Annotated in this window: 866 protein-coding genes, 6 tRNA genes, 1 other RNA gene, 1 pseudogene and 2 riboswitches (2 of these 876 running past the window's edge); of the genes and pseudogenes, 529 read left to right on the plus strand and 345 right to left on the minus strand. The window is 34.9% G+C overall.

Going from position 1 to position 922,746, the window contains the following annotated elements; all coding sequences use genetic code 11:
- The 19 genes from BM371_RS00270 to BM371_RS00360 all read left to right on the plus strand — a co-directional run.
- Window positions 1-564 carry the 3' portion of a sugar transferase gene (locus BM371_RS00270; RefSeq protein WP_081874561.1) on the plus strand. Its footprint begins 78 nt before the window's first position, so the window shows 564 of its 642 coding nt (coding positions 79-642); its start codon lies beyond the left edge, outside the window; the stop codon is at window positions 562-564.
- Window positions 565-566: 2 nt separating this feature from the next.
- Entirely contained in the window at window positions 567-1,133 is a 567-nt protein-coding gene (locus BM371_RS00275) for a GNAT family N-acetyltransferase (RefSeq protein WP_034674523.1), read from the plus strand.
- On the plus strand, window positions 1,123-2,184 hold the full coding sequence (locus BM371_RS00280; RefSeq protein WP_034674524.1) for a hypothetical protein: 1,062 nt from the start codon (window positions 1,123-1,125) through the stop codon (window positions 2,182-2,184). The genes BM371_RS00275 and BM371_RS00280 overlap by 11 nt, the downstream gene beginning before the upstream one ends.
- 32 nt (window positions 2,185-2,216) lie before the next feature.
- Window positions 2,217-3,260 (plus strand): GNAT family N-acetyltransferase, encoded by a 1,044-nt coding sequence (locus BM371_RS00285; RefSeq protein WP_165571769.1) that lies wholly within the window; start codon window positions 2,217-2,219, stop codon window positions 3,258-3,260.
- Between the two features lie 5 nt (window positions 3,261-3,265).
- A complete protein-coding gene (locus tag BM371_RS00290; RefSeq protein WP_074958518.1) occupies window positions 3,266-4,399 on the plus strand; it encodes an aminotransferase class I/II-fold pyridoxal phosphate-dependent enzyme in 1,134 nt (377 codons plus the stop codon).
- 214 nt (window positions 4,400-4,613) lie between these two features.
- On the plus strand, window positions 4,614-5,180 hold the full coding sequence (locus BM371_RS00295) for a sugar transferase (RefSeq protein WP_316931466.1): 567 nt from the start codon (window positions 4,614-4,616) through the stop codon (window positions 5,178-5,180).
- Window positions 5,181-5,209: 29 nt separating this feature from the next.
- On the plus strand, window positions 5,210-5,839 hold the full coding sequence (locus BM371_RS00300; RefSeq protein WP_051882649.1) for a DUF3575 domain-containing protein: 630 nt from the start codon (window positions 5,210-5,212) through the stop codon (window positions 5,837-5,839).
- Window positions 5,840-6,065: 226 nt separating this feature from the next.
- A complete protein-coding gene (locus BM371_RS00305) occupies window positions 6,066-8,423 on the plus strand; it encodes a GumC family protein (RefSeq protein WP_034674529.1) in 2,358 nt (785 codons plus the stop codon).
- Window positions 8,424-8,438: 15 nt separating this feature from the next.
- Window positions 8,439-9,890: an oligosaccharide flippase family protein gene (locus BM371_RS00310; RefSeq protein WP_034674531.1), complete on the plus strand. Its 1,452-nt coding sequence runs from the start codon at window positions 8,439-8,441 to the stop codon at window positions 9,888-9,890.
- A 7-nt stretch (window positions 9,891-9,897) separates the two neighbouring features.
- Window positions 9,898-10,437, plus strand: a complete 540-nt coding sequence (locus BM371_RS00315; RefSeq protein ID WP_034674533.1) for an acyltransferase — start codon at window positions 9,898-9,900, stop codon at window positions 10,435-10,437.
- Window positions 10,438-10,457: 20 nt separating this feature from the next.
- Complete coding sequence (locus BM371_RS00320; protein ID WP_034674534.1) at window positions 10,458-11,411, plus strand: glycosyltransferase family 2 protein; 954 nt, start codon at window positions 10,458-10,460, stop codon at window positions 11,409-11,411.
- A gap of 2 nt (window positions 11,412-11,413) precedes the next feature.
- On the plus strand, window positions 11,414-12,631 hold the full coding sequence (locus tag BM371_RS00325) for an EpsG family protein (protein ID WP_034674536.1): 1,218 nt from the start codon (window positions 11,414-11,416) through the stop codon (window positions 12,629-12,631).
- A 10-nt stretch (window positions 12,632-12,641) separates the two neighbouring features.
- Window positions 12,642-13,796, plus strand: a complete 1,155-nt coding sequence (locus BM371_RS00330; protein ID WP_034674537.1) for a glycosyltransferase family 4 protein — start codon at window positions 12,642-12,644, stop codon at window positions 13,794-13,796.
- A gap of 10 nt (window positions 13,797-13,806) precedes the next feature.
- Window positions 13,807-14,538 carry a glycosyltransferase gene (locus BM371_RS00335; RefSeq protein ID WP_074958520.1) on the plus strand — a complete coding sequence of 244 codons (732 nt, stop codon included), beginning with the start codon at window positions 13,807-13,809 and terminating at the stop codon, window positions 14,536-14,538.
- A 405-nt stretch (window positions 14,539-14,943) separates the two neighbouring features.
- Window positions 14,944-15,696, plus strand: coding sequence for a glycosyltransferase family 2 protein (locus BM371_RS00340; protein ID WP_034674539.1), 753 nt, complete (start codon window positions 14,944-14,946; stop codon window positions 15,694-15,696).
- A gap of 62 nt (window positions 15,697-15,758) precedes the next feature.
- Window positions 15,759-16,706 (plus strand): sugar transferase, encoded by a 948-nt coding sequence (locus BM371_RS00345; protein ID WP_051882654.1) that lies wholly within the window; start codon window positions 15,759-15,761, stop codon window positions 16,704-16,706.
- Between the two features lie 18 nt (window positions 16,707-16,724).
- Window positions 16,725-17,270, plus strand: coding sequence for a dTDP-4-dehydrorhamnose 3,5-epimerase (gene rfbC / locus BM371_RS00350; RefSeq protein ID WP_034674541.1), 546 nt, complete (start codon window positions 16,725-16,727; stop codon window positions 17,268-17,270).
- 111 nt (window positions 17,271-17,381) lie between these two features.
- Window positions 17,382-18,683, plus strand: coding sequence for a 30S ribosomal protein S12 methylthiotransferase RimO (rimO, locus tag BM371_RS00355; protein WP_034674543.1), 1,302 nt, complete (start codon window positions 17,382-17,384; stop codon window positions 18,681-18,683).
- Between the two features lie 514 nt (window positions 18,684-19,197).
- Window positions 19,198-19,569, plus strand: a complete 372-nt coding sequence (locus tag BM371_RS00360) for a septal ring lytic transglycosylase RlpA family protein (protein WP_034674544.1) — start codon at window positions 19,198-19,200, stop codon at window positions 19,567-19,569.
- A 57-nt stretch (window positions 19,570-19,626) separates the two neighbouring features.
- Here the strand turns inward: BM371_RS00360 and BM371_RS00365 are convergent, their stop codons facing one another.
- The 4 genes from BM371_RS00365 to porX form a co-directional block, all read right to left on the minus strand.
- Complete coding sequence (locus BM371_RS00365; protein ID WP_034674546.1) at window positions 19,627-20,391, minus strand: exodeoxyribonuclease III; 765 nt, start codon at window positions 20,389-20,391, stop codon at window positions 19,627-19,629.
- A 65-nt stretch (window positions 20,392-20,456) separates the two neighbouring features.
- A complete protein-coding gene (locus BM371_RS00370; protein ID WP_228423565.1) occupies window positions 20,457-20,828 on the minus strand; it encodes a hypothetical protein in 372 nt (123 codons plus the stop codon).
- Window positions 20,782-21,141 (minus strand): ribosomal protein L7/L12, encoded by a 360-nt coding sequence (locus tag BM371_RS00375; RefSeq protein WP_034674550.1) that lies wholly within the window; start codon window positions 21,139-21,141, stop codon window positions 20,782-20,784. Before BM371_RS00375 ends, BM371_RS00370 begins: the two co-directional genes overlap by 47 nt.
- A 116-nt stretch (window positions 21,142-21,257) precedes the next feature.
- Entirely contained in the window at window positions 21,258-22,802 is a 1,545-nt protein-coding gene (porX, locus tag BM371_RS00380; RefSeq protein WP_034674552.1) for a T9SS response regulator signal transducer PorX, read from the minus strand.
- Window positions 22,803-23,060: 258 nt separating this feature from the next.
- Between porX and BM371_RS00385 the strand changes: the two genes are divergently transcribed.
- The 8 genes from BM371_RS00385 (at window position 23,061) to BM371_RS00420 (ending at window position 31,090) form a co-directional block, all read left to right on the plus strand.
- Window positions 23,061-24,266 (plus strand): HD domain-containing protein, encoded by a 1,206-nt coding sequence (locus BM371_RS00385; protein ID WP_034674554.1) that lies wholly within the window; start codon window positions 23,061-23,063, stop codon window positions 24,264-24,266.
- Window positions 24,267-24,377: 111 nt separating this feature from the next.
- Window positions 24,378-25,409 carry a UDP-3-O-(3-hydroxymyristoyl)glucosamine N-acyltransferase gene (gene lpxD / locus BM371_RS00390; RefSeq protein WP_034674555.1) on the plus strand — a complete coding sequence of 344 codons (1,032 nt, stop codon included), beginning with the start codon at window positions 24,378-24,380 and terminating at the stop codon, window positions 25,407-25,409.
- Window positions 25,402-26,799 carry a bifunctional UDP-3-O-[3-hydroxymyristoyl] N-acetylglucosamine deacetylase/3-hydroxyacyl-ACP dehydratase gene (locus tag BM371_RS00395; RefSeq protein WP_034674557.1) on the plus strand — a complete coding sequence of 466 codons (1,398 nt, stop codon included), beginning with the start codon at window positions 25,402-25,404 and terminating at the stop codon, window positions 26,797-26,799. The genes lpxD and BM371_RS00395 overlap by 8 nt, the downstream gene beginning before the upstream one ends.
- Window positions 26,800-27,588, plus strand: a complete 789-nt coding sequence (gene lpxA, locus BM371_RS00400) for an acyl-ACP--UDP-N-acetylglucosamine O-acyltransferase (protein ID WP_034674559.1) — start codon at window positions 26,800-26,802, stop codon at window positions 27,586-27,588.
- Window positions 27,589-27,665: 77 nt separating this feature from the next.
- On the plus strand, window positions 27,666-28,229 hold the full coding sequence (efp, locus tag BM371_RS00405; protein WP_034674561.1) for an elongation factor P: 564 nt from the start codon (window positions 27,666-27,668) through the stop codon (window positions 28,227-28,229).
- A gap of 300 nt (window positions 28,230-28,529) precedes the next feature.
- Complete coding sequence (locus BM371_RS00410) at window positions 28,530-29,432, plus strand: UDP-3-O-(3-hydroxymyristoyl)glucosamine N-acyltransferase (protein ID WP_034674562.1); 903 nt, start codon at window positions 28,530-28,532, stop codon at window positions 29,430-29,432.
- A gap of 91 nt (window positions 29,433-29,523) precedes the next feature.
- Entirely contained in the window at window positions 29,524-30,396 is an 873-nt protein-coding gene (gene sucD, locus BM371_RS00415) for a succinate--CoA ligase subunit alpha (RefSeq protein ID WP_034674564.1), read from the plus strand.
- 16 nt (window positions 30,397-30,412) lie between these two features.
- Complete coding sequence (locus BM371_RS00420; protein ID WP_034674566.1) at window positions 30,413-31,090, plus strand: porin family protein; 678 nt, start codon at window positions 30,413-30,415, stop codon at window positions 31,088-31,090.
- A gap of 80 nt (window positions 31,091-31,170) precedes the next feature.
- On the opposite strand, the gene BM371_RS00425 is transcribed toward BM371_RS00420, so the two are convergent.
- From BM371_RS00425 to BM371_RS00435, 3 genes are all read right to left on the minus strand, one after another.
- On the minus strand, window positions 31,171-32,481 hold the full coding sequence (locus tag BM371_RS00425; RefSeq protein WP_034674568.1) for an ABC transporter permease: 1,311 nt from the start codon (window positions 32,479-32,481) through the stop codon (window positions 31,171-31,173).
- A 4-nt stretch (window positions 32,482-32,485) separates the two neighbouring features.
- Window positions 32,486-33,397, minus strand: a complete 912-nt coding sequence (locus tag BM371_RS00430) for an ABC transporter ATP-binding protein (RefSeq protein WP_034674570.1) — start codon at window positions 33,395-33,397, stop codon at window positions 32,486-32,488.
- A gap of 99 nt (window positions 33,398-33,496) precedes the next feature.
- On the minus strand, window positions 33,497-33,847 hold the full coding sequence (locus BM371_RS00435; RefSeq protein WP_034674571.1) for a T9SS type A sorting domain-containing protein: 351 nt from the start codon (window positions 33,845-33,847) through the stop codon (window positions 33,497-33,499).
- A 119-nt stretch (window positions 33,848-33,966) separates the two neighbouring features.
- Here BM371_RS00435 and hemB point away from each other — a divergent pair, with 119 nt between their 5' ends.
- Window positions 33,967-34,953, plus strand: a complete 987-nt coding sequence (gene hemB, locus BM371_RS00440; RefSeq protein ID WP_034674572.1) for a porphobilinogen synthase — start codon at window positions 33,967-33,969, stop codon at window positions 34,951-34,953.
- Between the two features lie 212 nt (window positions 34,954-35,165).
- Here hemB and BM371_RS00445 read toward each other — a convergent pair whose 3' ends face one another.
- Window positions 35,166-35,894 (minus strand): hypothetical protein, encoded by a 729-nt coding sequence (locus BM371_RS00445; RefSeq protein ID WP_034674573.1) that lies wholly within the window; start codon window positions 35,892-35,894, stop codon window positions 35,166-35,168.
- A gap of 174 nt (window positions 35,895-36,068) precedes the next feature.
- On the opposite strand from BM371_RS00445, the gene BM371_RS00450 reads away from it, so the two are divergent.
- The 4 genes from BM371_RS00450 to BM371_RS20310 all read left to right on the plus strand — a co-directional run bounded on the left by BM371_RS00450 (window position 36,069) and on the right by BM371_RS20310 (window position 39,541).
- Window positions 36,069-36,638: a cob(I)yrinic acid a,c-diamide adenosyltransferase gene (locus BM371_RS00450; protein WP_034674575.1), complete on the plus strand. Its 570-nt coding sequence runs from the start codon at window positions 36,069-36,071 to the stop codon at window positions 36,636-36,638.
- Window positions 36,628-37,257 (plus strand): thiamine diphosphokinase, encoded by a 630-nt coding sequence (locus BM371_RS00455; RefSeq protein ID WP_034674576.1) that lies wholly within the window; start codon window positions 36,628-36,630, stop codon window positions 37,255-37,257. Before BM371_RS00450 ends, BM371_RS00455 begins: the two co-directional genes overlap by 11 nt.
- 150 nt (window positions 37,258-37,407) lie before the next feature.
- On the plus strand, window positions 37,408-38,802 hold the full coding sequence (locus tag BM371_RS00460) for a type III PLP-dependent enzyme domain-containing protein (RefSeq protein WP_034674577.1): 1,395 nt from the start codon (window positions 37,408-37,410) through the stop codon (window positions 38,800-38,802).
- 502 nt (window positions 38,803-39,304) lie between these two features.
- Entirely contained in the window at window positions 39,305-39,541 is a 237-nt protein-coding gene (locus BM371_RS20310) for a hypothetical protein (RefSeq protein WP_143106480.1), read from the plus strand.
- A gap of 63 nt (window positions 39,542-39,604) precedes the next feature.
- Here the strand turns inward: BM371_RS20310 and BM371_RS00470 are convergent, their stop codons facing one another.
- Window positions 39,605-40,267 (minus strand): HAD family hydrolase, encoded by a 663-nt coding sequence (locus BM371_RS00470; RefSeq protein WP_034674581.1) that lies wholly within the window; start codon window positions 40,265-40,267, stop codon window positions 39,605-39,607.
- Window positions 40,268-40,513: 246 nt separating this feature from the next.
- On the opposite strand from BM371_RS00470, the gene speB reads away from it, so the two are divergent.
- From speB to BM371_RS00485, 3 genes are all read left to right on the plus strand, one after another.
- Entirely contained in the window at window positions 40,514-41,365 is an 852-nt protein-coding gene (speB, locus tag BM371_RS00475) for an agmatinase (RefSeq protein ID WP_034674583.1), read from the plus strand.
- Window positions 41,366-41,434: 69 nt separating this feature from the next.
- Window positions 41,435-42,295 (plus strand): bifunctional helix-turn-helix domain-containing protein/methylated-DNA--[protein]-cysteine S-methyltransferase, encoded by an 861-nt coding sequence (locus BM371_RS00480; protein ID WP_034674585.1) that lies wholly within the window; start codon window positions 41,435-41,437, stop codon window positions 42,293-42,295.
- 186 nt (window positions 42,296-42,481) lie between these two features.
- Complete coding sequence (locus tag BM371_RS00485; protein WP_034674587.1) at window positions 42,482-43,093, plus strand: alpha-ketoglutarate-dependent dioxygenase AlkB family protein; 612 nt, start codon at window positions 42,482-42,484, stop codon at window positions 43,091-43,093.
- A gap of 226 nt (window positions 43,094-43,319) precedes the next feature.
- On the opposite strand, the gene BM371_RS00490 is transcribed toward BM371_RS00485, so the two are convergent.
- The 3 genes from BM371_RS00490 to BM371_RS00500 all read right to left on the minus strand — a co-directional run bounded on the left by BM371_RS00490 (window position 43,320) and on the right by BM371_RS00500 (window position 46,230).
- Window positions 43,320-45,179, minus strand: a complete 1,860-nt coding sequence (locus tag BM371_RS00490) for a CocE/NonD family hydrolase (RefSeq protein WP_034674588.1) — start codon at window positions 45,177-45,179, stop codon at window positions 43,320-43,322.
- Window positions 45,180-45,315: 136 nt separating this feature from the next.
- Complete coding sequence (locus BM371_RS00495; RefSeq protein WP_034674590.1) at window positions 45,316-45,735, minus strand: SH3 domain-containing protein; 420 nt, start codon at window positions 45,733-45,735, stop codon at window positions 45,316-45,318.
- 6 nt (window positions 45,736-45,741) lie between these two features.
- Window positions 45,742-46,230, minus strand: coding sequence for a BON domain-containing protein (locus BM371_RS00500; protein ID WP_034674592.1), 489 nt, complete (start codon window positions 46,228-46,230; stop codon window positions 45,742-45,744).
- A gap of 220 nt (window positions 46,231-46,450) precedes the next feature.
- Here BM371_RS00500 and BM371_RS00505 point away from each other — a divergent pair, with 220 nt between their 5' ends.
- Together BM371_RS00505 and BM371_RS00510 are read left to right on the plus strand one after the other, a co-directional pair.
- Window positions 46,451-47,701 (plus strand): dicarboxylate/amino acid:cation symporter, encoded by a 1,251-nt coding sequence (locus BM371_RS00505; protein ID WP_034674594.1) that lies wholly within the window; start codon window positions 46,451-46,453, stop codon window positions 47,699-47,701.
- Window positions 47,702-48,145: 444 nt separating this feature from the next.
- Window positions 48,146-48,859: a phytanoyl-CoA dioxygenase family protein gene (locus BM371_RS00510; protein WP_034674596.1), complete on the plus strand. Its 714-nt coding sequence runs from the start codon at window positions 48,146-48,148 to the stop codon at window positions 48,857-48,859.
- A 188-nt stretch (window positions 48,860-49,047) separates the two neighbouring features.
- Here the strand turns inward: BM371_RS00510 and BM371_RS00515 are convergent, their stop codons facing one another.
- On the minus strand, window positions 49,048-51,861 hold the full coding sequence (locus BM371_RS00515) for a GH92 family glycosyl hydrolase (protein WP_034674598.1): 2,814 nt from the start codon (window positions 51,859-51,861) through the stop codon (window positions 49,048-49,050).
- 127 nt (window positions 51,862-51,988) lie between these two features.
- On the opposite strand from BM371_RS00515, the gene BM371_RS00520 reads away from it, so the two are divergent.
- Complete coding sequence (locus tag BM371_RS00520; RefSeq protein WP_034674599.1) at window positions 51,989-53,092, plus strand: Mrp/NBP35 family ATP-binding protein; 1,104 nt, start codon at window positions 51,989-51,991, stop codon at window positions 53,090-53,092.
- Between the two features lie 42 nt (window positions 53,093-53,134).
- On the plus strand, window positions 53,135-53,383 hold the full coding sequence (locus BM371_RS00525) for a NifU family protein (RefSeq protein ID WP_051882657.1): 249 nt from the start codon (window positions 53,135-53,137) through the stop codon (window positions 53,381-53,383).
- A 112-nt stretch (window positions 53,384-53,495) separates the two neighbouring features.
- On the opposite strand, the gene BM371_RS00530 is transcribed toward BM371_RS00525, so the two are convergent.
- The 4 genes from BM371_RS00530 to ppk1 all read right to left on the minus strand — a co-directional run bounded on the left by BM371_RS00530 (window position 53,496) and on the right by ppk1 (window position 61,553).
- Window positions 53,496-54,638, minus strand: coding sequence for a hypothetical protein (locus BM371_RS00530; RefSeq protein ID WP_131430907.1), 1,143 nt, complete (start codon window positions 54,636-54,638; stop codon window positions 53,496-53,498).
- A gap of 577 nt (window positions 54,639-55,215) precedes the next feature.
- Window positions 55,216-58,308 carry a choice-of-anchor I family protein gene (locus tag BM371_RS00535; protein WP_034674602.1) on the minus strand — a complete coding sequence of 1,031 codons (3,093 nt, stop codon included), beginning with the start codon at window positions 58,306-58,308 and terminating at the stop codon, window positions 55,216-55,218.
- 188 nt (window positions 58,309-58,496) lie between these two features.
- Window positions 58,497-59,381 carry a Ppx/GppA phosphatase family protein gene (locus BM371_RS00540; protein WP_034674604.1) on the minus strand — a complete coding sequence of 295 codons (885 nt, stop codon included), beginning with the start codon at window positions 59,379-59,381 and terminating at the stop codon, window positions 58,497-58,499.
- A 99-nt stretch (window positions 59,382-59,480) separates the two neighbouring features.
- Complete coding sequence (ppk1, locus tag BM371_RS00545; RefSeq protein WP_034674607.1) at window positions 59,481-61,553, minus strand: polyphosphate kinase 1; 2,073 nt, start codon at window positions 61,551-61,553, stop codon at window positions 59,481-59,483.
- A gap of 118 nt (window positions 61,554-61,671) precedes the next feature.
- Here ppk1 and BM371_RS00550 point away from each other — a divergent pair, with 118 nt between their 5' ends.
- The 6 genes from BM371_RS00550 to BM371_RS00575 all read left to right on the plus strand — a co-directional run bounded on the left by BM371_RS00550 (window position 61,672) and on the right by BM371_RS00575 (window position 71,019).
- Window positions 61,672-62,952 (plus strand): zinc-dependent metalloprotease, encoded by a 1,281-nt coding sequence (locus BM371_RS00550; RefSeq protein WP_051882658.1) that lies wholly within the window; start codon window positions 61,672-61,674, stop codon window positions 62,950-62,952.
- 156 nt (window positions 62,953-63,108) lie between these two features.
- Window positions 63,109-65,001 carry a molecular chaperone DnaK gene (dnaK, locus tag BM371_RS00555; protein WP_034674608.1) on the plus strand — a complete coding sequence of 631 codons (1,893 nt, stop codon included), beginning with the start codon at window positions 63,109-63,111 and terminating at the stop codon, window positions 64,999-65,001.
- A 279-nt stretch (window positions 65,002-65,280) separates the two neighbouring features.
- Window positions 65,281-66,507 carry an LGFP repeat-containing protein gene (locus BM371_RS00560; protein ID WP_051882661.1) on the plus strand — a complete coding sequence of 409 codons (1,227 nt, stop codon included), beginning with the start codon at window positions 65,281-65,283 and terminating at the stop codon, window positions 66,505-66,507.
- A 13-nt stretch (window positions 66,508-66,520) separates the two neighbouring features.
- The gene (locus BM371_RS00565; protein WP_034674610.1) at window positions 66,521-67,708 is read left to right on the plus strand and encodes an LGFP repeat-containing protein; all 1,188 of its coding nucleotides are present in this window, start codon (window positions 66,521-66,523) and stop codon (window positions 67,706-67,708) included.
- 77 nt (window positions 67,709-67,785) lie between these two features.
- On the plus strand, window positions 67,786-69,309 hold the full coding sequence (locus tag BM371_RS00570; RefSeq protein WP_034674612.1) for a hypothetical protein: 1,524 nt from the start codon (window positions 67,786-67,788) through the stop codon (window positions 69,307-69,309).
- A 15-nt stretch (window positions 69,310-69,324) separates the two neighbouring features.
- Window positions 69,325-71,019, plus strand: a complete 1,695-nt coding sequence (locus BM371_RS00575; RefSeq protein ID WP_034674614.1) for a carboxypeptidase-like regulatory domain-containing protein — start codon at window positions 69,325-69,327, stop codon at window positions 71,017-71,019.
- Between the two features lie 74 nt (window positions 71,020-71,093).
- Here the strand turns inward: BM371_RS00575 and BM371_RS00580 are convergent, their stop codons facing one another.
- The gene (locus tag BM371_RS00580) at window positions 71,094-71,492 is read right to left on the minus strand and encodes a DUF7674 family protein (protein WP_034674616.1); all 399 of its coding nucleotides are present in this window, start codon (window positions 71,490-71,492) and stop codon (window positions 71,094-71,096) included.
- Between the two features lie 360 nt (window positions 71,493-71,852).
- Here BM371_RS00580 and BM371_RS00585 point away from each other — a divergent pair, with 360 nt between their 5' ends.
- The 5 genes from BM371_RS00585 to BM371_RS00605 all read left to right on the plus strand — a co-directional run bounded on the left by BM371_RS00585 (window position 71,853) and on the right by BM371_RS00605 (window position 78,734).
- A complete protein-coding gene (locus BM371_RS00585) occupies window positions 71,853-72,866 on the plus strand; it encodes a nucleoid-associated protein (protein WP_034677159.1) in 1,014 nt (337 codons plus the stop codon).
- A gap of 30 nt (window positions 72,867-72,896) precedes the next feature.
- Entirely contained in the window at window positions 72,897-74,624 is a 1,728-nt protein-coding gene (locus BM371_RS00590) for an RDD family protein (protein ID WP_051882662.1), read from the plus strand.
- Window positions 74,625-74,933: 309 nt separating this feature from the next.
- Window positions 74,934-77,141, plus strand: coding sequence for an ATP-binding protein (locus tag BM371_RS00595; RefSeq protein ID WP_034674618.1), 2,208 nt, complete (start codon window positions 74,934-74,936; stop codon window positions 77,139-77,141).
- Window positions 77,142-77,149: 8 nt separating this feature from the next.
- Window positions 77,150-77,701 carry a biliverdin-producing heme oxygenase gene (locus BM371_RS00600; RefSeq protein ID WP_034674620.1) on the plus strand — a complete coding sequence of 184 codons (552 nt, stop codon included), beginning with the start codon at window positions 77,150-77,152 and terminating at the stop codon, window positions 77,699-77,701.
- A 106-nt stretch (window positions 77,702-77,807) separates the two neighbouring features.
- Window positions 77,808-78,734 (plus strand): malate dehydrogenase, encoded by a 927-nt coding sequence (locus tag BM371_RS00605; RefSeq protein WP_034674621.1) that lies wholly within the window; start codon window positions 77,808-77,810, stop codon window positions 78,732-78,734.
- Window positions 78,735-78,809: 75 nt separating this feature from the next.
- Here the strand turns inward: BM371_RS00605 and BM371_RS00610 are convergent, their stop codons facing one another.
- From BM371_RS00610 to BM371_RS00625, 4 genes are all read right to left on the minus strand, one after another.
- Window positions 78,810-79,199, minus strand: a complete 390-nt coding sequence (locus BM371_RS00610; RefSeq protein ID WP_034674622.1) for a RidA family protein — start codon at window positions 79,197-79,199, stop codon at window positions 78,810-78,812.
- Window positions 79,200-79,275: 76 nt separating this feature from the next.
- The gene (locus BM371_RS00615) at window positions 79,276-79,845 is read right to left on the minus strand and encodes a Crp/Fnr family transcriptional regulator (RefSeq protein WP_034674623.1); all 570 of its coding nucleotides are present in this window, start codon (window positions 79,843-79,845) and stop codon (window positions 79,276-79,278) included.
- A gap of 31 nt (window positions 79,846-79,876) precedes the next feature.
- Window positions 79,877-80,716, minus strand: coding sequence for a GLPGLI family protein (locus BM371_RS00620; RefSeq protein WP_051882664.1), 840 nt, complete (start codon window positions 80,714-80,716; stop codon window positions 79,877-79,879).
- Window positions 80,717-80,795: 79 nt separating this feature from the next.
- Window positions 80,796-81,701: an NAD(P)/FAD-dependent oxidoreductase gene (locus tag BM371_RS00625; RefSeq protein ID WP_034674625.1), complete on the minus strand. Its 906-nt coding sequence runs from the start codon at window positions 81,699-81,701 to the stop codon at window positions 80,796-80,798.
- A gap of 96 nt (window positions 81,702-81,797) precedes the next feature.
- On the opposite strand from BM371_RS00625, the gene BM371_RS00630 reads away from it, so the two are divergent.
- Complete coding sequence (locus tag BM371_RS00630; protein WP_034674627.1) at window positions 81,798-82,172, plus strand: Fur family transcriptional regulator; 375 nt, start codon at window positions 81,798-81,800, stop codon at window positions 82,170-82,172.
- A 4-nt stretch (window positions 82,173-82,176) separates the two neighbouring features.
- Here BM371_RS00630 and BM371_RS00635 read toward each other — a convergent pair whose 3' ends face one another.
- The 10 genes from BM371_RS00635 to BM371_RS00680 form a co-directional block, all read right to left on the minus strand.
- A complete protein-coding gene (locus tag BM371_RS00635) occupies window positions 82,177-82,968 on the minus strand; it encodes an SDR family NAD(P)-dependent oxidoreductase (protein WP_034674629.1) in 792 nt (263 codons plus the stop codon).
- A 51-nt stretch (window positions 82,969-83,019) separates the two neighbouring features.
- Window positions 83,020-83,601 (minus strand): TetR/AcrR family transcriptional regulator, encoded by a 582-nt coding sequence (locus tag BM371_RS00640; protein ID WP_034674632.1) that lies wholly within the window; start codon window positions 83,599-83,601, stop codon window positions 83,020-83,022.
- Between the two features lie 105 nt (window positions 83,602-83,706).
- On the minus strand, window positions 83,707-84,414 hold the full coding sequence (locus BM371_RS00645) for a hypothetical protein (protein WP_034674634.1): 708 nt from the start codon (window positions 84,412-84,414) through the stop codon (window positions 83,707-83,709).
- Between the two features lie 84 nt (window positions 84,415-84,498).
- Window positions 84,499-85,311 carry a helix-turn-helix transcriptional regulator gene (locus tag BM371_RS00650; RefSeq protein ID WP_034674636.1) on the minus strand — a complete coding sequence of 271 codons (813 nt, stop codon included), beginning with the start codon at window positions 85,309-85,311 and terminating at the stop codon, window positions 84,499-84,501.
- Window positions 85,312-85,607: 296 nt separating this feature from the next.
- Window positions 85,608-86,582 carry an SDR family oxidoreductase gene (locus BM371_RS00655; RefSeq protein WP_034674638.1) on the minus strand — a complete coding sequence of 325 codons (975 nt, stop codon included), beginning with the start codon at window positions 86,580-86,582 and terminating at the stop codon, window positions 85,608-85,610.
- Between the two features lie 498 nt (window positions 86,583-87,080).
- Window positions 87,081-87,818: an SDR family oxidoreductase gene (locus BM371_RS00660; RefSeq protein WP_034674640.1), complete on the minus strand. Its 738-nt coding sequence runs from the start codon at window positions 87,816-87,818 to the stop codon at window positions 87,081-87,083.
- 158 nt (window positions 87,819-87,976) lie between these two features.
- Complete coding sequence (locus BM371_RS00665) at window positions 87,977-88,582, minus strand: TetR/AcrR family transcriptional regulator (RefSeq protein ID WP_228423566.1); 606 nt, start codon at window positions 88,580-88,582, stop codon at window positions 87,977-87,979.
- 296 nt (window positions 88,583-88,878) lie between these two features.
- The gene (locus BM371_RS00670; RefSeq protein ID WP_034674644.1) at window positions 88,879-90,591 is read right to left on the minus strand and encodes a S41 family peptidase; all 1,713 of its coding nucleotides are present in this window, start codon (window positions 90,589-90,591) and stop codon (window positions 88,879-88,881) included.
- A gap of 75 nt (window positions 90,592-90,666) precedes the next feature.
- Window positions 90,667-91,206, minus strand: coding sequence for a GNAT family N-acetyltransferase (locus tag BM371_RS00675; RefSeq protein WP_034674646.1), 540 nt, complete (start codon window positions 91,204-91,206; stop codon window positions 90,667-90,669).
- A gap of 12 nt (window positions 91,207-91,218) precedes the next feature.
- Complete coding sequence (locus BM371_RS00680) at window positions 91,219-91,974, minus strand: hypothetical protein (RefSeq protein WP_131430909.1); 756 nt, start codon at window positions 91,972-91,974, stop codon at window positions 91,219-91,221.
- Window positions 91,975-92,089: 115 nt separating this feature from the next.
- On the opposite strand from BM371_RS00680, the gene pafA reads away from it, so the two are divergent.
- Window positions 92,090-93,736 carry an alkaline phosphatase PafA gene (pafA, locus tag BM371_RS00685; protein ID WP_034674650.1) on the plus strand — a complete coding sequence of 549 codons (1,647 nt, stop codon included), beginning with the start codon at window positions 92,090-92,092 and terminating at the stop codon, window positions 93,734-93,736.
- Between the two features lie 103 nt (window positions 93,737-93,839).
- On the opposite strand, the gene BM371_RS00690 is transcribed toward pafA, so the two are convergent.
- The 4 genes from BM371_RS00690 to BM371_RS00705 all read right to left on the minus strand — a co-directional run bounded on the left by BM371_RS00690 (window position 93,840) and on the right by BM371_RS00705 (window position 96,141).
- A complete protein-coding gene (locus BM371_RS00690) occupies window positions 93,840-94,145 on the minus strand; it encodes a barstar family protein (protein ID WP_034674652.1) in 306 nt (101 codons plus the stop codon).
- A gap of 70 nt (window positions 94,146-94,215) precedes the next feature.
- A complete protein-coding gene (locus tag BM371_RS00695) occupies window positions 94,216-94,698 on the minus strand; it encodes a ribonuclease domain-containing protein (protein ID WP_034674654.1) in 483 nt (160 codons plus the stop codon).
- A gap of 108 nt (window positions 94,699-94,806) precedes the next feature.
- The gene (gene nadE / locus BM371_RS00700; protein WP_034674656.1) at window positions 94,807-95,598 is read right to left on the minus strand and encodes an NAD(+) synthase; all 792 of its coding nucleotides are present in this window, start codon (window positions 95,596-95,598) and stop codon (window positions 94,807-94,809) included.
- A 9-nt stretch (window positions 95,599-95,607) separates the two neighbouring features.
- On the minus strand, window positions 95,608-96,141 hold the full coding sequence (locus BM371_RS00705; RefSeq protein ID WP_034674658.1) for a GNAT family N-acetyltransferase: 534 nt from the start codon (window positions 96,139-96,141) through the stop codon (window positions 95,608-95,610).
- Window positions 96,142-96,260: 119 nt separating this feature from the next.
- On the opposite strand from BM371_RS00705, the gene gldB reads away from it, so the two are divergent.
- From gldB to BM371_RS00745, 7 genes are all read left to right on the plus strand, one after another.
- Entirely contained in the window at window positions 96,261-97,247 is a 987-nt protein-coding gene (gldB, locus tag BM371_RS00710; protein ID WP_051882666.1) for a gliding motility lipoprotein GldB, read from the plus strand.
- An 84-nt stretch (window positions 97,248-97,331) separates the two neighbouring features.
- Window positions 97,332-97,658, plus strand: a complete 327-nt coding sequence (gene gldC / locus BM371_RS00715; protein WP_034674660.1) for a gliding motility protein GldC — start codon at window positions 97,332-97,334, stop codon at window positions 97,656-97,658.
- A 13-nt stretch (window positions 97,659-97,671) separates the two neighbouring features.
- A complete protein-coding gene (locus tag BM371_RS00720) occupies window positions 97,672-98,886 on the plus strand; it encodes a cystathionine gamma-synthase (protein WP_228376760.1) in 1,215 nt (404 codons plus the stop codon).
- Window positions 98,887-98,942: 56 nt separating this feature from the next.
- Window positions 98,943-99,395: a GNAT family N-acetyltransferase gene (locus tag BM371_RS00725; protein ID WP_034674662.1), complete on the plus strand. Its 453-nt coding sequence runs from the start codon at window positions 98,943-98,945 to the stop codon at window positions 99,393-99,395.
- 61 nt (window positions 99,396-99,456) lie between these two features.
- Window positions 99,457-99,960 (plus strand): DinB family protein, encoded by a 504-nt coding sequence (locus BM371_RS00730; RefSeq protein ID WP_034674664.1) that lies wholly within the window; start codon window positions 99,457-99,459, stop codon window positions 99,958-99,960.
- 287 nt (window positions 99,961-100,247) lie between these two features.
- Window positions 100,248-100,796, plus strand: coding sequence for an L-threonylcarbamoyladenylate synthase (locus BM371_RS00740; RefSeq protein ID WP_034674668.1), 549 nt, complete (start codon window positions 100,248-100,250; stop codon window positions 100,794-100,796).
- Window positions 100,797-100,954: 158 nt separating this feature from the next.
- Window positions 100,955-102,376: a CCA tRNA nucleotidyltransferase gene (locus tag BM371_RS00745; protein WP_034674670.1), complete on the plus strand. Its 1,422-nt coding sequence runs from the start codon at window positions 100,955-100,957 to the stop codon at window positions 102,374-102,376.
- A 71-nt stretch (window positions 102,377-102,447) separates the two neighbouring features.
- On the opposite strand, the gene BM371_RS00750 is transcribed toward BM371_RS00745, so the two are convergent.
- The 3 genes from BM371_RS00750 to BM371_RS00760 all read right to left on the minus strand — a co-directional run bounded on the left by BM371_RS00750 (window position 102,448) and on the right by BM371_RS00760 (window position 106,409).
- The gene (locus BM371_RS00750; RefSeq protein ID WP_034674672.1) at window positions 102,448-103,494 is read right to left on the minus strand and encodes a YncE family protein; all 1,047 of its coding nucleotides are present in this window, start codon (window positions 103,492-103,494) and stop codon (window positions 102,448-102,450) included.
- 12 nt (window positions 103,495-103,506) lie between these two features.
- A complete protein-coding gene (locus tag BM371_RS00755) occupies window positions 103,507-105,342 on the minus strand; it encodes a TonB-dependent receptor plug domain-containing protein (RefSeq protein ID WP_034674674.1) in 1,836 nt (611 codons plus the stop codon).
- A gap of 36 nt (window positions 105,343-105,378) precedes the next feature.
- A riboswitch (cobalamin riboswitch) is annotated at window positions 105,379-105,555 on the minus strand.
- Between the two features lie 371 nt (window positions 105,556-105,926).
- Window positions 105,927-106,409 (minus strand): cytidine deaminase, encoded by a 483-nt coding sequence (locus BM371_RS00760; protein WP_034677170.1) that lies wholly within the window; start codon window positions 106,407-106,409, stop codon window positions 105,927-105,929.
- A 107-nt stretch (window positions 106,410-106,516) separates the two neighbouring features.
- Between BM371_RS00760 and namA the strand changes: the two genes are divergently transcribed.
- The 11 genes from namA (at window position 106,517) to BM371_RS00815 (ending at window position 119,288) form a co-directional block, all read left to right on the plus strand.
- Window positions 106,517-107,569, plus strand: coding sequence for an NADPH dehydrogenase NamA (namA, locus tag BM371_RS00765; RefSeq protein WP_034674679.1), 1,053 nt, complete (start codon window positions 106,517-106,519; stop codon window positions 107,567-107,569).
- 27 nt (window positions 107,570-107,596) lie between these two features.
- Window positions 107,597-107,884, plus strand: a complete 288-nt coding sequence (locus BM371_RS00770) for a DUF2752 domain-containing protein (protein WP_034674681.1) — start codon at window positions 107,597-107,599, stop codon at window positions 107,882-107,884.
- 23 nt (window positions 107,885-107,907) lie between these two features.
- Window positions 107,908-108,240 carry a CCC motif membrane protein gene (locus BM371_RS00775; protein WP_034674684.1) on the plus strand — a complete coding sequence of 111 codons (333 nt, stop codon included), beginning with the start codon at window positions 107,908-107,910 and terminating at the stop codon, window positions 108,238-108,240.
- A gap of 215 nt (window positions 108,241-108,455) precedes the next feature.
- Window positions 108,456-108,860, plus strand: coding sequence for a type VI secretion system tube protein TssD (gene tssD / locus BM371_RS00780; RefSeq protein WP_034674687.1), 405 nt, complete (start codon window positions 108,456-108,458; stop codon window positions 108,858-108,860).
- A 175-nt stretch (window positions 108,861-109,035) separates the two neighbouring features.
- Entirely contained in the window at window positions 109,036-110,970 is a 1,935-nt protein-coding gene (locus BM371_RS00785) for a type VI secretion system Vgr family protein (RefSeq protein WP_034674690.1), read from the plus strand.
- Window positions 110,971-110,981: 11 nt separating this feature from the next.
- Entirely contained in the window at window positions 110,982-112,427 is a 1,446-nt protein-coding gene (locus tag BM371_RS00790; RefSeq protein ID WP_034674693.1) for a hypothetical protein, read from the plus strand.
- The gene (locus BM371_RS00795) at window positions 112,424-113,179 is read left to right on the plus strand and encodes a hypothetical protein (RefSeq protein ID WP_034674697.1); all 756 of its coding nucleotides are present in this window, start codon (window positions 112,424-112,426) and stop codon (window positions 113,177-113,179) included. Before BM371_RS00790 ends, BM371_RS00795 begins: the two co-directional genes overlap by 4 nt.
- 333 nt (window positions 113,180-113,512) lie before the next feature.
- Window positions 113,513-114,823, plus strand: coding sequence for a zinc metalloprotease (locus BM371_RS00800; protein ID WP_034674700.1), 1,311 nt, complete (start codon window positions 113,513-113,515; stop codon window positions 114,821-114,823).
- A complete protein-coding gene (locus tag BM371_RS00805) occupies window positions 114,820-115,632 on the plus strand; it encodes a hypothetical protein (protein ID WP_034674704.1) in 813 nt (270 codons plus the stop codon). Before BM371_RS00800 ends, BM371_RS00805 begins: the two co-directional genes overlap by 4 nt.
- 154 nt (window positions 115,633-115,786) lie before the next feature.
- Window positions 115,787-118,282, plus strand: coding sequence for an ATP-dependent Clp protease ATP-binding subunit (locus tag BM371_RS00810; protein ID WP_034674706.1), 2,496 nt, complete (start codon window positions 115,787-115,789; stop codon window positions 118,280-118,282).
- A 151-nt stretch (window positions 118,283-118,433) separates the two neighbouring features.
- Window positions 118,434-119,288 carry a lytic transglycosylase domain-containing protein gene (locus BM371_RS00815; protein WP_034674710.1) on the plus strand — a complete coding sequence of 285 codons (855 nt, stop codon included), beginning with the start codon at window positions 118,434-118,436 and terminating at the stop codon, window positions 119,286-119,288.
- A gap of 81 nt (window positions 119,289-119,369) precedes the next feature.
- Here BM371_RS00815 and BM371_RS00820 read toward each other — a convergent pair whose 3' ends face one another.
- Together BM371_RS00820 and BM371_RS00825 are read right to left on the minus strand one after the other, a co-directional pair.
- Window positions 119,370-121,652 (minus strand): cation:proton antiporter, encoded by a 2,283-nt coding sequence (locus BM371_RS00820; protein ID WP_034677172.1) that lies wholly within the window; start codon window positions 121,650-121,652, stop codon window positions 119,370-119,372.
- A gap of 186 nt (window positions 121,653-121,838) precedes the next feature.
- Window positions 121,839-122,801, minus strand: a complete 963-nt coding sequence (locus BM371_RS00825; protein WP_034674713.1) for a Gfo/Idh/MocA family protein — start codon at window positions 122,799-122,801, stop codon at window positions 121,839-121,841.
- A 339-nt stretch (window positions 122,802-123,140) separates the two neighbouring features.
- Between BM371_RS00825 and BM371_RS00830 the strand changes: the two genes are divergently transcribed.
- The 7 genes from BM371_RS00830 (at window position 123,141) to BM371_RS00860 (ending at window position 129,069) form a co-directional block, all read left to right on the plus strand.
- Window positions 123,141-123,791: a protein-L-isoaspartate(D-aspartate) O-methyltransferase gene (locus BM371_RS00830; protein WP_034674716.1), complete on the plus strand. Its 651-nt coding sequence runs from the start codon at window positions 123,141-123,143 to the stop codon at window positions 123,789-123,791.
- A 42-nt stretch (window positions 123,792-123,833) separates the two neighbouring features.
- Complete coding sequence (locus tag BM371_RS00835; RefSeq protein WP_034674719.1) at window positions 123,834-124,115, plus strand: hypothetical protein; 282 nt, start codon at window positions 123,834-123,836, stop codon at window positions 124,113-124,115.
- Window positions 124,116-124,188: 73 nt separating this feature from the next.
- Window positions 124,189-124,587 (plus strand): DUF1801 domain-containing protein, encoded by a 399-nt coding sequence (locus tag BM371_RS00840; protein WP_034674722.1) that lies wholly within the window; start codon window positions 124,189-124,191, stop codon window positions 124,585-124,587.
- Window positions 124,588-124,704: 117 nt separating this feature from the next.
- A complete protein-coding gene (locus BM371_RS00845; protein WP_034674724.1) occupies window positions 124,705-125,679 on the plus strand; it encodes a 2-hydroxyacid dehydrogenase in 975 nt (324 codons plus the stop codon).
- 221 nt (window positions 125,680-125,900) lie between these two features.
- Window positions 125,901-126,200 (plus strand): hypothetical protein, encoded by a 300-nt coding sequence (locus tag BM371_RS00850; protein WP_034674727.1) that lies wholly within the window; start codon window positions 125,901-125,903, stop codon window positions 126,198-126,200.
- 180 nt (window positions 126,201-126,380) lie between these two features.
- Window positions 126,381-128,375 (plus strand): S9 family peptidase, encoded by a 1,995-nt coding sequence (locus BM371_RS00855; protein WP_034674729.1) that lies wholly within the window; start codon window positions 126,381-126,383, stop codon window positions 128,373-128,375.
- Between the two features lie 202 nt (window positions 128,376-128,577).
- On the plus strand, window positions 128,578-129,069 hold the full coding sequence (locus BM371_RS00860; protein WP_034674732.1) for a DNA-deoxyinosine glycosylase: 492 nt from the start codon (window positions 128,578-128,580) through the stop codon (window positions 129,067-129,069).
- Window positions 129,070-129,110: 41 nt separating this feature from the next.
- Here BM371_RS00860 and BM371_RS00865 read toward each other — a convergent pair whose 3' ends face one another.
- Complete coding sequence (locus BM371_RS00865) at window positions 129,111-129,803, minus strand: AIM24 family protein (protein WP_034674735.1); 693 nt, start codon at window positions 129,801-129,803, stop codon at window positions 129,111-129,113.
- Window positions 129,804-130,000: 197 nt separating this feature from the next.
- Between BM371_RS00865 and queA the strand changes: the two genes are divergently transcribed.
- The 4 genes from queA (at window position 130,001) to BM371_RS00885 (ending at window position 134,309) form a co-directional block, all read left to right on the plus strand.
- Window positions 130,001-131,050, plus strand: coding sequence for a tRNA preQ1(34) S-adenosylmethionine ribosyltransferase-isomerase QueA (queA, locus tag BM371_RS00870; RefSeq protein ID WP_034674738.1), 1,050 nt, complete (start codon window positions 130,001-130,003; stop codon window positions 131,048-131,050).
- An 88-nt stretch (window positions 131,051-131,138) separates the two neighbouring features.
- Complete coding sequence (gene rlmN, locus BM371_RS00875) at window positions 131,139-132,173, plus strand: dual-specificity RNA methyltransferase RlmN (protein ID WP_034674740.1); 1,035 nt, start codon at window positions 131,139-131,141, stop codon at window positions 132,171-132,173.
- A 67-nt stretch (window positions 132,174-132,240) separates the two neighbouring features.
- Window positions 132,241-133,122: a hypothetical protein gene (locus BM371_RS00880; RefSeq protein ID WP_034674742.1), complete on the plus strand. Its 882-nt coding sequence runs from the start codon at window positions 132,241-132,243 to the stop codon at window positions 133,120-133,122.
- A gap of 209 nt (window positions 133,123-133,331) precedes the next feature.
- Window positions 133,332-134,309 carry a polyprenyl synthetase family protein gene (locus BM371_RS00885; RefSeq protein WP_034674745.1) on the plus strand — a complete coding sequence of 326 codons (978 nt, stop codon included), beginning with the start codon at window positions 133,332-133,334 and terminating at the stop codon, window positions 134,307-134,309.
- Between the two features lies 1 nt (window position 134,310).
- Here BM371_RS00885 and BM371_RS00890 read toward each other — a convergent pair whose 3' ends face one another.
- The gene (locus BM371_RS00890) at window positions 134,311-134,604 is read right to left on the minus strand and encodes a hypothetical protein (RefSeq protein WP_034674748.1); all 294 of its coding nucleotides are present in this window, start codon (window positions 134,602-134,604) and stop codon (window positions 134,311-134,313) included.
- A 137-nt stretch (window positions 134,605-134,741) separates the two neighbouring features.
- Between BM371_RS00890 and BM371_RS00895 the strand changes: the two genes are divergently transcribed.
- Window positions 134,742-137,174, plus strand: coding sequence for an alpha-ketoacid dehydrogenase subunit alpha/beta (locus tag BM371_RS00895; RefSeq protein WP_034674751.1), 2,433 nt, complete (start codon window positions 134,742-134,744; stop codon window positions 137,172-137,174).
- A 53-nt stretch (window positions 137,175-137,227) separates the two neighbouring features.
- Here BM371_RS00895 and BM371_RS00900 read toward each other — a convergent pair whose 3' ends face one another.
- Together BM371_RS00900 and BM371_RS00905 are read right to left on the minus strand one after the other, a co-directional pair.
- Window positions 137,228-138,355, minus strand: a complete 1,128-nt coding sequence (locus tag BM371_RS00900; protein ID WP_034674753.1) for a hypothetical protein — start codon at window positions 138,353-138,355, stop codon at window positions 137,228-137,230.
- Window positions 138,356-138,509: 154 nt separating this feature from the next.
- The gene (locus BM371_RS00905) at window positions 138,510-138,902 is read right to left on the minus strand and encodes a winged helix-turn-helix transcriptional regulator (protein WP_051882668.1); all 393 of its coding nucleotides are present in this window, start codon (window positions 138,900-138,902) and stop codon (window positions 138,510-138,512) included.
- Between the two features lie 130 nt (window positions 138,903-139,032).
- Between BM371_RS00905 and BM371_RS00910 the strand changes: the two genes are divergently transcribed.
- Window positions 139,033-140,094: an NADH:flavin oxidoreductase gene (locus BM371_RS00910; RefSeq protein WP_034674756.1), complete on the plus strand. Its 1,062-nt coding sequence runs from the start codon at window positions 139,033-139,035 to the stop codon at window positions 140,092-140,094.
- 590 nt (window positions 140,095-140,684) lie between these two features.
- Here the strand turns inward: BM371_RS00910 and BM371_RS00915 are convergent.
- Window positions 140,685-141,887, minus strand: coding sequence for a C1 family peptidase (locus BM371_RS00915; RefSeq protein ID WP_034674757.1), 1,203 nt, complete (start codon window positions 141,885-141,887; stop codon window positions 140,685-140,687).
- Window positions 141,888-142,335: 448 nt separating this feature from the next.
- Between BM371_RS00915 and BM371_RS00920 the strand changes: the two genes are divergently transcribed.
- The 18 genes from BM371_RS00920 (at window position 142,336) to BM371_RS01005 (ending at window position 166,001) form a co-directional block, all read left to right on the plus strand.
- Window positions 142,336-142,854, plus strand: a complete 519-nt coding sequence (locus BM371_RS00920; RefSeq protein WP_034674759.1) for an RNA polymerase sigma factor — start codon at window positions 142,336-142,338, stop codon at window positions 142,852-142,854.
- An 11-nt stretch (window positions 142,855-142,865) separates the two neighbouring features.
- Window positions 142,866-145,229, plus strand: coding sequence for a VWA domain-containing protein (locus BM371_RS00925; protein ID WP_051882670.1), 2,364 nt, complete (start codon window positions 142,866-142,868; stop codon window positions 145,227-145,229).
- 79 nt (window positions 145,230-145,308) lie between these two features.
- A complete protein-coding gene (locus tag BM371_RS00930; protein ID WP_034674761.1) occupies window positions 145,309-148,077 on the plus strand; it encodes a hypothetical protein in 2,769 nt (922 codons plus the stop codon).
- 4 nt (window positions 148,078-148,081) lie between these two features.
- Window positions 148,082-152,644 carry a TonB-dependent receptor plug domain-containing protein gene (locus BM371_RS00935; protein WP_165571770.1) on the plus strand — a complete coding sequence of 1,521 codons (4,563 nt, stop codon included), beginning with the start codon at window positions 148,082-148,084 and terminating at the stop codon, window positions 152,642-152,644.
- Window positions 152,645-152,807: 163 nt separating this feature from the next.
- Window positions 152,808-153,308, plus strand: a complete 501-nt coding sequence (locus tag BM371_RS00940; protein WP_034674767.1) for a GbsR/MarR family transcriptional regulator — start codon at window positions 152,808-152,810, stop codon at window positions 153,306-153,308.
- A 90-nt stretch (window positions 153,309-153,398) separates the two neighbouring features.
- Window positions 153,399-153,767 carry a hypothetical protein gene (locus BM371_RS00945; protein ID WP_034674770.1) on the plus strand — a complete coding sequence of 123 codons (369 nt, stop codon included), beginning with the start codon at window positions 153,399-153,401 and terminating at the stop codon, window positions 153,765-153,767.
- Window positions 153,768-153,835: 68 nt separating this feature from the next.
- The gene (locus tag BM371_RS00950; protein WP_034674772.1) at window positions 153,836-154,180 is read left to right on the plus strand and encodes a hypothetical protein; all 345 of its coding nucleotides are present in this window, start codon (window positions 153,836-153,838) and stop codon (window positions 154,178-154,180) included.
- Between the two features lie 7 nt (window positions 154,181-154,187).
- Complete coding sequence (locus BM371_RS00955; protein ID WP_034674775.1) at window positions 154,188-154,589, plus strand: hypothetical protein; 402 nt, start codon at window positions 154,188-154,190, stop codon at window positions 154,587-154,589.
- Between the two features lie 101 nt (window positions 154,590-154,690).
- Entirely contained in the window at window positions 154,691-155,068 is a 378-nt protein-coding gene (locus tag BM371_RS00960) for a hypothetical protein (RefSeq protein WP_034674778.1), read from the plus strand.
- 18 nt (window positions 155,069-155,086) lie between these two features.
- Window positions 155,087-155,899, plus strand: a complete 813-nt coding sequence (locus BM371_RS00965) for a DCC1-like thiol-disulfide oxidoreductase family protein (protein WP_034674781.1) — start codon at window positions 155,087-155,089, stop codon at window positions 155,897-155,899.
- A gap of 107 nt (window positions 155,900-156,006) precedes the next feature.
- Window positions 156,007-156,729, plus strand: a complete 723-nt coding sequence (locus BM371_RS00970) for a YqjF family protein (RefSeq protein WP_034674783.1) — start codon at window positions 156,007-156,009, stop codon at window positions 156,727-156,729.
- A gap of 168 nt (window positions 156,730-156,897) precedes the next feature.
- Complete coding sequence (locus BM371_RS00975; RefSeq protein ID WP_034674785.1) at window positions 156,898-157,791, plus strand: TIGR01777 family oxidoreductase; 894 nt, start codon at window positions 156,898-156,900, stop codon at window positions 157,789-157,791.
- 178 nt (window positions 157,792-157,969) lie between these two features.
- A complete protein-coding gene (locus BM371_RS00980; protein WP_034674787.1) occupies window positions 157,970-159,412 on the plus strand; it encodes an alpha-L-fucosidase in 1,443 nt (480 codons plus the stop codon).
- Between the two features lie 249 nt (window positions 159,413-159,661).
- The gene (locus BM371_RS00985; RefSeq protein ID WP_034674788.1) at window positions 159,662-162,325 is read left to right on the plus strand and encodes a glycoside hydrolase family 3 N-terminal domain-containing protein; all 2,664 of its coding nucleotides are present in this window, start codon (window positions 159,662-159,664) and stop codon (window positions 162,323-162,325) included.
- 106 nt (window positions 162,326-162,431) lie between these two features.
- Window positions 162,432-162,695, plus strand: coding sequence for a hypothetical protein (locus BM371_RS00990; protein ID WP_034677180.1), 264 nt, complete (start codon window positions 162,432-162,434; stop codon window positions 162,693-162,695).
- 217 nt (window positions 162,696-162,912) lie between these two features.
- Window positions 162,913-164,301, plus strand: coding sequence for a dihydrolipoyl dehydrogenase (lpdA, locus tag BM371_RS00995; protein ID WP_034674789.1), 1,389 nt, complete (start codon window positions 162,913-162,915; stop codon window positions 164,299-164,301).
- A gap of 164 nt (window positions 164,302-164,465) precedes the next feature.
- Complete coding sequence (locus tag BM371_RS01000) at window positions 164,466-165,080, plus strand: PH domain-containing protein (RefSeq protein ID WP_034674791.1); 615 nt, start codon at window positions 164,466-164,468, stop codon at window positions 165,078-165,080.
- Window positions 165,081-165,200: 120 nt separating this feature from the next.
- The gene (locus BM371_RS01005) at window positions 165,201-166,001 is read left to right on the plus strand and encodes a patatin-like phospholipase family protein (protein ID WP_034674793.1); all 801 of its coding nucleotides are present in this window, start codon (window positions 165,201-165,203) and stop codon (window positions 165,999-166,001) included.
- A 37-nt stretch (window positions 166,002-166,038) separates the two neighbouring features.
- On the opposite strand, the gene BM371_RS01010 is transcribed toward BM371_RS01005, so the two are convergent.
- The 3 genes from BM371_RS01010 to BM371_RS01020 form a co-directional block, all read right to left on the minus strand.
- Window positions 166,039-166,473 (minus strand): hypothetical protein, encoded by a 435-nt coding sequence (locus tag BM371_RS01010; RefSeq protein WP_051882676.1) that lies wholly within the window; start codon window positions 166,471-166,473, stop codon window positions 166,039-166,041.
- A gap of 88 nt (window positions 166,474-166,561) precedes the next feature.
- Window positions 166,562-167,293 carry an ABC transporter ATP-binding protein gene (locus BM371_RS01015; RefSeq protein ID WP_034674794.1) on the minus strand — a complete coding sequence of 244 codons (732 nt, stop codon included), beginning with the start codon at window positions 167,291-167,293 and terminating at the stop codon, window positions 166,562-166,564.
- Between the two features lie 81 nt (window positions 167,294-167,374).
- Window positions 167,375-167,959, minus strand: a complete 585-nt coding sequence (locus BM371_RS01020; RefSeq protein WP_034674796.1) for a hypothetical protein — start codon at window positions 167,957-167,959, stop codon at window positions 167,375-167,377.
- 455 nt (window positions 167,960-168,414) lie between these two features.
- Between BM371_RS01020 and BM371_RS01025 the strand changes: the two genes are divergently transcribed.
- The gene (locus tag BM371_RS01025) at window positions 168,415-168,945 is read left to right on the plus strand and encodes an integrin alpha (RefSeq protein WP_034674798.1); all 531 of its coding nucleotides are present in this window, start codon (window positions 168,415-168,417) and stop codon (window positions 168,943-168,945) included.
- A 27-nt stretch (window positions 168,946-168,972) separates the two neighbouring features.
- Window positions 168,973-170,136 (plus strand): hypothetical protein, encoded by a 1,164-nt coding sequence (locus BM371_RS01030; RefSeq protein WP_131430911.1) that lies wholly within the window; start codon window positions 168,973-168,975, stop codon window positions 170,134-170,136.
- 33 nt (window positions 170,137-170,169) lie between these two features.
- Here BM371_RS01030 and BM371_RS01035 read toward each other — a convergent pair whose 3' ends face one another.
- The 3 genes from BM371_RS01035 to BM371_RS01045 form a co-directional block, all read right to left on the minus strand.
- Window positions 170,170-171,486, minus strand: a complete 1,317-nt coding sequence (locus tag BM371_RS01035; RefSeq protein WP_034674801.1) for a sensor histidine kinase — start codon at window positions 171,484-171,486, stop codon at window positions 170,170-170,172.
- A gap of 78 nt (window positions 171,487-171,564) precedes the next feature.
- Window positions 171,565-172,908 carry a sigma-54-dependent transcriptional regulator gene (locus BM371_RS01040; RefSeq protein ID WP_034674803.1) on the minus strand — a complete coding sequence of 448 codons (1,344 nt, stop codon included), beginning with the start codon at window positions 172,906-172,908 and terminating at the stop codon, window positions 171,565-171,567.
- Window positions 172,909-172,926: 18 nt separating this feature from the next.
- Window positions 172,927-173,967, minus strand: coding sequence for a PDDEXK nuclease domain-containing protein (locus tag BM371_RS01045; RefSeq protein ID WP_051882679.1), 1,041 nt, complete (start codon window positions 173,965-173,967; stop codon window positions 172,927-172,929).
- Window positions 173,968-174,167: 200 nt separating this feature from the next.
- Here BM371_RS01045 and BM371_RS01050 point away from each other — a divergent pair, with 200 nt between their 5' ends.
- The 9 genes from BM371_RS01050 (at window position 174,168) to BM371_RS01090 (ending at window position 188,443) form a co-directional block, all read left to right on the plus strand.
- Window positions 174,168-175,409 (plus strand): efflux RND transporter periplasmic adaptor subunit, encoded by a 1,242-nt coding sequence (locus BM371_RS01050; protein WP_034674804.1) that lies wholly within the window; start codon window positions 174,168-174,170, stop codon window positions 175,407-175,409.
- A 56-nt stretch (window positions 175,410-175,465) separates the two neighbouring features.
- On the plus strand, window positions 175,466-176,188 hold the full coding sequence (locus BM371_RS01055) for an ABC transporter ATP-binding protein (protein ID WP_034674806.1): 723 nt from the start codon (window positions 175,466-175,468) through the stop codon (window positions 176,186-176,188).
- Between the two features lie 101 nt (window positions 176,189-176,289).
- Window positions 176,290-178,704 carry an ABC transporter permease gene (locus BM371_RS01060; RefSeq protein WP_034674807.1) on the plus strand — a complete coding sequence of 805 codons (2,415 nt, stop codon included), beginning with the start codon at window positions 176,290-176,292 and terminating at the stop codon, window positions 178,702-178,704.
- Between the two features lie 81 nt (window positions 178,705-178,785).
- The gene (locus BM371_RS01065; protein ID WP_034674808.1) at window positions 178,786-181,206 is read left to right on the plus strand and encodes an ABC transporter permease; all 2,421 of its coding nucleotides are present in this window, start codon (window positions 178,786-178,788) and stop codon (window positions 181,204-181,206) included.
- Between the two features lie 86 nt (window positions 181,207-181,292).
- Complete coding sequence (locus BM371_RS01070; RefSeq protein ID WP_034674810.1) at window positions 181,293-182,588, plus strand: TolC family protein; 1,296 nt, start codon at window positions 181,293-181,295, stop codon at window positions 182,586-182,588.
- A gap of 321 nt (window positions 182,589-182,909) precedes the next feature.
- Complete coding sequence (gene gndA, locus BM371_RS01075) at window positions 182,910-184,328, plus strand: NADP-dependent phosphogluconate dehydrogenase (protein WP_034674812.1); 1,419 nt, start codon at window positions 182,910-182,912, stop codon at window positions 184,326-184,328.
- Window positions 184,329-184,337: 9 nt separating this feature from the next.
- On the plus strand, window positions 184,338-185,819 hold the full coding sequence (gene zwf, locus BM371_RS01080; protein ID WP_034674814.1) for a glucose-6-phosphate dehydrogenase: 1,482 nt from the start codon (window positions 184,338-184,340) through the stop codon (window positions 185,817-185,819).
- A gap of 18 nt (window positions 185,820-185,837) precedes the next feature.
- Window positions 185,838-186,548 (plus strand): 6-phosphogluconolactonase, encoded by a 711-nt coding sequence (gene pgl, locus BM371_RS01085; RefSeq protein WP_034674816.1) that lies wholly within the window; start codon window positions 185,838-185,840, stop codon window positions 186,546-186,548.
- 317 nt (window positions 186,549-186,865) lie between these two features.
- Window positions 186,866-188,443, plus strand: a complete 1,578-nt coding sequence (locus BM371_RS01090; RefSeq protein WP_034674817.1) for a Na+/H+ antiporter — start codon at window positions 186,866-186,868, stop codon at window positions 188,441-188,443.
- A 120-nt stretch (window positions 188,444-188,563) separates the two neighbouring features.
- On the opposite strand, the gene BM371_RS01095 is transcribed toward BM371_RS01090, so the two are convergent.
- The 3 genes from BM371_RS01095 to BM371_RS01105 form a co-directional block, all read right to left on the minus strand.
- Window positions 188,564-189,427: an SDR family oxidoreductase gene (locus BM371_RS01095; protein ID WP_034674819.1), complete on the minus strand. Its 864-nt coding sequence runs from the start codon at window positions 189,425-189,427 to the stop codon at window positions 188,564-188,566.
- A gap of 79 nt (window positions 189,428-189,506) precedes the next feature.
- Window positions 189,507-190,076: a Crp/Fnr family transcriptional regulator gene (locus tag BM371_RS01100; protein WP_034674821.1), complete on the minus strand. Its 570-nt coding sequence runs from the start codon at window positions 190,074-190,076 to the stop codon at window positions 189,507-189,509.
- Between the two features lie 407 nt (window positions 190,077-190,483).
- Entirely contained in the window at window positions 190,484-193,204 is a 2,721-nt protein-coding gene (locus BM371_RS01105) for a fibronectin type III domain-containing protein (RefSeq protein WP_034674823.1), read from the minus strand.
- A gap of 254 nt (window positions 193,205-193,458) precedes the next feature.
- Here BM371_RS01105 and BM371_RS01110 point away from each other — a divergent pair, with 254 nt between their 5' ends.
- The 5 genes from BM371_RS01110 to BM371_RS01130 all read left to right on the plus strand — a co-directional run bounded on the left by BM371_RS01110 (window position 193,459) and on the right by BM371_RS01130 (window position 201,509).
- Window positions 193,459-194,130: a hypothetical protein gene (locus BM371_RS01110; protein WP_034674825.1), complete on the plus strand. Its 672-nt coding sequence runs from the start codon at window positions 193,459-193,461 to the stop codon at window positions 194,128-194,130.
- A gap of 301 nt (window positions 194,131-194,431) precedes the next feature.
- Window positions 194,432-196,933, plus strand: a complete 2,502-nt coding sequence (locus BM371_RS01115; protein WP_034674827.1) for a PIG-L family deacetylase — start codon at window positions 194,432-194,434, stop codon at window positions 196,931-196,933.
- Window positions 196,934-197,033: 100 nt separating this feature from the next.
- Window positions 197,034-198,725, plus strand: a complete 1,692-nt coding sequence (locus BM371_RS01120; protein ID WP_034674830.1) for a sodium:solute symporter family protein — start codon at window positions 197,034-197,036, stop codon at window positions 198,723-198,725.
- Window positions 198,726-198,752: 27 nt separating this feature from the next.
- A complete protein-coding gene (locus BM371_RS01125; RefSeq protein ID WP_034674833.1) occupies window positions 198,753-199,271 on the plus strand; it encodes a DUF2911 domain-containing protein in 519 nt (172 codons plus the stop codon).
- 240 nt (window positions 199,272-199,511) lie between these two features.
- Entirely contained in the window at window positions 199,512-201,509 is a 1,998-nt protein-coding gene (locus BM371_RS01130; RefSeq protein WP_051882683.1) for a PAS domain-containing sensor histidine kinase, read from the plus strand.
- Window positions 201,510-201,672: 163 nt separating this feature from the next.
- Here BM371_RS01130 and BM371_RS01135 read toward each other — a convergent pair whose 3' ends face one another.
- Entirely contained in the window at window positions 201,673-201,984 is a 312-nt protein-coding gene (locus BM371_RS01135) for a hypothetical protein (protein ID WP_034674835.1), read from the minus strand.
- Between the two features lie 312 nt (window positions 201,985-202,296).
- Between BM371_RS01135 and BM371_RS01140 the strand changes: the two genes are divergently transcribed.
- The 3 genes from BM371_RS01140 to BM371_RS01150 all read left to right on the plus strand — a co-directional run bounded on the left by BM371_RS01140 (window position 202,297) and on the right by BM371_RS01150 (window position 206,423).
- Complete coding sequence (locus BM371_RS01140) at window positions 202,297-204,417, plus strand: ATP-binding protein (protein WP_051882685.1); 2,121 nt, start codon at window positions 202,297-202,299, stop codon at window positions 204,415-204,417.
- A 141-nt stretch (window positions 204,418-204,558) separates the two neighbouring features.
- Entirely contained in the window at window positions 204,559-206,055 is a 1,497-nt protein-coding gene (locus BM371_RS01145) for a PAS domain-containing sensor histidine kinase (RefSeq protein WP_034674838.1), read from the plus strand.
- Window positions 206,056-206,066: 11 nt separating this feature from the next.
- The gene (locus BM371_RS01150; RefSeq protein WP_051882687.1) at window positions 206,067-206,423 is read left to right on the plus strand and encodes a response regulator transcription factor; all 357 of its coding nucleotides are present in this window, start codon (window positions 206,067-206,069) and stop codon (window positions 206,421-206,423) included.
- Between the two features lie 37 nt (window positions 206,424-206,460).
- Here the strand turns inward: BM371_RS01150 and BM371_RS01155 are convergent, their stop codons facing one another.
- Window positions 206,461-206,850 (minus strand): response regulator transcription factor, encoded by a 390-nt coding sequence (locus BM371_RS01155; protein ID WP_034674843.1) that lies wholly within the window; start codon window positions 206,848-206,850, stop codon window positions 206,461-206,463.
- A gap of 226 nt (window positions 206,851-207,076) precedes the next feature.
- Window positions 207,077-207,376, minus strand: coding sequence for a hypothetical protein (locus tag BM371_RS01160; RefSeq protein WP_034674846.1), 300 nt, complete (start codon window positions 207,374-207,376; stop codon window positions 207,077-207,079).
- 177 nt (window positions 207,377-207,553) lie between these two features.
- Here BM371_RS01160 and BM371_RS01165 point away from each other — a divergent pair, with 177 nt between their 5' ends.
- The gene (locus BM371_RS01165; protein WP_034674849.1) at window positions 207,554-207,841 is read left to right on the plus strand and encodes a hypothetical protein; all 288 of its coding nucleotides are present in this window, start codon (window positions 207,554-207,556) and stop codon (window positions 207,839-207,841) included.
- Window positions 207,842-208,023: 182 nt separating this feature from the next.
- On the opposite strand, the gene BM371_RS01170 is transcribed toward BM371_RS01165, so the two are convergent.
- The 4 genes from BM371_RS01170 to BM371_RS01185 all read right to left on the minus strand — a co-directional run bounded on the left by BM371_RS01170 (window position 208,024) and on the right by BM371_RS01185 (window position 209,746).
- Window positions 208,024-208,821, minus strand: a complete 798-nt coding sequence (locus BM371_RS01170) for a hypothetical protein (RefSeq protein ID WP_034674850.1) — start codon at window positions 208,819-208,821, stop codon at window positions 208,024-208,026.
- A gap of 7 nt (window positions 208,822-208,828) precedes the next feature.
- Entirely contained in the window at window positions 208,829-209,059 is a 231-nt protein-coding gene (locus BM371_RS01175; RefSeq protein WP_034674853.1) for a hypothetical protein, read from the minus strand.
- Window positions 209,052-209,393: a cupin domain-containing protein gene (locus tag BM371_RS01180; RefSeq protein WP_228423567.1), complete on the minus strand. Its 342-nt coding sequence runs from the start codon at window positions 209,391-209,393 to the stop codon at window positions 209,052-209,054. Before BM371_RS01180 ends, BM371_RS01175 begins: the two co-directional genes overlap by 8 nt.
- A 134-nt stretch (window positions 209,394-209,527) precedes the next feature.
- Window positions 209,528-209,746, minus strand: a complete 219-nt coding sequence (locus BM371_RS01185; RefSeq protein ID WP_034674855.1) for a hypothetical protein — start codon at window positions 209,744-209,746, stop codon at window positions 209,528-209,530.
- 462 nt (window positions 209,747-210,208) lie between these two features.
- Here BM371_RS01185 and BM371_RS01190 point away from each other — a divergent pair, with 462 nt between their 5' ends.
- Window positions 210,209-211,306, plus strand: a complete 1,098-nt coding sequence (locus BM371_RS01190; RefSeq protein WP_034674858.1) for a calcium:cation antiporter — start codon at window positions 210,209-210,211, stop codon at window positions 211,304-211,306.
- A 44-nt stretch (window positions 211,307-211,350) separates the two neighbouring features.
- Here the strand turns inward: BM371_RS01190 and BM371_RS01195 are convergent, their stop codons facing one another.
- From BM371_RS01195 to BM371_RS20865, 3 genes are read right to left on the minus strand one after another with little or no spacing between them, the layout of a single operon-like run.
- Window positions 211,351-213,618 (minus strand): glycosyltransferase, encoded by a 2,268-nt coding sequence (locus BM371_RS01195; RefSeq protein ID WP_228376719.1) that lies wholly within the window; start codon window positions 213,616-213,618, stop codon window positions 211,351-211,353.
- A 45-nt stretch (window positions 213,619-213,663) separates the two neighbouring features.
- Entirely contained in the window at window positions 213,664-214,692 is a 1,029-nt protein-coding gene (locus tag BM371_RS01200) for a glycoside hydrolase family 130 protein (protein ID WP_034674860.1), read from the minus strand.
- On the minus strand, window positions 214,693-214,824 hold the full coding sequence (locus BM371_RS20865) for a hypothetical protein (protein ID WP_262486408.1): 132 nt from the start codon (window positions 214,822-214,824) through the stop codon (window positions 214,693-214,695).
- 163 nt (window positions 214,825-214,987) lie between these two features.
- Here BM371_RS20865 and BM371_RS01205 point away from each other — a divergent pair, with 163 nt between their 5' ends.
- The 7 genes from BM371_RS01205 to BM371_RS01235 all read left to right on the plus strand — a co-directional run bounded on the left by BM371_RS01205 (window position 214,988) and on the right by BM371_RS01235 (window position 222,306).
- Window positions 214,988-215,548 carry a helix-turn-helix domain-containing protein gene (locus tag BM371_RS01205; protein WP_074958522.1) on the plus strand — a complete coding sequence of 187 codons (561 nt, stop codon included), beginning with the start codon at window positions 214,988-214,990 and terminating at the stop codon, window positions 215,546-215,548.
- A 482-nt stretch (window positions 215,549-216,030) separates the two neighbouring features.
- Window positions 216,031-216,300, plus strand: coding sequence for a hypothetical protein (locus tag BM371_RS01210; RefSeq protein WP_034674864.1), 270 nt, complete (start codon window positions 216,031-216,033; stop codon window positions 216,298-216,300).
- A gap of 55 nt (window positions 216,301-216,355) precedes the next feature.
- Window positions 216,356-216,850, plus strand: a complete 495-nt coding sequence (locus BM371_RS01215) for a CinA family protein (RefSeq protein WP_034674865.1) — start codon at window positions 216,356-216,358, stop codon at window positions 216,848-216,850.
- A gap of 674 nt (window positions 216,851-217,524) precedes the next feature.
- Window positions 217,525-218,955 (plus strand): TolC family protein, encoded by a 1,431-nt coding sequence (locus BM371_RS01220; RefSeq protein ID WP_051882691.1) that lies wholly within the window; start codon window positions 217,525-217,527, stop codon window positions 218,953-218,955.
- Between the two features lie 12 nt (window positions 218,956-218,967).
- The gene (locus tag BM371_RS01225; protein ID WP_034674867.1) at window positions 218,968-219,963 is read left to right on the plus strand and encodes an HlyD family secretion protein; all 996 of its coding nucleotides are present in this window, start codon (window positions 218,968-218,970) and stop codon (window positions 219,961-219,963) included.
- 34 nt (window positions 219,964-219,997) lie between these two features.
- The gene (locus tag BM371_RS01230; RefSeq protein WP_228376720.1) at window positions 219,998-221,164 is read left to right on the plus strand and encodes an ABC transporter permease; all 1,167 of its coding nucleotides are present in this window, start codon (window positions 219,998-220,000) and stop codon (window positions 221,162-221,164) included.
- Window positions 221,161-222,306 carry an ABC transporter permease gene (locus tag BM371_RS01235; RefSeq protein WP_034674870.1) on the plus strand — a complete coding sequence of 382 codons (1,146 nt, stop codon included), beginning with the start codon at window positions 221,161-221,163 and terminating at the stop codon, window positions 222,304-222,306. The genes BM371_RS01230 and BM371_RS01235 overlap by 4 nt, the downstream gene beginning before the upstream one ends.
- Window positions 222,307-222,321: 15 nt before the next feature.
- Here BM371_RS01235 and BM371_RS01240 read toward each other — a convergent pair whose 3' ends face one another.
- The 5 genes from BM371_RS01240 to BM371_RS01260 all read right to left on the minus strand — a co-directional run bounded on the left by BM371_RS01240 (window position 222,322) and on the right by BM371_RS01260 (window position 228,392).
- A complete protein-coding gene (locus tag BM371_RS01240) occupies window positions 222,322-223,071 on the minus strand; it encodes a succinate dehydrogenase/fumarate reductase iron-sulfur subunit (protein WP_034674872.1) in 750 nt (249 codons plus the stop codon).
- Between the two features lie 12 nt (window positions 223,072-223,083).
- Window positions 223,084-225,000 (minus strand): fumarate reductase/succinate dehydrogenase flavoprotein subunit, encoded by a 1,917-nt coding sequence (locus tag BM371_RS01245; RefSeq protein ID WP_034674875.1) that lies wholly within the window; start codon window positions 224,998-225,000, stop codon window positions 223,084-223,086.
- A gap of 11 nt (window positions 225,001-225,011) precedes the next feature.
- Window positions 225,012-225,668 (minus strand): succinate dehydrogenase cytochrome b subunit, encoded by a 657-nt coding sequence (locus BM371_RS01250; RefSeq protein ID WP_034674878.1) that lies wholly within the window; start codon window positions 225,666-225,668, stop codon window positions 225,012-225,014.
- Window positions 225,669-225,786: 118 nt separating this feature from the next.
- Window positions 225,787-227,217, minus strand: a complete 1,431-nt coding sequence (locus BM371_RS01255; protein WP_034674881.1) for an anion permease — start codon at window positions 227,215-227,217, stop codon at window positions 225,787-225,789.
- Between the two features lie 20 nt (window positions 227,218-227,237).
- On the minus strand, window positions 227,238-228,392 hold the full coding sequence (locus tag BM371_RS01260; RefSeq protein ID WP_034674883.1) for a porin: 1,155 nt from the start codon (window positions 228,390-228,392) through the stop codon (window positions 227,238-227,240).
- A gap of 813 nt (window positions 228,393-229,205) precedes the next feature.
- Between BM371_RS01260 and BM371_RS01265 the strand changes: the two genes are divergently transcribed.
- The 4 genes from BM371_RS01265 to BM371_RS20945 all read left to right on the plus strand — a co-directional run bounded on the left by BM371_RS01265 (window position 229,206) and on the right by BM371_RS20945 (window position 232,104).
- Window positions 229,206-230,534 carry a metal-dependent hydrolase family protein gene (locus tag BM371_RS01265; RefSeq protein WP_034674886.1) on the plus strand — a complete coding sequence of 443 codons (1,329 nt, stop codon included), beginning with the start codon at window positions 229,206-229,208 and terminating at the stop codon, window positions 230,532-230,534.
- 504 nt (window positions 230,535-231,038) lie between these two features.
- Entirely contained in the window at window positions 231,039-231,629 is a 591-nt protein-coding gene (locus tag BM371_RS01270) for a hypothetical protein (RefSeq protein WP_131430913.1), read from the plus strand.
- On the plus strand, window positions 231,626-231,817 hold the full coding sequence (locus tag BM371_RS01275) for a hypothetical protein (protein WP_034674891.1): 192 nt from the start codon (window positions 231,626-231,628) through the stop codon (window positions 231,815-231,817). Before BM371_RS01270 ends, BM371_RS01275 begins: the two co-directional genes overlap by 4 nt.
- Window positions 231,818-231,843: 26 nt before the next feature.
- Complete coding sequence (locus BM371_RS20945; RefSeq protein ID WP_034674893.1) at window positions 231,844-232,104, plus strand: helix-turn-helix domain-containing protein; 261 nt, start codon at window positions 231,844-231,846, stop codon at window positions 232,102-232,104.
- A 370-nt stretch (window positions 232,105-232,474) separates the two neighbouring features.
- On the opposite strand, the gene arsB (BM371_RS01285) is transcribed toward BM371_RS20945, so the two are convergent.
- The 8 genes from arsB (BM371_RS01285) to BM371_RS01315 all read right to left on the minus strand — a co-directional run bounded on the left by arsB (BM371_RS01285) (window position 232,475) and on the right by BM371_RS01315 (window position 237,515).
- Window positions 232,475-233,506 carry an ACR3 family arsenite efflux transporter gene (arsB, locus tag BM371_RS01285; RefSeq protein WP_034674895.1) on the minus strand — a complete coding sequence of 344 codons (1,032 nt, stop codon included), beginning with the start codon at window positions 233,504-233,506 and terminating at the stop codon, window positions 232,475-232,477.
- Window positions 233,507-233,512: 6 nt separating this feature from the next.
- Window positions 233,513-234,004 (minus strand): GNAT family N-acetyltransferase, encoded by a 492-nt coding sequence (locus tag BM371_RS01290; protein ID WP_034674898.1) that lies wholly within the window; start codon window positions 234,002-234,004, stop codon window positions 233,513-233,515.
- Window position 234,005: 1 nt separating this feature from the next.
- Complete coding sequence (locus BM371_RS01295; protein WP_034674902.1) at window positions 234,006-234,617, minus strand: arsenate-mycothiol transferase ArsC; 612 nt, start codon at window positions 234,615-234,617, stop codon at window positions 234,006-234,008.
- A gap of 39 nt (window positions 234,618-234,656) precedes the next feature.
- Window positions 234,657-235,805 carry a chromate efflux transporter gene (gene chrA, locus BM371_RS01300; protein WP_034674904.1) on the minus strand — a complete coding sequence of 383 codons (1,149 nt, stop codon included), beginning with the start codon at window positions 235,803-235,805 and terminating at the stop codon, window positions 234,657-234,659.
- A complete protein-coding gene (locus BM371_RS20315; protein ID WP_177225335.1) occupies window positions 235,795-235,965 on the minus strand; it encodes a hypothetical protein in 171 nt (56 codons plus the stop codon). The genes chrA and BM371_RS20315 overlap by 11 nt, the downstream gene beginning before the upstream one ends.
- Window positions 235,952-236,599 carry a class I SAM-dependent methyltransferase gene (locus BM371_RS01305; RefSeq protein WP_034674906.1) on the minus strand — a complete coding sequence of 216 codons (648 nt, stop codon included), beginning with the start codon at window positions 236,597-236,599 and terminating at the stop codon, window positions 235,952-235,954. The genes BM371_RS20315 and BM371_RS01305 overlap by 14 nt, the downstream gene beginning before the upstream one ends.
- 12 nt (window positions 236,600-236,611) lie before the next feature.
- Window positions 236,612-237,085: a DUF6428 family protein gene (locus BM371_RS01310; RefSeq protein ID WP_034674909.1), complete on the minus strand. Its 474-nt coding sequence runs from the start codon at window positions 237,083-237,085 to the stop codon at window positions 236,612-236,614.
- A 103-nt stretch (window positions 237,086-237,188) separates the two neighbouring features.
- Window positions 237,189-237,515, minus strand: a complete 327-nt coding sequence (locus tag BM371_RS01315) for an ArsR/SmtB family transcription factor (RefSeq protein WP_034674911.1) — start codon at window positions 237,513-237,515, stop codon at window positions 237,189-237,191.
- 109 nt (window positions 237,516-237,624) lie between these two features.
- Here BM371_RS01315 and BM371_RS01320 point away from each other — a divergent pair, with 109 nt between their 5' ends.
- The 6 genes from BM371_RS01320 (at window position 237,625) to BM371_RS01345 (ending at window position 242,124) form a co-directional block, all read left to right on the plus strand.
- Window positions 237,625-238,257 carry a Crp/Fnr family transcriptional regulator gene (locus tag BM371_RS01320; RefSeq protein ID WP_034674916.1) on the plus strand — a complete coding sequence of 211 codons (633 nt, stop codon included), beginning with the start codon at window positions 237,625-237,627 and terminating at the stop codon, window positions 238,255-238,257.
- Window positions 238,258-238,329: 72 nt separating this feature from the next.
- The gene (locus tag BM371_RS01325) at window positions 238,330-239,124 is read left to right on the plus strand and encodes a sulfite exporter TauE/SafE family protein (RefSeq protein WP_034674919.1); all 795 of its coding nucleotides are present in this window, start codon (window positions 238,330-238,332) and stop codon (window positions 239,122-239,124) included.
- A 213-nt stretch (window positions 239,125-239,337) separates the two neighbouring features.
- The gene (locus BM371_RS01330; RefSeq protein WP_034674922.1) at window positions 239,338-240,750 is read left to right on the plus strand and encodes an MBL fold metallo-hydrolase; all 1,413 of its coding nucleotides are present in this window, start codon (window positions 239,338-239,340) and stop codon (window positions 240,748-240,750) included.
- Window positions 240,751-240,773: 23 nt separating this feature from the next.
- Entirely contained in the window at window positions 240,774-241,337 is a 564-nt protein-coding gene (locus BM371_RS01335) for a YeeE/YedE family protein (protein WP_034674924.1), read from the plus strand.
- 13 nt (window positions 241,338-241,350) lie between these two features.
- Window positions 241,351-241,833 carry a DUF6691 family protein gene (locus BM371_RS01340; protein ID WP_034674926.1) on the plus strand — a complete coding sequence of 161 codons (483 nt, stop codon included), beginning with the start codon at window positions 241,351-241,353 and terminating at the stop codon, window positions 241,831-241,833.
- A 54-nt stretch (window positions 241,834-241,887) separates the two neighbouring features.
- Window positions 241,888-242,124, plus strand: a complete 237-nt coding sequence (locus tag BM371_RS01345) for a tetratricopeptide repeat protein (RefSeq protein WP_034674929.1) — start codon at window positions 241,888-241,890, stop codon at window positions 242,122-242,124.
- A gap of 169 nt (window positions 242,125-242,293) precedes the next feature.
- Here BM371_RS01345 and BM371_RS01350 read toward each other — a convergent pair whose 3' ends face one another.
- Window positions 242,294-243,466: a metallophosphoesterase gene (locus BM371_RS01350; RefSeq protein ID WP_034674932.1), complete on the minus strand. Its 1,173-nt coding sequence runs from the start codon at window positions 243,464-243,466 to the stop codon at window positions 242,294-242,296.
- 199 nt (window positions 243,467-243,665) lie between these two features.
- Between BM371_RS01350 and BM371_RS01355 the strand changes: the two genes are divergently transcribed.
- From BM371_RS01355 to BM371_RS01385, 7 genes are all read left to right on the plus strand, one after another.
- Window positions 243,666-244,472, plus strand: a complete 807-nt coding sequence (locus BM371_RS01355; RefSeq protein ID WP_034674935.1) for a sensor histidine kinase — start codon at window positions 243,666-243,668, stop codon at window positions 244,470-244,472.
- Complete coding sequence (locus BM371_RS01360) at window positions 244,469-245,161, plus strand: LytR/AlgR family response regulator transcription factor (protein WP_034674937.1); 693 nt, start codon at window positions 244,469-244,471, stop codon at window positions 245,159-245,161. Before BM371_RS01355 ends, BM371_RS01360 begins: the two co-directional genes overlap by 4 nt.
- 651 nt (window positions 245,162-245,812) lie before the next feature.
- Window positions 245,813-246,655, plus strand: coding sequence for a helix-turn-helix domain-containing protein (locus BM371_RS01365; protein ID WP_051882693.1), 843 nt, complete (start codon window positions 245,813-245,815; stop codon window positions 246,653-246,655).
- 122 nt (window positions 246,656-246,777) lie between these two features.
- Window positions 246,778-248,097, plus strand: coding sequence for a TolC family protein (locus BM371_RS01370; protein WP_034674940.1), 1,320 nt, complete (start codon window positions 246,778-246,780; stop codon window positions 248,095-248,097).
- A 24-nt stretch (window positions 248,098-248,121) separates the two neighbouring features.
- Entirely contained in the window at window positions 248,122-249,276 is a 1,155-nt protein-coding gene (locus tag BM371_RS01375; RefSeq protein WP_034674943.1) for an HlyD family secretion protein, read from the plus strand.
- Between the two features lie 6 nt (window positions 249,277-249,282).
- Window positions 249,283-250,827, plus strand: a complete 1,545-nt coding sequence (locus BM371_RS01380) for an MFS transporter (RefSeq protein WP_034674947.1) — start codon at window positions 249,283-249,285, stop codon at window positions 250,825-250,827.
- Between the two features lie 48 nt (window positions 250,828-250,875).
- A complete protein-coding gene (locus tag BM371_RS01385) occupies window positions 250,876-251,454 on the plus strand; it encodes a TetR/AcrR family transcriptional regulator (protein ID WP_051882695.1) in 579 nt (192 codons plus the stop codon).
- A 43-nt stretch (window positions 251,455-251,497) separates the two neighbouring features.
- Here BM371_RS01385 and BM371_RS01390 read toward each other — a convergent pair whose 3' ends face one another.
- Window positions 251,498-251,842 carry a winged helix-turn-helix transcriptional regulator gene (locus tag BM371_RS01390; protein ID WP_034674950.1) on the minus strand — a complete coding sequence of 115 codons (345 nt, stop codon included), beginning with the start codon at window positions 251,840-251,842 and terminating at the stop codon, window positions 251,498-251,500.
- 17 nt (window positions 251,843-251,859) lie between these two features.
- Window positions 251,860-252,882 carry an LLM class flavin-dependent oxidoreductase gene (locus BM371_RS01395; protein WP_034674953.1) on the minus strand — a complete coding sequence of 341 codons (1,023 nt, stop codon included), beginning with the start codon at window positions 252,880-252,882 and terminating at the stop codon, window positions 251,860-251,862.
- 226 nt (window positions 252,883-253,108) lie between these two features.
- Between BM371_RS01395 and BM371_RS01400 the strand changes: the two genes are divergently transcribed.
- The 13 genes from BM371_RS01400 to BM371_RS01460 all read left to right on the plus strand — a co-directional run bounded on the left by BM371_RS01400 (window position 253,109) and on the right by BM371_RS01460 (window position 268,313).
- A complete protein-coding gene (locus tag BM371_RS01400; protein WP_034674956.1) occupies window positions 253,109-254,083 on the plus strand; it encodes an NAD(P)H-dependent flavin oxidoreductase in 975 nt (324 codons plus the stop codon).
- 57 nt (window positions 254,084-254,140) lie between these two features.
- The gene (locus tag BM371_RS01405; protein WP_034674959.1) at window positions 254,141-255,271 is read left to right on the plus strand and encodes an LLM class flavin-dependent oxidoreductase; all 1,131 of its coding nucleotides are present in this window, start codon (window positions 254,141-254,143) and stop codon (window positions 255,269-255,271) included.
- 19 nt (window positions 255,272-255,290) lie between these two features.
- A complete protein-coding gene (locus BM371_RS01410; protein WP_034674962.1) occupies window positions 255,291-256,043 on the plus strand; it encodes an NADPH-dependent F420 reductase in 753 nt (250 codons plus the stop codon).
- A 192-nt stretch (window positions 256,044-256,235) separates the two neighbouring features.
- Complete coding sequence (locus tag BM371_RS01415; protein WP_034674966.1) at window positions 256,236-257,114, plus strand: AraC family transcriptional regulator; 879 nt, start codon at window positions 256,236-256,238, stop codon at window positions 257,112-257,114.
- Window positions 257,115-257,195: 81 nt separating this feature from the next.
- On the plus strand, window positions 257,196-257,951 hold the full coding sequence (locus tag BM371_RS01420; protein WP_034674969.1) for an SDR family NAD(P)-dependent oxidoreductase: 756 nt from the start codon (window positions 257,196-257,198) through the stop codon (window positions 257,949-257,951).
- Window positions 257,952-258,154: 203 nt separating this feature from the next.
- The gene (locus BM371_RS01425) at window positions 258,155-259,054 is read left to right on the plus strand and encodes a helix-turn-helix domain-containing protein (protein ID WP_034674972.1); all 900 of its coding nucleotides are present in this window, start codon (window positions 258,155-258,157) and stop codon (window positions 259,052-259,054) included.
- A 145-nt stretch (window positions 259,055-259,199) separates the two neighbouring features.
- Window positions 259,200-260,375, plus strand: a complete 1,176-nt coding sequence (locus BM371_RS01430) for an efflux RND transporter periplasmic adaptor subunit (protein ID WP_051882698.1) — start codon at window positions 259,200-259,202, stop codon at window positions 260,373-260,375.
- A gap of 36 nt (window positions 260,376-260,411) precedes the next feature.
- The gene (locus BM371_RS01435; RefSeq protein WP_034674975.1) at window positions 260,412-263,591 is read left to right on the plus strand and encodes an efflux RND transporter permease subunit; all 3,180 of its coding nucleotides are present in this window, start codon (window positions 260,412-260,414) and stop codon (window positions 263,589-263,591) included.
- An 84-nt stretch (window positions 263,592-263,675) separates the two neighbouring features.
- Window positions 263,676-265,115: a TolC family protein gene (locus BM371_RS01440; protein ID WP_034677211.1), complete on the plus strand. Its 1,440-nt coding sequence runs from the start codon at window positions 263,676-263,678 to the stop codon at window positions 265,113-265,115.
- Between the two features lie 88 nt (window positions 265,116-265,203).
- Entirely contained in the window at window positions 265,204-265,794 is a 591-nt protein-coding gene (locus BM371_RS01445) for a TetR/AcrR family transcriptional regulator (protein WP_034674978.1), read from the plus strand.
- Window positions 265,795-265,855: 61 nt separating this feature from the next.
- Window positions 265,856-266,446, plus strand: coding sequence for a TetR/AcrR family transcriptional regulator (locus BM371_RS01450; RefSeq protein ID WP_034674981.1), 591 nt, complete (start codon window positions 265,856-265,858; stop codon window positions 266,444-266,446).
- Window positions 266,447-266,575: 129 nt separating this feature from the next.
- A complete protein-coding gene (locus BM371_RS01455) occupies window positions 266,576-267,484 on the plus strand; it encodes a helix-turn-helix domain-containing protein (RefSeq protein ID WP_034674984.1) in 909 nt (302 codons plus the stop codon).
- An 82-nt stretch (window positions 267,485-267,566) separates the two neighbouring features.
- The gene (locus tag BM371_RS01460; protein ID WP_034674987.1) at window positions 267,567-268,313 is read left to right on the plus strand and encodes a glucose 1-dehydrogenase; all 747 of its coding nucleotides are present in this window, start codon (window positions 267,567-267,569) and stop codon (window positions 268,311-268,313) included.
- 427 nt (window positions 268,314-268,740) lie between these two features.
- On the opposite strand, the gene BM371_RS01465 is transcribed toward BM371_RS01460, so the two are convergent.
- The 18 genes from BM371_RS01465 to BM371_RS01555 form a co-directional block, all read right to left on the minus strand.
- A complete protein-coding gene (locus BM371_RS01465; RefSeq protein WP_034674989.1) occupies window positions 268,741-269,565 on the minus strand; it encodes an alpha/beta fold hydrolase in 825 nt (274 codons plus the stop codon).
- A gap of 362 nt (window positions 269,566-269,927) precedes the next feature.
- Window positions 269,928-270,446: a DsbA family protein gene (locus BM371_RS01470; protein ID WP_034674992.1), complete on the minus strand. Its 519-nt coding sequence runs from the start codon at window positions 270,444-270,446 to the stop codon at window positions 269,928-269,930.
- 3 nt (window positions 270,447-270,449) lie between these two features.
- The gene (locus BM371_RS01475) at window positions 270,450-270,911 is read right to left on the minus strand and encodes a redoxin domain-containing protein (RefSeq protein WP_034674995.1); all 462 of its coding nucleotides are present in this window, start codon (window positions 270,909-270,911) and stop codon (window positions 270,450-270,452) included.
- 4 nt (window positions 270,912-270,915) lie between these two features.
- A complete protein-coding gene (locus tag BM371_RS01480; protein WP_034674998.1) occupies window positions 270,916-271,617 on the minus strand; it encodes a YoaK family protein in 702 nt (233 codons plus the stop codon).
- A gap of 25 nt (window positions 271,618-271,642) precedes the next feature.
- The gene (locus BM371_RS01485; protein WP_034675001.1) at window positions 271,643-272,689 is read right to left on the minus strand and encodes a cupin domain-containing protein; all 1,047 of its coding nucleotides are present in this window, start codon (window positions 272,687-272,689) and stop codon (window positions 271,643-271,645) included.
- A gap of 299 nt (window positions 272,690-272,988) precedes the next feature.
- Window positions 272,989-273,957 (minus strand): NAD(P)H-quinone oxidoreductase, encoded by a 969-nt coding sequence (locus BM371_RS01490; protein WP_034675004.1) that lies wholly within the window; start codon window positions 273,955-273,957, stop codon window positions 272,989-272,991.
- Window positions 273,958-273,984: 27 nt separating this feature from the next.
- Complete coding sequence (locus tag BM371_RS01495; RefSeq protein WP_034675005.1) at window positions 273,985-274,428, minus strand: lipocalin-like domain-containing protein; 444 nt, start codon at window positions 274,426-274,428, stop codon at window positions 273,985-273,987.
- A 51-nt stretch (window positions 274,429-274,479) separates the two neighbouring features.
- On the minus strand, window positions 274,480-275,037 hold the full coding sequence (locus tag BM371_RS01500; protein ID WP_034675008.1) for a hypothetical protein: 558 nt from the start codon (window positions 275,035-275,037) through the stop codon (window positions 274,480-274,482).
- Between the two features lie 561 nt (window positions 275,038-275,598).
- Window positions 275,599-276,150 (minus strand): putative antibiotic biosynthesis monooxygenase, encoded by a 552-nt coding sequence (locus BM371_RS01505; RefSeq protein ID WP_034675011.1) that lies wholly within the window; start codon window positions 276,148-276,150, stop codon window positions 275,599-275,601.
- Between the two features lie 23 nt (window positions 276,151-276,173).
- Window positions 276,174-278,387, minus strand: coding sequence for a hybrid sensor histidine kinase/response regulator (locus BM371_RS01510; protein ID WP_034675013.1), 2,214 nt, complete (start codon window positions 278,385-278,387; stop codon window positions 276,174-276,176).
- A gap of 262 nt (window positions 278,388-278,649) precedes the next feature.
- The gene (locus BM371_RS01515) at window positions 278,650-279,345 is read right to left on the minus strand and encodes a LytR/AlgR family response regulator transcription factor (protein WP_034675016.1); all 696 of its coding nucleotides are present in this window, start codon (window positions 279,343-279,345) and stop codon (window positions 278,650-278,652) included.
- A 54-nt stretch (window positions 279,346-279,399) separates the two neighbouring features.
- Window positions 279,400-279,876 carry a Dps family protein gene (locus tag BM371_RS01520; protein WP_034675018.1) on the minus strand — a complete coding sequence of 159 codons (477 nt, stop codon included), beginning with the start codon at window positions 279,874-279,876 and terminating at the stop codon, window positions 279,400-279,402.
- Between the two features lie 1,066 nt (window positions 279,877-280,942).
- Window positions 280,943-281,914, minus strand: a complete 972-nt coding sequence (locus BM371_RS01530) for an alpha/beta fold hydrolase (RefSeq protein WP_228376721.1) — start codon at window positions 281,912-281,914, stop codon at window positions 280,943-280,945.
- A 58-nt stretch (window positions 281,915-281,972) separates the two neighbouring features.
- Window positions 281,973-282,533: a TetR/AcrR family transcriptional regulator gene (locus BM371_RS01535; RefSeq protein WP_034675022.1), complete on the minus strand. Its 561-nt coding sequence runs from the start codon at window positions 282,531-282,533 to the stop codon at window positions 281,973-281,975.
- Window positions 282,534-282,708: 175 nt separating this feature from the next.
- Window positions 282,709-283,038 (minus strand): nuclear transport factor 2 family protein, encoded by a 330-nt coding sequence (locus BM371_RS01540; RefSeq protein ID WP_034675024.1) that lies wholly within the window; start codon window positions 283,036-283,038, stop codon window positions 282,709-282,711.
- Window positions 283,039-283,062: 24 nt separating this feature from the next.
- Complete coding sequence (locus tag BM371_RS01545) at window positions 283,063-284,031, minus strand: zinc-dependent alcohol dehydrogenase family protein (RefSeq protein WP_034675027.1); 969 nt, start codon at window positions 284,029-284,031, stop codon at window positions 283,063-283,065.
- A 265-nt stretch (window positions 284,032-284,296) separates the two neighbouring features.
- The gene (locus BM371_RS01550; RefSeq protein WP_034675028.1) at window positions 284,297-284,602 is read right to left on the minus strand and encodes an ArsR/SmtB family transcription factor; all 306 of its coding nucleotides are present in this window, start codon (window positions 284,600-284,602) and stop codon (window positions 284,297-284,299) included.
- A gap of 108 nt (window positions 284,603-284,710) precedes the next feature.
- Complete coding sequence (locus BM371_RS01555; protein WP_051882699.1) at window positions 284,711-285,058, minus strand: winged helix-turn-helix transcriptional regulator; 348 nt, start codon at window positions 285,056-285,058, stop codon at window positions 284,711-284,713.
- Between the two features lie 302 nt (window positions 285,059-285,360).
- Here BM371_RS01555 and BM371_RS01560 point away from each other — a divergent pair, with 302 nt between their 5' ends.
- The 17 genes from BM371_RS01560 to BM371_RS01640 all read left to right on the plus strand — a co-directional run bounded on the left by BM371_RS01560 (window position 285,361) and on the right by BM371_RS01640 (window position 299,628).
- Entirely contained in the window at window positions 285,361-286,374 is a 1,014-nt protein-coding gene (locus tag BM371_RS01560) for a zinc-binding alcohol dehydrogenase family protein (protein WP_034675029.1), read from the plus strand.
- A gap of 148 nt (window positions 286,375-286,522) precedes the next feature.
- Window positions 286,523-287,395 carry a helix-turn-helix domain-containing protein gene (locus BM371_RS01565; protein WP_051882701.1) on the plus strand — a complete coding sequence of 291 codons (873 nt, stop codon included), beginning with the start codon at window positions 286,523-286,525 and terminating at the stop codon, window positions 287,393-287,395.
- Window positions 287,396-287,524: 129 nt separating this feature from the next.
- Window positions 287,525-288,469, plus strand: coding sequence for an aldo/keto reductase (locus BM371_RS01570; RefSeq protein ID WP_051882823.1), 945 nt, complete (start codon window positions 287,525-287,527; stop codon window positions 288,467-288,469).
- A 222-nt stretch (window positions 288,470-288,691) separates the two neighbouring features.
- A complete protein-coding gene (locus tag BM371_RS01575) occupies window positions 288,692-289,267 on the plus strand; it encodes a Crp/Fnr family transcriptional regulator (RefSeq protein WP_034675030.1) in 576 nt (191 codons plus the stop codon).
- Window positions 289,268-289,587: 320 nt separating this feature from the next.
- Window positions 289,588-290,241, plus strand: a complete 654-nt coding sequence (locus BM371_RS01580; protein ID WP_034675031.1) for a hydrolase — start codon at window positions 289,588-289,590, stop codon at window positions 290,239-290,241.
- 116 nt (window positions 290,242-290,357) lie between these two features.
- Entirely contained in the window at window positions 290,358-290,714 is a 357-nt protein-coding gene (locus BM371_RS01585) for a nuclear transport factor 2 family protein (protein WP_034675032.1), read from the plus strand.
- A gap of 10 nt (window positions 290,715-290,724) precedes the next feature.
- Window positions 290,725-291,093 (plus strand): nuclear transport factor 2 family protein, encoded by a 369-nt coding sequence (locus BM371_RS01590; protein ID WP_034677221.1) that lies wholly within the window; start codon window positions 290,725-290,727, stop codon window positions 291,091-291,093.
- Window positions 291,094-291,105: 12 nt separating this feature from the next.
- Window positions 291,106-291,438, plus strand: a complete 333-nt coding sequence (locus BM371_RS01595; RefSeq protein ID WP_034675033.1) for a MoaF-related domain-containing protein — start codon at window positions 291,106-291,108, stop codon at window positions 291,436-291,438.
- A 23-nt stretch (window positions 291,439-291,461) separates the two neighbouring features.
- On the plus strand, window positions 291,462-292,649 hold the full coding sequence (locus tag BM371_RS01600) for an amino acid ABC transporter substrate-binding protein (RefSeq protein WP_034675035.1): 1,188 nt from the start codon (window positions 291,462-291,464) through the stop codon (window positions 292,647-292,649).
- Between the two features lie 59 nt (window positions 292,650-292,708).
- Window positions 292,709-292,924, plus strand: coding sequence for a (4Fe-4S)-binding protein (locus BM371_RS01605; RefSeq protein ID WP_034675039.1), 216 nt, complete (start codon window positions 292,709-292,711; stop codon window positions 292,922-292,924).
- A gap of 9 nt (window positions 292,925-292,933) precedes the next feature.
- Complete coding sequence (locus tag BM371_RS01610; protein WP_051882703.1) at window positions 292,934-293,137, plus strand: GNAT family N-acetyltransferase; 204 nt, start codon at window positions 292,934-292,936, stop codon at window positions 293,135-293,137.
- Between the two features lie 23 nt (window positions 293,138-293,160).
- Window positions 293,161-294,180 carry an LLM class flavin-dependent oxidoreductase gene (locus BM371_RS01615; protein WP_034675042.1) on the plus strand — a complete coding sequence of 340 codons (1,020 nt, stop codon included), beginning with the start codon at window positions 293,161-293,163 and terminating at the stop codon, window positions 294,178-294,180.
- A gap of 221 nt (window positions 294,181-294,401) precedes the next feature.
- Window positions 294,402-295,769 carry an alginate export family protein gene (locus tag BM371_RS01620; RefSeq protein WP_034675045.1) on the plus strand — a complete coding sequence of 456 codons (1,368 nt, stop codon included), beginning with the start codon at window positions 294,402-294,404 and terminating at the stop codon, window positions 295,767-295,769.
- Between the two features lie 418 nt (window positions 295,770-296,187).
- Window positions 296,188-297,030 carry a sialate O-acetylesterase gene (locus tag BM371_RS01625; protein WP_034675048.1) on the plus strand — a complete coding sequence of 281 codons (843 nt, stop codon included), beginning with the start codon at window positions 296,188-296,190 and terminating at the stop codon, window positions 297,028-297,030.
- Window positions 297,031-297,349: 319 nt separating this feature from the next.
- Entirely contained in the window at window positions 297,350-298,255 is a 906-nt protein-coding gene (locus tag BM371_RS01630) for an alpha/beta hydrolase (RefSeq protein WP_034675051.1), read from the plus strand.
- Between the two features lie 67 nt (window positions 298,256-298,322).
- Window positions 298,323-298,679, plus strand: coding sequence for a hypothetical protein (locus BM371_RS01635; protein ID WP_034675052.1), 357 nt, complete (start codon window positions 298,323-298,325; stop codon window positions 298,677-298,679).
- A gap of 37 nt (window positions 298,680-298,716) precedes the next feature.
- A complete protein-coding gene (locus BM371_RS01640) occupies window positions 298,717-299,628 on the plus strand; it encodes a helix-turn-helix domain-containing protein (protein WP_034675054.1) in 912 nt (303 codons plus the stop codon).
- Between the two features lie 113 nt (window positions 299,629-299,741).
- Here BM371_RS01640 and BM371_RS01645 read toward each other — a convergent pair whose 3' ends face one another.
- Together BM371_RS01645 and BM371_RS01650 are read right to left on the minus strand one after the other, a co-directional pair.
- A complete protein-coding gene (locus tag BM371_RS01645; protein ID WP_034675056.1) occupies window positions 299,742-300,566 on the minus strand; it encodes a helix-turn-helix domain-containing protein in 825 nt (274 codons plus the stop codon).
- A gap of 20 nt (window positions 300,567-300,586) precedes the next feature.
- Entirely contained in the window at window positions 300,587-301,582 is a 996-nt protein-coding gene (locus BM371_RS01650) for an SDR family NAD(P)-dependent oxidoreductase (protein WP_034675058.1), read from the minus strand.
- 424 nt (window positions 301,583-302,006) lie between these two features.
- On the opposite strand from BM371_RS01650, the gene BM371_RS01655 reads away from it, so the two are divergent.
- The 7 genes from BM371_RS01655 to BM371_RS01685 all read left to right on the plus strand — a co-directional run bounded on the left by BM371_RS01655 (window position 302,007) and on the right by BM371_RS01685 (window position 307,734).
- Window positions 302,007-302,933, plus strand: a complete 927-nt coding sequence (locus BM371_RS01655; protein ID WP_165571771.1) for an SDR family oxidoreductase — start codon at window positions 302,007-302,009, stop codon at window positions 302,931-302,933.
- A gap of 61 nt (window positions 302,934-302,994) precedes the next feature.
- Window positions 302,995-303,351 (plus strand): hypothetical protein, encoded by a 357-nt coding sequence (locus tag BM371_RS01660; protein ID WP_034675060.1) that lies wholly within the window; start codon window positions 302,995-302,997, stop codon window positions 303,349-303,351.
- 13 nt (window positions 303,352-303,364) lie between these two features.
- Complete coding sequence (locus BM371_RS01665) at window positions 303,365-304,267, plus strand: helix-turn-helix domain-containing protein (protein WP_034675063.1); 903 nt, start codon at window positions 303,365-303,367, stop codon at window positions 304,265-304,267.
- A gap of 128 nt (window positions 304,268-304,395) precedes the next feature.
- On the plus strand, window positions 304,396-305,154 hold the full coding sequence (locus tag BM371_RS01670; RefSeq protein WP_034675065.1) for an SDR family oxidoreductase: 759 nt from the start codon (window positions 304,396-304,398) through the stop codon (window positions 305,152-305,154).
- 20 nt (window positions 305,155-305,174) lie between these two features.
- A complete protein-coding gene (locus tag BM371_RS01675) occupies window positions 305,175-306,092 on the plus strand; it encodes a helix-turn-helix domain-containing protein (protein WP_034675069.1) in 918 nt (305 codons plus the stop codon).
- A gap of 129 nt (window positions 306,093-306,221) precedes the next feature.
- Complete coding sequence (locus BM371_RS01680) at window positions 306,222-306,791, plus strand: Crp/Fnr family transcriptional regulator (protein WP_034675072.1); 570 nt, start codon at window positions 306,222-306,224, stop codon at window positions 306,789-306,791.
- 79 nt (window positions 306,792-306,870) lie between these two features.
- Window positions 306,871-307,734 (plus strand): SDR family oxidoreductase, encoded by an 864-nt coding sequence (locus BM371_RS01685; RefSeq protein WP_034675075.1) that lies wholly within the window; start codon window positions 306,871-306,873, stop codon window positions 307,732-307,734.
- A gap of 173 nt (window positions 307,735-307,907) precedes the next feature.
- On the opposite strand, the gene BM371_RS01690 is transcribed toward BM371_RS01685, so the two are convergent.
- Window positions 307,908-308,141, minus strand: a complete 234-nt coding sequence (locus BM371_RS01690) for a hypothetical protein (protein WP_051882704.1) — start codon at window positions 308,139-308,141, stop codon at window positions 307,908-307,910.
- A gap of 321 nt (window positions 308,142-308,462) precedes the next feature.
- On the opposite strand from BM371_RS01690, the gene BM371_RS01695 reads away from it, so the two are divergent.
- The 18 genes from BM371_RS01695 to BM371_RS01785 all read left to right on the plus strand — a co-directional run bounded on the left by BM371_RS01695 (window position 308,463) and on the right by BM371_RS01785 (window position 324,055).
- Window positions 308,463-308,762 carry a hypothetical protein gene (locus BM371_RS01695; protein WP_034675078.1) on the plus strand — a complete coding sequence of 100 codons (300 nt, stop codon included), beginning with the start codon at window positions 308,463-308,465 and terminating at the stop codon, window positions 308,760-308,762.
- 1,304 nt (window positions 308,763-310,066) lie between these two features.
- Window positions 310,067-310,462 carry a YybH family protein gene (locus BM371_RS01705; RefSeq protein ID WP_165571772.1) on the plus strand — a complete coding sequence of 132 codons (396 nt, stop codon included), beginning with the start codon at window positions 310,067-310,069 and terminating at the stop codon, window positions 310,460-310,462.
- Between the two features lie 9 nt (window positions 310,463-310,471).
- Window positions 310,472-311,437, plus strand: coding sequence for a zinc-binding alcohol dehydrogenase family protein (locus BM371_RS01710; protein WP_034675086.1), 966 nt, complete (start codon window positions 310,472-310,474; stop codon window positions 311,435-311,437).
- Window positions 311,438-311,456: 19 nt separating this feature from the next.
- A complete protein-coding gene (locus BM371_RS01715) occupies window positions 311,457-312,440 on the plus strand; it encodes an L-histidine N(alpha)-methyltransferase (RefSeq protein WP_034675089.1) in 984 nt (327 codons plus the stop codon).
- A gap of 17 nt (window positions 312,441-312,457) precedes the next feature.
- Window positions 312,458-313,648, plus strand: a complete 1,191-nt coding sequence (egtB, locus tag BM371_RS01720) for an ergothioneine biosynthesis protein EgtB (protein ID WP_051882825.1) — start codon at window positions 312,458-312,460, stop codon at window positions 313,646-313,648.
- A gap of 261 nt (window positions 313,649-313,909) precedes the next feature.
- Window positions 313,910-315,205 carry an NAD(P)/FAD-dependent oxidoreductase gene (locus BM371_RS01725; RefSeq protein ID WP_034675092.1) on the plus strand — a complete coding sequence of 432 codons (1,296 nt, stop codon included), beginning with the start codon at window positions 313,910-313,912 and terminating at the stop codon, window positions 315,203-315,205.
- Between the two features lie 22 nt (window positions 315,206-315,227).
- Entirely contained in the window at window positions 315,228-316,007 is a 780-nt protein-coding gene (locus BM371_RS01730; protein WP_034675095.1) for an SDR family NAD(P)-dependent oxidoreductase, read from the plus strand.
- A gap of 64 nt (window positions 316,008-316,071) precedes the next feature.
- On the plus strand, window positions 316,072-316,629 hold the full coding sequence (locus BM371_RS01735; protein ID WP_034675097.1) for an NADPH-dependent FMN reductase: 558 nt from the start codon (window positions 316,072-316,074) through the stop codon (window positions 316,627-316,629).
- Between the two features lie 120 nt (window positions 316,630-316,749).
- The gene (locus tag BM371_RS01740) at window positions 316,750-317,637 is read left to right on the plus strand and encodes an alpha/beta fold hydrolase (protein WP_034675099.1); all 888 of its coding nucleotides are present in this window, start codon (window positions 316,750-316,752) and stop codon (window positions 317,635-317,637) included.
- 20 nt (window positions 317,638-317,657) lie between these two features.
- The gene (locus BM371_RS01745; RefSeq protein ID WP_051882706.1) at window positions 317,658-318,005 is read left to right on the plus strand and encodes a nuclear transport factor 2 family protein; all 348 of its coding nucleotides are present in this window, start codon (window positions 317,658-317,660) and stop codon (window positions 318,003-318,005) included.
- A 38-nt stretch (window positions 318,006-318,043) separates the two neighbouring features.
- Window positions 318,044-318,604: a PPC domain-containing DNA-binding protein gene (locus BM371_RS01750; RefSeq protein ID WP_051882708.1), complete on the plus strand. Its 561-nt coding sequence runs from the start codon at window positions 318,044-318,046 to the stop codon at window positions 318,602-318,604.
- A 3-nt stretch (window positions 318,605-318,607) separates the two neighbouring features.
- Window positions 318,608-319,102 (plus strand): PPC domain-containing DNA-binding protein, encoded by a 495-nt coding sequence (locus tag BM371_RS01755; RefSeq protein ID WP_051882710.1) that lies wholly within the window; start codon window positions 318,608-318,610, stop codon window positions 319,100-319,102.
- A 32-nt stretch (window positions 319,103-319,134) separates the two neighbouring features.
- A complete protein-coding gene (locus BM371_RS01760; RefSeq protein WP_034675102.1) occupies window positions 319,135-320,247 on the plus strand; it encodes an NAD(P)-dependent alcohol dehydrogenase in 1,113 nt (370 codons plus the stop codon).
- An 82-nt stretch (window positions 320,248-320,329) separates the two neighbouring features.
- Complete coding sequence (locus BM371_RS01765) at window positions 320,330-321,193, plus strand: alpha/beta hydrolase (protein ID WP_051882712.1); 864 nt, start codon at window positions 320,330-320,332, stop codon at window positions 321,191-321,193.
- Window positions 321,193-321,423 (plus strand): DUF1275 family protein, encoded by a 231-nt coding sequence (locus BM371_RS20950; RefSeq protein ID WP_034675104.1) that lies wholly within the window; start codon window positions 321,193-321,195, stop codon window positions 321,421-321,423. The genes BM371_RS01765 and BM371_RS20950 overlap by 1 nt, the downstream gene beginning before the upstream one ends.
- Window positions 321,317-321,883, plus strand: coding sequence for a YoaK family protein (locus BM371_RS01775; protein ID WP_081874536.1), 567 nt, complete (start codon window positions 321,317-321,319; stop codon window positions 321,881-321,883). Before BM371_RS20950 ends, BM371_RS01775 begins: the two co-directional genes overlap by 107 nt.
- Before the next feature lie 16 nt (window positions 321,884-321,899).
- Window positions 321,900-322,940 (plus strand): aldo/keto reductase, encoded by a 1,041-nt coding sequence (locus BM371_RS01780; RefSeq protein ID WP_034675107.1) that lies wholly within the window; start codon window positions 321,900-321,902, stop codon window positions 322,938-322,940.
- 92 nt (window positions 322,941-323,032) lie between these two features.
- On the plus strand, window positions 323,033-324,055 hold the full coding sequence (locus tag BM371_RS01785; RefSeq protein WP_034675109.1) for a Gfo/Idh/MocA family oxidoreductase: 1,023 nt from the start codon (window positions 323,033-323,035) through the stop codon (window positions 324,053-324,055).
- Window positions 324,056-324,060: 5 nt separating this feature from the next.
- On the opposite strand, the gene BM371_RS01790 is transcribed toward BM371_RS01785, so the two are convergent.
- A complete protein-coding gene (locus tag BM371_RS01790; protein ID WP_051882716.1) occupies window positions 324,061-324,975 on the minus strand; it encodes a helix-turn-helix domain-containing protein in 915 nt (304 codons plus the stop codon).
- A 152-nt stretch (window positions 324,976-325,127) separates the two neighbouring features.
- Between BM371_RS01790 and panB the strand changes: the two genes are divergently transcribed.
- The 8 genes from panB (at window position 325,128) to BM371_RS01830 (ending at window position 331,962) form a co-directional block, all read left to right on the plus strand.
- The gene (gene panB, locus BM371_RS01795) at window positions 325,128-325,973 is read left to right on the plus strand and encodes a 3-methyl-2-oxobutanoate hydroxymethyltransferase (protein ID WP_034675112.1); all 846 of its coding nucleotides are present in this window, start codon (window positions 325,128-325,130) and stop codon (window positions 325,971-325,973) included.
- Between the two features lie 109 nt (window positions 325,974-326,082).
- Window positions 326,083-326,754: a YceI family protein gene (locus BM371_RS01800; RefSeq protein WP_034675115.1), complete on the plus strand. Its 672-nt coding sequence runs from the start codon at window positions 326,083-326,085 to the stop codon at window positions 326,752-326,754.
- Between the two features lie 134 nt (window positions 326,755-326,888).
- Window positions 326,889-327,683 carry an SDR family NAD(P)-dependent oxidoreductase gene (locus tag BM371_RS01805; protein ID WP_177225336.1) on the plus strand — a complete coding sequence of 265 codons (795 nt, stop codon included), beginning with the start codon at window positions 326,889-326,891 and terminating at the stop codon, window positions 327,681-327,683.
- 138 nt (window positions 327,684-327,821) lie between these two features.
- Window positions 327,822-328,430 (plus strand): Crp/Fnr family transcriptional regulator, encoded by a 609-nt coding sequence (locus BM371_RS01810; protein ID WP_228376722.1) that lies wholly within the window; start codon window positions 327,822-327,824, stop codon window positions 328,428-328,430.
- Window positions 328,431-328,463: 33 nt separating this feature from the next.
- Window positions 328,464-329,336, plus strand: coding sequence for a helix-turn-helix domain-containing protein (locus BM371_RS01815; protein WP_034675121.1), 873 nt, complete (start codon window positions 328,464-328,466; stop codon window positions 329,334-329,336).
- A 75-nt stretch (window positions 329,337-329,411) separates the two neighbouring features.
- Window positions 329,412-330,587, plus strand: coding sequence for an iron-containing alcohol dehydrogenase (locus BM371_RS01820; RefSeq protein ID WP_051882719.1), 1,176 nt, complete (start codon window positions 329,412-329,414; stop codon window positions 330,585-330,587).
- A gap of 129 nt (window positions 330,588-330,716) precedes the next feature.
- A complete protein-coding gene (locus BM371_RS01825) occupies window positions 330,717-331,205 on the plus strand; it encodes a YybH family protein (RefSeq protein WP_034675123.1) in 489 nt (162 codons plus the stop codon).
- Between the two features lie 43 nt (window positions 331,206-331,248).
- Window positions 331,249-331,962, plus strand: coding sequence for a DUF1080 domain-containing protein (locus tag BM371_RS01830; RefSeq protein ID WP_228376723.1), 714 nt, complete (start codon window positions 331,249-331,251; stop codon window positions 331,960-331,962).
- A gap of 70 nt (window positions 331,963-332,032) precedes the next feature.
- Here BM371_RS01830 and BM371_RS01835 read toward each other — a convergent pair whose 3' ends face one another.
- The 4 genes from BM371_RS01835 to BM371_RS01850 form a co-directional block, all read right to left on the minus strand.
- Window positions 332,033-332,698, minus strand: a complete 666-nt coding sequence (locus tag BM371_RS01835; protein ID WP_034675125.1) for an alpha/beta hydrolase — start codon at window positions 332,696-332,698, stop codon at window positions 332,033-332,035.
- A 68-nt stretch (window positions 332,699-332,766) separates the two neighbouring features.
- Window positions 332,767-333,600, minus strand: coding sequence for a 4,5-DOPA-extradiol-dioxygenase (gene ygiD, locus BM371_RS01840; protein ID WP_034677247.1), 834 nt, complete (start codon window positions 333,598-333,600; stop codon window positions 332,767-332,769).
- 79 nt (window positions 333,601-333,679) lie between these two features.
- Complete coding sequence (locus BM371_RS01845; RefSeq protein WP_034675128.1) at window positions 333,680-334,246, minus strand: ester cyclase; 567 nt, start codon at window positions 334,244-334,246, stop codon at window positions 333,680-333,682.
- A gap of 85 nt (window positions 334,247-334,331) precedes the next feature.
- Window positions 334,332-335,165 (minus strand): helix-turn-helix transcriptional regulator, encoded by an 834-nt coding sequence (locus tag BM371_RS01850; protein ID WP_228423568.1) that lies wholly within the window; start codon window positions 335,163-335,165, stop codon window positions 334,332-334,334.
- A 170-nt stretch (window positions 335,166-335,335) separates the two neighbouring features.
- On the opposite strand from BM371_RS01850, the gene BM371_RS01855 reads away from it, so the two are divergent.
- On the plus strand, window positions 335,336-336,124 hold the full coding sequence (locus BM371_RS01855) for an SDR family oxidoreductase (RefSeq protein ID WP_034675131.1): 789 nt from the start codon (window positions 335,336-335,338) through the stop codon (window positions 336,122-336,124).
- 24 nt (window positions 336,125-336,148) lie between these two features.
- Here BM371_RS01855 and BM371_RS01860 read toward each other — a convergent pair whose 3' ends face one another.
- The 3 genes from BM371_RS01860 to BM371_RS01870 form a co-directional block, all read right to left on the minus strand.
- Window positions 336,149-336,964, minus strand: coding sequence for an AraC family transcriptional regulator (locus BM371_RS01860; protein ID WP_034675134.1), 816 nt, complete (start codon window positions 336,962-336,964; stop codon window positions 336,149-336,151).
- A 101-nt stretch (window positions 336,965-337,065) separates the two neighbouring features.
- Window positions 337,066-338,100 (minus strand): SDR family NAD(P)-dependent oxidoreductase, encoded by a 1,035-nt coding sequence (locus BM371_RS01865; RefSeq protein WP_034675135.1) that lies wholly within the window; start codon window positions 338,098-338,100, stop codon window positions 337,066-337,068.
- Between the two features lie 290 nt (window positions 338,101-338,390).
- Window positions 338,391-340,856, minus strand: a complete 2,466-nt coding sequence (locus BM371_RS01870) for a glycoside hydrolase family 95 protein (RefSeq protein ID WP_034675138.1) — start codon at window positions 340,854-340,856, stop codon at window positions 338,391-338,393.
- Window positions 340,857-341,217: 361 nt separating this feature from the next.
- Between BM371_RS01870 and BM371_RS01875 the strand changes: the two genes are divergently transcribed.
- The 10 genes from BM371_RS01875 to BM371_RS01920 all read left to right on the plus strand — a co-directional run bounded on the left by BM371_RS01875 (window position 341,218) and on the right by BM371_RS01920 (window position 357,793).
- A complete protein-coding gene (locus BM371_RS01875; RefSeq protein WP_117601829.1) occupies window positions 341,218-341,544 on the plus strand; it encodes a DUF6660 family protein in 327 nt (108 codons plus the stop codon).
- A 137-nt stretch (window positions 341,545-341,681) separates the two neighbouring features.
- Entirely contained in the window at window positions 341,682-346,046 is a 4,365-nt protein-coding gene (locus BM371_RS01880) for a CusA/CzcA family heavy metal efflux RND transporter (RefSeq protein ID WP_074958596.1), read from the plus strand.
- A 1-nt stretch (window position 346,047) separates the two neighbouring features.
- On the plus strand, window positions 346,048-347,298 hold the full coding sequence (locus tag BM371_RS01885; protein ID WP_034675144.1) for an efflux RND transporter periplasmic adaptor subunit: 1,251 nt from the start codon (window positions 346,048-346,050) through the stop codon (window positions 347,296-347,298).
- A 19-nt stretch (window positions 347,299-347,317) separates the two neighbouring features.
- The gene (locus BM371_RS01890) at window positions 347,318-349,366 is read left to right on the plus strand and encodes a heavy metal translocating P-type ATPase (RefSeq protein ID WP_034675146.1); all 2,049 of its coding nucleotides are present in this window, start codon (window positions 347,318-347,320) and stop codon (window positions 349,364-349,366) included.
- Between the two features lie 116 nt (window positions 349,367-349,482).
- Window positions 349,483-350,364, plus strand: a complete 882-nt coding sequence (locus BM371_RS01895; protein ID WP_051882722.1) for an AraC family transcriptional regulator — start codon at window positions 349,483-349,485, stop codon at window positions 350,362-350,364.
- Between the two features lie 60 nt (window positions 350,365-350,424).
- Window positions 350,425-351,231, plus strand: coding sequence for an inositol monophosphatase family protein (locus BM371_RS01900; protein WP_034675149.1), 807 nt, complete (start codon window positions 350,425-350,427; stop codon window positions 351,229-351,231).
- A 1-nt stretch (window position 351,232) separates the two neighbouring features.
- Window positions 351,233-351,859 (plus strand): NAD(P)-dependent oxidoreductase, encoded by a 627-nt coding sequence (locus BM371_RS01905; protein ID WP_034677254.1) that lies wholly within the window; start codon window positions 351,233-351,235, stop codon window positions 351,857-351,859.
- A gap of 436 nt (window positions 351,860-352,295) precedes the next feature.
- Window positions 352,296-353,624 (plus strand): TolC family protein, encoded by a 1,329-nt coding sequence (locus BM371_RS01910; protein ID WP_034675151.1) that lies wholly within the window; start codon window positions 352,296-352,298, stop codon window positions 353,622-353,624.
- Between the two features lie 6 nt (window positions 353,625-353,630).
- Window positions 353,631-354,689, plus strand: a complete 1,059-nt coding sequence (locus BM371_RS01915) for an efflux RND transporter periplasmic adaptor subunit (protein ID WP_034675154.1) — start codon at window positions 353,631-353,633, stop codon at window positions 354,687-354,689.
- Window positions 354,690-354,700: 11 nt separating this feature from the next.
- Window positions 354,701-357,793: an efflux RND transporter permease subunit gene (locus BM371_RS01920; protein ID WP_034675158.1), complete on the plus strand. Its 3,093-nt coding sequence runs from the start codon at window positions 354,701-354,703 to the stop codon at window positions 357,791-357,793.
- 386 nt (window positions 357,794-358,179) lie between these two features.
- On the opposite strand, the gene BM371_RS01925 is transcribed toward BM371_RS01920, so the two are convergent.
- Entirely contained in the window at window positions 358,180-358,902 is a 723-nt protein-coding gene (locus tag BM371_RS01925; protein ID WP_034675160.1) for a LytR/AlgR family response regulator transcription factor, read from the minus strand.
- Entirely contained in the window at window positions 358,899-359,552 is a 654-nt protein-coding gene (locus tag BM371_RS20630) for a sensor histidine kinase (protein ID WP_228423569.1), read from the minus strand. The genes BM371_RS01925 and BM371_RS20630 overlap by 4 nt, the downstream gene beginning before the upstream one ends.
- A 620-nt stretch (window positions 359,553-360,172) precedes the next feature.
- On the opposite strand from BM371_RS20630, the gene BM371_RS01935 reads away from it, so the two are divergent.
- From BM371_RS01935 to BM371_RS01965, 7 genes are all read left to right on the plus strand, one after another.
- On the plus strand, window positions 360,173-360,622 hold the full coding sequence (locus tag BM371_RS01935; RefSeq protein WP_123984762.1) for a hypothetical protein: 450 nt from the start codon (window positions 360,173-360,175) through the stop codon (window positions 360,620-360,622).
- A gap of 3 nt (window positions 360,623-360,625) precedes the next feature.
- Window positions 360,626-361,651: a hypothetical protein gene (locus tag BM371_RS01940; protein ID WP_034675168.1), complete on the plus strand. Its 1,026-nt coding sequence runs from the start codon at window positions 360,626-360,628 to the stop codon at window positions 361,649-361,651.
- Between the two features lie 402 nt (window positions 361,652-362,053).
- The gene (locus BM371_RS01945; RefSeq protein WP_034675170.1) at window positions 362,054-362,686 is read left to right on the plus strand and encodes a Crp/Fnr family transcriptional regulator; all 633 of its coding nucleotides are present in this window, start codon (window positions 362,054-362,056) and stop codon (window positions 362,684-362,686) included.
- A 73-nt stretch (window positions 362,687-362,759) separates the two neighbouring features.
- A complete protein-coding gene (locus BM371_RS01950; protein WP_034675172.1) occupies window positions 362,760-363,554 on the plus strand; it encodes a sulfite exporter TauE/SafE family protein in 795 nt (264 codons plus the stop codon).
- 85 nt (window positions 363,555-363,639) lie between these two features.
- Window positions 363,640-365,052 carry an MBL fold metallo-hydrolase gene (locus tag BM371_RS01955; RefSeq protein ID WP_034675175.1) on the plus strand — a complete coding sequence of 471 codons (1,413 nt, stop codon included), beginning with the start codon at window positions 363,640-363,642 and terminating at the stop codon, window positions 365,050-365,052.
- Between the two features lie 23 nt (window positions 365,053-365,075).
- Window positions 365,076-365,639 (plus strand): YeeE/YedE family protein, encoded by a 564-nt coding sequence (locus BM371_RS01960; RefSeq protein WP_034675177.1) that lies wholly within the window; start codon window positions 365,076-365,078, stop codon window positions 365,637-365,639.
- Between the two features lie 12 nt (window positions 365,640-365,651).
- Window positions 365,652-366,134, plus strand: a complete 483-nt coding sequence (locus BM371_RS01965; RefSeq protein ID WP_228376725.1) for a YeeE/YedE family protein — start codon at window positions 365,652-365,654, stop codon at window positions 366,132-366,134.
- Window positions 366,135-366,264: 130 nt separating this feature from the next.
- On the opposite strand, the gene BM371_RS01970 is transcribed toward BM371_RS01965, so the two are convergent.
- The 5 genes from BM371_RS01970 to dinB all read right to left on the minus strand — a co-directional run bounded on the left by BM371_RS01970 (window position 366,265) and on the right by dinB (window position 373,718).
- Complete coding sequence (locus BM371_RS01970; protein ID WP_034677256.1) at window positions 366,265-367,515, minus strand: pectate lyase family protein; 1,251 nt, start codon at window positions 367,513-367,515, stop codon at window positions 366,265-366,267.
- A 276-nt stretch (window positions 367,516-367,791) separates the two neighbouring features.
- Window positions 367,792-368,505 (minus strand): YozE family protein, encoded by a 714-nt coding sequence (locus BM371_RS01975; RefSeq protein ID WP_051882724.1) that lies wholly within the window; start codon window positions 368,503-368,505, stop codon window positions 367,792-367,794.
- A gap of 211 nt (window positions 368,506-368,716) precedes the next feature.
- On the minus strand, window positions 368,717-369,370 hold the full coding sequence (locus BM371_RS01980) for a hypothetical protein (protein ID WP_131430915.1): 654 nt from the start codon (window positions 369,368-369,370) through the stop codon (window positions 368,717-368,719).
- Between the two features lie 120 nt (window positions 369,371-369,490).
- Entirely contained in the window at window positions 369,491-372,565 is a 3,075-nt protein-coding gene (locus tag BM371_RS01985; RefSeq protein WP_034675185.1) for a DNA polymerase III subunit alpha, read from the minus strand.
- A gap of 10 nt (window positions 372,566-372,575) precedes the next feature.
- Window positions 372,576-373,718 (minus strand): DNA polymerase IV, encoded by a 1,143-nt coding sequence (gene dinB, locus BM371_RS01990; RefSeq protein WP_034675187.1) that lies wholly within the window; start codon window positions 373,716-373,718, stop codon window positions 372,576-372,578.
- 61 nt (window positions 373,719-373,779) lie between these two features.
- On the opposite strand from dinB, the gene BM371_RS01995 reads away from it, so the two are divergent.
- From BM371_RS01995 to BM371_RS02005, 3 genes are all read left to right on the plus strand, one after another.
- Window positions 373,780-374,559, plus strand: coding sequence for a LexA family transcriptional regulator (locus BM371_RS01995; protein WP_034675190.1), 780 nt, complete (start codon window positions 373,780-373,782; stop codon window positions 374,557-374,559).
- 97 nt (window positions 374,560-374,656) lie between these two features.
- Entirely contained in the window at window positions 374,657-375,268 is a 612-nt protein-coding gene (locus BM371_RS02000; RefSeq protein ID WP_034675192.1) for an alpha-ketoglutarate-dependent dioxygenase AlkB family protein, read from the plus strand.
- A gap of 29 nt (window positions 375,269-375,297) precedes the next feature.
- The gene (locus BM371_RS02005) at window positions 375,298-375,516 is read left to right on the plus strand and encodes a hypothetical protein (RefSeq protein WP_034675195.1); all 219 of its coding nucleotides are present in this window, start codon (window positions 375,298-375,300) and stop codon (window positions 375,514-375,516) included.
- 73 nt (window positions 375,517-375,589) lie between these two features.
- Here the strand turns inward: BM371_RS02005 and BM371_RS02010 are convergent, their stop codons facing one another.
- Entirely contained in the window at window positions 375,590-377,812 is a 2,223-nt protein-coding gene (locus tag BM371_RS02010; protein WP_034675198.1) for an ATP-binding protein, read from the minus strand.
- A 435-nt stretch (window positions 377,813-378,247) separates the two neighbouring features.
- Here BM371_RS02010 and BM371_RS02015 point away from each other — a divergent pair, with 435 nt between their 5' ends.
- The 4 genes from BM371_RS02015 (at window position 378,248) to BM371_RS02030 (ending at window position 382,510) form a co-directional block, all read left to right on the plus strand.
- A complete protein-coding gene (locus BM371_RS02015; protein WP_074958525.1) occupies window positions 378,248-378,529 on the plus strand; it encodes a helix-turn-helix domain-containing protein in 282 nt (93 codons plus the stop codon).
- Window positions 378,530-378,628: 99 nt separating this feature from the next.
- Window positions 378,629-380,077, plus strand: a complete 1,449-nt coding sequence (locus BM371_RS02020; protein WP_034675202.1) for a DUF3945 domain-containing protein — start codon at window positions 378,629-378,631, stop codon at window positions 380,075-380,077.
- A gap of 57 nt (window positions 380,078-380,134) precedes the next feature.
- Window positions 380,135-382,255 (plus strand): type IA DNA topoisomerase, encoded by a 2,121-nt coding sequence (locus BM371_RS02025; RefSeq protein WP_034675203.1) that lies wholly within the window; start codon window positions 380,135-380,137, stop codon window positions 382,253-382,255.
- A gap of 36 nt (window positions 382,256-382,291) precedes the next feature.
- Window positions 382,292-382,510, plus strand: coding sequence for a hypothetical protein (locus tag BM371_RS02030; RefSeq protein ID WP_034675205.1), 219 nt, complete (start codon window positions 382,292-382,294; stop codon window positions 382,508-382,510).
- A gap of 158 nt (window positions 382,511-382,668) precedes the next feature.
- On the opposite strand, the gene BM371_RS02035 is transcribed toward BM371_RS02030, so the two are convergent.
- The 10 genes from BM371_RS02035 to BM371_RS02080 form a co-directional block, all read right to left on the minus strand.
- On the minus strand, window positions 382,669-383,961 hold the full coding sequence (locus BM371_RS02035) for a hypothetical protein (protein ID WP_034675207.1): 1,293 nt from the start codon (window positions 383,959-383,961) through the stop codon (window positions 382,669-382,671).
- Between the two features lie 9 nt (window positions 383,962-383,970).
- Window positions 383,971-384,945: a hypothetical protein gene (locus tag BM371_RS02040; RefSeq protein ID WP_051882728.1), complete on the minus strand. Its 975-nt coding sequence runs from the start codon at window positions 384,943-384,945 to the stop codon at window positions 383,971-383,973.
- A 100-nt stretch (window positions 384,946-385,045) separates the two neighbouring features.
- On the minus strand, window positions 385,046-385,300 hold the full coding sequence (locus tag BM371_RS02045; RefSeq protein ID WP_034675209.1) for a hypothetical protein: 255 nt from the start codon (window positions 385,298-385,300) through the stop codon (window positions 385,046-385,048).
- Complete coding sequence (locus tag BM371_RS02050; protein ID WP_034675212.1) at window positions 385,290-385,559, minus strand: hypothetical protein; 270 nt, start codon at window positions 385,557-385,559, stop codon at window positions 385,290-385,292. Before BM371_RS02050 ends, BM371_RS02045 begins: the two co-directional genes overlap by 11 nt.
- Before the next feature lie 154 nt (window positions 385,560-385,713).
- The gene (locus BM371_RS02055) at window positions 385,714-390,879 is read right to left on the minus strand and encodes a S1 family peptidase (protein ID WP_034675215.1); all 5,166 of its coding nucleotides are present in this window, start codon (window positions 390,877-390,879) and stop codon (window positions 385,714-385,716) included.
- On the minus strand, window positions 390,872-392,059 hold the full coding sequence (gene avs1a, locus BM371_RS02060; protein WP_034675218.1) for an AVAST type 1 anti-phage system MBL fold metallo-hydrolase Avs1a: 1,188 nt from the start codon (window positions 392,057-392,059) through the stop codon (window positions 390,872-390,874). Before avs1a ends, BM371_RS02055 begins: the two co-directional genes overlap by 8 nt.
- A gap of 181 nt (window positions 392,060-392,240) precedes the next feature.
- Window positions 392,241-393,074: an FRG domain-containing protein gene (locus BM371_RS02065; RefSeq protein ID WP_165571774.1), complete on the minus strand. Its 834-nt coding sequence runs from the start codon at window positions 393,072-393,074 to the stop codon at window positions 392,241-392,243.
- A gap of 178 nt (window positions 393,075-393,252) precedes the next feature.
- The gene (locus tag BM371_RS02070; protein WP_034675224.1) at window positions 393,253-393,990 is read right to left on the minus strand and encodes a hypothetical protein; all 738 of its coding nucleotides are present in this window, start codon (window positions 393,988-393,990) and stop codon (window positions 393,253-393,255) included.
- A 321-nt stretch (window positions 393,991-394,311) separates the two neighbouring features.
- Window positions 394,312-394,488 (minus strand): DUF3606 domain-containing protein, encoded by a 177-nt coding sequence (locus BM371_RS02075; RefSeq protein ID WP_074958526.1) that lies wholly within the window; start codon window positions 394,486-394,488, stop codon window positions 394,312-394,314.
- A 102-nt stretch (window positions 394,489-394,590) separates the two neighbouring features.
- Window positions 394,591-394,848 carry a hypothetical protein gene (locus BM371_RS02080; RefSeq protein ID WP_034675228.1) on the minus strand — a complete coding sequence of 86 codons (258 nt, stop codon included), beginning with the start codon at window positions 394,846-394,848 and terminating at the stop codon, window positions 394,591-394,593.
- 640 nt (window positions 394,849-395,488) lie between these two features.
- Between BM371_RS02080 and BM371_RS02085 the strand changes: the two genes are divergently transcribed.
- From BM371_RS02085 to BM371_RS02095, 3 genes are read left to right on the plus strand one after another with little or no spacing between them, the layout of a single operon-like run.
- Entirely contained in the window at window positions 395,489-398,497 is a 3,009-nt protein-coding gene (locus tag BM371_RS02085; protein ID WP_034675231.1) for a SusC/RagA family TonB-linked outer membrane protein, read from the plus strand.
- Window positions 398,498-398,508: 11 nt separating this feature from the next.
- Window positions 398,509-399,897 (plus strand): RagB/SusD family nutrient uptake outer membrane protein, encoded by a 1,389-nt coding sequence (locus BM371_RS02090; RefSeq protein WP_034675234.1) that lies wholly within the window; start codon window positions 398,509-398,511, stop codon window positions 399,895-399,897.
- A complete protein-coding gene (locus BM371_RS02095) occupies window positions 399,897-402,338 on the plus strand; it encodes an alpha/beta hydrolase family protein (protein WP_034675237.1) in 2,442 nt (813 codons plus the stop codon). Before BM371_RS02090 ends, BM371_RS02095 begins: the two co-directional genes overlap by 1 nt.
- Before the next feature lie 35 nt (window positions 402,339-402,373).
- On the opposite strand, the gene BM371_RS02100 is transcribed toward BM371_RS02095, so the two are convergent.
- The 3 genes from BM371_RS02100 to BM371_RS02110 form a co-directional block, all read right to left on the minus strand.
- Window positions 402,374-402,649, minus strand: coding sequence for a DUF6520 family protein (locus BM371_RS02100; protein WP_034675239.1), 276 nt, complete (start codon window positions 402,647-402,649; stop codon window positions 402,374-402,376).
- A gap of 47 nt (window positions 402,650-402,696) precedes the next feature.
- Entirely contained in the window at window positions 402,697-404,178 is a 1,482-nt protein-coding gene (locus BM371_RS02105) for a MauE/DoxX family redox-associated membrane protein (RefSeq protein WP_034675241.1), read from the minus strand.
- 203 nt (window positions 404,179-404,381) lie between these two features.
- Entirely contained in the window at window positions 404,382-404,603 is a 222-nt protein-coding gene (locus BM371_RS02110; RefSeq protein WP_034675244.1) for a hypothetical protein, read from the minus strand.
- Between the two features lie 276 nt (window positions 404,604-404,879).
- Here BM371_RS02110 and BM371_RS02115 point away from each other — a divergent pair, with 276 nt between their 5' ends.
- Both BM371_RS02115 and BM371_RS02120 read left to right on the plus strand, forming a co-directional pair.
- The gene (locus tag BM371_RS02115; RefSeq protein WP_034675247.1) at window positions 404,880-406,589 is read left to right on the plus strand and encodes a helix-turn-helix domain-containing protein; all 1,710 of its coding nucleotides are present in this window, start codon (window positions 404,880-404,882) and stop codon (window positions 406,587-406,589) included.
- 46 nt (window positions 406,590-406,635) lie between these two features.
- Complete coding sequence (locus BM371_RS02120) at window positions 406,636-407,481, plus strand: RteC domain-containing protein (RefSeq protein WP_034675250.1); 846 nt, start codon at window positions 406,636-406,638, stop codon at window positions 407,479-407,481.
- Between the two features lie 50 nt (window positions 407,482-407,531).
- Here the strand turns inward: BM371_RS02120 and mobC are convergent, their stop codons facing one another.
- The gene (gene mobC, locus BM371_RS02125) at window positions 407,532-409,532 is read right to left on the minus strand and encodes a conjugal transfer protein MobC (RefSeq protein WP_034675253.1); all 2,001 of its coding nucleotides are present in this window, start codon (window positions 409,530-409,532) and stop codon (window positions 407,532-407,534) included.
- A 183-nt stretch (window positions 409,533-409,715) separates the two neighbouring features.
- Between mobC and BM371_RS02130 the strand changes: the two genes are divergently transcribed.
- Entirely contained in the window at window positions 409,716-410,003 is a 288-nt protein-coding gene (locus BM371_RS02130; protein WP_034675256.1) for a hypothetical protein, read from the plus strand.
- 72 nt (window positions 410,004-410,075) lie between these two features.
- Here BM371_RS02130 and mobB read toward each other — a convergent pair whose 3' ends face one another.
- Together mobB and mobA are read right to left on the minus strand one after the other, a co-directional pair.
- Window positions 410,076-411,362, minus strand: coding sequence for a conjugal transfer protein MobB (mobB, locus tag BM371_RS02135; protein ID WP_034675258.1), 1,287 nt, complete (start codon window positions 411,360-411,362; stop codon window positions 410,076-410,078).
- 1 nt (window position 411,363) lies between these two features.
- Window positions 411,364-411,801 carry a conjugal transfer protein MobA gene (gene mobA, locus BM371_RS02140; protein ID WP_034677260.1) on the minus strand — a complete coding sequence of 146 codons (438 nt, stop codon included), beginning with the start codon at window positions 411,799-411,801 and terminating at the stop codon, window positions 411,364-411,366.
- 660 nt (window positions 411,802-412,461) lie between these two features.
- On the opposite strand from mobA, the gene BM371_RS02145 reads away from it, so the two are divergent.
- From BM371_RS02145 to BM371_RS02155, 3 genes are read left to right on the plus strand one after another with little or no spacing between them, the layout of a single operon-like run.
- Complete coding sequence (locus tag BM371_RS02145; protein ID WP_034675261.1) at window positions 412,462-413,229, plus strand: ParA family protein; 768 nt, start codon at window positions 412,462-412,464, stop codon at window positions 413,227-413,229.
- A gap of 4 nt (window positions 413,230-413,233) precedes the next feature.
- The gene (locus BM371_RS02150; protein WP_034675264.1) at window positions 413,234-413,629 is read left to right on the plus strand and encodes a DUF3408 domain-containing protein; all 396 of its coding nucleotides are present in this window, start codon (window positions 413,234-413,236) and stop codon (window positions 413,627-413,629) included.
- Window positions 413,630-413,641: 12 nt separating this feature from the next.
- Window positions 413,642-414,265, plus strand: a complete 624-nt coding sequence (locus tag BM371_RS02155; RefSeq protein WP_034675268.1) for a hypothetical protein — start codon at window positions 413,642-413,644, stop codon at window positions 414,263-414,265.
- A gap of 18 nt (window positions 414,266-414,283) precedes the next feature.
- On the opposite strand, the gene arsB (BM371_RS02160) is transcribed toward BM371_RS02155, so the two are convergent.
- From arsB (BM371_RS02160) to BM371_RS02180, 5 genes are read right to left on the minus strand one after another with little or no spacing between them, the layout of a single operon-like run.
- Window positions 414,284-415,339 carry an ACR3 family arsenite efflux transporter gene (gene arsB / locus BM371_RS02160; RefSeq protein ID WP_034675270.1) on the minus strand — a complete coding sequence of 352 codons (1,056 nt, stop codon included), beginning with the start codon at window positions 415,337-415,339 and terminating at the stop codon, window positions 414,284-414,286.
- 3 nt (window positions 415,340-415,342) lie between these two features.
- Window positions 415,343-415,954 carry a low molecular weight phosphatase family protein gene (locus BM371_RS02165; protein ID WP_034675272.1) on the minus strand — a complete coding sequence of 204 codons (612 nt, stop codon included), beginning with the start codon at window positions 415,952-415,954 and terminating at the stop codon, window positions 415,343-415,345.
- A gap of 10 nt (window positions 415,955-415,964) precedes the next feature.
- Window positions 415,965-416,456, minus strand: coding sequence for a GNAT family N-acetyltransferase (locus BM371_RS02170; RefSeq protein ID WP_034675274.1), 492 nt, complete (start codon window positions 416,454-416,456; stop codon window positions 415,965-415,967).
- A gap of 10 nt (window positions 416,457-416,466) precedes the next feature.
- The gene (locus tag BM371_RS02175; RefSeq protein ID WP_034675277.1) at window positions 416,467-416,940 is read right to left on the minus strand and encodes a DUF6428 family protein; all 474 of its coding nucleotides are present in this window, start codon (window positions 416,938-416,940) and stop codon (window positions 416,467-416,469) included.
- 56 nt (window positions 416,941-416,996) lie between these two features.
- Window positions 416,997-417,323: an ArsR/SmtB family transcription factor gene (locus BM371_RS02180; protein ID WP_034675280.1), complete on the minus strand. Its 327-nt coding sequence runs from the start codon at window positions 417,321-417,323 to the stop codon at window positions 416,997-416,999.
- A 183-nt stretch (window positions 417,324-417,506) separates the two neighbouring features.
- Between BM371_RS02180 and BM371_RS02185 the strand changes: the two genes are divergently transcribed.
- From BM371_RS02185 to BM371_RS02240, 12 genes are all read left to right on the plus strand, one after another.
- Window positions 417,507-417,812, plus strand: a complete 306-nt coding sequence (locus BM371_RS02185; protein ID WP_034675283.1) for a DUF4134 domain-containing protein — start codon at window positions 417,507-417,509, stop codon at window positions 417,810-417,812.
- Between the two features lie 11 nt (window positions 417,813-417,823).
- On the plus strand, window positions 417,824-418,156 hold the full coding sequence (locus tag BM371_RS02190) for a DUF4133 domain-containing protein (protein ID WP_074958528.1): 333 nt from the start codon (window positions 417,824-417,826) through the stop codon (window positions 418,154-418,156).
- The gene (locus tag BM371_RS02195; protein ID WP_034675286.1) at window positions 418,153-420,660 is read left to right on the plus strand and encodes a TraG family conjugative transposon ATPase; all 2,508 of its coding nucleotides are present in this window, start codon (window positions 418,153-418,155) and stop codon (window positions 420,658-420,660) included. The genes BM371_RS02190 and BM371_RS02195 overlap by 4 nt, the downstream gene beginning before the upstream one ends.
- Before the next feature lie 29 nt (window positions 420,661-420,689).
- Window positions 420,690-421,322 carry a DUF4141 domain-containing protein gene (locus tag BM371_RS02200; RefSeq protein ID WP_034675288.1) on the plus strand — a complete coding sequence of 211 codons (633 nt, stop codon included), beginning with the start codon at window positions 420,690-420,692 and terminating at the stop codon, window positions 421,320-421,322.
- Window position 421,323: 1 nt separating this feature from the next.
- On the plus strand, window positions 421,324-422,313 hold the full coding sequence (gene traJ / locus BM371_RS02205) for a conjugative transposon protein TraJ (protein ID WP_034675291.1): 990 nt from the start codon (window positions 421,324-421,326) through the stop codon (window positions 422,311-422,313).
- A 15-nt stretch (window positions 422,314-422,328) separates the two neighbouring features.
- Window positions 422,329-422,952 carry a conjugative transposon protein TraK gene (gene traK / locus BM371_RS02210; protein WP_034675293.1) on the plus strand — a complete coding sequence of 208 codons (624 nt, stop codon included), beginning with the start codon at window positions 422,329-422,331 and terminating at the stop codon, window positions 422,950-422,952.
- A gap of 11 nt (window positions 422,953-422,963) precedes the next feature.
- On the plus strand, window positions 422,964-423,233 hold the full coding sequence (locus tag BM371_RS02215) for a hypothetical protein (RefSeq protein WP_051882730.1): 270 nt from the start codon (window positions 422,964-422,966) through the stop codon (window positions 423,231-423,233).
- Window positions 423,234-423,237: 4 nt separating this feature from the next.
- Window positions 423,238-424,533, plus strand: coding sequence for a conjugative transposon protein TraM (gene traM / locus BM371_RS02220; RefSeq protein WP_034675297.1), 1,296 nt, complete (start codon window positions 423,238-423,240; stop codon window positions 424,531-424,533).
- A gap of 19 nt (window positions 424,534-424,552) precedes the next feature.
- On the plus strand, window positions 424,553-425,455 hold the full coding sequence (traN, locus tag BM371_RS02225; protein ID WP_034675299.1) for a conjugative transposon protein TraN: 903 nt from the start codon (window positions 424,553-424,555) through the stop codon (window positions 425,453-425,455).
- 1 nt (window position 425,456) lies between these two features.
- Entirely contained in the window at window positions 425,457-426,017 is a 561-nt protein-coding gene (locus tag BM371_RS02230) for a conjugal transfer protein TraO (RefSeq protein WP_034675302.1), read from the plus strand.
- Window positions 426,018-426,078: 61 nt separating this feature from the next.
- Complete coding sequence (locus BM371_RS02235; RefSeq protein ID WP_228376726.1) at window positions 426,079-426,471, plus strand: TraQ conjugal transfer family protein; 393 nt, start codon at window positions 426,079-426,081, stop codon at window positions 426,469-426,471.
- Between the two features lie 131 nt (window positions 426,472-426,602).
- Window positions 426,603-427,595, plus strand: coding sequence for a DNA adenine methylase (locus BM371_RS02240; protein WP_034675306.1), 993 nt, complete (start codon window positions 426,603-426,605; stop codon window positions 427,593-427,595).
- Between the two features lie 185 nt (window positions 427,596-427,780).
- Here the strand turns inward: BM371_RS02240 and BM371_RS02245 are convergent, their stop codons facing one another.
- The 3 genes from BM371_RS02245 to BM371_RS02255 all read right to left on the minus strand — a co-directional run bounded on the left by BM371_RS02245 (window position 427,781) and on the right by BM371_RS02255 (window position 429,805).
- A complete protein-coding gene (locus BM371_RS02245; protein ID WP_034675309.1) occupies window positions 427,781-428,224 on the minus strand; it encodes a JAB domain-containing protein in 444 nt (147 codons plus the stop codon).
- A 61-nt stretch (window positions 428,225-428,285) separates the two neighbouring features.
- A complete protein-coding gene (locus BM371_RS02250) occupies window positions 428,286-429,359 on the minus strand; it encodes a DUF932 domain-containing protein (protein ID WP_034675312.1) in 1,074 nt (357 codons plus the stop codon).
- Window positions 429,360-429,400: 41 nt separating this feature from the next.
- Entirely contained in the window at window positions 429,401-429,805 is a 405-nt protein-coding gene (locus tag BM371_RS02255) for a single-stranded DNA-binding protein (protein WP_034675316.1), read from the minus strand.
- A gap of 169 nt (window positions 429,806-429,974) precedes the next feature.
- On the opposite strand from BM371_RS02255, the gene BM371_RS20870 reads away from it, so the two are divergent.
- From BM371_RS20870 to BM371_RS02270, 4 genes are all read left to right on the plus strand, one after another.
- Window positions 429,975-430,097 (plus strand): hypothetical protein, encoded by a 123-nt coding sequence (locus BM371_RS20870; protein WP_262486411.1) that lies wholly within the window; start codon window positions 429,975-429,977, stop codon window positions 430,095-430,097.
- A gap of 108 nt (window positions 430,098-430,205) precedes the next feature.
- A complete protein-coding gene (locus tag BM371_RS02260) occupies window positions 430,206-430,880 on the plus strand; it encodes a DNA-processing protein DprA (protein ID WP_051882733.1) in 675 nt (224 codons plus the stop codon).
- Window positions 430,870-431,478, plus strand: a complete 609-nt coding sequence (locus tag BM371_RS02265) for a phosphoribosyltransferase (protein ID WP_051882734.1) — start codon at window positions 430,870-430,872, stop codon at window positions 431,476-431,478. The genes BM371_RS02260 and BM371_RS02265 overlap by 11 nt, the downstream gene beginning before the upstream one ends.
- Before the next feature lie 162 nt (window positions 431,479-431,640).
- The gene (locus BM371_RS02270; protein ID WP_034675319.1) at window positions 431,641-432,723 is read left to right on the plus strand and encodes a S1 family peptidase; all 1,083 of its coding nucleotides are present in this window, start codon (window positions 431,641-431,643) and stop codon (window positions 432,721-432,723) included.
- 153 nt (window positions 432,724-432,876) lie between these two features.
- Here the strand turns inward: BM371_RS02270 and BM371_RS02275 are convergent, their stop codons facing one another.
- From BM371_RS02275 to BM371_RS02285, 3 genes are all read right to left on the minus strand, one after another.
- Window positions 432,877-434,175 (minus strand): restriction endonuclease, encoded by a 1,299-nt coding sequence (locus tag BM371_RS02275; protein WP_034675322.1) that lies wholly within the window; start codon window positions 434,173-434,175, stop codon window positions 432,877-432,879.
- A 58-nt stretch (window positions 434,176-434,233) separates the two neighbouring features.
- A complete protein-coding gene (locus BM371_RS02280) occupies window positions 434,234-436,255 on the minus strand; it encodes an ATP-binding protein (RefSeq protein ID WP_034675326.1) in 2,022 nt (673 codons plus the stop codon).
- A gap of 98 nt (window positions 436,256-436,353) precedes the next feature.
- Window positions 436,354-436,953, minus strand: coding sequence for a hypothetical protein (locus tag BM371_RS02285; protein WP_034675331.1), 600 nt, complete (start codon window positions 436,951-436,953; stop codon window positions 436,354-436,356).
- 167 nt (window positions 436,954-437,120) lie between these two features.
- Between BM371_RS02285 and BM371_RS02290 the strand changes: the two genes are divergently transcribed.
- From BM371_RS02290 to BM371_RS02305, 4 genes are all read left to right on the plus strand, one after another.
- Window positions 437,121-438,767, plus strand: coding sequence for an ATP-dependent nuclease (locus BM371_RS02290; RefSeq protein ID WP_034675333.1), 1,647 nt, complete (start codon window positions 437,121-437,123; stop codon window positions 438,765-438,767).
- Entirely contained in the window at window positions 438,757-439,905 is a 1,149-nt protein-coding gene (locus BM371_RS02295) for a UvrD-helicase domain-containing protein (protein WP_228423570.1), read from the plus strand. The genes BM371_RS02290 and BM371_RS02295 overlap by 11 nt, the downstream gene beginning before the upstream one ends.
- Before the next feature lie 509 nt (window positions 439,906-440,414).
- Entirely contained in the window at window positions 440,415-440,630 is a 216-nt protein-coding gene (locus BM371_RS02300) for a hypothetical protein (RefSeq protein WP_034675339.1), read from the plus strand.
- A gap of 102 nt (window positions 440,631-440,732) precedes the next feature.
- Window positions 440,733-442,295: a recombinase family protein gene (locus tag BM371_RS02305; RefSeq protein ID WP_074958602.1), complete on the plus strand. Its 1,563-nt coding sequence runs from the start codon at window positions 440,733-440,735 to the stop codon at window positions 442,293-442,295.
- Here BM371_RS02305 and BM371_RS02310 read toward each other — a convergent pair.
- Window positions 442,261-442,334 (minus strand) — tRNA-Arg (locus BM371_RS02310). The genes BM371_RS02305 and BM371_RS02310 overlap by 35 nt on opposite strands.
- A 48-nt stretch (window positions 442,335-442,382) precedes the next feature.
- Here BM371_RS02310 and BM371_RS02315 point away from each other — a divergent pair.
- The 3 genes from BM371_RS02315 to BM371_RS02325 are packed head-to-tail and all read left to right on the plus strand — an operon-like array spanning window position 442,383 to window position 446,161.
- Window positions 442,383-443,429: an ABC transporter substrate-binding protein gene (locus BM371_RS02315; protein WP_034675341.1), complete on the plus strand. Its 1,047-nt coding sequence runs from the start codon at window positions 442,383-442,385 to the stop codon at window positions 443,427-443,429.
- A 40-nt stretch (window positions 443,430-443,469) separates the two neighbouring features.
- Entirely contained in the window at window positions 443,470-444,114 is a 645-nt protein-coding gene (mtgA, locus tag BM371_RS02320) for a monofunctional biosynthetic peptidoglycan transglycosylase (protein WP_034675344.1), read from the plus strand.
- A 13-nt stretch (window positions 444,115-444,127) separates the two neighbouring features.
- Window positions 444,128-446,161 carry a recombinase gene (locus BM371_RS02325; protein ID WP_034675348.1) on the plus strand — a complete coding sequence of 678 codons (2,034 nt, stop codon included), beginning with the start codon at window positions 444,128-444,130 and terminating at the stop codon, window positions 446,159-446,161.
- Here BM371_RS02325 and BM371_RS02330 read toward each other — a convergent pair.
- The 4 genes from BM371_RS02330 to BM371_RS02345 form a co-directional block, all read right to left on the minus strand.
- Window positions 446,139-446,435 (minus strand): hypothetical protein, encoded by a 297-nt coding sequence (locus tag BM371_RS02330; protein WP_034675351.1) that lies wholly within the window; start codon window positions 446,433-446,435, stop codon window positions 446,139-446,141. The two genes, BM371_RS02325 and BM371_RS02330, sit on opposite strands and share 23 nt — an antisense overlap.
- 54 nt (window positions 446,436-446,489) lie before the next feature.
- A complete protein-coding gene (locus BM371_RS02335; protein WP_034675354.1) occupies window positions 446,490-446,864 on the minus strand; it encodes a four helix bundle protein in 375 nt (124 codons plus the stop codon).
- A 106-nt stretch (window positions 446,865-446,970) separates the two neighbouring features.
- Complete coding sequence (recF, locus tag BM371_RS02340) at window positions 446,971-448,050, minus strand: DNA replication/repair protein RecF (protein ID WP_034675357.1); 1,080 nt, start codon at window positions 448,048-448,050, stop codon at window positions 446,971-446,973.
- Window positions 448,051-448,053: 3 nt separating this feature from the next.
- Window positions 448,054-448,809 (minus strand): UbiA prenyltransferase family protein, encoded by a 756-nt coding sequence (locus tag BM371_RS02345; protein ID WP_034675360.1) that lies wholly within the window; start codon window positions 448,807-448,809, stop codon window positions 448,054-448,056.
- Window positions 448,810-448,827: 18 nt separating this feature from the next.
- On the opposite strand from BM371_RS02345, the gene BM371_RS02350 reads away from it, so the two are divergent.
- The 14 genes from BM371_RS02350 to BM371_RS02415 all read left to right on the plus strand — a co-directional run bounded on the left by BM371_RS02350 (window position 448,828) and on the right by BM371_RS02415 (window position 464,249).
- Window positions 448,828-454,749: an alpha-2-macroglobulin family protein gene (locus tag BM371_RS02350; protein WP_034675363.1), complete on the plus strand. Its 5,922-nt coding sequence runs from the start codon at window positions 448,828-448,830 to the stop codon at window positions 454,747-454,749.
- 169 nt (window positions 454,750-454,918) lie between these two features.
- A complete protein-coding gene (locus BM371_RS02355) occupies window positions 454,919-455,404 on the plus strand; it encodes an ecotin (protein ID WP_051882737.1) in 486 nt (161 codons plus the stop codon).
- A gap of 172 nt (window positions 455,405-455,576) precedes the next feature.
- Window positions 455,577-456,032, plus strand: a complete 456-nt coding sequence (locus BM371_RS02360; protein ID WP_034675366.1) for a DUF1569 domain-containing protein — start codon at window positions 455,577-455,579, stop codon at window positions 456,030-456,032.
- Window positions 456,033-456,131: 99 nt separating this feature from the next.
- A complete protein-coding gene (locus tag BM371_RS02365) occupies window positions 456,132-456,602 on the plus strand; it encodes a hypothetical protein (protein ID WP_034675369.1) in 471 nt (156 codons plus the stop codon).
- A 2-nt stretch (window positions 456,603-456,604) separates the two neighbouring features.
- Window positions 456,605-457,003, plus strand: coding sequence for a hypothetical protein (locus BM371_RS02370; protein WP_034675372.1), 399 nt, complete (start codon window positions 456,605-456,607; stop codon window positions 457,001-457,003).
- Between the two features lie 95 nt (window positions 457,004-457,098).
- A complete protein-coding gene (locus tag BM371_RS02375; protein ID WP_034675374.1) occupies window positions 457,099-457,470 on the plus strand; it encodes a VOC family protein in 372 nt (123 codons plus the stop codon).
- A 74-nt stretch (window positions 457,471-457,544) separates the two neighbouring features.
- Complete coding sequence (locus BM371_RS02380; RefSeq protein WP_034675377.1) at window positions 457,545-457,994, plus strand: VOC family protein; 450 nt, start codon at window positions 457,545-457,547, stop codon at window positions 457,992-457,994.
- 196 nt (window positions 457,995-458,190) lie between these two features.
- Window positions 458,191-458,583 carry a DUF1398 domain-containing protein gene (locus BM371_RS02385; protein WP_034675380.1) on the plus strand — a complete coding sequence of 131 codons (393 nt, stop codon included), beginning with the start codon at window positions 458,191-458,193 and terminating at the stop codon, window positions 458,581-458,583.
- A gap of 90 nt (window positions 458,584-458,673) precedes the next feature.
- On the plus strand, window positions 458,674-459,348 hold the full coding sequence (locus BM371_RS02390) for a DUF2490 domain-containing protein (RefSeq protein ID WP_081874538.1): 675 nt from the start codon (window positions 458,674-458,676) through the stop codon (window positions 459,346-459,348).
- Window positions 459,349-459,445: 97 nt separating this feature from the next.
- Entirely contained in the window at window positions 459,446-461,056 is a 1,611-nt protein-coding gene (locus BM371_RS02395; protein ID WP_034675385.1) for a Na+/H+ antiporter, read from the plus strand.
- A gap of 107 nt (window positions 461,057-461,163) precedes the next feature.
- Window positions 461,164-462,186 carry a glutaminyl-peptide cyclotransferase gene (locus tag BM371_RS02400; RefSeq protein WP_034675388.1) on the plus strand — a complete coding sequence of 341 codons (1,023 nt, stop codon included), beginning with the start codon at window positions 461,164-461,166 and terminating at the stop codon, window positions 462,184-462,186.
- Between the two features lie 90 nt (window positions 462,187-462,276).
- The gene (locus BM371_RS02405; RefSeq protein ID WP_051882739.1) at window positions 462,277-463,182 is read left to right on the plus strand and encodes a hypothetical protein; all 906 of its coding nucleotides are present in this window, start codon (window positions 462,277-462,279) and stop codon (window positions 463,180-463,182) included.
- Window positions 463,183-463,209: 27 nt separating this feature from the next.
- Window positions 463,210-463,824 (plus strand): deoxynucleoside kinase, encoded by a 615-nt coding sequence (locus BM371_RS02410; RefSeq protein WP_034675390.1) that lies wholly within the window; start codon window positions 463,210-463,212, stop codon window positions 463,822-463,824.
- 74 nt (window positions 463,825-463,898) lie between these two features.
- Window positions 463,899-464,249: an ArsC/Spx/MgsR family protein gene (locus BM371_RS02415; RefSeq protein WP_034675394.1), complete on the plus strand. Its 351-nt coding sequence runs from the start codon at window positions 463,899-463,901 to the stop codon at window positions 464,247-464,249.
- An 81-nt stretch (window positions 464,250-464,330) separates the two neighbouring features.
- Here BM371_RS02415 and BM371_RS02420 read toward each other — a convergent pair whose 3' ends face one another.
- Both BM371_RS02420 and BM371_RS02425 read right to left on the minus strand, forming a co-directional pair.
- Window positions 464,331-464,636, minus strand: coding sequence for a DUF493 family protein (locus tag BM371_RS02420; RefSeq protein ID WP_034675397.1), 306 nt, complete (start codon window positions 464,634-464,636; stop codon window positions 464,331-464,333).
- Window positions 464,637-464,675: 39 nt separating this feature from the next.
- A complete protein-coding gene (locus BM371_RS02425) occupies window positions 464,676-465,353 on the minus strand; it encodes a DUF4197 family protein (RefSeq protein WP_034675399.1) in 678 nt (225 codons plus the stop codon).
- Between the two features lie 435 nt (window positions 465,354-465,788).
- On the opposite strand from BM371_RS02425, the gene BM371_RS02430 reads away from it, so the two are divergent.
- From BM371_RS02430 to BM371_RS02480, 11 genes are all read left to right on the plus strand, one after another.
- Complete coding sequence (locus BM371_RS02430; protein WP_034675404.1) at window positions 465,789-468,608, plus strand: SusC/RagA family TonB-linked outer membrane protein; 2,820 nt, start codon at window positions 465,789-465,791, stop codon at window positions 468,606-468,608.
- A 3-nt stretch (window positions 468,609-468,611) separates the two neighbouring features.
- Window positions 468,612-470,075, plus strand: coding sequence for a RagB/SusD family nutrient uptake outer membrane protein (locus tag BM371_RS02435; protein WP_034675406.1), 1,464 nt, complete (start codon window positions 468,612-468,614; stop codon window positions 470,073-470,075).
- Window positions 470,076-470,153: 78 nt separating this feature from the next.
- Window positions 470,154-471,542 (plus strand): glucoamylase family protein, encoded by a 1,389-nt coding sequence (locus tag BM371_RS02440; RefSeq protein WP_034675408.1) that lies wholly within the window; start codon window positions 470,154-470,156, stop codon window positions 471,540-471,542.
- A gap of 269 nt (window positions 471,543-471,811) precedes the next feature.
- Window positions 471,812-472,519 (plus strand): carboxylesterase family protein, encoded by a 708-nt coding sequence (locus BM371_RS02445; protein ID WP_034675411.1) that lies wholly within the window; start codon window positions 471,812-471,814, stop codon window positions 472,517-472,519.
- 33 nt (window positions 472,520-472,552) lie between these two features.
- Window positions 472,553-473,119: a hypothetical protein gene (locus BM371_RS02450; RefSeq protein WP_051882741.1), complete on the plus strand. Its 567-nt coding sequence runs from the start codon at window positions 472,553-472,555 to the stop codon at window positions 473,117-473,119.
- A 236-nt stretch (window positions 473,120-473,355) separates the two neighbouring features.
- Complete coding sequence (gene bglX / locus BM371_RS02455; RefSeq protein ID WP_034675414.1) at window positions 473,356-475,686, plus strand: beta-glucosidase BglX; 2,331 nt, start codon at window positions 473,356-473,358, stop codon at window positions 475,684-475,686.
- 182 nt (window positions 475,687-475,868) lie between these two features.
- Window positions 475,869-477,872, plus strand: a complete 2,004-nt coding sequence (locus BM371_RS02460; RefSeq protein ID WP_034675415.1) for a S9 family peptidase — start codon at window positions 475,869-475,871, stop codon at window positions 477,870-477,872.
- 277 nt (window positions 477,873-478,149) lie between these two features.
- Complete coding sequence (locus BM371_RS02465; RefSeq protein WP_228376727.1) at window positions 478,150-478,704, plus strand: RNA polymerase sigma factor; 555 nt, start codon at window positions 478,150-478,152, stop codon at window positions 478,702-478,704.
- Between the two features lie 11 nt (window positions 478,705-478,715).
- The gene (locus BM371_RS02470) at window positions 478,716-479,051 is read left to right on the plus strand and encodes a hypothetical protein (protein WP_034675418.1); all 336 of its coding nucleotides are present in this window, start codon (window positions 478,716-478,718) and stop codon (window positions 479,049-479,051) included.
- Window positions 479,052-479,167: 116 nt separating this feature from the next.
- Entirely contained in the window at window positions 479,168-479,443 is a 276-nt protein-coding gene (locus BM371_RS02475; RefSeq protein WP_034677273.1) for a hypothetical protein, read from the plus strand.
- 470 nt (window positions 479,444-479,913) lie between these two features.
- On the plus strand, window positions 479,914-480,561 hold the full coding sequence (locus tag BM371_RS02480; protein ID WP_034675420.1) for a J domain-containing protein: 648 nt from the start codon (window positions 479,914-479,916) through the stop codon (window positions 480,559-480,561).
- A gap of 116 nt (window positions 480,562-480,677) precedes the next feature.
- Here the strand turns inward: BM371_RS02480 and BM371_RS20475 are convergent, their stop codons facing one another.
- A complete protein-coding gene (locus BM371_RS20475) occupies window positions 480,678-480,833 on the minus strand; it encodes a hypothetical protein (RefSeq protein ID WP_165571775.1) in 156 nt (51 codons plus the stop codon).
- A gap of 239 nt (window positions 480,834-481,072) precedes the next feature.
- On the opposite strand from BM371_RS20475, the gene gcvP reads away from it, so the two are divergent.
- A complete protein-coding gene (gcvP, locus tag BM371_RS02485; protein ID WP_034675422.1) occupies window positions 481,073-483,931 on the plus strand; it encodes an aminomethyl-transferring glycine dehydrogenase in 2,859 nt (952 codons plus the stop codon).
- A 276-nt stretch (window positions 483,932-484,207) separates the two neighbouring features.
- On the opposite strand, the gene BM371_RS02490 is transcribed toward gcvP, so the two are convergent.
- The 15 genes from BM371_RS02490 to BM371_RS02560 form a co-directional block, all read right to left on the minus strand.
- On the minus strand, window positions 484,208-484,840 hold the full coding sequence (locus tag BM371_RS02490) for a hypothetical protein (RefSeq protein ID WP_034675424.1): 633 nt from the start codon (window positions 484,838-484,840) through the stop codon (window positions 484,208-484,210).
- A gap of 263 nt (window positions 484,841-485,103) precedes the next feature.
- Entirely contained in the window at window positions 485,104-485,526 is a 423-nt protein-coding gene (locus BM371_RS02495; RefSeq protein WP_034675426.1) for an organic hydroperoxide resistance protein, read from the minus strand.
- A complete protein-coding gene (locus BM371_RS02500) occupies window positions 485,527-485,961 on the minus strand; it encodes a MarR family winged helix-turn-helix transcriptional regulator (RefSeq protein ID WP_034675428.1) in 435 nt (144 codons plus the stop codon).
- Between the two features lie 184 nt (window positions 485,962-486,145).
- Window positions 486,146-486,778: an NAD(P)H-dependent oxidoreductase gene (locus tag BM371_RS02505; RefSeq protein ID WP_034675431.1), complete on the minus strand. Its 633-nt coding sequence runs from the start codon at window positions 486,776-486,778 to the stop codon at window positions 486,146-486,148.
- A gap of 272 nt (window positions 486,779-487,050) precedes the next feature.
- Window positions 487,051-487,764, minus strand: a complete 714-nt coding sequence (locus tag BM371_RS02510; protein WP_034675433.1) for an ankyrin repeat domain-containing protein — start codon at window positions 487,762-487,764, stop codon at window positions 487,051-487,053.
- 55 nt (window positions 487,765-487,819) lie between these two features.
- Window positions 487,820-488,548 (minus strand): hypothetical protein, encoded by a 729-nt coding sequence (locus tag BM371_RS02515; protein ID WP_034675447.1) that lies wholly within the window; start codon window positions 488,546-488,548, stop codon window positions 487,820-487,822.
- A 158-nt stretch (window positions 488,549-488,706) separates the two neighbouring features.
- Window positions 488,707-489,438 carry a lipoyl(octanoyl) transferase LipB gene (lipB, locus tag BM371_RS02520; protein WP_034675451.1) on the minus strand — a complete coding sequence of 244 codons (732 nt, stop codon included), beginning with the start codon at window positions 489,436-489,438 and terminating at the stop codon, window positions 488,707-488,709.
- A gap of 32 nt (window positions 489,439-489,470) precedes the next feature.
- Window positions 489,471-490,256 carry a tryptophan synthase subunit alpha gene (trpA, locus tag BM371_RS02525; protein ID WP_051882743.1) on the minus strand — a complete coding sequence of 262 codons (786 nt, stop codon included), beginning with the start codon at window positions 490,254-490,256 and terminating at the stop codon, window positions 489,471-489,473.
- Window positions 490,257-490,373: 117 nt separating this feature from the next.
- Window positions 490,374-491,567 (minus strand): tryptophan synthase subunit beta, encoded by a 1,194-nt coding sequence (gene trpB / locus BM371_RS02530; protein ID WP_034675455.1) that lies wholly within the window; start codon window positions 491,565-491,567, stop codon window positions 490,374-490,376.
- A 149-nt stretch (window positions 491,568-491,716) separates the two neighbouring features.
- A complete protein-coding gene (gene tnpA, locus BM371_RS02535; protein WP_034675456.1) occupies window positions 491,717-492,169 on the minus strand; it encodes an IS200/IS605 family transposase in 453 nt (150 codons plus the stop codon).
- A 42-nt stretch (window positions 492,170-492,211) separates the two neighbouring features.
- The gene (locus BM371_RS02540; protein ID WP_051882745.1) at window positions 492,212-492,910 is read right to left on the minus strand and encodes a phosphoribosylanthranilate isomerase; all 699 of its coding nucleotides are present in this window, start codon (window positions 492,908-492,910) and stop codon (window positions 492,212-492,214) included.
- A gap of 33 nt (window positions 492,911-492,943) precedes the next feature.
- Window positions 492,944-493,723, minus strand: a complete 780-nt coding sequence (trpC, locus tag BM371_RS02545) for an indole-3-glycerol phosphate synthase TrpC (RefSeq protein WP_034675457.1) — start codon at window positions 493,721-493,723, stop codon at window positions 492,944-492,946.
- Between the two features lie 54 nt (window positions 493,724-493,777).
- Window positions 493,778-494,767, minus strand: a complete 990-nt coding sequence (gene trpD / locus BM371_RS02550; RefSeq protein WP_034675458.1) for an anthranilate phosphoribosyltransferase — start codon at window positions 494,765-494,767, stop codon at window positions 493,778-493,780.
- An 84-nt stretch (window positions 494,768-494,851) separates the two neighbouring features.
- Window positions 494,852-495,418, minus strand: a complete 567-nt coding sequence (locus BM371_RS02555) for an anthranilate synthase component II (RefSeq protein ID WP_034677280.1) — start codon at window positions 495,416-495,418, stop codon at window positions 494,852-494,854.
- A 176-nt stretch (window positions 495,419-495,594) separates the two neighbouring features.
- On the minus strand, window positions 495,595-497,013 hold the full coding sequence (locus BM371_RS02560; protein ID WP_177225338.1) for an anthranilate synthase component I family protein: 1,419 nt from the start codon (window positions 497,011-497,013) through the stop codon (window positions 495,595-495,597).
- A 332-nt stretch (window positions 497,014-497,345) separates the two neighbouring features.
- Between BM371_RS02560 and BM371_RS02565 the strand changes: the two genes are divergently transcribed.
- The 5 genes from BM371_RS02565 to BM371_RS02585 all read left to right on the plus strand — a co-directional run bounded on the left by BM371_RS02565 (window position 497,346) and on the right by BM371_RS02585 (window position 501,738).
- A complete protein-coding gene (locus tag BM371_RS02565) occupies window positions 497,346-497,555 on the plus strand; it encodes a hypothetical protein (protein ID WP_034675459.1) in 210 nt (69 codons plus the stop codon).
- On the plus strand, window positions 497,555-497,923 hold the full coding sequence (locus BM371_RS02570; RefSeq protein WP_034675460.1) for a c-type cytochrome: 369 nt from the start codon (window positions 497,555-497,557) through the stop codon (window positions 497,921-497,923). Before BM371_RS02565 ends, BM371_RS02570 begins: the two co-directional genes overlap by 1 nt.
- The gene (gene rlmF / locus BM371_RS02575; protein WP_034675461.1) at window positions 497,924-498,853 is read left to right on the plus strand and encodes a 23S rRNA (adenine(1618)-N(6))-methyltransferase RlmF; all 930 of its coding nucleotides are present in this window, start codon (window positions 497,924-497,926) and stop codon (window positions 498,851-498,853) included.
- A gap of 248 nt (window positions 498,854-499,101) precedes the next feature.
- Window positions 499,102-500,799: a lysine--tRNA ligase gene (gene lysS / locus BM371_RS02580; RefSeq protein WP_034675463.1), complete on the plus strand. Its 1,698-nt coding sequence runs from the start codon at window positions 499,102-499,104 to the stop codon at window positions 500,797-500,799.
- A gap of 120 nt (window positions 500,800-500,919) precedes the next feature.
- Window positions 500,920-501,738: an OmpA family protein gene (locus BM371_RS02585; RefSeq protein WP_034675466.1), complete on the plus strand. Its 819-nt coding sequence runs from the start codon at window positions 500,920-500,922 to the stop codon at window positions 501,736-501,738.
- Between the two features lie 5 nt (window positions 501,739-501,743).
- Here BM371_RS02585 and BM371_RS02590 read toward each other — a convergent pair whose 3' ends face one another.
- From BM371_RS02590 to BM371_RS02600, 3 genes are read right to left on the minus strand one after another with little or no spacing between them, the layout of a single operon-like run.
- Entirely contained in the window at window positions 501,744-502,010 is a 267-nt protein-coding gene (locus tag BM371_RS02590; protein WP_034675469.1) for a hypothetical protein, read from the minus strand.
- 28 nt (window positions 502,011-502,038) lie between these two features.
- Window positions 502,039-503,043: a cytochrome d ubiquinol oxidase subunit II gene (locus tag BM371_RS02595; protein WP_034675472.1), complete on the minus strand. Its 1,005-nt coding sequence runs from the start codon at window positions 503,041-503,043 to the stop codon at window positions 502,039-502,041.
- On the minus strand, window positions 503,040-504,383 hold the full coding sequence (locus BM371_RS02600; RefSeq protein ID WP_034675475.1) for a cytochrome ubiquinol oxidase subunit I: 1,344 nt from the start codon (window positions 504,381-504,383) through the stop codon (window positions 503,040-503,042). The genes BM371_RS02595 and BM371_RS02600 overlap by 4 nt, the downstream gene beginning before the upstream one ends.
- 232 nt (window positions 504,384-504,615) lie before the next feature.
- Here BM371_RS02600 and gyrB point away from each other — a divergent pair, with 232 nt between their 5' ends.
- The 5 genes from gyrB to BM371_RS02625 all read left to right on the plus strand — a co-directional run bounded on the left by gyrB (window position 504,616) and on the right by BM371_RS02625 (window position 512,318).
- Window positions 504,616-506,550, plus strand: a complete 1,935-nt coding sequence (gyrB, locus tag BM371_RS02605) for a DNA topoisomerase (ATP-hydrolyzing) subunit B (RefSeq protein WP_034675483.1) — start codon at window positions 504,616-504,618, stop codon at window positions 506,548-506,550.
- A gap of 137 nt (window positions 506,551-506,687) precedes the next feature.
- Window positions 506,688-508,583 (plus strand): DUF3857 domain-containing protein, encoded by a 1,896-nt coding sequence (locus tag BM371_RS02610; protein ID WP_034675486.1) that lies wholly within the window; start codon window positions 506,688-506,690, stop codon window positions 508,581-508,583.
- Complete coding sequence (locus tag BM371_RS02615) at window positions 508,584-510,521, plus strand: DUF3857 domain-containing protein (protein ID WP_034675489.1); 1,938 nt, start codon at window positions 508,584-508,586, stop codon at window positions 510,519-510,521. It begins immediately after the preceding gene.
- Window positions 510,522-510,597: 76 nt separating this feature from the next.
- Window positions 510,598-511,422 carry a DUF3298 and DUF4163 domain-containing protein gene (locus BM371_RS02620; protein ID WP_034675492.1) on the plus strand — a complete coding sequence of 275 codons (825 nt, stop codon included), beginning with the start codon at window positions 510,598-510,600 and terminating at the stop codon, window positions 511,420-511,422.
- A 5-nt stretch (window positions 511,423-511,427) separates the two neighbouring features.
- The gene (locus BM371_RS02625; RefSeq protein ID WP_394334182.1) at window positions 511,428-512,318 is read left to right on the plus strand and encodes a diacylglycerol/lipid kinase family protein; all 891 of its coding nucleotides are present in this window, start codon (window positions 511,428-511,430) and stop codon (window positions 512,316-512,318) included.
- A gap of 213 nt (window positions 512,319-512,531) precedes the next feature.
- Here the strand turns inward: BM371_RS02625 and BM371_RS02630 are convergent, their stop codons facing one another.
- A complete protein-coding gene (locus BM371_RS02630; protein ID WP_034675502.1) occupies window positions 512,532-513,812 on the minus strand; it encodes a dicarboxylate/amino acid:cation symporter in 1,281 nt (426 codons plus the stop codon).
- 162 nt (window positions 513,813-513,974) lie between these two features.
- Entirely contained in the window at window positions 513,975-515,663 is a 1,689-nt protein-coding gene (gene ggt / locus BM371_RS02635) for a gamma-glutamyltransferase (protein ID WP_034675509.1), read from the minus strand.
- Between the two features lie 168 nt (window positions 515,664-515,831).
- Between ggt and BM371_RS02640 the strand changes: the two genes are divergently transcribed.
- The 3 genes from BM371_RS02640 to BM371_RS02650 all read left to right on the plus strand — a co-directional run bounded on the left by BM371_RS02640 (window position 515,832) and on the right by BM371_RS02650 (window position 520,543).
- Window positions 515,832-518,687: a TonB-dependent receptor plug domain-containing protein gene (locus BM371_RS02640; protein ID WP_034675511.1), complete on the plus strand. Its 2,856-nt coding sequence runs from the start codon at window positions 515,832-515,834 to the stop codon at window positions 518,685-518,687.
- A 112-nt stretch (window positions 518,688-518,799) separates the two neighbouring features.
- Entirely contained in the window at window positions 518,800-519,753 is a 954-nt protein-coding gene (locus BM371_RS02645; protein WP_034675513.1) for an NAD-dependent epimerase/dehydratase family protein, read from the plus strand.
- Between the two features lie 37 nt (window positions 519,754-519,790).
- Complete coding sequence (locus BM371_RS02650; protein ID WP_034675516.1) at window positions 519,791-520,543, plus strand: polysaccharide deacetylase family protein; 753 nt, start codon at window positions 519,791-519,793, stop codon at window positions 520,541-520,543.
- 88 nt (window positions 520,544-520,631) lie between these two features.
- Here the strand turns inward: BM371_RS02650 and BM371_RS02655 are convergent, their stop codons facing one another.
- Both BM371_RS02655 and BM371_RS02660 read right to left on the minus strand, forming a co-directional pair.
- On the minus strand, window positions 520,632-521,834 hold the full coding sequence (locus BM371_RS02655) for a metallophosphoesterase (protein ID WP_034675519.1): 1,203 nt from the start codon (window positions 521,832-521,834) through the stop codon (window positions 520,632-520,634).
- A gap of 75 nt (window positions 521,835-521,909) precedes the next feature.
- On the minus strand, window positions 521,910-522,977 hold the full coding sequence (locus tag BM371_RS02660) for a 3-oxoacyl-ACP synthase III family protein (RefSeq protein WP_034675521.1): 1,068 nt from the start codon (window positions 522,975-522,977) through the stop codon (window positions 521,910-521,912).
- Between the two features lie 100 nt (window positions 522,978-523,077).
- On the opposite strand from BM371_RS02660, the gene BM371_RS02665 reads away from it, so the two are divergent.
- The 6 genes from BM371_RS02665 (at window position 523,078) to rny (ending at window position 527,685) form a co-directional block, all read left to right on the plus strand.
- Window positions 523,078-523,647, plus strand: a complete 570-nt coding sequence (locus BM371_RS02665) for a hypothetical protein (RefSeq protein WP_034675523.1) — start codon at window positions 523,078-523,080, stop codon at window positions 523,645-523,647.
- 3 nt (window positions 523,648-523,650) lie between these two features.
- Window positions 523,651-524,382 (plus strand): bifunctional demethylmenaquinone methyltransferase/2-methoxy-6-polyprenyl-1,4-benzoquinol methylase UbiE, encoded by a 732-nt coding sequence (gene ubiE, locus BM371_RS02670; RefSeq protein ID WP_034675525.1) that lies wholly within the window; start codon window positions 523,651-523,653, stop codon window positions 524,380-524,382.
- A gap of 3 nt (window positions 524,383-524,385) precedes the next feature.
- Entirely contained in the window at window positions 524,386-525,168 is a 783-nt protein-coding gene (gene porT / locus BM371_RS02675) for a type IX secretion/gliding motility protein PorT/SprT (RefSeq protein ID WP_034675528.1), read from the plus strand.
- Window positions 525,169-525,303: 135 nt separating this feature from the next.
- Window positions 525,304-525,606: a hypothetical protein gene (locus BM371_RS02680; protein ID WP_034675531.1), complete on the plus strand. Its 303-nt coding sequence runs from the start codon at window positions 525,304-525,306 to the stop codon at window positions 525,604-525,606.
- On the plus strand, window positions 525,606-525,893 hold the full coding sequence (locus BM371_RS02685; protein WP_034675534.1) for a cell division protein ZapA: 288 nt from the start codon (window positions 525,606-525,608) through the stop codon (window positions 525,891-525,893). Before BM371_RS02680 ends, BM371_RS02685 begins: the two co-directional genes overlap by 1 nt.
- Window positions 525,894-526,113: 220 nt before the next feature.
- Window positions 526,114-527,685 (plus strand): ribonuclease Y, encoded by a 1,572-nt coding sequence (rny, locus tag BM371_RS02690; RefSeq protein WP_034675537.1) that lies wholly within the window; start codon window positions 526,114-526,116, stop codon window positions 527,683-527,685.
- A 120-nt stretch (window positions 527,686-527,805) separates the two neighbouring features.
- On the opposite strand, the gene BM371_RS02695 is transcribed toward rny, so the two are convergent.
- Both BM371_RS02695 and BM371_RS02700 read right to left on the minus strand, forming a co-directional pair.
- Window positions 527,806-528,678 carry a sugar phosphate isomerase/epimerase family protein gene (locus BM371_RS02695; RefSeq protein WP_034675540.1) on the minus strand — a complete coding sequence of 291 codons (873 nt, stop codon included), beginning with the start codon at window positions 528,676-528,678 and terminating at the stop codon, window positions 527,806-527,808.
- A 4-nt stretch (window positions 528,679-528,682) separates the two neighbouring features.
- Window positions 528,683-529,150: an acyl-CoA thioesterase gene (locus tag BM371_RS02700; protein WP_034675542.1), complete on the minus strand. Its 468-nt coding sequence runs from the start codon at window positions 529,148-529,150 to the stop codon at window positions 528,683-528,685.
- Between the two features lie 78 nt (window positions 529,151-529,228).
- On the opposite strand from BM371_RS02700, the gene BM371_RS02705 reads away from it, so the two are divergent.
- Window positions 529,229-529,582 (plus strand): arsenate reductase family protein, encoded by a 354-nt coding sequence (locus BM371_RS02705; protein WP_034675544.1) that lies wholly within the window; start codon window positions 529,229-529,231, stop codon window positions 529,580-529,582.
- 272 nt (window positions 529,583-529,854) lie between these two features.
- Here the strand turns inward: BM371_RS02705 and gcvT are convergent, their stop codons facing one another.
- From gcvT to BM371_RS02725, 4 genes are all read right to left on the minus strand, one after another.
- Complete coding sequence (gene gcvT / locus BM371_RS02710; protein WP_034675546.1) at window positions 529,855-530,931, minus strand: glycine cleavage system aminomethyltransferase GcvT; 1,077 nt, start codon at window positions 530,929-530,931, stop codon at window positions 529,855-529,857.
- 137 nt (window positions 530,932-531,068) lie between these two features.
- Window positions 531,069-531,545, minus strand: coding sequence for a hypothetical protein (locus BM371_RS02715; RefSeq protein WP_051882830.1), 477 nt, complete (start codon window positions 531,543-531,545; stop codon window positions 531,069-531,071).
- 8 nt (window positions 531,546-531,553) lie between these two features.
- Window positions 531,554-532,063 (minus strand): isopentenyl-diphosphate Delta-isomerase, encoded by a 510-nt coding sequence (idi, locus tag BM371_RS02720; protein WP_034675547.1) that lies wholly within the window; start codon window positions 532,061-532,063, stop codon window positions 531,554-531,556.
- A gap of 69 nt (window positions 532,064-532,132) precedes the next feature.
- Window positions 532,133-532,741: a Pr6Pr family membrane protein gene (locus tag BM371_RS02725; protein ID WP_034675553.1), complete on the minus strand. Its 609-nt coding sequence runs from the start codon at window positions 532,739-532,741 to the stop codon at window positions 532,133-532,135.
- Window positions 532,742-533,049: 308 nt separating this feature from the next.
- Here BM371_RS02725 and BM371_RS02730 point away from each other — a divergent pair, with 308 nt between their 5' ends.
- Together BM371_RS02730 and BM371_RS02735 are read left to right on the plus strand one after the other, a co-directional pair.
- Window positions 533,050-533,454 (plus strand): LNS2 domain-containing protein, encoded by a 405-nt coding sequence (locus tag BM371_RS02730; protein ID WP_034675556.1) that lies wholly within the window; start codon window positions 533,050-533,052, stop codon window positions 533,452-533,454.
- 99 nt (window positions 533,455-533,553) lie between these two features.
- Complete coding sequence (locus BM371_RS02735; protein WP_081874539.1) at window positions 533,554-534,513, plus strand: D-2-hydroxyacid dehydrogenase; 960 nt, start codon at window positions 533,554-533,556, stop codon at window positions 534,511-534,513.
- 51 nt (window positions 534,514-534,564) lie between these two features.
- On the opposite strand, the gene mscL is transcribed toward BM371_RS02735, so the two are convergent.
- Window positions 534,565-534,954 carry a large conductance mechanosensitive channel protein MscL gene (gene mscL, locus BM371_RS02740; protein WP_034675561.1) on the minus strand — a complete coding sequence of 130 codons (390 nt, stop codon included), beginning with the start codon at window positions 534,952-534,954 and terminating at the stop codon, window positions 534,565-534,567.
- A 134-nt stretch (window positions 534,955-535,088) separates the two neighbouring features.
- Between mscL and BM371_RS02745 the strand changes: the two genes are divergently transcribed.
- Window positions 535,089-536,603 carry a bifunctional ADP-dependent NAD(P)H-hydrate dehydratase/NAD(P)H-hydrate epimerase gene (locus tag BM371_RS02745; RefSeq protein ID WP_034675565.1) on the plus strand — a complete coding sequence of 505 codons (1,515 nt, stop codon included), beginning with the start codon at window positions 535,089-535,091 and terminating at the stop codon, window positions 536,601-536,603.
- A 59-nt stretch (window positions 536,604-536,662) separates the two neighbouring features.
- Here BM371_RS02745 and lgt read toward each other — a convergent pair whose 3' ends face one another.
- Window positions 536,663-537,529, minus strand: a complete 867-nt coding sequence (lgt, locus tag BM371_RS02750; protein WP_034677288.1) for a prolipoprotein diacylglyceryl transferase — start codon at window positions 537,527-537,529, stop codon at window positions 536,663-536,665.
- A gap of 429 nt (window positions 537,530-537,958) precedes the next feature.
- Complete coding sequence (gene yidD, locus BM371_RS02755; RefSeq protein WP_034675567.1) at window positions 537,959-538,201, minus strand: membrane protein insertion efficiency factor YidD; 243 nt, start codon at window positions 538,199-538,201, stop codon at window positions 537,959-537,961.
- A 177-nt stretch (window positions 538,202-538,378) separates the two neighbouring features.
- Between yidD and BM371_RS02760 the strand changes: the two genes are divergently transcribed.
- Window positions 538,379-539,656: a replication-associated recombination protein A gene (locus BM371_RS02760; protein WP_034675569.1), complete on the plus strand. Its 1,278-nt coding sequence runs from the start codon at window positions 538,379-538,381 to the stop codon at window positions 539,654-539,656.
- A 56-nt stretch (window positions 539,657-539,712) separates the two neighbouring features.
- Here the strand turns inward: BM371_RS02760 and BM371_RS02765 are convergent, their stop codons facing one another.
- Window positions 539,713-540,150 carry a hypothetical protein gene (locus BM371_RS02765; protein ID WP_034675571.1) on the minus strand — a complete coding sequence of 146 codons (438 nt, stop codon included), beginning with the start codon at window positions 540,148-540,150 and terminating at the stop codon, window positions 539,713-539,715.
- A gap of 190 nt (window positions 540,151-540,340) precedes the next feature.
- Window positions 540,341-540,760, minus strand: coding sequence for an acyl-CoA thioesterase (locus tag BM371_RS02770; protein ID WP_034675573.1), 420 nt, complete (start codon window positions 540,758-540,760; stop codon window positions 540,341-540,343).
- Window positions 540,761-540,895: 135 nt separating this feature from the next.
- Between BM371_RS02770 and dnaA the strand changes: the two genes are divergently transcribed.
- The 3 genes from dnaA (at window position 540,896) to BM371_RS02785 (ending at window position 543,635) form a co-directional block, all read left to right on the plus strand.
- Window positions 540,896-542,350 (plus strand): chromosomal replication initiator protein DnaA, encoded by a 1,455-nt coding sequence (gene dnaA, locus BM371_RS02775; RefSeq protein WP_034675574.1) that lies wholly within the window; start codon window positions 540,896-540,898, stop codon window positions 542,348-542,350.
- A gap of 100 nt (window positions 542,351-542,450) precedes the next feature.
- Window positions 542,451-542,927, plus strand: coding sequence for a low molecular weight protein-tyrosine-phosphatase (locus BM371_RS02780; protein WP_034675576.1), 477 nt, complete (start codon window positions 542,451-542,453; stop codon window positions 542,925-542,927).
- 9 nt (window positions 542,928-542,936) lie between these two features.
- Window positions 542,937-543,635: an SAM-dependent methyltransferase gene (locus tag BM371_RS02785; protein WP_034675579.1), complete on the plus strand. Its 699-nt coding sequence runs from the start codon at window positions 542,937-542,939 to the stop codon at window positions 543,633-543,635.
- A 77-nt stretch (window positions 543,636-543,712) separates the two neighbouring features.
- On the opposite strand, the gene BM371_RS02790 is transcribed toward BM371_RS02785, so the two are convergent.
- Window positions 543,713-544,090 carry a GxxExxY protein gene (locus BM371_RS02790; RefSeq protein ID WP_034675581.1) on the minus strand — a complete coding sequence of 126 codons (378 nt, stop codon included), beginning with the start codon at window positions 544,088-544,090 and terminating at the stop codon, window positions 543,713-543,715.
- Between the two features lie 117 nt (window positions 544,091-544,207).
- Window positions 544,208-545,107: a DUF4349 domain-containing protein gene (locus BM371_RS02795; RefSeq protein ID WP_034675584.1), complete on the minus strand. Its 900-nt coding sequence runs from the start codon at window positions 545,105-545,107 to the stop codon at window positions 544,208-544,210.
- A gap of 69 nt (window positions 545,108-545,176) precedes the next feature.
- Here BM371_RS02795 and BM371_RS02800 point away from each other — a divergent pair, with 69 nt between their 5' ends.
- Window positions 545,177-546,244 carry a DUF2891 domain-containing protein gene (locus BM371_RS02800; protein ID WP_034675587.1) on the plus strand — a complete coding sequence of 356 codons (1,068 nt, stop codon included), beginning with the start codon at window positions 545,177-545,179 and terminating at the stop codon, window positions 546,242-546,244.
- Window positions 546,245-546,316: 72 nt separating this feature from the next.
- Here the strand turns inward: BM371_RS02800 and BM371_RS02805 are convergent, their stop codons facing one another.
- Window positions 546,317-546,790, minus strand: a complete 474-nt coding sequence (locus tag BM371_RS02805) for an Mpo1 family 2-hydroxy fatty acid dioxygenase (protein ID WP_034675591.1) — start codon at window positions 546,788-546,790, stop codon at window positions 546,317-546,319.
- 68 nt (window positions 546,791-546,858) lie between these two features.
- Here BM371_RS02805 and BM371_RS02810 point away from each other — a divergent pair, with 68 nt between their 5' ends.
- The 5 genes from BM371_RS02810 (at window position 546,859) to BM371_RS02830 (ending at window position 554,380) form a co-directional block, all read left to right on the plus strand.
- Window positions 546,859-547,701 carry a helix-turn-helix domain-containing protein gene (locus tag BM371_RS02810; protein ID WP_034675593.1) on the plus strand — a complete coding sequence of 281 codons (843 nt, stop codon included), beginning with the start codon at window positions 546,859-546,861 and terminating at the stop codon, window positions 547,699-547,701.
- A 92-nt stretch (window positions 547,702-547,793) separates the two neighbouring features.
- Window positions 547,794-549,104, plus strand: a complete 1,311-nt coding sequence (locus BM371_RS02815) for a TolC family protein (RefSeq protein WP_034675595.1) — start codon at window positions 547,794-547,796, stop codon at window positions 549,102-549,104.
- Between the two features lie 18 nt (window positions 549,105-549,122).
- Window positions 549,123-550,241 (plus strand): HlyD family secretion protein, encoded by a 1,119-nt coding sequence (locus BM371_RS02820; RefSeq protein ID WP_034675597.1) that lies wholly within the window; start codon window positions 549,123-549,125, stop codon window positions 550,239-550,241.
- Window positions 550,242-550,461: 220 nt separating this feature from the next.
- Complete coding sequence (locus BM371_RS02825) at window positions 550,462-552,051, plus strand: hypothetical protein (protein WP_034675601.1); 1,590 nt, start codon at window positions 550,462-550,464, stop codon at window positions 552,049-552,051.
- 445 nt (window positions 552,052-552,496) lie between these two features.
- Window positions 552,497-554,380, plus strand: coding sequence for a PEP/pyruvate-binding domain-containing protein (locus BM371_RS02830; RefSeq protein WP_034675603.1), 1,884 nt, complete (start codon window positions 552,497-552,499; stop codon window positions 554,378-554,380).
- A gap of 190 nt (window positions 554,381-554,570) precedes the next feature.
- Here the strand turns inward: BM371_RS02830 and BM371_RS02835 are convergent, their stop codons facing one another.
- From BM371_RS02835 to BM371_RS02850, 5 genes are all read right to left on the minus strand, one after another.
- Window positions 554,571-555,128, minus strand: coding sequence for a DUF4956 domain-containing protein (locus BM371_RS02835; RefSeq protein ID WP_034675607.1), 558 nt, complete (start codon window positions 555,126-555,128; stop codon window positions 554,571-554,573).
- A gap of 151 nt (window positions 555,129-555,279) precedes the next feature.
- Entirely contained in the window at window positions 555,280-556,734 is a 1,455-nt protein-coding gene (locus BM371_RS02840) for a sigma 54-interacting transcriptional regulator (RefSeq protein ID WP_034677290.1), read from the minus strand.
- Window positions 556,735-556,918: 184 nt separating this feature from the next.
- Window positions 556,919-558,058 carry a vWA domain-containing protein gene (locus BM371_RS02845; protein ID WP_034675611.1) on the minus strand — a complete coding sequence of 380 codons (1,140 nt, stop codon included), beginning with the start codon at window positions 558,056-558,058 and terminating at the stop codon, window positions 556,919-556,921.
- A gap of 104 nt (window positions 558,059-558,162) precedes the next feature.
- A complete protein-coding gene (locus tag BM371_RS20320; RefSeq protein ID WP_131430918.1) occupies window positions 558,163-558,348 on the minus strand; it encodes a hypothetical protein in 186 nt (61 codons plus the stop codon).
- Window positions 558,345-558,668, minus strand: coding sequence for a DUF6438 domain-containing protein (locus tag BM371_RS02850; RefSeq protein WP_131430920.1), 324 nt, complete (start codon window positions 558,666-558,668; stop codon window positions 558,345-558,347). The genes BM371_RS20320 and BM371_RS02850 overlap by 4 nt, the downstream gene beginning before the upstream one ends.
- Window positions 558,669-558,782: 114 nt before the next feature.
- On the opposite strand from BM371_RS02850, the gene BM371_RS02860 reads away from it, so the two are divergent.
- From BM371_RS02860 to BM371_RS02885, 6 genes are all read left to right on the plus strand, one after another.
- Window positions 558,783-559,487 carry a class I SAM-dependent methyltransferase gene (locus BM371_RS02860; RefSeq protein WP_034675619.1) on the plus strand — a complete coding sequence of 235 codons (705 nt, stop codon included), beginning with the start codon at window positions 558,783-558,785 and terminating at the stop codon, window positions 559,485-559,487.
- 216 nt (window positions 559,488-559,703) lie between these two features.
- Window positions 559,704-560,255 (plus strand): ferritin, encoded by a 552-nt coding sequence (locus BM371_RS02865; protein WP_034675622.1) that lies wholly within the window; start codon window positions 559,704-559,706, stop codon window positions 560,253-560,255.
- 153 nt (window positions 560,256-560,408) lie between these two features.
- Window positions 560,409-561,500 (plus strand): redox-regulated ATPase YchF, encoded by a 1,092-nt coding sequence (gene ychF / locus BM371_RS02870; protein ID WP_034675624.1) that lies wholly within the window; start codon window positions 560,409-560,411, stop codon window positions 561,498-561,500.
- A gap of 86 nt (window positions 561,501-561,586) precedes the next feature.
- Window positions 561,587-562,654: a hypothetical protein gene (locus BM371_RS02875; protein WP_034675627.1), complete on the plus strand. Its 1,068-nt coding sequence runs from the start codon at window positions 561,587-561,589 to the stop codon at window positions 562,652-562,654.
- Window positions 562,655-562,701: 47 nt separating this feature from the next.
- Window positions 562,702-563,640 (plus strand): helix-turn-helix domain-containing protein, encoded by a 939-nt coding sequence (locus BM371_RS02880; protein WP_034675630.1) that lies wholly within the window; start codon window positions 562,702-562,704, stop codon window positions 563,638-563,640.
- A gap of 84 nt (window positions 563,641-563,724) precedes the next feature.
- Window positions 563,725-564,489, plus strand: coding sequence for an SDR family NAD(P)-dependent oxidoreductase (locus tag BM371_RS02885; protein WP_034677292.1), 765 nt, complete (start codon window positions 563,725-563,727; stop codon window positions 564,487-564,489).
- A 464-nt stretch (window positions 564,490-564,953) separates the two neighbouring features.
- Here the strand turns inward: BM371_RS02885 and BM371_RS02890 are convergent, their stop codons facing one another.
- Window positions 564,954-566,102 carry a methionine aminotransferase gene (locus BM371_RS02890; protein WP_034675633.1) on the minus strand — a complete coding sequence of 383 codons (1,149 nt, stop codon included), beginning with the start codon at window positions 566,100-566,102 and terminating at the stop codon, window positions 564,954-564,956.
- Window positions 566,103-566,274: 172 nt separating this feature from the next.
- Here BM371_RS02890 and BM371_RS02895 point away from each other — a divergent pair, with 172 nt between their 5' ends.
- The 4 genes from BM371_RS02895 to BM371_RS02910 are packed head-to-tail and all read left to right on the plus strand — an operon-like array spanning window position 566,275 to window position 571,928.
- Window positions 566,275-568,158, plus strand: a complete 1,884-nt coding sequence (locus BM371_RS02895; protein WP_034675636.1) for a DNA topoisomerase IV subunit B — start codon at window positions 566,275-566,277, stop codon at window positions 568,156-568,158.
- Window positions 568,159-568,201: 43 nt separating this feature from the next.
- Window positions 568,202-568,684 (plus strand): hypothetical protein, encoded by a 483-nt coding sequence (locus BM371_RS02900; RefSeq protein WP_034675638.1) that lies wholly within the window; start codon window positions 568,202-568,204, stop codon window positions 568,682-568,684.
- A gap of 2 nt (window positions 568,685-568,686) precedes the next feature.
- Window positions 568,687-571,269 carry a DNA gyrase/topoisomerase IV subunit A gene (locus BM371_RS02905; protein WP_394334183.1) on the plus strand — a complete coding sequence of 861 codons (2,583 nt, stop codon included), beginning with the start codon at window positions 568,687-568,689 and terminating at the stop codon, window positions 571,267-571,269.
- Between the two features lie 5 nt (window positions 571,270-571,274).
- Window positions 571,275-571,928, plus strand: coding sequence for a rhomboid family intramembrane serine protease (locus BM371_RS02910; protein ID WP_034675640.1), 654 nt, complete (start codon window positions 571,275-571,277; stop codon window positions 571,926-571,928).
- Window positions 571,929-571,999: 71 nt separating this feature from the next.
- Here BM371_RS02910 and BM371_RS02915 read toward each other — a convergent pair whose 3' ends face one another.
- From BM371_RS02915 to BM371_RS02935, 5 genes are all read right to left on the minus strand, one after another.
- A complete protein-coding gene (locus BM371_RS02915; RefSeq protein ID WP_034675642.1) occupies window positions 572,000-572,449 on the minus strand; it encodes a hypothetical protein in 450 nt (149 codons plus the stop codon).
- Window positions 572,450-572,544: 95 nt separating this feature from the next.
- Complete coding sequence (prmC, locus tag BM371_RS02920; RefSeq protein WP_034675644.1) at window positions 572,545-573,393, minus strand: peptide chain release factor N(5)-glutamine methyltransferase; 849 nt, start codon at window positions 573,391-573,393, stop codon at window positions 572,545-572,547.
- The gene (gene yaaA / locus BM371_RS02925) at window positions 573,393-574,151 is read right to left on the minus strand and encodes a peroxide stress protein YaaA (RefSeq protein ID WP_034675646.1); all 759 of its coding nucleotides are present in this window, start codon (window positions 574,149-574,151) and stop codon (window positions 573,393-573,395) included. The genes prmC and yaaA overlap by 1 nt, the downstream gene beginning before the upstream one ends.
- Complete coding sequence (locus BM371_RS02930) at window positions 574,148-574,855, minus strand: CPBP family intramembrane glutamic endopeptidase (protein WP_034675648.1); 708 nt, start codon at window positions 574,853-574,855, stop codon at window positions 574,148-574,150. The genes yaaA and BM371_RS02930 overlap by 4 nt, the downstream gene beginning before the upstream one ends.
- A gap of 13 nt (window positions 574,856-574,868) precedes the next feature.
- Window positions 574,869-575,480, minus strand: coding sequence for an L-threonylcarbamoyladenylate synthase (locus tag BM371_RS02935; protein WP_034675650.1), 612 nt, complete (start codon window positions 575,478-575,480; stop codon window positions 574,869-574,871).
- A 101-nt stretch (window positions 575,481-575,581) separates the two neighbouring features.
- Here BM371_RS02935 and BM371_RS02940 point away from each other — a divergent pair.
- The 5 genes from BM371_RS02940 to BM371_RS02960 all read left to right on the plus strand — a co-directional run bounded on the left by BM371_RS02940 (window position 575,582) and on the right by BM371_RS02960 (window position 576,397).
- A tRNA-Met gene (locus BM371_RS02940) sits at window positions 575,582-575,654 on the plus strand.
- 38 nt (window positions 575,655-575,692) lie between these two features.
- Window positions 575,693-575,765, plus strand: a tRNA-Met gene (locus tag BM371_RS02945).
- A 37-nt stretch (window positions 575,766-575,802) separates the two neighbouring features.
- Window positions 575,803-575,875: transfer RNA gene (locus tag BM371_RS02950), tRNA-Met, on the plus strand.
- Window positions 575,876-575,913: 38 nt separating this feature from the next.
- A tRNA-Met gene (locus BM371_RS02955) sits at window positions 575,914-575,989 on the plus strand.
- Between the two features lie 171 nt (window positions 575,990-576,160).
- Window positions 576,161-576,397, plus strand: coding sequence for a hypothetical protein (locus tag BM371_RS02960; protein ID WP_034675651.1), 237 nt, complete (start codon window positions 576,161-576,163; stop codon window positions 576,395-576,397).
- Window positions 576,398-576,447: 50 nt separating this feature from the next.
- Here the strand turns inward: BM371_RS02960 and BM371_RS02965 are convergent, their stop codons facing one another.
- Window positions 576,448-577,020 (minus strand): hypothetical protein, encoded by a 573-nt coding sequence (locus BM371_RS02965; RefSeq protein WP_034675654.1) that lies wholly within the window; start codon window positions 577,018-577,020, stop codon window positions 576,448-576,450.
- A gap of 333 nt (window positions 577,021-577,353) precedes the next feature.
- On the opposite strand from BM371_RS02965, the gene BM371_RS02970 reads away from it, so the two are divergent.
- Genes BM371_RS02970 through BM371_RS02990 form a run of 5 tightly spaced genes read left to right on the plus strand, consistent with a single transcriptional unit; the run spans window position 577,354 to window position 583,501 of the window.
- Window positions 577,354-577,719 carry a BlaI/MecI/CopY family transcriptional regulator gene (locus tag BM371_RS02970; protein WP_034675657.1) on the plus strand — a complete coding sequence of 122 codons (366 nt, stop codon included), beginning with the start codon at window positions 577,354-577,356 and terminating at the stop codon, window positions 577,717-577,719.
- A 3-nt stretch (window positions 577,720-577,722) separates the two neighbouring features.
- Window positions 577,723-579,702 (plus strand): M56 family metallopeptidase, encoded by a 1,980-nt coding sequence (locus BM371_RS02975; RefSeq protein WP_034675659.1) that lies wholly within the window; start codon window positions 577,723-577,725, stop codon window positions 579,700-579,702.
- A gap of 9 nt (window positions 579,703-579,711) precedes the next feature.
- On the plus strand, window positions 579,712-581,769 hold the full coding sequence (locus BM371_RS02980; RefSeq protein ID WP_081874542.1) for a M56 family metallopeptidase: 2,058 nt from the start codon (window positions 579,712-579,714) through the stop codon (window positions 581,767-581,769).
- 6 nt (window positions 581,770-581,775) lie between these two features.
- Window positions 581,776-582,603, plus strand: coding sequence for a GLPGLI family protein (locus tag BM371_RS02985; RefSeq protein WP_034675660.1), 828 nt, complete (start codon window positions 581,776-581,778; stop codon window positions 582,601-582,603).
- 1 nt (window position 582,604) lies between these two features.
- Complete coding sequence (locus BM371_RS02990) at window positions 582,605-583,501, plus strand: GLPGLI family protein (protein WP_034675662.1); 897 nt, start codon at window positions 582,605-582,607, stop codon at window positions 583,499-583,501.
- Window positions 583,502-583,727: 226 nt separating this feature from the next.
- On the opposite strand, the gene BM371_RS02995 is transcribed toward BM371_RS02990, so the two are convergent.
- The 5 genes from BM371_RS02995 to BM371_RS03015 form a co-directional block, all read right to left on the minus strand.
- Window positions 583,728-585,584, minus strand: a complete 1,857-nt coding sequence (locus BM371_RS02995; RefSeq protein ID WP_034675663.1) for a M61 family metallopeptidase — start codon at window positions 585,582-585,584, stop codon at window positions 583,728-583,730.
- 66 nt (window positions 585,585-585,650) lie between these two features.
- A complete protein-coding gene (locus BM371_RS03000) occupies window positions 585,651-586,205 on the minus strand; it encodes a hypothetical protein (protein WP_123947064.1) in 555 nt (184 codons plus the stop codon).
- A 7-nt stretch (window positions 586,206-586,212) separates the two neighbouring features.
- Entirely contained in the window at window positions 586,213-587,844 is a 1,632-nt protein-coding gene (locus BM371_RS03005; RefSeq protein WP_034675667.1) for a M1 family metallopeptidase, read from the minus strand.
- Window positions 587,845-587,983: 139 nt separating this feature from the next.
- Window positions 587,984-588,805 (minus strand): twin-arginine translocase subunit TatC, encoded by an 822-nt coding sequence (gene tatC, locus BM371_RS03010; RefSeq protein ID WP_177225339.1) that lies wholly within the window; start codon window positions 588,803-588,805, stop codon window positions 587,984-587,986.
- A 119-nt stretch (window positions 588,806-588,924) separates the two neighbouring features.
- Window positions 588,925-589,884 carry a KpsF/GutQ family sugar-phosphate isomerase gene (locus BM371_RS03015; RefSeq protein ID WP_034675670.1) on the minus strand — a complete coding sequence of 320 codons (960 nt, stop codon included), beginning with the start codon at window positions 589,882-589,884 and terminating at the stop codon, window positions 588,925-588,927.
- A 146-nt stretch (window positions 589,885-590,030) separates the two neighbouring features.
- On the opposite strand from BM371_RS03015, the gene recQ reads away from it, so the two are divergent.
- The 13 genes from recQ (at window position 590,031) to BM371_RS03080 (ending at window position 605,362) form a co-directional block, all read left to right on the plus strand.
- Entirely contained in the window at window positions 590,031-592,235 is a 2,205-nt protein-coding gene (recQ, locus tag BM371_RS03020) for a DNA helicase RecQ (protein WP_034675673.1), read from the plus strand.
- 18 nt (window positions 592,236-592,253) lie between these two features.
- Complete coding sequence (locus tag BM371_RS03025) at window positions 592,254-592,502, plus strand: hypothetical protein (protein WP_034675675.1); 249 nt, start codon at window positions 592,254-592,256, stop codon at window positions 592,500-592,502.
- The gene (locus BM371_RS03030) at window positions 592,490-592,813 is read left to right on the plus strand and encodes a hypothetical protein (protein ID WP_034675677.1); all 324 of its coding nucleotides are present in this window, start codon (window positions 592,490-592,492) and stop codon (window positions 592,811-592,813) included. The genes BM371_RS03025 and BM371_RS03030 overlap by 13 nt, the downstream gene beginning before the upstream one ends.
- Before the next feature lie 33 nt (window positions 592,814-592,846).
- Entirely contained in the window at window positions 592,847-593,932 is a 1,086-nt protein-coding gene (locus tag BM371_RS03035; protein ID WP_034675679.1) for a glycosyltransferase, read from the plus strand.
- A 59-nt stretch (window positions 593,933-593,991) separates the two neighbouring features.
- The gene (locus BM371_RS03040; protein WP_034675682.1) at window positions 593,992-594,342 is read left to right on the plus strand and encodes a hypothetical protein; all 351 of its coding nucleotides are present in this window, start codon (window positions 593,992-593,994) and stop codon (window positions 594,340-594,342) included.
- A gap of 203 nt (window positions 594,343-594,545) precedes the next feature.
- Window positions 594,546-595,949 (plus strand): dihydrolipoyl dehydrogenase, encoded by a 1,404-nt coding sequence (gene lpdA / locus BM371_RS03045; protein ID WP_034675685.1) that lies wholly within the window; start codon window positions 594,546-594,548, stop codon window positions 595,947-595,949.
- Window positions 595,950-596,087: 138 nt separating this feature from the next.
- Window positions 596,088-596,699 (plus strand): FEKKY domain-containing protein, encoded by a 612-nt coding sequence (locus tag BM371_RS20480; RefSeq protein ID WP_051882749.1) that lies wholly within the window; start codon window positions 596,088-596,090, stop codon window positions 596,697-596,699.
- Between the two features lie 143 nt (window positions 596,700-596,842).
- Window positions 596,843-597,715: a DUF4476 domain-containing protein gene (locus BM371_RS03055; protein ID WP_051882751.1), complete on the plus strand. Its 873-nt coding sequence runs from the start codon at window positions 596,843-596,845 to the stop codon at window positions 597,713-597,715.
- A 289-nt stretch (window positions 597,716-598,004) separates the two neighbouring features.
- Window positions 598,005-598,829, plus strand: coding sequence for a CvfB family protein (locus BM371_RS03060; protein ID WP_034675688.1), 825 nt, complete (start codon window positions 598,005-598,007; stop codon window positions 598,827-598,829).
- Window positions 598,830-598,978: 149 nt separating this feature from the next.
- Window positions 598,979-599,572: a TetR/AcrR family transcriptional regulator gene (locus tag BM371_RS03065; protein WP_034675691.1), complete on the plus strand. Its 594-nt coding sequence runs from the start codon at window positions 598,979-598,981 to the stop codon at window positions 599,570-599,572.
- 93 nt (window positions 599,573-599,665) lie between these two features.
- A complete protein-coding gene (locus BM371_RS03070) occupies window positions 599,666-601,018 on the plus strand; it encodes a TolC family protein (protein WP_034675694.1) in 1,353 nt (450 codons plus the stop codon).
- Window positions 601,019-601,105: 87 nt separating this feature from the next.
- Window positions 601,106-602,167, plus strand: coding sequence for an efflux RND transporter periplasmic adaptor subunit (locus tag BM371_RS03075; RefSeq protein WP_034675696.1), 1,062 nt, complete (start codon window positions 601,106-601,108; stop codon window positions 602,165-602,167).
- Window positions 602,168-602,173: 6 nt separating this feature from the next.
- Window positions 602,174-605,362 (plus strand): efflux RND transporter permease subunit, encoded by a 3,189-nt coding sequence (locus tag BM371_RS03080; RefSeq protein ID WP_034675698.1) that lies wholly within the window; start codon window positions 602,174-602,176, stop codon window positions 605,360-605,362.
- A 484-nt stretch (window positions 605,363-605,846) separates the two neighbouring features.
- On the opposite strand, the gene BM371_RS03085 is transcribed toward BM371_RS03080, so the two are convergent.
- The gene (locus BM371_RS03085) at window positions 605,847-606,443 is read right to left on the minus strand and encodes a hypothetical protein (protein ID WP_034675700.1); all 597 of its coding nucleotides are present in this window, start codon (window positions 606,441-606,443) and stop codon (window positions 605,847-605,849) included.
- 155 nt (window positions 606,444-606,598) lie between these two features.
- Between BM371_RS03085 and BM371_RS03090 the strand changes: the two genes are divergently transcribed.
- Complete coding sequence (locus BM371_RS03090) at window positions 606,599-607,471, plus strand: AraC family transcriptional regulator (protein WP_034675703.1); 873 nt, start codon at window positions 606,599-606,601, stop codon at window positions 607,469-607,471.
- A gap of 376 nt (window positions 607,472-607,847) precedes the next feature.
- Entirely contained in the window at window positions 607,848-608,648 is an 801-nt protein-coding gene (locus BM371_RS03095; RefSeq protein WP_034675705.1) for a Cof-type HAD-IIB family hydrolase, read from the plus strand.
- A 380-nt stretch (window positions 608,649-609,028) separates the two neighbouring features.
- Here the strand turns inward: BM371_RS03095 and BM371_RS03100 are convergent, their stop codons facing one another.
- The 8 genes from BM371_RS03100 to BM371_RS03135 all read right to left on the minus strand — a co-directional run bounded on the left by BM371_RS03100 (window position 609,029) and on the right by BM371_RS03135 (window position 613,980).
- On the minus strand, window positions 609,029-609,475 hold the full coding sequence (locus tag BM371_RS03100) for a KTSC domain-containing protein (protein ID WP_034675707.1): 447 nt from the start codon (window positions 609,473-609,475) through the stop codon (window positions 609,029-609,031).
- A gap of 84 nt (window positions 609,476-609,559) precedes the next feature.
- Window positions 609,560-610,315 (minus strand): hypothetical protein, encoded by a 756-nt coding sequence (locus tag BM371_RS03105; protein ID WP_034675710.1) that lies wholly within the window; start codon window positions 610,313-610,315, stop codon window positions 609,560-609,562.
- A gap of 9 nt (window positions 610,316-610,324) precedes the next feature.
- A complete protein-coding gene (locus tag BM371_RS03110; protein ID WP_131430925.1) occupies window positions 610,325-610,765 on the minus strand; it encodes a hypothetical protein in 441 nt (146 codons plus the stop codon).
- A gap of 25 nt (window positions 610,766-610,790) precedes the next feature.
- On the minus strand, window positions 610,791-611,366 hold the full coding sequence (locus BM371_RS03115; protein WP_034675716.1) for a hypothetical protein: 576 nt from the start codon (window positions 611,364-611,366) through the stop codon (window positions 610,791-610,793).
- A gap of 33 nt (window positions 611,367-611,399) precedes the next feature.
- A complete protein-coding gene (gene nudK / locus BM371_RS03120; protein WP_034675718.1) occupies window positions 611,400-611,981 on the minus strand; it encodes a GDP-mannose pyrophosphatase NudK in 582 nt (193 codons plus the stop codon).
- Between the two features lie 140 nt (window positions 611,982-612,121).
- On the minus strand, window positions 612,122-613,027 hold the full coding sequence (locus tag BM371_RS03125) for a TIGR01777 family oxidoreductase (RefSeq protein WP_034675721.1): 906 nt from the start codon (window positions 613,025-613,027) through the stop codon (window positions 612,122-612,124).
- 13 nt (window positions 613,028-613,040) lie between these two features.
- Window positions 613,041-613,379 (minus strand): hypothetical protein, encoded by a 339-nt coding sequence (locus BM371_RS03130; RefSeq protein ID WP_034675724.1) that lies wholly within the window; start codon window positions 613,377-613,379, stop codon window positions 613,041-613,043.
- 1 nt (window position 613,380) lies between these two features.
- On the minus strand, window positions 613,381-613,980 hold the full coding sequence (locus BM371_RS03135; protein ID WP_034675727.1) for an HPP family protein: 600 nt from the start codon (window positions 613,978-613,980) through the stop codon (window positions 613,381-613,383).
- A gap of 440 nt (window positions 613,981-614,420) precedes the next feature.
- On the opposite strand from BM371_RS03135, the gene pnuC reads away from it, so the two are divergent.
- Together pnuC and BM371_RS03145 are read left to right on the plus strand one after the other, a co-directional pair.
- The gene (gene pnuC, locus BM371_RS03140; protein WP_034675730.1) at window positions 614,421-615,023 is read left to right on the plus strand and encodes a nicotinamide riboside transporter PnuC; all 603 of its coding nucleotides are present in this window, start codon (window positions 614,421-614,423) and stop codon (window positions 615,021-615,023) included.
- Window positions 615,024-615,146: 123 nt separating this feature from the next.
- Window positions 615,147-616,166: an acyl-CoA dehydrogenase family protein gene (locus BM371_RS03145; protein ID WP_034675733.1), complete on the plus strand. Its 1,020-nt coding sequence runs from the start codon at window positions 615,147-615,149 to the stop codon at window positions 616,164-616,166.
- A 181-nt stretch (window positions 616,167-616,347) separates the two neighbouring features.
- Here BM371_RS03145 and BM371_RS03150 read toward each other — a convergent pair whose 3' ends face one another.
- Window positions 616,348-617,103, minus strand: a complete 756-nt coding sequence (locus BM371_RS03150; RefSeq protein ID WP_034675734.1) for a DUF6882 domain-containing protein — start codon at window positions 617,101-617,103, stop codon at window positions 616,348-616,350.
- Window positions 617,104-617,345: 242 nt separating this feature from the next.
- On the opposite strand from BM371_RS03150, the gene BM371_RS03155 reads away from it, so the two are divergent.
- From BM371_RS03155 to BM371_RS03170, 4 genes are all read left to right on the plus strand, one after another.
- Window positions 617,346-617,678 (plus strand): single-stranded DNA-binding protein, encoded by a 333-nt coding sequence (locus tag BM371_RS03155; protein WP_034675736.1) that lies wholly within the window; start codon window positions 617,346-617,348, stop codon window positions 617,676-617,678.
- Window positions 617,679-617,700: 22 nt separating this feature from the next.
- Entirely contained in the window at window positions 617,701-618,162 is a 462-nt protein-coding gene (locus BM371_RS03160) for an HRDC domain-containing protein (RefSeq protein ID WP_228423571.1), read from the plus strand.
- 146 nt (window positions 618,163-618,308) lie between these two features.
- Window positions 618,309-619,676: a histidine--tRNA ligase gene (gene hisS / locus BM371_RS03165; RefSeq protein ID WP_034675738.1), complete on the plus strand. Its 1,368-nt coding sequence runs from the start codon at window positions 618,309-618,311 to the stop codon at window positions 619,674-619,676.
- A 112-nt stretch (window positions 619,677-619,788) separates the two neighbouring features.
- A complete protein-coding gene (locus BM371_RS03170; protein WP_034675740.1) occupies window positions 619,789-620,586 on the plus strand; it encodes a class I SAM-dependent methyltransferase in 798 nt (265 codons plus the stop codon).
- A 31-nt stretch (window positions 620,587-620,617) separates the two neighbouring features.
- Here BM371_RS03170 and BM371_RS03175 read toward each other — a convergent pair whose 3' ends face one another.
- The 3 genes from BM371_RS03175 to BM371_RS03185 form a co-directional block, all read right to left on the minus strand.
- A complete protein-coding gene (locus BM371_RS03175; RefSeq protein ID WP_034675742.1) occupies window positions 620,618-620,860 on the minus strand; it encodes a YtxH domain-containing protein in 243 nt (80 codons plus the stop codon).
- Between the two features lie 100 nt (window positions 620,861-620,960).
- Entirely contained in the window at window positions 620,961-621,803 is an 843-nt protein-coding gene (locus BM371_RS03180; RefSeq protein ID WP_034675744.1) for an isoaspartyl peptidase/L-asparaginase, read from the minus strand.
- 57 nt (window positions 621,804-621,860) lie between these two features.
- Complete coding sequence (locus BM371_RS03185; protein WP_034675747.1) at window positions 621,861-622,745, minus strand: cyanophycinase; 885 nt, start codon at window positions 622,743-622,745, stop codon at window positions 621,861-621,863.
- 280 nt (window positions 622,746-623,025) lie between these two features.
- On the opposite strand from BM371_RS03185, the gene cphA reads away from it, so the two are divergent.
- Window positions 623,026-625,653, plus strand: a complete 2,628-nt coding sequence (gene cphA, locus BM371_RS03190) for a cyanophycin synthetase (protein WP_034675750.1) — start codon at window positions 623,026-623,028, stop codon at window positions 625,651-625,653.
- A gap of 194 nt (window positions 625,654-625,847) precedes the next feature.
- On the opposite strand, the gene BM371_RS03195 is transcribed toward cphA, so the two are convergent.
- The 8 genes from BM371_RS03195 to BM371_RS03230 form a co-directional block, all read right to left on the minus strand.
- Window positions 625,848-627,029, minus strand: coding sequence for a hypothetical protein (locus tag BM371_RS03195; protein WP_034675754.1), 1,182 nt, complete (start codon window positions 627,027-627,029; stop codon window positions 625,848-625,850).
- A 71-nt stretch (window positions 627,030-627,100) separates the two neighbouring features.
- On the minus strand, window positions 627,101-627,934 hold the full coding sequence (locus BM371_RS03200; RefSeq protein ID WP_034675757.1) for a type 1 glutamine amidotransferase: 834 nt from the start codon (window positions 627,932-627,934) through the stop codon (window positions 627,101-627,103).
- Window positions 627,935-627,966: 32 nt separating this feature from the next.
- Window positions 627,967-629,085, minus strand: coding sequence for a carboxylate-amine ligase (locus BM371_RS03205; protein WP_034675761.1), 1,119 nt, complete (start codon window positions 629,083-629,085; stop codon window positions 627,967-627,969).
- Between the two features lie 24 nt (window positions 629,086-629,109).
- Window positions 629,110-630,063 (minus strand): ATP-grasp domain-containing protein, encoded by a 954-nt coding sequence (locus BM371_RS03210; RefSeq protein ID WP_034675764.1) that lies wholly within the window; start codon window positions 630,061-630,063, stop codon window positions 629,110-629,112.
- 41 nt (window positions 630,064-630,104) lie between these two features.
- Window positions 630,105-630,815, minus strand: a complete 711-nt coding sequence (locus tag BM371_RS03215; protein ID WP_034675767.1) for an alpha/beta hydrolase-fold protein — start codon at window positions 630,813-630,815, stop codon at window positions 630,105-630,107.
- Between the two features lie 86 nt (window positions 630,816-630,901).
- Entirely contained in the window at window positions 630,902-632,113 is a 1,212-nt protein-coding gene (locus tag BM371_RS03220; protein WP_034675769.1) for an ATP-grasp domain-containing protein, read from the minus strand.
- Between the two features lie 140 nt (window positions 632,114-632,253).
- The gene (locus BM371_RS03225; RefSeq protein WP_034675771.1) at window positions 632,254-633,669 is read right to left on the minus strand and encodes a leucyl aminopeptidase family protein; all 1,416 of its coding nucleotides are present in this window, start codon (window positions 633,667-633,669) and stop codon (window positions 632,254-632,256) included.
- A gap of 12 nt (window positions 633,670-633,681) precedes the next feature.
- Window positions 633,682-634,803: an alpha/beta hydrolase-fold protein gene (locus BM371_RS03230; RefSeq protein WP_034675774.1), complete on the minus strand. Its 1,122-nt coding sequence runs from the start codon at window positions 634,801-634,803 to the stop codon at window positions 633,682-633,684.
- A 176-nt stretch (window positions 634,804-634,979) separates the two neighbouring features.
- Here BM371_RS03230 and glgB point away from each other — a divergent pair, with 176 nt between their 5' ends.
- The 7 genes from glgB (at window position 634,980) to apaG (ending at window position 645,579) form a co-directional block, all read left to right on the plus strand.
- A complete protein-coding gene (gene glgB, locus BM371_RS03235) occupies window positions 634,980-636,929 on the plus strand; it encodes a 1,4-alpha-glucan branching protein GlgB (RefSeq protein WP_177225343.1) in 1,950 nt (649 codons plus the stop codon).
- Window positions 636,926-638,332 carry a glycogen synthase gene (locus BM371_RS03240; protein WP_034675779.1) on the plus strand — a complete coding sequence of 469 codons (1,407 nt, stop codon included), beginning with the start codon at window positions 636,926-636,928 and terminating at the stop codon, window positions 638,330-638,332. Before glgB ends, BM371_RS03240 begins: the two co-directional genes overlap by 4 nt.
- A 68-nt stretch (window positions 638,333-638,400) precedes the next feature.
- Window positions 638,401-639,669, plus strand: coding sequence for a glucose-1-phosphate adenylyltransferase (locus BM371_RS03245; protein WP_034675780.1), 1,269 nt, complete (start codon window positions 638,401-638,403; stop codon window positions 639,667-639,669).
- Window positions 639,670-639,786: 117 nt separating this feature from the next.
- Window positions 639,787-640,875: an SRPBCC family protein gene (locus BM371_RS03250; protein ID WP_228376729.1), complete on the plus strand. Its 1,089-nt coding sequence runs from the start codon at window positions 639,787-639,789 to the stop codon at window positions 640,873-640,875.
- Window positions 640,876-640,998: 123 nt separating this feature from the next.
- Window positions 640,999-643,812 carry a 2-oxoglutarate dehydrogenase E1 component gene (locus BM371_RS03255; RefSeq protein ID WP_034675783.1) on the plus strand — a complete coding sequence of 938 codons (2,814 nt, stop codon included), beginning with the start codon at window positions 640,999-641,001 and terminating at the stop codon, window positions 643,810-643,812.
- A gap of 38 nt (window positions 643,813-643,850) precedes the next feature.
- Complete coding sequence (gene odhB, locus BM371_RS03260) at window positions 643,851-645,110, plus strand: 2-oxoglutarate dehydrogenase complex dihydrolipoyllysine-residue succinyltransferase (protein ID WP_034675784.1); 1,260 nt, start codon at window positions 643,851-643,853, stop codon at window positions 645,108-645,110.
- 82 nt (window positions 645,111-645,192) lie between these two features.
- The gene (gene apaG / locus BM371_RS03265; protein WP_034677309.1) at window positions 645,193-645,579 is read left to right on the plus strand and encodes a Co2+/Mg2+ efflux protein ApaG; all 387 of its coding nucleotides are present in this window, start codon (window positions 645,193-645,195) and stop codon (window positions 645,577-645,579) included.
- Window positions 645,580-645,641: 62 nt separating this feature from the next.
- Here the strand turns inward: apaG and BM371_RS03270 are convergent, their stop codons facing one another.
- From BM371_RS03270 to BM371_RS03280, 3 genes are read right to left on the minus strand one after another with little or no spacing between them, the layout of a single operon-like run.
- On the minus strand, window positions 645,642-646,196 hold the full coding sequence (locus BM371_RS03270; protein ID WP_034675785.1) for a 3'-5' exonuclease: 555 nt from the start codon (window positions 646,194-646,196) through the stop codon (window positions 645,642-645,644).
- Window positions 646,197-646,220: 24 nt separating this feature from the next.
- The gene (locus BM371_RS03275; RefSeq protein ID WP_034675787.1) at window positions 646,221-647,210 is read right to left on the minus strand and encodes a glycosyltransferase family 2 protein; all 990 of its coding nucleotides are present in this window, start codon (window positions 647,208-647,210) and stop codon (window positions 646,221-646,223) included.
- A complete protein-coding gene (locus BM371_RS03280) occupies window positions 647,211-648,086 on the minus strand; it encodes a lysophospholipid acyltransferase family protein (RefSeq protein WP_034675788.1) in 876 nt (291 codons plus the stop codon).
- Window positions 648,087-648,165: 79 nt separating this feature from the next.
- Between BM371_RS03280 and BM371_RS03285 the strand changes: the two genes are divergently transcribed.
- Window positions 648,166-648,738, plus strand: a complete 573-nt coding sequence (locus BM371_RS03285; protein ID WP_034675791.1) for a thioredoxin family protein — start codon at window positions 648,166-648,168, stop codon at window positions 648,736-648,738.
- 34 nt (window positions 648,739-648,772) lie between these two features.
- On the opposite strand, the gene BM371_RS03290 is transcribed toward BM371_RS03285, so the two are convergent.
- From BM371_RS03290 to BM371_RS03325, 8 genes are all read right to left on the minus strand, one after another.
- Window positions 648,773-650,176, minus strand: coding sequence for an aldehyde dehydrogenase (locus BM371_RS03290; protein WP_262486418.1), 1,404 nt, complete (start codon window positions 650,174-650,176; stop codon window positions 648,773-648,775).
- Window positions 650,177-650,470: 294 nt separating this feature from the next.
- Window positions 650,471-650,989, minus strand: a complete 519-nt coding sequence (gene rplI, locus BM371_RS03295) for a 50S ribosomal protein L9 (protein ID WP_034675793.1) — start codon at window positions 650,987-650,989, stop codon at window positions 650,471-650,473.
- A 127-nt stretch (window positions 650,990-651,116) separates the two neighbouring features.
- A complete protein-coding gene (rpsR, locus tag BM371_RS03300) occupies window positions 651,117-651,419 on the minus strand; it encodes a 30S ribosomal protein S18 (RefSeq protein ID WP_034675795.1) in 303 nt (100 codons plus the stop codon).
- Window positions 651,420-651,451: 32 nt separating this feature from the next.
- A complete protein-coding gene (gene rpsF, locus BM371_RS03305; protein WP_034675796.1) occupies window positions 651,452-651,793 on the minus strand; it encodes a 30S ribosomal protein S6 in 342 nt (113 codons plus the stop codon).
- 134 nt (window positions 651,794-651,927) lie between these two features.
- On the minus strand, window positions 651,928-653,244 hold the full coding sequence (locus tag BM371_RS03310; protein ID WP_034675799.1) for a T9SS-dependent choice-of-anchor J family protein: 1,317 nt from the start codon (window positions 653,242-653,244) through the stop codon (window positions 651,928-651,930).
- Window positions 653,245-653,337: 93 nt separating this feature from the next.
- Window positions 653,338-654,687 (minus strand): chloride channel protein, encoded by a 1,350-nt coding sequence (locus tag BM371_RS03315; protein ID WP_074958531.1) that lies wholly within the window; start codon window positions 654,685-654,687, stop codon window positions 653,338-653,340.
- A 162-nt stretch (window positions 654,688-654,849) separates the two neighbouring features.
- The gene (locus BM371_RS03320) at window positions 654,850-656,169 is read right to left on the minus strand and encodes a dihydrolipoamide acetyltransferase family protein (protein ID WP_034675802.1); all 1,320 of its coding nucleotides are present in this window, start codon (window positions 656,167-656,169) and stop codon (window positions 654,850-654,852) included.
- 63 nt (window positions 656,170-656,232) lie between these two features.
- Window positions 656,233-657,060, minus strand: a complete 828-nt coding sequence (locus BM371_RS03325; RefSeq protein ID WP_034675805.1) for an SAM hydrolase/SAM-dependent halogenase family protein — start codon at window positions 657,058-657,060, stop codon at window positions 656,233-656,235.
- Window positions 657,061-657,186: 126 nt separating this feature from the next.
- Here BM371_RS03325 and BM371_RS03330 point away from each other — a divergent pair, with 126 nt between their 5' ends.
- The 7 genes from BM371_RS03330 to BM371_RS03360 all read left to right on the plus strand — a co-directional run bounded on the left by BM371_RS03330 (window position 657,187) and on the right by BM371_RS03360 (window position 663,006).
- On the plus strand, window positions 657,187-658,143 hold the full coding sequence (locus BM371_RS03330; RefSeq protein ID WP_034675807.1) for a PhoH family protein: 957 nt from the start codon (window positions 657,187-657,189) through the stop codon (window positions 658,141-658,143).
- A gap of 98 nt (window positions 658,144-658,241) precedes the next feature.
- On the plus strand, window positions 658,242-658,907 hold the full coding sequence (locus BM371_RS03335) for a porin family protein (protein WP_034675810.1): 666 nt from the start codon (window positions 658,242-658,244) through the stop codon (window positions 658,905-658,907).
- A 132-nt stretch (window positions 658,908-659,039) separates the two neighbouring features.
- Window positions 659,040-659,552 carry a hypothetical protein gene (locus tag BM371_RS03340; RefSeq protein ID WP_034675813.1) on the plus strand — a complete coding sequence of 171 codons (513 nt, stop codon included), beginning with the start codon at window positions 659,040-659,042 and terminating at the stop codon, window positions 659,550-659,552.
- 212 nt (window positions 659,553-659,764) lie between these two features.
- Window positions 659,765-660,379: an outer membrane beta-barrel protein gene (locus BM371_RS03345; RefSeq protein WP_034675815.1), complete on the plus strand. Its 615-nt coding sequence runs from the start codon at window positions 659,765-659,767 to the stop codon at window positions 660,377-660,379.
- Between the two features lie 81 nt (window positions 660,380-660,460).
- On the plus strand, window positions 660,461-661,096 hold the full coding sequence (locus tag BM371_RS03350) for an OmpW family outer membrane protein (RefSeq protein ID WP_034675819.1): 636 nt from the start codon (window positions 660,461-660,463) through the stop codon (window positions 661,094-661,096).
- A gap of 166 nt (window positions 661,097-661,262) precedes the next feature.
- A complete protein-coding gene (locus tag BM371_RS03355; RefSeq protein WP_051882752.1) occupies window positions 661,263-662,333 on the plus strand; it encodes a sensor histidine kinase in 1,071 nt (356 codons plus the stop codon).
- Window positions 662,326-663,006: a response regulator gene (locus BM371_RS03360; protein WP_034675822.1), complete on the plus strand. Its 681-nt coding sequence runs from the start codon at window positions 662,326-662,328 to the stop codon at window positions 663,004-663,006. The genes BM371_RS03355 and BM371_RS03360 overlap by 8 nt, the downstream gene beginning before the upstream one ends.
- 70 nt (window positions 663,007-663,076) lie before the next feature.
- Here BM371_RS03360 and BM371_RS03365 read toward each other — a convergent pair whose 3' ends face one another.
- Entirely contained in the window at window positions 663,077-663,559 is a 483-nt protein-coding gene (locus tag BM371_RS03365) for a hypothetical protein (RefSeq protein WP_034675824.1), read from the minus strand.
- Window positions 663,560-663,961: 402 nt separating this feature from the next.
- Here BM371_RS03365 and BM371_RS03370 point away from each other — a divergent pair, with 402 nt between their 5' ends.
- Entirely contained in the window at window positions 663,962-665,905 is a 1,944-nt protein-coding gene (locus tag BM371_RS03370) for a KUP/HAK/KT family potassium transporter (RefSeq protein ID WP_034677315.1), read from the plus strand.
- Window positions 665,906-666,065: 160 nt separating this feature from the next.
- On the opposite strand, the gene ffh is transcribed toward BM371_RS03370, so the two are convergent.
- Window positions 666,066-667,427 (minus strand): signal recognition particle protein, encoded by a 1,362-nt coding sequence (ffh, locus tag BM371_RS03375; RefSeq protein ID WP_034675827.1) that lies wholly within the window; start codon window positions 667,425-667,427, stop codon window positions 666,066-666,068.
- A 183-nt stretch (window positions 667,428-667,610) separates the two neighbouring features.
- Between ffh and BM371_RS03380 the strand changes: the two genes are divergently transcribed.
- From BM371_RS03380 to BM371_RS03570, 38 genes and pseudogenes are all read left to right on the plus strand, one after another.
- Entirely contained in the window at window positions 667,611-667,979 is a 369-nt protein-coding gene (locus BM371_RS03380; RefSeq protein ID WP_034675830.1) for a hypothetical protein, read from the plus strand.
- A gap of 85 nt (window positions 667,980-668,064) precedes the next feature.
- The gene (atpB, locus tag BM371_RS03385; RefSeq protein ID WP_034675833.1) at window positions 668,065-669,141 is read left to right on the plus strand and encodes a F0F1 ATP synthase subunit A; all 1,077 of its coding nucleotides are present in this window, start codon (window positions 668,065-668,067) and stop codon (window positions 669,139-669,141) included.
- Window positions 669,142-669,182: 41 nt separating this feature from the next.
- Window positions 669,183-669,392 (plus strand): ATP synthase F0 subunit C, encoded by a 210-nt coding sequence (atpE, locus tag BM371_RS03390; RefSeq protein ID WP_034675836.1) that lies wholly within the window; start codon window positions 669,183-669,185, stop codon window positions 669,390-669,392.
- Window positions 669,393-669,476: 84 nt separating this feature from the next.
- Complete coding sequence (locus BM371_RS03395) at window positions 669,477-669,971, plus strand: F0F1 ATP synthase subunit B (protein WP_034675838.1); 495 nt, start codon at window positions 669,477-669,479, stop codon at window positions 669,969-669,971.
- 2 nt (window positions 669,972-669,973) lie between these two features.
- Window positions 669,974-670,513: an ATP synthase F1 subunit delta gene (gene atpH, locus BM371_RS03400; RefSeq protein WP_034675841.1), complete on the plus strand. Its 540-nt coding sequence runs from the start codon at window positions 669,974-669,976 to the stop codon at window positions 670,511-670,513.
- 13 nt (window positions 670,514-670,526) lie between these two features.
- Window positions 670,527-670,970, plus strand: a complete 444-nt coding sequence (locus BM371_RS03405) for a hypothetical protein (protein ID WP_131430927.1) — start codon at window positions 670,527-670,529, stop codon at window positions 670,968-670,970.
- Window positions 670,971-670,988: 18 nt separating this feature from the next.
- Complete coding sequence (gene atpA / locus BM371_RS03410; RefSeq protein WP_034675846.1) at window positions 670,989-672,566, plus strand: F0F1 ATP synthase subunit alpha; 1,578 nt, start codon at window positions 670,989-670,991, stop codon at window positions 672,564-672,566.
- A gap of 70 nt (window positions 672,567-672,636) precedes the next feature.
- A complete protein-coding gene (gene atpG / locus BM371_RS03415) occupies window positions 672,637-673,500 on the plus strand; it encodes an ATP synthase F1 subunit gamma (protein ID WP_034675849.1) in 864 nt (287 codons plus the stop codon).
- Between the two features lie 96 nt (window positions 673,501-673,596).
- Window positions 673,597-674,955, plus strand: coding sequence for a hemolysin family protein (locus BM371_RS03420; protein ID WP_034675852.1), 1,359 nt, complete (start codon window positions 673,597-673,599; stop codon window positions 674,953-674,955).
- A 10-nt stretch (window positions 674,956-674,965) separates the two neighbouring features.
- A complete protein-coding gene (locus BM371_RS03425) occupies window positions 674,966-675,271 on the plus strand; it encodes an ATP-dependent Clp protease adaptor ClpS (protein ID WP_034675854.1) in 306 nt (101 codons plus the stop codon).
- A gap of 292 nt (window positions 675,272-675,563) precedes the next feature.
- A complete protein-coding gene (udk, locus tag BM371_RS03430) occupies window positions 675,564-676,178 on the plus strand; it encodes a uridine kinase (RefSeq protein WP_034675856.1) in 615 nt (204 codons plus the stop codon).
- A 7-nt stretch (window positions 676,179-676,185) separates the two neighbouring features.
- Complete coding sequence (locus tag BM371_RS03435) at window positions 676,186-676,536, plus strand: FtsB family cell division protein (RefSeq protein WP_081874564.1); 351 nt, start codon at window positions 676,186-676,188, stop codon at window positions 676,534-676,536.
- A gap of 134 nt (window positions 676,537-676,670) precedes the next feature.
- Window positions 676,671-677,834 carry a methylmalonyl-CoA mutase family protein gene (locus tag BM371_RS03440; protein ID WP_034675861.1) on the plus strand — a complete coding sequence of 388 codons (1,164 nt, stop codon included), beginning with the start codon at window positions 676,671-676,673 and terminating at the stop codon, window positions 677,832-677,834.
- Window positions 677,835-677,909: 75 nt separating this feature from the next.
- Entirely contained in the window at window positions 677,910-678,293 is a 384-nt protein-coding gene (locus BM371_RS03445; RefSeq protein ID WP_034675863.1) for a GxxExxY protein, read from the plus strand.
- Window positions 678,294-678,411: 118 nt separating this feature from the next.
- Window positions 678,412-679,560 (plus strand): class I SAM-dependent methyltransferase, encoded by a 1,149-nt coding sequence (locus BM371_RS03450; protein WP_034675865.1) that lies wholly within the window; start codon window positions 678,412-678,414, stop codon window positions 679,558-679,560.
- Window positions 679,561-679,657: 97 nt separating this feature from the next.
- Complete coding sequence (locus BM371_RS03455; RefSeq protein WP_034675866.1) at window positions 679,658-679,936, plus strand: hypothetical protein; 279 nt, start codon at window positions 679,658-679,660, stop codon at window positions 679,934-679,936.
- Between the two features lie 143 nt (window positions 679,937-680,079).
- Window positions 680,080-681,459 carry a dipeptidase gene (locus BM371_RS03460; protein WP_034675869.1) on the plus strand — a complete coding sequence of 460 codons (1,380 nt, stop codon included), beginning with the start codon at window positions 680,080-680,082 and terminating at the stop codon, window positions 681,457-681,459.
- A gap of 133 nt (window positions 681,460-681,592) precedes the next feature.
- Window positions 681,593-682,597 (plus strand): T9SS type A sorting domain-containing protein, encoded by a 1,005-nt coding sequence (locus BM371_RS03465; protein ID WP_034675872.1) that lies wholly within the window; start codon window positions 681,593-681,595, stop codon window positions 682,595-682,597.
- 119 nt (window positions 682,598-682,716) lie between these two features.
- Window positions 682,717-683,469, plus strand: a complete 753-nt coding sequence (locus BM371_RS03470; protein WP_051882754.1) for a hypothetical protein — start codon at window positions 682,717-682,719, stop codon at window positions 683,467-683,469.
- 249 nt (window positions 683,470-683,718) lie between these two features.
- Window positions 683,719-684,501, plus strand: a complete 783-nt coding sequence (locus BM371_RS03475) for a hypothetical protein (protein WP_034675875.1) — start codon at window positions 683,719-683,721, stop codon at window positions 684,499-684,501.
- 7 nt (window positions 684,502-684,508) lie between these two features.
- Window positions 684,509-687,520 (plus strand): T9SS type A sorting domain-containing protein, encoded by a 3,012-nt coding sequence (locus tag BM371_RS03480; RefSeq protein WP_034675878.1) that lies wholly within the window; start codon window positions 684,509-684,511, stop codon window positions 687,518-687,520.
- 195 nt (window positions 687,521-687,715) lie between these two features.
- Window positions 687,716-688,681, plus strand: coding sequence for a T9SS type A sorting domain-containing protein (locus BM371_RS03485; protein ID WP_081874544.1), 966 nt, complete (start codon window positions 687,716-687,718; stop codon window positions 688,679-688,681).
- Window positions 688,682-688,758: 77 nt separating this feature from the next.
- A complete protein-coding gene (locus BM371_RS03490) occupies window positions 688,759-689,466 on the plus strand; it encodes an SDR family oxidoreductase (RefSeq protein ID WP_034675885.1) in 708 nt (235 codons plus the stop codon).
- 194 nt (window positions 689,467-689,660) lie between these two features.
- Window positions 689,661-690,407, plus strand: coding sequence for an electron transfer flavoprotein subunit beta/FixA family protein (locus tag BM371_RS03495; RefSeq protein WP_034675887.1), 747 nt, complete (start codon window positions 689,661-689,663; stop codon window positions 690,405-690,407).
- A gap of 78 nt (window positions 690,408-690,485) precedes the next feature.
- Window positions 690,486-691,433 (plus strand): electron transfer flavoprotein subunit alpha/FixB family protein, encoded by a 948-nt coding sequence (locus tag BM371_RS03500; protein WP_034675889.1) that lies wholly within the window; start codon window positions 690,486-690,488, stop codon window positions 691,431-691,433.
- 283 nt (window positions 691,434-691,716) lie between these two features.
- Complete coding sequence (locus tag BM371_RS03510; RefSeq protein WP_034675896.1) at window positions 691,717-692,316, plus strand: bifunctional nuclease family protein; 600 nt, start codon at window positions 691,717-691,719, stop codon at window positions 692,314-692,316.
- A gap of 18 nt (window positions 692,317-692,334) precedes the next feature.
- Window positions 692,335-693,717 carry a nucleoside permease gene (locus BM371_RS03515; RefSeq protein ID WP_034675899.1) on the plus strand — a complete coding sequence of 461 codons (1,383 nt, stop codon included), beginning with the start codon at window positions 692,335-692,337 and terminating at the stop codon, window positions 693,715-693,717.
- 210 nt (window positions 693,718-693,927) lie between these two features.
- A pseudogene (locus tag BM371_RS03520) lies at window positions 693,928-694,902 on the plus strand (zinc metalloprotease).
- Window positions 694,903-695,009: 107 nt separating this feature from the next.
- Complete coding sequence (locus BM371_RS03525; RefSeq protein ID WP_034675902.1) at window positions 695,010-695,564, plus strand: RNA polymerase sigma factor; 555 nt, start codon at window positions 695,010-695,012, stop codon at window positions 695,562-695,564.
- The gene (locus BM371_RS03530) at window positions 695,530-696,228 is read left to right on the plus strand and encodes a hypothetical protein (RefSeq protein ID WP_034675904.1); all 699 of its coding nucleotides are present in this window, start codon (window positions 695,530-695,532) and stop codon (window positions 696,226-696,228) included. The genes BM371_RS03525 and BM371_RS03530 overlap by 35 nt, the downstream gene beginning before the upstream one ends.
- Before the next feature lie 13 nt (window positions 696,229-696,241).
- Window positions 696,242-697,336, plus strand: a complete 1,095-nt coding sequence (locus BM371_RS03535) for a hypothetical protein (protein ID WP_034675907.1) — start codon at window positions 696,242-696,244, stop codon at window positions 697,334-697,336.
- A 291-nt stretch (window positions 697,337-697,627) separates the two neighbouring features.
- Window positions 697,628-698,014, plus strand: a complete 387-nt coding sequence (locus tag BM371_RS03540) for a hypothetical protein (RefSeq protein WP_034675910.1) — start codon at window positions 697,628-697,630, stop codon at window positions 698,012-698,014.
- 22 nt (window positions 698,015-698,036) lie between these two features.
- Window positions 698,037-699,215: an acetyl-CoA C-acyltransferase gene (locus tag BM371_RS03545; RefSeq protein WP_034675913.1), complete on the plus strand. Its 1,179-nt coding sequence runs from the start codon at window positions 698,037-698,039 to the stop codon at window positions 699,213-699,215.
- A 5-nt stretch (window positions 699,216-699,220) separates the two neighbouring features.
- Entirely contained in the window at window positions 699,221-699,430 is a 210-nt protein-coding gene (locus tag BM371_RS03550) for a hypothetical protein (RefSeq protein WP_034675916.1), read from the plus strand.
- A gap of 335 nt (window positions 699,431-699,765) precedes the next feature.
- The gene (locus BM371_RS03555) at window positions 699,766-701,307 is read left to right on the plus strand and encodes an MFS transporter (RefSeq protein ID WP_034675918.1); all 1,542 of its coding nucleotides are present in this window, start codon (window positions 699,766-699,768) and stop codon (window positions 701,305-701,307) included.
- Window positions 701,308-701,373: 66 nt separating this feature from the next.
- On the plus strand, window positions 701,374-702,300 hold the full coding sequence (locus tag BM371_RS03560) for a mevalonate kinase family protein (RefSeq protein WP_034675920.1): 927 nt from the start codon (window positions 701,374-701,376) through the stop codon (window positions 702,298-702,300).
- 10 nt (window positions 702,301-702,310) lie between these two features.
- Window positions 702,311-703,240, plus strand: a complete 930-nt coding sequence (locus tag BM371_RS03565; protein ID WP_051882756.1) for a UbiA family prenyltransferase — start codon at window positions 702,311-702,313, stop codon at window positions 703,238-703,240.
- Between the two features lie 64 nt (window positions 703,241-703,304).
- Window positions 703,305-704,471, plus strand: coding sequence for a proline dehydrogenase family protein (locus BM371_RS03570; RefSeq protein WP_034675922.1), 1,167 nt, complete (start codon window positions 703,305-703,307; stop codon window positions 704,469-704,471).
- A 74-nt stretch (window positions 704,472-704,545) separates the two neighbouring features.
- Here the strand turns inward: BM371_RS03570 and BM371_RS03575 are convergent, their stop codons facing one another.
- Window positions 704,546-705,073, minus strand: a complete 528-nt coding sequence (locus BM371_RS03575) for a helix-turn-helix domain-containing protein (protein ID WP_034675923.1) — start codon at window positions 705,071-705,073, stop codon at window positions 704,546-704,548.
- Window positions 705,074-705,924: 851 nt separating this feature from the next.
- On the opposite strand from BM371_RS03575, the gene BM371_RS03580 reads away from it, so the two are divergent.
- On the plus strand, window positions 705,925-707,031 hold the full coding sequence (locus BM371_RS03580) for a M14 family zinc carboxypeptidase (protein WP_034675925.1): 1,107 nt from the start codon (window positions 705,925-705,927) through the stop codon (window positions 707,029-707,031).
- Window positions 707,032-707,136: 105 nt separating this feature from the next.
- Here the strand turns inward: BM371_RS03580 and BM371_RS03585 are convergent, their stop codons facing one another.
- On the minus strand, window positions 707,137-707,649 hold the full coding sequence (locus BM371_RS03585) for a DUF4920 domain-containing protein (protein ID WP_034675927.1): 513 nt from the start codon (window positions 707,647-707,649) through the stop codon (window positions 707,137-707,139).
- Between the two features lie 144 nt (window positions 707,650-707,793).
- On the opposite strand from BM371_RS03585, the gene BM371_RS03590 reads away from it, so the two are divergent.
- From BM371_RS03590 to BM371_RS03605, 4 genes are all read left to right on the plus strand, one after another.
- Entirely contained in the window at window positions 707,794-709,209 is a 1,416-nt protein-coding gene (locus BM371_RS03590) for an APC family permease (protein ID WP_034675929.1), read from the plus strand.
- A 451-nt stretch (window positions 709,210-709,660) separates the two neighbouring features.
- On the plus strand, window positions 709,661-710,101 hold the full coding sequence (locus BM371_RS03595; protein WP_034675931.1) for a GPW/gp25 family protein: 441 nt from the start codon (window positions 709,661-709,663) through the stop codon (window positions 710,099-710,101).
- Window positions 710,102-710,125: 24 nt separating this feature from the next.
- A complete protein-coding gene (locus BM371_RS03600) occupies window positions 710,126-712,003 on the plus strand; it encodes a type VI secretion system baseplate subunit TssF (protein ID WP_034675933.1) in 1,878 nt (625 codons plus the stop codon).
- A 20-nt stretch (window positions 712,004-712,023) separates the two neighbouring features.
- Window positions 712,024-712,950, plus strand: coding sequence for a DUF3829 domain-containing protein (locus BM371_RS03605; RefSeq protein ID WP_034675934.1), 927 nt, complete (start codon window positions 712,024-712,026; stop codon window positions 712,948-712,950).
- A gap of 66 nt (window positions 712,951-713,016) precedes the next feature.
- Here BM371_RS03605 and BM371_RS03610 read toward each other — a convergent pair whose 3' ends face one another.
- From BM371_RS03610 to BM371_RS03620, 3 genes are all read right to left on the minus strand, one after another.
- On the minus strand, window positions 713,017-713,316 hold the full coding sequence (locus BM371_RS03610; RefSeq protein WP_034675936.1) for a putative quinol monooxygenase: 300 nt from the start codon (window positions 713,314-713,316) through the stop codon (window positions 713,017-713,019).
- Between the two features lie 21 nt (window positions 713,317-713,337).
- A complete protein-coding gene (locus tag BM371_RS03615; protein ID WP_034675939.1) occupies window positions 713,338-714,018 on the minus strand; it encodes a type 1 glutamine amidotransferase domain-containing protein in 681 nt (226 codons plus the stop codon).
- A gap of 144 nt (window positions 714,019-714,162) precedes the next feature.
- The gene (locus BM371_RS03620; RefSeq protein ID WP_034675940.1) at window positions 714,163-714,732 is read right to left on the minus strand and encodes a Crp/Fnr family transcriptional regulator; all 570 of its coding nucleotides are present in this window, start codon (window positions 714,730-714,732) and stop codon (window positions 714,163-714,165) included.
- Between the two features lie 197 nt (window positions 714,733-714,929).
- Here BM371_RS03620 and uvrA point away from each other — a divergent pair, with 197 nt between their 5' ends.
- The 8 genes from uvrA to BM371_RS03660 all read left to right on the plus strand — a co-directional run bounded on the left by uvrA (window position 714,930) and on the right by BM371_RS03660 (window position 720,839).
- Complete coding sequence (gene uvrA / locus BM371_RS03625) at window positions 714,930-717,758, plus strand: excinuclease ABC subunit UvrA (protein ID WP_034675942.1); 2,829 nt, start codon at window positions 714,930-714,932, stop codon at window positions 717,756-717,758.
- Between the two features lie 36 nt (window positions 717,759-717,794).
- Entirely contained in the window at window positions 717,795-717,974 is a 180-nt protein-coding gene (locus BM371_RS03630) for a hypothetical protein (protein ID WP_034675946.1), read from the plus strand.
- A 335-nt stretch (window positions 717,975-718,309) separates the two neighbouring features.
- The gene (locus BM371_RS03635; protein ID WP_034675950.1) at window positions 718,310-718,714 is read left to right on the plus strand and encodes a hypothetical protein; all 405 of its coding nucleotides are present in this window, start codon (window positions 718,310-718,312) and stop codon (window positions 718,712-718,714) included.
- A 103-nt stretch (window positions 718,715-718,817) separates the two neighbouring features.
- Window positions 718,818-719,330 carry a DUF421 domain-containing protein gene (locus BM371_RS03640; protein WP_034675952.1) on the plus strand — a complete coding sequence of 171 codons (513 nt, stop codon included), beginning with the start codon at window positions 718,818-718,820 and terminating at the stop codon, window positions 719,328-719,330.
- A gap of 2 nt (window positions 719,331-719,332) precedes the next feature.
- Window positions 719,333-719,827, plus strand: coding sequence for a GNAT family N-acetyltransferase (locus tag BM371_RS03645; protein ID WP_034675954.1), 495 nt, complete (start codon window positions 719,333-719,335; stop codon window positions 719,825-719,827).
- 61 nt (window positions 719,828-719,888) lie between these two features.
- Entirely contained in the window at window positions 719,889-720,035 is a 147-nt protein-coding gene (locus tag BM371_RS20485) for a hypothetical protein (protein ID WP_165571776.1), read from the plus strand.
- Between the two features lie 145 nt (window positions 720,036-720,180).
- Window positions 720,181-720,471 (plus strand): hypothetical protein, encoded by a 291-nt coding sequence (locus BM371_RS03655; protein WP_034675961.1) that lies wholly within the window; start codon window positions 720,181-720,183, stop codon window positions 720,469-720,471.
- 134 nt (window positions 720,472-720,605) lie between these two features.
- On the plus strand, window positions 720,606-720,839 hold the full coding sequence (locus BM371_RS03660; protein WP_034675964.1) for a hypothetical protein: 234 nt from the start codon (window positions 720,606-720,608) through the stop codon (window positions 720,837-720,839).
- A gap of 32 nt (window positions 720,840-720,871) precedes the next feature.
- On the opposite strand, the gene BM371_RS03665 is transcribed toward BM371_RS03660, so the two are convergent.
- Window positions 720,872-721,186: a DUF4286 family protein gene (locus BM371_RS03665; RefSeq protein WP_034675967.1), complete on the minus strand. Its 315-nt coding sequence runs from the start codon at window positions 721,184-721,186 to the stop codon at window positions 720,872-720,874.
- 148 nt (window positions 721,187-721,334) lie between these two features.
- Between BM371_RS03665 and gyrA the strand changes: the two genes are divergently transcribed.
- Both gyrA and BM371_RS03675 read left to right on the plus strand, forming a co-directional pair.
- Window positions 721,335-723,920 carry a DNA gyrase subunit A gene (gene gyrA / locus BM371_RS03670; protein ID WP_034675969.1) on the plus strand — a complete coding sequence of 862 codons (2,586 nt, stop codon included), beginning with the start codon at window positions 721,335-721,337 and terminating at the stop codon, window positions 723,918-723,920.
- 24 nt (window positions 723,921-723,944) lie between these two features.
- Window positions 723,945-724,988 carry a tetratricopeptide repeat protein gene (locus BM371_RS03675; protein WP_034675972.1) on the plus strand — a complete coding sequence of 348 codons (1,044 nt, stop codon included), beginning with the start codon at window positions 723,945-723,947 and terminating at the stop codon, window positions 724,986-724,988.
- A gap of 63 nt (window positions 724,989-725,051) precedes the next feature.
- Here the strand turns inward: BM371_RS03675 and BM371_RS03680 are convergent, their stop codons facing one another.
- Window positions 725,052-725,708: an NAD(P)H-binding protein gene (locus tag BM371_RS03680; RefSeq protein WP_034675975.1), complete on the minus strand. Its 657-nt coding sequence runs from the start codon at window positions 725,706-725,708 to the stop codon at window positions 725,052-725,054.
- Between the two features lie 185 nt (window positions 725,709-725,893).
- Here BM371_RS03680 and BM371_RS03685 point away from each other — a divergent pair, with 185 nt between their 5' ends.
- The gene (locus BM371_RS03685; protein WP_034675978.1) at window positions 725,894-726,247 is read left to right on the plus strand and encodes an MmcQ/YjbR family DNA-binding protein; all 354 of its coding nucleotides are present in this window, start codon (window positions 725,894-725,896) and stop codon (window positions 726,245-726,247) included.
- Here the strand turns inward: BM371_RS03685 and BM371_RS03690 are convergent.
- On the minus strand, window positions 726,244-727,164 hold the full coding sequence (locus BM371_RS03690; protein ID WP_034675980.1) for a bifunctional riboflavin kinase/FAD synthetase: 921 nt from the start codon (window positions 727,162-727,164) through the stop codon (window positions 726,244-726,246). The genes BM371_RS03685 and BM371_RS03690 overlap by 4 nt on opposite strands.
- 205 nt (window positions 727,165-727,369) lie before the next feature.
- On the opposite strand from BM371_RS03690, the gene atpD reads away from it, so the two are divergent.
- The 3 genes from atpD (at window position 727,370) to BM371_RS03705 (ending at window position 730,156) form a co-directional block, all read left to right on the plus strand.
- Complete coding sequence (gene atpD / locus BM371_RS03695) at window positions 727,370-728,878, plus strand: F0F1 ATP synthase subunit beta (protein ID WP_034675983.1); 1,509 nt, start codon at window positions 727,370-727,372, stop codon at window positions 728,876-728,878.
- An 83-nt stretch (window positions 728,879-728,961) separates the two neighbouring features.
- Window positions 728,962-729,246: a FoF1 ATP synthase subunit delta/epsilon gene (locus BM371_RS03700; protein WP_034675985.1), complete on the plus strand. Its 285-nt coding sequence runs from the start codon at window positions 728,962-728,964 to the stop codon at window positions 729,244-729,246.
- A gap of 79 nt (window positions 729,247-729,325) precedes the next feature.
- On the plus strand, window positions 729,326-730,156 hold the full coding sequence (locus BM371_RS03705) for a hypothetical protein (RefSeq protein ID WP_034675986.1): 831 nt from the start codon (window positions 729,326-729,328) through the stop codon (window positions 730,154-730,156).
- 345 nt (window positions 730,157-730,501) lie between these two features.
- Here BM371_RS03705 and BM371_RS03710 read toward each other — a convergent pair whose 3' ends face one another.
- The 3 genes from BM371_RS03710 to BM371_RS03720 form a co-directional block, all read right to left on the minus strand.
- Complete coding sequence (locus tag BM371_RS03710) at window positions 730,502-732,697, minus strand: B12-binding domain-containing radical SAM protein (protein WP_034675987.1); 2,196 nt, start codon at window positions 732,695-732,697, stop codon at window positions 730,502-730,504.
- 135 nt (window positions 732,698-732,832) lie between these two features.
- The gene (locus BM371_RS03715; RefSeq protein ID WP_177225344.1) at window positions 732,833-734,104 is read right to left on the minus strand and encodes an aminotransferase class I/II-fold pyridoxal phosphate-dependent enzyme; all 1,272 of its coding nucleotides are present in this window, start codon (window positions 734,102-734,104) and stop codon (window positions 732,833-732,835) included.
- Between the two features lie 77 nt (window positions 734,105-734,181).
- Window positions 734,182-735,219 carry a PLP-dependent cysteine synthase family protein gene (locus BM371_RS03720; RefSeq protein ID WP_034675990.1) on the minus strand — a complete coding sequence of 346 codons (1,038 nt, stop codon included), beginning with the start codon at window positions 735,217-735,219 and terminating at the stop codon, window positions 734,182-734,184.
- Between the two features lie 222 nt (window positions 735,220-735,441).
- On the opposite strand from BM371_RS03720, the gene BM371_RS03725 reads away from it, so the two are divergent.
- From BM371_RS03725 to BM371_RS03750, 6 genes are all read left to right on the plus strand, one after another.
- Window positions 735,442-738,927, plus strand: a complete 3,486-nt coding sequence (locus BM371_RS03725; RefSeq protein WP_034675991.1) for a glycosyltransferase family 117 protein — start codon at window positions 735,442-735,444, stop codon at window positions 738,925-738,927.
- Window positions 738,928-739,016: 89 nt separating this feature from the next.
- Window positions 739,017-740,507, plus strand: a complete 1,491-nt coding sequence (locus BM371_RS03730) for a hypothetical protein (protein ID WP_034675994.1) — start codon at window positions 739,017-739,019, stop codon at window positions 740,505-740,507.
- A 106-nt stretch (window positions 740,508-740,613) separates the two neighbouring features.
- Window positions 740,614-741,138, plus strand: coding sequence for a DUF1697 domain-containing protein (locus tag BM371_RS03735; protein ID WP_034675997.1), 525 nt, complete (start codon window positions 740,614-740,616; stop codon window positions 741,136-741,138).
- Between the two features lie 214 nt (window positions 741,139-741,352).
- Window positions 741,353-742,162 carry a 3-deoxy-8-phosphooctulonate synthase gene (kdsA, locus tag BM371_RS03740; protein ID WP_034676000.1) on the plus strand — a complete coding sequence of 270 codons (810 nt, stop codon included), beginning with the start codon at window positions 741,353-741,355 and terminating at the stop codon, window positions 742,160-742,162.
- A 43-nt stretch (window positions 742,163-742,205) separates the two neighbouring features.
- On the plus strand, window positions 742,206-744,434 hold the full coding sequence (locus tag BM371_RS03745; RefSeq protein ID WP_034676003.1) for a TonB-dependent receptor plug domain-containing protein: 2,229 nt from the start codon (window positions 742,206-742,208) through the stop codon (window positions 744,432-744,434).
- 98 nt (window positions 744,435-744,532) lie between these two features.
- Complete coding sequence (locus BM371_RS03750) at window positions 744,533-745,006, plus strand: DUF3347 domain-containing protein (protein ID WP_034676006.1); 474 nt, start codon at window positions 744,533-744,535, stop codon at window positions 745,004-745,006.
- 34 nt (window positions 745,007-745,040) lie between these two features.
- On the opposite strand, the gene BM371_RS03755 is transcribed toward BM371_RS03750, so the two are convergent.
- The 4 genes from BM371_RS03755 to BM371_RS03770 form a co-directional block, all read right to left on the minus strand.
- On the minus strand, window positions 745,041-746,159 hold the full coding sequence (locus BM371_RS03755; RefSeq protein WP_034676009.1) for an FAD-dependent monooxygenase: 1,119 nt from the start codon (window positions 746,157-746,159) through the stop codon (window positions 745,041-745,043).
- A gap of 76 nt (window positions 746,160-746,235) precedes the next feature.
- Window positions 746,236-746,823 (minus strand): hypothetical protein, encoded by a 588-nt coding sequence (locus BM371_RS03760; RefSeq protein ID WP_034676011.1) that lies wholly within the window; start codon window positions 746,821-746,823, stop codon window positions 746,236-746,238.
- A gap of 228 nt (window positions 746,824-747,051) precedes the next feature.
- Window positions 747,052-747,918 carry a sigma-70 family RNA polymerase sigma factor gene (locus tag BM371_RS03765; RefSeq protein ID WP_027385416.1) on the minus strand — a complete coding sequence of 289 codons (867 nt, stop codon included), beginning with the start codon at window positions 747,916-747,918 and terminating at the stop codon, window positions 747,052-747,054.
- Between the two features lie 589 nt (window positions 747,919-748,507).
- Window positions 748,508-749,299 carry a S1/P1 nuclease gene (locus BM371_RS03770; RefSeq protein WP_034676013.1) on the minus strand — a complete coding sequence of 264 codons (792 nt, stop codon included), beginning with the start codon at window positions 749,297-749,299 and terminating at the stop codon, window positions 748,508-748,510.
- A gap of 257 nt (window positions 749,300-749,556) precedes the next feature.
- Here BM371_RS03770 and BM371_RS03775 point away from each other — a divergent pair, with 257 nt between their 5' ends.
- The 7 genes from BM371_RS03775 (at window position 749,557) to BM371_RS03805 (ending at window position 757,899) form a co-directional block, all read left to right on the plus strand.
- The gene (locus tag BM371_RS03775; RefSeq protein ID WP_034676015.1) at window positions 749,557-750,498 is read left to right on the plus strand and encodes a type VI secretion system baseplate subunit TssG; all 942 of its coding nucleotides are present in this window, start codon (window positions 749,557-749,559) and stop codon (window positions 750,496-750,498) included.
- A gap of 55 nt (window positions 750,499-750,553) precedes the next feature.
- Window positions 750,554-751,447, plus strand: coding sequence for a TssN family type VI secretion system protein (locus BM371_RS03780; RefSeq protein ID WP_034676017.1), 894 nt, complete (start codon window positions 750,554-750,556; stop codon window positions 751,445-751,447).
- A 30-nt stretch (window positions 751,448-751,477) separates the two neighbouring features.
- Window positions 751,478-752,623, plus strand: coding sequence for a hypothetical protein (locus BM371_RS03785; RefSeq protein ID WP_034676019.1), 1,146 nt, complete (start codon window positions 751,478-751,480; stop codon window positions 752,621-752,623).
- A 204-nt stretch (window positions 752,624-752,827) separates the two neighbouring features.
- Window positions 752,828-754,006, plus strand: a complete 1,179-nt coding sequence (locus tag BM371_RS03790; protein ID WP_034676020.1) for an aminotransferase class V-fold PLP-dependent enzyme — start codon at window positions 752,828-752,830, stop codon at window positions 754,004-754,006.
- A 206-nt stretch (window positions 754,007-754,212) separates the two neighbouring features.
- Window positions 754,213-756,615: an alpha/beta hydrolase family protein gene (locus BM371_RS03795; RefSeq protein ID WP_034676023.1), complete on the plus strand. Its 2,403-nt coding sequence runs from the start codon at window positions 754,213-754,215 to the stop codon at window positions 756,613-756,615.
- A gap of 150 nt (window positions 756,616-756,765) precedes the next feature.
- Window positions 756,766-757,341, plus strand: coding sequence for a Crp/Fnr family transcriptional regulator (locus tag BM371_RS03800; RefSeq protein ID WP_034676027.1), 576 nt, complete (start codon window positions 756,766-756,768; stop codon window positions 757,339-757,341).
- A 54-nt stretch (window positions 757,342-757,395) separates the two neighbouring features.
- On the plus strand, window positions 757,396-757,899 hold the full coding sequence (locus BM371_RS03805) for a GNAT family N-acetyltransferase (protein WP_034676030.1): 504 nt from the start codon (window positions 757,396-757,398) through the stop codon (window positions 757,897-757,899).
- A 119-nt stretch (window positions 757,900-758,018) separates the two neighbouring features.
- Here the strand turns inward: BM371_RS03805 and BM371_RS03810 are convergent, their stop codons facing one another.
- The 11 genes from BM371_RS03810 to BM371_RS03860 form a co-directional block, all read right to left on the minus strand.
- Window positions 758,019-758,843, minus strand: coding sequence for a GLPGLI family protein (locus BM371_RS03810; protein WP_034676033.1), 825 nt, complete (start codon window positions 758,841-758,843; stop codon window positions 758,019-758,021).
- A gap of 66 nt (window positions 758,844-758,909) precedes the next feature.
- On the minus strand, window positions 758,910-759,428 hold the full coding sequence (locus tag BM371_RS03815) for a GNAT family N-acetyltransferase (RefSeq protein WP_034677322.1): 519 nt from the start codon (window positions 759,426-759,428) through the stop codon (window positions 758,910-758,912).
- A 4-nt stretch (window positions 759,429-759,432) separates the two neighbouring features.
- The gene (locus tag BM371_RS03820; RefSeq protein ID WP_034676036.1) at window positions 759,433-759,945 is read right to left on the minus strand and encodes a GNAT family N-acetyltransferase; all 513 of its coding nucleotides are present in this window, start codon (window positions 759,943-759,945) and stop codon (window positions 759,433-759,435) included.
- Window positions 759,946-760,009: 64 nt separating this feature from the next.
- Complete coding sequence (locus tag BM371_RS03825; protein ID WP_034677324.1) at window positions 760,010-761,374, minus strand: MATE family efflux transporter; 1,365 nt, start codon at window positions 761,372-761,374, stop codon at window positions 760,010-760,012.
- Between the two features lie 70 nt (window positions 761,375-761,444).
- Window positions 761,445-762,629, minus strand: coding sequence for a sigma-54-dependent transcriptional regulator (locus BM371_RS03830; protein WP_034676039.1), 1,185 nt, complete (start codon window positions 762,627-762,629; stop codon window positions 761,445-761,447).
- 56 nt (window positions 762,630-762,685) lie between these two features.
- Window positions 762,686-763,345 (minus strand): YggS family pyridoxal phosphate-dependent enzyme, encoded by a 660-nt coding sequence (locus tag BM371_RS03835; RefSeq protein WP_034676042.1) that lies wholly within the window; start codon window positions 763,343-763,345, stop codon window positions 762,686-762,688.
- 205 nt (window positions 763,346-763,550) lie between these two features.
- Window positions 763,551-764,414 carry a polysaccharide deacetylase family protein gene (locus BM371_RS03840; RefSeq protein WP_034676045.1) on the minus strand — a complete coding sequence of 288 codons (864 nt, stop codon included), beginning with the start codon at window positions 764,412-764,414 and terminating at the stop codon, window positions 763,551-763,553.
- Between the two features lie 114 nt (window positions 764,415-764,528).
- Complete coding sequence (locus tag BM371_RS03845) at window positions 764,529-765,260, minus strand: DUF72 domain-containing protein (protein ID WP_034676048.1); 732 nt, start codon at window positions 765,258-765,260, stop codon at window positions 764,529-764,531.
- A gap of 101 nt (window positions 765,261-765,361) precedes the next feature.
- Window positions 765,362-768,094 carry a heavy metal translocating P-type ATPase gene (locus tag BM371_RS03850; RefSeq protein WP_034676051.1) on the minus strand — a complete coding sequence of 911 codons (2,733 nt, stop codon included), beginning with the start codon at window positions 768,092-768,094 and terminating at the stop codon, window positions 765,362-765,364.
- 187 nt (window positions 768,095-768,281) lie between these two features.
- A complete protein-coding gene (locus BM371_RS03855; protein ID WP_034676053.1) occupies window positions 768,282-768,842 on the minus strand; it encodes a helix-turn-helix domain-containing protein in 561 nt (186 codons plus the stop codon).
- Window positions 768,839-769,240 (minus strand): acyl-CoA thioesterase, encoded by a 402-nt coding sequence (locus BM371_RS03860; RefSeq protein WP_034676055.1) that lies wholly within the window; start codon window positions 769,238-769,240, stop codon window positions 768,839-768,841. The genes BM371_RS03855 and BM371_RS03860 overlap by 4 nt, the downstream gene beginning before the upstream one ends.
- 259 nt (window positions 769,241-769,499) lie before the next feature.
- On the opposite strand from BM371_RS03860, the gene BM371_RS03865 reads away from it, so the two are divergent.
- The gene (locus tag BM371_RS03865; protein ID WP_034676057.1) at window positions 769,500-769,871 is read left to right on the plus strand and encodes an RNA recognition motif domain-containing protein; all 372 of its coding nucleotides are present in this window, start codon (window positions 769,500-769,502) and stop codon (window positions 769,869-769,871) included.
- 91 nt (window positions 769,872-769,962) lie between these two features.
- Here the strand turns inward: BM371_RS03865 and BM371_RS03870 are convergent, their stop codons facing one another.
- Both BM371_RS03870 and BM371_RS03875 read right to left on the minus strand, forming a co-directional pair.
- Entirely contained in the window at window positions 769,963-770,436 is a 474-nt protein-coding gene (locus BM371_RS03870; RefSeq protein ID WP_034676059.1) for a BlaI/MecI/CopY family transcriptional regulator, read from the minus strand.
- A 40-nt stretch (window positions 770,437-770,476) separates the two neighbouring features.
- Window positions 770,477-771,124, minus strand: coding sequence for a phosphatase PAP2 family protein (locus BM371_RS03875; protein ID WP_051882760.1), 648 nt, complete (start codon window positions 771,122-771,124; stop codon window positions 770,477-770,479).
- A gap of 126 nt (window positions 771,125-771,250) precedes the next feature.
- On the opposite strand from BM371_RS03875, the gene pdhA reads away from it, so the two are divergent.
- From pdhA to BM371_RS03890, 3 genes are all read left to right on the plus strand, one after another.
- A complete protein-coding gene (gene pdhA, locus BM371_RS03880; RefSeq protein WP_034676062.1) occupies window positions 771,251-772,252 on the plus strand; it encodes a pyruvate dehydrogenase (acetyl-transferring) E1 component subunit alpha in 1,002 nt (333 codons plus the stop codon).
- Window positions 772,253-772,341: 89 nt separating this feature from the next.
- The gene (locus BM371_RS03885; RefSeq protein ID WP_034676065.1) at window positions 772,342-773,949 is read left to right on the plus strand and encodes a pyruvate dehydrogenase complex dihydrolipoamide acetyltransferase; all 1,608 of its coding nucleotides are present in this window, start codon (window positions 772,342-772,344) and stop codon (window positions 773,947-773,949) included.
- 368 nt (window positions 773,950-774,317) lie between these two features.
- Window positions 774,318-775,163 (plus strand): GLPGLI family protein, encoded by an 846-nt coding sequence (locus BM371_RS03890; protein ID WP_034676068.1) that lies wholly within the window; start codon window positions 774,318-774,320, stop codon window positions 775,161-775,163.
- A 50-nt stretch (window positions 775,164-775,213) separates the two neighbouring features.
- Here the strand turns inward: BM371_RS03890 and BM371_RS03895 are convergent, their stop codons facing one another.
- The gene (locus BM371_RS03895) at window positions 775,214-775,555 is read right to left on the minus strand and encodes a hypothetical protein (protein WP_034676071.1); all 342 of its coding nucleotides are present in this window, start codon (window positions 775,553-775,555) and stop codon (window positions 775,214-775,216) included.
- A 231-nt stretch (window positions 775,556-775,786) separates the two neighbouring features.
- Here BM371_RS03895 and BM371_RS03900 point away from each other — a divergent pair, with 231 nt between their 5' ends.
- Entirely contained in the window at window positions 775,787-777,493 is a 1,707-nt protein-coding gene (locus BM371_RS03900) for a helix-turn-helix domain-containing protein (RefSeq protein WP_051882762.1), read from the plus strand.
- Between the two features lie 575 nt (window positions 777,494-778,068).
- On the opposite strand, the gene BM371_RS20335 is transcribed toward BM371_RS03900, so the two are convergent.
- Both BM371_RS20335 and BM371_RS03905 read right to left on the minus strand, forming a co-directional pair.
- Window positions 778,069-778,239 carry a lmo0937 family membrane protein gene (locus tag BM371_RS20335; protein WP_034676074.1) on the minus strand — a complete coding sequence of 57 codons (171 nt, stop codon included), beginning with the start codon at window positions 778,237-778,239 and terminating at the stop codon, window positions 778,069-778,071.
- A 129-nt stretch (window positions 778,240-778,368) separates the two neighbouring features.
- Window positions 778,369-779,139 carry a 4-hydroxy-tetrahydrodipicolinate reductase gene (locus tag BM371_RS03905; RefSeq protein WP_034676077.1) on the minus strand — a complete coding sequence of 257 codons (771 nt, stop codon included), beginning with the start codon at window positions 779,137-779,139 and terminating at the stop codon, window positions 778,369-778,371.
- Window positions 779,140-779,779: 640 nt separating this feature from the next.
- Here BM371_RS03905 and BM371_RS03910 point away from each other — a divergent pair.
- From BM371_RS03910 to BM371_RS03920, 3 genes are all read left to right on the plus strand, one after another.
- The gene (locus BM371_RS03910) at window positions 779,780-780,373 is read left to right on the plus strand and encodes a hypothetical protein (RefSeq protein WP_034676081.1); all 594 of its coding nucleotides are present in this window, start codon (window positions 779,780-779,782) and stop codon (window positions 780,371-780,373) included.
- Window positions 780,374-780,480: 107 nt separating this feature from the next.
- Window positions 780,481-780,738, plus strand: a complete 258-nt coding sequence (locus BM371_RS03915; protein WP_034676083.1) for a SemiSWEET transporter — start codon at window positions 780,481-780,483, stop codon at window positions 780,736-780,738.
- A 234-nt stretch (window positions 780,739-780,972) separates the two neighbouring features.
- Window positions 780,973-781,296, plus strand: coding sequence for a hypothetical protein (locus tag BM371_RS03920; protein WP_034676084.1), 324 nt, complete (start codon window positions 780,973-780,975; stop codon window positions 781,294-781,296).
- A gap of 4 nt (window positions 781,297-781,300) precedes the next feature.
- Here the strand turns inward: BM371_RS03920 and BM371_RS03925 are convergent, their stop codons facing one another.
- Window positions 781,301-781,738 (minus strand): hypothetical protein, encoded by a 438-nt coding sequence (locus tag BM371_RS03925; RefSeq protein WP_034676085.1) that lies wholly within the window; start codon window positions 781,736-781,738, stop codon window positions 781,301-781,303.
- Window positions 781,739-781,872: 134 nt separating this feature from the next.
- Here BM371_RS03925 and BM371_RS03930 point away from each other — a divergent pair, with 134 nt between their 5' ends.
- The gene (locus BM371_RS03930) at window positions 781,873-782,580 is read left to right on the plus strand and encodes a DUF421 domain-containing protein (RefSeq protein ID WP_034676087.1); all 708 of its coding nucleotides are present in this window, start codon (window positions 781,873-781,875) and stop codon (window positions 782,578-782,580) included.
- A 70-nt stretch (window positions 782,581-782,650) separates the two neighbouring features.
- Here BM371_RS03930 and BM371_RS03935 read toward each other — a convergent pair whose 3' ends face one another.
- The 10 genes from BM371_RS03935 to BM371_RS03980 form a co-directional block, all read right to left on the minus strand.
- Complete coding sequence (locus BM371_RS03935; protein ID WP_051882764.1) at window positions 782,651-783,067, minus strand: hypothetical protein; 417 nt, start codon at window positions 783,065-783,067, stop codon at window positions 782,651-782,653.
- A gap of 143 nt (window positions 783,068-783,210) precedes the next feature.
- Entirely contained in the window at window positions 783,211-784,500 is a 1,290-nt protein-coding gene (locus BM371_RS03940; RefSeq protein WP_034676089.1) for a cryptochrome/photolyase family protein, read from the minus strand.
- Entirely contained in the window at window positions 784,487-785,179 is a 693-nt protein-coding gene (locus tag BM371_RS03945; protein ID WP_034676091.1) for a lycopene cyclase domain-containing protein, read from the minus strand. The genes BM371_RS03940 and BM371_RS03945 overlap by 14 nt, the downstream gene beginning before the upstream one ends.
- On the minus strand, window positions 785,180-785,638 hold the full coding sequence (locus tag BM371_RS03950) for a sterol desaturase family protein (RefSeq protein ID WP_034676093.1): 459 nt from the start codon (window positions 785,636-785,638) through the stop codon (window positions 785,180-785,182).
- 1 nt (window position 785,639) lies between these two features.
- Window positions 785,640-786,101, minus strand: coding sequence for an SRPBCC family protein (locus BM371_RS03955; RefSeq protein ID WP_034676096.1), 462 nt, complete (start codon window positions 786,099-786,101; stop codon window positions 785,640-785,642).
- Between the two features lie 15 nt (window positions 786,102-786,116).
- A complete protein-coding gene (locus BM371_RS03960) occupies window positions 786,117-786,953 on the minus strand; it encodes a phytoene/squalene synthase family protein (protein ID WP_034676099.1) in 837 nt (278 codons plus the stop codon).
- Window positions 786,954-786,961: 8 nt separating this feature from the next.
- Window positions 786,962-788,425 carry a phytoene desaturase family protein gene (locus tag BM371_RS03965; protein WP_177225340.1) on the minus strand — a complete coding sequence of 488 codons (1,464 nt, stop codon included), beginning with the start codon at window positions 788,423-788,425 and terminating at the stop codon, window positions 786,962-786,964.
- Between the two features lie 2 nt (window positions 788,426-788,427).
- Window positions 788,428-789,096 carry a MarR family winged helix-turn-helix transcriptional regulator gene (locus BM371_RS03970; protein WP_034676102.1) on the minus strand — a complete coding sequence of 223 codons (669 nt, stop codon included), beginning with the start codon at window positions 789,094-789,096 and terminating at the stop codon, window positions 788,428-788,430.
- Between the two features lie 149 nt (window positions 789,097-789,245).
- A complete protein-coding gene (locus tag BM371_RS03975) occupies window positions 789,246-790,604 on the minus strand; it encodes a T9SS type A sorting domain-containing protein (protein ID WP_034676106.1) in 1,359 nt (452 codons plus the stop codon).
- A 208-nt stretch (window positions 790,605-790,812) separates the two neighbouring features.
- On the minus strand, window positions 790,813-792,234 hold the full coding sequence (locus tag BM371_RS03980; RefSeq protein ID WP_034676108.1) for a helix-turn-helix transcriptional regulator: 1,422 nt from the start codon (window positions 792,232-792,234) through the stop codon (window positions 790,813-790,815).
- A 287-nt stretch (window positions 792,235-792,521) separates the two neighbouring features.
- Here BM371_RS03980 and BM371_RS03985 point away from each other — a divergent pair, with 287 nt between their 5' ends.
- Window positions 792,522-794,318 (plus strand): hypothetical protein, encoded by a 1,797-nt coding sequence (locus tag BM371_RS03985; protein WP_034676110.1) that lies wholly within the window; start codon window positions 792,522-792,524, stop codon window positions 794,316-794,318.
- Between the two features lie 57 nt (window positions 794,319-794,375).
- Here the strand turns inward: BM371_RS03985 and BM371_RS03990 are convergent, their stop codons facing one another.
- Together BM371_RS03990 and BM371_RS03995 are read right to left on the minus strand one after the other, a co-directional pair.
- Window positions 794,376-795,683: a voltage-gated chloride channel family protein gene (locus BM371_RS03990; protein ID WP_081874545.1), complete on the minus strand. Its 1,308-nt coding sequence runs from the start codon at window positions 795,681-795,683 to the stop codon at window positions 794,376-794,378.
- A 28-nt stretch (window positions 795,684-795,711) separates the two neighbouring features.
- A riboswitch (Fluoride riboswitch) is annotated at window positions 795,712-795,777 on the minus strand.
- 54 nt (window positions 795,778-795,831) lie between these two features.
- Complete coding sequence (locus tag BM371_RS03995; protein ID WP_034676112.1) at window positions 795,832-796,557, minus strand: MBL fold metallo-hydrolase; 726 nt, start codon at window positions 796,555-796,557, stop codon at window positions 795,832-795,834.
- Between the two features lie 570 nt (window positions 796,558-797,127).
- Here BM371_RS03995 and BM371_RS04000 point away from each other — a divergent pair.
- Together BM371_RS04000 and dnaX are read left to right on the plus strand one after the other, a co-directional pair.
- Window positions 797,128-797,751 (plus strand): TetR/AcrR family transcriptional regulator, encoded by a 624-nt coding sequence (locus tag BM371_RS04000; RefSeq protein WP_034676114.1) that lies wholly within the window; start codon window positions 797,128-797,130, stop codon window positions 797,749-797,751.
- Between the two features lie 89 nt (window positions 797,752-797,840).
- Window positions 797,841-798,926 (plus strand): DNA polymerase III subunit gamma/tau, encoded by a 1,086-nt coding sequence (gene dnaX, locus BM371_RS04005; protein ID WP_034676116.1) that lies wholly within the window; start codon window positions 797,841-797,843, stop codon window positions 798,924-798,926.
- A 52-nt stretch (window positions 798,927-798,978) separates the two neighbouring features.
- Here dnaX and BM371_RS20875 read toward each other — a convergent pair whose 3' ends face one another.
- Window positions 798,979-799,104, minus strand: coding sequence for a hypothetical protein (locus tag BM371_RS20875; RefSeq protein WP_262486412.1), 126 nt, complete (start codon window positions 799,102-799,104; stop codon window positions 798,979-798,981).
- Between the two features lie 115 nt (window positions 799,105-799,219).
- Here BM371_RS20875 and BM371_RS04010 point away from each other — a divergent pair, with 115 nt between their 5' ends.
- From BM371_RS04010 to BM371_RS04030, 5 genes are all read left to right on the plus strand, one after another.
- Entirely contained in the window at window positions 799,220-799,546 is a 327-nt protein-coding gene (locus BM371_RS04010) for a hypothetical protein (RefSeq protein WP_034676118.1), read from the plus strand.
- Window positions 799,547-799,896: 350 nt separating this feature from the next.
- Window positions 799,897-800,976 carry a chorismate mutase gene (locus BM371_RS04015; protein WP_034676121.1) on the plus strand — a complete coding sequence of 360 codons (1,080 nt, stop codon included), beginning with the start codon at window positions 799,897-799,899 and terminating at the stop codon, window positions 800,974-800,976.
- Window positions 800,977-801,114: 138 nt separating this feature from the next.
- Entirely contained in the window at window positions 801,115-802,041 is a 927-nt protein-coding gene (rsgA, locus tag BM371_RS04020; RefSeq protein WP_034676124.1) for a ribosome small subunit-dependent GTPase A, read from the plus strand.
- A gap of 330 nt (window positions 802,042-802,371) precedes the next feature.
- Window positions 802,372-802,788, plus strand: a complete 417-nt coding sequence (locus BM371_RS04025) for a nucleoside-diphosphate kinase (protein ID WP_034676126.1) — start codon at window positions 802,372-802,374, stop codon at window positions 802,786-802,788.
- A 490-nt stretch (window positions 802,789-803,278) separates the two neighbouring features.
- A complete protein-coding gene (locus BM371_RS04030; protein ID WP_034676128.1) occupies window positions 803,279-803,887 on the plus strand; it encodes a DUF4082 domain-containing protein in 609 nt (202 codons plus the stop codon).
- A 67-nt stretch (window positions 803,888-803,954) separates the two neighbouring features.
- Here BM371_RS04030 and rpe read toward each other — a convergent pair whose 3' ends face one another.
- Both rpe and chrP read right to left on the minus strand, forming a co-directional pair.
- Window positions 803,955-804,605 (minus strand): ribulose-phosphate 3-epimerase, encoded by a 651-nt coding sequence (rpe, locus tag BM371_RS04035; RefSeq protein WP_034676130.1) that lies wholly within the window; start codon window positions 804,603-804,605, stop codon window positions 803,955-803,957.
- Between the two features lie 36 nt (window positions 804,606-804,641).
- Complete coding sequence (gene chrP / locus BM371_RS04040; protein ID WP_034676132.1) at window positions 804,642-805,718, minus strand: chryseobasin maturation metalloprotease ChrP; 1,077 nt, start codon at window positions 805,716-805,718, stop codon at window positions 804,642-804,644.
- A gap of 52 nt (window positions 805,719-805,770) precedes the next feature.
- Between chrP and BM371_RS04045 the strand changes: the two genes are divergently transcribed.
- Window positions 805,771-806,478, plus strand: coding sequence for a DUF4294 domain-containing protein (locus tag BM371_RS04045; protein WP_034676134.1), 708 nt, complete (start codon window positions 805,771-805,773; stop codon window positions 806,476-806,478).
- 18 nt (window positions 806,479-806,496) lie between these two features.
- Here BM371_RS04045 and BM371_RS04050 read toward each other — a convergent pair whose 3' ends face one another.
- Entirely contained in the window at window positions 806,497-806,913 is a 417-nt protein-coding gene (locus BM371_RS04050; RefSeq protein WP_034676136.1) for an NUDIX hydrolase, read from the minus strand.
- A gap of 104 nt (window positions 806,914-807,017) precedes the next feature.
- Window positions 807,018-807,692, minus strand: coding sequence for a tRNA (5-methylaminomethyl-2-thiouridine)(34)-methyltransferase MnmC2 (gene mnmD / locus BM371_RS04055; protein WP_034677335.1), 675 nt, complete (start codon window positions 807,690-807,692; stop codon window positions 807,018-807,020).
- 84 nt (window positions 807,693-807,776) lie between these two features.
- Here mnmD and BM371_RS04060 point away from each other — a divergent pair, with 84 nt between their 5' ends.
- The 4 genes from BM371_RS04060 to BM371_RS04075 all read left to right on the plus strand — a co-directional run bounded on the left by BM371_RS04060 (window position 807,777) and on the right by BM371_RS04075 (window position 811,433).
- On the plus strand, window positions 807,777-808,847 hold the full coding sequence (locus BM371_RS04060) for a branched-chain amino acid aminotransferase (RefSeq protein ID WP_034676139.1): 1,071 nt from the start codon (window positions 807,777-807,779) through the stop codon (window positions 808,845-808,847).
- Between the two features lie 294 nt (window positions 808,848-809,141).
- Window positions 809,142-809,651: an FKBP-type peptidyl-prolyl cis-trans isomerase gene (locus tag BM371_RS04065; protein ID WP_034677337.1), complete on the plus strand. Its 510-nt coding sequence runs from the start codon at window positions 809,142-809,144 to the stop codon at window positions 809,649-809,651.
- 79 nt (window positions 809,652-809,730) lie between these two features.
- The gene (locus BM371_RS04070; RefSeq protein ID WP_117601830.1) at window positions 809,731-810,735 is read left to right on the plus strand and encodes a peptidylprolyl isomerase; all 1,005 of its coding nucleotides are present in this window, start codon (window positions 809,731-809,733) and stop codon (window positions 810,733-810,735) included.
- A 122-nt stretch (window positions 810,736-810,857) separates the two neighbouring features.
- Window positions 810,858-811,433, plus strand: coding sequence for a hypothetical protein (locus tag BM371_RS04075; RefSeq protein WP_034676145.1), 576 nt, complete (start codon window positions 810,858-810,860; stop codon window positions 811,431-811,433).
- 88 nt (window positions 811,434-811,521) lie between these two features.
- On the opposite strand, the gene BM371_RS04080 is transcribed toward BM371_RS04075, so the two are convergent.
- Window positions 811,522-812,160 carry a hypothetical protein gene (locus tag BM371_RS04080; protein WP_034676147.1) on the minus strand — a complete coding sequence of 213 codons (639 nt, stop codon included), beginning with the start codon at window positions 812,158-812,160 and terminating at the stop codon, window positions 811,522-811,524.
- Between the two features lie 163 nt (window positions 812,161-812,323).
- Between BM371_RS04080 and BM371_RS04085 the strand changes: the two genes are divergently transcribed.
- The 6 genes from BM371_RS04085 to BM371_RS04110 all read left to right on the plus strand — a co-directional run bounded on the left by BM371_RS04085 (window position 812,324) and on the right by BM371_RS04110 (window position 817,790).
- The gene (locus BM371_RS04085; protein ID WP_034676149.1) at window positions 812,324-813,160 is read left to right on the plus strand and encodes a 1,4-dihydroxy-2-naphthoyl-CoA synthase; all 837 of its coding nucleotides are present in this window, start codon (window positions 812,324-812,326) and stop codon (window positions 813,158-813,160) included.
- A 310-nt stretch (window positions 813,161-813,470) separates the two neighbouring features.
- The gene (locus tag BM371_RS04090) at window positions 813,471-814,016 is read left to right on the plus strand and encodes a PH domain-containing protein (protein ID WP_051882765.1); all 546 of its coding nucleotides are present in this window, start codon (window positions 813,471-813,473) and stop codon (window positions 814,014-814,016) included.
- Window positions 814,000-815,496, plus strand: coding sequence for a PH domain-containing protein (locus tag BM371_RS04095; protein ID WP_034676151.1), 1,497 nt, complete (start codon window positions 814,000-814,002; stop codon window positions 815,494-815,496). Before BM371_RS04090 ends, BM371_RS04095 begins: the two co-directional genes overlap by 17 nt.
- Window positions 815,497-815,575: 79 nt before the next feature.
- Window positions 815,576-816,505 (plus strand): 1,4-dihydroxy-2-naphthoate octaprenyltransferase, encoded by a 930-nt coding sequence (gene menA / locus BM371_RS04100; RefSeq protein ID WP_034676153.1) that lies wholly within the window; start codon window positions 815,576-815,578, stop codon window positions 816,503-816,505.
- Window positions 816,506-816,515: 10 nt separating this feature from the next.
- On the plus strand, window positions 816,516-816,962 hold the full coding sequence (locus BM371_RS04105; RefSeq protein ID WP_034676156.1) for an SRPBCC family protein: 447 nt from the start codon (window positions 816,516-816,518) through the stop codon (window positions 816,960-816,962).
- Window positions 816,963-817,103: 141 nt separating this feature from the next.
- Window positions 817,104-817,790, plus strand: a complete 687-nt coding sequence (locus BM371_RS04110; RefSeq protein WP_034676158.1) for a metal-dependent hydrolase — start codon at window positions 817,104-817,106, stop codon at window positions 817,788-817,790.
- Between the two features lie 64 nt (window positions 817,791-817,854).
- Here the strand turns inward: BM371_RS04110 and ffs are convergent.
- Window positions 817,855-817,952, minus strand: an RNA gene (gene ffs, locus BM371_RS04115) — signal recognition particle sRNA small type.
- 132 nt (window positions 817,953-818,084) lie between these two features.
- On the opposite strand from ffs, the gene BM371_RS04120 reads away from it, so the two are divergent.
- From BM371_RS04120 to BM371_RS04170, 11 genes are all read left to right on the plus strand, one after another.
- The gene (locus tag BM371_RS04120; protein ID WP_034676160.1) at window positions 818,085-818,681 is read left to right on the plus strand and encodes a DUF4199 domain-containing protein; all 597 of its coding nucleotides are present in this window, start codon (window positions 818,085-818,087) and stop codon (window positions 818,679-818,681) included.
- A gap of 17 nt (window positions 818,682-818,698) precedes the next feature.
- Window positions 818,699-819,649 (plus strand): glycosyltransferase family 2 protein, encoded by a 951-nt coding sequence (locus BM371_RS04125; RefSeq protein WP_034676162.1) that lies wholly within the window; start codon window positions 818,699-818,701, stop codon window positions 819,647-819,649.
- A gap of 3 nt (window positions 819,650-819,652) precedes the next feature.
- Window positions 819,653-820,036 (plus strand): hypothetical protein, encoded by a 384-nt coding sequence (locus BM371_RS04130; RefSeq protein ID WP_123947139.1) that lies wholly within the window; start codon window positions 819,653-819,655, stop codon window positions 820,034-820,036.
- Complete coding sequence (locus tag BM371_RS04135; RefSeq protein WP_034676167.1) at window positions 820,036-820,737, plus strand: GIN domain-containing protein; 702 nt, start codon at window positions 820,036-820,038, stop codon at window positions 820,735-820,737. Before BM371_RS04130 ends, BM371_RS04135 begins: the two co-directional genes overlap by 1 nt.
- Window positions 820,738-820,859: 122 nt before the next feature.
- Window positions 820,860-822,575, plus strand: a complete 1,716-nt coding sequence (locus BM371_RS04140) for a phospho-sugar mutase (protein ID WP_034676170.1) — start codon at window positions 820,860-820,862, stop codon at window positions 822,573-822,575.
- 227 nt (window positions 822,576-822,802) lie between these two features.
- Window positions 822,803-824,056, plus strand: coding sequence for a pyridoxal phosphate-dependent aminotransferase (locus tag BM371_RS04145; protein WP_034676173.1), 1,254 nt, complete (start codon window positions 822,803-822,805; stop codon window positions 824,054-824,056).
- Between the two features lie 89 nt (window positions 824,057-824,145).
- A complete protein-coding gene (locus tag BM371_RS04150) occupies window positions 824,146-825,495 on the plus strand; it encodes a trypsin-like peptidase domain-containing protein (RefSeq protein WP_051882767.1) in 1,350 nt (449 codons plus the stop codon).
- A gap of 12 nt (window positions 825,496-825,507) precedes the next feature.
- Window positions 825,508-828,360, plus strand: a complete 2,853-nt coding sequence (locus tag BM371_RS04155; RefSeq protein WP_034676174.1) for a VIT domain-containing protein — start codon at window positions 825,508-825,510, stop codon at window positions 828,358-828,360.
- A gap of 212 nt (window positions 828,361-828,572) precedes the next feature.
- Window positions 828,573-829,295: a 3-deoxy-manno-octulosonate cytidylyltransferase gene (gene kdsB, locus BM371_RS04160; protein WP_034676176.1), complete on the plus strand. Its 723-nt coding sequence runs from the start codon at window positions 828,573-828,575 to the stop codon at window positions 829,293-829,295.
- A 142-nt stretch (window positions 829,296-829,437) separates the two neighbouring features.
- Entirely contained in the window at window positions 829,438-830,100 is a 663-nt protein-coding gene (locus BM371_RS04165; protein ID WP_034676178.1) for a hypothetical protein, read from the plus strand.
- Between the two features lie 17 nt (window positions 830,101-830,117).
- Window positions 830,118-830,696, plus strand: a complete 579-nt coding sequence (locus BM371_RS04170; protein ID WP_034676181.1) for a glutathione peroxidase — start codon at window positions 830,118-830,120, stop codon at window positions 830,694-830,696.
- A gap of 51 nt (window positions 830,697-830,747) precedes the next feature.
- Here the strand turns inward: BM371_RS04170 and BM371_RS04175 are convergent, their stop codons facing one another.
- A complete protein-coding gene (locus BM371_RS04175) occupies window positions 830,748-831,401 on the minus strand; it encodes a metal-dependent transcriptional regulator (protein ID WP_034676184.1) in 654 nt (217 codons plus the stop codon).
- An 85-nt stretch (window positions 831,402-831,486) separates the two neighbouring features.
- Between BM371_RS04175 and BM371_RS04180 the strand changes: the two genes are divergently transcribed.
- A complete protein-coding gene (locus BM371_RS04180) occupies window positions 831,487-832,518 on the plus strand; it encodes a threonine aldolase family protein (RefSeq protein WP_034676187.1) in 1,032 nt (343 codons plus the stop codon).
- 46 nt (window positions 832,519-832,564) lie between these two features.
- Here the strand turns inward: BM371_RS04180 and BM371_RS04185 are convergent, their stop codons facing one another.
- The 6 genes from BM371_RS04185 to BM371_RS04210 all read right to left on the minus strand — a co-directional run bounded on the left by BM371_RS04185 (window position 832,565) and on the right by BM371_RS04210 (window position 838,086).
- A complete protein-coding gene (locus BM371_RS04185) occupies window positions 832,565-833,068 on the minus strand; it encodes a hypothetical protein (RefSeq protein ID WP_034676190.1) in 504 nt (167 codons plus the stop codon).
- Window positions 833,069-833,501: 433 nt separating this feature from the next.
- Window positions 833,502-834,743, minus strand: a complete 1,242-nt coding sequence (locus BM371_RS04190) for a MutS-related protein (RefSeq protein WP_034676193.1) — start codon at window positions 834,741-834,743, stop codon at window positions 833,502-833,504.
- Window positions 834,744-834,845: 102 nt separating this feature from the next.
- Window positions 834,846-835,433, minus strand: coding sequence for a 5'-methylthioadenosine/S-adenosylhomocysteine nucleosidase family protein (locus tag BM371_RS04195; RefSeq protein WP_034676195.1), 588 nt, complete (start codon window positions 835,431-835,433; stop codon window positions 834,846-834,848).
- A gap of 13 nt (window positions 835,434-835,446) precedes the next feature.
- Window positions 835,447-836,145: a DsbA family oxidoreductase gene (locus BM371_RS04200; protein WP_034676197.1), complete on the minus strand. Its 699-nt coding sequence runs from the start codon at window positions 836,143-836,145 to the stop codon at window positions 835,447-835,449.
- A gap of 138 nt (window positions 836,146-836,283) precedes the next feature.
- Complete coding sequence (locus BM371_RS04205) at window positions 836,284-837,201, minus strand: helix-turn-helix domain-containing protein (protein WP_034677343.1); 918 nt, start codon at window positions 837,199-837,201, stop codon at window positions 836,284-836,286.
- 45 nt (window positions 837,202-837,246) lie between these two features.
- The gene (locus BM371_RS04210; protein WP_034676198.1) at window positions 837,247-838,086 is read right to left on the minus strand and encodes an SDR family oxidoreductase; all 840 of its coding nucleotides are present in this window, start codon (window positions 838,084-838,086) and stop codon (window positions 837,247-837,249) included.
- A 165-nt stretch (window positions 838,087-838,251) separates the two neighbouring features.
- Between BM371_RS04210 and BM371_RS04215 the strand changes: the two genes are divergently transcribed.
- From BM371_RS04215 to BM371_RS04230, 4 genes are all read left to right on the plus strand, one after another.
- The gene (locus BM371_RS04215; protein WP_051882769.1) at window positions 838,252-839,091 is read left to right on the plus strand and encodes a M23 family metallopeptidase; all 840 of its coding nucleotides are present in this window, start codon (window positions 838,252-838,254) and stop codon (window positions 839,089-839,091) included.
- Between the two features lie 119 nt (window positions 839,092-839,210).
- Window positions 839,211-839,561, plus strand: a complete 351-nt coding sequence (locus BM371_RS04220) for a hypothetical protein (protein WP_034676200.1) — start codon at window positions 839,211-839,213, stop codon at window positions 839,559-839,561.
- A gap of 13 nt (window positions 839,562-839,574) precedes the next feature.
- Entirely contained in the window at window positions 839,575-840,429 is an 855-nt protein-coding gene (locus BM371_RS04225; RefSeq protein ID WP_074958533.1) for a GLPGLI family protein, read from the plus strand.
- A gap of 161 nt (window positions 840,430-840,590) precedes the next feature.
- Window positions 840,591-841,604 carry an SDR family NAD(P)-dependent oxidoreductase gene (locus BM371_RS04230; protein ID WP_034676205.1) on the plus strand — a complete coding sequence of 338 codons (1,014 nt, stop codon included), beginning with the start codon at window positions 840,591-840,593 and terminating at the stop codon, window positions 841,602-841,604.
- A 48-nt stretch (window positions 841,605-841,652) separates the two neighbouring features.
- Here BM371_RS04230 and BM371_RS04235 read toward each other — a convergent pair whose 3' ends face one another.
- Together BM371_RS04235 and BM371_RS04240 are read right to left on the minus strand one after the other, a co-directional pair.
- A complete protein-coding gene (locus BM371_RS04235) occupies window positions 841,653-842,561 on the minus strand; it encodes a leucine-rich repeat domain-containing protein (RefSeq protein WP_034676206.1) in 909 nt (302 codons plus the stop codon).
- A 6-nt stretch (window positions 842,562-842,567) separates the two neighbouring features.
- Window positions 842,568-843,794, minus strand: coding sequence for a hypothetical protein (locus BM371_RS04240; protein ID WP_034676207.1), 1,227 nt, complete (start codon window positions 843,792-843,794; stop codon window positions 842,568-842,570).
- Window positions 843,795-844,254: 460 nt separating this feature from the next.
- Between BM371_RS04240 and BM371_RS04245 the strand changes: the two genes are divergently transcribed.
- Window positions 844,255-844,782 carry a hypothetical protein gene (locus tag BM371_RS04245; protein ID WP_034676209.1) on the plus strand — a complete coding sequence of 176 codons (528 nt, stop codon included), beginning with the start codon at window positions 844,255-844,257 and terminating at the stop codon, window positions 844,780-844,782.
- 99 nt (window positions 844,783-844,881) lie between these two features.
- Here the strand turns inward: BM371_RS04245 and BM371_RS04250 are convergent, their stop codons facing one another.
- The 5 genes from BM371_RS04250 to BM371_RS04270 all read right to left on the minus strand — a co-directional run bounded on the left by BM371_RS04250 (window position 844,882) and on the right by BM371_RS04270 (window position 855,224).
- Entirely contained in the window at window positions 844,882-846,303 is a 1,422-nt protein-coding gene (locus BM371_RS04250) for a sugar MFS transporter (RefSeq protein ID WP_074958535.1), read from the minus strand.
- Window positions 846,304-846,550: 247 nt separating this feature from the next.
- Window positions 846,551-849,010: a glycoside hydrolase family 3 N-terminal domain-containing protein gene (locus BM371_RS04255; RefSeq protein WP_034676214.1), complete on the minus strand. Its 2,460-nt coding sequence runs from the start codon at window positions 849,008-849,010 to the stop codon at window positions 846,551-846,553.
- Window positions 849,011-849,343: 333 nt separating this feature from the next.
- On the minus strand, window positions 849,344-850,222 hold the full coding sequence (locus BM371_RS04260) for an alpha/beta hydrolase (RefSeq protein ID WP_034676217.1): 879 nt from the start codon (window positions 850,220-850,222) through the stop codon (window positions 849,344-849,346).
- A 429-nt stretch (window positions 850,223-850,651) separates the two neighbouring features.
- Complete coding sequence (locus BM371_RS04265) at window positions 850,652-852,946, minus strand: glycoside hydrolase family 3 protein (RefSeq protein ID WP_034676220.1); 2,295 nt, start codon at window positions 852,944-852,946, stop codon at window positions 850,652-850,654.
- Between the two features lie 10 nt (window positions 852,947-852,956).
- A complete protein-coding gene (locus BM371_RS04270) occupies window positions 852,957-855,224 on the minus strand; it encodes a TonB-dependent receptor (protein WP_051882771.1) in 2,268 nt (755 codons plus the stop codon).
- Window positions 855,225-855,717: 493 nt separating this feature from the next.
- Here BM371_RS04270 and BM371_RS04275 point away from each other — a divergent pair, with 493 nt between their 5' ends.
- A complete protein-coding gene (locus tag BM371_RS04275) occupies window positions 855,718-856,467 on the plus strand; it encodes an NUDIX hydrolase (protein WP_034676221.1) in 750 nt (249 codons plus the stop codon).
- Window positions 856,468-856,501: 34 nt separating this feature from the next.
- Here the strand turns inward: BM371_RS04275 and BM371_RS04280 are convergent, their stop codons facing one another.
- Window positions 856,502-857,131 (minus strand): chloramphenicol acetyltransferase, encoded by a 630-nt coding sequence (locus BM371_RS04280; protein ID WP_034676223.1) that lies wholly within the window; start codon window positions 857,129-857,131, stop codon window positions 856,502-856,504.
- A 126-nt stretch (window positions 857,132-857,257) separates the two neighbouring features.
- Here BM371_RS04280 and BM371_RS04285 point away from each other — a divergent pair, with 126 nt between their 5' ends.
- The 4 genes from BM371_RS04285 to BM371_RS04300 all read left to right on the plus strand — a co-directional run bounded on the left by BM371_RS04285 (window position 857,258) and on the right by BM371_RS04300 (window position 859,057).
- Window positions 857,258-857,848, plus strand: coding sequence for a TetR/AcrR family transcriptional regulator (locus tag BM371_RS04285; RefSeq protein ID WP_034676226.1), 591 nt, complete (start codon window positions 857,258-857,260; stop codon window positions 857,846-857,848).
- 68 nt (window positions 857,849-857,916) lie between these two features.
- Window positions 857,917-858,378: a hypothetical protein gene (locus BM371_RS04290; protein ID WP_228423572.1), complete on the plus strand. Its 462-nt coding sequence runs from the start codon at window positions 857,917-857,919 to the stop codon at window positions 858,376-858,378.
- Between the two features lie 2 nt (window positions 858,379-858,380).
- Window positions 858,381-858,683 carry a DUF3817 domain-containing protein gene (locus BM371_RS04295; RefSeq protein WP_034676229.1) on the plus strand — a complete coding sequence of 101 codons (303 nt, stop codon included), beginning with the start codon at window positions 858,381-858,383 and terminating at the stop codon, window positions 858,681-858,683.
- Window positions 858,680-859,057: a rhodanese-like domain-containing protein gene (locus BM371_RS04300; RefSeq protein WP_034676231.1), complete on the plus strand. Its 378-nt coding sequence runs from the start codon at window positions 858,680-858,682 to the stop codon at window positions 859,055-859,057. Before BM371_RS04295 ends, BM371_RS04300 begins: the two co-directional genes overlap by 4 nt.
- Window positions 859,058-859,205: 148 nt before the next feature.
- Here BM371_RS04300 and BM371_RS04305 read toward each other — a convergent pair whose 3' ends face one another.
- Both BM371_RS04305 and BM371_RS04310 read right to left on the minus strand, forming a co-directional pair.
- On the minus strand, window positions 859,206-860,030 hold the full coding sequence (locus BM371_RS04305; RefSeq protein WP_051882773.1) for a tyrosine-protein phosphatase: 825 nt from the start codon (window positions 860,028-860,030) through the stop codon (window positions 859,206-859,208).
- 9 nt (window positions 860,031-860,039) lie between these two features.
- Window positions 860,040-862,958, minus strand: a complete 2,919-nt coding sequence (locus tag BM371_RS04310) for a TonB-dependent receptor (RefSeq protein WP_034676235.1) — start codon at window positions 862,956-862,958, stop codon at window positions 860,040-860,042.
- 260 nt (window positions 862,959-863,218) lie between these two features.
- Here BM371_RS04310 and BM371_RS04315 point away from each other — a divergent pair, with 260 nt between their 5' ends.
- The 5 genes from BM371_RS04315 to pdeM all read left to right on the plus strand — a co-directional run bounded on the left by BM371_RS04315 (window position 863,219) and on the right by pdeM (window position 870,717).
- Entirely contained in the window at window positions 863,219-864,376 is a 1,158-nt protein-coding gene (locus BM371_RS04315; RefSeq protein ID WP_034676238.1) for a helix-turn-helix domain-containing protein, read from the plus strand.
- A 48-nt stretch (window positions 864,377-864,424) separates the two neighbouring features.
- Window positions 864,425-865,441, plus strand: a complete 1,017-nt coding sequence (locus BM371_RS04320; protein WP_034676240.1) for a ligase-associated DNA damage response exonuclease — start codon at window positions 864,425-864,427, stop codon at window positions 865,439-865,441.
- A gap of 263 nt (window positions 865,442-865,704) precedes the next feature.
- The gene (locus BM371_RS04325) at window positions 865,705-867,285 is read left to right on the plus strand and encodes an ATP-dependent DNA ligase (RefSeq protein WP_034676244.1); all 1,581 of its coding nucleotides are present in this window, start codon (window positions 865,705-865,707) and stop codon (window positions 867,283-867,285) included.
- 192 nt (window positions 867,286-867,477) lie between these two features.
- The gene (locus BM371_RS04330; protein ID WP_034676247.1) at window positions 867,478-869,925 is read left to right on the plus strand and encodes a ligase-associated DNA damage response DEXH box helicase; all 2,448 of its coding nucleotides are present in this window, start codon (window positions 867,478-867,480) and stop codon (window positions 869,923-869,925) included.
- Between the two features lie 147 nt (window positions 869,926-870,072).
- Entirely contained in the window at window positions 870,073-870,717 is a 645-nt protein-coding gene (gene pdeM / locus BM371_RS04335) for a ligase-associated DNA damage response endonuclease PdeM (RefSeq protein ID WP_034676249.1), read from the plus strand.
- 3 nt (window positions 870,718-870,720) lie between these two features.
- Here pdeM and BM371_RS04340 read toward each other — a convergent pair whose 3' ends face one another.
- Window positions 870,721-871,071 (minus strand): helix-turn-helix transcriptional regulator, encoded by a 351-nt coding sequence (locus BM371_RS04340; RefSeq protein ID WP_051882774.1) that lies wholly within the window; start codon window positions 871,069-871,071, stop codon window positions 870,721-870,723.
- A 463-nt stretch (window positions 871,072-871,534) separates the two neighbouring features.
- Between BM371_RS04340 and BM371_RS04345 the strand changes: the two genes are divergently transcribed.
- A complete protein-coding gene (locus BM371_RS04345; RefSeq protein ID WP_034676251.1) occupies window positions 871,535-872,128 on the plus strand; it encodes a Crp/Fnr family transcriptional regulator in 594 nt (197 codons plus the stop codon).
- A gap of 95 nt (window positions 872,129-872,223) precedes the next feature.
- Here the strand turns inward: BM371_RS04345 and BM371_RS20880 are convergent, their stop codons facing one another.
- The 5 genes from BM371_RS20880 to BM371_RS20340 all read right to left on the minus strand — a co-directional run bounded on the left by BM371_RS20880 (window position 872,224) and on the right by BM371_RS20340 (window position 874,760).
- Window positions 872,224-872,355 carry a hypothetical protein gene (locus tag BM371_RS20880; RefSeq protein ID WP_262484179.1) on the minus strand — a complete coding sequence of 44 codons (132 nt, stop codon included), beginning with the start codon at window positions 872,353-872,355 and terminating at the stop codon, window positions 872,224-872,226.
- Window positions 872,356-872,362: 7 nt separating this feature from the next.
- Window positions 872,363-872,869 carry a CinA family protein gene (locus BM371_RS04350; RefSeq protein ID WP_034676254.1) on the minus strand — a complete coding sequence of 169 codons (507 nt, stop codon included), beginning with the start codon at window positions 872,867-872,869 and terminating at the stop codon, window positions 872,363-872,365.
- Window positions 872,870-872,880: 11 nt separating this feature from the next.
- Window positions 872,881-873,186 carry a hypothetical protein gene (locus BM371_RS04355; RefSeq protein ID WP_034676256.1) on the minus strand — a complete coding sequence of 102 codons (306 nt, stop codon included), beginning with the start codon at window positions 873,184-873,186 and terminating at the stop codon, window positions 872,881-872,883.
- Window positions 873,187-873,504: 318 nt separating this feature from the next.
- Window positions 873,505-874,119, minus strand: a complete 615-nt coding sequence (locus tag BM371_RS04360; RefSeq protein ID WP_228376734.1) for a Crp/Fnr family transcriptional regulator — start codon at window positions 874,117-874,119, stop codon at window positions 873,505-873,507.
- Window positions 874,120-874,541: 422 nt separating this feature from the next.
- Window positions 874,542-874,760 carry a hypothetical protein gene (locus tag BM371_RS20340; protein ID WP_131430929.1) on the minus strand — a complete coding sequence of 73 codons (219 nt, stop codon included), beginning with the start codon at window positions 874,758-874,760 and terminating at the stop codon, window positions 874,542-874,544.
- A gap of 273 nt (window positions 874,761-875,033) precedes the next feature.
- On the opposite strand from BM371_RS20340, the gene BM371_RS04370 reads away from it, so the two are divergent.
- Both BM371_RS04370 and BM371_RS04375 read left to right on the plus strand, forming a co-directional pair.
- Window positions 875,034-875,540 carry a pyridoxamine 5'-phosphate oxidase family protein gene (locus tag BM371_RS04370; protein WP_034676262.1) on the plus strand — a complete coding sequence of 169 codons (507 nt, stop codon included), beginning with the start codon at window positions 875,034-875,036 and terminating at the stop codon, window positions 875,538-875,540.
- Window positions 875,541-875,584: 44 nt separating this feature from the next.
- A complete protein-coding gene (locus tag BM371_RS04375) occupies window positions 875,585-875,935 on the plus strand; it encodes a hypothetical protein (protein WP_034676263.1) in 351 nt (116 codons plus the stop codon).
- A gap of 40 nt (window positions 875,936-875,975) precedes the next feature.
- On the opposite strand, the gene BM371_RS04380 is transcribed toward BM371_RS04375, so the two are convergent.
- From BM371_RS04380 to BM371_RS04405, 6 genes are all read right to left on the minus strand, one after another.
- Window positions 875,976-876,569, minus strand: a complete 594-nt coding sequence (locus tag BM371_RS04380; RefSeq protein ID WP_034676264.1) for a Crp/Fnr family transcriptional regulator — start codon at window positions 876,567-876,569, stop codon at window positions 875,976-875,978.
- Window positions 876,566-876,949: a bacillithiol system redox-active protein YtxJ gene (gene ytxJ / locus BM371_RS04385; RefSeq protein WP_034676266.1), complete on the minus strand. Its 384-nt coding sequence runs from the start codon at window positions 876,947-876,949 to the stop codon at window positions 876,566-876,568. The genes BM371_RS04380 and ytxJ overlap by 4 nt, the downstream gene beginning before the upstream one ends.
- Complete coding sequence (locus BM371_RS04390; protein WP_074958538.1) at window positions 876,946-877,401, minus strand: DUF1569 domain-containing protein; 456 nt, start codon at window positions 877,399-877,401, stop codon at window positions 876,946-876,948. Before BM371_RS04390 ends, ytxJ begins: the two co-directional genes overlap by 4 nt.
- Entirely contained in the window at window positions 877,398-877,937 is a 540-nt protein-coding gene (locus BM371_RS04395; RefSeq protein ID WP_034676267.1) for a YfiT family bacillithiol transferase, read from the minus strand. The genes BM371_RS04390 and BM371_RS04395 overlap by 4 nt, the downstream gene beginning before the upstream one ends.
- Window positions 877,894-878,517, minus strand: a complete 624-nt coding sequence (locus tag BM371_RS04400; protein ID WP_034676270.1) for a hypothetical protein — start codon at window positions 878,515-878,517, stop codon at window positions 877,894-877,896. The genes BM371_RS04395 and BM371_RS04400 overlap by 44 nt, the downstream gene beginning before the upstream one ends.
- 100 nt (window positions 878,518-878,617) lie before the next feature.
- Window positions 878,618-879,760, minus strand: a complete 1,143-nt coding sequence (locus BM371_RS04405) for a DEAD/DEAH box helicase (RefSeq protein WP_034676272.1) — start codon at window positions 879,758-879,760, stop codon at window positions 878,618-878,620.
- Between the two features lie 172 nt (window positions 879,761-879,932).
- Between BM371_RS04405 and pncA the strand changes: the two genes are divergently transcribed.
- Window positions 879,933-880,538, plus strand: a complete 606-nt coding sequence (gene pncA, locus BM371_RS04410; protein ID WP_034677361.1) for a bifunctional nicotinamidase/pyrazinamidase — start codon at window positions 879,933-879,935, stop codon at window positions 880,536-880,538.
- Between the two features lie 221 nt (window positions 880,539-880,759).
- Here the strand turns inward: pncA and BM371_RS04415 are convergent, their stop codons facing one another.
- The gene (locus BM371_RS04415) at window positions 880,760-881,902 is read right to left on the minus strand and encodes a pseudouridine synthase (RefSeq protein ID WP_228376735.1); all 1,143 of its coding nucleotides are present in this window, start codon (window positions 881,900-881,902) and stop codon (window positions 880,760-880,762) included.
- A 102-nt stretch (window positions 881,903-882,004) separates the two neighbouring features.
- Here BM371_RS04415 and aroB point away from each other — a divergent pair, with 102 nt between their 5' ends.
- From aroB to BM371_RS04430, 3 genes are all read left to right on the plus strand, one after another.
- Window positions 882,005-883,051 (plus strand): 3-dehydroquinate synthase, encoded by a 1,047-nt coding sequence (gene aroB / locus BM371_RS04420; RefSeq protein WP_034676274.1) that lies wholly within the window; start codon window positions 882,005-882,007, stop codon window positions 883,049-883,051.
- A 260-nt stretch (window positions 883,052-883,311) separates the two neighbouring features.
- The gene (locus BM371_RS04425) at window positions 883,312-883,953 is read left to right on the plus strand and encodes a porin family protein (RefSeq protein ID WP_034676276.1); all 642 of its coding nucleotides are present in this window, start codon (window positions 883,312-883,314) and stop codon (window positions 883,951-883,953) included.
- Between the two features lie 153 nt (window positions 883,954-884,106).
- On the plus strand, window positions 884,107-884,685 hold the full coding sequence (locus BM371_RS04430; protein ID WP_034676278.1) for a porin family protein: 579 nt from the start codon (window positions 884,107-884,109) through the stop codon (window positions 884,683-884,685).
- A 72-nt stretch (window positions 884,686-884,757) separates the two neighbouring features.
- Here BM371_RS04430 and purF read toward each other — a convergent pair whose 3' ends face one another.
- The 5 genes from purF to BM371_RS04455 all read right to left on the minus strand — a co-directional run bounded on the left by purF (window position 884,758) and on the right by BM371_RS04455 (window position 890,479).
- Window positions 884,758-886,257 (minus strand): amidophosphoribosyltransferase, encoded by a 1,500-nt coding sequence (gene purF / locus BM371_RS04435; RefSeq protein WP_034676280.1) that lies wholly within the window; start codon window positions 886,255-886,257, stop codon window positions 884,758-884,760.
- A 107-nt stretch (window positions 886,258-886,364) separates the two neighbouring features.
- Window positions 886,365-887,087, minus strand: a complete 723-nt coding sequence (gene purC, locus BM371_RS04440) for a phosphoribosylaminoimidazolesuccinocarboxamide synthase (protein WP_034676282.1) — start codon at window positions 887,085-887,087, stop codon at window positions 886,365-886,367.
- A 68-nt stretch (window positions 887,088-887,155) separates the two neighbouring features.
- Window positions 887,156-887,851: a DUF3307 domain-containing protein gene (locus BM371_RS04445; protein WP_034676285.1), complete on the minus strand. Its 696-nt coding sequence runs from the start codon at window positions 887,849-887,851 to the stop codon at window positions 887,156-887,158.
- Window position 887,852: 1 nt separating this feature from the next.
- Complete coding sequence (locus BM371_RS04450) at window positions 887,853-888,458, minus strand: SatD family protein (RefSeq protein WP_034676287.1); 606 nt, start codon at window positions 888,456-888,458, stop codon at window positions 887,853-887,855.
- A gap of 155 nt (window positions 888,459-888,613) precedes the next feature.
- Window positions 888,614-890,479: an endonuclease gene (locus tag BM371_RS04455; protein WP_034676289.1), complete on the minus strand. Its 1,866-nt coding sequence runs from the start codon at window positions 890,477-890,479 to the stop codon at window positions 888,614-888,616.
- Window positions 890,480-890,669: 190 nt separating this feature from the next.
- On the opposite strand from BM371_RS04455, the gene BM371_RS04460 reads away from it, so the two are divergent.
- The 12 genes from BM371_RS04460 (at window position 890,670) to BM371_RS04515 (ending at window position 902,564) form a co-directional block, all read left to right on the plus strand.
- Window positions 890,670-891,809, plus strand: a complete 1,140-nt coding sequence (locus BM371_RS04460) for an acyl-CoA dehydrogenase family protein (RefSeq protein WP_034677367.1) — start codon at window positions 890,670-890,672, stop codon at window positions 891,807-891,809.
- Between the two features lie 26 nt (window positions 891,810-891,835).
- Window positions 891,836-892,333 carry a DinB family protein gene (locus BM371_RS04465; protein ID WP_034676290.1) on the plus strand — a complete coding sequence of 166 codons (498 nt, stop codon included), beginning with the start codon at window positions 891,836-891,838 and terminating at the stop codon, window positions 892,331-892,333.
- A 201-nt stretch (window positions 892,334-892,534) separates the two neighbouring features.
- Complete coding sequence (locus BM371_RS04470; RefSeq protein WP_034676292.1) at window positions 892,535-895,465, plus strand: reprolysin-like metallopeptidase; 2,931 nt, start codon at window positions 892,535-892,537, stop codon at window positions 895,463-895,465.
- Between the two features lie 208 nt (window positions 895,466-895,673).
- Entirely contained in the window at window positions 895,674-896,141 is a 468-nt protein-coding gene (locus tag BM371_RS04475) for a pyrophosphohydrolase domain-containing protein (protein WP_034676294.1), read from the plus strand.
- 43 nt (window positions 896,142-896,184) lie between these two features.
- Entirely contained in the window at window positions 896,185-896,760 is a 576-nt protein-coding gene (locus BM371_RS04480; RefSeq protein WP_034677368.1) for a TlpA family protein disulfide reductase, read from the plus strand.
- Entirely contained in the window at window positions 896,757-897,362 is a 606-nt protein-coding gene (locus tag BM371_RS04485) for a DUF4230 domain-containing protein (protein ID WP_034676296.1), read from the plus strand. The genes BM371_RS04480 and BM371_RS04485 overlap by 4 nt, the downstream gene beginning before the upstream one ends.
- Before the next feature lie 12 nt (window positions 897,363-897,374).
- Entirely contained in the window at window positions 897,375-897,557 is a 183-nt protein-coding gene (locus tag BM371_RS04490; protein WP_034676297.1) for a hypothetical protein, read from the plus strand.
- A 166-nt stretch (window positions 897,558-897,723) separates the two neighbouring features.
- Window positions 897,724-899,661 carry a threonine--tRNA ligase gene (gene thrS / locus BM371_RS04495; protein ID WP_034676298.1) on the plus strand — a complete coding sequence of 646 codons (1,938 nt, stop codon included), beginning with the start codon at window positions 897,724-897,726 and terminating at the stop codon, window positions 899,659-899,661.
- A gap of 142 nt (window positions 899,662-899,803) precedes the next feature.
- Complete coding sequence (gene infC, locus BM371_RS04500) at window positions 899,804-900,304, plus strand: translation initiation factor IF-3 (protein ID WP_034676299.1); 501 nt, start codon at window positions 899,804-899,806, stop codon at window positions 900,302-900,304.
- Between the two features lie 330 nt (window positions 900,305-900,634).
- On the plus strand, window positions 900,635-900,832 hold the full coding sequence (gene rpmI, locus BM371_RS04505; protein ID WP_034676300.1) for a 50S ribosomal protein L35: 198 nt from the start codon (window positions 900,635-900,637) through the stop codon (window positions 900,830-900,832).
- A gap of 116 nt (window positions 900,833-900,948) precedes the next feature.
- A complete protein-coding gene (gene rplT / locus BM371_RS04510; protein ID WP_034676301.1) occupies window positions 900,949-901,293 on the plus strand; it encodes a 50S ribosomal protein L20 in 345 nt (114 codons plus the stop codon).
- 95 nt (window positions 901,294-901,388) lie between these two features.
- Entirely contained in the window at window positions 901,389-902,564 is a 1,176-nt protein-coding gene (locus BM371_RS04515) for a M28 family peptidase (protein WP_034676303.1), read from the plus strand.
- A gap of 20 nt (window positions 902,565-902,584) precedes the next feature.
- Here BM371_RS04515 and hisIE read toward each other — a convergent pair whose 3' ends face one another.
- The 15 genes from hisIE to BM371_RS04590 form a co-directional block, all read right to left on the minus strand.
- Window positions 902,585-903,175, minus strand: a complete 591-nt coding sequence (gene hisIE / locus BM371_RS04520) for a bifunctional phosphoribosyl-AMP cyclohydrolase/phosphoribosyl-ATP diphosphatase HisIE (RefSeq protein ID WP_034676305.1) — start codon at window positions 903,173-903,175, stop codon at window positions 902,585-902,587.
- Window positions 903,172-903,924 carry an imidazole glycerol phosphate synthase subunit HisF gene (gene hisF, locus BM371_RS04525; RefSeq protein WP_034677370.1) on the minus strand — a complete coding sequence of 251 codons (753 nt, stop codon included), beginning with the start codon at window positions 903,922-903,924 and terminating at the stop codon, window positions 903,172-903,174. The genes hisIE and hisF overlap by 4 nt, the downstream gene beginning before the upstream one ends.
- Window positions 903,925-904,078: 154 nt before the next feature.
- A complete protein-coding gene (gene hisA, locus BM371_RS04530; RefSeq protein WP_034676307.1) occupies window positions 904,079-904,792 on the minus strand; it encodes a 1-(5-phosphoribosyl)-5-[(5-phosphoribosylamino)methylideneamino]imidazole-4-carboxamide isomerase in 714 nt (237 codons plus the stop codon).
- A 2-nt stretch (window positions 904,793-904,794) separates the two neighbouring features.
- Window positions 904,795-905,373, minus strand: coding sequence for an imidazole glycerol phosphate synthase subunit HisH (gene hisH, locus BM371_RS04535; RefSeq protein WP_034676309.1), 579 nt, complete (start codon window positions 905,371-905,373; stop codon window positions 904,795-904,797).
- A gap of 1 nt (window position 905,374) precedes the next feature.
- Window positions 905,375-906,469 carry a bifunctional histidinol-phosphatase/imidazoleglycerol-phosphate dehydratase HisB gene (gene hisB, locus BM371_RS04540; protein ID WP_034676311.1) on the minus strand — a complete coding sequence of 365 codons (1,095 nt, stop codon included), beginning with the start codon at window positions 906,467-906,469 and terminating at the stop codon, window positions 905,375-905,377.
- Window positions 906,470-906,512: 43 nt separating this feature from the next.
- Window positions 906,513-907,547 carry a histidinol-phosphate transaminase gene (gene hisC / locus BM371_RS04545; protein WP_034676313.1) on the minus strand — a complete coding sequence of 345 codons (1,035 nt, stop codon included), beginning with the start codon at window positions 907,545-907,547 and terminating at the stop codon, window positions 906,513-906,515.
- Window positions 907,534-908,826: a histidinol dehydrogenase gene (hisD, locus tag BM371_RS04550; protein WP_034676315.1), complete on the minus strand. Its 1,293-nt coding sequence runs from the start codon at window positions 908,824-908,826 to the stop codon at window positions 907,534-907,536. The genes hisC and hisD overlap by 14 nt, the downstream gene beginning before the upstream one ends.
- Window position 908,827: 1 nt before the next feature.
- Entirely contained in the window at window positions 908,828-909,685 is an 858-nt protein-coding gene (hisG, locus tag BM371_RS04555) for an ATP phosphoribosyltransferase (RefSeq protein WP_034676317.1), read from the minus strand.
- A gap of 250 nt (window positions 909,686-909,935) precedes the next feature.
- A complete protein-coding gene (locus tag BM371_RS04560) occupies window positions 909,936-911,036 on the minus strand; it encodes a glycosyltransferase family 4 protein (RefSeq protein ID WP_034676320.1) in 1,101 nt (366 codons plus the stop codon).
- Complete coding sequence (locus BM371_RS04565) at window positions 911,033-911,809, minus strand: polysaccharide deacetylase family protein (RefSeq protein ID WP_034676322.1); 777 nt, start codon at window positions 911,807-911,809, stop codon at window positions 911,033-911,035. The genes BM371_RS04560 and BM371_RS04565 overlap by 4 nt, the downstream gene beginning before the upstream one ends.
- 3 nt (window positions 911,810-911,812) lie before the next feature.
- Complete coding sequence (locus BM371_RS04570) at window positions 911,813-912,742, minus strand: glycosyltransferase family 2 protein (protein WP_034676324.1); 930 nt, start codon at window positions 912,740-912,742, stop codon at window positions 911,813-911,815.
- A gap of 1 nt (window position 912,743) precedes the next feature.
- Complete coding sequence (locus tag BM371_RS04575) at window positions 912,744-913,916, minus strand: glycosyltransferase family 87 protein (RefSeq protein ID WP_081874548.1); 1,173 nt, start codon at window positions 913,914-913,916, stop codon at window positions 912,744-912,746.
- Window positions 913,917-913,947: 31 nt separating this feature from the next.
- Complete coding sequence (locus BM371_RS04580; RefSeq protein WP_034676329.1) at window positions 913,948-914,760, minus strand: 2,3,4,5-tetrahydropyridine-2,6-dicarboxylate N-succinyltransferase; 813 nt, start codon at window positions 914,758-914,760, stop codon at window positions 913,948-913,950.
- A 99-nt stretch (window positions 914,761-914,859) separates the two neighbouring features.
- Window positions 914,860-915,462: a methyltransferase family protein gene (locus tag BM371_RS04585; protein ID WP_034676331.1), complete on the minus strand. Its 603-nt coding sequence runs from the start codon at window positions 915,460-915,462 to the stop codon at window positions 914,860-914,862.
- Window positions 915,463-915,519: 57 nt separating this feature from the next.
- Window positions 915,520-916,095, minus strand: coding sequence for a C40 family peptidase (locus BM371_RS04590; RefSeq protein ID WP_051882776.1), 576 nt, complete (start codon window positions 916,093-916,095; stop codon window positions 915,520-915,522).
- Window positions 916,096-916,242: 147 nt separating this feature from the next.
- Here BM371_RS04590 and BM371_RS04595 point away from each other — a divergent pair, with 147 nt between their 5' ends.
- The gene (locus BM371_RS04595) at window positions 916,243-916,893 is read left to right on the plus strand and encodes a hypothetical protein (RefSeq protein WP_034676333.1); all 651 of its coding nucleotides are present in this window, start codon (window positions 916,243-916,245) and stop codon (window positions 916,891-916,893) included.
- 57 nt (window positions 916,894-916,950) lie between these two features.
- On the opposite strand, the gene BM371_RS04600 is transcribed toward BM371_RS04595, so the two are convergent.
- The gene (locus BM371_RS04600; protein ID WP_034676335.1) at window positions 916,951-917,328 is read right to left on the minus strand and encodes a hypothetical protein; all 378 of its coding nucleotides are present in this window, start codon (window positions 917,326-917,328) and stop codon (window positions 916,951-916,953) included.
- 443 nt (window positions 917,329-917,771) lie between these two features.
- Here BM371_RS04600 and BM371_RS04605 point away from each other — a divergent pair.
- Window positions 917,772-917,845: transfer RNA gene (locus tag BM371_RS04605), tRNA-Ala, on the plus strand.
- Between the two features lie 136 nt (window positions 917,846-917,981).
- Here the strand turns inward: BM371_RS04605 and BM371_RS04610 are convergent.
- The 3 genes in view from BM371_RS04610 to BM371_RS04620 are tightly spaced (at most 20 nt apart) and all read right to left on the minus strand, a layout consistent with a single transcriptional unit that may run on beyond the window.
- Window positions 917,982-919,394 (minus strand): efflux transporter outer membrane subunit, encoded by a 1,413-nt coding sequence (locus BM371_RS04610; RefSeq protein WP_034676337.1) that lies wholly within the window; start codon window positions 919,392-919,394, stop codon window positions 917,982-917,984.
- Between the two features lie 20 nt (window positions 919,395-919,414).
- The gene (locus BM371_RS04615; protein WP_034676339.1) at window positions 919,415-922,561 is read right to left on the minus strand and encodes an efflux RND transporter permease subunit; all 3,147 of its coding nucleotides are present in this window, start codon (window positions 922,559-922,561) and stop codon (window positions 919,415-919,417) included.
- A 1-nt stretch (window position 922,562) separates the two neighbouring features.
- Window positions 922,563-922,746, minus strand: partial view of an efflux RND transporter periplasmic adaptor subunit gene (locus BM371_RS04620; RefSeq protein ID WP_034676340.1) — the 3' end only. 1,001 nt of this gene lie beyond the right edge of the window; only the last 184 of its 1,185 coding nucleotides appear in the window; its start codon lies beyond the right edge, outside the window; its stop codon occupies window positions 922,563-922,565.

The following is a 922,746-nucleotide window of genomic DNA, read 5'->3' on the forward strand; positions in this document are numbered from 1 at the left end:
CTTATTATAACAATAATTTTGGCGGTATCTATTAAAGGAAATCCGTTTTTTACCCAACGAAGACCTGGGAAAAACGAAAAAATATTTACAGTTGTTAAATTCAAAACCATGTCTAATGAAAAAGACGCAGATGGGAACTTATTACCTGATGAAAAAAGACTTACATTCATTGGCAGAATTATAAGGCAGACTTCATTGGATGAGCTTCCCCAGCTTTTTAATGTTCTGATTGGAGATATGAGCTTAATTGGTCCAAGACCTTTAGTTCCTGAATATCTGCCTTTTTACACAGATCATCATAGAAAAAGACATAATGTAAGACCGGGAATTACCGGATTGGCGCAAATAAATGGGAGACAAGCTATAAAATTCAGTCAGAGATTCGAGTTGGATGTAAAATATGTACAAAGTATTTCATTAGGTCTTGATCTTGAGATTTTAATAAAAACTTTTCTTAAAGTCTTTAAAAAAGAAGATATCATCCACGGACAGACCGTTGATGATGTAGACGATTTAGGGATAACAAAAAATTTACCATCATATCATTTTCGCAAAAAAGAATAATTATGAATATACAAGGAAAATATGTTAAATTAAGAGCTATTGAAGCTGAAGATTTAAAATTATTACATAAGTGGTCTAACGATCCTGAAATAAATTATGTGCTTGGAGGATGGCATTTTCCTTCCAGTATGCAAGATCAGATGAAATGGTTTAGCAACCAGAGTCTTTCAAGTAATTCACAAAGATTTTCTATTGAAACAGAAGATTTAGGATTAATCGGTATGGCAAATATCACAGATATCAACTGGAAAGACCGAAATGCAATCCACGGAATGTTGCTTGGCGACAAAGAAACCAGAGGAAAAGGATATGGGGTTGATACTATTATGTCTGTGATGAGATATGCTTTCGAAGAATTGGGACTTGAGCGTTTGGATACAACCATTATAGAATACAATACTCCTTCAATTAATGTTTACACAAAAAAATGTGGCTGGACGATTGAAGGAATTAAAAAAAATTACTGCTTCAGAAAAAATAAATTCTGGAATATGTTAGTATTGGGAATTCATAAAGATGATTACTTTGAATTGGCTGAAACAACAAAATATTGGGAAAATGTTAAGTAGAGAATTTGGTTCAGATTTTTTCTATACCAACCAATTTCCACTCTCTCATGATGCATTATATCTTCAAGATTATATAAAACATGATTATTGCTTGCACTATTCAGGGAGAACAGCATTATATGCAGTTTTAGAGCACGGTATAAAAAACTTGGGTTGGAAGAATGTTTACATTCCTGAATATTTCTGCCATGAAGTGATCAACTATCAAAAGCAGCTTCCCATCAACATTATAATGTATAAAGATGGACCGTATGTTGAAAATTTTAATGTTGATGCATTTGACGAATTAGATCAGACGGAAAATGTTATTTTTATTGTAAACTATTTTGGAGTTCAGATTCCAAAGAAATTGTCTTTAAAGAATGCTCATGTTATTGAAGACCATACGCATAGCTTGACTTCTGACTGGGTAAAGACAAGTGATGCACACTTTTGTATTGCTTCACTAAGAAAATCTATGCCTATTCCTACAGGAGGTATTTATTGGTCTCCAAAAGGATTAGCTTTGCCGGAAAAAAATACGGGTAATAAGGACTTTATTTCTGCAAGTTTTTTCATGAAACTATCGGGAATGTTTTTGAAATCCGATTATATGAAAGGAGAAAACGTAGAGAAGTCTGATTTTAGAAAATTATATCTTGACTCCGAATCGATGTTTGGAGATCTTCATACACAAGGTGAACTTCCCGAATTTGGTGAAAAACTCATTCATTCAATCCCTTTAAGTAAAATAAATCGTATAAAAAGAGAAAACTATAAAATATTACAAGCAAAATTATCTAAGAAATTTAACCTGTTGAATGTATTAACAGATACTACTGAGACTCCTTTGGGATTCATATTGGTGATGAACAATAAGGAAGAAAGAGATGATTTTAAAAGCTATCTTATAGAAAAATCGATCTACCCTGCAGTATTATGGCCAAACCAGGTTGAAAAGGATGCCATAGATTTTTCAGAGAAATTTATTTTCCTGCATTGTGATTTCAGATATAGTGAAGAAGATATAGAATATCTGAGTACAATTCTTAATTCTTATTATTCAAATTAATTATGACGTTTGAAGTAGTTGAAATAAAATCGTTGGATCAGATCAATGAATATAAAGAAATGATTATTGATTTTGAAATCACCGATCCCTATGCACAATTTGACTTTATAGAGACTTTTGATATAGGAATAAATAATCTAATTTGTTTTAAGTTTTCTAAAAACGAAACTAAATTAGCAATGCCCGGTTATCTTAATCCAATAGTTATTAATGGAAAAGAAACAGGATATTTTGATTTTAAAAGCCCTTACGGATATAGTGGTCCTTTTTATTCAAAAAATATAGATGTTTCTGATTTAGAAATATTTTGGAAAGCTGTCGATCAATGGTACACAGAAAATAATGTTGTTACTGAATTCATCCGTTTTAATTTATTTGGAAATGAATCCTCTTATTCAGGCAAGATTGTTCCTACGATGTTGAATATTCGAGGAGAGATTCTTGAAGAAGAAGTTCAATGGAAATCTTTTGACCAAAAAGTCCGAAAAAATGTAAATAGAGCAAAACGAGAATTACTTACCAGTAAAGTGTTTTATCAGGATATAGAAGATGATATTATAAGTGAATTTCATGATATCTATATTCAGACGATGATCAGAACCAATGCAAACCAAAATTTTTTCTATAGTTTTGAACAATTTAAATCGTTTGTAAACAATAATAGAGAATATGCGGCTATTTGTACTATTTACTTTGAGGAAAAAGCAATATCTTCGGAACTTCTTTTAGTTTCAGATGATGCAATTTATTCGTTTCTCGGAGGAACCAATGACCTATATTTTGATAAAAGACCGAATGACTTTCTAAAGGTGGAAGCATTAAACTGGGCGAGAAATAATGATAAAAAATATTATGTTTTAGGTGGAGGATATGGCTTTGAAGATGGTATTTTTAAATATAAAAAATCTTTTTTCCCTAATGATGTAGTGCCTTTTTATACAGGAAGAAAAATTTTGAATCAAACAATTTATAATGACTTATTGAATCAAACCTCACAATACAGAAAAAATATAGGGCTTGAAGAAATAGATTCTACAGATGAATCATTCTTTCCACTATATAATAAGCAAAATTAAAAATTATGAACTCAAAAATATGGCTTTCCTCGCCACACATGGGCGGAGGTGAACAAAAATATGTGAATGAAGCATTTGATGCCAATTGGGTAGCTCCATTAGGACCAAATGTAGATGGTTTTGAAAAGGATTTGGAGACTTTTCTAAATGAAGATGTAAAAGTAGCGGCACTTTCTGCCGGAACGGCTGCACTACATTTAGCTTTAATTGAATGTGATGTAAAACACGGTGATGAGGTGATTTGCCAGTCGATGACATTTTCTGCCTCGGCCAACCCAATCGCGTATTGCGGTGCAACTCCCGTTTTCATAGACTCAGAAAAAGATACCTGGAATATGTGTCCGGTTGCTTTAAAGGAGGCGATTGAAGACAGAGCTTCTAAAGGAAAGAAACCGAAGGCAATTATCGTCGTTCATCTTTACGGGATGCCTGCAAAAATGACTGAAATTTTAGAAATTGCAGATAAATATGATATTCCTGTCATTGAAGATGCTGCAGAAGCTTTAGGATCAACGTATAACGGCAAAACTTGCGGAACATTCGGGCGTTTTGGCATTTTGTCTTTTAATGGTAATAAAATTATCACAACCTCCGGTGGGGGAGCTTTGGTTTGTCATAATCAGGAGGATAAAGATAAAGCCGTTTTTCTTTCGACGCAGGCAAGAGATAATGCACCACATTATCAGCATTCGCACATCGGCTACAATTACCGTATGAGTAATATTGTTGCCGGAATCGGACGTGGACAAATGGAAGTATTAAAAGACAGGGTTGAAGCACGCAGAAAAATGCATGATTTTTATGTTGAGCTTTTCAAAAATATTGATGGTGTTGAGGTTTTTTCTGAACCTTCAGAAGAATATTTTTCCAATCATTGGCTGTCTGCGATCGTAGTTGATGAAAAAGTAACGGGAAAAACCAGAGAGGGTTTACGGTTGGCTCTATTGGAGGACAATATAGAATCAAGACCTTTATGGAAACCGATGCACTTACAGCCGGTTTTTGCAGATGCTCCTTACTATGGTAAAAAAGTGGCAGAAGAATTATTTGATAATGGTTTATGTTTACCTTCAGGATCCAATCTTTCTGATAATGATAGAGAACGAATTGAAAAAAGAATCAAAGACTTTTTTTCTTAGGCTATTTTAATTAAAATTAATATTAAAAAAGCTTCTTACTTCAGCCAAAAGTAAGAAGCTTTTTATTTGTACAAAATTAAAACTTATAATAAGGTATTGATTTTGAGTGGAATATTTCTTTTTAATAATTCTCTTTTCAGTTATGGTTGTTAAACTTTCAAGTTTCTTTATAAATCAACATCTTTCCCTATCTTTACAGACCAATTTATTTTAAGTGAAAAAATATCCTTGGTGGAAAGCAATGATGGATTATGGGCTGAGTTTTTTAGCCTTTATTATTTTGTTCCCCATTTTTTTAATTCTTTTTATCGTTGCGTCTTTGGATACAGGATTTCCGGGTGTCTTCAAGCAACAACGGATAGGCAGGTTCGGGAAAATTTTTATCATCTATAAATTTAGAACATACCACTCAAAAAAGCATACTATATCTTTAGTTGGAAAATGGATGCGGAAATCAAAAGTGGATGAATTACCACAGATATTAAATATTCTTAAAGGTGATATGTCTTTGGTCGGTCCGCGTCCTGATATTCCGGGGTATTATGATCAGCTTAAAGGGGAAGATCGTTTAGTTCTTAATTTGAAACCGGGCTTAACCAGTGAAGCGGGAATTAAGTATCGAAATGAGGAAGAAATCCTTAATAAACAGCAAAATCCGTTACAATACAATGACGAGGTTCTTTTTCCAGAAAAAGTGAAAATGAATCTGGATTATTGTCACCATCTTTCTTTTAAAAATGATGTATATATACTATTCAAAACCTTTTCTATATTAAAATAATAAATGAAGTTGAATTTACAATGAAGTCTATGATAAGAAAATTTTCAATTAAAATAATAAGTACTGCTGCACTTTTTTCTGTGTGTAAAATATATGGACAGACCGAACTGAAACTTAATGCCGCATTTTTACCCCTAACAATGGCGAATGTCGCAATAGAAAAATCGTTAAATGATAAATTTTCTATACAGGCGGAAGCTTTTATCTCTCCATGGAAATCACTTTACGGAAAAAATATGCAGTTCTATATGGGAACTTTGGAAGGACGCTACTATTTTGATCAAGTAATGAAAAAATGGTATGTTGGAGCTTATGGCTCTCTCACGGCATTTAATATTCAAAAATGGAATTACCTAAGAGCATCACCAGTTTATGATTCTGAAGGTAACCCGCAGATTTTACCCGACGGAAGTGCACGTGTAACAGAACGTTACCAAAAAGGTTTCGGTCTGATTATAGGAATAAGCGGCGGATATCATTTTACAATTAGTGAAAAACTCGGAATAGATATTTATGCAGGGATAGGCACTGTACAGTCTTTTTACAAAGGCTATTATAAAGATACCGGAGCAAGATATGATGATGCAAAAGACTGGAATAAAAGTGGGGAGATCATTCCTACAAGAGGTGGAATTATGGTAACGTATAAGCTTAATTAAAATCTTTACCTAAAAAATCTTATATGTAACATTTTTTTTGTTATTATTATATTTTTTATAAAAATATCAATAAAGATTACAAACTAGCTATAATGATAAATGAAAAATTGTTCGAAAACTGTTATATTGATCATATTGCTGCTTCCAATTTATAAAATATAGATATATTTGCAGGGTTTAAAATAGAATAATTAAAAAGAATCTTAAATTTCAATATAATCCAAAAATGGATAATACTACTAATAAAGAAACTAATATCAAAGAATTAATAAGTCCATACCTTAAAAATTGGAAATATTTTGCAGGAATGGTCACCTTAATGGGAATGGTGGCTATTTTTTATATCAAATCAAAGCCAACTATTTTTAAGGCTCAAACATCTGTACTTATTAAAGATGCAAAAAAAATGTCTGCAGCATCAGGTGATATCGGAGTGCTTCAAAGTTTGAGCGGTATTAATGGCATGGGAACTAGTAGTATAGAAAATGAAGTAGGTGTTTTTGAATCTAAAGCTATTGTAGAAGATGTTTTGAAGGATCTTAATTTCCAAACTACTTTTTATGCAAAAGATGCACTTAAAAAAATTGAACTTTATGGAGAAACAAATCCTTATATAGTTAATGTTATTCTGGAAAAAGAGAATGTAGATTTACCCAAAAAGCCAATATCAATTTCTGCCAAAGGAAATACAATTACTCTTTCGTCAGATGAGTTTGAAAAAGATATTACTACATCATTTAATAAAACGACAAATCTCCCTTTTGCTGTCATTATGATTAGGAAAAATCCTTCGTATAAGGCACCTTATAAAGTGGATATGTCGGATGTTTGTTTTTATTATACAACTTTTGATAATTCCGTGATACTATATCAAAAAGCAATGAAGGTTGATCTGCTTGATAAAGACGGAACAATTATAACACTCTCTGTAGATTTTGAAAATATAAATAGAGCAAAAGACTTTTTAAATAGACTTGTAACACAATACAATATCTATGCGATCAATGATAAGAATATAGAATCAAAGAAAACTAAAGATTTTATTGACAAAAGAATTGGGTTGATTTCTAAAGAACTTGGAAGTGTTGAAACCGAAAAAGAAGGATTTAAATCAGGTAATAATATTGTTGATTTACCTACTGAAGGACGTATCAATCTTCAATTGAAAGAACAGAGTAAGTCTCAGTTGCTGGAATTAGGAACACAGATAGAGGTTAATAGTATTCTTCAAAGTACATTGAATAAAAAAAGTGCCGGAGATCTATTGCCTTATAATATTGGTTTAAATGATGAGACTGCTGCAAAATCTATTCAAGATTATAATGCACTTGTTTTACAAAGAAATAAGTATTTACAGCAGGCGACTCCAGATAACCCGCTTGTGAAAGATATCAATAAGCAAATTGATGAAATGAGATCTTCACTGTCTGAAACTTTACAAAAGAATGCAACTGCATTAGGATTGGCTAGAAGAAAAGTAGAAATACAATTAGGAGGATCAGAAAAATCGATTAGTAAAATACCAAGTCAAGAAAAACTCTTTAGAAGTATTGAAAGGCAACAACAGATTAAAGAAAGTTTATACTTATTGCTCCTACAAAAAAGAGAAGAAGCTGCAATCAGTATGGAAATAACCGCAGAGAAGGCAAGGGTAATTGATAAGGCATTTATCTTTAAGGATCCTGTAGCTCCAAGAAAAATGCTTATTTTAGGCATGTTTCTTTTAGCGGGTGCAGCGATACCTTTTACTATAATTTATCTAAGAAATCTGTTGCAAAGTAGCATTATTACTCGTTCAGATGTAGCTAAGCTTACAAAAGTTCCTATTATTGCAGAGATTCCAAAACTTAAAAATAAAGATACTCCTTTGGTAAGTTTTAATGATGTTTCTCCAATCGCTGAAGCATTCAGAATATTCGTTACTAATCTGAAGTTTTTAATTCAGTCCAAAGAAGAAGGGGCAAAAATAATTATGATTACCTCTTCCGTAAAAGGCGAGGGTAAAACTTTTGTCTCGACCAATTTGTCGATTGTTTTGGCTTCTTCTCGAAATAAGGTGCTTGTGGTAGGAGCAGATGTGCGAAACCCTCAGTTGCAGCGATATAATCCTGCAATGAAATTGGCTAAGGGATTAACTGAATTTTTGAGTGGTGAAGAAAATTCTATTGATGAAATTATTCATCCAAGCGGTTATAATGATAATTGCGATTTTATATATTCTGGGTCGATTCCTCCAAATCCTACAGATCTTTTAGAAAATGGGCGATTGGATGAACTTTTGAACTTGGTGAAAAATATGAATAAATACAAGTATATTGTCTTAGATACTGCACCATTATTACTTGTTACAGATTCTTTGTTGATTGCTGATAAAAGCGATGTTGTTGTATATGTGACGAGATCTGAGGTCACCGAAAAAGGGTATTTTGAATTTTTGAATGATGCAGTCGCTGATAAGAAAATAAATAATGTAGGAATTGTAGTGAATGGTGTCGCTGAATCAAATTTCGGATATGGAAATAAATTTGGCTACGGCTACCATGCAGATGAAAATAAGAAATGGTGGAATTTATTTTCACGTTAATCAGAATGCATTTAAATGTCAAGTTTAAAAACAAATTTTGCATATAATTTAATACTTACTTTAAGTGGGTACTTATTTACATTTATCACATTTCCATATGTTTCCAGAGTATTGGGGGTCGATAATATTGGAGCTGTAAATTTTGTAGATAGTATTATTAATTATTTTGTTTTATTCTCTATGTTGGGCGTAGGTTCAGTAGGTATAAGAGAGATTGCAAAATATAAAGATAATAAGGATGATCTTCAAGAATCTTTTCGTGATATATTTCTTATAAACTTTTTTTTTACAGGGATAGCAATACTCATTTTAGTTTGCCTCATTTTTTTTGTGCCAAAATTTCAGATACATTCGCATCTGCTTTTTATAGGAATTATAAAACTAATGTTTAATTTTTGTTTAGTTGAGTGGTTTTTTACTGGAATAGAAAATTTTAAATTTATTACCGTACGCTCAACAATTATAAAATTAGTATATGTTGTATCGGTTCTATTGCTGGTGAAAAATAGAGCTGATTTTGAAATTTATTATTTTCTCACTTGCTTAGTTGTTGTTGTTAATGCAATTTTAAACTGGAGTTATCTATTGCGAATTATCAAATTTAAGATAAAAGGCTTTAACCATAGAAGATATGTAAAATCTATTACGGTAATGGGTTCATATATGATTTTAACCTCAATGTATGTACATCTTAATGTAGCTTATTTAGGTTTTGTTTGGGATGAAAAAGAAGTAGGATACTACACGACAGCTACTAAACTGTATATGTTATTTTTATCTGTATTTACTGCTTTTACAGCAGTGATGCTTCCTAGAATGACAACGTTACTTGTTGATAGAAAAATAAAAGAATTTCAGGATAAAATTATCCAATCTTTTAATTTTTTAATATTGTTTTCTTTTCCCATTATAGTTTTTACAACGGTATTTGCATACGATATAATATTATTATTGGCAGGTAAAGAGTATTTGGGAGCTGTTGTTCCTATGCAGATTATAATGCCTTTATTGGTAATAATAGGTATAGAACAGATTTTGGTAATTCAGATATTGATGCCTTTAAAGAAAGATAAAACGATTATGTGGAATTCTCTATTTGGAGGTGTTTTGGGAGTGGTACTTAATATTGTTTTGGTGCATTATTTTAAAAGTATAGGATCGGCAGTTGTTTGGTTATTTTGTGAGACCTTGATATTAGCTTTGTCATTGTTTTACGCAAAAAAAAGTATAGAATTCACCTTTCCTTACAAAGAGTTACTTAAGCAAATAGCCTGCACATTACCTATTATTGCAGTAACATTTTATTTTTCTAAGTATTTCGGGATCAGTTCTGTTTTAAAACTTATTATAGGTTTTATAATAATTTATACTTATTATTTTGTCTTATGGTTTTTGGTTTTTAGAAATCCTTTACTCATTAACCTGTATCAAAAAATAACATCCATAGTTTCATTGAAAAATAATTGATTTTGAAATGATAAGATTATTTAAAGAATATGCAATCTCTATATTAGAATATGGAGCTCTGATTTTAGGGTATATTCCTATACATTGGCTTAGAATATTTTATTACAGAAATTTTTTACGAGTTAAAATCGGAAAAAATTCTACTATACATCGTTGTTGTCAGATAAGATGGGGCAAAATCGTAATTGGTGACAATGTGATTATTGGCGAAAATGCGTTGTTGGACGGCAGAGTAGGTTTATACATCGGAAATAATGTGAATTTTTCGTCGAATGTCTCTATATACAGTCTACAACATGATTACAATTCGCCTGATTTTGCTGCGGTAGGAAATCCTGTTTACATAAATGATAATGCGTGGATTAGCTGTAATACAGTTATACTTCCAGGAGTGACGGTACATGAAGGTGCTGTAGTTGCTGCTATGTGTCTCGTGAATAAGGATGTACCGGAATATACTGTGGTAGGGGGTATACCATTTAAAATAATCAGTACAAGAAATAGAGATATTCAGTATAAATTAAAATATCATAAACCTTTCTTTTAATTAAGTATATAGAAACAAGTATGAGATTTACAATTGCAATACCGGCTTATAAAAGGAAGTTTTTGTATGAATGTATTCATAGTATTTTAAATCAAGACTTCAAAAATTTTGAGCTGATCATTATAAACGATGCTTCTCCTGAAAATTTGGATGAAATTGTTCAACAGTTCAATGATGATCGTATTATTTATTATAAAAATAGTGTAAATATAGGTGCAGAAAATGTTGTGGATAATTGGAATCTTTGTTTGTCATATGCCAAAGGTGATTATTTTATGCTGATGGGTGATGATGATACTATGCAAAGTAATTACTTATCTGTATTTAATGATTTAATAAATAGCAACCCTGAAAATGAAGTATATCATTGCAGATCTTTTATTATTAATAGCAGCTCTGAAGTTATAGGTCTTACGCCTTCATGGCCAGATTGGGAATCAGTATATGAAAATATGTGGCATCGAATGAATAAATTTAGAAGTCAATATGTTTCAGACTTTGTTTATAAAAGAGAGTCTTTGATAAAAACAGGTGGCTATTATAAACTTCCTTTAGCATGGGCGTCAGATGATATCACATCATATACAGCAGCAGCTGATAAAGGAATAGTTCACACTCAAGAACCAGTATTTTGTTATCGGCAGTCAGAATTTACAATATCAAATTCAGGATCTATTGATTTAAAAATGAATGCAATCATTGAAGAAGAAAGATGGGTTGATTCCTTTTTGAAAAATAATCTTCCGGATAATTATCTTGATCAGTGCTTTTATAACATGATCAAATATGATAAAGACAAATTATTTTTAAAAAAGAGAATAGACACAATTGCTTATAATGGTTTTACAAAAGGGTATTACTTAAGAGATATGATTAAATTTGTTTCAAAAAAAAATAATTACAGATTAAGTTTACAGCATCTCATTTATGCATTGATTCTTACAGTAAAGAAAAATAGATCCAAAATCACTTAAAAATGGAACCTACTTTTAGTTTTACATATTCAATACCGTATGTTATTCTCTTTATTGTATTCTTTCTCCTTTTTTTATGGGAAAACAGATTACGAAGTAAAGGTGATGATATTAAAATTGTACGTTATGCTGCAATGCTTGTGTTTTTTGTATTTTTTGGCTTCAGGGGCTATATCGACACGGATTTTGCATTGTATTACTCCTTGTACGAAAACACTCCTTCGCTAGATAACGTTCGGGGAGTTACAGATTATTTCTGGAACCTTGATGAAGATTATCTTCTTAAAATCGAACCAGGGTTTAAAGTCTTTTTAGTTATTTTAAAAACAATTTCAAAAGATTATTTCTTTTTACAAATTGTTTCATCCCTGATAGACGTTTTATTTCTTAATTATTTTTTCAATAAATATTCGCCTCATTATATTTTGGCGTTTATCATGTTTCTTATTTTTGGAGGTATTTTATTGGAGGTTAATTTATTGAGAAATTCAAAAGCAATATTTTTGTTCATTTATTCTTTACAATTTATTCGCAACAGAGATCCTCTAAAATTTTATATTTGCAATCTGATAGGATTATTTTTTCATACCTCTGCGATTTTTTTCTTTCCGCTCTATTTTTTTCTTCACAAAAAAATACCCTCTTTTATTGTTTGGGGAATGTTTATATTAGGGTGTGTTTTGTACTTGGGACAGATAAAGTTCGTTACCCCAATCGTATTATTTTTAGGAAATATTTTGGGAGGGGCTTATTTCCTTATGGCTAAAGGATATTCAGGTGACAGTATGTACAACACAGGATATGGGATTACATTTGGTTTTGTTGAAAAAATTCTCTCATTTATACTTATATATGCCATGTATAATAAAATCGGAGAAAAAATGAAAAACGAAAAACTACAAAATATATTCTTTAATCTGTTTTTCATATATAGTATAATATATCTTTATCTTTCTGAATATTCTGTTTTAATTGATAGATTAACCACGCTTTTTGTGCTGAGTTATTGGATTTTATATCCTTTGCTTTACGTTGTTTTGAAGGAAGTTTTTAAGTTAGTATTTACAATTATATTGTTTTTTTTTGGTACTTATAAAATGTATTTTTCAAACTGTTTCATAACTAGGAAATATGAAAATATACTTTGGGATAATCCTTCCGTTAGTAGAGCCTACTATATTTTGGGTAAGCATTTAGATAAGATAATCGGTAATAAATAAACTATAAATAATGATGAAGGTTGCATTTTTATCAACTTTTGCTTTTGATGCAAATATTTCTTTGATTAATGCTTTAAAAAATAAATGTGATATCTATTTTTTTACTGAAGCATTATATGAAATAGATAATTATTTGGATAAAAATAAACTTTCTAAATTTATATCAAATGGAAACGAAGTAGAAGAAATAAAGCGTTTTTCGAAACTGATACCATTAGAAAAGACATATGTTATAAAGGGGACCAGGCAAAATAATATAGTAAAGAAAATTTATAATTCTTACAGAATTAATAAAAAAATTAAAGAAATAAATCCGGACATTATAATTCTTGATAGCCATCTCATAACCTATTTCTTGACAGCATTTAATTATAGGAAAAAAAGTTTACTCATCATCCATGATCCTTTTTTTCATAGCGGTGAAAATTTTAAAGTAGACATATTTCTTAGGAAATTATATTTTTCATTCTTAGGGTATAAGATGTTGCTCAATGAAAATCAAAAGAATGATTTTATCAAACATTACAGACAAAATCCGAATAAAGTTTTTACTTCATTTCTTAGTATTTATGAATATCTTACTTTATATGGTAAAAAAGAAGATAAGACAAATAAAGACTTTAATGTATTGTTTTTTGGAAGAATATCTCCATATAAAGGTGTTAAATTCTTCTTGGATGCTTGTGTAGAAATTATTCAATCAGAGAAATATCCGAATATTAGTTTTACAGTCGCAGGAAGTGGAAATTTTGATTTTGATGTCACAAAGTATTATAATTATCCTCAGATAAAAATATTAAATAAGTTTATTCAGCCTACAGAATTATCGCGGCTGATCTTAGATTCTGCTGTTGTAATCTGCCCTTATATTGATGCTACACAAAGTGGGGTAATTATGTCATGTTTTGCTTTTAAAAAGCCTGTAATAGCTACAAATGTAGGTGGATTGCCGGAAATGATAGAAAACAACAAAACAGGCTTGATTATAGAACCTAAAAGTACCGAACAAATTAAACAAGCAATATTTAAGTTATATGAAAATCCTCAAATACTGCAAGAAATGTCAGAAAACATTTCAATGAAATATTTTTATGGTGAAAAAAGCTGGATGAGATCTGCTGAATACTTTTTGGATGCAATGAAATCTATATTAAATAAAAGATAGAACAATAGTGATGGAAAGAGTTTCAATTTCTGTTTGTATGGCTTCATATAATGGAGAAAAGTATATAGAAAGACAAATAGACTCAATACTTAGTCAACTGATTACTGGTGATGAATTAATTATTGTTGATGACAGTTCTAAAGACAATACAGTAAGTTTAATAAAAAAATACAATAGTAATTTTATCAGACTTGTAGAAAACGAAAAAAATATAGGGCATGTAAAGACTTTTGAAAAAGCCTTAGCACTAGCAAAAAACAAATATATATGTCTAGCAGATCAAGATGATATATGGATAGAAGGAAGGTTACAAAAACTTGAAAAAAAAATAAGAAAAGAAAAAGTTCTTTTAGTCGCTTCAAACTTTAAGCCGAAATTTGAGAATAATTCTAATTATAGAGAATTTAAAAAATTGGAAACAGAAAAATCGTCGAAATACATTGTAAATATTCTGAGAATTTTTCAAGGTAAATCTACATATTACGGATGCACAATGATGATTGATGAAAATTTGCTAAAATTTATTTTGCCTTTTCCAGAATATATAGAAGCGCACGATTTATGGATTGCGATGAATGCTAATATGTTAAAATCAGTGTGTCATCTTAAAGATGATACTTTGTTATATACAGTGCATCAAAATAATGTGAGTTTAAAAAAAAGAAGTTTTGCAAAAAAAATAAGAGCTCGATTTTATTTTTGGCAAGCGATAGTTGATATTTTAAAAAGAATAAATAGTTAAATTTGTGATTTATTCTAATAAAAAACATGAAGTGAAATCTAATGCTATTTGATAGTAATCTATTGATAGTTATTTATGAATTAAAAAAAGGCATCAGGTAAGAATTTGTGATGTCGAAAAATATAATTATTTGGATTATTAAGAATATGTAGTGAGTTTGTCGTTGGCGATTTTAAAAATCAGACTAATGATATATCACAGAAGTAACTACTTACTGCAAGCCTAGAAGATGAAGATTTTAATTCAAAATGTGCTTTCAAATGTCATTTATGTGTAAAAGAAAAAAAAACATAAAGAAAAAATAGGCTGGGTTTTACAACCTTTGGAAGTAGGAATGAAAGAACATACCAATGGATTTCTGAGCAGATTTTAAATGAAAAAGCCACTCGGCCATATAATAATTTTATGAAAATAAGCATTATTACTGTTTGTTGGAACAGTGAGAAATATCTTAAAACAGCCATAGAATCTGTGCTGAATCAAACGTATCAAAATATTGAATATATAATTATTGATGGCGGATCGACAGATAGTACTTTAGAAATTATTAAAAATTACGAGCCTCTGTTTGAAGGAAGAATGAAATGGATAAGTGAAAAAGATGGTGGTATATATGACGCAATGAATAAAGGTATCAATCATACCTCAGGTGATATAGTAGGACTTCTGAATTCTGATGATTTTTATATTTCAAATAGTGTATTACAAAAGATTTCTAATGCATTCATTAGAGAAAATGTCGATTCAGTGTATGCAGATCTATACTATGTAAAAGAAAATGATACTGATAAGATTGTGCGAAGCTGGAAAATAGGCGAAAAATGCTCATTTATGTCAGGTTGGCATCCAGCTCATCCATCTTTTTTTGTGAAAAAAGAAGTGTATGATAAATTTGGCAATTTTAATACGGATTATAGAATTGCAGCTGATTTTGAGATTATGTTAAGATTTTTAGAAAAATATGCTATAAGTACATTTTATATTAAAGAATTTTTACTGAAGATGAGATTGGGAGGTGAATCTAATAAAAACTTTAAAAATATAAAAAGAGGCAAAAATGAAATACTTCAGGCTTTCAAGTCAAACAATATAAGTGTTCCTTTTTACTATCCATACAAACGCTGGATGTCTAAAATGTTTCAATATTTATTTAAATAGAAATATTTATTGAGAAATTATATATATTTGTACATATAGAATTTGAATGATGAAATCTAAACATGAAAAACTATTTAAATCTTTCCAGAAGTTCTGAAAGATATCTATTTATAAATGTAAGCAGTATCTCAGAAAAAATTTTTAAAGATTCTAATTTTACCAAGTCTTACAAATCAGTCTTTTTTAATTCCAGAACAGATAACAAAAATATATCAGAATATATTAATAAATTAAATGTAAAAACTATAGTGATTGAAACTTCAGATTTAAACCATCTCCCAGAAAAGATTACTAATGAAATTATTGAAGCAAAACTTCAAGGGATACAAGTTTTTGAGGTGCACGAATTTTATGAGAAGATAAATGGCAGAATTCCTTTAGTAAAACTTGAATCAGATGAATATTTAGCCGATGATGTGTTCTCAATTGGCTTGGATAATTTGGACTTTCTTTTTAAACGAGTAATTGATATCATTATTTCATTACTTTTGTTGCCTTTTGCCTTATTTATAATTTTATTAGGATGTATTTCTGTTTTTATAAATTCTCCGGGGAATGTTTTTTTTAGTCAGGAAAGAGTGGGTAAAAATTCTAAAAAATTTAAAATTTACAAACTCAGAACAATGACCAGAAAACATGATGGAGGATATACGAAAGATAAAGATGACAGACTTTTTGCAGTAGGTAAATTTTTAAGAAAAACCAAAATTGATGAACTTCCTCAATTGTTTAATGTTCTTAATGGTGATATGAGTATCATCGGACCTAGGCCTGAACGTCCAAAGTATGTGAAGGAATCAATTGCAGAAAACTCTTATTTTGATTTAAGACATCTTGTAAAACCAGGTATTACTGGTTGGGCACAAGTTAATCTTCCAAAGGCAACACCCAAGGATAATTTGAAAAAACTTGAATATGATTTATATTATATAAAAAGTTATACACCCTATTTGGATTTTAAAATTCTTATTAAAACAATTAAAGTAGTACTCACATTTAATAGTAACTAAAAGTTTAGCTTTTACGATATGAAAATAAAACAAACCCCCTTAAAAGACTGCTACATAATAGAACCCACTGTTTTTGAAGATGACAGAGGTTATTTTTTTGAAAAATTTAACGAACAGAAATTTGAAGAACTTACCGGAATGAATGGGCATTTCGTTCAGGATAATATTTCAAAATCTTCTTATGGTGTTTTAAGAGGATTACATTTGCAGAAAGGAGAGTATGCACAAGCAAAACTGGTTTCTTGTTTAGAAGGAAAGGTTTGGGATGTTGCTGTTGATCTTAGGGAAGATTCTCCAACATTTGGTAAATGGTTTGGCATTGAGCTTACACCTGAGAACAAATTACAGCTTTATGTACCGCGAGGCTTTGGTCATGGTTTTTCAGTAATTAGTGAAACGGCTGTTTTTTCTTATAAATGTGATAATTTTTATAATAAAGAATCTGAAGGAAGTGTGAAATTTGATGATTCTTATTTAGGGATAGACTGGAAATTGGATGAGAAAGATATGATTCTTTCAGAGAAAGATCAAAATGCGCCTTTATTTTCTGAAAAAAACTTTTAAATTGTTTATAATAAATCTAAATAGAGAACCGAATCTGTCGGTTCTTTTTTTATGCGTAAATTTGCAGCCACAAAAATTACTGATTACTAATTACTTATTATTCAATATAAAATGCGCACAAAATCTGTAGGTAAAAAGAAGATAAATATCGTAACATTAGGTTGTTCCAAAAACGTTTACGATTCTGAAGTGTTGATGAGCCAGCTGAAAGCCAACGGAAAAGAAGTTGTGCACGAAGACAGAGGTGATATTGTCGTGATTAATACTTGCGGATTCATCGATAATGCCAAAGAAGAATCAATTAATACGATTTTAGATTTCGTTGAGGCAAAAAACAGAGGCGAAGTTGAAAAAGTTTTCGTTACGGGATGTCTTTCCGAAAGATATAAGCCTGATTTAATTAAAGAAATTCCGGATGTCGACCAGTATTTCGGGACGAGAGATCTCCCGATTTTATTGAAGCATTTAGGAGCAGATTATAAACATGAATTGGTTGGAGAAAGATTAACGACTACTCCGAAACATTACGCATACCTAAAAATTTCTGAAGGTTGCGACAGACCTTGTTCATTTTGTGCAATTCCTTTGATGAGAGGAGGTCACGTTTCTACACCGATTGAAAAATTGGTTAAAGAAGCTCAGAAACTGGCAAAAGTTGGAGTAAAAGAATTAATTCTTATTGCTCAGGATTTAACCTATTACGGTTTAGATATATATAAGAAGAGAGCTTTAGGTGAACTTTTAAAAGAACTGGTAAAAGTAGAAGGTATCGAATGGATTCGTCTTCATTATGCTTTCCCAAGTGGTTTCCCTGAAGATGTTTTAGATATCATCCGCGAAGAGCCGAAAGTTTGTAATTATATTGATATTCCGCTTCAGCATATCAATTCAGATTTGTTGAAATCAATGAAGCGTGGAACAACTCACGAAAAAACAAATGCTTTATTAGATAAATTCAGAGAGAAAGTTCCGGATATGGCCATCAGAACGACATTAATTGTCGGTTATCCGGGAGAAACTGAAGAAAGATTCCAGGAATTGAAAGAGTGGGTAAGAGAGCAGAAATTCGACAGATTGGGATGTTTCACTTATTCTCATGAAGAAAATACCGGAGCCTATGTTTTGGAAGACGATATTCCGCAGGAAGCAAAAGAAGCGAGAGTTGAAGAAATCATGGAATTACAGTCACAGATTTCTTGGGATAAGAACCAGGCAAGAATCGGAGAGGTTTATAAATGTATCTTCGATAGAAAAGAAGGTAATTACTTCGTGGGTCGTACAGAATACGATTCTCCGGATGTAGACAATACCGTTTTGGTTTCAGCAGAGAATACTTACATTTCAATCGGAGATTTTGCTAATGTAAAAATTACTTCAGCAGAAGAATTCGATCTCTACGGAGAACTTGTATAGGTAAATTATAAGAGTAAAACCAATGATTTTTCATTGGTTTTTTTATTTTAGTTAAAATAGCAGGAAATTTTTTAGTTAAATCTTTGATAGAGATATTGCCCAAATTCTTTTCCTGCCGAAAATATTGAAGTTAAAACAACCATTAATACAAGTATAAGCAGGATTTTATTGTTTTTTAATTTTCCCATAACCTTTTCTGTTTTCTTAATAAGTTAATAGATATTTGAAGAAGTTCCAGTCAATTTGATAAATTTTGCATTTTGTTTAAATGTTTGATTTTCAGATTGTTTTACTTTTTTACATCTCTTAATTCTGCTGCGATTAGTTAATTCTGTTAACTTTTATAGTATTTTTTTAACGTTTTTTAACACTATGCTTTAAAATCCCTATTTATAGGAAGTTACAAGAGTAATTAAGTTTTATTTAAGTTTTATTTAACATTTGTTAACATTTAAAATAGGTAGCTAATAAGTTTCCGTATACTTTTGCCTCGTCAAACAAGTAAAAGTTCAACATGATGAAAAGATTCATTCTCGTAATCATAATGATGATTTCAACCTTTAGTGTTTATTCATTTTCGAATAACACTACAGATGCGAAGAAAACAAGTTATGCATCGTACTACCACGATAAATTTAACGGTAGAAAAACAGCCAGCGGAGAAGTTTTTGATAATTCAAAACTTACTGCGGCACACAGAACGCTTCCTTTTGGTACTGAAATTAGAGTAACCAATCTGAACAATGGAAAAGAGGTAATTGTAACGGTTAATGATAGAGGGCCTTTCCATTCATCAAGAGTTTTAGATATGTCTAAAGCCGCGTTCGATGAAATCGGGAATATCGATAGAGGTACTATCCCGGTGGAATATGAAATTGTCGATTAATTTATGATTTAAATTAAAGAAAAATCCAGTTGAGAAATCAACTGGATTTTTTGTTTTTTATAGATGAAATTCTAATAAAGCAGGACAATGATCAGAATGTACGGCTTCTTTTAAAATCACCGCTCTTGAAAGTTTATCTTTTAAAGTATAAGATGCAAAATTATAATCGAGTCTCCATCCTTTATTATTGGCTCTGGAATTTTGTCTGTAGCTCCACCATGTGTAATTGTCGGGTTCGTTATTAAAAAGTCTGAAGCTGTCAATCAATTCGCATTCTTCAATAAAATTAGTCATCCACTCTCTTTCCATCGGTAAAAAACCAGAAGTGTTCTTCAGACCAACCGGATTATGAATATCAATTGCCTGATGACAGATATTAAAGTCTCCCGAAATAATAAGGTTTGGAATTTCTTTCTTTAAATTTTTAATGTACTCTAAAAAGTCATGGCAAAACTGCATTTTAAAATCCAGTCTTTCAATGTTTGATGCAGAAGGAACATAAACTGAAATCACAGAAAATCCATCAAAATCTGCACGGATAATTCTTCCCTCATTGTCATAACTTTCAATTCCGCAACCGTATTCTACGTGATTCGGCTTTGTTTTAGATGCAATTCCGACACCGCTGTAGCCTTTTCTTACGGCAGAATGCCAATAACTGTGATAGCCGATTTTTTCAAGGCTTTCGATGTCAATCTGATCGTTTCCAGCTTTGCTTTCCTGAATGCAGATAATATCGGGGTCTGCAGTTTTCAGCCAGCCTAAAAAATCTTTTGTAAAAGCAGCTCTGATTCCGTTGACGTTGTAGGTAATTAGTTTCATATTTAAATTATACTCTTTATAATCTTTATAGTTTAAGAATTAAAATTAATATCAAGATTTATTGTTTAATTGTTAGAACTGAAAAAATAAATAACCAGCATGATAAGGCAAAACAAAACGAAAAATAAAATCCATTTTCCAAAAGAATTAGTTTCTACGAAGAGATTGCTTTTTTTCTGAGGGATAGGATGTTTCCCGTTAAGAAATTCTGTTTCATATTGAAGAAGTTCTGGTTTATTTCCAAGCATTTTTTTTGCTTTTTCCCAATTCGGATCATTCGGATAGATTATTTTTCCGGGATTGCTACCTTCTTTCATTTTTACGGTAATCTTTCCATTAATGTTGGTCATTTTTACGCTGATATTGGAAAAATTTATGAAGGTGGTTTCTTTATTTTGAATGCTTTCTACAAAGTTTTTCGCATTGAGTAAGCCCATTCCGGTGTTGTCGATAACCAGCTTTTATAGCTTCTAATTTTTTGTTTTGTTGTAAAAGTGTGTTGATTTCTTCTCCGATATTATTTTTCTGTAATATTTCATTTGTGGAAACGCTGGATACATGATTGAAATTTTGTGCTGAACTGAAAGGAAACTTGCTAATATTATCAACAAGATCTTTAGATTCTTTCAGGCCCAACCCTGTTTTATCCTTTACTAATTTTATGGCAGAGATCATTTCGTTTCTCTGTATTAATTCCTGTACAGAGGTAAGAATATTGTGTTTTTGCAAAAAGATTTCGTCATCGGTCATGGTTGGAAAATTATTTTCGGTAATTTACAAAATATAAAAAATTCCGGCGGGAAAAATCGAAGATTTTTCCCGCCGGAATTAAAGTTTCTAATAAACAATCAGCTAAAAGCAAAAAGTTATTTCGGTTCAAGAACACTAATAGGAATAATACATTCCTCCAAAGAAATTCCGCCGTGCTGATAGGTTTCTTTGTAATAATTTACAAAATGATTATAATTTTTAGGATACGCTAAAAAGATATTATTCTTTGCAAAAATATATTTGGAGCTTAAATTTCCTTTCGGTAAAAATAGTTTTTCAGGATTTGTAACTGCCCAAACGTCACCATCGTCATAAGTCAGGCTTTTTCCGGTTTTATAACGGATGTTGGTTGATGTTTCTCTGTCACCGACAACGCGGCTTGGTTTTTTCACATAAACCGTTCCATGATCGGTTGTAATAACTAATTTAAATCCGCTTTCTGCAGCTAATTTAATGATCTTTAGTATTGAAGAATTCTCAAACCAGTTCATTGTCAAAGATCTGAACGTTTTATCATCTCTGATTAGCTGATCAACAATATGATTATCGGTCTTAGCGTGAGAAAGAATATCGATAAAGTTGTAAACAATCACCAAAAGATCATTGTTTTTATGCTGATTGAAATCATCATAGATTTTTCTTTCAAAATCGGCATTCAGAACTTTAAGATACTTCATCGATTTTGAGCTTAAACCAACTCTTTTCATCTGATCTTCCAGGAAATCACGCTCAAATTCATTTTTATTCCCTTCTTCATTATCGTTAAACCATTTATCAGGGAAACGTTTTTCAATTTCTGAAGGTAAAAGTCCGGCAAAGAAAGAGTTTCTTGCGTATTGAGTCGCTGTTGGAAGAATACTGTAATAATAATCTTCAGATACCTTATTATAATGCTTGGTAAATAAAGGTTCGATTACTTTCCACTGATCGTATCGTAGGTTGTCGATCATTAAAAGCAAAACTTTTTCTTTTTCCATCTCCGGTTTTACTTTATCTTTAAATAAAGTATGGCTCATCATCGGTTTTTCTGAGCCATTTAGCCAGTCTTCGTAATTATTTTCAATAAATTTTGCAAACTGAATATTCGCTTCCTCTTTCTGCGATTGCAAAAGATCTGCAAATTCGTTATCGGTCACTTTATCAAATTTAAGTTCCCAGTTCACTATTTTTTTATAATATTCAGCCCAATCCTGATAGGTTCTTAAATAAGAAAGCTCCATCGAAAGATTTCTGAATTCCTGCTGATACTGAAGAATTGTTTTTTGCTCTACAAGATTATCTTCCTGAAGATTTTTCTTTAATGAAAGCAAAATCTGGTTCGGATTTACAGGCTTCAGAATATAATCTGAGATCTGTGACCCGATTGCTTCTTCCATGATATGCTCTTCTTCGCTTTTGGTAACCATCACGATTTTCAGAGAACTGTCTTTTTCTTTGATCATCGGAATGGCTTCAAGGCCGGAAATTCCCGGCATATTTTCGTCGATTAATGTTAAATCAAATTTTTCTGAGTCAATCAGTTCCAAAGCCTCATTCACATTGTTTACCGGAGTTACATGGTAACCTTTCTTTTCGAGGAAAACAATATGCGGTTTTAGTAAATCTATTTCATCATCAATCCATAATATTTTGTCTGACATACAAGTTTATTTTTTATGCGGATTATAGTATCAAAACTTTGACCAAAACTTGGTAAAATCTCCCAATTTAATGAGCTGAAAAGTTAAATCTTAGTTAAAGATTTTCGATAAATATTTAATCCTGAATTATTCTATGAAGATAAGATAAATACTGCGATTTTTAAACAAATTTTAATCTTTATATTTCAAATAATAATTGTCTGTTTTCTTTGAATTGACATTAAAAACTTAATTTTGCAATTGTCTCACAATACTTCCATGCAGAATAAGCTTAAAATTATCAACGATCCGGTACACGGTTTTATCAAAATTCCTCACGAAATCTTATTTGATGTTATCGAACATCCCTATTTTCAAAGATTAAGAAGAATTTCGCAGACCGGACTTTTAAATTTAATTTTTCCAGGTGCAACGCATACGAGATTTCACCATGCTATCGGTGCAATGCATCTGATGTTTACCGCTTTGGAAACATTAAAACAGAAAGGTGTTGAAATTTCTCCTGATGAAGAAAAAGGCGCCATGTTGGCAATTCTGATGCATGATATTGGTCACGGTCCGTTTTCGCACGCTTTAGAAAGTATGTTAATGGATGATTGGCATCATGAAAATCTTTCCTTATTATTAATGAACAGATTAAATGATGAGTTTAATGGTGAGTTATCAACGGCGATTGAGATGTTTCAGGGGAAATACCACAGAAAGTTTTTTAATCAGTTAATCAGTTCGCAACTGGATGTAGACCGCTTGGATTATTTGAACAGAGACAGCTTTTTTACGGGAGTTTCAGAAGGAAATATCAATACACAAAGAATTATTTCGATGATGAACGTTTGCAAAGAAGAATTGGTTATCGATGCGAAAGGTGTTTATTCGATTGAGAACTTCCTTACTGCAAGAATGTTTATGTATTGGCAGGTTTATTATCATAAAACTTCCGCTTTGGCAGAATTTATTTTGGTTAAAATTTTAGAAAGAGCAAAATATCTGGCTTCTGAAGGCGTCGATTTACCTGCAACCGAAAATTTAAAATATTTTTTACACAGAGGAAAAAGCGCTGCAACCGATGAAGATGTTGAACGTTTTACGCAACTTGATGATAATGATGTGATTCAGGCAATGAAATTGTGGCAGAAATCTGATGATTTTATCTTGTCTTATTGGTGTCAATGTGTCATTCAGCGAAATCTTCCTAAAACCATTATTTCGTCACATCCTTTTGATGAAAATTTTATTGATGAAAAAATAAGAAATACAAACGAATTTTTCGGAATCGATAACGGAAAAGAACTGGTGCACGAAATTACAAGAAGTCTTCTTCCTTATAATACAGAAAAACAGCCGATTTATCTGTTACAGAAAAGTGGTGAAGTTCTGAGACTGGACGAGTCGGAAGATCAGCTTTTGTCAGGATTGATCGTTCATAAAACCAAAAGATATATTCTTACTTTCCCAAGATTATAATAAGATTTTCTCTTACACTTTCAAGATTGATGTGTGATTTTTTCTTAAATAAATACTAAAATCTATATTCCAAATGTTTGCGAATAAGAGAATTTCTTATCTTTGCAGAATATGGAATTTACAGCTTCGCAAATTGCAAGTTTTATCAACGGAAAAATTATAGGCGACGAAAATGCGCTTATTACCGGCGTTTCACCGATCGAAAGCGGGGAATCCGGTCATCTTTCCTTTGTTGCGCAGGATCGTTTTGCGCATCATTTAGATACTTCAAAATGTTCGGTACTTATTGTTACCGAGACGCTTATCAATAAAGACCAATATAATCCTACCATTATTGCCGTAAAAGATGCTTATCTTTCTTTTCAGATTTTAATGAATCTTTATCAGGAAATGCAAGGCAGAAAAGAAGGCATTGAAGATGGCTCTTCGATTCACGAAACTGCCGTAATCGGAGATAAAGTATATATCGGAGCGTTTACTTATGTGTCAGAAAAAGCAAAAATTGGTGAAGGTTCACAGGTTTTTCCTCAGGTCTACATTGGTAAAGGAGTGAAAATTGGTAAAAACTGTAAGATCGACAGTGGTGCTAGAATTTATGATTATTGCATTATCGGAGATAATTGTGTGATACACTCCAACACCGTTATAGGTGGTGATGGATTTGGTTTTCAGCCGACTCCTGAAGGTTTTCAGAAGATTCCTCAGCTGGGAAATGTTATTATTGAAGATGATGTGGAAATCGGTTCAAACTGTAGCATCGACAGAGCGACAATTGGCTCTACGATGATTGGCAAAGGTACTAAAATAGATAATCTGATTCAGATTGCACACAACGTAAAAATCGGAGCTAACAACGTCATTGCTGCTCAGGCAGGAATTGCAGGTTCTACAACCATCGGCGACTGGAATCAAATTGGCGGTCAGGTCGGCATTGTAGGTCATATAAAAATAGGTAATCAGGTGAAAATTCAGGCGCAGAGTGGAGTAAACTCAAGCGTTAATGATAAAGAAACCGTGTATGGTTCACCTGCGATTAGTTACAACGACTATCTTAGAAGCTACGTGCATTTCAGGAACCTTCCTGAACTTGCGAAAAGAATAAATAATCTTGAGAATAACTCAAAAGATCATACTAATGAGTGATATGCAAAAAACCCTTCAGGAAGAAGTTACTCTTTCCGGAATTGGTCTTCATACTGGTAAAGAAGTAAAATTAACCATTAAACCTGCGAAAGAAAATACAGGTTTTGTTTTCGTAAGAACAGATTTGGAGGGGCATCCTCAGGTCGAAGCCGATGTTAATTATGTTGTAGCAACAGAAAGAGGAACGACATTAGAAAAATTAGGTGTTAAAATCAATACTTGTGAGCACCTTTTGGCTGCTTTGGTAGGTTGCGATATAGATAACGCAATTTTAGAGATGAATGCTTCTGAGCCACCAATCTTAGATGGTTCATCAAAATTTTTCGTAGAAGCTATCGAAAGTGTTGGTGTTGTAGAACAAACTGTTGCAAGAGAATATCTTGTTGTAAAAGAAGTGTTGAGCTACAGCGATCCCGCAACAGGCTCAGAAATTACAATCATCCCTTCAGATACGTATGAAGTGACTACAATGGTAGATTTTGGGACTAAAGTTTTAGGAACTCAAAATGCTACATTAAAAAATATTTCAGAATTTAAAGAAGAAATTTCTTCTGCAAGAACATTCAGCTTTTTGCACGAATTGGAAATGCTTCTTGACCACGGTTTGATAAAAGGTGGAGATATTTCTAATGCAATTGTATATGTTGATAAAGATTTAACTCCCGAAACAACCGAAAAATTAAAAACAGCCTTTGGTAAAGACCACGTGTCAATAAGACCAAATGGAATTTTAGATAATTTAACTCTAAACTTTCCGAACGAAGCTGCAAGACACAAATTATTGGATGTAATCGGTGATTTGGCTTTATGCGGAGTTAAAATTAAAGGTAAAATTATAGCCAACAAACCAGGACATTTTGTAAATACCCAGTTCGCTAAAAAGCTGAATCGTCAGTGGAAATTACAGAGAAAGAAAAACGTTCCTGATTTCGATTTAAACAAAGAACCGGTTTTTGATATCAACGGGATTATGAGATTAATGCCGCATCGTTATCCGTTTTTATTGATTGACAAAGTTCTTGAGCTTTCAGATACCCATGTTGTAGGTTTAAAAAATGTAACGTTCAACGAACCTTTTTTCGTAGGTCATTTTCCTAAAGAACCGGTTATGCCAGGAGTTTTACAGGTTGAAGCTTTAGCTCAGACAGGTGGGATTTTAGTTTTGGCGAGCGTTCCGGATCCTGAAAACTATTCGACTTACTTCATTAAAATTGACAAGGTTAAATTTAAAAGAAAAGTAATTCCTGGAGACACCTTAGTTTTCAAAATTGAATTGATAACACCAATCAGAAGAGGTATTGTTCACATGCAGGGTTACGGATATGTAGGAGATACTGTTGCTGTAGAAGCAGAACTAATGGCTCAAGTTGCAAAAAATAAAATTGATTAAATGATTCATCAATTAGCGGCCGTAGATAAACGTGCAAAAATTGGCAAAAATGTAGTGGTAGAACCTTTCACAACAATTGCTGCAGATGTAGAAATTGGTGAAGGTACATGGATAGGGTCTAACGTAACCATTATGGATGGTGCAAGAATCGGAAAAAATTGTAAAATTTTCCCGGGAACTGTAATTTCTGCGATTCCTCAGGATTTGAAGTTCGAAGGAGAAGATACACAGACGATCATTGGAGATAATACAACCTTGAGAGAATGTGTTACTGTAAATAAAGGGACAAAAGCTTTAGGATATACCAAAGTAGGAGAAAACTGTCTGATTATGGCAACTTCCCACGTAGCGCACGATTGCATTATCGGAAATAATGTGATTATTGCAAACGGCTGCGGTATTGCTGGTCACGTTGAAATCGGCGACTTTACAGTGATGGGAGGTCTTTCTGCCATTCAGCAATTCGGTAAAATCGGAAAACACGCAATGGTTTCAGGAGGATCACTGGTGAGAAAAGATATTCCGCCTTACATTAAAGTAGGTAGAGAGCCCATTTCTTATGCCGGAATTAATTCTGTAGGTTTAAGAAGAAGAGGTTTTACTAATGATAAGATTTTCGAAATTCAGAAAATTTACAGATATATCTTCCAGATGAAAATGAATGTTACCCAAGCATTAATTCATATCGAAAAAGAAATGCTTCCGACTGCTGAAAGAGATGAAATTTTAGAATTTATCAAAAACTCTCCTGGAGGTATTGTAAAGGGATACGGAACAGGAAAAGAATAATTTAGAATAAAAAATAACTATAAAAAAAATCGAGTTTATAGATTTAAACTTTAAACCCGAAACTTTAAACCAAAAGTATGGCAACAAGTAACGATATCAGAAAAGGCCTTTGCATTGAATACAGCAATGATATTTTTAAAGTAATCGAATTTCTTCACGTAAAACCAGGAAAAGGTCCTGCTTTCGTAAGAACAAAACTAAAATCGGTAACCAACGGTAAAGTGATCGACAATACTTTCTCTGCAGGTCACAAAATTGATGAAGTAAAGGTGATCACAAGAAAATTCCAGTATCTTTATGATGATGAGAACGGTTTCCACTTTATGAATAACGAAGATTTTTCTCAATTATATTTAAACAAAGACATGATTGAAAACTCAAACCTGATGAAAGCAGGTGAGGAAGTGACAATCATTCTTAAAGAAGTTGACGAAACTCCGCTTTCTGCAGAATTGCCGCAGTCAGTTTATCTTGAAGTTGTAGAAGCAGATCCTGGAGTAAAAGGAAATACAGCAACAAATGCTCTGAAAAATGCAATCGTTGAGACAGGAGCAAGAGTAATGGTTCCTTTGTTCATCGAGCCGGGAGACAAAATCAAAGTGAGCACAGAAGACGGTTCTTACCTTGAAAGAGTAAAATAAAATAGCAGGAAGCTGGAAGCATGAGGTTTCCAGCTTTCTTATTATAAAAGCTTTTCGATATTGTTCGTGAGCCTTTTTTATTTTTATGGCAGCAATTTCCGTCTTCCACTCCCGCTTTTTTGCTACACTTTGTTTCGCAAAAAGAGCTCCGTTCAAGCCGGGCTGCAATGTACACAGAAAAACAAATTTTGTCAAGTTTTCAGATCTTGGCAAAGTTGATTTAAGTAAAGCATCATTAGAAACCTTGTTAAGTTTTTAAACTTTGACAAGGTTGATTTAAAACAAACATCATTTAAAAATATGACGTTTCATCAGCCACAAAAACTTAAAACGATTGCTGATCTCATCGGAGCAAAATTTATCGGCTCTGAAGATTTCGAAGTTTTGGGAACCAACGAAATTCATCGTGTAAAAGCAGGAGAAATCGTTTTCGTCAATCATCCAAAATATTACGAAAAAGCACTGAATTCTGCTGCAACCATTATCTTAATCGATAAAGAAGTAGAATGCCCCGAAGGAAAAGCACTTTTGGTTTCTGAAGACCCTTTCAGAGATTTTAATAAAATCAACACGCACTTTACAAGAATTTACAACTTCACGGAGACCCTTCATGATGTTGAAATAGGAGAGGGTACAAAAATTCATCCTTCCGCGGTCATCGGAAATAATGTAACCATCGGAAAAAACACTTTAATTTTCCCAAATGTAGTTATAGGAGACAGAACGATTATTGGAGATAATGTGGTGATACAGTCCAATACCGTTTTAGGTGGTGATGCTTTCTATTACAGAAAACTGAACGGAAATTTCGACCGTTTGATTTCGGTGGGAAATGTCATTATTGAAAACAACGTAGAAATCGGAAACGGCTGTACCATCGACAGAGGAGTTACAGATTCTACAATTATCGGTGAAGGTTCGGTCTTAGATAATCAGATTCAGATTGGTCATGATACAGTTATCGGAAAAAAATGTCTCATCGCTTCTCAGGTTGGTGTTGCAGGGTGCTGTATCATCGGTGATGAGGTAACTTTATGGGGACAGGTGGGGATCGCTTCAGGAAATAATATTGAAAGCGGTTCTGTACTTTTAGGTAAAACAGGAGTCAACCGTGACCTTAAAAAAGGAACGTACATCGGAATGTTTGCCGAAGATTATAAAACTTACCTGAAAAAAGAGGTGAAATTGAGAAATCTTGAGTAAACAAATTGCTCTGATTTATTTAAAATCAAAGAAAAATAAGTAAATTTGTGAGCATTAATAAAATAAGAAAATAAATTTAAAAAACAATAAAATGTCAATTTTAGTAAACAAAGATTCTAAAGTAATTGTACAAGGATTTACTGGTAACGAAGGTACTTTCCACGCAGGTCAGATGATTGAGTACGGAACAAACGTAGTAGGTGGAGTTACTCCCGGAAAAGGAGGAAGCGAGCACTTAGGAAAGCCGGTATTCAACACTGTTGCTGATGCTGTATCTAAAGCTGGAGCAAACGTAAGTATTATTTTCGTACCACCTGCATTTGCTGCAGACGCTATCATGGAAGCTGCTGAAGCAGGTATTAAAGTGATCGTTTGTATTACTGAAGGTATTCCTGTTGCAGATATGGTAAAAGTAAAATCTTATATCGCAGACAGAGAGTGCAGATTAATCGGGCCAAACTGTCCTGGAATCATCACTTCTGAAGAAGCTAAAATTGGTATTATGCCAGGTTTCGTTTTCAAAAAAGGTAAAGTAGGTATTGTTTCAAAATCAGGAACTCTTACTTATGAAGCTGCTGATCAGGTGGTAAGAGCTGGTTACGGTATTTCTACTGCAATCGGAATCGGTGGTGACCCAATTATCGGAACTACAACTAAAGAAGCTTTAGAATTGTTCATCAACGACCCGGAAACTGAAGCGGTTGTAATGATCGGAGAAATCGGTGGTGGTCTTGAAGCTGAAGCTGCAAGATGGTATAAAGCTAGTGGTTCTACGAAGCCTGTTGTAGGTTTCATCGCTGGACAAACTGCTCCTAAAGGAAGAACAATGGGTCACGCTGGAGCAATTGTTGGTGGTGCAGAAGATACAGCTCAGGCAAAAATGGAAATCATGAGAGAAAACGGTATCAACGTAGTAGATTCCCCTGCTGACATCGGTGCTACCGTAGCAAAAATCTTAGGATAATTAAAACAAGCATAATATGAAAAAAATTTTATTAACATCCGCGTTGGCTTTTTCTGTTTTATCATTCGCCCAGATTGATTTAAGAAACACAAGATTTGGTCTTACAGCAGGTGGAAACTATTCCAGAGTAAAGAATGCGCATAATCCTTCGGGACCAAGATTTACTTTTCAGGCAGGTGTATTGGCATTAATTCCGATGGGAGGTGCAGATCAGTTTTATCTGCAGCCGGAGGTTACCTATTATGGAGCCGGTGAATCGGGAAAAGATAAAAATGCTAAAGGAGTAGATGGTTATGATGCTGTATATGCTAATGACTATCTAAGTGTGCCGATTTATTTCAAAGGGTATTTTTCTGAAGCAGAATCAGAATTCTTTGGATTAATTGGTCCGAGATTCAATTTCTTATTGAATCAGACTACAAAAAATGCTCCTGTAGGCAGACCTTATTACGATCCTGATGTAACTGATCCTGATTACCCGCAGATAAGTGGTAAGGCGAACAGCTTCAACTTTGCAGTAGGTGTTGGAATAGGATATAGCTATAAAAGACAGTTAGAACTAGCTTTAAAATATGATTTTGGTATATCCAATACATATCCGAAGCTTGTCGAAAGTTTTACTCAAGATCCTAATACGGTTAAGAAAAAATCTGAACAGGTTCTTAGTTTAACGTTAAGCTATATTTTCGAATAAAATTTTTTCGTTACAATAAAAAATTCCGGAACTCAGTTCCGGAATTTTTGTTTTTATTTTTGATGAAATATTATTTTGTTTTAACTTCTTATCCATTTCCAGATTTCTTTCATCGTCGCTTTATTTCCGTACATTAAAATTCCTACTCGGTAAATTTTTCCTGCTAAAAAAATCATAAAGAAAGTCGTTCCAGCCAGCAAAGCAATAGACAAAGCAATTTGCCAAGCAGGTACTCCGAAAGGAATTCTTGCCACCATCGCAACAGGTGAAGTGAAAGGAATTATAGACATCCAGAATCCGACAGGTCCGTCAGGATTGTTGATGACTGAAATACTTCCATACATCCCTAAAGTAAGCGGAAGAATCGCAAATAACGTAAATTGCTGCGTTTCCGTTTCATTATCAACTGCAGAGCCAATTGCAGCATAAACAGAGCTATAAAACATATATCCTAAAAGAAAAAATATAATGAATACAAAAATGATTAAAGGGAAATTCATTTCTAATAAACTGTGAGAAATCTGTGTCGCCATTTGTCCAATGTCAAGTTTGCTCATCAATTCTTCATTTCCTCCCGGAATATTTTTCTGAAGTGACGAAAATCCGGTATTCAAAATCAGAGCTCCGGCTACAGACATCGTAATCCAAACGATAAACTGAGTTAAAGCAACTAAAGTAACTCCCAAAATTTTTCCCATCATCAATTCAAAAGGTTTTACAGAAGAAATAATAATCTCAACCACACGGTTGTTTTTCTCTTCCAAAACGCTTCGCATTACACGAACACCATAAATTAAAATAAACATGAATGTTACATACATTAAGATCATGCTCATTGCACTTTTAATTCCGAATGCTAAATCAGAATCTTCTTTATTGTCTTCTGAAACGTTAATGGTTTTTAAAGTGAAACTTTTATCTAAATTTTCAAGCTGTGCCTGCTGAATTCCAAGTTGCTTGATCTTTTCTTTTTTGATAACATTGGTAATATCCGAAATAATCTGCTGTTTCGTATCAAAACCAATTTTGGTGTTGACAACCAGTCTTGAACCTTTCTCAATATTATCAAGATCATTACCGGATAAAGCAGGAAGTATCAGAATACCATCCAAATTCTCATTTCCTTTTAGATTTTTAACTTTAGACAGCTCTTCAACAGCCGGAATAAATACATAATTGATTTTTTCGTCAGATTTAAGCTGTCCTCTAAATAATCCGCTGTTATCAACCACTTCAATAATGTTGTGCGACTCATTAGCTTTAAACATAAAACCAATCACTGCCCCAAAAGCAATAATCATTAAAGGAGCCAGCAAAGTGAGTATAATGAAAGACTTTTTCTTAACCTGTGTAAGAAATTCTCTTTTTGTAATTAAAAAAATATTGTTCATAAAATTAAGAGTGATTGCTTACTGCATTAATAAATACTTCATTCATGCTCGGAATTCTTTCGTCGAATGATCTTACTTTTCCAACGTTCACCAGATCTAGAAGAATATTATTCTGATCTGCTTCGTTTTTAAGATCAAAAGAAATCAGATTATTTTCATTGGTAATATTAAAAATTCCATATTTATCTTTAAACTGATCAAACTGATAATCATTGATTTCAGATAAAGTAACTCCAAAAATATTCTTCTTGAATTTTTCACGAACGTCAAAAACTCTACCATCGATAATCTTTTTTGAATTGTTGATCAATGCAACATAATCACACATTTCTTCCACACTTTCCATTCTGTGGGTTGAAAGAATAATAGTGGTTCCGTTATTCTTAAGCTCAATGATCTGATCTTTAATTAAATTAGCATTTACAGGATCAAAACCAGAAAACGGTTCATCAAGAATTAAAAGATGAGGTCTGTGAAGCACCGTTACCACAAACTGTATTTTTTGAGCCATCCCTTTTGAAAGTTCAGACAGCTTTTTCTTCCACCATTGATCGATGTTTAGCTTGTCAAACCATTTTTTTGCTTCATTCAGGGCATCATTTTTTTTCATCCCTTTCAGCTCCCCGAAATATAGAATCTGGTCACCGACACTCATATTTTTATAAAGACCACGTTCTTCCGGCATATAACCGATGTCCTTAATATGATTGGGATTTAGTTTTTCTCCGTTGATTAAAACCTCCCCCGAATCGGCCTGTGTAATCTGATTGATAATTCTGATGAAAGAGGTCTTACCCGCTCCGTTGGGTCCCAGAAGACCGTAGATACTTCCTTTCGGAACGTGTATGCTAAAATCATCCAATGCAGTTTTTTTTCCTGCATTGTAGGTTTTAGTAATATGTTCAGCTTTTAGCATTAAAAATTGTTTTACAATTAGTATAAAAATATTCCGAAAGTTACGGAATTGAGAATTTAGCTAAAAGAAAAAATCCTGATGTTGATCAGGATTTTTATATTATTGTTTTACTATTTGAGTAACTTTTTGCGTGTTGTCACTTAGAATATATCTTATAAGATATTTTCCGGGTTTCAGTTTCTGAATATTGATTTCTACACTATTACTGTTTACCGCATAATTGGCAACCTGAGTTCCTAATATAGAATAGAACGAAACATTTTTTATTTTCAATGAAGAATCTTTAGCTTTCACCATCAGAAAGTCTTTTGCTGGATTAGGGTATGCAGTAAGCACACCATCATCTGACTTCTGAGAGTTCGAAGTTGGCTCTTTTATTTGCGCTTTTAAATTATCGGAAAGGCCGACAGAAGCTGCAATAAAGATAAATAAAAGTAAAAGTTTTCTCATCAACGTATAGTTTGCTTAAATATTACTAACAAAAATAATAAATTCTATAATTCTCTGCAATAGTTTTTTGTAGAACTTATATTAAATTTGCAATAAATTATTCAAAAAGTATTCCAAAGATGATATATTCTAGAAACAGAAGATTAAGAGTGAATGAATCGATGAGAGGTTTGGTAAGAGAATGCAGTCTTTCAGTCAATGATTTTGTAATGCCGATTTTCGTAATGGAAGGCGAAAACAAGCAGGAAGCCATTGCTTCTATGCCCGGAATTTTCAGGCGAAGCATTGATCTTACCGTAAAAGAATGTAAAGAATTATTTTCTTTAGGTGTAAAAGCGGTCAATCTTTACATGAAAGTTTCTGATCATTTAAAAGATAATACCGGAAAAGAAGCGTGGAATAAAGATGGCTTAATGCAAAATACCATTAAAGCAATCAAAGATGCAGTTCCAGAAATGGTAATTATGCCCGATGTAGCTTTAGATCCTTATTCAATCTACGGTCACGACGGAATCATAGAAAACGGAAAAATCATCAACGATGCAACTAATGACGCTTTGGCAAGAATGGCTGTATCACACGCAGAAGCCGGAGCTGACATTGTGGCGCCAAGTGATATGATGGATGGCAGAGTTTTGGCAATTCGTGAAGCTTTGGAAGAAAGCGGTTTTCATGATGTAGGAATTCTGAGTTATGCCGCAAAATACGCAAGTTCGTTTTACGGGCCTTTCAGAAGTGCTTTAGACAGTGCTCCAAAAGACAACATGGAAATTCCGAAAGATAAAAAAACATATCAGATGGACTTTCACAATTCCCGTGAAGCTTTGAATGAAGTTTTTAAAGACGTGAAAGAAGGCGCAGATATTATCATGATTAAACCGGGACTTCCTTACCTGGATATTGTTGCAAAGGTTCGTGAAGCGATCGATCTGCCTATTGCAATTTACAATGTGAGTGGCGAGTATGCCATGTTGAAAGCTGCGGCTCAAAACGGCTGGCTTGATAATGATAAAGCTATTATTGAAAGTTTAACGTGCTTCAAAAGAGCGGGAGCAGATATGATTTTTACATATGCTGCAAAAGAAGCTGCAATTCTTTTACAATAATAAATTCTTAGAAAGATTATTACTTATCAATAGAAACGGGCTTTAGCCCGTTTTTGTTTTACATTATTCATTAAGGCTTTAGCCGAAACCTATTTATTAGCATGATTAAAATTTTGGCTAAAGCCATTTAATTGAAGCTTTTTATTAACGGGCTAAAGCCAATTGCTATTGAATAAACCCTGGGTGGATATTGGTAGCATTAATCTTGAAAATTATTCTACATCAAAATCTTTTCCCTTTACAAATTTAGCGGCAAAAGGAGCCTGGTTTCCGGAATATTTTAATACGAAATGTTTTTTGGTATCGGTGTCAACTTTTGCTTCTACATTCACATTGGTTGTCTGGAAACTTACATCCAAACCGACTCCTGATTCTTTTTCAAGAAAAATCTCTACACTTTCAGCATAAAATAAAGAGGCGCTCAAGTAATTAAACTTTACATTTTTTCGATACGTTTTAGATTTCGATTGGGTGAAAGCAGAATAGCTCTGAAGAATTTCAATTCCGGGTGGATCGATGTTTGTAATCCTTGATTTTGTAACGCCGTTTACCCGAACAGAAAAATTTTTAGCCTGATTGATATTGCCATTAATGCCGATGTTAAATAAGGAAGGTAAAGCCAGACCATATTCAATCATACTGTCTTTTGTAAATTCAAAATCGGGTATCAATGCAGAATGTTTGGTGACACTCATCAGTTGATTTTTGATGTCAATAAGCTTTTGACCTGAAAAAAGATAGCCGATAAGATTATTATTGGTTGTGCGCCAGTTTCTGCCGTTCCATTCGTAGATTTCGCACAATAAAGTGTCTGCAGAAGAATGGGGAAGAAGATCGATATCCTGCCATTTGAAAACTTCCTTTGCGTAAGGTCTTCTGTTGACAAGGTTTATTCCTAAATCAAGCGCCATTAATTCGCTGAGCTGTTGATTGGTTGCCATATTTAATATTTAATGATTGGTGTTTTAAAATTATGAAATTATCCAGATTTCTAAGCATGAAATTTTAAGTTTAAATAAAAATAAATCTGCTGTATGTGTAAATTCCGGATATCATTAAATTTAAACTAACTAAAATCATTTGTCAGCATAATTTTAAAAAAGTAATTTAGACCTATGAAAATTTATACCAAAACAGGAGACAAAGGTCAGACCGCTTTGTATGGCGGAACAAGAGTGTCGAAAGCCAGTGCAAGAGTTGACAGCTATGGAAATATTGATGAATTGAATTCGTTTATAGGAATTTCAAAAAGTCATATTGAGGATGAAGAAGTTTTAAAACAGCTGAAAAAAATTCAGTTCGATTTGTTCACGGTAGGTTCTGAAGCCGCAACTCCTGTGGATAAATTGATGTTGGCCAACGGAAAATCTCGTCTTCCCTTAATTATTTCTGATACGGAAATTGAAGAATTGGAAAACTGGATGGATGCTTTTGAAGAAAAATTAGAACCGCTTCAATATTTTATTCTTCCCGGTGGTGGTAAATCGGCGACTTTTTTACATGCAGCCCGTACAATTTGCCGAAGAGCAGAGCGTTCTTTGGTTTTTTTGAACGAATCTGAAGAAGTGCGTCCTGAACTGATTAAATATTTGAATCGACTTTCAGATTACCTTTTCGTTCTGGCAAGATATATTTCGAAAATCAATAACGAGCCTGAAGAATACTGGAATCCGAATGAAAGATAAAGTATTACTCTTCATCAACGGAGATGCTCCGAAATCCTTTCCAGACTTAGAAAATTATAGCTTGATTGCCTGTACGGATGGCGCTTTTCACTATTTAAAAGACTTAGATTTTCCTTTAGATAAGCTTGATTTTATTTCTGGTGATTTTGATTCTCATTCAGGTTCGGATGAAAATATTTATCACGAAAAATTTATTTATACTCCGGATCAGGAACGAACAGATTTTCATAAAGCTTTAGAAATTATATTAAAAAAAGGTTTTAATAGTGTTGATGTTTTGGGCGCAAGCGGTGGTGAACAGGATCATTTTCTGGGAAATCTTACCGTTGCTTTTGGTTTTAAAGACCAGATGAATATTCAGTTTTATGATGAATTTTCAGAGTATTATTTCATTCCGAAATCGTTTTTGGCAAAGAAAATGAAAGGTAGAATTGTATCGTTATATCCTTTTCCTTTTGCGGAAAGTATTATCACAAAAGGTTTGCAATGGCCTCTTGATAATGTGAATGCAGATATGACAAAAGATATGATGATCAGAAATTTTGCGGTGGAAGATCATGTTTCTATAGAATATCAGAAAGGAGACCTGCTTTTTTTTGCAGGGAAGAAAAGGATGTAAATTCAACATACAGAATACGTTAAGAAAATGTGTTTTTCATAAATAAATACCTTTTTTATTTTTAGGTTTAAATATAAACTTTAAGAAAAATTTAAACTAAAAAATCAAACTTTTTTAGCAATTTTGCATTCTTAATTCACTTGTTAGAAAATGAAAATAAAATACTCGGAACTTATTGATCAGACATTGTATTTTCCAACGGAAGAATTCAATGTTTCTGAGAACAATTTGTTGTTTCACGATATTCCTTTGATGGAAGTTGTTGAAAAGTTTGGAACTCCTTTAAAGGTAAGTTACCTCCCGAAGATTTCTCAGAATATTCAGAAAGCAAAAGGCTGGTTTAAGGAAGCTTTTGAGAAAATTGATTATAAAAAAAGCTACAGATATTGCTACTGTACAAAATCCAGCCATTTCAAATTCGTTATTGAAGAAGCCCTGAAAAACGATATTTCTATCGAAACATCTTCTGCGTATGATATGGATATTGTAAAATCTCTTTTCGGTGAAGGAAAAGTTGATAAGAATATTGAAGTAATCTGTAACGGTTTTAAAACTGATGATTATCTGGCTAAAATTTCAGACATGATCAATAATGGTTTTGAAAATATTACGCCGATTCTGGATAATTACCGTGAATTGGATAAGCTTACAGAAAGCATCGATACCACTTTTGACATCGGAATCAGAATTGCTTCTGAGGAAGAACCGAAATTCGAATTTTATACCTCTAGATTAGGAATCGGTTACAAAGATATTATCCCTTATTACAGTCAGAAAATTGCAGAACATCCGAACGCAAGACTGAAAATGCTCCACTTTTTCATTAATACCGGAATCAAAGACACGGCGTATTATTGGAATGAATTGTACAAATGTCTTCGTGTTTATGCACGTTTGAAGAAAATTGCTCCCGAAGTTAATTCACTGAATATTGGTGGTGGTTTCCCAATCAAAACTTCGTTGAATTTTGATTACGATTACCAGTATATGGTGGAAGAAATTGTTTCTCAAATCAAAAAATTCTGCGAAGAAGAAGGGGTTGAAGAACCGAATATTTACACAGAATTTGGAAGTTTTACAGTAGGAGAGAGTGGTGCAAATCTATATAAAATTATTTCTCAGAAACGTCAGAACGACAGAGAAAAATGGAATATGATCGATTCATCTTTCATGACAACGCTTCCTGATACCTGGGCGATTTCAAGACACTTTATCATGCTTCCGCTAAACCGTTGGGAAGATTCTTACGAAAGAGTTTTCTTAGGAGGTTTAACCTGTGATTCTGATGATTACTACAATTCTGAACAGCATACCAACGCCATTTATCTGCCTGTTTTCAGTGATACAAAACCTTTGTACATAGGGTTTTTCCACACCGGGGCTTATCAGGAAACAATTGGCGGTTATGGCGGAGTTCATCACTGTCTGATGCCGCAACCAAGACATATTCTGATTCAGAAAGATGAAAACGGCGAGTTTCAATATGAAATTTTCAGAGAAAGACAGGAGCCGGATGATATTTTGAAGCTTCTTGGTTATAAATAATATCTGATGTTTCAATAGAAATGGGCTTTAGCCCGTTTTAAAATACAAATAAATTCAAATGGCTTTAGCCAAAATGTATAAAAATAGCTCTCATAATTTTGAGAGCTTTTTACATTTAAAAATTTATTAGAGAATGAATTTTATACTTTAAAATTTGTAAACATCTTTATATTTGCTAAAAATTGAATTGAGAAAAACAATAGCAATAATCTTAATCATACTTACTTTTATCTTAGGATATTTAAGTATCGGTATTATATCATTTTTTGGAATGAGATCCTACTATGGATATGATGGATATTGTTCTGACACGAAACTTTCAAATTTTGTTGCTATTGAGAGTTTTGAAATTCTTATCATTTGTACTCTTATTTCCTATGCTATCTTATTAGAATTTTTTCAAAACATTATAAAGAATGTAAAGTTTTATAAAGTTATAATAGTATTTCTTCTAATCAATTTAATCTTTTTCGTATATAAAATTGTTGAATATCCTATTATCATGGAAGCTACAGGAGGATGGTCTAATCCGAGAAGTAATCTTGAGATGATGTATAATCCATTGATTACATTTTTGGGTATTTATTCATCAATAATAATATGGATTAATTTTAGACTTCAAAAGAAAACTCAATCATTAAAAAAAATCCCGATAATATTTTTCCTTTTTGTGATTTTGGCTTTCATTGTAATAGCGATAGCAACTCAAAGTATAGAATATAAAGATTGTAGAGGATAAAGTATTTTCTAAAAAATGACATTAAATTAAAAAAGTAAAACTCTCCAGTTCGGAGAGTTTTTGTTATTTAAAATATTTTGAAATTTTATCTTTTTCAATCTCAGAATAATCGGTAATGACCATATTTGCCAAACTATAATCCTGATTATGTGTATGAAAACTTTTATAAGCCGCACAAAAAATATGAGCGTTGTGTGCTGCTAAAATTCCATTAGTGGAATCTTCAATAACCATACAGTTTTCAATCGGTTCGTTTGCCATTTTTGCGGCAAGCTGGAAAATTTCAGGATGAGGTTTTGATTCCTTTAAATCAGCACCACTGATTTTTCCGATAAAGTATTTTCCAAGACCGAATTTTTCAAAAACCATATTGATAGTGGTCATTGTTGCAGAAGAGGCTAAAATTAATTTGATATTGTTTTGATAATAATGTTCAATTAATTTTCTAACCCCCGGCATTAAATCAAAATCTAGATCATTGTAAAAATAATCCTTGAAATGTGCTCTTTTGATGGCTGCAATATCTTCGTATGATTGAGAAAGTCCGAAAGTCTGAATTAAAGTTTCGCAAACTTTTTTTGTAGAAGCACCGGTAAATGAAGTGTAGAGTTCTTCAGAAACATCAGCATTTAATTCTTCAAATGTTTTGAAATAAGCTTTTCTGTGCAGCGGCTCTGTGTCAACAATTACCCCATCCATATCGAAAAGCACAGCTTTTAAGGACATATTTTTTAAATTTTTGCAAAGTTAATAAATTTGGCTGGAAGCTTGAAGCTAGATGTTGGAAGCTTAGCTTCGGTGAAAAACAGATTTAGTTATTTTAATCTGCGTAATCTCCAAAATCTGCGAGAATTTTTAAATTTAATACTATCTAAAATCGAGAATTAATTTCACCATAAAAACTTCCAACTTCCGTCATCCATCATCCATCTTTCATTATCTTTGCAAAAATCATTTAATTCTAAATAAAACATGAAAACATACGCAGGAATTCCTGAAGAAAATGCTTCATTAGAAAATTCAAAGGTAGTTTTGGTAACAGTTCCTTATGACGGAACTTCAACTTGGGGAAAAGGTGCAGATAAAGGCCCTGAATTGTTTTTGGATGCTTCTGAAAACATGGAACTGTACGACATTGAAACAGGAACTGAACCTTATCTTGAAGGAGTTTATTTGGCTGGAGAAGTTTCTGAAAATTCAACACCTGAAGCAATGACGGAAGCGGTTTATCAGAAAACAAAAGAGCTTTTGGCAACAGATAAATTGTTTACCCTTTTTGGTGGTGAGCATTCGGTTTCTATCGGTTCTATTCGTGCGGTTGGAGAAAAATTTGAAAATTTGACGGTTCTTCAGTTAGACGCTCATACAGATTTACGTCCTGAATTCCATGGTTCTACTTCTAACCATGCTTGCGCGGTTTTTGAAGCGAATCAGAAACATAATTTGGTTCAGGTGGGAATCCGTTCTATGGATGTTGAGGAAGCTCAGTATTTACCTGAAGGGAGAGTGTTTTTTGCGCACGAAATTGCTCACAACGACAATTGGGTAAATGATGTTTTGGAAAAAGTTTCCGGTAATGTGTATATCACCATCGATTTGGATGCTTTTGATCCATCAATCGCACCATCTACAGGAACTCCGGAACCGGGAGGTTTACAATGGTATCCAACATTAGAGCTATTGAGAAAAGTTTTCGAAAAATGTAATGTGGTAGCTTTTGATATTGTTGAATTGATGGATTCTGCCTATTCAAAACCGAGTGCTTTCTTAGCTGCAAAATTGTATTACAAGATGTTAGCTTATTATCATATCAACAGAGATTAAAATTCCGCAGGAAACGGATTTTTTCTTCCAATTTTTCTTCTGACATTTGTGAGGTAAAAACAAATGAAAATGTCGAGACAAGAGCAAATAGATTATCAGAGAATTGCCAAAGCAATAGAATATATTCAGAGCAATTTTAAACTTCAGCCTAATTTGGATGAGGTTGCTGAAAAAGTAAACTTAAGTCCGGCTCATTTTCAGAAAATATTTACCGATTGGGCAGGAACGAGCCCAAAGAAATTTTTGCAGTTCATCAGTCTTGAGCATGCAAAAAGTTTATTGAAAGAAGAAAAAGCAAGTTTGTTTGATGCTGCTTTGGAAACCGGACTTTCAAGCACAAGCAGATTACATGATTTGTTTGTGAATATCGAAGGAATGTCTCCCGCAGAATACAAAAACGGTGGAAAAAATCTGAGAATAAATTATAATTTCTCTGAAAGTCCGTTTGGAAAAATCATTACCGCGTCTACCGAAAAAGGGATTTGCTATATGGCTTTCGAAGAAAATAAAGAAAATGCATTGAGAGATTTACACCATAAATTTCCCAATGCATCTTTTTTTGAGAAATACGATGAGTTTCAGAAAAATGCATTATCAATTTTTAACAAAGACTGGTCAAAACTCAATACCATAAAACTCCATTTAAAAGGAACTGATTTCCAGTTGAAAGTCTGGGAAAGTTTGCTTAAAATTCCTTTGGGAAAATTATCGACTTATGGAAATTTAGCTAACGAAATAGGAAGCCCAAAAGCTTCAAGAGCCGTAGGAACTGCGATCGGAAGCAATCCTGTTGCATTTTTAATTCCGTGTCATCGTGTGATACAATCTTCAGGCAAAATCGGTGGTTATATGTGGGGAAGTGATAGAAAACGGTTGATAATCGGCTGGGAAAGTGCAAAGATATATTCTGATGATTCTATTTTGCTGTAAATAATTTCTCTCACAAATTATACAGATTTTCACAGGTTCTCGTGTGCTTCGTGAAAGATCTTTGTGCGATTTGTAGTTAAAAAAAGCAATGTCGAAGAGATTTATCAGATGAAACGATTTCTTAGTGTTATTAGTGAAAAATGTTTGTGTAATTTGTGTTTTAATATTTAGCTTAAACCTTAAAAAATGCTTAACCTTTTCAACGAAATACAAAATTTCCCCATCAATGTTCTTCCCAAAGACGGAGTTGCAGAATATTACGGAAAGATTTTTTCTGATGCAGAATGCGAAAAATATTACCAGTATTTATTCAACGAAATTCCGTGGGAAAATGATGAAGCCTTAATTTTCGGTAAATTGATTTACACCAAAAGAAAAGTGGCTTGGTTTGGTGAAAAAGAATTTGAATACACTTATTCCAACCGAACGAAATATGCAAAACTCTGGACTCCCGAATTATTAGCTTTAAAACAAAAATGCGAAGAAGTGTCCGGAGAAACCTATAATTCTTGTCTTCTGAATTTATACCACGATGGAAGTGAAGGAATGGCGTATCACAGCGATGGTGAAAAAGATTTAAAAAAACACGGCGCAATTGCTTCTGTAACTTTTGGAGCGGAGCGAAAATTTTCTTTCAAACATAAAATTTCAAAAGAAAGAATCGACATTCAGCTTGAAAACGGAAGTTTATTAGTTATGAAAGGAACAACCCAGGAAAACTGGCTTCACCGACTTCCACCAACGACAAAAATAAAAACGCCGAGAGTGAATCTGACGTTCAGAACTATTGAAGAATAAATTTTTTCACAAAGATTTTATTATGCAGTTTGTCATTCCGACAAAGGAGTAATCTCTAAAATTTAAATTAGATTCTTCATTCCGTTGCACTTCATTCAGAATGACAATTGAGCTGTTGATTTTTACAGTTAAGCATAAATTTAAAAGAGATAATTTAAAAATCTGCGTCATCTGCAAAATCATCGAGAGCATAAAAAAGCCGTTCAAATCGAACAGCTTTTAAACTTTATTGTAAAACTTCAACCTCAATCGCTGAATCTTCAAAAACTTTGATGAATGCTTTGGTATAATCTTCCTTCGTAGCAAAATTAGGATTCTCCATAAATTTCTGAGGATTGATGGCAAACAAAGGAAACCAAGTCGAAGAAATCTGAATCTGAATTTTATGCCCTTTTTTAAAGGTATGAACAACATCCTGCAATCTGAAATTCACAGCAGTTTTCTGATTGGCAACCAAAGCTTCTCCTTTTTCTCTCGAATTTCTGAATCTTGCAGGCATAATTTCACTTCTTACCATCTGATGATAATTTCCGTAAATCACACCATCTTTCTTTTCAGTTGGTTTAAAATCTTCAGGGTAAACATCAATTAATTTCACTGCAAAATCTGCATCTGTAGAAGTCGAGGCAATATTTAATTTTGCTAAAATTTCTCCGGCAAAAGTCATATCTTCTGTTAAAACCTCAGTTGTGAAAGTCAGAACATCCGGTCTTCCGACAGCAAATCTCTGGTCTTCCGACATATAATTTCTTGGTGTAAATCCATTAAAATCCTTCAGATTATCAGAACTTAAAACCGGATTATTCGGATCGCTGTAATATTCTGAAAATCCTTGTCCTGCAGAATTTTTTAAAGTTCCATTAGCTAAATAAAAATTCATTTTCTTCGCTTCTTTTGGAGGATAAGTTGAAAATTCACGCCACTGTTTAGCGCCTGTATCGTACATCAATGCTTCCGGTAAGTCTGCGTCTTGTTTTGTATTTCCTTTTAAATAATGATTAAAAAATTTCGTTTCAATATTTTTCTGATAATAGGTTGCAATGCTGTCTCCGAAATAGATTTGATTATGAAAATGTTTTCCCTCTTCACGTCCCCATCCTCCGTGAGAAAATGGCCCCATCACGATCGTATTCTTAGCTTTCGGACTGGTTTTTTCAATAGTTTTGTAAATATTTAATGGTCCTGAAAGATCTTCCGCATCAAACCAGCCACCAACCGTCATTACCGCATGGTTAATATTTTTCAGATGTTGCAATAAACCTCTTTTCTGCCAGAATTCATCGTAGTTTGGGTGGTTCATAATTTCAGTCATAAAGAAATTGTTTTTATAGTATTTCTCGTAACCGTCTTTTAGTGTTCCCATGTCTCTGTAGAACTTTAGACCATCTTCTGAGGTTGATTTAATCATAGAACCAGAATACCAAGCTCTATTTTCCGGTTTTGTTTTCTGAACGCCGAAGACAGGGAAGGTTCTAAAATAACCCAGCATAAATCTTCCGTTGTGCAGGAAATCGTCATTCCAGAAATCTGAAATCGGAGCCTGTGGAGATGAAGCGACCAAAGCCGGATGTTGTGCTAAAGTTCCTACAGCAGTATAGAATCCGGGATAAGAAGTTCCGAATTGACCGACTTTTCCGTTGTTATGTTTGATGTTTTTAATTAAATATTCAATTGTGTCATAAGTATCGGTACTTTCATCAATATCTTTTTTGGTTTTTCTTTCAACCTGTGGCGTCATATTGGTAAAAACTCCTTCACTCATATATCTTCCGCGAACATCCTGATAGACGAAAATATATTTGTCGTTCATCAGATATTTATTCGGGCCAAGACTTCTGCGGTATTCATTCTCACCGTACGGCGCAATGCTGTAGCAGGTTCTCTGCATCAGAAAAGGATATTTATTTTTATTGGAAATATCTTTTGGTGTATAAACTGCCGTAAAAAGTTTTGTTCCGTCACGCATCGGAATATAAAATTCCTGTTTTGTGAAATTGTCTTTTACATAATTGTCTTGCTGTTGGGTATTTTGGGAATATCCGAAAATGAAAAAGCAAATAAGTAAAATTGAAAAATGAATCTTCATGAAAAAAATTTGATGCTAATTTATTAATAAAATGTGATTTATTTTAAGGTTTGAAATAGGTAAATCGTTTTCCTATTTAAACAACAAAAAACATCCCCTAAAAGGAGATGTTCTATATTTAAATTTAATTTTGAAATTAAGCTCTCAAATATCTTGCATAAGCGTAACCTTCCTGTCCGTCAGCAGTTTTTACTTTCCACCAATCGTCAGAAGTTTGTTCTACCAAAGTTACGGAAGATCCTTTTGATGCTTTTCCTACGACAGCAGCTTCAGTTGAAGGCTCTTGTCTGATATTCAGATTAGATTCTTCAGTTGCAACGGTAAGATTTGCACCTGCAGCTAAACCTGAAACCTGAACATCAAGGTTAATATCTGTTGCAGAATAGGTAGAGTCGATTGCTCCCAAAGCATTCCATACTGCATCTTTAGCGGCAGTGTTTGAAGCATTTCCGGAAACATAAAGAATTCCGTCTTGCTCCTGAACCTGAAGATTTGAAATCCCTGCAGACTGAGCAGCAGAAACTACACCTGAATATTTATCTTGTAATGTGCTCATCTTTAATTATTTTACGACTAAGTTATTGTTATATTTTCCAACTTTCAAAGCATCAACAGATTCTTTGATTTTTCTAGCCTGAGCTGAAGAAACGTTTCCTGTCAATGTAAGCTCTCCATTTACAACTTCTACTTTTACAGAAGGGAAATCTTTTACGGCATCCTGTACTTTTTGCTGAACTGCAGGGTCTACAGCTGATGTAGTTTCTACCGGTGGTGCAGTTGGAGCAACTTCTATCGTTGCCATATCATGTACATCTTTTACCCCTTTTATTTCTTTTAAAGATTTAATAGCAGCATCTTTTTCTGCCTGAGTAGCAAATGTTCCACCAAGATGTGCAACACCTTCTTTTATCTCAACAGTTGCTGTAGGATTTGCTGTAATTACTGTGGTAGCCTGAGTCTGAAGATCAGCATCAGATACCTTTTTTTTGCACGAAATAGCTCCAAATGAAACTGCCAAAGCTAAGGCAGACATTACGAATGTTTTTTTCATAGTTTGATTTAATTTAATTATTTAATGTTTTTGTTAGACTCAAATGTAATAATAAAATCTATACCAAAATACAAATGATAAAAATTTTAAATAAAGTTTTTTGAATAATTTATGATCAGGATCATGATGTTGTTTTTGTTAATAGCTTGTTATTATGTAGTTTAAACTAATGATTCATAATATTTGAAAAACATTATATTTGTGGCAATTGATAATAGATATGAAAGGACAAAACAAACTATTTTTTGCCATCATCATTGCACTTGTATTAGGTGTAGCGATTGGCGGCTTCGTTCATGTACAATATCCTGAAAGTGCCGAACCGTTTTCAAAAAACATAAAACTTCTCGGAACTGTTTTCATACGATTGGTACAAATGATTATTGCACCATTGGTTTTTACAACGTTGGTCGTGGGAATCGCCAAAATGAGCGACATTAAAATGATCGGAAGAGTAGGAACAAAAGCGATGCTTTGGTTTATTACTGCTTCACTCGTTTCTCTTTTCATCGGTTTGATTTTGGTAAACTGGCTCGAGCCGGGACACGTTACAAAACTTCCGATTCAGGATGCGGCTTCAGCAGAAGAGCTGATCAAGTCGAGCAAAGGTTTTTCAATGGAAGATTTTGTAAAGCATATTATTCCTAAAAGTATTTTTGAGGCTTTTGCAACGAATGAAGTGCTTCAGATTGTGGTTTTTTCCATTATGTTTGGAGTGGCTTTGGCAAATTTGGGAGACGAATATGCTCAACCGGTTATCAAATTATTCGATGTTATTGCTCACGGAATTCTGAAAATGGTCGGCTACATTATGTGGTTTGCTCCGTTTGGAGTTTTGGGTGCCATTGCAGCGGTTGTTGCGACAAACGGTTTTGAAATATTTAAAGTATATGCCATTTATTTAAGAGATTTCTTCTTTGCGATAGCAGTTTTGTGGCTGGTTTTATTAATAGTAGGATATCTAATCTTAGGAAACCGTCTTTTCGAATTATTAAGAAGAATAAAATCTCCTTTGCTGATTGCATTTTCTACGACAAGCTCAGAAGCAGTTTTTCCAAAGCTTGTTGAAGAATTAGAGAGATTTGGATGTAACAATAGAGTAGTATCCTTTATTTTACCTTTAGGATATTCATTTAATCTGGATGGGAGCATGATGTACATGACCTTTGCTTCTATTTTTATCGCTCAGATTTACGGAATCGAAATGTCGGTCGGACAACAGATTACCATGCTTTTGGTGTTGATGCTAACCTCAAAAGGAATTGCAGGAGTTCCGAGAGCTTCATTAGTAATCATCGTTGCTACCTGTTCTATGTTTGGAATTCCGCCGGAAGGAATTGCCTTGATTTTACCAATCGACCACTTCTGTGATATGGCGAGAAGTATGACGAATGTATTAGGAAATGCTCTAGCAACCTCAGCCGTTTCAAAATGGGAAGGGCAACTGGAGAATCATGGGGGAAAAATGTAAATTTTAATTTAGCCTAAACTAATAAAGTGGTCAATAATGAATGTTAATCTTCATTGTTGACCATTTTTTTAGGAGCTATTTCCCGCTTTCCGCACTCGCTATTTTATTTGTATTTGCGGCGCGGCGAAGCCGCGCCGCAAATACAAATAAAATGAGCTCAGACAATTGCTGCAATCGGGGCTATGGAAGTTGCCATCCATCAAAACATCTGAAATGTCTTCACAGTTTGTCATTCTGAAAGAATTCAGGATTCATTAAAAAATGACAAATTTTGTCTTACTTTGCTGAGTATAAACTGAAGGTTTACGAACGTAGTTCTGTCTTTGCGAACGAAAGATATCCTCAATCATTCAAAAGAAACTTTGCGAACTTTGCGTTTAAAATAGATTCTTCAATACGCTGCGCTTCTTTCAGAATGACAATGCAATAAAAAAACTTTAATTCATGAATTTACAGAATCATAAAAACTCAATAATAGAAGAAGGATTTACAGTAATCAACAATATTTTTTCAGACGAAGAAGTTAAAAAGATTTCAGAAGTCATTCAAGATATAGATACCTCAAAAGAAACGTTTCGAAAATCGGAAGACCTTTTCGCCATTCGTCAGTTTTTAAAAGAAATTCCAGAAGTAAAAGAGCTGATTTTTAATGAAAATTTAAAAAGAATCATTAAAGAAATTTTTGGCGAAAACTATTTTACAGTCAAAAGTATTTACTTTGATAAACCTGAAAAATCCAATTGGTATGTTGCCTATCATCAGGATTTAACAATTTCTGTAGATAAAAAAGTCGAGCTGGAAAATTTCGGACCTTGGACGACCAAACAGAATCAATTTGCGGTACAGCCACCTTTAGATATTCTTGAAAATATTTTTACCATAAGAATTCATCTTGACGATACTGATGAAAATAACGGAGCTTTGAAAGTTGTCCCAAAATCTCATGCAAAAGGAATTTATAGACCTGAAACCATTGACTGGAACGTAGAAACCGAGAATATCTGCAATGTAGAAAGAAGCGGAATTATGATTATGAAACCTTTGATTCTTCATGGTTCAAACCGTACAACCAACGGCAAGAAAAGGAGAGTGATTCATATCGAATTTTCAGATAGAGAATTGCCGGAAGTATTGAATTGGTCGGAAAGAATGAATTGAGATTGCTCATGATTAGTCATAAAAATGCAAGTTTTACAGTTTGTTTGTCATTCCGGAGGAATCTCTACACTATTTTTAAATATAAACGTTGTTGAGATTCTTTCAGAATGACAAACTGTATGTTGAATATCCATAAAACAAAACCTCTTCCAATCGAAAGAGGTTTTATTATTTAAAGTTTTGAATTACTATTTCACAGAAATTTCATCCACAAAAACATAAGCTTCTCCACCAGCTCCTTGATGCCACTCCGGAAGTTTACCGAAGTGATACGCTTTTACTTTTAAATATCTCGCTTCTGTAGGAAGAACCGCCGTTCTGAAATCTTTTATCTGAACATTTTCATCTTTCGGATCAATGTCGTTTTCTAAAGTTTTTAGAAGAATAAATGTTTTTCCGTCCATTGAGGCGTAATATTCTACTTTCTTCGGCATTAAAATCCATGCTCTGCTGTCTTGCAGATACGTTGAAGAAATTTTATTGATTTGCTGAGGCGATTTAAAATCGATGATCGCTTCCACAGTTTGTCCCTGATAACCTTGCCATTCGCCTTTTCTCCAGTTTACATCACCGTTGATTCCGTCGATGATGGCCAGTTTTCCGCCTGCTGTATATTGCGGATTTACCGTTGCATTAATGGCTACATCCCAATGGTTTGGTCTTCTGTTGAAATTGGCTGTAGTAATCGAGCTTTTTTCACCATTTCTTTCAGCATAAGTAGAAACTTGTGTTGTTTTATTGATGGTAAACGGTTCTTTGTAAACTTTAAACGTTTTTCTTACATTCTTATCGTCATCATCCAAAGTCATGTAATATACTTTATCTTTTTCGTTCAACGGAGTGATTTTTACCTGAGTGGTAAATTCAAAAAGTCGGTCTGCAGCAATTACGGGAGATGCAGTTTGTTCTGTATATTTTAAATCTTTAGCCGCTTTTACATTTTCAAAACCTAAATATTTAAGCTCGCTTTTCGGAGTGTTTTTGGTAATGATTTTTGTTGTTCCGTCTTCTAAATGCAATTTAATTTCATCAAAATAAGGTGTTACGGTTTCCCATTCAGGTTTTCCCGGAGTTACCGAATAAATACCCATTGAGCTCAAAATAAACCATGCACTCATCTGCCCGCAGTCTTCGTTTCCAATCAGACCGTCCGGAGCATTTTTGTAGAAATTATCAAGGATATATTTGATTTTTTCTTCTGTTTTCTGTGGCTTATCAACAAAATTATAGAGATAAGCGATGTGGTGGCTCGGCTCGTTTCCCTGAGCGTATTGTCCCATCAAACCGGTAATGTCAACCTGCTCTCTACCTGTTGTTTTGTCAGGAGCTGAGAAAATGGCATCAATAAACTGTTCAAATTTTTCTTTTCCGCCGTGCGCGTGAATCAATCCCGGAATATCTTGTGGAACGAAGTAAGAATAATGCCAAGAATTCCCTTCTGTATAATTGTTGTTGACTTCTCTCGGATCAAACGGTTCGTACCAATTCCCGTTCTTTCTTGCCTGCATAAAACCGTTATTCGGATTGTAAAGATTTTTCCAGTTCTGAGAACGCTTCATGAAATATTCGTAATCTTCTTTTTTATTTAAAATTTTCGCCATCTGAGCGATACACCAGTCATCGTATGCATATTCCAACGTTTTTGAAACACTTTCATGCTCATCATCAATGCTGATATAATTTTTCTGCTTATAAGCATTTAAACCAAAAATATCCTGCATCGCAGAGTTTTTTGAAGCTTCAAAAGCTTTTTCGTAATCAAAACCTGTAATTCCTTTTGCCATGGCATCTGCAATCACAGAAACGCCATGATAACCGATCATACATTCTGTTTCGTTAGATGCTAATTCCCAAACCGGAATTCTTCCGCCCTGTTCACGTTGTTTGATGAAGGTATTGACGAAATCTGCCGTTCTTTTCTTGTCAATTAATGCCATCAAAGGGTGTGCTCCTCTGAATGTGTCCCAAAGTGAGAAAACGGTGTAATAATCGAAACCGTTTGCCATATAAAATTTGTTGTCTCTTCCGCGGTATTTCCCGTCAACATCCATATTGATATTCGGTTGCGTGAAAACATGATACATTGCGGTGTAGAAAACCGTAAGTTTATCTTTGTCTGCAGATTTAACTTCAATTTTCGAAAGCTCTTTATTCCAGTCTGTAACGGCTTGGTTTTGAATTTCACTGAAATCATTTGATTTTCCTTCAGCCAACATATTTTTAGCTGCTCCTTCGTAACCTGTCGGAGAAATCGCCACTTTTACAAGAATTTTTTCACCTTTTTTAACTTTAGTTGAAAATGCAATTTGAATTTTTGTTCCAGAATATCCTGTTTTACTTGTACCAATTTTTAATTCACTTTCTTCATATGCTTTAGATTCAAACATCGGTTTTGAAAACTCAATCCTTGCATAAATCTGTTGATTGGTTGCCCAAGCTTCACTTCTTCTGAAAACTTCAATTGTTTTGCTGTCGATGATTTTAACCTCGCCTTCCAGCAATTTATCTCTGTGATTTAAATCTAAAATAATATTGGCTGTTCCGGCCTTGTTGAATTTGTATTCATGGTAGCCAACTCTTTTAGTGGTCGTCAAACGAACATCAATGTCATGTTTATCTAATTTCACCGAATAAAATCCGGCGGTTGCTTTTTCATTTTTATGAGAAAACTTTGATGAATATTCTTTTGGCGTTAAACCTGCTTTTCCCATTGTAGGCATCAACATGATGTCTCCGTAATCTGAAACTCCGGTTCCGTTCAAATGGGTATGAGAAAATCCGTAGATTACAGAGTCTGAATAATGATAACCGCTGCAGCCGTCCCAGCTTCCGTCGATTCTCGTGTCGGGAGAAAGCTGCACCATCCCGAAAGGTACGGTCGCACCCGGAAAAGTATGTCCGTGACCGCCCGTTCCAATAAAAGGACTTATATATTGCGAATAATTTTGTGAAAACGAATTATGAGCAATTAATCCTAAAAGAACGAATACTATTTTTTTCATGGAAATTAAAATTAAAATCGCCCTAAATTACGTAAAATTTCCTTCTGCAAAAGAATTTATCTATCAGTCCGTTTATTGATTCTAAATAGCTAAAAAATCCGTAAATTTGTAGACAATTTATATTTTTATGTTGACTAAAGAAAAAGTACAGAATTTCCTTAAAGAGATTGAAGTAGATGACCTTGTGTCGAACTTTCAGGTTATGGGAAATGATGTTTATATCGATATGACTGCCCATTCACCGGCAATGCACGAAAAGAAAAAGCTTGAGGCAGCAATGAAACAGGCGTTCGCAAGCGAATTTGGAGAAGAGATTAACCTTAAACTTAAAATTGTTTCTCCGGAACCAAGTGAAGTACAACTAAGCCAGATCAAAGGAAAACAAATTCCGGGAATTCAAAATATAATTGCCATCGCATCAGGAAAAGGTGGAGTTGGTAAGTCTACCGTTTCTGCAAACCTTGCGGTAACTTTAGCGAAAATGGGCTTTAAAGTAGGTTTATTGGATGCAGATATTTATGGGCCGTCTGTTCCTACGATGTTTGATACGGAAGGTCAGAAACCAATTTCTGTAGACGTAAACGGAAAAAGCTTAATGAAACCTATCGAAAATTATGGGGTGAAAATGCTTTCTATCGGATATTTCTCAGGAGCTAATCAGGCAGTAGTGTGGAGAGGACCGATGGCTTCAAAAGCTTTGAATCAAATGATCAGAGATGCAGCTTGGGGAGAACTTGATTTCTTATTAATCGACCTTCCTCCGGGAACAGGAGATATTCACTTATCAATAATCCAGGAAGTTCCGGTAACGGGAGCGGTGATTGTAAGTACACCTCAACACGTTGCTTTAGCAGACGTTAGAAAAGGGATTGCCATGTTCCAGATGGAAAGTATTAACATTCCTGTTCTTGGATTAGTGGAAAATATGGCGTATTTTACACCGGAAGAATTACCTGACAATAAATATTATATCTTTGGAAATCAGGGAGCGCAATATTTAGCAGAGGATTTAAACATTCCGGTTTTAGGGGAGATTCCTTTAATTCAGAGTATCAGAGAAGCAGGAGATGTAGGAAGACCGGCAGCTTTACAGGAAGGGTCTAAAATTGCTGAAATCTATACCGAAACTGCCAAAAAAATGGTAGAAAGTTTAGTGGAAAGAAACAAGTTTCTTCCTCCGACTGAAGCAGTAAAGATCACGACAATGGCTGGTTGCTCACCGAAAAAATAATTTTATTAATTTCAAATATATTTTTGAAAACCAAACCCAAATATGGAGACAAATATAACACACGAAGACACTGTAACCCGAGTAATGGAAGCTCTGGAAAGCATTCGTCCGTTTTTGAATAAAGACGGCGGTGATATCGAGCTTTTGGATGTAAAAGATAATACTGTTTTTGTAAAACTTTTAGGAAACTGTTCAGGTTGCTCTCTTAATTTCTCAACTTTGAAATTAGGTGTTGAAAATACCATCAAACAGCACGCTCCTGAAATTGAAAAGGTAGTAAATGTAGAGTAAAAAATAAGACAATATATTTTTTGAAGACAGACTTTAGAAGGTCTGTCTTTTTTTTGTAATTAGGTCAGAACTTTTTGTTGAATTTAAATTATTCATTTTTTGAATTATATCTTTATTCATCTTCATTAAAATCATCTTGTCTACAGATAAAGATGGTTGACCCATTGATATTTTCTTTTGATATTCCATATAAATTGAAACGCCATCCATTCAAAATCCATGCTTCGTACGTCGCTTTATCTTTTTTAATTTTCACATCAATTTTTTTTCCATTGTTGATTAAATAGTTCCGAATTTTATCATACTTTTCTTTGAATTTATTATCGTTTTCCGTAATATTTTCACTACTAATTGGAAAAAAACTTTTTCCTTCCGAATTAAAAAATTTTGTTCTATCATAATAGATAAATATTGATTTTACTTCATTATTATTTTTAGTAATTAAATATTCAATATCTTGTGTTACATATTCATTTTCTGATTTTACAAAAGCGATTGTTTCTATGTCAATTTTTGCAAACTTTCGAGGATAATATCCATTATGATTTATACTGTTTCTATATTTTTGGATATCAATTCCTTTTGTTATTTTCTCAAAATCTAATATTTTATCCTTGGTAATTTTATTCTTCTTTGAAAGATTGGCAATTAATTGTAAAATTTCATCAGACTTAATGTATTGAATCGTATCATATTTGTAATTTACCTTTGTAATATCAATTTTGTTATTTTCCACTTCAAAAAAACCAAACGAATTGTAACCGTTTCTGAATTTTATAAACTTCTGATCGTTTTTATTGCTTCTGAATTGATTATACCAATAAAAAAGATTATACTTTTCATCAAATTGATGAACTATTTTAATATTATTTTTTTTAACTTCTGTGATTGCGGTTTTATCTTTTAATTGGGTTATTTGATATAAATTGTTATTTGCAACAAAAGAGGTAATAAATGCATATTTTAAATCTTTATCAGTATTTCTAAAATCATCTGGATCGTATTGAATGGAATCTTTGTATATAGAATTTATTCCTTTGAAATAATCATAGGAATCAAACTTCCCAAATTTTCTTTTATTAATTACATCATAATACTGATTCGGGTTACATTTTGTTAAATTATTTGGGTTTAATATTTCCCAAATCACAGAAGTATTAGTAATATAAAATTTTCCATTTAGAAAATTAGTATTTTGTCCATTTAAGCTGGTGAAATATTCAGACTTATTTTCTTGATTGATAAACCATGTCACCTGTCCCCACTCGCCGAAGCTTTTATACATAACCTTGTAATGTTTATCCTCGTAAACCAAATCATCTCCTTTTTTGGTTTCAATGAATTTATTGCTTTTGAAATCAAAAATATATTTTAAATTATTTTGAAATTGAATATAGATATTATTTTCATGCACAAAAAAGTCGGTGTAATGCGATAGATTTTGTGGTAATTTTTCCGCAAATAATATTTTTCCAGAATCATCAAACTTTATCATATAGTTTTCTGTGTGTCCAAAATCGTACATCTGTTTTTCTTCAAAAATTGAATAATATTCATTTTTATACTTTAAAGAAGCTATCATTTCAATTTTTGAAATAGGTCTGAAAATAGAATTTGCATTAAAATTTATTGTTTTTTCTCTCACATTGAAGTTCTGAGCAAAAATTATTGAAAACAGAGAAACTTTTAAATAAAGTATTAAAATAAATATATTTTTCACGAGATTTTTTTATAATCAAATATACGATTTGAATTCTTTTTTCAAATTTTAGAATTAAAAAGCCCCGGAAAAAATTCCAGGGCTTCAAAAGTAAATTATTAAGTAAAAAAAATTATTTCACGATGAATCTCTTCACTTCGCCTTCTGAAGTTTTAATTAAGTAAACTCCGGTATTTAATTTTGAAGTGTCGATGGTAAGAGCGTTTTTCTCTTTACCAAGAAGTTTTCCGCTCATATCGTACAATTCGTAGCTTTGAGCTCGGTTGAAGTACAATGTATTTCCTTTGTTTACAGGATTCGGGAAGATGTTGAAAGTTGCTTTTTCAGGTTTTACTTCGCCTGTTCCTAATGTTGCAGAAGGCAGTACTTCATACATTGACAATGTTCCGCTGATTTCGTTGGCGATGATAACGTAACCTTTACCGTTGTTCATATTTTCAGGAGCGATGTAGATAATTCCTTCCGGACCGTTATCTCCAGCAAAAGCAGAAGTCGATCTTGAATGCTTGTAGTCTACAAATGTAACGTTGTTTGGATCTGTTACGTTATATACCATCACGCCACCTGTTCTTTCCAGAGTGATGAATGCGAAAGTCTGTCCGCTAATTGTTCCTAGAGTAACACCTTCCGGTTCGGGACCTTTTGCACGGCTTCTGTTTTTTGCTCCGTTGGCTTCGTTATCGGCATTGAAAATCAAAGGATGATTAGCTGCAATATAGCTTTCAAATCGGTCACCGCTATCATAAACCAGCTGTTTTGTATCTGTATTGAAAATCGAGAATGATCTTGCTCCCAAAGCATTGATTTCTTCAAAATCAGCATCTCCATCTGTATTTCCATTTACATTGGTCACTCGGAATCTTCCTAAATTATGCGAAGCTTTTAAAACGGAAGCATTCGGGAAAATTGTAGAGTCTAAAGCATATCCGTTTGCACCAACCGTTGTTCTTTCGCTGAATCCGCCCAAATCTTTTTCATCACCTTCGTTTGCGGTAACCAGATAAGTGGTGCTTCCCACTTTAAAAGAAGCCATTGCATCAGGATTGTAGTATGCTTTTACAGGCCAGTTTGCAATTAAAACTTCCCCGTTGTTATCTGAAGCATCAAAACCGTTTCCGGGAAGGCTCATGTCTTTTTTGCCCAATCCCCAAATGTTTCCTAAAGTATTTGTTGCTAAATTAACTTCAATGATTGCATTGTTTTCCTGACAAGAAACCCATGCTTTTTGGCTGTCTGAGCTGATGGTGACGTATTCCGGTTCAAGATCCTGAGCCAAAGTACTTGTTGCTTTCACTTTTCTTCCGCCTGAAGCGATTAATGCAGCTTCCTGTCCGTTAAATGTAGTCAGAGAAAGAGTGGTTACGTTCGATTGTGTCAAAGCCTGAATTCCAGCAACCGTTAAATTCGGAATGTTGATAATTGAAATTGAACCTTCAGGATCTACGGTATAAGCATCGTTTGGTTCACCTTCGTTTGCTGTCATTACTTTTGTTCCATCCGGAGTGAAAGTAATCATGTCCGGTAAAACTCCGACTTGCACCTGTTTTAAAAATGTTCCGTTTATATCAAAGAAAACAACCGAACCGTTACCTTGAGGATTGGTTCCGTTTGGAGAAGCAACAGCAATGATTCCGTTTTTTACAGCAATACTTGTTATTCCGCCATAAAGGGTCATATCTATTGTGCTGACAACAGTCGGAGCCAAAGGATTGGAAAAATTAATAATATCAAAAACATCTGTTAAAGAACTGATCGTAAACAATCTCTGGGTTGCAGGATCATGAACCACAATTTCCGTTGAGCTGTTGTTGTTTCCTGAGGGATCAAAACTTCCGATATAATTTAACGATATCTGATTGGAAGGAACCGGTGCAGCTTTATCATTATCAATAATATAAACGGTTGATGAAGTGTCTCCTGTAATGGTTGTTCCAGCAGGGTTTTCAAGACTTACTACAAAATATTCTGCCTGTTGTTCTTCCAAATTATCATCGAGGATCGGAATATTTACCGTTACACTTGTTGTAGAAGGTGTAATATTGATGGTCTGATTTGCCAAAGTAAAATCGCTGCTGTTTGCTGTGCTGAATGGGGCAGGTTTTACGACCAGATTTACAGTTGCATTTGAAGGATTGGCAACATTTATTTTAAATGCTAAAGTTCCGGCATTTTCATTGACTTTAATTAAAGTTTTATCTAAAGAAATGCTTGTTCCTGCCGTTGTAAAGGTGCTTGAAGTTGCCGTTGTAACTGCATTATCGCTTGCATCTTCAACCATATTTGGTTTTAAAGCTAAATAATAAGCCTGATTCGGAAGCAAACCTGCTGTAGGAATTATTGTAATCTGATTATTGCTGAAAGTAGTAGTAAATGGAACAGTGGTTCCTGTTGCGTTATTTAATTTTAATTCAATTAAATTCTGGGCATTTGCAGCAGTAATCGCAGAATTGTCAATTAATCTTACATTTTCATTAAAAGTAATCGTAGGATTTACCGTTGCAGAAGCGTTGTTTGCATTATTAGCGGGTAAATAAGTTACCGTTGGTGGAGTCGTGTCAACTCCGCTCATCGCAGTAGCATCAACCGTGAAATTGTCGAATCTATTGTTACCAACAGTTCCTCCCGGTCCCGCAGTAAATTCAACTTTCAGCATAAAATTTGGGTTATTGTTTGCGCTAAAGTTGTTTGAAAAATCAAGAGTTACCAACGTTGGATCTCCGTCAACCGGTAAAACGGCACCTTCGGGATCGTTGTTGGCAGTATAAGTGAAAGGTAAAAATGTAACCCCGTCAATCGAATAAGACCATTTTTGCTTTCCTGCTCCCGAACCTGATCTTCTGGTCGTAAATTTTACGACAACATTATTGTAACCTGTTGTAGGTAGAGCAAACTGAATATTTCCAGGGATTGGATTGTTGTAACGCAAGTGCGTACCTGCAGCATCTCCGTTTCTTCCGTTGATTGTCGAAAAACCGTTACCTGTAGCACTGGATAAATTAATAAAAGTATTAGGATCGGCTGTACCGTTTTGAAAAGCTGTAATGGTTCCGTTTTGTAATGCTGCAGCCGGCGAAGGCGCTGTAATCGCTGCAACGGAAGCATTATTATTAAAATTCCAGTAATGGATTAATGATTGTCCTGAAACTGCACCGTGAAATAACGCGGCAATCGGCAACAGACCTCTTAAAAGGTATTTGTTCTTCATTTTTATCAGATTTTAGATTGTTGCAAAAATGAAGATTGTACATTGTGAGGCTTTTAATTAAATTTTAAGAAATGATTAATAATTACTTCTTATTTAGTCTTGTTGTTTAAATATTTATTAAATAAAAAAAAGACAAACTGAATATTCACCAATTTGTCTTATATTTTGAAAATAACAATAATTATCGATTATTTTTTCTTTGTGACCTTATCATAAATATTGTGGATCAATCCATCCGCAACCGAAATTTTAGGGACAAAAATTCTTGTAATTTCAGACCAGGTCATGATATTGTTATAGATTTTTAACGCATGAGCCAATACATCTGCACGATCCTGTCTGAAATTATATTTAGTCATTCTTTCGTCTACGGTAAGTGCGCTGATTTCTTTGTAGATTTTTTTCAGATACGTTGCAGACATGGGTTTTCCGTCTTTGGTTTTGCTCATCGAAAAGGCTTTATTGATGTTTCCTCCTGAACCAATCGCAACAATAGGTTTTTTGCTGTTGATATTTTTTCGGATTTCTTCTTTCATTTCTTTCCAGTTGTCTTCGGTTACCAGATCATTAAGCAATCTGATGGTTCCGATATTGAAAGATCTTTCATAAAGCATTTTTCCGTTTTCGTAGAAAGTAAGCTCTGTAGAACCACCACCTACATCTACATAAAGGTAAGCGAAATCCTTGTCAAGCCCTTCTGCAACATGATTTTCATAAACCAGAGTAGCTTCTTCGTCACCGGAAATAATCTCGATGTCGATGTCTGATGATGCTTTTACGTTTTTAATGATTTCTTGTCCGTTTGCAGCGTCACGCATTGCACTGGTTGCACAGGCGCGATAATGTTCAACTTTATAAATTTTCATCAGATCACTGAATATTTTCATAGAGTCGAGCACCATTTTTTCTCTTTCTATACCTATTTTACCAAGGGTAAAAACATCCATACCCAATCTCAGAGGAATTCGTAAAAGATTAAGCTTAATAAACTCAGGTTCTCCGTTCTGGATTTTTACTTCGTTTATTAAAAGTCTGGCTGCATTACTTCCTATGTCTATCGCTGCAATGATCATTGTAAGTATGGTTTATTTATTCAGTAAAATATTTAAATTTCAATTCCGAAATTTACGAAAATTATTCTCCAATTAAAGTTTCGTTCTTTTTCTGATGTTCTATTTTTTGCTTGCCTTAGCTTTTAAATATCGGTAAGTTTCAATCTGTGAACGACATGTTTTCTGGTCATTACGGATGTATTCGTTGCTTAATTTTTTATCTAAAATTCTTGCCTTAACATTATCGCTAAGTTGAATATCCAAAATGTCTTTGATTTCTTTTTTTAAATTTTTATCGGTTATTTTTGCGGCAGCTTCAATTCGGTAATCAAGATTTCTGGTCATCCAGTCGGCTGAAGAGATGTAGATGTCTTCAGAACCTTTATTATAAAAATACATAACTCTGGCGTGTTCCAAATATTCATCGACAATACTTATTGCTTTTATTTTCTCCTTGAAATCTTTCTGGTTGACTGCGCAGTAAATTCCACGAACAATCATTCTGATAACAACGCCAGCTTCGGCCGCTTCGTATAATTTTGTGATTAAAGCACGATCACTTACAGAGTTGGCTTTTATAATCATTTCTGCTTTTCTTCCGGCTTTGGCTTCCTCAATCTCCTTATCGATATGATGTACAATTTTATCACGCATAAACTGTGGACAAACCACTAGATTCTTGCAGGTTTTTAAAACTGATATATAATCTTCTTTCGGTTTTCTAAGAACATTAAAAACTTTGTTGATGTCTGCCATAATTCCACGGTCAGAGGTCATAATGAGATGATCGCCGTAGATTCTTGCTGTTTTTTCGTTGAAATTTCCGGTACTCACAAAACCATATTGAAGGGTTTTGTTGTTCGCTCTTTTTTTTATGACACAGAGTTTCGCATGTACTTTTTTATCTGGAATTCCTGTAAGAACGGTAATTCCTTCAGGTTCAAACATTTCTTTCCACATCAGGTTTGATTCTTCATCAAATCTCGCCTGAAGCTCCAGCATGACGGTTACTTCTTTTCCGTTTCTGGCCGCATAGATTAATGCATTACTGATTTTCGAATTGCTTGCGAGACGATATGCAGTGATCTGAATAGATTTCACATCCGGATCCATTGCTGCTTCTCTCAAAAGATCGATCACAGGAGTATAGGTATGATAAGGGAATGTCAAAAGGACATCGTGTTTTAAAATAACATCGGTTACTCTCTCTCCATGCTCAAAAGCCTGGTGTGTAAAAGAAGTTCTTTCTACCGGTCTCTCATATTTTTCAAAAACATCAGGGAAATCCATAAAATGTTTGAAATTGTGAATTTTACCTCCGGGAATAATGCTGTCTTTTTTACTTAAATTTAACTTTCGGATAAGAAGTTCGAGCAAAGCTTTATCCATATCCTTATCGAATACGAATCGGGTAGGCTTTCCTTTTCTACGGTTTTTTAGTCCTTTTTCTATTTTTTCTGCCAGATTGGTTTTGATATCGTTATCAATATCCATTTCGGCATCTTTGGTTACTTTAAATGCATTTGCTGCAAATTCGTCATAGCCAAAATAAGAGAAAATATGTGGCAGATTGAAGGTGATCACATCTTCCAGAAGCATCACATTTTTTTCTTCTGGATCTTCTGTTGGTAAAAGAACGAATCTCCCTACAAAACGGGACGGGATTTCTATGATGGCGTAATTGCTGTGATAATTCCAGTCTTTTTTTCTCATGGCAACACCCAGATAAAGACTTTTGTCTCTCATGTAGGGCATGGGTGTGTTTTCATGCAAAAGGATCGGTATGACGTTGGCTTCTACTGTTTCATCAAAATATTGTCTTACAAATTCTTTTTGTTTTGAGCTTAAATTTTTAGAAGTTTTTATATAGACATTATGCTCTGCCATTTCACTCTGGATTTTTTTCCAGGTTCTGTCGAAATCATGCTGTTGCGTGATAACGGTGTCATTTATTTTCTGAAGAATTTTTGAAGGGGGTTGATAAAAAGATTCGGCAAGTACTTTTTCCTTAAAATCCATGGCACGCTTTAGACCTGCAACACGCACCCTGAAAAACTCGTCTAGATTATTGGAGAAAATCCCGAGAAAACGAATTCTGAGATGAAGCGGCACGTTTTCGTCCATTGCTTCCTGCAAAACTCTTTCGTTGAATGATAACCATGTGATATCTCTGGGATTGAAATGTAATGACATATTTGTGTAAAATTTATCAAAAATAGTAAATATTAGGCATGAACGATTTAAGCCAATGTTAATCTTTTTATTACTTACTCATATTCAACTTAAATTAATTAAATTTGGGAAAAAAATAATGAGAAAGTACTTTATCCTTTTAGCTGCAGCATTTGGCTTTGTAGCGAGTGCACAGCAAGTAAGATGTAATTTTGATGAGAAATGGAACGAGTTTGCAAAGAAGCACCCTGAAGCGGGGCTTAAGCACAAGCAAATGGCAGAATTTATTTCTAAATCTGAAAATATTGCTCCTTACTTTAAGAACGGACAGACCGTAGTTACTATTCCGGTAGTTGTTCACGTTCTTTACAAAACTCCAACGCAAAATATTTCTGATGCGCAGATTTTATCTCAATTGGCAGTGTTGAATAATGATTTCAGAAAACTTAATGCTGATTTTTCAACAGTGGTTCCTGCAGCATTTCAATCTGCTGCTGCTGATTTGGAGATCAACTTTTGTTTAGCTACTAAAGATGTTAACGGAAATCCTACCACAGGAATTATAAGAAAATCGGTAGGAAGTAATTTTCTTTTCGATGATAATTATTTTAGTGCAGCAAATGGTGGAGATGCTGCTTGGAATACAACAAAATATTTAAATATTTGGGTGGGTGCATTTACAGATACAGACCTATTAGGTTGGGCTTATCCTCCAGCTGCTGCTGGATACGCTAATGATGGTTTGTGTATTGCATATCAGGTTTTTGGTACAACTGGTACTGCAGGAGAGTTTCCTTATACAACATACAACAAAGGAAGAACGGCAACTCACGAAATTGGTCACTATTTTGGTTTAAACCATATTTGGGGTGAAGGAAATTTGCCAAGTATTCCTAATCCTGCAGTTTGTGGTACAGCAGGATGGAGTGATGGCTGTGCAGATACTCCGGCTACTTACTTTGCTTATTTTGGCACACCAACTTATCCGAATAATCAGTATACCTGTACAAACACGACTAATGGAGCTATGTTTATGAATTACATGGATTATGTGGATGACGTTGCAATGGCTATGTTTACAAATAATCAGAAAACAATTACGCAAAATGTATTGTCGTCACAAAGAGCAAGTCTTTTAAACTCAAATGCATGTACATTTTTATCAGTAAATGAAGTTGAAAAAGCGGGTTCTATAAATGTGTTTCCAAATCCTACAACTCAGTATATTTCTATAGCTTCACCATTTGTAGCTATCAATGAAGTAGAAATCTTCAATGCAGAAGGAAGATTGGTTAAAAAGTCTATTATCAAAAATGAAACCGATAAAATTAATGTAGCAGATTTTGCTTCAGGAGTATATTATGTAAGAACTTATAGTGGTAAAGATTTTATCAAGTCTATGAAGTTTATCAAAAAATAAGTGAAAATTTTTCTAAATATTTCAATTTAAAACCTCGATTTAATCGGGGTTTTATTTTTATTATGTCATTTTGTCACAAAAAAATAATTGGTACAAATATTGAGAAAATGAGATTGTACAATTAAAATTAAAAAATTAGAAAAAAATATAAAAATTATGAGTAAAATAATTGGAATCGACTTAGGAACAACAAACTCTTGCGTTGCAGTAATGGAAGGTAAAGATCCTGTTGTAATTCCTAACGCAGAAGGTAAAAGAACAACGCCATCTATTGTAGCGTTTACAGAAGATGGTGAAAGAAAAGTAGGTGATCCTGCAAAAAGACAGGCGGTAACGAACCCTACAAAAACAGTTTATTCAATTAAAAGATTTATCGGAACTCATTTTAAAGACGATGCTTCTGAAATCTCAAGAGTACCTTATAAAGTGGTATCTGGACCGAATGATACGGTAAAAGTAAAAATCGACGACAGAGAATACACTCCACAGGAAATCTCTGCAATGACGCTTCAGAAAATGAAGAAAACTGCTGAAGATTATCTTGGTCAGGAAGTAACGAGAGCGGTAATCACTGTTCCTGCATACTTTAACGATGCACAAAGACAAGCTACTAAAGAAGCTGGTGAAATTGCCGGTCTTAAAGTAGAAAGAATTATCAATGAACCTACTGCTGCTGCGCTAGCTTACGGTCTTGATAAAAATCATAAAGATCAGAAAATCGCTGTATATGACCTTGGTGGTGGTACTTTCGATATTTCTATTCTTGATTTAGGTGATGGTGTATTCGAAGTATTGTCTACAAACGGAGATACACACTTAGGAGGTGATGACTTTGATGATGTAATCATCAACTGGATGGCTGATGAATTCAAAGCTGAAGAAGGTGTTGAGTTGAAATCTGATGCAATTGCATTACAAAGATTGAAAGAAGCTGCTGAAAAAGCAAAAATCGAATTATCTTCTTCTCCACAAACTGAAATCAACCTTCCATATATTACCGCTACAGCTACAGGTCCAAAACACTTAGTGAAGACTTTAACGAAAGCTAAATTTGAGCAATTAGCTTCTGATTTAGTAAGAAGATCAATGGAGCCGGTTGCTAAAGCATTGAAAGATGCAGGTTTATCAACTTCAGATATCGACGAAGTAATCTTGGTAGGTGGTTCTACAAGAATTCCGATCATCCAGGAAGAAGTAGAAAAATTCTTCGGTAAAAAACCTTCAAAAGGAGTTAACCCGGATGAGGTTGTAGCAATTGGTGCTGCGATCCAGGGAGGTGTATTGACCGGTGATGTAAAAGACGTTCTTTTATTAGATGTTACGCCACTTTCTTTAGGTATCGAAACAATGGGTTCTGTTTTCACTAAATTAATTGAAGCGAACACGACGATTCCAACTAAAAAATCTGAAGTATTCTCTACAGCTTCTGACAATCAGCCGGCTGTAAGCATCAGAGTAGGGCAGGGTGAAAGATCAATGTTCAACGATAACAAAGAAATCGGTAGATTCGACCTTACAGATATTCCACCAGCGCCAAGAGGAGTTCCTCAGATCGAAGTTACTTTCGATATCGATGCAAACGGTATCCTAAGTGTTTCTGCTAAAGATAAAGGAACTGGTAAAGAGCAGTCTATCAAAATTCAGGCTTCTTCAGGTCTATCTGACGAAGAAATCGAAAGAATGAAGAAAGAAGCTCAGGAAAACTCTGCAGCAGATGCTAAGAGAAAAGAAGAAGTTGAAATTTTCAACAAAGCTGACGGATTGATCTTCCAGACTGAAAAACAATTGAAAGAATTCGGTGAGAAATTATCTGCTGACAAAAAAGCAGCGATCGAAGCAGCTCACGGAGAGTTAAAAACGGCTTTCGAAGGTAAAAATGCAGATGATGTAAAAGCCAAAACAGAAGCTTTAGATGCAGCTTGGATGGCGGCTTCAGAAGAATTGTATGCAGCTGGTCAACAACCGGGTGCTGATGCAGGAGCTCAAAATCAAGGGAATGCAAACGGAGCTGAAGACGTTCAGGATGCAGATTTTGAAGAAGTGAAGTAATTTTCAATACATTATAATTAGAAACCGCTGTAAATTAAATTTTACAGCGGTTTTTTTGTTTTAAATAAGAGCCATTCAAAAAATATCCCATTCAAAATTTTTTCTTATTACTAAAATAAAGGGGTAAACACCCGCAGTTATATAGTGGTTTTCCTTGTCACTCTTCTTTGTGTTTCAAATAATTTTACATCATAATCTTATCAGAAAATTAACGAGAAATTCAACTCAAATTATTTTTTTCTGAAAGTTTAAATCACAACCAATTATAAAATTATTACTATGAATCTAGAGGAGAAAAAACAATCACTCATCGATGCTGGCTGGAATCTTGAAAACCCTTTAACTGAGATTACACTGATTTTTGAAGGAAGATTTCAACGATTTCAGGATTTTTCTATTTATGAAAATCAACACGATAATCAGGCGTATGAAGTACACGGAGCAATTTATCAGAAGTATTTAGAATTTAATGAAGCTACAGGAGATTTAGGTTTTCCAACATCCGACGAAATGGATAATTCTGAAATGGACGGCGGAAAAATGAGCATATTCCAATACGGAATAATTTACTGGACATCATATGATGGTGCATACGTGCAACTTTACCCACATTATGAGGAAGCAGATCTGCTTGACTGGCAAAAAGTACTTTCAGACAAAAATAATTATACTTCAGATGATATTTCGGTCGTGATAAATAACATCCGGGAGAAAAGAGATGCTATTACAACTCATGTAAAATCTGTACCAAATGGGTTTGCTTTTTTTGGAAAATTTAATCCGAAACCTACAGCTATTGTCGCGGGAAGTATTGAAGAATGGATTTGGGAGGAAGTGAGCTCAGAAGGTTCTTTTGATTCGATAAACGCATATGATAATATGATTGTGACTTGGGGTAAAGGGATTTCAAAAATTCATATTCCGAAGATTCTAAAGTCTATTTTCACCCAAAATCCTAATTTGGAAGAAGCTTTTAAATCAATAGGTGTTGCTGTAGATGAAAATAAAACTTTACTCGTTGTAGACACCACAAATTCTGCAATTCTTACTAATGATGATGGTTTCAGACATATGAAATCGGATACTAAACTTATAGATTTTTTAGCAGATGTGGTTTCAAATCCCGATTTTCAGGATGTAATTTGTAATGAGCAATGGAAGTTTGTAATGAATTTTGCTCCGGGACTTACAGGTCATGTTTCTGCAAACAACTGGTCTAAAGATGCTACACAGCTAATGTTTCACTTCAGTTATTGGATGCCTGCAGCCGGTTGGATCGGAAATTCTTCGGCATATAAAGCAACCAATGGTGATCCCACAAAAATTATTCTCACTTTTTATAAAAATCAGAAAGTTGCGAAAAATGATCTGGTAAAAAAACTGAAAATATTTGCAGGAAATTCTTTCAAAAAATACATAGCATTCGATCAGTATCTCACCGAATTACCGGAAGACCAATGTGCAAAGTTTACAGATAATTCTACAACGTATTACGTTCCATTTTAAAAAAATATAAGTTATGGATTTTAACGAAAAAATAGACCAGCTAAATGCAGGAGGTTTTTATGTCGGTGCATCTCTCGGTGAGGCAGAACTTATAGGAGATGGGTACAAAATGAGATTTGAAAATGCAATTTTATATCAAAATTCGTTCTACGAAATTTTTGAAGTTCACGGCGCAATTTTGGGAAGATACATAGAACTTGGAGAAGCTATAAGTGAGTTGGGTTTTCCTACATCCGATGAGTTGGATAACTCTAATATTTCAGGTGGAAAATGGAATTCGTTTGATAACGGATACATTACATGGGATCCCAATTCCGGAGCACAGGAAACAATCAATTCCAATGGAAATTCATCTTCCAACAATACATCCGGTGATTTGATTTCAAAGCTTCAGTCTGTTGCCGATTTTGCTTATACATTACTTCAAATGCCTTTGGCAGATGCTAAAAATTTAATTTTTAAATCTGAAAACCCTTCTGATCCCAATAACTGGTGTGGCAATACTTTAGGGTATTTCTACAAAAAAGGAGGCGCATCGAAGAAGATTGTTAATACTTATTTTGCAGGGACATTAGGACTTTCTTCCTATGGCTCATACTATAAAATAGGTTTTGACGGAAATTCGGGAGAGCTCGTAAAGTTCAGTAAGCCTTTAAAAATTCCAAAAATAGTTGCAGACGGAATTCCTGTTTCACTTGAAGATTATCATCAGCAAAGAGGAATTGAGAGAAAAATAATTTTGTTTGATGAAATTCAGGCAGGAGGTTCATTAGATATTCTTCCCGGCGATATTGTCTTGTTTGATGGACGTAATAAAAGCGGTCCCGATCATATACAAATGGTCTATCAATGGGACGAAAACGATCGTACGCTCATTGTAATCGATGGTAACGGAGGAGGCTTTGCTTTGGACGGATATGGCACAAATGCAGCAGACCCGAATGCTTCCGGAAATAATCAATCTAAAGACAACACTCTTAAAACGGATAAAATAAAAATTCTGGAAGACAAATTAGGAATAGGTGTTATTTACACAAATGATGGTGCGGCAGGAAGAGTAGGAATTACCTGTCATATCCTTACAAATGATCATCAGGTGAATCCTCCCGCTGAAAACACTTCGCTCCCTCATGCACGTGTTTGGGCAGTTATAAGACCTTCTCTGGCAGATTTTGAAGATCATGAATACACTTCTTTATAAATCACAAATATTAATAGGAAACTAAGCTGAAAATCCGTAAAAGAGTAAGCGCAATAACAATTTTAAAACTTAATACAATGGCAGATTTATCAAACATTTTACCGGATCAACTTATGCAAGGAGTTCTTGGTAAGCTTTACGAAGTATTAACTGGCGGAGATGGAGATGTTCCACCGTCAAAGGATAATTTTTTCAGTTGGTGTTCTCCGGGGATACCAATAAGACCGGAAGATTTACGTTTTTTAACCATGGGTTTATCAGGTGTTTATACTCCCGAAAAAGATAGTGAAGGCAAAGTCGTTGAGCTTACCGATCAGGAAAAAGAAAAAATAAGAGCAACAAGTACAGGATGGCTTTACCAACAGGCAGAAAATCTAGCGCGCCTTGTAGATTTTATTCCGGATGTAAATGCGGCAGACAACAATCAATTATCAAAACTGAGCATTCAGCAAAATGAAGGAACTTTATCGGATGTGTATAAATATGCATTACAATTCAGTAAAGTTGCCAATACAGAACTATCTGAGGAAGAAAAAGCCAAAGTAGAAAAATTTAAACAGCTTCTACAGGTAAAAAGAATAAAAAAAGATCTTATCACCGATGAAGAATCTGAAGTGATAGAGCCAAGTCCGCTCGTAATTTTATACAATCAGAAAATGGCAGCTTATATAGATGCGGTTTTAGAATATAATACTTACAGAGTCGATGCGCTGGCTGCAGATAATTCTAAGGCAATTCACTTTTGGGCGATGAATGCTTCCAGCTTGCGCAAAAAAGTTCAGGCAGCAATGTCTGATTGGGTTACAAACGGATACAAAAATGAATACGAAGGAATTGCGGCAAGAATAGATCAGATCATGTCAAAAGATTTATCTTTATTAAAAGCAGAATATAAAGACACATTGGAAAGAGCCAAGCTCACTGGTCTTGCTTCCGGTTCAGATTTTTATTACACTTCTCTCGTTCCCGGAAATTTTGTTGAAGGTGGCTGGACGAAATTTAGCTTCGGATCTTCAGATTACGCAAGACATTCAGACAGCAAATATACTTCTTATGGAGTAAGCGGCTCAGCAGGATTTTTAGGTTTCGGTGCATCTGCAGGTTATCAGCATAAAGATTCCAGCAGCAACCGTACTATTAATGCATCCAATTTTAAACTGACTTTTGAAATGTGTCAGGTTCCTATTGTAAGACCTTGGCTGAAAACACCTTTTCTTACTTCAAAAGCCTGGAAATTAGATATGGGAAGTCCAGAAGTTCAGTCAAGAGGAGAATTTTTGAATGACGGAGCGATGCCGCCAAACGGAATTATGCCTGCATATCCTACATCTGTTTTATTTATCCGTAATCTGGTTTTAGATTTCGGACAATATAACTCAGAATATGCTTCGGCTTTTAAATCTGATAAAGCAGATGCATCTGCCGGTTGGGGACCTTTTAGTGTGGATGCCAATTATTCTTCCAGCAGTTACAAGTCTGACTTCAAATCACATTCAGATTCTCAGGGAATTCGTGTGGATGGAATGCAGATTATAGGTTTCAACTGTCATGTGTTGCCGAAAAGTCCGGATCCGCTTCCGAATATTACCAGTTGGATTTAACCAAAAACAAACAAAATGTTTTTAAATGCAATCATATTCGAAAAGCTGAAATCCGTATTTAATCAGTTAAATACAGTTTCGGGGCGTTATTTTCTTACATTTTCTCCCATCACGACAAGTTTTAATAATCAGGATTTTAATTTTTTAGATACTACAACTCCTGTTCAGTATTTATCTGATGCCTATGAAAACCAAATGGCGTTTGCACATCTCGCAAACGCCGTTATCAGAAGGCAGGATATTTATGAATTGAATCCTGATTCTTTTTTACCGGAAAATTATAAGAAAATATTTGATCATGCTAAACTGATAGAAAGCTCCCTTTCGGATGCAGATAAGCAAAAATACAGAGATGCAAAATCAGTTTTGTATCAGGACGATGGTCTTACAAAAGCAGCAGATTACGAAAAATACAGTAGTTACAAAGCTAAATATGAAGGTCTTGTACAAAATATTCAGGATCTCAGCGATAAGATTATGGCAAATCCTGACGATAAAGACAGTTTGTCTAAAAAGCAGGAACTTGAAACCCTTCAGAATATAGCTTTTAACGACTGGCTGATTGACGGCGAAAAAGACAAGATCGAAAACGCACTGAAAATCGTTTCAAGCATCAGTGAACGTTCTGCTTTTGTATCTCAATGGAATCAGGAATATCTAAAACTCCAAAGTGAAATCTCTAAAGTAACAACAGTCGGGTCAAATATTGATTTTCTGCCGGTTTCATGCCTTCCAAACGATTTGTACAAGTATGAATATTCCGGATGGAAAAAAATCGTAATGGAAGAAAAAGAAATCGCTGATTTGGAAAATTCTGCAAAAACTTCATTGACAGATGATTTTTATAATACTTACGACAGTTCAGGCTTAAGCTATTCAAAAGTAGAATTTGAATATATTTTTGTTACCGTTTTAAGAAACTGGTTTAAGCCTAATCTCGTCAACTCTCAATTTTGGAATTTTTCTGATCAACAGGTTGTTTCGGATGAATCTGATCTCAACAAAGGGCTTTTGCCATCATACATCGAAAAATTTCTGTTTATCAGACGGGTTTATGCCTATAATAAAAATGTAAATCCTGAAGAAAATGAGGTTACGGCTGAAGAAAAAATTCCGCAGACTTATATTTTCAGAAATATTGCAAAAAACCTGAAAACGATAGATCTGGTTCAGCCAAAAATCATCAGAACCTCTAAGTTTAAAATGATTTCACAAAATAAGTTATTTTCAACGCCTGTTTTGCGGAAAGTGAAGTTAGAGAATACGATCACAAATCAACCGATAATAAATAGATTCGATAAAAATCTGTTCAGAAGAAAAATATTATTTCCTATACCGGTCATAAATGTTGTTGAACAGAAAACCAAATTCCAGTTTAGTTTGATCTTTAAAGATGAGCTTGGAAATTATCTTACTGACATCAATATCTTATTGCAAAGTTCGGCAGACGGATCAACGTATTCTACAGAAACAGATAATGATGGCAAAGTTGTTTTCAACGATATGGAGAAAGGAGATTATACCATTTCCATTCAGAGAGAAGAGCTTTATGAGGATTCTTCATTCAGTTTAAATCTTAGTGAAGATGTTTCGAAAGAATTTATTATTAAGAAAAGACAAAATCCTTATTTTGATATGATTTTGCTGGGCGCTGTGAATTACAGGCTTCCGAATCTTCCCAATCCTTTGCCGGGATATGTTTTTTCGTAATGTTTAAAATTTCAAATTAATAGAAAATCCCGAAGCGTAATTGCCCCGGGATTTTTCGTGATATATAATGTGATTTAGTGTCTTTTGAATAATACTTCATCCATTTTAGTCTGCTTTACGTAAATTCTCTGAAAACTTAGAGGCATATACTGATATAAAAGATTCCATTGATTGATGTCGGTTTGTTTTTTAAAACTTCTGAAAGATCTCACAAAAAGGTTTTCAATCATCTGCTTTACGGTTTTTGTTCCGTTTCTGTAAAGCCAATCCATCATTTTGATGTTATGGTTCACAATATTGATCTTTGATTCTTTCAGCAGGTTTTTCATGTGATCAACTGTTGTCTGAATAATTCCGGCGAAATTGTTTTGTGCGGAAAGCTGCACGATTTCATTCTGTAACGAAGGATAGAATATTTTTAAATGTTCAATTGCTCCACTTTCATTAATTACTTTCTTCTCAATAATCTTCATTTTTAAATATTTTTCAAAACATTCTTGTTTCAGCCAAAACTGTACCAAAACAGATACTTTTTTAGATTAAATAATTTATTTGATGATTTCTACACACTGTTTGGTGAATTTTTGTATTTTCTTTATCCATCATGGTTTGGGTGATTTGTGTTCTGTTTTGAATTTTTCTAAAATGTTGATTACTAATGCTAATTGTTTTTAAAAATTTGAGTTTTTTTGTAATGAAATACTTTAAAAATGTAATGAAAGTTTACTGCCAGATTTTAGAGGTAATTTTTAATTCTTGTCATAAGAAAAAACATGATTTTAGCTTTTTTAACTTTCAGAATAAATATATTTGCAATCCATAAAAAATCAGCGATGTTTACAAAAATTGTAGTCCACAGAGTCGGAAATAAAATCAACGGAGAATCACTTATACTTTCACAGGAAGAGCTTCAACTGGATGAGGGAACTGTAGAAATGCTTGAAAATTATTTTTTGGGTTCATTTAAAACAGAAGAAACCTATCAGTTTTACAGCGATTCTTATTTGGTGAATAATCCGGTTTTCAGTTCGGTTTCTGAAATTTTTGATGACAAAGCAAAATTTCTTTGGGAAGCTGAAAATATTGCCAAACATCTTTTTGAAGCAGCAGAAAACCCAAGAGTTCAGGGTGGTGAATTGTTTATCGTTTTCTTTGAAGACGAAAGAGAAAGCGAAGAAAGAGTAGATAAAATCGGGATTTTTAAAACCGAAAAAAGAGAATCATTCTTAAAAATATTCCCTAAAAACGAATCTTTCGAGATCGAAAAAGATCAGGGAATCAGCCTTTCAAAAATTGATAAAGCGGCATTGATTTATAATAACAATAAAGAAAGTGGCTATGTACTTTCCGTGGTTGACAATAACAAAAACGGAGATATGTATTACTGGTTTGAAGATTTTCTAAAGGTAAAACAGCGTGATGATGAATATTTTCACACGCAGGAAGCTTTGATGGTCTACAAAGACTATATTGTAAAGCAGCTTCCACAGGAATTTGAGGTTTCAAAGGCAGATCAGGCAGATTTTTTAAATAAATCAATCAATTTCTTCAAAGAAAAAGAAGAATTCAAGTTGGATGAATTTGCAGCCGAAGTTTTGGGTGATGAGTATGTGATCGAAAGTTTTAATAATTTTAAAACCGATTATGAGCAGGATATGCAGATCAATATTGCCGAAGAATTCCCGATCAGTGAAGCGGCGGTGAAAAAAACGCAGCGTCATTTCAAAAGTATTATTAAATTAGACAAGAATTTTCATATTTACATCCACGGTGACCGAAAAATGCTAGAGCAGGGTCAGGATGAAAAAGGAAAATATTACATGCTTTATTTCGATAAAGAAGTGTAAAAAAACTAATAATAACCTTAAAAAACTAACATGGGAAAAAATTACAAACTTGTAGCCATCAGTGCGATGGCTATATCCGCTATCGGTATTTTTAGCTGCCTTTATTCTTTTTACGGAGTCTGGAAAGGGGCTTCGCAGTTTAATACAATTTCCGAAGCTTTTCAGATTTTATTTGCTTTTACCACGCTTAATCTTAGTTTTACAAACAGATTTGAGCATTCCGATATCTGGAATTTTGTTTTTTATGTGCTTCTATTTATCGGAGGATTGCAGTTTATAAAATCAAAAGGTAAAGAAACCCGTTTTGTAGGCTTTGTTTTTTCTGTGGTATTTTTGGAGGCTATTATTTTGTTGCTGCAAAGTACATTTTATAAAGTTTTCATTACGAACTGGGAAAATACAACTTCAAAGCAGATCTTTTATCTGATATTAGGCTATGTCATTCTTTTGGGTGTTTTGTATCTGAGTTTTCGTATTTTAAAAATTATTAAAAGCCAGAAAGAAATTGATATTATTGCGACCGAACAGAAAACTACAGTTACCGATACCGGAAAATGGCAGCGTTTTTTTCATTGGATTATAGATGTTACGATCATGTCTCTTATTCTCATTCCGTGTGTAATATCTTTAGGATATTGGCTGATGGAATCTGATGTTTTCAGGGAAAGCGAAGGTCTTAAAATGTTTTTCAGAAGCCGATGGTCTTTGTATGTCATTGTTTTTATTTTCTTTTTTATTTATTATCCGGTTTCAGAGATTCTTTTTGGTTCTACACCAGCAAAATTTTTAACGGAGTCAAGAGTCATTAATTCAAAAGCCGAATCCCCAAATTCCTCTACGATTTTTCTTAGAACTTTATGCAGAAATATTCCGTTTGATGCATTGTCTTTCTTTGCTAAAAGAGGGTGGCACGATTCTTTATCGGAAACATACGTCGTAAAAGAAAAAAGAACAGGTTTTAAAACCAATAAACTGCTTTGGATCTTGCCTGTATTGGTAATCTATCTTGCTGTAATGTATTTTGGCAAAAGATATTATTCTGAATATACAGCCAATCGTGAAATGGAAAATCAGATGTCGGAAAAGATTGAATTTCTGGAATCAGAAATTAAAAATCCGAATCCGAATCAGTTTTTTGTGGTGAATGATATTGATTATTACGGGAATATCGATAATTATGGTTTTAAGATCGAAAAGGTTGAAGGTAATGAAATAAGCATTAAAAGAATTACGGGTGAATTTCTATCCGAATCGAATTTTTCACAGGCAAAATACCTTTATCGTCAACAGAAAGATACGGCTAAAACGTTCGTTATCAGAAAGGATGAGTTTGTGAAAATTTTTCCGAAAAACCGAAGTGAATATTACCGGCCGACAATTACTATGGAATTTTTCGAACCAGGAATACGCTATAATATCGAGAATGTTTATAATTTTGATCTTCCATTTTTAGAAGCGCAGATCAGTAATGCTACAAATGATTATAATGACAAAAAGGCAACAGTATATTTTACAAATCACGGAGCAAGCGGAACAATTACCAACATCAAAAATACAAACGGTGATATCAAGTGGAGAACAGTTTTTCCCGTTGCTGTAAGTAATCAAGTAGGTTCACCTGCTATGATCGAAGTAGAAAATTTTGATTTATCGGGCGAAAATGAATCTCAGATAGAGGTTTTGGATTCTCTTAAAAGAAAGCATTTGTATGTATTTAAAAATAAAGGCTTTCAAACCGAGATCATTAAACTAAAATAAGTATATTTCCTTATGTATTTGCTGCAAATCTGTCTTTATTTTATTAAAAAAAGAGATTTCTTTCAATATTTGGAAAAGTGAATTGTTATACTTTTCCATAAAGTAAAAGTTGATTAATATTCTTTTATTTTAAATATATATTGTTTAATTTTTTAACATTATTCCTTGTTTTAAATTAGTAAATTATGATTTATTTTTTAATAAATCATAATTTTTGTTAATTATTAATGTGAAAGTAATATAACATACCACATTGTGTTTATTTAGGCTATTAATTTGTCTACCTTTGTTTACTTATTTTAGATAGTTATGAATTTTGTAGAATGTCATGATGAGCCCATTCATATTCCGGGTTACATACAAAGTTTTGGGTATTTGATTGGCATTGACGCAGCTTCTCTTACCATCTCTTTTTTCAGTGAAAATATTACTGATCTTTTTAATATCGAAAATCCTGAAGAATTATTTGGAAAAAAAATATCACAGTTTCCGGATATTTTTCAGAATGTCATAAGTTCGGAGATTTTTATTGATTCCGGTTTTCTTTCAAGAAGAGATAATGAAACTTATTTTGATAAAATTGTTCTGAACGACAACCAATATCATTTTTCTGTCTTCCGCACCAATAATTATATATTTTTGGAGTTTGAGGCGGTTTTAGAAAATCAGCGAAAACGTATTACCAACAAATACGACAATTTCTACATCATCGATAATGACCAGGAAATCTGGGATCAGCTTCTGAATACACTCTCTAATATCATCAATTATGACAGGATCATGGTTTATAAATTTATGAGCGATGGATCAGGTAAAGTAATTGCTGAAAAAACCAACAATCATCTGGAAAGCTATCTGGGACTTCACTATCCTGAACACGATATTCCGAGACAGGCCCGTGAATTATACAGAAAAAAGAGAAAAAGAATTTTTTCAAATGTTCATTCGGAGCCGATTCGTCTTTTAAGCCGTACCGAAACCAGTATTGATCTTACTTTTACTGCTTCACGAGCAATGTCGCCCATTCATGGGCAGTATATAAAGAATTCAGGAGCGTCTTCAAGTTTCAGTATTTCGATCATTATTGATGATCAGCTTTGGGGGTTGGTAACGTGTCAGAATTTGGAGCCGAAACATATTGATCTTGAAGATCGTGTACAGGCAGGAATTTTCACGGTTTTGGCATCCAATGCCTATTCTTCTTTTAAAGCTAAAAAAGAATTAGAATACAGATTAGATTTAAATGAAAAATTAAGTCATCTAAAATCTGAATTTCTGAAATATAACACACTTTTTGAATCTCTGGAAGCCAATAAGTCGGAACTAAGAGTAATGCCAAAAGCCGACGGATTAGTTATTATTTCCGATCATGAAGTGGTTACCGATGGCTTGACTCCGGATAGTGAAACGATTGATAAAATCGTAGACTGGGCATATCAGAATACAACAGAAAATGTATTTGTAAGCAACAGTTTTCTGAAAGATCATGGTACTGAATTAAACTTGAATTCAAATACAGCAGGAATTATTATCTACTTTGTCGAAAGAAGCAAAAAAGAAATCCTGATCTGGTTCAGAAAAGAGTTTGATGAACATATCAACTGGGCAGGAAACCCCGAAAAAAATATTGATGTAATTTCCAAAGACGGCATTGAGATCAAATATGTTTCTCCGCGTACTTCGTTCCAAGTTTTTACAGAAAACATCAGAGGAAATTCTAAAAGATGGGGTTCTAAAAATGTCATCGCTGTCGATTTAATCAGGGATCTTATTTTTGAGACCTCTCATAAACAATATATCACCATAAAGAAGCTGCATGATCAGCTGAAAAAGGTAAATGAAGAACTGGATAGTTTTTCTTACACGATTTCACACGATTTGGGAACTCCGCTTACCGTAATGAAGCTTAATGCTCAGATGTTGCTGAATAGTTTGGCAGACACTTCAGACAAGAACAAAAACAAAATCAATTCTATCATTGACGAGATCGACAATATGGCAGAAATGATGCAGAATGTCCTTCAGCTCAGTCGTGCGAAGCACAGCGAAATTCAGCTTGAAGATGTTGAAACCACACTCACTATTAAGAAAATTACAGAAAATGCAAAAATGACATATGATAGCCCTAAAAGCTTAGTAGTTATTAGAGAATGTCCTCATGTTTTAGCAGATAAGACCATGCTGCATCAGGTGTTTTTAAATATTATCAATAATGCCGTTAAGTATTCTTCAGATCAGGAAAATCCTGTTATTGAAATTGAAGGCACTGAAGAGGGTGATAAAATCATCTACAGAATTAAAGACAACGGTATAGGAATTCCTGAAGAGAATAAGCATAAAATGTTTAAGATTTTCAACAGGATGGATAATGCCAAAAAATTCAAAGGAAATGGAGTAGGATTGTCTATCGTTCACAGAATAATGAACAGACTGGGCGGAAATGTAGATTATGAAAGCAGTAAAGACGGAACATGCTTTATTTTAACCTTTCAAAAACCTAAATTTGCTGAAATTTAAACAAGAATATGGTATCTGAATATCTAAAACAAAATACGGCAGAGTATCACGATGCGGCCGAAAAACTTTTTAATTCTGAGAAAATTTTTAATAAAACATTTACTTTAGAAGATTACAGAAAAATTATTCACACCAATTATCTGATGCTTCTTCATAGTGAAAACAAAATATTCAGCAGTCTTTCTGATAAATTCAATGAAAAACTTCAGCTTAACGAAAGAAAAAAACTTCCGCTGATCGAGAAAGATCTTTCCGGTCTGGCTCTGGATAATCAAAAACCTTCTCTTCATCTTGAGTTTGAAAATGAGCATGAAGCTTTGGGAGCGATGTATGTGATTGAAGGTTCTACTTTGGGTGGGAATGTAATTGCCAAGCAACTTTCTAAAACGGAAGGCTTTGATCAGGTGACGTTCAATTTCTTCGGATGTTATCAGGAAAATACAGGATCGATGTGGAAGAATTTTAAAGAAATTTTAGATTCTGAAGTGAAAGAAGAGAATTACAACGAAGTGCTTTCAGGTGCGAAGAAACTGTATACGTTTTTATTAAGCGTTAACTAATATCTCTTAAATAATAATTAAAATTCCCGAAAAATTGCTCAATTTTTCGGGAATTTGTACATTTGGGAAGCAAAAAATTAAACTAATAAAAAATAAATAAAATATTATGAAAGTAACTGTAGTAGGTGCAGGCGCTGTAGGTGCAAGTTGTGCAGAATACATCGCTATGAAAAACTTCTGTTCAGAAGTAGTTTTAGTAGATATCAAAGAAGGTTTTGCAGAAGGAAAAGCAATGGATTTGATGCAGACTGCATCTCTGAACGGATTTGATACAAAAATCACTGGAACAACAGGAGACTATAGTAAAACAGCAGGTTCTCACATTGCAGTAATCACTTCAGGTATTCCTAGAAAACCGGGAATGACCAGAGAAGAATTAATCGGTATCAATGCAGGAATCGTAAAAGAAGTTACTGAAAACCTAGTAAAAAACTCTCCGGAAGTAATCATCATCGTGGTTTCTAACCCAATGGATACAATGGCTTATCTGGTACACAAAACTTCAGGTCTTCCTAAGCACAAAATCATCGGTATGGGTGGTGCTTTAGATTCTGCAAGATTCAAGTACAGATTGGCTGAAGCTTTAGAAGCTCCGATTTCTGATGTTGATGGGATGGTAATTGCTGCTCACAGTGATACAGGAATGCTTCCGTTATTAAGCAAGGCGACAAGAAACGGTGTTCCGGTAACTGAATTCCTTAATGACGAGCAACAAAACTACGTTATTGAAGAAACTAAAGTTGGTGGAGCTACATTGACTAAATTATTGGGAACTTCAGCTTGGTATGCACCGGGTGCAGCAGTTTCTGTAATGGTTCAGGCAATCGCTTGCGACCAGAAAAAAATGATTCCTTGTTCTTTGATGCTTGACGGTGAATACAACGAAACAGATATCTGTTTAGGTGTTCCTGCAATCATCGGTAAAAACGGAGTTGAAAAAATCGTAAACGTTACTTTAACAGCTGCTGAACAATTGAAGTTCGCTGAAGCTGCAAAAGCAGTAAGAGAAGTAAATGGTGATTTGAAGTTTTAATTCTTATTGAATCTGAATCTATCATAAAGAAAGCCTGAATAAATTTTCAGGCTTTTTTCATTAAAGGCGAAAAAATTACTTCACCACCGTCGCTTCCATTTCAACTTTGAGTGTTTCAAACAAAGTTTTTACTTCAATAACAGTAGCCGCCTGTTGAATTCCATGTTTTGTAATCCATGTTTGCCAGACATCAAAATTCTCAAAAAAAGCCGGATGATCTGTGGTGTATACCGTTAGGCGCACCATGTTTTTCAATTCAAAATCTGCCTGTAAAATTACTTTTTCAAGATTTTCAAAGGTTTTGATGATCTGCGTTCTCATATCGGCATCGCTCGATTTTCCATTGTCATCTATTGCGGTTTGTCCGGATACATACAGGGTGCTCTGAACATTTTTTACTTCTACGGCTTGTGCATAATTTCTTTCATTCTGCCATGTCCACGGGTTAATGATTCTTTTTTCCATGTTGAAATATTTTAAATAAATTAATGGAACAAAGTTCGGCAGAACTGAAAATTTTATACTGTGACCTGCGTCACAATTATTTTGATTCCAAAAAAAAGCGGCTCAAAGTTTCGCGCGACAGACCAAGGTAAGCGGCCAAAGTGATTTTTGGTATTCTCTGCAAAAGGGAAGGGTAGTATTTCAGAAACTGTTCGTACCGTTCTTTTGCATTCATCGTCATGAGCGAAAGAATTCTTCTTTGGTTTGAAATATGTCCACCAATGGCTTTTTTCAGAAAGAAATCGGTCATTTTAGGAACTTCAGTCAGGAGTTGCTGATAATCATTAAAAGAAAGTTTTAAAACTGAAGTATCTTCCAGACATTGCAGGGACTGAGTAGCTTTGGTTTGTGTATAGAATGCTGCATAATCGCTTTCCCACCAATCTTCCATTGAAAAAGAAATGATGTGTTCTTTAGCTTCAGCATCGGTATAAAAAAGTTTAAGAAGACCTGAAATAATGAAATAGACATGGTCAACCTGATCATTTTCGCTGATGATCATTTCACGTTTTTTGAAATGTTCCTCTGTGAAAAATGATTCAACAACCGAAAATTCTTCGTCGGTCAAGGAAATTGTTTTGTTAATATGTTCTTTGAGGACATTCATTTTAGTTTGAATTAATAATCAGTTTTCCAAATTATCTGTACAATTCAAGATCAAGAAAATTATTATTTCTTAGAATATTCTTTTTTGCTTGAATCCTTTCATTTTTCCTCAGTTCTTCCAGATTTATTGTATTACCTTTTTCATCCTGTATGCTGATCATTTTGATCTGAGGATTCATTAATAAAAATTGTTCATTATTACCGATCGGATTTCTTCTGTATTCATTCCATTTTTTGTTAAACTGTTTCCTGTTAACTTCGTAAGTCTTTAATAAGCTAAAAGATTTAACTTTATGTAGGTTGTCATTCGTCTCATAATTGGCAACCAACTGAAAAGAGTGATGCTTTTTTGTGTCTTCTATGGCAACAATTAATCCCGGAAGATTTTTAAATATATTTGGTCCGTCCTGAAAAGGCAGATCAGTTGTAAACCAGGCTGTCCATTCTCTGTTTCCGAATTTCACAGTTGCTTTCTGGCAATTATAATTCTGAATTTTTTTATTCTCATTCAACAATTTCCATTTCAGCTTTCTCTCATCATAGACTTTATAAGATTCCATCCCAATATATTCTAAAGAATAATCTTTGGCATCATGATAACTTTTCCAGATAAAGTTTCTGATATTTCCGGGAGAAAAATTTGCATCTCCGTTATTTTCTGATGATTTTAAATTTGATGAATCGCTTTTCGCTTTCATTTCGCTCAAAAATTCAGAATGATCTTTGAAAATCGTGAGTCGCATATTTTCAGCTAAAACGCTGTCAACTTTTGTAGAATCCGGAACATATTTATACTCGTAAATAAAACGATGATTTTGTGCGTTTAAGGATATATTCAAAACAAAAAAAAGAATCAGGTGAAGTTTATTCATTTGTGGTGTATCATTTGTTCAAATCTACAAAATTGAATTTGATGAATGTTTCTTGATTCTCTTTTAATTTGAAATTTATTTAAAAACAATCCGTCACCAATTCCATATTCACCATTGCTCCGGCTACATTTCCGGTCATGACAGCACTCGAAACAGATCGCATCATCGAAGAATTGTCACCACAAACAAAAACACCGGGAATATTTGTTTTCTGAAACTGATCGGTTTTTATGTGCCCGAAATCTGTAAACTCGCAACCCAGTTGTTCAGGAATTTCCGAATGTTGGTGAAACGGCAAAGCTGCGTAAACGGCTTCAAAATTTACATCTTTTCCATCTGAGAATATTACGCTTTCAATCATTCCGTTTTGATGTTTTAATTCAGAAATTTCAGATTCAATAATTTGAATATTATTTTTGGCTAATTTTTCTTTTTGTTCATCCGTAAAACTGGCTTCTCCTCTTGTTATTATTGTAACATCTTCTGTAAGATTTTTAACCAAGGAAGCAATATGAACGGCTTTGTCACCATTAGCTATAATTCCTGTTTTTCTGCCTTTATATTCATAGCCGTGACAATACGGACAATGAATCAGCGAAATTCCCCAACATTCCGCAAAACCTTTAACATTTGGGATTTCATCGGTAATTCCCGTTGCTATAATAATTTTTTTTGAACTGAAAGTTTCACCGTTTTCTGTATAGATCTCGAAACCATTTTCTGTTATTTTAGCATTAATTGCTTTTCCATGAAAAAAGCTTACTGTTTCGTATTCTTTCACCTGTTTTTTGGCAAGAAAAGCAATTTCTTTTGGCGTTTTTCCGTCTTGGGTCAGGAAATTATGAGAATGTGGAGTTTGCTCGTTGCAGGGTTTTCCGCTGTCGATCACCAGAGTTTTTCTTAATGATCTTCCCAATGCCATGGCTGCAGAAAGCCCGGAATAACTTCCGCCGATGATGATCACTTCGTATTGTACTTCGTTCATAATTTCAGATTTAAAGTTTATTAAGGTATTCTTAGTTGAAATATTTGTCAAAGTTAAAATAAATTTCTATTATTGCAACATAATCGCATTAATAAAATGATAAGAAGAAGTACACCTACGAAAGATGCTGTTTTGAATGTTTTAGCAGATTCAAAAAAAGCAATGAGCCAGGATGCAATTATGAAAAAAGTTTCTGTAAATATAGACAGAGCTACGGTTTATCGAGTTCTCAACCGCTTTTGTGAAGACGGAATCCTTCATAGAATTGTTGCGGAAGACGGGAAGCAGTATTTTGCAGTCTGCATTAAATGTGAAGAAAAAAAACTGGCAGATCATCATTTTCATTTCAGATGTACAAAATGTGAAACGATAGAATGCCTGCCGGTTGCCGTTCAGTTTTCTCTGGAAAAAGGATATTCTGTAGAAAGTGTAAATTGTATTCTGACCGGAGTTTGTAAAGATTGTGCTTGAAATTTTAAACCGTCTTTAAAACGCCGCCATCAGCTCTGAGGCAAGATCCATTCGTCGCAACAGAAAGCGGACTTGACAGATAAGTTGCAAGACTGGCAATTTCTTTAGGCTTAATAAATCTTTGTAATAAAGAATCTGGGTTGGTTTGCTGCACGATTGCTGCTTTCATTTGTTCGGCGGTTATATTTTGAAGTTTTGCGTAATGTTCAACTGTTGATGCAACGCCGTCAGAATATGTAGGCCCACCAAGAATGGTATTCACGGTTACTTCAGTTCCTTTTGTAAGCTTAGATAAACCGTTGCTGATTGCCATCATCGAAGCTTTTGTCATCCCATAATGGATCATATCTGCAGGAATATTCACACCCGATTCGCTGCTGATAAAAATAATTCTTCCTTGCTTTTTTTCAAGCATTGACGGCAATAAATGTCTTGATAATTTTACCGCACTCATCACATTGATTTCAAAGATTCTCTGCCACTCGTCATCAGTGATGAGCATAAAGTCTTTTAATTCGAAAATACCGACGTTGTTAATCAGAATGTCAATATCGCTAAGTTGTTTTAAAAGTTCATCGACTTGATTTTTATCTGAAAAATCAGCAGCAATTCCGGAAACTTTAGCACTTGGAAATTTTTGTTTTAAATCTAAAACTGCCTGCTGTGTTTTTTCGTTTTGTCTTCCATTGATGATTACTTCTGCACCTTCTTCTAATAATTGTTCTGCAATTGCAAAGCCAATTCCTTGCGTAGAACCACTGATGAAAACTTTTTTTGATGTTAATTGTAAATTCATTATAACTAAATTTTATTTTTGTAATGATTGATCCAAAATTTGATAAAAAAATTAGCTGAGTACAGCCAATTGTAGTTCAATTTGTTGGGAAAGTATTTTCTGATCAGGATATATTCTTCTCAAAGTATTCAATCCGCACCAGAATGTGATAAGGTTTCTTGCCAGAACGGAAGCATCTGCCTGATTTTTAATTTTTCCTGCATCCTGAGCTTTTTTAATGGCTTCAGAATACATTTCTTCAACTTCTTTTAAAATCTGAATGGCTTCCTTTTCTAATTCTTCATCAACAAAAGTCATTTCAACCACTGTGTTTGCGATAATACAGCCTTGTAAATGCCTTGTTTTATCAGAATTTGCTACGCTTCTGAAGAAATCTTTAATGAGCTCTATTGGATTTTCACTGTTTTTAAGCTCTTCTTTAAAATTTTCAAAATCTTTTCTTCTTTGGTTAATTGCTGCTTTGAAAACTTCCTTTTTTCCACCTTTGAAAGTATTATAAAAGCTTCCGCTTCCTGCACCTGTGATCTTCAGCAAATCATTTAATGAAGTTGCGGTATACCCTTTTTTCCAAAAGATGTCCTGCGCCTTCTGTATTAATTCTTCATTTTGGTGAATGTTTGGTCTGCCTCTCATTTTATTTTTGTAATGATCGATACAAAATTATGAAAAATAATTTTAATTATCAAAATAAATAAGACACATCGAAAATGTGTCTTATTTTAAAATATTCTATTAAAGTTATTTTTTATTGCTAATTGCTGAATCAGTTTTCGGCTTTTCACCTGCAATCGACATTTTATTTTCAAAAGGTTTGGCTTCTAAAACCGTTATGCTCGTTTGTTCTTTTCCTAGATTATACTGTACAAAAACAACTTTTTCGGCAGTTCTGATAATGTAGGTATTTACGTTTTTCCAGTTGTTGCAGGAGTGCATGTATCCCAGATTATAAGCTTCGGGATCTTTCTTCTTTAATCTTTCTTCTTCACCTTCACGCAGTGGTTCGCCGGTATTGATTTTTACTCCGCCCACATTTTTTATAAGTTCGTCAAAACTTTTCTGAATTTCGAGTGGTGAAAATTTCTTTTCTTTAAAATCATCAGAAACCCGGATTTCGGCTTTATAGGTTTTACCTTCCATTGAAGTATAAGTACCGTGATCATAAAAATATTCTTTATCAAAATCTTTAGTCTGCCCATTTCCCTGATAAGAATTCGGATCTGTGAAAGAATAACCTTCCGGTAATTGAAAATAAGGGAAAGTTCCTTGAAATTTATCGGTTTCAGGAATTTTACTGATATTATATCCGGTATCAGAAATCACTTCTGTAGAATCTGCAACATCAGAACGCGTATTTTCCGTCTGAGAGACAGCATGATCTTCATCTTTTTTATTGCACGACCATAAAATAAATGTTGCACAAACAGTTGTTAAAACGATTTTCTTCATATTTCATTGAGTTGAGAAACATCATTTGCGCTTCTGTCCGTGCAAAATTGGTGCTAAAAGCAATCTGAAAAGTTTAAAATTATGTTAAATTAATTTGGAATCTACTTTCTTCACATTTTTTAATTCCGAAGGTGAAATCCCAAATTCTTTTTTAAAAACATAAGAAAAGTGGGAGAGGTCTTCAAAACCAAGATCAATATAAATGTCTGTTGGTTTTTTGTTTTCTCTATTAAGTAGAAAATGGGCTTCCTGAAGTCTTCTGTTCATTAACCATTTCCCCGGACTTGTGTTAAAAATAGCCTTAAATTCTCTTTTGAAAGTTGATAAACTACGCCCTGTCATAAAAGCAAAACGTTCCATGCTGATGTTAAATTTATAATTGTGATTCATAAATTTTTCCAGATCAATTTTATGCGGGATATTGAAATTGAAGAAAATATTTTTCAGATCAGGATTATTTTTAAGTAAAATCATCAACAGTTCTTCACGTTTAATATCAACAAAAATATCATCCAACTTTTCTGTTCCGTTGTAATAAGGTTCTAATGATTGCACAAAATTGTTAATCAATTTATCTTCTTCGATAAATAAAAACGAATCTTTATGATCCGTTGGTTCTGCATGATAAGGATGACGCTCCAAAAATTTCTTCAAAAATATTTCGTCAAAAGCGATAATTACTTTTTCAAACTGCCCTTCATCTTTATATTTTGTATATCGAACGAGATGGTTTTTCCTTGCAATACAGTAATCACCGGGTTTCATATTGTAATGTTTATACCCATCGTACGAAGTCATGGAACCCTTAAGCAAAAACAAAAAGAAATGCTCAGGAATAAACTGTTCCGGTGATATTTCGGGACCGAGATGACAGGAATGGAGATTGTTGAATTTCATTTTTCATTAATTAATTTCGTTTGTCTTGAAAGAAAAAACAAGAATTCAAGATTTGGAAACTGTTGCAAAATTTTTTTTAATTCAAGATTTGCATGAATTTATAGTACTTTTATGAATAACCTGTTGCTTTTCAACGGATACTATTTACACAAATTTAGTAAAGGTTTTTGAATTCTAATCATTTCGAGTAGGTTTTGCAAAAACCGTATCGAGAAGCTTTTTATTATATGTTCTATACAAAATTATTTTCCACTTTGTTACAAATAATTTCACTCGAACTGACGGTATGTTTATATTTAAGACTTCATTAAACTATCTGCGCCTGCCAGTAAAGCTTCTTCACGACTTCTTGGATTCCAGTTGAGAAGGATTTTTGCTTTTTGGTTAGACATTTCTTTGTAGAATTCTTGTCCGATGGGTTCCAATTTTTGAATATTTTCGGTGTATTGTGGTCTTTCTTTTTTGAACAATTCGGCAACATCATAAAAGCTCATCACACCTTCTGAAGTAGCTATAAAACGTTGTCCGGAAGCTTTCGGATTCAACATTGCTTTGATGTGAATATCTGCAACATCTCTTACATCTACAACGCCCATTGTGAAAGCCGGAGTGTATTCTAAGATTCCATTTAAAATTCCAGAAACCGCAATATCCAGCGATGCAGAAGTGATTCCGCCAATGGCAGGACCAAAAATTCCGACAGGATTGATCACTGATAATTCCAAACCGTTACCTTCTTTTTCAATGAATTCCCAAGCGGTTTTTTCAGCCAGCGTTTTTGATTTGATGTAAGCGGGAAGTTCAACATTCACATCCGTCCAGTCTTCCTCGGTGAAAACATGGTCTTCAATGTCTTTGCTGTAACCAACTGCTGCAAAAGACGAGGTCAAAACCACTCTTTTCACACCCGCATCTCTTGATGCTTTCAAAACACGTAAAGCTCCGTCTTTCGCAGGAATGATAAGCTCGTTTTCATCCTTCGGATCTTGTGCAGGGAAGGGAGATGCAACATGAAGAACATAGTCGCAACCTTTTACTGCTTCGTCCCAATTGGTGTCGCTCGTAAGATCTGCTTCAATAAATGAAAGGTGTGAGAAATCTGTAATTCCGCCTTCTTCCAATGCTTTGATGATACTGTCTTTTTTTGCGAGTGAACGAAGTGTTGTTTTCACCTCATATCCTTGCTGTAATAGTTGCAGGACGGTATGAACTCCTAAAAATCCCGTTCCTCCCGTTACCAAAACTATTTTCTTTGTCTGTACGTTTTCCATTTTTATTTAAATTTTACAGGACAAAGTTGGGGTTTATTTGAGAGAGGGATTTTGTTGTGGGGTTCTTTTTTTGTTTGTTGTGAGGGTCACGAGTTTCTGTCATATTTTCATCATAACTTTTATGCTTGAAAACACTTCTATTGGTGATCGCTTTTTCAGAACTAATAATACTCGTTGTGCATTTGTTTTTTGTTTTTCGAAAATAAGTGAAATGGCTTCATTTATCTTTTATTTAAATATTATTGTTGTTCTTTGGTTGTCCTTGCGTGGTAATTATTGTAATGCTAAACGAAGCTTTTATAAAAACATTTGCTTTTTTAAGTTAAACAAAGCCATTCGTTTACATAAGAAATACAAGAAATAAATTGATTATCAATTAGTTATTTTTGTTTCAAAATGCACAGCAGATATGATAATTTAAGTATAAAAAATCTCCCACGAAAGACTCGCGAGAGATAAAATATATGGAATCAATTCCGATCAGGAACGACGGTATTTTTAGTTGTTGAAAGTAGCGAAAGCACCTTCTGTAGCGGCAAAGAAATTGTCGTACAACAGACCGGTATTTCCTACGCGAATTTCATAAATATCTTCCTGAAGAGCTTTCACCAAATCATTGGCAACATCTGAAGCCGGAATACCGTTTTCTCTGCCTCCGATTTCTACGGAAAAATCGGTGTTTACCAAAGGTGGCATCAATTCAAAAACTTTTACGTTGGTGTCTTTTGCCAGTTCGTATCTCAACAGTCTTGTGTGAGAATGTAGCGCGGCCTTAGAATCCGAATACGTCGGAAGGTGCGAACCGGGAACGAATCCTACGATAGACGAAACGTTCACGATGGCTGCTTCAGTTTGTTGTTTCAATAATGGAAGGAATTTTTCTGAAAGTCTGATCGGTGCAAAATAATTGGTTGTAAATTCTGAAACGGCTTTGCTGTATGCGTCTCCGTCATTTGCAACGTTGTAGATATAAGCACTTCCGGCATTGTTGATCAGAATATTCAGTCCTCCGAAATTCACTTTTACTTCTTCTACCAATCTGTCGATATCCGCTTCATTCGTAATATCCGCTTGAATCGTGAAGACATTATCTAAATCTTTCGCTGCAGCTTCTAATTTTTCTTTGTTTCTTCCAACGATGATAATTTTATTCGCAGGGCTTAATGCTTTTGCAATTTCTAATCCGATTCCTGATCCTCCGCCAGTAATTAAGATGGTGTTGTTTGTAATAGTCATAATAATTTGTTGTTGTTTAAGTTATATTTTAAAATTATAAATTGTACTATTTGGTACAAAATTGTGTAAAATTTTTTTTGGTGATGAAGCTTGATAATTGGAGCCCCATACTTCGCGCTAACGAACTTCAAGGTTCCATCATCCCACTTTCAGCCATATCATTCCAGCAATCCCAAATTCATTTCAATCATTGATCTGAGGATTTTCGAAGAGTTTTCCATACGTCTTGTGACATGGATCCCGTTCCATAAATTGGTTAAATGCCAAGCCAGAATTTCAGCATCTTCCAGCGTTTTCAATTGTCCGTTTTGTTGGGCATTTCTGATGGCTTTTGCGAAAATTTTCTGCAAACCTTTTAATAATTCAGCCGTGATTTTTTTTATATCTTCATCTTTTTCAGAAAGCTGAACCAATGCATTTCCAAGATAACAGCCTCTTTCGATATCGCAATTATCAGCATCGGAAAGCATTAAAAAAAACTGTCTGATAAATTCAATCTGATTGTCCGATTTTTCAATCGCATGCCCGATTTTTTGATTAAAACCTTCAGCAAACTGCTTGATAGAACGAACGTACAATTCTTGTTTTCCTCCTTTGAAAGCCAGATAAAAACTACCTTTTCCGATTCCCATGGCATTGAGTAATTCATCTGCAGAAGCCGTGTCGTAGCCTTTATTTCTAAATACTTCGGTCGCTTTTTGAATCGCTTCCTGCTCGTTGAATATTTTGGGTCTTCCCGCCATTTCTTTATTTTGATGAGACAAAGGTATATAATTGTACCAATTAGTACAAAATAAAATTTTAAATATGTTTTATTGATTTTGTCGATGAAGTTTTTGATTGTGAGGTTGGAGCGTAATTTGTTGGTTTTTCGCAAAGGCGCAAAGTTTTTTTAAGAATGCTGTTCTAAGGCGCAAGGATTTTATCGAAGATAAAATTTAATAGTGCAAAATTAATATTCTCATGGTAAATACCTTTGATGAAAATCTTTGATTTTCTTGCGTCTTAAAAACGTTACTATCATAAAAAACTTGCGTCTTTGCGTTTTTCCAACAAAAAATTATTTAATGGAGTTCAAAACCCTTTCAAATTCAAGATCGCGCTTGTCGAGAAAATCCTGATCTTTATAATGTACGATTTCATTAATTCGGATTCCGGTTTGTTGGGTTTGGGAATTATCAGGATAAAAAATTCCGTTTCCTGTAAATTCTAAAATGTAATCTCCCGGTAGATTAACTTTCACCACATCTCCATCTCCGCCTGAAGTTTGTTGACCAATTGTAAAAGATTGTGGAAAGATTTTCTGTAAACTCATAGAATACCATTCGCTTGCACTTCGGGTTTCTGGATTTACCAGAATGAAAACTTTTCCGGAGTAAGTATGCGTTGTTTTTTCTTTAATTTCAGGAAAATTTTGTATTGGTTTATCCAAATGATAGAATGTGCCTATGTTTTTTAAATTCGGAGCGTAATATTTGTGAAAATAATTTTCAACAGGGGAGAAGTATTTGTAAACATAATGAAATACAAAACCACCCCAATCAGGATATTCTCTCATGTCGAAAACGATTGCTTTTTTCTGTGCTGCATCTCCTAAAATTTTTTCCATCACATCATCTATCTTATCATCATCTACGTTGTCTATAAACTGTAAAGTCCTGTTAATATTGAAATAAGCAACATTTTTATCAACAAGATTATGATTTCTTTTGGCCATTATTTTTTTGCCGACGTATTCTGCAATTGCCGTATTTTGTGATTTATCTTTTGGATCTGCAAAGTCTATGCTTGTGATGAATTTTTTGTTCTGCTGAGATTTTACAGTCAGTTTTTTCTGTTTGTTATTATTCGGCCAAATCAGGTTTCCCTGATATTTTGAAAGTTCATAAATGAGTTTATTCCGATTAGAAACCGAAAGTAATTTAGATTTTTCATCAATAATCTGTTTGATACTTTTTCCGTCAATTTCTGTTATTTGGTCGCCAATATTAAGTTTTGCTTTAGAGCAAATCTCAGGGAAAATAATATCCGTAATCAATAAATGATCATCAACAATTTGATAATCAAAAGGTGCATAATACAATCCGTTAAAAATATCACCTCTGAAATTAAGCTGAGTATAAAAACTGAAAGCATGACTGTCCTTAAATTTTGAAACCAATTTTGCCAATATCACTTCAAAATCTTTTCTTGAATTGATTTTTGAATTTTCCTCCAAACAGTTTTTAAAATAGTCATCAAAACCTTTATCCATAATGTATTTGTGAGGAAAAAGATAATCAACAATTCCCTGAATTTTCGCTAAAGTCAGTAAACGGTATTCTGGGGGTAAATTTTCTGTTTTTGGGAAAGAATATTTTTTTTCATCACTCACCAATTTTTCTTTTAATAATTCGAAATTGAAACGGTGATTGTAGATCGTATTCAGCAGATTTTTATTTTCAGAAGAAATTTTTCCGTTTTTCCGGAACCAGTTGAAGTTTTGATTTTTAGCTAAAATGTCTTTTGACGTATCTGTTGGAGCAGGATTCGTTAAATTTTTATTTAAATTTTGAGATAATTTATTAATAACAGAATTAAAATTATCTTTTGAATTGATGTTTTTAACTGTAACTAAAAACAAGCTATCGGCGTTTACTTTTCCGCTGGCTACATCGGGGTGATAATATTTAATAAAATTCCAAGTTTTGATGAAATCGTAATATTGATTTTTCTGAGCGAAAATTATTTGATGAAGAAAGATAATAAATATAAACGTGATTGTTTTTTTCATGATAATTAGTAATTTTTAAAGATAATATATATCAGTCAATTAAAAATATTAATTATCAATCAATGAGTTTATATTTTAAATCAAGACTTCAAAACTCATGTATAAAGCCGTTTCTATGGAATCTTTATAGAGTTTTGTATTAATTCCTGTGATCGAAAAACCTACATTTTGAAAGAATTTGATAGCCGGATAATTGGTGTTTTGAGTTTCGAGTTCAACCAATCTGCATTGTAGTTCTCTTGCTTTTCGGTTGATATTTTTGATGAATAATTTTCCGATATTTTGTCCGCGAAACTTTTCATCAATTAAAATATTTTCAATAAAAAGACTGTTATTCCATTCCCTGAAATCACAGATTGCCCAACCGATTAATTCACCATTTTCAAAAGCTCCGAAGGAATTTCCCTGTTCAATAATTTCATTCAAATCATCAATATCTTCAGAAGTTGTTTCCCAGATTTTTTTATAAAGTTGATTTTTTTCTCTTAGATTAAATTCAAAAGTATTCCCGATTTCTATTGTTGAAATTGCAATGACTTTGTCGGTTTCATAACCGTTTAAGCCCCAGTCGATAGTTGTATTTTCATTTATTTTTTCTAGTTTTTTGATTTCCATAAAGTATTAGGATTATTCAATTTTAATGGTTGGTAAAGCTTCTTCTTTTTCGAAGTTTTCCCAGATATATTCCATGTTTGGATAAAAGCAACCGTCTTTTTGAAGATCAATATATTCGGATGAAATCTTGTGTATATCGAATGACTCTAAACTGTTTTCTTTTAGAATATTTAAAGCTTTATTAATCTCTTTTTCAATTTTTTGGCTTGATGTCCAAGGATAATAACTGATGAAAACTTTTAAGCGATCAATTGCAAATGCATATCTTTTAATTTTTGAGGTATAAAAAGGATCATACTTTTTATTTAATTTCTTTAATTTATCTGCATCTATTTTATTAATATCGTTTTCAAAAAGCTGTGGTTTATAGAAAACATTAATTTCAATATCGCCAAAACTCAGAAATCCTTCAGCAAATTTATTCCAATTGTAAAAAACCCGTACAGTTCTGCCTTCAATTGTTTTAATTAAGCCCTCATATTTATCAATACTTTCTTTTTGAAACCCTCTTTGTCTTAATTCTGTAAAAATTTTTCTTTCAAAGATTTTAGAATGGACTTTTTTCCCTATAGAATCACTTATCCAAATTAGGATTGATACAAAAATGGTAAAAAGGAGAGAGAGAATAAGACTAAACCAAAAATTTTTACTTGATAAAAAAAACGGAATAAAAATGATAAAAAAGATGAATAAATTTGCTACAAAAGTTGGATTTCCATCGATGAAATAACTTCCGTTCTCTCGTTTTTTTATGGTTAAAAGTTTCATTAAATTAAATTGACTGTAAGTAGTATAAGAACTATAATGACTTTCAAATTTAATCAAAATTTCACACACCCAACCTTTAAAACCCTTAAATTTGTGGTCACAAAAAAGTTATTCAATGCTTAGGAAAATTTCAATTGCGGCAGCAACGTTTCTGTCTGTGATTACAATCAATGCTCAGAAAAATAAGAATTCACAGGTCGAAAGACCAAAACTTGTTGTAGGTTTGGTCATTGATCAGATGAGGTGGGATTATTTGTATCGCTATTACAGTAAATATGGCAACGATGGTTTCAAAAGACTTTTAAATAAAGGATATTCTTTAAATAATGTGCATATTCCGTATGTTCCTACCGTTACGGCTTTGGGACATACTTCGATTTATACAGGTTCGGTTCCTGCCATTCACGGGATTGCAGGAAATGACTGGACCGATAAAGAAACCGGTAAAAATGTTTACTGTACAACTGACGAAAGCGTAAAACCGGTCGGAACAAGCAATGTGAAAGTAGGAAGCCATTCTCCAAAAAATCTTTGGTCGACAACAATTACCGATGAGCTGAAATTAGCAACCAATTTTCAGGGTAAAGTTATTGGGGTGTCTTTAAAAGACAGAGCTTCAATTCTTCCTGCCGGTCACACGCCAAACGGAGCTTTTTGGTTCGATGATTCTACAGGAGATTTCATTACAAGTACATGGTATATGAATGATCTTCCACAATGGGTAAAAGATTTTAACGCACAAAATCTTCCCGATCAGTTGGTCGCAAACGGTTGGAATACTTTATTACCCATCAATCAATATACCGAAAGTACACCAGATAATTCATCTTGGGAGGGACTTTTAGGAAGTTCAAAAATACCGACTTTCCCTTATTCTAATCTTGCGGCAGATTATAAAACTAAAAAAGATAACATCCGATACACCCCTTTCGGAAATACTTTAACCCTGAAATTGGCTGAAGCTTCTGTGGAAGGAGAAAAACTGGGAGCGGATAACGTAACTGATATTTTGGCCATCAATTTAGCTTCAACAGATTATGCGGGACATAAATTCGGACCCAATTCAATTGAAGTAGAAGATGTTTATCTGAGACTTGATCAAGATCTTGCACAATTTTTCGCATATCTTGATAAAAAAGTAGGGAAGAACCAGTACACCGTTTTTGTATCTGCAGATCATGGTGGAGCGCATTCAGTCGGATTTCTTCAGGAGCATAAGATTACAACAGGTTTCTTTGGAGAAGGAATGGAAAAGAATCTTAATGAAAAGCTTAAAACAAAGTTTGGCGTTGATAAATTGATCAACGGTGTCGACAATTACCAAATTTATTTCGACAGAAAATTAATTGCGGATAATAATCTTGATTTGGAAAGCATTAAAAAGTTCGCAGTTCAGGAATTGGAAAATGACCCTTCAGATTTGTATGCGGTTTCTACCACAGCAGTTCAGGAAGCGAGTATTCCGGAGCCTATTAAACAAAGAATTATTAACGGGATCAACAGACAGAGAAGTGGCGATATTCAGTTGATTTCTCATGATTCGATGCTTCCACCATATTCTAAAACCGGAACAACACACAGCGTCTGGAATTCTTATGACGCACACATTCCATTGATTTTTATGGGATGGGGTATTAAACATGGTGAAAGTAATAAAGCCTATCACATGACCGATATTGCACCGACAGTTTCTGCTTTGCTGCATATTCAGTTTCCAAGCGGAAATGTAGGAAATCCGATTACTGAAGTTTTAGGAAGATAAAATTTATTATATGTAAAAGACTCGGGCGCAGCAAAGCTGCGCCCGAGTCTTTTTGTGATTTTCGGCGAGGCGAAGCCTCGCCGAAAATCATTTAAACTTTATATTAATCTTCATTTTGATCGTCTTCTTCGTCTTCATATTGCTCAAGATAATAAGCAAAGGTGAACTCTTCATTTTCATCTTCAATATCTTCAAGCATAGTCAGTAAGTCCTCAAAAAGCTCAAGCTGATCAACACTCATATTCACAAATTCTAAATGCAAAGGCATTTCAAGTTCGCCTGTAATGACATCAGAAAGTGCATCAAGATTATCTCCGAAATATTCAGGAAGCTTTGCTTTTTCTTTAAGCTGAGTGTAAAAATCTTCGTAATCGCCGATTTCTGTAAAGTCGATATATGTTGTATTCATAGTTTACTTTTAATGGTGCAAATGTAGGAGTTTTCTTATGATTGTTAAAGAGCAACTCTTCGCAACGATTTTATTGTTTTTCAAAACTTTTATAATGATTTTTCGTTAAATAAACATCCCCATTTTTAGTAAAAACAATTCTGTCAGCATTTCTATTTCCGCAATTGTAATTCACATCGGCTTCAAAATACTTTTCTCCTTTCGGAAGTTTTCCTTCACGGTTTCCGAAATAATCTCCACCGATGGCTTTTCCGGGCAGAACTTCACAAAGATTTCCCTGAGAAGGACTCCAACCCAGTTTTTTGGCTTCATTTTTTGTAATATAATAATCAGGGAGCTGATAATTTTGTTTTACGTAATTAATGACTGTCTTTTCATTGGTCAGCTGATCGATTGATTTTTGATCATATTGTTTTTCAGATGTTTTGGAAATAGTCTCAGCTTGTTCCGGAGTTTTTTTATCATCAATAAAATGATTATACATATACATCACAGACATTCCAAGAATAAGTCCGAGGCAGGCGAAGGAAAGCGAACGGGTTTTAGAATTCATATTGTACGTCAATAGTTAATTTAACTTCGTTAGTAAATTGTCAATTTTAGCTTAAACAAATTGCAAAAATTCACAATTGACAATTCACCTGAGAAGAAAGATTCACTTTCAATCTCTCCATTCCTCCGGAATATCACAAACAGGAATAGGGTTAATCTTATGTTGAGCCGCTTTATGCATTCTGTCGAAAATTAAGAAGACTTCCTTGTCACGACCTTCATAATCTTCTGCGGTTTTTGTTCCGTATTCTTTCTGGATTTTCTCGAGTTCAGGATATGTAGCACCGATTTGTTGTTCGTCTGTTCTGTCTACATCCCAAAGTCCGTCTGTCGGAATTGCGTTTTTAATACTTTCAGGGAGATCCAAAACTCTTGCGATCTCGTAAACCTCAGTTTTATAAAGATCTGCGATCGGAGAAATGTCGACTCCGCCGTCGCCATATTTTGTATAGAAACCGATTCCGAAATCTTCTACTTTATTTCCCGTTCCGCAAACCAGAAGACCGTTGATTTGCCCGTAATAATATAAAGTCAGCATTCTGAGGCGTGATCTTGTATTGGCAAAAGCAAGTTTTTCATTCGGGAACTCATCATCTCTCACATCAAAAATATCATGTAAAGCCTCGAATGGCGCATTAAGATCTACAGAGAATCCGTCAACATTTGAAAAATTATTTTTTAGAAAATCAATTTGTTCCTGTGCTCTTGAGATCTGATCTTTTTGTTGTCTGATCGGCATTTCGAGAACTAAAGTTTTCAAACCTGTCATAGCACAAAGCGTCGATACCACACCGGAATCAACACCACCCGAAACTCCAATGACGTACCCTTTTACTCCTGCTTTTTGAGCATAATCTTTTAGCCAGCTTACAATATGATCTATTATTTGTTGTGTCTGCATTGTATATTTTTAATGTTTAAAATTTTCTTTTTTTAGCTCATACCAAAAACAAATTCCATCGGGCTCTGTAAATTCACCCTTATTTTCGAAGCCGAGTTTAGTGAGAGTTTTATTTGAAGCGATATTTTCTGAATGCGCATTGGCATAAATTGCATCTGCGTTCAAATCATTAAAGCCAAACTCAAGGGAAGCTTTTCCTGATTCAAAAGCATAACCTTTTCCCCATGTTTCCGGAAGAAATCGATAACCGAGATCATAAAAATTCTGATGTCCGTTGATTTCTGCAATGTGCAGTTTTAAACCGCTCCAGCCAACAAGAAGTCCGCTTTCTTTTTCGATAGCAGCAAGTCTTCCAAAACCATTATCTTCATATTGCTGCATGATCATTTTCACCACTTCTTTCGACTCTTCAGTTTTTGTAAGTGGTGCTATTCCGATATATTTCATTACTTCAGGATCAGAATCAAGCAGAAAAAGACGTTCATAGTCCTCTTCCACAAACTTCCTTAGAATCAGTCTTTCGGTTTCAATATAGATATTCATGTGTGGTTTGTGTTTTTAAAGATTTTAATATAACTTTCATAGCTACAAAAAAATCCTTTTTCAGTATAAGTTTATATTTATATCCTTATTTTTGTACACTTAAATTTCATGTAAAAATAATGAAGATTTTTAGAATTGCAGCACTTTCATGCTTTTTAGTTTTAAGTTTAAATTCTTGTAAAAAAGAAAAGGAAACAGATTGGAAAGTAGAAATAAAAAATCCGGCCGAAAAAGTAGAGCTTACCGATATTTCGAAAGAGTTTTATGATGTAAATGTTCCGTTAGAGCAGTTTAAGGCTAAATTTCCGTGGTTTCAGGGGACGGTTTCTGATGAAGATTTCGCAAAAAACAGAGTGAATCCGGATGAAGTGAAAATTTATAAAGAAGCAATTTCAAAAATTGACCAGAGGAAACTTAAAAAAGAACTCGAAGATCTGTTTACCCATATTAAATATTACTTTCCCAATTTTAAAACTCCAAAAGTATATTTGTTTTCATCTTCATTACAAATGGTTCAGGAACCATTTTTGTATGACGATAAAACCAAATTCCTTTTTATCGATATAAGCGGATTTATGGGAAACAATAATCCAAATTACAAAGGATTGGAAAATTATTTTCAAAAATCGATGAACCCGAACAATATTGTTCCTAAAGTTTCTAAGCTATTTGCTGAGCAGATTGTTCCCTTTTCTACAGATCATCAGAAATTTATTGATCTCTTGGTATACAACGGAAAAATGATGCTGTTGCAGGATGCTTTTCTACCGGAAACTCCGGATTACCTGAAAATGGATTACGATAAAAAGCAATACGATTGGGCGGTTGCAAACGAAGCCAATATTTATAATTATTTCGTTGAAAATAACTTGATTTTTGGAGACGATCACCGTTTGGTAGACCGTTTCATCAATCCGGGACCATTTTCAAAGTTTTATACTGAAATTGATAATGAATCTTCACCGATGGTTGGAGTTTTTACCGGATGGCAGATCTGCAAAGAATATTTTAAGAAAAACCCTGAAACCAAACTGACAGATTTCCTTAAAATGGACGCCACAGAAATTTTTAATAAAGCAGGATACAAACCGAAATTAGAAGAATAATAAAGCTGGATGTTTGATGATGGAAGCTGGAAGTTAGCCGAAGCTATTAAATATTGAGAATAAAAAAAAATAGAAAATAGAAAAATGAGAAAGACTCAGATAACGATAGATGTTGAGCTGGATGAAAATCATATCCCGGAAGTAATGACCTGGAATGCTCAGGATGGAGGAGTAGAAAAAGAAGAAACAAAAGCAGTAATGATCTCAGTGTGGGACGAAAAAGCAGCAGAAGCTTTAAGAATCGATCTTTGGACAAAAGATATGCCGGTAGATCAGATGAAAATGTTTATGCATCAGATTTTCGTTTCTATGGGAAATACCTATCAACGTGCAACCGGCGAAGAAGATGTTGCCGAATGGATCGAGCAGATGGCGGAAGAATTTGCCATTAAATCTGCAATAAAAATGTAAAAAATGCTGGATGATGGAAGTCAGATGTTGGAAGTTTACCAAGACATCCAGCATCCATAACCCAGCTTCGAACCAAAAATATAAAACAATGAATTTCAATACAAAAGTGATACACGGCGGACAGCATCACGAATCTGCGACAGGTTCTGTAAACGTTCCGGTTTTTTTAACATCTACATTCGCACAAAAATCTCCGGGAGTACATTCCGGTTACGAATATTCAAGAGCTGCAAACCCTACAAGACAGGCTTTAGAAGACTCTTTGGCAAGCATCGAAAACGGAGCAAGAGGCTTAGCTTTCGGTTCTGGTCTGGCTGCGATCGACTGTGTTTTAAAACTATTAAATCCAGGTGATGAGGTTGTTGCAGTGGACGATTTATATGGTGGAACATACAGAATGTTTACCAGACTTTTTGAAAAATATCAGTTGAAATTTACGTTCGTGAATTTTGATGATGCTTCTAAAATTGCCGATGTCATTACAGATAAAACAAAATTAATCTGGGTGGAAACGCCAACGAATCCATTGATGAAATTGGTGGATATTAAGGCAGTCGTAGAAATTGCAAAAGGAAAAGATATTTTGGTGGCAGTAGACAATACATTTGCAACACCATATCTTCAAAGACCAATCGATTTGGGAGCGGATATTGTTATGCATTCTGCTACGAAATATTTGGGAGGTCACTCCGATGTTATTGCGGGAGCTTTGGTGGCAAAAGATGCTGAGTTAGGAGAAAAACTTCACTTCATTCAGTTTGCAAGCGGTGGAATTTTAGGACCTCATGATTCTTATCTGGTGTTGAGAGGTATTAAAACTTTGGCTTTAAGAGTTCAGAGACATTCAGAAAACGGAATGGCCGTGGCAAAATATCTTGAATCTCATCCTGCGGTTGCTCAGGTAATTTACCCTGGATTGGAATCTCACCCGCAATATGAACTGGCAAAATCTCAGATGAAAGATTTTGGAGGAATGGTTTCTTTCACGTTTAAATCAGGTAAAAAAGAGGATGCAATTAAGTTTTTAGAGAAAGTAAGAGTATTTACTTTAGCGGAATCTTTGGGTGGAGTAGAGTCTTTGGCCAATCATCCTGCTTTGATGACTCACGCTTCAATTCCTGCTGAGAAGCGTGCAGAATTAGGAATTACAGATGACCTTGTTCGTCTAAGTGTTGGAATCGAGGATGCAGAAGATTTAATAGCAGATTTGGAAAAAGCTTTTTCCTAATAATAAATTTAAGCATCCGTTTTTATAGCGGATGTTTATTTTTTAATTTAGCCTTAATGAAAAATACAAGAAAAGTAACAATTGAAGATTTAAATCAATTATCTGAATTATTTGACCAATACAGAATTTTTTACCATAAAGATTCCGATATTCCTGCAGCTGAACAATTTTTGAAAGAGAGAATAGAAAACAAAGATTCTGAAATTTTTGTGGCTGAAAAGGATGATGAATTAGTTGGTTTCGTTCAGTTATATCCGTTATTTTCTTCAACAAGAATGAAGCGTTACTGGTTGCTGAATGATTTATTTGTGAATGATAATTTTCGCGGAAAAGGTTTTTCAAAAGAATTAATTGAAGAAGCTAAAGAATTGGCAAAATCTACCGATGCTTGTGGAGTTCTTCTTGAAACCGGGAAATCCAATGACATTGGAAATAAGCTGTATCCTAGTTGTGGATTCGAAATTTATGATGAAGTAAATTTCTATGAGTGGACGAATAAAATTCAGTGAAATGTCAATCGTCAATTGTGAATTTTCTCACAATTATAATTTATAACTTATAACTAAAAACATGACTGATTTTCAAAAATACATCCAAAGATATTTAGATTTAATTCCATCAGAAAAATGGTTGGAAGAGCTGAAAAAATCTGAAGAAAAAACGGTTCAGATTTATTCTAATCTTACTGAAGAACAGTCTCTTTTTGCTTATGCGGAAGCAAAATGGACTTTGAAAGAATTGCTTTTGCATTTGTCTGATACCGAAAGGATTTTTCAATACAGAATTTTGGCGATTGCAAGAGGAGAAGACAGGAATTTGCCGGGTTTTGATGAAGAAAATTACGCAAAAAACTCTTTTGCCAATGAAAGAAGTTTAGAATCTTTATTAGAGGAATTTCAATCAATTAGAAAATCTTCTCAAATTTTATTGGAAACAGCAAATTCTTCAGCTTTAAAAAATATTGGAATAGCCAACGGAAATCAAATCTCGCCCGAAACGATTGGAAAATTAATTGTTGGTCACAATATTCATCATTTGAATGTGATTGAAGAAAGATATTTGCCGAATTTGTAATGACTAAGATCTTAAAAATATTTGTGTTGTCAATTCTTATTTTTTCGACATTGTCGTTCTTCTCAATTTTTGATGATCTTGCTCAATCTATTTATAAGAATGATGCACCAAATTTGGATTTAGGTTTCCCTTTTACATATTATGAACTTTTTTTTGTTGAGCATCCCAATTTTAATTATGGATGGAAAGAGAATTTTATTTGGGATTATTTAATTGCTTTGATTTTAAGTCTTTCTTATTATAGATTGAAGAGCACGAATATTATTAAAAGTTATAAAAATTAAAATATGGAAAACATAATACAAATATTAAAATCCGGCGGAACAATACTTTACCCAACCGACACCATCTGGGGAATAGGTTGTGACGCAACAAATATAGACGCCATCAACAAAATTTTCGAGATTAAGAAACGCGAAAAAAACAAATCCATGATTATTTTGGTGGAAAATGAGAAACGATTACAGGATTTGGTTGACGTTCCGGAAATGGCTTGGGAAATAATCGATTTAAGCGAAAAACCGGTAACGATTGTTTATGAAAACCCGAGAGGCTTACCGAAAGAATTATTGGCAGAGGACGGAAGTATAGGAATTCGTCTGGTGAAAAATGATTTTTGTAAAAAATTAATTACCAAATTGAATAAGCCTTTGGTTTCAACTTCCGCTAATTTCAGTGGCGAAAAAAGTCCCTTGAAATTTTCAGATATTTCTCAGGAAATAATTGATTTAGTGGATTATGCAGTGGAAGAAAACAGGGAAGTGGTTTCAAAATATTCTGGTTCTTCAGTCATTAAAATTTGGAGTGATAACAGAATAAAAGTTCTTCGAGAATAAAAGAAAAGATTTTAATTATCTTTGCAAACTATTCAACCATTAAGAAGTCGGAAATTTAATTTTAAACTTAAAAAATCTGATTTCTTAATGGTTTTACGTTAGTTATGCTTGAATTTACATCATGCATCTGACATCCAACATCTAATAATTAAAAAGAAATGTTCATTAATTTAAATCAAAATAAAAATCTAAAACTTTTCAAAATAATTTCTGAAGTAGCAGCCGGAAATAATCAGTCTGTGTACATTGTGGGCGGTTATGTTCGGGATTTGTTGATGAAAAGAAAAGCTTCTACAGATATTGATTTTGTGACTGAACAAAGCGGAATCGAACTTGCACAAAACGTAGGAAAAGAAATCGATCCCAAAATGAAGGTTTCGGTTTTTAAAACATACGGAACAGCCATGATCAGATACAAAGATCTTGAGCTGGAATTTGTGGGTGCTAGAAAAGAAAGTTACACAGAAGACAGCCGCAAACCGGAAGTGGAAGGAGGAACGATTGAAGATGACCAAAAAAGAAGAGATTTCACAGTCAATGCGATGGCGATTTCTTTAAATAAAGATAATTTCGGAGAATTAATCGATCCTTTCAACGGAATTGATGATCTGGAAAAAGGAATTTTGAGAACACCTTTAGAACCGGCACAAACCTATTCCGACGATCCGTTGAGAATGATGAGAGCGGTACGTTTTGCATCGACTTTAAATTTTAAGATTGAAGACAATTCACTGGAGGCGATTAAACAGGAATCCGAAAGAATCAAGATTGTTTCAATGGAAAGAATTATGGTTGAATTTAATAAAATCATGCTTTCTCAAAAACCCTCAATAGGTTTGAAATTAATGGAACAGACAGGATTGATGAAATTAATTATTCCTGAATTAATCGATCTGAAAGGTGTAGAAGAAGTAGAAGGACAAACGCATAAAGATAATTTTTACCATACTTTGGAAGTGGTGGATAATATTTCTGAAAATACTGATAACCTTTGGCTTCGCTGGTCTGCATTGCTTCACGACATCGGAAAAGCTCCGACAAAAAAATTCGTGGAAGGAACAGGCTGGACTTTCCATGGACATGAGTTTTTAGGTTCAAAAATGGTAAAGACATTGTTTCAAAGGTTGAAATTGCCATTGGGGTCGGATATGAAGTATGTTCAGAAAATGGTGAAGCTTTCTTCCCGCCCAATTGCTCTGATTACCGATGATGCTTCGGATTCTGCATTGAGAAGACTGCTTTTTGATGCCGGAGAAGATATGGAAGACCTGTTCACTCTTTGTAAAGCCGATATTACCACCAAAAACTCAAGGAAACAGGAGAAATTCAAGAAGAATTTCGAATATGTTGCGGTGAAAATAAAAGAAGTTGAAGAAAAAGACCAGGTAAGAAATTTTCAGCCGCCGATTTCAGGGGAAGAAATTATGCAGATGTTTAATTTAAAACCGGGCAGAGAAATAGGAATTTTAAAGGAAAAAGTAAAAGAAGCTATTCTTGAAGGTGAGATTGGAAATGACAGTGAAGAAGCTAAAAAATTTGTGATCGCGGAAGCAGAAAAATTAGGTTTGACTTTAGTTTAAAACAAAATACATAACAAAAAATGCGGTTTCTTTTGAAGCCGCATTTTTATTTTGGATAAAAAATTCTGAGATTAATAATTTTTATAAACCGAAGTCGCTCCTATCCCGGCTGTAAACTTGCTGATTACTGTTCCTGCGGTTGTATAAACTGTGATTTCGCTTGGTGCAGTAAACTTCTTCACATCAGATACAAAAATCCTTCCTTCAATAACGCTAAATCCGTAAACCGCAAAGTTGGGATCGGTTTCAGCCGTAGTGAAAAGAGGACTAGGAACAGTAGTGGAGTTCATATCCATTGAGTAGATTTTGTTTAAAGAGCTGAAATAATATCTTCCGCCGTCAACTTGTATATTTCTACCCTTTGCGATACCTGTAAGCGTAGTCGTTTTTGTAATAGTTCCTGCAGGTGAAATTTGATAGATGTAAGAATCTGTAGCAGTTCCTGCAATTGTATAAACACTTCCGTTAGAAGAGATTGTTTTGCTGATATCTCCGTTCGGAACTGTAATAGGCGTTCCGTCAATTGTGTTGCTTGTTGTATTGATTTTAGTAATAGTGTTACCAAATCCGTAAGAAGCATTTTGTACAAAGATTGCTCCACCGGCTTCCACAACATTTTCTACAGTGCTTGTTGATGCAAAATCAATTTTCTTTACGAAAGAATTATCAGATAATTTATAGACACCTACATATTTAGCACCTCCGTACTGGTCGTTAGAAATATAAAGATTTCCGTTTGCTACAGCCATATAACGAGGATTGTTAATCTGCGCTGTAATTTCTCCCGTTTTTTTGAACGTTACTCGGTCTACAATTGTAATTTTATTTGAGTTGTTCAATAGAAGATAAGCTTTATCTCCATTGATAACCATTGTCTGAAGAACGTCTCCTAAATTTTCGTTATTTTTTACTTTATAGATTTCATTTTGCATCAGACTCAAATCTTTTGTAACAAAAGTAACATCTGCATTTGGTGTTTGAAATTTACCTTCATTGGTAATAAATAGTCCGTTGTTATACGTTATTTCCGGAATGATTTCTTCGTAATCTGACGTACAAGAAACCGAAAATAAAAGGACGAATCCGAAAATAATCTGTAATAGTCTGTTTAATTTCATAATATGATAATGTTAAAAATTTATTGTTGCATTGATACTGTAATTTCTTTTCGGAAGCGGATAATATTCTACCGTTTCATAAACCGTATCTGTAATATTGTTCACTTTAAAACCTAAAGTATATTTTTTTAAAACCGTAGCAGATAATCCCGCATTCATTATAAAATAAGGATAAATTGCATATTTTCTGCTCTCATCAGACGTGGTGTAAGTCAATCCGTTAAACATTCCCTGTGCAAAAACTCTCAAAAATTTGTACTGATAATCTATATTCGAAGAGAATTTATGCAATGGCACATACATCAGCTGTTTTTGAGTTTCCAAATCTACGGATTTTGTATAAACATATCCTGCAATAAGCTTTACAGAATGATTTTGATTGAAAGATTTTTCATAACTAAGCTGAGACTCCAAACCATAAGACTCTACTTTTTCGGTGTTAAAAGCTGCCCAATAACCCATTGCTGTCGGAAGCCAACGAATCATATTATCAATTTTAATATAATATGGAGTAAGGCTTAGTTTAAATCCAAGAACGCTAAATTCCTGATTCAAATCTGCCTGAGCCGAAGTTTCTGGTTTTAAATCTAAATTTCCTCCCGGTTCCCAGTACAAATCATTAAATGACGGGAATCTGAAGTTTTTTGATAGATTTAAATTAACCTGATACCAATTATTGGCCTTCCATTTTCCTGAAAAAGAGTAGAGAAGAGGCGAACTGATGTCTTCTACGAAATTTTGCTTGATTCCAGCCTCAAAACGAAGGTTTGATGTTGCGAAATATCTTAATAAACCTGCAGCCGAACCCACATTTCTACTGGCATTTCTCAATTCTGAAGTTCCTAAGCCTTCTGCCTGATTTTGCTGGAATTCTCCAATGACATTGATATTCAGTTTAGGGATTATAAAATAGTTGAAATCATTTTTAAAAATGTAATTCTTATTAATTCCCCCACTCGTAAAAGGCGCATTATAAACTCCGAAATACTGGAAGTTATCTTCCGTATAAGCTGCTTTTAAACTGTTTGAAAATTTAGATTTGTCGATGTCCCACGAAACAAGACTTCTGAAAGTCTGTGCTTCATAGCTTGTCCTATTTCCATTCTCTTCAAGAATTCTGTAGTTCTGTGTTGCATCATAAAACTGACTTTGCCAGGAAATTGTCTGGTTTTTTGCAATTTTATAAGCTGCACCTATATTGAATGTCGTGTTGTAAAACTTACCGTTTCGGTTGATATATTTTTTTTCAGGAACTTCATAATCATTTTCACTGATCGAATAATTTCCGGAAGCTTTAAAACTGAATCTATCGTTGCTGTAAGAAGCTTTCAGAAAATTATTATAAGTTCCGAACGAAGCAACTTCAGAATTGAATAATCCTTTAAAACCTTGATTAAAGCTCAGATCATTATTCAAATGAATGCTTCCTCCAATCGCTCCGCTTCCATAAATCACACTTCCGCCTCCGGCTTTTATTTCTACCTGATCATATCCGAAAAGTGCAATGTTGTTGATGTCGCCCTGTCCTAAAAACTGAGAATTAATGTTGATTCCGTTCCACACAAAAGCAGTGTGTTGCGCTGTTGTTCCTCTGAAAGATGGCGAAGAAACTGCTCCACGACCATTTTCTTTAATATAAACCGACGACTGAAAACGCAGAACCTCAGAAAGATTAGATGAGTTTTTTTGTATATCTGCAGGAGACAAAGTATTCAGCGAATGAAAAAGTTTTACTTTTTTCATCTGATTGTCGAAAACATATACCGTATCGATGGTTTTTTCCTGACCAAAATACAAGGCAAAACAGGAAGAAACAGAAACTAAAATGAACGTTTTTTTTAAAATCATAACCTATTTGCCTTTCCTCCGAAAGCAATCATTTTATTAATAATTAAAATTCTGGCAGGTCTCCTGACTTTCGCTTTTCTACACCTTCCCGCTTTGGCAGTGGTTTTTTGTAGGAATTTTATATGCGATTTACAGTTGCGGGGACAGTTTGGGATTTCCACCCAATTCCCTCTTCGTTCCAATCTCCTGGAAACCAAAATTTTTGCAAATATAGTTTTTTTGAAAAGAAAGATTAAATTTTAGAGCCTGTTTAAAAATTAATAATTAGGAATTTTATGATTGATTTTTCGCAAAGGCGCAAAAGTTGTTTAATTATAATATGTTTTTAAGGCGCAAGGATTTATCTTCGATAAAATTAATCATCAGCATTATAAAAGAAAATCTTTGATTTTCTCTTTGCGCCTTAAAAACAGAGAACTTTTATCGAATCTTGCGTCTTTGCGTTTTTCTAAAACTTAAATAGGTTCTTATTAAATTTAAAAATAAAATCTAAAATTCTATATTTAAATTAAATTTTTTTAAAGCAAAATAATATGAAAATATTTTCAATCATCTGTTGTAATCGAGAAATCTGTGGGAAACTTCTACAAAAACGTCCCATCAAAATAAAACGGAAGCAAATCTTTAATCGAGCTCACTTTAATTACTTCATCATTTAAATTGGAGAAATACAATTCAATATTTTCATTCTGCTTTGTTTCGTATTCAATAATGCTTTGGCGACAAGCTCCACAAGGCGGAATCGGAGGATTTTTCTCTGAAAATTCTTTAGGTCCGCCTACCACAAAAATCTTTTTTATTTTTTCGTGAGGAAAATTGGCGCCGATCCAGAATAAAGCAGTTCTTTCAGCACAAAGTCCGGAAGGAAAAGCGGCGTTTTCCTGATTGTTTCCTGTGAAAATTTCACCATTTTCTAAAAGAACAGCACATCCTACAAAAAAACTAGAATAAGGCGCATAAGCATTTTCTCTTGCCAGAATTGCTTTTTCAAAAAGGCTGTTTTCAACTTCGTTAAGTTCATTCCTGCCTTTGAAATGTTCGTAATTGATCTTTATATCTTTTTTCATTTTTTCTGCGTAAAAAAGGGGCATAAAAGTAAACTATTTTGGTGAAGCTGGCAATATCTTTGTTACGATAGTAAATTGTAATTTTAAACTTTAAAAAAATAAACTCAATGTTATATTCACCAATAAAATTCAGAAATGTAGAGCTGAAAAACCGTTGGGTAATGTCACCGATGTGTATGTACTCCTGCGAAAATGGTTTAGCTAATGATTTTCACTTTGTTCATTACGGAAGCCGTGCTCAAGGAGGAACAGGGCTTCTCATCGTAGAAGCAACGGGAGTAGAGCCCAAAGGAAGAATTACCAATCACTGCATGGGAATCTGGAATGACGAACAGGCAGAAAAACTGCAGAAAATTGTTGAATTTGTTCACCAGAATTCGGAAAGCAGAATAGGAATTCAATTGGCTCATGCGGGAAGAAAAGGTTCTACCTGGGAAAATAAACAAATATCCTTGGAAGAAGGCTGGGAAACTTTAGCGCCGAGCCCTATTCCTTATCATCCTTCCGAAAGAATTCCACATGAACTGACGGTAGAAGAAATTAGAGAACAGGTTCAGAATTTTAAGAATGCTGCAAGAAGAGCGGTAAAAGCGGGTTTTGATGTGATTGAAATTCATGCAGCTCATGGTTATCTCGTGCATCAGTTTTTGTCACCACTTTCCAATGTAAGAACAGACGAATATGGTGGAAGTTTTGAGAATAGAATTAAATTTTTAATTGAAATCGTAGATGCGGTAAATGAAGAACTGAACGAGAATGTTGCTTTATTTGTAAGAATTTCCGGAACGGAATATGCCGAAAACGGTTGGGATATTAATGAAAGTGTAGAACTTGCAAAAATTTTGAAAAATCATCAAGTTGATTTAGTGGATGTTTCCAGTGGCGGAAATATTCACGGAGCAAAGATTTCTGTTTTTGATGGTTATCAGGTTCCTTTCTCATCTGCAGTAAAAAATCAGGCGAACGTGAAAACAGGAGCTGTCGGTTTAATAAAAAGTAATAATCAGGCAGAAGAAATTTTACAGAATGGTGAAGCTGATCTGATATTTGTAGCAAGAGAAATTTTAAGAAATCCTTATCTGGCGGTACAGGGATCATTTGAGATGAACGAGGAATGTTTTTTTCCACATCAGTACCTGAGAGCGAAAATTTCTTCTTAATTTTAGGCTGATTTAAAAAAAGCAACAATGCAGATAGAAGATTTCATGCTTCCTTGTCCCAGTAAAAAGTTTTTGGGAATAGAATGTTTCGGCTGCGGAACCCAGAGAGCTATCGTTCTGGTATTTGAAGGGAAATTCGCTGAGGCTTTTCATATGTTCCCGGCGGTGTACACATTATTGCTGTTTTTTTGCTTTGTAGGACTCAATTTTATCGATAAAAAAAGAAATTATGGTCAGATTATGATTTTTTTAGCAATAATTAATTCACTGATTATGGTTTTTTCTTATTTTTATAAACATTTTTTCGCAATATAAACTAAACATTAAAAAAATAAATTATGAATCAACAAAAGTTACCTAATGCTACGGCGGTACTTGTTTTAGGAATTGTTTCAATCGTCGGATGCTGTTGTTACGGTATTTTAGGAGTAATTGCAGGGATTATCGGGCTTGTACTTTATAAGAAAGACAACCAGCTATACCAAAGCAATCCTACATTATACTCAGATTACAACAACCTGAATACAGGTAGAATTCTTTGTATCATCGGTTTGGTGATCAGTGTTCTTTATCTTATTCTGAATGTTGTATTGATTGCCGTTTTCGGTTGGGATACACTTTCAGACCAACAACTGATGCAGGAGCGTATGAGAGAATTGATGGGACAGTAAAATTTAAATTTACTATAATTAAAGATCGCAGAAATGCGGTCTTTTTTTTGTGCGTGAATAAATATAAGTATTTGGATCGTAGAATTACGACAATAAATCGTAGAATTACTACAAATTTTCAAATTTTGTAATTAAAATGAAAAATATGATTGAAGGTGTTTTATCTTTGAGTTATTAAATCAAACAAAATATTAACGAATTAAAATTTACGTATCATGGCAGCAAACTCAAGAGGAATTTTAAAATTCAACGGCGGCGAAGGACAGAAATTATTAAAGCTGAACTACAGCGTTTCAAGATCTACGGATGTTTCGGGACGTGTAGCATCAGATCCTTCCAATGCAATCATTAAATTAACGGTTGAGGCAACAGAGAAATCTGACATCCTAGAATCACTACTAAACGGAAAATACAAGCCTACAACAGGTGAAGTTACCTTCAACAAATCTCACGAAGAAGGAACACTGATTACTCTGAACTGGGAAAACGGTTACGTAATCCAGCACGAAGTAGATTTCGATGCGGTAGACGAAAACTCAATGCTGATCAGCTTTGTAGTGAGTGCAGAAAAAATCAACTACGGAGGTGGAGCTTACGAAGGGCTTTGGCCATCAAGCTAAAATCTTTAGCATCATAAAGGTTTATAAGAGATTCATGAGACTGTCTGAAAAAGACGGTCTTTTTGCCTTCAATATGAAGAAAAACATTATTTAAAGCATAAAACAATTTTAAAAGGAATAACTTCCTGACTGGATAAAATTTAATAACTTTAAGCCACCCAATAATCACAACAATATGAATACCTCAGCAAAAAACGGAGGTTCCACATTCCGACCATCGCAGAATGCAGCAGGAATCTCAGAAAATCATCATACCGGTATCAACCGTCTTGTAAAATTATCTTTGGTCATCGAAGGTAAAGTGATTAAATATTACAAGCATTTCAAACTTACGCAAAGTGCGAGAAAACATCACGAATTTACGCTGACTTTGGCTCACGATACTTTAGGCGACCGTCAAAACCATACTTTGGAAGAAGCGAACAAGTTTTTAGGCAAAAGATTAACGGCCGTTATTTCTTATAAAGATGTTGAAAACAGTCCTGAACGAACTTTCGTCGGAGTGATTACGGGAGTTGGTTTCAGCCAGGAAAGAATGAGTCTTGGGAATATTGTGTTGACAGGTTTCAGTCCGACTATTTTGCTGGACGGCGCACCGCATATTCAGAGTTTTGGTGGAAATCAGGCGGTGAACATGGGAATTATAGCCGAAGAAGTGATTAAACAGGGTTTAGACAAAAGTCGTTTTGATATAAGAATTGATACGAATGATTATTCTCAGATCATTTACAGCAGTCAGTACGACGAAACGCATTATAATTATCTGGCAAGAATGGCAGAAGCTTATGGTGAACAGTTTTATTATGACGGCGAAGTTTTGCATTTCGGTAAACTTCCGCCACAAAATACACCAATTAAGCTGGTTTATGGAAGCAGTGCAAACGATATTAAAGTAGAATTGAAAGCGGTTCATATAAAACCGCAATATTACGGTTATAACAGCAATAGAAATGAAGTTCTGAAATCGGGAGCAACCCCGATTCAGCATGTTGGAGATCTGGCAAAAACGGCTTACGATCATAATGATAAGATTTACAAAACTCCGTCATTAAGAGTGGCTCCCATAAAAGCGACTACACATCTTGATGTAGAATATTCGCAAAGAAGTACGGCGGGAAGTGAAGCGGTGAATGTTTTTAATCTTTCGGGCTCTACAACGGTTCCGTTTTTACATCCGGGATGTCTTGTTGATGTTGAGATGCGAAAAGTTGATACGAATGAAACTTCATATTTCACGAGAATCATGGTGACAGAAACCACTCATGAAATTGATACCATCGGTCATTACAGCGGAAGTTTTGAGGGTATCGCCTCCGATACAGGATTTTTACCAAAACCGGAATTCACGGTTCCAATTGCTCAACCCCAAATTGCGACGGTTATTTCCAACACCGATCCTGAAGGACAGGGAAGAGTTCAGGTAAGATTCGACTGGCAAACAAATGACACCACTCATTTCATCCGAATGATGAGTCCCGATGCGGGAGGGACGGATCAGATCACTCAGAACAGAGGTTATGTAGCAATTCCGGAAGTTGGCGATCAGGTGATGGTGAATTTTGTACACAATCATCCGGACCGACCTTTTGTGATGGGAGGGATGTTTCATGGGGGAACGGCATTGGGAGGATTTGCAGACAACAGAGTAAAATCTATTATGACCAGAAGTGGTCATAAAGTGGTTTTCACTGAAGACGAAAGCATTATCATTACGGATAAATCCGGAAATGAAATTCATCTTGATACGACAGGAAGTAATATCAATATCACAGCACCGGAGACGATGACGCTGAACTGTAAGAATATGTTTATTAATGTGGGAGAGAATATGACGACATCAGTGGGTATAAATAAATCTGATACAATTGGTATGAACAATACCCAAAGTGTCGGCGCAATGAAAATGACTTCCGTAATGGGAGATACGAGTATGTTTATTACAGGGAAGCTAACTGAAATGATTGAAGGGGATGTGCATAGTGAAACTACCAAAGGCAAAACTATTGTAAATAGTGAAGGCGGTATAGAGACATCAAGCAACGGTAAGATTGTAAAAAACGCTCAAAGTAATATTGAAAATAAAAGCGGAGAAAAAGGTCAGAATTTTTAATTTGAAACTTTATGAGCAGAATACGAATTGTAAAAGGGAAAATATTCGAAAGCACAGGAGAAGATTTCAGTTATTATTCTGAAACGACTATTCGTGAGAGTTCTGCAGAATATCATTCTGAGAAAAGTGAAACTGTTATTAAAAAAGATGGAAATCCTGCTTCTCCTCCTGTAGCTGAAATAAATATACTCGCTGATGCAATTGTGCATTTTCGTCCCAAAAAAAATTGGAAAGGTAATGATTACGGACTTGACTGGATGCGAATTAAAGATACCGGCTTGTTTGGAGATAAAAAAAAATATTCTGATGTAGCGGGAACATATGACAAATATCCCTCAAGTAACCCTTCTGCAATATTTACAAAATCGTCTACCTTATATAACAATCTCAAAAAAGAATATAGTAATCCTGTATATAAAATCCCATGGATATTGGAAGATAAAAAGGCAATAGATTATTTTGCTTCATGGCTTTGTGTGGAAAAAAATAAGGAAATAAAACTCTCTTTAAAAATTCATATAAAAGATAAAAAAAATCTTCCGAAAGAATTATTGATAGCATATGATAAGACTGTTTGTGAAATTTCAAGTTCACAAGGAAAAGGTGCTGAAAACGAAAAATTAGATCCTGCCAAAAATATACACTATGCTAAAATCCTTATAAAAAATAAAGAAGAATATAAATTGGAAGATGAAATAACTTTAAAAGTTTTATCAGATATTACTGCTACGCAAACTTTGAAAGTTTTATGCGATGAAAAAGAATCGGGTTTTCTGAAATTGTATTCCAACAAGGTTAAAAAATTAGATGTAGTTTGTGTTAAAGTTAAAACCAAAAATGGACTAGGAGTTATAAAAGGAAAAACAGAATTAGAAAATTATTTAAAGCAATCCTTGATTAAAATAAATTTAATGGAAGAAATTTTAGATATTGCTAAAAATGATGATGGAACACCAAATACAGATTTATCTCTTCCTACAATTAGCAACGGAACCGGTCTTAATGTATCCGGAAATATAAATGGCAAATCATTGTATGATTATTTAGACGAAAAATTGAAACAGATATTCTCTAATTTAGGTACAGATGGTAAACCGGATGGAACAGGAAAATATGATAAATATTTAAGACTTTATTTTTTTACCGAAACCGCTTATCTGGTTAGCGGGAGTATTACTTTAGGAGTTGGAGGTATTGGAACCCCGATTGGAGGAGGAAGAGGTGCAATGTTTTCTGGCATAACAGATGCGGATGTAGCTCATGAAGCAATGCATGCTATTGCTTTGGGGCACGCCTTTGGTACAAATTCAAATATTAACACGATCACACCCTATTTGTTTGAATATAAAAAGACAGAAAATGTTATGGATTATGCCCATTTAGATGGCAATGACAAATATTCTACATGGAAATGGCAATGGGATAAACTACGAAATTTTAATTTGCTCACAGAATGAAAAAAATATTTTTTTATTTAATCGTAATAGTTTTTTACCAATGCCAAGCGCAAAAAAAAACAACTCATACAAATAGTCCTATGAATATTATAGATTCTTCTTTTGAAAAACTAAATATTAATAATTCAACCTTATTAAAAACAAAAAAAAGGTATGGAACAACAGAGCCTCCAAAATATATTGTTAATCTAAATGAAACTTTACAAAGCGGAGCTTTGATTGAAACATATGGTTTATTGGACTCATACTACGATCAATGGATTACTCCCTCGCAAGGATGGTTTAAATATTATAAAGAATTTTATAGCGATGGTAATATTAAATTAAAAAGGATATATAATAAAACTTCTGACGGCAATTACGGGTTCTTGTATGAATTTGATAAGCAGGGCAAACTTGTGAAAACCACGAATTTTGAAAAAGACTGGAAAACTTTTTTTACAGGAATTACAGGAATTGCAAATAAAAACGCAAAAAAATTTAATTATAAAGTAGATACTTCAGACGATGGAGTAATCACTTCCAAAGATAACCAACAATGGGATAAAGAATATGTGAAAATATGGAGGAAAGATCAAGGAGGTAAAAAACTTTGGTTTATTGGATTCAATAAAGGGCACTATGAGAATTCAGATGATAAAAAAGTAGAAAGAGTAGTAATTGTAATAGATGATGTAACCGGCAAAGAAATAAAGAAACTCCATTATTTTGACTGGTATAACCGAAATTTTAAAGAGTTGGATGAAAATTAAATCACTTTTTTAATGCTTTTGTGTCTTTATTTAATATCGTGTAAAATAACATATGTAAAAAATGATATAATCGGTCTTTTGGTTGAAACTGAGAATTCTATTCCAAAAAATGATACATGAAGGATAAATTCTATCAATAAGAAAGAAATAATAATTTAATTCGGAAGGCTAGTTGGGTTGCTACCTTATTTGAGCCAAAATAATTATGTTCCAAAACAGATGTAAATAGTGAAGGCGGTATAGACATTGAGTAATGGCAAGATTGTAAAAAACGTTCAAAGTAATATTGAAAATAAAAGCGGAGAAAGATCAGAATTTTTAATTTGAAACTTTATGAGCAGAATACGAATTGTAAAAGGGAAAATATTCGAAAGCACAGGAGAAGATCTCAATTATTATTCTGAAACGAATATTAGTGAGAATTCTGCAGAATATCATTCTGAGAAAAGCGAAACTGTTATTAAAAAAGATGGAAATCCTGGAAAACCACCAGCTTCACCTACTTTATCAAAATGTGCAGTATTCTTTAGACCAACAAAAAATTGGAAAGGAGAATTCGGATTCGATTGGGTAAGAGTTGCAGACACTAAATTGGAAACCGACATCTCTTATAATGGAATAATTGGTAATTACGGCAAAGTTTACGCTACAAATACAAATGATCCGAAAAATCTTCCAAAATTTACTCCCGATACCAAAAAATATAATGGTATTCTAACCGAATATAATAATTTCGGCGTTTATAAAGGTAAATATTATGTTCCTAATATGACATTAATAGCCGGTGAAACAGCTGTATTAGATGCAATTGTTCACATTGAAGAAAAACCGGATAAATTACATTATGCTTATAATACTGATGTTTTTGAAATTATTATTTTAAAACAGTTTACAGTAGCGAAGGGTACTAACTTTGATGAAAGCTCGGTAAGTATAAAATGCAAAAAAATATTCACTTCGCCGGAAACGATTAGAATTATTGCTACAAAAAATAAATTGATGCAAAAAGTTGGAGAAATTAAAGTTTTACCTAATAACAAAATAAAAAATGTAAATATTATAATGATTCCTGTTACGGTAAAAAAAATGAATTCAACAGGATCAGTTAAAGGAAACGAAAAAGTTATTACACAAAATGCCTTTAATCAGTCTTATATTAAAGCAAATATTTTAGAAAAAACGAAGCCTATCATTGCTGATGGCTTTTTATTCAATCTGTTTTTTACAACAAAAGATAAAAATGGAAACATTGTAACGGATATTTCAAATTGGCGTTCTATTCATTCAACGCTGGATAAAATCTTTTTTGAAGATAAAAAAAATGAAATATATAAGAGCTATTACAGAGTATATATGCTTCCTACTTCATTGAATTTAAATGGTATCGCAGAAGATGTGGGTAATGTAAAAACAGTGGTGGCATTTCAAAATCGGAATGATTCGAGTACTGCTCATGAAATACTTCATGCAATGGGGCTTTATCATACTTTTGATAATAATTCTCCCTATACTTTTAAATTGTATAATACAGATAATATCATGGATTATACGCACCAGACAAGAAATCCTAAAACAAATAAGATGAAAAGCAGATTTTCTACTAATAAGTTTCAATGGAAAAAAATAAATGAAGGCATCAAATGAAAAAAATAATCACTTACATAGCGCTAATTATGATGGTATGTTCCTGTAATGGTCAGGAAAAAGAAAAAATCAGTTATCCAAAAGAGAAAGTTATGAACACAGAAAAATTCGATATAAAAAGGTTTGAAAACTACCCGGATGTAGTCAGTATGGAAGACGAAAAAAAACTTCCTGCAAAAAAAGATACATTATCAGACGGAACGATTATAGAATATTCACTTTGGGATAATAATGAAGATGGCAATAAAACCTATTATACAAAAATAGTTACTCCACCACCACCTGCTCTTTTTAAAAAAGTAAAAGACTTTTACCCGTCGGGTACAATTCAGAAAGAAACTGAGACTTTTGTAGGTCAAGTTGACATCGAGCCTTTTTATGGCAGCTTTATTACTAAAGATTATGATAAAAATGGTTATCTTCTAAAAACTACTGATCGTTCTGATTTTGATAAAGATTTAAAAATTAGATTTAATGATTTGTTGAAGATTTTAAAAACCGAACAGATGATTACGGATAATTTTATCACAAAAAACAAAGAAAATATAGGAATAGGTTTATTTCACGATCAGGAAAATACACAGCTTACTTCAGAAAAAATTATTGATAATCTTAAATCTGAAGACTGTAACGGGAAAATACTCAATGCTAACAGTGATTTTGAACGAAAAAATATAAAAGTTTCATTGAATAAAAATATTTGGATGGTCACCAAAGATATGTATCCGCAAGGATACTGGGATTATAAAATTGATGGGAACACCGGAAAAATTATTGATGTTAACTACAGACAAGAAAACAGGCCATAATTTTTAGACTGAAATTTCAATTCATATCTCATAGACAATCTCCAAATATTCCCCATCAATTGAAAATAACCGATTTTTAATTTTAATCATTGACAAAAAAAACTTATTTTAGTTACACCAAAAATAAAGTCAAAATATTAATATTAAAATATAAATGGGAGTACTTGTTACCAATGAAACGGTGAAACAGCTGTTTCATATTGCACAGTCGATTGCGAAAGAAAATTACAACGCTACATATAGCGGACCACATATTTTACAGGCATTAATGCATAAAGATATTGGGCTGAATGAATTTCTTAAATCTATAGACAAAGATCCGGGATATTTTTACGAATGGGCAGATGTCCGAATTGAAGATTATCCGAAAACTACTCATCTTCCCGCAGAAGTTGGTGAAGGCGAATTTGTGGATCAGATTCTTGAAGAGGCCGATGATATTCGCTTGAAATTAGGTTTAGACGAGATTACACCGGTCTGTATTTTAACCGCAATTGTAAAACCGCAGGTTGCATTTACTTTACAACAGCTCAAATCACTTCCTTTAAGAGAGCACGAAATTTTCAATTTATACAGAAAAGATACTCCTTTTGCAGCGACCCAGAATGGCGAAATTTCATCGTTGTTTGGCGGAAGCTCTGATTTTTCAGATTCTTCTTTTCCTTCTATTAAAGCCTATTGTGTTGATCGTACTGCACAGGCAAAAAACGGTGATTTGGAAAACATTATCGGTCGAGATAAAGAATTGAGAATGTTGGTCGAAATTCTTTGCCGAAGAAGCAAACCCAACGTAATTATCATCGGAGAGCCTGGAGTTGGTAAAACAGCATTGGTTGAAGGTTTTGCTACCGAAATTATCAAAGGTAACGTTCCTGAAATGTTGAAGAATGCAACATTATTAGAACTTGACACCGGGGCTTTGCTTGCCGGAACTTCTTATAAAGGCGAAATCGAAGACCGCCTGAAAAAAGTAATCAATGAATGTAAAAAAATTGAAAAAGCAGTTTTATTTATTGATGAAATTCATACCCTTTTAGATCCAAAAGGAAGCATCGGAAACGTTGCTAATTTATTGAAACCTGAATTGGCACGAGGAGAAATTACGGTAATCGGAGCAACAACTCAGGAAGAATACAGAAAAATTATAGAGCCTGAACAGGCATTCAACAGACGTTTTGAAGTTTTGACAGTCAACGAGCCGGATGAAAAAACATGCGTCAAAATGGTTGATGTTTTGCTGGATGGCTATAAAAAACACCATGGAATTGAAGTGGAAAAAACCGCAATCCCAGAATGTGTACGTTTGGCGAAGCGTTATGCAAAAGGTAAAAAACTTCCGGATGCCGCAATTGATCTTTTAGACCGAACAATGGCGGCAATAAAAATGCTCGACGAACTTTCTGAAAAAGAACTGGAAGGCTGGAAGGAAATCTATGAAAATATTTTAAAAGAAGAATATCTTGACGATAAAGACAAAGCCGACGAATTGATTTGGAATTACAATTTATTAAGAGATAAGATCAGTCCAATTTTGTGGGGTTCTCTGAGTGAGCAGCCACAAATCGACAACTCTATGCCGGTAGAATCAATTCAGAAAATAATAGAAGATACCTATACAGAACTTTTAGAACATGCATCTGTAAAAAGAGAAAAAGTAGGACGTCTTGAATTGGCGGCGGTAATGGCAGCTAAAACCAATATTCCGATCGGGAAAATTCAGGCTCAGGAAAAAGAGAAACTTTTGAATATGGAATCTCTCCTGATGAACAGAGTAGTGGGACAGGATCACGCCCTGAAAATTCTTTCTGATGCCATCGTTGAAAACCGAAGCGGATTGAATAAACCGGGACAGCCAATCGGTTCTTTCTTCCTTTTAGGTCCCACCGGAACCGGAAAAACTGAGTTGGCAAAATCGATGGCAGAATTGCTTTTCAATGACGAAAAGGCGATGGTTCGTTTTGATATGTCTGAATTTAAAGAAGAACATTCTGCAGCACTTTTATACGGTGCGCCTCCCGGATATGTAGGTTATGAAGAAGGTGGGATGTTGGTCAACAAAATCAGACAGCAGCCTTACACGGTTGTTTTATTTGATGAAATTGAAAAAGCGCATCATTCAGTTTTTGACGTGTTTTTACAGATTATGGATGAAGGTAAAGTTCATGATAAGCTTGGAAAAGAAGGAGATTTCAGCAATGCTTTAATTTTATTTACTTCAAACATCGGAAGCGAAGAAATTGTGAAACAGTTTGAAGAAGGAAAAATTCCGGAATCAAATTCGCTGATGCAGATTATGTCGAATTCAGGAAGATTCAGACCGGAATTTTTGGCAAGAATTACAGAAATTATTCCTTTTGCACCAATTACAGAATCGATTGCTGAAAGAATCTTTAATATTCAGTTAAAATCACTTCATACTTCATTAACGAGATTAGGAATGACTTTAAAAATTAGTGATGAAGCGGTGAAAAGCCTTGCATTAGGCGGATTTAGCAGCAAATACGGGGCAAGACAGATTTCCGGAGTTATCAGATCACAATTGGCAAGACCGATTTCTAAAATGATTGTAAGAGAAGAGGTAAAAACCGGACAGACGATTCATGTAGATTGGAATACAGAAGAAGATAAAATCAGTTGGAAAGTAGATTAATTTCACAATCTTATTAAATTTAAATTAATATAAAATCTCCCGCAGATTTTGCTAATCAGCTGATTTCAATCTGCAAAATCTGTTTAATCTGCGAGATATTGAAAATAATTGTGATTTTCAGGATAAATAAAAGCTTTGAAACACATTAAAAATGAAACCTAATCTTAAGAATATTATTTTAACGGCAACGTTTTTAAGCTGCTCTCATTTTGTGAGTGCACAGTTTCTCACTGCTTCAGATACTTCTGAAAACAGTGTGAGAAAATATAAGAATATTATTGAAGCCAATAAAGAGATTGTTAATTTTATCGAATATTCTATGGTTGAAAGAGGTTTGCCAAAGCATTTGAGGAATTTAGCTTTAATCGAATCTCATTTCAACAGAAATGTGACTTCAAGCGCAGGAGCAGTGGGAGTGTGGCAGTTTATGACTGCTCATGCCAATCAGTATGGATTAACGGAAGACCGTCGGAATGATTTATACAGAAGTACAAAAACAGCTGCAGTTTCATTAAAAAATCTTTATAAAAAATACAATAATTGGGTGACAGTAGTTGCGGCTTACAATTGTGGAGAAGGAAATATTGCCAAAGCGATGCAGGCAGCAAATTCTACGCAATATCATGTTTTTTCTAAATATTTGCCACAGGAAACGATCAACCATGTTAAAAAATATCTTAATGCATGTTACGCAACGGGAGAATTATCGTCGGTTTTGGCAAATTATAATGATTCGAGAACAATGACTCTTCTGAATTCAAGAACAACAGATTCTCGGGAAATTGCTTTGTCGGAAACCGAAATCAATGCTGGATTTAAGCTGAATGTAATTGCCGATGAATTGAAAATTCCGATGAATGACCTTCTTGCCTGGAATCCGGAGATTGTAAGTGCTTTAGAAGCTGATGGTGAAAGCAAACTCTTTCTTCCCACAGATTTAATGCCTGATTTTTTAATGAAGAAAACTTCAATTCTATCGAAATCTATAAAAGGAAGTAATAAATAAAATACCTATTACAATTAAAAGCCCGGACTCAAGATCCGGGCTTTTTTAGCAAATATCAAAAATCATTTTTTAGATGAAATTTTATGGATTTGAAACGATTAAAGTTGACGGAATGTCCGATAACCAAAGACTTTTTGAATCAATCAGTCCGCGCCAGCTTTTCTTGCTGATCAGCATCAGATCCTGAGCGTTTAAAAATTCTTTTTCAATCTTCTTCTCGTTATATAAAGTGATGTGGTTCGGAGCTACCTGTTCGATGCTTCGGATCAGTTCTTTCACTTCAATATTGTTTCTGATCTGTCCTGCGACATCCAGAATAATAATTTGCGAATTGTTGTTATTAATCAATCTTTTAGCATATTCAAGCAGATAAAAATCACTTAAATTAAAAATAGGAACGAAAACTTTGTCTGCAGATTTGAAATCTTTTTCAACTAAAACTCCTACCGGAATATGAGTGTTGTCCAAAATCTGTAATGTAAAATCATCGAAAGGCGAACTGTTAAAAATATTGCTTTTTCCTTTTACAGTATTCAAAAGTTTTTCAGGATTAATGATTTTTGTGGTAAAACCCAGAAGCCTTCCCAATAAACTTCCTTCGTACATTGATTTTCCAAGCATAATCAGAAGAAGATCATAATTTCCTTTATTTGAAATATTTGTCAGATCATTTTCAATATCCGTAGATGCTTTGAAAAGGGTTGTAATTTCAAGGTTTAGATCCTGTGAGGTTTCAATTACATTTTTAAACTGTTCTTTTTCGAAATTATCGATGTCGAAGGCGTGAAGTTCATCAACAGGCGCGATATTCATAGCTGTAATGCTCTTGTTGCCGTTCATTTTATGAGTAAGGTTATCTGCAAGTTTCAGCAATGTACTTCCGGATTCTGCAGTCTCAAATGACAAAAGAACTCTATACTTTGCATCGTTTTCATCTTGATCTTCATCTTCCAGAGATGATTTTTTTCCTTTAAAGAAATAATTGATGAGGTCAAGACATGGCCCGGTCATAAATGTGGTGAACAATGCCATAATGACCAACATTGCAAACAATTCAGGTCCTAAAACACCAAGATCGTAACCGATATTTAAAACAATCAATTCGGTCAAACCTCTTGTATTCATCAAAGCACCAATGGTGAGACTGTCTTTCCAGCTTAGTTTGAGGAATTTGGCCGTTAAAGCACTTCCAACGAATTTTCCGATAACGGCAGTCAGAATGATGAATCCTCCGATTTTCCAAAGATGAGGATCATTCAATAATCCTATTTGTGTTCTTAACCCTGTAAATACAAAGAATAATGGAAGTAATAAAACCAATGCAACATCTTCTACTTTTTCAATGAAAAGATTTCTGAATTTCACATTTTCAGGCATGATGGCTCCTGCCATAAATGCTCCGAATAATGCATGAATTCCGATCACTTCTGTTGCATAAGATGAAATAATAAGAATTAAGAAAAATACGGCAACCAATGCTTTACTAATGAAGCCTTTTCCTTTTTGTGCTTCAGCAATTCTTGTTAAAAATGGTCTTACCGCCTTAATCATAATGAAAACATATACAACCGCCATCAGAATTACAAAAACAGATCCTGAGAAAGATCCTGCTTTTACCACTGCAATTACGGCTGCCAAAATACACCATGCAGTGATGTCATCGGCTGCAGCACAGGTGATGACAACAGTTCCTATTTTAGTTTTATGAAGATTTCGTTCCTGAACAATTCTTGCCAAAACAGGAAATGCAGTGATACTCATCGCAATGGCTATAAATAAAGCAAAGGAACTGAACTGAATTCCTTCCGGTGCAAATTCTTTATAAATAAAATAAGAAAGCCCGACTCCTAAAGCAAAAGGAATAATAATACTTGCATGGCTGATGACTACGGCATCATGGGCTTTTTTTCTTAAAATGCTCAAATCAAGCTCCATTCCGACAATATACATGAAGAGAATCAAACCGATCTGACTTAAAAACTGTAAGTTGGGTAATGATTCTTTAGGAAAAATAAATGCTGAAAGTTCTGGAAAATACAAGCCAAAAAGTGAGGGTCCTAAAACAATTCCTGCAATCATTTCACCGATTACGGAAGGCTGTTTTAATTTAATACAAATCCAGCCAAATAATTTGGCGACCATAATAATAGTCACAATCTGGGCAAGTAAAAGTGCTAACGGATGGTGAAGATTGGTTAAAAAAGAATCCGTAAAATCCTCCCACATTGTTGCGCCTGTTGTTTTTGGCGGAGCAATGTTTTCGCCGATCTCCAAGGTTTGCCCTTCTGCGAAAAACCAATACATAAGGCACGAGAAAAAGATAATTGTTGCTACATAAAAAATAATATTTCTATATTTCCCCATAATCATTAATCATTTTATTTAAACGCAAATTTCATAAGAATAAACGGATGTAAAAAGTTGGTTTACTTTAAATGTAATAAGTGTATGGAATAATGTAATGAAATGAATGGGAATGTAATCTGATTGAAATGAAAAATCTCCTTTAGAAAACTAAAGGAGATTTAAATATTTTTATAATTAATTTTTTTAAGAAATCAATTCCATAATTTTCAAAGCAACTTTCAAAGCTTCTGTGCCATCTTCCAAAGAAACTTCTACATTTTTTTCTTCAAGAATGGCATCAGCAAATGAATTTAATTCATCCAGAATCGCATTATTCGGCTGAATATTCGGATATTCAAACAAAATCTGATTTTTTTCGCCTTCTGCATTTTCAATAATCATATCAAATGGAGTCGGGTTTTCAGGAGCATCCTGCATTCTGATCACTTCCGCTTTTTTCTCTAAAAAATCAACAGAAATATAAGCGTCTTTCTGGAAGAAACGGCTTTTTCTCATTGCTTTCATCGAAATTCTTGAGGTCGTTAAATTAGCGACACAACCATTTTCAAACTCAATTCTTGCATTGGTAATATCGGGAGTTTTACTCACTACACAAACACCGCTTGCATGAATGTTTTTTACAGGAGATTTTACAACACTCAATAAAATATCAAGATCGTGAATCATTAAATCTAAAACCACAGAAACATCTGTTCCACGAGGATTAAATTCCGCCAATCGGTGAATTTCTATAAACATAGGATTCTGAATATAATCTTTCGCTCCGATAAACGCAGGATTGTACCTTTCAACATGACCAACCTGTGCTTTGATGCCATTTTCACGACATTTTATTAAAATTTCTTCAGCCTGTTCAAGCGTTTGTGTAACAGGTTTTTCGATAAAAAAATGAAGCCCTTTTTCGATCGCTTTTAAAGCATAATCATAATGGTAAATGGTGGGAGTCACAATATCCAGCATTTCGATCTGATCTAATAATTCGTCGAAATTTTCAAAATATTTATATCCGAATTCGGCCTCTAGTTTTCTTCCGTTTTCTGGATCTTTATCGTGAAAACCTACAAACTCATATTTATCAGACTGATTCAGAAGTCTTAAATGTATTTTCCCCAAATGTCCGGCGCCTACCAAACCTGCTTTTAACATAGCGTATCAAATTTTTGTAAAGATAAATGTTTAATTTGAAATTAGGATTCGAGATTTGAAATTTGAAATTTGAGATTTGAGATTTGAAATTGAAATTTTAGCTTCAGGTCAAACTTATCATTGTTTAAAATTCAAGATTTTTAGCTCATGATTTTAATTTCAGAATCTACCATTCACAATTGACATTCAGTACTACCTTAAAAGCTCTGTTTTATATTTTTCTTTCAAACTGTAAAGGATCACTCAGCAAAGTTCGACGACACAATAAATGTCAAATTTCGAACCTCAAATTTCAAATCATACATTCCTTTTTTCAAATCAATTTCCTATTTTTGTGATATGGTAGATTCATTTGTACACAAGGGTAAAAGGAAGAATTTGGTTGAATATCTCAGGCACAGAATCGGGATTTCCGATGAGAATGTGCTTTCTGCCATCAATGAAGTTCCGAGGCATCTTTTTATTGAAAGTATTTTTGAGGATTATGCGTATGAAGACCGTGCTTTTCCTATCGCCGCACATCAGACGATCTCGCATCCTTCAACGGTTGCGGAGCAATCTGAGCTATTGCAGGTAAAAGAAGGCGAAAAAGTTCTTGAAATCGGAACAGGTTGTGGTTATCAGACGGCTGTTTTACTGGCGATGAAAGCTAATGTTTATACGGTCGAACGACAAAAAGATCTTTTTGATTTTTCTAAAAAAAAGCTGCGTGAAATGAATCTTTTTCCAAAATTTCAAAGTTTTGGAGACGGTTTTGCCGGATTGCCGACTTTTGCGCCTTTCGACAAAATTATCGTGACCTGTGGTGCGTCTGTTTTACCGACAGAATTATTAAAGCAGCTAAAAGTAGGTGGAAAAATGGTCATTCCTTTAGGTCCGACGGATCAGCAGGTTCTCTACAGATTTACCAAAATTTCTCCTACAGAAATAGAGAAAGAAGAGTTCGGAGCCTATAAATTTGTTCCGATGTTGAATAATACAAATCATTAAATTAACTTTGATTTATATTTTATAAAGGAACGTTTTAAACTTATGAATCACGAAAAGAAAAATGCTGTAAAATCAATACTTTTCTATATAATAGCAAGTTTGATAGTAATTGCAATAAATGTTTCGGGAAAATTTAAATCTGGTCAGTGTACACCAAACTTAGATTTTTTATCAATTTTGATTGTTGTGTTACTCAATGTTATTTTATTGATTGCTAATGTGGTAAAAGCTTTTGTGTTTAAAAAAGATACTCGATTATCAACTATTATTCATTCTATTACCTTAGTAATTTTACTTATATTTATTAATTCTAATATTGTGTAATTTTAATATTCAAAAGTTATTTATTTGAATTAAAAATATTATAATTAAACATAATTCATAAATTTTTGATAATATGATTAATCCCGATATTTTAGATTACAATGAAAATCAACCAGATTCAGATAAAGAAATCTTCACTTTGCTTTCTAAATTAATTGATTCAGGTCTAAATGATGCTGAAAACAAAATCTGGCATGCAAATCCCGTTTGGTTTCTGGATGGAAATCCGATTGTAGGTTACAGCAAACAGAAAAAAGGAATTCGCCTGATGTTTTGGAGCGGAAAATCTTTTGATGAAGAACAACTCAATGTAGAAGGTGAAAAATTTCAGGATGCATCAATATTTTATAATAGCGTCAGCGAAATTGATCAAAATGATGTTCAACGTTGGCTTAAAAAATCTGAAGAAATTCAGTGGGATTATAAAAATATTGTAAAAAGAAAAGGTGAACTGATCAAAATTAAAGGATAAAATTATAATCGGAACGAAAATTGAATTTCGATAGTAATGAATAAATTCAATCAATCAATATAAACCTCATTTGAAAAACAGTGAGGTTTTTTTATTTAAATTAAAAATATCAAAATAATGAAAGTTTTTATCAATAAAAGAATTCCTGAAATAGGAATCACCATGATGGAAGATGCCGGATTGGAAGTAATCATTCCGGAAAATACAAATATTTCTCAGGAAGAGTGGCTTAACTACTGCAAAGATGCGAATGCAATTTTAAATGTAGGACAAAATAAGTTTGATGCAGATTTTTTCGAAAAATTTTCCAATATCAAAGCAATTGCTTTATACAGCGTAGGTTTTGATCATGTTGATATTAAAGAAGCCAATAAAAGAAATATCCCGGTTGGAAATACACCCGATGTTTTAAGCCGTGCTACTTCAGATGTCGCATTCTTACTCATGCAATCGGTTGCGAGAAGAGCGAGTTTTTATTTTCAGAAAGTAAAAGATAACAATTGGGGAAACTTTGATCCTTTATCCGAACTGGGTCAGGAATTGTATGGTAAAACTTTGGGAGTTTTTGGTTTGGGAAGAATTGGTTTCGAAATGGCTGAAAAATGCAAGAAAGCTTTCGAAATGAATATTATTTATCACAATCGAAATCGTAATGAAGAAGCTGAAAATGAACTCGATGCAAAATACGTTTCTTTCGATGAGTTGGTTGAACAATCGGATGTTTTGAGCATTCATGCGAATTTTAAACCAGAGCAAAGCAATTTGTTTGATGGCCCCGTTTTCAAAAAGATGAAAAAGAATGCAATTTTTATCAATACAGCAAGAGGAGGTTTTCATAACCAAAAAGATTTATATGAAGCTTTGGTTTCAGGAGAAATTTGGGGCGCAGGTTTAGACGTTACCAATCCGGAACCTATGGAAGAGAATGATCCTATTTTAAAGCTTTCAAATGTTTGTGTTCTTCCACATATTGGTTCTGCAACCGTTGAAGCAAGAAACGGAATGGCAAGATTGGCAGCAGAAAACTTAATTGCTTTTTCAAAAGGAGAAAAAATGCCACACATCGCAAATCCGGAAGTGTATGAGGTTTGAGATTCGGGATGCGGGATGCGAGTTTTATTAGGGAATTTTAGACATTACATTTCATAGATTTTAAGTTTTCGGTTTACAGATAGAAAATCATAAGCTTAATCTCTTCAACTTGCCTCTTTTTACTTTTGACTTGGCTCTTTAAACTTTTCCTTGTCTCTTTTTAAAATTAAAAAATTGGACTCATTTTTGTCTTTTAAAACATCAACACTAAATACAATATTATGACACCAGAAGATAACAAAAACGAACAAGACAGAAAATTGGAGGAAATGGATTATAATCCGGGCGAAGATATTTTCAACAGAGAAGAGCATATTCCTTTAGATGGTGACGGTAATCCTATTACAAACCCATCACACATAAATGACGAAATGCCTTACGGACTGGATATTCCCGGAGCAGAAGACGACGACAATTTTGAGCAGATCACCGATCAGCTTCCGGATGAAGAGAATAGTTCTTATAGCCGTAGTGATAATGAAGATGATCACGAAGAAGAAAACGAAGATATTATTACTTAATATAATCCCGCAACTGAAGCGGGATTTTTTATGTCTGAGTTTTAAATATGAAAACGTATAAAACTAATTTCCTAATTCATTCGCTTATTTTTATATTAAATATTAACTTTGGCAATCTTTGAATTAAAATAAGAATTAACGAAATTTATTATTCTGAAATTCTTTTAAAAGTATTTACATATGAAATTGAAGCACAGTCTGCTCGCTTTGGCAGCTCCGTTGGTTATGAATGCACAACAACTCATGACGCCTGAAATTCTTTGGACTTTGAAAAAAGTTGGTGTACAGGCAGTTTCTCCCGATCATTCTTCACTGATTTATAAAATCGGACAAACCGATCTTAAAACCGAAAAAACAAAAAGTGAAAATTATTTTCTGAATATTGTTAATAATCAGTCTTCTAAAATAGATTTTGGTAAAAAAGCATTAATTCAGTGGGATAAAAACGGAATTTATGCTCAGGAAGGCGATAAGATTTTCCTTTCTAAAGACAACGGGAAAACCTGGTCAGAATTTTACAACATTGGTGAAGCGGATAATATCGTTATTTCTCCGGATGGTAAAAAAATAGCTTTCAGCAAACAGGTTTTGGTAGAAAAAGTGATGGGAAAAGACAAATTTTCCGACACTCCGAAAACTACAGCTCAGGTTTATACAGATTTGAATCACAGACATTGGGATTATTTTAATGAAGGAAAATACAATCATGTTTTTGTGGTAGAAACTGCTGCTAATGTGAGTACTGCAAAAGATTTATTGGAAGGCAAAACGTGGGATTCTCCGCAAAGACCTTTCGGTGGAGCGGAAGATTTTATTTTCAGCCCGGATTCTTCACAGCTTTTATACGTTACAAAACCTAAAAGTGGTAAGGAATATTCGACAAGTACAAACACCGATATTTTTGCTTACGATTTAGCTTCTGGAACAACAAAAAACTTAACGGAATCCAATAAAGGATATGATGTAAACCCAAAATTCAGTCCTGACGGAAAATCTTTGGTTTGGCAAAGTATGGAAAGAGACGGTTACGAAGCCGATAAAAACGACATCAAACTGATGGACTGGAAATCAGGAAAAACTTCAAACCTTACAAAAGCCTGGGACGAATCTGTTTCCGGAGATGTTTTCTGGAGCGGAGATTCAAAATCGATTTACTTTACAGCGGCTTTCAGAGGAACAAAGCAGTTATTTTCTTTAAATCCTAAAGATTCAAAAGTTCAGCAGATTACAAAAGGAGATTTTGATATCAATGAAATTTTTGCTGACCAAAAAACTTCACTTTTAGTTTCAAAAACAGACATCAATCATGCATCGGAAATATTCTCTGTTAATCTTAAAAATGGAGAATTAAAGCAGATCACAGATGCAAATAAAGACATTTATGCTAAACTTTCTCAGGGAAAATCTGAGCTTAAAATGGTGAAAACTTCAGACGGAAAAGAAATGGGAGTATGGTTCCATTATCCGCCTAATTTTGATCCGAATAAAAAATATCCGACTTTGGTATATTGTCAGGGTGGACCACAATCTGCATTAACACAATTTTTCAGCACAAGATGGAATTTCTCTTTAATGGCAGCCAACGGATACATTGTTGTAGCACCAAACAGAAGAGGAATGCCGGGTTGGGGAACAAAATGGAACGAAGAAATCTCAAGAGATTGGGGAGGACAACCGATGAGAGATTATTTGGCTGCGACCGATTATGCGAAAACTTTACCATATGTTGATGGAGATAGGGTTGCCGCTGTTGGTGCAAGTTACGGAGGTTACAGCGTATTTATGTTAGCCGGAATTCACGAAAACAGATTCAAAACTTTCATCGCTCACGATGGTTTGTTTGATATGAAATCCTGGTATTTAACGACGGAAGAACTTTGGTTTGCAAACTGGGATTTGGGTTCTCCTTGGGAAAAACCGCTTCCGAAAGCATATACGGAATTCAATCCGAGCAATTTTGTTGATAAATGGAATAAGCCAATCATGATCGTTCAGGGCGGAATTGATTTCAGAGTTCCTTACGAACAAGGTCAGGAAGCTTTCCAGGCTGCAAAACTGAAAGGTTTAAAATCTAAATTAGTCTATTTCCCGAACGAAAACCACTGGGTTCTTCATCCGCAAAATGGCTTGGTTTGGCAAAGAGAATTCTTTGACTGGCTGAAAGAAACTTTATAAATCTTAATTTTCCATTTCAAAATTCCCCTCCTTTGGAGGAGTGGATCAATTTTCATAGAAAATTGAGACGGGGTGGTCAAGATATTTATATAATTTAAAACATTTATATAATTAAAGATAAAATATCAATAGGAGCGGGCTTTAGCCCGCTTTTTGTTTCCAGAATGAAGAAGGCTTTAGCCAAAACTTACACATTTCAACTATGCAAAACAGAATTTTCTCATTTCCACCAATCATTGATAATAATTCTAAAATTTTAATTTTAGGTTCAATTCCCGGTGTAAAATCTTTAGAAAAACAGCAATATTACGGTCATCCTCAAAACAAATTCTGGAAAATTATTTTTGAATTATTTAATGAAAATTTTACGGAAGATTATACTGAAAGAATCAACGTTTTAAAAAATCACCACATTGCACTTTGGGACGTTATCGATTCCTGCGAGAGAAAAGGAAGCCTTGATTCAGAAATAAAAAATGAAGAAGCGAATCAAATTGAAGAGCTTTTGAAAAACCATCCAAACATTACAGCCATCTTTTGCAATGGTGGAAAGTCTTATAAAAACCTACAGAAATTATTAGGTAAAAGCTTTAAAATTCCCATTCATTTATTGCCATCAACCAGTCCGCTTCACACCATTTCTTTTGAAAGGAAATTTGAAGAATGGAAAAAGATATTGGAATATTTAAACTAAAAAAGCAACTCCTTGAAGTTGCTTTCGTACTAATTTTAAAACTATTTTTCTACCCTATAAACCTCTTCATACGGCTGTATCAAAACCCATCCGTTTCCGGAAAATTTCATCTGAAATTCCTCTCCGCTTCCCCTTCCGATAAGGCTTTTAAAAGAAACATTTGTTTTCAGTTCCGGACTTAAATTTCCTGACCAGGCGACTGTTGCATTAGGATCAGTAAAAACGGGCGCATCAGGAGTTACCAATAACGTCAGAGGTTCACCATGTGTCGTGATGGCAATATGTCCGGTTCCGGAAAGCTTTACCTGAAAGAGTCCGCCCGACATTACTCCTGCGATACTTTTTAACATGGTAATGTCACTTTTTATACTTTGTTCGTGTGCTAAAACATCATTTCCGTTTACACAGACCGTTTCATTGTTTAAATGCAGAATTCTTACCTTTTTTCCGTCATCTGCTACATATAATTTTCCTGTTCCTTCGGCTTTCATTAGTTTAGCACCTTCTCCGCTGATTGCTTTTTTTAATAGATTTCCCAGTCCGCCGGAAAGCATCCCTTGTCTTTCAAAGTTGATGTTACCAATGTAGCCAACCATGCTCCCTGTTTTTGTCCAGACTGCTTGGTTATTTAAATTGATTTCTAAAAGTGCCGGTTTTTCCAGTTCGAAATAATCTCTTTCTAATGGATTTTCTTTTGTTTCATTTACAAAAGATTCAATTGAATATTTGCTCATCGTTTAATATTTTGATAAGCCAAAATAGCGAAATTTTCTTTCAAATGAGATTAAAAATAATAAAATTACCATCTGTAATAACCATGAATAAAGAGGAGTGAAATAAATACTTGACAAAGGGGTATAGAATGTTGTATATTTGCACCTCGAAAATTACACCCTGTAATTTTTATAATTTTTAAACCGTAATTTAAAAAATGAAGACATCCGATTTTAATTTCGACCTTCCTGAAGAATTGTTGGCAGAACACCCTTCAGAGCATAGAGATGAAGCCAGATTAATGGTTTTAGACAGAAAAACGCAAACTATTGAGCATAAATTATTTAAAGACGTTGTAGACTATTTCGACGAGAAAGATCTTTTCATCTTTAATAATACAAAAGTTTTCCCTGCTCGTCTTTACGGAAATAAAGAAAAAACAGGAGCTAAGATCGAAGTTTTCTTGTTGAGAGAACTGGATAAAGAGACTCGTGTTTGGGATGTTTTGGTAGATCCTGCAAGAAAGATCAGAATTGGTAACAAACTTTTCTTTACTGAAGACGAATCTTTGGTTGCTGAAGTTATTGATAACACTACTTCAAGAGGTAGAACTTTAAGATTCTTATTCGACGGTTCTTACGAAGAATTCAGAGCTAAATTGAAAGAATTGGGAGAAACTCCGCTTCCGAAATACATCAAAAGAGATGTTGAACCTGAAGATGCAGAAAGATATCAGACCATCTATGCGAAAGTAGAAGGAGCGGTTGCAGCACCAACTGCAGGTCTTCATTTCTCAAAACATTTGATGAAAAGATTGGAGATCAAAGGAATCGACTTTGCTGAGGTAACCCTTCACGTTGGTTTGGGAACTTTCAACCCAATCGAAGTTGAAGATCTTTCTAAGCATAAAATGGAGTCCGAAGAAATCATCATTGATGAGAAAAATGCTCAGATTATCAACAATGCAGTACAGGAAAACAGAAGAGTTTGTGCTGTAGGAACAACTACAATGAGAGCTTTGGAAACTTCTGTTTCTTCAAATAAAAAAATCTCTGCATTTCAGGGTTGGACAAATAAATTCATTTATCCGCCACACGATTTCGGAGTTGCCAATACGATGATCACAAACTTCCACACGCCAAAATCTACATTGATTATGATGATTGCAGCGTTTGCAGGAAGAGATTTCGTAATGCATGCATACGAAGAAGCCGTAAAAGAGAAGTACAAATTCTACTCTTACGGAGATGCAATGCTAATTCTTTAAGATAGATGATGGAAGCTGGGTGCTGGATGTTTGCAATTCGGCGCTCAATCTTTCATCAAACACCCATCATCCCGCACCCAACAATTCTATGAAAGACATTCGAACATTATCCCTCGACCAGCTCAAAGATTATTTCGGCACCATTGGTGAAAAACCATTTCGTGCCAAGCAGGTCTATGACTGGATCTGGAGTAAAAATCTTCACTCGTTTGAAGAGATGACGAATCTTTCAAAAAACCTGAGAGAGCATCTTATCCGTGATTTTGTCATGAATCCTGCGGCGGTAGATCAGTTTCAGAAATCGACAGACGGAACGATCAAAAACGGTGTAAAACTGCACGACGGATTAATGGTGGAATCGGTTCTGATTCCTACAGAAACCAGAACAACAGCCTGCGTTTCTTCACAAGTTGGTTGCTCTTTAAATTGTGAATTTTGCGCTACTGCGAAACTGAAAAGAATGAGAAATCTTGAAGTTGCAGAAATCGTAGATCAGGTCGCGTTAATTGATAGACAAAGCAAAGAGTATTACAATCGCCCGCTTACCAACATTGTTTTTATGGGAATGGGAGAGCCGATGATGAACTACAAAAATGTAGTAGAAGCCATCAAAAAAATTACCCAGCCCGAAGGTTTGGGAATGTCTCCGAGAAGAATTACCGTTTCTACATCCGGAATTCCGAAGATGATCAAAATGTTGGCAGACGATGAATTGAGGGTGAAGCTTGCACTTTCTCTGCATTCAGCGATAGAATCGACGAGAAATGAAATTATGCCGTTTTCTGATAAATTTCCTCTAACGGATATTATGGAAGCGCTTCAATATTGGTACAAAAAAACAGGTTCTGTCATCACTTTTGAATATTGTGTCTGGAAAGGCATCAACGATAAAGATGAAGATATTAAAGCCTTAATTAAATATTGCCGACAAGTTCCTTCCAAAGTTAATTTAATCCAGTACAATCCGATTGGAGAAGGAAAGTTTGATCACCGGAGCGTCGCTGCGGAAGAAAAATATGTTCGTGAACTCGAAAAAGCCGGAGTTACTGTCATGGTAAGAAAAAGCCGAGGTGGTGATATTGATGCCGCTTGCGGACAGTTGGCAAACAAAACTGCCGAATAGATCTGAATGAACTTCTCAAAATAATTACTTAATAATCCATTCACATCAAAAACCCTATTTTTGTTAAATGAAGAAGGTTTTTCTGTTATTTATTGTCAGTTTTTCAATTGTTTTAAATGCGCAACAATCCGAAATTTTTAAGCTTAAAAAATTCCGTGTTGCAATTTTAAATGATTCTATTCAGGAAACTTCAGGATTGAATTTTTTCGATAATAAGTTATACACTTTCAATGATAGTGGAAATCCCGCAGAATTATACGAAATAGATAAAACGTCGGGAAAAATTCTCAATACTTTAAAAACAAACGTAGAAAATAAAGATTGGGAAGCTTTAACCAATGACGGAAAAAACTTTTACATCGGTGATTTTGGAAATAATGCAGGAACAAGAAAAGATTTAAAAATATTTAGAATTCCTTTTCAGAATAATCAGCTGGTCAATGATTCGCTTAAAACAATCTCTTTTTATTATGCCGAGCAAAAGGATTTTACTCCTAAAAATATCAATACTGATTTCGATCTGGAATCGATGATTTATTTAAATGGAAAAATCCACATTTTCACCAAAGAATGGGCTTCAAAATCAACAACGCATTACACAATTGATCCCGAAAATTTTGAAAATCAAACCGCACAAAAAATAGAAGCTTACAAAACAGGTTTTATGATTTCCGATGCGTCTTATTACGATAAAAAGTTGTTCGTTGTAGGATACACCAAAAAAACTGAAGTTTTTCTTATGATTTTCAATGAATCTGAACCCGGGATTTTCTTTAAGCACAATCCAAGAAAACTTTATTTGGGAAGTGCCTTATCAATTGGTCAGATCGAAGGAATTGCTGTAGATAAAGCAGGAGTTTATATTTCAGGAGAAAAATTCTATTCTCCGATCAAAAAAAACAAGCCATTTTTTTATTTTATTCCGATTGAAAAATTAAAAAAGAATTAAGTTTTTAAACATTAAGGCAAATTTTTTAAAAATAAAGTGATTTGGATTTTTTAAGATTCTGATGAATTATTTGGCATAAAGCTTCAATCAATTTATAACTTTTAACAACTCCTGATCTTTTCGTTTTCTTAATGGTTTAATTTTCCTTAAAATTGCCCGAAAAAAATTATCTTTGTGGGAATTAATAATTTATCCATCATTCGAAGACTGTGGCGAACACTGTAGAAGAAATCAAGCGACCAATCAATGAGGAAATGAAGCTTTTTGAACAAAAGTTTTACGAATCAATGCAGAGTAAAGTACCTTTATTAGATAAAGTCACACGTTTTATCGTTACTACAAAAGGGAAGCAGATGCGTCCTATGTTTGTATTTCTTTGTGCAAAACTTACCGGTGAAGTGAATGAAAAAACCTACCGTGGTGCGTCAATGATCGAACTGATTCATACCGCTACTTTGGTACATGATGATGTGGTGGATGAAAGTTTTAAGCGTCGTAATTTCTTTTCAATCAATGCTTTATGGAAGAATAAGATTGCGGTTTTGGTAGGTGATTTTCTGTTGTCAAAAGCAGTTTTACTTTCTACAGACCATAAAGATTACGATTTGTTGTCTGTAATTTCAAGAACAATCAGAGAAATGTCTGAGGGTGAGCTTCTTCAGTTGGAAAAAGCGCGAAAACTGGATATTACCGAAGATGTTTACTATGAAATTATCCGTCAGAAAACGGCAACTTTAATTGCTGCATGCTGTGAAATCGGCGCAGTATCAAACGGTGTTGATGATAATCTGGCAAAAAAAATGATGGATTTCGGAACATATACCGGAATGGCTTTTCAGATCAAGGATGATTTATTTGACTACTTAAGCTCAAATGTTATCGGAAAACCTGTTGGTATTGATATCAAAGAACAAAAGATGACGTTACCTCTGATTCATACTCTGAAAACAGCTAATGAAACCGACAGAAAATACTATTTCAATACGATAAAACGTTATAACAACGATCAGAAACGTGTAAAAGAACTGATTGCCTTTGTGAAAAGTTCTGGAGGATTAGATTACGCAATCGGTGTTATGAAAGATTTCCAGCAGAAAGCAAAAGATATTCTCAATGAATTTCCCGATTCTGAAGTACGAAGATCACTTCACACCATGTTGGATTACGTTATCGAGCGTAAATTCTGATTTAAATTATTCTCATCGTTACAATAATCACAGCAAGTACGATGCAAAATAATGCGCTTAAAAATAAATAATCCGCAATAGTCTCAAACTTATTTCCTGTCTTTTCTTTTTTGGAACGGATGGCGAGAAATGAGAAGAAACAACTGAATGCAAAGCAAAGACATGCTACACCTGCAAACTCATCTAAATGGGTGCTGTGACTTATTTTTGTGATTTTCAGTGAGGTAATAATGACCAGAGAGAATCCCAAAAGATTGCTCGAAGCATTAAGAATATGTGAAGACTTTTTTTCCATCAATACAAATTTATTTCAAGTTAATTACAATTTTTTTTATTATCAAATTTTTAAAAAAGATTATTAAAAATTAAAATTAATTTAAAAAGTGTATATTAGCAAAATACTTCAAAATAAAAAATATTTTATATTTGGCTATGCAGACAACCTATATTGAAACTCAGCAGATATCCTTTCAGGACTTTAAAAATCAGATACTTGAAGATTATAAATTAGGAAGAATTTCTCGTGAAATGTCTTATTTGGGCAGGAGAGAAGTGCTTACCGGAAAAGCCAAGTTCGGTATTTTCGGAGATGGAAAAGAGTTGCCACAATTGGCAATGGCGAAAGTTTTCAAAAACGGTGACTTCCGTTCAGGATATTACAGAGATCAGACTTTTGCTTTGGCTGCAGATGCTCTTACTGTTGAAAGTTTTTTTGCACAATTATACGCCGATACCAGTGTTGAAAGAGAACCTGCTTCTGCCGGAAGACAGATGAACGGTCACTTTGCAACAAGAAGTTTAAATGAAGACGGAAGCTGGAAAGATTTAACGGCTCAGAAAAATATTTCTTCGGATATTTCTCCTACTGCAGGGCAAATGCCAAGATTATTAGGATTAGCTCAGGCTTCAAAAATATATAAATCAGTAAAATTCGACGGTTCTGAAAAGTTTTCGAAAGACGGTAATGAGATCGCTTTCGGAACGATTGGCGACGCTTCTACGGCGGAAGGTCATTTTTGGGAAACGTTGAATGCAGCTTGTGCGCTTCAGGTTCCGATGATTGTTTCCATTTGGGATGACGGTTACGGAATTTCTGTGCCTACGATGAAGCAGAGAGCAAAAGCAGATATTGCTGAAATGTTGAGCGGTTTCCAAAGAAAAGAAGGAGAGTTTCAGGGATGTGAAATTATTCAGGTAAAAGCTTGGGATTATCCGGCATTATTGGATGCTTATGCAAGAGCTGAACAGTTTGCAAGAGTTGAGAGCATTCCGGTTGTAGTTCACGTTATTGAAGTAACCCAACCTCAAGGTCACTCTACTTCTGGGTCTCACGAAAGATATAAAAATGAGGAACGTCTGGCTTGGGAAGCACAGTTCGACGGATTGGTGAAATTCAGAGAATGGATTTCAAATTATTCAATCGAAATTGAAGGTAAAGAAGAGGTTTTGGCAACCAATGAAGAATTGAATGCTATTGATGAAGAAGCCAAAAAAACAGTGAAAGCCGGACAAAAACAGGCTTGGGAAAATTACCAGAAAACAATTACAGATTTAATCAGTTCAGTTTTACCTTTAGTTGAAAATCTTAAAGGGCAAAATATTGAAATTGAAAACTATATCAATCAATTCAATAAATTAGTTTCAAAAGCAAAGAAAGATGTTTTTCATTTGGTAAGAAAATCTTTGTTGGCAACAAGAGGAACAAATTCTGCGGAAAGAAACCAATTGATGCAAAAGTATAATGAGATTTTTGAGGTTGAAAAAGACAATTATTCTTCTCATTTATACTCTCAGTCGCAGTGGAAAGCTGAAAATGTAAAGGAAATCAAGCCAATCTATTCTGAAAGTTCCGAAGATGTAGACGGAAGAGTAGTGGTGAGAAATAATTTTGATAAAATTTTCGAAAAATATCCTGAAACTTTAGTATTTGGCGAAGATGCCGGAAATATCGGTGACGTAAACCAAGGTCTTGAAGGAATGCAGGAAAAATACGGTGACGTCCGTGTTGCCGATACAGGAATTCGTGAAGCTACAATTTTGGGTCAGGGAATTGGTATGGCGATGAGAGGTTTGAGACCAATCGCTGAAATCCAGTATTTAGACTATATTTTGTACTGTTTACAAGGGATGAGTGATGATTTGGCGACGGTTCAATACAGAACAAAAGGAGGTCAAAAATCACCTGTGATCATCAGAACGAGAGGTCACAGATTGGAAGGAGTTTGGCATTCAGGTTCTCCGATGGCGGGAATTCTGAACCTTTCAAAAGGTATTTTAGTTTTAGTTCCTAGAAACTTAACGAAAGCTGCCGGATTCTACAATACAATGCTTCAGAGTGATGAACCAGCGGTAATTGTTGAATGTCTTAACGGATACAGATTAAAGGAAAAGCAACCTGATAACTTAGGCGAATTCACTGTTCCTGTTGGGAAAATCGAGGTAACAAAAGAAGGAAAAGATGTTACTTTGGTAACGTACGGTTCAACCTGGAGAATTGTAATGGAAGCAGCAGAAGAACTTGAAAAATTAGGAATTTCTGCGGAAGTAATTGATGTTCAGTCATTAATTCCATTCGATTTAACGCACGAAATCGCTGAATCTGTAAAGAAAACGAACAGATTGGTCGTAATCGACGAAGATGTGGAAGGCGGAACTTCAGCGTTTATTCTTCAACAGATTTTAGAAAAGCAAAAAGCTTTCAGATTCTTGGATTCTGATCCGTTGACGATTGCTGCAAACGACCACAGACCGGCATATGCAAGTGATGGAGATTATTTCTCTAAGCCGTCTTCAGACGATATGGTTGAAAAAATCTATGCGATGTTTAATGAAACAAATCCTCAGAAATATCCTGCGATATTCTAATTAGGATTTAAATAAATTTTAAAACCGCTTTCTTCGGAGAGCGGTTTTTTTAATTATAAATGTAGCTTGGTTTTTATATAATTCATCAAATATTCTTCTGAATTCCCTGAAGTGTCATATTGAATATGAAGATAAAAAATGATGAAAAATAAAATGATTATCACAAACAAAGAAATATTGAATTTCCCGTCTACATAAAATCTTTTATCTGTATTGTTCGGTAAAGCAGAAATGATAAGGATAATCAGCGATAATGAATAAATATGATTCCAGCGGAACCAGTCTGCACCCAAATAGTAAAGAGGACTTACCCAAGCCAATGAAATAATGATAAATAATCTGAAGGCATTTTTATATTCCGGCAAATATTTTTTTATAAAAGAAAATGATAAAAAAATCATCAGGAAAAACTCTGCTGCAAAAAGAATATAAGATTTATAAGCAATAATCATATTCTCTCTTTCTTCTGCGGCGTTGTAAGTGAAAATATTCCATTTGTCGAGTTGAATTCCACGGGTTTTTAATAGTTCAATACTTTGCCCCTGATTGATTTCACCACCGAAAAAGAACAAAACAATCATAATAAGAGTTGATAGTAAAGTAAGGCTTCCTAAATATTTCAGATCAATTTTCTTGGTTTTAAGAATATAAAAAGCGATTACAAATGGTAAGTAGAAATAGAAGAGTTCATGAATAAACAAACCCAATAAAAAACCTGTAAATAACAGTATTTTCTTCATTCTTGTGATTTCACCTGAAGCAAAATACAACAACAAAGCGAGTAAAATGATCTCTTTTCTGCCGGAATTAAATATGTTTACAGGCAAATACAAAATGCAAAGTGGCGAACATACTAGAATCAAAATATCCCAGTTCAGTTTTTTTGATAAAATCAACCGGATCAAAAAATAAAAAACAAGAATAAAGAAAAGTGACTGAACTAAGAAAACCTGTGTATGAAGCGGAATTTTAAAATAATCATGAATAAAAAACATCATACTACCCAATAAACCACGTCTCTTAAATCCTCCGTCTTCGTAATTGATCAGCCAGTCAGAAATTGTCCATCCGACAGTCGGAAGATTCGATTTAATGTATAATTGAATAACAACATAGGCTAAAACAATTACAAGAAATCCTAAATAGGCATAAAGCTTTAGCTGTTTTGAAGTTTTTATCATCGGGTAAAATTCAATTCACAAAAAAAGAAATTTTTCTTGGAAAAAGCATCAATTTAATAAAATATTAATGGTGATGAATTTGTAAATTTTAATATTAAAATAGATTATGAATAACAAATAATCAGTTCAGAATTTCATATTAAACTTGAGATGTCTATCCGACAACCGCATTTTTCTTCTCTCTTTTTTCCAAAAGAGTCTTGCAGTCATTCGCTTTTTCAGGGTCATAAACATGATATTTCGTCTCCCATTCTTCCAGTTGATATAAAATCGGAAGAAGTGCCAAACCCTTCTCTGTCAACGAATATTCAACTCTTGGCGGAAGTTCTTTGAATTCTTCACGGATAACCAAGCCATCGGTTTCCATTTCTCTTAACTGGTCGGTAAGAACTTTTCTTGAAATTACATTAATTCGTACGGCAAGTTCGCCAAAACGCAATTTTCGGTCTTTGATTACCAATACAATAATCGGTTTCCATTTGCTTCCCAAGGCAGACATGGCTTTGCCAAGAGGACAGCTGTATTCCATTAATTCGTTTTTTTTCATAAAATTAATCCGTTACTTTCAGGTTACTAATGTAAGTTACTGCAAAGTTACCACTATTTTTCAATTGAAAGATACAAAAATGAACTATTATTAGTTACTTTGTGTAACAATTATAAAATAAAAGTTAAAAATGAGCACAGAATCATTATTTACACCTTTTCAATACAAGAATTTAGAACTAAAAAATAGAATCGTAATGGCTCCGATGACGAGAGCGCAATCTGATAACGGAGTTCCGACTCAGCAAATTGCAGATTATTATGCAAGAAGAGCAGCTTCAGAAGTAGGATTGATTCTTTCAGAAGGAACGGTAATCAACAGGCCGGGTTCGAAAAATATGCAGAATATCCCTGACTTCTACGGAACAGAAGCATTAAACGGCTGGAAAAACGTTATCGATGCAGTTCATCAGAACGGAGGAAAAATGGGACCTCAAATCTGGCATGTCGGTGACACGAGAAGCTCCCCGGATTATCCGTTAGTTGATATGGAGAAAGCTTCTACGATGACTTTGGAAGATATTCAGGATACGATTGCTCAGTTTGCTGCTTCAGCGAAATCGGCAAAAGATTTAGGATTTGATGTTTTGGAAGTGCACGGAGCTCACGGATATCTGATCGACCAGTTTTTCTGGGAAGTAACCAATACGAGAAACGATGAGTATGGCGGAAAAACACTTAAAGAAAGAAGCAGATTTGCAGTAGATGTTATAAAAGCAATAAGAGCAGCAGTTGGGGAAGATTTTACCATTATTCTGCGTCTTTCTCAATGGAAACAACAGGATTATAAATCAAGACTGGCCGCAAATCCTGCAGAAATGGAAGATTGGTTATTACCATTAAAAGAAGCGGGAGTTGATATTTTCCACTGTTCGCAAAGACGTTTCTGGGAACCGGAATTTGAAGGTTCCGATCTGAACTTTGCAGGTTGGGCAAAAAAACTGACGGGTCAACCAACAATTACAGTGGGTTCTGTAGGGCTGAACAGCGACTTTATGGCGGCTTTTGCAGGAGAAGGTTCGGAGAAAGCAGATCTTACAGAATTGGTAAGAAGATTGGATCGTCAGGATTTTGATTTGGTTGCAGTCGGGCGTGCTTTATTAAGCGATTATCAGTGGGCAAAGAAGATCAAAGACGGAAGAGTAGAAGAGCTTGCTAATTTCGAAGGCTCAAGCTTAGGAGTTCTTTACTAAGAACAGAGTGAATTGCTGGTTTGTTTCGTGGTCAATTTATTTAAACTTTATTTCCACTATTCACCTGCGAAGTAAAATGGGCAGTTCACTTTTTTATATTACACATAATTTTACCTATAATTTTTTTAATTTTAGAAGAACCGTTTTCAAATTTTTGAGAGCGGTTTTTTATTTGTTTTAAATAGCTTAAAATTTATTTTAAACGCAAAGACCGCAAAGTTTTTTTGAATGTATTGAAAACATTTTTCGTTCGCAAAGGCGTTTCACTCAGCAAAGCAAATCTAGCCTTAGCTGAACATTACTGCTATCTAGACAATAATAATCTCGCTTTACAAACCAGTGTTTTTCGCTGGCTTCTAATCATTATTTTCGAATTAGTAGGAGAGGAATTCAGCTAAAGCTTCTGCTGTCATTTGCTGAACGAAGTGCCCTTGCGAACAAAAAATATGCAGATGTTAGTGAAAAAACTTTGCATACTTTGCGTTAAAAAGATTAGCAAATTTCTAAAACAAAAACCGCCTGAATAAAATTCAGACGGTCATTAACAAGTTTAAATATCTAATTGTCACCTAGACAATAATGATTTCTTCTTACAAACCAATACTTTTCGTTGGTTTCAGTTGTTTTTTGATGTTTTTTGGGATTGCATTTTTATGAACCAGAATTGCAGTTGATTTATACTCAACATACGGTCTTGTCACATATAAATATCCATCAAAATCATTGGTTACACCCCAAGAATTTTTCACCATATAATATTCTTTACCAGATTGGTCTTTTGCCAAACCTACGATGTGCATTCCGTGGTCATCGGTTGTAGAAAGGTTGTTTAGCGCTTTCTGACGCATATCTTCAGTAATGGTTTTGTCTTTTTTCGGTTCTGTAAACAAAGTTCCGCTGTTGCTTTTCGTGATCTCATCTAAATCTGTATCCGGAACATAAGCGACACCATTTTTGTATGAAAAATAAGGCTCGGAAACATCGGTTGCCCAACCTACAGAATACCCTTTATTTACGGCATTATCGATAATTGCAGTAAGATCTTTCATCGGAACATTCCAGTCAGAATCATGGCTCCAGTTATCAGGAATCGGAACTACAAATTTCTGATAGTAAGGATAATCTTTGTATGATGAAATTTCAACATAATCTTCAGGATTAATTCCTACCACTTCTTTAGCGAAAGTTTTCGGAGTATAATTTTTTCCTTCATATGTAAAGTTTGCAGGAACTTTTCCTAAATATTCATCCAGAATAGCATCTACAGAATCCATCCAGTTATCAGACAATTTTCCTTTTGAAGAAGCTGCAACAAGACTATCCAATACAGGTTTTAATTTTTCCTGCATTTCTTTAAAGTTGTTCAATGTTTGTCCGGCTTTCAAACCAGTGTAAACATCCTGTGGAACAGCACCGTATTTTTTATACATGTTTACCACATCATGAAGCTCACCGCCGTCTCCCCAGCTGATTGCTCCGCTGTTCAAAACATACAATTTCGCTTTATCGTGATAAGAATTTCTAGCAGTAAAGATTTCTGCCAAATCAACGGGCTTTTTACCCATCCTCTGCATTTCAGACTCAAGGAAAGAATTTCCTGAATAGCTCCAGCAAGTTCCCGATGAACCCTGGTTTTTCACCGAAGTAGCACCGACATCTTTCAACGTAGTAAACTTGAAATTGGCATTTTGAGACTGGTTGTTCTTCAACTTGTTGATCAGGTCATCCTGAGCAAACATCATACTTCCTGCACATAAAACAAAAAGTAGTGACGCAAATCTTTTGTTTTTCATAAGTAACAATCTATTTGTTTTAAAGATGATATGAATTATTCAATTAAAAATTTAAATAAATAAAACTTTACCAGCTTTAAATTATATCGTAATAGTCGGCAATATTAAGAATATGTTACAAAAGGTACTGTTAAAAAAGGTTAAAATTGAGTTGGAGAGCTTTAGAGTTTGAGCGTTGTGGTGTTTGGAAATATTAATAAATATTATAATAATCTTTCATCAGATAAAAATTAGTAGCTTTTACAAGTGAACGGCCCTATTAAACCTGAAACAGTCAATCATTAAAGAAATCTTTGTGAACTCGTGTTCAATTTAGTTTATATAAATCTATCAACAATCAACTAAAAACAACCAACCGCTTAAAGTATTTCATTATTTTTAAAAAAAGTTTATCATGTTTCCAACCTGCGAGAAATTTCCTGCATCTATAAAAGTATAAAGCTTGACTATGGAAAAAGAATTACTGTTAGAATGTCAGCGGAACGACCGCAATGCACAGCGGAAAGTTTACGAAAAAATGGCTGGTAAACTGTACTCGGTCTGCAAACGTTACCTGAAAAACGACGAGGATATAGAAGAAGTATTGGCAGATACTTTTTATAAAATCTTCACAAAGCTTGACCAACTGCAAAACCATGATATTTTTGAAGCATGGGCAAAAAAAATTGCCGTGAATGAATGTCTGCAGAAACTAAGAAGTACAAAATCTCTGCATATTTCTTTGGATGAAAATTTCATAGAATCTCCTGATTCTAAAGTGGAAAACCTATCCTTTGAAAAAGATATTTTAAAACTTTTGAATTTTCTTCCTGAAGGTTGCAGAGCCATTTTCAATCTGTTTGCCATTGAAGGGTATCCGCACAAAGAGATTGCAACAATGCTTTCAATAAGTGAAGGGACTTCAAAATCCCAGCTGAATTTTGCAAGGAAAAAACTACAGGAACTTCTCGTAAATCACAACATCTAAACTTTACAAAAATGGAAAATAATCACGATATCGATAAAAAATTCAACGAGGCTTCTCAATCTGTGGAAGAACCTGCGACTTTTCCAGGTTTTGATAGAGTTTGGTCAAAAGTTGAAGAAAAATTAGATAAAGAAGAAAATAAAAAGAAAAACACACCAATTTGGTTTCCTTACGGAATTGCCGCCAGTTTAATCATTGGTTTGGGTGCATTTTATTTTATTAATAAAAACAATGCTTCAGAAATTACAAAACCTGAGCTTGTCCAAAATACAGTTTCGCCTAACTCTGTTTCAAATGTTCAGACAATTGACAGTACAGTAAAATCCAATATTGAAAAAGAGTTGGAGGGTGTAGAGAAGAAACAAAATCAGAAGATATTAGCTTATGAAGATGCAAAAATATTGTACGATCGTTACAATCATGAATCAGGTTTTATTTTTGAAGAAAAACCATTAATAAATCGTATTAAAAATTATAAAATAAAGCCAATAGCAATTCATAAAGAAGTTCCTTATATTCCTTTTGACAGTGGCTATAAAGAAAAAAACATCGAAGAGGTTGTCGTTCTCGGATATAATAAAACAGAAACAAGGGTTGCATCTGTTGCCTCATCAACTACTGTAAGCGGAAGACTTATTGCGAGTAATTCACCAAGTGCAGGATATTTAAATTCTTTAAAAGGAGAAGTTGCGGGATTGTCAATTAGTTCTTCTTTTGGAACTCCGGGCTCTTCCAAAAGTGCTGTTATTATTCGTGGAGCTGCTTCCATTAAAGAAGGTTCAGAACCTTTATATATTATTAATGGTGAAATTGCAAGCGGAGAAAAATTCAAAAAATTAAAACCTGAAAGCATTAAAGAAGTTTCTGTTATCAAAGATGCAGCCGCAACTTCTATATATGGAAGCAGAGCAGCAAACGGAGTTATTGTAGTTTCTACAAAAGATACTTCAAAAACTAAAAATAAAAAGTTTAATAAATTTCTGAAAAAACTTTTCCCCAAAACAAATACAGATGTTTTAGATAAAACAGAAGAAAAAAAAGAGGAACTTCCAAAGGCAGGGCAATTGACTGCCGGAGAAGCAAACGATTTTTCTAAATGGAATTATTGGATGGATATTGCTCTTCCGGCTTTAGACAGATATAAAAATGAATGGCAGTTTTTCCCTGAAAGAAGAGTTTCCGTACAGCTGGTTAATAAAAATAAAAAACCTGTTGTCGGAGAGAAGCTGAAATTGGTTAACGATAAAGATGAAATTGTTTGGGAAGCGGCAACAGACAATCTCGGGAATGCAGAATTATGGATTAATCCGCTGATTAGCTCTTATGAAAATACCGGAAAATATATTTTAAAAGATAAAGCAAACAATATTATCAGCAATCATCCTAAAGAATTCAAAAACGGACAAAATCTGATTGTTCTTGATAAACCCTGTGTTGAAAAAAGAGCTTTAGATCTTGCTTTTGTAGTCGATGCAACAGGTTCGATGGGAGACGAGATTGCTTATTTACAGTCTGAGCTTTTGGATGTTCTGAAAAAAGTTGAATCTAATCTGAAAAATACGGAAGTGAGATACGGATCCGTTTTTTACAGAGATCAGGGAGATGAATATGTGACCAGGAAGTTTGATTTTAACGACAATGCTGATCAGCTTTTGAAATTTATCAAAGAACAGAATGCTTTAGGCGGTGGCGATTTCCCTGAGGCAGTGGTGGAAGCGATGGATGTTTCGGTAAATGAGCTGAATTGGAGTAATGAGAATTCTACCAAAATTATGTTTTTGATTCTTGATGCACCGCCACATCAATCTCAGGAAAATATAGATAAGCTTTTTAAATATGTGAAAGCCGCCGCTCAGAAAGGTATTACCATTATTCCCTTATCTGCAAGCGATATAGATAAACAGACAGAATATCTGATGAGAACTTTTGCACTGATGACAAACGGAACTTACACTTTTCTTACCAACCACAGCGGAATCGGGAACAATCACATTGAACCTACAGTAGAATCTTATGAAGTAGAAAAATTGAATGATCTTTTGCTGAGACTGATTTTACAAAGAGCCACCCTTACAGAATGCGATAAAAACACTTCTCAAAATTACCTGAATAAAAAACTTGAAACCGAAGCAGGAAGTCAGGCTGAACATCAGATAAAAATATTTCCCAATCCTACGAAAGGTCCTGTAAATATTATTTCCGATCTTCCGATTGATGAATTGTTTGTCTATGACTTAGCCGGAAAAATCATTATGAAAAAAGAAAAGCTGTCCGGAAAGAGTGCTATTGATATATCATCTTATCCGCAAAGTGTTTATCTCATCAGAGCCAGAACAGAAAAAGGATGGGAAACGTTTAAAGTGATTAAAAACTAACAGAAAAAGTCTTATTCTAAAAAAGAAATTTCTTCGGAGATTTCTTTTTTTTTCTCTATTTTTAGAAATATTATTGAAGATGAAAAAAGTTTACCTGTTGTTGCCTGTATTTGCAGTGCAGTTTGCCTTTGCGCAGGACTCTCAGCGTTATTATTCGGGAACGTTTTTTAATGAAAAAAAGAAACCTCAGAATTTTCTGAAAATTTTTAATAAAAATAGCGGTGTTTATGAATTAACCGATGAAAAAGGCTTTGCCATTATCGCTGCAAAAGAATATGATACTCTGATTTGGAATAGCGGTAAAAATATTCAGGTTGTACATTATGTTCAGGAGCTGAAAAATATACTTGAAAGACAGGTTCCCCGACAGACAGTCGAAAATATTGCTTCCAAAGATTATGAAAATCTGATCATCAAAACTGAAACAGACGAATTCAGTATTGAAAAATCTTATGATTCTCTGAGAAAAAATTCAGATCATGATTTTTCTGTTATCAGAAAGCTAAAGCTAAAATCGGATTCTTTATATAAAATTAAAAGCCAACCCCAAAAATATCTTGTATTTAACGGGAATTTCAGCACTTCGTTAGACGTGAAAAACCGAAACAGGATTCCCAAAACGCAAAGCAGATATGTTCAGGGAAGATCAGAAAATGGTTCACTTGTTTGGAAAGGTCCGGATACAGGCGAAATGTTCAGCTTCGGACCGGATATTTCGACTCTGGGTTTTAACGGAATACCCTATGAATATGATAACAATGGTCAATTAGTTGGTTTAAATGACGGAATTTCTCTTGCAAAAATTTATGATAACAATCTTTTCAAAACAACGTTCGGGTACAGTAATCAGCTGAATCTGAATGCAATAATTAAGAGCGGAGGTTATAATGAAAATGCAAGACTTTCTCTGAATATCGGCCAGCAAAAAGATCAGATGTATTTTATAGATCAGTTTGATATTGCGAATACATTTAAAGCTAAATTCAGCACAGAAATTTTAAAATTTAAAATCAATGCAGGTTTTAATTACACCGGAAATAAAGCTACAAATACCAACAGAATAGGGCTTTTCAACCGGGTTTATCAGAATTCTCTCCTGACTCCGGTTTCCTTTTCGAATAAACAAAGTGCTTATCTGAGCAATGGTTTACAAAGAAGTTACAGTCTGTATGCAGACAACCCTGAATTTCTTTTCAGTCAACCGGAAAAATATAATTATTATGAAAATATCCGTCAGTTTAATTTTGATGTAAACAGACAGTGGAATGGTTTTAAGCTAAGCATCAGTCAGGCTTATGATAATCAGGATATGATGCATCGTGATGTTTATAAGATTTCTACAAATGGTTTTCCGGTCGGACTTTACAATATCAGAAACCAGAAAAATGAATTTTACAATTCTAATATTTTGGCGAGTTATGAATTGTACGATGGCGAACTCGATAACAAATTTAGTTTAAATCATATTTTAAATGACAGGAAAATCAATGTCAGTCATAGTATAGACAGAAACTATTTTTATCAGAGAACTTCACAGGATTATATTTTTAATTATAATCTGGATTACGAAAACTATAATGATTTTGAGTTTGGTGTGAATATCGGCAACTCATTTTATATTTCGAATACGTCGCTTAAAAATAAGTACTGGATACCAAAGGTAAACGGATATTTTACTTTTAAGGATATTTTCGGATGGAATAATTTTGATGTGCAATTCATGGGAGCTCATACCCAATTGGCTGCAGAACCCGAAATTGCAAAATCTTACTCATCTTATACTACAACACAGTTTTCTGCACAAAATGCATATCAGTATTTTCCTCTGAAAGAAGTTGAAACATTTAATAATCTTTCGAATATTAATATTAAAGAATCTAAAGCCGGCTTTAAAATTATTTTGTTTAATCCCAGAATTAATTTGACTGCAGAATACTTTAAACGAAAAATAAATAACGATGTATTTCCTGTTTTCGAAAATCAGGATTTAGTTTTGAAAAATCTCGCAGATCATACGTATGATGGGTATGAAGTCAATTTCAATTATGATAACATTTATCACAGTTATGATTTCTCTATCGGTAGTAAAGCTTCATTTTTTAAATATAGAGATATTGTCGATCGTGTGAATTCCGGGTACAATAATCTGATGATTTCAGGATTTAATGATATTTATAAAACATTATCCGAAGGTCAGATTTTAGGAGCTGTGATGGGAAGTTATTATGAAAGAAATGCAGAAGGTAAATTGATAATTGACGATTATGGTTATCCTGTAAAAGCTTCAGGAATGAAAATAATTGCAGATCCGACTCCGGATTTTGTGATGAAATTTTCTCATCAGATCAATTATAAGATGTTTGCGCTAAACATCAACTGGGAATGGAAAAAAGGCGGTCAAGTCTGGAACGGAACTCAGGCTGTTCTCGATTATTACGGTCGTTCTCAGACCTCCGGAGACGAAAGAATTATTAAAAATTATGTTTTTGAAGGGGTAAATTCCAACGGAAATGCCAATCAGATTCCTGTTGATTTTTACAATCCGAATCTTGCGGTTGGTGATAATCTATGGACAAGATATGGTTTTTTGGGAGTTGCCGAAAATTATGTTGAGAAATCAGATTATGTTAGAATTAATGATATTACGCTTTCAGCTTATTTCGACATCGGGAATTTTCGAAGAGCTTTAGGCGTTAGTTTTTATGTGAATAATATCTTTCTTTGGCAGGCAAACCGGGGAGTAGATTCTAACCAGAATTTTTATGATTTTGACAACAGCCGCGGTTTAGATTTTTTTAATCTTCCTTCTTTTAAAACCTATGGCTGCACCGTTTCTTTTAAATTTTAATACAATGAATTTTAAATTTCTACGCTCTATATTTTTTATTTTTTCTTTGTTTCTAAGTATTTTTTTTAATGCTCAGAATAATTTCAGTGATTTCAAAAAAGAAAAGACATACATCCATACCAATCATGTTTTTTATAAGCCTGGAGAAGAAATGTATTTCAAAATATATGTTCTTCAGGCACAAAATAATCTTCCGGCAGATCAAAGTAAAGTAGTAAATTTTGAACTGGTCGATCCGAGTGGCTCGGTTGTGAATAAATCGAAGTATGAAATAAAAAATGGTCATGCAGAAGGGTATTTTTATTTCGGAAATGATATGAAAGGCGGAATTTATAAAATAAGGGCTTTCACTGCATGGATGCAGAATGAGTCTGGCAAAAACGTCTTTGAAAAAGAGATTACTCTACAGAAAATTGTTTCTCCACGAATTTTAATGAAACTCGACTTTCCGAAAAAAGGTTATGGAGCAGGAGATGAGGTTTTGGCGGAGTTTTCGATGCGGAGTCTAAGCAATCTTCCGATTCCTTTTTATGAAGCTTATTTTACGGTGATGCATGAAGGCGAAAAAATAACCGAAGGCAATTTGATTACTGATAGAGAAGGAAAATATCTGCTGAAATTCAAACTTCCTGAAGTGTTGAAATCTTCCGATGCTTTGCTGAATGTAAAAGTTAATTTTGATGGTTTCACAGAATCTATTTCGAGAAATATTCCGATTGTTTTGAATAATCTGGATTTAAAATTTATGCCTGAAGGCGGAACTTTTATCAACGGGGTCGAACAGAATGTAGCATTTAAAGTTTTGGATGAATTTGAAAAACCAGTAGATGCGGTTTTAGGAATTTATAATCAGAATCATCAGAAGTTATTGGAAGTTTCTTCATATAATTTCGGTATGGGAAGCTTTTCTTTTAGTCCTAAAAATGGTGAAACATATTATGCAAAAGTTGTAAAACCGGAAAACATCAGTCAGGTTTATGATCTTCCTTTTGCAAAAAATGACGGAATTGTTTTAAATAGTATAAAAGAAAATCAAAACATACGATTAATCATAAACTCTACATCCGAAAGAAGTGTTTTGATTTCTGGAAATTTCCGTGAAAAAGAGGTTTATTCTAAATCATTAATTCTGAAAAAAGGATTCAATCATATTGAAATCCCAGAAGAGAAGCTTCCGACAGGAATTTGCAGATTTACGGTGACAGAAAATAATATTCCTTTAGCGGAACGAATTGTTTTTGCGAATGAAAATAAACAGATGAAAGTGAAAATTTCCCCGGTAAAGAAAAACTATTTGCCGAGAGAAAAAGTAATTGTGAATGTAGAGACAACGGACGAAAACAACAATCCCATTCCGGCAAATCTTTCGATGAGTGTTGTTGATGATAAATTGTGGACGTATGCCGATGACAAGCAAAACCATATTCTTTCATGGCTTCTGATGGATTCAGAATTGAAAGGGAAAATTGAAAAACCGCAGTTTTATTTTGATAAAAAGGAGGAGAAAGCTGCAAAGAGTTTAGATTTAGTCATGCTTACGAATGGTTACCGTTATTTTGAAATGAATGACGATACTAAGAAAAACGGAAACTACAAATACCTTCCGGAAAAGAAAAACCCGATATACGGAATTATTGAAGACTTAAATAAAAGACCTGTAAAAGCTGAAGTTTATCTGGTGAGTGGTCATTCCAAAATAAAAAAGCAGACAACTTCGGAGAATGGCTTGTTTTATTTTTCGGATTTGAACAGAAATGAATATTATTCTGTTATTGCTAAATCTGCAGATAAAAAACAGAAAGTGAAAGTGAGAATGCTTTCTTATACACTTAATATTAATCCTTTAGTGAAGCAATCTTTAGAAAATATTGATATTGATGAGATCATAAAAGAAGCAGAAATAAAGGAGAAAAATAATGATAAAGATAAGAAACCATCAATGTCGCAAGGAATTGGAGAGCTTTTAAAAAAACTACCATCAATTAATACTAAATCTGATACCCTAAAATCTCAACATATTGAAGAGGTTGTAGTTTTAGGATATAATAGTGTTTCAAAAAAGTCTTTGGCAACAAGTTCTATTACGACAGTTGAATCAAAAATGTTTGAAAATAGACCAAATGTTTCTTTTTTACAGTCACTACAAGGTCAAGCTCCGGGTTTATCCATAAATTCATCTTCAGGATCTCCCGGTTCTGCTAAAATAGATGTTGTCATACGAGGAGTATCTTCAATTACTTCACAATCTGAGCCTTTGTATGTGATCGACGGAATGATCTCAAATTCAACATTATTTAGAAATTTAAATCCGAATAGTATCGATGCCATTTCTGTTTTAAAAGATGCGGCAGCGACATCAATTTATGGCAATCGAGGAGCCAATGGAGTCATTATTATTAATTCCAAAAAAGTAAGAAATTCAAACATCAAATTCGACATCACTCCCGAAACTTATTTTGCGGTTAAGAATATTCCAAATGACAGCCTGACTCACTATGAATACTCACGTAAGTTCTCTTATCCTGTTTATGAGTCTACAAACACTGCTTATCGCCACGATTACCGTGAAACATTATATTGGAATCCTGTTGTAGAAACCGATAAAAAAGGAAAAGCTCAGATCGAATTTTATCAGTCTGATGCCAATTCAGCTTTCAGAATTATGACTGAAGGTATTTCTGCAACAGGATTGATAGGAAGAGACGAAACTACTTACGCTGCACAAAGCTTAATATCTATTGACGCAAAAATTCCACAGTATTTGACAAGAACAGACCAAATGATCATACCGGTTGTGATTAAAAATAATTCATCGGAAACCAGAACTTTAACGATGGATGTAATTGTTCCGAATCATATCAAATTGATGAAAGCTGACAGTTTGATCACCTTAAAACCTTTAGAATCCGGTAGATTGTTTGTAAAAATGCAGACAGATAAATTGATTAGTTCCAATATTCAGTTTGCTGTAAAATCAGGAGAATTCAGGGAAACGATGATTCTGCCTTTAAAAGTTGAAGAAAAAGGTTTTCCGCATCATTTTTCTATCGTAAACAATAAATCTGAACATTCAAAAATAAATATTCCAGAGTATATTAACGGAAGTTTGATGGCATCTTATTACGTCTACGAAAATTCGGCATTGCAGATGTTTGAAGATTTAGAACGCTTAAAAAGAGAACCTTACGGATGTTTTGAACAGCTGTCTTCAACCGTTTATCCCAATATTTTTATTCTGGATTATTTAAAATCAACAAAAAAGATAGATGCCAATACAGAATCCAATGCCATTCGTAATATGAAGAAAGGCTATCAGAAAATGTTATCTTATAAAAACAGCGATGGTGGTTTTTCTTATTTTGGAGGAAGTGAATCTGATGTCTCTGTTTCTGCTTTTGCTTTGCTGGAATTCAGAGATCTGAAAAAATATGTAAATGTTGATACAAAACTGATTCAGAAACTTACTTCATTTATTTTATCTAAAAAAAATGCAAACGGTCTTTTTGAGGTCAGAAAAAGCTACGAAATGCAAACCAGATATTCCGAATATTCTTGGGCAAGAAATATGTATGTTTTGTACGCTTTGTCTAAAATTGGTTTTAAAAATGAACTGATTAAAAATTATGAGTACAGCTTAAAAAGAATATTGGCAACAAAAGATTCTTATCAGTTGGCTTTGATGGCAAATACAGCCTTCAATCTTGGTAAAAATGAAGATTATGGCACTTTGATTTCTCTTTTAAACAAGCAATATTCAGATAAAAATGTAAAAACTGAAATTACTTTTACGGGTTCTGGAGGTATTTCAGCCAATGCAGAAACACTTTCTCTATATATGATGGCACTTCAGAAAAATGATAAAGCCAATCAGCTTGAGATTGCTGAAGTAGCAGATGATCTGATTAATTATAACGGCTATTACGGATTTGGCTCTACTCAGGCAACAGCTTTAGCATTAGAAACACTTTCCGGTTTTTTTGCTAAAAATGAAAAACTGTACGGAACAGATAAGCCTGTCATTAAAATTAATAATGTTGAAGTTTCCGGGAAAAACAACAGCTTTGCATCGGCTTTCAGAAAAGGAGAAAATGATTTAAATATTGACTATTCAAATAAAAAAGGCTTGCCTTTTAAACTCGATTATCAATATTACACTTTGGAAGCTCCGAAAAGTGAAAAGATTCCGGTAACATTAGAAACAAAACTAAAATCACAAACTTCAAAAGTAGGAGAGACAAACAGAATGACAATTACCGTGAAAAACAAAGTCAATGGGCAATTACCAATGACCACTGCGAAAATCGGAATTCCTGCAGGTCTTACGTTGCAAAATGCTTTATTGAAAGATATGGTTGATAAAAAACAAGTTTCTTATTACGAAATATTTGATAATTATCTTATCTTGTATTGGGAACATTTTGAAGCAAATGAAATAAAGACAATCAATTTAGATTTAAAAGTAGAGTTTGCAGGAGATTATACAGGAAAAGCGAGTAATGTTTACCTTTATTATATGCCTGAATCGAAGTTTTGGAATGAAGGAATAAAAGCGATAATTGAACCCTGACTCTAAGTTTACGAATAATTATTTGGCTGGTTTTGTATAAAAATCAGCCATTTTTATGTATTTCTGATAAGGAGAATATTTTTCAAAATTAAACTTTCAAAAATTATTGAAAGTTCAAAAAATTATTATTATATTTGTATTAGAAATTTAAAAGAAAACAAAAATGCAACTTTCAGAAGCAAAAGAAAAATACATTCAGACGTGGGGAACTTTGGCAACCAATTGGGGAATCAACCGTACGATGGCGCAAGTTCACGCATTACTTTTGGCTGAAGGAAAACCGCTCTCTACCGATGAGGTGATGGAAATGCTTGAAATTTCAAGAGGAAATGCCAATATGAATTTACGAAACCTGATGGAGTGGGGATTAGTAAGAAAAGAATTACTGAAAGGCGACCGAAAAGAATATTTTTTTGCCGAAAGAGATATGTGGTATCTGTTCAAGCAACTCGTCAAAGAACGTAAAAAAAGGGAAATCGAACCGGTTTTAAGCTCAATCTCTGAACTGAAAAATGTTGATGAAAATACGGAAGAAGCAAAACGATTCACAGATTTAATGATTGAAATGGAAAATGTTACCGGAAAAGTTTTCAACATTATGGATCTTGCCATTAAAAGTGATGATCACTGGCTGATCGGAAAGATCACCAATTTATTAAAATAGAAAGGACTCGAAAATCCTTTTTTATTTCAGCTTAAGTTTCAAAAATTATTGAAAGTATAGTAAGATATAATAATTAAAAAAATAAAACTCATGAAACTGAATATTTTAAAAGCAGAAGTGATTTTTCAAACAACTTTAAGTTTAGGAAGTCTTTTTTACATTCTCGTAGATTATAGTAAACAAGATCAGGCATCAGACTTTTTTATTGCCCTCTTTTTTATGGGTGTTGCTAATCTCTTAGGTTTTTTAATAAGAATCTGCACCGTCGCAAGTAAATTTCACCGATATTACTTCTTTGGAGTGATCTTATTTTTCATTTCATTGTATGCTATCTCTTCTTTATCTATCAATTTTAATATTGATTTTGAGATCTACTTTATGGGCATAGGAGGAATACTTTTTAATATGTACTATTTGATTTATGGATTCTATGTCATTAAAAATTATCCGGGAGAATAAAAAGAGATAGAAACTATTTTTATTTCGAACTAAATTTTAAAAATTATTGAAAATATAATACTTATAAAATGTTCAATATCATTTCATATCTGTTATTTCTTGGAATCAGTTCATATATAACGATTGATGTGGGTAGAAGATGCTTCAACTCAGGAAAAATTTATCTGGAATATCTCATCAAAGACAAAGATTTTTGTTTGACCGTCAATCGGATTCTCCTTGGAAGTTATTATCTCGTCAATCTCGGTTACATCGCCATCAATTTGAGTTTCTGGAATAGAATTTCAAATATTGAAGAACTTTTAACTACCGTTTCCACTCGCATTGGAATCATTGTTTTAATCCTTTGTGTATTGCATTTTACCAATATTACTGCTCTTTATCTATTAAGAAAAAAATTAACTATAAAATAAAATTATCATGACAGCAACCATCCTTACCCAAACGTACAACTTTTCAGCGTACATGATTTATCTGCCAATCGTCATCACTTTGACTGTGCTTGTTTCTCAGTTTTTGTTTAAAAATTCTAAAACTTTTATGATCGATATTTTTCATCAGAAACAAGACATTGCAATGGCAACCAATTCACTGTTTAAAATCGGCTTTTACCTTTTAAATATTGGTTTTGCCCTTTGTATCATTGAGTTTTTCCAAATTGAAACGGTCGAGAGATTAGTCGTTGCTTTAAGCAAAAAAATTGGCGGATTCTCCATTTACCTCGGAATTATGATGCTTCTGAATCTTTTATTGTTTTTAAAAGGCCGTAAACATGCGATGAATAAAGATAAAATCAAAGACGAAGAAAGCTTAGAATCTTAAAGTTTAAAAATCAACCGTTATGAAAAATTTAATCGTTTATTTATTCCTCATTTTCTACTTTGGAGGAAGATCGAAAAGTCAGATGTTTTAAAATTATTGCCATGAAAACTTTTTTAAAAATCGATTATTATCTTCAGTTGACTGTATTTTTTGGTTATTTGGTTATTGGAATTCTGTATCAATTAATTGAAAACAATTTATTCTCAGTTTGGTTTAATTTCTATTTTGTAGTGGGGGGAGTTCAGTTGGTAAGCTATTTACTGAAAGTAATGATAAGATTTTGTACGGATCTATTCATAAAAATCTATGGAATTCTGATTTTACCGATATGGATATATTTACTTTTAAACAAAATAAACTTCCCTCTCGATTTATTCTCTTTTATACCGGTCACCGGAATATTCTTGAGCCCAATAATGGCGGTTGCCTATTTATTTTACTGTAGAGAAAAATCTAAAGATTTTTTAACGACCCTATAATTTTTAAAATCAAATGTTATGAAAACCCTACAAAACCATACACTCATCTACGACAACGAATGCCCCATGTGCAACATCTATTCTAAAGGTTTCATCAAAGCCGGAATGTTGGATCAAAAAGGTAGAGAAGCCTTTACAGAACTGAGTTTGAAGAACAAAAACCTGATTGATTTTTATCGTGCAAAAAACGAAATTGCACTAGTCGATCATGAAAAGAATCAAGTGATTTACGGTTTAGATAGTTTATTACTAATCATCGGAAATTCCTTTCCAACATTAGAAAAAATTGCCAGAATACAACCTTTTTACTGGTTTTTTAAAAAGATCTATTCATTCGTTTCTTACAACAGAAAACAGATTATCCCTTCTGCAAAAGATCATTCGGACGAAGCTTGTGTCCCTGATTTTAATTTGAAATACAGGCTGACTTATATTGCTTTCGTCGTAATTTTTTCTTCTTATGTTTTGAGTATTTTCAGTTCAAAATTAGGTTTGAATTTAAATCAGAATTTCGGAAGAGAATTTGTAATTTGTTTAAGTCAAATCATTTGGCAAACTCTATTTTTAAGAAGATATTTAAAAGTAAAATTATGGGATTATCTGGGAAATATGATGACGGTTTCATTAATCGGAACGTTGCTTTTAATTCCGGCTTTATTTTTAAATCTAAATCCAACTTTATCGGTTGTTTATTTTGGAATTGCCGTCTTCATCATGTTTTTAGAACATATCCGAAGATGTAAAATATTAAAATTAAATTTTCTCCCAACGATTTCATGGATGATCTTTAGAATGACGGTTTTGATTATTTTAATCTTATCAAACAAATAATGTTGTAAAGAGTCCCGAAGGGACGATTTTCTAAAGGATAGGATGAAATCCTATCACCAACCACAACCACCAACAACCACCAACAATGAACCAAAAACCAAAACAAAATGAAATTCCTAAAAGCCGAATGGCGAAAATTGGCAATCATCAACTACGAAATAAATCCTGAAATCCTCATGAAATATCTTCCAACAGGAACAGAACTCGATTTTTATCGGGAGAAATGCTATGTGAGCCTTGTCGGATTCATGTTTTTGAATACCAAATTACTAGGACTGCCAATTCCTTTCCATCGCAATTTTGAAGAAGTAAATTTAAGATTTTATGTAAAGAAAAAAGAAGGCAATGATTGGAAGAGAGGAGTGGTTTTCATCAAAGAAATCGTTCCTAAATATGCCTTGAGTATCGTTGCAAATTCAATTTACCAGGAAAATTATAAAACCAGGAAAATGAAAAACGAAATGTATTACAGCGAGGATAATTTGATTATAAAATATTCATGGAAAGAAGATTACTGGAATTCCATACAGATAAATGCTGAAAGCAAATCCCGAAAAATGGAAAACGAATCTGAATTTGAATTTATCACCGAACATTATTGGGGCTTCACGAAACGCGGAAATAAAACCTCAGAATATGAGGTCTGCCATCCAAAATGGGATTGGTATCCGGTGAAAGATCATCATTTGGAAATAGATTTCAAAAAGGTTTATGGAAAAGATTTTGAATGTTTAAATCACCAAAAGCCTTTGTCCGTTATGCTTGCAGAAGGCTCTGAAATTGAAGTCAGAATGAAAAAATATTTGATAGAACAGCCAAGTAAAAAGTAAAAAGAGCCAAGTGGAAATGCTGAAAAGATATTTTTTATTCAAAAGAAAATCTTTGATTTTCAATCTCATGTGCTCTAAAATATTCTCAATATATTTAACTGAAACTAATGTGACTAATGTGTTTAAACTCTCAATCTTAGCCTTAACCTCAATCTTAACCTCAAAAAAATGAAAATCATCATCGCTGCCGGAACCGGATTTCTCGGTAAAAACCTTGAAAAATATTTTGCAGACAAAGGAAATGAAGTCTATATTTTAACCCGAAATCCAAAACGTAAAAATGAAATCCATTGGGATGCCAAAACTGTGGGTGAATGGAAAAATTGGGTTGAAAACTCTGATGTTTTAATCAATCTCACAGGAAAATCGGTCGATTGTCGTTACACAAAAAAAAATAAAAAAGAAATTCTCGCATCAAGAATTAACAGTACCAAAGTTCTTCAGGAAGCCATTGATTTATGTTTTAATAAACCAAAAATCTGGCTAAATTCAAGTTCGGCAACCATTTATACCCATTCCGAAACCCATTTAAATACAGAAGATAACGGAATCATCGGCGATGATTTTTCAATGAATATCTGCAAAAGCTGGGAAAAAGAATTTTTTAAATCAAAAACAGAAAATGTACGAAAAGTAGCTTTACGAACTTCCATCGTTTTAGGGAATAATGGAGGAGCTTTTCAAAAGTTAAAAATGATCACAAAACTCGGTTTGGGTGGAAAGCAGGGAAGAGGAAACCAAAACGTAAGCTGGATTCATATTGATGATTTTTGCAAAGCGATCCAACATATTATTGATAATGAAAATATGTCTGGAATAATCAACGTAACTGCTCCAAATCCTTTGTCAAACGAAGAATTTATGATGAAATTAAGAAAAGAAATGAAAGTTCCATTTGGATTAAATGCGCCTGTTTGGCAGTTAGAAATCGCTTCAATCTTCATGGGAACAGAGACCGAATTATTATTAAAAAGCCGAAATGTTTATCCTCAGAAATTAATAAAAAGTGGCTTTGAATTTACTTATTCAAATATTGAATCTGCATTTAACGATTTGGTTTAAAAATAAAAAATAAACGGGATTAGAAACCCACGTAATAGAAAATCTTCGATTTTCAAAACTAATGTGTTCTTTTATAAAGTGTGATAATAATCTTAAATTCTAATGTGTTTTAATCTTTTATGTCTTTTGTGGTTAAAAATTTCCGCTGAAATATTAAATTAGCAAAAACTAAACTTCGATGTTCATCAAACCAAAAACTAAAACCATATTTCTTTCCTCATTCCTCATATCATCCACTTTTTTTTCACAGGCTCACAATGTTTCGGAGGGCTACCAAAAACCAACTGATCCATTGGTTATTCAAAATCTTGAAAACTGGCAGGATTTAAAATTCGGATTGTTCATGCATTGGGGAACGTACAGCCAATGGGGAATTGTCGAAAGCTGGAGCTTATGTCCAGAAGATGAATCATGGACACAAAGAAAATCCGAACACGGAAAATCTTACAATAAATATGTAGAAAACTACGAAAATCTTCAGACGACTTTCAATCCGACTCAATTTAATCCTCAAAAATGGGCAGATGCAGCAAAAAAGGCAGGAATGAAATATGTGGTCTTTACAACAAAGCATCACGATGGTTTTGTAATGTTCGATACGCAACAGTCTGATTACAAAATAACTTCTTCAAAAACCCCTTTCTCCAAAAATCCAAAATCGGATGTAACAAAAGAGATTTTCAATACATTCCGAAAAGAAGGCTTCAAAATCGGAGCTTATTTTTCAAAACCCGATTGGCATTCTGACGATTATTGGTGGTCGTATTTTCCGCCAAAAGACCGAAATGTGAACTACGATCCCAAAAAATATCCTGAAAGATGGAACAATTTCAAAAAATTCACATTTAATCAATTAAATGAAATCACTTCAAATTACGGTAAAATCGATATTCTTTGGTTAGACGGAGGTTGGGTTCGTCCTTTCAACACCATCGATCCAAAAGTAGAATGGCAGAGAACCATCAAGGTGGAACAGGATATTGATATGGATAAAATAGGGATAATGGCTCGAAAAAATCAACCCGGAATTATCGTTGTAGACCGCACTGTTCCCGGAAAATGGGAAAATTATGTGACACCCGAACAAGCCGTTCCTGAGCACGCACTTTCTATCCCTTGGGAGAGCTGTATCACGATGGGTGATTCGTTTTCGTATGTTCCGAATGACAATTATAAATCCTCTCAAAAAATCATTGAAACTTTAGTTAAAATCATTTCCAGAGGTGGAAATTACCTAATGAATATTGCTCCCGGACCCAACGGAGATTACGATGCAATTGTTTATCAAAGATTAAACGAAATCTCAACTTGGATGGATCACAATCAATCAGCGGTTTTTGAAACGAGAGCTGTCGCACCTTATCATGATGGGAGTTTTTATTACACACAAAGCAAAGACGGAAAAACGCTGAATATTTTTCACATTGAAGAAAAAACGAATTATCAAGCTCCGTCTACTCTGAATTTTATAATTCCTGAAACTTTTAAACCAAAATCATTAATAGTTTTAGGCTTAAAGAATAGAATTAAATGGAAAAAATCGGGTGATCTAATTGAAATTCAATTACCTGAAGACCGTAAAAAATTAAAATACACAACTGTAATTCAAATTAGTGAATAGTTGTGAACCATTTCTTTTTAAAATGACTTAGGAAATCGAAGCGTTAAGAAATTTTGAAAAAATTCCGTTAAGAAATTTCTACTGTTTGAGTGTCGGCAAAAATTATTGTTTATTTGTTAAAACGTTGTTTCCGACCGAGTTTAGAAATTTTAGGAAGTTTTTCAAAATTTTAGCGGAGAGTTCCAAGTCTTGAACTTTTGGTTCTTTTGTTTCAAGACAAAAGAACAATTATTAACTCAAAATCATTTTATGAGCTATAAATTTAGATTTAAAATCACATTTATTTCATTGCTGAGTATGATATTTATTTCCGCTCAAAAACCTTTATACAAAAACCCGAAACAACCTATTGAAGCCAGAGTTCAGGATTTACTTAAACGCATGACGCCCGAAGAAAAATTCTGGCAATGCTTCATGATTCCCGGAGATTTGGATAATGTTCCAAACGGTCAATATTCCAAGGGAATATTCGGATTGCAGGTAAGTGCAGGAAATCAGGGCGGTGGAGCTGCCGGACAATTGCTGAAATATAATGCCAATGAAGATGCGGAAAGATTAGCCAAAAAAATCAATACCATTCAAAAATATTTTGTGGAAGAATCAAGATTAGGAATTCCGATTATCCCTTTTGATGAGGCTTTGCACGGATTGATGCGTGAAGGTGCGACGGCTTTTCCGCAGGCGATTGGTTTGTCGGCAACCTTCAATCCTGTGTTGATGAAAGAAGTTTCGACAGCTATTGCCAAAGAATCAAAATTGAGGGGAATTCGTCAAATCTTGACTCCTGTGGTGAATCTGGCGAGCGACGTTCGATGGGGAAGAACTGAGGAAACGTATGGTGAAGATCCGTTTCTGACTTCGGTGATGGGTGTAAATTTTGTAAGTTCATTTGAAAATCAGAGAATTATTACTACTCCAAAACATTTTTTAGCGAATGTCGGCGAAGGTGGAAGAGATTCATATCCAATTCATTGGAGCAAAAGATATTTGGAGGAAACACATTTAATTCCTTTTCAAAAAGCCTTTAATCAGGGAAAAAGTCGTTCGGTCATGACTTCTTATAATTTGTTGGATGGAAGACCTTCAACGGCAAATCAATGGTTATTAACCGAAAAATTAAAAAAAGATTGGAATTTCAAAGGTTTTGTGATCAGTGATGCAAGTGCGGTCGGTGGTGCAAATGTTCTCCATTTTACAGCAAAAGATTACGATGACGCTTCTGCACAGGCCATCAATGCAGGACTTGACGTGATTTTCCAGACAGAATATCAACATTATAAATTGTTTATTCCACCGTTTTTGGATGGAAGAATTTCGCAGGAAAGAATTGATGATGCGGTTTCGAGGGTTTTAAGAGCAAAATTTGAACTAGGTTTGTTTGAAAATCCTTACGTTTCTGATGCAGCTATTTCGGAATTAAAGAAATTAAATCACAAACCATTAGCCGAAAAAACAGCAATTGAATCTTTTGTTTTGCTTCAAAATAATAATCAAACGCTTCCGATTTCGGAAAATATTAAAAAGATTTTAGTGGTTGGAACAGATGCTGTTGATGCAAGATTAGGCGGTTATTCCGGACCAGGAAATAAGAAAGTGAGTATTTTGGATGGAATCAAAAATTTCACTAAAAATAAAAATATTGAAATCTATTATTCAAAAGGAATTGATTGGAATGTAAAGGAATTTACAACCGTTCCGAGTGAGTTTTTATCTTCTGAAAATCAAAAAGGTTTAAAAGGGAATTATTTTTCTAATTCAGATTTAAAAGGAAATCCCGCGTTTGAAAAACAGGACGGACAGTTGAATTTCAAATGGACTTTATATTCTCCAAATCCTGAAAAACTGCAACCCGACAATTACAGCGTTCGTTGGATGGGAAAATTAGAAGCTCCAAATTCTGGAAAATATCAGCTTGGATTACGTGGAAACGATGGTTTCAGATTATATTTAAATGGAAAATTAATGATTGACAATTGGGAAAAGTTGAGTTATTCAACCAAAACTGTTGACATAGATTTTGTGAAAGGTCAAAAATTTGATATTGTCATTGAATTTCATGAAAATAGAGGTGAAGCGAACATTGAACTGATTTGGAATTATGGCTTAAATGATTATCAGAAAGATTTTAATGATGCATTGAAATTAGCTAAAAATGCAGATTACATCATCGTCACAGCAGGAATTCATGAAGGTGAATTTCAGGATCGTTCTTCATTGAGCCTAGCCGGAAATCAGGAAGAATTTATTTACGAAGTTTCAAAATTAAATAAACCGACAACAGTTGTTTTGGTGGGTGGTTCTGCAATAAAAACTACGGATTGGAAAGATAAGGTCGGAGCCATTTTAGATATTTGGTATCCCGGAGAAGAAGGTGGAAATGCCGTTGCAAAAGTGCTTTTCGGAGCAGAAAATCCATCCGGGAAATTGCCAATTACGTTTCCGATTGAGGAAGGGCAATTGCCTTTGACGTACAATCATCACCCGACAGGACGCGGAAATGATTATTATGATTTGAGCGGAGAACCTTTATATCCTTTTGGTTTTGGATTGAGCTATACGACTTTTGAAATTTCAGATTTACAATTAAATCAAACAAAGTATTCTGAAAACGAAACGATTATTGCTAAAGTTAAAGTTAAAAATACAGGTTCAAAAGCGGGAAGTGAAGTTGTTCAATTATATGTAAAAGATTTGCTGGCTTCAGTTTCAAGACCGGTTATTGAGTTGAAAGATTTCCAAAAAGTAGTGTTAAAACCGGGAGAATCAAAGCAGATTTTGATTGAAGTTCCGGTTCAGGAATTGAAATTTTTAGATGAAAAAATGAATTGGATTGTAGAAAAAGGAACCTACAGAATCATGGTTGGAAATTCTTCAAAAAATCTTCCTTTAAAACAAAATATTGAAGTTCAGTAAATGTTGTTTAGAATGTTGGTATGATATATGTAATATTTATTTTAAATCTGAATGAATTTAATTGATAATGATTAATTCATTAAAGTCATTCAAAAAAGTAAAGGTCATGAAAAAGTTATTTATATCAACAGTTTTATTGATAGGTTTATCAGCAACGGCATACGCGCAACAACGCCCGCCTGCACCGCCACATCCTTCGAAAACGCAATTATACAACAGTAAACTGAGTGAATTAAATAAAAGGTATAATGCAGAAAAGAAAATGATTTTAAATCATCCTGTTGCAACCAAGAAAATGAAGCAGGATCAGCTTAGAGCATTAAATGAAAGATACCAGAATGAAAAACGTTTGCTGAGAACTGCTAAATAGATATTTAAAATATTATTAAAGTGAAAATTTCAATATCTGTTCAGTTTTATGAGATTTTTAAATTAAAATAAAATTTATTGAAAGAGAATGCTTTTTGTGTTCTCTTTTTTGTTTATAATTAAATAAAAATGGTGATTATTATGCATCACCTCACGAATTACCAGAAACGTGGTGCATCCAATATTTTTCCTTAAATTCGCATAAAAATTTTAAACTAATGAATTACGATATTATTGTTATCGGGAGTGGTCCTGGTGGATATGTTACTGCAATCAGAGCGGCACAGTTGGGTTTCAAAACTGCAATTATCGAGAAAGAAAATTTAGGTGGAATTTGCCTCAACTGGGGATGTATTCCAACTAAAGCTTTGTTGAAGTCGGCTCAGGTTTTTCATTATATTAATCATGCAGAAGATTACGGTTTGAATAAAGTGGAAGCTAGTTTTGAGTTTCCAAACGTAATTCAGAGAAGCCGTGGTGTTGCCTCTAAAATGAGCAAAGGGATTGAATTCTTGATGAAAAAGAATAAAATCGACGTTATTTTAGGAACTGCAAAAGTACAAAAAGGTAAAAAAGTTTCTGTTACAGATAAAGACGGGAAAGTAACTGAATATACAGGTACTCACATCATTATCGCAACTGGAGCTCGTTCAAGAGAATTACCAAACTTGCCACAAGATGGTAAAAAAGTAATCGGATACAGACAGGCATTATCTCTTCCTGAGCAACCAAAATCTATGATTGTTGTAGGTTCTGGAGCGATCGGAGTTGAGTTTGCTGATTTCTATAACACAATGGGCACAAAAGTAACTGTTGTTGAATTTATGCCAAACATCGTTCCTGTGGAGGATGAAGACGTTTCTAAGCACTTAGAAAAATCTTTGAAAAAATCAGGGATCGAAATTATGGTAAATGCTTCTGTAGAAAGCGTGGACACAAGCGGAGAAGGTGTAAAAGCTACTGTGAAAACAGCAAAAGGAAACATCGTTCTTGAAGCTGATATCTTATTATCTGCTGTTGGAATCGCTGCCAACATCGAGAACATCGGTCTTGAAGAAGTGGGAATTCAGACAGATAAAGGCAGAGTTTTGGTAAATGAATGGTACGAAACTTCAGTTCCGGGATATTACGCAATCGGAGATTTGATCCCGACTCAGGCTTTAGCTCACGTTGCTTCTGCTGAAGGGATTACTTGTGTTGAAAAAATCAAAGGAATGCACGTTGAGAAAATCGACTATGGCAATATTCCTGGATGTACGTATTGTCATCCTGAAGTTGCTTCTGTTGGTCTTACAGAAAAGCAGGCTAAAGAAAAAGGATACGAAATCAAAGTGGGTAAATTCCCTCTTTCTGCAAGTGGAAAAGCTACTGCAAACGGAAATACAGATGGTTTCGTTAAAGTAATTTTCGATGCTAAATATGGTGAGTGGTTAGGTTGCCACATGATCGGAGAAGGGGTTACCGATATGGTTGCAGAAGCTGTTGTTGCTAGAAAATTAGAAACGACTGGTCACGAGATCATCAAGTCAATTCACCCGCACCCAACGGTTTCTGAAGCGATTATGGAAGCTGCTGCTGCTGCTTATGGAGAAGTAATTCATATTTAATTTTTCACTTTGTCAAAGTTGAAAATCTTTGACAAAGTTTAACAATATCAAAACCACAGATTCTGTCTGTGGTTTTTTCTTTTTGTAAGATGATTTTTTTTGATTTTATTTCACTTATTTTCTTAATTTTATTCGCCTAATAAAAATACAAATTAAAATAAATTATGTTTAAGAAATTAGCTGCAGAAGCATTAGGATTGGGAGACATCGGTAAGATCATTCCTTCTCAGGATTATGATAAAGTAGACTCTGATGATTATATTTTGTCGGAAGACAATGAGAAAATTTTCTTCTTGATTAAATCTAAAAGAGACGAATATTGTTTTACCAACAGAGCTTTGATTCACATCGACGGAGCCAGTGCGATTGATAGGAAGAGAATTTTAAGAAGATACGAATATTATCAATTTCCTTTTTCAAACGTGACTTTACAAACTGCAGGAACGATTGATTTGGATGCTGAAATTTCATTCAATATCGGAAATGTTCCGTTGATGATCAGCGTTGCAAAAGCCCAAATCGATCAGTTGAAAGACTTGTACAAAGCACTTTTGGCAATTCAGCAGGAAGTTCATCATAATCATTCATTACTGAATTTTTCTAATGACAGCATCCAGAAAGCAATTGGCAGCGTAGCGTCGGGAAAGCAAGAAAATGTTTCGAAAAGTCAGGAACTAAAGGCCATCAACGAATATATTTTCGCCTGGAATACCAATAGTTTTGATCGATATACCCAAAAAGATTTCTCCAAAATTTTTGAAAAGTATATTAATAATTAAAAATTATATTGTAGATATGTAACCGCAGATTTTGTCTGTGGTTTTTTGTATTAAAACAATTAACAAAATATTTAGAATAATTAAATACCATATTATAGGAGGTTTTCTTACATTTATTCAATGAACTTTGAAAAAACAGGATTGGTTTTATCGGGCGGCGGAACCAAAGGTATTGCTCATGCAGGAGTATTAAAATTCCTAAACGAACAGAATATTGATATCGACATTCTGGCTTGTTGTAGTGCCGGTTCTATTGTAGGTTGTCTTTATGCAATTGGCAAAAAACCTGAAGAGATTTTAGATTTCTTTCAGTCAGTGTACTTTTTCAATTGGAAACATTTTGCATTCAATCAGCCTGGTTTGGTCTCTTCAGTTATTTTTAATAACTATCTGAAACCTATTTTTCATGATATGAAAATTGGGGATTTAGATAAGGAAGTGAAAATTGTTGCTACAGAATTGGTTGGGGGAACGGAGAAAATTTTTGATAAGGACTTCCTTGTTACTGATGCAATCATCGCTTCATGTTCCATTCCGGGAATTACGACACCTTATATTTTGGGCGAGGAAATGTATTGTGATGGAGGTGTTCTGAACAACTTTCCCGCAGATATTATCCGTGATGATTGTGATAAACTGATTGGCATTTTTGTTTCGCCTCCTCATGATATTAAAATCAACGATTTAAAATCGATTAAAGCCATTGTTTCAAGATCTTATGATCTGCTGTCATATCGCATCGAAAAGGTTAAATTTGAATATTGTGACTGGTTTATTTCGTCTCAGGATTTATCGAGCTACGGAACTTTTGAACGAAAAAAAGACCGGTTAGAACAAATTTTCAATATCGGATATCGTGCAGCTAAAGAAAGCTTTGCAGAAAGCAATTATTTTACACAACTGAAACAATTAGGCTCATAAAGAAAAAACTCTCACTTTTAAAGCGAGAGTTTGATATTTAATTTTTAACGATTTGCGCATCCTGATTGACGATTGTTTTACCGTTTTGATCGATAACAACTAATGTGTAAGGTGCTTTTTTCGCTGAGGCAGTAAGGTAATTTCTCCAAACCTGATAAATTGTTCCATTATTATTAAATTCAAAATAATAATTTCCTCCTGATCCGTCCGGAATCAATTCTCCGTTACTGATAATCATAGCTGGTTTTGCCGTAATTTTCGTATTTGCTCCCCAAGATTGATACAGGTAGTTTCCATTGGGTTGTTTATCAATTCTTACTTTAAATTTTTTAGTTTTAATAATAACCGATTTTGGAACGTTCTGAAAATATCCCGTTCCGTTATCTTTAATAGGATTGGGCGTAAAATCGTTCGCTGAAATCAGAGAAAACTGAGCAATGCATAGCGCTCCCAATAATAATTTCTTGATCATTTTATTTGTTTTAAAATTATAAAATGGGAATCAAATTTAGAGCCAATTAATATTGATTAGAATCTTTTTAGCTAAAAATAAATGTTTATTAAGCCTTAATTTCAGCCTCAGTCTTAACCTCAAAATTCTGGGTATAATGCGCAAAAGCTTCTTCCAGACTGCTAAATTTTCCTTTAAACTCATCGATATTGCAATCCTGAAGAATATTTCCTTTATGAATAAGAATCACGCGGGTACAAAGTGCTTCAACTTCCTGCATGATGTGTGTAGAAAGCAAAACCGTCTTTTCTTTACCGATCTCTTTCACCACATTTCTGATTTCAAGAATCTGATTCGGGTCTAATCCGTTTGTAGGCTCATCCAGGATCAACAAATCCGGATGATGAATAATTGCCTGCGCTAAACCAACCCTTTGCTTGTAACCTTTAGAAAGCTGTCCTATTTTTTTCGATTTTTCGGGAGTAATTCCGACCAGTTCGATAACTTCATCTACTCTGGCTTCAGAAATTTTGTGAATATTGGCTACAAACTGAAGGTATTCTTTCACATACATTTCAAGGTAAAGCGGATTGTTTTCAGGCAGGAAACCGATCTTTTTTTTGCTTTCAATCTCGTTTTCTGTAATGTTTTTTCCGTTAAAAATAATTTCACCTTCATCGATTTTCAATGCCCCAACAATAGATTTCATCAAAGTCGATTTCCCTGCTCCGTTCGGTCCCAAAAGCCCGATGATTTCACTTTTATCAATATTGATATTGATTGTATTAAGAGCAGTCTGCTCACCAAATTTCTTTGTTAAATTGATTACCTGAAGAGACATAAAATGAAATATTTTGGCAAAAATAGAAATAAAAAAACTCATTCGGTAAGAATGAGTTGATATATGTTTAAAAAACAGAATTTATTTTCTCTTTTTTGTCGTTTTAGCCGGAGTTTTTGATGAAGCCGGAGTTTGGTTTGTATTATTATACTGAGTCTGTGTTGCTGTATTGTTTACAGGATTTACAGGCACTTGCTTCACGGCAGCTTTATAAAGAGCAGCTTTCGGAGTTCCGATCCCAAAAATTTTGTCGATCTGCTTTTTATTCAAAAACTGAGATTTACCAACATATTTTTTATTCTTGTTGATGTACTGAATAAACTGTACTGTCGGTTGGCCGTAGTTTCTTTCATACTGAAGCTCGATGATGTCATTGGGAAGTTCTAAAGAAATATTTCCTGCAGGCTGATCGATAAAACCGTCGGTAATCATTTTATAAAGTTCCTGTACATCACCATTCATATCATTGAATGAGAATGACCTGAACGTATTGAGATTACTCGTATTAATATCCTGATAATTGAAAGTGAACTTATTATCTTTTTTATATAATCCGACAGAATTATCTTTTCCTATTTCGACTAAAGTTTCGTTTTTCAGGACTTTAATCTGCGAAAATACAGATATTCCGAAAAAACAGGTAAGAAGTAAAATTATCTTTCTCATGTGATTTTTTGTTTAATACTTTGGTTGGTAATGCTAATTTACAGATAAAAATAACAAACACCAATTTTTTTATTGAGGCAAAAATAACGTTTTTTTTCAATTTACCTTTTTGATTGTTATGCTGTTCGTAACATTATTATGATTAAAAACTATTATAGAAATGATTTAAAAAAAGGGTATATGTCAAAATTTTGTATTTATGTTTGTTACTTATTGAAAGATTATCAAAGGATTAGCGTTTTTTATTGTAAATAAATTTTTCAGAATTGGTATTTTCTTTATAAAGGTAATGTGGTACTGATTTTGCGCTGATTCTTCACTATAAATATAATTTGCTGAATAATAGTCGCTTGTTTATTTTTAGCTTTTGTATAATTTTAATGAAAATTTAATATTTAAAAAAATAATATTATGGTCTGATATTATTTAATTCAGGATAAAAATTCAAACATATCATGAAAAAAACAATTTTATTGATCATACTAATCGTACTTGGTGCATGCAATAAAGCCAATGAAAATCCGAAAGATTTGGCTTTAAACAAAAGCAAATTATTGCCAAAAGCAAACTCTGCAGAACCTGTAAGAAAAATTTCAACAGATGAAGCAAAAAGACTGGCTGAAAAACAATTTCAAAAATATCTGCCCAAAATACTCGATTCCCATAATGCATATTTGGATAGTCAGGATACATTTACAGGAGATTTTACCGGTGACGGAACTGATGATGTCTTGATTTATTTTTCTCTCGCTCCCAAAGAAGGCGGAAACACTATTGTTGGGCAAGGTTTGGTTTTATATAAGAATACCGGAACTAATATTAAAGTTATTGGAGGGTACGAACCTGATTATTTGTTTAATTTTAAAAAAATAAATAGCGGTAAAATCTACGTTGAAAAATTAGAATATGCCGAAACAGACGGAAGATGCTGCCCATCTATCAGAACAGAGCATCAGCTTACCATTTCCGGAACTAAAATTTATTAAGGAAATACCAAAAAACACCAATTACATATGAAAAATCTGATAGGAGCTTCTGTATCGCTAATAATCTTTATAAGCTGTGGAGGCAAACAAATGTCTTCAAAATATGAAAATATCGAAGTTCCAAATAATCAATCAGCTCTTGAAATAGAACATATAGATTCTGCTGAAGCAAAAAAAATTCTTGAAACTCCTGTTATCAGATATCAAAATTCAATAAATGGTTATCAATTCAACCTGCCATTCAATTACAGAATTAATTTTGTTGATTCAGGAAATGATTCGGGGAGCTATTATCAATTTCAATGGAAAATTAATGACAAATTTTCAATAGACAGTAATGCAAAAGGATTCAAGCGTTTTTCTGTTTCCAATTTTATACCTTATATTCCTTCAGGCACAGGTGAAGGCGATTTTTTTGTTGTACCCGATCTTCATTCGGCTCAATTAAAAATTTCTGATGTTCTCAAAACAGCTGATGAAACTTTTTTTACGGATAGTAACACTGCGATCATTAAACTGGATGGTAGAGTAAGAGCATTCTTTTTTGAATATCTTCCAAAATCAAAAGAATATCTGATCTATCTGAGCAATACACCTTTTTGGAACAAAAAGCCACAGCCAACATCCGAAGAAGAATTAAACCAATTGCTTCACCAATTGAGAATGGCTAAAAATATAATGAAACCTATTGGTAATCAAAATAAAGACTGGAATTCTTATAAAAATCAACTTTCAATTTTAGAAAAAGATTTTTTCAATACTATAAATACTGAAACGAAAAGTGCATTTTCTAAAGATACCAATTTAAAAGTTTATGCTCCTGCAGATCAGGGAAATTTTGAGTATTATACGGTTTTTAAAAATAATCAAGAACTTGAAGCGGTTTGGACAAAACTTCAGTCTGCCCCTAAAAACGGAGTAATTTCTATTACTGAAGCTGATAAAATGTTTCAATATCTGTCGGAAAACAATTTCAGATTTTTTTACAACTCCAAATATAAGGTGATAGATAAAAATATTTCGAGTGCAATATTTAAAAGAGACTCCGAAGATTCATTCTGTTTGGTAACCCAAACAAAGGATAAACAATTTTTCATTTTTAAAACATTCCCGGCTCTTACAACAATGAGTAAAGATTATTATAAAAATGAGATTGAATTTTACAAAGAACTATTCGAAAACTATAATTAAAAGGCGTTTACCTGAAAGAATAAAACGTGTTTTTTAGTTGATAAACCAAATTTCAAACCGGCTTCCTTGTTCCAAAGGTTTATAATTGAGATAACCTTTATGGGCTTCGATAATACTTTTACTCAGCGTCAAACCAATTCCGGAACCGCCACTTCTCGTCGTAAAAAACGGTAGAAAAATCTTATCCTGAATTTCCTTTTGAATTCCGATTCCATTGTCTTCTACACTTAGAATGACACGGTTATTTTGAGTTTTTATTTCTGTTTTAATCGTTCTTTCAACATTATCAGAAACGGCGTAAATGGCGTTGAGATAAAGATTGATCAGACAACGTTCAATCATTTTTTCATCTGCTAAAACCACTAGATTTTCTAATGAATTAATGATCTTAATTTGTTTTTTGTCAAATTCAGGTTTCAGAAAACTGAGTGCAGATTCTACAATTTTATGTAAAGGAACGGTTTGAAAAACGGGTTTTGGGAGCTCTGCAACTTGCCTGTAATCATCTACAAAATTCAATAATTGTTTCGATTTTGAATTGATAATCATCAGACTTTCTTTCATGTCTTGTTGATCTTCTTTTTCGATGGTTTCCTGATTGGCGATATATTCAAGGTTTTGAATTAAGCTGTTCACAGGAGTCAATGTATTCAAAAGTTCGTGAGAAATTACTTTCATCAGGTTGTTCCACGCCAGTTTTTCTTTTTGTTCAATAATTTTCTGAACCGATTCTAAACTGATGATGCAAAAACGATGTTTCGCATTCTGAACTTTTTTGGTTCTGAGAGAAAATGACTGTTTCGTATTTTCATTAATTGAAATATCAAAAAATTCCTGAGAGTTTTCGTAGCGGGTATGTTGGATAATTTTATAAAAATCCGGAGCTTTATTTTCATAAAGATTCCAGGAATTGTATTTCGGGATCTGCAAAATTTCCAGAAAGACAGGGTTCACATAAAAAATATCCCAATGATTATTTTTTTCGGTTAAAATCATCAAACCAATTTCCAGTTGATTTAAAATTTCTTCATACAGAAGTTTGTAGGAAGACTGCGAAAGATGTTCTTCTTTGCTTTGATAATAAAGTTTAACGGCATTATCGACCAAACTGTTTTCTTCAGATTTCGGAAATAATGAAAAATCCTTTTTCTGAATTGCCAAAAGCAGTTTTTCCGTTTTCTGAATATAAGACAAAGCTGAATTTTGAGCCAAAAAAATACAGAGCAAACTTATCAATGAAAACAAAATACAATTAATCCATTTGTTGTGAGAATAAAAATCAAACGCAAAAATCCCACTGACGATGGCCAAAAGAATAAATATGATCCAGAATATTTGTTGTTTTTTCATTTTGTACTCTTTCTTTAAAGCCTTTTCAAGGCTAATAATTCGATTTTAACATCCATCAACCAAAAACTATCAACCAATTTACAACTCAAACTTCTCCATTCTTCTGTACAACGCTGCTCTCGATAAGCCTAAATCTTCTGCAGCCGAAGAAATATTTCCTCGGTGTTTTTTCAAGGCTTTTTTAATCAATATTTCTTCCATTTCTTCAAGATTCAGATTGATCATTGTACTTTCAGATTCTTCAGGTTGTGGCATCAGCAATTTAAGATTTTTCTCATTGGAAAGAATCACGCTTCTTTCGATGCAATGGTCGAGTTCACGGATATTTCCCGGCCAGGAATAATGCGTTAATTCTGAAATTAAAACTTCATTTAAAGCCAAATCAGGTTTGTGATATTTCTGTTTGTATTTATCCAGAAAATATTCGGATAGATTCGAAATATCCTCTAAGCGTTCTTTCAAGCTCGGAATATTTAATTCTACCGTATTGATTCTATAATACAAATCTTTTCGGAAACGGTTTTCTGCAACGGCTTTTTTAAGATTCTCGTTGGTTGCAAAAATAAACCTCACATCCAATAGTCGCTCTTTGCTTTCTCCGATTCTCGACAGTTTTCTGTTTTGAATCAAACTCAATAATTTAGTCTGAAGATGAAGCGGAAGATTCCCGATTTCGTCAAGGAAAACGGTTCCGTTTTCGGCATTTTCAATTTTTCCGGCGTAATCCTGATGCGCATCGGTAAAGGCTCCTTTTTTATACCCGAATAATTCGGCCTCAAAAAGATTTTCCGAAAGACTTCCCAAATCGATATGAACAAAAGGCTGGTTTTTTCTTTCCGATAATTCATGAATATGCTCTGCCAAAACATATTTTCCGGTTCCGTTTTCGCCGAGAAGCAGAACATTCGCGTCAGTCGGAGCGACTCTTGTGATTTGTTCCATCACATCTTTCATCGCAAAAGACTGCGTTTCCAATTGATATTGATTGGTTTTGATGCTGATATTTTCCCACTGATTCAGTTTTTTATTTTTTCGGGAAATATCGACGGCGAGATTCACAGAAGCGTACAATTTTTCGTTATTCCAGGGTTTTAAAATAAAATCAGAAGCGCCATTTTTCAAAGCTTCAACCGCCAATTCCACTTCTCCATAAGCGGTCATCAGGATGATTGGAAGTTGAGGTTCCAAAGTTTTGATTTCCTGCATCCAATATAAGCCGTCTTGTCCGTTTTCAAAACCTTTTCGGAAATTCATATCGAGAAGAACTGTGTCAACTTGCTGTTCGGATAAAAATTTCAGAATATTTTTTGGCTGACTGAGGCAACTTACTTCTGTGAAAAACTTCTTGAGCCAGACTCTCGCCGAAAACAAAATATCCTCGTCATCATCAACAATTAAAATATGAGCTTCTTTTTTTCGCATTTTTTTATTTAATAGTTTTTACAGCAATTTTTTACATTCGAAACGTTCTTTTACTTCGATTAAGGCTAAATGTAGTTTCCGTTCAAGTTCTTTCTTAGGTGGTAATTCCGTCCAGTATTCGGCAACCATAATTCCATCTTTATGCATTTCCAAAAGCTCTACTTGCTCTTTACTGCTTTCTGCACAAAGTATTAGTCCAATTGGCATTTCTTCACCTTCCTGCCTTTCGTTTTTGTTGAGCCATTTCAGGTATAGTTCCATTTGACCTTTGTATTTTGCCTGGAATTTTCCTAATTTCAATTCGATTGCCACTAATCTTTTTAATGAACGATGATAAAACAAAAGATCAAGATAGAAATCTTCTCTATCGATAATTATTCTTTTTTGACGTTCTACAAAGGCAAATCCTTTTCCTAATTCTAAGATGAATTTTTCCAATTCATGAAGAATAGCTGTCTCAATATTTTTTTCTAAATATTCGTTCTGTAACCCAAGAAAATCTAATAGATATGGATCTTTGAAAGTATTGATAGGGAAGTTTTCGTTTTGAGATGATTGTAGATTCACAATTTCAGTTCTTTCAAAAGCTTTATTGGTAATTTGTTTTCGGAGTTCTCTTACACCAAATGTTTCACTTATGGCTAATTGTGCGTAAAATTGTTGAGCTTCGACTGATTTTAAAGGAATTAAAACCAAAAAATGAGACCACGTCAATTGTCGTGACAGTGTAACGACAATTTGCAAATCAGAATAGATTTCTGCAAATTGCATCATTCTTCGTACGTTTTTTTCTGCAAAATTTCTTCCGTAAGAAGTTTCCAAATGTGCCGACACTGTCGACACAATTTGTTTTCCATATTCTGCACGCTGGTTTTGCAGAATATCATCATTAATACGTTTTCCAACCTGCCAAAACAAAATTGTTAGGGTACTGTTAGCTTGCATCGCCACCTGCTGACGACTTTGCTCTATTAAATAAGATAAATCCGAGAACAATTTTTCGTTTGAAAAAATGATTTGATTATCTGAAGATTCTGTATTTTTTAATTTCTTAGCCATAATTTTTATTCATCATTCTGTAAAATATATTGAAGATATCAATAGTCAACTGTGTCCATTTTCGCACAAAAAGTGTCCGATAATGAACAGTTTTAAAATTAATTAAATTTCTTTAATCACATTTACAATGCGTTATAGATTCATAAACCTCTGGCAAGTGTATTGTGTAATTGTTTGTAAATAAATCGGTTATCTACAATATGGATACGAAAATAGTAAAAAAGAAATCTAAATTAAAATTTGTCCTAATTATATTTACCTCTGTTTTGGCAGTTTCAGTTTTTGGATGGTATTTTCTTAATCAGAAAAAAACATATAATGTAAAGTCAGAAGATATTACAGTTGAAGAAGTGACGAAAGGGAAATTCGAAGATATGCTGATGGTCACTGCACAGACGCAGTCGCTCAATTCTTCTTTGGTAAATGTTCTGGAAGGTGGTGCTGTAAAAGAAATTTTTGCAGAAGACGGTCAGATACTAATAAAAGGACAACCCATTGCAAGAGTTTACAACCCGAATACAGAATTCAATTACCTGAATCAGGAAACGGGAATTATGCAACAGATCAGCCAGATGAGAAGTTCGCTTTTGGAATTAAAAAATCAGGAATTCAATCAGGATAAAGAATTACTGCAGTCTCAGAATGACTATAATACGGCGTTGCAAACTTTTAATCTTCAAAAAAGATTGTATGATGCAGAAATCGGAAAGAAAACTGATTATGATATTGCATTTCAGAATTTGAATTATCAAAAAGACAGAAAACAAATCGTGGAAAAAGGCGCTTATAATGAGAAAATTTCGAGAAATTCCCAGTTTGCAGCAATAAACAGCTCAATTAACCAAATGGAAAAAAGTTTAAATATCCTCCGTTCCAACAAAAACAATTTCCTGATTATGTCGCCTGCTTCTGGGAGATTGTCATCATTTAATATTTCTTTAGGACAGAATTTAACGACAGGAGAAAGTGTCGGGAAAATTGATTTGATGGGCGGTTACAAACTGGTAGCAAAAGTAGACGAATATTATATTAATAAATTAACCAACGGCATCAAAGGAAGTTTAGATAATAACGGAAAAGAATATGAAGTCATTATCACCAAAATTCTTCCGGAAGTGAAAGACGGACAATTTTCTGTGGAACTGAATTTCATCGACGCAAAAATTTCAACTCTGAAAATAGGGATGACTTTCGGAGTGAAACTGAAATTATCTGCCGACACGCAAAGTATGATGATTCCGAAAGGAAATTTCTACAAAGACACGAACGGAAAATGGATCTTTGTCGTGAAAGGTAACAAGGCAGCAAAACGAAATATCAGTTTAGGAAGAGAAAATCCTCTTTATTATGAAGTAGTTTCAGGATTAAAGCAAGGCGAATCGGTAATTACTTCTGATTATACTGAACTGAAAAAATATGAGATATTAGATATTAAAAAATAAATTTTTAACAGTTAATTTTAAAACTAAATAATACACTTTAAATAAAAAATAGCAAAATGATCAATATTCAAAACCTTTCAAAAGTCTATAAAACTGAAGATGTTCAAACCAACGCACTTAATAATGTGAGCCTGCAAATCAAAGAAGGCGAATTTGTTGCGATAATGGGACCTTCCGGTTGTGGAAAATCGACTTTTCTTAATATTCTTGGACTTTTGGACAGTGCTTCCTCAGGTTCTTACCAATTTGAATCGACTGAAACAATCGGAACTTCTGAAAAGAAAAAATCTGACATCCGAAAGAGAAATATCGGTTTTATTTTTCAGAATTTTAATCTTATTGATGAACTTACAGTTTATGAAAATATCGAATTACCATTGATTTACAACGGTGTTTCTTCCTCAGAAAGAAAAAGAAGAGTAGAAGAGATTATGGAGAAAATTAATATTTCTCATAGAGCAAAGCATTATCCGCAACAGCTTTCCGGAGGTCAGCAACAAAGAGCGGCTGTTGCAAGAGCTTTGGTTACCCGTCCAAAATTAATTCTTGCCGATGAGCCAACCGGAAATCTGGACAGCTCAAACGGAAATGAGGTAATGAATCTTCTTGCGGAACTTCATAGAGAAGGTTCTACGATCGCAATGGTAACGCATTCTTCCTACGATGCAGGTTATGCTTCCAGAATTGTAAATATGAAAGATGGTGAAATCTTTTCCGAAGAACATTCTTCCCAAAGAAAAGATGTTTTCGAAAAGGCTGATTCTAAAAACTTTGAGTAAAAAAAGCGGGAAGCGGGGTGATCGGAGCAGGAAGTTATCGAACGCAATAATTTAAACATCCAGCTTCCATCATCCAGCTTCCAACCTAAAAAACCACAATTATGCTAAACAACTGGCTCAAAATTGCCTTCATCAATTATAAAAAGAACTGGCTTTCCACCATCATCAATTTGTTTGGATTAACCATCGGTCTTACAGGGTTTATGCTCATTCTCATGCATTGGAATGACGAAGAATCCTACGAAAAATGGAACCCGAAGAAGAACCAAATCTATGGAATTCAGAGTTATTATAAAAAAGATAAAGGGTACGGAAGCAATATCTCTATCCCTATGGCAGAACGCGCTGCAAAGCTGATTCCGGAAGTGAAAGATTTTGTTCTTTTTAATTCGTCCGGAATGGGTTTCAAGATGACAACAAAAAACAAAACGGTTTATCAACAAGACGGAATAGCAACATCCGAAAATTTCTTCAATTTTTTTCCATTTAAATTAATTTCAGGAAGTTTTAAAAATGCTCTTAAAAGCGAAAATGCAGTTGCTCTTTCTACAACTTCAGCCAAAAATGTTTTTGGAAGAACCAATGTTGCGGGAGAAAGCCTGAAATTTAATGGTAAAAATTATATCGTAACTGCCGTTTATGAATTACCGAAGGAAAACAGTCTCATAAAACCTGAATTTATTATTCTGGCTTATGAACAGATGAAAAATGATAAAGAAGCTTGGGGAAGTTTTAATTACGGATGTTTTTTTATGTTGAAAAAAGATGCCGATTTAGTTGCTGTGCAAAATAAATTGGTAAAAGAAGTTTTCGAATATAGAGCAAAAATCAATGAAGAAGGTTCTGGTGTTACCATTGAGAAATATATGGAATTGTATGGTCCGAATAGTTGTGAGCTGATACCATTAGACAAATTAAAACTTCATGCAAAAGCTTATTGGTTCGGAAATGGCGATTTACAAACAATGATGATTTTGCTAACGCTTTCTATTTTGATTGTTGTTCTGTCAGCTATAAATTTTATTAATCTAAAAACAGCGCAAGCTTCTCAGCGTGCCAAAGAAATCGGTGTAAGAAAAGCCATAGGAAGTACAAAATCGAGTTTGGTTTTTCAATTTTTATTGGAAGCGTTTATCATTTGTTTTGCATCATATCTTCTTTCTTTGGCTTTAGCAGAGCTTCTTCTGCCAAGTTTCAATAAGTTTTATGACAAAGAAATCGTGATGAATGACTGGCATATTTACTTTTATTCTTTCTCGATGGTTTTGGCGGTTACCTTGATTTCCGGATTAATTCCGGCAATGTATTTATCGAACTTCAAAGCTATTGAAACTTTAAAAGGAAATTTTGCAAGAAGCAAAAACGGGATTTGGTTGAGAAATGGAATCTTGACCTTGCAATTAATGATTTCTTCATTTTTCATTATTGGAGGTTTGGTTGTAAACTCACAAGTGAAACATATGATGGATAAAGACCTTGGTTTTAGTGGAAAGCAAATATTGTACGTTAATTTTAGTGAGAATGTAGAAAAACCCTGGCTGAAATATGAACGCTTGAAAAATGAGTTAAGTAAAATTGAAGGTATTGAAAGTGTTTCTTTCGGAGAAGCGGTTCCGGGAAGTGGCAGATTCAGTAATTCAAATGTAGATTTTAGAGATAAAAGCATCAATGCCCAGCACGGTTCTATGGATTTTGATTATCTCCAGTTTATGAATGTAAAATTGAAAAAAGGCCGCTGGCTGAATCCTAATTTAGCCTCCGATACAATTGCAAATGTTATAGTAAATGAAGCTTTTGTGAAAAAATTCGGATGGACAGATGATGAAGCTTTGAAAAATGAAATTCGTCCCGGTTTTGATAGCAAACCTTATCATATTGTAGGAATTGTGAACGATTTTAATATGTGGAGCCCGAAAACTGCAGTGGAACCCATCACATTTTTCCATTACAAAGAAACTACCTGGAAAAGATTTGGTGTGTATAATATTCAATTGAAATTGAAAGCAGATGATATTGATGCAACGGTAAAAAGAATCAAAAAATATTGGCAAGAAAAAGCAGAACCAGGTTATCCTTTTGATTCCTATTTTATTGATAAAAAATTTGCTGAAAATTTTGTTAAATACCAAAAACAGCAAATACTTTTCACAATTTTGAATGCAATGGTTTTGATGGTAGCCTTACTTGGGTTATTTGCATTATCATCATTAATGATCGAACAAAAACTGAAAGATGTTGCCATTAGGAAAACTTTAGGAGCATCAGACAAAGCTTTAATTATTGGATTAACAAAACAATTCCTTTGGATTACGCTGATTGCTGTTTTAATAAGCATTCCGATCAGTTATTATCTGATGAACGAGTGGCTGAAAGATTTTGCTTACCGAATTGATATGCCTGTTCTTCCTTTCGTTCTGAGTCTTATTTTATTATTAATTCTCACTTTCGCTGTTGTCAGTATAAAAGCGTATCAAGCATCAAAAGTGAATCTTGTGAAATATCTGAAATACGAATAAACTGTTGCTCATTGTTTGTTGATAGTTGATAGGAAATTCTTACAACTAACAACTGACAACCAAAAACCAACAACCAAAATTATGATTAAAAACTGGCTCAAAATAGCATTTATCAATTATAGAAAAAACTGGCTTTCTACCATTATCAATGTTTTGGGATTGAGTGTTGGCTTATGTGTTTTTCTGTTGATCTATATTCATTGGCAGGACGAGAAATCGTATGAACAATGGAACCCGAATAAAGAAAATATTTATCTTGTAGAGAACTGGAATTCGTCATTCGGAACAATGGCGGTTTCCAGCTATCCACAAATATTCGAATCGAAAGAAACATACCCGGAAATTGAAGATGCAACAATATTTAACGACTGGGGAAGAAAGAAAATTAGTTTCGGGAGCAATTCAGCTTATGTAACGGCGGGAGCAACAGTTAATTCTTTTTTTAACTTTTTCCCTTTTGAGAAAGTTGCAGGAGATTATAAAAATGCTTTGACGGATATAAATAAAGTGGCATTGTCTGAAGAAACGGCGAGACTACTTTTTGGTGACGATTATATAGAATCTATCGGAAAAACGGTCAGAGTTGAGGTTGATGATAAAAATTATATCGTTACCGCCATTTATAAAAAACCAACGGAAAATACTGTTTTTAAACCTGATTTCGTGTTTATGAATCCCTATATGGAAAACAGTAAAACCCAATGGACGAGTTACAGCTATTATGGATTTTTTAAAATGAAACCGGGTTCAGATATTAAAGCTATCGAAAATAAAATTTCAAAAAAAATACAAAAGGAAGATGAAATTTCAGCAAAAAAATGGGGTTATGAAATTGATAAGAAAAACCCGTTAAAAGTTTATCTGTCGCCACTTGCCAATATAAAGCTTGATGCAAAAAGTGAAGGCATTAATAAAGGCGACAAAAAATCGATCATGATTTTGTTAGGATTATCCGGGTTGATATTGCTTTTGTCTGGGATTAACCTAATAAATATTAAAACAGCTCAGGCTTCACAAAGAGCGAAAGAAGTCGGCGTAAGAAAAGCGGTAGGAAGTACAAAATCAAAACTGATTTTACAGTTTCTGCTGGAAACTTTTATAATTTGCTTTACGGCTTACATTCTTGCATTGGCAATGATTGAGCTTTTGCTGCCCTCTTACAATAAATTTCTTGGGAAGGAAATCGAGGTTAATAATTTAAGTCTGTTTCTTTACACAGGCTTGTTGCTGATTCTGTTTTCTCTGATCTCCGGGTTGATTCCTGCGATGTATCTTTCGAATTTTAAACCAATCAATACTTTAAAAGGAAATTTTGCAGGCAGCAAACACGGTGTCTGGCTGAGAAATTCTATTCTGACTGTACAATTGATCATCTCTTCGTTCTTTATTATTTGTTCGCTCATTATCCATGCTCAGGTAAAATATATGATGAGTAAAGATCTTGGTTTCAAAGGGGACCAGGTTGTTCAGATCGATTTTAAAGAGACCAAATGGGAGAATGATTACAATTTCAAAAAATATAAGCTGCTGAAAAATGAAATTTCTAAATTATCAGGCGTAACTGAAATTACAGGTTCTATTCAGTCGATAGGCAGAGGAATTACCAATAGTTCTGTAGCTAAAGATGCAAGAGACAGTACAAAAACAGTGGAAGGTACTGGTTTGGGAGCTATTGATGAAAATTATCTGCGTTTCTATAAAATAAAATTTTTGTCGGGAAGAGATCTGAACTGGAAAATAGCTTCGGATACCATCAATGGAGCTGTGGTAAATGAAACTTTTGCTAAAAAATTAGGCTTTAATCCTAAAACTGCTTTAGGTAAAGAAATTCTGACAGGCTGGGATGACAGGAAAAAATATAAAATTCTTGGCGTAGTACAGGACTTTTACTACAGTGGAGTCGACAAACAGATTACACCGGTCGTTTTCTTTAATTATGACAGAAACTGGGTGAAAAACAATATGTCTAATATTCAGATAAAAGTTTCCGGAAACGATATCGAAGGTACTTTGGAACGCATTAAAGAATTTTGGCTTACAAAAGCAGAACCGGGTTACCCATTTGAATATGAATTTGTAGATAAGCAGTTTGCAAAAACTTTCGAGAGATTCCAGAAACAACAAACATTGTTTACGACTCTGAATATTGTGGTTCTTGTCATCGCATTATTGGGATTATTTGCTTTATCCTCATTATTAATAGAGCAAAAACTAAAAGATGTAGCCATCAAAAAAACTTTAGGTGCCGACGAAAAAACAATTGTATGGGATTTAACCAAACGGTTTTTACTGATTTGTGTGATTGCCGTTATCATCAGTATGCCCTTTGGATATTATGCGATGAACGAATGGCTGAAAGATTTTCCTTACCGAATCGATATGCCGGTTTGGCCATATATTTTAAGCTTATTTTTATTGTTGATCCTAACCTTTACTGTGGTAAGTTTCAAAGCTTATCGCGCCACAAAAATTAGTCTCGTTAAATATCTGAAATACGAATAATGCCGGATGACAGATGCTGGAAGGTGGAAGTTTGATGTGTCTAAACCTCCTGCCTCCATCATCCATCTTCCTGCCAAATTTAAAACATGAAAAAAATACTCTTCATATTCATCATCAATCTATTTCCTGCTCAGGAAAGCTGGAATCTTCAGAAATGTCTGGATTATGCCTCTACAAATCATCCTTTGATTAAACAGGCAACCGTAAATATTCAGAAAAACGACCGGCAAATTGCAGCTTCAAAAGGAATGTTGTTACCATCAGTAAATGCGGGAGTGAATCACAGCTATAGTTTCGGTTCGTCTATTAATCAGTCAAACAACCAGCGAGAAGCGCTCAATACGCAATATGATCAGGTTTTTGCCCAGGCCAATGCTGAATTGTTTAACTGGAAAAATTATCTGAATATTTCTCTCTCAAAACTCAACAAAACAACGAGCACTTACAAACTGAAACAAGCTCAAAATGAAGTGAAATTGAATGTGATTCAGACTTTTTTCGCATATCAGAACAGTAAAAGCTGGCTTGATGTTTTAGAAACACAGATTTCAGGAATTGAAGAGCAGATCAAAAGAACTGAAAAAGAAGTTGAGATCGGAAACCGTTCTAAAAGTGATGTTTACGATATTAAAGCAAACCTTGGAACGTTGCAGGAGCAATGGGTTTCTGCAAAAAATCAACGTGATTTAGCCAAAATAAACCTTCTCAATGCTCTGAATTTGCAAGATGATTCGATAGATTTTGTGATGGCGGAAGAAGGTTTGTTGAGTGAAAATTTTTCGGATTCAGAATTTACGCAGAAATTGATAGAAAATAATCCTGCCTATAAAACCATACTTGCAGAAATTCAGGCTCAGGAAAAAAATATAAGTATCGAAAGATCGGGCTATTTACCAACTTTAACAGGAAATTACAGCTGGTCAACGTTTTATAATAAATTTTTAGGAAATAATCAATCTGTAAACATCAATTTTTCAGATCAGTTTAGCCAAAATAAAAATCAGTCGGTTTCATTTGGACTCAATATTCCTATTTTTAATAAGTTTCAAGTAAAAAACAATGTAGAAATTGCCAAACTGAACGTGATTAATTCTAATTACGATAAAGATTTAATTGTGAATGATCTCGCAAAATCGATCAATTCAATAAGAGCTCAGTTTCTGAATGCTCAGGAAAAATATAATCTTCTGGAATTAAATTTCGAAAACCAAAGACTCTCATTTCAAAAATCAGAAGAAAAATATAAAGAAGGTTTAATGGATGCCTACACGTTTTTTGTTGTCCGAAACAACTGGCTTCAGGCAAATTATAATCTTATCAACAGTAAAAATGACGTTATTCAGCAGACGGAACTGCTAAAGATTCTGAAGAATGGATTTTAAATAAAAATTCACTTTGAAATTTTATAGAAGATAACGCCACATACATCAAAGTAGGGTTATGGCTATTGATGTTTCATTAAAAATGAAGTGTTTATGCATTTATTTAAAAAGAAGTGCAGAAATTGAAAGACAGAAATTAAACCTCAAAGCAATCAGAAAATAAGAGATTTATTGATGGAAGTTCCGATGATGATGTAATTATTATATATTTTCAGTTGATTACAACTACTGCAATCATTGAAAGAAAGTTTCGCATAATTTTTTTACTGATTTGCATTTCCGTAAATTTGGCGTGTAAAAATAAATAAATCTTAAGTAAGAATGGAAAAGTATAATTACGGGGTCATTGGTCTCGGAGTCATGGGGAGAAATCTGCTTTATAATATTGCCGATAATGGTTTTTCTACAGCAGGATTCGATTTGGATGAAGAAAAAGTCATTGAGCTTCGAAATGGAGTGACTGAAGGTACAAAGGTAATCGGCTCTGTCTCTCTCGAAGAATTTGTAATCGGTCTAGACATTCCGAGAAAAATTATTTTGATGGTTCCTGCAGGCAAACCAGTGGATGCTGTTCTTGAAAGTATTACTCCGTTTCTCAGCCCGAAAGATGTTGTAATTGATGCTGGGAATTCTTATTTCAAAGATACTGAGAGACGTATTGCTGATTTGGCTTCTAAAAACCTGCATTTTATGGGAATGGGCGTTTCCGGAGGAGAGCAGGGTGCAAGAAGAGGCCCAAGTATTATGCCCGGTGGAGATTTGGAAGCTTTCAATTTAATAAAACCTATGCTGGAATTAATTTCAGCAAAAGTAAATGGTGAAGCTTGTACCGCTTACATGGGGAAAGGTTCAGCAGGAAATTATGTGAAAATGGTTCACAACGGAATCGAATATGCCATTATGCAATTAATCAGCGAGGCTTATGATTTGTTGAGAAAAGGAGCCGGTCTGAACAATGATCAGTTATACGAAGTTTTCAAAAACTGGAACGAAGGCGAAATGAATTCTTTCCTTATTGAAATCACAAGAGATATTTTCCAGCAAAAAGATGATTTGACAGACGGTTTTCTTGTTGATCAGATTTTAGATAAAGCCGGAGCAAAAGGAACCGGAAAATGGACTTCAGAACAGGCGATGGAAATTGGTGTTTCGATCCCGACCATTGATGTTGCCGTTACTTCAAGAATTATATCAGCTTATAAAGAGGAAAGAATAAAAGCTTCTCAATTATATGCTAAAGAAGAAATTTCAACACCCGAAAATGTAGAATTATTCATCCAGGAAGTTGGCGATGCATTGTATCTGGCTACTTTGATCAGCTATGCGCAAGGTTTGGCATTATTGGTAAAAGCTTCTGAAGAATATCAGTTTGAAATCCCATTGAAAGATGTTGTGAAAATATGGAGAGGCGGTTGTATAATCCGTTCTGTTTTATTAGAAAAATTCTATTTGGCTTATTCTAAAGATGAGAATTTATCGAATATTTTATTGGATCAGGAAATTTCAGAAATCGTAAAAACTAAAATTTCTTCATTAAGAAAAACGGCTTCTTTCGCTGCATCAAACGGAATCCCAAGTTTAGGAATTCAGGCAGCTTTAGGATATTTCGAAGCTTACACAACAGAATCTTTACCGGTAAATCTGCTTCAGGCTCAGCGTGATTATTTTGGAGCACATACATACCAAAGAACAGACAGAGAAGGAGTTTTTCATACTTCATGGCAAAACCTAAATAAATAAATCAGGAAAATGAGCGACAACACAATCCTGCATCCAACGACGGTCGTTATTTTTGGTGCAACGGGAGATTTGGCAAAAAGGAAGCTTTTTCCTGCGTTTTACAATTTATATATTGATGGCAGAATGCCAAAAGGCTTCAATATTTTAGCTTTAGGACGAGCCGAAAATACGGATGAAAAATTCAGAGCTTATATTAAAGAAAATCTGGAAAGTTTTTCAAGAAAGACGATAACGCCGGAAGACTGGGCTGGTTTTCAAGCACATATCAGTTATTTTCAGCATCAGCTGGATGAAGAAAGTTCTTATCAGAATTTATATCAGAAACTGGAAGATTTCGACAAAGTGTATGGAATGAGAGGAAACAGGCTTTTCTATCTTTCCATCGCGCCAAACTTCGTGTCGGTAATTTCAAATCATATTAAAAATACTTCAATAGCTTCAGACCCTGCAAAAGATCGAATTATCATCGAAAAACCTTTTGGTCATAATAAAGAGTCTGCTATTGAACTCAATGATCTTCTTTCACAAACCTTTCAGGAGGAACAGATCTATCGTATCGACCATTATTTAGGCAAAGAAACGGTTCAGAATATTTTAGCATTCAGATTCGGAAATTCTATTTTTGAACCTTTGTGGAATCACAGACATATAGAATCCGTGCAGATTACTGTTGCCGAAGAAGTAGGAGTAGAGACAAGAGCAAGCTTTTATGAACAGACCGGTGCTTTACGAGACATGATTCAGAATCACCTTTTGCAGATTCTTTGCATGGTTGCCATGGAACCGCCGGTTTCATTGGAATCAGGAGAAATCAGGGATCGTAAGGTAGATGTTTTAAAATCAATCCGCAGAATTTCGCCAGATAAGGTTGATCATTACGCTGTGAGAGGTCAGTACGGAAGAGGAAAAGTAAATGGTGTCAAAGTCAATGGTTATCGTCAGGAAGAAGGAATTGCTCCTGATTCGAATACGGAAACATTCGCTGCTATTAAGTTTTATCTGGATAACGAAAGATGGGAAAACGTTCCTTTCTACGTTCGTACCGGGAAGAAGATGAAGGAAAAACATTCTTATATTACGATTCAGTTTAAACCACTTCCGCATTCTACATTCTCCGAAAGTACATCACTTCTGTCGGCGAACCGATTGATTATTAATATTCAGCCACAAATGGACATCAGATTGCAGTTTATGTCTAAAAAGCCCGGACTTTCTTTAGAACTAAAACCTGTGGAAATGATTTTTGACAATTTTGCCTGTCAGACAGACACTCCTGAAGCGTATGAAACACTTTTATTGGAAGCACTATTAGGCGATCTTACTTTGTTTATGCGTTCGGATCAGGTGGAAGAAGCCTGGGATGTTGTAAAAACGATCCAGGAAACCTGGGAGAAAACCAAAGATTCTTCTTTCCCGAATTACGAAGCAGGAAGTTGGGGACCCGATGACAGCAATGCATTGGTGGAAAGACAAGGGCATCAATGGGTTTAAAATTTAATTAAAGACTAAATGAATATTACAATATTTAATGATCTAGATGTTTTATACAAAAAATCAGCAGATCTGTTTGTAGAACTTTCGGAAAAGGCAATTCAAAAGCGTGGAAAGTTTGTAGTGGCATTAAGTGGAGGTTCTTCTCCAAAGGCTATTTTCAGCTTATTGTCAACTTCAGAGTATGCAGATAAGATAGAATGGAATAAAGTTTACTTTTTCTGGGTAGATGAAAGATGGGTTTCTCTGGATAACGAAAAAAGTAATTTTAAAATGACTTTGGAGACGCTTTTGGATAAAGTTCCGGTTAATAAAGATCAGATTTTCCCGATGTATAAAGACGGAATCGAGCCAGAAGATTATGCGAAAGAATATGAAGCGCAAATCACAAATGTTTTGGGAGACGACGGTACTTTCGATTTTATTCTTTTAGGAATGGGTGATGATGGTCATACGGCATCTTTGTTTCCAGGTGAGAAAGTTTTACACGAAAAAGAAAAATGGGTGGATGCATATTATCTTAAACCGCAGGAAATGTACAGAATTACTTTGACTGAACCTATCATTAACAAAGCTGAAAATATTCTGATTGTCACATTTGGTCAATCTAAAAAACACGCTCTTAATGAAGTCTTAAACGGAGACTATAATCCGGAATTATATCCGCTTCAGCTAATTGAAAAGAAAGATGGAGTACAGATTTTTACCGATGAAGAGGCGGGAGCCTGATCTGATAAACGACACTAAATTAATATTGGAATAGTTAAGAAAAGTATATTCCTTTAATTATAATTGAGGCTGTCCCAAAAGTGGGATAGCCTCATTTTATCTGTGAATAATAACAGGAGCCTAACAAAATATTTGTTTGAAAATATAGATAATGTTTTGAAGATGTTGAATAATAATTAATTTATAATTGATTTAAAATCAAGGGATGTACGCATAAGTGTAAAAATTATATTTCCACATAAAACAATTTGTTTCAGTCAAGTAAATTATCACAAAAATTAAATATTTTTTTATATTTAAATATCTAAAATCACGATATGCTTGAAGACTTTGAATTTTATCTTTTTTTGGTTTTCTTAATTATAATGCTCATCATGTTGGCCAAAAAGATACGGGTTGCCTATCCGGTACTGCTGGTGTTAGCAGGACTTTTCATAAGTTTTATTCCTGGTGTACCGGCACTTAAGATTGATCCCGAATTATTATTTATTATTTTTTTACCTCCATTGCTGTATGAAGCTGCATGGTCAACATCGTGGAAAGAACTCTGGCGATGGCGTAGGATTATTTTTAGTTTTGCTTTTGTAGTCGTTTTTTTTACCGCATTCTCAGTTGCTGTTTTCGCCAATTATTTTATTCCGGGATTTTCTTTAGCTCTTGGTTTTTTATTGGGCGGTATAGTTTCTCCACCTGATGCAGTAAGCGCCGGAGCAATTTTAAAATTTGTAAAAGTGCCAAAAAGACTGGCTTCAATTCTTGAAGGTGAAAGTTTGCTGAACGATGCTTCTTCTCTGATCATTTTCAGATTTGCAATGATTGCTGCTGCAACCGGTCAATTTATCTGGCATGAAGCGGCTGGAAGTTTTGTTTGGATGTGCTTTGGTGGTGTGGGAATCGGGCTTGCTATTGCATACATCTTTATGAAACTACACAAAATTTTACCTACCGATTCAAACACCGATATTTTACTGACTTTTATTGCGCCATTCTCTATGTATTTGGTAGCAGAACAATTTCATGCATCAGGAGTTTTGGCGGTTGTGACCGGCGGATTATTTCTTTCTTATCGCAGTCATGATTTTTTGAGCAGTGCATCGCGAATACGTACGGTAACGGTTTGGGAAAGCTTTTGTTTTTTGTTGAATGGAATTGTTTTCATGCTTATAGGTTTAGACCTGCCAGAAATTGTTTCAGGTTTAGGTGATACAGATATTTACACTGCAATCGGTTATGGAGTTGCAGTTACTGTTGTTCTTATTATAGTAAGAATTTTAGCAGGGTATGCAGCAGTAATTACAACCTTGGTGATGAGAAATTTTATCACCGTTGCAGATGCACAATCGCCCGGTTGGCAAACCCCCATAATTATTGGATGGACCGGAATGAGAGGCGTAGTATCTCTTGCTGCCGCACTTTCCATCCCGTTGACGTTAGATGATGGAACTCCGTTTCCTCAAAGAAATATGATACTTTTCATCACATTTATAGTAATTCTGTTAACTTTACTCTTACAAGGACTTACGCTTCCTTTTTTGCTTAAAAGATTTCCACCGATAGACCGGGATTTTATTAAAAGTGAGAAAGAGATCGATTACGATATTCAGAATAGTTTGGCAAAAGTGGCAATTGATAAAATACGTAACGATTATGCTCATAAGGTAGACAGTTTCCCAACTTTGAAAGATCAGTTGCAGAAATATGAAAGGCAGGTAAACAGCTCTGAAATTATTCTTAATTATGAGGAATATAGAAAAATTTATATCGACATTCTTGAAACTCAAAGAAACTGGCTCATCAATAAAAACAGGGAAGAGCTGTTGTTAGATGAAGAAATAATCAGAAAACATCTTCGTCTGCTTGATCTTCAGGAAGAAAGATTGAATATGAAAAGCTAAATCTTTAATAATGAAAATAACTTTCAATTCTACGAAACCTTACCCGATTCTTTGATTTCTTTAAACTTGCAAAAAAATACTCCAAAGTAAGAGACTTTGGAGTATTTACAAATTAAATTTTTATGACAAAAGATCCTGCATTCCAAATGCGGTTAAAACTTTTGAATATTCAGTTGCTACAGCATCATTGGCAGCTCTTACAATTTCTCCTGTAGTAGGATCTGCAACAGTTCTCAACGGTCTTTGTCCTTTCGGTAAATTGATAAGCTTTACAACTGCATCAGCAACTTCCTGCGGATCAGGTTTTACTGTTTCAATCATTTTGCCAACGGCTCCAAATATTTTATCCGGAATATCAGCGATCAATTTATAATCATCATTTACGGATGTATCAGATCCGAATTGAACCTTTTGAGACATTTCGGTAGGAAACGAACCGGGTTGTATAATTGCTACATCAACTCCAAAAGGTCGCAACTCGTAATGTAAACTTTCGCTTAAACCTTCCAGAGCAAACTTTGAAGCACCATATGTTGCGAAAAAAGGAGCGGAGAATCTACCCCATCCACTTGAAACGTTGATAATCAATCCTTCCGACTGTTTACGCATAAAAGGCAATGCCAACTTCATCAATCTCCATGGGGCAATAACGTTGACATCAATCATTCGCTGCAAATCTTCCGGTGTTGAGCTTTCTGCCACACCAAACATGGAAATACCTGCATTGTTTACCAATACATCAATGGTTCCTTCTTTCGCAATAATGGTGTTGATTGCATTTTTTACACTGGTTTCATCAGTTAACGACACATCCAGAACAGTAATATTTTCCACTTGTGCTAAAGCTTTTGCCTTCTCCGCATTTTTTCCATCGAGATCTCTCATGGTAGCGTAGACTTTATGTCCCAATGCTGCAACGCTATTGGCAGTAAGCCATCCAAAACCACTATTTGTTCCTGTAATCAAGACTACTTTTTTATCCATTTTTTTTTGTTATTTAAATTATTAAAGCAAATTTCGGGTTCTGGCAAAAGAAAACATTTACCATATGGTAAAAAGTGATTTACCTGATGTTTTTTCTTATTCTGCTTAATGATTGCTGGGTAATCCCTAAATAGGAAGCTATGTAAGACAGCGGTATTCTGTTGGCAAGATTAGGAAATTTGTCAAGAAATGAGAGATATCTTGTGGTCGCATCTTCTGAAACCAACGGACTTCTTCTTTCAATGGTTTTTAATAAACAGTTTTTTAAGATCAGACCGGTTATATCATGCCAACCCACGATGGTATTTCCAATGTCATCCCAGTCTTTTTTCGAAAAAACAAGCAATTTACAATCGGTAACTGCCTCAATATAATCGGTAGCCACTATTTGTGCCTCAAAATTTTGTTGATCCGAAACAAAGTTAAACTCGTCTATAAAATGATGAGTGATTTCCTGACCTTTATTGTTGTAATAGCAAAAACGAACAACTCCCTCCAGAATAAACCCCACCTGCTTGGGAATTTTACCGGCTTCAGAAAAATATTCACCTTTTCGCAGGTCGATCTCCGTTGCTTTGTTTGTAATAAGGTCAATCTGCTGCTGATTCAGATGACCAAACTGCAGAATGTATTCAATAAACTCTTTCATAGATTAAAAATACTTTATTTTTTGTGCAATAGATTTACCATATGGTAAAAAGTATTTGTTAAATACGAATCGCTCTGAAAACTGATTTGAACAAGCATCATAAAATAGCTGGAGTTTTCTTCAGCCTATATTTCCTTTCAAATTTTTTATTTGATTAGATTTCGTTTTATAACAATAAATAATGTTCGAAATTTTTCTAAAATACCTTACCGACAAAATGGAACCCTCAAGTTAAGATCCAAATAATAGAATCTGTACACAAATTATTTGAAGAGTTTGTGACTTTTTCTTTAATAATCAATTTTAAATAAACTTAAAAGTAAATAGGAGCTATTTTCTGTTGATTATAAATAAAAATCCAATCTGCAGATTTTACAGATTGGATCTTTAGATTAAACTCAAATACTTTATTCTATAATAAGTTTTAAAGTAAATAACTTTCGGGTATGTACTTTTACGAAATAAACACCTTTTGGCAAGTTTTCATTCACCAAAGAGAATTTCTGATTATTTACATTTTTAGTTTCATATAACAGTTGTCCTGCAGCTGAAAGAAGTTGAATCTTCTCTATAGGATAATCACTTTTAATAAAAGTTGGCTGTCCTGGTTTTGCTGGGTTTGGATAAAGAATGACATTTTTCTCGGTAGCATTATGCGTTTCGTTTGTACCCAATGTACTTCCCACAACCTGAAAAGAAACTCTGTTCGAAACTTCTGTGTAAGAATCGTTGGTAAACATTACCATATAATAATTACCCGCTGTGGTAGGAACACCATTTACGTTTCCGGTGATTGTTTTTGTACCTTGGGTTACTCCATCAAAATAAGTATACGATGTAAACTGATCATTCGGTGTTTGTACACTTTGCGGATAAATTCCCAGCCAGTCTTTGATAATTCCGGGAGAATCTGTCCATGAGGCAGTGATATTTTCACCTAAAGTATAAACAGGTTTGTTTATCCAAAGGTCAGTTACGATATCGCCTACTTTAAAGAATACTTTTTCTCCGATTTGCGTATACCCGTCTTCCAAAAGGTAGGTTGCGTAATAATAGCCCTTTGGTAGTCCTGTAAAGTTTTTGGTTCCTGCAGCAGTTGTTACATAGCTCCACATTGCTGAAGGATTGGCAGATCCGGGAACCTGTCCCATTTTGTAAATTCCGATCCAATCGTTGGTAAGATTTGGCCCGTTTGTATAATTAATAACTACCGTTCCTCCTACAGGGTAGGTGTCTGATGTAGCTTGCAGAACAACTTTTGGTCCTACATAAAAGTTTTTTCTTCCGGTGATCTCAGTATATCCGTTATTGGCAAAGAAGCCAGCGAAATATTGACCTTTAGTGGCTAGTCCGCTATTGAAATCTGCTGTCCCGGAAGTCTGCCCATTTGTATATTTATAACCTTGTGAGGTTACAGCAGAAGGATTTTGTCCTTTTTTATAAATTCCAACCCAGTCTTGCTGATTTCCCGGCCCATCCGTGTATGTTGCAAGAATAGCTTCATTTTGAAGATACTCGGTTTTGTTTAAAACCAATGCTGGGTTTGAAACTACGCTTCCTGTTATTTCAAACTGTTTTGCATCGCTCCAGTCGCTCCATTCAAGGTTTCTGTCTCTATATCGTACTTTTACATAATAAACTCCGTTGGTTATAGAATTTGTAGCGATAGTGGCTTTGGTAATATCAACTCCTGCGTTTAAATTTTTTGTAACGTCAGGATTTCCATTACCTTCTTTGCCAAACCAGTTTTCGTAGTCACGGTAGAATTCTTTGTCGATAACCGAAAAATCTGCCGTTTTACTGATAAGAAACTGTGTTGTATTTAAAAGCTCCGAAGTTGTGGTTGAGAAATTGCTCCCGTTTATTGTTAAAGGTAAAGTTACAGGTGCTGTAAAAACATTAGTAATAACAGGTTTTGCAGGTTTAGCCAAATTTTTATACCTATGGAAACTGTCGACAACAATACTGTTCTTTTGGTTATAAATACTGCCGATGGAGTAGCTTTCTATATCGACCTTACCATTTGGTACATCAACTTCAACGATTTGATATGTCCAGTCTGTCAGTGTTTTTTGTACATCGTCAAAATCCTGTTCATTAGACATTCCCCAATACTGATCCCATGCGGTTCCACCTGAAATGATCTGGTAGTTTGGTGAATTTTTAAGCTGTCCTCTATGGTATAAGTGGTGATGAGCACCAATGTGCATAAGGTATTTTTCAGAAGAGGTAAGCAAAGGTACAGCCGTATTTCTTACCCATGTTGAAATATCTCCTACATATTGCTCTGCCTGATAAGGTCTGTGGCTTAAAGAGATAATCCAGTGTACAGTGTTGTCAGTAGCTGCGGCAGCTATAACCTGTTGAAGCCATGTTTGTTGTGCAGCTCCTGTGTGTTCTGAACTTAAACTTATAAAAAGAACATTACCTGCCTGCTGCGCATAATAATTCTCGTTTCCTGAACTAATATTTTTGTAGCTCAGCTCATCGATGAAGAAATGGGCATAATAAGAGCTCATACCCAAAGTACCATACGTCTCATGATTTCCTACAGTAGTTTGTATGGGAAGGTATGGCGAAAGTTTTTGATTTTTCTTAAAGTGAACATTTTCATAGTGGTCGAGTGTACCAACGTCGACCTGATCTCCCACCATAAAGGTTAAAGCAATATTGTCTGATGGATCCTGAGTCAAGCCAAATCTTTGTTTTATTTTTTTATAGGCATGAAGGTTAAGAGAATCGTACCTGGGTTCGTTTTTTAACTGGTTGTCACCCATAATCAGAAACCTGATTTTACCGTCTGCAGTTGATGGTTGTCCCGGAAGTGGAAGAGTGCGAAAATTATATACTAAAGACTCATTCGCTCCCGTTTTTACTTTATAATAATATTTTGTATTAGGCTGAAGATTGGTAATCTTCGCTGTATGATAATAATAGTTATTGCTGTATCCGGTATCGGAAAAAATATTGGTCGTTCCTGTAACCGTTACATTTAGGTTTGATGATGAAGTACCATAATAGACTGTTGTCTCATTGTCGGAAGAAGTTTTCCAGTTGACAATCATAGAATTGGGAGTAGGATTCTGTAGATACGGAACCGGTACCTGCGCAAAGCATAACTGTGCCATTAAACAGCACAATAGAAGTAAATAATGTTTCATTTGGTAGAAATAATGGATTAGATTTTTAACTGACCAAAGCTAAATCCTTTATATTACTGCGTTGTTACAAGTCTGTTAATTAATGCTTAATAAATTATCAGTACAACAATAAATTAAGACTTGCACTATTCTTTGACTTGTTCAATGTTAGATAATATTAAAAATTAGAGGTTTTTTTAATTTTTAACTATAGTTTTGCCTAAACAAATGCAAAATAGACAATGCCAATAAATCAATTACCTCCAGACGGAGGAATGTTATATAAAGAAACAGATATGGCTCAGTTTTTCCCTGAGCCGTTAAATGCAATAACTGCTGTATTATTTTTAGCCTTAGCTATTTTTTGGACAATCAAAATAAAGGGTAATTTTAAAGAATATCCCTTTTTAACTTATTGTTTAATCTTATTATATATTGGTGCCATTGGCGGAACTATTTATCATTCATTCAGACAATGGCCTGTATTTATTGTGATGGATTGGATGCCCATCATGTTACTTTGCTTGTCTGCCGGATTTTATTTTGTAGCTAAGAGCACCAGATGGTATTATGCTGTTGTAATGGTTCTGGTATATCTGATACTCATGTTTGCTCTGAAAAACTGGATTTTGATAGATAACACTTCTCTTTTTATCAACATAAATTATGCAATCATGGCTTCGTTTGTGCTTTTTTCCGTATTAAGTTATTTGATTTATACCAGGTGGAAAGCCGGCAAATGGGTAGCTTTTGCTTTATTATCGTTTACTTTAGCATTAACCTTTCGTATAGCAGATAAATGGGAATGGTTCAGTTTCGGAACACACTTTTTATGGCATAGTTTCGGGGCAGTAGCGACATTTTGTATGTTTAATTATATCAATCTTACGAAGAATACAATTAGAAAAACATAGATAGTTTTCATTTTCTTTGAAACAATAATTCATAAATAAACTCTGTTTAAATTTAACCATAAAAGTCACAAAAGTTTTTACTTTTTAAACACTTTAGTTGACTTTAGAAAGTTTAAAATAATACGGCATAATAGTACAGTAAAGTATATAACTTAAAATAGCTTTAGTGTTTAAAAAGCTTTAGTGTCTTTTGTGGTTTAATAAAAAAGTTTAAGCATTTTTTTTGTAAAATTTAGAATATAATTCTTTAAAGTCGAAAGAAAAACGATTTACTTATATTTGCCCCGCAAAGCAAATTCAAATGTTCAGAAAAGTAATCATTGTATTTATTCTTGGCTTTTATTCGGTTTTTTGTTCGGCCCAACAGGTTCGACCTTCAAAATCATCTGAAATTTATCGCGACCTTAAAACGCTCAAAAATATTCCTAAGGTTTTATACCTTGCGGCTCATCCCGATGATGAAAATACAGGATTACTATCCTGGTTAATCAACGACCAAAATGTAGAAACGGGCTATCTGTCTTTAACCAGAGGTGATGGTGGTCAGAATTTATTAGGCACAGAACAAGGTGCTGCATTGGGTTTGATCAGAACGCATGAGCTTTTGGAGGCAAGAAAGTTAGACGGCGCCCAACAGTTTTTTACCCGGGCGATTGATTTTGGGTTCTCTAAAAACACAACCGACACCTTTAAACAATGGGATGAAGACAGCATTATCGCTGATGTCGTTTGGGTCATCCGTAAATTCCGTCCTGATGTGATTATCTGTCGTTTTCCGCCTAATGCTGCGGCAGGTCACGGGCAACACGCGGCTTCGGCTGTCGTTGCAGAAAAAGCCTTTAAGTTAGCAGGAGATAAAAATGCTTTTCCAAACCAATTAAAATATGTAAATGTTTGGCAGCCAAAACGTGTATTGTGGAATACTTTCCGCTTTGGTGCGGTCAATACAACTGCCGAAAATCAACTGAAAATTACGGTTGGGCAATATGATGCGCAGTTGGGAATGGGCTATGGTGAACTGGCAGGATTAAGCAGAAGTTTGCATAAAAGCCAGGGTGCGGGAACACAGTCTGTAGCCGGGATCAAAACTGAATATTTTAGTCATGTTGCCGGTGAGCCTGCAAAAACAACACTTTTTGGCGGCGTACTTAAAACCTGGACGGCAAAAGGTAACGCTGATATTGACCATTCATTAGATAAAATTATTTCCGCTTTCAATTTTAATAAACCTGACCTGAGCTTGCCTGCTTTGCTTGCTTTACGAAAAAAGGTGATGGCGCTTAATGATTCAGACCTGAAAAAGGATAAAATTAAATCCCTCGACCAAATTATTTTAAGCTGTGCCGGATTTATGGGTGAAGTAGTAACCAATCAGGCTGAAGCTGTTGCCGGAGATAACTACAATTTTAGGTTAAATCTGATTTCAAGAGCTGAAAATCCTGTTATTTTAGAAAATGTAAAATGGCTGAGCCAGTCAGAAAGCTTTACCAGAAAATTATCAAAAGATTCTTTAATCACCATTGAACATAACATTCAGATTCCTGCTGATGCAGCACTCACAGAACCTTACTGGTTGGTAAAACTAGCCACAAACGCGGCAACTTTCTCTGTTCCGAATGATACTCTAATAGGTTTGCCCGAGGCAGAATCACCACTGAATGTTTTGCTTGATTTAAAAATCGGTTCGGAAAAGTTTCAGGTTAAACTTCCTTTGTCTTTCAAGAAATTAGATCCGGTGCGGGGGGATGTGGTCGAAGGCTTGCGCATTGTTCCTGCAGTGGAACTGAAATTTACACAACCACTTTATCTGGTCAAAGAAAATGAAGATTTACATTTGAGTTTAAATTTTAAGGTTAATTCCAGCAAAAAATTCACTAATGGTAAAATAAACCTGATGTATAACGGAGAACGATTAGGCGGTGCTGATGTAAGTTCGTTCAATGATAAAGATTTTACAATCGATTATATCATTCCAAAAGCTAAGCTTGCCTCAATCAATTCGAATCGTCTGCAATTGGATGCAAATTATGTTGCAGATGGAGTAACTTACAATAAAAAACAAATATTAATTCAATATCCGCATTTACCTTCCTTACAATATTTTGCACCTGCAACGGTAGCTGTAATGAAAGGTGATATCCAAACGAAGGTTAAAAAAGTAGGTTATGTACAAGGTGCGGGAGATTTCATTCCTGAGTTCCTACGTATTGCGGGTATTCAGGTAGACGTGTTAAAAGATGATGATTTTTATGGCAACTTAAATGAGTCTGGAAACGGTGGTCAAAACAAACTGTCACAGTATGATGCCATTGTTCTTGGTGTTCGAGCCAATAACACAGAGAAAAAGTTGGGTCGTTGGATGCCTTTTTTATGGTCTTATGTAAAAGCCGGAGGTAATTTGGTGATGCAGTATAACACCAACCAAGATACAACTGTTGGCCAATTGGGAATGTACAATTTCAGTATTGCCAATAAGCGCGTGACAGAAGAAAATGCTGAAGTTAAATTTTTAAATCCAAATCATAAACTCCTGAATTTTCCGAACAAAATTACGGCGAATGATTTTAATGGATGGGTTCAGGAACGTGGTGCTTATTTCCCGGACAAATGGGATTCTAATTATGAACCACTTTTTGAAATGAACGATACAGGTGAAGAGCCACTACAGGGATCAACTTTATATGCCAAATATGGGAAGGGTAATTTTATTTACACACCTTTGTCATTTTTCAGACAGTTACCTGCGGGGAATGTTGGAGCGGCGCGTTTATTTTTAAACTTTTTATCTGCACAGAAAAACTAATGAACAAGCAACTTAAAAATTGGAATACCTGGTACATACTATTAGCAGCTGCATTAGTATTCCAGATCGCATTTTATTATTTGTTTACTAAATTCTGGGCATGAGCAATATAGACTGGACCGTTCTCATTTTTACATTGGTTGCGGTGGTTGTTTACGGCGTATTCATCGGTCGTGGACAAAAAAGTAACGAATCTTACCTGAAAGCAGATAATAAAATGCCATGGTACATTGTGCTCATCGGTATTATGGCTACACAGGCGAGTGCCATTACATTTCTTTCAGCACCGGGACAGGCGTATACAGACGGAATGCGTTTCGTTCAGTATTATTTTGGTCTGCCTTTGGCGATGATTGTGATCTGCATTACTTTCATTCCGATTTTTCAACGTTTAAATGTCTACACGGCCTACGAATATCTGGAAAACCGATTTGATAAAAAAACAAGGGTGCTCACCTCGATGCTTTTTCTTTTTTCCAGAGGTTTATCGACAGGAATCAGTATCTACGCTCCAAGTATCATCCTTTCAAGTGTTTTGAACTGGAATATTTATTTGACGAATGTTTTGACAGGTGGAATTCTTTTAATTTATACTTATGTCGGCGGTGCCAAAGCGATTGCTCACACCCAGAAATTACAGTTTTTGATTATTCTCGGTACCATGGCTTTTGCGTGTTATCTCCTGATTCAAAATATGCCGAATGGAATTGGTTTCAAAGATGCGCTTTACCTTGCGGGAAAATCAGGAAAGCTCAATGTAATCACTACAGAATTTGACTGGAAAGATAAATACAATATCTGGAGCGGATTGATCGGCGGTTTCTTTCTGGCGCTTTCTTACTTCGGTACAGACCAGAGTCAGGTAGGAAGATATATCACTGCGAAAGATAATACGAACGCGAAGATGGGCTTGCTATTGAACGGTTTGGTTAAAATTCCGATGCAGTTTGCTATTCTACTGATCGGTGCTTTGCTTTTCGCTTTCTTTTCTTTAAAACCGGCTCCGATTTATTTTAACGAACGTTCTTATCAACATTTAAAGGAAACCAAACCTGAACAGGCTGCGGTTTTTGAAAAAGAACATCAGGATTTGCAAATAAAATTTAATGCAGAATCAAAAGAAATTTTGAAACTGAAAGAAACTCAATCTCCCCAACTTAAAAAAACAATTCAGGATTTTAAAAAGACACAAACACGGGTAAAAGCTCTTCACGGAAAGGTAGAAGAAGCAATCAATAACTCAAACTACAATGCGGAGAAAACGGACACCAATTATATTTTCCTGTATTTCGTAAAAAATACATTACCTGTAGGAATGATAGGTTTACTGTTTGCCGTCATTTTTCTCGCCAGCTGGGGTTCAATTTCGGCAGCACTGAATTCCTTGGCCTCCTGTTCATTAAAAGATGTTCATTTAATATTTAAAAAAGAAATTCCTGATGATGCAACTGAATTGAAATATAGTCGCCTTCATACTTTAGCTTGGGGTATATTCTCCATTGGCATAGCCATGTTTGCAACGCAGATGGGTTCTCTAATTGAAGCAGTCAATGTATTGGGTTCTCTTTTCTACGGTCCGATACTGGGGATTTTTCTTGTCGCATTTTACTATAAAAAAGTCGATGGAAAGAATGTGTTTATTTCTGCAATTTTATCGGAAATTACAGTCATTGCCGTTTATCAGTTTGATATCGTTTCTTTCCTTTGGCTTAATGTAATCGGGGCAGCGGCAGTCATTATATTTTCGGCAATAGGTTTACTGTTTTATAAGAAGAAAGCAGTAAATTCGTAAATAAATAAACAATCAAACAAAAATATTATGAAAGCAATGATTAAATCTGCTACCGTACTTTTTGCTGCAATGACAATTTCAGTAAATGCTTTTGCACAAGAAACTAAAAAACCTGCAAGTCCGGCGGCTACGGCTACAGGAAAAATTAAAGATGCAAACATTACAATAGCCTATAGCAGTCCTTCTGTTAAAGACCGTAAAATCTGGGGTGACTTAGTAGCTTATGATAAAGTTTGGCGTGCGGGTGCCAATGAAGCAACTACTTTCGAAACTGATAAAGATATTACCGTTCAGGGTAAAAAACTGGCTAAAGGTAAATATAGCTTTTTCTTAATTCCAAAGGCTTCCGGAACCTGGACTGCAATTTTTAACAAAGAAGCAAAACAATGGGGTTCTTATGATTACAAAGAAGCACAGGATGCCTTAAGAGTTGATGTTAAAACAAAGGCTTTACCCACCAAACAGGAAACTTTAGTATATAAAGTAAACAGCAGCGGATTCACAATGGATTGGGATAAAATTTCAGTTCCTGTAGAAATAAAATAAATTTTAAAATATAAGTGATTAAAATCCCGTTAGTGCGGGATTTTTTGTTTAAAATTTGATGCTTTATCAAAGATTACTATTGAAGGAATTTTAAACTGTTTATCTCAAACAGCGTCTTTCAAGAACCCTGACGAGCGCAGCATCAAAGACATTTATCGATGATTTAGTTCGATTGAGTCAGACTAAACAAGAAGTGAAAAGCGTATTAAAATTAAATTTCTTTCCATAAATTTGCTGTTTATGAATTCCGAAAAACGCCCTATTAATTTTAGCTCTGATCTGATTATTCAGGCACTCGCTACCTCTCCTGCACCGACGTCAATTTACTCCGGCGAAAATATGATCATACAGTTTGCGAACGCAGGAATGTTAGCGCTTTGGGGCAAAGATTCTTCGGTTATAGGAAAACCTTTGATTGAAGCTATTCCGGAACTGCACGGGCAACCGTTTTTAGATATATTGAAGGAAGTCTGGCGTACCGGTAAAACGTATTCAGTATCTGATGCTCCTGCCACGTTGATAAAAAACGGGATTGAAACGCTTGATTATTTCGATTATGAATATAAAGCGCTTGTTGATCATAATAACAAAACATGGTGTATACTAAATACAGCCCTTGAAGTGACCTCGAGACGTGAGTTCTTGCAACAAATTCATGAAAAAGAAGAAAAAGAGCAGGTTCTGAAAGAGCAAATGGCAGCAACACTTGAAGAATTAACCGCAACAAATGAAGAGCTCAACTACTCAATAAAGCAGCTTGCCTACAGCAGGGAATATATTCGGACAATCATTGAACAGGCTCCGGTTGGTATTGCCATGCTGAAAGGACGTGAACATATTATTGAAATCGCCAATCCGGAAATCCTTAAAATTTGGGGACGTAAAGAATCGGAAGTAATAGGATATTCCCATGAAGATGCCCGCCCGGAACTAAAAGGGCAGCCTGTGAATGCTTGGCTAAAAGAAGTCTATGAAAGCGGAAAACCAAGAATTAATTCTGAATTTACCGTTAAATTACGTAATAATGACGGATTACGGGAAGCGATCGTCAATTCAATTTATCAACCTATTTTTTCTGATGACGGAGATATTGAAGGGGTGCTTGTCATTTTAGAAGAAATCACCAAGCAAGTTTTGGAACGCAGGAAAAATGAGAATGACCAGCAAATGTTGGCACTTGCTATAGACGCAGGCGAACTTGCCACTTTCTATTATCAGCCGGCAACAAATCTCTTTTCCGGAAACAACCTCCTCAAAACTTGGTTTGGGCTTTCATCTCATGAAAATATTGACCTTTCTCTAGCACTAGCAGTCATCTTACCAGAAGATAGAGACAGGGTGAGTGCTGCAATCACGCAATCTCTTAGTAAAGATTCTGATGGGCATTATTTCATAGAATACAGAATTCAAAACAGTACTGATAAAAAGGTAAGACTGCTTCAGGCAAACGGAAGAGTCTTCTACGATAAACAGGGAAATCCGCTTAGTCTTAACGGTACTTTAAGAGATATTACGGAACAAAAGAAAGAGGAACAGCGAAAAGATGATTTTATGGGAATGGTAAGCCATGAACTGAAAACTCCGCTTACTTCTTTAAAGGCATATCTTCAGATTTTGCAGCAGATGGGAGTGAATATAGAAACTTCAAAGCAACAAGGAATGCTTGAAAAATCGTTAAAACAGGTAGATTATATGAACAATATGATCAATGGTTTTCTCAACGTATCCAGACTTGATTCTGCGCAGATGTACATTGATAAAACAGTTTTTGATTTCCACTCTTTACTGTCGGAAATTGAGGATGAGGTTCTCTCAACAACACGTACACATCAATTCTTATTTAAATCGTCCACAAAAACATTATTATCAGGAGACCGTGAAAAAATAGCACAGGTACTTCACAACCTTATTGGTAATGCAATTAAATATTCGCCTTTAGACTCACTGATTACAGTTGAGTATGTAAAAATCGGAGAAAGTTTAAAAGTAAGTGTTAAAGATGAGGGTAAAGGTATTTCGTCCGAAGACCAGGAACGAATTTTTGAACGTTATTATCGTGTAAAAGAAATTAAAAAAGGATCTGTAGCAGGTTTTGGTATCGGTCTTTATCTTTGTAAAGAGATCATCGAACTGCATAACGGAACTATTGAAGTGCAAAGTTCAGAAACAGACGGTAGCGTATTCTCGTTTTATCTGCCATTGAACGATTCTGAAAAAACTGTTCAGCAAATAAAATAGAAAGGTTTAAATAATGAACCCAAACTTTTGAAATTTTAAGCAGAAAATTATTCTGCGTAATGATTTTTTGGCATTTTTATTGTTAAAGTGGTATTAACCAAAAACCACTCATTTATAAATTTACTTTTTTAAACCTCCTTATCACAAGGAGGTTTTGTTGTATTCAGCCTTTGTATACTTCGGTGACAATTCCATCTGCAATAATTCCTGAATTGTCAGAAAGTTGAAAATCCATGCCTTTGTATAATTTTTCAAGAAATGGCTCGGCATTCATTAAAGTGATATTTACAGACGCCAGATCTCCCGGAAAAATTAAATCTGTATCTGCAAAGTTCTGTATTGCTATATAAGAATTCAATTCAAAAGGAAATTTAATTTCCGAGCGGTATCCTGTTGAAACAGGCGTAATAAGACCACCTCTTTCTGTAGAAAAATAATTAATTTGAGCTTTAAAGTGTAAAAGATGTTTCTCCATGGCAAAATAATCTGGCAAATATATGAGTTTACTGATCTTAGCAGAGTCTCATAATTATTTATTTCATCAAATTTATAATAAATAAAACGGCATATCTATAAATCAGATTCTGATTCTACAACAATGGTATAATCTTGGATGATCAGTTCGTCATTTAAATTGATTACATTACAAAAATCATCCAGAATAATTTAATGAAAAATAGCATGGTAACAATCTTTGAGTATGTTGATATTTTACTTAAATTTTTCAAAAAATTACTCAATAATACCATATATTTACCTTAAGAATTAATTTTTTTCTACAATCAATATGATTGAAAACAGTTTCAACAAAAATATTTTGCCCGATAATGAGGCAGATCGTCTACAAGCTTTAGAGCACTACAAAATTACAGATACACCGTCTGAAAAAAGTTTTGACAGCATATGCAGACTTGCCGCAAAGACTTTTGGTGTACCCATTTCCCTTTTGTCAATTGTTGATGCGGAATCGGTATTTTTTAAGTCCAACATCGGCATGGGCACGAAAAAAAAAGCTTACCGGGGAGATAGTTTATGTGCGCTTGCAATTCTTGATGATCAGGTTACCGTATTTGAAGATGCATTAAAAGAACCTTGCCTTTTAACTAATCCTAATGTAGTTGGTGATTTCGGACTGAGGTTTTATGCTGGTGCGCCATTGATAACCCATGACGGATACCTGATTGGAAGCTTGTGTATCATTGATAAACAAAAAAGAACATTTTCCCAGAAAGACAGAATGATTTTGGAAGGTTTTGCAGAGATTGCGATGGATCAAATTGAACTAAGGCGCTCATCAATCGAAACTATCGAAAAACTCGCAGGAGCTCAAATAAACATCAAAAATGCGGTCAATGAGCTTGCTGCTGTTAATAGTAAATTAGAGTTGAAAAATGAAGAACTCAAAACAGTTAATAACAAGCTTCAAAAATCTTTCGACCTTACAAAAACCCTCAATTCCGATCTTGAAATAAGCGAACAGAGGCTGAAGTCTTTCATTAGCAAAGCACCCATAGCCTTCGGTATTCTTAAAGGTGAAAATATGATCATTGAACTTGCCAATGATATGATTCTGAAGATTTGGGGCAAAACTTCTTCCGTCATAGGAGTTCCGCTTGTAGAAGCAATGCCCGAACTGAAAGATCAGCCATATCCTAAGCTTTTGGAAAATGTTTACAAAAGTGGTGAAACTTTTATTGGAGACACTGCCTACGTAAAAATGGAATCAGATGGAGTAATGCGAGATTGCTATTTTGATTTTGTTTATGAACCTTTAAAAGATCATCAGAATAAAACATTTGCCATCATTGTAATTGCCAATGAGGTGACAGAGAGAATCAGCAATAAGCTGGAGCTTGAAGAACTTAATCGTCAGTTTGAAATAGCACTTCATGCAGGGCAGTTGGGTTCATATAATTTAAACATTAAAACAGGCGAGATGACCTGTTCAGAAATTTGTAAGAGCAATTACGGTCGGCTTGCAAATGAAAAATTTGACTTTGCGGATCTTATAGAATGTATCGAACCTGAGTTTAAAGACATGGTTGCAGAAAAAGTTTCGGAGTCAATAGCCAACAAAACGCAATACAATGCAGAATACCTGATAAAATGGCCCGACGGATCGCTCCACTGGATGAGTGCTTCCGGTCTTCCAGGTTGTGATGCAGAAGGAAATGTTACAAACATGATTGGTGTAACTGTAGACATCACAAAAAGAAAAAATTATGAAGTTCAAAAAGATGACTTTTTAAGTATTGCAAGTCATGAACTCAAAACTCCGATCACCAGTCTTAAAGCTACTGTGCAGTTATTATCAAAACTTAAATCAAATCCGGAGCATCCCATCATTCCTAAACTAATCGATCAGGCTGATAAAAGTACAGATAAGCTGAGTACACTCGTCGACGATCTTCTGAATATGCATAGGATAAGCGAAGGAAAACTGAAACTTGAAGAAAGCCATTTCGATTTAGCAACAATGATTGAAAATTGCTGTAATGAAGTTGGTATGACAGGCAATCATTATTTTAAAATAATATCTGATGGTGTTGCAACAGCTTATGGAGATGAACAAAAGCTGGAGCAGGTGGTTCTTAATTTTATTAACAATGCGATAAAGTATGCACCACAGTCTGATGAAATTGTAATCTCTATTGAATGTGAAACAGACAATTTTAAAATCAGTGTAACAGATCAGGGAGAAGGGATCGATCCTGCTATTCAGCCTAAATTATTTGATCGTTATTTCAGAGCCAGTCATGACGGAAGAAAGTATAGTGGTTTGGGATTGGGACTTTACATTTCATCAGAAATTGTTACAAGGCATGGCGGAGAGATAGGTGTTATAAGTAAAGTAGGTGAAGGAAGCACCTTTTGGTTTAGCATTCCTGCAAAAAAAGAATTATTATAAAATATCAATCATTTGTGAATTTTTAATTTTGTATAGTAAAGGCATACAATTTGTGTAAATAAAATCAGGTTTTACAGGTCTATTAATATCCCAGGAATGATAGAATGTAATTAAATCTTATTTTAAGCGTGAAAAACAATTATGAGCGATTTATTAAACATATATATCCAGGCATTGGATTCCGCAAATTCAGGAATTATCATAACCGATAATACCCAACGGGATAATCCAATCATCTATTGTAATAAAGCATTTGAAAAAATAACAGGCTACAGTCATGACCAGATTATAGGTCACAATTGTCGCTTTTTACAGGCTCAGGATCGTTCACAGGATGAAAGGTTTTTGATTAAAAGCTGTATCGAGCAAGGAAAAGACTGTCGTGTTGAAATCAGAAATTATAAAAAAAACGGTAAATTATTCTGGAATGAACTGTATATATCACCGGTGAAAAATGAAAAAGGTGAAATCACAAATTTTATAGGTGTACAAAACGATATTACTGATAGGAAAAAGTCAGAACACGAATTAAGAGAAGAAAAATCGTCCATCGAAAAGAAAATACTGGAAAGAACTAAAGAACTGGTAGAAAGTGAAGCCTTCCTTTCAAGTATTATTCAGACAGTAAGAGAAAGCTTGTTGGTGTTGGATACGAACTATATTGTCCTCAGTGCAAACAATCATTTCCTGAATTCTTTCAAGGTTTCAAAGGAAGAAACTGTGGGCAAGCTTTTATTTGAATTGGGAAATCATCAGTGGAATATTGAAACATTAAAAGAGCTTCTTACAAAGATACTTCCAACCAATAATCCTGTCATTGATTATGAAGTTGAACACGTTTTCCCACATATCGGAAAAAAGGTGATGCTTCTTAATGCATATCGCATCGAATTTGAAGGACAGTATAAGGACAGAATACTCATTGCGATTGAAGATATTACTGAAAAAAAGGAAACCGATAGAAGAAAAGATGATTTTCTGTCTATTGCAAGTCACGAACTCAAGACACCATTAACTACGATAAAAGGTCTCATTCAGATATTGCAGCGTATGGTTCCGCCTGACAGTAGTGATAAGTTTGAAAACACCTTAGATAAGGTTGCTATGTATGTAGATCGGCTTAATGATTTAATATCTGATCTTTTGGATACTTCCAAAATACAATCAGGAAATATAGAACTGCATAAAGAGGAATTTGATATAGATTCTGCAATCGCTGAAACGATAGATAATCTTTCTTTAGCTGCACCTAATCATACCATAACTTTAAATGGTAAAACCGGAGTGGCGATTATGGGAGACGAACTACAGATTTCGCAGGTACTGAATAATCTAATCTCAAATGCCATTAAATATTCTCCTGGTTCAGATAAAGTAGATGTCTACATTAGTAAAGTAGGAAATTTTGTTAAAGTTTCTGTTCGTGATTACGGAATGGGAATCAGTGCGCAGGATAAAAGTAAAATTTTTGAACGTTTTTTCAGGGTTAGAGATATTCAGAAAAAATTTCCAGGTTTAGGAATTGGTTTATATATTTCGCACGAGATTATTGCAAACCACAACGGAACTTTGTGGGTAGAAAGTGAAATAGGCGAGGGTTCTACATTTAGTTTTACACTTCCAATACTCAATAAGTAAATAAAATGAGCATGAAAACAATTATGGTTTGTGATGACGATCAGGGTATTGTCGATGTATTAGAAATACTTCTTGATGCGGAGGGGTTTAATGTTATTACAGAAATTAACAGTACAAATCTGCTCAAAAAGATTGAGGTTCATAAGCCCGATCTGCTTCTTCTGGATCTGTGGATGCCTTTGCTGTCCGGAGATCAGGTTCTTAAAACAATTCGAAATACTGAATCTATAAAAAAACTGCCCGTTATTGTATTGTCTGCAAGTGTTGACGGCTCAGATATCGCCGAAGATGCGGGAGCGAATGATTTTGTTGCCAAGCCATTCAACTTAGACGATATCATCAATAAAATTAAGGTTTTCTTATATTAGTTTATGTTTTGTACCATAAGCCTACTGTGATTTATAATTACGCTAACGTTTTTCTTTGAGAAGATTTGTCTAAAAGCAGGTTTATTTTAGAAACAATTTCGTTCATATCAAAAGGTTTGGCGATGAAAGAGTCTGCACCGGCTTCAAATGCAATGTCATCACCCTCTACGCTCGCTGAAAAAACAATGACAGGTATATCTTTAATCTCTTCAATAGATCTGATTGATCTTAATATCTGTTCGCCGGAAAGAAGAGGCATCCATAAATCTAATAATATCAGATCTGGTTTATTTTCACATATTCTGGTAATAACCTTCGTGCTGTCGATCTCAGTAATGGCAGTGAATTCCTGCATTTCCAGCATGATCTCCAAAACATCGAGTATTCCCTGATCATCATCGCAAACTAGGATTTTCTTATTCTTCATTATATCAGTTTTTAGGTTGGGAATGCCAACAATTTAATTGATTTCAATAGCAAAAATAATTCCATTTTATCACATAAGAGTTAAAAAGATTGTATTGATGTGTTTTTATTAATAAAATTAATATTTTAATGCAGTGAAATCTTTCACAATATCAAACAAGATGTTAACTTTAAGCATTAATCTTGTAATTCAAAAATTATCAAACACGAATAACCATTTATGAATTCTATAAAATTTCAATATTTCTCCGATCTTTTGCGGCTTTAACGACCTCTTCAATCTTTTCGAAATCGGTATTGATCGAAATTTCATAACTGTTTGCCAAAAAGAGCGTTACAAATCCTTTTGTATTATGACTTACAAAAGCAATCTGATCAACATTTACAACAATTGGCTCTGCAATTTCCGATAGGTGCAGAGTATAATTTATTTTAAAAATGCTATGAATTATAGTATGATTGATGTGTATCAATCCTGAACTTGTCGTGTATATTTTGGGTGACTGCAATAATAAATCTTTGATCAAATATAGAATAAAAATTTTCTCTGAAAAGATGGTGTGGTATTAATAATATTTTTAAAATTTAAATAAATTGAAAAAAAGATTTTAGATTAACTTAAATCTTTTTAAACATTAATCAAAAAAAGATGATTAAATTATCAGTATCTTTATCTACTTGTGCATTTTTTAAAAATTTATGGCATGGATAAACAGATGCTGAGACTGAAAAACCTGATTGATCAATATCTCTATAAATCAAAAGAAGATATAGCGAAAGTTTTTGCAAAACCTTTAAAAAAATCTGACGGTTATGCATGGTCTTATAGGGAATTCTCATTAGGTCTTTTTACTTATGAAACCATTTTTATATTTGATGAGGACATTGTAGTTGACATTGTAATCTGTAAATATTTTCTGTGGATCGAAGTCAGAAATACCTTTTATTTTGAAGGACAAAAACCCGAATATCGAAGAATCGATCTTTGGTAGCAGATTCGTGATGTATTTGTGAATTGAATTTGAAATAAACTTAATAGGATGCGGTAATACTTTTGAAGATTGTTCATGCTAAAATAGCTTCTGATTGCCAGCATTACTAACTGAACCTTTTTCGTAATATGCCCATTTATGCAGTACAAAATCAATGCTTGCAGCGGGTTACAACGGTGTACTTAAGAATGCTTTTCTTTCATTTTTCTGTTGATCCATCTTTTGGATGAGGTATATTCTGATCGTAGTGGATACATACCGCCTGAAAATATATATAGTAAGTTGTTCCAGAAATTATTTTTCCTGTAGAATTCATGACTGTAGCTGGCTAATATTTTTAAGTATTCTTGTTCATATTCCTTTGCTTCCTGTAATGTGTAGTTTTCCGGAATATCTTTAATGATATCCATAGCAGTTTGGTTAAAGATTTTAGGCGAAGATTTTTGTATAAAGTCCAATTCAATCCTGCACATTCCGATAAGTGGAGCGAGTAAAGAAAAAATTTCATCATAAAAGTTACAAATATTTACCTTCAATGATAATCTTTCTTCTTCTGGTAAAATCTGGGTAGCTAACTGAATGAGTTTTTTGTGGCTTTTTTCCAATTCATCTGTATAGGTTTTGTTTTGCTGCCAGAATATAGGTGTATTGATTTTATATTTCTTGATAATAGTTTCCAGTATATATTCAAACTGTATTCTGACATATTTTATATTTTCGCTCAGGTCTTCTAAAACAGACTGCCACAGATTATGTTGGCTTAGTCTACAGTATGTACTAAATACCAATCTTGATCTGTTGTTAAGTTTCTGTAATTCTTTTAGCATTCTAAGAATTTCCTTTGCATCCCTTTCCAGGGTGATATTGGCGTTTCTAATATAGAATAAAGCAACAAACTGTGAATAATAGGCTCTTCTTGAAATATTTTTTTTATTTCTGAGTCCCAATTTGCTTTTTGGATGCTTAGTTAATTTTTTCATCAGAGTTTTATTGTAAATCTTTTTTATTAATGATCCCTTTTTCAAAGGATTTTTGCTGTATTTTAAGAGAAATAAGATATTGTCTTAAATCTTTGCTCGTGATATTTTTCTCTTTCGCAGAAAAAAAGAGTGGAGTTTCATCTAGAAGTTTATACAGTTCAGGAAATTCTTTTTGAATTTCAACGGTTTTTTTTAATATCTTTTTTGTTAAAATCGATATGATATTTACATTATTCATAGCCGCTTTTTATTATCGTTATTATCATCTTAAAGCGTTTATTTCCTTTTATAGAATGAGATTTGTGGGCAGGAATGATGATGAATTCACCTTCTTCCATAAAATAAGAATCTCCGTCTATAATGATTTCTGTTTTACCGTCAATAATTTGTACAAGAATGTCAAAAGGAGAAGTTTTTTTAGACAATCCCTCTTTTTCATCAAACGATAAAACACTGATATTGCCTGTCGGTTTTTCCAGTATCGTCCTACTGATTACAGAATTCGTTATGTATTCTATAATTTGATGGATATGATATACTTTTGATTTATCAAGTTCTTGATGATTCATCATAGTTTGTTTAAATATGAAAGATTAGAATCTATTGTAAATAAAAGGGACAGAACTTTCTATATCCCATCCCTTTTTACAGTTAAGCCTTGATAAATATATCTTTATCATAAGTTTTAGCTGTTCTTGAAAACAATTTATGAAAGATTGATTTCTTTGATAATATTGAGAACTTCTTCACGGTTTTTTCTTAATCTGTTTCCGATTCTTTCAAGCATTTCCTTTTCTTTACCTGCTTCAAATTTCAGATCATGATCCGTTAATGTTGAGAATTTTTCTTTCAGTTGTTTTGACTGTTCCTTCCAGTCTCCTGGAATTTTAAAAGATTTTTCGCTTTTATTGTGGTTTGTGTCCATAAGGAGGATTTTAGTGTAGCTTCATTGCTACAATACAAAGTTGGGTGTTTAATAATCTATTGCATTATAGATTGTTTCTTTTATGTTGCAGATATCACACTTTTACAAAAATTACAGATTGTTTTGAATATCTGAGATAGGGTGTTCATCAGCAGGAAAAGTTGGTGATTGCGACGAAGTAACGAAAGTTATTGAGCTTTAGGAAATAATTACAAATTTAAAATACAACTGTATAATTCTAAATAAGTGATTGATTATTCGTACCTTGCTGAATAACTATATTGAACTGATGATCCGGACTCTCAGTTCCTGTCATATTCTCTTCTTTTCATTATTTAATATTTCCGGTATTTTTATCTCTAGCCTGTTTCAAATCATCAATAAAACTGTTTTGAAAAGGAAAATATAAAGCTCTTGATTTCCTCCAAAGGACAATTCAATTGTAATTTATTAAGGTTTTTTATGAATATAAAAAAATATTTATGGATGTGGACGTTTTTGGTTCCTATCCTGGCGTGGCTCTCTTATGCAGGAAACTCTGTTTTTTCTTCAGGGTATTACTCTGTGATTCTTACTTTATTTTTGATAGGAAGTGTTTTGGCTTCAGTGTATCATTCCGAAGTCATTGCCCATCGTTTAGGAGAGCCATTCGGAACTTTACTTCTGGCATTTGCCATCACGGTTATAGAAGTAGGACTTATTATTTCCATCATGATGGGAGCAAAAGGTTTAGAAACCATTACACTTGCCAGAGATACGGTTTTTGCTGCAGTGATGATAATCCTTACCGGAATCATTGGTAGCTGTATTGTGATAGGTTCCTTAAGATATAGAGAACAAAGCTTTACACTACAGGGTGTGAGTACGGCACTGATTACGCTTACCTCTGTTATTATTTTTGTGCTTATTCTGCCCAATTATACGGTAAGTCATCTTGGAGGCGAATATACATCCTTCCAACTGCTTTTTATCGCCTTGATTTCTTTAGGACTTTATCTCGGATTTACCATGATCCAAACGTTTAGACACCGAAGTTTTTTCATTTCTCCACAAAATAAAATATCCAAGAATCTGTCTGTACAAAGTAATAATGAAATGATTTCCCGGAAACAACTGTATATAAGCTGTATATTGTTAATATTATCCCTGGGAATAGTCGTTTTTCTGGCAAAGCTTCTTTCAAAGGATGTAGAACATATCGTTGTTTCGGTTGGAGCTCCAAGGTCGCTTGTAGGTATCATTATTGCAGGTATTGTTCTCCTTCCGGAAGGACTTGCTGCATTTAGAGCAGCAAAAAGTGATGAAATTCAAACCTCATTAAATCTGGCTTTTGGTTCAGCTTTGGCAAGTATCGGACTGAGTATTCCGGCGATTGCCATTATATCTGTAATAACCGGTATAAGAATGACCCTGGGAATAGATATCAAATCAACAATACTTTTAGGGCTATCGCTTTTTATAATCACCGTTTCACTGGCAACAGGCAGAACCAACATCATGCAGGGAATTGTATTGATCGCTATTTTTTTAATTTACCTTTTTATTACGATAGTTCCATAAACGACTGTATATCAATATCTAAATATAGCGGTAATTAATGGCGGTTATTTTGAAAAACAAAGCCTTGCCATGAGATAGCTTACTGTTGATTCCGCTCCCTGATTGAGATTCACATTTTTCTCTTCAAGCCCGTCATAACATCCACCTGTTGCAGGGTTATAAATAATCTGATGCAAATGATTTTTTCCTAAAAACCAACTGAAAGCATTTACCATCATCTGCGAATATTTTTCATCCTTAAAGACTTTGTAAAATGTAGATAAGGTTAGTATGGTATAAGCAACATCAATAGGCTGTTCACCACCAATTGATTCTGTACTTTTAACCGTTTCTTTCTGCAGCCATCCTTTGTTGGATATTACTTTGATGCCTCCTTTAATAAATATTTTAGAAAGCAAAAACTTGAATGATTCATTGGCAACCTGTTTATACATTTCGTCTTGGGTTGTGATCCATGCACACAATAGAGCTTCAGGGAGTACACTGTTTCCATAAGTCAGGTAGCTTTCAAACCAATGCCAGTCTTTATGTTTTTCATGCTGATACATTTTTACCAGCCGATTGGCCAGTTTTTTCAATAATGGAATATTGCTTTCAGAGTTTTGATAATGCAAGCCCTTTATGATAAAAGCCATTGCTCGGGTAGAATGAATGCTCTCAATAGATGAAAGACTTTTTTCAATGATAGAGTCTGCTTCATCCGAAAACTGTTGTGGTAAGATTGTTTTTATTGAAAGAAGATATCCCAGTGCCCAGATAGCCCTTCCATTGGAATCTTCAAGATTGGTCTCATAATTCTGCTTTGCAAATTCCTTGTGTTGGTTTATATAATTGAGGAAACTTCCATCCGGCTGTTGGCAAAACTTAATAAGCTCCAGGTACGTTGAGATTAAATCAAGGTCAGATTCATCTCTGTTCAGTTCATAATGTCTGCAGGCTACAATCATAGCACGGGCATTATCGTCCAAAGTATACCCGGAATCTATATCAGGTTTGTTGATTTTAGAAAACTGGATCATCCCGAAATCTGTTGTCATATTTTTGATATGGCTTAGATTGATCATGGGGAATGTATAATGTAATGTCATTTTATCTTTGCTGAATTGTTGAAATAATAGGGCGTGTGAAATAGATGAATTCTCCCAAGCCGTGGGAGCCATTTTTTCCAAACTATTTGATCGTAATTTTTCCTGTACGATTTCATTTTCAAGTAGTCTATTCACGGCAGCAGCGAGCTGTTTAGGAGCTTCAAAATCAATAATGATTCCCAGATCTTCATTTAATATTTCCAAGGCATGGGGAATAGGAGTGGAAACGATAGGACACCCACAACTGATAGCATAAGAGAAGGTGCCGCTTACTGCCTGGTTTCTGTCTTTTGAAGTGAAAAGATAGATATTGGTCAATTGAAGATAGTCTAATAACTCATCCAATGGCAGGTATTTGTTGATAAAGTAAGTATGCTTTTCCAGATGGAGTCTCTTAACAGTATCATGCAAAAAAACACGGTACTTTTCACCTTCATATTTAATGATACCGGGATGCGTCTTTCCAATAATCAGAAACATGACATCCGGATTTTCGGAAATAATTTCAGGCAGAGCTTCTAAGGTAGTTTCAATATTTTTCCCCGAGCCCAGCAAACCAAATGTTGAAAGAACTTTTTTATCTTTAAATCCGTATTTCGCTTTCAGTGAAATTTTATCGATAAATGGCAATAAATGGGTACCGTGGGGTATCATTGTAATTTTATCAGATGAAATATCATAATCATTGACCAGAATATCCGCAGAAATACCAGTCATCACAATAATAGATTTTACCAAACGGCTTATTTCTTTTACCTTTTCTTTTAATTCCCGATCCGGTTTTGGCAAAACGGTGTGAAAAGTAATGATAATATCTTTTTCTATATTTTGAAGAAAAAGCAGTAATCCGTTTTTAGCTTCAGTGAAAAATCCGAACTCATGCTGAAGCATAACCATTTGAATATTGTCATTTTTGTTGATTTTATCAGCCAGCTCCAAATAAGAAATTGCATCAGATGTATTTAAGCGATATTCTGGATTTTCTTCATATTGAAAGCTTTCATCTTCAGTTTCCATTGGGCAGATAATGATGCTAAATGAATCTCTGAATTTTAACTTAAGGGATTGTATCAAATCATGACAATACGTTGCAATACCACACACCTTAGGAGGAAAAGTACTTATAAAGATAATTTCAGGTTTATAATTAATTGTGCTTTTGTTATTTTGGACAGATTGTCTTTTTGTCTTTTCCTCCACGTCTGAGTTTATATTTTTATTCATATTGATATCTGTTTTGAAGTCTGACATTCTGTATGGAACAGTCTATTATAATTTGTACTGTAGTAATTCTTTCAGTAATTCACGGATACTTAAAGAAGCAACAGCAATTCTTTTATCTGCAGCTCCATAATAAATATGGAGTATATCTTCTTCTACGATAGCTCCTGTAGGGAAGCAGACATTGTTCACTTCTCCTTTCTGTTCCCATTCTTCTTCGGGTTTAAAAAGAGGATAAGGAAGTCTTGAAATTTCTTTTTCAGGATTGTCAAGATCCAGTAAAGCAGCACATGCGCTGTAAACATATCCATCGATGGTATCATGTACGCCATGGTATATCAAAAGCCATCCATGTTCGGTTTCTATTGGAGGACATCCTCCGCCAATATAGCTTACTTCATGCTCATATTGGGGAGATAATACAATATGTTCTTTAAAGTGAAGGAAATAATCTTTCCAGAAATCAGGATTCAGATCTTCCATATTTTCTATACCTGCAATTTGGATATCAGGTCTTATGCGATGAAGAAAATACAGCTTACCATTAATTCTTCTTGGGAAAAATATCACATTTTTATCCCATAGAAAGACCTCTTTATCCTTTTTATGAGTAGGCGGGAGTTTGTTGAAACGTCTGTACTTTTCTCCTATTTCACCTTGAGATTCTGATAAAAATCTAAACTTGTTGTACGGAATTTTGGGAACAATTATGCCCAATTTTTTCCATGATATAAGATCCTCTGATACGGCAAGGGCTCCCAGTGCATTAATCCCGTCATAACTGGTATAAGTAAGATAAAATAGATGATCGATTTTTACGATCCTTGGATCTTCAGCCCCATGTTTTTCATATTCAAACTCGGGAATGATCACCGGATTGCTCAGCCGGGTTTCTATAGTCTTATAATCTGATAATATACAGTACCCGATACTGGAGAAATTATTCTTGGCAAGGGCTCTGTAAAATAAATGTATTTTTCCGTCATCCTGAATGACTGCAGGATTTAAAACACCCTCACTCTCAAAGTCTAATGCTGTTTTTCTGAGTATAATTCCGTCTTTTTTCAGGGATACCATTTAGTTACCTGTATTTTGGGCTTCGTTTTCCCGATCTCTTCGTTTATTCATCTTATCTTCCCGCTTCTCTTTTGCTGATTTTGCGGGTGGAGTTTTACCTGATTTCTTTTTTCCGTCTTTTTCTTTTGACATTTTGAAATATTTTTTGTTAACTGTAAATTTCATTCATTAAAAAAGGAAAGCTTTGTAATAGTATTTTAATTTGTTGTATAAATCATAGATATTTCGGGTTTAATAGACTAACTTTGGGTAAATAGCTGTTAATGAAATAATTGGCGGTATAAACAGTAAGGAGATGAAGTTGTATATAAAATATATGGTAAGTTTGCGCTGCAAAATGGTTGTCCATCAGGAACTGGAAGTCTTGGGTATTAAAAATGCTGTTGTCGATTTGGGTACTGTAGAATTATTGGACGATATCACCGTCGAACAAAGACAAATTCTGAAAGAAAATTTACTTAAAACAGGACTTGAGGTATTAGACGATAAAAAAAGTATTCTGATAGAAAAAATAAAGAACGTAGTCATAGAAATGATTCATTATTCAGATGAACTTCCAAAAGAAAATTTCTCAGATTATATAAGTGAAAAATTAGGATATGATTATACCTATCTTGCGAATACTTTTTCGGAAGTGAAAGGAATGACGCTGCAGCATTTTATCATTATCAATAAAGTAGAAAAGGTAAAAGAATTGCTGTTGTATGATGAGCTCAATCTTACAGAAATCTCTTATAAACTTAATTACAGCAGTGTGGCCCATCTCTCCAACCAGTTTAAAAAGATCACAGGGCTTTCCCCCTCATTTTATAAGCAGTTAAAACAAAGACGTCTTGGAAATCTGGAAGACCTATAAAAGGTGGGATATATGTAAGATTATCCCGGATATATGTAGCTTAGTCTATACCGAAACGGCCATCTTTGTAGTGTAATAATCAGGGATTTATCGGATCCACTACAGTTTATGTGCAATTTAAGAAGGAAAATATAGTGAGTATTGGAAATATTCATCATACAACAATGTTGTTTTCCGGTTTTTGCAAACACTGTAATAGTAAATAAAGACTGAAAAAGCGAATATATACCATGATAAATAAATAGATTTAAGGATTCTCAACTTTAATAATGAGTATATTAAAATCTCTGTGAAATGGTAATCTTTTTTCAGAAGGTTTTAATTATTTAAGGATAGGAACCTATGGTTTCTGTCCTTTTTAACCATAAATGTGCAATAAATTTCAACTGAATCCATAAAAAGAAATCTGTTTGAATATGAATGAGTAAACAAAATTTTCACCTATAAAACAGACTTATCTTATTATCCTAAAACCAGAAGTAATGAAAACGATACAGCTTTTTCAGTTTAAGAATTCCATTTCCCGGAAGCTTCCTTTTTTTAAGGAAGAATGCAGATTAGATAATTTAAATGATTTAATGACCTATGATCTGATGAACACCGAAAAAGTGACTGAATTCATTATTGAGGTTCATGATGATTTTATTTTTGAAGAGATGACCAAAAAAGATCTTTTTTCAATGTGCGAAAATGCAAAGGAAATGATTGAGCATTATTTTGTAACAACAATGAATGATTATGACGTTATCTGAACATTGATTCAGCAGTGTAAAAAGCTTTTTAGATTAACATTAAATATTAGATGCAATGAAATTTCAGCAAAGTTTACTTGATTATATCAGTACTTCACTCATTACAATGAATGAAAAAGTATCTATAGCAGAAAGCATAACTTCGGGATTAATACAGCTGGCTTTTTCCCAGATGCCTAATGCGAAGCTGTTTTACAAAGGAGGAATAACAACTTTTACAGTACCTGAAAAAGTTAATTTTTTAAATATCAACAGGATTGAAGTTGAAGAAAATGGCTTTGAAACCCAGAAAATGGCCGATACAATGGCTGTAAAGGTTGCTGAATCATTTGCAACAGATTGGGGAATTGCTTCTACGGGATATGCTGCGTCGGTAAGAAATTCGGGATTTAAAGTGTATTCATTCTGCTCATTTAGTTACAAAGGCGAGATCGTTCTTTCAAAACGCATAGAGCTTCCTAATAAGACTCAGGCATTAGATTCGCAGTTATATTATACTGAATTTATTTTAGGGTGTTATAAAAGTGCACTTAATCAAATATTAATTTAAAAATATATTCATTTATTCTCGGTTCAAAGAAATGTATTTTCAATCTTTTATCTTCATCAATTATTTTGTAGATCTCTATGACATTCCAACTCTGTAAAATTCCTTGTCAACCATTTATTTGGTTTTACATACTTTAAAGATTATGAGATTCTAAATTTTTAAAAATTATCTCTATAAATCTAATTTATTTTTGATAAGAATAAAAACGGCGCCACTTGAAGACAAGTGGCGCCGTTTGGCTATAGGTGAACTTGATAGAATTCTATTCAACTATTTAATATTAGATATAGAGAATATTTTGAAAATATTAAATGACATCTGAGTTATACTTTGGTATAAACAAATCAATCAAAAATTCTGTAGTTGTATTTAAAATTTTTCTTATAAATAAAATGATAACGTAATTAATTTTGAACATATAATCTTCTATATATTCTAAAAAGTCTATTAAAATTAGACTTGATACATTCAAGTACATTGTACTATTTTTAAATTATGAATATCATATCAAAATGTAATTATTATTTATATTCTGATGATTTTTAATTATCTTTAAAGAAATGAAAATTCATAAAATTTAATGATATCAATTGGGTTTTTATTTTTATTATTTTCATTTATAGAAATTTGATTATTAATTATTTGAGGTTTTTTTCACGGAAAATTTTAAAATTATGAAATTCAGGAAAATTCTACTTGCTTCACTTCTGATTTTTTTTTCCAAAATGCTTTGTCAGCAATATACATTGAAACAATGTATAGAAAAAGGAAAACAAAATAATGTCATTATAAAACTGGCGGAGCAATCTTTGGAAACCCGGGAAAAGCTTCTGCAATCCAACAAAAACAACAGTCTTCCGAAAGTAGATTTTCTTGGGGGTTATAATTATATCGGAGAACCTATCAAAGTAAATCTCCAACAGGTAAAAGACGGAATTGTAGAAGGTTCAGCAAATCAGAGTGTGTATTCTGCCAATGCAGCGTATCAACAGATTACGGGAAACCAGCTTTCACAACAGGTTCAGGATGTGATTTATCAGACTTCGAAAGACATTATCAGTGCAGTTTATCCCAACTATAATCCTGCAATTACAAAGCAAAGTTATTTTTTAGCCGGAATTTTATTGCGTCAACCCATTTATTTAGGTGGAAAATTAAATGCCACAAAAGAGCTTTCAAAACAACAGGTAGAAAGCGGGAAAGCAAATCTGGAGTCTTCTCAGGATCTTACAGCTTATAATATTTCTTTAAATTACATTCAGGTGATGTATCTGAATTCGATGATTAAAAAGCAAGAAAAGATTGTAGAATCACTTGAAAATAATGAAAAATATGCACAAAGCCTTTTAAAAGCAGAAATTATTCCACCTTATCTGAAAAACTGGTCAAACATTACAAAACTTCAGGGTGAAACTAATCTTAAAAACCTTAAGCTAGAAAAAGAAAATGCACTGTTAACATTGAAAGACTTGATGGGAGTTTCTCTTGATGAGCCACTGGAAATCAGCGAAGAGTTGAATGAAAATGTTGATGTTCCTAATTTTTCTTCGTCAGAACAAAATGCAGACTTAAAACTATTATTAAGCAAAAAGAAAGAAGCCGAAACTACTCACAATATTACAAAATCGCTTTCAAGACCCAATATTTTTGCGATTGGTAATTATCAGTTTTTCAGAAATGATCTTCCGTTGATTACTCCGCCCTGGTTGGTTGGGATAGAAATGCAATGGACGCTTTTTGACCCTGAAAGAAAATCCAGAAACCTGGCTTCACAATCTTTAATAAAAGAAGCCGATCTTTTAATCAATCAAAAGCAAAAATCGGTGAATTTGGCGACCAAAATTTCTGAGAATAAATTAATAAGCTTTAAAGAGCAGAACGAAACATTCGATGCTGCAAGAAAACAGACGTATACCACGACTGAAATGGTAAGGAAAAGAATGGAAAACAGTTTGTCTTCTGTAAAAGATGTGAACGATGCTTTGCAACTTCAGTACGAAGCCGAAAAACTATATTATACTTCTTTAGTTGCCTATCAAACGGTGATTGCGACTTATTTTTACATTACCGGAAACGTCGAAAATATTACCAACTACATCCCTTAAACTGATAACAAAATGAAAAACTTTATAAAAAATTACTGGGCGGTTTTCATTCCAATTATTGTACTGGTTATTGCTCTGATTTACCTTCTCCAAAATAAATCCTCCGAAAACAACAAAGAAACGGTGATAGGAATGGTAGATGCCGAATTTGTAGATGTTTCTGCTTCTTTGCCGGGAAGAGTGATTGAATTATTGGTAAAAGAAGGAGACAATGTAAAAGAAGGAGAAGTGGTAGCTCAAATGAAAACTTCTGAAATCGAAACAATTCAGGCTCAGGTTTCAGAAGCTGTAACGGTTGCCCAAAATCAATTGGATAAAATCAATCGTGGAGTAGAACCTGAAGTTTTAAAGTCTGCAGAAAATCTACAGCAGATCGCTAAACAGCAGATGGATTTGATGAATAAAACCTACACCCGTTTTCAGAATCTCTATTCAGAAGGTGTAATTTCAGGTCAGGAAAGAGATGTTATTTATTTTAAATATAAAGCAGCACAAAAAGAACTGGAAACAGCAAATCTGAATGTTCAACTTCTACAACGTGGAAATAATCAGGAACTTAAAAATTCGGCTCAAGCTATTCTAAATCAGGCAAAAGGTGCCGATCAACTTGCTCAGGAAATAAAAGATAACGCATCAATAAAAGCACCCGCTTCTGGAAAAATTTCTACAATGATTTCTAATAAAGGCGAAATGGTAAATGCAGGTTATCCGATGATGACAATTCAGAAAGACAATTCTTTTTTTGTGAAATTTAATCTCCGCCAAAATCAAATGACCAAAATTGATAAAGGAAGTATAGTAAAAATGAAAATCCCGGGTTGTTTGCCGGAAGAAATAAAAGGTACTGTTGTAGAACTAGCTCCGGCTTTAGGTTATGCAGACTGGGTTCCTGAAAAACAAAATGGCGAATTTGAACTAAGAACTTTTCAGATAAAAGTAAAACCGGAAAATATGAATTCAATAAAAGGGCTTCGATCAGGAATGACTGCACAGCTGGTTTTTGATTAAAAAGTATTCTTTTAATTCAGAAAAATTAAAACAATTGAAAACCATCAGCCAAATCATGATACGTGAATGGAAACGAATTTTTTCGATTCCTAATTTTTATGTGGTTTTGTTAGTTATTCCACCTATTATTTTTCTTTTTTACGGATTTATTTATCAGAAACAATTTGCGAAAGAGCTTCCGATGGCAGTTTGGGACGAAGATCAATCTTCTGTTTCTCGAACGTTGACCGATATGATGGAACACAATGAATTTATTCAGTTTACTCAAACGGTTTACAGTAATGCGGAAATTGAGAAGTTAATGCAGGAAGGAAAGATTTTCGGAGCCGTACATTTTCCAAAAAACCTGGAATCGGATGCTAAGAAAAATCATCAATCCAATATCACGCTTTACACCAACGGTGCTTATCTGGTTCCTGCAAAAATGATTTATAAAGGTGCGGCTGAAGTTATTATCAAAGGCGGTCTTGCTGTTGTTCTTCAGAAAGCTGAAAAGCAAGGAATGCCCGCTGAGAAAGCAAACACTTTGGTACAGCCTATCAAACTCAATACGACAACATTATACAATCCTGATTTTAACTATCAAATGTATCTTACACCGGGGTTAATAACTGTTGGACTTCAAATGGCGCTGATTGTTGCAGCGGTTTTAATTTTAAATCTGGAATTTAAACGAAACACCATTGATGAACTTTTACAGATTTCGACATCATCTTCGCAGATTGTGATTGGAAAAATGCTCGCTCATCTTTGTATTTCGTGGATTCTTTTTGTGTTGGTCGCTTACGTTGTTTTTCCTGTTTATGAATTGGGGAAACCACAAACCGATTTTAATTTTTTCCTGATTTATACATTGATGTCTTTGGCGTGTATAGGAATTGGAATTATGCTTTCTGCAATTTCCAATAATCTTCTTTTTGTGACGGATGTTGCTTTGTTTTTCACATCGCCTGCGTTTGTTTTCAGCGGTTTTACATTTCCGCGATGGGCAATGCCTTGGTACGACCAGTTTTATGCGGATATAATGCCTTATACTCACTTTTTAGACGGATTCATAAAGCTTTACTTTATGGAACTTCCGTTATCTTATGCAACTCCGGAAATCGTCAAACTATTGGTTTTTATTGGAGTTACGTTTCCTTTGAGTATTCTGCTTTTTCAGAAGAAAATCAATCAATATCTTAAAGAAAATCGGGCATGAAAGAAGTTTTGCAAATATTGAAAAGAGAACTTAGAAACGTTTCAAAAGATTCGAGTCTGTTTCTGATTTTACTTTTGGCGCCGATTTTTTATGCGTTTATGTACGGAAGTATTTATCTGAATAAAGGTGAAGAAAAAGTAAAACTAGCATTGATTGATAACGACGGAACTGCGATTTCCAGAACATTGACCCAACAATTAAACTCGACTCCGATGATAGAAATTGTACCAAGTTCAAATATTTCTGAAGCTCAGGAAAAGATGTTTCGAGGAGAAGTTCAAGGTTATTTTTATATTCAGTCAGGTTTTGAAAAGAATATTTTTTCGCAGAAACAGGCAAATGTGAATTTAGTTCTTAATGCCTCAAGATTTTTACCTTCGAGCGATTTGTTGAGTACTGCTACAAAAGTTTGTCTTACCGTTGGAGCCGGCGTCAGAAAAACGTATTTTAACAAACAGGGAATGGGAGAGGATGAGTCTATGAAAATGACCAATCCGATTAATATGGATTATCGTCCGTTGTACAATTCCAGTATGACCTATGGTTCGTTTCTTTTGCCCGGTTTATTGGCGATTATTTTACAACAGACTCTTTTGATAGGTGTTGCAGCAGCATTTACTTCGGAAAGAGAAGAGAATAAATTGTTGAATCTTTATCAGGTTTCAAAGCAGAGCATTTCTAAAATGATTTTTGGGAAAAGTTTGCTTTACTTCATTGTGTTTATGATTTTCGGATTCTTCTTTTCGGTAGTGAATTTTTCAGTTTTTGATGTTGAAATTAGAGGAAACTATTTAGATCTTGCTGTCATTTCGGCATTATTTATTGCAACAATTATTGTTTTTGGAATTTTGATTGGCAGCTTCTTTAAAACTAAACTTTTTGCTTTTCAGGTGTTAGTATTTTCATCGTATCCCATCTTTTTGATCACAGGATATTCTATGCCTTATCAAGCGTTGCCAAGATTTGTTCAGATTTTATCCGATGCGTTGCCAACTTCTCCGTTTCTCAAAACTTATATTTCGATTGTACAATCCGGAGGTTCGCTTTCTGATAATCTCAGTTCCGTAATCCATTTGGTGGTTTTGTGGATTGTTTTTGAACTTCTTTTAATTCTCAGAATAAAATATTTGATTAAAATATAATTGTTTTAAACGGTTCTATTTCTTCCTAAAAAACAATGCTCTGCTGTATTCGTAATTCATTCTGGCAATATTTAAAACAGAAATTCCTTGTGGACATTCTACTTCACAAGCTTCAGTGTTGGAGCAGTGGCCGAAGTGTTCAGCATCCATTTGTTTGACCATATTTAAAACTCTTTCGCTTCGTTCTTCTTTTCCCTGAGGAAGCAAAACCATATGCGTGATTTTTGCTGAAGTAAATAAAGCGGCACTTGCATTTTTACAGGTTGCCACACAAGCTCCGCAACCAATACAAGCCGCAGAATCAAACGCTTCTTCTGCAGTTTGGTGAGTCACAGTAATTGCCGTTGCATCGGGAGCTTGACCGGTATTAATTGACACAAATCCACCAGAAGAAATAACCCTATCGAATGCAGAACGATCTACTTTTAAATCTTTTTTTACCGGAAAAGCTTCAGCTCGGAAAGGTTCAATCAAAACAGTTTCTCCATCTTTAAAGGAACGTAAATGAAGCTGACAGGTTGTGGTGTTTTTTAAAGGTCCGTGAGCCAAACCATTGATCATCATTCCGCATTGCCCGCAGATTCCTTCACGGCAATCGTGGTCAAATTCTACGGGTTCGTCTCCTTCAACGATTAATTTTTCATTTAAGGTATCAAGCATTTCAAGGAAAGACATATGAGGATTCAGTTCTTTTAAATCATAATTGACCAGTTTCCCTTCACTCTGATGATCTTTCTGTCTCCATATTTTAAGGTGCAAATTCATAATTTCTGTGTTTTATTTATAACTTCTTACGGTTGGCTGTATTTCTTCGAAAACCAAGGGTTCTTTAATGAGTTCGGGTTCATTGTTTTCACCTTTCCAAGCCCAGGCTGAAATGAATTGAAATTCAGAATCATTTCTTAAAGCTTCTCCATCTGAAGTTTGATATTCTTCCCTGAAATGAGCCCCGCAAGATTCGTTTCGAGTTAGAGCATCGTAGCACATCAGTTCACCGATTTCAAAATAATCAGCAACACGACCAGCTTTTTCGAGCTCGCTATTCATTGTATCACCTTGTCCTGAAACTTTTACGTCTTTGTAAAATTCCTGTTTTAATTTTTGGATTTCTTCAATAGCGAATTTTAAACCTTCTTCATTTCTTGCTAAACCACAATAATCGTAGAGCAGTTTACCTAAGGTTTTATGAAAATGATCAACGGTTTTTGTTCCATTAATGCTGATAAAACTTTCAATTTGTTGCTTCACATGATTTTCAGCTTTTTCAAATTCAATATTTTCTGTTGAAATTTTTCCGGTATGAATTTCTTGAGATAAATAATTGGCAATCGTGTAAGGAGCAATGAAATATCCATCAACAGAAGCCTGAAGTAACGAATTGGCTCCCAGTCGATTGGCTCCGTGATCTGCAAAATTAGCTTCTCCCAATGCAAATAATCCCGGAATGGTGGTCATTAATTCATAATCTACCCAAAGTCCGCCCATCGAAAAATGTGCGGAAGGAGAAATCATCATTGGTTCTTCGTAAGCATTGTAACCTGTTATTTTAAGGTACATATCGAATAAGTTCCCGTATTTTTCCTGGATTTTTTCTTTTCCCTGCTCTTTTATGGCTTTAGAAAAATCAAGATACACCGCATTTTTCAACGGTCCGATTCCAAAGCCTGCATCAATTCTTTCCTTGGCAGCTCTTGAAGAGATATCTCTTGGTGCTAAATTTCCAAAAGCAGGATATCTTCTTTCTAGATAGTAATCTCTTTCGCTTTCGGGAATGTCATTGCCTTTTCTGGTTTCATTTTCTTTTAGAGGAACCCAGATTCTGCCGTCATTTCTTAAAGATTCAGACATTAAGGTTAATTTCGACTGATAATCTCCGGACTGTGGCAAAGAAGTAGGGTGTACCTGAATCCAGCTTGGTGAAGCCATTAACGCACCTTTTTTATGCGCCCGCCAAATTGCAGAGCCGTTGCAACCCATCGCCAAAGTCGATAGATAATAAATTTTCCCATAGCCGCCCGTTGCCAAAACAACTGCGTGTGCAGCATGTCTTTCAATTTCTCCGGTGTCTAAATTTCTAACGATAATTCCGCTTGCTTTTCCATTTATAACAACCAAATCAAGCATTTCGTGTCTTGAAAATAATTCAACACTTTTCTTGCCGACCTGTCGCATTAAAGCCTGATAAGCTCCTAAAAGCAACTGTTGTCCGGTTTGTCCTCTTGCATAAAATGTTCGGCTCACCTGAACACCTCCGAAAGAACGGTTGTTCAAGTAACCGCTATATTCTCTCCCGAAAGGAACACCTTGCGCAACGGCTTGGTCGATAAGACTTAAAGAACATTCTGCCATTCGGTAAACATTGGCTTCACGCGCTCTGAAATCCCCACCTTTTAAAGTATCAACAAACATTCTGTAAACACTGTCGCCATCATTTTTATAGTTTTTGGCAGCATTGACTCCTCCTTGTGCAGCAACGGAATGTGCTCTTCTTGGACTATCCTGGAAGCAAAACGATTTTACATTATATCCCATTTCACCTAAAGAAGCAGCAATAGAACTTCCTGCTAATCCTGTTCCGACAACAATAACATCCAGTTTTTTTCGGTTAGCCGGATTGACGAGCTTGGCCGTTTTTTTATAGTTTTCCCATTTTTTTTCTAATGGTCCTTCCGGTATTTTTGAATCTAAAATCATAATATTTCAATTTAACGGTAAGTGAAAAATACATAAATTGGCATCAAAGCAAATCCGACACTGATAATGATTGAATAAGCAATTCCGGCAACTTTGAACCATTTTACATATTTCGGATGAAATAATCCCAGGGTTCTGATTGCACTGTAAATTCCTTGAATCAGGTGATAACATAAAGCAATCATTGAAAGGATATAAATAATGACATACCACCATTCTTTAAAGACATTCACGACAAGAATATACAAATCTTTATTTCCATTCTTATCCAAAGGCAGATTTCCGAATTTGTAGACATACCAGAAATTCTGAAAGTGAATGACAAGGAAAATTAATAGCAATGTTCCTAAAATTCCCATATTTCTGGAATACCATTTACTGGCTCTTCCGCGTCGGTCAGATTGGTAATTTCCGCCCGATTTTTTATTTTTTAAAGTAATAATCAATCCATCCAAAGCATGAAGGATGATACTTGCATACAACACATAAGAAACTATTTTAATGACAATATTTCCCGAAAGAAAATGTGAGTAAGCATTAAACTGAAGGTGCGCCTGCTCTTGTGGTAAAAACAGCTGAAGATTTCCCAAGAAGTGAATCAAAAGAAAGAAACTCAGGAAAAGCCCTGTAAGACACATCAGTATTTTTCTTGATAATGTAGACAGCATATTTTTTTCATTTTTTTTGTTAATGACGATGGATGCTTGAAAAGGGAGGATGGAGGTTGTATTAGCGCATATTAATTATTTCTTAAACATCTCGCTTTCATCTTCCAGCCCCAAACTTTTAATAATATCCTAATATTTTCATCCAAAGTCCGCCGACTCCCATGTAGATAATCAACAAAATAATTCCTATTTCGAGACCTCGAAGCCACCAAGATTTCAGATCAACATATCCGCTTCCGAAAAATACAGGAGCCGGACCGTGACCGTAATGGGTCAATACACCATAAATTGACCCTAAAAAACCAAGCATCATAGCCAATAACATAGGAGGAATCCCTACTGCAATACCAACACTTAATAAAGCGGCATACATTGCAGCAACATGAGCGGTTGCACTCGCAAAAATATAATGACTAAAGAAATAGACGAGAATAATTACCGGAAAAGCAACTGTCCAAGTCATTCCTCCGATTTTTAATTTAATCAAATCACTGAACCAACCGATAAATCCTAATTCATTAAGAGAACTTGCCATCATCACCAGAACGGCAAACCAGACAATCGTGTCCCAGGCTCCTTTTTCGGATTTTACATCTTCCCAGGTCAATACTGATGTTAATAAAAGTAATGTCAAACCTATAAAAGCTGTTGTTGTAGCATCAATGGATAAAGCTCCACCAAAAATCCAGAGACCTAATAAAATGAAAAATGCCAATAACATCAACCATTCATTTTTAGAAATTGGTCCCATTTCTTTTAATTTTTGAGCTGCCATTTTTGGAGCATCGCCTGTTTTCTTTAATTCAGGCGGATATAATTTGTATAAAACCAAAGGAACGACAAAGAATGCGACCAATCCAGGAACGAAACCTGCAGCAGCCCATGACATCCAAGTGATATTGATTCCTAAATTAGCTGCAAATTTCTGACACATCGGGTTACTTGCAGTTCCTGTCAAAAACATGGAAGAAGCGATGAGATTCATATAATAACTATTCAACGTTAAATAAGAACCTAACTTTCTGTGCGTTTCAGGCTTTTCAGGAACCGAATCAAAACTTATCGCCATCGATTTCATAATGGGATAAATAATTCCGCCACCTCTTGCAGTATTACTAGGAATTGCAGGAGCTAAACAAACATCTGCCAAACCCAATCCGTACGCTAAACCCAAAGAACTTTTTCCGAAAACTCTGATGAATAAAAAAGCGATTCTGTTTCCTAAGCCTGTTTTAATAAACCCTCTTGCGATAAAGAATGAAATACCAATCAGCCATATTACTTTGTCTCCAAAACCTGAAAGTGCTTTTGTGATTGATTTTCCGGCATCTCCCGGAGCGACAACCTGTGTCAAAGCAGTAAATCCAATAGCCATCATACACATGGTTCCCATTGGAGCGGCTTTAAGAATAATGCCTAAAATGGTAGCTGCAAAAATTGCGAACAGATGCCACGCATTTTCAGCAACGCCTTCCGGAGCGGGAATAAACCAGATAATGAGCGCAACCGCAAATGTGATAGCGACAGCTTTAATGTTAATTTCTTTCATAATAGTTAGTTTTTTACGGATTAAAATCTACTTTGGACTTGAACTATGAATAAATTATTATTGTATTGAGACGTATTTTCTACCTGATGTTTGTAACGGTCGAACTGGATTCCGAGTTGAATTCTGGCGCCATAATTTTTCAGAAATTCAAGACCAAACATTGGTGTAACTGTTTGTCTAGGATTTGAATTTAATCTAAAATTGGTATCTAAATACTCGTAACGGCAAGACAATTCGAAAGCACTTAAGTTTTTATGATTGATTTCGTATCTTAAATTCGGAAGAAAATAAGCTCCACGAATTAAATATTCATCAGGATTTGAAGATCTTAATTCTGGAGTAACAGCAAAATATAAAGGATGATTGGTTGCCTGTTTTCCTTCCAGTTGCATATCAAGACTCCATTTAGAATCGAAATTAATTAATGAGCTTAAATCTACACCTACAGCATAAATCTTTTTTCCAAAAATCTCTCCGATACCCCCATTTAGTCCAAAATTTAAATTATATTTTTTATTTAAAACAAAAACTAATCGGGTAGAGTATTGTTTTCCATTATCATTGTCGTTAACCTGATTTTTACCGTTTCCATTAACAACAGAGACCGCATATTGAAAAGGAATTTCACCAAACTCCAATTGTCCGGTTGCGGAAAGTCCGATTTGAAAACTTGTCCAGCCTAATTTTCCGAATTCCGTATATTGATTGGACCAGTCCAGTGATTTGATAATATCAATAGGGTAGGTTTCTTCAATCCCGAACCAAGGTCTGAACTGCCCTACTGTAAAGGCTAATTTTGGGTTGAAGGTGTATTTTAAATAGGCATTTTCGAGAACCCTGCTTTTGGGGTCATTTTTAAAGTCTGCTAAGTTGGCGAGTGCAACAACTTCAGTACGTTTGCTGATCTGTGCCCGCATCTGAACTCTCATGTATTTCACCATGAAATTGTTGTCAGTTCCACTATGATCGGAATGATGAAGTCCGTTAACATCGACGTCTTTAGACATCCCAACAAGATAACGTGCTTGGAATAGTCCTTTGAATTGTAATTGAGGATATTGTACTATTTCTTCCGAATTTTTTTTAAGTGTATCGGGTAGCTGTGCTGTAAATATTAAGCTTAAGAGTGTGAAATAAAAAAGCATTTGCTTTTTTATTATTAAAGAAGTATTCATTTATATCATGTTTTTTGGTGTATTAGCTTTTATCAAACATAGAATAATATGTTTGTTAAACTGTCTAAAATTAATAAAATAAATAGTAATAATCACTATATTATGATTAATTTATAATTAATATGTGTTTAAAAATTATTTTTAATAAGAATGAGGTTGGAGCATTCAAGTATTTTAGAATAAGATACTTACAATAAAATTCAGGTTATTCAGCTTACATTATTTTTAATTTTTATACACTTCACCACGATATAGGAAAGGTGTTGCGATATCACATGTTGCATCTATGGTCATTAATGTCTGGTGAAAGATCAAATTACCAGCTGTTTACCACTTTTACATAAAACTTTCATCATCTTTTCCATTCATCATCGAATTGAACTCCTGTTTTTTTTGAATTCTGACTTACTTTTTGAACATTTTTAAACAAAATCAGTTTCGTTGATCTCGGGTATTTTAATGTCCAAAAAAACAAATCAATTTCTCCATTTTTATTCAAAAACGTTATTGCGTATATTTTCTAGCTGCAAAATTTCAAATTTGAAATATGATGAACCAAAACTTTCTGGGCTAGTTTCTCATCATCTTCTGCTAAGCATTTTATTTTTCTCATACTTTACAACTTTATTTCAAGGTTGGCGCTGAAAATATTTTTGTCTTTTTTTATTATAAATATCGTGACGGATAAAGTGATGTAAGGCGTTTTTGCATATTTACAATACCTATCCCTACAAAATTAATTAACAGTTGACTTCTCTGGTACTTTTATTAATTTATATTATATTAGTGGTAAGTATAAATAATTCATATCTTATGATGTTCAGATCATTATTTTTGTCATTTTTTATCGGCACAACTATAACAATTGCTCAATCCAAGCAAATTCTAATAGAGAATGTGAGAATATTGGATCATCAAAAATCTGATTTGACTGCTCCAATGAATGTTTTGATTTCTGATGGCTTCATTCAGAAAATAAGTAATCGAAATATCAGCGTTAAAGGTAAGGACCTGATAACGATTAATGGTAAAGGAAAAACTTTGATGCCGGGGCTTATCGACGCTCATGTACATATGGTATTTGGAGCCTTAACGATGGCGCAAATGACTTCTCCGGATATGTCGGAAGAAACTCTGTTCAATGATGTGATATTGTCTTCACAAAAGATGCTGATGCGTGGTTTTACAAGTGTTAGGGATGCGGGAGGTCCTATTTTTCCGTTGAAGGCGGCTATTGACAAAGGAAAAGCAGTTGGACCTCGTATATGGCCTTCGGGAGCCACAATCAGCCAGACAGCGGGACATGGTGATTTCAGGACACCTGATGAACGTTCGCGTCGCTTTTTTGGTAAAGCTTCCCGTGCAGAACAGTTGGGAGCTACCTTTATTGCTGATGGACGCGATGATGTTTTAACTGCTACTAGAGAAAATCTTCGCTTTGGTGCCAGTCAGATCAAATTGATGGCAGGCGGTGGTACTTCTTCTGCCTACGACCCCATCGATGTAACGCAATATACTTTGGAGGAGATGAAGGCGGCTGTAGATGCTGCAGAAGACTGGGGTACTTATGTGATGGTACATGCTTATACGCCAAGAGCTGTAAAACGTGCTGTAGAAGCAGGTGTAAAGTGCATTGAACATGGTCAGATGCTTGACGAAGAAACTCTGAAGCTGCTTGCAGAGAAAAAAGTTTGGTTAAGTCTTCAAAATCTGATGGACAATAACGACAATATGGATGAGCAAAGAAAAGAAAAGCGTATACCAGTATTGGAAGGTCAGAATAAAGTGTGGCCACTGGCTAAAAAATTAGGTGTAAGATTAGCTTGGGGAACAGATTTTCTTTTCGAGCCAGAACTTAACGAATATCAAAATAGTTATATACTACGGCTTCAGAAATGGTTTTCTAATGCCGAAATTCTAAAAATGATTACACAGGATAATGCAGAGTTGCTGCAACTTTCAGGATTGCGCAGTCCTTATCCGGGCAAGCTTGGTGTAGTGGAAGAAAAAGCTTTGGCAGACTTGTTATTAATTGATGGTAATCCTTTAAAGAATCTATCATTAGTGGCCGATCCTGAAAAGAATTTTTTGCTGATTATAAAAGACGGGCAGATCTATAAGAATATGATTAAGATCAAATAATCATAATATTTAATGTGAGGTAAGTATTTCAATATTTGTGGCAAAACAAATGTCTTACGTCGCGATCACCAATTTTAATAAAGATTAACAGTGACTTTGTTAGGTCTAAAAATATTCAAAATATACACCTGCGGCAAGGGGTATTTCTTTTGGGTAGATGCTATGAATAAAACCATTGAAGTATTTGGGTCGACACAACAACTATTATAAAATTGCAGGGGAATAGGAAATAATCTTAATGAAAATTTTAAAATTGATATATATGCCAAATACATAAGAACATTATTGGTCCATAAATAGTCTATCGATCTAAATAATCGCATTTTGTTAAGTGATGAAATAAAACAGATTTGTATTGTTGAACACGATCATATATTATTAAATTTGTGACTTATTTTTTGCAAAAGGAGTGAATTTGGCAACAAAAAAATCAATTTAAAATGGGTTTTAAGTTTAATTTAAAATTTAAGTAACTAACTTCAAGCAAAAATTTCATGTGTTTGTTTGAAAAAAATTAAGATGGTAAGCAGTATAGAATTTATAAATATGTCTGTGGATGCACTGAAAAGAAAATTAATTTCTCAATATGTGTATTTAATGTTCGGTATTTTACTTGGATACTCTTTGGTATTTTATTTTATAATTAAAGATTCATTTTTTGCAGCCTGTACATTTGCTTATAGTGTTTTGTTATTTTATACATTTATGATCATTCGCAAAAGTTATAATATAAAATTACTTGTACATCTTTATATGACCTATGCTCCATTATTTGCGGGATTTATCATGTTGGATTTTTGGAAATACTCGGCGGCTACTGCCATGTGGCTTTTACCGGTTCCGCTTGGAGCACATATTTTACTTGGAAAAAAATACGTTTACATATACTCAGTATATATATTCCTCATCATTGTTACGGTAAGTATTCTTACTAAATTATTCAAGTTTGATTATTTCAGTCTCACCAATGTAAATGTAATGGTGATCTCTGATACATTTGTTGGATTAGCGAATCTTGCTGTTTTCAGTATTTTACTGTATTACAATGAAAAAATAAGAAAAGCAGAAATAGAAGAGAATTTTTTAATAAATTGAATCTTGCTGAAAATAATCAGCGTCAAATACAAAGTAATTTTCTTGATGATACTAAGGTTTTTACACCTGTAGAATCTACTGAAAAAGATAAATTTGCTTTCTCCGAAAATGAAAATATAGAAAAGTATATTGCTTTATTTAAAAAGGTGAAAAAGATTTTAGAAGAGAGGCATATTTTAAAGATGTAGATTTTACAATTTCTCAACTATCAATCATGTTAAAATCCAATAATTTATATATTTCTAAATCAATTAAAGCGAATGATTTTTCAAACTTTAATCATTATTTGAATACTTGCAGAATTAACAATGTAAAAAAACTGCTTTCCGAAAATGATATTAGCAGAGTTACACTGATGTACATTTACACAGAATCTGGATTTTCGAATCAATCTACTTTTAACAGAGTTTTTAAGCAAATTGAAGGTATAACTCCGACAGAATATATATCTAACTTGCAAAAAGATATAAATTAGATTTTCTCAATTACATAAACTTCGGGTGCATCATTTTGCATTGTACGGAAATCAAGATTGGGAATGATGTATTTTTCGGATCAAATTTCGGATTGTATGCCACCAATCGCGCTCTTGCCACTGAAAGACGAACAGTGTGAGATTGTCAGAGCAAATTTCAATTTAATTTCGAAAATTAAAAAGAGGTAAGTTTGGAATAGTTGGCCTTTAGTTGGCTTTGCCTGTCTTGTAACCATAACCGAAGAAATATCGAAACATTTGGAAAGAATTTTAATAATATTCGAAGCTAAATTCTTTTCATTTTTTGTAATGATTTGTTTGAAAGTTTCATTTATATAGACCTATTTTTCCGATCTGTCAATCTAAATTATCATATATAATATTTTTTCTTCAGCCAAAGACTTGCTCTTACTAACAAAATCAGAACCGGAACTTCTACCAATGGGCCGATAACCCCTACAAAAGCCTGAGCAGAGTTGATTCCAAACACAGAGATCGCCACTGCGATTGCCAGTTCAAAATTGTTTCCGGTGGCCGTAAATGCGATGGATGCATTTTTGTCATAAGGTATTTTCATCGATCTATTGATAAAGAAGCTGACAAAAAACATGAGTACGAAATACACTACGAGTGGTATCGCAACTTTTATAACATCTATCGGTAGTTCCACTATTTTTTCGCCTTTCAGGCTGAACATCAGAACGATGGTAAATAATAAAGCATATAAGGTTATGGGAGAGATTGCCGGTACAAATTTTCTGTTGTACCAATCCAGACCTTTTAATTTAACCAAAAAATAGCGACTCAAGAAACCAGCCAGAAACGGGATGCCCAAGTAGATGAGAACACTTTCTGTTACGTCCTTCATTGATACACTTACATTGAAATTGGCCAGCCCCAATTTTCCTGGTAAAACATTGATGAATAACCAGACAAAAAAACTGTAGGTGAATATCTGAAATATACTGTTTAAAGCGACTAATAGGGCAGCATATTCTCTGTTTCCTTTGGCCAGATCGTTCCAGACGATGACCATTGCAATACATCTTGCCAATCCGATGAGGATCAATCCTATCATATAGTCCGGCTCGTTTTTTAAGAAAATAATGGCAAGCACAAACATTAATATCGGACCGATGATCCAGTTTAGTAGCAATGATATACTGATGACTTTTTTATTTTTAAATGCTATCGGTAATAGTGAATAATCCACTTTTGCGAGGGGGGGATACATCATTAAAATCAATCCAATTGCCAGTGGAATGTTGGTTGCCCCAACAGAAAGTGAATTTGTGATGTTTGTTATTTCCGGAAATATATATCCTAAACCTACTCCGACTGCCATGGCAAGAAATATCCATAGTGTTAAGAATCTGTCCAGAAATTTTAATTTTGGTTGCATACTGTTTTAATTTATTCCTGCTGTTTTACTTCTTCTTTCCATAATGACCGTGTCACGCCAAGTATCTCTTAGCTTTCCGATCTTTTCGCGATAACCTATCATTCTGAAGCCCGAACTTTGATGAAGAGCCACTGTTGCTTCATTCTCAGGAAACATACCACTTTGCAATGTCCATATGTCGTTCCCTTCACTTTCTTCTATCAGTTTTTGCATTAATGCTTTTCCTATGCCTTTTCCTTGATGATTATTGGAAATGTAGATGCTTACTTCTGCAACACCACCATAGACACATCGGTCGCTTACTGCAGAGAGTGCCGCCCAGCCAACAACCGTGTTGTCAATTATAGCAACCAGTCGGCTGTGTTTTAGTTTACTTTTGTCCCAATCTTCCCAAGTCGGAACAGTTGTTTCGAATGTGGCATTGCCTATTTCAAGCCCTTGACAGTATATTTCAGCGATTTCGGGAAAATGATCCTTTCGTAATGGTATTATTTCCATTTTATTTTTTTACCTGTGAGAAAATATAAAACATCTCTGTGGCGATCTGAAGGCTTCTTTCAGCATAGACTTTTGTTTGTTCCGGCGTGTTGTCTGAGGCTTTGGGATCATCATATTTGATAGGAAATCTTGCTTCTGCTCCGATTACTAAAGGACAACCTTCATCGGCATTGTTGCAGGTCATAATCGCACCAAATTCTTTTTTGGGATTAAATTCATTGCTGTATTCTTTCGAAAAACAGATGATAGGAACTTCATTTTCTGCATACTTTACTGCATAGACAGGATTCGCATTTTCACTCAGCATCTGAATCTGAAATCCTTGGTTTTCCAATGTTTCAGCCACTTTTGGGAACATTGCGGTCGCCTCTGTACCTCCGGAATAACAATACACGCTCTTAATATCAAAATGGAAAGCCATGGTCTGCGCCCAGATCTGGGACAGGTGACTTCTTCGGCTGTTGTGGGTACAGATAAAGTTCAGCCTGATGGTTTGGTTCGCTTCAGCTTTATTTTGTAAATAATCTATCAATGGTTGCAAAACAGTTTTTCTTTCTTCTGTAATAGAGTCTATAGAAATTGATTCTATCATCTTTGAAATGGTCTGGATCATTTTTATTTATTTTATTAGTATTGTTAAACGGACTTCTTTTTAATTATAATTTTTATAAATGATATTTAAAATATAACCTAATAATGCACCTCCTAAAACGATGAACGCACTATTGATTTTTTTGTATTTGAAAATAACAAAAGCACTGATCAATGCAATAGTAATCGTTCGCCAATCCGTAACGGTTTCTTTACCCATTGTAAAGCAGACGGCAGCTATGATTGCTACAGAAGCTACATTGACGGCATCAAGAAAAGCCGATAAGCTTTTATATCTGCGTATCCTTTTCATCAGCGGATTGATGAATGCGACGAAAATAAATGACGGAAGGAAGATAGCAATGGTAGAAAGGATGACACCTGATAATCCATTGATCTGATAACCGATAAAGGTCACAGAAGAAAAGACTGGTCCGGGTGTAAACTGACCCACCGCGATCGAATCCATCAACTGTTGTCTTGTGAGCAATCCCTTTGCTACCAATTCTGTATCAAGGAAAGCAAAGAGTACATACCCGCTCCCATACAGTATCGAACCGATTTTAAGGAAGATCCAGAACAATTTGACATTTGTTTCTGAAAGAAATTCACTTTGACTAACCTTAAAAAATAATAAAGGAACAAAACCCTGCATAGTGTTACCATTATTCCTATTTTGAAACGAGAATACAACTATGGCCAATAAGCCCGCACCAAACATCAGATAGATCTCGCTGATTCCTGATAAGGAACTTAATAATACAGCCATACCGACCAAAGCCAGGAATGCAGATTTGATTGATTTCTTTGCTAATGGATACACTGCGCCGATGATTACCGCAATAATTGCAGGCTTGATACCGTAAATGAACGGTTGAACTTGTGGCAATTGTCCGTATTGGTGGTATAAAAAAGCAAAAACTCCCGTGATCAGCACGGCCGGTACAATAAAGCATAAACCGGCTGCCAGGAGACCTTTCCATCCTGCTTTTTCATAGCCGATGTGTATGGCCATTTCCGTACTGTTGGGACCGGGAATGAGGTTGGTTGCTCCCAAAAGATCGAGAAAATGCTGTTCGCTCATCCATTTCCTTTTGACCACTACTTCGTTCTGCATCATTGCGATGTGAGCGGCTGGACCTCCAAATCCTATTATGCCCAATTTGAGAAAAAGAAGAATGATCTCTTTGATGCTGACCTTATTTTCCATTTGGGATCAGTTTTTTATCGAATGACCAACAACCTGTCCCTTCGATCAGCAAAAAAAAACTTCCCAAAAGCCTCGCCCAGTCGGTTCGGCTTCCGTGCGGAAGTTCCATACGGATTAAAATGGTAGTTTTGCTGTTGTCAGTAATTTTAAGATTTAGCATTATCAGAAATGGTGTTTCTTCTTTTGAAACTGCAGAATACAAAATTCTGAATGGTTTCAAAAGGTGTTTTGTGATCAACAGAAAAACACTCGATCGCTTCAAAATATTTTTTAAACCGATCTGTCATTGTCTGTTCTGAATATTGTTTAATATTGATACCGCTGCATTTTTTTGGTCCCAGCTTTGAAAAGGTACCGATCACCATCATTCCATTTCTGGAGATCGCATTTCCTGTAGTTTCGATATAATGATCGACGTCATTTTCTTCGGTCAAAAAATGAAAGGCGGCTCTGTCGTGCCAAAAATCGTATTGCTCTGTTGGTCTGAAATCCAAAATATCTGTAATGATCCACTGCACTTTGTCGGCTTTGCTTCCTAGCCTTGCTTTTGCGCGTTCTATGGATGTATGGGAAATGTCGAGCACTGTAATATCTTCATACCCTAACTCAAGCAGATGATCCACAAGAAGGCTGTCTCCACCACCAATATCAATAATCTTGGCAGACTTTGGCAGATTAAACTGATGAATAAGTTTTAGGGACGTTTCGGGAGTTGGCTGATACCAGCTTACCATTTCCAAAGGCTTGTTCTGGTAAATATTTTCCCAGTGTGATTTTCTATCGTGTGCTTCCATATAGACATTGATTTAGCAGCAGCCATTTCCCGGTGTGCAGGTATTGGCAGTGGCAACAGGCAGCTTTGCCAGATTCTTTTTAAGCTTTTCCGAAGGTATTCCACAAGCGTCCTGAGCGAGACAAGCGGTGGTTTTGCTCTTCAAAATAAAAACTTTTCCATTAAACTCCAGATCATATTTGCCGATGGTATTGCTTTGATATTCCACTTCGATCTCATTATTTTCAATTCCTAATTTTTCTTCAGAAAGTTTAATGATATTGAGCAGCTTTCCGGGTTTTAGCCGATGCTCGTAGTCGTCTGCATTCCACAGCTGGAAATTGACCACTGATTCTTCACGAATCACTCCGCCACAATCGATAAATCTTTTATTGATCTGTCCGACTTCCGTCACGTGGAAATGCTCAGGCACAAAAGCCCCGTCTTCCAATTGAAACTCTACATTCTCCAATGTTGGCAAGATCTCTTTTATTTGTTCTAGTGTCATATTATTTTGTTTTAACTGATTAAGATAAACATCGTTGAAAAAAATCTGAAATATTTAAATTGTACTAATGCAATATTGCGATATTAAAAGTTAAAAAAATGCATCAACAGCATTTCTGATCGGTAACCGTATTGATAATTTTTGAAAAGTAATCTTTCAGGATCTCAAAAGTATTTTCATCGATGCAGTAGCACACCGAATTTCCTTCAATGCTGCCTTTTATCAAACCCGCGTTTTTCAATTCTTTCAAATGCTGCGATATAGTAGGTTGTGCCAAGGGTAATTCGCTGACGATGTCTCCCGTGATACACGTATTTACCTTGAGCAGGTATTCTATAATAGCAACTCTGGCAGGGTGTCCCAATGCTTTTGCTATCACTGCTATTTTATTTTGTTGATCTGTAAAGTGATCCGTCTTTGTAGCTCCCATAATTATTTAATATTGCAATATTACGATATATTTTATTGATAAGAAAAATTAATTGATGTAAAATCGAAAATTTATAAATTAATGTAAATTCGTAGCATATTTTCACATAATGAACCCAACTATATTTTCTTCCAAATTCAGTTCTTCTCCGCAATTAACTGATAAGCTTTATCAAAACGGTATCCTGAAAACATACCACGAAGGTGATATCATTCTGGATGAAAATGCTTCCATACGCTCGATACCGATTGTGATGAAAGGATTGTTAAAAGTCGTTCGGACGGAAGAAGACGGTCGCGAGATCTTACTCTATTACATCAAAGCCGGTGAAAGCTGCATTATGTCATTTCTCGGGGGGATGCACAATGAAAAAAGCATTGTAAAGGCCGAAGTGGAGGAAGAATCCGAAATTCTTTTTTTACCCATGGATAAAGTTACATTATTCATCAAAGAATATCCGGAATGGCTGGATTATATTTTCAGGCTGTATCACAAGCGTTTTGAAGAATTGCTCGATATTATCAATGCGATTGCATTCAAAAAAGTAGATGAAAGATTACTCAATCTGCTCAATAAAAAATCAGAAATCTCCCAATCTAAAACCATCGTAATCACTCACGAACAGCTTGCCAATGAACTTGGAACAGTTAGAGTAGTTGTATCCAGACTTCTGAAACAGCTGGAAGATTCCGGTAAACTAAAACTGGGTAGAAACAAAATTATCCTTTCAGATTCTATCTAAATTTCCCTATGTAACAAAAGTAGCTGTACAGCTTCACAGATATTTCCATTTTTGCTTCATAAAAGTTGAGGAATGGAAATTTTCGGATATGTAGCATCGATTTTTATCGGTATTTCTTTAGGATTAATCGGCGGTGGCGGAAGTATTCTTACCGTTCCTGTTTTGGTTTATCTCTTCGGGATTGATGCTTTTCTGGCGACAGAATATTCACTTTTCATTGTCGGAGTCAGCAGTTTGGTTGGCTCGTTTTCGTACTTTAAAAAAGGATTGGTCGATTTCAAAACGGCATTTATTTTTGGCGTTCCATCCATCGTTTCCATTTTCCTTACCCGAAATTTTCTTCTTCCATTAATTCCTGATGAAGTCTTTAGAATAGGGAATTTCATTGTGACTAAAGACATTTTTCTTCTGTTACTATTTGCAGGGTTAATGATTACCGCTTCTTATAAAATGATTCAGAAAAGTGTTGTTCTAAAATCTGAAACGATAAATTCAGAAAAAAACAATACACTTTTGGCGGCAGGTGAAGGTTCTGTAGTTGGTATTCTTACAAGTTTGGTAGGAGCAGGAGGCGGATTTATGATTATTCCTGCTTTGGTTAATCTTCTGAAAACGCCAATGAAAGTCGCCATAGGAACTTCTTTGGTCATCATTTCTTTAAATTCTCTGATCGGATTTTTTTCATCAATGAATCACGTTAAAATCGAATGGAATTTATTATCAACCATCACCGCAATTGCCATCGTTGGAATTATCATTGGTTCGCAATTATCAAAGAAAATTGATGGCAAAAAACTGAAACCTGCATTTGGATGGTTTATTCTGGTGATGGGAATTTACATTATTATTAAAGAACTTTTCTTCTAATATTATTTGGGCAGCTTTATCCGCCTTCCACTCCCGCTTTTTTGCTCGTCGTTCCTCCTCATAAAAAGAGCTCCGTTCAAGTCGGGCTGCAATCATTCGGTGTTTCAAAATAGGAGATAATTAATTAAAACTCTTATGTAACAAAAGTAGCTGTACAACAGAATTCAAACCCGGAAATTTGTATCAAATTAAAATTAAATAAAAAATATCAAAATGCAAATAGAACAGATTTATACAGGATGTCTCGCTCAGGGAGCATACTACATCGTTTCTGAAGGTGAAGCGGCAATCATTGATCCTTTAAGAGAAACTCAACCTTACATTGACAGATTGGAAAAAGACAATGTAAAACTCAAATACATTTTTGAAACCCATTTTCACGCAGATTTTGTGAGTGGCCACGTTGATTTAAGTAAAAAAACAAGTGCACCAATCGTTTATGGCTCAACGGCAAACCCAGAATTTAATGCGATTATTGCCGAAGACAATCAGATTTTTGAAGTTGGGAAAATCAAAATCAAAGTTCTGCACACGCCGGGACATACAATGGAAAGCTCTTCTTTTTTATTAATCGATGAAAATGGTAAGGAAAAAGCACTTTTCACTGGAGATACTTTGTTTCTCGGCGATGTCGGTCGTCCGGATCTGGCTCAGAAAGCAGCGAATATGACTCAGGAAGAACTGGCAGGACTGCTTTACGAGAGTTTATATCAAAAAATACTGCCTTTGAATGACGAAATTATCGTTTATCCTACGCACGGAGCGGGTTCTGCCTGCGGAAAAAATATGCAGAAAGAAACCGTTGATTCGTTGGGAAATCAAAAGAAAACCAATTATGCACTGAACCAAAAAGATAAAGAAAGCTTTATAAAAGCCGTTACAGAAGGGCTTCTTCCTTCACCATCCTATTTCGGGATGAATGTAGCGATGAATAAAAAAGGCTACGACAGTTTTGATGAGGTTTTGTCAAAAGGTCTTCACGCTCTTTCTCCTGAAGAATTTGAGGACATGGCAGAACATTCAGGAGCTTTGATTTTGGATGTCAGAAATAATAATGATTTTGCGAAAGGTTTTGTTCCTCAATCGATTAATATCGGGTTAGACGGAGATTTTGCACCTTGGGTCGGAGCTCTGATTGTAGATGTAAAACAACCGATTTTATTAATTACCGATGAAAATAATGAGGAGGAAACGGTCACAAGACTCAGCAGAGTAGGGTTTGACAATGTTTTAGGTTTTCTAAAAGGTAGTTTTGAAGCCTGGAAAAACAGCGGAAAAGAAATTGACAAAGTTCATCGAATTTCTGCGATAGATTTTGAAAAGGAAATTGAAAATAAAGAGGTGAAAATTATTGATGTACGAAAAGAAAGTGAGTATGAAGCAGAACACGTCGATGAAGCCTATAACAAACCTTTGGCTTACATCAATGAGTGGATTAACCATATTGAACCGACCGAACATTTTTATCTTCACTGTGCAGGTGGTTACCGAAGTATGATGGCAGCAAGCATTCTTCTGGCAAGAGGTTACAGAAATTTCACCGAAATTGAAGGGGGATTTAATGCAATCGCACAAAGTGATGTTCCCAAAAGTGATTTCGTTTGTCAAAGTAAAGTTTTGAAGTAATTTTGAATTAAATAAGTAGATTAATGTTAGATATCATAAAAGAACCTTGGCCGTGGTATATTGCAGGTCCGCTGATTGGTCTTACCGTTCCGGCTTTGCTGATTTTAGGCAATAAATCTTTCGGGATCAGTTCGTCATTGCGGCATATTTGCGCAGCTTGTATTCCGGCAAATGTGAGTTTTTTCAAATACGACTGGAAAAAAGAATCCTGGAATTTATTCTTTGTCCTCGGAATTTTCTTCGGAGGAATGATTGCCGCCAATTTCCTGATGAATCCCGGAGAAATTACAGTCAATCCAAACCTTAAAGCGGAACTGGCAACGTATGGAATCACAGATTACAGCAATCTTGTACCGACACAACTGATGAATTTTGAAAGTTTATTAACGTTAAAAGGATTCATTCTGATGGTTGTCGGCGGATTTCTCGTAGGATTCGGAACCCGATATGCAGGAGGTTGCACCAGCGGACACGCCATAATGGGACTGTCAAATCTGCAATGGCCATCTTTAGTAGCAACGATTTGTTTTATGATCGGCGGTTTTTTAATGGCAAATGTGATTTTGCCAATTATTCTTTCACTTTAAAATTGATTTAAAAATGACAAAAGAAAAAGATATACGTCATCAAGATACCATTTGTACCAACGAAAGTCATCTTCGGCACAAATGGTATCACAATTTGAAATACCTTTTGGTAGGAATTTTATTCGGAATCGTGTTTGTGAAAGCTGAAATTATCAGCTGGTTCAGAATTCAGGAAATGTTCCGTTTGCAGTCATTTCATATGTACGGCGTGATTGGAAGCGCAGTTGTCACTGGGATGATTTCCGTTTGGATCATCAAGAAATTCAAAATAAAAACGATTTACGGAGAAAAAATTTCAATTGCTCCTAAAACTTTTAACAAAGGGCAAATTTACGGAGGTTTAATCTTCGGGTTTGGTTGGGCCATTACAGGTGCTTGTCCGGGACCTTTATTCGCACAAATCGGAACAGGAGCTTTTGCAGTTATTATTACTTTGGTGAGTGCTGTTCTCGGAACTTGGGTCTATGGATATTTCCGAGATAAGCTACCGCATTGATTTTTAGAATGCCACTTAAAGAATTGTAATATCATTAAGTGGGAAATTTTGTAAATGAAATATTATAAAGTTCATAAATCATTTGTAGTTGCTCCAAAGCAGATTAATAGTGTTGAGGAAAACGTGAAAATGTCTCCCAATAATGCTAATGCTTGGGATAGTTTAGGTGAAGCTTATTTTATAAACGGCGATAAAGAAAATGCATTAAAATCATACCAAAAAGCTTTAGAGTTAGACCCGAATTCAGAAGCTACAAAATCAATGATACGAAAATTAGAAACCATTAAATAAAAAAATGGGTAATAGTTTAGTTTCCGTTGCGTGCTACGAATGCAACGGAAACTCATTTTAAGGTTTAACTGGTATAAGATAAATCAATGCCAATAGCAAAAACACCTGCAATGCAAGCACAATTAGATTAAATAGGGCTTTTTGGTGATTTAATATAAAGAGGTTCATTCTATATCTCTTTCTTTTCTCCATTATGCAAAACTCTGTAATATTTGTTTCCTTCAATCAACAGACCTTCTGATTTTTGGTTGGGAAGACTTTTAGAGTAATCTTTTGGGTGTTTCACATCAATTCCTATTACTTTTTCCTTGTATTTTCTACTGACTTTTGACTGTAGTGTATGCCCAACAACGATTGATTTTGCACTGAATTTATTTAATCCTCGTTCTACTTCTTCCTGAGTCAAATTATCTTTAAAATAGCCTCTGTACCATGCAATTCCTTTGTGAGAAGAAATTAACAATTGCTCCAAATTTTTCTGCGGATTCGGATAGTAAGGTTTATAATAATTGCTGCGGATAATTTGATTGATTTCGTTCAAATTTGTTTTGTAACCTGCTAAATCTGGATGTATTCCGCCATGTGCAAAGAGAATTTCGTTAATTTTTTCAATTGAATTTTTGCTCGACATCCATCTTCCAAGAAATGAATTGGTACTATACAATTCGGTTTGTTGCTTTTTTAAAATACAAGCAACGTGATAATATTTGAGCGAAGTATTTTCAAAATTTCCCTGCATATTTTTCAATTCGTGGTTTCCCAAAATGTAATGAACATTTCCGCCTTTTTCTTTTGCGTCTTGCTCCAGTTTGTAAATAAACCAAAGCACTTGAGTAGTTGAAAAATCTCTATCTACAAAATCTCCCAGCAAAACAAGATGCCCATTTCCAAATGTCCAATTTAGCTTATTGTCAACGACTTTATTGGTAATCAAAAAATCACGAAAAGTTTTAAAACCGCTTTCAATATCAGAAATAGCTAAAATTTTAGAATTGTCGTTATACGTATTTTTAGGAATTTCGATTTTGTTATTTAAGGTAAATTCAAATCGTGTTGAATCTAATGGGAAATAGCAATAGGTTGATATTTTTGAATCCAAAGGATACTCTTTTTGGTCTAAATAAAACCCATCATTCTGATTCCCCCTGATGTAATTTACACTAACAATGCTATCATTTTTAGTTAAAACATAAGGGCCGTCTTTGTCCCAATTCATCATTTCAGGATTTTCTGCATACCGAAAACTGGCTCCGTGATACAATCCGAATGAAACAGCAATAACTCCTATTACTACAAACGTGATAATGATATGTTTTGCATATCTCAAAAATCTCTTTTTCATTTTTCGATTAATTTCTGTAAACCTATTAATGCCTGTTCCGTTTCTAAAACAATTGTGACAAACAACTTCTGTAAATACATAAACAATATTTGCATAAGTTTAAAGTGTTTTCATCACTCATTTTCATCATTTCAAAATGCTTTGGCTGTCGTTTGTCAACACGCTTGCAGAGGCTTGTTTATAGTTGTAATATTGCAATATGATGGCTCTGAAAAGAAATATAAAATGGATTGTGATTACATTATTGGCAATAGCAGTTGTTCCTGTAATGATTACGGCTTATGAAGTAATCTTTACGGAAAACAAATCTGTCGTATTTTTAGGAAATTATCACCCGAAAGTTGCTATCATTGTAATTTGCTACTACGTTTTGCTTTTTTGTTTGGGTGTAGTTTGGTTAGTTGGGGAAATTATTTTTATCACCAACCTGAAAAACGAAAGAATGAAAGCCGAATTGATGCTTTTGAAAAGCCAGGTCAGTCCGCATTTCTTTTTCAATACGCTCAATAATTTATATGGTTTGGTGGCAAAAGATCCCAAAAAAGCACAAGAATTGATTTTGAAACTTTCAGATATGATGCGTTACAGTATTTATGAAGGCGAAAAAGAAACAGTAAAGATTCAGGAGGAAATTGATTTTTTGAAAAACTATATCGAACTCCACAAAATGCGTTACCATAAACTGATAAGCGTTGATTTTTATTGTAATATTGATAAAAATCTAAAAGTTGCTCCCTTGTTGTTTATCATACTTTTAGAAAATGCCTTCAAACATGGAGTCGAAAATTTGAGAGAGAATGCTTTTATTAAAATGAGTTTGACCACTTCTAAAAACGAAATCTGTTTTACCATTGAAAACAATTTTGAAAAAACTGAAAATCAATTCGGAATTGGCTTAAAAAACCTGAAAAGAAGATTAGAATTAATTTATCCCAATCAGCATGAATTGACTTTTTCGGTAAATGAAAATATTTATAAAGCTCAACTAATTTTAAAACAATTATGATAAGCTATTTAATCATCGATGATGAACATATTGCCCACGATATCATTAAGGGATATTGCGATTTGATACCAAATATGCAGTTGATGAAAAACTGTTATGATGCATTGGAAGCCTTTGAATACCTGAACAAAAATGAAGTGGATTTAATTTTTTTGGATTTGAATATGCCTGTTTTAAAAGGTTTTGAATTTCTGAAAACCTTGCAAAACCCACCCAAGGTAATCGTAACAACTGCTTATCAGGAATTCGCTCTGGAAGGATATGAACACAATATTTCGGATTACCTGCTAAAACCTTTTGGTTTTGAACGGTTTTTAAAAGCTGTAAATAAAGCGATTAGTTCAGCAGGTCAAAAGACTGTTCCTTCTGAAAAAAATAACGTTCCAAACCGGATCTTTGTTCAAAGCAATAAAAAGCACATTCAACTGGAAACAGAAAATATTTTATACATCGAAGCAACGGGCAACTACACCAAAATAATAACCACGACGGAAACCATTACCATTCGTGAAAAATTTTCTGCTTTTTTAGAGCAATTGCCTAAAAACGATTTTGTGCAAGTTCATAAATCATTTGCCATTGCTCCGAAGCAGATTAAAAGTGTTGAAGGAAACATTATATTTATTTCGAATTACCAAATTCCGATTGGCAAAATTTATAAGATGAATATTGTAAAATTTTTAAAGTAGTTTATCTGTTACATCCTTGATCTCGCCACTTTAAGTCAACAAAACCAAATGAGGCAATAATTATTATTGGAATTGCTATATTTAGGATCAAAAAGTTATAATAAACCAAAAGAGAAAAAATACTAGAACCTTAATGGGACTCCAAACCACTCAATACCGATGAAATCTTTGAGAGCGCTTTTAGGCTATCTATTTCATATAGACTTAGTCTTTCGTATTTTGAAAAATCAAACCATAAAAAATCAGGCTGTAAGAGTTTGATGTAGAATTTTTTATGAGCAAAAAAATGAGACAACTATTTGATAGTTGCCTCATTAAGTGACTTGACAAGACTCTATTCAAACCAGCTTTTAATTGATATAGAGAAAGTTATTAACCTTTTTAATCAGATATAAAAGATTAAAATAGTCATTAATATTAGTACTACTATATAGAAAACTTGACGATTTTATTTAATGAATTTTAGTGATGTGCTAATATTTCTTTTTTTGTATATAGAAATTAATTCATTGACCTCAAATGGATATAGGTGCCGTTATATTTATCTTATAGCTTCACTCATTATTATAGCAAGCCTACTTAACCCGTAAAATTGCGTTCTACCACACAATAAAAATAGTTTGTAAATTGTAAGTTCTAAGGATTTGTAAGATGATCAGAATTTTAACTGAACAGATTTTTGTGGAAAATGTAAATCTCGGTGACTCTTTTCACCCGAGTACGCTTGCATTTATGTGTGTTTATGAAGGGGAAATTTCGGTGGATATTAATAATATTTCTCGCAAGTGCAATCGAGGAAATCTTTTGCTACTTTCTCCAAATAATCTTTACAGGATTGAAAGCTATACTGAAAATTTAAAATTGTTTGTCTTGTCTTTTGATAGAGAAAGGCTGAAGAGCCAGATCAATTTTAAATTCAACCGCTATGATGTTTATCAGGTGGCACAACTGGAAAATAAACATACTCTGGAGATCAATAATTTGGAATTTGATTACCTCAAACAGTTGCTGACGTTGGCCAATTATTATTCTGCCAGCAATACTGACCACAAGTTCAAAAACGAGGTTTTGACAGGTATCGTAACCTCAGTTATTTACATCATTACCAGCTTTTTGCTGGTTAACGAAAGTTCATCACCACAAAAAAATCTTAGAAAAGAAGAGATTACCATTTCATTTTTGGAATTGGTCTCCAGGCATTTCAAAGAAAAGAAAGAATTGTCTTTCTACGCCGAGAGTCTTCTGATCTCCGTTAAATACCTTTCCAACTGCGTACGGGAAATTACAAAATCACCGCCGACTAGCTTTATTGCAGATGCTCTGATGAACGAGGCTAAAGTAATGCTTTTACATCCCAACAATACAGTCGGTATGATTGCTGGCGAATTGGGGTTTTCTGATCAGTATTCGTTTGGGAAGTTTTTTAAAAAACATACAGGGTTGAGTCCACTGAACTTCAGAAAACACAATCATCTGATCGATCCTATATTTTAGAATTTTAAGATGGATGTATCTAAAATACTGATACCATTTGGACTTCTTTTTGTGTTTTGCTAACCTTTTATCAAACACTTGATTGATTGACCTTTGCACTATAAATTTTAAAGCAAAGGATAATGACGAGATTTCTTGGTAAACTGTTGCTGTGTTTCAGTTTGCTTTCAACATTACAATTTTTAAATGCGCAAAATATTTCAGAGAGGTCATTTTCTGTAAATGAACTTTTTGAAATGGTAAAGGCCAACCATCCGACCTTAAAAGTATACAGATCTGACATCGATATTGCCCGGCAGAATGTGGAGATTGCAAAAAATAATCTGTTGCCGGAAATTACAGCTGGATTGCAGGGCTTCTATCTGGGTGATGTTACCATTCTTGATAAAGATTTTTCCAAAGTGACAACTGCAAAAATGCCCCATTTTGGGAATACTTTTTCACTTCAGGCGAGTCAGCTGATCTGGAAAGGCAATACGGTAAGAAATGGCATCAAGATCAAAACATTGCAGGAAGAATTGTCTGAACTGAGTTATGAGAACAATGAGCAAAGTATAAAACTGCTTGTCTTGGGTTATTATCTGGATCTTTCAAAACTTTACAATCAGGAAAATGTTTATCACCAGAATATTGATCTGGCAAAAAAGCGTCTTGACAATATCAAAAAGTTCTACAATCAGGGAATGGTCACCAGAAATGATGTCATTCGTGGAGAATTGCAGCTATCCAATCTACAACTGGCGTTGCAGGTGGTCAACAACAACCAGCAGATCATCAACAAACAACTCACTGTTGCGCTTGGTTTGGACGAAAATATAAAAATCATCCCGGAAAATTCCATTCTTGATCATTCTAAAGCTATCGGCCAATTACAGGAATACAAGGAAATGGCTCAAAACCATCCGGCTATTCGGCTCACCGAAAGATCTGTGGATATCTATGACGTTTCTGCAAAGATCACCAAGGCAGAAATGCTTCCTTCGCTGGCAGCTTTTGCGGGTAACAATCTGCAGCGTCCGCTTACTTCGTCTTCTCCGGCAATGGATATGTTCAGTAATAGCTACAATGCAGGTTTATCCTTGAATTTCAATATCGATGCGCTGTTCAAATCGCCGAAGAAACTCCAGCTGAACAAGATTGAAAAGCAAAAAGCCATCAATCAGGCGAATGACACCAGTCTGTCTATCGGAATTGCGGTGAATTCAGCCTATATCAAATACAATGAAGCTGTCACCCAAAATAAGACCCTTGAAGTGAATGCCGATTTGACCAGTGAGAATTACAGAATTATGGAAAGCAAATACAACAACCAACTTGCCATCTTACTGGATCTGCTTGATGCCAGCAACGCCAAGCTTGATGCTGAATTACAATTGGCAAATTCAGAGATCAACATTGTATTCTCATACTATAAACTTTTAAGAGAAGCAGGAAATCTTTAAACAAATTTTAAAACTAAATTTATTATGTCAGAAAATACACAAGATTCAAACTTACCTGAGCAAAAAAACGAGACAGCTGCTCACGATAAAAAACATATAAAGCACGTCAAGAAAAAGAAGACGACGAAAATTATCAATATGCTTATTCTGGTTGGAGTTCTCATAGGATTGTTCTTCGTTGTAAAATCTTATTTCAATATTGGTAACGACCGTTATACCAACGCTTCACAGGTTGAAAGTTTTATCAATCCTATCAATACAAGAGTTTCAGCTTACATCAAAGAAATTCGTTTTGTGGAACATCAGTATGTGAAAAAAGGAGATACTCTGTTGGTGCTCGACGACCGGGAGATCCAGACGCAGCTTGGACAGGCAGAAGCTGCATATATGTCGGCAATGGCATCGAGAAATGTGGCTGATCAATCTATAAAGACGGTTGCAAATAATGTTAACACCGCAGGTTCAAATGTAGAAGTGGCCAAAGCCAACGTAGAAGCGGTGAAAGCGCGTTTGTGGAATGCCCAGCAGAATTTCAACCGTTATCAAAATCTGTTGAAAGACGAAGCCGTTACAGGTCAACAGTTTGACCAGATCAAAACCGATTTCGAAGCCCAAAAGGCACAACTAGAAATGCAGATCGCACAATACCAGTCGATCATCAATACAAAAGCAACCAGTCAGCTTTCTGTAAATGAAGCACAATCTAAATTGGGATTGAATGAAGCGGATATCAAAAGAACTAAAAGTGCCCTGGAAATGGCAAAACTCAACCAGTCTTACACGGTAATTACTGCGCCTCACGACGGAATTATGGGTAGGAGAACTGTCAATGTCGGCCAGTTGTTGAATGCAAGCCAACAGGTTGCGACAATCGTGGACACCAATAATGTCTGGGTCACAGCGAACTACAGAGAGAATCAAATGAGCAATGTGGTGATTGGCGGATTGGCGACAATTTCTGTAGATGCATTGGGCGGAAAAGTCTACGAAGGAAAAGTGACGGCTATTTCTGGGGCAACGGGAGCAAGATATGCAGCCGTACCGGTGGATAATTCTACGGGGAACTTTGTGAAGGTACAACAGAGAATTCCTGTCAGAATTGAATTTACCAATAATAATAATGCTGAATATCTGAAGATGTTGCGGGCAGGAATGAACGTAGAAGTTACCTTAAAATAAAATATTATGTACAACCAAGGTCCTTTTGCCACTTGGGTTCCAAAACCCGTAATGCTGTTGCTGATTATCTTTATAATGTTCCCTCTGATGTCAATATCGGGAGTGTACACCAGCAATGCTACAGATCTGTCAGGAGCATTGGCAACTTATTCTGAGTTTGTTTCAATGGCCAATAATGCCGGTTCGATAGGAATGGGTCTTGCGCTGCTGATCGTCTTCCGGGTGAAAATGAGATTCAGATCCAAGGAGATCATTACGACCTGTGCAATTATTTTGGCGCTGCTGTCTTATATGAATGGGACGACAGAAAATCCTTATCTATTGGTAGTCGGAAGTTTACTGATCGGATTTTTCAAGATGTTCCCAATGGTCGAGGTACTTCTTCCAATGATGTTCATCCTTTCCCCAAAAGGCGACAAGGGCAGATTCTATGCTATATTTTACCCAATTTCGATCGGCTTCGGACAATTGTCTTCCTACTTTTTTGCCAATCTCGTATTCAAACATAATTATCAGGCACCATTTTTCATAATGAGCAGCTTAATGCTGGTCATTGCCTGCATCAGTCTTATCTTCCAGCACGACCAAAGATTCAGTTTCAAAAAACCATTGTATCAGATAGACTGGCTTTCGATGATATTGCTTGGAAGTTCGGCGATGAGCTTTAATGTGTTTTTCACGTTTATGAGACAGCAGGGATGGTTTGTTTCACCATACATCAAAACTGCGCTTATCCTGAGTTTCCTGTTTTTGGGATTGACGATCTGGCGACAAAAATTCTTGAAAAGGCCTTTGATCGATTTCAAGGTTTTTACCAGGGAAAATACACTTCACAGTCTAATTTTATTGATTTTTTTAGGCGTGTTTCTGGCAAGTTCCAGCATTTATGTACAATATTCGGTCGGTGTGTTGGGATATAACAATCTGATTAATGCAAAGATCAATTTATGGATGATACCGGGAATCATTGTGGCAGGAGTCCTTGCATTCTATTGTTTTAAATACGAATGGAAAATGAAGTTCTATGTGGCAGGCGGATTCATCAGTTTCTTTCTGCACACGCTCTGCCTGTATTTATTGATCCAGCCACAAATGAACATTGAATATCTCCAGTATTCTATGATCCTGAAAGGTCTTGGGATGGGAATGTTGTTTATTTCAATCTGGCTATATGCTGCAGAAGGTGTTTCTATGGACGGATTATTCGGTGCAATGGGAATTTTGATCATGATCAGAGGTTTTTTGGCAACCGCATTTGGAGGAGCTATTATCAGCTGGGCGCTTTATCAGGGACAGTGGCAAAGCCTGAACGATATTTCGATGTTCCTGGATAACGGGAATTTTACCAACGGGATGGCGATTTATCAAAATATAAGTCTCAATGCCTTGATGGCTTCTTCAAAGATTGTATTAGGCTCCATTTGCTGGTTGACGGTTCCAATTCTCATCTTTGTTCTGACCCATCATTACGGACAATTTAACTACAGAAGGGTAGTTCTTTTCCGAAAAATAATCAAAGGTGACAGTGTCAAAGGATACAGGTTTGCGTGATAAATTAAAAGATTTCATACTAATTATTTCATCTTAAATTTCCAGATTATGAATGTAAAAGGGCCTTGGAAAATAGTTGACAACAACAAAACCCAAATCTTGCTGACTGCTCAAAAACTTTTCAGTGAAAAAGGATACAGAAACACAAGCATCCGCGATATAGCAGATTGTGTAGGGACCAACTGTTCGATGATTAACTATCATTTCAAAACAAAGGAGAATCTATATATTCAAATCATTGAAAATCTTTGGCCGTCGTTAGATTACATCAGCTCTGACACTGAAACAGATGCGGATGTACTGCTGAAAGATTTTGTTTTTAAATCAATTGAAGAAGCTTTTAACAATACACAGCTGATACAACTCTGTCTGGAAACCAAAATATTTCCTGTTTCCGAAAAAGCAGATTCAATTATAAAAAAAATGACTGAAAAGCATTTCAGTCATTTTAAAATTTTAGCAGAAAAGGCCAGGTACAATCACATCAAATTTTTGTATACTTCTATTTTTGCACTGACAATTGATATCGTAAGCCAAAATGCAAAGTCTGCGGACTTGTCGAAAGATGGTCACGCGGGATTGGAGGAATTGTTATGTTATATAGAAACGACATTTCTGGTTCAATAGATGTTTTATTATCTTTAAAATGTTAACTATCAAACTTATACAATTATTTAGCAATCATCTTTTTATGATTGATTCCCCATTCTTTCAAAGCGTAGATAATGGGTGTCAGTGTATCTGCATAAGGTTCTGACCTGTAAATTATCTTGACAGGATAATCATCAATGATAATTCTTTTAATCAATTTATGCTGTTCCAAATCTTTCAGCTCCTTTGCTAAAACTTTCGGTGTAATTCCCTCAATACTGTCCTGAATGTCGGTAAAACGCTCATTGCCGACACCAACGGAGATGATGATTGCCAGTTTCCATTTGCCGTTGATTACCTCCAGCGCATCCTTGACAGGTTTTACAGTATTCAGACATTCGTTGTAAGCTTTCTTTTTTGCCATTTTCAAATTGAGTTTAATTAAACGGTGGAAGCTTTTTCTTCATTCAGCTCTTCCATGAGTTCGGCAAAAAGCTGTGCAGATTTGACGCGGTCTTCCAGTGCAAAGATATTGGAAACCATAATAATCTCATCAACCTGAGTTTTCTTTAGGAAATCATCTACCTGTTTTTTAACCGTTTCCTTGCTTCCTACAAACGAATATTTTAGCATTTGATGTAGACTTGGGTGTTTCAAAACCTCTTTTAGGTCTTCTGTCATTTCTGTCGGAGGTTGGAGTGGTTTTGAATTTCCGGTAAGGATACCAAAAAACATTCTAATCAACGAGGTGAACGAACGTTCCGCTTCTTCATCCGTATCAGCAACGATGATGTTGACACCAGCAATTGTGTAGGGTTTGTCTAAAACTTCCGATGGCTGGAATTCTTCTCTATAAATTTCCAAAGCCGTGTAAAGATGGGTGGAAGCAAAATGGCTGGCAAAAGCGTAGGGCAATCCTTTCTCTGCAGCCAGATGAGCACTATCTGTGCTTGAACCTAAAATATAGATAGGCACGTCAACGCCTTCCGCAATCGGAACCCTCACCTTCGATGTTTTGTTATCCGCTGAAAAGTATTCCTCAATTTTTTCTACTTCAGCTGGAAACGAATGCGCTGCCTTTATAAAATCTGAACGAATAGCTTGGGCTGTAGGCATATCAGTTCCCGGAGCTCTTCCCAATCCCAAATCAATTCTATTGGGATAGAGTTGTGCTAAAGTCCCAAACTGTTCCGCAATCACCAAGGGTGAATGGTTAGGAAGCATAATTCCGCCAGAGCCGACTCTTATCTTTTCCGTGTTTTCAGCGACATAACCAATAAGAATTGATGTTGCACTACTACCTACTGATTCCGAATTGTGATGTTCTGCAAACCAATATCTGGAATAATTATTCTCTTCTGCAACCTTTGCCAGTGCCAGCGAATTGTTTAAAGTTTCTTTAAAACTGCTGCCTTCTGAAACAATGGCCAGTTCTAAAATTGAATATGATGTTTTATTACTCATTATATTTCTATGTGATATTTGAATCGTCATTAAAAAATTAACAGCACAAATTTACAAAATACTTTACAAAAGAAAGTGATTATAAAATAGATAGCTAATATTGATGAGTCCTATCATTAAAAATACACTTTCCTAAAGGAAAGTACTATCAAAATGAAAGTAAATTTAACCTAACTTTGCCCCATCGAAAACAGATTAAATTATACAGATTTAAAATCAAAAGACAATGAATAAAAAAAACCGTGTTACGGAAGTTTTAGGAATCAAATATCCAATTATTCAAGGGGCAATGTCGTGGGTAACGAATGCTGAATTTGTTGCAGCAGTGAGCAATGCCGGAGGTCTGGGAATGCTGGGTCCTCACGCAGGTCAGAAAACAAATCCGAAATCTTTGGAAGAAATTACTGATAGGCTGAGAAGTGAAATTCGTAAGGTAAAGCAGTTGACCAATAAGCCTTTTGCAGTGCCGGTAATGCTGTCTAATGACCTGACTACCGTTGATGTCATCGCTGATTTGCTCATTGAAGAAGGTGTTGAAGTGGTTCTTATCAACGGGATTGAAGGTTATGAATTTGAACCTTTGGCGAAAAAACTTAAATCAAATAACATTAAAATAATTTATCGTGCATTGAATCCAAGTGTGGAAAATGCAAAGTATGCAGAAAAAATTGGAGCCGATATTCTTGTCGCTACCGGATTTGATGAAGGTGGTACTGTGCCTGATAAAATCATTGGTACGTTTTCCATCATACCGATGATATCAGATGCTGTAAATATTCCGGTGATGGCTGCCGGAGGAATTGCTGACCTTCGTGCTGTTCGTGCGTCATTTGCGTTAGGTGCTGAAGGCGTTTTTGCAGGAACAGTTTTTATTGCTACAGAGGAAAATCCTGCTGCCGAAAATGTGAAACAACTCATTGTTGACCATACCGCCAGTGACTTGTTGATCTTCAGAACAAATCCGGCGTATTACCGCTCCATTCCAACACCATACAGCCGGGAACTTTTGGAAATGGACGAACTGGGTGATTCCCGGGATGAAATTGCCAATAAAATGTATGGTGAACAGGGCTTAAAAGTTGGAATGCTGGATGGGGATATTCATAGAGGGTATATCACAGTGGGCAATGGAATTTCTTACATAAAGAATATTCGTCCTGTAAAGGATGTTGTCGAAGATTTGATGTATGATTTTAATTAATACAATTCCCATCCATAATGTTAAGTAGAATTTAAAGTCATCAATGCTAAATACGAAATGAATAAGACCGGAAAAAAGTTGAAGTTAGGAGCTGTTCTTGACGGTTTAGGCTGGAATCATATGGCGTGGCAACATCCAGCGATGCCTTCTGATGCTAGCGAAAACCTTAATTTTTACATCAAACAGGCTCAGTTGGCGGAGTCTGCCAAGTTTGATACTTTGTTTTTGGTGGATGTCAGCCACGTTGGTCCCGGAAATATTCCGCACTACCTGAGTATGTTCGAAGGCGTTAGTATAATGTCTGCGCTCAGTATGGTGACCAAAAATATTGGGCTTTCCGCTACCATCGCATCTTCTTACGGAGACCCTTACAGTGCTGCAAGGCAGATATTGTCGCTGGATAAAATTAGCAAAGGTCGTGCTTCACTCAACGCCATCACTTCCAATCCTGGTGGAATGGTCAATTTCAGCCGTGGACGTTTGACGAAGAGAGACCAGTACCCGATGAACAAGGAATTTATTGAAATTGTCCTTGGACTTTGGGATACTTATGAAGACGATGCCTTCATCCGTGACAAGGAGAGAGGAATCTTTTTGAATCATCATAAAATGCATCACGTCAACTATAGTGGTAATTATTTTTCGGTAGAAGGTCCTCTGAATATCAGCCGTTCGGTTCAGGGCCGACCTGTTCTTTATACCGCAGGAACATCTGAAAACTTTATGGAAATAGCCACCAGTTACACAGACGGCGTTTTCACACACGGTTACGATTGGGAAGATACAGCAGCGTTGGCACACAGAATCAGGCAAAAACTTGTTGCAAAACAGAGGCGACCGGAAGATTTCATTATTTCCATCTCACAAAATCCCATTGTGGGTGAAACTGAAAAAGATGCGATTGATAAATATATGGAGCTGATGCAACTCAGTCCACGAAACAGTCTCCCTCGACCACAATTTTTTGGTTCAGCCGAAAAAGTTGCGGACCAGGTTCAAAAATGGTACAAAGCAGGAGCGATGGATATGCTTTTAATACGGCAAGACCATCCGTACGGTTTGTGTGATTTTATTGATTTGGTCGTTCCAATTTTACAGAACAGGGGCATTTTCAGAACAGAATATGAAGCGGATACGTTGAGAGGTAATCTTGAAATTCCAAATCCACCGTTCAGAAAAATTAATTAAAAATTAGAAACAAATTATTATGAAAATAGGAATTATTGGTACAGGAGCCATTGGCGGTACCATTGCAAAAAAAATGGTAAAAACAGGTCATACTGTAAAAGTAGCTAACTCAGATAATGGTGATAAATTAAAGACCCGTGCCGGGGAATTGGGTGCTCAACCTTCTTCATTAGAAGATGTAGTCAATAATGTGGATGTCATTATTTTATCCTTGCCAACGGTCGCGATTCCAACTTTGCCTGAAAATCTTTTTGCCAACGTACCTGATAACGTTATTATTGTAGATACTTCTAACTATTATCCTTTCCGTGATGCGCATATAGAGGATTTACAAAGCGGTAAAGCAGAAAGTGTTTGGGTTTCGGAACAATTGGGCAGACCTGTAATTAAAGCTTTTAATAATCTGCTGGCAGAAACATTAATGAATCGTGGAAAAGAAGCAGGAAGTGAAAACAGAATTGCAATGGCTATTGGCGGAGATGATGCAGATGCCAAGAAAACAGTTGCAGATTTAGTGAATGATGCAGGATTTGATACGGTTGATTCCGGCAGTCTGGAAGATTCCTGGAGACATCAGCCCGGAACGCCGGCATATTGTACAGAGCTTAATAAGGTAGAACTGAGGGTTTCATTGGACAAAGCAGACAAAGATAAAGCTCCTGCAATAAGGGATAAAGTTGTAGCAGAACTTGGCAGTAGAACAACTTACCCTTCACATCAGGAGATTGTTGAGTATAATCGGAATCTTTTTACCGATAATCAAACAAATTAGGCTAAGAAATAATGAAATAATGAAATAATGAAATAATGAAATAATGAAATAATGAAATAATTTACAAATATCGAAGTAACTATAAGCTGACCTTTTAACTTGATATCGATAGTTTAGTAATTAACATTTCATTGAAAAAATACAGTTGGCATTTAAATCTGGTTTATCGAAACCCTTATCTTTGTATGTACTATGCTGAACCACTTATTTACAGAAAACAATTTTTCCCCAACATCTACTGAAGAACTTTTCAGAACATTTACTGAACCGTCGCAAGTCGGAGAGATAGTTAGTTTTTCACGTAAGAAATTTTTTTCAGTTATTCTTCTCGATGGCTCTTATGAAATTAATTTTGAAGAAACGAGCCTGCCTTTGGAAGGAAAAAATATTTTGTTCACCACCACAAAAGTTCCTTTCGGTATCCATTGTTTTAAGGAAAATAAACCTGTTCAGTCCTGTGCTTTTTCAGAAAACTTTATTACAAAGGCAAATTCCGGGTATGAATTACTTTCTTTCAGTGTTTACAAACCTGGAAGTCAGTTTGTTTATACTCTTGATGAATTTGAATATGATAAGTTTTCAGATATTTTCAAAAAAATAGCAGAAGAGGATTCAAATGAAGTTAATCCGTTGCAGACATCATTATTGAGGCATTATACAATGGAGTTGATTCTGAACGGGCAAAAATTACAGCCGTCCGCATCGTATATCAATCGCAGAAATACCGCTGAAGTTGTTGCTTGCTCGTTTATAAGACTTTTGGAGAATCAGTTTCCTATCGATGAGCTTACAAAAACCATTGGTATAAAAACACCTGGTGAATTTGCAGAAGCACTTCATCTGCATCCCGTCTATCTCAACAGACAGGTGAAGAAAGCCAAAGGACGTACGATGAGTGATTTTATTGCGTCACGAGTATTGCAGGAAGCCAAAATCCTTCTCAGAACGACAAACTGGAATGTCAGCGAAATCGCTTCTGCACTGGCTTTTGAGGAAGCTTCTCATTTCAATACATTTTTCAGAAAACATACTGAAGTGACACCTTCTGAATATAGGAATTCCAAAGTTTGAATTGTGTAAGTATTGGTTGCATTGTCGCTATAACTCGGATTGAATAAAGACTGAGATTTGCATCAAACAAAAATCAGTACAATGACACAACAAAAAGTAGCTCTGGTTACCGGTGGTAACAGAGGAATAGGAAAGGAAATCGTAAAGAAGTTAATAGAAAAAGACAACGCGGTGATTTTTACCTATCGTTCAAATGCAAAGGAAGCGGAAGACCTTATCGCAGAATTTGAATCCACAGGAATTCGCATAAAAGCTTTAAAACTGGATGTCTCAAAGATAGAAGAATTTGAGAGTTTTTCGGAGTCAATTAACCTCATCTTAAACGAATGGCAGGTTACGGGCATCGATTCTTTAGTCAACAATGCAGGAATTGGATTTTTTGTACCCTTTGAAGAAGCAACCGCTGCCCAGTTCGATGAAATGCTGAATGTTCATTTTAAAGGTCCCTTTTTTCTAACCCAGAAATTGCTGTCATCAATCAATGACAATGCAAGCATCGTTAATATCAGTTCTACCGCAACCCGTGTTGCACTTCCCGGATTCTCCGTGTATGCTGCAATGAAGTCGGCTATGGAAACGATTTCATTATATCAGTCTAAAGAATTGGGAGCAAGAAAGATTCGTTCCAACAGTATTCTTCCGGGACCGGTTGCAACCGATTTCTCAGGTGGGGCAGTCCGTGATATTGAAGATATCAACAGCCGAATCGCTCAGCAACACGCATTGGGTAGGGTAGGTTTACCAAAAGACATTGCTTCTGCAGTGGCATTTTTATGCAGTGAAGATTCTGCCTGGATTGACGGACAGGCAATCGAAGTTTCGGGAGGTTATATGTAACTAATCATTGAAAATTTAAAAATTTAGTTTTAAATGAATCAGCCACACAGATTTTGATGTGGTTGATTTTTTTTACTTCTTATTTAAAAATTGACCATGCAGGATTTACAAAACGGGAGTAATGATTGAGCTGCTGTCAGAATAAGAAATAAATAAAAAGTTCTTTTTGTGCAAAAAAATATTTTGTTAATTTTGTATCATCTATGGAATCCCTTATACCGATTTACACGCTTGAGCAGTTCGCAGAATTTAATAATCTGACGGTACTGAACAAGGATATACTGTCTTTGGTTTGTACACCGGACGATTTGGATGCAATCGACCTCAATTATCCAATGAAAATCAGTAGTTTTTCGCTCTTGTTGGTAACAAATGGAAAAGTGAGGCTGAACATAGATTTCCAAGAGGTTGCTCTGCAACAGAATGATATCATCTTTCTTTATCCTAACAATGTCATCGAATTTCTTGAAGTTTCTACTGACGCATCTTTTGAAAGTCTTTTCATTTCAGGGGAATATTTTACCAATCTCAACCTACAGATGAACTCTAAGGATGCGTTGGAGATTTTATCGAGTAACTATTCAAAAATACTTTCTCTTTGTACGAACAGCATCGGTCATATCACTACAAGTTTTGAAAGACTGAGGTTTCTAAATAATCCTGCGAACGAAACTATTTTTTATAAGGAAATGCAAAAAGGGATTATCAATCTTATTATGTATGAACTTGCTGGATATTTGCAAAAACAGCAGAACAATTTACTGAAAACCTACCGTAAGGAAGATATTGCAATAAGATTTGCCAATTTGGTAGGTCAACATTACCAAACCAGAAGAGACGTCCAGTTTTATGCGGATCAGATTTTTATCACAAGAACCCATTTGACAAGGACAATCAAAGAGGTCTATCTTAAAAATCCCAAACAGATTATTGAAGACAAGATAATTTCTGAAGCTAAAATATTACTACTGAAGAGTGAGTACAGCATTAATCAGGTGATGATGGAATTGAAATTTGAAGATCAGCCTACTTTCACCAAATTTTTCAAGAAAAAAACAGGATTCAGTCCTAATGCATATCGCAGGTCATTGGCAAGTGCGTAATTTTTTTTTCAAATTGGTTCAAAAAGAATCAATGAAGTTCTTAAATGTTCTTTTTTGACAAAATTTAGAATCTTTCTTACATTGTTGTCTGACATTTTTGTCAATAATTTTGCAGGCATATACTAAGAAAAAATCTTAATCATTTATGAATAATTTAAGCAGAAAGTTTATTTCGGGCTCAGTGATCGCTTGTGGCCTATTTTTACTTCAATCTTGTAATAAAACCAAGCAACCGCCACAGTTTCCGCCGATGGAGTTGCCTGTTTCCAAAATAGAGAGCGGCAACGGGCTGGTCTCAAAAGAATATCCTGCAAGCATAGAAGGTGTGACCGATGTGGAGATAAGACCTCAGGTCTCTGGTTATCTGCATAAGGTTTACGTTGATGAGGGTGCTTATGTGAGAGCAGGTCAACCCCTTTTTCAGATCGATTCCAGAATATATGCTGAGCAGTATAATACAGCAAAAGCCGGCGTTTCTGTAGCGAGAGCGAATCTAGCCAATCTAAAAATCGACCTTGACCGCAGAAAGGAGTTGGTGAAAGAAAGTATTGTTTCCAACATTCAGATCCAACAGGCTCAGGCTGCGTATGATGGTGCAAAAGCATCCTTGATCCAAGCGGAAGCAACTGCACAATCGGCAAAGATCAATCTTGATTTCTGCACGATCAAAGCTCCTGTCAGCGGTTATCTTAGCAGAATTAATTATCGTTTGGGAAGTATGATAAGTCCGGCTGGCGTAGAACCCATTACGGTACTTTCTGATTCGCACGAGGTGAATGTGTATTTCAGTATGAGTGAAAATGATTTCCTGACATTCCAGAATTCTCAGGTTGGAAGTACTATCCAAGAAAAGATCAGGAAAGCTCCATTGGTAGGATTGCAGATCGCGGACGGTCATCTCTATGAGGAAAAAGGAAAGATTGATGCGGTCGAAGGGCAGTTCAATTCCAATACGGGATCTGTGACTTTCAGAGCTAAATTCAATAATCCAAAAAACATTATTCGTGGTGGAAATACAGGGAAGATCGTGATCGACCAACATTATGATAATGTAATTATGGTTCCGATCGCATCTACAGTCAATATTCAGGACAAAGTGTATATTTTTTCGCTTGATAAGGACAATAAGGCTGTGCAGAAAGCTATTGAGGTCTCCGGAAAAAGCGGTACTAGTTATATGGTGACAAGCGGCATCAAAGCTGGCGAATCTTACATCGTTTCAGGCTTCGAAAGATTACAGCCGGGAATGCCTGTCGTTCCTAAAAAGGCAAATCAGCAAGCCAATAAAACTTCACCGAGATCAGCATCCGGGAAAATATAGGATGTGCCTTGAAGTTTAATTTCAAATAAAAAATCAATGTTAAAAACGATTATAAAAAGACCGGTCCTAGCGACCGTTATATCGGTGTTGCTTGTCATTCTGGGAATTGTAGGGATGAAAACACTTCCAATAACTTCTTTCCCAGAGATTGCCCCACCAAGTGTCACCGTAATGGCAGTCTATCCCGGAGCAAGTTCTGAAGTGATCGCGAGATCTGTTGCGCCGCCATTGGAAAATGCGATCAACGGAGTTGAAAATATGGACTACATCACATCCACATCCAGTAATGGTAACCTGATGCTGAATGTGGTCTTCAAATTGGGGACGGATCCGGACCAGGCTGCGGTAAATGTGCAGAACAGAGTAGCACAGGCAACGAGTCAGCTTCCGTCAGAGGTAAATCAGATCGGGGTGACCACGATGAAACGTCAAAACAGTATCCTTGCAATGCTTACCTTGTACTCGGATGATCCCTCGGTGAACGATCTATTCATAGAGAATTACGCAAAGATCAACCTTGTACCTGAGCTGAAACGTATCAAAGGAGTAGGTGATGCAATGGTTTTTGGGAACAAAGATTATTCGATGAGGGTTTGGCTTGATCCTCAAAAAATGGCCTCATACAATTTGACGCCGCAAGAAGTGGCTGGTGCCATTCAAGCGCAGAATGTGGAAGCAGCACCCGGCAGATTTGGTGAAAGAAGTAAGGAAGCCCTGGATTATGTCATCCGTTACAAAGGAAAAAATACAGAACCTTCACAATATGAAAATATTCTTATCAAAGCAGGTACTGATGGAAGCACGTTGAGGTTAAAGGATATTGCCAAAGTGGAATTCGGTTCCTATGATTACGGCGTTTCCACCCTTTATGAGAAAAAACAAGGTGTAATGATCGCACTGTTTCAAACGGCAGGATCCAATGCGAATGAAATTGAGATTGCAGCACAGAACAGAGTGAAAGAGCTTTCTGCATCTTTCCCGGCAGGTGTGAAATATACCTTTATGTACAGTTCCAAGGAATCACTGGATCAAAGTATCGATCAGGTGATCCATACTTTGATAGAAGCATTTATCCTTGTTTTTATCGTTGTATTCATCTTCCTGCAGGATTTCAGGTCGACATTGATTCCGGCCATTGCAGTTCCGGTATCTATTGTAGGAACTTTCTTTTTTATGAACCTGTTTGGATTCTCGATTAACCTTTTAACATTATTTGCTTTGGTCTTGGCAATCGGTATCGTGGTAGATGATGCCATCGTCGTTGTTGAAGCCGTTCACGCCAAAATGGAACACCGGAAACTTAACCCGAGGGCGGCAACAATGTCTGCGATGAGTGAGATTACTGGAGCAATATTCTCTATTACTTTGGTAATGGCTGCGGTTTTCGTACCGGTTGCTTTTATGGAAGGGCCAACGGGAATCTTCTATCAGCAATTTGCTTTAACACTGGCAATGGCGATTGTGATTTCGGCAGTTAATGCATTGACCTTGAGTCCTGCCTTGTGTGCGATTTTATTGAAACAGCATCATACACCCGGACACGGACACGAGCCGAAAAAATTATCATTTAAAGAAAAATTCTTTGCAGGCTTCAACGCGTCATTTGATAAAATGACTTTCCGATATGGCAAATCGGTTTTGTTCTTATTGAAGAAAAAATGGGTTGCTTTTTCAGGGCTTGCGGTTGTCATCGGTCTATTTGCGTGGATGTTTGTAATTACGCCGACAGGATTTATTCCTGATGAAGACCAATCATTTTTGATGGCAACGGTTACGCTTCCACCGGGCTCAACGCAGGACCGTACGACAGATGTTGTGACGAGAGCTGAGTTGATTTTAAGAAAACATCCTGCAATCAAAAGCGTAGTTTCTGTGAATGGTCTTAATATGTTGAATTTCAGTACATCATCATCGAGTGCTGTGTTTATGCTAAAACTGAAAAATCCTAAAGACCGTGGTGAGGTTCACGACATCAATCAAATCATTGGTCAGCTTCAGGGTGAGGTGAGCCAGATAAAGGAGGCTTCATTCTTTGTTTTGGGAATGCCTACTGTTCCTGGATTCGGTAACACGAGCGGTATGGAAATCGTTCTTCAGGATAAGACCGCAGGTTCATTGACCAAATTCAACGAAACTTCGAATGCCTTCATTGGTGCGTTGATGCAAAGACCGGAAATAGCAATGGCATTTACCACATTTAATGCTTCCTTTCCACAGTATGAGCTGGTAGTTGATGAGGTTAAAGCAAAACAATTGGGTGTTAATGTTTCAGATGTTATGTCTGTGATGCAGGGGTATTACGGAAGTATGCAGGCTTCAGATTTCAACAGATTCGGGAAATACTACCGTGTCGTGATGCAGGCTCCTCCTGAGTACAGGGCAGACCCCAATTCTTTGAACGGAATTTCAATTAAAAATAATGTTGGGCAAATGGTTCCGGTAAATACAGTAGCATCTTTGAAACAAACAGCTGGTCCGGAGGTAGTTGACCACCATAATTTGTTCAATGCCATCAGTATCACTGCGATTCCGGCTCCGGGGTATAGTACAGGTCAGGCGATGGCAGCGCTCAAAGAAGTCAGTGCCCAGAATTTACCAACAGGATTTTCCTATGATTTAAAGGGAATGGCGCGTGAGGAGCAATCTTCAGGTGGACAATCAGCGGTGATTTTCGGATTGTGTTTCATCTTTGTTTACTTCATCCTTTCCGCACAATATGAAAGCTATCTGGTTCCATTTGCAGTGTTGCTGGGAATTCCAACAGGATTGTTAGGTGTATTTGTGGGAATTTCAATTGCTGATATTGCAAACAATATATATGTGCAGGTTGCTTTGGTAATGCTCATCGGTCTGCTTGCGAAAAATGCAATTCTAATCGTGGAATTCGCGATGCAGAGAAGAAAAGCAGGGAAAAGTTTAACGGCCGCAGCAGTGGAAGGGGCGAAAGCGAGATTAAGACCTATTTTGATGACATCATTAGCATTCATTGCTGGTTTGCTTCCATTGCTATTTGCATCAGGACCATCCGCAATCGGAAATCATTCAATCGGATATGCAGCGGTTTTCGGAATGTTGTTCGGAACTGTTCTCGGGGTGTTCATCACGCCAGTTCTTTTTGTTGTATTTAAATATCTACAGGAAAGAATAAGCGGGAAACCACTTGACGAAAGTGTCTGGGATTATGAACCTTCAAAACTCGCAAAACACAGTCATTAATATAATAGTTTGAGAGCCCAAAGATAATTCAGGGTAGGCAAGAGTATGATGTCTGCCCAATTATCGGCGGTAAAAAAAATTACAATGAAATCAAATATCAAATCATATACAAATTTCGGAGCTTTTACAGCATTACTCACTTTAGCATCTTGCAATGTTCAGAAATACAGTGCTCCGAAAGCAGAATTACCGGATAGTTTCAGAGATACCACTCAGTTGGATGTTGCGCAGGATAGCACACAAAGTAGCATTGCAAAAATTCCTTACAGAGATTTTTTCACAGACCCGACTTTGCTGTCGCTGATTGAAAGCGGTGTCAAAAATAACAATAACCTCAAAGTTGCCATCAAAAATATCGAATCTGCGGCATTGAGCTATAACCGCTCGAAATGGGGAAATGTTCCAAACGTAAATTTAAATATAGCAACTGCATCCATCAGCAGACCATCGGACAATAGTATGAACGGACAAATGTTCGGACAGATGCTAGGTCAAAGATATATAGAAGACTACGGAACTAATATTTCAATTTCTTGGGAAGCAGACATTTGGGGAAAAATAAAAGGCAGAAAAGAATCGGCTTTAGCGGCCTATCTTCAAACGCAGGAAGCAGCAAAAGCAGTTCAGACACAATTGGTCGCGCAAATTGCACAAGGCTATTATAATCTTTTGATGTTGGATACGCAATTGGATATTACCAATCAGAATCTGAAATTGGTGGATAATACCTTGAGAATGATTATCAAACAGCAGGAATTGGGAATTACAACAAGTCTGTCTGTCCAGCAGCAGGAAAATACACGTGACCAAATGCTGGTGACAATTCCGATAATCGAGCAATCAATTACGATTCAGGAAAATGCGTTAAGTATTTTGACTGGAAAAATGCCGGGCGAAATCCAAAGAACGTTGAAGCTAACAAATATGGAGACGCCGGAATACAAATCGGTAGGAATTCCCACAGAACTTTTGAGCTATAGACCTGACGTGAAAAGCAGTGAACTGAGCGTGAGACAAGCTTTTGCCAATGTGAAAGTTTCCAAGGCAAGTATGTATCCTGCTTTGAATATCACGGCACAGGGCGGTTTGAACACATTCAACTTCAAAAATTGGTTTGACATTCCAGGGTCATTGTTCGGAGCAGCTGCGGGTTCACTTGCAATGCCTCTGATTAATGGAAAACAGCTGAAGACCCAATATGAACAGTCGAAAATTGCAATGGAGCAGTCTGAGATTAATTTCAAGCAAACGGTGTTAAGTGCTGTCGGTGAAGTATCAAATGCTTTGGCCAACATCGAATCTGCCGATAAACAGGAGGTAATTACCGTTGGTTTGGTGGCAAGGTCAGATAAGGCTGTGACCACATCGACCAAATTATTCCAACAGGATATGGCAACATATCTGGATGTCATTACAGCTCAAAATAATAAGCTTCAGGCAGAGTTGAGTTTAGCGAATATTAAATTGCAGAAGCTGAATTCAGTTGTTGATTTGTACCGTGCCCTTGGAGGAGGATGGCAATAAACCCAATGATATGAACGACCATAATTAATTTTTTTCTTGTTGTAGCAGTTGGTGGATTCCGCCGGCTGCTATTTTAAAATTATGAAGAATGAGTGATACAGAAAATAAAATAAAAGCGGCCACGGTAGACCTTCTGTTAAAGGAAGGGAATTTCGGATTTACGCTTTACGATGTCGCTGAAAAATCAAGGGCAAACCGTACGGTCATTCACTATTATTTCAGGTCGAGGGACAATCTTCAGGCTATTGTTACCAAAGAGATTCTTAACACTCTAGTACAACCTCGATACGAAACGTTGATATGCCAAGACGATTTGCAAAGTAAGATTCTCAATTTTTTGGAAGAATCGGACAAGATCTGTAGGTTGTATCCCTACATTGATGTTTTCCTGATGGTAAGACTTAAAGTCAGCCACGATCTGCAAAAGTATTTTCAGGATGTGTTAGAAAGTTTTAAAGATCTGATCTCAGAAGTTCAGGAAGCGATCGACCGGAAAGAAATTAATTATCCTGATGCACAAGTTTTTTTAAGCGATCTGTTTTCACTTTCTTCCTTTTCATACATCTTCAGTAATTTTTTCCGCAGTTTAGACCTTCCTGTGCATCGCAAGTCGATCTTTGATGACTGCAAGACTAAGAACGGAAGAATTTTGGATATTCTTTTTGGCAGGAATCATTAAGTAAACAAAGTTGAAATGGCAATTTTTAGTTGGGAGGCATTGATGACAATAAAAATATATTGTGGGAAGTAAAGAAAGAATTTTAAAGAAAAAAGCCGAAGTTTCCAATATGATCATCGAAGTGGCAATGGAAATTTTGAACTCGGAAGGAATTGACAGGATTACGATTAGAAATATTGCATCCAGAATAGAATATTCTCCTCCTGTCATCTATTCTCACTATCAAAATAAAGAAGCACTCACCGATCAGCTCATCATTATTGGTTTTAATAAATTACTTGAGCGAATCATTAGCGATGAACGCGATTCAGGGTCTTCTGCATTGAAACTGGAACATATGTTTTGCAATTATATAGAATTTGCACTGGAAAATAAGCCACTTTATCTTTTAATGTCGCATAGAATTGTTGGAAGCTCAATCGATAAAATTAAAAATAAAACAGATGAATTTTCTGCATTGGTAAAGGCGGAAATTCAACGGATAATCCCTGTGAAAAAGAATACTTTTCAGGTTGATGATATCTATTTCGGTATGATTTCGCTTGTCCACGGAATTGTTTCTGTATGCTACGCATCAGAGGAATATTCTATTAAGGAGAGAGATAATACCGTCAGAATAATGATTAAAGGCTTTCTTGAAGAGAGAAAATAGGGTCAGATTAAAACATTTTCAGATGTATTTTTAGTTATTTATGTCGTTTAAACTTTCATCAAGATTTCTATTGTAATAAATGTTTTGAAAAATGCAGCATCATTATGATAAATTTGATAACTTAAATCAATGAAAAGGAAGGATGAAATTAAGCAATATACTATCAGGAATATCATCAACTATAGAAAGCTCGATTGGAGTATTTCAGATGATTTCCTGTATCTTACGGATGTACCCGAAATCTTCGAGCCTTTTGAAATGAAACCGCATTATTTCGCCTATGGAATTATCAATTCCGGAAGTATCAAAATCGAAGTAGATTACCAGAAATTTCTGATAGATGAGCGTTCATTACTAATCTATCGTCCTGAACAAAATGTAAAAGTTATTAAGATAGAAGCTGGTACAAAAGGAATGTTTGTATTGTTTACGAAAAAGTTTATGGATTATCTTTTTGAGAGTTTTTTTTCTATTGCGCCCAATTCTTTTCTGAAAAACAAATTCGGGTCACAGGTCGTTCTTTCCCCAGAAGACCACTCAAAAATGAATACTTTGTTTACACGTACACTGGATTTTTTAATTGCTTCGGAGGCAGACAACGAAAGGTGGATTTATTCTGCTAAAAGTATGCTTCTGGCACTGATTAACGAAAGTGATTTTTTGGTAAACAGGTACATCGAAAACAGAAACATCATTCATCAACCTCGTGAGGAAGAGATAGGATACAACTTCAAAAAATTGGTCTCAAAGCACTACTTAACCTTTAGAAATATTGAATTTTATGCTCAAGAGCTAAACATCACAACCAATTATCTGCACAAAATTGTAAAAAGTCAGTTTCATCAGACTCCTGCAGAAATCATCAATTTGGCGCTCCTGTCTGAGTGTAAAGTGCGTTTGTCAGATTCCAGCGAGTCAATAAGTCAAATCGCAGATTATCTTCAGTTCACCAATCTTCAATCGTTCAGCCGTTATTTTAAAAAGCAGACTGGCGAGACGCCCACTTCGTTCCGGAAATATAATTTGATAAATCCATAAAATGATAAAGTTTGTCCAACTTCGGGTAAGCAATAGGAGATAATCAATCGCTAATTTTATTTTATAATTACATTCAATTAGTATGGAACGATTAAAAGGAAAGATAGCCATTGTTACTGGTGCATCCCAAGGAATGGGAGAGTCGCACGCAAGAAAATTTATTGCAGAAGGAGCCAAGGTGATACTTACGGATCTCAATGAAGAAAAGGGAAAAAAGATAGCTGATGAATTAGGTGAAAATGCTTTGTTTATAAAGCACGATGTTTCGGATGTAGAGCAATGGAAAGATGTTGTAGCGAAAGGTGAAGAAAAGTTTGGACCGATCAATGTTTTGGTCAACAACGCAGGAATTCTAGGTCCAATAAAAACGGTAACCGAAATTTCGGAAGAGGAATATCTGAAGGTAGTCGAAATCAATCAAAATGCTGTTTTCTATGGAATGAAATACACGATACCGTCTATGCAGAAAGCTGGTGTAGGTTCCATCGTGAATATTTCCTCAGTTGCCGGAATTGTCGCAATCCCGGGATATCCAAGCTTGGCTTACACAGGCAGTAAATTTGCCGTCAGAGGTCTTACAAAGGCAGCAGCGGTAGAATATGGTAAAGAAAACATCAGAGCCAATTCAGTGCATCCAGGATACATTAAAACCCCAATGATGGTGGAAGCCACTGGCGAAGACGGAAGCGGAGCAGCAGATGTTACGCCTCTGGGCAGAATGGCAGATGCAAGTGAAGTTAGTGACCTGGTAGTGTTTTTAGCATCTGATGAATCATCGTTTCTTACAGGAACGGAGCAGGTAATAGACGGCGGGATGAGCATCCAATAGTTAATCATTCGCTGGTTAGCATTAAATTTGTTTTTAATAGCGTCACTTTAAGGAAAGCGGCGCTATTTATTTTTATGGACTCAGGTGAATTTTAAAATATTTTTTATAGGTAATCCTTGAGCGATTGTGAATAGACTTGATTATAGAGTTTAAAAATATTATTCTAACTTACTCTGGCATAACAAACAAAAAAAATGGCTTCATTTAGATTAAAAATGGAGCCATTTGGGCGTTTTTGAACATAAAAGGGCTCTATTCAAACCAATTATTGATATTGATAAAATTCTAAATCAGATAGAAAGTTATAATCTGATATTTATAATGATTTATAACATTTGAAAAAAGTTGAGTTTTAGATATTCCTCTTAATTAACTATTCATCATCTTTTATGATCTATAATTGACTTATCAACACCCGATTATACTGTCACAGCATCTCAATAAACTCCAAAAGGTCTTTATTAATTGTAGCTGCTTCCGTAGTTGGCATTCCGTGAGGGAAACCAGGATACGTTTTTATCGTTCCGTTTTTCAGCAATTTGATTGATTTCAAAGCCGCATTTTGATAAGGCACGATCTGGTCATCTTCACCGTGAAGCACCAAAATCGGAATGTCAACATTTTTCAAATCATCCCTGAAATCAGTCTCTGAAAAAGCCTTGATTCCGTCGTAATGAGCCACGATTCCGCCCATCATTCCTTGTCTCCACCAGTTTCTCTGGACGCCTTCTTTTACGTCCGCACCTTCTCTGTTATAGCCATAGAAAGGGAAAGTTAAATCGATGTAAAACTGCTGTCTGTTGTTTAAAGTCTGGTCTCTGATGCCATCAAAAACCGACATCGGCACACCATCAGGATTTTCATCACTTGCTACCATAATTGGCGGAACTGCACTGATTAAAACTGCTTTTTTCGCTCTTCCGTTTGCATATTTATTAACATAACGGATTACTTCGCCACCGCCAGTTGAGTGACCAATGTGAACTACATCTTTCAGGTCAAGAAATTCTACCAATTCCGCTGCGTCGGAAGCATATTGCTCAATCGTGTGATTGTAAATATCCTGGCTGGAACGGCCGTGACCTCTTCTGTCGTGCGTCACCACTCTATACCCTCTTTGCAGGAAGAAAATTACCTGTGCATCCCAATCGTCTGATGATAAAGGCCATCCGTGGTGAAACATCAAAACTGGTCCTTCGCCTTGGTCTTTGTAAAAAATCTCTGTTCCATCTTTTAATTTTAGTGTGCTCATAATTTTAATTTTTTAATGTTGTGATTAATTTATTTTAATATTTTGTTGTCTAATTCTTTAGCAAATGTAGGATGCTTCAATTCGTTTCTCGTTAATCTAATTTAATTTCGTGCATTTTTGATGATTTTTATTTTTTTTGGCAGCTTTATCCGCCTTCCGTTCCCGCTTTTTTTGTCATTGCGAACAAAGTGAAGCAATCAGTTGAACGATTCAGTAATCGCAATGACAAAAAAGAGCTCCACTCAAGTCGGGCTGCGGTTTCAGTGTAAAACAAGTTTCAACCTCAAAAGAGAACTTAAGTGTTCTTCTTTACATTATGAAAGAAACTTAAAATTACTTAAGTGTCAAAAATCTTTTGTGGTTTAACTCTCCGTATTCTCCCTCAAAAGCTTAATCAAATCTTCCGCGCCACCATCGAATTTCTTTCCATTCACAAAGAAAGAAGGCGTTCCGTTCACGCCACTCATAATTCCGCTTTCAAAATCTGAATCAACCTTATCTGCCAATTCTGTATTTTCCAAATCTTTTTCAAATTGAGGAATGTTCAGTTTTAATTGTTCGGCCAGTTTCATCAGTAAGTTCTCATTCAAATCTCTCTGATTTTCATAAATCGCATCGTGCATTTCCCAGAATTTCCCCTGAAGATTGGCTGCTTCTGCTGCGATGGCCGCCGGTCTAGCGTACTGATGCATCTCAGACAATGGAAAGTTTCTGAAAACAAATTTGATTTGACTTCCAAATTCTTTCATCAATTCTTTCAGAACCGGATAAGCGGCGCCACAGTATGGACATTGATAATCGCCGTATTCTACAATCACAAGGTCAGCGTCTACATTGCCTTGTGCGTGGTCAGCTTGGCTGACGTTTGGTTTTAGTGACATAATTTATTTTGTGTTAAGGGTTTCTAAAGCGTCTAAAATTCCGTCTGCACCAGGATTGATGGCTGTTGGTGACAAATAGCTCCATTCGATGATTCCATCTTTGTTGATGACAAACAAAGCGCGTTTACATTCACCTTCTTCCTCATCATAAACACCATATTTTTTAGTAATTTCTCCTTTAGCTTCAAAGTCTGCGAGTAAAGGGAAGTGTAAATTTCTGGATTGTGCAAATGCCAGATGACACCATTTGCTGTCCACAGAAATTCCGAAAATCTCTGCATCGTATTTCTTAAAAAACTTCAAAGTTTCATTATACAAAGCCATTTGGTCGCTGCAAACCGGACTCCAGTCGGCGGGATAAAAAGCGAGAATGACATTTTTTCCTTTGAATTCTGAGAGTGTAATTTTCTGGTCTGGCGTTGCATACAAAGTGAAATCTGGGGCAACATCATTTTTCTGTAACATAATATTAGTTTTTAGTGTTAATTTTTGAAATCAATATCCCGCAAATCATTAGTAATAATGCAGGAATCATTAAAGTCCATTTTCCAAAATAATCGAGTAGGAAAGGAGCGATAAACGCACCGGATAAAAATCCTATCCACAAAAGCAAAAGATGAACGGCGTTGGATTTATACTCTTCTTTTTCATCTTTATCTTTGGTCATATTCAGCATTGCGGTATTTCTTGCCAAACTGTTCAAAGTTCCTGTCACGAAATCCGTATTTACTTTTTGGTTTCCAACAGAAGTCACAATCGTGTTCATCATTCCCATTGAAAATCCGACGACTGCAATGGATAACAGATTATTGATATCATAAAAATAATCAATAATTGAATAGAAAATGACAATTCCGGAAACAAGATAAAAAGTTAATATTTGGTTTTTAATCCGCTTCCATAATGAAAGGCAGGTTCCGGCATAAATTCCTATTAGAAAACAACTTATGACTGTAATTGATGTAATAATGATTCCATATTTTCCTGTTGAAAGTGCCGCTCCCAGTGAAGTTGTATTTCCACTCATAAAAGAGACATAAGTTTTCCACTGAATCAATCCTGTTGCATCGATGTAGCCTGCAATCAGTGCTAAAAATATCGCCAATCTCTCTTGCATCTTAATCGAATCAGATGAAATGGTGGGGTTTGTTTTGATGACAGAATTATCCATTCTTCAGAGAGATTGAGTTATAATTTTATTTCTTAGGCTGAATAAAAACTTTCTCAGCCGGGAATTTTTCGATTTCGCCATCTTTCAAACCAAAATTAGTAATGACAACATCTTTTGGATTTCCCGCCAGCCACTCGCTCAAATCAATCGATTCATATTTTCCGCTGTTGAAGCCAATCAGAATTCTGCAAACGGTATCGCCTGTATTTTTGATGTAATGTCCGGCTCCCATTGGAACATAACCAACATCTCCTGCACTGAACTGCTCTGTAACACAAGTGGATTCTGCCAAGAAAACCGACATTTCGGCCTGTCCTGAAATAAAATATTGCCATTCGTCCGCATTCGGATGCCAGTGCATTTCTCTCAGCGCGCCCGGCTGCAATTCCAAAATAGAACCCGAAATTGTACTGCTGATAGGGAATTCTTTACTCGTTACCAATCTTTGCAAACCTCCGCCTGGAACAATTCTTGGCTGTTGAGAATGCAAAGGATAACGGTGAAAACTTGTCAGTTCGATATCAGATTCATTCGGGCGAGCTTCAGCAATGAAAGACATCTCGTCAGGAACAATTCCCGCTGCGAAGTAGGCTTCTTTTTGAGGTAAAGCAGCGACTTCTTCTAAAGTTAAATTTAAATTCTGAGCGACAATTTCAGGTGGTACAGACGAAACGAAATCAGTTACGCTGAATGTATGGTCTTCCGAAAAATTACCGTTATCAAAAATCAAAATAAAATGACATTCCTCCGTTCCTGTCGCCTGAATCGAGTGACCGTAACCTTTTGGAAAATACCAAACATCACCAGGTTCAAAATTATCAGTATAACTGTGTCCATCGGGATGAATAATCGTGGTACGAACCGTTCCCGAAATCACATAAGCCCATTCCGCCGCGTTGGCGTGCCAGTGTAACTCTCGCATACTTCCCGGTTGCAGTCTCATCGAAACTCCTGCAATGCCTAAAGAAGCAGGGAAATCTTTTACAGATGCACCTCTTGTCGTTCCACCGTCATTGGTTCTTGGTTCTTTTTTCTCAAGTTCGTATTTGAAACTTAATGATGCAGTATTCATAATGATAAGTTTTTTTGATTAATAATAGTTTGTCTTTATTTCTACTGTAAAGCTACTTCGGAATCATACGGTTTTGAAGTGGTTTTCGATGAATGGGCAAAATGAGTCGGTGGGAATTTGAAAGAAGTAGTTGGTCTCTTAAGAGTATAGAGAATAGACTAAAGATAAAAGACTTTCGATTCGAATTCTATTAATTAGAAGAATTTTAATTACGTTTATTTAACAAATAAAAAATCCTTCACAATTTGGATTGGGAAGGATTAAAATTAGGTTTGGATTTTAATTACTTATATATTGCTTTATCTCACAAGAATAATCTTTCCTGTATGTGAACCGTCTTCAAGCAATCGGTGCGCTTCCGCAGCTTCCGAAAAAGGAAATGTTTTAAAAATAACCGGTTTGAACTTCTTTGATTCAATTAAAGGCCAGACATTCTTTTGGATTTCTTTGGCCAATTGTTTTTTGAATTCATATTCACGGCTTCTCAAGGTACTTCCTGTGACGGTCAGGCGTTTGGTCATCACTTTCCAAATATCTAAATCGACACGACTGCCGCTTACCGCATTGATGTGAACCAATCTGCCTTCAGGCTTTAGAATGTTGATATTTTTGGCCAAATAATCACCGCCAATCATATCGAGAATGACATCGACACCTTCGTTTTGTAATTCAGTTTCAAAATTTTGGGTTTTATAATTGATGTAAGAATCTGCGCCGAGTTCAAGACAATTCTGACCTTTTTCATCAGAACCAACAGTGACAATTACTTGTGAACCCAAAGCGTGCGCAATCTGAATTCCCGTGATTCCAATCCCGCTGTTTCCACCGTGAATTAAAAAGGCTTCTCCCGCTTTTAATTTGCCTCTCTGAAAAACATTAGACCAAACCGTAAAAACCGTTTCCGGTAAACTCGCCGCCTCAGCAAAACTTAAATCTCCCGGAATGGGTAAACATTGACCTTCTCTCACAGCAACATATTCTGCGTAACCGCCGCCTGCAAGAAGTGCACAAACTCTTTCTCCAACGGTGAAATCTACAACATCAGGTCCACATTTTACAATAGTTCCTGCAACTTCCAATCCTGGAATGTCTGCAACAACACCTTCAGGAGCAGGATAATTACCTTCACGCTGGAATACATCCGGACGGTTGATTCCCGCGGCTTTCACTTCGATTAAGACTTCGTCTCCGGATATTTCAGGAGTTGGGTAATCCTGTAATTTCAACACTTCAGGAGCACCATATTTTGTGATAACTATTGCTTTCATTTTTTTAATTTTAATATCAGACTAATTTCAAACTCTTTTCCAGGTCAGTTTGTGAGTCACCAATTGGGAATTGCTGGTGAATGGTTTCTCACTTTCAAGGTGCAGAAAACCATCTTTAAAGATAACGATTCTATTCTGCATTTGCCCCGTCCAGTTGGGAAAAAGCGAGATGTACATCGTGTGGCTCACCAACTGTTTTTCCTCATCCGTTTTGAATGGTCCTGAATACGCAAGATAGGTCGAGCCTTCCTGTGTATATTCTTCAGGAGTGGCATTGGTCCAATGTTCCTGATGAAAGTTTTCCCGGTGCGTATCCATAATTTGTGCCGACATATAACCGTCAGGATTGTAAATAATCAGTCCTTTCGGATTGTCGCCCATCGGATGCGTGATTTCTCCGCCGTTTACAGGAACTTCGATAAGTTCTACTAAAGTCCAAGTTCCTAATAGTTTTTCAAAAAGTGTTTCCATAACTTTAAAATAAAATGAGCGTACCGAAATACGCCCATTATGTTTTTTGAATTAGAAAGGTTGATTGTATTTTCCGGTCAACGCTTTGTTTTCTATACTTTTTGCAAAGTTGGGCGTTTCTTCGTGGTTGTGGGCATCAGAAGCGGCTTGTCTGGAAGCGGCTGCATCAGCAAGATTCACGTTGTGTTCTTTCAGATATTCGAACATTTCGGGAGTGGCTGTTGCGTGAATTTCGTTAGTGTACAAAGTCGTGTTGTCATCAATTTTTGTGGCTTTCAGTTCCCATAAAACCTGAACTTTGGTACGGCCGCCTTTAGTGATGGAATCTGAGATAGATAACATTCTGCAGTAATCCGGACGGTGCTCTACCGCTACATAATGCTGAACCATCAAAGCATCTCCGATAGTTTCTACGTTCAAAGAAACCGGTTTGCCGTCAAAAGTGGTAGAAATAGCCGCTCCGATGTGCTGCGTTGAGCATCTTTGATATTCTGCATCAGGAAGATTTAATAACCAATCTGCGATGTTAACTTTTTCGATTGGGGCATTAATAATCGCTGTAACTGTAGAGTGAGACAATGCGTTTTCTGGTGTTTGTAGAATTTCCATAATGTTTTAATTTTAAGTGTTTAAATTATTTATTTGATTAATTTGATAGTGTAAAGCTACTATCCAATGATTTCAAAATCAATTGAGATTCGATGAACAGGCAGAAAGTGTCGTTTGAAATTTGAAATAGAAAGTTGTTTCGTTACAAAACCCTCGATTTGCGACCTATGTAAAAGTTGTTTTGTTTCCCGCAGACCGTTGGAGACTTCCGCCAAAGTTGTTTGGTTACAAAACACTTGATTTGTGACCAAAGTAAAAGTCATTTGGTTACAAAACTGTCGTTTTGAGACTTCCGCCAAAGTTGTGCAGGTTGCAAAACGGTAGTCGTGAGCAATGGTAAAGTTGTTTTGCTTTAAACAAGCTGGTTTGGAGAAAAACAAAATGTGTTTTAATTTAAACAATTTGTTTTGAGGAAAAACAAATTGAGTTTTAGTTTAAACGGATTGTTTAAAGAAAATACAAGTTGTGTTTTCGTCTAAATGGGTTGTTTGAAAAAGCATTAAAATAAAAAAATCCATCCCTGTTTTGTTTGAGACGGATTTTATATAAAATCGAAAATTCTTATTTATAAAGCCACTTCCTAATCAGCTTCGTATAATTCGGCATCACCACATAAATCACCAGAAAAACCAGACATCCTGAACTGACCAATGTATCAAAGTATCGACTGGCAGGAATATTTATTAATCGTAAGGAGGGCAATAACAGCAATTGCATCAACAAGGATAAAGGATAAATAGCAGACCAGGTCGCTAAATATTGTTTCCAACGAACCGGAACTTTGTTGTCTGTTTTTTCACCGTAAAAAAGAAAATCGAGACCGGATTTGATTTCGTAATTGTCTTCTTTTGTGAATAACGGATGCGCCTTGTCTATCAATTTTCTTCTGGTATCAGATTCCATCCAGTTTCGGAGATTTTCAATCGTATCAAAACGAATGATGACGGTGTAAACAAACGTCAGATTCGAAATCGGGCGAACGATTTGCCAGTCGATAAAACCTTTTGCACTCTTGGAAACCAGAAGAATTTCGTCCAGCCATTTTTCATATTCAGCCTGTTTTCCGTCGAGAACGTGATGGGTAATGACTACGGATGCGCCTTGGGTTTCCATAATGAAATTGGTTTTTAATTTATTTAATTATCGATGGTTTGCATAAATAATTTAGCTTCGGAAAAAGATTTCAGCAAAATATCTTTTACCTTTTCCAAAGCTGTTTTTGATGCCGGATTTTCTTCGGTTGTTAATTCTAAAATATCTAAATTTTTCTCTAATAGAGGAAGTAAACCCATTATCGCAACACTCGATTTCAAATCGTGGGCTCTTAATTTCAGCAATCTAAAATCTTTATTTTCGTAAGCCAGTTTCAGTTCCTGCAAATGAGTCGGGACATTATCTAAAAACTGTTGCGTTACGGTTCTCTCAAAATCTTTGTCGCCATTGCTGATAGATTTCAAATAACTAAGGTCGATGAACTCGTAATTATAAGTGATTTCTTCAGTTTTTGCTTCGGTTTTTTCGTTTTCTTTTAATCCGAAATTGGAGATTAATTTGAATAACTCTTCCTCTGTAATAGGTTTAGAAATGTATTCGTTCATTCCACGGCTCATACATCTTTCGCGTTCGCCGGCCAAAGCGTGTGCGGTCATTGCGATGATGGGCGTGTTCAGTTTAAGTTCTTCACGGATGGTCTGCGTGGCAACGTAACCGTCCATTTGTGGCATTTGGATGTCCATTAAAACCAAATCACAGTCATTGTTTCTGAGAAATTCTACCGCTTCCAGGCCGTTGTTTGCGGTATCAAAATCGATGTTCCATTGTGAGAGAAGATGTTTCATCAGACTTTGGTTGATAGCGTTGTCATCCACGATTAATACTCTCAAAGGCGCATTTGTTTTATCTTTAAAATAATCGGTATCAATTTTAGGAATTACATTCAGCTGTTCTTTCGCAATTGTATAAGGAATGTAAAAATGAAAAGTCGTGCCTTTTCCCTGTTCACTGATGACTTCGATATCGCCGTTCTGCAAATGAATCAGGCTTTTCACAATCGATAAACCGAGTCCGGTTCCACCATAATTTCGGGTTGTCGAATCTTCGCCCTGATTGAATCTTTCAAAGACTTCAATGAGTTTTTCTTTATCAATTCCGATTCCGGTATCAGAAACTTTAAAGCCGACAATGACTTCGTTTTCGGTCTGCTGTTTATTGTAAATTTCGATGTTAATGTTTCCCTGATGTGTAAATTTTATTGCATTTCCGATGAGGTTGACAAGAATCTGAGTCAGTCTCGTGGCGTCGCCATTCAAAGTATCTGGAATCGAAGTATCGATTTTGCTGGAAATGGTTAAGCCTTTTTCTTTCGCCCGTTCTACAAAAAATGTTTCTACAGAATTCACCAATCCATTGATGCTGAATATACCTTTGGTAATACGCATCATACCGGCTTCGATTTTTGATAAATCGAGAATATCATTAACAATTGCCATCAGATTCTCTCCTGAGCGCTGAATAGAAGAAACAAATTCTTTCGAAGTTTCGTCCAAAGGTCTTTTCTGTAAAAGGTTGGTAAAGCCTAAAATTCCGCTCAAAGGCGTTCTAATTTCGTGGCTCATATTGGCGAGGAAATTTTCTTTGGTCTGCGCGGCAACTGATGCTTTTTTCTCCGCAACATCCAATTCCTGAATCAACAATCTCTGACGTTTGAACTGACGAAGAATGTGATAACCGACAATAGAACCGCTTAAAATCAAAAGAATCAATAGGGAAATATCATACAATCTCGCTTTTTGTCCCATCTCCTCGGTCTCTTTGCTGAGGTCAACCATATGAAGTTTTCGGCTTTCGTAGATTTTTGCAGTGATTGAAGTGATTTCGTTAGAAATTTTTCTCGCTCTTGGATTGGCAATGGAAGTGTTGTCGTCCATATTTCCAAGGGTATGATAACGGAGCAGTAATTTGTCTTTCGTCGTCTTCTTTTCCATTGCAAGAACGCTCAGTCTTTGTATCCACTTTTCTTCCACATCGTCTGAGTTGTCTTTGGAAAGTGAATCGAGGAAGTTTTCTATCTGACTGATTTTTTGGTCGATGCCTTCGAGGTGAGTGGTGTCGTTGGTGGCAATGGAAGCTCTGATTCTGCTTTCTACGCCGAGAATATCACGGTCGATTTCACGCAAATGATTGCTGGAACGCAACTCGTTCAGAAGTCGGTTGTTATTTTGGATGAGCTCTTTGGTATTTTTAGCCGAATTGATTTGAACCGCTATCAACAGGAGAGAACCCGCAATAAATGTGAGGATAATAAAATAACTGAACCGTCTGTTTCCCATTACTGAGGATATTTTTTTCATAAGTGTCTGTACTTATTTTGAATTGATGAAAACCACTTTGCAATTGATAAAAAAACCACCCCGTCAAAAATTCTTTGAATTTTCGCCACCCCTCCAGAGGAGGGGAATTTTTACGCTCTGATTAGAACGTTGAATCTGTCGCAGCCCGACTTGAGCGGAAATCCTTTTTTGCTTGTTCTCAAGTTCTATTTAATCTGAAATCGTGTGCAAAAAAGATTGGGAGCGGAAGGCGGATTAAGCTGCCCAAATCACTCACAAATAATTAGAAAACATTCATTCTCGTGTTGAGAGCCTTTCGATAAGCATCTGCGACGGGAATGAATTTTCCGTTTATCATAATTCCGCCGTCCTGAAGGGTGTCTATCTTGCCAACCGAAACGATGTAAGAGCGATGAACTCTGATGAAATGGTCTTTCGGGAGACGTTCTTCCGCCGTTTTCATCTTGCCGTGGATGGCGAACATTTTTTCTCTTGTGTAAAACTTCACATAATCGCCCATTGCCTCGGCGTAAAAAATATCGTCAAGCTTCAAACGCCTTGTGATATTGGAATCTCTTACAAAAAGGAACTCATCTTTGGTGACTTCCACCTCTTCTTTTCTGCTTTCCAAAATCGATTGCGCTTTGCTTACCGCTTGTAAAAATCTCGCCGGCATCACGGGTTTCAGGATGTAATCTGCGATATTCAGTTCGAAAGCTTCGAGGGCGTAATCTTTGTTGGATGAGGTGAAAATGATGATAATGTCTTTCCCTGAAAGGTTTTTGGTAAGTTCGATTCCGGTCATTTCCGGCATTTCAATATCCAAAAATATCAAATCTACCTGATTGTTCTGCAAATGGTTGTAAGCCTCAATTGCGTTGGAATATTCATTGACAATCGTCAGATTCGGGACTTGTTTTGCCAAGTGTGCGAGCGTGGTTCTTGCAATATCATTGTCATCAACAATTAAAGCTTTCATAGGGATAGTTTATTATGGTTGACACAAATATAATTATTCCTTTTCTTATTTTGTTTAATTTCTGAAGTATGAACGAATCATCCAGGCCATTTCTTCGTGCGTTTCTATCAGGCTTGTGATGAAGTCGCTGGAACCGTAATCTTTGTATTTGTCTGCGAAAGGTGTGACGTTTCCTCTTAGAAAATCGATGATGCTTTCGTGGTCTTTTAGTAAATCCTTCATATAGCCTAATCCGTCATTGGTTCTGTCGCTGTACTCTGTAAGATGCGTTAATTCAAGATATATTTTCATTGTTGCTGGTGCGTAATGACCGATTTTTCGAAGGCGTTCTGCAACGCTGTCAATCAACTCATCCAACTGTTTGTACTGTTCTTCAAAGAAAATATGATTGGCGTGGAAATTGTCGCCAGTTACGTTCCAGTGGGCGTTTCTTGTTTTGATGTAAAGTACAGTTTCGTCAGCTAAAAGTTTTGCCAATTGTTCTGCAACAGCTTCTGTGTTTTGCTCTGTAAGTCCGATGTTTGTTTTCATAATTTTAAGATTTAAGTGGGAGCGGTATTGCTCTTTTTCTGATGTAAAGTTCAGGATGAATCTTAAAAAAATGATGATTTTTTCGGTGAATGGGCAAAATGAGTCGGTGAATTTAATTTTTAATGAAGTTTTATAATTAATAGAAAATTATATAAAATGTGATTTATTAAATTGGTTACATGTTCAGTATTTTTATCGTTATACATTATGATATCAAAGTTAAACAATCAACAAAAAGGAAAATAGAGTATTAGGACTTGCACCACATCACAGCAATTGTAGACAATCAAAAAGAAATTAGTTTTTTTATCACGTTAAATATCTCCTTCTTTAGAATTGCACAAGATTTTAATGATTTAACAGGAAAAATTTTTCACAGCTTGGGCAGCGTTAACATCAATGGAGAGAACTTTTTTTATAACGAAGTTAAAATCATCAATAAAAGTAAAGTACCTAAAGGAGGCATTTTAGGAATGATGTAAAAAAAATAACTTTTGTTTAAAGAATGAATATTTGAATAAATTTTATTAAAGTTTTATAAAACATTATTCTGGTTTACTCTGGCATAAAAAAACAAAAAAAAACTCCATTAGATTAAAAATGGAGCTTTTTGGCTGTGTGTGACCAAGACGAGCGTATCTTCAAACACTTTTATAAATGATTTGGTTCGATTGAGCCAATTAAACAAGAATTACAAAGCTCAATTTTACCAGGTATTTTTTTAGACTAAACTTTTTTCAATATAATTTTTAGCATTTGAAACAATCGGAGTTGACATTCTTGGTCTTTAGTTTACTTCGATTGTCTTTCACTTCAGATAGAGATTTTATAGTAAGTTTGTTGAAAAATAGAAAAAAGTCTTGAATTTTTGTTTTGAATAAAACACATAATGATAACTTCTGTGCTACTTTAATATTTTAAATTTGGTAGTATTAATTGAATTAAGAAGTGTGTAAAATACCCATTCAATAGCTACATATTTAAATAAAAAATATAAACAAATTGAATTGCAGAACGTTGCAATTTTTGATATATACTTAAAGAAATAGACAAGCTTTTAATACTTTTATTTTTCCAGTTTCTTCATGAAGCTTCGGATTTTTTCAATGATTGCCTCACCTTCTTCTTCCATAGCAAAGTGTCCTGTATCATAAATATTATAGTCGACATTTTTGACATCTTTTTTAAACGCTGCTGCCCCGCTTTCCGGAAAATATACATCATTTTTACCCCAAACAATGAGTAATGGTGGTTGATAATCACGAAGATATTTTTGCCATCTTGGATATAGCTTGACATTATTTTGGTAGTCATACCACAGATCTAGATTTACCTTGTGTGCATTAGGGCGAGACATTCGCAGATAATCTAACTGCCAGGAATCAGGATTTATATTTTCTTTATTTCTGGTGCCGTGCGTGTATTCATTTTTCAAACCTTCAAGAGTAAAAGCTGGTAATAAAACCGATTCTGTTTTCTCATTCCGATCTTTCCATAATTCTCTTATAAGTTTCCATCCTTCACCGAGGCCTTCTTCATAAGCATTTCCGTTTTGTGTTATAATAGCAGTAACTCTTTCCGGATGTTTTGTAGCGATTCTAAATCCAATAGGAGCACCATAATCTTGCATTACTATTGCATAAGAGCTTAATCCTTTTTTTTCTAAAAAATCATCTATGGTATTTGCTAAATTGTTAAAGGTATATTCATATTGATCGGGCGCAGGAAAGTCACTGTCACCAAATCCGGGATAATCCGGAGCAATCAAATAGTAGTCGTCAGATAACTGATCAAGCACTTTTCGGTATTGATGGGATGAAGCAGGATACCCATGTAAGAGTACCAGAGTAGGTTTTTCTGGATTTCCTGCTTCCCGGTAAGCGATATTGATTCCGTTTACCATTAGTTTTCTAAATTTTGTGGTTTTCATATCTGCATCTGTTATAGAATGATTATGTATTTCCGTTGATTTTTTGGATGTTTTATCACATCCCAATAGTAGCATTAATGCAAAAAATAGAATTATTGTGTGTTTCATAATGATAAAATTAAGATTAATTTTACAGAACGTTCGGTAAAATTGATACTGAAATTTTTTATTTAATATATCTTTGTTCAATATTTTTCAATACATTTTCAAAAATGGTCTTGTCATTTAGTATTTTAGAGAGAACCAAACTACCCTGAATGTCTATTAAATTTTGGATAGCCAATTGTTCTGCTTTTTCAGGTGATAAATGAAATGAAAGTCCGATGTTTGTGAATGAGTTAATCCATTGTTGCATGCTTTCTTTGAGATTATTCTCAAAAAGTTGTAAACCTGCGTCCATGGATAGTGCTTTAAATATACACATGTTTTCGCCTCCTTTGTAGAGCAGACTGATTTGTTCCAATCCTGTTTTTAATCGCGTAACTGAATCATTTTTTTCATCCGTTAGTGCAGAAAAAACATGATTTTCAACCCATTGGTCAAGATATAGCAAAACAGATTCTGCCATTTCTTGTTTTCCATTAGGGAATCGATGATAAAGACTGGCTTTTTTCAATCCTGTTTCATCTGAAAGTTCCTTTAAGCTGGCTCCTTCATATCCAAATGCACGAAAAGTCTTGGATAGGCTTTCCATTAAATCATTTTCTGATACTTTCTGTGGTCTCATGCTGCAAAGTTAATAAATAAATTTAATTTTACCAATCGTTCGGTAACTGTTTTATTCTATATTTTAGATATGAACTTTAAATGCAACAATATTTCAACTAATGATAAAAATCCCCGAAAAAATTGAAATCGGGGATTTCTTTTTTAAAAGACTATGTAATAATAGGAAACTTGTCTTAAATAACAAATGACCTTACTTGAATTATTAGTCCATTTTTAAATTTCCAAATATCGCAGTAAGAGTTTTCCTTTTTATTGTCAATATTTTCAAAAACGATCTGACCAAACTCGATGACAGTATCTTTTTCTGCGATATGATCTTCTGTTGTAAAACTTATATCATCATAAGAAGAGCTGATATATTTAAGGATTTCGGTTTTTCCATTAAATATGCTTCCGCCAACATTAATCCATTTGATATCATCAGTGCAATATTCAATAAATTCTCCATAGTTTCCTTCTGACAAAGCTTTGTTCGCCTTTATAAAAATTTCCTCGTTATTCATAATCCACTTTATTTAATACAGGTTTTAATTACCGATCTGTACACCAATCTTTCCACAAAAATCAGGATCACTGTCTCTGAACTCCAACAGGCTGTGTGCCTTACCTATTTCTGCTAATGTGAAAACTTTGTTTAGGACAGGTTTTAATTTCCCAGACTCGATTAGTTTCGTAAGCTCGTCCAATTTGTTTCTGTTCTGTCTTGTAAATACAAAATGGTAAGTCGCATTTTTGCCCCATGCATGAATCAGGTTTTGTGGGATTTCAAGATCAACTAAAGTAACGACTTGCCCCATTTGGTTTAGAATCTTTCCGCTGTCCGAAAGAGTAGTGCCACCAATGGTATCAATTACAACGTCTACGCCTTTACCATTTGTCAGTTCTAAAATAGCATCGATATAATTTTCCTTTTCATAATCAATGGTATGATCTGCCCCCAATTCTTTGAGGAATTCATGGTGAACGCTTCTGGCTGTTGTATAAACAGTTGCACCCATTGCTTTTGCCAATTGAATAGTAGGTATTCCTACACCTCCAGCACCACCATGTATTAAGATAGTTTGATTGATCTTCAATTGTGCTCTCGTGTAAAGCATTTCCCAGGCAGTTCCCGCTGCTAAAGGGAATGTAGCAGCTTCTAAATGACTGATGTTTTTCGGTTTGATACCGATTATGGATTCCTTGGCAACATGATATTCTGCGTAGCTTCCGTATCCATTGAAGATTTCCGGAGTATAGTATACTTCATCACCGACTTTGAAATTTTTGACACCTGTTCCAATTTCTACTATCATGCCTGAAACATCATGCCCTGTGATTACCGGAAGTTGTAACTCACTTTTATAATCTCCTCTGCGAACTTGAAAATCCAAAGGATTCACTGATGTTGCCATTACTTTTACTAGTACTTCATCAACACCCGGTTTTGGGGTTGGAACATCTAATATTTCAAATTTTTCTACTGGGCCGAACTCGTTTAACACTGCTGCTTTCATAATGATTTTATTTATTTGTTATTTATGTATTTACCTATTTAGGTAAAATCTAATTATTGATTAGAATTTTTTATTTATTAATCGTGAATTTATTCTTTCTTGTAGATTCTCCTTTTTTACAATGCATGTTTGAGAAGTTGTGACTTAAAAATTTGAGTTTATCTTCTTTTTACTGAAAAATTTAAATCAACCTGTAATCATAAAACCAAATCTGTTATTGGATTTGCCTAATTAGGTAAATACCTAAATATTATTATAAAAATTTTTATAAATCTTCTTTTATCATTCTCGCTAATTCCTGAATTGCTTTTTCATTTCTCTTATAATACGTCCACTGTCCTTTTCTTGTTCCGATCAGAATTTCGGCATTTGACATTGTTTTTAAATAATCAGAGACCGTAGGAACCGACATTGCGGCTTTCTGTGCTATATCAGATACACAAATCCCTAATTCCGGAGAGTAATTACTTAATTCTTCTTCAGGAAAATGATCGAAAGGATCTTTTAACCATCCAAGAATATTGAGACGGGTCTCATTTGATAATGATTTGATAACTTCCAATAATTTCATACAACTTTTATTTTATTTTACAAATTTAGGTAATTTCCTAAATGCCTACAAATTTTATGATGTGATTTTTAATATAACAGTAATTGACAGTGACTATTATTAAATATTTTATTCTACCGACTGTATATTTTTATTGCTTTTAGCGGTTTTCATACCCCATTCTGAAATTGATTTGAGAATTGGTATCAGAGTTTTACCAAAATCGGTTAATTCATAATCAACTTTTAACGGGGGTTTACTCGTATGAACAGTACGCTTAATTAAACCGTCTGCTTCCATTTCTTTTAATTGCAGGCTTAAAGTACGCTCTGTGATCATAGGACATTCTTTCCTCAATTCATTATAACGCTTCTTTTCAATTAAGTGAATCAGGATTACCGCTTTCCATTTACCGCCTATATATTTCATGGTAAGGCTTGTGGTACAGGGGAATTTTTTGTTATCTATACAATACATCTGCTACTATCATTTTTATCCGTTATTGCAAAGATATAAAACTATACTTGGTTTTGCAACTATAAAAAATATAGTTTAAATTTAAATTAATAAATATGAATTTTTTAGAATTGACAAAAAAAAGGTACGCTACTAAGAAGTATAATGCGGACCATCTACTAATCCTAAGTCTCGTTTACCTTTGGAGAAAATCATCCACTCTATTTAAAATCAATCGTAAGATAAATATGTATATTTGAGAGAAGTGGAAAGTCGTAAACAAAACTTATTAATACAAATTTTCACAAGTAAAAATTAAAAATATGAAAGCAATAGGATTTAAAAAATCGTTGCCCATCAGCGATCCTGAAAGTTTCCTTGAATTTGAAACCAATACACCAAAACCAGCAGGAAAAGAACTTTTGGTAAAAGTAGAAGCTATTTCCGTAAATCCGGTGGATTACAAAATTCGACAGAACAGCCTTAAAGACAAAACCAAGGATGAACCGAAAGTAATTGGTTGGGATGCTGTAGGCATAGTTGAGGAAGTTGGAAATGAAGTTATTTTATTTAAAAAAGGTGACAAAGTTTTCTATGCAGGCGATATCACCAAACCCGGCTCAAATCAAGAGTATCAACTTGTGGATGAAAGAATTGTAGGGTTTGCACCAAAAAACCTTACCATCGAGGAAGCTGCAGCAATGCCGCTTACCTCACTCACCGCATACGAAATCTTATTCGACCGAATGGGATTGTCAAAAGAAAAAGATGCCGGAAAATCCATATTAATCATTGGTGGTGCAGGCGGTGTTGGTTCTATTGCGATTCAAATAGCTAAAATATTGTTGGGACTGACGGTCATCACCACAGCATCCAGACCGGAAACTGTAGAATGGTGTCAGAAAATGGGGGCGGACGTCGTTATTAGCCATACAAATTTAATACAAGAAGTACATGATGCTGGTTTCGAAAATATTGATTTCATTGTAGATTTTGTAGATCTTAATCAATATTGGGATGCACTTGTCACGTTAATCAAGCCACAGGGAAAAATTGCTTCCATTAGTGATCCCGTACATCCGGTGGATCTTCGACAACTCAAAGGAAAGAGTGTAAGTTTTCATTGGGAGCTTATGTTTACGAGAGCTATGTTTCAGACTGATGATATGATTCGTCAACACGAAATTTTAAATATAATTTCCGACTTATTAGATAAAGGCATTCTAAAATCAACCTTAAACAATACCATAAACGGTTTCTCCTCAGAGAACCTCAGAAAAGCACATCAGCAATTAGAATCAGGGAAGACAATCGGGAAATTAGTGATAAAATATTAAAAGAAGTATAATGTTTCAAAAGCGTATCTAAAATAAAGAAATCTTTGTATTCTGGTTTTAGAAAGTATTTTGGTCTTCGATATATGTTACCTCGAATGTTCAATCTAAATCAGATATGTAGATTGTTTGAATTTTGTACTTTTATGCAATGATACTACAGACCGTCTTTCCTGATACTTACATCCAGGCAGCCCTGAAGCATAGGGGATTCAAAGTTGGCAGAAGCAAAGTGCCAAAAAGTGCCGCAAGCACATTTGGTAAAAGGCATTTCTACAAAATTGTTTTAAGTATAGGCAATGTAACTGTTCTTTACGGAGAACATTTACTGAAGCTTAGCGGTGCTTATCTTTTTGTTTCTAATCCGTATGTTCCCTATTCAGTAGAAATAATCTCCGAAGTCCAAACGGGGTATTCTTGTCTTTTTACTGAAGAGTTTATACAGCCAGCGAGATTGGTTGAGAGCTTGCGGAAGTCTGTTCTTTTTGATAGAAGTATGATTCCTTCCTACAGACTTAGCGATGTGCAATGTGAAAGGATAAGTGATTTGTTTGAGAAAATGATTACAGAAGAAACTTCGGGATATGAGAACAAAGATGATATAATGAGGCTATATATATCTATGTTGCTTCACGAGACAATTAAAATGAGACCTAATGATGAGAGGGTATTACCTGTAGATGCGTCTTATAGAATAACAAGACAATTTTTGGAATCGTTAGAAAGTCAATTTCCAGTAGAAAACTTGAACAGATCAATAAATTTGCATACACCACAAGACTTTGCAAACCACTTGGGTATCCATGTGAATTCCCTTAACCGGGCCATAAAAAAAGCAACTGGGAAATCTACCAACATACTAATTGCCAATAGAATCACTACAGAAGCAAAGGCACTTCTAGAACTGACAGATTGGAGTATTTCAGAAATTGCTTATGCCTTGGGATTTGAATATCCGAATTATTTCAGCACATTTATGAAAAAAAATACGGGCGAAACTCCAAGATTTTATCGAAAAAGCTAGATTGATAGTTATACTTTTTGGTTTGAAAAGTGTATAAATACAAACGGGATAGCACCTACCTTTGTTTGGCTGTTGAGAGAATGAAGTTTGCCTCAACGGATGAATAAAATAAATTCAATTGGATATATTATGGAAAAAAGAAAGGTAGGACTTAGTGGTCTGGAAGTATCGGCTATCGGCTTGGGATGTATGAATATGAGCCACGGATATGGCAATATTGTAGGGAGAAAAGATATGATAAAGCTAATACATTACGCTTTAGATAACGGTGTTACTATGTTTGATACAGCAGAAATGTATGGTCCGTTCACCAACGAAGAACTGTTAGGTGATGCTTTAATGAAAAAACATGAACAAGCAATCATAGCTACGAAATTCGGATTTGATTATGATTCAAAAACAAATGAGATAAAAGGATTGAACAGCCATCCAGATCATATAAGAAAAAGCGTTGAGGACTCGTTGAAACGGCTCAAAACCGATCACATCAATTTACTTTACCAGCATAGGGTAGACCCTAATGTGCCGATTGAAGATGTAGCGGGTACTGTCAAAGAGCTTATTGCTGAAGGAAAAGTAGGATATTTCGGGCTTTCTGCTGCCGATGAGGAGACTATCCGCAAAGCTCATGCAGTTCACCCTGTTACGGCATTGCAAAGTGAATATTCTTTATGGAATCGTGATCTGGAGGAAACCATTTTTCCGACATTGCATGAATTAGGTATTGGGTTTGTTGCCTATGGACCTCTAAGTCATGGTCTTCTTACGGGCAAAATTGATGCTGATACAAAGTTCGCAAGCAATGATATCAGAAATCGTTTGCCTCAGTTTTCAGAGGAAAATCGAAAAAAGAATCAATCTGTCTTTTCATTATTTTCTGAGTTTGCAGCAACTAAGGAAGCTACCCCTGCTCAACTGGCCATAGCTTGGATAATTAATAAAAATTCCGAATTTATACCGATCCCTGGGACAACTAAACTTTCTCGATTGGAAGAAAATATAGGTGCTGCACAGATTAAACTCTCACAGAAAGATATTGAAGAAATTGAGCAAATTGTGAAGGTAGAAAAGTAATCTAGATTAAAATCATTTTTCACCTTTGCTGTCTTTCTTCTATGACAGTGTTAACAATCAGCTATGGTAAGGTGTTCTTAGTGTTTCTCCATATAGCAATGATGAGATTTTCAAAATATTTTAGTAATTTTGGAACAGTCGGGTTATAAGCTTAACGTATAATGATGGAATTCGTTGGAAAAAATACAAAAAACAAATCTTAAGAATTTTAACTCAGTAACCATGCATCCGCTATTTCATTATATCAATCAATATGTTTTAATTTCCGAAGAAGATTTTGAGATCTTCAAAAGCCATTTTATTCAGAAAAAATTAAGCAAAAAGCAGTATCTATTGCAGGAAGGAGAGATATGTAAATATTTAGGGTTTATTGTAAAAGGTGCTATGCGTAAATATTATATAGATGAAAAAGGTATTAAGCATACTGTAAATTTATATGTTGAAAATTGGTGGGCAGGAGACAGGGAGAGTTTTGTTATGCTGACTCCAAGTGCTTATAATCTAGACGCATGGGAAGATTGTGAATTACTTCTCATTTCCAGAGAAAGTACCTTAAAATTGCGTAATGAATGTCCTGCTTTCAACGAATTAACATTGAAACTTGATGAACAGAGTACGATTTCTACTCAAAAAAGGATAACTTCTTCCATAAGCCTTACTGCTGAAAAACGCTATGAAGATTTCGTCAATAACTATCCGCATTTTACTCAGCGGTTTCCGCAACATATCATTGCTTCTTATCTTGGTATTACAAAAGATACACTAAGCAGGGTTCGTAAAAAAGCACTTAAAAAATAAGCTGCAAAACTTATAATTGAGTCATTTAATATAAACTCAACAACGTAATCGTAAAGAAGTCATCCAATCACTATCGGATAAAGATAAAATTTAGGTTATATCAAAAAATCTATATTCTATTTCATACTACATCAAACTAAATTCTACGACTCTAAATAATAAAGCTTTAAAATACTTTTCATCCTTTACACCTTATATCTGACAGTTATTATATAGAAAATTCACTATTTATTGCATTTTCTATTTCATAGACATTTGTCTACAATTTTTTCTTTCCATTTGACGCAATTTTGAATTATTAAATTTTAAATCAAAAGAAAATGGAAAAATCACCTAAAATTGGTCTTCAAGGTTTACTTCGCCCGGAAGACAGTATCGTAGTGCTAATCGATCATCAACCGTTTCAGGTTGCTAATTTGCATAGCCATGAACCTACATTGATTATTAACAATACAGTAGGACTTGCGAAAGCTACAAAAATATTCAACGTGCCAACTATTCTTACTACCGTTACGGAAGAACGAGGAGGCTACATCATTAAAGGTCTTCAGGACGTATTCCCGGAACAAAAACCTATTAACAGAACATTCATCAATACGTGGGAAGATCCTGCAGTTACTGATATAGTAAAAGCAAGTGGTCGTAAGCAACTGATATTGGCAGGATTATGGACAGAAGTTTGTGTTGCAATGCCTGCAATTCAAGCATTGGGAGAGGGTTATGACGTGTTTGTTGTTACAGATGCTTGTGGTAGTGTAAGTCCTGAAGCGCATGATATGGCAGTACGTAGAATGGTTCAGGTAGGTATCGTGCCAATCAATTGGTTAGCTGTGGTTTCAGAATGGCAACGTGATTGGGCTCGTCTGGAAACAGCATCTCAATTGGGACCTATTCTGTTCGATCATGGTGGAGGAAGTGGTGTTGCTTTAGCTTGGGAATGGCAGTTACTTGCTACAACACCTCCAGAACAATAATGTAATATCTCCTATAGTTAGTATTTAGCTGAAAGGCTGTTTCATATTTTTCAAACAGTCTTTTAGTTACTTATCGAATGATTTCTTAGATAAAATAATAACAAAAAATTGACCGTATGAATAATAATCTGGTTCTTCTTATGGAAGAAAATTTAGCTTTGGTATGGAATGAAAGAGATGCTTCCAAAAGGATGAAATCCCTAGAGACTATCTATTCGGCTGAAAGCACATTATATCATGTAGGGCATCAGACGACAGGGTATGAGGCTATCAATGAAAGCGTAAGTAATATTCTGACTAATATGCCTGAAGAATTTAGCTTTTTTAAATTAAAGCCAGTTGTAATCAATAACAATGTAGGCAGGCTAATTTGGGGAATGGGTCCGAATAAAGAATCAATTGTTGCTACAGGAATGGATATTGCCATTTTTGAAGATGGAAAAATAAAGTCATTATATGTATTCCTTGATTAAGCTAAAAAAAATGGAAAATAAAGAAATAGTATTAAAAGCAATGAACGAACTGTTTCATGAAAAAGATAGTACAGCCATCGAAAAATATTGGCATGAAAATTATCAACAGCACAACCCATCAATGATTAATGGTCATGAAGGTCTAAGAAATCTATTACCTGTTTTAGATTCAAATTTTAACTGGAAGCCAGGCATCATTGTAGAAGAAAATGATATGGTCATTACACATAGTTTGGTTCACGGTTGGGGATCAACTCCGGTTATCGTAGTTGATATTTTTCGTTTGGAAGATGGGAAAATAGCAGAACATTGGGATGTCGTACAGGAAGAAATTCCGGCGTCAAAATCAGCTAATGGAAATTCAATGACTTCTTTTTAAAAATTGATAGAAATGAAAAATAAATTAACAGGAAACCGATACATAATGGATGTTGGCGAACTGAAAACCGAGCTCTTTTTCGAAACCGATGAATCTATGATTTTTACGGTTATAGAGGGTGGCTCTTTAACAGAAAGTGGCTACTCAGAAAAGGTAAAGATTACAGTAGCCAGAGTTCGTTCCAAAGTATATATGGTTGCATGGAAAGAAAAATCAGGCGCTACGGTAACACATGTTGAAGATCACAAAAACGGGATTATATATAGCAACGCAACGCTGCCTGACGGAAGTTTCTACAACATGAAAGGTACAATACATCCTGTACAGGATTCAGTTACGGAATAGAAAAACAGTAATTTTCGGAAATTATGACAAATTCAAATGAAACAAACAATCCCATTCGCATCGGATACACTCTTTCACTGACGGGGCCTGTAGCCGAAAATACAAAGGCGGTTATGCTCGCACATAGTATTTGGCAAGAAGATATCAATAATAGAGGAGGACTTCTTGGACGTAAAATAGAGTTTGTCTGCTACAATGATAACGGAGAAACTTCGCAAGTAGAAGAAATTTATAAAAAACTTTTGGATGAGGAAAAAGTCGATTTAGTCATCGGCGGTTATGGAACAAATACCATAGCGGCTTCTATGCCTGTTGTTATGGAACGTAATCGTTTTTTGATTGGCCTGATGGGATTAGGTGTTAATCTAAATCTTAAATATCCAAACTATTTTGCGATGATTCCTACTGGTCCTAAACCTAATTCAACTCTTACAGAAGGTTTTTTTGCCCTTGCAGCTTCCCAGAATCCCAAACCGTTAACTGTAGCAGTACTTTCTGCCGATGCCGAATTTTCAAAAAATCCGGTTATAGGCGCCAGAGAAAATGCGGAAAAATATGGTTTTCAGATTGTCTATGAAGAAACTTATCCGCTTTCAACAGAAGATTTTAAACCTTTAATAGAGGAGATAAAAGCAACTAATGCGGACTTATTGTTTATCTGTTCTTATTTAAATGACTCAAAAGGCTTGGTGCGAGCGATTCACAAGAGTGACTATCGACCAAAAATGGTGGGTGGAGCTATGATCGGCCCACAAAGTGCTTCTGTAAAAACTGAGCTTGGCCCACTATTAAATGGATTTGTTAATTATGAATATTGGATGCCGGTTCCAAAAATGAACTTTCCGGGTGTTGCTGATATGTTGGCTAAATATCAAGCTAAAGCCAAAGAAAAAAAGGTAGATGAATTAGGATATTATATGGCTCCTTTAGCATATGCTCAGATGCAGGTTTTGGCGCAAGCTGTTGCTGTTACGGAAAGTCTGAATGATGAGGTTCTTGCAGAATATTGCAGATCGAATACTTTTGAAACGGTAATAGGTAATATTAGCTTCGGTGAAGGAGGTGAGTGGGCAGAGCCACGTGTTGTTCAGGTACAATTTCAAAATATTGAGAATAATGACATTGAGACCTTTAAAGACAGTCGTGTGCAAGTGGTTGTTGAACCTTCGGAATATGCATCTGGCTCGCTGATATATCCATATGCACCATAATTTTAAAGATTTTGAAGATGCATTATTATATTTAAAACCATTAAAAATAAAAGTTAATTATGGAAGAACATGAATATCCAAATGGAGAAATTACCATTCTTTGGAAACCTAAATTATGCACCCATGCAGCAGTTTGTGTAAAGACATTATCGAAAGTATATAATCCGAAAGACCGTCCGTGGATAAAAACCGAGAATGCGACTACACAGGAGCTGATTGATCAGGTTGCAAAATGCCCGTCCGGAGCATTGAGTATAAAAAAAATAATGCCATAATTATTATTAATGGAAAATACAAAAGTAATCTTTACAGAAGACAGTATCGGGGAGGTGCAGTTATTTTCAGATGATAAGAAAGCTGGTAAAATGGATATTTCAGTTTCAGACGGAAAGCTGCGGGTGTACCATACAGAAGTAGATCCCGAGTATGAAGGAAAAGGTTTTGCAAAACTATTGCTTAATCAATTAATAAGTTATGTATTCCAATAAATATAATGTTTTAAAGAAAAAAAATGGAAATAGGAATTGATAGTTTTGCATCTGCCATGTACGGCAGTAATATGCTTAGCGGCGTTGATGCAATGGAACAACTGTTGGAAAGAATTGTTCAGGCCGATGAGGCAGGGCTTGCCATTTATGGTATCGGTGAGCATCATAAGAAAGAGTTTTTGGATTCTGCTCCCGCTGTAATACTTGCAGCTGCCGCAGCAAAAACAAAGAACATCCGTTTGACCAGTGCGGTTACTGTTCTCAGTACCTCTGATCCTGTACGTGTTTATCAGAGCTTTGCAACTTTGGATCTTATATCCAAAGGTAGGGCAGAGCTTGTGGTGGGAAGAGGCTCAGCAATCGAAGCTTATCCGCTTTTTGGATTTGATTTAAATGATTATGATGCGTTGTTTAAAGAGAAATTAGACCTTCTGCTAAAAATACGTGAACAGGAATTCGTTACCTGGTCTGGGAAATTTAGGCCAGCATTAAATAATCAGCCTGTTTATCCCAGATCTGTTCAGGAAAAAATTCCGGTTTGGTTAGGTGTTGGAGGAACTCCCGAATCATTTGTAAGAGCAGGAACTTTAGGACTGCCATTAATGGTAGCGGTTATTGGTGGTGAAACAGCACGTTTCCGTCCTTTGGTTGATTTATATAGAGAAGCAGGCCTTCAAGCTGGCTTTGCTCCGGAACAGTTAAAAGTTGGTCTACATTCACCGGGTTATGTAGCTGCTACCAACGAAGAAGCTGTTGCAGATTATTATCCTGGTTATGCTGAGCTGTGGACAAAGGCAGGCGGAGAACGGGGATGGCCTCCGGTAACCAAAGCTCAGTTCGACGCTTCGGTTGCTCCGAAAGGTGTTCTGGTAGTTGGTGGTCCGGAGCAGGTAGCAGAAAAATTATTAAAACACAGTGAAGCATTGGGTGGTATTGACCGCTTTACATTTCAGATGGACAATGCAGGACTCACACATGAACAGCTGTTACGTTCTATAGAAATAATTGGTAAGGAGGTTATTCCAAGGGTTTCTAAAAGTTAAGGTAAGTTCATGATGTACCGATAAGCAGGAAAATCAATTAAAATAAAAATACACTAATCATACAAATATTACAAGTAAGCTTTCTATTATTGATGGTAAATTTTTCTGCTGTTCGTGAATATCAAAGAACGACGCTAAAACTATTTTAGCTAATACCAAATGCATTGTTTATAAAATACGCTGGAGAGTATAAAATGAAGAAACTTTAAGCGGCCTAACCTATGAAATTAAAGATTGTCATACTTTCATTAATATTTTTAACACAGGAGTTTTATCATGCGCAAAATTTTAAACTTATGCGTTATGATGAAGATTATTATAGGCTGAAAGACAGTGCGAAAACTTTTTACAACAAGATAAAATACATTTCTCTTTCACCGGCAGGCAACGCTTATCTTTCGCTTGGAGGCGAGGTACGGGGAGAGCTGGATTATGCAGTCAATGAAGACTGGGGAAAAATGAATACCGGTACCGATATTTTTGTACTTCAACGCTATCACCTTCATGCCGATTTGCATTTAGGTAAGAGGATTCGTGTTTTCGGACAATTACGGAGCGGTTTGGAAGATGGTCGTAAGAACGGCCCTCGTGGAATTGATGAAGACCAATTGAACGTTCAAAATCTTTTTGTGGATATTATACCTTTTAAAAAATCTGATCAAATCATTACGTTGCGATTGGGTCGGCAGGAGATTCAATACGGTAGTGGTCGTCTCATTGATGTCCGGGAAGGTCCCAATCTGCGTCTATATTTTGACGGAGCCAGAGTTGCTTACGCATCGTCTAATCTCAAACTTGATGTATTTGTGATGGCAGATGCGGTGGTAAATACCGGGGTTTTCGATAACGCTTCAACACGTAAAGCTAACCTTTGGGGAGTCTACGGTACGTATATTTCTCCGAAAAAGGGCAATCTTGATTTTTATTACCTAGGAATCAACCGTTCTGATGCAGTGTTTGATGAAGGGGTGAAGGACGAATCCAGACACACAGTCGGAGCCAGAGCTTGGAGAAACGGTGATGGCTTTATTTACAATTTCGAAGTAGCTTATCAATTTGGAAAATTTGGCTTAGGAAATATCAATGCTTTTGGGATTTCTTCTGAGATTGGTTATCTGTTTAGCAATGTGAAGGGAACACCTGCTGTGAAGCTAAAGAATGATTACGTTTCCGGGGATAAAATCAAAGGAGATGGTAGATTGGGAACTTCTAATGCTATGTATCCAAATGGCGGATATTTCGGAATGAATCCTCAGGCAGGCCCGGCAAATTTACTGTCTGTACATCCTAACCTGACCTGGAATCCTGCAAAAAATGTAACGCTAACGGCGGCAGTTGTTTTTAATTGGCGTAGCTCTCTGCAGGACGGTGTGTATGGTCCAAATGGCTCATTAAGACTATCATCATCCAATTCAAAAAGAAAATATATTGGTACGGCATACACGACTACCTTTTCATGGAAAATTAATAAATTTTTCAGTTATAGTGTCGGGGTACAGTATTTTCAAACAGGTAATTTCATCAACGATGTAATACCACAGCATCGTGATGGATTTTTTGTAGGATCGGTAATAGGGTATAAGTTTTAATGTTTTTTAGAAAAAATATTTTCTTGTAATTAAGAATGATATATTGAGGGAGAAATTCAATTAATTAATATTTATAGTTTGTAATATAGATCTATCATTATTTTGGTCATTGATTAGGTTTCTGAGTTGATGATAACTAATGTAATGATTGAAAGAAAATTTCGGATAATTTTTTTCTCATATTCATTTCTGTAAATTTGATTTATAAAAATAAATCTTAAGTAAGAATAGATATTGTAATTCCATTATGCTGTTGTCTATCAAGGTTGTGGGGTTTTGGAGAAGAGAACTTTTGATCTATATCTTGCGGGGAACTTTGTCGAATAAGATGGCAGTATGTGTTGAAATATAAAGTAACAATAAACAAATAAGAACTTGATTTTGGAATAGATCAAAAAATGATAAAAAATAAATTAAAATGGTACACTCTTTTTTATTGGTAGGGCAATCCAATATGGCAGGACGGGGTTTTTTGAAAGACGTAGACATCATTTATGATGAACATATAAAAATGCTTCGAAACGGTAGATGGCAAACAATGGTAGAGCCTGTTAATTTTGACCGCCCCAATGCAGGAATTGGTCTTTCAGCATCGTTTGCCGCAGCTTGGCGTATAAAAAATGAATCAGAAGAAATTGGTTTAATTCCATGTGCAGACGGAGGAACTAGTTTGGATGATTGGGCAACAGACGGAATGCTATTTCAACATGCAATTGCACAGGCAAAATTGGCTCAAAAGTCTAGTAAGCTAGAAGCTGTTTTATGGCATCAGGGCGAAAACGATGCCAATGCAACAAGTGCCCATCTTTATCATGAAAAGTTTTCTTTGATTGTACAAGCATTTCGGACTGAACTCAATGAACCGAATTTACCTGTTATCATAGGCGGACTTGGGGATTTTTTGGACAAAGGACCTTATGCGCAGCATTTCTCAGCTTATCCAGTTGTAAATGATGCTCTCTTAAATTTTGCCAAAACGATTCCGAATTGTTATTTTGTAACGGCATCGGGCCTTACTTCAAATCCTGATTATATACATATTGACGCTGCTTCTCTGCGAAAATTTGGTGTTCGTTATTTTGAAGCTTTTGATAAGCGACAGCATATATTAAAACCTCTGGTTGAAGAAGATCAAACAATTGAAAAGATTTACCAAAGAGAATTGACCAATAGTGAAAAAATTGGACTATTGAATGTAAAGTTTTTCAGCGGAGCATTGTCGGAACATGACTACAAAGCAGAATTAGTCAAATTAATGTAAATTAACCAAAGACATTTTCCATCTGTTTGGTTTCCTGCTGAAAACTCTCCCGATTGCCACAGCCACGAATATTTTAGTACACATTACTTTTTTATTCTTTACGCATTCTTTCCTAAGCAATCCAAAGCCAACAAAACTAAGACAAATATGGCACTCACTGGCTGTGCGTGGCAGTATTGGGCTAATGTTTATTACAATGTATAATGGTAATAAATATAAAAAGCATCTCAGTAATACAGACACAACAAACCGTAATTTGGAAACACGCATCACTTTTTATTTTATGAATTTTGCTATATAACAAAATAGAGAAACACTAATGCAAAAAGTGAGTTTTAAAAATAGAACCTGGGATGTAGCAGGACATTTATATTTTCCTGAAAATTTTGATGAAACTAAACAATACCCTGCTATTGTTTGCGTACATCCTGGCAGTAGTGTGAAAGAACAGACGGCTGGTTTCTATGCCAGTCAGCTTGCACAAAATGGATTTATAACTTTAGCTTTCGACGCTTCTTTTCAAGGGGAAAGTGGTGGCGAACCGAGGTTTTTGGAAGACCCTACAACAAGAGTTGAAGATATTCGTTGTGCCATAGATTATCTTACCACATTATCTTTTGTAGACAACGACAGAATTGGGGCAATGGGCGTTTGTGCAGGTGGTGGTTACGCCGCTAATGCCGCTATTTCAGAGAAAAGAATTAAGGCAATAGGAACCGTAATAGGAACCAATCCAAGCAGAGCTTTTCGCGAAGCTAATCCAGTAGAAACACTCAATGCTGTTGCTCAACAACGAACCGCCGAAGCTAACGGAGCTGAAAAACTCATTAATAATTGGATACCCAATTCCAAAGAAGAAGCGCAGCAATTAGGTGTCCAAGAAATGGATTTGCTGGAAGCGATCGATTATTACAGAACCCCTCGCGGGCAACATCCTAATTCCTGCAATCAATTGCTTTTTACAAGTATGAGTAATTTGATTATGTTCGATGCTTTTCATTTGGCAGAATATTTTCTTACACAACCCTTATTGGTAATTGTTGGAGACAAAGTAGGTGGTTTTGGTTCTTATAGAGATGGTTTCGATCTGTATAATAAAGCAGCTTCCACCAACAAAAAAATACATATTGTACAAGGTGCAAGCCATTACGATTTGTATGACCAACCCCAAGCTACTCAAAACGCATTAGAACAATTAGTGCCCTTTTTTCAAGAGCATTTGTAGAAAATGTTGCGGCTTTATCAACTGACGGACAGAAAATAAATGTTATCTTTAGCTATACTGATTTGCTATGAATGTAGTTCTAAAAATATTAGGTTTTCTTTTTTTTATTGCAGGTTTTTTACTTACTCTAAAACCCGATTTGCTGGGAAAATTTCCTGCATCCATTGATGCTTACCAAATGATTGAGAAGCGTGTACGATGGGGATTGCTCGTTGGTTTGGGGTTATTCCTTATATTCAACAGCAATTGGAATTCATGGGGTTTAGGGATCACGGCATTGCTCTTTGCTATTACTTTAGGCATCATTATTTCCAGATTAACGGGTTTTGTAAAAGATGGATTTTTCATACAACAATTATGGTGGTTGCTGATAGAATTATTTGCTTTATTGCTTTTCGGATTTTTGTATTGGAAACAGAAATGATTAAAACTGTCAGTCAAAAAATTTATAAAATTTAATTATGCAAGTCATTCACTCGCTTTCAGAGTTTCATCGTTTGTTATCTATACCGCCGCCATTGCATCCTTTGGTAAGCGTGGTTCAGGTATCAGAATTACACGCCATAGCTTCTGAAATTTGGAAAAAATTCAGTACAGATTTTTATACCATTTCGTTAAAGAAAAATATCCAATCGAAAATAAAATACGGGCAGCATTATTATGATTTTGATAGTGGCACAATGACTTTTATCGCCCCAAAACAAGTTCAGTCCATCGAAGCAGAAAGTACAAATGAATTTAACGGAACATCCGGAAGCGGTTATGCACTCATGTTTCATCCCGATTTTTTGGCAAAGCATCCATTAGCTGGTAACATTAAAAATTACAATTTCTTTTCTTATTCTTTAAGCGAAGCATTGCATCTTTCTGAAAAAGAAGAAAGTAATGTAATCGCCATTTTTAAAAAAATTGAAGAAGAATACCAACATATTGACCAGCATACGCAAGCTGTTATTTTGTCGCAGATCGATTTGTTACTAAATTACAGCAACCGTTTTTACGGCAGACAATTTATTACCCGAAAAGCAGTAAATGACAGCTTACTCATAAAAGTTGAGCATTTTATTGCAGACTATTTCAATAGTGAAAAACCTTTACAGCAAGGTATTTTAACGGTAGAATATTTAGCAGGTCAACTCAATTTGTCTGCAAATTATTTAAGTGATGCCCTACGTTCACTCACCGGACAAAGTGCACAACAGCACATACACGAAAAATTGATTGCAAAAGCAAAAGAATATCTTACCACCTCAAATTTAACCGTTTCTGAGATTGCCTTTAGTTTAGGATTTGAACGCCCTCAATCTTTCAATAAACTATTCAAAAATAAAACTGAAATGTCACCGCTGGAATTCCGCGAGGCGTTTAATTAATGATAAATTCTACGACCTCTATCTATGTTTATTCTCATTTTATCGGCAATTTCTTGTAAAAATATGATAGTGGATGTCGGTTTTGGCTGATTTCTACTTTGGCCCTTTGTCATTTATTTTTCAAAATATGAATTTTGTCCAATTAATTCTCTTGGTGACAAGCCATATTGTTTTTTGAAAGCAAATGAAAAATGGGAAAGATTTTCGAATCCGATTTCATGATAAAAATCAACAGGTTTTTTATTTTTCTCAGTCAATTCATAATGTGCCATTTCCAGGCGCTTTTTGGTAAGCCATCGCTGTGGTGTCATATGGAATGCTTCATGAAAATCCCGTTTGAAAGTGGTCAGACTACGACCAGTCAGGTATCCAAATTTTTCCAATGACATATTGAACATGAAGTTTTTTTCCATAAAAGTTTTCAGGTCAATTTTTCCTGGTTCTTCGAAATTGTTCAGAACTGCATCAATTTTCGGGTCAATGGTTCGCAAAATATTGATTGCCTCGTTGATTTTTAACGAGGCAATATTTTCAGGGAAATCATTTTGTATTTCGAAATAAGGAATTAACGAATTTAGACAGCTTTCCAGTAAAGGATGCGGATGAAAATGGATGATTTTTTCGGTTTCAATTTCCGACTTGACAGATTGATTGTCAAAAAATTCTTTTAATCTCTTTGTCGAAAGGTGCATCGCAACTGCTTTGTGCGGTAATTCATCTTTGGGGTAATTGATGATGGTTGCCAATTGGTTTCTAGGAATCAAAAAAGTACTGCCTGCGCCGAAAACAAAACTTTCATCTGCCTGAATAATTTTGGTTTCACCTGAAATCAACCAGACCAGTAAATGATCTTGAAATGCTGCTTCCGTTTTGAACAACTTTCCTTCGTAACATGAAAGTTTAAGTTCCGGATTGATATAATTGACTTGATAATCCATGTCTTACAAATGTACAAATATCAGCTCAGATCAAATGAAATGCCTGTCATTTCTTCACTCAAATTCCATAAGCGTTTTGCATTTTTTTCATCCAGCGAATAAGCTTTAATTCCGCCTATAATCGATAGATCTGAATTAAGATTTGCTATTTCAACGTTTTCACAATAAACACCTCCTAAATCATTAAGCAATGGACTTGTAGCGCACCAAACTGTGGTTGCTGCTCCTTGGGGAATGGTTTTCAAGGAAGCAGCAACTTCCGGTAAAATGTTTCCTTCCGCATCGCTATAACCCAATTTTTGAAACAAATCTGCAGGTGCATCTCTTGACAATTCCGTTTCTCCGACAGCTCCGGGACACAAAGCATAGCTTCTCACATTATACTTTTTTGCACGATTGTCAAGCTCGAGCGAAAAAAGATTGACAGCGGTCTTAGATTGTCCATAGCCGAGTAATGTTTCATATTCACGATGGATAAAATTCGGATCTTCAAAATTGAAATCAGAAAACTGATGTCCGCCAGAAGAAACATTTACAACCCTTGCGCCGTCAGCTTTTTTCAATGCAGACCACAATCTTGCTGTGAGTTGAAAATGTGCTAAATAATTGATTGCCAATTGCGATTCGAAACCACGATAATCTCTGCGTAACGGAACCCACATGATGCCAGCATTGTTGATAAGCAAATGAAGCGGACGCCCTGAAACTAGAAATTTTTCGGCAAAAGCATCAACAGAATCAGGATTGGCTAAATCCAGTTCTTCCAATTCCACATGAGGAATTCCAGCAAGATTTCTTTTTGCTTTTTCGAGGTTGCGAGCCGGAACGATTACGGTTGCTCCTGCTTTGGATAAAGTTTTAACTGTTTCCAAGCCAATTCCCGTATTTCCTCCGGTAACGATAGCTATTTTTCCTTTGAGATTAATACCCTTAATAACTTCATCTGTTGTTGATTTTGCATTAAATCCAGAATTAATTGGCTTTTGCAAATCACCTTGATTATTGTATTGTTTCATCTTTTTTAATTTTAATTGTTTGTTGAAACAAAATTAGGAGGTTATAGAATGAAGAACTTTGTTGAAACGTCCTAATTTACTTTGTTGAAAAATTCATAAAAATCAAAGGTTATCTTTTTAATAAGTCAGTCTTAGTTCTGTCTTTTATTTCGTTTCCGTTTCTTCCCCATTATTAGCAAAATTCTGTTCCTCGAATCTATGTCTTTTGCTTCGGCAATAAACCGCCTAATGCTTCAATCAAACCCTCGTCGTGTTTTTCATCTGCAGGATGGGAAAAGATATGATACCGTTGAGTAAAAACAATTAACGGCATTGTTTGAAATTCAAAAGATTAGTAAGTGATTTTTTGACTACATCAACAGTCGTTTTGGATAAATCCAACAGTTAACGTTATGCCATCTTTGTATCAACAAATAAATTTAAAATGAAAAACAATATTAAAAATTGGACTGCTTCAAATATTCCTCAGAGAAAAGACGGTTTAGCCGTAATCACAGGTAGTACAGAAGGTATTGGTTACGAAGATGCTTTGGCATTATCTTCTGCCGGTTGGAACGTGATTGTAATGGGACGAAACGCTCAAAAAGGAGCTGATGCAATTGCTAAAATCCAACAAATTAATCCAAAGGCAAAAGTGAGTTTTGAAAAAATAGACCTTGCCGACTTATCTTCCATCAAATCCTTTGCTTCGAGAATGATTGAAAGAGGCGAAGCTATTGACTTATTGATAAACAATGCTGGCGTAATGACACCACCCAATAGGCTCGAAACTGCCGATGGTTTTGAGTTGCAATTCGGCACCAATCATATAGGGCATTTTGCATTGACTGCCCAATTGCTTCCGCTTTTAAGAAAAGCTAAAAACTCAAGAGTGGTAACACTTTCAAGCATTGCCAATCGTGGTGGAGAAATTAATTTTGAAGACCTGCAGTCAAAATCAGAATATAAGCCGGGGAAAGCATATAGCCAGGCAAAAATTGCGAATTTAATGTTTGCTTTAGAATTGCAACGCCAAAGCGAAAAGCACGGTTGGGGCATTACAAGTATTGCTTCACATCCGGGTGTTTCTCGAACGAATCTATTGATAAATGGTGCCGGAAAATGGAGTACTCCAGGAATGATGCGAAGATTTTTTCCGTTTTTATTTCAGCCACAATCACAAGGAGCATTACCCACTTTATTTGCAGCCACTTCACCAGAAGCTAAGGGCGGATTGTATTACGGACCTAACAAAATGAGTGAAACCCGAGGTTTTCCATCTATCGCAAAAATCCCTGAACAAGCAAATGATAAAAAAGTTGCTCAAAGATTATGGGATGTATCACAAAAGTTAGCAAAGGTTGAGTTTTAATATTTCGATGAAATTAAAAGAATTCAATAAATTAGTAACGTAAGTTTTTAAAAACAAAACGATGGTAAAAAGTATAATTTCTTTGATATTGTTGGCAGTGTCGGTTTTTCTGGCATTCAAACACGGTTGGGACACATTTAATTACAAAAAACATCCCGAAGCGATGAAAATGATGGGCGAATTGGGCATTACTGAAACAATGATACCTATTTTCGGTTGGATTACACTATTGGTTGGTGTATTGTTGCTTATCCCTAAAACATTTTTCTTGGGCAATGTGCTTAATGCTATTTCTATAGTAATAATTATGGCGTTGGCAATGAGGATTGGAAATTTTAAAATGGTATTGATGGAAATTCCGTTGTTAATGATGCCTTTGGTGTTGATTTGGTTGAAATATCCGTTTTTAAAAAATTAATCAAATCTGCATTATGGAAAAACCAATCCGAATAAAAACCATTTCTGAGTTACACAAATTAATGGGCTTGCCTAAACCGCATCATCCATTGATTGAAATCATTGATTTATCCAAACAAAAAAAGGATACAGGAATTTTTGCTGTGATATTTGATTTGTACGTGATTACTTTAAAAAGAGGTTGCAATAAATTGTTTTACGGACAACAGCAATACGATTTTGATGAGGGCGTGATGGCATTCTTATCGCCCGGACAAATTTTACGTGGAGAAAGTGATAATATTCCAGAAAATATAGACGGCTGGATGTTGTTTATCCATCCCGATTTTTTATGGAATACTTCTTTGGCTAAAAAAATAAAACAATACGATTTTTTTGGCTACACGACCAATGAAGCCTTGTTTTTATCGGATAAGGAAGAAACAATGATAAATGGTATTGTTGAAAACATCAAAAACGAATATCAAACAAACATCGACCGGTTTAGCCAAGACATCATCATTTCACATTTAGAAACTTTGTTGAATTATTCGGAACGGTTTTACCAGAGACAATTCATTACCCGTAAGAAAACAAATCATCAAATCCTCGACCGGTTGGAAGTATTACTTTCAGATTATTTCAACAGTGATGATTTGGTTGCAAAGGGATTGCCAACTGTTCAATACATTTCAGACCATTTAAATGTTTCGCCAACCTATCTGCGTAGTTTACTCAAAACATTGACAGGTCTGAATACGCAACAGCACATTCACGAAAAACTGATTGAAAAAGCAAAGGAAAAATTGTCAACTACGGATTTAACGGTAAGTGAAATTGCTTATGAATTAGGCTTTGAACATATGCAATCATTCAGCAAATTGTTTAAAGAAAAAACCAATCAAAGTCCGTTGGCGTTTAGGGCTAGTTTCAATTAGCAAACATCATCCAACCTTTGCCAAACTAAAAAAAATCCACGATTTTGTTATCAAAAACCTCAGTTGGGTTACAAACAGCATTTTAGATATAATGACCTTTGTTTTTCAAACATTTAAAATTAAAAGAAATGAAAAAGGCATTAATAACAGGAGCGAACAAAGGCATTGGTTTCGAGGTAGCAAAACAGTTGTTACAAAAAGGGTACTACGTTTATCTAGGTAGCAGAGATTTAAAAAATGGTAAAGAAGCCGTCGAAAAATTAAAAAATGAAGGGCTGAAAAATGTTGAGTTGCTTGCAATAGATGTTACCAATCAGCATTCGGTAAACAATGCCCAGATTGAATTGGGCAAGAAAACAGAAGTACTGGATGTACTGATCAATAATGCAGGCATCAATGGAATAGAATTTAGCGATGGCAAACCAGTAATGCATACTGCAACAGAAACGGGTGTTGATGTTTACAAGAAAGTCTATGAAGTAAATGTATACGGCGTGATAAGAGTTACGCAGGCATTTTTGGATCTATTGCGAAACTCATCGGCACCCAGAATTGTCAATGTGAGTTCAAGCCAGGGCTCTCTCACGTTACACAGCGATCCAAATTTTATTCATTACAACTTCAAAGGCTCGGTATATCAGTCTTCCAAATCAGCCTTAAATATGTACACCATTGTGCTGGCGTATGAGTTGAAGGATTTGCCCTTTAAGGTAAATGCTGTTAGCCCAGGTTCTACCAAGACAGATTTTAACCATAATTTGGGGCAAGGTTCTGTTGTTGATGCCGGCAACCGAATTGTAAAATATGCCATCATTGGCGAGGACGGGCCGACAGGTAAATTTTTCTCTGAAGATATGAATACGGATACTGGCGAAATTCCGTGGTAGAAAATCACTAAATTTATGAGATGAAAAAGGACAAAAATATTCCTTACATTTATAATTCACTAACAGAATTGCATCGGATGCTTGGGTTATCTAAACCCTTGCACCCGTTGATCAGTCTTTTTGACAATACCAATAGAAAGATAGATTATAGCAACATAGCCGACCTGCGAACTTCGGCGTTTTATAAGATCTCTTATAAGTCAAATCTTACCGGGCAGTTGAAATACGGGCAACATTATTATGACTTTGATGAAGGCGGATTGTTTTTTGTATCGCCTAATCAGGTTACTGCAAACAGCGATAACAACGGCGACCATTCCGGCTATACGTTATTAATTCATCCCGATTTTTTATTGTCTTATCCTTTAGCAAATAAGATAAAGAAGTATGGCTTTTTCAGCTATTCTGCCGATGAAGCATTGCATCTTTCAGATAAAGAAAAAGATACTATTATTTCAATTTTCAAAAATATTGATGAAGAATTGCAAAGCAGAATTGATGATTTTAGTCAAGATGTAATGATCTCACAAATAGAAACTCTGCTCAATTACAGCAATCGTTTTTACAAGAGACAATTCATAACCCGAAAACAAGCAAACAATGACCTTTTACAAAAAATGGAGGGAATTTTGGAAGGACTATTTAAAGATGAAAATCTGGCCATCCAGGGTATTCCGACAGTCCAGCATCTTTCCGAGAGCCTCCATCTTTCACCAAGCTATTTGAGTGATATGCTGCGCTCTTTAACAGGGCAAAATGCACAACAGCACATCCAAAACAAGATCATTGAAAAAGCAAAAGAAAAATTATCTACCTCGAATTTATCGATTTCAGAAATAGCCTATGAATTAGGTTTTGAATATTCGCAATCTTTCAGTCGTTTATTTAAGGCTAAAACCAGCCAAAGCCCGCAAGAGTTTAGGGCTGGTTTTAATTAGAAAATATTAAAACATCATACAACTTTTGATAAACTAAAAACCTTCCAGGATTTTGTTATAAACTCAGTCAAAATCACTTTTTACCAAATGGTAATTCCTTAATTAAAATTGCTTCATAACTTTACAACAATGGAAAAATTAATTGAATATATACTGCATTTTGGTAATTTGAACCAACAGCAAATCGACTTTATCAAAAGCAAGGCAACGGAATTGGAACTAAAAAAAGATGATTATTTTTCCGAAGCAGGAAAAATTCCAAAATACATTGGTTTTGTTTCGGAAGGCGTTTTTCGTTTTTGCTATTACAATAATAAGGGCGAAGAAATAACCTATTATTTTATTAGCGAAAACAGTTTTGTTTCGGACCAGCAAAAATTTGATGCACAAGCAGCAGCAACTGATTACATCCAGGCTGTTACCGATTGTAAAATGCTGGTGTTCTCTAAAAAAGATTGGGACGAAATTTTAAATACAATTCTGGATTGGGATAAGATTTCTGCTAAAATAACACACAAATGTTTAACCGAAGCGATGGACAGAAGAAGTCCGTTGGTTTCCGAAGATGGAACTACCCGTTATCTGTCATTCCTCGAAAAATATCCAATGCTGATCAACCGTGTTCCGCTTTCATTGGTCGCTTCGTACTTGGGCGTTACCCAACAATCGTTGAGTAGAATTAGAAAAAACATCCGTTAAAAATCTCTTTTTACCAAATGGTAAATGTTTTCATTTTTAAAGTTCGGAAATTTGTATCATTAATTTAAAACAAAATATAATGAGCAAAAAAGTTGTATTAATAACAGGAACAAATAGCGGATTTGGATGGCTTACCGCAAAAAGTGTTGCAGCCTTGGGACACCAGGTTTACGCAACAATGAGAGATACGAACGGTAAAAATTCAGATAAAGCAAAAGCCCTTTCAGAGGTAGAAAACATCACAGTTTTGGATGTTGCGCTTACGGACGAAAATAGTGTGCAGAACGCCATAGATACCATCATCGCAAAAGAAGGAACAATAGATGTTTTGGTAAACAATGCGGGTTTTAGCAGAAACGGTGTGGCCGAAAGTTTTACCACCGCCGATGTGCAAGAAATATTCGATATCAATGTCATCGCACCTTGGCGATTGATGAAATTGGTACTGCCATTTATGCGTAAACAATCCGAAGGTCTCATCATCAACATCACCAGCGGATTTGGCACAGTTTCTTTTCCTTTTGCAACAATGTACAGTGCTTCAAAATTTGGTTTGGAAGGTATAAGCGAAGGTTTGCATTACGAAGTAAGACCGTTGGGTGTGGACGTTGCTATCCTACAGCCAGGTGCTTTCCCGACAGAGATGTCACAAAAATTCAACCCTGGTTCCGATGCGTCGGTTAATGATGCTTATCAAGCTATAGCAGATTATCCTAATAAAATGGGTGCTGCTGTTGGCAAGGCATTCGAAACCTTAAAACCTAATCCGCAAGATGTTGCAGACGCCGTGGTCAATTTAATCAGCTTACCCAAAGGTCAGCGCCCGATAAGAACCAATGTTGACCCTTTCACAGGACAATATATCAAAGCTGCAAATGATGCCGTACAAGTTGAATATGATAAAGCGCTAACGGCCTTTGGAATGGGAGATTTGTTGAAGTAAAATATTGAAACCGTCAAATTTCCTTGCAGTATTAATTTTAAAACCTTCTTTCAATAGAGGGTTTTATTTTTTTGCGACCGGGTTGGTTATTATTTGTTAATTTCTTCTCCTTTTTTTCTTCATATTATTGGCAAAAACTTGTTCTTCATAACCTGTATCATTCCTACGTACTACTACATTGATGCCCTGTTTGCGTAGCTGTTTTTAAAAGGCGGCTCATCACATGTTGATTTCAGGGCACTGGTAATGGCAGTTTTAATGGCTGGTTTTGTCGGGTGGTCTTTTAAAGCCTCCTTGCTTTTTGCAAAATGCAATTCCAAAGTCGGTAGTCCTGTGTTCTTTCCGAATAAGGAAACCTTTAACGGATTCCTTGCTCTTTCGCCTTTCTCATTTAATGGAAAGTACAATAAATCCTGCCAATGCCTTCAGAAATTCACCCTCCAGTTTTCCGGAGGTAAGGTTGAATAGGGAAAGCAAGGTATTGTACTCACCAAAGTCTGAAGTTTATTATAGTCTGACAAATGACTAACGACAGCAGCTATCTGACTTTTCACATCACCGACCTGGTAATTTACTGGGTGGAAAATCTTATTATTCCGCTGATTTTTTACCGGTTACAGATGTAAGACTAAATTTCTTTTTCAGTTTCCGACAGACTTTCATACAGGGAACCTTTTCAAATTGATCAGAAATCTTTTTTCTTCTTTATCAACACAGACTGAAATAATATGGATATGGCTGCGGTCGATAACTACAAACAATTCACCTCCGACATAGATGCGAAAAGGAGGTTCATATCAAAAGAGATCAATGAGCTTAATGAAAAAGTTGCTAATACAAATGATAAATATCTTGCGGACAATTTAGATGAGGACGATTACAAAGGGGTGAAAAAAGAGAAAAAGAACAAATTGAACAGTTATAAAAAGAGATCCAACATTATTCTCTCAGAGAGTAAAAAGCTCGATATTAAAACAAAAAATAGAAAATATTCTCGACTCAATGGAAAACCTTTCAAACATCTATAAACAGACGATTTGCAAACAAAAGAACTATTGGATGTTTGATATTTCCTCAAAAAATCGAATTTGACGCAAAATTTTCAAGTATCTAAAATGAATATTGTTGCCCAATGTATCTATAAGTATAACAACGGTTTAGGAAATAAAAAAAACCGACATAAGAGAGTAAAATCTTCAAATGTCGGTCTTGTGACCAAGACGAGCGTATCTTCAAACACTTTTATCGATGATTTGGTTCGATTGAGCCAAATTAAAAATCAGTTACAAAACCCAATTTTATCGAACAATTTTTTTTAGCTTTTATCTAATGCAATTTAGTTTCCAAAAACTCTTAGCAATCAGTATTGGTTTAATAAGTCTATAATTGGCTGTGCTTGTCTTGTACCATAACCGAAGAGATGTCGAAATATTTGGTTGAAGATTTGGAAAGAATTTCTGGAATTTCAAATTAATTAAACTTATCTGATCTTGTGAAAAATATAACACCTACTTGAATCTTAATATCTCAGTTTTCATCCTGCCAAAAAAAATTCCCCATTCTCTTTGAGACCAACCACGGTCTATCTAACCGAAAGTATTCATCCTCATAATTAGCATCAATTGTGGTCTTCAACTTTTTGCCATCATTACTGCTAATAAGAATAATTAAACAATAATATTTTCCCGTAGCAGTTTATCCTTCAATTTCAACCTTGTGTTGGCCATTGCAGGTGTATCGTCCCAATATCCGGAAGAAAATTTTCAAATGCTTTTGACATTTCCTTTTCTGCCTTCCAGTTTTAAAACTGTTTTCCCCGCTGCAATCATTTCAGATAAAGCATCTTTGAAAGACTGGTGAAAAACTAACAGAAAGGGAACAACAAATGATTGAATAATGACTTTTTTGTTGCAGTAATTTTGGTAGTGAAAAATTGTTTTAATTTTTAAAAAAAAGCGTAGTGATATTTAAATTTCGATACTTAGTTAGTTGTGATTAGGACGAACGTATTTTAAAATACTTTTGAATCTTGTGCATTTAAGCCAAATTAAACAAGAATTAAAAACTCTTTTTAATATAACCTATTTCGACTTGTTTCTTATTATAATTCAATTTTAATAATTACTAACAATCTGGACTTTGATAGAAAGTCTTTTGCTGAATTTGTATGATTTATGTCTTCAGCCATAGTGGTGATTGCTAAAATCTTAAACTAGTTCAATATTATTTCTTGAATTTGTTTATTGGTACTTTCTATTTTATAATATCAATTTTGTCATTAGATTCTAAAAAATAAATGAACGTAAACGAAATAATATTTAATTTGGAAATTATGAGTCATCACAAAAATGTAATTAAGGAGAGCATTCAAAGTTTTGAATCAGCTCTTAATTCAGGAAATATCGAAAGAGTGCTGTCTTTTTATTCAGAGGATGCCGTCTTTATGCCTGATGGTTTCCGCTCATTGAAGAGAGAGGAAATAGGAAGATCAAGATCGAATTTTCTTACAGAAAAAGACTTTAAAATTAAGTTTGATAATTTGAAAATTGATATCAACGATAATTATGGATTTGTTGAAGCAGTTGCAAATACATCTGAAATTGATCCACAAGATACTTCAACAGTACAAAAGACAAGCAGAGATTTTTTTGTGTTTCGGCAGGAAGAAAACCATTGGAAAATATTTAGTTACATTTTCAATAATGTAACTGTTTCACAGGTTTCATAACATAACATTATGAAAGCAGCTGTTTTATATCGTGCAGGCGGTCCTGAGAATTTACGTCTTGAAGAAAGAAAAATCCCCGCTCCGTCAAAAGGTGAAGTTCTTGTAAAAGTGAAAGCTTTCGGATTGAACCGTTCGGAGATAATGACCAGAAAAGGCTACTCCGAAAGTGTCCATTTTCCCAGAATATTAGGAATTGAATGTGTCGGCGAAATCGTTGAAGATGCGTCAGGTGAATTCCATAAAGGCAAAAAAGTCACGGCTTTTATGGGCGGAATGGGACGTGATTTCGACGGAAGCTACGCTGAATTTGCAGTTTTACCCAAATCAATTATCAGTCCTTTTGAAAGTGAGTTGCCTTGGGAAGTTCTTGGTGCTTTGCCGGAAATGTTCCAGGCGGTTTACGGCTCGCTGCATTCTGCTTTGAAAATTAAAAAAGGAGAAACAATTCTTATCCGTGGCGGGACTTCCTCGATTGGTCTTTTAGCTGCAGAACTTGCAAAATCCGAAAGCTTGGAAGTGATAAGTACGACCAGAAATATCAGTAAACAAAATTTATTGCTTGACAATGGAGCCGATAAAGTTCTGATTGATGATGGCAATCTTTCGAATCAAATATCAGATCAAAATATAAAGATCGATAAAATCTTAGAACTTGTTGGAACTACAACTTTAAAGGACTCTTTAGCATCGGTTGTGCAAGGCGGAATCGTCTGTATGACCGGAATGCTTTCCGAGCAATGGTCCATCAAAGATTTTGCACCCATGGATTATATTCCTGCAGGAACTTTCCTTACCGTTTACGACAGTGGACAAATGAGAATGGACGGCCATTATTTTCAGGATTTTATTAATGAAATCGAAAATGGCAACATTCATCCTAAAATAAAAAAGGTCTTCAAGCTGGAAGAAATTGTGGAAGCCCACACTTTTATGGAATCCAATTCCGGTGGAGGCAAGATAGTTGTAGTCCTCTAAAAACCAAAAAACAATATTTATGAATTCACAGGTGGAAGCAGAGTTTCAGACGCAAAACGACTCCAAGGAAGTTTTTCTTGCGGATGTTCTGGAAGGCTTGAATAGCAGTCCAAAAAAGTTATATTCAAAATATTTTTACGACGAGGCCGGTGACAGACTGTTCCAACAGATTATGAATATGCCGGAATATTATCTGACTGATTGTGAGCTCGATATCTTCAAAAATAAAACTGAGCAATTAGCAAAAAGTATTTTAATTGATAACGAGCCTTTCGATTTGATAGAACTGGGAGCCGGCGATGCGATGAAATCCAGTTATCTGCTTGAATACCTATCCAAAGAAAATATCGATTTTACGTATATGCCAATTGATATTTCCGGACATATTTTGGATGAATTAAATGAAAAGTTCAGCAGAGATTTGCCAGATTTAGGGGTCAAAACGTTGGAAGGTGATTATTTTGACATGCTCGACAAGGCGATGTCTATCTCTCAAAGAAGAAAAGTGGTTTTGTTTTTAGGCGGCAATATTGGCAATATGGATATGGGAGAATCTTACCATTTCTGCAGAGAGCTTAGACGAAAACTAAACCGTGGAGATATTCTTCTGGTCGGTTTCGATTTGAAGAAAAATCCACACACTATTTTAAATGCTTACAATGACGAAGCAGGAATCACATCATCTTTCAACCTGAATCTTCTCATCCGAATGAACCGCGAATTGGAAGCGGATTTCGATGTTCTGACTTTCCAGCATTACCAAACTTACGACCCGATTTCAGGCGCTTGTAAAAGTTATCTCGTAAGTCTTACGGAGCAAAATGTACACATCGGAAAGCAGATTTTTCGCTTTGAAGAAAATGAGTTGATTGATATGGAAATCTCACAAAAATTTGCGCACGACGACATTAGCAAACTCGCAAGAGATGCCAAATTTCATATCATTGATGAGATTTCAGATTCCAAAAACTGGTTCGTCGATTCTATTTGGCAGGTTCTTTAATTTTAAAATTAATTCCAATGAAAACAAATTCCGTTTTAACGAGACCAGATTCCATCACCAATTGGGCAGAAAAATATTCAGAAATCCGAAATCATTCGGTTAAAATCTGTGAGCCTCTGGAAATCGAGGATTATGTTGTTCAACCGATTGTAGATGTAAGTCCGCCGAAATGGCATTTGGGTCACACGACATGGTTTTTCGAGACTTTTATTTTGGAACCAAATTTCCCAGATTATCAGATTTTTGATGCTCAGTATAATTATGTTTTCAACAGTTATTATGAAACTATTGGCGCACGAGTTATCCGCACAGACCGCGGAAATTTGAGTCGTCCGTCAGTTTCTGATATTTACAAATACCGAAAATATGTTGATGAGAAAATGAATGAGTTTCTTCAAAGCGAATTTTTAACCGAAGAAATCAAACCTTTACTTGAACTCGGACTCAATCACGAACAGCAACATCAGGAATTATTACTGACAGACATCAAATATATTTTAGGTCATAATCCACTTTTCCCAGCTTACAAAAATGTAGAAGTTTTAAAGAAAGAAAATTCTGAAAATATTGAAATGATTCAATTTTCCGAAGGAGTTTACGAAATCGGTTTTGAAGGCGAGGGTTTTTGTTTTGATAATGAATTGGGAAGACATAAAGTATATCTCAATGATTTTGAAATAGCAAACCATTTGGTTTCCAATCAGGAATATCTGGAATTTATGGAAGCTGGTGGCTATCAGGATTTCAGGCATTGGCACGCCGAAGGCTGGGATTGGGTGAAACAGAATGAAGCTAAATCTCCATTATACTGGCATTTTATTGATGGTAAATGGATGAATTATACGTTAAACGGACTCCAGGAATTAGATTTAAATGATGCCGTTTGCCACATCAGTTTTTACGAAGCTTCAGCCTTTGCTTCCTGGAAAGGAATGCGTCTGCCCACTGAAGCGGAGTGGGAAGTTGCTTCCAATCATTTCGAATGGGGAAGCCGTTGGGAATGGACGAATTCTGCCTATTTGCCTTATCCGAATTTTAAAAAAGAGGCTGGCGCGGTAGGAGAGTACAACGGGAAATTTATGGTCAATCAAATGGTTTTGCGTGGCGCTTCCGATGCAACACCAAAAGGGCACAGCAGAAATACCTATCGAAATTTTTTCCAGACTGGCTTGAAATGGCAGTTTACCGGAATCAGACTTGCCCAATAATTGCCTATGATTACAGTAGAATCGGTTTCAAAAAGTATGGATTTTTTCTCTTTTAAAAACCTTCAGAAATTATTCAAAATAGTCAGATTTTACAAAATAAATCTCTAGGGCAAATCTCAAAATAAATGACAATCTTTTAGATATATAATACTTCCATTTGCGTACGGTTTTCGCCATAATATCTATCTAACTTTGTTACATATAAGACGCTATATATTGCAATTAAGCAGATTTATAGAATCACACTTTATTCTTAGAAATATGAAATCCTCTAAAGAAAATACCATCATCATAGGCGGCGGTTTTGCCGGAATCGAAATAGCTGAAAAACTTCTCAAGTCTGGCTATCAGTCCAATATTATTTTAATAGACAAGAACAACTACAATTTCTTTCCACCTTTATTATATCAGGTAGCAACTGGATTTTTAGATGTTTCCAACATCAGTTATCCTTTCAGGAAATTTTTCAGAAATCATCCTAATTTTCTATTCAGAATGGGAGAACTTCTCGAAATCAAACCGGAAGAAAATAAGGTCATTTTGAATAATGGCGAACTTAATTATTCAAAACTAATAATAGCCACAGGAACTGTAAGTAATTATTTCGGGAACGAGAATATCAAGAAAAATGCTTTGCCGATGAAGACTATCGATGATGCAATCAATCTGAAAAATACCGTTTTAGATAGGCTTGAAAAGGCCTCCAGAACAGCTGATCTTCAGGAAAGAAAAAAACTGACCACTTTCGTAGTCGCAGGTGGCGGGCCAACAGGCGTAGAAATTGCCGGAATGCTGAGTGAGCTTAAGCAAAATATCCTTCTCAAAGATTATCCGGAACTGAATAATGTCCCATTTGATATTCACTTGATCGATGGTTTGCCAACAGTTCTCGCACCGATGAGCAAGGCTTCACAAGAATATGCGACCCAGTCTTTAGAGAAAATGGGTATCAATATAAAACTGGGACAGTTGGTAAAAGACTATGTGGATGATATCGTCTACATAGCAGATGGAACGGAGATCGAAACCAAAAACCTACTGTGGACAGCTGGCGTTACAGCTCTTGTTTTCAAGGGCATTCCGGAAGCGAGTTATGGAAGAGGAAAAAGATTGATTGTAGACTATCACAATAAAGTTGCTGGAACCGAGAATATCTATGCCTTGGGAGACACAAGTATAATGACAACAGATCCTGCGTTTCCAAATGGTCATCCGCAATTGGCTCAGGTTGCGATTCAGCAGGCAACTTTACTTTCAAAAAACCTGAATGCAATGTCAAAAGGCAATTCGCAAGAAGCTTTTGTCTACAATGACAAAGGATCAATGGCGATCATTAGCAGAAACAGGGCAGTGGCGGATCTTACGGCTGGTCCGTTCAAACATTTCAATGGATTTTTTGCGTGGTTGATCTGGGTTTTTGTGCACTTGTTTTCTTTGATCAATCTTAGAAATAAAGTCACTACTTTTTTCAATTGGCTGAATGCTTACACGACCAAGGATCAGCCTTTGAGAATGATCGTCAACTTTAAAAATAATAAAAACGAAAATAAATTATAAATCAATTCAAAAAATAGAAATTATGTCAAATTTAAAAGATCAAGTGGTATTTGTAACAGGTGCCGGTGGAGGAATAGGAAAAATTATTGCAATCGAATTTGCTAAGTTAGGTGCGTCTGTGGCTATTGCTGATCTCAATGAAGAACTTTTGAAAACTGCAGTGAAGGAAATCGAAGAATATGGTGGAAAAGCTTTAGGGTTAGTTGCCAATGTGACCGATTTGGAATCTATGAGAGAAGCACTTAAAAAAGTGGTTTCAACTTTCGGTAGATTGGATGTCGCTGTGAACAATGCAGGGGTTGTAGGAATCGGTAGTATTGAAGAAATAGAACCTGCTGACTGGGATAGAATAATGTCGGTAAACAGCAAAGGTGTATTCGTAAGTACAAAAGCTGAGCTTGAAATTATGAAACCGCAAGGTTCGGGTGCGATCATCAACAGTGCCTCTATTGCAGGGAAAATGGGAATGGCGCATCTGTCTCATTATGTTGCTTCGAAATTCGCAGTGATCGGTTTTACAAATAGTATTGCAAAAGAGGTAGCGACAACAGGGATCACGGTCAATGCCATCTGTCCGGGAATCGTAGGAACAGGAATGTGGCGAGGGGAAGGAGGTGTAGCAGACCGATGGAAACTGGAAGGTGAGACCGAAGAGCAATCCTGGGAAAGAAACAAAACGTCATTGATCCCTCAAGGGGTCGACCAAACGCCTCAAGATATTGCGGATGCTGTGATATTTATTTCCCAGGCAAAACATATGACAGGTCAGGCCGTTGCGATCGATGGCGGTATGACGATGTAATTATTGTATTCTAATTTAAATTTTGCAGTCAATTGGCTGCAAAATTTCTTAAAAAAATATAGCTATGAGCAAAGTAATCGGAATTCTTGCAGGAAGCCTGCGAAAAGAATCATTTTCAAAGAAAGTTGGCAAAACACTTTTAGATTTTGCACCGGACGGATTTGAGTTTAAATTAATCGATTTAAGTGATATTCCATTGTACAATCAGGATTTTGATGACCATAACGAAGTTCCTGAAGCTATCACAAAGTTCAGAACAGAAATTGCAAATGTTGACGGCGTAATCTTCGTTACCCCAGAATACAACAGGTCGGTTCCCGCAGTTTTGAAAAATGCGATCGATGTAGGTTCCAGACCTTACGGAAAAAGTGTTTGGGATAAAAAACCGGCCGCGATTTTTAGCAATTCACCCGGGAATCTTTCTGCTTTTGGAGCGAACCATCATTTGAGACAAAGCCTTGTCTTTCTCAATATGCCGACGATGCAACAACCCGAAGTTTATATTGCGCACGTCAATGACCTTTTTGATGAGGAAGGAAATATGAAAGAAGGCGGCACCAAGGATTTCATCAAAAAAGCCGTGGAATCGTATATTGTTTGGTTTAATAAAAATGCCGAGTAACACTGCATTTCGCAAGCGCATTAACATAGGTCAACGTGATTTCTTAAACTAGATTATGGGTACATCATCTTTTTTAGAAGGAAATTTGTCTATCATAAATCAATAATAAAATTAAACAAAATGATAATCAAGTTATTCAAACAAAAAACGATATTTTCTTTCTTTATTCTGATGATCTCATTCTCAGTAATGGGTCAGGATATCAAAGGTCTGCGTTATTTTATGCAGGGCAATGCCACAGCAAGTTCTGTCCCTTACGGAAATAATCAATCTGCTGGACATTATGTGAAGTCTGATGACGCCAAGATCTATTACGAAGTTTATGGAAAAGGAAGTCCGATTGTTGTACTGCACGGCGGTATCGTCGGTTCACCTTTGGAAATGGGTCAGTTGATTGACAGTCTTTCTCAGAAACATCAGGTGATTTCCATCTCTACACGCGGACACGGAAGATCGGAAATGGGTAACAAAATTCCGAGCTATGAGCAGAAGGCCAAAGATGTGAATGCAGTTCTTGAAAAAGTGACCAAAGAAAAAGTGACGATTGTAGGCTTTAGTGATGGCGCTTATACAGGTTATTTTTTCGCTGAGCAATATCCGGATAGAATTGAAAAGCTCGTAGCCATCGGAGCCGGAGAGTGGAAGAAAGGTTTCCGTGAGTTTAAGATGGATTATAAAACCTTTTCCGCAATGGACGAGCTGTTTTGGAAACAACAGATAGCAATACGACCGGAACCGAAAAGAATAGACGAATGGTTCAGTACTTTAAGCAGCTACTACAACAATCTTAATATTGATAAAACCATTTTAGGACAGATCAAATGTCCGGTCTTGGTGATGGCTGGTGAAAAAGATCAGAATGCACCTTTCGACACTGTGATCTCAGCTTACAAAATGATTCCAAATGCTCAATTATCCATTATTCCGAATGCGCCTCATCCTGCATTTTTGGTAAATTTTGATGCCGTTTGGACGAGTATGAAACCTTTTTTAAATCAGAACAATTAATTTAAATATATAAAATCAAAATGGAAAACAACGTAGAACAGATCCTGGTACATCATTTAACAGCTTTTGGAAATAACGACCTTGATGCAATCTTAGAAGATTATACAGAAACTTCTATGCTTTTTACACCCAAAGGAATTGTAACAGGTTTGGATAATATCCGTCAGTTTTTTGTGGAATTCTTTGCTGTTATCCCAACAGGTTCAGCTTTCGGGATGGATCAGAAACTGATTGAAGGAAATGTAGCATACATCCTTTGGAGCAGCGATTCAGATCTAGCACAAATTCCTGTAGGAACGGACACTTTCGTGTTTGAAGGTGATAAAATTAAATATCACACTGTAGCAGATTACAGGATTGCAAAATAACCTAGCCCCGATTACGGGGCTTTTTAAATATTAGTATTATGAAAATAAATCTTAAAAAATTATTTCTTGTTGCAACGGTTGCCGCAGGATTACAAGTTAGTGCTCAAGAATATCGTGCAGCAACGGGACATCCCGAACCAGGCAAAGCACCAAAGATGAAAGTTAAACTTCTCAGCACGGTAGGTGAAGTGAAAACCTATGCGGTTATTTTTTCCAAAGGTGATGATGCAGTCTCAGGACTAACGGAATTTGCAGAAAAATACAAAGTGAAAAGTGGTCATTATCAAGCTATTGGAGATGCGTTGAGTATTGAAGTAGGCTGGTTTGATTATGATAGAAAAGAATTTCTGGTGCATAAATTAGGTGAAGCAGAGGTGACTTCATTTACTGGTGATATTGCTTGGATAAAAGGTGAACCGGTTGCCCATACGCATATGACCGCATCTATTAAGGATGGCTCTGTGAAGGGTGGACATCTATTCAAACTTATTGTAGGACCTACTTTGGAGGTGATCGTTACTGCTGAGCCTACACCTTTATATAAGAAGTATAATGAAGAATTTAAGGCTAATTTAATTGATCCGGATCTAAAAGAATAAATTATGGAATCACAATACAAATCTATTGAAACAGTAATAGAATCAGGAAAAGCACCAGGATTGAAAGTGAAACTTCTAAGTGAAGTTGGCGGAGTGAAAACCTATATGCTTGTTTTCGCAAAAGGCGATGAAGTCGTTTCCGGACTTACAGATTTTGCTACAGAATACGAAATCAAAAGTGCCCATTACCAAGGTATTGGAAGTGCATTTGAAACAGAATTAGGCTGGTTTGATTTTGACCGTCAGGAATATCTGGTGAACACTGTCGATATTGCAGAGGTAACCTCGATCATCGGAAATATTACCTGGTACGAAGGAAAACCGGTTGCACATACTCACACGACTGTTTCTTTAAAAGATGGAAGCGTTAAAGGTGGACATTTGCTCAAAATGATTGTCGGGCCAACCATAGAAATTATTATGACTGCAGAACCGACTTATCTCTATAAAAAATTAAACCCGGAGTTCAATGCTGCAGCCATCGATCCGGAATTATAAATAATAAAAAAAACAAATTAAAAATTAACATTATGGAAATTACAGCAGCTATTGTAAAATCACAAGGTAGCGAATTCGAATTGGAAAAAGTAACGTTGGACGAGCCGGGTGCTGAGGAAGTGCTTGTAAAGATCGTTGCAACAGGGATCTGTCATACCGATATGGTTGCCCGTGACTTTATTATGGGTTCACCTAATTTTCCTGTGATCTTGGGTCACGAGGGAGCAGGTGTCATTGAAAAGGTCGGGAGCGATGTTCATCACCTAAAAGTAGGTGATCACGTGGTCTTGACCTACGGATTCTGTGGAGAATGTGAAATTTGCCGAACAGGTAATCCAGCGTATTGTTATGAGTTTTTTGACCGTAATTTCTCAGGAGCGGATATCGAAGGACATCACCACCACCACGATCACGAAGGAAAAGATATCAATGATAATTTCTTTTCTCAGTCTTCCTTTGCAACCTATTCTATCGCTCACAAAAACAATGTGATTCCTGTTCCGAAGGATGCGCCATTGGAAATTTTGGGGCCGCTGGGTTGCGGGATCCAAACTGGTGCAGGTGCCGTGATCAATACACTGAAGATCAAAGTAGGAAGTTCTATCGTGATCTCCGGAACTGGTGCTGTAGGTCTGTCTGCTGTTATGGCAGCTAAGGCTTCATCCGCAACTGTGATTATTGCTGTGGACATCAATGATGACAGATTGGCTTTTGCTAAGGAATTAGGCGCGACTCATACGATCAATTCATTGAATGAAAATGTAAGAGAAAAGATCCGTGAGATCCTTCCAAATGGTGTTCAGTTTGCCGTAGATACAACGGGTAGAAGTGAGGTGATCAACAATTCATTGAACAGTTTGGCTCCTGTTGGAGAAATGGCGATCATAGGTGTTGCGACCAAACCGTTGGAATTGGAAACGAACATTTTCCTTACTAAAGGTTACAAGATCAAATTTGTAAACCAAGGTGATAGCGTATCCGAAGAATTCATTCCGAAATTGATCAAAATGTATCTTCACGGACAGTTTCCGTTTGATAAATTAATTAAAACGTACGCTTTTGAAGATATCAATCAGGCAGTTGAAGATTCTGAAAAAGGAAGAACCATCAAAGCGGTTCTGAAAATCGGAGAATACGCTAAGTAATCTTAAAATATTTTAAGCAAAGCTGTACACTGGTTTCACCAAAAGCTTGTGTAAAGTTTTTGCTTTTTTAAATCAAATCAATATGAAAAAAATAAAATCTATTGCTCTTCTTATAATGATGTACACTGGATTGTCAGCTCAGCAAAACGTTATTCTACCGATCAATGGTAAAGTAAATAAAGATACCGGAAAGGATGAAAAAACTTTAACAATGGATCCAAAGTCCGATAGTCGCACGGTCTATAATGTGACGGTTCCAAGTCTTGCCATTTACAAACCGGAAGGTGCGGCATCCAATGGTACTGCCGTTTTGGTGGTTCCTGGCGGTGCTTTTCATATTCTAGCGTATGACGACGAAGGTGTGAAAATCGCAAAATCATTGGCGGCAAAAGGCTACACGGCGGCAGTTTTGAAATACAGGTTGGTGAAATTGGAAGGAAATAATCCGTTCGGAAAACTGATGGAAAATGCCAAAAACTTCGATACTCTGGAATCTATAATGGCTCCCGTTGTACCATTGGCTATCGAAGACGGAAAAGAAGCAATGAAATATCTTAAATCAAATGCGACAGCTTTAGGTTTCAATAGGGACAGAATTGGGGTCGTCGGCTTTTCGGCAGGCGGAACTATTGCGGCAGCAATCGCTTTGGATAAGGATGTTCGTCCACTCTTCAGTGCACCGATCTATCCATACTTAAATCCTTTGATGAAAACTCCGATTCCTGCAGATCCGCCGCCAATATTCATTGCGGTTACACAGGATGATGATTTCGGGTTTGATATAAATTCAGCTCAATTCTACGAGAACTGGAAAACTGGAAAAGGTCTTGCCGAACTTCACATCTACACGAAAGGACGCCACGGATTTGCCAATAAAACGCAAGGACTTCCTGTCGATCGTTGGGAAGACAGATTGATGGAATGGTTGACCGCAATGAACTTTTAATGCAAAGAGACCTTGTTTTTTACACATCCATCCTGATGGCATTCAGCGCAGGATTTGTGGATGCGAGTACGTTTACGACCGCAGACGGTCTGTTTTCTGCACACGTAACGGGGGAATTTTGTCGTGTTTGCCTACAAACTGGCAAATCACCCTACACTCAGCGATTTTATCAATCTGCTGAGTTTTCCGGTATTTATTCTGGCGGTTTTGCTAACTGGCAAGATGAATAGCTTTTATAAGAATGAAAAAGGATTATCTGTTTTCATCGGGATATTTCTGTTCGTAGCAGGCATTATGGCATATTTTCTAACGCAGCAAGGCATCCAATCAGGATTTTTGTACCATACGATGCTGATGCTCTTTGTCTTTTCAATGGGAATTCAGAATACAGTGAACAGATTGTACGGAAGTTCCGCTTTCGGACCTACAACGGTGATGACTGGAAATGTCACGAAGGCAACTCTGGACCTCTTTAATTATTTTTCAGGACCGCACACGGCTGAGAAATTATTATTGATCAGACGTTCGTTGGTTCTTCTGACAGGTTTTTTGGTTGGATGTATTTTGGGTGCATTGATCTCATCCCGATATGGATTGGTGTCAATGCTCATTCCGGGAATAATCATTGTGATCTACTACACTGTGTTTTTTAAAAAATGCACAAAAGATCTAAATCAAATTTGTTACTAATAATTAAAATAAAATAATGGAATATAGATTTTTGGGCGCATCTGGAATTAAAGTTCCGGTGCTTAGCTTTGGAACTGCCACTTTTGGTGGTAAGAACGATTTTTTCAAAGCCTGGGGAAGCACGCAGGTTGATGAGGCAAAACGATTGATAGACATCTGTCTGGAAGCAGGGGTCAATATGTTTGATACTGCCGACGTCTATTCTGATGGGATCGCAGAAGAGGTTTTGGGCGAGGCCATTGCAGATAAGACGAGAGATCAGTTGATCCTTTCAACTAAAGCAACCTTTACTTTTGGTGAAGGTCCCAATAACCAGGGTTCTTCAAGAAATCACCTTTTAAAACAAGTGGAAGGAAGTTTGAAAAGACTGGGAACAGATTACATAGATATTTTCCATATGCACGGTTTCGACGGCAATACACCTGTAGAAGAGACCCTGCGTACTTTGGACGATCTGGTACAGAGTGGAAAAATAAGATATCTTGCAGCTTCCAATTTCTCAGGATGGCATCTGATGAAGTCGCTGGCGATCTCTGAAAAATATGGTTGGAACAAATATGTTGGACATCAGGTCTATTACTCTTTGAACAACCGTGAATACGAGTGGGAATTGATGCCGTTGGCACTTGACCAAAAAGTGGGAGCAATCATCTGGTCTCCTTTGGCTGCCGGAAGATTGGGCGGGAAATACGGTCGGAACAAGCCGATTCCTCAAGATGGGCGTGTAGCTCAGGGTGGAAGTCCGGTTCCCGATATGGCAGTCAATGAGGAAGTACTTTACAATATTATTGATACTCTGGAAGAAATTGCAGAGGAAACGGGAAAGACTGTCGCCCAAGTTGCTCTTAACTGGCTGCTACAGCGACCAACAGTGTCGAGCATTATTGTCGGTGCAAGAAATGAAGAGCAGCTGAAACAAAATCTCGGCGCAGTGGGATGGGACCTAACCGTTGACCAGATCAAAAAACTGGATGAGGCAAGCACAGTTCCGCCTATCTATCCTTACTGGCATCAGTGGCAAAAAAAAGACCTGAATCCAACACCGAATTTCTATTAAACGAATTAATATTTTTATATTGATCATCAACCGACTATTCAGAATTTAATTCTTTTTGATGGTCAGTTGATGATCTTAATTGAAAGATAAATATGACGCATAAAACTATCAAAGCAGGAGTTCTAACTTTCGGAAAATCGGGAAGTGCCTTTCACACACCATTTCTGAATGCTCATCAGGGTTTTGAACTAAAAGCGATTGTTGAACGCAATCATAAAAAAGCACAAACGATATATCCCGACATCATAAGCTATGATTCTGTGGAGCAGATTTTGAATGACAGATCAATCGATCTTATAGTTGTCAATTCTCCGGATCATCTTCATTTTGAACACGCCAAAGCAGCTTTGTTGGCTGGCAAGCACGTTCTGCTTGAAAAACCGGCTACCATCATTAGCTCGGAAATTAGGGAATTGTTCAATCTTGCTGAAGCGGAACAAAGACATTTGCTTCTTTATCAAAACAGAAGATACGACACGGATTTTTTGACGGTTAAGAGAGTGATAGAAAGTGGACGTTTGGGAAAACTGAAGGAGGTGCATTTCAGATATGATTTCAATTTGCACAAAGATCAGATAGCACAGATGCCGAAGTCTGAGCATAGAGGAGGTGATATCGTTTATGGCTTGGGACCTCATATTTTGGACCAGATCATCAGTTTATTTGGAATGCCTCTGAGTGTGGTTAAAACAACATCAAAAACCGTCAATCCACATATCATCGATTTTTTCAGTTACGTTTTTAAATTTCCCGAAGACCTGACTGTCTTTGCAAGTTCAAATCTTTCAACGGCAGATATGGAACCTGCGTTTAAGCTGAGAGGAACCAAAGGAAGCTTCATCAAAAACAGAAGCGATATTCAGGAAGATCAACTGCTGAAAGGAACAAGTCCAAAGGATGAATTTTATGCATTAGAAAATCAGAATAATGGATTGTTGACAACGCTAGACACCGAAGGAAATAAGATTGAGGAATTCATCAAAACTTCAAAAAGTACCTATATGAAACTCTTCGATGATGTCTATGATCAAATTGTTTATTCAAAGGATTATCCGGTAAAAAAGGAAGAGGTCATTTTTCAGATCGAACTTTTGGAAAGGGAAGATGATTTTTAGAAAGATCAAGTGGTGACCTCATACATTTGCCTACGGTAATTATTCGGAGATATCCCGGAATATTGCTTGAAAAACTTACTGAAGTGAAACTGGTTTTCAAAGTTCAGATGATCTGCGATCTGTTTTACGGGCAGCGCTTTGTTATCTAACAAAACTTTAGCTTCCAAAACCACCATTTCTGTGATAAACTGCCGCGCTGTCTTTCCGGTTTTCTTCTTGAGAAGCTGCGAGAGATACTTTTCATTAATGGACAATTTCTCAGAATAGAACGTAACTTCTCTGCTGGTGAGATAAAATTCTGATAGTAGTTTAATGAATTTGTAAATGAGCGTGTTCGAGTAATCCTGGTCGGTCTCCATGTCATCATAATAAGTTTTTACTTTGAGGAGAATCGACTTGAAGACATTTTTGACCATTTCAGAATGAAGTTCCTGATCATCTTTCCGCTCCTGAAGTTCTGCCATAATTTTGATCAGATCAATGAGTAGCTTCTTATCATTTCCGTGGATAGTTCTGTAGGATGGTAGGCCTTCTCTAATAAAATTGGCAACATTAAAATATTTTCCTAAAATCCCAGAGGTCTTCAAAAAGTCAGGCGTGAAAAGAAGAGAAATGAAATGGGTCTCATTATTTTCCCATTTGAACTGTCTGATCGCAGAAGGCGGAATAATGATAACACCATTCTCTTTCAACTGATATTCCAGGAGGTTGACTTTCAAAGTTAAGAGGCCTTTGATGATAAAGATGATAGAGAAATGTCCTGAGCGAAAAGGCTTGTTCTCAAAAATTTCCGAATCGTACTTCAAAGAGTCATAAATGATCAGATCGGAATCATTCATTTCCAATCCAATATTTTTGCTGATCTCCGAAAGTTCAAGTTCTTTGACCTCAAGCTCTTGATTTGATTTTACCGTGGTCACTATGCAGCTTTTAACAAATATAAAGATCTTTATCTTACTTTTAGATATATGTTGCTTTCTTTTTTCTATGTGATTGACGAATTAGCAATGCGAACTTTGTGAATTCACTTTGTTATCCATGATCATCAATCAGCTAATATCTATTCAAAGAAATGTTAATAAATAAAGCAACAGCTAAAAGTAAAGTTACCGTCCAGGTTTTCAGAAAAATGAAGGAAAAAGGACAGAAAATAAGTATGTTGACCGCTTACGATTATACAATGGCAAAATTGGTCGACCAGGCAGGTATTGATGCCATCCTTGTTGGAGATTCTGCCGGTAATGTGATGGCTGGTTATGAAACTACTTTGAGCGTAACGCTCGACGAAATTATTTATCACGCCAAGTCTGTAAAAAGAGCGGTGAAGAATGCGCTTATTGTTGTCGATATGCCTTTCGGAACGTGTTCCGGTGACCCGATAGATTCCTTGCACAACGCCATCAGAATTATGAGAGAGACCGGAGCTGAAGCTTTGAAGATAGAAGGCGGAGAGGAGCTGTTGCCCGACATCAGAAAAATAATTGCCGCTGGAATTCCTGTGATGGGACATCTCGGTCTGATGCCTCAGTCGGTACATCAATATGGCGGATTCGGGTTGCGTGCAAAATCTGAAATGGAAGCGCAAAAACTTAAAAATGATGCCGCACTTTTAGAGGAAGCAGGATGTTTTGCCGTTACATTGGAAAAAGTTCCTGCAGCTTTGGCAGAAGAAATCGCTCTGTCGTTAAGGATTCCGGTTATCGGGATTGGTGCAGGTTCGCAGGTTGACGGTCAGGTTTTGGTCGTCCACGATATGCTCGGATTGAATCAGGAATTCTTGCCAAAGTTCGTACGCAAATATGCAGAATTGGGAGATACCGTTAAGAAAGCGGTAAATGATTATATTCTTGATGTTAAAAACAGCGATTTTCCATCTGCCAGCGAGTCGTACGAAAATCCGACCAAAGAAGTTGTCTGATTTTAAGCAGGAAATTACTCAAAATCACAATCATTCTTCCGATAAGTGTAATTTTTCGGACGCCGTTTTTTGGAAATTTGCAGTATAATTAATTAAAAATAATTTCAAAATGAAAAAGTTAAGCATTATCGCATTGGCAGGAGTAGGTTTACTTCTTGCTTCTTGTAACAAAAATTCTACCCAAACGCCTTCTCAGGAACAGCAGGTTGCTGAAAAGCAAGGAGATGTTTTTGCTGTTGATACTACATCTTCAGTCGTGAATTGGAAAGCATTTCACAAAGGTGGATTTGCACCAAGATGGGGAACACTTTCCGTATCATCAGGAGAATTGTCTTTAGCTGACGGACAGCTGAATGCTGGAGAATTTGTAATCGATATGAAATCATTGAAAGTTGACCCTGCTTCTGTTACCGAAAAAGATAAAAACTATGCTGAATTGGAAGGGCATTTGAAAAGTGCAGACTTCTTTGATGTAGAAAAAAATCCGACTGCGGAATTTAAAGTGACCAAAGTTGAAGACTTGGCTGCGGCTACAAGCGATGCTGTGGAAGGTGCCAACAAAACAATCAGTGGTAACCTGACTTTACAGGGAAAAACGTTGAATGTATCTTTTCCTGCCAATGTACAGGTTGCTGACAAAACAGTTTCTGTGAAAGCAAAATTGACCGTAAACCGTACTGATTGGGGAATTAAATTCGGAACGAACGAAGCAGACCCTGCAGAATGGATGATCAGCAAAGATATTGAGATAGGCGTTGACGTGAAAGCAACGAAACCTTAAAATAACATTATCAATCTTACACTAGTTTAAGCTAAATTCTTCAACTATGTTATGGGTATATCTTCTGTTTTTAGTGGAACTTTGAAAATTGCACTTTATACAGAAGATGTACTCTTTAATATTTTAAAATTAAAATGGATTTACAGTTAAAAGGAAAGAAAGCTCTGGTCACAGGATCTACAGGTGGAATTGGTTTTGGGATTGCTCTGGGACTTCTTCGTGAAGGAGCCACCGTTTACATCAATGGAAGAACAGATGAGAAAATAAATGAAGCGATTGCCAGACTTAAGAAGGAAGTTCCGGATGCAATTGTAGAAGGAATTACTGCAGATTTCTCTAAGGTTTCTGAAGTTAATAATTTGATCAAAGCTTTGCCCGAAATAGATATTTTGGTCAACAATGTCGGTGTTTATGGCGATCAGCCTTTTGAAACTACAGAGGATGCGGAATGGCTCAACGATTTTGAGGTGAATGTTCTAAGTGGCGTACGATTGTCACGTCATTATGCTCCATTAATGAAAAGTAAAAACTGGGGAAGAATTATTTTTATTTCCAGTGAATCTGCCATCAATATTCCGGAAGATATGATTCTTTACGGGGTAACGAAAACAGCATATTTGGCTTTAAGCAGAGGTCTTGCTAAGCTGATGAAGGGAACGAATGTAACAGTTAATGCTATATTGCCAGGTCCTACTTTAGCTGAAGGAACAGAAAAGATGTTTGATAAGATCGCAGCAGAAAAAGGAATCTCTGTTGAGCAGGCTCAATTAGATTTTATTAAAGAAAAGAGACCTTCGTCTGTGATTGAACGATGGGCTACAACTGAAGAAGTTGCTAATCTTGTCGTATATGTGGCGAGTCCACTTTCTTCGGCTACCTCTGGCGCAGCACTTCGTGTTGATGGGGGAGTTGTAGACAGTGCGTTTTAGATTTGGATCAATTTTTTTGATTAATTTTTACATATTTTCAAAAGACATCTGATTTTAGATGTCTTTTGATTTTTCTACTTTCAAATTTGAGATGATTCTAAAATAATATCTTTACATATATTTAAAAAAAATAACACTTTGGATAGAAGTCAAAATTTAGAAAACCCATTGGATGTATTGATTGGCAGCTTCAACAATTCTTTTCCTTTGAACGAAAGTGAGGAGGAAGAGGTTAGAAGGCTTTTCAAAAAGAAAGTACTAAAAAGAAAAGGTGTTCTGCTGCAGGAAGGTGATGTCTGTAGACATATTTCGTTTGTGGTTTCCGGATGTTTCAAAATGTATGCAGTGGATTCCAATTTTAAAGAACACAATCTACAGTTCGCTATAGAGAATGAATGGATTGCCGATATTCAAAGTTTTTATGATGAAAAACCGAGCAGACTAAACATCGAAGCTCTTGAACCGTCTGTAGTTCTTCAGATCACTCACGAAGACCTGCTTTATTTATATATCAATTATCATAAGTTCGACCGGAATTTCAGGATTATTAACGAAAGAAAATTTATCAATTTTCAGGACAGAATTTTACAGAGCATCAGTTTTACGGCTGAGGAAAGATACCTTAATTTTCAACGAGATTTCCCTGAATTGATCAAAAGATTACCAAACACACAGATTGCTTCCTATCTGGGAATCACCTCAGAATTTCTAAGTAAAGTGAGGAAAAATATCGTCAAAAAGAAATGACCTTGCTAACGATTAATGATTAAAATTTAGAATTTGGAACGTTTAGAAATAAAGAAAAATATACAAAAACCAGAAGATCAGAATTTGTCTTTCAGGGTTTTTGATCTGAATCAATCGAATCTTAAAGATTATCTTGAACCTCATAAGAAAGATCACTTTTGTATTCTGATGGTAGAATCAGGAGGGCTTGGACTTCAGATCGAAGATCAGACCTTCAAACTCAATTCAGGTAAAATATCGATTATTTTTCCCGAACAGATTTCTTTTATCACTTCAGTTTCCTCAGATATCTCCGGTAAAATTATTTTGTTTGAGGAAATCCTATTTTGTTCTGATATTCTTAAAAATGAATTGCTTTCCTACAATGTTGATCTGGCGACTCATCTCAATTGTGTCTTTCTATCACCGTTAGAATTTGAAAAGTCAAAGAAGCTCACCGTTGATATTGAGAACGTTTATCTTGACCCAAGTCTTGTCCGAAAAGAGCAGGCACGTTTTTATATCAAAATTTTCCTTCTTGGATTAATTGAGTTGGTTCACGGTCAGCATCCTGTTTTACAGCACGAAACGGATAAAAATTTATATATTCGATTTAAAAAAATGCTTAACGAACGCTATAAAACTGAACGAACTGTGCAGTATTACGCTTCAAAATTGGCAATCACTACCAAGAAGCTGAACAATATTACGAAGAAGCATTGTGATGAAACAGCGATCAATGCCATTCATAACCGTATTCTTCAAGAAATCAAAAGATTATTATTGTTTTCTGACCTTTCCCACAAGCAGATTTCATTGGAATTGGGATTCAGCTCGCCTTCAGCATTGAATAAATTCGTAAAGACCAAATTAAAGGAAACACCGACCGAGCTTCAGGAAGAACTGGCTCAAATTTATAACAGATAGACCCAATTGTATAACACCTCGCTTTCTGCCTGATCTACCTTTGTACTATAATTTTAAAGTAAAATATAATACAGAATGAGCAAGTTATTTATTGCAGGGGAAGTATTCCACGGTGCGGGAAGTCTCGAAGAATTAAAAAATATCAAAGGTAAAAAAGCAGTTTTGGTGACTGGAGGAAGCTCGATGAAAAAAAGCGGGACTTTAGATAAAGCAGTAGCTTATCTGAATGAAGCGGGAATAGAAACCAAGATCTATGAAGGAGTAGAAGAAGATCCGTCATCAGAAACCTGTTTTAAAGGTGCGGAAATGATGAAGGAATTCCAGCCTGACTGGATCGTTGGTATTGGTGGTTGCTCAGCAATCGATGCAGCAAAAATGATGTGGGTTTTCTATGAATATCCGGACGCAGATTTTGAAGCGATGATCAAACCTTTCAGTGTTCCGACACTGCGCCAGAAAGCAAAATTTATCGCAATTCCTTCTACAAGCGGAACAGGAACTGAAACTACAGGTCTTGCCGTGATCACAGACCGTGATAAAGGCGTGAAATATCCAATTGTTTCTTACGAATTGACACCAGATGTTGCAATTATCGACGGCGAGATCTGCGCATCTATGCCGGCTCACGTTACATCAAACACAGGATTGGATGCCTTGACGCATTGCGTAGAAGCTTATGTTTCAAACATCGACAATAATTTTGCAGATGCATTGTCCAAAGGTGGTTTAAAAATCGTTTTTGACAATCTGAAAGAAGCGGTACAAAATCCAACTAATATCGCGGCCCGTCAGAATATGCACGATGCATCTTTTATGGGAGGTTTAGCTTTCAACAACGCTTGGTTAGGAATTGTTCACTCATTATCTCACCAGGTTGGTGCTTTGTTTGGCGTTCCACACGGTGCTTGTAATGCGATCTTCTTACCGAATGTGATTCGTTTCAACTCAAAAGAAAGCAGCCGTTTTCCTGATTTAGCAAAAGTGATCGGTAAAGAAACCACTGAAGAGTTAGCACAGGCGATTGAAACTCTGAGATCTGAAGTTAACAATCAAACTGCGATCAAAGAATTCGGGATCTCTCGTGAAGACTGGGATAAAAATCTTGACTTTATGGCAAACAATGCATTTTTAGACCCTTGTACAGGTTTCAATCCTAGAAAACCAACCGTTGAAGAGTTGAAAGATATTTATAACGCTTGTTATGAAGGTCTTGTTTATTCCGAGGAAAAAGTTTTAAATGTAGCTTTGTAATTCAAATTAAGTAAAACCATCCAATTTGTATAAACCCTTAAACTAGTTTAAGGGTTTTTCTTAAGCTTGTTTATGGAGTTCTGTGGATCATTAATACTAGTTTTGTTTCAATATTTAATTTTAAAAATTATGAAAAAAACAGCAATTACTGCACTTGCAGTGTTCGCACTTTCAATGGGATTCTCATCCACAACGAATGCACAAAAACAAAATACTAAAGCAGTTTCTGTAAAATCAAATTCAGATAAGACGGAAGTTGTAAAGCTTGTGAAAGATTACTTTGCAGCATTAAACAGTTCAGACGCTTCCAAAGTTGTGTCCTTATTTACAACAGATGGTGTTCTGTTGGCTCCCGGTGCTCCAACAGCAACAGGTTCTGAGCAGGTAAAAGGAACATTCCAATATGTGTTTGATAATTTTAAATACAGTCTGACTGTTACAATTGGCGAGGTTGTTGTTGATAAAGATTACGCATTCGCAGCGTCTACTTCTAAGGGTTCTTTTGTCATCAAATCAAGCAACCAAACGGTTGAGGATGATTTCAGGGAAACTTTTGTTTTGAAAAAAGTTGGCGGACAGTGGAAGATTGCAAGATATATGTACAACAAATCAAAATAACAAAATGAGCCGGAATTTTTTCGGCTTTTTTTAAAACTAAGATATGATAAGATTTATCAAATTTAAAAAAGATGTGAAGAAGCCTTTAACATCTTTATCTTTATTACTTACTTTAATGATTTCGACATCCACTATTTCCGCTCAGAATATCAAGCTTGAAGAATCAAATTTTACAGCGGTGCAAACTTCAGTTTCAATAGAAAAAATCGAAGGAAAGAAAGCGGTGAAAGTCATCAAGTCGAAGGCAGTTGTCAAAGATGATGAAGCGACCTATGCTAAAGTGAATGATTTGAAATTCAGAGATGGAATAATTGAGGTGGAAGTTCTTTCAAGGTTACTTCCGGATGCGCCAGAGCACGCCAGAGGATTTATCGGTCTGGCTTTTAGAATTGATGATGATAATTCAAAATTTGAGAGCATATACATCCGACCGACCAACGGAATAGCAGACGACCAGCTAAGACGAAACAGAAGCATCCAGTATTTTTCGTATCCTGATTTTAAATTTACCGATTCAAGGAAATCAGCGCCGGGCGTTTACGAAACTTATGCGGATATGGCTTTGAACCGTTGGATAAAACTTAAAATTGAAGTGAAAGGGGCGAAAGCAAAACTCTACATTGACAATGCAAAACAACCGAATCTCATCGTGAACGATCTGAAAATGGGCGCAGGACCATCTGGTTTTGTAGGGCTTTTTGTAGATATAGGAACGGAAGGGTATTTTAGGAATTTGAAAATTTATCCGGCTCAATAATATGAAGTCAGTTATAAAAAAACAGGAACGATATTTAAATTGTTCCTGTTTTTTTGATCTATAATTAAGATTATTTCGACTGATTGGAAAGCCATTTCACCACGTCACCCAACATCTGCTGGTTAACAGTATGGTCTTCCGGATATTGATGAAATTCAGGCTGTAAACCTTTGCTGTGAAGATAATCTATGGCGTCTGTTGCATATCCAAACTTCAAAACAGAATCGTGTGTTCCGTGGGAAACAAAGATGTTCAGCTTTTTCAGTCTTTCATCAGATACGATCAATGGTCTTACTTCCGAAAGCAATCTTCCGCTCATCACGGCGATTCCCTTTATTTTTTCTGGTTCCGTCAAAGCCACACTGTAACTCATAATTCCACCCTGACTGAATCCCATCAGATACACCTGCTCTTCATCGAAGTCCTCCACGTTTTTCAAATCATCGATGAACTGTATGATTTCTTTTCTTGAATTTTCCGCCTGCTCCTCATTGATGATAGAACGGTCCGGCATGATCTGCGCCTGAAACCACGCATAGCCATTGGGTCTCAAAGTCAGAGGTCCTCTTGCGGAAACTACCAAAAAGTTTTCTGGTAAAGCATCTGCAAAAGAAAACATATTCTGTTCATTGCTTCCCACACCGTGCATTAAAATAACCAATGGTGTTTTCTCCGTTTTTATTTTGGGTTGTCTTACCAAATAATGTAAGCTCGGTTTTTTGTCTGTTGTTATCATTTTAAAACTTAAACTGATTAAAATTATGGACGCTAAAAAAGCAAACGCCCAAACATACTTTGTTTTTATCACGCTTTATCGATTTTTACCGACATCATATTCAGTGAACCTGCCACCAGACCGTCATTGAAGATGGTCGCCTTTTCATCTTTTTCTTGTAGGCCCAACGTGTAGAGTAGAGGTAAGTAATGTTCAGGAGTTGGGATAGACATTTGAACTTCTTTTCCCAACTGGTCATATCTGATCAAGGATTTGTGGTCGCCATCTGTGATGAGGTTTTTCAGTTTTTCATTCGCAGTTGTTGCCCAGTCAAAAGCATATCCCGGAACCATCATTTTATCCCACGCGGCCATTCTTAGATTGTGAACGGTATTACCACTTCCGATAATTAAGACGCCTTTTCTTCTCAATGCTGAAAGTTCTTTTCCTAAAGCATAATGATATTCAGGATCTTTGGTATAGTCCATACTCATTTCGATAACAGGAATATCTGCGTTGGGATAAAGAAATTTTACAACTGTCCAGCATCCGTGGTCAAGCCCCCAGTCTTCATTCAGTCCAACTTGTGTCGAAGTAATGAGTTTCTGTGTTTCCAAAGCCAGATCCGGACTTCCCGGCGCTGGATATTGCACATCAAATAATGCCTGAGGAAATCCGCCAAAATCGTGGATGGTCTGTGGCTGCTGCATTGCGGTCACAAATGTTCCTTTGGTTTCCCAGTGTGCAGAGATGCAAAGAATTGCTCTCGGTTTCGGCAATGTTTTTGCGACAGCCTGGAAACCCTGTGTAAAGATGTTGTCATCAATTGCATTCATCGGGTTTCCGTGCCCCAAAAAAAGTACCGGCATTCGTTCTGTGGGAGCCAGATTGTCTGTTAAACTGTGCAATGTATTGAGTTTCATCGCAGCGGCTCCAAGTGGTAAAAGTGCCATAGCTTTTAAAAAATCTTTTCTATTCATAAAAAACCTGTAGACAGATTTGTTATTTGTTCATAATTTGATCCATATAAGACTTGTTGTCCCAGAACAGATACTCTTCGCTCATTGTTCCGTCTGTGTTCCAGATTCCGATGGTTGCCATTGGAAGTTTGAATTTTTTTCCTGTTGGCTGGATGAATGTTCCGTCACCAAGCGGCATTGGTTTGGTGAAAGTCCCTTCCATATAACCCATCACGGCAGTCATATTTCCGCTACCCAATTTCAACGGATGTTCTTTGATTCTTGTATCAGGTGCGTAAACGAACATTGCGTCCAAAGTTTTGATGTGTTGCTCAATTCCTTTTTCGGTGTGTCCGTCCGGGAAATGTACTAAGATATCTTTGGCGTGGCTTTCGTGAAGTCTTGTCCAGTCTCTGTTGCTGAATACGGTGTAATCCAAAGTGTCGAAAGTAGCTAGGTTTTTAGCGATAATTTCGTTGGACGCAGCTAATTCTTTAATTTGTTTTAAAGCTTTATCAGATTCAGCTGACTTTTTAGTTTGTGCTTTGGCTGTGAACATTGTTACGAATGCTGCAGCGATTAATCCTTTTGTTAAGAATGATGTGTTCATTTTTTGTTTGTTTAAAAATTATGGTACAAATTTCCGAAACAAACGATATGAAGAGATAACACAAATCGGCAGAATAGTTGTGATTTTAGGAAATGATCTTTGCCATTTCTTTTCGGTATTCCGAAGGCGTGAAGCCAGATTTCTTTTTAAAAGCGTGGGTGAAATAGGTTTTTTCATTAAAGCCAAGCTCGTAGCCGATCTCAGCAATCGTCTTATCTGTTGTTATTAAAAGGTTTTTAGCTTCCGTTAGTTTTCTGGTTTCAATGATTTCTGAAACGCTTTGATGCAAAATATCCTGACAGATGAGATTCAAGTTTCTTGTACTCATAAAAAGCTTCTCTGCATAGAAATTCACATCTTTGGCTTCCATAAAATGTTCATCCAAAAGTTTCAAAAAATTCTTGAACGTATTGCTCTGTATTTTTTTGGATTCATCATTATTGAGGTTGAGCTTTTTTCGTTCGGACTCAATAATCGTAAATAAACTGCTGAGCAATTGTCGGATAACTGACAAATCGGGGTTTGGTTGATTGTATTCCTGAAAGATAATTTCACAAATAACATTCAATCTGTCAAAACACTCATCCGTTTTCAGACAAATGTTCGCCTTGTCGTGATACGTAGAGTAGAGCTGAAAAACCGTATCAGCAATAAATTCACTTTTAAAACGAATGGCCCAGATGTCACATTTTCCATCTCTTGCCAAAGGTCTCACGCGATGTACTTTACCCTGTGCAATGAAGCTGACGAACGGTGCGTCCATTACCTGAGATTTAAAATCGATAAAATGTTCCAGCTGACCTGATTTTCCAATGAGTAATTCTTCGAAATCGTGGTTGTGCGGTTCATTGTCTAACTGGCTGATTCTTTGGGATTCAGCTAGATCGATTTTGAACATTTTAAAAATGTCGTTCATCATCTTAAATTAAACAATAAATTTAATGAAATTTGCTGTACAATGATCATTATTTTGTACTGCAGTTATAGATAAATTATTCAGCCAGATTGTTCTTTTTAAACATATGTTTTGGTAAATTTATCTCTCAATACAGTTTGGTGAAATCATCAACAATTCAAAAATAATCCGTTATGAATATTGACCTAAAAAATAAAAACGCTCTTGTCGGCGCTGCAACTCAGGGAATAGGTGCGGGCATTGCAACAGAACTCGCAAAATGTGGTGCCAACGTGACTTTGATGGCTCGGAATGAAGAGAAACTTAAAAAATCTGTTACTGAACTTCCTGTCATTAACCAAAATCAAAAACACCAATATCTCGTTGCCGATTTTTCTGATTTTGAAAGTTTTAAAACGATTATTACAGATTATTTTAAAGACAATAATATCGATATTCTGGTCAACAATACAAACGGTCCCGAGCCAGGAATGGCGGTTGATAAAAGCGTTGATGATTTTCAGAGAGCTTTTGATTTGCTTTTTAAAACCGTTTGCGAGACTACCGCTTTGGCATTACCTTATATGATTGAACAAAAGAACGGACGTATCATCAATGTTTCTTCTTTGTCTGTGAAAGAACCCATCAATAATTTAGTACTTTCCAACTCCATCCGTTCTGCAGTTGCGGCCTGGTCGAAGTCTTTGTCTAATGAAGTGGCGCAGCATAATGTGACTATCAATAATGTTTTGACCGGCTATTTCGATACTGAAAGAATTCAGAAATTAATTAAAGTTGAATCTGAGCAAAGTGGAAAATCACCTGAAGAAATTAGAAAAGCGAGAGAAAACAAAATCCCGATGAAACGTTTGGGAAAACCTGAAGAATACGGTCATCTTGTAACCTTTTTGGCTTCTGATTATGCGGCTTACATTACCGGAACGAATATTCCGCTGGATGGTGGATTGGCTAACATTTATTAAATAAATGTAAAGATCGGATAAGCTCTAAATCTTTTTTTCTGAAAGCTTTGTAGGTGAGTAACCAAAATGCTTTTTAAAAGCGTAAGAAAAGTGCGATAAGTTTTCGAATCCTGTTTCGTAATATACATCTACAGGTTTTCTTTTTTTCTCGCTCAATTCATAATACGCAAGTTCTAAACGTTTCTCGGTAAGCCATTTTTGTGGTGTGGTTTTAAAAGCGATTTTAAAATCCTTTTTAAATGTAGTCAGGCTTCTTCCGGTGAGATAAGCAAATTTTTCAATCGCCATATTGAACATAAAATTCTTCTCCATAAAATCTGCAATACTGATCTTTCCGGGTTCTGAGAAATCAGCCAGAATACCGTCTATATTTTGATCGATATTGCGAAGGATTGTCAGTATTTCCTCTATTTTTAAAGCGGTTATTTTTTCAGGCAGTTCACTTTCCAATTCGAAATAGGGTATTATTGAGGAAAAAAAACTTTCCAGCAAAGGATGTTTTTCAAAGGTGAGGATCTTCTGGTTATGGTGTTCTGATGATCTGATGGGATTTTTAGTAAAAAAAGTCTTCAGCCTCTCGGTGGTCAGGGTCATAACCACAGATCTGTAGTTTCTGCCATCTTTCGGATATTTGATCAGCGTACATAATTGATTTCTGGGAAACAGCAGCATATCGCCGGATCCAAAAGTATGTGTTTTGTCTGCCAGGATGATCTTCATCTCACCTGAGATGATCTTTACAACAGAATGGTGCTCAAGGACAATTTCATCTTTGAAGTATTTTTCCTCTATGCAGGCAAGAACGATCTCAGCATAGTTATTTTGTTTTTTTTCTGCCATAAACCTTAAATCTATCAAATTTACAAAAAACATATCAGAGCAGTATTTTTCTGTCCTGATATGATTGTGTTTGAACTGTTACTGTCTGTCTTTAGAAAATACTAAATGATGAATTTAACACCGGTTAAATTTTCACTTAATATCCACAGCTCCTTTGCCGATGTTTCATCCAGGGCATAATCCAGAACACCTGATAATTTTTTAATATCCGTCATTCTGTCTGCAAAATTTTCCTGGCTTTCATCTATAGAGTGATCTACTTCCGCGATATTGTTGTTTTCGCAATAAACGCCTCCTATTTCATTCAAATCCGGGCTGGTGGCTACCGATACGGTTGTAGAAGCACCTTGAGAAATTGTTTTTAATCCTTTCAACGCATCTCTTACTACGTCACCATTTTCATCATAAACACCTAAACCGGAAAGTTGTTCATCTGTAAGATGTCTTTTAAGGTCTGTTTCTACAATGGCTCCGGGATGTAATGAATAAGCTCTTACACCATAATCTTTACCTCTGTTATCCAGCTCTACCGAGAACAGGATATTGGCAGTCTTGGATTGACCGTAACCCAGCAAGGTTTCATATTCCCTTTTCTCAAAATTAGGATCTTCAAAATTGAATTTTGAATAATGGTGTCCCCAGGAAGAAATATTGATCACTCTTGCGCCCTCGGCCTCAACCAAGGCTTTCCATAGTCTGGAAGTTAATTGGAAATGACCGAGATGATTTGTTGATAATTGAGATTCATAACCACGACTGTCCCTTTGCAAAGGCACCCACATAATTCCGGCGTTATTGATCAGAACATGTAATGGTCTTTCAGATGACATAAATTTTTCTGCAAATGAATCTATGGAAACAGGATCCATCAGATCCATTGTTTCCAGCTCCACATTTGCGATTCCTGCCAGATTATTCTTTGCTTTTTCCGTATCTCGTGCCGGTACGATCACCGTTGCTCCGGCCGATGTTAATGCCTTAACGGTTTCTAATCCTATCCCCGCATAACCACCAGTGACGATAGCGATTTTCCCGGTAAGATCAATTCCTTTAATAACTTCCATTGAAGTTGAAGCCCCATTAAATCCTGAGTTGATTGGTTGCTGTAATGCACCTTGGTAATTGTTGTTTGACATATAAATCTGTTTTTTGTTGATACAAATTTAGATTGGTATGCAAAGGTTAACTTTGTTTAGAAGTCGTGTTTTACTTTGTTTATAGGTTGTGGCAATTATTTACAATTTTGATGATTTAATCAAAGATTTTATACAATGCGGTAAATGATCAAGTCAATTTGAAAAGAGAATGAACTGCAATTATTTATTTAAAGTTCCATTGATATATTTAATGAAGAGTATTTTTTAAATAACAAAAACTCCTGATAAAAATATTTATCAGGAGTTTTTAGTTCAGGTTTTAGATTAAATTATTTCACATCAAAAATGTAAGTTTTACCTTTTTCAGTATTAAAATCAAAAAGTTGAGTTTCCCTAACAGCGAATCCTTTCATTTCAGCTTGATCAGATTTTAAAGGTGTTTTAATGGAATTAACCTGATAATATTCGTTGGGGTTTTCACCTTTTGCGGTGATGAAAGTTGTTTTTGATTTTAGCTGTATATTTTTTGCCAATCTAATTCTCGCATTCCCACCCAAAGTAGATTTAATGGTCAGTTTTGTCAGTTTGGAATTTTTCCAATCCATATCGATTTCAAAACCACCTCTTGCTTTCAATCCTTTCACAGAGCCGTTTGGTAAAGCATCTGGAAGTGCAGGCAAAAGATAGAGATAGCCATCATAACTTTGTAAAAGCATCTCAGCAATCCCGGAAGTACAGCCGAAATTTCCGTCAATCTGAAACGGCGGATGCGCATCCAAAAGGTTAGGATAAGTTCCTCCGGATTGTCCTTTGCTTTCCATCGGAGCTGGCGTCAATTGGTCTGAAATCAATTTAAAAGCACGGTTTCCATCCAATAATCTTGCCCACCAGTTCACTTTCCAACCCATTGACCAACCTGTGGATTTATCGCCACGGTAAATCATAGAATTCTTTGCTGCTTCCGCTAAATTTGCGTTTCTGAACGGCGAAATCTGACCTGATGGAAACAGACCGTACAGATGAGAAATATGTCTGTGTTTATCATCGGTTCTGTCCATATCGGTGAGCCATTCCTGCAACTGGGCGTGTTGCCCGATTTGCATTGGCGGAAGTTTACTCAAAGTCGATTTTATCTCATCCGAAAGACTTTTGTCCAGATTTAAAGCTTTTGAAGCATTGATGAAATTATTAAATACATCAAACACCAACTGGTTGTCCATCGTCGTTCCTGCCGTGATGCTTACATTTTTGAAGTATTTGTTTTCGGGAGACATTGAAGGCGATACCACGAGATACTTTTTCGAAGGGTCTTGTTGGAGAACATCCAAATAAAATAAGGCGCATCCTTTCAAAGCTTCGTAGTTCTTCTTTAGAAATTCTTTATCTCCGGTGTACAGATAGTGGTTCCAGACGTGTTGGGTAAGCCATGCTCCGCCCATTGGCCACATTCCGTAGAAACCGCCGTCTACAATTCCTGTAATTCGCCACAAATCGGTATTGTGATGCATATTCCAGCCTCTTGCATGGTACATTTCTTTTGCGGATTCCTGTCCTGTAACCGATAAATCCTGAATCATATCAAACAAAGGCTCGTGCATTTCGGAAAGATTGGTGTTTTCTGCCGGCCAATAATTCATTTCTGTGTTAATGTTCACTGTGTATTTACTGTCCCAGGCCGGATTTAATTGATAATTCCAGATTCCCTGAAGGTTTGCGGGCTGCGTTCCCTGTTGTGACGAGGAAATCAAAAGATATCTTCCGAACTGAAAATACAGAGCCACCAAATCCGGGTCGCTGGAATTTCCAAACTCTTTAATTCTGACGTCTGTAGTTTTTTTCGCCTGCTCATTTGTCCCCAAATCTAAACTGACCCGCTTAAAATATTTTTGATATTTATCAATATGAGCCTTGAGTTCAGCGTCGTACTTTTTATTTAATGCTGATTTCAAATACTCTGAAACTCTCACATCAGGATTTCCGCTAAGGTCATTGTATTTTTTAAAATTGGTGGCGATAGAAACATAAATGACCACTTCATCCGCACCCGAAATATTCAGTTGGTCATCGGTCGAGGTCAGTTTCCCACCTTTTAAAATGGGAAGAGCGATGGTTTTAAAATTAATTTTACCTGTTTTGTTATCTGCTGAGCCGCTTGTTCCATTGATGACCAATTGGTTTTTCTTAGTAAAGATTGATTTTTTCAGATGTGGGGTGGAAGCATTGAGATTGAAATTCAGACTTCCTTTTTTGCTGGAAGTTAGTTTGATCATAATCACATTATCCGCAAATGACGAGAAAATTTCACGTTTGAAAGTCACACCATTCACTTCGTAAGAAACTGTGCTGATGGCTTTTTCAATGTCTAAGGTCCTGTTATAATTCTTAAAATTTTCGTGACCCTTGAAATCTAAAAATAAATCGCCCATCGTCTGATACGGCATTCCATAATTTAAATCTTTCGGAGCAGTTCTCGGGTAAGTGTTATTGGTAAGGTCCTGCGCTTTTTCAAACTGACCTTCATTGATTAACCTGCGAACTTTCTGGATGCTGTCAAATGTATTTTTGGGAACATTATTTCCGGGTTCTCCAGCCCAGATGGTTTCTTCATTCAACTGCAGATGCTCCTGAATGGCGCCACCAAAAACCATTGCTCCCAACTTTCCGTTTCCGATGGGCAAAGCCTCATTCCAGTTTTCTGCAGGTTTGTTATAATTTAATTTTAAATTTTGCTGTGCCTGAACGGAAATAGAAATGACTGTTCCGACGATAAAAAATGCAATTTTACTTCTGACCATTATTAATTTAAGTTTTAATCTGACGTTATTTTGAAACGACAGGATAGGGTTTTAAAACTAATGATTTTAAATCATATGCAACCATATCTTTAATTATATGATAAGGGTGTATTGGTTATTATTTTATATATTGACAATCAGTTAGATGTAATATTGTGTTTCATTCTATAGTAGCTCGTTTTAATGATTTTACCTGTTTTGTAATGCATTTTGATTACCAAAAACCACCAGTATTTCAATATAAAGTAATCGATTACACAGAATATCTACATTTATTTTAAATTAAATTCAAGAGTAAGTTATTTGATTTGAAGCAGGAGATATTTGAATGTATGCGAACTATTTTTTATACATTTGTCAGGTGAAATTTTTAAGACTCATATTGACCATCTACTTCATCGCATTATTGGTAATGCCTTGCAGTGATGTTAATGCACAGTCGGTTTCTCTTAATCATTCTGAAATTTCACCGAATAGAGAGCGTTCTCATTCTACGGAGAAAGATGATGCCTGTTCTCCTTTCTGCTTTTGCAGCTGTTGTCAAATAACAGTTACCGCTTTTAAAATTGGACCGTTATTAGAAATTCCTTCAAAGATCCCTGTCTATTTTTCCAAAAAGATTCTTTTTCATAAGAACAATATTGCCTATCAGGTTTACGACCACATTTGGCAACCTCCAAAGATTTAATTTTTTATCGATTTTTTGAAAGACGTTGCAGTTGATGCAATTGTCTTTAATAGTACGTTTGCTGTATTATGAATGATGATTTGACTCGTCAGCTCATTACTCTGCAGCAATTTCAATATAAAATTAAATCAAATTCTGTGTTAGATAAAATCATAAAATTTAGCATCAAGAACAAGATTATCATTGGTATCATGACCTTGTTCCTGATTATTTGGGGCGTCTGGAGCGCAACCAAATTACCGATAGATGCTGTTCCTGACATTACCAATAATCAGGTTCAAATCATTACCGTTTGTCCAACTTTAGCCGGACAGGAAGTGGAGCAGTTGGTCACTTTCCCGATAGAACAAAGTATCGCCAATATTCCCGATATAGAGGAGACCCGAAGCATCTCAAGATTCGGATTGTCTGTGATTACTGTTGTTTTTAAAGAAAATGTGGATGTCTATTTTGCCCGCCAGCTAATAACTGAAAAACTTAAGGAAGCGACTGAGGAAATTCCGAAAGGAGTTGGGACACCGGAACTTTCACCTGTCAGTACAGGTTTGGGAGAGGTATATCAATATATTCTCCATCCGAAAAAAGGTAGTGAAAAAAAATACTCCTCCAAAGAACTGCGGACAATGCAAGACTGGATTGTAAGAAGACAATTGAACGGAACACCCGGTGTTGCAGAAGTCAACAGCTTTGGTGGAGAACTGAAACAATACGAAGTTGCAGTCGACCCAAATCGTCTCAGAGCAATGGGAGTCAGCATCACAGACCTTTTCACAGCATTGGAAAAGAACAATCAGAATACGGGAGGTGCATATATTGACAAAAAACCAAATGCTTATTTCATCCGTGGAATCGGCGTTGTGACGTCTCTTGATGACATTAAAAACATTGCCATTGTTAATAAAACAGGCAATGTTCCGATTTTTATAAAAGATGTTGCTGATGTTCGATTGGGAAGTGCCATCCGTTACGGCGCAATGACCTACAATGGTCAGGTAGATGCAGTTGGCGGAATTGTAATGATGCTGAAAGGTTCGAATAGCAATGAGGTTGTTAATTTAATTAAAGATAAAATTCCAACGATTCAAAAGTCTTTGCCCAATGATGTGCTCATCGAACCGTTTCTTGACCGAACCGACCTTGTGGGAAGAGCCATTAATACGGTACAGAAAAACCTTATTGAAGGCGCACTCATTGTGATTTTTGTTCTGGTCGTATTCTTAGGTAATTTTAGAGCAGGATTGATTGTTGCTTCTGCGATTCCGTTAGCATTGCTATTCGCATTGGGAATGATGAATGTTTTTGGAGTCAGCGCCAACTTAATGAGCCTTGGCGCAATAGATTTTGGATTGATTGTCGACGGAGCGGTCATTATCGTTGAAGCCACACTTCATCATTTAGGTTTAAGAAAATCTACGCAAAAATTGACGCAGTCGGAGATGGATGAGGAAGTTTTTCTTTCGGCATCCAAAATCAGAAATAGTGCGGCATTTGGCGAAATTATTATCTTAATCGTTTACATTCCAATCTTAACCTTAGTTGGTGTGGAAGGGAAAATGTTCACGCCAATGGCTAAAACGGTTGGTTTTGCGATTTTAGGTGCTTTGATTTTATCATTGACCTACATTCCAATGATGAGCGCATTGTTTTTATCTAAAACAGTTTCGACGAAAGAAACTTTTTCAGATAAAATGATGAATAAGCTGCAAAGTATTTATCAGCCATTGTTGCGACGCGCTTTGCAGTTAAAATACATCATTGTTTCTGCCACAATTGTTTTATTTGCGGTTTGTATCGTCATTTTTTCAAGAATGGGTGGTGAATTTATTCCGCAGTTGCAGGAAGGTGATTTTGCGTTTCACTGCATTTTGCCACAGGGAAGTTCGCTGACCCAAAGTATTGAAACTTCTATGCAGGCTTCAAGAATTATCAAACAATTTGATGAAGTGAAAATGGTTGTCGGCAAAACAGGTTCCGCTGAAGTTCCTACTGACCCGATGCCGCCCGAAGCTTCTGATTTAATTATTGTTCTTAAACCACAAAGCGATTGGAAAACCAAGAAATCGTATAATGAATTATCAGATGAAATTTTAGAAAAATTAGAGCTGATTCCAGGTATATTCTTTGAAAAAAACCAGCCGATACAGATGCGTTTTAATGAATTGATGACAGGAATCCGGCAAGATGTGGCCGTGAAAATTTTTGGTGAAAATCTGGATTCTCTTGCCATTTATGCTGAAAAAGTAAATAAAGTGATTCAAACTGTTGAGGGTACGACAGCTCCTCAGATTGAGCGAATCAGCGGACTTCCACAAATCAATGTGGAATATGACCGGACAAGAATGGCCAATTACGGATTGAATATCGAAGACGTTAATAATACCTTAAGCACCGCATTCGCAGGAAAATCTGCAGGTCAGGTTTTTGAGAATGAAAGACGTTTTGATTTGGTCGTTCGTTTAGACAGCCTTCACAGAACCAATATTGATGATGTCAATAATCTGATGATTTCAACAAGCACAGGAAACCAGATTCCTCTTTCTCAGGTGGCGAATATCAGCTACAAACTCGGTCCCTCACAGATTAGCCGAGAAGAAGGAAAACGCAGAATTGTTATTGGATTTAATGTGAAAGACCGTGATGTACAAAGTGTGGTGAATGATATTCAGGCAAAATTGGATAAGCAAGTCAAGTTGCCTTCGGGATATTACTTCACGTATGGCGGACAGTTTGAGAATCTTAAGGCCGCAAGCAAAAGGTTGATGGTTGCGGTTCCTGTTTCTTTGCTTCTCATTTTTCTACTGCTTTATTTTACATTTAAATCGTTCAAACAGGCTGCTTTGATTTTTACAGCGATTCCGATGAGTGCAATTGGTGGAATTTTCGCATTGTTGATAAGAGATATGCCGTTCAGTATCAGTGCGGGAATTGGTTTTATCGCATTATTCGGGGTCGCGGTTTTGAACGGAATAGTTCTCATTGGAACCTTCAATCAATTGGAAAAAGATGGCGAAACGGATATTCTGAAACGTGTTTTTGAAGGGACTAAAATAAGACTTCGACCTGTCTTGATGACCGCTGCGGTGGCTTCTTTAGGATTTCTTCCAATGGCAATTTCAACAGGAGCCGGAGCAGAAGTGCAGAAACCTTTGGCAACGGTTGTGATTGGCGGATTGATAACGGCAACTTTCCTGACGTTATTCGTTTTACCAATGTTGTACCTAATTTTTAATACAAAATTCAGAAGAAAGAATTTAAAAATAAAAGCTTTAACAACGATTGTCGTTTTAGGATTTTTATTGATTGGACAAACTTTGAATGCTCAAACCACGAAAACTCTTTCCGTAGAAGAGGCAACAGAAATGGCGCTGACAAATAATTATTCAATACAATCAAAAGATTTGGATATTAAAGTTTCCGAAGCTTTGAAACCAACCGCCAACGAACTTCCGAAAATGAATGTCAGTACGCAATTGGGGCAATACAACAGTCCGAAATTTGACCAGTCGTTTTCAATTTCACAGAGTATTCCGTTTCCGACTTTGTTCAAAGCGAAAAAAGATTTGATTAATGAAGAAATCAAAGGCAAACAAATCAATAAGGAAATTACTGCAAATGAGCTTGCAAAACAGGTGAGAACTTATTTTTATCAGATTGAATATCTGCATTACAATCAAAACAAATTGATGAAACTCGACAGTTTGTATCAGGATTTTATCAGGATTGCAACCGTACGATTCAATGCAGGAGACATCAAGAAAATAGAGATCAGTACGGCGGAAACTCAGAAAGGAGAAATCAATCTGTTATTAAATCAAAATAAAATTTATCTGAAAAATGCCTATAAAAATCTGAAAATTCTGCTCAATACGGATGAAGATATCGAAATTCCGCTCAATAAAAATTATCAGCCACTGAAGGCAGAATATGTTCTTGACAGTTCCACCATTGCAAATCATCCGACGGTTAAAGCTTTCTATCAGGAAATGGAAATTGCCGAGAAGAACAAAAATGTGGAGAAATCACAAGGTTTGCCGGAGTTCAGTTTGGGTTACACCAACCAGTCTATTATTGGTTTTCATACCGTGAATGGTCAGGAAAAATATTATAATGCTGGAAATAGGTTCAATGTTGCCAACGTCGGTATTTCAATTCCGTTGACGTTTGGAGCGACTAAAGCAAGAATCCAGTCTTTGGATTATCAGAAGCAAATCGCAGAATCCAATGCTAAACTTCAGCAAAAACAATTGACAGCTCAGTTGGAAAATGCATTAAGCCAATACCAGCAGGATGTTTTACAATATGAATATTATGTGAATCAGGCTTTACCTAATGCCGAAAAAATCGTGAAAGCAGGACAACTCGGATACAAAACCGGAGAAATTTCCTACGTCGAATATCTTTTTGCCTTACAGACAGCCACCAACATTCAGCTAAAATATTTGGAATCCATTCAACAGGTCAATCAGTCTGTCATCACCATTAATTCTTTAATCAATCAATAAAATGAAACAACATATCATCTATACAGCTTTTGCTTTAATTTTTCTCGTAAGCTGCGGAAAGAAAGATTCAAATGAATCTGAGAGTGAAATTAAAACCGAGAAAACAGAAGAACACGGCGAGGAAGCTCCACAAACCATTGCGAGCCTTACGGAAGAACAGATGAAAGCGGTCGGCATCACTTTGGGGAAAATCGAAATGAAGGAACTGACTTCCACGATTAAAGCAAATGGCGCATTACGTGTTCCTAATAATAATAAAGCAACTATCACTTCAATGTATGGTGGAATTATCAAAACTCTGAATGTGCAAATTGGGGATTTTGTAAAAAAAGGACAGGTGATTGCCTCTATTTCAAATCCAGAGTATATACAATTGCAGGAGCAATATTTAACTGTAAAAAGCAGAATTGCATTTGCCGAGCAGGAATACAAAAGACAAAAAGAATTGTTTGATAATGATGCCGGAGCCAAGAAAAACCTTCAAAGTTCCGATGCTGAACTGAAAACTCTGAGAACACAACGTTCATCTTTGCAGAGACAGCTTCAGATCATGGGAATTAATCCTGCGAATATCAGTAACGGAAATTTAAGGTCTGGCTTAGCTATTACATCGCCAATCAGCGGAACGGTCAGCAATATTTCTGCGCAGATAGGAAGTTATGTCGACATTTCATCGCCAGTTGCAGAAGTGATTGACAATGGCTCTTTACATCTCGATCTGCAGGTTTTTGAAAAGGATCTGCCTAAGATGAAAGTTGGGCAGATCGTTCATTTTAAACTCACTAATAATCCAGAAACCGAGTATGATGCCAAGATTTACAGCATCGGTTCATCTTTTGAAAATGACAGCAAAACCATCTCGGTTCACTGTTCAGTCACAGGAAACAAAGCGGGATTAATAGATGGAATGAATATCACAGGAATCGTAAGTCTTGATAAAAGTACAACACCCGCAGTTCCTAACGAAGCGATTGTAGAAGCCGACAGCAAATACTACATTTTCATTAAAACTGACAAAAAACCGGAAGAACATCACGCAGAAGAAAGCGAATATCAGGACGAACAGAAAGCGCCCGAGAAAGAATCAAAAGCCATTAATTTTGAAAAGATTGAAGTGGTGAAAGGTTCTTCTGATATGGGTTACACGGCAATAACGACAGTCAATGAAATTTCAGACGATGCTGAAGTTGTTGTGAAAGGAGCATTTTTTGTCAATGCAAAATTGAGTAATTCGGGAGAACACGAACATTAATCAAAATAGATAAATTACAATGTCAAATAATATAAATCACGAAAATCAACCTGAGAAAAAGCCAACTCCACAGGAAGAGAAAATCTACGAAGAAGCAGGTGCTAAAAAAATAATTGACGATGACGGATGCTGTTCTTCCAAGAAAGGCAAACCTGAAAAACACAGCGATGACGATGGTCACGACCACGATCACGATAATTCTGATAAAACAACATTCCAGATGTTTTTGCCGGCAATTGTTTCTTTCTTCGTGCTTTTGGCAGGGATAGTAATCGATAATTTCATTCTGCAGGGGTGGTTCAAAGACTGGGTCAGAATTATCTGGTATGCAGTTGCTTATATTCCCGTTGGTCTGCCGGTTCTGAAAGAAGCTTATGAAAGCATTATAAAAGGCGATATTTTTTCGGAGTTTTTTCTGATGAGCATTGCGACAGTTGGCGCATTTGCAATTGGGGAATATCCGGAAGGTGTGGCGGTCATGTTGTTTTACAGCGTTGGTGAAGTATTCCAGACGCTTGCAGTTTCAAGAGCGAAAAGTAATATCAAAGCACTCTTGGATCAGCGTCCTGACGAAGTAACCATCCTTGAAAACAATCAGCCTAAAACCATCCCTGCAGATCAGGCAAAAATTGGCGATATCATCCAATTAAAGTCAGGTGAAAAGTTAGCTTTGGATGGGGAATTAATAAGCGATTCAGCATCATTCAATACGGCTGCTTTGACTGGTGAGAGCAAACCTGATACAAAAAACAAAGGCGAAAGTGTATTGGCAGGAATGATCAATCTCCAAACCATTGCCCAGGTAAAAGTGACAACGGCTTACGAAGACAGTAAGTTGAGCAAAATACTGGAATTGGTACAGAATGCAACGGCTCAGAAAGCACCAACCGAACTTTTTATCCGAAAATTTGCAAGGGTCTATACACCGATCGTTGTAGGATTAGCAGTACTGATCTGCTTTCTACCATACTTTTTTGTAGATGAGTATATCTTCAGGGATTGGCTTTACAGAGCATTGGTCTTTCTGGTTATTTCTTGTCCGTGTGCTTTGGTCATCAGTATTCCTTTGGGTTATTTCGGGGGAATTGGCGCAGCTTCAAAAAATGGAATTTTGTTTAAGGGGAGTAACTTCTTAGATATTATTGCCAATATTCAGAATGTCGTGATGGACAAGACCGGAACGATGACAGAAGGTGTCTTCAAAGTTCAGGAAGTCAACATCAAACCGGAATTTGATAAGGATGAACTGCTGAAAATGGTCAATGCTTTAGAAAGCAAAAGTACACATCCAGTTGCCACGGCAATCCACGATTATGTGGGCAAAATAGATCAATCTTTAGAACTTCAGAATACAGAAGAAATCGCAGGACACGGACTGAAAGCGAATGCCAAAGGAAAAGAGCTATTGGTAGGGAATTTCAAATTGATGGACAAGTTTAGTATTCAATATGACATTGATCCATCAGAGATTATATATACTGTGATTGCGATTGCCTATGACGGGAAATTCGCAGGCTATATTACGATTGCTGACAATATCAAGGAAGATGCAAAACAAACGGTAGAAAGATTACACAGTTTAAATGTGAAAGCTACAATGCTAAGCGGTGATAAAAGTACCGTTGTAAAATTTGTAGCCCAACAGTTAGGAATTGATAATGCTTTTGGAGACCTATTACCCGAAGATAAGGTCAATAAAGTGAAAGAGATCAAATCCCGAAATGAAACCGTTGCATTTGTAGGAGATGGTGTAAATGATGCGCCTGTTGTAGCGTTGAGCGATGTGGGAATTGCGATGGGTGGACTTGGAAGTGATGCCACCATTGAAACCGCAGATGTAGTGATTCAAGACGATAAGCCTTCCAAAATACCGATGGCGATCAATATTGGAAAACAAACAAGAAAAATTGTCTGGCAGAATATTATCCTGGCTTTCGCAGTAAAAGGGGTAGTTCTTATTCTTGGAGCAGGCGGATTGGCAACAATGTGGGAAGCCGTCTTTGCGGATGTAGGAGTAGCTTTACTGGCAATTTTAAATGCAGTGAGGATCCAGAAAATGAAATTCTAATAAAAATTTAGACGTATGCAATTACTTAGGGACTCAGATTTTGTTCATAGTATACTTTACTGATGCAGAAATAATTTTTTCGGTACCTTCAGATCTTAGAATTAAATTTATAAAAATTGAAAAATAAGAATCTAGATATAAAGCAATATGAACTTTCGCCGCAGGCAAAAGCAGGAATTGTCATTGTAAAGATGGAAGATCGGGAAACTGAAGAACACGATGTTTCCAAACCGCACCGTGATGACCACTGTCAATTGATGCTTGCTGTAAGTGGAAATTTTAAATTGAATGTCGATTTTGAAACCATTGAGTTCAACGCTCCGGCATTACTTTTCGTATTTCCGGAGCAGGTTCATCAGGTGATCGAAGTGAAAGATTCCAAAGGTTGGATGATCAGCTTTGATCCTTCACTTATTGATAAAGAAGTGCTTCAGCTATTAGAACATCAATTTAGTAATCCGTTTTTGCTTCAGCAGGAATCTGTTTTCTTTCAGCAAGTGATCATCCTAATGGATTTTATTGAAAAAGTACAATTACAAAATACCAATCACTATCTTCAAAAAACTGTCAGCTCTTTATTGAATGCGCTACTGAGCTTTGTTGCCGGAGAATTGATTGCTAATTTACCGATGATAAAAGGGAAAGAAAAACGCAGTATCATCATTAAGGAAAACTTCATCAAGCTGACCAAAGAACATTTCAAAACCTGGAAGCAACCAGCGAAATATGCTTCTGCACTTTCTATTTCAACGTCTCATTTGAACGACACTGTAAAATCATTGACGGGAAGTTCGGTTTCCGCTCATATTCAGGAAGTATCCATGTTGGAAGCTAAAAGATTGCTTTATTTTACAGATAATGCAGTTAAGGAGATTGCTTACGAAGTGGGTTATGATGAGCCTGTTTATTTTGGAAAACTGTTTAAAAAAATAACAAAATTGACGCCTCTTGAGTTTCGGAAGAAATTCCGTGATAAAGACTATTCTTCCTCTGATTGAAACTATCATCAAGGTTGATCACGTGAGTAGATTTGCATTGTAATTAATACAATGATTAAGATGCAAAACGAAATCAAAATCCCCATTATACTTAATGCCGTACGAAAAATTGGGGATGACTTTTTAAAAAAGTATAAACTAAATCCAATACCGCAAAGTATGGATGAGCTTTTGAAAGAATTGAAGAACATTGATACTTTATGTTTGGCTTCTTTAAAAAAAGATCTAACTCTTGAATTCCCCAATATTCCCTGGCATATCGGTGACGAATTTGATACCGATTCGCAAAGAAATCCTGCCGCAGTAGAAGAATATTGGCTGTGTGACGCAATGGATGGCGCTATCCAATATCTGCAACATATTCCTGGATGGACGATTAATTTGGTATTTATCCGTAATGGAAAACCGTTTTTCTCAGTTATTTATGATCCATTGGCCAACGAAATATTTTGGGCAAAAGATGGTGAAGGTGCTTTTATGAATGATAAAGCAATGAATATCAGTCGTAAAAAAGATTTTGCAGTGATGTTGGCTGTTTTCGAGTATGGACATCAGGACAAATCCAATAATCATTTGAATAAAAAAATTGGTTTTACAATCACACAACTGCTGGATAATTTCGGAATTGTAAGAAACTACGGACCGCACGGATTGCAACTGGCTTATGTTGGTGCCGGAAGAATCGATATGTTTATTCAGGAAGATCTCGATACATATAATTGGATCGCTGGATTGCTGATTGCCAAAGAAGCCGGAGCTGAAATTTTAACAACCGATGGAATTCCTTGGAAATGGGGAAGCGAAAGCCTTTTGGTCGCAGGCAAAAGTATTATTGAAAAATATCTCTCAATTAAATCTGAAAATTAAAATGAATATAGCAATCATAGGAGCCGGAGCCGGAATTGGATTAGAATCTGTCAATCAGGCTCTCGCAAAAGGACTTAAGGTAAAAGCACTATCAACAAAAACCGACCATATTCCCGATCATCCCAATCTGATTAAAATAAACGGAAGTGCAACCTCACCAGTTGACTTGAAAAAAGCAATCAAAGATTCAAATGCAGTTTTGATCACTGTCGGGACAAAAAATAAAAAAGCAACCACTCTTTTTTCTGATATTGCCAAAACAATTATTGATGTTACAGCTGAACTTAATTTTTCCTCGCCTGTTTTGGTCATTACAGGTTTTGGAACGGGAGAAAGTAAGAATTATTTAAGTTTCTTTATGCGGACGATCATCTCATTATTCCTGAAAGATCAGTATATCAATAAAACAGAAATGGAAGAACTCATTAAAAAAAGTCATTTGAAATGGGAGATCATACGACCCGGAATGCTCACCAACGGAAGTGCAACTTCAACTTACAGAGTATTATCCGGACTACAAAAAGGAATGAGAGTTGGAAAAATATCAAGAAGTGATGTAGCCAATTACTTGGTTAATGAAGCAGAAAATCAAAGATTTATACATCAATACGTAGCGTTGACAAATTAATAAAAAAATAGTGACCGATATAATTCTGTCACTATTTTTACATAAAATCATTGGTATCAAATAGTTTCTTTTGATGATGAAATTCCTTTAAATATTATAGCGATCTACTTTTAAAAACCATCATTTTTTTTCTCGTCATTTCATTGATCGTATAGGAGATTCCGCCCATTCCCAAAACTGAACTATCTCTTCCTCCAAACGGTGTCCAATCTACTCAAATTTTCTTTTGCGCTCAACTCAATTTTTTTTATTGGCAGGAGAGGTTCGCCAATAAGTTGTCATACATCTCACCAAATCTAAGAAGTCATTATAAAGCGGTTTGTATAAAAAGCAGCGGGGTTCGTATAATAACTGAAATAGCGCTTATCCTTTATTTTATTTTAGCCTCATATAATACATTTCTTTCTTTTGTGGAAGATAATAATCGAAAAATTATATGAGTAAAAAAATTATTATTCTGTTTCTGTTCATCTCCTGGTTAAATACATATGCCCAGAAGAATTGGACATTGAAACAATGTATAGAGTACGGGTTAAAGAATAACCGTAATAATACGATCTATGCCAATGAGAAACTGGCTGCCGATGCCAAAGCAAAAGAAGTGCTGGCGGATTACCTGCCTAAAGTAAGCTTGACCTCAACATTGGATAACAACCTTAAACTACAACAAAGTGTCATCCCCGCAGGAATTTTTGGGCCCGATGAGATTCGGGTGTCACTCACACAAAAATATAATTCCAACTTTGTAGGACAGTTAGATCAGGTAATTTATGACCAGTCGCTTTTGACCGGGTTGAAAGCCAACAAGTATAACAAACTAAGGGCTGATCTTAACATTGAACAGAGCAATGAGGCGATCATTTACAATATAAGCATCGCCTATTTCCAGATCTTCGTCTACAATGAGCAGTTGGAACTATTGGAATACAATAAAGAAACGTATCAAAGGCAGATCGAGATATACCGTTTACAGGTTGACAAAGGAGTGACCCTTCAAAAAGATCTAGATAAGGTAAATGTGGACTACAATAACACCATTTCCCAGATACGTGTTGCCGAAAGCAACCTAAAGCTTGCCGAAAACGAACTCAAATACGAAATGGGCTATCCCATAAATGACCTACTCGCGGTCAATATTTCTACAGAACCGGAAATACCCCTGAAATCCGAAGACAATGCGGACACCTTTTCTGCTGCATCCAGAATTGATTATAAATTATCCGAACTCAAGATCAAAACATTGGAGATAGAACAGACACGTATCAAGGCAGAAGGACTTCCAAAACTTTCAGGATATTTCCGTTATGGTGCTGTAGGTTTTGGAGACAATCTCAACGGTGCTTATGACCAGTTACTTCCTTACTCAGCAGTTGGATTGAAGTTAAGTATTCCTATTCTTGATTTTTATAAACGCAATGCCCAGTACAAACAAGCAAAGATCAATCGCATCAATGCGGAAGAGAGCCTCAAACTGGCAGAAGGAAAGTACAAGGTAGAATACGAAAATGCATCTACCAAACTTGTGCAGGCGCAGACCAACGTTGAAAATGATAAAAGGAATGTAGAGCTAGCGGAATCTGTCCTCAAAGTCACCGATCTGCAATTCCAGAAAGGAACCACCAATCTTACAGATTGGCTGAATACACAGAACTCACTGAGAGAAGCCCAGAATAGTTACCTCAACTCCTTATACAGTTTCTACCAAGCCCGTATTGATCTTGAAAAGGCAGCGGGAACATTAAAAACTTTTTATAATTCACTTTAGACCATTATGAAGAAAAAAATTATAGTCACGCTGGTTTGTGTCGGTATTATCGCTTTTGTTGTTTTTAAGCTTGCCACCAATAAGAAAAAGATCGACGAAAAGAACCAGCCTGCACAGCTGGAAGATGTACGTATCCCTGTAACTGCAATACCAGTATCAGAAGAGGTACAGGATATTGAACTGATCAAGACCGGTATGTTGGCTCCTTTTAAGGAGGCAAAGGTTCTGTCGGTAACAAGCGGAAATATTCAACGGTTGCTGTTCAAACTAGGTGACCAAGTACGACAGGGACAGACACTTGCTGTGATTGACACCCGTCTGCTGGAAATCGACCTTCAGAAAGCGGAATCCAATGTTTCCAAGCTGAAACGTGACCTACAGACATATACAGATCTTCTCGAAGGCAGTGCCGCTACACAGGAGAAAGTGAACGATATACGTCAGAGTTATAATGATGCCCAGAATCTTTCCCAACAACTGCGCAGACAGATTGCAGATGCTACCATCAAATCGCCGATCAATGGGATCATAGGCAATAAAGCGGTTGAAGAAGGCATGTATATTACAGCGGGAGGAGAGATAGGATCCATTGTCAATCTTTCCCAATTAAAGGTAGAAGTATATTTTACCGAGGTAGAAGTATACCAGATAAAAGTTGGTCAGAAAATCAAGCTTAGCACCGATGTCTATCCCGATAAGCCTTTCTATGGCACGATCACCTTTATCAGCCCGCAGGCAAATCAGGCCTACAATTATCAAGTGGAGATCACTGCTAATAACGATAAACAGACCCCATTACGTTCTGGAACTTTTGTATATGCCGATTTTTCACGGACGACACCGCAGAAGATATTGCTGATTCCCCGTGAAGCACTAAATGCGAGTACGCAGGATGCCTCGGTTTATATTGCAAAGGATGGAAAAGCTGTACTTCGTCACATTAAGGCCGGTGCTGAATTTGGAGGGAAGATCCAAGTTACAGAGGGATTGCAGGCAGGCGAACAGGTCATTACATCCGGACAGATCAATCTAAAGGACGGTAAATTAATTAACATTTCAAAATAAAAAGCAGTACCATGTCAATAACCGGAATAGCCATAAAAAGGCCCTTATTGCTTATCGTAATCTTTACGGTACTAGTCATGTTCGGGATACAATCTTACCTGAGCCTGAACTATAACCTGCTTCCGAAGATCGAAGTACCCACGGTTTCCGTAAGTACGCTTTACCCCGGTGCATCGGCGGCGGAAGTACAGACGACCGTCACCAAGAAGCTCGAAGATGCTTTTTCATCTGTAGAAGGGCTTGATCAGATCAATTCCACTTCGCAGGAAAGTGTTTCGATCATTACCATTTCGTTTAAGAGCGGAATTGACATTGATAAAGCGGAGCGGGATGTTCAGCGCAAGGCCGATCAGGCATTGAACGACCTGCCGGACGATGCAGAACGACCACAGGTAAACAAGGTAAATCTGGAAGAAACCCCTGTAATCAAAGCCGGAATTACTGCGAACATGGCCCCCAGAAATATATATGATCTGATGGACAATCAGTTAAGACCGATACTACAGAACGTTGCGGGTGTAGGTCAGGTTAATATTATCGGGGGTGATGAGCGTGAGATACAGATCAACATCAATCAGGATAAACTGTTGGCATACGGTCTTTCGATCGCACAGATTACACAGGCGGTAAACAATGCCAATCTGTCCTTTCCTGCCGGTAGCATAGAAACGCAGAACCAGCAGCTTTCCATCCGATATGATGCCAATGTACAATCATTAGACCAGCTGCGTGATCTTATTGTATTTCAAAATGCAAAACAGGGGGTCATCTATCTGAAGGATATTGCAGAGGTGGTCGATGCCACGGCAAAAACAACGGCGATCAACCACATCAACGGTATTCCGTCTATCGGTGTGCAGATCATCAAACAGAGCGATGCCAATGCAGTTGATGTTAGTGAACAGGTGAAAAAAGCATTTTCAAATATCGAAGCGCAATACAAAGAGCAGAACCTGAAATTCAATATTTCGTCCGACCAGAGTGTTTATACGCTCAACTCGGCCGATGCGGTCATGTTCGACCTGATGCTGGCCGTGATCATCGTAGGCATCGTGATGTTGGCATTCCTTCACAGCTTCAGAAGTTCCATGTTCGTGTTGGTAGCACTCCCCGCATCCATCATACCAACATTTATCGCCATGTACATGCTTGGATTTTCGCTCAACCTGATGACGCTGATGGCACTTTCACTTGTAGTGGGCATATTGGTGGATGATTCCATCGTGGTACTGGAAAACATCTACAGGCACATGGAAATGGGATCTGACAAAAGGAAGGCAGCTCTTGAGGGGCGTAACGAGATCGGGTTTACCGCTCTTTCCATTACACTGGTGGATGTCGTGGTATTCCTCCCATTGGCATTGGCGGGGGGTATGATCGGTTCCATACTCAGGGAGTTCTCCCTCGTGGTCGTGATCTCGACCCTGATGAGCCTCTTTGTTTCCTTTACTGTCACTCCTTTGCTGGCAAGCCGTTTTGGCAAACTTGAACATTTGAGCAACGGTACCTTATGGGGAAGGATCAATCTTGGTTTTGAAAATTTCATCGATGGCATCAAAAAAGACTACGAGAGACTCTTGGAAAAGGTGCTCCGCAAGAAAAGATGGCTTTTATCCGGCACTATATTACTCATCATCGGATCTATCGCCCTGGTTCCAACAGGGTTTATCGGAGCAGCATTTATCCCCAAAACGGATCAGAGCGATCTTATACTGAACATGGAACTGGAGCCTACGGCAACCATCTATAAGACCAATATGCTCGTACAACAGGCGGAAACACTGCTGATGGAACAGCCTGAGGTGGAAAAGGTATTTTCCAGCATCGGTTTTGTCAGCGGAAGTGTATCGGGAACCAGCAGTAATGCCAATCTTGCCGAGCTGACATTGACTTTGGTGGATAAGAAAAAGCGTGGTATGTCTTCCGAAGAATTTGGTACCTATATCCAGAATAAACTGAGCGGAGCGATCACCGGTGTCAAGTTCACGGCATCATCCACCTCCATTACTGGGAATGTCAGCAGTGCACCCATACAGATCGCCATTAAAGGCGTTGACCTGAAAGATGTCCGTCAGGTAGCGGAAGCTTACCAGAAGGTTGTAGAAGCAGTACCCGGAACACAGTTTGTCAAACTTTCCGTGAAGAACAGGAAACCGGAGGTGGACATCAAACTGAACAGGGAAAAAATGAGCCTGTTGGGACTGAATGCCAGTATGGTCGGGGCGACACTACAGAATTCATTTAGCGGCAGCGATCAAAGCCAGTTCAAACAGGGTGGCAATGAATATGATATCAGGGTGAGCCTGGATAAGTTTAACCGTTCGGATATCAAGAATGTAAGAAGCATGCCTTTTGTGAATTCAGAAGGTAAAAGTATATTATTAAGCCAGTTTGCAAACGTGAGTGAGACCCTTGGGGAAACTACCTTACAGCGGATCGACCGTCTGGGTTCCATCACTGTACAGGCAAATGTGACAGGACGTCCTACCGGTACTGTTAGCGATGAGATCAAGGAAAAAGCCGCATCTGTTAAACTTCCCAACGGTATCAGTGTAGAGTATCTCGGCGATTCCAAGAACCAGGGAGATGCCTTTGGAAGTTTGGGATTAGCATTGGTCACGGCCATTGTTCTGGTTTACTTGATCATGGTAGCACTGTACGAAAATGCAGTCTATCCCTTTGTCGTATTGTTCTCCATACCGGTAGCACTGGTGGGTGCATTCCTGATCTTGGCACTGACAATGGAAACCCTTAACATCTTTACCATTATCGGGATGATCATGCTTCTGGGTCTGGTTTCAAAAAATGCAATCCTTATCGTGGATTTCACCAATCACCTGAGAGCGGAAGGACGTCCTGTCAAAGAGGCTTTGGTCGAAGCGGGTAAGGAAAGGCTACGCCCTATCCTGATGACCACCTTGGCAATGATCTTTGGGATGCTTCCCATTGCTATCGCAAGCGGTGCGGCTTCTGAGATCAAGAACGGCATGGCATGGGTGATTATTGGGGGCTTAACGAGTTCTATGGTCTTGACTTTATTTGTCGTGCCCAGCATGTATCTAATTATTGATAATCTACTGCAGAGAATATTGAAGAAAAAATGATGAGATCCATGAATAGATGGTGTGAAAAATCTCAATATTACAATACTTAAGTCGACAACCGATTTATATCCTAATATCCGGCAATCTCAATAAAAACCATTGATTGCCGGATATATTTCATAGATCAGGATTAAGATTGAAACGAATGAACAATTTATAAAAATCAGGAATGCCAAAATAATACACACAAAGATAAAAGACCGCAAAGTTGAAAAGGATTCACCGCCGTAAGGATTTAAGCGGATTGTCTATACCGATAGAATAAAGTAGCAAGTTTTCTCTTCTTAGGAGTTTAAGCGTTAATTATCATCTCAATATTCATTTCGGTAAGACATTGACAAGTAAATCGAATTTCATTCAATATTAGCATAAACACTGTCGTCTGATTACTCAATATTGAGCGAACCTCCCGAATAGATCCTGAAAAAATCCTTTTTATACACTTCCCCTAATGGCACTTCATTTTCGCCGAGGTAGACATTATGATGATCAAATGAATCAATGAAATTGAGATTGATTACATACGACTTGCTGACCCTTAAAAAAGTATTATTAGGGATTTTCTGATGTATGGTCTTGAGGTTCATGGCTGTGATCAGTTTCTGGTTACCGGTGTAGATCACCACATAGTCCTTTAAGCCCTCAATATATTTGATGTCAGCAAAATTGATCTTGAAAAACTTCCGTTCAGATTTTATGATCATAAAATCTCCGGTATTTGACTCTATCGTATTCTTTTCAGTTTCAGCGGAAAGCAATTTTTTGTAAGTTACAGCCTTATTGATGGCTTTTTGGACACGGGATTTGTCAATCGGTTTTAATAGATAGTCAATAGCATCGAGCTCATAGCTTTCCAAAGCGTACTTAGGATAGGCTGTAGTAAAGATAACGAGCGTATCTTCAGGTAGCTGGGATGCAAATTCCAATCCTGTTACCATAGGCATCTCGATATCCAGAAAGATAAGATCTACACTATTGATCTTTAAAAACTTTAGTGCTGCCGGAGCATTAGAAAATGAACCGATTATTTCAAGATCGGAAACGTCATTGATCAATGCCTGCATTTCCTGTCTTGCCAAAGGTTCGTCGTCTACTATAATACATTTCATAATGGAATAGTTAATTTGATTTCATATTGACTTTCTGAAGAATATATGTCAAGTGTATGGTTATGACCATACAAAAGTTCAAGACGTCTTTTTATATTTCCCAAGCCTAATCCGCTACTTTTCTCACTGGCAGAAGGTATATAATTTGAATCTTTTGAATTGATACAGCAGAAGTGCAGGAAATTGTCTTTCACATCTATTTTTACGTGTACAAAGGATTCCTCATCATTTATATTCACACTGTGCTTAACAGCATTTTCAACAAAAGTGGTAAAAAGATTTGGTGGAAGGAATATGCTTTTAATGATACTGCAATCGGTGTCACTGCTGAGTTTTACCGACAGATTATCTCTCCTAATGGTCTCAAGATCTAGGAAATTAGACAGGAAATTAATTTCGGACTTTAAAAGGGTACGTTCATCATTATTTTCGTAGAGTTGGTATCTAAGAAATTCCGAAAGTTTAACGATCACCATTCCCGCTTTATCCGGATCCGTCCTTATAAGAGATTTGATACCGTTAAGTGTATTAAACAAAAAGTGTGGGTTCATCTGGTTTCTAAGTTCATTTAATTCCATTTTGAAATTGATCCTGTCCAGCTCATTGATCCGCTGATTATCCTTCATCCAACGTTGAAATAACTTGATCATGGTCGTGACAAGGATTATAGGGATAAGGATCACGATCGATTCGTAAAATCCTCGGCCTTCACTGTCACGATGTGGATCAAAAGTGCCTTTGTTGGGAAAAAACACATCCAGGACGGTTGAAATGGCATTTAATGAAAGGATTACCAATAAGATAAGTAGAGCAAAATAGATAACATAGCGTCCCTTAAAGAAAAATACAGGAACCAGGAAATTGATATTGATATAACACATCAGCACCAAGGGAACATAGATGAACAATACCTTCAGGAACCGGAAGGAACCGCGATACTCCGTTACATCCTTAGAGTAGGACAATATGGCAAGAATACCAAGTAACAGCACCGCATGGCGCAGTAATCTAAATTTATCTTCTGTTATAAACCGTATAGCTTTGGTGTTCTGTACCTCCAATGTCTTGTAACTCATATCACTGATCGATTTCTTCAGCAAAGATAAAATATACAGAGACTCAAAAATTAGAAATTATACAAACCATAGCTTCTTTTATACTAAACAGTTTATATATGGTATTTTGTATAAAATATAGGTCGGTTGGTATAAAAAAGAAAATTGAGCTCATTATTATTATTTCCTTTGTCTTGTTCGTAATAGAGAAGGCTATGAATTTACTGGATATGCTGCAAGAATATACCACACATATAATGGATGATCCATGTTTATCAGGGAAACAACAGGAGGAAAAGATCATTCAGGTCTTTGACCTGTGCCATTTTGTTGAAATTTACAAGCAGTCACTAAGAATCATTGATTTTGAGGATGAAATCAATATCATCGAAGATGATGGAGCCCGTAAAGGAATTTATTTCTGTGATTTGCTTTATAACTCTAGCCATCCTTTTGAGCGTTCTCTTTACAGTCAAGCATTTCTAAAAAGTTTAAAGAGACAGTCCGATTTAAGCGAATTATGGTTTGTCGTTGTGGAAGAAAATTTTATTTCGGAGAATATGAACGATAGCAAGGCATTTATAAAAAAATATAATGTGGAAGAACTATATGACAGGATCTTCTATTTTAATTATTCACGATCAATAATAAAAAAAATAAATTAAATTATGGAAATCATTAAAAAAGGAATTTGGATGCTAGTACCATTGTTTTTCTCTGCTGAGGGTTCTGCTCAGCAGCTAGACACCCTAAAATTAAAGAAAGATACCACGAATGTTCCCAGACGTACGGTGGCGTACGCAGCTGATAAGATTGCGATTGTTCGTCCTCTCAATATAGAATTTTCTCTCCCGGCACCCTACAATTTCACGGCAAAACAAGGAGATACTCCATTACGGGACGGCAAAGTGAATGACTTTACCCAGCTGAAGGTCAGTGCCAATGTTAATTTTCTTAAAAAGAAAACTTGGATGCTAGGAGCAACGGCAGGATATCGATTTATCAGTGCAGAATCAAATATGTTTGAACCGCTTACTAATAACCCCACTGTTATTAAAGAAGAGTTTCACTATCTGTTTTCGTCCTTGAACTTTTCCTATTTTTCCACGCTTTTTAACAAACGGACCATTTACAGTTCCAGTGTCATCGTAGAGGGCAGCAACCAGCATTTTGAACGTGTCAAAGGTTTTCTATCCGGGGTCATGGTGTTGAAAGGCACGGCGAAGACCAAGATGAGCGTAGGTCTGGCGGTCAATATAGATCCGACAGCGCAGCTACCGGTCATTCCGATCTTTACCTATGAACACCGATTTGATAATGGTCTTATAGCAGATGTCACGCTCCCTAAGAGTGTATATTTGCGTAAATATCTGTTCAAGAACACAGGCAGGGTGTCATTGGGAGCCGAACTGGACCAGACCACTTTTTATGTCTATAAAATAGAAAGCAGTAACCCGGATCAACGATTCCAATATAGACAACTTGATATCAACTCGGGTATTATTTACGAACATGCGATCGGTGACTTTATTATTACCGGAAAAACGGGCGTAAAGTTGACGCCATCAGGAAGGTTATTCAGAAAAGAGGATAATTTTGATGATGCTGTCTTTGAAATAAAACCCGATCCCGTATTCTATTTTAATATCGGTGTTTCATTCAATCCGTTCACGTTCCTTAAAAAAAATAAATAGTCCGATCATATCGCATGGACTGCGCACAGATAATAGCAATCGATTCATAAAGATTTTTATCAAAGAGTTATTCTGAGATTTTTGACCTACTGTACATAAATTTTCAGAATAACTTCTCACTTTCACAGTCTGTACCTATTTTTCATAGTCTCACTAGGGATTCTTTTATAAATTGAAAATTGTCAGTGTTTACAGATAATCGAGTTAAAATTTATAATATCCGTGAATGTTTTTAATAATTAAGCAACTGACAAAAATAGGGTAATGAATCATTTGCAAAGTAGATTAGCTTTCATCATATCGAAATATAGCTTACATCTCTCTAGTGCCTTCCGGCAAATATCAGCACTCTATTTCGAATTTTCGAGACGAATTAATGTATATTAGACCTTAATTTTTATTATGGAGCGAAACGTCTTTTCCCCGGAGCTCAGTTCTTCAACGGAACTGACAAGAAAACTTTATCAAAACGGTATCAGAAAAACTTATCATCAAGGAGAGATGATCCTGGATGAAAATGCATCCATCCGCTCAATACCTATTGTGCTTAAAGGATTGCTGAAGGTAATGCGAACCGAAGAAGATGGCCGGGAAATTTTGTTGTATTACATTAAGGCCGGCGAAAGTTGTATCATGTCTTTTCTGGGCGGGATGCACCACGAAAAAAGTATTGTAAAAGCCGAAGTGGAAGAAGAGGCGGAGGTTTTGTTCCTGCCAATTGAAAAGGTATCTCTTTTCATCAAAGAATATCCGGAATGGCTGGATTATATCTTCAGGCTGTATCACAAACGTTTTGAAGAATTGCTCGATATTATCAATGCGATCGCCTTTAAAAAAGTAGATGAAAGATTACTCGATCTGCTCTATAAAAAATCAGAGATCTCACGATCTAAAACCATCGTAATCACTCATGAACAGCTTGCCAATGAACTCGGAACAGCTAGAGTAGTGGTGTCAAGACTTCTGAAACAGCTTGAAGATTCCGGTAAACTAAAACTGGGTAGAAACAAAATTATCCTTTCAGATTCTATTTAATTTCCCCTATGTAACAAAAGTAGCTGTACAGCGTCACAGATATTTCCATTTTTGCTTCATAAAAAGTTGAAAAATGGAAATTTTTGGATATATAGCATCGGTTTTTATCGGTATTTCTTTAGGACTAATCGGCGGTGGCGGAAGTATTCTTACCGTTCCTGTTTTGGTTTATCTTTTTGGAATTGAGGCTTTTCTGGCAACAGAATATTCACTTTTCATTGTCGGAATCAGCAGTTTGGTTGGTTCGTCTTCTTACTTTAAGAAAGGATTGGTAGATCTCAAAACGGCATTTGTTTTTGGTGTTCCATCCATCGTTTCCATTTTTCTTACCCGAAATTTTCTTCTTCCTTTAATTCCCGATGAAGTCTTTAGAATAGGGGATTTTACGGTGACCAAAGACCTATTTCTTTTGTTATTATTTGCTGGATTGATGATTACCGCTTCCTATAAAATGATACGGAAAAGGATAGAATTAAAAATAGAAACAGTCCATTCAGAAAATAACAATACACCTTTGGCAGTAGCTGAAGGTTCTGTAGTTGGTATTCTGACAGGTCTGGTAGGAGCGGGTGGCGGATTTATGATCATTCCGGCATTGGTCAATCTATTGAAAATACCGATGAAAGTCGCCATAGGAACTTCTCTCGTCATCATTTCTTTAAATTCTCTGATCGGATTTTTTTCATCAATGAATCACGTCAAGATCGAATGGAATTTATTAGCAACCATTACCGCAATTGCCATCGTTGGAATTATTATTGGCTCGCAATTATCAAAGAAAATAGATGGTAAAAAGCTGAAACCTGCTTTTGGATGGTTTATTCTGGTGATGGGAATTTACATTATTATCAAAGAACTTTTCTTTTAAAACTGTTATGTAACAAAAGTAGCTGTACAACAGAATTCAGACCCGCAAATTTGTATCAAATTAAAATTACATAAAAAATATCAAAATGAAAATAGAACAGATCTATACAGGATGTCTCGCTCAGGGAGCCTATTATATTGTTTCAAATGATGAAGCGGTGATCATTGATCCTTTAAGAGAAACCCAACCATACATCGACAGATTGGAAAAAGACAATGTAAAACTCAAATACATTTTTGAAACGCATTTTCACGCAGATTTTGTAAGTGGTCACGTTGATCTAAGTGAAAAAACAAATGCACCAATCGTGTATGGACCAACGGCAAAGCCCGAGTTTGAAGCCATCATTGCTCAAGACGGACAGATCTTTGAAGTGGGGAAAATCAAGATCAAAGTTCTGCATACGCCTGGACATACGATGGAAAGCTCATCCTTTTTATTAATCGATGAAAACGGAAAAGAAAAAGCGCTTTTCAGTGGAGATACCTTGTTTTTAGGAGATGTAGGTCGCCCGGATCTGGCTCAGAAAGCGGCGAATATGACCCAGGAAGAGTTGGCAGGACTTCTTTACGAAAGTTTATACCAAAAAATTCTGCCTTTGGATAATGAAATTATCGTTTATCCTGCGCACGGAGCGGGTTCTGCCTGCGGAAAAAATATGCAGAAAGACACGGTTGATACTCTGGGTAATCAAAAGAAAACCAATTATGCATTGAATCAAAAAGACAAAGAAAGCTTCATAAAGGCCGTTACAGACGGACTTCTTCCGCCACCAGCCTATTTCGGGATGAATGTGGCAATGAATAAGAAAGGCTATGAGAGCTTTGATGAGGTTTTATCTAAAGGTCTTCACGCTCTTTCTCCTGAAGAATTTGAGGAAATGGCAGAACATTCAGGAGCTTTGATTCTGGATGTCAGAAATAATGAAGATTTTGCGAAAGGTTTTGTTCCTCAATCAATTAATATCGGATTAGACGGAGATTTTGCACCTTGGGTCGGAGCTCTGATCGTAGATGTAAAACAACCTATTTTGTTAATTACCGATGAAAATAATGAGGAAGAAACGGTCACAAGACTCAGCAGAGTCGGGTTTGACAATGTTTTGGGTTTTCTAAAAGGTGGTTTTGAATCCTGGAAAAACAGCGGAAAAGAAATTGACAAAGTTCATCGAATTTCTGCTACAGATTTTGAAAAGGAAATTGAAAATAAAAAGGTGAAAATTATTGATGTACGAAAAGAAAGTGAGTACGAAGCAGAGCACGTCGATGAAGCATACAATAAACCTTTGGCTTACATCAATGAATGGATCAACCATCTTGAACCTACCAATCATTTTTATCTTCATTGTGCAGGTGGATACCGAAGTATGATGGCGGCGAGCATTCTTCTGGCAAGAGGTTTCCGTAATTTTACCGAAATTGAAGGTGGATTTAAAGCCATCGCACAAACTGATGTTCCAAAAAGCGATTTCGTTTGTCAAAGTAAAGTTTTGAAGTAATTTTGAATTAAACAAGTAAATTAATGTTAGATATCATAAAAGAACCCTGGCCGTGGTATATTGCAGGTCCGCTGATTGGTCTTACCGTTCCGGCTTTGCTGGTTTTAGGCAATAAATCTTTCGGGATCAGTTCGTCATTGCGACATATTTGTGCAGCGTGTATCCCGGCAAACGTGGGTTTTTTCAAATACGACTGGAAAAAAGAATCCTGGAACTTATTCTTTGTCCTCGGAATTTTCTTCGGTGGAATGGCTGCTGCCTATTTCCTGATGGATCCCGGAGAAATTACAGTCAATCCAAACCTTAAAGCAGAATTGGCAACCTATGGAATTACCGACTACAGCAATCTTGTTCCGATCCAACTGATGAATTTTGAAAGTTTATTGACGTTAAAAGGATTCATTATGATGGTTGTCGGCGGATTTCTCGTCGGTTTCGGAACAAGATATGCGGGAGGTTGCACCAGCGGACACGCTATAATGGGACTTTCCAATCTTCAATGGCCATCATTGGTTGCAACGATCTGCTTTATGATCGGTGGTTTTTTGATGGCAAATGTGATTTTGCCAATCATTCTTTCACTCTAAATGTATTTAATAATGAAAAAAGAAACAGATATACGTCACCAAGATACCATTTGTACCAACGAAAGCTATCTTCAGCACAAATTGTATCACAATTTGAAATATTTAATTGTTGGTGTTTTATTCGGAATCGTATTTGTGAAAGCTGAGATCATCAGCTGGTTCAGAATCCATGAAATGTTCCGTTTGCAGTCTTTCCATATGTATGGTGTCATCGGAGGCGCAATTGTCACAGGAATGATCTCTGTATGGCTAATCAAAAAGTTTAAAATAAAAACCATTTACGGAGAAAGCATTTCCATCGCTCCGAAAAAATTCAACAAAGGGCAGATCTATGGAGGTTTAATCTTCGGCTTCGGTTGGACAATTACAGGAGCTTGTCCCGGACCTTTATTCGCACAAATCGGAACTGGAGCTTTTGCAGTTATTATTACTTTGGTGAGTGCTGTTCTCGGAACTTGGGTTTATGGATATTTCAGAGATAGGCTACCACACTAAATATATACAGCGACTAATGTAAATATTATAAAGGTATGATCGTTATACGAATATTTCAAACATAAGATCATGTCCTGATCCGATTTAATCATCAATCAGGTAGCTTCAATCTCGATCGGTGATTATTTTGCTATTTGACCAAGCTGTTGATATAGTTTTCCAGATTCGTAAAGCCTGCTTGAGTGATAGTTGTTCCATCTGCGGCATCGTTTAGATTCAGCCTATTTTTAATTTCCCAACGATCCGGTATGCCGTCTGCGTCCGTGTCCTTTAATTTTGAGGTCTTCGGTTTCACTTTCGGTTGTCCGCCAGCATCAACTTCAGTTTTAAATATATAACCTTCTTTGCCAAGGCTTTTAAAATAACCGATGATACGATTATCTACAGCATCGCGTTTTAAAGAAGATCCGGCTTCTGCCATGACAATTTTCCAGGCATCGGACGCAGCATTGATTTTAACATTACTTCTCGATAATGCTGACGGTTCTTTTATCAGAGTTGCTTTTTGTCTGATAAAATCTTCATCAGTCACCATCCGTCCGTTTACTTTACCATCTTTATCGAGATCGACATAATTATCTCTATGGTATACGTGATCTGTAGCAGTGAACATACTTAAAAAATCACCGGTAGAACTTGGTCCTGCAATAAAGTAATTGCCCACAATATCCTGGTAGTGGTCTGTTGCCGAGTGTCCTCCAACAAATGCGCTTTTCCCCCAATTGTAAACCACGTTATTGATATATTCGATCTTCGCCTTCGCTTTCGGGCTTCGACTCTGATTTCCGGTCCATAGACAATGATGTACCGTTATATCTACAGGATTTTCCAAAAGTGCCCCGAAACGTTGAGGGTCTATCCCTTCTCCGATAAGGCAATATTGAAAAGTTATATTGCTGCTGTTCTTTACGTGCAGATTGTCCCATCTGCCCCATTCGATGGAAACATGGTCAAAGATAATATCCTTCAAATCATCCGCCACGACAGTGCATGCCCCTCTGGGCATATCAATGCTTCCCCTGAATCTCATATATCTGACAATGGTATTTCCACCAAAGGATACACCGTTGCCGTAAACTGTAACGCCAGCTCCGGGTGCGGTCTGTCCTGCAATGGTGATTCCGGGCGCAGCTGAGATCTTTTCTTTGATCTTGATCACACCTGCAACATCAAAAACGACAGTTCTATCGCTTCTGCTTACCGCATCCCTGAATGAACCTGCTCCAGTGTCGTTAAGGTTGGTCACGTGATAAACAGTTCCGCCACGACCGCCGGATGCATAGCGTCCAAAGCCCTCTGCTCCTGGAAATGCCAGCTGTTGTGCGTTGATCATCAAATTGAAAGAACATAAAATGAAGGATAGGGATATTTTCCAAAACATAGCCATTTGATTTATAACGAAGTTAGTGCGAACGTATCGATAGAGTGTCCTGCACTTTCTGTTTCTAAAAAATCTTAATTACGATAATTCTCAAGAATATAGAAATATTTTGGTGAATCAAGGAATGACAGGAAATAGAAGCTTTCATAAGTGATGAAATGGTCAGAAGGGAAAAGTGTAATCATAAAAAATGCCCTTGGTTACAGATCCAAGGACATCTTTTAATATTACTAAAACTTCCACCTTATTTAAAAGTACAGAAGGGAGATATTAAAGTTATGATGTCAATCGATTCAGACAAGCAAGTTCCGGAGTACTACGAACCTCGTCTAGCCGATAGTAATATTCATCTCCGGCATTTTTCAAAGGTCTTTCGACCCTAAAGGAATAGTGCCGTTCATCCACCTCTGTAATAACTACAGGTATGGCTTTACGTCCATCATTGGAGATCCAGGCCTCATCTCCGACATTAAACTTTTCTGGTATCCTTTTGCTATAGTGTAACGGAATGACATTTTTCACGAAAACGATTTTTCTAATATCATTTTTAGGTGTTGGTATTTTTGTTACGATCTTATCCTTATTTGGCAGTAAACTGCGTTTAAGATTTGCATTGTAGCTTTTCCACGCATTTTTCAAAGCGTACATCGCTTCTCTTGCGGCTCCTTTTGAGCTCAGGTATGATTCATACTGCTCAAAGCTATCAAATGATGGCCATGTGCTATCCGTTTTCATGTCTCTTGCCAGATCGCCTAGCGGTGAATCCCTGTTGACCTGTTTGCTCAACCAATAAGTGAATGTAAGATGTTTTGTAATATTGTCAGATGTTTCTGGCTTTGCATCAAAACTCCTGAGGCAGTGTTTCCAGTTTGAAAATCCGTATTTTTTGGCTGTAATATCTAGAGCCTCGGTATGTCGGATCCCAAGTTCTCTTTTAAGCTTTTTTGATTGTAGTTTATAGAAACTAATCGTATGATTGTTCGATTCCATTGAATTTCTCTTTTATTTCACAAGAAATAAATGTCACCCACCAACCACTGCTCTTGTGTATTAAACAAAAGTTATTCAATTAAAAAGAATTACAGTGCTTATCAGCTTTGCTACTAGTGGGTGGCAGGCTCTGTAGAATAGACCTACACAAATATATAAAAAATAGATCAATAAAAAACGATATAATCAAAGTTTATTTGGTTACGATTCTTTAAATATTATCTGATAGACCTCTTCCGAACCACTGATCACTTTTTCGTGTATCTATTAGTTCATCTATATTTTTACCGGGATATTTTTTTGAAAATTCATAAAGCTTGTTCCAATATTGAGAACTGTCATTTTTATGTCTTCTGACAATTCGAATATCGTGATGCCTCCCTGTGGGTTCTCCATATTCATCGGTCGTAGGAATTGAGTAGATCAGGCAATCAGCCAAATGACGATACTCTGCGTCATTAAATATTTCTGTATCAACAAGTGATTTTGAGACCTGGCCGTAACGACCGTCAAAAAGTTTGCGATCATTAACAAATATTGAATAGAGGCATTCATGGATATAAGTTGTTATATCTTTTCCACGAAAACGATAAAGACAATCAATTTGCCCATTTCCCAGCATAAGCGCATCTCTCCATTCATCTCTCCATTCGTCATGGAATTCTTTTCCGTCAAGCTCGATGGCAACCGTGTAGTCGTTAGATCTAAGTAAAAAGTCCAGGCGAAAAAGTCCGGCGGAATTTCGGATCTCATATTGTGGGATTATTTCAAAACGATCATTCACAAACTTTTCAAATTGCTGAATAAAGATCTCTTCCAATGGACTTTCGAGTTGGTTTCTGTTGATATGAATGGTGTTGCTCATAGTTGTAAAATTAGTCATAATATTTTGTAAAGCAAATAGTAGTTATTGATGGTCAGCTTTTTACCATTATATATTGGGATTAAATTTTGATGACATATTTCCAAGTGCTCTTGGGCGTTATCACAACATTTTCTGTCTCGGCAATCCAATCTCAAATTCCTGCGGGTATGGTTCTCTGGAAGTCATACTTACATTTTCGCGAAGGCTTCTTTCTATTTCCTGTGATTTTTCCTGATCCATTGAATAACGGGGATCTGCAACAAGCGGCATCTTGGCCATCTTGGTAATGGTGACTGTCGGAAAATGATAATCAACTTCCACCGTTCCCAACAGCAAGTAAATTCCCCCTTCTTTGAAAGGAAATTTTCTAAGACTATCCGGAAAGTGAGCCGTATCAAAATATTGACCTTCAGCATCGATCCAGGTCCCAAAGTACATGTCATCTTTCTTACCGGGATGGCTTTTCTTTTTAATGGGAACATGCTTTCTTGAGATCAGATAGGCCAGCATCTTAACTTGTTTTTTGTGATATTTTAAAAGATCCTTTACCAAAACATGACCTCTATATTTTGTTTTGAGCAGATCAAATATCGAATGGGATACAGGAAAGCCTAATATTTCAATTTCATCAAAAGCATCTTCAAATCGGTCTCTCTGAATAATAGGTAACTTATAATCCTTTTGAGGCTCATCAAATAAAGAAATGATTTTGGTTTTGTACTGACCTTTTGAAAAAAGAAATCTGGCCTCGATCAATAGTTCATATTTCTGTTTTCCGGTAAATCTGAAAGCCCCGACAAATATCAATATCTGTAAAGTTTCGATGCCGATATTGACCCTTTTGACAAAATCCTCAAGTGATCTGTAATCTCCATTGTTCTCTCTTTCTTCAGGAATAAATTGCTTAATGGTTGCTTCAAGTTTCTCTATGTGCATCAAGCCTAGGTACACATCAGTATCATAGACCGTCGTCTGAAATTCACTGAGGTTGACACAAGGGTTATGAATGGTTGCTCCCGACATTTTGGCTTCGTGAACATAAACCTCCATCCTGTAAAAGCCACCACCGTTATTAATCGCAGAAACCATAAATTCGATAGGGTAGTAGGCCTTCAAGTAAAGGCTCTGATAACTTTCTACCGCATACGAAGCTGAATGGGCTTTACAAAAAGAATAACCAGCAAAGGATTCGATCTGCCGGTACACTTCCTCAGACAATTGTTCGGGATGCCCTTTCTTCCTGCAGGACTCAAAAAAATCATCTTTTAATTTCTGTAAAGCTGACAATGAACGACCCTTGCCGCTCATAGCCCTTCTTAAGACATCTCCGTTTTCCGCCGAGACACCGCCAAAATGCAAGGCGATCTTGATCACATCTTCCTGATAGACCATGATCCCATAGGTCTCACCCAATTCCTTTTCAAATACCTCATGGAAATATTCAAACTGATCGGGATGATTATGCCGGAATATATATTCCCGCATCATTCCGCTCTGTGCTACACCGGGGCGAATGATGGAAGAAGCCGCAACCAATACTTTGTAATTATCACATTTCAATCTTCTCAATAAACCCCGCATCGCAGGGGATTCTATGTAAAAGCAACCGATGGTCTTTCCAATACTCAGGAATTCATTGCACTTAGTCTCACCTTTGGAAATCCTTGTATCTTCAATGTCGACAATAATCCCTCTTTTTTCTTCGATCAGTTTGACCGTATCTTTGATGGTTCCCAATCCTCTTTGTGAGAGGATATCAAATTTTTCAAGACCTATGTCCTCTGCCGTATGCATATCGAACTGTACGATCGGGAATTCCTTTGGAGGAAACTCCAAGGCAGAGTAATTCGTGATCGGTTCCTCAGAGATCAGGATGCCGCATGAATGCATGCTTCTTTGATTGGGAAAGCCTATCAGTAATTTTTCATATTTATAAATTTCCTGAACGATGGAATTCTGATCGTGATGTTCTTTTGGTCTTTTAGACAGTTCATCCAATTCCTCTTTCGGAAGCCCGAATACTTTCCCCAGTTCCCGGAATCTCGATCTGCTTTTGAACTCGACGTTAGTTCCGCAAAATGCCACATGGTCTTTTCCATATTTCTTAAAGATATATTCCAAGATAGTATCCCGGTTCTTCCAGCTCCAGTCCAGATCAAAATCTGGAGGGGTCTTCCTATTGAGATTCAAAAATCTTTCAAAATAGAGGTCCAATTCCAAAGGACATATGTCCGTGATCCCAATACAGTAACTTACAATAGAGTTGGCACCGCTTCCCCGACCGACGTGCATAAAGTCCATACGGTTGCTGTACTGTACAATATCCCATGTGATCAAAAAATAGCCACAGAAATTAAGTTGATCAATCACTGCCAGTTCTTTATCCACTCTTGCCTTTGCCTGTACGTTATCATCAGGATATCTTTTGTCTAAGCCCTCATAAGCCAGTTTTTTCAATAATTTAAAATCATTTTCCTTGTTTTCGGTATAATACTTTTTGTTTTTGGGTGTTTTAAAGTCAAAGTCAAAACTGCATTCATCAACAATATATTTGGTGTTTTCAATGATCTCCGGATATTGGGAATACTTCTCTAACAGTCCTCTTTTACCAATAAAGGTCTCATTGCTTTTACAATAATCATCCTCGATGAGTTTAGTAAATAAAGTGTTGCCTGCTATTGCTCTTAGTACTTTATGCAATTCATATTCTTCATCTGCCTTAAAGGTTACTGGATGCAGGATGATCATTTTATGGGTTAAAGCTTTCAATTCAGGATTGAACAACCGTTTGAGCTCATCCTGTCTTATCCCGATAAATTCATGTTCCAGCAGTTTTTCAGGAATATTTGTTAAGGGATAGATTACAAAACTATCCTTCAGTTCCAGGTTAGCTTTACCGATCTCGATTCCTTCACAATTATAATTGGTCAAAAGCCTGTTGACCTCTGCAATGCCTTTTGGGTTTTTGGCAAGACAGATGAAGTACTGTTCATTTTCAACCCGCACATCCACCCCTACAATGGGTTTGATCCCTTTTTCCTGACAAAGTTTGTAAAACTGATAGATACCGGTCACGGTATTGATATCGGTCAGCGCCAAAACCTTTAACTGATGTTGTACAGCCAGCTGAACCAGGTCTTCAACAGAGATGGTCCCATAACGTAAACTGTGATAAGTATGGCAATTAAGAAACATAGATAAAAATTTATTTTAAAAAACCCGACGCCCTTCCTACACTTAAGCTTCCAAATCGGTTTTTAATATGATCCATTGTCTGATACAGGGAGATCATTTCTTCAGTGTCTTCGAAAAGATCCATCTGATGAAGCCCGTGTACCAGCCCGGTAAATCTGACACCGATCAATCGGATCCTCATTCTTCTGGTGTAAACTTTTTTGAAAAGTTCCAAAACATATTTGAGCAAAGTGTGGTCAGCTGAGGTGTAAGGAATTCTGCATTGCTTGATCTCAGTATCGAAGTTGGAATATCTGATCTTCACTGAAACGGTTGAGGTCAGCCACTTTTCCTGTCTCAGCTGATAGGCCAGTTTTTCCACCATACCCGATAGAATACTTCTGATCTTCAGTATATCGATCGTATCCTGAGCAAATGTATCCTCCGTGGAGATCGACTTTCTTTCAGAGTAGGGGATTACGGGTGTCTCATCAATGCCGTGTGATTTCTTCCAAAGGACGGTTCCGTTCTTGCCAACTAATTGGTTCAGCACATCAACCGGCATTTCAGACAGCGTCTTTATGGTCTTGACACCCAATCGTGAAAACAGGTTGAATGTTTCAGGTCCGACCATCGGAATCTTTTTGATGGACAGCGGATTTAAAAAATTTTGGATATTGGCCTCTTTCACCTCCAATCTTCCGGTGGGTTTGGATTCACCGGTCCCGATCTTGGAGACCGTTTTATTCGTCGATAAAGCAAAGCTGATCGGCAGACCCGTATTTTTTGTAACGGCATCTACAATTTCATTGGTCCATTGAAAACAGCCGAAGAATTTATCCATTCCTGAAAGGTCAAGATAAAATTCATCGATACTGGCTTTTTCCAGCACCGGTACTTTTTCCTGAATGACCTCTGTCACCAGATGCGACATATTGGAATAATATTCCATATCGCCCTTGATCACTTTTGCTTCAGGACATAACCTCAAAGCCATCTTAATGGGCATTGCCGAACGAACTCCGAAATACCTTGCTTCATAAGAACAGGATGCAACAACACCACGGTCACCGCCTCCGATGATCACAGGCTGTTTCTCCAATCCAGAGTTTTTCAGCCGTTCACAGGAAACAAAAAAGGTGTCCAGGTCCATATGTGCAATTGCTCTTTCCATATTGCAAACTTAGTCACGTTTTTAAACAAAATGTGTATATTTGTTGTCATAAATTATGACAATGTCAATTTTTGCAGATAACATCGTGTTTTTGAGAGGTCAAAAAAATTTAACCCAACATAAGCTTGCAGAAGATCTCATCCTTACCAGATCAAGATATGTTTCCTATGAATATGGGAATGCGGAACCTCCTATTGAAGTATTGGTCAGGATATCCAAATACTACAACATCAGTATTGATCTACTGGTCACTGTTGACATCCGAAAATATCCTTTGGACAAGATGGTCAACCTACCGGGCAATAAAATTTTGTTGCCTGTTGTAGTCGATCCTGAAGGAAACAAGTATATTGAAATTGTGCCTCAAAAAGCTTCAATGGGCTATCTGAATGGATTCAGTGATCCCGAATATATTGAAAGTTTGCCACGTATCCAGCTTCCATTTTTAGGACACGGCATATTCAGAGGATTTATGGCAGATGGGGATTCCATGCCGCCATTTGCAGACGGGACATGTGTCATTGGTGAATATGTTGAACAGCTTGAAGATTTGAAAAAGGGGAAGGGGTATATGTTTATTACGTCTGAAGGCTATACTTTCAAAACCTTTGTAAAAAGAAATAAAAATACGCTTACCGTTGCAGCAGATAATACATTCTATGACTCATACGATATTCCTTTATCAAATATTGTACAGGTATGGCGGTATGTGAGAGGAATTTTACCCCAGGATTATAAACCATACTACCTGCCTAATCATACAAATCTTAAAAATCTTGTCGATGAGGCGAAACGCAGTATCAGCAATCTGGAGAACGGAATTCTTAAGTTCAAGGCATAAAAAACTTCCCCGAAGGGAAGCTAAAAACACAAATGATGAAAAAAATTATTCCATTAAATGGAATAATGTAAAGATAAATATTTAAAATAAAATTACAATGGGTCAGCTAAGTTTATTCGATACGGAAGAATTTTACGAGTTTCCAAAAGACCTTTTGGAATACAGGGAGAATTTTCTGAACAGGGAAGAGGCAGACCGGTTAAAAGACCATCTGCTTAAGACCGCTCAATGGGAACAGCGTACTCAGAAAATGTATAACAAGATGGTGATAACACCACGTCTGACCGCATGGTATGGTGATTCAAAATTCAATGAATCAGCCGACAATAATATCTCAAGTACGAACCTCTGGATTCCTGAGTTATTATCATTAAAAGAAAGAATTGAAAAGGAATTCGGTTACCGGTTCAATGGTGTTCTACTAAACCTCTACCGTGACAACAATGATTCCGTTGCCTGGCACAGGGACAAGGAAAGTAGATATGGTAAGAGGCCTGTCATTGCATCCATCAGCCTCGGACAGACCAGGAACTTTGATTTCAGAAGAAAAGACCATCATCAAAGCAAATACAGCCTTCCTCTTCCTAATGGTTCACTCCTTATTATGAAAGGAGACCTTCAGGAAAACTGGGAACACCGGATCGCCAAATCCACAGTACCCATGAAAGAAAGAATTAATTTAACCTTTCGATTGATCAATGAATTATAACATTATAAAAATTTCAAAAACTAATTGCTATGTCAATTTCATATTACGATTTTAAAAATCTCCCCGACAGATCTCAACAAGAACTTGTTATGGCTATAGGAACAGTGATCAGTGAAACATATAAGGATGCGCTGAAATTCGTATTATATCAGATGCCTTCATTTACGGTCGAGATCGTATATAACATCAATAACAATACTATTGCAAGTGTGAGTTCCTTTCAGAATACGGGTAATTACGAAAATTAATCTGAGAGATATTTGATATTGTCCTGACCAAAGTTGATGTAATGTTGCTAAACTTGTATTCTCCAATTCTAAGCTACCCTTTTGGAACTTCTGAAACACTTGAAGGAAATGTGATAATGAATTTTGTGCCCTCATTCTCAACACTTTCAAAATCGATACTTCCATTGAGTTTCTTCATGATATTTTCAACGATCGATAGACCTACACCACTACCAAAGTAGGATCTGGTATTGGACATTCTATTGAAAATTTTAAATACATCTCTTTTTGAAGTATAAGGGATCCCGATTCCATTATCCGATACCTCGAAAACAACATTTTCATCTTTACGGTAAGAACAGATGTGGATATGGGCATCAGAACCTTTTTTTGATGAATATTTGACAGCATTGGTAATGATGTTTTGGAAGACCTGTGCGACCATACTTTTTTCTCCCCGGATCCCAAATATATTTTCAATAGTGACCTGAGCGCGGTCGTTATATGATAATTTAGCATCCGAGATCGATTTCTCAATGATCTTAACGGGGTCAATGTCAACGATGTCATATTCTGAATATTTAAGTCTGCTCAGTCTAAGGACATTCGCCATCATATCAGACATGTTATCGATCTCATTGAGAACATTGTTGATCAGCTTGATATTCTTGTTCTCAGTATTCAGTTTGGCCATGATCTGCATATTGAGTTTCATCACTGTCAGAGGTGTTGCAAGGTCGTGCGAGATCGTATGGGAGTACGCGTCAAGTTCATCATTCACCCTGCCCAGTTCAGAATTGACCTTGTGAAGTTCCGCATTGAGATTGCTGATATAAAATAACTGTTCCTGTATGGTGCGGTCTATCGTTTCCCTTAGAGCTATGATCCTTCGTTTATCTTTTGAATCCCATGATGCAGACCGTTCCAAGACCTCTTCGTCGAAAACCTCGAAAGATTGTCGTGGCGAGACTACTTTGGTCTTTTCATCAAAGATCTTGATCGTTTTGATCTTATTTTCCTTTTTTCCTGCCCAGCTGATATGCTGCTTGAACTCGCCCCTAAACCACATGATGATATTTCCCCGGTCCCTGTTCAAAAAAGAGATCGCAATACCGCAACAGCTCTTGTCCAGGCCAAGCTTTTTCCCATGGGTCTTGTAAAAAGAATCATCATAGAAGATCTTATCTTCCAGGTTCTTCTGGGCCCAAGCCGAAATTTTTTTCAGGGCACTGCCAGAAGGTGTCCTTCCACTGCTTTTGATCTCACCGTCTATGATGGTCGCAAGACCATCTGTCTCCGAGATCTCCCTCATCGTATTGATGTGGCGGGAGAAAGACTCAGCTATACTTTGAAATGCCAGCAGTTCAATTTTCAGATCCAGACATTTTTCCAACAGGATCCTGTCATACTCCATGGTGTATGCGGAGAGAAAGGAGTGGTAGGAGTTTGCAGCAATGAATGTTGCAATCTCGGCACTGATCCTATGGTCAAGATCTATATGTTTTTGATAGGTACTATGGCAGGTTACAAGACCCCACAGCTCATTATCTATGATGATCGATATGCTGAAACTGGATGCAATTTTAGCATTGATCAGATATTCAACGTGAATGGGAGATAATGCTCTGACACTCGATATTGTAAGGTCCACCTTTTCAATATTGCTCAGTATCTTGACAGGCTTGTCATTCACATCGCTTAAGATCCTTTTGAAATTTTTAAGATATAGTGCCCTCGCCTGGGAAGGAATGTCACTTTCCGGGTAATGCAGGTCGAGATAACTTTCCATATTGGCATTCTTTGCCTCGGCAATGACCTTTCCACTTTTGTCCTCATTGAATTGATAGACCATGACGCGGTCGTAGTCCGTGATCTCTTTGATCTTTTCAACCAAAAATTCCCAGATGTTCGAGCCTTGTCTATTTGAGATCAGATTTTTGATCTTCTTAACCAGCAGGCTATTGTCTTTCGCATTTAAGATACAGCTTTCAAGTTCAACGTAGATAATATCATTGTGCCTGTAAAAAGTGATATGATATTCGATCCCATCAATGGCAATTCTGTCGATATATTTTACATCTTCCTCTGCGGACGACATCACAAACAGAAACTGTGGGCTTTCAAAGATGAACCTAAGTTCGGGGATATCAATGGTTTTTTGCCCTAAGAAGGACTGGTCGATCTTACAAATATGATCGATATTTTCACTATAAAATTCGATCTTATTCGTCAATGCACCTATACCTATCAGATACCCAAAACTTTGGATGTAGCCTGGCTGATGTATTATGATCTCATTGCACTCTACTGCTCTCATACATTAAATTCTTAAAATGAAATTAGGATCATCGATCTTCTGTAACCACAATTCCAATTTGACTCTTATGCAAATTTATAAAAAATAAAGATGACCAAAAACAAGCCGTCATGGCAAATATTTACGGTTGAAGAATATCTGATCTTAAGCACTGATCATAGAGTCACATAAGTTTTTCCATCAAGGGCTGTGGAAATCTATATAAAATTTCATCATTGACCGTTGTCCTTTTCAACAAGCTTCCTTTCTGATCCGATCGTAGTTTTATTGTATGGTGAATGTCGATCTTTTTGACAATATATTCATTTCTAAAACCAAAGATCTTTTCGGTACTACGAAAAGGTAGTGATTTTATATGATGGGCAATTTTCAACTTTACCCCAATAAAAAGTTGATCAACTGTTCAAATCATTATTAACATCAAAAAATCACATTATGAATATCGAAAGAACAGAATTTATTGCATGGATGGAGAAGGTCATGGAGCGATTCGACATCCTCAAAGAACAAGTCAGTTCCAGCCAATCCCGATTCATAGAGATCGACGGCGAAGTGCTGCTGGACAATCAAGATGTGTTGCAACTTCTAAAGATCAGTTCAAGATCTTTGCAACGCTACCGCACGGACAAAAAGCTGCCTTACTACACCATAAGCGGCAAGCTGTATTACAAACTGTCCGATGTCCATCAGCTTATCAGGCAATGCCTAAGTTCGTAACAAAACAAAGACATTAGCTGCCAAAGACCTACCTATAATCACATTTACTATCAATCAATTATAGGTGCATCTATTTTCGTCTTATCAAAATCAATTGTGATGGAAGAAACAGCACATAATGAAGCCAATGAGATCAAACCGGTATCAGACACACTTCTAGTATTGACCAAAGACACCAATAAGATCGAAATGGTCAAAGGAATAGACAAAGAAGGAAATCTTCAAAAGTTCCCGCCAGATGACAAGAAAGAGAATGACCAGTGGGTAAGGGTTGACAAGCACGGCGACATCTTCTCCAATTTCTTTTCCAATTTCTACCGGCAGCTTAAAGATCCTACGCATTTCAATTTCTTCAAGATCTCGGAATATGATGCGGTCAATACCGCGAAAGACCTTCAGTACTATGTCGATCAGGCATCACCTGAAGAAAAGGAAAAGCTGAAAGAATATGCAATACAATTAAAAAATACAAACCCATTAAAAAATCAGAATACAATGGAAAACAACACAGACAATCAGGAATACCGTTTCCAGCCGGAACAGATCGACTGGAAGACGATGGAAAAATTCGGGCTAAATCAGGAAAAGCTTGAAAAGATGAATGCTATGGACTCTCTTCTAAGAGGGTTCAAGACAAACACTTTAATTCCCATCACCATCAATCTGGGAACAGCGGTCAGCAAGATGGATGTCCGATTATCTCTTCAGACAGCAGACAATGGCGAGGTCGGCATCAATATCCATGGCATCCGAAAGGAACCAAACTACAATCTTAAGTTCCTCGGTCACGAGTTCACGGAAGAAGACAAGAAAAATCTTAAAGAAAGCGGAAATATGGGAAGGGTCGTCGATCTGGTCAATCCCAAGACCGATGAGATCATTCCGTCCGTCATCAGCCGTGACCGACTGACCAATGAGCTGGTCGCCTACAAGGCAGAGTATATTAAGATCCCTGATGAGATCAAAGGCATCAAGCTTGATGATCATCAAAAACAAACACTATTAGAGGGAAAACCACTTTACCTCGAGGGAATGACCTCCAAAAAAGGAGAACTGTTCGATGCCACCGTCCAGTTCAATGCGGATAAACGCTATGTCGAATTCATCTTCAACAATAACCAAAGCCAGCAACAATCACAGCAACAATCAGAATCCAATCAGCAAAGTCAAAAAAATGAAGGGGAAGCTCCAAGAGTTTTCCGGGAAAAAGAACTGGATGATGCACAATACGATAAATTCAAGGCAGGACAGACGGTCTATATCGATGGTCTTACGGACAGCAAAGGAAAAGCCTATCAAGGATACATCACTTTCAACAAGGAAATGTCTAAAACGGACTTTTCCTTTACCAATCCCAACAAGCTGAAGGAAAAAGCCCAGCCATCCGAAGACCATAAGACCCAAAAGGCGGTCAATTCCGATGGCAAGACCAATGAGGCGACAAAGAACATCAAAGAACCATTAGAATCCAAACAGCAGCAACCCGCCAACAAACAGCAGGAAGCCCAGCAGAAGAAACCGACCAGATCCAAAGGGCGCAAGATGTAATCCAAGACTTAAAATTACAATCACAAAAACAATTCTAATCATATTAAATCCAATCTTATGAAAGCCATCATCGCAGAAAAACCCAGTGTCGCAAGAGAGATCGCCCAGTTGTTAAATGCCAACGAAAGAAAAGACTGTTACCTGGAAGGCAACGGGTATTGTGTGACCTGGGCTTTAGGTCATCTGGTATCGTTGGGAATGCCCGAAGATCATGGTATAAGAGGCTTTGACAAAGCCTCTTTGCCTATCTTTCCAGATCCATTCCTTTTGATCCCAAGACCCATCAAAAAGCAAAACCAAAAAGGTTATCAGCCTGATCCTTCCGCACTCAAACAATTAAAGATCATAGAAAATATCATCAATCGGTGCGACAGTATCATTGTCGCTACCGATGCAGGAAGGGAAGGAGAGCTTATCTTCAGATACATCTACCACTATCTGAAATGCAACAAACCTTTTGAAAGACTTTGGATCAGTTCTCTTACAGAAAAGGCGATACAGGACGGTTTCAAAAAACTCCAGCCCGGTTCAGTATTCGACGGTTTGTATATGGCAGCCAAAGCCAGAAGCGAAGCCGACTGGCTGGTCGGGATCAATGCCACCCAGGCATTGAGCATTGCCGCCAATCAGGATGTATATTCTTTAGGAAGGGTACAGACCCCGACACTGGCTTTGATCTGCAAAAGATTTGAAGACCATCAAAATTTCAAACAGAAGAAATACTTCCAGATCCAGTTAAAGCACCGAAAAGAATATCTGGACTTCACAAGCCAATCAGCACAACAATGGGAAGACAAAAAACAGGCAGAGCAGATCCTAAGATCCATAGAGCGGGAGGGCAGGGCTACTGTTGAGAATGTCTCAATCCAAACTGTAAAAGAACAATCGCCCCTACTTTATGACCTGACAGAACTTCAAAAAGAGGCCAATAGAAAGCTAGGTCTTTCAGCTGATGAGGTCTTGCAGACTGCGCAGTCACTTTATGAAAAGAGATTCATCACCTATCCACGAACCGGCAGTAAGTACATTCCCAAAGACCTGTGGTCAGAGATCCCGGAGCTGGTCAGAATCTTAAACACAACCGATCAATTCAAACCTGCCATTTCAACGCTCAAATTCGGCAACTTCAACAAAAGGATGGTGAATGATCTAAAAGTAACCGACCACCACGGACTTTTGATCACCACAAAAATCCCATCCGCACTTACCGCAACCGAAAAAGCGATCTACGATATGATTGCCTACCGTTTACTGGAATCCCTTTCGGAACATTGCAGCAAACAGGTCAGTCATATTACGCTCAAAGTACATCATTATGAATTCAACATCAAAGGATCAAAAATACTAACTAAGGGCTGGCGAGCCATCAAAGGGATCCTCTCAGACCATAACAATAATAACAAAAATAACGACAGCACTTCCAATAACCATAATGTCGAAGAAACACTTATTGACCTGCCAGAAATGAAAATCGGGGATGAACTGAAAATTTCGCAAGCTGTGCTACATGAAAAAACGACCAAACCTCCCAAACTTTACAATGAGGCAGATCTTTTGTCAGCGATGGAAAATGCAGGAAGATCACTCGAAGATAAAGATCAGCAGAAAGCCATTTCGAATATCGGGATCGGTACACCAGCCACCAGAGCCTCCATCATTGAAACCCTGCTCGGCAGAAACTACATCATCCGAAAGAGCAAAGCCTTGGTACCAACCGAAAAAGGACTGAAAGTTTATCACCTTGTCAAAGAGCAAAAGATCGCCAATGTACAAATGACCGCAGAGTGGGAGATGGCATTGGACAAAATTGAAAAAGGTGAACTCAATTCAAAAGAATTCATCACCAATATCAAAAACTACACATCAGAAATTACTAAAGAACTTTTATCATTGGCAATCCCTCAAGAAAGCATTCCTGCACTAAAATGCCCAAAATGCCAACATCATAATCTGATCGTCAAGGAAAAGATTGTCAAATGTCCAGATGAGCAATGCAACTGGTTACAGTTCAGAACTGTTTGCGGAGTACAGCTCAGCATAGAGCAGATCACTTCACTCATCAATAATAAAAGAACCCCGCTCATCAAAAATATGAAAGCCAAGAACGGCAAAAAGTTCAGTGCCTATATTGTTTTGAAAGACGACCACAAAACCATATTTGAATTTCCCAATTACTAAATTTATCTAAAAATAAGTATCTTAGAAATAAAAATTATGAAAGTATTTCTATGTTATCAAAATGGATCCGTAGAAATCAAATGGGATCTACCATTTCTTCCCCGTACCGGAGAATATATTTCAACCACTGAACTTTTATCTGAGAAAGAATTCAAACAGTTGGGCACAAAAAAAGATTATCTCAAAATCATCAACATCTCATGGTTTTTGTATAAAGATGGGAAACAGTCTTCAGTGGAAATTCTATTAGAATAATAAACTAAACTAATTATTTTAATTAAAGTTGTGAAAATATATTTATTAAGGCAGTGTAAAAAGTTCTCTAGTGTTGAAAACCATTTTAAGAGTAATCCACCACAAGTAAATTCTTTAAAAGATAGTTTCGGTTGTGATAAATAAGTCATGGAAAATTATTATTCAGGAAATTCCTGATTTGTAAATTTTCCTTCAGTTAAATCAGTAAACCAACCTAAAGTTTTTATGTCGTTTTTTACTAATTCCTCATATTCTTTTGGGTAGGGCTTAATATTTTCAATTAAGCCAAATTTTAAAAAATGGTCTTTATTTGTTGAAATCAAAATAATGGTTGGATATTTATATTTTGTATAGACATTAAATGATTCGACAGCTAGGTTGTTCAATATGTTGAACATCTCATTAGTCATTTCTTCTGTGTAACTCGTAAACAGAATCCCTATTTCCCCGAAGTCTACTAATCTTCTTCCGAAATATAATCCTGTATTATGAGCATTTTTCTTGTGAAAATCAAAATAACTCTCTCCAATTGATCGCCTTGTTAAACGATCAAATGATAATAAATGTTTTGCTAATTCTTCTCTGTATGGAGTAATATTTATTAATAATTCATTCTCAACAAATCCATCGACGAAATAACTTATTTTGTCAGCTTCTTTTTTGTTTTCAAATCTTTTTCTCGAAATAAACTCATTCCATTTATTGTCTATGACTAAATAGAATCCATTTACTGTTTCATCATTTAAAATATCAGGAAACTCTCTCTTATTTTCAAAAAAGTGAGCTAATAAATCTTTCTCAGTGCCTGACAGTAGAACTGTTTTTGTATTATTGTCAAAGCTATTTTCTGTTATTGAAAAGAATTCTTTCTGCGTTTCAACTGAAAAGTCATCTTCTTCGGCAGGAAGAATAATGGTAAATTTATCTTTAAAAAGCTTTTCCCTTTTTTCAATATAATCAATAAAGTCCGGGACTGTATCTAATTCTTTGATAATTGTTTCAAAAGAGTCTCTATCAAATAATGTTATAAAATCTCCATTATTGGTAATTGAGCTGAATGGATAAAATTTGACATTCTCACCTAAATTTACTATAATTCTAAAAGTTTTTTTAATAGAATCTTTAGGGAAAATTTCTTCAAATTGTTTATCAGGATGTTTTATTCGAACTTCATCCCTTGAAAATAAAGCTTTGTAAGCCCCATTGATTTGCTTCGTAGCTTTGGAAATAGTATTGTTGAAATAACGATTATGATTACCCTTAAATTCATAATTCTTTACTGAAAAGATTATGGCTATATCTTTAAAAATAATTAGTAAATCACAGATTTCTTTTTTATTGCCATTTTCCAACTTTGGACTTGGATAACACCAATACTTAAAAAATGTTGAGAAAGCTAACTGATTAACAAATTCTTCTCCTTCGGTTCCTCTAATTTGACTATCCATCATAAATAAATTTTATCCATTCTCATGGTTAATAATTTCAAATCTATTAAATATTTTATCTATATCAACATAGTATATCTCCTCATATGGAGTACCGCTGTATGAAAATTTACAATAGAAGTGAGGATGAAGATGATATTCATTACCGTCGATATCGTAATCAATGATTTCTGAATAATTGATTTTTCCAATTTTAGAAACTATAAAGTTATTGCCATTTGTTTTCTCTTCAGGTTTGAGAAATCTCCATTTATTATTTTGTAATGAAATTATTTCGTGTGTACTTATGATAAATTCTAAACCTTTATCATAAGTTTGGTATAATCCTGCATTGTACCAATCATATTCACCAAACTCATTAGGTTCATTTGTGTGAGGGTAACTTTTGTCGTTAAATTTTCGAATTAACATTTTCGATTTTCTTTTTCGATTTTTAAGAGGGTAGTTGAGCCAATCTGAAAAATCTTTTTTTATACGGTTTTTCAAAGTCTGATTTCTCAAAAAGTTTTCCTCTTCATTTTCAGTAGTCCATAAAAATTGAGGATAGTACTTTTTCAATAACTTTTCATTGTTTAAAATTAGATCCTGGATGGTATTCCATCCCCAAAATGTAATATCAAACTTACAATCGTACATTTCCTTAATGTCCTCACAATATTCATCAAAATCTGGATGATTTTCAAGAGTAGTTACTATATACAATCTATTAAATTTGATTCTTAAATCATTGCTGATTATTTTTTTTACATCCTCCTCAATATCGTTAAGCAACTCTTTTTTAAGCAATGACTGTTTTCTTGAAAGATCTTTCTTCTTACATTGGATAACAGTATCTAATTCGACAGAAAAAATATCAATTCCTTTCTGTTTGTGGCCTTGCTTTCCAAACTTCTTGAAACTTGCTGTTGCATTTTGTAAATTAAATAGGTCACAAATTAAATCTTCAAAATCTGTCGAATTTTCGATAGGAGGAAGCTGTAATTTCATAAAATGTATTTTTTTAAATAATTTTTATTCAAGATCGGAAAAATGATTTTTTCTTAATTTTTTAATAATTGACCATTAGCTAAGTTTATTTACAATAGAATCATATATTTTTCATCCATTTTTGCATATTAGCCTGAAGCCTAATCATTTCATTAACAGTCAGCAAATTAATTCTAAAGTTTGGAGTTTTCTTAACCTTTTCTAGATGAGGATAAGTTGCCCACATTACATTTTGAATAAGATCTTGATTACCAGAATTTATTTTATTATTAAAGTCTTCAATTACTAAATTCAAATTATGCTCCATCTCTGTTCTATTCATTGGAGGAGGCATTCCATATTTTTTATCGTTCATTTTCGTTGTCTGATTCAGTTTCAAAATCTCGTAAATCATGAAAGTTTGCACTCATTGCAAAAGTTCTAATCATTTCATTTATTGTTAATAGATTAATTCTTTTGTTTGGAGCATGCCTAGCTTTTGTAATTTCTTTTCCAAGATGTCTCAAGTGGTTGGAAATAGTTATTCTACCATTCATAATATTTTCGCCTAAAATATTTAGTTCTCTCTCAAAATCAGATCTTGAGTCTCTATTTCCCTTTTTACTTTTATACATTCAATTTTATTTAGCTCTTGTAAATAATGCAGTACTTCTCAAAGATTCATCAATACTAATCGAATCGATTCTATTGTTAAGACATTTTCTAGCTTTAAAAAAACTTTGTATTGTTCTTGAATCTCGTATATTATTACAGCTTCCAGACATAATTTTAATTGATTAAATCATATATCTGATCAATATTATTCTTATCCATTCTGTGTAATATTGCATTGTTTAAAGCGTGTCTTAAAATATATTGGTATCTTCCTATAATTCTATCTTCATTATAGAAACTTCTACCTAAATATTTATCAGATTTTGCCACTTCAATTTTTGACAGAGGATAACAGTATTCATTTATTAGTTGATTAAATTCTAAGCAAAATTTATCATCTAATAATAATTCATTATTTAAGCCATCTATTATATATTGTACAGGTTCAATATAATCTTCTTCTAAAAATACTTCGCCTGTAAGAATAATAGATTCAGGAATTGAATTTTGAATTTTTGAGTAACATTGATTATATCCAATTTTATTGAGATTAACACTCATATCTAACAAATTTTTCTTGATAGTAAAATGTTTAATTTTGCTTATTTCATCTTCTAATTCTGGATTGTTAATCAAGCAATCTTTTATTAAAATAGGATTGTAAATTGAAATTTCCTTTAAAATTAGCCCAGACAATTCCGTTGAAAAATTTGGTGTATTTGAAATACAGGCTTTAATCAAATGCTCAATAACTGAAGGGAAATAATTTGATAACTCTTCCAGAGTATATAAAGTTTTATCTCTAATGTAACTGACAGGATGATTTAAATGCCAAATAATAAAATCAATAATTAATCCATTTGAGTTATTATTATCAAAACTCGAATCAAACCAAGAGTATTTCTCTTTTACTTCACTATTAGATCTAACCATAAAATGAAAATGTTCAGCAATAATTTTATATATTGTTTCAACTTGATTCTTGTCCAGCTTATCTTCTAAAAACCATATGATATCATCACACATATCCCAAGATTCATATTCAAATTGTAATATATTTTCTTTTAGATTTTTTATTACTGATTTATCGTTTGGGAAAAGTGATTTTAGTTTTTGTTTGGTTTTTTTATGAGCATTAGAATAATTATTCATCCAAATGCTTATCCTTTCTGCTTTGAATAAATTTAGACCTTGATTTATATCCGTTTTAACATCAGAACTTGGATTTGAATCATTAAATAAATCAAAATTATTTTTTCTTTTTATAGTATTTTCACTGTCATTTTCAATATCTTCATTTAGACCCCATTTAATATTGTGATTTAACAAGTACCCTTGTAATTTTTTAACGTTGCTTATTGTCAGTTCTTTTCCTATTTCTGTTAGTAAGCTTCTTCTATCATCGCTAGTAATTAAAGAATTAGAAATTAAGTCTGCGATACTCTCAATTATTTTACCAATATTATCATCTTCTAGTTTTTCTATTTTATTTAAAATATTTGAAATTTGTCCGCCAAAATAAGTAATAAATCTAAAGTTGTCATCATTAATAGTGAAAATTTCACATAATGCCCACTTCAAATAAGGATCAATTTTGGAATGTCTTAGAATTTCTAAAATGCCACTTTGCTCTACTATACTTCTTGCTCCTAAGCAATAACCATCTCCAAGTCTAGGTGCATCAAACGAACTAATCTCAGCATTTCTAATTAACGTTTTCGGAGGAGGTACAGTTTCAAATTTATAATATTCTAATGCTTCATTTAATTTTTCATTTTTAATTAAAGCTCCTATAAAATTTTCTTTATTATCTTGAACATATCTCTGAAATGTCATTTCACCTGATGCATAATCCAAAATTGAAGCAAATTCTTGAAGAATGTTATTATTACGAACTGATTTTAAATTTTTAAGAGTTGTATTTATTGGTGTTAATTGTGCCTCTTTATACCAGCTTGGTCCCATTGAGGTATTGAGTACTTCTTGAAATGCTAATTCTGATTCGGTTTTAAAGTTTAGAATTCCATATACTTCATTAATTTTTAATAATTCTTCTGTTCTTTCCCATCTGTTTTGAACGCCACTTATAATATGTTCTTGCCAGAGTTTAATTAATGGCAATATTTTGTCTTTGTCATATTTAATTAATATCAGTAATTGTATTATTTCTTGCAATGATTTTCGATAACCTTCTGTATAAAGACCTATTTGATTAGGACATTTGATTTTTAAAGATTCTAAAAATAACTCTAATCGATCATTGTCAAACTCATAGATTAACATTACTAATTTTGTATATAGTAATGGAAAAATTTGTTCAGGTAATTGATAGCTTCTTTCCCAATGGCTTCTGTAATCAAAAGTAAAACTAATACTTTTGATAATCTCTTGTATTTTGTCAATTATAAAACTTGATTTTTCTATAAGGAGGTTTGATGCTTTATAGTAATATGCTTTCCCTTCAATAAAATGAATTTCTTCAATTAACTTCAATATATCCTTTTCCCAAGTATTATGAAACCATTGTTTATGACTTACTTTAAATTCATTACAATTATCAATAAACCCTAAACAATTATACTTTAAACATAGATTTTCATAATTGAATCTTTCAAAATCAACACCATTTTTATTTCTTATTTCTATTTCTTCGCCAATGATTAAATACTCTACTATAATAGATTTAAGTAATTCAGGTTTAGAGGTATTACTTAATAATGATAAAATGATATTTACGATAGAGCTATTATGTTTTTGATAGCCAAAGTTTTCTATTAATAATTCAATATCGTTTGACAACCTTTTTTCATTTAACCCTGTGTTGTAATTTGGTAAATTATAGTTATTTAATTCTTTTTTATACATCAAAAGAGAGGTTGCATAAGTGTAAGCCCAAGTATTATTTATTTTTACCTCAGGAACTTGCATCATTTTTTGAATGTCCATATTCATACCGAACCGCCTTAATAAATATGCATTATTCCATGCGCAACAATGATCTCTAACAAGTTGGATGGTTTTTTTATTTTGATTTTCAATTGATGAATCATTAGAAGAGTTCGGTATTTCTCTAAGTAAATCCAAATACTTTGAAAATATCATTTGCGAATTTCTTAACTCTTCATGATTAGATGCCTCATTGCTGGAAAGAATCAAAGTTTGAGCTTTAATTACAAAGGTTTGAAAACTAACACCCTTACCATTAAATCCATCATGTATAAATTTTCTATATTCCTTATCAATTGCTTCTTCTAAAATAGCAGCTTCTTCAAAAGCCTTATTTTCATAAAAATGTTGTAGAAAATGAATCGCATCATTTATAGAAATAAGCAGTATTTTTCGCCTAACAATGTATTTAATAGCTTCTCTATACTTTTTGTTTGCTATTAGTGCTAATGTCATTTCATGAGCATATTCAACAAAGACGCTATTGTACCTGAAATCAATTCTTTGGAGCAGTAACAATAGTCTAACTAATTCGGTTGTAAGCCCTAAATCAATTGATAAACTTATAGTACCTTTTATATCAGATACTACTAAATCTGGCTCGATATGATGAATTGCCATCTTATCAGCCCATTTTTGGTTGCAATTTTCAACCGCTTTTGCAGGACAGTTTGATAAGCCGTAGTGATATAATATATTAGTTAATGAGTAGTTTGAATTAGGATTAGTTTCACAATAATGTACTATAAGATCATTACAGTTTTTCAAAAGCAGAGGAACTTTACCTAATATGAATTCTTTAAATGAGTTGTGATAAATTTCTAATTTATCATCCTGTTTTATCAAATAACTAATTTTTGGAAATACTGAATAAAACTCACTTTTTATTTCAGAACTAAGAATTTCAAAAAATTCTTTTTCATCAATAGCTTGTCTTAACTGAGATAAAAATAAACATATCCATAATTTGTTTTTGTCTTCATATATTTTTTCCCAAATAGAATTATAGTAGTTTTCTATATTACCTCCAATATTCGGAATATTATCTATCCATTTTTTTAATTCATCCTCGTCATTAGAAATTTCAAAGTTGTTTACGTAATCTATCAAATAGCGCATATAAAGAGGATGTCCTTCAGATTTGAGTGCTATTTTTTGAATATCTTCAAAATCTATTATATCTTCTTTTAATTCTTTTTGAATGTATTGTTCACACTGACTTATATTTAAAGGTGAAACAGAAATACTTTGAGTTTTATTAATATTATTTTTGATATCACTAGGTAAAATTTCTTTTGAAATGCAAGAAAGTACTATTTTAATATTTTCAGGAATAGCCATTGATAGAATACCCAAGAAATTTTCAATATTTTTGATTTCATCTAAACCATCGATAAATAATAATCCTCTTAGGTTATCATTATAGAGATATTCACTTAAACCACTAATATTATAATTTAATGCTTCTATACGTTTTTCAAAAGATTCAAATGTTTTGGGTGGAATATCTCCAGTTAGTGCAATTGAAATAGTTTCTTCTAGCCAACTTAAAAAATATTCTTTTGATATTCTCAAACTTTTTGGCTTATCATCATTTGGAACTTTAACAAAATATTTTCCCAATATTAATGCATCTTTTTCAGTAGGTGTATAAGATGCAATATTAAAAGTTTTGCCAGTACCTGGATTACCTTCTAATAAAATCCAGCTTCCAGCTTCTCTTATGCTATCATCTAATCTATTCAGAACATTATAATTGTATGTAATATTCTTGATGTCATTGTTTAGCTGCCTTGGAATATCATTTATGGATTCCTCTAAATGAACTTCAATATTATTTTCTTGTAAAAAGGTTTTAAATTGATTGATTGAAATTGCCCCTAATTTATCATCAATCTGCCTTAAAATTACTCCAATAACTTTCCCGTTTGAAATTACTGGAGAGCCTGAAAGTCCACCATAGTTATAATTGACGTCAATTTCTTTACAATTTAATAAAATGGTATATTTTTCATCATTTACTATTTGGTTAATAGTGCCATAAATTCTCAATCCTTCGGCGTCCCCCTGATATGGAAATCCAAATGACTCCCAAGTCTCATTAATCCGGATATTTGATGTAGTTAATGGTAAAGAGATAGTATTGTTATAATCACAGATTAATAGACAAATGTCGCTTTGTTCATTAAAAGACAATACAGTACATTTACCAATTTTCTTATTATTTAAGATTAATTCAATTTTGTCTTCTTCAATCTTTTCATCTATAATTACATGATAAGCTGTTAAAATGATATTTGGGGTTACAAAGAATCCTGTTCCTTGTTCATTTTCTTTATAAATTATTTTAACTATCGATTTTTGAATTTGCTGAGGGGTTATTATTCTATTCATCTGAATTAAAGTCTATCTTGAGTGGTAGGTTATTACTTTCTATTATTTTATAATTATATTTTGTTTCAAAGCTTTTGTTTTTAAAACATTCTATGGAATCTAAATTGTAATTGAAATAAAGATTTCGGGTAAACTTTGTTTTTCTGCATATAATTCTCGCAATTGTTTCGTTATCCGGATGATTATGAGTTAATCCGTTTGTTGAAAAAACAAATTTATTCGAGTCAATATAATTTAACAACTCGGCACTTGTATTATTTTTACTACCATGATGAGATACTTTTACTAAATCAAATTGCAATGGAAACTCCTCTTGATTGTAGTGTTTTTTCAAACTACTTATAATTACCGTTGGATGAGAATCTGCTAAAAAAAGTAACTTGATATTCTTAAACTCGATTATAAATGAAATTGAACTTCCATTTGTTGCTGTATCATCTTCTTCAAAGGGTTCATGTAGAAATTTTTCAATATTAAACGAGGTACTTGAAGATACATTTTTTTTCTGTAATCGTTTTCTTTCTTTTTCTAATGATAGAATATATTCAAAGGCATCTTCCGTAAAATCTGATAAGTCGGAATCACTTGAAAAGCCTTTTTTAAACAATTCTTTTTTCCAATATTTTTTTAAATCTTTTAATTTGTCATTATTCGGGGAAAGTATTTTTATTAAAATATCTTCAGATATTTTAATTTCTAATTCATTATCAGTAGAAATTGCATTCTGATTAAACTCCGAATTCCATGAATACTGATATTTATGGATTAATGAAGCTAAAGTAGAACCTTGTACAGCAGAAATATTTTTTTCAACTATATTTTTTTCTTCTTTTATAGTATAATTAATTACTAACTTAGAAAGTGATTTACCCTTAAATATTAAATTATCATCAATGCAATTTATATGTCGAAAGGAATTATGCCAAATGTTATTGATTTCAATTATTGAATCTTTTTTGTTTTCTTCTATAAATTTGATAATACCTGATATATGGTCATTATCGATATGTGTTACTATCAAATGAGAAATTTTTTTATTCTCCTTTGCCAGTGCAACAAGTTTTGGCTTAATATAGTTTTTATATGTATCTACATAACCTCCATCAATTAATATAATAATATTTTCTAATTGTAATAGAAACGAGTCACCGTTGTTTGCTGGAAAAATTTCTAAGTGCATGTAGTAATTATGTTATGAAAGTATGTATCTTAAAATTTAATAGCAGTATTGAAGAAATGGTAAAATAACATTTCCGTTGTAACAGTGTTTATATGGCAGACAACTATTGATTGTTTACTAATAGTAGTATTAAAGAAAATTTGAATTTATGACTTATTTGTTTAAATTGATTACTTAAGTACTATTTTTTCCAAAAATATTTCTGATTTGTGTTCGCTGTTAACGTGCCTATTTTTTCGGTTTGTTCACTGTTATTTTCATTAGAAGAATAATAAATATAATCTCTTATATCTTCACCCAAATGTTTGATAATTTCTCTCTTCAACGATGGTTTGATAAAAATCTTTACCAAATGAGGACTGACGTACTCTAGCTCCTCAATAGACTTTGAAATATCTTTACTTGTGCTAATGATAAAGCTTCCATCTTGTCGAAATCTCCTAATTTCACCTGCATAATCTTCTACATCATCTGAGAATTGTGCATAATGCTTAATTACATATGCTTTTTTAAGTTCAAAAGGATTTTGATCAAAGAAATGGTAGGTCTCGTCTGTCTCATTAAAATTAATAAGCAAATCGTCTTCAGGATAGTATGGACATTTATAGATCCATATTACACCGTTAGCTTCTAAAAATTCCTCTTTTTGGTCATCAACGGCAAAAAACATGGAACTTCTATCATCTTGTGTCCAATCGGTTAGTCTGGTATACAAACCTAAATGTTGGGCTTGAAACAAATTATGCCAATCTTGAGCATGTTTGGTGGAGTCCTTTTCAAAATGCTCTAAAATTCTCAACCCTTCAGAATAAGAAGTAAATTCACTGAAAGCTTCTTTTTCTATTTCTAAAATTTGTTCGTCACTTAATGATGGATTTCTAGTAACGTTTGGTTTGATCGGCCAATCAAAAATTTGACCTCTAAAAAAAGTTAGAAATGATGACCATCCATGAGATCTGTTAGCATTAATAATTTCATAAAGCTGGTCTAAAGTTTCAGGTGTATAAGTTTCCATAGGGTTGTTTTTAGTTAAATATAAGAATTGTATTTTGATAAATTTCTTATTATTAATGGTAAGCATGCTATGGCTACCAAAAATGAAATTTATAGCTTATTTTAAAAAAATAATTAAATATATGAAGAGCAAAATTATCAGCAAGAAGTTATGACATAGATAGATATTACATATGAAATCATTGCAAATCCAGATAGGTTAGGATAATTTTTTTTTCGACATTTTTAGGTATTATTGGGATTATAATTGCCCCGTTCTGTTTAAGTCTATTTTCTTTCATCTTTTTTGAAGTTTTATTTTCTTTGAAATTGATGATAATTAGATAACCCTTTAAAAGAAAAGAATAACAAGTTTCAGTTTCTAATTTACTTCTAAAAGGTTGAACAATTAATTGGTCAAAGTCCGAATTTCTATCGAGTTTAAGTATATTTAATTGAAATTCTAAATCATCAGTCGTTAAATTTTCGTAAACTATTTTTCGAATCTTCTCGTGATATGGTCCTAAATTAATGTCACTAAATTCTTCAAATGTGGAAATGTCAGCTCTAAACAAAATTGAGAGAAAAAAGTTTTTAAATCTTTCATAGTCTAAATTTTCAATTTTTAGAGTTTCAATATCTACTGATTTTCCTTTTTTACATTTTATATCTTTATTTTTTCCAGACATTATATCAGCAAGATAAGATTCATATTTCCCACTAATTATTTTATTTTCACAATCGCGACATAATAGATTTCCCTCATAAACTCCTGATGAGGGTCTACTAATTCTGGGATTTTTTTTGATGATTTCTTCTGTAGAAACTTTAATTATCTTATGGTTTTTATCGTATAAATCTTTATACAAAAAATCAGGATAAATATGTGATTTTTTAATCAAACTCTTTTCTAAAAGGCATAATTTGCAATTTGTCATCTGGTCTTTTATTACATTGGAAGAGAATAATATATTTGTATAAAAGTAATAAAAATTAAACTATTCTACTTATTATAAAGGGTTCCTAAATTTACAAAAACACATATATTAAAAAACTAAAAATCTACAGCATCATAGCAACACTTGCTATCATCGGACTTTCAATTTGGATAAACTCATTATAAGAAGACATTAGGGAAACAGAGGAAGTTCTTAAACAATGTTCTGATAGATATTATAAAGAAATTGACAAATAAAATAAATCCCAACTTTCGTCGGGATTTACTTTCAGGTTATAAGTTTTCGTTTTGAAAACCTACATTATTTTTTAAGATACCTCTTCACTGCGGCAACAGAAGTTCCGACAGCTTGTACAGCTTCTTTCAAACTTTCTTTGGTAACACCAAATTCTTTAGACCAATAGTCTAGTTCCCAGCTTTCATTCACATTTACTTTGGTTGCATCTTGTGGTCTTCTTTTACTTAAATCATCGCTCATAATAAATAATTTATTGGTTAATAAAAGTAAAGGTAAGTCGCTCTTGTATCAGATAAATACGGTTTTCCGTAAAAGACAAAAAATTCTAACTCTAGTAAGGATTTATTTATCTAGTTCTGAATAATATTCTTTAAAATCAAAAACGATTTCAAATAGCTCTCTAGGATGAATACGCAAACCAGTTGCTATTTCAATGAAGGTGCTTAATTGACAATCTATCTTATTATTTGATACATCACTAATTCGTGCAGCAGTAATATTACACTTAGCTGCAATCTTAGAATAAGGTGTATCGCCTTTAATTTCTTTAATTTTTTCAGAAACTAATTTTTTAATTTCATTAGTTTTAAATTCACTCATGATTGCACTGTTTACTGCAATTTCACATTTATTATAACATTTTTCATTACCGAATTCGGTAATGAAAAGAATTTTTATTATATTTGGAACAAATTACTTATTAAAGTAATTTTGCGATACTTCAAAGAATATTAGAAGCATTCGCTTAGATTCTCGGATTGAAAACTGGTAATTTTTAGACAACGAGAGGATAAGCAAGATGCTCACGACCTAGGCGTGGGCTCTCTTATCGTTGTCAGGTATACCAGTACCCCAATCCGTTAAGTAGAGTTCCACGCCGTTTTTTTTCAATGCTGTCCGCAATCTCTACAAAAAAATCTAAGCCCGCTTCCTAAAACATAGTATCAGATTACAGGATACAATAGGAGGGTACAACCTATTGCGGCTTTAAATAGCTCACACGGGACACAGATTTCATTCATATTAAATTCTTTCCGGTGCCTTGCGGTCACTGCTTATAGAACCTCACCAGTCCTTTTTCATACCAAAGGGCATCAGGAAAGTTTTTATCCATCGATGAATCCATCACATTAATTACAAAAAATAAAAAAACAAAAAAGCCCCTTCCCATACAGTTTGACGACATAGGGAAAGAGCAGATCAGTAATTAATTTAACGATTAAAAACCTTTTACAAATCTATGAAAAATTCCTATTACAAGATAGGAGGTATTTTCTTTGGCCTTATGCTGACCGCTGTCAGCACCAACACAAAAGCCCAAACACGCACCATTTCAGGTACCGTTACTGCATCCAACAAACCTCTTTCAGGAGTAACAATCTCCCAAGAAGGAAGCAATCAGGTTACGACCACCAGCGAAAACGGAACCTATACATTACAGGTTTCAGCAGAAAATCCTATCCTATTGTTCAGACATCCTGATTATGCTGAAGAACGAATCACAGCAACCAATCAGACCGTCGTCAATATCAGCTTAGAACAAAAAGTAAAGGGAATCGAAGAAGTTATTCTCAACGCTGGCTACTACAAGGTTAAAGACAAAGAAAGAACCGGTAGCATCGCCAAAGTTTCAGCAAAAGACATAGAAAACCAACCCGTCACCAATGTCCTGTCAGCAGCACAGGGTAGAATGGCCGGGGTAAACATTACACAGAATTCAGGGGTAGCCGGTGGAGGCTACGATGTACAGATCAGAGGCAGAAACAGCCTTAGGACATTGTCCAACAGTGCGGTTGACGGTAATCAGCCATTGTACGTGTTGGATGGTGTGCCGATGTCGTCTCCTGTGACATCCGTATTCTCAACACAGATTCTGCCATTCCAAAATATCAATCCGCTCAACAGCATCAACCCCAATGATATTGAGAGCCTTGAAATTTTAAAAGATGCGGATGCAACAGCCATATATGGAAGCAGGGGAGCCAATGGGGTAATCCTAATTACAACAAAGAAAGGAAATAAGAACAAATCCAAGATCAGCATCAGCTCAAGCCTGGCATTCAGCAGTGTAGCATCCCGCTTAAACATGATGGATACCTCTGAATATATTGCCATGCGAAAATCTGCATTTGGTAATGATAACATTTCGACCTATCCTGCTACGGCTTATGATGTCAATGATGCCTGGGATGGCAATCGATATACGGACTGGCAAAAGACACTCATTGGCAAAACCGCTACTACTTCGAATACGAGCGTGGGATTGTCAGGTGGTTCTGACGGTTGGACGTATCGTATTAATGCCACTCACAATGAGCAGACCACGGTTTATCCGGCTGACTACCAATACAAGAACAATGTGTTGTCAATGGGTTTTACCCACAGGTCAAAGGATAATAAATTAAACATTTTACTATCGAATAATTTTTCACAGCAGTTCAACAATGTGATCAATGAGGATCTGACGAACATCAGTCTGTTTTTAAGTCCCAATGCACCGGCATTGTACAACGCTGACGGATCACTTAACTGGCAGAACAACACCTTTACCAATCCGATGGCCTCAACAGTGGTCACCTATCAGAATGATTCCAAGCAGATCAATAACAGTCTGAACGTTTCCTATCAGATCTTGCCGAACATTAGTTTCAGCGTCAATTCGGGATTCAACTATCAGAATTTCGAAGAGTTCAATCTCCGTCCCCATACGAGATACAATCCTGCGTTCAACTTTACCAGTGCGACCGGATCAAGTACATTTACCAGTTCGTTCTCGTCCTTTTCCTATAATATAGAACCCCAGTTAAATGCAGATTACAGGATTGGAAAAGGCAAGCTGAATGTTCTGATTGGTGCCACGCTCAACTCATCAGAATCAAAGCAATCCTCCATCCAGGGATCAGGATTCGAGAGCAATGCTTTGATGATGAACATCAATGCGGCAAAGACCAAGATTTTTTCAGACATCATCTCCAAAGAATACAAATACATGGCGGTGTTCGGCAGGATCAACTACCAACTGGATAATAAATATATTATTAATGTAACCGCCAGAAGAGATGGTTCCAGTAGATTTGGTCCCAACAACCGGTTCGCCAATTTTGGAGCAGTAGGAGCCGCATGGCTGTTTTCTAAAGAAAACTTCCTGAGCAACACAAGCTGGTTAAGCTTTGGTAAACTGCGGGGAAGTTATGGAATAGCCGGAAGTGATAATATAGGGGATGCCCAGTACCGTGATACCTATTCGGTTGCTTCAACAAGTATTTATAATGGTGTTGTGGGCCTTGTCCCCACAAGATTGTTCAATGGAAATTTCAGTTGGGAAAAAACCAAAAAACTGGAATTAGCGTTAGAGACTTCTTTTTTCAAAGAGAGAATAGGTCTGAATGTTTCCTACTACAAAAACAGGTCTGACAACCAGCTTGTCGGTTTGCCGCTTCCGTCAACCACGGGCTTTAGTTCGGTGCAGGCCAATTTAGACGCAACGGTAGAAAATAAAGGCTGGGAATTTGAATTGCGAACATCGCCGATCAAGACCAAAACCTTTTCATGGCAGTCCGATCTCAATTTGACCATTCCTAAGAATACGCTTCTTGCATTTCCAAACCTTGAAGGTTCGACCTATGCGAATCAATATGTCATCGGACAAAGTACGTCTATCGTGAAATTGTATGATTTTTTAGGAATTAATCCGGCAACAGGATTGTATTCATTCACCGATGTTAATGGTGATGGAAAAATCTCATCCCCCGATGACAACAAAAGTATAGAAGACCTGTCCGTAAAATTCTATGGGGGCTGGTCTAATCGCTTCAGTTACAAAAACTGGGATCTCTCATTTTTAATACAATTTACAAAACAGCGCAATTATAACTATCACAGCTATATGCCTGTAGCAGGAACGATGAACAATCAGGCACAGGAAGTCACTGATGTCTGGTCTCCATCAAATCCGACGGGTTACTATATGCCTTACAGCACAGGAGCCAATGCCGGAAAGAATGCTGCCCACGCTAATTTCATGCGCAGTACTGCTTCTGTAGGTGATGCTTCATTTATCAGATTGAAGAATGTACAGCTCAATTATAAAATTCCTGTTGAATTAGCATCCACACAAGTAGTCATCTATGTACAGGGACAGAATGTGCTTACCCTGACAAAGTACTTCGGAGTAGATCCAGAGTTTGTGGCAACAGGTTTTTTGCCGCCTTTAAAAACGTGGTCGATCGGAACTCAAATCAACTTTTAAAGCCTTACAAAATGAAAAATATTATCACCAATAGAATCAAAAGTCTGACAGTCAGTTGCATGATACTAAGTTCAATCTCATGCGAAAAATTTATCGATACCGAACTGCCCTATAATCAGATAGGGACTAATGAGGTTTTTTCAGATGTCTCATCAGCCAATGCAGCACTGGCAGGATTATATTCAGAACTGTGGAGTTCTTCCATAATCTCAGGGGATGTTACAGGTTCTGCTGCCATTCTCGGAACTTACACGGACGACCTTAACTGCTATGCTCCATATATTCAAAATGGTTTAGTCGATCTGTATAACAATGTGCAAATTCCGAGTAATACCATCGTGTATAATTTATGGTCAAAAGCCTATAAGCATATCTATTATGCCAACTCCATCATCAAAGGAGTCAAGGAATCCACTTCAATTTCCCAGCCAAATAAAGATCGGTTGATCGGAGAGGCTACGGTGTTGCGTTCTTTGCTATACTATAATCTTTCGCAGATCTTTGATGACATTCCCTATACGGATACAACGGATTATATCTACAACAGCCAATTGAAAAAAATATCAAAAGTTCAACTGATGGCTCAACTTGAAAATGATCTTACATCAGTATTAAATGGTCTCAGCGATCAATATGCCAATCAGGAAAGGATCTACATCAATAGAAAGGTTGCTGAACTTTTATTAGGTAAGGTTCTTTTAGTAAGTGAAAAGTGGAATGAGGCGGAAAACTTATTTTCACAAATAGTACAGTCACCGTTATATGTCTGGGAAACCGATCTGAGTAAGGTCTTCAATAAAACAGGCAAACATATTCTATGGCAGTTGAAGCCGGCAAATTCCACAGATGCAACGAAAGAATATCTGCTTTATAATTTTACAACAAGCCTTCCGACAACATTTGCACTGTCGGATGCATTGGTCAATTCATTCGAACAAGGAGACCTAAGAAAGCAGTCATGGATACTGCCAACGGTCATCAATGGGAAAACCTATTTCCGCCCGATGAAATACAGAAATCCTGTCAATTCGAATACAACCGAGAATTCAGTTGTGTTTAGAATTGAGGAAGTATACCTGTTGTATGCAGAAAGCTTGACCCAGCAAAATAAAATAGCGGACGCTAAAGTTTTCGTCGACAAATTGAGACAGAGGGCGGGACTTGCACCATTGCCTTCCGGACTTTCAAAAGAGAATATGATCAACAGAATTGCAGACGAGTTCAGGCATGAGTTCTTTGCTGAAATGGGACACCGTTTTTTTGACTTGAAGCGGTTAAAGAAAATGGATATTATTGCTTTGTCCAAGCCCAGCTGGAAAAGCTTTCATAATGCTTTTCCAATTCCTGAGAAAGAACTGACCATCAATCCCAACCTTAATCCACAAAACCAGGGATACTGATGAGAAGGATTATTATGCTGATGCTATTGTGCATATGCCATCTGGCATATGCACAAAAAGACAGTGATTTTCTGTCTGCGGAAAAGAAGCAGAATGAGGCCTACGATATCCATGTGAAAAGTACCTCAAAAGATGGAAAATGGCTGGCGTTTTTTAAAATGTACGATGATAACACTGATACTCTTGTGATCGTTAATCGCAAAAAACCTGAAATTCAATATAAAAGGTTGAAAGTTTTAGACCATCGATGGAGCAGGGATCAACTGATTTTAAAATATAAAGATCGAACGGAGATCTTTGACTATGCTCATAACAAAAAAGAGATATTGCCAGCCTGCCAGACCTTCGGTATACTGGATAAAGAAAACATCCTTGCTCTGCATACTTCTCAGCAAGTATTACTATATGACCTTAAAGGTTATAAGGTCATTGACAGTATAGGAAAAGTCGTAAAGGTATTCTATATTGATGGTGGACTGTATTTGCAAGCTAAAAACAATAAAGAATATCATTTGTTACAGTGGAATGATGGTAAAGCAATCACAATCTACAGGTCTTCCGATCAGGTTTCGAATATCCTTGTTTTGCAGAATAATACATTATTGATTTTCGAAAAAAAAGAAAATCTGATACAGGATATTGTGTATTATGATGTTTCCTTGAAAAAAGAATATAGATTTTCCCAAGATCAGCGCATCAACTTTAATTCCTCAACCTCATACCAAAGAAGTGATGGGAAGATAATAATCAATGCTGAAAAAATTAAGGATAAGAGTAGGATGGATGCTCCGGAAATTTGGAGTACTTCTGATAATAATTTGATTGAGAAATTCAGGAAATCGGAGACGATGAAGTATCTATGGTCACCTAAGGAAAACAAGGCCATAGTTTTAGGTGATTCAAAATTAAACAGGGTTGTTGATATCGGCAACAAAGCTTATTTTCTGGCATTCAGCTTTTCTGAACTTCAGGATTATACATTAAAAAAGGCACCTGCTAAGGTTTACCGTTATAATGTTGTAGACGGCAGCTATGATCTTATAGATACGATAAGCTCTAACGTCAACTATTCTCCAGATGGTAATTATCTTATTTACAGGAATGGAAACAACTGGAAATTAGTAGATGTCAATTCAATGAAATATGAAAATATTGAAGATGTTGCCTTTTCTAATCCTTATTTTACCGATAAAAATAAAATATGTTTTGACGGGTCTGGAGGCATATGGGAATATGATATTGCAGACCGAAAGATCAGGCAAATCTTTAATAAAGAAAAAGGCAATTATAAAATCTTAAATTTTAATTACACTTCCAATTTTCCAAATTACCCTTTTGAGCTTTCTTTCTATTGCAAAGTTCTTGACTCGTTTAATTATATATTCGAAGTTAATAATGAATTGAATTTAACGAAATCAGTATTTGAAAAAGATGGCAACAAGTACCACAAAATGATCAACTCGACTCAGTCAAAAATTGTCCTTCAAAAAACTGATAACGCAAAAAAAGCCTACTTGTTTACAGAGGAAAATTTCAATCAGCCTAAGCAGATCATCGATGTTAGCAGATTTTACAATAAAAAAGTACTCTTCCGATCAAATAAAAAAGATGAAGCCCAATCGATGATTAAAGTTGAAACCATTAGGTATAAAAATGCTGAAGGAGTGGGGCTGAGAGGTATTTTATATTATCCTCTGTATTATAAAGAGGGAAAAAAGTATCCAATGGTAGTCCATGTCTATCAGATACAAAGTGATAAAATAAATCAGTTTCCACTGCTTTTGGAGAATGATATTGATACGGGGTTTAGCATCAGAACTCTTATTGAAAAAGGATATTTTGTTTATATGCCCGATATAGTTTTTGACAATAAGGGCACTGGAATTTCAGCATTGGATTGTGTCAATAGATCAATCGATGCCTTAATCGGAAAGCAGTTGATAGACTTTAAAAAGATGGCATTAACAGGACATTCCCATGGCGGATATATTACTAATTTTATAGCAACCCGTTCCGATCGTTTTGCAACCTATGTATCGGGTGCAGGCAATAGTGATATTATCAGGTCCTACTATTCCCTAAACGAAGAATTTATCAGCCCTTTTTACTGGCAGTTTGAGAACGGACAGTATGAGATGAAAAAACCATTTGTAAAGGATAAGAACCTTTATTTTATAAATAATCCTATCAATTATGTAGAACACGTATCAAAACCGGTACTCCTATGGACGGGAAAAAAAGATAAGAATATTGAATGGGGACAGGTCATGGAATTCTTTATTGGCCTTAAAAGAAATAACAAAGATGCAACCTTGCTTGCCTATCCTGACGAAGGGCATATATTTTCCTCAAAAATCAATGCCAAAGATCTTCACAATAGGATTCTTCAGTGGTTTGGGTACTATTTGAAAGGAGAGCAAAAACCTGACTGGATCGATTAACAATAGAAAAGGATGCCTTTCGGCATCCTCTCTTTTTAATTTCTGTGAAGCGTTACGCCGCACTCAGTATCACTCAGGAATTGCTGCATGACTCTTGGGGATCCACCCACCAATTCTGTGCAGATCGGACCACTTGTAGGGTTGCAGTCTACCTCTCCTACAACAATACATTTCTCATTGGGAGCTGATGCATCGAAGTAATAAGCAATTTCTGCTTTTTTGTCTGTTTTTGCTTTAATGGTTGCAAAAGCACTTCCGACACCGAATACTAGAACGGCTACGGGAATCAGGACTGTTTTAAGATTTTTCATAATAATAAGTATTAAGATGTGCCTACAATTAATTCAGGTTTTCGGCATTACCTGCGAAATTTGTCAAGTATCGGTTGCGCAAAATGATATTTGACAATTTCATTTCCAATTAGAATATATATGTATTCTCCAGCAATAAGCATATCCTTCACCTTTTCGCCATGGCTGTCAGGCACCAAAAAGCTTCCGGAATAATATTGCTGGTTGATTTTATACATATCAATGATGCTTGCTTTATTCCATTGCATAATTCCATCATGAGTTGCTTTAGAATTCGAGTTGACAAATAAAAGATTACCAGAAACGGTTGCATTTTTTACACTTTTCTGAAGCGGATTTTTTATTTTGTTTGATCCGTCAGGTAATTTTACGGTCTCCGTTTTTTGCTTTTTGTTAAAGCTGATCAGTTTAAATTTATTCTGTTGATGTGTTATGTTGTTGACGACAGTAAATTCATTTTTGTAATAGTACATGTAGATAAAATTCTTTTTATCAAAATCAGAAATCAATAGACCGTCATTCTCTATATAACCAGGATCTTGTGTTCCGAGAATGTCATAATGAAGATCTATTTGATGATCCTGATAAGTTCCAATGACAAAGGTTTTAAATTTTGAACTTTGGGATCTAAATAGAAAGGATGTATCTGATATTACATTCAGCTGATCAAAGTACATGTCATTTAAACTGACAGTTCGTAATGAATCAGCCTGATTTAAACTACCTTTATAAATAATAGGAACAGTACCATCATAAATGTAATAATACGGAAGCTGAAAAGTCACTCTTAAACTTTTGAACGAGTGTGATTTCGGATCTAAAGGGATTCTAAACTTTGAAAAACTCTGGAGATCCTTTTTTACAATGGTGAGGTTTAGAGGAGCTGTTGTATTTCCCAGATAGATGTTATTGTTATCCTGACCGATAAAATAAAACGAGTTATAATTTATATTGAGCCTTACTTCATCTTCTAAGACGTGCGGAATGTATCTTCTTGTAAAATTGTTATTTTTTCTTAATTGATTCTCTGATTGAATATAAAGTAAAAAGACACTCAATGAACTTAAGATCAATATGACCAAAACCAATGATAGATACTTTTTTGATTTCTGATTTCTATGTGCTTCAGATAAGCATATAGCGATCATCAATATAATGACACATATAGCATTGAAAATAAAGTGAGTTCTCCAACTCATATTCTCTAAAATACCTCCACACGAACAAGGTACAAATTCACTATACTCAAGAATTAAATAAATGTACATTGTAAAAGCTGACATAATTCCTAATGAAGAATATAAACCTATATACTTTGTTTTAGGAAACAGTAGGATTGCGACAATCATCAGTTCTATGATAATGACAAGATATGATACAATCCCGGCATAAGAACTTAATAAAGGTGATTGTGCGATTTGAACCTGAAAATTTTCGAAATCCAATATCTTGCTCACGCTTGCGTAAAGAAACAGTAGAATAAAAAAATAAGAGATAACTTCGCTAAAAATGAATGATAATCTTTTCATGGCTTTGTTGCTTAGTTGTTTAACAGACTTGAATCAATCTCCATTTGATCTTCCTTCCACAATAGTCAGGCATTTTCTCACCCTTGAATAAGGTGACAGTCGTTCTAAAATTCCCCATACTTTCCCAGATGCCGCTTTCCGGACATGGTAAGCCTGTGACAACTGATATGGAGGTTAGGGGAATCATAGGTCATGTAAAGTGATTAATTATTCGGAACAAGCCGCCAGTTGTCACCATCTCTTACCGGCGGGTCAGGATCTACAATTTCTCCTGATGTTTTGGCAGAATCTCCTTTCATCATGATGGTTTTTTCTATCTGATCAGATTGCTCATCACGCACATTGATTTCCTCATCTCGATGGGTACAGTTTTGCATAAAAACTGAAGCTATCGTTATACTAAAAATTGGGATAAACTTTTTCATTTTTAATTTTTTTGGTTGGTTATCCCGGCCGGATTGTATTAGAATTCTGAAGCCAAAGTTATCCGGCTGAAGCCACGAAAAAAACTACTCTATGGACCCATTTTAAAATAGATACGTCTCAATTTTAAAATTGATACAGGGATAAATAGCCTGTAAAGCCTTATAGATCGTGGATTGTAGCTTATCAGTTATAAGAAGCTTGCAACGCCTTGAAAACTGTCTTATTTAAACACAAAATGTTTAATTTTGAAATGGTGAGGTTCTAATAATCAGTATATGAAAAAGTTAAATTACTTTCTCGTCCTGTTTTCTGCATTTTCACACCTGCTATTTTCCCAGAAAAAAAAAGAAAGGACTTTCAGTGAGATCAGAAAGCACTACGAAAAAATGACCATTGATGACATGGATGCAATGCCCTATGTGAAATTGTATATCACGAAAGCAAAAAACGAAAATAACTTTCAGAGATTAATTCAGGGTTATAGAGATGGGAGGCAGTTTGACAGCCATAATAAAATCAAGTATGCCGACAGTGCCTTAGCGGTCAGCTTAAAGTACGGAACCAGTGATGACATCAGCAAAGATTATTTAAGTAAGGGAATCATCTACTATTTCTATCAAAAAAAATATAAGCTCGCTTTGGATCAATATCTAAAAGCTTATCAATATTCAAAAGGATCAAATGATAAGTATCATCATTATAAGGTGATCTATCATTTGGGGATTGTCAAAGAACATTTGGGGTATTATGACGAAGCCCTTGAACATTTTCAGGACTGTGTTACTTTTTATTCGTCAAAACCAAAATATGTCCTTCATGATAATGAGAAGTTCAATTACAAAAAGGCTTATTTGAATAGTCTTCACCAAATGACCGTCGTCAACAGATATCTTAAAAACTTCGTGAAAAGTGACAGCCTTAGCCGGTTGGGCTATCAATTGACCTTAAATGATCACGATTTTGCACTTGAAAACAGTTATTTTCTTAAATGCATAGGCATCTCAAAATTTCATAAGAAAAATTACGCTGAGGCAAAGAAAGACCTGGAAAGAGCATTGCCTGTTATTTTGAAGCGAAATGACTTCGCATGGGCTTCGGTCATTTATTACCATTTAGGCAAGATCTCCGAAGCTCAAAATAATGCAGGTCAGGCCATCCATTACTATGGTGAAATAGACAAGATCTTCGAAAAGCATCAATTTATACTCCCTGAAGTTTACAGGAGCTATCATTATCTTATTGAATATTATAAAAATAATAATATTGATGAGAGCAAACAGCTTTATTATACCAATCAACTTCTTAAAGCTGACAGTGCCATCTCAAAAGATTATCCTTATCTGTCCTCCAAACTTCATAAAGATTATGACCGTAGAACATTGATCGAGCAACAGGATGATATGGAGAAGTCCAGCCAAAGAAAAATAAAATTTGCAAAGGCCCTCATATTCTCTGGAAGCATTGTCATTGGTTTACTTATCGTGCGTTACAGTAAAGACCGGAAAATAAAAAAACAGTATGACATGCTTCAAAAAAGAATATCTGACGGTACTTATATTGTCAAAGATATTGTACAAGACGAAAATGTTGAAGACACATCAAGGAAAACCTCCTTGACACCAGAAATGAGCATTGAGATCAGAGAAAAACTGGAAAAATTTGAACTGGAAAGGCAATTTTTGAAGAAAGGACTGACCGAAAAGGACGTTGCGGTAAAGCTATCAACCAATTCCCATTATCTGTCGGTCTACATCAATGAACACAAAGGGATGAACTTCAATAAATATATAGCTGAGCTCAGGATCAACTATATCACCAATTTGCTCAATACCAATAACATGTACCTCCGCTTCACCATTGAGGCTTTGGCGAAAGAGTGCGGCATCGCATCCCGTCAGAATTTCTCGAACCTTTTCTTTGATATCAACGGCATACGACCGACCGATTACATCAAGAAGCGCAAACAGGAATTGGGAATTGCCTGATAGTGGCATGAATAAAGGATTTTTTGTAATTTTCTAAAAAAAGGACATGGTAACAAGAACTATTTTTAGAAAGATCGCTCAATTGTATGACGAATTAGAGTTAAGGATCAACGAAGTGTATGACGATGATGAAGACATGGTCAAGGTCGCAGAGCGTTCACTGATACTGATCGATGAATCCATCAGAAAGTTAAAGGAGATGATCACCAACCATCATTTTGAAACCATCGCCGAAGAGGTTCATTTCTTCAAAAAACTAAAGCCTCAGTTCATTTCAAAATTCATCTACTATTCCACAATTTTAGACCTCGAATCCCATAAACCGAATGCCGGGAACAAGACCTTGAAAAAATATTACGAGGCAGAACAGGAAAAACTCAAAAACTTTTATCTTGAACAGGCAGAATTTTACGGCTATTACCGTAGAGAGGCAACCTATCTCGACCATAAGGTGTTTGTCAGGAATTCATACGACCTGAAAATGAAATTATCATTCGGCTTCTACAATTTCGACACCAGCTTCACCACTTCTCATGATCATCTGATAGCGAGATTCATGGCCAGCCAGCAGATGGACAAATACCTGAAAAAACAACTTGAAAACTTAAGTGATAATGTCAGTACTAAAACCTTGTCACCATTGGTATGGTCTGCATCCAAGGTCGGTTTGATCGAATTGGTTTATGCGCTGTATCAAATGCGCTGTTTTAATGGAGGCAATATAGAACTTAGTGAGGTGATCAAATTTGTAGAAAAATCTTTGGACACGGATCTGGGCAACTTTCACAAAACGATTTTTGAGATCCGCAACAGAAAGCAGGGGCCCACCAAGTTTTTAAATCTGGTCACTGATCATCTCAATCAATATTTTTTAAATACAGACGGCGAGTGATCAAAATTTTTAAAACCTCAGATATGTAAATTTATGTTTGAGGTTTTTATTTAATCTTTATTGATCAGATGTTTAAGATCGGGATCATTTGAAATTCTTTCCATTTCATCACGGATAATCATAAGGATATCAGCTTTAATATTTTTATAGTTGGCTATAATTTCTTCCTGCATACAGTCGATTCCCTGCCCATCGACAAATGAGCGGATCTGAGGTATTCTTTGATAATTCTTTTCTTCCACAGAAAGTTTAACGGTGTCAACGACGATCTCTGAATGGAAAATTTTCTGTTCGATCCTTTCATCGAAATTGTCGGAAACTGCACCAACAAAAACGCCCTGTGTCAATGTTGAGATCTTAGAGGCCGGGATCAGGCTGTCCAATTGTGTTGAAATGGATGTTGAAGTATCATTTCTATTGATGGAGATGCTTTGCCTTTTCTGCAAAACCTTGCCAAACCTTTCGGATAGGGATTTTGCCGTTTCTCCAACCACCTGTCCACTGAAAATATTCCCGACGGTATTCTGGATGACCTTGCTTTCTTTATCCCCATAATCTCTTGCTAGCTGTGAGAAATCCTGAAATCCCAGGCAGACAGAAACCTTGTTGCTTCTGGCGGTAGCGATCAGATTATCCAATCCTCTAAAATAGATGGTGGGTAGCTCATCAATAATGACCGAGCTTTTTAGCTGTCCTTTCTTATTGATCAGTTTGACAATCCTTGAATTATAAAGTCCCAGTGCTGCTGAATATATATTCTGCCGATCCGGATTATTGCCTACACACAAAATCTTCGGTTCTTTCGGATTATTGATATCCAACGAAAAATCATCTCCGGTCATTACCCAATACAATTGTGGGGAGATCATTCGGGACAAGGGGATCTTTGCTGAGGCAATCTGTCCCTGCAACTGATCCTGTGCGCCCCCCTGCCAGGCATCCATAAAAGGGGAGAGGTAGTTTTCCAATTCGGAGTAAGAGGTCAGGATCGTGAAGACATCCTCATATTTCTTATTCAATAGTTCTATAGCGTGGGGGAAAGTACAGTATTTACCATCCTCATAAATCTTCAGAAACCAAATGATGGCCGCTAAAAGGATAATAGGGCTCTCCACGAAGAAGTCGCCCTGCTTTTGAATCCAGCTCCGGTTCAGATTCAGCATAATCGTATAGGCCGCTTCATAGGCGTCAGAGATGTCCGTCATAAAGCTCGGATTTAATGGATTGCACCGATGACTTTTTCCAGGATCATCAAAGTTGATGATGTAAAATTTAGGCTTTATCTGATAACCTTCAGAATGATGTAAAAGATGATTGTATGCAATGATCGAAAGATCATCAAATTTAAAATCGTAGATGTACATTGAGAATCCTTTTTCAATATGCTGTTTTATATAGTTGTTGACTACAGCATAGGATTTTCCCGATCCAGGCGTACCCAGAACAATGGTAGCGCGAAAAGGATTCACTACATTGATCCAACCAGCATGCCATTTCCCCTGATAGTAAAATTTGGTAGGCAGATTGACTGAGAATTCGTTATAAAGCAGTTTGGTCTCCTGTTGGAAGCTTTCATTTTCACTATTGAATACATCATCCATTAAATTATGTTTAAGAAGCCTGCTCATCCATACACCAGCCATCATCAAGAAAATATAACCCGAACCAGTTGACAATATATATAAGGGAGCCACAAAATCCGATGACAGTTTTAAAAGGGGTATGCTAAAAAAGAAGAATAAAACGCCCAAACCTAAAGCAACCAATATCTTCTGCCATGTGATCTTTTCATTTTTTACACCTTTGGTACCAAGACAGCTCAGACCCAACAACACCATTACGAAAAGTTTTGAATAAATTGGTTTGCTGAATAAACCTGCTGCCCGATCAAAGTTTTGAAGCATCTTATTGACCAGCTCTAAACTCCATCCACGATCATTAAAAAAACTGTAGCAATACCAATAAAAATGCATCAAAACCAATATCACACTGACGGCTCTCATCAAAGCCATTATTTTGGCAAGTCCCCTCAAATCGTCTTCTCCCTGCATATTGTTTTTTTTAATGTGCGGTATGAATATAAAGGTCGTGTCGTCCGGCTATGGAAAATGGCAGTTAGCGGCTTTTGATGGCTGTGTTTGGCCATAAAAAATAAAACTTAAGATACTTACGGAAAACCGCATAATGACTTACATAAAATATCTTAATTTTAATCAACTTTAAATAAATATATTATGATTGAATTTGACGAAAATGATTTAGTCAATAAAGACTATGAAAACACTACAACACAGGGGGACAATCCTCATTATACAGCAATTCGTGACAGAGAGCGCGTGAATAAAAAAGAACGTTATGAGGTTGTTTATTTCTGCAATGCTTTTGTAAAAGGATATCAAGTACCAAAAACGAAAGAGAGTTTTCAGAAAGTCGAAAAAATACTAAGACTTCCTCACGCCAGCAATATAGTGATGAGAGAAGAGCTGAAAAATTTTGTTGCTCAAAATTGGAATAAGATTTAGCTAAATAACAGAACTAAAGTAGGTACTATCGATTAATTTCATTGCAATATAATCGTAGTACCGATTTTATCTCTATTGCCCTCTTCTACGTTTTTTCCTCTTCCTTATCTTATCTGTAAAATGCTCTTCCTCATAATTGTTGTTAGGCGATCTAGGTATCAATATACCCAGTGTTTCAATAAAGATGTCACTGTATTGTTCAGAATCATTGAGAAAGTCAAAGTGACGATCATATTCTTCAGGAGGTTGATTTGCATTGGTTGGCTGCGATTTTTTTGTTTGCATTTGATCAGGTATTTCAATTTCAGGTCTAATGTTATTATTCCAATAATCATTAAAATTATTAGCAGAAAACTCTTTCCCCAATCTTGAGCCGTTCCATACTGTTCTTGATTTGTGATCAATAAAAGTGATTCCATAGATCCTGCTGTTGTCATTTTTACGGACAACGATATCAATTCCCTCTTTTTTCAATTTATTTTTAAATGCCTGCTCATCTTTTGAAGAATGATGAGCTTTAATAATCGATCTTTTCAAATTTTGTTTGACGAGTTGAACATTACCTTTGTTTTTACAGGCGGTAAAGTGTTTTTCGAGAGCATCGATTCCTGAAATTTTTCCAAACAAAGATGCCTTGACAGGATTTCCTGCCTTTTTTCCTTGGTCATCTAAAGGAAAATACAGCAATCCTTTTTTTGATTGGCCTTGTAATTCTCCCTCCACTTTCTCCACAGTAATATTAAATAGTGAAAGCAGCGCATTATATTCCCCTAACGATTGAAATTGGTAGTAGGAGGGTATATGTCGTATTACCGATGCAATCTGGCTTTTGATATCTCCGGATTTAAAATTAACCGGTCGAAAGATCTTTTGATTTTGCTTAGGCTGTTTCTCAACTGCGGATATAAGACCGAATTTCTTCTCCAGTTCCCGGCAGACTTTCATCGAACGGATCTTTTCAAATTGATCAGAGATCTTTTTTCCTTCTTCATCTACACAAACTGAAACAATATGGATATGGCTGCGGTCAATATCGGTATGCTTGAACACAATGAAAGGCTGATCGCCATAACCCATTTCATTCATATAGAGCTGGGCAAGTTCTCTGTATTTCTCGTCGGAAACCTTGTCTTTGGGATCAGGATTTAGGGAAATATGAAGCGTATGTTTTTCGGTATTTCGGTTCGCCAATAGGTAAGGTTCAAATGATCTCGCTAATTGAGCAACAGAATACTTCCCGTCAGCTGTTTCAATCATTTTATTGGTCATCAGAATTTCTCCTTTATCCTGTTCCATTTTTGAATTATTATAGGACAGTGTGCCAAAAAGATTACTGCTTCTTCCAATTTTTGCGATCATATTACTCAGGATTTTTCAAATGCTTATGATCAAATTCTTCTGTTAACTGCATCACTTTTTTAAAGATATCGACCATTTCCAATGTCTGTCTCTCCAGTTTATATAGAATAGCAGCTGCTTTTTTCTCTGAAAAATTGGTGTATAACAGTTTAACCATCTGATTATAATTGACCCCAACAGCCCGAAATTGGCTGTGAAAAGAGGTTAGTCTCATATAGAAATCCATTGTTCCCTTATCCACTTTGACAGTCTTGATCGTCTTTTCGAAAATACAGGCTGTTATAAAATGAGCCTTCACGTTCATTCCCGACTGGTCAAAAAGTTCAAGAAAGCGGGAATGCTCATGTTCATTAAATGAGATCGTATATCGAATCTTGGCAGGATCCGCCTTTGGACGCCGTCCTGTCTTTTTCTGTGGTTTACCATTATGTTCACTCATCATTTATCCAATTAATTTTTAAAACATCGACTTCGGAGATTGTTTTTCTGCCCCCTGCAAGGGCAAGTTGTTTTGAGCATCCGAAAACGTTTCGAGATGCCCAAAACACAACTTGCCCCTTTAGGGTGAAAGGTTAGACCCATAATAGATTTGATTCAATTCAGTCTTACAGGTTCTTCCTCTGTTTAAAGGTTGATAGCTTTAAACCAGTCAACTAAGCTTTGACAAAGTAAACTACAATGCTTTACAGACTCTCTAAAGTTCATAAGGCCAAACAAATCCATTGTGAGTCAAAGACAACCACTTAGAAGCTGAGTGCAGCCGGATGTTATTTATTTGTACCAGAATGTATGCAGGACTGATGTATAGCAAAATCGTTTGAGTTCTTGAAGGCAGGCATTCGAACTTTCCAGACGTCAGTCAGGATATCCGGAATGCAATAGCACAAGATAAAGATCGGTCAGGTATTCCAACCTGATGGAAGTACAGGATCCTTTCAGGAAGAACCCACTGACTTATTGAATTCTTGTCCTACAGTTGGAAGTCAGATATGCTTTCAATTGCCCAAGATTGCAGGAAAGCAGGATGTGATTTGAGCCTGCCAGCCAGCTGTCACTCTAGAAGTATCGTTAACCAATGTTCAACTAAAAAATCAAAAAAATGGAAACAAAAAAACAACCAGTCATTATCGCCTTTTCCACTCAAAAGGGAGGGGTGGGAAAAAGTACCTTCACAGCATTGTTGGCAAGTATCCTTCATTACCGGTTAGGATATCAAGTCGCTGTGTTCGACTGTGACTTTCCGCAGTACAGTTTGATACAGATGAGGGAAAGGGATCTGAAAACAGTGATGCAAAATGAGGTATTAAAAAAAATAGCTCATAAGCAATTTACAACCATCAATAAAAAAGCCTATCCTATTTTCCAGAGCAAGACCGATACGGTTTTGCAAGAGCTTGAAGTGTATGTTGATAATTCCGAAGTTGTGCCGGATATCGTTTTTCTTGATCTACCCGGAACAGTCAATACGGCTGGTATTTTGAGTACACTCGCCAATGTTCACTATATCTTTTCACCCATAACTGCGGATAGGGTCGTTATTGAAAGTACCCTTAGTTTTACGGATGTCCTTACCAATGTCCTGATGAAGAAAAAGCATACGGAGATCAAAAGCATACAGCTGTTCTGGAACCAGGTCGATGGTAGAGAGAAAACACCGCTGTATGAAAATTACAATAAGGTGATCAAAGATCTCGGACTTCAATTGATGGAAACATCGATCACAGACAGTAAGAGATTTCGCAAAGAAGGGGAGAGGGTTGCAAAAACTGTTTTCCGTTCGACATTACTGCCAGCAGACCCTAAGTTGATGACATTATGCCGGCTTGATCAATTTATGGAGGAATTTTTAAGAATTGTAAAATTGTGAAAAGATGGACAGTGATAAAAAGAACAATGAAGACAACAATATTGATGAACAATATCTGATGTCTATCATGGCTGGCAGCAGCAAGAAGGAATCGCAGAGCCAGGAACTTAATTCTAAAAAGGAAAAGCAGCCTGAGAAGCAAAGAATAAACAACAAAAAAAGTGTTGGAATCACTTACGCTGATCAGTTTCTTACGCATCACACCATGACCAAGCGTGGTGATAAAAGTATCTATATTCGTCCAGAATATCATGAAAGACTTTCCCGGATCATCCAGATCATTGCCGACGATCAGATCCCTCTATATGCTTATCTAGATAATATTTTGGCGTACCACTTCGAAACGTTTGAAAAAGAGATCACTAATGATTTCAACAATAAATACCGTCCAATCTTTTAATCTATCATCTTAATGGAACAATTAATCATCATAGCACTATTACTTATAATTATCCTACTATTGTGGGAGAGGAAATCTACAAATCATCATCCTAAGGAAAATAGTACTGACACTCACCAAGCTTTGCCCTCTGTTATGGGAAGAACAAGGTTAGAAGAAAGAAAGTTACAGCCATCTGATGTCGATCAAGGCCAAGGCGAACCTATCGTAACAAAAGGAAATAATTTTGATCGAGAAACCAAAGAGGAAGTAATTGAAAAGATGGCTTCAAAGAAAGAACTTGACGAGATACTGGTCAAAAATAATGATCAGGAAGACGAGGAAGAAGATTGGCGTTACCAGGATGATCCTAAAATAGAAAGCGGGTTTGCCACGGGGGTTACCTTTCAGGAATTGAGTACTGCGGGACAGTTGCTTCAGCATGATGTGCTGGAGCCTGACTTAGAAAAACAAGCAGTTCACATCATTCAAAAAATTCATGGAACCGAGCTTTTTGATCTTTTAGAAAATTCACTGGATGATGCTTCAAAGCGAATTGCCGATTTACTGAGCAAGAGTATTTCGAATGAAGATGATGACATTTCTTTTAAGCGTAAAGATGATGTGGAAGGTTTCGATATTGGGGAGTTTGTTTAGACAAATTCCCCTTATGTTTTATATAAGCTCATTTAAATTAGCATTACCATAGTATTTTTTCTTAAGCCAGAGACTCACTTTAACCAGCAGTATCAGCACTGGTACTTCTACCAGTGGCCCAATTACCCCAACAAATGCTTGTGAAGAATGGATTCCAAAAACTGCTATAGCAACAGCAATAGCCAATTCAAAATTGTTTCCTGTCGCTGTAAAAGCAATAGATGCATTTGTGTCGTACGGTACTTTCAATGCCTTACTAATAAAAAAGCTGAGGAAGAAGGTGAGAACAAAGTAAATCACTAATGGGATTGCAACTTTAACAACATCCATTGGCAGCTCTAAAATTTTGTCTCCCTTCAAGCTGAACATCAGTACTATGGTAAACAGCAATGCATACAATGTTACAGGTGAGATAGCCGGAATGAATTTTCTATTGAACCATTCCTTTCCTTTTAATTTGATAAAGAAGTAACGGCTCAAAAATCCTGCAATAAAAGGGATTCCTAAATAAATGGATACACTCTCGGCAACATCTTTCATTGGCACAGCAACGTTAAAATTTCCTAAGCCAAGTTTTTGTGGTAATACATTTATGAAAAGCCAAACATAGGAACTATAGAACACCAATTGGAAAATACTGTTCAATGCGATCAGCAGAGCTGCGTACTCCCGATTACCTTTTCCTAAATCGTTCCAGACAATTACCATTGCAATACATCTTGCCAGACCGATCAAAATTAGACCAATCATATAGTCTGGCTCATCTCTTAGAAAAATAATTGCCAAAACGAACATTAAAATAGGGCTGATAATCCAATTGAGTAGTAATGATACCGACATCACCTTTTTATCTTTAAAAGCCATTGGTAATAGAGTATAATCCACTTTTGCCAAAGGTGGATACATCATCAAAATCAAGCCTATTGCTAAAGGAATATTAGTTGTTCCGACAGATAAAGAATTTGTGACAGTAGAAATATCAGGAAAGAAATATCCCAACCCAACACCCAAAAGCATTGCTAAAAAAATCCATATGGTAAGAAAGCGGTCGAGGAATTTTAGTTTTGGTTGCATCAATTAATTTTTAATCATAGAAAATACATAAAACATTTCATTTGCTATCTCTAAGCTTCGCTGTGCATAAACCTGTGAGTGCTCTGGTGTGTTGTCTGAAAGTTTAGGATCTTCGTATGTAATGGGAATTCTTTTTTCTGCGCCTGCAATGAAGGGACATCCTCCGTCTGCCTGCGAACACGTCATAATTGCTGCAAATTCGGAGATAGGATTGAAGGGACTGTCGTATTTTTTTGAAAAACCAATGATAGGTAAAGCGTTCTCGCTGTACTTTATAGCATGTACAGGATTATCATTGTCTGAAATTCTGAAAATAGTTAAGCCCTGATTTATCAGTGTCTCCGAAACTTTCGGAAATAATGCAGTTTCTTCTGTACCTCCAGAAAAACAATGCACTTCAGGAATATTAAAATATTTTGATGCTACCTGTGCCCAGATCTGCGCTAAATGGCTTCTGCGTGAATTGTGGGTACAGATGAAATTGATATTGATGTCCTTCTTATCGTCTACTTTTTGCTGAATAAAATCTATCAGAGGTTTCAACGCGGTTTTACGTTCTTCATTGATTTTTTTTGACGCTATTTTTTCGATAGTTTTTGCTAATGCTGAATACATAATGTTATTTTTAGTTGATTCCAGTAATTTTACTCCTGCATTCCATCAAGACAGTGTCTTTCCAAACCCCATTCTTTCTTCCAATTTTTTCCCTGTAGCCGACGATCCTGAAACCACATTTCTCGTGTAATTTGATGCTATTTTGGTTTTCTGCAAATATCCCGGATTGTAAAGTCCATATTTCATTTGACTCACTTTGCTTGATCAATTCATTCAACAAAATTTCACCAATCCCTTTTCCTCTTGCAATTGTTGCTACATAAATACTTACTTCAGCTACGCCCGAATAAACACATCTGCTGGAGACAGGAGATAATGCAGCCCATCCAAGCATTTCGTTATTTTCATAAATACTGATCCTGCAAAAATTAAGGTGTCCTTTATCCCAATCTTCCCATATTGGCAAATCATTTTGAAAAGTGGCAATGTTGGTTGCTAATCCCTGACCATAGATTTCTACCAACTCTGGAAAATTTTCTTTGGTAATCGGCTTTATTTCCATAACAACTGAATTAGCAACATCCGCCACCTGGTGTGCAAGAATTGTTTTGATTTACATTAAGTTCGGATAAGTTTTTCTTTTCTTTTTCTGATGGAATTCCACAAGCGTCCTGTGCTAAACAAGCTGTAGTCTTATTTTTTAGAATAAATGTTTTCCCATTGAATTCTAGTTCATATTTTCCAATCGTATCACTTTGATATTCAACTTCAATATCAAAATCCTCGATTCCTAATTTATCCTCGGAAAGTTTGATAATGTTGAGTAATTTGTTAGGCTTCAAACGGTGTTCAAAATCGTCTGCATTCCAAAGCTGAAAATTCACAACCTTCTCTGAACGGATGACTCCGCCACAATCGATAAAGTTTTTATTAATCATTCCTACTTCCGTAACGTGAAAATGTTCCGGAACAAAAGTTCCATTTTCTAGTTGAAATTCAACATTTTCTAACGTGGGCAAAATTTGTTTTACTTCTGCTAATTTCATATTTAAATCTTTATAGTTTAAATGCAATATTGCGATATATTAATAAAAAAAAATACTTAACAGCATTTTAATTTAGTAACCGTTTGTACTATTGCGGAAAAATAAGTATTTAGAATCTCTATTGTTTTTTCGTCTATACAATAGCAGATAGCGTTTCCAGAAATATTACCTTTTATAATCCCTGCATTTTTCAGTTCTTTTAAATGTTGGGAAACGGTTGGTTGAGCTAAAGGCAATTCGTTCACAATATCTCCACAGATGCACTCATTGACTTTCATCAAATACTCAATAATTGCTATTCTGGCAGGATGTCCTAATGCTTTTGCAATAGTTGCAATTTGATTTTGTTTATCTGTAAAATGTTCTGTCTTAGTAGCTCCCATAATTTTGTAATTACATATTGCAATATTACGATAAAAAATTTAACTATCAAATATTTTTATGCTGTTTAACTGCCAAAAGATTCCCTAAACCGCCATTCTCCTAAATTAATTCCATCACCCAGACATCTTTGTCCCATAGTTCCGCAAAGTGCGGCACACCATAACAATTTAAGGTGTTTAAAAATGGAAAAACAAAGAAAAAAACTGCTGCTTTTAGGTCTGACCTTTATAGCAGTTACGGGTGCCTTTGCTCAAGGCAACGGTACCGCAGGAATCAATGAAGCCACACAAATGGTCACCTCATATTTTGAGCCGGCTACACAACTAATTTATGCAATCGGGGCAGTCGTCGGACTGATCGGTGGGGTCAAGGTCTACAACAAATTCAGCAGCGGTGATCCCGATACCAGCAAAACAGCGGCGAGCTGGTTTGGTGCATGTATCTTTCTGATCGTGGCAGCAACGATCCTTCGCTCATTCTTCCTTTAAATTTTTTGACTATGAATACCTATCATATCAACAAAGGCATCGGCAGAACGGTCGAGTTCAAAGGACTGAAAGCACAATACCTGTTCATTTTTGCAGGGGGACTGTTAGGGATACTTGTATTCGTGATGGTCATGTACATGGCGGGTGTCAATACCTATCTCTGCCTTACAATTGGCGGAGCCAGCAGTGGAATCCTGATTTGGCAGACCTTCTCACTGAACGGAAAATACGGGGAGCACGGACTGATGAAATTAAGCTCTCAAAAAAAACATCCAAAGTATATCATCAGTCGCAAGTGTATCTATCGCTACTTGAAAAGTAACCGTCAAAAATCTTCAGCATGAGAAATACCTCCAAAGCCGCAACCTTGGAGAGTAAATTTCCACTGCTTGCAATAGAGAACGACTGTATTATTTCAAAAGACGCAGATGTCACGGTCTGCTTTAAGGTCAGACTTCCAGAGCTCTTTACGGTGGCATCAGCAGAATATGAAGCCATCCATTCAGCCTGGTTTAAGGCAATCAAGACCCTTCCAGATTTTACGGTAGTGCATAAGCAGGACTGGTTTATCAAAGAAAACTACAATCCTGACCTGTCCAGAGAAGACCAGAGTTTTCTTTCAAAATCTTTTGAAAGACATTTCAACGAGAGACCATTCTTGAACCATTATTGTTATCTGTTCATAACGAAAACCAGTAGAGAGAGAATGCGGAGGCAGAGCAACTTCTCATCCCTATGCAAAGGCAAACTGATACCCAAGGATATCAAAGACAAAGAAGTGATCAGCCGCTTCTTGGAAGCTGTCGACCAGTTTGAAAGAATTATGAATGACAGCGGCTACGTCCATCTGGAACGAATGACCGAAGATGAGATCTCAGGCACCGCCAAACAGTCTGGGATATTGGAACAATACCTTACTTTGTCGAGAGAAACCAATCCATCATTGCAGGACATCAAACTCGGATCAGAAGAAATGCGTATCGGCAACAACCGGATCAGTATGCATACTTTATCCGATACCGATGATCTGCCAGGCACTGTCTCATCACACAGCCGGTATGAAAAACTGAGTACGGACCGAAGTGACTGCTTACTGTCCTTCGCATCTCCGGTAGGACTTCTGTTGAGCTGTAATCATATTTATAACCAATACCTGTTTATTGATAACAGCGATGATAACCTGACCAAATTTGAAAAGTCAGCCAGAAATATGCATTCATTGGCTAGATACAGCAGGGCGAACCAGATCAACAAGGAATGGATCGAGAAATACCTCAATGAAGCCCATTCCTATGGTCTCCAATCCATCCGGGCGCATTTCAATGTGATGTCGTGGTCGGACAATCCTTCCGAATTGAAACAGCTGAAGAATGATACTGGTAGTGCTTTGGCATTGATGGAATGCAAACCACGCCAGAATACGACGGACACAGCAACCTTGTATTGGGCAGGAATTCCGGGCAATGCAGGAGACTTCCCAAGTGAAGAAAGCTTTTACACGTTCATTGAACCAGCCTTGTGTTTTTTCACAGAGGAAACCAATTATCAGGATTCTCCTTCACCATTCGGTATCAAGATGGCTGACCGTCTGACAGGAAAGCCTATTCATCTGGATATATCAGACCTACCCATGAAGCAGGGCATTATTACCAACCGGAACAAGTTTATTTTGGGACCTTCAGGAAGTGGTAAATCCTTTTTCACCAACCATATGGTCAGACAGTATTATGAGCAGGGTGCTCACGTATTACTGGTCGATACCGGAAATTCCTATCAGGGATTGTGCGAGCTGATCAAGGGCAAGACAAAAGGGGAGGACGGCGTGTATTTTACCTATACCGAAGACAATCCCATTGCCTTCAATCCATTCTATACCGATGACGGTGTCTTCGATATTGAAAAACGGGAAAGCATCAAAACTTTGATCCTGACTTTATGGAAGAGGGATGATGAACCACCCACCCGTTCAGAAGAGGTTGCTTTGTCCAATGCTGTTAGTGGATACATTGAACAGATCAGGAGCAAAAATTCCCATCCCTCATTCAACGGATTCTATGACTATGTGAAAGATGACTATCAGAAAGTTCTGGAACAAAAGAAGGTCAGGGAAAAAGACTTTGATATCGCCAACTTTCTCAACGTGTTGGAGCCTTATTACAAAAGCGGTGAATACGATTACCTGCTCAATTCAGAAAAACAGCTTGACCTTTTGTCCAAACGTTTCATCGTCTTTGAGATCGATGCGATCAAAGACCATAAGATCCTGTTTCCGATCGTGACCATCATTATTATGGAAGTTTTCATCAATAAAATGCGGAGGCTGAAAGGAATCAGAAAACTCATCCTCATTGAAGAAGCCTGGAAAGCCATCGCCAAGGAAGGGATGGCTGAGTACATCAAATATTTGTTCAAAACGGTCAGGAAGTTCTTCGGAGAGGCTATCGTGGTAACCCAGGAAGTGGATGACATTATCCAGTCACCGATCGTCAAGGAGAGTATTATCAACAATTCAGATTGCAAGATCCTTTTGGATCAGCGTAAGTATATGAACAAGTTCGATGACATCCAGGCGATGCTTGGACTGACTGACAAAGAAAAATCTCAGGTACTCTCCATCAATATGAACAACGATCCGAAAAGACTCTACAAGGAAGTCTGGATCGGACTGGGAGGAACGCACTCTGCGGTGTACGCCACTGAAGTTTCCACCGAGGAATATCTCGCTTATACCACCGAAGAAACTGAAAAAATGGAGGTGATGAATCTGGCCTCTGAACTTGACGGAAATGTGGAAAATGCCATCAAGAGGATCTCTCTCAAGAGAATCAAATCAAACAAAGAAAATTAATTAATCCAATCATTTAAAATTTTACAACAATGAAAAATTACATCATTAAAACAGCAATGGTAGTGCTTTTCGCTACTGCAAACTATGCAAATGCACAATTCGTTGTGACCGATCCGGCCAACCTGGCCTCAGGCATTTTGAACTCCGCCAATGAGATCGTGCAGACCTCATCAACGGTTTCCAACGTCATCAAGAACTTCAACGAGGTCAAGAAGGTCTATGAACAGGGAAAGGAGTATTACGACAAGCTGAAGGCTGTCAACAATCTGGTCAAAGATGCCCGAAAGGTACAGCAGACCGTCCTTCTCGTAGGCGATGTCTCAGAGATCTACGTCAACAATTTTGGGAAGATGCTCAACGACCCCAACTTCAACGCCCAGGAACTGACGGCAATTGCCAACGGTTATTCAGCCCTTCTGAACGAAAGTACGGAACTGTTGAAAGAGCTGAAGGAGATCATCACGGCCAATGGCCTTTCCCTGAATGATAAGGAAAGAATGGACGTGATCGACAGGGTCTACAAAGAGGTCAAAGAGTACCATAATCTGGTGCGCTACTACACGAATAAGAATATTTCTGTCAGCTATCTGAGAGCCAAAAAGCAGAACAACACGAAAAGGGTCTTGGACCTTTATGGAACCGCCAATCAAAAATACTGGTAAGATGGAACCGACTAGTTTACACGAAGTACTGCGTTCCGTTTACGAAGAAATGATGCCGATGTGTTCTGATATGGCTGCCGTAGCAAAGGGTGTCGCAGGTTTGGGCGCATTATTCTATGTGGCCATCAAAGTATGGCAGTCACTCAGCCGTGCGGAACCGATCGATCTGTTTCCTATGCTCAGACCCTTTGCCATCGGTATCTGCATTATGTTCTTTTCGACTTTGGTATTGGGAAGTATCAATGGCGTTTTAAGTCCAATCGTTCAGGGAAGCCATTCGATGCTGGAGGATCAGGTTCTTGATATGAACGACCTGCAACAGAAAAAAGACCTTCTGGAACGGGAAGCGATGCTTAGAAATCCCGAAATGGCCTATCTGATCTCTGATGAGGAATTTGACAAAAAGTTGGAAGAGCTGGGATGGTCTCCGTCAGACCTGGTGACCATGTCCGGGATGTATATCGAAAGGGAGATGTTCGATATCAAAAAGCAGATCAGGGACGGTTTCCGTGAATTTCTAGAGATTCTTTTCCAATCAGCTGCTTTGGTCATTGATACGATCAGAACCTTTTTTCTCATCGTACTGTCTATTTTGGGACCCATTGCTTTTGCCATCTCTGTGTGGGATGGTTTCCAGACCACCCTCACACAATGGCTGACGAGATATATCAGCGTTTATCTCTGGTTACCCGTTGCGGATATTTTCAGTTCGATCCTGGCCAAAATACAATCGCTCATCCTGGAGCGGGATATTGAGATGCTGGCAGATCCGAACTTCATTCCTGATACTTCTAACACGGTTTACATCATCTATATGATCATCGGGATCATCGGATATTTTACGGTTCCAACCGTTACCGGATGGGTCATTCAGGCAGGAGGCGTCGGTAACTTTATGCGCAATGTCAACCAGACCGCCACAAAATCAGGAAATATTGCGGGAGCAGCAGCGGGTTCTGCAACAGGTAATATCTCAGGCAGATTATTATAATAAAAATACGATCCAATGGAATTTAAAACTTTAAGAAATATAGAGAGCAGCTTCAAACAGATCCGCTTATTTACATTCGTTTTTGCAGTGCTCTGTTTTGCAGTGGTGGGCATCGTCGTTTTCAAGTCCTACCAATTTGCAGAGGAGCAACGCCAGAAGATCTATGTGTTGGATAACGGTAAATCCCTGATGGTGGCTCTGTCCCAGGATATGTCGATCAACAGGCCTGTAGAGGCCAGGGAGCATGTAAGGCGTTTTCACGAGCTGTTCTTTACCGTGGCGCCGGATAAGAATGCCATCGAAAGCAATGTCAAAAGGGCCTTTAATCTGGCAGACCAGTCTGCATTCGATTACTATAAAGACCTTCAGGAGAAAGGCTATTACAACCGGATTATCTCAGGCAATATTCAGCAGAGGGTAGAGGTTGACAGTGTCGTTGCCAACTTCGACAGCTATCCTTATACCGTAAAAACGTACGCAAGACAATTCATTATCCGATCCAGCAATCTGACGATACGAAGTCTAATCACCGATTGTTCATTAGTGAATTCGGTGAGGTCAGACAGCAATCCCCAGGGATTTACGATTGAAAAATTCAATGTCCTTGAAAATAAAGATGTTGAAACAGTTGAACGTTAAAATCCAGAACAATGAAAAAAATAGGGGATAAAATAGAGCACTGGATCTTGGGCGCAGACCAGAAATGGAAAGCACTTCCGGAGAAACAGCAAAGACTGTTTACCAAGTTGTTTTTAGCAGGATACACTGTTCTCACAATATTAGTTTTGATCAGCATCTTTATCACAACAGCAAATGATAACAACACCATGTCGATCAGTCATATTACGACCATATCTGATCATACTGCTATGAAAAGACAGTCACACGATAACAAAACGGGTTCAACCATTAAAAAATAGGACAATGAAAGATTCAAATAAGATCAAGGTCACGGAGGGCGAATCGCAGGAACGGGAAAAAGAAGCAGAAGGTCTGCAGAAATTTCCAGTGGAACGATTTAAAAAGCCGATCATTTATTTTCTGATGGCTGTTGTCTGTGTCGGATGCCTCTACCTCATCTTTAAACCAAACGAGGATAAGGTCATTGAAGAATCAGGCTTCAATGCAGGTATACCGCAGGCAAAGGAAGACCAGTTACAATCTGATAAACAGAAAGCCTATGAGCAACAATTGCTGGAGCAAAAAAATGAAGAGAAAAGAAATGCGATGACCAGCCTGTCAGATTATTGGAGCGATCCTAGCAACGTAGGTCAGAATTCAGGTCAGACCACATTGACCGCTGATCCAAACAGTTTGTCACCATCTAATCCGAGTGCAGTCAACAGCTATCGCAATGCGCAGCAGACATTAGGTTCCTTCTACAGCAGGGATGATCAGGAAGTGAATAATCTTAGGAAAGAAATATCCAGATTAAAGAATGAAGCTTTGCAAAACAATGCTGTTCCTGCAGGTCTTGGGGTCAATGACCAATTGGAGCTGATGGAAAAATCCTACCAAATGGCTGCGAAATACCTTCCCCAAAGTAGTAAGCAGGAAGATCCTATATCAAGAGAAGAGGATGTGAAGCAGCCTTCTGGAAATAAAGTACAGCTCACAGCAGTAAAATCAGCTCATTTAAATATTGTCTCTTCTTTGTACAGAGAGCCATGGGACAGCGCCTTTCTGGCTGGTCTGAATGATAATAGATTGTTCGGAACTCAGGATGAAACCAATGATTCAAAACAATCAAAAAATGCGATCAAAGGTCTTGTACAAGAGTCAATGACGATGACCAATGAAAGTACATTATCGATCAGACTCTTGGAAAGTATGCTTCTGGCTCATACCAAAATTCCTGCAGGAACCTTACTAAAGGCAAACGGCAAATTTCAGGGTGGGAGACTGCAATTGAAAATTTCGTCGATAGAATATCAGGGTAGCATTTATCCTGTAGAGATCAATGTTCATGACAATGATGGTCAGCTCGGCTTATATGTTCCTTATTCACCAGAGCAAAATGCTGTGACCGACATTGTGGGCAGTATGGGGCAAACTTCTGGTACCAATATTATGATGACGCAGTCGGCAGGTCAGCAGATCGCGGCGGATTTAAGCAGAGGCGTTGTGCAGGGGTTATCAGGATATTTCCAGAAACGGGTCAGACAACAAAAAGTAAAGGTAAAAGCGGGCCATCAGGTTTTGCTTGTGCCAAAAAAATAACCCATTAAAAAACAATAAAATGAATAAAATAAAAAGCCATTATCTTTTGATGATCGTATTTCTGCTCTTTTCAGGCAGATCACTGGCTCAGGATTCCATATCAGTATATCTTCCATTGGAAGAGGCAAGGTTAGAACCCTACAGAATGCAGGTCACCTACAATAAAACCTCGCACCTGCTTTTTCCTTCTACAATCCGATATGTCGACTTGGGGAGTGACCTGCTAATTGCGAACAAGGCAGATCCTATCGGAAATGTTCTTCGGATCAAATCGGCAGTCAGGGACTTCGAAGAAGAAACCAATTTTTCGGTGATCACCGAAGACGGAAAGTTCTACAGCTTCGATGTGTTTTACAGTTCATATCCTGACGCACTCAGCTATGACCTTTTAAAGATGCAGAGAAGCAATGAGCGACAGTATATTGCGGATGTCCTGTTTGAAGATCTCAGGGGAAGTTCGTCCTCTCTTACGGAATTGATTATGGAAAACCTGTATGAAAAAAGCAGCAAGACCATTAAACACATCACTTCCAGAAGCTATGGGATCCAGTTTTCAGTCCGGGCACTACACGTCAATGACAGCAAATTCTATTTCACCTTGCAGGTTAAAAACAGCAGCAATGTAGCGTATGACATTGATCTGGTCAATTTCAAAATTGTCGATAAGAAGAATTTGAAAAGAACGGTTGTTCAGGACAAAATTTTAAAACCGCTTCGCATTCATTTTCCGGTGATGACCGCAATTCATCATTCCGACATTTTAGGAATTTACTTGTTAGATCAATTTACCCTTTTGAAGGATCAGGTCTTGGAAATTGAAATTCTGGAAAAGAATGGGGGAAGGCATCAGAAGGTTCAGCTTGACAATAAAGACCTGATTCAAGCCAGGCTGATCAACGGTTTAAACATAAAAACGAACTAAGATGAACAAGATATTTTTAGCCATCATCTTTATTATTACGATGAGTATAGAAACTCTGGCTCAGCAAATGATCCCTAATCAAAAAGGATTCGAAATTTCATATTCAGTATTTCCGCAATCTCCTGAAAAGCAAAATTACGCTTTAGGTGCAGGTCTTATCTCTTACACCAAAAACGGTAATTACCTCTTCGGATTGGCCGAATACAGCAGAAAGTATTACGAGTATGCCCATAACGATATCCCGATTGATACCGTCCTTTTCAATGGAGGTTACAGTCTCTATGTGTGGGGAGATCTGATGCGGAATGTCAATATCAATCTTGGTTTAGGAGGGCTTGCAGGTTATGAGCAGATCAATAGGGGGAATGAAATGATTTATGATGGCTCGATTATTAATTCAACCGAGAATTTCATTTATGGTGCAAGTGGTAAACTGTCTTTAGAAAGTTATCTGACAGACCATTTGGTTTTTTTGGTCAATGGGCAGCTACGCTATTTGCAGAAAAGTCAGCTCGGTGAGTTTCACGCTTTGTTTGGTTTCGGAATACGATTTAATTTTTAAAAAAGCTTGTAAAATGAAAAATGTAATCAACAAAAAGATCTTGCAACTATTTAAGTATTCAATGGCAATTTTCTTAATTAGTTTTGTATTTAATTCCTGTCAGGACAGCGATCTGGAAATTCAACAGGACTTTCCTTTTGAAGTTCAAATAATGCCAGTTCCTGGTAAAATAGCTGAGAATGAAACGGTAGAAATTCGCATTTCACTATTGACTTCTTCGAACTTTAATGGAACAATGTACAGTGTTAGGTATTTTCAATATGAAGGAGCTGGTCAACTTCAATATTACAGCGATCCACCATATCTACCGAATGACGAGTATCCATTGAAGCAAAAACAATTCAGACTTTACTATACATCTAAAGCTTCCGAATCCCATCAGTTCAGTATTTGGATAAAGGATAGTTTTGGAAATGAAAGAAAGGTAGATTTTGAATTTGACAATGCATCTTAAAATTTCTAATTGACTTCTAGCGGCTTGGTTTTGTACCAAGCCGCTTTTTATGAGGACATTGAAAGCAAAATCAGGTCAGGATTGGACTGAGTGAAGTCTCAGCACCATTTTACAGGAGATTGCAAATAAAAATGAATTATTTGGGATCTAAAAAAAGACTATCGGGGTTTATCTACAATGTCATTTCAAATTCTGTAAAACTAAAATTGACTGATTGCAGCTTCTGCGATCTTTTTGCAGGAACAGGAATAGTGGGAAACTATTTCCATGATAAAGTTAAAAGTATCATTTACAATGATAGGGAATATTACAGTTTTGTCATTAACAGTGCGTTCTACAGCAAAATATCAGATGAGAAATACCGGGCAATGCTTGCGAAACTAAATCAATTAGATGGCAGGGAAGGATTTATATTTAATCAATATTCGGAATGCGGAACAGCTGGTCGGTTATATTTCTCAGCCGAAAACGGTAAAAAAATAGATGCCATAAGGATGGATATTGAACGACGATTTCAAAATTCTGAGATAGATCAAGATTTTTATATCCTTTTATTGGCTACCTTATTAAAAGCGGTCGATAAGGTTGCTAACACCGCCTCCGTCTATTGCGCTTACCTAAAGACATTAAAAATATCCGCCACTAAAAATTTGCAATTATTACCTGTCAAAAAAACGTCACTATCACATCCTGACTATCAAATATTCAGTCAGGACAGCAACAAATTAATCACTCAAGTAAAAGGTGATATCCTGTATTTGGATCCTCCGTACAATGGTAGAGAATATGGTTCCTATTATCATTTGTTGAACACCATTGCTTTGTATGATATAGATTTTGAGCCTAGGGGAAAGGCTGGTTTGAGACGCTACAATACATCAAAGTTCTGTTTAAAATCAGAGGTTGAAAATGCGATGTTTAATCTTTTACAAAAATGCGATTTTCAGCATATTTTCTTAAGTTACAATAATGAAGGATTTCTTTCATATCCTATTATTAAGGAGATGATGAATGGTTTGGGAACTTATAGTTGTTCAACGATAGAATACAAGCGATTTCAAAGCAAGCAAGCAATGGGTACTGGAAGAACAGTAGAATATCTTCATCATTTAATAAAACATTAAATCTACACAGGCTCACAACTTTTATGAAGCAGGGAGGTTTTGTGAGGAATAACATAATAGTTGTATCCCTACTTTTTGCGAAAAGACGTTTCCGACCACCGCAAGGAATGGTCTTTTCGCCCGAATTTGAAAATACACGACAATATTTGAAACGTCGTGTATTTTTTTTAATAATATGAATTCATTTACAAAAGACCTTCGTCGGCAAATGATAAATGATCGGTTGATGTCAGAATGAAATGATCCAGTAATTTCAGGTTTAAAATTTCTGATGCGCTTTTAATGCTCTGCGTAATTTTCAGATCTTCGGCAGAAGGTTTCAAATTTCCGGAGGGATGATTGTGTGCGAGTATCACCGCTGAAGCGTTACAAAGCAGTGCCGCCTGCAAGATGATACGAACATCGACAACCGTGGAAGAAATTCCCGATTCAGAAATTTTTCTTATCCCTAAAACTTTGTGAGCCTGATTTAAATATAAGGCAAAAAATGATTCTCGGTAATCCATTTCATCACGGTCAAAGTGCTGACGGAATACATCTACTGCTTCCCGCGAACTACTAACTAATTTTTCAGAATTTCCTTTTCTGGAATAACTTAATTTTATCTCGTTGACAATATTGAATTTCATAAGTGTTGCTCTCGTACGGCAGAGACTTAAGTTTCCCGTACTTAATTTTTAAAATTTGTAATTAATTCATGATCAAAGTTTCTGCGCCAAACCGGGCAAAATTTTCACATAGATCAAAAGCTTTTTGAGACTTTAATTGTGCTGTCCCTCCCAAGACGATGGACTGAAGTTTGGCTTCATTATCCTTGTAATTTCTGACATTCTGAAAATATCCTGTAACAGCATTGTAAGCGCCAAACAAAGTTCCTTTGGTTGTATCCGTTTGCTGGCTTTCGCTGATCATTGCGTAGGCAAATGCATCATCAACGGTGTTTTTAAAAACTGTTGAAACGTCATCGAAATTTCCTTTCTGCAAATGGTTTAAAGTTTCTTTGTTGGGGCAGAGTGCCAACTGTATCAGTCTTTTCATCTCATCATCACCGACCGTTATTTTTGCCCAATGATTAAACGTGCTTTCCAATTCATTACTCAATTTATTCGCTAATCCCATGACCTTGTGGGCATCGTCCATACGCTGTTTTGCGCCTGCGGTGTGTCTGATCCGCACCACATTGCTCATGTTTTTTAGTGAAGCGTTTAAAGTATTTTGACAAACGATGCGAACAGGGGTAAATGCGGCGGTGATGCTTCCACTCCCATCGTGGGAGGTGGTCAGGAAAATATATTTTTCCGTAATATCGTCACCATTTCCAACACGGATATAGTCGGGTAATTTGGCGGTAATGAAAATGCGTTCTCCATTTCCCAAAGCTCCTGCAGTCTCGTACAAGATGCCTTTTCCACCACCTACAATAGAATCAAAAAATGAAAAGGCTTCACGGTTTTGTACGATATGGTAATCTTTTCCGACTACGCCTAAAACGGTGCTATTATCGGTGCGGATATTGGCAAAGTAGTTGGGAACTTCCAATTCTGAATCGATCATTTCTATTCCGTTGGTATTTTCGATAATGCCTGCACCTATTGTAAAGAGGTGAGACTTTTCAACCTCGTAGTCAAGTCCTGCAAATTTGATGGCTTCTTCACTTGTCGGGTATTCCTGTACGATCTGCCCCAAGTTGTGCCATGCTTTTTCCTTTACGCTGAAAAATGAATATTTTCCTGTTCTGTTGTTGAAATTTAAATTATGTGCCATGATGTTAATATTTAATTGTTAAAGAATTTTGTTTGGTAGTTTTAAAATGGGAGATCATCATTGTTGTCACTGTCATTGGAATTAGAAATTTCCTTCTTATCTTTTTTATTCGATTCAGTAAACTTGTTTTCAGTTCGTTTACTACTGCTGTGAACTTTGACCTGTGAGGTGTGGAAATTCAGACCTGCATGGGGTTCTCCGTCTTTTCCTAACCATGCAGAGGTGTAGGCTCTTCCGCTTAATTCTACCAAAGTGCCTTTTATTAAAAAGTCTGCGACTTTTGGAGAGATCCAATAGGCACATTCAAAATAGGTGGCCTGTTCGATCCGTTCGCCCTGTTTGTTGCGATAATTGTCATTCGTAGCAATTGAAAAATTAACTACCTGTTTTTCATTTGGCAAGTTGCGCACTTCCGCATCCCTTGTCAGTCTTCCGATAATGTTCATAACCGTAGGTTTTTAAAGATTGTACATTTTGATTTGTTCTCAATCTCTTCTCCGTCCTTTCTCTGAAAGCCCTTTGGGCTTCACTGAATATTTTTCAAAAGAAAAACCGGAAAAAAGAAAGCAGATAATCTTAGCGGGAAAAGGCGAAAGCTAAAAGGAAACGGAATAATTGGAGGGTACCTTTAGGGAGGAGACCGTTTATGCCGTAGTCTTTTGGCTGGGTGAAGAAATGGATGACCGATATACCTTAGCTGCCTTTTTACCGGTTTATTCTGAAAAAGATCAGTTGTAGGTAATATTTAATAATTTCACCTTGATGGTTGGTTTTAGTGTTTTTCGATTTGTATTTTACACACTAAATGAACTATATTTACATTATTCATTTAAATCTTGAAGACCTATGCAGATCAGTGCTTTTAAAGAATACTACGATAAGCTTACTACCGTTGAGAAAAAGAACAGTCCCAAAGAGTTGTTTTACCAAGGGGATTTTTCGTTATTGGAAAATGGAAGAAGGGTAGCGGTCGTTGGTTCAAGGAAAGTGTCTGAACTGGGTATAAGAAGGGCAAGAAAGATAGCGAAGCTCTTGGTTCAAAATGACATTACTGTGGTCAGCGGCTTAGCAGAAGGTGTCGATTCGATCGCACATAAAACTGCCATTGAATTTCAAGGTCACACCATAGGTGTTATCGGGACACCCCTTGATAAACATTTCCCTGCTGAAAACAAAGACCTTCAGGATTTTATTGCTGAAAATCACTTACTGATCTCGCAGTTCCCGGAAAACTATCCTGTAACACCAAAAAGTTTCCCTATCAGAAACCGCACAATGGCGTTGATCAGTGATGCAACGATCATCATTGAGGCGAGTGAGAAAAGCGGAACAAAACATCAGGGTTGGGAGGCATTGAGGTTGGGAAGACAGTTGTTCATTATGGAGAATGTACTCAACGATAAAATTTCATGGGCTGAAGAAATGCTCAGTTATGGTGCACAGGTACTGACCAATGATAACTTTGAATTTCTGATCGAAAGCATTCCCTTTTTAACAACAAAGAAAGAGTATGTCTTTTGAGTATCTTACTTTTCTGGCCTATTCTCCAAGAGGCAAGTCCGAGATTGAAATTTCTTCAAGAACAGTTGCCGGATCTTGCAAAAACGGAGATGTAAGCTTCAGTACGAGATTAAGTCAGAGAATAAGAGAAGCCAATCTATCGGAATATTTTTCAAACTCAGCTTTAGTTCCGGTGCCAAGAAGTACACCTTTGGTAGAAGGAGCTGTTTTTCCTGCAAGGATCATTTGTGAAACATTTGTCAGCAATGGGTTAGGGGAAAGTGTGGCAAATTGTCTACAACGTAAATATGCAATTCCTAAATCAAGTGGGCAATTTCACGCAGACACCAGAAATACGGTGCAACAACATCAAGAAAGTTTAGAAGTAACCCCCATATTGATAACAGAACCAACCATTATCGTGATTGACGATATTCTGACATTAGGTAGAACGTCTATGGCTTCTGCACTAGAACTTCAGAAAGTTTATCCTGATAAGGAGATCAAAATATTCTGTGCTTTTCGTACCAGAAGTTGGAAAGATCTGGAAACTATAATTGACATCAGTAAAGGAATCATGCATCCTGCTGGTAACGGTGGTGTTCAATTACCTGATTAGTGACCGAAAAATCATTTTGAAAAATATTTTCACTTAATTATCTCTTTAAATTGAAATTAATTTGCTAACTGAAAGTCTTATAGAATAGTTTATATTTTGCTTTCTTAGTAATATAAAGACCAATTAATTTTAAAAATTTCCCTGCAATCTAAATGTAATTTTATGAACGATAGTTTAGATGAGAAAGATCGAATCAGACGTAGTAATAAGTTAAAGGATGCCTACGATAATTTTGCCGCTGGGGTGGGATATATATCTATCATTTTACCTAATGGAGATGAAAGTATAGGTTCTTGTTTCCATATAGGTGAAGGTATTTTTATCACAGCAAGACATGTTGTAGAAAATTGCAAAATAAAGGAAATAGGAACTACTAGTTTTCAGAGAAGTTTTTATGAAATTGAAGAAAGTAAAGATACTGGAATGGTTAGAGCAACTTTAGATTTTACACCGCAGTCTACTACTTCCTATCAAGGACCTTTTATGCATCCAGATGAAAATATTGATGTTGCTGCAATTGTGGTAAATGATATTAAAGCTCCTGTTTTGATTTTAGGAGATCATTTAGATGATTGGTTGGGTGATGAATATGTTTTATCAGATGTATTAATAATGGGTTACCCACCAATTCCATTTTCCTCGCAACCTTTATTAATTTCTTCAAAATGTGAAGTTAATACCATCATTGACAAATATACAGGTGGTCATCCACACTTTATATTGTCAACAATGGCTAGAGGTGGTTTTAGTGGATCTCCAGTAATTACCGAGGAAGGAATTGTGTTGGGAGTAGCTACAGAATCTTTAAGTCTTAATAATCAACCAACTGAATTAGGCTATTTAGCAATAATGTCTGTGGAGGGCATTTATAAATGTATCGCTCACCACAAATTGATTCCCAAACATATCGATGAACAATGGGATGGATTCTGGAGCAAGGAAGATACTTGGTACCAAGCTTCGGAATATGAGCATGTTTCAGTTAGTCTGTATGATAGAGAAGATAAGAGTTATGTCGACATATGTAGTTACAGGAATGATATACTTGATATTGTTCAGAAAACTGTGAACGAGAGCTTTGAAGGTTTATTTGTTTTGGAACAGATCCACGAACAGTACTTTCGTTACAATCGTGTTTATGATGAAAATATAAAAGGGCACAGTAAGAATTTATATTTACAACTAAAAAAGATTGTTAGTGAATTTGGAATACCTGTTTTCGGAGGTACACAAGAAAAAGTTTAAGAGACTTAAGAATAAAAAATCAATATTTGTTCGTAAGATTTGTTTTAATTTTTTTAAGATCTTTTCAAATATTCAATTCCTTTGTGTTGTAAAATTTTGTATTTTTTACTTGTTCTAAAATTAAGCAATCATTGAATCAATTGAAAAATCAAATTACCAATTTGGTTGCGTAGGCAAAGATTCATAAGTTTGATAATGATACTCATCAACTTCCTTACAATCATTTATATCTAAGACCAAATACTCTTTTGTTTTTAATTCAAAATTTGGTTCAATATTGATGTATAGCTCTCCTTTATCGTTATAATCTCTGCTAATCAGTTCCCATTTGATTTTTATTTCGGTATTTGCAGCAAGTTTTGGAATCAAAATTATTGCTTCAGATACAAAGAAATCTTTTTGTACTAAAAAATTTTTCTCAGGCTGAATAAGGCAGGTATCACCATTCACAAAAACATCGTGCTTTACTGTTTTGGCAAAAATTTCAGAAATCCTTGGTGTTTTAGTATCAATTTTTTCAAAATCACCATCAAAGTATAATCTCAACTTATAATCTTCAATTACTGAATCACCGATATTATCAATAATAATTTTAATGCTTAATGGAAATTGATTGTCAAAAATTGAATTTAGGGTAAATTTAAGATCAGATACTTCTTTTGGATAAAGACTTCTCCTATACTCTTCAGATCTAATATTAATGCCATTAATAAATAATTCTTTTGATAATATCTTATCGCTGTTTTTTTTTCGAAACAGCCAATCAAGAATTCTTTCATAAAAAGGTATTGGAAGAAAATCATCGTTTTTAGAAAGACTTAAAAGTGCTTCTTTATTACGCTGTTTTTCCTTATAAATATCTTTTTGAGTTTCTAACCTGAAAACCTTCTTAAGTTTTATGTAAGTAGGGAAGTGCTTAACTCGTAGTGGATCATCGCTATTTTTAAAAAAAACAGAGACCTTTTTGTTATGATTTAAATTCTGCTGATTGTAGTACCAATTATATATTTCTTTGTAGTCATACATCATCTGTGTGATGTAATCCCAAAAACAGATCTGAACTGTAAACTTATTGTTTGCAAGCCTTTCCTGATTGATTGTCCTGACGTATTCTTCAATGTTCTTATCTTTTTCTAAAGACGTGGCAATAATAAAATGTTGAAGTGTAGGATTAAATTTTTCTGCATTTTGTATTTCAGTATCGACTATTTTTTTTGTTATCCTATTTCTTGCCCCTGACTTTTTTTCATCTTTGTAATTTTTACATTGAATTCCGAAATATCTCTTTTCACCTTTAGGAATGCCATATATATCCACACCGTCCTGACCTTGAGAGTTTGTAGAATTTAAATCAATCTCATTAGGAATTGTCCATATCTGCCCCCATAACTTAAGACATAATTGTTCAAAGTCAAACCAATTTAATGGAGGATAAATACGATGTTTAATCATGAGGCCTAGAAAAAGTTAATAGAAGACAAGTTGTATTTTTAACTCATTTAATAGCAGGTTATATCACTTTTTTCAATAATTCATCGGGATTATTTTTGATACTTTCAAATTCTTGTTCAAAATTATCTTTGTATCCTATTTTATCCAACAAAAAGCGGTGTCTATGGTCAAATGTCCTCACGATATCATCCCACGTGTAAGCATAGATCTCATAGTTCCTAACAGCTTGCACCAGAAAACGTTTACCTTTACTTTTGTGAGACTCATACTGATCTTTGATATATTCGTCAACTTCTTTACCGATCAGAATCAGTTTCCATTTTCTCATATCACTGTTGAACTTTGGCTCTTTAATGATAAACCGTATGTAATTTTCAATTTGATCATATTGAACTTTTCCTACGACTACCGATGGTCTTTTTAGTTCTACGATAATATTTTCTTCGTCATCAAGAAATTCTTGCGACGCATTTTTTCTACAAATGAAGATATCAGGTCTTTTAAGTTTTTCTTTAGATTCAATAATTGCTTTTTTACGCTCTTCTCGTTTTGGAGAACTTCCTTCACCTTTTTCAAGTTTTAATCTTTCCTCTTCTTCCAAAAAAAACATGTAATTATTTAATGTCTTTTCAAAATTTTCATCAGCAGAGATCAGATGGTATTGTTCACCAAATAACCAATAATTGTTTTCAACCAATACTTGAATGTGATCTCTTTCATTGGTAAACTTTGCCAGATCAAACACAAGTCTTTGTATAACGCTGATGGTATTTTTTCGTCCTTCGAGCAGTTTTACCAGTGCGGTAATATTACTTAGTTTTGTTTTGCTGAGCACTTTTGAAAGTTCAGTTCTTTCATCATCGGTTAGTTCGACAATGTTTTCTAAGATCGATAAAATGTTTTCTCTTTGTTCAGAATCCAGTAGAAGATTTAGAAAGCCAACCAATGTTTTACTCTGCGGAATATTTAAATTTTGAAAAATTTTTGGGTTGACACAGTACAATTCTTTGACAACGGTTTCCAGATCTTTCTCTCTTAACCTATCATATTCATTATTTTTGAATGATGGAAATATGTTTTTATTTTTATAGTCATCAATCAGTTTCTCGGCCTTCTTATTTCTGATAAAATTTTTTTCCTCGTCAGAAACCATTTTATTCAGAAGTTGCATGAGCCGTTTATGCGTTGGATCACTTTGATTTTTCTCAAAACCTAAAGAAATACCTTCATTTTCTGTTTTGCTGTACTGTTCAAAATACTTAGACACGACAAATACGGAGTGACAAAAGTCTTCGGTTTTGTTATTAAATTTGGTATGCTCTCTTCCTTTTTCAAATAACGAACGATCCAAAAAATAGTAATAGTACTTTTCGTTTATTTTACTGTTCCATAGTATAAAAGAGATGTCAAATACTTCATCATCAATGATGAATTGTTTTTCTATATTATTTTCAATGATATTATTGTAATTGATAATTTCATCATTAACAGTTATCTGATAGGTTTTATTTTTATTTAAATACAGAAACCACCCGAATTCGATTTCCAAAAACTTAATGAACTCTTCTGACTCTAAAAGATCTCCTGTTAATGTAGTGAAGGCATCAAATCTCACGACCGTACCGGAGTTTGTAGCAGAAGATATTTTTTGATCGGATGTTTTATAATCATCTAAATTACCACTGGTGATCTCGATGGTGTAATCTAAGAGTTTTTCAGATTTAGAATCAAAAAAAGTAGTGTCCCATTGAGCTTTTGCACAAAATTGCTGGAAAGAAAAGCGCCCCTTTCCTTTTCTACCTTTGACGAATCTATTATGGTCATAGGATCTGGTTTTATTAGAATCAAGAAAATATCCAAATGTTTCGCCTATCGTATTGAAAGAAATTCCGTGTCCATTATCTCTGATAGAAAAGTCGTGCATTGTATCAACTTCACTACATGAAAAATCTATTTTTATTTCCGTGGCACCTGCATCGAAGCCATTCCAAATATATTCGGAGATAGACTTTTTGAAATCATTTGGTAATCCACTTTGTATAATGCTCTTTGAAGTAATTTGAGTTTTATTTTTCTTCATGTGGTTTTAAAATTACGGGTTATAAGTTTTTAGTAAAATTAACGAATTGCGGTCAAAAAGGATTATTTTTATAAATGATATTTATTTTAATACATAACTTATCCCAAAACTCTTTTTACAAATGCTTTATGTTCTTCAGTTCGATGATTGCGTCTAGTAGCGACCGCTCTTAATTCTGCAGAGAAGTCTTTTACAGGATCCCAGTCATTGTATTTTTTTTTCTTAATACCATAATTCTTAGATAGTTTGTCAGATAGTTTGTAAGCTATTAAACCAAATTGACAGTAGTAAAACCTTCTTTCATCAAACCAATCCTGATAGTTTGGTGCCATTGAAATAATTTCAGTTGCGTCAATCATTCTATTTCCATCTTCAATTTCAGCAGGAAAGGAGAGAAGTTCAAACATTATATTATGATCAATACTTTTCCAATCTACATCTTCAGGATAATTAGGGAATTTAGGGATTTTTACTTGAGGCTCAAGACATCCTTGTTTTGATCTTTTCCCTTCAAATAAGCCATCATCTTTAACTACCTCTGCACATTCCTCCATATATTTATCTAATAGACATACCACTCTAATCGCTAAATATCGCGCGCTTTTTTCAGATTCTTTTTTGCTAGTCCAGTGGGATTGGAACCAAGAAATGCCAGATCCCACCAGCACTCCTATCAATCCAAAAATTGCTTCATTCATTATATTAATTTAAAATTAAAAGATAAGTAATTTCAGAGTTTTTTGATACAAATCGGAATAAATTAATTTGACATATTAACTTATCCTTAATCTACATAAAATTAGTAACTTGGATTGTCGTATTTGAAAATACACATACGTTCAACTAATAACCATTAACTTAACTTATGTACATCAGCAAAGTGATTATTTCTAATTTTAAATCTTACCGTAAACCATTTTGTCTAGAACTGGAAAAAGGACTAAATATTTTGGTCGGCAACAATGAGACAGGAAAGTCAACGATATTAGAGGCTATACATTTGGCGCTTTCAGGATTATCAAATGGAAGATATTTTATCAATGATCTTTCAGAATATTTTTTTAATTACGAATCTGTGCAAAAGTATTTGTCAAGTTTAGGTTCTTCTTCTCCATTACCACCACCAGAGATCAGCATTGAAATCTTTATTGCAGGTGATGAACTTCCATTTTTTGAAGGGAATGGGAATAGCACCAGAAAAAATGAGTGTGGAATTTGTTTTAAGATCGAGTTAGCTGAAAAGTATCGTGGAGAGTATAATGAGTATGTTGCCCAAGGTAATATATCGGCACTTCCTATTGAATTTTACGAAGTGAACTGGACGAGCTTCGCCAGAGAATCCATAACTCCGAGAAAAATTCCAGTTAAATCGGCGATGATAGATTCTACTTCCAATAGATACCGAAACGGATCGGACGTTTATATATCTCACATACTGCGCAACCACCTTGAAGAAAAAGATAAAAATGGGTTAACCCAAGCTCACCGTAGATTGCAAACGCAGTTTGTCAATGACGACTCAGTTAAAAAAGTAAACGATATTATTAGCTCATTAGTCATTGATGTTGCAACTGAGAAGCGTCTAAAGTTAACCATAGATCTTTCATCACGAGACGCATGGGAATCTAGCTTCCTAACATCAGTCGAAGAGATTCCATTCCATCACATTGGAAAAGGTGAGCAAGCCGTCATAAAGACTAAGCTTGCGTTGGAGCACAAAAAATCAAAGGAAGCTAATATCTTGCTAATTGAGGAACCTGAGAATCACTTGTCTCACTCAAAATTAAATCAGCTTATTAAAGATATCCATAACAAATGCATAGACAAGCAGATTCTAATTTCCACGCACAGCAGCTTTGTTGCCAACAAATTAGGGCTTGAAAAGCTAGTGATCATTGAAAATAAAATTCCGCTAAGGCTAAAGAATTTAAAAGGAGATACACAAGAGTTCTTTGAAAAACTTCCAGGCTATGATACCCTCAGGTTGATATTATGTAAAAAAGCCATACTGGTTGAAGGAGATTGCGATGAGCTTTTGGTACAACGGGCATATATGGATAAAAATAGAGGAAGATTACCCATCGAAGATGAAATCGATGTGATATCTGTAGGTACTAGCTTTTTACGTTTTTTACAGATTGCATCCAAAATAGAAAAGCCTGTCTGTGTTGTTACAGATTCTGATGGAGATGTAAATGCTTTAGAGTTAAAGTATGCCGAATATTTAGGTGATAATGCAAAGTCCTTCATAAAAATCTGTTACGATGATTTTATTGATTCAGGAGAACTTCTCCTTGCTAATAAAAAGCCGTTTAATTACAATACACTAGAACCTAAATTTTTAAAGGCAAACGGAATTCAAAAATTAAATAAAATTTTTGGATCAAATAAAAATGAAGATGAATTGCATCTTTATATGAAAACTAATAAGACCAGCTGTGCATTAAAGATATTTGAGACAGTGGAACAATTAAAATTTCCAAAATACATTCTTGATGCAATTGAAAAATAAGTTATTGATCTCTGTAGCAGGATCTGGTAAGACTACCTATTTGGTTCGTCAAGCATTGAGTGTTAATGATTCTGTATTGATTACAACTTATACAGAAGCTAATGAAAAAGAGATACGTAAAAAGTTTTATGAGTTCAATGGAGGGATTCCAGCTAATATAACTATTCAAACCTGGTTCTCCTTTTTACTTCAGCATGGTGCGAAACCATACCAAGGTTCTATATATGATGGGAAAATTAATGGTCTACTATTAGTTAATACTGCATCCGGCATAAATTTTAAAAATAAAATGGGTATTTCGATCCCATTTGCAGAAGAAAAAAATTTCGAAGAACATTATTTTTCAAAAAGTGGAAAGGTCTATTCAGATAAACTTTCTAAATTCGTTATAAGATGTAATGAAAAATCGGCTGGCATTGTAGTACAACGATTATCAAAAATCTATAAACACTTCTTTGTAGATGAAGTTCAAGATCTTGCTGGTAATGATTTGGAATTTCTCAAATTGATTTTTAAAACGAGTATGAATACCATTTTAGTAGGTGATCCCAGACAAGTTACCTATCTAACTCATCACGAAAGGTTAAATAGCAAATACAAGGATGGGAATATTAAACAATACATTATAGATAAATGTAGTAAATATTGCGCTATTGATGAGGAAACACTTCGTTTTTCTCACAGGAACAACGCTGAAATATGTAATTTTTCTTCAAAATTATTTCCCTATTTAGAAAAAAGCATTCCTTGTGAATGTTCAGAATGTAGAAGTTTTCCTAATGACCATAGTGGTATTTATATTATTAAAAGCAGTGATGTTGAAAAATATAAATCGAAGTATAATCCAGTTATTTTAAGACACCAATTGGCTGTTGCACCAGAATGGAATTTTGGCAATTGTAAAGGATTGGGATTTGATAGGATTCTGATTTACCCAACAAGACCTATTATACAATACTTGAAGACTGGATTACTGACTAAAACTGTAAAAGAAAAAGGGAAGATTAAAGAACAAAACGCATTAGACACAGCTAAATTTTATGTCGCGTTAACGAGAGCAAGATATAGTGTAGCAATTGTATTTGATTACACTAATGATATTTTTATAGACGGCATTAATAAATATACAATAAACTAATTTTCTTGCTCTGACGTGCGTTGATTCGTTTATTTATAAGCTTATTGAATAAATATAGCAAAAACAATCATACTTGCACAAGCCATTAGATGTCAAATTGGATTTTACGATAGAAAGATATTAAATGATAAAAACAAATTTTATAGCATTGTAAGTTCCACAATTTTATTTAAATCCTCGACAAAAGTGTTCGATAACTGCACCTCTGGGGTCAGTGTAGTATCAAATGTACATACCATCATGATTACAAATAATAGTACGTTCTTTTTAAGCTTCTTTCTCATTATTCCCATGAGATCACACTGAAAAAACAGAATCTACTAGTATTCCGATCATACAAAAATTGCTTCTGTCCTTAATTGCATATATAATTAAGGGATAAAAAATTTTAAATTTTAGTTTAGATATGCATCTAGCGCCAATAGATGACCGTTGAAGCAACTTATAAAACATAAGTATTCTGCTTTTTAAATTACAATTATTGAGAACAAGTCCTCAATTCAATTGTTATGAATAAAGGTAGAGTAAAGAAGCAAGCAACAACAAGACCGAAAATCGAACAATACATCCCATCTATTGAATTAAAAAAGATCCCGCCTGAAAAGGCTTTGGCAATACTGAAAAAAGCGGGCTATGAAATCGACCAGGATCAGTCAGAAGAGATCATGGCATTTTTATATATTATTGTGAAATTAACGCTCAAAGAATATTTTACATCTGACTGATTATTTGTATTTTAGTACCATATTAGAATGATGAATTTCTACCAACGCAACCTTCTCCATGTTGCAAGCATTAAACAACTTTTTAACGAAATCGTCATTACAATGATTATAGCAGATCTATACATAAGAGTTTCCACCGATGAGCAGGCCGAAAAAGGCTATTCCCAGAGAGATCAGGATGAGAGATTGCGCAGATATTGTGCAAATAATAATATTTCTATCAATAAAGTGATATATGAAGATCACTCCGCCAAAAGCTTTGAACGTCCCGAATGGAAAAAGTACCTCATAGAGGTAAAAAAGAGAAATCATAAAAGTACACTTGTCCTGTTTACAAAATGGGATCGGTTTAGCCGTAATACGGGTGATGCTTACCAGATGATCGGTCTTCTCCATAAAAATCACATTATTCCCCAGGCGATCGAACAGCCCTTGGATATGTCTGTTCCGGAAAATAAGCTAATGCTTGCCATATACTTGTCTACTCCTGAGGTCGAAAATGACAGGAGAGCTTTGAATACATTCCATGGTATGAGAAGAGCAAAAAAGGAGGGGAGATTGATGGGAATAGCCCCTTACGGATATATCAACAGGAGTCATGAAGATGGCAAGAAGTACATTGGCATTAAGGAGCCAGAGGCTTCAAATATTATCTGGGCATTCAATGAGATCGCAAAAGGACATATTCCTGCTGACCATGTACGATTACAGATGAATAAAAGGGAAGGTGTATCAATGTCAAGAAGCGCTTTCGCAAAGGCCATGAGAAATCCAGTTTACTGTGGTAAGATCTACATTGAAGACTATAAGCAAGAGGAAGCTTACTACATTGAAGGGAAGCATGAGGCATTGATTAGTGAAAGGTTGTTTTATCAGGTTCAAAGGATCATGGACAAAAAAAGAAAAGTAGAGGGTCCGGGAGGAAGAGTATTAGGTAATGAGCGTTTTCCACTACGAGGCCTTTTGACCTGCCCAAGGTGTGGGAAAAATCTCACTGCAAGTGGTGCGAAAGGAAAATCTAAAACCTATTACTATTATCATTGTCATTACAAATGCGGATTCAGATTTGACTCTGACAGACTGAATGAACTTTTTGAGCTGGAAATTTCAAAGCTGGAATATAATCCTATCATCAAGGATCTCATGAAGGAGATACTTTTGGATAATTATAAACAATTCACTTATGATATCGAGGCTAAAAGAAAATCGATATCAAAAGAGATAAATCTATTGAATGAAAAGGTTGCCAGCGCAAGAGATAAATATCTTTTCGATAAACTAGATGAAGAAGATTACAAAGAGATCAAAAGACTCACAAAATTGCAAATTGAACAGTTGGAACAGGAGCTTCAGCAGATCGTATCGGAAAGCAAAGAACTTGATATCAAAACAAAAATAGAAAATGCACTCGATTCCATGGAAAACCTTGCAAACCTTTACCACCAAGGCGATCTATCAACAAAAAGGACGATAGGGTGTTTGATATTTCCCCAAAAAGTCGAATTTGACGGAAAAAGTTTTCAAACACCTAAAATGAATATTGTTGCCCAGTGTATCTATCAGTATAACAATGGATTAGGAAATAAAAAAAACCGACATAAGAGAGTAAAAACTTCAAATGTCGGTCTTGTGACCTCGACAGGATTCAAACCTGTAACCTTCTGAGCCGTAATCAGATGCGCTATTCAGTTGCGCCACGAGGCCGATGTTTAAAGGTTTGCAAATATAATACTTTTTTAGTTTCTTTGAAACATGAAAGCAAAATTTTTACTGGTAATCACGTTTTTTCTTCTAATCAACTGTAAAAGAGAACAAAAAAATTCGTTTTCTGAATGGGAAAAAATATCAGAAAGGGTGCAATTTAAAGCCAATGATGGTAAAATTGATCTTAAATCGGGAAATTTTACTTATCAATTCGACAAAAACAAAGTTCCGTTTCAAAAAATTATACTTTTAAATGCAAGTTTAATGGGCTATGTAACCGAATTAGAAGCAGAAAATCTAGTGATAGGAATTGCAAGCCCTGAATACATTTATTCTGAAAAAATTCAGAGTTTGCTGGCATCAGGGAAAATTCAGAATGTAGGAAATGAACAGAAATATGATGTCGAAAAAATAATTTCAATGAAACCGGATGCTATTTTCACCAACTACATTGCAAGCTTCGACAATACTTATCAACTTTTGAAAAACAACAATATTCAGGTGATATTTTTGGATGAATATTTAGAGCAAAGTCCAATGGTGAAAACTTCTTACATTAAGCTTTTGGGAAAACTTTTAGGCAAAGAAAAAGAAGCAGATTCAAAATTTAATGAAATTCAGAAAAATTATAATGACTTAAAAGAACTCGCTTTAAAATCGAACAAAAAGCCAAATGTTTTAGCCAATGAAATGTACGGTGATGTTTGGTATATGCCCGGTGGAAAAACGTTCACGGCAAATTATATTTCAGACGCCAATGCTCATTACATTTTAAAAGATAATAAAGAAGAAAAAGCTGTTACGATGAGCTTTGAGGAGGTCTATTCGAAATCAAAAAATATTCAGTTTTGGGTAAATGCCGGAAATCATCTTTCAAAGAAAGAAATGTTGAGCATCAATCCTTTTTATGGAAAGCTTGAGGTATTTAATAAAGGGAAGATTTATGGAGTTTCGGGTAGGGAAAAACAAAAAGCCAACGATTTTTTTGAAAGTGGAGTAGTTCGTTCGGATTTGGTTTTAAAAGATTATATCAAAATCTTTCACCCTGAACTTTTGCCCGATTATCAGTTAACTTATATGAAAGAATTAAGGTAAGTTCCGTTATTTTTATATTTTTGCACTAACTTTTTAGCATATGTGGAAGAAAATTAAACAGCTTATTTTTATTGTTCTCATTCTGAATGTCATTTTTATTATTTGGGGAAGGTTTTTCAATCCGCCCATTACGATTACGCAGATCGGTGGTCTTTTTGAATACGGAAAATTGCACCGGGATTATATTTCTTACGATGAAATGGGATCTAATGTAAAAAAAGCTGTTATTGCTTCAGAAGACCAAAAATTTTTCAATCACAATGGTTTTGATTATACAGCAATCGAAAAAGCCATGAAAAATAACGAAAAAGGTAAAAAACTGAGAGGAGGAAGTACAATATCACAGCAAACCGCAAAGAATATTTTTCTTTGGCAGGGCAGAAGCTGGATCAGAAAGGGGCTTGAAGCGGTTTATACTTTTATCATAGAAAAAGTTTGGTCAAAAGATATTATTCTTGAAAGATATCTGAATTCTATTGAAATGGGACAGGGCGTTTTCGGTGTTGAAGCGGCGTCTAAATATTATTTCGGAAAGTCTTCAAAAGATCTTACCACTTCAGAAGCGGCTTGGATTGCTGCTGTTTTACCCAACCCTAAGAAGTATGATCCCAAAAATCCTTCTGCATATCTTAGAAAGAAACACAACTGGATTATGAGACAGATGAGGAATGTGAGTTTGAAATAGTATCTTTGCACTCATGAAACTGCTGAGTTCAAATACAAAAAATTTTGAAGCTGTTCTTAAAAAATATTTTTCCTTTAAGAATGAAACGGCTTCGCTGGAACCTTTGGCGGAGTTTTTTGAGGCTATAAAAAAGACAGATTTCAAAGAAGTTCTTAATTTTTTCAGCACACATCAGAATTTTTCAGAGAATTTCAGACACTATATCTACAATGTTTTTCAGGGAAGACCTTTCAATCTTTCTTTAACGGAAGCCAATATTCTTTCCGAAAATGCCTTCTTTCCTGAGCTTAAAAAAAGAATCTTAAATAAAGTTTTGCCGCCCGTAGAAAACGAAAATACGGTTTGGTATCTAATCGACAACGTCAGTTTAAGCCCGAAAAAAGACCTTGAATATCTTCATAATCTTCCCGAAGAAGAAGTGAATGATTTGATGAGGATTTTAGGAATTTCGGATTTTATTCTGAAACCGAATGTGAAAAGCGAACTGATATTTTCAATGAACATCCTTTCATGGCGCGTTACCGGAATGGCTCTTGAAGTTGATGTCGTAAGAATGGCTCCCGAATACAGAAATTTCGACAATCCTTTTCTGGCTTTACAAAACGAACTGGAAGCTTTGGCTGAAGATTTTAAAGTTAACCCTGAAATTCAGCTTAACTCTAAAGACAGCCGCTACAAGCAGATTAAAATTTATGCGGAACAATGTCAGGATTTTGTAAATATTGCTTTTAAAAATTCATCAAAATATGGTATTTCAGGGAAAATTAATCAGTCTCTTCTGAAAATCCGCCAACAGACACAAAGAATTTCTGAAATCATCAATCTTTTGATCATTGATCAGACTAATGATATTATTGTAAAGTCTAAACAGTTGATATTTAATATTCTGAGTTATAAATCTCATAAAAACAATATTTCTGATCTTATCAATGACAGTACACGATTAATTTCTCATTTAATTACAAACCATACCGCAGAAACCGGAAGTCATTATATTACTTCAAACCGTAAACAGTACATGAAGATGTTCTATAAAGCAAGCGGTGGCGGAATTATTGTCGGTGCATTGTGTATTTTGAAAATGTTGTATGGTTTTATGCCCGGAAGCGACTTTTTTCACGCGTTTTTGTACTCGATTAATTATGCGATGGGATTTGTAATGATTTATCTGATGGGATTTACACTCGCAACAAAACAGCCTGCAATGACGGCTGCAACAATGACCAAAGTTTTATCTGAACAGGAAAATATTAAAAATAATTATACCGAATTTGCCGATCTGGTATCAAAATTATTTCGAAGTCAGTTTATTGCTTTCGTGGGTAACGTACTTCTTTCCTTTCCGATTGCGATGCTGATTATGTACGGCCTTGATGTTTTCTTTTCACAGAATTTAGCGGTTGAAAAATCAGACAAGTTACTGAAAGATCTCGATCCCTTTAAATCTAAAGCGATTCTTCATGCCTGTATTGCAGGATTTTATCTTTTTATTTCAGGAATTATTTCAGGAAATATTGGCAATAACTCTGTATTTTATCAGATTCCGGATAGAATCGCAAAAAATCTTCCTATAAAAAGGCTGTTTGGATCTCGTTTTGCAAAAAATCTTTCAAAATATTATGCTAAAAACTGGGCCGGAATTATTTCTAATTTCTGGTTTGGTGTTTTTCTTGGAGCTACTGCGCCTGTTGGTTTATTTTTCGGTTTAGATTTGGACATTCGGCACATTACTTTTGCTGCCGGAAATTTTGCAATTGGTCTTTATGGAAAAGATTTTGTCGTTGATTCATCTGTTTTCTGGACTGCTTTTTTTACTGTATTCTTGATAGGATTCTTCAACTTTTTGGTGAGCTTCAGCTTGTCGATGTTTTTGGCATTCCGTTCGAGAAAGATGAACTTTGGTGAAGTAAGAGAGATTTACAGAGAGATTTTCAGATATTTTTTAAGAAATCCAATGAAGTTTTTCTTTCCGCTACGATCCAGTTTTGATCTGAAATCGAGCACGCTGGTTCAGAATTCAATTCCTACAAAATCTGAAGATCACTAAATTTTTCTTCACCAAATTTCTCCTGAAATTTTTTTAGATAAAAGCTTTTTCGCATTTTAAAATCGTTTTTAAGCAAGGGTGAATTGATTCTGATCTGAATAATTTTATCATCCAGATTTACACTCACAACCTCCTGAAAAAGGCTTTCATCAAGATAATCTTCCAGAAAATCTTTAATTTCAAAAGCAATCAGCTTATCTTCAAAACCATATATTCTGGCAAAAGATTTTACCAGTTCTGAAGATTGAAATTCTCGTTTTTTGTTTCTTTTCATTGGAGATACGGGTTTCGTGATTTGTTGATCCGAGTTTTTTATTAGTTAAGAGTTTTACAATTTATTTTCGTTCCAGTTTTCTTTAACCCATTTTTTATAATTATTAATTTTTCCACCTAAAAAATCGTATTGCTGTTTTAATATTTCAAATTCTGCTGAAAATTCAGGGTATAAAATTATTATTTTTTCTAAATGATTAATTGTTTCATCGTTACTTGCGTGGCTGAAAACAAGAAATCTGTAATATTCATTTTTATAAACCGAACGCCCATAACCCTCAACAATGTTAGTAATAACTGAATCCGAAGACCTTCTTAGCTGGCTTCCCAATTCGTATAATTCATATTTGGGAAGGAGAAAAGAAGCTTTATGAACTTTTGGAAACAATTCAAAAGCAATTTTGTAAATATCTAAATTTCGATAACTCATTTTATTTGTGTTTTAATTAAATTATTAAGTCAGAAGTATCAAAATATGGTTTTGCAAACCCATAACTACTAATTCCAATCCTGAATCTCGAAACTCGCATCTGGTATCAGACTTCAAAAATAACACTTTCCTCATTAATTCTTTTCACCACATTTTCCGTACGTTCTCTATGCGTATCTGTAATAAAAATCTGCCCGAAATTTTCCTGATTCACCAGTTCTATCAATTGAGAAACTCGTGAATCATCCAATTTATCGAAAATGTCATCTAAAAGAAGAATAGGGGTTTTACCGGTTAATTCTTTTATAAGGCTCATTTGAGCAAGCTTTAATGAAATTAAAAACGATTTTTGCTGCCCCTGCGAACCAATTTTTTTAATGAGAACAGCATCCATTTCAAAAAGAAGATCATCTTTGTGAATTCCTTTCGAAGTGTAAGTGAGCATTCGATCTCTTTCCAGGCTTTCAGACAAAAGGTTTTCGAAAGAATCAGTAAGCAAATGTGATTCATAAATTACCGAAACACTTTCTTTACCACCAGAAATGATCTGATAAAAATTCTGAACAATAGGGTTCAGTTTTGCAACAAATTCCTGTCTTTTTTCAAAGATTTTAGTTCCGGATTTGGTGATCGGATCATCATAAATTTCTAAAGAATCTTTGTCCCAAACTCTGTTTTTGGCAAAATATTTCAATAAAGCATTGCGCTGCTGAATCGTTTTCTGATATTGTATTAAATCAAATAGATAGGAAGAATCTGTCTGCGAAATCATCGAATCTAAAAACTTTCTGCGACTTTCACCCGAATCCGAAATCAGGTTAGAATCGTATGGAGAAATCATCACACTCGGTAAATAGCCTATGTGATCCGCCATTCTATCGTAGCTTTTATCGTTTTTCTTTATCGTTTTTTTAGATTCTTTGGGTTGAAGAATTTTAATAATATCTTCGGAATCTTCATTTTGAACTTCAGCTTCTATGGTAAAAAAATCTTCATCTTGCAGGATATTGTTCACATCACTATTGCCGAGAAAACTTTTCCCGACAGAAAGATAGTGCAGGGCATCCAGAATATTGGTTTTTCCGACGCCGTTGTTTCCCACAAAACAGTTGATTTGCGGTGAAAATTCAAACCTTTTTTCTGAATGATTTTTGAAATTGTATAAAGAAAGCTTCTTAATAATCATTTGTCAAAAATACTTCATTATTAGTGAAAATAAAAAAGGTAATGCCGAACAGGATTCCACCCAAAAAGAAAAGTAAGAATCTTTGTTTGAATTTTCAGAAAAATAGATCAATATAAAGGTTAAGATTGAGGTTAAGAAAAAGCTCAACGCAAATTCATATTTTAAGTAAAAAACAGATAAAATACATGCCATAAACACCAGTAAATAAGCAAGATATTTTGTGTTTTGCACCCCGATTATTTTAGGGAAAGTTTCTACGGTGTCATTTTTCATATCGCGAATATCGAAAGGTAAAACTAGAGCCGTGATAAACAGAAAGCTGATGAGAAAAATGGGTGAATCAAACTCAGGTAAAGTAAGCCAACAATTCATTAAAGCCCAGACCAAACCTACATAAAATACTTTCAGCAATGGTATTTTCCGGATATAAGTTTCGAGGAAAAAGCTGTTGTAAAGAAGACCTAACACAACAATGATGAACCATTTTAAAAGACGTATTTCATTATGATTAAAGATGATCAAAGCTGCCGAAATAAGTCCTGCAAAGAAATTCAGAATCAGGATTTTATAAAAATGCTTCGTTTTTTGGTATTTGGTATAAAGATAACCGCTGAAATAGGTGATGAATAAAAGCAATACAGTCGGAAAACGGAATGTGTTTTGCTCAAGCATGAAAAATACTGCGAAAAGAGTTCCCATTAAGGATACGTAAACTTGGCTGTCTATGACAGATTTTTTCAGTACTTTTAAACAATTCATTTATCAAAAATAACACTTATGCAAAGATTTTCCAAGGTTTTGTTCCTGATCCTTATTTCACTGAGTTTTTCAAATGTTTCTGCCCAGAATAATTATGATGCTCAATGGAAAAAAATAGAAGAGAATTCCAGAAAGGGATCGTATAAATCTAATCTTCCTGTTGTTTTAGAAATTCAAAAACAAGCTATGAAAGAAAATAATGGGGTGCAACTGATCCGTTCACTAAGAGCCGAGTTCAGTCTAATCAATCAGACAACAGATGACGAAAAAAATGATACTGTATCAAAGTTTTTTGCAAAACTAACTTCGACAGGAAAAGAGCTGAAAAATGATGATCAGCTGATGTATAAAGCTTTACTCTCGGGTTTTCTGATGGATTATTATAATGAAAATTCCTGGAAAATCAATGCAAGAACCAACATCAATTCGCAGGATCTCACTCAGATTGAAACATGGAGTAAGCTCGATTTTAAAAACTATTTAAACCAAAATTTTAAAGATCTTGATCAGCAAAGCCAGGCAATGAAAAAAGTTTCTCTTGCGAAGTATCGAGACATCTTTTTGAATACAGAAAACATCAGTTATTTCCCGACATTATTCGATTGGTATTCTCTTAAAAAAGTGAATTTCCTCTCAGATAATGGTCTTTTTACAAAGAATGAGCTTAACGAAAACAGAAAAACAATTGATGCGATTTTTGATGAACTGATTGCTCAGAATACCGGAAATTCAAAGCTTTATTTTATGCATCAGAAGGTGGTGGAAAACTGTATTTTCAGCTCTTGCAAAGACAAATTAGCACAGCTTCAGAATCTGATGAAAACAAATGTAGAGGGAGATTACAAAGTTCTGATCGCTGAAGAGATGATGAATGAATTGGTTTTAAAAAGTAAAGAAAAAGAAGCCATTCAGATCGGAAATTCCATTAAAAACCAATATCCGAAATCTGTTTTTATCAATAATGTTAAAAATAAAGAAAATCAGATCACCAATCCTTCTCTGAATATTAAATATGAAGAGCAGGCACAACCCAATTTACCGATTCATCTCGTTGCTGAATTTAAAAACGTAAATGAATTTTCGATGAACATCTATGAAGTTAAAGATAACTTTTTAGCGTTCATGCAATATTCAAAAAATCATTACAATAATTCTTTTTCTAAGGTTAAAAAGACGTTGATACGAAAAGATGTTTTTCAGCTGAATGATCCGAAAGATTATCAGGTTCATAAAACGTCATTGGAGCTAAAGTCACTTCCTTCGGGAATTTATGTTGCAGAATACCAGGTTTCGGGTATGAAAAATGAAGAACAGAATTTTTATTTTTTAGTTTCGAATCATAAAATTATCTATCACAGCAAAAGTGGTAATCAGCTTTTAAATGAACTAAAACTGGTTAATTCTGAAAACGGAAAACCTGTTTTAAATGAGAATCTTACTTTTTACGAGTTCGTCCAAAATAAAACTTTGAATAAAGTTGAAGGAAAAACCAATGATAAAGGAATTTTTAAATTTCCGGCGACAGAAAGTAAAGAATATTACAGAACGATCTTAATTCAACAGCCAAAAACACATGATTTTCAGATGATGCAGTTGTATGGCTACAATAATCTTGAAGAATACAATCCGAATAAACAAACACAGAACAAGGCTCAGATTTTCATAGACAGAGCAATTTACAGACCCGGACAAATTGTGTACTTCAAGGTTATCAATACAAGGATTGAGAAAGAAACAGAAGCTGTGTTGTCTGGTTTAAAGCAAAATATCACTTTAAAAGATGCCAATAATCAGGAAGTTTCTGTTCAGAGTTTTACAACAAACGAGTTTGGTTCTTATCACGGAAGCTTTATTTTGCCCAAAGGAAAACTGAACGGAAATTTTACACTTTCAACAGACGGAAATTCTAACGGATATAAATATTTTCAGGTAGAAGAATACAAAAGACCAAAATTTGAAGTGACTTTTGAACCGGTAAAAGATGAGTATAAATATGGGCAAACCATCGAACTGAAAGGAAAAGCCATGATGTTTTCGGGAGTTGCTTTGAGTAATACTAACGTTAATTATGAGATCCGAAAGCAAAATATTCGCTGGAGATATTTTCCTTGGTATCCTCAAAATGATAATAATGAAAATTCAATTCTTGGCGAGGCAAAAACCAATGATAAAGGAGAGTTTGTTATAAAATTAGATCTTAAAAAAGATGAAAAATTAGAAGGAATTCAGATTGATAATTATCAGATCAACGCTTCGGTGACCGACATCAACGGTGAAACGCAGATTGCAAATACAAATTTGAAGGTGGCTTCGGTATCCCATTACATTAAAGCAGATGAAGCAAAAAATGTTTTTGCGGATGAAAATGTAAAATTAAAGGTAGAAACTAAAAATTATAACGAGCAAAATTTAAAAAAATCATATCAGGTTAAATTATCAAAACTGGAAGCTCCACAGAGAATTTTCAGAAGTAATTTTGAATTTCAAGTTCAGAATCTGCCGAAGTTTTCGAAAGAAGAATTTAGTGCTAAATTCCCTCATGATCTTTATGACGAAAATGACCAGCAAGAAAATTGGAAAGCGTTATCTGTCATTCTGAATGGAGAGAAACGAAATGAAGAATCTCTGGATTTAGGAAAATTAGAATCCGGTGATTATAAATTGGAATTGTATAATATCGAAGGAAAAGACACAATAAAAGCCGTACAGAATTTCAGTGTATGGGACAAAAAAGCTTTAAAAAACAATCAGAAAACTTTTCTTTCTGTTTTGAGTTCTAAAGATGAAGTTATGAGAGGTGAAAAAACAAAAATCTACGCGTATTCATCAGTTCCGAATGCTTTGGTAAATGTTTTTGTGCAAAACGGTTTAGGAAAAACAATTTCTGAAACTCATCAGCTTAAAAATGGAGTTTTAGAATATGAAATTGAAATTCCGAAAGATAAAGAAGTAAATAGTCTGAATCTTCAGTTTCAACTTGTAGCGTTTAATGATGTTCAGACGGAAACAGTCAATCTGAAAATAAAAAATTCTGAACAGCCTTTAAAAATTGTAACCATTACTTTCAGAGACAAAATAGAACCGAATTCGAAAGAGAAATGGGCAGTGAAAATTTTAGGAAACGAAAAAGAAAAAATCAATGCCGAAGTATTGGCAAATATGTATGATATGTCGCTGGATCAGTTTTCTGTAAACAATTTCAACTGGCAAAACTTGTACAGACCTTATTCAGTGGTAAATTCGTATGATATTACTCAAAATTTGGAGGCAACATATCTTAGTGTAGATTTTAATTATTTAGAACAAAAATATGTAGAAGTTCCTCAATTTAACTGGTTTGATGGATACAATTATGAGAATATAATACAAGGAAGAGCCTATGGAGTAGTTGCAGAGAAAGGAATAAAATCCGCAGCTTATTCTCCCCCTCCTTCTCCTACAATGAAATTGGAGCGTGTTGTGATGAACGATGCAGCTATTGATATTTTATCATCCGGAAGACAATTATCAGAAGAGGAAAAGAAACAATATGCTGATGTGTATTACGATGGGACAGATGGAGACGGTGTGTTAGACAAAGATGATGAACCTCTAAATAAAATCAAAGTTCGTCAAAACCTCAACGAAACCGCATTTTTTTATCCTGATTTAAAAACAGATTCCGAAGGAAATGTAAATTTTGAATTCACTTCACCTGAAGCCTTAACAAAATGGAAACTGATGTTTTTGACTCATACAAAAGATGCAAGAGCAGCAACTTTGGAAAAAGAAGTCGTAACGCAGAAAGAATTTTCGGTTACGCCAAATTATCCTAGATTTTTAAGAGAAGGTGATGAACTGAACTTACAGTCAAAATTATCAAATCTTACCAATAAGAAACTGAATGGCTCTGCTCAATTACAGATTTTAGATGCCTTTACCAACGAAGATATTTCAGAGAAATTTGGATTGAGTACATTAACTGCCGTTTCCGGTTACAATAAAGAACAGGCTTTCTCTGTTGATGAGAACGGAAATTCTGTTTTAACATGGAGGTTGAAAGTTCCGAATAACATTTCATCTATTATTGTAAAAGTCGTGGCAAAAGCAGGTCAATATTCAGACGGCGAGCAAAAAGCAGTTGCGGTTCTCCCAAATAGAATGTTGGTAACCGAAGCAGTTCCTGTTTTTGTAAAAGAAGGCGAAACCAAAACTTTTGAACTTGAAAATCTTAAAAATTCCACTTCGACAACAATTTCCAACGTTTCAAATACTTTGGAATTAACGACGAATCCGATTTGGGAAATTATGTTTGCATTGCCAAGTCTGAAAAATGATCAGAATAATTCTGCCGATGTCATTTTTAATAAGTGGTTTGCCGATGTTCTTGCTTCGGAAATTTTTAAAGCGAATCCGAAAATGAAAACCGTTTTTGAACAATATCAAAACGCAGGATTATTAAATTCCAATCTTGAAAAAAATCAGGAATTGAAACAGCTTTTACTGGAAGAAACACCGTGGGTTCTGGAAAGTACAAATGAAAATGAACAGATGCAGAAATTAGCTTTATTGTTTGATGCGAATACCATGAAAAATTCGATCAATCAGGACTGGAGCGATTTCAGTAAACTTCAAAATCCTGACGGAGGGTTTTCGTGGTATCAAGGTTACCCAAGTTCATATTCGACATCGTTGTATATTCTTAAAAATTTAGGAAAGATCAATTTCTGGTTGAAAGATAATGTGAAAGATTATCAAAGTTCAGAACAGAAAGAATTGGTGAAAAATCTGATAGGATATGTCGATAATGAAATTAATAAATATGTTGATTCTAAAGAAAGAAATATCTGGACAAATTGGTCTTTAGATTACTTGGATACCAGAAATTATTGGGAAAAAGAATATCCGCTAAAAGGTAAAGGAGCAACTTTGAAATCTCTTGTGAAGCAAAAAGCGAAATCTGCAAAACTTACCGATTTTACATTCTTCGGATTGCATCGTGCAGCTTTATTGATGAACGATTATGGTTTGAAAGAGGTTTCAGATAAACTTATGAATTATCTAAAAGAAACTTCGGTAGATTCAAAAACTCAGGGTGTTTACTGGAAACAGAATCTTGATGATTGGGGCTGGTTCAGTTCAAAAGTGGTGAATCATGCAGGAGCTTTGGAAGCTTTCAATAAGTTGAAACCAAACGACCAAAAATTCATTGAAGACATGAAGATTTGGTTGATTACACAAAAAGAAGTGAATTCCTGGGGAAGCTCAAGAGGAACTTCAGAAGTAATTTTCACAATTTTAAACTCCGGCAAATCCTGGACAAATCCTGAAAGTGATAAAGCAACCATTGTTTGGGGCGGAAAAGAATTGCAATCGCAAACCCAGGCAACAGGTTATGTGAAATCTGCTGTTAAAACTGATGTTTTAGATAGAAAATTAGCCACCGTTACCATAACAAAACCAGGTGCAGGAATTGTTCAGGGCGGTTTATTCTGGCAATATTATGAAGATCTGGATAAAATAAAATCTTCTGAGAATTATCTTTCAGTTAATAAGGAACTGTACAAAAAAGTAAAAACGGTAAATGGTGAAGAGTTGAAACCGATTACCAAAGAAATGCCATTAAAAATAGGTGATAAAGTAACGGTAAGAATGATTCTCAACACCGATCGTGCTATGGAATTTATTCATATCAAAGATATGAGAGCAGCCGGATTTGAGCCGCTTGATGCGATTTCGGGTTATCAGTGGAAAAATTCTTTAGGATATTATCAGTCTACAAAAGATGCTTCGACGAATTTTTACATTCAATATATGCCAAAAGGGAAATATGTGTTTGAATATGATCTGATCTGTAATGCTTCAGGAAGCTTTTCAAATGGCTTAACGACGATCCAAAATTATTATGCACCGCAAATGAATGCACACACAAAAGGAACCAATGTAATGATTTCGGAATAATGAATCTATCAATAGACGAAAGCTGTAGTCATATTACTGTTTGTTTCATTTTTCAGCTGGAGATTTTACTGCATTTTAACGATCAAATATGATGTTAAAAATTAAACAGCTGTTTAGTTTGGAATGGTTTTTGATTTTATGGAATTTATAAAATTTAAATAGTATAATTATGAAATTTTCAAAAGCTATTTTGGCGGTTTTTATGATGATTATGGGAGCTCATGTTTTTGCCCAGAAGAAAACAGAGAAATTTGAAAAGCTTCAGATTGATATGTTTCCGAAGGCTAAAGAAGGATTTAAGCAGGTTTATATTCAGCTTCCGGTTGCAAAAAACGAGAATGACCTTAAAGTAGAATTTTTCGTAGGTACAGAAAAAATGCTTGACTGTAATAAGCATTTTCTGATCGGAAAAGTAAATACTCTGGATCTTCAGGGATGGGGCTACAATTATTACGAAGTAGAATCAAAAGGGGAAACAGGCGGAACTTTGATGGCTTGTCCGGATCAGAAACTTACCAAGAAATTTGTTTCTCTTCAGCCGGAAACGGTGAGGTATAACAGCAAATTGCCACTGGTTTTCTACATTCCTAAAGATATGGAAGTCCGTTACCGAATTCTTCGTCCGGATGCGATGAAAAAAGCGGTTCAGAAATAAACAGTAAAACTTATTCATACAAACTCTTTGCAAATATGCAGAGAGTTTTTTTATGAACCTATGTCAAAATAAGAAGTTTTTAAATTTGATAATTCACCTTTTCAAATGTTAAAAAAATATTTAAATCAAACAAAAAAACTGATATATTTGTTTTTATACAATTTGATAAACTATGGAAAACGTTTTTGATGCTAAAGATGCTCAGAATTACATCAATAGAATAAATAATCTGGTAGAAGAAACTCATGGTTTGTGGGGAAGGATGACGGTAGATCAGATGTTGGCGCACTGCTGTGTGTCTTATGAAATGGTTTACGAACCTGAAAGACACAAAAAACCCGGTGCTATTGCCAAATTTATTTTAAAAACTTTCGTAAAGCCAAAAGTGGTTGGCGAAAAAGCATACCCTCATGATTCTCCTACAGCACCTCAGTTTTTAATCAAAGAAAGAAGAAATTTCGAAGAAGAAAAAAAGAGATTGATTGGTTATATTCAAAAAACGCAGCAACTTGGTGCAGAAGCTTTCGACGGAAAAGAGTCTTTCTCTTTCGGAAAACTGAATTCTCAGCAATGGAACAATATGTTTGCTAAACATTTAAATCATCATTTAAGCCAGTTCGGAGTTTAAAAAATTAGCATTAATAAATTAATAGAAATGGGCTTTAGCCTGTTTGCAAAAAAACATAAATTCTTTTTGGCTTTAGCCTAACTTATTAAAGATTTAAGCATGAAAAAACTTTTATTATTTCTCATTTTCGCAGCCAATTTCGGCTTTGCTCAGATGCCGAACATTGAAACAGTGTGGAAAAACAACAGCAAGCCTTACATTGGAACAATCGGAAGCAAAGGTGAGGAGATCAGACTGAAAATCAATATTTCGGAACAGAACAAAAAAAATGATCAGGAATATTTTGTGGCTGGATATTCTTTGGTAGATACCAATTACACAAAGTTTGAAGGAAAACTGACGATTACAAAATACAAAGATTCCAAGAAAAAGGGAGTGGTGTACGGAACGTATGAATTGGCAGAAGAAGCGAAAGGAAAACATTCAGGTATGTTTACCGGGAAGTTCGTTTATACTTTTAAATGGGATAAAACTTCAGAAAAGATTAATAGTCAGGAGATCGAGCTGATTGGTGACTGGAAAAGCTATGATAAAACCTTAGATTTTAAAACCCGTTTAAAAAACCAATAATTATGTTAAGAAATATATTGGCAGTAGTTGCCGGAATTATTACCGGATCGATCTGCATCTGGCTGATTGAAACACTGAATCATATTTTATATCCTTTCCCGGAAGGAATAAAACCGAATGATATGGAAGGTTTTAAAAGCTATGTTGAAAATTTACCTTTTCTGGGGAAATTTATGGTGATTGTAGGTTACGCTGTAGGAGCAGTGGTTTCAGGTTTTGTATCAACAAAAATCGCTAGAAACGGAAAACTTACATCGGCAGCAATTTGTGGAATTATTTTCATGATTTTCACAATTTATAATATGACCGTTTTGCCAACGCCTGTTTGGTTTTGGGTTCTCGGGATTGTAGTTTGGGGACTTGTTTTCCTGGGCGGTAAATTGGCTTTAAATAAAAAATAATTTCTTTCACAGATTTTGAAAATTATACTGATTTATTTTGATTTTTTAAATCTGCAAAATCTGTGTGAGTTCAAAAATAAAACATAAAAAAAAGTATGAAGTTAGGCGTATTTTCACTGAGCTTAAGTGTGAAAGATCTTGCAAAATCTAAAGAGTTTTACGAAAAACTGGGCTTTTCATCGATGGGTGGAAGTATGGAGAATAATTATCTCATCATGAAAAACGGAAGCACATTAATTGGGCTTTTTCAGGCGATGTTCGATGGCAATATGCTGACTTTCAATCCGGGGTGGGATGAAAATGCCCAAAATCTTGATGAGTTTGATGATGTAAGAGCAATTCAGCAGCATCTTAAAAATCATCAGGTGGAAATTGATAAGGAAGCCGACGAAACCACTTCCGGTCCGGAACACATCTTCCTGAAAGATCCCGACGGAAATATGATTCTTATCGATCAGCATCGTTAATCCCAGTTTTGTGTTCCGAGTTTTACAGCTCAAACCTCAAATCACGTATTTCAAATCAAACTAAATTATATATTATGGCAACAGTAAATGTCTACCTTACATTCAACGGAAACTGTAGGGATGCTTTCGATTTTTACAAATCAGTTTTTGGCGGAGAATATCCTTACATCGGAACTTTTGGTGAGATGCCACCGCAGGAAGGTATGGAAATGTCTGAAGCAGACAAAAACAAAATTATGCACGTTACCCTTCCTATTTCAAAAGAAACTCTTCTAATGGGAAGCGATACAGGCGGAGAATGGGCTTCAAGTCTGACGGTGGGAAATAATTTTTCGGTTTCCATTAATGCAGATTCAAAAGAAGAAGCAGATAAACTTTTCAACGGACTTTCTGAAGGCGGAAATGTTACAATGCCTTTGGCAGATACATTCTGGGGAGCTTACTTCGGAATGTTCACGGATAAATTCGGAATCAACTGGATGGTAAATTATGACGACCCTGCAAAAATGCAGCAACATCCTTAATATTCATTCTTTTCTGAATGTAATTGATCATTATAAATAACCGACAGAGTATTTTGTCGGTTTTAATTGTACAATATATTTGCTTAATATTTTAAACTTTGCTGAGCGAAGCGCCTTTGCGGACGGAAAATATTTTCAAAAATTATAAAAAACTTTGCGCTCTTAGCGTTAAAAATATCATTAAAAAACAAACAAAATGAAATTTACAATTGATGAAATTAAAAAAGCACACCAAAAAGTAAAAAGCGGTGCAGATTTTCCAAAATACATTCAGGAAATAAAAGATCTTGGCGTTTCTCATTACACCGCTCTTGTGGCGAATGGAAATACAAAATATTTTGATGCTGAAGAAAATTTTGCCGAAACAGGAAGTAAATATGAGAATTTAATTATTTCTGAAAATTTAAATCCTGAACAGTTTAAATTCAGATTAAAACTCCACCAACAAGGAGGAACAGATTATCCTACTTTCTGTAAAGATTGCGCAGAGAACGGAGTAGAAGGCTGGAAGATGGATTTAAATGAAATGACCTGTACTTATTTTGATAAAAACGGAAATGATATTTTAGTGGAAACAGTTCCTTCATAAAAAACAGAGATAACAAACAGTTTGTTATTATAGATTTTTATTATTAATTTTGTATTTATTGATAGTTTGTATAAATTAATAACAAGATTTATGAAGTTTCTGAAGAAGTTGGCTGTTTCAGTTTTTTGTTTAGGAAGTATTTTTTCTTTTGCTCAGGAAAATGATCTTGGCGCTTGGTATATGTATTTCGGGAATAATAAGATCAGCAAAAAGCTGAATTTCCATAATGAGATCCAGTACAGAAATTTTGATGCGATCGGAGATTTAGAACAATTATTAATCCGTACCGGAATCGGGTATGATCTTACAGAAAATAACAATAATATTTTGTTGGGATATGGTTTTATCCTGAGCCGGCCTTATATCAATGGTGAAAAGTCGGAAAATATTGAACACCGTATTTTTCAGCAGTATATTACGAAGCAAAAGTTTGGGAGATTCAATCTGCAGCATCGTTATCGTTTGGAAGAACGTTTTTTACAGAACGATTTCAGGATGAGATTCCGTTATCTATTAGGATTTAATATTCCGATCAATAATAAAGAAATGTTGCCGAAAACTTTTTATGCCTCGGTTTATAATGAGATTTTCCTTCACTTAGACAGTCCGGTTTTTGATAGAAACCGTGTGTATGGAGCTTTAGGATTTGTCATTAATAAAAACATGAGAGTTGAAGCGGGTTACATGAATCAGCTTCAGGAAAATAAAAACCGCGGACAAATACAAATCGGTTTTTACAACAATATTCCTTTTACAAAAAATTAAAGTAAAATACCCTCAGATTCGGTCTTTAAAAACAGAATCTAAAAGTTTTAAACTCAAAAAAAACAAAACTTTTTTAATAACTAAATAATCACAAACCATGATTCACGACTATGTAATTATTTCCATTGCTGTACTTCTTTCAGTGATGATTTTGGTGATGGTAGGGCAGAAGCTCAAAGTAGCTTATCCGATTTTTCTTGTGATTGCAGGCTTACTCGTGAGCTTTATTCCGGGAATGCCGCAGATCGAAATTGAGCCGGATCTTGTGTTTCTTATATTTCTTCCTCCTATTTTATTTGAAGCAGCCTGGTTTACTTCTTGGCAGGATTTTCATAAATGGCGAAAACAGATTTTCTCAATGGCATTTGGGTTGGTTTTCCTTACTTCAATAGTTGTTGCTTACCTTTCTTCATCTATCATTCCGGGACTTACTGTTGCAATGGGATTTCTTTTGGGAGGTGTAAATTCTCCGCCGGATGCGGTTGCAGCTACTTCCGTTTTAAAGAATATGAAAATTCCTAAAAAAATTACAACCGTTTTGGAAGGTGAGAGTCTGATCAATGATGCATCGAGTTTAATTGTATTTAAATTTGCTCTGGCTGCAGTAATTTCTGGACAATTTATCTTTCGTGAGGCAGTGACAGATTTTTTCACAATGGCAATTGGTGGAGTGGCTGTAGGAATCGGAACGGGTTTGGTTTTCGGGAAATTTTTAAGATTAATTCCTTCCAACTCTAATATCGATACAGTTATTACACTTATAGTTCCTTATGTGATGTATGTTGCGGCAGAGCATTTTCATTTTTCGGGAGTTTTGGCCGTTGTAGCGGGAGGTTTGTTGATGTCTTACAATTCACATTGTTATTTAAGTCATACTTCAAGAATTCAGACCGGAAATGTCTGGAGTGTTATCATTTTCCTGATGAATACTATTATTTTCATTCTCATCGGGCTAGAATTACCCATTGTTGTGGCAGCAATGAAAGATTACACGATTTCAGAAGGTATTTTTTATAGTATTGTTATCGGTGGGGCGATTATTTTTACACGTTTAGCATACAGCTATGCTATTGTTTATATTCCGTGGCTTTTGTCAAAAAAAATGCGGGAAGAAAAACCAAAGCCTGATTGGAAAGAACCTTTCATCATCAGTTTTGCGGCAATGAGGGGAGTTGTTTCATTGGCAGCGGCACTTTCGATTCCGGTGTATATCAGTCCGGGAGAAGCTTTTCCGCACAGAAATATTATTTTATTCGTAACCTTTGTGATTATTCTGATTACTTTGGTCGGACAAGGTTTATTGTTGTCACCAATCTTGAAATTCCTTAAAATTGAAGATGCAGGAAGCGATCTTCCGGAAGAAAAACAGGAAGCCATTTTAATGAAAAAATTAAAAGAAACAGCACTTCAAAAGCTTACTTCAGATTTCTCTGAACTCTCTGAAAACAACAGTCTTGTAAAACACCAGATTTATAAACTCGAAAATGAGATGAAGCTGATTGCTGATAAAGCTCAATGTATGGGTTCAACGGTAGATTATGCTGCAGCGATGAATGAAAATAAAGATGTTTTAAGACAGGTTATTCAGGCACAAAGAAATGAACTTCACCGTATGAAACGTGAAAAAATATTCGATGATCATGTAATGAGAACCATTGAAATGCAGCTGGATTTTGATGAAGCGAAAATTACTGGTTTTGCTCATTAAAATACTTAAAAAATGTCAATTTTAGTTAAATCAAAGTAATCGACTGGTTTCATATTAGCAGAGCGTTATAAAAATTGCTATTTTTGATGAAATTTTAGAAATAACAAATGAAAAATAAGATAATTGTAGGATTTGCAGCTTTAATGTTGGTGATGTCTTGTAATAATAATGATAAAGTACTAAATGCATTGGCCGATTATAATAATGAAATGGTTTCGCAAGGTTATCATTTCGGTGACAAAATCGAACTTCCGAAAGAAGTTACAGATAATGCGGAAAGTATTGTTATCAGCTTTGGTGAAAAAGAATCTTCAAATCTCACCATCGATCCGAAATATTTTACGCTTGGCGACAACGCAGTTACATTTAATATTAAAACAAAAGGCGGCGAAACCCTTTATCAGGACGCAACGATCAACGTCTATAGCAAAAGTCCGGAAACGGCAATCAATTATGAAGTTATAGCAGAATATCCACATGATCCTAAAAACTTTGTACAAGGTTTCCAGATTGACGGGAATACCATTTATGAAAGTGATGGGCAACACGGTTCTTCGAAAATTTTAAAATACACTTTAGGAGATACCAAGCCAATTGCATCGACTACACAACCTGAAGAATTTTTCTCTGAAGGAAGTACAATTGTCGGGGATAAAGTTTACCAGTTAACCTGGCAAAATAAAAAAGGTTTCATTTATGACAAGAACACGTTAGCGTTACAGTCTGAATTTCCTTATCCGAATGTGATGGGCGAAGGTTGGGGATTAACGTATGACGGGAAAAATCTTATTGCATCTGATGGAACGAAAAATTTGTATTTTTTAGATGTTAAAGATCCTTCAAAAATGGTTAGGTTTATTTCGGTTGCTGGTACAAATTCTGTCTATGAAAAGCTAAACGAACTCGAATATTACAAAGGATTTATTTATGCCAATGTTTGGCAAAAGCCTTATATTTTAAAAATCAATCCTGCAAATGGTGAAGTGGTAGGGAAATTTGATTTTTCTGAAATTGCTAAAAAAAATACGAAAGGCGAAAATGATGTTTTAAACGGAATTGCTTTCAAAGGGGATAATATGTTGGTTACAGGGAAAAATTGGCCGACAATTTATGAAGTTGCCATTAAATAGTTAAAATTGAATGACTGTTCATTCATCCAGAAATAAAATATGTAAATTGGTAGCGCTCCGAAGGAGCGCTATCTTGGTAAAAAAGATTTTTTGAAATTATTACAATTCTTATCTGTTTTGGTATTCTGTACATTTTCTGCGCAGAAAGCTCTTCCTTTTGATTCTTTAAAGCTTAAGGAAACAAGAGATATGTTTGCGGATGATTACGGAAGTCTTTATTTCTACAAAAACAAAGATTTCAGTTTCACGAAATACGATTCCCTAGGAAAGCAGTTGGGAAAAATGATGTTCACGGTTCCCTTCAAAGTTCAGGGAGTGCAGAACCCTTTAAGTATAGCTCTTTTCTCGGAAAATGCTCAGGAAATGAAGTTTGTGGATCAGAATCTGAATGAAATTCAGAAGCTTGATTTTAAACAGAAATTTACGTTTATCAAACATGCTTATGCAGAAGATCTTCAGCAGATCTGGTTGATGGATGAAAGCATGAAAAGGCTGATTCAGTATAATTTCAGAAATGATACAACGATCAATTCTTTTCCTTTTGATGCAAGTTTTGATGATCTGATCGATCTTTTGGTCTTTGAAAATAAAGTTTATATTTTATCTAAAAACCAGTTCAGGGTTTACAATCTGAAATTTGAAAAACTCTTTGAAGCACCTGTTGAAAATGCAAAACGATTCAGAAGAGAAAACGAAATCATCCTGATTGTCGCAAAGAATACAATTTTCAAATATAATCCGGAAAAAGGTTTGACCAAAATTTTCGAAGATCACGATGCACAGATTGTGGATAAAAATTCACTGGCTTATTTTGAAGTAAAAGACAACAAACTCTATCTTTACACCCTTGAAAATATAGCAAGTATTAAAAAGCTCAAAGACGCAGAAAACCAGAAAAAAGAACTGGAAAAATCCATAGAAAAACTTGAAAAAGAAAAGTCTGAGAAGACAGATATTATTAAGCTGATGGATGAGATTGAGGATTTAGGCTTTTAATAACGACAAATAAAGAATTAAGAAGATATGCATATTGCGGTTACGGGAAATATTGGAGCAGGAAAGACAACACTTACAAGAATGCTTGCAAAACATTACAATTGGGATGCACAGTTCGAAGATGTAGATCACAACCCTTACCTGGAAGATTTTTATGCTGATATGAGCAAATGGAGTTTTGCTTTACAGATTTACTTTTTGGGCAGCAGGTTCCGTCAGGTAAAGGAAATCAGAGAGAGCGGGAGAAATATTATTCAGGATCGTACGATCTATGAAGATGCCCATATTTTTGCCGAAAACCTTAATGATATGAAGCTGCTTTCGGACAGAGATTTTAAGAACTACGCTTCTTTGTTTGATCTGATGAAAAGCTTTGTCTCAGCACCCGATTTGTTGATTTATTTGAAATCTGATGTTCCGAATCTTGTAAAGAAAATTTATAAAAGAGGAAGAGAATATGAAGCCACAATAAGTATTGAGTACCTTTCAAAACTTAATAAAAAATACGAAAAATGGATTTCCAATTACACAGAAGGTAAATTGCTGATCATTGAAGTTGATGATCTTGATTTCGTAGAAAAGCCTGAAGATTTCGGCTTGATTTTAGAAAAGATCGAGACAGAACTGAACGGATTGTTTTAATTTTCTAATTAACATAATATTTGGTTCTAAATTTGTTGAAGCAAATATATTCTCATCTTTAAAATCAGACTAAAATGTTGGTAAAAGTTCTTCATAACGGAAATTGCTCAAAATCGAATGCGGTTTTAGAGTATCTGGACGAAAACGGAATTCAGTTTGAAATTATTAATATTGTCGAAGATCCGTTAAGTGTTCTGGAGCTTAAAACGGTTTTGAAAAAACTGAATCAGAGCGTTTTTCATATTATCAGAAAAGAAGAAAAACTGTATCTTGAAAAATTTGCCTCCCAAAATTATTCGGAAGAAGAATGGCTGCAGATTTTATCGGAAAACCCCTCACTTATCCAAAGACCGATATTGATTAAAGGATCAGTTGCCATGTTGGGAAGACCTTTGGAAAATGTGAAGTTTTTTATCGAAAAGTAAAATATTAAAATTAGATTTATAAATTAAAGAAAGGTTAGTTGTTCAAACTAACCTTTCTTTTTTATAGCAGCAAAATTTTAATTAAAGTAAAATTACATTTTCTATTTTCGCAACTTCCTGATAAATTTTTACCACCTGGTCCGCATCCAGAACAAATGCATTGATATTGCAGGCTGTATATTTACCGTTTTTACTTTCCCTGTTGCCCATAGTGAACTTTATGCCGTCAAAAACTTTATAAATCTCAGTAATCTTCGCCTCATCGGTCGGAATGATAAATTTAAATAAATAATCTTCCGGAAAGTCGTGGTGACCTTCAAGTTTTTCCTTTAGAGAATTATAAAATTCTTCAGGATTTGCATGCTGATTTCCTTGTAATATATCCATCTTTTCTACCTTATTTATATAAATATAATGAAAAAAAAGCTATTTTCCAAACGCTCCCAATAGCGAACCGGAATTTTGCTTTTCATGGTCTTCAATAATATTAAAAAGACCGTTTACAATCTGTTCTGAAGCCAGCATACTCAATCCGCCTGCGTTAACGTTGGTTTTGTTTCCACCCAACAAGCTGCCTAATAAATTGCTTCCGGACAATGCCGTATTGATTGTTTTTACGATCCCGTATTTATTTAGTTCCTGTTCAACTCTCGGAGCAATTGCCTGAACAAGCTGAGTCTGGGTTTTCTCCTTTAAAATTAAAGTAGCCGTACCTTTCTCTCCCTGAATAATTCTTGTAACATCCTGCGCATTTAAGCTATTAACCGCAGACTCCAATATAGGCTTTGAAATACCGACTGTATAAACTGCAGCTTCAGCAATATATTCTCTTTCTTTTGCCACGATTGACGGAGCTATTTTTTCTAAGGTCGTATTGATATCACGAAGTTGCTGTGGTAAGGCTTTATCTACTAAGTTATTTTGAAGAAATGCTTCTTTGTTTCCGTAGATGTTTGCTCCTTTATTAATTCCGCCCAGCAAAACTCTTTTTATGACCGCCAATCCTAAATCCGAGGTAGCTATCGACGTACAAGACTGTAGCGTTGTATTGATAATCGCTCCTGTACTTAAAATAACGGTTGCTGCGATGATATATTTTTTCATTTTAATTTATATTTTAAACTGCACCAAAGTTAATTACTTAATGTGCTTGTTACAAAATTTTTAATTTCACAAAAAGTGTATGTAGGTAATTCACTATTTCTGTACCATAATTAAAAGTTTTTTAAAGATCATCTTAAAAATATCCTTCTGACTACCTTTTTTGGCGAAAATTATTGCTTCAATGTGAAAAAATGAAATTTTTTACGATATTAATTTGATAAAAATCATGTTCTATTTTAAGAATAAATTAAATAAATATTATAATATCTTAACAAATAATTAAACTTAAACGCATTATCAAAATTTTTTTAAGTAACTTTAACAAGATTGGATATTTTTTCTATTTTTGATTAATGTCTACTTTTGAGACATGGAGGGATGAAGATGTAAATCGACTTTCCAATAATATGAATGTACAAGATAAAATTAAACTATATGAAACAAACTAATTTAAAGTATTCTTGTCTTATTGCTGTTCTCTACTTCGGTATGAATGTCAATGGACAGACTACTCCTCAAGACACCGTTCCAAAAGAGCAAAAGATTGAGGAGGTTGTGATGATTGGGTATGGTAGCCGTAAGAAAGTTGATAATACAACTTCTATAAGTTCAATTGGAGCTGATGAAGTTGTTAAAACGAAAGTTCTAAACGCTTCACAAGCTATTCAGGGAAAAGCAGCGGGTGTGCAGGTCACGGCTTCAGATTCTCCTGGTTCAACGCCAACAGTGATGATTAGAGGCCTAGGTACTGTTTTAGGTGGAAGAACTCCATTATATGTTGTAGATGGTATGTTCATGGAAAATATTAATAATATCAATTCCAATGACATTCTTTCGTATGATATTTTAAAAGACGCTGCTGCATTAGCAATTTATGGTAACAGAGCTGCGAATGGTGTAATTATTATTACTACGAAATCTGGTAGAGGAAAGCTTAATGTGGAATATGATGGTCTTGTAGGACTAAGAACTCCATTAAAAACGGTAAAGATGGCAAATGCTAATGAATTTGTAAATTATAATAATACCGCGAACAGTTTTCTAACCCCTCCCGGAAGATCATTCTCAACAAATCAACCATATAATACAGATTGGTTTAAAGAAATTACAAGAACAGGTATTTACAATCAACATAACGTTGCTATATCTGGTTCATCTGAGGCGGCTAAATACTTTTTTAGTTTAAGTAACTATGATGAACAATCTATATTAAATGGTACTGATTATAATAGAACAACGATTAGAACAAATAATGAATTTAAGATTTCAAAGAAAATAACATTATCTCAAAATTTAAGCGTTGCATTCACTAATATTACTCCAAAACCATTTAGTGCCTTTACAAATGCCTATAAGCAATCACCATTAGTTCCTGTTTATTATCCTTCAGGGCAATATGGACAGCCAATTTGGGATGCTAATGGAAATATTAGTTATTCAGGTGGAAGATTTAATAATGTAGGAAATCCTGTTAGTCAGTTAAATTTTAACAATGAGCAGAATAAAAGTATGCTGATGCAAGGGGGATTAAAATTGGATGTAGAAATTATGAAGGGATTGAAATTTACTTCTCAGTTTTCCGGAGAATACTCAAATTACAAAGCATATAATTTCTCAGATGATTTATCTATTTGGTTAGCTGCTGATCCTACAAGAGTTCCTGCTTTATTTGATGGAAACGCAAAAAATACTTTGACAAATACTAAACAAGATTACTATAATTGGTCTCTAACGAATTATTTAAATTATAACAGAACGTTTGGCAGTCATAATATTGATGTAATGTTAGGAACTGAGTCTTTTGTTAAAAATGGAATTGAAGAATTAATTGTAAAAAGAAAAGATTTAGGAACTGTTTCTAACTATTGGGATCTTTCAGGAACGGAATATATTAATAATATTTTATCTCTTAATTCTGTAAAATACAATAAGAATACTACTAATTCATATTTTGCTAGAGCACAATATAAATTTATGAATCGATATCTTCTAAGTGCAACCGTTAGAAGAGATGGATCTTCCCAGTTTGCTGACGGTAACAAATGGGGAACTTTTCCATCATTCGGAGCAGGATGGGTTATTTCTGAAGAATCATTCATGAAAGATGGTTTCTTTAACCTACTTAAATTAAGAGGAGGATGGGGAAGACTTGGTAATCAGAATGTACCATTAAACTATCTTCCTTTGGCTTCAGGCAATTCTTATAATTATGCATTTGGAGCTAATCCTGTTAGTAATGGAGTTACTATTAATAAAGGTCTTGATCCTAACTTGGGATGGGAAATTACTGAAGAATCATCATTAGGATTAGATTTTGGCGTGCTTAATAATAAATTAACGGGTACGTTTGATGTTTATAATAGAGAAACAAAAAATCTTATTTTAGATGTTTCAAACTATTTAACTTCGGGACAAAGCGATAAATTTAATTCTCATGTAGGTTCTGTAACCAATAAAGGTATAGAAGCATCTTTAAATTGGTCGGATAAGGTAGGTGAAGATTTCTCGTATTCAATAGGTGCTAACTATTCATTTAATAAAAATGAATTAACTCGTGTAAATAATGCAAATATTTCACCAATTAATGGAGGTAGTTTAGGTAATGGTCAATGGACTAAGTTATTTAATGCTACAACAGTTGGGCATGCATTAGGTAGTTTTTATCTTTGGGAATTTGATGGTTATGATGCCAATGGTAACATAAAATACAAAGATAATGATGGTGATGGCGTTACAGGATCGGCCGATGCAGATGACAGAAAGTATTTTGATTCATATATTCCTAAATCTACTTTGGGTGTAAATATTTCAATGACATATAAAAATTGGGATTTTAATCTTAGTGGTTATGGGGCATTTGGCTTTAGTGTTTACAATGGTAAAAAAGCACAAAGAATTTCTGGAGAAAACGTTGAAGCTTCTGTAGCAAATGATTATTGGACTGCCTCAAATACTAATGCTGGTAATCCAAGACCATATACAACTATTCCAATTGCTTCTACATTCTTTCTAGAAAAAGGAGACTATTTTAGAATTAACAATATTTCTGTTGGTTATACTATTAGAAACGTTGTTGATTATGTAAAATCGGTAAGATTATATGTAAGTGCAATTAATCCTTTTATTTTTACTAAATATTCTGGATTTAACTCTGAGTTAAATGCAGATGGAAATCCATATAATCTTACAGGTATTGAGTTGGATTCTTATCCTTCGCTTAGAACTTTTGTATTTGGTTTAAATGTTAATTTTTAAAAAATGAAAAAAAAATATATAATAATATCAGCTCTTCTTTTAACAGGAATTTTTAGTCAGAGCTGTAGTGAAGACTTTATAGATGTATCTCCAACTGAGCAGGTAAGTGTTGATGATTTATCACTTTATAATAATAATGCAGGAGCTACCAGTTTTGTAAATTCTATCTATGCAAAATTTTTAGATTGGGATATGAGTACCTTTGCTTGGATTGGCGTAACTTCTATAACTTCAGATGACGCTGATAAAGGAAGTACACCAGGTGATACAGGGACTGATAAAGATATTCTGGATGCTCTAACTTTTACTCCATCTACACCTTCTTTTGAAAGCTTATTTTCTTCAAATTATCAAGGAATTAATAGATGTAATCAAGCTCTTAAGTATTTACCCCAACTTAATAATGCAGATGAAAATTTAAGAGCCAGATTAACAGGAGAAGCTAAATTTCTTAGAGCTTTCATGTATTTTACTTTAGTAAGATCATTTGGAGGTGTGCCTTTAGTAGATCATGTTCCTACTTCAAGTCCTGAAGATGTAGAAATGCAATTAACAAGAAAAACTAAAGAAGAAATATATGCTTTTATTGAAAAAGACTTAATTGAAGCAGCTGCTGCATTACCAGATAGAACCGCTTATAGTGGAACTGATGCTGGACGAGCATCTAAAGGTGCCGCACATGCATTATTAGCAAAAGTTTATCTATATCAGAAAAAATATCAATTAGCAATTGATCAATGTAATTTAGTTACTGGTTATTCTTTAACACCTAATTTTATTGATATTTATAAAGTTTCTGGTGAGAATAATGCAGAGTCTATTTTTGAAATTCAAGGTTCAGGTATCGAAACAGGTAAAGGAATTCAACAGTATACTCAGGTTCAAGGAGCTAGAGGAACTGGTGGTTGGGGTTGGGGATTCAATACGCCTACCCAAAATCTATTTGATGCTTACACAGCAGAAGGTGATACTGAAAGAAGAGATGCTACTATTATCCGTAAAGGTATGACATTATATGACGGTAGAGTTGTTGGAGCAGATGCAGATAATGACTACTATAATTATAAAGCATATTCATCAGCATATACAACACAAAGTTCTACAGATGCTAATATTCGTTATCTTAGATATGCAGAAGTACTATTGATCAAAGCAGAAGCTTTAAATGAACTTGGTCAAACTTCGGCAGCAATTCCATTGTTGAATCAAGTAAGAGATAGAGCAAATATAAGTAATACTACTGCCTCTTCACAATCAGATGTTAGAACGGCAATTTGGAAAGAAAGAAGATTAGAATTAGCTTTTGAACATGATAGATGGTTTGATTTGGTTAGAACAGGCCAGGCTCAATCCGCAATGACAGCAAATGGAAAAACTTTTGTAGTTGGTAAGCATGAATTGTTTCCTTTGCCTCAAACATTTATTACTGAAGCGAAAGGGCGCTCGGCACAAAATCCAAATTATTAATTATTTTATGGATATTTAACCAAAGAGGAGAGATTTACTCTCCTCTTTTTTCGTAATTTTAATTTATGAAAGATTTTTATGAAAAGGATAATACTATCAGTTGCAGCAGCATCAATAATTGCAGTTTCCTGCAAAAATTCTCAAAACACAAAGCAGGCAGTTTCAAAAGTTGAGGCTGTAAGATCAAATATTTCCAATGAGCAGTTAATGGATAAAGTTCAAAAAGATGCTTTGAAGTACTTTTGGGATTACGCAGAACCAAACTCGATGTTGGGAAGAGAGCGTTACCATGAAGACAATATTTATCCTCAGAATGATAAAAATGTTATTACGACCGGAGGTTCAGGGTTTGGGTTAGCTACAATTTTAGTAGGTGTGGAAAGAGGTTTTGTTCCAAGAAAAGAAGCAGTAACAAGACTGACTACTATGATGGATTTTCTTGCCAAAGCAGACCGTCATAAAGGAGCATGGTCACATTGGATCAATGGAGAAACCGGAAAAACAGTTCCATTTGGTAAAAAAGATAATGGTGGAGATCTTGTGGAAACTGCATTTTTAACTTCAGGGATTTTAATGGTTCGTGAATATTTCAAAAATGGAAATGCAGAAGAAAAAGCACTAGCTAAGAAATGTGACGAACTTTGGAAAGGTATTCAATGGAACTGGTACACCAAAGGTGGTGAAAAAGTTTTGTATTGGCACTGGTCACCCGAATATCAATGGGAAATGAACTTTCCACTGGAAGGCTATAATGAATGTTTAATTACTTACATTTTAGCCGCTTCATCGCCAACGTATTCAATAGATGCTGAAACCTATTACAAAGGCTGGACAAGAAACGGGACCTATCTTTCAGACAGAGAAAAATATGGACTTCCAATGTATGTAAAGTACAACGGTGCAGAAGAATATGGCGGACCGCTTTTCTGGGCTCATTATTCTTACATCGGTTTAGATCCTACAAACTTATCTGATAAACTGATCAAAAATTACTTTGATTTAAACAAAAATCAGGTTCTTATCGATTACAAATACTGTGTAGAAAATCCAAAAGGATGGAAAGGTTACGGACCAAATTATTGGGGATTAACGGCATCTTACTCAAGAAACAAAGATGGAGGTGTTGGCTACGATGCTCATTTTCCGCAAAACGATCACGGTGTGATTACTCCGACGGCGGCTTTGAGCAGTTTTCCGTATTCACCGAAAGAATCTATGGATTTCCTGAAATTTATTTATACTCAAAAACCAGAATTTATAGGTTCTGCAGGACCTTATGATGCAACTTCGATTCATTATAACAATTGGACGACGCCAAGATATTTAGCCATCGATCAGGGAACTATTGCCCCGATGATTGAAAACTACCGTACAGGATTTTTATGGAAATTATTCATGAATGCTCCTGAAATCCAACAAGGATTAAAGAAATTAAGTTTTAAATCAGAAAAATATAACATTAAATAGTATTTTTAAGGAACTTAATCCCGCTCTCCGCACTCGCTATTTTTAGTGATTTTGCAGCGGCGGCTTTGCCGCCGCTGCAAAATCACTAAAAATGAGCTCAAACATTTGCTGCGATCGGGGCTAAAATATTCAGACAACAAATCAAAGTCTTGTCAAGATTCAAGCATTCATAAGGATAAGATTATAGATAAAAACATCAATAGAAACGGGCTTTAGCCCGTTTAAAAAAAAAATAAAATCAAACGGCTTTAGCCAAAACCTAAAGAAAGATGAGTTTAAAATTAAAATATCTACCGCTTTTACTTCTTCCATTCTCCCTAAGCCTAAACGCTCAGGAAATAAAAGCCGAACTCAACAAAGAAATTAAAAGACAGGAAAAAATTTCCTACATTTTAGATTACCCTCAGAAAGTAAAAGGAAATGTTCCTTTAATTGTCTTTCTTCACGGTTCAGGAGAAAGAGGAAACGATTTGGAAAAAGTAAAAGCGCACAGTCCGTTTACCTACAAGAATTTAATTAAAGAACCTGTGGCGATTTTAGCACCACAATGTCCTGAAAATGAATGGTGGGACACGGTAAGTATTTATAATTTAATCAAAGAAATTCAGAGAAAATACAAAATTGATGCTTCCAGAATTTACCTTACAGGGCTTTCGATGGGAGGTTGGGGAACATTAAAATTAGCAATGGAGCATCCCGAAATGTTTGCTTCCGTAGTTTCAGTTTGCGCACCTACGGATCGTGTGATGTATGCGAATATTCATCAGTATAAAGATCTCAATATGAAAATCTTCCACGGAGGAATGGATGATGTTGTTTTACCTGAAAACGCATTTAATTTTTATCAGAAACTACATCCAGTCAATCCAACTGCAGAACTAACGATTTTCCCGAATGATAATCACAATTCATGGGATTCAACCTACTCAAATCCTGCTTTATACGAATGGATGCTGAGTAAAAAGAAAGAGAAATAATTCTAAAATATTTATTCAAATTGTTTGAGAGAAATGACTCAGCAGATAAAAGATAAACTAATTTATAATAAAAAAGAATATTATCTAAATGTGGAATTAATTGAAGGGTATTTTCGGGATTTTCCTGAAAAACTTCCAAAATTTGATGTTGATTGCACCGCACTTTGGAGAGGATATATAGCTATATTTGAAATTAAGAATAATGAGCTTTACATTAAAAAGCTTGATTGTTTAGCTGATATAGATTTTAATATGAAGTCATTACGTGATGAAATATTTCCAAATAATAAATTTGAGTGGTATTCAGGGCTTATTAGAATAGACGATTTTAGAGGTGAATTTGACCTTGAACCAAAAGATGGAATTTTTGAATATTTAGAGATTGTCAAAGGAAATTTTAAGCAAAAAAGAATTTTTAATTATGTTGAATTACAAGAATTTAAAAAAGCGCAATTTGAATATTTTTTAATTTCTGAAGAAATCGAACATATATATGATTTTTGGCGAAGGAACAACGAAAATGGAATTATTAAGAAAGATGTTGTCAACAAGATTATTTTAGAAAACATAATGGAATATACTAGAGAAGTATATGTGTAAAACGAGGTTCTTGTTTGTTAATTAACAAAAACATGAAACTAATTACAAGTATAATTTGCTGAGTGAAACGCCTTTGCGAACGAAAATATGCAGGGCAATTTTAAACAAAAATCTTTGCGAACTTTGCGTTTAAATTGAATAAAAAGAAAAACAAAAAGAAAATATAATTAAAGAAATTAAATAAGAAGACGTATGAAATCGAAGATTCACGAATTCCTTAAAAAAATGAAGAAGTTATGAGTAAAAAGTTAATTGTAATAGCCACGTTAGCATTAGCGCCTGTTTTTTCGGCGCAGGAAATGGTAACAAAGCCGGTTCAGTCTTATCAGACTGCACAATACCAGTCGAAGAAAAAGGCTTTTGTTGATGCACTTTTAGCTAAAATGACCTTAGACGAAAAAATCGGACAATTAAATTTACCAAGTTCAGGAGATTTTACGACGGGTCTGGCTAAAAATTCAGACATCGGAAAAAAAGTAGAACAAGGTTTAGTCGGTGGACTTTTCAATATAAAAGGAGCAGATAAAATCAAAGCCGTTCAGAAAGTGGCAGTGGAAAACAGCCGTCTGAAGATTCCGATGATTTTCGGGATGGATGTAATACACGGTTACGAAACAACTTTCCCGATTCCATTAGGTTTAGCAGCTTCTTGGGACATGAATCTGGTTCAGCAATCCGCAAGGGTAGCAGCAAAAGAAGCTGCTGCCGACGGAATCAACTGGACATTCTCGCCAATGGTAGATATTTCCCGTGAGCCAAGATGGGGAAGAGTTTCCGAAGGTTCGGGTGAAGATCCTTATTTAGGAAGTGAAATCGCTAAAAATATGGTTTATGGTTACCAAGGAAAAGACTTGGCAAACGGAACCAATATTTTAGCTTGTGTAAAGCATTTTGCATTGTATGGAGCCGGTGAAGCGGGTAGAGATTACAATACTGTTGACATGAGCCACGTGAGAATGTTCAACGAATATTTTCCCCCTTATAAAGCGGCAGTTGATGCGGGTGTAGCTTCGGTAATGGCTTCTTTCAATGAAGTAGATGGAGTACCGGCAACCGGGAACAGATGGCTGCAGACTGAAGTATTAAGAAATCTATGGAAATTCAAAGGTTTTGTGGTAACTGATTATACAGGAATCAACGAAATGATCGACCACGGAATGGGTAATCTTCAGGAAGTTTCAGCTTTAGCTTTGAAAGCAGGAATCGATATGGATATGGTAGGTGAAGGATTTTTAACAACGCTTAAAAAATCTTTATCTGAAGGGAAAGTGACGCAGGCCGAAATCGATATGGCAACGAGAAGAATTCTTGAAGCAAAATATGATTTAGGTTTGTTTGATAATCCTTACAAACACGGAGATGCAAAGTTAGCTGCAAAAGAAGTGTACAGCATGGAAAATCGTAATATTGCGAGAAGCGCTGCTGCTCAGTCAATGGTTTTAATGAAAAACGAAAACCAGGTTTTACCACTGAAAAAAACAGGAACGGTTGCAGTAATTGGTCCTTTAGTAAACAACTCGATGAACATGGCAGGAACATGGAGTGTGGCTACAAAACACGCTATTTCTGTTAATTTAATGCAGGGTCTTGAAGCGAATTATGGTAAAGAGGTGAAATTCCTTTCTGCAAAAGGAGCAAACATTGATTATGATGCTAAATTAGAAGACATTTATGCAGCACACGGTAAGAAAACCGACAGAGACAATCGTTCAAAAGAAGCTTTATTAAAAGAAGCAGTTGACGTTGCCAACAAAGCCGATGTTATCGTTTTAGCGATCGGAGAATCTGCGGAAATGAGCGGAGAGTCTTCTTCAAGAACAGAAATCACGATTCCTCAGTCTCAGGTGGATTTGTTAAACGAATTAAAAAAGACAGGAAAACCAATTGCGATGATATTATTTACAGGTCGTCCTTTGGCGTTAACGAATGTAAAAGATACACCTGATGCGATTTTAAATGCATGGTTCCCGGGTTCAGAAGCTGGAAATGCCATTGCAGACGTTCTTTTCGGGAAAGTAAATCCTTCAGGAAAATTGCCTATGACGTTCCCAAGAAGTTTAGGACAAGTGCCGATTTATTATAATGCTAAAAATACGGGGCGCCCTTTAGACCAGAAGTTGGTTGATAAATGTGAATACCAAAGATTCCGTTCCAACTATATGGATGAATGTAATACGCCATTGTATCCGTTCGGTTATGGTTTAAGTTATTCTAAATTCAATTATTCTGATGTAACGGTTTCAAACGCCAATCCAAAAGGAAATCAGACGATTCAGGCTTCGGTTACGGTAACGAATTCCGGAAATTATGACGGAGCGGAAATTGTTCAGCTTTACATCAGAGATTTAGTAGGAACGATTACAAGACCGGTAAAAGAATTGAAAGGTTTCCAGAAAGTAATGTTGAAAAAAGGCGAATCTAAAAAAGTTACTTTCGACATCACTCCGGAACAACTGAAATTCTACAACGGAAATTTGAAATATGATTGGGAAGCGGGAGAATTTGATATTATGATTGGTACAAACTCTGAGCAGGTAAGCCATTCAAAAATAAACTGGACAAAATAATTTGATTTTAATTATAAAAAATAAGCCTTGCAAGTTTAAATATTTGCAAGGCTTTTATTTTCTTTATATTTATAATGTAATACCTTTCAAATAAAGCAATTTCACAAATCATTGATAAATGATGTAACGTTTTATGCATTTGAAACGTCTTATATAATATCGTTTAACCCAATCCATGAAATATGAATCTACATTCCAAAATTTTCGGTATTACACAGGTGGTAATAACAAGTCTCATGATGAATGCACAAACTACTGAAAACAAATTGCCGGGCGATCCGACATTGGTTTCATCGAAAGCAACAATTGATAAGCTTATATCTTACGATAAAGGTAATTTTAAGTATAAAGTGGAAGATTATTTTGCCAGACCAAAAGCTTCACAATTCAAAATTTCTCCTGATGGACAGTATTTATCCTACAAAGAAAAAGATAAAGACAGCAAAAACCATGTCTATGTGAAAGATTTAAAATCGGGTAAAATTACCAAAGCCTTGGTTGAAAAAGATGATCTCATCAGAGGTTACGGCTGGCTCGATAAAAAGCGTCTTTACTACACACAAGATAAAGGCGGAAACGAAAATATTCATTTGTATGCAGCTGATATTGACGGGAAAAACCTGAAAGACCTTACTCCGTACGAAGGAATTACTTTAAATTCTGTACGATTGATCAAAGACACAGAATTTGTAATTGTTACGATGAATAAGAACAATAAACAGATTTTTGAACCTTACAGAATCAATTTCAATACAGGTGAAATGACCCAGCTGTATGAAAACAAAGATGTAAAAAGCCCGATTGATGATTATCTTTTCGACAGAGAAGGCAATCTCAGAGGCTATACAATTCTTGAAAATGGGTTGACTACCAAGCTTTATTATAAAGATCTTCAGACCGGTAAATTTAATCTTATTAAAGCAACTGACTGGAAAGATACCTTTAGTGTAATAGGTTTTAATGATAATTCTAAAAATAAGGATGAGGTTTATTTGATAACCAATATCGACAGTGATAAATCCAGAATTGTATTATATGATTTGAAGAAAAATGCTTTGATTAAAGAAGTATATTCAAACCCGACTTTTGATGTTTATTCGATATCACAGGCTGGAAAATACAGAAATTATGAACTGGATTACATCAGCTATAACGGAATTAAAAGCGAAACCATTCCGGTAAGCAAGTTTTATAAGGAAATTCATGATAAGCTGACTTCTGAATTTGGTGATAAACAGTTTGGTATTGCTTCTTCAGATGATAAAAACGAAAAATTGTTGGTGGTTGTCGATAGCGATAAATTGTATGGAAAATACTATGAATACGACACGAAAACCAAAACAACCAAACTTCTTTTTGATTTAATGCCTCAGCTAAAAGAAGAAGATATGGCGGAAATGCGTCCTATTGAGTTCAAAAGCAGAGACGGACTTACCATTCACGGATATATTACCTTACCGAAAGCAGCCTTGAAAGGTGAAAAAGTTCCTTTGATCGTTAATCCTCACGGCGGACCGCAGGGAATCCGAGATGATTGGGGTTTCAATCCTGAAACACAATTGTTTGCAAGTAGAGGATACGCTACATTGCAGGTTAATTTCAGAATTTCAGGTGGTTACGGAAAAGAATTTCAGAAATCAGGATATAAGCAAATCGGCCGTAAAGCGATGGATGATGTGGAAGACGGAGTAAAATATGCAATTGAGCAAGGTTGGATCGACAAAAATAAAGTGGCAATCTATGGTGGAAGTCACGGAGGTTATGCAACTTTAATGGGGTTAATTAAAACTCCGGATTTATATTCTTGCGGAGTTGATTACGTAGGTGTCTCAAATATCTTTACCTTCTTCGATTCTTTCCCCGAATACTGGAAGCCTTACAAAGAAATGGTAAAACAAATCTGGTATGATCTGGATAATCCTGAAGAAGCTGAAATAGCAAAAGAAGTTTCACCCGTTTTTCAGATTGATAAGATTAAAAAACCATTGTTTGTTGTTCAGGGAGCAAATGACCCGAGAGTGAATATCAATGAATCTGACCAGATTGTAAAAGCTTTAAGAAACAAGGGATTTGAAGTACCTTACATGGTAAAATATGATGAAGGGCACGGTTTCGGAAAAGAACCCAACAGAATTGAATTTTATAAATCAATGTTAGGATTTTTCGCAGAGAATTTTAATAAATAAGACTGACAATTTTTATAATTAATTAAACGGAAAGCAAAAAATGCTTTCCGTTTTTTATTTAAACACAAATAAGCACTAATCACGATACAGTAAAACCAATCTTATACAGTAATTTTAAAATTGTGAAATTCGTGAAGAAATATTTTTGCTATTCGTGTTTAAAAAACACTGATAAACAAAAGAAAAATCGAAATTTCAAAAAAATATTTTAAATTTATTAAAGTAAAACAAAAAGCACAGTCGTCATATCAATATGGAGATTGTCGAAAAAGTACCAATGCCACAGAAGGAAAAGGAAAACATTATTTCTCAGACCGTATCAAACTACGGTGGAAAACTGATGTCTTTCATTCGTCCCAAAGTGAAGAATACCGAAGATGCAGAAGATATTCTGCAGGAAGTCTGGTATCAGTTCAGCAGTCTTACCAATCTCTCAGAAATTGTGAATGTCGGGGGTTGGTTGTACAGAGTTACCGCCAACAAAATCACCGATAAATACCGAAAGAAAAAGACAGAAAACCTTGAAGATTTTGTATATGAAGATGAGGATGGCGAGTTTTCTATAAAAGATATTTTGTTGATGGATGAAAGTGCAGGTCCCGAAGTGAAAATGTTTCAGGACGAGATCTGGAAAAAACTTTTTGAAGCATTGGAAGAACTCCCCGAAAAGCAGAGATTAGTTTATACAGAAAATGAACTAAACGATAAAACTTTACAGCAAATCGCCGATGAACAGGGAGAGAATATCAAAACCATCATCAGTCGAAAAAATTATGCAGTAAAGCATTTGAGAAACAGATTGAGAAAGTTATACGAAGATTTAAATAATTAGAAATAATAGAAATGAATAATAAATATAAAAAAGGTTGGATATTTTTTTTAGTTTGTCCACCACTGATTTTCCTTGCAGTATCTTATATCGTGATGTTGCTTTGGAACTGCCTTTTGCCTGAAATTTTAGGTGTGAAATCGATTACGTTTTGGCAGGCAATGGGAATCCTTGTTTTAAGCAAAATTCTTTTTGGAGGTTTTCACGGGAAGTTCGGACAGGGAATGCGTGAGCTGAAAGAAAAAAAGATGCGTGAAAGAATGCGCGAATTGTCACCGGAAGAACGTGAAAAATTCAAAGAAGTATGGAGAAGCCGTTGCGAAAGCGGGTTTTTCAACAGAAACAAATAAACCATCGAATCGTTTAAAATTTTTGGAAGTAGTAAAGTAAAAATTAAAACGGATTCGTCTATATAAGAAAGCCTAAGAGAGGCAAAATGTTAGTAGTAAAATTTAAAATTAAGAAAATGAAAAATTCAGTATTAAAAGGTATTTTAGGAGCTGTTGCTGTTGCAGGAGTTGCCGTAATAGCCAAAAAAGTAATTGAAAGAAAAAGATTCGTAAAAGGTATTTTTGAAGAATACGGAATTAAAGAAAGATCTCCATTCGGCTTGGCTGATAAAATCAGAGAAATGGATGAAGAGCAATATCAGGAATTGAAAGGAAAGTTCAAGAAAGAATTTGCTTCAAAATGCTGTCACAAAAACTTCGACAGAAAAGAAGAAAAATTTGCGGAAGCATAAAATATTAAACTAAATTGAAATTGTTAAATTCCGGCGCAAAAATGTGTCGGAATTTTTTTGCCACGAATACACGAATTTCTACACTCGTAAATTATTGTGCTACAATAGTTTTTAACGGTTTATTTGTCATTCCGCAGGAATCTCAACATGCTGAAAATAATACACTATAGATTCCTCCGGAATGATAAAGAGACTGTTGATTTTTTACTTTTAGTTGAAAACAAATTTTCACAAAATTTTTAAACACTGAAATTATACTTAAATAAAAAGCAAAACAATTACATTTGTGCATTCGTAGCTAAGAATCCATGTCTTTGCTGAGTGAAATCGAAGATTCGACGTAGTCAAACGCCTTTGCGATCGAAAAATATTCTCAATCATTTTAAGAAAAAACCTAAGCGAACATTGCGTTAAAAACAGATTACTTCACTTTGTTCGCAATGACAAATTCCTTATTTTTGTTAGCCTAAATGAAAGACTACTACTATTTTCTCGGGATTTCTCACGATGCTTCAGAAGAAGACATCAAAAAATCTTACAGAAAGCTTTCATTAAAATATCATCCTGATAAAAACGAAAACGACGATTTTTTTGCTGACCGTTTCAGGGAAATTCAGGAAGCGTATGAAACATTGAGCGACCGAACCCGAAGAAAAACATATGATCAGAATTTAGAAAATCACCAGAAAAGTTTCAGATATAATGTTCCGCCGTCGATAAAGACTTTTACGGCAAATAAGATTCATGCAAAAAAGGGAGAGGAGATTATTGTCAATTGGCAGACCAGCAACGCGGATGTAGTAAAAGTTTTACCTTTCGGACTTGAAAAAGCGTATGGAGAAAGGATTTTTAAAATTACAGAATTCAAAGACGGGAAATTTCAGATTTTGCTTCATGCAACCAATTCGCTTTTGCATAAAACAGTCGTTCAGGGAATTACAATTACTGAGGTCTTCGAATCTGATGGCGAAAAATTCAGAGACAGGGCAGAAGAACTATTCAGATCACAGCCAAATACCGTTACAAATCCTAAAGGGCATCCGAAAATTTTCAGAATATTTTTTGCACTGTTGATTTTAGCTTTGGCGCTGTATTTTTTAATCAGCAACTTTACGTAGCGTTCAATATTCGAAATTCAAGATCTTAGATTCAAGGTTCGAAATTAATATTTAAAATTCAGAACTCGGAGTTTCCGAATTGCAAACTTTAAGCATCTATCATCCAGCACCCAGCTTTAAGCCATCTTCTTTCTTCCCGGGCATTTCTTACATCTTTTACCTTTTTTAAATTTCTTACAGCAAGACTTTTTATCACCACATGAAACTTCTTCATAGCTAAAATTATAAGCGGGAGTAAGCGCAGGTACCTTGAACGGAATAATTGTATTCATACTGCAAATATATTAATTTAGAATAAATATAATTAAATAATTTTTCATTTGCTTTAAACGTTGATTTCAAGCGGTTTTGTAAAGGATTATGATATAAATTTCTTTGGTTTTGATTAAAAATGTTTATCCAAAACGATAGGTCTAAATGATTTAACATCACCTTAATATAGGTTGTACAATCACGTAAAAAATCGTAATTTTACGAATCTTTTTTTACAAACAAAATCTAATAAATAAAAATGAATACAGAACAGTTTGTGAGCCGTCACATTTCCTTAAATGAAGCTGATAAACAGGCGATGCTGGAAAAAGTTGGCGTTTCAAATATCGAAGAGTTAATTTCTCAAACCATCCCATCATCCATCCGTTTAGAAAATGATTTGAACATTTCAGAGGCACTTTCTGAGTATCAAATGCTGATCCATTCACAAGAATTGGCAGCTAAAAATACGGATTACACAAGTTATATCGGTTTCGGATATCACAACACCTTGTTACCATCGGCAATTCAGAGAAATATCTTTGAAAATCCTAGCTGGTACACTGCTTATACGCCCTATCAGGCTGAAATTGCACAGGGAAGATTAGAAGCTTTGTTAAATTATCAGACAGTAGTTTGTGATTTAACTGGTTTTGCTTTGGCAAACGCATCTTTGCTGGATGAATCTACAGCAGCTGCAGAAGCAATGCACATGTTCTTCAACAACAGAACGAAAGATCAGAAGAAAGGTGGGGCAAACAAATTCTTTATTTCTGACTTGGTTTTACCACAAACCATTTCAGTATTAAAAACAAAAGCTGAAGGTTTAGAAATTGAAATCGTAATTGGCGATCATAAAACACATCAGTTTGATAACTCTTATTACGGAGTTTTACTACAATACCCGGGTAAAAACGGAATCGTTTTAGATTATACAGAAGATATCGTTGAGTACAAAAAATTAGATCTTCAGGTTGTTGTAGCTTGTGATCCTATGGCTTTGGTTAAACTTAAATCTCCAGCTTCAATGGGTGCAGACTGTGCTGTTGGAACTTCTCAGAGATTCGGTATTCCATTGGGTTACGGAGGTCCTCACGCAGCATTTTTCTCTTGTAAAGAAGATTATAAGAGAGATATTCCGGGAAGAATTATCGGGGTTTCTCAGGATATGTACGGAAAACGTGCATTGAGAATGGCTTTGCAGACAAGAGAGCAGCATATTAAGAGAGAAAAAGCAACCTCAAACATCTGTACAGCACAGGTTCTTTTGGCGGTAATGGCAGGAATGTACGCTGTTTATCACGGTCCGAAAGGATTAAACTATATTGCAGATCAGATTCACTTTAAAGCCAATGCTCTGAAAGGCGGATTGAAAGCTTTAGGTTATCAGACCGTTGAAGAGCCAATCTTCGATACAGTAAAAATCCTGATGAGCGAAGATGAAAAAGCGAAACTAACAAGAATGATGCTTGATCATAAACTGAATCTGAATTACTTCACTGAAGGTGTTGTAAGCATTGCCATCAATGAAAGTACAACATTGGAAAAACTGAATGTTCTGATGGCTTCTTTTGCTCAGTTTAAAGACAAGCAGACTTTCAAATTAGAAATTAAAGAAGGATACAGTATTCCTGAAGAAAATCTTAGAAAAGATGAAATTCTTACGGAAGAAGTATTCAACAAATACCATACTGAGACCGAATTGATGCGTTATATCAAGCGTCTTGAAAGAAAAGATTTATCATTAACACATTCAATGATTTCTTTAGGATCTTGTACTATGAAGCTGAATGCAGCTACCCAAATGTTGCCATTATCTTGGGCTGAGTGGGGAAGTGTTCATCCTTTTGTACCGGTAAATCAGGCAGGAGGTTATCAGCAAATGATTCACGAGCTTGAAAAAGATTTAGCAGAAATCACAGGGTTTGCAGGAACTTCTCTTCAGCCAAATTCAGGAGCTCAGGGAGAATATGCAGGTCTGATGGTGATCAGAGAATATCATATCTCAAGAGGTGAAGGACACAGAAATGTAGTATTGATTCCGCAGTCTGCACACGGAACAAACCCGGCTTCTGCAGCAATGGCAGGAATGAAGATTGTTGTTGTTAAAAACTTAGAGAACGGAGAAATTGATTTCGAAGACTTAAAAGCTAAAACAGAACAGCATTCTGAAAATCTTTCTTGTGTAATGATCACGTATCCTTCAACATACGGATTCTTCGATGCCAATATTAAAGAGATTACAGCTTTAATTCATGAGCATGGCGGACAAGTTTATATGGACGGAGCAAATATGAACGCACAGGTAGGATATACAAGTCCTGGAAACATCGGAGCAGACGTTTGTCACCTGAATCTTCACAAAACTTTTGCAATTCCTCACGGTGGTGGTGGTCCAGGAGTTGGCCCGATCTGTGTGGCTAAACACTTGGTTCCTTTCTTGCCGACGAATGCAAACATTAATGTAGGTTCTAAAGAAGCAATCGAAGGAATTTCTGCTGCACCTTACGGTTCTGGTTTAATTCTAAATATTTCTTACGCTTACATCAAAATGCTTGGAACTGCAGGCTTGAAAAAAGCAACTGAACATGCGATTCTAAATGCAAACTATTTAAAAGAAATTTTAGCAGAGCATTTCCCAATTTTATATTCAAACGAAAACGGAAAAGTAGCGCACGAATGTATCGTTGATTTCAGACAATTTAAATCTTTAGGAATTGAGGTTGCTGATGTTGCGAAGAGATTGATGGATTATGGTTTCCACGCTCCTACAGTTTCTTTCCCGGTTGCAGGTACATTAATGATTGAGCCAACTGAGTCTGAAAGCAAAGCAGAAATCGATCGTTTTGCAGAAGCCTTAATTGCAATTAAACATGAAATCGATGAGATTGCAAACGGAGAAGCAGACCAGACAAACAACGTATTGAAAAATGCTCCTCACACTGAGCAGATCGTTATTTCTGATTCTTGGGACAAACCTTACAGCAGAGAAAAAGCAGCCTATCCTTTGGATTGGGTAAGAGACCACAAATTCTTTGCGTCTGTATCTAGAGTTGACGAAGCTTATGGAGACAGAAACTTAGTTTGTACTTGTGAGCCAATTGAAGCTTATATGTAATTGATTTTTAAGATATAATAATTAATCCCTTTCAGTTTTGAGAGGGATTTTTTGTCCTGTCCTAGAAGATTTATTTAACGGAAAAAAAGTATTGGCGAAATGCGGAAAAAAAGGAACTTTAGTTCAATTTTAGACCAATCGCAGCCAATATTTTTTCAATGGAACTAAACTAATCAAAAACGTGGAATTGAAAAATATTGGCGGAAATAAAAGTAAAGTAGTTCAATTAACACTTAAATTCCGCATTTTGCCAATACAATGTTATCTGCAGTTTTTCTATTTAATAAATGGAAATTTTTTTTCAAGATTTTTGTACTCGGTCATAACCTGATATTTATTTTCATATATTTTCATATCCTTTGTAAATATTAAATCTATCACACCCTTTTCAGTAATCATATTTTTATTTGTTATTTGATAAAAATATTCAACTTCATACATACATAAATTTAAACTGTCTTTTTTGACTAATAATTGTTCATAATGTTTTATTTGTTTTTTAATAATGTCAATAGAATCCCTCAGAACAATAAATTTTGCTTCTTTTTCTTTTACAGACTTATATTCTAACTTATTTACGTAGTCTTCATACATTTGCGAACCAAAATCATCAGTTCCATATTTTAATTCGTACAAATCTTTCGGCGATTTTGATTGTGATAATAAATGGTTTTTATATCTATATAATTGACATATATATACATATAATTCATCTTTATCAGACAATGTGTCAATTCTTAATATTCTCAAAGAGTCTAAGGATTTATAATCTACATTCTTTTTTAACTCTTCGCTAAAATAAATTTTTGCAGTTTTTAGAAATTCTTTTCTTTGTATTTTTTTTTCGTCTTTACATCCAAATAAAATTGGTAAAATAAACACTAAAATTAACTTGCAAATATTTTTCATGGATGCAGTCTTTAAAAAATTGCAGATAACTTTCAGATTGACTCATTGCGCCAATCCAAACTATAACCAAATGTAGCAAAAATCTTCAAAAATTGATTTATTAAAAATTTTTAAGCTGATCAAATTTTAATATAAATTACAATGATTCTATAATGATTCCATATTTAATGATATGGATAGATTGGTTAGTAAAAACAAATAGATTAAAAAAATCCACTTTCCAAAGAAAGCAGATTTCATATAACAAGACTAAAAAAATATTTTTAATTGCTTGTAACGTTCAGTTTCACCTCCATATTATTTCTGGTCGCATTAGAATACGGACAGATTTCATGAGCTTTTTCTGTTAAAGATTGTGCTTCTTCCAAAGAAATTCCGGGAATATTGACTTCTAGTTCGGCTGACAATCCGAAACCTCCGTTTTCAATTTGTCCGATGCTTACTTTTGCATTTACAGTCGTTTCTCCGGTTTCAATTTTAGATTTACTGATGATGAGGTTAAGTGCGCTATCGAAACAAGCTGCATATCCTGCTGCGAAAAGCATTTCAGGGTTGGTGAAATCATCATTTGAACCGCCTAAAGCTTTGGGCATTCTGACTTCTAAATCAAGAATTCCATTGTCACTTTTTACATGACCGTTTCTTCCTCCTTGTGCGGTAACTTCTGTTGTGTATAAGGTTTTCATTTATTTTTCTATTTTGCTTAATATTTTTTGGATGCTTTCTTTCAGAGCGATCCAGTCTTCTTTAGAAATATCTATTTTGTTGTGTATTTTTTGTGGAATTTCACAAGCCTTTTTCTGAAGCGCTTTTCCGGATTCTGTAATAAACACTTCCACCACTCTCTCGTCTTCTTTTTTTCTTTTTCGCTGGATAAATCCTTTAGCTTCCAGTCTTTTCAAAAGCGGAGTCAAAGTGCCGCTGTCTAAATAAAGCTTTTCGCCGATACAATTCACCGAAAGACCGTCATTCTCCCACAAAATCATCATCACAAGATACTGCGGATAAGTAATTTCCAGCTCATCAAGAAATGGTCGATACAAACCAGTAATTTCTTTTGCAATGACATACAACGGAAAACATATTTGATTTTCCAGTTTTGGAGTGGTAAGATTGTCCATAAGTGAATGTTTGGGTGAAATATTATTTTATTGATACTTTGCAGCCCGACTTGATGATGATATTTTATTTTTTTATTAAATCATCGAACCACTTCGTTAGGTTTGAACAGAGCTCTTTTTACCGGAGCAAGCGGAGGCAAAAAAGCGAGAGTGGGAGGGGGAAATTGCTGCCCTGATAAAAATATTACTTTTTAATAATAAATTCTTCCATCGGAATTCTCACTTTCTTCATGTGAGAAAGATAATCGTTTTCTAGGTCTCTGTAGCCTAGATATAATAAACTTACGCTTTTTAAACCTAATTCTTTAAGATTAAGAATTTCATCAACAACTTCATTGCTAAACCCTTCTGCAGGAGTAGAATCGATTTTCAGTTCGGCTGCTTGTGCCATTGCCAATCCTAAGGCGATATAAGTCTGTCTTGCTGTATGTGCGAAATGTTCTTCGGGAGTCTGAGCACCGTATAATTGTTTGATTTTATCGGTATAGCTGCTGAAACGTCCTCTTGGTAAGTCTCTTACATCGGTATGATAATCATAAACTTTGTCAATTTTTTCATCGGAATAGCTATCCCAGGCTGCAAAAACCAAAACGTGAGAAGAATCTCTCATTACTTCGGGGTTGAGTGCTCCTTTTACCATCTTTTCTTTTAATTCCTGATTTTCAACCACAATAATTCTAAACGGCTGTAATCCTGATGAAGTCGGAGCCAGTCTTGCTGCTTCTAAAATTTTATTTAAATCTTCTTCAGTTACTTTTTTTGTTGAATCATAAGCTTTTACTGCGTGTCTCCAGTTTAAGTTTTCTATTAATGACATTTTGATAAATTTTTATTTTGAATTGTACGTTGCAAATATATTGCCAAATTAAATTGCGTGCAATTTAATTTTATGAAATATGATTGTTGATAAAATCTATTAATTTTTCAATGAAAATTATACCAATTAAAAAACTGTATCGGAGAGATACAGTTTTTCACATGTTTCTTTTTATCTGATTGTTTAGTAAATTATGTCAACAATATAATATTTTAGCTATAGATTTTAACGTTAATAAGATTTTAACGTTAATAATTGATTCGATGTAGAAATTACTGCAATAGTTTCACAATTTCGGTATAGTTTTTCTCCTTTGCAATATCTAAAGCCGTTTTACCGCTATTGTTTTTTATGGTTAAATCAGGTTTGTACTGAAGAAGGAATTTTACTGTTGCTAAATCTCCTTTTTGAACACAGTACATCAAAGGAGTATCGTTATCTTTATCAATATTGTTGATGTTGGCTCCGTTTTTTATAAGATATTCTGCAATTTCAGTAAAGCCTTTCCCGATCGATGAAGCAAAAGGGGTTGCTTTATCACTGGCTTGTACATCAACTTCTGCTTTATTTTCGACCAAAAGTTTTATAATCTCCAATTTATTGTTTCGTGCAGCAAATCTTAAGGCTGTCCAACCGTTTACGTCTTTATAATTAGGATTGGCATTATTCTTAAGAAGTATTTCGACGATTTTTGTATACCCTTCCTGAGAAGCAATATTCAGAGGGTTTGCAGTCGTTTTTAAAGGTTTGTTGGGATCGGCACCTTTTGCGATCAACAATTCGACAAGTTTTTCATTTCCTTTTCCTGCAGCTGCGTAAAGAGGCGTTATCTGATATTCTTTTGATAATTGATTTACATCTTCTTTTTCCAAAAGCTTACTCACTTTTTCGATATCTTCATCAGCAATTGCCTTAAATATTTTTTGAGAATGAGCTGAAGTGAAGGCAATTAATGCAAGTGCTACAAAGAAACTTTTTGTTTTCATAGGATTAGTTATTTTTTAAGTCAAATATAAATAATAGATCCAAACAAATATATTTCTAAATCGTATTCTTATTAGTAAAAAATTCAATAATGTTTTCTCTGTTCAATAATTCATCAACAAAGTTTTTTAAAGTAGTGGAAGTTAAATTTTTTTCAGATTTAATTTGAATACTTCGTAAACTTCCATCTTTTTGAGGTGCAATTAAAATAACATTTCCATACTTCAAATTATATAACTTCATGTTGACAATGGCAAACTCATCATTTTCAAGGGTGGAAAAAGCAGAAAAATCAATTTTATTGTTTGAAGTTTTTACAAAACCTTGGCAAATCGCATCAGGAAAATTTCTTGAAACAACCTGCGTTCTCATTTTAGGATTCTCTTTATCACCCACAAAATCGGTCAATACCAAAATAGTAAAGAAAATTCTGTCATTTTCACTCACTCGATATGTGTTCAGATTACTTTTTCCTTCAGAAAAGCCGGCATAGGCAATATTTTTTCCTTTAAGATCTGCACCTTTTATGTTTGTGAGTGTGCCTAAACCTGCAAAAGAATTTTTACTGATGCTGTCATAATCGGGATAGGCAAAAATTCCATAGGTAAATGGTCCCATTTCTTTTTTTTCTTCCTTTAATTCCTCGGTTACTCTTTTAAGGTCTAAAGCATTTTCCTGATTCTGAACTTTCAGCTGTTTAGTTCTTATTTTTTCTTGTAGTTGTTTGTTTTGTGCCTGAGAAAAATTAAATAAAATGATCGAAAAAATGATAAATAGAGCTTTCATTATTCTTTTAAAAATATTTGGTTTAGATAGTAGATTTATTAAGACGGATTCTATTTTTTAAAAATAAATAATTATTAATAAGAAAACAATTTAATTCATACAAAAATGAAAAATCTGCTTCAAAAGAAACAGATTTCATATTATTAAAATAAATTATATTACGCTTTCACAACCAATTCCGCTTCAAAAACATCTACAAAATGCTTTCTGATTTTTGCTTTGATGTCTTCCATTTCTTCGGGAGTAAGTTCTCTTTCCAGCTCTCTTTTCAGGGAAGTTACCTGCTTGTCTTTGATACCGCAAGGAATAATGTATTCAAAATAGCGCATATCGGTATTGATATTTAACGCAAAACCGTGCAAAGTTACCCAACGGGAAGCTTTTACGCCCATTGCACAAATTTTTCTTGCGTAAGGTTTTCCAACATCCAGCCAGACTCCTGTTTCTCCTTCTGAACGTTCACCTTTTAAACCATATTCTGCAATCGTTCTGATGATGACTTCTTCCAGCTTTCTCATGTATTTGTGAATGTCTGTGAAGAAATTTTCTAAATCTAAAACGGGATAACCCACAATTTGTCCGTAACCGTGATAGGTAATATCTCCACCGCGGTTTACTTTTACGAAAGTTGCGTCAATTTCTTTTAATTTATCAATTCCGGCAAGCATATTTTCTTCGTGACCGCTTTTTCCCAATGTATAAACGTGAGGATGCTCTACTAAAAGAAAATGATTAGGTGTTGTAATATGCTGTCCGGCAGGTAAATCTCTGTTTTTAATTTTGGTATCAATAATATCTTTCATCAGCTTTTCCTGATAATCCCAAGCGGGCTGATATTCTTTAATGCCTAAATCTTCAAATTCTACGACTTTATTCTGATGTGTATTCATTTTTTACTTTGAAACAACAAATTTAGTGATTTTTACCCTTTTATGGAATGGATGAAATCTATGGCTTTGGTCTTCCAATCTCTATTTTGCAGAAGGATGTTTACAAAAGCGGTTCCGATGATTCCGCCGTCTGCTTTTTCGGTTACATTTTCGAAATCTTCTTTTGATTTAATTCCAAAACCAATCATTACCGGATTTTTTAAAGGGAGAGATGCTAATCTTGAAAGATAATCTTCATTTTTTAAAACTACATTGTTATTTCCTGTTGTAGAGGAAGAACTTACAGCATACAAAAATCCTGAACTTAAAGAATCGAGATATAAGATTCTGTCATCAGAAGTCTCTGGAGTGACAAGAAATGTGAAATTAAGATTATACTTTTTTAAAATCTTCTGATAATTTTTCTCAAATTCAATCGGCGGTAAATCAGGAATTATTAATCCTGAAACTCCACTTTCCGAACATTCTCTACAGAAGTTTTCAAATCCGAAACTTAAAACCGGATTGATATAACCCATTAAAATAATCGGAATTCTGATTTCATTTTTAATTGATTTTAACTGAGAGAAAAGTTTTTCGATGGTCATTCCGTTTTTTAAAGCCAGTTCGTGAGCTTGAGAAATCACTGGTCCATCGGCAACCGGATCGGAATAGGGCATTCCGATTTCCATCATATTTGCTCCCGAATCTTGGATGAGGTTGATGATTTCTGTAGTGTGTTCTAACTGTGGAATTCCTGCGGTGAAGTAGATGTTGAGGAGTTTGGGCTGGATGTTGGATGCTGGAAGATGGGTGTTATCTTGGTGTGTAAATTTCATTTTTTAACTTTTTACATAATTAATTTTGTTTGATAGGATTTTATCCTATCCTTTAGAATGTCGTCCCGTTGGGACTTTGATGAGGTTTTTGATTTTATGACGAGATTAAACATCCATCTACAAACTTCCATCATCCAGCCTTTTCAAATACGTTTCCATATCCTTATCGCCACGACCGCTTAAACAAATTACAACAATATCATTTTCATTGAATTTCTTTTTATCTAAAACTGCCAATGCATGAGCGCTTTCCAATGCAGGAATTATTCCCTCTAATTTTGTTAAATCAAATGCTGATCGTAACGCTTCCTCATCATTAATACTGAAAAATTCAGCCCGTTTTTCTTTAAATAAATTGGCGTGAAATGGTCCGATTCCGGGATAATCCAAACCTGCGGAAATAGAGTGGGGTTCGATAACCTGTCCGGCTTTTGTTTGCATGACCAGACTTTTGCTTCCATGTAAAACACCTAAAGTTCCGAGAAGGGTTGTTGCGGCAGATTTCCCTGAATCAATTCCCAAACCTCCGGCTTCGGCTGCAATGATTTTTACATTTTCTTCATTCACAAAATGGTAAAATGTTCCTGCTGCATTACTTCCACCACCAACACAGGCAATCACGTAATCAGGATTTTCTCTTCCGATTTGTTCAAGAAGCTGTTCTTTAATTTCTTTTGAAATTATACTCTGAAATCTTGCCACCAAATCAGGAAACGGATGAGGCCCAACCACACTTCCAATCACATAATGTGTTGTCACAGGATTGTTGATCCAGTCTTTTAAAGCTTCATTAACAGCATCTTTTAAAGTTTTTGAACCCGAAGTTGCGGCCATTACTTTTGTTCCCAACATTTTCATTCTTGCCACATTCGGAGCCTGTCTTTGGATATCGATTTCGCCCATGTAAACGATGCATTCCAAACCCAGAAGTGCACAAGCTGTTGCTGTTGCGACACCGTGTTGTCCGGCTCCGGTTTCCGCTATGATTCTGTTTTTTCCTAAACGTTTCGCCAATAAAACCTGTCCCAAAGCATTATTGATTTTGTGTGCTCCGGTATGATTGAGGTCTTCTCTTTTCAGGTAAACTTGCGTATTATATTTCTGACTTAAATTTTTAGAAAAATAGAGTGGAGTTGCCCGCCCTACATAATTTTTCAATAAATCCTGATATTCATTTTGGAAATCTTCCGATTCAATAATTTCAAGATAATTTTTCTGTAATTCCTCTACATTCGGATAAAGCATTTCGGGAATAAATGCACCTCCAAATTCGCCGTAATATCCGTTTTCGTCGGGGTTTTTATAATTCATGATGTTGTATTTTATAATTAAGAAAGAGTCCCGAAGGGACGATTTATTAAAGGATAGGACGTGAGTCCTATTAATATTAAATTATTATATTTTTGATAGGATTATCATCCTATCCTTTAGAAAAACGTCACTTCGTGACTGGTTCTGATTTAGTCCCAAAGATATTTCTCATCGTAATCCGTTTTGTATTTATCCAGAATATTAATGAACTCTGTTTCAAAATTTTCACCTTTATGATGCTCTCTTTGATTTATGATATAATTAATTGTTGTAAAAATATGTTTTTGGCTCACTGAAAAAGCACCGTAACCATCTTGCCAGAAAAAATCTTCATATTTCCTTCCTTTGGTTTTTATCCATCTTGAAGAATGAGCTTTTATTTCCTGAATCACTTTCATCAACGCATATTTTGGTGACAAAGTCAAAAGAATATGAATGTGATTATCTGTTCCTCCAATTCTGATGGAGGGGCTATTAAGATTTTTGCATATTGTGGATATATAGGCAAAAAGTTCTTTTTCAATGCTTTCATCTATCAAATCATTACGATGTTTCGTACTGAAGATGATATGAACATAATTTCTAACCAATGATTGTGACATTTTCTTTGTGTTTTTATAATCTGTGTTGATAGGATTTGCATCCTATCCTTTAGAAAATCGTCCCGTTGGGACTCTTAAATTACTTATTAATTCTTTTATTTTTCCTAAATCTTTAATTCCAACTTCTATTTCAAATTTTGAGTTAACATCAATCGCAAATGGTTTTGTGTTAATTATTGATTGTTGATGAATATTTTCCAAAGAAATTCCGCCACTTAAAAAATAAGGGATTGAAATTTCGAGATCATTCAAAATGTTCCAATCAAAGGTTTTTCCGGTTCCGCCGAATACTTTGCTGTCTGTGTCAAATAAGAAATAGTTGATGGTTGAGAGGTTTTGGTTGATCGATTTTTGTAATTCGTTTGAAGATTGATTTCCTATTCTGATTACTTTAATAATTTCTATTTTTTTTCTTAACCTTTGCCTTAACCTTAAAATATAATTTTCATTTTCATCTCCATGAAGCTGGATAAAATTTAAATCTGCTTTTTCACATACTTCAACAATCTTTTCTACAGTTTCATTGACAAAGACGCCGACTTTTCCATCATGTTGAATTTCTGAAATTTGCTCTGAACTCAAGTGATTCAAAACATATCTCGGAGATTTTTCGTAAAAGATAAAGCCTAAAAAGTCAGTTTTTAATGCCACTAACTCACGAATCTGATTCAGCTGAGTTAATCCGCAAACTTTGACTTTTGGTTGATGGGTTTTGGTTGATGGTTGATGGATTTTAGACATAATTAAATCGTAAACTGATAGATTATTAGATTATTAGATTATTACACTCGAAATAAATTCTTTGAACTTTTGAGCAGGATTTTCGTGTTTCATAAAATATTCGCCCATCAAAAATCCGTCAAACCCTTTTTCTTTTAAGTAGTTGAAATCTTCGATGTTGTAAATTCCGCTTTCGGCAACCGATAAAATATCTTTTGGAAGCTGATTTTTCAAATTAACAGAATGCTGTAAATCAACTTTGAAATCTTTTAAATTTCTATTATTAATTCCAACCAAATCAATGTCTGAATTGAAATGTTTAAGCTCTTCTTCAGTATGAATTTCCAATAAAACTTCTAATCCTAATTCGTGTGAAAGCTGAGTGAATTCCTGAACTTGCTGAGGCGAAAGACAAGCTGCAATGAGTAAAATTACATCAGCTCCAAGACTTTTCGCTTCGTAAAACTGATATTCATCAATCATAAAATCTTTTCGTAAAATCGGAATATTGATATGGTTTCTTACATTTAAAATGTCTTCAAAATTTCCCCCAAAATAGTCTTTATCCGTCAAAATAGAAATTCCGCTCGCTCCAAATTGTTCATAAGCTGAAACAACTTCTAAAGGAGAAATTGTATCATTAATGATTCCTTTTGACGGAGATTGCCTTTTAAACTCAGCAATAATTCCGGATTTTGATGTTAGACTTTCTTTAAGGGAATAGGTTTTTCTCCCGAGAAATTCTGAATCTTTTAATTGTTGTAAAGAAATTTTTGATTTTGAATAGGAAATTTCCTGTTTTTTCCTTGTTATGATTTTGTCTAGAATTGTCATTTAGTTGATGGTTTTTTGTTGTTAGTTAATAGAATTGCTAAGAATTGAAATTGATTAACCATCAACCAACAACTGTAAAGAACTCAATGCTTTACCGTCAAACAAACTTTCTTTCGCTAAATTCAGACAGTCATTATAATTTCCGTATGTATTCGTGTGATACAATGCGACGGCTGCGTTTGCTAAAACCACTGCATTTTGTGATTCTGTGCCTTTTCCTTCCAAAATATTTCTAAAAATTCTGGCTGATTCTTCGGACGTGTGTCCGGCTTGGATATCTTCAGGATTAATAGTTTTAAAACCTAAATCCTCCGCAGAATAAATATTTTCTCCACTTTTTGTAATGATTTTACTGTCTTGGGTTAGACTGATTTCATCATAACCATCCATTCCGTGTACCAAAACAAAGTCTCTATTTTCTTTCTGTAATAAATACTGATAAATTCTGGCAATCTCAAGATTATAAACTCCGATTACCGAAAACTGAGGTTTTGCAGGATTTACCAAAGGACCGAGAAGATTGAAAAAAGTTCTCAAACCCAATGATTTTCTCAATGCCACAACCGATTGCAAAGCAGGATGAAAATACGGTGCGTGTAAAAAACAGATATTTGCTTTTTCCAAATCCTCATTGAGCTCATCCGATGTTTTTTTGAATTGATAACCCAAAGCTTCCATCACATTGGAAGAACCTGTAATCGTCGAGGCTCCGTAATTGCCATGTTTAGCTACTTTCTGTCCGGTTCCTGCAACAACAAAACTTGCAAGGGTAGAAATATTGATAGTGTTTTTTCCGTCGCCTCCCGTTCCGACAATATCGATGGTGTCATTGGTATTTAAATTTACCGGAACTGCCATTTGTAACAAGGCTTCTCTAAAGCCTTTCAATTCGTCTAAAGTAATATTCCGCATCAGAAAAATGCTGATAAAAGCAGTAACTTCCGTTGCATTGAATTTATTCTGGGCAATCTGAATCATAATCGCTTTCGCTTCAGATTTTGATAAGGTATGGTGATTGAACAGGTATTGTAGGATTTCTTTCATAATGATAATTGTTGCTGGTTGTTAGTCCATGGTTGTTAGTTTTTAATAGTCATTTAATTTTTATCAACCATCAACCAAAACCTATTAACCCAATAAAAAATTTTTGATGATTGTTTCTCCATCTGGAGTCAAAATACTTTCCGGATGATATTGAACACCGTGAACATCATATATTTTGTGTTTCAAGCTCATAATCATTCCTTTACTGTCTGTACTTGTAATTTCCAATTCTTCAGGAAAATTTTCTGGATTGACTGCCCAACTGTGATATCTTCCGACTTCCAAAGTTTGTGGCAAATCTTTGAACAGTTTGTGTTCATTGGTTTGTATGGCTTCCGTAGCAACACCGTGATAAATTTCGCTGAGGTTGATCAAGCTGCCTCCAAAAGCTTCCGCTATCGCCTGTTGACCGAGACAAACGCCGAGAATACTTTTTGTTGAAGCATATTTTTTAATTAAATCCAACAAAATTCCGGCTTCTTCAGGAATTCCGGGACCTGGAGAAAGAATGATTTTGTCGTATTTGTCGATTTCTTCTAAAGTTATCTGGTCGTTTCTGATGACGTCAATTTTTTGATTCAGAACCCTTTCAATTATTTGGACAAGATTATATGTAAAGCTGTCGTAATTGTCAAAGACAAGAACTTTTATTTGTGATGAATTATTTATTTCAGGCATCATTTTATCTGATATTTTGTTTTTATACTTAAATTTTTAAAGATTGACTAATTTGCGACCCGGCTTGAGCGGAAATCCTTTTTTTTGCGTCGGGAAAGACAGGCAAAAAAGATTGAGAGCGGAAGACGGAATTTGTCGCCATAAAGATTTTAAATCAAATTCTCTGCTTTTTCTACCGCCTTTTTCAAGGCATTTAATTTATTATTCACCTCTTGCAGCTCACTTTCAGGATCTGATTTTGCTACCAATCCCGCTCCGGCTTGATAATACAGCGTATTGTTTTTGCTTAAAAATGTACGAATCATAATCGCCTGATTGCAGTCACCGTTCAAACCGACCATTCCTATACAGCCGCCATAATAACCTCGGGAATCTTTTTCATATTCATTGATTAACTGTAACGCTTTATGTTTTGGAGCACCACTTAATGTTCCCTGCGGAAAAGTAGTGGCAACCATTTCAAAAGGATTGGTATTTTCTTCTAATTCTGCGGTCACTTCACTTACCATGTGAATAACGTGCGAGAAAAGCTGAATTTCTTTCAGTTTTGTAACCGTCACATTTTTTCCTAATTTTCCTAAATCGTTTCTTGCTAAATCAACCAGCATCGTGTGTTCTGCATTTTCTTTCGGATCGTTTTTTAAAGATTCGATAGATTGTAGATCGGTTTCAAAATCACCGGTTCTTTTGAAAGTTCCTGCAATCGGATGAATAATGGCTTTGTTGCTTTTGATAATAATTTGGCTTTCAGGACTTGAACCAAATAATTTGTAATTTCCATAATCAAAATAAAAAAGATAAGGCGACGGATTGATATTTCTCAAAGCACGATACACGTTGAATTCATCGCCCTGAAATTTTTGTTCGAATCTTCTGCTTAAAACCAGCTGAAAAACATCTCCTCTCATACAATGTTTCTGGGCAGTTTCTACTAATTTTAGATATTCTTCATTGGTAATATTTGAAGTTTCTCCATCTGTTTTTTCAAATGGATAAACAACAGCATTTTTATTTTTAATTAAATTTTCAAGTGTTCTGAATTCGGATTTTATACCATCAATTTGATTTTCTATTAAATACATTTCATCATTAAAATGATTGATTGCAATCACATATTGATATAATCTGTAGCGCAAAATTGGGATTTCAACTTCTTGACTTTGAGGTTTAAATGCAACATCTTCAAAAAACTGAACAGCCTCAAAACTTGTGTACCCAAAAAGTGACTGAGCGGTTTTTTCAATTTTATCGTGTGTTTTTTCACATTCGAAAGTTTTAGAAAAATCATTCAGCAATTTTGGAACGTTTGTGTTTTCTAAAGACTTTTTCTCCGGATTTTGATTAGGAAGTTTGACCTCGTACTCATTTAAATTTTTAATTTCAATTCCGGCAATTGCATTTATGGCAATGAAGGAAAAATTATTGTCAATATTTTTAGAATCCGAACTTTCCAGAAGAATCGTATCACGGAATTTATCTCTGATTTGAAGGTAAATATTCATCGGGGTTTGAAGATCGCCCAATGTTTTTTTAGATTTTGTTTTAATTTTTATAATGGAATTCGACATTTTTTAATTTTTTGAGATTTAGACATAAAAAAAGACTTCAACGCAATCGTCAAAGTCTCTGTATATTTTTCTATAAATTCCGGCTGTGATTTAACAACAAGACAATAGCTTCAGACCCGACGAAGAGTTTGAAAGCCACCACCAATTTTTGTTGTTTGAAATAATCATGGGACAAATGTAGAAATTTTTTTTATATCGAAAACAAAAATTTTAAAAAAGCTGAAATTTATTATTTATTTCTCTGGAATCAGTTTAAATATGATTTAAAATAGCCTCCAATCTCATCATTAAAACTTTATTTTTTATATTTTTGTGACCAAATTAGAAAAGCAATGAAAAAAGTATTGGCAATCGTATTCTTAGGAAGTTTAGTAGCAGTAAGCTGTTCAAAAAAAGAAGAGAAATCTTTACAGGACAGCAATATCATGTTGGAAGAGCCTGAAGCTCAAGTTATACCTGCAGATTCAACTAAAAAAGATTCTACACCAGCTCCGGCTGCAACTCCTGCACCTACAGCAACAGATTCTACAGCAACAAAATAATGAAAAAACTGTTTTTGACAGGAATGGTAAGCTTGCTTGTTTTTTCCTGCTCTAAAAAAGAAAATTCAGAAGTACAGTCTACAGATTCCGTTGATGTTCCGACTCCTGTGGTTGCAAATGTTTCCGGACAGGCTTTAATAGAATCGTCTGACTGTATGGCTTGTCATAATGCTGATGAAAGAATGATAGGGCCTTCTTACAAAGAAATTGCTGCCAAATATTCTGAAAAGGATATTGAAACGCTTGCTTCAAAAATTATAGAAGGCGGAAGCGGAGTTTGGGGAGATGTGCCAATGCAGGCGCATCCTCAATTTTCAAAGGATGACGCCAAAAAAATGGTGGAATATATCTTAAAGCAGAAGAAATAAATGTCTTCTGAAAAATCAAATCTGCACCCAAGAAATCTGCATCGCAATCCTTACGATTTTGATTCGCTGATTTCTTGTGTGCCGGAATTGAAACATTATGTTTTTAACAATTCTTACGGAAATTTTACCATTAATTTCAGTATTCCGAAAGCTGTAAAATTGCTTAATAAAGCCTTATTGCAGCACTTTTATGATATTAAAAACTGGGATATTCCTGACGGAAATCTTTGTCCGCCGATTCCCGGAAGAGCCGATTATGTACATTATATTGGCGATTTGTTGGCTGAAAATTATCACGAAATTCCCAAAGGTTCTGCTGTAAAAGGTTTAGACATCGGAACGGGAGCCAATTTGGTTTACCCGTTGATTGCCAACAAATCCTATGGCTGGAAAATGGTCGGAACAGACATCAACAAAGATTCTTTTCAAAATGCACAGCAGATTTTAAATCAAAATCCTGATTTATCAGGTGCAATTGATCTAAGATTTCAGGAAAATTCAAATCACATTTTTAAAAACATTCTTGATCCTAAAGATAAATTTGTATTTTCAATGTGCAATCCGCCGTTTTACGATTCTGAGAAATCTGTATTGAAAGGCAATCTGAGAAAGACAAAAAATCTCAACAAGTCCAAAATTAAAAATCCAAATCTGAATTTCAGCGGACAGCAATCTGAACTTTGGTGTGAAGGCGGAGAAATTGCTTTCGTATCCAAAATGATTGAAGAAAGCGTCGAATTTTCATCGCAAATTCTTTGGTTTACCTGTCTGATTTCAAAGAAAGAAAATCTCTTCAAATTAAATTCATTTTTAAATAAGCTAAAAGCAGTAGAAATTAAAACTATTGAAATGTCTCAAGGTCAAAAAGTTAGCAGAATTTTAGCATGGACTTTTATTTCAAAAAATGAAAGGATAAATTGGCTTAAATAATTTTAGAATTTAACCATTAAGATTTTGGTTAAATGTTTAAGGTTTTTTAAGATTTAAATAAATTTAAAATTAAGCTGTATGTTTAAAAATATCTGGGATATTATCTTAATAATTCTTCAGTTCTTCATAAATTCTAAATGGTTTAATTTATTTCGGATATATTTTCTAAATAAATCAATCATACAAAATTTAACTTCCATAAAACCTTAAAATTCACTATTTTTGCATTTCGAAAAAATTGAATTACAATGCAATTATCAGAACAGGAAATTATTAGAAGAGAAAAGCTGAATAAGCTTGTTGAAATGGGAATAAACGCATTCCCGGCGGAAGAATACACGGTTACAGATACAACAGAATCTATAAAACAGGATTTCGCAGAAAGTAAACAGGTGAAGATTGCGGGAAGATTGATGTCTCGCCGTATTCAGGGGAAAGCTTCTTTTGCTGAATTGCAGGATTCTACAGGTAGAATTCAGGTGTATTTCAACAGAGACGAAATCTGCATAGGTGAAGACAAAACTTTGTACAACGACGTTTACAAGCACCTTTTAGATATTGGTGATATCATCGGTATTGAAGGAGAGTTGTTCACCACTCAGGTTGGTGAAAAAACCGTTTTGGTAAAAAACTTTACGCTTCTAACGAAAGCTTTAAGACCACTTCCACAGGCAAAAACTGACGAAAATGGAGTAGTACACGACGGATTTACAGATCCGGAACTAAGATACAGACAACGTTATGTAGATTTAACGGTAAATCCGAATGTGAAAGAAATTTTCGTAAAAAGAACAAAATTGTTCAATGCGATGAGAACTTTCTTCAATGAAGCAGGATATTTTGAGGTTGAAACGCCAATCTTACAGTCGATTCCCGGTGGAGCTGCGGCAAGACCTTTCATTACGCATCACAATGCTTTAGATATTCCATTATATTTAAGAATTGCTAATGAATTATATCTGAAAAGATTGATCGTTGGTGGATTTGACGGAGTTTATGAATTCTCTAAAAACTTCAGAAATGAGGGGATGGACAGAACGCACAATCCGGAATTTACGGCAATGGAAATTTATGTTGCCTACAAAGATTACAACTGGATGATGGATTTCACAGAGAAATTGTTGGAATTCTGTGCAACTTCTGTAAACGGATCTTCAGAATCTGTTTTCGGAGAGCATAAAATCAGCTGGAAAGCACCTTACCCAAGAGTTTCTATGACAGAAGCTATTTTGAAATATACAGGTTTTGACATCACCGGAAAATCTGAGCAGGAATTATTTGATTTTGCTAAATCTATCGGAATCGATGTGAACGAAACGATGGGTAAAGGAAAATTGATTGACGAAATTTTTGGTGAAAAATGTGAAGGAAACTTCATTCAGCCGACTTTTATTACCGATTATCCGATTGAAATGTCTCCTTTAACGAAAAAACACAGAAGCAAAGAAGGTTTGACGGAACGTTTCGAATTAATGGTTTGCGGAAAAGAAATTGCCAATGCTTATTCTGAGCTGAATGATCCGATCGACCAAAGAGAGCGTTTTGAAGAGCAATTAAAATTGGCTGAAAAAGGTGATGATGAAGCAGGTCAATTTATTGATGAAGACTTCTTAAGAGCTTTAGAATACGGAATGCCGCCAACTTCAGGTTTAGGGATCGGAATGGACAGATTGATTATGTTCTTAACGAATAATCCGTCAATCCAGGAAGTATTATTCTTCCCTCAGATGAAGCCTGAAAAAACAGTTCCTCAAATTGAATTGGGAGAAGATGAACATTTGATTCTAGATATTTTGAAGTCTGGGGAGCAAATTGCTTTGGCTGAAGTGAAAACGTTAAGCAAGTTATCCGGTAAAAAATGGGATAAGGCTGCAAAAACTTTAACGAAAGGAGGTTTGGTGAAAGTGGAGAAGGTTGATGAGAATGTTTTGATGAAATTGGTTTAAATTAATTTGAAATAAATTTTAGACTCGGGCGGAAGCGAAGCTTCCGCCCGAGTCTTTTATAAAAATGATTTCCTTACAAACTAATTTTTGGTAAATCACGTTTAGAAGAAAACTATTCCGATGAAAGGCTTTGTTTTATTTTTTTTCCTGTCAATAACAATACATTCACAAACTCTTACTTCAATTTATTTCGCAAACAACAGTTCCGAACTAAGTTCAGATTCTAAAATAAAGCTTGACAGTTTAGCAAAACTAAACACAAAACTCACCTTCAGGATTTTTGGTAATGCTAATCCTTTAGGAAATGAGATTTTAAATAAATCCTTATCGGAAAACCGGGCAAAAAATGTTACAAATTATTTGAAAATTAGAATCGGGAAAAATATTCATTTGGCAAGTTCGATTGGATTGGGAATTTCAAAGCAGATCAATGATAATAGTTCTGAGGATTTACTCGCAAAAAACAGACGGGTTGATATTTTCATTGAACGTTTTTTTGATAAAGGTGAAAAAATTTCCAGAAATGCATATCCGAGCTTTTTTGATATGAAAATTGCTTATATGAAAGTGAAAGATACTTTCTCATTACCCAATGTAAATTTTATTGGAGGACGTCATGTGTGGCTTTCCAAAGGGAATAGACGATTGTTTATGCTTTATGAGATTTTAAAGAAAAATCCAACGCTTGAAGTCGAACTTCAGGGACATATTTGTTGTGATTATGAAAATTTTGATGGTGAAGATTTAGATTTAAAAACATTTAATCTTTCCTTTACCAGAGCCGATGCAATCCGAAGTTTTTTAATTAAAATGGGAATTGAGCCGCATCGTATTAAAGCTGAAGGTTTGGGACATCTCAATCCTGTTGTTTATCCCGAAGAAACTGAAGAAGACCGTACCAAAAACAGGCGTGTGGAATTGGTTTTAATTAAAAAATAATTCAGTTATTTATATACTTTCACATATCGTTTCTGATATTCTGAACCATAACAGTTAAATGAAAAGAATCCTGCAATTTCTTTTAATCCAAGCTCTTTTTCATCAAGGTAAAGCTTTATTTCTTCTTCATTAAGTTTGATCCAGACTTCCCAAATTCCGTGTGTTCCGCAGCTTACTTCAAGTAAATAGATGTTTTGTTGATCTTTGAAAAGCCTGTAAACATAGGGTTCTAAGGTAATGAGCTGGAAATTTTTTAGACTAAATTCTTCCACCGATTATATTTTAAAATTATAGATTAATTTATTTTCTCTGCTTACTAAATGAGATCATCAGGTAAAACAAAAACGGCAAGATAAATATTGAGCCTAAAATAAGTGCCCATCCTAATGCGGAAATTGTTTTTGCAGCTGCAGAATATTCCAGTAATGAAAGATGTTCACCGTTTCCGAATAATATAATATTCGGGTTATGCTGATAAGTTGCTGCAACCAGAATCATAATGATCTGAAATCCGGCTAAAGCCCTTACGGGGAGTAATTTTTGCTTATGCATTGCTCTTAAAATCAGTAGTAAACTAATTGTAGCAAAAGAAACAGCCATAATGCCTAAAGGCTTAGAAAAAATCCAATATAAAAGAGGAATGTCAGATAAATAAGCTGATACAAATACTAAAATTCCTGTAATGATCACAAAAAGCATTGTCTGATGCGATTTTCTGATCATTAAGCCCAATTCGAGTCGATTGGTTGTTTCCCTCAAAGCAAAAACAGAAGCAAGATAAGCACAAAGCGAAACCGTGAAAAGTCCAACCGCAATACCGAACCAGTTGAGCCAGCTGAAAATATACAGATCTGGAAAACTCTGCGCATCCGGATTAATCGAACGTGAAACGGTAGCTGCAGCAATTAAACCAAGAAAAAAGGGAGTCAGTAAACTTGAAAAATAAAATATCTGGGTGTAAACTTTTTGCCAGTCGTCTTTTACCGCATCGTAATGCCTGAAAGTAAAAGCGGTTCCTCTTGCAATAATTCCGACAAGCATCAAAACCAGAGGAATATGCAGATAAGTTGAAAGGGTAGTATATATTTCAGGAAAACCGACAAATAAAATGACGATAGCGATAATCAGCCACATATGATTCGCTTCCCAAACAGGCGCAATCGATTCGTACATAATCGTTTTTGTTTTAGAGCGGTTTTTTTTTCTGGTGAAAAGCTCAACAATTCCGGCTCCGAAATCAGCACCTCCCAATATGACATACGCACAGATAGAAAGCCATAGAAAACCAATAACAACGTAGATCATGATTTTTTGTTTTTAGGATTAAACTGCGCATCTGTAGGATCATATAACTTGGGTACCATTTTGATCTGCCTGTTTAAAAGGAAAATAATAATCAGTGATAAAGAGACAAAAATTGCGGTAAAAAAATAAAATGAATACTGAATTCCCGGCATCGGAGTTACGGCATCTGCAGTTCGCATAATTCCGTAAATAATCCAGGGTTGTCTGCCGACTTCGGTGACCGTCCAACCTGCTTCCAAAGCGATATATCCGAAAGGTGTGGCGTATAAAAAGGTTTTTAAAAGCCAATTTCTGGTCAGCCATTCTTTTTTGAAAAATACAGCATATAAATAAATCATTCCGATAATGATCATTACCACTCCAAAGAAAATCATGATCTGAAAAGCATAATGAACGACTGCAATTGGAGGCCATTCGTCTTTAGGAAAATCTTTCAGACCTTTTACTTCAGAATTGAAATCGTTGCTCACTAAAAAACTTAAAACTTTCGGAATTTTTAAAGCATATTTAATTTCTTCTTTTTCTTCATCAGGAATACCGCCGATCACAAATGATGCTCCTTTTTCAGTTTCGAAGTGAGCTTCCATAGCGGCAAGTTTTATAGGTTGTCTTTCAGCTACGGATTTTGCAGCAATATCACCGCTCAAAGGAGCTCCGAATGCGCCGATCAAAGCAAACCCGGCAGCAATTCTGAACGCTTTGGTATGGAACTCTACATTCTTTTTTCTCATGATTAAATAAGCATGAACTCCTGCTACCGCAAAACCTGTCGCACAAAATGCCGCAACCGTCATATGCAAAGCCTGCGGAAACCAAGCCTCATTAAACATGGCTTTTATAGGATCTATATTTAAATATTGTCCGTCTACAAAATCAAATCCGGCAGGAGAGTTCATCCATGCATTAGCTGCAACGACCAGAATTCCTGAAGCTAAACCGCTTAAACCCACTAAAAATCCGCAAAACCAATGAAACCATTTATTAAATCTATCCCATCCGTAAAGAAAAAAACCGATGGCAATTGCCTCAATAAAGAAAGCAGTTCCTTCCAATGAAAATGGCATTCCGAAGATCGGCCCGGCGTGTTTCATGAATTCTGGCCAGAGAAGCCCTAGTTCAAAAGAAAGCATTGTTCCGGAAACTGCACCCGTTGCGAAAAGTATAGCTACACCTTTACTCCAGGCTTTGGTGAGACCTTTGTAAACTTCGTTTTTTGTTTTTAAATATTTCCAGTGGGCAAAAGCCATAAGAAAAGGCATTACCATGCCGACACACGAAAAGATGATATGAAAACCGAGCGACATCGCCATCTGAGCGCGCGCAGCCAGAAAATCGTCCATAATATTCCATTTTTCACCTCTAAGGTACGCATTATATGATGTGCTTTTATATGATTTAAAACATTCTGATGAATCAGAAAATCTGCCGTAACTTTAATCTTTTTTTACATTAAATATTGACTTTGTTTTAATTATAAATTGAGAGATTTTTAGATGTATTTAACTTTTATAAGTCGAAAAAAATCACGATATTTGTAGGTCTTTGCATTTAGCAGGATTTTTAATATTTTATATGAGTCAAAAACAATATACAGCTAGTAGTATTCAGGCATTGGAAGGAATGGAGCACGTACGTATGCGTCCTTCAATGTACATTGGTGATGTGGGAGTAAGAGGTCTCCATCATTTGGTTTATGAAGTAGTAGATAACTCTATTGATGAAGCTTTGGCAGGTTACTGCGATACAATTTTCGTCAGCATCAAAGAAGGAAACGGAATCGAGGTTAGCGATAACGGTAGAGGTATTCCGGTTGACTTCCACGAAAAAGAACAAAAATCTGCTCTTGAAGTTGTAATGACAAAAATCGGAGCCGGAGGTAAATTCGATAAAGATTCTTACAAGGTTTCCGGTGGTCTTCACGGAGTTGGGGTGTCGTGTGTGAATGCGCTTTCCAACCAGATGGTGACAACGGTTTACAGAGACGGAAATGTATATCAGCAAATTTATTCTAAAGGAAAAGCTCAGACTGAAGTCGAGGAAATCGGTCACAGCGAAAACAGAGGTACAAAGCAGTTTTTCCAGCCTGACGATACAATTTTTACAGAATTAGTTTATAATTACGATACATTAGCAACACGTCTAAGAGAACTTTCTTATCTTAACAAAGGAATCACCATTACGCTTACCGACGAAAGAGAAAAGTTGGAAGATGATACTTTCAGAACAGAAGTTTTTCACTCTGAAGGTGGTTTGAAAGAATTCGTAGCGTTTATCGACGGAAACCGTGAATCGATTATGGAGCACGTGATTTTCATGGAAGGTGAAAGAGACGATATTCCTGTTGAGGTGGCAATGCGTTATAATACATCATTTAATGAAAATCTTCACTCTTACGTAAATAATATCAATACTCACGAAGGAGGTACTCACTTGGCTGGTTTCAGACGTGCTTTGACGAGAACTTTGAAGAAATATGCCGATGAATTAGGACTTCCTGCAAAAGAAAAAGTTGAAATTACGGGTGATGACTTCCGTGAAGGTTTGACAGCTGTAATTTCTGTGAAAGTAATGGAGCCTCAGTTTGAAGGGCAGACCAAAACAAAACTAGGTAACTCGGAAGTTTCAGGAGCGGTTGATAAAATCGTGGGCGAGATGCTGACGAATTTCCTTGAAGAAAATCCCAACGAAGCGAAATTGATCGTACAGAAAGTTGTTTTAGCTGCAAAAGCGAGACAGGCTGCGAAAAAAGCCCGTGAAATGGTTCAGAGAAAATCTCCGATGGGAGGTTCTGGGCTTCCGGGAAAATTATCTGACTGTTCATCAAAAAGCCCTGAAGAATCTGAACTGTTCTTAGTGGAGGGGGATTCCGCAGGTGGAACGGCTAAACAAGGTCGTGACCGTCATTTCCAGGCAATTTTACCGTTAAGAGGTAAGATCTTGAATGTTGAGAAATCAATGTTGCACAAGGTTTATGAGAATGAAGAAATCAAAAATATTTATACAGCTCTTGGAGTTTCTGTAGGAACAGAAGAAGACAGCAAAGCTTTAAATATGACAAAACTGAGATACCATAAAATCGTTATCATGACCGATGCCGATATCGATGGTTCTCACATTTCAACATTGATTTTGACTTTCTTCTTCAGATATATGAAAGAACTGATTGAGAACGGATATATTTATATCGCTCAACCTCCTTTATATTTATTGAAAAAAGGGAATAAAAAGCAATATGCTTACAACGAAAAAGAGCGTGAAGAATTTACTTTAGAAATGTCTCCGGACGGGAAAGGAGTAGAAGTTCAACGTTACAAAGGTCTTGGAGAGATGAATCCTGAACAGCTTTGGGAAACAACGTTGAATCCTGAAGGCAGAATTTTAAAACAAGTAACGATTGATAATGCTGTTGAAGCAGATGGTGTTTTCTCAATGTTGATGGGAGATGAGGTTCCGCCAAGAAGAGAATTTATCGAAAAGAATGCTAAATATGCGAAGATTGATGCTTAATTGGTATCTTCAAAATATTATATAAAGACTTCATTCATGTAATGAAGTCTTTTTTTATACCTAATAAATCTCATGATCATGAAAATAAATTAACATTTTATTAAGATTTTTTATATTTTTGAAAAAAATTAATAACGATGATGAAATTATGGTGCGTAGGAGCTCTTTCATTAGCCTCTATTTATTATGCACAAAATTATCCCGTATCTGAAATCAGCGACGTTTTAAAGAAAAATGCAAGTGCAGTTGTAAGAAATGAAAATACAGTTTTAGAAATTAATAAAATTGACGAAATTGTTTATCATAATTCTTCTGCAATCACTGTAATTAATAAAGATGCAGTTGGTTTTGCTATTCCGAGAATTTACTACGAAAAAGGAAATGCTGCATCCAATATTAAAGTAACAGTTTATGACGAAAAAGGTGTAAAAATAAAAAGTTATTCTAAAAGTGACTTTTCTGATGTAGCGGCCAATTCTCAAGGTACATTTTATTCGAATAACAGAGTGATGTATCTTTCTTACACTCCGACAACCTATCCTTATACAATAGAATTCAGCTATGATCAGAAAGATCCAAACACCGTTTTTATTCCTGATTTTACGCCTTATCAAGACTTTAACATTTCATTGCAGAAAAGCAGTTTTAAAATCATTAATAAATCAGGAATTAACTTACGCTCAAAAACTTATGAATCACCATATGGTTTTGCTTCTGTAAAAGTTGCAGATGAAGATGGCGGAAAAGTGTATGCTTACGAGAATGTTCCTGCGATTGATCATGAAGACATGGCTCCCAATCCGCAAAAAATACTACCCAAAGTAAGCTTCTCTCTGGATCAGTTTAGCTTAGTCGGAAAAAAGGGTAATATTACAACGTGGAAAGACTTTGGCTTATGGTATTACAATAATCTTTTGACACCGGTTTCGGTTTCTACGCCTCAGATAAAATCTGAAATTGCTGCGCTTAATCTTTCTGGTTCTACGGAAGAAAAAGTGAAGAAAATTTATCAGTACATGCAAAGCAAGACAAGATACGTTTTTGTAGCCTTAGGAATCGGAGGATGGCAACCGATGTTACCCGATGAAGTTCAGAAGAAAGGGTATGGAGACTGTAAAGGTCTTACCAATTATATGAAAACTCTTCTGGATGAAGCAGGAATACCGTCATATTATGCAATCATAAATTCCAATTCTTCACCGATAAGCTTCGATGCCGATTTCCCTAAAATGGGAGGAAATCATGCTATTCTTGTAATTCCTACAGAAAAAGGAAATATTTGGCTCGAAAATACATCTCAGGAAATGGCATACAATCATTTAGGATACAGTACGACAGACAGAAATGTTCTTGCTGTAAAGCCTACAGGAATTGAGATTATGCAGACTCCGGTTTATTCTTCTGAACAGAATAAAGAAAAACAAATATTAAATATTCAGTTAAATGCAGACAAAACGATAAACGGTAAAGGTAAATTTACATATACAGGTAATCAGTATGATTTTAATTTATCCTATTCCGGATTGGATCAAACCGAAAAAAATAATGCTGTTAAGAACAGTTTTTCTACTTTAAGTTTCGAAAAAGTTGAAATGTCCGGTTTCAAAAACAACAGAGACATTGCTGCAGTTGATTTTGATTTAGACTTTAAGGCGATCAACTATTCCAAAATGGTAGGCTCAAGTTTTATTTTCAGAGCAGTACCTATTTATTCAGATGCGACTTATCATCAGGATGAAAACAGAAAGCTTCCGTTTGAAAGCCGTTTTTCATTCGAAGACGAGTATGAAATTGTTTATAAGCTTCCTGCAGGCTATTTTATTGAAGAAATGCCCGAAAACGGCAATATCAATTCAGATTTCGGGACTTACAAAATTTCATTTGAGAAAAAAGATGATCAGCTGATTGTCAAAAGATTTTTACAGATGAAAAAAGGACTTCACCCGAAAGAAAAGTACAACGATTACATTGGCTTCAGAAAAAAAATCATGAATGCCGATAATTCTAAAATTTTAATTTCTAAAAAATCATAAATGAAGAAAATATTCTTTGCATTATGTTTTAGTGTATCAACCGTAATTGTTTATGCACAAAAACATGAATTTCTGAAAATGCCGAAGTTTGACATTGAAGATCTGAAAAAAGCAAAATCTGAAATCGATGAAAAGGCTCCCGCAGAAACTTTATACCGTTCAATACATTATCATATTGATAATTCTACAGGTAATTACATTAAAAAAGTAAAATACAGAGTTAAAATTTATGACAAAGATAAAGCTGAAGATTGGATGAATCTGGAAATCTCACTTTATGACAATAACCAAGGGAGTAGAGAAACTCTCAATTCTATCAAAGCTTATGTTTATAATCTTGAAGATGGCAAAATAGCAGAAACAAAAGTAGATAAAAGCTCGAAATTTAAATCAAAGGAAAACAAATATTATACGATCAATAAGTTTGCCTTTCCTAATATCAAAAACGGTTCTGTCATTGAATTTCAATACGAAATCACTTCACCTTTCTCTTATCAAATTCCTCTAACCTATATTGAAACAGATACTCCTTCGGAATATACTGAATATATTTTTGAGTCACCTATCAATATGTCGTATAATATTGATTTCAGAGGTTCTTTAACTCCGAAATACAAGAAGGTTGCAGAAGAAAACACTTATGGAGCTCAATATAAGACATACAGATTTGCTTATGAAAATGTGAAAAGCTTTAAAAAAGAAAAATTTGTAAAAAATAATGATAATTACAGAACTCAGATAAGGGCAGAATTGCATTCTACTTTTTTCAATAATAATTTGAAAACTTATACATCAACCTGGGAGGATATCAGAAATAAACTCTGGGAAGATGATGAGTTCGGAAATCAGTATAAAAAAGATAGATTGGTAAAAGAAATTATACCAAAAAATATTTCTGATGAAAAAGATCAACATAAGAAAGCGAATCTTTTATTCGATTTTGTTAAAAACAGTTACACATGGAATGAGCGTAACGGTTTTAGTACAGATAATGGCATCAAAGATTTAATTAAAAATAAAACAGGCAATACAGCAGATCTTAATCTGTTTTTATTAAATGCATTAAGAAGCGAAGGCATTAAAGCGTATCCTATTTTGATTTCTACTATCGGAAATGGTTTTGTAAACCTTACTTTTCCTAATTTGGGTAACTTTAATTACGTGATTGCCTGCGCAGAAATTGATAAGAAAATATACCTGTATGATGCAACATCCAAACAGGCAAAAGAAGATCTTCTTCCTGCGAGAGTATGGAATAACAACGGTTTGCTTTTAAGAGATGATAAAGCCGAACTCATTTCTCTTACCAACATTAAAGAAAGTTATAACAGTCATACCGTTAAAGCAAAAATAAATCCTGATGGTTCAGTTTCGGGTGTTTACCAGGATCAGGATGAAGGGATGGGAGCTCTTAATGCTAAAGAGCGCTTTGATGAGAATCAGGATAAGTATAAAAAAGAGTATAAAGATGTCTTTTCTGTTGATTTTGATAATATCAATTCCAGAGTTTTAGATGGAGGAGAGTTTCGATCTACGATGAGCTTCGCTTCAAATAATATGATTGATAATTTAGGAAAGAGAAAAATCATCAATCCGCTTTTATTTTTGCACCAGACCAAAAATGATTTTGATCAGGAGGAAGAAAGAAAATATATGATTGATTTTATTTCGCCGATCAGCAAGACAAAGATTGTCGAAATAGAAATTCCTGAAGGATACGATGTTGCTGATTTACCCAAAAGTAAAAAAATTGTAACTGAAGATAAAGAAATCAGTTATTCCTACACGGTGGAAAGAATAGACAACAGAATAATAACTGTTTCTGAATATAAAATAGCCAGCGCAGATTATCCTAAAGAATATTATCCTGCTTTCAAACAAATCTGGAAAGTAATGTCGGATTCTGAAAGTCAGGTGATGAGCTTAATAAAAAAATAAGTAATTATTTTATCAATATTTAAAAACCATTCATTTTGTGAATGGTTTTTGCATTCTTGTCGGAAAATAAATAATTATGAAAAATACATTTGTGTATATTTTGTTTTCTGCAGCTTTTCTTTTGTCTGCCTGTAAAAAGACGGAAACTAAAACAACGGAGACAAAAACTGAAATTACCGCACCTGAAAAATTTGTAATAGATTCTGTTAAACTTAATGATTCTGTAAAGTTTAATGAGATGCTTTCGGTAAATTATTCGGCGAAGATGCTGGTTTTCCCAACGATAAAAGATAAAGCTCTTTTAGACAGTATTTATTACGATAAAAAAGGAATTACAGATTATTCAAAACTGGGATTGCAAACATTTTTAGAAAAAGATAAAACCGATTTTTTCTCATCCGTAAAAGAAGAGAGCAAAGAATGGATTTCAGATATAGACAGACCGCAAACCTGGGAATCGGGATCATTTATGAAGCTGATTTCACAAAGTGATGACTTCCTGCAGATTGAATATCTCTACACCTCTTATGAAGGCGGTGCACACGGAAATTACTCTTTTAATACAAGGGTTTTTGACCTGAAAAACAACAGGAAATTAGATTTAAAAGACATTACAACAATGCCGAAAGGAAGGTTGGAAGAACTTTTAATGAAAAACATCAACAAAATCCCGAGCGGAACAACAGATTCTGACGGTGCCGTAAATAATTCTGAAATGCTTTTGGTGGATGTCATTCCGGCAAACAAAGATTTTTATTTTGACGAAAAAAATCTTTACTTCCATTACAGTCCGTACGAAATTGCAGCTTTTGCGGCGGGAGATATTGTTATTCCTGTATCGTGGAAAGAGCTCGAAGGAACCATAAATCCCGAATTTAAAAAGAGACTTAAAATTAACTAATATTAATGCTTCCAAATCAGGAAGCATTTTTTATTTTTGTAACAATGGAAAAAGTTGCTTTCATCATCAATCCTTTTTCGGCAAAAAAGAATTATCAGCCATTTCTGAATGAGCTTAAAAATAAGGTGCAAAATCCACTGTACTATATCTCTGAATCGATTGTCGGAACAGATGAATTTATTCAGCAGCATCTTATTGATGTTGATATTTTTGTAGCAATCGGCGGTGATGGAACCATTTCAACCGTGGCTAAAAATCTGATAAATACCCAGAAAGTTTTGGCCATTTTTCCGGCAGGATCCGGAAATGGTTTTTCTAATGAAACACAGTTCAGTAAAAACTTAGATGAATTATTAAATAAATTAAAATCTAAAAAATCCCGAAAGATTGATACATTTACGGTTAATGGAAAACTTTCAATCAATGTTTCAGGAACAGGTTTCGACGGAAAAGTGGTGAAAGAATTCGAAAAGACCACCCGCGGATTCAAAAATTACATCAAAGTTTCGTTAAAAACCTTTTTTAATTATAAACCAATTAAGCTGAAGTTTTTTGACGAAAATTACAGGCAATACAATGGTAAATATTTAATGGTAAATATTGCAAATACCCGACAGTTTGGGAATAATGCCTATATCGCACCGATGGCGAGCAAAAGTGATGGTCTCGTAGATATGGTTCTCGTAAAGAAATTTCCGCTCACGTATTCACCTCTTTTTGCGTTCAGAATGTTTACAAAAAAACTTAAAGAAGACGATTATATCACTTATCTTCCGGTTTCAGAAATCGAATTTAAAGTCAATACCAAAAACTGGCATCTTGACGGGGAATTCAATAAAATAAAATCTCCGATTCATGTAAAAGTTCAGCCTTCAAGCCTGAATATTCTTATTTAAACTCATCATTAAAAGAAAAAGCCTCCCGTAAGGAAGGCTAAAAAAACACAAATGATGAAAAAAAATTATCATTACGATAATAAATCTATTACAAAAATAAGTGAATAATATCCTTATTTTTATGGCTATAATCATAGACTGAAATTTTATCTAAGATTTTCACTTTATAATTTCACATCTTAAAATTCGGAAAAGGTAAAACTTATTTTCAATTTAAACTTCCAGCTTTTTCTCTATTTCATTAGGATTTGCCAGACAATATTTCAGCTGTTGTTTATCCAATTGTTTTTCCCAGTTGGCTACAACTACTGTTGCTACGGAATTTCCGATAACGTTGGTTAAAGCACGGCATTCACTCATAAATTTATCAATTCCTAAAATTAAGGTCATTCCCGCAATCGGAATTTCGGGAACTACCGCCAAAGTTGCCGCCAAAGTCACAAAACCTGCTCCTGTAACTCCTGCTGCCCCTTTCGAACTCAGCATGGCAACCAAAAGAAGCATAATTTGTTTTTCTATGGAAAGATCAATATTTAAGGCCTGCGCAATAAATAATGAGGCCAAAGTCATATAAATATTCGTTCCGTCAAGATTAAAAGAATAGCCTGTAGGAACTACTAATCCTACAATTGCTCTGGAACAACCAGCTTTTTCAAGCTTTTCCATAATCCCCGGAAGTGCAGATTCTGACGAACTTGTTCCTAAAACCAGCAACAATTCTTCTTTAAGATAGTACATCAGTTTAAAAATATTGAAACCGTTATACCACGCAACTGCACCTAAAACCAAAACAACAAAAAGAATAGAGGTGATATAAAATGTTCCGACTAGAATAATCAGATTTAGAACGGAAGCCAGACCATATTTACCGATCGTAAAAGCCATTGCTCCAAACGCACCAATTGGAGCAAGTTTCATCAGCATATGAACAATTTTAAAGACCGGAGCCGATAGTACCTGTAAAAATTCTGTAACCTTTCCGCTTTTTTCCTTTGTTAAAACCAAAGCTACTCCCATGAGAATAGCAACCAGGAGTACCTGAAGAATATTTTCCCCGATCAACGGACTGAATAAGGTTTCAGGAATGATGTTCATGATAAAACCTGTAAGCGTCGTATCATGAGCTTTTTGCTGATATTGTGAAACATCGCCCGATAAGCTTGCAGGGTCTATGTTTAATCCCGATCCGGGTTTGATTATGTTTCCTACAAATAAACCGATAATTAGTGCTAATGTTGAGAATGTAAAAAAATAAAACATTGCCTTAATTGCAATTCTGCCCACTTTTTTCAGATCCGTCATATGCGCGATTCCTAAAGTAAGGGTAATGAAAATGACCGGAGCAATGATCATTTTAACAAGTTTAATAAAACCATCGCCTAAAGGTTTCATTTTTTCACCCAATTCAGGATAAAAGTTTCCGAGAAGAATTCCCAAAGTGATTGCGATAATGACCTGAAAATATAGTTGTTGGTAGAATTTTTTCTTTTTCAAAAGAATATAAGATTTAAAGAGCGAAAATTAGTAAAATTTGTTCTAAAAATATGATAAAAGTCAGGTGATTTTCGGCGGTGCTGAAAGCACCGCCGAAAAATGATTCCTTACACAAACCTCATAGGTTTTTAAAGCCTATGAGGCTTAAAATAATATAGGAAATTATTCCACCGCAACAGAATCATCACCACGACCATCCGCAACTGCGTGAATGTTCCCATTTTCATCAATCAGAATCATTTCTGTTCTTCCGATCTGATTTCTTTTTTCACTTTTATAGCCTAATTTTTCTAATTCATTAATTGTAGTTTCTGGGAAATTTTTTTCAAAAGCTACTGTTTCAGGAAGCCATTGATGATGAAATTTTGGAGAATTTACAGCAGTGTTTGCATTCAGTTTAAAATCGATCACATTAACGATAGATTGATAAACAGAGGTCGGAATCGTAGTTCCACCTGGAGTTCCGACAACCATATAAGGTTTGTTATTTTTCAAAACAATTGTTGGGGTCATCGAAGAAAGCATCCTTTTATTAGGCTGAATAGAATTCGCTTCTCCGCCTACAGCTCCGAACATATTGGGTACGCCGGGTTTTATAGAAAAATCGTCCATTTCATTATTTAAGAAAAATCCGGCTCCGGAAACAACAACTTTACTTCCATATAAACCGTTTAGTGTTGTAGTGACTGATGCAGTATTTCCGTCTTTGTCAATTACAGAAATGTGGGTGGTTTCGGTTGATTCTTTGGGTTGTTTAATGATTTTCCCGACTTCTGAACTTGGCGTTGCCTTATTGAAACTAAAACTTTTCCATCTGTTTTTTAAATATTCATCAGAAATCAGATAAGAAGTTTTATCAGTGATAAAATCAGGATCGCCCATGTATTCTGCTCTGTCCGCATAAGCTCTTCGCTCAGCTTCCACCATAACCTGAACTGCTTTAGTTGAATTCTGCTGATATTTTTCCAAATTTTCATAGCCGGACATTGTGAGCATTTGGGCTAATAAAATTCCACCGCTTGAAGGCAATGGCATTGAAACTACATCATTTCCTTTATACTCAAATTCTAAAGCTTTTCTTTCGGCAACTTTGTAGTTTTTTAAATCTTCCAATGTGATGATGCCGTTCCCTCTTTTCATTTCAGAAACCAATAAATCGGCAGTTTTGCCCTCATAAAATCCTTTCAAACCCAATTTCTGAATCAATTTTAAAGTTTCAGCTAAATCTTTTTGAATCAGAAGATCCCCAGATTTCCAGGAAATATTTTTGACGAAAGCAATCGAAAATTGATTATGCTTAAGAAAATATTCTTTGTTTGAATTTAATAAATTGGCTTCCTGTTCCGTTACTGCAAATCCTTTTTCGGCTAAATCTATTGCGGGCTGAACCAGTTGATCCATTGAAAGTTTACAATGTTTTAATGTGGCAAAAAATCCGGCGACACTTCCCGGAATTCCTACTGCTAATCTTCCGTTTTGGGAAAGATCAGTGTTTGCTTTTCCGTTTTTATCGATATACATATCGTGAGTGGCTTTATAAGGAGCAGTTTCACGATAATCGAGGGTGAATTTTTCACCGTTATTTTTTACACCGACTAAAAATCCGCCACCACCAATATTTCCGGCTTGGGGGTAAACGACGGCAAGTGCATATTGAGTAGCAACAATAGCGTCATACGCATTTCCACCCATTCTGAGAACTTTTGCCCCTGCTTCACTGGCAAGTGGATGTGCTGAAACCACAACACCCTTATTTTTCACCTTCACTTCTTTTACAATATTGAATGAGGTAAATTGAGAGAAATATATGTTATATGTTGCAAGAATAGTAATTATCAGTATTTTTTTCATAATTATAAATAGGATTGTTTAAATATTTAAAAATTATATAATTCTCATTATTATGTTAAATAAATTAAATTATTGATAATTTTTTTAACATTTAGTCTTTAGTTTTTACGATTAATTGAATTTTTATTATTATGTTTGAAAACTTAAATATAACGCAAAAACATAAATATGAAGAAAAATTATCAGAAAATTATTTCTATAGGCGTCTTGTTTTTTATTTCTGCAGGTCTACATGCGCAAAACACAGATTCTTTAAAAATAAAAACAGTAGAAGAAGTAAGAATAACAGTTGGTTCTAGAAATAAAAACCGAGTTGCTACCGACACTCCCGTTCCTGTAGATGCCATCAATATAAGCTCGCAATCCGTATTGAGTCCGCAGACTGATCTTACGCAGATCTTAAATTATGCAGCACCTTCATTTACCTCAAACTCCACTACCGTCGCAGATGGAACAGATCATATAGATCCTGCACAGCTCAGAGGTTTAGGTCCGGATCAGGTACTTGTATTGTTAAATGGAAAAAGAAGACACACTTCTTCATTGGTTAATATTAATGGTTCACCTGGAAGAGGCTCAGTAGGAACAGATCTTAATGCAATTCCTGCTTTTGCTATTGAAAGACTCGAGGTTTTGCGAGATGGTGCTTCAGCTCAATATGGTTCTGATGCCATTGCCGGAGTGATCAATGTTATCATGAAAAGAAATACAAAGAATTTAACGGCGGCGATTACAGCAGGAGCTTTCAATTCCAGTGGTTCGAATGATCATTCCGGAGGTTGGGATGGAGGTAAATATCAGCTCGATCTTAACTATGGTACTAATTTAGGAAACAATGGTTTTATCAACTTTACTGGTAGCTTACTGAATCGGGACGATACAGGAAGAGCAAGAGCAACAACTTCAAATATTTTTAATGCTTATAATGCAATTGAACAGCGTGCTTTAAATGATGGTGTAAATATTTCTTCACTTTTTGGCAATATCAATAATACGCCCAATTCTACACAGATTTTAGATTATATCAAACAATATTCTCAGGGAGTTTCTTATTTCACGACACAACAGTTTAACCAGATTCAGAATGCCAATACCATTTCTGCGATGCAGACCGCATTGAATTTTGATGTTACCAATAATGAATTGGCATATAGAGGATTAACCAGAGATGATTTTAATATGAGAGTTGGGCAATCAAAACTTACGAGTGGTCAGTTGTTTGTAAATTCTGAATTTGAAATTTCATCAGGAGTAAGAGGGTACGCTTTTGGAGGATATTCTTACAGAAATGGAAATGCAGCAGGCTTTTACAGATTTCCGAATCAGAATAGAACTTCTACCTCTATTTATCCTAATGGTTTTTTACCTGAGATATCTTCAAATGTTATTGATGTTTCTTTTGCAGCGGGTTTTAAAGGTAAATTAGGAAAAGTCAGTTATGATATCAGTAATACTTTTGGAAGAAATACTTTCGATTATACCATTGAAAACACAGCGAATGCAAGTTTACCATATCCAAGCAAAACAAGCTTCGATGCAGGAGGTCTTGGTTTCTCACAAAATACGATCAATGCAGATTTTGATACTAAATTCGATTGGCTGAAAGGTTTTAATCTTGCTTTTGGTGGTGAAGCCAGGTTTGAGAATTTTAAAATTAATAGTGGTGAAGAAGCTTCATGGGCACTTTATGACATTAATGGCAATGTACAGAATTCTTCTACACCCACTTCTTTAAAACCTACTGATTTTTATGGAAATGCAAGACCAGGAGGTTCTCAGGTATTCCCCGGATTTAGACCTGAGAACGCTTTAAGTAAAGGAAGGAATTCTGTAGCGCTTTATGTAGATACGGAATTAGATATCACCGATAAATGGCTCGTAAGTGGGGCTTTACGTTATGAAAATTATTCAGATTTTGGTTCTACTTTTAATTATAAGCTGGCTACCCGTTATAAAATCACTGATAATATAAATTTCAGGGCAGCTCATTCTACAGGATTCAGAGCACCATCTTTGCAGCAGATGTATTTTAATTCAACTTCTACTCAGTTTGTTGGCGGAGTTCCTTTTGAGGTGGGTACATTTTCTAATGATTCCAAAGCTGCGCAGATCTTGGGAATTCCACAATTGAAGCAGGAAGAATCTAAGAGTTATTCTGCCGGTTTTACCGCTAAATTTCCTGCTGCCAAACTTAGTATCACATTAGATGGTTATTATGTAAGAGTGAATGACAGAGTTGTTCTTACCGACCAGTTTTCAAGACCTACGGGAACTTATGCAGACGGCACACCTCTCAGAAATCTGCAGTTGGCATTTGATGAAGCAAATGCTACAGCAGCTACATTCTTTGCTAATGCTATCGACACTCAGACGAAAGGAGTAGAGGGAGTGGTTTCGCATAAAACTCATATCGGTAAAGTAGCATTAAATTCAGACTTGGCGGTTACCGTTTCCAAAACAAACAGAGTAGGAGATATTCACGGATCCGATGTTTTAGTAAATGCAGGACAGGTAAACAGATATTATTCAGAAGCAAGTCGTGTATATGTTGAGGAAGCTATCCCAAGATTTAAAGCATCTTTGAATAATTCAGTAGAAATAAATAAACTGAGCTTTCTTGTAAGAAATGTATTTTTCGGAAAAGTAACAGATCCGAATACAGTAGATGTAAACGGAGACGGAATCGTTCAGGCTCAGGTAATCAACGGCCAAGCAGTAGAAACGGAACATCCGGTTTGGGGTGGAAAGGTTATCACAGATTTATCTGTAGGATACAATTTTTCAATATCATTTAAACTTACCATAGGCGCAAATAATTTATTTGATATTTATCCGGATCAGAATTTCGGTCCGGTTACCGCTAAAAGAGCTACAGGAGTAGATGGCAACGGAAATGTGGTTTATTCCGGAACTCCGTCAACCATTGATTTATCAAATGCTAATCAGTTTGTTTATTCCCGAAATGTTTCTCAGTTTGGGATGAATGGAAGGTTTCTTTTTGCAAGAATTAATGTGAGTTTCTAAATATTATTCAAATGTATTTAAAAAAAGGTGTGTTTTTGCGCACCTTTTTTATTTTTGGTTAGTTTGATTTTTTTACTTTTGCGAAATCTAATATGAGTAAAAGAAACCTACTATGGAAAAAATATTGATTACGGGAGCTTTAGGGCAAATCGGTACCGAGCTTACAAACAGGCTTGTTGAGATTCACGGTGCAGATAATGTGGTAGCTTCGGGTCTTGACAGATGGCAAAAAGGAATTACCTCTGCAGGACATTATGAAAGAATGGACGTTACCAATACACAGCTTGTAAGACAGGTTATCAAAGATTATGAGATCACAACGGTGTATCACCTGGCTTCACTTTTATCGGGAACATCAGAAAAACAGCCTATTTTTGCTTGGAAATTAAACCTGGAGCCACTTCTTCATTTTTGTGAGCTGGCAAAAGAAGGTTTGCTGAAAAAGATTTTCTGGCCAAGTTCGATCGCGGTTTTCGGAAAAGGAATTCCGAAACATGATGTTGGACAGGATGTTGTTTTAAATCCTACAACCGTTTATGGAATTTCTAAAATGGCTGGTGAAAAATGGTGCGAATATTATTTTGATAAATACGGAGTCGATGTAAGAAGCATCCGTTATCCGGGTCTGATTTCATGGAAAACTCCTGCAGGTGGCGGAACAACCGATTATGCCGTTGAAATTTTTTATGAAGCGATTGAAGAAGGAAAATATACAAGTTTTATTTCTGAAAATACAGGAATGCCGATGTTGTATATGGATGATGCGATCAATGCCACATTGAAATTAATGGAAGCTCCGAAAGAAAGTCTCACAGTTCGCTCATCTTATAATTTAGGCGGAATGTCATTCACTCCGAAAGAGCTGGCTGCAGAAATCAAAAAAGAAATCCCTGGATTTGAAATAGATTACAAACCCGATTTCAGACAGGCAATTGCAGATTCATGGCCGGCTTCAATTGATGATTCTGTAGCGAAAAAAGACTGGGGACTATCATATGATTTCGGAATTTCTGAAATGTCTAAAGATATGATCAAAAACCTTAAAGTGAAATTGAACAAAAATTAAATTATTATTTTTAAAATATAATCTAAAATAATCCTGAATGATATTGCTGACTTTTAACATTCTGAATATTGAAGCCGAAACCAAAAACGGCACAAATAGCTCTGATGAAGAAAGATTGAAAATTACTGAAAGTAATACCAAAGCAATTCTCAGGATTTTAGATATTCACGATACAAAAGCAAGTTTTTTTGTGGAAGTTTCCATTGCAGGAAAACTTCAGAATTTATTAAAAGCAATTTCTGCTCAAGGGCACGAAATTGCTTTTTACAATAAAGACTTCAGCCTTGCAAAAATAGAAGAAGCAAAGAAATCTACTCAGGATTTTCTTGAAAAGCAGATCAAAGGAATTCGTCAGAAAAATCTGCAGTTTTCTTTAGAAGAATTAAAATCAATTGGTTTTAATTATATTTCGAACATCGATAATGCCAATATTCTTTTTCCGTTTAAAAGATTAAAAAGAAGCTCAGAAATTCTTGAAGATAACGGTGTGAGCATCGTTCCCGAGAGTATTTCTCCTTACAGTCAGCTTCCTTACAACGATTTTGTTTTTCAGGTTTTGCCGATGCAATATTATCAGAACATGGTTTTTGAAACCTTAAAAAAAGATGATTTTGTATTGGTTTATCTTGATTCCTGGCAATTTACCGACATTCATAAATATCAGTTTAAAATTCCTTTCTACAGAAGCTATAATTTAGGCAAGAAGATGGAAGATAAACTGGAAGTTTTTCTTTCGTGGATTAATGAGAAAGAATTGGCTACTTCGAGGATGAAAGATTACATATTCTAATTCCGCATTCCAAATTCTGAATTCAAGATTGAAAATTGTAATCATAACTACTCTCAATCTTGAATCTTGAATGAGAAATTTTGAATTACTAAAGCTCGAGAAGTGTAATTTCTGGCAAAACGCCAACTCTTCCGGGATAACCTAAAACTCCGAAACCACGGTTCACGTACAATAATTTTCCTTCACTTTCATATAAATCAGCCCATTTTGGATATTTATATTGTACAGGCGACCATTTTACATTTTTCAAATCTAAACCAAACTGCATTCCGTGGGTGTGACCTGAAAGCGTTAAAGAAATATTGGCAGGATGTTTTTTTACCACGTAATCAAAATGTGTAGGATCGTGGCTCATTAAAATTTTAGCTGCATTTTGCGGAACGTTTTCTAAAGCTTTGTCGATTTGGCCAAATTGAGGGAAGGGTTTCAATCCCCAGTTTTCTACGCCTAAAATGTATAATTTTTCACCGTCTTTTTCGATAATTCGGTGTTCGTTTCGCATCATATCAAAACCTGCCTGTTTTTGATAATCAATCAGCGTATCAAGATTTTGTTTCTTTTCGTCTAAAGATTTCCAGGTTACATAATCGCCATAATCATGATTTCCTAAAACGGATAATTTACCGTCTTTCGCAGTGATTTTAGAAAACAACGGAATGAAAGGTTTGAATTCATCAGCGACATTATTCACCATGTCCCCCGTAAATAAAACCAGATCAGGTTTTTGTTCGTTGATCAAATCAATGGCATGAGCCAGTTTATTCGGATCATCAAAACTTCCGCTGTGAACATCTGAAATTTGGATGATTTTATATCCTTTAAAGCTTTTGGGTAGATTCGCAATTTTTACTTTTACTTTTCTTACTTTATGTCTGTATTTTCCGAAAGTAATTCCATCGATAAACAAACCTGAAAGAACCCCGCCTAATCCTAATCCTACAAGACTTAAAAATTTTCGCCTTTCCGGGAAAAAGTTTTCTGATGATCTTGTAAATCCTACAGCATAGCTTCCGAGTCTGAAAATGTCATCAATCAAAAGAAATAAAACGACAAATACTTTCGGAAGGATAAATACGAGAAGTAAAATACTGATCAGATGAGGTTTGTGCGCATCTCGGTCACCTCTCTGGAAAGTCAGAATTTCGTAGGCGAACAACCCATAAATTCCAAGATAAAGAATGCAATAACCTAATTTGATCCAAAAATTATCGGTCAATGTTCTTATTGCCTGATAAATGTAGATTTCCATTAAAAGGAAAATTCCGGCAATAATTAAAAAATTTCTCTGCATAACTGAATTTTATAAAAAAGCACAAAAGAAAATTTCCTTTGTGCTTCAATATCTTTATTTAAATTACTTGAATTTTTAAGGAAATTTATAAACGATAGCATTAATGTTCATTCCGGCACCAACCGAAGTCATTACAATGTTACCTTTATCTTTAAACGAATGACCATTCATTTTTCCTTTAATTATTAAATCAAACATGGTAGGAATGGTTGCTACGGAAGAATTTCCGAAATCCTGAATCGTCATTGGAGAAATAGCGTGATCGTAATCTTTGATATCGTAAAGCTTGTGAAGTCTCTCGATCATCGCATAATCCATTTTAGCATTTGCCTGGTGAATTAAAATTTTGTCGATATCTTCAATAGATAATCCTGCATCATCAATGGTTTCTTTAATGGCTACAGGAACATTTTTAAGAGCATATTCATAGATTTTTCTACCCAACATTCTTACGTATAGACGTTTCTGGTCTGCTTCTTTGTTAATAGAAGGTCCGTTTGCAAGATAATTCAGTTCAATACCGTTATCACAAATGGTGTTGTGAGCGATAATTCCTACATTTTCTTGCTCTGTAGCTTTTACAACTACTGCTCCGGCTCCGTCAGCGAAAATCATCCTGTTTCTGTCATGCGGATCGGTTACTCTACTCAACGTTTCAGCTCCGATCACCAAAATTGTTTTAGCAACTTTAGCTTTAATTAAATTATCAGCCAAGATCATTGCTTCAACCCATCCCGGACAACCGAAAAGCATATCGTAAGTGATACATTTTCTGTTTTTGATGCCCAGTTTATTTTTTACACGTGCAGCCATAGTCGGCATAAAATCAGCATAACCATCTACGGTAACTTCCCCGAAATTACTTGCATAGATAATATAATCAAGCTCTTCCTGGTCTATATTTGCGTCTGCGATTGCAATTTTTGCAGCTTCAAAACCGATTTGTGAGTTTGAAAGATCTTCGTCTATAAATCTTCTGTTTTCTATTTCTGTAATTTCTACAAATTTTGCAATAGTTTCCTCTACAGGTTTATCAATCTTCACCCCGTCTTCTGAATAAAACTCTGAATCTAAGAAAAAATCTCTTCCAATAACTCTGTTCGGAAGGTAAGATCCGGAACCAATAATGATTGTATTCGGCATTCGTTTGTATAATTTTTTAAAGATGCAAAGTTAATAATTAATATTAATAAGAAAGAATTAAAAATATTATTAAATTTGCAAAAATTGTTTCTGTCAATCTATGAAAAACAATCCGTCATTAAAGGGCTTACTTGTTGCAGCTGTGGTGTTTGTGGGAGCCTTTGGTATATACAACTTTTTTCTTGCTAAGAAAAACTATTATCTGGTAGATAATCCTACGCCCAATACGTATTATTATAAAATAAATAATGGTGCAGAAGGTATTGTTTCGGCAGGTCAGTTTGTGAAAGTAGATTTAAAAAAAGGGAAAAACTCCATAAAAGTTTTCGATCAGAATAAGAAAATGCTGTATGATTCTGCATTTGAAGTAAATAAGATTCGGGGTCTTATTAATATTGCGCACAAAGATTATTATATCAATGATCAATATTATGGGTACAATCTTAAAAAAGATTCATTACTTTTGGCGTTGGATAAAACCAAGATAGACGGAAAAGACTATTACGGCGGACCAAAACATTTTAATAAGCTCTATACAGATGATTTTTATTATAATGTAGATGAAGATTATGATCAGCTGATCAAGAATATCCAGAAGGTAGAATCAAGATCAAAGATTTTTCGTAAGCAGGATTACCTAAATTATTATAAAGAATATTACAAGTTTTAAGTTTTGACAAAAGATATCAACCAAGTAACGCCCTACAACTCTGAATCTAGCAAAAAGAGCCAGGTAGAGGATATGTTCGACAACATTGCGCCTAAATATGATTTATTAAACCATGTGCTGTCTATGAAAATAGATGTTCTCTGGAGAAATAAATTGGTGAAGTGGATGAATTATGATAATCCTAAAGAAACACTCGATGTGGCTACAGGAACCGGAGATTTAGCCATTGCTGTTGAAAAAGGAACAGGTGCAAAGGTCGTTGGATTAGATTTATCGCAACAAATGTTAAATGTTGGCGTTATTAAAATAAAAAAACTTAATTTAGACGGCAAAATTTCCATGCAAAAGGGCGATGCAGAAAATTTACCTTTCGAGGACAATAGATTTGATGCAGTTTCCGTTGCTTTTGGAGTGAGAAATTTTGAGAATCTGAATAAAGGTTTATCAGAACTGAGAAGAGTAGTGAAAGAAAACAAGAGCGTTTATATTCTTGAGTTTTCGAAAGTAGAAGGATTTTTAGGGCCATTTTATATGTTTTATTTTAAAAATATATTACCGGCAATCGGTAGGTTGGTTTCTAAAGATAACAGGGCGTATACTTATCTTCCCGATTCTGTAAATGCTTTTCCGTTTGGAGAAAAAATGAGACAAATTCTTTTAGATACAGGATTTAAAAAAGTAGAATACAAAAAATTAAGTTTAGGTATAGCCACAATTTATAAAGCAACAAAATAACCTATGAATAAATTTCTATTAAAAGCTCTGGTTTTAGCCTCAGTAAGTTTTGCAACAGTTGCAAATGCTCAATTTAGAACCCGTAACAGGATGGACAGGTTGGAAGACTTTGACCAGAAAAAAATCAGTTGGGGTTTTTATTTAAATGGAAATATGATTGACTATAAAATTGTGCTAGATCCTCGATACGGAATGTATGAAAATCATAATCTTGTATCTTCAAAGGAAAGTACGAGTTTCGGAGCGGGTCTTATTGCTAAATTCAGATTGAATGATTACTTGGATGTAAGAGTAGAGCCGGGGTTACAGTTTGCACAAAGACAATTAACGTTTAATACTCAGTCAAACGACATATACAGTGACGGAAGTTTAACGAACGCACCGTTCATTCCTATCGCTTTAACAGAGAAAGACAGAGTAAGAGAAATAAAATCTACTTTGGTAGATATACCTGTTCTTTTAGAACTCCATGGAGAAAGATGGTATAACTCAAGACCATATGTTGCAGCGGGTGTAAATTATATCGTGAATTTGCAGTCTAATTCTGATTCTGCAGATGATAACTTACAGCAGACTTTCAGATCTACAACGCACAACTTTGCATGGTCTGCAGAAATGGGTATTCAGTTTTACTTTAATAAATTTAAGCTGACTCCAGCAATCAGAGGTACTTTCTTTATGAATAATGAAATGGTTTCTGATAATGCAGCAACGCCGCCTTATTGGTCTGCAGCAGTTTCAACATTACAGACAAGAGCCATCATGTTTGTATTGAAATTTGAATAATATAATATAAAATTAATATAAGAAGGAGGTGCTTGGCATCTCCTTTTTCGTTTTTGTCAAAATATAAAGATTTTTATTTTTGTTAGTACTAATATTTTCCTATTTTTGCTAATAGTTAGAATATCACAACCTGAAATGCTTCAAGAATTAGAAAATAATTTTTCAGAATTAGAAAAAAAGATTACCAGCTTACACAAAAGCTACCAAAATCTTTCTGAAAAATATTCGGAATTAAATACAGAGCATAGTGAATTGAAGATGAAATATGATGCGGAGAGAAAAAAAAATCAGGTATTAGCAGAAGAACAGAAAAATATAAAGCTTTATTCAGCAATATCAGGGAACCCTGAACACAACAGACTCATGAAAAACCATATCAACAGATTGGTAAAAGAAGTAGACTTTTGTATTGCACAGCTTCAAAACAGTGGATTATAATGGAGGTAAGGAGAATAACCATCAACATTGCAGGAAGAGTATATCCGCTGAATGTACCCGCAGCAGAAGAGGAAACTCTGCGTAAAGTGGGGAAGCAGATTGAAAATATGATTAAAGATTTTGAACAGAACTTTGATGTAAGAGATAAACAGGATGCTTTGGCAATGTGCGCCCTTAAACTGGGAACCAATGCAGAAGTAGTTTCTCTTAATCATGAAAAAAATATAAAATCGGCCACCGAAAGATTAGTGAAAATTAATCAGACGCTGAATGATATGGAAAAATAAAAAATTTTTCAAAAAACCTGCCCACAGTAATTCTAACACATTAAAGGTAAACTCAACGCTAAACAATTACCGAACAAATGTCTATTGAATGGCGCGCCGGATTTCCGGATTACAGACAGTAGAAATCAGTTCAAATCGTGTTGATTAGGAGTTTACTCTCAATCCCTGAATTACTGTGGGCTTTTTTATTTTATAACAAGACAATTAAAACTCAATATATATGACAACAACCGCTATTATTATAGGCGTTATTTGCTTAGTAATCGGTGCAGTAGCAGGGATGTTTTTCTCTAAAAGCTCCCTCAATACCAAGGCGAAATTTATTATAGATGATGCAAAGAAAAATGCAGATAATTTACTTGAAAAAGCCACAGTACAGGCAGAATCGATAAAAAAAGAAAAAAACCTTCAGGCAAAAGAAAAATTTCTTGAACTAAAATCTCAACATGATGCAGATATTCAGTCGAGAGAGAAGAAAATGCAGGAAGCTGAAAAAAGAATTAAAGACAAAGAAAATAAGCTGAATGACGAGCTTAGCAAAACCGGAAAATTAGAAAAAGATTTAGACAAACAGATCGCTGATTACGCCAAGAAAAACGAAATTCTTGAGAAAAAACAACAGGATCTTGATTCAGCAACTGCCAAAAAGGTAGAAATGCTTGAAAAAATCGCAAATTATACTGCAGAAGAAGCAAAAGCTGAATTGGTAGAAACCATGAGAGCTGAAGCGAAAACAAGAGCTCAGGCGCACGTTCAGAGCATCATGGAAGAGGCTCAGCTGAATGCAAAAAGCGAAGCCAGAAAAATCGTTATCCAGACTATCCAGAGAATCGGTACAGAGCAGGCAATCGAAAATTCGGTTTCTGTTTTCAATATCGAATCTGATGAAGTAAAAGGTAGAATCATTGGTAGAGAAGGTAGAAATATTCGTGCTTTGGAAGCGATTACTGGTGTGGAAATCATCGTTGACGATACGCCTGAAGCTATTCTTCTTTCGTGTTTCGATCCGGTAAGAAGAGAGATTGCGAGATTATCACTTCACAGATTGGTAACAGATGGTAGAATTCACCCTGCAAGAATCGAAGAAGTTGTAGAAAAAACAAGAAAACAAATTGAGGAAGAAATCATTGAAGTAGGTAAAAGAACGATCATTGATTTAGGAATTCACGGATTACACCCTGAATTGGTGAAAATCGTGGGTAGAATGAAATACCGTTCATCTTACGGACAAAACCTTTTACAGCACTCAAGAGAAGTGGCAAATATTGCTGCAACAATGGCTGCTGAATTGGGATTAAATGTAAAACTTGCGAAAAGAGCTGGTTTATTACACGATATCGGTAAAGTTCCTGAGCAGGAATCTGAACTTCCACACGCTCTTTTAGGGATGCAGTGGGCTGAAAAATACGGTGAAAATGCAGAAGTGATCAATGCCATCGGAGCTCACCACGACGAAGTGGAAATGACCTCTTTATTGTCTCCGATTATTCAGGTTGCCGATGCGATTTCTGGGGCGAGACCAGGAGCAAGAAGGCAGGTATTAGAATCTTATATTCAAAGATTAAAGGATCTTGAAGCTGCTGCTTTAAGTTTTGACGGCGTTTCGTCAGCTTATGCAATTCAGGCGGGAAGAGAACTGAGAGTAATGGTAGAAAGTGGAAAAGTGAATGACGAAATGTCTTCTCAGCTTTCTTACGACATTTCTGAAAAAATTCAAAATGAATTAACCTATCCCGGACAGGTAAAAGTTACTGTAATCAGAGAAACAAGAACAGTAAATATCGCAAGATAATACGTTTTAAATACATACGAAAACCCTTTCAAGCAATTGAAAGGGTTTTTTATTTGGGGTTAAATTAGAGTTCCGAAGGGACGTTTTATTAAAGGATAGGATGAGAATCCTATCAAATAATTAATTATAGAAGAAAAACCTATTCTCTTTAATATATTTTGTACTCATCGAAATACTCTCAAAAATATCTTTATCACTCGAATCCTGCTCCACAAACCAATGTTCTAATCCTGCTTTTTCTTTGGCTTCAAAAATTCTTTTAAAATCAATTGTTCCGTTTCCGATTTCTGTGAAATCTTTTGTGTCGGATTTCATATCTTTTACATGCCACAAAGGAAATCGTTTCGGATATTTTTCGAAATAATCCAAAGGATCTAAACCTGCTTTTGAAATCCAGTATAAATCGAGTTCTATTTTTACTAAATCTGAAGACGTATTTTTAAGAATAAAATCATAGAAATTATTTTCGTTATCCATTTTCAGGAATTCAAAATCATGGTTGTGATAGGCTAACTGAATTCCGTTTTGTTTTGAAAGTTTTCCTGCATTTTCTAAAACTTCCGGAAGTTTTTGGTAGTTCCCAATGGTTCTTTCGGCTTCGGGAAGATAGGAGCAAACAGCATACTTGGAACCGATAAAATTCAAGTCTTCCAAGGTTTTATCCCAGTTTTGAAGGAGTGTTCCGTTTTCTTTATCGGTGATTCCTGTTCTGTGATGAGAGCTGATTATCTCTAAACCTGTATTTTTAAGAATAGATTTAAATTCAGTTCTGTTTTTTCCGAAGAACGTTCCATTGTAACCATAAATTTCAAGGTTTTTAAAGCCTAAAACAGCAAGTCTTTCTAATGTTTTTTCTAAATCTTTGGAAACAGCATTACGAACGGTATATAATTGTATCGCCAGATTTGTTGACGGATGATTTGCTACGGAAGCTCCACAAGAAATTCCAAGAAATCCTAATGACGAAAGTGATAAAAATTCTTTACGCTTCATAAGATTAAAGAAAGGGTTTCATTTCGTCTTCGATCTGCGTTCTCAGTTCCATCAGACGTTTTGCGTATTGTTCCTGTTGCTTTTCCTCTTCCGTTTCGGGAATCCATTTGGGAACGGGAAGTTTTTTACCGTTTTCGTCAACAGCTACAAATACAATGATACAATGTGTTTTCTTATCAAATTGAGGCTGTTTCAGGTTCCTAGAAAAAACATTGATGGAAATATGCATACTCGAAGAACCGGTATAAATTACCTGCGCTTCAACCTTTACAATTTCACCTATTTTTATAGGCTCATAAAAACGAATTCCGCCTACATAAACGGTTACCGAATAATTTCCACTCCAGGTTGTTGCACAGGCGTAACCTGCCTGATCGATCCATTTCATCACACTTCCACCATGTACATTTCCGCCATAATTAACGTCTGACGGTTCAGAAATAAACTGAAAAGTAATAGGCTTATTGTCCATTTTTTTAATTTTTACTAAAGGTATTTAATAATTTTTGAAATTTTAAATTTTGCCTTATTTTTGGGATAAATTTAATTTATGAAGAAAGTTTTTCATCTTAATACCTGCGATACGTGCAGAAAAATTTTAGCACAGTTTGATTTATCAGACTGGGAGTTGAGAGAAATCAAAAAAGAGCCGATTACAAAAGAAGAGCTGGAAGAAATGCATAAGCAAACGAAGTCATACGAAGATTTGTTTAGCAAAAAATCGACTCAGATTAAATTGAGAGGATTGGATGTGAAATCATTGAAAGAAAAGGATTTTAAAGAGCTTATTCTAGATCATTATACGTTTTTAAAGCGCCCGGTTTTTATCACGGATAAAGAAATTTTTGTTGGAAATGATAAAAATAATGTGGAAGCTTTGAAATCATTTTTTGGAGTGGCATAGTTTCTCACAGATTTCACAGATTCTCGAATAGCATTCAAACCTCATAGGTTTTCAAAACCTATGAGGTTTTTTTGCAATTAATAGCAAAAGAAATTCAGTGAAGTTCCTAATCAATTGTAAAAACAAGGTGTTAAAGACAAAAACCTAGCCCCGATTGCAGTGAAAATCCTTTTTTGAAAAAAAAGATTGCAGCGGAAAGCGGGAAAAAGCTCCTAAAAAAGAACCGCTTCATCAGAATGATAAAGCGGTTTATATTTCATTAAAATATTTCCTTAAACAAACGGCATTTTCACCACTTTTGCAGGGATATTTTTGTTTCTTACCTGAATAAAGATTTCAGAACCAAGCTTGAAATGAGGCTTATCAACATAAGCGATTCCCAAACCGATTTTTTTCATTGGAGACTGAGTTCCCGAAGTTACCTTTCCGATCACGTTTCCTTCTGCGTCTACAACAGGGTAGTCGTGTCTTGGAACGCCTTTGTCGGTCAATTCAAAACCAACTAATTTTCTCGTAACACCTTCTTCTTTTTGTTTTGCAAAAATATCTTTAGACACAAAATCTTTGTCAAACTTCGTAATCCAGCCTAATCCGGCTTCGATTGGCGAAGTGGTATCGTCAATATCCATTCCGTAAAGACAAAACCCTTTTTCCAGTCTCAAAGTGTCTCTTGCAGCCAATCCGCAAGGAATAATTCCTTCTTCTGCACCTGCCTCGATGATGGCATCCCAAAGTTTTTCTGCAGCATCGTTCATAAAATAAATCTCAAAACCACCGCTTCCTGTATAACCTGTATTTGAAATGATAACATCGCTTACGCCAGCAACAGAACCTACCGTAAAATGATAATATGGAATTTCAGAAAGATTAGTTTCTGTTAATTTCTGAAGAATTTCAGTTGCTTTCGGTCCCTGAACTGCCAATAAAGACATTTCGTCTGAAGCATTGGTCATTTTTGCCCCGAAAGTGTTGTATTTTGAAATGTGATTCCAGTCTTTATCGATATTTGAAGCATTTACCACCACAAAGTATTTTTCGTCATTCATTTTGTAAACGATCAAATCATCCACAATTCCTCCGTTTTCGTTCGGAAGACAAGAATATTGTGCTTTTCCGTTTTCTAAAACATCTACATTGTTCGTCGTCACAAACTGCAAAAGATCTTTTGCACCTGCTCCTTCAATGAAAAACTGTCCCATGTGAGAAACGTCAAACAAACCTGCTTTTTCTCTTACTGCAAAGTGTTCTTCCGTAACTCCGGAATATTGTACAGGCATTTCAAATCCTGCAAAAGGTACTATTTTCGCTCCCAAAGAAACGTGTTTGTCGTACAATGCTGTTTTTTTCATGTTTAAATTTAGTTTAATTTCTTTATCTAATGCAATTATTTTAACGCAAAGTCCGCAAAGTTTTTTTGGACTGCTAGCTGTTTTTAAGTTCGCAAAGGCGTTCTACTCAGCAAAGGGCATGAGGTTTTGAACCTAATTTATTTCTTAATTTTAAAACTGTCGAAAGTTTCGTTGAAAACTTTCATGTAATTGCCGTTCCAGTGTTTTTCCTGGCAATTGATGCTTATGATGAACATGTCTTTATTTTTCTGATACAACTTAGTGATCCAGAAGAGCTTTTCTTTCTCATCAAAATATTCGTACAGATATTCGGAATACCCTTTTTTGCTGCCTGTATTTTTTACTTTTTTTTCTTCATCTGAAGAATTGTATAAGGCTAAAATAAATTTCTTCACTTCAGATTTTGGCAATTCGAGATCGTGATATTCCGAAATGGTAATCGCGCCAATCTGGTTGGTCGGGAAAATATTCACGATGCCGTCATCATTCGTTGCTTTCCAGGTATCGGGCATTACAATTGAGTAATTTTCACTGTCATAAAGCTCAGTTCCCAACTGTTGCGAAAAAAGAAAGCTTGTCGCAAAAATAAAAGCGGCGAATAAAATTTTTTTCATCTGTGTCATCAAAGATTGTGTTTATATTCTTCTAAAATAATTTTGAACCATTCGGTAAACTCTTCAGGATTTTTTGCCATTTCTGTTTCCAGATCTTCCAAAGAAATAAAGCGTATTTCTTCTACTTCATCCACGTTGAGATTAAAATCCGAATTATAAATTCCTGTAAATACATGGTCGAGCTCATGCTCCCAAAGACCGCCACCAACATCTGCTTTGTAGATAAAATAAAATTTTTCTGAAAGCTCGGCTTTAATTCCTAATTCTTCGTTCAGCCTTCTTTCTGCTCCTTCGAGATAGGTTTCTCCGTTTCTTGGGTGTGAACATACGGCATTGGTCCATTTTCCGGGAGAATGATATTTTTTTTCGGCACGTTTTTGCAAAAGCATTTCTCCTTTTTCATTAAATATAAAAACCGAGAAAGCACGGTGCAGCAAACCATTGATGTGAGCCTGCTGTTTTTCCATCAGACCTAAAACCTGATCTTCGGGATTTACTAAAACTACCAATTCTTCCATTCCGACAAATTTAAGTTTAATAAATGTATTTCGGAAATTTTTGGTAAAACATCATGATTAAAAGTAAAACTAAGTCTGTTGTATGCTTAAAGCCTTACCTACTATGATAAAAACCACTGATAAAACAATAAAAAAGATCAGAATATAAAGCGAATTAATAAAAACCTGTGAATAGCCAAACTTGACAACATCCACAAAAGGATAAGGATAGAAACCGGCAAAGCTCCCACGGGTAAGAATAAAAACCAGATAAAGTAATGGATAAATTGTCCATTTAGGAATCAGTTTGTAGGATAAATCCTTCTTGTTTGCAATAAAAATCCAGTATAATAAAGCAAGAAACGGGATGATCGAATGCAAAAGTTCATCAACTATTTTCTGCATTCCTACAGGATTCCATGCAGATCGTAAAATCAATTGATAAATAAGGCCAACAACCAAAATATAAACCGTTATTGCAGTGATAATCCCTGAATTCTCTATTTTTTCAGAATTTCTGAATAATTGCAACGTAAAATGATACGCAACTATAATATTGGTAAGAATGGTAAAATAACTGAAAAATCTGATGGTCATTTCTGGTAAAGCCAGTTCAGAATTATTACACATGAGAATATATTGCATAATAATCGCAAACCATCCCAGAATAACAAAAATTAAAGAAAAAAATCTTTTCATAATCTTTCTTTTAAGTCATATTTAAATATAACTAAAAATTGATTATTTGCTTTAAAAAAATAATCAAACTGATAATTTGAATTGTTGAGCTAACTTTATGTTAATTTATTTTTAATTATTGAGGAATTGATAATGAAATTTGATTGTTTTAAAAAGAAAAATTTTAATCAAATAGATAGGATTTCCAAATTAAATGTTAAAAATTTTCTCTTATTCGTAATGTTTTAGATTGTTTTTTTAGATAAGTTAAAATTAATGCTCCTATATGAATCATATTGTGTAACTTTGCGCTTTAAAATTTTTGAACGATGGAACTAGATTATATTGAGCATATCAGTCCGATTCTAAAAGACGGAATTAAAAATTATCTGATCGATATCGACGGAACAATTACAGAAGACGTTCCAAACGAAGAGCCGGAAAGAATGGTAACCTGTGAACCATTTCCGGATGCACTGGAAACGATCAACAAATGGTATGATGAAGGTCACCAGATTTGTTTCTTTACTTCCAGAACAGAAAATTTAAAGCAAATTACAATCGACTGGCTAGACAAACACGGATTCAAATATCACAGTGTATTATGTGGAAAACCAAGAGGCGGAAACTATCACTGGATCGACAATCATCTGGTAAGAGCAACGCGATACAAAGGTAAATTTACCGACCTTATCGAAAAACAGGTAACCATCGAAGTTTTTAAAGAAGATTAAATCATAGAAAAGGTTTAAAAATTAAATAGAGAAAAGCATAAGCGCAAAATCTTTTAGTTTTTAAATCTTTTTGCATTTTAAATATAGTATTAAGCAATTATGAAAGTTTTAGCAAACGACGGTTTAGACCAGTCAGGAATCGATGCATTAACGGAGAAAGGATTTGAAGTGATTACCACCAAAGTTCCGCAGGAATTTTTATTAGATTACATCAACGAAAACAAGATCAAAACGCTTTTGGTAAGAAGTGCTACACAGGTAAGAAAAGATATTATAGATAATTGTCCGTCACTGGAAATCATCGGAAGAGGTGGAGTAGGAATGGATAATATCGATGTAGATTATGCCAGGGAAAAAGGGATTCATGTAATCAATACACCGGCTGCTTCATCTGAATCTGTAGCTGAACTTGTATTTGCCCATTTGTTTTCAGGTGCAAGATTTTTGCAGGATTCCAACAGAAAAATGCCTTTGGTAGGCGATACCGAGTTTGCTTCACTTAAAAAAGCATATGCTGCAGGAATCGAGCTGAAAGGTAAAACCATTGGTATTATCGGGATGGGAAGAATCGGACAGGAAGTTGCGAAAATTGCTTTAGGATTAGGAATGCGAGTTATTGCTGCAGATAACATGATTGGAAAAGCAAGCATCAAAGTAACATTCTACAACAATCAGTTTATCAATGTTGATATTGAAACTGAACCTTTGCATGATGTTTTAAAGCACGCAGATTTCATCACCCTTCACGTTCCGGCTCAGAAAGACGGATACATGATCGGAAAAGCGGAATTTGATATGATGAAAAACGGGGTAGCTGTTGTCAACTGCTCAAGAGGCGGTGTGATTGATGAAACGGCTTTACTTGAAGCTTTAAATTCAGGAAAAGTAAGATTTGCAGGGCTTGATGTCTTCATTAATGAACCAACACCTTCAAAAGAAGTGATTACCCATTCAAAAATTTCGGTTACTCCGCATACAGGAGCTTCAACCTTGGAAGCACAGGATAGAATCGGGCTTTCTTTAGCAGATCAGATTTCAAGTATTTTGCAGATTCAGTAATTTGCCAGATATTAAAATAAAAAAACGCCGCAAATTTCTGCGGCGTTTCTGTTATATATTATTTTTTGTTTTCAATAAATCTCTGATCTCCATTAATAATTTTTGGTCTTCAGTTGGTCCTGCAGGCGCAGCCGGAGCTTCTTCTTTCTTCTTGCCAAGGCTGTTGATCCCTTTAATCATCATAAACAAAACGAACGCAACAATCAGAAAGCTGATTACGGAAGATAAGAAATTCCCATACTTTACACCGTCCCACGAAAGTTCTGCAATGTTTTTTACATTGGCTTTTTCTAAAGCAGGATTCAAAATCAGTGGGGTGATGATGTCATCCACGAGAGATTTTACAATCGCACTAAATGCTGCACCAATAATCACACCGACAGCAAGGTCAACCACGTTACCTTTAAACGCAAATTCTTTAAATTCTTTAGCAAATCCCATAATTTATATTTTTAATTGTTTTACACAAAAGTATTATTTAATAATAGTAATCTTAAAAGTTTTCATCATTTTTTTGATTTAAATTATAATTAGTTTTAAATAATTATGGTTAAATTTAATAAAAATCGCAATCAATGAAAATATTTACAGCAGAAAATATCAGAAAAACAGATGATTATACCATTCGGAATGAGCCCATTTCTTCCGTACAGTTAATGGAAAGAGCGGCTTTAAGTTGTGTTGATTGGATTTCGGTAAATTGTAAGCAACATACAAAATTTGTAGTTTTCTGCGGTAATGGGAACAATGGTGGTGATGGTTTTGCAATTGCAAGAATGCTCTATCTGAAAGGTTTTGATGTGGATGTTTTTATCAATAAAGATAAAGTAAGTTTTTCTGAAGATGCTTTGATTAATTATAAACGGTTAAAAGATATTTCGGGAATTTCTGTCAAAGATTTCAGTGAAATCGAAAAATATAATTTTGAAAAAGCTGTTATTATTGATGCTCTTTTCGGTACAGGTTTATCCAGAAACTTACAAGGTATTTATAAAGATTTGATCGAAAATTTAAGCCTAAAAAAAAATCCTAAAATTTCAATTGATATTCCTTCAGGAATGTTTGCCGATCAGCTTAATGAAAAGAATGATGTGATCTTTAAAGCAGATTATACATTGACGTTTCAATTCTGGAAAAAAACATTTCTTCATCCCGAAACCGGAAAATTTGCAGGGAAAGCTTTTGTTTTAGATATAAAACTGAGTTACGAATTTATTGATAAAACAGAGTCAGATGATTTTGTAATCGATGATGATTTAATTTTAAAAATTTTTAAGCCTCGCGCAGATTTCACTCACAAAGGAACTTATGGCAAATCAATCATTGTTGGCGGAAGTTATGGAAAAATCGGAGCAGCAGTTCTTGCTATCAAATCCGCTTTGAAAACAGGATCGGGATTAACATTTGTTCTGGCTCCCAATTGCGGTTATGAAATTCTGCAAACCTCTGCTCCTGAAGCAATGTTTATTGAAGGCGGAGTGAAAAATATAGACACAATAGATGAACAGGAAAATGCAGTATACGGAATTGGTCCTGGATTGGGAACTGAGAAAGAAACAGAAAAAACTTTATTGAAATTTTTAGAAAATCATAAATCTCCTTTAATTTTAGACGCAGATGCGCTTAATATGATTTCTAAAAATGAAGATCATTTGAAATTAATTCCAAAAAAATCTATTATCACACCGCATCCAAAAGAATTTGAAAGGCTCTTCGGAAAAACAGAAAATTCATTTAAAAGATTAAAGGTAGCTAAAACCAAAGCAAAACAGTTCGGATTTTATATTGTTTTAAAAGATCATCACACGCAGGTTGTAAATCCTGAAGGAAAGGTTTTTTATAATATTACAGGTAATTCTGGTTTGGCAAAAGGCGGAAGCGGCGATATTCTGACGGGAATAATTACTTCACTTTTAGCTCAGAAATATTCTTCCGAAGATGCAGCAATTTTGGGAGTCTGGCTTCACGGGAAAGCGGCTGATTTGGCTGCTGAAAAACATTCAAAAGAAGCGATGCAACCGACAGATGTTATTGATGAAATCGGAAATGTCTTTCTTGATTTAAACCAAAAAGCCACAACATTGTTGTGACTTTAAGTATTTTTAAACAGTGATAATTCTAATTGCTAAAAGCCAAAAGCTATTAACATTTATTCAGGTTTTCCGTTTTCAGCTTCCGTAATTTTAAACTTTTTAGAGTAGATCATGATGACAACTCCTGCAATCATAAACGGAATTGAAAGGATTTGACCGGTGTTTAATCCTGCAAAAGAAATAAACTCGTCACCTTGAGGCTCTTTCAGGAATTCTACAAAGAATCGGATTGCCCAAAGAATAATGAAGAACAAACCAAACAGCCAGCCTTGCTGATATTTTTTGTTGGTTTTTCTGTATAAAATCCAAAGTAAAACGAATAGCAAAACATATCCTACAGCTTCGAACAGTTGAGAAGGAAAACGTGGAATCGTTACTCCGTATTCTCTGCTTTGTTGTGGGAAAAGTAAGGCAAATGGAGAGTTCGGATCTGCCGGTTTACCGATAATTTCAGAATTAAAAAAGTTACCCATTCTTACAAAAGCACCTCCTAAAGCAACTACAATTCCTAATCTGTCATAAACCCAGAACGGATTTTTCTTGATGATTTTGAATGAATAATAAAGCGTTGTGAAAATCAAAGCGATCGTAGCTCCATGACTTGCCAATCCGGAAAATCCTGTGAATTTTAAACCATTTTTCGTACTTATCGGTAAGAAAACGCTCCAGAAATCTTCCTTGAATAATTCAGGCTGATAAAAAATAACGTGTCCCATTCTTGCTCCCAGAATTGTTCCAATCAAAGTCCATGTAAAAAGTGGTTCAAGATATTTTTGGTTGACATTATCAATTTTGAACATTTTGGTCATCAAAACATAACCGAAACCAAATGCGAAAATAAACATCAGACTGTAAAAATGCAGCGTTATCGGTCCCAATTGAATTCCCGAAGTAGGATCCCAGATTTTAAAAGGAGTTTCCAAAGATATTGTGTCTCCGGAAGCGATTGGCTTTTCGGTTTTTAAAGCATATTTCAGCGTTTCGATTTTATCTTCAGGAATATTTGTAACATCTACCGGTTTAAAATCTTTATCAAAAAATTTGTAAGCAGCATTTTTGTAGCTGTTAATAAGAATTGAATTGGTGTGGAATTGATCGGCTTCTACATTAGATTTATTAAATATAATCAGTGTGTTTCCTGTTGTGTTTACAGAGGCGAATTTATTTAAATAGCTAAATTCTGTACTTGCATAAATTTTTACAGGAAATTCAGAAGAATTGATTTTTAATGTTCCGTCAGATAAACTGTCTTGGTAACTCTGTGCAAAAAAACATTGGGTAACCAAAGCAAATATCACAAGATACATTCGGAAGAAAATATTGCTCATTTCTATATTTTTAATTTGAATATTTTAATTTTTCGGAGGAACGGGATCATAACCGCTTCCGCCCCAAGGATGACATTTTGAAATTCTTTTTACACCCAGCCAAAAACCTTTGAAAATACCGTGAACCTGCAACGATTCTACCATATAATGTGAACACGTTGGTTCGTAACGGCAGTTTTTGGGAAGTAATGGCGAGATAAACCACTGGTAAAATCTGATGAGAATTACCAACGGTGATGTAATAACTTTATTGAAGGTGAGTTTCAAAACAATGCAAAAATAGAGTAAAAAAATGAAAATTAGTTTAAATTTGTTAGAAGTTTCAAACGGTAAACATATCATTTGTCTGATCAATCAGAAGGTTTTTCGATCTCGGTTCTTTATTAATGATCCTGTTTTTGTCTTAAAGTTTGTAACTATATTTAAATCTTAAATTAGAAAATCTTGAATCATAATATTCCATTAGCAGAACGATTAAGACCTAAAACATTAGACGATGTTTTGGGACAGGAACATCTTACCGGAGAAAAAGGGACGATCAGAAAAATGCTGGAGAATGATACGTTGAACTCTCTCATTCTTTGGGGACCTCCCGGAACCGGGAAAACAACGCTGGCTGAAATTATTTCGGAAAAATCAGGAAGAAAGTTTTTTAAACTTTCTGCAGTTTCTTCGGGCGTGAAAGATGTACGCGATGTCATTGAAGACGCCAAAAAGCAAAATCTTTTTTCGGGAAAATCGCCGATTCTTTTTATTGATGAAATTCATCGTTTTAACAAATCTCAACAGGATTCTTTGCTTCATGCAGTAGAAAAAGGTTGGGTGGTTCTCATCGGTGCAACAACCGAAAATCCTAGTTTTGAAGTAGTTTCGGCATTGCTTTCAAGAAGTCAGGTTTACATTTTGAAAGCTTTAAGCTATGAAAAACTGGAAGAACTGATTGATATTGCCTCTGAAAGATTTAATAAAGATGAAAACACAGATTTCATTATTAAAGAAAAGCAAGCATTTATACAATATTCGGGTGGTGATGGCAGAAAGCTGATCAATTCTGTAGAATTGGTTCTTAATCAGTTTAAAAATTCTTCAACCATAGAAATCACCAATGATGATGTGATGTCGGTTTTACAGGAAACGATGGCACTTTATGATAAAAATGGAGAACAGCATTACGATATTATTTCGGCTTTCATCAAATCGATGCGTGGAAGTGATCCGAATGGTGCGGTATATTGGTTGGCAAGAATGATTGCCGGTGGAGAAGATATTAAATTTATTGCGAGAAGAATGCTTATTCTGGCTTCTGAAGATATTGGTTTGGCAAATCCGAATGCTCTGGTCATTGCGAATAATTGTTTCCAGGCAATTAACGTAATCGGGAATCCTGAAGCGAGAATTTTACTGAGTGAAACAGCAATTTATCTTGCGGTTTCCCCAAAAAGTAACTCGGCGTATGCTGCAATTAATGAAGCTTTGGCCTTTGTAAAGAAAACCGGAAATCTTCCTGTTCCGCTTCATCTAAGAAACGCACCGACAAAACTGATGAAAGATTTAGATTATGGGAAAGAATATAAATATGCTCATTCCTATGAAGGAAATTTTGTAGATCAGGATTTTCTGCCGGAAGAAATTAAAGACATCAAATTTTATGAGCCGGGCAATAATGCAACTGAAAAGAAAATTTATGATGAGCTTAAGAAAAAATGGAGCGACAAATATTAAATAAAAACGGATGTCTCAAAAGGCATCCGTTTTTATTTAATAAATTATTTTAATCACTATTTTCTTGTACTCGTAATAAACAAAGTTTTTACGCCATTATAGTCTTTTACTTCTAGATTTTGTGCAATTTCTGAATAGACTCTCATATTGGTGTCTTTAAATTCATATCCTTCAACAAATACCGGAGTATCTTTTGGAAGATTGCTTTGCTGATTAAAAGAAGCTAAGCTGATATTATCGAATGGACTAACGTTGTTTTTGAATTTCACTTCAGTAAGTCCCTGGTCAGCTAGAAAACTGAATTTTTTTAGCTTTTGAGGCAGACTTGCTGCAGTTTTATAAACTTGCGTACTTTGAACAAAGTCTTTTTGGCTTTCAAACATCGCAACCGTTCCTATCATATCTCCCGATACTGCAAATTTTACATTAGGGTTTTTCTGTGCAAATAGAGTAGCAGAAGCAAAAATAAATAAAGAATATAGAATTTTTTTCATAATTAATAATATGAGCGTTAAAAACGTGATAAATGTACTTATATTTTATGAATTGTCAATGAATTTTTTAAATAATTTGTAAAATATTGATGAATAATAGTCTTTCGTTGATTTTATTAGCCCCATCAATAAGATTTTAGCATTTCTATTAATAAAATTTACTTGAATAATTCATAATAAGTTTAAAAAATTAAAGAACTTCTTCCTTCCAGTTTTCTTCAATGAGCTTCATTAAAAAGTCTGGGCATTTCATCACTTTGTTGGTTTTTGCGTTTAAAAAGAAAAGAGTAGTGGAAGCTTCAGTAATTTTAATTCCTTCTTCATTGTAAATTTCATATTCAAATTCAATTCTCACTCCCGGAATTTTTCTCATAAATGTGTGAATTTCTAATTTCTGATCGTATAGTGCTGGTTTTAAATACTTAATTTTATAATCAGAAACAGGTAACCAGATTCCGTTATTTTCGATCTCATCGTAAGAGATCCCGATGCTGCGAAAAAGTTCCACGCGCCCGAGTTCGAAATACGTTGCGTAATTTCCGTAATAAACATATTTCATAGGGTCTGTTTCTGCGTAACGTACTCGTAATGAGTGTTTTGAGTGTATCATTTTAAGCTTTAAATTATACATACAAATATATTTTTAAATAATCAATATGCGAAATATTTTTTTTTGAAAATAAAAAATGAGACCTTTGTCTTCCTCCTAAAAACGACTAACCAAAGAATTAATCAGGGCATAAAAATGAACGAAAATTTAATGATGATATGGCAGAAATGCCTTCAGTTTATGCGAGATAATCTCAACGCGGCTGAAGATAATTCTGATCTTAAAAAACTTGAAAAATCTTTTGATTTACTATTCGACAAAGTACAACCGATTTCGTTGGTTGAAAATAATCTTACGTTGATGGTACCGAGCGATTTTTACAAAGAATATATTGAAGATAACTATCTGTCATTGCTTTCTGCTGCCCTGAAGAAAAACATTGGTAAAGGCGTTAAACTTTGGTATTCGGTAATGGAAAACAAGCCGAGCGGTTTAGAAAAACCAGTTACCATGAATATGAAAGGGAAATCTGTTCCCACACCAAAAGTTCAGGAGACTATGCCTCAAGGTTTTTCAGGTAATATTGTTAATCCTTTCGTGGTTCCGGGAATCAAAAAAGTAAACATCGATTCGAATCTGAAAGCTGATTTTTCTTTTGACAATTATGTAGAAGGAGAAAGCAATAAATTCGCATCAACTGTTGCTAAATCGATAGCAAAAAGACCGGGAGCAACTGCTTTTAACCCATTATTTTTATACGGAGGTTATGGTGTTGGTAAAACACACTTAGGTCAGGCGGTAGGTTTAGAAGTTAAAAACCAGTTTCCTGATAAAGTAGTTCTTTATTTGTCATCCGAAAAGTTTATTCAGCAGTTTATTTCAGCAGCGAAAGCTCATAAGCAGACAGAATTTGCCAATTTTTATCAGATGGTGGATGTTTTGATTATTGATGATATTCAGTTCCTTTCCGGTAAATCTGCAACGCAGGACAGCTTCTTCCATATTTTTGATTATCTGCACCAGAACGGGAAACAAATCATTCTTACCTCAGATAAAGCTCCTGTTGATATTATGGATATTCAGGACAGAATTGTATCCCGTTTCAAATGGGGACTTTCTGCAGAGATCAAATCTCCGGATCTTGAAACCAGAAAAAAAATTATTGAAGACAAATTAAGCAGAGACGGTATCGTTCTTACCGATGATATGCTTGATTTTCTTGCTGCGGAAGCAAAAACCAACGTAAGAGAACTGATCGGTGTGATCAATTCGGTGATTGCTTATTCTACAATTTATAAATCAGACTTAAGTCTTGAGCTATTAAAAGAAACGATCAATAAGATTGCGGCAAATCAGAAAAAGATCATCAATATTCCATACATTCAGGAAATTGTTTGTGACTATTTCGGAATTAAAAGAGAGCAGCTTTTATCGAAAACGAGAAAAAGAGAAATCGCACTTCCGAGACAATTGGCAATGTATTTTGCAAAAGAATTTACCAATGCTACATTTACCAAAATTGGTGAAGAAATGGGTGGAAAAGACCACTCAACCGTAATGTATGCCTGCGAAACAATTAAAGATGTTTCTAAAATTGATAAAGAAGTAAAAAAATACGTAAAAGAACTTACTGAGAGAATCAAAAGCTAAGTTCTATATTAAAATATTTTAAGAAGGGGAATAAATCTATTCTCCTTTTTTTATTTAGTTTTGTTGCAGAATTTAATCTGAATTTTTTTAAATTGTATCAATGAAAATTTTAATGGTTTGCCTCGGAAATATCTGTAGAAGTCCGTTGGCAGAAGGAATTATGAAATCTAAGCTTCCTGAAAACTTTCAGGTGGATTCGGCGGGTACGATTAATATGCACGAAGGAAGCCGTCCCGATAAAAGATCAATAGAAGTCGCCTCAAAAAACGGGATTGATATTACATCGCAATGTTCAAGACCAATTCAGCCGTCAGATTTAGATGAGTATGATAAAATTTTCTGTATGGATAAAAATAATCTTCGTGATGTACTTTCATTGGCGAAAACAGATCAGCAGAAAAGCAAAGTTTCTTTATTGATGCAGGATTTATTAAACTTAAAACATTTTCCACTTGAAGTTCCGGATCCTTATTGGAGCGGTTCGGAAGGATTTGATCAGGTTTTCAGTCAGATTGATGAAGCTTGTGAAATTATTTCAAAAACCATATTAAAATCTCAAACTCAACCTAAATCTTAGTCTAAAATCATGCTTTTTTTACTTCCCGCATATCTTTCAGAAAATACTTCCATCAGTCATTTTGCTCCTGTAATCAAAGAATATATCATGCAGACTGACTACTTTTTTGTTGAAAACGAAAAAACAGCAAGAAAAGTGGTGAAATTTTTTGCACCTGAAAAAAAACAGTCAGATCTGAAGATTTTTCTTTTAGATAAATATACCGAAAATACAGATATTAAAGAAGCTCAGGAACTAATGATGAAAGGTCAGGATTTCGGATTACTTTCAGAAGCCGGACTTCCTTGTATTGCAGATCCGGGAAATCTGATGGTAAAATGGTGTCATGAGAAAAATATCAGAGTGATCCCGATTTCAGGACCGTCGTCTATTATTTTAGCTTTAATTTCGAGTGGTTTCAATGGACAGGAATTTACTTTTAATGGCTATCTTCCGATTGATAAAAGCGAAAAGAAAAAACAGATTTTATATCTTGAATCCATGGTTCAGAAAACCGGTTATTCCCAGATCTTTATGGAAACACCTTATCGAAATAATGTTCTTTTCGAGGATTTAATTAAATTTTTATCACCCAACACAAAACTTTGCATTGCTGCAAATATCAACGATCCGGAACACGAGTTTATCAAAACAAAAACAATAAAGGACTGGCAAAAGCAAAAGCCGGAACTGCATAAAATTCCGGCGGTATTTGTTTTAGGGAAGTAGGTTTTTCTCGCAGATTTTGCTGATTACGCAGATTTTTTTAATATCAATCATAATCTACTAAATTTATATAAGTAAAGTCACAAATTATTCACAACTCTTTTAATATTATCTAAAATATTAGCAGTATTAAAATTGACTAATAAACCCAATTTCTTATTTGAAAGTTTGAGATAAGTTTGCAATTGCTTAAAATGAATATCTTCGAGATTTTTCACGGATTTTAATTCAAGAATTACTTTGTCTTCTACTAAAATATCAATTCTGAAATTCAGATCAAACTTTTTATTATCATAAATAACAGGAAGTGATAATTCTGATTTTATTTCTAATCCATTCTCTTGAAGCTCGTAAATTAGGATCTTCTGATAAATGTTTTCTAATAAACCCGGACCAAGATTGTTGTAAACATTAAAGATGCATTTTCTTACGATGTAAGAAATTTCATTTTCATTCATTTGTTTTTTTATGAAATTAGTAAAATTTCTATAATTATTAAAATTAATTCTCTTACTAATATGTTTTCAAAGTTTAATCTGCGAAATCAGCAAAATCAGCGAGATAAAAAAAACTAATTATTCTGTGAAATGTTTCTTTCTATTTCTCCATTTTCTCCAAAGTAAAATAACAATCGGAATCAGCAAAAAGAAAGGCCAGAAAGAAATTATTCCAAGGAAAAAAGCGATAAAACTGTTCCAACCCTCGGTAAAAGAATCTCCAAAGCGACTACCAAAACCAACTTTTGAAGTGGCAGAACTTCTTGCTTTTTCTTTATATAAAACCAGATTCAACGTGCTGTAGTTTACACGATCATCAATGAAACGAAGTCTTCCTTCAGCGATATCTATTTCGTCTTCCAGCTCACGAATATTCTCCTGAATTTCCAGCATATCTTTCGTAGTTTTTGCACTTCGAAGCATATCACGATATTTTTCAAGATAGATTTTTTTGTTGTTTAATTTTATCGAAACGTCGGTATATTCTTCCGTCACATCATCCGAAGAAATATTTTTAGATAAAACCGAACCGATTACATTGGAAAAAGAATTTACCAGAGCATCAAAATTCTTGTGCGGAACTCGAATCGTTAAAAACGATTTTTCATCTACATCAGTATTGGTAAAACGTTCTGTCTGGATATAAGCATTATTCTTTTTTACAATTTCACTGGTTTGATTCTGAGCTTTTTTAATATCTCCAACCTGAATTTCTATTTCACAGTTTTTAATAATTTTTTTTGCAATGACATTGTTTTTTGGTGCATAAATGTTAGGTTCTTCGTTTATTGCTTTAGCAGAAATCATTGCACTTTTCGGAAGTTCTTCTTTAGGTGGAGGTGGAGTTTCAAATACAATAGAAGCATCAACTTTGTCGTCTTGTACTTCGAGAAGATTTGCCTGAACTTCATGAGAATTTTCAGATTTGTTACAATGAACGAAAGTTATGAATGAAAGGGCAATAAAAATGTTTTTCATAAATCAGTTTTTGGGAACTTCAGCAAAAACTATGCATAAAATTCAGAATTACTTTTCTATTTTTATGGAATGAAAAAAAGTCTTTTAGCATTCACTTTATTACCATATTTCATTTTCGCTCAGGAAACCCCGAAACTGACAGATGAAATGGCGATCAAATTATCTGAAAAACCACTTCATTGCATCAATCAGGAATATCCGAATAAAACAGCGCATATTATTAACAATGCGAATGAAGTTCCTTTAACTCCAAAGGATCTGCATCCCAGTTTTTATGGTTGTTTCGATTGGCACAGCTCTGTTCACGGTCATTGGATGTTGGTTCGCTTATTAAAGACAAAACCAAACTTATCTGTTGCAAAAGACATCGAGAATATTCTTGACAATTCATTCAAAAAAGAAAATCTTCAGACTGAAGCCGATTATTTCACAAAATATCAGCTTACAACAACTTTTGAAAGAACTTACGGTTGGGCTTGGCTGCTAAAATTAGATGAAGAATTAACAACCTGGAATCATCCTAAAGCTAAAATATGGCATCAGAATTTAAAACCGTTAACAGATAAAATTCTGAATTCATGGAAAGCGTATTTGCCAAAACAGACATATCCGAACAGAACGGGAGTTCATCCAAACACTGCCTTTGCCATGGCTTTTGCAATTGATTGGGCAAGAGCTAATAAAGATAGCGGCTTTGAAAATCAGTTAATTGAAAAAGCAAAATATTTTTATTTAAAAGATGAAAAAACACCGGCTTATCTTGAACCGGATGGTTCCGACTTCTTTTCTCCAAGTTTAGAAATTGCAGATTTAATGAGAAGGGTGCTTCCTCAGAAAGATTTTGTACAATGGCTGAATAAATTCTACGAAAAACGAAGTTTAGAGAATATCGAAAAAATTCCTGTTGTAAGTGATCTGAGTGATTACCAAACCGTACATCTCGTTGGCTTATCTTTTTCTAAAGCATGGTGTATGAAAGGAATTGCAAAATCTCTTCCGGACAATCACCTTTTAAGAAAGGATTTCCAAAAAACGGCAACCGTATTTTTGAATAATGGTCTTCCGTTGCTTTTTCAGGGGAATTACGGTGGTGATCACTGGTTGGCAAGTTTTGCAGTTTACGCTTTGGAGGATTAAAAGGCTGGAAGTTTGATGATGGATGAGGGAAGTTATTAAAACCTGAAAAAACTTTCAACATTTTGATTAGAATCAATATCTGATTCCAAGTTTTTTAAGAAAAAAACTCAAAAGCCATATCGGACCAATTAAAAGAAACTGAAGATCTTTTAAGAAGGATGGTTTTTTGCCTTCAATTTTATGTCCTACAAATTGTAAAATCCATGTAATTACAAAAATGGTAAGATAAAAAATCCATGATTTTGTTCCGAATGTGACATTAGCCAACGAAACAAAATGCTCCATCAAAAGCATTATAAAAATCATGATGATCGCAATTCGCCAAGACAGTCGGAAATAAAAAATTGTAACTAATGTTAATGCAACAAAACTTGCCACATTTAGAAATCCGTAATATTTCAGGTAAATATTTGGAGTCGGAATGTAAGAAATAAAACCTAAAATCGTCCAGAAAATCAGTGGTACGCAAATCCAGTGAATCAGTTTATTGGTTGCGTTTCTGTGGCTCTCGCCATATTCTGCAAGTAACAAATCAATCTTTCTCATATCAAAATTTGGGAACACTAAAATAATAAAATTTTGCAACCGCTCAAGAGATTGCTTACATTTGTTTTATGTCTGTTTTAGAAAAATTCGGGGTTGAGATTTTTACGCAGGAAACCATTCATCATAGAATCTCGGCGGATAAACCCTTTCGTCCGGATAATCCTGCGTTTTTATTTATCAAAAGCGGAACGATAAAGCTACGCCAACATCTCAGCGACCTTGAACTGACAGCTAATACTTTCATCGTAACAGACCCGCAAACTGTGTATGAATTGATTTCTATCAGTGATGATTTTCAGTCGAGGATGGTTTCTTATAAACGCGAATTTATTTCTGCTCTATCGTTGAAATTTAATAGATTGATTACCTATCGTTATTTCCGTCAGCAAATGAATGTAGGTGTTCCGTTTTCGCAGGATGACCTGGATGTGGTTTGGAAAAGTGTCAATTTTTTAAAATATATTCTCGATTCTGAAACAGAAATGACTTATAAAAAAAAGATTGTGGAGCATCTTTTTTCGGTTTTTTGCTATCAAATGGCAGGAATTATTTCTAAGGAAGACACCAATGCGATGAATCAGATGTCTAGACAGGAAGAAATTGTTTTTTTATTCCTAAGTGATTTGTCAAACCATCATCTAAATAGCCGCAATGTAGAGTTTTATGCAGAACGGCAATCAATGACAACCAGACATCTTTCATCGGTCGTAAAAACAGTTACAGGAAAGACAGCAAGTGAGATTATTGCTTCAATCGTAGTGAATGAAGCCAAAGTCTATTTAAATTCTTCTAAAATGCCTGTTTCAGAGATTTCTTCAGTTCTCGGTTTTAGTGATCAATATTCATTTTCGCATTTTTTTAAGAAGCATTTAGGAATGAGCCCGACTCAGTACAGACAACAATATCAATAAGTAAATCCTACATTTGAACATCTTTTTCCAAAATTCAAACATTTGTTTGAATCTCTAACCGGCCTAACTTTGCATCTGTAAAACAAGGTAAAATGGTTAAGAATATAAAAACAGCACTATCAGTTTTGATAGGCGTCTTTCCTGCCCTATTTTTTTCCCAAGAAATAAAACAGATGACTGCAAATGATGTTGCAGAACTGGCTGTAGAAAATCATCAGCAGCTGAAAGTTTCTGCTCAGAATATTGATATTGCAAAACAAAATATCAACGTAGCAAAACTTCAGAAATTACCAGTCATCACAGCTTCTATGAGCCAGTTTTATTTAGGAGATATGGTGGCAATCGATAAAGATTTTTCAAATTCTACTAATATTTCAATGCCTCACTATGGAAGTTCTTATGGTGTACAGGCGACTCAGTTGATTTTTAAAGGTGGTTTGGTAAACAAATCGATCGAATTGGCAGGACTTCGTGAGCAACTTTCTAAGCTGGATTTAGAAAAGAATAAACAGGATGTAAAATTTTTAGTAATTTCTAATTATCTGGATGTTTATAAAATGATTAACCAGCAGGAAGTTTTTCAAAACAATAAAAGGCTTGCTCAGGAAAGACTGAAAAATATTCAGAAATTTTATGAGCAAGGAATGGTGACAAGAAATGAAATAATTCGTGGTGAACTCGCCATTAAAAATCTGGATCAGGGGATATTAACTTTAAAAAACAATCGGAAAATTCTTAATTATAATTTGAACATTGCTTTAGGTTTAAATTCTGAGACCGAGATCATTCCTATAGAAAGTTTAGAGAATAAAGAATCAGGAATCGGGATAGATTATTATTTCGATCTCGCTTATCAGAGCAGTCCTTCAATTAAATCTGCAAAAACGAATATTGATGTTGCAGACAAAAATATTGAAATTATAAAAACCGATAAAATGCCTACGCTTGCCGGTTTCGGAGGATATACTCTACAAAGACCGATTACCACCAGAAATCCGGTTTTGGATATGTATGCAGGAGGTTGGCAAACCGGAATTTCTTTGAGCTATAATATTGACAATTTATTCAAGACCAAAGAAAGGGTAAAGCTTGGTGAAATTCAGAAAAACCAAGCAACGGAAACCCTGACTTTAGCCCAACAGAATATTAACATGGGTGTAAATGCAGCGTATGTGAAATATCAGGAATCTATACAACAGGCTGAAATTCTTAATGATGCTAAAAGATTGGCAGAAGAAAACTACAAGATTACGGAAGCCAAATATTTGAATCAATTGGCGGTACAGGCAGAAATGATCGATGCGCAGAACCAAAAACTACAGTCTGAATTGGATTATGCCAACGCAGAAATCAATGTGCTTTATCAATACTACAACCTTCTGAAATCTACCGGAACACTTTAATTTTTAAAACTGAAAACAATGGAAAACAAGGAACAAAATACATCATCTGCACCTGCACAATCTACTGTTGCAGCAAAAAAGAAAGAGAACAAGAAAAATAAAATCAGAGCTATCATTTCAAATGTTATCGTTTTTGCGATAATTGGTTTTGGATTATATTGGTTGGTTCGCCAGTACTTTCACATCGGTGATAAAACCTATACAGAAGCAGCTCAGGTCGAAGAATTTATCAATCCGATCAACACAAGAGTTTCGGCTTATATTAAAGAGATAAAATTTATTGAGCATCAGAAAGTAAAAAAAGGAGACACTTTAATCATTCTTGACGATCGTGAAATCTTGACACAACTCGGTCAGGCTGAAGCGGCTTATCAAAATGCTTTGGCTCAAAGAACAGCTACAAGTTCATCCGTGAATACAGTTTCAAATAACGTGAGCGTGATGGAAGCAAATATTGCGGGTGCAAAAGCCAGACTTTGGAATGCTGAACAAAATTTAAACCGATATAAAAATCTATTGGCTTCTGAGGCAGTTACCAGACAACAATATGATCAGGTAAAAACTGAATACGATGCACAAAAAGCGGCTTACGAAGCTTTTGCTAATCAAAAACAATCGGCAAACCTTTCTACAACAGAAGTTAAAAGTAAATTGGGAATTAATGATGCCGAAATTAAAAGAACGAAATCTGCTCTGGAGATGGCTAAAATCAATCTTTCTTATACCGTGATTACAGCCCCTTATGATGGAATTATGGGAAGAAGAACGATTTCTGAAGGACAACTGATTCAACCTGGTCAACAGGTTGCAACAATTGTTTTGAATGGACAAAAATGGGTTACCGCTAACTTTTTAGAAAGTCAGATGCCGAATATTAAAATAGGAGAAAAAATAATGATGAGTGCCGATGCTTTGGGCGGACAAAAATTTGAAGGTGTTGTAACGGCAATTTCTGCAGCAACCGGTTCAAAATACTCAAATGTTCCGACCGATAATTCTACAGGTAATTTTATCAAAGTTCAGCAAAGAATTCCTGTAAGAATAGAGTTTACAAATTCCAACAAAAAAGAAAATGTAGATCAGCTAAGTGCGGGAATGAATATGAATGTTTCTATTAAAGAGCCGATAAAAAAGTAAGAAAAAACAAGTGAAAAAGAGACATGTAAAAAGTTGAAATAAACAATTACGTGGATACACTCTGAAAATATAATCACAAGAATAAAGATTCTGCGGAATCACGAAGTGATTCAATACTAATAGTCGTAGGTGAAACCTATGGAATAAATACAAAGCGTGAAAAGAACCACGGAGAGGTTCACAATTTGGCTCTTTTTCCTTGGTTCTTAAAAATAAAATTATGTACAATCAAGGTCTTTTCAGCAAATGGGTTCCGAAGCCGATTCAGCTTTTTGTGCTGTTTCTGATAACGCTTATTGCAATGCCGGTAAGTGGAGTTTACGCGGGAAGTTTAAGTTTTATGGTAGGTGATACAGGAGCACTCAGCGAATATTATATGTGGGCAAACTATGCCACAACAGTTGGGATGGGCGCTGCAATGCCTATCGTTTTGAGAGCTAAAATGCGTTTCAAAGTAAGAGATAAAGTAGTGGCTTTACTTGTATTGATAGGCTTTTTAAGTTTTATTAATGCCACTACCTCAAATCCTATGGTCATTGTTTTTACATCATTGATTTTAGGATTCTTCAAAACATTTATTACAATTGAAGTTTTTCTTCCATTAATGGCGATGATGGGAGGAAGAGGGATATTTTACGGTGTTTTTTACACCTTTATTCTTATTACAACGCAGGTGGCGAATTATTATGCGGTAGAATTTTCTATCATCTATAACTGGCGACAGTTCCTCATTTTTGTAGCAATTCTGTGTTTCATAGTAGCAATGATTTGTTGGGTAGTGATGCACAATAAATATTTTGCATTGAAAGTTCCGTTGCATTACATCGACTGGCTAAGTATTCTTCTATTTATTTCCACATTTATGTTTTCGGCATATGTTTTCTCGTTCGGCAAACAACAGGATTGGCTCAACTCTCAAAATATCATCAACGCAAGTATTGCTGCATTTGCGAGTTTTGCCTTAATGGTAATTCGTCAGGCTACATTAAAAAGACCATATCTGTCATTCAAAATATTTACACGAAACAATGTGCAGGTTGGGTTATTCCTTTTACTATGTCTCGGGATGTTTCTGGCAACCACTTCGCTTCAGAATATATTTTCGGTAGGAGTTTTAGGATATGACCAATTAACAAATGCCAAACTCAATATAATGATGATTCCGGGAATGTTATTGGCAGGAGTTTTAGCAGTGTATTGGTTTAAAAAAGAAAAGAAACTCAAGTTTTTCATCTTTGCAGGATTTTCTTCGATGGTGGCGTACTGCATCATTATGTATTTTTCGATGGTGCTCGAGTTTAGTTATGAAAATTGGTATATGCCAATGTTCTTAAAAGGATTTGGGATGTGTTCGCTTTACATTTCGGTTTGGTATTACGCTTTAGATAAGCTAGACATCAATGATATGTTGCCGGCAATCGGGTTGTTTTTGCTTTGGCGTTCCTTTGTGACGGTCGGTCTTTTCTCCGCAATATTTTCGTGGACTCAATATCAGTTTCAGATTGAGAGCCTCGGAGATTTGGCAGTTTACATGGATGGAATGACGCTTAATGCACAACCCAATTTCAGTCTGAAAACCATTCAGCTTAATGCGATGATTGTAGCCAACAAAAAACTGTTCGGATATATTGTACTTGCCGGTTTTGGAATTCTAATTTTCGTAATAACCCATCATTTCGGATATCCTAAATTCACTTTAGATAAGCTTGTAAGACTTTTTGGCGGTAAATCGGTCGTTGCCCGAAAACGGTTGAGAGAAAGAAAAAAATTAGCAGAAAGCCTGAAAGATGGTGCCGGTTCTGCAGTATAAATACCTTGTTTTCATGTGCAAAGTCCTTTTTTTATCGTAAAATAGGGCTTTGCTTTTTTTAGGAGCTATTTCCAGCTATCCACTATATTTTTTGTTCCGCTCCGCTTCACAAAAGGATGCCGTTTCTATCTGGGCTAGGAAATCAGGTGTTCTTTTAACTGAAAGAGAACACAACAAAAAACGCTTCATGAAACCACCCCGTCTTCTCCATTCTGTCGAATCCACCCCTCCAAAGGAGGGGAATTCTATTCAGGTATTGAAAAATTTACCTCAAGGTTGAAAAGTACGAATTATCCTTCCGGAAAGTTATTTATACCCCTGTTTGAAGCTTTCCGTTTTAAGGAAATTTTTAACCGATAATTTTTGTAAATAAAATGCATCCATATATCACTATTTGCCACATTCAGGATATTGTCTACATTTGTGGGGTAATCTTCACAAAGACATGAAAAATATATTCTTATTCTTATTTCTTAGCATTTCACTTTTATCATATTCACAGGACAATTATGTGCATTCCATCACCAAAAAACAGCAGTTCCTGAATCTTGCCGGAAAACCGCTTACCGACAAATTTACCAATATGAAATCGGTAAAAGTGGTGTATGATTACAACAGCAAAAAAATGTACTTTTTCAACAGTACAAAATACACCTATCATTACGAATTTTGCGTTGAAGTTTTAGGATATGCTCAAGATAATGGCGAGTTCAACAAACGTTCTTACAACCCAACCAATAGTAGAGATTACCTTCTTGCTAATATTAATTATCTTGAAGATTCAGATGATTGGGTGATGGAGCTTGCTGCTTCCGACGAAATGAACGCAGGACTCATTAATTTCTTTTATAAAGAAGTCAGCAAAAATGTTTTTTTTAAAGATAAGCTTAAATTTTATCTGAATTCTCCTCATGTCATTGTTTTAAATTCAAAAAATCAACTGAAAATCCCAACCGTTTTCTCGGATTTTATCTTTAAAAGAATTACCGAACAGTCAATAGAAAATGCTAACAATGTTGGGATTCTTAAAAAATATGATTTACAGAAGAAGGAAGATTTTAATCCTAAATCAGATGAAATCATCATCATCAATACCACTCCTGAATTTATCCCAACCGTAAAAGGAATTATCATTACTGAACTTCAGACCCCTTTAAGCCATTTGGTTTTACTGGCAAAAAACAGAAATATTCCGGTGTATGTCGATACGAAAGTTTGGGATAAGCAATCGGTGAATAATCTTTTAGGAAAAAAAGTTGAGCTTATCACGAAAGAAAATTCATATTCATTAAAAGCATCACAGAAGCCGATTGTAACGAAAAAAGCAGTGAAGGAAATTATTTTACAAAAAGATCTATCGGTAACTGATCTAATAGATTTAGAAAAAGCAACACCATTAAATATTGTTCATTCAATCGGCTCAAAAGCAACAAACCTCGGACTTTTAAAACAGATTCAGAAAGAAATGAAATCCTTTAAAACACCTGAATACGCTTTTGCAATTCCTTTTTATTATTTTGACCAGCATATTAAAGAAAACAATTTTCAGGATAAAATCAATGCTTTGTATGCGATTCCTAAAGACTCCGTAAAACTTTTAGAGAAAGAACTGAAAGCTTTTAGAAAAACAGTTAAAGATTCGAAGGTAAATCCTGAGCTTTTGAAAAAGATCGAAGAAAAGCTGAATGCACAAACTGATTTTAAAAACTTCAGGTTCCGGTCTTCAACCAATGCCGAAGATATGGAAGGTTTCAACGGAGCCGGGTTGTATGATTCTAAAACAGGTATCATCGGTGATGCCGATAAAACGATAGAAAAAGCTATTTTGGATGTATGGTCAAGCTTCTGGAATTTCCGTGCGTTTCAGGAAAGAGATTTGTTTGGAATCAATCATGAAAGCTGCGCAATGGGAGTTTTGGTACACCGTTCTTTCCCTGATGAAAAAGCAAATGGCGTTTTGGTGACAAGAAATTTATACCGTGACAAATATGCAGGAATTACCGTCAATGTTCAGCTGGGTGAAGAATCCGTTGTAAAACCAGAACCTGGAGTAACCTGCGATGAATTTTACTGTCACAATTTCAATTTTTTAGGATCTTTTGTGGTTGATTACCGTTCGACATCGAGCCTCAACAAAGGAAAGCCGATCCTTAGCGAAACCGAAATCAGAAAACTGTTTGATATTTCTCCGGTTTTGGAGCGTAAAATGTATCTGCTTTGGCAGAAAAGAAAAATGGCAAAGAAAAATTATCCTTTGGATATTGAATTTAAATATTTAGGAGACCAGAAGCAATTGTATATTAAGCAGGCAAGAGCTTACATGGATTGATTTTGTTTAGATATCTCTCGCAGATTTGGCTGATTTCGCAGATAATTGTATTTGAAAATCTGTATAATCTCCTAAATCAGCGAGAGACTTTTTATTAAAAGTGTGTTTGTCATTCCATAGGAATCCAAATCTTGAGATTACTACAGAATGACAAATTTTATGATTACATTAAATTCTTAATAACAAAATTCTAATGCGAAACCTTTAAAATCACAATATTATCATTCAGGTTAATACTTTTAATATTATAACTGAAATTTTTAAGCTTGGTTTTTTCAGTAAGAACTCTTTTTCGCTCTGATTCTTCCAGCTGAAGAAAATCCAAAGAAGAAATAACCTCAATCGAACTTTTCTCGGAAACAATAGGTGATTTTTTCTCGAAGTAATTTAACACCAAATAAATTACAACAATCGAAATATTAATTCCTAAAAGAATTTCAAGATTTTTAATGGGTAAAAGTCCGTCTAAGAGGGAAAGTGTAATCGAAACAAACAGAAAAACGATCGTCTGAATCGTAAATGTTTCCGTTCTGAAGCGGAGAATCGAAAAGATGGCAAAAAGCCCGAAACCTACACCAAGACTGTACTCTGCTTTTGTAAAAACCAGACACATAAAAAACGTACAAACACTGATTAATCCCAAAAGTGGATGCAATCGGATGTTACGGTTCCTGTTTGAAAAATAATAAAGGGTGAAAATCGATAAGCAAAGTATCGCTAAGCGTTCAAAAAGTTCCTGTAGTTCCAAAATTGTGCTTTAATTTCTGACAAATATACAATTTAGAATGAATCAATAATCGTAAATGTTTTTTTAATAAATATAGCGCTCCTACGGAGCGCCATACATCTTAATATATTATAGGTCTACACACATATTGCTCCTACGGAGCAAAGTAAAATTAATTCCTAAACAGTTGTCTTACATCTGCAGAATCAAAAGTATAGGTTGCACTGTTTTCAGACTTGTCCAATTTCTTGCTGATTGTCAAAGCCCAAAGAACTAATTCTTTTAAGAAGTTTTTATCATCATCACTGTAATCAGATGCATTTTCTTCCACTACGGTTGTCAATGGCGCGGTTTTATTCAGTTTTGCATAGAATTGTTCGTCGGTATCTCCATAATTTAACTCCAGCTGATTTTTATTAAACCATTGAATCAAATCGGTGTAAGGAGTTTTAATTCCTTCTTTCTCCAATTTTGAAATGCGAGGAAAAATACTTTCAAACTGATTCATAACAGCTTTGTCAATCAGAATTTTTGCTACGTAATCTGCACCTTCCTGTTCGCCTTCATACACCAATTCGATTTTTCCGGTAATCGATGGAATAATCGACATAAAATCTAGCAATCGGACAGAAGTCTTTTCAGCTCCGGTTTCTATTAAACGTAATTTAGCAGCTGCAACAAGGTTTTCCATCGCACTGATGGTTAATCTTGCACTCACTCCGCTTTTTTCATCAACATATTCGCTGTCACGCGCTGCAAAAGCTACTTCTTCTAAAAGATTTTTAGCCAAATCAGGAATCTGAATCTGAGCTTTGTCTTCATCAGAGATCAAAGCCTCTTGCTCTGTAATCTGTCTTGCCAGAGCAATCGATTTCGGATAATGCGTAAAAATCTGAGACCCGATTCTGTCTTTTAAAGGGGTTACAATACTTCCTCTGTTGGTATAATCTTCAGGATTTGCCGTAAATACAAACTGAATATCCAAAGGCATTCTCAATTGGAAACCGCGAATCTGAATGTCTCCTTCCTGTAAAATATTAAACAAAGAAACCTGAATTCTCGCCTGCAAATCGGGTAATTCATTCAGAACAAAAATCGAACGGTTCGCTCTCGGAATCATGCCGTAATGCAAAACTCTTTCGTCTGAATAAGGTAATTTTAAAGTGGCAGCTTTGATGGGGTCGATATCACCAATCAAATCCGCAACATTCACATCAGGAGTTGCCAGTTTTTCAAAGAACCTTTCAGAACGATGAACCCATGAGATAGGAGTTTCATCTCCCAATTCAGCAATTAAATCTCTTGCAAACTTTGAAATCGGTTGAAACGGACTGTCGTTGATTTCAGAGTCTTTCACAATCGGCATATATTCGTCTAAAAGACTGATCATGCTTCTTGCGATTCTCGTTTTTGCCTGACCGCGCAAACCTAAAAGATTGATATGGTGACCTGCCAAAATTGCTTTTTTTAATTGAGGAATCACGGTGTCTTCGTAGCCCCATAATCCTTCGAAAACAGGTTCTTTCGCTTTGATCTTTGCAATTAAGTTCCCCTGAATTTCCTGACTGATTGTTTTATCGGTATATCCTGAATTTTTTAATTCTTTAAATGTTGTATCGTTTTTCATTTTTGTAATGATGTAATTATTCTTTATGTTTTTAACCCAAGGTTCGCAAAGATTTTTTTGAAATACTTTATGCATATTTTTTCGTTCGCAAAGGCGTTTGACTACGTCGAATCTTCGATTTCACTCAGCAAAGGCAATATTAACTCGGCTCACTTGTTTCTTTTAACTTTTTCCTTGGCTCTTCTCAAATCCTTTTAATCCTATTTTTCTCGTAATCTTCAAAAATCATCTGTCCCAAACCTGAAAGTCCGGTTAAGAAAGCTTTTCCTTTGTTTTGAGCGGTAAATGCATTCACAAATTGACGTAAATATGGGTCTTGTGCAATCATAAAGGTCGTAATCGGAATTTTTAGTTTTCTCGCCTGTGCTGCTCTGTTAAGGCATTCCGAAACAATTCTTTCATCCAAACCAACACTGTTCATGTAGTATTCACCGTTGGGAAGCTTCAGGCAGCTTGGTTTTCCGTCGGTAATCATGAAAATCTGCTTGTTGGTATTTCTTTTTCTGCGGAGAATATCCATCGCAAGCTCAAGTCCTGCAACGGTATTGGTGTGATAAGGTCCGACTTGCAGATAAGGCAAATCTTTAATTTTTATCGGCCACGCTTCATTTCCGAAAACAATAATGTCGATAGAATCTTTCGGATATTTTCGCTTAATTAATTCCACCAAAGCCATTGCTACTTTTTTGGCAGGAGTAATTCGGTCTTCGCCATACAAAATCATCGAGTGGCTGATGTCGATCATTAAAACCGTACTCATCTGAGCTTTATGTTTGGTTTCTTCTACGATGAGGTCATCTTCGGTCATTCTGAGATCAGAAATTCCGTTGTTAATCTGGGCATTTTTCAGACTTTCGGTCATGTTTACCGTTGATAAATCATCGCCGTATTGAAAGTTTCGGTTTTCGCCATCACGCTCGTCTCCGATTCCGGTTTTTGAAGTTCTGTGATTTCCGATTCCGCTTTTTTTCAACTTTCCGAAGATTTGGTCTAAAGCATATTCACGAAGCGCTGCTTCCAGTTTTGCAGTGAGAATATTTTTGCCTTTTCCGGTTCCTGAATTTCCGTCTTCAGGATCCTCTTCTTTAATATATCCTCGTTTTTTCAGGTCTTCTTCAAAATCTTCAAGTGTATATTCATCACTGAAAATATCGTATTCTTTGTCGAGCATATCGAGCCACTCAAAAGCTTCCTCAATATCTCCTGAAGTATGCGTTAAAAGATCTTTGAAAACATCGAAAACCCTGTCAAAATGCGAAATCTCTTCGGGAATATGTTTGCTGAAAGTAAAGCCTTGATGAAAATTAAAATCTTTATTTGTCATTAGGTTGTTCTACTGTTTTGAAGAGACAAGTTAGGGAAATATTCTATAAAGGTTGTAATTAGAAAAATAGAAAATGTTTATGATGTTAATTGAGAGGGGTGTAATCAAAAACAATCAAATTTGTAATCTGTCATAAATTTTTCGCCTTTCTCAACTTTGCCGGAACATATTTTATTGAAGAAATCAATTACATGAATTTGAAAATCATCTGTTGGATTGCGTGTTTGATAACAGGTTTTATCGCCTCCTCTTTGCATGACTAAGGTAATTGTTGGTGTATCTGTAATCATTCCATCACGGTAGTATTTGTACTTAGGGTTTGATGTTTTTGTATTTTTTGATTTAAATTCTTAAAAGTGACATTATCTAATTTTCCCTTAAAATATCCCATCTTTGAAGAATCTAATTCATAACCATAAATTGAAAAATCGTCTTTATAAATTTGTTCAGCAAATAATTTGAAAGTTTTATCACTATTAATTTCAAGGTAATAAGTTGGACAAGTTCCAAAGCAGCTTGTCGTTTTGTAAGTAATTTTATCAAACATGGGATTTTCTTTAGTACATCCACAGATTAAAAAAGCAATGATAAGTAGATACAAATATTTCATCAGTGATAATTTAGATACAATAAATTTAATTATTTTAAACTTTACAATATCACTTTATACAACAAGAGTTTATAATCTTTGGAAACACTTATCTTTGCACCCACAATTACCACTATGAAAGACTTAATGGGACGCGCCATCTGGGATTATTTTCACAAAGAAAATCCTGAAGATTTGCAGACTGAAACTTCTATTTCCGAGCTGGATGAACTTCCTGTAGATTATCTTTTCAGAGATTTTGAAGGGATGAATAAAATTGAAAAGAAAGCTTTGAAATTAGCTTCGGGAAGAGTTTTGGATATTGGTGCAGGAGCGGGTTCTCATTCGTTGTATCTTCAGAATGAAAGAAATTTAGATGTGACCGCTTTAGATATTTCGCCTAAGTCAATTGAGGTTTGTAAACTAAGAGGAATTCAAAAAGCTGTTGCCCATAATATGCTTGAATTTTCCGGAGAAACTTTCGATACAATTCTTCTATTAATGAACGGGACCGGAATTTTTCAAAGCCTGAAAGTCATCGATATTTATTTGAAGAAACTTCATTCATTATTAAATAAAAACGGACAAGTCTTAATTGACAGCACGGATATTTTGTATATGTTCGACACCGATGAAGATGGCGGAGTGTACATTCCTGCAGAAGGATATTATGGCGAATTGGATTATATCGTGCATTATAAAGGTGAATCCGAAGACCCAATCAAGTGGCTGTATCTTGATTTTAATACTTTAAAAAATGCTGCTGAAAATAACGGCTTTAAAATAGAAAAAGTGATTCAGGATGAAGATTCTTATTTGGCTAAACTGACCAAGCAATAATTTGATTTTTGAAATCTAAAAGTCATTATTTTTTATAAAAATAAAAGTCAATTCCGAAGAGGTTTTGGCTTTTTTATTTTAGACTAACTATAAATTATTGTATTAAAATACTGTCTTGCAAATAGTTGTAATAATTAATTTTTAAAAAATTATAAAAAAACTTTACACGGAATCATTTTTGTATCCTTAATCATAATCACACTAAAATATACAATTATGAATACCAACAGACTTTCACCGAGACTTGAAAAAGCCTTGAGCGATCAGATGAATACAGAAGACCTTCAATCCAGAACATATTTCTCTTATGGAATTTGGGCAGCTGATAAAGGGTACAACGGAATTTCAAACTTTCTTTTCAGACATGCTCAGGAAGAAAGAGATCATGCGGTGAAATTTATGCAATACGTACTGAACAGAGGCGGAAAGCCAACCATTACGGCACTTCCTGCGCCAAACGATGAACCCCAAAGTCTTACGGAATGTTTTGATCTTGTTTTTAAACATGAAGTAGAAAATACAACAGCGATCTACAAACTGGTTGATATAGCGCTGGAAGAAAAAGACTGGGCATCATGGAATTTCCTTCAGTGGTTCGTAAAAGAACAGATTGAGGAAGAAACTTTTGCCATGGATCTTATCGATAAGCTTAAAATTGCAGGCGGAGACCGAGCGAGTGATGAGTCTCTGTTCACCCTTGATAGAACGCTTGAAAGTGCACCGGATGATGCCGAACTTGCACAAAATGCAACAGGAGCAAACCCATAAACACAGATTCATTAAAAATTATTTCTGAAAATCCGTCAAATCATTGGCGGATTTTTTATTATGAAATACGCCGTAAAATACCTATATTTGCACGCTGAAAGTGAAAGGTAAAACAACCTCACACTTTAAACCTTAAACTTTGAATTTTACAATATGAAATGTGGAATCGTAGGCTTACCGAATGTAGGTAAATCAACTCTTTTTAACTGCTTGAGCAATGCTAAAGCACAGTCGGCGAATTATCCTTTCTGTACTATTGAACCGAACTTAGGTACGGTTTCTGTGCCGGATCAGAGATTATTCGAGCTTGAAAAACTGGTAAATCCTGAAAGAGTTTTGCCTGCTGTTGTAGAGATTGTAGATATTGCAGGTCTTGTAAAAGGAGCAAGTAAAGGAGAAGGTTTAGGGAATCAATTCTTGGCAAATATTCGTGAGTGTGAAGCGATTATTCATGTTTTAAGATGTTTTGAAAACGGAAATATTATCCACGTTGAAGGTTCAGTAGATCCTTTGAGAGATAAAGATATTATCGATATCGAGCTTCAGTTGAAAGATTTGGAAACAGTTGGAAAAGCTGTTGAAAAAGCTAAAAAGTTCATTAAGTCTGGTAAGAAAGAAGATATTTTGACCTATGAAACGCTTCAGGGTCTTCAGAAACACCTTGAAGATGGTAGAAATGCAAGAGAATTTGCCGTAAATGATTTAACGAAATCAATTATCGGAGAAGTTCAGTTGTTGACCAATAAACCGGTTCTTTACGTTTGTAATGTGGATGAAAATTCAATTAAAAACGGAAACGAATGGATTGCAAAGATTGAAGAAATGGCGAAAGGTGAAGGTGCTGAAATTGTTGTTTTGGCAGCTCAGATTGAAGCTGATATTAATGAGCTTGAAACTTTTGAAGAAAGAGAGATTTTCCTTGAAGAATTAGGTCTTACAGAACCTGGAGTAAACCGTTTGATCAGAAAAGCTTATGATTTATTAAAGCTTCAGACCTACTTTACAGCAGGTGTAAAAGAAGTAAGAGCCTGGACAATCGGACAAGGTTGGACTGCTCCTCAAGCTGCAGGTGTAATTCACACCGATTTTGAGAAAGGTTTCATCCGTGCAGAAGTGATCAAATATAATGATTATGTGACGTATGGTTCGGAATCAAAAGTTAAAGAAGCCGGAAAGCTTTCTGTTGAAGGAAAAGAATATATCGTTCAGGACGGCGATGTGATGCACTTCAGATTTAATGTTTAAAAATATTAAAAGTTAGTTATATAGTATTTTAAATGCGCTTCCATGAATTTGGGAGCGTTTTTTTATTATCTTAGAAAAAAGCTTTTATGAAATATTTATTTTTATTGTTTCTGATTTTTTCATGTTCAAAAACTTCCGAAGAAAATTGTTTTATTGAAAAAGAAGATAAGACTGTTTATGAGGAAGAAAAACCATTTACAGCTCAGCAAATTCTTGAAAATAAACCGGATTATCTTGAAGTGATAAGCTTAAAAAAATTCAGATCATTTAGGCAAGACAGTATTGAGCGTAATTATTTTGAAGATGAAAAATTAGAAGAAATTAAATGGGAAAAGAAAAAAGAAGAATATAAAGATTTTAATGAGAAATTTGATGATCAGTTTTCATGCTCTAATAAACAACTGGTGGGAACTACTCAATATTGTTTAGGTAGAAATAATCTGGGATATTGGCTGTTGAAGATTGAAAATAATAAAACAAATGCTTATTTTTTAGGATTGAGTTTCAGCCATTATTATTTTAATGAAATTCAGAAAAAGCCAATTATCAATAAAGGCTTTCTAGAACTTGAAGGAAGTTTTGTGAAAATTGTTAAAGTGGCAGGTTTACCGGGTTATGATGATTACTCAGCAATTGAAGACGGAAAATTATTTAAAATAAAATTGGAAAATTTAACAAAGGATTCTGATCGTGACGGTTATAATGATATTTTTGAAAAGAGTTTTGGTTTAAATCCTAATAATAAAGATACTGATGGCGATGGAATGGATGATTTTAATGATTTGAATCCGATGTTTAAATCTGAAAACAATAAGTTTACCCAGCTTTACGAAATGTTGTTGCCCGATTACGGATCTGAAAATCTTCGCAACAACAACTACTATTTTGAAGTTTTTATCAGTGACTGCGATTACTTTCATCAGATAAGTCCTAAATACCATGTTCTGTTTGTTCCGGAAGATTTGAAATTAAATACAAATTATGTGAAAATTACTGATGTCTCGAGACACTCAATTGATAAAATCAGGAAAAATAAAAACAATCCAAATATTTTTTATATAAAGGTGTGGGGAACCAGCAGTATGACAGATTATTCTGCGGAATATAAAGATGGGAAATGGATTTTAGAAATTGGTGGTGGATACATTATTTAAAAGACAGTTGATAAATTCCTATATTTGAATTATACAAATTCCGCATTATGGAAAAACTCGCTCACGCTTCTTTGGAAGATTTTTATCTTGAAATGACTCAAAGATTGGGAAAAGATATGGAAAGTATCTTTCCAAAAGGTCTTCACAAAGACATTGGCCATTTCAATGTTTTTGATATTGCGCAGACAATTGCGACGGTGAAGAAAACCTGTGAAATGCCTTACAACAGAAGGAAGTATTATAAAATAAGCTTAATTCGTGGCAAGAACAGAGCAGAATATGCAGATAAGATTATTTCTATAAAAAAGAATGCATTATTGTTTGCAACCCCGAAAGTTCCGTATCATTATGTTCCTGAAGATGAAAATCAGTCCGGGAATTTCTGTGTTTTTACAACAGATTTTTTCACGAAAAACTCATCACATAATATTCTTGAAGATTTACCCCTATTTCAACCGGGTACGATTCCGATTTTTGAAATCGATGATAAATTAGCAGATGAAATTGATCTGCTTTTTATAAAAATTAAAAAAGAAATCGATTCTGATTATGAATTTAAATATGACCTAATTAGAAATTATGTTTCAGAATTAATTCATTACGGACAAAAATTACAGCCCGCAGAAAAATTTCAAAATACTCATAATGCTTCATTAAGAGTGGTTTCATTGTTTATCGAGTTATTAGAAAGACAGTTCCCTGTTGAATCTCCGAATCAAAGAATTCAGCTGAAAGTTGCCAATGATTTTGCCGAACGATTGTCGATTCACGTTAATTATTTAAATAAAAACGTAAAAGAAAACACAGGTAAAACCACCACCGAGTTTATTGCAGACCGAATTGTTCAGGAAGCGAAAATTCTTTTAAAGCAAACGAACTGGAATGTCTCTGAAATTTCCTACGCTTTAGGTTTTGAAGAGATAGCCCATTTCTCTAATTTCTTTAAGCGCAAAACTTCATTCACACCAATGGAATTTCGGTCTTGATTTGAATTTTGCAAATTTCAGATTGATTCGGGTAACTCAATTGGTATGAAATTGACTGAACTTTGTATCATCAAAAAATCAATTATGGAAAACAGAACAAAAATTGCCCTTGTTACGGGTGGAAGCAGAGGTTTAGGGAAAAACTCTGCGTTGAAAATTGCAGAAAAAGGATTAGATGTCATCATAACGTATAATTCCAACAAAGAAGAAGCAGATAAAACCGTAGCTGAAATTCAGGCTTTAGGAAGAAAAGCAATTGCTTATCAGTTGAATACGAAAGATGTGAAATCCTTTGATGAGTTTGTGAAAAAAGTTGGCGATCATTTAGAAGAAAATACAGGAAGCAGAAACATCGACTTCCTGATCAATAATGCAGGAACAGCCCTGTATGCAGCCATAGCAGATGTTACAGAAGAGCAATTGGATGATATGGTCAATATTCATTTCAAAGGAGTTTTCTTCCTGACTCAGAAATTCTTGCCATTTATGAATGATAATGGCGGAATTATTAATCTTTCTTCAGGTTTGGCGAGATTTGCAATGCCGGGTTCGTCAGTTTACGGTTCAATGAAAGCAGCTATCGACCAGCTGAGTAAATATATGGCGAAAGAATTGGGCGCAAGAAAAATTAAGGTAAATGCTGTTGCTCCGGGAGCAATTGAAACTGATTTTGGTGGAGGAAGAACAAGGGATGATGAAAATGTAAATGCAATGGTCGCCAACAACACTGCTTTGGGAAGAGCAGGTTTACCGGATGATATTGGTGGAGTGGTTGCGTTTTTATGTACTGATGATGCGGGTTGGATTACGGCGCAAAGGATTGAAGTTTCCGGCGGAATGTTTTTCTAAGATAACTTATTTCTCTCGCAGATTTAGCAGATTTTTTCATCTGTGTCATCAACTAAATCTGTGAGAGATTTTATTTAAACCCTATTAAGTTTCGCAGTAATACTCGAAAAATAAATTGAGAAATAAAAGTTGCTCCAGAGGAGTAAGATGTGTGTAGAAAAAAAATATATGCGAAAGGGCGCTCTGGAGGAGCGCAACCTTTACCAATTTAATTTGTAAACGATTCTATTTTACCGAATTTTCTGTGTTGTATTGAAAAATGACTTAGGAAATGGAGGCGTTAAGAAAATAAAATTTATGAACGTTAAGAAAATTCTTATGTTCGAAGCGCGACGAAAATTCGAAAATAAAAATATTGAGAATCGCGCAAGTTTAGAATTGTTAGAAAATAAAATTTATTTTTAGCCGACAGTTCCAGTCTTGAATTTTTGTTTCTTTTGTTTTAAGACAAAAGAAAAATTACCTTAAAGCTTTGCCAAATTCTCAATCGCCCTTTCCAAAGTCTCATTCTTCTTCGCAAAACATAATCTGATCACATTTTCATTCAGTTTATCTTTATAAAAAGCAGAAAACGGAATACTCGCAACTTTATGATTGATTGTTAGATATGTTGCAAAATCAAAATCATTTTTATCTGAAATTTTATCATATTTTACTGCCTGAAAATACGTTCCTTCGCAATCGAGAAGCTCAAATGAAGTCTGCGCTAAACCTTGTCTCAGAAAATCTCTTTTTTCCTGAAAAAACTGGTTGAGTTGATTATAATGCTCATCATTTTTCATGTATTCTGCCAAAGCCATCTGTAGCGGAGTATTCACACAAAAAACATTAAACTGGTGTACTTTTCTGAATTCATCTGTCAAAGCTTTTGGAGCTGCACAATATCCTATTTTCCAGCCTGTGATGTGAAATAGTTTTCCGAAAGATGCCACTAAAAGACTTCTTTCCTTTAATTCAGGATATTTGCAGATGCTTAAATGCTGGTTTCCGTCAAAGACAATATTCTCGTAAACTTCATCACTTAAAATTAAAATATTGGTATCCTTTACAATTTTGATTAATTCCTGAATATCGTTTTCCTTCAAAATCTTTCCGGAAGGGTTGTTAGGATTATTCAGAATGAGCATTTTTGTTTTTTCTGAAATTAAATTTCTTACCACATTCCAATCGATTTCATAATCAGGAGCTTTCATCTGGAAGCGTTTTACAATTCCGCCAAAAAGTTCAACAGTCGGTTCGTAGCAATCGTAAGCAGGCTCAAAAATAATCACTTCATCATCTTTCTGAACAAATGTTGCAATTGCCGTAAAAATTGCCTGAGTTCCGCCTGCGGTTATCGTAATTTCAGAATCTGGGTGATAAATTGCGCTGTGACTGTTTTCGATTTTTCTTGCAATTTCTTCTTTTAAATCTATGATTCCGCCTAGAGGAGCATATTGATTGAATCCTTTTTTAATAAAATCATCCGCAAAACTCAGAAGTTCAGGATCAGTTCCAAAATCTGGAAAGCCTTGTGAAAGATTAATTGCCTGATGTTGGTTGGCAAGTTGAGACATTTGGGTAAATATAGTTGTGCCAACATTGGTAAGTTTCGAGTAAGGAAGTTGTATCATTTAAATTCTTTATGAATCTAAATTAAGGCAAATTTTCAAATATTGAGGTTTAAAGAGTGATAAATCTATATTGATATTATTAAAATTTAACTAAAATGTGTATAAATACAAATTAAAAAATTCGGATATTTTTGTTCATTTTCATACTTTTGTATGTTTGCTGAAATAATATATGTCACAAGAAATACAACCTATCTATTCCGAAGATAATATCAGAACCCTAGATTGGCAGGAACATATCCGTTTGCGTCCCGGTATGTACATCGGGAAGCTTGGCGACGGATCGTCTGCTGATGACGGTATTTATATTTTACTGAAAGAAATTCTGGATAACTCGATTGATGAATTCAGAATGAAATCCGGTAAAAGAATTGAAATAAAAGTGGATGACGGAAAAGTCATGATTCGTGACTTTGGTCGTGGAATTCCTTTAGGGAAAGTCGTTGATGCAGTTTCGAAAATGAATACCGGAGGTAAATATGACAGCAAAGCCTTCAAAAAATCGGTCGGACTGAATGGGGTTGGTACAAAAGCCGTAAATGCACTTTCAGATTATTTCCGTGTGCGTTCTTTCCGTGAAGGAAAAATGAAAGTTGCCGAGTTTTCTCGTGGAATTATTACCGAAGAGCACGAAGAGAAGGAAACTTCTGACCGAAACGGAACCGAAATTTTATTTACGCCCGATTCTGAAATTTTCCTGCATTATAAATTCAGAAAAGAGTATATCGAAAGAATGCTCCGCAATTATGCATATCTGAATCCTGGATTAAAGATTATTTTCAACGGCGAAACTTTCTATTCTGAAAACGGACTGAAAGATTTGTTGGAAGAAGAACTGGAAAGTGATGTACTTTATCCGATTGTTCATTTAAAAGATAATGACATTGAAGTGGCGATTACCCATACCGATAAATCGCAGACGGAAACTTATTTTTCATTCGTAAATGGACAAAATACAACGCAGGGCGGAACGCATTTAAATGCTTTCAGAGAAGCTTATGTGAAAACTATACGTGAGTTTTTCAATAAAAACTTCGATGCATCTGATGTAAGAAAATCGATTGTTGCAGCAATTTCAATCAATGTTGAAGAGCCGGTTTTCGAATCTCAGACGAAAACCAAATTAGGCTCGAATGATATGGGACCAAACGGACCGACGGTTCGTACGTTTATCATTGATTTCTTAAAAAGTAAATTAGATAACTTCCTTCATAAAAATCCTGAGATTGCAGAAGCGATTCAGAGAAAAATTTTAATTTCCGAGAGAGAAAGAAAAGAACTTTCCGGAATTCAGAAACTGGCGAGAGAAAGAGCGAAGAAAGTTTCGCTTCACAACAAAAAACTTCGTGACTGCAGACAGCATTACAACGACCAAAAGGCTGAAAGAAAAGCTGAAACTCAGATTTTTATTACCGAAGGAGATTCTGCATCAGGTTCGATTACAAAATCGAGGGATGTTGAAACTCAGGCTGTATTTTCTTTAAAAGGTAAGCCTTTGAACTGCTATGGTTTAACCAAAAAAGTGGTTTACGAAAATGAGGAATTCAACTTACTTCAGGCTGCTTTAAATATTGAAGAAAGTCTTGAAGATCTACGATACAATCAGGTGATTATTGCAACCGATGCCGATGTCGACGGAATGCACATCAGACTTTTGATGATTACGTTCTTCCTTCAGTTTTTCCCGGATGTGATTAAAAACGGACATTTATTTATTCTTCAGACTCCGTTATTCAGAGTTAGAAATAAAAAAGAAACGAGATATTGTTATTCTGAGCAAGAAAGGGTGAAAGCTTTAAATGAATTAGGTAAAAATCCTGAAATCACCCGATTTAAAGGATTAGGTGAAATTTCTCCTGATGAATTTAAGCACTTTATAGGAAAAGATATCCGACTTGAACCTGTTGTTCTTGGAAAAGACCAGACCATCGAACAGCTTCTGGAATTCTACATGGGGAAAAATACACCCGACCGACAGGTTTTTATCCTCGAAAACCTTGTAGTAGAAGATCCTGATATTAATAAGAAAGAAATTTTAGATGAAGTTGAATCTTAGAAAATAATAAAAACACAACCATAAACACAGCACAAATTTAAAGATGAGATTAAGTAACAGAAAAAAAGCTCCCATTTATAATTTTTTCAATACTTTTTTATTGATGATGCTTTCAGCAGGAATTATAGGTTTTATTTTTGATGAAATGCGATTTAATATTCTGGGACAGAAAAGTATATTTTTAATTATTGTTCCTTTATTAGTACTGATAATTTTTCATGTAAACGGAAGGCAGATTTTCGAGTACGACAGCGATGGTGAAGCATTGCATTTTAGAAATAAGAATATTATTCCGTTTCTTAACAGGGCATTAAGCGATGAATTCCCCAAGTATAAACTGATCAAATTCGAGATGGTAAGTATTCTATTTTTTAAAAGATTATATATTACCATTTCAAGTAAAAATATGGGTTCAACTATTTTAAAGTACGATACTTCTTATCTTACAAGAAAAGAAGCCAACGATTTAAAATTATCACTCAACAAAGTAGTAAAAGCTAATACAGAGAAAAGACCTCAAGAATAATAATGATAGAAGAAAACTCGCACGAAGGCGAAAGCTTAAAAAAAGTTTCAGGGCTGTACAAAGACTGGTTTCTGGATTATGCATCTTATGTAATTTTAGATAGAGCCATTCCGTCTGTTTATGATGGTTTCAAACCGGTTCAGCGTAGGATTATGCATTCTATGCGTGAATTAGAAGATGGGCGTTACAATAAAGTGGCAAATATTGTAGGTAACACGATGAAATATCACCCTCATGGTGATGCATCAATCACTGATGCAATGGTAGGAATCGGGCAGAGAGAATTGCTTATCGATACTCAGGGAAACTGGGGAAATATTTATACAGGAGATTCTGCCGCTGCAGCGAGATATATTGAAGCGAGATTAACACCTTTTGCTTTGGAAGTGGTTTTCAATCCTAAAACTACAGAATGGTCTAAATCTTATGATGGCAGAAATAATGAGCCAATAGATTTACCGGTAAAATTCTCCTTGCTTTTAGCTCAAGGTGTTGAAGGAATCGGGGTCGGGCTTTCCACAAAAATTCTTCCGCATAATTTTAATGAACTGATTAATGCATCAGTCGCTTATCTGAAAGGTAAAAAGTTTGAAATATTCCCGGATTTTTTAACGGCAGGATTTCTTGATGTTTCAGAATACAACGACGGTGCAAGAGGTGGAAAAGTAAGAGCGAGAGCAAAAATTTCTCAGGTCGACAAGCATACTTTGATGATTTCTGAGCTTCCTTTTTCAAAGACAACCAGCGATCTCATTGATTCTATCTTGAAAGCCAATGAAAAAGGGAAGATTAAGATCAAAAAAATTGAAGACAATACTTCAGATAAAGTAGAAATCCTGATTTATCTTCACAATGAAGTTTCGCCGGACAAAACAATTGATGCGTTGTATGCGTTTACCGACTGTCAGGTTACAATTTCTCCGAATGCTTGTGTGATTGTTGGTGATAAACCGATGTTCCTGAATGTTTCTGAGATTCTGAAAATGAATACCGATCACACCGTTTCTTTATTGAAAAAAGAATTGGAGATCGAACTTCATGAATTACAGGAAAACTGGCATTTTTCTTCTTTGGAAAGAATTTTTATCGAAAACAGAATTTACCACGATATTGAAGAGGTAAAAAGCTGGGAAGAAGTTCTGAAAACGATTGACAAAGGTTTAAAACCTCACACTGCGCATCTTTTAAGGGAAGTAACCGAAGAAGATATTTTAAGATTAACAGAAATCAGAATTAAAAGAATTTCAAGATTCGATTTAGATAAATTTAAAGAAAATATCGCTTCATTAGAGGGTAAAATTGAACAGGTAAGATTCCATTTGGCCAATCTTATTGCCTATGCGATTGAATATTACCAGAATATTCAGAAAAAGTACGGAAAAGACAAAGAAAGAAAAACAGAATTAAGAATTTTCGATACCATTGATGCAACAAAAGTTGCCGTTGCCAACGAAAAATTCTATGCAAATTTCGAAGAAGGCTTCATCGGAACTTCTTTAAAAAAAGATCAGTATTTGTTTGATTGTTCAGACATCGACGACATCATCACGTTCAGAAAAGACGGAAGCATGAAAGTCGTTAAAGTGGAAGCCAAAACGTTCATCGGAAAAGATATTCTGCATGTAGCCATCTGGAAAAAGAACGATAAACGTACCGTTTACAACATGATCTACCGTGAAGGAAGAGACGGACCTTATTATATGAAACGTTTTTCGGTGACAGGGGTTACAAGAAATACAGATTATCCTTTAGCTTCCGATAAAAAAGGCTCAGAAATGCTTTATTTCTCAGCCAATCCGAATGGTGAGGCAGAAGTTGTAACGGTTTTATTAAAACCCAATCCGAGAATCAGAAAGAATAAAATGGAGATCGATTTTTCTGAATTGGCGATTAAAGGCAGAGATTCGAAAGGAAATCTGGTAACTAAATATTCCGTAAAGAAAGTTGATCTAAAAGAAGAAGGCGTTTCTACTTTAGCCCCAAGAAAAATCTGGTTTGATGAAACGGTAAGAAGATTAAATGCCGATGTAAGAGGAACTTTGTTGGGGAATTTTAAAGGAGACGACAAAATTCTGACCATTAATGCACAAGGCGAAGCAAAATTGGTGAGTTTCGACCTTGGAAACCGTTTTGATGACGATTACATTGTTCTGGAAAAATGGCGACCCAATCAACCTGTTACATGTATTTATTACGATGGAGAAAAGGATATGTATTTCATCAAGAGATTTTTATTGGAGAATACTATAAATGTTCAGACCTTCATGCCTTCAGAACATCCGAAATCGTTTATTGAAAGGATTATTGCCTCGAATAATGCAACAGCAGAAATTATTTTTGCAAAAGATAAAGGAAAAGAGCGTGATCCGGAGTCTGTTAATATCGATGAGTTTATTGCTGTAAAAGGAATAAAAGCCATCGGAAATCAGTTTACAAAGTTTAAAGTAAAAAATATCAACATCACCATTCCGGAACCGGAAGAAGAAGAACTTGAAATTTACGAAGAACCCGATTTTTCAAATTCAGCAGACGATGAAGGAGGAACTATTGGAGATTTGTTCCAGAGTGATGAAAGTGAAAATTAGAAAATATGAGTATCATCATTATAGTTATTGCAATTACAGCAATTATAAGTTTTATTGCTTTTAATAATCAGGAGATATTTGAAAAGTATAAGTTTAATGTTGGCGCAATTCAGCATAGAAAAGAATATGTAAGGATTATTTCTGCCGGATTTCTGCACGCAGATATGATGCATTTATTGTTTAATATGATGACATTATATTTCTTCGGACCTATCATTTTAGAAGGGTTTGGGAATATAGGATTTCTTGTTATTTATTTTGGATCTATTCTGTTAGGAAATATTTTTTCTTTATTTATCTATCAAAAACAACCGTGGTATTCGGCAATTGGAGCGAGTGGAGGTGTTTCAGGAATATTATTTGCAGCGATAGCGATGTCACCAAATATTGGAATTTACTTCTTTTTTATTCCAATTCCTATTCCGGGTTTTATATTTGGTTTGTTGTATTTCAGTTATTCTGTGTATATGATGCTCAACCCGAAACAATGGGACAACTTAGGACATGCAGCTCATTTGGGAGGCGCTTTTTTTGGTTTATGTTATGCGATCATTCTTCAGCCTCAAAGCGCAATATCAAATTCATTATTTATAGGAATCATGTCTCTACCGCTTATTTATCTAGGATATGAAATATTTGTAAGAAAAAGAATTAACTAAATTCTTTCAAATCATCTGGAAAAAAAGACTGTTCTCTAATGAAAACAGTCTTTTTTATTATTTTTGATTTACTATTCGGCCCAGGCAATTGGGATATAAACATTCACGTAACCGTCTTGTCCAACTGAAGATGGTGTCAAGGTTATTGTAGTAGATCCATAACCAACCCAACCTCCTTGTCCCTGATACGCCGATATTTCATAAGTTCCTGCAGGAAGATCGTTAAAATATCCGGGTAATTTTGCAAAACCACCAACATAAGTGATATATCCGTCATAAACATCACCTGTATTGACGTCGGTTGCATAAATTCCGCCCATGTCATAAGTTCCGTTCATGTAGTTTACTCCGTTTTGAGTAGTGCCTACTTTTAGCTGATAAGTCTGTTGTTTCTTACTTTTCTCACTCTTATTGGCAAGATTCATTTCAGAATCCGTAAGAGTTGTCGCATCAGTACTGCAGCTGAAAATCGTACATAAAACTCCGCAAGCAAGCAGAGCGCTTTTCATTGAATTTTTCATAAAAATAATTTTTGTTTGGTGTGATAAAATTAAGAATATAAAAATAAAACGAAATTTGATTACGATTAACTTTACATGAATTTTTGAACGTAATATTATTTAATTCCAAAAATAAAACGGTCATTTCCACTCAAATCTTTTATCAGTTCACTATGTGAAAAATCCTGATACAGTTCCAAAGTTTCTTCTCCTAATTTCTGATTGATTTCTAAAAACAACAATCCGTTTTTATTCAAATATTTTTTAGAATCTTCGGCAATTTTACGGTAAAATATCAATGCATCAGAAGTGGGAGAAAAGAGCGCCATTTTTGGCTCAAATTCTTTCACTGAATCTGCAATGTCGTTTGCTTCATCAATCCCGATATAAGGCGGATTTGAAATGATTACGTCAAATTTTTGGTGTAAATCTAAACTCAGATAATCAGCATGAATGAAATTGATTTCCAATTGATGAAAATCTGCATTTTTTTTAGCCGTCCCCAAAGCTTTTTCTGAAAAATCAATGGAACTCACTTCAGCTTCAGTAAAATGTTTTTTTAAAACTAAAGGAATAATTCCGCTTCCGGTACCGATGTCGAGAATTTTGAGATTTGAGATTTGAAATTTGAGATTTGAAATTTTTTGGATGGCAAATTCAAGCAGTTCCTCTGTTTCAGGACGTGGGATTAATACATTTTCGTCGAGAAAGATTCTCATTCCGTAAAATTCGGTTTCACCTAAAATCTGTAAATAGGGCTTTCCGGTTTTTAATTCTGAAATGATCTGCTGGAATTTATTTATATTCTCATCAGACAATTCCAAATCTGCAGATTGTCTTTGCTGAAAGTTATTTAAGCCTAAAATATGTTCAGCAAAAATCTGAAATATAAAGCCACTTTCAGAATTTGTATAAATTTCTAAAAGTGAATCTGAAAAATGCTTTTTAAATTGGGATAACGTCATTATCTTGTAAAAACGAGTTTAGTGTTGGTAGATTTTTCCTCATCAATTCGGTAGCCTTCATAATTAAAAGCTTTTACATCGTTTAATGTTTTTGCATTATTTTGTGCACAAAATCTTACAACTAAACCTCTTGCGTGTTTCGTATAAACTACAATTGTTTTCAGTTTACCTTCTTTCATTTCATAAAAATCAAAATCGATAACCTGATGATTAAGCTTTTTCCGGTCTACAACTTTTACATATTCATTGCTGGCAAGATTGAGAAGAATTTCATTTTTCTTCATTTCGGAATTCAACTGTTCCGTTATTTTTTCGGTCCAGAAATCGTACAGATTTTTATTGTTTTCAAACTCAAAATTTCTGCCCATTTCCAGACGATAGAGCATTACTTTATCGGAAGGTTTCAGCAAACCGTACAAACCGGAAAGAATTCTGTAGTTTTTCTGAAGATAATCTACCGCATTTTTATCTAAAGTTTTTGCTTCAAGACCACGATAAACTTCGCCTGTGAAAGCAAACATTGCGGGAGCGGACTCTTTTGCTGTGGGTTTAGCTTTCCATTTTTGATTTCTTTCCCAGTTTTCATCAGCCAGTTTTGACGAAATTTCCATCAAATCGGAAAGATATTTTGGAGACTTATGCTTTAAATGAGATTGAATTAATTCAGCTTCATTAATGAATTTGGGGGTAGAGCTTCTTAAGAATTCTGTTGAATTTTCTACATTCATTAATTTAGCAGGAGAGGTTATAATTTTCATAGATTAAGTAAAGTTAAATGTTTAATATCAACGAAATTCATAATCATCAGGGAAATAAAATCAAACATAAAATGACAGGCGATCAGAATTTTGATATTAGAATAAATTTTATAAAACATGGCAAATACAATCCCAATAAAGAAAGGTATGATTACCTGACCTACCGTTCCGTAAGTGCTGTGCAAAATTCCGAATAAAAGTGCAGAAACAATCACTCCCAACATCGGGCTGTTGTATATTTTTTCAATTCTTGGCTGAATATATGCTCTCATCAACAATTCCTCAATTACTGCTGCGGTAAGAGAAGTAAAAATAATCAGGAAATAATTATTTTTAAACAAAGAACTTAGCTGCACGATTCTTTCGCTGATACTTTCTTTGGTTATAAGCATAATGATTCCATTCAGGAAAGCTCCGCCAAATGCACAAATTAAATATAATATAACGATGGCTCCAAAGTAAAATTCAAGCGAATATTTCCGGTCTTCCCAAACAAAAAAAGACCTGTTTTCGATAAAAAAATTATAAATGAGCACTAAAACTAAAACCAGCCACAGAGAAAGTCTGTTGTAAAAGAAAATTTCTGCTGTTAAAACTTTAGATTCAAAAAATAAATTAATCAAAGGTATTGAATACAGCATGGATGCCGCAAGCAATACGAAAGTGAGGATAATGCCTAAAGAATATCTTCCGTTCAGACTCATTGCAACAATTGATCTAAATTTCGCCTTTTCCCTGACGGATAATTTCGGGTTCACCGGAAGTCAAATCTACAATAGTTGAGGCTACATTATCTCCATATCCTGAATCGATCACAATATCAACCAAATGGTCATATTTCTCGGCAATAAGTTCCGGATCGGTAGAATATTCGATAATTTCGTCATCATCTTTAATAGAAGTTGAAGCAATAGGATGTCCCAGTTTTTCAACAATCAACTGCGGAATAGGATGATCGGGAACACGAATACCAATAGTCTTATGATTTTTATAAGCCAGAGGTAAATTTTTATTAGCATCTAAAATAAATGTAAAAGGTCCCGGGAGACGATTCTTCAGAAATCTGAAAACAGAGGTGTCGATCGGTCTTGTAAAATCAGAAAGATGGCTTAAATCATTACAGATAATTGAAAATTTTGCTTTCTCAAGCTTCTGTTTTTTTATCTGAGCCAGCTTTTCCATGGCTTTAATATCAAAAATATTACAGCCTAAAGCGTAAACAGTATCAGACGGATATATAATCAGTCCGCCGTTATTCAGGGTTTTAATAACCTCATTGATAAGGTTTTCCTGAGGATTTTCGGGGTAAATTTTCAGAATTTTTGCCATAAACAAATGTACGAATATTTATGTGTAATCAAAGAATATGCCTTTATCTAAAAGGATTGCTTGTGATTTTGAAATATATTCGTATATTTGCAATCCAATATCGCGGGATGGAGCAGTAGGTAGCTCGTCGGGCTCATAACCCGAAGGTCATCGGTTCGAGTCCGGTTCCCGCTACTAAGCATAACGTTTTCGGTAAACGTTTAAAAATATACCGCGGGGTAGAGCAGTAGGTAGCTCGTCGGGCTCATAACCCGGAGGTCGCACGTTCGAGTCGTGTCCCCGCTACTAAATAAGTGTTTCGATAAACACTATAAAGATATATCGCGGGATGGAGCAGTAGGTAGCTCGTCGGGCTCATAACCCGAAGGTCATCGGTTCGAGTCCGGTTCCCGCTACTAAGCATAACGTTTTCGGTAAGCGTTTAAAAATATACCGCGGGGTAGAGCAGTAGGTAGCTCGTCGGGCTCATAACCCGGAGGTCGCACGTTCGAGTCGTGTCCCCGCTACCAACAGGAGAATCAGAAATGGTTCTTCTTTTTTGTGCCTGAAATTCTGGGATTTTTTAAGTGAAATTACTTTTACAATTAAAATTGTTTAAAACGATATTTTTTTAAACTAAATATTATTTTAATAACAAGATTTGGTTTATTAATTGCTCTGGTGATTCTAAAATAATAATTATGGCAGATATTACATTTAGAAAAGAAGATTTTATACAGGATGATCGCAGATACAAAGTAGAAGTAGATAAGGGTGTCGGAAAAGGTGTCGATCTGATTGTCGAAAGACAAACTGAAAATGGAGAATATGAGGTGATTCAGGCTGAAATTATAAGATCCGCAGACGAAAGGGTTTTTGTAGCCTGGAGCGAACCTTTCAACGGTAGAGTAGTCAGTGACGAATACAAAAAGTTATAAAAAAGTCCCGCTTCGAAGAAGCGGGACTTTTAGATATTATTTAAGAAAAATTATTTGTTAGCCAACGTTTCGAACGGAGCCAATTTATAATCTTCAGATTTTACCTGTTCAAAGTAAGAAGATTTGTTGTTTCCTTTCAATCTTTTTACTGCTTTTGATGCTGCTGCAAAATCGGTATCGATTTTAGTAGCAATTTCTGTAGGTTTGAAGTCTTTCTTCACACTATCATCTTCTACACCTAAATATCCGTTTTTCTTTGTGATATAGTTGATGAAGTTATCGTAGTTTCCTAAAGTGTTTCTGAAATACTGGGTATGATAATTCATACATTTCGTAGCCGTTTTTGATTTGTTGACGATACAGCTCGCCATATTTCCCTTATACAAATCAAATTCAAGAGCTACAGCGTCATATTCTTTTTTCAAAGCTGTTTTGCCGTTGCTAAGAACGGTTGCGTCGCCTTGTGCATCACTTATTTTTTTCAAATGTTCCAAAACCAAAGGAACAGTGTTTTCAATTTTTGTTTTTGCTTCTGTAACCGATCCGAAAACAGAAGAAGTCTGCGCTGATGTCACATTAAAAATCAACAGCATTAAAACAGAAAGTAGAGTATATCTTTTCATTAGAAATTTTTAAAGCACTAAAATAAATATATTTTCTCATTCTGTACATATTCATTTTAATTTTATTTAATAAAAATTAACAAGTTTTAAGAATTTATATTAAAAATTAGGATTTTTCTGATGATTAATTACAACATATTTTATCTCAGTTAAAAATTTAACATATTTTAATATTTTTTAATTTGTTGATTTTCAATTACTTATTTGTTTTTGAATTTTATCACTAGAAAAATAGTTGTCCGAATGGAAAATAATTCTACATTTGTATAACTAATTTATTAGTGATAATGATTTTTCATTAACTTTATCACACTAAAAATTAAATTAAACATTATGATCATACAGACCTTAACAAAAGCAGAAGAACAGGTAATGCAGTTTTTATGGAAACTTGAAAAAGGTTTCCTCAAAGATGTTCTCGATCTCTATCCTGAACCAAAACCGCATACCAATACGGTTTCTACAATTTTGAAAGTTCTTAAGGATAAAGAATTTGTAGATTATAATGTATACGGAAGACAGCACGAGTATTTTCCTTTGGTAACGAAAGAGCAATATTCCGGGAAAACGATGAAGAGTCTGGTGAAAAATTATTTTAAAGGTTCTTATAAAAGTGCCGTTTCTTTTTTGGTAGAAAAAAACGAAATGACCGTTGAAGATCTGGAAATGCTGTTAAATGAACTAAAAAACAAAGACTAATATATGGAAGCTCTTATTTTTTACTTCGGAAAAGTTACCATTTGTTCAGGTGTAATGTTTCTCTACTATCAGTTGTCTTTAAAAGACAAGACATTTCACCATTACAACAGATTTTATCTTTTGTCTGCCATGTTGATCTCAATCTTGCTGCCTCTTATTAAAGTAGAAGATTTTACGATAGAAGTAAGCAATAATCTTTACTTACTCATCAGTAAGATGCAGAATTTTAACGAACAAAAAAACTTACATAATGACCACATTTATTTTAGAATTATTTTTTCAGCTTTGGGATTGGTTTCTCTCTATTTTTTAGGGAAATTCCTCTACGGGATTTTCAGAATCCAGCAACTCAAAAGCCAGTTTAAGAAAGAAAGTTTTGAAGGGGTAAATTTTTACCAGACCAATCTTTCTGAAGCACCATTTTCCTATTTCAGAAACCTTTTCTGGAAGAACTCTATTGTCATTAATTCGGAGGTAGGAAAGCAGATTTTAAAGCATGAAATGGTTCATATTGAACAGAAACACTCTTTCGATAAGATATTTATTGAGATTATCACTTCTGTTTTCTGGTTCAATCCGTTCTTTCATATTATTAAAAAGGAAATCAATTTAATTCACGAATATCTGGCTGATAAAAAAGCCGTAAAACAATCGGACACCAAAGCATTTGCGCAGATGCTTTTAGCAAGCCACTTTTCCGGAAACCAGTTGCCTGCGACCAGTCCGTTTCTAAGTTCAAACCTTAAAAAAAGACTCAAAATGTTACAAAAACCCCAGACAAAATACGGGTATGCGCGAAGAATATTTGCCTTACCGGTTTTATTTACCGTTGCATTTGCTTATATGGTAAATGCCAAAAACAAAGAGATAAAAGAAACCAATATTGAGATTGATAAAGCGGTTGCAGAGATGAAAACAGATACGCTGTCTCCGAAAAATAAAGCCGATCAGATTGTAAAATTACAACAGGAAAAAATTTCGAAAGCCAACGAAAAATTGAAAGTTCAGTCTGAAAAGCTAAAAACATTAAGCGAAAAATCAAAAGAAAAAGCTGCCGAACTCGAAAAAATTGCAAAAGAAAAAGGTGAGAAAAGCTATGAATTTGAGTTGAAAGCAAAGGAACTGAATCAACTTTCTAATGAAATGGATAAGATCGCTGAAAGAGATATGCAATTCAGAATTGATTTTGATGAATTGATGAGCAACAGAGACAAAATGTTGGCAAGCAAAGATCCTAAAGTTATTCTGAAAGACATGAGCTTCAAAAGAGTTTTCCCTGATGGAGACAATTATAAAATTAAAGTAAACGGAGAAGATATTGATTTGGAAAAAGTATTCGATTCTAAAGAATTCAAAGAAAATTTCAAGATGAGCGAAGAAAAAATTAAGGCTTTGAAAGATAATTTCGCATCTCCTGAGTTTAAAGAAAAATACGGCAAGATCAATAAGTTTTATCTGAATGGTAAAGATGTTTTTTCGGATTCGGAAGAGTTGAAGAAAATAGCAAAGCAATATTCAGGAAATGGATATAGTTTCTACAACGGAACGAGTAATTTCTCTAAAAAAGAGCTTACTAAAAAAGAAAAAAGAAAGCTTGAAAAATTAAATAAAGAAAGAGCTGAAGCGGAGAAAAAACTTAGAGAAATCCGAAAAGAGCAAAGAGAATTACAAGGAAATCCTTGGATCGTTTCTGTAGATGCACATGCTCCAAAGATGAAATATTATGGAACATCAACCTATACAGAGATTCCGACTCCTCCAAATAGCAAAATACTTTCCAACGGTACTACTTTCAAAACGAATGTGAAAGATATGATTGATGCTAATTCTGATAGTGACTTAAAGATTTTCATCGACGGTAAACTGAGTACAAAACAAGATATGCAAAATATAATTTCAAAAAATATTGAATCCATCAATATTAATAAAACGAAAATCTCAGGTAAAGACACTGGAGAAATTCAGATTAAAACAAAAAAATAAAACAACCTCATGGAAACCATAATCTACTGTCTTAAAGTACTTGTCTGCTCCGGAGTGATGTATGCTTATTACTTATTCTTCCTGAAAGACAAGACCTTTCATCATTACAACAGATTTTATCTTTTGTTATTGGTTGTGGTTTCCCTGATTTTACCGTTGTTAAAAGTTGAATATTTTACAATTGAACTAAACGATAAAGTTTTTTTAATTTTTAATAAGTTTCAAACCTTTACAGAAATAAAAAAATCAGATGATGAAAGTAAATTATTAGATTATATTCCATTTTTAATCTTCATCATTGCGGCTGTTTTAATGACTAAAATTCTTCTTGGAATTATGAAGATCAACCGCCTGAAAAGTAAATTTACCCCGGAAAAAATTAATGGAATTAATTTTTATCAAACCGATTTACATGATGCGCCTTTTTCTTTCTTTAAAAACCTTTTCTGGAAAGACAGCATTATCATACAATCTGATCTTGGAAAACAGATTTTGAAACATGAAATGGTTCACATTGAACAAAAACATTCTTATGATAAGATTTTTATTGAAATCATTTCGTCAGTTTTCTGGTTTAATCCTGTTTTTCATATTATTAAAAAAGAAATCAGTTTAATACATGAATATCTGGCTGATCATAAAGCGGTAAAGAAATCGGATACTAAGACGTTCGCTGAAATGCTTTTAGCGAGCCATTTTTCAGGGAATATATTGCCGGGAACAAGCCCGTTCCTTAATTCAAATCTTAAAAAAAGACTCAAAATGATACAAAAACCAAAGACAAAATATGCGTATGCAAGACGTTTTTTTGCACTACCGATCATGTTTTCTGTTGCATTCGCCTATATGGTAAACGCTAAAAATAAGGAAATAGAAAAGCAGAACGAGCAAATTGAAACCATTGCTGATTTTATAAATAATAAGGAAGAGAGTTTATATTCAAAAGATACTTTAGCTGACAATGAAATTACTGGATATAAGACCAATGATATTTTCATTTTTGATGGCAAGAAAATAAGTCAGGAAGATTTTTTGCAGAAAAAAAATGAATTTGAAAATAACAATAACTACTATTTTACAACTAATAAAAATTTTTTAGATAAAGGTTTACCGGTTATTTATGTTGGCGGAAAAAATAAAAATGTAAAAAAAGACGATCAGTTTATCGGGAAAATTGTTGCTGTTGTCTGGGATACTCCCGCTGCCGAAAAAATAAAATATGATTCTAAAGCCAACGATATTCCTTTTGAAGAACAGTTGAAAAATGCAGATGAAAAAGCTTTGTATATCATCAATTCTGATCTGGTAAACAAAGAGAATTTTGAAAAATATTATACTCAGAATAAAGATAAGGTCGCATTTAGTTCAAGCTCTCACCTGATGAATGATAAAGATCACTGGGTTTTCGGAGAAAGAGAACAATATGGTGTTTTTCAGGCACATGACTTATCAGAAATGAATGAAAAAAAAGCTGAGAAATTTCATCAACTGGTAAAAAAGATCAATCCGAAATGGTATTACGAGCAATACATCAATCAAAAGTACACGGCTCTTGAGAATGAAAGAAAAATACAGAACGGTGAAAAGGAAAATATAGGAAAAGTAAGTGTAGAAGAAGTAAAAGTTTCTTCTAATAAAAGAGATTATGATAAAGAACCTTTAACCCAAACTGAAATTAATGAACTGAGAGAAGATGCGAAAAAACTTCAGGCTAAAGTAGAGAAACAATCTCAGATAGAAAGAGCTAATATGATTATTTTCAAAGCGGATATTATTGCTTCTTATGTTACAAATAAAGAGGTACCTCCTGCAAAAGATTATAGTAACAATACAGCAATAAAAACCAATAACATGGTAATGCCTTTGGTGGATGGTAAGTTTTTTATTGATGGAAAAGAATATTCAAAAGAAGAAATAAAAAATTATATGAAAGGTTTTGAGGAAGATATGTTTAATAAAACTACTGCTTCATCAAAAGCACCTTTCAGATCTGTAAAAATGTACAGAACTCCTTATGGAGATAAAGGTTTTTCAAGATTGGATAAAGTAGAATTTTTCACAAAATAAATTTTAATGAAACTAATAACCATTTTTACTATATTCCTAATTAGCATCGGAACGCAGGCGCAGAATAAACGTTTTACTTACGAATATAAGTTTATTCCCGACTCAACCAATGTTTCAGAGGTGAAAACTGAAATGATGAATCTCGATACTTCACCTTCAGGCTCTAAATTTTACAGCTACACGGTTTATCATTCGGATTCTATTGCCAAAATCGATTTAGAAAAACAATTGGCTGCAACGGGAATGATCAATATTAAAGCTGATTCCAGAAAAGGCTTGGTAAGATACACGGTATCTAAAAAATATCCTAAATATGAAATCTTTCTTCACAACAGACTTTTAATGGATAAATACAGAATTGCAGATGATAGACCTATTAATTGGAAAATCAGTTCAGACAAACAGAAATTTGGAGAATGGAATGTACAGAAAGCCGAAGCCGATTTTGCCGGAAGACACTGGATTGCCTGGTTTACAGCGGAAATTCCCATTCAGGACGGACCTTATAAATTCCGCGGGCTTCCGGGGTTGATTGTAAAACTGGAAGATCAGAAAAAATCTCATGTTTTCACTTTACAGGGGATCAAAAATATTGATTCGATTCCGAATGATGTTTTCGACTCAAAAGAAATTGCAATCAATTTAAAACAATACGATAAACTGATAAAAGACTATGAAAATGATCCTACCAAAGGTTTAAAGCAAATGCAGATGGGTGGAATGACCATGATTATGAAAGATGGCACAGGTAGTCAAATGAAAGGTCAGGAAGAACGGCTAAAAGCCAGTATAAAAAAGGATAATAACAGAATAGAACTTAATACAACGAAATAAGATGAAAAAAATATCATTACTAATGTCTTTGATGATCGGTTTTTGTGTTTTTGCGCAAAATAGGTTTTTCTACGATTACAAATTCATTCCGGACTCTACCGACAGATCCAAAGTTCTGAATGAGGTAATGCTTCTGGATATTGATAAAACAGGCTCAAAATATTACGGTCAGCAAAAATTCATAGCTGACTCTACTTCCCGGGCCGATCTGGAGAAGCAGCTGAAATTAAGTCCGAATAATATCAGCATGAACAGAAGAGATAAACCGGGACAGGTGAATTATAAGGTTACAAAAGAGTATCCTGATTTCAAAACCCACCTGTTTACAAATATTTCTTCCGATAGCTATAAAGTAGAAGAAGATAAAAAACCGGAATGGAAAATTCTTCCCGACAAACAGAAAATAGGAGAGTATAATGCCCAAAAAGCAACTACAAAATATGGTGGAAGAGAATGGACGGCGTGGTTTTCTACAGATTTACCTTTCCAGGATGGACCTTATAAATTTTACGGACTTCCGGGACTAATTGTTAAAATTGAAGACAAAACAGGTTCGCATTCTATGACGCTTGTCGGGAATAAAACCATTCAGTCTACGGTAACAAAGGAACTCGATCTTCCTCAGGGAATTCAGCTTTATGGAATGGGAGGAAAGGAAATCGAGATCAATAAAGCCCAGTTCAAAAAAGTTTGGAAAGCCTACAAAAATGATCCTACAAAGAATATGCGCGAAATGATGTCGAAAAATTCGGACACCAACAGAATTGTATTTAAAACAAAAACTACGGATGGAAGAGAAATTTCAGACCCGAATCAGGTATTCAGAGAAATGGAAAAGAATGCAAAAGAAGGCTTCAAAAAGAACAATAATTCTATAGAGCCGGAATTGTATAATTAGTTGTTGGGTTTTAGTTGTTAGTTTTTAGATTAATTTGATTCAACATATAAAAATAGACTATTAAATTTTTTCAGAAACTGTAAAATCTCATTCATAATAAAACAAGCGAGGAAATTTTTCCTCGCTTGTTTTTATTTTAAATTCTTTGAATAATATAATTTTTGATTTTTACATAGGATGTCAAACATCAACTATCAACCAAAAACGATCAACAACTTAAATTAACTTACTTTTTTCCAGTTAACCACTGATCCTGAAGTTTTTGCTCTGCACGAGTAGGATTGGCTTTAAACTGAAGTGTTTCCATCGTCATTTTATCTAAAATTGCTTTTCCTTTCAAATCAATTTTATCCATTTTATCACCATTTTTACGAAGAACGGTTACTGTAACGTTTTGTCCTTCTTTGATCGATTGCGCGTAGGCAATAAATTCCTGTGCATTCTGAATGTTAATTGTTTTTCCGTCTAAAGCAACTACTTCATCTGTAATTTTATACCCTATGCTTTTCGAAAAAGGAGAAAGTGCAGAATGCTCATCAAATACAAAAGCATTATTTTTCTCGTTATAGCCTGTTTGGGTAGGATCTTTTATAAACCAGAAAATCGGCGGCGTTTCCTGCTTGCTGATTTCAACACCTACCTGACTCAGGTATTCTGCATACGGAGTCGGCTGACTTCCTGCAATATATTTGTTATAAAAATCTTTTACCTGCGGATATCCTGTAATGGTTACCAGTTCATCAATTAATTTATCATCTTTAAATGGTTTATTTTCACCAAATCTTTGAGACAGTTTTCGGATCATATCACGATACCCCATTTCTCCGTTTGATAATTTTCTCAGCTCAATATCAAGACACATGGTAAGAAGTGCTCCTTTTTCATAAACATTTCTGTACTGATCTTTATACTGATCCTGAAGAATGTTTTTACTCATCACCGTAAAAGGCATGGTATCATTATAGCTTTTAGAGTTTTTGATTTTGTCACTGATTCTCTGTAAAAACTGATCTTTGGTAATCAAACCTTCCTGAATCTGGAATAAGTTGGCAAAATATTCGGTTCCGCCTTCATACATCCAAAGATGCTGAGACATTTTCGGATCTGCATAATCGAAATAATGAATTTCTTCAGAATGCGTCTTTAAAGGATTTACCGTATGAAAAAACTCGTGAGAAACTACGTCTACGATCGATTCATCAATGGCTTCTTTCGGCATCATCTCATGCAGAACAACACTTGTCGATTCATGATGTTCCAATGCTCCGAAACCTTTGATCTGCGGACCTTGAGTTCCTGCAAGATAAAGCATGATCGCATATTTTTTATTGGTATTCATGTCTCCCAAAAATTTCTTCTGAGCAACCACCATTTTTTCTAAATTATCTTTAAAATCTGCCGCTTTATATTTTCCGGTCGGTGAATAAACGCCCAAAACCAAATCCATTCCTCCAGCGTTGAAGGTGATATAATCGGGTTTTGAATACATTAATGGAGAATCTGTCAGTTTAGCATAGTTCGCTAATGTGAAAGTATCTGTTGCTTCAGATTTATCCTGATCAACCAAAGCTGTCGTTCCATAGAAATCATTAGGCTTCTGAATCACCAACTGATACGGAACATCCTGCATATTGTCGATATAACCTACAAAACCATGGGTATTGATTAAATAAACTTTCCCTTCCTCGATGTCAGTTCCGGAAGGAGAAAATACGGCTTTATGTTTATCTGTTTCGTTTTCTTCGTCAAAACTGTCGTTAACGAAATACGTGATTTTGGTTAAAGCTTTTGCGTTTTTCAATGAATAGGTATTGTCATTTACTTTGGTAAAAGCCAGCTCTTTTCCTTTGTTATCTAAAAATTTTATTCCTTCTACAAATCTTCCGTAATCATCTACAGAATATGTTCCGGGAACCGTTTTTGGAAAATGAAACTTCACATCATTTGATTTCATTTTCGGAAATTCCATCGTTACGGCAACTTTATCGTCTTTTACATTGACCAGATCAATGTTTGTTTTGATCGACTGTGCCTGAACGAAAGCTACAGCCAGAATTCCTAAGCTTATTGCTATTTTTTTCATTAGGTTTAATTTATAGATAAGTAGTTGACATTAAATTGAATTTGTTACAGAAGTTTCTATGAAAAATTATTTTTTCTTTAAAAAATTTTCTACTTCAGTAAAGTAGTCAGAACCGTAATACTTCAAAAATTCTCCGTTTGGCTTTAGAATGAAAAATGCTCTACAATTTTCTTTCAGATTAAAAACAGTTTGATCGAAAAAGCCAGAATCCTGAATGAAATTTTTTCTTTTTTCAAACCTTTCTTTGTTCAATGATTCTTCTGTGAAGACGAAAAAGTCAGTCGCATCATATTTTTTACTCATTCGTGATGAAATATTAATAGAATTGTCAATCACTGTTTGGGCATCTTTCTCAATGAGACCATATTCATAACAATTTTTTCCATACTGGTAAAAATTAATAAGCACTGATTTTTTTTCATCAATTTCTACTTTTAACTCATTAACAATTAAAGTTCTGATTTGTATTAATTGCTCAGAATCTAATTTACCATGAAATTTTTTGCGGCTTAATGAATAGCTTTCATTAAATTTTGTATTTACTTTCTCATGTTTCTTTTGTGCATTACAAGTAAAAAAGAAATTCAATATAATAATTGATGATAAAAACTTTAATTTCATATGTGTTTTAGTTAACTTTCTTATATCTGATATAATAATTCTTGTTAAACCATACCGGATTTGAATTTTTAAGCTTTAAGCTTTGCCATGATTCAGTCGGAGAAATTATCTCATCAGCAAATCTTATCGGAAGATTCAGATTTTTTACCACATTGGTATAGCGGTATTTTAGTTCATTTCCGTTCTGAGAATATTCCAAAACAGGAACGTCAACAGTTCTTAAATATTGATTGAAAACAGTCGAAAAATCAAATCCAGCCTTCTCGGAAATGTATTTCTCCACTTGTTCGGTTGTAACGGTCTGATGATAAAAATCTTTATTCAAACCTCTCAGAATGTGTCTGAATTTTACATCATCATTGATGATTTGTCGCATTGTGTGAACCATACTTGCACCCTTTGCGTACATATCGCCACTTCCTTCGTTTCTCACGCCATATTTCCCGATGATAGGAACATCATTTAATATATTGTTTTGAATTCCCTGCGCATACAGATCCCCTGCCTTTTTGTGGATATAGCTTTCTGAGAAAAGAACTTCAGAATAATTGGTAAATGCTTCATGAATCCACATATCTGCCTGATCTTTTGCGGTAATACTGTTGGCAAACCATTCGTGTCCGCTTTCATGAATGATGATGAAATCCCATTGTAATCCGACACCTGTTTCTGAAAGATCTCTTCCCAAATACCCATTCTGATACCCATTTCCATAGGCAACATTACTTTGATGCTCCATTCCCAAGTGCGGAGATTCAACCAATTTGTAAGAATCTTCATAAAATGGATACGGTCCGAACCAATATTCAAAAGATTTCAACATCGGTTTTACCTGCTGAAACTGTTTTTTTGCTTTATCTAAATTATAGTCTAAAACCCAATAGTCAAGGTCTAATTTTCCTTTTTCTCCTTCATAAGAATCTTTAAAATTCACATATTTTCCAATACTTGGAATGATAGAATATGCATTGATCGGATTTTTAACTTCCCACGTAAAAATGTTCTTGTTATTTTCTGTTTTCTGATTGATTAATCTTCCGTTTCCGACACCAACTAAATCTTTAGGAGTAATAATTTTTATTACAATCCCCGAATCGGGTTCATCACTCCAGATGTCTTTGGTTGGTAACCAGACAGATGCTCCAATCCCTTCGTCGGCAACACTTATCCACGGATTTTCTTTTTCATCGTTTTTAAAAATCCAGCCTCCGTCCCAAGGTGCATTTTTAGCAATGACGGGATTCCCGGAATACATTACATCAATTGTATATTTTTCTCCTTTTTTAAAAGATGTATTGGCAGATATGAAAATAAAATCTCCCTCTCTTTTAAAATTACCGATTGTGGGAAAGCTGCATTTAATTTTATCTGCTTTCATAGGTTGTTGCAGATCAATCTGAAAAATAGGATTTTTTATGTCTTTTAGAATTTCAAAACTAATGATATTGTTTCCTTTAATGCTTTTCTGTTCGAAATCTGGTTCTACAGACAAATCATATTTTTTTACATCCCAAAAATTTCGGAATTGGGTATTTGAACCTTTTAAAGTATCTTCTTTGGTAAATGTTTTATTCTGCTCAAAAAACTGTCCGAAAGCAATGCAGGAAATCAATAAAAGCGAGTGTGAAATTTTTTTCATTTGGTGATGAAATTAGACTTTCGTCAAAATTAAAGAATATTATTAATAATAATCGAGTTTTATTAATGATGTTAATGTTTACGGCGCAAAAATCGAAGATTTTTGCGCCGTAAACTGTTTATTGAAGTGAAAAGTAATGCTAAACTTTCTGCACCGCAGCTTCTCTTTTCTGAACTTTTTTGTAGGTGTAACCACACATTATGATACTGAATTCATATAATAAAAGTAATGGTAAAGCCGCCATAATCATGCTTAAAACATCTGCAGGAGTAATAATTGCAGCAACCACCATTATCAAAACAATAGCATGCCTTCGATATGTTTTCATGAATTTAGGATTGAGAATTCCGATGTTGGTTAGGAAATAAATAAGAACCGGAAATAAAAATACAACGCCCATTCCCAAAACCACCTGCAGAAACAGTGTAGTATAATCACTCAAATCGTACAGTGGAATAATAATATCTGAAATTTTAAAGATAACCCCAAAATTGACTGCAAAAGGTAAAATCAGGAAATATCCGCATAAAACTCCGGTCATGAATAAAATCCAAACCGAATTAATAATGAAAATTGAGTTCTTTCTTTCATTCGGATGCAAAGCCGGACTGATAAATCGCCATAATTCCCATACAATGTAAGGAAAAGCAGCGACAATTCCACCAAAAATAGAAACCGCCATCATTACATTAAACTGTTGGTAAAGCCTTTGCACACGCACCGGAAATTCATCAGGCAAGGTAATGCTGTCTTCACCCAAAAGCCATCTTGAAAAATCATTCACCAGTTTGAAAGTCGGGAAATCGTTTCGGGTCGGCCCAAAGAAAATATGATCCATAATCCAGTTGATATTAAAACCAACCAAAATCGCAGCCACAATGATTGCAATAATAGAGCGGATCAAATGACCTCTCAATTCGCCAATATGTCCCCAAAAAGACATGTCTTTATCTTCGCTCACAGATAATTTTTTAAAGTTTCAAATTTAGAGAAAAAGTTTGTTATTCGTGATTCGAGCTACAAGTTTCGAGTTATTAATTTAATTCTATTGATTTACTATTATAAAACACGTATCTCCAATTAATTAATTCCTTCATCCAGTAATTTATGCAGATCAATAATTCCGAAATATTTTCCGTTTTCGGTTACAATAAGTTGTCCGATATTATTGTCTTTCAGAATTTTCATCGCTTCTTTTGCCAATGCGTTTCTCTCGATCGTTTTAGGATTTGCAGACATAATATCTTTCGCCAGAACTTTAGAAATATCATCACCCTTCATCAGCATTCTCCTTAAATCTCCGTCTGTAATTACTCCGATAATATTGCTTTCGTTTGTAACAACGGTGATTCCGTGTCGTGAGCTGCTTATAGAAATGATAACATCCTTTACCGTATCATTTTCTGTAACTTCGGGTTTCTGGGAAGAAAGAAAATCATCTACTTTTGAAATCAGGTTTTTACCTAAGCTTCCACCCGGATGGAATTTGGCAAAATCATTGGCTTTAAATTCATTCATTTCCATTAAAGCAATTCCCAAAGCATCACCAAGAGCCATCTGTAGCGTAGTAGAGCTTGTTGGCGCCAATTTAATCGGGCAGGCTTCCATGTCAACATGAGTGTCTAAAATTACATCTGAAAATTCCGCCAGCTTACTTTTTCGATTTCCGGTCATACCGATCAATGCAGAAGAATAATCTTTTAAATAAGGAATTAAATTGACAATTTCCGGAGAGTTTCCCGAATTAGAAATGCACAGAACAACATCCTGCTTCTGAATCACACCCAAATCACCATGAATGGCTTCCGATGCATGCAAAAATTGTGATGGAGTACCCGTAGAATTTAGCGTTGCAACGATTTTATTCCCGACATGAGCCGATTTTCCGATTCCTACAATGATGAGTTTTCCTTTTGTGGAATGAATAATTTCTACTGCTTTTACAAATTCGTCACCGATTCTTTCTTTCAATTTTTCAAGCTCAGAAATTTCTATGGTCAATGTATTTTTTGCAATTGAGATGATGCTGTCTCTATTCATTGTTATATCGTAATTAGAAAGCAAATCCTTAAAGATTTCAATTTATATTTAATATAAATAGATGTGTTAAAAAAATCTACTGTTTTTATTTTAGCTAAAAATTTTTTATCTTTGGATAAGATGCAAATTTAGCAATACAAAATTAGATGAGCGCAAAAAATGCCAATTTATCGAGCGAATTAAAAAAATACTTTGGGTTTTCTACTTTCAAAGGACAGCAGGAAGAGATCATCAAAAATCTCTTAGATGGAAAAGATATTTTCGTTCTAATGCCTACAGGGGGCGGTAAATCACTCTGTTACCAGCTTCCGGCTCTCATTTCTGAGGGTACTGCGATTGTCGTTTCCCCATTGATTGCGCTGATGAAAAATCAGGTAGATGCAGTCAACGGATTATCTTCAGAAAGTGGGGTTGCCCATGTTCTTAATTCATCCCTTAACAAAACCCAGACCAAACAGGTTTTTGATGATATAAAAAGTGGAAGAACAAAGCTATTGTATGTAGCTCCCGAATCATTAATTAAAGAAGACTATCTGGAATTTTTTAAAGATGTGAAAATTTCGTTCTTTGCTATTGATGAGGCGCACTGTATTTCAGAATGGGGACACGATTTCCGACCTGAATACAGAAATTTAAAACAGATTATCGATAAAATTGCAGATGTTCCTGTTATCGCTTTAACGGCGACTGCAACCCCGAAAGTACAGGATGATATCCAGAAAACTTTAGGAATGACCAATGCACTGGTTTTCAAAGAAAGTTTTAACAGAGCCAATTTGTTTTATGAAGTAAGACCAAAAGTCAATATCGATAAGGAAATAGTAAAATTCATTAATAAAAACAAAGGAAAATCAGGTATTGTTTACTGTTTAAGCCGAAGAAAAGTGGAAGAATTTGCACAGCTTCTTCAGGTAAACGGAATCAATGCACTCCCTTATCACGCAGGTTTAGATCAGAAAGTAAGGGTTGCCAATCAGGATAAATTCCTGATGGAAGAAGCTGATGTAATCGTTGCAACAATTGCTTTCGGAATGGGGATTGATAAGCCGGATGTACGTTTTGTAATCCACTATGACTTCCCAAAATCTCTGGAAAGTTATTACCAGGAAACTGGTCGTGCCGGTCGGGATGGCGGAGAAGGATATTGTCTTGCCTTCTATGATCCTAAAGATATTGAAAAATTGGAAAAATTTTTGGCTCAAAAGCCTGTTTCCGAGAGAGAGATCGGTTTGCAGCTTCTGAATGAAGTCGTTGGTTATGCCGAAACTTCAATGAGCAGAAGACAGTATATTTTGTATTATTTTGGTGAAAGTTTCGATCCTGTGAATGGTGAGGGAGCTATAATGTGTGACAACTCATCAAATCCTCCAAAGCTGAAAGATTCTACAAATGATCTTATAAAAGCGCTTGAGCTCATCAACGATACGCAGGAGAAATTTAAGTCTAAAGATTTAATATCTGTGATCACAGGCAAAGAAACTGCGGTAACCAAATCCTATAAGTTGGAGCAAAATCCTTATTTCGGTTTCGGAAAATCTGAAAACGATAACTATTGGAAATCAATTTTAAGACAAGCAACAGTTCAGAATTTTTTACAAAAAGATATTGAAACGTACGGTGTTTTAAAAATCGCAGAAAAAGGGAGAAAAGTTTTAAGCGGAGATTTTAAAGAACCTTTCCTTATTGCTGAAGACCGTGAATTTGACCTCTCACAAACCAAAGCAGAGAGCGATCAGGTGCAAATGCAGTCGAGTGGAGGTTTAGACCAGAATTTATTTACACTGCTTAAAGAGCTTAGAAAAAAGGTCGCCAAAAAACACGGAATTCCACCTTATACGGTTTTCATGGATCCGAGTTTGGAAGATATGACTGTTCAATATCCGGTTTCCGTTGACGAAATTGCAAAAATATACGGAGTAGGAGAAGGTAAGGCTAAAAAATATGGTAAAGAATTCGCTGATTTTATTGCCCAATATGTTGAAGATAACAATATAGAGCGAACTCAGGATATGGTTTTGAAGCAGGTTGCCAATAAATCAAGCCATAAAGTTTTTATCATCCAGAGCACCGATAAAAAGATTGATCTGGAAGATATTGCAAAAGCCAAAAATCTTTCGATGGATGATCTTCTGAAAGAAATGGAACGAATCGTTTATCAGGGAACAAAGTTGAATATCGATTATTACATTGAAGATAATTTTGATGAAGATATTGTAGACGGTTTCATGGAATTCATGAACGAATCTGAAAGCGACAGCATGAAAGTTTTGTTGGATGAATTCGGTGATGAATTGTCTGATGAGGAGGTTAGAATGCTGAGAATTAAATTTATCAGCGACGTTGCCAACTAAATTTTAAATCAGCTCAAAATGGAAAACCCAATTCATGAAGCGAAAAAAGAGCTTATTCGGTGGATCAAAGAGATGAATGATCTTGAAGATATTGCAGAATTACTTGAAATTAAGAATAAAAAAACTGCTGTTGATAAAGTTGCTGAACCCCAGGCTGAGTATGCTGTAAAAGATGATTTTGATGAAAGATTTGCGAAAGGAATCCCACATGATGAAATGAGAAGAAGAACGAGAGAATTTATTAAAAATTTGCCTTGGAAGAAATAATTGTCTACAAGGATAGATTCGAAAATGAAATTGATAAGTTATTTGAAGTTTTATTTGTGAATGAATATTTTGGTTTTGAGAATTCTGCTTTGAATTCTGTAGAGAAAATTTATGATTTCATTAAAAGTAATATTTCAAGACCTATCAATAGAAATTCACCATTGGCTTATCAGAAATTTGGCAAAAAGTTTATAAAATATAAAGCAAATAATAATACTTCTTGGTATATATTTTTTGATCAGAAAGGAAATAGATTTTTAGTAAACCACATCATAAATAACCACTCTCAAGATTTTCCTGAGTTGTTTTAAATGATTAAATTTATCATCAACTAATTTTTCAGGATGAATAAGAAAATTTCGGTCATATTTATTCTGCCGGATCTCGAAACCGGAGGTGCAGAAAGAATCATTACCACCATAGCAAATCATCTCTCAAGAGATCGTTTTGAGCCTAAGATTTTGCTTCTTCGCAAACAAGGCGGCTATCTTGATTTTCTTAAAAAAGATGTTGAGATTATCGATATTGATACCGAAAGAATAAGATATTCTCTGAAACCAATCCTTAAAGAAATTTACAAAAGGAAACCTGATATCGTTTTTTCAGGTTTTGGTGAAGTAAATGCTTATTTATCTTTATTTATCAAGCTTTTTCCGCGTACAAAATTTATTGCGAGAGAAACGAATGTGGTTTCTAAGCATGTGACGAGGAAAGAGATTAAGTTTTTCTACAGTTTTTACAATAATTATCAGCAAATCATTGCGCAAAGCGATGATATGAAGCAAGATCTTATTAGTAATTTTAATATTAAACAGGATAAAATTATTAAAATAAACAATCCCGTAGATTTTGATTTTATTGAAAACAAACTTAGGATTTCACAAAAACCTGAGTGTTTTAAACTCAATTATAAAAATGTAGTGGCGATAGGTAATTTATCCGCCAGAAAAGGTTTCGATAATCTGCTGAAAGTTTTCTCGAGGCTTAAAAACGAAAAAATTCTTCTGCATATTTTAGGTGATGGTAAAGACCGTGAAATTCTTCATCAGATGAAAGATTTTTTAGGTCTCAAAAATGTTATTTTTCACGGCAGACACGAAAATCCTTATCAGTTTCTGAAATTTGCCGATCTTTTTATTCTTTCCTCAAGATATGAAGGTTTTCCCAATGTTTTGTTGGAAGCCGGAGCTTGCGGAACGTATTCCTTAGCGAATAATTGTCCGGGAGGAATTAATGAGATTATTCAGCACAATACCAACGGTGAGATTGCCGATATAGAAAATCATGAAGACTTTTCGCAGAAGATCATGACGCTTCTGCACAGAGATTATGATGCTGAATCTATAAAAAATTCTATCAAATCGCGATTTTCAAAAGAAATTATTTTAGATCGGTATGAGAAAATTTTATTGGATTTGATGAAGAAATAATCATCTTTAATTTTCTTAAATTTGAGCTTGTAAAAATTCAAAAAAATATTTTTTCATTCATGAATAAAGTTCAAAAGCTGGGATGCATCTGCGAAAAACCTGAATTTCATCATACAGATTACAGAGAATCATTAATAGGTATTGATAAAACAAACGGAAGATATGCTGATGTAAGTCTTTTGCAATGTAAACTCTGCCAAAGAATCTGGATTAAATATCAAGTTGAATTTGAAAGTTTTTCAAAATCCGGAAGATGGTACAGAGGGATTATTTCAAAAAAAGAAGCGAATGCAATGGCTCCTGAAAATGCAGTAGAGTATCTGGAAAATATTGACTGGTACATTTACGGTGGTTCTTACTTTGAAAGTACAGGGAATTTTGGGCAAGGAAAATTAAATGTTGATTTATAATCTAAGCTTAAAACCAAGAGATCTATTGAAGATATTCTTATTAATTTTAAACTTAAAAATGTTTTCCATTAAGTAAACTTCCATCTTCAAGCTTCCATCTCCCTACTCTCAAAAACTTGATAAAACTCACTTGGGTGCGTGGTAATTAATCAGTAAATTTGTAAGGATTAATCAACTGAATAATAAATAAATTAAAATATAAAATGAGTCAATTTGATGTTACCGTAATCGGTTCCGGTCCTGGAGGTTATGTAGCGGCTATCCGCGCTGCACAATTAGGTTTCAAAACAGCAATTATTGAAAAATATTCTACGTTGGGCGGAACTTGTCTTAACGTTGGATGTATTCCTTCAAAAGCACTTTTAGACAGCTCTGAACATTTTGAAAATGCAAAACATAATTTCGAAAACCACGGAATTATCATCAACGAGCCAAAAGCAGACATTGCAAGAATGATTGCGAGAAAAAATGAAGTGGTAGAGCAGACTACAAAAGGTATTAACTTTTTGATGGATAAAAACAAAATCACTGTTTTTGAAGGTCTTGGAAGCTTTGAATCTGCTACTCAAATTAAAGTGACTAAAAACGACGGTTCTTCTGAAACGATCGAATCTAAATATACAATTATCGCAACAGGTTCTAAACCATCATCTTTACCTTTCATTACTTTAGATAAAGAAAGAGTAATTACTTCTACTGAAGCTTTAAATTTAAAAGAAATTCCTAAGCATTTGGTAGTAATCGGAGGTGGTGTAATCGGTCTTGAATTAGGTTCAGTTTATCTAAGACTAGGAGCTCAGGTTACTGTAGTTGAATTTATGGATAAAATCATCCCTACAATGGATGGAGCTTTAAGCAAGGAATTGACTAAAGTTCTTAAAAAACAAGGAATGAAGTTTATGCTTTCTACAGCGGTTTCAGCAGTGGAAAGAAACGGAGATTCTGTAAAAATTACAGCGAAAGATAAAAAAGGAGAAGAAGTTACGGTTGAGGGAGATTACTGTTTGGTTTCTGTTGGAAGAAGACCTTTCACAGACGGTCTTGCTCTTGAAAAAGCAGGTGTTGAATTAGACGAAAGAGGAAGAATCAAAACCAATGATCATTTACAGACAAACGTTGCAAATATTTATGCAATCGGAGATGTAATCAAAGGAGCAATGTTGGCTCACAAAGCTGAAGAAGAAGGAGTTTTTGTTGCTGAAACTTTGGCTGGGCAAAAACCTCACATCAATTATAACTTAATTCCTGGAGTTGTTTACACATGGCCTGAAGTTGCCGGAGTTGGTAAAACTGAAGAGCAATTGAAAGAGGAAGGTGTAGCTTACAAAATCGGAACTTTCCCAATGAGAGCTTTAGGAAGAAGCCGTGCAAGTGGAGATGTTGATGGTTTGGTAAAAATTATCGCTGATGAAAAAACGGATGAGGTTCTTGGTTTCCATATGATTGGAGCAAGAGCTGCAGATTTGGTTGCTGAAGGTGTAATGGCAATGGAATTCCGTGCAAGTGCAGAAGATATTGCAAGAAGTTCTCACGCTCACCCTACTTATGCAGAAGCTGTAAAAGAAGCTGCCTTGGATGCTACAGGGAAAAGAGCGCTTCACATGTAAGATTTGATTAAAAATATTTAATCATTTAAATATTTACAAAAAAGACTGCCTCAATTCGATGGCAGTCTTTTTTGTTGGTCAAAAGATTGTTTATAAATTAGTTAAAGAATAAATTTGTGAAACTGTAAAAAACAAATTTTGAAAAAAATATTATATCTGAATATTATTTTAATCGCCTTAATATTTGTTGCAAGTATTGCGATATTTTATAGCTATAATTTCCCAATACCTTTTGATTTTATCAGAAATTTTAAAGATTACGAAATACAATATGTTTTAATAATTTTACTAATAATTGGGTTTTTAGCTTCTCTAATTGCATCAGTTAAAATCAAAAAATATAATTTTAAAAATAAATTTCTTAGTATCTTTTTAATATTGAATTGTCTGTTTTTAGCATTTCTTGTTTTTAATGGAAGCTCAGAATATATTAAAAGAAAAAAAGCACTTACACTACTTGAAAATGAGTATATAAAACAAGCTAAAAAAGATATTGAAAATGATAAAGTGACCTATAAATTTGCAGGTGGACTTGCTGTTTCTGATTATAATGAAGAAACAGAAAATAAAATTGACAGTATTTACAAAAATTATGGTGTGACTTATTTTAATACAGGATGTATTATAGATTTTATGGATATCAAAGCTCAGGAAAAATATCAGGAAACTGTAAAACCCTATTTAATCAAAAGAAACGGAAAAAACTGGGAGGTGAAAATGAAATCTGAAATAGAAAAAATAAAAAACTGATTTTTGATTTTTTTGTTTGAATTTCGCTTGGATTCAATATTTTGAACAAGGTTAAAGCAATGAATTTTAAACTTTATTTTAATAGAAATTCTCGGTTTTTGGCATGAAAATAGAGCACGACTTCATTATAAAGTGAAATCATTATGAAAAGAATATCTACAGTTTGTGCGATCTTTTCCGGGCTATTATTTTTTGCGCAGGAAGCAGGAAAAGCAGGAGAACTTTTGAAAAACGAGGCTTCAAAAAGAGAAATGGAATCGTCTAAAATAGAAAGACTAAATTCACAAAATAACAATTCCGGAAATTCGGGATTTAGAAACCCGACGAATCAGAATAATCAAAACAAAAGACATGCGAATACAAATTATCAGTGGAATCAGAATTACGGTTATGCAGAAGTTTTTCTGAGAATTCCAGAACAAGGGCATTTCTCTGTTGAACTGGCAGATCAGATGATTGCTACTCATTCAGGTAGATACAGATTCTTTGACCTTCCATCGGGAAGAATTCCTATTTCAATTTATGATAACGGATTTTTAGTTTACAGAACAACTTTAAATGTGAGAAACAACAGCAGAATGGTTCTTGATTTTTTCACAAACGAAGGGCTGTATTTATTAGATTCTTATCCGATTCAAAACGATTATTATGGTTTTAATAACTGGAATGACGTTTGGAATAATCCTTATGCAAATTCAGGTAACAACGGTAATATCAATTATCCGAATGTGATGGATCATCAGACTTTCCAGCAATTTATGTCTGCCATGAAAAAAGATGCATGGTTTGATGATAAGAAAATTGCATTCATCAATCAGCAAGGTCGTCATGCGATGTTTACTTCGGAACAGATCAGTATTTTGGTAAAAGATTTGAGTTTTGATAAAAATAAAATTGCTTTGGCCAAATCACTATTTTCAAAATGTGTCGACAAGCAAAAATATTTTATCGTTGGCGATGCACTGGATTTTGAAAGCAGCAGACGAGATTTGATGGATTATATATCTAAAAATTAAAAATTTTTATTAATTCCGTTTTTTTACTCATTGTTTTTAACCGCAAAAGAAACAAAAGACTTTATGACAATTTATATTGTTCAAAAGCTGGCAAAAATAAATGAACATTTACATTTGTAGATTTTTTGTAATTTTTTTCAATCATATCTTTTGTTGCTTTTGCGGTAAAAATCTACACAATATTTTTTTTATTAAAGATAAAACTCATTTACTCTAACACTCTCCGACACAAAAACCCTGAAAACGCTCCAACTTATTTTCTTACCTTTGCATCCTAAATTTATCATTAATGCAACTCGGAAAAACTCAGACTTTAAAAATTTCAGAAAAAAATAATTCAGGATGGATCTTGACAGACGAAACGGGCGATAAAGCTTTTTTGTCTAAAGTTTTCATTCAGGATGAAAAAGAAGAAGGCGATGAAGTTGAGGTTTTCGTTTATCAGGATGATAACAAACTGAAGGCTACAACAGAAATTCCGTTGGCTGAAGTAGGAGAATTTGCGGTAATGAATTGTGTACAAAGTCTTCCGAGCGGTGCTTTTATGGATTGGGGAATTATCAAAGATTTGTTTATCCCATACAAACAGCAGAAATCTAAAATCATTGAAGGTAAAAGATATCTTGTTTACCTTTATGTGGATGAAAATTTAGAATTAATCACCGGGACAACGAAATTTAAAAGGAATCCGCAATATCAGGATTTACCTTTCCAGAAAGGAGATAAAGTGGATTTGTTGATGATGAACGAAAGCGAATTGGGCTGGAATGTCGTGATCAATAAAAAATATATTGGATTAATTTATTCTTCAGATGTTTATAAAAAGTTGTATCCTTTATCTGAAGAAGAAGGTTACATCAAAGAAATTCGTGAAGATGGTAAAATCGATGTTTCTCTTCAGCCGCAGGGTTTTGAAAACATCGATGAATTCAAGCAGAAAATCCTTAACAAATTAGAAGAAAATTTCGGCTTGCTGCATCTTTCAGATAAATCTTCTCCAGAAGAAATAAAAGATGAATTGCAGATGAGTAAAAAGAACTTCAAGAAAGCTTTAGGTGGTTTGTATAAAGATAAAATCGTCGATATTTTGGAAGATAAAATAAGACTGATATAGAATTAATCTCTCAAATAAAATTGAAATCCCGAACAATTGTTCGGGATTTTTTTGTGATAAATATCATTCAAAAATCATTAATTATTTTGTTTAACAATTTTGTCAAAACAAATGTTTGATATATATTTGCACAAATTTGTTTAACAAAAATGTCAAATCAAGCAAAAAAAGACCAAACCCAAGAGTTAATTAAGGAAACCACAAAGAATTTGTTCTTCGTGAAGGGTAAATTTGATGCTACTACGCAGGAAATTGCTGATGAGGCGGGTGTCAATAGAACGCTGATCAATTACTATTTCAGGTCAAGAGATAATCTTGTTCAGATTGTTTTCGAAGAAGCGCAGAAAGTAGAGAGAGAGAAATCTGAAGTGATTATGAATTCGGATCTTCCTTTCAAACAAAAAATTGCACAGTTTATTGAAGAAAGCCTTACAACGAGTCTTCAGTATCCATACCTGGAAACGTATATCGTTTCACAGATTAATAAAGGAAATTGCCAGAAAAGAGATATCGAAGATGATGAGCTTCAAAAGCTATATAAAGACATCGAGAAAGAAATGGAATTGGGAAACATCGAAACGATGAAACCCGTTCATTTTGTACTGAATATGATTGCCTTATTAGTTTTCCCGAGTGCTATCAGACCTTTATTTATGGAAAATTTGAATATCACGGACGAAGAGTTTGATAAACTCATTGCAGAGAGAAAAGATATCATTTTAAATATGCTTTTTAAGAAATAATTAATAAATCTTAAAGTAATTTAAAAATTGAATCGTCCTTTAAGAATAAAAGATTTAAACAAAGAAAACAAAAAATAAACGAAGTATAAAATTATGAACAGAAAACGTATAACTGCTAAAAAGCTCAAAATTGGTGTAGCTGCAGCATTTATGATGTTGGCCTCTTCATCAGCTTATGCACAACAGCAGATTTCTCTGCAGGAAGCCATTAAACAGGCGTTGCAAAATAAAGCTGAAGCTAAAAAAGCGGCTTTACAGATTAAAAAAGCGGAATACAAAATTGATGAAGCAAGATCAGGCGCATTACCACAGATCGGTGCAACTGCAGGAGTTACTTACAATCCGGTTATTCAGGAGTCATTACTTGAATTTGGCGGTGAAAGAATCAGAGCACAGTTGGGACAGGCTTGGCAATCGCAGGCTGTGGTAACTTTAAATCAGACTATTTTTGATCAAAGAGTTTTTACAGGCCTTAAAGCTGCAAAATCTACCAGAGAATTTTATGTTTTAAATGCTCAGTTGACCAACGAACAGATTATTGAAAATGTTGCAACGGCATACTATCAGGTTTTTGTACAGGAAGAAAATCTTAAAACTTTAAACGTAAGTTACACAAACACCGAAAAAGTAAGAAACGTTATTAAAAGCTTGGTAGATAATGGTTTGGCAAAAGGGATTGACCTGGATCGTACCAATGTTCAGTTAACAAATATCAGTTCAAGCAGACAGCAATTGGTGAATGCAGTGGAGCTTTCTAAGAATTCTTTGAAATTCTATATGGGAATTCCGATTGATACTGAAATTGAATTAGAAGAAAAAACAATCGAACCTCAGCCTCAGCTTTTGGCTGAAACCGTAAATCTTGAAGGCCGTTCTGAGCTTAAAGTTTTACAGAAAAACAGAGAGCTTTTAGTATTCAACAAAAAAGCAACTGAGGCATATCTTTATCCGACGGTAGCTTTGCAGGCAAACTACGGTTGGGCTGGAATGGGTAAAAAATTCCCGCTTACCAATGGTCTGAATAACGGAGTTCTCTGGAGCGACTATTCAGCAATCGGTTTGAATATAAACATTCCGATTTTCACCGGAGGTTCTACAAAATCTAAAATTGCTCAGGCGGAAATCGATATTCAGGATTTAGATCAGGATATTCAGAATACACAGCTTCAGCTTAGCCTTGAATATAAAAATGCAGTGACCAATATTGAAAATTCATTAATCAATATTGAAAGCATGAAAAACAACGTAACACTTGCAGAAAAAGTACAGAAAGATACACAATCTAATTATCAGTACGGCTTGGCAACACTTACAGAAGTTTTGGATTCTGAAAATGCATTAACAGATGCAAAACAGAATTATACCACTGCATTATTAGATTATAAACAGGCTGAAATTAAATTAATAAAAGCTAAAGGAGAACTCAATACTTTACAAAACCCATAAGAACATGAAATCGTCATGAATTGTAGCACAAAAACTTACGATAATGTGGCGATTGCATATGACCTTTAAAATAATAAATAACTCCATATGAAAAAAACTTTAATATATATCATCGTAGCGGCTGTACTTGTTGGTTTGGCAGCATGGAAAATTGCCGATAACAAAAAGAAGCAGGAAACCGAAGTAAAAGAAGTAGCAAAACAGGTTGACAAAATCAACGTAAACGTGATTACGGTTTCAAGAGAAAATATAGACACCGATTATACTGCAAACGGAACTTTTATTCCGAAGCAGGAATCTAATCAGTCTTCTGAGATTTCAGGACGTATTGTAAGCGTTTTGGTGAAAGAAGGTTCAAAAGTTGGCGCAGGTCAGGTTTTGGCAACCATCAAAAAAGATGCGATCGAAGTTGATGTTACGCAGGCTCAGAATAATTTGCAAAACGCAATTATTGATAATCAGCGTTATGAAAATGCCTTTAAAACAGGAGGTGTTACAAAACAGCAATTAGATAATTCAAGATTACAGCTAAAAAATGCTCAGGCTGCGGTAAGAGCTCAAGGTGTTAAAGTAAATGATACAAGCATCAGAGCAGGAATCAGCGGAATTATCAACAAAAAAATGGTAGAGCCGGGAATGGTGGTTTCTCCGGGAACAGCACTTTTCGAAATTGTTAATATCAATAGCTTAAAACTTTCTGTTTTAGTGGATGAAAGCCAGATCGGAAGAATCCAGCTAGGTCAGGAAGTATCAATTAATGTAAATGTTTTGCCGGATGATTCTTTCAGCGGAAGAATTACATTTATTGCTCCTAAAAGTGATGCTTCTTTGAATTTCCCTGTCGAAATCGAAGTTCAGAACAGAGGAAACCTAAAAGCAGGGATGTATGCAACAGCTACATTTAAAACCAATCACGGTGCAGAAACTCAGAATATGTTAACCGTTCCAGCAGAAGCATTCGTGAATGGAGTTAGCTCAGGTCAGTTATTTGTTGTAAGCAATGGAACTGCTAAAATGATTAAAGTTCAGACCGGAAAAGTTTACGGAGATAAAGTACAGATCCTAAGCGGATTAAATGGAGGTGAACAAGTCATTACAAGCGGACAGATCAATCTTGATAACGGTTCAAAAATCAATATCGTAAAGTAATAGAAGATGAAGTTAGCAGAAATATCCATTAAAAGACCGTCCCTTGTCATCGTATTGTTTACGATTCTGACTTTGGGAGGTTTATTAAGCTACTCCATGATGGGGTACGAGTTGATTCCGAAGTTTGAAACCAATATGGTTACCATTTCTACGGTGTATCCTGGAGCTTCACCTGCTGAGGTGGAAACTTCGGTAACCAGAAAAATTGAGGATGCCGTTGGTTCTTTGGAAAATGTAAAAAAAGTAGAATCCTCATCTTACGAAAGTTTATCGGTGATTATGGTTCAGCTGAATACAGGAGCTGATGTAAACTACGCTTTGAATGACGCTCAAAGAAAGGTAAACGCTATTTTGGCTGACCTTCCGGAAGATGCAGACCCACCTTCACTACAGAAATTCTCATTGGATGATTTACCGATCATGACGTTGAGTATTTCAAGTGATAAATTGAATAATAAAGAGCTTTATGACCTTTTAGATAAGAAAATCGAGCCGATTTTTTCCCGTGTAAATGGTGTTGCACAAGTTGATTTAGTTGGTGGACAGGAAAGAGAAATTCAGGTCAATTTAGATGAAAAGAAAATGCAGGGTTATGGCATTGCAATCGCAGATGTACAACAGGCAATTCTTTCATCCAACTTAGATTTCCCGACGGGGGCTTTGAAGACAAGAACGTCAAGATCGACGATCAGACTTTCCGGAAAGTATAGAAATGTTCAGGAGATGAATAATCTTGTGGTTTCCAATAAAGATGGAGCTCAGGTTAGACTTTCTGACATTGCCACGGTTTTCGATACTCAGAAAGATGTTGAGAAAATTGCAAGATACAATCAGTTACCAACTATTTTGCTTCAGGTAAAAAAGCAGTCTGACGCAAACGCAGTATCGGTTTCTGAATTGGTTCAAAAAACCATTGCTCAGGTTCAAGATAATTATAAAACGCAAGGTGTTAAAATCAACATTGTTGATGATACAACAGACTTTACATTAGAAGCGGCAGACCACGTAATCTTTGATTTATTCTTGGCGATTATCTTGGTAGCAGTAGTAATGTTATTATTCCTTCACAACATCAGAAACGCATTTATCGTAATGGTTTCTATCCCGATGTCTTTGATTGCAACGGTAATCGGAATGTATTTGATGGGATATACCTTAAACTTAATGAGTTTATTAGGACTTTCACTGGTTGTAGGTATCTTGGTGGATGATGCGATTGTAGTTTTGGAGAACGTGTACCGTCACATGGAAATGGGTAAAAGCAGAATCCGTGCAGCATACGACGGAGCTTCGGAGATTGGATTTACCGTAACGGCAATTACCTTGGTAATCGTTGTGGTATTCTTACCGATTGCGATGAGTTCAGGTTTGGTTTCTGATATCTTGGCACAGTTCTGTGTAACGGTAGTTATTGCAACGATGTTATCGTTACTGGCTTCATTTACGATCATTCCTTGGCTGTCTTCGAGATATGGTAAATTGGTACACCTTTCAGGTAAAAATCCTTTCGAGAAATTCATTCTTTGGTTTGAAAAACAATTGGAAAAATTCACACACTGGATTACAGGAATTTTAGAATGGGCTTTAAAAACAACTTTAAGAAGAATCATGACGGTGGTTGTCACTTTTATTATTTTGATTTCTTCATTCATGTTAGTGGCATTCGGATTTATCGGAGGTGAATTCTTCCCTAAAATGGATAGAGGACAGTTCCTTGTTCAGATGGAATTACCGAAAGACGCTTCTGTAGAAAAAACCAATCAGGTAACTCTTGCAGTTGAAAAATATTTGAGAGACGATAAAGATGTAGTCGATATGATTACTACGGTTGGTCAGCAGTCATCAGGTTTTGGTGGGGCTCAGGCTACACTGTATCAATCTGAAATTCAGGTAATCTTGGTTGATAAATCTGAACGTAACGAAAGTACAGATATTAAATCAGCGAAAATCAAAAGAGCTTTAGAAGAAAAATTCACCGGAGTTGAGTTTAAAACAGCGCCAATTGGATTAATGGGAGCGGATAACGCACCAATCGAAATGGTAGTAACGGCACAGGATAACGAAACGGCAAACAAAGAAGCGAATAGAATTCTAGAATTGCTTAAGAAAGTTCCGGGATCTGTAGATGCTGAATTATCAACCGATTCTGGAAACCCGGAAGTTCAGGTGAATATCGACAGAGACAAAATGGCTTCTTTAGGCTTAAATCTTTCTAGTGTAGGACAAACGATGCAAACGGCATTCAGTGGAAATACAGACGGAAAATTCAGAGCTGGGGAGTATGAATATGATATCAACATCCGTTTCGGAGATGCGAACAGACAGTCGATTGATGATGTAAGAAATTTGATGTTTACGAATCCTCAGGGAGAACAAATTAGATTGAGTCAGTTTGCTGACGTTAAAATGGGTTCAGGACCAAGTTTATTGGAGCGTAGAGATAAAGCACCTTCTGTAAAGGTAAAATCTAAAGTGGTAGGACGTCCTGTAGGTGACGTTGCTAACGAATGGGCAGCTCAGTTTATGGATAACGAGAAAACAAAACCTGCAGGTGTAAGCTACATTTGGAGTGGTGATATGGAAAACCAGACCGAAGGTTTCGGTACTTTAGGAATTGCGCTATTAGCAGCTATTGTATTGGTTTACCTGGTAATGGTTTCCTTGTATGACTCATTTGTTTATCCGTTTGTGGTACTGTTCTCAATTCCTTTGGCATTGATTGGGGTAATGGTTATTCTTGCAATCACCGGAAATTCATTAAACATCTTTACGATGTTGGGAATGATCATGTTGATTGGTTTGGTAGCGAAAAACGCGATTATGATTGTCGATTTCGCCAATATGAGAAAAGCAGCCGGTGCAAATACGCACGACGCTTTGATTCAGGCAAACCACGCACGTCTTCGTCCGATCCTGATGACAACGATTGCGATGATCTTCGGTATGATTCCGATTGCGATTGCAAAAGGAGCAGGAGCCGAGATGAACAACGGATTGGCTTGGGTAATCATCGGTGGTTTAACTTCATCATTATTCCTGACTTTGATTATCGTACCGGTAGTATATTCATTATTCGATTCAATTTTGAGAAGAATGGGTAAACATGAAAAACTGGATTATGAAGCTGAAATGAAAGCCGATTATGACCACAGAGAGTTAAGTGAAGACGGATTTACTCCAAAACACGTAGACTAATATAACAACCTTTAATTAACCTAAAAACCGCATCAGAAATGATGCGGTTTTTTATGTCATTGCGATGAGTGAAGCGAAGAAGCAATCTCAAAAGTAATCAAAATTTCAAATGAATTTAAGTATACTTGGTAAATCGCTGAGGTGCAAATTTTTTATCATTTATAAAGTATTTAAAGCGCAAGAAAATCAAATATTTTTAAAAATATAATGTAATAAAATCTTTGCGACTTTTCGCTTAACTAAAGACAATAAAAAAAGCTTCCAAATTAATCTGAAAACTTTAAAACATAATTCGCATAAAGTCCCAACGGGACGACTTTCTAAAGGATAGGATGCAAATCCTATTAATCCAACATCCAAAAACCAACGTCCATTAACCTTCCATCATTCATAAAAAAAAGTCAGATTTCTCTGAAAATTCCAGCAAAAATCCGACTTTAGAAACAAACTATATAAAAATATCTTTTTTCAGACTGAGACAAAATTATCTCAAACTGATAACTTTATTAAAAACCTTTCCGTTTTCCTCTACGCTGATAATATATTGATCCGCAGTTTTTTTACTTAAATCAAAATTAAGGCTAAGATTTCCGTTGTCTGATGATTTTGTTTCGTTGTAATAAACCGTATTTTCAAAATCCGAAACCGAAATTTTTGCACTACCTTTTAATCCTGATAAAAGCAATTTTACTTTATTACCGTCAACCACAAATTCAGGTTTAATAACTTCCGAAACTGGTGTTTTTTCAATCATCACTTTTTTATCAGAATCTACTTTAATTTTATATTTTTCAATTTTCTGCTGAGATTCAAGGATCAAATAATATACTCCGGAATCCAGATCTTTAAAGTTGTACGATTTATTTACAGAATGGGCATCATCAAAGGTCTCGGAAAACAATTCTCCGTAAAAATCACTGTAAACAACCACCGATACATTTTTTGCATTCGACAGTTCGAAGTTTACGGTTTCTGCTTCAGTTTTTCCAAATGAAAGAGAAAAGTCTTTTTCTTTACTCATTGCAGTGGCTGAAATAGATAAGAAGCCTATCAATAATACTGATTGAAATACCTTTTTCATAATATTAAATTTTTCATTTGTTAATACTGCAAATTTAGACTAAGCCATAATCCGGTTCTACTATACAATTTTCATATTTATGTGCTATTTTAACCTTTAAGTTAAATTAATAAATATTATTTGTTAATTTTGTATATGAAATAGCAGTTGCAAAAATGAAACACTCTCATCCCGCATTCGAAGCTGTAAAACCTAATCTGGGAAGCAGTTTCACAAGTTTAAAGTTTTTGAAAAATGAAAACATCAAGTCGCATGTTTGGCATTATCATCCTGAGATTGAGCTGATTTTTGTCTGCGGAGGTTCCGGAAAAAGACAGATCGGAAGTAATATTTCCTATTTTTCTGACGGAGATCTGGTTTTGATGGGAACCAATCTTCCACATTGCGGAATGACCAATGAAAATACCAATAATGATTATGAAATGGTGATTCAGTTTAAACCAGATTTTTTGGGCGAACAGATCTGGACTTTACCAGAAATGCAGAAAATTGCCGTTTTACTCGAAAAAGCGAAAGCCGGAATCGTGTTTTCTGAAAAAATAAAAAAAGAAGTAGGAGAGAAGATTCTGGAAATGCATCATTCCGATTCCCTTTCCAGACTGATGAAATTTTTAGGCATTCTGGATGAACTTGCCTCTACCCACGAATACAGAATTCTGAATGCCGGAAAATATTATCTGCAAACGCAGGTTGAAGATAATGAAAGAATTAATCATATTTTTAATTATGTAAAAGACCATTTTAAAGAACAGATTACTTTGGATGAAATGGCAGATTTATCGAGTATGAAAGTGCCATCATTTTGCCGTTATTTTAAAAAAATTACCAATAAAACCTTTACTCAGTTTGTGAACGAATACCGGATTACCCATTCTCTGAAGCTCCTTGCCGAACAGCCATTAAGCATCACTGAAGTTTGTTTCGAGTCAGGGTTTAATAATTTCAGTTATTTTAATAAAACATTTAAAGAATTTACCGGAAAAAGCCCGTCTCAATACCGAAAAGAATTTAATTATTTAATTGAATAGTCGAATTATAGCGCAATTTGAATTAGGATAAAAGTGTAAGTTTTTAACGCAACGTACGCAAAGCTTTTTTTAGATACTATCCGTTTTTAAGTTCGCAAAGGCGTTTCACTCAGCAAAGGCTTTGCTATCATTTGCTGAACATAAACTGAAAGTTTACGAACATTGTTCTGCCTTTGCGAACGGAAAAATATATTCGAAAAAATAAAAACGTTTGAGAGCATAGCGTTAATTAAATATTATTTTATGTCATTATGTTTTTTTAACAAAATTTAAAATAAACTAACTATTTATAACAGAGGCAGAATCAACCTTTAAAATTTTAAACTCTATATTTGTATAAGGTTTAAACGATAGGAAGAAGAAAAAAAAGAATTTTATGAAGGATATTAAACTGATTGTAACCGATATGGACGGAACTTTCCTGAATTCAAAATACGAAGTAAGTCCGGATTTTCCAAAGGTGTATGAAGAACTGAAAAAAAGAAATATTCTATTTGTTCCTGCGAGCGGAAGACAGATGTCAGGAATTACCCAATACTTTAGCGATATTGAAAACGAAATAGGTTTTATTGCAGAAAACGGAGGTTATGTAGTCTATAAAAACGAAGAAATTTTTGCAGATAAATTGAGTCAGAAATCCATTTCGGATATTATTCAGACGGTAAGAGAAATACCGGACGCAAGAGCAGTTCTGAGTGCAAAAGGAAGCTCTTACTACGAAAGTGAAGACCAGAATTTTGTTGATTACTTTTCTAAATATTATATTAAAAATCAGAAAAGAGAAGATCTTACATTAGAAGTTGACGACTCGGTTTTTAAAATTGCAATTTATCATCCGGTAAGCGCTGAAGAGTTTCTCTATCCAGCTTTGAAGAAGTTTGAAAACGAAGATTTAGTGGTCGTTGTTTCAGGGAAATACTGGGTAGATATTATGAACAAACACACCAATAAAGGAAATGCGATTGAAAAGCTCCAAAAATCCCTAAATATTCTTCCTGAGCAAACAATGGCATTTGGCGATTATCTGAACGATATTGAAATGCTTAAAAATGCTCATTATTCTTATGCGATGAAAAATGCACATCCCTCTGTAAAAGAAGCGGCAAAATTTGAAGCCTGTTCCAACGACAGTTTTGGGGTTTTGGAAACCATAAAAACCTATCTCAACGGAAATTAGTTTTCAATTATAAACATAAAAACCGTATCAATAATGATGCGGTTTTCTTATGTTATTGCGAACGTAGTTCTGAAGTGACGCAGTAATCTCAAAACGGTATGTTTGTCATTCGGAAAGAATCTATAATGTGCTTTGAATAGAAAAATGCATAGTTGGTTAAACACAAAGGCGCAAATTTTCTATCATTTATGCAGTTTTAAGACGCAAGAAAATCAAAGATTTTCAAAAGTTGTATTGCCATGAATTTTATCGTAGATAAAATCTTTGCGCCTTAAAAACACTTGCTATTTAAAATATCTTAGCGCCTTTGCGATAAACCAAAGAACCAAAAAGTTTCCAGACTCATCTGAAAGCTTCATATATTTTAAAACCTGAAAAAATTAATCTGCCATTGCTTCACCAGACTTTCTATAGACAAAACTTCCATAGATATGTCTTCTTGCGAAACGGCTGGGAGAATCAGAATTTACCATTTTGATGTAAGTATTTCTCGGAACACCAATATATTCGTACATATTCCCGTTCAGATGCTGAACCGTAAGAACCGATTTCTCCAGATAAAAATCCTGGATATTAGATTTCGTAATCGTTTCTGTATATTCTTCTTTATATTTTTCCTGCGTTTCCGGATTGATGCTTACCAAAAAATGATAGGCTTCAATCACAGACTTGCTTTTTTCTTCTGCTTCCAGTTTTCCCTCTTCATCATTGATAAATTTATCGGGATGCGTGTCTTTCATCGTATTTCTGTAAATCGTTTTCAATTCTTTCAACGTTACATTTTTATCAACTTCAAGAAGCTTTCTGTAATCACCTAATTTTTTCATAACGGATAATCCTTATTTCGGGGTGCAAAATTAAGGTTTTATTTTTGGAAATTGTAAGTTTTTGATTATTAATTTGTTTGATCTTTAAAAAGGAATGATTTTTTCATCAAGCAATTCCTTTTTCAGACGATTTGCATATTGATGAGCAAATTTTTCTTTTTCAACTTTTGGAATACCCATATAATAATTATCCCTGATTTCTTTTGCATCATAGTCTTCATCTTCATTTCCTGGTCTCACCACAACTTCCAAATAATGAACGTAATGCCCAAATTCATGGGGTAAAGTCCTATAAAGTTGAGTGTTTCTTGAAGGTTTTAACTTTAACTCAGAAACAAAATTTCTTTTATTTTCAATGAAGAGATGACCATCTTCTTTTAGTTTTTCAAATTCTTTTTGGTCTTCAATGGTTTGCTTTTTATGCCAAATTAATTTTTTATTAAGATCAATTGCATCCAAAATTATTGCCGGATAATATTCGTTTTCAAATTCAAAACTATAGATTAATCTTCCCCAAACCGGAGAAATTATTTCTTCTTTTCTTTTGGGTTGACGAAGAATAATAAATCTCAAATCTCCATAGTCTTCTTTTGGGATGTGCTTAATAATTTTTGCTAAATCATTTACAGAACAAGAGTGAAAACAGTTTTCTCGAGTTTCTTCAATAATGAACAAAAATTCATGATCATTAATGATTCTGATTTCAGTTTGATATTTTTCAAATCTTTCATAAAAAGACTTTAATGTTCCATAAGGAGTTGAAATTTTAAGCTTATTATTTTGCCCAAAACCTTGATTTTCGGTTCCAATATTTCTGTTTCTTCTGGTAGGATTATACATTTCGATAGATTACTCGTTTTTTACCAATATTTCAACAATTTTACTTCTTTCAATAATCATCTCTTCCTTACTTTTCTTCATAATCTTATCATCTTTCAAATAATTTATAAAAGCAGTAACATATAAATTTCTGTCATCAAATCCTGTTAGCTGAAATTTCTCAATCTGTAATTTTTTACTATCAATTTTTGAAACAGATAAAAGAGATTGTTTATCAAACCAATTGTTAAATCCTGTATCATTTCTTACTTCCTGGAATCTTATAATGTTTTTATTAATGGGTAAATCAATCGAATCCTGGATTCTCTTTCTCCCAAATGATTTATTGTAAAAATCAATATGAATAAACTTTCCTTGTATTTCTTTACTAATTTCAGATGTTTTTAAATACAGTATATCTGAACCATCTTGTGAAAAATAACAGCAAGGAATAAAAAATAAAAGAAACAATATTTTTGACTTCATTATAAAAATATTACTCCGTTGTATCAATATAAGACAACCTTGATCCTTTTATAAACTCTTCCAAAGAAATATCTTTACTTGCTTTGCTATTCATCAGTTCAAAAAAATATACTTTGGTAGAATTTAGTCTCATGTCTTTTAATGAAATTTTAAATCTCTTCACCCGAAAGTCAGAATTAAAAAACGTTAGTTCAGAAACATTGCTCAGCTTTATATTGTTCACATCGAAAGAAGCTTTCGGATCTTTCTGCAGTTTTAAAAATCTTTTCTGCGTTTTGTCGGTTGTTTCATCCAGGAATTTCTGCATCTGAAAATCGGTCAGAAGCTGCGGATAAATTAAGCCTTCTTTCAGAATATTTGAAGTTATTTTGTCAGATTTATCATAGTAAACCGTTTTATCATCAAACTGTACAAGATTGTCTTTTACAAGAATTTTACCGGCAAATTTTTTATAGTTTTTCTTTTTATAGTCATTCTTAAAATGCTCAACAATAGCGGCATCTTTTGAGCTTAATTTTTCATTTTTCTGGGCGAAAAAATTTGAAGAAAGCAATAATGAAAGACCAATTGAAAATAAAAATTTCATAATATTTTAGTTTAGGTTTGGATGTGTAGAATTCTACAAAATATTTTTAAGGCGAAGATGTTGTAAAAGCATAATGGTTTTCGCATCTTTAATTTCACCTTTATCAATCATAGAAAGTGTTTCATTAAAATCTAGTTCTAAAACTTCAATGTTTTCGCCTTCTTCTTCGAGTCCGCCTCCATCATTGATTTTCATATCATCAGAATATTCTGCGATGAAAAAATACAGAATTTCCGTTACAGAGCCGGGAGACATATAGGCTTCAAATATTTTTTCGACTTTAGAGATTTTGTATCCTGTTTCTTCTTCCGTTTCTTTTCTAATGCAGTCTTCCGGATTATTATCATCCAATAGACCTGCGCACGCTTCAATCAAGATTCCGTCCGGATTTCCGTTAATATAAGTCGGAAGTCTGAATTGTCTGGTTAAAATTACTTTTTTTAAACTTGTATTATAAAGCAGAATAACGGCTCCGTTTCCTCTGTCATAAGCTTCTCTGCTTTGAGTTTCGGTTTCTCCGTTTTGTTTTTTGATGTTAAAAGTTACTTTCTTCAAAGTGTACCAATTGTCAGATAAAATTTCTGTTTTTTCGATACTTACATTCGTCTCTTGCATTCTATATTTTATTATTTTATATTACTAATTAACTTTGAAAAAATTCAGTGCTCTTTGTTAAGTGAAACGCCTTTGCGAACTTAAAAACAGTTAGGATTTAAAAAAATCTTTGTCTTTTGTGTTTAAAAACAAAAGCAACATTATTTATTCAACAAATCCTCCAAAGCCATTTTCAAATCAGGAAATTTAAACTCAAAACCAGCCTTTTGAATTTTTTCAGAAGAAGCTTTCGAACCTTCCAGCAAAGCATCTGCCAATTCTCCAAAAATTAGTTTTAAAATAAAGCTTGGAATATTAGGCATAAATAAAGGTTTTTTCAAGACCTCAGCAATTAATTTCGTTAAATTTTCATTTGTTGTATGTTGTGGAGCAGTAGCATTAAAAGAACCTTCAACTTCAGGATTTTTCAAAGCAAATTCATAAATCGAACAAATATCATCGATGTGAATCCACGGCATATATTGTTTTCCGCTTCCAAGTGGCGAACCAATCCCTAATTTTATCGGAGTCATCATTTTTGCTAATGCACCCTCATTTTTAGAAAGAACAACAGCAGTTCTGATTTTTACAACTCTTTCGGCAATGTTTTGTTCCTTAAATTCATCAGCAGCTTTTTCCCAGACTACAACAACTTCACTCAAAAAATCATTTCCTGAAGCATCGTTTTCTGTGAAGATTTTGTCGGTTGTTTTTGTTCCGTAAAAATTAATCCCGGAAGCTGAAATGAAAGATTTTAACTTTAAATTTTTCTTTTTTAAAGTGTTTAATATAAGTTTGGCAGAATCTACACGGCTGGAAATCAATTGCTTTTTTCGGTCATCCGACCAGTGTTTTTCAGAAATATTGGCTCCGGCAAGATGAATGATGTGACTTACGTTTTCAAAAGCTTTTTCATCAATGATCTGATTTTCCAGATCCCATTCAAATTCGTTTTCGGCTTCTTTTTTTCTTGTTAAAAACCGTATGGAGTATTCATTTTCCAGTTTTTTTGAAAGCGCTCTTGCAATGGCTCCGCTTGCACCGGTTATTAAGACAGTTTCTTTCATTACAGTGTTCAGATTAATTTTTTACAATGAGAACATAATCTTCTTCAAGAATTTTATAGCCATGGTCATAAATAAATTTATATTCAGAACCATTTTTATAGACTTTGATGTTCGTAAAATAATTAAAATCAAAACCTAAGCCATCTAATTTAGACTTTGCGATTTTAGTTTTTCCGTCGATATTAGTTTCACTCAGGATGCGGTAATTCTTGCGGAGTTTGTTGTTTACATTCCGCATCAGATTGCTCGAATCCTTGTTTTGTTTATTGTTGAAAGCGTTTCTGCAAGCGTCGTTGCAGAATTTTTTATCGGATCTGCCGATAATTTTCTCGCCACATTCAATGCATTCCATATTAATGATTTTTCAGTTTGTGTTCGTGTTTTTTCTTTAATAATCTTTTAAATCTGCTGTGTGCAGGATAACTTCTGTTTTTAGTCATATTGTTGAAAACCAAGGCTACTAAAAGCAAAATAATACATCCCGAAAGTACCGGAGAAATTACATACCAATAACCAAGTTCAGGAATTTTTCCTGTAGAAGTTACGGCAATTAAAGCAGTTGCTCCACCCGGTGGATGTAAAGTTTTGGTGTATTGCATCAAAACAATCGAAAATGCCACTGCCAAAGGTGCTGAAAGCCATAAGATATCCGGAACAATCTGATAAACGGTGACACCTACCAAAGCTGAAAGTACATGACCGCCAACAAGATTTCTTGGCTGTGCAAGCGGACTTTGTATTGCACCATAAATCAAAACGCTTGATGCTCCAAAAGAACCGATCAGAAATACATTTTCTTCCTGCAACAAATAATGGGACTGAAGAAATGCAATCAGTCCGATCCCGAAAAATGCTCCCAAAAATGACCAGAAATGTTCTTTATAATCAACTAATGTTTCTTTATAAATCACATATTTTGAAACTCTGAACGTCCTTTTGATGGTTTTTTTCACAACAAATTTATTTGAATTTTAAAGGTACAAAATATCCGTTTGTAAACGGCTAATTAAGAAAAATAAAAGCGGTATAAAATTTTTAACGCAACGAACGCTAAGATTTTTTTTAAATAAATGAGCATATTTTTCGTTCGCAAAGGCGTTTCACTCAGCTATGAACGAGATAAATCTTTGCTGAACGAAGTGCCTTTGCGAACGGAAAATGTTTTCAATCTATATAAGTTAACTTTGCGTTCGTTGCGTTAAAATTATTTTAGGCAATCAAAAATTAAAATTTTTTATTTCCAAAAAAAAGTCTCACATTTGCGGCATCAATGGGGTGCTGCAATAGCGGCTGAGATGATACCCGGGAAATTTTTCCACACCTGATTCGGATAATGCCGACGTAGGGATTTTTATGATTTATCATCTCATCATTTAATTTTATATAAGTTAATTTGATGCAGGAAATTTTACAACAAACCACTTGGCAGGAATGGCTGGGTGTCTGTTTTTCAGTAGTTCAGGTTTTATTAGCCAGAAAAAACAATTCAAACAATTATCTTTTTGGTATTGCCGGAATTTTACTATCACTTTATGTGATGTTTTTCGCAAAGCTTTATGCGGAATTTACTTTAAATCTTTACTATCTCGTGATGAGTATTTACGGATGGCTCTACTGGAAGTTTGGCAAACGAAAAACGGAAACGGCTATTTCTGAAACCACAAATCAGGAAAAACTGATTACTGTAGGAATTGTAGTAGGAACTTTCAGTCTTTTCTGGTATTTTCTGACACAGTTTACCGATTCTGATGTTCCAATTTTAGATTCTTTGGTCAGTGCATTCGCTTGGGCTGGAATGTGGTTGATGGCTCGAAGAAAAATTGAAAACTGGGTTTTACTGAACATGAGCAACATGATTGCGATTCCGTTGTTAATTCATAAAGGCCTTTATCTGTACGCAATTCTGACGGCTTTCTTATTTATTGTTGCCATTTCCGGTTATATAGAATGGCGCAAAATTATTAAGTTAAAAAAAAATGTAGCTGTTGTTGAATGAATTTGACAGCTAAATTTTCACGCAGATTTTTTAAATGATCTGCGAAATCTGCTTAATCAGCGATAGATAAAATGAAAAAGATCAAAATGAATATAAAAACCATTCAAAAATAATATCAGAGCAATGTTTTCGCATAAAGAATTAAGAGAAAAAATGCAGGGAGTATCTGAAGTTCCGTCTGAAATTATCAATCAAATTCATCAAGAAAGGCTGCTTCAGATTTGGGTTCCGAATAGATATGGCGGATTGGGATTGCGGTTAAGAGAAGGTTTATCTGTTTTATTCAACTGGTCAAAAATAGATGGAAGCTTAGGCTGGATGCTCACTTTATGTTCGGGAGCCAATTTTTTCTCAAGAAACTTAAAACCTAATATTGCTAAAGAACTTTTTTCCAATTCGAAAACTTGTTTCGGAGGAAGCGGAATGATCGGCGGAAAAACAGAAAAACAAACGGATGGAACTTTTTTGGTTAACGGACTTTGGAATTTTGCAACCGGAGCACCGCATTTGAGCCACTTTACTTTAAATGCCCAATTAACAGAAAACGGAAATTCTTTACTTGATGAATTTGGGAATGAACTTATCCGGTCATTTGTTATTCCTAAAAGTGAGGCTGAAATTATTCCTGACTGGAAATCGATGGGCATGAAAGCAACCGGAACGTATTCTTTTGCAGTTGAAAATGTGAAAGTCTCGGAAGATTACAGTTTTATTTATGATGAGTTTTTTACGGATGATGTTTTGGATAAAGTTCCGTTCAGAATCTTTGCGGATTTGACTTTATTGGTCAATTATCTCGGGATGGCCTCTCATTTTTCTGAAGAAGCGATTAAAATTCGACCTTATCTTGATTTGGATTTATTCAATAAAAGAATAGAAGTAGCAATGGAAAAGCTCATTGAATTTGCAGATGAAATTGAAGGTTTGTTAAATGATTCCAAGCTAATTATTTCTGAAAAGCAGTCTGAAATTCATGATTACTCTTCAGCTTTGGTTGAAAGTTTGTCGCATCAGATTTTGGAGATTTATTTCCAGTTAGGAATAAAAGCAAGTCATACCGATTCTGCAATTTATCAGGTTTTTTGTGATTATTTTACGGCGACGCAGCATTCTAATTTTAGGAGGGAGTTGGAATTGAAATAAAAAAATATTGATGAAGAAGACTCTCGAAAAACATTGCAGATACAATCTTTTTAAATGCCTTTTCAGTGGATTGAATTGCAAAATAATTTCTTAGGAAAAGCATAATTGCTAAAATAATGTCTAACTTTTTTAAAAATTCAATAGTTAATCCCACTTTTACCAATGTGATTTAGAATATTTTTTATGCATTATTAAGTTCTTTCATTTCAAAATAGCAATTTTCACAAATCAGTTTAATTTTCGCAAATTTTTCAGATTCTTCATTCCATTCTCCATATTGTACCCTTACCTTTTCACATTCGTTACACCATGCCTGTAAATCTTCATTTTCATTGAGCTCCATACCTTTATGTGTTTCCATGGCTTCTTCAAATCCGATGGGATTTTCTAAATTCAAATGTTGACAAACAAATGCAGGTCTTTGAAATCCGTGACTTCCACATTCCAAAGTTTTTTGTTTGAGTAACTTGATTTCCGGATTCATATTTGATTCAATTTTTTCCGTTAGAAGTAAATAGAAATCTATATTTTCTGTTTTTACATTATAAGCTCCAATTCCATTAAAAATATCAAAACTTATTGCAAGAAATTCCCATCCATCATATTCATCGCTCTGAAAAGCACCTTCATATAATTTTGTATAATGATTTATTTTTCCGAATTTTTTTATTTTCAAAGTTTCAAATTTATTTTTTTCGCTCAGATATTTGTTAAACCAACTCCACATCCATGTTTTAGAAGTTAACGAGAAAGTTCCAATGGGTATATATTTGAAAAATACTTCGTCTGTTTCATCATTATATAATCGTAAAATTTCGGAATCGCTGTCATAAAACCAATTAGAATAAGAATCAATCTTATACTGTTTTTTAAATTCATCCTGAATTGGAATTAATTTTTGTAGTTGAGCTGCGGCAAATTCTTGATAGTGATTCATTTTTTATAAGATTATTGTATCAGTTATAATTACACGTAACCCCCAAATTTACGCAATTATCCATAGTCAACAATTATTACAAACTTCTGGTAATCAAAAATATCCGTTTTCAAACGACTACAAACGAATTTAAATAGTTTTCTACCGACTAAAGTTTCCAACCTGGTGAATCTTTGTACCAGAGATTTGAGAAAACAAGTGAACGTCTCTTATCTGAATATTAATTTTAAAAATACAAAGTTATGTCACTAAGAAACAAAGTAACCTTAATCGGGTTCACAGGAAAAGAAGTTGAAACAGTAAACTTCGAAAACGGAGGAATGAAAGTTTCCGTATCATTAGCTACAAACGATCATTACACCAATGCAAAAGGTGAGAAGGTAGAAGAAACGCAATGGCACAATCTGGTTGCATTTGGAAAAACTGCTGAGATTTTTCAGAAATATGTTCCAAAAGGAAAAGAGATTGCCATTGAAGGCAAACTTACGTACAGATCGTACGACGATAAAGACGGTGCGAAAAGATATATTACTGAAATAAGAGTGGATGAACTTCTGCTTTTGGGAGGTAAATAATTGATAAACTTTAAAATCACAAATGATGAAAATAAAAGTTTTAAAAATCAGAATTGCAGATGAATTTCTGCATGAAGATCAAAAGACAATTGATAATTTCCTTGAAACCCATGAAATTATTAAAACCGTAACGGCATTTGTACACGACGAACAGTTTTGGTCAGTTGTTCTTTATTTCAATGACATAGAATCTACTATTAATAAAACGAGTGTAAAAGATTCCAAAACCGTAAAATATTCTGCGGAAGACGAAGTGTTGAGTAATGATGAAATCAAGATCTTAGATGCTTTGAAACTTTGGCGTTCAGAGAAAGCAAAAGAGCAGAATCTTCCGACTTATTTTATTGCGACCAACAAAGAACTGGTTTCTGTTGCAAAATATAAACCGGCAAAAAAAGAAGAGCTTTTAGATATTAAAGGTTTCGGCAAACATAAAATCGAGAATTATGGCGAAGAAATCCTTGAAATATTGGAGAGTGTGTAAAAAATCTAATTGAATACCAAAACACAAATGATCGTACGAAGCTGGAGAAATATAAGATCTCCAGTTTTTTTGTTGATTCAAAAGTCCTTTCAATTGCTTATTTTTGCAATGAATTACACATTACTTATTATTCATTACTCATAAATATGAAGCCAAGCTTAGCAAAAGGAACGAGAGATTTTACATCACTGGAAGTTTCAAGAAGAAAATACATCATCAATATATTGCAGAAAAATTTTGAACTTTTTGGTTTTCAGCCTTTGGAAACACCAAGTTTTGAAAACCTTTCAACATTGACGGGAAAATACGGAGAAGAAGGAGATCGCTTGATTTTTAAGATTTTAAATTCAAGCATCAACGAAGCTAAAGATGATAAAAAAACGCAGATGCTGAATGATTTTCAGAAAGCTTTAGATAAACCTTTCAGTTCAGAAAATCTTACAGATAAAGCTCTTCGTTATGACCTTACAGTTCCTTTCGCAAGATTTGTTGCCATGAATCATGGTAAATTGACTTTCCCATACAAACGTTATCAGATTCAGCCGGTTTGGAGAGCAGACCGTCCACAGAAAGGGAGATTCAGAGAATTTTATCAGTGTGACGCCGATGTTGTAGGTAGTGAAAGCCTTTTGCAGGAAGTTGATTTGGTACAATTATATCTAAAATCCTTTGCCGAACTAAAAGTTTCGGTAACCATTCATATTAACAACAGAAAAATCCTTTCAGGTTTAGCAGAATATGCAGGAATTACCGATAAGCTGATTGACTTTACCGTTGCTTTAGACAAATTAGATAAAATCGGGAAAGATGGAGTAGTGAAGGAACTTCTAGAGAGAGAAATATCTCAGGAATCGATTGATAAACTTGATTTCCTGTTTAATCAATCAGATGATGCTCTGGAAAACCTCCTTCAGCTTAAAGAAAAATTTGCAGGAAATGAAACTGGTTTGAAAGGCGTTGAAGAATTGGAATATGTGATTACTCAATCTTTAAATCTTGGCGTTGATATTCAGAATCTTGTTTTTGATATTACTTTGGCTCGTGGGTTAGATTATTACACAGGAGCAATTTTTGAAGTGAAAGCGGATGAAGCGCAAATGGGTTCCATTGGAGGAGGAGGAAGATATGATAATCTTACTGAAGTTTTCGGGGTGAAAAATATTCCGGGAATCGGGATTTCGTTCGGTCTTGATAGAATTTACTTAGTAATGGAAGAATTAAATCTTTTCCCTGAAGAAGCTACATCAAATGTAGAATATTTGTTCGCCAACTTTGGTGGTGAAGAAACTTTGGAAGCTTTGAAACTAATCATCAGATTAAGAGAAAAAGGAATTTCCGCAGAGCTATATCCCGAAAATGCTAAAATAGGAAAGCAATTTACCTATGCAGAAAAGAAAGGTATTAAAAACCTCGTATTTTTAGGTGAAGAAGAGCTTAAAAATGGAACAGTGACCTGCAAAAATCTGGAAGCTGGTGAACAGAAAACAGTTTCTTTAGAAGAATTCTTAGGATAAAAAAATTATTTATATTGATGAAATTCCGGCTCGAAGAGCCGGAATTTTTTATAATAACCATAGTTTTTAAAATGTTTAGAAAAAATTTATCTTTACAAAAAAACAAAACGTAATGGAAAACTATTTAGACATTAATAAAAAATCCTGGAATGCCAAAGTAGAACCACATCTGAAATCAGATTTTTATTTCGTGGATGAATTTTTAAACGGCAGAACATCATTAAATTCTATTGAACTTGAACTTTTAGGAGATATAAAAGGTAAAACAATTCTGCATTTACAATGTCATTTTGGCCAGGATTCAATCTCGCTATCAAGGATGGGTGCAAAAGTTACCGGGATTGATCTTTCGGATAAAGCGATTGAAGCCGCAAAAGATTTAGCCAAACAATGCAATACTGATACGGAATTTATCTGTTCTGATGTGTATGAACTTCCCAATATTTTAGACCAAAAATTTGACATTGTTTTTACAAGTTACGGTACGATTGGCTGGCTTCCCGATCTTGAAAAATGGGCGAATGTTATTAATCATTTTCTGAAACCTGAAGGAAAGTTTATTATGGCAGAGTTTCATCCCGTAGTTTGGATGTTTGATGATGATTTTAAAGATGTTGCTTATAACTATTTTAACGAAAAGCCTATTGTTGAAACCTATGAAGGAACGTATGCTGATTTTTCTGCAGAGCTTGTTCAGGATTATGTAATGTGGAATCATTCTCTATCAGAAGTTATGCAAAATCTGATTAGTAAAAACTTAACAATAGAACAATTTAATGAGTTTGATTGGTCGCCTTATCCATGTTTTAAACATATCAAAGAATTCGAAAAAGGAAAGTGGAGAACTACAAAATTTGGAAATAAAATACCAATGGTTTATGCCATTGCAGCACAAAAAAAGTCATCGTAACGATGACTTTTTTGTATATGAATGTTAAATTTTAAACATTAGATGCTGAATCTTCAACTTTAGATTTTGCTTCGTCAAATTTACTTTGAGCCTGGGAAGCAACTTCATTTGCTTTATCTTTCAAATCATTTCCCCATTTGTTCAAGTTCTCTTTCGCAGAATTGATTTTATCTTTTACAGCCTGCTGCTGTTCCGGTGTAGATTTTTTGTACTTCCAATAAGCTAATGCACCTAATCCTAATAAAGCTAATAATCCGTTTGTCTTATTTCCCATGATTTCTATTTTTTTAAGTTAAATATTAAAATTTTGATATTAATAGTTATGTAAATTGTGTGCCAAAAAAAATATAGGAATAATAAAATAATGTTAAAATTTATCCGAAAATTTCAAATTGAGTTCCGTCAAAACTCGCAAAAACCATGGTAGGATAAGAATCCTGATGATAAATATTTGCGTCTTTATCAATAGCAATCGCACCCGCAAAACCATCGATTATTTTTAGCTCAGCAAAGGTTTTATCAAAAGCTTCTTTCAAATTCATTCCATCGGTTACACGGGTCACAATTTTTGCAGCTGTAGCATTGCTTACAATATCTTCACCCACTCCGGTGCAGCTTACTGCGCAAAATTCGTTGGCGTAATTTCCCGCAACGGTTGCAGAATCTGAAATCCGTCCTGGAATTTCAAAACCTTTTCCTCCGGTAGAAGTAGCAACGGCTAATTTCCCATTTTCGTCAATGGCAACGCAGCCAACTGTTCCTTTTCCTCCGTTTTTAAGCTTAGCTTCGTATTCTTTTCGTCTTTGAGGAATTTCGGTTGAGAAGTTTTCAAACCCATTTTGATTGGCATAAATTTTAGCCCCATTTCCACCTAAAACCCTGTCATCTTCCTTCATCAGTTCTTTGGCTACAAAAATCGGATTCTTCACATCCTGAATATTGATTACGCCACTCATTTTCTGAGTTTCACCATCCATTAAAGCTGCACTCATACGGATTATTCCGTCACTTTGAATTTGCGATCCGATTCCCGCATTGTACAATTCGTCATCTTCCAAAAGCGAAACAGCATAAGCAACGGCATCCACTGCCGAATGAGTTTCCAAATAACGATAGGCTTTTTCAGCAATATTTTTTAAAGAATTCTGTTTGGCAACTTTTACTTCGTGGCTTTGGTCGCTTTCAGAGAAAAAACCACCGTGGATTATTATTTTCATTCGAATTATTTAGATTTAAATATATAAAAAAAGTGAAGAAAAACTTCACTTTGTATTTTATGTTTGCGGAATAGGATTGAACTGGGAATTTTCTATCGTGAGTGTTCTCGTCTTTAAATCATAATGATCGTTCATAGACATCACATGTACCGTTAAATTATCGATAGAGATCGGCTCGCCCAGATTAATATTTGTAAGATTCGTATCTTTTATAAATCTTCCGTCGACGATGATTACCAAACCAGATCCTACAGCGGTCATTACATCATTGTGAATGAAAAGCCCGGTATCTTCACCCAAACCGATTCCTAAAGTTCTCGGATTATTTACTACTGCCTGAAATAGTCTTCCGATTCTTCCTCTTTGTACGAAATGCGTATCAACAATTACGTTGTCGATCAGGCCTAAACCTTGTGTTGTTTTAATTTCTCCTTTCAGCAATGCTTCAGAGCTGCTTCCCTGGTAGATCATATTTTCAGAAGCTGCAGCCGCTCCGGCCGATGTTCCGGAATAAATAAAATCCTGTTCCTGATATTTCAGCAAAATTGTATCATGAAATCGTGTTCCTCCCAAAATAGAGGTTAAGCGTAATTGATCTCCACCAGTAAACATCACAACGTCTGCCGCATTTGCTCTTGCAACTATGGCGTCCGAATTGGCTTCTTCGCGATTGTGAATATCGAGAATATTCACATTTTTAGCTCCCAGAAATTCAAAAGCTTTTTTATATTCTGCACCAACGATTTGTGGAATTTGTGACGCAGTGGTCACCACTTCGATGATTGAGTTTTCTTTATTTTTAGATTCAGTAATGATTTTTCTTAAAATTCCTCTTTCAAAAAAATTCAGATTTTTTTCAACATTCTGATCGTAATCGGTTTCCGTAAAACTGCCTTTATTCACAGCTCCTCCGATAATAATTAATTTTCCAACAGGTCTCATAGCCTGCAAATTTAAAAAATAATAAATTGTTAATGAAATGTAAAGCCCTTTTTAACGTATTCATTGTGATTTCTAATCAATTACGAGGTTTGTATTTTTTTAATAAATCTTTAATAACACTATGGTTTTGTTTATGGTTTTGCATTATCTTTGATATAAGACAAGATGTTTTTATTAAAATAAAAAGGTATAACAAAATTGTGAATTTTAATTTTTTTTAATACTAAATGATAGATGTTAAATTCACATAGCAAATGGAAAAAAGAAATTATAGCTGCATATGAAAATTGAGAAAATACAGGCTTTACGCGGTCCGAATATTTGGAGTATAAGAAGGAAAAAGCTGATACAGATGCGATTGGATCTGGAAGAAATGGAGAATTCTCCTACCAATAAAATTGACGGTTTTCGTGAAAGAATCGAACAATTAATTCCTTCACTCATCACTCACCGCTGCTCTGAAGGAACTAGAGGCGGTTTTTTTCATAGAATAGAAACAGGAACCTGGATGGGACATGTGATTGAACATATTGCCTTGGAAATCCAGACTTTAGCCGGAATGGATACCGGATTCGGAAGAACCCGAGAAACTAAAACTCCCGGAGTTTACAATGTCGTTTTCGATTATATTGAAGAAAATGCAGGAATTTATGCAGCCGAACAGGCGGTTGAAATTGCAATGGCTTTAATTGAAAATAAACCATATGACATTAATGCCTGTATTCAAAGGTTAAAAGAGATCAGAGAACGTGTAAGATTAGGACCTTCAACGGGAAGTATTGTTGAAGAGGCGGTTTCAAGAAAAATTCCGTGGATCAGATTAGGAAGCAATTCTTTGGTACAGTTGGGTTATGGAGTTAATCAACAAAGATTTCAGGCTACAATTACCGGAAATACAAGTTCAATTGCTGTAGATATTGCCTGTAATAAAGAGCTAACGAAAAAAATGCTTCATGATGCTGCAATTCCGGTTCCGATTGGAGATTTAATTGTTGATGAAGAAGAGCTTAAAAGTGTCATAAAAAAAATTGGTTATCCTATTGTGATTAAACCTTTAGACGGAAATCACGGAAAAGGTTCTTCTATTAATGTTAATGACTGGGTTTCTTCGGTTACGGGATTAGAACACGCTCAGAAATATTCGAGAAAAGTAATTGTCGAAAAATATATTACAGGATATGATTTCAGGGTTTTGGTCATCAACAATAAAATGGTGGCTGCAGCAAGAAGAGTTCCTGCTCATGTTGTAGGAGACGGTGAATCTAACCTTGAAAAGTTGATTGAAAAGGAAAATAAGGATCCGAGAAGAGGCTATGGTCACGAAAATGTTTTAACAGAAATAAATGTTGATAAAGATACCTTAGAATTACTTGAAAAGCTGCAATATACTTTAGAAACTGTACCTCAAAGGGGGGAAGTAGTTTATCTAAAGTCAACCGCTAATCTTTCGACGGGTGGAACTTCCATTGATGTTACCGATATGGTACATCCCGAAAATATCACCATGGCAGAAAGAATTTCCAAAATTATTGGCTTAGATGTCTGCGGAATTGATATTATGGCGGAAAATCTGACTCAACCTCTAAAAGAAAGTGGTGGTGCAATCATTGAAGTGAATGCTGCTCCGGGTTTCAGAATGCATTTAGCACCAAGCGAAGGTCTTCCGAGAAACGTTGCTGCTCCGGTTGTAGATATGCTTTATCCGCAAGGAAAACCTTTTACGATTCCTATTATTGCGGTGACAGGAACCAACGGAAAAACAACGACAACAAGATTAATTTCACATATTGTAAAAAGTAATGGTTACAGAGTCGGCTTTACCACATCAGACGGAATCTATATCCAAAATACAATGCTGACAAAAGGCGATACAACCGGTCCTATTTCAGCCGAATTTATTCTGAAAGATCCTACCGTAGAATTTGCCGTTCTGGAAACTGCAAGAGGAGGAATCCTTCGTTCCGGATTAGGTTTTGGGCAATGTGATATCGGTGTTTTAACCAATATTAAAGAAGATCATTTGGGAATGAATGATATTCATACTCTGAAAGATTTAACAAAAGTAAAAAGAGTTGTTCTTGACAGTGTAAAGAAAAACGGATGGAGCGTGATGAATGCCGATGACGAATATTCGATGCGCATCATTAACGATTTACCGAGTCAGGTCGCTATTTTCAGCCTGGACGAAAATAATGAATACATCAAAAAATTTGCAAAAGAAGGTCGTACAACCTGTGTTTATGAAGAAGGTTTTGTAACCATTAAAAAAGGCGACTGGAAAATCAGAATCGGTAAAGCAAAAGATTTCCCGATCACGATGGAGGGTAAAGCTAAATTTATGATTGCTAACGTTTTGGCGGCAAGTTTAGCGTGTTATCTTTACGGTTTCGGAATTGAAGATATTTCCAATTCGCTTCGTACATTTATTCCGAGTGCGCAATTGACTCCGGGTCGTCTGAATGTCTTTAAGTTTAAAAATTTTAAAGTGTTAATTGATTTCGCACACAATCCTGCAGGATATGAAGCGATTGAAGACTACCTTAAAAATGTAGAATCTACAAAGAAAATAGGCATTATTTCTGGTGTGGGAGATCGCCGTGATGAAGATATCAGATTGTGTGGAAAAATTGCAGGAAGAATGTTTGATCATATTATCGTCAGAAATGAAAAACATCTTCGCGGAAGAACGGAAGAGGAAATCAACGGATTAATTATTGAAGGAATGCAGGCTTCTGGAAAAGATGTAAGCTATGAAATAATCCCTAAAGAAATTGATGCACTGAAACATGCAATGGGAATGGCTGAAGAGGGAACGTTCATTACGGCTTTAAGCGATGTAATCTCTAATGCAATCGATCTTGTTCAGGAATATCAGGCGAGAGAATTGCTTGAGGAAGATAGAATATAGAATTTTTGGTTAGACGCAATGACGCAAAGTTTTTTTTACAACTTCCAAACAAACTATAAAAATTTGACTTTGTTAAATTCCTTGCGCCTTAAAATATTATTTTGTTAATAAATTTGCGCCTTTGCGATTAATAAAAGCATAAACAATAAAAGACCTCAGAATTTCTGAGGTCTTTTATGTAAATATTTGTGGTTTTATTCTCCGAAAAACGCATGCGAACTTCCAATCCAGATCGCATCTTTCTTATTAAAATCAACATTTACCATCGCTGCTTTGGTCATTCTTGATAAATTTTGCAGCAAAATTGGTCTTTCTTCATTCTCTTTCCAGATGTAAAGCAGCCGGATTTCAGCTCTTGAAAAATCTCCGTTGATATCTTCAAAAATAGGTTCATAATTGACTTTTCTCTGCAAAATATAATTTTCTTTATCGGAAATAGCATCTGTAATTTCTTTTGTAGGATTTAAATTAACACCACTTCCGGCGAAAGAAAACAAAGGTTTTAATACAAAGTTTTCCAGACTTTCATTTTCAGGAAACTCATTCAGGAAATAACTTTTCGGAACAAATTCATGCTTTAATAAAGGCAATAGATATTTCGAAATTTTAAAAAACCAGTTAGGATGGGTAACCCATTCAACATCGATTTCTTCACGGAAATCAAATTCGGTTTTCAGATCAGGAATTTTATCAAGCTCATCGAAAATTACACGGTTGTAAATTCTCTTGATTTCGATTAAATTTCCATTATTTTCATAGAATAATTTCTTCCCAACTTTCTTTAGTTTAGTTAGGCAAACGGTTTTTATGCCTAATAATTTTTCGGTTAAAGCAAAATCAATGGCGGTTTTCTGTCTTTCGGGAAAAATTTCAAGCAGAATCACATTTTCAGGATTTTCATCTCCAATAATCAGATCATACAAATGTTTTTGATAATCTTCCTTTGAAATCTTATTTCTTAATTCATTTAAAAAAGGATACACCTTGCAGAATAGATCTTCATAAACATTCTGAAAAGCGTATAGCGAAGGAAAAGCCTGTAATTCTATAAGTTGAGGTTCGATTTTACCATTTTCACTTTTGCAGACTCCGAAATCGATAGTGAAAAAATGAGGCTGCTTTGTATCATTCGGAACTTTGCAGTTTTCAGGAATTGATTTTTCCAAAGCTTCTTCAGGCAAGTTTTTAATCTGATCAATAATACTTTCACTCGCTGAAAGCAGTTTTTCTCTGAATTCCTGAGTTAAAAAAATGGGACTTTCAGAAAGTCTGAATTTTGGTTCAATTCCGCTTGTTTCTTTTAATAAAGTTTGAATCTGCTCATATTTTTCCTGAGAAAATTCTTCGTTAAACTGTTTTCTGTATTTCGGGATCATATTTTTTTCTATTGTGATTTAAAAAATCGAGCAATAATGCTCGATTTTAATTGTTTTTATTTGAATTTATTTTAAGCTGTAGCTTTATTCCCTTTCAAAATATTCTTCTTTGCATCGCTTAAAAAACGAGGTAAAATCTGAGACTGTGTAAGAACGATTTTGTCTTCATCATTGATTCTGTCAACGGTTTCAAGATATTTTTCCATTCCGTAGTTCTCAATCATGGCTTCTTTATTTTTCTCGTCTTTAAGGTTTTCAATCATTCCTTCAGGATTAGCTTCGGGATGAAACTGAGTTCCGAAAATTTCATCAGAAAAACGTATTGCCATGATCGCTCGCTCCAGATTGATGTGCGGACGGAATTTTTCAATTGCAACAATTTGCATACCCAATTCTTCAAAACGCTCTACATTCGGCTCAATAAACTGATATGCTCTTGAATCAACCGCATAAAAAGGATCGGGTAAATTTTTAAATAAAAATTCTACTTCACCTTCTTCTGTTTTATGAACGGGCTGTACACCGAAAGAATAAGATTTTCTCTTACAGATATTCCCTAAATCCCAATGAATACTCGCCAATTGGAAAGAATGACAAATCAGGAAAAGATATTTCTTCGATTCATTTTGTTTGTTGTGCTCATAAACTGCATCTAAAAAATCGGCAAATTTCTGTTCCCACTCAAATCCTTCACGATGCGGATTTCCCGGACCACCGGATGAAATAAAAAGGTCAAAATCTTCAATATTCGGAATTTCGTTTTTATGTCTTACATCAAAGCTCGTAATGGTAATATTTTCTTCCGACTGCTTCTGGAAATTTTCAGAGATTTCTTTAATGTTTTTAAATCCCTGATTTGCCTGATTATTGTTCATGTCCAGCAAAGCAATTCTTACATCTTTCATAACTTCATAATTTCTGCAAAGTTATAAAAATATTATGAAGCAGTTACTCCGTGAGTGATGCCGTATTCGGTCTCAGATATCATATAATCAACGACTTTTGTAAGATCTCCGGTTTCTTTAAATACAGCTAACTGGCGGTCTGCACCGGTTCCGTTTTCTAAAATGGTCCATGCATATTCTACTTCTTTTCTACATCCTAATTCGTCTACAACATCGTCAATAAATTCTAAAAGTTCTTTTAAAAGATCAGGATAAGGAACCGATTCTTCTTTACCGAAATCAATCAGCTTAGAATGAATTCCGTCTTTGGAAGCGCGCCATTTGTTTTCATTTAATAAAAGTCTTCTGTAGCTTCTGAAACTTAAATTCTGCTGATGCAATTTGTAAATTTTAGCCACCAAACTCTGCATAATTGCAGCCAAGCAAACTGTTTCTTCAATTCGTAAAGGCATATCGCAGATTCTGAATTCGATCGTAGGATAGAATGGATGAACACGCAGATCCCACCAGATTTTCTTCGCATTGTCGATAGTTCCTGTTTTTACCAAAAGATCAACATAACTGTCGAATTCAGCTAAAGAATTAAAGAAACTCGGGATACCGGTTCTCGGGAATTTTACGAAAATTTCCTGTCTGTAAGATTTAAAACCTGTACTTCTTCCAATCCAGAAGGGTGAATTGGTAGATAAGGCATAAACATGTGGAAGAAAATAGCGCATTACATTCTGAATTCTCACCCCTTCTTCACGGTTGGGAATTCCGATATGAACGTGCAATCCGAAAATAAGATTTCCTCGGGCAACGTCACCCATGTCGTCTACAATCTTGTTGTAACGTTCACCATTGGTAATGGTGTTGTGCTCCCAGTTTGAAAAAGGGTGAGTTCCGCCACCGGAAACACGCAATCCCTGTTCGTGGGCAGTGTTAATTAAATGACGCCTAAGATTCGTTAGTTCTGCTTTAGCTTCCTGAATGTTTTGACAGATTCCTGTTTCCATTTCTATCATCGATTCGTGCATTTCGTGCTTCAAATTTTCACTTAAAACAGCTTTTCCGCCTTCGATGATTTTTGAAACATGAGAAATCAGGTCGCGGCTCTCGACATCAATGATCTGATATTCTTCTTCGATTCCTATTGTAAACTGATGCATTTTTTTTTCTGTGTTTTTACTGTTTTATTTAACTGAATCTTTCACGAAAGTTCCCCAAGAAATATTTTGTTTTCCCGGAACATATTCTTTAGCTTTTTCTATAGCCAATTTTGCTGAATACTCTACAATCCATGCAAAATTTTCTTCTCCTACTGAATTTCGATCTGCATCCGGAGCAGGATTACAGAAATCAATAGCGTATGGAATTCCGTCTCTTACAGCGAACTCTACCGTATTAAAATCATAGCCTAAAGCTTTGTTCATCTTAATGGTATAATCGTGAATGGTTTTTAATAATTTTTCCAGTTCTTCTCCCTGCGTCTGATGAGTGGTTGCATATCTTAAATGATGCGCATTTCTCGGTTCATAGGGCATGATGTGAACATATTTCTGACCTAAACAATATACTCTGTAATAATCCTGAAAAACTATTTCTTCCTGAACCATCATCACCAATTGTTCTGTTTCACTCAGCTTATCCCAAAGATCCTGCGGATTTTCAACTCTGTAAACGCTTTTCCAACCACCGCCGTCGTGAGGTTTCATATAAGCCGGAAATCCGACATAATTAAAAATATAATCCCAGTCATGCGGAAATTTCAGGTTTCTGAATGATGTTTCAGTAGTATCTGTAGGTCTTTCGTGTGAAGGAAGTAAAACCGTTTTAGGTAAAGGAATTCCAAGTTTTGTCATCAATGCATTGTTGAAAAACTTTTCATCTGCACTCCACCAGAAAGGATTATTGATAACGTAAGTTCCATTGAGGGCTGCATTTTTCAGATAAGCTCTGTAAAAAGGAACATCCTGAGAAATTCTGTCGATGATTACTGCATAACCATAATCTGCACCTTGTTCCAATTTATCTATATTTACGGGCTCTGCAATGATTTCTCCGCCTCCGAGTTCGTTTACCTTATCAATAAATGCCCACGGAAACGTATCTTCCATCCCGAATAAAATTCCTACTTTTTTTGCCATAATTTTTGTTTTATTTTTTTAATATTAATATTTTGAATTTTTTAAAAGAATGTACCAATATAGCTTGGGAAAGTCATTCTCCAAAGCGGCCAGTCATGGTTGATCCATTTTTTTTCGTCATACCAGAAATCAATTCCTTTTGAAGCTAAAATTTCTGCCATTTCCACATTTTTATCTCTGCAGATGTCTTCATCAGAAGTGCTCAATACAATATGCATGTGTTTATATTTCCAGGCTTCATCATTTCTTACAAATTCTCTTGGGCAGTTGAAGTAAACCAGTTCATCAGAGTATCCATCCATAAAATTTCTGATGCTGAATGCGCCCGAAAGACAGAATAAATGAGAGATCACATCCGGAAACCGGAATGCGAAATTTGCAGCATGATACCCTCCGAAACTTGCTCCGGCAATTGCAACACGATGTGTTTGATGTAGCTTTTGAATGTAAGGAACAAATTCCTGAATCAGAAACTGTACATATTTTTCATAATTTCTGATTCTTTGCTGTGGAGAAATTTTTTCGTCATAAAAACTCCACGCATCAATCGTCTGAACGTTGTATAATTTCACTTTTCCTTGCTCAACAAAGTAATTGATGCTGCTGTTCAGATGGAAATCGTGATTCTGAGTATATAAACCCTGTGAAGTCGGAAACATGATGATCGGATAACCATAATGTCCTGTAACTTCAACGTTTAGGCTCATTCCTAATATATGAGAATAGTAATCTGTATGTTCTATTTGTGGCATTTTTATAATTTATATTTGAAAATTGATGAATGATAGTTTGTAATAAGTTTTTGATAATCAATTATGGTTGATAATTTATCATTCATTTAACTTGAAGGTTTGTCTTTCGGAGGGAGTACATTGAGCATTTCCGCATGAATTTTTTCTGCAGCAAAATCCAGTCTTTCCTGAACGATTACAGAGTCTTTAGATTTATAAACAATTCCGACATGATAATCGATTGGAAGAAATTTTACAACTTCCTCGCATTCAAAATCCTTATAATTAGGAGTAAGATCCTTAATGAGTGCTACAATTAATCCTGAATAATATCCTGTAGGTTTAGAAACCTCATAATGATTTCCTTTTAATAAAGCATCTTCAATTTTTGCCCATTCACGCCAGATATTGATGTTGCTTGAAGCTTCTACAAGATCCGGAATATGTGCACCTCCAACTCTTGAAGAGGTTTCCAAAAAATACCATTTTCCGTCTTCTTTTCCGCGAATAAATTCAGTGTGAGTTGCGCCGTTCATTAGTCCGAAATTAGACAGAACTTTGGCATTGGCTTCTTCCAAAGCTTTGAATTCTTCGGAATATCTGCCTAAAGTTTTGGTGCGGAAAACACCACCTTCATGAGAAACCTGCATTGGCGGAGCAAGGTATTTTGATGCTGAAGTGAAAACAATTTCTTTATTAAATGTTAAGCTGTCAACATGATAAACATCGCCGGGTTTGAAGCTTTCTAGTAGGAATAAATGTCTTTCTTCACCCAGTTTTTCCAGAGCTTCCCAAAGTTCGTCCTGAGTTTTCAGTTTTTTAATTCCGGAGGCTGAAGCTTCTGAACGTGGTTTCAGAACCCATGGTGGAGAAATTTTTTCTGTAAACTCTTTTACTTCCTGATCATTAAACACAGCAATAAATTCAGGAACGTTGATTCCGGAATCTTTTGCCTTTTGACGCATGGCCAGTTTATCTCTGAAATAACGGTGCGTCGTTTGTCCCATTCCGGGAATACGGAATGTTTCACGAATCAATGCTGCTTTTTCTACATCATAATCATCCAAAGCAATAACCGCATCTACTTTCCGGGTTTTCATCAGATGAGAAAATCCCTGGATAAGATGTTCAAGATTCCATACCGAAGGTTTGATTTCCGGCATATAGAAAACTTCGTCGACAGCGTGCCATGGCCAGTTTTTTTCTTTTAAATTTTCCGATGTTATGAGGATGATTTTATTGCCGAGCTTTTTCATTTCGTCCATAAAATCGTACCCTTTATAATAGCACGAAATACATACGATGGTTTTCTCCTTCATATAATGATTTTTAATTTTTATTAAATTATAAAAAATAAAAGCTTATGATTATTGATTATTTAATATTAAAAATTGATAACCTTTGTGCTTTTGAAAATTGCTAATCAAGTATAAGAAGAAAATCTGTAAAAAACTAATTTTTAATGATAATTTTCGATTAAATCGGCTAATAATTGCACACCAAAACCGGTTGCTGCTTTTTCTTTTGCATATCCCACATTTCCAAACGCAACTCCAGCAATATCAAGATGTGCCCAATTTGGATGGTTTCCGATGAATTGCTCCAAAAATTTGGCGGCGACAATACAATCTCCTATGGGTTTCATTGAGATGTTTTTGAAGTCGGCAACATCAGATTTAAAATCATCCATCCAAATGTCCCAAAGCGGAAGATTCCATAATCTCTGATTCGTTTTATCTCCGGTTTTAATTAAAATATTTTTCAAATCTTCATTATTCGAAAACATCGCACCACAAGTGTCTCCAAACATTCTCACAGAACTCCCTGTAAGTGTTGCAAGATCGATCAGAACATCTGTTTTGTAGTTTTTTGAAAGGTAAGACAATCCGTCTGCAAGCGTCATTCTTCCTTCTGCATCGGTATTGAGAACTTCGATGGTCTTTCCGTTGTAAGCGGTAATTACATCGCTTGGTAAATAAGCGTTTTCAGAAATTGCATTGTCTGTAATCGGTAAAATAGCTGTAATGTTAACGGGAAGTTTCATCTGAGATGCGTAAATAAGTGCTCCAATCACTGCGGTTGCGCCTCCCATATCGGATTTCATATAATGCATATTGTCTGAAGCTTTCAGGGAAATTCCTCCGGTGTCAAACAGAACACATTTTCCTACGAGTCCGAAAGTTTTTGCATTCTTTACAGTTGTTTTATATTCTAAAATGGTAAAAGCAGCGTCATAAGCACTTCCCTGGTTAACCGACAGAAAAGCTCCCAAACCAAGTTCTTCGCATTTTTTTCTGTTGAAAGCGGTGTATTTTAACTGATTTTTTTTGGCTAAATTTTTCAGATATGCATTGATGGCTTCAGGTCTTTTTAGATTTGCTGGCTTGTTAAGCCAATCCATACAGGCGGTTTGGCCTTCACAGATCGCATCAATTTTTGTTGAAATTGTTTCTAATTTTTTAGGACTTAAATTCCCGAAATGAAGTTCGAAAGATTCATCCCAAAAAGGGTGGGTTTTATCAAAAGGGTAGTTGTAGGTTCCTAAAAGAAGGCCTTTTGCAAATTCTTCAAACTGGTTTTCATGAATAAAATCTGCAATTAAAAGAGTAGCAACAGTCTGGATGTTTTTTTTGTGGGTCTGGGAAAATTTAATTCCGGTTTGCTGAAACTCAAAATTCTGAGAAGTTTCTTTCCCAAGACCTATATAATAAGTAATGGTTTCTTCGCTGGTTTCGATGAAAATTTCGTGTTTTTTTCCGGAGAAAAGAAGTGAAATATTTTTATTGAAATTTTTATAGTTTAAAGTCCAGGCTTCTTCTGTAAATAACTTAAAAACCTGAGCGTATTGTTTATTTTTTTTGTTGATTAGTTTCATGATTAGATTATATTAATTTTTAATATTTTCCTGATGGGGTGTTACCTCAAGAGGATTTTCGATGTTATTGTAGAACAGCCACTCAATCGCTCTCGGAAATTCCTGTGACCAGTAAAATTCACTGTGAGCTCCGTCCGGATTGATGCTGGTTTTAAATTCAAAATCAAAAAGATTCTTCTTTTCCCATTGTTTCAGATAATTTTCAAAAACCTGAATTCTTTTCACCATTTTCGAACCTTCCTGCTCACCTCCGTAAAGATAGATTTTAGTTTTAAAAGGAACTCTGAAGCTCATCATTGGGAAATTATTGTTCGGTTCTACCCAAAGTGATGGTGAGAAGATCAATAATTTAGAATATACTTCAGGGTAAAGAAACCCGCTGTAAATACTGATAAGTGCACCCAAAGAACTGCCGCCGATTCCTGTGTTTTCTCTGTCTTTTTTTGTTCGGTAATGTTCATCTACAAAAGGTTTTAAGGTATCGGTTATAAATCGGATGTATTTTTTACCTTCCGAACCATTGGCGACATGGTCATTATCAAAGATATATTCTTTTATACGGTCTTCACTTCCGTGTTCAATGGCGATTACAATAAGATCTCCGCGGCCGTATTCCGCAAGAATAGATAGTTTCTTATCGATTTCCCAGTTTCCGTAAGGACTTCCTTCATTAAAAAGATTTTGAGCATCCTGTAAGTAAAGAACGGGATAACTTTTATCTGAAATATAGTAATCGTGGGGTAGAAGTGCCCAGACTTTTCGAAAACGGTCGAGCTGTGGGATATAAAATTCTTCAGAAATGACTTCTACGATAGGAAAAAATTCATCTTTGAAAGGTCCCCAGTTTAATCTCCATTTTTCTATAAAATCCTGTGTGGTTTTTGAAGTTTTTTTGACTTTTCTGTTGGGCGTGATGCTTCCGTACTTGTCTAATTCTACATTTTCCCAACCGCCTTTGGTGAATTTATATTCTACTTCATCGGAGAGTAGCTGATCTTCTATTTCGATACTGTAAGTATTTTCATCGGACTGTTGAAGCTGGAAATTATAATCTTTAGGATTCCATTTGTTGAAGTTTCCTGTGATAAAGATTGGTCTGTTGTCTGTTTCTGATGTGCTCAGTGTAAATTTCATTGTGTTTTATCGGACATTTTAAGCTTTTAAATTTATGAAAAATCTTTTTAAAGATATTGTTTAAAAATAATAAAATTTATGGTGTGGCAGAGTTAAAATTCATATATTTGATAGTCATCGTTATTCAGTAAATAAAATGATCATAACGACTGATTTAGACCGAAAAACCAAATATGATGAATTTTGTAAAAACCTATACACTTTTTACGGAACATGATGTGTATCTTTTCAAGGAAGGTAAACATTACAGGCTCTACGAAAAGTTTGGGTCTCATTCTGTTGAGAAAGACGGAGTAAAGGGGGTGTATTTTTCGGTTTGGGCTCCGAATGCCAAAAAAGTTTCGGTAATCGGGAATTTCAACAACTGGAATCATCGTGAGCATATTTTGTTTCCGAGATGGGATAAGTCCGGAATCTGGGAAGGATTTATTCCTGCACTTTCGTGGGGTACCTTATATAAATATGCTGTTGAAACCTTTCAGGGACATATTTTAGAAAAAAGTGATCCGTATGCATTAAGCTGGGAACAGAATCTTCAGGCGGCTTCTATGGTTTCTACCAATTGGTACGAATGGGACGATCGGGAATGGCTCGAAAAACGCTGGCAAAAAAACAGTCTTGAATCACCAATTTCTGTTTACGAAATCCATTTAGGTTCGTGGATGCGAAATGCAGATAATCCCGAGAAATTTCTTAATTATAGAGATATTGCCGCAAAGCTGGTTCCGTATATCAAGGAAATGGGTTTTACACATGTAGAATTCATGCCGGTGATGGAATATCCTTATGATCCGAGTTGGGGTTATCAGATTACAGGTTTTTATGCAGCAACTTCACGTTTTGGTTCACCACAGGATTTGATGTTCTTGATTAATGAACTTCATAAAAACGATATTGGCGTTATTTTAGATTGGGTTCCTTCTCATTTTCCGGGTGATGCAAACGGATTACACCGTTTTGACGGCTCTTATTTATATGAGCATGAAGATCCGCGAAAAGGTTTTCATCCTGACTGGAAATCCTATATTTTTAATTACGGAAGAAATGAAGTGAAATCTTTTCTTATTTCGAATGCCGTGTTCTGGCTTGATCGTTATCATGCAGACGGACTTCGTGTGGATGCTGTAACGTCGATGCTTCATCTTGATTATTCAAGGAATGAAGGAGAATGGGAACCGAATATTTATGGTGAAAATGTAAATCTCGAAGCAAAAACTTTCCTTCAGGAATTTAATACGGCTGTTTACAAAGAATTTGGCAATAATATCATGACGATTGCTGAAGAGAGTTCAGATTTTCCAAAATTAACGAAACCTGTTCATGACGGTGGCGTCGGTTTTGGAATGAAATGGATGATGGGCTGGATGCACGATACTCTATTTTATTTTAAAGAAGATCCTATCAACAGAAAACAACATCATCACAAGCTGAGTTTTGCCTCGATGTATATGTATAATGAGAATTATATGATTCCACTTTCACATGATGAGGTTGTACACGGAAAAGCCAGCCTTATTTATAAAATGAAAGGCGATGAATGGCAGAAATTTGCCAATCTCAGAGCTTTGTATGTGTATATGTTTACGCATCCCGGAGCAAAATTATTGTTTATGGGAGATGAGTTCGGACAAACTAACGAATGGAACTTTAAGCAAAGCTTAGATTGGCATTTATTGCAATATCCTGTTCATCAAGGATTGCAGAGTTTAGTTAAAGATCTGAATCACCTCTATAAAGATGAGTCTGCATTTTACGAAAATCAGTTTAAACCGGAAGGTTTTGAATGGGTTGAAGCCAATGATACCGACAATTCTGTCTATATTTATTTAAGAAAAGGGAAGAGAAGGGATGATGTTTTTATGATTATTTTAAATTTAACTCCACGGGTAATTGATTATAAAGTGGGCGTGAATGCAGGAACACATTGGGAAGTCGTTCTCAATTCCGATGACGAAAAATATAGCGGAAGCGGAGTAGAAGCCCACATTTTCAGAGAAGATCATGATCAATGGATGAATCGGCCAAGATCGATCAGCTTAAACCTTCCTGCACTTTCGGGGATTGTTTTAAAACAGAGAAAAAATAAAAAATATAAATTAAATAGGATTAAACAGCACAAAAAATGACAATATTTCACCTCAGTACAGAATGTTATCCCGTAGCCAAAGTTGGCGGATTGGCAGATGTAGTAGGCGCACTGCCGAAATATCAGAATAAAATAAAAGATATTGATGCCAAAGTAGTGATGCCTTGGTACAACAAGCATTTTGTATATGATTATGATTTTGAAGTTGTTTTTGACGGCTTTATTCATCAAGGTTCCAATATGCTTCAGGTTCAGGTTTTGAAAGAAACTACGAATGTTTTGGGATTTGAATTGTATATGGTGAAAATTCCGGGATTGCTCGATCGCGAAAATCCTTACGGATATCAGGATGAAAATTTTCAGTTTCTGGCTTTTCAGCATGGGATTTTGCATTGGTTATCGGCGATGAAAATTCGTCCGGATGTTTTGCATTGCCACGATTATCATACAGGTTTAGTTCCTTTTATGGTTGAAAACTGCTATGAATTTGAATTTCTGAAAGGCGTAAAAACAATCGGTACAATCCATAACGGGGAATATCAGGGAATGATGAGCTGGGATATGGTGAGTTATATGCCTGCTTTCGATCATTACAAATGGGGACTTTTAGACTGGAACGGATTTATCAATCCTTTGGCGAGTATGATTAAATGTTGTTATGCATTTACGACGGTTTCGGAAGGATATCTGGAAGAACTTTTTGTGAGTTTCAAGGGGCTGGAAAGTCTGGTGAGAGAAGAATTTTCAAAAGCTTACGGTATTATCAACGGAATTGATACTGATGTGTGGAATCCTGAAACCGATCCGATGATCGATTTTAACTTTACTATTAAAAATGCTTTAAAAATAAAAAAGAAAAACAAACTGAAGCTTTGTAAAGAATATGGTTTGAATCCTGAACTTCCTCTTTTTGCATTCATCGGTAGATTTGCTACAGAAAAAGGAGCCGATCTTTTACCGGATGTTATTTGGAGAAGTATAAAGCAAAGTTTTGGCGGTTTAAACATTATTGTTTTGGGTTCAGGAAACGAATATGTGGAAAGACAGATGAAAGAATTGAACGCTGTTTACTCGAATTTTGCTACAGATATAGGATATAAAGAACATTTATCCCATAAAATATACGCTTCGGCAGATTTTTTGTTGATGCCTTCAAGGGTCGAGCCTTGCGGTCTCAATCAGATGTATGCGATGCGATACGGAACGGTTCCGGTTGTAAGTTATACAGGTGGATTGAGAGACACGGTAAAAGATATTTCTACAGGAGGTTCCGGCTTAAATTTCACTTATCCTGGAGTAGACGATATTATTCATGCAATGAGCCGAGGCTTAAATATTTATAAAGACAAAGCTCAAATGGAAAATTTGGTGTTATCTAATATGAAATTCGATTTTGCCTGGGAGAAATCCGCAGAAAAATATATAGCTTTATATAATCAATAGATTTAGAAAAATAATCTGAAATTTTTAAATATTAAACAAACTATAAAATAATAAAAACGCAGATATTTATGAAACACAACGTCATTTCAATTGTTTTGGGGGGAGGAAGAGGGACGAGACTTTTTCCGTTAACGTACACGAGATCAAAACCTGCTGTACCTATTGCCGGAAAATACAGATTGGTAGATATACCGATTTCAAACTGTTTAAATTCTGGTTTAAATAAAATTCTTGTTTTAACACAGTTTAATTCAGCATCATTAAACTCACATATCAAAAATTCTTATCATTTTGATATTTTCAGTCAGGGTTTTGTAGATATTTTGGCGGCAGAACAAAATGTTGACAGTGATAGCTGGTTTCAGGGAACGGCAGATGCAGTTCGTCAGTCGATGAAACACCTTGAAAAATATGATTATGAATATATTTTGATTTTATCAGGAGATCAGCTTTATCAGATGGATTTTAATGAAATGCTTGATTTTCATATCGAAAACGGTGGAGATGTTACCATTGCAACCATTCCTGTAACTGCAAAAGATGCTACAGGTTTCGGTATTCTAAGTTCGGATGATGAAGGAAATATTACTTCATTCGTAGAAAAACCCGGATTTGATGAGCTGAATGGCTTACAATCAGAAGTTTCAGACGAAAACAAGACAAAAGGCAAAGAGTTTTTAGCATCAATGGGAATTTATATTTTCTCAAAAACAATTCTTAAAAAGATGTTTGATGAGGGAGCGGGAGACGATTTCGGAAAAGACATCATCCCTAATTCTATCGGGAAATACAAAACTTTAAGCTATCAATATGAAGGTTACTGGACGGATATAGGAACTATTGAATCTTTCTATGAAGCGAATCTGGATCTTTGCCATGATTTCCCTCAGTTTAATTTATTTTCCTCAGCGCCAATTTTCACACGTGCAAGAATGCTTCCGCCATCAAAAGTGAATGGTTCATACGTAAGCAAAGCAGTTTTTGGTGACGGATGTATTATTTTGGCAGATAAAATCGAAAATTCTGTAATAGGAAACCGTACAAGAATAGATAAAGGAAGCACTATTGTGAATTCTTACATTATGGGTGCAGATTTCTATCAGAATACCAGTGATATTGTAATGAATGACAGCAAAGGTTTACCCAATATGGGAATCGGGAAATACTGTTATATTGAGAAGGCAATTTTAGATAAAAACTGCTACATCGGAGATAATGTAAGGATCATCGGTGGAAAGCACCTTAAAGATGGAGACTACGGAACTCATTCCGTACAGGACGGTATTGTTGTTGTTAAAAAAGGAGCAGTCTTAACTCCTGGAACACATATCGGATAGAAGCTTGATGCTTGATGCCGGAAGCTGGGTGTTCTGAGGAGTGATAATTTTGAAATTTAGCAATTAATCAAAATCTATGCAATTGAATCTAACATCCATCAAAAATAAAAAAGAAGAGTGACTAAAGATATTGGTCACTTTTTTTATTTGTCTTACTTTTGTGCGATGCGTTTTTTCAAAATCATAGCGGTAATTGTGGTATTTCTGATCGGAGCTTATGCGGCTTCCATGTATTACTTTGTGGATGAAAGTAAAGAGTTTACGATCGAAAAAGAAATAGATTATCCTTTGGAAAAAGTGTTTAATCAGTTTAATAATCTGCAGAACTTTACCCGCTGGAATAACTTTTTTTCAAGCTCAAAAACCATTACGATCGATTATTATCTACCTTATGAAGGGCAGGGAAGTGCAATCAGTTACAATGATCCGAAAAGTGAAGATGGCGGCGAAATGTTTATCCGTTACGAGAATCCAAATAAGACTTTGAGATATCAGCTTTTTGAGGATGAGGACGAAAATCCGACCTTGATTGATGTGAAATTTATAGCAGTTTCCGCTGAAAAAACGAAGATCAAATGGTTTGTACATACTCCAAAATTGCCACTTCTTTCAAGAGCGCAAAACTTCTGGACCGAAGATAAATTTGCTGAAAATATCGATAAAAGCATGCTTAATCTAAAAAATGTATTAAGCAACAAAGTAGAGAAAGACAATCAGCTGGCTGCGATAAAATACGACAGCATTATGGTTGAAAATGAAGAAGCGAAAATGATTCTTGGCGTCAACGTAAGTGCTTCCAACAAAAAAGATGCGTTGTACAAAAATATCGTCATGAATTACAATAAAGTAAATAATTTCGTGTCGATGGATTTGGGTAAAAAAAATGATGAGGTAGGTTATCCTGTGCTGATTACCGATGCCGATAATTTTAAAGATAAAGAGGTATCTTATTTCTTCGGAATCCCATTGTCGAAGAAAGTAGGAATTACGGATAATAATTTCAATTTCAGGTCTGTAAATCCTACCCAGAATTATGTGATGTACTACAAAGGATCTTACGAGGGAAGAGTAAAGGCAATTCAGCAGCTGATGCAAAAAGCCAAGAAAGACGAGATGCGTTACGGTGATGTTTATCAGACTTTTATCGAGTCGCCTGCAGAAGGTCAGAATGTCAATATGAAACTTTCTCTTTCAGTTTACAGATGATTTTTTCCCAATTATTGATTTTATAATTTTTTTAAAGGTTTGAGACTATCCTAACCCGTTTTTTTTTATTAAATTTGAAGATTAATTCGATAAACAAAATTTAATAATAGATAAACTGTAATAATGGACAGATTTTCATTCCTAAACGCAGCTCATTCTCAGTTAATTGAGGATTTATACCAACAATACTTAAAATTCCCGGACTCTTTAGAACCATCATGGAAGGCCTTTTTTCAAGGTTTTGATTTTGCATTGGAGAACTATTCTGATGAAGAAGACATCCAGTACATTAAAAATTCGGGGAATTCTTCTCCTGCAGTTCAGCAGATTTCTCAGGCGGCTTCAAACGGTGAAGTTCCGGAGCATATCAAGAAGGAATTTAAGGTGGTAAATCTTATTGAAGCGTATAGGACGAGAGGTCATCTTTTCACAAAAACAAACCCTGTTCGTGAAAGAAGACACTACACTCCGACTTTAGATATCGAAAATTTCGGTCTTGATAAGTCAGATTTAAACACAAAATTCAACTGTGCCGTTGAAACAGGAATGAAAGGTCCTGCAACTTTACAGGAGTTAATTACACACTTAGAAAACATTTATTGTGATTCTATCGGTGTGGAATATATGCACATTAACAACGTTCAGGAAAAAGATTTCATTAAGCAGTGGCTTCAGGTAAATGAAAACCATCCAAATCTTAATGCTAACGAAAAAACTGAAATTTTATTAAAATTAAATCAGGCGGTTGCATTTGAAAATTATCTTCACACAAAATTTGTTGGTCAGAAAAGATTTTCATTAGAGGGTGGTGAAACATTGATTCCAGCTTTGGATCAGTTAATTTCAAGATCTTCACAGTTGGGAGTTGATGAGGTTGTTTTAGGAATGGCTCACAGAGGTAGATTGAATGTGTTGACAAATATTTTCGGTAAATCTTACAAACAGATTTTCTCAGAATTCGAAGGGAAAGAATTTGAAGAAGATGTATTTTCTGGTGACGTTAAATATCACTTAGGTTCGTCAAAAAAAATCAAGACGGCTTCTGGAGAAGAAGTTGCGATTAATTTAACGCCAAACCCATCTCACTTAGAAACAGTTGCAGCTTTGGTTGAAGGTATTTGCCGAGCGAAAGTTGATGATAAGTATAAAGATTATTCTAAAGTTTTACCAATTATTATCCACGGTGATGGGGCAATTGCAGGACAAGGTATTGCATACGAAGTTGCTCAGATGATGACTTTGGAGGGGTACAAAACTGGCGGGACAGTACATATCGTTGTAAATAATCAGGTTTCATTTACAACAAACTATATGGATGCAAGATCTTCTACCTATTGTACAGATGTTGCAAAAGTTACAGAGTCTCCCGTAATGCACGTCAATGCAGATGATGCAGAAGCTGTTGTTCATGCAATTCATTTCGCAGCTGATTTCAGAGCGAAGTTTGGTAAAGATGTTTATATCGATTTGTTAGGTTATAGAAAATATGGCCACAACGAAGGAGATGAACCAAGATTTACACAGCCTAATTTATATAAATCAATTTCTAAGCATCCGAATCCAAGAGAAATTTACAAAGATCTTTTGTTGAAAGACAGCGTTGTATCAAACGATTTGATCGCTAAAATGGAGGCGGATTTCAAAGCTCTTTTAGATAAAGATTTTGATGCTTCTAAAGAAATTGAGAAAAACGTAATGGACGTTTTCATGGCAGATGACTGGACGAATTATCCGATTGGGAAAAGAGGCGCAGTTCAGGAAGCTGTTGATACAAAATATGACTTAGAGAAGTTGAAAGAATTGGCCATTAAAATGTCAACACTTCCGGCTGATAAAAAGTTTTTAAATAAAATTACAAGACTCTTCGAAAACAGACTTAAAGCTATTGAAGGAAACTCATTAGATTGGGCTCTTGGAGAATGGTTGGCTTATGCTACACTTCTTGTTGAAGGTCACAACGTAAGAATTTCTGGTGAAGATGTGGAAAGAGGAACGTTCTCTCACAGACATGCGGTGGTGAAAACTGAAGATACGGAAGAAGAATATGTACCATTGAGACAACTTTCTGAAAGCAGATTTGACGTTTTCAATTCTCACTTATCTGAATATGGAGTTCTTGGTTTCGATTATGGATATGCAATGGCTTCTCCTAATACTTTGACGATCTGGGAAGCTCAGTTCGGAGATTTCGTGAACGGTGCTCAGATTATCGTTGACCAATATTTAGCGGCTGCAGAAGAAAAATGGAAAATTCAGGACGGTTTGGTAATGTTGTTGCCTCATGGTTCAGAAGGTCAGGGTGCGGAACACTCTTCAGCAAGACTGGAAAGATTCTTAACACTTTGTGCTAATGAAAATATGGTTGTTGCAAATGTTACTTCTCCTGCCAACTATTTCCACTTACTGAGAAGACAGTTGAAATGGGCATTCAGAAAGCCGTTAATTGTGATGAGTCCGAAATCTTTGCTAAGACATCCAAAAGTGGTTTCTCCGCTTGAAGATTTCTCAAACAAAGGATTCCAGCCAATTTTAGATGATCCGACTGCAGATCCTGCAAAAGTTGAAAAATTAGTGCTTTGCTCAGGTAAATTATATTTCGAATTATTAGCTAAGAAAGAAGAATTAAATTGTGAGAATATTGCATTGGTAAGATTTGAGCAGTTATATCCGCTTCAGACTGATGCTATCGAAGCTATTTTTGCTAAATATTCAAACAGAAAATCAATCGTTTGGGCTCAGGAAGAACCAGAAAACATGGGAGCTTGGTCTTATATCCTGAGAAATTTCAGAGATACAGGAATTCAGGTTGTTTCTCCGGTACCAAGTGGTGCTCCGGCTCCGGGAAGTCACAAAATGTTTGAGAAAAACCAAAATGCTGTTATCAATAGAGTTTTCGACAGAGACGATGCTCCGGTTAAAAGACCTGTAACAGCTTAATTATAATAATATCCAATTAAAAAAATAAAAAATACGATATGTCAATTTTAGAAATGAAAGTTCCTTCACCGGGAGAATCAATTACAGAAGTTGAAATTGCAACTTGGCTTGTAAAAGATGGTGATTATGTAGAAAAAGATCAACCAATCGCTGAAGTAGATTCAGACAAGGCAACATTAGAATTACCTGCAGAGCAGAGTGGTGTAATCACTTTAAAAGCAGAAGAAGGTGATGTAGTACAAGTAGGACAAGTAGTTTGTTTAATCGATATGGATGCTGCAAAACCCGCGGGATCTGCTCCTGCTGCGGAAGCTCCAAAACAAGAAGAGGCTCCTAAAGCGGCTGAACCGGCTAAACAAGAAGCTCCAAAACCTGCAGCTCCTGTTGCAGCTGCTGCGACACAAACTTATGCAACAGGTACTCCGTCTCCTGCAGCGAAGAAAATTCTTGACGAAAAAGGGATCGATGCATCTCAAGTTTCAGGTTCCGGAAGAGATGGAAGAATTTCTAAATCTGATGCTGAATTAGCGGCTGTTCCTGCATTAGGAGGAAGTCCTCTTTCTGCTACAGGCTCAAGATCTACTACAACAACTAAACTTTCAGTTCTTAGAAGAAAAATTGCTCAGAGATTAGTTTCAGTAAAGAATGAAACAGCAATGTTAACGACTTTCAACGAAGTTGACATGTCTGAAATCTTTAGACTAAGAAAACAATATAAAGACGAATTTGCTCAAAAGCACGGAGTAGGACTTGGTTTCATGTCTTTCTTTACAAAAGCGGTTACAAGAGCATTACAAATGTATCCTGATGTAAATGCATCAATCGACGGAGATTTTAAAGTAAACTATGATTTCTGCGATATTTCAATTGCGGTTTCAGGTCCTAAAGGATTAATGGTTCCTGTATTGAGAAATGCTGAAAATATGTCTTTTTCAAGTGTTGAAGCAAACATCAAAGATTTGGCAATCAAAGTAAGAGACGGAAAAATCACAGTTGACGAAATGACGGGAGGTACTTTCACGATTACAAACGGTGGTACTTTCGGATCAATGATGTCTACACCGATTATCAACCCTCCTCAATCTGCAATTTTAGGTATGCACAACATTATCCAGAGACCGGTTGCTGTTGACGGGCAGGTTGTCATTCGTCCGATGATGTACGTTGCGATGTCTTACGATCACAGAATTATCGATGGTAAAGAATCTGTAGGATTCCTTGTTGCGGTAAAAGAAGGTATTGATAATCCGGTAGAAATTCTATTAGGCGGAGACGAAAGAAAAGGTTTAGGATTATAATCCGTACTTTTTATTAAATAACAAACCCCGTCTCTCAAAAAAAGGCGGGGTTTTTGTATTTATTGATTTAAATTGAATGAAAATGTTCTCGAAAATTACTTCCAATATAAAGGTTTCGGTCGTCCCCGAATACGATAGCAAGAACAGTTATCCGTCAGAAAACCGTCACGTTTTTAAATATAATATTGTTATTGAAAATGATGCAGATTTCCCTATAAAAATCCTTAAAAGAAAATGGTTGATTTTTGATGTAGGTTTTGGATATACGGAAGTGGTAGGTGACGGAGTAATTGGCTTAACTCCCGATGTAGAGCCCGGCGATAATTTTGCTTACTTTTCAAATGTAATGCTTCGTTCCGGAGTAGGAAATATGAGTGGAAAATACCTTGTTGAAAACGCTCAGACCAAAGAAAGTTTCGAAATTGATATCCCTAAATTTAATCTCTTATCTGAAGTTTTAAGTAATTAATTGGGCAAGCTTAAATAACATATTTTCAAACATCTGTGAAAATCTGTGTGGTCTGTTAGAAATTACAATATCTTAATTTTCTGCTTCATATAATCTGTAATTTCATCATTGCTTGTAAGAAACAATTTTTCGAAAGCTAAAAGTGCAATTTTTGCACAAACTTCGGCATCATCTCCTGCTCTGTGATGTTTAAACTGAATATCATGGTACTCTGCAAGATGTTTTAATCCATATTTAGGAAGATAATTCCATGATTTTTTTGCCAGCTGAATGCTGCACAAATAATTTAATTTCGGAGCAAACATTCCGTAGAAATCAAGACAGCCCCGTAAAACACCTGCATCAAAACTTGCGTTATGGGCAATCATTAAAGTTCCGTACATCAATTCTTCAATTTCATACCATATTTCGTCAAAAGTAGGAGCGTCTTTTACATCACTCGGAAGAATGCCGTGTACATCAATATTTCTTTGATTGAAATAAGGAAAACTGGGAGGTTTTATGAGCCATGTTTTGGTTTCAACAATTTTAGAATCCTGTACAATACAAACTCCGACTTCACAGGCTGAATGTCTCTCAAAGGTTGCAGTTTCAAAATCGATGGCGCAGAAATCCATTTAATAGAGTGTGTTTGGTTTAAATTAATTTTTACCTCCTAAAAAATGCTTAAAAATAAGCCATTTTGTTTGGTAATAGTGGCTTTTTTGATGCTTTTGCCGGCGTTTCAGTGTTCCTGAAAGCTGAGCATAAAACCCGAAATGTCCTCTTGCTACTGCCCAAAGGTGTGAAAAACCGTTTTTATAAGCAAAGTAAAAGGAAGCAACACCATCTAAACACAATCTGAAAAATATCAGCCAGATCAGTTTCGGAAAGGGTAAATTCTTCAACATCATCGAAAGATTATTTCGGATGTTTAAAAAAGTTTTCTGAGCACTTTGCTTGTTTAAAGTTCCACCTCCGACGTGATAAACTTCAGATTTTCCGGTGTAAAATACTTTCTTTCCTGAATTAATTAATCTCCAACAAAGATCAATCTCTTCCTGATGTGCAAAAAATCGTTCATCAAAACCATTCTGCTCCCAGAAATCATTAGATCTGATAAAAAAACAGCATCCTGAAGCCCAGAAAATTTCTGTTTCCTCATTGTACTGACCTTTATCTTCTTCCAAATCGTCAAAAATTCTTCCTCGACAATAAGGATAGCCCAAATTATCGATCAATCCGCCTGCAGCTCCTGCAAATTCAAAATATTGTTTATTATTAAATGATAATATTTTAGGTTGAATAGCAGAAATCGCTGAATCTTTTTTAAATAAATTTAAAACCGGCTTAATCCAGTTTTCAGAAACTTCTACATCAGAATTCAGAAGACAGTAATATTCTGCGTTTATTTTTTTTAAACCTTCGTTATAACCGCCTGCAAAGCCATAATTTTTGTCGTTAATAATGATTTTTACCGAAGGAAATTTCTGTTTTAAAAATTCAACCGAATCATCTGTTGAATGGTTATCAATGACATATATTTCAGCATCATCAGAAAACCGTACAACACCCGGAAGGAATTTCTGAAGCCAGTTTTTCCCGTTCCAGTTTAAGATAACTACGGCAAGATTTTTAGATTCTTCTCTCATTTACTCTTCATACGTTTTAATAGAATCCTGATACTTCCATTTTCTGTGCGACCAAAGATAATTGTCGGGATTTTTTCTGATGGTATTTTCAAGAAGATGATGGAATTTTTGTACCACTTCATTATTCACAAATTTTTCACCATCAGGATAGATTCTGTGATAATTTACCTGATAATACCCTCTTTTTACTTTTTTCATTTCGCAATAAATAAAGATAAGATCCATTCGGGTAGCTAATTTGTCGTAACCAATGAAAGCTGGAGTTCTCTGGTTAAGAAATTTTAATCCGTAATTCACATGTGAAGAATGTGGCGTCTGATCGGCAACAAACATATAGATAGATTCGCCGTCGTTTTGTTTTCTGAAAATATTTAAAATAACTTCATTAGCTTCAAGCGCTTCATTTCCGAACTTATTGCGGACTTTTTTCATCTGATCTTCCCAAAAACTGCTGTTTACCTTTCTATAAACAGGATATGAGTTTTTTTGAGGTGTAAGCGTTGCTAAAGCATTCATCCATTCCCAATTGAAAACGTGTCCTGCCATTAAAATGATATTTTTACCTTCAGCTTTTGCTTCATGAAACAAATGCTGATTGATGTGTTGCATCCTTACACGTGATTCTGTTTCGGAAATGCTGAACGATTTCACCGTTTCTACCAGATAATCTGAAAAATTTAAATAGAATTTCTTTCTGATTTCTCTGATTTCCTCATCTGATTTTTCAGGAAATGAATTCTTTAAATTCTTCGTAATGACTTTTTTTCGGTATCCGACGATGTAATGATTCAAAAAGAAGATAATATCTGAAAAAATGTATAAGATTTTCAGCGGGAGCTTTGAAATTAAGTATAATATTTTTATCAGGAAATTCATAAAACAGGCAAATTTACGGATAATAAAATTATGGTTCTATTTTTGCTTGTAAATACTATTATTTTTTTATTTTTATGTTATGAAAAAATTGATAGTTACAGCTTTTATAGGAATTGGTTTTCTCGGATTTTCTCAGGATCTGAAGAGTGAATCAAATGTAAGGGAAAAGGATAAAACTTTGTTGGTAAAAACCGATCATGCAGAGCTGGAAGCAAAAAAGAAAGCAGCTGAAGAAAAAGCAAAGCTGCCTAAACCTTATGATCCTAAAGCGGATGCAGAAAAAGATATTCAGGCTTTAATTGGAAAAGCAAAAAAAGAAAATAAGAATATCATAATTCAGGCAGGTGGGAACTGGTGTATCTGGTGTTTGAGATTCAATCAGTATGTACAAACAACACCCGAGTTGAAGAATATTGTTGATAAAAACTATGAATATTATCATCTGAACTATTCGCCGGATAATAAGAACGAAAAAACTTTTGCAAAATACGGTAATCCGGGTGAAAAGTTTGGGTATCCGGTTTTCATCATCTTAGATAAGAACGGAAAAACACTCCATATCCAGCAGAGTGATGTTTTGGAAGAAGGAAAAGGATACAGCTTAGAAAAAGTAAAAGAGTTTTTCAACAAATGGACTCCAACGAAATCTTAAAAAATTAACCGGGAATTTTCTCCCGGTTTTTTATTTACAGAAATCTTTTGATCCAACTTAATTTTTTCTCAGAATAGGGTGGATATTTAATATTTGGTTCGCCCCAGGTTGCTTTTTCCAGAACGGCTTTTTGATGAGAAAATGTTTCAAAACCAAATTTACCGTGATAATTACCGATTCCTGAATTTCCGACTCCGCCAAACGGAAGGTTTTCATTTCCTAAATGCATCATGACGTCATTGATGCAACCTCCGCCAAATGAAAGTTTATTTTTGAACATTTCCTTCTCTTCGGAATTTTGGGTGAATAAATAAGCCGCTAAAGGCTTTTCGTGTTCTAAAATTTCATTTAAAACAAGATTGAAATTGGTAAACGAAATAACTGGCAAAATGGGTCCGAAAATTTCATCCTGCATCACGTCATCATTCCAATTGACATTCGTTAAAATTGTGGGTTCGATGTATAATTTTTCCTGATCTGAATTTCCTCCAAAGTAAATTTTATCTTTATTGATAAGCTTAGTAAGCCTTTCGAAATTCTTTGAATTGATAATTCTTGTATAATTTTCAGAATTTATTTCATATTTAAATTCCTGAATATATTTTCTAAGCATCTCTAAAAACTGTTCCTGGACAGATTCTTCTACCAATAAATAATCGGGAGCCACACAGGTTTGTCCGGCATTTAAAAATTTTCCCCAGACAATTCTTTTGGCGGCAACTTCAAGATTAGCTTCCTTGGTAATAATTGCCGGAGATTTTCCGCCTAATTCTAAAGTGACGGGTGTTAAATTTTTTGCCGCAGCTTCGTATATGATTTTCCCGACTTTTGTACTTCCTGTAAAAAATATTTTGTCGAATTTTAGTTTTAAAAGTTCGGTTGTTTCATTAATTCCGCCTTCATAAGCATATAAATATTCCGAAGGAAAGTTTTCATTGATGATTTTTACCATTGCTTTCATTGTATTTTCAGCGATTTCGCTTGGTTTTACAATGCAGCAATTTCCAGCAGCTAAAGCTGCTACAATAGGGGAGAGCGACAGTTGATAAGGGTAATTCCACGCTCCGATAATGAGAATATTTCCTAAAGGTTCAGAACAGATTCTGCTCTTTCCGATTTGATTAATAATGTTGGTACGTACTTTTTTAGGTTTTGAAAGCGATTTTAAATTGTTCAGATAATATTTAATATCATTTAATATAAAGGAAATTTCGGTGGTGAAAGTATCAAATTTAGACTTACCAAAGTCTTTCTCAATAGCTTCATAGAGAAGATTCTCATTCTGAAGAATAACATCCCGAAGTTTTTCGAGATACATCTTTCTGAATCTGAGATTTTTTGTCTGCTGCGTTTTAAAAAACTCTTTCTGCTTCGATACGATTTCCTGAATTTCCATAAACTGAATTTCCTGATTTATAGCAAATTTTCTGCCTTTTATTCTTTTATAAGTAATATTTACCGTTAGTTTGAAATTGAAAGACAATGTTTGTTTTAAATTCTTATTATGAATAGCGGGCTGCAATCATAGCCCCGATCGCAGCAATTGTTTGAGCTCATTTTTTGTTTTCGGCGGCGGCAAAGCCGCCGCCGAAAACAAAAAATAGCGAGTGCGGAGAGCGGGAAATAGCTTCTAAAATCAAACAACTTCAATATATGCTTGTTGTAATGATATAAAAGAAAAACCACTTCGATTGAAGTGGTTTTATATCTTGAGAAAATCTCGTCTTTTTGATTAAGCTTCTTCAGTAGAAGGAGCTTCTTCAACTTTAGCTTTAGGAGCAGCTGGTTTAGGAGCTTCAACCGGAGCGTCAGATACGATATCGAACTCATAGTTGTACTCAACATTTCTGTGAAGTCTAACAAGAGCAGTGAATTTACCTGTTCTCTTAATGGTGTTTCCAGGGATTTTGATGTATTTTTTATCTACAGATACACCTGCTTTTCCTAACGCTTCAGCTAAATCAGCATTGTTGATTGAACCGAATAATTTATCACCAGTACCTACTTTTGCAGGAATAGTGATAGAAGTCTTCTTCAATTGATCAACCACACCGTTTGCAGTAGCGATTAATTTTGCTTCTTCTTCTTTTCTAGCCTCTAAAGTAGCTTCAAGAGCTGCTACGTTTTTAGGAGTAGCTAAAAGTGCAAATCCTTGAGGGATCAAGAAGTTTCTAGCATAACCAGGCTTTACATTTACTGTGTCGAATTCAAGACCTAAGTTTTCAACGTCTTTTTTTAGAATAATGTTCATTGTTGTTGTCCGTTTTAGAGTTCCGAGTTTCGGTTTATATTCCGGGTACTCGTTACTTCGTTAGAATTTATTAATTAATTCAGCAACAAAAGAAGAGATTACTCTCTTCTTTTATTTATTTTTTGTCTTATTTCAATAAGTCAGCTACGTAAGGCATCAAAGCTAAATGTCTAGCTCTTTTGATCGCAGAAGAAACTTTTCTTTGGTATTTCAAAGAAGTTCCGGTGTATCTTCTTGGTAAAATTTTACCTTGCTCGTTTACGAACTGTAATAAGAAATCAGCATCTTTGTAATCAACGTGCTTAATTCCGTATTTTTTGAATCTACAATATTTCTTTTCAGATTTTGTATTGATATCAAGCGGAGTAAGGAATTTTACTTCAGATTCTCCTCCAGCTGAGGCTTGTTTAGCCATATCATCTATTGCCATGTCTTGTCTTTTTTAAAAAATAGGGTTAATAATTAAGCTTTAGCTGCTTTTACTTTAGTTCTTCTAGTGATAGCATACTCTACAGCGTGCTTATCAAGTTTTGTAGTAAGGTAACGGATTACTCTCTCGTCACGTTTGAATGCCAATTCTAAATCAGCAACTACAGTACCTTCACCTTTAAACTCAATTAAAGTGTAAAATCCATTCTTTTTTAATTGAATAGGATAAGCTAATTTCTTTAGTCCCCAATTTTCTTTGGCAACGATTTCGCAGTTCTTTTCTTTTAAAAGATCCACGTACTTGTTCACTGCTTCCTCTACCTGTGACTCAGATAGAACGGGAGTTAAAATGAAAACAGTTTCGTAATTGTTCATAATGTAAATGAATTTGTTAATTATTTCGAGGTGCAAAAATAGGTAATATATTTGTAATATGCAATATAGCTTTTGATATAATTAAAAAAAGACCTGCAAAAAGCAGGTCTTCATTAACTTCAATAAAAAAGCTGTTATTTCTTAATAATTTTTGCAGATTGAACTCCTTTTTCTGTTTGCACAGAGACAATGTATGTTCCTGATGTTAATCCTGAAGCATTAATATTTGTTTTCTCCGTTTCTAAAACATTTTTACCACTTGCATCATAAATTTTAACAAGTTTTACTTTTGAATCTGAACTGATGTTTAGCATATCTGAAACAGGGTTTGGATATATTTTGAGATTTTCATCTTTTTTAGCCAAATCATTTACAGATAGAGCTGCAGAAACATTTACAGTGTAATCTTCTGCTTGTCCATAACTACCATCTTCACAAGGAAGTGTAAGATCAGTTGTGGTATCTAATTTTTTAACTCTCATTCTGGTGTTTCCAAGAAGAGCTGTTGGAGGAACAGCTATAGAATGTACTGCCTGAATTGCATCTGTACCCGTGGAATTTACAATCGTTTGTGTTACAGTATATACTTCTCCGGCATCACTTAGATTACCATTTTGATTCCAGTCAATAAATACTGCAAAACGGTTTGTGTAATTTCCTCCCGTGTTACCTTTTAAAGTAATATCATAAGACTGTCCTCTGGCTACATTAGCAGTTTGTGAAAGGAAATATTCATGGCTGTTTCCTAAATATGCAGTTGCACTGGTTGTATTATTAATTCCTGCAAAATTTACCAAAGTAATTGGTTCATCACCATCATCACCGAAAAAATCTGCAAATACAAGCGGTCCACAATAAGAAGGTGGTGGTGCAACATAAGTGTAATCTACTTTAATGTTATCTACCATCAACATAAATTTATCGTTACTGTTATTTACAAAAGCAAATCTTATATTCTGACCGATATATGGAGTTAAACTTACAGCTCTGCTTGTCCAGTATTTATTTTCACCAGCAGTATTGTAAAGTTCAACGGTGAAGTCATTCACAGTATTTCCTCCATTGGGAGCAAGCATTACTTTGTAACCATCAGGATAATCTCCATCCTGCGCTTTTGCATCCCAGTATAAAGTTGGTGAAGCTCCGGAAACAGGTATTGTAGGCGATATTAGCCAATCGTTCGAAGTTCCTGCTGGTGTATACCAGGAAGTACTCATTGCTGCATAATTTCCTGCGGGACCTCCAAAACTTCCATTAGTTCCTTGTCTGTCGATTCGGTTCCAGCCATTTGTAATAAAATTCACACTTGCCGCAGGGGTTAGTCCATCTACATCGATTATAGTCCATGCTGAAATTCCCTGACCGTTTCCATCAAAATTTTCCTGAAATATCTGGCTAAAGCCAAATACAGGAAATGCTAAAAATAATACATTGAGTAATTGTTTTTTCATATTAAGTTATTTTTTGAATTTGTAGACAAGTTAATAAAAAATATTAAAAACTCATTTTTTGGTGAATTTATTTGGTGGTTTTTTAATGGAATTTTAATCTTTCCTAATTTCTGTTAAAAAATTGATTTTCAGGACATCATATAAAGAATGACGACTCACTAAAATAGAAGTAATTGAAGAAACCATTCCTCCAAGCATTAAGTGAAAAATCAGCGAATGTCTGTCGGTCATTTCCAGGACAATAATTGCAGAAGTAAACGGAGCGCGGGTAATGCCTGTAAGAAAGGCAACCATTCCGCCAAGAATGACGACGTTTGTTTCATTAGGTGTTAAGTCAATAATTCCGGAAATTACAGATCCGATACTTGCTCCGGCTGTTAAAGCAGGTGCGAAAATTCCTCCTGCACCCCCTGAAGTAAATGATAAGGCAGGGCCAAACATTCTTAAAATCGGAACATACCAATCTTCATGTTTATCCTGAGTATATAGTACACGTTCCATAATCTCTTTTCCTGAGCCCAAAACTTCACGGCTGATGAAAAAAGAAACACAGGCGATTAAAAGAGCACAGCCTACTAAAAAAATAACATTTGCTCTGTCTGTTTTAAGATTTCTCTTCTTCCAGTCATTCATTTTCAACATGATTACGGAAAGCTGACTAGCTAAAATTCCTGCAACTCCTGCAACAAGAACAATCGGAAACATGACCATTAATGAAACATCATTTGTTTTTGGGTAACCTAAATATAAATAAGAACCGGCTAAGGTCTGCGCTGTTAAACCTGCAATAATAACTGCAGTAAAAAGTGCTGTTTTAAAGTAATTGATGTGAGTTTTTGAAAGTTCTTCGACAGCGAATACAATTCCGCCTAAAGGCGTGTTGAAAGCTGCTGCAAGTCCGGCTGCGGCTCCGGTCATAATCATGTTTTTCTTGGATATTTTCGGCCACCAATCCGGAAGATATTCATTTACTTTTCGAAAAATAGAACCTGCGATCTGAATTGTTGGTCCTTCTCGTCCCACAGCACCGCCTCCAATAACTAAAATAACAGATGAAATAATCTTAAATACGATAATTTTTAAACTTAAAAGACTTCGTATCTTTTTGTGTTCTTTAGGATTTGCAAGTTCTACAGCCGCCATCACCTGCGGAATTCCGCTTCCTTTGGCATTGGGTGCGAATTCCTTTACCAGCCACCATGATAAAACAAAACCAATCGGTGCGATGATGAAAATCATCCAATCGTGCCAGTCTAAAATAAAATGAAGCAGGTTTTCTCCCCATGAAAATATCTTAGCGTACATCACGGCAAAAAAACCGGTAATGACAGAACCAATCCAAAACGGAATTGCCTGAAGCAGATTTTGTTTCAGCTGTTCGTTTCGGATATTGTCGAAAGATTTTTTAAGTCCTTTTCGAATGGAGACCAAAATTCTGCGCATGTTTCAAATCTAAATTAATTTTTAGTAATATGAAAGCTTTTAACGGAATTCAATATTAAATTTAATTGTAAAAATTTAAACAAAAAAACCTCCGAGAAAACTCGAAGGTTTGTATTAAAATATGCAGTAAAGTAAAATTACTTATTACTAATTATTCATTACTTATATCTCTGTATTCAAATCCCAATTTTCAAGGTAATCATGAACATGCTTCAGCATCATTCCTCCAAGAGAACCGTCTACAACTCTATGGTCGTAAGAGTGAGACATGAACATCAACTGACGGATCGCAATTACATCGCCATCTTTAGTTTCAAGAACTGCAGGTTTTTTAACGATTGCTCCGATTGCCATAATTGCAACCTGAGGCTGAGGAATAATCGGAGTTCCCATAAGGTTTCCGAAGCTTCCTACGTTTGAAATCGTATACGTTGCACCTTGAGTATCTTCCGGTCTTAATTTTTTGTTTCTTGCTCTGTAAGCCAGATCATTGATCGCTTTTGCCAAACCTGACAACGACAGCTGATCTGCATTTTTAATAACAGGAACAATTAAATTTCCATCAGGTAGAGCAGTTGCCATACCGATATTGATATTTTTCTTTTTGATGATGTTGTCTCCGTTGATAGAAACATTGATCATTGGGAAATCCTGAATCGCTTTTACGATGGCTTTTACAAAAATTGGCATGAAAGTCAATTTCTCACCTTCACGTTTTTCAAATAGATCTTTGTTTTTAGCTCTCCATTTTACAACGTTGGTCACATCAGTTTCAATGAAAGACGTTACGTGAGGAGCGATTTGCTTCGCTTTCACCATATTTTCAGCGATGATTTTTCTCATTCTGTCCATCGGAATGATCTCATCACCTGCAGAAGTTGAAATGGTTGTTGCCGGAGTCGAACTTACAGCAGCTTTTGGAGTAGGAGCTGAAGCAGTTTGTTGAGCAGGAGTAGCTTGTGGAGCAGGCTGATTTCCTCTGTTTGCAACGTATCCTAAAATATCTTCTTTGGTAATTCTTCCTTCTAAACCGCTGCCTTTAATGGTTTTTAGTTCAGATTCAGAAATATTTTCCTGTTGTGCAATTGATTTTACAAGTGGAGAAAGGTATAAGTCTCCCGAAAATTCTGTAGAGGCAGCAACTTGCAATGGCTGCTCAATAGTTTTCAAAGTTTCTGCATCGGGAGCGGTAACCGGAGTTTCAGTTTTTACTTCTTCTGAAGCCGTATTTCCGCCTTCTCCTTCAATTTCTAAAATAGCGATGGCTTCACCTACTTTTGCAACTTCATCTTTCTGCTTAAGGATTTTTACGATTTTTCCCGAAACTGGTGTCGGAACGTCTGAATCTACCTTATCTGTTGCAATTTCTACTACCGAATCATCTTCCTTTACCTGATCTCCTTCATTGAATAACCAAGTAATAACTGTAGCTTCCATCACGCCTTCACCCATCGAAGGAAGCAATAATTTGTATTCTGCCATTTTTAAATTTTAGATTTTGACAAATATATAAAAAAAATCGGTTTTTTTATGAAATAGATAATTTTAGAAAAATTCGATGTAAATATTTTCTCCCACATTCAGCCCGAAAAGGGTTTTAGCACCATTTTTTTTGCTGCCTTTATAAATGGTTAATTCCAACTGATCGCTGTCGTTAAATATTGCTGCAGATTGCCCATGGTACTCGGTTTCCCGCTCCCAATCAACGACTACTTCTGTGTGACTGGAATAGATTTTTGACAGGCTTAAATTCCTGAATTTAATGGTGAAATTTTCAAAACCTTTTGCTAAACTTTCAAAAGAATCTTTATTGATATTTGAGATTATATTTCCGAAATTATCAATGTACATTACTTCGCCAATAATCATCTTTTCAGATTCATTATAAACAGGTTTCGGGAATAAAAGCTGTTTTGCAGTCTCTATTTTTCTACCGATTACTTCAGGAAGTCCACCATTTGCGAGATGTACAGCAACAGGAACAAAAACATCGGTTGAAGTAAAGTTGACAATATCATCAAACCTATTGTTTAAAGTAATTTCGTAGATTGCTTCAGGTTTAATATCGAAAAAAATTAAACTTAAAAGGCCGTTGTCAGCAGCTAAGAAATAATGTCCGTCTGCTTTATAAAGGATATTTTTTCTCGATTTGTGGTAAAAGCTGTCCACAGAAATAATATGAATCGTTCCTTTTGGAAAATACCGGTAAGCATTTCTTACGATATAAGACGTCTGAATAAGGTTATATGCCTGAATATCATGGGTAATATCAACGCTGTTGACTTCAGGATTTAAAGACAGGATTTTTCCTTTCATTGCTGAAACTCTGTAATCTAATCTTCCGAAATCTGAAGTGAGGGTAATAATTGACATGAATAAAAGGGATAGAACTGCAAATTTATCTAAAATAAAAAGAAACAAACGGCTATTGTGGATAAGAATTTGATTTAAAATTGAAAAAAAACTTTTAAATTTAAAATCTAAAATAAAAATATTTGCATGTTTGAATTAACCTATGAATTAGAAGATATAGATTCTAAAAACTTCTACGGAGTTAATAACCAATATTTCAATTTAATAAAATCAAGCTTTCCGACGCTTAAAATTACAGGTCGCGATCATTTTATCTTTGCGATGGGTAATCAGGAAGCTTTAGATATATTTAAACAAAAACTGGATGATATTGTTGCTTTTATCTCTAAAAATAATTCTATCGGACTAAAAGATATTGAGAACTTCCTTAATCTTAAAGATGAGAACGAGAAACATTTGGTTTTTGACCAGGATATTATCGTAAAAGGTGTTAATGGGAAAATCATTAAAGCAAAAACGACAAATCTTAAAAAACTCGTTAAAGAAACCGAGAAAAAAGACATGGTTTTTGCCATTGGACCTGCAGGAACAGGCAAGACCTATACCAGTGTTGCTTTGGCGGCAAGAGCTTTAAGAGATAAAGAAGTTAAAAGAATTGTTTTAACGAGACCTGCTGTGGAAGCGGGGGAAAGTCTGGGTTTCTTACCAGGAGATCTTAAAGAAAAGCTTGATCCTTATTTACAGCCTTTATATGATGCACTCCGTGATATGATCCCGCATGAGAAACTGGAAGGTTTTATGGAGAAAAAAGTGATTGAGGTTGCTCCTTTGGCTTTCATGAGAGGTCGAACTTTGGATGATGCTTTTGTCATATTGGATGAAGCCCAGAATACAACCCACGCTCAAATGAAAATGTTTTTGACGAGAATGGGGATGAATGCTAAATTTATCATTACCGGAGATCCCACACAGATCGATTTGCCTCCGAAACAGCATTCAGGTTTAAAAGAAGCGATGAGAATTTTGAAAGATGTAAAAGAAATTGGCTTTGTGTATTTAACCGAAGAAGATGTTGTAAGACACCCTGTCGTAAAGAAAATCATCTTGGCATATAACGAAGAAGATAAGCGTAACAGAGAATAATTTTGAAAAAAGTTCAATAATTTTTAAAAATATTTTGCAGTTCTATAAAAAGTGATATATTTGAACTCTTAAAATATGTTAAAAAATTAATTTAAACTATGAAAAAATTATTACTTATTGCTTCTGTTGCAATGATGGGAGTTGTTGCAAATGCACAGGAGACAAGATTTGGTGTGAAAGCTGGTTATTCTTTATCTACACTTAAATATGAAAGCGATTTGGGATCTGAAAGTTCTGATCCTTCACACACTTTCTATGTTGGAGGTATGGTAGAACACAAATTTGGTGACAAGTTTGGTATTCAAGGAGAATTGTTATATTCACCATTAGGTGGTAAAACGGTAATCAAGGAAGAAGATGAAGATAATCCTGGAAATTATTTCAATTTAAAATCAAAAACTACGTTAGGAACTTTATTGATTCCGGTTTCTGCAAAGTATTTTATTTCTGAAAGTTTTTCTGTTTCTGCAGGAGCAAGTTTCGGAGTCATTCTTTCGGCTAAAAATAAGACAGTATTTGATGGAGGTCTAAATATTCCGGGAGTAGAAATTGGTGTTGATGCTGAAACAGATATTAAAGATCAGACAAATACATTAAACATAGCTCCATTTATCGGTGCTGAATATATGTTAGAAAACGGTTTGTTCTTCGACGCAAGATATAACTTAGGTGTTTCTAATTTGGTTAAAAATCCTGAATTTAATGAAACTTCAAAAAACAGCTTTTTCCAAGTTGGTGTAGGTTTCAAGTTCGGAGGGAACTAAGAAATTACCACTCAAGCAATTATCATACAGCAAGACAGTTTTGTCTTGCTTTTTTGTTGTAAGAAACTTCTGCGGCACTGTGTTTGCTATAAAGGAAGCATTGAGTTAATAACAAAATTTTAAATTATTACAATGAAAAAATTACTATTGCTGGGTGCTTTTGCCCTTTTTGGAGGGGTAGCTCAGGCGCAGGAAGGATTTAAATTGGGCGGTCACATCGGTGCTCCGGTGGGTGATGCTGCAAATATTTCAGCTTTTACATTGGGTGTTGATGCATCTTATATGTGGAATATCATGAAAGGTCTTGATGTGGGGGTTGCGACAGGATATTCTCATTTTTTCGGTAAAGACAGATGGGATGATTTCGGATTTATCCCTTTGGCAGCGTCTGGAAAGTATAAATTTAATGGCATTCCGTTATTCGTTGGTCTTGATCTTGGTGGAGCAATTTCTACGAAAGATGGTATCGACAGCGGTTTATATGTATATCCAAAAGTAGGATTACAGATGTCTAGAGCTGAATTATATTTAGGTTACCAGAATATTGGCAGTGAGAGAGGCGACTGGGACAGAGACAGAGACCGAAGAATCGATTCAAACTTTGGCGCTATCAATCTTGGCGTGAATTTCTTTTTAGGAAAGTAAAATATCTAAAATACAGATCATATTAAGCTCCAGTTGAAAAATTGGAGTTTTTTTTTGGCTATTGTTGAAAAAAAGATAATTAAATCTCTGCAATGCGATTTTAATTAATAAAAAGCCTTTGTTTAACAGTGATATTAATCATGTTAACAAATTTTAATATTAGAATATACCCTTATAAATTTGCAGTCAAGAAAGTATAAAATTATTAAAAAATGAAAAAATTATTAGTAGCTGGTGCTGTTGCACTTTTCGGTTTATCTAATGCGCAAATCGCTAAAGGAACTACTTATGTATCTGGTGTAGTTGGTTATTCTTCAGTAGAAAACAACAACAACGACAGAAAAGTAGATAACTTCGCAGTTGTTCCTACAGTTGGTTATTTTGTTGCACCAAACTTGGCAGTTGGTTTAGGAGTTGGTTATGCATCAAACATTGACAAAACAACTTACGAAAACGGTTATGATAAAGAAACTATGTCTGCATTTGTAGTAGAGCCTTTCGTAAGAAAATATTGGACTTTAGGAGAAAAATTATATATCTTCGGTCAGCTTTCAGTTCCTATGGAATTCGGTACTGAAAAGTATGAAGAAAATGAAGACAATACTACAATTTCTAACAAAGTAAACTATAATGCATTTGGTGTTTCTATCAAGCCAGGTTTAGATTATTTCTTAAACAAAAACTGGACTATCGAAGCTACAATCGGAGAATTTGGTTACAACACTTCAAAATATGATGTTGAAGGAGCTAAAAATGTAAACAACTTCAACTTCGGTTTAAACCTTGCAAACGTAGGTATCGGTGTGAAATATGTTTTCGCTAAATAATCAGCAAACATAAAATAAATCAAGATCCTGAGATTTTTCTCAGGATTTTTTTTGTATTTTCGCGGCTCAAATATCAATACTATGAAAAAATCATTACTAGTTGGTGCAATTGCACTTTTCGGTTTGGCAAATGCTCAAATGACTAAAGGAGATTGGGTAATCAGCGGAAACACAGGAATGGGTTTCAATAACGTGAACACAACTTACAAAGCGGAAGGAGAATCTGCAGATGGTCCTAAAGTAAGCACATTTTCTTTAACGCCGTCTGTAGGATATTTTGTGATCGACAAATTGGCAGTAGGGATCGATCTTGGTTTTACCACAGCGACTACAAAATTTGAAGGTGCAAAATCTACAACAACAAGTTTGGCTGTAATGCCGACTGCTACGTATTATTTTGCAAACGATTCTAAATTTGTTCCGTTTTTAGGAGCAGGAATCGGGTATGCATCGGTTAAAAACAAAGGTTCTGTAGATGTTATGGGAGTATCAGAATCTATGGAATCTACAACAGACGGTCTGGCTTGGAAGGTGAAAGGAGGGGTTACTTATATGGCAACACAGTCTTTGGGGATCAACTTAGGACTTTCTTATGATCAGTTCTCAAACAAAGAAACTTATTTCGGAACAGAACTTAAGACAAACGTGAAAACTTTCGGAGCAAACATTGGTTTCTCTTATTTCATCAAGTCTAAAGCTCAGAAAACAGATAAATAATAATCTCTACTTTAAACTGAATATCAATCCTGAGAATATTTCTCGGGATTTTTTATTTTAAACTCAGCTTAATCTTTCTTGAATCACTTTAAATATTCACATTGGGAAAATATTTATAAAATCTTTATAGCTAAATACCTAATTTTACTTTCTTTTTAGATCAAACTTGAAAACTTCTGCAACCTTACAATACCGGCAATATGCATTAAGTACACTTTCTGTACTTACAGTTTCTGTGCTTTGTTTCCTTATAAAAGACGAGATAAACTACAGAATTGCAGCATTAATCCTTTTACTCACCGTTTCGGTAGTTGCGATGCTGTTTGATATTTTACCGGTGCTTTTAGCGGCTTTTCTGAGTGCGGTTATCTGGAACTTCTTCTTCATTCCGCCCCAATTTACTTTACACATAAGCAGTACGGAAGATCTTTTGACGTTTCTATCGTATTTTTTTGTGGCGTCTCTCAATGCTGTATTAACTTTTAAAATAAGACAGGCAGAACGAAAAGCCAGAGATAAAGAAGAAAAAGAGCAGACGATAAAACTATACAATACGCTTTTAAACTCGTTATCCCACGAATTACGAACGCCGATTTCCACAATTTTAGGAACTGTCGATACGTTGAAAGATTCCAATTTACAGTTGAATAATGAGCAGCAATTAGATTTATTAAATGATATTGATATTGCCACCGTTCGTCTGAACAGACAAGTTGAAAATATTCTCAACATGAGCCGTATCGAAAGCGGAATTTTAAAGCCGAAATCAGATTGGTGTGATATGAATGAACTGGTGAATTCCGTTATTCAGAAAATTGAAAACTGTGATGGGCATCAATTGAATTATACCTTTAATGAAAATCTTCCGCTTTTTAAATTGGATATTGGTTTTACCGAGCAGATTTTGTTGAATCTTTTGCATAATGCCGTACAATACACACCGTCAAATTCTATTATTGAAATTAAAATTTTTCACGAATCTGAAAACTGCAAGATCATTATTTCAGACAATGGAAACGGAATTCCTGAAAGCGAACATCAACTGATTTTCGACAAATTCCGAAGACTTCCAGACAGTAAAACTGGGGGAAGCGGATTGGGATTATCGATCGTAAAAGGCTTTACAGAAGCACAAAATGGGACAATTTTATTACAGAATAACCATCCGAACGGAACGGTTTTTAAGATAGAAATTCCTGCAGAAACCTCTTACATAAATCATCTGAAAAATGAATAAGCACGAAATTTTGGTCGTCGATGACGAAGCGCAAATCCGAAAACTGCTGCAGATTACCTTAGAAAGCAACGATTATAAGGTTCGTTTGGCAACGACGGGAAAAGAAGCGCAGATTTCTGCAGCCCATCATCCTCCCGAACTGATTATTCTCGACCTCGGATTACCCGATAAAAGCGGACATATCGTACTAAAAGAACTTCGGGAATGGTACAATAAATCGATTATTATTCTTTCGGTAATTGATAATGAGGAAGACATTGTTTCGGCTTTGGATAATGGTGCTACAGATTATTTAACGAAGCCTTTCCGTACTGCTGAACTCTTGGCGAGAATTCGTGCCGCTATCCGTAGAAACAGCACCGAAAACGACGAATCCAATATCAAAATCGGTGAACTGGAAATTGATATTATTTCCCGCACCGCAAAGAAAAATAATGAAGTCTTGAAACTTACTTCCACAGAGTTTAATTTGCTCTCACTTTTTGCCCGAAATGAAGGCCGGGTTTTAACGCATCAGTTTATTTTAAAAGAAATCTGGGGTGTCGGTTTTCAGACCGAAACTCAATATTTACGCGTCTTTGTCGGAACTTTACGCAAGAAAATTGAAGATAATCCCAATCAGCCGAAGTATATTATTACGGAAAGTGGAGTGGGGTATCGGTTTGGGAAGTGAGGTAATTGTATATATTTAAAAAATCAATGATTCTTTTACCATTTGATAGACTAAAATGGAATACCAGAAATTAAGAATGAATTTTTAACAATTTTAAATTTTGTTCCTCATTTTGAGAAACATTTTTTTGTTGATAGTTACTGAAAAAATTTACATTTTCTATTTCTATTTCAATTCTCGTCGTCAAATTAATTATACTTGCAATCTGTTTTATAATTACTGTTCTATCAATTGTGTAGATACCACCGCTCCATCCATGATTTCCCAATGTCATATTCCATGAAGAATCAGATGATTGAAATGAGTAAGAAAAATATGCTCCTGGATCTGTGGATGGATAATATTTTGGATCGTAAAATGAAAACTCAGCTTTCTCATTTTCAAAAATTATCAACATTGATTCGATTAGATCTATAGATAAAGAATTTAAAATAATCTTTTTTTTATTTTCCAAACTTAAATCTATTTTTCTCAGTTCGATTACGAGTTTTGATTCTTTTGTAGTTTGTTTTGATTTTAATATTTTATTTTTAAAAATCGATAAGAATTTCATAGGTATAATTATTATTGTTAAATATTAAAGAGGTTTTATAATATATTCATTCGAAATTTAAACTGTATTGGGAGATTGATTTAATCTAAAAATATCATTTTTCCTCAAAAATCTCATGCAATTTCTTCTGCAAAATCTTCTTATAATGAAGTTATGTTTGATATTCTGAAACCATTGTTTCTAGAATTTTTGATGAGTTCGAGAATGTCGGTGAATCTTTTATCCATTACTTTTCTAATATGAGAATTTATAAATGTAATAAATCGTTAGTTCTGTTGCAACTTCTAATTAATAAAATTGAATTCCCGATCTTTATAAAATCTTTATACAACCCCGCCAAAACTTTACATTTTACCAACAGATTTCAGAGCAATTTTGTATCTGAAATTAAATATAAAATTTGTGAAAACAGACACTAAGCAAAAAGTGACACTTGCTTCATTGGTGGTCGCTTTGGGAATTATTTATGGTGATATCGGTACGAGTCCGTTGTACACGTTTAAAGCCATTATCGGAGAAAGAAACATCAGTGAAATCTTGGTTTTAGGTGGTGTTTCCTGCATCTTTTGGACTTTGGTCTTACAAACATCCGTAAAATACGTCTGGCTTACACTGAAAGCCGATAACCAAGGCGAAGGCGGAATTTTCTCACTCTATTCTTTAGTCCGAAGATATGGCAGAAAAATCGTAATTCCTACAATGATTGGTGCGGCTGCATTGCTAGCTGACGGGATTATAACGCCTGCAGTTTCCGTCACTTCGGCGATTGAAGGTTTGGGAATTATTAAGGGAGTAGAGCACGTTCCGGTAGTTCCGATTGTGATCGCAGTTATTTCACTGATTTTCTTTTTACAGCGTTTCGGGACACAAAATGTGGGACGGGCTTTTGGTCCGATTATGATGGTTTGGTTTACGGTTTTACTGGTTTTGGGGTTAAGCCAGATTGTGCATTATCCATCGGTGATTAAAGCCTTAAATCCGTATTACGCTTACGAACTTTTATCGCAATATCCGAAAGGTTTCTGGCTTTTGGGAGCGGTATTTTTGTGTACAACCGGAGCGGAAGCTTTATATTCAGATTTGGGACATTGCGGAAGAGAAAACATCAGAATTACGTGGGGATTTGTAAAAGTTTGCCTGATTGTGAATTATCTCGGACAGGCTTCGTGGCTTCTTTACCAGGGAAATCCTTTATTGGAAGGAAGAAATCCGTTTTTTGAAATGATGCCTTCATGGTTTCTGATTCCCGGCGTTATTATTTCTACTTTGGCGGCAATTGTGGCTTCCCAGGCTTTGATCAGTGGTTCGTTTACATTAATTAATGAAGCGATCAGTTTAAATTTCTGGCAAAGAGTGGCCATAAAACAGCCTACGGAAACGAAAGGTCAGATTTACATTCCAAGTGTGAACAATATTTTATGGGCGGGATGTCTGCTTGTGGTTTTGTATTTCCAGACTTCTTCAAGAATGGAAGCGGCTTACGGTTTGGCAATCACTTTAGCCATGATGATGACGACATTTTTACTATCATTCTTCTTGGTTTATAAATTAAAATGGAATAAAATTTTCGTCTTTTTATTGCTTTCTGTTTTCATCATTATTGAAATTTCATTTTTCATTGCGAATTTGGTTAAATTTCAGGAAGGTGGCTATATCACGGTTTTTGTGGGCGGAATCTTTTTTATGGTGATGTACATCAGTTATTTTGGGCGAAAAATCAACAACCGATACACGAAATTTACAGACCTTGGTAAGTTTGCGAACCAAATTGTAGAATTGAGTCACGATGAAACAATTCCAAAATATACAACGCACCTTATTTATCTGACAAAAGCAGACAGAAGAGATCAGATTGAAGAGAAAATCATCAATTCTATTTTCGATAAAAAACCGAAAAGAGCCGATGTGTATTGGTTTTTTCATATCAACAGAACCAATCATCCTTATACTTTAGATTATGAAGTTTCCGAATTGGTGGATGATAAAGTGATAAAGATTGTGTTGAATATCGGTTTCAGAATTCAGCCAAAAACCGAACTGTACTTCGAGAAAATTATTGATGATCTGATTGCCAATAAAGAATTGAATTTACATTTAAGAAACAACGGCTCTACAAAATATAATCCGACCATCGATTTTAAATTTATCCTGATCGAAAAATTTCTTTCTGTCGAAAATGAGTTTGCTTTGAAAGAAGGTGTCATTCTGAATTCTTATTTCTTCTTAAAGAATTATGCCCAAAAAGATGAAGACGCTTTCGGATTAGACCGAAATGATGTCTTGGTAGAATATGTACCCGTTGTTTATCAGCCGATACAGGTTTTAAATTTAGAGAGAAAAGCTTAATAATCATTTAAAAAGAGTCCCGAAGGGACGATTTTCTAAAGGATAGGATGCAATCCTATTAACTTTACATATAATAATTTCAAACAAAAACTCTCAGAAAAAATCTGAGAGTTTTATTTATCTAAAGCCAACAGCAAAAACCATTAGCAAATTGCAAAAATTATTTTCCAAACATTCCACCCATTCCAGGCATATTTGGCATTTTGCTCATCATCTGCATCATTTGTTTTCCTTGTGGTCCTTGCATCATCTTCATCATTTTTCCCATTTGGTCAAACTGCTTCATTAAAGCATTTACATCTTCAATTTTTCTTCCTGCACCTTTCGCAATTCTGTTTTTTCTCTGAGTATTGATAATTGAAGGTCTTCTTCTTTCATCTGGGGTCATTGAATGAATAATTGCTTCGATATGTTTAAATGCATCATCGCTGATTTCAACATCTTTAATGGCTTTTCCAACTCCCGGAATCATTCCCATCAAGTCTTTCATATTACCCATTTTTTTGATCTGGTTGATCTGCTTTAAGAAATCATCGAAACCAAATTCGTTTTTAGCGATTTTCTTGTGAAGTTTTTTAGCTTCTTCTTCGTCAAATTGTTCCTGAGCTCTTTCTACTAAGGAAACAACGTCTCCCATTCCCAGGATTCTGTCTGCCATCCTTTCCGGGTAGAAAAGGTCTAAAGCTTCCATTTTCTCACCTGTCGAGATGAATTTAATTGGTTTTTCAACCACAGAACGAATCGTTAAAGCAGCTCCACCGCGGGTATCACCGTCTAATTTTGTTAAAACAACTCCATCAAAATTCAAAGTGTCGTTGAAAGCCTTTGCAGTATTTACCGCATCCTGACCTGTCATTGAATCGACAACGAAAAGTGTTTCGTTTGGTTTAATGGTGGTGTGAACAGTTTTAATCTCATTCATCATCTGCTCATCAATTGCCAAACGACCTGCCGTATCGACGATTACAATATCGTGACCGTTCGATTTAGCAAAATTAATCGCATTTTGGGAAATCACTGAAGGATCCATGTTTCCTTCTTCCGTGTAAACAGGAACTCCTGTCTGTCCACCTAAAACTTTAAGCTGATCAATCGCAGCAGGACGGTAAACGTCACACGCAACCAATAATGGCTTTTTATTTCTTTTAGTTTTTAAATAATTAGCCAATTTTCCTGAGAAAGTCGTTTTACCTGAACCCTGAAGACCGGCAATCAAAATAACAGAAGGTTTTCCTGAAAGATTAATTCCTTCCTGAGAACCACCCATCAAGTCTACCAATTCGTCGTGAACAATTTTTGTCATCAATTGTCCCGGAGTAAGTGATGTAAGAACGTTTTGTCCTAAAGCTTTATCCTGAACTCTTTTGGTAAGGTCTTTAGCAACTTTATAGTTAACATCGGCATCTACCAATGCTCTGCGAATTTCTTTTACGGTCTCCGCAACGTTGATTTCAGTGATTTTTCCACGTCCGGAAATATTATGAAGGGCTTTGTCTAATTTATCCTGTAAACTATTAAACATATTGTTTCTATATTAATGGTTTGCAAAAATAATAATTTTATATCTAATAACCTTGAGATGATTCATATTTAAAAAATTTTGGGTTAATTTCTAAAATGTATTTCAAAAGCCTTTTTTCTAGTAGCCTAAGACGATTTTATTTAAAACTTTTGATATTGATAAATTTTGGTAGTTTTGCAGCCAATGGAAAAATTGATTGTTGTTTTAAAAGGATTGGGATTGTTTCTGCTGATTTCTGCGGTGCTATTTGCTTTGCAGTGGCAGTTGGCAGAAAATAATGTAGTGGAGCTCAATTATAAAATCCATATTCTTATATTTTTTATTACGCTGATTAGTTTATTAACGATTTTGATTGTTTTTGCTTTTGAAAAAAAGAATGTAATAGGATTTATTTTCCTTGGGTTCGTCGTTTTTAAATTTTTCGCAATGGGTTATATAGCTGTGTTTCAGAAAGAATTCAGGCTGAACATTGTGCCGTACTTCGTTCTGTACTGGGTTTACCTTTTGGTGGAAGTCGTTTTCGTTTTAAAATTAGTCAAAAAACAAGACTAATATCATGTAATATAAAATTGAAGAATTACTAAAAATCGAATAAAAATTTATATTTTTGCAAAAATTTTAGAAATAAAGTCTAGTCATGAGTTTTAAAAAACTGTTAATCGCCCTTTATCTTTTTGTTTTCTGCTTCTCTTTTGCGGAAACTCACGAAGGTACTGCGGAAGCTGCAAAGGATGAAAAGTACAATCCGGTTCCATTTATTATGCACCATATTGCGGATGCACACAATTGGCATCTTTGGGGTGAAGGTCACAATTCTGTAGGAATTTCTTTACCTGTAATTCTTTGGGACAACGGTTTGAAAGTTTTCAGTTCTGAAAGATTCGGACACGAAGAAGAAAAGGTTGCTGAAGTAGACGGAAGTTTCTACAAAGTACACCACAACAAAATTTATTCTACAAATGCTGCTGGTGATTTAGATATGCACGATGGTCATCCGACAAATGCTCAACCTTTAGATTTTTCTATTACTAAAGTAGTTGCTCAAATGCTTTTAGCTGCAGTTATTTTATTAATCATCGGTTTTGCTTCAGCATCAAGTTATAAAAAATCTCAGGTTCCTTCAGGAATCGCAAAATTCATCGAGCCGATTGTCGTTTTTGTAAGAGACGAAATTGCTCTGCAAAACATCGGTTCTGTAAGATACAGAAAATATGTTCCTTATTTGGTTACATTGTTCTTGTTTATCTGGGTTCTTAATATTTTAGGATTACTTCCCGGAGCTGCTAATACAACAGGTAACATTGCATTTACAATGGTTCTTGCAGTATTTACTTTATTAATTGTAAACTTGAGCGGTAGAAAAACATACTGGATGCACATGTTTGATCCATTGGGAAGCAATATGCCTTTCGCTGGGAAAATCTTGGTTTATATTATATTAGTACCCGTAGAATTATTAGGAATTATTACTAAACCTTTCGCATTGATGATCCGTCTTTTTGCTAACATGACAGCAGGACACATCATCATCATGAGTTTGATTGCTTTGATCTTCATCATGCAGACTTACGCAATCACTCCGGTGTCATTAGGTTTATCATTATTCATTTATGTTTTGGAAGTATTGGTAGCGGCTTTACAGGCTTATATCTTTACGATGTTGACGGCATTATTCATCGGGTCGGCTGTAGAAGAGCCACACCACGATCATTAATTAGAATTAAATTATAAAACAACTTTTTAAATTATAATATTATGACAGGTAGTATCGCAGCAATCGGAGCTGGTTTAGCAGTTCTAGGTGTAGGATTAGGTATTGGTAAAATTGGTGGTAGCGCAATGGAAGGTATTGCAAGACAACCAGAGCAATCAGGAAAAATCCAAACTGCAATGATTATCGCAGCAGCTCTTATCGAGGGTGCTGGTCTATTCGGTATCGTAGTAGCATTACTAGGAAACGGATAGTAAACAAACAGAATTCTACAAACGGTTGGTTTGTAGAATTCTTTTAAAAAAGTTAAAACAAATTAAAAAAATAATTGATATAAAATGGAATTATTAACTCCTTCAATTGGTAACATATTCTGGACAGCTGTAGTATTTTTATTATTAGTAGTTCTTCTTAGATCTTTCGCTTGGAAACCAATCCTAAGTGCAGTAAAAACAAGAGAAGACAATATTCAGGATGCTCTTAATCAGGCTAAATTGGCTAAAAAAGAGATGGAAACTCTTAAAGCGGATAACGAAAGAATTATGCGTGAGGCTAAAATCGAAAGAGATGCGATCTTAAAAGAAGCCAGAGAAATTAAAGACAGAATCGTAGCTGAAGCTAAAGATGCTGCTAAGTCTGAAGGAGATAAATTGATCGAAGCTGCAAGACAAACCATCAATGCTGAGAAAAATGCTGCAATGGCAGACATCAAATCTCAAATCGGAATTTTGTCTGTAAATATTGCAGAATCTATTCTTAAACAAAAATTAGACAACACTGAAGCTCAGAATGAGTTGGTTCAGAATTATTTAAACAAATCAAATCTTAACTAAGAATGCTTACATCTAAAGTAGCTAAAAGATACGCACAAGGTCTGTTGGATTTCACAAACGAATCCGGACAAACCGATGCTGTTTTTTCAGAAATGAAAGATGTTGTAAAGATTATGTCTGAATCTGCAGATTTGAACAAGTTTTTTCTGACACCTTACATTGATGCAAACAAGAAAACTGAAGTAGCCAGCGAGATTTTCAAAAGTTTCTCACTGGTTTCTCAGAATTTAATCAAACTGATTATCAAGCACGGAAGAGAAAATCAGCTTAAAAATGTTGCTCAGCAATTCATCAATAAAGTTGAAGACATCAAAGGAGTTCAAAGAATTACTTTGACTACGGCAACGCAGATTTCCAATGAAAACATTGAGCAAATCTTAAGATCTACAGATCTTGTAAACCAAAACGCACAATTTGATCTTGAGGTAAATGTAAATCCTGCTATTTTAGGAGGTTACATTTTAAGAGTAGGAGACCAGCAGGTTGATGCCTCTGTAAAATCAAAATTGAATAAAATTAAAAAAGACTTTCAGTTAAATTAAAAACACACTAAAAATGAAAAAAATATTGTTAGTATCTATGCTTATCGTTTCTTTTTTTGCTTTTGGACAGAAAGTTAAACTGAAAGATGGTAGTGTATCAATTGATAAAGTTGAAGTGTACAAATATGAGGATGATGGGGTCACAACTATTTCAACATTATCTAACAAAGAATTATTTGTTATTAAGCCAAGCTATTACGAAGTGCCAAATCCTGCTTATGGATCAATTGGTTGTCCAGCAAATAATTGCCCCAAAATGACCAGAAGAGCAATTTTTACTGTGAAATTTTTAAATAATGGCAAGGAACTTTATACTGATATATCTATTAAAGATTTAATTAAAAATATTTATAAAGCAGGTATTTTTGACTCTGAAGGTAAAACAGATGAAGGCAAAGAAGATTTGTTTATTGATAAATATTCGAATGAAGATGTTAAATTAAGACTTTTAAATTAAGAAAAAAACAACCATACAATGGCAGAAATAAATCCGGCAGAAGTATCTGCGATCTTAAAACAGCAATTGGCCAACTTCGATACTCAATCAAACGTTGAGGAAGTAGGTACAGTTCTTACCATCGGTGATGGTATTGCTCGTGTATACGGGTTAGAAAATGTACAATACGGTGAGTTGGTAAAATTTGCTAGCGATGTAGAAGGTATCGTACTAAACCTTGAAGAAGACAACGTAGGTGTTGCTCTTTTGGGTGAAAGTAAATTGGTAAGAGAAGGTGATACCGTAAAAAGAACAAACAGAATCTCTTCTATTAAAGTAGGAGAAGGTATGTTGGGTAGAGTAGTTGATACTCTTGGTAACCCAATCGATGGTAAAGGTCCTATCGCTGGGGAATTATACGAAATGCCACTGGAAAGAAAAGCTCCGGGAGTTATCTACAGACAGCCGGTAACTGAGCCTTTACAAACAGGTATCGTTGCAATCGACTCTATGATCCCTGTAGGAAGAGGTCAGAGAGAGCTTATCATTGGTGACAGACAGACAGGTAAAACTACTGTTGCGATCGATACGATCATCAACCAAAAAGAATTTTATGATGCTGGTCAGCCAGTATATTGTATATATGTTGCAATCGGGCAGAAAGCTTCTACTGTAGCTCAGATTGTAAAAACTTTATCAGATAAAGGGGCGCTCGCTTATACCGTAATTGTCGCTGCTAATGCTTCAGATCCGGTTCCTATGCAGGTGTATTCTGCAATGGCAGGAGCTTCTATCGGAGAATATTTCAGAGACACCGGAAGACCTGCTCTAATTGTTTATGATGATTTATCTAAACAAGCTGTTGCTTACCGTGAGCTTTCTCTACTATTGAGAAGACCACCGGGACGTGAGGCTTATCCTGGAGACGTTTTCTATCTTCACTCAAGATTATTGGAAAGAGCTGCAAAAGTGATCGCTGATGATACTATTGCAAGCCAGATGAATGATTTACCTGAATCTTTAAAACCTTTAGTAAAAGGTGGTGGTTCATTAACGGCACTTCCGATTATCGAAACTCAGGCGGGTGACGTTTCTGCATATATTCCGACAAACGTAATTTCGATTACTGACGGACAGATTTTCTTAGAGTCTGATCTATTCAACTCTGGGGTTCGTCCTGCAATCAACGTAGGTATTTCTGTATCTCGTGTTGGAGGTAATGCTCAGATCAAATCAATGAAAAAAGTTTCTGGTACACTTAAATTAGACCAGGCTCAGTATAAAGAATTGGAAGCGTTTGCTAAATTCGGTTCAGACCTTGATGCTTCTACTTTAGCAGTTATCTCTAAAGGTGAAAGAAACGTTGAGTTGTTAAAGCAACCAGTTAACTCTCCACTTCCTGTTGATAGCCAGGTTGCTATGATTTATGCAGGTACTGAGAACTTAATGAGAAACGTTCCTATCAAAAAAGTAAAAGAATTCCAAATCGAATATATCGAATTCCTAAGATCAAAGCATCCTGAAACGATGGCTGCTCTAAAAGCCGGAAAAATCGATAACGATATTACAGGTGTTCTTAAGCAGGCTGCTAATGATTTAGCTGCAAAATATAACTAAAATTAATTCAAAATTCCTAATTCAAAGTTCAAAATTTTGAATTAGGAATATTAAACTTTGAATCCTTCGAATGGCAAACTTAAAAGAAATACGAGGAAGAATCAGTTCAATTTCATCTACGATGCAAATTACAAGAGCTATGAAAATGGTTTCCGCTGCGAAACTTAAAAAAGCTCAGGATGCAATCGTAATGTTAAGACCTTATTCTGAAAAACTTCAGGAGATCATCCAGAATGTAAATTCCAGTTCAGATCCTGATCAGATTTCTGTTTATGCTCAGAAAAGAGAAGTAAAGAGAGTGCTTTTCATTGCTGTAACTTCAAACAGAGGTTTGGCGGGTGCTTTCAACTCTTCTGTGGTAAAAGAATTAAACCACCAGTTTCAGAATAATTCTCAGTACGAAATTGAAGTTCTTACCATCGGTAAAAAAGTTTACGACGCAATAAGAAAAAACCGTACTGTATTTTCAAATGAAAGTGCCGTTTTTGATAACCTGAATTTCGAAAGAGTTTCTAATATTACAGAAACTGTTATGAAAAAATTCTTGAATGGCCAATTTGATGAAGTGTATTTAATTTATAATAAATTCATCAATGCTGCTACTCAGGAAGTGATTACAGAACAGCTTTTACCAATTTCAATGGTCGAAAATGAAGAGACTGAAGTAGAAACAGACTATATCTTTGAACCGAACAGAAACGAGATTTTGGATAATTTGATTCCTAAATCTATTAAAACTCAGGTTTTCAAAGCTGTTTTAGACTCTGTAGCTTCAGAACACGGTGCGAGAATGACGGCAATGCACAAAGCAACCGACAATGCTCAGGCTCTGAAAAACGACTTGGTTATTTTCTACAACAAAGCAAGACAGGCTGCTATTACAAACGAAATCTTGGAGATCGTTTCAGGAGCAGAAGCTTTGAAAAACTCGTAATAAAATATTCAAAAATACAAAAGCATCGATACGTTCGGTGCTTTTTTTGTTATTATATTTTTGTATATCTTTGTACAATAAATTATAATTTTCTAAATGGATTCGGACATAGTCAGGCTTTTGCTAGCCTTATTTCTTGTATTGTTAAATGGCTTTTTCGTAGCCGCAGAATTTTCAATTGTTAAAGTTCGTTATTCACAAATTCAACTCAAAGCTGCCGAAGGAGATTCGATGGCAAAACAGGCGGAGCATATTATCAAGCATCTTGATGAGTATCTCTCTGCAACACAACTTGGTATTACATTAGCTTCTCTTGCTTTAGGTTGGGTAGGTGAAAGTGCTATGCACCATGTTATCGATAATTTATTTCATTCTTTAAGTATAAATCTTGCCGAGACTACTGTTACTACAATCTCTTTAGTTTTGAGCTTTCTGATTATTACGGTAATGCACATTGTTTTTGGAGAATTAATTCCGAAATCGATTGCTATTCGTAAGTCCGAAGCTACTACAATGGCAACAGCCGTTCCTTTAAGGGTTTTCTATACAGTGTTCAAACCATTTATTTGGTTGATGAACCTAATGTCAAACGGGTTTTTAAGATTAATAAAAATTCATCCGGCTTCCGAACAGGAAATTCACTCTACGGAAGAGCTTCAGCTTTTGGTAAAACAATCAGCCGATAGCGGAGAAATTGAAGAAGAAAACTACGAAATCATCAAAAATGCATTTGATTTTACCGATCATTCAGCGAAACAAATCATGGTTCCGAGACAGAATATTACTTCTATTGATTTTGCAGATGATCTGAATGACATTATCAATAAAATTATGGAAAGCGGATATTCCAGAATTCCGGTCTATGAAAATTCGATTGATAATGTAATTGGTGTTTTTTATACAAAAGAAATCATCAGAGAATTCGTTAAAAGAAAAGGGGAATTAAGTCATGATGATCTTCGGGAATTAATGCGTGAATCTTTCTTTGTGGTAGGAAGCAAGAAAATTTCAGATTTGTTGAAGATTTTCCAGCAGAAAAAACAGCATTTAGCTATTGTAATTGATGAATTCGGAGGAACCGAAGGAATCATTACCTTGGAAGATATTTTGGAAGAACTGGTAGGTGAAATTCAGGATGAAGAGGATGATGAAGAAAAACTGGTTGATAAAATTGCAGAAAACACCTATTGGGTAAAAGCGACTCAGCCTTTAGATGAAATCAACGAATCTTTGCCTAAAAAATTGACTCTTTCTGAAGAAAGCGAATACAACACTTTAGCAGGATTTATTTTACATGCTTTGGAGGATATTCCGGAAGAAAATCAGGAATTTGATCTTGAAAATTATCATTTTAAGATTTTAAAAATGAATAATAAGAGCGTCGAAATGGTTGAATTGGTATATATTGAACCAAATAATATAGTAGACGATATTTTAGATAAATTAGACGTTTAAATATAAAATAATGATTTTTTATAACAGCATAAAAGATTATGAAGATCCGAAACGGCAGTATGAAGAAGAAGTGCTGGTTTTGGACGATATCGATGAAGTTTACAAATTAATCTTGCACAATGACGACATTCACACTTTTGATGATGTCATCGAGGCATTGATCCAGATTTGTAAGCACGACCCAATTCAGGCAGAACAATGCACGATGTTGGTTCATTTTAAAGGCAAATGCGCGGTAAAAACAGGTTCAATGGAAGTTTTGAAACCGATGCATGAAAAATTAATTGCAAGAAGCTTAACAAGCGAAATCGTATAAAACAGACTCCGACATAATTGTTGGAGTTTTATTTTTGGAGTTTGTTTAAATATTAATCGGTTTTAAAAATAACTATTTCCTCTTTCAGAGTTCAAATTATTATATATTTATTTTATATAATTGCGTTCATCGGGTTTACCCGATGCTTTAATCTGCCACGACTTCACGGCTTAAAATTCTTAAACTAAATATAAACCATAAAGCAGCAGAAAATACTTCCAGCTACCAACTTCCATCATCCAACTTTTAAATAAAATACTATCTTTGTAAAAACTATAAAGAAACAAACAGAATGCTTGTAATAGGAATTGCCGGAGGAACTGGTTCTGGCAAAACTACGGTTGTTGATAAGATTATTCAGCAACTTGATATTGAAGGGATGAATATTCTTTCTCAGGACAATTATTATAATGATAATCATAACCTTACGCTTACAGAAAGGGAAGCTTTAAACTATGATCATCCCAAATCGATCGATTTTGACTTATTGCTGCAACATGTAAAAGCATTAAAGAATAACGAATCTATAGAGCAGCCTATTTACAGCTTTGTAACACACGGAAGAACCGGAGATCATGTAACAGTAGAACCAAAAAACGTTTTGGTTGTTGAAGGTATTCTTGTTTTGACGAATAAAGAACTGTTAAAGGAATTTGATTTAAAAGTATTTGTTCATGCCGATTCAGACGAAAGACTGATCAGGAGGATCAGGAGAGATACACAGGAAAGAGGAAGAGATCTGAACGAAGTTTTACACCGTTATCAGACAACTCTGAAGCCAATGCATCAGGAATTCATTGAACCTTCGAAAAACGAAGCCGATTTGATTATTCCGAATATGAGACAGAATTCTGTCGCAATTGATTTTTTAACCACCGTTATTAAAAACTCATTAAGAAAACACTAAAATGGCAATAAAAGAGCTTATTAAAGACATTAAACCCAAATCGGAAACGTTTAAATTTATTCAGCAATATATTCTGAATAAGTATGTGATTACCATATTTCTTTTTCTGGTGTGGATGATTTTCTTTGATAAAACTTCTTTTTTGGTAATTCACGAGCTGAATGGTGAAATCAATAAATACGAAGAGCAGCTCGATTATTATAAAGCAGAGTACGAAAAGAATGATAAATTCTACAAAAAACTGATGAATAATAAATCGGAAAAAGAAAAATACGCCCGAGAAAATTACTTTATGAAAAAGCCCAACGAAGAAATTTTCATTCTCGTTGTAGACAGTGCTCATATTGCGAAGAAATAATCAAAGTAAATTATGAATGGTCAATTCGCTTTGCTATTAATATAAATTTAAATATAGTTGTCTAATTTTCGTCGATTCAAAATTCACCTGTGAAACAAAATTGACGATTGACAATTCACAAATATCCACATTCCATGTCAAACTCGGAAACCTTCTCAAACTGGGAAAATCTTGTTAAAAAACAGCTTAAAACAGAAGATATTTACACCATCCTGAAAAAAGAAAATTTAGAGGGAATTGATGTGAAACCTTTTTATAATTCTGTTGAAAAATCAACACCAAACCTTCCGAAAGTAGAAGAAAGTACACATTTGGTAGCCAACTATCATGAAAGTCTGGAAGATGATGTTTTTGCATTTTTATTGAATGAAAATGTTGAAAATCTTGTTGGAAAAACGGTTTTCGTGAACAACAAAGATTTAGCAGAACACATCAGTCCGCAAGATGAAGACCAATATTTTTCACTGATCGATGTTTTTGACGAAAAAAATATTGAAATCAATGATCAGTTGGTGAAAGAACTTTTAGCAAAGGATTTCAAAAGAAACATTTGTGTAGACATTTCACTTCACCAAAATGCGGGAGCGGCAATTTATCAGCAGTTGGGAATTGCTTTGGCAAAAACTAAAGAATTAATTGAAATTTACGGAGAAGAAATCATCAATAAACTGATTTTCAGAATTGCAGTAGGCGGGAATTATTTCTTTGAAATGGCAAAAATTCGTGCTTTTAAATTGGTTTTTAATCAACTTTCAAAAGAATACGATTTAGATCATATACCATACATTTTTGCTGAAACTTCATTGAGAAATAAAGCGATTTCGGATAATGAAAATAATTTGATCCGCTCGACTTTAGAACTGGCTTCAGCGATGATTGGTGGAGCAGATGCTGTTTACAGCAACAATTATCTGGTTGGAAAAAGTACGGATAATTCGGAAGAAATTTCTTTCAAACAGCAGATCGTCTTGGCATATGAAAGTATCATCAATGTTTTTGAAGATGGTTCAAATGGAAGCTATTACATCGAAAATATTACTAATCAGATAGCCGAAAAGTCTTGGAAGCTATTTGTTGAAATTGAAGAAAACGGAGGGTATCTCGAACTTTTAAAACAGGGAATTATCCAGAAAAAGATTTACGATCAGGCTGTTGAAGAACAGAAATGGGTGGAGGAAGGAAAAATAAAGCTGATCGGAGTGAATTTATATCCGAAATTAGAAGTTAAAAAATCGATTGAGGAATTATATAATCCAAAGGAAATTAAAGCAGTTCGTTGGGCTGAAATGTTTGAGTAGTTTCCCACGGATTGCACAGATCTTCACAGATGATTCTGTATATTATTCTATAAAAATTTTATAAACACAAATACGATGAAAGAAAATGAGATAAGTTTTTATGTCAGAAAATCAATATTTTCTGTTTATAATGAATTAGGCTCAGGATTGTTGGAAAAAGTTTATGAAAAAGTATTAATGTTTGAGCTTGAAAATCATGGATTAAAAGTTCGAAACCAAGTTCCAATGTCTATAAAATTTAAAGATACCATTATTGATTCAAGTTTTATTGCGGATATAATTGTTGAAGATAAAGTAATTATAGAAATTAAATCTATCCAAGAAATCAGTGAAGTTCATCATAAACAATTACTTACCTATCTTAAATTGTCAGATTTAAAGTTAGGAATATTAGTCAACTTCAATACTGATTATATAGCTAAAAATATCTTCCGAAAAATAAATGGAAATTTAGATTAAATAAAAAATCAAACAGTTTGACTACAATTGTCACTGATCTTTTTAACATAAGCATCTGTGAAAATCCGTGAAATCTGTGGGAATAAATAAATAATAACAAATTCTTAAAAAAATATTCGTGCATTCGTGGCATTCAAAAAAAGAAATTCAAAACTATATCAATCAGAATCTTCATTCAGATTTGCATTCTTTATTATTAAAAAAATCCCCGTTTTCTGAAGTTTCCATGCAGGAAATTGTTCAGCAGATCAAAGGAAAACAGGTTGCACAGAAGAAATTTCCGTTTTTATTAAAAGATGGAATTATTTTTCCGCCACAACTCAATCTCGAACAATCTTCTTCAGAAAAAACAGCACTTTATAAGTCAGAAATTTTAAAAGGAAAGAAATTTATCGATTTGACAAGTGGTTTCGGGATTGATGCTTATTATTTAGCTAAAAATTTTGAAAACATAACTTTAGTTGAACAAAACTCTTATCTTTTAGAAATTGTTGAACATAATTGGAATATTTTAGGGAAAAAAGCAAAATTTATCAATCAAAAACTGGAAGATTTTCTGGAGCAGAATAAAGAAAACTTTGATGTTACTTATCTTGATCCGGCTCGAAGAGATCAGAACAAAAATAAAGTGTTCCTTTTGGAAGATCTTTCGCCCAATATCTTGGAAATTCAGGATCAATTGCTTTCGATTTCGGAAAGTGTTATCATTAAGCTCTCACCTTTAATAGATTTAAAATATTTGATTTCTGTTTTAAAAAATATTTCGAAAATTGAAATTATTGCTGTTCGAAATGATGTAAAAGAAATTGTTGTTTTCTTGTCTAAAAACTATTCAGGAGAAATAATTTGCAGGTGCGTTAATCTTGAAAGTGATGAAAAAGAGTTTTGCTTTAAAATTAATGAAGAAAAAAATGCGGCAGCAGGATATTCTGAGCCTGAAAAATTCATATATATTCCTAACAATACGATTCTGAAAGCCGGTATTTTCAATTTGATTTCTGAACGTTTTAAACTTAAAAAACTACATCCGAATACGCATTTGTACACTTCTGATATTAAAATTGAAGATTTTCCCGGTAGAATTTTAGAAATGGAAGTGATTGATTCAAAACGGATTAAAAAAAAGGCACAATTTAATTTAGTTTCAAAAAATTATCCTTTAAAACCTGAAGAAATCAAGAAAAAATATCAGCTGAAAGACGGAGGAGAACAGTATCTTATTTTTACACAATCCAAAAAAGGTAAAATAATATTAAAATCAGTCTAAAAATGTTGCCGAAAAATGCAATATTTCTTACTTTTGGGCAATTAAAAATTCAGGAATAAAATAATTCCGACTGATCCTTAAAAATAAAAATCTGCATATGAAAAAATTAGTTCTATGTTTAGCTCTTGCAACGGTAGCGGTAAGCTGTAAAAAAATCCAGGCTGGAGGAAATAAGAATATCATCAAAATGGAAGAAGGTACTGAAAGATATTCTGACGATCACCAAGGTGGTGCAGAAGGTCACGGTCATGGAGGTGCACATGAAACTGCTGCTCCGGCTCATGCAGAACCAGCTCAAGGTGCTCACGAAACTGAAGCTCCAAAAACTGATTCTACAGCTGCAAAACATGAAGAACCTGCAAAAGCAGAGCACTAATTTTTTTGAAATAAAAGAATATAAATCCTGCATTTTTGCGGGATTTTTGTTTTAAAAGATATAATTCATTTAAATAAATTAAAAACTTTTTTTGTTTGTGGTGACCCGACAAATTTTTTAATTTTAACAAAATTTAATTTACAATGCAAGAAACATTAAATTACATCAACGAAAACAAACAGCGTTTTGTTGATGAATTGTTTGAATTACTTAGAATTCCTTCTATTTCTGCCGATCCGGCGTATAGCAATGACGTTTTGAAATGTGCAGAAGTTTGCGCGGAATATCTGAAAAATGCAGGAGCAGATCATGTTGAAATTTGTTCTACAAAAGGTTATCCGATTGTGTATGGAGAAAAGATCATCGGTGAAAATCTTCCTACAGTCTTGGTTTACGGTCATTATGACGTACAACCTGCAGATCCTTTAGAACTATGGAAAAAGCCTCCTTTTGAGCCTTATATTGAGAAGACTGAGCTTCATCCCGACGGAGCAATTTTCGCAAGAGGTTCTGCTGATGATAAAGGGCAGTTTTTCATGCAGATCAAAGCCTTTGAGGCGATGATGAAAACGAATTCTCTACCTTGTAATGTGAAATTTATTTTAGAAGGTGAAGAAGAAGTAGGTTCTGTAAGTCTTGGAAGCTGGGTAAATGAAAATAAAGAAAAGCTTGCTTGTGATTGTATTTTAATTTCCGATACGCATATTTACAGCAACGAACAACCAACTGTAACAACGGGTCTAAGAGGTCTGAGTTATGTAGAAGTGGAAGTTGAAGGACCGAACAGAGATTTACATTCAGGATTGTATGGTGGTGCAGTTCCGAATCCTATTCATGTTTTGTCAAGAATGATTGCTAAGCTGATTGATGAAGATGGTCATATTACAATTGATGGTTTTTATGACAATGTAGAAACGGTTTCTGATGAGGAAAGAGCTGAAATGAATAAGCTGAAAGACAATCCTGCAGAATTCAAAAAATCGATTGGTTTAAATGATGTGGAAGGAGAAAAAGGGTATACAACTTTAGAGAGAACTTCAATTCGTCCTACATTAGACTGCAACGGTATTTGGGGCGGCTATACAGGTGAAGGTGCAAAAACGGTGATTCCTTCTAAAGCTTTTGCTAAAATTTCAATGCGTTTGGTTCCGTATCAGACTCCGGAAGAAATTACAGAAAAGTTTACTAAATATTTTGAAAAAATTGCTCCTGCAAACGTAAGAGTGAAAGTTACTCCTCATCACGGTGGCTTGCCATATGTGTTGCCGACAGATACAAAAGAATATTCTGCTGCAAAAAATGCAATGCAGACTGCTTTTGGAAAAGAAGTTTTTCCTTATAGAGGAGGAGGAAGTATTCCGATAACCTCAATGTTTGAGCAGGTTTTGGGTGCGAAATCTGTTTTAATGGGCTTTGGTTTGGATTCTGATGCCATCCACTCTCCAAATGAACATTACGGTTTGTTTAATTTCTATAAAGGAATTGAAAGTATTCCGATGTTTTTTGAGAATTATTCAAAATAGAAAGTGAATTAATTTATTAAAAAATAATCCTCATGAAGTTTTTCTTGAGGATTATTTTTGTTTTTAACATAATTTTTATTTTTTGTATTTAAACTTTTATTATATTTACGCTAAAATATTAAAATTAAGTTTTATGAAAAAAATTCTATCTTCTTTATTGTTGGTTTCAGCAACAATGACGGTGTTTGGGCAAGTTCAAGTTCTTGTTAATGAAAACTTTAATACATTAATTACAGGGAATCTTGCAGGTCAAAATTCATGGGTAACAGGTGGAGGTACAGCTACGGATTATCAAATTGTTTCAATTGATGCTGCACATGGGCTATCATTAACAACAACAAGTGGTAATGGTTATGCTGCAACTTCAAATCCAAACAATAGAACTGCGGCAAGACAACCTGCTATAACTGCCAACGCTTCAAATAACATTATACAAGCAAATGCAGAAATTTATACAGGCTCTTCTAATGGTTCGGGAGAATACAGGTTTTCTGTAGTAGGGAATAGTAGTTCATCTAGTACAACAGCAATAGCTCTTGGTGGATTCACATATAATGTCACTACCAAAAAGTTAAATGGATTGGGAACTTTTAATAATGCTGGTTCGCCTACTCTTTATTTGATTTTAGCTGATGCTAATGCACCCGTGTTCCCGGTGAACACTTGGGTTTCTGTATCTTTTACCTATAATAAAACTACCGGGGCTATGACATGGTCTTGGCCTGGAGGTGGAACCTCTATTTCAACTGATCCTGATCAAATTGCTGGGATGATTGCAAAAGATATATATGTACAAAATATTACTACCACTGGAAATACAAATAGTAATACTGTGGGTGTTGATAATATTCTTGCACAATTTGGAAGTAGTTCTACATTATCTGTAAGCGATGTAAATACTGTTCAGACAAATAAGAGAAGTGCTATTTCAATTTATCCTAATCCAACTACCGACGTATTAAACATCAAAACAGATTCAAAAATCAATGCAGTTTCTGTAGTAGATCTTACAGGTAGAAAAGTAAATGTGAAATTAGAGGGTGATAAAGTTGATGTAAGAGGTCTTTCTGCAGGAACTTACTTAATCAATGTTGAAACAAAAGACGGTATTTCTACAGAGAAATTCATCAAAAAATAATAGCTGATTCTTCAGAAACAAAAAATCACTCCTCTTGGGGTGATTTTTTTTGTTTCAACATGGTGTGAATAAATATTTTTTTGTACTTTTAAAAAACTAATTACAATAAAATATTAACCATGAAAAAAATCGCATTACTGGCTATCTGTGCCATGTTTTCAAATTCTCTATTTTCACAACAGTGGGATGGGGCTACAAATCTAACCGATCACATCTACAGAAATGGGAAAGTAAGTATAGGAACTGACAATAACAATGATAAGCTAAATCTTAATGGAAACTTTAGACTAACGGGTAATTCTGGAAATAAGATTGTGTTTGGTGGGGGCTCTACATCACCTGTTGGTAGTACTATTGTGGGTGATGATGGAAATTTTCATTTTGAATTTAATGATTCTAAGTTATATCTGCATCCGTATGTTTCAGCATATTTCGGTGATGTAGACCCTAATCCACAATTAAAAAATGCTTTTTCAATGGGGGCTACTGGAATAGTTGGAATGGGAACAGATAATTTTTATTGTAGTCAATGTTCAGGCTACCGTCTCTTCGTAAAAGATGGTATCAAAACCGAAAAAGTGCAAGTAGAAATTGCAGCAAGTAACGGTTGGGCAGATTATGTTTTTCAAAAAGATTATAAACTAATGCCTTTACAAGAGTTACAGTCTTACATTACAGATAAAGGTCATTTGCCCGAAGTTCCTACTACAGAAGAAGCTATTGCTAATGGTGTTGAGCTTAAAGAAATGAATATTCTTTTGCTTAAAAAAATCGAAGAGCTTACTTTATATACCCTTCAACAGCAGAAAAATATTGAAGAGCAAAACACTCGCATCGAAATGTTGGAAAAGAAAATTAGTACATCTAAATAACTCCAGTATTAGTAAACTAATTAATTGAAAATTTTTACTTTTCAATTAATTCATGACATTTTAGAGTAATATTATAAATGATGTAATCACATACACATTTATGTAAAACTCATTATTAAATTTTCTAACTCAATTTTAAATAGTTGAAATAATTTTTTAGTCTCAATGTAGATTAAACTATTTCATTTTTGTAATAATTGATTTTTAAGCTTTTACATTAAACCTATAACTAATCATAAATTTTAAACCATGAAAAAAATCTTTCTATTGGCAGCGTGTGCCTTATTTTCAAACACTTTATTTTCTCAGCAATGGGATGGACCACTAAATACCGCAGATCATATTTACAGAAGAGGAAATGTGAGTATAGGAACCGGTACCAACATCGATAAACTTAACGTTGCTACCGGTAATATTAGAATATTTTATGATAGCAGGATAGCTCCTAATGTAAGAAATAGCTTAATCTTTGGAAATGGTCGACAAGAAGAAATCGATTTTTATATTACAAAGCTTGCAAAAGGTCTGCATATTTATCCTCTTTATATACAACCAGATAACAATATTGCACAGCCAACATTTTACATTTCAAATTCTTCAAAAATTGGTGTCGGAACATATGAGGTAGACTGCTCAAGCTGCAAAGAATATCGTCTTTTCGTAAAAGACGGCATTAAAACCGAAAGAATAAAAGTAGAAATCGCAGCTAATAATGGTTGGGCAGATTATGTTTTCAATAAAGACTATAAGCTTATGCCATTAAATGATTTGCAATCTTATATTTCTGATAAAGGACATTTACCAGAAGTTCCTACCACAGAAGAAGCGATTGCTAATGGTATTGAGCTTAAAGAAATGAATATTCTTTTGCTTAAAAAAGTAGAGGAACTGACGTTGTATTTGATCGACCAGAATAAAATCAATCAAAATCAAAAAACAGAATTAGAATCAAATCGAAGAGAAATCGACGATATGAAAAACAAGCTTAATTCTTTGCTTACCAAGCAAAATAATTTGTCTAACAATAAATAATGAAAATATGAGAAAACATACAATATTTTTCATTTTTATGGTTTGTCTGACCAATATTTTATGTCAAACAAAAGGGCAAGCTAAAAATGATAAAATCTATATGAGCCCAGGTGGTACATTAGATAACATATTCGATCATTATGGTAACAAATATGATCCTTCTGATATTCTCATTGGTAACAAGAGAGAGAGTTTGAGCGGAACGGCAAACAAATCTACAAATCCGGCACCCATGTCTTGTGGCTTTTTCAATTTATACTTTGAAACGGGATCAGGAATGGAAGACGCATCAAATCCGGTACATATGGCAAGAAGAAATGTAGTATGCCGTGTTTTTAATGATCTTTCAGACTTTATAAATTCTCCGTTAAAAACAAACGGATTAAATAATAAGGTAAATATATGGGTAAGAAACATCAATAATGCAATACCTGCTCCAAATACTCCAAGTGGCGTTTTAGGTCTTGCAAGCTCTTTCTACAGCATGCCTTATAACGCTACAGCTGGATTTGGTGGTATTTCAGATAATGAAATATGGAAAACAATTCATCTGGGTACCGATTCATATGACGGTGTTTTTTCACCGGTAAACTCAAACGGATCGAGTTCAGGTGTTTCCGGCTTGTTTTATCATGGGATGATGGCCTTCAATTTTTCAGATTCTTCAATAAACTGGAATACTAATCTTTCAGTTGCATCTTTTCCTGGTTTATATGACTTGTATTCTGTAGTCTTGCATGAAATAACCCATGCAGTAGGATTTTCAAGTTTAATCAATGCTTCGGGTAATTCTAAATTTGGAACAGGATTTAATTACTTTACCCGATATGATGCGTTTTTAAAGAATAGTACTTCTACAGAGTTTCTATTGAAGAAGGCTGCTTCAGCTTGCGGAGAAATGTATAATTATTCGTTTAATAATGTTTTAAGCAATAGTATATTAAGTCCTCCAAATAATTTATGCAGTAGTAAAATAAGATATGTTGGACTCTCAAATGTTCCCGTATTTACTCCTCCAGGATTTACAGAATCAAGCAGTTTGAGTCATTTTGATGGCAGTTGTGTGTCCCCTAATCCAAATTTTGTTACGGAAAGTGCTTACGCGACCAATTCGATTAGAAGATATCTTAAGCAAGAAGAGAAAAATGTATTGGTAGATTTAGGATATAGTGTAAACAGTACATTCGGAGTTAGTACAACATACAATGGTACGACAAGTTATTCGGGGCAATTAACGGGAATTAGTGTGGCTGGTTCTAATGATGGGATTAACTACACCAACGGAACGATCACTTTTACCGGAAATCCAGGAACAGCTATTAATTTATCAAACCTTCTGAGCAATGACTTTGATGCCGCAGGTTTTGAATGTCTTGAAGATATTTTTGATTCTACGGCAACGCTGTCAGTTACTTCAGGTACAGCAGGTACATCTGTTACTTATTCAAGTTCTGTAGCTGGTTTGCATTTATTGAGATATATTCCTGTAAATTCTTCCGGGAAAAAAGGAAATATTACGTACGTTTATGTTTATATTAATGAGCAGAATAACTGTACACCGCCTACAGGAACGGGATGCAACCCGAATGCGAATTTGGTCATTAATCCACAATTTGAAAGCTTTTTACCTTCACAAGGTATTGGAAATATAAATAAAGCTTGTAATTGGTCAGATGCTCATATTATCACAGGAGGTGCAGATTATTTTAATGGAAATTATGGAGATCCTGAGATAAAAACTCCTTGTAATATGATGGGTTACCAACCGGATAATGTTACAAATAACAAAGGATACGCAGGAATGGTAGTAAGAAAAAGTTATGGCAACCAAATTTACTCGGAGTCGATTAAAACGACGCTTGCAAGCCCATTATTACCGAATACGAAGTATAGATTGAGCTTTCAGGTTTCTTTAGCTGAAGGGAATAGTAAAAATGCAATTAAATTCCAGGCTTATTTATCTAATAACAGCACTTCTTATCCGGGATATGGTGAAATTCCTATCTCAAATCCTTCGATGCTGTTTACTGATTCTAATTATGCTACCAGTGCAAGTACTTGGAAAACCATTACTTTTGATTTTACGACAGGTAATGTTGCAGGTCAGACAACATTATATTTAGGAGGTCTGAGTAATATTGATTTTATTTCTAATACTCCGTCTCCACAAGGGGTGAATGGCTGTGGTTATTATAATTATAATGACAGCAGTGTGCCTAATGATTTTGGTGCTTGTTATTATTTTGTAGATAATGTTTCAATCACCGCTCTTGAAAATACGATTGATATGACACTTGATCTTCCACAATACATTTGTCCGAATAATGTAATTAGCGATATGTCGCTTTACCTTACAGGTTCTTATTTCAACGGAACATTTTCCGGAAATGGAGTTTCAGGGAATACATTTAGTGCAAATGCAGCAGGTATGGGTACTCATACAATTTATTATACGTACACCAATACTTCAGGTTGTATAATTACGATTTCAGATGTAGTTTTTGTTACAGACAGAGAATCGATTTGTGGACCGGCAAATAATTGTCCGCAGAATTATTCATTTTACACCACCGAAACCAATCCAAGTGTTATTTACAAAGCTTCAGAATATATATATACAGGAAGTCACTATCTGGTACAATCAGGTAATTCTGTTGATTTTAAAGCAGGTAAATATATTCTAATGGAACCAGATTCGGAAATAGAATATGGAGCATCATTTTCAGCAATCATTGAAGACTGTCAGACAAATGTGACCAGAATATCTGCAAAATCATTACCTGAAGTAGAGCAAAATGAAAATGCATTACAGATTTATCCTAATCCGGCAGGTGATTTCTTAAATATTAAAACATTGTCACCACTTACCAAAGTTGAAATCTATGATACTTCTGGTAAAAAAGTCAACTTTAGATTAGATGGAAACAGAGCAAATGTGAGTCATTTGGTTTCGGGTAACTATATTATTACAGTAGAGACTAAAGAAAATAAATACACTAAAAAATTCATCAAAAAATAAAACAGATAAATAATAATCAATAACGCTCCAGTCGGGGCGTTATTTTTTCTAATTATGATCATTTTAGCTAAGAATTAATGAGATTTTAATTCAGTTTATTAATAATTATCTTTAACTTTAGCTCAAATTTAAAATAATAATAATAATAATAATAATAATAATAATAATAATAATAATAATAATAATAATAATAATATGAGAAGAATACTACTTTCTTTAACTTTAACAAGCTCACTTTTTGCTACAGCACAAGTGCTTCAACAGGAAAATTTCGATGCTCTTAATATAGCTTCTGCAATTGGGCAGTCATCTCCTGTATACGCATCTCTTGGTGGAGCTAATTCAGATTATGCCATTGTAACATCCGGAACAGGTAAAGCTTTACAAATTTCAGCTCCAGCTACAGCTGAAGGCTACAGATATATGTGGAAAAATGGTTTGCCTGCTGCATGGACTGCAAGAACATCAGGAAATAATGTATTCCAAGTAGAATTCGATTATTTTACCGGGCCAACTTCTACCAGCGATAATTGTGGAGGAGTTGAAGTGATAGACGCTGCTGAAGAAGTCTTTGGAGGAATTCTTGTGCATCACGCCACTAAAACAGTAATAGGAGTATATACAACGCCGGCAGGTGCAGTTTCTTATACAGATGTAGGAACAGGAACTACTCCTGCAGCCGTAACGTTACCCGTAAATACTTGGGTTAGAATAGGTTATGCGTATAATACTGCCAATGGAACAATTACTTTTAAAGGTCCAGGATTTTCAAAAGTAATAACGGGAACATTGGTAACATCACCAAGCGAAATAGATTATGCTGCGCACGATGTTTTAGAAACCAACGCAGCTGCATCAACTCATTTGATTGATAATATGTTATCAAGAGCTGTGGCAACGGAAAGTCTATTTTTAGCTACAAATGATGTAGTTTTAAAACAACAAGAAGTATCTATATTTCCAAGCCCTGCAACTGATTTTATTACTGTAGAATCAAAAGCGAAAATATTAAATGCATATATTTATGATATGAGCGGAGTAAGATCTGATGCTAATTTTTCTAATGGTAAAGTTGATGTAAGAAAATTGCCAACCGGAACTTATATGTTAGGTTTAAAAACCGAAAATGGTTTATTAACCAAGAAATTCACTAAAAAATAATTACTGATAAATCTTAGTACAATAAAACGCTCCAATTTGGGGCGTTTTTGTTATTTTAGGGTTTTAAAATTGATTCAATGATAGAAAATAAAGTAGCCTACATTACAGGAGGTACAAAAGGAGTTGGATATGGGATTGCAAAAATCTTGTTAGAAAATGGCGTTTCAGTTGCTTTTTCGGGAAGAAAAAAGGGAGATGTTGAAAAAGTTGTGACTGAATTAAAACAATATTCTCAGAATGTTTTAGGAATTGTTTCTGATGTGAAAAATCTTGAAAACGAGTCTGAAACTGTTAAAAACATCATCGAAAAATTCGGAAGATTGGATTTTGTTATTGCAAACGCTGGTTTAGGGATTTTTAAACCGGTAGACCAACTTTCAGCAGACGAATGGAATGAGATGATTGAAACCAATCTTACCGGAGTTTTCTATACCCTAAAAGCTTCAGTAGAAGAACTGAAAAAGACGGAAGGATATTACATCACCATTTCAAGTTTAGCCGGAGCAAATTTCTTCGAAAACGGAACGGGCTACAACGCCTCAAAATTCGGAGTTGTAGGCTTTACTCAAGCAGCGATGATCGATTTAAGAAAATACAATATTAAATCAACTGTCATCATGCCCGGCTCGGTGGCTACAAATTTCAACGGAAATATTCCTTCAGAAAAAGATGCCTGGAAAATTCAACCCGAAGATATGGGAAATCTGGTTCTTGATGTTTTAAAAATGAATCCAAGAGTTTTGCCAAGTAAGATAGAGTTTAGAGCAACAAAACCTAACTCTTAAAACATATAATGCGCTGAATAATAATTAAATAAGTATTATGCATGCATAATATATTTTTTATTTATATTAGCAAAGTTAACTCAAACAAAAAACGCTGTTTATAATCACCTGATTATGAAAAGCAAAACAGAAATATATAGTACATGAAACCGTGAGGTTGCATATGACAATTAAAATAAAATATAAAGCAACATATGAAAATATTAGTTTGTATCAGTAGTGTTCCGGATACTACTTCCAAAATCAATTTTACGGCAGATAAGTCTGCATTCGACAAAAACGGAATTCAGTGGGTAATCAATCCGCTTGATGAATTCGCTTTAACAAAAGCTATTAAATTGCAGGAATCTCAGGGAGCAACTGTAACGGTAATCAATGTAGGGGATGCTGTAACTGAGCCTGTGGTAAGAAAAGCTTTGGCAATCGGAGCAAATGACGCAGTAAGAGTAAACCTTGATCCTAAAGACAGCTTCTCAACAGCTAAAGAAATTGCGGCTGTAGCTCAGAATGGTGGTTACGATTTAATTCTTTGCGGTAAAGAATCGATTGATTATAATGGAGGTTCTGTTCCTGGGATGGTTGCTCAGTTGTTAAATCAACCTTTTGTAAATGCTTCGGTTGGTTTAGATGTGAACGGAAGCGAAGCTACTGCTGTAAGAGAGATTGAAGGAGGCAAAGAAACAATTTCTGTAAAATTACCTGCTGTAATTGCTGGTCAGAAAGGTTTGGTAGACGAAAAAGATCTTATTATTCCAAACATGAGAGGAATTATGTCTGCAAGAACAAAACCTTTGCAGGTCGTAGCGCCTACTTCTTCTGAAGTAAAAGTTCAGGGTGTTTCTTATGACTCAGTTCCTCCAAGAGCAGCTGTGAAAATGGTTTCTCCGGATAATTTAGATGAATTGGTAAGACTTCTTCACGAGGAAGCAAAGGTTATTTAATTATTCAAAATTCAACATTCAAAATTCAACATTTAAAAAATCTTGAATTTCGAACTTTAAATCTTAAATTAAAAAATTATGGCAGTATTCGTATACGCAGAAAATATAAACGGAGTTTACAAAAAAGCAGCTTTTGAGGCAGTTTCTTACGCTAAAGCAGTAGCTGATCAGGCGGGAGATACCGTAACGGCAATTTCTGTAAACCCAACAGATACTTCAGATATTTTGTATAAATATGGAGCAACAAATGTAATCAACATCAAAGACGAAGGTCTTAAAAATTTCTCGGCAAAAGCTTATGCACAGGCTGTAAGCGAAGTTGCGGGCGGAAATATTATCGTTTTCCCTCACACAACAGATGCTTCTTCTGTAGCACCAATGTTGGCGGTGATGAAGAACTATTCTTTAATTACCAATGTTTTGGAAGCTCCGGAAAGCCAGTCTCCGTTTCAGGTAAAAAGAAAAGCTTTCTCAGGAAAAGGCTTCATGCATGCAAAAGCAGAAGGAACAGGTGTAATCATTACCGTTTCTCAGAATGCTTTCGGTGTTAAAGAAAACTCAGTTTCGGGTTCTGAAGAAGTAAAGAATCTTTCTGTGGCTAATGAAGATACAAAAGTGATTTCTCATGAGCAGAGTTCAGGTAAACTAGACTTAAAAGAAGCTGAAGTAGTAGTTTCTGCAGGTAGAGGAATGAAAGGTCCAGAAAACTGGGGAATGGTAGAAGATCTTGCGAATACTTTAGGTGCTGCAACAGCTTGTTCAAAACCGGTTTCAGATATCGGGTGGAGACCTCACACAGAGCACGTTGGGCAGACTGGTAAGGCAATTTCTCCAAACCTTTACATTGCCATCGGTATTTCGGGTGCAATTCAGCATTTGGCGGGTGTAAACTCTTCTAAAACAATCGTTGTAATCAACAGTGATGCTGAAGCTCCGTTCTTCAAATCGGCAGATTACGGTGTAGTAGGTGATGCATTCCAGATCATTCCTGCATTGACAGAAAAAATAAAAGCATTGAAAGGCTAAATAGTTTTTCATCCATAATTAAGCTTCCGGGATAATTATTATTTCGGAAGTTTTTTTTGGGCAGCTTAGACCTTCGTTCGTAAATTTCGGTTAAAGCCTTCGCTTTCATCTCATTTATGTCTTCCACTCTCGCTTTTTTGCCGCTCCCTTCAGTCGCGACAAAAAGAGCTCCGCTCAAGCCGGGCTGCAAAGCCATAAATACAAGAAAAGACAGCACAACAAAAGAGTCATAAAATTTAAAAATAAAAAGTACAGATAAAAAAATACGATTATCTTTGTAGTTATGGATTATAAACAGCTCATCATACGCGGAATATCGTACAGCCAGACTCAATCTGGCGCTTACGCATTGCTTTTGGAACATGAAGAAACGAATATTAAATTACCAGTAGTTATTGGAAATTTCGAGGCTCAATCCATTTCTTTAGGCCTGGAAAAAGACATTCATCCGCCACGTCCCCTTACACACGATTTGTTTACCAAATTTATTGTTTCGGCAAATTATCAGCTGGTTTCAGTGATCATTTATCAGATTGTAGACGGGGTTTTCTTTTCAAATATCAACTTCAAAAATTCAGAAACTCAAGAAGAACTGATTCTTGATGCAAGAACTTCGGATGCGGTAGCAATGGCGGTACGTTTTGATGCTCCTATTTTTACAACACAGCAGGTTTTGAATGAAGCAGGAATTTTGCTTGAACTGGAAGAAGTTGCAAAAGAAGAGCAGTCTTTCTCAGAAACTGTAGCAACTGAAGACAGTCTGACATCTGTTTCAATGGAAGAATTACAAAAGCTTTTGGAGGATGCTGTAAAAGAAGAAGATTTCGATACCGCGCTTGAAATTCAGGAGGAGATCAAGAGACGAAAAAAGAAAATAGATTAGAGATATTATACTTAAAAAATGAATTTAAAACTACGACTGACCGTCCTGAGTTTTCTGCAGTTCTTCGTTTGGGGAGCATGGCTGATTACCATGGCGAATTTTTGGTTTGGTACAAAGCAATGGGACGGAACGCAATTTGGTGCTGTCTTCGGAACCATGGGAATTGCTTCGATTTTTATGCCGACCATCACCGGGATTATTGCAGACCGTTGGGTAAATGCAGAGAGAATATTTTCAGTTTTGCAGATCCTTTATGGGATAACGCTTTTCGTTCTTCCTCACAGTACAGATCCCAACTCGTTCTTCTCTGTAATGCTTGTTGCAATGTGTTTTTATATGCCAACAATTGCACTTGCAAATTCAATTTCCTATACCGTGCTGAAAAATAGCAATTTAGATGTTGTTAAAGATTTTCCACCAATCAGAGTTTGGGGAACCGTCGGGTTTATTGTAGCGATGTGGATTACCAATCTTACAGGAAATAAAGCAACAGAAGGCCAATTTTACATTGCCGGAGTAGCTGCAATCATTCTTGGGATTTATGCTTTAACACTGCCCAAATGTCCTCCTCAAAAGCTTATTGATAAGGATGCTCCTTTGTCCGAACAACTTGGCTTAAATGCATTTAAACTATTTAAAAATTATAAGACCGCATTATTCTTCCTATTTTCAATGTTGCTTGGTGCTGCTTTACAGTTGACGAATGCTTATGGAGACGTATTTTTAAGTGAATTTTCACACTTTCCGAAATATGCTGATTCGTTTGTAGTGCAGAGATCAACTATTATTATGTCTATTTCTCAGGTTTCTGAGACCTTGTTTATATTGGCAATCCCGTTTTTCCTGAAAAGATTCGGAATTAAATATGTCATGCTTTTCTCAATGTTTGCATGGGTTCTTAGATTCGGATTTTTCGCTTACGGTGTTCCTGAAGGATACGGCTTAGGATTAATCGTCCTTTCGTGCATCGTTTACGGGATGGCATTTGATTTTTTCAATATTTCAGGCTCTCTCTTTGTGGAAACCACGACAGATAAAAAGATCCGTTCTTCTGCGCAAGGTTTATTTATGATGATGACGAATGGTTTTGGAGCTGTTTTCGGAAGTTATATTGCAGGTTGGGCAATTGATAAGTTCTTTACCCATAGATTTACGACTGCGTCAGAATTATCCACATATCTTCAGACCACACCCGATAATCAGTCTTTTCTAGATATTCTGAAAAACAGTTTCAATTCTACTGTAAATGCTGATGGTACTTTATCTGCTGTCGTTATGATGAAAGACTGGCACAACATCTGGCTATCTTTTTCTGCGTATGCATTGGTTTTAGCAATACTTTTCTGGGTTTTGTTTAAACATAAGCACGACCCTAAAACGGTAGCAAATATTAATCATTAATTATAGCTGATATTAAATATTACATTGCACTTTTTGAATAAAAAGTGCAATTTTTTTATTCTAATTAATCTAAAAAAATTATAACTAATAAATTTTAATTTTTTTTTAATCAATATATATTGTGGTATTAAAAAGTTATTATATTTGTTAAGATTTTGTTGTTTAAATGAAAATAACAAAACAATTTAACATAATTAACACGAAATTGCAATGAAAAAGACAATTTTTATGCTAGGAATAGTTTCTGCTATTTTAGCGAGCTGTGAATCTGACGAGAAAATCGAAACACAGGCAGAATAAAACAAGACAACTGATATTGCTGCCCGAAGAAGTTGTGCATCTGATGAGGTTTTGAAAGAACAAATGGCTAAAGATCCTGAATTAGCAAGAAAGATTTCAGATATTGAGATTTTTACCCAAAGAAAACTTAATGAAAATTTTGAATCGAGATTAGTAAACGGAGTGATTGAAATTCCGGTTGTAGTAAATGTTTTATACAAAACTGCAGCAGAGAACATTTCACAGGCTCAGATTCAGTCTCAAATTGATGTATTGAATAAGGATTTCAATGCTACCAACAGTGATTATAATAATGTACCTGCACTTTTTTCTAATGTGAAAGCAAATGTAGGAATCAGATTCGTTTTGGATCAGGTAGTAAGAAAATCAACGAAAAAAACTTCTTGGGGAACTAGAGATGCAATGAAAAAATCTGCTCAGGGAGGCTTATCACCAATATCACCAACTACAAAATTAAATTTATGGGTTTGTACAATCGGTGGAGGAATTTTAGGATATGCTCAATTTCCGGGTGGAGCTAGTGCAACAGATGGTGTAGTAATAGATTCTAAATATTTAGGAACTACAGGAACAGCAACTTATCCTTACAATCTGGGAAGAACTGCTACTCATGAAGTAGGACACTGGATGAATCTTCGTCACATTTGGTGAGATGCTACTTGCGGAACAGATTACTGCAACGATACGCCATCACACAATACTGCTAATTACGGTGCTCCGGCTTATCCGCATTACAGTACTTGTTCAGGAGCTCCTGTAGAAATGACGATGAACTATATGGATTATGTAGATGACAGGGCGATGTTTATGTTTTCTACTGATCAGAAAAGCAGGATGCTTGCCATTTTCCAGGCAGGCGGACCGCGATATTCTTTTGCTCAATAATTAATTTATCATATGATGAAATTGCACTTTTGAAATAAAAGTGCAATTTTTTTTATTTTTAGGCAACCATTTTCAAATTCCTCGGTCTTATAATTAGAAACTAATCAATGAAGCATTTAGAAGAGAATTTTAAACTTGCCAAAAAACAGGATCGGAGAGCTCAAAAAGCTCTTTACGATTTGTTTTCTGCTAAAATGCTGGCAATTGCAAATTCTTATACCAATAACTTTCATGATGCAGAAGATATTCTGATGAATTCTTTTTTGAAATGTTTCAATAAAATTAACGACTGCCGAGACTGGAAATCTTTTCCGTTCTGGCTGAGGAAAATTATAGTAAATGATTCGATAAGTTTTGTCAGGAAAAACAAAAACATTCTTTATGCAGACGTAGAAATTGCGGATGATTATTCTGATGAAGAAATTAATGAAAATCTAAACGAAATCAATATCGAAGAAATTTTTTCTAAAATGCCGGCTGGTTATCGCCTGATTTTTAATCTTTATGTATTTGAAGAGCGAAAACATCAGGAAATTGCTGAGATCCTGAACATTTCGGAAGGTACAAGCAAAAGTCAGTTTAGCAAAGCCAAAAAATGGATTGCTGATTATTTAAAATCAAAAGAAAATGGACAAAAAAATACGGAAACAGTTAAAAGCTGATTACGAAGAACTCAATATTAAGCCTTCTGATAAACTTTGGGATCAAATCGAGGATCAGTTACACGGAAAAGAAAAAACTGTAAAGAAACCTCTCTTTCAGTGGTGGAAGTATGCCGCTGCTATAGTTCTTTTAATTTCTTTTGGAAGCATTTTGTATTTTAATTCAGATAAATCTTCCAAATCTGCAGAAACAATTGCAGTTGAAGAAGTGACGGAAGAAAATTTAAAACCATCAAAAACCTCTGAAACGGTTGCTAATGTGACTAATCCTGAAACAGAAAATAATTTTGAAATAAAAACAAATCCTGAAAAGACAATTGTTATAAAAGAAATTAACGAAGCAGATCAGGAACAAACTGATCTTCCAAAAATGACTTCTGTTTCAAAAATTATAGAATCCGCACCCGAAATAGAAGTCAAAACTGAAACTAAAATAAAACAGGAAATTACAGAAACACCTAAGTTGGTAGTTATAGAAAAGTCTTCAAAAACAAGATATGTTACTGCAAATGACCTTATGTTTCAGCACCAATACAGTGTTGAGAAAAATGAAAAACCTAATGAGAACACAAAAAGACTTGGGATTATTAAAATCAATAAAGTTAATATAAGCCCGGAATTTATTACAATTTTCAACAGCTCCAACAGTACAGACGAAAAGTAAAAATCATATCAACATGAGACAAAAAATATTATTGGCAGGATTTTTTTTAACCCTGTTCTCACTCAGCTATTCCCAGAATAAAGAAACTCTGAGGAAACAAATGGAAAGATATACCAATAAGATCGACAGCATCGTTACGGAAGAACGCAACAAAATGAACGCCGAATTTGATGCACTTGAAAAGAAAATGAAGGCGGGCGAAATTTCGGAAAGCGAAATGAAGGAGCAAAAAAATACGACGGCAGTACGATATGAAGCGATCATTAATGATGAAATTGCCAAACAGAAAGATGAATACGAAGAGATCACTGGTAAAACTGTTAGAAAAGCACTTTTTAAGTCTAATTTTAATAAAAAAAATAGTTTATTCAGAACTGCGAGAGGTGCTTTATTGGATCTGACATTTGAGCAGCCCGAGTTTGATGATCCGGAAGATCCTAAGAATTACCTACAAAGTTTCGGTTATGTTGCAGGGATTTCATTAATAAATTTTACCGATAAAAAGTTTTTTGATTTTTCTAAAGGCAATGAACTGAAAAATTCTTCATCTGGGAACTTCACGCTTCGCTATGAAAATCAGCTGGGCAAAACTACAAGTCCTGTTTTCTATCGTGTAGGTTTAGGATGGAGGCTTGAGACGATTATTCCAAATGGAGATAAAATTTTCACCCAGGATGATAAAAATCTTTACCTTACGGATTTTACGGGTAATAATTTTAAAAAAGCGTGGTTGCGTACGGACTATATTTATGTACCATTAGAAGCAATTTTCGTGTTAAATCCAAAATACAAAGAATATAACGGAGTACGATATATCGATAATACAAAAAAACAGTTGAGAATTGGGATCGGACTTTACGGAGGCGTTAAAATCAATGATCGAATGCATCTTCAGTATAAAAATGATTTCGGGAACAAAGTGTATGTTCGTGAAGGAGTGTCCAAAGGCTTAAATCCTTTTATTGCAGGAGGTAAAATATCAATAGAGTATTTTGGATTTAATATTTATGTGATGAAAGATTTTACACCTATTTTCAATAATGAAGCCCTTATTCGTAATAAAAGCGGAGTGCAGATCGGGATCGATCTTTGGGCTCTTACTTTTTAAGAATACAAGATAAATTCAATTTAATATTTTAGAATTTTTCGTATTAAATTTAAAAATAATACGTGCTTGAACAGTATAATGGATTAAAGAAGGGCTTAATATAACTTTAAATTAATTTTTAAATTAACAATATAATTAATTTAATATTAAATATTAAATAATTTTAAGCAGATAATTTTGTGTAAACTTAGGTTTATATTTCAATTATTTGATTTTAAAACATACTTATAAAAAGTATGTTTTTTTTTGTATTTTGGCATTCAGGATATATTAAAACTTGTAAAATAAATAATGAAAAATTTACAGCTTTTAGGATTAATTTTGGTAGTCGTAGGAAGTTTTCTTCCTTTGGTACACGTTCCGATCATAGGAAACTGGAACTATTGGAAAGTAGACTATTATCTGGCAATTTTCTGCTGGATTTTCTGCGCCTGCGCACTGTTTTCAATTCTGAATAATCGTCCAAAACTTGTCAACACCTTTGCAGTGTTCCTCTTAATTTTATTCGTATTTACCTTATTTGCCATAAAATATCAGGCATCAAGTTACTTTAGCTTTTTACCATTCAAATCTTGGACGAATGCATTAGCCGGAACGGTAAAATTACAATGGGGCTGGATTGTGGAATTTTTGGGAGCATTAATAATGCTTTTTGCAAAATCAAAAAATAAAAATTAACTATAGTATAAAAGAAGAAAATATGAAAGAAGTATACATTGTTTCTGCAGTAAGAACTCCGATGGGAAGCTTCATGGGAAGTTTATCAACTGTTCCTGCTACAAAATTAGGAGCTGCAGCGGTAAAAGGAGCATTAGAGAAAATAAATCTTGATCCTAAAAACGTTCAGGAAATCTATATGGGTAACGTTTTACAGGCAGGTGAAGGCCAGGCTCCCGCAAGACAGGTTGCTTTAGGTGCAGGTTTATCAAACGAAACACCATCTACAACGATTAATAAAGTTTGTGCTTCAGGAATGAAAGCTGTTACAATGGCTGCACAGGCGATCAAAGCAGGTGACGCAGACGTTATCGTTGCCGGAGGGATGGAAAACATGTCTTCAGTTCCACATTATTATAATGCAAGAAACGCAACCAAATTAGGTGATGTGAAAATGCAGGACGGAATGGTTCTTGACGGTCTTACAGACGTTTACAATAAAGTACACATGGGAGTTTGTGCAGAAAAATGTGCAACAGATTACCATATCACAAGAGAAGAGCAGGATAATTTTGCGATCGAATCTTACAAAAGATCTGCAAAAGCCTGGAGCGAAGGGAAATTCGCTGAAGAAGTTGTTCCTGTATCAATTCCTCAGAGAAAAGGAGAGCCTGTAATTTTCGCTGAAGATGAAGAATATAAAGCGGTAAATTTTGACAGACTTCCTACACTTCCTACTGTTTTCAAAAAAGAAGAAGGTACGGTTACTGCAGCCAATGCTTCTACTTTAAATGACGGTGCTTCTGCATTAATCCTTGTTTCTAAAGAAAAAATGGAAGAATTAGGACTAAAACCTTTAGCGAAGATTATTTCTTACGCTGATGCAGCTCATGAACCTGAAAACTTTACAACAGCTCCTTCAAAAGCTTTACCAATCGCTCTTAAAAAGGCTGGTCTTGAGATTTCAGACATCGATTTCTTTGAATTTAATGAAGCTTTCTCTGTTGTAGGTTTGGCTAATAATAAAATCTTAGGATTGGATGCTGCTAAAGTAAACGTAAATGGTGGAGCAGTAGCCTTAGGACATCCCCTTGGAAGTTCTGGTTCAAGAATTATCGTTACTTTAATTAATGTTTTAAAGCAAAACAACGGTAAATATGGTGCTGCAGCCATCTGTAACGGTGGTGGTGGTGCTTCTGCAATCGTCATTGAAAATATGTAATTACCGTGAAAATTAAATTTGCTTTAGTCATTCTTTTGATTGGATTTGTGGTAACATTATTAGGCGCTTGGCTTAAAATTACTCACATTTCGTTTGGGCCATTTAATGGAAATATAGTTGTTACATTTGGAACTATTATTCAGGGTTTAGGAGCTTTATTACTCATTATAATGGTATTGACTAGTCAAAAAATTAAAAATTTTCTCAAGAAATAATATTTAAATCAGTAAAAACTAAAGAGTTTGTGCTTTGGTTTGAATTTTAAAAATTATTGAAAATATATAATATTGTTTTTTATATAAATCTTTGAAATCCGGAAGCGAAAGTTTTCGGATTTTTTATGTTTAAATTTGCTCCGGAGGAGCAAAAACCTTTGTAGCAAAATATAATCATAGCGATGGGGAGCTCCGTAGGAGCGACACTGTTAATTCCAAATTATATATTCAAGCTATTTTAATTTTAACAAATCAATAAAATTTAGCCTAAAAAAAATAAAAACCTCCGAATGTTCAGCGGTTTTTCTATTTTTGTGCAACTAATTCTTTTGAAAATGTCTGAAACTGAAATTCAACCGACTCAAAATATAAAGAACAATCCGAAAATCATGAAAGCCTGGGCAGTTTACGACTGGGCAAACTCGGTTTATTCTTTAGTGATTACTTCTACAATTTTTCCGATATATTATTCGATTATCACGACAGTGTATGAGAAAAAAGAATATGTGGAAGAAACCGGCAGATGGATTGATGTTCCGGTAAGACACATGATCAAAATTTTAGGTAAAGAATATCAACCGGATGCGGTGTATGGTTATTCTTTAACCATTTCTTTTCTGATTGTCGTTTTGCTTTCACCATTTTTATCCTCTTTGGCAGATACAATCGGGAACAAAAAATCATTCCTTCAGTTTTTCTGTTATCTAGGAGCAACTTCTTGTATGGGATTGGCAATGTTCACCGGAATGCACAATGTATTTTTAGGATTGTTGTTCAGTATTACGGCGAGTGTCGGTTTTTGGGGTAGTTTGGTATTTTATAATTCGTTTCTTCCGGATATTGCCACACGAGATAAGCAGGATGCACTTTCTGCAAGAGGATATGTTTACGGATATATTGGCTCTGTAGTTTTAGTTGTTCTTTGTTTGGTTTTAATTATGGTTTTGGCTAAAGGTGAAGAGCAGAAATTAATATTTACAAGAATTACCTTCCTGCTTACTGGAGCTTGGTGGTTTGGTTTTTCACAATATACTTTCAAGCATTTACCGCAGTTTGGTGATGTTAAAGAAAAGCTTCCTAAAGATTTGGTATTATTAAACTATAAAAACATCTTCAAAAGACACGAAGATCAGGGTGGTTTTTTTGAAGTATTAAAAGATAACATCAGCTTTTATAAAGATATTGCTAAAGAGAGCTTTAAAGAACTTTTCAAGGTTGGGAAAGGTCTTTTCAAAGACAGAAACCTTAAATTTTTCTTATCGAGTTTCTTCTTTTACAGTGTCGGAATGCAGACTATTTTCCTGATGGCAACGCTTTTCGGGAAAAGTGAAATCAATTTGGCGCAGGATAAACTGATCGGAACTTTATTGATTATTCAGATCGAAGCGATTATCGGTGCGGTCATTTTCTCAAGACTTTCAAGAAAAATTGGGAACAAAAACGTGATTTCTATTGCGGTAATTTTATGGATTGTTGCTTGTATCTGGGCATTCTTCCTGGATAAGGAAAATCCAACGGTAGAATATCAGTTTTATGGCGTTGCAGCAGTTGTAGGATTGGTAATGGGCGGACTTCAGGCGATGTCGAGATCTACATATTCTAAGCTTTTGCCTGAAAATTCAATGGAAAATACAACGTTTTTCAGTTTCTATGATGTTCTGGAAAAACTGGCAATCATTGTCGGAACATTTGTATTTGCTTTATTTATCGATAAATATGATACTTTGATCAGGATTTTTGCGAAAATAGATGTGACTTTACCATCAGCTTCAGGAATGCGATTTGCCGCATTTTCAATGGCGATTTTCTTCTTTGTAGGATTAATTTTAATCCGTTTCCTGAATGTACAGAAAATCAAAGACAGAGATACTTTATAATTGGCTTAAAATTTGTTAATATTCAGCAGAATTATACTAACTTTGCATCAAGATATTTAACACAAAATGACGAACCCTTTATTTTACGCTAAAATTATCCTTTTCGGAGAGTACGGAATGATAGAAGACTCACAAGGTCTTGTAGTTCCTTACAGTTTTTATAAGGGTACATTGAAATTTTCCGATTCAGATTCTGAGTTCGAAAAAAAATCAAATAATCACTTACAGAAATATGCCGTTTTTCTTGAAAATTTAAATCTTCCTGAGCAATTCAGATTAGACGTAAGTCGTTTTAAAGAAGATATATCAAACGGACTTTTCTTTGATTCTAATATTCCTCAAGGTTACGGAGTCGGAAGTTCAGGTGCTTTGGTTGCTGCTATTTTCGAAAAATACTGCTTCACAAAACACAATCCTGATACGATTTCGAAAGAAAACCTAAAAAATATAAAAGCCGTTTTTGGCGAAATGGAAAGCTATTTCCACGGTAAAAGTTCCGGTATGGATCCTTTGATCTGTTACATGAATCTTCCAATTCTTATCGAAAACAAAGAGAATTTAGATAAGGTAGCCATTCCGAAAGGTGAAGAAGGAAAAGGAGCAATCTTTTTAATCGATTCAGGAATTACAGGAGAAACCGGACCAATGATTCAGATTTTCTTCGAAAAAATGAAAACTGAAGGTTTCCGTAAAACGCTTAAAGAAGAGTTTATTCGCTACAACAATGCTTGTATTGACTCTTTCCTTAAAAAAGATATGAACCCGTTTTTTAGAAACCTTAAAAAGCTTTCTCACTGGGCTTACGAACATTTCCGCCCGATGATTCCTGAAAGTATTTTTAACATTTGGAAAACCGGTTTAGATTCAAATGCTTATTATCTTAAACTTTGCGGAAGCGGAGGCGGAGGTTATATTTTAGGATTTACAAAAGATTACGAAAAGGCAGAAAAAATGCTTGGTGACTTCCAGAAAGAAGTGATTTACAGATTCTAAAAAGTTGGGAATGGGTTCTGAAAAAGAGAGTTTCCAACATAAAAATTATATCCAAAAATCTTTATTTTACAGATTTTCACAATTCGTGGGCTTTCTTTTAGGTGCACGTTTTTTTGTGGCTGCTTTGCTGACTTTTGCGCTGTATGTTTCCACCTTTTTTTTGTTTAATCAGGAAGAATCTTTCAGGAAATTTGTCTTCGATTTCAGAGTTCACGGGATCATTTTTTGTACCGTTTTAAGTATTCTTGCAGGCGGAATCATCAATCAGTTCTATGATTTTGAAAAAGATCATATCGTAAAACCGTTTCGCACAAGAGTTCAGAGTTTTATTAAGCAGAAATATTTTTTGTATGCCTACTTAGCATTAACAGTGATCTCGCTTGGTGTTGCAAGTTTTATTTCTTATCGGGTTTTAATTTTTTTTGTTGTTTATCAGTTCTTTATGTGGTTTTACAGTCATAAAATGAGCCGGATTTTAATTTTGAATAATCTCACTTTTGTCAGTTTAACATTGTATCCGTTTTTCGGAATGATGGTGTATTATCAAACCTTTTCCAGAAAAATTTTCTTAATGGCTATTTTTTTATTTTTAATACTATTATGTATTGATATTGTGAAAGATACATTAACGAAAAGTGTTGATAAAAGCTTTGGTTACACGACGATTCCCAATTATTTTAAAAGTAAAAATACCAAGATTATTCTTATCTCTTTACTCATGTTGACTATGGCAGTTTCAATGAAGCTTATCATAAAAACAGGAATTTCAGGCTTTATGTCGTATTATTTCATAGGTGGTCTGTTTATGATGATCATCTGTATTTATCTGCTGCTAAATTCTTCCAGACGGGCTAAGTTTTTCACACTCAATATTTTACGATTTTGGGTTTTCATTGGGATTATCGCAATGTTACTCAACGGAATTGAAGGTAAATTGTAGAAAAAAAACTTTAAAAAAGCTGTGGTTATTCTTACATTTGCAAAATTAAATTTAACATAAAAGAATGCCCATTTTTAACGATACTAAAGTTGCATTTGCAGATAAAACCGATGCACAGTTGAGAAAAGCGTATTGGATGTTTAAAATGATTGAACAACCCGCTTTGACAAGTCTTGGAACTTCTGTCCTGAATTTTACCGTTCATAATAATTTCCCTTTCGTTACCGGAATTGTAAAGAAAACTTTGTTCGAACAATTCGTAGGTGGTGAAACACGTGAGGAAAGTATGAAAGCAGTAAAGCAGCTTTTCAAAAGAGGTGTAGGAAGCATCTTTGATTACTCGATCGAAGGGAAAGAAGATGAAGAAACTTTTGATGCGGTTTGCAAAGAAATCAAGGATATTGTTAGATTTTCTGTAGGAAATCCTGCCATTCCGTTTATCGTTTTTAAACCAACTGCATTTGGAAGAATTGATTTATACGAAGCGGTTGGAAAAGGAAGTGAGTTAACTTCAAGCCAAAAAGAAGAATGGCAAAGAGTGGTAAAAAGGTTCGATGAAGTCTGTCAGTTATGCCATGAACACAGCAAAAAAGTAATGGTAGATGCTGAAGAAACCTGGATGCAGGATGCTGCAGACCAGCTTTGTGAAGAAATGATGGAAAAATATAATCAGGAAAAACCGATTGTCTGGAATACCATCCAAATGTATAGAACCGGCCGTCTTGAATATATGGAAGCGCATCTTCAAAGAGCGAGAGAAAAGAACTATTTCATTGGTTATAAAATCGTTCGTGGTGCTTATATGGAAAAAGAACGTGCAAGAGCAGCCGAAAAAGGATATCCAGACCCAATTCAGCCAACGAAAGATGCATCTGATAAAAATTACAATTCAGGAATTGATTTCGTAATGAATCATTTGGATAAAGTTTCGGCATTTTTCGGAACGCATAACGAGATTTCTTCTGAACTTGTAATGGATAAAATGAAAGCAAAAGGTCTTGAAAATGACCATCCAAACATCTATTTTGGACAACTTTATGGGATGAGTGACAACATTACATTCTATCTTTCTGATAAAGGATATAATGCGGCAAAATACCTTCCTTACGGTCCTGTAAAAGACGTTGTTCCTTATCTTACAAGAAGGGCGAGAGAAAATACTTCTGTTGCCGGACAAACCGGAAGAGAATTAGGTTTAATCAAAAAAGAACTTGATAGAAGAAAGAAATAATTTTTCTAAATAAATTGAAAGCTTGGTCGCAAATGACCGAGCTTTTTTATTTTAAAATTTAAATTAAATCAATTTTAAGGTTCAAAACTTTCGAATTTTCCGTTTTCGTAAAAGATAACAATACGTTTTATTTTATTTTGTTGATTATCAATGATTTGATTAATTATTTCTTCTTTTGGTTTTTCTAATCGCTGAGAATCGGTTATTTTTTCATTGGCTTTACTTTGATACGTTTTAACCGATTCTGAAGGGCTCTCAAAAATCACTGTATTTTCAGATTCTTCTGTTCCGAAATCTTCATCATCGTTCATCATCGTAAATAAATCAGGAAGGGAAGTCGGTTTTAATTTTTCTTCCGGAATTTGTTCTTCGGTATCGGGAAGTTCAGACTTCAGCATTTCGCCGTCACCATTCACCAGCCAATCCCACAAAATCTCAGGGAAGCGGGATTTTATCTTGATGATAAACTCCAGTGAGGGTTTGTTTCTTCCGGAAGTCACATGAGAAATAGAGGAACGTTGCACATCAACCTCATCTGCAAATTCGGATGGTGTAAAACCGGAATACTCTATAACTTTTGAAATTCTTTCATTTAAACCCATAAATAAGTTGTAAAATTACTTTTACAAATGTAAATATTAAATTTACATCAAACAAATACAAATGTAAATAAAACAAAGTTATTATATATACAAAAGTAAATTACTGTAATGTATTAAATATCAATATTTTATAATGTTTATAAAATTTATTATAGTAAATTATTAAACAAAATTTCCACAATTACATATTCTAATTTATTCACTTAAAGTAATAGATGAAGTAAATTTAATTAGATAAATCACAGATATAGTACTTTTGTAGTTATACTGCTAAATTCTTTCTTTGTACCATTAATAGGACTTTCTATACCCTTTAAAATACTATAGAGTAGGAGACGGCTTGAATTACTGTAAAACCTAGATTTTAGACATATCTCTATCGATTTTCCCCAATATTATATTTGCTAATACTCATCAGTAAACACTTTTAACAATATTTTAAGATTGCAATCTGTCCATTCTTTCCCGATTTGCAAAGAGAAGTTACAGTATTTAGTTAAAGCTTAATTAAAGCTAATTTTCTGCAATGAATTTCAACTTTATCCACAATTAACATTTGTATATTGTATTTCGTAAACACGCTTTTCCACATCTGGATTGTTTAAGTTAATTACGCTCAATTAGCCTAAAACAAGGAGTTATTCACTTAAAGTAAGTATATTATATAACTTTATATAAATTTTATAATTTACTGAAATATAAATATTTATGTATATTTTATTAAATTATTGTTAATCCACAAATTTATCAACAGACAATATGACAATTTACAATGTTTAATCTTGTTACAAATGTTAATTTTAATTTTACATTTAAAATAATTAAATTTGAAAAATGTAAATTATTATTGAATGAATTTTGAACATTTCTACACGGCAGATTCTGATTTCCCTAATCGCTATATTTCCCCTAAAAAATTATTTTCTTATTTACAGACGAATCTCAAAGACTATATTCAGGAAATTGGAAGATCATATTTAGATCAGCCTATTTATCAATTGAGTATCGGAACTGGTAAAATCAATGTATTAGCTTGGTCGCAGATGCACGGAAATGAATCGAACGCAACACACGCTATGCTTGATTTATTGAAAAGTTTAGAAAATGCTCATGATGTAAAAGAAGATTTATTCAGTAAAATCAGTTTGGATTTTATTTTTATGTTAAATCCTGATGGTTCTGAGAAATGGACACGACTCAATGCTTCAGAAATTGACCTAAATCGTGATTTCCATAATGAAGCAAGCAAAGAGATAAAGTTCCTCAAGAATATGGCTGCATCAAAGAAATATGACTATGCTTTAAATCTTCATGAGCAGCGTACTATTTTTACAACTGACGGAATCCATCCGGCAACATTATCCTTTTTGGCACCTTCAGAAAATGTGGAGCGTACCATTACGGAAAACAGAAAAAAATGTATGGCCGTAATTGCTCATGTTTATACGCATTTGAAAGAATTAATACCGAATCAGATTGGGAGATATTCTGATGAGTTTTATCCGACTTCTACAGGTGATAATTTCATAAAATCAGGAATGCCTACCATTCTTTTTGAAGGCGGACATTTTATTGATGATTATTCAAGAAAAGAAACAAGAAAATATTATACAGTTGCTTTGTATTATGCTTTAAAAGCAATAAGTGAGTTGAATTCGGATACCAAAGGCTGGGAAATTTATCCGGAAATTCCGGAAAATCAGGAAACACACTACGATATTATTTACCGAAATGTGAAATTAAATACAGAACACGAATGTATTTTGGATATTGCGGTTCAGTACAGAGAAATTTATGAAGAAGGAAAAGATGATATTTCTTTTATCCCTTTTGTAATGGAAGCAGGAGAAGTAAAGAGGAAAGGATGGCTTGAAATCGACTGTACCGGAAAAAGATATATTTCTGAATCAAAATATCCTAAACTCGATACGGAGGTAAATTTTAAAATAGAAGACTAAAAAAAAGCGGGACAATTTGTTCCGCTTTTGTTTTTATCCTTAATGTCATTTCAATGAAGAAAGGAGAAGTAGGTTCTTCATTCGAAATGGAAAAAAATTAATTTTTTAGTTTACAACCTTGATTCCGTTAGCTACGAATCTGATCTCTTCTTTTGGTTTTGTGATTGCATCGATTTCAGCCTGTGGTTTCTTAGCATCTTCTGCGTAGTGTTTCTGCTCGTCGATAGAGGTTACTTTTCTTTCTGCAGTTCCATCCATTACAACTGTTTTACCTTTCAAAGCTGTTGGTACAAAGAATGCATAATCTTTCATTTTTACGAAAAACTGAGAATTGTCTTCAGTTTGAATGGTTAGCCAGCATCCTTTTTTCTCGCAGACGTCTGTAACTTTACCTTTTACAGCTACGTTTTCAACTTTTTTATTTTCTTTTTTAAGCTTTTTGCTTAATTTTTCTACAGTGATTGCCTTAGATTCTGTTTTAGCTTCAACTGCTGAACCGTAAGTATCTCCAACGATTGCGTTGCCTTCCGGTGGTCCCATTTTTTTCTTTGTTTCCTGTGCGAAAGCTAAAGTAGATACACTTACTGCTGCTAAAACTAATATTGCCTTAAATTTCATTATTGATATTTTTTTCCAAAATTAATAATAAAAATTGAATTTAGAATGATTATAAACTTGATATAATGCATATGATTTTCAAAATAGTAAACAAATCTTAAAATCACCTGTATATTTTTTTATATTTGAATGCAATACTTTGATATGCAGAAAAAACTAAAACTTTGGGACGCGGTCATGCTTGTAATGGGCTCTATGATCGGAAGCGGAATCTTTATCGTAAGCGCAGATATGATGCGGAATCTCGGCTCCGGATACTGGCTGATTGTAGTCTGGATTATTACCGGAATAATGACTGTTGCAGCAGCAATAAGTTATGGTGAATTATCGTCGCTGTTTCCAAAAGCGGGTGGGCAATACACGTACATCACAGAAATTTTCGGGAAGAAAATGGGATTTTTGTACGGATGGGGCTTGTTTACCGTTATACAGACCGGAACAATTGCAGCGGTTGCGATGGCATTCGGTAAGTTTACGGCCTATTTAGTTCCGGATTTAAATAATGCAGCTCCAATTTTTCAGAGTGGGGAATTCCAGATTACCTGGATTCAGATTTTAGCAATCGCTGTGATTATTTTACTCACCTATATTAATACAAGAGGAGTCGAGAGCGGAAAAATTCTGCAGAATTTATTTACAGGTTCAAAAATTCTGGCATTGTTGGGCTTAATTGCTTTAGGCTTTATTTTGGTTGATTTTTCGCATTTGTCTGAAAATTTTAGCTTCGGAACTGATTCATTCAGTAATTTAATAAAAGATAAAAAAGGAAATTTTCTGCAATCCGGTTGGGAACCTATTTCTGGAATGACTTTAATGGGCGGAATTGCAGCAGCAATGGTAGGTTCCGTATTCAGTTCGGTTGCCTGGGAAAGTGTAACCTTCGTTTCTGGAGAAATCGAAAATCCTAAAAAAAACGTTGTAAAAGCAATGATTTTGGGAACTTCTGCAGTAATGTTGCTGTATATCGCCGTAAATTTCGTTTACATCAATGCTTTAGACAGAGATTCGATTGCATTTGCAGCGAATGATAGAGTAGCAGTTGCCGCTTCACAGAATATTTTTGGAAGCGCAGGAACGGTGATTATTGCTGTTTTGGTGATGATTTCTACTTTTGGCTGCAATAACGGATTAATTTTAGCCGGAGCAAGGGTTTTTCAGACCATGGCAAAAGACGGTTTGTTCTTTAAATCTGCTGTTAACAACAATAAAAATCAGGTTCCCGGAAATGCACTCTGGATGCAGGGAATTTGGGCGTCGATCCTTTGCCTGAGCGGACAATACGGAAATCTTTTGGATATGATTTCATTTGTCATCGTGTTGTTTTACATGATTACGGTTTTCGGAGTGATTTATTTAAGAATCAAACAGCCCGATCTTGAAAGACCCTACAAAACGTGGTTATATCCAATCACACCAATAGTTTATCTTTTTATCGGAACGGCATTTTGTGTATTATTATTGATTTATAAGCAACAATATACCTGGCCGGGATTCTTAATTGTTCTTCTCGGACTTCCGGTTTATTACCTGATCAACCGAAATAAGAAAGCAGATTCTTAATTTTTTCAGGAGCTTAATCTCGCTTTCACTACTCGCTTTTTAATTGGTTTTTGCGCGGCGGCTTTGCCGCCGCGCAAAAACCAATTAAAAGAGCTCAGACAGGCCGTTCAATCGAGGCTAAATTTTCCCGCCATTGTCATAAGAAAAGCGAAGAATCGATCTTGTAACTTGTAGAAAAGTAAATAATACTGATTTTAAAATAGTTGTTGGTTCAAGATAAAAAAGAACTTATTTTTTACATCAACCGTGTCAAGGTTCTAAACCTTGACACGGTTTTTAGCAACAGCATTCATTTATTTTGATGAGCAGAATCAACGCCATAAAAATTTAAACAAAGAATCTCAGATTTTTAGCAATAATTTTAAGATACCATAACCCATTATTTCTCAAAAATGATTAATTTGGTATTTCGTTTTAAATAACACCAAAGAGAAATAACGAAATATCACTTATGGACACACCAAATTACAGAATGCCTTTTGTACCCTCTACGCTTATGTCCGAAGGTGGAAGTATCGATACCTGCGATATGGGAGAAAGCATTGCTCACAACATCATGCTTTTAATTACCACAAAAAAAGGAGAAAACAGATATGACGACAATTACGGAAATGATGTCTGGAATCTTGAATTCGATAACGGCGTAACATCGGCAGTTTGGGAAAATGTTTTTATCAAAAGTCTGAAAAGGCAGATTTTGCAGTACGAACCACGAATTGTACAGCCACAGATCGATGCTCACATTCAGTTTGTAGAGCACAACTACGATACCAAAGAACATACGGAAATCAAGAAAAAAGTAAGAATCGGGATCAACGCTAAAATGGAAGCTACAGGCGAACGTTTCAGTTTTTCTACCGAACTGTTTCTAAGTCCGATGTCAATCGACTAAATATTTATTTGTAAAAAAGATTTTATGAATTTAGACCAGAATATTTATTCCAAAGAATCCGTTAAAGCGAGAATGCTTCAGAATGCTACAAAAGTTTGGGGGCTGAAAAGTCCGCAGTCATTAGATCCTTTTGTAAAATTACTGATTGATGCATTCAGCACAGAAGTTTTTAAAGCGAATAATGAAATTCAGACCGTTAATGCAAGAATTTTAGAGAAGCTTGCCAAGTTATTAACGCCATCCATTTATACACATCCGGTTCCGGCTCATGCTTTGGCTTACACAATGCCTTATGAATCGTCCGAAATTTTGCTGGAACATACCGAGTTTTTCTTCAGAAAACATATGAATTCCACCATAAAATCGGAATCAGACAAACAGCTGAATATTCCTTTTACTCCGGTGGGAAGTGTGCGTACAAACAAAGCGCAGACCGCTATTATGTTTGTAGGAAATACCTGTTACAGTTTAGATGAAAGATTAAATAAAATTCCGATTTCAAGATTCCAGGGAAGAACGGAAGATTACCGTAAAGTAACGATCGGAATTGATGTTTCAAGATATACCAACGAAAAATTTCCTAAAACCATAAGTCTTTACTGTTCAAATCCTGCATTTGAACATCTTGATTTTGTGTATAAATTATTGCCTTACAGCACGGTTTCAAGCAATGGAAACCCGATGTTTATTAAAGAAGGTATTTCATATGTGAAAAATCCGCAGGCTGAAGGTTATGAACAGATATTTCATGAGCAGTCGATAAAATCAAAAATAATTGATGACATCAAAAGCATTTATCACCATCGATTCATTGAGGTTAGCGGACTTTCAAGAGATTTATTCACAAAAAATCTTCCACAGAATCTAGATTTTCTGAACGGAAGAGAAGAGATTGAAAAATACCTGAACGGAAAAGAATATTTGTGGCTGACTTTCGAGTTTCCACCACAGTTTTCTGCAGAAATTTTAGATAATTTCACTTTTGTGCTTAATGCTTTTCCGGTTTACAACAGAGGCTGGAAGAAAACAGAATACAGTTTAGACATCATGGGAAATAACATCCCTTTGATTACCGAAGATGCAGAACATTTTTTATATGTTGATGAAGTGCAGGATGGCGATGGAAGAAAATACAGAGAAATTCCATTTACTCCTTCTGATAATCTTAAAAAAGGTTTATACACGATTAGAAAAGGTGGAATGGAGCGCTTCAACAACAGAAATGCAGTTGATATGATTTCCAATGTTCTTGAGCTTACAAGAGACGAGATCGCAGCATTTTCGTTATTAAATCGAGATAATGTGAAAGGAATTTTGGGTGAAATGTCCGACAAGATGAAATCGATGGTGCAGAAAGTAAACAATGCAAAAAGAAACATCCGACAAGAACTGAATTATGTGATTATGGAACCTGTTGAAAAAACAGACCATACTTACGCCTCATTCTGGATAACTCACTGCACTTTTGCCAATCATATGCGTCCCGGAACAGAACTATCAAACCAATTGAAATCACAATCGATGATTTTGCTTACCGAAACCATTGGCGGAGCAGAAGAGCAGAAAGGTTCAGACAGTATTCAGGCTTACAAATATGCATTGACAACGAGAGATAAAATTATTTCTCTCGAAGATGTGAAAAATTATTGCAGAATGGTTCTTAAAGACGAGCTTAAGGATGTTCGTGTAAAACGTGGAACCATGATCAGTACCAAGCCAAAAGAAGGTTTTGTGCGAACTGTGGAAGTTGAAATTGTTCCTAATAATTATTCTTTTTACGGAAGAGCGTATTGGGAAAACATGGCAAATATTTTGAGGAATCAGATTGTCTCAAAGGCAATTGACGGAATTGAGTATCTCGTAAAAGTAAGCAACGAAGACACCGATTTTTTTGAAAATTAATTTAAACCAAATAATAGAGTATGAAAAAAGTAATGATGGTTGCACTCGCATTATCGCTCAGTGTGGCAACTGTAAGCTGTAAAAAAGGTCTCGATAAAATAGGAAATGCCGTAATGAAAGCTGGTGAAAATGAATCTCAGGCAATAATAGATTTTAATAATAATTTTCTGGATTCTTATAAAAGTTCTTCAAGACATGTAGAATCAATTGTAAAATATGCGGAAGCGGCTGTAAAAAAAGCAAAAGGAGAGAATGTGATCTATATTCCGACCGTGATGAGCTCTATGGATTATGCCATCAGTAAGATCAAAGAGGTACCTTCTGGATTCGACAAAGATAAAGGAGCCGTGGAGACAGAATACAATATGTATAAAGCCAAAAGAGAAAGCATTCAGAAGAAATTTGATGAGTTGAAATCGTACATGACTTCCGAAGATTATAAAGATGATAAAGGTGCAAAAGCAGAAGCTTTGAAAAAAGATATCGATGCCGAAGCGCAGGCGTTTTTTACTGCAGGAGGAAATGTTTTAACCAAAATAAAACCCGCAACAGACGCTGCAGAAGAAGTGATTCTGAAAGATCATCCGATGAAAGAATTTATCGTTTCGTCAAAATCGTTGATGAATTCTATGGATTCTGTGATGGATGTTCTGGATAAACAATATGCAGAAGGCTTCAATGAGGCCGAAGCACAGAAAAAATATGACGAATTTGAGAAAATTGTTGCAGAAAATTCCAAGAAAGAATTTAATGTGAAAGATGCTCAATATTCTTATAAAAAAAGCCAGTTTGAAAGTGTGAACAAAAATGCTTCAGACTTTTTGGATAAATTCAGAAAGCTGATCAGAGATTCAAAATCAACCAAGCAAATTCCTGACAGTAATATCAATGAAATGGATTCTGCTTATGAATCTGTATTAAGCTCTTACAATTCGTTTGTAAAATAATAATTGACGTGAATTAAAATTCAACATTAAAAATTCCGAAAAACTAAATTTTTCGGAATTTTTAATTTAAATAATAGGATTCATCAAAATTACCTCCCTGTTTTCCAGTAAAGGGATAATCTGCTTTACTACCAAGTTTTGGTAATGCTCTGAATTGCGGTGAAACTCTACAGCAGATTCATTTTCATATCCTTCAAATAAAATCAATGTATTTTCATCGGTTTTGCTTTGATGGATTTTGTAAAACAAATTTCCTTGTTCTTCAGCACTTTTCTGTGCAGCTTCTTTCATGATTTGCAATACTGCGTCCAATTTTCCTTCTTTTACCTGCCATTTGGCATAAACGTAAATTGCTTGTTCGTTCATTTTTTTAGTTTTAAAAGTAAATTATGAATTTTTAGATTCTATAAGTGTTACCATTTTTTCACCCACACCTTTTGCGGAAGCAGGATTTTGACCGGTTACTAAGTTCCCATCAACAATACTGTTTGCTGACCAAGGCTCCGCAGCATGGAAAATTGCGCCTTGCTCGGTTAAAGCTGTTTGCAAATCAAAAGGGACGTCGTTTTTTGCATAATTGTCTTCTTCTTCAGTGGTAAAAGAAGCGATGTTTTTACCATTCACCAAATAATTTCCGTCACTTAATTTCACATTCAGTAAAGAGACAGGACCATGACAAACTGCACCGACAATACGATTACTTTCATAAAATCCGGCAATGATTTTTTTAAGCTCAGTGTTTTCAGGCATATCGACCATCGGAGCCAAGCCTCCTGGAATAAAAACAGCGTCATAATCATCTGTATTTATACTGGAAAGTTTCGGAGCGCTATGCATTTTTTCCCAACCTTTTCCTGTTAAAAATTTCAAATTATCAGGATCATCGGCTAAATTTAAGGCATCTAAAAAAGGTGATTCACCCGTTAAGCTTACAAAATCGATTTCATAATCTGCTTTCTCAAATTCAGCATAAGGATGCGCTACTTCAGGTAAGAATGTTCCTGTTCTTCTGTTGTTAGGGCCGATTGTGTTTGCATTAGAAACAATAATTAAAACTTTTGGTTTCATGACTTTGAATTTTTTAGTTAATAAATATTTTGCTTGAATTTTTTTGAAATTATTTTAATTTCTATAGCAAATGTAGCTCGGTTCAAAGCCTCAATCGAAGGAGAAAAGTCACAAAAAAAGTGTGATCGAAATCACACTTAAGATTTATTTATGGTTTGAATAAAGCCGGCTTAAAGTTTCCCGGCTGACTCCAAGATATTCCGCAACATATTTTTTGGGAATCTGCGAAATCAAATCCGGATATAATTTTGAAAATTCTTCATAACGTTGTTGAGGTGTACTGGAAAGTAAAAAAATAATTCTCTGCTGTAAGGCAATATACCCATTAGTAAGCTTAGTTCTGAAAAAATATTCCATCTTATGAAATTCTGAAGCAAGTTTTTCTCTGCCTTCTAAAGTCAGACAGGCGACAGCTCCGTCTTGCAGACATTCTACAAACATTGTTGCATTTTTTTGCTTAAAAAATCCAATATAATCGGTCATCCACCAGTTCTTTTTTGCAAACTGCAGAATATGCTCTTTTCCGTTTTCGTCAATGTAAAAGACTTTATAAATTCCGTCAAGGGTAAGAAATTCAAATTTTACTTCATCGCCTTCATGTACTAAAAACTGATTTTTGCGGACATTCTTTATTGTAAAAAATGTTTTTATATAATTAAATTCTTCTTCTGTTAAAGAAATAATTTCCTCAATATGCTCTCGTAATCTGTTCATGGTTCTATTTAAATCAATGTAAATTTAAGTAAAAGAAGGATAATTTTTTAAACAAATTTCAATAGGAGAAAATATTATAAAAATTGAATCTTTTGTTTAATTAAAACTAAAAATTACTAACATATTTTAACACAGAAAATTCCTAAAATTTCCGTAATTTTGCACATCGTGATTTTCAGGTAAAGTCACTCCAAATTATGAGTAAATCAACAGAATATATAGAAGTTTACGGTGCCCGTGAACACAATTTAAAAAATATCAATGTAAAAATTCCGCGCAACGAATTGGTCGTAATTACCGGTCTTTCGGGAAGCGGAAAATCGTCATTGGCTTTTGATACGATTTTTGCGGAAGGCCAGCGTCGTTATATCGAAACATTTTCTGCTTATGCAAGACAGTTTTTGGGAGGTTTGGAACGTCCCGATGTCGATAAAATTGAAGGTTTGTCTCCCGTAATTGCCATCGAGCAGAAAACAACCAACAAAAACCCACGTTCAACCGTCGGAACTGTTACAGAATTGTACGATTATCTTCGTCTTTTGTACGCAAGAGTTTCGGATGCGTATTCGCAAACAACGGGGAAGAAACTGGTAAGTTATACTGAAGATCAAATTCTCGAAACGATTAAAGAAAATTACAAGGGCGAAAAAATTATGTTGATGGCACCTGTTGTACGTTCCAGAAAAGGGCATTATCATGAACTTTTCGTGCAAATGGCAAAGAAAGGTTACGGACAGGCAAGAATTGACGGTGAATTGCAGGATATTGAATATGACTTAAAACTCGACCGTTACAAAACCCACGACATCGACATCGTAATCGACCGTTGGATTATCGGTGAAAGTGCTTCCGAAGCGAGAATGGAAAAATCGTTGCGAACAGCAATGGAAATGGGAGAAGGTTTAATCGGAATTCAAAAGCTGGGAAGTACCGAGATTGAATATTTTTCTAAAAATTTAATGGATGCCGAAACCGGTCATTCATTGGCGTTACCGGAACCTAACACGTTTTCGTTCAACTCTCCGAAAGGAAGTTGCCCGAGTTGTAAAGGTTTAGGAACTATCAAGAAAATTAATACTGATTATTTTGTTGAAAATCCTAAATTATCGATCAATCAGGGAGGTTTGCTGCCTTTAGAAGATATTAAATCTAATAAATGGATTCAGACTCAGATTAAAAATATTCTTGAGATTTTCGGACTCGGCTTTGCAACGGCAATAAAAGATATTCCGGAAGAAGCGTTGGATTATATTTACAACGGCTGTCACAAAGAATTCAATAAAGATTTAAAATATGCAGGAATTTCTAAGAAAATCAAAATAAGTTTTAATGGGTTGATTCCTTTTATGGAGGAAATTATTGAGGAAAGAGAATCTTACGAAGCAATTTTGCTGGAAAGACATTTCACGACCGAAGAAACCTGTCCTGAATGCAAAGGAACACGTCTTCAGCCGGGAAGTTTAAGCTTTAAAATTGACGGAAAAAATATTGCTGAGGTTAACGGATTAAGCTTATCAGACTTAAAAGAATGGTTAGCTGATGTAAAAGATAAATTTTCTGAAAAAAATGCAATCATTGCTCATGAAATTTTAAAGGAAATCGAAACCAGACTTCAGTTTTTATTAGATGTCGGTTTGGATTATCTAAGTTTGAGCAGAAGTTCGAAAACGCTTTCTGGAGGGGAGTCTCAAAGAATTCGATTGGCGACGCAAATTGGTTCTCAGTTGGTGAATGTTCTCTATATTTTGGATGAACCAAGTATCGGATTGCACCAAAGAGACAACGAAAGATTGATTAATTCATTAAAAAATCTTCGTGACATCGGAAACTCTGTTTTGGTTGTTGAACACGATAAAGACATGATTTTGGAAGCCGATGAGGTTTTGGATATCGGTCCTAGAGCCGGAAAATTCGGTGGTGAAATTCTTTGGCAGGGAAAACCAAAAGATCTTCTGAAAGCAGATACAATCACCGCTCAATATATTAACGGAAAAAGAAAAATTGCCATTCCTGAAAAAAGAAGAGAAGGGAATGGTAAAAATATAGTATTAAAAGGCGCTACAGGAAATAACCTTAAAAATGTTACACTTGATATTCCTTTAGGAAAACTGGTTGTGGTTTCTGGGATTTCAGGAAGTGGAAAATCTTCTTTGATTAACGGAACTTTGTATCCTATTTTGAACAAACACTTTTACAGAGCTGTTCAGGAACCCTTACCTTATAAAAAAATTGAAGGTCTTGAACACATTGATAAAATTGTAGATGTAGACCAGACTCCGATTGGAAGAACGCCACGTTCAAATCCTGCAACGTACACAGGAATGTTTACAGACATTAGAAATCTTTTTGCAGAACTGCCTGAATCTAAAATCCGTGGTTACAAACCGGGAAGATTTTCTTTCAACGTGAAAGGTGGAAGATGTGAAACTTGTCAGGGAGGTGGTTTGAAGGTCATTGAAATGAATTTCTTGCCAGATGTTTATGTTCATTGCGAGACTTGTAACGGAAAACGTTTCAACAGAGAAACATTGGAAGTTCGTTACAAAGGAAAATCAATTTCCGATATATTGGATATGACGATTGATGAAGCGGTAGAATTTTTCCAGCCGATTCCAAAAATTTTTGCGAAAGTGAAGACTTTGCAGGATGTTGGTTTGGGATATATTACTTTAGGACAGCAATCGACAACACTTTCTGGAGGAGAAGCTCAGCGTATCAAGTTAGCAACTGAATTAGCAAAAAGACAAACCGGAAATACATTATACATTCTTGATGAACCAACAACCGGACTTCATTTTGAAGACGTGAAAATCCTGATGGATGCGATTAATCAGTTGGTAGAATTAGGCAATTCTTTCATCATCATTGAACATAATATGGATGTCATTAAATTAGCCGATCATATTATTGATGTTGGTCCGGAAGGTGGAAAGCACGGCGGACAAATCGTTGCACAGGGAACACCCGAAGAAATTGTGAAGTCGAAGAAGAGTTTGACAGGAAAATTCTTGAAGAGAGAATTGTAATTGGTCTCAGTTTTGTGGTATCTACCAAAAAATCTTATGAAATCGATTAAAATTTATTTGGCGCTTTTAGCTTTTTCTCTCAGTTTTGTTTCTTGTGAAGTAAGAACAGCAACAAGCGTAAGAACAGGTAGCTCTAAACCTATACCTCCGGGTCAGGCTAAGAAAATTTACGGAACAAAATCGGCAAAACCATTTGCTCCGGGACAAAATAAATAATTATTTATCAATACTAAGTATAAAAAGAATTTGCACAAGCAGATTCTTTTTTTTTGAATGATATTCCTTTATACTTTGTCAAAGTTGAAAATCTTTGACAAAGTTTAAAAATAGTAAGGCTAAAATCAATCGAATTTAGCTTTTTTTATATTGAAATTTTAACTTCAATGTTAAATTTTCAATTATTGTTTAAATTTATATCATTGTAAATCAGTGTATTATGTTTAAATGTTAACTCAATGTTAACTCAATGTAAAATTATTGTAAATTATTTTATATATCTTTGATAAAGAAATAGTAAAAAAGTTTAATATAATCTTTAAAATCAAAGACTTATGAAAAATAAAATCCAAATATTCGTTACAGCACTTTTCATTTTTGGCTTAACAGCTGTTGTTAACAATGCAAAAGCTCAGACTACATCCAGTAATACCATTCAGGAAATACAGTTAAATAAGAATGATGCTTTTAATGAGATCAGAAATTTGTTGATGGCAAATTTCGACTTTACCAATTCTGATTATAAACAGGGCGTAGTAAATTCAGAGGTAAAATTTGATATTGCTGAGAATGGTAAAATTGTAAATGTACGTTCAAAAGGAGACTGCAAAAACGTAAGCAAAGAAATTGTAAATGTTTTGTCTCATCTTCAGTACAAAATAGATCCGGCTAAACTTAATGAAAATATGTTGGCTTCATCATATGTAATGCCGGTAAAAGTAGATATAAACAATAGATAATTACAAGAAACAAACTATATAATTTCACTCCACGAAGCTGCTTGAAAAAGCAGTTTTTTTATTTGTGGTAATTGTATACATTTGATTTAAATATTCTTCAGCCGTGAATCCTATTTTAGATGTCGTGCTTCGATCTGTCTGCGTTTATCTTTTTATGATGATCGCCATCCGTTTGTTTGGGAAAAATCAGCTTTCCCAACTTAATGCAGGAGATGTGGTCTTGCTGCTTCTCATTTCTAATGCAGTGCAAAATGCAATGGTCGGAGAAAATACTTCTCTGGAAGGCGGAATTATCGCGGCTTTGGTTTTATTCATCGCTAATTTTATTGTTAAAAGACTGATGTTTTCTAACCGACGCTTTGCAAGTTTTATGGAAGCAGATCCTGAGATTTTGGTAAAAGATGGGGTTGCAGATCAGGTAGCATTAAGAAAAGTGAAAATTAGTTTTGATGAACTGAACGAGGCAATCCGGGAGCATGGCGTTGAAACTATGGAAAATGTAAAGCTTGCTATTCTTGAAGTAGATGGAAATATCAGTGTGATTTCTGAGGATAAAAAAGATTCGCAAACTCATTACTCTAGAATCAAAAGAAAAAATAAAAGAAAATACCATTAGAAATGAACTACGAGCTACGAGAAATGCTTCCTCATGATGATACAAGAGTTTTGGAAATTCTCAAACAAGGAATCGACAGCGGAACGGCAACCCTTGAAACAGAATTACCAAGTGCAGAAGCCTGGAATACCACTTATTATAATGATTGCAGATGGGTTTTGGAAAATGAAACAAGTGAAGTGGTCGGTTGGTGTGCTTTACAAATGATTAGCAAAAAAGAGTTCTTTAAAGGCGTTGCTGAGGTAAGTATTTATTTGGATAATAATTATATCGGGAAAGGTTTAGGTACAATCCTGTTGAAGAAACTCATTGTTGACAGTGAAAACCATGGTTTCTGGACTTTACAATCCAATCTTTTTTCTGAGAATGAAATGGCTATAAAATTTCACCAGAAAAATGGTTTCAAAATTATTGGAAAAAGAGAAAAGATAGCTCAACTTCATGGTGAATGGAAAGATCTTATTTTTATGGAGAGAAGAAGTGAAAATGTATTTTAGAATTACAGAATGAATGGCATTTCGATTGTATGTTTTAATTCATAAACCTAAAAACAACATTATGAAACTTATTAAAAATACAATTGCAGCTTTCATTTTAATCGGAATGTTTTCGTCATGTCTTCCGCATCCGAGTCGTCGACCAATGCCTCCGGGACATGATAAAAAGGTTGAAAAATTGAAAGAAGCTCATCCACGAAACCGATAACATCAATTCAATTATTTGAAAGTAATTTATCGAGATTACTCTTTAAAAACATAAAATTATCATAAAAATTATTAAAAAATCAATGATGTTAGATTATTGGCATTAGTCTTGTTAATTTTTTTTCTATAATTTGAAATTGGTTATTATGAAAGTATTATTTAAAGCACTCGGATTATTCTTATTTGTTTTTTCATTCGCATTTTATCAGGCATCACCAATCCAAAAACGTCATCATGGTCCACATAAAAGTCATTACCATGGACACCGCGGGCCTCATAAGATGAAGTATAAAAAAGTAGTTTACTATAAAGCTCCGAAACATTATTACAAGAAGCATTATTATAAACCACAGAGAGCATACAAATATTATTCTTACAAAAGATACAAGCAACCCCGTGTTTACAACAGCAGACCGGTAATTGTAGTAAATTTATAGATAACGACTGTCTCAATTTTGAGGCAGTTTTTTTATTATAATTAAAATTTAATTCGAAAATATATAGCAGATTTTATTTCTCTTTTGGCATCATCATTGTAATTGGTAGATTTTGAAATTTAAAAGGAAGATTTATGAAAGGGTTATTGAAAATTATGGGAGTAGTGATGGTTATGGGCACTTTATTTGTATCGTGTGTAGTTCACGAGCATCACGGAAGAAGGTTACCTCCGGGACATGCCAAAAAAGTTTACGGCGGAAGTGCAAGACATTATGCTCCTGGTCAGGTTAAAAAAAGAGTATATTATCATGAGAAACCAGGTCACGGTCAAAAAAAACATAAAGGTCATCATCGTGGTAGACATTAAATATAAAAGCTCCAATCGGAGCTTTTTGTTTTTTATATTGTTGATTTTTTCGGATTCAAAAAGGTATTGAAAATCATTACATCCTGACCGAACTGCTTTTCAATTCTTTCGGAAATATTCAGTAATTCACTGTCGATAAAATCTTTTCTCTTTTCTTCATCATCAAATACCAAAAGAAGATTATAGTTTTTTCCTTCTTCGATAAAGTCACTGTGAATTTCAGACAGGATGTATTTATCTACATCCATCAGGTTTTCAGTCATTAAGATTAAAGTTTCATCTACATATTTTTCCCATTCTTCCAGGCTGTTTTTCACACAATGGAAGGTAATGCTTAATACACTCATATTTTAATATTTTTTAAGATATTTTGATTGAATTCTCAGGCAAAAATCGGCAAAAATTTTGTAAATTAGCCCGTTATTAAATAATCAAAATAAATAGTTTTCAGGCATTTTTTTAAAAGTCTGATTATCATTACAATAAAACTTATATATGCAAAAAGAAGGAGAAAGATTAATTCCTATCAACATTGTTGATGAAATGAAATCATCTTACATCGATTATTCGATGTCGGTTATTGTTTCAAGAGCATTACCGGACGTGAGAGATGGTCTGAAACCGGTACACCGAAGAGTGCTTTACGGTATGTATGGTTTAGGCGTTTTCTCAAACAGAAAATATTTAAAGTCAGCGAGAATTGTAGGGGATGTTTTAGGTAAATATCACCCGCACGGAGATTCTTCAGTTTATGATGCAATGGTAAGAATGGCGCAGCCTTGGAGTTTAAGATATCCGCAGGTTGACGGGCAGGGTAACTTCGGTTCGATGGATGGTGATCCGCCTGCAGCTATGCGTTATACCGAAGCGAGACTTAAAAAAGTTTCAGACGAAATTTTATCGGATCTTGATAAAGATACTGTTGATTTCCAGAATAACTTTGACGACAGTTTGACAGAACCGACTGTAATGCCTACAAAAATTCCAAATCTTTTGGTGAACGGTACTTCAGGTATCGCGGTAGGTATGGCAACCAATATGGCTCCTCATAATCTTTCTGAAGCTATTGATGCAATTACTGCATATATAGATAATAGAGAAATTACCATCGATGAGCTGATGCAGCACATCATTGCTCCGGATTTTCCTACAGGAGGAATTATATACGGTTATGATGGAGTAAGAGATGCTTTCCACACAGGTAGAGGAAGAGTAGTTCTCAGAGCTAAAGTTGGTTTTGAAGAAGTACACAACAGAAATGCAATTATTGTAACTGAAATTCCTTACCAGGTCAACAAAGCTGAGATGATTGCGAGAACAGCTGAGTTGGTAAAAGATGAAAAAATTCTTGGTATCTACGAAATCAGAGATGAGTCGGACAGAAACGGAATGCGTATCGTTTATGAATTGAAAAATGATGCGATTCCGAACGTTGTTCTGAATATGTTGTATAAATATACCTCACTTCAAACGTCTTTCAGCGTAAACAATATCGCTTTGGTGCACGGAAGACCGGAACAGTTGAATTTAAAAGATATTATTCATCATTTTGTTGAGCACAGACATGAAATTATTGTAAGAAGAACTCAGTACGAGCTTAAAAAAGCTAAAGAAAGAGCTCACATCTTGGAAGGTTTCATGAAAGTGATCGGAACTCAGGATGCTTTAGATAAGGCGATTTCGATTATTCGTCACTCTTCAAATCCACAAGCTGCAAAAGAAGGTTTGATTTCTGAATTTGAGCTTTCTGATATTCAAGCACAGGCGATTCTAGACCTTCGTTTAGCTCGTCTCACAGGAATGGAGCTTGATAAGATCCGTGATGAGTACGATGCAATCATGAAAGAAATTGCTGATTTGGAAGATATTTTGGCGAATGAACCAAGAAGATTCCAGATTATTAAGGATGAATTGCTTGAAATTAAAGAAAAATACGGCGACGAAAGAAGAACTGAAATCGATTATTCAGGTGGAGAAATGTCTATCGAAGATATTATTCCGAATGAATCTGTGGTTCTTACGATTTCTCACGCAGGATATGTGAAGAGAACGTTGCTTTCAGAATATAAAATTCAAAGTAGAGGTGGTGTAGGAAATAAAGCGGCTACAACAAGAGATTCAGATTTCTTGGAGTATATCGTTTCTGCAACAAACCACCAATATATGTTATTCTTTACCGAAAAAGGAAAATGTTATTGGTTAAGAGTATTCGAAATTCCTGAAGGTTCAAAAACGGCAAAAGGAAGAGCGGTACAAAACCTTATCAATATTGAACCAGACGATAAAATCAAAGCGTATATCAGAACTAATGATTTGAAAGATGTAGATTACATCAACCAAATGAGCGTTGTAATGATTACGAAAAACGGTACAATTAAGAAAACATCTTTAGAGGCATATTCAAGACCGAGAGTAAATGGTATTAATGCTATCGAAATCAGAGAAAACGATCAGTTGCTAAGTGCATATCTTACAAATGGTGAATCTCAGATTATGATTGCTACTAAAAATGGTAAATGTATCCGTTTCCCTGAAGAAAAAGTAAGAGAAGTAGGTAGAGGATCAATTGGTGTGCGTGGAATAACAATGGAAGATAATGATGAGGTTATTGGTATGATTGTTGTGAATGATGTTGAGCGTGAAACGGTTCTTGTGGTATCTGAAAAAGGGTATGGTAAAAGAACTGCAGTAGAAGATTACAGAATTACCAACAGAGGTGGAAAAGGAGTTATCACTCTTAATATTACTGAAAAAACGGGTAATCTGATCGCTATTCAGAATGTAACTGATGAAGACGGATTGATGATTATCAATAAATCGGGTGTTGCTATCAGAATGAATATGGACGAAATGCGTGTAATGGGTAGAAATACTCAGGGTGTAAGAATGATCAATCTTAAAAAGAATGACGAAATTGCAGCCATCGCAAAAGTTGAGATGGATAAAGATGTAGAAGAGGAGTTTGAAGGAGAAGAATCTGAAGAAATCTCAACTGAAGAAAATGCTTCACCACAAACAGAAAATAATTCAGAAAATGGAAATCCGGTTGATGAAACTGAGAATTCTGATTCTGAGGAATAATTTAAATTAATTAAAATTCTTATTATGAAAAAGCTAATTTTAGGTTTAGCAATTGTTGCTTCCACTTTTGTTTTCGCACAAAAGAAAGATGCAAAAGATGTAAATGCTCAAGTTGAGGCTACTAATAAGGCAGCAATGGATGCGTATAATGCTAAAAATTATGCCGTTGCAGCACCGAAGTTTTTAGAACTTTACAATTTGTTAAAAACAAATGGTCAGGAAGATAAAACATACATGTATTATTCCGGATTGAGTTATGCATTGGCAAATAATCTTGATGAATCTATAAAAATCTATACAGATCTAGTTAATTCAGGCTATACGGGTGTTCAAACACAGTATACAGCTAAAGATAAAACAGGAAAAGTAGAAGCATTTAATAAAGATGTTTGGGAAACATTAAAAAAGACAGGTGCAAAAGATTATACCGACTTCAAAACTGAACAGACTAAAAGTGTAGAACCGGATTTGTATGAAACTTTATCAACTTTGCTTTTAAACGCTAAAAAGAACGATGAAGCTTTAGCAATTATTGAAAAAGGATTGGCAAAATATCCTAATAATGCCAAACTTAAAGAATATCAGGGTACAGCTTTGTATGCATCTGGTAAAACAGATCAGTTCATGACAAACCTGAAAGATCAGTTGGCAAAAAATCCGACTGATGCGGTTAACTGGTATAATTTAGGAGTTTTACAGTCTAAAAATCCGGCAACATTGAATGATGCGATTGCATCTTTTACAAAAGCTTTAGAAATAAACCCTAAAATGTCTAATGCACATCAGAATCTTGTTTATGCTGTGATCGGTGATGATGCTAAAGCAGTGGAGGAGATCAATGGTATCAGAAAATCAAATCCTGATAAAGCTACTGAGCTTATTGAAGCAAGAAAAGAAAGATTCAACAAAGCGCTTCCATATGCTGAAAAATGGTATCAGGCTGAACCCAATAATATTGACGCAGTAACTGTATTAAAAGATGTTTACGGAATGCTTAAAAACCAGGCTAAAGTTGCAGAACTGAAAGCTAAAGAAGCAGCACTTCAGGCAGCAGCTCCGGCAAAATAATATTTAAATTATTTGAAATATATAAAAAACCGCCTCTTTTTACAGAGGCGGTTTTTTTATTTCTTAATCACTACTTTTTTCAGCAAAGCAGAAAATATTTCCCAACTTGATACTCGAGTATCCGTTGCTCTTAATTTTGGATGAATTTATCATCGCTTTTGCCAAAACATCAGTTGGTAAAGGTTTTTGGCTTTCAAAGAGGCCAAGTTTATTGGCAAATTTTATAATTCGACTGCCCAAAACTTCCCCGGTTCTTTCAGAATCTTTTCTTTCAAGCATTCCGGGTTTGAAAATAGTAATTTTGTTGAAATGTAATTTCTTTACAGCTTCCTCAAGCTCACCCTTCATTTTTGAGTAAAAAATTTTAGATTTTGGGTTTGCACCGTATGCAGAAACCAATATATAATCGTCCACACTATTTTCTTTGGCGGCTTTTGCAAATTCGTACTGATAATCAAAATCTACTTTTCTCTGGGCTTCTTTACTTCCGGCAGCTTTTAAAGTTGTTCCAAGACACGAAAATGCAACATCACCTTTTACAAGATCTTTCCATTCGTCAGGTTTTTCAAAATTCACCACATGGGTTTTCAGCTTTTCATTTTGAATTGATAAGGGTTTTCTGACAAAAATATTCACTTCTTCAAAATCTTTATCATTGACCAACTGATTCACTAAATCTTTTCCTGTAGCGCCTGTAGCACCGATGACGAGAGCTTTCATAATAATGTGGTTTGTATGGTGGTATTTTCTTTCTTAAATTTACTAAATTTGAGATAATTATTAAAGATAAAAGATAAAAGATAAAAGATAAAAGATAAAAGATAAAAGATAAAAGATAAAAGATAAAAGATATTTTTAACTAAATTACTTATCAATTATTACTCATTATCAATTACTCATACTAAATGGATGCCAACGAAGTTTTAGATTATTGTCTTGCAAAAAAAGGAGTTACCGAAAGTTTTCCTTTTGATAACGAAACGCTTGTAATGAAAGTAGGAAAGAAAATGTTTTTGCTAATGTCATTGGAAAGACAACCTTTAAACATTAATGTAAAGACCGATCCGGAATGGAGTCTGGAACTTCGAGAACAGTATCCACAAATCACGGGAGCATTTCACATGAATAAAACACACTGGAATTCTGTTTCAGTAGACGGTTTGAAAAGAGATTTAATTTTAAAAATGATTGATCAGTCGTACGATCTGGTATTTAAATCGTTAACTAAAAAAGCGAAGGAAGAAATAGTGAATAGTTAAAACTCAAAAGCTTCCGTCAGTCTTTTATCCTCATCCAACCTCTCAACAAGCTTTTCAAGACCTTCAAATTTAATTTCCTCGTGCAGGAATTCGCGGAATTTTATGGTGATTTTTTCATCATAAATATCACCTTCGAAATCAAGAATGTAGACTTCAACCGTTAATTTTTCTCCATTAACAGTTGGGTTTGTACCAACGCTCAACATTCCTTTGTATTGCTGGTCTTTTACAAAAACTTCAACGATGTATGCTCCTTTTTTCGGTAAGAGTTTGATATTTTCAGTTTCGATATTCGCTGTAGGATAACCAATCGTTCTACCCAATTTTTTCCCATGAACAACAATTCCCGAAACAGAGTAGGAGTAACCCAACATTTCATTAGCCTCTAAAATATTACCATTCAACAAAGCATTTCTTACTTTAGTTGAGCTGATATTATTTTCGTGGATGTTAATGGCTTCCATTTGCTCAACTTCAAAATTCAATTCTTTCGAAAGTTTTTGTAGCAATTCAAAATTTCCACTTTTATTTTTACCAAATGAATGATCGTAGCCAATGATTAAAAATTTTACATTTAATTTATCAACTAAGATCTGACGTACAAATTCTTCACCCGTAAGATTACGAAACTCATCGTCAAATTCTTTCAAGAATAAGTTTTGTATATCATATCGAGCCATCAGTTCAGTTTTTTCATCCAATGTATTGAGAAGCTTTAAATCTTCCTCAGGATTAAAAACAAATCTCGGATGTGGCCAAAAGGTAAGAATTGCAGTCTCTAAATTGTTTTCAGAACTTACCTTTGCCAATTCGTCTATTATACTTTTATGACCGAGATGCACTCCGTCAAACATTCCTAAAGATAAAGCTAAAGGTTTATGAGCTTGATAATCGCTAAAATTTCTGAAAACTTTCAAGACAAAAAATTTTGACTGCAAATATAAACATAATGTAACAATGTATCAACGGAATAGTGTAACAATGTTTTTTTGAAGAAATTCACTCTCAAATCGATGGATTGTAGCGTTGGTAAATTTGTAAAAAAGCATGATAAAAATCTTTTTTTTAGCAATTGCAGGTTTATGAAGAATCATTATATTTGCACCAAGAAAAAATTTAGCAATGGCAAACCAAATTAAAGGAAAAATTTCTCAAATTATTGGTCCTGTAATCGATGTAGTTTTTACAAATGTAGAGGCTATTCCAAGTATTTATGATGCGTTGGAGATTACAAAAGAAAACGGTGAAAAAGTAGTATTAGAAGTAGAACAGCATATTGGTGAAGATACAGTAAGATGTATCGCAATGGATGCAACTGATGGTCTTAAAAGAGGTCAGGATGTGATTGGATACGGTAATCCTATTACAATGCCAATTGGTGACGCTGTAAACGGAAGACTTTTCAACGTTGTAGGTGACGCTATTGATGGGCTTCAGAATATTTCTAAGGAAGGTGGTCTTCCTATTCACAGACCAGCTCCGAAATTTGATCAGCTTTCAACTTCTGCAGAAGTTTTATTTACAGGTATTAAAGTAATCGACTTAGTTGAGCCTTATGCAAAAGGAGGTAAAATTGGTTTGTTCGGAGGTGCAGGTGTAGGTAAAACAGTATTGATCCAGGAGTTGATTAATAATATTGCAAAAGGACATGGTGGTCTATCTGTTTTTGCCGGAGTAGGTGAAAGAACGAGAGAAGGAAATGACCTTTTGAGAGAGATGTTAGAGTCAGGTATTATTAAATACGGTGATGATTTCATGCACTCTATGGAAAACGGAGGTTGGGATCTTTCTAAAGTAGATTTGGAAGTGATGAAAGATTCAAAAGCTGCATTCGTTTTCGGACAGATGAACGAGCCACCTGGAGCAAGAGCAAGAGTAGCACTTTCTGGTCTTACTTTAGCTGAATACTACAGAGATGGTGGTGAGACAGGACAAGGTAGAGACGTATTGTTCTTCGTAGATAACATTTTCCGTTTTACACAGGCTGGTTCTGAAGTATCTGCACTTCTTGGTCGTATGCCTTCTGCGGTAGGTTATCAACCAACATTGGCATCTGAAATGGGTGCGATGCAGGAAAGAATTACTTCAACTAAAAATGGTTCAATTACTTCAGTACAGGCGGTTTACGTACCTGCGGATGACTTAACTGACCCGGCTCCTGCAACTACGTTTGCTCACTTAGATGCTACAACAGTATTAGATAGAAAAATTGCTTCATTAGGTATTTATCCGGCAGTAGATCCATTGGCTTCTACGTCAAGAATTTTGGCTCCGGAAATTATCGGTGAAGAGCATTATAACTGTGCTCAGAGAGTAAAAGAAATTCTTCAGAGATACAAAGCGTTGCAGGATATTATCGCAATCTTAGGTATGGAAGAACTTTCTGAAGAAGATAAATCAGTAGTTTACAGAGCTAGAAAAGTTCAGAGATTCTTGTCTCAGCCTTTCCACGTAGCTGAACAGTTTACAGGTATTCCCGGATCTTTAGTAGATATTAAAGATACCATCAAAGGATTTACAATGATCATGGATGGTGAATTGGATCACTTACCAGAAGCTGCTTTCAACTTGAAAGGAACAATCGAGGAAGCGATCGAAGCCGGACAAAAAATGTTAGCTGATAACGCTTAAAAATAATTAAAAATTTGAGATTTGAAATTTGAGATTCGATAAGCAATTTCAAATTTCAAGCATCAAATTTCAAATTTGTTTCTATGAATATAAAAATTTTAACACCAGAATACGTAGTTTTTGAAGGAGAAGTAGACTCAGTGTTATTGCCTGGAAAAAATGGTGAATTTCACATCATGAAAAACCACGCAGGAATTGTTTCTTCTTTATCAGCAGGTAAAGTAAAGCTTTTTGCTAAATCTGTGGATGAGACTTTTGCTAAAAACTTTACACAGGAAAACGAAAAGGAAGGTTCTGTATATGCTTATCCGATCAAGAGCGGTGTTGTGGAATTTAATCATGATAAAGGAATTATCCTTTGTGAATAGTTACTAAATAGCTAAATATATTTTCAAGAAAGGTGTAACTTTGTTACACTTTTTTTATGCTTTGTAAAAATCTGATTTTATGAAAAGAAATTTAATCATGTTCTTTACAGTTTTGAGCTTTTTTCTAAACGCTCAGTTAATTAAAACGAAGAGGGGCATTGTTAGTTTAGACGGAATTCATGTTGCAAAAATCTCTAACAAATCCGGGCAATATACTTTTATGGATCTGAAGGAAACTCCGATTTTTACAATGGAATTCGTTGATAAAAGTGTAGTAGATTCTGTACGAGATAGTTATGTAAAGCTAAATCGTGTTTACAACCGGGATAAAATTTTAGATATGGATTATATTTCGCCATCTGCATTTTCTGGGGATGAAAAATCGGCGGTTTATACCTGTATCAAAGGTCTGAAGATTATTGATGAAAGAGGAATTAATATTAAAAATTTGGATGAGCTTTTCAAAAATATGCCGAAACGTAAGCTCGATACCAAAACCAAAGAAGCGTATACAACCCGAACAAAAATTGACAAGCTGAATATTACCGTTAATAACGTAGGTGAAATTTTGAGTAACGGTGTTCCTGTCGGATATTTCACAAATTTACCTGTAAGTTTCGGCGCAGACGATACAATTTCAGACAAATCTTTTATAGACATCGAAATCTATGATGCTAAAAGTAAACTGGTTGGGCGATACAGCACAACAACCAAAAGAATTACAACAGCTGGAGGAAAAGTTTTTACTTTATACAGAGAAATGTCTGGTCGTGCTTCAATTCTAAAATTTCCGACTTACAAAGCACTTGCAGAGAGAATGGCAATTTTAGATCCGAATTTTATTAAAATCAGAGAAAAAGTAGAAGTCGGAGAAGTTGTAAAAGATGGTGTCGAAAAAGATAAAAAATAATTGTATAATTAGATTTCCATAGGAACGGGCTTTAGCCCGTTTGTAATTAAAAAATTTTCAACGGCTTTAGCCAAAATCTAAAAATATAAAATCCTGAAATTGTTATCAGGATTTTTTCGTAAAATTTGTCATTCCAGAAATCGAAACTTAAATTTTATAATACTATTGCCGAGATCCTATCGAATGATAAACTAAACAACTTTTAAATTTTTGAGAGCTTATATAAGTGAAACGGCTTTGTGTAACTTAAAAAATAAATATTTATTAAAAACTTTGTGGACTTTGCGTTAAAATAGAATTTATATAAATATCTAATATTCAATCAATTGATGTTGATAAATAAATTTACAAACTCAAAATAATTCCGTTCTCCTTTAGTTGTTGTATTGGTTTTGAAAACCAGAATAATTCAAAATCATCAAAATATTCTTCAAAGCTATTCTTAAGTTGCTGAAGCGTAATACGTTTTGGATTTTCAAAAGTATTTTCAGAGATAATTTTTATCAACCAATCTGCTTTTTCCTGCTCTAATTCAATTTTAGCAATATTCGTTTTTAAATGGAACGTAATTCTCGTGTACGCCCAAGAGTTAAGTTTTTTTGTTTTTATGTAATTCTCAGCGATTACGTTTTTAGCTAAAAAAACAATTTTAGAATTTGCTTTAAAACTAAATTGATCTTCATTCAGAAGACTGTCGTGAATATAATCCGGGTGAATTGTAGTTTTTGGAATTTTAAAATCAAACCAATCTTGTAGTGGAATTTCAAAATTAATTCCATGCATATAATTGAAAAGCGATTTTTTTAAACCAAAACTAAATTTTCCGTGATCGATTCCGGTTTTATCTCTGAAGTCAATATCATTGTTGGCAAACTTTATTTCCTGTTTTAGCGGGATTACTCCGAACTCTTCAGGATTTTGTCCAACCGGAGAATGTGCGGTCATTGCAAACTGGTGCCAAAAACCACTTTGCAAAATTCCCATTTCGAAAAGCTGACGAACCATTTCCAAAGAATCCACCGTTTCCTGAACAGTCTGAGTCGGGTAGCCATACATTAGATAGGCATGAACCATAATTCCTGCTTCGGTAAAATTTCTTGTCACTCTCGCAACCTGATCTACCGAAACTCCTTTGTCAATTAATTTTAACAACCGATCACTCGCAACTTCCAATCCACCAGAAACGGCAACACAGCCGGAAAGTTTTAGTAAAAAACATAAATCCTGAGTGAAGCTTTTTTCAAAACGAATATTCGTCCACCAGGTTACGACCAGATTTCTTCGTAAAATTTCTAAAGCAACTTCACGCATCAAGGCAGGGGGAGCCGCTTCATCTACAAAATGAAATCCTGTTTCGCCGGTTGTTTTTATGAGTTCTTCCATTCTGTCAACCAAAATCTTGGCAGAAATGGGTTCGTATATTTTGATATAATCTAAAGAAATATCGCAGAAAGTACATTTTCCCCAATAGCAACCATGCGCCATGGTAAGTTTATTCCATCTTCCGTCGCTCCACAAACTGTGCATCGGATTGGCAATTTCTATAACGGAAATGTATTTATCTAATTGTAAATCAGTATAATCGGGAGTTCCAATGTCCGATTGTTTATAATCATGTCTTGTAGAATTATTTTTATAAACAACTTCCTGATTTTCAATAAGAAATGTTCTTTTAAACTTAGATTCTTGGCTTGGCCCAGAAAAACAAACATTTTCATACACCAATTCAATCGGAAGTTCACCGTCGTCAAGAGTAATAAAATCAAAAAACTCGAAAACCCTTTGGTCTTTAATTTCTCTTAATTCAGTATTTGGGAAACCGCCACCCATTGCCGTCTTGATGTACGGATAATTTTCCTTAATAAATTTTGCTGAACGAAAAGCAGAATATAAATTTCCCGGAAACGGAATCGAAAAGCATACTAATTTTGGCTGAACCAATTCTAATTTTTCATGAAGAATCTTTAAAGTAAAATCATCAATAAAAGTATGCTCACTTTGTAATTTATGATACAATTCATCAAAAGTATTGGCACTTTTCCCCAATCTTTCGGCATATCTGCTGAATCCGAAATCGGAATCTACGTTTTCAACAATATAATCAGATAAATCTTCTAAATATAAGGTAGCCAGATGTTTAGCTTTATCCTGAAGTCCCATATTTCCGAAGGCAAATTCCATATCATCAAGCTGATTAAATCGGGAGGCTTCGGGAAGAAAATTCATCGAACAAATCTGTCTTGCCAAGGTAGGATTTTTGTTCTGAAGAAATGAAATTACCTGATCGATGGTTTTTAAGTATTCTTCTCTTAAAGCAAAAATTCGTTGTGAATTTTCTGAAACATTTTGTACATCAATTTCTTTATCAAAAATTCTCTGAATACCTTTTTTGGAAAATAATTCCAAAATAACATCAATCCCTAAATCTATCTGATAGCTTGAAATATTTTTGGTGTTCAGAAAACCTTTGATATAAGCTGTCGCCGGATAAGGAGTGTTGAGCTGCGTAAAAGGCGGAGTGATCAGAAGAATGTCTTTCAAAAGAAAATTTTTACAAATTTATTTTAATATGTGATGAATCTGCTTTCAGTTTTAATAAATTTTTGCCACGAATTCACAAATATAAGATTCGTGGATTCGTGGCAAATATAATTATCAAGAAATTTTGATCAGTCTTTAAATTTCTTTGAAACTTAGACCTTGTTCTGATAACAATTGCTTTTCCTGATCTTTGTAATATCCGCTAACCAGTTTATCGTGAATTGCTTCGAAGGCAGCCAATGTTTCATTGATTTCTGAATCTGTATGTGAAGCTGTAGGAATTAGTCTAAGTAAAATCATTCCTTTAGGTATTACAGGGTAAACCACTACAGAGGTGAAGATTCCGTAATTTTCTCTAAGATCTTTTACCAGTAAAGTCGCTTCCACCGGAGTTCCCTGCATCATTACCGGAGTTACACAAGTATTGGTATCACCGATGTTGAAACCTCTTTCTTTAAGTCCGTTTTGTAATTTATTGGTATTTTCCCAAAGTTTAGCTTTGATTTCTGGTCTTGTTCTTAGCAATTCTAATCTTTTTAAACCTCCGATTACCATTGGCATTGTTAAAGATTTAGCAAAAATCTGAGATCTTAAGTTGAATTTCAAATATCTTATGATTTCTTTATCTCCTGCAATGAAAGCCCCAAAGCCAGCCATTGATTTTGCAAAAGTTGAGAAATAAACATCAATCTGATCCTGACATCCTTGCTCTTCTCCGGCTCCGGCTCCTGTTTTACCGAGTGTTCCGAACCCATGAGCGTCGTCAACTAAAAGTCTGAATTGATATTTTGATTTAAGGTCACAGATTTCTTTTAGTTTACCTTGTTGACCTCTCATTCCGAAAACTCCTTCAGTAATAACCAAAATACCACCACCTGTTTCTTCAGCTACTTTTGTTGCTCTCTGAAGATTTTTTTCAAGACTTTCGATATCATTATGTCTGTAAGTAAATCTTTTACCAGCATGAAGCCTTACACCGTCTACAATACAAGCGTGAGAATCTACATCGTAAACAATGACATCATTTCTGCTTACCAAAGCATCGATGGTAGAAACCATCCCCTGATAACCAAAGTTTAATAAATATGCGGATTCTTTTTGCACGAATTCTGCCAGTTCTTTCTCCAACTGCAAATGCTGATGCGTTTCACCGGACATTGCTCTTGCACCCATGGGATAAAACATTCCGTATTCTGCTGCAGCTTTAGCATCTGCTTCCAAAACTTCAGGATGATTACACATTCCCAGGTAATCATTGGCACTCCAGAAAATCACTTCTCTTCCCTGAAACTGCATTCTCGGACCGATAGGACCTTCTAATTTCGGGAAAATAAAATACCCTTCACCATAATCTGCAAACTGTCCCAGAGGCCCTGGATTTTCTTTTATTCTTTCAAAAATATCCAACATTATATTCGTAATTTTTAAGTAAAAAAGCCTTTTGTGAATGACAAAAAAGGCTTGCTTTGTATTTTTTTAAATCGTTATTTGATGATTTCTGTTTTGAAAACTTCATCATAATTGTGGAAACAATTATTAACGAAACCTTGTTCAGCCATCCATTTATCACTATAAACTTTAGTGATGTATCTTGAGCCATGATCAGGATAGATCAAAACAACAAGATCATTTTCGTTAAACTGATGCGAATTGGCGTATTGCATCAATCCCTGAGTAACCGCACCAGTTGTGTAACCACCCATAATCGCTTCTTTCAATGCAATTTCTCTGGTTCTGTAAGCAGACATTTCGTCATTTACTCTTACAAATTCATCGATTTTATCAAACAAAAGGGCAGAAGGAATTAAATTTTTTCCCATTCCTTCGATTTGATAAGGATGTACATCTTCTTTATGAATTTCTCCTGTTTCATGATAGCTTTTCAGAATGGATCCGTCTGCATCGACCCCAATGATTTTAATATCAGGGTTTTTCTCTTTCAAAAATTTTGCAGAACCGGATAGAGTTCCACCAGTTCCTGTACAAGCAAAAAGGTGAGTTATTTTACCTTGTGTCTGTTCCCAGATTTCAGGACCTGTCGTCTGATAATGTGCATCAATATTCAATTCGTTGAAGTATTGATTGATATATACAGAATTAGGTGTTTCAGCAGCAATTCTCTTTGCTACCTCATAATATGATCTTGGGTCATTCGCAGGTACATTCGCAGGACATACATAGACTGTAGCACCAAGAGCTTTCAGATAAGCAATTTTCTCAGGTTTTGTTTTGTCGCTCACTGCCAAAATACATTTATATCCTTTAATGATACAAACCATAGCCAGTGAAAAACCTGTATTTCCGGAAGTGGTCTCTACAACTACAGAATCTTCCTTTAATAAACCTTTTTTCTCAGCGTTTTCTATAATATGAAGTGCGATTCTATCTTTAGTGGAATGTCCAGGATTATATGATTCTAACTTGGCATAAATGGTTGCAGGAATTTCTTTTGTTACGGTATTAAGTTTTACCAAAGGAGTGCTCCCAATCAAGCCAAGAATATTATCGTAAACATTACTCATTATTTGTTATTTTTCAATAAAAATCTGTCCGCAAAAATACAAAAAAATAAATAATTTTTGAACTTTTAGTCAATTATAAGTTGGCTAATTATATAAATACGTGATTTATTTTTACTTTCAGCCAACGGAAGCCGACAAAAAGCACGCCAAATTTTTTAAATTTTGTTAAAAACAATATAAACTAATCTAAAAACCTTATTTTCGCATAATTGATTTTATTATATGAAAAACTGGACTTTTAGGCAATGGAACACCGTTCTCGGATGGGTGACTTTCGTCATTGCATTTTTCACGTACTTATCGACCATAGAACCCAATTTTAGTTTTTGGGATTGCGGTGAATACATTTCTTCGGCAGTAAAATTAGAAGTAACGCACGCTCCGGGAGCCGCTTTATTTCAGATCGTGGGAGCAGTAGCTGCCATTTTTGCTTTTGGGAAGGGTGAAAATTATTCAATCGTTATCAATGCAATGTCTGCATTATTCAGCGCATTTACTATTTTGTTTCTGTTCTGGACGATTACTCATTTTGTGAGAAGACTTCTGAACAAAGATTTTGAAGAAATCACAAAACATCAGGAGATTTCCATTCTTTTTGCGGGACTTATCGGCTCTTTATGTTTTACCTTTTCAGATACATTCTGGTTTTCTGCGGTAGAAGGTGAAGTTTACTCGATGGCGTCGATGTTTATTGCGCTTTTAGTTTGGTTAATCACTAAATGGGAAAACGAATATCTTGAGAAAGACAGCGAAAGATGGATTATTTTGATCTTCTTTATTCTTGGACTTTCTGTCGGGGTTCACATGATGTGTATGTTGGCAATACCTGCTGTTTGTTTAGTATATTATGCAAGAAATTATACCTTTACTTGGAAAAATTTCCTCTGGGCAAACCTCATTACTTTAGGTATTTTAATTATTGTATTTAAAATTATTTTCCCGGTAATCATGTCATTATTCGGAAAATTAGAAATATTCTTCGTGAATGGTTTAGGTCTTCCTTTCCACTCAGGAACGATTGCAGGATTCATTATTATGGTTGCTCTTTGCTATTTCATTATAAAATATGCAAGACAGGCAAAAAGAAATATTTATCAGACTGTAGCTTTATCGGTTGTTTATATGATAATCGGTTTTTCTTGCTGGATGGTTATTCCGATCAGGGCAAATGCAAACCCGCCGATGAACCTTAACGATCCGGATACTGCCATCGGAATGCTTGATTATTACAACAGGGAACAATATGGTGACTGGCCGACAATTTACGGACAAAACTATACAGCATTTCTTGATGCAAACGGAATTCAGAAAAATGAAGACGGAAGCTTTAAAACAACAAAAACAGGAGAAGTTTACGAAAAAGACGAAAAAACAGGAACGTACAGAAAAACAAGTGAGCGTTTTAATTATGTTTTCGATAAATCTCATGTGAGCTTAATGCCGAGAATGTTCAACGATGATAAAGATGTAATGGCAAATTACATTTCTATGTACGGAGCACCGGATTTTCAACTTAATTATGCCAATGAAGATGTTGCAGACAGCCCTGAAGCTAAGCAGATTTTTGATGAATTAAGAACTAAATACGAAGACGGGTCGATCACAGCTGCAGATTATCTTCAGGTGAGACCTTATAATCTGATTACTGTACAAAAGCCTTCTTTTATGCAGAATATGGATTATTTTATCTCTTTCCAAAATGGATATTATTTCTTAAGATATTTGATGTGGAACTTTGTAGGAAGACAAAACGACCTTGAAGGGCACAGTGAAAATACACAAGGAAACTGGATTTCCGGAATTGCACCTATCGATAACGCACTTTGGGGAAATCAGGATGCAATGCCAGCGAAATTTAAAAATGAAAGTACCGTTGCATTCTTCTTTTTACCTTTGATTTTGGGAGTTTTGGGATGTTATTTCCAATTTAGCCGAGATTTCGGAAGATTTTATGCAATTCTTTCATTATTTATTTTAACAAGTGTCGGAATTGTTTTCTACACCGGGGTAAAACCATTTGAACCAAGAGAAAGAGACTACGCAATGGTCGGCTCATTCTATGCCTTTGCGATATGGATTGGTATGGGAGCGGCAGCAATTCTTTGGTTTTTGCAGTCTAAAGTAAAATCAAACGGAGCAAATATTGCATTCGGAGCCATTTTGTTGGGAGTTCCTTTGATGATGGGCTTCCAGAACTATAATGTTCATGACAGAAGCAACAGATATACTGCTTATGATTATTCTTATTCAGTATTAAAATCATTACCGAAAGAAGATATTTTATTTGTTTATGGTGATAACGATACGTATCCAGTTTGGGCAATGCAGGAAACTGAAAGATTCCGTGATGACGTGAAAGTGGTTAACTTCACATTGCTTTCAACCCCTTGGAATATCGATCAGGTAAAAAGAAAAACATACAATGCAAATGCAATTCCTAGTCAGCTTAGTCACGAAGATTATAGAGATGGTGTGAATGACCAGATCTATCTGATGAAAAATAACGACTGGAAAAACATTATAGCAAACCTTCAGGAGGCCGGAGCTCCGGAATCGATGATGGCGCCGTTCCAGAAATATCTTACTCAGGATTCGATGACTTTAAAAGAAGCGATGGATTTTATTAAAATTAAATCTCCTGAAAAAGATGAAGTTTTAAAAATGATCTTCGGTGAAGAACGTTACGAAAAATACAACTTCTTACCTGTAAATAAATTTGTAATTCCTGTAAACAAGGCAAATGCTGTAAAAGCTGGAATCATAAGTGCTGCAGATCTTCCGAATACTGTTGATCAGATTGTGGTAGACTATAAAGCAGGGACTTTATATAAGAACAATCTGATGATGTTTGATATTCTGGCAAACTTCGACTGGAAAAGACCAATCAACTTCTCATCAGGCGGTGTTTATGATAAAGAAAATATTTTCTACCTGGAAGAATATCTTCAGTTTGACGGATTCAGTTACAGATTGGTTCCGATTCGTACGCCAAGAAGTGCAGATGGAGAAATGGGAAGAGTAGATGCAAATTCTTTATACAACGTGGTGAAAAATTTCAAATGGGGTAATTTTAAAGATTTAAATGTACATTTCGATGAAACTGCTACTTCAAATATCATGAGCTACAGAAGTTCAGCAAGCAGAGCAGCAGCAGCTTTAGCATTATCAGGACAAAAAGCAAAAGCGATTGAGCTTCTTGATCTTGCTTCAAGAGAAATTCCTGCCGAAAAATACAATGATCCTCGTTCATTGAGCTCTATGGTTTACGGATATATTATTGCAGGGCAGGAACAAAAAGCATTGAAACTTGCAGAAGTTCTTAAAAAAGGTATTTTCGAAGAATATGATTATTATCTTTCATTAAGCAAATCTGAGCAACGATTTGCAGGAAGCCAGATGAGATCGAAACCGATGGAATATTCGCTTGTTGTAAGTTCGGTTACGGATGCTTACAAAAAGCTTGGACAAGACAACAAAGCTTACGCTTACCTTGTGAAGTCTATTGAGCCAATCGATAAAAAGTTCAATGTATTCATCAAAGATCTTCAGCAATTAGGCAAAGAAAAAGCGATGAAAGAATCTGAAAATGTTCAGAAGATTACTCCTTTCTACCAATATTTATTTGATGTGATGGAACCTTTTGATTCTACTTACTCAAAAGAAAAAGAAGATCAGATCACAACGGCAATTATCAAAGCAACACAATAAAATCAATACTAAAACGGAACTTCGGTTCCGTTTTTTTATGTTGATATTCCTGAAATTTAGGATTATATTTGTCAACTAAAAAACGCACAATGGCTGAAGCTCAACACAGGAATCTCCCAATCTACGCTGTATTCTTTGCAATTATTGCAAAACTTTATTTTTTATTGACGCATCACATTCAGGAAGACGCTTTTATTACCTGGAGAGTTGCCCAGAATTTAATGGATTACGGAGTGATCGGTTTCAACGGAGATACCAAAATTTCAGCTTCTACAACACATTTGTACGTATTTGTTTCTTATATTTTCAATCTGATTTTTGGCAAAGAAAATTTTATAGAGCCGCTGCTTATTTTTAATACAACGCTGTTTACAATTGGTAGCCTACTTCTGTCTCATGTTTTGTTTAAAAACAATTGGCACAAAGCAATTTTCATTTTATTATTCGGACTTTTACCGCCATCCATCAAGATTTCAATTCTCGGAATGGAATATGGAATTCTGTTCTTTCTTGAAATGACATTATTATACTACGGTTTTAAAAAAGAGAAAAAATGGGCTTTTCTTTTGCTTCCGGCTTTCATTTTATTTACCAGAATCGATACGATGATCTTTCTAGGGATTATATTTTTAGTAGATATTTTCTGGAACAGGAAAATCAGATGGAGCTACATTTTGGGTGGGATTTTAGGCGTTGCGATCTGTGTTTCATTCAATTGGTTTTATTTTGGCGAATGGGTAAATAATACGATTGTTGCTAAAAAACTGGCTTATGACCAGACTTTCACAATGCAGCAGAATTTTGAATATTTTAAATTAAACTATGGGAACTTCTGGGGAATGCTGAAGCTGTCCGGAAATTTCAATCCAATCACAATTGTTATTTTACTTTTTGAACTGCTTTGTTTTATTTATTTAATCAGACAGAGAGAAAAAAGAAACTATTTTTTATGGATTATTTTTCTTTTCGCATGGTCGAAACAGGTCATTTTTATTTCACAAAAAAGCCTTTTCGATTGGTATTATTGGGTTCCGCAGATTTTACTTTTCGTTCCGGTTTTGATCTTTGTTTTAGAACAGAAAGTAAAAAGAAATCTTTGGCTGACTTTATTGATTTTAATTTATATTTTACCAATGTTAGCGTTCCAGACAATACATTCTATCGCAACAGGAAACGGAGAATGGAATTACAGAAGATCAATCGGAATATTTTTAAATCTTTATGAAAAAGATAAAAAACAGTGGGTTTTGCTTGAGCCTGCTGGTTATGTTCCGTATTTCTCAGGATTAAAAACAATTGATGAAGTAGGTCTCGTTGATAAGCAAATTCAGGAAGAAATTAAAAAAGACAAACCCAACTACTGGATAAATACCGTTAAAAACCGAAAACCAAAATATTTACTTTCCTATAGAAATCTTTTCGAAGGTTCTGATGCCGAATATTATAAAACACATTACAGACTCCTGAATGAATTCAGAATTAAAGATCATCTGAAAAGCGAATATCCGGTTTTAGAAAAAATTTATAAACTGAAACCTTCAGGAACAGACTATAATTTGTACGAAAAAATAAAGAAATAATTGGCTGGAAGATGGATGTCGGATGCTGGAAGTTTACAGCTTGATGTATATTTTCTTTCTAAAATTCTAATTCTAAAACACTCTACCTAAATCTCAACCTAACCTCATGAAATACTGTGCTTTTCTCCGCGGCGTCAATGTAAAAGGAACCAACATGAAAATGGCAGATGTCTGTCAGGTTTTTAAGGATGCCGGAATGGAAAATGTAAGTTCTGTTTTAGCTTCCGGAAATATTGTTTTCGGTTCTGACAAAAATGCAGAAGAATTGAAAGTTATTCTTGAAAAGGCAATGTCTGAATATTTTAATTACGAAGCATTTCTTTTTGTAAAAAATTCAGAGCAAACAGAATTATTCTGGACTCAAAATCCTTTTGAAAAAAATGTTGATTTTCATATCTACGCTTTTGTAGGAAACGAGTGTGTGGAAGATATTCTGATGAAAGAATTTGAAAACGCAACGAAAACAGAAAACGAAAAAGCAGAGATCGTCAGCAATATATTTTATTGGCAGGTTCCGAAAGGTAGTACATTAGATTCAAACTTTGGAAAGGTTTTAGGCAAAAAAAGTCTGAAAGATCAGTTTACCAGCAGAAATATCAATACTTTTGAGAAGATTTTTAAAAAGTTTTAATTAAATTCTGTCACCAATTGACAGATTACCTTCAATTTAGTATAAAAAGTTAAAAAAATCTGCGCAATCTGTTTAATTTGCGACAAACCGACAAAGAATTTTTACAAAATAAATTCAATCCAAAAGATCAAAACTATTATAACCATTGTCTGTTAAAGATTTCGGATTTCCGAACTTTCTCAGTATTTTTACTCAACTTTTAATTAAAATAAAAATGATCCAACATTTAGACAACATACACCACAAAGATTCAAAAAATTTTTTCCTGATTGCCGGTCCTTGCATTATTGAAGGCGAAGATATGGCATTGAGAATTGCTGAAAAAGTAATTGAACTAACGAATAAATTCAATATTCCTTATATATTTAAAGGAAGTTTTAAAAAAGCAAATAGAAGCAGAGTAGATTCTTTTACGACAATCGGCGAAGAGAAATCTCTGGAAATCCTTAAAAAAGTAGGGGAGACTTTTAATATTCCTACGACTACAGATATTCATGAAAATGAGCACGCTGCTTTGGCTGCACAATATGTGGATGTTCTTCAGATTCCTGCTTTTTTGGTTCGTCAGACAGATCTTTTGGTCGCTGCAGCTGAAACAGGAAAATGTGTCACCTTGAAAAAAGGGCAATTCCTTTCTCCGGAATCGATGAAATTTGCTGTTCAGAAAATAACAGATTCAAACAATGAAAAAGTAGCGATTATCGAAAGAGGAAATTCTTTCGGATATACAGATCTGATTGTAGATTACAGAGGAATTCCTACAATGAGAAACTACGCTCCGGTAATTTTGGATGTAACGCATTCTCTGCAACAGCCCAACCAAAGCTCAGGAGTTACGGGAGGAAGACCGGATCTTATCGAAACCGTTGCCAAAGCAGGAATTGCAGTCGGAGCAGACGGAATTTTCATCGAAACGCACCCAACTCCTGAAACGGCACTTTCTGACGGAGCCAATATGTTAAGATTAGATTTATTGGAAGATTTATTACAAAAACTCACAAGAGTTAGAGAATCTATACTATAATTGTTAAAAAATACTTAATTTTAGAAATTCTAAATAATTCCTTTTGAAAAAACTAGTTTTACCACTAAGCCTTATAGTACCGGTTTTAGTATTCTCTCAATCAAGAAAAAGAGATACCACAACGACAAGGGTTACCAATATTGAGGAAGTTGTTTTCCAGAAAAAAGTCACCGGGAGAACAAACGACGTTACCGCAGTAAGAATTTCAGCTAAAGATGCTCAGAATGTTTCGAGTATTTCGGGCGGTGTGGAAGGTTTGCTTAAAACGCTTCCGTCTGTCAACTCCAATACCGAGCTTTCTTCACAATATATGGTACGTGGTGGAAACTATGACGAAAACCTTATCTACATTAATGATATTGAAATTTACAGGCCTTTCCTGATCAGAAATTCTCAACAGGAAGGTTTAAGTATCATCAATCCGGATATGGTTTCTACAGTCAACTTTTCTGCGGGAGGCTTTGAACCAAGATATGGTGATAAAATGTCTTCAGCTTTGAATATTTATTATCGTGAACCTAAAAAGTTTGAACTTTCCGGAGAAGCTAGTTTAATCGGAGGAAGATTGACAACAGGTTTTGCAACAGGAAAAGAAGATGAAAACGGAAATAAAAAATTTACCGCTTTATTTTCAGGAAGATACAGAAATACCAATCTGGTTCTGAATACTTTAAATGAAGATACCGATTTTAATCCGGTTTATTATGATTTTCAGTCATATCTGAATTATCATGTAAACAGCAAACTTTCATTATCATTCATCGGATATTACTCTAAGAATGATTACGAAATGTTTCCTAAAGAAAGAAGTGTTGATTTCGGGACGATAAATCAGCCGATCAATCTTTCTGTTTTTTATAATGGTAAAGAAAATGACCAGTATAAAAATATGATGGGTACGGTTTCTGCAAATTATAAAGCTTCCGATAAATGGAGGTTTACATTGGATAGTTTTGCGTATCAGAATCGTGAAAGAGAATATTATTCTATTGCTTCGAGCTATATTTTGCAGACTTTCGATCCGATTACAGGAAACCCGATTACTTCTTATGACGTGGGCGGACAAATCGAACATGCAAGAAACGATTTATTTGTAAGAACTTATGGTGCACAGTTCAGAACACGTTTTTCACCTAATGTAAATACCGATATCGAATTAGGTTTTAAATATGAAAAAGAAAATCTTCAGGATTTAACAAACGAATGGAAGCTTGTAGATTCTTCTGGTTACAGCACACCAAGACCAATTGATGATCCGAGATTTCCTGATGCATCAGATTTAGATTTATTCTACAGTATTGCCGGAAACAATCACATTGAGCCAACGAGATTATCGGCTTATGCACAATATTCTCAGAAGTTTTTCTGGGGCGCAAGTAAAGTTTTGGTAAATGGTGGTGCAAGAATTGCCCATTGGAGTTTTAATAATGAAACGATTTTCTCACCAAGAGCCCAGTTTGCGATCAAACCTGATTGGGATTCCGAAATGTGGTTCAGGTTATCTGGAGGAATTTATTATCAGGCGCCTTTCTACAAAGAAATAAAGGATCTGAATGGTAATTTTAATCCGAACATTAAATCTCAAAGATCAATACAGGCAATTTTAGCTAATGAATATGAATTTGAGTTTGAAGACAGACCATTTAAATTAACGACGGAATTATATTACAAAAAAATGGATAACCTGATTCCGTATTATATGGATAATGTAAGAATCCGTTATTCAGGAAAAAATAATGCTACCGGTTATGCTTACGGTATTGATACAAGATTATTCGGAGAGTTTGTTCCGGGGGTAGATTCTTGGCTTTCTGCAAGTTATGCGAGAGTTTATGAAAATATTGATGACAGGGGAAATATTCCGAGACCTACAGATCAAAGATTCAGATTTGCAATGTTCTACCAGGATTATATGCCGAGATTCCCGCAAATGCGTGTAAATCTTACGTTAACTTATGCAATGGGATTGCCAAACGGAGCTCCGGTTTTCACAGATCCTTATCAGTATCAGAAAACTTTGCCTTCATACAAAAGGGTAGATTTAGGACTTTCTTATGCATTTGTAGATGCAAAAGAGAAAAAGCAAACGTACGGTTTTCTTAGTAATTTTGAAGAGCTGACTTTAGGAGTTCAGGTTTTCAATGCATTTAATATCAACAATACGGTGGCCAATCAATGGATTACCGATGCCAATACAAGTTTGATGTATCCTGTTCCGGTGCGTTTGACGGGAAGATTCTTTAATGTAAAATTAGAATTTAAAATAAAATAATATTTAATGCCACGAATGCACGAATGATTTTGAGATGGAGTAATCAAACATTTGTGCATTCGTGGCATTTTTAAAAATAATAATTTGCTAAATTAAAAATGAAAAAACATATTATTACTTTTTTGTTTTCAATATTTACCTTTTTGTCGGTAACTGCGCAGGCTAAAACAAATCCTCAACTATCAAAACTATATCAGAATTATATTGCTATAAAATCTGCCTTAGCGTCTGATGATTTTAAGAAAACGTCAATTGCAGCCGGAGAATTTATGAAAACAGCTTCTTCGATAAATTCAAAATCTTTGGATGAGAAAAAGCTGAACGCTTTAAAATCTGATGCGAAAACAATTTCTTTGGCAAAAAATATTGAAGCGCAGAGAAAACCTTTTTATAAATTATCTGAAGTCATGATTTCTATTGCTCACGAAAATAAAATTTCAGACAAAACCATTTTCGTACAGTATTGTCCGATGGCAAAAGGAAGTTGGCTGAGTAATGAAAAACAGATTATCAATCCATATTATGGAAGTTCAATGCTAAAATGTGGCTCTGTAAAATCTGAAATAGAATAAATTATAGAAAGAAACTCAATTTGAGTTTCTTTTTTTATAGCTCCAGTTTTAAAATTTTTTCAACCATTTTCTGATTGATACTTTCAGGAATCGAACGCATGAGAAAATTCCTCAGTTGATTTCCCTTTTCCCATTGCGATATTTTCCCAATTGTCCAGCTGTTTTTAACGATATAATCTACTTTTTTTCTTCTGATTTTCTGAAATTCTTCAAAAATCGAGTTAAAATTTTGATTTTTCTCCAGTAATTTCCCAATCACATAAGCATCTTCAATCGACTGACAAGCGCCTTGCCCCATATTTGGAGTCGTTGCATGAGCAGCATCACCAATCAGACAAATATTTTCTGCGTACCATTTTGGAATAGGAGTGAGGTCGACAATATCATTCAGAATAATATTTTCTTTTCTGGTTGATTCTAAAATTTCTAAAACCAACGAGTCAAAGTCTCGGAATGTTTCAGACAAATCAATTTTTTCTGCAAATTTATTTTCATTGACCAAGGCGTACCAATACACTTTTCTTTCGGAAATTTTTACAAAACCAAAACGTTTTCCTTTGCCCCAGATTTCCAAAGCATGATGACTGTATTTTTCTGGAAGATTGAAATCGGTAAAACCTCTCCAACATTTTTGTCCGGCATTTCTGATACTTCCGGCTTTTAAAATCTGATTTCTGACTTTAGAATGAATCCCGTCGGCTCCGAAAACGATTTCACATTCTGTTTCAAAACCATTTTCAAATTTCAAATGATAATTTTCTATCTTCTGAATTTGCTGTAATGAATGATTTAATTGAATATTTTCAAAACCTAAATTTTCAGCTAACATATTCTGAAGCTCAGCTCTGTGAATGGCAACATTACAGGAGTTGAATTTCTTTTCTAAAGCCAAAACATTCGTCGTAGAAATGGTTTTAAGCTTTTCATCGGCAATACATATTCCGTGAATTTTATTTCCTTTACTTTCAATTTTTTCTTTTAAACCTAATTTGTCGAAAATCTGCATTGCATTCACTGCCATCATAATTCCGGCTCCGACAGGTTTTATTTCAGACGCAGATTCATAAATAGTAAAATCTAAGTCGTGTTGCTTGAGAATATTTCCTAAAGTTAAACCGCCGATTCCGGCTCCGATGATTGAGATTTGATTCATTAATTGGTTTTTAAATGCCACGAATACACGAATATTATAATGTGAAAATTCAATATTCGAGTATTTGTGGCAAGAATTATTTCAAGTTTTTCAATTCGCTTAATAACTGATTTTGTTTATTGACAAAATTTTCAAGACTATCCGTTTTCAAAGGATGAGCATCTTGATATTTTTCAATTTCCGGTAGAGTTTTCTTGATTTTAAAAATCGTATGTTGATCTTTAATGATGCTTGTATTTTGGTTAATTTTTACAATTAAATCTTTGATTTTCTTTGTTTTCAAATCATATCTTTCAGAACTGAATTTAATTTCTTTTTCAATTTCCTTCTTCGTCATAGAATCAATAATTGATCTTGTAAGTTCATTTGCATCATTGTAGTAACTGTCAGATTTATTGATGATAGTTTCATAATCAGAAATTACAACATTTGTTTCTTTATTTATATCCTCAATTTTCTTTTCTAATTTCTGCAATTTTTTATCATTTTTAAGTAACTCAGTATAAATATCTAACACCATATTTCCTTTTCCGCGACCACTTTTTAAAGATGTTGATGATCCTACGTTATCAACTACATTATTTTCTAAAGGTTTATTTTCAGTTTTTTCTGAGCAGGAAATTATTAATAAAAATAGAGCAGAACTAAAAAGTATTTTTTTCATGTTTGTTTTTTTGTTGCATTTGTCATTTCGACGATAGGAGAAATCTCTGAAAGTTCTTTTAAATTTTAAATATTGAGATTCTTCACTTCGCTACTCTTCGTTCAGAATGACAAATGTGATGGTTAATTTATTATTTTAATTAGTTGAATGAAGATACTTTAAATTATTAAACAAAAAAAACGGAGCCTGAAAAATCAAGCTCCGTTAATAATTATTTAAAACTAAAAATTATTTACCTAAATAAGATTTCAAAATCTTACTTCTAGTATTGTGTTTCAGTCTTTTGATTGCTTTTTCTTTAATCTGACGAACTCTTTCTCTTGTAAGATCAAAAGTTTCACCGATTTCTTCCAAAGTCATTGGATGTTTTCCGTTCAATCCGAAATACAGTCTTACCAAATCAGCCTCTCTTGGCGTTAAAGTGTTCAATGCTCTTTCAATTTCGATTTGAAGAGATTCAAGCATCAAATCTTTATCCGGACTTGGAGATTCTCCTGAACGCAATACGTCGTACAAGTTAGAATCTTCACCTTCTACCAATGGTGCATCCATAGACAAATGTCTTCCGGAGTTTTTCATTGATTCTTTGATGTCTTCCTCGCTCATGTCCAAAACTTCAGCCAATTCTTCAGGAGAAGGTGGTCTTTCGTTTTCCTGCTCAAGGTGTGCGTAAGCTTTGTTGATTTTGTTGATCGAACCGATTTTGTTCAATGGCAATCTTACAATTCTCGACTGTTCTGCCAAAGCCTGTAAAATCGACTGACGAATCCACCAAACTGCGTAAGAGATAAATTTGAAACCTCTGGTTTCGTCATATCTTTTTGCAGCTTTCATTAATCCTAAATTCCCTTCGTTGATCAAATCGGGAAGAGAAAGTCCTTGGTTTTGGTATTGTTTAGAAACGGAAACTACGAAACGAAGGTTGGCTTTAATTAATTTTTCCAGAGCGGCTCTGTCGCCTGCACGGATTCTCTGTGCCAAATCTACTTCTTCGTCTGCTGTAATCAGTTCTACTTTACCAATTTCCTGCAAATACTTGTCTAGTGAAGCGGTTTCCCTGTTGGTAACCTGCTTGGTTATTTTTAATTGTCTCATTTATTCTGTTCTCAAAAATAGAGTTGCTATTATATTATACGCTCAAAATAATACAAAGGTTACACCAGTTGCAATATTTTTTATTAATTTAATTTAAAACAGAAAAAATAGTCGTAAATTATTCCCCTTTATATTGAGGATAAAGCGTTTATTGATTTTATCAAAAAAATTTAAATCTTTTATTTGAAGCTTTTTGACTCTGTCGAATTGTGTTCTATTGTTTTTTTGGAGCAATTTGATTACATCGAAAAGCAATTTAAATTTTCTATTTGAAGCTTTTTCCCGCTATTCACTGTATCTTTTTGGTAGCGGTCTCCTCTTCGTTCCGCCCGCCACCAAAAAGGATGTCGTTTTTATCGGGGCTAGGGTGTTGTTCATAAATTCAACATTCATAAATATCCACACGGTTTGTCATCCTGTAAGGATCTAAAATTGAATCTCTAATACTATGTTGAGATGCTTTCAGCATGACAAACTAAGTGAAGAATTATTACAGTTAAAACAAAAAAAAGCGAAACCAAAGTTCCGCTCTACTATTTTAAGTCAGAATTCAAAATTGACTTTTAAAATTCACCATTGACGATTCACATTAAAACAAATCATTCAGTAATTTCGCCAATCTCAAACCTCCATAAAGAAGCTGTCTTTCCATGACGTCATTAAATTTATACTGGTAATCGTAAGACAATTTCGAACCATCCGGAGTTTGTGCGTAAATTTTATTAGCAATCTGATGAGAATCGTACAACCAGTTTTCCAACGTTCCGGATTGAATTTGTTTTACTTCATCTTTCGATTTAATATCCAAAAGTTTTGCGTATTCTGTGTAGCTGTATTTTTGTGAATCAACCAATTTTCCGTCCCAAACAGAGTGTAAATTAGTCTTGTCTCCAAAATAAGTAACGTTGATTTTATTTCCGCCTAAATCTTCAGATCTTCCTGTATGCATCGGCTGTGCTAAATCTCCCATCATGTGAATCAGGAAAATCAAAGCAATTTTTCTGTCTTTTTCAGAAGTTTTTTCATCTTTAATCTGGCTCGACAATATTTTAATCTGAGAATAAAGATTGGCTCCTGCCTGAGCTTTTAAGTCTTTTTCGAATTCAGTAAAATCTGTTTTTGGATCGATGTTTACATAATGCCAAGCTGAAGCCTGCTTCCAGACACCGGTCGTATCAGATTTAATAAAATCCGGCCAGTTTGCCCAATACGCCATTCTTTCCTGCCCCAACATTTTTCTGATCTCTCTTTTAGCCTTTCCAGAAAGATGGTTTTCTGCAATCTCCGCAATCACTCGGTGCCCCGTTAATCCCCATGCATACGAATAAACCGAACTTGCAATGAATGCCAAAAGCAGAATTTTAGAATAAATACTTTTCATTTTTTAATTAATTTTCGAGTTGCAAAGATAAGCCAGCCTTACCGAAATTATGGTTGAAAATGATGATTTGTTGGTTGCTGCACTGTTAATTTTATGTAAAATCACAGACGAATTTTATTTAATAAAGATTAATGCAAAAGAAAATCAGTAAATTAGATCAGATAAAGAATTTAAGTGTAAAAAATTAATATAAATTCTTTTTCAATAATAGGAGATATTTTATCTTTACGATACCAATTAAGATCACACAAATAAATATGTACGACAACAGCACGATAGAAATGAATTACAACAAGCTGCAGACAGACTTTAAAGCTGAAGCAGTTGCCGTAAATCTTTTGAAATATCACCGATCTGTAAGCAATATTTTTATTGAAAGAATAGGCATCAACGACAGAGCTTATCTGAAGGATATTAAAAGTATTTCAAGCCATTATCTAGGATTTGACGAAGAAGTTCTCAATATCAGAACTTACCGTGAAGGAATTTATGATTATCTTCCGGAAGGACTTTTTCATCCGCCTTCTCTCAATACTTCAAGAAAAAATGTTGAAAGTGTTGTAAAAGAGATCCGCAAACAAAAAAGAGTGGAAGATGATGCAAGAAAGTTCTTCAGACCTTTCGAGCTTGAAATTTTCTTTACCGAAATCAGCGCTTTGCTGAAAGAATTTGATTTCGATTTGGCAAGCGAAACAGATTCTCTTCTCCACATCTTCAGTGATCTCTGGCCGATCATTAAAATGCTCGATAAACAGAATGCTTATATTTTCCTTCATATTTTGCCATTTTTCCACAACATCAGAGGCGATAAAAAGTGGTTTGAACGTTGCATGACCGCTTTTCTGAAAGTTCCTGTAGAAATTACTTTTACACCAAATGAAATCGACAGAATGAAAGAAGACGATTCTTCTATTCTTTTGGGAAATTCAAGACTGGGAGTTACCTACATAGCAAGCGGAAAACACATGGACGGCGAAAGAAACTGGATCGTAAATATCGGCCCGATTCCTTATGATGAGATGAAAAATTATATTCCGGGCAATCCTTTCAGGAAAGTTTTGCAAGCTTTGTACGATTATTGCCTTCCTGTTTCTGTAGATATTGAAGAAAATTTTATCACAGAGAAAAAAGAGTATTCTTTTGTGCTGGAAGACGATCAAAGAAATGCAAACAGGCTCGGTTATTCTACGTTTCTGTAAAATTTTTTAAGTATATTTACAATTCATCAATCAAACTAAATATTAAAAGAAATCAATGGAAATTTCTTCAGTAAAAGGTATATTTTTCAGGTATATTTTGGTGCCGCTTCTTGCCGTTATCATGATGTTTATAATGGGATTCATCAGGAGAAGTCAGCCTGCCATAAAAATTAAAGTCATCATTATCTATGTGCTACTTTGCAGTTTGTGTCTGGCTCTGCCGGGATTTTTCGGTTTTGAGGGGAATTCATTCAATCCATATTGGTACTTAATTTCGCAGATCATTTATCTGATTTTTGGGATTCTCCACGTAAATCTGATGCATAATTTTTTCAGAAAACATTTTAAATCTCAGACGAAGAGTATTTTATTTGAATCTATTCTTTCAATAACATGTGCTCTTGTAGGTGCTTATCTTTTTGTTCTGATTTTCGGATGGATCGGCAAAGGAACAGGATATCCTATAATGTCCGCAACCAGTGTTTTAATATTTTTTGTACCGTTGGTTTTCTATTATTGCTATATTCAGCTGATAAGCATTCCCGTTGATATTTATAAAACATGGAGATATTCTCCGGATCAGAAACCACCAGATTTCGACGGTGCAGATTTTGATCGCTTAATGGTTTTAAATGTTGAACTGAGTAAAAATCTTGAAGATGCCAACAGATTCAGAATTAAAGCGAAAACTCTACCAACGGGAGTCACTTTCGGAGATTGGTTTTTCAGAGTGGTAGATGATTACAACCATAAAAATCCAAAGTCAATTATTCATTTAACTGACGAACAGAGAGAACCTTATTACTGGATTTTTTATACCAAAAAATCGTTCTTTAGTTTCAGAAAATACATCGATTTCGATCAGGATATTACGACAAATACGATTTCAGAAAATGAAGTGGTGATTTGTAAGAGAGTGATTCAGCACGAAGAAGAAGGAAAAAAGTAAAATTAAAATCACAAATAAAAGTATTACAATATGATACAGCCCATAAAACATTTTGCTATCAACTGGGTTGATGGAATGAAGGTCTCACAGAGACATCTTAACGATCAGGACAATTTTTTAATCGATACAATTAGAGATTCTAGCTCTCTTCCGATAACCAATTATAATTACGGTTTGCTGCCATTGTCTAATGAGTTTACCGATAAAACCATTTTTGATGTTCATAATACGGCAACCAATGATGTGCAGCTTTTTATCAAAAATTGCAGTGCTGTAACTTTAGCAGGGTACAGATTAGAACTTAAAGATCGTAGAGTCAGTGTAAAATCTTTGGCTAAATCTTTAAATATTGATGAAAACCAAATGGATGGAGAATACTATATTTTAGTTTCTGTAAATCCTTTTGATAAAGTACCTTTCGGAGATATTGATCCTGAAGAAATTCCGCCGAGACATCCAAATGCCCATTCAAATTATCATATTGAATTGCTTCCTGTAAGTTCGCTGAACAGCAATTATTCGGGAGGAAATTATCTGGTTGTGGGGAAAGTAGATTTTAAAGGAAATATAGCGCAGGTTAATACCAATTTTATTCCGCCCTGTACATCGATTCAGAGCCATCCGGTTTTGATTGATTATTACAACGGATTTGCAAAATCTATCGGGAATTTACAGCAATATGCGTTTAAAATCATTCAGAAAGCTTCTCATAAAAATCAAAATACTTCTTTAGCATTAAATGTGAAAGCCTTGTGTAATGTTTTGGTGAATACTTTCGGAGATATGTATTTTCAGTTCAGAAATATCATTCCGTATCAACCGCCGGTTTTTTTAATTGAAACTTTTGCAAAATTAGCGTTGAGAATGTACAATTCTACACAGATTCTTGTTCCGGGAGAATTAGAAGAGATGCTGAATTACAGCTTAGAATGGAGCGAAATTGCGCCTCATACTTTACTGAACCAGCTTTCGACAGTGGCAGAAACAAATTATGACCATCACAATTCGGGCGAACCGTTATTGCATATCAGTTTGATGCTGAAAAGTCTCGAAAATATTTTCTCAAAATTAAGCGAGCTTGATTATATCGGACAGAGAAGAGAAAACATCATTGTCAACGAGCAGGAGGTTTCTTCAAATACCAATCCGAAAAGAGGTTGGAGTGTTTTAGACTAAAGATAATAAATTTAAAAATAGATAAATCCCGATACTTCAAATTCGGGATTTTTTGTATAAAATTGTCAGATAAAAATTAAAATCTGCGTCATCTGCCAAATCTGCGAGAGGGAAGTATTTATCATTATTCTAGATAGATTTAGTTCACGCAGATTGTACAGATCACGCAGATTAAATAGCTTAAATAAAATCTACAAATAAGAAATGAATACAGATAAAATAAGACAGGAAATAAGAGGTTTAAGAGATGGTAAACTATTCTTCAACAATGCCGGTTCTTCGTTAATGCCCAATATTGTAGTGGATTCGATGATCGATTATTTTCATCAGGAAGAGCAATTCGGTGGATATGAAGTTGCTAACAGGAATGCAGAATTGCTTGAAAATTTTTACGCTGAAACGGCGAGACTGATTCATTCTAAGCCTTCCAATATTGCCTTCATGACGAGTGCTACAGAAGCTTTCGCGAAAGCACTTTCAAGCATTATTTTTATAGAAGGTGATGTAATTATCACCACAATTGACGATTATATTTCTAATCAGATTACGTTTATTTCACTTCAAAAGAGATTGAATGTAAAAATTATCAGACTAAAAAAATTGGATAATAACGAACTTGATTTTGAAGAACTTGAAAATTTAATTAAAGAACATCAGCCAAAATTGGTTGCCGTTACCCATATTCCAACAAATTCAGGATTGATTCAGGATGTTGAAAGTGTCGGAAAAATCTGCCGTCAATATGATGTTTTGTATTTGGCAGATTGTTGCCAATCGGTCGGACAAATGGTTGTTGATGTCGAAAAAATAGGCTGTGACTTCCTTACTGCGACCGGGAGAAAATTTATGAGAGGACCAAGAGGAAGCGGATTCTTATATGTTTCAGACCGAGTTTTGGAACAGGATTATGCTCCGGTTTTATTGGATATGAGAGGAGCGCATTGGTCTGAATTTGATAACTATGAATTATTCAAAACAGCTAAAAGATTTGAGCATTGGGAAGTTTCTTATGCAGCAGTTTTAGGAATGATGGAAGCTGTAAAATATGCCAACAATATTGGTTTAGAACAAATTGAAAATTATAATAAAAATTTAGCTGAAACATTAAGAACAAATCTTTCAGAAAGTGGTTTTAAAGTTTTAGATATTGGAAAAAATTTAAGCAGTATCGTTACTTTTTGCGGACCGGACAATGATTTGGAGAATATTCAAAATGTTTTGAGAGATAATAACGTATTTTTTTCTGCAAGCTACAAACATTCAGCGTTAATTGATTTTACCGACAAAAAGGTTGACGGAGCAGTACGACTTTCACCACATTATTTCAATACATTAGAAGAAATCGAAAGGGTTTCTGAAATTTTGAGTAAAAGTTTAATATAAATTATTTATCTTATTTTATTTAGAAAATATATTTTGGTCTTTGCTGAGTGAAATCGTAGATTCGACGAAGTCAAACGCCTTTGCGAACTTAAAAACGTTGAATTACATAAAGAAAAATCTTTGCGCTCTTTGCGTTAAAATTAAGAGTTAGGATAAAGCATTGAATTAATTACTTTTCATTAAATTCGTGAAAAATCAAAAAGAAAATGAAGATCAAGTTAACCATCTGTCTTCTTGCGTTTCTTAATTTTTATGAAGCTCAGGAAAATATTACGTATCAGAAACCATCTGCAGAAATTCTTAAACTGGCAGATTACGACCGACCACCAAGTGTTTTGACCAATTCAAAAAAAGATTGGGTAATTTTCACTTACAGACCAACGTATAAAACTCTGGATGATCTCAATCAGCAGGAAATGAAACTGGGAGGTTTAAGAATCAATCCGGTGACGAATATCTCGAGTACAATTACGTATTCAAACAACCTGAAAGTTCGTAAAATGAATGATAAGACTGAAATTCATGTAAAAGGTCTTCCGCAAAATCCAAAGATTACGAATACTAATTTTTCTCCTGACGAAAAGAAATTGGCTTTTACCAATACTACTGATAAAGGAGTTGAGCTTTGGGTAGTTGATTTGGAAACGGCAACGGCGAAAAAAATTACAAAAGATAATCTTAATGCAAACTTACATTATCCGTTTGTTTGGATGAAAGATTCCCAAAGTTTTCTGATTAAAGTTTTGCCTGAAAACAGATCACAATTGATTGATTCTTCAAAAGATCTTCCTACAGGTCCGATTGTTTCCACGGCAGACGGAAAAGTTTCTCAGAACAGAACGTATCAGGATTTGCTTAAAAATCCGCAGGATGAAAAGAATTTTGAAACACTTACTCATTCAGAATTGTATCATGTTGATTTGAATGGCAATCTTAAAAAGTTTAAAGACAAAGATATTTTTTATACGCTAAGTTATTCTCCAGATGGAAATTATTTAATGGTAACCACAATTAAAAAACCGTTTTCCTATATAGTCCCGTTGAGCCGATTTCCTACTACAGCAATAGTCTACGATGCAAAAGGATCTGAGGTAAAAGTAGTAAATGAAGTTCCGCTTACCGAAATTATGCCTAAAGGTTTTTCATCAGTAAGAACCGGGAAAAGAGATATGACCTGGAGAGCAGATCAGCCTGCAACATTGGTTTTTGCGGAAGCTTTAGATGGCGGAGATCAATCTAAAATTGTTGATTTCAGAGATGAAATTTTCACATGGAACGCTCCGTTTAATGATCAACCAAAATCTTTTTTTAAAACAAAACAAAGATACGAAGGCACAAGCTGGACGAATAATCACTACGCCATTGTTTCTGAAGGTTGGTACGATACAAGAAATACGAAATCCTATCTGGTTGATTTGAATAACGGCGAATCGAAAGTCATCGAAGACCGAAATTATCAGGATGTCTACAATGATCCGGGAAGTTTCAACACCACTAAAAATGACTTTGGAAGATATGTTATCGATATGAAAGGCGAAAAATCTTATCTGATTGGAGCCGGATTTACCAAAGATGGGCAACATCCTTTCATTGATGAAATGGATATGAAGTCTTTAAAAAAGAAAAGACTGTACACTTCAAATCTCAAAGGAGCTAAAGAAGAAATCATTGATATTATTGATCCTAAAAAAGGAGAGGTGCTAACGATTCAGCAATCGGCAAGTCAGTATCCGAATTATTATAAGAAAAATATTAAGATTAATAAATCTGAGCCCGTTACGAATTTTGCCAATCCGTTTGAAAGCATTAAAGATGTTTATAAAGAAGTAATTACATACAAAAGAAATGACGGAGTTACTTTAACGGGAACGCTTTATTTACCTGCAAACTACGACAGAAAATCGAAAAAAGAAAAGCTTCCGTTATTAATCTGGGCGTATCCGACAGAATATAAAGATAAAAATACCGCAGGACAAAATACTCAGAATCCGAATGATTTTACGTTCCCATATTACGGCTCGTTCGTGTATTGGACGGCAAAAGGATATGCCGTGCTTGATGATGCAGCGTTCCCGATTATTGGTGAAGGTAAGATCGAACCGAATGATACTTTTATTCCACAATTGGTTGCTAATGGAAAAGCTGCCATTGATGCAGTAGACCAATTAGGTTATATCGACCGAACAAAAGTTGCAGTTGGAGGACATTCTTATGGTGCTTTTATGACGGCGAATCTTTTAACACATTCCAAAGATTATGCGTGCGGAATTGCAAGAAGTGGTGCATATAACAGAACTTTGACGCCATTTGGATTCCAGAGTGAGCAGAGAAATTACTGGGATGTTCCGGAAATTTACAACACGATGTCTCCGTTTATGAATGCCGATAAAATGAAAACGCCAATGTTATTGGTTCATGGTGATGCAGACAATAATCCGGGAACATTTACTTTACAGACCGAAAGATATTTCCAGGCTTTGAAAAATCTGGGTGCCCCAGTGAGAATGGTTCTACTTCCAAAAGAATCTCACGGCTATGCCGCCAAAGAAAATATTCTTCATTTGCTTTGGGAACAGGATCAGTTCTTGGAGAAATGTCTGAAAAAATAATTATACTTAAAACTTGTTCTGCGGAGCGAGTTTTTTTATTGATTTAATTTAAATAATTCATATTCTATTCATTTTAGTTTTTGTAATTTTCTGCTGATAAAACTGAGTATAAATTATAGATATCGAAAGGCATCTATCTGAAATAAAATTATGTTAAGAACGAATCAAGATTTTTTAGATTATTTATGGGTACTTTATAATAGTCAGCAGCATAAAGGAAATATTATATTAGAATCCTTTGAAAAAGACGAAAAATTATTGGCGCAGAATGAAGTCTCTGATAAAATAATGCTCATTAAAAGCGGTATTACCAAATGTTTTTTTACCGAAGATAATGATGAAGAATATATTGTAGAATTTTTAGGAAAAGGTGAAATTCTCGGGGAAATTGAGATGATGAAAAATGTTCCGTGTATCTGCAGCATTGAAGCGATTACGGAGGTTTCTGTATTTACCGTTACCATTCCGTATTTTCAGTCGCTGATTAAAAACGATCTCAATTTAAACAACTTATTGCTTGATGTTTTTGCAGAACGTATTGTGAACACCTCAAACAGATCGTCTTATCAGCAACTTCATGCTACAGAACATACTTTGTCTCAACTTCTGGAACTCAAAGCAAAAGAAATGAAAATTTCAAAAGAAGATATGGCTGCTTATCTGGGAACTACCGTAAGAAGTCTAAATAAGGCGCTAAAAGATAATGAAAAGAAAAAATCGGTGTGATTTAATGTAACCTAAAATCTTCCAGTATCTTTGTATAATACTGTTACAAGAAAAATGGAAGATTTAATATTCAGAGACGCACGACTTGAAGATTTGAAAAGAATTGTTGAAATTTACAACTCAACCATCGGATCCAGAATGGTTACTGCAGATACCGAAGAAATTTCTGTGGAAAGCAGACATCAGTGGTTTTATGAGCACAATCCTGAAAGAAGACCGCTTTGGATAGTAGAAGATACAGAAAATAATATCGTTGGTTGGGTTAGTTTTTCATCATTTTATGGCAGACCGGCTTATAATGGAACGGTTGAAGTAAGTATTTATATGGATGAAAATTTCCGTGGGAAAGGATATGGTAAAAAGACCTTGCAATACTGTGTCGATAATGCCGGAAAATTTGGAATTAAGACTTTACTGGGCTTCATATTTCTGCATAACGAACCAAGCATAAAGCTTTTCCAAAACTTCGGTTTTGAAGATTGGGGAATTTTGCCAAACGTCGCAGTTCTGGATGGGATAGAACGTACTTTGAAAATAATGGGGAAAAGAATTAATTAATTTTGTCTATTTTTTTCCAAAACTCCATTAGATGATTATACCAAAAGCTCCCGTCGATTTACAAAAATCGACGGGAGCTTTCTGAAAAAGTAAACTTGTACTTTTAGAAAAATCTAATTTTATTTTTTGAAATCAGGTTGTTTATCTTTTTCAATAAAAATATATCTGCTTTTTATTCCATTTTGCAACATCCCTTTTTTTCTGTTAAGTTCATCTACTGTCTCAATAGTTTCATTTTTAAAGTTGGCTTTACCTCCGTTTTTTATATTGTCAGAAAGCATTCTTGTAGGATTCAAGTATAAATCTTCGAGATAAGCATTGAATTTTTGATTGCTCACCGTTATTGCTTGTTTGCCAAAATGAGTTTCCACAAAATCATTTGTGTCGTAAGTTTGTGACAATTTTACATTTTTTTTAAGCTGATAGATAAAATTTTTCTCAGCATCTTCCAAAAGGAATATCAGACCTGGAAGTCCACGAAATTTATAAGGTCCTTCCTTTATATTAATATCATTTGAGAACCATGCAATCCAACTTCTGCCTCCAAATTTGGTGACTGCCTTTTGAAGCTTATATCCATTGTAGTCTTTAGTTTCCTGCAAAAGTTTCCAAGACATTTCATCATTGGTCTTTACGACAAAATAGTCAAAAAAGTCTCTGTACCAATAATTTTTGTTAGAATTGATTTCTCTTGAGATAATCTGATCTGTTCTGGTGCTATATTTTGATACGGTGGTCTTTGCGGCTCTGTTAATAGAATCGTATTCAGCAAATGTTTGATCATAAAACTTTACCTTTTCAGCGGAGATATCCAGATTCATCAATGTTTTTCTGTAGTCTTCTGTAGAATCACTTCGGTACTGTAGCTCGTAAACAAATCTGTTCGTTTGAGATTGATAAAAAAGATTCATGATAATACCGATGAAAATAAGTGTTTTTTGCATTTTATTATTTGAAATATTTAGCAAATATAATAATTATACACATTAAAGTGAATAATATTTGGTTTATTACAACTCTTTTTTCATCATTAAATCTTTCTGTTTTTCATCTCCGAACAGAAAAATATGTTGATCAAATTCTACAAAACCATTTTTTTTATAAAATTGTACAGCCCTGTGATTTTCTTCCCAAACTCCTAGCCAGACATATTTCAGGTTTTTATTTTTTGCAATTTCTAATGTTTTATCGTATAAAATCTGTCCTACTTTTTTACCATGAAAATCTTTTGAAACATAAATCCTTTCGATTTCAAGAGAATTCTTGTCCTGCAATTCGGTTTGTGCATCTCCTGAATTTACTTTTAAATATCCTATAACTTCATTGTCAGACAAAGCAAAATAAAATTGAGAATTTTCGTTTTGAATTTCTGAGGTTAATTTTTCGGTAGTAAAACCTTCATTCAGATATTTTTCCATATTTTCTGCGGTATTGTGTGGTGAGAAAGTATCGAAAAAAGTTTGTTTGGCAATCTTCTGTAATGATTTTACATCTTTTTCATCAATTTTTCTAAGTATAATCTGTTCCATGATGTTATCTGATATTTTTATTTTCAATTTTATAAACTACACCTTCCTGTCCATCAAAATCGAAGGCTTTTTCAAATTTGAGTCCGATTTTTTCTAAAACTTTTATGGATGCAGTATTTTCTTTCATTGCTCTTCCGATGATCGTTTTTAAATGTAATTCTTTAAAACCATAATCCAGACAACCTTTAGCGCTTTCTGTAGCAAATCCCAGATTCCAGAAGCATTCAAAAAACCGAAATCCAATATCGGTTTCATCTAAATCTTCATCATATTTTAATCCACACCAACCCAAAAATTGATTTGTTGATTTATTAATAACTGCCCATCTTCCATAGCCGTTTCTTTGGTAATCGGAGTAGTTTTCAAGAAATTCTCTGGCTTCATTGATGTCTTTAAAAGCAGAATTTCCTGTATATTTTATAACATTTGGATTTGAATTTAATTTATAGAAGTTTTCTGCATCGCTGATGTCAAATTCTCTGAGCAAAAGGCGGTTGGTTTCTAAGATTGTTTTCATCAAGCATTAGTTTCGAATTTTAAAGATAGCAAATAAGAAAGCGATCCAAAGACCGCTTTCAAATTTATATTTTATTTCCTTTAATCCGTCTTGCAGACATATTCAGGAAACGTTTTACCAGCATACATGCAGAAATCGTTAATCCCAATCCGAGCGCAATCCACATTCCGAAAGCGCCCATTTCCATGGTTACACAAAGGAAATAGCCCAAAGGAATGGTAATCAGCCAATACGCAATGAATGTATAAATGGAAGGAATTTTCACATCCTGCAAACCTCTCAACATTCCTAAAGCCGTTACCTGGATTCCGTCAGAAAGCTGGAATAATGCTGCGATAATCATGAGCTTTGAAGCTAACATAATTACTTCCACTTCTTCAGGTTTTGTAAAAAATGTTGGTAAAATATTTCGTCCTAAAATGAAGATAATACCACAAATACACATGAAAAGAAATGCAATTTTCAGATTGTTGATTCCTATTTTTCTTAATTCAACAAAATTCTGTTCGCCCAGTTTTCTGCCGATCATTACCGTTGAAGCTACACTGAATCCGATACATAAATTAAAGGTAAATGAAGCCATGCTCAACGCAATCTGGTGCGAAGCAATATCGTGAGCTGAGATAAGTCCGCAGATAAATGCAGCTCCTGCAAATGCGGTTACCTCAAAAAACATCTGTAAAGCGGTAGGGAAACCTAATCGTATCATTTTCTCAAACATTTTCTTAGAGAAAACCTGCATTTTCAATGAAAATTCTTTGATGTACTGTCTTGTTTTTTTCTCTTTTAATAAAACGAAATAAAGAAAAACAACCATGAAAATTCTGGCAATCAAACTAGCTAAAGCAGAACCTTTCACGCCCATTTCAGGGAAGATCCAAAGTCCTTTGATGAAAACATAATTTAAAACAATGTTGATGACATTTGCAATAATAGTAGCCTTTGTTACTCCGATTGTATAGGATAAACCTTCAGAAACTTCTCTCAAAGTCTGAAATGCCATAAACGGAACAATACTGATAGCCATAATAGTTAAAAAATCAACCGTATCGGGAATAATTTTTGCGGGCTGCCCAGAATGATAGAGTAGTGGCATTCCCAAAAACAGAATTCCCATCAGAATAATTCCGACGGACATATTGATCACAAATCCATGACTGAAAACAGAATTGATCGTTTTGTGATCATGCTGTGAATGTGCTTCCGAAACCAATGGCGGAATGGCAAAAGAAAATCCCAATGCCAAAACAAACATCGAGAAAAAAACGGCGTTTCCTAAAGATACTGAAGCCAAAGCATCTGCGCCAAGTAATTTCCCAACGATAATATTGTCGAATAGGTTTACAGAAACCTGCCCAACTTGCGTAAGCATTACCGGAAGAGCCAATGTGAGGGCTTCTTTCGTGTAATTTTTATTTAAAAACTTCATAACAGTCCAAAAAAAAATTTGCAGCATAATTACTGCAAATTTTTATAATTTATTTTAATTAATAATTAAATTATTTTCTTACAAAACTTGCAACATCCTCTTCAGAAACAGAGCTTCCTCCAAGAATAATTAATCTTTCAACCACATTTCTAAGTTCTCTGATATTTCCGGTCCATGAAAGAGCTTTTAAAGCATCAATCGCTTTATCATCAAATTTTTTCATGGCAGTACCATGCTCATCAGCAATTATTCCCGAAAAATGATTTACCAAAAGACTGATGTCTTCCTTTCTTTCATCCAATGGCGGAACGTAGATTTCAATAACAGAAAGTCTGTGGTATAAATCTTCTCTGAATCTTCCCGCCTCAATTTCTGTCTGCATATTTTTGTTGGTTGCAGCCAAAACTCTTACATCCACTTTGATTTCTTTATCGCTTCCTACAGGAGAAACTTTACTTTCCTGCAATGCTCTCAACACTTTTGCCTGAGCTATAAGACTCATATCTCCAATTTCATCTAAGAAAATGGTTCCTCCGTTTGCCTGTTCAAATTTCCCCTGCTTGTCTTTAATTGCTCCAGTAAACGAACCTTTTACGTGTCCGAAAAGTTCAGATTCAATCAATTCAGAAGGAATAGCGGCACAGTTTACCTCAATCATCGGTCCTCTTGATCTTTCACTTAGGTTGTGAATCGCATGAGCTACCAATTCTTTTCCGGCTCCGTTTGGACCTGTAATTAAAACTCTTGCATCCGAAGCGGCAACTTTTTCGATCATATCCTGAATTTTTTTCAAGGCAGCAGATTCACCAATCATTTGGTATTTTTTGTTGACTTTCTTTTTCAGGGTTTTATTTTCGGTCTGAAGATTTTTGTTTTCTTTCTTAAGAGTTTCCTTTACCAAGGCATTTTTCACACTTGTTATCAGTCTGTTGATATCAATTGGCTTGGAAATAAAATCGTATGCACCATCCTTTAAACACGAAACTGCAGAATCGATGTCGGCATGACCGGAAATCATGATGAATGTTGTTTCAGGTTTCAGGGCTAAACTTTGCTTTAAAAGCTCTGTTCCTGAAAGTTTTGGCATTTTGATGTCTGAAATCACCAATGCGAAATCTTCTTTTTCAACCTGTTTATAGCCTTCTAAACCGTCATCAGCAATGACAAATTCATAATCGGTTAATTCATCCGAAAGAATACTGTGAAGTACTCCGGATATTGCTTTTTCGTCTTCTACAATAAGGATTTTTTGCATAGTTGCAAATTTAGTTAATTTTTTGCTTGATTACTAGCAAATATCATTCCTAAATTTCACTTTGAATAATCTCTTCTTCCAAAAATTGCCGATCCTACACGCACCGAATTGGCACCGCATTCAATGGCAATAGGGAAGTCATCACTCATTCCCATCGATAAAGTTTCCATTTTTTGAATCTGGCTCAATTCATCAAACAGATTTTTTAAAACAGAAAACTCTTTTCTTATTTGATTTTGGTCTTCTGTAAATGTTGCCATTCCCATCAAACCTGTAATTTGAATGTTTGTAAATTCTCCTTTTATAAATTTATCAAACAAATCTTTGGCTTCAGAAATCTCCAAGCCGAATTTGCTTTCTTCTTCAGCTATTTTTACCTGAAGTAAAACTTTAATTTTACGGTTGTGTTTTGCAGCTTCTTTATTGATTTCGTTCAGAAGTTTCTCAGAGTCCACACTTTGAATGGTGTCAATAAATTCCGCAATATATTTTACTTTATTGGTCTGAAGATGCCCGATCAGATGCCACTGAATATCTTTCGGAAGCAATGGGTATTTCTCAGTGAGTTCCTGAACTTTATTTTCACCAAAAACTCTTTGTCCTAAATCATATACTTCCTGAATAGAAGAAACGGGATGTGTTTTTGAAACGGCAACCAATTCAATATTTTCCGGCAATTGATTTTTTATCTCTTTGTAATTTTCCTGAATACTCATGCTGCAAATTTCCGAATTTTAAAATGAAAAAAGATGATTTAGATATGAAATCCCACAGATCGCACAGATTTTCACAGATGATTGAGAGTAATATCTGTTGTAAAAATGCCACAAATGCACGAATCAATTACCCTTAATGACATTTTAATTATAAAATTGGTGTATTCGTGGCAAAATAATCTATACAATCTGTAGGAAAAAAAATTTAGTTCAGAATCTCATTGATTTTCGGATAAGCCGAAACTTTTCTAAAAACAAAACGATTTGACTTCTGTAATTTTTCTATAAATAAATCTAACTCGTTAATCGAATCTGCGTCGTTAAGATATTGGTCGTGCGTAAGGAAAACCAAATGTCTTGAAGTTTTTTCAAGATCGTTAAAGAAAATGCTGTCTACTTTTTTCAGCATCGCTTCATGATTTCCTTTTAAATTCATTTTGTTCGTAGGTTTCCATTCGAGATCCCAACCGATTACTTTATAACCCGCTATTTTTAATTGATCTGCAGCTTCGGAAGAACTTTTGAGATCGGTTACATTAATGTTGTTGAGTCTCCAAATATTTCTTCCGGGTGTTCTTGCTATTTTTCCTGTAAGTTTTAAACTGTCTTTGGCAAGGTCAAAATCTTTTACGACCGCATCAGGATTTTTATAAAAATCTGAGTATTTGTTGTGGGCGTGTGTATAACTGTGATTAGCAAGCTCAATTAGCTGATCTGCTCTCATTTTTTCAAGATCGTCTTTTTGCCTTTTGCTGTCTGTGGCATGCTTACCGACAAGAAAAGCGGTTGCACAGACGTTTCTTTTGTGTAATATTTTCAGAAGATTTTCGGTTCCTCGATTGGGACCATCATCGAAAGTAAGATAAATTACTCTTTTATCAGAAGGGATATCTTCATCATCAATTCTGGGGACTTTTGCGACGGGAGGCTCTTTCGAAAGAATTTTTTCAGATTCTTTTACTTCGATTTTCTGATTGCAGCCGATAAATAATGTTGATGCAGCACTGATTACTGCAAACACCCCGAGAAAACTCTTATTTCGAGCCTTTCCCGCAAAAGTTTTTTTCATAAAAATTAGTGGAAATTAAGTTGTTAAAAATTGTTAAATTTTACAAAGTAAAGTTAACAAAATTTATACCACAAAATAAATTTCTTTTCACTTTTTAATGAAATTTTAATGAAATTATTTTTGAAGAATTTTATTCAATTCGATGGCATTTTTTACAGCGGCGGTTCCCCAAGTATTATTGAAGAAAACAAAACCTTTCCTTTTTGATTTTACAATATTTTCAGCTAAGATTTTTATTTCATTTTCAGGATATTCAGATTTATAAAGAACTGGTTTTCCGTGGAGCCGATAATAAAAAAGTTCAGCATGATTAATGATGAAATCATCAGGTAGATTTCCGGGAAAACTTACTCCTGAAAAGATAATTTTTTTTGATCTTAAAATTGAATAAATTTCATCATTCCACCAGGAATCGTTTCGGAACTCTATGACATTGAGATAATCAAAATCTAAATTTTGAATGATTAAATTTAAATTCTCTTCCGTATTTTTAAATGAAGGCGGAAACTGATACAAAAAGCCCGACAGTTTTTCTTTTAAATGAGTTTGAATGTGCTCACAAAATTCTTGAATTTCTTCTTTACAATCTTTTAAACGCTTTTCGTGAGAAATAGCTTTAGGTATCTTAATAAAAAATCTGAAATCTTCGGGAGTTTCCTCAAACCATTTCAATAAAGTTTTTGCGGTAGGTTTTCTGTAGAAAGTTGAGTTGATTTCAACAGCATTGAATTCTTTAGAATATAAAGTCAGAAAGTCTTTACTTTTCGCATCTTCGGGATACAAGGAACCTTTCCAGTCATTATTGTAGAAACCCGAACAGCCGATGTAGATATTTTCTTTTTTCATATTTTTATTTGTCTCTCGCAGATTAAGCGAACTGAGCCGATTTAAATAGTCATTAAACTAAAAATAATCTGTGCTATCAGCAAAATTCTGTGAGAGTTTAATTATTTTATTTCCAAATCCACAGAATTCAATCTCAATGAATTTAAAATCACCGACAGAGAGCTGAAGCTCATTGCAGCCGCTGCAATCATTGGTGATAAAAGAATACCAAAAAACGCATACAACAATCCTGCCGCAATCGGAATTCCCAAGACATTGTATATAAATGCAAAGAATAGATTTTCTTTGATGTTTCTCAATAATTTTTCACTTAAAATTTTTGCTTTTGCAATTCCTAAAATGTCTCCTTTTAGTAACGTGATTTCTGCCGTTTCAATGGCGACATCGGTTCCTGTTCCCATTGCAATACCAATGTTTGCCTGTGCAAGAGCGGGAGAATCGTTGATTCCGTCACCGGTCATAGCTACAATTTTTCCTTGCTGTTGAAGCTTTTTAACTTCATTTAATTTGTCTTCAGGAAGACAGTTGGCTTTGAAATGCTTGATGCCCAGTTCATCTGCAACAGCTTTTGCAGTATTTTCGTTGTCTCCGGTCATCATGATGACATCAATTCCTTCATTTAATAAATGCTGGACAGCTTTTTTCGAACTCTCCTTGATTTTATCGGTAAAACTTAGAAATCCTAAAACCTCATTTTCCTGAGCGATGTATGAAATAGTGTGAGCTTTCAACTGTATTTCTGTAGCTTTTAGTTTTAAATCTTCAGGAATCTGAATTTTATAGGTAACTAAAAGATTTTCATTTCCTAAATACACCTTTTTTCCATCAACAATTCCTTTTACGCCTTTTCCTGAAATGTTTTCAAACTTTTCGACTTTTTCAGCAGATATATTTTGGTATTTTGCTTTTTGAATAACGGCACTCGACAAGGGATGCTCTGAGTTTTGGTTCAATGAATAGGCTAATTTTAAAATTAAATCCTGATCAGATTGATTGATGGTTTGAATGTATTCCAAAGACGGCTTCCCTTCGGTTAAAGTTCCTGTTTTATCGGTGATTAAAACATTTACTTGATTCATCAATTCAAGGGCTTCAGCATTTTTAATCAGAATTCCGTTTTTAGCACCTTTACCGATTCCAACCATCAAAGACATTGGGGTTGCCAAACCTAAAGCACATGGACAGGCAACAATTAAAACTGCAACCGCATTTACGAAAGCAAACAAGGTTTTCTGACCTTCAGGACCAAGAATCTGCCATAGAATAAACGTAATTACCGCAATAAAAATAACAGCCGGAACAAAAACTTTTGCCACTTTATCGGTCAGTTTCTGAATAGGAGCACGACTTCTGCTTGCATCGTTTACCATTTTAATAATCTTGGAAAGCAAAGTTTTATCACCCACTTTTTCAGCTTTCATGATGAAAACCTGATTTCCATTGATTGTTCCGGAAGTTACCTGGTCGTCAATATTTTTTTCAACAGGAATGGGTTCACCGGTAATCATGCTTTCATCAACGACAGAATTTCCTTCAATAATTTTTCCGTCAACAGGAATTTTTTCGCCTGGTTTTACTTTTAATAAATCTCCAATTTTCACTTCGGAAAGCGGAACTTTTTTTTCTTCATTATTAACCATTAAATTGGCTTCATCAGGAGAAAGATTCATCAGTTCTTTAATGGCATTTCCTGTTTTTTTGTGAGCTAAAGCTTCCATTAACTGACCTAGAATAACCAAAGTCATAATCACACAAACGGCTTCAAAATAAAGTGGAATTTCATGATTGTGTCCCCGGATTTCATGTGGAAGCAAATCGGGAAAAGCCAAAGCAATAACACTGAAAATAAATGCTGCAGCTACGCCCAAAGCAATTAGGCTAAACATATTTAAGTTCCAGGTTTTAAATGAAACCCAGCCTCTTTTCATCAAAAACCATCCGGAATAGAATAAAATAGGAAGCGTAAGAATTAATTCGAAAATACCCTGAGTATGATGTGAGAATGGAAAATCAATAAACATTCCGCCCATTGACAAGATAAAAACCGGAATTGTAAAAGCTAAAGAAATAATGAATTTTCTTTTTAAAATATGATAGGTGTCATCAGTTTCTTCTTCACCTTTTTCGGGATATTTTACCAAATCCATACCGCAAACAGGGCAACCAACGTTACTGTCATACGTTTTGTCTCCCTCACAAAACATCGGGCAATAGTATCTTCCCGCCTTATCATCGGTGACTTTCGGCGCCTCTTGTTGATGATTGTGATGATGGGAATGTGACCCAGAATTTTTAACCAAATCCTCTGTTATTTCTTCCAAATGCATATGACAGACCGGGCAATCTGTTTTTTCGTTATACACTTTGTCGTCTTCACAAAACATAGGACAGTAATATTTTCCGATATTGTCTTTAAAGTTTTCGGGAAGGTTGGTAGAAGAATAAGTTGGCTTATAATTCGGATCTTTTGCTAATTTTTCCTCGATCGGAACCAAGAACATATTACAGGTTGGACATCTTTTTCCCTGCTGGAAATACACTTTATCACCTTCACATTCCATCGGACAATAATAAACCGAGGAAGGAGAAACGCGATCCTGTGGTTTTACAAAAGTATGATCAGCTTTTTTAAGATCTTCAAGCTTGTAATTTCCAATCTCAGAAAGTGATTGATTGATTTTCGTTAAATTAATCTCTTTATCTGAATGAATTTCAACGGTGCTGTTTTCAAGGTTGACATTGGCGGAAATTCCATCTAAACTATTCAGTTTTTCTGAAATTTTTTTCTGACAACCTGAACAGGTCATTCCTAAAACTTTATATTGATTGTGCATGATTCTAAATTTATATGACAAATTTCCGAAAAGGATTTTGTACGCTGTTATAAATTTAAGGATAATGTTTACAATATTGTGGAGGTTGTTGGGTTGGGGAAGTGGGTGATTTGGAGTGTTTTAGGGTCACTAAAATTGGATTTGTGAATGTGTTATTTTACGCTACAACTCTCAAACACTCAAACACTCAAACTTTATCAAGAGGTTTTCTGGTGTGAACTTTCAGTTTTTTAAATTCGGTAGGAGTGAAACCTGTAATCGTTCGGAACTGTGATGATAAATGCTGAACACTTTTATAGCCTAATTTTCCGGCGATTTCCGTCAGATTAAATTCATTATAAAGCAGTAGTTCTTTCACTTTTTCAATTTTTTGAAGAATGTAAAACTGTTCTACTGTGATATTTTCGTTTTGCGAAAAGGTTTTCGAAAGCGCACTGTAATCTTTGTGTAATTCGGAACTTAGAAATTTTGACAAAAGAAAATTTTCGTCAATATCGAGCTTCCCGATTTTAATAATAATAAGATTTTTGATTTTATCAACCAATTGATGGGCAGTATCTTTTATTCTTTCAAAGCCTGTTTCCAAAAGGCGATTTTCAATAAGCTGAATGGTTTTTTTTGAAATTTCAGATTCGGTTTCTACTTCGCCAAGATTAATGGAGTTTATCTTAATATTAAATTCATCAAAAATATTTGAAACAGCAGAAATACATCTTGCGCAAACCATATTTTTTATGAAAATCTTCATAGCTCATCTTTAGGTTTAAGCCTGTCTTTCACAAATTCAACCTGAGTTTTTCCGTGTGGAGCAGGATTTCCGTCTTCATCAAGATTTACCATTACAATTCTGTCGACAGTAATAATCGTCTGATGCGTCATTTTATTTCGAACCTGACAAGCGAGAGTAAGTGACGTAGAACCGAATTTTGTCACTTCAATTCCGATTTCGATAATGTCGCCCTGTTTTGCTGAGCTTACAAAGTTGATTTCTGATATAAATTTGGTAACGATTTTTTTATTTTCAAGCTGAATAACAGCGTATAAAGCAGCTTCTTCATCAATCCATTGTAAAAGACGGCCTCCGAAAAGTGATTGATTAGGATTTAAGTCTTCCGGTTTTACCCATTTTCTTGTATGATAATTCATGTTTTGTACTATTTTCCAATACAAATTTAGCTTTTTAAAATAATCTTTTCAAACAGTTGGCCATTAAAAAATTAGTGATAGTTTAACATTTATGTTAATAATTTTGAAATGGTTTTAATTAAATCATTAAAAAGTTTTGATTTGAAATTTTTAATTGTATCTTGCACCTGTTTATATTTGGAATCAATATCATGTTCATTTATTATGTTGCTTTTCTTTTATATACCAAACTTATATTAATTATTTAATTTTTTTTAAAATGAACATTTTTGTTTCAAACATCAATTACGCAACTAAAGAATATGAGTTGCACGACTTATTTGCAGAATTTGGCGATGTAGCATCAGCTAAAATTGTAACAGACAGAGAAACGGGCCGTTCTAGAGGTTTTGGTTTCATCGAAATGGGAGACGAAGAAGGACAACAAGCTGTTGAAGCACTTAACCAAAAAGAATTCAACGGTAAAATTCTTAACGTATCTGAGGCTAAGCCAAGAGAAGAAAAACCAAGAAGAAGTTTTGATAATAACAGAAGCGGTGGTGGAAGTTATGGTAACAACCGTGGTGGAAACGGTGGTGGTTACGGTAACAACAACCGTGGAGGAAATAACGGCGGTGGAAATCGTTGGTAAAAAAATGAAGCGGCTTTTAAGCCGCTTTTTTTATGTCTTTATTTTTGAAATTGATGAGCTCTGAAGATTTTAGATTTTATTTCTCTAAAAACTAATTCTCACTCTTTTTCTTCTTCTTTTTCTTATCCTTTCCTTTTTTATCTTTCTTAGGATTTAGAATTTCTTCAGCATATTCTAGCTTCGGTTCTTTAGTCTTCACAGGTTTCATCTCGATTTTCAGGTCGAAATAAGACTGAAGATCTTTTTGTGAGATTAAATTTTCATTAAACAAAAATTCCAAAATCTCTTTTCCTGAATTATTGAAAAACTGCTGTGAAAGTTCTTTCAGTAAAAACTTTTTGTATTCTTCAAAAGGCACAATGACAGAATATTTGAAAATTCTTCCTTCTTTTTCTGTAGATAAATAACCTTTCTCAACCAATATTTTTAAATAGGTTGATACGGTATTTTGATGGGGTTTCGGTTCCGGATGTTGTTCCATCACATCTTTTAAATAAAAGTTTTCCAGCTTCCAAAACAATTTCATTAGGTTTTCTTCGGCAGAAGTAAGATGATTTATTTTCATATTTGAATTTAAATTTTATAAATAAAAAGTAACGCATTTTTTACTTAATAGTAGTCTCCACAGGAATAACCTCAGTGGGTATATCGTTACGCTGATACTTATTGTTGCAATAAAGATAAATAAAAGATATTAAAAAAGCGATTCCGGCTCCCATAAATACCTCTTTTATGGTGTGTCTTTTTAAAATCACTCTCGTAATTCCCACTAAAATTGCAATTGCAAGCCAAACAAAACCTATTTTTATGTCAAAAGCAAAAAATAAAGCTGCCACAAAAACATTAAATGCTGTGTGCATCGAGCTTTTAATATATAAATTACTAAACTGCAAAGCGAATAGAAGAATCAGAATAAACAGCATTACAAAATCTATGAAACCGTGTTTGATATAATTAAATAGTAAATATGAAATAATACAGACCGCTATGAAAATATATAGTGTTTTCCTCTGAACTCTGTTGGAAACATCCATATTGGTATATCGTCCCGTTTTTACATTCCAGACAATCCAAATAATGATAGGAAGAATGGTGATCAAAAGAATCGGCAAAAAATGAGTAATTGCATCTTTTAAAGTATAATTCTGAATACTGAAATACACGAAATAAATAAACAGAGAAACTAATGGATTAAAAAAATCTGAGATAATTCTTGAGATAATATGCAGTAACGAGGTCTTTTTTTCTTCCATAAATTAGTTTGAAATGTAAATATAACATTATAAGTAAAAAAACTATTGCTGCGCATATAATAAAAACGAAGTTTTTTTTATATTTTTGCTCAACTATTTCATAATAAATAAGCAAGAAGCTCGCACATGAAAGAATTTTCTAAAGAGGTATACCTGAAGTGGTATGAAGATATGACAATGTGGAGAAGGTTTGAAGACAAATGCCGTTCTCTTTATCTAAAACAAAAAATCAGAGGTTTTTTACATTTGTACAACGGCCAGGAAGCTATTCCTGCTGGTTTTACGCATGCAATGGATTTAACAAAAGACAGTATGATTACTGCATACAGATGTCACATTCATCCAATGGCGATGGGGGTAGATCCTAAAAGAATCATGGCTGAACTTTGTGGTAAAGCGACAGGTACATCCGGAGGTATGGGTGGATCTATGCACATTTTCAGCAAAGAACACCGTTTCTACGGAGGTCATGGTATTGTTGGAGGACAAATTCCATTGGGAGCAGGTATTGCTTTCGCAGATAAATATTTTGACAGAAAAGCAGTAAATATTTGTTTCTTCGGAGACGGTGCTGCAAGACAAGGTTCTCTTCACGAAACTTTCAACATGGCAATGAACTGGAAGCTTCCTGTAATCTTTGTGGTTGAAAACAATCAGTACGCAATGGGAACTTCTGTAAAAAGAACAGCTAACCACGAAGATATTTACAAACTAGGTTTAGGCTACGAAATGCCTTGTCTTGCAGTAGATGCAATGGATCCTGAGAAAGTAGCTGAAGCTGCTTACGAAGCTATTGAAAGAGCAAGAAGAGGAGATGGACCTACTTTCATTGAAGCTAGAACTTACCGTTTTAGAGGTCACTCAATGTCTGATGCTGAACCGTACAGATCTAAAGAAGAGGTTTCAATTGCTAAAAACGATGATCCGATTGAATTGATCAAAGCAAGAATTTTGGCTAATAATTGGGCAACTGAAGAAGAATTGGAAGCTGCTGATAACAAATCGAGAGATTTCGTAGAAGAATGTATCGAGTTTATGGAAAATTCTCCATATCCGGATGCTGAAAAAGTTTACGAATACGTTTACGCTCAGGAAGATTATCCATTCTTAGATAAATTAGAAAACTAAAAAATAATAATTAATAATTAATTTGGCATTTGAATTTGAGTTTCCCTAATCTCAAATCTCGAATCTCAAATCTCAAATCAATATATATTATGGCAGAAGTGATTACAATGCCACGTCTTTCCGATACAATGACGGAAGGAAAAGTGGCTAAATGGCATAAAAAAGTAGGAGATAAGGTAAAAGAAGGAGATATTTTAGCCGAAATCGAAACTGATAAAGCAGTACAGGATTTTGAATCTGAAGTTGAAGGAACACTTTTATATGTTGGCGTTGAAGAAGGTTCAGCTGCTGCAGTAGATTTAGTTTTGGCGATTATCGGAAATGAAGGAGAAGATATTTCAGGATTAACAGGCGGAGCAGCTGCTCCGAGTGCTGCTTCTGAAGACAAAAAAGAAGAACCAAAAGCAGAATCAAATGATACTGCAGCTGAAGAAACTTCTGCGGAAGTTCCGGCTGGAGTAGAAGTGATTACAATGCCTCGTCTTTCTGATACAATGACGGAAGGTAAAGTTGCTAAATGGCATAAAAATGTTGGTGATACGGTAAAAGAAGGTGATCTTCTTGCTGAAATCGAAACCGACAAAGCTGTTCAGGACTTTGAATCTGAATTTAATGGAATTTTATTAAAGCAAGGTGTTGAAGAAGGCGGAGCTGCCCCTGTAGATACCGTTTTGGCAATTATCGGACCTGAAGGAACTGATGTTTCTGCGGTTGGTGCTCCAAAAGCTGCTGCTAAATCTTCTGACAAGCCCGCTGAACAAAAATCTGAAGCTAAAACAGAAGAGAAAGCGGCTCCGGCAGCAAATACTTCATCTTCAGACAGAGTTGCAATTTCTCCATTAGCTAAAAAAATGGCTCAGGATAAAGGCGTTGATATTAATTCTGTACAAGGTTCAGGAGAAAACGGAAGAATCGTTAAAAAAGATATTGAAAATTATCAGCCTTCTGCAAAACCAGCATCTTCAGCTCCGGCTGCAAGTTCTGCTGCTGCTCAGGTTGCATTAAGTTTCGTTCAGGGAGAAGATACAGAATCTCAGAATTCCCAGGTAAGAAATATTATCGCTAAACGTCTTTCTGAAAGTAAATTCTCTGCGCCTCACTATTATCTGATGGTTGAAATCAACATGGATAAGGCGATTGAGGCTAGAAAAGAAATCAATTCATTACCTGATACTAAAATTTCTTTCAATGATATGATTATTAAGGCGACTGCTGTTGCTTTGAGAAAACACCCGCAGGTAAATTCAAGCTGGGCAGGTGATAAAATCATTCATAGAGGAAACATTAATATCGGTGTAGCGGTTGCAATTCCTGACGGATTGGTTGTTCCTGTGCTTAAGAATACAGATCAGATGAACTATACTCAGATTTCTGCTGCTGTAAAAGATATGGCTGGAAGAGCTAAATCTAAAGGTCTTAAAGCAAACGAAATGGAAGGTTCTACATTCTCAATTTCAAACTTGGGTATGTTCGGAATTGAAACGTTCACAAGTATTATCAACCAACCAAACTCTGCAATCCTTTCTGTAGGTGCAATTATCGAGAAACCAATCGTTAAGAACGGACAAATCGTAGTTGGAAATATCATGAAGCTTTCATTAGCTTGTGACCACAGAGTGGTAGACGGAGCGACTGGAGCTCAGTTCTTACAAACTTTAAAAACGTATTTAGAAAGTCCTTTAACATTATTACTGTAACTTTTTGAAATATAAATAATTAAAGCCTCTCACTTCGAGAGGTTTTTTGTGTTATTATGATCATAAAATCAAAAATTATTCAATAGAAAACTTTAAATATTGCCCGATTCGGTAAAAAGATATATTTTAGTAAAAAAATCTAAATGAAGAGAAATATAAAAGGCTTACCTTGATGATCGGGCTGATCCTAATAAAGGAATAAGAAATCTTTTAGCCAACGGCGGAACGGTTGAGTTCAAAGATGCTTCAGGCAATGTACAAGACTCCAATAAGATGATGAAAGATATAGAAAAAAGAAAAAAAGAAGCATATCTTAAGAACAACAATATCCTTGAATTAGATCTCATAAAATAACTAAACCTTTTTGAATGAAAACCTTTAATACAATATTTGCTCTCATTATAACAACAGTTTTGTGGGGACAAAATCAACGTTTTGTATACGAATATAGATTCATAAGTGATTCTACCCAAAAAAATGAAGTGACTTCAGAAATAATGTTACTTGATATTGCAAAGAAAGGCTCAAAGTTTTACAGCCATAAAAAAAGCATTGCAGATTCTATACATCAGGATAGAATAAAAAAGCAGACAAGGGATTTTACAGGAATAGATTATGGGCAGGTATCGTTTGTAGTTGAAAAATCATATCCGGAATACAATGTCACTTTTTACAATAATCTTGATATGAATAAATATAAAGTTTCTGATAACAGGAAATTGGAGTGGAGGATTTTGTCCGAAAAAGAAAAAATCGGGGAATTCAGTACCCAGAAAGCTGTTTGTCATTTTGCAGCCAGGGTCTGGACAGCATGGTTTACTCCGAACATCCCGATTCAGGATGGACCGTATAAGTTTAATGGTTTACCAGGAATAATTATTAAACTGGAGGATAAAACAAAAAGCCATTCATTTGTTTTAAAAGAAGTTAAAAAACTAAGACCTGATCAGGAATGGGTAAGTGATTCTGAAAAGAAGGTATTTGGAAATATTATTTCGATTGACCAGGAGAAGTATAAAAAACAGTTTATTGATAGCAGAGAAAATCCTACGAAAGGTATGCGACAAATGATGTCTGGAAGCACGAAAATGATAATTGTAGATGAAAGCGGAAAACAGCTGGATATTGAAAAGATTATGAGGGAGCGGGAGAGAAATGCAAAGGCAGATAATGCAAAAAATAATAATCTTCTTGAGCTTGATCTGCTTAAATGAAAATATAAAACCTGTTGACATTTGTCAACAGGTTTTTCTTATTTTATTGATTATCTTGCTCTCCAGTGTGTACCGTTTTTTGGTGGATCCTGAGGTTGGGTATCATCAATTATTGTACTCCCGGAAGAATTTGAATCTAATGCACCTCCAATAAAACTTTTCGGAGTAATGATTTTTATAGTATCCTCAGCGGTTGTTTTCCAATGAGTACCATTTTTTGGAGGATCATTATTTTCAAATCCAGATCCAGTAGAATCTTTAGCATTCATCTGATTTTCATCCTCGTGTAAAGAAACCTGCTCCTCTTGATCGAAAGTTTCTTCACCCTGCCTACAGGCAATACTTGCAAGCCCAATTAACATTAAGCTGAAGGTTGTTAATTTTAATTTCATTTTATTCTAGGATTAATGATTTTAATTTATTTCTTAATTTAGATTCTCGAAATTACTCAAAAACATATATACGATGCAAATATATGCAGGTTTGATTTATAAATTTTTACACTCATATGATTACGATTTTTTACTAGCTTTTAATTTAATTTAATAAACTCCTTACTGCAAAATAGCTTATCATAAATACTTTTTGTGTATTTTTGAATAAAATTTATCGGGAAATATCTGATGATAAAAAGAATTTTTACCATTTTAGGCTGTCTGTTTGCGGCTATACTATATTCACAGGATTTTTATTCAAATCTCAGAGAAAAATATTGGGTATATGAAGAAAATGATCCTCGAGCTTTTGTGTATATTAATCAATATATAAAAAGAGCAAAATCCGAAAAAAATTATTCTGAATTATTTCAGGCATACAAAGACGGAATATTATATTCGGAAAACAAAAAAATAGCATATGCAGATAGTGCAATTGTGGCAGCCAAAAATTCAGAGAATAATGATCTTATAGGTGACGGATATTTAAGTAAAGGAGCAATTTATTATTTTAATCAGCGCAAATTTCAGTTCGCTTTAGAAGAATATTTAAAAGCTTATGAATATTTAAAGGATTCAAAAAACGAATTTTTAAAATATCAGAATATTTACCATATCGGAGTTGTTAAAAGTTATTTGGGCTATCATGATGAAGCATTGAAAATTTTTGAGGAATGCATAGCTTTTTTCGAAACAAAAATTGATGGTGATATACACGATAACACAGTTTTTAATAATACAAAAGGATATTTAAACTCTTTACATCAGGCAATTATTTGTTATCAGGCGCTCGGTAAGAACCAAGAGGCGAAAAAAATGCTGGATGAAGCTGCCAAAAAAATTCCTCAAACAAAAGATTTTTATTTAGAAAAAAGTTATTTTCAAAAAAGCTTAGGAGTTTCTGAGTTCAAGAATAAAAATTATACGCAGGCCATTAAATATTTTGATCAAGCATTGCCTGAACTTCTAAAAGTAAATGATTTCAGCTGGGCTTCTTATATTTATTTTTATAAAGGTAAAAGTTATGAAATCCTTGGTAATCAAGATCTTGAAGTTGATAATTATAAGAAAGTAGATTCTATATTTAATAAAAACAAATTCATTCTTCCTGAATTGCGAAGTAATTATGAAGAGCTTATTGAATATTTTAAAAAAAATGGCAACCATCAAGAAGAATTATATTATACCAATCAGCTTTTAAAAGTTGATAGCGTTATCGCTTCAGATTTCAAGCATCTTTCTACCAGAATTTATAAAGAGTATGATACGAAGATGCTCATGGAAACAAAGGAAAATCTGGAAAAAACCAATTCTTACAGTAAATTGCTTTTGTTTATTTGCCTTGCTATAATTGCTGCTTTGGGGGTGATTATGTATTACAGAATAAGAAAGCAGAAGAATATTCAGAAAAACTATGATGATCTTTTGATTAAGCTTGAAGAAGCAAGTAATCAACCAGAAGTTGTTCCCACACCTATAAAAGAAGTTACAGATACTGCAGACAAAAATATCAAATTTGATAGCAGTATTGTAGAAAAGCTTTTAAACGATATTCAGGTGTTTGAAAATAATCAGGGTTATCTGGAGCAAGGTCTTACCCTTAAGAAGCTTGCAGAACAATTTAAAACCAATACATCTTACCTTTCGCAAGTAATTAATGAATATAAAGGCAGTAATTTCAATTCTTATATTAACGCTTTAAGGATCAATTATGCAACGCAAAAAATCTATCAGGATAAAGAATGGAGAAAATATTCTATAGAACATATTGCATCAGCTGCAGGTTTTAGCAACAGACAGAGCTTTTCTAATATATTTCTTGAGCAAAACGGAATCAGACCTGCTGATTTTATTAAAAAGAGAATGAAGGAACTGGAAGATCAGAATAATTCTTAAGTTTAAAAATAACATTTATAATTCAAAATAAAAACCGAACCTTCAATGAAGGTTCGGTTTTCTTATTAATAGAATGTGAATGTTTGGTGTATATTTTAATTTCTTATTTCAGTTTCATAATCTTCTTCAGAAATTGTAGAGAACAGGGTTCCTCTCCCTAGATTGTCAGAACCCTGATTGTTCTTCTACATGAAAACTGAATGATGAAAAGTTATATATATGAATGATATGGTGTCTTGTTTTATCTGTAACAAATATAGAATCATAAAACTTCATTAACAAGTTATTGCAGGTGGTATTTATAAATATTTACGTAATAATTTATGAAAAATAACTGTGTTTTTACCTTTCAAAGTGTTGATTTCTAGATGTTTTTACTTTTTGTGAGAATTATTGAAAATAAAATTCTAAATTCATTTCAAATGTTGTCCAAATCTATTTTCCAACTAAAATTTCTCCAAATTAATTAGAAATAAAGAATGGATGACCAGAAATAATTAGAGATATCTTTAAAAATTACAATAAAAAAGCTGAATAATCAATCATTCAGCTTTTGTATTTTTAAAATTTTTTAACTAATCTAAAGGCCGTCTTCCTGAAATAATATTGTAAAGAACTACAATAATAGCAATAACCAGTAAAACATGAATCAGATAACTTGTACTGATTCCCGGGATCACGTTCAGCATTCCTAAAAGCCAAACAACAATGCAGATCACTGCAACTAACCATAATACACTTTTCATAATAATATTTTTTTAAGGTTTATGTAATATTATTAGCATATTGTGTGCCTTTTCTGTTTTTCAGGTGAAAAAATTAAAGATTAAACATGATGAGCCACATCTTCATCTCTAATATTTTATAATCCGGGTTTATGAAAGCATCATTTTAGAATCATTAAAAAAGAAAGGCTTCAGAATATCTTCAAAATTATAAAGACCATTTGATCGGTTTTTTAAATTTCGTGCAACAAAAAGAGCACCGCTTCCAAACGCTTCCCGCGAAATCGATTCATGTACAAGGCGAACTGTTTGATAAGGAAAGCCAAAAATCACTTCATGCTTACCTACAATTCCGCCTGCTCTCACCGAGTTGATACTTGTTTCTTCAATATCGAGTGTTTCAGCAATTTTTATCGCTGTGCCGGAAATTCCTGCTTTAGCCTTAAAATGTTCTTCAACGACTTCTATGTCGACATCAGGAGCAATATTTTTCAGAAGACTGGCTGCAAATAAAAGATAGTTAACTCCGAGAGTAATGTTGGGCGACCAAAAAACCGTATTTTTTTGTGATAATTCCTGAAGAAATTTTTTTTCTTGGTTTCCGTAATGTGAGATTGCCGAAATTATTTTAATATTCCTTTCAGATGCTGCTTTGCCATATAAATAAATACTTTCAGTGGTAGAAAAATCTATAATTATATCTACAGGTCGATCATCAAATAGCTGAGTTATTTCAATGTTTTGTAATGAGAAAATTTCGGCAGCATCAGAAGATTCTACTTCTAAAAAATTTTTTGCCGAAAGATTTTCCATATTTGTGCTGTTTCTCAAAATCCATTCCAGTGTAAAATCGGGACTTTGCAGTATTACATTTGCTACAGCCTTTCCTGCTTTTCCAAATCCAATTAAACCTATTTTCATATAATAAAATTTTGTAGTGTTTGTAATTTTAGAATAGGTAAGATAAGGAATTATTTTTGAAACCTTTGCGAATGAAAGTATATGCTTGAAAATGAGATAGTTGAGTTACTATAAAAATTAAACCCCCCGTAAACGGAGGGTTTAATAAAAACACAAATGATGAAAAAAAAATTTTCACTCCAAATATAGGCAAATTTTTGGAACCACATTGCCTTTTTTCAGAGATATTAATTATTTTTTTTAAAGTTATATGATCTGTCCTCTAAATCAAATAAATAGCTTTAGAAAAAATGCAATCGATTTCACAATTTATAATAATCTTAAATAAACAATCTATTGTATACTTAATAAATTTTTTTCATATTTCTTTATTATTTTCTCTTTATGGCATAATGATTTAAATCATTCTATGTCAAATGTATTGATAATCAATGTTAATAATAGGTTATTATTTGTTACATATATTTTATTTGTTAATATATTTTCATTTAAATGTGACTTACATTAAATTTGTGTGAAATGATAAAAAATGATGATTAAAAAATATTATTCTTTTCATCCTTTAGGAGAGAATATGTTCATCAACCATGATGAATATTGATGTTTTAAAATCACTTAAAAGCAAAATATTAATTAACTAATGAAGCCGAAGAAAGTTCCCGGAATTCCATCGCAGGTAAGAGGTGGTTTTCAAGACACAGAAAGTATAAAAAGATTTAGCAGTTCTGAAGAAGTAGATTTTAAATTCGATATTCTTAAAGACCGATTTTTTGAAATCAACAGCTGGAATAATTATAGCCAAGGATGTATTTCAAAATTTGAATTATGTGACAATGCAGGAGAATCTGTAAGCAGATCACCCAAGATTGGTGATTATATCAAGATCTTGCTTACTAAAATAAATAATCCTGAAATTGAAGATTACCATTGGGTTCAGATTGATATGATTGATAAGAGCAATCCAAATCGCATAATGTTGCAGTGCAGACCGTCTAAATTACCGGGTAATGAGTTTGCGGGAAAAACAATTCATTTTCATTCTGCAGCATCTACATCTACTTTTGTGATTTCTAAAGGAAATGATTACATCAAAATGGCAATTTATGAAAGAAATCAGCAGCCCAACAAAAATACAAGCTTTGCCAATAGCATTAAGAATATAGTAAGCTCTGTAATCGGGACATCCAAAATCCAATGGAAATCTCTTGCAGACGGACTCATTAATATAAATTAATACCACATCTTCAAGGTTTTTGATTAAAAAGCATACAATTTGTATATCTCTTTTAAAGATAATCAGCGTAATCTTTTTATGCTGATTTTTTATTTAAAAAAATATCTATGAATACTGAAATTTTAGGATTAATTGCAGGTGGACTTACATCTATTGCTTCAATGCCACAGCTTATCAAAGTAATCAAAAATAAAAACGTTGAAGATCTTTCTTGGCTTATGCTTTTGATCCTGGTCACCGGACTTTCACTTTGGGTATGGTACGGAATACAACAAGATGAGTTACCAATTATCCTTTCAAATTCCTTTGCCGTTATTGTGAATCTTGCGTTGTTGGTTTGTTACTTTATTTATAAAGATAAATGAAAATGTAAATTATGATAATGATTAAATTTATGACTTCGATCATAACGTAAGAAGAATAAACTTCTTAGTTTTGGTTGTATAGATAAGTATCAATCCAGATTAGTCATATCTATGTTTTTAACTCAAGTTTAGGACTGTCATCTTCGGATGTCAGTCTTTTTTATTCATAAACTTAGATACCACAAACCTTATTATTGGCAACACTTTTGTTTTAACTGAAACAAAATATTACTTATGAAAAATGCAATAAAAGTGGCTTTAGGAATTGTTGCCGGAGGAAGTCTGGTTTATTTGGCCAAAAAGATTAAGCAAAGAAAAGAAAAAGAAAATCTTTTTACAGCACCAGACGGAAACACTTACAAAGAAAATCAAACCTACAGAACTGCCGACGGTGAAGTTTTCAAGAATGGAAAAAAAGTTCATATTCAGGTTCCGACAGATTCAGGAAATCATCAAAATAGAGTAGATCCGGGTTTTAATAATCAGCATTTAAATGAAAAAGCAAACCTGCCAAAACCGGAAGTTGCTTATCATCAGAGAGGTGACAGACACAGATAAAAATTTAGCAATCATTTGCATTGTAATTGGCTTTTTCCAATTCGTCTTCCATTTTATCAATCTCAGCTTTGGTCGGTTTCAATTTTTTTAAACTGACCTTAAGCTGTTTTTTCCCATCCGGAGAAATCCACAATCCCTGAAGACCATCGTTATCCCTTTTTAGTAACATAATTCCGGTATTATAATGCTCTACAAAAGTATATTGCTGTGCTTTTTCAGAAAAAGTAGTATCCAGAAGAATCCAGTTTCCGGCTTTATTGTCGGTGTATTTGTAAATTCCTGAAGCAACTACCTTTGGGCAGCCTGTTTCTTCTATTTTCAAATAAAAAGAAATATTTATTTTTCCGTCGATGGTACCTAGATATTTTTCCTGTGCAATAATTTGTTGCGCATTGATCGATAGTGACAAAAACAACATAAACAGCGTTGTAATTATTTTCATTTTGTAGTTTTAATTTAATGCTGAAAATTAATGAATTTTATTTATTCTTTGTTAATCATTAATTGCGATGTTTTATCATCATGAATTTTTTTCGACTGGCTTGTTTTTTGAAGCTTTCTGTTTAAAATTTCATTATGCTTCTATCAGCTTTTTTAAGTTTCAGTTGGAAAGAGTTATTTCTCGGAACTGAAGACTGGGCTTTTCTTCTGGAAATTGTTCTAAGAACAATCATTATGTTCCTCACCATTATTATCGGACTTCGTGCTTTGGGAAAAAGGGGAGTGAAGCAGCTTTCGATTTTTGAGCTGGTTGTAATTATAGGTTTAGGATCTGCAGCAGGAGACCCGATGTTTTATAAAGAAGTCGGGATTGTTTCTTCCATAATCGTTTTTATTGTCATCATTATTTTATATTCTACCATTACCAAGCTCATCGGAAGATTTAAAAAAATTGAAAACCTATTGGAAGGAAAAGCAATGTGCCTTATCGAAAATGGTATTTTTGCTATTGATAACTTTAAAAAAGAAAATCTCGGAAGCGACGAATTTTTTGCAGAATTAAGGTTAAAAGGTGTTTCACATTTGGGGCAGATAGAATTTGCCATTGAAGAAGTTTCCGGTGATATCAGTGTGTTCTTTTTTGAAGATGAAAAAGTAAAATATGGTCTTCCGATTATGTTGCATTCTTTGGATAATTCGGTGAGAAATATTGAAGAGCCAGGTCATTACTCATGTACTTTTTGTGGATATACAGAAGAAAAAACTTCTGGAAATGCAGGAAGTTGTAAGAATTGCGGAAAGCATAACTGGGTGGAAGCAAGTAACAGACTTAGAATTACCTAAAAAAATCCCCGGCTTTTCAGTCGGGGAAAAATTTGAAGTATATAATTTTTAATGGTTTCAGAAGTTCAGCCTAAACTGCTGCTTTATGAAACGATGGCTTAAAAAAAGCCGTGGTCTCTTTACCAAACAAGCATGAAAAAATATTTTGAAATTCATGTATGTATTTACACTTGATCGTGTTTCCGTAAATTTTCAGACCTTCTACAATCTTTTTAGAATTTAGATCAATATCATATTTGATAAATGATTCCGGTCTTTCATAACGTATTTGGTGATCCGAAGCATAAGTTCTCATGAAACCGAATTTTTCCAGCCAATCTCCTGTAATCTGAATAGGATTGATTTTTTCTGCCGGTAAAGAAATTGTCTGACTGTCATTCTCGATTTTCACAAAATAATCGTTGTTTTTTTGGAAAATCTCCGTAATCGTAAAAATCTCGTTTCTGTACTCGACAAGATTTTTAATTTTTAGATCTGTAACTTTCATTTTATTTTGATGTGGTGTTAATAATGTTTGCTAAAGACTATGGTTACAAATACTATGCCTCACATCATTGATGTGGTATGTAAATGCTTTTAATTTAGAATAATTCTGTAATTAATTCAAAACAGACCGTTTTTTTAATTATTTTAATCTTTAACAGCTTTTTTATAAACCTTGAGCGCTCTGTTTCTTGCAAAACTATGCTCTACGACAGATGTAATGTCAGCATAATTCTTCGGCAACCATTTTTTGATATATTTCCCATCATTATCAAATTTTTTAGTCTGCTCACTCGGATTAAAAATTCTGAAATAAGGAGCGGCATCGCAACCGCAACCTGCAGCCCATTGCCAGTTTCCGTTGTTGGATGAAAGTTCATAATCTAAAAGTTTTTCTGCAAAATAAGCTTCGCCCCACCTCCAGTCAATCAGAAGATGTTTGGTAAGAAAACTTGCAGTAATCATTCGAACGCGATTATGCATAAATCCGGTTTCGTTAAGCTGTCGCATTCCTGCATCAACGATAGGATAACCGGTTTTTCCTTCGCACCACAGCTTAAATTCATCCTCATTGTTTCGCCAATTGATTTTTTCATATTTTTCTTTAAAACAATGCTTCACTACTTTAGGAAAATGATAAAGAATCTGCATGAAAAATTCTCTCCAGATCAACTCGTTCAGCCAAATTTCATTGTGCTCTGAAGCATATTTTACACATTTTCGGATTGAAATCGTCCCAAAACGTAAGGCAATTCCTAATCTTGTTGTTTGATCCAAAGCCGGAAAATCTCTGTTTTTGTCGTATGATTCTATTATTTTTTTATCAAAAACCGGCCCTTCGAAAACCATATCTGTTTTTTTGAAACCAATTTCTTTGAGGGTGTGAATTTTTTTAGATTTAAATGAATGAAAATTCTGAAAATTTGTTTGGATTGAATGAATTTCAGTCTGATGAAATTTCTCTTTCCATTTTTTTGAATAAGGAGTATAAACAGTGTATGGCGAACCATCGTTTTTTACAATTTCATCTTTTTCGAAAATGACCTGATCTTTATAATCTTCAAAATGGATGTCATTTTTTTTGAGAAAATCCGCAATTTCTTGGTCTCTTTTAATAGCTTGAGGTTCGTAATCACGATTACAGAAAACGGTTTCTACATCAAATTCTTTTATTATTTCTTTAAAAATTTCAAATGGTTTTCCGTAATAGGTTTTGATTCCGGAATTGTGATTTTTTAATTCTTCATGAATTTCTGCCAAAACCTGATGGATATAATCAACTCTTCGGTCGGATTTATTTTCAAGCTGATCTAAAATTTCTGTATCAAATATAAAAACCGGAATTACTTTTTGTTCTGATTGTAAAGCCTCATTCAGTCCCGTATTGTCATTCAGTCTCAAGTCTCTGCGAAACCAGAATATATTAATTTTGCTCATGTCTTTTAAATTTATGAAAAAAGAAAAGATTCCAGAGGATCATTTCGTAACCGTAAACCGTATCTTCGATAGGAATGGTTAAAATCCGGAAGCCAATAACATCTTTCGGGTTATAATTCACAATCGGAGATTCGAGTCCTGTTCCTGTAAGAATTCCGTTAACGGCTAAAAAGCCGGGCATGAGAACAAGATAAATAAATGATGCTTTGCCAATCCATTTTACTTTTAAAACAAAATAAAGCAGAACTAAGCTAATAGCTGTTGTCAAAAAAGTAACAAATGAGTAAATTTTATCTTTAAAAATTAAGGCTAAAACAAAACAGGCAATTACTGAAATGATGATAAAAACTTTTTCAATAGATGGTTTCCAATCAAGCTTAAAAAATTTATCTAAACAGAAATACGTGAAAACACAGGAAAAAGGAATGCAGATGAAAAACAGCAATTCTTCGATCGGAAGACCAATGTAACGGACTCCGATCAAATATTTATCATTAAACCACCAAACTCCATTGGCGGTAAACCAAATATCCCAGGCAATAAAAAATACAGCGACAATAACCGATGCCAATAAAAATGCTTTGAAATGTTTGTTGAATTTAATTTTCGGATGAAAAGAAAATATAAAACAGATGATGATCGTAAAAAAATTAATTGCCAAATAAGTGTATTGCCACATCTATGTTTTATTTTTATTAAAGTACATTCTGAAGTATTTCACAGGAACCCAAAGAAAACCAAAACATTCGCCATGTTCTTTCCCGGTATGTTTATGATGCTGTTTGTGACCTCTCCGGATTGCCAGCAAATAAGGGTTTTTTGTATCTCTCAAAATCTTGAAACGCTGATGAATAAAGATGTCGTGCACAAAGAAATAAGCCATTCCGTACAAGGTAATTCCTATTGCGATGTAGAAATATGCATTAAAATTATTAATGGTTCCGTAATACATCAAAGCAATCGTCGGAATTGCAAAAATGGCGAAAAAATAATCGTTCCGCTCCATTTTTCCGTCATTGCTGTGGTCGTGGTGATCGCGGTGGAGCGTCCACAAAAAGCCGTGCATAACATATTTATGAATAAGCCATGTCATTCCTTCCATCACGAAAAATGTAACTAAGACAATTAAAAAATTCATGTTACTTTTTATTAAAAGTTTTTTCTAAAATTTGAAAACGATAATCAAAAATGTCTTCCAGCTTTTTTTTCACTATCAATTTGTGGGCAATTTCTCCCAGAAATCCAAAAGGAAGTTCATAATTCACATTATCAACCATTAAAACCCCATTTTCATTCGGAACAAAAAAATGACGATGATGCCACATTTTGAAAGGACCTTTGTTTTGAAAATCGGTAAACATTTTTTTTGATTCAACTTCAGTAATGACGGTCTGCCATTTCAGTTTTACACCAAAAAGCGGAGAAACATAGTAATCGATGACCATTCCTTCATAAATTTCGTCTTCATTAAGCTTTGTTAAGACGGTGAAATTCATGTCTTCAGGTGTTATTTCTGAAAGATTATTAGCCGATGAGAAAAATTTCCATGCAGTTTCTATATCGCAGTTGAGCTGCTGTTGACGCTGAAGTTGGTGTATCATTTTTTAAGTTTAAATTTAAAGGAATGACATTTTATATTGTACATAACTGCTCATCATAAGAGAAAATTTCTTGCCATTTGATATTCTTATCCTCTGATTTATGATTTTATTTGCAGAAGTTTTCTTTATTTTTCTGAAAAGCGAAATATAATAACGGTAAGCAAGATAAACTCCGAATCTTGATGAATTGGGAAGTTTCCTGATTCCTTCCAAAGCTTCTTGAAACTCATCATGAATTTCCTGCTCGATCTGCGCTTTTACCACATTATCAAAATAAGAAATATCTACATTCGGGAAATATGTTCTCCCTAAAATCTGATAATCATCTTTCATATCCCGCAGGAAATTAACTTTCTGAAAAGCAGATCCAAGTTTCATCGCAGATGGTTTCAGGTGTGCATAAATCTCTTTATTTCCGTCAACAAAAATCTGAAGGCACATTAATCCTACAACTTCTGCAGAACCGAGAATGTATTCTTTGTAAAGATCAGAATCATAATCGATCTTCTGCAAATCCATTTCCATGCTATTGAGGAATTGATGGATTAATTTTACATCAATCTCATATTTATGAATAGTCTCCTGAAAAGCCTGTAGAATAGGGTTTAAAGAAATCCTCTCTTCCAATGCCTGAGTGGTTTGTTCCCGAAATCTTGACAATAATATTGTGCGGTCGAAACCATGAAAGCTGTCTACAATTTCATCAGCAAGTCTTACATAACCGTAGATGGCGTAAATCGCATTTCTGATCTTCGGAGAAAGTGCCAAAATTCCCAAAGAAAAACTCGTGCTGTATTGTTTTGTGGTCTGTTTACTGATCTTATAGGAAAGTTCGTCGAAAAGTTTTTTCATATTTTGGATTATTTGGTGGCTTCGTTTGCAGCTATTTTTCCTGAAATAATTGAGGGTGGAACTCCCGGTCCCGGAACCGTGAGCTGTCCTGTGTAAAAAAGATTTTTCACTTTCTTATTTCTCAATGAAGGTTTTAAAACTGCAGTCTGGTTTAGTGTATTTGCCAAACCGTATGCATTTCCTTCATACGCATTATAATCTTTTTTAAAATCATTAATGCAATAGCTTTTTTTATACTCTATTTTTGATAAAAGATCTGATGACTTGGTGTGTTTTTCAAGTCTTTGTATCATTTCAAGGAAATATTTTTCCCGTGTTTCTTCATTATCTTCAATTCCGGTTGCAACGGGCATTAAAAGAAATATGTTTTCGCAGTTTTCAGGAGCTACATTTTCATCGGTTTTAGAAGGGCAACAAGCATAAAATAAAGGTTTTGTCGGCCATTTTTTATGTTCGTAGATCTCTGAGGTATGCAAATCAAGATCATTTTCAAAAAACAATGTGTGATGTTTCAGATTCGGGATTTTTTCTTTAAATCCTAAATAATAAATCAGACAGGAAGGTGCAAAAGTTTTCTTTTCCCAATATTCTTCACTGTAATTTTTGTATTCTTTCTGAATTAAATTTTCGGTATGATGATAATCTGAGGACGCAATTATCGTGTCGAATTCAATTTCTGTTCCGTTAACAACAATTGAATTTGCTTTACCTTTTATAATTTTAATTTCATCAACATTTGAATTCAGATGAAATTGTACGCCTTGTTCCTTGGCAATTTCAGACATTGCTTCGATAACTTTATAAAAACCGCCGTTTGGATACCAGGTTCCTAATTTGTAGCCTCCATAGTTCATCAGGCTATATAAAGCAGGAATGTCTTTCGGAGCGGCACCGAGAAAAATTACCGGAAATTCCATCAGCATAATCAGTTTCGGATCTGAAAAATATTTTCTTACAAATCGATGAAAATTTGATAGAAGATCGAGTTTTAAAGCACTTTTGGCAATCTTTGGAGAAACGAATTCAAACCATGAATGACAAGGTTTTGTAACAAAATCTTTCATGCCTACTTCATATTTATACTGTGCATCATGCATGAATTCGTCTAATTTTTTTGCGGCCCCCTTTTCAACGCTTTCAAATAAATTTCTCATTTCTGAATAATCTTGAGGGAGCGCCATATTTCCGTCAGAAAAAACCATTTCAAACTGAGGATTCAGGGGAATCAGTTCATAATAATCTGACGTTTTTTTATTAAAATCTTTAAAAAAATCTTCGATAATATCCGGCATCCAATACCAGCTTGGACCCATGTCGAAAACATAACCATTATCAGTTTTAAATTGTCTGGCTCTGCCGCCTAAACTGCTGTTTTTTTCGAAAACATGAACCTCATGACCATTTTTCGAACTATAAGCCGCAGCAGATAATCCTGAAAATCCTGAACCGATAATTGCTATTTTTTTAATCATAATTAATTATTATTCGAAAAGTTCTCGTTAAAAACGGTCTCAACTAATTTTAGACTGTCAATATTTCTGCCAAAAATGGGATTATGAAAATGATCGAGTTTATTCAGAAGCTCAATCAGATCATATTTTTCTTCTTCTGTAAGATTTCCACAGACAATTTTGGTTGCCATTCTGATGTTTTCCATTTGTTTTTCTAGCGCATCATTACCTTTCTCTGTAATGCTGATAACCTTGGTTCTTTTATCTTTTTTCGAATCTGTTTGTTTTACCCAGTCGTTTTTTATCAAGCGATTAATGATAAGAATTCCGACAGGTTTATCCTGAATATTTTTTTTAATAAGTTCGGTTTTCGTCATTTCACCGAAAGCTTTCAGATTGATGAGATAGATAAATTCTTCCTGAGTAGAGAAATCTGAACCGGCGATGGCAGATTTAGAATATGTTTTTGCGTACCTGCTCATGTGAACGAGTAGGGTACTGATAACGCTTTCGGGACTTCTTCCATTTTGTTTACCTTCCCAAATAATATTTTTTGGTGAGGGTTTCTTATTTTGCTGATGCTGTATCCAATTTTTAAATCCTTCAATATCAGATGAATATCGGGAATTATTGTTCTCAGAATCGAATTGTTCCAGCAATTGAATCACATCTTTTGCCAAATTATAATTCATATCAAATGATTTATTAGTAAACAAATATACTTAATTTATTTTTATTAAGTATATTTATATACTAATTATTTAGACTAAAAAATAAGACTTTGAAAAATCAAAGCCTTACTTTCCTAATTCAATTACTATGTACGATTTACTCCATATATCTAGTTTTTAATTACTTTTTTAATTATTTGCTGCCCGTCTTCTGAATTTATTTTTACAAAATAAACTCCTTTTGGAAATGATGAAAGATTAATTTGCTGACTGTTGAATTTTGCATTTAAAAGCTGCCCCACAGTATTGGTAATTTCCAGTGATTTTATTGTAGAATTGCCTTTAACATTGATCATTCCGTTGGTTGGATTCGGATAAATACTGAAATCATTTTTCTTCACATCATTTACTGATAATGAGTTCAGTGAAAATCTTTTCACTTTAATTCCGTTTTGAGAATAGGTAAGAACTAAACTGTTTGTTGTTGCATCATACTGCAGATCATTATAAGTTGCAGCATCATCAGAAACAAAATCTCCACCTACTGTTACCCATGTATTCGTCGTAGAATTGTATTCATACACTGTATTTTTCCCGCTGTTTATCGCCCATCCGCTTGCTACGGTGTAAAGTTTTCCTGATGGAGTAACGGCGATCGAAACATTATACAAATTGTCTGAGATACCAAAATCAGCATTTCCAACCTGAACCCAATTCGTTCCATTGAATTTTTTAACATTAAGTCTCCTGTTATTTGAAGAGGGTGAAGAATACACAACATACAATGTATTATCAGAACCTATTGCGATGTCTGTTGTAGCGTTTGCTCCTTCTGTAAATGATGATCCTACGTTTGCTCCTCCAACCAAAGTCCATGCCTCTGTTGCAGAAGCATTCTGGCTGTTTTCATATACTTTTATTCCGGATGAGTTATGGAGAACATATACTTTACCATTTGTACCCGTCACCATTTCAGCATAATAAGGAACTCCACCTGCAATATTTGCGGTACCAACCTGCTCCCAAGCTCCGTTTACAAACTTTTTTACAGTTCCTGAACCATAAGATCCGTAAGTAAACAAAATATTAGAAGATGAAACGGCTGAAGCCTGATAATTTGTTGTAGCAGACGAAGCACTCGGTAGAGAAGACCACGTCGAGCCCTCAAATTTTCGAACTTCTAAACCAGATCCCTGATTGGTGTAGTATAAGATATTTCCGGCAGGATTTATCGCCAATGAACTGTATGTTGCTGAACCGATTGTAATTCCTGCATTTCCTCCAACGTACGACCAGCTTGTTCCGTTAAACTTCTGTACTGATGCTTTTGTTACAGATAAATCATAATAAGAAACATAATAATTACCCTGTGTATCAATAACCAAATTATTGAAGCTTCCTGTTCCTGCAGAAATATTTGCAGAAGAACCAACATTTTCCCATTGCTGAGCATTTGCAGAAATTACATTCGCAAAGACACCTAAAGCTATTAGAGCTTTTCCGAAATTAAGAGTAGAAATTTTAACCATAAAAAATATTTGTTGAAGAAATTAATCTAACGATTTATCAGTTTTTGACATCCGTTTTCAGTCAACAAATATATTATGTGGTATTTTATTTGAGAAGTAATTTTGTGAAATGTTTATTAAATCACATACTCATTAGATACTTTTTTGAAATAAGTTCAAAAATATGTGATAATTATTATATTAAATATAATTTTTAAAAGATGGTTTTTTAGATCTGGTCAATCCAATGATAGATGTCAACATTTTGGGGAATGTCGAGTTTTTTTCTAATTCGGTATTTCTTATTCTGAACAGTTCTGGTTTCAATAAAGCTGATTTTAGCAATTTCTTTCGTTGTTAATTTTAATTTAAGAAGTGCGCAAAATTCAATCTCAGATTGTTGCAGTTCTGAATTTTTTTCTAAAAGACGAGCCGAAAAATCAGGATAAACTTTCTCGAATGCAAACATAAAAGCCGGATCTCTTTTTTCAAGAAGTTCTATCAGATCATGATAAGTTTCGCTTAGATTGATTTCGGGTCTGGTTTCATTTTCACTTTCGATGAGAGGTTTTTTACTTTTTCTCTTTGTTATAAAAAATGCGATTCCGATCGATGCAAAAACAGGAATAATCCAATACCAAAATGCATTTTGGGCTTTTTCCTGTTCTTTTTTATCTTTATTGATAACCTCCTGTAAAGAATTGTATTTGCTTTTCAGGGCTTTCAATTCGTGCTGTTCGATCTTATTTTTATAGAAATCTGAGCTGTCTTTGATGTTGAGAATGTCATAAATTTCTTTCAGCGAATGGTAAATCTGATTGGCATTGAGTTCCATGCCAGTTTTTTTGCTGATGTAAAGTGCTTTGTGAAAGTTTTTTAATGAACTCTCATAATTTTTCTTCTCCTTATAAACTTTCCCTATGACCGAATAATTGTCGACCATTGCTTTCTCGTCAATTACCTCTTTGGGTTTTATTAAAATAGATTTTTTTGCATAATGATAAGCCGAATCAGCATTAAACTGGCTGTAAATATTGGCAAGATTGGCGTAGTTCAGGTACTGAAAATTGTCTCTTTCAAATTTATTTTTCAGCTGTTTTCCACTTTGGATCTGTTCATAAATTTTTTTTGCGGCTTCTTTTGGCTGATTTTTATCTAAATAAATATTGGCAAAACTGCTCAGAACATTCGCTTTTGCATAGAAAATCTTCTCACTTTCAGGATCACCTTTTTGTAAGATCTTGTAGGCTGAATTCAGATTTGAAATTGCCTTGTCAGGAAATTTATTGATGGAATAGATCTCGGCAATATAAATATGCGACATGGCTTCAAAATAAATGTCATTAAATTTGTTAGCTTTTTTCTGAAGGTTTTCACTGGTAATAATCAGGCTGTCCATCATATTTTTACTATAAAAATAGCGGCATTTTCTGTCGAGAAGTTTCATTTCAGAAATCGAATCTTTCAGAATAACAGACTGATTCATGAGTCCGTTCAGTTCCTGGTAAGCCTTATCAATATTTGTTTTGTATAGTTTAGAATTGTTGGTAATCTTAGCTTTCAGTTCTTTGGCGGTCAGTTTTTGCTGAGAGGGTGCTAAAAAACTAAAAAATAGACTGAGTAAAAAGAGTATTTTTCTAAACTCAAACATTATAAAGCAATAGTTGTTTATGAAATTGAAAACGTAAATTTAATGAAAATAGAATTAAAATACTACCAAATTGTTATGATTTTTAATGATAAATTTATAAAAATTCAATATTTTTCGTAAATATTTGATTTTAAAAATTGTACAGCATTAGATTTGTTTAAATTGTTATCTCTTGCATAGTCTGCCGTAAATATTTATTTTTGTAAAGAATTTTTAGAAGAAATTCGCAGGTTTTCAGATCATTATCACTTTCATAGAAATATGAGGGTAAAATTTTTATTTAAATAATGATTAATAAGCCTTTACACAGTTTTCATATTCCCGTTATGGGATTATCTTACACGATCGACAGCCCGATTCGTGTTGCACAATACGGAATTTCCTCCGTTGTTTCAATTATTGACGATGAAATTGTAGAAAAAATGAAAAATTTCTACAGCAAAAAATTCAATCTCAACTATTTCGGGATTTCTACTAAAACCGAAGATTACAGAGCCAAAAGAATCACCGATTATCTCGATATGATGGATGATATCGTCACCGAAAAATTTGAATCTTTCAAAGAAGAAATTTCTAAGAATACGGAAGCGCTCAAGAATTTTATGGCAATGCTTCCCAATACTTCCGAGTTAAAGAACGGTTTACAGAATATTTTGAATCAGGGCGATTCTTTAGCATCAAATATTAAAAATTTTGTAGAAAAAAATCTCATTCCGGGAAATATTGATGTCAATATCATGACCAAAGTTGATAAAGACAATTACAAAAAAAACGTGCAGCTTCCTGTAATTTATAATGATGCACATGCTTCGCTACGCGGTTTTGCTAAAAGTAAAATCTCTTCGGCAATGATACTTTCTGCAGGAATGAACCCTCGTTTGTACAGCTATATTGAAGAATTTGATGACTTTTTTCCGGATACAAATAACTTTATTAAAAAGAAAATTATTCTTAAGGTCAGCGATTTCCGTTCTGCAATGATCCAGGGAAATTTTTTAGCAAAAAAAGGACTTTGGGTTTCCGAATACAGAATTGAATCCGGTTTGAATTGTGGCGGTCATGCTTTTGCAACGGAAGGTTTACTGCTTGGTCCAATCATGGAAGAATTTAAACAAAAGAAAAATGAACTGATTTCCTCCGCACATTCTTTGATGATTAAAGCTCTTCAACAAAAAGAAAAGTATATTCCTGCTGAACCTTTAGAAATGAAAATAACGGTTCAGGGTGGAGTAGGAACTTCCGAGGAGCATGATTTTCTTTTAGAGAATTATCTGGTTGACAGTGTTGGTTGGGGATCGCCTTTTCTTTTGGTTCCTGAAGCAACTTCTGTAGACCGTGAAACCAGAAATCTTTTAGCAAAATCAAAGCAAGATGATTATTTTCTGAGCAATATCTCACCTTTGGGCGTTCCATTCAATACAGTAAGAGGAACTTCAAACGAAATTTTAAAATATCAAAAAGAAGCGAAAAACAAATTTGGAAGTTCGTGTCCTAAAAAATTATTGGCATTAAGCAAAGAATATTCTCCACAGGGAATTTGTACGGCATCAAAAAAATACCAGGAAATAAAATTAAATGATCTTGAATCGGTGAGAAACGAATTAACCGAAGATCAGTTTCAATCTAAAAAAAATGAAATCACCGATAAAGCATGTCTTTGTGTTGGTCTGGTAAATTCTGCTTATCTGGAAAACAACATTGATATAAAAGGTGAAAAACAGGGGGTTGTGATTTGTCCGGGACCAAATTTGGCTTATTTTGATAAAGAAGTTTCGCTTTCGGAAATGGTGGGTCATATTTATGGAAATACAAACGTTCTTTCGGATGTTGAGCGGCCGAATATGTTTATTAATGAATTAAAAATGTACGTTGATCATTTAAAAAAAGAAATTTTAGGTTTTTCAGGCGAACTTACGAATGTGCAAGTTAAAAAATGGAATACATTTAAATCTAATCTTCTTGACGGCATAGAATATTATGAACAGCTTTTCGAGAAAACTTCTTTCTTTTCAACTCAAAAATTAAAAATACAAAAACAATTAAATGATTTTAAATTCAAATTGAATGAAATCGCAATTCGTTAAATTCAAAAATAATATCTTAAACAAGACCGGAATCAATCATTTCGGTCTTTACATATTTTATAGTTCACTCAATTTTTTGCCAGTATCTTTCAAAAATCTTCTGTTTTTTGGTTCTCCGATAATCTGGCTTTTGTAAATACTGTTTGCACCGGAAAACAAATAAGAAACAACACAGGCAATCGCAACATAAACGCCACATTCATTTCCAAATAATTCAATTGCCATAATACTGCACGCGATCGGTGTATTGGTTGCTCCGGCAAAAACTGCTACAAAGCCCATTCCTGCCAACAGAGCGATAGGTAAGGGAATAAAATATCCCAAAGCGTTTCCTAAAGTTGCACCGATAAAAAACAGAGGAGTAACTTCACCACCTTTAAAACCTGCCGCCAAAGTGACAATGGTAAAAATCATTTTTAATGCAAAATCATAAGCTGGAAGTTGCTGTTCAAAAGAATCTACAATGGTCGGAATTCCTAAACCGACGTATTTTGTAGTTCCCATTAAAAAAACAGCAGATGCAACGATAATTCCACCAAAAAATGGTCTTAATGGAGAATAATTTATTTTTGATTTAAATACATTTCCGGTTTTATGAATTGCTTTACTGAACGTTGCGGCACAGATTCCGAATAAAATCCCTGAAATGATTGCATATAAAATATTTAAAAATGAAATTTCAGGAATGAAGTCAATATGATAATGAGTATGATGGGTATTCCATAATTTGGTAGTCAAATCCGCAATAATCGCTGCCGAAAAAGCGGGAAATAAGGCATTGTATTTTAATCTTCCGACAAGAAAAACTTCCAGTCCGAAAATTGCTCCGGCTAAAGGTGTACCGAAAACAGAACCAAACCCCGCTGAAATTGCAGAAATAATCAGTATTTTTCTATCATCTTCTGAAAGCCTGAGTGGTTTTGAAAACTGGTCAGCAATTGCTCCCGCCATTTGTAAAGCCGTGCCTTCACGACCCGCAGAACCACCAAAGAAATGGGTAACCATCGTTCCTAAATAAACAAATGATGCCATTTTAAGAGGAATTATTTTTCCTGGCTCATGAATGGTTTCAATCAATAAATTATTTCCGGCTTCAACATCTTTTCCGAAATAATGATACATTAAACCAACCAAAAAACCACCTAAAGGTAAGAATGCAATCAGCCAAAGATGATTTTCTCTGAATTGCGTTGCCCATTCCAAAGTCTGAAGAAAAAATGCAGAAGCACTTCCGATTAAAATTCCTGTTATCAAAGTAATGAAAAACCATTTCAGTGCAAAAAGAGCAGAAGGATAATTTCTGAAAAATAATTTAATTAAAATAAGAAGCGTTCTGAAAACTGATTTTTTGTTATTTTTAAACATACATTCCTGATTAAATGGTAAAACATTCAATTAATCAGGCGCCATCAGCTTTTTAAGGCGGTTGGGTAAGGAAGACACCATTTCCTTTTTCGAAAAAACAAATGTACGATAAAATCTGATTGGTAAATGATTTAAACTTAAATTTTAGTTAGAATTGGATTATGCTTTTTTCCAAATCGTGATAAAGCAAAACTTTCCAGTGGTTTTCAAGGGCTTCTTCATACCATTTAATGCGGAGTTGCATCGCTTTTTTACCATCAAAATCACTTTTGTAAGCCAGATGATATTTTAAATAAGATTCCTGAGGAAGATTATCTGCGCCATAAAACGCGGTTTCACGATCTTCAGTAATTTTAAAAACCTGCATAAACGGACTGTGACCGCCAACAACTTCATAATAAATTTCGTCATTAATATTTCCATAATCATCATTCATCCAGATGATATTTGGCAATTGAATGAGCGATTCTAAAACTTCAAAATCGAAGGAAGGATTTCCACGGCTTTCAAAGGCGAAATCAAGTTCTCTCTTTTGAATATAAATTTCAGCATTCGGGAAAACAGGCTCAAAACCATTCTCTGTTTTCACCAAAGTTCCATTGATATGGTCTTTGTGTAAGTGCGAAAGTAGAACTTTTGTGATCTGATCAGGTTTAATATTTTCACTTTCTAATATTTCTTTAATAACTAATTTCCCGTTATCATTTTTCCAGCCGAAACCAGCGTCGATAAGGATGTAATCGTTTTTGGTTATGGCTAAAAAAGGCTGTATCGATATTTTGATTCCTTTGGCTTCCGGATGTTTATCAAGCAGTGTGAAATTCTTTTGTTTGTCGGCCGCAAAATTGCCTTCTTTTAAAGTGACGATTTTCATTGTATTTCGATAATATTTGCTTGTACAAAGATAGGTTCAAAATATTCTTTTTGATTATTATTTACCATAAAAGAGACATTAGAAGCTCCACACAATAAAAATTCATAAAAATATTTATGAAAAAATTGTTCCTTTTTTTAATTGCATAAATCTTAATGTTTATTAAGGATTTGTGAGTTATATTAATTCACACAATTATTAGTTATAAATCTTTTGCATTAAAAATAATATTTTTAATGAGTACATATTTTAAAAATAATTTATTTTTGCCGTTATTTTTATGCTGATATTTAAAAAGTAGATAAATTTGATTAAGTTTAGATGTAGTATTTTTACTTTTTGTATTGTGAGAAATTAATGGTTAGCAACAATTTTTTTTGATATTTCAAAACCAAGTGATTGAAAAAATCGTAATTAATAAAATAAGATATACAATTCTCACTAAAGAGATGTATATTTGTAAAAGCAGAGTTCAATAACTCTTTTAAAAACAATAAGTTTACTCTTCTTTGGAGACAAAAAGATTAATGGTAAATAAAAATTGCTTTTAGCAAATTAATATATAAGACGATGCCTAGAAAAGTTGTACAAGGTCCTATCAGGGACAAAGAAAAAACAAAACAAAAACTACTCAATGCAGTAGGAAAGATTTTGAAAACCAAAGGATATTCAGGATTAATGGTAAGCAAAATTGCTGCTGTTGCAGGCTTTGATAAAAAGCTGATCTACGAATATTTCGGAAGTACAGATAAATTGATCGACGAATATATCAAATCTCAGGATTACTGGAGCAGATTTGAGCTTGCAAGCGATACAGATTTATCTGACGGAGGAAAAGAAATGTCTAAAATAGCAATTCTGAATCAGTTTGAAAATCTTAAAAAGAACAAAGAACTTCAGAAAATCCTGATTTGGGAAATGTCTGAAAGCCGGCCGATTCTTAAAAAGCTTTTTGATCAGAGAGAAGAAGTGGGTGAAGAATTATTCAAAAATATTACAGATCCTTATTTTGGAGAAAAATCTGAGAAATTTAGAGCAATTGCAGCTATTTTAGTTGCTGGAAGTTATCACTTAAATATGTTTACGGCACACAATGCAACTACATTCTGCGGTATCGATATGAAAAGTGAAGACGGAAGACAAAAAATAAAGACCGCAATCGAAGATATTATCGAATTCGCTTACAATAAATAATATTCTGTTACCCAAAATTATAGGTGTATTTTAATGAAATTTGAAAATTAAAATTTTTAAATTAAAACTATATTTCATACTTTTGGGCAATGGAAAATTTTATCGTATCTGCAAGAAAATACCGTCCGCAACAGTTTGATACCGTTGTTGGGCAGTCTCACATTACAGATACGCTGGAACATGCTATTGAAGAAAATCAGTTAGCACAGGCGCTGTTGTTTTGCGGTCCTCGAGGCGTCGGCAAAACAACTTGTGCCAGAATTTTGGCAAGAAAAATCAACGAAAAGGACGGTTCTGTCTCAGAGGACGGCTTTGCTTACAATATCTATGAGCTCGATGCAGCATCCAATAACTCTGTTGATGATATTCGTGAGCTAATCGATCAGGTACGTTTTGCGCCACAGGTTGGTCAGTACAAAGTGTATATTATCGATGAGGTTCACATGTTGTCTTCAGCGGCTTTCAATGCTTTCCTTAAAACACTGGAAGAACCGCCTGCTCATGCGATTTTCATTTTGGCAACGACGGAAAAGCATAAAATTATTCCTACGATTTTATCCCGTTGTCAGATTTACGATTTCAAAAGAATTACCATTCTTGATATTCAGGATCATTTAAGAAAGATTGCTGAGAAAGAAAATATTAAATATGAAGATGATGCTTTGTATTTGATCGCACAAAAAGCTGACGGAGCTTTGAGAGATGCGCTTTCAATTTTTGACAGACTTTCTACTTTTTCACAAAAGAATATTACACTTGCTAAAGCTGCGGAAGTTCTTAACATTCTAGATTACGATCAGTATCTTAAAATTGTAGATTTAGCGAAAGAAAGTAAAATTCCTGAAGTGCTTTCTGCTTTCAATGAAATTGTAAAGAAAGGTTTTGATCCACATTTATTTATTGCAGGACTTGGTAATCATTTCCGTGATCTGATGATGGCTCAGAATCCTTCAACAATGGATCTGATCGAAGTAGGAGAGCAGACCAAAGTGAAATTTACGGAACAGGGACAAAAATGGAGCGCTCAACATCTGATTGATGCTATTGAAATCTGTAATCATGCAGACATTAATTACAAAAATTCAAAAAATCCGAGGCTTACTGTAGAAATTGCGTTGATGCAATTGTCTTCTCTTTCTGCCGGTGGCGAATTAGCTAAAAAAAAAAGTTTATAATATTAGCTCCATTTCTCAAAGAGAAGCAGGAAGTAAAATTACCAACTCAGATTCAGGAGAAAAAAATTGAAGAGGTAAAAGTTGAGACAAAAACTGCTCCTGAACCGCCTGCTGAAGTTCTCATTAAAAAAGCCTCAAAACCTTTATCAAGACCCAATATTTCTTCAAGTTTCAGCATTAATTCTCTTTTAAATAAAGAAGAAAAATCTGAGGTTGAAGATAAAGCAACAATTGTAAATACAGAAAAACTTCCAGAACATCATTTTACTGAAACAGATGTACAGAACGAATGGATGATCCTTTTAAAACAGCTTCGCCAAAAAGACCCTGTGGTTTTCAATGCTATAAAAACTTTTAAATTTACTAAAATTGATGAAAAAATTATTCAGATATCTTATCCTTCAGATTCCGCAAAAAATGAGTTTGATAAAATAAGTATTGAGTTTTTTAATCATTTTAAGCATAAGGTAAACAACCATTCCATAGAGTTTCAATTTAAAAAAGATCATGAAAATCTTAAGATTGAAATCGTCACCAAAAAGAAAATTTTCGAAAAATTTATAGAAAAAAATCCGCTACTGAAAGATCTTGATGATTTGATGAAGTTTGATTTGTCATAATTTTTTATATATTTGCTTAATATTTACAGAGACAAGATAAAAAAAAGTATACAAATTGGAACATTCCAAACTTCCATATACTGCTGATTCTACTCAAACAATCAGTTTTGCGCCTGCTTATTTTTTAAGCAGTTATCTTTCTTTTGCAACTTTTTATTACAGAAATTTTAGAAGCTATTATCGATTTTATTGGTACAGCTAATTTAATTTCTTTCTTAAAAAAAATATGGGAACTCTACTGTAGATTCCTGATTTCATAACAATTTTTGAACGACATTTTTTAGAAAGAATTATAAAGTAACTTTATAATGAATATACTATTGCCTTTAATTTAAAATAAAATTTACAATATGAACTTAAGAGATTTAGAAAACAGCTGGATAAAAGATTTTCAGCAACCTCTTATAATTGCAGGACCATGCAGTGCGGAAAGTGAACAACAAATGCTGGAAACAGCAAAAAGAATTAAAAATACTAATGCTCAGGTTCCGATTTTTCGTGCAGGAATCTGGAAGCCGAGAACGAAACCAAATGGTTTTGAAGGAGTGGGCGTAATTGGTTTAAACTGGCTGAAAAAAGTAAAAGAAGAATATGGTTTTAAAACCGCGACTGAAGTTGCGAACGCTCATCACGTAGATGCTGCTTTAGAAGCTGATGTCGATATTTTATGGATAGGAGCACGTTCTACTGTAAATCCTTTTACAGTTCAGGAAATTGCCGAAGCTTTGAAAGGTACAGAAAAAATTGTTTTGGTTAAAAATCCTGTAAATCCGGATTTGGCATTATGGATTGGTGCTTTAGAAAGACTTTTAGGGCAGGATATTAAGAATTTAGGAGCTATTCACAGAGGTTTTTCTACTTACCAGAAAACAAAATACAGAAATAATCCGAATTGGCAGATTGCCTTAGATTTCAAAAGCCAGTTTCCGAATATTCCGATTTTAATAGACCCTTCACATATTTGCGGAAATCGTACCGGATTGGCAGATATTACTCAGGAAGCTCTGAATGTAGGTTACCAAGGTGCTATTATCGAAACACATTGCAATCCTGATGAGGCGTGGAGTGATGCTGCACAACAGATTACGCCGGAAGTTTTAGGCAATATGATTTCAAATCTTAAAGTAAGAAGTACAGATCTTGCCGGTTTTGATGATGAAATGGGAAGACACAGAACCTTGATTTCCGATTTGGATTTTCAGTTGATTGAATTGCTTTCTCAGAGAATGAAAATTTCTGCAAAAATTGGTAAACTGAAGAAAGAGAATGATATTGCTATTTTTCAGCCTGAAAGATGGAAAGTCATTACCGAATATGCCGTACAAAAAGCTTCAGAAACAGGAATGTCTCAGGAATTTATAGAAAAAGTTTTTAAAGCAATTCACGAAGAGTCAATTGAAGTTCAGAATAATATTATGATTGACAGGTAAATATGTGAGAGGGTTTTAGTGTTTTAGGGCAAAAGTGTTATTGTCGAATACAAAAATTATTCTAATAACACTTTAAACTCATAGACTCTAAAACTCTCAAACCTAAACTAATTCCCTATATTTGCCGTATCTTAAAATATGAAAGGAAAAGTCATTAAATCTACGGGAAGCTGGTACCAGGTTTTGGAAACAGAAACCGGGAAAATTTTCGAAGCGAGAATTCGAGGAAAATTCAAGCTGATAAAAACCAGACTTACCAATCCTTTAGCTGTTGGTGATTTTGTTGAATTTCAATTGGAGCAGGACGATGTTGCCTGGATTACAAAAATAGATCCCCGCAAAAATTACCTTATCCGAAAATCGGTAAACCTTTCTAAAGAAGCACATATTATTGCTTCAAATATTGATCTGGCGTGCTTTATTTTTACTTTAAAGCATCCCGAAACTTCTCTCGGGTTTCTTGACCGTTTTTTGGCATGTTGTGAAGCTTACAATATTACGCCTCTGATTTTGTTTAATAAAATGGATGTTCTTTCTGAAGAAGAATCTGAAATCGTAAAAGATATTGAGTTTCTCTACAACGAAATTAGGTATGAGACTTTAGAAATTTCATCTTATTCAAAATTAAATCTTGATAATCTTGTTGAAATTCTGAAAGATAAAACTTCTGTGTTTTTCGGACATTCAGGTTGCGGAAAATCTACTCTGGTTAATGCTTTACAGCCTGATCTTAATCTGAGAACCTCGGAAATTTCTGATACTCATTTAAAAGGAAAACATACAACAACCTTTGCACAAATGCATTTTTGGGATTTTGGTGGAAATGTGATCGATACACCCGGAGTTCGTGAATTTGCCATGATTGATATAGAGAAAGAAGAAGTACAACATTATTTTCCTGAAATTTTCAAAAAAAGAGAAGAGTGCAAATATCATAACTGCCTTCACATTAATGAGCCTAAATGTGCCGTTCTGGAGTCTTTAGAAACTGGGGAAATTCAACATTCAAGATATTCTACTTATATTAAACTTATGGAAGAGGCGGAGGAAAACGCACATAAGTAAATATATAGTCATTAATTTTTTCCGATACAATTTATTGCTTTGATTGATATTGAAGCATTAATTTTTTATTCCTATTTTATTTTGTTTGTTTAAATGTGAATTTGATAAAGAAAGTGATGATTTATTAGCAATAAAAAACCCAGCCGAAGCTGGGTAAAAACTAATAACCATGAAAACTCAAATTAAACATGAGAATCGGAATATTAATAACAATTACTGTGCCAAGAATCAACTCTCAATTCTTAACAAAAGTTATTTTATGTTAAAATTATTTTAAAATTATTTTAGGATATTTTTTGTAATTTTGTGCCATTAAAAAAATATTCAAATATGTCAAACATTACATTCACAATGATCAAACCTGATGCAGTTGCTGATGGTCACATTGGTGCTATTTTAGGGAAGATTTCTGAAAGTGGATTCAAAATTAAAGCTTTAAAATTAACTCAGCTTACTGTTGCTGATGCAAAAAAATTCTACGAAGTTCACGCGGAAAGACCTTTTTATAGTGAATTGGTAGAATTTATGAGTTCAGGGCCTATCGTTGCTGCGGTTTTAGAAAAAGACAATGCCGTTGAAGATTTTAGAACTTTAATCGGTTCTACAAATCCTGCTGAAGCTGCTGAAGGAACAATCAGAAAAATGTTTGCCAGAAGCATCGGAGAGAATGCTGTACACGGTTCAGACTCTAATGAAAATGCTTTAATCGAAGCTCAATTCCATTTTTCAGGAAGAGAAATTTTCTAAATCAGATTAAAATAATATAAATTTTGTCCGGAATTTTATTCCGGATTTTTTTATTGTTTTTGTGTGACATTTCGTCATAAATAGTTTGTATAAAATATTGTTTTTCAGAGTAATAGTTATTTAAACTAAATAAATAAAAATGTTTTTTAATTTAATTATCAATATCGTTTTATTTTTTAATTAAAACTAAAAATAAAAATGCTTGTTGAAATTTCCGTGATTTTACGGATTGGTTAATGTTTTAAATTTAGTCATCTTTACATCAAATTAAAACAGAGAATCAAATTTCTAGCATCGATTCTGAAAACTAATGACCATATAAACTAATCTTATTTTAAATGAGGTGAAAGGCAGTTTAACGACTGCTTTTTTTTGTTTCCTATATTCCTTTTACAGGAAAAATATGGTTTTAAAATAGGTGTTTTTCCTGTTATACTGAGGTTTGTTTATTGTGAACTTTGTCACAATAATTTAAACAAATAAAAATATCATGAAAAATTTAAAATTTCCAATTGTGCTAAAAAATCTTCTTTTATTATTTGCTTTATCTACAACAGTATTTACCATAAGTTGTAGCAAAGATGATGATGAGCCGACTCCTGTTGTATATCATGAAGAAGATCCTTTAAACAAATATCATGAACTGGCTGGATTTACCACAACGAGTAATTTTGTAAATGCGGGAGATTATGAATTCGGACTTGCTTTTTCACCAAATGTAAAAGGAAAAATAAATTCTTTGGTTGTAAAATTGCCTGCATCAAATGCCAATCTTAGGGTTACTATTTGGGATTACGATGCTAAAACTGTTTTAAGAACAGAGACGGTAAATGTATCTGCAGCAGATGTTTCGGTAGTAAAAAGTATTTCTGAAGTGGTTTTAGAAAAAGACAAAAAATATATGATCACCATGAATTCGAACGATTGGTACAAACGTAATAAGTTGGATAACAGCAATGCAACTTATCCGATTACTGCAGGAAATATCAAAGTTTGGGAATACAGATGGATTGGTACTACGACACAGATTTTTCCGACAAATGTTTCTCAAAATTATAACGGAGGAGATCTTAGTTTTAATTTTCAGCAGATTGAATAAACATTCATATCATATTAAAAAAGGCTGCTTCATTCAGATGAAACAGCCTTTTATATTTTTTTTGGTTTTAAACTTTTAAAAGCTCAATCGTTCTCTCAGGACTTTCAGCTGAAAAAACCGCATTTCCCGCCACTAAAACATCAGCTCCAGCTTCGAATAGTTTTGAGGCATTGTCTAAATTCACACCGCCATCAATTTCAATAAGAGCTGTAGAATTATTGCTCAGGATAAGATCTTTGGTTTCTGCAATTTTTTTGTAGGTATTCTCAATAAATTTCTGACCTCCGAATCCTGGATTTACACTCATCAATAAGACGAGATCAACATCAGCAATAATATCTTCAAGCATTAATACGGGTGTTGAAGGATTCAGAACAACTCCGGCTTTTACGCCTTTGCTTTGAATGTGGTGAATCGTTCTGTGAAGATGGGTGCAAGCTTCGTAATGTACAGAGATCAAATCTGCTCCGTGATTAATGAATTCATCAACGTATTTATCTGGTTCAACAATCATTAAATGTACATCTACAAACTTTTTGGCGTGTTGCTGTACCGTTTTCATCACAGGAAATCCGAAAGAAATATTCGGAACAAATCTTCCATCCATCACATCGATATGAAGCCAGTCTGCCTGAGAATTATTAAGCATTTCGATATCTCTCTGCAGATTCCCGAAGTCTGCGGCTAAAAGGGAAGGAGCAATAAGCTTCGTTTTCATTTTTACTTTTTACTTTAAACTTGTCTCTTTTTACTTTTAATGATACTTCAGTTTCATTTCCGGTGTGATCTTCAGAAGGGTTTCGTAAATTAATTGGATGACATTTCTGACATCTTCTTTAGAAACCATTTCAACTGTTGTATGCATATAGCGCAAAGGTAATGAAATCAAAGCACTTGGAACACCGCCGTTGGAATGCGCAAAAGCATCCGTATCGGTTCCTGTTGCACGACTTGCTGCAGCTCTTTGGAAAGGAATTTTTTTAGTTTTAGCCGTGTCGATAATCAATTCTCTGATGGTATGATGTACGCTTGGTGCAAAAAATACAACCGGACCATTCCCACATTTCTGATCGCCTTCTTTTTTCTTTTCGATCATCGGAGTTGTTGTATCGTGGGTAACATCGGTAACGATAGCGATGTTTGGCTTAATGGTATCTGCAATCATATCTGCTCCATACAGACCAACTTCTTCCTGAACCGAATTTGTAATGTATAAACCGAATGGAATCTGTTTTTTGTTTTCTTTTAAAAGTCTTGCCACTTCAGCAATCATAAATCCTCCGATTCTGTTGTCTAAAGCTCTGCAAACAAAATAACGGTCATTCATTTCGAAAAACTCGTCCGGATACGTAATCATGCATCCTACAAAAATTCCCAGTTCTTCAACTTCTTCTTTTGATGTTGCGCCGCAATCGATAAAAATATTTTCAATTTTTGGAGTTGGCTCATTTTGATTTGCGCTTCTTGTGTGAATTGCGGGCCATCCGAAAACTCCTTTTACAATTCCTTTCTCGCCATGAATGTGTACAACTTTTGAAGGTGCAATTGTTTGGTCTGAACCTCCGTTTCTGATAACATAAATAAGACCATCGTCTGTGATGTAATTAACATACCAAGAAATTTCATCGGCGTGAGCTTCTATTACAACTTTAAATTCTGCTTCAGGGTTTATGATTCCATAGCAAGTTCCATAATGATCAACTTCAATTTTATCTACATATGGAGTAATATAATCCATCCATATTTTTTGACCTTCATGTTCATAACCGGTCGGTGACGATGTATTTAAATAATTTTCTAAAAATTTCAAAGATTTCTTCTCGAATTTCATATAAAAGGAATGATTTTTGTAATTAAATTTTGTTCTAATACGTGTAAAAATAATGAAATTTCATAAAATTGCCTGCCTTTTTATAGTCTTTTTTGGTATCACTGTTTTTGGGCAGCAAAGAGATTCAGTTTTTGTAAAACCTTTAAGTCAGTATCCGCAGGATCAACTAAAGACGGATGAATTTGGCAATAAATATTTCTATGACGAAAGACAAAAAGCTAAAATTTACGAAATCAATGGCGAAACTGTTGTTGTAATGGATGAGCTGATTCTTTTAAATAAACCAAAATTCAATAATCAGTTAGACAAAAATTATTACTTCTTTTTAAATAAAAAATTATACCGGGTTTATCCTTTATTCCTTACAGCTTTACAGCAATATCGTGATATTCAGGGAGAAATGACAAATCTGGATACTGCTGCAAAAAGAAAGTATGTAAAAGACAGGCAAAATATGTTGGCAGACCAGTATGAAAAGCAATTAAGAGATTTAACGACCACTGAAGGTCAGGTTTTTGCTAAGCTGATGAACAGAGCAACCAATAAAAATGTCTACGAAATTATCAAAGAATTACGTGGCGGATGGAGTGCTTTCTGGTGGAATGTAAAAGGCAAAATGGCAGATATAGATTTGAAAGATAGATATGATCCTCATAAAAACAGAACTGATGAGTTTCTGGAATCACTTCTTCAATCCAACTGGAATTCAGGTTATCTGCAGCCTTATCCCGGAGCGAGAGATTTTAAAGTATCGAAATGATAAAATTCCTGTAAATATTTACAGGAATTTTTCTTTCAGCTTCTCGAAAACAATTTTATCTACAGGCAAAAAAAAAGGATTTTCTTCTGTATTGATTTCTATCCAGTCGATTTTTTCTATACAAGGATCAAGAATGATAAAATCTTCTTCGTTTAATATGTTTACTATATAATATATGGTAAGAAGCTGCTCATTTTCCTTAAATCTCGATACCAGAAAATCTTCCTGAGTATAAAGATGTTCTACAATTTCTATATGTACATTGAGTTCTTCTTCGAATTCGCGTTTCAGACAGTCGGTTAGTCCTTCTCCGTATTCCAGTCCGCCACCGGGAAATTTCATTAAAGGTTCGCCCGCATATTCTTCAAAAAGAGTCAGAACTTTTTTATCTTTTACCACACATGCATAAACCCTTACATTAATATTGTCGATCATAAATAATAATTTGCTTAGCTAAAATAGGGAAAATATTTTAAGATGGATGCCAAGTTGTAGGCTTAATCAAAAGAACATCCAACTTCAAGATTCCAGTATCAAACCTATAATTTCACGGCATTAATCATTTCTCTTTTTCCCGGAGGTCCTTGTTTTTTTTCAACATTAAACTTGAGTTCCTGAAGAATTCTTCTCACACTTCCTTTAGATGAATAGGTCGTTAACAGTCCGTTGACCGCCATTTTGTTGGAAACCATTTCAAATAAAGGTTTTTCCCAAAGGTCGGGCTGAACTCTCGCACCGAAGCAATCGTAATATACCAGGTTAATCTTCGGCAGATCAATGTTTTTAAGCTCAAAAAAATCACATTGAATTTTATGTAAATGAAATCCTTTAATAATTTCTACCGGTTTTTCCCACTCAGTCTGATGAATTTTTTGATAAATATTTTTTAACTCTGGGTTATCAAAAAGCTCAAAATATGCCAGATTTTCTATTTCAAATGCATTTATCGGATATTTTTCTAGGGTAAAATAATGGATGTCATGATTTTTGTCAGTTTTTAAATATTCATTAATTGTTACCAAAACATTCAAACCTGTGCCAAAACCGAGTTCTAAAATATTAATTTCGTAATCATTCGTCAAATTTAGTCCATTTTTAATAAACACGTGTTCTGCTTCCTGAAGCGCACCATGATGAGAATGATAGTTTTCATTTAATTCATTGATAAACAGTGTTTTGCTTCCGTCGTTTGTGGTCTTAATCTCTCTTTCCAAGGTATTTTTTTTCAAATTTAATCTAAAATTTTTATATTTAAAAAATTATGTTAAATTTGTCGAACATCATAAAAATTTTAAGAAATGATAATTCAAAAAACAGAAAACTCTAGAATTTCTACATTCGACCCGAGTAACTTTTCTTTTGGAAATACTTTCATCGATCACATGATCATTTGCGAGTATGAAAACGGAAAGTGGGGTGATGTAAAATTGGTTCCTTATGGTCCGCTACAATTTTCTCCTGCAATGATGGGTGTAAATTACGGACAGGCTTGTTTTGAAGGTATGAAAGCCTACAAAGATAAAGACGGACAGGTTTTCCTTTTCAGGCCCGAAAAGAATTTTGAACGTATCAATAAATCTGCAAAACGTTTGGCAATGCCGGAAGTTACAGAAGAAATGTTTTTGGATGGGTTGAAAGCATTGGTAGATATCGACAGAGAATGGATTCCGGAAGGAGAAGGGATGTCTTTATACATCAGACCTTTGATTTTCGCTACAGAAGAGGCTTTAAAAGCAAGAGTAGCCAATAAATATATGTTTGCAATCGTTGCAACACCTGCAAAAATGTACTATACAGAACCAGTTTCTGTAAAAATTTCAGATCACTATTCAAGAGCGGCGAGCGGTGGAGTAGGTTCTGCTAAAGCTGCAGGAAACTATGCTGCTTCTTTTTACCCGACCCAGTTGGCTATCGAAGAAGGTTATGATCAGATTATCTGGACGGATGATGCTACTCACGAATATTTTGAAGAAAGTGGGACGATGAATGTATTTGTAAGAATCAACGATACGATCTATACACCACCAACTTCTGAGAAAATTTTAGATGGTGTTACAAGAGACAGTTTTATTCAATTGGCAAAGAAGAGAGGATTTGAGGTGAAAGTAGAGCCAATTAAAGTAAAAGATGTTGTTGCAGCACAGAAAAACGGAACCCTGAAAGAAGTTTGGGGAGTAGGAACTGCGGTTGTAACGACAGTTTTCGAAGCCTTAGGTTATAATGGAGAAAAGCTTGACTTGCCAAGACTTTCTGATGAGGAAAGCTATGCAGTAATTCTTAAAAATGATTTGGTTGATTTGCAGACAAACCTTGCTGAAGATCCTTTCGGGTGGAGAGTTTTGGTTGACCACGCTATGGAGACCGTTTAATTTTAGAATTAAATATCAAATATAAAGTCGGGAATTGTTCCCGACTTTTTGTTTTTGGCTAAATAGGTTATTTTTGTCATTCAGAATGGAACGAAGTGGAGTGAAGAATCTCTAATAATATATGTTGAGATTATTCCTTCGTCAGAATGACAAAAGCAATTAAATCTTTATGCTTAAGTCAAAAGAATATTTTAACATCAATTTTGATTTCAAAAAATGTGAAAACTTTTAATTCAATATGTTAAACAACTTTTGCCAGTAATTCCCGAAATGCTTATTTTCGCAAAAGTTTTTATGAAAAAATTAGTCTTCATATCTGTTTTAAGCTTATTTAGCTGCAAAAGAAATAATCCGGTGCATCCTCCGGTTGGCGGTGTTTTGAGCCAGAATGACCTGGATGTATCTAAAAACCGCATGAGAAATCTCAATGCGATCGAAAGACAGCAGATTCAGGAATGGATCAAAGGTCAGAACGAAAAATTCTTTCCTACACAGTTGAATTACTGGACGAATGTGGAAGGTTTCGACCATAGAGAAAGAAGACCGGACGATTCGCCAATTTCGTATTCTTACGATCTTTACGATTTTGATCAGACTAAAATTTATGACAAATCCATAAGCAGGGCGGATGCAAGATTTGGACATTTTGATGAGCTCAAAGCAGTTGAGAATGCACTTCGATACATGAAAAACGGTGAAGAAGTAACGCTTCTTGTTCCATCTTCATTAGCTTACGGAACTTATGGTGACCAAAATAAAATTGATAACGATATTCCTTTAATTATAAAATTAAAAGCACTCTAAAATGAAATTCCTAAACAAAAATATAATCTTAGCAGCGGCGAGCGTTTCGCTTTTAAGCTGTACTCCAATTTATAAAAAGATGAACGTAGACAAAGAAACTTACGAAGGGCTTAAAGACGGACTTTATGCTAATATTCAGACTACAAAAGGTAACATGATTGTAAAGTTTGAAGACAAAAAATCACCGGTAACTGTGGCTAATTTTGTTGGTCTTGCAGAAGGGAAAATCGATAATAAAGCGAAAGCAAAAGGAGTTCCTTTTTATGACGGAACTATTTTCCACAGAGTAATTAAAGATTTCATGATTCAGGGAGGTGATCCTCAGGGAACAGGAATGGGAGATCCGGGATATAAATTTGAAGACGAGAAAAACGATCTTAAACATACAGGAAAAGGTATTCTTTCTATGGCGAATTCAGGACCAAACACAAACGGTTCTCAGTTCTTCATCACGGAAGTGGCTACTCCTTGGTTAGACGGAAGACACACGATTTTCGGATCTGTAGTTAGCGGAACTGAAACTATTGATGCTATTGCTGCTGTTGAAAAAGGAGCTCAGGATAAACCAAAAACTGACATCGTACTTGAGAAAGTAAGCATTTTCAGCAAAGGAGACGAGTATAAAAATTACGATGCTGCAAAAACTTTCAACGAAGGAAAAGGTAAGATTGCTGCCAATAACAAAGCAATGGCTGAAAAAGCTGAAGCTGAAGCAAAAAAAGCTTTGGAAGAATTAAAAGCTGGAATGCAGGTTACAGAATCTGGTCTTTACTATAAAATCACTAAGAAGACTGACGGAAAAGCTGCAAAAGCTGGAGATAACGTTAAAGTTCATTATGCGGGTAAACTGACAAACGGAACTGAATTCGATTCTTCATTCAAAAGAAATGAGCCTCTTGAATTCCCTGTAGGAACAGGTAGAGTAATCAAAGGTTGGGACGAGGGAATCTTATTGTTAAAAGAAGGTGAAACGGCTACTTTATTGATTCCGCCAGCGATGGGTTACGGAGAAAGAGGTGCAGGAGGAGTAATTCCGCCAAACGCATGGTTAATTTTCGATGTTGAATTGGTAAAAGTACCTTAATCAACACTCATAAAATATCTTAAACCGTCTTGTGAAAGGCGGTTTTTTTATTACTTTTAAGTCTTTAAACCTCACAGGTTTTCAAAACCTATGAGGTTTCATATAAATAATTAAAATCTAAAATGAAAACAAGATTCATCACAGCACTTTTTATACTGTTTTCTCTGATTTCTTTCGCGCAGACAAAAGCAAATGCAGAGGATCAGTCTATCAGAAAATCACTGGTTTATTTTGCCAATACCATTAAATACAAAAAGATTGATCAGACTGTAGACTGTTTCTATCCAAAGTTTTTTACGGTTGTCAACAAAGAACAGTTCACCCAAATGCTGAACATGACCTATAATAATCCGTTTGTGAAGATTGATGTTTTGGATATGAAATTTGCTTCAGTCGGAAAACCTGAATTGGTAGACGGTGAAAATTTCTCTATCACAAGTTATTATTTAAAACTCAAAGCAGATGTAAGCTCGATGAATGAAGAAATGAAAAAATCTATTTCAGAAATGCTGACTAAAAAATATGGAAAAGGCAGCGTGGAATATCTTGCTAAAGAAGGCGCTTATGTTATCAATGCTCCGATGAAAATGGTTGCCGTTTCAAAAGATAAGAAAAACTGGAAAGTGGTTTTCGCCGATGCAGAATATAAAAAACAGCTGGAAAAAGTTCTTCCGAAAAAGATTTTAGATAAATTGTAATTGAAAAGCCGATTCGAGAGAGTCGGTTTTTTTATAACCTATAGGATTTGATTTTCAAAACTTTAAAAATTGTATTTGATTCAAAAAACTACTTCTTTTTTCGACGCATCCAAATTAGAATTAAAATAATAACCAATAAAACAGAAATAATTACGATAAAGAAGACTCTCTGCTTCTCAATTTCTTCAGAAAGTTTTTGATTGCTCAGCTTTAAATTAGTAACATCTTTATGAGGATACCTATCTTCAAGTTCTATAATATCTGATATCGTTTCTGTGTTTTTGGTTTGCTTAGATTTATTTTCCTGACTGAGTTTTTTAAGGAGAAGATAATCATCTTGATCTAAGTTGTTTATTAATTGTGTTGCGGAGCAGTGAGTTGTATAAAAGAAGGTTGTGTCAGGATCAAAATATCCAAAAATCAAATATTTTCCTTTTTCTCTGAACATAAAATCGCAGGAGTTAAGCTGCTGTCCGAAAAAAGTAATTTCTGTACTTTTAAAATCATCTTCTAAAAATTTGTAAATCTTTTCAATCTTTACTTTTGAAAGTGAATTTTCAACATTCGAATATCCTGTCTTGTATGAAGTATTGATATCATAAACACTTCCGATGAATACAATATCTGCAGATTTAAAGGAACTTTCAATATCGGGTTCATAAGCACATTTGCATCCAAAAATATTAATTGATAATAAAAGCAAAAAATAAAAAAGAAATGTTTTCATTGAGTATGACAAATGATTATTAAATTTAAAATTATTAGCAAATATGTTGATATATTAAGCTACTTCCAAATTATTAATTACCAATCACCCATTACTAATATTTCAAAACCGAATATCATAAAATCTCTCTCCAATTCCGTATATTTGGGGAAAATTTTACAAAATGATCGAGTGGAAAACCGTAAAGGAATACGAAGATATTACTTATAAAAAATGCAACGGTGTGGCAAGAATTGCATTCAACAGACCGGAAATCCGTAATGCTTTCAGACCAAAAACAACTTCAGAATTGTATGATGCTTTTTATGATGCATCAGAAGATCCATCAATTGGTGTGGTTTTGCTTTCAGGAGAAGGGCCAAGTTCTAAAGACGGAGTTTGGGCTTTCTGTAGTGGGGGCGACCAAAAAGCAAGAGGTCAGCAAGGTTATGTAGGCGAAGATGGAAGACATCGTTTAAATATTCTGGAAGTTCAGCGTCTGATTCGTTTTATGCCGAAAGCGGTAATTGCTGTGGTTCCGGGTTGGGCTGTAGGTGGTGGTCACTCGCTTCACGTAGTTTGTGATTTGACTTTAGCAAGTAAAGAACACGCTATTTTCAAGCAGACCGATGCTGATGTTACAAGTTTTGACGGCGGTTACGGTTCAGCTTATTTGGCTAAAATGGTCGGACAGAAAAAAGCACGTGAAATTTTCTTTTTAGGAAGAAATTATTCAGCTCAGGAAGCTTTCGATATGGGAATGGTGAATGCCGTAATTCCTCACGACGAATTGGAAGACACAGCTTACGAATGGGCTCAGGAAATTTTAGCAAAATCTCCAACTTCGATTAGAATGCTGAAGTTTGCAATGAATCTTACTGACGACGGAATGGTTGGTCAGCAGGTTTTTGCGGGAGAAGCAACCCGTTTGGCATACATGACAGAAGAGGCAAAAGAGGGTAGAAATGCCTTCCTTGAAAAAAGAAAACCTGACTTTGGAAAAGATCAGTGGATTTCTTAATTATAAATAATAAGTGATAGGTAATGAGTAATTTCATTACCTATTATTTTGTTTAAATAATTATCTGATTGTCCGCAATATGCTATAATTAAATGCTGTTTGCTGTAATCATAATTATTTTTTACCACAACGTACACTAAGGCTATCCATAAAGCTCACAACTATTGTGTTCCTGGTGAAATCTTTAGTGAGCTTCGTGGTGAAATCCAAGTATGATAAATAACGGATATACAAAAATAATTATTTCAGATTTAACAAATAAAAAACTAATCTGCGTCATCTCCAAAATCTGCGAGAGCTCTAAAACAATATGAATCAAAACTTTCAAAACCCTCAGATTTTCGACCTTGAAATACCTGATTTCAGTGATTTGAAACTGATATCGGTGTCTTCCAAATATCTCAGGATTATTTTATTAAATCTTGCATTGTTTTCGATTTTTTTAATCGGAGCTGTTGGAGTGGCTTTTTATTTCTTTTATTTAAATTTAACAAAACTACAGATTTTAACAATTGTTATCGGAATTTTCCTGATGATTTTTTTTCTGTTTTTGAATGCAATCATTGGTTTTAAATTCAGGAAATATGCTGTTCGGGAAAAAGATTTGGTCTATCAATACGGTTGGCTGAAAAGAAGCATTATCATTGTTCCTTTCAACAGAATTCAACATGTAAAAGTAGAACAGGGTTGGTTTTCAAGGATATTAAACTTAAAATCGATTGCCGTTTTTACAGCAGGAGTGAATGGTGGAGATGTTACCATCAACGGTTTACCTGAAGAGATCGCGGAAGGAATCAACAATCATATCCGTGGAACGATCTCACAAGAAAAAACAGAAGATGGAGGAGAAGTTTAATTCTTTTTTTCAGCCTCAAAGACAATCAAAAACAGGTATCGTTCTGCTTTTTCTGTATAATATCGGAATGGTAATTAAAAACCTATGGGTTTTAATCGTTCTTTTCTTTGTTAAAAAGGAAAAAGTAGAATCCTGGATGATTATTGTAGCAATTGTTGCAGCACTTTTAATTCTTATTGTTTCAGCGGTTTTACAATACTTTCATTTTAAATATTATATCGATGAAGAGAATGAGGAATTTGTGATTCATGAGGGGATTATCAATACTTCGGTAACCAAGATCAAAAAGAAAAATATTCAGGAAGTAAATATTTCACAACCTTTTATTCATCGGTTTTTTAATATTTATAAACTTGAAATTGATACACCCGGAAGTTCTGAAAAAGAGGTGAAAATTTCTGCTTTAACCAAACAAAATGCGATCGATCTCAAGAAATATCTTTTAACGGAAACTAATGTTGAGTACTCTATAGAAAAAACAGATGATATTGTATTAAATGAAGAAATTAAAGACCTTCGTTCCATTAAAATTTCTACTTTCAGCATTTTAAAATATGGAATAACGGCAAATTATGTTCGGAGTTTTCTGGCAATGGTCAGTTTGCTGATTTACGGTTTTTCTGAACTTGCCAACTTACTTAAAAAGGTAGAATTTGATACTCAGCTGGATTATGATACGGTGGAAGAAAGATTTCTGGCATTTTCAATACCTGTCATTTTAGGGATTATTTTAGTCGTTATTATTATCGGAATCATCGTGAATGCAGTTCGAACCATCATTAAATTTTTCAACTTTAAAATCACGGAAAACAATCAGAGCTTTTCTTTTGAATATGGTTTGTTTAACACAAGAAATTCAATTGTCAACAAATCGAAAGTTCAGATCATTACCGAAACGCAAAACTGGATTCAGAAGAAGATGAAGATTTCTTATGTAAAATTTCTGCAAATCGGAAAAAATGAAGAAGAAGATGAGAAAAATGTTGCAGCCGTTCCGGGAATTAATAATGAAGAAAAATCAAAATTGATCTCAACAATCTGGAAAGAAAATCCTGTTTTTGAAAACTTTTTGAAACCGAATTTCAGATTAATTATCGTCAATACTTTTCAGTTCATTATTATTCCGCTTCTTTTGTTTCTTATTATTGAAAAAGATTTGTTGATAAACTACTGGTTTTTAGCAGTTGTGTATATTGTTTTAGTCAAAATATGTATTCTGATTTCCTTCAGAAACCTGAGATTGTTTTATAATGAAAGATTCATTAGGTTAAAATCAGGAATTTGGGACATCGATAACCGAACTTTTGAGGTCGAAAAGCTTCAGACTGTGAAAATTTCTCAGTATTTTTGGCAAAGAAAAACAAACTTGGGAAGTATCACTTTTTATACCTCTGCAGGACGGTTCAGAATAGTTGCTTTAAATTTTACAAAGCTCAAAAAACTGCTCAATTACTGCATTTATAAAATAGAAACAAATTAATATAAGTAATGAGCAATAAGTAATGAGTAATCTTCAGATTTTATATTGCCTATTGCCCATTACTCACTACTCATAAATTATGATTGATTGGATAAAAGCCGCACGGCTTAGAACGTTGCCGTTATCGTTAAGCGGAATCATCATGGGATCTTTCATCGCAAAATGGAGACTCAGAGAAGAGGGAGGAACCTGGGATTGGAAGATCTTTGCTTTGGCACTGTTGGTGACTTTGCTGTATCAGGTTTTATCAAACTATGCGAATGATTATGGAGATGGTGTGAAAGGAACTGATGCTAAAAGAATCGGTGAAGCAGAAACAAGAGCTGTCGCATCAGGGAAAATCACGGCAAAACAAATGAAAAATGCAGTAATTCTTTTTTCTGTTTTGTCTTTTGTAGCAACTGTTGCACTTCTGTACATCGCTTTTATCCCTGAATTTATGAATGAATTTTACATTTTCATCGGATTGGGAGTGGCAAGTATTTTGGCGGCAATCGGTTATACAGTCGGTAAAAAACCTTACGGATATATGGGATTGGGCGACGTTTTCGTATTTATATTCTTTGGATTGGTTTCGGTTTGTGGAAGTTATTTTCTGTTTACAAAAACTTTCTCATGGGACATTCTTTTACCGGGAACGGCGATTGGAATGATGAGTATGGCAGTTTTGAATCTTAACAACATGAGAGATATTGAAAGCGACAGATTATCAGGCAAAAATAGCCTTGCATTGAGAATTGGCTTTAAGAATGCAATGATCTACGAAATGGTTTTGTTGCAGCTTCCTTTGATTTTAGTTTTGATCTTTTTAGGATTAAATAATTTCATTCAGCTTCAGAAATATTACGTGTTTATTGTAATGATTCTTTTATTCCCGGTAGCGAAACTCAGAAGAAGCATCATGTCTGTGAAAGAACCGAAACAACTTGATCCGTTTTTGAAACAGGTAGGAATCATGACTTTAATGATGGCTGTTTTAACGGCAGTAGGTCTTAATTATTTTAGCTAAATTTTCTGTTATGGAATCTAAAATATTCGTTCAGGCTCAGATGCTCATCAGAAAACCGATCAACGAAGTTTTCGAAGCGTTTATCAATCCGGAAATCACAACCAATTTCTGGTTTACAAAATCGAGCGGAAAACTCGTGGAAGGTGAAACAATCCTTTGGGAATGGGAAATGTACGATGCGAAATCTGAGGTTAAAGTTCATCAGATTATTCCCAATCAGCTTATAAAAACAACGTGGGGATTATTTTCCAACAATGTCGATTATGAGTTTAAAGAAATGGAAAAAGGAACATTAGTTATCATCAAAAGTTTTGGATATTCTGAAACAAGAGATAAACTTTTATCTGTAATTAATGACAATACGGGTGGTTTTACAACCGTTTTAGATGGCTGCAAAGCTTATTTAGAACACGGCATTAATCTGAGATTGATTGAAGATAAATTTCCATCGAAATAGTTTTCAAAACTTTGCTGAGTGAAATCGAAGATTCGACGTAGTCAAACGCCTTTGCGAACTTAAAAACAGAATAATTTATATAAAAATCTTTGCGCTCTTTGCGTTTAAAAAAAATTAGCAATATTCAAAAATGAATTAAAAATGAAAATACAATACTTAGGACAAAACTGTTTTTTGTTCACATACAAAGACAAAACAATTTTATGCGACCCTTTTTACAACTACAAAAAAGCAGAATCAGGTTTTGATATCACCGCTCAAAAAATAGATTACATTTTACTGACTCATGCTCACGGAGATCATATTGCCGATGTAGGAGAGGTTTTGCAACATTACCCTGAAGCTACGATTATCGGTCAGCCGGAAATCTGTGCTTACTTTAAAAATGCAAAAAATACAGACGATGTAAACCTCGGAGGTTCTGCAAAAATCGATGATTTGAAAATTTCTATGGTTCCGGCTCATCATACAAGTTCGTTTCCTGACGGAACTTATGGTGGAGTTCCTGTAGGATATATTTTCAGACTTCCTGAAGGGAGAAATTTGTATTTGGCAGGAGATACAGGAGTAATGGCAGACATGCAGTTGTTTCCTTCATTGTTTGGAAATTTAGACCTTTCGATTCTTCCGATTGGTGGTCATTATACAATGTGTGCAAGAAAAGCGGCTTTTGCAGCATCAGAATTATTGAAAACTCCGAAAGTGATCGGATGTCACTTTGATACTTTTCCTGCAATTGAAATCAATCACGAGAGTGCGGCGAAACATTTTGCTGACAAGAATGTAGAATTGGTTTTACCAAAATTGGGAGAAAGTTTCGAGATATAAAAACAAAAAAAGAGATTAAGCAATTTAAATAAAATCATCTTAATCTCTTTTTTATAAAAATAAAAAATGGCAAGCTACCTAAATCACACCGCTACGACCAATTACCTTTGCTGCGTTCCCACCCTGGAGGATTCTCAGGAGCTGGTTGTTTAGGACTTGCCGTTGCAAAGATAGGAATTAATATTAAACTTCAAAACTGTAAAGCAGAAAAACAGATGAAAAAACTGAGAATTTAAGCTAATTTGCTGAAATTTAAGTTAATAATTTTTCATCTTTTTGTAAAATTTTTTAAACATGGCTAAAAGTCCGACTACCTTAGGAATTATTCTTTTTATTGCTACAATGATCATCTTTTTTGTAGTGTATTCTTTTTTCTCCGGTATTGAATATTTCGATACTACATTGAAAGTCAATGCATTCGTTTTGCCCTTAATTTATGCGGTAACTGCATTCTGGTCTGTAAAATCAAGATGGAACACCCACAAAATGGGTTTCAGAGAGGCTTTTAAAAGAGCATTTGTTCCGATGTTTATTGGTGGAATTTTATCCATCGTAAGCATATTTACTTTCTTAAATTACATTGATACCGATGCGAAAAAACTGTTAAATTACCAATATGTAACAAGACAAAAATCGGAATTGGATAAAGAATATAAGTCAGCAAAAAAGATTTTAAAACACCAAAAAGACATTGATGAACTGGAACAAAAATACAAAGAAGGGCTTGAAAGATTTGATCCTAAGGTTGTAAAAGGAAAAGATATGTTGACGGCAAGTCATTTTTCAGGATATTTTGCAGCAATCCTGATATTTTACGTAATTTTGTCTGTCTTTTTCGGAGCGTTTTTCAGAACAAAAACAATTCCGCAGGAGGAACCTAATCAAGCATAATTTTTTATTAAAATTAAATGAATTTATCTATAGTTATTCCGTTACTGAACGAGGAAGCATCTCTTGAAGAGCTTTTTTCGAGGATTGATAATACATGTAAAACCAACAACTTATCTTACGAAGTTTGGTTTGTAGACGACGGAAGCACCGATCTTTCATGGAGCATTATCGAGAACATGAAAGTTCAGCATCCACAGATTCACGGAATAAAATTTTCCAGAAATTACGGAAAATCTCAGGCTTTACATGCCGCTTTTGAAAAAACCAACGGTGATGTTGTTATTACGATGGATGCTGATCTTCAGGATTTTCCGGAGGAAATACCTGAACTGTACAGAATGGTTATCGAAGATAATTATGACATTGTTTCCGGATGGAAAAAGAAGCGTTTTGATAATGTAATGACGAAAAACATTCCTTCAAAACTTTTCAATGCAGCAGCGAGAAAGGTTTCCGGAGTTTATCTTCATGATTTCAATTGCGGTTTAAAAGCTTACAAAAAACAGGTTGTCAAATCAATCGATGTTTACGGAGATATGCACCGTTACATTCCGGTTTTGGCCGCAAATGCAGGTTTCAGAAGAATTACTGAGAAAGAAGTCCCACACCAGGCAAGACCTTACGGAACTTCAAAATTCGGAACTGAAAGATTTGTTCGCGGATTCTTAGATTTGGTAACCCTTTGGTTTGTAAGCAGATTTGGAGGAAGACCGATGCATTTCTTCGGAGCAGTCGGCACTTTAATGTTCATCATCGGATTTCTTTCTGCACTTTGGTTAGGGGTTTCAAAACTGATCGATGTTGCAAGAGGAATTTACGGTCATTTAATAACCAATAATCCTTGGTTTTATATTGCTTTAACGATGATGTTGATGGGAACTTTGCTTTTCATCGCAGGCTTTTTAGGCGAAATGATTATCCGAACCAACAGAGAGCATAAGAATTATAATATTGACGAAGTGATTTAAGTTATGAAATTTTATCTCATCATTTTCAGTCTATTATTAATGTCATGCTCGGAAGTGAAAGTTTCCGAACCGATAACTGCGCAATGGGAATTTATCAGTATAAATGAAGGTGACAGAAACAAAGTTGATGATAAAATGCTGAATAATATTAATAAAGAATATGGTACCGGAATCATAGAATTCAAACAAGATTTATCTTTTTCTTCCGTCGGGAGTAAAAATAATAGTGAAGGTACTTATACTTTGAAAAACAACACGTTAATCATGCAGTATTCTAATCTGCCTGAACCCATAAAGTTTAATTATTCTGTTATTGAAAACAAATATTTGCTTCTGAAGAATATTGATGGTAAAAAGCTAACCTGGCTTTACAAAAAAAGTAAATAATGAAAAAAGTAGTTTTAGGATTGAGTTTACTGGCTATATTTTCCTGCGGAAAGATTTCTCCCAAAGGGAATTTAGATAAAAAAGAAATCGATGTTGAAGAATTTGTCAACCTTGATCTGGATGGAAAGTTTCGTGTATTTTATGCAAAAGGCCCTAAAAATTTTGTGGAAGTAGAAACGTATCCCAACATTGCAGACAATCTGGATATTGATGTGGATGATAAAACCCTTTCAATCAAAGAAAACAGAAAAACAAAAGGGGTAGATTTTTATAATATTACGATCTATTCAAAATATAATCTGGAGAAAGTTTCAATTTCAGATTCTGTGGAAATGAATATTTCTAGTGAAATTAAAACTGATAATTTTAGATTAAATTTAAAAAATTACGCTACTTTTATGGGTTCTATCAACACAAGAAGGGCAGAAGTTGACATGAAAAACAGAAGCCGCGCTAATTTTTTGGGTGAAACTAAAGATGCGGTCATCAAGATTTCAGATACCGCTAGTTTGATTGCTCCCTATTGGAAGATTGTTAATCTGAATTTAGATTCTCAAAACGGAAATTATGCAGAAGTCAATGTAAAAGATTCATTAAAAGGAAACGTGAAAAATACTGCGAAGTTTGTATATTATAATGATCCGATCAGAGCTTTTAAGGTAGACAAAACAACGAAGGTAGAAAACAAGAAATTGAATTAAATTATTGTCATTCAGAACGAAACGAAGAGGGATGAAGAATCTAAAAATGGATTTCTCGTTCCTCGAAATGACACAATAAGATTATAATTAAAACTATATAAATAAACGAACAAAATACAAATATGACAACATTAGAAAAAGCGAAACTTTGGTTAGGCGACTCATTTGATCAGGAAACAAAAGATGCTGTTCAAACATTAATCGACAGCAATTCTCCTGATTTAGAAGATTCTTTTTACAGAGAATTGGAGTTCGGAACAGGAGGTATGAGAGGAATTATGGGTGTTGGAACCAATCGTTTAAATAAATATACGTTAGGTCAGGCTACACAGGGACTTGCGAATTATATGTTGCAGCAGTTTCCTGGAGAAGCAATCAGTGTTGCGATTGCTTATGACGTGAGAAATAATTCTAAAGAATTCGGAAAATTGGTGGCAGATGTTTTAACAGCAAACGGAATTAAAGTTTTGTTGTTCAAAAACCACAGACCGACTCCGGAATTGTCTTTCACGGTTCGTGACAGAAAATGTAATGGAGGAATTGTATTGACGGCTTCTCACAATCCGCCTGAATACAACGGTTATAAAGTTTATTGGAATGACGGTGCGCAAATTGTTCCGCCACATGATGAAGCAATCATTAAAGAGGTATATTCTACAAAATTTGAAGATATTAAATTTGATGGAAATGATGATCTAATCGAATGGATTGGAGAGGAGCAGGATGATGTTTACATTGATGCCTGTATCGAAAATTCAACATATCAGGATGTTGGAAAAGGTAATTTGAATATTGTTTTCACATCAATCCACGGAACAACGTATACAACCGTTCCGAAAGCTTTGGAAAAAGCCGGTTTCAAGAAAATAGATTTGGTAAAAGAACAGATGATTCCGAGCGGAAATTTCCCGACCGTAGATTCTCCGAATCCGGAAGAACCTGCAGCTTTGGAAATGGCGATGGATTTAGCCAAAATCACCAATGCAGATATTGTTATCGGAACTGATCCTGATGGAGACAGACTCGGAATTGCGGTTAGAAATCTTGAAGGCGAAATTCAGTTATTGAATGGAAATCAATGTAATACCATTTTGACGTATTATATTTTAGATCAGTGGAAAAAACAAGGCAAAATTACAGGAAAAGAGTTCATCGGTTCTACCATTGTAACCTCAGATATTTTCTTTGATATTGCTGAAAAATTCGGGGTTGACTGTAAAGTCGGATTAACAGGTTTCAAATGGATCGGAAAAATGATTCGTGATTTTGAAGGTCAGGAAAAATTCATCTGCGGTGGTGAAGAAAGTTTCGGGTTTATGACCGGAGATTTCGTTCGTGATAAAGATTCTTGCGGAAGTATCATTTTAGCTTGTGAAATTGCAGCTTGGTGCAAAGCAAACGGAAAAACGATGTACGAATATCTGATCGAGATTTATCAGGAAACCGGAATGTATTACGAAGGTTTGATCAATATCGTTAAAAAAGGTAGAGACGGTGCTGAGGAAATTCAGAATATGATGAAGAATTTCCGTGAAAATCCACCAAAATCATTGGCTGGTTCTTTAGTGGAAGAAGTAAAAGATTTTAAAGAGCAAACCAATTTCGTAGTTTCTGAAAACGAAAAACATGTGATGGATGACATTCCAAAATCTAATGTTTTGATTTATTACACTCAGGACGGAACAAAAGTTTGCGTAAGACCTTCGGGAACAGAACCAAAAATTAAATTCTACGTTTCTGTAAAAGATGTATTAGAATCAAAAGCAGATTTTAAAGACAAATTAAAAGCTTTGGAAGCAAAAATTGAAGAAGTAAGAAAAGATCTTCAGTTGAATTAAAATAAGGTTGCCGAAATTAGATTTAGATAATATTAAATTACAGCAAACGCCTTGTGTTCTTTGCTGAGTGAAATCGAAGATTCAACGTAGTCAAACGCCTTTGCGAGCTTAAAAACAGCTAGTTGTTAAAAAAACTTTGCGAACTTTGCGTTAAAATCAGGCATTATAATTATCTAAACCTTAATTCCTGCAACCTAAAAACCTAAATATATTAAAAGTAAATAAAAGTGAAAGTTTCAAAATTAGCAGCGAACCTTATTGGTTCTGAAATTGTAAAAATTGGTAATGAAGTAAATGATTTAAAAGCGAAAGGAGCAGAAATTGCGAATCTTACGATTGGGGATTTAAATTCTAATTTGTATCCGATTCCTGCAGAATTAAAAGAAGAAATTCAGAAAGCGTATCAGAATAATTTGACGAATTATCCGCCTGCAAACGGATTATTGTCGTTGAGAAATGAAGTTTCCAAAGATTTAAAATCAAGATGGAATTTAGACTATTCAGCGAATGATATTCTGATTACAGCAGGTTCGAGACCTTTGATTTACGCGGTTTACAAAACTATCGTTGATGAAGGTGATAAGGTAATTTATCCTACACCTTCTTGGAACAACAATCATTACGCATATCTTACTTCTGCAGATGCAATAGAAGTAAAAACCACTCCTGAAAACAATTTCTTACCCACTGCTGCAGAATTGAAACCACACTTAAATGGTGCAGTTCTTTTAGCGCTTTGTTCACCACTGAATCCTACTGGGACGATGTTTACGGAAGATCAGTTAAGAGAAATCTGTGAAATGATTTTGGAGGAAAACAGCAAAAGAGGAGCAGACGAAAAGCCATTGTATTTGATGTACGATCAGATTTATTCTAATCTTACTTTTGGTGCAAAACATGTCGATCCGGTGTCTCTTTTCCCTGAAATGAGAGAATTTACAATTTATATCGAAGGTATCTCTAAATGTCTTGCCGCAACAGGAGTTCGAGTTGGATGGGGATTCGGTCCTTCTCAGGTAATCGATAAAATGAAAGCTTTATTGACTCACGTTGGAGCCTGGGCGCCAAAACCGGAGCAGGAAGCTACTGCAAAATATTTCCAGAATGCAGATAATGTGAATTCATTTATCAATGATTTTAAAGGTAAATTAGAAGAAAGCTTAAAGGTTCTTCACAACGGAATTCAGGATTTAAAAACCAAAGGTTTAGCGGTAGAAAGTATTGAGCCGATGGGAGCTTTATATCTTACCATTAAATTAGATTATATCGGAAAAACAAAACCTGACGGAGCAGTTATTGAAAATTCTTCAGATCTTGTTTTCTATTTAATTAATGAGGCAGGAGTTGCATTAGTACCATTCTCAGCCTTCGGAGAAGAGAAATCTGAGCCTTGGTTCAGAGCTTCTGTAGGAGGTTTGGCAATTGATGAAATTGAAGTAATGATGCCGAAATTAGAGAATGCATTAAAAAATTTGAAATAATCTAAAATATTTTTTTAAATTTATACCACAAGTTGATTCTTATTTTAAGAATCAACTTTTTTATTATAAACACTTAATATTGAGCACAAATGGATCATGAAAAAAATGAATCCGACCAAAACGAGTTGGATAAAAATCAATCGCAGCAAAACAATAATTCGCCTTCTGATGATTTTTCGGAGCAGCAAAATTTAGAATCTGAAAATCTAAGTTCTGAAAATTCATCAAATGAAATTAGAAAGAAGCCTGTAGAAAAACAACCTGAACAAGCTTTACCTGTCACCGAAAAAAAGAAAAGAAATCCCTATAAAATTGCATTTTTCAGTCTTGGCGGAATTATATTGTTGGGTGGAGCTTCTTACTTTGGATATAATTATTATAAAAATCATCAGGTTGAACCGATTGCCGAAAACGTCTGTTTAGATACCGATACCAAAATTTATGATGCCTATAAAGATGCGGTTGTGATGGTAAAACATCGATACGGATTTTTTGCCAAAATTAAAGGAAAAGAAGTTCAGCTGAATCTTCCTGATGTTTCTGAAGAAACGCTTTTCGGGACTGCATTTTTTGTTGATAAAAAAGGAAATATGATTTCCAACAGTCATGTTCTCCAACCCTGGAATTCTCCTGAAAATATTGATAAGCTTAATACAGATGCTTCAAATATCCGCAGAAAAATTGCTTCCATTCTTACAACTGATATTTCGGAAGATGGGTACGAAACTTTTATCACATCAAACTGGGGAAATGCATCTTCTGAATATGATGAAGAAGGAGAAGGTGATTATCATGATGGTGAAGGCGAAGCAGACCAAGGAGAAGAATTTGTAACATCAGATCAACCAACAGTAGACTCAACCGCAGAAGCCGTTGATATTGCTGCTTCAATCCCTCAAAAAGACTATATCTCTGAAGAATATATTGAAGTGTACATGAAGACGATTGATATTTCTGTCGCTCTGCATAACTCTGCCGAAGAATGGTTGCCATGCACGATCGAAAAAATTTCTGAAGATGTATCGGTCGACTTAGGTGTTTTACAATTGACTACCAAAGAAACACCAAATACGGTTGTAAATATTATAAATCTTGAAAATGCTGTAACTGACGACCAGACTTTGCGTCCGGGTGAAAAAGCAGTGATGATCGGTTATCCTTTAGGCGAAGATTTAGCGCAAACTATTTCAGGAATTAAAGTTCAGCTGTATGACGGGCAAATCAGTAAAGAATCAGACGGAACAAAAATTCAATACAGCGTAACATCAACGCATGGAGCAAGCGGTTCTCCGATATTTAACAATTGCGGACAGTTAATAGCCGTTAATTTCAGCGGACTTGAAAAAGTCCAGGGCTACAATTTCGGGATTATTGCTAAACAGATCAATTCTGTTTATCCGTTTTTAGCTGCAGAAGTAAAAGTCGATCATATTAATTAAACACAATTCACTATGAAAAGAATAATCAGTCTTATGGCAACGCTGGCTTTCAGTATTGCATTTGCACAAATTCCCACTCTGGAAGTGGAGAACCAGAAAAAACATCCTGTTATTCTTCAGGAAGCTAAGATTGACACCAAAATTTTAGGTAATCTTGCCACAACGACAGCAACATACACTTTTTATAATCCAAGCAGCAGAATTCTCGAAGGCAATCTTACTTTTCCTCTTCCTGAAGGCGTTTCAGTGAGTGGCTATGCTTTAGACATCAACGGAAAACTGAGAAATGCAGTTCCTGTTCCCAAAGAAAGAGCCAAAGAAGTTTTTGAAAGCATCGAAAGAAGAAATGTTGATCCCGGAATTATCGAAAAAGTAGAAGGAAATAATTTCAGAACGAGAATTTATCCGTTACCTGAAAAAGGAACACGAACGATTCAGATTATCTATCATCAGGAATTGAAGAACTTCGCTTCTGATTATCAATATTTTTTAAGCTTTGCCAATGCAACCACAATTCCGAAATTTAATCTGAAGGTCTGGATCAGCGAAACGGCAACTGTCCCAAAGATTTTAGAAAATCCGGATGGTAATTTTGCCTTTCAAAAACAGGGAAATCAGTGGATTGCAGAAATCAACAAAACAGATTTTAGACCGAATGAAATTTTAAAAGTGACGATTCCTAAAAATCAAAATTCATCAAATGTTGTTTTGCAAAAAGCTTCAGGCGATAAATTTTATTTTGCAGCCAATGTAGGATTGGATTTTCCGGTAAAAGAAAAAGCTAAATCTCAGAAAATTGCAATTATCTGGGATAATTCTTACAGTGGTTCGAAGAGAAATCGTGATAAAGAATTACAATTCTTAGATGCTTATTTTGCAGACAATAAAAATGTTTCCGTTTCTTTTTCTTTGTTAAATAATACTTTCGAAAAAACTGAAGAATTCAGTATTTCTCAGGGAAACTGGAGTGAACTGAAAAATAGAATTTTAAATGTAAAATATGACGGAGGAACAGATTTCGGCGCATTAAAAGAAATCAGTGGAGTAGAAGAATATCTTTTATTTTCTGATGGAATTTCCAATTTCGGAGATTTAACGATGAAGTTTAAGAAGCCTTTAAACAGTATTTCAAGTACACCAACTTCTGATTTTAATTTACTTAAATTATTAGCGAATCAATCCGGCGGAAATTTTATTAATTTAAATGAACTGGATACTCAGTCTGCTTTAAAAACTTGTAAAAGATTACCCGTTCTTTTTTTAGGATTTAAAGAAAATCCAAATATGCAGGAATTGTTTCCAAATATTGGTTCGGTCATCAGTGAACCAATTAATATTTTTGGAATTACAACAGGTAATGTCGGAAATTTGACGGCAATTTTCTCAGTTGGAAATGAAAAATTTGAAGTTCCTGTTGATTTTTCAAAAGCTCAACAGTTAGAAAATTGGCAGATTTCTCAGTTTTGGGCTCAGAGAAAAATCAATGAGCTGGAATTAAATTCCACACAAAACCGTCAGGAAATTAAAAACATCAGTGAACAATTTGGTGTTGTCAGTAAAAACACAAGTTTAATTGTTCTGGATGATATTAATGATTATGTACGCTACAAAATTACACCGCCGCAGGAATTATTGGCTGATTATCAGAAAATCGTTTCTCAAAATAAAGGCCGAGTTTTAGAACAGAGAAAAAATCTTTTATCCAAAGCTTTTGATAAAACCAGAGAACTAAAAACCTGGTGGAATACCGAATTTAAACCTGTAGAAAAAAAGGAATATCCGAGAGTTTCTAATCAATCTGCGAGAGATACTGTAAACAATCAAAGACTTGAAGAAGTGGTTGTTACAGGTGCATTAGGTATTAAAAGAAACTCTGCGGTTGCTAGGGAAGTTTCAAGTTCTGCAAAATTGGCAGAATCTGAAGCTAAGCCCAAAGGAAAAATCACTTTAGTCGATGTAGAAAGTACTGCAGAATACATGAAAGATTTTCAGAATTTACAGTCGGCAGATGTGATTTATCATAAATATTTGGAAAACCGTTCAAAACATGAGAAGCAGGTTTCTTATTATTTTGATGTTTCTAAATTGCTTTTCAAAAAAGGAAACAAAGAATTGTCTTTAAAAGTTTTGAGTACTTTAGCTGAGTTGGATCTTGAAAACGAAGAATTGTATAAAACGATTTATTATCTTTTAAAACAGAGAGGTCATTACGATAAAGAATTGTGGATCACTCAGAAAATTCTAGAATGGCGACCTTTCGATGCTCAAAGTCACAGAGATTACGCTTTGGCTTTGGTTGATAACAAAAGACCTCAGGAAGCTTTAAATATTTATAAATCTCTGCTGTATCAGGAGTTCACAGATGAAATTTCGATGCGTGACAACGGAATTGAGGAAATCCTGATTATGGAAATCAACAATATTTTAAAGCAAAATAAAAACGTTGACGGAAGCAAAATCGATGACCGTTTGAAAGCAGATTTGCCTGTAGATATTCGTGTGGTGATTAATTGGAATAAAGACAATACCGACATCGATCTTTGGGTAACAGATCCGAAAGGAGAAGACTGCTCTTATCAGCACAAGTCTACTGCAATCGGCGGAAGAATCAGCAATGATTTTACACAAGGATTCGGTCCGGAACAGTTTTTACTGAAAAAAGCCGTTAAAGGAAAATATAAAATCAAAACCAACTTTTTTGGTGAAAGACAGAATATTCTTTCGGGACCAACGACAATTATGGCAGAAGTGTATCTGTATTATTCTGATGGAAGACAGGAAAGGAAAATTGCTGTTTTCCAGAGTCAGAAAGAAAATAAACAGGAAGATGACAGCAAAATTCTGATAGGAGAATTTGAGTTTTAAGAAAAATCACATAAATTGCCGAAGGTTTGTACTTCGGCAATTTATATTTCTGTTCATATTTTCGAATAGATTTTTTTGGGCAGCTTTACCGCCTTCCACTCCCGCTTTTTTGCTTGCACTTCGTTCCTGCAAAAAGAGCTCCGTTCAAGTCGGGCTGCGTGAGATTCACTGTTGAAGAACTACAATTAATTATAAATAAGAAAAATTAAATAATGAAAATCATTGCTGTTATTCCTGCGCGTTATGAAGCCAGCCGTTTTCCCGCAAAACTGATGCAGGTTTTAGGTAAAAAAACAGTTATTACAACAACCTACCAAAATGTTGTGGAAACCGGTCTTTTCGATGAAGTTTTTGTCGCAACAGATTCTGAGATTATCTTTAATGAAATTCAAAATCATGGCGGAAAAGCAGTAATGACCGGTCAACATGAAACCGGAAGCGACCGGATTGCAGAAGCGGTACAAAATATAGACTGTGATATTGTCATCAATGTTCAGGGTGATGAACCGTTCTTAAAATTAGAACCTTTACAGCAGCTGATTGAAGTTTTTAGAGCCGATGATAATCAGGAAATTTCCTTAGCTTCTTTAAAAATAAAACTTCACGAAAAAGAGGAAATTGAAAACCCGAATAATGTAAAAGTAATTACCGATAACAATGGTTTTGCCTTGTATTTCAGCCGTTCGGTAATTCCTTTTCACCGAGAAGTTTCTTATGATATTGATTATTTTAAACACATCGGAGTTTATGCTTTCAGAAAACATGCTCTGCTTCAATTTTCAAAATTGGAAATGAAACCTTTGGAGATTTCAGAAAAGATAGAATGCATCCGTTACCTGGAATACGGAATGAAAATTAAATTAATTGAAACCAATTTCATCGGAGTAGGAATTGATACACCTGAAGATTTGGAGAAAGCGAGAAAGCTATTGTAAAGAGCCAAGACAAAAGTAAAAAGGTAAAAGGTTTGTGATTTAAAAATACATTACAAAATTGTGATATTTTGTTACACTGTTAAACTGCTACATTGCTACATTTTCCAAGAAAGGCTTATATTTGAATTTATAAATTGATTTAATGAAGAAATTACTTATCGTTTTCGTTCTGATTATTTCGCAATTGTCTTTCGCTCAGACTGCTAAAGAAATTATCGACAAAAACATAGAATTATCGGGAGGATTAACCAATTGGAAGCTTTTGAATTCAGTATTACTTCAGGGAAAAGTAATTTTGGGAATTAAAGACGAATATCCGATCAAAATATATCAGCAAAGGCCAAATTTAACCAAAACCGTAATCACAATGGGTGGAAAAGATACTGCTATTGAAGGTTATGACGGTACAAAAGGCTATGCGATGAATTATGCAACCAATAAGCTTCAGGTTTATCCGGAATATATATCAGAAAGTTTTGATAATGATTTTATTGATTGGGAAAATAAAGGTTTTGAAGCCAAATATTTAGGGAAAGAAAAAGTAGGAGAGATCTACTGTCACAAAGTAGAACTGACTAAAAATGTAAATAAAAATTACTATTATTTCGATACAAAATCTTTCATGCTTTTAAAAGAAATAAAAAAAGATGAAACTTTAACGTATTCAGATTACAAAAAGGTAGGAAATTTGATGATGCCATTTAGATTAGAATCTTCGAGCGCCAAAAAAGATGGTGATTATGTGATGCTTCTGAATAAAGTGGAAATCAATAAAGTATTTCCGGCAAACAGTTTTAAATTTTAATTAATAAAAAATTTCTTATGAAAAAGATTTTCATAGTGATGATTTCATTGGGTGCATTTTTCAACAGCTGTGCACAGAAAAAAAATGAAATTTCTAAAGTAAAAACAAACAAAGTTATGTCAAAATCAATATACGATTATAAAGTAGACGCGCTTGAAGAAGGCAAAACCATCAATTTTGCAGATTATAAAGGCAAGAAAATTCTTATTGTAAACACGGCTTCAGAGTGCGGATTTACCCCTCAATATGCAGATCTGGAAAAGCTTTCAAATGAATACAAAGACAAACTTGTTGTAGTAGGTTTTCCTGCAAACAATTTTGGAGGTCAGGAACCCGGAACTAATGTTGAAATCGGAGCATTCTGCCAGAAAAATTACGGGGTTACTTTTCCGTTAGCATCTAAAGTTTCCGTAAAAGGAGAAGACACAGCACCAATTTTTAAATACCTTTCAGAAAAAAGTTTGAATGGTGTGAAAGACACCGAAATTCAGTGGAATTTTACAAAGTTTTTATTAGATGAAAACGGTAAATTGATTGACAGTTTCGTAAGTAAGGTAAAACCTACTGACGAAGAGATCACCAAATATTTGAAATAATTTTTAAATGATAATTTTTAAAGCGGGTTTTTGATCCGCTTTTTTATTGTATTAATGCTTTACAAGAATCTTTTCCGTTGCTTTTTTGCTTAAAATTTCAGTCTTTCCTGAAATTTCTATCGTAACAGATTTATCAAAATCTTCAATCTTAACAATCTTGATTTTAGTATTTAAAAGAAGATTTCTTTCGGTAAGATAATTCAGGAAAGCATCGTCGGATAAAGTAACAGAAGCAAAAACTACCGTTTCACCAACTTTACAGTTGCTTAATTTCTGTAAATCCTGAGATATGATATTTCCGTCTTTATCGGGAATCGGTTCGCCATGAGGATCAAACTTAGGATAATCTAAAATTTCATCCATTTTATCGAAAAAAACCTGTGAATGAACATGTTCAAGCTGTTCTGCAATTTCATGTACATTTTCCCAGCCAAAATTCATTTTTTTTACCAGAAACATTTCGGTAAGGCGGTGTTTTCTTACAACCAAAGCAGCTTCACGTCTGCCTTTTTCTGTAACTCTAAGTGGTTTATAGGTTTCGTAGATTACCCAGTTTTTATCTGCGAATTTCTTCATCATGTTATTAACGCTCGGCATTTTCACATTGAGAAATTTGCTCAGTTCGTTAATTGTCACTTTTCCTTCATGGTCAACTACATGAAACAAAGCTTTCAGATAATTTTCTTCTGTTAATGTTGTTTTCAAAATGTTAGATGATTTTCATTACAAATCTAACAAAATATTTTTTAAAGATGGGTCTTGTTCGTTTAAGTTTTTTTAATTTTACTTTATGAAATTTTCCTTTAAAAACGATTATTCAGAAGGGTGTCATCCGCAGATTTTAGAATCTCTTCTTAGAAATAATCTTGATCAGCAGGCTGGTTATGGCGATGATGAATATTCTCAGAAAGCTAAAAGTTTAATTAAAAATAAAATTGAAAATCAGAATTCTGAAGTATATTTTGTTTCGGGAGGAACTCAGGCAAATCTGATTGTCATTTCTTCGATTTTAAGACCTTATCAATGCGTAATTTCTGCAGCAACAGGACATATTTTAAATAATGAAACCGGAGCAATTGAAGCAACCGGACATAAAATTTTAAGCATAGAAAAAGAAGATGGAAAACTAAATCCGTCAGACATTATTCCTGTTTTGGAAAGTCATAAAAATATTCCGCATCAGGTAATGCCAAAGCTGGTTTATATTTCAAACTCGACCGAATTGGGGACGATTTATACTAAGAAAGAACTGGAAAATCTTTCAAGATTCTGCAAAGAAAATAATCTGTATCTCTTTATGGACGGGGCAAGATTAGGCCACGCTTTAACCTCTGAAATTAGTGATTTAACCTTAAAAGACATTGCCGAATTAACTGATGTTTTTTATTTGGGTGGAACTAAAAACGGAGCTTTATTGGGAGAAGCAATTGTTATTAATAATAAAGATTTGCAGCAGGATTTTGCGTTTAATATCAAACAGAAAGGAGCATTGCTGGCAAAAGGCAGACTTTTGGGAATTCAGTTTTTAGAGCTGATGCAGAACGATCTTTATTTTAATTTAGCTAAAAATGCCAATCAACAGGCGATGAAGATTAAAAATGCTTTGTCTGAAAGGGGAGTGCAGTTTCTTTCCGATACGCATACCAATCAGATTTTTCCGATTTTAACGGATAGAATGATTGAAGTTTTATCTGAAAAATTTGAATTTTATGTCTGGAAAAAAGTAGATGAAAATTTATCGGCAATTCGCTTAATTACTTCATGGAATACACAAAATGAAGCTATTGAAGAATTTATCGAAACTTTTACAGGTGAATTATAAAAAAAAATGCAGCTTCAGAAGCTGCATTTTAAGCATTATTTAAATATTATTTTAATGCATTTGCAATTGTTTTGCAATCTGCAGATTCTAATTTCTGACCGTCCTTGTAAGAAATTTTCTTTTCATCGGAATAACGTATTATTCCGTTTTCATCTTTCTGATTTCCAATTCCTTCCGTTAAAGTATTTCCTTTTTGAATAAAGAAAATATCTCTTTTGCTGGTGGTTCCTTCGGAAGCAAATTCATACGTAAGTTTGAGTGTATCACCAGATTTGAAGCCGGATAATTCGCCTTTTGAACTGTCTTTTTCACTATTTTTATAGGCCATTTTCCCGGAAAATGTTCCCAAATTATCATCCAGACTTACAAAAACGCTGTCTTTTCCGGTAACACCCAAATAGCAAAATGTTTTGGCGCCTAAAGTATCAACAACTTTTTCTGTCGGAGTTTCTGTAGAATCTGTGGTTGTCACTGGTGGTACAGGTTCAGGTTTTTTATTACAGTCCATTAATACAAGAGATAATGCACTGATTGCAATATACTTTTTCATAATTTCAATATTATGTTAAACTTTGTATTGGCTAATTTAATCATTGTGATTTGAATGATAAAGGTTTTTAAAATAATTATAGTTTAAATAAAATCCTAATCGCTGAGAATCGCTTAAAATTTTTTTTGTTTAAAATATTATCAATTTAAAGGAAATTCTAAATTAACATTTTGAGTTAGAAAATTTTTAGAATGCAGAAAATTTCTAAACTCCTTAAATATAATTATGAAATCTAATCTTTGAGAATCGCTTGAAATATTTCCATAATAATTTGATTAAGCAAATAAATAATTAATTAGTTAAAATTGATTTATAATGACTAAAAATTGAGACCAGTAGTCTCCTATTATGCGTAATAAAAAAATCCTATAATTTATATTATGTTAAATTGGATATTTTTTGAACTTTTGAAATTTATTCAAATCACTTAACATTAATAATCAACTTCCATATCCAATAATTTATTCAAACCATACTCATCAAAAAGAATTTTCCCAATTTCGAGTTTAGACCAACCTTCCTTTAATTGATATGTGAATGATAACTTATTATTTTCTAAAAAAGATTCCAAATGCAACATTAAAATATTTCTATTTGTTATCAAATGATTTTCGATCAGATTTAAATGCGTAGAAAAAATAAACATTGAATTTTTAAATTTCGAAAAACCATTTACAGTTTTTACAGTAATTTGAGTTGCATCATTAATATTAGTTCCGCTGAAAATTTCATCAAAAACAACGAAACAGTTTTTTGATTTTAGCTCTAATAAAACATTTTTTACATTCATAATTTCCTGAGCAAAATGACTGTAGCCTTCTTTCAGATTGTCATTTACTGAAAAATACATGAAAATACTATCATAAAAAGGGATATCAGAATAATCTGCTGGAACAGCAATTCCCAGATGAGCTAACAAAATAATAATGCTTATCGACTTCATTGCTGTAGATTTCCCCGACATATTGGCTCCAGTGAAAACAAGCGTATTTTTATAATCTACCTGTAAAGTATTTTTAACTGCATTTTTTAGATCTAAATGGTAAAAATTCTCAATGTTAAAAGCATTTTCAGAATTGAATTTAGGAAATACTAAGTTATTAATTTTAATTCCTTTTGCAATACTCGAATACACATCAAACAGGTAGAAAAAACTCCAGAAAGATTCAAAATTTTTCTTTTTATTTTCATGTGTTATAATCTTCAAAAAGTTTTTCTTTTCCTTGAAATCGAGGTCTTTGTTATATTGTTCATATACTGATAATGAATTGATAAAAAGGATCTGTTCTTCAATTTCTATAAAAAATTTCGGACATATTTCCTTCATTTTGAAATTTCTTAAAAGCAATTCAAAATGATAAAAGAAGTCGATCAACAAAGAAATGTTTGTATTGATTTCTCTGAAATATTCTCTATACTTTAAACTTGAAATCAGATTATATTGATTGATATTGAACTCATCCAGAAACTTTTGAATCCCATTAATTTTACTTTCGTTAATTCTGTAATACTCAATAATTTCAAAATTCGCTAAAAATAGCTTTAGTTTTTGTTGCACATAAAGTGTCTGATTTTTATTGAATGACTTTTGATTAAAAAATGAATTAAGATATCGTTTCGATTTTCTGGTTTGAGTGAAATCAAAATGAGCTGCAATTTCAGAAACGTTTTCCATGATTCATTTGTGTTGAAGTTTTCATGAGTAAAACTATTTATTTAATTCTGAATTCTGTTTTAAAAATTTCTTAAAATATTGTAATTTTTTTTAAAGATTAATTTAAATCTCTGAAAATAATATTTGTTTAAAAGCCTCAGAAGCCAAATGCACCTGAACCGACCAATCATCCGCTGCGTCACTCCCTGCGTCGTCGGAAATATATTTTAAACACAGAAAAGGAATCTTTTCCTGCATTGCAATTAGGGCTAAAGAATAAGCTTCCATATCAATGACGTTGTATTCTGTATTGATGTGATTCATCTCAAAACTGTCACCTGTTCCACAAATTCCTTCTTTCAGATGATCCATTTTCAATCCGTTTTCCAAAATAACAGGAATTCCGGAAAGTGGTGTTTCAAATTTTTTAAAACCTAAACCTCTTACATCCATATCACGCTGGATAAACTGAGTACAGCAGATCACCTCTCCTTTTTGAAAGCCATTTCCACCTGCCGAACCGAGATTGACGATCAGTTTTGGTTTTTTTTCGTGAATGGCTTTTGTAAGTTCGATGGCAGCATTTACTTTTCCAATTCCTGTAATTAATTTTCTGGTGTGATCAAAAACTTTTCCGGCCTCATAATCCAAAGCAAAAACAAAAAGTGTTTCTGAAATCGGATAGGTCAATTCTTTATTTAATGTAATCATGGATTATATTATGTTAAATTGAACAACCGTCTGCATCACATGATAGATTATTCTGAGACTGGTCTTTAAAAGGAACAACCGTTTCTTCGTATGTCTGGGTCAATGCATTTTTGAAAACTTCAGATGGTTGAGCGCCGGAAACTCCGTATTTTCCATTCAGAATAAAAAACGGAACGCCTGTAATTCCCTTATTCCTTGCTTCTAAAATATCCTGATTAATTTCGTAATCAAATTGATCTGATTCTAAAGAATTTTTTGCTTCATCAGCATCAATTCCTAATGAGACCGCCAAAGAAACCAAAGTTTCAACATCGCCGACATTTTTACCATCCAGAAAATGAGCTTTGAATAGCTCCTCTTCCATTTCTGAAGCTTTATGGTGTTTTTTGGCTAAGTGAAGAAGTTTGTGAGCCGTAAAAGTGTTGGTAATCAAAGCTTTTTCAAAATTAAAATCAATTCCTGAAGCTTTTCCCATCTGTATTACCTGGTTGGTCATCTGTTTTGCCTGTTCTTCAGGAAAACCTTTTTTCTCTCTGAAATATTCTGCAGTGGTTTTAGTTTTCGATTGGTCCAAAGTCGGATCAAGCTGAAAGCTCTTCCACTCTATTTTTACCTCATCTTTAAACGCTAGATTTTCCAAAGCCTGTTCAAAATTCTTTTTTCCTATATAACAGAACGGACACATCACATCCGACCAGATTTCTATTTTCATTGAATTTAAAATTTAGGTAAATATAAGTATTCGTTGATGGATAGACCGAAACTGAACAGTTAAAAAATAAATTATATACCATAGTTTTTTTCCATGAAAGGCCTTTTAAACATAAACAATTAAATTAAATCTTTAATTTTAATTAAAAGACTTCCTAAATTCCAAAGGCGAAATATCAGTTTTAGATTTAAACAATTTGCTGAAAGACTGCGAGTGCTCAAATCCCAGTTCATAAGCAATTTCACTGACGGTAAGCTCGGTAGTCGAAAGTTTTTCTTTGGCTTTTTCGATCAGTTTCCCGTGAATGTGCTGCTGCGTTGTCTGTCCGGTAAGTGATTTTAGTAAGCTGCTAAGATAATTCGTTGACACATTCAGTTGTTCAGCGATTGATTGTGCGGTTGGAAGTCCGTTATTAATAATTTTTTCTCCCGTGAAATATTGCTCAAGAAATAATTCAAGCTTATCCAAAATCTGGTGATTGCTTTTCTTTCTGGTAATAAACTGACGCTGATAAAATCTTTCACAGTAATTCAGAATAACTTCAATCTGAGAAATAATAATATTCTGGGTAAACTGATCGATTCCGGATTGATATTCTTTTTCAATTCCTTTGAAAAGTCCGATTAAGGTTTCTTCTTCCTTTTCAGAAAGAAATAAAGCTTCGTTCACGTCGTAACCGAAAAATTCATACTGATGAATGGTTTTTGCCAAAGGTGTATTCCAGATAAAATCTGGGTGAAATGCGAGAAGATATCCGGAAGGTTTCTTATCATATTTCTCAATAATCATTTTTACGAGCTGTCTTGGTGCAATAAAGCAAAGCAAACCACCATCGAAATCGTACTGACTTTGACCGTAGTGAAGTTTCCCCTGCAAATCTCTTTTGAAGCCGATAAAATACAAATCCTGAATCCAGCTGATTTCCGATTCTTCAATCTGATATTCTACCTGACTGTAATCAACAAGACTAATAAGCGGATGTTGCGGTTGTGGCAATCCTGAAATTTTGTGAAGTTCAGAAACCGTATCAATGCTGTATAATTTTCTGTTTGCCATAATTTTAAAATAAGGCAACAGTTTCTTGCTGTTGCCTTTACAAAGTTAATAATCTGTAGATGTACTCAAAGTTTTAAAATCAGAAATTTCAGTCTGAAGAGCACTTAGTTTATTGTTTGCCATCTGAAATGCATCCGAACCTAAAACCAAATGAACCGGCGGATTTTCCATCGCCGCCAACTCGATCATCGCTTTTGCAGCTTTTTCAGGATCTCCCGGCTGATTTCCGTTGATCTCTTTTTCGTGCGCAGCCTGAACATCTCTTGCTGTTTTGTAAGCATCGATCTCATTTTCAGGAGTTCGGAGAGAGCCGCCTGTTAAGAAATCTGTTCTGAAATATCCCGGATAAATTACTGTTGCGTTGATGCCGAATTCTTTTGCTTCAACAGCTAAAGATTCTGTAAATCCAACGACGGCAAATTTGGTGGCACAATAAATTCCCCATCCCGGGAAATCACCTGAAAGACCGCCAATCGAAGCAATGTTAATGATATGCCCACTTTTTTGTTCTCTCAAATAAGGCATTGCTTTTCTGATGACGTTCAACGAACCGAAAACATTGGTATCAAAGTTTTTACGGCTTTCTTCATCCGTTAATTCTTCCAAAGTCCCTAATTGTCCGTAACCAGCGTTGTTGACAATGATGTCGATCTTCCCAAAATGATCTGCTGTTTTTTTAATTGATTCTGCTACACTTGCTTCGTTGATCAAATCCATCTCTAAAGGAAGAAATGATGCATTTTCAGAACCTACCGCAGATTTCAATTCTGACAGGTTTCTGGAAGTTGCGGCTACAGAATATCCTTCATTCAATAATCTTTTTACTAAGGTTAAACCTAAACCTTTTGATGCTCCGGTTACAAACCATACTTTTTGTGTGTCCATTTTTTAAATATTTTAATTGATTAATTTTTACAGTACAAAGTTGGGAAATCGTGAAAAGAACAATGTGCCCAAATCAAAGATTGTTGTAGCCAAAACTAAGGTGTATAATTATTAATTTTCAAATACTTGTGATAAATTCTTTATTTTTGATATAAATACAGGCAAATGAAGTTTAGTAAAGTTCTGTTTATTTTTATAAGCATATTTTTTTCTTTCACCAAGGCGCAGGAATTACCTAAAGAAAAATATTACCAATTTTCTTATTATCATGATTTTAAATACAATAATGATAGCATTACGCTAACTGTTCGAAATCCTTTGTTTGCTCCGCTTAGAGTAAATATTTTTTCTGATTATTTAAAAGATGAAAATATTATTAATGATACGATAAGAGTAACGATAAACGAAAATTCAGAAGGAAAATTTAGATTACCGGCAAAAAAGCTTGATGGTGGTAAATTTAATTTCAGCTTCATCTCCGCCTTTGGAGATGACAAGAAAATTATAAAACAGAATGAGCTTGCACTACCCTTTCCTAAAGGTAAAATGTATAGAATTATGCAATCTGACAACGGAGGTTTTAGTCATGACAGCGATTACAGCAGATACGCCATAGATTTCGACATGAAAATTGGCGACACGGTTACAAGTGCAGATGATGGTTTTGTGGTAGGTGTTATAAAAGATTACAAATATGGTAAAGAAGATAAGCAATGGACGCCTTATGCGAATTATATTACCCTTTATCACCCTCATAGTGGATTGTTTACGCAATACGTTCATTTAAAAAAAGACGGAAGCTTAGTAAAAGTTGGTGATTCAGTGAAAAGAAATCAGCCAATAGGTCTTAGTGGAGCAACTGGTTTTGTTTCGGGTGAGCATCTGCATTTCAATGTATTGATTCCGGAGAAAGATAAAACGTTGAAGTCTGTACCTTTTACTTTTGAGAATAATATTTCTTCATTGAGTTTGAAAAAGAACATGCAGATTAAAAATCCGAAATGAGACTGGAAGGTTTTGATATAGATTTTTAGTTAAAAAATTCTTAGAATTCTTAAATAAATAATAAATTTCACACAGTATAGAGATTTATCTGTATTTTCGTCTCATTAAAATTCGAATATATGAAAAGATTCTTTACAATCTCAGGGGTTTTTATGCTTTTGCTGGTTTCTCAAACCACCTTTGCTCAGGAAAAAAGGGTAATGAAATCATTTACATTTAAATCTGATAAATCGAAAAAAAATTCAGAGGACAAAACCACAATTTACGAAGGAAACGTGATGATGAAAAATGATAATATTTCTTTTGAGAATGCAGAAAAGGTAATTTACAATGCAGAGTACGGAACCTACACCATTTACAGCCCTAAAAACTTTAAGATTATTGCTGCAAAATCCGTTCATAAAACAGGTAAAAAAGAAGATTCTCATGTGATTATTTATAATATGAGAGAAGAAAGTGTTACATTCTAAGATAAGCAATCATATGAAAATTAAATTTTGTTTTCTGTTACTCTTAATGGCAGGTTTAAGTTTTGCACAATCAAAGCAGTTTATTTATGAGTACAGATTTAAAATGGATTCTCTGAACAGAGATCAATCTGAAACTGAAAATATGGTTCTGCTTACTTCTCCCAAAGGCTCAATATTTTACAGTCAGGTGGGATATGTGCATGATTCTGTGATGACTGCAACAATTAAAAATGCTAAAGTGACACAGAATAATCATTTTGATTTTACAGATCTTAAGCAGCCCAAAATAAGCTTTGAAGTCACAAAATCATATCCTGATTATAAAATAATGCTGAAAAGAAGTATTGGCTCTACAAGGCTTGGCATTGCCAATGATAAAAAAATAGAGTGGAAAATTTCTAATGAAAAAAGCCAAGTTTTGGGCTATGATGTTCAGAAAGCAACAGCAAAATGGAGAGGAAGAAATTGGGTAGCCTGGTTTGCTCCGGAAATTCCTTTGCAGGATGGACCTTATGAGTTTTCCGGCCTTCCCGGTCTTATCGTGAAAATAGAGGACTCTAAAGGTGATCATTCATTCAACCTTGTTGCGACAAAGAATATTACAGCAACAGAAGAATATTCAAGCATGAAACCGCGCGAAATCCCTGTATCTGAAGATAAATTCAGAAAGCTTTGGAAGGAATATAAGGAAGATCCCGTGAAAGATATGAGGCAAATGAACATTTCAGCAAGTGGTGCTAAAGTGGTTGCGTTCTCTTTCGGAGGAAAAAGCTATACCCCGGAGGAAATGATGAAAGAAACAGAGAAAAGTCGTAAGGAAGAGCTTAAAAAGATAAACAATTTCTTAGAACTAGATTTATACCGATAAAACACGCATTAAATATTATTTCAAATCAGACACGGGTAATTATGTCCGTGTTTTTCTTTTTTTATAAATTGATTTAAAATTAATATCCAAAAACTTGTATTTGGTGTAAAAATAGATAGGTTATAAACAACACTCATATCAAATCTATAAAATAACACCATATGAAATCACAAAACAGTTTAGAAAAAAGAAGCCTTCGCGGTAAAACTGTCGTTGTCACAGGCGGAAGCAGCGGAGTCGGAAGAGCTGCTGTAGAAGCTTTTGCATTTGAAGGCTGCAATATTGTTATCGCAGCGAGAGGTCAGGAAGCTTTGGATGAAACTTTAGAAATATGTAAGGAATTAGGTGTGAATGCCATTGCAGTTCCTACCGATGTTTCAAAAGCTGAAGAAGTAGATCATCTTGTAAAAGCTGCTGTAAAAGAATTCGGAAGAATAGATATCTGGGTAAATAATGCAGGAGTCATGGCAAGCGGAAAGTTTGAAGAAATTCCGATGGAAGTTCACGAGCAGGTGATCAAAACCAATCTTTTCGGGTATATGCACGGAGCATATTCGGTTTTACCGCTTTTTAAAGAGCAAAACGAGGGTATTTTAATCAATAATGTTTCCATTGGTGGTTTTATGCCTGCTCCGTACAGTGCAGTCTACTCTTCTACCAAATTCGGAATCCGTGGGATGATGGAATGTCTTCATGGAGAAATTTCAGATTATCCGGATATTCACATTGCCAATTTATATCCGCAGATTCAGAGATCAACGGGAAATTCGCATTCTGCAAAGTTTTCAGGTTTGGATTTTAAAATTCCGCCATTTGCATCGGATCCGAGAGATACAGCTGATAAAATTGTACAGTTGGCAAAAGAGCCGCAGAAAGATCTTTTCCCCGATGTACGATCCAGAGTTTTGGTCAATCTTTACGAAATGTTTCCGAAAATTATCATCAATACCGCTTCAGCAGGAATGCGTGTGATGATGAAATTAAAAAATGGCGAACCAACTTCAGGAAATGTTCTTGAACCGTCTTCAGAACCGCACAAAATTTATGGTGATACTATTCTCCCTGTTCCCGGAAAGAAAACCAAAATTGCTTTGGTTGCAGGACTTGGATTAGGCTTAGCTTTTATGCTGCTGAAATCGAAGAGTTCTCAAAAAGAAATTTATCTTGATGATTAATGTTATCAAATAAAAAACGAGAAATCAATAATGGTTTCTCGTTTTTTATTATTTACAGGTACTGAGATTAATATTTTCTTTATTGTTTCTGGTGATTATTTCTTTATCAAAATCATTATAACAAAAAGTATTGATGTATCTGTTGCCTTCGATTCTTAAATTGGTCAAAGGTTTTCCGTTGGTTTTGATGTTAAGATATTTAATTCTGTTGTAAGCGCAGTCTACATCGGTAAGCTGTTTAAAATTTTCAAAATTGAGCTGCGACAATTCGTTATAGGAACATTGTATCTTTTCAAGCTCTTTCAGATTGCTGAGATCAAGATTTCTGAGAAGATTATTTTCGCAGCGTAAAAATTTTAGATTCTTGAGATGATTGATCGAAAGTTCGGTAAGTCCATTGCTTTCACAGATAAGATCGGTAAGTGAACTCAGTTGTGACAAATCCAGCGTTTTCAGATCATTGGTTCCGCAATGAAGCTTTTTCAACTTAGGGAGACCCGAAAGTTCTAGTTTGGTAAGACCCGACCACATACAGTCAATCGTTTCAAGTTTCGGAAGGTTTTTAAATGAAAGCTGACCTAATGATTTGTTGAACGAACAATCGATATACTCAAGTTTTTTCAGGTTCTCTACTCCATTCAGGTCTTTTAGTGTTTCTGCTTTTATTAAAAGTATTTTCAGATTTTTAAAAATATCAATTCCTTTAAGCGTTAAAACAGATGTTTTTTCGATATTAAGCTGCGCAACCTTTTCTGCTTCATAAGCCGAAATAATTCCGTCTTTATTGGCATCTAACTTTATAGATTGATACGTGGAATCTACAGCAATGCTGTTGTTTTCATTGGCTGAAAGAAGATATTTTACCAAATTCTGGTCTACGATGGCATTCTTTTTTTGCGTTTGTGCATTCACATGAATACCGATAAAAATGAAAAGTACAATATGTAAATATTTCATGGTTTTTTATTTAATAATTACTCTCCAACCCTCACCTTTTCCGAGAAGCATCAGTTCGTTATTTTTTAGAGGAACAATTTTGATAAGCCTGTTTTCAGAATACATCGATCCGTATTTCAGAAATCTGTCATCCAGGAGTTTTCCGTTTAAATCAAACTTCAGGTAAACAGATTCGTTGGAGAATGTTCCGGATCGGTACATTTCGCCAATGATATGCAGTTCATCATTCACGATGGCAGCGTCATAAAGATGTTCAGAAAATTTACCTTTGTCGGGACTGGGAATATAATTAAATTCTTTCACCTTGTCGAAATTCATGTTGAGAACTTTCACCAGCGTATTTCTTCTGCCGGTTTTATTTGAAATCGGTTCGCCTGTATCTTTTACGCCTACTACATAAATGAGATCTTTATTGATGAGAAGTTTTCTGCTCATGAAATCTGCTTCGGAAATTTTCTTTTGCTTTGTCACTTTTCTTGTTGCGAGATCATATTCCAGGATGTAGGTTTTGTATTTGTTGGAAGTGTCCTGCGCATTTCTTTCGTCTACTCCGTTGGTGATGAGATAAAATTTGTTGTTTACCAAAGAAGCGGAATAATCAAACCTGCCAAAAAAATCAAACGGTGGTTCTATAAAACTTATGATGTGATTATCAGTTTTCTGTAAATCATTAGAGATAAAGGTCAGATTAATCTCAAAATCGCGTGAAAAAGCAGATTCGGAGACCACAAAAAATCCGTCCGGAACATTAAAAACAACAGGATCGTGAGTTGCAGCTGCGGAAACCGATTCGTAAACCTTATCCTGCAACACATCGAGATTGTCATTCACCTCACGAAGCCACAGATAAGAACGTTTGTCGATCTTCTTAGAACCCAACTGTACCAATCTGTTGTTATTGATGCTGTAAACGGTTTTCATTACTGATTCTTTGTCGAAATCTTTATTATCTCCGAGAACAGTTTTCCTGATCAGCTTTCCGTTTTTATCAATTTTAATGATGGCTGAATTGTATTCTGCATTACCTTCCTGTACGAAGTTCTGTCCGGAAATAATGTATCCATCCTTTACTTCAACCCCGGCTTTTGCAAAATTATTTTCCGGGGTCATATAATGGGTGTTCAGCTTAAAATCTTTGTTGATGGAAACCGGAGCATTCTGTGCAAAGTTTAATACAGCCATCGACAAGCCTGCAATAAGCTGAGTTTTAAAAAATAGAGTTTTTATAATCATCAATGAATGGTAATTAGTTTTGAATGACGACAAAATTGTAAAAATTATTTAATGTGTGCAAATGATGATGTGTTGCTCAACCACCCCGTCTTAATTTTCTTTGAAAATTAATCCACCCCTCCAATGGAGGGGAATTTTGAATGTGAATATATTGATTTGTCTCCAATATATTGCGGGAGACTTCTGCCAATTATGTTTTGTTTCAAATAGTTTGCGGAAAACAAAGTAAAAGTTGTTTGGTTATCAACGGTTTGTTTGAAACAGGAGGAATTGTGTGGTTTAGAACATTTTGAATGTTTGAATTTTCCGTAGAAATACGGAGGGATTTGAATTTTTGATTATTTATTTTTGAGATTATGGGAAACCGTAATGATGGAAAATAAAGTTTAAATAAATTTAGACTTTATAATAATTCTTCTATGTTTAATTTAATAACAACTAATTTAAAATTTATAACATTATGAACTTCACATTTGAAAATTTAGATGAGGAAACCAGAGCTTTAATGATTTCAGAAATTAATTATGATATAGACAACCAAAAATTGTATTTAAGTAAGAGATTTAATGATAATGGAAATAAACTTTATACCAAACTTTTATTAGATGCAGCGGAATTCGGCAATGAAAATACATTAGCCATTTCACTTAAAGATAACAATTGTTTTGCTGATAAGGAAGTTAGAAATGGGAAAAATGGAATAATATCTGCTAAAATACCTGATACAGCAAATATAACATTAGCAGATAGTGAATTTAATAGGTTTTATATTCGTGCACTTGCTCAAAGGGCAATAGCTTCTGGACAAAAATTAATTGTTTATAGAGCTCGACATTCGGATAAGCCAAGACTTGATTCTGAGGATAAAATAGGTTCAGAAATATTACCAGAAGATTTACTAAAAGATTTGAGAGAAAATATTGGAATTGATACCATATTAGGTTTACCGGCAGGACCTAATAGTGGTTTATCTGTGAGATTAAATTAAATTGTTTTTTTCACTAATGATGTGAATTTTCTTGATCCTTTACTTTATAATCAAAAAAAACCTGCTCAACGCAGGTTTTTCCATATGAAATCAAAAATATTAATGTCCCGATTTCGCATCCGCATCCTGTTTCACATGCCCCAAATATTTGGTACAATATGCCCCAAAAATTAAGATCGCTGCATAGCAGAACACAGGGATAATAAACGATTTCTGTACGCCAAAAATATCCGCCAGATAACCCTGGAAAATAGGAACAATCGCACCTCCCAAAATCGCCATTACGACTAATGACGAACCCTGACTGGTGTATTTTCCTAATCCTGAAATGGCCAACGTATAAATATTAGAGAACATAATCGAGTTGAAAATTCCGATTCCTAAAATGCTGTACATCGCCAGTTCACCCTGATTCATCATCGCAGAAATCAGTAATAATACATTGATGAAAGCAAAGATCGATAACGTTCTTGCCGGAGCAGATTTCCCGACAAAGAATGCCACGAAATTCAAAACAATAAATACAAGGAAGAAAGAAATCTGTGAGAAAGTCAAATCAACAATACTGAAAATCACCAAGAAAACTGCGGCTGCAGCTCCCAACATATAGATTGCTTTTTTGGTCTGACTGATGGATTGATTCAGAGAAATCGCTCCTAAAAATCTTCCGATCATCGCACCGCCCCAATAGAGGGAAAGGTAGTTTTTACTTACGGTTTCATTCAGATTCATGATCTGTGGTTGCTCAAGAAAGCTGATGATAAAACTTCCTACTGCTACTTCCCCACCTACATAACAGAACATCGCAAATACTCCAAATAAAAGATGCGGATACTGAAGTGCACCCAAACCTTTTACTGCTTCCTCTTCCTCACTCTGGAAAGAAGGAAGTTTTACCTGAGAAATTAATAAAGCTACCAAAAGTAAAATTGCTGCAAAGATGAGGTACGGAATTCTCGTCGCTACTGCGGAGAACGAACCATCATCAGCGGAGAAAAATTCAAAGATTAAATGTCCGCCCAAAACCGGAGCAATGGTTGTTCCGAATGCATTGAAAGCCTGCGTCATGTTTAATCGGCTTGATGCAGATTCCGGTGATCCTAAAAGAGAAACATACGCATTTGCAGTAATTTGCAGAACGGTAAATCCTAATCCAAGAACGAATAAAGCGCCTAAGAACAATCCGTAAGAAGAAGAGGTTGCTGCCGGATAAAACAGAATGCATCCGAAAGCTGCAAGAAAAATTCCAAAAAGAATTCCCTTCTTATACCCTACTTTGTTGATTGGATCTTCACCGATCATCGAAATCAGGAAGTAAATGAGTGAGCCGATAAAATAAGCTCCGAAGAAACAGAACTGCACCAGCATCGATTCGAAGAAGGTAAGGTTGAAAAGTTGTTTCAGGTAGGGAATCAGGATGTCATTCATACAGGTGATGAATCCCCACATAAAAAATAAAAGCGTAATGGTAATCAGCGGAACTGTATAATTCCTGCTTTTTGTCTTTACTTCATTGATCATAACATTCATTTAAATTAAAAAAGAGGATAAATATAATCTCTTTTCATGATAAAATCTCAATTTGAGATAATAAATTTGTGGCTAAAATTGTCACTTTATTGTAAATCGTCAATTCGAGTAAAATTCTTAAAGAATTTGTATCGAGAATTTTTTGTTTCATGACCCATTCTCGATACAATTTTTCCACTTCGTTTCAAAAATCACTCGAATTGACGTAGTGCTAAATTGCGTATTTACATATTTTGGATTAAGGTTTCAAATCCTCAAACTTCTCATCAGCAGGCAAAATATGCTGAACTTTCTCCACCACCAATTCTTTAGGAACAGAGAATTCTGCCGTTTGTTTGATGTCTAAAGAAGATGCTCCAACAGAAATTTTATAATTTCCTGCTTCTGCAATCCACGCTGATTTTGCAGTTTCAAATGATGCTAAATCTTTCGGATTAAGCGTTAAAGTTATAGTTTGAGATTCTCCCGGTTTCAATTCTTTGGTTTTTGCATAAGCTTTCAATTCAGATTTTGGTTTGTCGATATTTTTTCCCGGAGCTGATAGATACAATTCTACCACTTCTTTTCCGGCAACTTTTCCGGTATTTTTTACATCAACTGTAACTTCTAACTTATTATTAAAAGTTTTAGAATTCAATTTTAAATTACTGTAATCAAAATCGGTGTAAGATTTCCCATAACCAAATTCGTAAGAAGGTTTTACATTAAATGTATTAAAATAACGATATCCAACATACACACCTTCTTGATAAGTCACATCTTTCGGATTATCCGCAGGAATTCCAGGGAAATTCTTTGCTGAAGCGTGGTCTGTATAATTCACAGGGAAAGTCATAGTCAGTTTTCCTGAAGGATTTACTTTTCCTGAGATTACATCTGCAACAGAATGTCCGCCTTCCTGACCAGGTTGCCAAGCTAATAAAATGGCATCCACTTTGTCTTTCCAGGAAGCCGTTTCAATTACACCTCCGATATTCAGGATTACAACTACTTTTTTCCCTTTTGCGTGGAAAGCTTTAGATATTTTATCCAGCATTTCGATTTCTTCTGTTGCCAGATTGAAATCATTATCCACAACTCTGTCTCCACCTTCCCCGGAATTTCTTCCTAAAGTAACGAAAGCAATTTCTGAAGTTTCTGCTTTTTTAGCAATGAATAGATCATCCATTTTCATTTCAGGAAGTCTTTCAGGCAATGCTAAAATTCCTCTTGCTTTTCTTCTTTCTTTTTCGGCTGCGACTTCTTTTTCAGCGTGAGGTTTATATAAATCAACCAGCTCTTTGTCTAATTTGTAGCCAGCTGCATTTAAACCTTCCAATAAAGAAACCGTGTGTTTGTTGTTCACGCTTCCGCTTCCTGTTCCGCCTGTAATCCAGGCGTAAGATGTTACTCCGAATAAAGAAACTTCTTTCTGTTTATCGGCAAAAGGCAAAGCATTTTTATCATTTTTAAGTAACACCATTCCTTCTGTTGCAGCGCTTCTCGTTACTTCTGCGTGTTCAGCTAGATTTGGCTTGTCACTGTATTTGTACTGTGCGAAAGTCGGTGTTTTGAAAACATATTCCAAGATTCTTTTCACATTAAGATTTGCAACTTCCTGAGATAATTTTCCTGAATCTAAAGCAGCCAACAATACTTTTTTCTGAGCCGGAATTCCTGGCATTAAGAGGTCGTTTCCTGCATTCATTTGTTTTACAACGTCAGAAATTCCTCCACTTCTAATCGATTCAAATCCCGGAAAACCGCCGAACCAATCGGTCATTACAATTCCTTTGAAACCCCATTCATTTCTCAAAACCTGAGTCAACAGATCTTTTGAATCTGAAGTATAAACGCCGTTCACTTTGTTGTAAGATGACATCACTGTCCAAGGCTGAGATTCTTTAACAGCGATTTCGAAATTTCTCAAATACAATTCTCTCATTGCTCTTTCAGAAACGTGTGCATTGATAGTCAAACGGTTGGTTTCTTCGTTATTCGCAGCGAAATGTTTGATCGAAGTTCCCACACCCTGAGACTGAATTCCATTAACGATGGCTACTGCAGTTTTCCCTGAAATTAATGGGTCTTCCGAATAATATTCGAAGTTTCTTCCGTTCAATGGATTTCTCTGAATGTTCAAGGCCGGTGCTAGAAGTACATCGACGCCATATTCTTTCACTTCATTTCCCATTGCTTTTCCAACCTGCTCCAACAAAGTTTTGTTCCAGGTTGAAGCCAAAGCTGTCCCAACAGGAAAAGCCGTTGCATAATAGGATTTTGAATCATTATCTCTTGTCGGCTGAATTCTCAAACCTGCAGGTCCGTCTGCAACAATCGTTGCAGGAATCCCGAATCGGTCGAAAGAATCTGTTCCTCCCGCAGCTCCGGGAACCAAACCTTGTTTTGAATCTCCGACAGGACCTGTCAGCACTTCAATTCCAGGCATTCCGGTTCCAATGAGAAGATTTACTTTTTCTTCGTTGGTCATTTGCTTGATAATGGCATCGATTCTTTTATCAACCGAAAGTCTTGTGTCTTCCCAAACATCTAATTTTCCATTTTTGTTGGAATCTTTAAACGTTTTTCCGTCAACCGTTACCGTTGCATTTTTAGTCTGAGCATTCGCAAACGGCGATGCAGCCAATAAAGCCAGAAATAATCCTGAATATTTTGCTTTTTGAGAAAGTCCTATCAGCGTTGATATATTCTTCTGCATATGTAATTATTTTATATTATTTAATTTGAATGAATTTTTAAACCACAAAAGGCACAAATGCTTTTTAACATTAATTTTAAGCATTGTTGTCTGATAAAAACTAAAATATAATTAACAGGTCGCTCCTCTGGAGCTTTAATTACAAAAAACAATGACTTCCTATTATCAGTTAGCTCCTAATGGAGCTGCATTTATTCCCATCGGGACTTTCTGTTAATAGAAAAAATGTAGTGCCAAAACAAAGCTCCATAGGAGCGACCTGTTGATTTATCCTATAAACATTGAGTTCGTCAATTTTTCATGATTTTTATCGGACAACAATTATTTTAAGGTTTATAAGAACTTGTGGAATTTCAGCCAATCCAAATACACATCCGACCATTTATCAACAGGAAGATTCTGTTTCCCCATTCCGAAACCGTGACCACCTTTTTCGTAGATGTGAAGTTCGGTTGGCTGTCCTGCTTCAAGCCATTTGTTGTATAATAAAACTGATTTTGGAGCGAGTTTCAATTGGTCATCACTTGCAGCACAAATGAATAAAGGTAATGGCGTTGAAGGAATCGGCGTATCTAAAATCTCCTGACTTGGTCCGCCATAGATCGAGGCTGCAAAATTCGGTGACGTTGAAGCATCTTTGCTGTGAAGAACGCTTTCTAAAATCACACTTGCTCCAGCAGAAAATCCAATAACGCCCAATTTTTCAGGATTGATATTCAGTTCCTTTGCGTGTGTTCTGATGTAAGAGATTGCCGTTTTGATGTCTTCTCCAGCCATTACTTTAATTGGAGCTGTTTTTGCGTCAAATGCTTTTCGGTCTTTGATGCCTTCCATCATTTCTTTGGCTGGGTCGTTGGATTTTGTTTCCAATAATCTGTATTTTAAAACGACTGCTGTGATTCCGTTTTCTGCCAATTTTTTAGCAACATCAATTCCTTCTCGATTGATGGATAAACTTTGAAAACCACCACCCGGAGCGACAACGATAACTGTTCCGTTGGCTTTAGCCTTATCGGCTTCGAATAATAACATTGAAGGTTGCGCTACGTTGAAAACAACTTCTGTTTTGAACAATTCATTAAATTGCTGCGCTTCTTTTTGTGTCCAGTTTTCTGTTCCCGGCGCTTTTCCTTTGTATAATGGAATTGATTTTTGAGCATTGATTATGCTTAATCCTAAAAGAAATACACTTGCTATGATTAATTTTTTCATTTTGATTTTTTTTGATTCTATTTTTTTAACGCAAAGAGCGCAAATATTTTTTATACAATTCGACGTTTTTAAGTTCGCAAAGGCGTTCTACTTAGCAAAGACAAACAATTAGATAACAGTTAGTTTGTCATTCCGTAGGAATCTAGACCAAGTATTTAGAATAACATTGCTGAGATTCCTACGGAATGACAAAAATGCTGTTGATTTATCTCGATAATTTTAGCAGCGAATCTCACGCAGCCCGACTTGAGTGGAGCTCTTTTTGTTATTGCGATTGCTGAAAAGTTCAACTTGTTGACTCACTTTCTTCGCAATGACAAAAAAGCGGGAACGGAAGGCGGAAATAGCTGCCCAAAATATTATTTTGAAAGAAATGAGACCGAACATAATGCCCGGTCTCAAGACATCAAGTAACTAATTTTTGATGAATTATTGCTTATGATATTTTTGAGTTCTGGCATCTTTAATCACACCTGACCAGTTCATTCCGTATCCGAAATCGTAGTTGTGACCTTCGGAATCTTTGTGTGTTTCCATATCGTAAGGAACGTCTTCTTTCTGCTTTTCAACCGTCGCCATATTCGCAGGCATCTGAAGGGGAAGCAATCCTGAAGGTTCGTATTTTCCGGTCACAATATCCACAACTGCCTGATTGGACACGTTGAAATTCATCAGAATTGCATCGGCGTGTTTTTCAAATTCATTAAAAATCATCGGCTTAGAAGCGGTGATAGAAACAATGACAGGTTTTCCGTTCATTGCTTTGTAAGCATTTTCTATGGCTAACAAATCTGTGAAATTGGTCGCTGTGGAAGTTTTGTTTTTGAATGTTCTGTCGTGTACATTTGGTGCAACAACAGGGTCTCCCGCTGCGATACTTTTTTCACGAGCTTCGGTTGCCGTGTATGTCTGATATTGAAGAGAAATCGGAAGATAACCGTTTCCGCCTTCTTTCGCGTCGATGTCGCTGTAACCGCCTTCTTCACTGTGCGGACTTTTCACGAAAACCAATGCGAAATCAGCTTTTGCCGGGTCGTCTGTCACATTAAAATGTTTCTTTACTTTTTCGATATCGACAGGATATTCCAAAGATGGTGCGGTGTAAATTCCCCACCAGTTGAAGATTGCAGGAGAATATCTTTTCGGAATGTAAGCCGTTTTTCTTTCTTTAATCGGAAGAATATTGGCTTTGTTTTTCAATAGTACGATAGATTTAATCTGAGCTTCGTAACCGACTTTCATAAATTCAGGATTCCCAACGATTTTCTTGGTTTCTTCAACGTTAACGTAAGGATTTTCAAACAATCCGGTTCTGAAGAAATTTCTCAATAAACGAACCGCTGACTGCTCAAATTTTGTACGATACGCTTTTTCACCGTGTTCCTTTACGCCCATTTGATAGGCTTCCAAAACAGGAGCTTTGTCATTGTTTCCTCCGAATTGGTCAACTCCGGCTTCTAACACTTTGTAATGACGTTGAGCGATTGATAATTTTTCTGCTCCCCAAGGTTTTCCGGCAAATCCTCCCGGAGATTTTGGTTCATCTGCGGTAATTAACCAATCGGTACAGACTACGCCGTCGTATTTGTATTTTCCACGGAGTAAATCGGTGATTAAATATTTGCTGTAGCCATTTCCAACGTTTTCTCCGTTTTTTGTATCCTGATTAAAACTAATCGTATAATAAGGCATTACCGCAGAAGCTTCTTTGGTTCCGCCATTTAATTTGAAAGCACCTTCCGTAAAAGGTTTTACGTGATTCTGGAAATTATTTCCCGGATAAACCGCAAATTTTCCCATTGCCCAGTGACCGTCACGACCGCCTTCTTCAGGTCCGCCTCCCGGCCAGTGTTTCACCATTGCATTGACGCTTTTGTTTCCCCAGCCGTTTTTGCTTCCAATTGTTGTCTGGAAACCGTCGATGTAACCTCTTGCCATATCTGCCGTGAGTTCTGGACTTTCACTGAAAACGTAAGCGATTCTGTACCAACGAGGTTCTGTTCCCAAATCAATTTGAGGCGATAAGGCGGTTGAAATTCCCAATGCTCTGTATTCCTGAGCGGCGATATTTCCGAATTTCTTCACCAATTCCGGGTCGAAAGTTGCGCCCATTGCCAAACCGTCCGGCCAAAGAGAAATCTGTCCGCCAGCTCCTTCATTGAATTCTGCCGTTACAGTTGCTGAATGTCTAGGGTCTGTACTGTTGTTGGCAGGAATTCCCAATCCCAAACCTTCGATGTAAGCCTGAATATTATTGCTCCATTTTGCGGCAATTTCCGGAGATTCTACCGTTGTTACCAAAACGTGACGAAGATTATCTTCTTTTAAAAATTTCTTTTGCTGGTCTGTTAAATCAAAAGCTTTTGCACCGCTTTCTTTGTAAAACATTCCGTTGTATTTTCCTGCTCTGAAACCGTCTGCAGGAGCCGGAACCGATTGGTGACCACTGTACAACATTAATCCTGCAATCTGCTCAACGGACATTTTTGAAGCTAAATCTTTGGCTCTTTCGTCAACTGAAAGTCTCCAGTCTTCGTATTTGTCAAGCTTTCCGTTTTTGTTTAAATCTTTAAATTTATTTCCGCCGACTGTCAGGATTTTCACTCCAGAATCTGTAGAATACCCCAAAACCGGACCTTTGGAATTGGTAACGGTTTGGATATTTTGAGAAAAAGCAGTCACACCCAAAAATAAAGCGGCTATATTGAATACTGATTTTTTCATTTTAAAAATTTTAGAAATTAAAGCTTACTGAGAACTGACCTGTTAATGGCATAATGTAAGTTCCCGTCAATAATTTTCCGTAATATGGACTCGCATCGGTAATCAGTTCAGCTCCGTTGATGGTACCACTTGCTCCTCTTTGGTTCAGGAAGTTGATAACCGTTGCGCCAAGATTGATATTTTTATTAACCGTATAACTTACTCCACCGAAAGTTTCCCATCTTGGAGCGAAATATAAAGCGTTGGTAAGGTTCGCATATTGTTTAGAGAAATATCTGAAACTTGCCCAGAATCTCCATTTATCAACTGTATAACTTGGGTCGATTTCCATTAAAGTTTTAGCAACACCCAACACATTGTTGTCGCTGTAGTTATATGAAGTTCCGAATGCATCAAAATTAAATTTCTTGTAAACCGGATTCTGGAACGTCACCAAATAATGCAAGTTAAATCCTTTGAATGGTTTTAAAACAAAATCCGTTGTCCATCCCAATGTCTGAATATCGTAATAAACTGTTGCAACCTGCGCCTGAGAGCTGTTGGCTGGATTTACAAGATTGTATCGGTTCAGGTTGTTATTTTTCTTCAGATAAGTCGCCTGAGAAATCAGCTGAATCCAGTCTGTGTTCCAGAACACTCCGATTGCACCAAGCGGACTTTTAATTTTATTAGTATTGGGTTCAAAAGCCTGTGAATAACTTTCCAGTCTTCTGTTTTCTTCGGTGTATAAAGCATTTGCGATCACGCCAAAGTTTTTGGTAATGTTGTATGTTGCGTTCAAGCTACCACCAATCTGGAAAAAGCTCTGATTAATCTGATTGAATTGACTTGGATCTGTAAAGCTGAAACCAACCGTTCTTGGTGTCAACGAATATTCTCCGTCCAGAATGTGATTTTTCAGATGCAAACCGTAGCTCAAGTTGAAATTATCAGAAATTTTCCATTCATCTGTTCCATAAACAGACAGTTTATTTTCTGTTCCGCTGTGGTATTCTGCACCGGCATTGTAGTTGTAGAAACCGTCTGCATCTGTATTGGGACCGATTAATCTTTGAGGCTGTGCGCCAACCGTCTGGTAGAAGAAAGAACGGTTTGAGGTGAATTTATCGATGTGATAATATTGCTCCAAAACACCTACGGTAAGGTTATGATTTCCCACCTGTTTGTTCAGTGAAAAACGTCCTGCAACACTCGTAATCGGCGTTTCCGGGGTGTACATTGCCAATTGCGTTCCGACTGGACCTGAATACGCCTGTCCGTTTGAAGCCAGTGTGTAACCAGCTCCCGGCGCAGCATTGAAAATACTTAAAGGAATGCTGTTGGCCATTTTTACTTTTGAGAAGTGGGCTCGAGTTGAGAATTTGAAATTCCAGCCGTTATTCAGCAGATAATTTCCGACAACGTCAATGTTATGAGAGCTAGACCTGTTATCATTCCCTGCAAGGTTTGCAAAATAGGTCTGTCCGGAAAGAACGTCTTTAAATTTCATATTTCCCTCACGCACTATGTAAGAATCTCTTCCGATTTTGAAGTTATCCAGCTCGGTTACCTTACCTTCCGGTCCGTATTCAAAAACCGCATAATTGGTAAGACTGTACGAATCAGCATATTTGTATAAAACCGAGATTTTACCCTTATCGTCATTGAAATATTTGGTTATACCAGCTCTGAAAATCTTTGTTTCATCGGCATTTCTGGCAAAACCCAATTTATAGGTGCTCGGGTCAAAATTGGCGAAGGCACCAACGGTGTATGTCCAGCCGTTCTTAGATATCGGACCCGAAACATTGGCGTCACCCTGCAGCCAGCCGAATGTGCTTGTGGTGAATTTACCTTTGACTTTTAAATCCTTTGTTCCGATTTGAGAATAAGAGTTGACTGCAAAACCAAGATCACCCATTGTATTTGCCAGCTGGTCCATTTTCAGAAGTCCTGTTTTTTCTAAGCCTACACTTTGCCTCCACGTTTTGTTGGGAAGTTCCGGCCAGAAGAAGTATACTGCGGGCAAGTCGTTTTCAAGAATGGTAATTCCACCTACTGTAGAAGGCAAACCGATATTTACGTCTCTTGGACTTGTATTGTTGGCCGCATTCAACATGACGTTTCTGTTATTGTCTTCTTTGGTTGAACTGGTAACCGTTTTTACACCTTCTTCCTGCTTGGTTGCGGCACTTACAGCTTTTTTAACAGCCATGGTATCTGTCTTTTCCTGACCAAAAACCGTAGCAAAGGAAAGAATCAATCCAAGCGCTGAAATTTTTAAAGTTGATTTTTTCATTATCTTTTATATAGTTGTTTCTCTTTTATTTTAAAGCAAAATATATCCTTCATCTGAAGTTTATCAGATGGTATTTTATAAAGGTTTTATAGAGTTTTTAATGAATAATTTTATCTGACCGTAGGAAAAAATGTTAATTTTTTTCTGATGATAAAATTTTGTTTTTTACTTATTTAACCTGATGCAAAAAAGGAATATAAAGTATTCATGAAAGTTGTTTGTTTCTAATGCTTCTATAAGAAGCATTACAAGTCTACACTAAATAATTTTAATAAGCAAAAAAAATATTAACAAAAATTAATATATTATTTAATTTATTGAAAATGAGAGTATTAAATTTGTTTTTTGAAATGATTTATTATCGATTCTATATGAAGCAATGATAAAAATCATCTCAAAAAACTCCCAAAATTGATGTTGAGGCACGAAAATGTATGCTTCAGTTAAATTTTAATGTTAAATTTGTGTATAATGCAGTTACATTTTAATTGATATGGATTCTAAGCAACAAATTTTAACGAAGTCAAATGAAGCAAAAGAAATTTTTCTCCCAAACTTATCTGCAGATCCGGTTATTTTCGGATTTGAAAACAATGGTTTGAAAGTGCTTATGCTTCAAATGAATTATCGACAAAAATGGCTTCTACCCGGTGGTTACGTCAGAAAAGATGAAAATCTGGATGACGCTGTTGTTAGGATTCTAAAAGACAGAGCCGGTATCACAGATGCATATTTGGAAGAATTTGGAGTTTTTGGTAAGCTGAAGCGTAGCGAATTCTACTTCGAAGATTTTGATGAAACACTATTTCATAAACAGCGATTTATATCCATCGGTTATCTTGCCTTGTACAATCCATCGAATACAACTCTTGTAAAAGATGAGCTCAGTGATGCCTGTGAGTGGATTTATCTTGATAAACTCGATGAAATTGATATCGCAATGGATCACCGTGAAATCATTGAAAAAGCATTGCTTACGTTAAGAGAAAAAATTTCTATCAAACCAATCGGTTACAACCTTCTCCCGGAGAAATTTACCCTTTCTGAATTGCAGAAATTATATGAAGTGATTCTTGGTAAAGAACTGAACAGAGGAAATTTTTACAGAAAAATTAAAAATCTGGGAATTCTTAAAAAACTTGATGAACAAAGACGTGGCGGTGCTCACAAATCACCTGATCTTTATACTTTCGATGAAGAAAATTATGCTAAAGCGTTAGAAAACGGACTAAACAATTGGTAATAAAAAAAATCCTGAGTTCATTAGGATTTTCTTTTTATGGTAAATCTAGCTGCTTCTGAAATTCTTCAAAATATTTTGCCAGGTGAAGACCATCTGCCAAACCATGATGCGCCTCAATAGAAACCGGCATCATTTTTCTTCCGTCTTTAATACTGAATTTGCCAAAAGCAATTTTAGGAATACATTCTTTAGGATCGAAATTTGTCGGGTGCAGAATTGTAGTAAAAGAGCTCCACGGAATGGTTGTATGCCTGATGTGGTTTATCGGCAAAACATCATTACTGATTCCCAAACCTTTTGAGTTTTGAACAATATTGATCTGATTTTGCAGTCCTTCATTAAACTTTTCAAAATCTTCAGAGTATTCAAAAAATGAGAATCCAAACGTTCCGTCTTCCCTTCCGATCGTGCTTCCGACATGCACTTCATCAAATAAAATAATCTGATCATCAACCATTCTCAGCTTCAGTTCATCCACTGTATTGATCGCAACCATCGATTTGTAAAGATAATAAGAAAAAAAAGAATACTTTTTTTCTTTTGCATTTTCATACGCTTTTGTACAATCTACCTCTGTTGTAAACCCAAAATACGGACTTTTCATTTTAGAGAAAAATTCAAAATGTTCTTTTCTGTTCCAGCTTTCAATATCTATTATCTTCATTAAATTATTTTTGCAAATTTCCGTAAGATTTGTTAGTTTTTAAAATTAAATAGAAAGAGATTTATCAGGATTCATTCTTCTTTGGTTTAAAATATTAAAATGTGTTCCTTTGTAATATCAATTTATATGAAAAAATCAGAAGCTACCCGTCTTAATATTTTACAAAAAGCATTCGAGCTAATCTATATCAATGGTTATCAAACGACCAGTGTGGATGAGATCATTGCGACCACCCAGGTTACGAAAGGTGCGTTCTATTATCACTTCAAAACGAAGGACGAAATGGGTTTGGCGATCATTAATGAACTCATGATTCCCAATTTCAAAAATACTTTCATTGAACCTTTTCAAAATATTGTAAATCCGTTAGATGCGATTTATGACTTAATGTATAATTTGCTAATGGAAAATGAGATGCTGAAGGTTGAATATGGCTGTCCGGCTTCCAACTTTACCCAGGAAATGGCACCATGGAATATTGACTTTACAAAAGCTTTAAATCACCTCTCGTTACAATGGGAAAATACAATGATCGAAGCTGTTGAAAAAGGAAAACAAAATGGTTTGGTAAAAACTGAAGTTGATGCCAAAGAAGTGGCAATTTTTGTGTTGTCTGGTTATTGGGGGGTAAGAAATTTAGGTAAATTAGAAAATTCTAAATCGGTTTATCTGGTTTATTTAAAAGGACTTAAAGCATATTTTGATAATTTGAAATAATTTTTTTCATTAAAAACATACTAATTGGTATGTTTTATTTTAACTTTGTCACATTATTAAAAAGATTAATGATGTATCAGACTTTGACCTTCCTGCACTCCACTTTTCGGTGGCTGGTTTTACTGAGCTTAGTTTATTCAATATTCAGAGCTTACAAAGGGTATTTTTCCCAAAAAGAATTTTCAAAAACAGATAATTTGGTAAGACACTGGACGGCGACAATTGCCCATATTCAATTGGTTTTAGGAATAACTTTGTACTCACAAAGCCCGATCATCAAATACTTTTGGAAGAATTTTGATGAAGCTAAAGAATCTTTAGATCTTTTATTTTTTGGATTGATTCATATTTTCCTGATGCTGTTTTCCATTGTTTTAATTACACTTGGTTCATCAATTTCAAAACGAAAAATGACTGATAAAAAGAAGTTTAAAACGATGTTGATTTATTTCATTATTGCTTTGGTAATTATTTTCATCGCCATTCCGTGGCCATTCTCCCCTTTTGCAAACAGACCTTATTTCAGATAATTATGATTGATTTATTTAAAACTAAAATCGGACGGTTAAGAATTATTGCGATTCTTGAAGGAATTTCATTATTAACCTTAGTATTCATCGCAGTTCCGTTAAAATATGGATTTGATAATCCGGCACTTGTAAAAATGATGGGACCAATTCACGGTTCACTATTTCTACTTTTTTTATTTAATACATTAAGTGTCGGAGTCGAACAAAACTGGAAGTTTAAAGACACAACCTGGAAAGTTCTTTTGGCATGCATTATTCCGTTCGGAACATTTTATATTGACAGAAAAATTTTAAGCAAACTATGAAGAATCTATTAATTTTATGCGGAATCATTCTTGCCATTTATGTAGTGTACAGGATTTATAAATATCAGACTTTAGATGAAGGTTTAGATAAACTCATAAAAAACGGAGCAATCATTCTCGACGTAAGAACTGAAAAAGAATACAAAACCGGTCATATTGCTGGTTCACAAAATATTTCTTTAGGTGAAATTCGAGAGAGGTACACAGAACTTGATAAAAATAAAACCTACATCACCGTTTGTTCTCACGGTTTAAGAAGTGTAAAAGTGGAGAATATTTTAAAGGAAAAAGGCTTTAAACATATTCATAACGGTGGAGCCTGGAGCGATTTGCAGAAAAGTTTCAATTTCCAGATCTCTGAAGATAAAAAATAAGCCATCTCAATCTGAGACAGCCTATTTTATTTAAATCTAACTGAGTATTTGAAAAGTGAATTGTTAATTTTACTTTGTAAGTCAATTGTGAATTTTAAAGCTTCATATAAAAATTGACAAGCAAAGCGAACTGACCATTCACAATTGATTATTTTACATATTTCTGTTTTAAAGTCGCAATTTCTCTCGGTCCCATTCCCATTTCTACCTGAAAGAAATTTTCTGTGCTTCCGTATTTTTTGTTGATGGCTGCGAAGAAATTTCTGATCAGTTCCGGTCTTAATTCCATTTGCTGTTTAATTTCGGCTTCCGTTAATCCCGACATTTTTGATAATCCGGAATACATTCCTTTCATCGTTGGATTTTTAGCTAAATAATAATTGGAAGCCACATAATCATTTTCAATCACATCCTGTGGAACTCCTAAAATTTTTAAGAACAATGCCGAAGCCATTCCCGTTCTGTCGCGACCTCCTGTACAATGGAAAAGCAAAGCTTCATCAGATTTTAATGTTAAAAGCTGAACGAATAACGACCTGTATCTTTCCCCGAAATACGGAAGTCCACCTTCTCCATACATATCAAAAAGGAAGTTTTTATCTTTCAGGAATTTCGCCATATCCTGCGCAGTCGGAAGATTGTTGCTTCCCGCCGGACAAAGAAGATAATTTGTGTTTTGCGGAAGTCTGTCCGGAGCTTTTTTTGCTTCTTCAATTCCTCTGAAATCCACTACGGTTACGATTTTTTTATCCTTGAAAGTTTTTAAATCCTTATCCGATAATTTATCAATCGCATCACTTCTGAATACTTTTCCAAGCGTAACCTCTTTTCCGTCAGCCGTTTTATAACCTCCCGTATCCCTGAAATTGTATGCGCCTTCCATTTTTACAACACGACTAAGGCTGTCTGTAATTTGTGCATTTGCTGTTACTCCGAACGCGATAATAGCCATTGTTAATCCTAATTTTTTCATATATAAATTTTAAAATATTTGCCAGCGAATCCCCATTTGTCCTCTGCTTCCGTACCATTCGTTAGAAGTGATTCTCTTTTTATTGTCACCCATATAAAGTCTTAGGCTCTCGTTGCTTAGATTGTTTAGTTCAATAAATAATTTAACTTTTTTGCTGATGTCGTAGCTTGCAGAAAAATCGATGGTGAAATTTTTATCCGACCAGATGTAATATTCAGGACCAAGTTTTTCATTAATAGTTTCAACAGATTTTCCCCTGTAATTTCCGGCAAGACGGATCATTACTTTATTACTTTCATAATAAAGAATTGCGTTGAAAAGATTTTTAGACTGGTTCGGAAGCGAAGTTCTGTCTGTTGTAATTAAATTTCCGCCTGCATCTGTCCTCGCCACATCAACTTTAGAATCGATATAGGTATAGTTAAATTCAACCCCGAAACCGTTCCAAAAGCCTGGTAAGAAATCAAGACGCTTATTAATTCCCATTTCAAAACCAAGAAGATCAGATTCTTTAAGATTTTTCGCCTGGGTGATCATATAATCCGTACCATTAAGATTCGTTATGGAAGTATCCTGGAAAACAATGTCCGAAATCTTTTTGTAGAAAACACCTCCGGAAAGAATCCCGATATTGTTGAAGTAATACTCACCCATCAAATCAAAATTATGACTGAACGTCGGCTTCAGATCGGGATTTCCTCTTGTAATTCTGTTTGGAGTTGTGGTATTATCGATGCTTGACCCCGGCGACATATCCCCAAAATTCGGTCTGATGAATGATTTTGTATAAGCAAACCTTAAACTCGTTTTTGGTGAAAAGTTATACCGTAAATGAAGCATAGGAAGAAAAGCATTATAGTTACTTTCCACAACCGACGGACTGATTACCGTTGTTGCAGGCGTTCCTTCTTTTGTTGCTTTTGATCCGTATAAACTCAATCTTGTGGTTTCATTTCTAAAACCTCCGACAATTTTAAATTTATCGCTTGCCTTGATTTCCGCCATTGCATAGGCTGCAAAAACGTTTTCTTCTCCGGTATAGACGCTCGTTGCATTCGTTTCTGCGTTTGAAAGGTCTCTGAAACCGTTTTGCTGTAAAAAGGCAGGAGAATACATCTGGAACAACTGATCTTTCGTCGGCGGATTCATGATGTACGAATTATAATTCCCATTCATTCCGTTCAGGAAATCTGTTCCTTGTGGTGCATCCGTAGTAGATAATTGAGACAAAGCCAGCAAAGCCGGAGAATTCGGAACCCCTAAAGCAGCATTGGGAATATAAACCGCATTGTAACCATAAGTGCTGTTTCTGTCTTTTTCACGGTATTTTGCTCCGATTTTTAAGGTAATATTGGAATTGATATCATATTTTAGATTTAGTCTCGCAATTTTATCTCTCTCGTTATTGTCTAACTTTGCAATGACCAATTGAGAAAGCAATAATTTATCTGCACTCATGGTTTCATTTGGATTGGCTGTATCAGAACTGTAATCAAGATATTCTCCTCCGACTCCGTTTGGTGAATCAAATCCCCAGTAACGCTTTCCGTCGCTTGAAAGATTGGTAAATCCACCCGTAATTTTTTGTCTGAAAGTAGCAATAGGAAGTCCTTTGATTTCGCTTGTCGGCGGAGTATCAAGGTAATATTTTGCCTGATAATCGCTTAACATCCAGTCTAAGCTCAATTTTTTAGAAAGAGAATGCTCACCACCTAATTCCATTCCATATAATTCGGTCTGATAATGAGAATACCTGAAATTATACTGATAACGGCTGTTGTTGTAATCTACATATGATTCGTAAACCGGACGAATATCATCAAACTTATTGAACATTCCACGGAAATAGATTTTATTATTGGCATTAAATTTATATTCCAGTCCGCCATTCAAACCGATTGTTCTTCTTGTTCCCATATATCTTTTCATCATGATGGTACTGATCGACTTTTTCTCAATATCATTGGCCGCAGCCGTATTGTAAGTAGCATCAAAAGAATCTGCTCCCCACTGCCTGTCCCAGATTGCACCGGAAAGAATTACCCCTAATTTATTTTTGAAAAAACGGTCTCCGTAAACAATTGATCCGTTGTACGTTGCATTTTGGGAAAAGGTATTATACCCTCCTGCCCCGCTTACACTTAAAGTTTTCTTGGCTGGAGTTGTTCTTGTAATGAAATTGATGCTTCCACCGATCGCGTCACCATCCATATCTGGAGTTACGGCTTTTGAAATCTGTACAAACTGAATCAGTTCCGAAGGCACAACGTCTAAAACGAAAGATCTGTTTCCTAAAACATTCGCACTGGGAAGACGGTTTCCGTTGAATAAGGCAGAAGTCCACGCAAAAGGAGTTCCGCGAACAGTCGCCTGATCTGCTTCACCATGATACCTCGCCACCGCAACTCCCTGCACTCTCTGTACGGCTTCAGCTGCATTTCTGTCCGGAAGTTTACCAATCGCATCGGCTGCAATAACCTCCATGATGGCGTTGTTATTTTTCTTGATTTCATAGGCTTTTGCCTGCGTTAGAGCATTCGGTCTTGAAATTACAACCTGTTCAATATCCTTTGTTTTATCCTTGCTTTGTTTTTCTTCAGGAGCAATCGTAATGTAGCCGACATCGTTAGTTCCTTCTTTTATGGTAACCGGAAAAATTTTTGTTTCATACCCAAGATATTCAACTTTAATGTTGATGTCTCCCAACTTTGGTGAAAGAATATTGAAATCTCCGTCCAATGAAGAAATGGCTTTCGCATCAGCATCTATAATCGAAATATTGGCTCCGGGAAGTGCGCCGTTTATTTTGCCGACAATTGTACCCTTAATTGTTTGTGCATGTATGGCTCCAAAAGATGTCATCAGGAAAAATGCAGATATCTGAATGATTCTCGACTTATTTTTTGAAAAACCAATAGAATTGTTCATAGATTTATTTTTGATGCAAATTTCGTTAGCTGAGAATATGTATTCGTCCGAAGGAAAAAACCATACGTCTAAACGTGTCACTCGTTGGTTTTGTGTATTTAATTAATTGATTTTTAATAACTTAAATTAATTGAACTATTTGTTATTTATTTATTAACCTAATATTAAATCGTTGAGACAATTTTTAATAGATATATAACAGCCATAAGAATGATAAAATGTGAATTTTGCATTTATTTTGTGAAAACCTATAGGATAGAATGCAATATATTGTTATACTCGGCGCTTTTCAGGCATTGGTGGCACTTTGGCTCTTACAGTTTAAAGAACGAAAATCAATCTCCAACTATCTCTTTATCTGCCTTCTTTCAGCAATTGCAGTTCACCTGACGATTAAGTTTGTTATTTTTAATTTTATTCCGGACGAAAGTATCAGACATCAGATGAATACTTTTATTGGTGCGTCTTATGGGCCTTTAATCTATTTATATACTTTAAGCAAAACAAGAAAAGAGTTCTCCATTGTCGGGAAATGGTATACTTTTATTCCGTTTTTTATTCTGATGATCGGTTATCTTACAGTGTCCTGCGTGTTTTTTGTCCTGAACCATGTCGACCAGAAACTGCTTGATCTGTATAATGATTTTAGCCTGATTGTTTTATTTATTGTGAATCTCTATTATCCTTTACGAAGTCTTTTTATCATTAATACAGTTAAGCTTAAAGCTCTTGAAAAGCCTGAATACGATATCGTTACAAGAATTTCTTATTGCATTCTCTTTATGGAATTGGGAGTCATTGCTTCCAAAGCTTTACTTACTCTGTATCCCGAAGAAAATCAGCTGATTAATATTTCAATCAGAACAATTGCTTATTTTTTATTATTAGTTATTTGCCTTTTGATTGTCAGAAAAAGTTTAAAAACAGAAATTAATGAAATTGCTGAAAATGAATCAGATAACGATTTTAAAGTAGCTGTTAATCAAAATCATAATGAAGGCGAACTATCATTAAATACAATTGATTACGAAGTAAAATTCAGCGAGCTTTGGCAAAAAATGGATCAGTCGGTAAAGCAGAAACAACTGTTCCGGGACTGCGAACTGAATCTTGATCAGCTGGCTTTAAAAACAGAGATTAATAAATACCAGATCAGCGAAATGCTGAACGGCTACAAGCACAAACCATTCTACCGTTACATCAATGAATATCGCATCGAATATTTCAAAAATATGGTAGAAAAAGCGATCAAAAATAATGAAAGCATAAATTTTCTATCGTTTGCTTATGAAGCCGGTTTTAAATCCAAATCTTCTTTTAACCGTTATTTTAAGGAGATAATCGGTAAAACGCCTTCGGAATATTATAAAAGTCTGATCAATGAAACTAAAAAACAGAGTTTCGAGATAAGTGCGTAAATGTTTTGGTCAGCTTTTTGAATCATCAAAAGAAAATCAATACTTCTTTTGAAACTCATTACATTCACAAACAAAGGCATATATTGTCCGCAAGGGAAATTCTACATCGATCCGTGGCGTCCCGTTGATTTGGCGGTCATCACGCATGGTCATGCTGATCATGCACGTTGGGGAATGAAGAAATACCTTTGTCATCATTTTACAAAACCCATTTTAAAGAAAAGAATTGCCGAAGATATCGAATGTCAGACTTTGCAATATGGCGAAGTTCTAAATATTAATGGTGTGAAATTGTCACTTCATCCGGCAGGTCACATCATTGGTTCTGCACAGATTCGGCTGGAATATAAAGGTTACGTAAGTGTGATTTCAGGTGATTATAAAGTTCAGGATGATGGATTGAGTACGCCTTTTGAACTGGTAAAATGCAATGAATTTGTTACAGAAAGTACTTTCGGGCTTCCGATTTACAATTGGCTGGAAGTGGATGATTTGAACAAAAAAATGCAGAGTTGGGTTCTCAGAAATAAAGAAAATCAAAAAACATCGGTTTTCATCGGTTATTCTTTAGGTAAAGCTCAACGAATTATGAAAGCCGTTGAAGGTTTAGGGAAGATTCACGTGCACTATTCGATTGGGAAGCTTAATCAGGCTTTTGAAGAGGTCGGAATTGTACTTCTTGAATATGAAATTCCTGATTTTAGAGAAAATATAAAACATGTTGCAGGCGAAATTGTCATCGTTCCTCCTGCCTTGTTGGATTCTAATGTCATCAAGAAAATTCCGGATGCTGCAACAGCAATTTGCTCCGGATGGATGCAGGTTCGTGGTGCAAGAAGATGGCGAAGTGCCGATGCAGGTTTTGCAATGAGTGACCACGCCGACTGGAAAGGTTTATTACAGGCCATAAAAGCCACCGAAGCCGAAATTGTGCACGTTACACACGGACAAACAGAAGTTTTTTCAAAATATTTAAACGAAATCGGAATCAAATCGGATGTCGTTGAGACTTTGTATGGCGATGATGACGAAGAAGAAAAAGAGAAAGAAATTATTGATAATTAAATTTCAAGTTTTTTTGAAAACTTAATACGAAAAGTTCTATAAGAGCGATCTGTTAGTTGAAGAATAATGTGGGACTAAAGCCCAGCTCCGTAGGAGCTAACTGTTAATAGCGACAATGATGCGATGATGAGCGGAGCTCCGAAGGAGCGACCTGTTAATAAAGGATTATTAAAACATTGATATGCACGCAGCCCGTCTTAAGTGGAGCTCTAAGCTGCCAAAAAATTATAAAAATATGCTTTGGAAACGTTAATTGAAAATTTATGAAACATTTCGCGGAACTGATCAATGCTCTCGAAAGCACCAATAAAACCAACGCTAAAATCGATGCCATCATCGATTACTTAGAACGTGCGCCGGATGAAGATAAAGTCTGGTTCATCGCTTTATTTACGGGAAAAAGACCGAAACGAAATGTAAACACCAATTATATGAAAGAATGGGCGTTGGAAATTGCACAATTGCCATTTTGGCTGTTTCAGGAAAGCTATTCTTCAGTTGGCGATTTGGGCGAAACTTTGTCACTGGTTCTTCCTCCACCAACTGAAAAAATCGAACGTACTTTGTCTGAATGGATGAATGATATTATCGATTTAAAAAACAAAACCGATATTGAGAAAAAAGAATTCGTTTTAAATTCCTGGAATGGCTTGGATTATACAGAACGATTGATTTTTAATAAATTATTAGGCGGGAGCTTCAGAATCGGGGTTTCGGATAAAACTTTGATTAATGCTTTGACTAAGTTTTCCGGGCAGGAATCCAGTACGTTGATGCATAGTTTGATGGGAAAATGGATTCCTAATGAAGTCTCGTTTCAGGAATTAATTTCGGCAGAAAATGTAAACCCCGATAACTCAAAGCCTTATCCGTTTTGTTTGGCTTATCCTTTGGAAAAAGATTTGGAAGAGCTTGGAACTCCTGATGAATGGTTGATTGAATATAAATGGGACGGAATTCGCGGGCAAATTATCAGACGAAATGACGAAGTTTTTATCTGGTCACGTGGTGAAGAACTGATTACCGAACAATTTCCTGAAATCGCAGAAGTTGTTCAGCAGATGAAAGGTAATTTTGTGATCGATGGAGAAATTCTTGCGGTAAAAGATAATAAAGTTTTAAATTTTAATGAATTACAGAAACGTTTAAACCGAAAAACTTTAACCAAAAAAATGCTTTCGGAAATTCCGATTCAGGTTTTTTCTTATGATTTATTGGAATTGGAAAATAATGATTTGCGTGAAAAACCAATTTCTGCGAGACGCGCAATGTTGGAAGAATTATTATTAAATGAAAATCCCGAAAACATCAAAATTTCTCAGCAAATTGATTTTGAAAAATGGAACGAGTTAGATAAAATCAGAGAAAATTCCAGAGACATCAACAGTGAAGGTTTGATGTTGAAGCAGAAAAATTCACATTATCATTCCGGACGAAAAAAAGGCGACTGGTGGAAGTGGAAAATTAATCCGTTGACGATTGATGCCGTTCTTATTTACGCACAAAAAGGCAGCGGACGACGAAGTGCTTATTACACCGATTATAGTTTTGCAGTGAAAAGCGGCGATAAACTGGTTACGATTGCCAAAGCGTATTCCGGTTTGACGGATAAAGAAATTATGGAAGTCAGCAAATTTGTCAACAAAAATGCGATTGAGAAATTCGGTCCGGTGAGAACAGTAAAAGCTGAACTGGTTTTTGAAATTGCATTTGAAGGAATTGGTTTCAGTAACCGTCACAAAAGTGGTGTTGCACTACGTTTTCCAAGAATTCTGAGATGGCGAAAAGATAAAACCGTTGATGAGATCGATGATATTGAAGAGATTAAAAAATTGATACAGTAAATTTTTAATCGCAATGATCGCAAGGTTTCTTTTTAAATTTTTGAAAACATTTTCTGCTCGCAAAGGCACTTCGTTCAGCAAATGATAGCAGAACTTCTTGGCTGAATGAAACGCCTTTGCGAACGAAAATATGCAGAAAAAAATCAAAAAGTCTTTGCGCTCTTTGCGTTTAAATAAAATAATCATAAGAAATTGAGCAATTTCGAAAATACAGAAGGCTTTAAAATCATTCAGAACTGGATGATGCAAAAATCGATTTCACCATTCAAATTTCAGGTTCAGACTTGGCTGAAATTCGGGAATGGCTACAGCGGAATGGTTGTTGCTCCGACAGGTTTTGGGAAAACGTATTCTGTATTTTTAGCTTTAATTTCAGATTTTCTGACGAATCCTGATAAATACAAAAGCGGACTGAAAATGATTTGGATTACGCCACTCCGCTCACTTTCAAAAGATATTGCCAAAGCAATGCAGGAAGCGATTGATGAGATTGGTTTGGATTGGGCAGTTGGCGTGAGAAACGGAGATACCGACCCGAAAGTCCGTCAGCAACAGGTCAAAAATATGCCTGAAATTCTGGTTGCAACACCTGAAAGTTTACAATTGCTTCTCGGACAAAAAAATCATCAACGCTTTTTCCAGAATTTACAGACGATTGTTGTGGACGAATGGCACGAATTGTTAGGCTCAAAACGCGGCGTTTTGGTAGAACTAGGCATTTCGCAACTGAGAAAATATGTTCCCAAAATAAAAATTTGGGGAATCACCGCAACCATTGGAAATCTCGATGAAGCGATGGAAGTTCTGATTCCTTACAACATCAAAAAGACAAAAGTTACCGCAAAAGAACATAAGAAAATTGAAATTCTTTCGGTTTTTCCTGATGAAGTCGAGATTTTGCCTTGGGCGGGACATCTTGGTCAGAAATTAGCAGATAAAGTGGTTCCGATTATTCTCGAATCAAAATCAACCATTGTTTTTACAAACACCCGGAGTCAAAGTGAAATGTGGTATCAGTTGTTGCTGAATGTTTATCCTGATTTCGCAGGACAAATTGCCATTCATCACAGTTCGATTGATTCGGAATTGAGAAATTGGATTGAAGAAAATTTAAGTTCAGGAAAGCTGAAAGCTGTTGTTTCGACGTCTTCTCTGGATTTAGGCATCGATTTTAAACCTGTTGATACCGTTATTCAAATCGGTTCGGCAAAAGGTGTTGCAAGATTTTTGCAGCGAGCCGGACGAAGCGGTCACTCCCCTTTTGAGATCTCTAAAATCTATTGTGTTCCTACGCATTCGTTGGAATTGATTGAAGTTTCTGCCTTGAAAGAAGCCGTCAAACAAAATGTGATTGAACCTCGTGAACCACAAGTTTTATGTTTCGATGTTTTGGTTCAGTTTCTGATGACTTTGGCAATTGGCGACGGATTTTATACGGAAGAAACCTACGAAAGAATCAAGCAGGTTTACACTTTTCAGGAAATGACGGATGAAGAATGGAAATCGATGATTGATTTTCTCACGATTGGTGGAAGTGCGCTGAAAAGCTATGAAGAATACCATAAAGTTGTGGTGATGGAAGACGGTTTGCATAAAGTGACTTCTCGAAAAATTGCGATGCTGCACCGAATGAATATGGGCGCGATTGTTAGCGATGCGATGCTGAAAGTAAAATTCATTTCCGGCGGATATATTGGGATGGTTGAAGAATATTTTATTTCAAGATTAAAAAAAGAAGAAAAATTTATTTTAGCGGGAAGGGTTCTGGAAGTCGCGATGATAAAAGATATGACGGTTTTCGTTCGGGCTTCCAAAGGAAAAGCGCAGGCTCCGAGTTATTTGGGCGGAAGATTGCCGTTGAGTTCCAATCTTGGTCAGTTTTTGCGGGAAAAATTGTCGATTGCGCTCAATCCGAAAGCTTCGGAGAAAGAACTGAAATTTCTGCATCCGCTTTTAATCAATCAGGAAGAGCGGTCGCACATCCCGAAAGATGACGAGTTTTTGGTGGAATTGATTAAAAATCGAGAAGGTTATCATCTGTTTATGTATCCTTTCGAAGGTCGATTGGTGCACGAAGTGATGGCTGCTTTGATTGCTTACCGGATTTCAAAACTGGCTCCGATTTCCTTTTCGATGGCGATGAACGATTATGGTTTTGAATTATTCAGCGATAAAGAAATTCCACTCAATGAAGAAAATTTAGACAAAATTTTAACAAGGGATAATCTGATGACCGATGTGATTTCCAGTATTAATGCGGCAGAAATGGCGAGACGAAAATTCCGTGATATTGCGGTCATTTCCGGAATGGTCGTTCAGAATTTTCCCGGACAGCAGCGTTCCAACAAATCTCTGCAAAGTTCTGCAGGTTTGATTTTTAAAGTTCTGGAAGACCACGACCAGAATCATTTTCTTGTACGGCAGGCTTATACAGAGGTTTTTAATATGCAGCTGCAGGAACAGCGATTGGTAGAAGCATTCAAAAGAATTGAAAAATCAAAAATTATTCTCAAGTTTGCTAACGCATTCACACCATTGAGCTTCCCTATAAAAGTGGATAGTTTGAGGCAGACTTTAACGAGTGAAGATTTGGATTCGAGAATTCAGAAACTGATTCAGCAAGCGAAGAAAGGGAGGTAAAGTGAATTGTTAATAAGTCAATTGTAAATTTATGTCGTTTTGTCATTCAGAACGAAGTATAGCGGAGTGAAGAATCTATAAAATTAATTATTAGATTTCTCCTATTGTCGAAATGACAAAGCTATAGCTGAAATTTTTTAGTAAAAAATGAAAATAGTAACAAAAAATATAAACATTCAAAACGAAGTTTTTACCTTAACCAATCAGCGTGCGCTGTTTTGGAAAAAAGAAAAAGCTTTGATTCTCTCCGATTTGCACATCGGAAAAACTGCCCATTTCCGCAAAAATGGGATTGCCCTCTCCGATCAGATTTTCGATAATGATTTACAAAGATTATCTGTTCTTATTGAATATTTTAAGCCTGAAAAATTTATTGTAGTCGGCGATTTACTCCACGCAGGAGATAATTCGGGTGTTGATAAATTCTGTGAATGGAAAAACCAGTTTCCCAACCTTGAATTTCATTTAATAGAAGGCAATCACGACAAAATTTCAAAAAAGCTGGAAGCAAAATTATGCCTGAATTTCAGAGATGAAATGTTGGAGATTGATCATTTTCTTTTCGTCCACGATTTTCAGAAAACGGATGAAAAATTTCAGATTACAGGTCACATTCATCCTGGTTTTGTGATTAATTCGATGGTGAAAAATATCAAACTACCCTGCTTTGCGGTTTCCGAAAATCAATTATTGCTTCCGGCTTTCAGCGAATTTACGGGTTTAGATACAAAAAATCTTCCTAAAAAAGGAAGATTCTATGTTTTTACGGATGCTGAGATTTATGAGATTTAAATCTTACAAATTATCAAACCATTTATAAATATCGGTATCTGACGAGATGCCTAGTTTTTTTCTCAGTCTGTTTTTTCTGTTTTGGATTGCCTTTGGAGTTACAAATGTGTAAATGGCAATCTCTTTTGTACTCAATCTCAACTTGAGATAGATACAGAAAATAATTTCCGAGTTTTGAAGATTTGCATTAATCGTTGCTAATTTCTCAAAAAAATCCGGGTATGCAGATTTGAATTTACTTAGAAGGCGTGGCGAATTTTCTTTTGCAAGTCTTATTATTTCTTCGTCAGCCAAAATTTTTGCGTTGTAATTTTCTGCTTTAAAATCTTGTAGTGTTTCTTTATTTTTATTCATCGTATGGCAAAATTTTTCTCGATCATTATTAAGACTTTCGCTCTTAATTTGATTAGCATTCTTATTTCTCTGTTTACCTTTATAATTTGGGGTATCATTGTTGTGAAATATCCTGTCGGCTCAAATTTTAATTCTAATTCTTATGAATTTTAAAACAAGAGCTAATTCTTTGATATTGCTGATTCAAAAGTATCAGATTTTTTACATTCTTTTTATGATTCTAATCAACCCTTTTACATTTTTTGGCATTTTGCTTTTTTAATTTAATTAAACTCTTATTTCTGATTAAAATTTTATTTTCAGCAATTATTTTGAGCTTTAATGGTGAATGTGGTATCTGTGTGGTAGGTAAATAATTCACTTTTGTAGAAAATTGCTTTTTCTTTACAATTCTAAAAATTCGTACCTCATTACGTTTGCGAGACTATTGATTATGATTTTAGGTTAAATTAATCCCTATAATATGATAAATGAAGATATTTTATTTTCTTTTGGAGCAGATTTGAGAACTTTTGATGCGGAGGATATTATTTTTTCTGAAGGTGATGTTCCTGCATTTTTTTTTCTGATTGTTGAAGGCAAAATAAAAATAAATAACTATAATGAAGCGGGAAAAGAATTTATCCAGGGTATTCTCTTAAAAGGTCACAGCGTTGGTCTCTCTTCTCTTTTTCTATCTAAAAACTATCCTGTAAATGCTGTTGCAGAGATTGAAAGTGAAGTAATAAGGCTTCCTAAAGCACATTTTTTTGAAATTCTAAAAAAGCATCCTGAAGTTTATTCCGATATTATTCCGTTTATGGCGGAACATATGCATTATAAATTTCTGATGATGCAGAGCATGGCTTTTCATAATCCGAGTGATAAATTATTAACATTAATGAATTATCTGAAGCTTCATCATGAAGATAAATCACAATATTCTCTCCAGATTCCTTTAACGAGACAACAACTTGCCTCACTTACCGGGCTTAGTGTAGAAACAGTAATAAGGGTAATTAAAAACATGGAGAAAACCGGAGTTCTGAAAATACAAAACAGAAAGATCTTTTATTAATACCAAAGAAAAGTTGAGATGAAAATGTAAGCTGTTTTCTAAGTTTATGATTTTAATGGAGATCTTTCTGCAGTAAACGATAAATAAGATTATGATTATTTATTCTTTTTATTTTCTACCTGATCAGGTTTTCTGTTTTTTGGCTCATCTTCTTCAAAGTCACAGCGGCATGAGCTTGCAGTAATGCCTAAAAGACAAAGTGTAAGAATGGTAATGGTAGATTTCATATAATTTCTAATGATTATTTAATACTAAAACTTTATTGATTTCACTTTTAAAGCATCCCAGAATAAATTCCGTATAATATTCCTGAGCTCCTAAAGCCTGAGTTTTAGGATGAAGCTCGAGTTTTTTAGACAAAATAATTTCGCCTTTGTAAGCAAAAGAATAATAGGAAAATATTCTATAGGTTGAATTTCTGATGGGATTTGCGTAGCCTGTAACGGCAATAGACCAGTCGGTTTCAAACAATTTGGCAACATTTAATGCCATTGTTTCGGCAATTTTTTCTGAAACACAGTCGCAAAGACTTGCTTCATCATAATCTACGTTCAAAAGTTTTACTTTCTGAGCAATATTGTAGGCAGTGATACCACCTTTATAGAACATTCCTGCATTAGGCATTTGAGAAAATGAAAGCTGAAATAATCCTGAAGTCACACTTTCAGCGATAGAAATGGTTTCGTTGGTCGTAATCAATGCTTCGCTGATATAATTGAGTAAATTTTGCTGAAATTCCATAAGTTTTGTTTTTAATGAAGTTGTGTGATGTTCATGTATTTTTCGAAATAATGAAGATCTTCTGATTTTTGAAGGGTCAGGTAAAACATCAGTTGGCTGGGTTCTTTTAGACTGATGCTTTCAATACAGTCGAATTTTGCGATCATTGCACGAACGGAGTCTTTTTGAGGATCTTTATTTACTACAAAAAGCAGAAAAATATTGTCTCTGATCTCTTTCGCAAAAATTACAGACTGAGATTCTATCCAATTTCCGTGATTGGGTATTTCTGCGAAATCATCATCTTTGATGATTTGTAAAATTTTATATGAATTCATATTAATTTGGTGTTGGTGATGACAAGTTGATCTCGGTAAAAAAACCGACTATAAAAAGACTACCTCTTCTCCAAAAAGAGGTAATCCGGAAAAGTAAAAATTATGAATAAAGTTTGAGGGTGTATTTCATAGTGGGAAATCCACTTATACACAGCGCTTCCACTGTGTAAACTTTTTGTTTTAATCCGGTTATCATATTTTATATTTTGAGTGATTTAGTAGCTTCTTATTTCACATATTGAAGAGTGAATTAATAATAAAAAGTCTACTCAAATGTATAACCTAAAACTTCTACAAATTTATGATCTGAGTCATACTTTAATAATAGATCTTTCTGTCTTCAATTTTCACAAGTTTGTCCTGCTCCATTTTCTTTAAAGTACGGATAATTGTTTCAACACGAAGGCCGGTAAGATCGGCTATTTGCTGACGGGTAAGTTTTACATTGAAACCGTGAGCGTCTTCACAGTCTGTATAGCTTTTAAGATAATCGAAAAGACCGGTAATTCTTAAAGCCGGTTGTTGTGAAGCCATATTCTGTACCATAATCATATTATAATACAGACGGTGAGAAAGACATGCATTCATTTCCATTGAAACATGAGGATGTTCCTTAATTAAATTAATGAAATTCTTTCTGGGTAAGCGAATAATAGTGCTTGGCTTTAGTGTATAAGCATTCACGGGATATTTTTTATCGATAAAAAGAAGAGGATCGCCGAAGCTTTGTCCTTTACCGAGAATGTTGTGAATGAATTCTTTTCCTTCTTCGTTATAATTATTCACTTTTACATTCCCCTCGATAATTTGAAAAAAATAAGCAGGTGCATCACCCTCAAGAAAAATTGCTTCTTTCTCATTATACGTTCTGATCTCTGCGCTGTAAGATAATAACAGCTGCTCATCGATCTTCATACAACTTACTGTTTTCATAATATCATCATTTTTATAAATTACTATAATATTTTACCGGTTTCAATCAGCATCTGCCTTTTTTTCATTTTTTTGAATGTTCGGATCACAGTTTTATACAAATTCCTGTAAGGCTTGCCATTTGCTGCTTGGTTAATAGAATTTGAAATCTAAACTTTTTGTCTTCCGATTCCTGACTCTTCAGATAGTTCATCGAAGTTTTAAGCTTTCATACTGAATTTTGAGAAGACATATTTTGTGCCATAATTTGTTTAAAATAAAGATTTTCTGATAACCTTTTATTCATATCAAAACATAGCTTGAGATTTTCAACTAATGAAAGAAATTTTTCTTTTTTTAGGGTTAAAACTTCACAAAGATTTAAGGTAATCGCATTTACAGGATATTTTCTATCCGTAAAAAGTAGTGATTCTCAGTGATGATTATCTTGTGTTGGTTGCAGAATTAGCAGGAATGGTTGTTATGGTACTGTCTGCATGAGTTGCAGGAACAATCATAGTATCTGGCTGAACAGGTACAGTTTCAGAAGTGATTGTGTCGGCTGATAAACTATCTGTAGTATCAGTTGGTGTTGTAGTATCTTTTTTCGAACAACTCAGAACCAGAAATCCCACTGCGAAGATGAATACTGTTTTTTTCATAATATTTTTTTGATTGGTTGTATTGAGTTTAAATATTGCATAAAAACTTGAATACAAATATACTATATAATGATTTGTGGTATTATGATTGCGATCATAATATTTAGTTAATGCAATAACATTCTTTGTAGTAAATGTTAAATTCATTATTTTTAATAGTAATATAATATTTTTTTTACCAAATTTACATTTTGGTTAGGTTTTTGAAGCGACCAAAATAGCTAGGAACAATATTGTTCCTCCAAAACACCACAATTACAAAAATATATTATTATGTCAACAGAAAACCTAATTCACTCAGAAGCGGTAAAAAAAATCAAAGAGCTTTCAGAAAAAGCAAAATTCTGTATGTTCTGCACCAATCTCGAAAGTCTCCCAATCAATACGCGACCAATGGGTCTTCAGGAAACGGACGATAACGGAAATCTTTGGTTTATAAGCAGCGATACAAGCAACAAAAATTTTGAGATAAAAGATGACAAAAGAGTTCAGCTTTTATTTATGAACAATTCAGATTCAGAATATCTGTCCATATTCGGTGAGGCAACAATTTATAAAGATCGCTCTACGATTGAAGAAAAATGGTCTGCAATGGCAAATGCATGGTTTGATGGTAAAGATGATCCTACCGTGAGCATCATTCGTGTAGAACCAAAATACACTTATTATTGGGATACAAAAGCAGGGAAATTGGTTAGTTTAATAACATTTGTTACTGCAGCTGTTACCGGTAATAAAACCGATAATTCCGACGGGGTTGAAGGTAAAGCCAGCGTTTAGATAAAATTATTCTCTAAAAAGTTTAACCCTTAAAACTAAAAATCATGATTTTCGAAGATGATCCGCACGCTGTTGTTCATGAAACGAATAATAAGCAGATAAGCAATTTTGCAATGATTACACAGGTGATTAATTTCAGTGGAGACAAGTCTTTTATACTCAATTCTCTGCAGAAAATTAAAAACAGTACGCTGTGTGAAATTAAAAGGAAGGTAATTGAAAAGTTCATCCATGAATATACCCAGAATTTTGGCGGATATGTCGAAAACGACAGTTATCAGCTTCAATCAGACGGTTACCAGTTATCGCCTTCTTATGCGAAACAATCTTACGAAAAAGTATTAAGGGAACAGGAATATCTCAATAGAATAATCACCACACTGAACAACGATTAGTTGTTTGGCGTGGTGATTTTATTATTTAAAAAAAATAAAATTACTTGTCAGTAACGAAATTCTTTTTTGCCAGTTCTTTTCTTACACGGCTTAAGCTTTCAGGAGTAATCCCAAGATACGAAGCGATCATCCACTGTGGAACTCTCAGCAAAAGATCCGGGTACATTTTGATGAATTTCAGATAACGCTCTTCCGCAGTTTCTCCCAATAAAGAATTGATTCTGTCCTGCAAACTCTTCACATGCTTCTGAATGATAAGGTCATTTCTCTCTATACTGTTCGGAAATTCTTCCAAAAGCTTGTTGAAAAAATCAGGCTGCAGAAACAAAACTTCAGAATCTTCTACCGCCTCAATAAAATAGTTTGATTTTTCATTGAAATATAGACTGCTTCGGTCACCGATCAGCCAATTTTCCGGGGCAAACTGTATGATGTGTTCTTTACCGTTTTTGTCGATCGAGTACATTCTCAGAAGTCCTTTTTCTACAAAAAAAGTGTTTCGGCAAACTTCTCCGTGTTGCAAAAGAAATTCGTGCTTTGCAATTTTTTTAGATTCGTACTGCAAAGTACACATGTTCAGCTTATCGGCAGGAACTTCAAAAACTTTGGCTAAATAATTCTGAATATTTGTCATACGGTAATTTGGCTTAAAGATATATCCTGATGTGATGCGTTATTGATAGCTTTTCCGTTTTCAATAACAATAAGTTGCGGACTTTCGTGACGAATCCCGAAATCTTCAGCAATTTTATTCGAAATCGGTCTGAAAGCCAACAGATCCAAAAAGTAAAAGCTGCTTTTAAGATCTTCTGAGTTTTCTATCTCTTTCTCAAAATTTTTCAAAACTGTTTTACTGATGAAACAACTTGTAGAATGCTTGAAAATAGCAACCTTGGTTTCATACGATTCTTTGATTGCTTTTTCTAAATCTTCTTCAGATTTTATCGTTTTCCAGAAAGATTTTGTATCTCCCTGTTCCTGTTTTCCACCAAATATTTTATCTAAAAAACTCATGCATTAAATTGTTTTAAATGATGATCAAGATGTTTATACTCCAAAAATCCCCAATCTTTTTCTTCCATTTTCCCGAAAAGCACATGTCTGTCCGGAAATTGCTTCTTTCTGAATGCTTCCTGATAATCATCAAGAGTTTTTAGAAGTTTAAATTTTTCCTGTTCGAAATCACATTCAAAATTAACGATTACTTTCCGAAAACCTGGCATGTTGTGCGGAATTCCGTTATTGAAAATCTGCATTTCTTTTTTTGTGCATATTCCGATGGCTCTTAAGATAAAATTAATCTCGGGTAACTCGATCTTTTTCAAAGGAATCTGAAGAATAAGGTTACAATGATGGAGCATTTGTGCCGCATTCATCCTCCCCCATTTCCGCTCGGAATTTTCGGAAAGACTGGCAATTCTTTTTTTTATTTCGTTAAAATCATTTTCGTTATGAAGACTTTTCACGGCCAGTTTTTTTCAGTCTTTAGATTTTCAATATGTGCAAAGTGATGATTGCAGTGCCAAACATAATGGGCAAGATAGGTTCTCAGATCGTAGTTTTTATTTTGCTCAGGATGATGAAAAGTTCTTTCAAACTGTTTGTTGGTCATCGATTTTAACAAATGAGCCCACCTTTGATGAGTTCCTTTAATCATTCTCATCGCCGGTTTTATCGGCATATTTACGCTGTCCTGAAGTTCAGCCCATTTTGCTTCATCATAAGGTTTTATAGAAGGGTTTTCTTCAGTAAGGGCCAATTTTAAACGCATCAGACTGTTAATATGACTATCTGCAATGTGATTAATCAGCTGTCTCACCGTCCAACCGCCTTCTCGGTATTGAGTATCTAATTGTTCGTCATTAAAATTTTCAATTAAATTTTTTAGTTTATCCGGAAAATTTTTGATGACTTTTATATATTCATTCAGTTTGATGTCACAGATATCTTCAGGAACTTCAAACCGGCCGATCGGATACTTCTTTTGCTCTAAGTTGTTCATTTTTAATTATGCAGTTTAATATTTCATTTAGAATTACAGCGTCTTTATCTTTTAAATAATTCATCATTTTATTAGTGTATTGATCTTTTGTTGAACAGAGAACCAAATAATGATGATAATTTTTTACAGCTAAATCAGAATACAATATTTCCTTCTTATCAAATTGTATGCAATTGTTTTTGAAAAGAATTCCGGCAAGTGAAAAATTTTGATTGTTGTTAAATTGGTCTATATAAATGTTAAGAATATCATTAAAATAATATGCCCACAAAGCATCAACAATATCACAGAACAACTGATGCTTTTCTTCTAATTTCCTTTTGTAGAATAACTTGAAAAATATTTTAAGCTCTTTTCCTGCTTTTGTTCGGATAAAAATTTGATATTCTCTGCCAATATAAAATTCTAAACCTTTGATGAAGTGAACTCCATAACGTATTCCTGCAATTTCTTCTTTAGGAATAACGGTAAAAAGATCTTGGTTATGATCTTTATTTTCAAATTTTAGAAAGTTTTCATCAATGATTAACTGACGTTTTCTGGTATCAAAAAGACCTCTTATAATGGTAAATTCTTTCATAAGTTAGATCAGCCTGAAAGTTTTATCTGAATTTTTAATTATTAGTTTAAATAAATATTTAAAAAAAATCTGTAAAATCTGCTCAATCAGCGAGAAAAAATTAATAACCATGCAAATTAATATCCTCCGTTCTCTGTAAAGTTACTTTTTTTCCCATTTTCTTTTGAATCACTCTGAAATGCTGCAATTCTTCATCGGTAAGAATAGAAATCGCCGTTCCTGTTTCTCCTGCACGACCCGTTCTACCGATACGGTGAACATAATCCAAAGGTGAGCGTGGCAATTCGTAATTGATGACACATGGTAAGGATTCGATGTGAATTCCGCGACCAATCAAATCAGTTGCTACTAAAATCTGAGCGCCATTAACTTTAAATTCTTCCAAATTATTTCTGCGTGCACCCTGAGATTTCTGACTGTGAATCGCAACTGCCTTTATTTTATTTTTCTTTAATTTTTCAACTAAATTATCCGCAGATCTCGTAGAAGAAACAAAAATCAAAGCTTTTTCAACTTTCTTTTCTTTAATTAAATATCTTAAAAACGGACCTTTATTTTCGGGAGCAACATGATATGCCAATTGTTCGATATGATCAATTTCAACTTCCTCTTTTTTGATTTCAATGATAACCGGGTCGATTGATAACCGTTCTTTTATCTCAGAAACTTTATCATTCAAAGTAGCAGAAAATAGAGTAACTTGTTTTGCAACAGGCATCATTGCGAAAAGTTTGTTCATCTCCTCACCGAATCCAAGCTGAAACATTTTATCTGCTTCATCAATAACCAGATGCTGAATGGTAGAAATGCTTACGGCATTGTGATCAATCAGATCCAGCAATCTTCCCGGCGTTGCGATCAATACTTCTACACCAAACATCCCTTTCATCTGCGGGTTTATTGAAACACCTCCATAAACAGCCATTGTACGGATTTCACGGTTCAGATTATCGGTAAAAGCTTTAAAAACTTCATCAATCTGAATGGCAAGCTCTCGTGTAGGAACCAATATTAAAACCTGAACTTTCCGATCTTTTTTAACCTCGGTTTTTTGTAATTTGTCTAAAATAGGCATTACGAAACAAGCCGTTTTTCCTGAGCCGGTCTGTGCAATTCCCATCAGGTTTTTACCGTGTAAAATAACCGGAACAGCCTGCTCCTGAATCGGAAAAGGCTTTAAATAACCCAATTTTTTGACAGAACGAATAATATTGCTTGATAATCCTAATGATTCAAATGACATATGAAATTTATTTATTACAAAGATAAACTATTGAAGAACTGCTTTTGCAGATTTAAGTACTTTTCACAACACAATTTATTTTTAAAATGCCGTTTTGTCCGATAATTCTGTTTTGGATAAATTTTTGAGTAATAATTTTTATAAATTTATCAAAAATTCGATCATCTTAGATATGAAAAAAGCATTAATAATAGTCGATGTACAGAATGATTTCTGTGAAGGCGGAGCGCTTGCCGTTCCCGGAGCGAATGAAATTATTCCTTATATCAACCTTCTGATGGAAGAGAATGATTACGAGCAGATTGTTCTTACACAGGATTGGCATCCGGCAAATCATAAAAGTTTCGCAAGCAATAACGGTAGAAAAGTTGGGGAAAGTATTATTTTAAATGGTGTTCCGCAGTTTATGTGGCCCGATCACTGTATTGAAGGAACTTTCGGTGCAGAATTTCATAAAGATCTGAATCGTGATAAAGTAACACATATTGTCCAAAAAGGAAAAAATACGGAGATTGATGCATACAGCGGTTTTCAGGATAATAATCATTTTATGAAAACCGGATTGGATGATTTTCTGAAATATCACGAAATTCAATTGGTTGAAATTGTCGGTTTAGCTTTAGATTACTGTGTAAAATTCACTTGTCTTGATGCGGTTGCCAATGGCTTTATTACGTGTCTGCATTTCAACGGAACACGTGCTGTGAACGTAAAACCTGATAATGGTAAAGATGCTATTTTTGAAATGTTACAGAAAGGAGTAACGGTTTTGGGGTAAAAATTAAAACACGAATTTTTTCACAAATTACATAAATTTCAATCTTGTAATTAACATTCGTCTGTCATTCTGAATGGAACGAACTGAAATGAAGAATCTCTCTAACAATAAATATAGATTCTTCCTTCGTCCAGAATGACAAACTTTCAAAATAAAAAAGACGTTGATTTTTTCAACGTCTTTGTATTTTATTTATCGAAATCCGAAATCTCGTATTCCGATTAAAGCATTTTAAGATTGTTCACCTCCTGCTCCGATAAGATTCTCCAGTGACCTCTTTTGATGTTTTTCTTCGTTAATCCTGCAAACATTACTCTGTCAAGCGCTTCAACTTCATATCCTAATCTCTGGAAAATTCTTCTGATCACACGATTCCAGCCGATGTGAATCTCAATTCCCACTTCATTTCTAGGTTTTCCTTCGATGAAAGAAATCTGATCTACAACGGCAACACCTTCATCCAGACGAATTCCTTCAGCAATAAGCTTCATGTCTTCATTGGTTAGTTTTTTATCTAACGTTACATGATAAATTTTCTTTGCATCAAAAGAAGGATGCGTTAATTTCTTTGTCATGTGACCGTCATTTGTTAATAAAATAACTCCGGTTGTAGAACGATCAAGTCTTCCTACAGGAAAAACTCTATACGGTGAAGCATTAGCAACCAAATCCATTACGGTTTTTCTTGCTTTGTCGTCTTTTGTAGTAGAAATATATCCTTTTGGTTTATTTAAAAGAACATATACTGGTTTTTCCGGAGTGATGTTCTGTCCGTCAAAAACCACTTTATCGGTTTTCTGAACCTGATAACCCATTTCAGTTACCACTTTTCCGTTTACTTCTACCAAGCCTTGAGTAATCAGTTCATCAGCTTCTCTTCTGCTGCAAATTCCTGAGTTGGCGATGTATTTATTTAGACGGATGGTGTCTTTATGAATATCTTTATCAATTTTGTTCAGTCTTCTTTTCTGAACAAACGATTTATTTTTATCTTCTCTGTTGTCAGTTCCCGGTCTTTTACCGTATTTTAAGCTACCTCTTTCGTATTTATCTCTGGTATCAAAACTACCGGGTCTGCTGCTGCCCCTTTTTGGTGCTGATTTACTGAAAGCCTTTCTCTCTTCACCCGAAGTGGTGATAAAAGGTTCTTGTTCAGTTTTCCCAAATTTTTTATCCATTCGGTCCTGGTAACTCGTGCCATTACTTCTTTTGGAATCAGAATTTCTTTCTCCTGCTTTAGGAAAAGATTTTTTGAAAGGTTTTGACCCGGAATTTCCGGATCTTGAAGCGCGAGAATCATCAGAATTATTTCTTGTTGAACTTCTTGGTTTCTTTGGTCTTCCTGAATTATTGTCTCTGCTCATGCTAAATATTTGTGCAAAGATAGTCAATTTAGTAACGAGTTAAAAATTAAGAATCATAACTTTGTAGCATAGTATATCTTTAATTAATAAAAAAATCATACGATGATTACCATATTAGACGAAAATTTTTCGCAGCTTAATCAATTCATGACCGGAAAATCATTCAGCAAAGTTTTTATTTTGGTGGATGAAAATACGCATGAATATTGCCTTCCCACACTTCTTGGAAATTTAGAGACTGACATCGCTTTTGAAATTCTTGAAATTGAAGCTGGTGAAGAGATGAAAAATATTCAGACTGCCAATCAGCTTTGGGAAATTCTTACAGAAATGCAGGCAGACCGAAAAGCTTTGATCATCAATCTTGGAGGTGGTGTCATTACAGATATGGGAGGGTTCGTTGCTTCTACTTATAAAAGAGGAATTCAGTTTATCAATATTCCTACAACTTTGCTTTCGATGTGTGACGCGTCAATCGGTGGGAAAACGGGAATTGATCTAATGCATTATAAAAATATGGTGGGAACTTTTTCTTTTCCCGAACAAATCTTTGTGCATACAGGATTTTTAAACACACTTCCTGGCAAAGAATTAAAAAGCGGTTTTGCTGAAATGCTGAAGCATGGTTTGATTGCCGATAAAAAACATTGGGAAGATTTAATTCATTTGCAGCATTTAGATCCGGTCGGAATTGAACCTTTCATTCCGCAATCAATGGAAATAAAGCAGGAAATTGTAAATGCAGATTTCCATGAGAAGGATGTAAGAAAAACACTGAATTTCGGGCATACCATTGGTCATGCGATTGAAAGCTTATGTCTTCAAAGCGAAAATCTTATTCTGCATGGAGAAGCAGTTGCTTTGGGAATGATTTGCGAAGCTCACCTTTCTTATCTTGAGGGTTTAATATGTAAAGAAGATTCTGAAATGATTACAGAAAATATAGCGAGATATTTTTGTTATATTGATATTACAGGTTTTGCTGAAGACAAGATTTTTGATCTATTATTAAACGATAAGAAAAATACAGATGCAAAAATCAATTTTTCGTTGCTTTCCGGAATCGGTTCTTGTGTCTTTGATCATCAGTGTTCTACAGAAAATATTCAAAAATCAATTGATTTCTATAAAAAAATTAGCGGATTTTAGATTTTCAACTAAATTTTTAAACCGGTTTTTAATAAATATTATATTCATAACATAATATTAGAATTCTGTTTAATTGTTTGATTTTTAAAATATTACAAAATGTTCTTCATCCACAGAAGGGCATTTTTTATTTGTGTGAAATAGATAAAAATAGTTTTGGCAAGCAATTTGAAAGATTCGATTCGTCAAACTCAAAAAAGTTTGGTAGTAAAATTTAAAATTAGAAAAATTAGAATTAGTAAATATTAAAAATTTAAGTTATGAAAAAGTTAATTTTAGGAATAGCAGTATTGTCAACTTCATTGGCATTTGCGCAGACTACACAACCTACTCCATCGTCAACATCACCAGTAAGATTTGGGATTAAGGCAGGGATGAACGTTTCTTCATTGTCAGATGATGAAACTTTAGAAGATCAGGGCTCTAAAATCGGTTTTAACGCAGGTGTATTTGCAAATATTCCTGTTGCAGAATCTTTCAGCATTCAGCCGGAGGTTTTATATTCTCAGTACGGAGACAAGTATGACTATGTAGTAGCAGGTAACAGATATTCTTACGCAAACCATTTAGACTATATCACAGTTCCGGTAATGTTCCAATATAACTTTATTCCAAATTTATATGTTGAGGCAGGTCCTGAGTTTGGGTTTATGGTAAGCGCAAAAAACAAAGCTAAGAATGAAACCAATAACGATGTATTGGCAGAATCTGGAAATTATAAAGATAATTTCAACACATTTAATGTTGGTATCGGTTTAGGGGCAGGTTATTATTTCACAGATAACATCGGTTTAACAGCAAGATATGTAGCAGGTGTTACAGATATTGCGAAAGATAGACCTAATGGGTCTGATGCTATCAGAAATAATACTTTCCAAGTTGGTTTAGCATTTAAGTTCTAAGAAAACAATCTTAATTTCAAATAAAAAAATGTCAGATTCATTACAGAATCTGGCATTTTTATTTAATTACCATTAAAATTAATATAAATTGGCAAGGTTTTTGATTTGAATTGCGGTAGTTTTTCAATAATAAACAAATTAAAAACAAAAGCTATGAAAAAACTATTTTTAGGACTTGCTATCGCTGCAAGTTCATTATCATTTGCTCAAGAAAAAGCTAAAGAATCTTCTTCAGCGGTAACTTTCGGAATAAAAGCCGGATTAAATGTAGCTTCAATTAATGATGATGCATTCAAAGCAAAAGCTGGAATTTACGGTGGTGTTTTTGCAAACATTCCTGTTGCAAGCTCATTCAGTGTTCAGCCTGAACTTTTGTATAATGGGATGGGTGCTAAATTTGAGGGATTGTCTGATGTAAGATTAAATCTAGACTATATTTCTGTACCTGTAATGCTTCAGTATAACCTTTTACCTGAGTTGTACGTAGAAGCTGGTCCACAGTTCAGTTTTGCAATCAACAAAAAAGTTAAAGGTGATGCAGGTTCTGCAGATGTAGATGATCTTTTTAAAGGTTTTGACTTAGGAATAGGTCTTGGTGCAGGTTATTACTTTGATCAGAAATTTGGTCTTACGGCTAGATTTGTTGCCGGAGTTACCGATATTGCTGAAAATAATCCTGGTGACGCAATCAGAAATAATCTTTTCCAGGTTGGTGTTGCTTATAAATTCTAAGATAATTTAAAACTAAAAAAAAAGGTCAGATTTCATTTGAAATCTGACCTTTTTCATTTTATAATTAAAATTTTAATTAAATAATTCCACTTCCTCTCCTTTTCCTACAGGATATTCTTCTGTAAAGCATCCGAAGCAGTGGTTGGATGAACCTAAAATTACTTTTAAGTTTTCTGTGCTTAAAAATTCTAAAGAATCAACTCCTAAATAGTCTCTAAGCTCTTCTGTCGTCATATTTGCAGAAATCAAATCATCTTTTGAAGGGGTGTCAATTCCTAAATAACAAGGCGCGATAATTGGCGGAGAAACACTTCTGAAGTGAATTTCCTTAACTCCTGCATCTTTCAGGATTTTAACCAACCTTTTCGAAGTTGTTCCACGAACGATAGAATCGTCGATGATTACTACTCTTTTGTCTTTAATTTCGGAAATAATCGGATTCAGTTTTAAGTTCACTACTCTTTCTCTCATTTCCTGAGTCGGGACGATGAAACTTCTTCCGATGTATCTGTTTTTAATCAAAACCGGACGGAAAGGTATTCCCGAAGCTTTGGAAAAACCAATTGCAGCAGGAACTCCGGAATCCGGAACTCCAATTACCACATCAGCTTCCACAGGAGCCTGTTCCCAGATTTTTTCTCCCGATTTTTCTCTGATTTCGTAAACGTTGATATTTTCTAATGTAGAGTCGGGTCTTGCAAAATAAATGTATTCAAAAGAACAGATTCTCTGCTTTCCTTTTTCTTCATTTACCATGTATGAGTTTAATTTTCCAGGTTCGTTTTCATTGGTATAAATGATTTCTCCCGGTAAAATATCACGAACATATTGAGCTCCAACAGCGTCTAAAGCTACAGATTCTGAAGCTACAACGTAAGAATTTTCGTTGATTGCTCCCAAAACCAAAGGTCTGATCCCGTTGAAATCTCTGAATGCGAAGAATTTATTTCTTGTCATCCCTACAACAGAATAGGCTCCTTCAATTTTCTCCATTGTTGCTTTGATAGCGCCACGAAGTCCCAAATCAAGATTTTTCTGGATTAATCTCAAAATAACCTCAGAATCGGAAGTCGCTCTGAAAACTACACCTTCAGCTTCCAGTTCGTGTTTCAATTCTTTTGCATTGGTAAGGTTACCGTTATGCGCAATAGAAAGGATAATCTGGTCATATTCGTTTTTTGCGAAAAATGGCTGAAAATTATATTTCTTTTTGTCTCCTGCAGTCGTATAACGAGTGTGTCCGATTGCAGAATTTCCCATAAAAGTTTCAGGATCCTGGATCTCTTTATAAACATCCAAAACCAACCCTTCATCTTTCATATTGGTAATTTTTCCGTCCTTTAAAACAGAAATACCACAAGCTTCCTGACCTCTGTGCTGAAGTGCAAAAAGCCCGAACTGTGAAAGAGAAAACGTATCAAGATCGTTGTCAGAATACATTCCGAAGATTCCGCACTCCTCGTTCGGAGCATCCAGTCTTTCTTCTTCCTGCGTTCTGAAAAGATTTCTTCCGTAGGTTTGAGTTTCAAACTGTTTTAAATATTCACTTTTATGAATGTCTAAACTTTTCATTTCTATTTTTTCTAATCTAGATTTTATTTTGATAGATTTATAAATTAGATGAAAAATTAAATATTATGTTAAATAAGAAAACTTAACATCTAATTTTATCTAAAATCTTATTTGCCTAAAGCTACTTTCAACCTATTGTAGATCTCAACATATGCTTCAGTTACTTCTCCTAAGTCTCTTCTGAATCTGTCTTTATCTAGCTTCTTCATGGTATCTTTATCCCAAAGTCTGCAAGTATCTGGAGAAATTTCGTCTGCCAAGATGATCTCACCGTCAGCAGTTTTTCCCAATTCGATTTTGAAATCAACCAGGATGATGTTCATTTTGTCGAAAAGATCAATAAGGATTTCGTTGATGTCTGAAGTTAATTCATACATTTCGTCAAGCTCTTCATACGTTGCAGCTCCTAAGAAAACAGCGTGGTGATCGTTGATAAGCGGATCTCCCAACTCGTCTTTTTTGTAGCAGATATCGAAGATGGTAACAGGAGATTTAATTCCTTCCTCAACTCCTAATCTCTGAGCCATGCTTCCTGCAGAATAGTTTCTCACGACCATTTCCAAAGGAATAATTGATACTTTCTTTACCAATTGCTCTCTTTCGTCTAATTGTTTGATGAAATGAGTTTTAATCCCTTTTTCATTTAAATATTCGAAGATTAAAGTAGTGATGGCATTATTCATCTCTCCTTTCAAATCTACAGAACCTCTTTTCTGAGCATTAAATGCTGTAGCATCGTCTTTAAAACGTACTACTACTTCATTAGGATTTTCGGTAGCAAATACTTGTTTTGCTTTACCTTCGTACAACATTTCTAGCTTTTGACTCATAATTTTTACTTTTTACTTTAGAAAACCTCGAAATTCAAAGTTTTCGGTTATAGTTAGATTTATTACTTTTATTTAATTAAAATTCCTGTTAAAACAGCGATTCCGAAACTTAATAATGTCCCGATTAATACATATTCCGTCAGTTTTCTCTGTTTTGCCTGTGCTAAATCGCTGAATCTGAAAACGGATTTTGCTGCTACCATAAAACCTACACCTTCCCAATGATCGACCACAATAAAAGTGAAGACCAATAATCGTTCTAAAATTCCGATATATTTTCCTGCGCTCGATAGAGATTCGGTTTGTACACTGCCCTCTTCTTCTGCTACCGGAGTCCATGATGATAATAATATTTTGATGAAAATTGAAGCCGGTGTCGTTAAAAACAAAGTTCCCATTATAATTTTCAAAAACTCCTGATTTTTTAAAAATTCAAAATCAAATTCATTAAAGCAAAGGGAGACTATACCAATAACTGTCACATGAAGTGCCTGATCAATGAAAAACCATCTTTTTTTAGTAAGATTATTTTGAAAACTCAATTTACATACATCAATTATAAAATGAGAAACCCCGACCAAAATAGCAACCCACCAAAGTTTTATATCCCAAAGAAAAATGAAGCTTAAGGCTGTATGAATCAGAACGTGATAATACAAATAAGGACTTTTCAGTTTATGATTTTCCTTATCTGCAACCCAAGAATTTGGCTGAAGAATAAAATCTCCGAGTAGATGTGCCAATATGAGTTGAATAAAAATCATCCTACAATTCTGAAATTTTCTTTCTAAAATATTGATTGGTTTCTACGATAAGCTCGTAGTTTGCACGTTTCAGTCTCTGGCTGATTGAGGACTGTGAAATAGCGAATTTCTTTGCGAGATCTTCCTGTGTAATATCTTGATTCATAATCATTTCGTGAATTATTTCGGAAGTTGCCATTGTCCAGTTATCAAAATCTTTTGAAGCCCATTTTAATAGCATATTTAAATCTCTGTCAACAGAATCGTTGGATGTCTTAATAGATACAGTGTGTCCGTCGCTTTTCAGATCATTCAACAATCTTCCTGAATTGACATAAGCTGAACCGTTGGATTCTGTGATTTTTTCAGAAGAAAAATTTTCCTCACCAATACCGATTGCAATTCTTACATCTAAATTTTCCTGACTTTTTATAAGAGATTTTATGGCTAAGAAATGCCAGAAAACATCGTCAATACTGCATTTTAGCTGAAACTCGTCTCCTCTGTAGATTTCCCATATTTGAGGAGCGCTTCCCCATTTTTCGAGAAGATTTTTAAGTTTGTTGATCCAAACTTCTGTTTCCGCATGCTGTGAATTTATAATATCACCGGTAATGACCGCTATCATTTTGCAAATATAATGATAATTACTTATAAACAAAAAATATAAGTAAAATTGATTATAACTATTAAATATTAGCTTTTGGGCTTATAAATTTTAGATTATTACATAAAAAACTCCGCTCATTTGAACGAAGTTTTAGTTGTATTATTTTACTATTCTTATTTTTTAATAAACGGATAAACTTTTTCATCAAGCTTTAATAAATAAGAACCTGTTTTTAAATTTTGAACAGAAATATCTTTCTTATTCTTAAACGGAACTTTTTCTGTATAAATCAATTGTCCTGAGAAATCTAAAATCTGAGCAGTCTGAATATTTTCAGTTTTTCCGCTTACAAAAATGTTTTCGTTAACAGGGTTCGGATAAATTTTAAATTGTTTTTCTGCCAATAATTCAATATCTGAGGTTGATAGTGTTCCTAAATTCTGGCAATAATTGCTTGCATAAGAATCCCATTCATTGATGTCGAAAGTTGTTGCAGGTTGATTAATTGTTGCTTTTCTATATAAAGACACATTTCCTAAAACAGAAGAGTTATTTTGAGATGTAGCTCCAATGGCATCAACTGTTGTCGATTTGTATCTCAATTCCAGATATTGACTTCCTGAAAAAGTCATTTGCGGAGCTGCAGTAACAAATTTTGCCTGATTAATGGTGAAACAAGAAAAATTGGCGTCAGGATTTAAAATCACAAAAGTTTCATTGTTCTGAACAATTCCTTCCAACTCAAAAGGTGCAGGGAAATAATAATTTGTTCCGCTCGGAAACTGAATTGATAGTCTGTAATCATTTAAATTAACAGCATGACCTGTTTTATTGGTAATTTCTATGGCTTTATTATTTGCTGTGCCTTCAAGATATTTTGTAACCATTATGTCTTTAGCATAAATATCTGTTGCTAAAGTTGTTGATGATATTGTATTGCTGTCTCCCGAAAGTAAATATCCGTTATCATAAGCTTTTACAGTGTAAGTGTAAGAGGTAGAAGGCGTTAAATGATCTGTACTGAAGGAATTGCCTTTTGATGTACCAATTAAAGTTCCGTTTTGATAGATTTTATATCCGATTACGTCTGTGCTTGTGCTTGGTGTCCAGCTTAAAGTAGTGAAGTAAGCACTGTTTTGAGTGACCGATAAGTTGCTTGGATTTGAAGGAACTGTAGTATCCGGCGTTTGCCCCCAAATTGCATTTACCCAGGTTGGATTATCAATAAACGGATTTCTGTTTTTCTGTAAGTTGTAAACTGCATTGTTCCTGTCGATTTCTTTTTGAGAAACAGGGTCCTGATTATGCCATTGAACAAGCATCGCAATATAATTCGGATCATAAGCTCTCTCCTCTGTTCCGTCTAAAGGATTGGTGTCGGAAGCAGGATTTGCATTGTTGTTATAATTAAAAGTCCCCAACTTTCCTTCATATCTTACGGCGAAATACAATAAACTTCTCGCTACATCACCTTTGAATTCATTGATTGGTTCATACACACGACCCGTGTAAACGTAGTTAGGAATCGCACTATTTGATATTTTAGAAGAGTTTGTGAAAGTGTAATAATTTGTTGTACCTGCAATTCCGTACGGATAATTACTTCTCAGCTGATTGATTCTTGCATCGGTTGGAACTACATAAAACAAATCAGAATACATCGGATAATTGCTGTAAAATGTACTTTGAGGCATCATATGCTCTCTGTTCCATCCTAAACCTTCAGCGTTTGCAGAGCCGATAATATCAGCCGTGGTATATTCGTACGCATCAGGGCCGTTCGGAATTTCAGAATAGATATCTAATAAAACAGTAGTGTTGCTTGATCCGTAATCATAATATTTATCCAGATCGGTCTGATTATAGTAATTGGTAAGATCACCGTAATGCCAGTTGATGTTCTTTGTAGAAATAATATCGTGAAGCTTTGTTTTTAACGCATATCCTGTCAATCCCGATGTTCCGTCATAATATCCGGCAGGAACTTGTGCAGACATAAATGTTGCTAAAAAAAGTACAGGAAGTAAAAGTTTTTTCATTCAGCTAAAAATTGGGGGACTAAATTAGTAAATAAATATTCCTAAAACGAATGATTGTTATTAATGTTATGTTAATTCGTAAAATGTAATTTATTGAAAATTAAATGATTAATCTTGAAATTTAATCTTGTTTATAAATTATTTTTGTATTTCCGCAATTTAAGTATCTTTGGGAAATAACGATTATAATATGAATACAGAAACGATGAACAACATTAAAATGATAGCGGAAACAGCAAAAGAATTTGCTGAGAAGAATATCAGACCTAATATTATGGAGTGGGACGAAAGTCAGACTTTTCCTAAAGAACTTTTTCACCAATTGGGGGATATGGGTTTCATGGGAATTGTAATTCCTGAAGAGTATGGAGGTTCTGGTCTTGGTTATCACGAATATGTTGCTATTCTGGATGAAATTTCTCAGGTTGACCCATCGATTGGTCTTTCGGTTGCAGCACACAATTCACTTTGCACCAACCATATTTACGAATTCGGAAACGAAGAACAAAGAAACAAATGGCTTCCTCAACTGGCTACTGGAAAAGTAATCGGAGCTTGGGGATTAACAGAACATAATACAGGTTCGGATTCCGGAGGGATGTCTACAACTGCGGTGAAAGATGGTGACGAGTGGATTATCAACGGAGCTAAAAACTTTATCACTCACGCAATTTCAGGTGATATTGCGGTTGTAATGACAAGAACAGGTGAAATAGGAGCAAAAAATAATTCAACGGCATTCGTTTTAGAAAAAGGAATGGCTGGTTTTACTTCCGGAAAAAAAGAAAATAAGCTTGGCATGAGAGCTTCAGAAACTGCTGAACTTATTTTTGATAATGTTCGTGTACCCGATTCTCACAGATTAGGTGAAGTAGGTGAAGGTTTCAAACAGGCGATGAAAATTCTTGACGGTGGTAGAATTTCTATTGCTGCTTTAAGCTTAGGTACGGCAAGAGGAGCTTACAAAGCTGCTTTAAAATATGCTAAAGAAAGAAAACAGTTCGGAAAATCGATCTCTGATTTTCAGGCAATCAATTTTATGTTAGCAGATATGGCAACTGAAATTGATGCTGCAGAATTATTGATCCAAAGAGCTTCTACTTTGAAGAATGCAAAGCAGAAAATGACAAGAGAAGGTGCGATGGCAAAACTGTATGCATCTGAAGCTTGTGTAAGAATTTCTAACAACGCGGTTCAGATTTTTGGAGGTTATGGTTATACAAAAGATTTCCCTGCTGAAAAATATTACAGAGATTCTAAGCTTTGTACCATCGGAGAAGGAACTTCAGAGATCCAGAGACTGGTTATCGGTAGAGATATTACGAAATAATTTTTTTAATTTTTAAATTTACACAAATGATTAAACAAGCGTTATTAGGCGAGTTTCTGCATGAAGCAGAAAGCACAAGAAAACTTTTAAAAGCAATTCCGGACAGTGCTTTAGACTGGAAACCTTCTGATATTAACTGGACGACAGCTCAGCTGGCTTCTCATATTTCGGAAGTTTATAATTGGTTTGAAGGAACTTTTAATCAGGATGTTTTCGATATGGGAACATATACTTATGATAAAGGAGATGTTTCTAAGGCTGAAAATATTGTTGCCAAGTTTGAAGAAAATGTTGCTAAAGCTCAAAAAGTAATAGAAAATTCAGACGAAAGCACTTATTTTAATGAATGGAAAATGGAGATGAACGGAAATTCACTCTTTCCTCCTATGCCGAAAGTTCAGGTGATTCGCTCGTTTTTGTACAATCATTTGTATCACCACAGAGGTGAATTGGTGGTTTATTTAAGATCCACGGGAAATAAAGTTCCGGGATTATACGGACCTACTGCCGATGATAAATTTTAAAAAATTTTAAATATATCACAAACTGAATAGCACACGTATTTTGCGTGTGCTATTTTCATTTTAGAGTGAAATATGATTATTGTGTATTTAATGCATTGCATATTGATTTGTGTTGAAACTCTAAAATATTCTTAAATAATTTTGTTTTTCGTAAATATTTTTTCTTTAGCTTTGATATTCCATAATCAAAAATAGATTTATATGAAAAAACAACTATTGGTGATTGGAATGCTTGTTTCGGGCATTTCATTCGCACAGACCGATCGTCTTTGGTCTGAAACATTCACAAAAGCAAATTCAGAAATTTTCGAAAACAAATCAGCGATTAGCAATCCGAGAATCTACAGTTTAGATATCAACGGACTGAAAAACGCTTTGGCAAAAGCTCCTAAAAGATTAGCGGTTGGCGAAAAGTCCGAAATCATTATTTCTTTCCCAAATTCAGAAGGTAAAATGGAAAGCTTCAAGGTAAGAGAGAATTCAAATTTTGACCCTCAACTTGCCGCAAAATATCCTGATATCAAATCATATGTCGGAGAAGGTCTTGAAGATCCGAATTCTACTGTTTACTTCAGTATTTCACCGCTTGGTTTATCATCCATGGAAATTTATGGTGACAAGTCTGCCGTTTTTATTGAACCCTTTACGAAAGATCTTTCAACCTATGTTGTTTACAGAAAATCCGACAAAAAAGATAACTTAAACAAATTTGAATGTACGGTGATTGATGTTGCACAAAAAGGCATTTCAGGTACAGATAATCTTGCAGCAAGACCAAATGCGGATGATGCTAAATTAAGAACATTCAGGCTGGCTTTGTCCTGTACGGGAGAATATACGGCTTACTTTGGAGGTACAAAAGCAAACGCTTTAGCTGCAATGAACAATACAATGACTCGTGTAAACGGGGTTTTTGAAAAAGATTTTTCGGCAAGAATGGTTCTTATTGCCAATAATGATGCGGTAATTTATACAAGCGCTTCGTCAGATCCTTATTCGGCGGCTTCAGGAATGAGTAACTGGAATTCACAATTGCAATCTACTTTAACTTCAGTTATAGGTGAAGCAAATTATGATGTCGGACATTTATTCGGAGCTTCGGGAGGTGGAGGAAATGCAGGTTGTATCGGTTGTGTTTGTGTGAATGGTTCAAAAGGCAGCGGTTATACTTCTCCGGCAGATGCGATTCCTTCTGGAGATAATTTTGATATTGATTATGTCGCCCATGAATTAGGACATCAGTTCGGAGGAAATCATACTTTCTCAATGAGTAATGAAGGAACAGGCGTAAATATGGAACCTGGTTCAGGATCAACAATTATGGGATATGCCGGAATTACAAGTCAGGATATTCAGGCGCATTCGGATTCCTTCTTTCATGCCATCAGTATTCAGCAAATTACGGATAACATTAAAGCTAAAACCTGCCCAACAAGTACAAGTACAGGGAATTCGATTCCTACAGCAAATGCCGGTTCAGATTATACAATTCCGAAAGGAACACCTTTTATGCTGACAGGCTCCGGAACAGATGCAAACGGAGATTCTTTAGCGTATATCTGGGAACAGATGAACAATGCTTCTTCTTCACAAACGGGAGCGAGTTCGGCAGCAAGTGCTACAAAAGCATCCGGTCCTACTTTCAGATCTTGGACTCCTACAGTTTCACCTACAAGATATTTCCCGAGAATGGCTTCAGTTTTAACGGGAGCAACCACAACGGCAGGTTCGGAAATTACGGTTGAAGCTTTATCAAATGTTGCAAGATCTTATAACTTCAGATTTACCGTTCGTGATAACCGAGCCGGAGGTTCAGGAAATAATTCTGATGATGCAGTAATTACGGTAAACGGAACAGCGGGACCATTCAGTGTAAGTTCTCAAAATACAGCAACGACTTATACGGGAGGAACTTCTCAAACCATAACATGGAATGTTGCAGGAACTACAGCAAATGGTGTAAATACAGCCAATGTAGATATTCTTTGGTCTACAGACGGCGGAAATACATGGACTACCCTACTTTCCGGAACTCCGAATGATGGTTCACAAGCGGTAACAATTCCAAATGCTTCTACTACAACAGGAAGAATTATGGTAAAAGGTTCGAATCACATTTTCTTTGATGTAAATAATGCCAATATTACTGTAAATGCAGGTTCGGGAACTACGGATACTACTCCACCGACTGCTCCGACTTTAGCAGCTTCAGGAACAACTTCCACCACCACGAACCTTTCTTGGTCAGGTGCAACAGATAATGTAGCTGTGACTGGTTATGATGTTTATCAAGGTTCATCTTTGATTGGATCTACGGCTTCAACTTCTTACACGGTAACGAGTTTAACGCCTTCAACAACGTATAGTTTCACTGTTAAAGCTAAAGATGCGGCAGGAAACAATTCCGTTTCAAGCAATACGGTTTCTGTTGCAACACTTGCAGGAAGCACGGTTACTTATTGTTCGGCAACAGCAACCAACACTTCGGATGAAAGAATCGGAAATGTAAAATTCGGAACAATTAACAATACTTCAACTGGAACTGCTGGTTATGAAAACTTTACTTCAGTTTCAACTAACGTTACAAGAGGTTCGGCTTATACAGTTTCTGTAACTCCGGTTTGGACTTCAACTAAATACAACGAAGCTTATGCTGTTTATATTGATTATAACGGAGATGGCGATTTTACAGACAGCGGAGAGTTAGCCTGGACAAAAACAGGTTCACAGACAAATCCGGTAACAGGAACAATTACCATTCCTTCGACAGCAACCGTTGGAACAACAAGAATGAGAGTAATGATGCAGTACAATTCAGTTCCTTCATCTTCTTGCGGTTCTTATACGTACGGACAGGTTGAAGATTATACCTTAAATATTGTTTCATCAGGAAGAGGTGATGATTTTGTAACTAAAGATCTGATTACTGATCTTAAATTATATCCTAATCCTGCAAAAGATGTTTTAAATGTTTCAAATACGGCAAGTGAAGATTACAAAATCTTCGATATGGGTGGAAAACTAATCAATTCAGGAAAACTTCAGAGAGGATCTGTGAATGTAAGTGGTCTTGTGAAAGGTGCTTATATGATTCAGGTGGGAGAAATCACCAAAAGATTTATTAAAAACTAATTATCTTCTTAATTAACCTTGAGAAAGAAGGCTGTCTGGAAACGGACAGCTTTTTGTTTTGAGGTTCGGGTTTCAAGTTCCGAGCTATACAGTCTGTGTTAATTCGAATCTCAAATCTTGTAACTTTTTTAAGTAATTTAATTAAACAATAATCAGACATATTTTCTCATTTCTAATTTTTATATTTGCCTTAAATTAAAAAAAATTCATGGATAAAATTGACAGCCTGAACCAAGTAGCAGAATTCCACACAACCTTTAAAGCTCCTATTTTAGATACTCCGCAAATTCCTTCACCGGAAAGATGTAATCTTAGAGTTGAACTTTTGCAGGAAGAATTAAACGAATTAAAACAAGCCATTGCAGATAATAATATCATAGAAATTGCAGATGCGTTGTGTGATTTGCAGTACGTTTTGAGTGGTGCGGTTTTAGAATTCGGATTAGGCAATAAATTTGTAGAGTTATTTGATGAGGTTCAGCGCTCGAACATGTCTAAAGCTTGTGATAATGAAGAGCAGGCTCAGGAAACTGTTGAGTTTTATGCAGCGAAAGAAGTAGAATCTTTCTATGAAAAATCAGGAGAAAAATTTAATGTTTACAGAAAAGCAGATCATAAAGTTTTGAAAAACAAATACTACTCTCCTGCAGATTTAAAAACAATAATTGAAAAATAGATGAAATCAAAGATTCACAAATACAATGAAAAATACTAGAAATATGATTTGTAAAAAAATTATTACGAATATTTTTACCGTTACGGTTTTAGCGTTGACCACACAGCAGTTTTCAGCCCAGAAAGCTGTGGTAAACCGTGAAGTAGAAACCAACGACGGCAAAATGCTTTTGGGAGCACAGTTGAAAGACCAGTTCGTTAAAGAGCCCTATTCACAATGGTATACAAAAGAATTTAACGAGTACCAAATGGACGAAAAAGCGGTAAGTGAGCTGAAAAAAAACAAAATTACAGCTTATGATCTTGTGGTTTTCATGGGAACGTGGTGCGAAGACAGTCATCGTGATTTCCCCAGATTGATGAAGATTTTAGAAGAAGTAAAATATCCGGATTCAAGATTGACGATTATTGCGGTGAACCGTAAGAAAGAATCTCCAAACGGCGAAGAATCTAAATATAATATTTCTAAAGTTCCTACGATCATTGTTCAAAAATATGGCAAGGAAATTGGAAGAATTATCGAGATGCCGACAACAGGCTACATCGAAAGGGATCTTGTTGAGATTCTGAAAAAAGATGATTCATCGGTCATCAAGGAAATATTTAAAAAAGAAAATTGAAAAATTTAAGATTACTTATTCCATTTATTGCGGGAGTTTTGCTGATGCTGATTCTGTTCTTCAGTTTCAGATCTTGTTTTAAGCCAACCGAAAAAACTGAGAAGTCAGATTATTATATTCTGACCAATCAGATTTCTAAAATGAATAAAATGGTTGTTCTGGAACAGGATTTTTCCGCCATGCAGAAAACAAAATTCGGCTATGAATTCTTAGGAAAAGAAATGACAAGCAACAGTATTATTACATATACTAAAACCAATGCTCAGGTTTCCTATGATTTAAACAAGATGAAAATGGAAGTTGATTCGATCAACAAAAAACTGATTATCAGAGAGCTACCCAATGCAGATATCAGAATTACGCCAAGTGTGGAAATTCAGTCTGTCGATGATTCTTTCATCAACAGAATTTCTGAGAAGGATATTAAAAATGTTCAGAATAAGGCTAAACAAACAGCCATTAAATCGGTGGATCAGAATAAGCTGAGAAGTGAAGGCCACCAACAATTGATGGAAAATCTTAACAATATTTTCGTTTTGGCAAAGGCTTTGAATTATAAAATCGAAGATCAGACCGGGAAACTCGGCGTTCTTGGACTTTAAAAATTCAAAATTATGGATTCAAAAGACGATAACAAAAAGAAAGAATCTGCCAATTCAGCAGAAACAAAAAAGCAAAATGAAGATTTTCGGGATATTCCGGCGTCTTCAGAAAAACAAAACCCTTCTGATGTAGATAAAGAAGATGTTCAGAAATCTTCGAAAAACAAATCAGGAAAAACAGATAATACTAAGTGAGAGCTTAGTATTTTTTTTGCAAAAAAATTGTAAATTTTTTTGCAAAATTAATTTTCACGAACGTGAAAATTCAAAATAAATTGCATTTTTAATGAAATATAACGTCAGTATTTTTTAAAGATGTAAAAAATGCGTATTTTTGCAACTTAAAATTTCTTAGTAAACAATGATAAAAATTACACTTCCAGACCAGAGCGTCCGAGAATTTGAAGGAGCAGTTACTCCATTAGATGTGGCAAAATCTATTAGTGAGGGATTGGCTAGAAACACCATTTCCGCAGTTGTAAACGGTACACAAGTAGAAACGACCACACCTATAACCACAGATTCTACGTTGCAGCTTTTGACCTGGAATGATGATCTTGGAAAGAAAGCTTTCTGGCATTCTTCTGCCCATCTTTTGGCGCAGGCAATCCTTGAATTTTATCCAAATGCTAAGTTGACCATCGGTCCTGCAATTGAAAAAGGATTTTATTATGATATAGATTTCGGCGACGAAAGTTTATCTGAAAAAGATTTCGAAAAAATCGAAAAGAAAGTTTTAGAAAACGCTAAAAAAGGTTCTACCTTCTCATTATATCCGGTTTCAAAAGAAGAAGCTTTAAAAGTTTATGCTGATAATCCTTACAAAGTTGAGTTGATTTCAAATCTTAATGACGGAGAAATCACTTTTGTAACACACGATAATTTCACAGATCTTTGTCGTGGTGGTCACATTCCGAATACAGGAATTGTGAAGGCAATGAAGATTTTAAATGCTGCAGGAGCTTACTGGAGAGGAAATGAGAATAATCCTCAGTTAACAAGAGTTTACGGTATTTCTTTCCCTAAACAGAAAGATTTGACAGAATATCTTGAGCTTTTAGAAGAAGCTAAAAAGAGAGATCACAGAAAATTAGGTAAAGAATTAGGAATTTTTGCTTTCTCCGAAAAAGTAGGTGCTGGTTTACCACTTTGGTTACCAAAAGGAACTGCTTTGAGAAAGAAACTTGAGAATTTCCTTTCTGATGCTCAGAAAAAAGGTGGTTATGAATTTGTAATGTCTCCTCACATCGGAGCAAAACAGTTGTATGTAACTTCCGGACATTGGGATAAATACGGGGCAGACAGCTTCCAGCCGATTAAAACTCCAAATGAAGGAGAAGAATTTATGCTGAAGCCGATGAACTGTCCGCATCACTGTGAGATTTATAAAACTTCACAATGGAGCTATAAAGATTTGCCTAAAAGATATGCAGAATTCGGTACTGTTTACCGATACGAGCAAAGTGGAGAACTTCACGGCTTGACAAGAGTTCGTGGATTTACTCAGGATGATGCGCATTTATTCTGTACTCCGGATCAGCTGATGGATGAATTTAAGAAAACCATTGACCTGGTTCTTTATGTTTTCGGTTCATTAGGTTTTGCTGATTTTACGGCTCAGATTTCATTAAGAGATCCTGAGAATAAAGAAAAGTATATCGGTTCAGATGAAAACTGGGAAAAAGCAGAAACAGCGATTGTAACTGCGGCTACAGAGAAAGGTCTGAATACAGTAACTGAATATGGTGAAGCTGCATTCTACGGTCCGAAACTTGATTTCATGGTGAAAGATGCGTTGGGAAGAAAATGGCAGTTGGGAACCATTCAAGTGGATTACAATTTACCGGAAAGATTTGACCTTACTTACATCGGTAACGACAACGAAAAGCACAGACCTGTAATGATTCACAGAGCACCATTTGGTTCTATGGAACGTTTCATTGCAATCTTACTGGAAAATACTGCAGGAGATTTCCCATTGTGGCTGGCTCCGGATCAGTTTATCATCTTGCCAATCAGTGAAAAATATGTAGATTATTCTAAAAAAGTTTCACAACTTTTAGAAAATCACGATATTAGCGGTCTGATTGACGACAGAAATGAAAAAACGGGTAAAAAGATCCGTGATGCCGAATTGAAGAAGATTCCGTTTATGTTGGTGGTAGGTGAAAATGAGGAGAAAGATGGCACAATTTCTGTAAGAAGACGTGGCGAAGGTGATTTGGGAGTGATGAATCTGGAAGATTTTGTAGCTTATTTTAAAGAAGCTTCAAAAACCGGATTTGAATATCAGGCTTAAATCAAAAAAATATTCTGAGTAGATTAAATTTTGCTCCGAATAATGATAAAAAATAGAAAGTTAACCAATAAAATTTAATACAATAGCACAACGATTTAACAACAGAGGCCCACAAAGACGTCCTGTACAAGAGGATGCACACATGATTAACGATAAGATTCGCGTAAGAGAACTTCGTTTGGTGGGCGATAACGTAGAGCCGGGAATTTTCCCTATCGATAAAGCAAGACAGATTGCTAAAGAACAGGAACTTGACTTGGTGGTCATTTCAGATAAAGCTGAACCATTTATTGCAAGAATATTAGACTATAAAAAGTTTTTATACGAGCAAAAGAAAAAGCAGAAAGAGCTTAAAGCAAAACAAATCAAAGTGGTTGTAAAGGAGATCCGTTTCGGACCTCAAACTGACGAGCACGATTATGATTTTAAAAAGAAACATGCTGAAAAGTTTTTGGAAGAAGGTTCTAAACTGAAAACATACGTTTTTTTCAAAGGCCGTTCTATTATCTTTAAAGATCAGGGTGAGATTTTACTTTTGAAACTTGCTCAGGAATTGGAGCACGTAGGTAAAGTAGACCAATTGCCTAAACTTGAAGGTAAGAGAATGATTATGATGATGAGTCCTAAAAAACCGGCTAAATAATCTATATTTACAGTCATTGATTCTAAAGTTCAGGCTTTAATTTCTGATGATTTACGATAAACAAAAAGAGATTTTCTGAGAAAGTCTCTTTTCGTATTATTATTTTTCGTAATTTTGCACACCGATTATCTGCGTGAGGGATAGCAATGAAAAGCCCACAGCAAGCGATGGAAATGTTGCTGAGCGAGGACTTGCAATGAATAGCCCGACCCGAATGAGTGAATGGAGCGAAGCGGAATGAACGAGTGAGGGACACGCCCAAAAAGCTAATAGCCATAAGCTTTTAGCAAATAGCCAAGTATTGATAACAAAAACATAAAAAAGCAAACAATGCCAAAATTAAAAACGAAATCAGGTGCTAAGAAACGTTTTGCTCTTACCGGAACTGGTAAAATCAAAAGAAAAAACGCTTACAAAAGCCACATCTTAACTAAAAAAGAAACGAAGCAGAAGAGAAATCTTACTACTACTTCTTATGTAGCTAAAGTGGATGAGAAAAGCGTTCAACGTCAATTAGCAATTAAGTAGTTTTTATAAATCCTTTATTCGGTTTATAAGAATAACAATTCAAAATTTTAACCCTGAAACGGTGCACCAAAGAGCAACAAATTTTGCCGCCCTTTTCAAAAAAAACAATTTAAATTATGCCAAGATCAGTAAATGCCGTAGCTTCTAGAGCTCGCAGAAAAAAAATCATGAAACAAGCTAAAGGTTTTTTCGGTAGAAGAAAGAACGTTTGGACTGTTGCTAAAAACGCGGTACAAAAAGCAATGCAATATGCTTACCGTGGTAGAAAAGAGAAAAAGAGAAACTTCAGATCACTTTGGATCATGCGTATCAACGCTGGTGCAAGAGAGCACGGAATGTCTTACTCTCAGTTTATGGGGGCTCTTAAAAAGAACAACATTGAGCTTAACAGAAAAGTTTTAGCTGATTTAGCAATGAATCACCCTGAAGCTTTCAAAGCAGTTGTAGATCAAGTAAAATAATGTAAAATATTTTGTTATCAATATAAATCCTGAGTTTTTTGCTCGGGATTTTTTTATTATCTACATTTGCTTAATATTAAAGTATCTTATTTAAAGTGAAAAAATTAAAAGGTCTTCTGCTCCTATCCTTAGCATCATACAGTTTACAGGCACAAAGTTTTATTCCGGCTTATCAGACGAGAGCCAATCAGGTTACCCAAACCAATATTACCAACCTTTTGCAGGATTTTGCGAATCTCGGTGTAAAAACGACAGGCTCAACAGCAAATACCAACACACTGAATTGGCTTAAAGCTAAATATCAGACTTTCGGTTATGATGCAAGCCAGATTTCAGAGGATATTTTCACTTACGGAAGTACGACTTCAAAAAATTTAGTGATTACTAAAACAGGAACTGTTTATCCTAATATTTATGTTATTATCTGTGGACATTATGATACGATTACAGGTCCCGGAGTAAGTGATAACGGAAGCGGAACCTCTATACTTCTGGAAGCCGCAAGAATTTTAAAAGATGTTCCGACTGAATACTCTGTGAAATTTATTCATTTTTCAGGTGAAGAGCAAGGCTTGGTGGGAAGCACACATTATGTAAACAATGTTGTTTTTTCTAATAATGTTCGTCAACTCAATTTAAAGGTTGTCTTCAATATCGACCAGGTTGGTGGAAAAATTACAAATCCGAGCAATACGATTGTTTGTGAAAGCGATCAAAGTTCAGCGGGAGGAACGGCGAATAATGCGCCATCGTTAGCAATGACTCAGCAATTAGCAAATTGCACGACTCTCTACTCTCCTCTTCAGACTACAATGTCAAATGCTTATGCATCAGATTATGTACCTTTTGAAGCGAAAGGAGATATTATTACAGGATTTTACGAAACTCCCGTTAGTGGAAACCAACATACAGCAAATGATACTTTTGCCAATATTGATCCAACCTATGTTTTCAATGTCGGAAAAGCCGCAGTTGGAGCTTTGCAGCATTTTGCGGTGGCAAGCTCTGTTTTAGGAACGAAAGAAAGTGATTCAAATAAGTTAGAATCAATAAAAATCTATCCTAATCCAGCCAAAGATGTTCTGAATGTTGAGATTCCTTCTAATATCAGAAATTTCAGTGTAGAGATTAATGATATGAGTGGAAAATTAATTTCAGCATTTGAAAATGAAAGAAAAATTAATGTTTCTAAGTTGTCAAAGGGAGTTTATATGTGTACTGTAAAATCTGATGGAGAAGCGATTACGAAGAAAGTAATTATCGATAAATAACAAAACCTGCGAAAGCAGGTTTATTTGTTTCTTTCCAAAAGGATTTTTTCAATATCTTCCAATGAAAAATTCTTAACTTTTAGTAAAATTAAATAATGATAAAGCAGATCTGCAGCTTCGTTTTTGAACAGGGTGTCGTTATGATCTTTAGCTTCAATTACCAATTCTACAGCCTCTTCTCCTACTTTTTGAGCTACTTTATTGATCCCTTTTTGAAATAAAGAATAGGTATAAGAGTCTTCAATTTTTTCATCAATTCTCTGGCTGATCTTCGCTTCCAATTCATAAAGAAAACCTTTAGAATTTTTGTTTCCGAAGCAGCTGAAACTTCCGGTGTGACAAACTACATTTTCAGGAATGGCTTTGATTAAAATGGTATCCTGGTCACAATCTATATCAATGCTTTTTACCATTAAAAAGTTTCCTGATTCTTCTCCTTTTGTCCAAAGTCTGTTCTTTGAACGACTGAAAAAGGTGACAATTCCTTCATTTTTTGTTTTTTCAAAGGCTTCCTCATTCATATACCCCAACATAAGAACTTGCAACGTTCTGTTATCTTGAATAATTACAGGAACTAAACCGTCATTATTTTTATTAAAATTAATTTTCATCGTATGACTATTTTTTTAGATTTTAATTCATTTTTTAAATCATGAATTTTAACTTCTTGAAAATGAAAAACACTTGCTGCTAAAGCTCCTGTTGCTTTTGTCTGATTAAAAACTTCTTCAAAATCTTCAATATTTCCGGCTCCACCAGAAGCAATTACAGGAATATTTATGTTTTCAGAAATTAATTTGGTTATTCTCAGATCAAAACCATTTTTTGTTCCGTCTCCGTCCATTGAAGTCAGGAGAATTTCTCCGGCTCCCAATTCTTCTGCTTTTTTTGCCCAATCTAAAGTTTTTAAGTGGGTAATTTCTCTTCCTCCTTTTATATGAACCCAATCAGATTCATTTACAAATCTTGTATCAATGGCAACAACAATACATTGGCTTCCAAATTCTTTAGCTAAATCAGAAATCAACTGAGGATTTTTAACCGCAGACGAATTAATACTGATTTTATCCGCTCCGGCTTCCAACAATTTTCTCACATCTTCAATCGTTGAAATTCCGCCACCTACAGTGAAAGGAATGCTGATTTCATTTGCAATTTCTTTCACTAATTCAACAAATGTTTTTCGTTCTTCAATCGTGGCGGTAATGTCAAGAAAAACCAATTCATCAGCACCTTCTTCTTCATATCTTTTTGCCAGTTCTATTGGATTGCCTGCATTTCGAAGCCCTTCAAAATTGATTCCTTTTACTGTTGTTCCATTTTTTATATCCAGACAAGGGATGATTCTTTTTTTTAACATGCTCATTAAATTTTTTGATAGGATTTTATCCTATCCTTTAGAAAATCGTCCCTTCGGGACTCACAGAAAATTTTTGATTTTCTAAACTTATGTGCTCTTTTATAAAGAGAATTATTAAAACTCTTCTGTGACTTATGTGTTAAAACTTTTGTGGTTAAACAAAATTCCGTAATTCTTTCAATTCAATTTTCCCCTCATAGATAGCTTTTCCGATAATCGTTCCCGAGCAACCAATCTCTTTCATCTTGCATATATCTTCCATGCATGAAATTCCGCCACTTGCAACGAGTTGAATGGAGGTTTGGCTTAAGATATCTTTATATAAATCGGTTGAAGGTCCTTCCAGCATTCCGTCTTTTGAAATATCGGTGCAGATTACATTTTTAATTCCTTTTTCCTGATATTGAATAATAAAATCAATGACATCCTGATTACTTTCTTCCAACCAACCTGAAGTTTTTATTTTTCTATTATCACAGTCAGCTCCTAGAATAATTTTTTCTGAGCCATATTTTTCAATGAGATCAAAACAAAACTCAGGATTTTGAACAGCAATACTTCCAATTGTAATTTGTTTCGCTCCGGAATTAAAAGCAATTTCAATATCCTGTAATGTTTTTAATCCGCCTCCGAAATCAATTTGTAAAGAGGTTTCTTTTGCAATATTTTCCAACACTTTTTGATTGACAATATGCTTGGATTTCGCACCATCTAAATCAACTAAATGCAGAAATCGGATTCCAAAACTCTCAAACTCTTTGGCAACTTCAACAGGATTTTCGTTGTAAATTTTCTTCGTTCCATAATCACCTTTAGACAGACGAACACATTTTCCATCAATAATATCAATCGCAGGGATAATTTTCATGCTTACAATTTTAAAAAGTTATTTAATAATTGACTTCCGATTTTTCCTGATTTTTCTGGGTGAAACTGCATCGCATAAAAATTGTCTTTTTTCAAGGATGCACTGAAAGGTAAAATATAATCACAAACAGAAGTTGTACTCTCGGATAATTCGCAATAATAGCTATGAACAAAGTATAGGTCGCTCTCTTCTTCAATTTCTGAAAACAGATAAGATTTAAAATCTGAAATCGTATTCCAACCCATATGCGGAACAATATCTTTTGCTGGAAATCTCTTGACATTAATATCGAAAATTCCCATTCCGACTGTATTTCCTTCTTCGTTGTTTTTACACATCAATTGCATTCCCAGACAAATTCCCAAAACAGGCTGTTTTAAAGTTGGAATTAATCGATCCAAGCCTTTTTCTTTTAAGTTTTTCATGGTAGAAGACGCTTCTCCAACTCCCGGAAAAATAACTTTATCTGCCTTTTGAATGATTTCAAAATCATCAGTAATTATTGAGTTTACATTCAATCTCTTCAATGCATTTTGGACGGAATTGACGTTTCCCCCGTTGTATTTTATAATGGCAATCATTTTACAAGCTTCCTTTGGTTGACGGTAAATTAAAATTCTGATCTGATTGGTTAACTGCCATTTTTATAGCTTTTGCAAAAGCTTTAAAAATAGATTCAATCTTGTGATGTTCATTTTCTCCTTCTGCTTTAATATTGACATTACATTTAGCTGAATCTGTGAACGACTTAAAGAAATGTTCAAACATTTCGGTAGGAACATCACCAACTTTTTCACGTTTTAAATTTGCATCCCAAACCAACCAAGCACGTCCTCCAAAATCGATGGCAACCTGTGCCAAGCAATCGTCCATCGGAAGCAGAAAACCATATCTTTCAATTCCTTTTTTCTTTCCTAAAGCTTTCGAAATAGCTTCTCCTAAGACAATTCCTGTGTCTTCAATCGTGTGGTGCTCATCAACATGCAGATCTCCATTTGCTTTGATTTTTAAATCTAAATTCCCGTGTTTGGAAATCTGTTCAAGCATATGATCAAAAAAATGTAATCCGGTTGAAATATCAGAATTTCCGCTTCCGTCAAGATTGACTTCAATTTCGATGTCCGTTTCATTTGTTTTTCTTGAAACCTTAGCTTTTCGTGGAATATCCTTTAAATATTGATAGATTTCATTCCAATTTTCTGTTGTCAGCTCTGCATCATCATTCTGAATTGGATTAATGAAAATCGCTTTTGACTTTAAATTTTTTGCGAGTTGAATATCAGTCAGTCGATCTCCGATGACGAAAGAATTTTCAAGATCATAATCTCCGTAAATATATTTTCCCAACATTCCGATTTCTGGCTTTCTTGTCGGTAAATTCTCATATTCAAAACTTTTATCAATCAAAATATCATTGAAAACAATACCTTCATTTTTAAATGCATGCAACATCTTTTCATGAGGCTTTATAAAATTTTCATAAGGAAAGTTTTCAGTTCCCAAACCATCCTGATTGGTGACCATGACCAGTTTAAAATCTAGTTCTTTAGCAATTTTCGAGAGGTTTTGAAAGACTCCGGGATAGAATTCAAGTTTTTCCAAAGAGTCCACCTGAAAATCCGTTGGTGGTTCTGTAATTAAAGTTCCGTCGCGGTCTATAAACAATACTTTTTTCATTTCTAAACAATTGTTAATCTGTTATTTTTCTGCTTGCTCAAACCTATATGGTTTTGCATTGTTTTAAAACTTTGATTAATTGGGTATTTTCTTCTCTATTTCCTACATTAATTCTGATACAGTTTGGAATTTGTGGACTTCTTTTGCTGGTCAGAATTTCGTTTTCCAATAACTTTTTATATACTTTTTCCACATTTTCAAATTCGATCAGAAAGAAATTAGCATGAGTTGAATATACTTTCTGAACACAATTTATCGCTTCAAATTCATTTTTGAGCCAGGAAATTTCAATTAAAGTATTTTCTATATTGTTTTTTGTAACTTCTTGTTTTGTAATTGTTTCAATTATTTTATTTAAACTTAAAGCATTAACATTGTAAGGTGATTTCACTGTATTTATCAGCTTAATGATTTCCTTAGAGGAATACGCAATACCTACTCTCGCTCCTGCCATTCCCCAAGCTTTTGAAAATGTTTGAAGAACAATCAGGTTGGGATATTTCTCCAATAATTCAGTACAGGATTTTTTTCCTGAGAATTCTATGTACGCTTCATCAACAACAACAATTCCATTAAAATTTTTAATATAAAATTCAACGTCTTCTATAACGTTTCCGGTTGGATTATTGGGTGAGCATAAGAAAAAAACTTTAGGCTTAAATCCTGCTGAAATTTTAAGAAAATCATTTTTTACAATCTCGAAGTTTTCGTTTAAATCAAGTTTTATCACCTTATTTTCATTGATAGAAGCATAAAAACCATACATTGCAAATGAAGGGTTCATTATTAAAATGGAGTCTTTTTTAGGCTCACAAAAAATCTTTACAATCAAATCAATCAATTCGTCACTGCCATTTCCGACTGCAATCTGATCTGTTGAGATATTCTTTATTTCAGAAAGCTTTTGCTTTAATTCTTTCTGCGTAGAATCAGGATAACGGTTCAGTTCTCCAAACGGACTTTCATTGGCATCCAGCAAAACAGGATTTTTAAATTCATTATGATCTCTAAAACTGATGTAAGGCTGCAGTTCTAAGATATTTTTTCTTACTAAACTATTGATATTAAATTCTTTCATTTTCTTGTTTTAATCTGACACTTACGGCATTTTTGTGTGCAAATAATCCTTCTGCTTCTGCCATGATTTCTATTGTTTTTCCTAAATTTTGAAGTCCTTTTTGGGATAGATTCTGAAATGTGATTTTCTTCACAAAGCTATCTAAGGAAACTCCACTATAATTTTTTGCAAAACCGTTTGTCGGAAGGGTGTGATTGGTTCCGCTTGCGTAATCTCCCGCACTTTCACAAGAGTAATTTCCAAGGAAAACCGAGCCTGCATTTCGAATTTTTGGAATGTAATTTTCAAAGTCTTCCATAGCTAAAATCAAATGTTCGGGAGCGTATAAATTGCTGAATTCTAAAGCTTCATCGATCGTATTTAGCAAAATAAAATGGCTGTTTTCTAAAGCTTCTTTTGCCAATTCATTTCTGGGAAGTACTTTAAGCTGTTTTTCCGTTTCTTCAATGGTTTTATTAAAAATTGTTTCATCTGTTGACAGGAAAATAACCTGACTGTCACTTCCGTGCTCTGCCTGAGAAAGCAGATCTGCCGCACAGAACTCAGGAATGGCTTTTTCATCTGCAATGATTAGTACTTCACTTGGTCCGGCCGGCATATCAATGGCAACGTTATAATTTTGAGCAAATTCTTTTGCTGCGACAACATACTGATTTCCTGGTCCAAAAATTTTATAGACATTGGGAATACTTTCCGTTCCTAAAGTCATTGCTGCAACCGCTTGTGCTCCACCTGTTTTAAATATTTCAGTGATTTCACAAAGTTTTGCAGTATACAGAATGGCTGGATTGATATTTCCATTTTTATCAGGTGGTGTACACAATATAATTTCTTTACAACCAACTAATTGAGCAGGAATGGCAAGCATTAAAACCGTTGAAAATAAAGGCGCAGTTCCTCCCGGAATATAAATTCCTACTTTTTCGATTGCTCGATTTTCTCTCCAACAGACAACTCCTTTTGTAGTTTCAATTTTTTCTGTTTCAGTAATTTGTGAAGCATGAAATTTTGTAATATTATTTTTTGCCTGTTGAATAGCGTCTTTTAATTCATTACTGATTAAGCTTTCTACATTTTCTATTTCTTTTTCGGAAACTTTAATACTTTTAATTTCAACTCCATCGAACTTTTTATTTAAGTCTAATAAAGCCTGATTGCCATTTCTTTCAACTTCTTTAAAAATATCAGCAATCAATTCTGTCAATTTTTCTCTTTGTAAAACAGGTCTTTTCACTAATTCCGGCCAAGCTTCTCTTTGAGGATATTTATTAATTTTCATACTAAATCACCATTTTATCGATTGGAATTATCAAAATATCTTGTGCTCCTTTGTCTTTTAGCTCATCGATCACTTCCCAAAACCGTTCTTCATCAATCACAGAATGAATACTGCTCCAGCCTTTTTCAGCTAAAGGAATTACAGTAGGACTTTTAAGAACGGGAAGGGTTTTTGAAATGAGATCAATTTTCTCATTCGGAACATTCATCAGGATATATTTTGAATTTTTTGCTTTTAAAACCGCTTTAATTCTGAAAAGAAATTTTTCTAAAATGGATACTTTTTCCGCACTTAATTGTGATGTTTTTGCCAGTACAGCTTCCGATTTTAAAAGCGTTACTGTTTCTCGCAATCCGTTTTTAAATAAAGTGCTTCCTGAGCTTACAATATCACAGATTCCATCGGCTAGACCAATATTGGGAGCTATTTCAACCGAACCTGAAATCACGTGAATATCAGCCGAAATATTATTTTTCTCAAGAAAATTTTTAAGGGTATTTGGATAAGATGTAGCAATCTTTTTTCCTCGAAAATACTTGATATCATCCGTTTCAATTTCTTTCGGAATGGCTAAGGAAACCCTGCATTTTGAGAAACCTAAAGGTTGGATAATTTCAATATTTTTTTGTTTTTCGACTAAAAGATTTTCGCCGACAATGGCAATATCCACCACTCCGTCTTCCAGATATTGAGGAATATCTGAATTCCGTAAATACATGATTTCCATGGGGAAATTGTCTACAGAAACTTTAAGCTGATCTTTTCCGTTGTTGATGAAGATTCCGCAGTCTTTAAGGAGCTGAAGAGATTCTTCGTAAAGCCGTCCGCTTTTTTGTATCGCTATTTTTAATGTACTCATTTCACTTTTGTTGTGTCTGAGCAAATAAAAACGGTTGAATTGAAAAAATTTCCCGGGATAAATTTAGAAACAAAAAAACCGTCTATTTACTCAGACGGTTTTTAATTATTTTGATTTTTAACATAGTCATATATCAACAATTCCGTCTAGCAGAGATGATGATAATAATGATGTACTGTTAAAAAATTCGGTTTCATTGTTGAAATTTTGTGGTACAAATGTAGGATTTATTTTTAAACTGCCAAGGATTTTACGAAATAATTTTTTTGTAAAGGGTCATCAATTCGTTGGCAATTGGCTCGTCATTAAACTTCTGAACAAAGTCAAAGCCCTTATCAGCACGGCGTGTTCGTTCGGATTCATTATCCCATAAAAATTTTATTTTTGATTGAATATCTAAATAACTATTGGGATCAATGTAAACCGAATCGGGGCCACCTGCTTCGGGAAGACAGCTTGTGTTACTTGTAACAGTCACAGTTTTTGAGAAAAGTGCTTCTATTACTGGGATTCCGAAGCCTTCAAAAAAACTTGGATAGACAAATATATCTGCTATTTTGTAAACAATAGCCAGCTCATCCATTAAAACTCCTTCCAGGAAATGAACCTGCTTTTCCATTTTATTTTTCTGAATAAAATTCGTTATTTTCTGGAAATACTTTGTTTTTTTTCCAACAACAACTAAAGGAATTTCGGTGCCTTTTATAGCTTTAACAACGTTCAAAAGATTCTTACGATCTTCTATTGTTCCAACGTTTAAAATAAACCTTTCCGGGAGATTGAATTTTGACCTTGTCTGTTGAATAAAATCATCAGATTGCTGTTCTTTAAAAGCTTTATGACAACCTTGATAAATCACTTCAATTTTGCTTTCCGGAACTTTTAAAAACTGGATGATATCTCGTTTTGTCTGTTCTGAAATCGCAATTATTTTATCTGCGGAATTTGCCGCTTTTTTAAATTTCCAAAGATGAATTTTACGGTCAAAGAAGGAATAATATTGAGGGTATCTTACAAAAATAAGATCATGAATCGTGACGATTTTTTTGATTGGTTTTTTGTCCCATCTTAATGGTAATTCACCCGATAATCCATGAAAAATATCCGCATTTTGTTTCTGCGCATCTTTACCCGTTTTGAATTGACGGGCCATACTTCCTTTAGACGTTTCAACAAAGTGAACATTTGGATTTTCTAAAATATCAGCTCCTCTTTCTGACTTATTTTTATTTAACAGAATATATTCGTTTTCAGGAAAATATTTTGATAAAATTCTTATCAAATCGCGGGAATAATTCCCTAAACCTGAGGTATTATGAAAAAATCTTTTGGCATCAAATGCTATTTTCATGATTCAATTTGTTTTTGAAATTCCTGAAATGTTCCAAATGAATAATTTTTACTTTTCAGCCAAGAGATGAATTCATCAAAACGCTCCACCATATCTTTTCCTGAATTTTTTACGGTAAAACCAGGTAATTTAAATGCTTCCTCTTTAATTTCTGCAAACTCCCACGGATGGAAATAAATATTCAGATAATTGTCTTTTTTTAAAGTATCTGAAGCCAGTTTTTTATAGAAAGATAAAGGGAAATTGTGAAAACTCAACCAAAACAACGGAATTCTGAAATTCGGAGAAACAGAAGCCGGAATTTGGGTTACTTTTCCTTCTTTAAAATACGTTCTGGAAACTTTCAAATTATTATATCTTCCAGGAAGAAAGGTCGGATTGATCGAGGAATTGTAAGAATATCCCGCATTTTCAACCGCATTTTTGCTTACAGGCATCATTCTCGGCATTCGTAATCCTGTCACTTTTGTAGAAAATAATTCTTCAAGCCTGTCTTTCGAGTCTTTTAAATGTTTTTCCTCAAAATCGGAATGAAACCAAGTGTGAGAAGCCAATTCATGGCCTTCATTCAGTAATCTTTCAATTAAATGCTTGCTGTTTTCTGCAAAAACTACCGTTGAAAAAAAAGTTGCTTTCGTACTATGCTTTTTAAGAATATCCAAAATTCTTTCGAGTCCGGTTTGTGAGATTGAGATCTGCTTTTCAAAGGAAATTTCACCTTTGTATTCTAATGGCATATCAAATTCTTCGATGTCAAAACTTAATAAAACCATTGATTAAAAATTTTTATTTTTTATAATATAATTAGGTCTTTCTTTTACCTGTTTAAAGATTTTGCCTAAATAAATTCCTATAATTCCTAAAATAATCAATTGTAAACCTCCAAAGAAAACAATTGTCATGATTAATGATGCCCAACCTGAAATTTCTGTTTTTGCGATGAATGCATATAAAACATACAAACCATAACCTATGACTGAAATTCCCGAGAATAAAAATCCTAAATAAGCTGCAATATAAAGCGGTTTTACACTGAATGCTGTGATTCCTGTAAAGGCAAAAGTGATCATTTTTTTCAGGTTATAACTGCTTTCTCCAGAAGACCTTTCGTTGGCTGTAAACTCAATTCCTATTTGTTTATAGCCCATCCAGCTTGTTAATCCTCGTAAGAACAAGTCGTCTTCATTGAAACTTCTTATGACTTCCACCGCATTAGCATCCATCAATCTGAAATCTGAACCACCGCCTTTCGTTAAATTGACATCCGATAAACTTGATAAAATTTTATAAAAAAAATCGGATGTTTTTCGTTTAAAATAAGATATCTGTTTAGGATATGTTCTTACCGTGAATACAATATCATAACCCTCTTCCCATTTTTTTATCATTTCAGGAATGAGTTCGGGAGGATGCTGAAGATCGCCATCCATTGAAATGACTGCATTTCCGTGAGCATTATCCATCCCGGCTTTTACGGCAGGTTGATGACCGAAATTTCTTGAAAACTCAATGAATTTTACTTCGTCGTATTTTTTGGAAAGTTCTTCCAGCTTTTGCTGGGTTTTGTCACGGCTTCCATCATTCACAAAAATAATTTCAAAACCATAATCGGGCATATCATCAAAAACTTCTTTAATTTTCTGATGAACTAAGGCTACGTTTCCTTCTTCGTTATGGGCAGGAATGACTATAGAAATTTTTTTCATTTTATGAATTCAGGCTATAATCTTTTTCGAAATTTTTTGTCAGAAGCTCATAGATTACTCTCAACCAAATGACGATGCAAGGTACAGCTTTTAAAGAATATTTTTTGATGTAATTTTCTTTTACAAATTTCGGAAACAAATCTGACGTTGAAAAACAGGTGAAAATTATCACAAAGATCAATAATCCAATAATAAAAGGAGATCTTTCTTTCTGAAGGAAAAACCAGATCATTACTCCAACAACTGCAATAATGTACGTTGGAGATTCTGAACTTGAGCTGAACAACACCAAAAACAGTAAAGTAGAAGCTAAAATCATCAACTGGAAAGCGTAATTTTTGTATTGCTTAATTCTAACATAAGGTATCGCAAAAAGAGGTAAACCAAATGCCAGAAAAGCAAGATTTGAAATTGAAGGGTCACCTGCAATTCTTCTCACAACCCCCATTAAAGAAATATCCTGATACGATGTCAGTCCCTGATTCTGTCCGTTTTTTTCAGAGAGTGACTGATACCAGTCTGCGTAACTCTGCAATACAAATGAAGGACTCGAATACAGCATCGGAATTACAAAAAACAGCAGTGCAATTACAATTCCTGAAAGAATATATCTCCCTTTATTTTTAATAAAGAAAAACTGGGAAAGCCCTAAAATACCATATATTTTTACAAAAAAACCAACTAACATCGCTCCCACTGATTTTGCTTCTTTGTTTTCATAAATATAAATCGCAGCAAGCATCAGAAGAGCAACAAGCGCAATATTAAACTGAAAATAAAGTGATGAAGTAATGTACTCCTGCAAGCAGAATAAAGCAAATAAAGCTTTTTTCGGATCTGAAAAAGGCAACTTTTTAATCGCGTAAAGAAATATCAAAGTATTGGCAACATTCCATAAACAAATTCCCAACCAATCCGGCATTAATGCAAAAGGAGCAATCAGAAGGCTGAAAAATATCCCATAATGATTAGAGTCCTGGAAAAGTTCAGGGTATTGCAGATAAAGATTTTTCTCATTAATTGTATTAAAAAATACATTTTTAAAAATCAGATAATTGTTGATTGCATGATCTCCTTTAGAAAACTTCGATAACGCCGTTACAACAGATATAATAAGATAAACCCCAAAAATATATTTGGGGTTTAAAAGTATTTTAAGAAATTTTTCTTTCAAGGTTGTGGTTATTAGTTAAATGAAAAAAAAATTAAACAGCAACGTTATTTTCTCTTAAAGCATCATTAAGAGACGTTTTTTTATCTGTAGATTCTTTTCTCTGACCGATGATCAAAGCACAAGGAACCTGATATTCTCCCGCAGGATATTGTTTGGTATAACTTCCCGGAATTACCACTGAGCGAGCAGGAACTCTTCCTTTAATCTCGATCGGCGTTTCTCCTGTAACATCAATAATTTTTGTTGAAGCCGTCAAAACAACATTTGCTCCCAATACTGCTTCTTTTTCAACATGAACTCCTTCTACAACGATACATCTAGAACCGATAAAACAGTCATCTTCAATAATTACCGGTGCAGCCTGAAGCGGTTCTAAAACACCACCAATACCAACACCACCACTCAGGTGAACATTTTTACCGATCTGTGCACAACTTCCAACTGTTGCCCAAGTATCAACCATTGTTCCGGAATCTACATAAGCACCGATATTTACATATGAAGGCATCATAATTACACCAGGAGCAATATACGCTCCTTCTCTTGCAATTGCATGAGGAACAACTCTCACTCCTTTTTCAGCATAATTTCTCTTCAAAGGCATTTTATCATGAAATTCAAACGGACCTACTTCAATAGTTTCCATTTTCTGGATCGGGAAATACATTACGACCGCTTTTTTTACCCATTCATTCACCTGCCATCCGTTTTCTGTAGGTTCTGCTGTACGAAGTTCACCTTTATCAACCAAAGAAATAACCTCTCTGATCGCCTTTTGGCTATCTTCATTCTGCAATAATTCTCTGTTGTCCCAGATATTTTCAATAGTTTGTTGTAACGACATAATTATGTTTAAAATTTGTTAAAAAATCGTTGCCAAATATACAAAAAAGTTAGACAAAATATTTTCGGTTTTTATCTGATAGAGCTAATTTTTTCTTCATTAAATCAGTCTTCTCACCTTCTTTTTATACTCCGAATAATACGTTCCGTGTTGTTTTAAGAGAAATTCTTCTTCCAATCTGATCTGGATTTGAATTAAAATATTGGATATTATAAAAAAGCTTAATGAAATGAATGTGGGTAAAGTCATGAATAATCCGGTTAAACTCATAAGCATGCCCAGAAAAATCGGGTTTCTGGAATATTTAAAAAGTCCTGTCGTGATTAATTCTGTTTTAAGTTCTTCATCAATACCTATCCGCCATGAATTTTCCATCTGAAACTGAGCAATAAGAACCCATATTAAACTTAAAATCATTAAAGACATTCCAAAATACTTGATTGTATTGTTCTCTAAAAAATTGATACTACAATTTTGTAAAATAGAATAAGGAAAGAAGAAAAACACAACGGTGTAAATAAAAAGAAATAATAAGGTCAGCTTAAAATATCTCCCGATCAATCCGTATGCAGAATCATCTTCCGGAAGAACATTCGGATTTTTCCCGATCTTTTTTGAAACAATAAAACTTTTTCCGAAAAATGCTGTCAAGAAAAATAATATAAAAAATAAAGGAATAAAAACGCTGATAAAATCTGTCATAAATAATAATTTCTGACAAATGTAAAGTTCATTTATATGCAACTCTATTGCAAAGTTTTATAAAACTCTCTGAGCGTGAAGATATGCTTTGTTCCAGTATTTTTCGTTTAAAGAAGAAATAATGACCCCTTTTGAAGTGGATGCATGAATAAATTTCACTTCGCCGTCATTTTCAATAGTGTGAACAATTCCAACGTGAGAAACACGACTTCCACCTGAGGTAGCAAAGAATAACAGATCACCTGGTTTTACGGTTTTAATATCAATTGATTTTCCTGCATCTGCCTGATCAGATGATCTTCTTGGAAGGCTGAAATTGTTTTCCTGAAAAACTTTCACGGTAAACCCGGAACAATCGAAGCCTGATGAAGAATTGCCTCCAAATTTATAAGGTGTTCCCAAATATCTTTCGGCATCCTTCAATAAACTTTTTACAGAACCAGTCACTTTGCCATCGAAATCAGAATCGAGTCTTCTTAAATTATCAGATTTAACGACTGTTTTTGAAGGTCTTTTTTTCGAATCAGCTACACTTTTAGAGCTTCCGCAAGAGATGATTATTGCTGAACTTAAAGCTAATACAGCAAGTTTTTTATATAATTTAATTTCCGAAAAGCATGTTCTCTTATTCATTTGAAAATCAATTAGATATTTATTCGATACAAATATAAATTAAATTTTTTAATTATACAATAACTATACTACAACTATACTTTAATTATATATAAAATAATGTTTAATCTCATTTTTTATTTCTATATTTGAAATTCTTTTAGAAAAATGGCAACTTACGAAAGCTTTATAAAGCTCAACGGAGCAATCGGTGATCTGGTTTTTTATAATCTGAACGGTAAAAACATTGTCCGGAAAAAAAGCGGGTTTAATAAAACAGCGTATAAGAAAAGTCCGACTTATGAAAAAGTCAGGCAAAACAGTTCGGAATTTGGGCATTGCTCAAAAGTGGGAAAATTAATCCGTTCATGCATATCGAAATATATTGAGCTGGCTGAAGATGCCCTACTCTATCAAAGATTTGCTAAAGTAATGACTGAAATCAAAGATTTAGATTCGGAGCATGAAAAAGGTAAAAGAACGGTAAAATCAGGTTTAAAAACTTCAAATGGTAAAATCGTATTGCAAAATTTTCAGTTTGGAAACATTCCTTGTTTTCATCAGGAAGCTCAGGTTCTTTTAGGGTTATGGGATAAAAGTCTGCACTTAGACAAAAATACTATTGCTGATGAAATAATGATTGTGAGTATCAAAATCGATTTTGAGAATTATCTTACCGAATTTTTTGAAGAAAAAATAAAACTGACAGAAAATCAGAGTGATGTCGTTTTTGAAAATCATTTTGGAGAAGAAAATATGGTGATTCATTTTGTGGCCGCAAAGAAAAATTCACAGGTTATCAAAATGGGATTTGTTTAAATAAAAAATCGGCTGCAAACTTTGTTTGCAGCCGATTCTGATTTATAATAGTTGAATCTATTTTGTTTTATTTATTTCCCCTTTCCAGGTTCCGCTTCTTACAGGGTTTGGAGATTCGTTCGTCCAGTTTCCGCTGCCTTTTCCTTCTACATCTAAAGTTCCTGTAAATTTACCATCTGCAGGTAAAACCAAGTCAGCCGTCAATTGGCCTGAACTGTTCAGGAAACCTGAAATATTGTAATTTTCGTTATTGGTTTCAGAATGCATTGTTCCTGTTACTTTACCATCACTTGCCACTACGAAGTTCCAAACGCCTTTGTCGCTTCCTTCATAAGTTCCTGACCAGGTTCCGATATAATCGTAAAGCGTTTCATCGTTTGATGAGCATCCAATCAGTGAGAAAATAGTCAATAAAAGTAAAAAAAGTTTCTTCATAGTTTACAATAGTTTATGAAATAAGTTGTTTTGTCGAATATATTCTTAAAAATAGTCCTAAAATTTTCAGGATAGTATTTCAAATTTCTTCTATCTCTGTATTTTTAGAATTGGGCAAATATATCAATTTAATTTTATAGTTTAATCTTTTGCTGATGATATTTTAAGCAATTCAAAGCAAATTTATTTTCTGTATTTTTTTGAAAACGAAAAAAATCTTCATATCAGAAAATCATTTCAAAAGAAATTTGATAAATCGTTTCAAATATGACTGCAATCATAAACCAGTAATTAAGTTACACTTAGATTTATCGAAACTAATAACCACAAAGATTTTAAATTGATTAAATCTAAAAACCTTCCATTTCTGAAGGTTTTTGTTATGAATTAAAATTTATTTAATTTGTATATAAATATTAATTACATTTGTGCAACTTAAAAACGGGGAATTAGCTCATCTGGCTAGAGTGCGACACTGGCAGTGTCGAGGTGACGGGTTCGAGTCCCGTATTCTCCACCTCTATTTTAATAAAACCTTCTAAATCAGAAGGTTTTTTTGTGTTTAATACATTGTTGATACTTTATATAGTAAAAAACGTGCACTGTTTCCAGCACACGTCTTAACAAGATTGAATATATATAACTAACTTTCGTTATTTCCATCCACCGCCTAAAGCCTGGTATAAATCTACGGCAGCTTTCATTTTGCTGTATTCTGCATTAGAAATATTAAGTTCGGCGTTTAATGAGTTTACACTTGCATTTAGAACTTCAAGGTAATTTGCCATACCGTAGTTCACCAATTCCTGAGAATAATCTACCGATTTTTTATAAGAATCCAGTTCTTTTCTTTTTAGATCAATAAAAGAATCCTGTACTGAAAATACTCGGATCGCATCAGAAACTTCTTTTCCCGCAGTCAAAATAGATTTTCTGAAATTCAGGTATGCTGTTTCTTTATTGGCTAAACTTACGTCATAATTGGTTCTGATCTGTCTTCTGTTTAAAATCGGTTGAGCCAAACCGGCAACAACATTGGCAAAAAGAGAGTTTACACTGAACAAATGGTCAATATCAACCGACTGTACCCCTCCGCTTCCTGTTAGTTTTAATGTGGGATAAAACTGAGCTTTGGCAACATTGGTCAATTCAAAAGCATTCATCAGATTGAACTCAGCCTGCATGACATCGGGACGGTTTGCCAGTAAGCTTGCAGGATAACCTGTCGCCAAACTGTTGGGTATTGTCTGTGAAGCTAAAGATGATCTTGCGATCGTTTGCGAAGGCTCACCCATCAAAAGACTCATTGTATTCTCTAACAGCTGAATCTGGGTATCGATATCGATTAATAAAGATTTAGCATTATAAACCAAAGCTTCACTTTGCTGAACGGCAACTTCCGTTAAAGTTCCCGCTTCTTTTAAAGCTTTTGTTGTTTCTAAATTATTTTCTCTTACTTTAATCGTTTCCTGAATGATTCTCTTCTGGTCATCATACGTCAACAACTGAAAGTATGCTGAAGCAATCGACGCAACCAAATCACTTTTTACGGCTTTATGAGCTGCAACCGTTCCAAGATAACTTGCCAATTGAGCTTTTTGCTGAGATTTCATTTTTCCCCATAAATCTGCTTCCCAACCGATGGTTGCCGTAATGTCAAACTGGTTTACATAACGTCTTTCCCCGATAATCTGACCAAACTGGGTGTTGATCGATTGAGTTTGGAACGTATAATTGGGTCCGACTGATAAAGTAGGTTCGTATGCAGCTTTTGCCTGTTTTAAATAAGCTTCCGCCGAAACGATATTCTGTACTGCAATTCTTACATCAAGATTATTATCAAGCGCTTTGGTAATGTGTCCCTGAAGAATAGGATCTGTGAAAATTTCTTTCCAGGAAACATTCGCAATACTTGTACTGTCCTGAGGCAGCATATCTGTACGGAACAGTTTTTCATCCACTGCAGCTGCAGGTCTTTCATACTCTTTTCTTACATGACAAGAAGTAATAACCAGAGCTGTGAGCACCGAAAAAGCAGTTCCTTTTATTATTGATAAATTTTTCATTATTTAAATCTAAAGATTTCTTATTCAGCTAAATTCACTTCTTCATGCTTGATCGGCTTGATTTTCTCCTGTAAAGTCTGGAAAATCACATATAAAACCGGAATCACAAACACTCCTAAAATAGTACCGATCAACAACCCGATTGCTGCTCCCGTTGCAATAGAACGGTTACCAACTGCACCGATTCCGCTTGCCAAAACCAGAGGTAATAATCCGAAGATAAATGCCAATGATGTCATCAAAATAGGTCTTAGTCTGGCTTTAGCTGCATTGACCGCAGATTCTACAATCGTTTCGCCGTGATGTCTTCGCTGAACCGCAAATTCAATAATCAAAATCGCATTTTTTGCCAATAATCCGACCAACATAATCAATGCAATCTGGAAATAGATGTTGTTTTCAAGACCCATTATTTTCTGTCCGAAGTAAGCTCCCATCACCCCTAAAGGAAGTGAAATTACCACTGCTAAAGGAAGAATATAACTTTCATATTGTGCAGCAAGAATAAAATACACAAATACTAAACTCAATGCAAAAATTAATAAGGTCTGAGAACCTGAAGCCAATTCTTCTCTCGAAAGCCCGGTAAACTCAACACCATAATTCTGATCTAAAGTTTCACTTGCAACCTGCTGTACGGCAGCAATAGCATCACCCGTACTGTAACCTCCAGAGTTGGCTCCGGTAATTTTAACCGAACTAAATAGGTTGTAACGTCCTACAGACTGAGGTCCGTACGTTTTATTCAATGTTACAAACTGTGAAATTGGTGCCATTTCTCCGCCGCCAGTTTTGATGTAAAGCTGATTAAGACTTTCTGCATTTACCCTATTTTCAGGTAAAGCCTGAACCATTACCCTGAACTGTTTTCCGTATTTTGTAAAGTCAGCACTGTAAATTCCACCGATATATCCCTGCATGGTTTCAAGAATCGTATTCACAGAAACTCCTTTTTGCTTTGCTAAAGGAACGTTAATCTGCATTTCATACTGCGGATATTTGGTATTGAATGAAGTCTGAGCAAATTCAATTTCAGGACGCTTCATCAGATTTCCGATAAGCTCGTTGGTTTTTGCATCCAATTCTGCGAAATCCCCTCCTGCTTTATCTAAAAGTACCATCTCAAAACCTGCACTGTTACCAAAACCAGGTACACTTGGCGGCTGGAAGAATACAACTTTTGCATCGGGAACTTTTCCTGACAAACCGAAAAGCTGTTTTGTAATGGCTTCAGAAGAAAGTCCGTCACCTTTTCTATCATCAAAAGGTTTAAGCTTGATGAAGGCAAGACCATTGTTACTACCATTTCCCGAAAGTAGACCTCTACCTGTAGAAATAGTTACGTTTTGAATTCCAGGAATTTTTAAAGCATTTGCCTGTAATGTTTTCAAAACGTTATAGGTTCTTTCCATAGAAGCTCCCGGAGGCAATTGTACATCAGTAAAGATGATTCCACGGTCTTCTGTCGGGACGAAACCTTTTTTCATTGTTGAACTCGCCCAATAGATAATTCCACCTGTGATTACAAAAATCAATAGAGTTACCCATTTGTGTTTAATCAGGAATGTAAATCCTCTACCGTAACGATCTGTTGCTGTTTTAAAAGCAATATTAAATTTATAGAAGAACTTCTGAATGAAGTTTTTGCTCTTGTAATCTTCGTGATGTTCATCATGCGGTTTTAAGAATAATGAACACAGCACCGGACTCAAAGTCAATGCATTAATCGCTGAAATGATAATTGCAATAATCAAAGTAATACCAAACTGCTGATAAAATACCCCAGTCGGACCCGTGATAAAAGTTACCGGAATAAATACTGCAGCCATTACCAAAGTAATTGAAATAATTGCTCCTGTAATTTCGTCCATAGCTTCAACCGTTGCTTTTTTAGCATTTGAAATCCCATGTTCCATCTTGGCGTGAACGGCTTCCACCACAACAATCGCATCATCCACCACAATACCAATTGCCAATACCAAAGCGAAAAGCGTCAGTAAGTTTAATGAATATCCAAATAAATTCAGGAAGAAAAATGCTCCCACAATCGAAACCGGAACCGCAATTGCCGGAATTAAAGTTGATCTGAAATCCTGTAAGAAGATATAAACAACGATAAATACTAGGATAAACGCTTCAATTAAAGTATGAATTACTTTTTCAATCGATGCATCCAGGAATTCATTTGTATCAAAGTTGAAGGTATATTTTACGCCTTCAGGATAAGTGCTTTCGTTGGCTTTAAGCTGAGCTTTAATATTTTCGATAATCTCCTGCGCATTGGAACCCGGAGTCTGGAAGATCCCCATACTGATTGACGGGTTGTCTCCGTTTTCACCTACACCTGTGTAGGAAAGACCACCTAATTCTACTTTAGCAACGTCCTTCAACATTAGGTTTTGTCCGTCCGGTAAAGATTTAATGATGATATTGTCATACTGTTCTTTATCGCTGAACTTCCCTACATATTTAATGATATATTCGAAAGAGCTTCCGCTGTTTTGTCCTAAAGAACCAGCCGCAGCTTCTCTACTCTGCTCATTGATCGCTGTTGTAACATCAGTTGGAGTAATTCCGTAAGCTGCTAATTTTGCAGGATCCAGCCAAACTCTCATTGAGTAATTTTTTCCACCGAAAACGTTGGCTTCCCCAACTCCATTAATTCTCTGAAGATTCGGGATAACGTTAATATTCAAAAAGTTCTGAAGATAAACATCGTCAATATTTTTGTTTTCAGAATAGAAAGATAAGTACATCAAGGCACTTGTCTGCTGCTTCTGGGTAACAACCCCTGAACGTGTAACTTCACTTGGAAGTAGCGGGCTTGCTCTCGATACACGGTTCTGAACGTTTACCGCTGCAATATCGGGATCAATTCCTTGCTTGAAGAATACCTGAATCTGCGCCGAACCGTCATTCCCTGCGGTTGATGTAATATAATCCATCCCTTCCACACCATTAATCTGCTCCTCCAAAGGAACTACCACACTTTTCATTACCGTTTCAGCATTCGCTCCGGTATAATTTGCTCTCACACTTACCGTTGGTGGAGCAATATCCGGATATTGTGTAACAGGAAGCGCAGTAAGACCTAAGACCCCGAGAATTACAATAAGAATCGAGATTACAGTAGATAAAACCGGTCTGTTAATAAAGTTTTTTATCATGTTAGAATTTCGGTTTTACAGATTGAACTAAACTATCCATTTTTACTTTTTTAGGTTGTACGGCAGTTCCTGGTTTTATACTTCCAGTTCCTGCAGCAATTACAGTTTCTCCGGTTTTTAACCCCGATTTAATCAAAGCATAATTGTCGATACGGTCGATCACATCAACCACAACATTTCTTGCG

The organism is Chryseobacterium formosense (assembly GCF_900116415.1).
In the GTDB taxonomy this organism is placed as follows: domain Bacteria; phylum Bacteroidota; class Bacteroidia; order Flavobacteriales; family Weeksellaceae; genus Chryseobacterium; species Chryseobacterium formosense.

Excerpts from the sequence above, each read along its gene's own strand:
- BM371_RS00275 (WP_034674523.1), top strand. The coding sequence starts at position 567 with ATGAATATACAAGGAAAATATGTTAAATTAAGAGCTATTGAAGCTGAA.
- BM371_RS00280 (WP_034674524.1), top strand. The coding sequence starts at position 1,123 with ATGTTAAGTAGAGAATTTGGTTCAGATTTTTTCTATACCAACCAATTT.
- BM371_RS00290 (WP_074958518.1), top strand. The coding sequence starts at position 3,266 with ATGAACTCAAAAATATGGCTTTCCTCGCCACACATGGGCGGAGGTGAA.
- BM371_RS00300 (WP_051882649.1), top strand. The coding sequence starts at position 5,210 with ATGATAAGAAAATTTTCAATTAAAATAATAAGTACTGCTGCACTTTTT.
- BM371_RS00305 (WP_034674529.1), top strand. The coding sequence starts at position 6,066 with ATGGATAATACTACTAATAAAGAAACTAATATCAAAGAATTAATAAGT.
- BM371_RS00310 (WP_034674531.1), top strand. The coding sequence starts at position 8,439 with ATGTCAAGTTTAAAAACAAATTTTGCATATAATTTAATACTTACTTTA.
- BM371_RS00315 (WP_034674533.1), top strand. The coding sequence starts at position 9,898 with ATGATAAGATTATTTAAAGAATATGCAATCTCTATATTAGAATATGGA.
- BM371_RS00320 (WP_034674534.1), top strand. The coding sequence starts at position 10,458 with ATGAGATTTACAATTGCAATACCGGCTTATAAAAGGAAGTTTTTGTAT.
- BM371_RS00325 (WP_034674536.1), top strand. The coding sequence starts at position 11,414 with ATGGAACCTACTTTTAGTTTTACATATTCAATACCGTATGTTATTCTC.
- BM371_RS00330 (WP_034674537.1), top strand. The coding sequence starts at position 12,642 with ATGATGAAGGTTGCATTTTTATCAACTTTTGCTTTTGATGCAAATATT.
- BM371_RS00335 (WP_074958520.1), top strand. The coding sequence starts at position 13,807 with ATGGAAAGAGTTTCAATTTCTGTTTGTATGGCTTCATATAATGGAGAA.
- BM371_RS00340 (WP_034674539.1), top strand. The coding sequence starts at position 14,944 with ATGAAAATAAGCATTATTACTGTTTGTTGGAACAGTGAGAAATATCTT.
- BM371_RS00345 (WP_051882654.1), top strand. The coding sequence starts at position 15,759 with ATGAAAAACTATTTAAATCTTTCCAGAAGTTCTGAAAGATATCTATTT.
- rfbC (WP_034674541.1), top strand. The coding sequence starts at position 16,725 with ATGAAAATAAAACAAACCCCCTTAAAAGACTGCTACATAATAGAACCC.
- rimO (WP_034674543.1), top strand. The coding sequence starts at position 17,382 with ATGCGCACAAAATCTGTAGGTAAAAAGAAGATAAATATCGTAACATTA.
- BM371_RS00360 (WP_034674544.1), top strand. The coding sequence starts at position 19,198 with ATGATGAAAAGATTCATTCTCGTAATCATAATGATGATTTCAACCTTT.
- BM371_RS00365 (WP_034674546.1), bottom strand. The coding sequence starts at position 20,391 with ATGAAACTAATTACCTACAACGTCAACGGAATCAGAGCTGCTTTTACA.
- BM371_RS00370 (WP_228423565.1), bottom strand. The coding sequence starts at position 20,828 with ATGGGCTTACTCAATGCGAAAAACTTTGTAGAAAGCATTCAAAATAAA.
- BM371_RS00375 (WP_034674550.1), bottom strand. The coding sequence starts at position 21,141 with ATGACCGATGACGAAATCTTTTTGCAAAAACACAATATTCTTACCTCT.
- porX (WP_034674552.1), bottom strand. The coding sequence starts at position 22,802 with ATGTCAGACAAAATATTATGGATTGATGATGAAATAGATTTACTAAAA.
- BM371_RS00385 (WP_034674554.1), top strand. The coding sequence starts at position 23,061 with ATGCAGAATAAGCTTAAAATTATCAACGATCCGGTACACGGTTTTATC.
- lpxD (WP_034674555.1), top strand. The coding sequence starts at position 24,378 with ATGGAATTTACAGCTTCGCAAATTGCAAGTTTTATCAACGGAAAAATT.
- BM371_RS00395 (WP_034674557.1), top strand. The coding sequence starts at position 25,402 with ATGAGTGATATGCAAAAAACCCTTCAGGAAGAAGTTACTCTTTCCGGA.
- lpxA (WP_034674559.1), top strand. The coding sequence starts at position 26,800 with ATGATTCATCAATTAGCGGCCGTAGATAAACGTGCAAAAATTGGCAAA.
- efp (WP_034674561.1), top strand. The coding sequence starts at position 27,666 with ATGGCAACAAGTAACGATATCAGAAAAGGCCTTTGCATTGAATACAGC.
- BM371_RS00410 (WP_034674562.1), top strand. The coding sequence starts at position 28,530 with ATGACGTTTCATCAGCCACAAAAACTTAAAACGATTGCTGATCTCATC.
- sucD (WP_034674564.1), top strand. The coding sequence starts at position 29,524 with ATGTCAATTTTAGTAAACAAAGATTCTAAAGTAATTGTACAAGGATTT.
- BM371_RS00420 (WP_034674566.1), top strand. The coding sequence starts at position 30,413 with ATGAAAAAAATTTTATTAACATCCGCGTTGGCTTTTTCTGTTTTATCA.
- BM371_RS00425 (WP_034674568.1), bottom strand. The coding sequence starts at position 32,481 with ATGAACAATATTTTTTTAATTACAAAAAGAGAATTTCTTACACAGGTT.
- BM371_RS00430 (WP_034674570.1), bottom strand. The coding sequence starts at position 33,397 with ATGCTAAAAGCTGAACATATTACTAAAACCTACAATGCAGGAAAAAAA.
- BM371_RS00435 (WP_034674571.1), bottom strand. The coding sequence starts at position 33,847 with ATGAGAAAACTTTTACTTTTATTTATCTTTATTGCAGCTTCTGTCGGC.
- hemB (WP_034674572.1), top strand. The coding sequence starts at position 33,967 with ATGATATATTCTAGAAACAGAAGATTAAGAGTGAATGAATCGATGAGA.
- BM371_RS00445 (WP_034674573.1), bottom strand. The coding sequence starts at position 35,894 with ATGGCAACCAATCAACAGCTCAGCGAATTAATGGCGCTTGATTTAGGA.
- BM371_RS00450 (WP_034674575.1), top strand. The coding sequence starts at position 36,069 with ATGAAAATTTATACCAAAACAGGAGACAAAGGTCAGACCGCTTTGTAT.
- BM371_RS00455 (WP_034674576.1), top strand. The coding sequence starts at position 36,628 with ATGAAAGATAAAGTATTACTCTTCATCAACGGAGATGCTCCGAAATCC.
- BM371_RS00460 (WP_034674577.1), top strand. The coding sequence starts at position 37,408 with ATGAAAATAAAATACTCGGAACTTATTGATCAGACATTGTATTTTCCA.
- BM371_RS20310 (WP_143106480.1), top strand. The coding sequence starts at position 39,305 with ATGGAAGCTACAGGAGGATGGTCTAATCCGAGAAGTAATCTTGAGATG.
- BM371_RS00470 (WP_034674581.1), bottom strand. The coding sequence starts at position 40,267 with ATGTCCTTAAAAGCTGTGCTTTTCGATATGGATGGGGTAATTGTTGAC.
- speB (WP_034674583.1), top strand. The coding sequence starts at position 40,514 with ATGAAAACATACGCAGGAATTCCTGAAGAAAATGCTTCATTAGAAAAT.
- BM371_RS00480 (WP_034674585.1), top strand. The coding sequence starts at position 41,435 with ATGTCGAGACAAGAGCAAATAGATTATCAGAGAATTGCCAAAGCAATA.
- BM371_RS00485 (WP_034674587.1), top strand. The coding sequence starts at position 42,482 with ATGCTTAACCTTTTCAACGAAATACAAAATTTCCCCATCAATGTTCTT.
- BM371_RS00490 (WP_034674588.1), bottom strand. The coding sequence starts at position 45,179 with ATGAAGATTCATTTTTCAATTTTACTTATTTGCTTTTTCATTTTCGGA.
- BM371_RS00495 (WP_034674590.1), bottom strand. The coding sequence starts at position 45,735 with ATGAGCACATTACAAGATAAATATTCAGGTGTAGTTTCTGCTGCTCAG.
- BM371_RS00500 (WP_034674592.1), bottom strand. The coding sequence starts at position 46,230 with ATGAAAAAAACATTCGTAATGTCTGCCTTAGCTTTGGCAGTTTCATTT.
- BM371_RS00505 (WP_034674594.1), top strand. The coding sequence starts at position 46,451 with ATGAAAGGACAAAACAAACTATTTTTTGCCATCATCATTGCACTTGTA.
- BM371_RS00510 (WP_034674596.1), top strand. The coding sequence starts at position 48,146 with ATGAATTTACAGAATCATAAAAACTCAATAATAGAAGAAGGATTTACA.
- BM371_RS00515 (WP_034674598.1), bottom strand. The coding sequence starts at position 51,861 with ATGAAAAAAATAGTATTCGTTCTTTTAGGATTAATTGCTCATAATTCG.
- BM371_RS00520 (WP_034674599.1), top strand. The coding sequence starts at position 51,989 with ATGTTGACTAAAGAAAAAGTACAGAATTTCCTTAAAGAGATTGAAGTA.
- BM371_RS00525 (WP_051882657.1), top strand. The coding sequence starts at position 53,135 with ATGGAGACAAATATAACACACGAAGACACTGTAACCCGAGTAATGGAA.
- BM371_RS00535 (WP_034674602.1), bottom strand. The coding sequence starts at position 58,308 with ATGAAGAACAAATACCTTTTAAGAGGTCTGTTGCCGATTGCCGCGTTA.
- BM371_RS00540 (WP_034674604.1), bottom strand. The coding sequence starts at position 59,381 with ATGATCATTGCAGCGATAGACATAGGAAGTAATGCAGCCAGACTTTTA.
- ppk1 (WP_034674607.1), bottom strand. The coding sequence starts at position 61,553 with ATGTCATTACATTTCAATCCCAGAGATATCACATGGTTATCATTCAAC.
- BM371_RS00550 (WP_051882658.1), top strand. The coding sequence starts at position 61,672 with ATGAGAAAGTACTTTATCCTTTTAGCTGCAGCATTTGGCTTTGTAGCG.
- dnaK (WP_034674608.1), top strand. The coding sequence starts at position 63,109 with ATGAGTAAAATAATTGGAATCGACTTAGGAACAACAAACTCTTGCGTT.
- BM371_RS00560 (WP_051882661.1), top strand. The coding sequence starts at position 65,281 with ATGAATCTAGAGGAGAAAAAACAATCACTCATCGATGCTGGCTGGAAT.
- BM371_RS00565 (WP_034674610.1), top strand. The coding sequence starts at position 66,521 with ATGGATTTTAACGAAAAAATAGACCAGCTAAATGCAGGAGGTTTTTAT.
- BM371_RS00570 (WP_034674612.1), top strand. The coding sequence starts at position 67,786 with ATGGCAGATTTATCAAACATTTTACCGGATCAACTTATGCAAGGAGTT.
- BM371_RS00575 (WP_034674614.1), top strand. The coding sequence starts at position 69,325 with ATGTTTTTAAATGCAATCATATTCGAAAAGCTGAAATCCGTATTTAAT.
- BM371_RS00580 (WP_034674616.1), bottom strand. The coding sequence starts at position 71,492 with ATGAAGATTATTGAGAAGAAAGTAATTAATGAAAGTGGAGCAATTGAA.
- BM371_RS00585 (WP_034677159.1), top strand. The coding sequence starts at position 71,853 with ATGTTTACAAAAATTGTAGTCCACAGAGTCGGAAATAAAATCAACGGA.
- BM371_RS00590 (WP_051882662.1), top strand. The coding sequence starts at position 72,897 with ATGGGAAAAAATTACAAACTTGTAGCCATCAGTGCGATGGCTATATCC.
- BM371_RS00595 (WP_034674618.1), top strand. The coding sequence starts at position 74,934 with ATGAATTTTGTAGAATGTCATGATGAGCCCATTCATATTCCGGGTTAC.
- BM371_RS00600 (WP_034674620.1), top strand. The coding sequence starts at position 77,150 with ATGGTATCTGAATATCTAAAACAAAATACGGCAGAGTATCACGATGCG.
- BM371_RS00605 (WP_034674621.1), top strand. The coding sequence starts at position 77,808 with ATGAAAGTAACTGTAGTAGGTGCAGGCGCTGTAGGTGCAAGTTGTGCA.
- BM371_RS00610 (WP_034674622.1), bottom strand. The coding sequence starts at position 79,199 with ATGGAAAAAAGAATCATTAACCCGTGGACATGGCAGAATGAAAGAAAT.
- BM371_RS00615 (WP_034674623.1), bottom strand. The coding sequence starts at position 79,845 with ATGAATGTCCTCAAAGAACATATTAACAAAACAATTTCCTTGACCGAC.
- BM371_RS00620 (WP_051882664.1), bottom strand. The coding sequence starts at position 80,716 with ATGAATAAACTTCACCTGATTCTTTTTTTTGTTTTGAATATATCCTTA.
- BM371_RS00625 (WP_034674625.1), bottom strand. The coding sequence starts at position 81,701 with ATGAACGAAGTACAATACGAAGTGATCATCATCGGCGGAAGTTATTCC.
- BM371_RS00630 (WP_034674627.1), top strand. The coding sequence starts at position 81,798 with ATGATAAGAAGAAGTACACCTACGAAAGATGCTGTTTTGAATGTTTTA.
- BM371_RS00635 (WP_034674629.1), bottom strand. The coding sequence starts at position 82,968 with ATGAATTTACAATTAACATCAAAAAAAGTTTTCATCAGTGGTTCTACG.
- BM371_RS00640 (WP_034674632.1), bottom strand. The coding sequence starts at position 83,601 with ATGAGAGGCAGACCAAACATTCACCAAAATGAAGAATTAATACAGAAG.
- BM371_RS00645 (WP_034674634.1), bottom strand. The coding sequence starts at position 84,414 with ATGAAGAAAATCGTTTTAACAACTGTTTGTGCAACATTTATTTTATGG.
- BM371_RS00650 (WP_034674636.1), bottom strand. The coding sequence starts at position 85,311 with ATGAAATTCAACAATCTCCATTCCTGTCATCTCGGTCCCGAAATATCA.
- BM371_RS00655 (WP_034674638.1), bottom strand. The coding sequence starts at position 86,582 with ATGGAAAACGTACAGACAAAGAAAATAGTTTTGGTAACGGGAGGAACG.
- BM371_RS00660 (WP_034674640.1), bottom strand. The coding sequence starts at position 87,818 with ATGACTATTACAAACAACACCATCTTAATTACTGGCGGAGGATCAGGA.
- BM371_RS00670 (WP_034674644.1), bottom strand. The coding sequence starts at position 90,591 with ATGAAAAAAACAATCACGTTTATATTTATTATCTTTCTTCATCAAATA.
- BM371_RS00675 (WP_034674646.1), bottom strand. The coding sequence starts at position 91,206 with ATGGAAATCAAAAAACTAGAAAAAATAAATGAAAATACAACTATCGAC.
- BM371_RS00680 (WP_131430909.1), bottom strand. The coding sequence starts at position 91,974 with ATGAAACTTTTAACCATAAAAAAACGAGAGAACGGAAGTTATTTCATC.
- pafA (WP_034674650.1), top strand. The coding sequence starts at position 92,090 with ATGCTTAGGAAAATTTCAATTGCGGCAGCAACGTTTCTGTCTGTGATT.
- BM371_RS00690 (WP_034674652.1), bottom strand. The coding sequence starts at position 94,145 with ATGAATACAACATATATCGACTTTACAGAAATCGGCGATTACGAAGAT.
- BM371_RS00695 (WP_034674654.1), bottom strand. The coding sequence starts at position 94,698 with ATGAATTCTAAAACCCGTTCGCTTTCCTTCGCCTGCCTCGGACTTATT.
- nadE (WP_034674656.1), bottom strand. The coding sequence starts at position 95,598 with ATGCAGACACAACAAATAATAGATCATATTGTAAGCTGGCTAAAAGAT.
- BM371_RS00705 (WP_034674658.1), bottom strand. The coding sequence starts at position 96,141 with ATGAATATCTATATTGAAACCGAAAGACTGATTCTAAGGAAGTTTGTG.
- gldB (WP_051882666.1), top strand. The coding sequence starts at position 96,261 with ATGAAGATTTTTAGAATTGCAGCACTTTCATGCTTTTTAGTTTTAAGT.
- gldC (WP_034674660.1), top strand. The coding sequence starts at position 97,332 with ATGAGAAAGACTCAGATAACGATAGATGTTGAGCTGGATGAAAATCAT.
- BM371_RS00720 (WP_228376760.1), top strand. The coding sequence starts at position 97,672 with ATGGAAGTCAGATGTTGGAAGTTTACCAAGACATCCAGCATCCATAAC.
- BM371_RS00725 (WP_034674662.1), top strand. The coding sequence starts at position 98,943 with ATGAAAAATACAAGAAAAGTAACAATTGAAGATTTAAATCAATTATCT.
- BM371_RS00730 (WP_034674664.1), top strand. The coding sequence starts at position 99,457 with ATGACTGATTTTCAAAAATACATCCAAAGATATTTAGATTTAATTCCA.
- BM371_RS00740 (WP_034674668.1), top strand. The coding sequence starts at position 100,248 with ATGGAAAACATAATACAAATATTAAAATCCGGCGGAACAATACTTTAC.
- BM371_RS00745 (WP_034674670.1), top strand. The coding sequence starts at position 100,955 with ATGTTCATTAATTTAAATCAAAATAAAAATCTAAAACTTTTCAAAATA.
- BM371_RS00750 (WP_034674672.1), bottom strand. The coding sequence starts at position 103,494 with ATGAAATTAAACAGACTATTACAGATTATTTTCGGATTCGTCCTTTTA.
- BM371_RS00755 (WP_034674674.1), bottom strand. The coding sequence starts at position 105,342 with ATGATTTTAAAAAAAACGTTCATTTTAGTTTCTGTTTCTTCCTGTTTT.
- BM371_RS00760 (WP_034677170.1), bottom strand. The coding sequence starts at position 106,409 with ATGAAAAAAGATATAAAGATCAATTACGAACATTTCAAAGGCAGGAAT.
- namA (WP_034674679.1), top strand. The coding sequence starts at position 106,517 with ATGTTATATTCACCAATAAAATTCAGAAATGTAGAGCTGAAAAACCGT.
- BM371_RS00770 (WP_034674681.1), top strand. The coding sequence starts at position 107,597 with ATGCAGATAGAAGATTTCATGCTTCCTTGTCCCAGTAAAAAGTTTTTG.
- BM371_RS00775 (WP_034674684.1), top strand. The coding sequence starts at position 107,908 with ATGAATCAACAAAAGTTACCTAATGCTACGGCGGTACTTGTTTTAGGA.
- tssD (WP_034674687.1), top strand. The coding sequence starts at position 108,456 with ATGGCAGCAAACTCAAGAGGAATTTTAAAATTCAACGGCGGCGAAGGA.
- BM371_RS00785 (WP_034674690.1), top strand. The coding sequence starts at position 109,036 with ATGAATACCTCAGCAAAAAACGGAGGTTCCACATTCCGACCATCGCAG.
- BM371_RS00790 (WP_034674693.1), top strand. The coding sequence starts at position 110,982 with ATGAGCAGAATACGAATTGTAAAAGGGAAAATATTCGAAAGCACAGGA.
- BM371_RS00795 (WP_034674697.1), top strand. The coding sequence starts at position 112,424 with ATGAAAAAAATATTTTTTTATTTAATCGTAATAGTTTTTTACCAATGC.
- BM371_RS00800 (WP_034674700.1), top strand. The coding sequence starts at position 113,513 with ATGAGCAGAATACGAATTGTAAAAGGGAAAATATTCGAAAGCACAGGA.
- BM371_RS00805 (WP_034674704.1), top strand. The coding sequence starts at position 114,820 with ATGAAAAAAATAATCACTTACATAGCGCTAATTATGATGGTATGTTCC.
- BM371_RS00810 (WP_034674706.1), top strand. The coding sequence starts at position 115,787 with ATGGGAGTACTTGTTACCAATGAAACGGTGAAACAGCTGTTTCATATT.
- BM371_RS00815 (WP_034674710.1), top strand. The coding sequence starts at position 118,434 with ATGAAACCTAATCTTAAGAATATTATTTTAACGGCAACGTTTTTAAGC.
- BM371_RS00820 (WP_034677172.1), bottom strand. The coding sequence starts at position 121,652 with ATGGGGAAATATAGAAATATTATTTTTTATGTAGCAACAATTATCTTT.
- BM371_RS00825 (WP_034674713.1), bottom strand. The coding sequence starts at position 122,801 with ATGTTAAAAGCAGGTTTGGTAGGCGCCGGACATTTGGGGAAAATACAT.
- BM371_RS00830 (WP_034674716.1), top strand. The coding sequence starts at position 123,141 with ATGGTAGATTCATTTGTACACAAGGGTAAAAGGAAGAATTTGGTTGAA.
- BM371_RS00835 (WP_034674719.1), top strand. The coding sequence starts at position 123,834 with ATGAATCACGAAAAGAAAAATGCTGTAAAATCAATACTTTTCTATATA.
- BM371_RS00840 (WP_034674722.1), top strand. The coding sequence starts at position 124,189 with ATGATTAATCCCGATATTTTAGATTACAATGAAAATCAACCAGATTCA.
- BM371_RS00845 (WP_034674724.1), top strand. The coding sequence starts at position 124,705 with ATGAAAGTTTTTATCAATAAAAGAATTCCTGAAATAGGAATCACCATG.
- BM371_RS00850 (WP_034674727.1), top strand. The coding sequence starts at position 125,901 with ATGACACCAGAAGATAACAAAAACGAACAAGACAGAAAATTGGAGGAA.
- BM371_RS00855 (WP_034674729.1), top strand. The coding sequence starts at position 126,381 with ATGAAATTGAAGCACAGTCTGCTCGCTTTGGCAGCTCCGTTGGTTATG.
- BM371_RS00860 (WP_034674732.1), top strand. The coding sequence starts at position 128,578 with ATGCAAAACAGAATTTTCTCATTTCCACCAATCATTGATAATAATTCT.
- BM371_RS00865 (WP_034674735.1), bottom strand. The coding sequence starts at position 129,803 with ATGAGCAAATATTCAATTGAATCTTTTGTAAATGAAACAAAAGAAAAT.
- queA (WP_034674738.1), top strand. The coding sequence starts at position 130,001 with ATGAAGACATCCGATTTTAATTTCGACCTTCCTGAAGAATTGTTGGCA.
- rlmN (WP_034674740.1), top strand. The coding sequence starts at position 131,139 with ATGAAAGACATTCGAACATTATCCCTCGACCAGCTCAAAGATTATTTC.
- BM371_RS00880 (WP_034674742.1), top strand. The coding sequence starts at position 132,241 with ATGAAGAAGGTTTTTCTGTTATTTATTGTCAGTTTTTCAATTGTTTTA.
- BM371_RS00890 (WP_034674748.1), bottom strand. The coding sequence starts at position 134,604 with ATGGAAAAAAAGTCTTCACATATTCTTAATGCTTCGAGCAATCTTTTG.
- BM371_RS00895 (WP_034674751.1), top strand. The coding sequence starts at position 134,742 with ATGCAGACAACCTATATTGAAACTCAGCAGATATCCTTTCAGGACTTT.
- BM371_RS00900 (WP_034674753.1), bottom strand. The coding sequence starts at position 138,355 with ATGATAAAAACTTCAAAACAGCTAAAGCTTTATGCCTATTTAGGATTT.
- BM371_RS00905 (WP_051882668.1), bottom strand. The coding sequence starts at position 138,902 with ATGAAAAAAAACGAATTAATGGAATACAGCTGTCCTCTTGGCAAAGCC.
- BM371_RS00910 (WP_034674756.1), top strand. The coding sequence starts at position 139,033 with ATGAGCACAGAATCATTATTTACACCTTTTCAATACAAGAATTTAGAA.
- BM371_RS00915 (WP_034674757.1), bottom strand. The coding sequence starts at position 141,887 with ATGAAAAACAAAAGATTTGCGTCACTACTTTTTGTTTTATGTGCAGGA.
- BM371_RS00920 (WP_034674759.1), top strand. The coding sequence starts at position 142,336 with ATGGAAAAAGAATTACTGTTAGAATGTCAGCGGAACGACCGCAATGCA.
- BM371_RS00925 (WP_051882670.1), top strand. The coding sequence starts at position 142,866 with ATGGAAAATAATCACGATATCGATAAAAAATTCAACGAGGCTTCTCAA.
- BM371_RS00930 (WP_034674761.1), top strand. The coding sequence starts at position 145,309 with ATGAAAAAAGTTTACCTGTTGTTGCCTGTATTTGCAGTGCAGTTTGCC.
- BM371_RS00935 (WP_165571770.1), top strand. The coding sequence starts at position 148,082 with ATGAATTTTAAATTTCTACGCTCTATATTTTTTATTTTTTCTTTGTTT.
- BM371_RS00940 (WP_034674767.1), top strand. The coding sequence starts at position 152,808 with ATGCAACTTTCAGAAGCAAAAGAAAAATACATTCAGACGTGGGGAACT.
- BM371_RS00945 (WP_034674770.1), top strand. The coding sequence starts at position 153,399 with ATGAAACTGAATATTTTAAAAGCAGAAGTGATTTTTCAAACAACTTTA.
- BM371_RS00950 (WP_034674772.1), top strand. The coding sequence starts at position 153,836 with ATGTTCAATATCATTTCATATCTGTTATTTCTTGGAATCAGTTCATAT.
- BM371_RS00955 (WP_034674775.1), top strand. The coding sequence starts at position 154,188 with ATGACAGCAACCATCCTTACCCAAACGTACAACTTTTCAGCGTACATG.
- BM371_RS00960 (WP_034674778.1), top strand. The coding sequence starts at position 154,691 with ATGAAAACTTTTTTAAAAATCGATTATTATCTTCAGTTGACTGTATTT.
- BM371_RS00965 (WP_034674781.1), top strand. The coding sequence starts at position 155,087 with ATGAAAACCCTACAAAACCATACACTCATCTACGACAACGAATGCCCC.
- BM371_RS00970 (WP_034674783.1), top strand. The coding sequence starts at position 156,007 with ATGAAATTCCTAAAAGCCGAATGGCGAAAATTGGCAATCATCAACTAC.
- BM371_RS00975 (WP_034674785.1), top strand. The coding sequence starts at position 156,898 with ATGAAAATCATCATCGCTGCCGGAACCGGATTTCTCGGTAAAAACCTT.
- BM371_RS00980 (WP_034674787.1), top strand. The coding sequence starts at position 157,970 with ATGTTCATCAAACCAAAAACTAAAACCATATTTCTTTCCTCATTCCTC.
- BM371_RS00985 (WP_034674788.1), top strand. The coding sequence starts at position 159,662 with ATGAGCTATAAATTTAGATTTAAAATCACATTTATTTCATTGCTGAGT.
- BM371_RS00990 (WP_034677180.1), top strand. The coding sequence starts at position 162,432 with ATGAAAAAGTTATTTATATCAACAGTTTTATTGATAGGTTTATCAGCA.
- lpdA (WP_034674789.1), top strand. The coding sequence starts at position 162,913 with ATGAATTACGATATTATTGTTATCGGGAGTGGTCCTGGTGGATATGTT.
- BM371_RS01000 (WP_034674791.1), top strand. The coding sequence starts at position 164,466 with ATGTTTAAGAAATTAGCTGCAGAAGCATTAGGATTGGGAGACATCGGT.
- BM371_RS01005 (WP_034674793.1), top strand. The coding sequence starts at position 165,201 with ATGAACTTTGAAAAAACAGGATTGGTTTTATCGGGCGGCGGAACCAAA.
- BM371_RS01010 (WP_051882676.1), bottom strand. The coding sequence starts at position 166,473 with ATGATCAAGAAATTATTATTGGGAGCGCTATGCATTGCTCAGTTTTCT.
- BM371_RS01015 (WP_034674794.1), bottom strand. The coding sequence starts at position 167,293 with ATGTCTCTTCAGGTAATCAATTTAACAAAGAAATTTGGTGAGCAGACT.
- BM371_RS01020 (WP_034674796.1), bottom strand. The coding sequence starts at position 167,959 with ATGAGAAAGATAATTTTACTTCTTACCTGTTTTTTCGGAATATCTGTA.
- BM371_RS01025 (WP_034674798.1), top strand. The coding sequence starts at position 168,415 with ATGAAAAAAACAATTTTATTGATCATACTAATCGTACTTGGTGCATGC.
- BM371_RS01030 (WP_131430911.1), top strand. The coding sequence starts at position 168,973 with ATGAAAAATCTGATAGGAGCTTCTGTATCGCTAATAATCTTTATAAGC.
- BM371_RS01035 (WP_034674801.1), bottom strand. The coding sequence starts at position 171,486 with ATGAAAAAACAACAAATATTCTGGATCATATTTATTCTTTTGGCCATC.
- BM371_RS01040 (WP_034674803.1), bottom strand. The coding sequence starts at position 172,908 with ATGCGAAAAAAAGAAGCTCATATTTTAATTGTTGATGATGACGAGGAT.
- BM371_RS01045 (WP_051882679.1), bottom strand. The coding sequence starts at position 173,967 with ATGGCTAAGAAATTAAAAAATACAGAATCTTCAGATAATCAAATCATT.
- BM371_RS01050 (WP_034674804.1), top strand. The coding sequence starts at position 174,168 with ATGGATACGAAAATAGTAAAAAAGAAATCTAAATTAAAATTTGTCCTA.
- BM371_RS01055 (WP_034674806.1), top strand. The coding sequence starts at position 175,466 with ATGATCAATATTCAAAACCTTTCAAAAGTCTATAAAACTGAAGATGTT.
- BM371_RS01060 (WP_034674807.1), top strand. The coding sequence starts at position 176,290 with ATGCTAAACAACTGGCTCAAAATTGCCTTCATCAATTATAAAAAGAAC.
- BM371_RS01065 (WP_034674808.1), top strand. The coding sequence starts at position 178,786 with ATGATTAAAAACTGGCTCAAAATAGCATTTATCAATTATAGAAAAAAC.
- BM371_RS01070 (WP_034674810.1), top strand. The coding sequence starts at position 181,293 with ATGAAAAAAATACTCTTCATATTCATCATCAATCTATTTCCTGCTCAG.
- gndA (WP_034674812.1), top strand. The coding sequence starts at position 182,910 with ATGGAAAAGTATAATTACGGGGTCATTGGTCTCGGAGTCATGGGGAGA.
- zwf (WP_034674814.1), top strand. The coding sequence starts at position 184,338 with ATGAGCGACAACACAATCCTGCATCCAACGACGGTCGTTATTTTTGGT.
- pgl (WP_034674816.1), top strand. The coding sequence starts at position 185,838 with ATGAATATTACAATATTTAATGATCTAGATGTTTTATACAAAAAATCA.
- BM371_RS01090 (WP_034674817.1), top strand. The coding sequence starts at position 186,866 with ATGCTTGAAGACTTTGAATTTTATCTTTTTTTGGTTTTCTTAATTATA.
- BM371_RS01095 (WP_034674819.1), bottom strand. The coding sequence starts at position 189,427 with ATGGATAAAAAAGTAGTCTTGATTACAGGAACAAATAGTGGTTTTGGA.
- BM371_RS01100 (WP_034674821.1), bottom strand. The coding sequence starts at position 190,076 with ATGAAAGAGTTTATTGAATACATTCTGCAGTTTGGTCATCTGAATCAG.
- BM371_RS01105 (WP_034674823.1), bottom strand. The coding sequence starts at position 193,204 with ATGGCACAGTTATGCTTTGCGCAGGTACCGGTTCCGTATCTACAGAAT.
- BM371_RS01110 (WP_034674825.1), top strand. The coding sequence starts at position 193,459 with ATGCCAATAAATCAATTACCTCCAGACGGAGGAATGTTATATAAAGAA.
- BM371_RS01115 (WP_034674827.1), top strand. The coding sequence starts at position 194,432 with ATGTTCAGAAAAGTAATCATTGTATTTATTCTTGGCTTTTATTCGGTT.
- BM371_RS01120 (WP_034674830.1), top strand. The coding sequence starts at position 197,034 with ATGAGCAATATAGACTGGACCGTTCTCATTTTTACATTGGTTGCGGTG.
- BM371_RS01125 (WP_034674833.1), top strand. The coding sequence starts at position 198,753 with ATGAAAGCAATGATTAAATCTGCTACCGTACTTTTTGCTGCAATGACA.
- BM371_RS01130 (WP_051882683.1), top strand. The coding sequence starts at position 199,512 with ATGAATTCCGAAAAACGCCCTATTAATTTTAGCTCTGATCTGATTATT.
- BM371_RS01135 (WP_034674835.1), bottom strand. The coding sequence starts at position 201,984 with ATGGAGAAACATCTTTTACACTTTAAAGCTCAAATTAATTATTTTTCT.
- BM371_RS01140 (WP_051882685.1), top strand. The coding sequence starts at position 202,297 with ATGATTGAAAACAGTTTCAACAAAAATATTTTGCCCGATAATGAGGCA.
- BM371_RS01145 (WP_034674838.1), top strand. The coding sequence starts at position 204,559 with ATGAGCGATTTATTAAACATATATATCCAGGCATTGGATTCCGCAAAT.
- BM371_RS01150 (WP_051882687.1), top strand. The coding sequence starts at position 206,067 with ATGAAAACAATTATGGTTTGTGATGACGATCAGGGTATTGTCGATGTA.
- BM371_RS01155 (WP_034674843.1), bottom strand. The coding sequence starts at position 206,850 with ATGAAGAATAAGAAAATCCTAGTTTGCGATGATGATCAGGGAATACTC.
- BM371_RS01165 (WP_034674849.1), top strand. The coding sequence starts at position 207,554 with ATGGATAAACAGATGCTGAGACTGAAAAACCTGATTGATCAATATCTC.
- BM371_RS01170 (WP_034674850.1), bottom strand. The coding sequence starts at position 208,821 with ATGAAAAAATTAACTAAGCATCCAAAAAGCAAATTGGGACTCAGAAAT.
- BM371_RS01175 (WP_034674853.1), bottom strand. The coding sequence starts at position 209,059 with ATGAATAATGTAAATATCATATCGATTTTAACAAAAAAGATATTAAAA.
- BM371_RS01180 (WP_228423567.1), bottom strand. The coding sequence starts at position 209,393 with ATGATGAATCATCAAGAACTTGATAAATCAAAAGTATATCATATCCAT.
- BM371_RS01185 (WP_034674855.1), bottom strand. The coding sequence starts at position 209,746 with ATGGACACAAACCACAATAAAAGCGAAAAATCTTTTAAAATTCCAGGA.
- BM371_RS01190 (WP_034674858.1), top strand. The coding sequence starts at position 210,209 with ATGAATATAAAAAAATATTTATGGATGTGGACGTTTTTGGTTCCTATC.
- BM371_RS01195 (WP_228376719.1), bottom strand. The coding sequence starts at position 213,618 with ATGAATAAAAATATAAACTCAGACGTGGAGGAAAAGACAAAAAGACAA.
- BM371_RS01200 (WP_034674860.1), bottom strand. The coding sequence starts at position 214,692 with ATGGTATCCCTGAAAAAAGACGGAATTATACTCAGAAAAACAGCATTA.
- BM371_RS20865 (WP_262486408.1), bottom strand. The coding sequence starts at position 214,824 with ATGTCAAAAGAAAAAGACGGAAAAAAGAAATCAGGTAAAACTCCACCC.
- BM371_RS01205 (WP_074958522.1), top strand. The coding sequence starts at position 214,988 with ATGAAGTTGTATATAAAATATATGGTAAGTTTGCGCTGCAAAATGGTT.
- BM371_RS01210 (WP_034674864.1), top strand. The coding sequence starts at position 216,031 with ATGAAAACGATACAGCTTTTTCAGTTTAAGAATTCCATTTCCCGGAAG.
- BM371_RS01215 (WP_034674865.1), top strand. The coding sequence starts at position 216,356 with ATGAAATTTCAGCAAAGTTTACTTGATTATATCAGTACTTCACTCATT.
- BM371_RS01220 (WP_051882691.1), top strand. The coding sequence starts at position 217,525 with ATGAAATTCAGGAAAATTCTACTTGCTTCACTTCTGATTTTTTTTTCC.
- BM371_RS01225 (WP_034674867.1), top strand. The coding sequence starts at position 218,968 with ATGAAAAACTTTATAAAAAATTACTGGGCGGTTTTCATTCCAATTATT.
- BM371_RS01235 (WP_034674870.1), top strand. The coding sequence starts at position 221,161 with ATGAAAGAAGTTTTGCAAATATTGAAAAGAGAACTTAGAAACGTTTCA.
- BM371_RS01240 (WP_034674872.1), bottom strand. The coding sequence starts at position 223,071 with ATGAATTTGCACCTTAAAATATGGAGACAGAAAGATCATCAGAGTGAA.
- BM371_RS01245 (WP_034674875.1), bottom strand. The coding sequence starts at position 225,000 with ATGATTTTAGATTCAAAAATACCGGAAGGACCATTAGAAAAAAAATGG.
- BM371_RS01250 (WP_034674878.1), bottom strand. The coding sequence starts at position 225,668 with ATGCTGTCTACATTATCAAGAAAAATACTGATGTGTCTTACAGGGCTT.
- BM371_RS01255 (WP_034674881.1), bottom strand. The coding sequence starts at position 227,217 with ATGAAAGAAATTAACATTAAAGCTGTCGCTATCACATTTGCGGTTGCG.
- BM371_RS01260 (WP_034674883.1), bottom strand. The coding sequence starts at position 228,392 with ATGAATACTTCTTTAATAATAAAAAAGCAAATGCTTTTTTATTTCACA.
- BM371_RS01265 (WP_034674886.1), top strand. The coding sequence starts at position 229,206 with ATGATGTTCAGATCATTATTTTTGTCATTTTTTATCGGCACAACTATA.
- BM371_RS20945 (WP_034674893.1), top strand. The coding sequence starts at position 231,844 with ATGTTAAAATCCAATAATTTATATATTTCTAAATCAATTAAAGCGAAT.
- arsB (WP_034674895.1), bottom strand. The coding sequence starts at position 233,506 with ATGCAACCAAAATTAAAATTTCTGGACAGATTCTTAACACTATGGATA.
- BM371_RS01290 (WP_034674898.1), bottom strand. The coding sequence starts at position 234,004 with ATGGAAATAATACCATTACGAAAGGATCATTTTCCCGAAATCGCTGAA.
- BM371_RS01295 (WP_034674902.1), bottom strand. The coding sequence starts at position 234,617 with ATGATCCAGACCATTTCAAAGATGATAGAATCAATTTCTATAGACTCT.
- chrA (WP_034674904.1), bottom strand. The coding sequence starts at position 235,805 with ATGGAAAATAAGGTCAGCATCAAAGAGATCATTCTTCTTTTTCTCAAA.
- BM371_RS20315 (WP_177225335.1), bottom strand. The coding sequence starts at position 235,965 with ATGCTAAATCTTAAAATTACTGACAACAGCAAAACTACCATTTTAATC.
- BM371_RS01305 (WP_034674906.1), bottom strand. The coding sequence starts at position 236,599 with ATGGAAGCACACGATAGAAAATCACACTGGGAAAATATTTACCAGAAC.
- BM371_RS01310 (WP_034674909.1), bottom strand. The coding sequence starts at position 237,085 with ATGACACTAGAACAAATAAAAGAGATCTTGCCAACATTGGAGAATGTA.
- BM371_RS01315 (WP_034674911.1), bottom strand. The coding sequence starts at position 237,515 with ATGGGAGCTACAAAGACGGATCACTTTACAGATCAACAAAATAAAATA.
- BM371_RS01320 (WP_034674916.1), top strand. The coding sequence starts at position 237,625 with ATGAACCCAACTATATTTTCTTCCAAATTCAGTTCTTCTCCGCAATTA.
- BM371_RS01325 (WP_034674919.1), top strand. The coding sequence starts at position 238,330 with ATGGAAATTTTCGGATATGTAGCATCGATTTTTATCGGTATTTCTTTA.
- BM371_RS01330 (WP_034674922.1), top strand. The coding sequence starts at position 239,338 with ATGCAAATAGAACAGATTTATACAGGATGTCTCGCTCAGGGAGCATAC.
- BM371_RS01335 (WP_034674924.1), top strand. The coding sequence starts at position 240,774 with ATGTTAGATATCATAAAAGAACCTTGGCCGTGGTATATTGCAGGTCCG.
- BM371_RS01340 (WP_034674926.1), top strand. The coding sequence starts at position 241,351 with ATGACAAAAGAAAAAGATATACGTCATCAAGATACCATTTGTACCAAC.
- BM371_RS01345 (WP_034674929.1), top strand. The coding sequence starts at position 241,888 with ATGAAATATTATAAAGTTCATAAATCATTTGTAGTTGCTCCAAAGCAG.
- BM371_RS01350 (WP_034674932.1), bottom strand. The coding sequence starts at position 243,466 with ATGAAAAAGAGATTTTTGAGATATGCAAAACATATCATTATCACGTTT.
- BM371_RS01355 (WP_034674935.1), top strand. The coding sequence starts at position 243,666 with ATGATGGCTCTGAAAAGAAATATAAAATGGATTGTGATTACATTATTG.
- BM371_RS01360 (WP_034674937.1), top strand. The coding sequence starts at position 244,469 with ATGATAAGCTATTTAATCATCGATGATGAACATATTGCCCACGATATC.
- BM371_RS01365 (WP_051882693.1), top strand. The coding sequence starts at position 245,813 with ATGATCAGAATTTTAACTGAACAGATTTTTGTGGAAAATGTAAATCTC.
- BM371_RS01370 (WP_034674940.1), top strand. The coding sequence starts at position 246,778 with ATGACGAGATTTCTTGGTAAACTGTTGCTGTGTTTCAGTTTGCTTTCA.
- BM371_RS01375 (WP_034674943.1), top strand. The coding sequence starts at position 248,122 with ATGTCAGAAAATACACAAGATTCAAACTTACCTGAGCAAAAAAACGAG.
- BM371_RS01380 (WP_034674947.1), top strand. The coding sequence starts at position 249,283 with ATGTACAACCAAGGTCCTTTTGCCACTTGGGTTCCAAAACCCGTAATG.
- BM371_RS01385 (WP_051882695.1), top strand. The coding sequence starts at position 250,876 with ATGAATGTAAAAGGGCCTTGGAAAATAGTTGACAACAACAAAACCCAA.
- BM371_RS01390 (WP_034674950.1), bottom strand. The coding sequence starts at position 251,842 with ATGGCAAAAAAGAAAGCTTACAACGAATGTCTGAATACTGTAAAACCT.
- BM371_RS01395 (WP_034674953.1), bottom strand. The coding sequence starts at position 252,882 with ATGAGTAATAAAACATCATATTCAATTTTAGAACTGGCCATTGTTTCA.
- BM371_RS01400 (WP_034674956.1), top strand. The coding sequence starts at position 253,109 with ATGAATAAAAAAAACCGTGTTACGGAAGTTTTAGGAATCAAATATCCA.
- BM371_RS01405 (WP_034674959.1), top strand. The coding sequence starts at position 254,141 with ATGAATAAGACCGGAAAAAAGTTGAAGTTAGGAGCTGTTCTTGACGGT.
- BM371_RS01410 (WP_034674962.1), top strand. The coding sequence starts at position 255,291 with ATGAAAATAGGAATTATTGGTACAGGAGCCATTGGCGGTACCATTGCA.
- BM371_RS01415 (WP_034674966.1), top strand. The coding sequence starts at position 256,236 with ATGCTGAACCACTTATTTACAGAAAACAATTTTTCCCCAACATCTACT.
- BM371_RS01420 (WP_034674969.1), top strand. The coding sequence starts at position 257,196 with ATGACACAACAAAAAGTAGCTCTGGTTACCGGTGGTAACAGAGGAATA.
- BM371_RS01425 (WP_034674972.1), top strand. The coding sequence starts at position 258,155 with ATGGAATCCCTTATACCGATTTACACGCTTGAGCAGTTCGCAGAATTT.
- BM371_RS01430 (WP_051882698.1), top strand. The coding sequence starts at position 259,200 with ATGAATAATTTAAGCAGAAAGTTTATTTCGGGCTCAGTGATCGCTTGT.
- BM371_RS01435 (WP_034674975.1), top strand. The coding sequence starts at position 260,412 with ATGTTAAAAACGATTATAAAAAGACCGGTCCTAGCGACCGTTATATCG.
- BM371_RS01440 (WP_034677211.1), top strand. The coding sequence starts at position 263,676 with ATGAAATCAAATATCAAATCATATACAAATTTCGGAGCTTTTACAGCA.
- BM371_RS01445 (WP_034674978.1), top strand. The coding sequence starts at position 265,204 with ATGAGTGATACAGAAAATAAAATAAAAGCGGCCACGGTAGACCTTCTG.
- BM371_RS01455 (WP_034674984.1), top strand. The coding sequence starts at position 266,576 with ATGAAAAGGAAGGATGAAATTAAGCAATATACTATCAGGAATATCATC.
- BM371_RS01460 (WP_034674987.1), top strand. The coding sequence starts at position 267,567 with ATGGAACGATTAAAAGGAAAGATAGCCATTGTTACTGGTGCATCCCAA.
- BM371_RS01465 (WP_034674989.1), bottom strand. The coding sequence starts at position 269,565 with ATGAGCACACTAAAATTAAAAGATGGAACAGAGATTTTTTACAAAGAC.
- BM371_RS01470 (WP_034674992.1), bottom strand. The coding sequence starts at position 270,446 with ATGTCACTAAAACCAAACGTCAGCCAAGCTGACCACGCACAAGGCAAT.
- BM371_RS01475 (WP_034674995.1), bottom strand. The coding sequence starts at position 270,911 with ATGTTACAGAAAAATGATGTTGCCCCAGATTTCACTTTGTATGCAACG.
- BM371_RS01480 (WP_034674998.1), bottom strand. The coding sequence starts at position 271,617 with ATGGATAATTCTGTCATCAAAACAAACCCCACCATTTCATCTGATTCG.
- BM371_RS01485 (WP_034675001.1), bottom strand. The coding sequence starts at position 272,689 with ATGAATACTGCATCATTAAGTTTCAAATACGAACTTGAGAAAAAAGAA.
- BM371_RS01490 (WP_034675004.1), bottom strand. The coding sequence starts at position 273,957 with ATGAAAGCAATAGTTATCACAAAATATGGTGCTCCTGAAGTGTTGAAA.
- BM371_RS01495 (WP_034675005.1), bottom strand. The coding sequence starts at position 274,428 with ATGGAAACACTTTTTGAAAAACTATTAGGAACTTGGACTTTAGTAGAA.
- BM371_RS01500 (WP_034675008.1), bottom strand. The coding sequence starts at position 275,037 with ATGGAAATTCTACAAACACCAGAAAACGCATTGTCTCACTCTACAGTT.
- BM371_RS01505 (WP_034675011.1), bottom strand. The coding sequence starts at position 276,150 with ATGGAAACCCAAGGCGCATCCGTAGTCATTACCCATCACGTTCTCGAC.
- BM371_RS01510 (WP_034675013.1), bottom strand. The coding sequence starts at position 278,387 with ATGAAAAAAATATCCTCAGTAATGGGAAACAGACGGTTCAGTTATTTT.
- BM371_RS01515 (WP_034675016.1), bottom strand. The coding sequence starts at position 279,345 with ATGAAAGCTTTAATTGTTGATGACAATGATATTGCAAGAACCACGCTC.
- BM371_RS01520 (WP_034675018.1), bottom strand. The coding sequence starts at position 279,876 with ATGAAAACAAACATCGGACTTACAGAGCAAAACACAGAAGCTGTTGCA.
- BM371_RS01530 (WP_228376721.1), bottom strand. The coding sequence starts at position 281,914 with ATGAAACACACAATAATTCTATTTTTTGCATTAATGCTACTATTGGGA.
- BM371_RS01535 (WP_034675022.1), bottom strand. The coding sequence starts at position 282,533 with ATGAGACCACAGAAAGTATCAGAAAATGATTTAATGGAAAGCCTATCC.
- BM371_RS01540 (WP_034675024.1), bottom strand. The coding sequence starts at position 283,038 with ATGAATAACGAGGAAATTTTTATAAAGGCGAACAAAGCTTTGTCAGAA.
- BM371_RS01545 (WP_034675027.1), bottom strand. The coding sequence starts at position 284,031 with ATGAAAGCAGCAGTGTTAAACGAGTTCGGCCCAGTAGAAAAATTTGAA.
- BM371_RS01550 (WP_034675028.1), bottom strand. The coding sequence starts at position 284,602 with ATGAAATTATTGGAAGTTATCAAATCATTATCAAATGAGACCCGTCTC.
- BM371_RS01555 (WP_051882699.1), bottom strand. The coding sequence starts at position 285,058 with ATGTATTGTATAGATAACAAAAAATTCCCCTGTACCACAAGCCTTACC.
- BM371_RS01560 (WP_034675029.1), top strand. The coding sequence starts at position 285,361 with ATGAAAGCAATAGGATTTAAAAAATCGTTGCCCATCAGCGATCCTGAA.
- BM371_RS01565 (WP_051882701.1), top strand. The coding sequence starts at position 286,523 with ATGATACTACAGACCGTCTTTCCTGATACTTACATCCAGGCAGCCCTG.
- BM371_RS01570 (WP_051882823.1), top strand. The coding sequence starts at position 287,525 with ATGGAAAAAAGAAAGGTAGGACTTAGTGGTCTGGAAGTATCGGCTATC.
- BM371_RS01575 (WP_034675030.1), top strand. The coding sequence starts at position 288,692 with ATGCATCCGCTATTTCATTATATCAATCAATATGTTTTAATTTCCGAA.
- BM371_RS01580 (WP_034675031.1), top strand. The coding sequence starts at position 289,588 with ATGGAAAAATCACCTAAAATTGGTCTTCAAGGTTTACTTCGCCCGGAA.
- BM371_RS01585 (WP_034675032.1), top strand. The coding sequence starts at position 290,358 with ATGAATAATAATCTGGTTCTTCTTATGGAAGAAAATTTAGCTTTGGTA.
- BM371_RS01590 (WP_034677221.1), top strand. The coding sequence starts at position 290,725 with ATGGAAAATAAAGAAATAGTATTAAAAGCAATGAACGAACTGTTTCAT.
- BM371_RS01595 (WP_034675033.1), top strand. The coding sequence starts at position 291,106 with ATGAAAAATAAATTAACAGGAAACCGATACATAATGGATGTTGGCGAA.
- BM371_RS01600 (WP_034675035.1), top strand. The coding sequence starts at position 291,462 with ATGACAAATTCAAATGAAACAAACAATCCCATTCGCATCGGATACACT.
- BM371_RS01605 (WP_034675039.1), top strand. The coding sequence starts at position 292,709 with ATGGAAGAACATGAATATCCAAATGGAGAAATTACCATTCTTTGGAAA.
- BM371_RS01610 (WP_051882703.1), top strand. The coding sequence starts at position 292,934 with ATGGAAAATACAAAAGTAATCTTTACAGAAGACAGTATCGGGGAGGTG.
- BM371_RS01615 (WP_034675042.1), top strand. The coding sequence starts at position 293,161 with ATGGAAATAGGAATTGATAGTTTTGCATCTGCCATGTACGGCAGTAAT.
- BM371_RS01620 (WP_034675045.1), top strand. The coding sequence starts at position 294,402 with ATGAAATTAAAGATTGTCATACTTTCATTAATATTTTTAACACAGGAG.
- BM371_RS01625 (WP_034675048.1), top strand. The coding sequence starts at position 296,188 with ATGGTACACTCTTTTTTATTGGTAGGGCAATCCAATATGGCAGGACGG.
- BM371_RS01630 (WP_034675051.1), top strand. The coding sequence starts at position 297,350 with ATGCAAAAAGTGAGTTTTAAAAATAGAACCTGGGATGTAGCAGGACAT.
- BM371_RS01635 (WP_034675052.1), top strand. The coding sequence starts at position 298,323 with ATGAATGTAGTTCTAAAAATATTAGGTTTTCTTTTTTTTATTGCAGGT.
- BM371_RS01640 (WP_034675054.1), top strand. The coding sequence starts at position 298,717 with ATGCAAGTCATTCACTCGCTTTCAGAGTTTCATCGTTTGTTATCTATA.
- BM371_RS01645 (WP_034675056.1), bottom strand. The coding sequence starts at position 300,566 with ATGGATTATCAAGTCAATTATATCAATCCGGAACTTAAACTTTCATGT.
- BM371_RS01650 (WP_034675058.1), bottom strand. The coding sequence starts at position 301,582 with ATGAAACAATACAATAATCAAGGTGATTTGCAAAAGCCAATTAATTCT.
- BM371_RS01655 (WP_165571771.1), top strand. The coding sequence starts at position 302,007 with ATGAAAAACAATATTAAAAATTGGACTGCTTCAAATATTCCTCAGAGA.
- BM371_RS01660 (WP_034675060.1), top strand. The coding sequence starts at position 302,995 with ATGGTAAAAAGTATAATTTCTTTGATATTGTTGGCAGTGTCGGTTTTT.
- BM371_RS01665 (WP_034675063.1), top strand. The coding sequence starts at position 303,365 with ATGGAAAAACCAATCCGAATAAAAACCATTTCTGAGTTACACAAATTA.
- BM371_RS01670 (WP_034675065.1), top strand. The coding sequence starts at position 304,396 with ATGAAAAAGGCATTAATAACAGGAGCGAACAAAGGCATTGGTTTCGAG.
- BM371_RS01675 (WP_034675069.1), top strand. The coding sequence starts at position 305,175 with ATGAAAAAGGACAAAAATATTCCTTACATTTATAATTCACTAACAGAA.
- BM371_RS01680 (WP_034675072.1), top strand. The coding sequence starts at position 306,222 with ATGGAAAAATTAATTGAATATATACTGCATTTTGGTAATTTGAACCAA.
- BM371_RS01685 (WP_034675075.1), top strand. The coding sequence starts at position 306,871 with ATGAGCAAAAAAGTTGTATTAATAACAGGAACAAATAGCGGATTTGGA.
- BM371_RS01695 (WP_034675078.1), top strand. The coding sequence starts at position 308,463 with ATGGATATGGCTGCGGTCGATAACTACAAACAATTCACCTCCGACATA.
- BM371_RS01705 (WP_165571772.1), top strand. The coding sequence starts at position 310,067 with ATGAGTCATCACAAAAATGTAATTAAGGAGAGCATTCAAAGTTTTGAA.
- BM371_RS01710 (WP_034675086.1), top strand. The coding sequence starts at position 310,472 with ATGAAAGCAGCTGTTTTATATCGTGCAGGCGGTCCTGAGAATTTACGT.
- BM371_RS01715 (WP_034675089.1), top strand. The coding sequence starts at position 311,457 with ATGAATTCACAGGTGGAAGCAGAGTTTCAGACGCAAAACGACTCCAAG.
- egtB (WP_051882825.1), top strand. The coding sequence starts at position 312,458 with ATGAAAACAAATTCCGTTTTAACGAGACCAGATTCCATCACCAATTGG.
- BM371_RS01725 (WP_034675092.1), top strand. The coding sequence starts at position 313,910 with ATGAAATCCTCTAAAGAAAATACCATCATCATAGGCGGCGGTTTTGCC.
- BM371_RS01730 (WP_034675095.1), top strand. The coding sequence starts at position 315,228 with ATGTCAAATTTAAAAGATCAAGTGGTATTTGTAACAGGTGCCGGTGGA.
- BM371_RS01735 (WP_034675097.1), top strand. The coding sequence starts at position 316,072 with ATGAGCAAAGTAATCGGAATTCTTGCAGGAAGCCTGCGAAAAGAATCA.
- BM371_RS01740 (WP_034675099.1), top strand. The coding sequence starts at position 316,750 with ATGATAATCAAGTTATTCAAACAAAAAACGATATTTTCTTTCTTTATT.
- BM371_RS01745 (WP_051882706.1), top strand. The coding sequence starts at position 317,658 with ATGGAAAACAACGTAGAACAGATCCTGGTACATCATTTAACAGCTTTT.
- BM371_RS01750 (WP_051882708.1), top strand. The coding sequence starts at position 318,044 with ATGAAAATAAATCTTAAAAAATTATTTCTTGTTGCAACGGTTGCCGCA.
- BM371_RS01755 (WP_051882710.1), top strand. The coding sequence starts at position 318,608 with ATGGAATCACAATACAAATCTATTGAAACAGTAATAGAATCAGGAAAA.
- BM371_RS01760 (WP_034675102.1), top strand. The coding sequence starts at position 319,135 with ATGGAAATTACAGCAGCTATTGTAAAATCACAAGGTAGCGAATTCGAA.
- BM371_RS01765 (WP_051882712.1), top strand. The coding sequence starts at position 320,330 with ATGAAAAAAATAAAATCTATTGCTCTTCTTATAATGATGTACACTGGA.
- BM371_RS20950 (WP_034675104.1), top strand. The coding sequence starts at position 321,193 with ATGCAAAGAGACCTTGTTTTTTACACATCCATCCTGATGGCATTCAGC.
- BM371_RS01780 (WP_034675107.1), top strand. The coding sequence starts at position 321,900 with ATGGAATATAGATTTTTGGGCGCATCTGGAATTAAAGTTCCGGTGCTT.
- BM371_RS01785 (WP_034675109.1), top strand. The coding sequence starts at position 323,033 with ATGACGCATAAAACTATCAAAGCAGGAGTTCTAACTTTCGGAAAATCG.
- panB (WP_034675112.1), top strand. The coding sequence starts at position 325,128 with ATGTTAATAAATAAAGCAACAGCTAAAAGTAAAGTTACCGTCCAGGTT.
- BM371_RS01800 (WP_034675115.1), top strand. The coding sequence starts at position 326,083 with ATGAAAAAGTTAAGCATTATCGCATTGGCAGGAGTAGGTTTACTTCTT.
- BM371_RS01805 (WP_177225336.1), top strand. The coding sequence starts at position 326,889 with ATGGATTTACAGTTAAAAGGAAAGAAAGCTCTGGTCACAGGATCTACA.
- BM371_RS01820 (WP_051882719.1), top strand. The coding sequence starts at position 329,412 with ATGAGCAAGTTATTTATTGCAGGGGAAGTATTCCACGGTGCGGGAAGT.
- BM371_RS01825 (WP_034675123.1), top strand. The coding sequence starts at position 330,717 with ATGAAAAAAACAGCAATTACTGCACTTGCAGTGTTCGCACTTTCAATG.
- BM371_RS01830 (WP_228376723.1), top strand. The coding sequence starts at position 331,249 with ATGATAAGATTTATCAAATTTAAAAAAGATGTGAAGAAGCCTTTAACA.
- BM371_RS01835 (WP_034675125.1), bottom strand. The coding sequence starts at position 332,698 with ATGATAACAACAGACAAAAAACCGAGCTTACATTATTTGGTAAGACAA.
- ygiD (WP_034677247.1), bottom strand. The coding sequence starts at position 333,600 with ATGAAACTCAATACATTGCACAGTTTAACAGACAATCTGGCTCCCACA.
- BM371_RS01845 (WP_034675128.1), bottom strand. The coding sequence starts at position 334,246 with ATGAACACATCATTCTTAACAAAAGGATTAATCGCTGCAGCATTCGTA.
- BM371_RS01850 (WP_228423568.1), bottom strand. The coding sequence starts at position 335,165 with ATGATGAACGACATTTTTAAAATGTTCAAAATCGATCTAGCTGAATCC.
- BM371_RS01855 (WP_034675131.1), top strand. The coding sequence starts at position 335,336 with ATGAATATTGACCTAAAAAATAAAAACGCTCTTGTCGGCGCTGCAACT.
- BM371_RS01860 (WP_034675134.1), bottom strand. The coding sequence starts at position 336,964 with ATGGCAGAAAAAAAACAAAATAACTATGCTGAGATCGTTCTTGCCTGC.
- BM371_RS01865 (WP_034675135.1), bottom strand. The coding sequence starts at position 338,100 with ATGTCAAACAACAATTACCAAGGTGCATTACAGCAACCAATCAACTCA.
- BM371_RS01870 (WP_034675138.1), bottom strand. The coding sequence starts at position 340,856 with ATGGTCAGAAGTAAAATTGCATTTTTTATCGTCGGAACAGTCATTTCT.
- BM371_RS01885 (WP_034675144.1), top strand. The coding sequence starts at position 346,048 with ATGAAACAACATATCATCTATACAGCTTTTGCTTTAATTTTTCTCGTA.
- BM371_RS01890 (WP_034675146.1), top strand. The coding sequence starts at position 347,318 with ATGTCAAATAATATAAATCACGAAAATCAACCTGAGAAAAAGCCAACT.
- BM371_RS01900 (WP_034675149.1), top strand. The coding sequence starts at position 350,425 with ATGCAAAACGAAATCAAAATCCCCATTATACTTAATGCCGTACGAAAA.
- BM371_RS01905 (WP_034677254.1), top strand. The coding sequence starts at position 351,233 with ATGAATATAGCAATCATAGGAGCCGGAGCCGGAATTGGATTAGAATCT.
- BM371_RS01910 (WP_034675151.1), top strand. The coding sequence starts at position 352,296 with ATGAGTAAAAAAATTATTATTCTGTTTCTGTTCATCTCCTGGTTAAAT.
- BM371_RS01915 (WP_034675154.1), top strand. The coding sequence starts at position 353,631 with ATGAAGAAAAAAATTATAGTCACGCTGGTTTGTGTCGGTATTATCGCT.
- BM371_RS01920 (WP_034675158.1), top strand. The coding sequence starts at position 354,701 with ATGTCAATAACCGGAATAGCCATAAAAAGGCCCTTATTGCTTATCGTA.
- BM371_RS01925 (WP_034675160.1), bottom strand. The coding sequence starts at position 358,902 with ATGAAATGTATTATAGTAGACGACGAACCTTTGGCAAGACAGGAAATG.
- BM371_RS20630 (WP_228423569.1), bottom strand. The coding sequence starts at position 359,552 with ATGATCAAGTTATTTCAACGTTGGATGAAGGATAATCAGCGGATCAAT.
- BM371_RS01935 (WP_123984762.1), top strand. The coding sequence starts at position 360,173 with ATGAATTTACTGGATATGCTGCAAGAATATACCACACATATAATGGAT.
- BM371_RS01940 (WP_034675168.1), top strand. The coding sequence starts at position 360,626 with ATGGAAATCATTAAAAAAGGAATTTGGATGCTAGTACCATTGTTTTTC.
- BM371_RS01945 (WP_034675170.1), top strand. The coding sequence starts at position 362,054 with ATGGAGCGAAACGTCTTTTCCCCGGAGCTCAGTTCTTCAACGGAACTG.
- BM371_RS01950 (WP_034675172.1), top strand. The coding sequence starts at position 362,760 with ATGGAAATTTTTGGATATATAGCATCGGTTTTTATCGGTATTTCTTTA.
- BM371_RS01955 (WP_034675175.1), top strand. The coding sequence starts at position 363,640 with ATGAAAATAGAACAGATCTATACAGGATGTCTCGCTCAGGGAGCCTAT.
- BM371_RS01960 (WP_034675177.1), top strand. The coding sequence starts at position 365,076 with ATGTTAGATATCATAAAAGAACCCTGGCCGTGGTATATTGCAGGTCCG.
- BM371_RS01965 (WP_228376725.1), top strand. The coding sequence starts at position 365,652 with ATGAAAAAAGAAACAGATATACGTCACCAAGATACCATTTGTACCAAC.
- BM371_RS01970 (WP_034677256.1), bottom strand. The coding sequence starts at position 367,515 with ATGTTTTGGAAAATATCCCTATCCTTCATTTTATGTTCTTTCAATTTG.
- BM371_RS01975 (WP_051882724.1), bottom strand. The coding sequence starts at position 368,505 with ATGGAATCGAACAATCATACGATTAGTTTCTATAAACTACAATCAAAA.
- BM371_RS01980 (WP_131430915.1), bottom strand. The coding sequence starts at position 369,370 with ATGAGCAACACCATTCATATCAACAGAAACCAACTCGAAAGTCCATTG.
- BM371_RS01985 (WP_034675185.1), bottom strand. The coding sequence starts at position 372,565 with ATGTTTCTTAATTGCCATACTTATCACAGTTTACGTTATGGGACCATC.
- dinB (WP_034675187.1), bottom strand. The coding sequence starts at position 373,718 with ATGGAAAGAGCAATTGCACATATGGACCTGGACACCTTTTTTGTTTCC.
- BM371_RS01995 (WP_034675190.1), top strand. The coding sequence starts at position 373,780 with ATGTCAATTTTTGCAGATAACATCGTGTTTTTGAGAGGTCAAAAAAAT.
- BM371_RS02000 (WP_034675192.1), top strand. The coding sequence starts at position 374,657 with ATGGGTCAGCTAAGTTTATTCGATACGGAAGAATTTTACGAGTTTCCA.
- BM371_RS02005 (WP_034675195.1), top strand. The coding sequence starts at position 375,298 with ATGTCAATTTCATATTACGATTTTAAAAATCTCCCCGACAGATCTCAA.
- BM371_RS02010 (WP_034675198.1), bottom strand. The coding sequence starts at position 377,812 with ATGAGAGCAGTAGAGTGCAATGAGATCATAATACATCAGCCAGGCTAC.
- BM371_RS02015 (WP_074958525.1), top strand. The coding sequence starts at position 378,248 with ATGAATATCGAAAGAACAGAATTTATTGCATGGATGGAGAAGGTCATG.
- BM371_RS02020 (WP_034675202.1), top strand. The coding sequence starts at position 378,629 with ATGGAAGAAACAGCACATAATGAAGCCAATGAGATCAAACCGGTATCA.
- BM371_RS02025 (WP_034675203.1), top strand. The coding sequence starts at position 380,135 with ATGAAAGCCATCATCGCAGAAAAACCCAGTGTCGCAAGAGAGATCGCC.
- BM371_RS02030 (WP_034675205.1), top strand. The coding sequence starts at position 382,292 with ATGAAAGTATTTCTATGTTATCAAAATGGATCCGTAGAAATCAAATGG.
- BM371_RS02035 (WP_034675207.1), bottom strand. The coding sequence starts at position 383,961 with ATGATGGATAGTCAAATTAGAGGAACCGAAGGAGAAGAATTTGTTAAT.
- BM371_RS02040 (WP_051882728.1), bottom strand. The coding sequence starts at position 384,945 with ATGAAATTACAGCTTCCTCCTATCGAAAATTCGACAGATTTTGAAGAT.
- BM371_RS02045 (WP_034675209.1), bottom strand. The coding sequence starts at position 385,300 with ATGAACGATAAAAAATATGGAATGCCTCCTCCAATGAATAGAACAGAG.
- BM371_RS02050 (WP_034675212.1), bottom strand. The coding sequence starts at position 385,559 with ATGTATAAAAGTAAAAAGGGAAATAGAGACTCAAGATCTGATTTTGAG.
- BM371_RS02055 (WP_034675215.1), bottom strand. The coding sequence starts at position 390,879 with ATGAATAGAATAATAACCCCTCAGCAAATTCAAAAATCGATAGTTAAA.
- avs1a (WP_034675218.1), bottom strand. The coding sequence starts at position 392,059 with ATGCACTTAGAAATTTTTCCAGCAAACAACGGTGACTCGTTTCTATTA.
- BM371_RS02065 (WP_165571774.1), bottom strand. The coding sequence starts at position 393,074 with ATGGAAACTTATACACCTGAAACTTTAGACCAGCTTTATGAAATTATT.
- BM371_RS02070 (WP_034675224.1), bottom strand. The coding sequence starts at position 393,990 with ATGACAAATTGCAAATTATGCCTTTTAGAAAAGAGTTTGATTAAAAAA.
- BM371_RS02075 (WP_074958526.1), bottom strand. The coding sequence starts at position 394,488 with ATGAGCGATGATTTAAGTAAAAGAAGACCACAAGATGCAACCAAAGTA.
- BM371_RS02080 (WP_034675228.1), bottom strand. The coding sequence starts at position 394,848 with ATGAGTGAATTTAAAACTAATGAAATTAAAAAATTAGTTTCTGAAAAA.
- BM371_RS02085 (WP_034675231.1), top strand. The coding sequence starts at position 395,489 with ATGAAAAATTCCTATTACAAGATAGGAGGTATTTTCTTTGGCCTTATG.
- BM371_RS02090 (WP_034675234.1), top strand. The coding sequence starts at position 398,509 with ATGAAAAATATTATCACCAATAGAATCAAAAGTCTGACAGTCAGTTGC.
- BM371_RS02095 (WP_034675237.1), top strand. The coding sequence starts at position 399,897 with ATGAGAAGGATTATTATGCTGATGCTATTGTGCATATGCCATCTGGCA.
- BM371_RS02100 (WP_034675239.1), bottom strand. The coding sequence starts at position 402,649 with ATGAAAAATCTTAAAACAGTCCTGATTCCCGTAGCCGTTCTAGTATTC.
- BM371_RS02105 (WP_034675241.1), bottom strand. The coding sequence starts at position 404,178 with ATGAAAAGATTATCATTCATTTTTAGCGAAGTTATCTCTTATTTTTTT.
- BM371_RS02110 (WP_034675244.1), bottom strand. The coding sequence starts at position 404,603 with ATGAAAAAGTTTATCCCAATTTTTAGTATAACGATAGCTTCAGTTTTT.
- BM371_RS02115 (WP_034675247.1), top strand. The coding sequence starts at position 404,880 with ATGAAAAAGTTAAATTACTTTCTCGTCCTGTTTTCTGCATTTTCACAC.
- BM371_RS02120 (WP_034675250.1), top strand. The coding sequence starts at position 406,636 with ATGGTAACAAGAACTATTTTTAGAAAGATCGCTCAATTGTATGACGAA.
- mobC (WP_034675253.1), bottom strand. The coding sequence starts at position 409,532 with ATGCAGGGAGAAGACGATTTGAGGGGACTTGCCAAAATAATGGCTTTG.
- BM371_RS02130 (WP_034675256.1), top strand. The coding sequence starts at position 409,716 with ATGATTGAATTTGACGAAAATGATTTAGTCAATAAAGACTATGAAAAC.
- mobB (WP_034675258.1), bottom strand. The coding sequence starts at position 411,362 with ATGATCGCAAAAATTGGAAGAAGCAGTAATCTTTTTGGCACACTGTCC.
- mobA (WP_034677260.1), bottom strand. The coding sequence starts at position 411,801 with ATGAGTGAACATAATGGTAAACCACAGAAAAAGACAGGACGGCGTCCA.
- BM371_RS02145 (WP_034675261.1), top strand. The coding sequence starts at position 412,462 with ATGGAAACAAAAAAACAACCAGTCATTATCGCCTTTTCCACTCAAAAG.
- BM371_RS02150 (WP_034675264.1), top strand. The coding sequence starts at position 413,234 with ATGGACAGTGATAAAAAGAACAATGAAGACAACAATATTGATGAACAA.
- BM371_RS02155 (WP_034675268.1), top strand. The coding sequence starts at position 413,642 with ATGGAACAATTAATCATCATAGCACTATTACTTATAATTATCCTACTA.
- arsB (WP_034675270.1), bottom strand. The coding sequence starts at position 415,339 with ATGCAACCAAAACTAAAATTCCTCGACCGCTTTCTTACCATATGGATT.
- BM371_RS02165 (WP_034675272.1), bottom strand. The coding sequence starts at position 415,954 with ATGTATTCAGCATTAGCAAAAACTATCGAAAAAATAGCGTCAAAAAAA.
- BM371_RS02170 (WP_034675274.1), bottom strand. The coding sequence starts at position 416,456 with ATGGAAATAAAGCCGATTACCAAAGAAAATTTTCCAGAGTTGGTAGAA.
- BM371_RS02175 (WP_034675277.1), bottom strand. The coding sequence starts at position 416,940 with ATGAAATTAGCAGAAGTAAAACAAATTTTGCCCACGTTAGAAAATGTT.
- BM371_RS02180 (WP_034675280.1), bottom strand. The coding sequence starts at position 417,323 with ATGGGAGCTACTAAGACAGAACATTTTACAGATAAACAAAATCAAATT.
- BM371_RS02185 (WP_034675283.1), top strand. The coding sequence starts at position 417,507 with ATGGAAAAACAAAGAAAAAAACTGCTGCTTTTAGGTCTGACCTTTATA.
- BM371_RS02190 (WP_074958528.1), top strand. The coding sequence starts at position 417,824 with ATGAATACCTATCATATCAACAAAGGCATCGGCAGAACGGTCGAGTTC.
- BM371_RS02195 (WP_034675286.1), top strand. The coding sequence starts at position 418,153 with ATGAGAAATACCTCCAAAGCCGCAACCTTGGAGAGTAAATTTCCACTG.
- BM371_RS02200 (WP_034675288.1), top strand. The coding sequence starts at position 420,690 with ATGAAAAATTACATCATTAAAACAGCAATGGTAGTGCTTTTCGCTACT.
- traJ (WP_034675291.1), top strand. The coding sequence starts at position 421,324 with ATGGAACCGACTAGTTTACACGAAGTACTGCGTTCCGTTTACGAAGAA.
- traK (WP_034675293.1), top strand. The coding sequence starts at position 422,329 with ATGGAATTTAAAACTTTAAGAAATATAGAGAGCAGCTTCAAACAGATC.
- BM371_RS02215 (WP_051882730.1), top strand. The coding sequence starts at position 422,964 with ATGAAAAAAATAGGGGATAAAATAGAGCACTGGATCTTGGGCGCAGAC.
- traM (WP_034675297.1), top strand. The coding sequence starts at position 423,238 with ATGAAAGATTCAAATAAGATCAAGGTCACGGAGGGCGAATCGCAGGAA.
- traN (WP_034675299.1), top strand. The coding sequence starts at position 424,553 with ATGAATAAAATAAAAAGCCATTATCTTTTGATGATCGTATTTCTGCTC.
- BM371_RS02230 (WP_034675302.1), top strand. The coding sequence starts at position 425,457 with ATGAACAAGATATTTTTAGCCATCATCTTTATTATTACGATGAGTATA.
- BM371_RS02235 (WP_228376726.1), top strand. The coding sequence starts at position 426,079 with ATGGCAATTTTCTTAATTAGTTTTGTATTTAATTCCTGTCAGGACAGC.
- BM371_RS02240 (WP_034675306.1), top strand. The coding sequence starts at position 426,603 with ATGAATTATTTGGGATCTAAAAAAAGACTATCGGGGTTTATCTACAAT.
- BM371_RS02245 (WP_034675309.1), bottom strand. The coding sequence starts at position 428,224 with ATGAAATTCAATATTGTCAACGAGATAAAATTAAGTTATTCCAGAAAA.
- BM371_RS02250 (WP_034675312.1), bottom strand. The coding sequence starts at position 429,359 with ATGGCACATAATTTAAATTTCAACAACAGAACAGGAAAATATTCATTT.
- BM371_RS02255 (WP_034675316.1), bottom strand. The coding sequence starts at position 429,805 with ATGAACATTATCGGAAGACTGACAAGGGATGCGGAAGTGCGCAACTTG.
- BM371_RS02260 (WP_051882733.1), top strand. The coding sequence starts at position 430,206 with ATGCAGATCAGTGCTTTTAAAGAATACTACGATAAGCTTACTACCGTT.
- BM371_RS02265 (WP_051882734.1), top strand. The coding sequence starts at position 430,870 with ATGTCTTTTGAGTATCTTACTTTTCTGGCCTATTCTCCAAGAGGCAAG.
- BM371_RS02270 (WP_034675319.1), top strand. The coding sequence starts at position 431,641 with ATGAACGATAGTTTAGATGAGAAAGATCGAATCAGACGTAGTAATAAG.
- BM371_RS02275 (WP_034675322.1), bottom strand. The coding sequence starts at position 434,175 with ATGATTAAACATCGTATTTATCCTCCATTAAATTGGTTTGACTTTGAA.
- BM371_RS02280 (WP_034675326.1), bottom strand. The coding sequence starts at position 436,255 with ATGAAGAAAAATAAAACTCAAATTACTTCAAAGAGCATTATACAAAGT.
- BM371_RS02285 (WP_034675331.1), bottom strand. The coding sequence starts at position 436,953 with ATGAATGAAGCAATTTTTGGATTGATAGGAGTGCTGGTGGGATCTGGC.
- BM371_RS02290 (WP_034675333.1), top strand. The coding sequence starts at position 437,121 with ATGTACATCAGCAAAGTGATTATTTCTAATTTTAAATCTTACCGTAAA.
- BM371_RS02300 (WP_034675339.1), top strand. The coding sequence starts at position 440,415 with ATGAATAAAGGTAGAGTAAAGAAGCAAGCAACAACAAGACCGAAAATC.
- BM371_RS02305 (WP_074958602.1), top strand. The coding sequence starts at position 440,733 with ATGATTATAGCAGATCTATACATAAGAGTTTCCACCGATGAGCAGGCC.
- BM371_RS02315 (WP_034675341.1), top strand. The coding sequence starts at position 442,383 with ATGAAAGCAAAATTTTTACTGGTAATCACGTTTTTTCTTCTAATCAAC.
- mtgA (WP_034675344.1), top strand. The coding sequence starts at position 443,470 with ATGTGGAAGAAAATTAAACAGCTTATTTTTATTGTTCTCATTCTGAAT.
- BM371_RS02325 (WP_034675348.1), top strand. The coding sequence starts at position 444,128 with ATGAAACTGCTGAGTTCAAATACAAAAAATTTTGAAGCTGTTCTTAAA.
- BM371_RS02330 (WP_034675351.1), bottom strand. The coding sequence starts at position 446,435 with ATGAAAAGAAACAAAAAACGAGAATTTCAATCTTCAGAACTGGTAAAA.
- BM371_RS02335 (WP_034675354.1), bottom strand. The coding sequence starts at position 446,864 with ATGAGTTATCGAAATTTAGATATTTACAAAATTGCTTTTGAATTGTTT.
- recF (WP_034675357.1), bottom strand. The coding sequence starts at position 448,050 with ATGATTATTAAGAAGCTTTCTTTATACAATTTCAAAAATCATTCAGAA.
- BM371_RS02345 (WP_034675360.1), bottom strand. The coding sequence starts at position 448,809 with ATGAATTGTTTAAAAGTACTGAAAAAATCTGTCATAGACAGCCAAGTT.
- BM371_RS02350 (WP_034675363.1), top strand. The coding sequence starts at position 448,828 with ATGCAAAGATTTTCCAAGGTTTTGTTCCTGATCCTTATTTCACTGAGT.
- BM371_RS02355 (WP_051882737.1), top strand. The coding sequence starts at position 454,919 with ATGAAATTTTCAAAAGCTATTTTGGCGGTTTTTATGATGATTATGGGA.
- BM371_RS02360 (WP_034675366.1), top strand. The coding sequence starts at position 455,577 with ATGGAAAACGTTTTTGATGCTAAAGATGCTCAGAATTACATCAATAGA.
- BM371_RS02365 (WP_034675369.1), top strand. The coding sequence starts at position 456,132 with ATGAAAAAACTTTTATTATTTCTCATTTTCGCAGCCAATTTCGGCTTT.
- BM371_RS02370 (WP_034675372.1), top strand. The coding sequence starts at position 456,605 with ATGTTAAGAAATATATTGGCAGTAGTTGCCGGAATTATTACCGGATCG.
- BM371_RS02375 (WP_034675374.1), top strand. The coding sequence starts at position 457,099 with ATGAAGTTAGGCGTATTTTCACTGAGCTTAAGTGTGAAAGATCTTGCA.
- BM371_RS02380 (WP_034675377.1), top strand. The coding sequence starts at position 457,545 with ATGGCAACAGTAAATGTCTACCTTACATTCAACGGAAACTGTAGGGAT.
- BM371_RS02385 (WP_034675380.1), top strand. The coding sequence starts at position 458,191 with ATGAAATTTACAATTGATGAAATTAAAAAAGCACACCAAAAAGTAAAA.
- BM371_RS02390 (WP_081874538.1), top strand. The coding sequence starts at position 458,674 with ATGAAGTTTCTGAAGAAGTTGGCTGTTTCAGTTTTTTGTTTAGGAAGT.
- BM371_RS02395 (WP_034675385.1), top strand. The coding sequence starts at position 459,446 with ATGATTCACGACTATGTAATTATTTCCATTGCTGTACTTCTTTCAGTG.
- BM371_RS02400 (WP_034675388.1), top strand. The coding sequence starts at position 461,164 with ATGAAAAATAAGATAATTGTAGGATTTGCAGCTTTAATGTTGGTGATG.
- BM371_RS02410 (WP_034675390.1), top strand. The coding sequence starts at position 463,210 with ATGCATATTGCGGTTACGGGAAATATTGGAGCAGGAAAGACAACACTT.
- BM371_RS02415 (WP_034675394.1), top strand. The coding sequence starts at position 463,899 with ATGTTGGTAAAAGTTCTTCATAACGGAAATTGCTCAAAATCGAATGCG.
- BM371_RS02420 (WP_034675397.1), bottom strand. The coding sequence starts at position 464,636 with ATGGATATATTACAAGGAAATCAGCATGCAAATCCTGAAGAATTTTAT.
- BM371_RS02425 (WP_034675399.1), bottom strand. The coding sequence starts at position 465,353 with ATGAAAAAATATATCATCGCAGCAACCGTTATTTTAAGTACAGGAGCG.
- BM371_RS02430 (WP_034675404.1), top strand. The coding sequence starts at position 465,789 with ATGAAACAAACTAATTTAAAGTATTCTTGTCTTATTGCTGTTCTCTAC.
- BM371_RS02435 (WP_034675406.1), top strand. The coding sequence starts at position 468,612 with ATGAAAAAAAAATATATAATAATATCAGCTCTTCTTTTAACAGGAATT.
- BM371_RS02440 (WP_034675408.1), top strand. The coding sequence starts at position 470,154 with ATGAAAAGGATAATACTATCAGTTGCAGCAGCATCAATAATTGCAGTT.
- BM371_RS02445 (WP_034675411.1), top strand. The coding sequence starts at position 471,812 with ATGAGTTTAAAATTAAAATATCTACCGCTTTTACTTCTTCCATTCTCC.
- BM371_RS02450 (WP_051882741.1), top strand. The coding sequence starts at position 472,553 with ATGACTCAGCAGATAAAAGATAAACTAATTTATAATAAAAAAGAATAT.
- bglX (WP_034675414.1), top strand. The coding sequence starts at position 473,356 with ATGAGTAAAAAGTTAATTGTAATAGCCACGTTAGCATTAGCGCCTGTT.
- BM371_RS02460 (WP_034675415.1), top strand. The coding sequence starts at position 475,869 with ATGAATCTACATTCCAAAATTTTCGGTATTACACAGGTGGTAATAACA.
- BM371_RS02465 (WP_228376727.1), top strand. The coding sequence starts at position 478,150 with ATGCCACAGAAGGAAAAGGAAAACATTATTTCTCAGACCGTATCAAAC.
- BM371_RS02470 (WP_034675418.1), top strand. The coding sequence starts at position 478,716 with ATGAATAATAAATATAAAAAAGGTTGGATATTTTTTTTAGTTTGTCCA.
- BM371_RS02475 (WP_034677273.1), top strand. The coding sequence starts at position 479,168 with ATGAAAAATTCAGTATTAAAAGGTATTTTAGGAGCTGTTGCTGTTGCA.
- BM371_RS02480 (WP_034675420.1), top strand. The coding sequence starts at position 479,914 with ATGAAAGACTACTACTATTTTCTCGGGATTTCTCACGATGCTTCAGAA.
- BM371_RS20475 (WP_165571775.1), bottom strand. The coding sequence starts at position 480,833 with ATGAATACAATTATTCCGTTCAAGGTACCTGCGCTTACTCCCGCTTAT.
- gcvP (WP_034675422.1), top strand. The coding sequence starts at position 481,073 with ATGAATACAGAACAGTTTGTGAGCCGTCACATTTCCTTAAATGAAGCT.
- BM371_RS02490 (WP_034675424.1), bottom strand. The coding sequence starts at position 484,840 with ATGAAAAATATTTGCAAGTTAATTTTAGTGTTTATTTTACCAATTTTA.
- BM371_RS02495 (WP_034675426.1), bottom strand. The coding sequence starts at position 485,526 with ATGAAAACCTTATACACAACAGAAGTTACCGCACAAGGAGGAAGAAAC.
- BM371_RS02500 (WP_034675428.1), bottom strand. The coding sequence starts at position 485,961 with ATGGACAATCTTACCACTCCAAAACTGGAAAATCAAATATGTTTTCCG.
- BM371_RS02505 (WP_034675431.1), bottom strand. The coding sequence starts at position 486,778 with ATGTCATTAATAGAAAACTTAAACTGGAGACACGCAGTAAAAGCTTAT.
- BM371_RS02510 (WP_034675433.1), bottom strand. The coding sequence starts at position 487,764 with ATGAAAACAAAAAGTTTCTTTGTAGCACTTGCATTAATTGCCTTCACT.
- BM371_RS02515 (WP_034675447.1), bottom strand. The coding sequence starts at position 488,548 with ATGAAAGCTCTATTTATCATTTTTTCGATCATTTTATTTAATTTTTCT.
- lipB (WP_034675451.1), bottom strand. The coding sequence starts at position 489,438 with ATGAATACACATCAGAATAAAGTCGTAGAATTTGAAGATTTAGGCATT.
- trpA (WP_051882743.1), bottom strand. The coding sequence starts at position 490,256 with ATGAAATTTACACACCAAGATAACACCCATCTTCCAGCATCCAACATC.
- trpB (WP_034675455.1), bottom strand. The coding sequence starts at position 491,567 with ATGAATTATAAAAACCCCGACGAAAACGGATATTACGGCGAATTTGGA.
- tnpA (WP_034675456.1), bottom strand. The coding sequence starts at position 492,169 with ATGTCACAATCATTGGTTAGAAATTATGTTCATATCATCTTCAGTACG.
- BM371_RS02540 (WP_051882745.1), bottom strand. The coding sequence starts at position 492,910 with ATGTCTAAAATCCATCAACCATCAACCAAAACCCATCAACCAAAAGTC.
- trpC (WP_034675457.1), bottom strand. The coding sequence starts at position 493,723 with ATGACAATTCTAGACAAAATCATAACAAGGAAAAAACAGGAAATTTCC.
- trpD (WP_034675458.1), bottom strand. The coding sequence starts at position 494,767 with ATGAAAGAAATCCTACAATACCTGTTCAATCACCATACCTTATCAAAA.
- BM371_RS02560 (WP_177225338.1), bottom strand. The coding sequence starts at position 497,013 with ATGTCGAATTCCATTATAAAAATTAAAACAAAATCTAAAAAAACATTG.
- BM371_RS02565 (WP_034675459.1), top strand. The coding sequence starts at position 497,346 with ATGAAAAAAGTATTGGCAATCGTATTCTTAGGAAGTTTAGTAGCAGTA.
- BM371_RS02570 (WP_034675460.1), top strand. The coding sequence starts at position 497,555 with ATGAAAAAACTGTTTTTGACAGGAATGGTAAGCTTGCTTGTTTTTTCC.
- rlmF (WP_034675461.1), top strand. The coding sequence starts at position 497,924 with ATGTCTTCTGAAAAATCAAATCTGCACCCAAGAAATCTGCATCGCAAT.
- lysS (WP_034675463.1), top strand. The coding sequence starts at position 499,102 with ATGCAATTATCAGAACAGGAAATTATTAGAAGAGAAAAGCTGAATAAG.
- BM371_RS02585 (WP_034675466.1), top strand. The coding sequence starts at position 500,920 with ATGAAAGGCTTTGTTTTATTTTTTTTCCTGTCAATAACAATACATTCA.
- BM371_RS02595 (WP_034675472.1), bottom strand. The coding sequence starts at position 503,043 with ATGATCTACGTTGTTATTGGTTTTCTATGGCTTTCTATCTGTGCGTAT.
- BM371_RS02600 (WP_034675475.1), bottom strand. The coding sequence starts at position 504,383 with ATGGACGATTTTCTGGCTGCGCGCGCTCAGATGGCGATGTCGCTCGGT.
- gyrB (WP_034675483.1), top strand. The coding sequence starts at position 504,616 with ATGAGTCAAAAACAATATACAGCTAGTAGTATTCAGGCATTGGAAGGA.
- BM371_RS02610 (WP_034675486.1), top strand. The coding sequence starts at position 506,688 with ATGATGAAATTATGGTGCGTAGGAGCTCTTTCATTAGCCTCTATTTAT.
- BM371_RS02615 (WP_034675489.1), top strand. The coding sequence starts at position 508,584 with ATGAAGAAAATATTCTTTGCATTATGTTTTAGTGTATCAACCGTAATT.
- BM371_RS02620 (WP_034675492.1), top strand. The coding sequence starts at position 510,598 with ATGAAAAATACATTTGTGTATATTTTGTTTTCTGCAGCTTTTCTTTTG.
- BM371_RS02625 (WP_394334182.1), top strand. The coding sequence starts at position 511,428 with ATGCTTCCAAATCAGGAAGCATTTTTTATTTTTGTAACAATGGAAAAA.
- ggt (WP_034675509.1), bottom strand. The coding sequence starts at position 515,663 with ATGAAAAAAATACTGATAATTACTATTCTTGCAACATATAACATATAT.
- BM371_RS02640 (WP_034675511.1), top strand. The coding sequence starts at position 515,832 with ATGAAGAAAAATTATCAGAAAATTATTTCTATAGGCGTCTTGTTTTTT.
- BM371_RS02645 (WP_034675513.1), top strand. The coding sequence starts at position 518,800 with ATGGAAAAAATATTGATTACGGGAGCTTTAGGGCAAATCGGTACCGAG.
- BM371_RS02650 (WP_034675516.1), top strand. The coding sequence starts at position 519,791 with ATGATATTGCTGACTTTTAACATTCTGAATATTGAAGCCGAAACCAAA.
- BM371_RS02655 (WP_034675519.1), bottom strand. The coding sequence starts at position 521,834 with ATGCAGAGAAATTTTTTAATTATTGCCGGAATTTTCCTTTTAATGGAA.
- BM371_RS02660 (WP_034675521.1), bottom strand. The coding sequence starts at position 522,977 with ATGCCGAATACAATCATTATTGGTTCCGGATCTTACCTTCCGAACAGA.
- BM371_RS02665 (WP_034675523.1), top strand. The coding sequence starts at position 523,078 with ATGAAAAACAATCCGTCATTAAAGGGCTTACTTGTTGCAGCTGTGGTG.
- porT (WP_034675528.1), top strand. The coding sequence starts at position 524,386 with ATGAATAAATTTCTATTAAAAGCTCTGGTTTTAGCCTCAGTAAGTTTT.
- BM371_RS02680 (WP_034675531.1), top strand. The coding sequence starts at position 525,304 with ATGCTTCAAGAATTAGAAAATAATTTTTCAGAATTAGAAAAAAAGATT.
- BM371_RS02685 (WP_034675534.1), top strand. The coding sequence starts at position 525,606 with ATGGAGGTAAGGAGAATAACCATCAACATTGCAGGAAGAGTATATCCG.
- rny (WP_034675537.1), top strand. The coding sequence starts at position 526,114 with ATGACAACAACCGCTATTATTATAGGCGTTATTTGCTTAGTAATCGGT.
- BM371_RS02695 (WP_034675540.1), bottom strand. The coding sequence starts at position 528,678 with ATGAAGCGTAAAGAATTTTTATCACTTTCGTCATTAGGATTTCTTGGA.
- BM371_RS02700 (WP_034675542.1), bottom strand. The coding sequence starts at position 529,150 with ATGGACAATAAGCCTATTACTTTTCAGTTTATTTCTGAACCGTCAGAC.
- BM371_RS02705 (WP_034675544.1), top strand. The coding sequence starts at position 529,229 with ATGAAGAAAGTTTTTCATCTTAATACCTGCGATACGTGCAGAAAAATT.
- gcvT (WP_034675546.1), bottom strand. The coding sequence starts at position 530,931 with ATGAAAAAAACAGCATTGTACGACAAACACGTTTCTTTGGGAGCGAAA.
- BM371_RS02715 (WP_051882830.1), bottom strand. The coding sequence starts at position 531,545 with ATGAAAAAAATTTTATTCGCCGCTTTTATTTTTGCGACAAGCTTTCTT.
- idi (WP_034675547.1), bottom strand. The coding sequence starts at position 532,063 with ATGGAAGAATTGGTAGTTTTAGTAAATCCCGAAGATCAGGTTTTAGGT.
- BM371_RS02725 (WP_034675553.1), bottom strand. The coding sequence starts at position 532,741 with ATGAAAAGATTTTTTTCTTTAATTTTTGTTATTCTGGGATGGTTTGCG.
- BM371_RS02730 (WP_034675556.1), top strand. The coding sequence starts at position 533,050 with ATGGAACTAGATTATATTGAGCATATCAGTCCGATTCTAAAAGACGGA.
- BM371_RS02735 (WP_081874539.1), top strand. The coding sequence starts at position 533,554 with ATGAAAGTTTTAGCAAACGACGGTTTAGACCAGTCAGGAATCGATGCA.
- mscL (WP_034675561.1), bottom strand. The coding sequence starts at position 534,954 with ATGGGATTTGCTAAAGAATTTAAAGAATTTGCGTTTAAAGGTAACGTG.
- BM371_RS02745 (WP_034675565.1), top strand. The coding sequence starts at position 535,089 with ATGAAAATATTTACAGCAGAAAATATCAGAAAAACAGATGATTATACC.
- BM371_RS02765 (WP_034675571.1), bottom strand. The coding sequence starts at position 540,150 with ATGAAAAAAATTCTATATTCTTTATTTATTTTTGCTTCTGCTACTCTA.
- BM371_RS02770 (WP_034675573.1), bottom strand. The coding sequence starts at position 540,760 with ATGATACACTCAAAACACTCATTACGAGTACGTTACGCAGAAACAGAC.
- dnaA (WP_034675574.1), top strand. The coding sequence starts at position 540,896 with ATGAACGAAAATTTAATGATGATATGGCAGAAATGCCTTCAGTTTATG.
- BM371_RS02780 (WP_034675576.1), top strand. The coding sequence starts at position 542,451 with ATGAAAATTTTAATGGTTTGCCTCGGAAATATCTGTAGAAGTCCGTTG.
- BM371_RS02785 (WP_034675579.1), top strand. The coding sequence starts at position 542,937 with ATGCTTTTTTTACTTCCCGCATATCTTTCAGAAAATACTTCCATCAGT.
- BM371_RS02790 (WP_034675581.1), bottom strand. The coding sequence starts at position 544,090 with ATGAATGAAAATGAAATTTCTTACATCGTAAGAAAATGCATCTTTAAT.
- BM371_RS02795 (WP_034675584.1), bottom strand. The coding sequence starts at position 545,107 with ATGAAAAACATTTTTATTGCCCTTTCATTCATAACTTTCGTTCATTGT.
- BM371_RS02800 (WP_034675587.1), top strand. The coding sequence starts at position 545,177 with ATGAAAAAAAGTCTTTTAGCATTCACTTTATTACCATATTTCATTTTC.
- BM371_RS02805 (WP_034675591.1), bottom strand. The coding sequence starts at position 546,790 with ATGAGAAAGATTGATTTGTTACTTGCAGAATATGGCGAGAGCCACAGA.
- BM371_RS02810 (WP_034675593.1), top strand. The coding sequence starts at position 546,859 with ATGTCTGTTTTAGAAAAATTCGGGGTTGAGATTTTTACGCAGGAAACC.
- BM371_RS02815 (WP_034675595.1), top strand. The coding sequence starts at position 547,794 with ATGGTTAAGAATATAAAAACAGCACTATCAGTTTTGATAGGCGTCTTT.
- BM371_RS02820 (WP_034675597.1), top strand. The coding sequence starts at position 549,123 with ATGGAAAACAAGGAACAAAATACATCATCTGCACCTGCACAATCTACT.
- BM371_RS02825 (WP_034675601.1), top strand. The coding sequence starts at position 550,462 with ATGTACAATCAAGGTCTTTTCAGCAAATGGGTTCCGAAGCCGATTCAG.
- BM371_RS02830 (WP_034675603.1), top strand. The coding sequence starts at position 552,497 with ATGAAAAATATATTCTTATTCTTATTTCTTAGCATTTCACTTTTATCA.
- BM371_RS02840 (WP_034677290.1), bottom strand. The coding sequence starts at position 556,734 with ATGAAAAACGATACAACATTTAAAGAATTAAAAAATTCAGGATATACC.
- BM371_RS02845 (WP_034675611.1), bottom strand. The coding sequence starts at position 558,058 with ATGACAAATAAAGATTTTAATTTTCATCAAGGCTTTACTTTCAGCAAA.
- BM371_RS20320 (WP_131430918.1), bottom strand. The coding sequence starts at position 558,348 with ATGATTACAGATACACCAACAATTACCTTAGTCATGCAAAGAGGAGGC.
- BM371_RS02850 (WP_131430920.1), bottom strand. The coding sequence starts at position 558,668 with ATGAAATATTTGTATCTACTTATCATTGCTTTTTTAATCTGTGGATGT.
- BM371_RS02860 (WP_034675619.1), top strand. The coding sequence starts at position 558,783 with ATGAAAGACTTAATGGGACGCGCCATCTGGGATTATTTTCACAAAGAA.
- BM371_RS02865 (WP_034675622.1), top strand. The coding sequence starts at position 559,704 with ATGAATACCAACAGACTTTCACCGAGACTTGAAAAAGCCTTGAGCGAT.
- ychF (WP_034675624.1), top strand. The coding sequence starts at position 560,409 with ATGAAATGTGGAATCGTAGGCTTACCGAATGTAGGTAAATCAACTCTT.
- BM371_RS02875 (WP_034675627.1), top strand. The coding sequence starts at position 561,587 with ATGAAATATTTATTTTTATTGTTTCTGATTTTTTCATGTTCAAAAACT.
- BM371_RS02880 (WP_034675630.1), top strand. The coding sequence starts at position 562,702 with ATGGAAAAACTCGCTCACGCTTCTTTGGAAGATTTTTATCTTGAAATG.
- BM371_RS02885 (WP_034677292.1), top strand. The coding sequence starts at position 563,725 with ATGGAAAACAGAACAAAAATTGCCCTTGTTACGGGTGGAAGCAGAGGT.
- BM371_RS02890 (WP_034675633.1), bottom strand. The coding sequence starts at position 566,102 with ATGATACAACTTCCTTACTCGAAACTTACCAATGTTGGCACAACTATA.
- BM371_RS02895 (WP_034675636.1), top strand. The coding sequence starts at position 566,275 with ATGTCACAAGAAATACAACCTATCTATTCCGAAGATAATATCAGAACC.
- BM371_RS02900 (WP_034675638.1), top strand. The coding sequence starts at position 568,202 with ATGAGATTAAGTAACAGAAAAAAAGCTCCCATTTATAATTTTTTCAAT.
- BM371_RS02905 (WP_394334183.1), top strand. The coding sequence starts at position 568,687 with ATGATAGAAGAAAACTCGCACGAAGGCGAAAGCTTAAAAAAAGTTTCA.
- BM371_RS02910 (WP_034675640.1), top strand. The coding sequence starts at position 571,275 with ATGAGTATCATCATTATAGTTATTGCAATTACAGCAATTATAAGTTTT.
- BM371_RS02915 (WP_034675642.1), bottom strand. The coding sequence starts at position 572,449 with ATGAAAAATTCAATGAAAAGCGCTCTGCTTGCTTGCGGAGTTTTATGT.
- prmC (WP_034675644.1), bottom strand. The coding sequence starts at position 573,393 with ATGACGTTATCCCAATTTAAAAAGCATTTTTCAGATTCACTTTTAGAA.
- yaaA (WP_034675646.1), bottom strand. The coding sequence starts at position 574,151 with ATGAAAATTATAACCTCTCCTGCTAAATTAATGAATGTAGAAAATTCA.
- BM371_RS02930 (WP_034675648.1), bottom strand. The coding sequence starts at position 574,855 with ATGAGTCTGAACGGAAGATATTCTTTAGGCATTATCCTCACTTTCGTA.
- BM371_RS02935 (WP_034675650.1), bottom strand. The coding sequence starts at position 575,480 with ATGGCAAAAATTCTGAAAATTTACCCCGAAAATCCTCAGGAAAACCTT.
- BM371_RS02960 (WP_034675651.1), top strand. The coding sequence starts at position 576,161 with ATGGCAGATATTACATTTAGAAAAGAAGATTTTATACAGGATGATCGC.
- BM371_RS02965 (WP_034675654.1), bottom strand. The coding sequence starts at position 577,020 with ATGAAAAGATATACTCTACTTTCTGTTTTAATGCTGTTGATTTTTAAT.
- BM371_RS02970 (WP_034675657.1), top strand. The coding sequence starts at position 577,354 with ATGATCATACAGACCTTAACAAAAGCAGAAGAACAGGTAATGCAGTTT.
- BM371_RS02975 (WP_034675659.1), top strand. The coding sequence starts at position 577,723 with ATGGAAGCTCTTATTTTTTACTTCGGAAAAGTTACCATTTGTTCAGGT.
- BM371_RS02980 (WP_081874542.1), top strand. The coding sequence starts at position 579,712 with ATGGAAACCATAATCTACTGTCTTAAAGTACTTGTCTGCTCCGGAGTG.
- BM371_RS02985 (WP_034675660.1), top strand. The coding sequence starts at position 581,776 with ATGAAACTAATAACCATTTTTACTATATTCCTAATTAGCATCGGAACG.
- BM371_RS02990 (WP_034675662.1), top strand. The coding sequence starts at position 582,605 with ATGAAAAAAATATCATTACTAATGTCTTTGATGATCGGTTTTTGTGTT.
- BM371_RS02995 (WP_034675663.1), bottom strand. The coding sequence starts at position 585,584 with ATGAAAAAAATAGCAATAAGCTTAGGAATTCTGGCTGTAGCTTTCGTT.
- BM371_RS03000 (WP_123947064.1), bottom strand. The coding sequence starts at position 586,205 with ATGAAATTAAAGTTTTTATCATCAATTATTATATTGAATTTCTTTTTT.
- BM371_RS03005 (WP_034675667.1), bottom strand. The coding sequence starts at position 587,844 with ATGAAAAAAATTTCACACTCGCTTTTATTGATTTCCTGCATTGCTTTC.
- BM371_RS03015 (WP_034675670.1), bottom strand. The coding sequence starts at position 589,884 with ATGAATAGAGACAGCATCATCTCAATTGCAAAAAATACATTGACCATA.
- recQ (WP_034675673.1), top strand. The coding sequence starts at position 590,031 with ATGAGCGCAAAAAATGCCAATTTATCGAGCGAATTAAAAAAATACTTT.
- BM371_RS03025 (WP_034675675.1), top strand. The coding sequence starts at position 592,254 with ATGGAAAACCCAATTCATGAAGCGAAAAAAGAGCTTATTCGGTGGATC.
- BM371_RS03035 (WP_034675679.1), top strand. The coding sequence starts at position 592,847 with ATGAATAAGAAAATTTCGGTCATATTTATTCTGCCGGATCTCGAAACC.
- BM371_RS03040 (WP_034675682.1), top strand. The coding sequence starts at position 593,992 with ATGAATAAAGTTCAAAAGCTGGGATGCATCTGCGAAAAACCTGAATTT.
- lpdA (WP_034675685.1), top strand. The coding sequence starts at position 594,546 with ATGAGTCAATTTGATGTTACCGTAATCGGTTCCGGTCCTGGAGGTTAT.
- BM371_RS03055 (WP_051882751.1), top strand. The coding sequence starts at position 596,843 with ATGAAAAGAATATCTACAGTTTGTGCGATCTTTTCCGGGCTATTATTT.
- BM371_RS03060 (WP_034675688.1), top strand. The coding sequence starts at position 598,005 with ATGCAACTCGGAAAAACTCAGACTTTAAAAATTTCAGAAAAAAATAAT.
- BM371_RS03065 (WP_034675691.1), top strand. The coding sequence starts at position 598,979 with ATGTCAAATCAAGCAAAAAAAGACCAAACCCAAGAGTTAATTAAGGAA.
- BM371_RS03070 (WP_034675694.1), top strand. The coding sequence starts at position 599,666 with ATGAACAGAAAACGTATAACTGCTAAAAAGCTCAAAATTGGTGTAGCT.
- BM371_RS03075 (WP_034675696.1), top strand. The coding sequence starts at position 601,106 with ATGAAAAAAACTTTAATATATATCATCGTAGCGGCTGTACTTGTTGGT.
- BM371_RS03080 (WP_034675698.1), top strand. The coding sequence starts at position 602,174 with ATGAAGTTAGCAGAAATATCCATTAAAAGACCGTCCCTTGTCATCGTA.
- BM371_RS03085 (WP_034675700.1), bottom strand. The coding sequence starts at position 606,443 with ATGAAAAAGGTATTTCAATCAGTATTATTGATAGGCTTCTTATCTATT.
- BM371_RS03090 (WP_034675703.1), top strand. The coding sequence starts at position 606,599 with ATGAAACACTCTCATCCCGCATTCGAAGCTGTAAAACCTAATCTGGGA.
- BM371_RS03095 (WP_034675705.1), top strand. The coding sequence starts at position 607,848 with ATGAAGGATATTAAACTGATTGTAACCGATATGGACGGAACTTTCCTG.
- BM371_RS03100 (WP_034675707.1), bottom strand. The coding sequence starts at position 609,475 with ATGAAAAAATTAGGTGATTACAGAAAGCTTCTTGAAGTTGATAAAAAT.
- BM371_RS03105 (WP_034675710.1), bottom strand. The coding sequence starts at position 610,315 with ATGTATAATCCTACCAGAAGAAACAGAAATATTGGAACCGAAAATCAA.
- BM371_RS03115 (WP_034675716.1), bottom strand. The coding sequence starts at position 611,366 with ATGAAATTTTTATTTTCAATTGGTCTTTCATTATTGCTTTCTTCAAAT.
- nudK (WP_034675718.1), bottom strand. The coding sequence starts at position 611,981 with ATGCAAGAGACGAATGTAAGTATCGAAAAAACAGAAATTTTATCTGAC.
- BM371_RS03125 (WP_034675721.1), bottom strand. The coding sequence starts at position 613,027 with ATGAAAGAAACTGTCTTAATAACCGGTGCAAGCGGAGCCATTGCAAGA.
- BM371_RS03130 (WP_034675724.1), bottom strand. The coding sequence starts at position 613,379 with ATGGAATGCATTGAATGTGGCGAGAAAATTATCGGCAGATCCGATAAA.
- BM371_RS03145 (WP_034675733.1), top strand. The coding sequence starts at position 615,147 with ATGTTTTCGCATAAAGAATTAAGAGAAAAAATGCAGGGAGTATCTGAA.
- BM371_RS03150 (WP_034675734.1), bottom strand. The coding sequence starts at position 617,103 with ATGAATCACTATCAAGAATTTGCCGCAGCTCAACTACAAAAATTAATT.
- BM371_RS03155 (WP_034675736.1), top strand. The coding sequence starts at position 617,346 with ATGTCACTAAGAAACAAAGTAACCTTAATCGGGTTCACAGGAAAAGAA.
- BM371_RS03160 (WP_228423571.1), top strand. The coding sequence starts at position 617,701 with ATGATGAAAATAAAAGTTTTAAAAATCAGAATTGCAGATGAATTTCTG.
- hisS (WP_034675738.1), top strand. The coding sequence starts at position 618,309 with ATGAAGCCAAGCTTAGCAAAAGGAACGAGAGATTTTACATCACTGGAA.
- BM371_RS03170 (WP_034675740.1), top strand. The coding sequence starts at position 619,789 with ATGGAAAACTATTTAGACATTAATAAAAAATCCTGGAATGCCAAAGTA.
- BM371_RS03175 (WP_034675742.1), bottom strand. The coding sequence starts at position 620,860 with ATGGGAAATAAGACAAACGGATTATTAGCTTTATTAGGATTAGGTGCA.
- BM371_RS03180 (WP_034675744.1), bottom strand. The coding sequence starts at position 621,803 with ATGAAAATAATAATCCACGGTGGTTTTTTCTCTGAAAGCGACCAAAGC.
- BM371_RS03185 (WP_034675747.1), bottom strand. The coding sequence starts at position 622,745 with ATGAGACCTGTTGGAAAATTAATTATTATCGGAGGAGCTGTGAATAAA.
- cphA (WP_034675750.1), top strand. The coding sequence starts at position 623,026 with ATGAAAATTGAGAAAATACAGGCTTTACGCGGTCCGAATATTTGGAGT.
- BM371_RS03195 (WP_034675754.1), bottom strand. The coding sequence starts at position 627,029 with ATGATCCCGAAATACAGAAAACAGTTTAACGAAGAATTTTCTCAGGAA.
- BM371_RS03200 (WP_034675757.1), bottom strand. The coding sequence starts at position 627,934 with ATGAAAGATGTAAGAATTGCTTTGCTGGACATGAACAATAATCAGGCA.
- BM371_RS03205 (WP_034675761.1), bottom strand. The coding sequence starts at position 629,085 with ATGCATCAGTTTACAATAGGAATCGAAGAAGAATATCAGATCATTGAT.
- BM371_RS03210 (WP_034675764.1), bottom strand. The coding sequence starts at position 630,063 with ATGGCAAAAAAAGTAGGAATTTTATTCGGGATGGAAGATACGTTTCCG.
- BM371_RS03215 (WP_034675767.1), bottom strand. The coding sequence starts at position 630,815 with ATGCCACAAATAGAACATACAGATTACTATTCTCATATATTAGGAATG.
- BM371_RS03220 (WP_034675769.1), bottom strand. The coding sequence starts at position 632,113 with ATGAAGGAGAAAACCATCGTATGTATTTCGTGCTATTATAAAGGGTAC.
- BM371_RS03225 (WP_034675771.1), bottom strand. The coding sequence starts at position 633,669 with ATGAAACTAATCAACAAAAAAAATAAACAATACGCTCAGGTTTTTAAG.
- BM371_RS03230 (WP_034675774.1), bottom strand. The coding sequence starts at position 634,803 with ATGAAATTTACACTGAGCACATCAGAAACAGACAACAGACCAATCTTT.
- glgB (WP_177225343.1), top strand. The coding sequence starts at position 634,980 with ATGAATTTTGTAAAAACCTATACACTTTTTACGGAACATGATGTGTAT.
- BM371_RS03240 (WP_034675779.1), top strand. The coding sequence starts at position 636,926 with ATGACAATATTTCACCTCAGTACAGAATGTTATCCCGTAGCCAAAGTT.
- BM371_RS03245 (WP_034675780.1), top strand. The coding sequence starts at position 638,401 with ATGAAACACAACGTCATTTCAATTGTTTTGGGGGGAGGAAGAGGGACG.
- BM371_RS03255 (WP_034675783.1), top strand. The coding sequence starts at position 640,999 with ATGGACAGATTTTCATTCCTAAACGCAGCTCATTCTCAGTTAATTGAG.
- odhB (WP_034675784.1), top strand. The coding sequence starts at position 643,851 with ATGTCAATTTTAGAAATGAAAGTTCCTTCACCGGGAGAATCAATTACA.
- apaG (WP_034677309.1), top strand. The coding sequence starts at position 645,193 with ATGTTCTCGAAAATTACTTCCAATATAAAGGTTTCGGTCGTCCCCGAA.
- BM371_RS03270 (WP_034675785.1), bottom strand. The coding sequence starts at position 646,196 with ATGGATTTCTGCGCCATCGATTTTGAAACTGCAACCTTTGAGAGACAT.
- BM371_RS03275 (WP_034675787.1), bottom strand. The coding sequence starts at position 647,210 with ATGAGAGAAGAATCTAAAAATCTTGCCGTAGTTATCTTAAACTGGAAC.
- BM371_RS03280 (WP_034675788.1), bottom strand. The coding sequence starts at position 648,086 with ATGAATTTCCTGATAAAAATATTATACTTAATTTCAAAGCTCCCGCTG.
- BM371_RS03285 (WP_034675791.1), top strand. The coding sequence starts at position 648,166 with ATGAAAAAATTGATAGTTACAGCTTTTATAGGAATTGGTTTTCTCGGA.
- rplI (WP_034675793.1), bottom strand. The coding sequence starts at position 650,989 with ATGAACATTATTCTAAAAAAAGACGTTGAAAACTTAGGTCTTGAATTC.
- rpsR (WP_034675795.1), bottom strand. The coding sequence starts at position 651,419 with ATGGCAATAGATGATATGGCTAAACAAGCCTCAGCTGGAGGAGAATCT.
- rpsF (WP_034675796.1), bottom strand. The coding sequence starts at position 651,793 with ATGAACAATTACGAAACTGTTTTCATTTTAACTCCCGTTCTATCTGAG.
- BM371_RS03310 (WP_034675799.1), bottom strand. The coding sequence starts at position 653,244 with ATGAAAAAACAATTACTCAATGTATTATTTTTAGCATTTCCTGTATTT.
- BM371_RS03315 (WP_074958531.1), bottom strand. The coding sequence starts at position 654,687 with ATGCGCAGAATTTTGGTCTCCATTCGAAAAGGACTTAAAAAATCTTTC.
- BM371_RS03320 (WP_034675802.1), bottom strand. The coding sequence starts at position 656,169 with ATGGCAGAATACAAATTATTGCTTCCTTCGATGGGTGAAGGCGTGATG.
- BM371_RS03325 (WP_034675805.1), bottom strand. The coding sequence starts at position 657,060 with ATGTCAATTATTACCCTCACTTCAGATTTCGGAAGATTAGATTACAGA.
- BM371_RS03330 (WP_034675807.1), top strand. The coding sequence starts at position 657,187 with ATGTTTGAATTAACCTATGAATTAGAAGATATAGATTCTAAAAACTTC.
- BM371_RS03335 (WP_034675810.1), top strand. The coding sequence starts at position 658,242 with ATGAAAAAATTATTACTTATTGCTTCTGTTGCAATGATGGGAGTTGTT.
- BM371_RS03340 (WP_034675813.1), top strand. The coding sequence starts at position 659,040 with ATGAAAAAATTACTATTGCTGGGTGCTTTTGCCCTTTTTGGAGGGGTA.
- BM371_RS03345 (WP_034675815.1), top strand. The coding sequence starts at position 659,765 with ATGAAAAAATTATTAGTAGCTGGTGCTGTTGCACTTTTCGGTTTATCT.
- BM371_RS03350 (WP_034675819.1), top strand. The coding sequence starts at position 660,461 with ATGAAAAAATCATTACTAGTTGGTGCAATTGCACTTTTCGGTTTGGCA.
- BM371_RS03360 (WP_034675822.1), top strand. The coding sequence starts at position 662,326 with ATGAATAAGCACGAAATTTTGGTCGTCGATGACGAAGCGCAAATCCGA.
- BM371_RS03365 (WP_034675824.1), bottom strand. The coding sequence starts at position 663,559 with ATGAAATTCTTATCGATTTTTAAAAATAAAATATTAAAATCAAAACAA.
- ffh (WP_034675827.1), bottom strand. The coding sequence starts at position 667,427 with ATGTTTAATAGTTTACAGGATAAATTAGACAAAGCCCTTCATAATATT.
- BM371_RS03380 (WP_034675830.1), top strand. The coding sequence starts at position 667,611 with ATGGAAAAATTGATTGTTGTTTTAAAAGGATTGGGATTGTTTCTGCTG.
- atpB (WP_034675833.1), top strand. The coding sequence starts at position 668,065 with ATGAGTTTTAAAAAACTGTTAATCGCCCTTTATCTTTTTGTTTTCTGC.
- atpE (WP_034675836.1), top strand. The coding sequence starts at position 669,183 with ATGACAGGTAGTATCGCAGCAATCGGAGCTGGTTTAGCAGTTCTAGGT.
- BM371_RS03395 (WP_034675838.1), top strand. The coding sequence starts at position 669,477 with ATGGAATTATTAACTCCTTCAATTGGTAACATATTCTGGACAGCTGTA.
- atpH (WP_034675841.1), top strand. The coding sequence starts at position 669,974 with ATGCTTACATCTAAAGTAGCTAAAAGATACGCACAAGGTCTGTTGGAT.
- BM371_RS03405 (WP_131430927.1), top strand. The coding sequence starts at position 670,527 with ATGAAAAAAATATTGTTAGTATCTATGCTTATCGTTTCTTTTTTTGCT.
- atpA (WP_034675846.1), top strand. The coding sequence starts at position 670,989 with ATGGCAGAAATAAATCCGGCAGAAGTATCTGCGATCTTAAAACAGCAA.
- atpG (WP_034675849.1), top strand. The coding sequence starts at position 672,637 with ATGGCAAACTTAAAAGAAATACGAGGAAGAATCAGTTCAATTTCATCT.
- BM371_RS03420 (WP_034675852.1), top strand. The coding sequence starts at position 673,597 with ATGGATTCGGACATAGTCAGGCTTTTGCTAGCCTTATTTCTTGTATTG.
- BM371_RS03425 (WP_034675854.1), top strand. The coding sequence starts at position 674,966 with ATGATTTTTTATAACAGCATAAAAGATTATGAAGATCCGAAACGGCAG.
- udk (WP_034675856.1), top strand. The coding sequence starts at position 675,564 with ATGCTTGTAATAGGAATTGCCGGAGGAACTGGTTCTGGCAAAACTACG.
- BM371_RS03440 (WP_034675861.1), top strand. The coding sequence starts at position 676,671 with ATGTCAAACTCGGAAACCTTCTCAAACTGGGAAAATCTTGTTAAAAAA.
- BM371_RS03445 (WP_034675863.1), top strand. The coding sequence starts at position 677,910 with ATGAAAGAAAATGAGATAAGTTTTTATGTCAGAAAATCAATATTTTCT.
- BM371_RS03455 (WP_034675866.1), top strand. The coding sequence starts at position 679,658 with ATGAAAAAATTAGTTCTATGTTTAGCTCTTGCAACGGTAGCGGTAAGC.
- BM371_RS03460 (WP_034675869.1), top strand. The coding sequence starts at position 680,080 with ATGCAAGAAACATTAAATTACATCAACGAAAACAAACAGCGTTTTGTT.
- BM371_RS03465 (WP_034675872.1), top strand. The coding sequence starts at position 681,593 with ATGAAAAAAATTCTATCTTCTTTATTGTTGGTTTCAGCAACAATGACG.
- BM371_RS03470 (WP_051882754.1), top strand. The coding sequence starts at position 682,717 with ATGAAAAAAATCGCATTACTGGCTATCTGTGCCATGTTTTCAAATTCT.
- BM371_RS03475 (WP_034675875.1), top strand. The coding sequence starts at position 683,719 with ATGAAAAAAATCTTTCTATTGGCAGCGTGTGCCTTATTTTCAAACACT.
- BM371_RS03480 (WP_034675878.1), top strand. The coding sequence starts at position 684,509 with ATGAGAAAACATACAATATTTTTCATTTTTATGGTTTGTCTGACCAAT.
- BM371_RS03485 (WP_081874544.1), top strand. The coding sequence starts at position 687,716 with ATGAGAAGAATACTACTTTCTTTAACTTTAACAAGCTCACTTTTTGCT.
- BM371_RS03490 (WP_034675885.1), top strand. The coding sequence starts at position 688,759 with ATGATAGAAAATAAAGTAGCCTACATTACAGGAGGTACAAAAGGAGTT.
- BM371_RS03495 (WP_034675887.1), top strand. The coding sequence starts at position 689,661 with ATGAAAATATTAGTTTGTATCAGTAGTGTTCCGGATACTACTTCCAAA.
- BM371_RS03500 (WP_034675889.1), top strand. The coding sequence starts at position 690,486 with ATGGCAGTATTCGTATACGCAGAAAATATAAACGGAGTTTACAAAAAA.
- BM371_RS03510 (WP_034675896.1), top strand. The coding sequence starts at position 691,717 with ATGGATTATAAACAGCTCATCATACGCGGAATATCGTACAGCCAGACT.
- BM371_RS03515 (WP_034675899.1), top strand. The coding sequence starts at position 692,335 with ATGAATTTAAAACTACGACTGACCGTCCTGAGTTTTCTGCAGTTCTTC.
- BM371_RS03525 (WP_034675902.1), top strand. The coding sequence starts at position 695,010 with ATGAAGCATTTAGAAGAGAATTTTAAACTTGCCAAAAAACAGGATCGG.
- BM371_RS03530 (WP_034675904.1), top strand. The coding sequence starts at position 695,530 with ATGGACAAAAAAATACGGAAACAGTTAAAAGCTGATTACGAAGAACTC.
- BM371_RS03535 (WP_034675907.1), top strand. The coding sequence starts at position 696,242 with ATGAGACAAAAAATATTATTGGCAGGATTTTTTTTAACCCTGTTCTCA.
- BM371_RS03540 (WP_034675910.1), top strand. The coding sequence starts at position 697,628 with ATGAAAAATTTACAGCTTTTAGGATTAATTTTGGTAGTCGTAGGAAGT.
- BM371_RS03545 (WP_034675913.1), top strand. The coding sequence starts at position 698,037 with ATGAAAGAAGTATACATTGTTTCTGCAGTAAGAACTCCGATGGGAAGC.
- BM371_RS03555 (WP_034675918.1), top strand. The coding sequence starts at position 699,766 with ATGTCTGAAACTGAAATTCAACCGACTCAAAATATAAAGAACAATCCG.
- BM371_RS03560 (WP_034675920.1), top strand. The coding sequence starts at position 701,374 with ATGACGAACCCTTTATTTTACGCTAAAATTATCCTTTTCGGAGAGTAC.
- BM371_RS03565 (WP_051882756.1), top strand. The coding sequence starts at position 702,311 with ATGGGTTCTGAAAAAGAGAGTTTCCAACATAAAAATTATATCCAAAAA.
- BM371_RS03570 (WP_034675922.1), top strand. The coding sequence starts at position 703,305 with ATGCCCATTTTTAACGATACTAAAGTTGCATTTGCAGATAAAACCGAT.
- BM371_RS03575 (WP_034675923.1), bottom strand. The coding sequence starts at position 705,073 with ATGGGTTTAAATGAAAGAATTTCAAAAGTTATAGAGTATTCCGGTTTT.
- BM371_RS03580 (WP_034675925.1), top strand. The coding sequence starts at position 705,925 with ATGAATTTTGAACATTTCTACACGGCAGATTCTGATTTCCCTAATCGC.
- BM371_RS03585 (WP_034675927.1), bottom strand. The coding sequence starts at position 707,649 with ATGAAATTTAAGGCAATATTAGTTTTAGCAGCAGTAAGTGTATCTACT.
- BM371_RS03590 (WP_034675929.1), top strand. The coding sequence starts at position 707,794 with ATGCAGAAAAAACTAAAACTTTGGGACGCGGTCATGCTTGTAATGGGC.
- BM371_RS03595 (WP_034675931.1), top strand. The coding sequence starts at position 709,661 with ATGGACACACCAAATTACAGAATGCCTTTTGTACCCTCTACGCTTATG.
- BM371_RS03600 (WP_034675933.1), top strand. The coding sequence starts at position 710,126 with ATGAATTTAGACCAGAATATTTATTCCAAAGAATCCGTTAAAGCGAGA.
- BM371_RS03605 (WP_034675934.1), top strand. The coding sequence starts at position 712,024 with ATGAAAAAAGTAATGATGGTTGCACTCGCATTATCGCTCAGTGTGGCA.
- BM371_RS03610 (WP_034675936.1), bottom strand. The coding sequence starts at position 713,316 with ATGAACGAACAAGCAATTTACGTTTATGCCAAATGGCAGGTAAAAGAA.
- BM371_RS03615 (WP_034675939.1), bottom strand. The coding sequence starts at position 714,018 with ATGAAACCAAAAGTTTTAATTATTGTTTCTAATGCAAACACAATCGGC.
- BM371_RS03620 (WP_034675940.1), bottom strand. The coding sequence starts at position 714,732 with ATGAACAGATTACGAGAGCATATTGAGGAAATTATTTCTTTAACAGAA.
- uvrA (WP_034675942.1), top strand. The coding sequence starts at position 714,930 with ATGAGTAAATCAACAGAATATATAGAAGTTTACGGTGCCCGTGAACAC.
- BM371_RS03630 (WP_034675946.1), top strand. The coding sequence starts at position 717,795 with ATGAAATCGATTAAAATTTATTTGGCGCTTTTAGCTTTTTCTCTCAGT.
- BM371_RS03635 (WP_034675950.1), top strand. The coding sequence starts at position 718,310 with ATGAAAAATAAAATCCAAATATTCGTTACAGCACTTTTCATTTTTGGC.
- BM371_RS03645 (WP_034675954.1), top strand. The coding sequence starts at position 719,333 with ATGAACTACGAGCTACGAGAAATGCTTCCTCATGATGATACAAGAGTT.
- BM371_RS20485 (WP_165571776.1), top strand. The coding sequence starts at position 719,889 with ATGAAACTTATTAAAAATACAATTGCAGCTTTCATTTTAATCGGAATG.
- BM371_RS03655 (WP_034675961.1), top strand. The coding sequence starts at position 720,181 with ATGAAAGTATTATTTAAAGCACTCGGATTATTCTTATTTGTTTTTTCA.
- BM371_RS03660 (WP_034675964.1), top strand. The coding sequence starts at position 720,606 with ATGAAAGGGTTATTGAAAATTATGGGAGTAGTGATGGTTATGGGCACT.
- BM371_RS03665 (WP_034675967.1), bottom strand. The coding sequence starts at position 721,186 with ATGAGTGTATTAAGCATTACCTTCCATTGTGTGAAAAACAGCCTGGAA.
- gyrA (WP_034675969.1), top strand. The coding sequence starts at position 721,335 with ATGCAAAAAGAAGGAGAAAGATTAATTCCTATCAACATTGTTGATGAA.
- BM371_RS03675 (WP_034675972.1), top strand. The coding sequence starts at position 723,945 with ATGAAAAAGCTAATTTTAGGTTTAGCAATTGTTGCTTCCACTTTTGTT.
- BM371_RS03680 (WP_034675975.1), bottom strand. The coding sequence starts at position 725,708 with ATGAAAGCTCTCGTCATCGGTGCTACAGGCGCTACAGGAAAAGATTTA.
- BM371_RS03685 (WP_034675978.1), top strand. The coding sequence starts at position 725,894 with ATGGATGCCAACGAAGTTTTAGATTATTGTCTTGCAAAAAAAGGAGTT.
- atpD (WP_034675983.1), top strand. The coding sequence starts at position 727,370 with ATGGCAAACCAAATTAAAGGAAAAATTTCTCAAATTATTGGTCCTGTA.
- BM371_RS03700 (WP_034675985.1), top strand. The coding sequence starts at position 728,962 with ATGAATATAAAAATTTTAACACCAGAATACGTAGTTTTTGAAGGAGAA.
- BM371_RS03705 (WP_034675986.1), top strand. The coding sequence starts at position 729,326 with ATGAAAAGAAATTTAATCATGTTCTTTACAGTTTTGAGCTTTTTTCTA.
- BM371_RS03720 (WP_034675990.1), bottom strand. The coding sequence starts at position 735,219 with ATGAGTAATGTTTACGATAATATTCTTGGCTTGATTGGGAGCACTCCT.
- BM371_RS03725 (WP_034675991.1), top strand. The coding sequence starts at position 735,442 with ATGAAAAACTGGACTTTTAGGCAATGGAACACCGTTCTCGGATGGGTG.
- BM371_RS03730 (WP_034675994.1), top strand. The coding sequence starts at position 739,017 with ATGGCTGAAGCTCAACACAGGAATCTCCCAATCTACGCTGTATTCTTT.
- BM371_RS03735 (WP_034675997.1), top strand. The coding sequence starts at position 740,614 with ATGAAATACTGTGCTTTTCTCCGCGGCGTCAATGTAAAAGGAACCAAC.
- kdsA (WP_034676000.1), top strand. The coding sequence starts at position 741,353 with ATGATCCAACATTTAGACAACATACACCACAAAGATTCAAAAAATTTT.
- BM371_RS03750 (WP_034676006.1), top strand. The coding sequence starts at position 744,533 with ATGAAAAAACATATTATTACTTTTTTGTTTTCAATATTTACCTTTTTG.
- BM371_RS03755 (WP_034676009.1), bottom strand. The coding sequence starts at position 746,159 with ATGAATCAAATCTCAATCATCGGAGCCGGAATCGGCGGTTTAACTTTA.
- BM371_RS03760 (WP_034676011.1), bottom strand. The coding sequence starts at position 746,823 with ATGAAAAAAATACTTTTTAGTTCTGCTCTATTTTTATTAATAATTTCC.
- BM371_RS03765 (WP_027385416.1), bottom strand. The coding sequence starts at position 747,918 with ATGAGACAATTAAAAATAACCAAGCAGGTTACCAACAGGGAAACCGCT.
- BM371_RS03770 (WP_034676013.1), bottom strand. The coding sequence starts at position 749,299 with ATGAAAAGTATTTATTCTAAAATTCTGCTTTTGGCATTCATTGCAAGT.
- BM371_RS03775 (WP_034676015.1), top strand. The coding sequence starts at position 749,557 with ATGTACGACAACAGCACGATAGAAATGAATTACAACAAGCTGCAGACA.
- BM371_RS03780 (WP_034676017.1), top strand. The coding sequence starts at position 750,554 with ATGGAAATTTCTTCAGTAAAAGGTATATTTTTCAGGTATATTTTGGTG.
- BM371_RS03785 (WP_034676019.1), top strand. The coding sequence starts at position 751,478 with ATGATACAGCCCATAAAACATTTTGCTATCAACTGGGTTGATGGAATG.
- BM371_RS03790 (WP_034676020.1), top strand. The coding sequence starts at position 752,828 with ATGAATACAGATAAAATAAGACAGGAAATAAGAGGTTTAAGAGATGGT.
- BM371_RS03795 (WP_034676023.1), top strand. The coding sequence starts at position 754,213 with ATGAAGATCAAGTTAACCATCTGTCTTCTTGCGTTTCTTAATTTTTAT.
- BM371_RS03800 (WP_034676027.1), top strand. The coding sequence starts at position 756,766 with ATGTTAAGAACGAATCAAGATTTTTTAGATTATTTATGGGTACTTTAT.
- BM371_RS03805 (WP_034676030.1), top strand. The coding sequence starts at position 757,396 with ATGGAAGATTTAATATTCAGAGACGCACGACTTGAAGATTTGAAAAGA.
- BM371_RS03810 (WP_034676033.1), bottom strand. The coding sequence starts at position 758,843 with ATGCAAAAAACACTTATTTTCATCGGTATTATCATGAATCTTTTTTAT.
- BM371_RS03815 (WP_034677322.1), bottom strand. The coding sequence starts at position 759,428 with ATGGAACAGATTATACTTAGAAAAATTGATGAAAAAGATGTAAAATCA.
- BM371_RS03820 (WP_034676036.1), bottom strand. The coding sequence starts at position 759,945 with ATGAAAACAATCTTAGAAACCAACCGCCTTTTGCTCAGAGAATTTGAC.
- BM371_RS03825 (WP_034677324.1), bottom strand. The coding sequence starts at position 761,374 with ATGAAGTTTTTAAATAAAAATTACACGAAAGAAGCCCTCACATTGGCT.
- BM371_RS03830 (WP_034676039.1), bottom strand. The coding sequence starts at position 762,629 with ATGCAAAAAATCCTTATTGTAGAAGACGAAAAAGCAATATCCGGAGTA.
- BM371_RS03835 (WP_034676042.1), bottom strand. The coding sequence starts at position 763,345 with ATGAGTATTCAGGAAAATTACAAAGAGATAAAAAATCAATTGCCGGAA.
- BM371_RS03840 (WP_034676045.1), bottom strand. The coding sequence starts at position 764,414 with ATGAAAAAAACTTTTGCGGGAAAGGCTCGAAATAAGAGTTTTCTCGGG.
- BM371_RS03845 (WP_034676048.1), bottom strand. The coding sequence starts at position 765,260 with ATGAAAAAAGAAAATATCTACATCGGCTGTTCGGGTTTCTACAATAAT.
- BM371_RS03850 (WP_034676051.1), bottom strand. The coding sequence starts at position 768,094 with ATGCACAATCAATATAAAGTTTTAGGAATGACCTGTTCAGGTTGTCAG.
- BM371_RS03855 (WP_034676053.1), bottom strand. The coding sequence starts at position 768,842 with ATGAAGATTTTCATAAAAAATATGGTTTGCGCAAGATGTATTTCTGCT.
- BM371_RS03860 (WP_034676055.1), bottom strand. The coding sequence starts at position 769,240 with ATGAATTATCATACAAGAAAATGGGTAAAACCGGAAGACTTAAATCCT.
- BM371_RS03865 (WP_034676057.1), top strand. The coding sequence starts at position 769,500 with ATGAACATTTTTGTTTCAAACATCAATTACGCAACTAAAGAATATGAG.
- BM371_RS03870 (WP_034676059.1), bottom strand. The coding sequence starts at position 770,436 with ATGAAAATAAATCATCTTACTTCTGCCGAAGAAAACCTAATGAAATTG.
- BM371_RS03875 (WP_051882760.1), bottom strand. The coding sequence starts at position 771,124 with ATGGAAGAAAAAAAGACCTCGTTACTGCATATTATCTCAAGAATTATC.
- pdhA (WP_034676062.1), top strand. The coding sequence starts at position 771,251 with ATGAAAGAATTTTCTAAAGAGGTATACCTGAAGTGGTATGAAGATATG.
- BM371_RS03885 (WP_034676065.1), top strand. The coding sequence starts at position 772,342 with ATGGCAGAAGTGATTACAATGCCACGTCTTTCCGATACAATGACGGAA.
- BM371_RS03890 (WP_034676068.1), top strand. The coding sequence starts at position 774,318 with ATGAAAACCTTTAATACAATATTTGCTCTCATTATAACAACAGTTTTG.
- BM371_RS03895 (WP_034676071.1), bottom strand. The coding sequence starts at position 775,555 with ATGAAATTAAAATTAACAACCTTCAGCTTAATGTTAATTGGGCTTGCA.
- BM371_RS03900 (WP_051882762.1), top strand. The coding sequence starts at position 775,787 with ATGATAAAAAGAATTTTTACCATTTTAGGCTGTCTGTTTGCGGCTATA.
- BM371_RS20335 (WP_034676074.1), bottom strand. The coding sequence starts at position 778,239 with ATGAAAAGTGTATTATGGTTAGTTGCAGTGATCTGCATTGTTGTTTGG.
- BM371_RS03905 (WP_034676077.1), bottom strand. The coding sequence starts at position 779,139 with ATGAAAATAGGTTTAATTGGATTTGGAAAAGCAGGAAAGGCTGTAGCA.
- BM371_RS03910 (WP_034676081.1), top strand. The coding sequence starts at position 779,780 with ATGAAGCCGAAGAAAGTTCCCGGAATTCCATCGCAGGTAAGAGGTGGT.
- BM371_RS03915 (WP_034676083.1), top strand. The coding sequence starts at position 780,481 with ATGAATACTGAAATTTTAGGATTAATTGCAGGTGGACTTACATCTATT.
- BM371_RS03920 (WP_034676084.1), top strand. The coding sequence starts at position 780,973 with ATGAAAAATGCAATAAAAGTGGCTTTAGGAATTGTTGCCGGAGGAAGT.
- BM371_RS03925 (WP_034676085.1), bottom strand. The coding sequence starts at position 781,738 with ATGAAAATAATTACAACGCTGTTTATGTTGTTTTTGTCACTATCGATC.
- BM371_RS03930 (WP_034676087.1), top strand. The coding sequence starts at position 781,873 with ATGCTTCTATCAGCTTTTTTAAGTTTCAGTTGGAAAGAGTTATTTCTC.
- BM371_RS03935 (WP_051882764.1), bottom strand. The coding sequence starts at position 783,067 with ATGAAAGTTACAGATCTAAAAATTAAAAATCTTGTCGAGTACAGAAAC.
- BM371_RS03940 (WP_034676089.1), bottom strand. The coding sequence starts at position 784,500 with ATGAGCAAAATTAATATATTCTGGTTTCGCAGAGACTTGAGACTGAAT.
- BM371_RS03945 (WP_034676091.1), bottom strand. The coding sequence starts at position 785,179 with ATGTGGCAATACACTTATTTGGCAATTAATTTTTTTACGATCATCATC.
- BM371_RS03950 (WP_034676093.1), bottom strand. The coding sequence starts at position 785,638 with ATGAATTTTTTAATTGTCTTAGTTACATTTTTCGTGATGGAAGGAATG.
- BM371_RS03955 (WP_034676096.1), bottom strand. The coding sequence starts at position 786,101 with ATGATACACCAACTTCAGCGTCAACAGCAGCTCAACTGCGATATAGAA.
- BM371_RS03960 (WP_034676099.1), bottom strand. The coding sequence starts at position 786,953 with ATGAAAAAACTTTTCGACGAACTTTCCTATAAGATCAGTAAACAGACC.
- BM371_RS03965 (WP_177225340.1), bottom strand. The coding sequence starts at position 788,425 with ATGATTAAAAAAATAGCAATTATCGGTTCAGGATTTTCAGGATTATCT.
- BM371_RS03970 (WP_034676102.1), bottom strand. The coding sequence starts at position 789,096 with ATGAATTATAATTTGGCAAAAGATGTGATTCAATTGCTGGAACAATTC.
- BM371_RS03975 (WP_034676106.1), bottom strand. The coding sequence starts at position 790,604 with ATGGTTAAAATTTCTACTCTTAATTTCGGAAAAGCTCTAATAGCTTTA.
- BM371_RS03980 (WP_034676108.1), bottom strand. The coding sequence starts at position 792,234 with ATGTTTGAGTTTAGAAAAATACTCTTTTTACTCAGTCTATTTTTTAGT.
- BM371_RS03985 (WP_034676110.1), top strand. The coding sequence starts at position 792,522 with ATGATTAATAAGCCTTTACACAGTTTTCATATTCCCGTTATGGGATTA.
- BM371_RS03990 (WP_081874545.1), bottom strand. The coding sequence starts at position 795,683 with ATGTTTAAAAATAACAAAAAATCAGTTTTCAGAACGCTTCTTATTTTA.
- BM371_RS03995 (WP_034676112.1), bottom strand. The coding sequence starts at position 796,557 with ATGAAAATCGTCACTTTAAAAGAAGGCAATTTTGCGGCCGACAAACAA.
- BM371_RS04000 (WP_034676114.1), top strand. The coding sequence starts at position 797,128 with ATGCCTAGAAAAGTTGTACAAGGTCCTATCAGGGACAAAGAAAAAACA.
- dnaX (WP_034676116.1), top strand. The coding sequence starts at position 797,841 with ATGGAAAATTTTATCGTATCTGCAAGAAAATACCGTCCGCAACAGTTT.
- BM371_RS20875 (WP_262486412.1), bottom strand. The coding sequence starts at position 799,104 with ATGCTGAAACTTGAAGAAATATTGGGTCTTGATAAAGGTTTTGAGGCT.
- BM371_RS04010 (WP_034676118.1), top strand. The coding sequence starts at position 799,220 with ATGATCCTTTTAAAACAGCTTCGCCAAAAAGACCCTGTGGTTTTCAAT.
- BM371_RS04015 (WP_034676121.1), top strand. The coding sequence starts at position 799,897 with ATGAACTTAAGAGATTTAGAAAACAGCTGGATAAAAGATTTTCAGCAA.
- rsgA (WP_034676124.1), top strand. The coding sequence starts at position 801,115 with ATGAAAGGAAAAGTCATTAAATCTACGGGAAGCTGGTACCAGGTTTTG.
- BM371_RS04025 (WP_034676126.1), top strand. The coding sequence starts at position 802,372 with ATGTCAAACATTACATTCACAATGATCAAACCTGATGCAGTTGCTGAT.
- BM371_RS04030 (WP_034676128.1), top strand. The coding sequence starts at position 803,279 with ATGAAAAATTTAAAATTTCCAATTGTGCTAAAAAATCTTCTTTTATTA.
- rpe (WP_034676130.1), bottom strand. The coding sequence starts at position 804,605 with ATGAAAACGAAGCTTATTGCTCCTTCCCTTTTAGCCGCAGACTTCGGG.
- chrP (WP_034676132.1), bottom strand. The coding sequence starts at position 805,718 with ATGAAATTCGAGAAGAAATCTTTGAAATTTTTAGAAAATTATTTAAAT.
- BM371_RS04045 (WP_034676134.1), top strand. The coding sequence starts at position 805,771 with ATGAAATTTCATAAAATTGCCTGCCTTTTTATAGTCTTTTTTGGTATC.
- BM371_RS04050 (WP_034676136.1), bottom strand. The coding sequence starts at position 806,913 with ATGATCGACAATATTAATGTAAGGGTTTATGCATGTGTGGTAAAAGAT.
- BM371_RS04060 (WP_034676139.1), top strand. The coding sequence starts at position 807,777 with ATGATAATTCAAAAAACAGAAAACTCTAGAATTTCTACATTCGACCCG.
- BM371_RS04065 (WP_034677337.1), top strand. The coding sequence starts at position 809,142 with ATGAAAAAATTAGTCTTCATATCTGTTTTAAGCTTATTTAGCTGCAAA.
- BM371_RS04070 (WP_117601830.1), top strand. The coding sequence starts at position 809,731 with ATGAACGTAGACAAAGAAACTTACGAAGGGCTTAAAGACGGACTTTAT.
- BM371_RS04075 (WP_034676145.1), top strand. The coding sequence starts at position 810,858 with ATGAAAACAAGATTCATCACAGCACTTTTTATACTGTTTTCTCTGATT.
- BM371_RS04080 (WP_034676147.1), bottom strand. The coding sequence starts at position 812,160 with ATGAAAACATTTCTTTTTTATTTTTTGCTTTTATTATCAATTAATATT.
- BM371_RS04085 (WP_034676149.1), top strand. The coding sequence starts at position 812,324 with ATGATCGAGTGGAAAACCGTAAAGGAATACGAAGATATTACTTATAAA.
- BM371_RS04090 (WP_051882765.1), top strand. The coding sequence starts at position 813,471 with ATGAATCAAAACTTTCAAAACCCTCAGATTTTCGACCTTGAAATACCT.
- BM371_RS04095 (WP_034676151.1), top strand. The coding sequence starts at position 814,000 with ATGGAGGAGAAGTTTAATTCTTTTTTTCAGCCTCAAAGACAATCAAAA.
- menA (WP_034676153.1), top strand. The coding sequence starts at position 815,576 with ATGATTGATTGGATAAAAGCCGCACGGCTTAGAACGTTGCCGTTATCG.
- BM371_RS04105 (WP_034676156.1), top strand. The coding sequence starts at position 816,516 with ATGGAATCTAAAATATTCGTTCAGGCTCAGATGCTCATCAGAAAACCG.
- BM371_RS04110 (WP_034676158.1), top strand. The coding sequence starts at position 817,104 with ATGAAAATACAATACTTAGGACAAAACTGTTTTTTGTTCACATACAAA.
- BM371_RS04120 (WP_034676160.1), top strand. The coding sequence starts at position 818,085 with ATGGCTAAAAGTCCGACTACCTTAGGAATTATTCTTTTTATTGCTACA.
- BM371_RS04125 (WP_034676162.1), top strand. The coding sequence starts at position 818,699 with ATGAATTTATCTATAGTTATTCCGTTACTGAACGAGGAAGCATCTCTT.
- BM371_RS04130 (WP_123947139.1), top strand. The coding sequence starts at position 819,653 with ATGAAATTTTATCTCATCATTTTCAGTCTATTATTAATGTCATGCTCG.
- BM371_RS04135 (WP_034676167.1), top strand. The coding sequence starts at position 820,036 with ATGAAAAAAGTAGTTTTAGGATTGAGTTTACTGGCTATATTTTCCTGC.
- BM371_RS04140 (WP_034676170.1), top strand. The coding sequence starts at position 820,860 with ATGACAACATTAGAAAAAGCGAAACTTTGGTTAGGCGACTCATTTGAT.
- BM371_RS04150 (WP_051882767.1), top strand. The coding sequence starts at position 824,146 with ATGGATCATGAAAAAAATGAATCCGACCAAAACGAGTTGGATAAAAAT.
- BM371_RS04155 (WP_034676174.1), top strand. The coding sequence starts at position 825,508 with ATGAAAAGAATAATCAGTCTTATGGCAACGCTGGCTTTCAGTATTGCA.
- kdsB (WP_034676176.1), top strand. The coding sequence starts at position 828,573 with ATGAAAATCATTGCTGTTATTCCTGCGCGTTATGAAGCCAGCCGTTTT.
- BM371_RS04165 (WP_034676178.1), top strand. The coding sequence starts at position 829,438 with ATGAAGAAATTACTTATCGTTTTCGTTCTGATTATTTCGCAATTGTCT.
- BM371_RS04170 (WP_034676181.1), top strand. The coding sequence starts at position 830,118 with ATGAAAAAGATTTTCATAGTGATGATTTCATTGGGTGCATTTTTCAAC.
- BM371_RS04180 (WP_034676187.1), top strand. The coding sequence starts at position 831,487 with ATGAAATTTTCCTTTAAAAACGATTATTCAGAAGGGTGTCATCCGCAG.
- BM371_RS04185 (WP_034676190.1), bottom strand. The coding sequence starts at position 833,068 with ATGAAAAAGTATATTGCAATCAGTGCATTATCTCTTGTATTAATGGAC.
- BM371_RS04190 (WP_034676193.1), bottom strand. The coding sequence starts at position 834,743 with ATGGAAAACGTTTCTGAAATTGCAGCTCATTTTGATTTCACTCAAACC.
- BM371_RS04195 (WP_034676195.1), bottom strand. The coding sequence starts at position 835,433 with ATGATTACATTAAATAAAGAATTGACCTATCCGATTTCAGAAACACTT.
- BM371_RS04200 (WP_034676197.1), bottom strand. The coding sequence starts at position 836,145 with ATGAAAATAGAAATCTGGTCGGATGTGATGTGTCCGTTCTGTTATATA.
- BM371_RS04205 (WP_034677343.1), bottom strand. The coding sequence starts at position 837,201 with ATGGCAAACAGAAAATTATACAGCATTGATACGGTTTCTGAACTTCAC.
- BM371_RS04210 (WP_034676198.1), bottom strand. The coding sequence starts at position 838,086 with ATGGACACACAAAAAGTATGGTTTGTAACCGGAGCATCAAAAGGTTTA.
- BM371_RS04215 (WP_051882769.1), top strand. The coding sequence starts at position 838,252 with ATGAAGTTTAGTAAAGTTCTGTTTATTTTTATAAGCATATTTTTTTCT.
- BM371_RS04220 (WP_034676200.1), top strand. The coding sequence starts at position 839,211 with ATGAAAAGATTCTTTACAATCTCAGGGGTTTTTATGCTTTTGCTGGTT.
- BM371_RS04225 (WP_074958533.1), top strand. The coding sequence starts at position 839,575 with ATGAAAATTAAATTTTGTTTTCTGTTACTCTTAATGGCAGGTTTAAGT.
- BM371_RS04230 (WP_034676205.1), top strand. The coding sequence starts at position 840,591 with ATGAAATCACAAAACAGTTTAGAAAAAAGAAGCCTTCGCGGTAAAACT.
- BM371_RS04235 (WP_034676206.1), bottom strand. The coding sequence starts at position 842,561 with ATGAAATATTTACATATTGTACTTTTCATTTTTATCGGTATTCATGTG.
- BM371_RS04240 (WP_034676207.1), bottom strand. The coding sequence starts at position 843,794 with ATGATTATAAAAACTCTATTTTTTAAAACTCAGCTTATTGCAGGCTTG.
- BM371_RS04245 (WP_034676209.1), top strand. The coding sequence starts at position 844,255 with ATGAACTTCACATTTGAAAATTTAGATGAGGAAACCAGAGCTTTAATG.
- BM371_RS04250 (WP_074958535.1), bottom strand. The coding sequence starts at position 846,303 with ATGATCAATGAAGTAAAGACAAAAAGCAGGAATTATACAGTTCCGCTG.
- BM371_RS04255 (WP_034676214.1), bottom strand. The coding sequence starts at position 849,010 with ATGCAGAAGAATATATCAACGCTGATAGGACTTTCTCAAAAAGCAAAA.
- BM371_RS04260 (WP_034676217.1), bottom strand. The coding sequence starts at position 850,222 with ATGAAAAAATTAATCATAGCAAGTGTATTTCTTTTAGGATTAAGCATA.
- BM371_RS04265 (WP_034676220.1), bottom strand. The coding sequence starts at position 852,946 with ATGAAAAAATCAGTATTCAATATAGCCGCTTTATTTTTGGGTGTGACT.
- BM371_RS04270 (WP_051882771.1), bottom strand. The coding sequence starts at position 855,224 with ATGAAAAAATCAACTTTAAAAATTTCAGCGCTTGGATTGATTCTTTCC.
- BM371_RS04275 (WP_034676221.1), top strand. The coding sequence starts at position 855,718 with ATGGATTCTAAGCAACAAATTTTAACGAAGTCAAATGAAGCAAAAGAA.
- BM371_RS04280 (WP_034676223.1), bottom strand. The coding sequence starts at position 857,131 with ATGAAGATAATAGATATTGAAAGCTGGAACAGAAAAGAACATTTTGAA.
- BM371_RS04285 (WP_034676226.1), top strand. The coding sequence starts at position 857,258 with ATGAAAAAATCAGAAGCTACCCGTCTTAATATTTTACAAAAAGCATTC.
- BM371_RS04290 (WP_228423572.1), top strand. The coding sequence starts at position 857,917 with ATGATGTATCAGACTTTGACCTTCCTGCACTCCACTTTTCGGTGGCTG.
- BM371_RS04295 (WP_034676229.1), top strand. The coding sequence starts at position 858,381 with ATGATTGATTTATTTAAAACTAAAATCGGACGGTTAAGAATTATTGCG.
- BM371_RS04300 (WP_034676231.1), top strand. The coding sequence starts at position 858,680 with ATGAAGAATCTATTAATTTTATGCGGAATCATTCTTGCCATTTATGTA.
- BM371_RS04305 (WP_051882773.1), bottom strand. The coding sequence starts at position 860,030 with ATGAAAAAATTAGGATTAACAATGGCTATTATCGCGTTCGGAGTAACA.
- BM371_RS04310 (WP_034676235.1), bottom strand. The coding sequence starts at position 862,958 with ATGAACAATTCTATTGGTTTTTCAAAAAATAAGTCGAGAATCATTCAG.
- BM371_RS04315 (WP_034676238.1), top strand. The coding sequence starts at position 863,219 with ATGCAATATATTGTTATACTCGGCGCTTTTCAGGCATTGGTGGCACTT.
- BM371_RS04325 (WP_034676244.1), top strand. The coding sequence starts at position 865,705 with ATGAAACATTTCGCGGAACTGATCAATGCTCTCGAAAGCACCAATAAA.
- pdeM (WP_034676249.1), top strand. The coding sequence starts at position 870,073 with ATGAAAATAGTAACAAAAAATATAAACATTCAAAACGAAGTTTTTACC.
- BM371_RS04340 (WP_051882774.1), bottom strand. The coding sequence starts at position 871,071 with ATGAATAAAAATAAAGAAACACTACAAGATTTTAAAGCAGAAAATTAC.
- BM371_RS04345 (WP_034676251.1), top strand. The coding sequence starts at position 871,535 with ATGATAAATGAAGATATTTTATTTTCTTTTGGAGCAGATTTGAGAACT.
- BM371_RS20880 (WP_262484179.1), bottom strand. The coding sequence starts at position 872,355 with ATGAAATCTACCATTACCATTCTTACACTTTGTCTTTTAGGCATTACT.
- BM371_RS04350 (WP_034676254.1), bottom strand. The coding sequence starts at position 872,869 with ATGGAATTTCAGCAAAATTTACTCAATTATATCAGCGAAGCATTGATT.
- BM371_RS04355 (WP_034676256.1), bottom strand. The coding sequence starts at position 873,186 with ATGAATTCATATAAAATTTTACAAATCATCAAAGATGATGATTTCGCA.
- BM371_RS04360 (WP_228376734.1), bottom strand. The coding sequence starts at position 874,119 with ATGAAAACAGTAAGTTGTATGAAGATCGATGAGCAGCTGTTATTATCT.
- BM371_RS20340 (WP_131430929.1), bottom strand. The coding sequence starts at position 874,760 with ATGAAAAAAACAGTATTCATCTTCGCAGTGGGATTTCTGGTTCTGAGT.
- BM371_RS04370 (WP_034676262.1), top strand. The coding sequence starts at position 875,034 with ATGTCAACAGAAAACCTAATTCACTCAGAAGCGGTAAAAAAAATCAAA.
- BM371_RS04375 (WP_034676263.1), top strand. The coding sequence starts at position 875,585 with ATGATTTTCGAAGATGATCCGCACGCTGTTGTTCATGAAACGAATAAT.
- BM371_RS04380 (WP_034676264.1), bottom strand. The coding sequence starts at position 876,569 with ATGACAAATATTCAGAATTATTTAGCCAAAGTTTTTGAAGTTCCTGCC.
- ytxJ (WP_034676266.1), bottom strand. The coding sequence starts at position 876,949 with ATGAGTTTTTTAGATAAAATATTTGGTGGAAAACAGGAACAGGGAGAT.
- BM371_RS04395 (WP_034676267.1), bottom strand. The coding sequence starts at position 877,937 with ATGAACAACTTAGAGCAAAAGAAGTATCCGATCGGCCGGTTTGAAGTT.
- BM371_RS04400 (WP_034676270.1), bottom strand. The coding sequence starts at position 878,517 with ATGAAAGAATTTACCATTATAAGAGGTCTTTTTGATACCAGAAAACGT.
- BM371_RS04405 (WP_034676272.1), bottom strand. The coding sequence starts at position 879,760 with ATGTCATTTGAATCATTAGGATTATCAAGCAATATTATTCGTTCTGTC.
- pncA (WP_034677361.1), top strand. The coding sequence starts at position 879,933 with ATGAAAAAAGCATTAATAATAGTCGATGTACAGAATGATTTCTGTGAA.
- BM371_RS04415 (WP_228376735.1), bottom strand. The coding sequence starts at position 881,902 with ATGAGCAGAGACAATAATTCAGGAAGACCAAAGAAACCAAGAAGTTCA.
- aroB (WP_034676274.1), top strand. The coding sequence starts at position 882,005 with ATGATTACCATATTAGACGAAAATTTTTCGCAGCTTAATCAATTCATG.
- BM371_RS04425 (WP_034676276.1), top strand. The coding sequence starts at position 883,312 with ATGAAAAAGTTAATTTTAGGAATAGCAGTATTGTCAACTTCATTGGCA.
- BM371_RS04430 (WP_034676278.1), top strand. The coding sequence starts at position 884,107 with ATGAAAAAACTATTTTTAGGACTTGCTATCGCTGCAAGTTCATTATCA.
- purF (WP_034676280.1), bottom strand. The coding sequence starts at position 886,257 with ATGAAAAGTTTAGACATTCATAAAAGTGAATATTTAAAACAGTTTGAA.
- purC (WP_034676282.1), bottom strand. The coding sequence starts at position 887,087 with ATGAGTCAAAAGCTAGAAATGTTGTACGAAGGTAAAGCAAAACAAGTA.
- BM371_RS04445 (WP_034676285.1), bottom strand. The coding sequence starts at position 887,851 with ATGATTTTTATTCAACTCATATTGGCACATCTACTCGGAGATTTTATT.
- BM371_RS04450 (WP_034676287.1), bottom strand. The coding sequence starts at position 888,458 with ATGATAGCGGTCATTACCGGTGATATTATAAATTCACAGCATGCGGAA.
- BM371_RS04455 (WP_034676289.1), bottom strand. The coding sequence starts at position 890,479 with ATGAAAAAACTTTTACTTCCTGTACTTTTTTTAGCAACATTTATGTCT.
- BM371_RS04460 (WP_034677367.1), top strand. The coding sequence starts at position 890,670 with ATGAATACAGAAACGATGAACAACATTAAAATGATAGCGGAAACAGCA.
- BM371_RS04465 (WP_034676290.1), top strand. The coding sequence starts at position 891,836 with ATGATTAAACAAGCGTTATTAGGCGAGTTTCTGCATGAAGCAGAAAGC.
- BM371_RS04470 (WP_034676292.1), top strand. The coding sequence starts at position 892,535 with ATGAAAAAACAACTATTGGTGATTGGAATGCTTGTTTCGGGCATTTCA.
- BM371_RS04475 (WP_034676294.1), top strand. The coding sequence starts at position 895,674 with ATGGATAAAATTGACAGCCTGAACCAAGTAGCAGAATTCCACACAACC.
- BM371_RS04480 (WP_034677368.1), top strand. The coding sequence starts at position 896,185 with ATGATTTGTAAAAAAATTATTACGAATATTTTTACCGTTACGGTTTTA.
- BM371_RS04490 (WP_034676297.1), top strand. The coding sequence starts at position 897,375 with ATGGATTCAAAAGACGATAACAAAAAGAAAGAATCTGCCAATTCAGCA.
- thrS (WP_034676298.1), top strand. The coding sequence starts at position 897,724 with ATGATAAAAATTACACTTCCAGACCAGAGCGTCCGAGAATTTGAAGGA.
- infC (WP_034676299.1), top strand. The coding sequence starts at position 899,804 with ATGATTAACGATAAGATTCGCGTAAGAGAACTTCGTTTGGTGGGCGAT.
- rpmI (WP_034676300.1), top strand. The coding sequence starts at position 900,635 with ATGCCAAAATTAAAAACGAAATCAGGTGCTAAGAAACGTTTTGCTCTT.
- rplT (WP_034676301.1), top strand. The coding sequence starts at position 900,949 with ATGCCAAGATCAGTAAATGCCGTAGCTTCTAGAGCTCGCAGAAAAAAA.
- hisIE (WP_034676305.1), bottom strand. The coding sequence starts at position 903,175 with ATGAAAATTAATTTTAATAAAAATAATGACGGTTTAGTTCCTGTAATT.
- hisF (WP_034677370.1), bottom strand. The coding sequence starts at position 903,924 with ATGTTAAAAAAAAGAATCATCCCTTGTCTGGATATAAAAAATGGAACA.
- hisA (WP_034676307.1), bottom strand. The coding sequence starts at position 904,792 with ATGAAAATTATCCCTGCGATTGATATTATTGATGGAAAATGTGTTCGT.
- hisH (WP_034676309.1), bottom strand. The coding sequence starts at position 905,373 with ATGATTGCCATTATAAAATACAACGGGGGAAACGTCAATTCCGTCCAA.
- hisB (WP_034676311.1), bottom strand. The coding sequence starts at position 906,469 with ATGAAAAAAGTATTGTTTATAGACCGCGACGGAACTTTAATTACAGAA.
- hisC (WP_034676313.1), bottom strand. The coding sequence starts at position 907,547 with ATGAAAGAATTTAATATCAATAGTTTAGTAAGAAAAAATATCTTAGAA.
- hisD (WP_034676315.1), bottom strand. The coding sequence starts at position 908,826 with ATGAAAATTAATAAATATCCTCAAAGAGAAGCTTGGCCGGAATTAGTG.
- hisG (WP_034676317.1), bottom strand. The coding sequence starts at position 909,685 with ATGAGTACATTAAAAATAGCGATACAAAAAAGCGGACGGCTTTACGAA.
- BM371_RS04560 (WP_034676320.1), bottom strand. The coding sequence starts at position 911,036 with ATGAAAATAGCATTTGATGCCAAAAGATTTTTTCATAATACCTCAGGT.
- BM371_RS04565 (WP_034676322.1), bottom strand. The coding sequence starts at position 911,809 with ATGGTTTTATTAAGTTTTGACATCGAAGAATTTGATATGCCATTAGAA.
- BM371_RS04570 (WP_034676324.1), bottom strand. The coding sequence starts at position 912,742 with ATGAAAAAAATTTCTATAGTCATTCCTGCCCATAACGAAGAAGGAAAC.
- BM371_RS04580 (WP_034676329.1), bottom strand. The coding sequence starts at position 914,760 with ATGTCGTTACAACAAACTATTGAAAATATCTGGGACAACAGAGAATTA.
- BM371_RS04585 (WP_034676331.1), bottom strand. The coding sequence starts at position 915,462 with ATGACAGATTTTATCAGCGTTTTTATTCCTTTATTTTTTATATTATTT.
- BM371_RS04590 (WP_051882776.1), bottom strand. The coding sequence starts at position 916,095 with ATGAATAAGAGAACATGCTTTTCGGAAATTAAATTATATAAAAAACTT.
- BM371_RS04595 (WP_034676333.1), top strand. The coding sequence starts at position 916,243 with ATGGCAACTTACGAAAGCTTTATAAAGCTCAACGGAGCAATCGGTGAT.
- BM371_RS04600 (WP_034676335.1), bottom strand. The coding sequence starts at position 917,328 with ATGAAGAAACTTTTTTTACTTTTATTGACTATTTTCTCACTGATTGGA.
- BM371_RS04610 (WP_034676337.1), bottom strand. The coding sequence starts at position 919,394 with ATGAAAAATTTATCAATAATAAAAGGAACTGCTTTTTCGGTGCTCACA.
- BM371_RS04615 (WP_034676339.1), bottom strand. The coding sequence starts at position 922,561 with ATGATAAAAAACTTTATTAACAGACCGGTTTTATCTACTGTAATCTCG.